The following is a 922,746-nucleotide window of genomic DNA, read 5'->3' on the forward strand; positions in this document are numbered from 1 at the left end:
TATTCTTTTTAAAAGAAAAACTATCTAAAGCACAAGTCATGTCTTTCATATTTGCCGCAATTGGCGTTTTAATATTAGTTATTTCATACGGTCAGATTCCATGGCTGTCATTCGGTTTAGCATTGACATTTGGTGTGTATGGTTTACTGAAAAAGAAAGTACTAGTAGATGCTACAAGAGGACTAGTTTTAGAGACATTCTTTATATTACCTGTTGCCGTGGCATATTATGTTTATGTTTATTTCCACGGAAATATTTCATTTTTACATACTGATATGAAAACAGACGTACTTATTATAGGAACGGGTATCGTAACTGCCGTGCCATTAATATTATTTGCTACTGGAGCGCAGAAGATTCCATTATATTTAGTTGGATTTATCCAATATGTATCACCAACAATAATGTTATTTTTAGGTGTGATTGTTTATGGGGAATCATTTAGTGGAATAGATTTATTATCATTTTCATTCATTTGGGTTGCATTAATATTATTTTCAATTACTAAAATTATAGAAGTTAGAAAATCTAAAAATTAGTAATTTGGAAAAAAATCGAAACATTTAGCAGTTTGGTTCGTAAGTTAAAAGAAGGTAAAAGGAGGAAAAGAGAAGATGAATACAAAAAGGTGGATCGCTTTAGGAGCAGCTGCTTTATTATTAGTTGCTTCAATTGGTGTAAATACAGTATTAAAGATTGCAACGACGGATTTTACATCAAACTTCGATAACGTACTTAATATGTCTGGTGGCACTACATACAGTGAACTCCCAATCGAATCAGGTGACTTAAATAAACGAATTGCTGTTTTATCCGTAAACGGTACAATTCAAGATAATGGAGGTTCTGGTTCATTACTAGGTGGAGCTGCAAGCTATAACCATCAGTTTTTTATGAATCAATTAGAGTCGATTATAGATGATAAAACTGTTAAAGGTGTAGTTTTAAAAGTGAACTCACCAGGTGGTACTGTTATTGAATCGAAACAAATTTATGACAAGATTAAAGAACTTCAAGAGAAACGAAAAATTCCATTGTATGTATCTATGGGATCAATGGCTGCTTCAGGTGGTTATTATATTTCAGCACCAGCTGATAAAATCTTTTTAGATGAAGAGACGATGACCGGATCAATTGGTGTAATCATGCAAGGCTTAAATTACGGTAAATTAGCAGAAAAATACGGAATTGAATTTCAAACAATCAAAACAGGTAAGTACAAAGATATTATGAGTGCTACACGTGAAATGACGTCTGATGAGCGTGCTATGTTACAAGAAATGATTAATGATTCTTATGAACGTTTCGTTGATGTTATTGAAGATGGTCGTGGCATGAGTGAAAAAGATGTTAAGAAAGTTGCTGATGGTCGAGTTTTAAATGGTACACAGGCTATTAAAGCTGGCTTAGCTGATGAAATTGGCTATGCAGAAGATACGATTGAAGCGATGAAAAAGGATCATAAACTAGAAGGTGCTGAAGTTTTTGAATATGCTACTTCAGAAGATTGGACTTCACTATTCTCTGTGAAAATGAATAATCTATTTGGCGCTTCTGCTGAAACACAAGCAATTAGTAAAATTCTTTCTAACTACAATTCTGCACCGCGTATGATGTATATGTACGGTGATGAGTAAGGGGCGATGAAAATTGACGGAATTTGTTGAGGTACACACGATTAGTCAAGAGCCGGTACAGGTTAGAAAAATAGAACAATATCAGTTAAAACCAGCAGGATTTTGGGTAAGGTTTTGGGCTTATTTATTGGATTTAGCTATCATTAGTGCAATTTCTGGCTTAACAATGAATCCGATTGTGACTATACTTGGAATCAATACTGATAATGCGCCATGGTATGCGCCGGTAACAATTGTTTCTAGTGTTATTTTCTATTTATATTTTGTTATTATGACAAAGTTTTGGAATCAGACGGTAGGGAAAATGGTCTTTGGACTGAAAGTGGTTCATGTAAAAGAGCAAAAGCTAAAGTGGGGTACGGTAATTTTCCGAGAATGGATTGGGCGATTCTTTTCTGCTACTTTACCAGTCATCTATTGGATGGTAGCTTTTACACCAAATAAAAAGGGTTTACATGATTATATTGCAGATACAATTGTAGTTCATGAAAATACTTATGAAAAACATGATAAGATGGTACGAGTAGAACATCAAGAGCCTACTGTTGCTGAGTCAAAAGAAGAGGAAAATCTATCAGTTGATAAAGAAGCAGTCGATTCTGAGGTTTCTCAGTTGCAAGAGCCTAAAAGATTCGAGTAAGATTAAATACAAGGAGGCGTTGAAATGGTACAAGTAACATTTAAAAATAACCCTGTAACATTAGTAGGTAACGAAGTAAAAGTAGGTGATCAAGCACCTGGTTTTACAGTGCTAGCTCCAGATCTTTCTGAAAGAACATTACAAGATTATGAAGGTAAAATTCGTCTAATAAGTGTAGTACCTTCAATTGACACAGGTGTATGTGATGCACAAACACGTCGTTTCAATGAAGCTGCTTCTGAGTTAGGTGAAGACGTTGCCATTTTAACAATTTCATGTGACTTACCATTCGCTCTAAAACGCTGGTGCGGTGCGAACGGTATCGAAAATGTTTATACATTATCAGATCACCGTAATATGTCATTCGGTGATTCTTATGGTGTACACATGAAAGAACTTCGCTTATTAGCGCGTTCTGTTTTCGTTGTAGACCAAGCTGGAAAAGTTGTTTATGCAGAATATGTATCAGAAGGTACAAACCACCCCGATTATGAAGGTGCATTAGCAGCTGTTAAAGAACTAGTAAAATAAGAATTCTAATGATTAAAACAACATGAAACCCACTCTGCCTTTTATGAGTGGGTTTCACGTTTGAAGGAGTATATATGGAAACAATTGAAAAACTCTTTTCTTTTATTAATGACAATGCTCAGAAAATAGAGAAAGAACAAGAATTATCCTATTTAGATAGTGTTTTAGAAGTGTTGAATGCATGGTTAGATGGCGATAATGTACCGGCTGGTAAAGTGGCCTCAAAAGAAGATATTCGTAAGGCAATTCAACTTTCTATTTTAAAAGGAATGCGTGAAAACGCACAACCTAATCACCAAATGACTCCAGATGCATTGGGGTTATTAGTTGGTTATTTCGTGGAACAATTTATGGATAGTAAAGAGAAGGATGGCACTAAAATCAAACTTCTTGATCCAGCAGTTGGTACGGGGAATTTGCTATTAACCGTGATGAATTTACTACAAGACCGAGTAGATGGGGTTGGAGTAGAGATTGATGAGCTACTAATTCAATTAGCGGCCGCAGCTGCTGATTTAACAGAGCAGCCAGTTTCACTTTTCCGTCAAGACGCATTGCAAAATTTAATGATTGATCCGGTTGATGCAGTAGTCTGTGATTTACCAGTAGGGTATTATCCAAATGATGAAGTAGCAAAAGAATTTGAATTAAAGGCTACTGAAGGCATGACATATGCGCATCACTTATTTATCGAGCAGTCGTTGAAATATTCGAAGGATGGCGGTTATTTATTCTTCTTAGTACCAGAGAATATTTTTGAATCAGAACAAGCACAAGGTTTGTATAAATATTTACAAAAAACAGCATGGATTCAAGCAGTAATTCAATTACCGAGTTCACTTTTTTCAAATAAAGCACATTCGAAGAGTCTATTTATCTTACAAAAGAAAAGTGCTGATGGAAAACCAGTGAAGGAAGTATTACTTGCTAAAGTACCAAGCATGACGAATAAGCAAGCGTTAGAAATGTTCTTTACAAAAGTACAAATTTGGAAAAAAGAACAGAAATAATACGTAAAAAAAGAGGCCCTAAGGATAATTAGGAGCCTCTTTTTATTTAAAAATTATTTAGCATCAGATTCTGGTGTACGTACTACAAGTACATCACATTTAGCAGAGCGAACGATGTTTTCAGAAACACTACCGATTAGGAAGCGTTCTACAGCGTTTAAACCAGTTGCACCACAGATGATTAAATCTACTTCGTATTTTTTAGAAATTTCTTTTGTAATAATTGTTTTTGGGGAACCGTATTCGATTAAAACTTTAACATTTTCTACACCAGCTGTTTCAGCATCTTTTTTATAGCCAGCTAGCAACTCTTGAGCAAAAGTTTGAGCACGTTCAGCAATTGAACGGTCATATGCTTCAACAGCAGCAAATGAACGAGTGTCGATTACATTTACTAAATTTAACGTTGCGTTGTTACGTTTAGCAATTCCGACAGCTTTTTGGAATGCCCATTTTGCTTCAGCAGAACCGTCTACAGCCACGATGATATTGTTATAAGATAATGTCATATGTAATTCCTCCTTTATATTTAATATTATTATACCATTCAATAGAAACAAATAAACACCATAATATTGAAGTTATTGTGAAGGTTTTCCAATAAAAGTGTGAAAATTAATTGAAAATCTATGTTTACTATTGGATTTTTTAAAAGACTTATATTGATGGAATTATAAAAAAATATAATTTTCTAAATTTATACACAAATGAGTGTTAAAATCTGTTAAAATAAACATGTTTTAAATAGAGTTACTTGTTCATTGTATAAATACAACAAGAGTTAATAGCTTTTCACAATTAGGAGGATGGATTATGAAGATTGGTATTCCAAAAGAGATTAAAAACAATGAAAACCGTGTTGCTATGACACCTGCTGGAGTGGTCAACTTAACAGTTTTCGGACATGAAGTATTCATCGAAAAGGGAGCCGGTCTAGGGTCTGGTTTTGGAGATGAAGATTACGTAGCTGCTGGGGCACATATTGTAGGAACAGCAGAAGAAGCTTGGTCTCAAGAAATGGTTATGAAGGTAAAGGAACCAGTCGCATCTGAATATGGTTATTTCCATGAAGGACTTATTCTGTTTACTTATTTACACTTAGCACCAGAAGCAGAATTAACACAAGCATTGCTTGATAAAAAAGTTGTAGGGATTGCTTATGAAACAGTGCAACTTCCAAATAGATCATTGCCTTTATTAACACCGATGAGTGAAGTTGCAGGACGTATGGCAACTCAAATCGGTGCTCAGTATCTTGAGAAAATGGAGGGCGGTAAAGGTATTCTTCTAGGTGGTGTACCAGGAGTAACACGTGGTAAAGTTACTATTATTGGTGGAGGAATGGCTGGTGCAAACGCAGCACAAATTGCTATTGGTATGGGTGCTGATGTAACAATTATCGACCTAAGCCCAGAACGTTTACGCGTATTAGATGACCAATTTGGCCGTGATGTTCAAACTCTTATTTCAAACCCATTCAATATTGCTGAGTCTGTTAAAGATTCAGATTTAGTAATTGGAGCAGTACTTATTCCAGGTGCAAAAGCACCTAAGCTTGTAACTGAAGAAATGATCAAATCGATGTCTCCTGGTTCTGTAGTAGTTGATATTGCGATTGACCAAGGTGGTATTTTCGAAACTTCAGATCGTATAACTACCCATGATAATCCTACTTATGTGAAACACGGAGTAGTACATTATGCAGTAGCAAATATGCCAGGAGCTGTGCCACGTACTTCAACAATGGCACTTACAAACAACACTGTTCCTTATGCTTTGCAAATTGCTAACAAAGGCTATCAACAAGCTTGCTTAGACAATGAAGCATTGAAAAAAGGTTTAAATACGCTAGATGGTCATGTCACTTTTGCAGCTGTTGCAGAAGCATTAAACCATCCTTATGTAGATGCAAATACATTATTAAGATAATAATAGTAAAAGTCACTTAGTAATTTTACTAAGTGACTTTTATATAAAAAAGGACTATTCGATAGAAGAGTAGTCCTTACTGTTATTAAAGGATGATTAATTCTTTTGGATATTTCGTTAGAACTTCCACGCCATCTTTTGTTACATATACGTCGTCTTCGATACGAACGCCAGTAACATCCCCTTTGTAAATGCCAGGTTCGATTGTAAATACCATTCCTTCTTGAAGGGCCATTTCGTTTGCTCCGTGAATAGAAGGGAATTCATGTAAAGAAATGCCTAAACCGTGACCTAGACGATGTGTGAAATATTCACCGTATCCAGCATCAGTAATAACGTCACGAGAAATCTTATCTAAATCCATCGCGCGAACGCCAGGTTTAACAGCTGCAATAGCAGATTCGTTGGCGTTGCGAACAGCTTCATAAATTTCTTTTTGAGCGGATGTTGGCTCACCAAATGACACTGTACGTGTGATATCTGAGCAATAGCCGTTATAGACAACACCAAGATCAAATAAGACGAAATCACCTTTTTCAATTTTACGTTCACCCGGATTGCCGTGTGGAGAAGCAGAATTCTTACCACTTAGAACCATTGTGTCGAAAGACATATATACGCCTTTTTTCTTCATAGCTAGTTCAATGGCAGATAATATTTCAAGTTCAGTTTTACCTTCAGCAATTTCACTGCAACCTACTTCTATAGCATAATCCGCTAGAGCAGCTGCTTGTCGCAAGTTTTCAAGTTCTTCTTCTGATTTCACTAAACGCATGTTATTTAATTTGTCGTCAATGCCAACAAATTTTGTAGCAGGGAAGAAGTCATTAAGAGCTTCTAAACGCTCAACAGTTAAATGTGATTTTTCGATTGCTATATTTTGTAATGAAAGTCCACGTGCTTCTGCTGTTTGATGTAATAGTGCCCATGCATTCTCAGTGTCTTCGTGACCAACTACTTCATGTGACCAGCCTGAAGCTTTAGCATCCGGAACCTCCATTTTAGGGCAAATTAAAAATGGTTCAGTATCTTGGAAAATCATTACTCCAAGTAGTCTTTCGTGTGGATTACTTTTAAATCCAGATACATAAAACACATTATCAGGTGTTGTCACAAATGCTGCGTCAATACTTTGTTCTTTTAAATAGTTTGAAATAGTTTGTAATTTACTCATTATTAATCCCCCTTGGATTGATTAATAGTCCGTGGCTAAACGAGCGAGCGCCTAAGGTACTATAGTATTAGAATACCAAAAAAGAAGGAGAAAACATATTAATAACGAATATTTTCTAATAAGTCTAAATATTGGGAGGATTTAATTATGAAAGTTTCATATCACGGGCATTCAATTGTGAAAATTCAGGTGAATGGTTATACGGTTTTAATCGATCCTTTTATCAATGGTAACAAATTAACAGATTTAAAAGTGGAAGACCAAAAGCCGGATGTGATTTTATTGACGCATGGACATAATGACCATGTCGGGGATACGGTGGAGATTGCAAAAGCGGCTGATGCTTTAGTAGTGGCACCTGATGAGCTAGCGAATTATTTGTCCTGGCAAGGGGTTAGAACCCATCCACTACATATAGGGGGCTCTCATGTATTTGATTTTGGCAAAGTTAAATTAACACAAGCATTCCACGGCTCTTCCTATACAACAGAGAATCGTGAAATTATTTATACAGGTATGCCATCTGGAATTTTATTTTTTGCAGAGGGTAAGACGGTTTATCATGCAGGTGATACAGCGTTATTTAGCGATATGAAATTAATAGGTGAGCGCCATCCAATTGACGTAGCGTTTTTGCCAATTGGAGATAACTTTACAATGGGACCTGAGGATGCAGCGTGTGCGGTATCTTTTTTGAAACCGAAAGTTGTAGTTCCTGTGCATTATAATACATTCCCGCTTATCGAACAGGATCCGCAAAACTTTGCTGAAATGGTGTCGATTACTGAAGTGAAGGTATTGAATCCGGGAGAAGAACTGGAGATTTAATTAAAAAACCTGAAAGAATATGTCTTTATTGGTTTTTCAACTAATGAATATGACCAGAATGTGGTACACTTAAGCAACAATGATGTTGGAAAATAGGTGATTTTATGGCTACAAAACATGAGAAAATTCTTCAATATATAGAATCACTTCCTGTAGGGGATAAAATTTCTGTGCGACAAATCGCAAAGGATATTTCCGTGAGTGAAGGGACTGCTTATCGTGCAATTAAAGAGGCAGAAACAAGAAGACTCGTAAGCACGATTGAGCGTGTTGGAACGATTCGAATTGAGAAGAAGAAAAAAGAGAATATTGAAAGACTTACTTTTGCTGAAATCGTTAATATAGTGGATGGACAAGTGCTAGGTGGTAAAGACGGCTTGCATAAAACACTGACGAAATTTGTCATAGGTGCTATGAAGCTTGAGGACATGATGCGATATACCGATGCAGGTTGTCTTTTAATTGTTGGAAACCGCGGTCGTACGCATGAAAATGCTCTAAAAGAAGGAGCGGCTGTTTTAATAACAGGTGGCTTTGATGCGGCGGAAGAAACAAAGAAGCTCGCTGACCAGTTAGAGCTACCAATTATTTCGACAAGCTACGATACTTTTACTGTAGCAACGATGATTAACCGTGCTATTTATGACCAACTGATTAAAAAAGAAATTTTATTAATTGAAGATATATTTGTCTCTATGAAAGATACTGCTTTCTTAAAGTCGACGGATACGGTTCGCGAGTACCATTTATTAAATGCCTCAACGACTCATGGGGGTTTCCCAGTAGTGGATAAGCATCATAAAATTGTTGGAATCGTGACATCTCGTGATGTGATTGGTAAACAAGATGATGATCCTATAGATCGATTAATGACACGTAACCCTATTACAGTGTCAATGAAAACAAGTGTAGCAACGGCAGGGCATCGTATGATCTGGGAAGGCATTGATTTACTACCAGTAGTCGATGATCATGGATTGTTACAAGGTGTGATTAGCCGTCAGGATGTCTTAAAAGCATTACAAATGGCGCAAAGGCAGCCCCAACATGGAGAAACAATAGATGACCTAGTAAAAAACGAAATTAAAATGGCGCGAGGCGATGAGGAAACTACAGTGGAGTTTACCGTAACACCTCAAATGACAAACCAATTTGGTGCCATTTCATATGGTGCATTTACTACGTTACTAGTAGAAGCGGGCTCTAGTGCACTTAAAAAATTCAAACGCGGTGAAAGTGTAGTAGAGAATATGACAATTTATCATATGAAACCGGTACAAATGGAGACATCATTAGTCGTAAAACCACGCATTTTGGATATGAGTCGTAAATTTGTGAAAATGGATTTCGAAGTTTATAGTGAAGCTATATTAGTTGGTAAAGCGATGATGACCTTCCAATTATTAGAGCGCTAAATGTATTAAATTCGACAAAAAAAGTGATGCACAGTACTGTGCATCACTTTTTATTCAAACGATATTCTTCTTCAACAAATTGTCCATAGTGGCGAACTCGTTTATTATAATTAAATGCAGTAAATAGGCCGAAAAGAATTAAAACTGCACATACAATATACGTTAAAGTGGTGTGGTACATAATTATTTGGTTGATACCAAAAATAACTAATAAGCCACCTAAAGCTACACCAGCACGACTCGAATACCATTTTTTGCGAATAGGTAAATCAGAACGGAATTGTTTTGTTTTAAGGTAAAAATAAAAAACAACTGTAATAGCAATTAAAATTGCTAGAACAACATTCAAAATATTAGACATGGTGTTCCTCCTATAAAAGCAAAGCTGATTCTAGTTTAACGATAAATACAGGAAAAAGCGAGTAGAAAAACAAAGGGAATATGTTTATATAGATACTAAAAGAGGTTAAATCTTTCAGTAGATATCCTTTGATATAATCTAGTATGCTAGCCTTTGTATAGTCGGCATTAAGGGGTTCACAATCATTTAAAGGAGAATCATAATGAAACGACAAATTATTGACACAATTAAACAATATGAAACAATTATTATTCATCGTCATGTTAGACCAGATCCAGATGCTTACGGTTCACAAATGGGTCTACAAGCTATTTTACAAGCGACATATCCGGAAAAAACAGTATATACAACAGGTGAGCATGAAGAATCACTTTCATTTCTTGGAGAACCTCAAGTAGTTGCTGATGATGAGTTTGAAAATGCTCTTGTCATTGTTACTGACACAGCTAATACAGAGCGTGTCGACGATCAACGCTACAAACAAGGGAAGTTTTTAATTAAAATAGACCATCATCCAAATGATGATGCATATGGTGATATGCTTTGGGTCAACACAAATGCAAGCTCTTGTAGTGAAATGATCTATGATCTATTCACAGAGGGTAGAAAAGTAGCGGATTGGAAAATGGACAGTAAAGCGGCTCGTTTCTTATTTGCGGGAATCGTTGGTGATACTGGACGCTTTATCTATCCGAGTACAACAGAAACGACATTTAATACTGTTGGAGAACTAATCAAATATAATTTTGATCGTACAGAATTATTTGATGGTATGTATGAATTGAGCCGAGAATTGCTGCAGATGCAAGGTTATATATTCCAAAATTTCGTAATGGATGATAATGGAGCAGCTTATATTAAATTAACAATTGAAGTTTTAGAGCAATTTGGCGTGACTGCTTCCGATACTTCTCTTTTAGTAGGATCATTAGGTAATGTTAAAGGGATTAAGGCGTGGGTGATTTTTGTTGAAGAGGCAGATCAAATTCGTGTTCGCTTACGTTCAAAAGGACCAATTATTAATACTCTTGCAAAACAATATAATGGTGGAGGCCACCCAATGGCATCTGGTGCAACTATTTATAAATGGGAAGAATCAGAAGAGGTTATCTCGAAATTAAAAGAGCTTTGTGCAAAATACTAACTATCGAAAGGAAGAGATGAAGTTGCAAAATGTATATCCACAAATTGTGACGGCTGCGGATATGTTAAAAAGTACGATTCGCATTGATGAGCTCATTTCTTTCTTACAGCAAGAACATGCGAAGGCAGCAGCAATCGTCAATTCCAAATTGTACGGCTTGTTGCCTTTTTGGCGTGCATTAAAAAAAGCCGAGATTCATCCCGTTATTGGTTTAACCGTTCGTGTGCAATTTGGCGAACAGCAAGTAAGATCAGTCGTTTTATATGCGGCTACACAGCAAGGTTATCAACATTTGCTGAAAGTAACTTCAGCTATGTCTATTCGTGAGGGAGAAGTATTACCATTACGCTGGCTTGAAGGGTATCAAGAGGGTTGTATATTGATGATACCTATCACTTCACCGGACTGGATAGATGAAGGTTCATTTGAAGATGTACAAGCACTAAAAGCTATTTTTGGTAAAGGTAGATTATATGTTGGGATTGACAGACCTGGTGGTTTGAAGTCTGATATAGAACAGAACATTATTAGCTATTGCCACGAACAAGAATTACCTATTTGTGCGACTCATCTATGTACTTTTATGCGTGAAGAACATGCTTTTTCTTTTGAAGTAGCTAAAGCTATTGAAAAAGGGATGAAGATGAACATTAGTGATCAATTAACCGCACGTGAGCGTCAACAGTATGTACCTAATAACAGCCAATGGCAGGATTGGTTTGCAGATTATCCTGAGTGGCTTTTGTCGGCTGAGGAAATGTTACTTAGTTGTCAGGTTGATCTAGCATTCGACAAATTTTTGATGCCTAAGTTCCCAACGCCAAAAAGTGAAACAGCTTTTTCATTACTTGAAGCAAATAGCTTAAGAGGATTACAAGAGCGGGTACCAAATGCCAATGCAGATTATATAGAGAGACTGCATTATGAATTAGGAATCATTCAAGAAATGGGCTATGCAGATTACTTTTTAATCGTTTCGGATTATATTCAATACGCGAAAAGTAAGCAAATTTTAACGGGGCCAGGTCGTGGTTCGTCAGCGAGTTCACTTGTTGCCTATACATTACGAATTACAGATGTGGATCCATTACAATATGGTTTATTATTCGAACGTTTCTTAAATCCAGAGCGAATCACCATGCCAGATATTGACGTTGACTTTGCAGATCATCGTCGGCAGGAAGTGATTCAATATGTTGCTGATAAATATGGAAAAACATATACATCACAAATCATTACATTCGGTACGCTATCTGCTAAAGCGGTTGCTAGAGATGTAGCACGTGTATTCGGCTTCACAAGTGAAGAGATGACGACTATTTCCTCGCTTATTCCTAATAAGGTAGGTATTACTTTAAGAGAAGCCTTAGCAGCTTCTGCATCATTACGTGATTGGATTGCAGCTTCAGATATACGCCAAAAATGGATTGAAGTTGCATTAAATTTAGAGGGACTGCCTCGAAATGCATCAACGCATGCAGCGGGTGTGGTACTTTCTCCAGAACCTTTAGTAAATATCGTCCCTATTGAGCCGGGTAACGAAGGGCTCTATATAACACAGTGGCCGATGCAAGAAGTAGAATCCATCGGCTTGTTAAAAATGGATTTCCTTGGTCTGCGTAATTTAACCATCTTAGAGCGTATCCGTTCAATGATTTATTATGATACAAAGAAGTTTCTTGATTTCGAAAAAATTCCATTACATGATCCCTCGACTTTCAAGTTGTTGCAACAAGGCGATACAACAGGTGTTTTCCAATTAGAATCCGATGGTATGCGCCAAGCATTACGTGACATAAGGCCAACTGTTTTTCAGGATATCGTGGCAGTCAATGCACTGTATCGTCCAGGTCCAATGGATTTTATTCCTGTTTATAGTAAAAGGAAGCACGGTGGGGAAGCTGTAATCATGCCACATCCAGTACTTGAACCTATTTTAAGAGAGACGTATGGTGTCATTGTATATCAGGAACAAATCATGCAAATTGCTTCAGTGATGGCAGGATTTACGATGGGTGAAGCAGATATTTTACGTCGAGCAGTTAGTAAAAAGAAAAAGGAAATATTAGATGCCGAACAACAACATTTCGTGAAGAACTCTTTAGCAAAGGGGTTTACTGAGCAAGTAGCGGTGGAAGTTTACGATTTAATTGTTCGCTTTGCAAATTACGGTTTCCCAAAAAGTCATGCAGTCGCATATAGTGTCATTTCTTATCATATGGCGTATTTAAAAGCGAATTTTCCTGCGTATTTTTACGCTGCACTTTTGACAAGTACCATAGGAAATCAAGATCGTCTTATGCGCTTATTGCAAGAGGTTAAACAAAAAGGAATAACCGTATTGCCACCGTCTATTCATCATAGCGGTCGCACATTCCGAGTGGAGAATGGTGCTATTCGTTTTGCGCTCTCTGCAATAAAAGGTGTACCACAATCATTTTTAACAAAACTTTTAAGCTTACGTAAAAATGGTCATTCTAACTGGGCTGATTTATTTGATTTTGCGCTTGATATGACAGGCGTTCATTTCACTAGAAAAGCATTGGAACCATTAATAAAGGCTGGAGCGCTGGATGACTTTGGTAGAGATCGTGGGCAACTTTTAGCTTCTATTGAAGCAGTGGTCAAGCATGCGAATTTATATCGACCAAATGATGAAGAGAGTTTATTAAGTGATGGCGATTTTTTATTCGGAAAACCCAAATATGCAGACGCAAGCTTGATGCCAGAAAAGCTATTGTTGCAATATGAAAAAGAGGTCCTTGGACTTTATATGTCAGAGCATCCAATTTTGAAATTAAAGAAAGAGTTGCAACTAGATTCAATGTCTGCTGCGGATATTTTACAAATTCAAGGTCGAAAATATGCGAAAATGCTCGGTATCGTTTCAGGGATAAAGCAAATTCGTACGAAAAAAGGCGAACAAATGGCGTTTATTGACCTTGAAGATGAATCTGGAATGCTTTCAATAACTATCTTTCCCCGTGAATATATCCATATTCAAGAATGGTTACAAGAGGAACAGATTGTTTTGGCAGAAGGTTTTGTAGAGCTACGTAACGGTAAGGCACAGATGATTGTAAAGAAATTAATAACGGAACTAACTGAAAAATAGATTAAACGACTAAAACTGTGTGATATTCGCACAGTTTTTTATTTTTACTTTACTCTTCGAAAGATTTTATGTATGCTATTATCAAAAGTGGTCAGACCACTTTTTCAAACTTATATTGTCCAAGGAGAAATTCGATGAGTGCAGAAAAACCAACTTCTAAAATGTTTATCCAAATTGTCAGTGAGCTACGAGCTTTAATACGTGATGAAAATATTCCGGCAGGTGGTAAAATCCCATCAGAGCGTGTACTAGCTGAGCGTTTGAATGTTGGCAGGTCATCTGTAAGAGAAGCACTACGCAGTTTAGAGCTACTTGGACTCATTGAAACGCGTAGAGGCGAAGGAACATTCTTAACCGATTTTCGAAATCATAAACTAGTAGAAGTATTGTCTACCTTCATTTTGCAAGAAGGAACAGATTTAGAAAATGTGAATGAAACACGAAAAATTCTTGAACGTGATGCAATTCGTATCGTGTCTTCTAATGAAACATTACGAAAGTTACCAGTATGGGAAAGTTTGTGGCGTAATCTTGAAACTGAAGGTGTAATTGCGCGCGAAGATGTTATGCGAGAAATCGTTATCGCATCAGAAAATCGCCTTGTACTGAAAATTTGGATTCTGTTAAAGCAATATGGAAAAGAGATGTATAGTGGACTTTCTACCGAGCATGAACAGCCTATGTTACAAGCATTTATTAGTGAATTAATGATAGGAAATACTGCTGAAGCAATAAGCTGGTTTGATAAATGGACCGAGTTGCTACATAAGGGGAGAGATATTTTATGAGTATAAAAGATTTATTTAAAACCAATAAAATTAAAAATAAAGCGCGTATTTCTATAAAGCGTGAAGAACATGATGTACCAGAAGGAATCATGACAAAATGTCCTGATTGTCGTCATGTGGAGTTAACAAAGGATTTAATGAAAGGATTAAAAGTTTGTTCAAAGTGTGACCATCATTACAAAATGACAGCACAAGAGCGTGTTGAAATTTTCTTTGATGAAGGTACATTTAAATCATTGGATGATCACTTAGTTTCTATTAATCCATTAGAGTTTCCTAGCTATATAGAAAAGATTCAATCAGATATAAAGAAAACAGGATTAAATGAAGCGGTATTAACAGGTGTCGGTGAGTTAGATGGCGAACAAATCGTTGTAGCGATTATGGATTCACATTTCCGTATGGGCTCAATGGGTTCTGTAGTTGGTGAGAAGATCACCCGTGCAATTGAAAAGGCCACTGAACTAAATGCACCATTTATCATTTTCACAGCGAGCGGTGGAGCTCGTATGCAAGAAGGCGTATTATCTCTTATGCAAATGGCGAAAACGAGTGTTGCCTTACAACGCCATAGTGCAGAAGGCCATTTATTTATTTCAATCATGACACATCCGACAACTGGTGGTGTTTCTGCAAGTTTTGCTTCTCTTGGAGATATCAATTTAGCTGAGCCAAAAGCATTGATTGGCTTTGCGGGGCGTCGTGTTATTGAACAGACGGTTCGTGAAAAATTACCAGAAGATTTCCAAACCGCTGAATTTCTATTGGCACACGGTCAGTTAGATGCGGTGGTAAATCGTAAAGATATGCGCAAAACAGTTTCAACAATTGTTAAGCTTCATGTAAAGGAGGCGCAATAATAATGGTGAAATACTTACCTTTCGAAGCACCTCTTATGCAGCTTCGTGAAAAAATTAATGAGTTAAAAGAATTCACTGCTAATGCAGATGTTGATATGTCGAAAGAAATTAGTCAGCTTGAGGACCGTTTTAGTAAATTAGCTAAAGAAATTTATGATAATATCCAACCTTGGGACCGAGTGCAAATTGCTAGACATCCTGAGCGTCCAACGACAAAAGATTATATAAATGCTATTTTTGATGATTTTATCGAGTTTCATGGTGATCGAAACTTTGGTGATGATGAAGCGATTATCGGAGGTATTGCCTCTTTTGAAGGCCGACCAGTTACAATTATTGGCCATCAAAGAGGGAAGGATACAAAAGAGAATATTCGACGTAACTTCGGTATGCCACATCCGGAAGGCTATAGAAAGGCTCTACGCCTAATGAAGCAAGCTGAGAAATTTTCAAGACCAATTATATGTATGATTGATACAAAAGGTGCGTATCCTGGTAAAGCGGCAGAACAACGTGGACAAAGTGAAGCTATAGCGCGCAATCTATTTGAAATGGCGGGGTTAAAAGTTCCAGTCATCAGTATAGTTATAGGTGAAGGTGGTAGTGGTGGTGCACTTGCTCTTTGTGTAGCGAACCAAATTCACATGTTAGAAAATGCGACTTTGTCTGTTATTTCACCAGAAGGAGCTGCTTCGATTTTATGGAAGGATGCGACTTTAGCACAAAAAGCTGCAGAAGCTATGCGTATTACTGCACCGAACTTAAAGGAAATGGCAATTATAGATGAAATTATTCCTGAAGTGTTAGGTGGAGCGCATAATGATGTAGTGCAACAAGCGCTTAATATGAAGACGGTTCTTAGTGATTCAATAGAAAAACTGAAAAATATACCAGCCGATGAACTAATTGAAAATCGTTATAATAAATTTAGAGCTATTGGAGTATACACTGAATAGTTACAAATCGTTATAATAAATTTTGAGCTATTGGGGTATAACTACATTGAATAGTAACAATTAAATATAAGGGTGGGCTGAATCTGTATCGATATCAATTTATTAGATACATGAAACAGCCTATTTCTTTCGACACATACTGACACTGAATACTATTTCGTGTTAATGTCTTAATAGTGACGCTTGTAGGAGGAATGAATCATATGAAAAAAATTGGTGTTTTAACAAGTGGTGGAGATGCACCAGGCATGAATGCAGCTGTCCGCGCAGTTGTCAGGAAAGCTTTATATCATGATTTAGAAGTTGCAGGTATTTACTATGGCTATCAAGGACTGATAGATGGACAAATTGAAAGTTTAGATCGCGGTTCTGTAGGGGATATTATTCAACGTGGGGGTACGAAATTACATTCTGCACGTTGTCTAGAATTCAAAACAGAAGAAGGACAACTCAAAGCGATTGAACAGTTGAAAAAGCATGGTATTGAAGGGTTAGTTGTTATCGGTGGAGACGGTTCTTATCAAGGGGCTTTGGCATTAACGAAGCATGGTTTCCCTTGTGTAGGTGTGCCGGGAACCATTGATAATGATATTCCAGGAACAGATTATACAATAGGTTTTGATACAGCTTTGAATACTGTAATTGATTGTATTGATAAAATTCGTGATACAGCAACATCTCATGAACGTACATTTATCATTGAAGTAATGGGTCGTGATGCAGGTGATTTGGCTTTATGGGCTGGTCTTGCTGGTGGTGCTGAAACGATTTTAATTCCTGAAGTACAACATGATTTAGACGAACTTGTCACTCGTTTAGAACAAGGTTATGACAGAGGGAAAAAGCACAGTATTATTATAGTTGCTGAAGGTGTTATGTCAGCGAGTGATTTAGCAAAAAAACTTTCAGAAAAAAATATTGAAACAAGAGTTTCAGTTTTAGGTCATATCCAACGTGGTGGATCGCCGACAGCACGTGACCGTGTACTAGCAAGTACTTTCGCTGCGAGAGCAGTAGAATTATTAATTGAGAATCGTGGTGGTCTTGCAGTTGGCATGAGAAACCATGTGGTGGTAGACTATGACTTAGAAGAGGCATTTAAGAAAGAACGTAATACAGACTTGTCAATGTACACTTTATCAAAAGAATTATCGATTTAATTAAATTGGAGTGGTCGAACAGATGAGAAAAACAAAAATTGTATGTACTATTGGTCCCGCTAGTGAATCGCAAGAAATTTTAGTGCAATTAATCGAAGCAGGTATGAACGTAGCTCGTTTGAATTTTTCGCATGGTAGTCATGAAGAACACGCAGCAAGAATCGAGAGCATTCGTGAAGCAGCGAAAAAGACTGGACAAGTTGTCGCTATTTTACTTGATACAAAAGGTCCTGAAATTCGTACGCATTCAATGGAAAATGGCGCTGTAGAATTAGTAACAGGTCAAACAATTGATATTTCAATGACAGAAGTACTTGGCAATAAAGAAGTTTTCTCTATTACGTACGAAAAACTTATTGATGATGTTGAAGAAGGTTCAACCATTTTATTAGATGATGGTCTAATTGAATTACGTGTAACTGGTAAAGATACAGATGCTGGATTAATTCATACTGTAGTTGAAAATGCAGGCGTACTTAAAAATAAAAAAGGCGTGAATGTACCAGGCGTTTCAGTACAATTACCAGGTATTACGGATAAGGATGCACAAGATATTCTATTTGGTATCGAACAAGGTGTAGACTTTATCGCTGCTTCATTTGTGCGTCGTTCATCAGATGTATTGGAAATCCGTGAGTTGTTAGAAAATAATAACGGTGGACATATCCAAATTATTCCGAAAATCGAGAATCAAGAAGGTGTCGATAATATCGATGAAATCATTCAAGTTTCCGACGGTTTAATGGTTGCTCGTGGTGACCTTGGAGTTGAAATTCCAGCAGAAGAAGTACCTATTGTTCAAAAAAATCTAATCAAAAAATGTAACACAGTAGGAAAACCGGTTATTACAGCGACACAAATGCTGGATTCAATGCAGCGTAACCCTCGTCCTACTCGAGCTGAAGCAAGTGACGTAGCGAATGCAATCTTAGATGGTACAGATGCAATCATGCTTTCTGGTGAAACAGCAGCTGGACTTTATCCGGTAGAATCTGTAAAAACAATGTATAAAATTGCCGATCGCATAGAGGATTCATTGGATCACCGTGCAATTGTTAGTAAGCGTAGCCGTGAAAAAGGTGCTAGCATGACTGAGGCGATTAGCCAAGCAGTTGCTTACACTTCACTTAACTTACAAGTTTCAGCTATTTTAGCACCTACTGAGAGTGGTCATACAGCACGTATGATCGCCAAATATCGTCCAGGTGTACCGATTATTTCAGTTACATCATCAGAACAAACATGTCGCAAATTAGCTCTTGTATGGGGTGTATTCCCTATCGTTGGACCAAAAGTAAGTTCAACGGATGAAATTTTAGAGCTATCTGTTCAAGAAAGTTTGAACAAAGGCTATGTTCACCACGGTGATTTAGTTGTAATTACAGCTGGTGTGCCAGTAGGTGAATCGGGTACGACAAACTTGATGAAAGTTCATGTAATTGGTGATATGCTTACTAAAGGTCAAGGAATTGGTAAATCTGCTGCTATAGGTAAAGCTTTAGTTGTCAGAAATGCTGAGCAAGCACTAGCGCAAGATACTGAAGGCAAAATTATTGTAACGATTGGTTCCGATCGTGATATGATGCCTGCTATCTCTAAATGCGCAGGGTTAATTACAGAAGAAGGTGGACTAACAAGTCATGCTGCAGTTGTTGGCTTAAGTCTAGGTATTCCTGTTATTGTGGGTGTGAAAGACGCTACAACAATGATAAGCGATGGACAAGAGTTATCAATCGATGCAGTATCTGGAGTTGTCTACTACGGACGTTCAAGTATTTTGTAATAAATAAACAAACAACCTCAGCGCATTTGAGCTGAGGTTGTTTTTTAAAAAGAGGTGAATAATTTGCGTAAAATTCTACTATTTCTTTTATTGATTCCCATAATTGAAATTGCGGTTGTATTAATATCCGGAAAACTAATTGGTGCCATGTATACACTAGTCTTAATTATTGTCACAGGTATATTAGGGATCTATTTAGCTAAAACGCAAGGAGTGAAAGCTTTTAAGGATATTCAACAAGCGATACAAAATGGACAACCACCAGGTAATGCCATGATTAATGGTTTACTTATATTTATTGGTGGAATGTTTTTAGTCTTACCAGGTTTTGTATCTGATATTATTGGTCTTCTTTTGGTCTTTGGCCCCACAAGAAATCTCTTTAAACCAATTCTTTATTATTGGTTACGTAAAAAGATGAAAAACGGTCAAGTTATTTTGATACAAAAATAGGGTGATTTCTTAATTTTACAGCAAGTAATAATAAGAATGGACTAATTAAAATACCTGCGATGCCAAAGAGCAATAAACTAATAGCACTTATCATAAACGCGTGAACGGAACGGATATGTAAAGTTGACGCCCACATATACGATTCAGCGAATTGTCTTGAAAGCTGAATTACCGCATAGAGAATCAATAAATAGATGCAAAGCAATTGATTACCTGTTATAAAAAAATATATACTCATTGGAATTAGGAAAATACCGATTCCTAAAAAGGGAAGGCTATCTGCTACAGAGATGAGTAATGCTTTTCCAACGGGAAATGAAAAACCAAGTACCATTAAGCCTACAGATAAAAGGGCAAATGTCAGGAGTAATAAACGTAATTCTACTGACAGAAAATAACCGAATAATTGAGAAGCTTCTTCATACACACGTTGAATAGGTTTTCTAAAGCGAGCAGGTAAATAGATAAAAAACCATAGTCTATTCCTGCTTGTTTCATATAAAGAAAAATACAAGGCTACTAGATAAAAAGTGAAATTAATTAGATTCTGGAAGGTGGATTGCACAATATTTACGAGCGATTCCATAGCCATATCTACTAGGGAAACAAATTTCTCTTGTATATTAAGTAGTAGCATTGATTGCATATCAGAGAAAAACTCAACTTGGGTAATTATGCGTTTAATCTCTGGTAAAGTTTCGATTAAAACAGAAGTTAAAAATAGTATAGTTGCGATAAAAATGGATAATATAATAGCTTCAGTAGTTAATGCTGCTAGCCACCTAGGCAGTTTTAATGTTGAGTTTAAATACTTTAGTAATGGATATGCGAAATATGCCGTTAAAATCGCTAGAGATACAGGTAAAACTAACCAAGATAGCACTAATAGTAGAGCAATTAGTATGAACAATTGGATTCGATACATGGTAGTTTTTTTGATTTTTTCTTGTAACAAAACATCATCCTTTAAAAAATGTGATTTTTTCATCCTAGTTAATGTTAAATTTTTTCTACAAAATGCGATATTCCTGTCTAAATTTTGTTTTTTAAATGAAATATAGCCTTTTCATTCACAAAGCCGTCAAAATTTATTATAATAGCAATGTAAGCGATTTACTTATAGGTTCATATCGAAAAAACGTAGGTTGCATTTATGTAATTTTGTGAATGTTATCTAATACATTTGGAGAAGGAGCGATATATTATGACAGCAACACGCGGATTAGAAGGTGTCGTAGCAGCAGAGACTAAAATCAGTTCTATTATTGATGATACTCTTACATATGTTGGCTACAATATTGATGACTTAGCAGACAATGCATCTTTTGAAGAGGTAGTTTACTTACTATGGCACACACGTCTTCCTAAAGCAGACGAATTAGCTGAATTGAAACAACAATTAGCTGACAATATGGAAGTGCCACAAGCGGTATTAGATCACTTTAAAACTTATGACATCAAATCTGTTCACCCAATGGCTGCATTACGCACAGCAGTTTCTTTACTAGCTTTATATGATGAAGATGCTGAGGATATGTCTGACGAAGCAAACTATCGTAAAGCAATCAAATTGCAAGCTAGAATTTCTACTGTTGTAACTGCGTTCTCTCGTATTCGTGCAGGTTTAGAACCGGTAGCACCTAAAAAAGAGTTAAGCTACGCTGCAAACTTCCTTTATATGTTATCTGGTAAAGAACCAGAAGCAATCGCTGTTGAAGCATTCAACAAAGCATTAGTATTACATGCTGACCACGAATTAAATGCATCTACATTTACTGCTCGTGTATGTGTAGCTACATTATCTGATGTTTATTCAGGTGTTACAGCTGCAATTGGCGCACTTAAAGGTCCTTTACATGGCGGCGCTAACGAACAAGTAATGAAAATGCTTTCTGAAATCGGTTCAGTTGATAAAGTTGAAGATTATATCAACGATAAATTAGCTAACAAAGTTAAAATCATGGGCTTCGGACACCGCGTATACCGTAAAGGTGATCCACGTGCTCCACACTTAAAAGTTATGTCTGAAAAGTTAACTAAATTAACTGGTCAACCTGAATATTACGAAATGTCAGTGAAAATCCATGAAATGGTGACTGGACAAAAAAATCTACCACCAAACGTAGATTTCTATTCAGCATCTGTATACCACTCTTTAGGTATCGATCACGATTTATTCACTCCAATCTTCGCGGTTTCTCGCGTATCTGGATGGGTAGCTCACATTTTAGAACAATATGCTAACAATCGTTTAATTCGTCCACGTGCAGAGTATGTTGGACCAGGAATGCAAAAATATATACCTGTAAACGAAAGATAATTGGTATAATAAAAAAGTCAAGGGCGGCGCTAGGTTTTGGCACCTGCCCTTTGATTATGAATATTAGGAGGCAACAAGTTCATGTCTAACGGTAAAATCGTAGTTGAAAATGGCGTACTTAAAGTACCAAACAATCCAATCATTCCATTCATCGAAGGTGACGGAATCGGTCCAGATATTTGGGCAGCAGCATCACGCGTAATCGATGCAGCAGTAAAACAAGCTTACAATGGCGAAAAATCTATCGAGTGGAAAGAAGTACTTGCTGGACAAAAAGCATTCGACAAAACTGGCGAATGGTTACCACAAGCAACTCTTGACGCTATCAATGAATACTTAATCGCAATTAAAGGACCTCTTACTACACCAATCGGTGGCGGTATCCGTTCTCTAAACGTAGCATTACGTCAACAACTTGACCTTTATGTTTGTTTACGTCCTGTTCGTTACTTCGAAGGTGTTCCTTCTCCAGTTAAACGTCCTGAAGACACTGATATGGTTATTTTCCGTGAAAACACAGAAGATATCTATGCAGGTATTGAATATGCTGAAGGTTCAGATGAAGTTAAAAAACTTATCAACTTCCTTCAAACTGAAATGGGCGTTAACAAAATCCGCTTCCCAGAAACTTCAGGTATCGGAATTAAACCAGTATCTAAAGAAGGTACACAACGTTTAGTTCGCGCTGCTATTAACTATGCTATTAATGAAAAACGTGAATCTTTAACTTTAGTTCACAAAGGTAATATCATGAAGTTCACTGAAGGTGGATTCAAAACTTGGGGCTACGAATTAGCTGAAACTGAATTTGCTGACCAAACATTCACTTGGAACCAATATGATGCAATCAAAGAAGCTGAAGGCGCTGAAGCTGCTGATAAAGCACAAGCAGAAGCACTTGCTGCTGGTAAAATCTTAGTAAAAGATTCGATTGCTGATATCTTCTTACAACAAATCTTAACTCGTCCAAAAGAGTTTGATGTTGTAGCAACTATGAACTTAAACGGTGACTACATCTCTGACGCATTAGCTGCTCAAGTTGGTGGTATCGGTATCGCTCCAGGAGCTAACATTAACTATGTTAGTGGACATGCGATCTTCGAAGCTACTCACGGAACAGCACCGAAATATGCTGGACAAGATAAAGTAAACCCATCTTCAGTATTACTTTCTGGCGTTCTTATGCTTGAACACCTAGGCTGGAAAGAAGCTGCAGATTTAGTAACTGCATCAGTAGAAAAAACAATTGCTTCTAAAGTTGTAACTTATGACTTTGCTCGTCTAATGGACGGCGCTACAGAAGTAAAATGTTCTGCATTTGCTGACGAATTAATTAAAAACCTGTAATATTAGACTAGATGAATGAGGGGATTGGGGATTTTTTCCCCTTTTCCCTCTTTATATTTATTATCAAAGGAGTGTATTCAAATGACTTTGAAACGTAGTAAAATTTCTGTAATTGGTGGGGGCTTCACTGGCGCTACATCTGCTTTCTTAGCTGCACAGAAGGAACTTGGTGATGTTGTATTAGTAGACATTCCACAAGCTGAAAACCCAACAAAAGGTAAAGCTCTTGACATGTTCGAAGCTTCTCCAGTACAAGGTTTTGACGCACGTGTAAAGGGTACTTCTGATTATGCTGATACTGCTGATTCTGACGTAGTAATCATTACTGCTGGAGTTGCTCGTAAACCAGGAATGAGTCGCGATGATTTAGTTCTGATCAATCAAAGCGTTATGAAAGCAGTAACAAAAGAAATTGTAAAATACTCTCCAGAAGCAACAATCATCGTTTTAACAAACCCAGTTGATGCAATGACTTACACAGTTTACAAAGAATCTGGTTTCCCTAAAAACCGCGTTATCGGTCAATCAGGTGTTCTTGATTCAGCTCGTTTCCGTGCATTTATCGCGGAAGAGTTAAACATCTCAGTTAAAGATATAACTGGTGTTGTACTTGGTGGTCATGGTGACACTATGGTTCCACTTACTCGCTACTCATTCGCTGGTGGTATTCCACTAGAAAAACTAATTGCTCCTGAGCGTCTAGAAGAGATCGTTAATCGTACTCGTAACGGTGGTGCTGAAATCGTAAACCTTCTTGGTAACGGTTCTGCTTACTATGCTCCAGCTGCAGCATTAATTGAAATGGCTGAAGCAATAATTAAAGACCAACGTCGTGTATTACCATCAATCGCTTACTTAGAAGGCGAATATGGTTACAATGATATCTACCTTGGTGTACCAACTATTCTTGGTGCTAACGGTATCGAAAGAATTATTGAATTAGATTTAACAATTGAGGAAAAAGCGGCTTTAGATAACTCTGCAGAAGCAGTTAAAAACGTTATGAAAGTTCTTGCTTAATATACTTTTTTTAACGAGCAGGTTGTCACCTACTCGTTTTTTTTGTGTAAAAAAATTCAGATAATATGATATATGTATGCAATCATACTGTCTTTTTTTACTGATTATTGTTACTATTGAAATACCAAATTATTTAAGGGGGAATATTGTGTTACTTGGCAAGAAGAGAAAGTTAGGTAGAAAAATTCAAGAGTTGTCTGTTGGCGAATCATTACAGCTAACGGAGAAAATCGAAGATAAAGACTTACTATTATATCTCGGCTTAACCAATGACAGTAATCCTCTATACATACAACATGACTTTACCTCACAGACCAGTTTTCAAAAACCTGTAGTACCTACAATCATGTTGAATGGTGTGGTAACATCAGCTATTTCAAAATATATTCCGGGTCCTGGTTCTTATATTACTTCGCAACAATTTGAATATCCGCAACCGGTATATCATTATGATACGATTCATATTTTACTTGAAGTAACCGAAGTGAATATAGAGCTTAATGAAGTAACTGTGAATATTGAAGGACGCAATGATGAAGACCTGCTAGTGATGCAAGGTAAAGTGACAGTAAATCCGCCGAATCGTGAACAAGATGATTATGCAAATAAGAAAGAAGAAATATAGTAGCAAAGGTTTGAAATGGGGGTTTCAAATCAATTGCGGGGGAAAAAACATGACATATAAAATACTTGTAGTAGAAGATGAAATTTCAATTGCAACATTATTACAATACAATCTCCAACAGGCAGGATATGAAGTAGTAGTTGCAAACGATGGGAAAGAAGGCTTACACAAAGCGATTTTGGAAAAGCCAGATTTACTTTTATTAGACTTAATGTTACCTAAAATGGACGGCATGGAAGTCTGTAAAGAGCTACGCATTAAGAAAATCAATACACCAATTATTATGTTAACAGCAAAAGACGATGAGTTCGATAAAGTACTTGGTCTTGAGCTTGGAGCAGATGATTATATGACAAAGCCATTCAGCCCACGTGAAGTAATGGCTAGGGTTAAAGCGGTATTACGCCGTTCTAAAGTGACCGAAGTAGTGAAGGAAGAAGAGGAGCATGTTGAACAAACGTATTCATTTGGACAACTGCGAGTATTACCTGATCGTTTTGAAGCTTTCTTAGGAGAGGAAGTGTTAGAATTCACTCCAAAAGAATTCGAACTTCTTGTCTATTTATTAGAAAATAAAAATCGTGTGTTAACACGCGATCAGCTATTAAGTGCTGTATGGAATTATGATTTTGCAGGAGATACGCGGATTGTTGATGTACACATTAGTCACTTACGTGAACAAATTGAAGAAAATAGTCGTAAACCAAAATTCATTAAAACAATAAGAGGTTTAGGCTATAAATTTGAGGAGCCGAAGCTATGATGAAATCTCTTAAAGCTAGGTTACTCATTGCTTTTGGATTTCTGTATGGTACAGCGTTAGCTGGTCTTGGTTTTATACTAGGCCAGCTTTTTCCTGTATATGTAGAGGATTCTATACGCTCTAATTCCATTCGATCACATGAAAATATTTTACGTGCAATAGAAAAGCAAAGTATTGATTTAACTGTAGATCAAGAACAGGCTATAATAAATGCCCTACCGCTTGATTTTGGTGGAAATGAATTAGCAGATATAAGAATTCGTCTATGGATTATGCTTATTGTCACTTTGATAATAACCTTTATACTACTTATGGTTATTACTTCGCGCTTGATAAAGAATTTGGCTCAGCCTATAGATAATGTAACAAATACAGCGTTAGAGTTGGCAAAAGGAAATTATCGTGCAAGGGCATATGAAAATGTAGAATCACCAACGATACAACTAAGTAATGCGGTTAATGTTCTTGCTCGTAACTTGCAAGATATTATGATGATTCGCGAGATGGAGCAAGAACGTCTAAAAACGCTGATAGAAAATATGGGTAGTGCACTTATAATGATTGGTAAGGAAGGGCATGTTTCTATTGTTAATAAAGTGTTTTTGGAATTATTCGATGTGCCTCATGATAAAGTCTATAAACAGGTTTTCCGCGAATTAGGATTACCGAATGAATTAGAGCAATTTGTTGATCACGTCTTTATGACAGAAATAACATACCGTAAACAAATGCAAATAGAGATCCAACAAGAATTCCATCATATGGAAGTGTATGGAGCCCCGGTAATAGGAGAACACGGTCACTGGCTAGGGATTGTAATTATCATGCACGATATTTCGGAATTGAAAAAGCTAGAGCAAGTACGTAAGGATTTTGTAGCAAATGTATCGCATGAATTACGTACCCCTATTACATCGATAAAAGGCTTTTCTGAAACATTATTAGACGGTGCGTACAAAGAACAAGGTACATTATTATCCTTTTTAGAAATTATTAATAAAGAGAGTAATCGCCTTCAGATGCTTATTTTAGATTTGCTTGAGTTATCGAAAATTGAAAAGCATGGTTTTACTGTCAATATTGGTCTAACAAGTTTAAAGGATGTAATTGTAAGGGCGACTGAAATGACAGTGCCGCGTCTTGAGGAAAAAAACATATCTTTCGAAGCGGAAATTGAGCAGGATGTTGTAGTTGAAGGTGATGCAAACCGACTAATCCAGGTAGTGATGAATTTAATGACAAACGCGACTACTTACTCACCAGAGAATACGAAAATTAAAGTAAAATTATATGAACAAAACAAAAGTGGTGTCATTGAAATAATCGATGAAGGAATTGGAATTGAAAAACCTGAAATCCCAAGAATTTTTGAACGTTTCTACCGTGTCGACCGAGCACGTAGCCGTAATTCTGGTGGAACAGGTCTTGGTCTTGCAATTGTGAAGCATTTAATAGAGGCACACCACGGTAAAATTCAAGTGGAGAGTGAAGTTGGTAAAGGAACGACAATGCGTGTTATTTTGCCGGAAAAACAACCTAATTAACACAATGTTTACAATATATATATATACTCTTCATAATCCTTTGTTAATATAATATTCGAAGCCCCCTTCAACCAGTGTTTTGGAAGTGAGAATCTAGGTTTTCCTAGATTCTTTTTTTGGATTTAAAGAGCAGAATACAGTTATCATAAAATACGAACATTTTTTCGTATTTTCATCAGTCGTCATTTTCCTTTCTACTTACACGCGTGGTAAGATAGAAGGGAGAGACGGCTTTTTGACGTTTAGGAAAAAAGAAAATCCGTGCATAATAACATATAAAGAAAACAGCTCAAAATAGAGGAAAAGTAAGAGGAGAGTGTATTTATGACAAAAGAAAAGTTACTACTTTTAGATGGCAATAGCTTAGCATATCGAGCATTTTTTGCATTACCATTATTAACAAATGATAGCGGTATTCACACAAATGCCGTTTATGGCTTTACTACGATGTTACAGAAAATATTAGAAGAGGAGAAACCAACGAAAATGCTTGTTGCATTTGATGCTGGTAAAACGACGTTCCGTCATTCTACATACGGAGAATATAAAGGTGGACGTCAGAAAACACCACCTGAACTATCAGAGCAATTCCCGTATTTGCGAAAATTATTAGATGCATATCGTATTAAACAATATGAACTAGAAATGTACGAAGCAGATGATATTATCGGTACTTTAAGTAAAAAAGCTGAAGAACAAAAGCTACAAGTAATCGTGGTTAGCGGAGATAAAGACTTAACGCAGCTTGCTTCAGATAATACAACTGTCTATATTACGCGTAAAGGCATGACGGATATTGAAAAATATACACCGGATCATATTCAAGAAAAATATGGCTTAACGCCAGAGCAAATTATTGATATGAAAGGCCTAATGGGTGATGCATCAGATAATATACCTGGAGTACCTGGTGTCGGTGAAAAAACAGCCATCAAATTGTTAAAACAATATCCAACAATCGAAGAACTATATGAAAATGTAGAACAAGTGAGTGGTGCAAAGTTAAAAGAAAAACTTACGACCAATGAAGATCAAGCGAAAATGAGCAAACAGTTAGCGACGATTGATCGTCAATCGCCTATTACTATTACACTTGATGATTTAGTGTATGATGGTCCAAATGTAGATGAGTTGTTTTCTTTGTGGCAAGATTTATCTTTTAAATCTTTAATTGAAAAAAGTGAGTTTCAATCAGAAGCAACAACAACAAAGGAACTAACATTCTCTATATTAGAAGATGTATCAGCAGAGCAGTTACAAGATGCGATGGCTGTACATATTGAACTTGCTGATGAGCACTATCATACTTGTGACAGATTTGGTATTGCATTAGTGAATGACTTGCAAGCATTTTATATTCCTTACGACAAAGCAATGGCTTCAGTATCATTAAAAGAATGGTTAGAAGATGCTTCAAAGCAGAAGTATATGGTTGATTCAAAAGCCGCACAAGCTGCATTATTACGTGATGGTATTAAATTAGCAGGAGTGGAATTCGATATGCTCTTAGCGGCATATATTGTGAATCCCGCTATACCTTCTGATGATGTTGCAACGATTTCAAGAGAATTTGGTTATACTGATGTATTATCCAATGACAATGTATATGGTAAAGGTGCAAAGAAAGTCACTCCAGCCATAGAATTTGTGGCGGAGCATGCTTGTCGTAAAGCCAATGCAGTATTCATTTTGCAGCCGAAATTAGAACAGCTTCTTCGAGAAAATGAACAATTTGAGCTGTATAAACAGTTAGAGTTACCACTTGCAGCCATATTAAGTGAAATGGAAAGCGAAGGTATCACGGTTGATCGTGGACGACTTGTTGAAATGGGACATGATCTAACAACGAAACTAAAAGCAATTGAAGAAGATATTTATTCAATTGCTGGTCAAGCCTTCAACATAAATTCACCGAAACAACTTGGGGTTATTTTGTTCGAAAAATTGGGCTTACCTGTGATTAAGAAAACAAAGACAGGTTATTCAACAGCAGCGGATGTATTAGAAAAACTAGAGCCAGAGCACGAAATTATTCGTCATATTTTACAGTACCGTCAGCTTGGGAAATTACAGTCAACATATATAGAGGGATTATTGAAAGAAATCCACGAAGAAGATCAAAAAATTCATACAAGATTCCAGCAAGCGCTAACATCAACCGGTCGCTTAAGTTCAACAGATCCGAATTTGCAAAACATTCCTGTAAGACTTGAAGAGGGCCGTAAAATTCGCCAAGCATTTGTTCCATCAAATCCAGAATGGCTCCTTTTTGCAGCCGATTATTCGCAAATTGAGTTACGTGTATTAGCTCATATGTGTGGTGACGAAAACTTAATTAATGCATTCCAAAGTGGTTCGGATATTCATACAAATACAGCGATGAATGTATTCCATGTAGCAGAAGAGGACGTAACGTCGGATATGCGTCGTGCAGCAAAAGCAGTTAACTTTGGAATTGTTTATGGAATTAGCGATTACGGTTTATCTCAAAACTTAAATATTACACGTAAAGAAGCAGCAGATTTCATTGAACGTTATTTTGCTAGCTTCCCGGGTGTACAAGACTATATGAAAAATATAGTGGAAGAAGCGAAGCAACATGGCTATGTGACCACTATTTTAAATCGCCGTCGCTATTTGCCAGACCTGAAAAGCTCAAACTTCAATTTACGTAGTTTTGCGGAGCGTACTGCAATGAATACACCAATTCAAGGTAGTGCAGCCGATATTATAAAAAAAGCAATGATAGATATGGCAGCAGCATTAAAAGAACAAAATTTACAAACGAAAATGCTTCTTCAAGTGCACGATGAGTTAATTTTCGAAGCACCAAAAGAGGAAATTCCTATTCTCGAAAAATTAGTTCCAGAAGTGATGGGGAAAGCATTTGAACTAAATGTACCACTTAGAGCCGATTTTGCATTTGGTCCAACTTGGTATGATACAAAATAAAGGAGTGATCGCATGCCAGAATTACCAGAAGTAGAAGGTGTTGTGCGTTCATTACAACCGGTCGTTACGGGTAAAACGATTCATCATGTAACGATTTCAAAGGTTATTAAACAAGCGAAAGAGCAAGGTAAAGAGTGTATTATAAAAGCAGTTGATCCTGATTCTTTTCAACAAGCGATTGAAGGAATGACTATTAAAAGCATTGAACGCCGCTCAAAATATATTTTTTTTCACTTGGAGAAAGAAGGAAATCCATATTTGCTCGTCAACCATCTAGGTATGACGGGCGCATGGTTCCATGTATCGCAACTTAGTGATATTACAGAAGAGAAATTTCTAAAGCATGCGCATGTTTTAATTCAATTCGAGGATGACAATTGGCTTGTCTATTCGGATATTCGCCGTTTTGGTGAAATGCGCTTTTTACATGAGCTAGCAGATCATCCGCCACTACTTGAAATGGCTCCTGAACCTTTCTCAGATGAAGCGCTACCTCATTTTCTTGAGAAAGCAAATCTGACGAAGTATGCAAATAAGGCAGTTAAAGAAGTGATTATGGATGGACATGTGATTGCAGGTTGCGGGAATATATATGCAACAGAAGCGCTGTTTAAAATGAATATTCATCCTGCACGTAAATTGTCACGAATTAGTAAACAACGTAAAATTGAACTTTTTGAGACAATTGTTCATATTTTGCAAGAAAGTATTGATGTTGGCGGTTCGACCATTTCGGATTACCGAAATATTAATGGTGAAGCGGGTAGTATGCAACATCGATTGAAAATGTATGGGAAAAAGACTTGTCCGTCTTGTCATGGAGATACTAAACAAAAGATAATTGGTGGCAGAAACTCAGTTTATTGCCCAAATTGCCAACATTAAAGGTGTGATATAGATGATTATTGGATTAACTGGAAGTATTGCGAGTGGTAAAAGTACAGTAGCAGAAATGCTAAAAGAGTTAAATTTGCCTATTATAGATGCTGATTTAGTAGCGCGTGTAGTAGTAGAACCTGGAACAGAACCGCTAAAACAAATTGTGGAAGCATTTGGCGAAGATGTATTGCTAGATGACGGGGCGCTTAATCGCCCTAAACTAGGAGATATTATCTTCCATAATCCTACAGCACGTAGAACGTTAAATGATATTATTCATCCGGCTATTCGTAGTGAGATGCTTCGTCAACGTGATGAACTATTAAAAAATGGTGCAAGCAATGTTGTCATGGATATCCCATTATTATTTGAAAGTCGCCTTCAACATTTTGTTGAGAAGATATTAGTTGTATCTGTCACAGAAGAAACACAATTAAAACGCTTAATGGAACGAAATAATTTATCTGAAAAAGATGCTAAGGCGAGAATTAGTTCTCAACTACCGTTATCAGAAAAGGAAAAAGGCGCTGATGCGGTAATATATAATAATAAATCGCTCGAATCAACGAAAGAACAATTGCATAAAATATTATGTAAGTGGAATGTAATCAATTAAGGTATTTTTGAAAAATCTGAATTGACTAACTTTTAAATGTTCATCATAATAGGTTTTACTTCCCTTAAAATGTGTTATACTAATTTTCGAATTAATAAAATAAGTATAACGCAATTACAGGAGGATATTATTCATGACAGTTTCTATTGCTATTAACGGATTTGGCCGTATTGGCCGCATGGTGTTCCGTCAAGCGATACTTCAAGATGATTTAAATATTGTTGCAATTAATGCTAGTTACCCGGCTGAAACGTTAGCACATTTGATTAAGTATGACACAAATCACGGAAGATTTGATGGCGATGTTCAATTTGAAGAAAAAGCGCTAATCATAAATGGTAAACGTGTTGAACTTATTAGTGAACGTGATCCTTTGAACTTACCTTGGAAAGAAATGAATGTTGATATCGTTATCGAAGCAACGGGTAAATTCAATGCTCGTGAAAAAGCAGCATTGCATCTAGAAGCAGGAGCTAAAAAAGTTATTTTAACAGCACCTGGGAAAAATGAAGATGTAACAATTGTAATGGGTGTTAATGACGAAAAATTAGACCTTACAAAACATGATGTAATATCAAACGCAAGTTGTACTACAAACTGTCTTGCGCCAGTTGCAAAAGTATTAAATGATACTTTTGGCATCGACAATGGTTTAATGACAACTGTGCATTCATATACAAATGATCAAAAAAATATTGATAACCCACATAAAGACTTACGTCGCGCTCGTGCTTGTGCGGCTTCAATTATCCCTACTTCTACAGGAGCTGCCAAAGCTCTAACTCTAGTATTACCAGAACTAGAAGGCAAGTTACATGGTATGGCGCTTCGTGTTCCAACACCAAATGTTTCATTAGTAGATTTAGTAGTAGATTTAAACAAAGATGTTACGGTTGAAGAAGTGAATGAAGCGTTCAAAGCAGCATCAGCTGGTCCACTAAAAGGAATCTTAGACTTCACAATGGAACCATTGGTATCCGTAGATTTTAATACGAACCCAGCATCAGCTACAATCGATGGCCTAACTACAATGGTAATCGGTAGTCGTAAAGTGAAAGTGCTTGCTTGGTACGATAACGAGTGGGGTTATTCAACACGCGTCGTAGATTTAACGAAAAAAGTTGCAGCTGCTCTTAAGGCTTCTGTAAACGCTTAATTTTAATATAATATGACCCTTTCTAGTAGTGTACTAGAAAGGGTTTTTTAGTTTAAGAGTAGAAAAAACATCATATAACTGTGAACATATGTCTGTTTTTTCTGTTAGTATCGACCTTATATTGGCTAAAAACAGTATCTTTATCATACATCTGAGAATTTCCACTGCATTTTTTCGATTTTTTAAGGCATTATTTGATATAATAGATAAACTAAAATGTTTTGCAATCAGGAGAGAAAAAATATGAAATGTCCAGCATGTCAGTTTAATGGAACAAAGGTTATTGATTCAAGACCAGTAGATGACAATAAAGCAATCCGTAGACGCCGAGAATGTGAATCATGTGCATATCGTTTTACTACGTTTGAAAAAGTAGAAGAAATGCCGTTAATCGTCGTGAAAAAAGACGGCTCACGTGAGGAATTTAGCCGTGAAAAAGTTTTAAGAGGTCTTATCAGAGCTTGTGAAAAGCGACCAGTAGCCCTTAATCAATTAGAGGAATTAGTATTTGCTATAGAACAAGATCTACGTCGAATCGGTAACTCAGAAGTGAAAACAGAAGATGTCGGGGAAATGATTATGGATCGACTTGCGAAAATTGACGAAGTTTCTTATGTAAGATTTGCTTCTGTATATCGTCAATTTAAAGATATTAATGTCTTTATTGATGAATTAAAAGAATTAATAGAAAGACAATCCGATGACAAATAAATGCGATATGGAGGACGGTGATCGTGGTGCATTTATATAAAGAACTACAGCCCGTTGATCGATTGTCCATTCGAATGCCATTTCCCGTGTCTAGCTACGATCGTCAACTTATTACTCTGTTATATCAGCCGTTAATAGGTGCTGAGCCCATTAGTTTATACTTTATGCTTTGGGCTGAAGGGGAAAGTACGACTGAAGCTGAATTATCACATTACCATTTGATGAACTCACTTGATATGCCGATTGCAAAGATTTTCGAGTCGCGTATCGCATTAGAAGCTATTGGTTTATTGCGCACTTGGCGTAAAGATTCTGAGGATGTACGCTCATTTATGTATGATGTGATGCCTCCTTTAGAAGCATCGGCTTTTTTTAATGATCCCTTATTATCCATGTTTTTATTTAGCAAAATTGGTGAACAAGCCTATAGACAATTGCGCCAACGTTTCGTTCAGAAGGGTCCATCAAATGATGGCTATCAGGAAGTGTCACGAACATTTACAGATGTTTATCGTCCTGTGCAGCATCATTTACCATCCTTTGAGAATGAGCAGACAGTTAAGGAAAAAGAGAAACCTAAAGAACTACCATTTAACTATGAGGACTTCGATTTTTCATTACTTAGAGCTGGATTGTCAGAACAACTTGTACCATCTTCAGCACTTACTGCTGAAGCGAATGCAACAATTGCAAAGTTAGCTTTTTTATATCATTTAACACCATTAGATATGCAAAAAGTTGTTATGCTCGCTCTAGATGATCATATGACGTTATCAGAGACAAGATTAAAGAAATCGGCAGCTGATTATTACAAATTGACTGTTTCAACAGAACCTCCTGCAATGCAACAGGCTTTCAAATCGGCTGTTAATGAAACAGAGAAAAAGAATACAAAAGAGCAAGCTTTGCAGACTAAGGAAGAGTTATTGATTCATTACCTAGAAACAACCGCTCCAATTGATGTCTTGCGCGATATTGCAGATGGGAAAGAACCAATTCCAGCTGACATTCAGCTTGCTCAAAATCTTGTCCTGCAATATCAAATGCCAATTGGTGTTGTAAATGCCTTACTTCAGTATGTTCTTTTACGTACAGACATGAAGCTAACTAAAAACTATGTCGAAAAGATTGCCTCACATTGGATTCGAAAAGGTGTGAAAACGACGAAAGAAGCAATGGATTTAGCGCGTAAAGAGCATAAGCAGTATATGGAATGGAAAACAGCTGAGCAAAAACCTGCAACGAAAAAACGCTACAGCGGTGGGCGAGAAGAAAAAGTACCTGACTGGTTTAAGAAAAATAAAGAAAAGAAACCTCAAAAAGAAGATGCTGTAACAGAAACTTCAAAAGAAGTAGTTAAGAGTGAGACTGATTTTGAAGAGGAAAGACGTAAAATTCTAGAAAAACTAGGAATAGAAGAAGGGCAGGTGGATTCACATGGAACCGATTAATAATCAACTTAGAAAAGTGATGGATTCACAAACTTTTCAAGAACGATACGAGCAAATGAAGCGAGAAATTCTTGAAAATAAAGGTGTCCAGCAATTTCTAGCTGACAATGATCAAGAAGTAAATAAAGATATGGTAGACCGTGGTCTCGTTAAACTATATGAATATACAGGTCAACAACATGATTGTGATGCATGCCCATCCGTTGTGAAATGTCAAAATGCATTAAAGGGATTTATCCCGAAATTGTCTATTATCCGTGAATCAATAGAAGTCGAGTATACACCGTGCCAACAAAAACGCATGGATGATGAGCGTCGTAAAGCGGCCTCTATGATTTCGAGTATGCATATGCCAAAAGACGTATTAAGAGCGACAATCAAAGATTTAATGATCGATGACCATTCACGTGTAAATATCGCCAATAGAGCAGCAGATTTCGTTCGTGAATTTAAAGAAACGGGTGAACTTCCTCAAAAAGGCTTTTATTTATACGGTGAATTTGGCGTCGGTAAATCTTTTGTATTAGGGGCTATTGCCAATGAATTGGCGACCTTACAAATCAAATCTGTTGTAGTATTTGTTCCTGAATTTTTACGTGAAATGAAAGGTTCAATCCAAGATCAATCTTTACAAGAGAAAATCGATTTTGTGAAAAAGGCACCTGTTTTAATGCTAGATGATTTAGGAGCAGAAACGTTGTCGAGTTGGACACGTGACGAAATTTTAGGAACGATTTTTCATTATCGAATGGCGGAGCAATTGCCGACATTTATCACATCGAATCTTGGTTATGATGAATTAGAAGACCATTTAGCTTATAACCAAAAAGGTGATCGTGATATGTTAAAAGCTTCACGAATTATGGAGCGTATTAAAGCTGTGACGACGCCAATTCGAATGAGTGGGCAAAACCGAAGAGATCAGAAATAGTTACATCTTTTTGAAGGACTTTTTTTCCTACTTGATTTTAAACTTAATCGAGCGTATACTTTCAGTCATAATATAAAAAATGCTTTGAAAAGGACAACAATTTTTTGTACGACTTTTAGAGAGAGAAGCCTAGGCTGGAAGCTTCTTAGTACGGCAAATCATTTACCCCCTTGGAGCAGCGACAGTGAATGTACTAGTAATTGTCGACGGTAACGGCCCGTTAGCCGATCGAGAGCTTCGTCTATACCTGCATTCTTTTAAGTGCGGGCAGTAGAAGGAAGAAGGGTGGAACCACGAGAATACAGCCTCGTCCCTTTTGGGATGGGGCTTTTTTGCGTTTTTATCTAAATGCTGAAGCGGCCCGTTCAGACTCGACAAGCACTGGAACTTTCGAAACAAAAGCGTTTTTTAGCTTTTGCTGTGTATTAAGGAAGGTAACCTAAATTCACGACATCGTGTCGCAACGGTTGCATGACCAACATCCTGTTGGCACAAGTGACCTAGAGAGTCTTGCCGCTGAAGCTAGATATTTAACTAAATGCTGAAGTGGCCCGTTTCAAGGAACACAGTCTTAAAGCGCCACGTCCTGTGGCAACGACTGTATGACCCGCATCGTGCGGGCTTAAACCTCTCGTAAGGCTAAAATAAATAAAATTAAAAGGAGATCACAAAATGGCAGACATGATTAATTTAAAATTCCCAGATGGCGCAGTAAAGGAATTTGCAAAAGGTACAACAACTGAAGAAATTGCACAATCAATTAGCCCAGGACTTCGTAAAAAAGCAATCGTTGGTAAATTCAACGGACAATTAGTAGATTTAACAACACCTCTAGAAGAAGACGGTGACATTGCAATCGTAACACCTTCAGATGCTGAAGCATTAGAAGTAATGCGTCACTCTACAGCTCACCTTTTAGCGCAAGCTGTTAAGCGTATGTTCCCAGGTGTAAAACTTGGAGTAGGTCCAGTAATTGAAGGTGGTTTCTACTACGATATCGACTCACCAGAACCAATCACTGCTGATGATCTTCCGAAAATCGAAAAAGAAATGAAAAAAATCATTTCTGAAAACATCGTCATCACTCGTCAAGACATTTCACGTGCTGAAGCAATCGAGCGCTTCACTGCAATTGATGATGAATATAAATTAGAACTTATCGAAGCTATTCCTGCAGATGAGCAAGTGTCAATCTATGAACAAGGCGATTTCTTCGACCTTTGCCGAGGTGTACACGTTCCATCTACAGGTAAAATTAAAGAATTTAAATTGTTATCAATCGCCGGTGCATACTGGAGAGGTAACTCAGATAACAAAATGCTACAACGTATTTACGGAACAGCCTTCTTTACAAAAGACGATTTAAAAGCGCATCTTCAAATGTTAGAAGAAGCAAAAGAACGTGATCACCGTAAAATTGGTAAAGAACTTGAATTATTCACTTCATCTCAGAAAGTAGGTCAAGGCTTACCATTATGGTTACCAAACGGTGCAACAATCCGTCGTACAATTGAACGTTATATCGTAGACAAAGAATTATCTCTTGGTTACAAACATGTATACACTCCGGTATTAGGTTCTAAAGAACTTTATGAAACTTCAGGTCACTGGGCACACTATCAAGATGATATGTTCCCGCCAATGGAAGTGGATAACGAAACATTTGTATTACGCCCAATGAACTGTCCACACCATATGATGGTTTATAAATCGTCAATGCACTCATATCGAAACCTTCCATTACGTATTGCTGAACTTGGTACAATGCACCGTTATGAAATGTCAGGTGCTGTATCAGGACTTCAACGTGTACGTGGTATGACTCTAAATGATGCGCATATTTTCGTTCGTCCAGATCAAATTAAAGAAGAATTTAAACGCGTCGTAGAATTAGTGCTAGGTGTTTATAAAGACTTTGACTTAAATGATTACTCATTCCGTCTGTCTTACCGTGACCCAGCAGATACTGAAAAATACTTTGATGACGATGCAATGTGGGAAAAAGCACAAGGCATGTTAAAAGAAGCAATGGATGAGCTAGGCTTAGACTACTTCGAGGCTGAAGGCGAAGCGGCATTCTATGGTCCAAAACTTGATGTACAAGTAAAAACTGCAATCGGTAAAGAAGAGACTTTATCAACAGTTCAACTTGACTTCTTATTACCAGAACGCTTCGATTTGAGCTATGTTGGAGAAGATGGTAAACCACATCGTCCAGTTGTTATCCATCGTGGTGTTGTATCAACAATGGAACGTTTTGTAGCTTTCTTAATCGAAGAATACAAAGGTGCATTCCCAACTTGGTTAGCGCCAGTACAAGTAGAAATCATCCCTGTATCAAACGAAGTTCACTTTGACTATGCAAAACAAGTAGAAGAAAAACTTCAAACAGCAGGCTTCCGTGTTGAAATGGATGATCGTGAAGAAAAACTTGGCTACAAAATCCGTGAAGCACAAATGAAGAAAATTCCTTACATGCTTGTATTAGGTGATAAAGAATTAGAAGCAGGTAGTGTAAACGTACGTCGCTATGGCTCTCAAGACTCTGAAAGTATTGCGATTGAAGATTTCTTAGCGAATTTAAAAGCTGACGTTTCTTTTGAATAAGTAATATCTAATATTAAAAAGGTGGCTGGGACATTTATGTCCAGTCACCTTTTTGTATAATATGTGTATGTAATGCGATTTCACTGCCACATGGATGTCGTTTCAACCTAGGTTGCGATGGATGAAGACATCAAAACATTAGCGAAAAATACAATGTAGATTGTAATTTCCCGGTTAAAGAACAGGTTTTAGTGAATAGTTAATATAAGTTAATTTAAAGTATTTACGCTTATTTAAGCGTAAATACTTTTTCTTTTGAAAAACGTCGATTAAAATCATTGACATTAGCGAATAGACATGATAAATTTAGAAAGGTTAATGAATACAAAGTTTGTGGTTGAAGAAGAGGCTGCCCGCTTCTCACCTGTTTGACTCATCAGATGATGTTTACAGGTTACATGATAGAACGGATCACGCATTTAGGCGTGTACATATATCGGCGGGCGGACATTTCGACTATGTCCGCTCGTTTTTTTGTGGACATCGAAATATTCGTACCGGTCATCGGGCAACTAGCCCAAACCATGTATTCGCGACACTATTTGGAGGTGGATTGTTATTAGCAAAGACATGTATGTAAACGAAGGTATTCGCGCACGTGAACTTCGTGTTATCGATCATAACGGTGATCAGCTAGGAGTTAAGACACGTAACGAAGCTTTGGAGATTGCCGAACGCGCCAATCTGGATCTTGTCCTTGTGGCTCCTCAGGCCAAACCGCCAGTCGCTCGTATTATGGACCATGGTAAATTTAAATTCGAGCAACAAAAGAAAGATCGTGAAGTGCGTAAGAATCAAAAAGTTATCGTGATGAAAGAGGTTCGTTTGAGCCCATCTATTGATGAACACGATTTCCAAACGAAACTACGTAACGGGATCAAGTTCCTTGAAAAAGGAGACAAAGTTAAAGCATCTATTCGCTTTAAAGGTCGTGCAATTACGCACAAAGAAATTGGCCAACGTGTATTAGACCGCTTTGCTGCGGCTTGTGCTGAAGTATCTACGATTGAATCAAAACCGAAGATGGAAGGCCGTAGCATGTTCTTAGTTTTACAACCAAAGAACGAAAAAGAGTAATTTTATAGTTACACGAACAGTTTAGGAGGAATTCGACATGCCAAAAATGAAAACTCACCGTGGTGCTGCGAAACGTTTTAAAAGAACGGGTACTGGTAAATTAAAACGTGACCGCGCATTTGGTAGCCACTTATTCGCAAACAAATCAACTAAAGCGAAACGTCACCTACGTAAAGGTCAATTAGTTTCTTCAGGAGACTACAAACGTATCAAGTCTCTACTTGCTTACATGAAATAATTCGATTCGAAAACATACAAATTCATAATATATGAATAGCAGGAGGTAATCACTATGCCACGCGTAAAAGGCGGTACAGTAACGCGCAAGCGTCGTAAAAAAGTTTTAAAATTAGCTAAAGGGTACTACGGTTCTAAACATACTCTTTATAAAGTAGCTAACCAAGCAGTAATGAAGTCAGGTCAATATGCATATCGTGACCGTCGTCAAAAGAAACGTGATTTCCGTAAATTATGGATCACACGTATCAATGCAGCAGCTCGTGTAAACGGTCTTTCATACAGCCGTTTAATGCACGGTTTAAAACTTGCTGAAATCGAAGTTAACCGTAAAATGTTAGCTGATTTAGCAGTAACTGATGCACAAGCATTCGCTCAATTAGCAGATGCTGCTAAACAAGCAATCGCAAAATAATTCATGCTTTCTAGCGTGATTTATCAAAACTCATGAATCTATGATTCATGAGTTTTTTTATTAGAGAAATAATACATGAGTATAGCATGTGCAACTATTTGTATTTTTTACGAATAAAAAAGAGATAATCTTTAATCACTTTTTGATTAATGAGATTATCTCTTTTTATTTTTTGTCGGGAAATAAGAGCGCAGCCAATTCATCTTTTGAGTGTAGAAAATCATCTAATGTATATTCATCAAGAACTGCAATATACGCATGTAATGCCTTATTCAAAGCACCCTTTAGACTGCAGACAGGTGAAATAATACAGCCCACCGATTCTGGATTAAAGCAATCTACAAGGTAGAAGTCCTCCTCGGTTTGTCGGACTAATTTTCCGATGACTATATCTTTTGGTTTTAAAGCTAACCTAATACCGCCACCTCTACCTCGAACAGTTTCAATGTAACCTAATTTTCCGAGTTCGTGCGTAACCTTCATCAAATGGTTTTTAGAAATACCATAAGCATCTGAAATTTCTTTAATTGTAGAGAGATCTTCAATATTTCTCGCGCCAAGATACAATAAGACACGTAGAGAATAATCCGTATACAAAGTTAAACGCATTTGATTCACCACCATTTCTTTTTACATTATAACATGGCATTGATTTGTGTCTAAAAATTTAAAAGATGTATTTTAAATGTGTCTTTTATGTTAAAGATGTATTTTATATATTGCTTTAAAATGAAAATAGGCGTAAATTATAGACAGTTAAGAAAAGGAGTGTTTTATATGTTATCTAAATCAACTATGGAAATTGTAAAATCAACAGCACCAGTATTGGAAGTCCATGGTAAGGCCATTACAACGGTGTTTTACCGTAATCTATTTGAAGCACATCCTGAACTATTGAATATATTTAATCACGCAAATCAAGCCAAAGGGCGTCAACAAACTGCTTTAGCAAACACTGTTTATGCAGCAGCAGTGCATATTGAAAATTTAGAAGCCATTTTACCTGTTGTAAAACAAATTGCTCATAAACACCGTAGTTTAGGCATAAAAGCTGAGCATTACCCAATTGTCGGAGAGTTTTTATTAAAAGCTATTAAAGAAGTTCTTGGTGATGCGGCAACAGATGAAATTATCCAAGCATGGGGCGAAGCATACGGCGTAATTGCTGATGCATTTATCCAAACAGAAGAAGCAATGTATAAAGAAGCAGAAGCTCAAGAAGGTGGCTGGCGCTACTTTAAAGAATTCGTGGTAGCGAAAAAAGTACAGGAAAACGAGAAAATCGTTTCAATTTACTTAAAGCCAGCTGATGGTAAAAAGCTACCTGCATACAAAGCAGGTCAATATATAACAGTACAAATTGAAATTCCAGGAGAAAAATACTTGCACAACCGACAATATAGCTTATCACAAGCACCTGGTGAAGATGCATACCGAATTTCAGTTAAACGTGAAGATGAAGGACATCCAAATGGAGTCGTATCAGTTTATTTACATGAACAGCTAAAAGAGGGAGATACATTACAAGTAAGTGCCCCAGCTGGTGATTTCCAATTAGACGAGACTTCAACAGCACCAGTTGCATTCATCAGTGGTGGTGTAGGTATTACACCAATGATGAGTATGTTTGAAACTATGGGGGCGACAGATGCTGAGCGTAAAATAGCATTTATCCACTGTGCTCGCTCTGGAAATTTACATGCCTTCGATCAAGCAATTGAAGAGCTAACAGCAAAAATGCCAAATGCAAGTTATTTGAAATTAAATTCTGATGAACCTAATGGTATTATCAATCGTGAATTTATACAACAACATGTGGCTGAAGGTAGTAACGTTTATGTATGTGGTCCAGTTAACTTTATGGAAGCAGTCATCAATGATTTATATGCATTAGGCTTCACAGAATCACAAGTACATTATGAATTTTTTGGGCCAGCAATGCAATTAGAATTAAAAGCATAGAACGACAAACGCCATTAGTAGTGTAAAAACTACTAGTGGCGTTTTTTTTTGTGGAAAAACAATAAAATATTAAAAAAGTCATATGAATTATACTTTTCGAAAAAACACTTGTGACTTATAGGTTTACATTTTTTTTTAGAATAATATATCTGAATATATTGAACGATGAACATTGATACTCTTCAACTGTATTTTTTAACTCTTGAAAAGAAACTTCCTCATATCTGCATATAATGACGTCTATTAGTCATTGGTGGAGGAATTATTGGTAGTGTCATCACATATTATGTTTCTAAACAGGGCTTTCTGTCATTATTGTAGAAAAATATGAGCTAGTAAGTGATACAGCATCGAGATGTGATGGAAATATATTAGCTAATGTCCCAGTGGGGGGGAGATTGGAAAGATTATTAACGGTCTTCTTAGAGATTATTAAGTTTCATACTAAAAAGGGGGTCTATGGAATGAAAAAGTTGAGTATGTTTTTTGTTGTAATTCTCACTCTATCAATGGTTTTAGCTGCCTGTTCAAAGGGTTCAACTAGCGATGGTGGAGGATCGAAAAAGGGAGATACGATTGTAATCGGTTCAGTTCTACCAACGTCTGGTAACAATGCAACAGACGGAAAAGATATGAAAAACGCAATGGAAATGGCTATTTCAGAAATCAATGCTGATGGCGGTGTTCTAGGTAAAAAACTAAAACTAGAAGTTGTTGATGATGCCTGTGATCCACAAACAGCTACAAGTGCTGCTAACAAACTAGTTTCCAAGAAAGTAACGGCAGTTGTTGGAGGATATTGCTCTGGTTCTACACTACCAGCTTCAGGCGTGTTTCAAAATGCAGGAATCCCTCTAGTCGTACCAGCGGCAAACTCTTCAGAGCTGCCTGATCAAGGCTATGATAGTTTGTTCTTGATTAATGGACTTGTACCTGACCAAGCTAAAACGGGAGCTGACTATTTTAATGAAAAAGGAGCAAAGAATATTGTTATTGTTCATGACAACTCTGCATACGCTCGAAATATGGCAGACTTTGCAAAAGAATATGTAGAAAAAAATGGTGGGAAGGTTGTTGGTTTTGAAGCAATTAACCCTGAAGAAAAAGATTTTTCTTCCTTAATGACAAAACTTAAATCTTTAAAGCCTGATGGTACATATTTTACAGGCTATTATGCGGCAGCGGGTTTAATGAAAAAACAATTTAAACAAAAAGACGTTTCTGGTTTATTTATGGTTGGTGATGGGAGCTATTCTCAAGATTTGATAAATATAGCAGGTGCTGATGCTGAAGGTATTTTAGTTACTGCTACACCGCAAGCAAGCTTTATTGAAGGTGCTGAAGAATTTGTAACAAAATATGAAGAAAAATATAGTTTATCACCTGGTCCATTCTCAGCTCTATCATATAATGGTGTGAAATTAGTAGCAGATGCCATTAAAAGAGCAGACTCTACCGATTCAGCAAAAGTAAAACAAGCAATAAAAGATACAAAAGGATTTGCAGGAATTGGACAAACGATTGAATTCAACGATAAGAATACATTAAATGAATCAAATTTTAAAGTTATGACCGTAGTTGGTGGGAAGTTTGATATAGCAAAATAAACATGGATGTGCATTGTGATTGGATAATAAGAAGAGTGTGTAAAATAATGTTTTAATATGCAGGAAATCCTTAATGTTTAAATGAAATATATGAAAAAAATTAACTACTTAATTAGTTGAATTGAATCAAATTTTGCTTAGTGGTGTTTAAGGTTTATGACAATGATTAAGCTTTAATCACAAGATATCACTATAAAAACTAAAAACACCACTAGGCACCGCTATATATGATCTGAAAGGATCTAATGATATGGAAGAGTCCAAAAGGAGGAATACATTTGGAAGTTTTACTGCAAATCTTAATAGATGGACTAGTAATAGGTGCTTTTTATGCGCTGATTGCATTAGGATATACAATGGTTTACGGCATAATTAAGTTGTTAAACTTCGCACACGGTGACTTATATATGTTAGGTTCGTTTGTAGGTTTTACTATCTTGTCTTTTTTTACAGGAGATGGTGGGTTTAACGGAGGGATTTTAGGATTAGCCGTTGTATTTCTCATTACTATGGCTATAGTAGGAACAGTTGGAATGGGAATCGAAAGAATCGCATACCGTCCATTGTTATTGGCACCCAGACTTTCAATATTAATTACAGCTATTGGGATTTCTCTATCATTAGAGTATAGTTCAATGATTGGTTGGGGAGCTTCTTATAAAGTATATCCAATCTCTCTTCCTACAACTGGATTTGATATTCTAGGAGCACATATTAGTTATACGCAAATTGCTATGATTGCAATATCAGGTTTTCTCATGTATGGTTTGCGAATTTTTATTGAAAAAACGATATACGGAAAAGCGATGCGTGCAATTGCATTGGATCAGACAGCTTCAGGTTTAATGGGAGTAAATGTCCATCGTATTATTGCTTTAACGTTCTTTATCGGGGCATCTCTTGCTGCAGGAGCAGGGATTATGTCAGGTGTTTATTATGGAACGATAAACTTTATGATGGGTTTTATTATTGGACTTAAAGCCTTTACAGCAGCAGTATTAGGAGGAATAGGGAATATAACAGGTGCCATGGTTGGTGGCTTAATTCTTGGAATAGTCGAGTCATTTGGAATGTTTTATTTAGGAGGGGCTTGGAAAGATGTGCTCGCTTTCAGTATCCTCATTTTAATTTTAGTATTAAAACCTACAGGTATAATGGGTGAAAAAGTGACGGAAAGGATGTAGAAGATGAAAAATAAGAAACTAATCGGATATATTCTATTATTGATTTTATCTTTTATATTTCCGTTTATAGTAAATAATTATTGGCTAGACGTAGTAAGTCTTGTACTGTTTTATGTAGTATTGACCCAAGGTTTAAATATAGTAGTTGGATTTACAGGTCTATTAGATTTGGGATATGCTGCTTTTTTTGCAGTAGGAGCATATACGACAGCTATCTTAATGACAACTTTCGGTTGGTCATTTTGGTTGACGATTCCAGTGGCAGTAATACTTGCAGCACTTGCAGGAATTATTATAGGCACTCCTACACTTCGTTTAAGGAGTGACTATCTTGCCATCGTTACACTCGGATTTGGAGAAATTATTAGAATATTGGCAACTAACTTGGATATTACAGGTGCAGCAGCAGGAATTTATGGAATTCCTCGTCCGGCAATAGGAAGTTATCAATTAACCAGTCAATTAGATTTTTACTATTTGATTTTAGTATTTGCAATCATAATTATCCTAGCTGTCTCTCGTTTAGGAAAATCAAGAGTAGGAAGAGCGTGGATTTATATCCGTGAAGATGAAGATGCTGCAGAAGCTATGGGCATAAATAGAATAAAATATAAGCTTTTGGCATACGCAACTGGAGCTGTAATTGGAAGTTTAGCAGGTTGTGTTTTTGCTGTGAAAATGACGGCTATATCTCCTCAGAGTTTTAGCTTTACTCAATCTGTTATGATCCTAGCAGCAGTTGTATTAGGAGGATTAGGTAGTATTTCGGGAGTTATTGTTGGTGCTATCTTAGTTATCGTTTTACCAGAAGCTTTACGTTCATTAGAAGAAGCACGATTCTTACTTTTTGGTATTGCATTAGTTGTCATGATGTTGTTTAGATCGCAAGGCATATGGCCAGCTAAATATGCTTCTGATGATACAAAAGACAAAGAAGATGATGATGAAATATTTGATGTAAATAAAGATAAAACAATTCCTTCGAAGTGAACAATAGATTCATCAATAGAGAGGAGTTACCTATCATGACAGATGTATTAACAGTTGAAAACCTTACTCTTAAATTTGGCGGGTTAGTAGCAGTTAATGATTTAACATTTACAGTTAAAGAGAATTCAATTTCAAGTATCATTGGTCCTAATGGTGCCGGTAAAACATCAGTATTTAATATGATTTCGGGATTTTACACTCCTACAAGCGGGAAAATCGAATTAGAAGATATAAGTCTTGTAAACAAAAAGCCGAGTCAAATTACACACCTTGGTTTAACTAGGACATTTCAAAATTTGAGATTATTTCCTAATTTATCTGTTTTGGATAATGTGAAATCAGGAATGCATACTCGAACGAAACAAACATTGTTTGGTTCTATATTCCATACGAAAGCACAAAAGACTGAAGAAAAATTAATTGAGGAAATGGCATTCAAATGTATTGATTTTGTTGGAATACATAAATATATCAACCGTGCAGCAAAAAATTTGCCTTATGGAGCACAACGTTATTTAGAAATTGCGAGAGCCCTAGCTACACAACCGAAGCTTCTACTATTAGATGAACCTGCGGCGGGACTGAATTTTACTGAAAAACAAGTGTTAATTGAATTAATTCATCGAATAAGAAAAGAATTTAATGTGACTGTTTTAATGATTGAGCATGATATGGGATTAATCAAGAAAATCTCTGAAAATATAATTGTAATTGATTATGGTACGAAAATAGCGGAAGGTACTGCAGAATCTGTTTTGACAAATCCAAAGGTAATTGAAGCATATTTAGGAAAGGAGGAAGTTATTTGAAGCCACTTCTAAAGCTAGAAAATATCAACTCCTACTACGGAAAAATACATGCTTTAAAGGATATAAACATAGAAATCGGTCAGGGTGAAATTGTTGCATTGTTAGGAAGTAATGGAGCTGGAAAAAGCACGACACTTAAAACAATCTCCGGTATTATTACTCCCAAAAAAGGGTCAATTGTTTGGAATGGTGAAAACATAGTTGGAAAATCAGTTCATAGTATAGTAGAACTAGGTATTGTTCATGTTCCAGAAGGACGACGAATTTTTGGGGGATTAACTATTTTAGAAAACCTTGAATTGGGTGCATTTACAGTTCGTAAAAATAAAAAAGCTGTAGCTGAGGGTATTGAAAAAGCCTTTGAATTATTCCCTCGATTGAAAGAGCGACAAAAACAATTGGCTGGTACTTTAAGCGGGGGAGAGCAACAGATGTTGGCGATTGGCCGTGGATTGATGGCACAGCCAAAGTTATTAATGTTAGATGAACCATCCATGGGTTTAGCACCAATTATCGTTCAAGAAATTATGGCAAATATTAGAGAAATAAGTAAGCAAGGGACAACCATTTTACTAATTGAACAGAATGCCAAAGCTGCTTTAAAATTAGCAGATCGAGGATATGTAATTGAAACCTCACAAATTATTATGCATGAAACAGCGGATGTATTAAGAGAAGACGATAAAATCATAAAAGCCTATTTAGGAGCTTAAATAAAGCCATTTTAAGTTTTGTAGCTACCTAGTTTAAATGAAAATTTAAAATACAAATTAAAACTGATGAATCCGGTGTCATAATAATTAGATTAGAGGTCTAATAAACTGTTTGTAAACAGGAATGGGGCTATATCAAAAAAGTCATTGATTTATTCAAAGCGACGTTAAAGTTGATACCAATGCCTGAAGATAAATAAACGATTTTAGCATATATATCAAACCTTGAGGCAGCTGCAAAATCCGTTTCAAAAATTACTGCCAATAAAATTATCCTTACAACAATTGAATTTTGAATCAACCAGAGCTTCTAGTAGTTGAGGATTTTGCCAAGATTGAAACTATCAAATGACTATTAAATAACTGTGAATAAAAGTTGCGAGTAGTAATAGTAGATAGGGAAAATAAAACAATGGAAGGGAATTCTAGTTCCCTTTCATTGTTTTTCTTTGTGAAACATAACATTTTGTAACTGTTATGTTATATAACTGTTAGAGGAATTTAAAGTTCGTAAAGGAAATGAATTAAAGTTGTGTTCAATTTGTTATATAGACTTTGTTATGCTTATGTAGGCTATTACTAGATTGTTTCAAACCTATTAAAATAGCAATAAAATATATAAGGAGCTACATAGATATGAAAAAATTGCGTTATATGACAGTGCTATTATGTTTAGTCGCTGTGAGTTTTTTTGCCGTGCAAATTACTTCGGCAGATGAATTGGGACCTGCTAATCCAGATAGCAAAACAAAGTGGGAAACCGAACCTGAAGTGAAGGTCAATTCTAATATGAGATTACGTTCTACGGAGCCGGTTATTGCAGATATTTCTAAATGGCAAGGGACTATTGATTGGGCAACAGCAAGTAAGAATTTAGATCTTGTTATTATTCGCACACAATACGGTTCAAACTTAGAAGATATTAAACATAAAGAATATGAAGCTGGTGCTCTAAAATACGGTGTTCCTTTTGGCGTATATTCATATAGCCTAGCAGAATCTTCTGAAGATGCGAAAGCAGAGGCGAATTCTTTTTACAACCGCGCTAGTAAAGATGCTAAATTTTATGTCTTAGATGTTGAAGAAAATACGAGTAAATCTGGCGAAAGTATGCGAACAATTATCAATGCATACGTGAAGCAACTACGTACTAAAACAGATAAAAAGATAGGTGTATACATTGCGCACCATTTATATGAAGATTTAAATATTGATACATCGAAATTTGATTTTGTGTGGATTCCACGTTACAACAATACAAATACTGCCCCAGCTTATAATTATAATTTATGGCAATATACAGATAAGGGAATCGTACCGGGTATATCAACTTATGTAGATTTAAATCGTTTAAACCCAAATACACCACTGCATTTCTTTACTGAAGAAACTGATACTGAAACAGCGGGGGAAGATGAGTATTATACAACTAACCCTAAAAAAGTAGTTGTTAAGAAAACAGTTTATCAATATAGTTCTCCAAGTTTTTCCACTGGAAATAAAGGAGTGGCATTAAAAAAGAATTCTATAGTGTCAGTTTCAGGGATCGTGAATTCTACAAATGGAACACCACGATTAAGATTAACAAATGGTCAATATATCTCGGCAAATAAAAATTTTGTGTTAAAAGTAACAAGTGAAATTGATCAATACTATACAACGGTACCGAAAACTATTGTTGTGAAAAAAGGGTTAAATGCATATAAGAGTGTAAATCTTACAACTAGTAATAAAATATCAGGTGTCAATAAAAATACTATCTTAACTATTAAAGACATTGAATATACGAAGAATGGTACACCGAGATTAAAAACGACATCAGGCTCATATATCACTGCGAATAAAGATTATGTATTGAAATTACCAACTAACTATTATGATTACTGGACAAGTAACCCTGGACAAGTGAAAATTGCTAAGAAGGTCTACCAATATAAAGGTACTTCTTTTACTGCTGCTAATAGAGGGAACGCAATTGCAGTAGGATCTACTGTCAAAGTAAGCAGTATTGCATATGGATCAAATGGTACACCACGATTAAAATTAACGAATGGTTATTATATTACAGCGAAGAAAACTTATGTAAAAGCAAAATAATTAGTATAGTATTCGTATAAGTATATATAATTGTAATAATCAGTAAAAACACACAGCATTTAGACTGTGTGTTTTTTATAATAAAATATCTCTCTGGAAGGAGAATAAGATGAGTGCAATTATACTTTATTGGATACTATTAATGTCTGCGATTGGTTTTATTTTAATGGGTTATGATAAGCGGAAGGCTATTAACCATGAATGGCGTATTAGAGAAAGGACGTTATGGCTTGTTGCGCTTTTTGGAGGAGGAATAGGTTCGTATATAGGGATGCGCATTTTCCGTCATAAAACGCAACATACTTCCTTTGTCTTTGGTTTACCAGCGATTGCGGTTGTTTATGCAGTTATTTCATTAGCTATTTATCAATGAAAAATGGACCGTCATAAAAAGAAGGTACCTTTTCAACCCTTTCCGACTGTAGATAAGACCGTTGATTTCCACTACAGTGGACGCTTTCCGCGGGCGGGCGCCAAGCTGCTTCGTCGCTACGCTCCTGCAGGGTCTTGGACGGTCCCGCTTTTCCCGCAGGAGTCGCCACCTCCGCTTCAATCAACTACACATGTAATATAAACAAATCTTTTGAAATTAGGAAAATAATTGAGGATGCTGTAGAATACCTTAAAAGGTCTTAAAAAAGTGTTCATGCAAGCGATGCTTACTTTTGCTGCCGTAAATTTATAGAAACTCGCCAATTGGACTTGGCAAATTCCTAAAATGGCATAAAAGAGAATCTACAATAACCAAAATATATAAAAAAACAAAAGACATTCAGGATGCGAGCATTCTGAATACCTTTTGTCGACATACTGAAAAGTACCGTCTTAAAAAGACGGTACTTTTTTACTTCATCAATTGTTCAATTGGATTTTTCCAGCTAATTATTGCATTTGGATAGTGGCAACGGATTTCACTTTCTAAAAAAAGAAAATCATCTTTCTTTAAACCTTGAAGTTCTAGTGCGTTTTTCGTATCAATGAAAATGGATACGACTTCTAATGTGTCGTTAGCTGTTCCTAGATATTTTTCACCTTCAAACATAGCGCCTTTATAAGATATAAAAAAGTTCTTTCGTGCATTTTTGGAATCATCATAGAAGTAATAAGCTCTACGTTGTACCGCATCATCGAATTTTCGCTTTGGATTAAAAAAGTAGCGAATGACTTTATACATGACATATAAAATGAGCACGACTAATAAAACACGAATGAGAACAAGCATCTACAGTTCCCCCTTGTACAAACATTATTCTTTCCTATACGATAGAAGAGATTGAAAAGTTTCAAAAATGTTAGGAGAATTATAATGAATTTACAAAAACTTTTTACGATGCAGCAACAACTTGATGCATTTATTGAAGAAACACAACAAATTACAAAAGATGTATTTCGTGAAAAAGGGTTAGCATTACTTGTTGAGTTAGGTGAGCTTGCAAATGAAACGCGTTGCTTTAAATTTTGGAGCACAAAGGGACCATCTGAGCGTTCGGTAATTTTAGAAGAGTTCGTGGATTCTATTCACTTTTTATTGTCATTAGGTATCGTGAAAGGTTTCGATGATTTAGAAGAGTGGCCTATGGCTAACCGCGAAGGAGATTTGACAGATCTCTTCATTCAGACAGAAGGGGCGGTTTTAAACTTTATCCTTAAGCCTGAGAGAGCACAGTATGAAGAAGCATGGATATTATACGGTGCACTGGCAAACGCACTAGATTTTACAGCAGAAGATATCGTACGAGCATATGTATCAAAAAACGAAAAAAATTATGAGCGTCAACGTAACGGCTACTAAGATATTTTTTGAAAATTTCCTATTATTGCATTATAATAGTTAAAGATTCGAATATTTAGGAGGTCGAAATAATGCAACAATTGGATGAGACTTTAACAATGTTAAAAGAACTAACTGACGCACGTGCAGCTTCAGGTAACGAACGTGAAGCGCGCGAGGTAATGAAAAAGTACATCGCACCTTTCGCAGACAGAATGGATAGTGATAATTTAGGTGGAGTAATCGCTGAAAAAGTGGGCGATGCAAACGGTCCTAAAGTTATGATAGCTGGCCATTTAGATGAGGTTGGCTTCATGGTCACTCAAATTGACGATAAAGGCTTCTTAAAATTCCAAACAATCGGTGGCTGGTGGTCACAAGTAATGTTAGCACAACGCGTACAAGTTATTACGCGTAAAGGTGAAACAATTATTGGTGTAATTGGTTCTAAACCACCGCATATTTTACCAGCAGAAGTACGCAACAAACCTTTCCAAATTACAGATATGTTCATCGACGTCGGCGCTACTTCTAAAGATGAAGCAGAAGGATGGGGTATCTTACCTGGCGATATGGTCGTACCTTATTTTGAATTTACAGTGATGAAAAACGAAAAACATTTACTTGCTAAAGCGTGGGATAACCGTATCGGCTGTGCGATAGCAATTGAAGTATTAAAAGGGCTAAAAGACGAAAAACATCCGAACATTGTTTACGGATGTGGTGTTGTCCAAGAAGAGGTCGGTTTACGTGGAGCTAAAGTAGCGACGCATAAAATTCAACCGGACATTGGTTTTGCAGTTGATGTAGGTATTGCTGGTGACACACCAGGAATTACATCAAAAGAATCGACAAGTAAGATTGGTGCTGGTCCACAAATTATTATTTATGATGCTTCAATGATTGCACATAAAGGTATGCGTGATCTTGTGGTGGATACTGCAAATGAAAATGGCATCCCGTTCCAATATGAAGCCATTCCAGGAGGCGGTACAGATGCAGGTGCAATTCACATAACTGCGAATGGTGTACCATCTTTATCAATCGGTATTGCAACGCGTTATATTCATTCACATGCAGGTATTTTACATCGTGATGACTTTGAAAACACAGTCAAGTTAATCATTGAAGTGATTAAGAAACTAGACCGCGAAACAGTGAATAAAATTATCTTTGAATAAGATTAATATTAGGCTCCTTTGCTCACATGAGTAAAGGAGTTTAATTTTTTTGAAAAAACATAAAAATACATTTGATTTAATATTTATGCATATGTATAATGGTCATTAACAATAAAAACAAAAGGGAGCGGATCATATATGAAACTTTTAGAATTAGTGCAGTTAAAATTAGTAGAAAGCTTAAAAGGCAAAGATTTAATTTCGCTTGTAGATTATACAAGTGAGGAAGTACAAGGCTTACTGGACTTATCCATTCAATTGAAAACAATAACTAAAGAGGGCAAATGTCCACCATTATTAGAGGGAAAAACGTTGGGAATGATATTTGAAAAGCATTCTACACGTACGCGTATTTCATTTGAAGTAGGTATGAATCAATTGGGTGGTAAAGGTATGTTCATGCATGCTCGCGATTTACAAATCGGACGTGGAGAATCTATTTATGATACAGGGCATGTATTATCCGGTTATTTAGATGGTATTATGATCCGTGCAAATTCACATGAAATGGTAAAAGAATTGGCTGAACACGCATCTATTCCAGTTATTAACGGTTTAACGGACCTTGCACATCCATGCCAAGCACTTGCGGACCTTGAAACAATTGCAGAAGAAAAAGGTTATGTGAAGGGATTAAAACTTGCGTATATTGGTGATGGAAACAACGTAGCACATTCTTTAGTAGTAGCTGCTGCACATGTAGGAATGGATGTTGTAGTAGCAACACCTAAAGAATATGAACCAAGTGAAGAGGTCATGAAGAAAGCAGCTGAAATTGGGGCTGCAAATGGCAGTACGGTTTCATTCACTTATGATCCAGCTGAAGCTGCGAAGGATGCTGATGTCATTTATACAGATGTATGGACTTCGATGGGTCAAGAAGAGGAAACTGCAAAACGATTAGCAGACTTTAAAGACTACCAAATTAACGATGCATTAGTAGCGAATGCGAAAGCAGATTATATGTTCTTACACTGCTTGCCGGCACACCGTGAAGAGGAAGTAGCGACATCTGTTATAGATGGACCAAATTCATTTATCTTTGAACAAGCAGAAAACCGTCTTCACGCTCAAAAAGCTGTATTGGCTTCGATTTTAGGATAATTATTCATTTCGAAATATAACAATAGTTCAAGAACGCAGTTTTGTTATCAAATATTAAGGATAGGTAAGGCAAAGAGTATTTGCCCTACCTATCTTTTTTGTGTTTTAAGATGGGTTAAGGGAGTGCATTCATAAAAAATAGTATTTTGTAACATTCGCGTAACAGACTTGGCTTAGTCTAATCCAAAATAGCTTTGCAGGGTATGGAAAAAATTTTATGTGTGGAAAGCATTTAAAATACTACTAACTCTATATTAGAAGCTGTTTATTCCAAGTTAGAATGGTAGTGTAAAAATGAAAAGGTTAATTTTTATCATAATAAAATGTGTAATTATATTAAGTATAGTTGTAGCGGGAATCGTTACATATTCATTTAAAATAGAACCGAAACGCCTTGTTACAAAGGAATATGAACTTGAACTTACGTCAGGAGGAGAGAGTTCGCTAAAGGTAGTACAATTTTCAGATGTGCATTTAGGTCCGAATTATTCGCTAGGGCAACTAGAGAAGCTTGTAGAAAAAATTAACGGACTTCAACCTGATGTAATAGCTTTTACAGGAGATTTAATGGATGTACCTTCTCAATTTGAAGATAGATCAAAAATAAGTGCAATATTGGGTAAACTACGTAGTAAATATGGAAATTATGCAGTATGGGGAAACCATGACCGTGGAGGCGGTGGAGTTAGGTTTTATGAAGGTATAATGAATGCGTCTGGATTTAAGCTTCTAACAAATGAAAGTAGTACAATCGAGCTTGAAAATGGACAAGTAATAAATATTATAGGATTGGATGAAGCAATGCTTGGAAATCCTGATGTTCAAAAAGCGTATTCAGGTGTTAATAGTCAAGGTACGAATCTCCTTATACTACACCAGCCAGATCTTATAGAAGAAGTTGGGTATGACAATATTGATGCAGCACTCGCAGGGCATAGTCATGGTGGACAAGTTGATGTGCCGTTGATTGGCCCCATATATACGCCCCCGCTTGCAGAGAAATACACTAAAGGGTTATATCAGCTAGAAAATAATAAGTATTTATATGTGAATAGTGGGATTGGGACTACGAGGATTCCTGTTCGATTTTGGAACCCTGCAGAAATATCGGTGTTTAATATAATTTTATGAAGTGATTTAAAAGGTGAAGCGTCAATTAGTGTTCCTGTTCTCTGGATTAGGCATTATTTGGCGCTTCCCTTTATATAAGAAATCAGGAAGGAGAGCAGAAAATGAATATTCTAATTGCTGATGATGAACAGCATATGGTTAAAATACTTTCAGCCTATTTAAAAGATGAAGGCTTCAATATTCTAGAGGCAAGGGATGGTCAGGAAGCATTGGAGATTTTTGAAACTACTAAGGTTGAATTAGCAATTTTAGATTGGATGATGCCTAAAATTGATGGTATAGAGGCATGCAAATATATCAAAGAAAACAGTCAAACTAAAGTTCTAATATTAACTGCAAAAGGTCAAAATGAAGACGAATTACACGCTTTGCATGGTGGAGCAGATGAATACATAAAGAAACCATTTGATCCGCGAATATTAATATTAAGAGTAAAAAAGCTATTGAATATGAGTGAAGAAATAAAAGTGAAAGATATTCTCATCAAAGAGAGTGAAAAGAAAGCATATAAACAAAAAGAACCTATCCAATTAACAAAGATAGAATATGATTTATTACTTTTCTTCATAAAAAATAAAGGCGTAATTTTATCAAGGGATAAGTTGATTGATTTAGTTTGGGGCTTGGATTATGAGGGGGATCATAGAACTGTAGATACTCATATCAGAAGATTAAGAACTAAAATTGGAGATGACCTGATTAAAACCTATAGAGGCATTGGATATTGCCTGGAGGTGCAGGAAGATTAAAATTAAAAATAAATTTTCCATTGGTATATCATCAGTGGTAATTTGCATCTTTATATTCTCGATATTAGCAAATATATTTTTGGTCGACAGATATTATATTCATGAGCAAAGAAAGGTTTTGGATAAGGCGGCTAGCGATATACTCAAGGAGCCTAAGAAAAACCTTTTAAATGATTTGAAAAAGATAGAAGAGAAATACGCTTTAACTATTGTCTATTCAGAAGCAAGTGGAAGTTTGGATCAGATTAATGAAAGAATAATCATGGAGTTTGACAAGAAAAAAATAAAGCTAAACAAATTTTGGCTTACTGAACAGACGTTGGATAAGTTGCAGGAAAAAAGCGTAAATAAGATATATGACCAAGGGGTAAGTAAATATAAAGTTTTGACTAAATTTATGAAAATAGATAATTATATAATCGCTATTGGATTACCGTTGCCGCACATGGAAGATACAATTTCCATAGTAAATAGATTTAATATTGTTTTGATGTCCATTTCTGTCATTTTAATTGTCTTTTTAGTAGTGATGATATCAAACAAAATCACAAGACCATTAGAATCTTTGAAAAATTTATCTCAAGATATAGCCAATTTAAATTTTAGAAAAGAAGAGATAAAGACAAATGATGAAGTAGGAGAACTAGCAAAAAGTATAAACATAATGAGTGGGAAATTAGAAAAAGCGCACGAAGAAATTAATAGTCAAAATAAGCGTTTGAAAGAACTCATGGCAGATATATCGCATGAGTTGAAAACACCACTATCATTAGTGAAAGTATATGAACAAGGAATTTCAGACGGTCTAGATGACGGTACTTTCAGGGACACCATTGAAGAACAGATTGAAAAAATGAATACTCTAATAGAGAAGCTATTGTTTTGGACAGCATTAGAGAATGGCACATTAAACAAATCTACTTTTGATATAGGTAAAAGAATTATTGAAATGACAAAAAAGTATAAGCTAATCCTGCAAGAATACGATATAAATTTATCTTTAAGTATTGATCCGAGCAAAGAATATTTGATTCAAGCTGAAAAAGAAGGAATAGATATTGTACTCGATAATTTAATTACGAATGCTATTAAATATTCCTATGACAAGAATATTGAAATTACTTTAATGAAAGAAAGTAATGCCGTGAAGCTTATGATTGCTAACGGGATAGGCGAAATGAATGAAAATGACTTAGAAAATATTTGGAGACCCTTCTATGTACTAGAAAAATCTAGAAGTAAGGAGCTTTCTGGAACAGGATTGGGTTTACCTATTATCAAGACCATTTTGGATAACCACAATGTGGATTATGGATTTGAATTAAAAAATAATAAGTTAGAGTTTTTTGTCACATTCGTGTAACAAGCCCCAATTAGTCTAAGACTAGGAGGTGCGAGACATGAAAAAAATAATATCTATCATGTTAATTGTAGTCTTTGCTACTAGTGTTCTTACAGGATGTGTTGACAAAGAAAAAAGACCAAACAAAGAGGTCTATACGCAAAAGGATAATTTAGATTTTAACTTTAATGTAGATCCGGAAACCTTTAAGCTTGAGGTGGAATCCAATGGAACTAAGGAAAAGGCATCAGAACCATTGGAGAAAATGAAAGTTTCAAATTTAAAAGATGATAAAGATAACATTAGCTGGACCTATGCAGAACAGGGTCTTGATATTGATATCGAAAAGAAAGATAAGTATGTAGATGTAACCATCAAATCTAGTAAAGATGAAGAAAATACGTTTTCTTGGCCGAAAGTGAAAGGTAATGGATACCTACTCCCATTAAATCAAGGGAAGTACATTCCAAGTGATGATTCAGTTTGGAAAGACTATCTAAATGAAGAAAAAATGAAATTGATTGAGTCTTTCTCCATGCAGTTTTTTGCGGTTGATAAAGATGAATATTCGTTAGTATATATTATTAAAAATCCCTACAATAATGAAATTGCTTTTGATACAAAGAAAAATATAGAGTTTACTTTTAATCATGAGTTTCCGTCTATAAATAAACAGAAGGAATATGGTTTTAGAATATATTTAACGAAAAAAAATCCAGTACATGTTGCCAAAACTTATAAAAATTATTTGATTGAGCAAGGTGACTTTAAATCTTTAACGGAAAAGGCTGAAGAAAATAATAATATTGAAAAACTATATGGTGCCCCTCATGTTTATTATTGGGACAGAACTGTCATTTCAGAAGAAAATATACAATGGCCAAGATTGAGAAGTAGTTTCCCTGAAAAGCTGAAATTATGGATTCAGGAATTATTAATTACTAAAGTTGAAGATGGGGCAGAGCTTGCAGCTGCGTATGATGATTTAAATGCTTACGATTACGTAGACAAATATACTAAAAATAGAATAGTAAAAAGCTTAAGTGCTGTCATGCAACTAAAAGAATTTTATAATCCAGAAGTATTTACTAAAGAGGATAAAGAAATTCAAAAGCTAATAAATAAGAAAATAGATAAATTAAATCCAGTAGAATTGATTGAACTTAATAAAAGATTATTTAAAAGCGAGCTTGGAAACGTAGTGGACCCAATAGAAAAGTGGGCAGATGCAAATACTATAGATGTCATAAAGGATATGAAACATTCAGGGTTAGCAAATTTGTGGATAGGTTTAGACGACTGGCAAGAAGGTTTTATTAAACCAGAGTTAGTAAAAGAAGCAGAAAATCAGGGGTATTTAATCGGTACTTATGATTCGTATCATTCAATCCATGAACCGGGTAAAGAACAGTGGGAAACGGCTAAGTTTAATGATACTTCACTTTTTGAAGAGGCAACGGTTACGAATAAAGAAGGAAGAAAAATTGAAGGATTCCAAGGTGTAGGTAGAAAGTTGAATCCGACGTTAGCGATGCCGAGTGTGAAAGAAAGAGTAACGTCGATCTTAAATACTGGTTTACCATTTAACTCATGGTTTTTAGATACAGATGGTACAGGAGAAATCTTTGATGACTACTCACCAGAACATACTACTACTGAAGCAGAAGATGTCCAAGCTCGAATTAAGAGAATGGAATATCTACAAAAAGAATGGGGAATGGTAGTCGGAACTGAGGGAGGCAATGATTTTGCTAACAAAACCATTGCTTTTGCACATGGAATAGAAACCCCCTCATTTTCTTGGATGGATGAGGATATGAGTAAAAATAAAGAGAGTAATTATTATGTAGGAAGATACTATTCAAGTACTGGTGGAGTTCCGGAGCTATTTTCTAAGCAAATACCAGTAAAGGATAAGTACAAGAAATTATTTTTGGATTCAAACTACACTATCCCGTTATATAAGTTAGTTTACAATGATTCTGTAATCACGACTTATTGGTGGGGATGGGGTACTCTAAAAATAGCAGATGAAATTGAAAATAGAATGCTGTATGAAATACTTTACAATGTCCCCCCTCTTTATCACATTGATAAACACGAGTGGGAAAAGTACAAAACAACAATAATAAACCACTCAAAAGTGTGGTCAAATTTCAGCAAAAAAGCAATAAAGGAAGAAATGACAAATTATAAAATTCTTTCAGATGACAGATTAGTTCAAATGACTGAATATGGTGAAGATTTAAGTGTAGTAGCAAATTTCTCTGAAGATGAGTTTACTGTTCAAGGCGAGAAAATACCTGGGAAATCAGTGTTAATCGTTGATGGAAATAGTAAAACCATTTATACACCAAAGAAGTAATCGTAAAATAGATCTATTGTAACTAATCGTTTTAAGATAAAGACTATTCTTGCTAAAAAATAGTTAATCCCCACCTGAAAAATTAACAGGTGGGGATTATTTTGATTTCAGACAAGAAGACTTATCTCATTTTATGCTTTTTGTATAACAGTGGAGGTAGCTTTCTCAACCTCAACATGATCTACAGGACGTTTTGACCAATACGTTGCAAGGATTGGTCCGGAGATATTATGCCATACAGCTCCGAATGTACTTGGTAAAGCAGCAAGTGGACCAAAGTGTGCTGCGGCAAGTGCTACACCTAATCCAGAGTTTTGCATACCTACTTCAATAGAAATAGCGCGTTGATCTTGTAAAGAAAGGCCACATAATTTCCCTGCATAATAACCTAATAATAATCCTGCTCCATTGTGTAAAAATACAGCAAAGAATACTAACAAACCAGCAGAAGCAATTTTATCTTGGTTTCCTGAAACTACGGCTGATACTATGATAATGATAGCGAAAACGGAAATTAAAGGCACAATTGATATACTTTTATCAACGACCGTTGGCAAGAATTTACGAACAAGTATACCAAGGGCGATTGGAACGATAATAACTTGGATAATAGACATAAACATAGATTTCGCATCTACAGGCATCCATTGACCAGCTAATAACAATAATAATAATGGTGTCAAAATAGGTGCAAGTAATGTAGATACAGAAGTCATTGTAATAGATAGCGGCACGTTTCCTTTTGCTAAATACACCATAACATTAGAAGCAGTACCACCTGGAACAGAACCTAGTAATACAAGACCTGCAGCTAGTTCTGAAGGCAATTGCAAAATATAAGCGATTGCAAGTGCTGTTAAAGGCATAATCGTAAACTGAGCGATTATTCCGAGCAATACAGGCAATGGCTTTGTCAGAACTAGTTTAAAATCACTGGCCTTTAGAGTAAGTCCCATTCCAAACATAACAACCCCAAGTAATATCGTGATATATTGTCCGAATCCTAAAAAAGGTGTAGGTGCTAAGTAAGCTACTACGGCAATAAGCATTACCCACACAGCAAAGTATTTTCCGATAAATGTGCTAAACGTTTCAAGAGTTTTCATATGTACAGCATCCTTTCTATGTCTTGCTTGTAAATTCCCAAAATTGAATAGATATAAAACTATTAAAAGAGAGTGCTCCTTTATAATAATTTAAATATAAATATTATTCTGAAAATTTATAATGATATATTTATTATAATGATGATTTAGCATTTTACAAGATGATTTTAGAAAAACTAATAAAAATCCCGCTCCTAAAAACTATTAGAAGCGGGGTATCACATTTTAATACTTATTCTTCTATTCGAATAATCTTACCTGGATTCAAAATGTTCTTTGGATCAAGTGAGATTTTAATAGCTTTCATGACATTATATGATTCGCCATGTTCTTTAGCTTGATATTTTTGTTTCCCTATTCCAACTCCGTGTTCTCCAGTACAAGTTCCGTTGCGATCTAATGCAAATTGCACGATAGCTTCATTGAAAGCATCGGCTCTCTTAACTTCCTCTGCATCTTGCATATCAATCATAACTATCGCGTGGAAATTACCATCACCGACATGACCTAATACCCCACCTGGAAGATTAGCTGTATTTAGTTGCTCACGTGCAAAATGAACGGCATCTGATAAGTCTGAAATGGCTACGCAAACATCCGTTACCATCTGTTTTTTACCAGGGTGACCATGTGTATAAGCATATGCTAAGTTATGTCGAGCATCCCACAGTTTTGTACGAGCAGTATTATCCGATTCGAACTGTACTTCTACACAACCATGATCCTCCATAATTTCACGTGTAAATATCACATCTTGAGCTAAGCCTGCTTCATTACCGTGGAATTCGATAAATAGAGTTGGCTTTTCAGGATAATCCGTGTCGCTGTAATGATTTACTTGGTGGATAGACTCTTCGTCAACTAATTCAACTCGAGCAATCGGAATACCGACTTGTAAAACAGAAGTAACAGCAGCAATGGCATCTTCAACTGTAGGGAAGACAGCGCGAGCAGCCGTTTCGAATTCGGGAATACCATAAACCTTTAAAGTAAGTTCCGTGAAGCAACCAAGAGTACCTTCAGAGCCGACAAATAAACCATTTAAATGATAACCAGATGATGATTTTGCAGCTAAATTACCAGTGTGAATAATTCTACCGTCTGCTAACACAACTTCTAAGTCACGAACTTGGTCACGCATTACGCCATATCGTACAGCCGTAGTGCCACTCGCATTTGTCGCAGCCATACCACCTAAAGTAGCATCTGCACCAGGATCAACTGAGAAAAAGAGGCCGTGTTTTTTTAATTCTTTATTTAACTGCATTCTTGTCACACCAGGTTGTACTTTTACAAGTAAATCGTCTTGACGAATTTCTAAAATTTTATCCATGAAAGAAAAGTCAATTGTAATACCTTTCTCATAAGGAATAACATGACCTTCTAAACTAGACCCTCTCCCAAAAGGTACTACAGGAACTACTAGCCCGTTTGCAAGTTTCATAATTTCACTTACTTGTTCTTTCGTTTTAGGGAAAACAACGATGTCTGGAAGGGAAGCCACATGATATGATTCGTCTTGACCGTGAAGCTCTCTCACTGTCTCATTAACAGAGACTTGATCTCCATCTAGGAATTGTTTTAACCCTTCTACAATACTATCAACTGCTACTGTCATTTCAATTCGCCTCACTTCGTGTTTTTGAAAAATCCGAAATATGATTATTTTCGGATAATTAACAATGTAATAGAATTTATTATAATATGGTCACGATATTACGCAAGACAAAATATGGATAGAGCTATTTTAATAGAATGGTAGTTTGGAATAGATAAATTCCATACACTGTAGATTACATTTATGTTACAGTACATGTCGAAATATTGTTTTTCATATGGCAAAAGTTTAGACTGAAGAATAGTCAAGTAAAAAAACATAGCAAAAAACCCATAATATTACATAGAAAAGTAGATGATAATTAATGAAGAAGATATTCAAAAACGTTTTAGCAATAACCGTTTTAGCGGCTGCTCTATTACAAGTATCCCCTTCTTACGCTAGTCCTTCAAATGACTCAGCTCCGACAAAAGCTGAACAAAAAGCCTTAAAGCTTGAACAAAAAATCCAAAAGATTGATAACAGTATTATTGAAGCAATGGATAAGGTTGATCGACTAAACAAGAAAATTAAAAACTCAAACGAGAAAATTACTCAAACAAAAAAAGAAATTAAACAAACGCAAACAGAATATGAATTCCGTAAAACATTATATGAAGAACGATTAAGAGATATCCAAGGTGAAAGCAAGAGTGCATTTATGTTATATGCAGATGTCTTCCTATCATCTGAAGGTATGTCTGATTTCATCGACCGTACTACTGCAGTTACTCAAATTCTAAATAGCGATCAATCATTAATGACTGAGCTAAATGAAAAAGAAGACAAGCTAATCACATCAAAAACATCTCTAGATAAAATTAATAAAGAACTGAAAGAAGATAAAAAAGATTTAGCAAAAGAAATGAAGCAAATCAAAAAAGATAAAAAGAAAATTGAATCTAAACTGAAAGCAACGAAAAAAACAATTAAAGAAGAAAAGGCCGCTAAAAAAGCTGCAAAGGCTGCTCAAAAACGTGCAGAGAAAGCGGTAAGAGAAGCAGCGAAAACAGCGTCATATGAAGATGAAAAATCAGTGAGTTTATCACCAATAGTGAATATCACAAAAAAAACAACAAACAAAAATGATGTTCTAAACCTTACAAATCAAAAACCTTCAGGCGGAAATGCATCTGGCCTAATTGGTTATGCGAAGAATTTCCTCGGCGTACCGTATGTATGGGGTGGTACTTCACCATCAGGCTTTGATTGTTCAGGTTTAATGCAATATGTTTACCGTTCTGAAGGTATCAGTCTTCCAAGAACGTCTAGTCAACAACAAAATGCAGGTACTCGTATTTCACCAAATGATGTCCAAGCTGGTGACTTAGTGTTCTTTGGTAGCCCTGCGTACCACGTTGGTATGTATATCGGAAATGGCCAATGGTTACATGCACCACAAACTGGTGATGTAGTGAAAATCGCATCTTACAATCCATCTAGTTTCTCTAGTGCAGCACGCGTAAGATAATTAAAAGTGAAATAGACAATTTTTCTATTCTCTAATATATGAATAGTGTGTAACAAGCTGAACTAAGTGATTTTATTAGTTCAGCTTTTTTATATAGAGATAAGGTAAAATTTGTTGGAGTTTTATTTGACTAAGAGAAAAATTAAGACTCGAAATGAGAACTTACTAGGTGGGAATACCTTTTCGCTAAATGAAAAACTGCCCAAGCGAAGTTGAAATCGTTTGGACAGCTTTTTTTTATTAGGCCATTGCTTTGGCTAAATCTTGCATAAAGTTTTGTTGTTTTTGTTGATCTGCATTGTTCCACCATGCTTCTAAAAAGACGCCAAGTCCAGGGAGTAAATGCTCCTCACCGCGTTTAATTGCATCTTCAACAACACTCTTCAGTTCTTCGGCACTTTGACCTTGAACATTAGCTTTAACGGCTTGTCGAATTTGAAAATTCATACTTCATCCCTCCTATTTTCATTTTTGCCGTTAGGCTCGATAGTTATACATTCATTTGTTAAAATTAGAATGGTTGATATTATTTACTATTGTGAATTTTGCAAAAAACATTACGTAACTAAGGGGTTGTTTTATCATGAGAGCATTTGTTTTTGAAAAAGGGTCTTTTAAAGTTTCTGAATTACCTAACCCACAAGCTGGTACTTTAGAAGCAGTCGTTGCGATTAAAGCTGCAGGGTTAAACCGTCGAGATTTGTATACACCTGGACGTTTAGGAAATGATAGCGAGGCGCTTATTTTAGGTTCTGATGCAGCCGGTATTATTGAAGCAATTGGTGAGGGTGTGACAGATTGGGCAGTAGGCGATGAAGTCATTATTAATCCTTCGTTGCGTTGGTATGAAAATTCTGATGTACCTCCTGCTGATTTTGATATTTTAAGCTTTCCTGACAACGGAACATTTGCGGAGAAAATTGCTATTTCAGTGGAACAACTTGAGCGAAAGCCAGTACATCTTTCATTTGAAGAGGCTTCTGTAATTGGTATTTCACCATTAACAGGTTATCGAGCCTTATTTACAAAAGGGCAAATAGAAGCGGGCCAAACAATATTTATCCCAGGAGCAGGTAGCGGTGTTGCAACGTTTTTAATCCAAATGGCTAAGAATGTTGGAGCTAGAGTCATAGTCTCATCTCGTAATGAAGAAAAACGAAATGCAGCGCTTGAGATCGGTGCTGATGTTGCGATTGATACGCATGCTGACTGGGTAGAATTATTAAAAGAGGAACAAATCGATGTTGTTATTGAAAGTGTTGGACGCGCCACTTTTAATCGCTCTTTGGATGTTTTAAAAAAGGGTGGTAAAATAGTATTGTTCGGTGCAACAACAGAAGACGTTGTCGATTTTGACTTACGAAAATTTTTCTATGGACAATATACATTGTATGGGACTACAATGGGAAGTCGCGAGGAATTCCGTGCATGCCTTGAGCATTTAGCGAAATTTAACACGCATCCAGTGATGGACCGAACTTTCTCATTAGATGAAGCGGAACAAGCGCTTGAATATTTAAAAGAAAATCATCAGTTTGGCAAAATAACTATAACGATTTAAAAACTAAAGGCGGTATACATTTTATGAAAAGAATAGAATCACCACAAAATTCACTAGTGAAGTATTGGAAAAAGCTAGTGACAACTAGAAAAGAACGTGAACGCTCTGGCGAATTTATCGTTGAAGGATTCCATTTAGTTGAAGAAGCAATTAAAAACAATGGTGAGGTACTAACAATTATCGTCCGTGAAGGTGTGGACATTCCACATACATGGAATATGGATGACATTTTTGTTGTAGAAGTAACACAAGCAATTGCAAAAGAATTATCTGAAACAGAACACCCTCAAGGGATCTTCGCACAATGTAAACAACGTGAGGTAACAGAGGAAGAACAAACAGGCTGGACTAAATTATTATTAATTGATGCAGTTCAAGATCCGGGCAATGTAGGTACAATGATTCGTACGGCAGATGCAGCTGGTATTGATGCGGTTATTCTTGGTAAAGGCTCAGCTGATGCTTTCAATCCAAAAACAGTACGCTCTGCTCAAGGCTCGCATTTCCATATCCCTGTTGTAAAAGGAGACCTTGGAGACTGGATTGACAATTTACAAGACCGTTTAATCCCAGTTATCGGGACAGCTCTAGATAATGCAGTAGTCTATTCTGAAGTGAAAAAAGGCGATAAATTTGCACTTATTATGGGCAATGAAGGCAATGGTATTCACCCAGACTTACTTGCAAAAACAGATGCCAATGTTATCATTCCGATTTTAGGGCAAGCTGAATCTTTAAATGTAGCAGTAGCTTCTGGTATTTTGTTATATAACTTCGCAGTTTCAGCAAAGTGACCTTGAAGAAAACAATTTAGTTGCGTATAATGATTATTATTGCATACAATAATTAAAAATAATTTAAATGCTTCGATCGGAAAAAGTATATGTTTCTACACTTTTAAGGGAGTGCTCGCCAAAGACTGCAAGCGTGCATAAAGTTGTATTACATGGAAGTTCACTCCGTTAGCAGCCACCGGGACCAGCAATTGCTGTAAAGGTAGGCCGGTTTAGAGCCGTTATGTCAATGAAGTGATTGTACTTAAGTACAATAACTAGGGTGGTACCGCGAACTATGTCCTCGTCCCTTTTTAGGGGGCGAGTTTTTTTGTGCAGATTTTTTATAGTCTACATAAAAGAAGGTTTGCATGTTTAGTAAAAACAATCTGTTTTTACTATTCGATATTGGAAGGAGGAATTTAAATGGCAATGGAAGAACAATTAAATCAGCTAAAGGAAGAAGCTTTAGCGAAAATTGCAGCGGCATCGAACTCTAAAGAGTTGAATGATGTGCGTGTTGCTTATTTAGGTAAAAAAGGTCCGATCACGGATTTATTAAAAGGGATGGGTAAACTTCCTGCAGAGGAACGTCCTAAAATGGGTGCTCTAGTAAACGTTGTACGTCAAGAAGTGACTGAGGTGCTTGAAGCACGTGCGCAATTACTAGAGGAAAAAGCGGTACAGGAACAACTTGAAAAAGAATCAATTGACGTGACTTTACCAGGACGTCCTATAAAAGTTGGTAGTAAACATCCGCTAACAAAGGTTGTTGAAGAAATCGAAGACTTATTCATCAGCATGGGATATGAAATTGCGGAAGGACCAGAAGTTGAAAAAGACTATTATAACTTCGAAGCATTAAACCTACCAAAAGGTCACCCTGCTCGTGATATGCAAGATACATTCTATATTTCTGAAGAGATTTTACTTCGTACACAGACTTCTCCTGTACAAGCTCGTACTATGGAAGAGAAACAAGGTGCTTCTGTGAAAATTATCTGTCCGGGTAAAGTATTCCGTCGTGACAGTGATGATGCTACACATTCGCATCAATTCAATCAAATTGAAGGACTTGTAATAAGCGAGAACATTACAATGAGCGATTTAAAAGGTACTTTGGATCTTTTCGCGAAAAAAATGTTTGGCCAAGAACGTGAAATTCGTTTACGCCCAAGTTTCTTCCCATTCACTGAGCCTTCAGTAGAAATGGATATCTCTTGTTTCAAATGTGGTGGAGCTGGCTGTAGTTTATGTAAACAAACAGGTTGGATTGAAATTTTAGGTGCCGGTATGGTACATCCAAACGTTCTTGAGATGGCTGGATACGATCCTAAAAAAGTTTCAGGCTTCGCATTTGGTATGGGGCAAGAACGTATTGCAATGTTGAAATATGGGGTGGATGATATCCGTCATTTCTATACAAATGACATCCGATTCTTATCACAATTCCACCGCACAGAAGAGTAAGGAGGGGTAAACATGCTAGTATCGTTAAAATGGTTAGAACAATATGTTGATTTACAAGGCCTAGAGCCAGCAGTTTTAGCAGAAAAAATTACACGTTCTGGGATTGAAGTGGACGGTGTTGCAAACCTAGCTGAAGGTATGAAAAAGCTAATGGTTGGCGAAGTGAAAGAAAAAGTAAAACACCCAGAAGCGGATAAATTAAATATTTGCCAAGTAGATTTTGGTGAAGAAGAATTATCACAAATCGTATGTGGTGCTCCAAACGTAGCAGTTGGTCAAAAAGTGATCGTTGCTCGTCCAGGTGCTCATTTACCAGGTGGTAAAATCAAAAAAGCCAAACTTCGTGGTGAAGTATCAAACGGTATGATTTGTTCATTACAAGAGCTTGGTATCGAAGGTAAATTAGTACCAAAAGCTTACAGTGAAGGTATTTTCGTATTACCTGCAGAAACACCAGTAGGGGCAGATCCACTTGAAGTGCTTGGCCTATATGACACAGTACTTGAACTTGGTTTAACACCAAACCGTTCAGATGCTATGAGTATGTTAGGTGTTGCTTATGAAGTAGGAGCAATCCTTTCAGAGGATGTTAAATTACCGGAACTAGAGTATACAGAATCAGCTGAAAAAGCTTCTGATTATTTAAAACTTCGTGTAGATGCACCGGTAGAAAACCCTATGTACGTAGCAAAAGTTGTGAAAAACGTTAAAGTCGCTGAGTCTCCATTATGGTTACAACAGCGTTTAATGGCGGCTGGCGTTCGTCCGCATAACAATGTTGTCGATGTTACTAACTACATCTTAATGGAATATGGTCAACCGCTTCACGCATTTGACTATGACCGTTTAGGAACAGGGGAAATCGTAGTTCGTTTAGCTAATGAAGGCGAAAAAATAACGACTCTTGATGATAAAGAACGTACATTAAATGCGAATAATCTTGTTATTACTAATGGTAAAGAGCCAGTAGCTGTAGCTGGAGTTATGGGCGGATTAAACTCAGAAGTGCATGATGGGACAACGACTGTTGTCATTGAATCAGCATACTTTGAAGGTTTATCAGTACGCTACACATCAAAAGACTTAGGTTTACGTAGTGATGCAAGTGCCCGTTTTGAAAAAGGTCTTGATCCGAACCGTGTTATTCCTGCGGCGGAACGTGCAGCTAAATTATTAGCAGAACTTGCTGGTGGGGAAGTATTAGCTGGCTCAGTTATTTTTGATGAATTGGATAAAACACCTGCAAAAGTAATCGTTTCTCCTGACTTTATCAATGCTCGTCTTGGTATGAAGATTTCTTTAGATGATATGGTGTCCATTTTAAAACGTTTAAAATTTGATGTTGAAACTGCGAATGGCATGCTCTATGTAGATGCACCAACTCGCCGTCAAGATATTAAAATTGAGGAAGATATCGTCGAAGAAATTGCACGAATTTATGGCTACGATGAAATTCCAACAACACTTCCTGTAAGTGAAACAACACCTGGTGGTTTAACACCTTATCAAGCAAAACGTCGTATCGTACGTGCATATTTAGAAGGTGCAGGTCTTCACCAAGCGATTACTTACTCATTAACATCTGATACACTTTCACAAAAATTTGCATTAGAAACAGCGCCTGTTACAAAACTGTTAATGCCAATGAGTGAAGAACGCAGCACATTACGTCAAAGCTTAATCCCGCATTTAGTGGAAGCAGCATCTTATAATGTCGCACGTCAAGCAGACTTAGTAGCACTTTATGAAGTAGATTCTGTATTCTTAGGTTTAACTGAAGAAAATCTTCCACATGAAGAAGAGCATGTAGCTGCAGTTATCACAGGTAAGTGGTTAGATCACGCTTGGCAAGGTGAACATAAACAAGTTGATTTCTTCGTATTAAAAGGAATCGTTGAGGGTCTATTTGATCGCCTAGGTTTAGCAGCTGCAGTAACATTTGAACGTGCTACTGTAGCTGGTTTACACCCAGGACGTACGGCTAACGTATTATTAAATGGCAACCGTATTGGTCTAATCGCGCAATTGCACCCAACTGAACAAAAAGCAAATGGTTTAAAAGAAACGTACGTAATGGAAATGAACTTAGCAGCTATTTTAGAAGCTTCTACTGAAGCACTAGTTTACGTTCCAGTTCCACGTTTCCCATCGATGTCTCGTGATATCGCATTAGTTGTGGACAGAAGCACAGCGGCAGCGGATCTTGAAGCAATTATCCGTCAAGCAGGTGGCACTTTATTGAAAGATGTTCGTGTCTTCGATTTATATGAAGGAGACAAAATGGAAGAAGGTAAAAAATCAGTAGCCTTCTCACTACAATACTTCGAACCTGAGCGTACTTTAACAGATGAAGAAGTAGTAGCAGCACATGACGAAGTGTTAAAAGCATTAGCAGAAGCAAATGCACAAATTCGTTAATTAAATAGATTTTTAAACTAAATACCTGACCAGACGTTATGTCTTGGTTAGGTATTTTTTTTTATTATCCTTTTCATGGAAGTAACTATCTGTTATACTTATTGTATAACAAAGAAGAGGTGAACAAGATGAGTTCATTATTAATGATGCTTTTACCGATAATAATCATTCAGTTTATTTTAATGATTGTTGCTTTAATTGACCTAGTGAAAATTCCGCAAACAAATGGGCCGAAATGGCTGTGGGCTATTGTGATTGTTTTTGGGAACATTATAGGGCCGATTATTTACTTTATCTTCGGGAGAAAACAAGTATGAGTCAGTTATTACAAGTTTCAGCGTTGCAAAAGAATTATGGACAGCATGAAGTGATAAAAAATATATCTTTTGAGTTAACACAAGGAACGGCAACGGCTTTAATTGGACCAAATGGAGCAGGTAAAACAACTATATTATCAATGCTTGCTGGGCTATTAAAACCAACAAATGGGCAAATTCAATTCGACGGAATAGTAGGGGACCCGAGAGCTGCGATTGGATTTTTACCACAATATCCACAGTTCAATACTTGGCTAACAGCGAGTGAATTTTTAATAATGGCAGCTAGATTAAATGGGTTGACTGCTCAAACTGCGAAGGAAGAGTCAGAGAAAATGCTTCAATTCGTTGGATTAAAAGATGCAGCGAATAAGAAGATTGGTACGTTTTCTGGTGGTATGAAACAAAGATTGGGTCTAGCACAAGCCATTATACATAAACCCAAACTCCTCTTATTGGATGAGCCAGTATCTGCTCTTGATCCAGCAGGTCGCTTAGATATGATGAATTTGATGAAATCACTACAACAAGAAATGACGATTTTGTATTCAACACATATTTTGAATGATGCTGAGCAAATGACGGATCAGCTATTATTCTTGAAAGCTGGTAAATTAGTTGAGAAAGGTTCATTGCAAGATGTAAAAGCAAAATACGAACATCGTCAAATTGTAGTGGAATTTAAAGAGGTAGAAGAAGCTACTCAATTTGTAGTGAACAGCACATTCAGTGCAGAGCAACATGGTAACATCGTAATTTTGCAGACAGATGATATGCAACAAGTTATTCAGGAGTTAGCAAAAGAGACCTTTACAATCCGGAAAGTCGAGCAGCAATCTGCTAGCTTGGAGGAAATCTTCATGAAGGTGGCAAAACTATGATGCAATGGCGTGTACTTTTACAAAAAGAATGGCGTGATCATGTACGTAGCTTGAAGATATTATGGATTCCTCTAGTGTTTGTATTATATGGTGTTATGCAGCCGGTAACACTATATTATATGGAAGATATTATGAAGGCTGTCGGCAATATGCCTGAGGGCTTTGATAGTGGCATAACAGATATGACATCAGTTGAAGTAATAGCTTCTACAGTCGGACAGTTCCATCTCATTGTTTCACTTATTATTGTTTTAAGCTTTATGGGGATTATTAGTAAGGAAAGAAAAAATCGTACAGCCGCGCTACTATATGTACGACCAATATCTTTTTCTTCGTATTACTTCAGTAAGTGGTCTGGAGCAACAATTGTTGCACTCGTTAGTACAATAATAGGCTTATTAGCGAGTTACTATTATACAGTGATTTTATATAATGAAGTAGACGCTTGGCGGATAGCAGCCCTCATTGGCACGTATAGTCTATGGGTATTGTTCGTCGTGACGGTAACAGTCACAGCGAGTGCATTATTCTCTACGGGTGTTGCGGGTACTCTAGCAATTCTTCTGACGTATTTTCTACAGCTAATCGATAGCATTATCGGACAGTTCTGGACAGTGTCTCCTTTGAAATTGGGCACATACGCAGTAACGTGGCTTGGGTCAAAACCAGATAGTAGTGATTTTTGGTTATCGGTCGTCGTGACGGTTGTTGCCATAATAGTGTTAATGTTTGTTGGAGTATTTGGAGCAAGAAAGAATATGGAAAATATAAAAATATAAAAAAACAAGCTATTCCTTCTCTTGATGAAAGAGAGGAATAGCTTGTTTTTATTTGGAGCGTTTTTTAGCGGCAATGGCATGTGCTTTTTGCGTATTTGCAAAATGCCATTTCGTCATAGATTTTAATGTTGCTTCGCCCTTCGATAGTAAAATACGCGCGGCCATTTCATCCACCTTATTACTAGCTCCCTTTTGAAGATCAAAGCCAACTAAATCGCCGAGGCGGTCCATTTCTTTTAAGAAGGCGTATCGTGCTAGAATAGATGCAGCGGCTACTGAAACATGAATTTGTTCTGCTTTTGTAGCAAATAGTACATTCTCTTTAACGATGATTTTTTCACTTTTTAGGTGGTTATAGTAAATGCCACGTTCCGCAAATTGGTCAATTAAAATATGTGCTGGTTTTTCTGGTGCAATTTTGCCGAGCACGTTATGAAGTGCTTGGTTGTGCATCATTGCTTTGATTTTCCCTTGAGACCAGCCTCTAGCTTGGATGGTGTTATATTTGTCGTTTCGTACAGTTAGAATGCTATGAGGTAGTGCTCGCATTAAGTCAGGCGCGATTTGTCTCATAAAGTCATCCGTTAGCATTTTAGAGTCTTTAACACCGAGTTCACGAACAAGTGCAATTTTATCAGCAGATACATATACGGCGGCTACCGTTACGGGGCCGAAGTAATCGCCTGTTCCTGTTTCATCAGAACCCATTACGGAGAGTTGTTCAAAATTGGAAGGCAACTTATCACCCTTTGATGACGTCTTTTTAGTCGTAGGATCATTAGGTTTCCCCCATCGACTAGACTCCCGTTCGGCTCCGTTTCCTTGAAACATCACTTTGCCAGATTTATATGAAGTGATAGAAGTATCGCCTAACTTCGCAGCAAATATGACTCCTGGCGCATTGCGTTCTACTCTAGATGAGGCATAATAAGAAGCAAGTTCTCCTTGCTTTTCGGTTGTTAAAACAATTACAATATTAGACATTTTATAGTCCTTTCTACTCTCGTTATTCACATGATAAACAGTTTCATGGTATGATTAGAAATAGGATTTTAAGGAGGGGCAGCTGTGTCAGAGCAACAAAAAAATCGAATTTCAGTTGATATATATGGTCAAACATATACTATGCTTGGTACAGAGTCAACAACACATATGCGTTTAGTCGCGTCCACAGTTGACAATACTATGAGAGAGATTAAACAGGCAAACCCGAGCCTTGACAGTACAAAACTGGCCGTCCTTACAGCTGTAAATTCAGTAAATGATAGTTTAAAATTAAAAGAGCAACTTGCATTATTAGAAGAAGAACTGAAAAAACTAAAGGATTGAAGTAAATGATCGATATACTTATAATTATTTTATTAATTGCCGGCATTATCACTGGCGGAAGAAGAGGTTTAGTAGTCCAGTTGATACATATCATTGGATTTTTAATCGCGATGATTGTCGCTTATGTTTATTATAAACCTTTAGCTGAGAAATTTGTGCTTTGGATTCCATATCCAGCAGTTGACGGGAATACGACGTTAACTTATGCGATGGAACAATTAGATCTTAGTCAAACATTTTATCAGCTACTGGCCTTTGCACTTATTTTCTTTGTCGTTAAATTTGCAATGCAAATTGTAGCGTCAATTTTTGATTTCTTAAAATATGTGCCTATTATAGGTCCGTTCAATCGCTTTTTTGGCGGAATACTAGGATTTATAGAAGCTTATATATTAGTATTTATTTTACTTTATATTTTAGCATTGTTACCATTAGATAGTATCCAAAAGTATGTGGATAATTCAATCCTAACAAAATTAATGCTCGAATATACACCAATTATTTCGAACATGTTCAAAAATATGTGGTTTGTCTACATGAAATAACTGCTCTCAACTGAGAGCAGTTTTTTCACGAATAAGGAGGTCATTTTTTGAATAAAAAAACTATCATTCGTACATTTGAAAAAATTGCCTTGTATTTAGAATTACAGGGTGTTAACCCATTTAAAATTTCAGCATTTAGAAAAGCTGCGGCAGCACTAGAAGCAGATACAAGAAGCCTAAGTGAAATTGAAGATATTACTGCGATAAAAGGTATAGGTAAAGGAACTGCGGCAGTGATAGAGGATTTACTGGCAACGGGTGAATCTTCAGTTTTAAAAGAACTTGAAGAGGAAGTACCTAAAGGGTTACCACCGTTATTAAAATTACCAGGACTTGGTGGGAAGAAAATTGCTAAGTTATATCAAGAGTTAGGCGTAGATTCAGCAGAGGCGCTAAAAGCGGCTTGTGTAGAAGGCAAAGTGTCTGCTCTTGCAGGCTTTGGTAAGAAAACTGAAGAAAAGATATTAAAAGAACTTGAGGCATTTGGCACACGTTCTGAGCGACTACCAATTTGGCAACTAGATAAGGTAGTACAAGAAATAGAGAGTATTTTAAGTGGAATTGCTGAAGTGCAACAGTTTTCGGTTGCAGGTAGCTTTAGACGGGTAAAAGAATCGAGTAAGGATGTAGATTTCATCATTGCAACGGCAAACCGAGAAGCGGTCAAAGAACAACTTTTAGGGGCACTTGTCATTTCAGAGACGATTGCAGCTGGGGATACTAAAATCTCAGTAACTTTGGACGCTGAAGAACCCGTTAGTGTTGACTTCCGTCTAGTGACACAAGATGAATATGCAACGGCACTTCATCACTTTACTGGGTCAAAAGAACATAATGTGAGAATGCGTCAATTGGCAAAAGACCTTGGTAAGAAAATAAGTGAATACGGTGTAGAGCAGGCGGATGGATCTGTAACAACATTCACTTCTGAAACTGAATTTTTTGCTCATTTCGATTTACCGTTTATCCCACCTAGTATACGAGTAGGCAATAAAGAATTTGACCGTTTAGATGAGATTAAGGAACTTGTTCAATTAGAAGATATTCGTTCTGATTTGCATATGCATACAACATGGTCTGATGGTGCTTATGCAGTACATGAAATGGGTGAAGCGCTCATAGCTAGAGGTTATGAATATGGGGTTATTACGGACCACTCACAATATTTAAAAGTCGCAAATGGTTTAACGCCTGTTCGTTTAATCGAACAGCGTAAAGAGATTTGGGCATTCAATGAAAAGCATCCAGATTTCCGTTTGCTAGCAGGAACTGAGATGGATATTTTACCTGATGGCTCTCTTGATTTTGAAGATGATGTGTTAAAGGAATTAGACTTTGTCATTGCGTCGATTCACTCTAGCTTTTCACAGCCGCAAGAGAAAATTATGGATAGGCTACATAATGCTCTAAAAAACCCATATGTTCATATGATTGCCCATCCTACTGGCCGTATCATTGGTGACCGCGAAGGCTATAATCCAGATATCCTACAATTGATTGAATGGGCTAAAGAATATGGTAAAATTTTAGAGTTAAATGCAAACCCATATCGCCTTGATTTATGTGAAGAACATTTAGAAATGGCGGCAGCTGCTGGGGTGCCGATTGCAATAAATACGGATGCACATGCCATTGATCAACTTCGTTTTATGGAAGTTGGAACGAAATACGCTCAAAAAGCATGGTTAAAGAAAAATAATATCGTGAATACGTGGACATTAGAAGATTTTGTCCACTTTATACAGAAGAAATGAAGGGGAGGTGTTTTGAATGATAGCAGAACGCGCATTGAAAACACTAGAATTTGATAAAGTACGTGCTCAAGTAGCTTCATATTGTACATGCTCTTTAGGGAAAACTGTGATCGATGAGCTTGTCCCTGAAACTGATATTGAAAAAGTATTACAACTATTAGATGAAATGGATGAAGGTTTATCAATTCTACGCGTTAAAGGTAATGTACCGATGGGCGGTATTTTCGATGTCCGTCCGCATGCTAGACGTGCGCAAATTGGTGGTGTCCTTAGTCCAGTTGAATTGATGGAGATTTCGAGCACAATTCGTGCAAGTCGTATACTACGTCAGTTTATTGAAGGAATTGAAGTAGAAGAGGATATACAAATCCCATACTTCATTCAGAAAAAAGAAAGCATGCCAACATTGACAGGCTTACAGCATGAGATTAATGCTTGTATCGATGAGAACGGTGCTATTCTAGACTCTGCTAGCTCTGAGCTTCGTTCAATTCGTCAGCAATTGCGAGCACAAGAAGGTCGTGTTCGTGAAAAATTAGCGAGCTTAACACGTGGTACTAATGCAACAAAAATGCTATCTGATGCCATTGTTACAATTCGTAATGATCGTTTTGTTATTCCAGTAAAATCAGAATATCGTAGTCATTACGGTGGTGTTGTACACGATCAATCTTCATCTGGTCAAACACTATATATTGAACCGGATGCTGTCGTACAAGCGAATAATGAAATCCATCAATTAAAATCAAAAGAACAAGTTGAAATCGCACGCATTTTATTAATGTTATCTCTAAAAGTACAAGAGGTAGCACATGACATCTTTATCACTGTGCAATTACTTGGTGAAATTGACGTCATTTTAGCAAAAGCAAAATACGGACAAGCCAATAAATGTTCGAAGCCGATTATGAATAGCGATGGATATATTAAATTAGGTAAAGCACGTCATCCTTTACTACCAATTGAAGAAGCAGTAGCAAATGATATTGAATTTGGTAAAGACTTCACTTCAATCGTAATTACTGGACCTAACACAGGTGGTAAAACGGTTACGTTAAAAACAGTGGGGCTATGTACATTAATGGCGCAATCTGGTATTCCAGTACCGGCTTTTGATGGTTCGCATCTTGCGGTATTTAATCAGTTATTTGCTGATATTGGAGATGAACAATCGATTGAGCAAAGCTTGAGTACATTTTCATCACATATGGTGAATATTGTTGATATTTTAAATCAATTCGATGATCGTTCACTCATTCTTTTTGATGAGCTTGGAGCAGGGACTGACCCACAAGAAGGTGCAGCACTTGCCATCTCAATTTTAGATGAAGTACATGGTCGTGGAGCACGAGTAATGGCAACAACTCACTATCCTGAGTTAAAAGCATATGGCTATAATCGTCCAGGTGTTGTCAATGCAAGCGTAGAATTTGATGTGGAGACGTTGAGCCCGACTTATCGTCTATTAATAGGAGTTCCAGGCCGTAGTAATGCCTTTGAAATTTCTACACGTCTTGGTTTACCTGATTCTATTATTGATCGTGCTAAAACATTCACAGGTACTGATCGACATGAAGTCGAATCAATGATTGCGTCTCTAGAAGAAAGTCGCCGTCAATCAGAAGAAGACGCTGAAAAAACACTTGAATTACGCAAGCAAGCAGAAGCACTTCAAGCAGAGTTAGATGAAAAATTAAAAGCTTATGAAGCTAAAAAAGAAGCATTAGAACAAAAAGCAAAAGACAAAGCACGTAAAATCGTAGATGAAGCTAAAAAAGAAGCAGAAGAGGTTATTTCAGAACTTCATAAAATGCGCTTAAATGCAAATAAGATTGTCAAAGAGCATGAAATCATTGATGCACGTAAACGTTTAGAAAAAGCCGCTCCGGAAAATAAAGTATTGAAAAAGCAACAGCAATTGAAAGCGCGCGCTCAAGAATTATCTAAGGGTGACGAGGTAAAAGTACTGAGTTACGGTCAAAAAGGTGTGTTACTTGAAAAAGTATCAAATTCTGAATGGGTTGTGCAAATTGGAATCTTGAAGATGAAGCTTGATGAATCAGATTTAGAGTATGTGAAACCTGAAAAAGATAAGCAAACTGTAAATGTTTCAAGTGTTCGAAATCGAGACTCTAATGTTAAGTTAGAATTAGATCTACGCGGTGAACGTTATGAAGATGCGATTGTACGTACGGAAAAATATATTGATGATGCATTACTGTCAAATTATCAACGCGTCTCGATTATTCACGGTAAAGGAACTGGAGCATTGCGCCAAGGAATTCAAGCTTTACTAAAGAGACATCCACGTGTAAAATCCTATCGTTTTGGCGAAGCAGGAGAAGGCGGCTATGGTGTGACAGTAGCCGAGCTTAAATAAACCTTTTAAAGTAATCAAAGATAGAGAAAAAAATTGACATTGAAAAGGGGATATTTATGTTATTAAATGGATTTTGGCAATATCCTGTTGTCGAGGCTGCTGGTAATTTCAGTGTTGTTGTCCTTTGCTTAATCCTATCAATGGTGATATTTGAAATCGTAACAAAATACAAAAATTGGGTAGAAATAAAAAGAGGCAATGTAGCAGTTGCACTTGCAACAGGCGGGAAGATATTAGGTGTGTGTAATATTTTCCGTTACTCCATTGAGAAGCATAACTCACTCGCAGAAATGCTGGGTTGGGGATTGTTTGGTTTTATTTTACTAATATTTGCATATGTATTATTTGAATTTATGACACCGACATTTAAGGTAGATGAAGAAATTGAAAAGGATAATCGATCAGTTGGTTTTATTTCGTTTACAATTTCATTAGGTCTGTCATTTGTTATCGGTGCAAGTATTTCTTAGGGGAGAGTATATGGAAACTTTATCGAAAGTACTAATTGGCGTATGTATTGCGTTTATTTTAGTAGGAATCGTCTATTTAGTAATGAACTAGTTTTGAAGTCCTTTATAGGGCTTCTTTTTTTATGTATTTAATCAATAGGTGTTGAAGGACTAACTAACGTTATAATTTCATTATTAACAACCCTATAAAATAATATGATTAAAAAAATGTTAAATAGTGTATATAATTGATACTACTTTTATGGTAATAGAGATATAATATTAATAGTTTAGAAAAAAATGTATAGGAGTATCTGTTTCCAAGAATTTATTTCTTAATCATATGGAGGGCAAAATGAATTTGTATAATAAAAAAAAATCTATAAGTCTAACAAAATGTACATTCATATCTATGGGAATTCTGTTAGCTTCAAGTGTCAGTTCATTCGAAACACCAATATCAGCAAAAAAAGTTGAGGCAGCTACCGTAAAAACGTATACAGTAACTGCGAATGTAAATTTACGAACTAAAGCCTCGGCAAAAGGGAAAATTCTATTAACAATACCAAAAGGAAAATCTGTTTCATACATTTCTAAAACCGGCAGTTGGTATAAAGTAAAATACGGTAAGGAAATAGGTTATGTTAGTACAAGCTATATTAAAGTAACAACCAAAACGACTGCAATCTCCACTTTCGCTGCAACAAATTATCAAACAAAAGAAAAAGTGAATTTACGGTCTAGTAACTCTACAAAAGGGAAAGTACTATTATCGATTCCAAAAGGCAAGACGGTGAAAGCTACCGCGAAATCTGGAGCATGGTATAAAGTAACATACGGAGGCAAAACTGGTTGGGTAAGTAGTTCATATGTGAAAGAGTATGATGCCTATAAAGAGACTAAAACTACTTATTTTCTAATAAAGAAAACGGCTTCACTGCGTATAACACCTAGCACCAAAAAAGCACAAGTATACTCTATCCCAACAAATAATATTTTCAGGTCTACGCAATCAGTGGTGAATAGTAAAGGTGAAACTTGGTATCGAATATCTTACAAGGGTAAGAATTATTTTGTGCAATCTACTGTAGTTAGTAAAGTAACACCAACCCAAGTGACAAGTACGGATTATAAAGCCAATTCATCAACATCTTTATTTGCAGAAGCCGGAGTTTCACATACTATACTAACTAGCATTCCAAAAGGTGCAAAAGTGACTTCGACCGATCGAGTAGGCAATTGGTATAAAGTAACTTACGAAGGTAACACAGGGTTTATAGATAGTACTAAATTTAGTGTCGATACGCCAATTATCGATACGGCACCGGATGATAATGATGACGATACCCCTACATTACCCAATGGTTCACCAATTAGTCAGATGACCATTTATAATATTGAAGATTTAAAACTACTCAAATCAAATTCTACATCATCAGATTTGTTAAAAGTGATTCCTGCTAATACAAAGCTGACGACGACTTATAAAGCAAGTAATGGTTGGTATCAAGTAAGTTTTGCAGGTTTTACAGGTTTTATATCAGGTTCTTCTTTAATCGATGAAACAACGAAGGCAAGAATCGCTAGTCTAGAATCCAATCCAAATAGCTATCTGTTTATGGATCTTCGTACTAAGTCGTCTGTAAAAGCTGATCAAATCAATACGTATATTGCGAGTAAGACTGCCGGGAAAGCAAACGTTTTAACAGGGAAAGGACAAGCGATTATTAATGCTGCCGATAAGTATGGCGTAAATGCTCTATATTTTGCAGCACATGCAATTCATGAGAGTGGATTTGGAACTTCCGACATTTCTTTTGGAAGAAACAACTTGTTTGGCTTCGGAGCATATGATATTACCCCATTCATAGGTGCTGTTAAATTTGATTCCATAGACAACAATTTGGAATTTATTGCGCAATCAATGAAGGCTACTTATTTAAATCCTGCCAATTGGAAATACAATAGTGGGGCCTATTTAGGGTACTCCGTTAAAAACGTTAATGGAGCTCGCATTGATTCCTTAAGTAAAGGGATGAATTTTTATTATGCAAGTGATACTAATTGGGGAACTGCAATTGCCAATCATATGAACGGAATCTTAGCATATGCTAAAGAAGGAGCAACTTCAAAAGTACCTAATACAGTTGTTCCCTCTGCTCCAAAGTATCCGGAGCTTAAAGATGTGTTCCCAACTGGAACGTTAGCAATTGCGAATAGTAGTTTGAATGTATTCAGTGAAAGAGGCAGTACAAATAGTGTTGCAGCAACTATTCCAAAAGGTGAGTCTTTCAATTTACTAGAAAAGCACAATGATTATTGGCTAACGGTATCCTATAAAGGGAAAAAGTATTATACAAATGTTGTAAGTTTCAGTGCTTACAATAAACATTTTACTGTAAAGAACTTAGCACGTGTTAATACTTCTTCAGCTAATGGCATAGCATTAAATGTACGCTCAGAAGGAAATGCGTCCAGTTCTAAAGTCGGTGAAATTTCAAACTACCAATTTGTTGAACTCGAAATAGATGAAAATAATAAGCCAATAATGAGTGGAACTTGGTATAAAGTAAAATTACCGAACGGAAAACAGGGCTATGCATCTGGTGCCTATTTAATTCGGGAATTAAATAAATAAGTATATATTGTAAAATACAAAAATCTGACTTCGATCATAAATTGAAGTCATTTTTTTGTCTGGTTAAGGTGAACTTCATTGTTTTGGTATATTTAGCTTATTTAAGTGAATTATAATTGGTAAGATTTTTATTACTCCAAATAGAAGGAATAAGATTATTTCCAATATATTGATATTAAATTTGAAAGCGTTACCACTTTTACTTTATACTGAATAATAAGAGTATTCTTATAATTTTATAACAAAGGGGGAATGGAGCATGACTGAACAGATTTGGCTGTCAAATTATCCGGATAATATTCCTACGTCTTTGGAATATGAAGCAATTCCTTTGCAAGAGTATTTGACAAGAGCGAGCAGCAAGACACCTTCCAAAGTTGCGATTCATTTTATGGGGAAGGATGTTACGTACAAAGAGTTGTACGAGAGCTCATTAAAGTTCGCCAATTATTTAGTATCCATTGGTATTGAGAAAGGTGATCGTGTAGCCATTATGCTACCAAACTGTCCTCAAGGCGTTATAGGTTATTTTGGGGTGCTATATGCCGGAGGAATTGTCGTTCAAACAAACCCGCTTTATACAGAAAGAGAAATTGAATACCAGATGAAAGATTCGGGAGCGAAAGTGATTTTATCTTTGGATATTTTATATCCGCGTATTGCAAAGGTTATGAAGGATACTCATTTAGAACATGTCATTATTACAGCGATTAAGGACTACTTACCTTTCCCGAAAAATTTAGTGTATCCATTTATTCAAAAGAAGCAATATGGATTTAAGGTTACAGTTGAGCATAGTGGTAGCAATCATTTATTTACAGAAGTTATGAGAGTAAGCACAACTGAACCAATCGCTTTAAGTTTTAATATTGAAGAGGACATTGCATTATTGCAATATACAGGCGGTACAACCGGCTATCCTAAAGGAGTTATGTTAACGCATAAAAACTTAATAGCGAACGTACAAATGTGTAGTGTATGGATGTCAGAGTGTATACCTGGTGAAGAAGTAATTATGGGGGTGCTACCATTTTTCCATGTTTACGGAATGACTACGGTATTACTATTGTCTGTTATGCGCGGAGATAAAATGGTACTATTACCGAAATTTGATGTTGAAACTACTTTAAAAACCATTCAAAAACAAAAAACAACGCTTTTCCCAGGGGCACCTACCCTCTATATTGGTTTATTAAATCATCCAGATATTGCGAAATATAACTTATCTTCTATCAAGGCGTGCATGAGTGGTTCGGCACCATTGCCAATTGAAGTACAAGAGAAATTCGAGAAGATTACTGGCGGAAAGCTTGTAGAAGGATACGGTTTAACAGAAACATCGCCTGTAACACATTGTAATTTTATTTGGCATAATGAGCGTGTAAAAGGTTCTGTCGGCGTCCCTTGGCCGAACACAGACGCAGCTATTCTTCAAGTAGACTCAACAGAGCCATTACCAATTGGTGAGATCGGTGAAATTGCTGTGAAAGGTCCTCAAGTGATGAAAGGATACTGGAATCGTCCGGAAGACACAGAAATGGCGATGCGTGATGGTTGGTTTTTAACTGGAGATTTAGGCTATATGGATGACAAAGGCTACTTTTATGTTGTTGATCGGAAAAAGGATATCATCATTGCTGGTGGGTTCAATATTTATCCTAGAGAAATCGAAGAAGTTTTATATGAGCATGAAGCTGTCCAGGAATGTGTAGCACTCGGTGTACCTGATCCATATCGCGGTGAAACAGTGAAAGCTTTTATCGTATTAAAAGAAGGTATGAAAGTGACAGAAGAAGAATTCAATGCTTATTGCAGAGATAACTTAGCAGCATTTAAAGTGCCGCGTATTTATGAATTCCGCGATGAACTACCAAAAACTGCTGTTGGTAAAATACTGCGCCGTACTTTACAAGATGAAGATAAAGAAAGAATACAGAAAATTATGTGAAAATAATGACAAGTCGGCTTGACAAGTGTAAAATGAAATTATAAGATGAAAATATGAATGAATAGTCATTCATATTTTCATTTTTTATATGGTGGTGATCGTATTGAAGAAAGATAAACCGAAATATAGACAAATTATCGATGCGGCCGTTATTGTAATTGCGGAAAATGGTTATCACCATGCACAAGTTTCCAAGATTGCTAAACAGGCAGGCGTCGCCGATGGAACAATCTATTTATACTTTAAAAACAAAGAAGACATATTAATTTCGGTATTTAAGGAAAAAATGTCTGTGTTTGTAGAAAATTTACAGTGTATAATAAGAGATGGAAAGTCATCGTCTGAAAAGTTAAATGCGATGATTGAGAATCATTTCCAGGTGTTAGCAGGGGATCATCATTTGGCTACAGTTACACAATTAGAGCTTCGTCAGTCTAATAAAGATGTTCGTCTCAAAATTAATACGATATTAAGAGAGTATTTAGTATTACTTGATGAAATATTAGTAGAAGGTATGGAGACGAAAGAATTCAATCCAGAGATGGATCTGCGACTTGCTCGTCAGCTCATTTTCGGAACGGTTGATGAAGTAACAACATCATGGGTCATGAATGATCATAAATATGATTTAACTGCGCTAGCACCGAAAGTACAACATTTAATACTCAATGGAATAAAAGCATAGGCAATTGTAAAAATTAATTGGTTGAATTGGTAGCAGCCAATCCATTGCTTCGATTCAACTCGGAAACTACTTACATAGCCAAATGCAAAGGGGGAAATGGGAGTATGGAATTTTTACGTTGGACAGTTGAAGATGGGGTTGCAATTGCAACGATTCAGCGCCCACCCGCTAATGCTTTATCGCGGGGTCTAATTTTAGAAGTAAATGAACTTTTAAATGCTGTAGAGCACGATGATTCAGTTCGAGTCATTGTATTGCATGGAGAAGGAAGATTCTTCTCAGCAGGAGCAGATATTAAAGAATTTACAGATGTTACATCGGGTGCTGAATTTGTAAAATTATCTGCTAATGGACAAGATGTCTTTGAACGTTTAGAGAAATTCTCTAAGCCAGTTATTGCTGGAATTCATGGCGCTGCTTTAGGTGGGGGACTTGAGCTAGCGATGAGTTGTCATTTCCGCTATGTGACTGAAAACGCGAAATTAGGATTACCTGAATTACAATTAGGGTTAATTCCTGGTTTTGGTGGTACACAGCGTTTACCTCGATATGTTGGGGTAGCAAAAGCGGCAGAAATGATGTTCACTAGTAATCCAATTTCCGGTACTGAGGCTGTTAAGTGGGGCTTAGCAAACGCTGCCTTCTCTGATGAGGAATTACTACCTCAAACGATTGCAACAGCGAAATGTATTGCGAAGAAAAGCTCGGTTGCTTTAAAAGCTGCAATCGACATGCTGCAATATGCTAAACATACTTCATTCTATGAAGGCATTGAAGCTGAGGCAAAAGCTTTTGGTACCGTTTTCATGTCTGAGGATGCCAAAGAAGGTATCCAAGCATTCATCGAAAAACGTGAACCAACTTTCACAGGAAAATAAAAATAGTATTAGGAGGTTAGTTGAATGAACATTTTTGTATTAGTAAAACGTACTTTTGACACAGAAGAAAAGATTGTTGTAACTGGTGGGGCAATCCAAGAAGATGGAGCTGAATTCATCATCAACCCATACGATGAATACGCAATCGAAGAAGCTATTCAAGTTCGTGATGCACAAGGCGGCGAAGTAACAGTTGTTACTCTCGGCGGAGAAGATGCAGAAAAACAACTCCGTACAGCTTTAGCAATGGGAGCTGATAAAGCAGTCTTAATCAACACTGAAGATGATTTAGATGAGCTTGATCAATTCTCAGCCGCATATATTTTAGCTGAATACTTAAAAGATAAAGAAGCAGATCTTATTTTAGGTGGTAACGTTGCTATAGATGGTGGCTCAGGTCAAGTAGGTCCACGTGTTGCGGAATTACTAGGCATAAACTATGTAACAACGATTACAAAACTTGAAATCGATGGCAAAACAGCGAAAATCATTCGTGACGTAGAAGGGGATTCAGAAGTTCTTGAAGCAGAGTTACCACTTCTAGTGACAGCACAACAAGGTTTAAACGAACCTCGTTACCCATCTTTACCTGGTATTATGAAAGCGAAGAAAAAGCCTCTTGAAGAGCTAGAATTAGATGATTTAGATATTGACGAAGATGATGTTCAAGCAAAAACTACAACAGTTGAAATTTACTTACCAGCTCAAAAAGTAGCTGGACGTGTATTAGAAGGCGATTTATCTGATCAAGTGAAAGAGCTTGTTAGTCTATTACATTCAGAAGCGAAAGTCGTTTAAGCTGATTTTAAATTGTATGGGAGGGACATAACATGTCTAAAAAAGTATTGGTATTAGGTGAAGTACGCGAAGGAAGCTTAAGAAATGTATCATTCGAAGCTATTGCAGCTGCAAAAAAAGTGTCTGGTAGCGGAGAAGTTGTTGGCGTTCTAATCGGAGACGCTGTAGCGAATCTTGCCCAGGAACTTATTCAAAACGGTGTAGACCGTGTAGTGACTGTTGAACACCCACATTTAAAACAGTATACTTCTGATGGTTTTAGTCAAGCATTTATGGCTGTTACTGAGCAAGAGCAACCAGAAGCAATCGTTTTCGGTCATACTGCTCTAGGTAAAGACCTTTCTCCTAAACTAGCTAGTAAATTACAAAGTGGTTTAGTATCAGATGTTACAGATATTGAAGGGGAAGATGACTCAGTAGTTTTCATCCGTCCAATCTATTCTGGTAAAGCATTTGAAAAAGTACAAGTGAAAGAGGGACTTGTGTTCGTGACAATCCGTCCAAATAACATAGCTCCTCTAGCAAAAGATGAATCTCGTTCAGGTGATGTGTCATCGATTTCTGTAGATATTACGAATCTACGTACTATTATTAAAGAAGTTGTTCGCAAATCAACAGATGGCGTTGATTTATCAGAAGCGAAAGTAGTAGTAGCTGGTGGACGTGGCGTGAAAAGCGAAGACGGTTTTGCACCATTAAAAGAGCTTGCTAACGTACTAGGTGGCGCTGTTGGTGCTTCACGTGGAGCGTGTGATGCCGATTACTGTGATTATTCATTGCAAATCGGTCAAACAGGTAAAGTAGTTACACCTGATCTTTATATCGCTGCTGGTATTTCAGGTGCAATCCAACATCTAGCTGGTATGTCTAACTCAAAAGTTATCGTTGCGATCAATAAAGATCCAGAAGCGAATATCTTTAAAGTAGCTGACTACGGTATCGTTGGAGATCTTTTTGAAGTTATCCCAATGCTTACTGAAGAGTTCAAAAAGTTATTAGTAAACGCATAATAGATGCGTCTAAACCCTGTAAACGGTCATACCATTTACAGGGTTTTCTTCATATAAGCATACATACTAACGTGTGATAGACGTTTTTTACTATCGTTATTGCAAAATAATGCTGTTATAAGCATAACAGTCGCTCGTGCTTTTCATCCATGCTATACTACCGTTATACGTAAGTTGAAGGAGGATATTTAATATGGCAATCGTACACGCAACAGATGCAAGCTTTTCAAATGATATCGCAGAAGGTTTAGTACTAGTTGACTTTTGGGCAACTTGGTGCGGACCTTGTAAAATGATCGCTCCTGTTTTAGAAGAACTAGATTCTGAATTAAACGGTGCAGCTAAAATTGTTAAAGTTGATGTAGACCAAAACCAAGAAACAGCAAGCAAATTCGGCATTATGTCAATTCCAACTCTTTTATTATTCAAAGACGGAGAGCCAGTTGATAAAACTGTTGGTTTCCAACCGAAAGAAGCATTAGCAGAATTCATTCAAAAACACGCTTAATCTTAGAAAAAATGAATATTAAACCGGGTTCCTACAATGGTTCCCGGTTTTTTTTAGAATTAATAGAGATTAAAACTATTCTGTATAAAATTTAGATACAGCGCCTGGCCCTCGAGATCAAAAGCTCATTTGAAATGGAGGTTAAAGAGCAACCTTTATGACAATTTGTCTATGATAGTCAGAACGGACCTAGGTGCTCGCACTTTTCTAAGAAGGTGATAAGGTGAACGAATTAATAAAGCAAAAGTTAGCTATTCTACCTGACCAACCTGGTTGTTATTTGATGAAGGATCGTCAAGGAACAATCATTTATGTCGGCAAGGCTAAAGTATTAAAAAATCGCGTACGTTCTTATTTCACAGGCAGCCACGATGGTAAAACGCAACGACTTGTTAGTGAAATAGAAGACTTCGAGTACATCGTGACATCTTCGGATTTAGAGGCATTTATCTTAGAATTAAACCTCATTAAAACACATGATCCGAAATACAACATTATGCTGAAGGATGACAAGACGTATCCATATATTAAAATAACGAACGAGAGGCACCCTCGACTTCTTATAGTCCGAAAAGTTAAAAAGGATAATGGTAAATACTTTGGACCTTATCCAAATAGCTTTGCTGCAAATGAAACGAAAAAATTACTTGATCGCCTATATCCGCTAAGGAAATGCACAAATTTACCGAATCGAGTTTGCTTATATCATCATTTAGGACAATGTCTAGCTCCTTGTGTAAAAGAAGTTGAGAAAGAGCAATATCAAGAGATAATTCAAGATATTACGAGTTTTCTCAACGGCGGCTACGGGGAAGTTAAAGAAGATTTAAATGCAAAAATGCTCGATGCAGCTGAAAAATTAGAGTTCGAACGAGCAAAAGAATATCGAGATCAAATTGCCCATATTGAAACTGTCATGGAACGCCAGAAGATTACGCTTACTGATCTAACGAACCGTGACGTTTTTGGTTATGCGGTTGATAAAGGTTGGATGTGTATCCAAGTATTCTTTGTACGACAAGGAAAGTTAATCGAGAGAGATGTTTCATTATTCCCGATTTATCGAGACCCTGAGGAAGAATTCTTAACATTTGTGGGACGCTTTTATGAACAGGCAGAACATATCAAGCCGAAGGAAATCTTCATACCTACGAATATTGAAGGGGACCTTCTAGCTACAGTACTTGATGTAAAAGTGACGATTCCTCAAAGGGGAAAGAAAAAAGAACTTGTTGATTTAGCGAGTAAAAATGCACAAATTGCTATCTCTGAGAAATTCCAGTTACTTGAGCGTCAAGAAAAAAGGACAATAGGTGCCTGCGAAGAATTGGGAAATGCGATGAATATTGCGACACCGCTTCGCATAGAATCATTTGATAACTCCCATATTTTTGGTGCGGACGCCGTTTCAGCGATGGTTGTTTTTATTGACGGTAAGCCGAGCAAAAAGGATTATCGAAAATATAAAATTCAAGTTGCTGCAAAGCACGACGATTACGGAGCAATGCGAGAAGTCATTCGCCGAAGATATACTCGTGTATTAAGAGATGGCTTACCCTTACCCGATTTAATCGTTATTGATGGTGGGAAAGGACAAATGGAAGTGGCAAGAGAAATCTTAGAAGATGAGCTTGGTTTAGATATTCCTATTGCAGGTTTGGCAAAAGATGATAAACACCAAACTTCTCAATTGCTGTATGGCTCGCCGCCAGAAATTATTCCGTTGAAGAGAACGAGTGAAGCATTTTATCTTTTACAAAGAATTCAAGATGAAGTTCACCGTTTTGCTATTACCTTCCATCGCCAATTACATGAGAAGAATGCCATTACATCTGTTCTCGATGAAATTGAAGGAATTGGTCCGAAACGTAAGCAGCAGCTTCTCAAACAATTTGGATCTGTTAAAAAAATTCGTGAGGCATCCTATGAAGAGTTAATTGCTGCGAATGTACCAAAAAAACTAGCTCATACCATATTTACTTATTTTTCTGAAAAATAAATTGCAGTAATCTGAAAATTATGTTAAAGTAACATTACTATTATAAATAATCACTAATTAGTGATGATAGAGGCGCGGATTTCAAGAGTAATCAGCAAGAGGATGAATAGATCCTATGACTGCTGATGAAAGGGGAGGCCGCCGAAGTGATAAATTGACTATTTCAAATTTATTACTGGTTCTACATTTAACAAGTGTAGAATTGTCAGATCCGTTTCGGTTCTGGAGGGCTATCTCACATGAATGTTCTTTTGAACGTGCATGCTACGAGGCGGCTTTTCACACGGAAACGTGTGGAAGGCTGCTTTTTTCATAAGATGTCATTGTGATACGGTCGTCATAACAAATAAGGGAGAGGTTATGAGTGAGTTGTTTAGTTTTTAAATTTGGTGGTACATCAGTTGCAACGATTGAACGCGTATTGCATGTGGCAAAGCGCATTCAGAAAGAGAAAGATAAGGGCTATGACATTGTCGTTGTTGTTTCAGCAATGGGTAAAACGACGGATAAGTTAGTAGAGATGGCACATGAAGTAATGCCAAATCCATCGAAGCGTGAAATGGATACGCTCTTAACAACTGGTGAGCAGGTGACTATCTCATTATTAACGATTGCATTGCAAAGTTTAGGGTTATCAGCGCAGTCTTTCACTGGTTGGCAAGCTGGTATCTTAACGGAAGGGATTCCAAGTGATTCCCGCATTGTTGAAATCCAATCTGAAAATGTGCAAAAAGCATTGGATAAAGGCCAAGTTGCGGTAGTTGCAGGTTTCCAAGGAATCGATAGTAATAACAATATTACAACTCTAGGTCGCGGAGGATCAGATACAACAGCAGTTGCTTTAGCTGCAGCATTAGGTGCCGAGCGCTGTGATATTTATACAGATGTTGATGGTGTGTACACTTCAGATCCACGTTATGTTCCAAAAGCTCGCAAACTACAGGAACTGTCATATGATGAAATGTTAGAATTAGCAAATTTAGGAGCAGGTGTCTTACATCCACGTGCCGTAGAGTTTGCAAAAAACTACAAGATCCCATTAGCAGTTCGCTCTAGTTATGTAGACGATGAAGGAACAATTATGAAGGAGGAAGTTGAAGTGGAAAAAGATTTAGTTGTACGTGGAGTAGCGTTTATGTCAGATATTGTTCGTGTAACGGTAGGATACGAGGGGAATTATAAAGGTTCTTTAGTCAATATTTTCACGGTTTTAGCTGATAATCATATAAATGTTGATATTATCGTTCAAACTATACTCGAAGGGATAGAGCCTTCAGTATCATTTACTATTACGAAAGAAAATTTAGCAGATACCGCTCGAGTATTAGAAGCAAATAAATCTAAAATTGGTTATTGTCATGTGAATTATGAAGAGGACGTAGCTAAGGTATCGATTGTAGGTTCTGGTATGGTGTCTAATCCTGGCGTAGCCGCAAAAATGTTCGATCGCTTACATAAAGAAAACATTACATTGAAAATGGTAAGTACTTCTGAAATAAAAATTTCTGTTGTCATTCCACAAGAATCGATGTTGTTAACTGCAAACGCATTACATGATGAATTTGAGTTGGCAGCTAGTCTAGCAATTCAAGTTTAATCATAAAATAAAAAGAAGCTGACTAGCCATCTTGAACAGATATTTAGTCAGCTTCTTTTTATAGTTTGTCTTTTAAATCCCATTTAACATGGAATCGTACAAGCCCACGTTTTGCTTTCTTTTCGTCGTAGCATTCTGTTAAGAAACCACTGATTTTCTCTTGTTGAGCTGCTAGGAAGCCACTTTCAAGACGGAAGCAGCGTTTGTCAAATTGCATAGCCTCAGGATCTCCAGTGAGAGTATAAAACGTTTCATCTTTAGATTGTTTTTCTATAGAAAGCTCTCCCCATCCGGCTTCTTGAAAAAATGAAACAGCTTCTTCCATGCTGTATAAAGGAAACTTGCGTGCTAACTCTTTGCCGCACCAATATAGGATATCTTCCTCGTTTTTTCCAAGAACAGACGAGAGAACGTGATCTCTGATTAGTTCGTAACCAAATAATGGGAAGTGTTGAGTGTTAGTAGATGACATGATTTGCCTTCTTTCATTTAATTTTGTCTAATTTTTGTCAGAGTTAGAGAATAGCGTTTTCTAGTAGAATATTTATGTATTTACGAGAAAAAAGCATGATTTAAAGGTATCTAGAAATAGTGCTAGTTACCTTGACGCTCTGCCATGATGAGAGTACAATGAACTTGTCATAATATTGTACCATGATGAAATATGCAGTCAATGGATACCGCGTTGGAAAGCGTTGGTAGTTGTTCGTCTGTCTATTTTCAGTATTAAGGGGGGTAACAGTTTTGTCGAAAGATCGAGAGTTTTATTGGCGTCGACTGCATTCACTTCTTGGAATTATTCCAGTTGGACTGTTCTTGACGCAACACTTGTTTATTAACTTTACAGCAACAAAAGGTGCAGAATCATTTAACACAGCAAGTGAATTTATGGGGAGTCTCCCATTCTTATGGGCTCTAGAATGGATTGTGATTTACATTCCATTAATGTTCCATGCTTTTTATGGTGTGTACATAGCCTTCACTGGGCAACCAAACACTAAACGTTTTAGCACTTTCCGTAACTGGATGTACGTATTGCAACGTTTCACAGGAGTATTCCTAGTTGTGTTTATCGCATGGCATATTTTCCAAACTCGTATCCAAAAAGCACTTGGAACTGAAGTTGATTACAACATGATGGCAGATGTTCTATCTAATCCTTGGATGGTAGCATTCTATATCGCTGGTATTATTTCAGCAACTTTCCACTTAGCTAACGGTGTTTGGGCATTCCTAGTAAGTTGGGGAATTACTCAATCTCCAAAATCTCAAAAAATCGCAACATATGTTACTATTTTAATTTTCTTAGTGTTATCTGTAGTCGGCGTATCGGCTTTACTTGCATTCGTATAAGGCAGTGCACTTAAAATCATGTAAGCGCTTGATTACTAATTGAAAGAGGAGTGAGAAATATCATGGCTAAAAGCAAATTGATAGTCGTTGGCGGCGGTCTTGCTGGTTTAATGGCTACTATGAAAGCAGCCGAAATGGGCACAGAAGTTGAATTATTCTCATTAGTACCAGTAAAACGCTCACACTCTGTTTGTGCACAGGGCGGAATCAACGGTGCTGTTAATACAAAAGGTGAAGGGGATTCTCCATGGATCCACTTTGATGATACAGTTTACGGTGGGGACTTCTTAGCGAACCAACCACCAGTAAAAGCAATGGCTGATGCGGCACCAGGAATCATCCATTTATTTGACCGTATGGGTGTTATGTTCAACCGTACACCAGAAGGTTTATTAGATTTCCGTCGTTTCGGTGGTACATTAATGCACCGTACAGCATTTGCTGGTGCGACAACAGGTCAACAACTTCTATACGCTCTAGACGAACAAGTTCGTAAATGGGAAGTAGAAGGCTTAGTAACAAAATACGAAGGTTGGGAATTCTTAGGACTAGTTCTTGATGACGAAGGCGTATGTAAAGGGATTAAAGCACAAAACCTTACAACTCACGAAATCAAAGCATTCCGTTCTGACGCAGTGATCATGGCAAGTGGTGGTCCTGGTATTATCTTCGGTAAATCAACAAACTCAATGATTAACACTGGTTCGGCAGCATCTATCGTTTATCAACAAGGTGCTAAATACGCGAACGGTGAGTTCATCCAAATTCACCCTACAGCAATTCCTGGTGACGATAAACTTCGTCTAATGTCAGAATCTGCTCGTGGTGAAGGTGGCCGTATTTGGACTTACAAAGACGGTAAACCTTGGTACTTCTTAGAAGAAAAATATCCTGCATACGGTAACTTAGTGCCACGTGATATTGCAACACGTGAAATCTTTGACGTTTGTATTAACCAAAAACTTGGTGTCAACGGTGAAAACGTTGTTTATCTAGATCTTTCTCACAAAGATCCACATGAACTTGACATTAAGCTTGGTGGTATCATTGAAATCTACCAAAAATTCGTAGGTGACGATCCACATAAAGTACCTATGAAGATCTTCCCAGCAGTTCATTATTCTATGGGCGGTCTATGGGTAGATTACGATCAACATACAACTATTCCAGGTCTATTTGCTGCAGGTGAATGTGATTACTCTCAACACGGTGGTAACCGTTTAGGAGCTAACTCATTATTATCAGCTATCTATGGTGGTAGTATTGCAGGACCAAACGCTGTTAACTACATCAAAGGTCTTGAAAAACATGTAGAAGATCTTCCTTCTTCAATTTACGATTCCGCAGTTGCTGAAGAACAGCAAAAATGGGATGATACATTGAAATTAGACGGTAACGAAAATGCATACCTACTTCACAAAGAACTTGGTGAATGGATGACAGCTAACGCTACTGTTGTACGTTTCAACGATAAATTAAGAGCAACAGACAATAAAATCATGGAATTACAAGAACGTTATAACAACATCAACATTAACGATACTGCTAAATGGAGTAACCAAGGTGTACAATTCACTCGTCAGTTGAAAAACATGATGGCTCTTGCTCGTGTTATTACTTTAGGTGCGTTAAATCGTGATGAAAGTCGTGGGGCACACTATAAACCAGACTTCCCAGAACGTGATGATGAAAACTTCTTGAAAACAACTATCGCGGAATTCACTCCATCTACTGAGCCTAAATTAAGCTACGAAGAAGTTGATGTTTCGTTAATTCCACCACGTAAACGTGACTATTCTGCAAAGAAAGGGGATAAATAATCATGGGACAAGCAGTTGAAACGAAATATATTAGTGTAGAAATTGAACGTCAAGATACAACGGATTCACAACCATATTGGGAAAAATTCAACGTACCTTACCGTCATGGTATGAACGTAATTTCTATATTAATGGAAATTCAACGTAATCCAGTAACTGCTGATGGTAAAAATACATCTCCAGTTTCATGGGACATGAGCTGCCTTGAAGAAGTTTGTGGTGCATGTTCAATGGTTATTAACGGTCGTCCTCGTCAATCATGTTCAGCGTTAGTTGACCAACTAGAACAACCAATTAAATTACAACCAATGAGCACTTTCCCTGTCATTCGTGACCTGCAAATCGACCGTAGCCGCATGTTTGATTCACTTAAAAAAGTGAAAGCATGGGTTCCAATCGATGGTTCTTATGATCTTGGTGAAGGTCCACGTATGCCAGAGCGCAAACGTGAATGGGCTTATGAATTATCTAAATGTATGACTTGTGGTGTTTGTCTTGAAGCATGTCCTAACGTGAATACTCATTCTGATTTCATGGGACCAGCTCCACTTTCACAAGTACGTTTATTTAATGCTCACCCAACAGGTGCAATGAACAAAGACGAGCGTCTAGCGGCAATCATGGGCGAAGGCGGTCTTGCTAACTGTGGTAATTCTCAAAACTGTGTAGTAGCATGTCCAAAAGGTATTCCTTTGACTACTTCTATCGCATCTTTGAACCGTGCTACTACAGTACAAATGTTCAAAAACTTCTTTGGTTCTGACCATATGGTTGACTAATCTATTATTGAAAAGTAACAGATTAGAAACTTTTAAAACAGCTTCACACTTTTGTGTGAAGCTGTTTTTGTGTTATTTATAGAATGTTTGTCCGTGTTTATCATTGGTATTTTCTGTTATAATTAAATGAATAACTGTTCATTTTCAAAGGGGGAAATACTATGCAATCATCATACATTAGTAATATGGAAGAATGGAAAAAGGGGTTTTCGTTTTCAGTACCTGTGCAAGTAAGGTTTTCAGAGACTGATATGTTTGGACATATGAATAATACAGTGCCAATCACATATTTTGAATATGCACGAATCGAATTTTTAAAGTATCTTGGTTTTATGGGAAAATGGATGCAAGTAGATGAAGAAGCCATTCCTGTTGTGGCAGATATTCAATGTGATTATGTGAAGCAAGTGTACTTTGAGGAGCAATTGAATATTTTTGTGAAAATAGAGAATATCGGCAACTCATCATTAGATCTACATTATTTGGCAATCAATAATAAGGAAGAGATGTGCTTTACAGGACGCGGAACCATTGTGCAAATGAACCGTCAAACTGGGAAGTCTATAAGGTGGAATGAATCACAATTACAGAGTGTTCAAGTATAAAATTTGAATAGCCGTCACCGCTTTGCCACTTCCGACATACGCTACATGGAAGAGGGGATTGGAGGGCCGCGTGTGATGAGTCATTCACATCATCGTTCATTGTTAACAAAGCGTGAACGGGAAATTTTTCAATTACTTGTAAAAGACTTTTCGACAAAGGAAATAGCCACACAACTTCACATCAGTGAAAAAACTGTGCGCAATCATATTTCCAATACTATCCAGAAACTCGGTGTGTCAGGCCGTGCACAAGCGATGATTGAGCTTCTTCGTCTAGGAGAATTGTCTTTAGGATGAATGTGCTCTTGCCATTTTCGTCAAAACACTTCACAATAAAGGGATAAGTAATCCTTTTGAGGAGTGAAGGTTCACATGACAAATCAAGATCCAAAGTCCACACATGATGCTGAACAAGTAGCATTTTTGGAAAAAGAGCTTCGACATATTTCGGCATTAATTAAGCAGAAGGGTCGAGAAATATTAAGTAACTATACAATTACACCTCCGCAATTCATTGCGTTACAATGGCTTCATGAGATTGGTGACATGACAATTGGAGATTTATCAAATAAAATGTATTTAGCGTTTAGCACGACGACTGATTTAGTCGATCGCATGGAAAAAAATGCGCTTGTTAAACGTGTACGTGACAATGAGGATCGTCGAGTTGTTCGAATCCATCTATTAGAAGAAGGCGAACGTATAATTGAAGAAGTGATTGTAAAACGTCAAAAATACTTAAACGACATCGTAACAGATTTTAGTAAAACAGAAGTACTAGAATTATCAAGATTATTACACAAACTATATAACGAAATGAACCAGGATTGAGGCGGTTAACGTGAATGCTCCCATCGGAGTGATTGATTCAGGTGTTGGTGGACTAACCGTTGTAAAAGAAATGCTACGATTACTACCGAACGAATCCATATATTATATTGGTGATACAGCAAGATGCCCGTATGGACCACGTTCACAAGAACAAGTGAGAACCTTTACATGGCAAATGGCGGACGCATTGTCGAAAATGAATATTAAAATGCTTGTCATTGCTTGCAACACCGCAACTGCAGTTGCTTTAGAAAGCTTGCAAAAGAAATGTCCTTTCCCAGTTATCGGTGTTATTAACCCAGGTGCTAGAGCAGCGATTAAAGCGACGAAAAGCCATGACATTGTAGTCCTTGGTACAGAGGGCACAGTGAAGAGTGGTGCATATGATGAGGCGCTCTATTCACTTTCATCATCTAGTAGAGTAACATCACTAGCTTGCCCGTCATTTGTTCCTTTAGTGGAAAGTGGCGAGTACGAAGGGGAATTTGCTGACCAGTTAGTAAAAGAAAGTTTACAACCATTACATCAAACAAGTTTTGATACGGTTATTTTAGGCTGTACACATTATCCACTTATTCAGCGGAATATTGAACAGACTGTAGGTGAACACGTTCAAGTTGTGTCTTCAGCAGAAGAAACAGCTAAGGACGTCCAAAATCTACTGAGTTATCATCATATAGCAAGAAAGGAACAATTAGCACCAGAGCACCGTTTCTATACGACGGGCTCGGTGCCGATGTTCCAATTAATTGCGAATAAATGGCTACCACTTCAGAAGATACAAGTGAAAAGAATTACTTTAAAAAAGTAATAGCGTAAATAATATAGTAAAAGCCCGAAATGATGGACATTTCGGGGTTTTACTATGAATAAAAACAACATAATTGGAGGTACATCATGACAAGAAATGATGGACGTAAAAAAGACGAGCTAAGACCGATTCAAATGGACAAGGACTATTTAATGCACCCGGAAGGCTCTGTTTTAATAACAGTTGGGAATACGAAAGTCATTTGTAATGCAACGATTGAAGAAAAAGTACCACCATTTATGCGAGGAGAAGGAAAAGGTTGGGTAACAGCAGAGTATTCAATGTTACCAAGAGCAACTGAATCACGAACTCGTCGCGAAGCATCAGCAGGTAAAATTGGCGGTCGTACAATGGAAATCCAACGTTTAATTGGACGAGCTTTACGCGCAGTTGTAGATTTAGAAAAACTTGGAGAAAGAACGATTTGGATCGACTGTGATGTCATTCAAGCAGATGGAGGCACGCGTACAGCTTCTATTACTGGTGCGTTTGTAGCAATGGCAGATGCAGTGGCGAAACTACAAGACGCAGGTAAAATTACGCACTACCCATTAAAAGACTTCCTAGCAGCAACAAGTGTAGGTATCGCAGCAGAAGAGGGTGCTATTTTAGATTTAAATTATCTTGAAGACTCGGCGGCAGAAGTGGATATGAATATTGTTCAAACAGGTAAAGGACAATTTGTAGAGCTACAAGGTACTGGAGAAGAATCTACATTCACTCGTGAACAATTAAATGAGCTTTTAGCATTAGGCGAAATAGGTGTTCAACAATTAATCAATGCTCAAAAAGAAGTGTTAGGTGAAGTAGCACTACGCATTGAACGTAATTTGGAGGCAGTAAAATGAAACAAGTCGTAATCGCAACGAAAAATAAAGGGAAAGCGAAGGATTTTGAAGCAATTTTCGGTCCTTTAGGCTTTGAAGTCGTAACATTATTTGATGTAGCACCTGACTTAGAAATTGAAGAAACAGGGACAACTTTCGAAGAGAATGCCATTCTAAAAGCTGAAACAGTAGCTAACTTACTTGGCAAAATTGTCATTGCGGATGATAGTGGCCTACAAATTGATGCATTAAACGGTGAACCCGGCGTTTATTCAGCGCGCTATGCAGGCGATCACGATGATGAGGCAAATATGCAAAAGGCATTGAAAAACCTTGAAGGCGTAAAAGAAGAAGATCGTACAGCACGCTTCTGTTGTGCACTAGCTATCGCGGGACCAAATCAAGAAACAACTACTGTTTTTGGTACTTGCGAAGGCTTGATTTTAACAGAAAAACGCGGTACAAATGGTTTCGGTTATGACCCAATCTTCTTTGTTCCACAACTTAACAAAGCCATGGCAGAGCTAACACCTGCTGAAAAAGGAGCCATTTCTCACCGAGGTAATGCCATTCGCCTTTTAGCGGATCAATTGCCAACTTGGGTATCAGAAGTGGAGTGATAAATGATGAGAATTCTAGTAATGAGTGACACTCACAGTGACGATACAGTTATAGAACAAGTCGTTTCGAATGTTCAGGATATCGATGCTGTGTTCCATTGCGGTGATAGTGAACTATCTTTTAATGCTGATGAATTACGTAATATGTACAAAGTAAGAGGGAATTGCGATTACGATAAGCAATTTCCAGACGACGTTATTGAAGAAATAGATGGGCAAAAGATCTATATGACACACGGTCATTTATATAATGTCAAACTGACTCTATTACCACTTTCATATCGTGCGGCAGAAGTAGGCGCTAACCTCGTGTTATTTGGCCACTCACACGTGCTAGGAGCGGAATTAATAGATGATACGCTATTTGTTAACCCAGGAAGCCTTCGCATGCCTAGAGGGCGTAAAGAAAAGAGCTATGCAATTATCGATTTCGACGGTACACAGTGGCAAGTCACATTCAAAACAGAAACAAATGAAATCATTACACAAGAGAATTTTTCTATTTTAAAAAAATAATGTTGACACTTTCAAATATCTGATATATACTAAGTATTGTCTTTCCCGTTGGAACGCGGGATTGCACATTTGTCTCAGTAGCTCAGCTGGATAGAGCAGCGCCCTTCTAAGGCGTCGGTCGGGGGTTCGAATCCCTCCTGGGACGTAATAGATATACACTGTGTACGTTTGTATAACAGTGTATATAAAAATTAGGGATCAGGTCAGGGCTTCGGTCATTGAATCTGAATCCTTTTTTTGTTACCACATTATTTTACGTATACGAACTAGATTATCTTCTAATTTATTTGAATAGGTTAGAAGTTTATAAATAGTCGTTAGATACGTCTGAAGGTTAGATTCAATTTAAAAGAGCCAAGCTCATTTTTTATTATTTTCATTGCTGAATGAATATAGGGTATACTTTTATAGTCCTATAATTGCAGATAAAGTAGGAACTAAAAATTAATTGAAAGTTTTATTGGAGGTTTATTATGAATTACATAATCAGTAACAAACAAGTATTTGAACAGGCACAACTACGTCCGGTTTCAGACGTTCAGTTTAGTGAAGAAGAACTTCAAAATGGTATGAAGTTAGCTGTCTCTAAGGTTGATGAGACCCTCTCTTTGTATTTAGTAGATGTAGACGGGCAGAAGAAATTTGATGTCCGTTGGGATGATTCGTCCGAACTTTTCAACGGCTGGTATTCTGCTTGGGATAATTTCTCTTGGTGCCTAAATATAGTTAATAGTCAAAAATGATCGATTAAATAATATCAACTAAAAACGAACATGCATTTTATACCTTTATCCAATTCTAAAGAGGTTATATACCGTATGTTCATATTTACTACCTATAAATGATTAAAAAAGAGGTGAGGGATTACCAATAATACAGTAATCCTTCGCCTCTTTTTCTGTCTTCTTTCCCTTCATCCAAAATGTATCCATTTTGGAGATCAATTATCAATATGTATTATAAATTATCAAATCCATTAAAAATGATATCTCCAACCGTTTGCGCGTTAATATTGATTAATGGGCATTGTACTGTCGTTACTTTCTCAAGACCCCAATAATATCTTTCACCAATTTCAGAGCTTAGTGGTGTAGCGATGCTTATACCTCCAGATGATTCAATACTCATGTATTGCTTATTACGTGTTGGGTTATAAAAACGCCAATGATTAGCTGGAGAACAGCCAGAGCTCCAAGAAGTGATGTCTTTAAAATCAAATTTAGATAAATAAACAGTAGGTTCTAGTGAATTTTCGTTATTAAACAATTCTATTTCTAAAGCAAAAATAGAACCGTTACGCCATTCGTTTTCAAGCTCAATATCCTGCTCCTTTTGGAAAAGTAAAATAAAGTCCTGAATATACCAACCATTTGTATGGTTATCCGATTTATAACGAAGGAATTTGTCTGTAGAAACAACATATTTGTGTTCGGTAGCAATTTGTTTACAGTACTCAAAAAGTTTTTGTATATTTTCATAAGTTTGATGTACTACTTTAAATGCATTTTGTATATTAGCTGATGAATTCATAAAATTGATCTCCTTTTACAATTGTATTAGTAGTGAATTCGAATAATAACTCTTGTTTATGTGGGTTAAATTTATAGCCATTTAGATTATCAATCATTAATTCTGGTGAAATTTCAAATGACTCAAATCGCTCGAAGCCTTTTCTTTTTAAGAGATTTAATAAATCCTGAATGATTAATTGATGAAATGATTCAGAAACAGATAAGTTTATCAATTCAGAGTAAATGGTCTGCCAAGAGATATAACCCAGTATTACATCAGGGTGAATAATTGCAGGTTTACGAGCAATAACATCATTATAAATATTTTCACATGATGGTTCGGTAGCGATAAATAGTAAAACCTTTCTCTTATTACGACCTTTTTTATCCACAATACGAGACTCTCTAGCAAGCTGATTGCGGCTTTCTATCAATTGCATCTCGTGAATTTGATCAAGTAGTTCATCGCTGTACTCACTATCTTCAGAAGAAAGTCCACTTAAATATTTCACTTCAATACCTATAATTATTTCATCAAATTCAATTAATACATCAATTTCACCTTCTGAATCGTATGGCCAAAAAGTAATAGAATCATCCCAATATGTTTTGTCCATTTTTGAAAATATAGGTTTTAGGCTATTGGGCTTTATGGCGTTTGAAAGTATTACGCCTAATCCAATATTAAAAGGTAAATAGCGTAATGTTCCAAAGAACTGTCCAGTCAAATTGTCTTCTAGTCGCTCGGAAAGATTAGAGCCACTACGGCTTATTTTCCCGTGTATTTCTGCAATCATAATTTTATCTCCCGTCTTAAGAATTATTCATTCCTCAAAAAAATCCAAATCCATCTTTTTAATCACATATACTTCTTCTTTAGACACGCCAACATCATATTTAAACATTAAATCAGTTAATTGCTCGCCATCAATTAGAATGACAGTTTTCTCAATGTTTTCAGCATAGTCTCGAGCATCTTTTGTGAAACGAGTTGTTGTGATAAAAATACCTTTTGATGCTTTCATACCTACTAAGCTACCTACAAATGCTTGAATATTGGGACGTGACACGCTGTTTTCTTTTTTCCAACGTTTTGCTTGTAAGTAAATTTTATCGAGTCCAAGAACATCCTCTTTTATAACCCCATCAATACCACCATCTCCAGATTTACCGACAGCTCTTCCGGCATCATTGACAGAACCACCGTAACCCATAGCTACTATTAAGTCGACAATGAGTCGTTCAAAAAATGCTGGAGAGCATTCTAGGATTTTATCTAATAATGAATCCTGAAGTTCATTTTTAAGAATATTAAAATTGTTATTAATCATTTCTAAAGGTGTTTTATCATTATTTACATCAACTTTAGAAGTTGGTAACTCAGGTGATGACTTTGTGACATTGATAAACGAATTAAAAGATGGATACCGAGTTAAGAATTTTTTGTCGATATAATCTATAGTAGGGTCTTTTAAAATATTTAATCCTTCTTCTGTAATTTGAAAGACTGCTCTGCGAACTGTTCTAATTAACCCAGCTTTATTTAAGTATGTTCTTGCCCAACCAATACGGTTTACTAAGACTGTTTGTTTACCACTTGGTAGTTTTTCTTCAATTTCATCTTCTGTAAGGTTGAAGTGCTCTGCGAGTAACACATATAAATTTTGTAACGTATATTCTTTTCCATCACCTAACTGGTTTAAAAATGGATACATAAAATCCTAATAACCTGGAATGTACATATGAAATCCTCCTAATATAATAAAATTACATTAAACCACTGCTCGTCATTGAGTGTGGTTTTATTGGTTTCTGATAAGGAATGTTCATCTACATAAAGAAAACTTCACTGACGTTAAGTAAACGGTTTTAGCGTTGCATAGTATTATTTGTTTCATATTGAATGTTCATCTTGATTTTGTTCAAGTCCCTATCAATTTTGGAAATTAACATATGTAACTCTTCATTTTCTGAAGCGGTAAAGGTTTCCCCTCTTCGTTTGCTTAAAGTGACGGTTTGATTAATCAGCCTCAAACAAGATTTAATCAGAGCCAAATCAGTTTTGATTGCTTCTTTGTTAATAATGTCTATTTCATCCACTAATACCACTCCCTTGCATACATGATACGACATTGGCATTTATTTTCCCACCAAATAATAGAAGTATTAAATTAATTAAAAAGTAGCACCAGCGTTAAGCAGTACGACAAAGCGAGGTATTTTGTTGAAGATGAAAAGCTGAGCGCGAAAATAACGTGGTCAGGTCAGATTAGTGAAATGTTCCGCCACTTTTTTATATTGTAAAGTGTAAAAATTGTTTACCAATTTTATTCAAAAATTGATAAACTGAAAAACGATAAAAAACCAATTGTAGGAAAAATTATGTATCAAATGATGATGTTTTTACACATATTAGGCGTATTATTTATGTTCGCAGCTGTTGCCGTTACCTTAACGGGCATGTTCGGCATGCTTCATTCAAAAGACAATAAGGTGCTAAAAATTTGGGCTGCTTTATCTGTTAAAATGGATGAGTTTCTCCCGTTCAGCGTAATTCTTATTTTGCTCCCTGGCTTGTACCTTGTATTTTCTACCTGGGGATGGAATATCGCTTGGGTAAATGTTTCACTAGGAGCTTTATTGTTAATGACACTTGCAGGACCTATTATTAATTTGCGTCGTTTTAAAAGTATTCTTCAAACTGTGAATGCAGAAACAGGTGAAATACCTTCATCAGACTTGTTAGTGAAAGTACGGGACCAAGTTCTATGGAATTCTGTTTCTATTATGACGATGGAAGTACTAGGCATTATTTATCTAATGATAATCAAACCATCCCTTATAGAATCCCTTGTTACAATCGTTGTTTGCTTTATTCTAGGCTTTGTGTTTTCTAAAACTGCCTTACATGTTGGAAGTGAAAAAAATAAGATGTCGCATTCTTTATAACAACAAATCACAAGAAAAACTAGTGATTTTTATTTAATTAAAATTAACAGCAATATATAGCCGTATAAGATTAGTGAAATCCACCTTATACAAAACTAGGGAGATCTCCAAGGTCTCCCTTTTGTATTGTTCACCAGCAATATTTTTGAAAGCTACTTCCTTTTAGGACAAGAAGAGCCAACAATATTGAGCCATCAGCCAGTCTCAGTGGAACGTAAGGTCGATTCCCAAGTTGCGGAAAATTACTTAAAAACAGTTTTGTTTATATGTCTAGAAAATCCTTCTTGCACTAAAACGTACATATTTTCAGTCGTTCTGTGACGAAAAAGATGTTTAATTTATAATAAAGTTGTTTATGGATAAATAAAAAGAGCTGAATGTTCAAATTAATGTTACAGTTAGAAAGAATAATTTAAAAGTGAGTAGGCGAAAACATGATAGAAGTAAAAACATCTCCTTTAAGTGATGGAGAATTCAATAGAGGGGTATTTGCTACATGCGATATCCAAAAAGGAGAGCTATTACATGAGGCACCTGTAATTTCTTATCCAAACGAACAGCATCAATACATTGAACAAACTATACTCGCTGATTACGCTTTTGAGTATGGGATAGGACAATCTGCTATCCTTCTTGGTTATGGAATGTTGTTTAATCATTCTTATGAACCTAATGCAACGTATGAGATTAATTTTAAAAATCATACATTTGATTTCTTTGCTTATACAGATATAAAAGCAGGAGATGAAATTCTTATTAATTATAATGGCGACGTTGATGACAAAGATCAGCTGTGGTTTAACGAGGAATAAAAAGTTGTAGTGACGATTATAAACGAAGCATCTTCCTAAATGTATCGACTTTAGAAATTTAGAAATGAAGAAAACCAATTTTTAAAAACACAATAACCATCTATCAATGTGACTGATAGATGGTTATTGTGTTTTTAGGAACAAAATGAACCAACTTTAATGATTATCTTCCAACTAACTGCCAGTTAACTTAAGTATATATCTCCACAAACTCGCGTAATTTACATGTTTTTATATAAAAGCGGTTCTTCTTGATTGTTTGAAAAGTTAAGTAGTTTATGATAGTGAAACAGAGGTGAAACATACTGTTATCAAGGGGGGCTTGATGCTGGAGTAACTTCAGAATTCAACTTTTAACTAAGGCCATACTATTGATAATTAATAAGTTTGCTTTTGCACTAGACAAATGTGATTTTATATTATATAATAAATGTAATAAGATCGATTGCAAGAATACAACTAATTCACATATTACAAAGAGTAATCGTGTATTTTTTGATACTTTTTGTAATATGTGAATTTTTTCTTTGGAAGAAATATGATATTATTTAATACAATTAATGGAGGTCATTTAAATGACACAACAAGGTACAGTAAAATGGTTTAACGCAGAAAAAGGTTTCGGTTTCATCGAAGTAGAAGGCGGAAACGACGTATTCGCTCACTTCTCAGCTATCCAAGGTGACGGTTTCAAATCACTTGACGAAGGTCAAAAAGTTGAATTCTCAGTAGAAGATGGCCAACGTGGACCACAAGCTACAAACATCGTAAAACTTTAATTTTAATGATGTAACTAAAAAAAGAGGTATCCTTTCATTAGGATACCTCTTTTTTGTGTGTGAAGTTACAATATTGTAATGCAGATACAGTTAATGTACTCCTTTATAGGATATAGCAGTAGATGTGAACAAAAAGAGATAGTTGCTTTCGACTAGCTCATTCTAAAAAAGTTACTATTGAATTTCTTTCATTTATTTCTTTCTTGTATAAGCTTAATCCTCATCATCTTCTTGGAGTTCATCTTCATCGTTCGAATTAGATCCGCCCAAGAAATAATACAATAGAGCCATGAAGACTATTCCACCTACCATATTCCCTAGTGTTACAGGAATGAGGTTATGAAGAGCCTTACCAATTGAAATTGCATCGGGATGATCTAATACTAGAGCTATCGAGAATGTACTCATATTAGCTATAGAATGTTCATATCCCGAAATGAAGAAGCCAAATACTAAAAAGATCATTGTAAATAGTTTAGGACCGTCGCCTTTTAATGCCATCGGTACGTAGAAAGCTAAACAAACTAGCCAGTTACAAAGAACCGCACGGAAGAAAAGTTCTGATGTTGGAGTATTCATTTTTCCTTCAACTACACTCATTAAGAATCCATTCACTTCATGTGATGCGAATAAACCTGTTAAGGAGATTAATCCAGCGAAAACAAGCGCGCCAATTATATTACCGCTATATGATGAAATCCACATTTGAATGACTTTTTTCCAAGACATATTGCCACGAAGAGCAGTGTAAGTGAAATAAAATGTATTTCCTGTAAATAAGTCACCACCAGCATAAGCAATAAGAACGATTGCTATACCAAATGTTAAAGCAGCAATTGGATAAGCTACCGGAGAATGTTCAGCATAGAATAAGTTCCCTGTTTTAAATGCGACGATTACACCGAATCCGATAAATGCACTTGCAAGCATGGCCCGTAACAGATATTTTATAATGCTTTGATCAAATACTTTTTGTTTTTTGAGTGCCAATTTCTCGACATTACGTAGAGCTTTATGTTCCATAATTCCTCCTATTAGCTTGTGTTACTATAAATGTAATCAAAGTTAAATCTCAACATGTAACACATTGATATAATATCGTTAAACTAAGTTTGCAAAAGTAGAAACTTCCATTTGTATTCTTGAGTTTAAAGAAAAGGGCCAATTGGATTCGGCAAAAGCCATAAAAAACTACAATAAATAGAAAAGGGATTCGGAATGATGACATACCGAATCCCTTTACTCTACAACACGAAACAGATTATCAATTATGGTAAGCTGTTTTCTCTGTTGGTATTCGTTCCTAAACGATTCGGCAAGATTAAATGTAAAATAACCATACATATAGGATGCGCTGGTGAATCTCCAGGCGTATATTTTAATATATAAAAACTACTAAAATCAATAAGATATTTTTGGAAACTGATATTTTTTTTATTTATGGATATGAGATATCCCTATTCTATTGCGACTATGCAGAATAGATAGTAAGCCTATCTAACGTAGAAATTGTAAGTAAGCAATCAAAACCGGTCAAATTTAGAAAATATTATTAGTGAATGAGTGATTATATTATGAATCGGTTGAATTTATGTTAAAAAATCCCAATACATAAATTTGATTTTCGGGGATTAATGTACAAATTTTAAGGATATAAATATTCATATTTGTATAAGGAGATTATGGGGAAGAAGAAATGTGGTATTATTTACCTCGTATATTTTGTAACCAATTTCTAGTATAAAAAAAATAATGATATGCTTAATTGTTATATTAAAATAATTCAAACTTTACTTTGAGTGTTACTGAATAACATAAAATCAATGTAATATTACAATATTAGGTATATATAAAGCGGAAATTTCAAAAAATATTATATAATAGATGAATATTTATTTTCTGAGTATAATGTTATAATGCTGAGGGAGATACTTTACATATCAGATTTATTTTGATAATATTCGTAGTGGAAAATTCGAAGAAAATGACTTAAATTGATTTATTTCATTTATATTTAGTTCTTATTTTAACTAAAAAAATTTTAAATATGTAGGAGGATAAATATGAACTTTGTTTTTTTAGTTACAGGTTTGCTGTTCGTATTTGTATTGGGTTATATATTCAGTTATAACCGTAAAAATATTCGGATACGTCCAATTGCTATGATGTTAATAGCGCAGTTAGTGCTAAGTTTCTTTATTCTTAACACAACTATTGGTTTGAGCATCATTAGTGCTATATCAAAACTATTTGATACTTTAATGGGCTATGGTGTTGAAGGTGTAAACTTTGTATTTGGTGGAATGGAAAATGAGCCAGGAGCTGTATTTTTCTTAAACGTACTGCTACCGATTGTTTTCATCTCTGTCCTTATTGGAATATTGAATTTCATTAAGGTACTCCCGTTCTTTATCAAATATGTAGGTATGGGCATGAGTAAACTAAATGGTATGGGTAAGTTAGAAAACTATGTAGCTGTATCATCTGCTTTGTTTGGACAATCAGAAGTATTCTTAACTACGAAAGAACAGTTAAATAAGATTTCTAAACGTCGCCTGTATACGTTGTGTACTTCTGCGATGAGTGCTGTAAGCGTTTCCGTTATCGGTGCATACATGACAATGTTAGAACCTAAATACGTTGTTGTAGGGATTATCATCAATATCTTCTCAGCATTGATTGTTGCGAATTTATTGAACCCATATGAGTTAAAACCAGAAGAAGATTATACAGTAATCAACGATGAAGCTGATCATAAAGAAAAAGAATCTTTCTTCCAAATGATTAGTGAAGCCATCATGGATGGTTTTAAAGTAGCGGTAATTGTAGGCGCTATGTTGATTGGATTTATTGCTTTAATGGCAATGATTAATAATCTATTTGATATAATATTCCATATTTCATTCCAAGAAATCCTTGGCTATGTGTTTGCTCCAATTGCTTTCATCATGGGTGTTCCTTGGTCTGAAGCAGTTGCAGCAGGTGGTATTATGGCGACTAAACTTGTAACGAATGAATTCGTAGCGATTCTAAGTTTCCAAGATATTGCTGCAAACGTATCAGCTAAAACAGAAGCGATTGTATCTGTATTCTTAATAAGTTTCGCAAACTTTAGTTCAATCGGAATTATTACAGGTGCCGTTAAAGCGCTAAATGATAAACGAGGATCAGAAGTTGCATCATTTGGTCTGAAATTACTCTTCGGATCAACGCTAGCATCTATCCTATCAGCTACATTAGTTGGTTTATTTATGTAATTAGCTTTGATAAATACGGTTGCGAATTTGCATCTGCTTTAATGACAGGTTCGAACGTATTAAAAAGTCCAGCCAGAGTTTTCTGGTTGGACTTTTTGTTTTGAGTTTAGATAATAAGAAAAAGGCTGTAAGCGTTGAAGAATGACGTTTACAGCCTATTTTATTATTGAAAATATATCTGGAAGAGGAAGAAAATGAAGTTTTATCATAAAAGTTTTACACATACTTGATCGGCTGTATTGCATAAGCCTCTTGCTAATATATAAGCCTATAAAGACAAAATAATGAAAACTTACTTACAAATAGTAAAAGAGAAATGCATTAAGTTAATAGTAAGGACATAGATTACATATATCACTGTAAAGAAATAATAGTTTATCAGAAGTGAGTATAGTACGAAGAAATAGAGAATTATAGTTAATTGCGGTAACCATATGTATGGAATAAAAGATGAAATAAGAAATGGGGTAATCGAATGGGTAAGGTCGTTAAAATTGGCGCAGGACAAGGTTTTTATGGTGATGCTTTAGAACCTGCTGTTTACATTGCTGAGCACAGTGATGTCCAATATATTTGTTTTGATACATTAGCTGAATTGACATTAGCTATATTACAAAAAGATCGGCAAAAAGATCCGACTAAAGGTTATACCCGTGATATAACGAATACTATGAAAAATTTAATCCCCTATATAAAAAAGAAAGGGATTAAATTGATTACAAATGCTGGAGGAATTAATCCAAAGGGAGCCAGGGATGAAATTATTAGAGTTGCGAAAGAGTTAAATATTACAGGTCTAAAAATTGCTACAGTTACCGGGGATGATATCCATGACAGGATAGATGAATTACAAGGTAAAGGAATTTTACTTAGTAATGGCGAAACCGGGGAGCAGATTGAAGTGGTGAAAGATAAGCTGCTATTTGCAAATGTTTATTTGGGAGCGCAAGGGATTGCTGAAGCCCTAGAACAAGGAGCAGATATCGTTTTAACAGGAAGAACATCAGATACCGCTCAGTTTTTAGGACCGCTCATTTATGAATTTGGATGGGGAAAAGAAGAATGGAATAAGTTGGCCTCAGGAATTTTAGTTGGCCATCTATTGGAATGTTCTGGACAAGTGTCAGGAGGCAACTTTAGTGGAGATTGGCACAACATTGAAGGTTTTGAGAATATCGGATACCCAATTGCTGAAGTAAATGAAGATGGATCTTTTGTCGTTACAAAAACGAAAGGTTCTGGTGGCAGAATAAGTATCGATACGATTAAGGAACAATTTTTATATGAAATTCACGATCCATCTGCTTATATTACACCGGACGTTATTGCAGATTTTACAACCGCTGAATTTGAAGAAATAGAAAAAGATAGAGTATTAATAACGGGAGTTACGGGCAGACCGGCCCCAGAAACACTTAAGGCATTAATGGGATACCCAAATGGGTATTTAGGACAGGGGATGATTGGTTATTCATGGCCACAAGCACTGTCAAAAGCAAGGAAGGCTGAAGAAATTATTAGAATGCAAATTAAAAAGTTAGGAATTAAAACGGAGGACATTCACGCTGAGTATCTTGGGTACAATTCTTTACATGGGCCATTAGCTCATGAAGTGGATGAAGATTTGATCAATGAAGTGTTTTTACGAATGATTATTAAAACTGAAACAAAGAAAGAGGCGTCAAAATTGGCAAGATTGTTCCCACCATTAGCATTGAGTGGTCCGCCATTTGTTGGAACGGTTACCGGGTTATCTCCAACGCGGGAACTATTAGCACTGTGGCCGACGTTCATACCCCGCGAGCTAATCGAAGAAAACATAAAAGTAGAGATAAATGAGGTGAACGAATATGTCTAAAGTGAAATTAAGAGATATTGCACAGTGCCGTTCAGGTGATAAAGGAAATGCATCAGACCTTAGTTTATTTGCACCAAATGAAGAAGTGTATGAAATTCTTAAACAACAAGTTACAGCTGAAAAAGTTAAGAAACATTTTACAGGCTTAGTAAAAGGTGAAGTGTATCGATATGAAGTTCCCAATGTATTCGCGTTGAAGTTTTTATGTAAAGAGGCATTAGGAGGGGGAGCACCTTCATCTTTAAGATTAGATAATTTAGGGAAATGTTTTGGATCTAATCTACTTAGGATGGAAATTGAGGTAGAAGATGAGGTACTAAAAATTATTGATTAAGCACGCCGGGGAATATGATCTTTTTAATAGATGAAAGATTTAACAATATTATTTATTGGGAGTGTTGAAAATGCGCAGTGACAATCAAAAGTATTATACAGAAAAAGAACGTATCTTAAAAGGTGGAAAAGAGATATACCATGAACGGAATGAAAAAAGTGGGAAAATGTTTGTTCGAGACCGTTTGCAAAGACTATTTGATCCAAACTCAATTATTGAAGATGGTGTATTTGCAAATAATGATGATCCGTCATTACCTGCAGATGGATGCGTAACTGGTATTGGTGAAATTAACGGAAGAATGGTTTGCTTTTTAGCAGCAGATTCTACAGTTAAAGCTGGTTCGTGGGGGCCAAAATCAGTAGAAAAGAATATTCGTATTCAAGAAAAAGCTGCAGTTTTAAAAATCCCTATTCTATATCTTATTGACTCGGCGGGAGCAAGGATTACTGAACAAATTGATGTGTTTCCGGGTAGAAGACATGGTGGGAAGATATTCTACAATCAAATTCAATTATCAGGAGTAGTTCCACAAATCGCCATTCTTTTTGGGCCTTCTCCTGCAGGTGCTGCGTATGTTCCTGCATTTTCAGATTTGGTCATTATGGTCGAAGGGAATTCTAGTGCCTATTTAGGATCCCCTAGAATGGTTGAAATGGCAATTGGAGAAAAAACAACGATGGACAACATGGGTGGAGCAAGAATGCATTGTTCAGTAAGCGGATTAGGTGATGTCCTTGTTGAAAGTGAGGAAGAGGCTATTGATGTTTGTAAACGTTATTTAGAATATATGCCTCAAAATTGGCAGGAAAGTGCACCTCATCAAGCTGTAAAAGAACCAGTTAAAGGGAGAACAATTGAAGAAATTATCCCATTAAACCAAAACACTCCATTTGATATGTACGAATTAATTGACCAAATTATTGACGAAGGTAGTTGGTTCGAATACAAGAAATTATTTGCACCAGAATTAATAACAGGATTTGCTCGACTAAATGGGGAGATTAAAGGGATTATTGCAAACCAATCAAAGGTAAAGGGAGGAACATTATTTGTAGATTCTCCCGATAAAGCAGCTCGATTTACGATGATTTGTAATGCATATAACATTCCCTTACTATATTTGTCCGATGTGCCGGGATATATGATTGGTTCAAAAGTTGAGCGGAGTGGAATCATTCGTCATGGTGCGAAAATGATCTCAGCATTGTCGCAAGCAACTGTTCCTATTATTTCGGTAGTTGTTCGTAAATGTTATGGAGCAGGGCTATACGCGATGGCAGGTCCAGCGTTCGGTTCTGATGCAGTACTTGCCTTACCAAGTGCTCAAATTGCAGTTATGGGCCCTGAAGCTGCGATTAATGCGGTTTATTACAATAAGATTCAAGAAACACCTGAAGAAGAGCGCCAAGCTTACATCAATGAAAAAAAGGAAGAATATATTGCAGATATTGATATTTACAGACTCGCATCAGAACTAGTAATTGATGATTTGGTTGGATTTGATGAACTGAGAAATAATCTGATTCGTCGTTTTAACCAATATAGAACAAAAAATGTGAAAACATACGATAAACGAAATGCTATAGCTCCAGTTTAACTATCTACTAAAAAGAGGTGGAAAAATGAGTTATGAAACTATTTTATACGAAGTGAATGAAAATATAGCGAAAATTACTATGAATCTACCGAAAATAAGGAATCCTTTAAGTAATCAATTAACAAAAGAATTGATACAAGCGATTCGTGCGGCTGATGAAGACAAAGAAGTGTACGCAATAATATTAACTGGGGCTGGAAAAGCATTTTCAGCAGGTGGTAATTTAAATGAATTTAAAGAGAATTTTGAAAAAACAGTTCCGCAGCTTCACAAGGAAGGTCTAGACAGTACAGAACTTTTTAAACTAGGTGCAAAAGTTAAAACACCTATCATTGCCTCTGTTAACGGCTCTGCTCTCGGTGGAGGAACCGGTCTAGTCGCTATGTCACATATTGCGATTGCATCGGATCAGGCGAAATTAGGACTAACTGAATTGAGACTTGGAATTATTCCATATGTAATTTTGCCTTGGGTAAGGCGTGCAGTTGGAAATCGACGTGTTATGGAGCTGATGTTAACAGCTGAAATCATTGATGCCAAGAAGGCTAATGAATATGAACTCGTGCATAAAGTAGTTCCACATGAACAGTTGGAAGAGGAAACATGGGCATTGGCTAAAACTGTTGCTTCACATAGTCCTTTAGCTGTCGGTTTAGGCTTGGAAGCCTATTATAATACTGAACAAATGGATTTCATGAAGTCATTTGATTATTTATCGACATTGAGAATCGTGTCCTTTCAAAGTGAAGATTTAAAAGAAGGTGCATCAGCCTTTTTAGAAAAAAGAAAACCTGAATGGGTAGGAAAATAAGGAGGAGAATTTAATGGAAATACTATCACCAATGGGCGGAAGCGTATGGAAAATCGAAGTTAGTGAAGGAGATACAGTAGCTGTAGGGGACGTAGTAGTAATTTTAGAGTCAATGAAAATGGAAATTCCAATCGAAGCAACAGAAGCAGGTATAGTAAAAGAAATTAAGGTGGCAGAAGGTGATTTCGTTCAAGAAGAAGCAGTAGTTATTCTAATTGGGGATTAATTATTGTCGGTAATTACCTATTATTAGTTTTACTTTTACTTGGGTTGCGATTTCTTACACAGTCTATTTAAGCATGAATTTAACTAGAAATTGTATGAATTATGATGACAGATGAAAGTCAGGGAGAAGGCAAAAAAGACACCTTTCAAAGAAGACGTTTGTTTTCTCCGTTGTTGAGCTTGCATCTATCAAAAGTGATATTCATGGAAGATTCTTAGTACCAAGTCACTGTGAGTGGTAATTGAACTTTGAAAAGAGATACTAGTCTAGATCGTTCTAGTACTTAAAAAGTGGAGGTTTGAATATGGCATATGAACCTTATTTTACAGAAGAGCACGAACAGCTCCGCAAAACTATCCGTAAATTCGTGGACAAAGAGGTTAAACCATTTGTCGAAGAGTGGGAAGCAGCGGGAGAATTTCCAATAGAAATATTAAAAAGAATGGGTGATCTTGGATTCCTTGGACTGCGCTATTCGGAAGAAGTAGGAGGACAAGGCGGAGATTACTTTACTGGTATCGTATTTGCTGAGGAACTTGCTAAATGCGGCTGTGGAGGCTTCCCAATGGCAATCTCAGTTCAAACTGATATGGCGACACCTCCAATTGATCAATTTGGAAATGCAGATCAAAAAGAACGGTTTTTAAAACCTGCGATAAAAGGAGAAAAGCTTGCTGCGATTGGTATAACAGAGCCAAATCATGGTTCAGACGTTGCTTCTATCGAGACACGGGCCCGAAAAGACGGTAACGAATGGATAATAAATGGTTCTAAAATGTTTATTACGAATGGTACACGTGCCGACTTTGTTACGCTCGTCACAAGAACTTCAGATGAACCGGGTTATAAAGGAATCAGTTTGTTTCTAGTAGAACTTGACAGTCCTGGTGTATCTGTTAGCAGAAAACTAGACAAAGTTGGTATGCGTTCATCAGATACTGCCGAACTGATATTTGACAATGTTAGAGTACCTGAAGCCAACTTACTTGGAGAAGAAGGAAAGGGATTTTCCTATATTATGTGGGAGCTACAAGGGGAACGAATGATTTCGGCTGCAGGATCAATTGGTATGGCGGAATATGCCTATGATCTAGCCTATCAATATGCAAAATCGAGAAGCCAGTTTAAGCAACCAATCGCTAATTTCCAAGTGATTGCCCATCTGCTCGCAGAAATGAAAACGGAAATAGAAGTGTGTAGGGAATTGACATATGCAACTGCATATCGTTTTGCAAAAGGTGAAGTACCTAGTAAAGAAATATCAATGTCAAAACTTGCAGCCGCACAAATGGCCCATTGGGTAGCCGATAGAGCACTACAAATATTCGGTGGAAATGGTTATATGTCAGAATACCCTATTCAACGCATTTGGCGCGATACAAGGCTGCATCGAATTGGGGCGGGAGCAGATGAAATCATGAAAGAAATCATATCGAAACAAATAGGACTGTAAACCAGAGAAAAGGGAGTGATAAAATGACCCACTGGATGTTTAACGAAGAACATAACATGTTTCGTAATTCAATAAGAAAATTTGTAGAAAAAGAAATAGTTCCATTTGTTGAAGACTGGGAAGTAGCTGGAGAAGTTCCAAGAAGTATGTTTGAAAGACTTGGACAATTAGGGTACTTGGGGACTAAGTTTCCAGTAGAGTACGGAGGATCAGGGTCTGATCTTATTATGGATGCTATTTTTAATGAAGAACTAACAAAGTGCGGATCGGGTGGAATTGGCGCTTCGATTGTTGCCCATATCGGCATTGCTTTAACTCCTCTTTGGCGTTTTGGTAATCATGACCAAAAGATAAAATACTTAAAACCTGGAATTGAAGGGAAAAAAATTGCCGCATTGGGTATTACCGAACCAAATGCTGGTAGTGATGTGTCTTCAATTACCACGAAAGCAGTAGATAAAGGTGATCATTACCTCTTAAATGGCACAAAAACTTTTATCACAAATGGGGTGAACGCTGACTATGTAATCGTTGCTGCAAAAACTGCTGATGGTCCAGGGCATCGTAATATGAGTCTATTAATTGTAGAAACTGATTGGGAAGGATTTTCTGTTGGAAAGAAACTTGATAAATTGGGTTGGCACGGATCTGATACGGGCGAACTGTATTTCGAAAATGTAAAAGTACCTAAAGAGAATGTGGTCGGTACAATAAATGAAGGATTTAAATATGTAATGATCAATTTCCAATGGGAAAGGTTAACGCTTGCTCTCACTAGTATCGCACTAGCCGAAAAGGCACTAGAAGAAACTATTCAATACAGTAAAGAACGAATGCAATTTGGTGGGCCACTAAGCCAATTTCAAGTACTTCGACATAAGATGGTAGATATGGCCGTCGAAATTGAAAAAGCAAGACATATTACGTATCGGGCGATTTATCAATATGAAAGAGGCCACGATGTAACAACAGAAGCAACAATGGCAAAAGCATATTCGGCGGAAATGGTGAGTAGAGTATGTGACCAAGCTCTTCAAATTCACGGCGGAAACGGTTATATGATGGAGTATCCTATTCAACGTTATTGGCGTGATGCGCGTATTCAATCTATCGGTGGAGGAACAACGCAAATCATGAATGAAATATTAACGAAAAAACTTCAAATCACTATGAATAAATAGAGTGGAGGAAATGAAGATGTTGGAAGAAGTTTCAGTAGTTAATCGTGTTGCAATCGGAGATATCATTCGTAGAGCAGCCAGGCGTTATCAAGATGATACGGCGCTTGTGGAAGGAGATAAAAAACTTACTTATCAAGAGTTTGATCATGCTAGTAATTATTTCGCTAATTATTTGATTGAAAGCGGTTATGTAAAAGGAGATGCAATTGCAACTATATGTGGTAATTCCATTGAACATACAATAGCCATGTTTGGCATACAAAAGGCAGGTCTTATTTGGGTACCAGTTAATCCGGGCCTTTCTATTTCAGAAAAAAAGTATATTTTAAACAAAGTTGACGCGAAGCTGACGATTATTGATTATGATTTATTGCAAGCTGATCATTCTCTTTTTGATATGAAGAACATCCTTGTTGCCAATAATCAAGATCAAGGAAGTGAAAAGTCCTTTGCAGAAACGCTAATTGGACAATCTCACAAAGAACCGAATGTCGATATTCAAGACCGTGATGTAGCGCAAATTATGTTTACAAGCGGTACAACAGGCAATCCAAAAGGAGTTTGCATCAGTCATTTAAGCGTGTATTTTGCAAGTCTAAGTAACATTATAGATATAGGAATAGAGAGAAGCGAAGTGTTATTTGCAGTCATGCCAATGTATCATTGTGCTCAGCATACGTTTTTAACTTCATTCTTAACAATTGGAGCCAAAGTCGTAATTGTTAAGAAGTTTGAACCTGAGAATTTTATGCAGTTGATTGCCAAAGAGAAAGGTACGTTTTTATTTGCGCTACCAATGATGTACAGAGCGATTATCCATCATCCTAATCGCAATAAGTATAATTTGAAGTCATTGAAGACTTGTCTCTATGCAATGGCACCAATGGATCAAAATACACTAAAAAAAGGTATCAATGAACTTGGAGCGGACTTTTTGCTTGGTACAGGACAAACGGAGATGTATCCAGCAACAATGTTGTTTAAACCGGAAGAGCAGCTAAAAAGATTCGGTTCCTATTGGGGAACGACGGCATTACTAAATGATACAGCAGTGATGGATGACGATGGAAATATATTACCAAAGGGACAATTAGGAGAAATTGTACATCGTGGTCCCAATGTTATGAACGGGTATTTAGATAATGATGAGGCAACAAAAGAAACGCGTTTGTTCGATTGGCATCATACTGGTGATTTAGGATATTGGGATGAAGATGGACAAATGATGTTCGTTGATCGAAAAAAAGACATGATTAAAACAGGCGGAGAAAATGTAGCTTCAATAAAAATTGAACAAACACTACTAAACTACGAAAAAATTGAGAATGCAGTTATCATCGGACTTCCTCATGAGAGATGGATTGAAGCTGTAACTGCTTTCGTTCGTCCTAAAGATGGAAGTGATGTGACTGAAGAAGAAATAATCGGTTATTGTAAACAGCATCTTGGTGGTTTTCAAGTTCCGAAAAAAGTTGTGTTTGTTAAAGACTTCCCGATGACAACTACGGGGAAAATTCAAAAGCAGAAACTACGTAAACAGTATGAAGCGCTATTTATAGATGTAAACCTGATGCAGTAATAATAGAAAGGAGCGGTAAACGATTTATGATAAATGGCATCGGTTCTTGGCTTGTTAAGCATAGTGATTTTAGGGCAGAGAAGACGGCAATCATCTACAAAGACAAACGATTTACTTATCGAGAATTGAATGACAGAGTGAATCGATTGGCAAATTCCCTTGTGAATCTCGGTGTAAGAAAAGGTGATCGAGTTAATGCATTGTTGTTTAACAGAAATGAATTAATGGAAGCCATGTTTGCTTGTGCAAAAATAGGTGCAATCTTTGTGCCGATTAATTTTCGTTTAAGTTTAGAAGAAGTCGAATATGTTGTTCATGATTCAGGTGGAATTATTTTCATTTACGATGAGCGGCTTGAAGCAATTGTGAATGGGCTGAAATCAAGGACAACGCAAATACATTCTTTTATTCGCGTTGGAGATGATTATACTGAAAATGATATAAATTATGAACAACTTCTTATTCAAGCAAAGAACGAGGAGACAGAATATGAAGTAGGTCTTGAAGATGCTCACATGATGATGTATACATCTGGAACGACTGGAAGGCCAAAGGGAGCAGTCTTAACACATGGTAATACACAATGGAATGCTATAAATTGTATTAACAGCTTACCGGTTGATGAAAATATGATTACGTTAGGAGTAGCACCATTGTTTCATATCGGTGGGATGAATATCTTCACAACACCCACTTTGTACAGAGGTGGGACGGTAGTATTGCAGGATAAATTTGATCCCCAATCTACGTTAGAAATCGTTGAACAAGAAAAAATAACATCATTGTTTCTTGTCCCAGCAATGTGGCTTGCCATTACACAATTTCCAACATTAGATCAATTTGATTTAAGTTCATTGAAATTTAATTTATCAGGTGGGGCTCCTTGTCCACTCACAATCATTGAATTTTTCCAGAGAAGAGGCATTCCATTCTTCGAAGGTTTCGGTTTAACAGAAACGGCTCCTGTAGTCGCCGTACTTGATAGTGGTAATAGTCTGAGGAAAAATGGTTCTGTTGGAAAACCTCCGATTCATACTGATATTAAAATTGTAGATTTAAATGATAAAGAGGTATCAGTTGGGCTAGTAGGAGAGTTAATTGTGAAAGGGCCTAATAACTTTATCGAATATTGGAATAAACCGAGAGCAACAAGAGATGCAATTCGAAACGGATGGTTTTACACTGGAGACCTTGCAAAACAGGATGAAGAAGGATTTCTTTATATCGTAGATCGTATGAAAGATATGATAATTACAGGAGGCGAAAACGTCTACCCTATTGAGGTTGAGCAAGTATTATTCCGCCATCCAAATATAAAAGAGGTAGCTATTGTAGGTTATCCAGATGAAAAATGGGGAGAGTCCGTGAAAGCGGTTATTGCTTTGAAGAACAAGGATGAACAAATGAGTCTTCTAGATGTTCGAGGATTTTGCGAAGGAAAGCTGGCCCAATTTAAAATTCCAAAGCAAATAGAATTTGTCGATGAACTGCCTAGAAATGCAACAGGAAAGGTATTGAAAACATCTTTACGCATTGAAAAATCAGAAAATTCTATAATTTCAGGAGTTGATAACAATGTTTAATAAAAAATTTGAACACTTTGAAGTAAATGAGACATGGAGCTCCAGAGGTCGTACGATTACGGAGTCGGATATCGTAATGTTTTCTGCGTTTAGCGGAGATTGGTACCCACTTCATACAGATAAGGAGTATGCGGAAAAGAACACTCCGTTTAAACAAAGGATTGCACATGGAATGCTTGTTTTATCAGTCGCTAATGGACTTCAGGTGATGGATCCAGACGTTATAGTTGCTTTTTACGGAATTGAAAATCTTCGTTTTATTCATCCAACATTCATAAATGACACGATTCATGTAGAACTTGAAGTAACTGATTTACTAGACAAAGGAAATGGTACGGGTGTAGTTACATTTAATCAAAAAATTATTAAACAAACAGGGGAGCCTGTGACGACCGGAGTGTTAAAAGTACTTGTCAATAAGGAGAAATAAAAAAGAGAAAAAGGATGTGGTTATATGTCAATTGACACAGAAACATACGATTGGATTTCAATTGTTGACAAACTCAATAAATATTTGAAATTGAAGACAGTACCAATTGGCATGAAAATGTTTGAGAAAAAAGAGGAAATGGAAGCGATACCGAAAATTAGAAGACCAAATGCTGTCTACACTGCAGATCAAGTTGTAGCACAAGCAGCCAGATTGGGATGGACTGTAGGTATTACAGCAGAGGATTTAGTTATGCCACAATGCAGTGCTGTTCTTGGGTTGCATCCCCGTGATGAGCAATGGTTAGCTGGGAAAGAGATGGCTGGAGTTTGGTTTGAAAACCAGAAAGACTCCGCTGCTCATCAAGCTGCAATGACCCTCAATCCATATGGTAAATATGAAGCGATGGCGGTCTCACCTCTTGTATCGAACAGATTGAGTCCTCCTGATATTTGTCTGATCTATGCAACACCTGGGCAGATGATCCTCTTTATTAACGGATTACAATGGAAGAATTACAAAAAGCTGGAGTGGGGAGTTGTTGGGGAGTCTTCCTGCGCTGACTCATGGGGAAGAGCGCTTGCTACAGGTGAACCTAGCTTGTCAATCCCATGTTTTGCAGAACGTCGTTATGGTGGTGTACTAGATGATGAATTATTAATAGCGCTAGCACCTAAAGATTTAGTAAAAGCTTTAGAAGGACTAGAAAGGTTAAGTAAAAATGGCTTACGATATCCCGTTCCACAATACGGAATTCAAATGGATGCTCGTAGTGGGCTGGAAGCTAGTTATGGTAAGCAAAAATAATGTTTAAGGTGAAGAAGAACGCAATTAAATGGTGAGAAAAATGAATATAAAGGGTAGCCCCAAATATGAAAATCGGTTTTTGTGGCTGCCAGGAAGTGATGAGGTTTGTAATATAAGGGCTGAAAGATTGTTAAAAGAGCCCTTATCTGTTATTGACTTGATAAGTAGATATTAAGCGATCTTCGAATAAAAAGACTTTACAACTAATGGGGAGGTTTAAGATGGGAACGATAAATGATGCATTGCAAAAAGCAGTAAATATATATCCTGATAACATATTTTTATATGAAGGATCGAAAAGTCTAACCTATAAGCAATTAAATGAAGTGACAGATCGTTTGGCTTCGGCTTTTTTAGAGGAAGGTTTAAAAAAGGGGGATCATATTGGGATCCTTGCTTTAAATCAAATGGAATGGCTCATTTCGTATTTTGCTGCAACTAAGATAGGTGTCGGGGTAGTCGCTTTAAGCGTTCGCTATCGGGACAGCGAATTGGAATATATGTTGAATCATTCTGAAGTAAAAGCAATCGTATCTATTGATAAAATTCCAGGTTTTAATTTTTCTGAATTTTTCTACAAATTTCAACCGAAAGTCCCAACTGTTGAAAAGTATATCTTTATCGGTGAGGGGTTTGAAGGCAGTCTATCCTTCTCAGAATTAATAACAAGAAATCTAGTTAACGATAAATTGAATGCCCATATAAAGGAAGTTAGTCCGGAAGATCTTGCAGTCATGATTTATACTTCTGGAACAACAGGCAAGCCGAAAGGAGCTAGAATTACTCATCGCAGTATTTTAGCTTCAGCTCGTGCTCAGGTTAATCATCTCCAAATAACGGAAGAAGATGTAACCATTCAAAGTCTGCCGCTTAATCATGTTGGGGGCATTACATGTCAAGTTACCGTTACTTTGATAAGTCAGGGAATGGCAGTGTTAATCCCAGAATTTCGACCGGAAAATGTATTATCAGCAATACAACAACATAAAGCCACTCAATTTGGTGGAGTTCCGACAATGTATCAAATGTTATTTTCTCTAAAAGATTTTTCAAAGTACGATTTGAATTCATTGAAGATTTGCTGGATAGGCGGTTCGAATGTTGAACCCGCGTTATGTCAAAAAATAACGAAGTCTATGCCAAATGCAAAATTGGTAAGTCTATACGGATTAAGTGAGAGTTCAGGGGCTTGTATATTATCTAGAGCAAGCGATTCTATTGAAAAGGTTCAAAATACACTTGGTGTACTAATTGGAGACTTCATATCAAAAGTTGTGGATGGTAAGAGACAAGAAGTAGGGATTGGCGAAATGGGAGAGTTGTTAGTGAAAGGAGAGTGTGTCGCAAAAGGATATTATCGGGATGGAGAAAACACCAAAGAAACTTTTTCAGAAGATGGTTGGTTATTCACAGGGGATATTGTAACTGCTGATAAGGAAGGATATATCAGCTTTAAAGGAAGAAAAAAAGAAATTTATATTCAAGGTGGATTTAATGTGCTTCCAGCTGAGATTGAAAATGTTTTAACGACTCATCCAGACATTTCAATTGCAGCTGGCATTGGGGTTCCTGATCCGTTTTATGGTGAGGTTGGGAGGTTTTATATTGTTCCAGCAGCCGGTAAACAATTGCAGGAGTCAGAAGTGTTGGCGTATTGCCATGAACATCTCGCAGATTACAAAGTGCCGAAGCAACTCGTATTTGTAAATGAAGTACCAATGACACCAGCTGGGAAAATTCACAAATCAAAACTAAGAGAAGCATATTTACAATCGCATTGAAATTCGGGTTATTAACAAACTATCATTTTTGTTGAGTATTTTGCATAAAGTAAAACTATATGAAGTAACTGGAAAGGGGTTATGTCATTCATGTTTAAAAAAGTATTGATTGCAAATCGTGGTGAGATTGCGGCAAGGATCATACGAACATGTAAGGAAATGGGGATTGAAACGGTAGCGATTTATTCAGAAGCAGATGAGGACTCTCTTCATGTTAAAGCTGCTGATGAAACTTATTTAATTGGTCCTCCGCGTGTAAATGAAAGTTATCTAAATATCGATAGAATCATAGATATTGCCAAAGCTTCAGGAGCCGAAGCAGTTCATCCAGGCTATGGACTACTTTCCGAAAATGCAAGTTTTGTAAAACGATGTGAAGAAGCTGGACTAGTATTTATCGGACCCAAATCAGATGTAATAGCAAAAATGGGCAGTAAAATCGAGTCAAGGAAAATGATGAATCAAGTAGGGATTCCAATTGTTCCTGGCATTGACTATCCTTTGAAAAACATTGAGGAAGCCATTAATGTTGCTGAGGAAATCGGTTATCCTATCATGCTAAAAGCATCAGCTGGTGGCGGAGGTATCGGTATGCAAATCGTAAAAGAGCCAAAGGAATTGGGGAAAGCATTCGAAGGAAACCAAAAGAGGGCAACAAATTACTTTGGAGACGGAGCAATGTTTATTGAAAAGTATGTAGCCAATCCAAGGCATATTGAAATACAGGTACTTGCTGACAATAAGCAAAGTACCGTTTATCTGTGGGATAGGGAATGTTCGATTCAACGTCGTCATCAAAAAGTCCTTGAAGAAGCACCATCTTCATTTTTAGATGAAGAAACAAGAGTGAAAATGGGAGAAGCGGCTGTAAGAGCTGCGAAGTCAATCGGTTACAGCAATGCTGGAACAATTGAATTTTTGGTGGATGAAGAAAAGAACTTCTATTTTCTTGAGATGAACACAAGATTGCAAGTGGAGCATCCCGTCACAGAGGAGATAACAGGGTTAGATCTTGTTAAAGAACAACTAAAAATTGCATTTGGTGAAGAACTTTCCTTTACACAATCTGATATTAAAAGAGTCGGTCATGCAATAGAAGTGAGGATTTATGCAGAAGATCCTATAACTTTTTTTCCGTCTCCCGGTAAGATTACTAATTTGGAGCTGCCTGAAGGAGAAAATATCCGTCATGAACTTGCTGTAAATAATCAATCAACAGTCACTCCTTTTTATGATCCGATGATTGCTAAGTTAATTGTAAAAGGCAGTACAAGAGAAAAGGCTATTGATGAAATGAAAAAGGCACTTGATGAATATATTGTAGAAGGAATTAAAACAAATATTCCTATGCTAAAAAATGTGATAAAACATGAAGCGTTTTTGAATGGTGATACAACGGTAAATTTTGTTGAAAAACACTTATGATTAATTGTTTTCTTTATAAAAGTACGAGGAGGGGTTGGAATATGTCTTTTTCCGATAAGCTCATATACACGTTACTAATTCTTGTCAGCATAACATTTATTGGGGCAATTATGGGTTCGTGGCGATTCATTTTATATCCTTATTTAATCGTGATTGGCATTGCTGTTTTATTGGGATTATTGAAAAGTATAAAACAAAATCCGCGTAAAATATGGATTCCAGTATCCGTTTCAATTTTATATATCATCTTATATGTTTCGCTAGATATTATGACGATTAATACACCTACAGGAGGTAGCTCCTATATATTGGGACTGACTCCAAGTATGGCTTTGTATATCCTAGGGATTTGGCCATTAGCTAATATTATATGTTTATTATATGCATGGACTTTTACTAATGAAGAAAAGTTAAGTAATTAAATTTATTAGTGAGCTAATGAAACTAATAGTAAGGGGTGGGCTTAGTGAACAGTACAATTATTGTAATAGCAGTTATATATCTAATAATTTGTATTTTGATTGGGGTCTGGGCTACTAGAAAGACCAAAACGACTAGTGACTTTTTAATAGCAGGTAAAAACTTAGGCATGTTCGTCATGGCAATCGCTGCATTTTCTTCTATTCAAAGTGGTTTTGGGATGTTAGGAGGGACAGGGTTAACATTCTCAGGTGGAATGGGATTCCTAGCCGGGGTCGGAATTGCTGCACCTTTAGGTTTTGCATTAACTTGGTTTTTGGTTGGTAAAAGAATGTGGAAGATTGGAGAACTAGGAGAAATATACACTCTTGGTGATGTAGTGGAGAGAAGATTTAACAGTAAAGCTGTAAGGGGATGGATAGGACTAGCAGTTACCCTCGGAGTTATTGGGTATCTTGGAACACAAGTTCAAGCGATGGGTATTATTATGCATACAATATTTGGTGTATCTCCAATGGTAGGGGCTTTGATAGGACTGGCAATTCTAGGATTCTACTGTGTAGGTGGAGGAATTATTGCAGGAGTATACACAGATCTATTTCAAGGCGTCATTATGGTTGTTGTTTCCGTTCTTGTCTTCTTTATGGCACTTAATGTAGGTGGTGGTGTTCAGAGTATTACTGAGAATTTACAAAGCTCTGATCCATTATTGGCTTCTCCATTTGGAACTTTTTCAATGGTTTCCATTGCATGCTGGATCTTCTTATTTAGTTTAGGTGCAGCTGGCCAACCTCATTTTATTACAAAATTCTTAATGGTAAAGGATCAAAAACAATTGAAATGGGGAGCATTCACTGCAGGATTTGCCTATACACTTAGTACTTTATTAGTTATTGGTATTGGGCTATCTGCTCGCTCTTTATATATAAAAGGGAAATTTCCAGAGCTATCCTCTCCAGATGATGCACTGACAGTATTTATTACGCACTTTACAAGCCCAGTTGTTGGCGGTTTAGTAATTGCAGGATTACTTGCAGCCATAATGTCCACTGGCTCCAGTTTTGTTACTCTAGGAGCTTCTGGCCTAACAAGAGATATACCGAAGGCATTTAATATAAAAGTAAAAAATGAATTGCTATGGAATAGAATAGCTGTTGTTGGGTTACTTGTTATTTCTACTCTATTCTCTTTTTATATGGATACACTGGTAGCATTATTAGGTGTATTTGGTTGGGGAACTTTCGCGTCTGCAATTTTTCCAACTGTAGTATTGGGGTTGATTTGGAAAAAGGCAACAAAATATGGGGCGATATCAAGCATAATTATTGGGTTGGTATTAAATTTCGCATTAGAACTTTGTGCAAAATATGGCGTTGTCATACTCCCTCCAGGGGTAATCGTGGGTGCAGTCGCATTTTCCGTTTCAATTATTGTATTTATCATCGTTTCGCTAATAACTCAAAAGTCCAATGTGAAATTAGACAAAGAGTTGCTCGATGCTATGGAAGGCTGATTGATTAGGAGGGATTTAGTAGATGAATGTTGGCTATTTAGTAAGCAGAGTTGAAAATAGAATTCAAACAATAGTTCCTGAAAAAGTAGCATTAAAATTAGAGTCCAATGCAACTTGGACATATGCCGATCTGAATCGGATTTCGAATCAATATGCACATGCACTACGACAAATGGGTATTGTAAAAGGAGACAGGGTAGGCATTCTTTTATATAACTGCCTTGAATACTTTGCTTTGTACTTTGCAGTAGCAAAGTTAGGTGCAATAGCAGTTCGAATAAACTTTAGATTATCCAGTGAAGAGTTTGAATATATTTTGAATGATTCAGGAACCAAAATCCTTTGTTTTCATTCAAGTCTTACTGACAAAATTGAGCCTATCAAAAATTCAGTAAAAGAATTTGTCTGTCTTGAAAACGATAATATTTCAACTGCAAAGTGGGCAAGTAGTTGGGCAGTATTAGAGAATGGTAGTCCATCAGAAATAGTAGATATAGATATTGATAAATCTGATCCGGTCATGTTGATGTACACATCAGGCACTACTGGTCGACCTAAAGGTGCTCTATGGTCACATGAAAATACGCTATGGTTTGCCAATATGCAAATACTTAAATGGGGACTTAACGAACAATCAGTCGCAATGTCTACGGGCCCACTCTATCATGTTGGAGCGATGGAAGATATTTCGTTATCCGTTTTATTGATGGGCGGCACTGTCATATTAACAAATAGTGGAGGATTTGATATTGAAAGAGTATTGTCCACTATTGAAAAAGAAAAAGTAACCGATATTTTACTTTTTCCCTTTATGGTATATGACATGCTGAATGTACATCATTTATCTACTTATGATTTTACAAACTTGAAACGTATTTTCTCAGGGGGAGACCCTGTTGTCCCGTGGGCTATTGAACAATTACATGGACTATTTCCGAATATAGCTTTTGTTCAAGTTTATGGGCTTACAGAAGGGACGCCTGTTGCAGCATCATTAGATCCAGAAGATGTAAAACTAAAGGGATATTCAGTAGGGAAGCCAATGCCGTTCACTGAAATTAAAATCGTAAATGATCAAGGTAATGTTTTGAGTCATGGAACAGTAGGAGAAATTTGTATTAAAAGCCCAGCAGTGTCAATGGGATATTGGGAAAAGCCGGAAGAGACAGCTAGCACGTTTATAAACGGATGGTGTCATACCGGAGATTTAGGATATTTGGACGAAGATGGCTATTTAACGATATCTGGTCGAAAAAAAGATATGATACGCAGCGGTGGCGAAAATGTATATGCAGTGGAAGTTGAGGATGTACTAATTCGGCATACTGCTATACGTGATGTAGCTGTAATTGGTATTCCTGATCCAAAATATATTGAGGCAGTATGCGCGATAATCGTTTTACAACAAGACCAGACAGTAACCGAAAAAGAAATTTTAGCATTTATAGATGATAAAATTGCCCGTTATAAAAAACCAAAGCAAATTTTCATTGTAGACGAGCTCCCAAGAACACCTTCAGGTAAAATTCAAAAGTTTAAGTTGAGAGAACAATTTACTTGAAAATCATATGGTTATGCCGAAATTCACTTTCATTTATTTAATACTAATTTCAATGGCGGATTGTTTTTTCTGGAAATTGTATTAATAGAAATCCTCCATTCTTTTTGTTTTAGAGAACAGGGAAAGGGGATAAAAGTTGTGTATCATATAAATCAATTATTAGATTACCATGCTAATCATACACCAAATAAAGAGTATTTATATACGAGCAGTGAGGCTTTGATCTATCAAGATCTATTTGAACGCGTAAACGCTTTAGCTTTCTCATTTAACTCACTTGGTGTTACTAAAGGTGATAGGGTTGCATTGTATCTTCGAAATAAGCCGGAATTTCTATATACTTGGCTAGCTCTAAATCGTATAGGTGCAATTATGGTACCCATCAACACGTCATTATTAAAAAAAGAAGTTTCTTTTATCTTAAACGATAGTAAAGTAGTAGGGTTAGTTGGAGAAGAAGGTGTTATTAAGGATGTCCTAGATCCAGCTGTATCAGAATGTCAGTCCATACGATTTAAGATTACTACAGGTGTATCTAGAAATGGATGGATTTCCATGGACAGTCTATTGGTCAAAACAGGGCGTGTGGAATATGAAATACCTGACGAAAACGATTTGGCTTCCATTTTGTATACGTCGGGAACTACTGGTAATCCAAAAGGAGTCATGTGCCCACATAGATATTACTTTTATTTGGCAAAGTCCGCAGTTGAGGCAGTGAAGTTTACTGAAACAGATCGGCTGTTAACCTACTTACCTCTCTTTCATATGAACGCTCAAGTACTAACAGTAACAGCATCCCTCATTTCAGGTTCGAGTATAGTACTTTTAGATAGATTTCAACCAGACTTGTTTTGGCAAGAGATAGACAAGTTTAAAGCAACCGTTTTTTATTATTTAGGCTCAATTTTACCATCACTATTAAAATTGACCGTCTCTGGAGAGGAAAAGCATAATACGCTTCGATTAGCTGTGGGTGCACAGGCAGACCCCCAAAAAATAGAAGAATATGAAAACAGATGGAGTTTGGAAATGATTGAGTTGTTCGGCATGACAGAAGGTGCTGGAACAATTAACCGTGTCGGAAATCGTAAAATTGGTTCATGTGGAAAATCATTCGAAAACCATGAAATCATGATTGTGGATGAATCAGGGAGCCCTCAATCGCCGCTCGATTCAGGGGAAATCATTTTTACGGGTCCATCACTGACACTGGGGTACTGGAATAATACAGAGGAAACTAAAAAGGCCTATCGTAATGGATGGATGTATTCAGGTGATATAGGATATATGGATGCGGACGGATATTTGTATTTTCTAGACAGAAAAAAAGATATCATCCGACGCAATGGTGAAAATATATCTTCGGCGGAAATAGAACAAGTCTTATTAACACATCCTGAAATAATGGAAGTAGCTGCTATCCCGATTCCAGATGACCATTGTGGTGAAGAAATTAAAGTCTTTATTGTCACAAAACCCGGATTGCATTTACAACCAGAAAAAATCATCGAGTGGTGTGAATCTATTATGGCAAAATATAAAATCCCACGTTTCATTGAATTTCGAGAAAGCTTACCTAAAACAGCAACTCAAAAAATTCAGAAATCATTGTTGAAAAATGAAAATAATGATTTCCGTTTAAATACATGGGATCGGCGAAATAAAATCACTGAATGAAGCGGAGGAATAATTATGATGGAACCTGTCTTATTTGAGAAAAAAGGTGCTAAAGCATATATTACGTTTAACAGACCTGAAGCGATGAATTCAATGACACCAGAGGGTTTTCAATTGCTTGCAGAATACTTTAAAGAGGCACAGGCAGACAAAGATATTCGAGTCATTATTTTAACAGGCGCGGGTGACAAAGCTTTTTGCTCTGGTGCAGACTTAAAAAAGACTATTCCTCTTGTATCTGAAGGGAAACTCGATTTCCAGCTCTTAAACGAAGCTGTTTTAAAAAATGTGCCAATCTGGAAGCCCATCATTGCTGCCGTAAACGGTTATTGTTTAGCTGGAGGGACTGAAATTTTACAGGCGACAGATATTCGTATTGCAAGTGACAATGCAATATTTGGCTTACCTGAACCAAAATGGTCGATTATGGCAGCCGCAGGTTCACTCGTACGCTTAGCTAGACAAATCCCTTATTGCCAAGCTATGGAAATTTTATTAACCGGTGAACAACTTACAGCGGAGAAAGCTGAAAAAATTGGCCTCATAAATAAAGTTGTTCCAAAAGAAGAGTTAATGAATGAAGTGGAAAGATATGCTGATATTATATGTCAGAATGGCCCGCTTGCAATTCAAAACACAAAAAAGGCAGTAATTCAGCTATTGAATTTACCCATAGAAGAAGCATTCGAAAAAGAAGCCTCTTATGCCAAAGAAGTTTTCGAAAGTTCTGATGCTAAAGAAGGCGTTACGGCATTCGCTGAAAAAAGGGAACCACAATTTAAAGGATTTTAATAGTAAAATCTGCCTCTTCAACCTTGAAGGCTTTAAACAAAGAAGTATAATTACTACGGAAAATGTTTCAGGAATAACCACCTGAAGCATTTTTTGTTCGTCTTTTATTTTTCTAGCTACATATTATAAGCAAGAATTAAATGAAAGAATCTTCAAGTTATACCATCTGGTGTGTTTTATATATAATGGAGATAATACTCAAAAAGGGGGACTGAAAATGACACAATATCAATCAAGAGCAGATGTGAAGGTTGAAGAAACATGGAATCTCCAACATATTTACCCGAATATGAAGGAATGGGAGCAAGATTTTCAATCAGTTCTGAAGGATACTGAAAAACTAAAGCAATTTGATGGGAACATCAATAATGCGCAGTCACTTTACGATTATTTAACTTTAAGTGAGATGCTTGGCTCTAAGTATAGGAAGTTATATGCATATGCAATGCTTCAATTAGACTTAGACACAAGAGTACCAACATCACAAGCTTTAGTGGATCGCTCTAGTCAATTAGGGCAAAAAATAAGTAGTGCCACTTCATTTTTTATGCCGTTTTTATTAAGTCTTGAGGAAGATAAACTGAAATCCTACATACAAGAGATTGAGGGGCTACGCTATTTCGAAGATGATTTATTAGAGTCATATCGATATAAGGCACATGTACTGAATAAAGATCAAGAAGCGATTTTATCTCAGCTTGGAGAAGCGCTTTCTTCCCCGCAAAAGACGTTTGGTATGATTAATAATGCCGATATCAAGTTTGGTACCGTTACAAACGATGAGGGGCAAAGTGTTGAGCTTACTCGTGGTATGTACAGCAAATTGATGGAAGACTCAAATCGCGACAAACGAAAAGAAGCATATAAAGCGTATTATCAGCCATATGTGCAAATGCAAAATACAATCGCCAGTACATTGTCATCAGCTATTAAAAACAACGTGACGCTTGCCAAAACAAGGAATTATCCATCAGCCCTTGAGAAGTCGTTGTTCTCAGATGAAGTACCGATCGAAGTTTATGAAAATCTAATTGCAGCTACAAAAGCAAACATTCAGCCGATGTATGACTATATGAATCTTCGTAAACAAATCTTAGGTGTTGATGAGCTTCGTGCTTATGATTTAAGCGTGCCACTCGTCCAAGAGGCGAAAGAGGAGATTTCCTATGATGAAGCATTTTCAATCATGCTTGAAGCACTTAAGCCGCTTGGTGACGATTATGTATCTACTCTTGCTGATTTCAAGAAAAATCGCTATTACGATGTAAGGGAAACGCCTGGAAAACGTTCGGGAGCTTATAATATGGGTTTATACGGTGTACACCCATTTGTACTTCTTAATCATCGAGATGATTTAGATAGCTTATTTACGCTTGCCCATGAATCCGGACATGCGATGCATTCTTTTTATAGTTCAAAATATCAGCCACAAATTAGTGCGGGATACTCCATTTTCGTTGCAGAGGTTGCTTCAACTGTTAATGAAATTCTGTTGATTCGCTACCTATTAAAAACAACTACCGATGAAAATAAGAAGAAATACCTTTTAAATCATTTTATTGATAGCTTTAAAGGTACGTTTTTCACACAGGTCATGTTTGGTGAATTCGAGAAAATCACCCATGAGAAAGCTGAAAATGATGAACCATTAAATACTGAAGCTTTTAATACGGTTTATGAAAAGATTTTCCGTGAATACAATGGCGAGGATCTTGTTTTTGATGAAGAGGTGAAGTACGGCTGGTCACGTATTCCTCATTTCTATCGTCCTTTCTATGTATACAAATATGCGACTGGCTATGCATCTGCAATCGATATTGCAGATCGAATTTTATCTGGTGAAGAGGGCACTCTTGAAAACTACTTGAACTTCCTAAAAAGCGGTAGCTCCGAGTATCCGCTTGAATTATTGAAGAAAACCGGCGTGGATCTCACAAAACCAGAACCAATTGAAAATGCATTAAAGATATTTAGTGAGCTTGTTGAAGAATTCGGTGGGTTGTATCAACAAAAATAGATGTGTGATAAATGAAATAGATAGTCTTTAACAAGAGAACAGTTACATTAACTTGTAACTGTTCTTTCTTTTTTGATATTTCTTGTGCAGTATCAAAAAACAATTCTTGTGCAGTTATCAAGAATTGAAACGTATGTTCTTTTTACGGTTAAAAAAAATCCCTTTCAATATTCAAAGGATCAAAAAATATACGATAGCCATTATAAATGGTCGATAAGCCATATCGTTGTCGATACCTATCTATAGCGCAATATAAGTATTGCGGGGTTATTTCTAGGTACGTGCAAATGTCATCTTCAGTTCTTTGATCAGCAACATAGCATTCAATTAGTTTGTCTAAGGAAACGATCTTTTCATATCCCCATCTTCTTGCTGTAAGTTCTAATTTTTGATTGCTAACACTTTCTAAATTCGTAATGTCTCCGTAAGTTGTTTCATAATGCCCAATCTCTTCTGCTAAAACACAATGTTTTTCGTAAAGGCTTAATCGTTTATTTATAATGATTTGATGGTCTATATAAAGTCCAGATAACCCTTTTGGCATTAACAAGGATTCTGTGAATGTTAAGTGCTTATATTGAGACATAAGTGTTTCGTATAACATAAATTCACCTCAATTTTTACGTTGCGATTTTATAAAGTCTATGTAGTTCTTAATAACCTCCATTTCTTCTTCTGTTACATCATCATCTATATGTGCTGCAATAGTTTCAATCGTTTTTTCTTTTATGGATAATTCTTTTTTAGTTGAAAATGAAGGATCAATTCTTGATTTTTCAACATTTAAGGCAGTAGCCATTTTCTCTACATTGCTAATATTAATGAGCGTTTTACAATTTAAATAATCAGAAAGAGTACTTTTTGATATACCAGATAACTCACTAAGTTTGATTTGATTTAAATCGTTTATTTTCAGTAGCTCTTTAATATTCTTGGCAATCTCCTTTTTGAGAGGTAAATCCCTGTCAAACATATTATTTCCTCCAATTACCTAAAATAGTTAAATTAATCATAATCGAATATACCATTATGTGCAATTAAAAATCCGGGAATAATCGGAAATATAATAAAAAATTAGAAATTAATCGTTTTACAATCCGGGAAAATTCGGATAATATACAACTAATAGAAATAGTGAATTGCAGGAAGCATACTAACCTAACCTTATTGGGATAATAGATGGAGCTACTCAATTCGTAATTGGCAACTTTTTATAAACACTTGTAACTAATACATTTGGGAGGTAGTAGTATGAAGCGATTTAAACTTTTAGCAAATATGGATGTTATAGAAAAAGAGATACATGGAGAAGAGGATGAAATAATTCATCACAAAGGGAAGCTATTATGCAAAGTATCTCGAAAAGCTAAAGTTGGCGACTATGTTCGTTTCCATAACCTACACCGTTCATATGGATTTAAAGAAAATACGATAAACGGGAAATTGTATAAAGTGTTCAAGTCAGGTGGGTATGAAGATGGGGGAGTGTACTTTGATGAGGAAGGTAATGAAAGAGATGTCCTTGGTTGGGATATAAATCAGAGTCCAGATGTGTTTGAAATATGTGGTGTATATGACCGGGCACCTTATAATTCTTCTGAAATTGTTCAAAATGAAAAAGAATTGTTAACCATAAATAAACTGCAGGCGATTGCAAACAGAGTACAACAACTTCAAGTGGATAAGGGAGTCTATCGACATCAGATAATCAATTATTATTTTGGATTTGAATGTGCGAGTATACAATTAACAGAAGATGCTTTTCTGTCTACTTTTTCGAATTACTCACAGGAAAATTATGATGGCCAAATTATGAAATTAACCTCCGTGATGAATGGGGTCGAATTTTTTTGTTTGCAAGAAAAACAGACTTAAAAATCAGAGAGATGAAAGATTATTATTTGCATATAACGATTATGAGTTAGATAGGAAATTAAACTAATGAATGAACTTGTAAATGAAAGTGAAAAGATCAATGTTTTTTTTTTCGAGAAGTTTTCCTATATGGAGAAAAGGGAGAAGAAATTTTTCTTCTCTTTTTTTATGATTTTAAGGATGCTTGGACATAGCAAATGAGAGCAGATAGGCTTGTCTTGATGAAAGTACCTATTAACTGGAAGTACACTTTGAAGGAGAAAAAATCTTGCAATGATTTTATTGAGCCAAGCATTTCTAAAGAATCATTGAGGAAGGATCTAATAGATTTCTACTAGCAAGACCCTTACCTCTATAGAAAAAAGAGTTAGTTTGGCATTGTAGAATGTATTAATTATTTTATTATTTTCTACGGTCCATTTGTGACATTTGATATGTTAAAAGATCAATTTGTTTTTGCATCTGTTCTAACTGTCTTGATTGTTCTTTGTGCAAATGTGACTGTTTGCGACCCAATCTTTGTTCTTCTTCTAATTCTTGCAACTCTGCTAATGCAGCAATAGTTATTAAAGCCTCACCAAACGTTACTATTGCAGCACCGATTACATGAAGTTTGGCGGGCTGATTTTCTGGTAATTCAAAACCATTTTCAAAGTGTTGTTTGCGATTATGATTATTTTCTTTCATTGTCAAACCTCCCCTTGGTTATTTTATGTTTTTTAAACAAGTCATGAAACTTGTCCATGCATTGTTTATGAAAATGAGGAACTTTAAATTCAGAAATAATCGAAGTCAACAAACCATTTTGCAAATAACTCAATAATAGTCATTATTAACCATTTATGGCGAAAAATAAAATAAGTATTTGATTTAGAACGTTTGTTCGTATATTATTGTGTTGTAAGTACTTACTAATAACAAACAAAGGGGATGTTAGTATGGTAAAAATCTTTATTGATCCAGGACATGGTGGGAGCGATTCAGGGGCTATGGGAAATGGAATTCAGGAAAAGGACATTACACTAAAAATTGGGACAAAGATTAGAGATATTCTTACAGCGGAATATAATAATGTATCGATTTTAATGTCTCGCTCAGGTGACTCATTTCCAAGTCTAACGGATCGTACGAATGCGGCAAATGCATGGGGAGCTGATTTCTTCCTCTCAGTTCATATTAACGCTGGTGGTGGGACTGGTTTTGAAAGTTATGTGTATCCAGGGGTTGGGGCACCCTCTACAACGTATCAAAATAATATTCACTTGGAAATTATGCAAGTGAATCAGTTAACGGACCGTGGCAAAAAACAATCAGATCTACATGTGTTACGCGAATCGAATATGCCTGCACTATTAACTGAGAATGGATTTATCGATACTTTAAGTGATGCTACTAAGATGAAAAATGATACGTGGATTACAAATGTAGCTCGTGGGCATGTGAATGGTTTAGTTAAATGCTTTAATCTACCAAAGAAGGACTCTGCAACTTATCATACAGTTGTTTCAGGTGATACAGTTTATTCATTGAGTGTAAAATACGGTAGTACAGTTGATCAAATCAAAACGTGGAATAATCTTGATAGCAACTACACGATTTATTTAGGACAAGTGTTAAGAGTGAAATAGCAAAAAAATATCATAAAAAGCACATCCAATAGGGTGTGCTTTTTACCTACTCAGGAAAGGTGGAGTCTAAACAATGGAGAAAATCGTAGAGGTCGACCATCTTTTAGAGCAGGGAGCCTTTTTGTTTACTAGCTAAGAATAATTCTAAAAAGTATTACCCTTAATCAGAAATCCATAGGGGCGTGCACTTTAATCAGTCGAAAAGCTCTTCTTGCAGGAGTGAATTTTAAACAGATTAAAAATCTCTCATTCTGGGGAGAAGATCGTCATTTTTGTATTAGTGCTGGTGCACTAGGATTATCCTTGCATGTAGATACACATGTACCTCCTTTGCATCTGTATCGCGAATCAGATTTGGAGCAAGTTGAAGCTTATAAAAAAAGTTGGGAAACACCTGGTAATCAAGTAGAGGTTGTAACTAAGGGAAAGCCAAAACTAACACTTTCTATGATAGTGAAAAATGAAAATGGTCGTTATCTCAAACAGGCACTTGAATCTCATCGGAAGTTTATCGATGAAGCTGTAATAATTGACGACGGGAGCACTGATGATAGTGTAGCAGTGTGTTTAGAGATTTTAAAGGACATTCCTGTTCGCATGGTAAAAAACGAAGAATCCAAATTTGGAAATGAAGTTGAACTTAGAAAACAGCAATGGGAGGAGACTATCAGTACGAATCCCGATTGGATTTTGAATCTAGATGCTGATGAAATTTTTGAGGATAAGTTCGCAGAAGAAGTGCATAAACTGCTGGAGCAGGATGAATTCGATCTTTATAGTTTTCGATTATATGACTTTTGGAATTTGACTCATTATAGAGAAGATGAATATTGGAAGGCTCATCTATATTATCGACCTTTTTTAGTTAGAAATCGTAAAGGCTTTGACTATACTTGGAAAGACACTCCTCAGCAATGAGGTCGTTATCCTCAAAACATATATAATTTGCCGAACAGTATTAGCCAGTTACGTTTAAAGCATTTAGGATGGGCCAATGAGCAAGAGCGTTTGCAAAAATTTGAGCGGTATAAAACTTTGGATCCCGGAGCTAAGTATGGCGATATTAGGCAATACACCTCAATATTAGATGAAAACCCTAATTTGATTGAGTGACAAGAATAATCATTTAGAATAAGCGATTATTGATGCTTGGCGATTTGAAATGCAAAAAGTAGTTAATTTTAAATAGATTTTTATGTGGTCATTTTTTGGGGAATAATAAAACTGGAGTGAACTGCTTGAACCATGGAGAAAAGTGAGAATTGACGAAGAAAATACAGCATATACTAGTGGACCATTACGAAATTCACAAAAATTTTACATTGTAGAAAAGGGGGATAAGTATGCAAAGCAGGCTTTCTTTATTTGTGAAAGTATTCATGCTCATGGTTAGTTTTTTATTATTCGGCCAGACGATTGATGCTGGTACTCAGGATTTAAATCTATTAAGAGAAGATATTGAAAAGATTGTAAAGGAACAGCTTGACGGCGCAGAAGTGAGTATTTCCGTCCGGCAAAAGAACTCTGGGCGTTTGATCTATTCATACCAAGGTGGTCAAGCTATCAAACCAGCATCAAATATGAAATTGTTGACTTCAGCAGCCGCTTTAGATGTACTTGGAAATAATTATCAGTTTAAAACACAATTGTTTACGAACGGTAAGATTACAAATGGTTTTTTAAAGGGGGATCTGTACATAAGGGGTGAAGGGGACCCGACTTTAATGAAAGAAGATTTGGAACAGTTTGCAGGGAAGTTGAAAGCTAAAGGTGTCCATACTGTGGATGGACATTTGATTGGTGATGATACGTGGTTTGATAGTGAATTACTAACACCAGGTATTGTATGGGATGATGAACCGTATTATTACGCAGCTCCGATAACAGCATTAACAACTTCACCTAATACTGACTATGATACGGGAACTGTTATCGTGGATGTGTCGACTGAGTCAGTGGATACACCACCTACTGTTAAAGTCACACCTTATATTGGTGAAATGGAAATAATAAATAAAGCAAAGACAGTTAAAGAAACTGATGAGAACACATTGGATATTACGAGATTATACAAATCCAATCAAATTGTCATTAGTGGAAATTTGCCAATAGGTAAAACGGGGCGAGAGTGGATTACAGTAAAAAATCCGACCATACACACACTATCTTTGTTTCAATCAGTATTAGAAGAAGCTGGCATCCAATTTATAAATGGTCATACGCTTAAAGTAATGAAGACGCCTAAAAAGGCTACTTTGCTGGTTGAAAAAAGATCAATGCCAATAAAAGAGATTATGATTCCATATATGAAACTTAGTAATAATGGGATTGCCGATATTTTAGTGAAAACAATGGGGCAAGTTGAAAAGCGTGATGGAAGCACAAAAGCTGGTTTAAAAGTTGTAAAATCGTACGGCAAATCATTGAAACTTGATATGAAAGCATGGGACTTTGAAGATGGTTCAGGCATGTCTCATAAGAATAGTGTATCTAGCAATGCATTAACGGATATGCTTTACAAAGTTCAAAAAGAGAAAAGCTGGTACCAAACGTATTATACTAGTTTACCTGTAGCGGCAAATGCTGAACGAATGGTAGGAGGTTCGTTGCGTAATCGTTTTAAAGACCCATTAACAGCTGGCAAGGTTATTGCAAAAACAGGTTCTCTCAATGCAGTCAATACACTAAGCGGATATGTGCAAGCAGATAGCGGTGAGTGGTACATTTTTAGCGTCCTTGTACAAAATAAGGAAGACACCATTCCAGCCATTGATAAAATAGTAACTACTATGGCAAAAGAATTATAACAAAGGCACCTTCTAAAGCAGTTTTTAATCCTTTAGAAGGTGCTTTTGTGTGTATTTTATTTTTATCTAGTTTTACTACTAATGAAAAAAACACGTGCATAGAGTATGGATGAGGTGGTTTTTTGAAAAATAATAACGACAAGATGGATAAGAAAGAACAGCAACTCCAGCAGTTTGTCCGTGAAAACAAAGGGAAAATCATGACGTCAAATGAAGGCGCGAAAGTCTCCAATGATGAAGACTCGTTAAAAGCGGGGGACAGAGGTCCGACACTAATTGAAGATTTCCTTTTCCGTGAAAAGATGTCTCATTTTGATCGAGAACGCATTCCGGAAAGAGTTGTGCATGCACGTGGATACGGAGCGTATGGTGAATTTGAATTGTATGAGTCACTTGAAGAATTAACAATGGCTAAATTCCTTAATGATCCTGCTGTCAAAACGCCATTATTCATACGTTTTTCACAAGTGGCAGGTTCTAGAGGAGTAAATGAAACGAATCGAGATGTTCGTGGTTTTGCAACGAAATTTTATACAGAAGAAGGTAATTTCGATTTAGTAGGCAACAACATTCCGGTGTTTTTCATCCAAGATAGTATTAAGTTCCCTGATCTAATTCATGCAGTTAAACCAGAGCCTAATAATGAAATTCCTCAAGGGCAGACAGCGCACGATACATTCTGGGATTTCATAGCAAATAATCAGGAGTCTGCTCATATGGCAATGTGGATTATGAGTGATAGAACCATTCCTAGAAGTTTCCGAATGATGCAAGGATTTGGCGTGCACGCATTCCGATTCGTTAATAAGCATGGTAAATCTCGTTTTGTGAAATTTCATATAAAGCCAGTACTAGGCTTGCGCTCACTCATTTGGGATGAGGCACAGAAGTTAGGTGGGGCAGATGCAGACTATCATAGAAGAGATCTATGGGAAAATATAGAACAAGGTAATTTTGCGGAATATGAACTTGGTATTCAAGTGTTGGAAGAGGAAGATGAATTTAAATTTGATTTTGATATATTAGACTCCACTAAATTATGGCCAGAAGAAGATATACCAATTAGAATGATTGGGAAAATTACCTTGAATCGAAATGTTGATAATGTATTTGCTGAAACTGAGCAAGTCGCTTTGCATCCTGGAAATATTGTTCGAGGTATTGACTTTACTAATGATCCACTATTGCAAGGTCGACTATTTTCTTATTCTGATACACAGTTTTATCGAGTAGGAACGAATCATCAAGAGTTGCCGATTAATCGTCCGGTTTGTCCTTTTAATAATAATCAGCGTGATGGTGCTTCTCGCTATATCATCGACAAAGATCGAATTGCTTACCATAAAAACTCATTAGCAGATAATACACCTTACACAGTGCCAGGTTCAAAAGGTGGTTTTGTCACTTATCCTTCATTAGTAGATGGAAGGAAAATGAGAGAGACAGCGGAAAGTTTCGAAGATCACTTCTCACAAGCACGCATGTTTTGGAATAGCATGACACCGGTGGAAAAAGAGCATATTATGCAAGCTTTTAGCTTTGAATTAGGTAAGGTACAAAGTGTCTCTGTAAGACAACAAGTTGTGAATATGCTAGGACATATTAGTACAGAGTTAGCGACGGTCGTTGCTACTGCATTAGGTGTAGAGGTTCCGAAAGTACCAGAATCCCAGGTGAAAAAGTCATCTCCAGCTTTAAGTCTATTTCATACTAAACTTTCACCAAAAACGCTAAAAGTAGGAGTTATCTTAGATGGTGGATTCAATGGTAAAGAAACAAATTATTTATTAGAGCAGTGGAAAAAAGTTGGACTTCAACCAGTCATTGTTCATGACGAATTAGGTGTAGTGAAAGGTACTGACGGTATAGAATTAAAAGTAGATCAAAGTTTTTTAACAGGTTCGCCTTTACTTTATGATGGTTTGTATGTGGGAGTAAGTCCGAATGCAAACGAAAACTTCTTATGGAAAACAAAGTCATTTGTAATAGATATGTATAATCATTTCAAACCAATTGGTGCTTCAGAAGCGGCTGCGACAATTTTAGAGTCGCTTGGAATTTTAGGAAAGCCGGGTGTATTAGTAGATCAAAATCCGCAAACCTTCTCTAAGGAATTTATAGAAGCGATGACTATTCAACGTTTCTGGCAACGAGTGTGAAAATAAAAGTGAAAGATTAAAGGGAATCCTTAATTTAAAGGATTTCCTTTTCTGTTTATAGGCATTTGTCACGCATTGTTACTATTAGCATAAAATACGATGAAGCGAATTATTTAAAGAATAGAGGTTTTTGATTAATGGCTATTTCTTATATGGATTTTACACAACCGAATGTAGAATTCTTTTTTGATAAAAATAAAAACAGATTACGTAATAATGAAAATTTTATTAATAGTTTAGGGAGTTATGGGGGAGGACATTGATCATACTTTGCATGTTGTTCGTGTACAGGGCTAGGAATTTTTTAATAAACATAGGGAATAAAGGACAACATCGAAAGAAAGTGAAATTCACTAGGTCGCTAAGTAAGGTGCCTTTATGCTTTTTTTAGAAGCTCTTCTTTTTAAATTTCATCCGCCTAATGTAAAACAACAGGACCGTCATCCAAGTGGATAACGGTCCTGTTGTTTTTATTTGAATAGATTAATGGTAGTGATAATGATAGGTATTGCAAAGACATCAATTAAAAATGCGCCAACGATTGGTACGATTAAAAATGCTTTGCGAGATGGTCCGAAACGGTTTACAACGGCTGACATATTGGCCATTGCATTTGGTGTTGCACCTAGTCCATGTCCGGCAAAACCTGCAACCATAACAGCAGCATCGTAGTTTTTTCCAAGGATGCGGAATAACACGAAGATGCTAAATACGACGATAAATAATACTTGAACAAATACTATTGCAAATAATGGTAATGCTAAATCTGCAATTTCCCAAAGTTTAACACTCATTAATGCCATTGATAGGAAGACTCCTAATGCTACGTCACCGATTAAGTTAACACTCTTCATATGTACAGAGTGTGGTTTTATTTTGTCTAATACATTTCGTACAATGACAGCGGCAAACATAGCGCCAACATACCCAGGAAGTACAAAACCTGTAGCTTCTGAGAATAGTGTTCCCAGATATGTACCGGCTGACATACAGAATGTAATGATAAACACTTGGAATAAAAAAGATTCAGAAGTAATTGGATAGTCATCATCCTCATGGCTAGCAACTTCCTCTTCATCTGCAGGTTTCAAGTCGTGTTTAGTGATTAGATATTTTACAATCGGACCACCGATGATACCACCTGCTACCAGACCACATGTTGCAGCAGCAGCGCCAATAGTCAACGCTGAGGAAATTCCAAGATCCTCTAATGTTTGTCCGAACGCAGCAGCAGAACCATGTCCACCTTCCATTGATACAGCTCCAGCCATCATGCCGATTAGAGGATCGATGCCAAATAATGATGCAAGTGAGACACCGATTACATTTTGCATAAGCGCTAAAAAGCCACAAGCTAGCCAATAAACGATTAAAATTTTCCCGCCAAGCTTTATTAATTTAAAGCTAGCACCTAAACCAACTGTCGTGAAAAAAGTAACCATAAATAAACTTTGTAAAGAAGTATCTAGTGAAATTTCTAAAATGCCTGTTGCCTGTAAAATAGTTGTAAGTGCTGCGAAAATTAAGCCACCAACAACAGGTGCAGGTATACAAAAACGTTGTAAAATACCTATTTTTTTAATGAGGAAACTACCTAAAGTTAATAGTGCAACCGCTAAAAAGACAGTTGTAATTTGATTTATTTCTAACATCTACCATACCCCTTTTTAAAAGAAACTATCGCTTCGTTGACGAAATACGCTCCTAATTTTGTTGTTCTTCCCCTTTCGTCTAACGATGGATTTACTTCACAAATATCAAATGACACCGTTTTATCATGACTTGTCACAAATTGAATTATAGAACGTACAATTTGTGGAGATAAGCCAAATGGAGAAGGTGCACTAACACCAGGTGCAAATGCAGCGTTCAATACATCCGTACATAGTGTTAGCAACACTGCGTCATGGTTATCCATAAATTCTTGTAACTCACTTTTATAAAGTTGAGATGTGTCAGTAATTAATTCATCTTCATAAATGTAGTGGACACCAAGTTCATCAGCTTTTTCGAATAATTCCATTGTATTGCCATAACGTTGAATACCAAGTACAAAATAGCTAGCATTCGTATCTTGTTCTAAAATTTGTCGGAACATCGTACCAGATGATGGCTCAACTTCATATGAGCGTAAGTCAAAATGCGCATCAATATTGATTATACCGAGTTTTTTATCTAGTCCAATCGCTTCTCTAATGCCTAAATAATGACCATATAGAGTTTCGTGACCTCCTCCGAGCACGATACACTTAGATTTAGAATTCAAAATATTAGTGACAGCTTTCCCTAATTCAATTTGAGCTTCTTCAAGATGTGTACCTTTACATGCAATATTACCAGCATCCTGTAATTTATTTTCAGTTGGCAGTACCCAAGGCAAACTTGATAATGAGGATCTAATAGCATTAGGAGCAGCAGCTGCGCCAAGACGACCTTGATTTCTTCTTACGCCTTCTTCGCATTCAAAGCCAATAATAGTTGAAGTCGGAGTTGTACTTTCCTTAATTTCCTGAATATTAATTGGTTCAACCACTTGATGATATCGAAAACTTACTCTGTTTGTCGGATGGTCTAAACGTCCTTGCCATTGTTTTTTAGTAATCTTTGTATACATATATTTCACCTCAACGTTTAGAATAATGAAAATTGATTGTATAATAATTATATATTTCATTAATTATAATTTCTAATATATAATTATTATAAAATAATAGTTAAAAACTATAAGTGGAGAGAGATAATTAGTATGGATTTAAAACGATTATATTATTTCATCACAATTGTAAATAATAAAAGTTATTCTAAAGCAGCTGAAAAACTACATATTTCGCAACCTTCTTTAAGTAATGCAGTAAAGAAGCTAGAACATGAAGTTGGAGCACCTTTACTTGAAAGAAGTACTCGGAAATTTGTATTAACGGATGCCGGTGAATTGCTATATACAAGAGCTACTATCATGTTATCTCAAATGGATATCATGAATAAAGAAATGAAGGAAGTAATAGCTGGAGGAAAAGGTGAAATTGTACTGGGTATTATTGAATCACTAAAGACTTGGTTGCCAAATTTAATTTATACCTATAAACAAAGCTATCCAGCAATGGTATTTAAGCTTTTTGATGTGCTAAGTGATGAGCATGTTAAGCACTCTCTTCAAACATATAAATCACATGCAATCATTACGAATCAATTGATTTATGATGAGGATATTGAATCGATTCCACTTTATAAGGAACGATTAGTAGCTGTGTTGCCTCAAGGACATCCACTAACAAAAAAAGCTAATTTGAGTTTAGCTGATTTAGAGCATGAATCATTCATTGTTAGTACAGAAGGTTTTCAAACACGAGTAGATATTATAAATGCCTTCAAAGTTGAGCAATTAAAGTTAAACATTCAATTTGAGATAGAGCGTATTGAAACAGCAGTTTCTTTAGTAAGAAATAATTTAGGGGTTACAATTGTCCCTGAAAATTATGTTATGGAACCAATTGATGAGACAGTTGTTCAAAGACCGATTGTTCACCCTACCCTTGAAAGAACGGTCTATCTAGCATATATGAAAAATCGTCACTTACCAATAGCGATACAACGCTTTTTACAGTCAGTTGAGCAGCATTTTGCAGCCGATTAATCCTAGGTAGGTATACCTTGGGGAGAATCTTCGGTTATATAGCAAAGAAGACGGTTATAATGGGAGAAAGTCACCTTTCTTACTCAGTGATACGTAGAGTTTCTACCTATATATACATTGGAAGTGAATCCCTTTTATTGAACTTGTCGTTTCAATCTTTCACTATCTAGTAGGATATAAGGGTGTGTAAAATGTTTTTGTCTATATGCAAATTATGATAAAATAGAGTGGGAGAGTGAGCACACTTGCGAAAAAAACGACACAATATTTTAAAACAAGATAATGTCATTGTGTTTCCTGGAACTATAAATAAACTAATAGCTGATGGACATCACTTTGCAGAGCATTATCAATATGACTTAGCTGTGCAAGCTCTTAGTGAAGCATTGCAGTATACTGAAGGCGATGAAAGTACGCTTAGTGTATATGCTTTCTCCTTATATGAAATACGAAATTTTGAAAAAGCGAAAGAGGCATGTGAGAAATTACTCGCGATAGGTCCTCATAAATACATAGAAGCGATGGAGTTATATCTCACTGTCTGCATGGAATTGAAAGAGTTCAATCAGGTAGAGGAATTAATCAGATCGTTACTTGAAGAACAAGTCATTCCTGAGGAATCAATTCCTAAGTTTATTCGCTTGCAAGAACTTAATGCACGTATAGCAGAGAATCTAATTCAGACAGATGAGCCGGTTGTCGATCTGAAGATTGATAGTACAGAGTTACAACCAAATCATTTTTTCTCTTTATCTTATATGAAACAGTTTCAAGTATTGCAGAGTATTCGACAGGTTAATATTCGTCATATAAAAGAGGAAATTGTAGCCATTATCGAAGATGACCGAATCCATCCCTTACTTCAAAGTGAGGCATTGTTATTGCTAGTAAATCAACAAGTTGATACAACAGTGAAGGTTACAAAATTCAATGTTCAGTGTACGGTTAATCCATCTGAGTTAGCAGAACCATCTGCCTTACCAGTAACAAAAGCAGTCTTGGCAATTGTTGAAGATAAGCTACAGCAAGAACCATCGGCATTAGATATGGTACAATATTTGATACAACGACATATTGTCGTAACTTATCCATTTGAATGGTTCGATTATGAAGTTAGGGAAATAGCGGATGGCTACGTAGATTTTGTACATGCAATGTTCGGAGAAGTAAAGGAAACTGATTATGACTTGATGGACTTTTTCCACAAGCTTGAGCAACTTTCTGAACTGCCTGACGTATGAAATAAGTTGAAAGTATAGCTATCTATGATATACTAAAATGGTTGTCAAAATCGTAAAAACGAATGAATTGTCTAACATTTGAAATTATTTTTGGAGGTAGAATAAATGTCAGTAAAATGGGAAAAACAAGAAGGAAATACTGGATTATTAACAGTAGAAGTATCTGCTGAAAAAGTAAATGAAGCTTTAGATCAAGCTTTCAAAAAAGTAGTAAAACAAATTAACGTACCGGGCTTCCGTAAAGGTAAAATGCCTCGTCAAATGTTCGAACAACGCTTTGGTGTTGAATCATTATACCAAGATGCATTAGAAATCTTAGTAAATGGTAACTATCCATTAGCTCTTGATGAAGCTGGAGTAGAACCAGTTGATCAACCAGAAATCGACTTCGAAGCAATCAATAAAAACGAAGCGTTCACATTCACAGCGAAAGTAACTGTTCGCCCAGAAGTAACTCTTGGTGACTATAAAGGTTTAGAAGTGACTAAACAAGACACTGCTGTAACTGATGAAGAAATTGAAGCTCAATTAAAAGAACAACAAGAACGTCTAGCTGAGCTAGTTGTTAAAGAAGATCAAGCAATCGTAACTGGTGATACTGCAGTAATCGATTTCGAAGGTTTCGTCGATGGCGAAGCATTCGAAGGCGGAAAAGGCGACAACTACTCACTTGAAATCGGTTCTGGTTCATTCATTCCAGGATTTGAAGAACAATTAGTAGGTGCTAAATCTGGCGAAGCTAAAGAAGTTGAAGTAACTTTCCCAGAAGAATACCATGCAGCTGAGTTAGCTGGTAAAAAAGCTACTTTCAAAGTAACTATTAACGAAGTTAAAGGTAAAGAACTTCCTGAGCTAAACGATGATCTTGCAAAAGAAATCGATAGCGAAGTTGAAGGTTTAGATGCTCTACGCACTAAACTAAAAGAAAAAACTGCAGCTGAAAAAGCAACTGCTTCTGAAACAGCTCTACGTGATGAACTAGTAGAAAAAGCAGCAACTAACGCTTCAATGGATATTCCAGAAGCTATGATTAACACTGAAATTGATCGTATGATGCAAGAATTCACTCAACGCCTTCAAATGCAAGGTATGAATCTTGATCTTTACTACCAATTCTCAGGTCAAGACGAAGCAGCTCTTCGTGGACAAATGAAAACTGACGCTGAAAGCCGCGTTCGTGTATCATTAGTTTTAGAAGCAATTGCTGAAGCAGAAAAAATCGAAGTAACTGAAGAAGATTTAACTGCTGAATTAGAAAAAATGTCTGCACAATTCGGTATGGATGCAGAACAAATTAAAACTGCTTTAGGTGGTACTCATGTTTTAGAACATGATATCAAAATCCAAAAAACAGTTGAGTTCATAGCTGATAACGCAAAAATTACTGAGTAATATTTAAATAGCACCATGAATTGATAGGACAAGGTACGTGGTTTTTAGCGTACCTTGTTTTATCACATACATAATTAGCACTTTGAATACATAGAGAGAATCAGAAAGCAAAGTGTTACAAGCTATACAAAATCATTATATTTGATAATGTTAACGTAATCTTGTAACATTATTGTTTGAATAGGGGTGAAATAATTGTTCAAATTTAATGACGAAAAAGGCAACTTAAAATGCTCATTCTGTGGCAAACCACAAGAACAAGTTCGTAAACTGGTTGCAGGACCAGGTGTATATATTTGTGATGAATGTATCGAGTTGTGTTCTGAAATCGTAGTTGAAGAACTAGGTACAGAAGAAGAAGTAGAACTAAAAGATATTCCGAAACCGAAAGAGATTCTTGCAATTTTGGATGATTATGTCATCGGTCAAGAGCGTGCAAAAAAAGCCCTATCTGTTGCAGTGTATAATCACTATAAACGTGTAAACTCAAACAGTGTAATTGACGATGTAGAACTTTCAAAATCAAATATCGTTTTAATCGGACCAACTGGTAGCGGTAAAACATTACTAGCCCAAACATTAGCGCGTATTATTGATGTACCGTTTGCTATTGCGGATGCTACATCTTTAACTGAAGCTGGTTATGTAGGTGAAGATGTTGAGAACATTCTACTTAAACTAATCCAATCAGCAGATTATGATATCGAACGTGCTGAAAAAGGGATTATTTATATTGATGAAATCGATAAAGTAGCCCGTAAATCAGAAAACCCATCGATTACACGTGATGTATCTGGTGAAGGTGTACAACAAGCGCTTCTGAAAATTTTAGAAGGCACAGTTGCTAGTGTTCCTCCACAAGGTGGACGTAAACACCCACATCAAGAATTTATCCAAATCGATACAACTAATATCTTATTCATTGTTGGTGGAGCATTCGACGGAATTGAATCTATCATAAAGCGTCGTTTAGGCCAAAAAGTAATTGGCTTCGGTTCGAATGGTAAGAAAGACGAACCTGAAGATAATAACTTGATGAAGTATTTAATCCCAGAAGATCTATTGAAATTTGGTTTAATTCCTGAATTTATTGGTCGTCTTCCGGTATTAGCAAGTCTAGAACAGCTAGATGCTGAAACGCTTGTTCAAATTTTAACTGAGCCTAAAAACGCGCTTTCTAAACAATATCAAAAAATGCTAGCTCTTGATGATGTTGAACTTGAGTTCGATCAAGATGCATTATTGGAAATTGCTAAAGAAGCAATCGAACGTAAAACAGGTGCTCGTGGTTTACGCTCAATTATTGAAAACATTATGTTAGATGTTATGTTTGAACTACCTTCTCGCGATGATATTGCAAAATGTATCATTACGAAAGAAACGATTACAGAAAAAGCTCGTCCAAAACTTCTACTTGAAGATGGAACTGAGTTGAAATCAGACAGCGAAAAAACATCTGCTTAATAACTGATTGAAAAGCTGGCTTCGAAAAAGTGCCAATCAGCACTACTCGAAAGCTGGCTTTTTTTAAAATAAAATTCAGTCGATAATCACTTATGAAGAGTAAAATTGAAATGGTAATCATTTCTGTAATTAATAATGTTTGATTTGCGGGTAAATCGGACAAAATCTAATGGAGGTGATCACCCGCATGACTGAAGTAAAGAGAACGAAAGATATCCCATTATTACCTTTAAGAGGTTTACTCGTTTATCCCACAATGGTATTACATATCGATGTAGGTCGTGAGCGCTCTGTAGCAGCTCTTGAACATGCAATGTTGGAAGATAATCTTATCTTCTTAGTCACTCAAAAAGAGATGAGCATTGAAAATCCTACGCCGGATGATTTATATACAGTCGGTACAGTCGCATATGTAAAACAAATGCTAAAGTTACCAAATGGAACAATTCGTGTCCTAGTTGAAGGATTAAATCGTGCAAAAGTCGTTGATTATCGCGATGGAGAAGAATTTGCAGTTGTAGAAATAGAAAACTTCGAAGATTCAAAAACTGTAGATGCTGAAACAGAAGCCTTAATGCGCACTCTTCTATCTTATTTTGAAAAGTACTCGAAAGCTTCGAGTAAAGTAACTACAGAAACATATGATACTGTTGCTGATATTGAAGAACCAGGACGCTTTGCAGATATGGTTGCTTCTTATTTGCCGTTGAAAATTAATGGTAAACAAGAGATTCTTAAAATCATCGACGTAAAGGAACGTTTGGAAATATTAATCCAACGTTTACATGATGAGCAAGAAGTATTGAATCTTGAGAAAAAGATTAGCTCTAAAGTAAAACGAGCGATGGAAAAAGCGCAAAAGGAATTCTATTTACGTGAACAAATGAAGGCTATTCAAACGGAACTTGGCGATCGTGAAGGTAAAACAGGTGAAGTATCTGAGCTGAAAAAGAAAATCCAAGAGTCAGGAATGCCTGAATCCACATTAAAAGTGGCGTTTAAAGAATTGGATCGTTACGAAAAATTGCCTGCAGCAGCAGCTGAAAGTGGCGTTATCCGCAGTTATATTGATTGGCTTGTTGCTTTACCTTGGAAGGAAAAAACCGAAGATAGACATGATATTAAAGTGGCAGAAAAAGTTTTAAATCGTGATCATGAAGGACTTGATAAGGTCAAGGAACGAATTCTTGAATATTTATCAGTTCGTCAATTAAAAAAATCTTTACGTGGTCCTATTTTATGTTTGGCAGGACCTCCTGGAGTAGGTAAAACTTCTTTGGCAAAATCGATTGCAGAAGCTTTAAATCGTAAATTTGTCCGTATTTCACTTGGTGGTGTACGTGATGAGTCTGAAATTCGTGGACATAGAAGAACTTACGTGGGCGCAATGCCAGGACGTATCATACAAGGTATGAAAAAGGCAAGTACAGTAAACCCTGTATTTTTACTTGATGAAATCGATAAGATGTCGAATGATTTCCGAGGAGATCCTTCTGCTGCTATGCTTGAAGTATTAGACCCAGAGCAAAATAATTCGTTTAGTGATCATTACATTGAAGAAACATATGATTTATCAAATGTATTATTTGTTGCGACAGCGAATGATTTAAGTACGATTCCTGGTCCATTGCTTGATCGTATGGAGATCATTACAATCGCGGGCTATACAGAGCAAGAAAAGCATGAAATTTCGAAAAAACATCTTATTCCGAAACAACTGAAAGAGCATGGTTTATCAAAGGCACAATTGCAAATTCGTGATGATGCTATTATTGATTTAATTCGATATTATACGCGCGAAGCAGGTGTTCGAGGTTTAGAACGTCAAATTGCAACATTATGTCGTAAAGCAGCGATGCAAATTGTTGCAGGAGATAAAAAACGTGTAGTAATGGCGGCTAAGAATCTTGAAGATATTCTTGGAAAACATCGTTTCCATTACGGGCAAGCTGAAACAGAAAACCAAATAGGTGTGGCAACTGGATTAGCGTATACAACTGTTGGTGGCGATACTTTACAGATTGAAGTGTCATTAACTCCTGGTAAAGGCAAATTGCAGTTAACTGGTAAGCTTGGAGACGTGATGAAGGAATCTGCTCAAACGGCCTTATCTTATGTCCGTTCAAAATCAGAGGATCTGAATATCGACCCAGAATTCTTCGATAAACATGATATTCACATTCACGTGCCAGAAGGTGCCGTACCAAAAGATGGTCCATCAGCGGGGATTACAATGGTTACAGCTATCACATCTGCGATTACGAAACGTCCAATCCGACGAGAAGTAGGTATGACAGGTGAAGTGACGTTGCGTGGACGAGTATTACCAATTGGTGGTTTGAAAGAAAAAACGTTAGGGGCGCATCGTGCAGGCTTAACGACAATTATTTTACCGAAAGACAATGAACGCGATATTGATGATATACCAGATAGTGTTCGTGAACAGCTTTCATTTAAGATAGTGTCAAACGCAGATGAAGTACTGGAAATAGCGTTAGACGGAGGAGAAATATGAAAGTTAATAATGTAGAAATGGTCATTAGTGCAGTACGACCAGCACAATATCCAGAGGATGGTCTGCCAGAGTTCGCTTTGGCAGGAAGATCGAATGTAGGAAAGTCATCTTTTATCAATCGAATGATTGGACGTAAAAGTATGGCGCGTATTTCATCTAAACCAGGGAAAACACAAACACTAAATTTTTATAAAATTGAAGAGCAATTGTTCTTTGTGGATGTTCCAGGTTATGGTTACGCGAAAGTTTCAAAATCTGAGCGTGAAGCTTGGGGGCGAATGATCGAACAATATTTCACAAGCCGATCATTATTAAAAGCGGTTGTGTTAATTATAGATATTCGTCATAAACCTACAGTTGATGACTGTATGATGTATGATTTTTTGAAGCATTACAATATCCCATGTATCGTAGTTGCAACGAAAGCTGATAAAATTGTAAAAGGTAAATGGGAAAAGCATAAAAAAGTGGTGAAAGATGAATTGGATATGGATCCAAATGATCCGCTTATTTTATTTTCTTCTGAAAAAAGCATGGGCATGGACCAAGCTTGGGCAGAAATCGAAAAAAGAATGTAACAGTTTCATAGGAAGAGCGCGAGCGATAGTTGCTAGCGCTCTTTTATTATGTATTGAATAGTTATTTGCTCAATTGGGAAAAATACTATATAAAGCAATATGGTTGTTGTTCGACAAATTTTTTGATACACTTACATTATAATAATTCTAAATAAGGCGAGTACTATTATCATTCATATGCCGTTCAAAATTAAAACTAGCTGTGACGGACATTTATGCTATAATAGAAATCGTGAATTAGATGAACGTGAGAGGTGTATGATTTCATGCATACCATCGTAGTAGGCTTGAATTATAAGACAGCTCCAGTAGAGATTCGTGAAAAATTCTCATTTATTGAGAGTGAAATACCGAATGCTATGAGAGCTCTTCAAAGTGAAAAAAGCATATTAGAGAATGTAATTGTTTCTACATGTAACCGAACAGAAGTGTATGCTGTAGTCGATCACTTGCATACCGGACGTCACTATATAAAACAATTCCTAGCAGATTGGTTTAAAGTTCCTGTTGAAACTTTTTCTGCTCATTTATATATTCGTGAAGATGAACTGTCGATGGAGCATTTGTTCCGCGTCACTGCTGGGATAGATTCAATGGTACTTGGAGAAACACAAATCCTTGGACAAGTGCGTACAAGCTTCTTAAATGGACAAGAAATCGGTGCAACTGGTACCGTTTACAATAAACTATTTAAGCAAGCTATTACATTCGCAAAACGCGCGCATGGTGAAACAGCTATAGGCGAAAATGCAGTGTCTGTTTCTTATGCAGCTGTAGAACTAGCTAAGAAAATCTTCGGATCATTACAACAAAAACATGTTGCTATTTTAGGTGCAGGTAAAATGGGTGAATTAGCGACTCAAAATTTGTATGGTAGTGGTGTTGGAAAAGTAACGGTGATTAACCGTACATTTGAAAAAGCTGAGTTACTTGCTTCAAAGTTTGAAGGAACAGCAAAGTCAATGCAAGAGCTTCAATGTACACTTCTTGAAGCTGATATTTTAATCAGTTCAACTGGTGCGACAGACTATGTTATTGATTTTGAATTAATGCAATTTGTTGAACGTTTAAGAAAAGGGAGACCATTATTTATGGTAGATATCGCTGTACCGCGTGACTTAGATCCACGTATTGGTGATTTACCAAATGTCTTCCTATATGATATTGATGACTTACAAGGCATAGTTGAGGCAAACCTTGCTGAACGTGAACGTGCTGCTAAGCAAATTTCGTCTATGATCGACACTGAAATTCATGAATTCCAAGACTGGTTATCAACACTTGGTGTAGTACCTGTAATTGCCGCGCTTCGTAAAAAAGCAGCAACAATTCAAGAGGAAACAATGCAAAGTATCGAAAACAAAATGCCTGATTTAACGGATCGTGAGAAAAAAGTGTTAAGTAAGCATACGAAATCAATTATTAATCAATTATTAAAAGAACCAATTTTGCAAGCTAAGGAAATAGCTAGTTCAACAAAAGCAAATGAACAATTACAGCTATTCCAACAAATTTTCGGAATTGAAAATGATGTGCAAAATGAAGTGAAAAGGCACCAATTAGAAGAAAAAAACCGAATGCAAAAAATAGCAGAAGAAGCACAATCTTCTAGTCCTGGATTATCATATTAATGAAATTTGTTTAGGAGGCGTTTTCGTATCTGTATGGTAAACTAATAGATGCGAAATCGTCTTTTTTTACGCGATAAAGTTAAAAATAAAGGAGTAAGTTATGGCTGATTTGACGATGACAAGACTACATGAAGCGATGGTCGTCTTATATGCAATCAGTCTTGTATTCTATTTTATAGATTATTTAAATAAGGATGCAAAAGCTCACCGTGTTGCATTTTGGCTACTTTCCATCGTATGGGTTTTACAATCAGTATTTTTAGTAATGTATATAGTGGAGACGCATCGTTTCCCTATATTATCGTTGTTTGAAGGAATCTATTTATATGCTTGGTTATTAATAACCATTTCGATCCTTTTACATTGCGTATATCGAGTAGATTTACCAGTATTCTTCATAAACGTAATTGGATTCATCTTCATGACGATTCATACATTTGCACCATCGCAAATCGCACAATCGCCAGTAGGTGAGGCTCTAATCTCTGAGCTTTTATTTATCCATATTACGTTCGCAATTCTATCGTATGTGGCATTCTCACTATCGTTTGTTTTTTCGACATTATATTTGATTTTATATAATGTATTAAAGAAAAAGAAATGGACGAAGCAATGGACGAGACTTCCATCATTACAGCAAACTGAGCAAGGAATGACAGCTTCATTATTAACGGGTATACCGTTATTGTTAATAAGTTTAATTTTAGGCCTACAATGGGCATATTTAACATTAGATAATATATCTGTATTTGATGTGAAAATTGTTGGTTCATTTGTTTCGTTGTTAATTTATTGTTTCATCATTTATGGAAATCGAAAAGGGAAATTACATTCGACAGGTTATGCGTGGGCTCATGTGTATGCATTTCTGTTTGTAATCATCAATTTCTTTTTAGGAAGTAAATTGTCTGATTTTCATCTTTGGTATTAATAGAAAGGTTGGATTATTGTGAGAAAAATAGTAGTAGGTTCAAGAAGAAGTAAACTTGCTTTAACGCAAACTAATTGGTTTATCAATCAAATGAAACAGGCGGGTGCTCCGTTTGAATTTGAAGTCAAAGAAATTGTGACTAAAGGTGACCAAATTTTAGATGTCCAACTTTCTAAAGTCGGCGGTAAAGGACTATTTGTAAAAGAAATCGAACAAGAACTTTTTGATAAAGGAATTGATTTTGCTGTCCACAGTATGAAAGATATGCCAGCAGTTTTACCAGAGGGGCTTGTAATCGGCTGTATCCCTCCACGTGAAGATGCACGTGATGCTTTCATTTCAAAAGGTCATGTGAAATTTGCGGATTTACCAAAAGGTGCTGTTGTAGGCACAAGTAGCTTACGCCGCAGTTCACAATTATTGGCCCAACGTCCAGATATCGAAATCAAATGGATTCGTGGAAACGTAGATACACGTTTAGAGAAACTTGAAACGGGCGAATATGATGCGATTATTTTAGCAGCAGCTGGTCTTAAACGACTAGGTTGGAGTCAAGATGTCGTAACAGAATACTTATCTGCTGAAATGTGTATACCAGCTGTTGGGCAAGGTTCTCTAGGCATTGAGTGTCGCAGTGATGATGCTGAATTATTAGCTGAGCTTGCTAAATTAACAGACAAGGCAACTTGGGAAGAAGCACATGCAGAGCGCGCATATCTTGCAGCAATGGATGGCGGTTGCCAAGTACCAATCGCAGGTTACGCAAAATTTGATGGAAAACAAATTGAACTAACTGGTTTAGTAGCAGCTCCAGATGCGTCTGTTATTTATAAAGAAACAGTGACAATGGAAGATGCTAAAGCAGCTGGTGAAGAAGTTGCTCGTATTTTAACAGAGCAAGGAGCCTTTGATTTAATTCAAAAAGTAAAGGCCGAGCAAGATGCTAAATGATTTATCTCTTAGTGGAGACAAAATCGTATTAACTGGCACACATGTTACAGCATCCGTGAAAAAGCAAATTGAACAATTAGGCGGTCAGGCTATACACCTACCGCTTATTACTGTTAATGAGATTAATAGTGACATGGACCGACAACGACTTGAAAAAAGTAAGCAGTATGATTGGCTTATTTTCACAAGTCAAAATGCGGTCCTTGCTTTTATAAGTAAAATACAGCGTTTTCATTTCCAGGCATCTGAGTGGTCAGGTAAAGTTGCTGCTGTTGGTACGAAAACAGCCGAAGCTCTTGAAGAAATAGGCTTTGAGATTAATTTTATGCCATCAACTTTCAGTGCAGATGTATTTGTACAAGAGTTCCCTGCAATTGCGGGGGACAATATATCCTGTCAATTTTTTAAGGGTTCGATGGCCAAAGATACTATAGTAAAAGGTTTATCTTGTCATGTCGATGAATGGACTGTCTATGAAACGGTTCAAACGACAGAACATACTACAGAACTGCTAACACTAATAAAAGAATCGGCAAATGTAAGTATTGCCTTTGCAAGTCCATCTGCAGTAGAGGTTTTTTCTGAGCATGTAGCAAAGGTAATCGGTTGGCATTCATTTATGGTTCTATCTATAGGACATATCACAGAGCGAGCGCTAATTAAGGCGGGTGCTAAAGTTGATGTAATGCCGCCCACCTATACAATGAAAGCACTGATTCAAGAGTTAGCTAATAGAAAGGAACATCTAAAATGAAAGATTTAACATTTAAAAGACATAGACGTTTACGTCAATCCGCTACTATGCGTTCAATGGTAAAAGAAACATATTTGCATAAAGAAGATTTCATCTATCCCATTTTCGTCATGGATGGCGAAAATATTAAAAATGAAGTATCTTCTATGCCGGGCGTTTTCCAATTTTCAATTGATCGTTTAGGTGAGGAAATGGATGAAGTAGTATCACTAGGTATTCCTTCTGTTATTCTTTTTGGCTTACCTGCAGAAAAAGACGAAGTAGGTACTCAAGCTTTCCACAATCATGGTATTGTTCAAGAAGCAACTCGTTTTGTGAAAAAGAATTACCCAGAAATCGTGGTTATTGCTGACACATGCCTATGTGAATTTACTTCTCATGGTCACTGTGGCGTCGTGAATGACAAAGAACAAATTTTAAATGATCCTTCACTAGATTTATTAGCAAAAACAGCAGTTTCACAAGCAGAAGCGGGAGCAGACATTATTGCGCCATCTAATATGATGGACGGTTTTGTAGCAGCGATTCGTAAAGGCTTAGATGATGCTGGATTTGAAGATGTTCCAATCATGTCTTATGCAGTAAAATACGCTTCAGCATATTATGGACCTTTCCGTGATGCGGCAGATGGCGCACCTAAATTTGGTGATCGTAAAACATATCAAATGGATCCTGCAAATCGTATGGAAGCAATGCGTGAAGCTACTTCAGACGTAGAAGAAGGAGCGGATTTCTTAATCGTTAAACCAGCATTGGCTTACTTAGATATTGTACGTGATGTACGTAATAACTACGATTTACCGATTGTTGCTTACAATGTAAGTGGCGAATATGCGATGGTCAAAGCGGCATCTATTAATGGCTGGATTGACGAAAAACAAACGGTCTTAGAAACACTACTAGGTATGAAACGCGCAGGAGCAGACTTAATCATTACTTATCACGCAAAAGATGCAGTTCGTTGGATGGAGGGGAAATAAATCATGACACGTTCATATGAAAAATCAAAACAAGCGTTTAAAGAAGCAGTAAACTTAATGCCAGGTGGCGTAAACAGTCCAGTTCGTGCATTTAAAGCAGTTGATATGGATCCGATTTTCATGGCTAGCGGTAAAGGAGCAATCATTACGGATATCGATGGTAATGATTATATTGACTATGTATTATCATGGGGTCCACTAATTATTGGTCATACGCATCCTGATGTGGTAGCTGCAATTCAAAAAGTAGCTGAAACGGGAACAAGCTTCGGTGCTTCTTCACTAGTAGAAAATGAACTAGCAAAAGTGGTAATAGATCGTATTCCTTCAATCGAAATGATTCGTATGGTATCTTCTGGTACAGAAGCAACGATGAGTGCAATCCGTGCAGCACGTGGCTTTACAGGAAGAGATAAAATTTTGAAGTTTGAAGGTAGCTATCACGGACATGGTGATAGTTTATTGATTAAAGCTGGTTCAGGTGTAGCAACACTTGGTTTACCAGACAGCCCTGGTGTACCAATGGGAATTGCTCAAAACACATTAACTGTTCCGTATAATGATTTAGAATCAGCTAAACTTGTCTTCGAAAAATTCGGCGAAGAAATTGCTGCAGTAATCGTTGAGCCTGTTTGCGGTAATATGGGTGTCGTTCCTCCGTTACCGGGATTCCTTGAAGGCTTACGTGAACTAACAACAAATGCTGGTTCACTATTAATCTTTGATGAAGTAATGACTGGTTTCCGAGTAGGGTATCATAGTGCTCAAGGTCACTTTGGTGTAACACCAGATTTAACTTGTCTTGGTAAAGTAATCGGTGGTGGACTACCTGTAGGTGCATTCGGTGGTAAGCGTGAGATTATGGAGAAAATTGCTCCAGCAGGTCCAATCTATCAAGCGGGTACATTATCAGGTAACCCACTTGCAATGTCTGCTGGATTAGCAACAATTAGTCATTTAAAACCTGAAACATATGATTACTTCACAAAACTAGGTGATCAATTAGAAGCAGGTTTCCGCGAAGCTGCAGAAACGTATAACATCCCTCACACAGTAAATCGTGCAGGTTCAATGATTGGTTATTTCTTAACTAATGAAAATGTTATTAACTTTGAAACGGCGAAAACTTCTGATTTACAATTGTTTGCTGAATACTACGGTTTAATGGCGAATGAAGGAATCTTCTTGCCGCCGTCACAATTTGAAGGTGTATTTGTTTCTACAGAGCACACTGAAGAACATATTTCAAAGACTGTTCAAGCTTTCCAAAAAGTATTTAAACAACTTGCACGCTAATATAATATTAGAAGAAAAAGGCTTTCTCTATTTTGAGAAAGCCTTTTATAATGCATGTAAATACATTGATAATGTACGTAATATAGCTAATCTTTCTCTTAGAGCATCAATGACTCTAATGGACCTGACCAACAAACGAATAATTACAATCGATTAATCTATGGACATAACACAATGCATAATCACAATACTATCAAGCATATATTCTATTAGATATATGAAGGAGGTCAAGCTATGCAACATATTTCCTGGGAAATCGCAGAAGGATTTAACTTTCCTGAAAGTTTTGGTAAACCGCAAGATACGTCGAATGTGAAAATTACACCTCGTTGGACACAAGAAGAGTCAGGTGAATCAGTATTTTTAACAGGTATTTATCATATTTCTGCAAATGTAGCATTTGCAGAAGGAGAAGCACCACATCATGGGACTTCAACTTGGACAACAATAGAGGATTTAGACATGCAAGGAGAATCGGGTTATTTTGAATATGCTGTGCCGTTACATGTAAATTTGCCGCGAGATCGAGTGAATAAAGACGTTCCTGTAGAAATAAAAGTAGACTATATTACGACAACATTCCAAGATGATGGTAGTTGTCATTTTAGCTGGCAGGCGACATGTAATTATGAAGAGCCGCAAGTTGCTACTGCACAAGTAGAAGCAGAAGTAGTAGAAAGTTCAACTACCACTACTGCTGAGGCAAGTGCTCAAGAAGAACTAGAATCTGATGCGTTTTTATGGGATTTAGAAGAAGCATATACAGTTAAAACGTATAACTTAAAGGAATTCCGTAAACAGTAACCACCACAATAAGGCTAATACTAGAAGTAAGATGATGTCTCCTGTTGTCGGGATAATAATTACACGTATAACTTGGAAGCAACAAATAGGAACGATAATACGTCTACAGTGAAATCTTGTTTTCCGTAGCCAAGGTGGGTGGAAATGACGATTAAATTTTCTATGTGACATGAAATGTAGCCCTCCTTTCTAAAAAACTTGAAAATGCATCTTTTTTCCGATACAATTAGGTCATCTTAATATAGATGCATAGATAGGGAAGAGTAGAATGTATTGTGTTTGCCAAAGAGAGGAAACGTTTGGTGAGAGTTTTCGCATACACACGTTTGAAGGTCGCCCTGGAGCAGTTTCTGTGAACCTAATAAAGCTTAGCAGAAGCCGGTTAGAAGCCGTTATACAATGAAGTGTCAGCACGTTTTTTTGTGTTGAAATAAAGGTGGTACCGCGAATTCAACTCCTTCGTCCTTTTTAGGCGATAGGAGTTTTTTATTTGCAAAAAACTACAAGATACTTCGTTGTTAACAAGAAATTAAAAGGAGGTCGTCAAATTGACAGAACAACAAACGACATCAATGCCAACGAAATATGATCCACAGTCAATCGAACAAGGACGTTATGAATGGTGGCTAAAAGGAGAATTCTTTAAAGCTCAACCAGAAAGTGGCAAAGAGCCATATTCAATCGTAATTCCACCACCAAACGTAACAGGTAAACTACACTTAGGGCATGCTTGGGATACAACATTACAAGATATCCTAATTCGTATGAAACGTATGCAAGGATACGATGCGCTTTGGTTACCAGGTATGGACCATGCGGGTATTGCAACACAAGCAAAGGTAGAAGCGAAACTTCGTGAAGAAGGTATTACTCGTTATGACTTAGGTCGCGAAAAGTTCGTTGAAAAAACATGGGAATGGAAAGAAGAGTATGCAGGACATATTCGTCAACAATGGGCGAAAATGGGCCTAGCGCTAGATTATTCTCGTGAACGATTCACATTAGATGCAGGACTTTCTGATGCAGTAAAAGAAGTATTCGTAAAACTTTACGAAAAAGGATTAATTTACCGCGGTGAATATATTATTAACTGGGATCCTGCAACAAAAACAGCGTTATCAGATATCGAAGTTATTTACAAAGACATTCCAGGGGCTTTTTATCACTTCAAATATCCATTAACTGATGGAACTGGATCAATTGAAATTGCAACTACACGCCCTGAAACAATGCTAGGTGATACTGCAATCGCTGTTCACCCTAAAGATGAACGTTACCAACATCTAATCGGCAAAACAGTGACATTACCAATCGTAGGTCGCGAAATTCCGATCATAGCAGATGAGTACGTTGAAATGGAATTTGGTACGGGTGTTGTGAAAATTACACCAGCTCATGACCCGAATGACTTTGAAGTAGGTAACCGCCATGACTTACCACGTATTCTTGTAATGAACGAAGATGGTTCAATGAATGATAATGCTGGAAAATATAAAGGTATGGATCGCTTTGAATGCCGTAAAGCAATCGTTAAAGACTTACAAGACATGGGTGTTTGCTTCAAAATCGAAGATCATATACACTCAGTAGGACACTCAGAACGTTCTGGTGCGGTTGTTGAGCCGTATCTTTCAACACAATGGTTCGTTAAAATGCAACCACTTGCAGATGCATCATTAGAGCTTCAAAAAGATGAAGAAGGCAAAGTAAACTTTGTACCTGCACGTTTTGAAAATACGTATTCTCGTTGGATGGAGAATATCCGTGATTGGTGTATTTCTCGTCAACTTTGGTGGGGTCACCGAATCCCAGCTTGGTACCATAAAGAAACAGGCGAAATTTACGTAGGTACAGATGCTCCAGCTGATGCTGAAAACTGGAATCAAGATAATGATGTATTAGATACTTGGTTCTCATCTGCATTATGGCCGTTTTCAACAATGGGCTGGCCAGATGAAGCAAATGAAGAATTTAAACGTTATTATCCAACTAATACATTAGTAACTGGTTATGATATTATATTCTTCTGGGTTTCTCGTATGATTTTCCAAGGTATTGAATTTACTGGAACACGTCCATTTGAAGATGTATTAATTCATGGTTTAGTTCGTGATGAGCAAGGTCGTAAAATGTCTAAATCTCTAGGTAATGGCGTTGATCCAATGGATGTTATCGAAAAATACGGTGCTGACTCATTACGTTACTTCTTAGCAACTGGTTCTTCTCCAGGTCAAGATTTACGTTATTCAAATGAAAAAGTAGAAGCGGTTTGGAACTTCTCAAACAAAATTTGGAATGCTTCACGTTTTGCTTTGATGAACATGGAAGGCATGACTTACGATGAAATCGATTTAACTGGTAAAAAATCAGTAGCAGATCAATGGATTCTAACTCGTCTGAACGAAACAATCGAACAAGTAACAACTTTAGCTGAGAAATTTGAATTTGGTGAAGTAGGTCGTCAATTATACAACTTCATCTGGGATGATTTCTGTGACTGGTACATCGAAATGGCGAAATTGCCATTATACGGTGAAGACGAAGCAGCGAAGAAAACAACGCGCTCTGTACTAGCATATGTTTTAGATAATACAATGCGCCTGTTACATCCATTTATGCCATTTATCACAGAAGAGATTTGGCAAAACCTTCCGCATGAAGGCGAATCAATTACAGTAGCTGCTTGGCCGACAGTTGATGAAACTTTAACTTCACAAGCGCAATCGGATAACATGAAATTACTAATGGACATTATCCGTGCTGTTCGTAATATTCGTGCTGAAGTACAAACACCAATGAGCAAAAAAGTACCTTTATATGTTTCAGCTAAAGATGCTGCAACACTTTCTGTTCTGGAAGATAACAAAGCATATCTAGAAAAATTCTGTAACCCAGAGCCGTTAACACTTGGCGAAGGTATTGAGGCTCCTGGTCAATGCATGTCAGCTGTTGTATCTGGTGCAGAACTATTCTTACCTCTTGAAGGATTAATCGATGTAGCGGCTGAAATTGAGCGCTTATCACATGAACTTGAGAAATGGGATAAAGAAGTGAAACGAGTTCAAGGTAAACTGAACAATGAACGTTTCGTATCAAAAGCTCCAGATGACGTTGTTGCTGCTGAGCGTGCAAAAGAAGCAGACTATATTGAAAAATATGCAACAGTGGAGAAACGTATTAACGAATTAAAAAATATGTAATAAAAAAATCGCTCAAGTATTATACTTGAGCGATTTTTTTTGTAATTAAAACGACAATTTTCGATAAAATACGAGAAATTACCACAATATAATTATCAACAGATATAAGTTGGAAGGTATTTTAGTTCCTTATAAATTAATCCTATAGTGAAATGTCAAGCGGTAATTATAACCAAAATGTAATGTAGTTATTGTACTTTATAATGGCTTATAATAAGAAGGTAAATGATTAAATAACAAGCACAATATACATACCAGGAGTGTTGAATAGTGTTTACAAATATAGAACAGTGCGTCGAGTTTTTAACCTCATTAAAAAAAGGTAGTAGTACATCGATTCCATTAGAAGTCGTTACTTCACTATTACATGAGTTTGGCGACCCCCAACATACTTTTAAAACAATCCATCTAGCAGGATCAAACGGTAAAGGCTCTACTTTAAATGCCTTAAAGGAAATATTAAAGTACAGTCAAATAGAAAAAGTAGGCTGCTTTGTTTCTCCACACTTAGAGCGCATAAATGAGCGTATTACAATTAGTGACAAGCAAATTACGGATGAGCAATTCCTTTTATACGTCAATAAAGTGTTTGCTGCAATTGATGAAAAGGACGGAGTATACCCAAGTTTTTTTGAAATTATGACGATTGTAGCTTTCCTCTATTTTGCAGATGAAAAAGTAGATGTTGCTCTAATTGAAACAGGTATTGGTGGCAAATTAGATTCAACTAATGTGATAGATCCCATCATTTCAATAATTACAACGATTTCTTTAGAACATACAGCGATTTTAGGTGATACCTATGACAAAATTGCATATCAAAAGGGTGGCATTATTAAAGAAAATAGACCCGTAGTGACAACTGTAGAGAACAAAGATGCACTAGAAGTTCTTCGGAAAGTAGCGGAAGAGAAGCATGCACCTATAGCTATTTTCAACAAGGATTTTACGGCAACAAAAGTTGCTCAAAAGGAACATATACAAGTGTTTAATTACTCTAAAGGTGATTACGCCCTAACTGATGTTGAATTACGTATGGCAGGTCCTCACCAAATTAACAATGCATCATTAGCTATTACAACGGCATTATTGTTAAAAGATGCTGGATACTTTGATATTACAGAAGAAGCCATTCGAAAAGCTTTAAAAGAAGCAAAATGGGCGGGGCGCTTTGAAGAGTATGGTCATCTTATCGTAATTGATGGAGCGCATAATCCCGAAGGTACAGAAGCGTTAATTGCAACATTAAAAGCGAAATATCCGACGAGGGAATACGATTTTATCTATGCCGCGCTACAGGACAAAGATCATCTAAAAAGTATTAAGATGATGGCGGAAGTAGCAACCTCTATGACATTTACGCAAATAACTATGCCTAATGCCGCACCAGCCGAAGAATTAGCAGCATTATCACAACACCACCATACTTATTTTGATGCCGATTGGGAACGTGTAGTGAAGCGAGCAATCCAGAAAAAAGAGGACGAGCATGTATTAGTCATAACAGGTTCTCTTTATTTTATATCTGAAGTACGTGCATTTTTAAACAATAAAGTGAAGCAGTAAATGAGGTGCCAACATGATTCCGAAATTAGATCACTATAAAGAAAAGTGGGGTGTCCGTAGTGACGCCTCGATTAAACCAGGATTAACAGCTATTACTGAAGCATTACAATTAGTAGGGAATCCACAAGAAAACTTATCAGTAGTCCATGTGGCGGGTACAAATGGCAAAGGTTCAACGATTACTTTTATAGAACATATAAGTAAAGCTCATGGACTGTCGACCGCTACATTTATGTCTCCGTGTATTGAAGATATACACGATCAAATTCAGCTAGATGAACAACCGATTACACCAGAAGAAATGGATGCAGTTTTTAGTATCATGGCAGACGCGGGATTAGATGGAAAGTTAACAGACTTCGAACTGTTAACAGTAGTAGCCTTTTTAGCTTTTAAGCGCTTTGCACCTGATATTACTATTATCGAATGTGGTATGGGGGGGCGTTTTGATAGTACAAATGTTGTAACGCCAATTGTGTCAGTTGTACCTAGTATTGCTTTAGAGCATACAAATTTTTTAGGATCAACTATTGAAAGTATAGCTATGCATAAAGCAGGCATTATTAAAGAAGGAAAGCCTGTAGTGACGGGCGTGCTACCAACTAAAGCATTAAAAATATTTACACAAGAAGCGGAAAAACTACGCTCACCATTACTTGTTTACAATGAAAATTTCACCGTTATAGAGGAAGACTCGAAGGAAAAATACATGACTGATGATGTACGAATCACGAACTTAACACGTACAATGCCGGGCTTGCATCAGCGTAGTAATATGGCGCTAGCAATTACAGCATTTAATATTTTTGCACAAGTAAATGGAGTGAAAACATATGTCGAAGCATTCCGAAATGGGATTCAAAGTGCTCAGCTAGCATGTCGCTTTGAACAACTTGCGCCGAAGCTTTATATTGACGGGGCACATAACCCAGCAAGTGCTAAAAGTTTAGTAGATGCGATTCAAGAGCAATTTCCTAGTGAACCTATTCATTTTATCGTTGGAATGCTTGGGGACAAGGATATACGAGGAGTTTTAGCAGAATTAGAAAAAGTAGGTACTACATTTACCTTTATAGATGTAGCAAATGATCGTTCGATGGCTGCTGATGAGATTTTGAAAATGAGTACTGCGGTAAATAAATCGACAACATATGACATTTTAACTACTGTTCATCAAAAGTTGCTGCTGAATGAGGTAATTATCATGACTGGTTCCTTATATTTGTTAGCAAAATGGCGAAAAATATTGTATGAAACATTTAATTGAATCGTATTAAATGGATGACTTTGGTAAAATGATTTGCTATAATTGCTTAAAAGTAGGCATAAGTACTCATTATGAGAGGTGTGAGCAGTGAATTTATCACTAAAGTTTAGATGGACCGTATTTGCAGTATGGTTGGCAACTATACCAATCAGTTTATATGTGGTATACCACTATTTCCCTCCGCCAACGTATATTGATTGGTCTGAGTTAATAGGCTTCATAGTATTGGCAATCATAACAGCCATTTTCCCTATTGTTATAAACGGGGTCCCTTTATTTTTTATGCAGTGGGTAAACTTAGCGGTTTTTTTGAAATATGGTTTATTTATTGAATTAATTGTATTCCAAATTGCACTGATTCCATTTTTATACCGTGCAAAGTTACTTAAGTTAAGTCTCTACCGAATACCTTGGAATTCGATTATGTTTTTCCTCGTATCTTTCATCAGTGGTTTATTTTTTATCATAATTGGTGGGGAATTTGGTTCGCTTAGCATTCCTCATATTGTCTTATTCGGAATGGTTTATTTATTTATGAATACATTTGTGAATCATGTGTTACTGAAATTGAGTTTAATCGTTATGAAGAAAAAAGCTCCGTTTCTAACAAAAGATGATTATTGGGATTATAATAGTATGCTATTTACTTTTCCTATAGGGTTAACACTATATCTACTGTCGGAATATGTGGGTCCAATATCATTTGTTTTACTTGGGTTGCCATTTTTAATAGTGACTCAAATTTTAAAAATGTATAGTACATCAGAAAGAGTAAATGAATACCTATCGTTGGCTGCGCATTTCGGTCATCAATTAGGGAATCGCTTAACGAGTGATAAAGTTGTGGATTTATTTATGGATAAAACTATTGAAATCATGCCTGTAGATCATGCTTACATTATCGATATTGTGAATGGTCAGCTACAATTCCTTAGATCACATGAAAATGGAGTAACCACAGCGGTTAATATCTCTCATGAAAATATTTTGAAAACGCCTATCAAAGAAATAATGAACACAGAGCAAACAATTGTTTATAATCAACAGTCCGAATGGATAGATATGGGGATAGGTTTTTTGCCTTTTGCCACACAAAGTATAGTAATGATGCCCATCTCGAGAAATCAAAAAATGGTAGGAGTTTTATTAATAGCTTCTAATAAGAAAAAATTCTTTGAAGAATATAAAATTCGTATATTGGACATACTATGTTCTTGTTTTGCTGTTTCCGTGGAGCGATCGCGATACATTGAGGCGACATTAAACAAAAGTGAACGCTGTGGTTTAACTGGGTTATATAATTACAGGTATTTCGAAGAACAACTTACAATTAAAATGCAAGAATTAATGGACGGGGAAATACGTCAGCTATCGTTAATCATGCTCGATATTGATCATTTCAAACTTATTAATGATACGTATGGTCATCAAAGTGGTAATAGCATTTTATGTGACTTCGCTCGTACTTTAGAGGAAGAAGTGGGAGGTAAAGGGTTATTAGCTAGATTTGGCGGTGAGGAATTTGTTATTTTACTTCCGAATATGTCTAAAGGTGAGGCACTCCACTTAGCCGAAGAAATTCGTATGAATGTACAACTTAAGTTATTTGAAATTGGATCAGATTTGAGTTTGAATCAGATAAAAGAACATGTCACAATCACGACAAGTGTTGGTGTTTCAACTGCTCCTGAAGATTGTGATAAACCAATGGCACTAATCCGAAATGCTGATAGGGCTTTGTATGTAGGAGCTAAACAAAAAGGGCGTAATCGCGTAGCGGAGTATCTAAAAACCTAAACATAAGCTAAGAGATTCCTAGAATTCTCTTAGCTATTGCAACATATAATGATTAGCAGAATACATATTAGTTAAATATTTTTTACATATGAATGCCTGCACTACTATTAATATACTGTTGAAAATGAGCAAAGAAAACGTGGATTAAAAATGAGAGGATGTACTTAAAATCAATCAATTAGAATTTCTAAACAAAGATCCTGGGAGTAGACAGTTTGAAAAGGTTCTTCGTGCACTCCGGAATATTGAACAGCTAACAATCACGAAGGTTGATCGTATTGTTATCAAAAATGATGTAACCATTTCATTAACTAATTTGTTTGGAAAAGAATTAGTAGAAGGACTAACGAATCATAGTAGCGAATCAATAACTACTGATGAAACATTATCATCTAATCTTTCATCAGTTAATCAACAAGTAGAGGAAATTCAGTATGCAACTCCCGTATGTTCTAATGCATCTGTAACTTCCTCACTTAAGCCTGAATGTATTACATTTGATGTAATGCTAGTCTCTCCAAATTATGACGATGTTTATGACTTTATAAAAGAAGTAGAAAGATTAGATCGTATCGTCCGTATAGATAAAGTAAACTTTTCAGTACCAAACGGAGAAGCTGTTTTAAAAGAAACCATTCAAACGACATTACAGTTAACGACTTTCTATTGTAAGGATAAGTCGTATTAATTTATGGATTAAAAATACTGAAGTTGGTTGTAAAATACTTTTTCTATGGGGTTAATATCCCTTTTTTAGTTGGGATGAGGAACATTTAGGTTATAGAAGAATCCTTATAAGGATTCCAAATAGATCAAGAGACCAATAATTTTTTCTGTAGAAAATGTACCAGAGAATAATTGAAGAGGCGTTTCAAAGTTAATTCCTCACTTTGAAACGCCTTTTTGTGTTTTACTATATCCTTAATTTTTTCAAATATTTATTAAGAGAATTATCTATTACTTTACTCTTCTATTAAAGCTCCTTGAGAGGATAATTGTTTAGGGTCATCATAAGACGGAACTGTTTCAATAAGTATAGGGTTAGAGGAAGCATATTGAACATATGATCCACCTGAAGCAGTAAAAGATTTTGCAATAACTGCTCCTGTAATATTTCCACTACCTGATAAAGTAACATCTGCGTTTGGTGCGAAAAATACTTTAGTAATGGCTGAAGAAGCTCCATCTAATTCAACTTTACTTCCTCCAGAATAAATATCCCCTTGGAATCCTCCGCTACCTCCGAATTTAAAATTGGCGTTTTTTGCATTATTTCCTTTGTAATACACTTTGAGTTTGGATATACTCCCATTGTTGAGGGCCTTGTCTGTATTACCAACATTGATCGTTAAAGAATAGTTACTAGATAGTATGATATTTTTAAATTTCATATTAAGTGTATATTTGTTAGTAAGGTAGTGATTTATTAATAAATCGCCACCTTGTATGACATTTGTTTTTTCGGAGTCATTTTTTTTTGACTTGCTCATTATTAGGGTATTTCAATTGCTCAAAATTATTAAAATCATCGTCTGGGAAAGTAGGTAACTCGATATCAATCGGAGTGTTAAGGTCTGCTTTAGGTTTATGGCTATAAGTAAGAAGGAATATCTATACTACCTGGATTAGGTAATCCCGTAGCAATATCCGCTCCATATATAGCATATATTTTTAGTCAAAAAATGTAAAATGAATTTTAAGTTGTGATAAAAGACGTATCTTTTTGGATAATTTTTATTTATAATCTAGTTTATGGTTGTGGAAATAAATATATACAAAAATATCTATAATAGGAGAATTAGAATATGAGGTTTTTTACGAAAATAACAATAATTACCCTGTTAGTATTCGGTTTTCTTGTTCCATTTGAATATAACAGGGATAAAGCATTAGCTGCTCCTAAGGGCTCTACTATAGGGAATGTATCTATAGAGAACTTGTCTAATGAAAATATGAAAAAAAAGTTAAATGCAGCTATTGATACATGGCAAGGTAGTGAAATATTGATAACGGTTGGGGAAAAAGAGATTTTATTGAATGGGGAAGATTTTCAATTCGATATAGCTGCTTCTATTAAGCAATATGAACTTAGTATAGAGAAATCGTGGTATGCGTTTTGGGAAAAGAAACGTATTATACAAGAGCCTTTGATTGTAGAAGCAAATCCTACACTACAGGAGAAAATTGAAAACCAAACAAATTTAAAAGATGAAAATCTAATTACTCAAATTCTTGAAGCGGCATCTTATCTGAAGCGTTCTCCAATTAAGGTTGAAGTTAAAGATATATCAATCGATCATGCTGAACGAATTTCCTTTGAAACGATAGCCTTGAGCGATAGTCAAACCGCAGAAATTTCGAAAATAGTTGATCAATTAAATGGATATATAATTGAGCCAGAAAATGAAGTCTCATTTAATGAACTAATAGCCAATACCTCTAACAATGAAAGTGCAATGACGATTGTAGCATCAGCTTTGCATAGTGCAGTAATACAAAGTAGCTTCGAAATATTGGAAAGGCATCAAGCTAATGAAGTTCCAACCTATGTGTATCCAGGATATGAAGCTGTTGTAAATCCAATATTTAAAAGAGATTTCCGATTTGTATCCCATAGTAAAGTGCCGGCGAAAATTGTTGCTACATTAATATCAGGTGAATTAAAAATTGAGCTATATTCACTAAGAGGCAATCCAAAAGTGTCCGTATTTGAAGAGGATAAAAAGAATGTTAAGCCCCGTACTATTTATCGATATTCTTCTTATTTAGAAGAAGGAGAAAGAGAGATAGCTCAACAATCAGAGGCAGGTCTACAACTATTAATTTATCGCACAGTCACTATTGATGATGGAAATGAAAAGACAGAATTAATCAGTCAGAATTACTATGCTCCACAAAATGAAATCATTGAGCTGTCATCAAAACAAACACCGGTTGATTTGAATTCTACAAGCGGAGAAGAAGTTTCAGAAGAATGTAATGTGGGCGATACCTCAGAAGTTTGCAAACCAACAACTACTAAACGTAAAAAAGCAACTATAAGTAAAAATGGTAGTCCTGTTCCCGAGGGAAGCTACTATACCGAAACAGGAGATATTGTTACACCTGGTGATACGAAATAAGGTGGCGAAGAGGTGGGGGGATAATGAGTAAAGTAAAAAGAAAAAGACTCGGGGATTTATTAGTTGAAGCTAACGCAATTACTCAGGAGCAGTTAGATTATGCTCTAAAAAGTAGAAATATAAATGAAAGACTTGGAGATTTTATGATTAGGGAAAATTAAATCGAGCGCTTGGCATGCATACGATTGATAGTTCTATTCAACAGCTGTTAGCGAAGAAAATAATAGACTAGATGAGTTGAAATATCCTCTTGTTGAAGCAGATAAAGTTGAAAAAACTACAGATGGTTACTCTATTACCTATACTGCTTTAGGAAAAATAAAAAATGATAAATATAAAGATGGTGTTACTACAGGAAATGTTATATCGAGCGATAAATTAAGTGAAAATATGGGGAATTAATTACTGAAACACAGCAGCCTCCGCTGCTGTATTCCCTTTAATCTTTCGTTGAAGAAAGCCATAACATTCGGCTTTCTCCACCGAAGTATTAAAGCTTTTGGATGTGGGAGGTACTCTGATGATATTTAAGAAGAAAAAGCGACAGCTGTCACTTATATATAATGATTATGCAATGCATATGTTAGCAGTCAGTTCAAATGATTTAGCGCAGTCTAAAATAGAAGGTATTCCTTTAGATGAAGGTATTGTGGTGGATGGTGTCATTGAAGATGAGCTTTCTTTTTTTGAGATACTGAAGGAACAAGTAAAAAAATATGGTCTTAAAGGTCAGAATGTACGCTTTTTTGTGCCGGATAGTACAGTCATGATGAAGGTTATTGATCATCCACAGGAATTAAAGGGAGAAGAAGCGATTAAAGAATTTGTAGAGATGGAGCTAGGTCGATCAATTCATCTACCTTTTGAAGATGCACTTATTGATATTTATGATGCACCGGCTGGAGATGGCAAGGCGACTTTATTTGCTACGAGTGCAGATGAGATTCAGAAGTTGACGGGACTTTTAGCTGATGCTAACTTAACGCCTGTTGTGGCGGATATTAAAGCGATTTCTAATCTGCGTTTGCTTGAAATGGTTATGCCGAATATACATAATAGCGTTACGCTAATTACAGATTGGTCTATTAATGAGCTGTCATTAACAATTTATTCGCAGGGGGAAGTCGAATTTTTACGTTATCAAACGATTAATACAGAGCGTAGTAAATGGTACCCGAAACATACGGAAGATGCCTTTGATTATGCTTACAGTGATGATGTGATGAATTATCAAACAGCATTAATGGAGCCGTTATCCGAAATTGATCGTATTTTAAACTTTTATCATTCCTCTTTAAATAAAGGTGAAAAAAGCGTAGGGAATATTGTTGTTATAGGAGATTCTCCAGAGTTGCCTTATATAATTGACATGCTAGAAAGTCAATTAAATTTGCCTATACATACTTTAAAAGATTCAGTGATTACTAGTAAGTTCCCTAACTTTAAGGCATCACAATCAAGTTTAATTGGACTAGCCTTAAAGGAGGTAGAGTAGGATATGATTCCAGATATTAATCTCTTACCTAAGATTGAAAGAAAAAAGACAAATAGTCTACTTTTATGGTTATTTGTTGCTGTCTTTTGTTTTTTACTTATTGCTACTGGGGTGAAATATTTCTCGTTAAAAATTGAGATTAAATACTTGTCCTCAGAGCAACAAAGTTTATCAACAGAAATTAATAGTTATAAAGGCCAAATCGCTAATATTCAGAAGCAATCACAAGGTACACTTGCGCAATCTGTACAATTTGTTGAATCGGTTTCATACCCAGTTACACCGATTATTGATAGTTTAGAAGGCCATCTTGAATCGTACGAAAAGCTTACGGATATTAATTACGGTGCTGAAGGTATTGCGGTGACAATCGACTTTGAAACACTTAACGATGTATCTCTGTATGTTCAAAAATTATTAATGGATCATTTATATACTGATGTCCAAATTGAAAAAGTAACTGCTTTTAAACCAGAAAAAAACGAGTATAATAATGCCGGTTCAGATGAAGACTTAGTCCCCCGCTATACAGCAGAGTTTAAATTGGCTATTAGTAATTCAGATTTACTTGCGGAGGTAGAACGTCCATGAATTCTTTAGGGAGTAATAAGAAATCAGCATATATTCTAATAGGAATACTTGTTATTACAATCTTATGCGCTATCTTTTATTATGCTGTGTATTCAAAAATGGAGGAAAGTAATTCATTGAAATATCAAATAGCGGATATGCGGAAAGAGGCAGCGATTCTAGACGAACAGCTTGATATAATAAAGGACGAACAAAAAGCCAACGAGAAAAGTATGAGTGAACTAAAAACGAAAGTACCGTTAGATCGTGATTTAAGTAATGTGATTAATGCTATTGAACAAGTGGAATTAGTAAGTGAAACGAATGTGCTTGACGTTACATTTAATAATTATGATGTGGCCGTTAAAGAAACAATCCAAACGGACGAAACCTCAACTAATAAGGGACCACAAAATCAAGCAAGTAGTGATAATGTAAACAGTAATGATGAGAACGAAACGTCGGTTCCCCCTGTTTCACCGATTGCATCTAGTAGTCTACCAGAAGCATTAAAGTTAATAACGATGACGCTATCCATTAGTGCACAGGATAAAAAAGAAATAAGAGCTTTTTTAAAGGAAGTCGAAGAATTGCCTCGTATTATGCGTATTGACTCTGTCGAGTACGAGATACCAAATACAGATGTACAAAGTTCAGAGGCAGATGAAGCGCTTCAAGCAACCGTTCAACTCATAGTATTCTACTATGAGGGTTCAGTAGAAGAATAAACTTTAATAAGAGGGATATAAATGATAATTGTTTATGCACTATTCTTTTTTATATTTGGTCTAGTTTTTGGTTCGTTTTTTAATGTCGTTGGGTTAAGGGTACCTAAGGGAGAGTCTATTGTTCGCCCACCTTCACATTGTACAAATTGTCAAAGGCAGTTAACAACTAGGGACTTAGTACCTGTTTTATCTTTTTTGTTTTTGAAGGGTAAATGTAGAAATTGCGAAGCAAAAATTCATTGGGTATACCCGTTAATGGAATTTTTGACAGCTATTCTTTTTACATTGGCGTATTTGGAATTGGGATTAAAGCCTGAATTAATCATTGCATTATTATTTATATCCCTATTAATCATTATTACAGTTTCAGATATTGCGTATATGTTGATCCCTAATAAGATTTTATTGTTTTTTGGGGTGCTCTTAGTGGTTGGACGTATTTTCATCCAGTCAGACCCATGGTGGGATAGTATTGTTGGAGCGTTTGGTGGGTTTTTAATATTATTACTCGTTGCTATCTTGTCGAAAGGTGGTATAGGCGGCGGTGATATTAAATTATTTTTCATCATTGGACTAGTACTTGGTATTTTTTCGACATTACTTGCGTTATTTTTGGCAGCTGTTATTGGTTTAGTAACAGGTGTTGTACTATTAATCTACCGAAAGCAAGGGCGTAAAACTCCAATTCCTTTCGGTCCATCGATTGCAGTGGCAAGTATTATTGCTTATTTCTACGGTGAACAAATTCTCGAATGGTATATGAATTTGTTATTTTAACAAGATAAATTTTGTAGACAAGACGACAGGAGTCTTGTCTTTTTTTATGGCCATCATGCTACGGTTAATAGAGGGGTGATGACATGAAATTTGAATCCAGAAATAATAAAAAAATGCTGCTCTTGTCTATGGTGCATGGTGTGATTATTGGTGTGGCAGGAGTATTTCTATTTTTCATTGCATTGCATTTTTTTGATGGACAGGCAGATAAGCAAGTTACTGACGATAAGAAAACTGAAACAAAAACGACAACAACTGCTAAGGCTGATGACAAAGCATATACCTTTTATGCACAACAATATGGTGTTTTTTCAAGTGAGCAATCCGCGACGGAATTTTTAGGTACTAATCCAAAACTATATACTAGTGCTATCGTTTCATTTGGCGGTCAATATTTTGTATGGTCCGCTGTTGGGACGAAGGAAAAAGAAATTAAGGAAAGAGTAGATAAAGATTCATTCATAAAAAAGATTAGCTTTAGCGGTGCTAAATGTGAAAGTCCAGCACTTGTCGAAATGCCCAAAGTGCTGAGTGCATCAAAAGTGTCAAAGTTTACTTTTGAAGACTCTAAGAAAAAGATTGATCCACCTTCAAATTGGACTTCGAACATTGAAGCGGTATCAAAGGTTTCAGACGATATTCTAGTAATCAGATTACAGCTAATTAGTCACTATACAGCACAAAACAAATGTCTCAAGATTGGGTTTTAAGGTGTTAAAACCCATCAAATCTCGATTTTAACACTTTTGAAAAAAATGTCATTTCGATTATGATGTCAAAAAAGGAGGGAATTGAAATGACTTTAAATCCAGTAACGACTATTATTCTAGTGAGCCCAAAAGGCAATGCTGAAGATATTTTTGCTCGTATTAAGATACCTTATGAGGTTGAGTATCATCATGTAGCCATTGATTATCCTTCAACTACATCACCTTTGGATTTTACTGTTTACTGTTCTTTTGTGACTTTATGGCGTCAATTTATGGTAGAACATAATAAGGCATATATTTCGACGAAAAGAACCGTTAGTATTGATGGTGAAATTATGTGCCCCCCTACTACTAGACAGGGTGCATATCGTTATTTAGCTAAACTATCAAATCGTCAACATATTGTAACGACAGCGATTGCAGTTAGATATCTTGGACAGGTAACTATGGTAGTAGTTGAGTCCAAAGTAACGATGAAAAAATTATCTCAAAAAATAATTGAACATTATGTTGAAACCGGGGAACCTTTTGAACATGATATTGGTTATAATATACAAGGATTAGGGGCAAATTTAACGGAATCTATTGAGGGGGATTTTGATAATGTCGCGGGATTACCAATTGACGCTTTGCAAGAGCATCTAATTAGCAAAAAGATTCTCGTTGTAAAGGAAGGGGAGATAGTCGATGTCTACTGACACTATTAAACCAATGATGATCCGCGATGTACATCAAGATGACCGCCCAAGGGAACGCTTAAAGAGACAAGGAGCAGAGAGTTTATCGAACCAGGAGCTTATCGCAATATTATTACGGACAGGGACGAAGGAAGAATCTGTTTTACATATTGCTAATCGAGTTTTAACTTCTTTCGAACAGCTTCACGAATTAAAGCATGCAGCCATTGAGGAAATCATGTCTGTAAAAGGAATTGGAGAAGCAAAAGCGATTCAACTACTAGCTGCCATTGAATTAGGTAGAAGAATGTCGCAACAGCGAATAGAAGATCGCTATACTATCAGGTCTCCTCAAGATGCGGCTACATACTTAATGGCTGATATGACTGCTTTACTACAAGAGCATTTCGTAGTGTTGTTTTTGAATGTTAAAAACCAAATTATTCATAAGCAAACGATCTTCATTGGTAGTTTAAATGCTAGTATCGTACACCCACGTGAAATTTTTCGTGAAGCTGTTAAACGCTCTGCTGCTTCGCTTGTTTGTGCGCATAATCATCCCTCAGGCAACCCCGCTCCTTCACCAGAAGATATTGAAGTTACAAAAAGAATCCAGGAAGCCGGCTATATAATAGGTATAGAGCTTTTAGACCATGTCATAATTGGGGACCACCAATTTATAAGTTTAAAGGAGAAAGGGTACATGTAACACTGTAATTTTTCATTCCTTTCCGTTATAATAAAACTTATGATTTTATGACAGCTAAGAAAGTTATGGCTATAGAGAAAGGAAGAACATAATAGTGTTTGGATTAGGTGGGAAAGATGTCGGGATTGACCTCGGCACAGCAAATACATTGGTATTTATTAAAGGAAAAGGAATCGTACTCAGAGAGCCTTCTGTAGTTGCGAAAAATACAAAAACAGGTGAAATCGTAGCAGTAGGTAACGATGCAAAAAATATGATTGGACGTACTCCAGGTTCGATCGTAGCAATCCGCCCAATGAAAGATGGCGTTATAGCTGATTTTGATATTACTACTACTATGATTCAATATTATTTACGTGAGGCTATGAAATCTTCTGGTGGTAACTGGAAAAAGCCGAATGTGATGATTTGTGTACCTTATGGTATTACATCTGTTGAACAACGTGCTGTTATAGATGCATCTCGTCAAGCAGGTGCGAAAGATGCTTTCACAATTGAAGAACCATTTGCAGCAGCAATTGGTGCTAACTTACCAGTTTGGGAACCAACAGGTAGTATGGTTGTTGATATCGGTGGTGGTACTACTGAAGTTGCTGTTATCTCATTAGGTGGTATTGTGACAAGTGAATCTGTACGTGTTGCGGGTGACGCAATGGATCAAGCCATTACAGCTTATATTCGTAAATCATATAATTTAACTATTGGTGAACGTACTTCAGAATCTATTAAAATGGAAATTGGTTCTGCTAGCACTGAAGGTCCTGAAGAGCGCATGGAAATCCGCGGTCGTGATTTAGTAACAGGCTTACCAAAAACAATTGAAATTTCTTCTATCGAAATTGCTGAAGCATTACGTGAATCTATCTCTGCTATTATCGATGGCGTTAAGAAAACATTAGAGCAAACTCCTCCAGAGCTTTCTGCTGATGTTATGGAACGCGGTATTGTATTAACTGGTGGTGGAGCTTTACTGAAAAGCTTAGATAAAGTTATCAGTAGTGAAACAAATATGCCGGTATTTATTGCTGAAAATCCACTAGATTGTGTTGCAATTGGTACTGGTATGGCGTTAGATCATATCGATTTAGTACGTCGTCAACAAACGAAAGGTTAAGGAGGTTTAGGCAATGCCACAGTTTTTCTCGAATAAGCGATTAATTTTGCTGCTTGTCGGCGTAATTTTCCTCGTGGCATTGATTAGCTTCTCCTTACGCGATCGTCAAAACGCCTCGCTTCCTGAACAAATTATTAAAGATACAGTCGGTTTTGGACAATCTCTAGTGTCCAAACCGGCTCACTACATAACAGGAATCTTTAATAATGTCGATGCATTATTAAACACGTATGATGAAAACAAAAGATTAAAATCGCGTTTGGAAGAATTTGCAGTACTGCAGGGCGAAGTCAATGATTTGAAGATTGAAAATGACAAGCTACGAGCTATAATTGACAAAAAAGAGGATTTGAAGAAATTCAATCCAATTCAAGCAACTGTTATTGCACGAAATCCTGATCAATGGGAAGAAAAGTTGATTTTGGACCAAGGTACGATGGATGGGATTAAAGTCAACATGGCAGTTAGGACATCTGAAGGCTTAATTGGTAAAATCGTGCAAACGACACCGTATACATCAGAAGTAGAGTTATTGACTACCAATAATCCGAATTATCGTGTATCAGCAGTTGTTGCAAATAAAAAACAAGTATTCGGCCTAATAGAAGGTTTTGATGAGAAACGTAACGAATTAATACTAAAACGTATTGACTCTAGTTTGAAAGTGAAAAAAGGCGATAAAGTAATGACATCTGGTTTAGGTGGTATTTTCCCGAAAGGTATTCTAATTGGGGAAGTAACTAAAGTTACTACAGATGATTATGGTTTAACAAAACTTGCTTATGTGAAACCAGCTGCTAACTTTTCAATGCTTGATCATGTTATTATTGCGAAAAGAGAATCTATTAATATTGATGGCTCTGATGGTAATAGTACTAACAATGACGAAACAAATAAAACTACTACTAACACGACTGGGGATGGAGAATGATGGTGCGTTCTCTAATTCCTCTAGTCGCTGTTGTGTTGTTCTTTTTGGAAACTGAATTTGCCCTATTTTCGCCGATAAAGTGGAATGGTGAGTTAGCTTATTTAGTGCCGAGATTTTTAATATTATATTTGATATTTCTTTCGATTTACTACAATCGAAAACGAGCTATGCTATATGGATTAATTTTTGGGCTCTTGTATGATATCTTCTACATTGATATTATTGGATTATATTCATTTTTGTACCCATTTATTTGTTTTATAGCAGGTTCTACAGTAAAATATATCCATCAGCATTTATTTGTAACAACAACATTATCGTTACTATTAGTCGCGTTATTAGAGATTATCTTACATCAATTTTTCTTAATAATTTCATTTACGACTATTCCATTTTCAGAATTTTTAAATCAGCGTTTAATACCAACAATGATTGCGAACTCAATTTTCCTCATCATGCTTGGTTGGACGTTTAGATATTTAATACAAGCGCGCGTATTGCAAAAAGCAAATCAATCCATTTTATAATAAAATCGTGAGGTGACGCATTTGTCGACAAAGCAGCTAGTCTATATTAAAGGTACGAAGGATGGACTTGTGCTTCGACTAGACGATCAATGCGCTTACTCAGAGTTAGTCGATGAACTTAAGCGTAAGGTGTCCGAAGAAGGTATGGAAGGTCAAGCTGAAGTACAGATTCAATTAGGAAATCGTTATTGTGATGAAGAACAATTAAAAGGAATTTTGCATATTGTTCAGCAATCCGAGCATTTAAAAGTTTCAAAGATTAAGAGCGATGTAATTTCTGTTGAGGAAAGTAATCGTAGAGTGGTAGAAAGCAGATCAGCTACTTATGTTGGTATCGTGCGATCGGGACAAACGATCCGTGCTGAAGGTGACTTAGTAGTTGTTGGAGATGTTAATCCTAACGCTAAAGTTGAAGCGGGCGGTAGTATTTTCGTCTTAGGACGTTTAAAAGGAATTGCTCATGCGGGTGCAAAAGGTAACCGTGAAGCAGTTATAGCCGCGTCTTGGCTTGAAGCAACCCATCTACTGATTGCTGACTTGATGGAACTTATGACAAATGAATTAGCCGTTTTGTCTGAAACACCTGAAATGGAATGTGCGTATATACATTCAAATGGTCATATTACGATTGACCGCTTGCAAGATTTGCGTTTATTTAGGCCAAATCTGTCAACGTTTAAAGGAGGAAGCTAATGTGGGAGAAGCAATTGTTATAACTTCTGGTAAGGGAGGCGTTGGTAAAACAACGACTACTGCAAATCTAGGAACTGCATTGGCCCTTCAAGGAAAAAAAGTATGCTTAGTTGATACAGACATCGGTTTACGCAACCTTGATGTTATCCTTGGATTAGAAAACCGCATTATTTACGATTTAGTAGATGCTATTGAAGGTCGATGTAAAATTCACCAAGCGCTTGTAAAAGATAAACGCTTTGATGAATTACTATTTTTATTGCCCGCTGCTCAAACAACAGATAAGACAGCAGTAACACCACAACAAATGAAGCAGTTAATTGGTGAATTAAAAAGAGATTATGATTTTGTGTTAATTGACTGTCCTGCCGGAATTGAACAAGGTTATAAAAACGCTGTTGCGGGTGCAGACAAAGCAATAGTTGTAACAACACCTGAAATTTCAGCGGTGCGTGATGCAGATCGTATTATTGGTCTGTTAGAACAAGAAGAAATAGAACCGCCTAAATTAATTATTAATCGGATTCGTCCACATTTAATGAATCGCGGCGATACATTAGATGTGAACGAAATTACTACACACTTATCAATTGATTTGGTAGGAATTATTCCAGATGATGAGAACGTGATTAGCTCATCCAATAAAGGTGAGCCGATTGTGATGGAGCCGACTACACAAGCGGCTTTAGCATATCGCAACATCGTACGACGAATCCTTGGTGAATCAGTTCCACTTATGACTTTAGAAGGTCAGAGTAAAGGTGTATTCGCTAAACTCAAATCATTATTTTCTAAATAAGTTCTGTAGATGCTCGTCCATACTGGACAAGTTTTAAAGTCCGAAAAATATTGTTCTCGATTAGTTAGACTACTCCACATTTAAAATGTGTAGAGTAGTCTTTTTGTTTTAGGGGAAAATGGAAGGTGGAAGTAGAGCTTGAATTTCAGTTATAGTACAAAAGAGTCTTTATAACTTTATTTATTTCTCTCCCTAAATAAAGTTTATATATAACATGTAAATGAATGAAGTACCTTCTCTACTCATATATTGCAATAAAGAATACTATGAGGTGAAGAGTTTGAAGAATAAATTGAAGTGGATTTTGGCATTCCTCATTACATTTAGTGTTGTTATGATTTCAACACTTGAAAAAAATGGTACGATGCAGACGAATATTAAGCAAATTACGAGTACGGGTGAAGATTTCGTGGTGCTACGAAATTGGACAAAGGGTTTACTTAATCCAGATGGTAAACAAGATGATTCAATTACTGTAACAGCTCCTTTATATGAGGGAGAGCTAGCAACATTTTCCACTTTACAGCCGTTCTCGAACGGTACTTTACTGTCTTATAAAGAGAATATTAGTATACGTGCCAAACAAGATGGACTTGTCATTTTCACTGGCCATACGCAATCGCTTGGGAAGACGATGACAGTCATTTATGAAGATGGTGAAAATGTTACGTATGGTTTTTTAGATGAATTGACAATATTACCGTACACCTCAGTTAAGGAAGGAGAAACAATTTCAAATTTAACGTCGGGACGTCTTTATCTACAAGTTGAGAATAAGGGTACTATGCTTGATTCAACCGCGATAAAAGAGTGGTTGAAGTGAGGGAGAAAATAAAAGTACTAAAATTTCGCATACATCCCACGATGATACCGATAATAATTATATTGTTGTTATCAGGTAATGTAGCTCACTATGCCATGATTCTCGGTTCATTACTTTGGCATGAATGCGGACATTTAATAGCTGCTAGCAAATATAAGCTCATCATTAAAGACTGTACGATTATGCCTTATGGAGGGGAAATAAGACTTGCGAAAACACAGTTGATTCGTAAAAAGCATAGGTTAGTAGTTGCGGCTGCTGGACCGATTGCTACTTTTTTTCTCTTGATTTTAGCTCTATTCATGCCAGGGGCGATACAAGAACCACTGGTATACATACAATTCTTCATTTTAATTATTAACCTATTGCCAATTTGGCCTTTAGATGGTGGCCGAATAATCGAAATCTTATTAAGCGGAAAACAACCCCTATATGAAATACATGAGTTTTTTTTAAAGTATTCAATTATTACATGTTTAGTGGTTCTACTGTGCTGTATTTTATTATTACCAAAGTCCGTATTTTTGCTCTTTTTATTTTTATTTATATTATTTCAAAATATAAAAGAATGGAGATATCGGAAATATACTAAAGCATTTGAAAAGTATGCGTTGAATATATTGACGTAATAGTTTCTATGTGGTAGTATTTTAATGTTATTGTTTGTAGCACCCGTGCTACTACAACCGCGCTGAAAAGGTTTTAAGTATCTTTCGGGATCACCTGATTGAGGGCGAGTCTGAGTTATAAGAGGAGGTGCAGATATGTACGCAATTATCGAAACTGGTGGTAAACAAATCAAAGTTGAAGCTGGCCAAGAAATCTACGTTGAGAAATTAAACGCAGAAGATGGTGAAGTGGTTACTTTTGACAAAGTTTTATTCGTAGGTGGCGAAGCGGTTAAAGTTGGTGCTCCATTCGTGGAAGGCGCTACTGTAACAGCTAAAGTTGAAAAACACGGTCGTCAAAAGAAAATCGTTGTTTTCAAACTTAAAGCTAAGAAAAACTACCGTCGTAAACAAGGTCACCGTCAACCTTACACTAAATTAGTGGTTGAAGCTATCAACGCTTAATAGTGAGGTGATTAAATGATCCAAGTAACGATTAATCACGATGAAAAAAGACATGTATCTTCATTTGAAATGAAAGGTCACGCAAATTTTGATGAATCAGGGAAAGATTTAGTGTGTGCAGGCGCATCAGCAATTGCTTTTGGCACTGTTAATGCCATGTACCAACTATTAAATGTTGAACCTACTATTCAGCAAGAGGGTGAAGGTGGATATCTCCACGTCACTTTGCCAGCCGATTTAGATGAAGAATTAGACAGTCGCTTACAATTAGTTGTTCAAACAATGGTTGCACAGTTGTATACAATTGTGCAAAGTTACGGACAATATATTAAGATATCATATTCCCAAATGTAGGAGGTGGAACAGATGATGTTATTAACTTTAGATCTTCAGTTTTTCGCTTCGAAAAAAGGGGTAGGTTCTACTAAGAACGGTCGTGACTCTGAGTCAAAACGCCTTGGAGCTAAACGTGCTGATGGTCAATTCGTTTCTGGTGGATCAATTCTTTACCGTCAACGCGGTACTAAAATTTATCCAGGTGAAAACGTTGGCCGCGGTGGAGACGATACACTTTTCGCAAAAGTTGACGGCGTAGTTAAATTTGAACGCTACGGTCGCGACAAGAAAAAAGTAAGTGTATACCCTGTCGCTCAAGAAGCTTAATTTCAAAAGCTAAGGACTGCATTTATTGCAGTCCTTTTTTAAATGAATAAGCAAGTATATAACTTTTAATCATGTCTAGGCATTAGTGCCTCCCTTTAAGTCGTTTCAAATCTTCAAGTGAAAGTAAGCAAGACACTTTCTCTTTGGACTTTCCAACGCTTGGCTGAGGTGAACGGGCACGATTGCACTTTTATTATTCACTGGTAAAAAGTATGTTTTTAGTAACCAGTTCCTGTTCTAAATCGGCTTTCGCTCAAGTTAGCGGAAGCCTTGTTTTTCTAATGCGAGAAAAACCGATGAAAAATTGGTATACTGAAGACTGAACATCTTATTGGAGGAGTGTGTACAATGACTGGAAAGCCTCTCACCGTAAATGAAGTGCTACGCTTTGCACACCATGATTTTTTAAATCAGCTTCAACTAATAAAGATTAATTTGGACATGGGACGTGTAGAGGAATCGAAGGAAGTAATTTCTGGAGTGGCCGAACAATGTCGTATCTTTTTCAATATTAATCAATTAGGATTACCAAAAACGATTGAATGGTTACACACATTGAAATGGCGTTATCCGTCCTATCAAGTAACTATCCAAAGTAACGTTGATTCTGAGGTGGATATAGCATTAGATGGACCGATCAAAGATCATTTAGAGCGGACTGTCTCCTATGTATATTCTTCATTAAACCCATATATAGAGCAAAATCTATCACTTCACATCAACTCAACGCAAGAACAATTAGAAATTTCATTTCATTTAAAAGGCTTATGGGATATGGAGCCATTCAAAGAAAAAATAGAGCATCAATCCATAATGATTAAAAATGATCATTTTACAAATGAAGATTGGTGTTATTGCATAGAAGCAAGCAAGGAGGGTATTTAAATGTTTGTAGATCACGTTAAAGTGTTTGTTAAAGGTGGAGACGGCGGAGATGGTATGGTTGCTTTCCGTCGCGAAAAATTTATACCAAATGGTGGCCCAGCAGGTGGCGATGGTGGTAACGGTGGAGACTTAATCTTTATCGTTGAAGAAGGACTACGTACATTAATGGATTTCCGTTATAAACGTCATTTTAAAGCAGAACGCGGTAATCATGGTATGAGTAAAAACCAACACGGTAAAAATGCGGAAGATTATTATGTAAAAGTGCCACCTGGTACAATCGTAACTTCTGAAGAAGATGGTAGAGTTATTGCTGATTTAGTAGAACATGGTCAAACAGCAGTTATTGCTCGTGGTGGACGTGGAGGACGAGGAAACTCTCGTTTTGCTACACCTTCAAATCCAGCGCCAGAACTTTCTGAAAAAGGCGAGCCAGGACAAGAACTTAATGTTATATTAGAGTTAAAGGTATTAGCAGATGTAGGTTTAGTTGGTTTCCCAAGTGTAGGTAAATCAACATTACTGTCAGTTGTTACTGCAGCAAAACCGAAAATTGGTGCGTATCATTTCACTACAATTGTGCCGAACTTAGGTATGGTTGAAACAGAGGACGGCCGTAGTTTCGCTATGGCAGATTTACCAGGATTAATCGAAGGAGCTCACCAAGGTGTAGGTTTAGGACATCAATTCCTACGTCATATTGAACGTACGCGAGTAATCGTGCATGTGATTGATATGTCTGGTATGGAAGGTCGCGATCCTTACGATGACTACTTAACGATTAACAAAGAATTAGAACAATATAATCTACGTTTAACAGAGCGTCCACAAATTATTGTTGCCAATAAAATGGACATGCCTGATGCGGAAGAAAACTTACAAGCGTTCCGTGAAAAAGTTGGAGAAGACGCGAGAATTTTCCCGATTTCTGCTGTTTCACGTAAAGGATTGAAAGAATTACTATTCGCTGTAGCAGACTTATTAGAAGTAACACCTGAATTTGCATTGAACGATGTGGAAGAAGAAGAAACGGATGCAACTGTTTTATACAAACATGAATCACAAGGTCCAGACTTCGAAATTTCACGTGACGATGATGGTTCTTACGTATTAAGTGGCTCTTCTATCGAAAGATTATTCAAAATGACTGACTTTAGTCGTGAAGATTCAATTCGACGCTTTGCTCGTCAATTACGTGGTATGGGCGTTGACGAAGCATTAAGAGAACGTGGCGCTGAAAACGGCGATATTGTTCGATTACTTGAATTCGAATTTGAATTTATAGAGTAAGTATTTAGGGGGGAAAGAGATGAAAAATGTAGCAGATCAACGCTATTATTTAGTACGCGAAGATGTTTTAACAGATGCCATGCAAAAGACACTTGATGCGAAGTATTTATTACAAACAGGTGCCGTTTCATCAATATGGGATGCTGTTAAGCAAGTAGATTTATCTCGTAGTGCATTTTATAAATACCGAGATGCTGTTTTCCCCTTCCACTCTATCGTTCAAGAACGTATTTTAACTGTTTTTTTACAGTTAGAAGACCGTAAAGGGACATTAGCACGTCTATTATCGACTGTCACAGATACACATTGTAATATCTTAACTATTCATCAAACGATTCCGATACAAGGAAGAGCGAACGTGACATTATCGTTAGATGTGACAGCAATGGATATAGAGTTAGATGATTTAATACAGCAACTAAAAAAATTAGATTTTGTAGAGTCAGCAGAGGTAATTAGTTCAGGAGCATTATAAGGGGGCTTTTTTGAATTGACATCAAAAGAGTGGGAAAATAGAGTGGCTTATTTAGGCCCAGCAGGCACGTTTACGTATTTAGCTACGCAAGAGTTATTTCCAAACGAATGGCTTATTCCTTACAAAACAATTCCAGAGTGCATTGAAGCGGTCGCATCCAGTCAAGTAGATTTAGCAGTAGTACCTGTAGAAAATGCACTTGAGGGATCTGTACCGTTAACGATTGACTATTTATATCATGAAGCGGATTTATATGTAGTTGGAGAAGTTTTATCTCCAATCGCACAACATTTAATGGTAAATCCAAAATACGCTGATCATTGGGAAGGCATTGAGGGTATATATTCACACCCTCATGCACTTGCTCAATGTCATAAATATTTGTACTACAGATTTAGAGGGACTCCGTTAAATCCAACGACATCGACGGCAGCGGCAGCACAGTATATAGCTGAAAACCCCGATCAATGTATTGCTGCAATTGGTAACAGTTCAGCTGCAGAAACGTATGGCTTAAACATTGTCCAAGATAATATTCATGATTTCCATTTTAATCATACACGCTTTTTCGTTCTATCTAGAACCAATCAACGGATTGAAAGGGAACATCGTGATGAACAAATAAAAACAACGGTAATGATTACATTACCTAATGACCGTTCAGGAGCATTACATCAAGTACTATCCGTATTTGCATGGCGTCAAATCAACTTAAGTAAAATCGAGTCAAGACCGTTAAAAACAGGTCTAGGTGACTATTTCTTTATCGTTGACGTACTAGAAGATGAAAATGCACCAATGATGAGAGGTGCGATGGATGAGCTATCTGCATTAGGATGCTCAGTAAAATCACTTGGCACTTATTATACATACAAAAATGGTCATGACTGAAAAACAGATTAAAAAAACTCTTAGCATTTTTGCTAAGAGTTTTTTGTATGCTGAAATTTAATTTGTCGTAATTAAAAAGCCTTTCGATTGTAATTGTTGTATGGCAAAATCTATTTTTTCTTCAGAGGAAGCAGAAATAAGATGGATATGAACCCCTTCTGTTAACTCCAATAGAAGATTCGATTTTGTATCGGCTAGCTTTTGCATAAATTGTTGAACGTCATGACGACTAGAGACCATGATGGAAGCAGTAATCTCTCCATATACGGCATGTTCTACAGTAACGTTTTTCACTGTGACTCCGGCATCGACAAATATATTTAATTCTTCTTCTGTATCGGCAGATGTATGCCGACATGCAATCTGGCGTTCACAACGGGTTGTATCTTCATTAGAAGTAAATAATACATACCCTTGACTTGTCGCCATAATCGGTACATTACGTGCTTTTAATAAGGCCATATCACTGACAATTACTTGTCTCGAAACACTGGTGCGTTTAGCAAGTTCAGTACCCGTAATTGGTTGTCCTTCTTGCTTAAGCATGTCCAAAAGCATTGATCTTCGTTCTTCTCCTAATAATTTTTTCATCTAAATCACCTCGAATACAAGCATAAATTGCCCTTCCCAACTCATAGTGTAACATGAAAGGCCCTCACTGAAATATAAAATCGGGTGACCAATTGTGAAAGCTTTTCATATGATACGAAGACGGAAGGAGGAAAAAAATGCGCACTCATACGGTCCAAAAAGGCGATACTCTATGGAAAATCGCAAGGCAGTATGGCATTTCTTTTGAAGATTTGAAACGCTTAAATGCTCATTTGGCGAATCCGGATTATATCGTACCGGGTATGGAAATTTTCTTGCCTGCTGTACCAAAGAAAGAAGCGCCGAATCAATCACATAAGGAGCACCCAGCAACAGGAGCGCCAATACATCAGCCAGTGAAAGAAGCACCGACACATCATGCGCCAACACATCATGCGCCAACACATCATGCGCCAACACATCATGCACCAACACATCATGTAAAAGAAGCACCAACTCATCATGTGAAAGAGGCACCAACTCATCATGTGAAAGAGGCACCAACTCATCATGTGAAAGAGGCACCAACTCATCATGTGAAAGAGGCACCAACTCATCATGTGAAAGAAGCGCCAACTCATCATGTGAAAGAAGCGCCAATACATCATGTGAAAGAAGCGCCAATTCAACATGTAAAAGAGGCACCTATTGTGGAGCCAGTACCAATTCCACATGTGCATCCACATGTACAACAACGTCCCGTCAAAACACGTATAGAGTTTGTTGAACAACATGAAGAGGAAATAATTATTCAACCGTTACGGGAAAATAAACCAGCACAACCAATACAAACAGGCCCATCAGGGGAGTTGCCACCAAGTGCACCACCACCAATTCCGCCAATGGTAATGCAACCTGTAATGCAACCATGTCCACCAGAAATGCCGCCATGTCCACCAATGGGGATGCAACCGTGTCCGCCATCAGAAATGCCACAGTGGGGAGGTGCAGTACAAATGCCAATGCCAATGCCGATGCCAATGCCAAATTGGCAAAATCAACAGCCATGGCCACCGATGGGGATGCAGCCGAGCCCGCCGATGGGGATGCAGCCAAGCCCACCAATGGGAATGCAGCCAAGCCCACCAATGGGAATGCAGCCAAGCCCACCAATGGGAATGCAGCCGAGCCCACCAATGGGAATGCCACAAAGTCCGCCAACAGGCTGGCAAATGCCTGAATCAACTAGAGATTGTGGATTTGATGAGTCTCCCTTTATGGGACATCATTATGGTCCGCTACAACCAATGCAACCTGAATGGCAGCAACCAATGCAACCGCAGTGGCCAGTTCAGGGACAACAATGGCAGCAACCTGACATGATGATGCCGAGTATGCCAAGTATGCCAAGTATGCCAATGCCGAGTATGCCGAGTATGCCAAGTATGCCAATGCCGAGTATGCCGAGTATGCCAAGTATGCCAAGTATGCCGAGTATGCCAAGTATGCCAAGTATGCCAAGTATGCCGAGTATGCCAAGTATGCCAATGCAATACTATCCAATGCCAATGCCAATGCCAATGCCGATGCCGATGCCAATGCCAATGCCAAATTGGAATACGTCTTCGTGCGGTTGTCAGCAACCACAACCGTACCCGCAGCCGAGAGCCTCTGTAGACTATAATTGATGTGAATCAAAGCGGTATTTTCAGGAGGGTTAAGCCAAACGTTTGGCAATGGACTATTAATGGGCATAATTATTCGATTAAACGCTACGCGAATAAAGGGACGGCTGACAAGGTTCGTATTGTTCATCAACAATTAAAAAAGGCAAAATTCCCGAATGTATTACCGGTTATTGCCAATGATGATCCTACTGCTATTGTGCAACCTTGGGCATCTAATGTGCGAGCAGTAAAATTTGATCGTATAGAAGAACGTACAAAGACATTAGATTTATTATATAAATTACATGCAACAAATAGTGACATTAATTGGTCTGAGTTCGGGGTATTTTTGCCACAATATGATTTACAATTGAAATGGCAGGATCGTTTGTCGAAATTCAAGGCTAAAAAAGAACAAATAGCTCAGTTTTTGGGCGCCCAAGCTGTAGATCAGCTTATTATATATGCGGAACAAGCGTTAAAGAGTATGCAACTACTAAAAAATAAAAAACCAACAATTCTGCATGGAGATGTTGTACATCATAATTTTCTAATGACGGAGAAAGGCAAGGTGTATTTGATTGATTTTGATTTAGCGGCAGTTGGTCATGCTGAAGATGAAATCATCATGTGGATGCATCGTGTACTTCCTCATGTCGATTATAATTTGCCTAAACTTTTAGAGGAGCAGCCACTTTTGCGGGGATTTCCGAAAGAGCACTTACTGGCGATTCGTTATCCTAACGAGCTGTTAAGAGAATGGCTTTATGTTGATGTCATTGCTACACAGCGCAAAGCGGCTTTCATCAAAGAACTTGTGGCATTTACAAAGGTGGCGCTCTCATCTTGGCCAAAATTATGGTATGATAGTGGAAGTGTGAAATAGAATAGGTGTTTGTCTTTTTTGGGAAAAGAAAATGACAAATAAAGCTTCAGATAGGTCGTTTAGGCGATCTATCTTTTTCTACTGCCATTTGGACAAAGGTCTGACATCCTAATTTAACAAATAATATGCTATAATCATAGCGTTGAATATAAGGGGAATTGCCATGTATGACTACATAATAGGACAAGTAACAAGAGTTACTCCAGAATATATTGTCATGGAGCAGCAAGGAATTGGCTGGCAATTATATACGCCAAATCCGTTTGCGTTTCATGTTCAAAAGGAATCACTGCAAGTCTTTACGCATCATCACATAAGAGAAGATGCACATCTTTTATTTGCTTTTAAATCACTAGAGCAGCGTGAACTATTCCGTAAACTGATACAAGTATCAGGTATTGGGCCTAAAGGAGCAATGGCCATTTTAGCAAGTGGCAACCCATCTCAAGTTATTCAAGCAATTGAACAAGAGGATGAAGTTTTCCTTGTAAAGTTCCCTGGAGTCGGAAAGAAAACTGCTCGCCAAATGATTCTAGATTTAAAAGGGAAACTAGATGCATTACTTGAAACTGTTGAGTTACCAAGTGGAGAAGATGAATTGCCACTATTCGGAGTAAATCCGAATAAGCATGAATTAGAAGAAGCATTACTAGCGCTAACGGCTTTAGGATATTCGGAGCGTGAGTTAACGAAAATTCGACCACAACTTGATGAAGATCATCAACTTTCATCAACTGAATCGTATATGAAGAAAGCCTTACAACTATTATTAAAACAAAAATAAAAGAAAGGAGGAATAGTTATGGACGAGCGCGTTGTATCGAGTGAGGTATCCAATTTTGATGAACAATTTGAACAGTCACTAAGACCACAAAACTTAGTTCAGTATATTGGGCAGCAAAAAGTAAAAGACAATTTGAAGATATTTATCGAAGCAGCGAGAATGCGGGAAGAGAGTCTGGATCATGTGCTTTTATACGGACCTCCAGGGCTCGGTAAAACGACTTTAGCGGCTGTTATTGCTAATGAGATGAATGTCCAAATTCGCATGACGAGTGGACCAGCTATAGAGCGTCCAGGAGATTTAGCTGCAATCGTTAGTTCTTTAGAACCGGGGGATGTTCTATTTATCGATGAAATTCATCGTCTACCCCGAGCGATTGAGGAAGTACTGTACCCCGCAATGGAAGACTTTTGTTTAGATATTGTCGTGGGGAAAGGTCCTGCAGCGCGATCTGTTCGACTTGACTTACCTCCTTTTACATTAGTAGGAGCAACTACAAGAGCAGGAGCATTATCAGCTCCCCTTCGAGACCGCTTCGGCGTGTTGTTACGACTGGAATATTATGACGAGCTTTCTTTAACAGAAATTGTTTGTAGAAGTGCTGTGCTTTTTGATGTGAACATTGATAAAATAGCAGCAAGAGAAATTGCTCGCCGGTCTCGTGGGACACCTCGTGTCGCAAACCGATTACTAAAAAGAGTTAGAGACTATGCACAAGTTATTGGAGACGGGGATATTACACTAGAAATGGCACAAGCTGCACTAGAGTTGTTACAAGTCGATCCGTTAGGTTTAGATCATATCGATCACAAATTAATTTCTACGATGATTGAACGTTTCCGAGGTGGTCCTGTTGGTTTAGATACGATTGCAGCAAGTATTGGGGAAGAATCAATGACAATTGAAGATGTCTATGAGCCCTATTTAATGCAGATTGGTTTCATTCAGCGAACACCAAGAGGGCGCTTAGCTACTACACTAGCTTATGAGCATTTTGGCTATCCATTGCCATCACAAACATAAAACAAAAGGAAGTTAATAATGAAATTAGAAGACTTTGATTTTGAACTACCAGAAGAGTTAATTGCACAAACACCACTAGAAGACCGCACCTCAAGCCGTTTAATGATAGTAGATAGTGATTCAGGTGAAGTGACACATCATACTTTCCGTGATATTATCGAAGAACTACACGAAGGTGATTGCCTTGTCTTAAATGATACACGTGTATTACCTGCACGCTTAATGGGTGTAAAGGAAGAAACAGGCGCGCATGTTGAAATATTACTATTAAAACAAACGTCAAATGAAGATGAATGGGAAACGCTAGTGAAACCTGCAAAACGTGTGAAAGTAGGAACTGAAATTACTTTCGGTGAAGGTCTGCTAAAAGCGACGTGTACAGGTGAGTTAGATCATGGTGGAAGACTATTTAAATTCAACTACGAAGGAATCTTCTATGAAATTTTAGACCAACTTGGAGAAATGCCTCTACCACCATATATTCGTGAAAAATTAGATGATCAAGATCGTTATCAAACCGTTTTTGCGAAGGAACGTGGTTCAGCAGCGGCTCCTACAGCAGGTCTGCACTTCACAACAACCTTATTAGATGAAATTCGTGCAAAAGGTGTTAAAGTGGCTTTCGTAACATTGCATGTAGGATTAGGAACATTCCGTCCTGTTAATGTTGAGACGATAGAAACACATGCAATGCACTCTGAATTTTATAATCTAACAGAAGAAAACGCAGCTATTATTAATGATACAAAAATAAATGGTGGCCGTGTTATCGCAGTAGGTACAACATCTACTCGTACACTTGAAACAATAGCAGAACGCCATGATGGTAAGATTGTAGCTGATAGTGGTTGGACTTCGATTTTCATCTACCCAGGTTTTGAATACAAAGCAATTGACGGTTTAATTACAAACTTCCATTTACCAAAATCAACGCTAGTTATGTTAGTGAGTGCATTAACAACCCGTGAAATAATATTAAATGCTTACAATATCGCAGTACAAGAACGCTATCGCTTCTTTAGCTTTGGCGATGCGATGTTTATCCGCCCAAAAGCACAGAAAGGAAATTAATCAATGTCTCAAGCAATCAGATATGAGCTAATTAAAACAGATAAACAAACAGGCGCACGCCTTGGTATCGTGCATACTCCGCACGGTTCATTCGAGACACCAGCATTTATGCCAGTAGGTACTCAAGCATCTGTTAAAACAATGTCTCCAGAAGAAGTAAAAGATATGGGAGCAGGAATTATTTTAAGTAACACGTACCATCTATGGCTTCGTCCTGGTCACGAAATTGTTCGTGAAGCAGGAGGTCTCCATAAATTTATGAACTGGGATCGTCCAATTTTAACGGATTCTGGTGGCTTCCAAGTATTTAGCTTAAGTCATATTCGTAAGATTGAAGAAGAAGGCGTTCATTTCCGTAATCACTTAAATGGTGATAAACTATTCTTAAGCCCTGAAAAAGCGATGGAAATTCAAAATGCACTTGGTGCAGATATCATGATGGCATTTGATGAATGTCCTCCGTTCCCAGCTACTTTTGAATATATGAAAGCGAGCGTGGAACGTACTTCTCGCTGGGCAGAACGTTGTCTAGAAGCTCATGCCCGTCCACAAGACCAAGGTCTCTTTGGTATCGTACAGGGTGGAGAATTTGAAGAGTTACGTAAGCAATCTGCAAAGGATCTTGTATCAATGGATTTCCCAGGCTACGCTATAGGCGGTCTATCAGTAGGGGAACCAAAAGATATCATGAACCGTATGCTTGAATATACAACACCGTTATTACCAGCAGAAAAACCACGTTATTTAATGGGAGTAGGTTCTCCTGACTCATTAATCGATGGTGCAATTCGCGGTATTGACATGTTTGACTGCGTATTACCAACACGTATTGCTCGTAATGGTACATGCATGACAAGCGAAGGTCGATTAGTGATCAAAAATGCGAAATTCGCAAGAGACTTTGGTCCACTTGATCCGAACTGTGATTGCTATACTTGCCGCAATTATTCACGTGCGTATATTCGCCACTTGTTGAAAGCGGAAGAAACATTTGGAATCCGATTAACTTCTTATCATAATTTATATTTCTTACAAGATTTAATGAGAAACGTAAGACAAGCGATCCGTGAAGATCGTCTTGGTGATTTCCGAGAAGAGTTTTTTGAAGCATATGGTTTCAACAAACCAAATGCAAAAAATTTCTGATTCTTGTATACTATTGAAAGAAATAGAAAGGGGGATTTTATACAATGGAAATTTTAACAGGTATTGGCCCAATTATTCTTATGTTTGGTGTGATGTATTTACTATTAATCCGTCCAGCACAAAAACAACGTAAGAAAACATCTCAAATGCAAAATAGTTTATCACGTGGCAATCAAATCGTGACAATCGGTGGATTGCACGGTGAAGTTGACGCGGTTGACGATACAACAGTTGTTATCAAAGTTGCTGATGGCACAAAACTACGTTTCGAGCGCGCAGCAGTAGGTCGCATCGTTGAAGATGCAACAAACTAATTAAATGCGTTTAAAAGGACTATTCCACACTTATTGTGTGAAGTAGTCCTTTTTTTGTGGAAAAATAGTTGAAGTAAGTGCTTATCATAAAGTTGTAAGAAAGGATTTAATGAAAGCGTCGAACAATTATATCTTTAAAATATGTGGACAATAGTATAAAAAGTAGCATGTTCGAAATCAATGTTTTTTGTATAAATCGTTCAATTTTACACATTCTATTTTTAAAAAAGGAGTCGTGTATGAACGATTTATTAATTATCGCATTTCGTACCTTCTTTTTATATTTTCTTATTTTGATTATTTTTCGCCTCATGGGAAAACGCGAGGTTGGCGAGCTTAGTATGATTGATCTCGTCATATTCGTACTCATCGCAGAAGTTGCGGCATTTGCTATTGATGATCCGCAGCGGAAGTTATTTGAATCAGTTCTGCCGATGATTATGTTGCTCGTCATTCAAGTTGTCTTGTCATATATAACTTTAAAAAATAAAAAGATTCGTGATTTAATTGATGGTGATCCGGTTACGATCATTCGAGATGGCGTCATTATGGAAAGTGAAATGAGGAAACAACGTTATAATCTAAATGATTTATTCCAGCAGTTAAGAGAACAGCAGGTAGGCTCTATACAGCAAGTTTCTTACGCTTTCTTAGAGCCATCTGGTAACCTTTCTGTTTTTGTTAAAGATGAAGATCCACCCGTATTACCATTAATTATTGATGGGGAGGTACAAGAGCGCCATCTCAAGTTAACACAAAGAACAGAAGAATGGTTAATGGAAAAGCTATTGGAACAAAATATCACTGACGTTACAGAAATATTCTATTGCTGTTTTGAGAAGAATGAATTGCACGTACAAAAAAAGGAAACGGCATCATAGCCGTTTCCTAATTGTTCTTGTTAAATACATAAAATCACGCCATCTAATTTGATTAAATAGTATCAAAAGTACAGAAAGTATTCCTAAGGTTATAGCGCTATTCCAGATAACAGAAAGACCTGCAGTAGGCATTAGCATGGTTCGGAATACGACTACGAAAATGAATATGCCATATGGGACGACAAATAATCGGAAGCCCGTATGCAAATATTTCTTCTGACGTATAGTTGCGATATGTAAAAAGGATGTGACGAGAACACCGAAACCAATCGCAATGACCGCACCTTTTTCTTGTAAACCTGACTGAGAAGCGAGAACGAACATGATAAACAGTTTACCTATACCACCATATACAGCATTCATCATAGCAGCATTCGCCTCATCTACAGCCTGTAGAATCGAATTTAGTGGACTTTGAATATAATAAAAGAAAAAGACAGGTGATAATAATTTTACATAGCCGCGATTTTCTTGTAGGTGAAAAAGCTTCATTGCAAGTTCATCACCGTGAATGAAAAAATATGTAGCCGCAAAACAGCCTACAAGTGTCGATAATCGAAGTGAAATTTGGACACGATCTTTTAATAACCTGTGATTGCCACGAGCCACAGCATCACTTACAGCAGGTATAAGCACAACTGATAGAGCATATGGCACAAAAGCTGGGAATAATAATAATGGAACAAGCACACCAGAAATGACCCCATATAATTTTGTTGCAACGACAGTTGTCATGCCTGCTAAGGTTAGCGCCTTTAAAAAGATAATAGGCTCTAAAAACCATGTGAATGTACCAAAAATTTTACTTCCAGTTGAGGGAAGAGCCACTTTTAATATTGGATTTGGTGGATAATACTCTTTTGATGGCTGTAGAACACCTGAACGCTTTACTTTTCGATAATGCCAATACAGATAGAGGAAAGCGACGGCTTCAGCAATTGCTGTAATGACCATAGCAAACCCTGCAGTTAGAGCTGGTTCTTCGACATTTACGCCATAAGGTAACAAAAAAGTAATAAGAATAATACGGATAACTTGTTCCATTGTTTGAGACCAAGCTGTTTCTGCAATGCGTGCTAGTCCTTGAAAGAAAGATTTGAGCAGTGCGGATGCGGCGGCAACTGGAACCGTTGCCAAGCCAACATATAAAATAAGCATGGTCTGTCCGTCATGAAGTAAATTGTTGGACAAATACGGAATGAAAAGCATTATCAAAGGAAATAAGATAATACCTGCAAGAAAGGTCAATAAAGTAGCTGTTCTCATTACAGCACTTAATTGTTCTTTCTTTTTTTTCGCGTGCAGTTCAGCGATAATTTTCGCCACAGCAATTGGAATGCCGAGTTGGATTAGGGATAGGAAGAAAATAAAAGCCGGATATGCCGCCATATACGTGCCGACGGCCTCTTCGCCCGCAACCCTCATAAATTGCATTCGATACAAGAAACCCAAGAGCTTAGATAAGAACACAGCACCCATTAATAAAAAAGTGCCATGAAAAAAAGAAGTCAATACTATCCCTTCCTTCTCAATTCAAGAAAATTCGTATACAATTATCCTATGCAAGAACAGAAGCGGATAAAACTACCATAAAGGAAGTGAAATGATGGCGATCGAGTACGAGGCTTTATTTCAAAAGTTTTTACCAGCTTTAATTAGTAAAAGAAATGAATTTATCATGCAAGGTTTTAAAACGGTAACAGTAGAGGACATATGGGATGTATGTGTAAAAAAGAAATGGCGCAAGCGCAATATTCAGACGTTGCGTCCTTATGAAATGGTTGAGGATTTATTTTCTCTAACTACTGCACAATATATGACCTATACTCAAATCGAAGAATCAAAGACATCTAATTGGTTCTCAGAATTAAATCAAGATGAATTACAACTGCTGTTACATGGGAATGGTAGTGAAGAACCTTAAAGAAAATTTTTATATAAATAAAAAAGGGTCAATTTGACAGTAGAGTCCACCTGTTTCATAATAGACCTGTTAAGTTTTAAAATTTGATGTTGTACGAATGAAACAAATTTTTTTACTAAAAAACATTTTACAATACTTTTTATATCAGTTTTCATAATTTATGAGCATTTAGTCTCGAAGTTTTTACAAGCTTTATGAATAAATTCGTGTCATAATATAGATTATTAAGTAAAATGTTTTAAAAGTCATACCGCTGTATTTGTTTGAGGAGGAAGTTTGAATGAAATTAAGAAGCCGTATCGTTGCTTTTTTACTACTAGTAGTTGTTTTAGGTGCAACGATGAGTACGACTGTTCAAGGAGTCTTGAACAATATAAAACTAGGCCTTGATTTACAAGGTGGTTTTGAAGTTCTTTATCAAGTAGAGCCGTTAAATGGTGGTCCGGATATTACAGAAAATGATGTGAAGGATACTGCACAAGCATTATCACGACGTGTAAATGCACTTGGTGTTAATGAACCGAGCATTCAAATTGAAGGTAAAGACCGCATCCGTGTTCAGTTAGCAGGTGTTGAAGATCAAGAATCTGCTCGTGAATTACTTTCAACTGAGGCCAATTTAACATTCCGTGATGTTAACGATAACATCTTGTTAGACGGAAATGATTTGAAACAAGGCGGTGCATCTGGTTCATTTGACGACCAGAATCGTCCTATTGTTACTTTAAAATTAAAAGATCCAGCAAAATTTGCTGAAGTAACAGGGAAAATTGCAGCTATGGGAGAACCAAATAACTTATTAGTCATTTGGTTAGACTTTGAGGAAGGTAAAGACTCTTACGCAGAAGAAGTTAAAAAGGCAAAACCTAAATTTGTTTCTGACCCTCGCGTAACGCAAGTCATCAATTCATCAGACGTTCAAATTTCAGGTGCATTTACTGTTCAGGAAACAAAAGATTTATCTGGTATTTTAAATGCTGGTGCATTACCAGTTAAATTAGTTGAGACATATTCGACTTCAGTAGGAGCACAATTCGGTGATCAAGCGCTGAAAAGTACGATTTTTGCAAGTCTAGTTGGTATTGGATTAATCTTTATCTTTATGCTTGTATATTATCGTCTACCAGGATTAGTAGCGAATTTAACATTAGTAATCTTCACATTCTTAGTACTTGTTATCTTTGACTGGATTAATGCGGTTCTTACGCTACCAGGTATCGCAGCAATTGTACTTGGGGTAGGGATGGCTGTAGATGCCAATATCATAATGTACGAGCGTATTCGTGAGGAATTACGAGTTGGTAAGACCATAAAGGCAGCATTTAATTCAGGTTCGAAATCTTCATTCTCAGCTATTTTCGATGCCAATATTACAACGCTTCTTGCAGCTGCAGTATTATTTATCTTCGGGACAAGCTCTGTTAAAGGTTTCGCAACAACATTAATGATCAGTATTTTAGTCAGCTTTATCACTGCTGTTTGGGGAACTCGTATTTTACTAGGCTTACTAGTAAACAGCGGATACTTTGATGGGAAAACTGGTTGGTTTGGCGTAAGTAAAAAGAAAGTTCACAAAATTGAAGAAGGCGTAGATACATTAGATTTAACAACACGCTTTGATAAGTTGGATTTTGTTCATAATCGTAAAAAATACTACGCAGCTTCGTTAATCTTCATTATTGTCGGGTTTACTGTTCTAGGAATATTCAAGCTTAACTTAGGAATTGATTTCTCAAGTGGTACTCGTGTCGAAGTTAAAGCTGAGCATCAGTTAACGAAAGAAGAAGTTTCTGATACTATCGCCAAACTTAAATTTGAATCAGATGATATCGTAATTTCTGGTGAAAATAAAGACATTGGAGTTATTCGATATAAAGATGACTTTTCAAAAGAAGAAGTTAAAAAAGTAAAAGCTGAATTTAAAAAAGAATTTGGTCACGAACCAAGTATTAGCACAGTATCTCCAACAATTGGACGAGAGTTAGTGAAAAATGCAATTAAAGCATTATCAATTGCAGCTCTTGGCATCATCATTTATGTTGCCTTCCGTTTCGAATGGCGCATGGGTGTCGGTGCAATTGTATCATTACTGCATGACGTATTCTTTATGGTCGCGTTATTTAGTTTCTTCCGTCTAGAAGTGGATATTACGTTTATCGCCGCTGTATTAACGATCGTTGGTTATTCAATAAACGATACAATTGTAACGTTTGACCGTATTCGTGAAAATTTACATCGTGTTGGTAAAATTAAAGATTCAGAAGAGCTTGCCAACATTGTTAATAAATCACTTCGTCAAACTTTAGGACGATCTGTAAATACAGTATTAACAGTAATTGTTGTTGTAGTTGCATTATTGTTCTTAGGTGCACCTTCAATCCAAAACTTCTCGATTGCATTACTAATCGGGTTAATTACGGGTATGTATTCGTCGATCTTTATCGCAGCCCAAGTTTGGTTCTCATTGAAAAAACGCCAAATGAAAAAGCAAGGTAATTTAGACGTTGGTAAAAAGAAAAAACAATGGGGCACTGACGAGCCAGTCGTATAATTAAGTACGAAAATGTTCAGCTCACTTAAACTACTCTGCACTTTAAAAGTGTAGAGTAGTTTTTTGTGGATTTAGAGCTTTAGTTAAAGTTTGTTTTATCAGTATTAGAAAGTAAACAAATAGAGATGTACGGGCATGTTGGTTAAATCTTTTTATAACGCGACTAACCTTCAAGTTGCTTTGTCTAAAGGTTTTTTTCGTAAGTTAAATTAGGTATAATGAAACGCATGAGGAAGTGACGTAAATGGTAATGACAACAAAAAGATGGCGAATCGAAAGACCAGATGAAATGCTAGTAAAGACATTTCAAAAAGAACTCGGTATACCTGCAATTTCAGCGAAAATATTAGCAGCACGTGGTTTCGATACAGTCGAATCTGCACGTGCCTTTTTAAATATTGATCATCAATCTACAAACGATCCATTCCTAATGTACGGGATGCAACAAGCGGTCGATCGTATTCATCAAGCAATCAATAATGATGAGAAAATACTTGTCTATGGTGATTATGATGCTGATGGAATTACGAGTACAGCTGTAATGATGACAGTTTTGAGAGACTTAGGTGCGAAAGTAGAACACAAAATTCCCAATCGTTTTACCGATGGCTATGGCCCTAGCGAACGATTATTCCGCGAAGCTCATGAGCGAGAGTTCAAATTAATTATCACGGTTGATAATGGTATTTCAGGCAATCATGAAGTACAAGTGGCAAAAGAGCTTGGTATGGACGTTATTGTGACAGATCATCATGAAATAGGAGACGAATTGCCCTCAGCTGATGTCATCATTCACCCGAGACACCCAAATGGGGAGTATCCTTTTGGTGAGCTTGCAGGTGTTGGTGTAGCATTTAAAGTGGCACATGCTCTATATGGGGAATTTCCAAAACATCTGCTAGAATTTGTAGCGATAGGTACAATAGCTGATTTAGTGCCTTTATTAGATGAAAACCGTTATTTAGTAAAGCAAGGTATTCTAGCCCTGCAGAAATCAACAAGACCTTCGATAAAGGCATTATGCACAGTAGCAGGTACAAAGCAAAATGACATTACAGAAGAGACGATAGGTTTTGGATTTGGACCAAGATTAAATGCCTTAGGGCGCCTTGGTGATGCCAATCCCGGTGTAGATTTCTTACTTGAAGAAGATGAGGCAAGTGCAGCGACAATGGCGAGCCTTTTAAATGATAAAAACAAAGAGCGCCAAGGAATTGTTTCTGATATTACTGAGCAAGCTGTTGCTATGGTTGAAAATATCGATGAAATCCGAAATTCGCAAGTACTTGTTATAGCTGAAGAAGGCTGGAATCCAGGCGTAGTAGGAATAGTAGCTTCTAGACTTGTTGAAAAATATTATAAACCAACAATTATCTTATGCATTGATATTGAAAAAGGGATAGCAAAAGGTTCAGCGCGTAGTATTGAAGGCTTTAATATGTATCAAGAACTTGCAAAGAATCGTGATATTTTACCTGCATTCGGCGGACATCCAATGGCAGCTGGTATGACACTGGCAATGGAAGATGTAGATGAATTGCGTGAACGACTAGATATACAAGCAAGAGAATGTTTGACTGAAGAAGACCTAATTCCTATTCTTCAAGTAGATATTCCTCTGAAAATAGATGAGATTGATACGGATTCAATTGCAGAAGTAAGGGAATTAGCCCCGTTTGGAATGGGTTTTCCAAAACCTATGTATGGTATTGAAGATGAACACATTCAATCGATGCGAAAAATTGGTGCCAATGAAGATCATTTGAAAATGGAAATTGGTCAACCGGATGCTACCATTGATGCAGTTGGCTTCCATAAAGGATATCTTGCAGATGAGCTTACGTATGGCATTAACGTTTCTTTTGCAGGTGATTTACAAATTAATGAATGGAATGGCAGAAAGAAGCCACAGTTTATGATTTCAGACGTACGTACGGATGAATGGCAGCTATTCGACTTACGTGGAATAAGACAAGTTGCAAGATGGTTGCAAACAGTACCGGTAGAGGAATCTACATTTATAGCATTTAAGCCTGATACAATGCAGTATTATGAATCTTTAATTCCGAAGAAAATTATGCCATATAGTCAAGAGTTATTACTAGAAGATGTTAGCCCTTTTATCGTCTTATTAGATATGCCACAAGATGTTCAAATGCTAGAGGCCCTATTAACGAAAGTAAAACCGACTCGAATTTATGCGCATTTTTATATTCCGGATTCGCATTATTTTGATGGTATGCCGACGCGTGAACAGTTTGGTTGGTACTATACGTTTTTAAATAAAAGACGAGAATTCCATCTAAGACAGCATTTGAATGATTTAGCGAAGCATAAAGGGTGGAGTCGTGATATGTTAATTTTCATGACCCAGGTGTTTTTTGAACTTGGATTTGTTACAATAGAAAACGGACTTGCAAAAATTGTAGAAGGTGCGCCAAAAAAACAATTATCAAGTGCCAACGTTTATAAAACACGCGCACAACAAATGGACTTAGAACAGACTTTGTTGTATGCACCATATAAAGATTTAAGACAGTGGTTTGATGCGAGATTATCCGCTCAAACAGTTTTTGAGGAGGAACAATAATGGATTTAAAACAATATGTGACTGTCGTTGAAGACTGGCCAAAAGAAGGCATTTCTTTCAAAGATATTACAACAATCATGGATAATGGAAAAGCATATAAATACGCAACAGATCAAATCGTGGAATATGCGAAAAAAGTAGGCGCTGAATTAATCGTTGGCCCTGAAGCACGTGGATTCATTACAGGATGCCCTGTTGCTTATGCTTTAGAAATCGGTTTTGCACCTGTTCGTAAACCAGGTAAATTACCTCGTGAAGTAATTAGTGCTGATTACGGTTTGGAATATGGTAAAGACACATTAACAATGCACAAAGATGCTGTTAAACCTGGTCAAAAAGTATTAATCGTGGATGATTTACTTGCAACTGGAGGAACTGTAGAAGCAGCTATCCAACTTATTGAAGAATTAGGTGGCGAAGTAGTAGGTTGTGCATTCTTAATCGAATTAGAAGAGTTAAACGGTCGTGATAAGATTAAAGGGCATGATATATTTACATTAATGAAATACTAATAAATTGACCTCTTTGTTTTTAGCAAAGGGGTTTTTTATCATATAATGAGAGTTATTATGATCGCCAACTGCTTTTGACGCGAATAGCCTTTACAACAAGGCTGTTTTTTTTATACAATTAAAGTTAAATCTAATCGGAAAATTTATGGAATAGGGTGGCTAACATGGCGAAGGATCAAGTGATGACAGTAGAAGACGTTTTTGCAACTCTTTCTTCTTATATGAATACCGAACATGTTGCTTTTGTACAAAAAGCATATGAGGTTGCGAGAGAAGCGCATAAAGAACAGTTTCGAAGCTCGGGGGAGCCTTATATTTTACATCCCATTCAAGTAGCAGGTATTTTAGCTGAACTTCAAATGGATCCAGAAACAGTATCAGCAGGCTTTCTACATGACGTTGTAGAAGATACGCCCGTAACACGTGAAGATCTTGTAGAAGCGTTCAGTGAAGATGTTGCTATGCTTGTGGATGGTGTTACAAAGCTAGGTAAGATTAAATATAAATCGAAAGCAGAGCAGCAGGCTGAAAATCATCGTAAAATGTTTGTCGCAATGGCGCAAGATATCCGTGTAATTTTAATTAAATTAGCGGACCGCTTACATAATATGCGTACATTAAAGCATTTACCTGTTGAAAAGCAACGACGTATTGCAAAGGAAACGCTTGAAATTTTCGCTCCATTAGCTCATCGTCTAGGGATTTCAGCTATTAAATGGGAGTTAGAAGATACTGCACTTCGTTATTTAAACCCACAGCAATATTACCGTATCGTTAACTTGATGAAGAAAAAGCGTGTTGAACGTGAAGCTTATTTATCATCTGTTATGGGGGAAATCCATACACAGTTAGAGGATATTGAAATTAAGGCTGAACTATCAGGACGACCAAAACATATATATAGCATTTACCGTAAAATGGTTATGCAAAATAAGCAATTTAGTGAAATTTATGATTTACTTGCTGTACGTGTGATCGTCGATAGTATAAAAGACTGTTATGCTGTTTTAGGGATAGTGCATACTCTTTGGAAGCCAATGCCTGGCCGGTTTAAAGACTATATCGCAATGCCAAAACAAAACTTATATCAATCGTTGCATACGACAGTAATAGGGCCATACGGTGACCCATTAGAGGTGCAAATTCGTACGATGGACATGCATAATATTGCAGAATACGGGGTTGCTGCGCACTGGGCTTATAAGGAAGGTAAGAATATCGATATGAGTAATTCGAATATCGATAGTAAACTAACATGGTTCCGAGAAATTTTAGAGTTTCAAAACGAGTCTTCTGATGCAGAAGAATTTATGGAATCATTAAAATTTGATTTATTCTCTGATATGGTCTATGTTTTTTCACCAAAAGGCGATGTCATGGAATTACCCGCAGGATCTGTACCGATTGACTTTGCATATCGCGTACACTCTGAAATAGGTAATAAAACTATTGGTTCAAAAGTAAATGGTAAAATGGTGCCGCTGGATACCCCTTTAAAAACTGGTGATATTATTGAAATCATGACATCAAAGCAATCATTTGGTCCAAGTCGTGATTGGCTGAAAATTGCACAATCTTCACAAGCTAAGCATAAAATCAAACAGTTTTTTAAAAAACAATTGCGTGAAGATAATGTTGTAAAAGGTCGCGAATTAATTGAAAAAGAAATTAAAGAGCAAAACTTCGATCCTAAGGAAGTATTAACTCCTGAAAACTTTAAACGCGTATGTGAGAAGATGAATTTTGCCAGCGAAGACGATTTAGTTGCAGCAGTAGGCTTTAATGGTATGACTGCACAACAAGTTGTAAATCGTCTTGCGGAAAAAATTCGTAAACAACGCGATCATGAAGAAGCGTTAGTGAAAATCAATAAGGAAATGAATTCACCTGAAAAGAGAAAAGCTACTGAGTCTGGCGTCGTCGTAAAAGGGCTAGAAAATCTACTGATTCGTCTTTCAAGATGCTGTAGCCCAGTACCAGGTGATGATATTGTTGGTTTTATCACAAAAGGACGAGGTGTTTCTGTTCACCGTGCAGATTGCTCAAATGTGCAATCGAACGAAGAACAAGAGCGCTTAATCGATGTTGAATGGGACTCTGCTTTTGCTGATGAGAAGAAAGAATATTCCGTGGATATCGAAGTATCAGGCTATGATCGTCCGGGCTTACTGAATGAAGTGATGCAAGTTGTGAATGAAGCTAAAACGAATATTAGCGCTGTGAGTGGTAGAGCCGATAGAGATAAATTAGCAACTATTAACTTAACAATTCGCATTCGTGATATTGCTCATTTATATAAAGTTGTTGATCGTATTAAACAAATTCCAGATATTTATTCTGTACAACGTGTGACAAACTAAGATAGGAGTTTTCATTTTGAAAGTAATACTGCAACGTAGTAAAAAAGCAACTGTCACTGTAGATGGACAAGTCACAGGTGCCATTGAGCAAGGATATGTATTGTTAGTTGGACTTACACATGGTGATACAAAGGCCGATGCTGAATATATAGCAAATAAAATTGCGAAAATGCGTCTATGGGAAGATGCTGATGGTAAAATGAATCATTCTATTTTAGATCACGGTGGAGCTATTTTATCTGTATCGCAATTTACTTTGTTTGCCGATATACGCAAAGGAAATCGTCCTAGCTTTATTGAAGCTGCACGACCTGAGGTAGCAGAGCCTTTGTGGGAGTATTTCAATGAAACACTTCGTAACTTAGGTTTACATGTAGAAACAGGGATTTTCGGTGCCATGATGGATGTCCAATTAACAAATGATGGACCAGTTACGATAATTATTGAATCAAAATAATGATGGTCATTACACTAGAGACTGTTCATTTAGGGATATAGGGATGAAAGATTCCTATTTTACTATTGTGAAAGTAATAAAACCTCGGATTCTCTCATACAATTTTGTATGGAAGCATCCGAGGTTTTTTTCAATTGAATGGATTAGTTTAATTTTGATTCAAAAAACAGCCTTATTCTAGTTTTCTTGTAAAAAACTAATAAGGCTGTTCGTTGTTAAATATAGTTATTGCATTTTGAAGTAATTGTGAATACCTTGTGCAATGCTCCTGCTGACATTATTTTGGTGAGTAGCATTGATAAGTTTACTACGATCCTCAATATTTGAAATAAAGCCGACCTCTAAAAGAATTGAAGGAACAGTCGCCATTCTATTTACATAAAAGACATTCTTTTTAACGCCCCTATTGGTACTCCCCATTGTAGGTTGATAAGCGCTATGAACAGCATTTGCAAGTTGACTGCTTCTTGTTGGATATGGATTACCTGAAGCAGCGTAATATGTTTCAGTTCCTTTTGCAGTAGCACTTGCAGAGTTCATGTGGATACTAACGAAAATATCCGCTTTTTTCGTTTTTGCAACGTCTACTCGACATTGTAAATCTACTGTTTTATTAGTAGATGAAGAGCAAGCAGAATATTGACCGCGTGTTGTATATACGGTATAGCCCATACTTTCAAGCTGGCTTTTTGTCTTTAAAGTAAAAGCGTATGTTAGTGCGGCTTCATTGTAGCCTCCTCCACCTGAACCAGGGTCTGAACCGCCGTGTCCAGCATCTAATACAATCGTTTTATTTGATACAGCAGGCGGATTTGTAGCTGGATTTGTTAATGTTATATAACTATTTGATGTATTATTTGAAATCCAACCTGTTTGTCCAGAAGCATACATTACTTCAACCCATTCATTTGATGGATAAGTAGCATATCGCAGCACAGTAAAGTATTCTCCAGCAGAGGCTTCAGACAAAATATCACCTTTTGTATTCGGTTTTGAACGGATATTCAAGTAACTAGATTGTATAACGATATATTCTTTTTTTGAAGGTTTAGTATATACGACATTATCTTCAGGTGTATCAGTTGGTTCCTCAGGTTTTGGATTTTGGGGCTCTGAAGGGTCTGGTGTCGGTTCTACATCTGTATCTTCATCCTCATCTGGATTGTTAGGATTTGATGTTTCTGTCGTATGTTTTTTTGAACTAATCTTCCCATATACTGACTTGGAAGAAACCCAACCTTTTTTAGTAGTCGTATATTGAATTTGTACCCATGTACCAGATTCCTTTAAAATTTTAAATTCATTACCTTTTCTTACAGTACCAATAATAGCAGAGTCAGCTGATGAAGAAGCTTTTTCTCTTACATTTAAATTAGCAATTGTTATGTAGTAATATTTACCAACATTATTAGCAGTAGTAGTTGTATTGGAAGAATTAGTTGATTTAAACGTTACATAACTTTTAGAAACCCAGCCTGTATATTTGGATGTTTTAATCTTCACCCAACCACTTTTTTCGTCTAATACAGTTCCTTTTGTGCCTTTTGTTAATTTACCAAGACTTTTATAGCTAACTCCAGCACCGGAACGAATATTTAAATTACTAACATTTGCCGTTACTGTTTTCGATGTAGCAGCAGTATTAACATTTGTTGTTACTTTAGATAAGTATTGTGAAGAAACCCAACCTGTTTTCCCGCTATATTTTACTTTAATCCAAGAGCCTTTAGATGAGATTTTTGTTAATTTTGTGCTTTTTGGAATTAACGTAAGTTTTTTTGTACTTGTACTAGGACCTTCACGTAAAGTAAGTTGACTAGCCGTTACTTTATATGATATTGAAGAAGATGCCTCCATATGTATAGGTTGGTAAAAATATGAGCATATAAGCGTGGTGCAAAGCAAAAAAATACTAAACATTTTAACTAATTTTATTTTCATGATAATCCTCCTTTTTATCTATTGTAAAAGGAAATGACATGAAAAATCTATAGTTTTTCAAAATAGTTGACATATTTGTTTATAGTGGGTAAGATATTTAGTAATCTGAATTTATTTAAGATCACCTATGACCGAGCAAGTAACTATATTTTTAAGGCTGATAAGAGAGGAAAAGACGTGGCTGAAATCTTTTCTACAGTACAGTATAGTGAATAACACTCGAGAGGTTTTTCTTCGAAAGGCATTTGCTTATTAGGAGAAAACGGAATCGGCCGTTATCCGACATGAGAGGATTTAGTTATACTAGATCAACTAGGGTGGAACCGCGGAAGCTTATACAGCTCTCGTCCCTTGCATTTATTGCAAGGGGCGAGAGCTTTTTTAGTTTCATCATAGAATCGTGAGATAAAGGACAACGTTTGTCTACAGTTAATCTGAATTTTTGAAAGGAGTTAATGTGATGAATTATAAAGTACCTAGAGGCACTCAAGATATTTTACCTGGACAGTCTGAAAAATGGCAAAAGGTTGAGGAAATCATTCGTCAGCTTTGCCAAGTATATAGATATCAAGAAATTCGTACTCCAATTTTCGAGCAGACGGAGTTATTCCAACGTAGTGTTGGTGATACGACTGATATCGTGCAAAAAGAAATGTACACATTCAAAGATAGAGGAGATCGTTCTTTAACGCTTCGTCCAGAAGGTACAGCAGCTGTTGTACGTTCTTACGTTGAACACAAAATGTTCGGTCAACCGGATCAACCAGTAAAATTATCTTACATTGGTCCAATGTTCCGCTATGAACGCCAACAAGCTGGGCGTTACCGCCAATTCGTCCAATTCGGAGTAGAAGCAATTGGTAGTAAAGATCCTGCTATTGATGCAGAAGTAATTGCACTTGCAATGGATGTGTACGAAACAGCTGGATTAAAAAACTTAAAATTAGTGATTAACTCTTTAGGTGATGCAGATGTTCGTGCAGCTCACCGCAATGCTTTAATCAAACATTTCGAACCACATATCGGTGATTTCTGTTCAGATTGTCAAAATCGACTAGAAAAAAACCCATTACGTATTTTAGATTGTAAAGTGGATCGCGAAAATCCTTTAATGGCTACTGCACCAGCACTAACAGATTACTTAAATGAGGAATCTGCAGCTTATTTCGAAGCTGTAAAAAAATACTTAGATGTGTTAGGTATTACCTATGTAGTAGATCCGAACTTAGTACGTGGCTTGGATTATTATAACCACACGACTTTTGAAATTATGAGTACAGCAACGGACCTAGGTGCAATTACTACTTTATGTGGTGGTGGTCGCTATAACGGTTTAGTTGAACAAATCGGTGGTCCAGAATCACCTGGTATTGGCTTTGCAATGAGTATCGAACGTCTATTACTTGCACTTGAAGCAGAAGGACGTTCACTTGATACAGACAATGCACTTGATATGTATATCGTTGCAATGGATGATCAAGCGAAGTTAAAAGCAGTAGAATTAGCAAGTTCATTTAGAGCAAAAGGTATTTCAACTGAGCTTGATTATGCGAGTCGCAAAGTGAAAGCTCAGATGAAATCAGCAGATCGTTTAGGTGCTAAATGGGTCATCGTACTTGGTGAGTCAGAATTAGAAGAACAAGCTGCTAATGTGAAAAACATGGAATTGGGTAGCCAAGAAAAAGTGCCATTTCATGACTTAGTGAACTATTTAACAAAACATAAGGTACAATAATTGGAGGAAATAATCATGGCAAAAAGAACACATGAATGTGGTATTTTACGTGGCGCTCATGAAGGCGAACGCGTTGTATTAAAAGGATGGGTACAACGTCGTCGCGATTTCGGCGGACTAATTTTCGTTGACCTACGTGACCGTACAGGACTTGTACAAATCGTTTTCAACCCTGAAAATTCTCAAGAAGCTTTAGATATTGCGGATTCTCTTCGTAACGAATTCGTTGTAGAAGTAGAAGGTGCTGTAGCATTACGTGAACCGGAAATGATCAATCCAAACATGGAAACGGGTATGGTTGAAGTTTTAATCGATCAAATAACAATCATTAACAAAGCTAAAACACCACCGTTTGCAATTGAAGATCGCACTGAAGTAAACGAAGATCTTCGTTTAAAATACCGCTACTTAGACTTACGTCGTCCAGTAATGTTTGATACATTCAAACTTCGCTCTGACGTGACAAAAGTAATCCGTAACTTCTTACAAGATGAAGGTTTCTTAGAAGTTGAAACACCAATCTTAACGAAGTCAACTCCAGAAGGAGCACGTGACTACCTAGTTCCTTCACGTGTACATGAAGGTGAATTTTATGCTTTACCACAATCACCACAACTATTTAAACAATTATTAATGGTTGGAGGAATTGAGCGCTACTTCCAAATCGCTCGCTGCTTCCGTGATGAAGATTTACGTGCTGATCGTCAACCTGAATTCACTCAAATTGATATGGAAATGAGTTTCATGTCACAAGATGAAATCATCGAATTAAACGAAAAATTAATTCAAAAAGTTATGAAAGAAGTAAAAGGAATTGATATTCCAGCTCCATTCCAACGTATGACTTATAAGGATGCAATGTCTCGCTACGGCTCTGATAAGCCAGATGTTCGTTTTGACTTAGAACTTATTGAATTAAGCGATGTTGTTGCAGGTTGTAACTTCAAAGTATTTGCAAGTACTGTTGAAAACGGAGGCCAAGTAAAAGGTCTTAATATCAAAGGTGCGAACGACAAATACTCTCGTAAAGATCTTGATGAACTAACAAAATTTGTAGGTCGTTACGGTGCGAAAGGTCTTGCGTGGATTAAAGTAACTGAAGAAGGATTAACTGGTCCAATCGGTAAATTCTTTGATGATGAATTTGGTGAAAAACTTGTTGAACGTATGCAAGCTGAACCAGGTGATACTTTAGTATTCGTAGCTGATAAAAAATCAGTTGTTGCTGATTCACTAGGTGCTTTACGTAAAAAACTTGGAAAAGATCTTGGCTTAATTGATGAATCTCGTTTTGCATTCCTATGGATTACAGAGTGGCCATTACTTGAATACAGCGAAGATGATGACCGTTACTATGCGGCACATCACCCATTCACTCGTCCATTCGATGAAGATCTTGAAAAAATGGAAACTGAACCAGGTGCAGTTAAAGCGCAAGCGTACGATATCGTATTAAATGGCTACGAACTTGGTGGCGGATCATTACGTATTCACGAAAAAGATTTACAAGAAAAAATGTTCAAAACACTTGGTTTCACTGATGAAGAAGCGAATGAACAATTTGGTTTCTTAATGAATGCATTTGAGTATGGTACGCCTCCTCACGGTGGATTAGCATTTGGTCTTGACCGCTTTATTATGTTACTAGCTGGTCGTGACAACTTACGTGATACAATTGCATTCCCTAAAACTGCAAGTGCAAGTTGTGTCTTAACAAATGCGCCAAGTACAGTATCATTAGCGCAATTAGACGAGTTAAATATCCGCACAAAAACTTTGGCTGACGAGAAGTAAATCTTTTGAATTGTCAGAATTAATGTGGTAATATGTATTTAAAGCGAATCCTGATGTGTTCGTTATAAGCTTATCAGTTTTGACCGAACATTTTATCGTTGGGAGTTCACATTTTGAGATGGCGAACATGCCTGTCATGGGACGTTTAAAATTTCGAAGAGAACACCCACCTGCTTATAGCGGGTTCAAAACGATTAGATTTTAAGACGGCACAATCGGGATTCGTTAATTATTAAATCACCCCCTCTCAATGAAAATTGAGAGGGTTTTTATTTTACGTCAATACATTATTTTTTTGATTAAAATACAAGAATGAAATTAATAAATTTTCATTACTATCGGTATAATATTGGGAAAATAAACATTTTTTTATTTTTTTATTGGCTTCCATAGAAATTATGGTTTAAAGTGTAAGTAAATAAATTGAAATGAGTTGGTGAATTAATGGACACGAGCAATCACATAAAAACAGCATTAAAGGTTGAAACGATTATTGATTTAGATGCCTTATATGATCGAGCATTTAATGTTCTAAAAGAGGCGTTAGATAACGGTTCCAAAAATTTTGGTTTGGCTACAGGTGGAACAATGATTCCTCTTTATGAGCGTATTCGTAATAGTGAACTTGATTTCACTCAGTGTGAAAGTGTTAACTTAGACGAGTATGTCGGTCTTCCGAAAATACATCCTGAAAGTTATATATCGTTTATGAAACAACAGCTCTTCAATGAAAAGCCTTTTAAAAAATCTAATTTACCAAATGGAGAGGCATTAGATCCACATGAAGAAGCTGCTTGTTATGAAGCGCTTTTACAAAAAATGAAGTTGGATTTCCAGTTGCTTGGCATTGGGGAAAACGGGCATATAGGTTTTAATGAGCCTGGTACACCGTTTGATAGTGAAACGCATGTTGTTGAACTTGAAGAATCGACTAGAGTAGCAAATGCAAGATTTTTTAATTCTCTAGATGAAGTACCTACTAAGGCAATTACAATGGGGATTTCTTCAATCATGCGTGCAGAACAAATATTATTAATTGCGGTTGGGGAGAAGAAACGTACTGCTTTAGAAGCGTTGTTAAAAGGTGAAGTGACGGAAAAAATACCAGTAACAATCTTGAAAAAACATCCGAATGTTATCATATTAACTGACTTAGTAATCTAAATAGAATGTTTAGCTGAAGCTTTCAAGTGAATAGGTGTTGTTTCCTATAGGTTCTTGAAAGTTTTTTGTATAACGAAGATGAAAAAAGTGTAGGTAAGAGTATTAAATGTTCCTGAAAGAGAATATATTTAAAATATAAGAGAATCATTTTTGACGAATTGATGTATGAGGCAACTTATTATTTAATAGCTTGAATTAAGAAAAGAAGCTATTAAACTAATTGATATACCTCTAAATAGATTTTCTATTCTATATATTTGATAAATTAAAGGAATTAAGAACTTTTCCTTTTCATTTATATGTAAACGTTTTATAATTGGTATAGACAACTATACCATAATGTAATTTGGGTAATAGGGAAGGTTTTTAATTAGAGTTACTGCATGAAAATGGGTAAATCCTCAAAGTTTTCAATCTAATAAATTTTTTTAAATGATAGGTTTTCGCTATAGGAAGCACTTTCAGATAGAAATGAATTATTATGTGGTTTATAAAAAAGCGCTTTATTAATGGCTAGCTGAGGTAAGATAGGATACTGAAAATCAGAAAGCCGAGATGATTTTTTCTGGTTTTAATTAGGAGAGACTATACATGAGTGAAACAATTCTAATTTCAAATGTAACGATTGTTAACTATGACCAAGAGGCATTTGTAGGTGATCTGTACCTAGAAAAAGGTAAAATTACGAAAGTTGGTAAGGGATTAAGTATTCAAGCACAGTACACTATTGATGGAACTTCTAAAGGATGGATTGTTTTCCCTGGATATATTGATATGCATATACACGGTTCAGCTGGTTTTGATGCCATGGATGCAACAAAAGAAGCCATGCGAGGTATTGCTCGTTCGTTGCCTAAAGAGGGGACGACAGGTTTTCTTGCAACGACTATGACGCAGTCAGTAGATGCCATTGAAGCAACTTTAAAAAATGCTGCTACTTATAAAGGGACTTTAGATGAAGCAGAAATGTTAGGGATTCATGTTGAAGGTCCATATATATCAAAGAAAAGAGCAGGAGCACAACCGATACAATATATTATTGAGCCTTCTATTGAGCAGTTTCATCACTGGCAAGAACTTAGTAAAGGTCGCATAAAACAAGTTACAGTAGCTCCTGAAGTAAATAATGGTTTTGAATTTATCAAGGAAATTAGTAAAGAAGGAATCGTCGTCTCATTAGGGCATTCAGATGCTATGTCCGATGAAATAGAGCGTGCAGTTGGGCTCGGTGCAAAACAATCAACTCACTTATATAACCAAATGCGCCCTTTTCATCATCGAGAACCAGGTGTTGTTGGAGCTGTTTTACTAGAAGATGATTTAAAGGTAGAAATTATAGCCGATTTCATCCATAGTCACCCGAAATCTGTTAAATTCGCTTATAGATTAAAAGGAGCATCTAGAATTATATTGATAACGGATGCCATGAGGGCAAAAGGGCTGGATTATGGTGTTTATGATTTAGGTGGCCAAGCGGTACATGTAACTGAAACAGGTGCACATTTATCCGATGGTACGTTAGCTGGAAGTGTACTAACAATGGAACAAGCCGTAAAAAATATACATACCGTCACGAAATGTACATTACAGGAACTAGTAGCTATGTCTTCCAAAAATGCTGCTGATCAGCTCGAATTACCATTAAAAGGGTATATCGGTAACGGGATGGATGCAGATTTAGTTATTTTAGATGGAGATTTAAATGTACAAAAGACTATATGTCGCGGTAAAGTTGTATATGAAAAAGAATCACAATAACAATAACAAGCTGTAGTTTTGGTAGGGGCTACATGAAAGGTGGAGAAACGCTTGTTAGATAAAAATTCACCAGTTCCAATGTATATACAAATTGAAGAATTTTTAAAAGGTAAAATATTCGAAGAGGAATATAAGATAGGTGAGAATATTCCTTCTGAAAGAGAGTTTTCTGAACAGTTAGGTGTAAGTCGCATGACCGTAAGGCATGCAATTACTAATTTGGTAAATAGTGGATTACTTTACCGAGAAAAAGGACGCGGTACATACGTAGCGAATCCAAAATTAGAGCAACCATTAAGTGGATTAACAAGTTTTACAGAAGATATGCGTTCAAGAGGCTATGAGCCAAGCAATAAACTTGTTCGTTTTGAGAAAATTATACCTCCACTTGATATTGCAAAGGCATTGCAAATGAAAACGGGAGATGAAGTATTTTCCGTTGTTCGAATTCGTAACGCAGATCAGCTACCAATGGCTATTGAACGAACGTATATACCAGTAGATATCATTCCAGATTTGGATAAGAGTATGGTCCTGGGTTCGTTATACTCTTTAATAGAAGAAAGACATCATCAAAAGATTGGTCATGCTTCGCAGTTAATGGAAGCAGCACTAGTAACAAAAGAAGATAGTAAGCTCCTGAATATTGAGCAACCATCAGCTGTATTAATTATTGAACGAAAAAGTTATTTAAGTACTGGAATACCGTTTGAATTAGTGCGTAGTACATATCGCGCAGATCGCTATAAATTTATTAGTGAAATACAGAGGTGATAACATGCATCAATATTTTCAAGAGGTTCAACAATTATTGAATGTAATAGTAGAAGAAGAACAATCAAATATGACAAAAGCAGCCGAATTAATAGCTGAGCGTATCCAAAACGGAGGTATTTTACAACTATTCGGTTGTGGTCATTCTCATATTCTAGCTCAAGAAGCTTTTTACCGTGCTGGTGGATTAGTACCAGTACGTCCCATTTTCATTGAGTCATTGATGTTACATAAGGGTGCACTGACCTCTTCTGCTAATGAGAAAGATCCTAATTTCGTTTTGCAACATCGTCATCAATTTGAGTTCAATCCAAATGATGTATTAATAATTGTTTCCACGTCAGGAAGAAATGTTGTGCCTATTGATGTTGCATTACTAGCAAAAGAAGCTGGAGTGCGTGTTATTTCATTACAGTCACTTCATTATAAAGAGCAAATTTCTAAACATAGTACAGGAAAACGCCTAGAAGAAATGGCAGACTTCGTATTAGATACGCATATTCCAATAGGTGATGGGGTATTGTGGAAAGATAGCGTACAGTATGGACCTGCATCAACGACAATCGGTTCTGCTATCTTGAATACGACTTTATCTCAAGTGATTGAAATTTTAGCTAGTGAAGGTGTCGAGCCGCCTGTATTTGAAAGTGCAAATCTAGATGGTAGTAAAGAAAAAAATGATTGTATGATAGCAAAGTATAGTAGACGTATAAGCTTCGAATAAATATTAGTATGGGGGAGATTAATATGGAAAAAACTTATAAAATCACTAGTTCAGTAGGATTACATGCACGTCCATCTACAGTATTGGTTGCAGGTGTAACACCGTTTGCATCAGATATACAGCTTGAGTACAAAGGTAAAACAGTCAATTTAAAATCTATTTTAGGTGTTATGTCATTAGGTGTTCCAACCGGTGAAGTTGTTACTATTAAAGCAGAAGGTTCAGATGCAGAAGCAGCAATCGCAAAAGTTTCAGAATTAATGATTTCAGAAGGCCTAGGACAAGAATGTTAGAGATTAAAGGTATTGCTGTCTCGAATGGAATAGCTATTGCGAATGCGTACTGCTTAGTAGAACCGGATCTAACCTTTGACAAATTGACTATTACTGATATAGAAGCAGAAAAATTACGCTTTAAAGAAATTGTTTCTAAAACGAAAATTGAACTTGAAGCAATTCGTGAAGCTGCGGAAAAGAAATTTGGTCATGATAAAGCAGAAATTTTCTCTGCGCATTTATTAGTGCTACAAGACCCTGAGATGTTAAATGCAATTGATGTTCAGATAAATGAAGGTGTAAATGCTGAATTTGCATTGCAAGAAACCTCAACTATGTTTATAGAGTTATTTGAATCTATGGACAATGAATACATGCAAGAACGTGCAGCTGATATTCGTGATGTAGCAAAACGGTTATTAGCGAACTTATTGGGCATTGAATTACCTGATTATAGTCGTTTATCAAAGGATGTTATTATTGTTGCCGATGATTTAACACCATCGATGACTGCACAGCTTGATAAAACGCATGTGAAAGGCTTTGTGACAAATATCGGGGGACGTACATCTCATTCGGCTATTTTAGCAAGAACAATGGAAATACCTGCTGTTGTAGGGACAAAACTAGCAACTACAGATATCCCCCATGGAGCTAAGATCATATTAGATGGTACAAAGGGAACAGTATTATTAGATGCTACAGAAGAAATAGTTTCGGAGTATTTATTGGCTCAAGAAGAGCAAGCAGCAGAAAGTGCAATGTTCCAGCAATTTGTAACAGCAGAAAGTATAAGTGCTGATGGACACCAAGTAGAATTAGCAGGCAATATTGGAAAGCCAGAGGATGTAGACAATATTTTAGCTAACGGCGGTGACGGTATCGGCTTATTCCGTACAGAGTTTTTATATATGGATCGTCAAGAATTGCCATCAGAAGAAGAGCAATTTACTGCTTATAAAACAGTACTTGAAAAAATGGGCCAAAAACCGACAGTTGTTAGAACGTTGGATATAGGTGGAGATAAAGAATTACCGTATTTGAAATTAGAGCCAGAGATGAATCCTTTCTTAGGGCATAGAGCTATAAGACTTTGTTTGGAACAACAAGATATTTTCCGTACACAGTTACGTGCACTTCTCCGTGCAAGTGTCTATGGTAATTTGAAAATTATGTTCCCTATGATTGCAACACTTGATGAATTCCGTAAAGCAAAGGCTTTATTGGAAGAGGAAAAAGAGAAGATAGTTAGTGAAGGAATTGAAGTTTCAAGAGATATTGAGATTGGCATGATGGTAGAAATCCCTTCAGCTGCGCTTATTGCAGATTTATTTGCTAAAGAAGCAGATTTCCTTTCTATTGGAACAAATGATTTAATCCAATATACTTTAGCAGCAGATCGCATGAACGAAAAAGTTTCTTATTTATACCAACCATTCAATCCTGCCATTTTACGTCTTGTAAAAATGGTCATTGATGCAGGACATTCGAATGGTAAATGGGTAGGTATGTGTGGCGAAATGGCCGGAGATGAAATAGCTATCCCTATTTTACTCGCTTTAGGTTTAGATGAATTTTCAATGAGTGCCTCTTCTATTCTGCGTGCGCGGGCGCAAATTTCGGACCTTTCAAAAGTAGAATTAACGCAACATTTAGATAAAATGCTTTCACTTTCAACTTCAATGGAAGTAGAACAATATATGAAAAAACTATTAAACACGAACAATTAATTTGGCAATTACAAGAAAGCAATTTCTTATTCGCCAATAGAATGTCGGCAACCCCTGAAAATCGGAATTGTCGACATTTTTTATACGGAAAATATCAATAAAACAATATTAATTCTCATAATTAGAAGATATAACTTAGTTGTGCTCTTAAGGGGGAGAGGTCGATGATCCAATTAGTACCACTAGAAGATAGTGAGCAAGTTCATCGTTTACGAGATTATAGTTTTTCGAACAAATATATTGGAGAAAAAAGAGATGATTTTCAATATTGGGTAGAACACAGTACAACAATTGGAGCATATGACGATAGAAAATTAGTTGGTCAATTGCTTGTGCTCCCATTGAATATGACAATTCACCAAATATCGTACAAAATGGGAGGTATCGGATTCGTATGTACGTTTCCAGAGTATCGAAATAGAGGGATTATGAAAAAATTGATGATTCGTGCTTTGGAAGAAATGCGAGAAAATGGTCAATGTATTTCTGTGTTAGCTCCATTTTCTGTCTCCTTTTATCGTTATTTCGGGTGGGAATTATTTTTTGATAAGCTGAATTATTCAATACCTAGTGAAGCCTTCCCTAATTTCGGTAATCAGTTAGATGTTGTAAAAAGATTTAGTTTTGAATGGCTCGATGAACAGCTTTTTGATGAGGTATGTACTTTTTATAATGACAATGCAGAGGTAATGAATGGTTCTATGAAGCGTGATGCAGCTTGGTGGAAAAGAATTCAGCGTAGAGAGCCAGACAGTCATTTTGCAGCTTATTATAAAGACGATGAACTCCAAGGTTTTGTACGCTATCAAATTCAAAATCTCATTTTCATTATTAAAGACTTTGTCGTAAAGGATCATGTTGCTGAGAAAGCAATTTGGCGTTATATCTCGTCTCACAGTGCAAGTGTTTATCACATTACTGGTAATACTGCAGGAACAAGTCATTTCGGATTCCACTTTAACCAGCCACAATTCAAAAAAGAGCTTGTCCAGGACTGTATGGTGAGAATTGTGGATGTGGAAGCATTTTTAAAAGAATACAATTGGGCAGAGTTAACGGAAAATCTGTATTTACATATTCAAGACCCGTTTGCCCAGTGGAATGAGAAGCATTACTCTATCAATCGAGAAGGTCAAATAGAAGTAATTGAAATGGCTAGCATAGCTAATGGCCAAATTCTATCTTTGTCGATTAATATTTTTTCAGCTCTAATAGTTGGATATTTAAGCGTTACAGAAACAATGCTCTACGCTGATCATCAACTTGATGATACAGCCTTAAAGCTTTGGAACAAAGCGTTAAGAACAGAAAAACCTTCATTTTATGAATATTTTTAATGTGTGTTTTTAAATGAATATATAGTTAATCTAAAAAAATTTTGAAAAAAACTTTGGACTATACCAGTTGTTAGAAAAATCAGTAAATTAAAGCTATCCGTGAATATGCCAATAAAAAAATGCGAAAAAAAGGAAAATAAAGCGCGTTTAAGGTATTGTGGTATAGACCAATTTCTGCTATTCTCAATTTAGGAGTTATATTACAAAAAAGGGGTGCTCTTCATGAAGAATATTATGCTCGTTTGTGTGGCAGGTATGAGTACTAGTTTACTAGTAACTAAAATGCAAAAGGCTGCTGAAGGACAAAATTTAGTTGCAGATATTTTCGCGATTTCAGAAAGTGAAGTTGATTCTACATTAGAAAGAAAAGATATCGATGTCTTATTATTGGGACCTCAAGTACGTTATTTAAAGGGACCATTTGAAGCGAAATATAAAGCTAAAAACTTCCCAATCGAAGTGATCAATATGAGTGATTATGGCATGATGAACGGCGAAAAAGTATTGCAACACGCACTGAATTTAATTGGATAATCAAGGAGGTTTACGGTCATGCAAGAAACAGATTTATTACAGTCAATTATGGGGCTGATTTTGCACAGCGGCAACGTGAAAAGTGATTGTATGGAAGCGATTCAACTTGCTAAACAAGGAAATGTAAGCGCTGCTAAAGAGAAAATTACATTGGCTAATAAATCTTTAGTAGAAGCACATCATTCTCAAACAGCATTACTAACACAAGAAGCTAGGGGAGAAAAAGTAGAGGTTACAATCATGTTAGTCCATGCACAGGATCACTTGATGAACGCTATTACTTTTAAGGATTTAGCAATTGAAATTATTGATTTATATGACCGACTACAAGGGGCTTAACATCAGTTTTGGTGTTTACCATATAAATAATCTATAACACAAGGGAGTGTGGAGAGGGATGTTTCGTTTTTTAGAGGAGAAGTTTGTTCCAGTAGCAGCTAGGGTTGGGAACCAGAGACATTTAGTTGCAATTCGTGACGGCTTTATTACAATAATGCCACTGACAATTATTGGTTCGTTAGCGGTATTATTCAATGGTTTACCAATTAAAGCATATCAAAAATTAATGGACTCGATTTGGGATCATGGAACTTGGACGCAATGGGGCGGCAATATGTGGAATGCTACATTTGCTATTATGTCTTTGCTTCTTGCCTTTACAGTTTCGTACCACTTAGCTAAGAGCTATGGTAAAGATGGATTAACTGCAGGGGTAATCAGTTTTTCTTGTTATATTACATTCGGAACATTTGGTGAAGGTGGTTTAAGTGGATTAACCACCGGGACCGGAGGTATATTCGTATCATTAATAATAGCGCTTCTATCCTCTGAATTATTTTCACGCTTATCTGGTAACAAACGTTTATTAATCAAAATGCCTGATGGAGTACCACCGGCAGTAACAAAATCGTTTGCCGCATTACTTCCATCTATTATCACTGTCGGTACTTTTGCATTAGTGAGAACCATTATTTCAACAAGCTTTGATATTCCAGATATTATTTCTTCATTCTATTCAGTAGTTCAAGAACCATTTATGGGTCTAACAAATACATGGGCTGCAGGTTTGCTATTAGCTTTCGTTCCTGTATTCTTATGGTCATTCGGTATTCACGGGGCGAACATTATCGACCCATTCATGCAAACTATTAATCTTCCAGCTATTGCTGAAAATCTTAAAGCAATAAATGCTGGTGAAACTGCACCATATATTATTAACAAGCCATTCTTTGATGCTTTCGTTAATATGGGTGGATCAGGTACGACAATCGCTTTAGTTATCGCAATTTTCCTTTTTGCTAGAAAAAACAAACAATATAGTGCGGTTGGTAAAGTTGGTGCTGCACCAGCCCTATTCAATATTAATGAGCCATTGATGTTTGGTTTACCAATCATTTTAAATCCAATCTTGGTCATTCCGTTTATTCTTACACCAATGGTCAATGTAACAATTGCTTATTTTGCAACCAAATTCGGTTTGGTTCCAGCAGCTACAATTGCTGCTCCTTGGATGATGCCACCAGTCATAAATGGCTGGTTAACAACACAATCATGGACAGGTGGAGTACTGAGCCTTGTGTTAATAGCAATCTCAGTATGTATCTACTTACCGTTCATAATGATGTCATCAAAAGCAGCTAATGATAAATTAGCAGCTGAAAAACAAGCAACTAAAACGAATCAATCAGTAGTGATGGAAAAAGAAGAAGCAGAAAAAGTAGAAGTTTAATAGATGGTAAGCGGAGGTATTCAAATGAGAAGATTAGGAATTTCAATCTATCCTCAACATAGCACATTAGAGGAAATGCAAAACTATATCCAACTAGCTCATGATCATGGTTTTAGTCGGATATTCACTTGTCTAATGTCTATGAAAAATAATGAGGAAAAAGAAAAGTTACAACAAATCAATCAATTTGCGCAACAGCTTGGCTTTGATATTTCCGCTGACATCGCTCCTCAAGTCTTTGAGGAATTAGGCTTAACTTATAGAGATATCGCATTCTTGAAAGAACAATATCACTTAGCCGCTTTACGCTTAGATATGGGATTCTCTGGACAGGAGGAAGCGTTCATGTCATTGGACGCTTCTAACTTAAAAGTCGAGCTTAATATTAGTAACGGTACAAAATATGTAGAAAATATTTTGTCTTATCAACCAAACCGTGAAAATATTATTGGCTGCCATAATTTCTATCCAAGAAAGTATACAGGTCTTTCGAGAGAGCATTTTATTAAATCTTCAAAGTTATTCAAAGATAATCATATTCGTACTGCGGCGATGATTTCTTCGAATTATGCGCAATATGGACCTTGGGAGGAAACACCGTATGGCTTACCTACATTAGAAGAGCATCGAGGTTTACCTATTACAGTTCAAGCGAAAGATCTTTGGCATACAGGCTTAATTGATGATTTGATCATTGGGAATATGTATGCAACTGAAGAAGAGCTACAAGCATTAGGAAAACTGAATCGCCAAAAATTAGAACTTGATATTGTACCATCTGCTGAAAATTCAGAGGTGGAAAATAAAATCATCTTTGAAGAACCACACTTTAACCGTGGTGATGTCTCTGAATATGTGATTCGCAGTACACAATCTCGTGTTAAATACAAATCGGAGCAATTCAAACCACACGATGTATTTGATATTCAAACAGGAGATGTCACGATAGATAATGACGAGGATATCCGTTACAAAGGTGAGTTACAGTTAGTGCTAAAGGATATACCGAATTCAGGAAGTACGAATATTGTAGCTAAAGTGGTACCAGAAGAAATTTATTTACTTGAGAAAATTCGACCATGGGAATCTTTTGGATTTAATATGGTAGAGAAAAAAAGTTAGAATGAGTAAAAGGGTTGAGTGCTATGTTCTATAGTTCTCAATCCTTTTTACTTATCTTTGATGAAGTAAGTGGCTAGGGGGATGAAGATGTTTGTATTAGCGATTGATGGCGGCGGCACCAAAACATGTGCTGTTATTAGTGACGAAGGCGGACATATCCATGCAATGGTGACGGTCGGTAAGAGTAATCCAACGACAATGAGTCAAAAAGAATTTGAACAGGTAATCGATCAAGTATTAATACTATTAAAATCACAGAACCCAACAGCCTTTGCGCAAATTGCAAGCTGTTTTGCAGGTATGGCTGGGGTGAAAGAAAAACAATATGATTCAATTCTAATGGATGTTTTACATAGTCACTTACCAAAAGAGGCGACGATCGAGATAGCAAATGATGCGACTAATGCGTTGTATGCTGGTACTTTAGGTTCTGAAGGAATTGTACAAATAGCAGGAACCGGAGCTATTACATTAGGAATAGATGAACAGCGCCACATTGTACGTACATCCGGTTGGGGATATTTGTTTGATGATGAAGGAAGTGGCTATGATTTGGGGGTACAAGCTTTAAAAGCTGTATTTAAAGCTTATGATGGCAGAGGATATCAAACTAATCTAACAGCGAGGTTGTGTCAGCACTTTCAAGTAGATGAGGTTCCTCAAATAATTGATCAACTCTACGGAGAAGGGCATCCAAGAGCCATTATTTCTCCACTTAGTATGTATGTGAGTGAAGAAGCTCTAAAAGGAGATATAGTAGCTCGCATCATTATCCAAAAGGCATGTGAAAAATACTTCCAATCCATTAAAGCATGTTTAGATCAAATGATTTGGTCTAAAGATAAAATTCCTGTTGTGTTGGCAGGTGGTGTGTTCTCAAATGTAGAAATTTTCATTCCGATTCTCCAAAAATTGGCGCAAAAAGAAGTTGTAGAAATTCAGTTTTATCCTGCTCTTATGCCACCAATTGGAGGAGCAGTTGTAGGTGGACTAAAAAAATGTGGACAATACATAGATCCGCGTTTTGTCGAGAAATTTAATAATCAAATGTTGAAATCTGGTAGTGAAGTTTAAGTAATATTTATCCCGTAAATTGGCTAATACTCTCTAGCATCGAATTTACGGGATTTGTTTGTTATTAGCTTATTTGTTTTAGAATTTATCCAAATTCAAAGTTACTATAAAAATTCCTTACGCCAATCCTTGCAATCATCTAGCTTTTTGTATATATTTTTCACGATACCTATTTTCTTACTAATAGGATAGGATTACTTACAAAATTTAAATTAAACGGAGTGAAAGGTATATGTTACATCAATTTTCACGTAATGAATTAGCCATTGGAACAGATGGAATAGATAAACTAAAAAATACAACAGTAGCAATTCTAGGCATTGGTGGTGTTGGATCGTTTGCTGCTGAAGCTTGTGCAAGAAGTGGTGTTGGTCGCATCATCTTAGTAGATAAAGACGATGTAGATATTACGAACATTAACCGCCAACTAGTTGCTTATATGTCAACAATCGGCCGCTCAAAATCAGCTGTTATGAAGGAGCGAATTGCTGATATTAACCCTGATTGTGAAGTTATAGATTTGCATATGTTCTACACAGAAGAAACGTATGAAAAGTTCTTCAGTTATGAACCAGATTATGTGATAGATGCGTCAGATACAGTTATATATAAAATTCATATTATGAAAGAATGCTTAAAACGTGGCGTAAAAATAATTGCAAGTATGGGTGCAGCAAATAAAATGGATCCAACACGTTTTCAAATTGCTGATATTTCAAAAACACATACCGATCCATTAGCGAAGGTAATTCGTGTGAAATTGCGTAAAGAAGGTATTAAAAAAGGAATACCTGTAATCTTTTCTGATGAGAGCCCGATTGTCGTTCGACCAGATGTTGTACAAACAGTCGGTAAACCAGAAGCAGAAATTCGCAAAGCGCAATTGCCACCATCATCAAATGCATTCGTACCATCTTCAGTTGGATTAATCGCGGCTAGCTGGGTAGTACGAGATATTTTGAGTGATATTGAGATTAAAACGGTGAGAGATTAATTTAGATCGTTAAATGAAATGATAGCAAATAGCAAATAGTAACTATTAACTAATTGCCTGAGATGTCATGAAAATGATTAAGTTACCTATTGTTTAAAGCTTAATAGATGTTTTGACCTGAAATTTATAAACCTTATGTGAATATAAAGAATGTAAAATGCAAAAGCATATGAGCTTTTGCATTTTTTTTATTAAAAGGAATTAAAATTAATAAATGGATAAAAATGTTTAAAATTCAATTGAAAAGTATATCGTCTGTTGATATAATTTATATTTCGGCTAGCGATATAATTGCTGTTGAGGTAAAGAGGTGTTTTATATGCAACGACATGGGCCTTTAACAGAGGGTATGTATTATATTTTGCTTGCACTATATGAACCAAGGCATGGCTATGGGATTATGCAATTGGTAGAATCATTGAGCAGGGGGCGTGTATCTCTTGGACCGGGTACTTTATATGGAGCGCTTAAGTCCTTGGTTGAGAGAGGTTGGATTGAGACTGTTGAGACTGAAGAGTTAACCAGAAAGAAACAATATATGATAACTGCACAAGGAAAAGGCGAAGTGGAAGCCGAAATAGTCAGGATGAAAGAATTAATAATGAATGGAGAATTGATGATTAAAGGAGGGATTGAATAGGTAAAAGACGCATATAATTGTTTTTGGGACTTTGAAAAGGAAAAGCAGTGGATAAATGAACAATCCAAAAAAGGTCTACAACTATCAGATACTGTTTTATATTTGAATATGAAGCAAAACTAGATTGTTAGAAGATGTATTTTTTAAAAACACAATATAAATGCATTTAGAAAAGGAGACTTTCGATGGCATTAGTAATTCAAGAAGTTACAAAGAGATATCAGAATTTTGTGGCGGTGGATAATCTTTCTTTTACAATTGAAAAAGGAGAGATTTTCGGTCTGATTGGTCAAAACGGTGCAGGGAAAACGACGACTTTCCGTATGATTTTAGATTTGCAAGAAACAACAGCTGGAACGATTTCATGGAATGGGGAGTCAATACACGCGATAGACCGTGATTTACTCGGTTATTTACCAGAGGAGCGCGGTATTTTCCCAACTATGACAGTGGAGGATCAGTTATTTTTCTTTGGCGAACTAAGAGGACGTAAGAAAAAAGAGCTAAAAGAAGATGTGAACTATTGGATTGAACGTTTTGAGTTAGAAGAAAAGCGTAAGGCAAAAGCAGAAACTCTTTCTAAAGGGAATCAACAGAAAGTTCAGCTTATCGCAAGTTTCATACATAAGCCTGAGTTTTTAATTCTAGACGAACCGTTTAGTGGATTAGACCCTGTGAACAAGGATTTATTAAAAGAGGCTATATTATTTTTAAAGGAAAACGGTACAACGATTCTATTTTCAAGTCATCAGATGGAAAACGTGGAAGAGTTGTGTGATCATTTGTGCTTGTTAAAACGAGGAGTATCATTGTTTTCTGGTAGTTTGTTAGATTTGAAGAAACAATATGGTAAAACAAAGTTAACAGTGAGAACAGATATGACTGTAGAGGAACTTACGGCTTTACCAGGAGTAAAAGATGTAGCTATTGGCAAAGAACAATACACGCTTACATTAGAGGATGAATCATATGCAAAAGGAATCTTCGATATCGTATCAAAAGGTGGTTACATCGAAAAATTCAGTCTAGATTATTTATCACTAGATGAAATTTTCAAAGATAAGGTAGGTGGCGGCAATGTCTAAGTTTTGGATATTAGTAAAGCAACTTTATAAGCAAAAGATTAAAGCAAAGTCATTTATTTTCTCTATTCTATTATATCTTGTCGTCATTAGTTGTGTAATGTTCTGGTCAGATATTAAAGAGGCCCTGTTTTCTGAAGAGCCATTAAAAGTTGCAGTTTTAAATGATACGGATGCAGATTTCAAAGCGCTTTTTACTTCCAGTGCAGATGTTGAATTTTCTTTCCCAAAAGAGAATGAAAACAAAGTTGAGAAAAAGGTGAAAGACGGAGATTTAGATGCGGCGATTTTCATTCAAGATAAGGCTGGATCATTAGTAGCTGAAATCGCAACATTTAATCCGCTTAAGTTTAATGATCAGCAAAGTTTATCTTCTAGTATTCAATATGCAGGGAAGCTTTATGAAGTGCAACAGCTCAATTTAACTGCAGAACAAGCGGATAAAATTTTACAATCTGAAACGACGATTACAACGAAAAACTTGAATGAAGAAGCTGCCGGTGGTAAAAGCGAAGCTGAGAAGTCGGCGGGTATAGGTGCATCAATGATAGTTGGTTTCATCATTTATGGGTTTGTTATGTCGTTTTTATCGATGATTACCACAGATGTAGCATCTGAGAAAGGCTCACGTGTGCTAGAAGTACTTCTTGCGAGTATTAAACCGGTGACACATTTCTTGGCAAAATTAACTGGTACATTTTTACTTGCAATAACTCAAATTGTAGTTTTACTTGTAGTACAGTCACTTCTATTTATGTTGGTAGACGGAGGAGAGAAGTGGGATACAGTAATCAAAGTAATTAATGGTTTGTCTGCAGGGTATGTAGTATATGTGATTGCATTTTTAATCTTAACTATTTTGCTATTCCTTATTATGGGTGCATTGCTTGGGTCTCTCGTTTCTAAAGTAGAAGAATCGAGTCAAGCGATGATGCCTGCTATGATGGTTGGGGTTGCTGGATTTTATGTTTTACTTTCAGGAATGTATAGTCCGGATACATTACTAGTAAAAGTGTGTTCTTATATTCCGTTTACTTCAGGAATGGTAATGCCACTACGTATTGGTGCAACCGATATTGCAGCTTCAGAGCCAATGATTTCACTCGGTATACTTATTGTGACTGTAGTACTGTTATTCATGCTAAGTCTATCATTCTACAAACGAAGTGTATTAACTTATAGTACGGGTGGTATTATCCAAAAAATTAAAACAGTATTAAAAGTTACGACATAATAAGTTTAGATATTGTACATGGACAAAAATAATCTATAGGAGTTGCCCCCTTATACTTTAATTACTAAAGTAAGGGGGGTCCTTTGTTTAAATAACTATATTTGCATTATTAAATGGATTTTCTGTATTCAGGTAATGTTTTTCTCCTAACCAGTATCTCCTTTTATATTTTAAAAGTATTGCTTGTTTATCCCCGATATAAGAATCCCGATTTAAAACTCTTTCATACCTTAATTCGCGAGGACAATCTAAAAATATAGTATAGTCATAAAACTCTCGCCATTCTTTTCTTTGAAGAAATATACCTTCAATAAGAATGATACTATCAACTGTAAAGGTAATTTGTTTAACTGAGATGGTATCGGTAGATTTATCATAGAATGGTAAAGCGATATTCTTTTTATTGTTCCTTAATCCTTCGAATAGACTAGTAGTTAACGTCTTAATATCCCATTGTAAGTAGTAATATTCATACCATTCCTCATGTCCGGTTTCGTACCTTTTATGTTTTTCCTCAATATGATCATCAATATGTATAGTGACTACTGAGCTGTTATTGTTATTCAATTCCTGTTCAAGTTTTTTAACTAATGTGGTTTTACCTGCTCCACTTAATCCGTCAATTGCGACTATTAAAGGACGTTTTTTATATTTGCGTGTAGAAAATTGAAGTAATATTTTTTCTGCTAATTCTTTAATGACCTTCTATTCCATCCGCCTTTGTCTGAGTGTTTATTAAACAGAAGTGTTCTCTAGTAGTATAAGAAAGCTAATTCAATATCATTTTAATTAATTCTATTAATAAAACGATTACCCTGCTTAGAAAAAAACTAATCATTAATTTAGAAAAACGGGCTGTAAAAACAAAAGGGTTACCTTACAAGTACTAGACATGTAGGTAACCCTTTTCGCTATTTTTTAAATGATTTCAACTTATCATAAATCCCTGCCATGCGTTTTTCTTCGCCAGCAATAATGGGTTTATAATATTCGGTGCCGACAAGTTCTTCAGGTAAATATTCTTGGTCGACCCAGCCACCAAAAGTGCCGATAGGTGTGTTATGTGGATATTGATAACCTTCTACGCCTAATGTTTTTGCACCTGCATAATGAGCATCTCGTAAATGCATAGGAATGTCTCCTGTTTTCCCGGCTCGAATATCAGCGATGGCAGCGTCAATGGCCGATATTGCAGAATTTGATTTGGATGCTAAACACATCTCGATCACGGCTTGAGCTAACGGGATACGTGCTTCAGGTAGTCCTAGACGCTCTGCTGCTTGTACAGCTGCTAGAACATGTCCACCTACTTCAGGGTTTGCAAGACCAATATCTTCATAGCTCATAACGAGCAATCTACGAGAAACGGCCACTAAGTCTCCATTTTCTAAACAATGCGCTAAATAGTAGAGTGCAGCGTTTGTATCACTACCTCTTACTGACTTTTGTAAAGCGGATAATAGATTATAAAAATGTGAACCTTTTTTATCTCCAAAAACGCCGATACGTTCTGCTAGATTTTTGACCGTATCATCCTGTACAATCGTTTCATTATTCACTTCATCAGAAGCGTAATAAATGGACTCTAACAATGTTAATGCTTTTCGTGCATCTCCGTGTGCTGCAACTACTATTTTGTCACGTTGTGAATCGCTTAATCTTATTGTATAACGACCAAGTCCACGTTCTTTATCTTCTAGAGCGCGTAACACAAGTGCGTCAATATCTTCATATGTTAATCTTTTAAGCTGCTTAATCTCACCGCAGCGTGAGCGAATGGCAGGGTTCACATCATGAAATGGATTTTCAGTTGTTGCACCTATTAATACAATAGAACCATTTTCTACATGGGGTAATAATGTGTCTTGTTGTAGTTTATTGAAACGATGGATTTCATCCAAAAACAGCAACACTTTCCCTGTTAACTGTGCTTCTGCTACTACGTCTTCAACATCTTTCTTTCCTGCGCGTGTTGCATTAAGTGCAAAGAATGGCAGATGAGAAGTACCTGCAATAGCATAGGCAATCGATGTTTTCCCGATTCCTGGTTCACCGTATAGTAATATGGAAGGGACATGCCCATTTGTAATCATTTTATATAGTGTAGTATTTTTTCCTATAATGGTTTGTTGACCGACGACTTCATCTAAGTTACGTGGTCGCATGCGGAATGCGAGTGGTTCATTTGGCAAAGCAATTGCCTCCTCTCGTACATTTGTTCTATTTTTGAGCTTGTAACATTTATGATAAAGCATTCCCGAGTAGAATGGAAGGAAATATGCTATACTTTAACGTATAAATGTAAGCTACTATATAGAGGTGTATACTTTGAAAATCTCAACTAAAGGCCGTTATGGTCTAACAATTATGATTGAATTAGCCAAACAATACGGGCAAGGTCCAATTCCTTTGCGACAAATTGCAGCAGATAATGATTTGTCAGAAGCTTATTTGGAACAGCTTGTTTCCCCCCTTAGAAACTCAGGTTTAGTGAAGAGTGTTCGTGGGGCTTATGGTGGCTATATGTTATCAAAACCACCGCATTTAATTTCAGCAGCTGATGTTATTCGTGTGCTTGAAGGTCCGATTCAACCAGTTGAAGGAATAGAAAACGAAGCTCCACCTCAGCGACAGCTATGGATGAGCATTCGTGATGCAGTGAAGAATGTATTAGATACAACTTCATTAGAGGATTTAGCTGCTTATAAAGAACAAGATTCTGATGACGGCTATATGTTTTATATTTAAATGAATTAATCTCATTGCTTCTTATTGAGGGACGAATCAGTAGGTATAAATAATTCAGTGGGTATAAACCCTAGTTGAATAAAGTTAAAGCCTTGGGCAAACATCCTCGTTTTATATTGGGGTATATTTTTTAGACGAAAGCAAATCGTCGGAAATAAATCTCCCAAGGCGAATTTGATAGGAGTTTTTTACGATGAAAGAAATTTATCTAGACCATGCAGCCACTTCTCCTATGCATCCAGAAGTCATTGCGAAAATGACCGAGCTTATGGGTTCTGTTTACGGCAATGCATCTAGTATTCATAGTATTGGACGTCATGCTAGAAAATATTTGGACGATGCCAAAATGGTACTTGCACAATCAATCGGTGCTAAAGACCAAGAAATAATTATGACAAGTGGTGGTTCTGAAGCGGATAATTTAGCTATTTTCGGTACGGCATATGCGCGCCGTAATGAAGGTCGTCATATTATTACGTCTCAAATCGAACACCATGCAGTATTGCATACTTGTGAGCGTCTTGAAAAACAAGGTTTTAAAGTAACGTATTTACCTGTCAATGCACAGGGTGTCGTTTCTGTCCAAGATGTCCAACAGGCATTAACAGATGATACGATCTTAGTAACAATTATGTATGGTAATAATGAGGTAGGATCAATTCAGCCGATTAAAGAAATCGGATCGCTATTAAAAAACCACAAAGCAACATTCCATACGGATGCAGTTCAAGCTTATGGTATAGAGAAATTTGACGTGGAAGATTTACAAGTCGATTTACTTTCGGTTTCTGCTCATAAATTGAACGGACCAAAAGGAATAGGTTTCCTATATCAACGTGAAAATACACCATTACAATCCACCTTGCTTGGTGGAGAACAAGAACGTAAACGTCGAGCAGGAACTGAGAATATTCCTGCGATTTGTGCGTTTGCAGAAGCAGTACGAATTGCACAAGCAAATTTTGAAGTGAAACAGCAGGAATTTGTTCGCTTTCAAGAATTATTCTTAAATACATTAGATCAAGCTAAAATTTCTTATCATGTAAATGGTGATAGAACTAACTCTTTACCACATGTATTGAATATTAGTTTTACAGGAATGGATGTAGAATCCTTCCTAGTAAATTTAGATATGGCAGGTATCGCAGCTTCAAGTGGTTCTGCATGTACGGCTGGATTAATAGATCCATCACATGTGTTGGTTGCAATGTACGGAAAAGGTGCACCAGAACTGCGCAATTCAATTCGTTTTAGCTTCGGACTTGGGCTCACTTTAGAGGATGTTCAATTAGCTGCTGATAAAACAGTTGAAATTGTAGAGCGCTTAGCGAAATAAAAGAAAAAAGGTGAATGTTATGAACGCAACAAAAGACCCCTCAAAAACACGCGTTGTTGTCGGCATGTCTGGAGGAGTCGATTCTTCAGTTGCTGCGTATTTATTGAAAAAACAAGGCTATGATGTAATTGGCATCTTCATGAAAAACTGGGACGATACAGACGAATTTGGTGTTTGTACGGCAACGGAAGATTATGATGATGTTATTAAAGTATGTAACCAAATTGGAATCCCATATTATGCTGTAAACTTTGAAAAGCAATATTGGGATAAAGTTTTCACTTACTTCTTAGAAGAATACAAAGCAGGACGCACACCAAACCCTGATGTAATGTGTAACAAAGAAATCAAATTCAAAGCATTCCTTGAACATGCATTAAAACTGGGCGCTGACTATTTAGCTACAGGTCACTATGCACAAGTAGCGGAGCGTGATGGTGAGACAGTCATGTTACGCGGGAAAGATAATAATAAAGATCAAACGTATTTCTTGAACCAACTTTCACAGGAACAACTTTCAAAAGTAATGTTCCCAATTGGTCATTTAGAGAAACCAAAAGTACGTGAAATTGCTCTTGAAGCTGGATTAGCAACTGCTACAAAAAAAGATTCAACAGGTATTTGCTTCATCGGGGAACGTAATTTCAAACAATTCTTAAGCCAATACTTACCTGCTCAACCAGGCAATATGGAAACAATGGATGGCAAGGTTATGGGGAAACACGACGGTTTAATGTACTATACAATTGGACAACGTCACGGCTTAGGTATTGGTGGCGACGGTGAACCTTGGTTTGTACTTGGAAAAGATTTAGAAAAAAATGTTTTATTAGTCGGACAAAACTTCCATAATGATAAACTGTATTCTCATAGCTTAACAGCAGTGAAATTAGGTTTTACTTCAAATAAACCAAAACAAGAGAAATTTAGTTGTACAGCTAAATTCCGTTATCGCCAAGAAGATACACCGGTAGAGGTTGAAATGTTGGGTGATGATAAAGTACGTGTTACTTTTGAAGAACCAATACGTGCTATCACACCGGGACAATCTGTTGTATTTTATGATGGTGACGAATGTCTAGGTGGCGCAACAATTGATGAAGTCTTTAAAGACGGTAAAAAATTAACGTATGTAGGTTAATAGGAGTGGAAATAGTGGATTTTAACGAACAAGGTATAAAGGCTATTCAAGAGAAGCGTTACGAAGACGCTGTCAAGGCTTTTACACAAGCAATAGAGGAAGAACCAAATAACACAGTAGGTTACATTAACTTTGGTAACCTACTAGCTTCTATGGATGAAACTGAAAGAGCAGAGCGTTTCTTTCAAAAAGCAATTACTTTAGATGAAAAAGCAGCGACAGCTTATTACGGGTTAGCTAATTTATATTACAATAGCGAGCGTTTTATGGAAGCGGCAAAATTATATGAAATTGCTATTCGCCTAGGTATTGAAGGTGAAGATGCATTCTATATGCTTGGAAAGAGCTTCGAACGTGCTGGTGAAACAAAATTAGCGTTACCTTATTTACAAAGAGCAGCAGAGTTAGCTCCTGAAGACGTACAAGTTCGTCTAGCATACGGAATTTTACTTTGCTCATTAGAGATGTTTGATGTAGCACAAAAAGAATTACAATATGTTATCGATCAAGACTGGAATAATGCAGATGCCCACTATAACTTAGGTGTACTTTTTGCAGTATCAACTGAGCGTACAGAAGATGCTTTGTATCATTTGAAACAAGCATTTACATTACAACCTGAGTTTGAACAAGCGCGTTATATCCACGATATGATTGCTATGAAGCACCAATAAAAAGGAGGGGACAGCGTTGACTGAAAATGTATCATTGTTTCAAGAAGAACAGCTATTTATCGTCGGTCGGCCTGTCGTCTCTATCTTCCATAATCCTCAGAATTTATTTTCCATCATTAAGTTGAAAATCCAAGAAACGAATACGACATATCAAGAAAAAGAAATTATCGTGACAGGCTTTTTTCCATCTGTCGTTCAAGAAACGTTGTATCGTTTTACTGGACAATTGAAACAGCATCCTAAATACGGCATACAATTTCAAGCTAATACTTTTGTTAAAGAGATTCCTGGTACTGAACAAGGTGTAGTGCATTACTTGTCGAGTGATTTATTCCCAGGGATAGGTCATAAAACGGCTGAGACAATCGTTAAAAAGCTAGGGAAAGACGCCATTAAAATTATTATAAATAACCCGGATGCTCTTGATGAAATTCCAAGACTTACAGAAGATAAAAAAGAGACATTACGCTCCGTACTAGAGCAAAATCTAGGATTGGATCGTATTATGATCCAATTAAATGACTGGGGCTTTGGTCCACAACTAGCAGTGCGTATTTACCAAATGTATGAAAATGAAACAATTCAACTTTTAACAGAGAATCCTTACAGACTTATTGAAGAAGTTGAAGGTGTAGGTTTTCAACGTGCAGATGAATTAGGAGCTAAACTACATATTACAGGGGACCATCCAGATCGTATTAAAGCTGCAGTGTTACACCTTTTAAATGCGGGTGCTTTGTCGGAGGGGCATGTATATATGGAAGCGAAGGATATTCTGCCACAAGCGAAAAGCCTACTTGAAATGAGTCAGGCATATGAAATTCCTTTTGAGGCGATTTCAAAAGCCTGTATCGAGCTTCGTGAGGACAGTAAAATTTGTGGTGAAGAAACACGCCTCTATATGCCGTCTTTGTATTTTTCAGAGATTGGTATTGCTTCTAAAATTACAGAGTTAGTTCAAAAAAATGCTGAACAATCCGCGTTCCCTACATCTGAAATCCGAAAATTTATCGGTGATGCTGAGGAACGTTTTGGTGTTTCATATGCAGAAACGCAAGTGGACGCCATTGAGAAGGCTATTAACTCAGCAGTTATGATTTTAACAGGTGGGCCTGGTACAGGGAAAACGACTGTAGTTAGAGGGATTGTAGACGTTTATGCAGAGCTTCACGGCTTAACTTTAAATCCAAAAGACTATATTGAAAAAGACGAGCCCTTTCCGATTGTATTAGTGGCGCCAACAGGAAGAGCAGCTAAGCGTCTTAGTGAATCAACTGAATTACCAGCGATGACTATTCACCGTTTGCTGGGCTTCACGGGACAAGAAAAGGAAGAGGAAACGGAGAAGGAAGTTGGAGGGCGGCTCATCATCGTCGACGAAATGTCGATGGTTGATACATGGCTCGCTCATCAGTTGTTGAAATCGTTAAATGACGATTGCCAAGTTATTTTTGTTGGTGACCAAGATCAATTGCCGCCTGTAGGTCCTGGACAAGTGCTAAAAGATTTACTTGCTTCTAAAGCAATTCCTACTGTTGAGTTAACTGATGTATATAGACAAGCAGATGGCTCATCAATTATTGAACTTGCCCATCAAATGAAAAAAGGCGAGATGCCGCAAAACATGCTTGCAAAAACATCCGATCGTTCTTTTATCCAAGCTAGCTCCGACCAAGTAGCTAATGTCATCAAACAAGTCGTATCAAGTGCTGTTAAGAAAGGATTCTCTATTCATGATGTGCAAATTTTAGCTCCTATGTATAGAGGCCCTGCAGGCATTGATGCAATTAATAAAATGATTCAGGAACTTGTTAATCCGAAGAAAACTGAAAAGAGTAAGGAAATAACTTTTGGTGATGTGACGTATCGTATTGGTGATAAAATTTTACAACTTGTCAATCAACCGAATAGCAATGTCTTTAACGGTGATATGGGGGAAGTAATTAGTATTATCAAAGCGAATGAGACAATTGAGAAACAAGACTTACTTGTAGCTTCATATGATGGCATTGAAGTAACATATCAACGCGGTGATTTGAATCAAATCACTCTTGCTTACTGTTGTTCAATTCATAAATCACAAGGTAGTGAATTCCAAACAGTTATTATGCCAGTAGTACGTGGTTATTCTAAAATGTTGCGTAAAAACTTGTTATATACAGGAATTACGAGGGCAAAAAACTTCCTCATTCTTTGTGGTGAAATTGATGTGTTTAAATATGGTATGCTAAGAACAGATGATCTTCAAAGAAACACTACTTTAGCACAGCGTCTTCAAATAGAAGAAGTGCTAGAGGCGGTTAAAGATTCTGTTGAGCCAGTAATGGCACAACTGTCAGAAACGACTGATACAACATCTGAGATACCACAAGAAGAGCAACTTTCGTTGGAATCACAATCTTTGAATACTGAAAATTATTTAGATATCCACCCTTTAATCGGCATGAAAGGTATAAGTCCTTATGATTTTCTTGAAGAAGAGATTTGACAGATACAAAGACCTTTTTTAAAATAAGATTGAGTCGATATTTGAAAACAATCGTATTTTCGAATATTTGTAACTAACAATATATATATCGCTTAAAACTACGAAGGATATAAGTACATTATGCAATGTGCACAGAAAGAGGTTCCCAGGCTGCAAGAACCTTCACAAATCATTTTGGAAAGCTCATCCCGAGTACAGCTAATCCCTGTCGTTTGCCGCGTTAAGGCTTAATGAAGAGACAATAGACGCAAGACCGGTCTGTTGTAACTAGGGTGGTACCGCGAATTTTCAACCTTCGTCCCTTTTATAGTGGATGAAGGTTTTTTATTGTCTAAAGGAGGAATAAGCAAATGAAAACAGCAGCAGAAATTCGTCGTAAATATATTGAGTTCTTTGAAGAGAAGGGACATAAACAAGAGCCAAGTGCACCACTTGTGCCTATTAATGACCCATCATTATTATGGATCAACTCAGGAGTAGCAACTTTAAAAAAATACTTTGATGGTCGTGTTATTCCTGACAATCCTCGTATCGTTAATGCACAAAAGTCTATCCGTACAAACGATATCGAAAACGTAGGTAAAACAGCTCGTCACCATACATTCTTCGAAATGTTAGGGAATTTCTCAATCGGTGACTACTTCAAAAAAGAAGCTATTCACTACGCTTGGGAGTTCTTAACAGATGCAAAATGGATGGGCTTTGAACCTGAAAAGCTTTCAATTACTATTCATCCTGAAGATACTGAAGCGTATACAATCTGGAAAGATGAAATCGGAATTCCTGAAGAGCGCTTAATTCGTCTTGAAGGAAACTTCTGGGATATCGGTGAAGGTCCAAGTGGTCCAAATTCAGAAATCTTCTATGACCGCGGAGAATCATACGGTGCAGACGAATCAGATCCTGAACTATATCCAGGTGGAGAAAATGAACGTTACCTAGAAATCTGGAATCTTGTATTCTCAGAGTTCAACCATAATCCTGATGGCACATACACACCGCTGCCAAAACAAAATATTGATACTGGCATGGGGCTAGAACGTATGGCTTCTGTTGTACAAAATGTACCAACAAACTTTGATACGGATTTATTTATGCCAATTATCGAGCATACAGAACGTATTTCTGGTGTAAAATATCACGTTGATGTAAACAAAGATGAAGCGTTCAAAGTAATCGCTGACCATATTCGTACAGTAGCATTTGCTATAGGTGATGGAGCACTTCCATCAAACGAAGGACGTGGTTATGTACTACGCCGTTTACTACGCCGTGCCGTACGTTACGCAAAACAATTAGGTATTGAAAAACCATTTATGTATGATTTAGTACCAACTGTTGGCGAAATTATGGTGGACTTCTATCCAGAAGTAAAAGAAAAACAAGATTTTATCCAACGTGTTATCAAAAATGAAGAAGTTCGTTTCCACGAAACATTAGACGGCGGTTTAGCTATTTTTAATGAAGTAGTTGAAACGCAAAAAGCAGCAAACTCAACTATCGTGCCAGGTAAGGACGCTTTCCGTCTATATGACACTTATGGTTTCCCTGTTGAATTAACAGAAGAATATGCTGAAGAAGTGAATATGACTGTAGACCACGAAGGTTTTGAAAAAGAGATGGAAGCACAACGTAACCGTGCTCGTGCAGCTCGTCAAGACGTCGATTCAATGCATGTTCAATCTGAAGTATTGGCTAATCTAAACCAAGAAAGTACATTTGTTGGTTATGAAACATTAACAACACATGCAAAAGTAGTTGCAATCGTAGCAAATGGACAAGAAGTAAAAGAAGCTTCTGAAGGTGAAGAAGTATTAGTTATTCTTTCTGAAACACCATTTTATGCAGAGTCAGGTGGTCAAATTGCTGACCATGGTACAATCTCAAATGACTCATTCACTGCGTCAATTAAAGATGTACAAAAATCACCGAACGGTCAAAACTTGCATACAGTTATTGTGGAAACTGGAGAAATGCATATTGAAGATGAAGTTCATGCAATTGTAGATCGCGATGCTCGCAATCAAACGATTAAAAACCATACAGCGACTCACTTATTACAACGTGCATTAAAAGACACATTAGGTGATCATGTAAACCAAGCAGGTTCTTATGTAGGACCAGATCGTTTACGTTTTGACTTCTCTCATTTCGGTCAAGTAACAAGAAAAGAGTTAGAAACAATTGAGCGAATTGTGAACGAAAAAATTTGGGATGATATCGCTGTTATTATTGAAAACAAAGCAATCGATGAAGCAAAAGCAATGGGTGCAATGGCTTTATTTGGTGAGAAATATGGTGATGTAGTTCGTGTTGTACAAGTGGGCGACTATTCATTAGAACTTTGCGGTGGTATTCACGTAGACCGTACTTCACAAATTGGTTTCTTTAAAATTGTTTCTGAGAGCGGTATTGGAGCAGGTACTCGTCGTCTTGAAGCTGTTACAGGTAAAGCAGCTTTCGTTGCAGCAAAAGAAGAGCAACATATTCTAGAGCAAGCAGCAGCACTATTAAAAGCTAATCCAAAAGATTTAGTTGCTCGTGTTGAAGGTTTACAACATGATTACAAAGAACAACAACGCGAAAATGCTGCACTATCTTCTAAAATTGCGAACGCTCAAGCGTCTAATATTTTATCTGCTGCAAAAGAAATTGGTGAAGTCACAGTTCTTGCTACTAAAGTAGAAGCAAAAGACAACAATCAATTACGACAATTAATGGATGATCTAAAAGAGAAAATGACTAACAGCGTTATTGTTTTAGGTGCAACTGAAGGCGATAAAGTAATGCTTATTGCAGGTGTTACAAAAGACATAGCTGGTGGGAACTATCACGCTGGAAATATCGTTAAACAAGTAGCAGAACAATGCGGTGGTAAAGGTGGCGGTCGCCCAGATATGGCGATGGCTGGGGCAAAAGATGGCTCTAAACTTGCAGAAGCGCTTGAATCTGTTTATGATTATGTAAAATCTATTTAAAAGGTAGCTCTAATACGTTATACTTACTATGAATAGAAGATTTTTTATACTTTCAAATACTTAAAGTGAGGTGCTGAGCATGAGTTCGTTCGATCAAACGATGAAATTTAATTTTCCCGAAGAATCTATGGAACAAGAAGTAAAGCAAACTATGCTTCATGTTCATGCGGCACTAGAAGAAAAAGGGTATAATCCGATTAATCAGATTGTTGGTTACCTGCTGTCAGGTGATCCGGCATATATTCCTCGTCATCAAGAGGCTCGTAACAAAATTCGCAAGCTTGAGCGTGACGAAATACTAGAGGAACTTGTGAAGTTCTACATTAAAAAGAATAACGAGGCATAATGATGAGAATAATGGGTTTAGATGTTGGTTCTAAAACAGTTGGAGTAGCAATTAGTGATGCACTAGGTTGGACTGCTCAAGGAATTGAAACTGTAAAAATCGACGAAGAAAACGATGAATTTGGTATTGACCGAATTCGTGAACTTGTCCAATCATATGGAGTAACGGAATTCGTTGTTGGATTCCCCAAAAATATGAACAATACTGTCGGCCCAAGAGGAGAAGCTTCTCAACGCTATAAAGAGCTATTAGAGGAGACCTTCTCATTAAAGGTAACATTATGGGATGAGCGTCTAACAACGATGGCTGCGGAGCGCTTGCTAATTGAAGCAGATGTCCGTCGCAAAGATCGAAAAAAAGTTATTGATAAGATGGCTGCGGCTATGATCCTTCAAGGATTTTTAGACCGAAAACAATTATGAGGTGAATATATTATGACAAACGAACAAGAACAAGAACAACGCAATATCACAGTGGTAGATGAAGAGGGCAACGAACAACTATGTGAAGTACTTCATACATTTGACTCAGAAGAATTCGGTAAATCTTACGTACTTTACTACGTAATCGGTACTGAAGATGAAGAAGGCGAAGTAGAAATCTTTGCATCAGCATTCACTCCTTCTGAAGATGGTCAAGACGGTGAATTAGCACCAATCGAAACAGAAGCTGAATGGGATTTAATCGAGCAAGTTGTAAATGAGCTTGATGAAGATATCGACGCTGAATAATTTTTAATTTAAACAAGAGGTGAAAAGCATGTCAAATGAACAAGAACACGATCATAAACATATCCATCTAATCGATGAAGAAGGCAACGAACACACATATGCCGTGCTTTATGAATTTTCAGTAGATGCTACTGAACAATCATACGTTCTTTATTATGAAGAGGGCATTGCAGAGGGTGAACAAGTAGAAGTTTTCGCTGCTAAAACTATATTATCAGAAGACGGTGAACTTGAATCGATTGAAGAAATCGAAACAGATGAAGAGTGGGATATGGTTGAAGAAGTATTGAACACGCTTGACGCTGAATTCGGTGAAGAGTAATCTGTAAGCCTTTATGAAAGCGGAATGGTTTTTTCATTCCGCTTTTTCTTTATGATAATAGTTTAAATAAGTAATAGGAGGACAGCTAGTGGACCAGGAATCTCAAAAAAAAGCAATGTTAGAGAAAATGAAAGAACACAAAAAGGAAGTAAAAACCGTTCGAAAAATTGTTTTCATTATTGCTTTAATCGTTATTGTTGTTACAGCTTTAATTGGTACGAGCGTGTATTTTTATGTATCTAGTGCATTAAAACCTGTTGATCCTGATTCTAATAAGTCAGTGAAGGTTGAAGTGCCAATTGGCTCTACGCTCGATTCTATAGCTACCACTCTTGAGAAAAAGAACATCATTAAAAATGCTAAGGTTTTTAAATACTACACAAAATTTAAAAATGAATCAGAGTTCCAAGCTGGCTCATATAAATTAACAAAATCAATGACTATAGATGAAATTATTCAAAGTTTGAAAACAGGTAAGGTCTATCGTCAACCAGCTTTCTCTCTTATCATTCCAGAAGGTATGACTCTAGATCAAATTGGCAATCGCGTTGCTAAGAGTACGCAGTATTCTTCAGATGAATTTATGAAGCTTGTAACAAGCAAATCTTTCGTTAAGAAGATGAAAGCGAAATACCCAGAACTGATTACGAAAAAAGTAAGTAATAAAAATATTCGTTATGCACTAGAAGGTTATTTATATCCAGCAACCTATGCATTTTTTGAAGACGAACCTTCTTTAGAAGAAATTGTAGATCAAATGATTGCTCAAACAAATACAGTTGTAACGCAATATAGTGAGCAGTTAAAAGAAAAAGGTATGTCAGTTCATGAATTTTTAACATTTGCATCATTACTTGAACGTGAAGCTACTGCTAAAACCGACCGAGAAACAATCGCAAGTGTTTTCTATAACCGACTTGAAGCGGGTATGCCGTTACAAACAGACCCGACAGTTTTATATGCATTAGGTGAGCATAAGGAACGCGTCTTATATAAAGACTTAGAGGTAGAAAATCCTTATAACACATATAAAGTGAAAGGTTTACCACCTGGACCGATAGCCAATGCAGGTAAAGAATCATTAGATGCGGCAATTAGCCCAGCTGAAACGCCATACTTGTATTTCTTAGCGGATAAAAATGGTATCAATCATTTCGCTGAAAAGTACGAGGAACATCTAAAGAATGTTAACAAATATATTAAGTAACAAACTGTAGAAGAAAAGCACCACTCGCTTTTCTTCTATTTTCATGATAATATAAAGTGTATTTTTGATACTTAAGGAGCTATGAAAGTATGAACATTTCGGATTCATATATTCAAACCTTCATCCAACCAAGATCAGAATTGCTAATGGAAATGGAACGCTTCGCTGAAGAGAACCACGTACCAATTATGCAATTACCTGCAATCGAGATATTGCTTCAAATGCTGCGTATACAACAGCCATCATCTATATTAGAAATAGGGTCAGCCATTGGCTATTCCGCTATTCGTATGGCAGAGACATTACCACAATGCCAGGTTGTGACGATTGAACGTGATGCCCTACGTATTCAACATGCAAAACAATTTATCGCACAATCGGTTGCTAAAGAGAATATTGAGTTACTTGAAGGGGATGCGTTAGAAGTGGATGTGGAAAGTAATCATCCAACTTTTGATGCTGTTTTTATTGATGCGGCAAAAGGTCAGTACCAACGCTTTTTCGACAAATATAGTCCCCTAGTTCGTTCTGGCGGTATACTATATATCGATAATATGTACATGCATGGCCTATCAGATTTAGATATGAAGGAAGTACCAAGAAGAAAAAGAACGATGATCCGTAACCTACATCATTTTGCAGATTGGATTATTAATCATCCTGATTACAAATCCACATTCTTCCCAGTAGGAGACGGTTTATTGATATGTATAAAGAGGTGACCATTCATGAAGAAACCTGAATTACTCGTTACACCACAATCTGTTGAGCATGTTGAAGCACTCATCCAAGCTGGAGCGGATGCTTTTTTAATAGGTGAACAACAATTCGGTCTACGTTTAGCAGGTGAATTTTCAATAGAACAAGTAGCTGCAGCAACTGAGAAAATTCATGCAGCAGGAAAAAAAGTATATGTAGCGATGAATGCTATTTTCCATAATGACCGAGTAGACGCACTTGCACCATATATGCGAAAATTAGCGGAAATTGGCGTAGATGCAATCGTTTTCGGCGATCCTGCTATGATTATTGCTCGACGTGAAGCAGAAGTGACGATTCCACTACATTGGAATCCGGAAACTATTGCAACAAACTGGTTCCAAGCGGACTATTGGGGTAAACGCGGAGCAACGCGTACAGTTTTAGCTCGTGAGTTAAGCATGGATGAAGTAATTGAAATTAAAGAAAACACAAAATTTGAAATCGAAGTACAAGTTCATGGTATGACTTGTATGTTCCAATCAAAACGTTCATTACTGGGTAACTATTTCTTATATCAAGATAAAGCAATGGAAGTAGAAAACCGTAAAGAAAATCGTAATATGTTCTTACATGATGACGAACGTAATAACAAATATCCAATTTATGAAGATTTAAATGGTACACACATTTTCAGTCCGAATGATTTGTGTATTATTGATGAATTAGATGAGTTATTTGAAGCGGGAACTGATTCATTTAAAATTGAAGGTGTACTGCAATCACCTGAATATGTTGTTACTGTGACAGAATGTTACCGTAAGGCAATCGATGCTTATGCGGAATCAGCTGACAGCTATTTCGATATTAAAAATGACTTATTAGCAAAAATTGAAGAAATTCAACCAGCAATTCGTCCATTAGATACTGGATTCTACTTTAAGGAAACAGTCTATTAAGAAAGGAGAGGTACACTTTGACAATCATACAAAATGATCGCATCAGCGAAATCATTGATGGCAAAAGAGTCATCGTGCGAAAACCTGAATTATTGGCACCAGCAGGTAGCTTAGAAAAATTAAAAATAGCTGTACACTACGGTGCAGATGCTGTTTTCATCGGCGGACGCGAATTTGGTTTACGTTCAAATGCAGGCAACTTCTCCATTGACGAAATGCGTGAAGGTGTTGAATTTGCAAAAAAATATGGCGCTAAAATTTATGTCACAACAAATATCTTTGCGCATAATGAAAACATGGACGGTCTTGAAGATTACTTACGTGACCTAGAATCAGCAGGTATTACAGGTATAATCGTGGCAGATCCACTTATTATTGAAACATGTCGTGAAGTAGCACCAAAGATTGAAATTCATTTAAGTACACAGCAATCTCTATCCAACTGGAAGGCAGTACAGTATTGGAAAGAGGAAGGTTTGCACCGAGTTGTATTGGCTCGTGAAACAAGTGCTGAGGAAATCAAGCTAATGAAAGAAAAAGTGGATATCGAAATCGAGTCTTTCGTTCATGGTGCGATGTGTATCGCCTATAGTGGACGTTGTGTGTTATCTAACCATATGACAGCACGTGATTCTAACCGCGGTGGTTGTTGCCAATCATGCCGTTGGGATTATGATTTATATGAAGTAGAAGATGGTGTTGAAAAACCATTGTTTACTGAAAATGATGAAGCATTTGCTATGAGTCCGAAAGACTTAAAACTAATTGAATCTATTCCGAAAATTATTGAGCTTGGAATCGATTCATTAAAAGTAGAAGGTCGTATGAAATCCATTCATTACGTAGCAACAGTTGTGAGTGTATATCGTAAAGTAATGGATGCATACTGTGCAGACCCAGATAACTTCAAAATCGATAAAGCTTGGTTAGAGGAACTAGATAAATGTGCTAATCGTGAAACGGCATCATCTTTCTTTGAAGGAGAGCCAAGTTACGAGCAACAAATGTTTGGAGAGCATGGTAAACAAACGAAATATGATTTCGTCGGCATGGTGCTTGATTATGATAAAGAAACAAAAATGGTTACATTGCAACAACGAAACTTCTTCAAACCAGGTGAAGAAGTGGAATTTTTCGGTCCTGAAATTGAAAATTTCCGAGTAACACTAGATGAAGTTTGGGATGAGGACGGCAATGCACTAGACGCAGCACGTCATCCGTTACAAATTGTTCGCTTTAAATGCGAACAAGAATTATTCCCACATAATATGATGCGTAAGGAGACCCGATAATGAGTAAAAAACGCCCTGTTGTAATTGGAATTGCCGGTGGTTCGGGTTCAGGTAAAACGAGTGTTACACATGCTATCCATGATGTATTTAAAGAACACTCAGTTGTTGTTATTGAACAAGACTATTATTATAAAGACCAAAGTCATTTAGAGTTTGAACAACGTTTATCTACAAACTATGATCATCCAAATGCCTTTGATACAGATTTATTAATTGAAGATGTCAAATGTCTGTTAAATAGACAAGCCATAGAAAAACCAGTGTATGACTATGCTCTACATACACGTGCAAAAGAAACAATTCACATCGAACCACAGGATGTAATTATTCTAGAAGGAATTTTAGTTTTAGAAGATGAACGTCTACGCGATTTAATGGATATTAAATTATTTGTGGATACTGATTCCGACTTACGTATTATCCGTCGTATTGTTCGTGATATTAATGAGCGTGGCCGCTCAATCGATTCTGTAGTTGACCAATACTTATCTGTTGTCCGTCCAATGCACAATCAATTCATCGAACCAACAAAACGATATGCGGATATTATCATCCCTGAGGGTGGTCAAAATGAAGTGGCAATCGATTTAATGGTTACAAAAATTAAAACAATTCTTGAATCTGAAACTATTGTGTAATATGATATTTATGGATTGGCAATATTTTCATAAAAACTATGTCGCATTCTTTTCATAGAAGCGGCATAGTATTTTTATTAAGTAGTGAATTATCTAAGGAGTGAAATACTTTGTCAAATGAAAAACAATACCCAATGACAGCGGCGGGTAAACAGAAATTACAAGATGAATTAGAGTACTTAATCTCAACGAAACGTAAAGAAGTAGTAGAGCGTATTAAAATAGCTCGTAGTTTCGGTGACCTTTCTGAAAACTCTGAGTATGATGCAGCTAAAGATGAACAAGGATTTGTTGAAGGTCGTATCACGATTCTTGAAGCGATGATTCGTAACGCTGTTATCATCACAGAAGACCAATTGAGTAATGATTTTGTAGCAATTGGTAAAACGGTTACATTTTTAGAGCTTCCAGATGGTGATGAAGAAACTTACACAATCGTAGGTTCTGCAGAAGCAGACCCAATCGAAGGTCTTATCTCAAATGACTCACCAATCGCTAAAGGTCTTCTAGGCCGTAAAGTCGGAGAAGAGTTAAAAGTTACTACTCCTGGTGGAGACATGGATGTACGTATCATCACAATCAAATAAAATGATTATGCAAAAAGGCTTATTCTAAATGGATAAGCTTTTTTTGTTTGGGACAATGAAACAATTCGTGTTACGATATAGGAGAGATTTTACATAGGGGGAATCTAAATGACTGAGACGAAACGTCGATACAACCCACAACCTAATCGACCACAAGATAAAAAGAAAAAAATGGATAAAGTATTAAATGGACTAATAGGTGTCGTTGTACTACTTATTCTTGTAGTAGCGACTATGATTATAGTAGGTGACAAATCGGATGACAAAGACACTGCAAAAGAAATAGATAAAGTACAGACTGAAAAACCTGTTATTAAACAACCTGCAGAAGAAGAGGAAGATGAGTCAGACGAGCAAGTAGAACCAAATGTAACGGAAGACAATGATGAAGAGAATGATAATGTAGAAGATACTACTAATACTGAAGAAGATACAGAGAGTGATAACTCGGTAGATCAAACACAAACTGATAATAATACTTCTACAGATAGCAACTCAAATTCATCAGAAGATAAAACAAATAGCTCAACAGCGAAAAAAGAAGATTCAGATGATCCGATTGTCAAAGAAGTCATCAAAGACGATAACTGGAAACCAACTGCTACGGCTCAAAAGGAATCAGATGCACCGCATAATTCTAGTTACGATTCTAATTCAACAGACTGGAAAGAGAAGGTCGCTACACTTGCTTCAACAACTGGTTTAAATGAAGATGAAATGATTGTTTGGTATCTTAAAAACGGTGGAAGTCCTGATACAGCAATAGGGACTGTTTCATCAAAAGATAAAAAAGATAAGTACCGTGTTTATATGAAATGGGTAAAAAATAAAGGCTGGAAACCAACGAAAATGGAAGTTTTAAATACTTTACCATAAACAAATTAATAATCTCTTTTAAGAAATTGAAAAGGCGTCATCCTCACTCTTGACGGATGGACGCCTTTTGTTTTATGTTAAGTGAAGTGTCGAAAAAAGAAAGGCGGAGAAATATGAAAATCGCAGTTATTGGTGCAATGGAAGAAGAAGTAGAACTTCTACGTGCAACACTTGAAAATACAACTTCAACAACAATCGCAAATAGTGAATATACAACAGGTACATATAAAGGGCATGAGGTTATTTTACTTAAAAGTGGAATTGGTAAAGTCAATGCAGGGATGTCTACGACAATTTTGTTACACCAATTTAAACCCGATGTTGTGATTAATACAGGTTCAGCAGGTGGCTTTGATGAAAACTTAGAAGTTGGAGCTGTTGTTATTTCTGATGAAGTACGACATCATGACGTTGATGCTACTATCTTTGGTTATGAAATGGGTCAAGTACCACAAATGCCTGCTGCTTTTAAAGCAGATGAGAAGCTTCGTAAAGTTGCTGAGGAAGCCGTAGCAGAGCTTGGAGAGCATCAATTTGCAACAGGGCTTATTTCAACTGGAGATTCATTTATGAACGATCCTGAACGTGTAGCGCTTGTTAGAAGTCACTTCCCACAAATGAAGGCTGCTGAAATGGAAGCGGCAGCAGTAGCGCAAGTATGTCATCAATTCGGTACACCATTCGTCGTTATTCGAGCGTTATCTGATATTGCAGGTAAAGAATCGAATATTAGTTTTGAGGAATTTTTACCAGTGGCTGCAAAACATTCAACTGAAATCGTGTTACGCGTTATTGAAAAACTTTAATGTTCACAATTACGCCTACTATTTGACAGAAGTTGTTCATATATCATCAGATCTAAAGAACATCCTAATGGTAAAATAGTTGTAGGGATGCTACACATTAATCTAGGGATGTTAGGAGGATTTGGCATGGTATTTTTAATGGCAGGAGCAATGGCGATTACAGCGATTGCTAGTTTAATTATTACAGCTGAAACGACTGACTAACTTAAATAACTAGTAAGCTCTCTCTGAGATGCCTCTCAGAGGGAGTTTTTTTCATGTTTAAAATATTGATAGAGTTTGATCAATGCACGTTTTTCAATGCGAGAAACGTAACTTCTAGAGATACTTAGTTTTTTTGCTATTTCTTTTTGAGTCAAAGGTTCAAAGGTACCTAATCCATAGCGATTTTGAATAATTTCAAGTTCCCGTTCATCCAATTTATCGAGATGTCTATATAAATGCTGTTCCTCCTCTTGTTGCTCAATCTGTACATCAGTTGGTCGTTCATCACTTTGTAGTAAGTCTGTAATTTCTAATGCGTTACCGTCTTTATCTGTACCTATTGGTTCATATAAAGAAACATCCTTCTGTACTTTTTTCTGAGCTCTTAAGAACATCAGTATTTCATTTTCAATACAGCGTGCGGCATAGGTAGCTAAGCGTGTTTTCTTATCCGGTGTAAAGCTACTAACAGCTTTCATTAAACCAATAGTACCGATGGAAATGTAATCATCAAGTTGCTCGTGTTTCGGATGAAATTTTTTCACGACATGGGCGACAAGACGCATGTTTCTTTCGACAAGTTCAAGTTTCGCTTGTTCATCGCCTGCTAAATAGCGCTCCAAACAAATGGCCTCTTCTTCCTTTGAAAATGGTTGAGGGAACGCCTGACCTTTCAAATAGCCGACAAGTGAAGGTATTTCCATCCAAAATTGGATGATGGCAGTTAATAAAGTACTCATTTCAGACATCCTTTCTGTCATCGTTCATCAATATATGACATCAAGTGGTTGTCTAAGTACGTAAAAAAGCGCCCAATTTAATTGGACGCTTTAGACATTTCTTTAAACTTTTTTCAAAGAAAAAGTACTTATCATTAAAATAGATAAAATCGGGAACAAAAACATGTAAAATACCGTTGAAAGTATAGAGATAAAAAAGAATGAGGCAGTTAAGATAGCACCTGCTGCTGTAATAGGCAGGCCTGTGAAAAAGCCATTCGATTCTGTAATGTTGAAACGGGCTAGTCTAAATGCTCCACAAGCCATGTACATGACAGTCACTACCATTCCTACTGTGCCAAATTGGCTCACTACCACTTCGTACATTAATAACGCAGGGGCAACGCCGAATGATATAATATCACTCATCGAGTCAAGTTGTTTACCTAATGCCGTTTCCTGGTTATATTTTCGTGCTACTTTTCCATCGTAGCGATCTAGCAGGGCAGCTATAAAAATAAATAACACACTGTATTCGTATGATTCATTGATGGTAGCCATAATAGACGCACCACCAAAAGATAGATTTCCAATAGTGATTAAGTTTGCTAAATGTGATTTCATTTTTTTAACTGTGGTATCCACCATGTGAAGTAAAAACAATGGACAACACTCCTTTGTTATTCAGTATTAGAACATTATACTTCTTTTATAAGTTTCCGTAAATCTTTTTCGAAATGGAGGACAATGCATGATGAAAGAAAAACTTTATCAAAAAGCGATTGAACTAACGAATGGTAAATGGTCTTCGGTGCTATTAAAACGCTTTACCACATCGGCTATAAGTAAGAAGATAATACCGTCCTATATAGATATATACGATATTGAAACGGCCGAGGTTTCAAAAAACATGCAATCTTTTACGAGTTTACATGATTTCTTCACACGTAAGCTCGTGTCAGAAGCAAGACCAATTGATCATAATCCAGAAATGTATGTCAGTCCTGTTGATGCAAAAATTGAATCGTTTGGAACGATTGAAAATAATACATCGTTTTTTGTGAAAGGGAAAACCTATGATTTAGTTGACCTTTTAGGTAAGGAAGAACATGCGAAAACATTTGAAAATGGCCAATATATTGTCTTTTATTTAAGTCCTAGAGATTATCACCGTATTCATAGTCCGATTGATGGGAAAGTTGTTCGCCAATATACACTTGGTGCGAAGTCATATCCAGTTAACGGCACAGGTCTTACATATGGTAATAAGCCGATTTCTGGAAATTATCGTAGTGTTACAGAGCTAAAAACGAATAATGGCGCGCATTGTGAAGTGATAAAAGTTGGCGCAATGTTCGTAAATTCTATTCAATTGACGAATACGTCGGACACTTGGGAAAAGGGCGAGGAAGTTGGTTATTTCACTTTCGGTTCGACAGTTGTCATGATTTTTGAAAAGAATCGTGCGGCATTCCTTGAAAATGTTGTGAAAGATGGACGGATTCGTGTGGGAGAAGCGTTCGCACATATGTTATAATCGATAAAGTGAATTAAAGAGAATACGTCTAGTTTAGTGAGTAAACACTAAATAACGTTGACTATGATAGATAAGGGGAACATGATTTGTATAACTTTTTAATGCCAAAAGAATTTGTCACATCTATTTATGAAATTACACCTGACAAACTAAAGCAACTTGGTGTTCGCGGAATTATTACAGATTTGGATAATACACTTGTCGAATGGGATCGTCCAGATGCGACTGAAAAGCTAATCGAATGGTTGAAAACAATTCGTGAAGCAGGTATTCAAGTAATGATCGTTTCAAATAACAAAGAGCTTCGTGTAAAAGCATTTGCAGATCCGTTAGAGCTACCATATATCTTCAATGCTCGTAAGCCTATGGGAAATGCCTTTAAGCAAGCTTTAAAAAGACTGAATATGCAGCGACATGAAGTTGTCATGGTAGGCGATCAAATGCTGACGGATGTCCTTGGTGGAAATCGTCTTCGCATACACACAATTCTGGTGAAGCCAGTTGCACTTTCTGATGGCTTCGTCACACGCTTTAATCGCATGGTCGAAAGACGTGTCTTTAATTATTTGAAAAAACATGGTGTCAAAACTTGGGAGGAATAAAAAAATGAATGAAATGCCAAATTGTATCGGCTGTGGAACAATTATTCAAACAGACGATTCAAAAGCGCCAGGTTATGCACCGGCTTCATCTCTTGAAAAGGAAAGTATCATCTGTCAACGATGCTTCCGTTTGAAAAATTATAATGAATTACAACCGGTTGCATTAACGGATGATGATTTCTTACGTATTTTAAATGGTTTAGGTCAACAAAATGGCTTAATCGTTAAAATTGTTGATATTTTTGATTTCAATGGAAGCTGGTTACCGGGCTTACACCGTTTTGTAGGCAATAACCCTGTGTTATTAATTGCAAACAAAGCAGATTTACTACCAAAGTCAGTGAAGAAACAAAAAGTTGTTAACTGGCTTAAGCAAGAGGCAAAGAAATTAGGTTTAAAACCAATTGACGTTATGCTTGTAAGTGCACATAAAGGAATGGGCATGCAAGAAGCAATGGCTGCTATCGATGAATATCGTCGTGGACAAGACGTCTATGTAGTTGGTTGTACGAATGTGGGTAAATCAACTTTTATCAACCGTATTATTAAACAAGCAACAGGTGAAAAAGAAGTGATTACGACATCTTATTTCCCTGGAACAACTTTAGATATGATTGAAATTCCTTTAGAGGATGGTAAAGCAATCTTTGATACTCCAGGAATTATTAATCATCATCAAATGGCACATTATTTAGATCCGTCTGAACTTAAATATATTATGCCGAAAAAAGAAATAAAACCAAAAGTATTCCAATTGAACGAAGGCCAAACATTATTTGTTGGTGCATTAGCACGCTTTGATTTTATACAAGGTGCTCGTGCTGCATTCACTGTTCATATTGCAAATGATTTACAGATTCATCGTACAAAATTAGAAAAAGCAGATGACTTATATGAAACCCATAGAGGTGAGTTATTAGCTCCACCTTCTGAAAAGTATATCGATCAATTGCCAGAGTTAGTGCGTTATGAATTCTCTATTAAAGAAGCAAAAACAGATATCGTCTTTTCTGGTTTAGGTTGGATTACCGTTCAAAATGCAAATGTTGTCATTGCAGCATATGCTCCTAAAGGTGTGGAAGTTCAAATTCGTCCATCTCTTATTTAGGAGGATTTTGATATGAAAAAATGGTTTGCAGTTATTGGAGATCCTATCGAGCATTCGATGTCTCCAGTAATGCACAATCAGTGGTTCTCAGAAGAAAATTTAGATGCAGCTTATTTACCAATCCATGTGTTACCTGAGCAATTAGAAGACGCTATAAAGTCTTTGAAAATGCTTGGAGCAAGTGGGTGGAATGTGACGATCCCACATAAAACGGCGATTATCCCATTTCTAGATGAGCTTGATACAATGGCGGAAAAAATGGGTGCTGTGAATACGGTTGTTCGACAAGCGGATGGCAAGTTAAAAGGCTATAATACAGATGGTCTAGGCTTTGTACGTTCACTGGAAGAAGCAATTGGAGACACTCACCGTGATGGCAGTGTGCTATTAATTGGAGCTGGTGGAGCAGCAAGAGGTATTGCCTTTGCGCTGCAACACACTGGTTATCAAACGATTACGATTGCCAACCGCACTGTAGCGAATGCAGAACAAATCTGTCAGGAGCTAGGTAGTAGTGCAAAGTCAATTTCACTGAAGGAAGCAGAAGCAACTTTAGGTGATTATGATATTTTAATTCAAACAACACCAGCTGGTCTAAAAAATGGTACATTACAACTGCCATTTGAGCTAGATCAGCTCACAACTAAAGCAATTGTGGCGGATATTGTGTATAATCCTTTAATGACGCCTTTTTTACAGGCGGCAGAACAACGCGGGGCAACCGTGGTGACAGGATTAGGAATGTTCGTTCATCAAGGTGCTTTAGCATTTAATCATTGGTTAGGACAGTTCCCGAATACGACTTCTATGAAAGAGTCGTTAACGGAGCAATTAGGAGGAAATAATGTTAACAGGTAAACAAAAACGTTTTTTACGTGCGGAAGCACATCATTTAAATCCAATTTTCCAAGTAGGTAAAGGCGGAGTGAATGACGCATTAATCAAACATATTAAAGAAGCAATTGAAGTACGCGAATTAATGAAAGTTCGTATTTTAGATAACTGTGAAGAAGATAAGCATGAAGTAGCAGAAGCATTAGCTAAAGGTGCTCGTGCAGAACTTGTGCAATTAATTGGATTAACAGTTGTATTATATAAAGAATCTCGTGATAACAAACGTATTGAATTACCAAAATCTAAATAAGGATTTGGTTTTATGCGACGAATTGGTTTATTAGGTGGTACGTTTAATCCACCTCATAATGGACATTTAATAATGGCAAATGAAGTATATGATGCACTTGGGCTAGATGAAGTAAGATTCATGCCTAATGCCATACCACCTCATAAGCAAACGACTAACGATGCCACGGCTGAAGACCGTCTGAAAATGACGGAGCTTTCTATTGCTTCGTATGAGCACTTTAAACTTGAGCCTTTTGAGTTAGAGAGTGGTGGCATTTCATATACGTATGAAACAATGAGGAAGCTAACTGCAAGTGAACCTGACTGTGAATTTTATTTTATAATCGGTGGCGATATGATAGATATGCTTGATCACTGGTATAAAATTGATGAACTATTAGAGCTTGTGAAGTTCGTTGGTGTTAAACGTCCTCATTCGAAAGCAGAAACAACATACCCCGTCCAAATAATAGATGCGCCACTTATTGAGTTATCTTCAACTATAATTCGTGAGCGGGTGCAGACAAATCGCACAATTACTTTTTTAGTACCAACAGAAGTTGAACAGTATATACGAGAGGAAGGGTTATATGGAACGCGATGAATTATTATTAGCGATGAAAGACCGTATGCCCGAAAAACGTTATATCCATACAATTGGTGTTACTGAAACGGCAATTACATTGGCAGAACGCTTTGGGAGCGATCCGAAAAAAGCAGAAACAGCAGCGATTCTTCATGATTCATGCAAGTATGCTGATCGAGATTGGATGAAATCGAAAATTATCGATAAAGAGATGGATCCTACTCTATTAAAATACCATCATGAACTTTGGCATGCACCAATGGGAGCTTATGTTACGAAAAAAGAATTTAATATAGATGATCAAGACATACTAAACGCCATCTGCTACCATACAACAGGGCGAAAAGGGATGAGTGATTTAGAGAAGATTGTCTATATTGCAGACATGATAGAGCCAAACCGTCGATATCCTGGTGTAGAAGACTTACGTGCTGCTGCAAAAGGTGACGATTTAAACGAAGTGATGATTGCGTGTATACGTCATTCCATCATGTTTTTAATAAATAAAAATCAGCCGGTATATCCGGATTCATTCAAATGTTATAACGATTTGATGTTAAAGAGAGGACAAGTGAAAGAATGACTAAAACTTTACTACAACTTGCATATAAAGCGGCAGACGACAAACGTGCGGAGGATATTGTCGTAATGAATATGCAAGGAATTTCACCATTAGCAGATCATTTTATCGTTTGTCATGCTAATTCTGATCGTCAAGTGCAAGCAATTGCACGTGAAATGGTAGATGTTGCACATAAAGAAGGCTATGAAGTAAAACGTTTAGAAGGTTTTGACGCAGCTCGCTGGATATTAGTAGATATGGGTGATGTTGTTGCACACGTATTCCACCGTGATGAACGTACTTTTTATAACTTGGAACGCTTATGGGGAGATGCTCCATTCGTCAATGTTGATGAGCTATGAGTAGCTACCAGCGTTTTGCCGAAGTATACGATACATTAATGACAGATATCCCGTATGATCAGTATGTAGATTGGGTAGTGAAGCATGCACCGAGCACAACTGCACCTAAATTATTGGATGTTGGTTGTGGTACTGGTGTAATGGCTGCAAAATTTGCACGACAAGGATATACTGTTAGTGGTGTTGATTTATCGGAAGAAATGCTAGCAATTGCAAGTGAACGCTTTATGAAAGAACAACTTGCTATCCCACTGTTTTGTCAATCAATGGACGAGCTAGATGGCTTTTCTGATTTAAATGTTGTTACAATTCCAATTGATTCCCTGAACTATTTAGAGGATGAAGAGGCTGTGGTAGCTACATTTGAACGCATTTATGCGGCACTTTGTGATGGTGGTCATTTATTCTTTGATGTTCATTCATTATTCAAAATGGATGCTATTTTCTTAGACGGTCCATTTACGTATGATGACGGAGAAATTACTTATATTTGGGATACTGAGGCAGGGGAAGCTCCGCATTCAGTACACCATGATATGACGTTTTACGTACAAGCAAATGAGCAACTTTTCGAACGATTTGAAGAGTACCATTACCAACGTACATTCCCTGTTGAGCAATATGTTAAATGGCTTAGTGAAGCTGGATTTTCTAATGTGTCTATTACAGCAGATTATTTGGATGATGCTCCAGAAGCAGAATCTGAACGAATATTCTTCCACGCTGTAAAATAAACTCTTTTCAATTACAATAAAATACTATAATATGGAATTAGCTTCGTATGTTATGCCTTCTGAAAAGAAAGGATGGTGCGGACTAATTCCTTCTTTTTTGAAGCAGTATGGCAAAAAGTATCTCCTCCCAGGGATCTTAATTTTGTCGTGCTTTTTTTATTTCTACTTCTCCCAAAACCAGTCGGACACTCCCCAAACCGACATTTTCGAAACAATCCCAGAAAAAACAAAAACGGAAGAACCATCAAATGCAGAGCAACAAGAATCACAAGGCATTATTGCGGATACATCTATTATTGTGGATGTCAAAGGTGCAGTCAAAAACCCTGGTGTCTACTCATTATCTGCAGACAGTCGGGTGATTGATGCAGTTTTACTTGCTGGAGGCTATTCAAAAAATGCTGATTCAGTAAGTATCAACCATGCCCAGAGGTTGCAAGATGAAATGGTTATTTATGTACCCAAAATAGGTGAGGAGCCTTCGGAAGTACAAGCGATTGCTAGTGTTCAACAATCGACGTCAATTCCATCTACTCAATCAGGTGGTGGTAGTCAAACTGGTAGTCAGTCAGATAAGGTCAATTTAAATACGGCTGATGAAGCAGCACTAATGACTTTAAACGGAGTCGGCCCTTCAAAAGCAAAAGCGATTTTAAGTTATCGTGATGACAGCGGTCCTTTCAAAATGATAGAAGATTTAAAAAATGTCACAGGAATTGGCGATAAAACGTTTGAAAATTTACGCGACTTTATTACTGTTCAATAAATGATCCATTGACGGTTCTAGTTGGTTATGGCTAAATTTATAGTAGAACGATTTATTCAGGAGGCATTCATATGGAGCGTATTACTTGGGATCAATTTTTCATGGCACAAAGCCATTTATTAGCATTAAGAAGTACATGTACAAGATTAGCTGTTGGTGCGACAATTGTGCGTGATAAACGTATTATTGCAGGGGGCTATAACGGTTCGATTTCTGGAGATGATCATTGTATCGACAAAGGTTGTTACGTTGTGGATAACCATTGTGTTCGTACAGTGCATGCAGAGACAAACGCATTATTGCAATGTGCAAAATACGGCACATCAACAAATGGTGCAGATTTATATGTGACGCATTTCCCTTGTCTACCTTGTACAAAATCTATTATTCAATCAGGAATTCATAATTTATATTACGCAACGGATTATAAAAACAACGAGTATGCTATTGAATTGTTTAAGCAAGCTGGTGTTAATGTTGTACATGTTCCTTTTGATGATCGTAAGATTGACTTCTTAAGCAATGAGAAAATGGCGCTGTACGTCGAGCTAATAAATAAGCTACGTGACAGCGGTGCTTCAAATGAGGAATTGGCACCTTTTGAAGAGAAGGTGAAAGAGCTATTTGGCTTACAAATATCCGACATAAAATAATCTACTTTGCTTTGCCGGTTCTATTAGCAACAATTGCTGCACATGAATCGGTAAAGTTACTATTTATACTAATCCCCTATAGTGTTTGTCTATATTTAAAAAAAGAAAAGATAGCCATAATACTATGTATCATTTTTGTTACTCTCTCCTCTTATAGTTATTTCTCACATATTTTATCTGCAAGACTTACCCCTATTCCAAACGATTTAAATATTACTTGGACCGATCAATATAAGGTGAATGGACAAAAGCTAAGAGGCTTTGCAATATTGCCAAATGGTCAAAAAGTATATATTATTTTCACCCTCCAATCAGAACAGCAAAAGAATAAATTTGAAGAGCAATCATTAAGTGGCACAGTTTTTCAAGTTTCAGGCGAATTAGTTGAACCTTCGATGCCTGCACATCGATACGCTTTTTCTATGGAAAAATATATTGAAAGCAATAGTGCGCAAGGTATTTTTGAAGTTAAGAGTTTTCGATTTGTGAAAAAAGAAAAGACACTCTCTACATTTTTCGCAGAGCAGAGGTTTAAAGTGAAAAAACATATAGAAAAGACATTTCCAGAAACTTTAGTAGCTGAAGCACAGTCGCTTTTAATTGGTGAACGTGAAAATGTCGATATGGATGTTGAGCGGGCGTATCAAAAACTTGGTATAACACATCTATTTGCTATCTCAGGCTTGCATGTTGGGCTCGTTTCGATGCTTGTGTATGAACTATTACTGAGGTTTCGTATACGCAGAGAACATGCGACATGGGTTCTTATCATAGCGTTACCTATTTATGCTTGCTTAGCAGGTGGTGCGCCGTCTGTTTGGCGTGCGGTGTCAGTTGTAGAGCTTGTAATGCTAAGTAGAATTGTTTCGAATCGTTTAGCGATCGATGATGCACTAGCATTGAGTTTTATAGGGTTTGTGCTATTGCAACCAAGTGTAGTGTTTCAAATTGGCTTCCAGTTATCTTATTTAGCGACTATTTCGTTATTATTTTCAGGACATATATTTTCTTTAGCGAGAAATGCCTGGCAACAATCATTTGCGATTACCTTCGTTTGTCAGTTACTCGTCTATCCATTGCTTTTATATCATTTCTTTGAAATTAGCTTGTCTTCATTCATTGCAAATATCTTTTTTGTCCCGTTATTTTCATTTGTCGTGCTGCCAGCAAATTTATTATTATTACTGCTAACATATGTGGCAAACCCATTGGCGAGGCTTTGTTTCTTCATTTATGAACCTGCTCGTGAGTTATTGTCCGTGGTTATTATGTGGTTACAGGCTATTCCATATCAAATGTGGGCTCCTGGAAGACCCTCTTTCTGGCTCCTACTTTTAGCATTTGTTAGTGTCATTATAGTATTAATACAGATAGAACAGAGGAAACATTGGTTTCTTATTGCTTTGACACTTTTATTCCCTGCATTTTTAATTCATGAAAGTCCATCTTGGCATAGGGATTTAAAAATTACATTTTTAAGCGTTGGACAAGGAGACTGTACCATAATTGAATTGCCATTTAATAAGAAAATTTACGTCATAGATACTGGGGGAGTGCTAAGGTTTGATCAGGAGGCATGGAAGGAGTCTAGAAAGCCTTATGAAGTAGGGAGAGGGATTGTTGTTCCTTATTTAAAAGGAAGTGGTATACGAGCTGTAGATACGCTTATATTAACACATGCTGATGCAGACCATGTTGAAGGTGCTGAAGAGGTTATGGAAGAAATTAGAATTAAGGAAATTCATGTGTCCCCAAACTCTTGGCAAAAATCAGTTATGAAAGATGTTGTAGACTTTGCAAAAAAGGAGCGTATTCCAATTCGTGAGCAAATGGCAGGGAGGAGTTGGGTGCAGGGAGACACTACATTAACTTATTTATCTCCAAATGATTTGTTTTATGAAGGTAATGACGATTCTCTTGTTTTACTGTTACAACATTCAAGTTTTCAGGCTTTGTTCACAGGTGATTTAGAACAATCAGGGGAAATGACCTTGGTAGATAATTATACAGAATCTATTTCGGATATGGACATTTTGAAAGTGGGGCATCATGGTAGCAAAACGTCTTCAACTGAACCTTTTTTAAATTTAGTACAGCCGCGTTTATCTATATTTTCTAGTGGGTTAAATAATCGCTACGGTCATCCGAATAAGGATGTTGTTGCGAGGTTTGAAGAGATGAAGTTACCAACTTTAAATACAGCTGAAGTGGGGACAATTGAAGTAACGGTTACTAAGCATGGATTTATAGTTTTTAAAACAAAAGATCTGTACAAACAGAAAAAGACATCATCAAATTGACAATGTCTTTTTAACTGTATCTTATAAAGCTGCGTAATCGATGACAGTCGCAATGATAAAAATAAGTGCGAAAAATACGAATGATACGCCAAAACCTACTCCTGAGTCGATTGCGTCGTTACGCTTTGATTGTACATTTTCTTCAAATGGATTCATTGCTACCCCTCCTAATTCTCATTAATTATACGGTATGCCTATTAAAAAAGCTATATTGAAAAGGTAAAAATAGATGCCTGCTCTAGAATGACACAATTTGTTCAAACTCACAAAATGAGAAAATTACGGTATACTATAACCAATGTCAATTAGAGGTGAGACTATGTTTTCAACATTATGGAAAAGTATAAAAAAGGGAGATTTACAGCCAGTCTATTTACTTGCGGGTGTAGAGTCTTATTTTATAGATGAAACAATCAGGCGCATTAAAACTCAACTTGAAGAAGATGGAGATATTGAAACAATCACGATTGATTTGGATGAACAACCAGTTGATTATGTGATTGATGAATCTGATACAATTCCATTTTTCTCAAGCCAAAAACTAATCATTGCGAAAAATGCATCGTTCTTAAAAGCAACAGAAAAGGGTAAGGAAAAAATTGACCATGATTTAAAACGCTTAGAAAAGTGGCTGGATCATCCGTCAGATACATCGATCACAATTTTCATTGCACCTTATGAAAAACTTGATGAACGTAAAAAAGTAACAAAGTTAATGAAAGATAGAGCTGTTTATATGCTTGCTGAAACACCAAAAGAAAATGATTTAATGGTTTGGGTGCAAAATGAAGTCAGTCAGCAACAAAAAACAATCGACCAAGATGCTATTAGTAAATTAATCGAGCTAGTAGGTATGGACATGCTTCATTTACAGTCAGAGATTGAAAAGCTGAGTTTATATTTAGGTGATGAAAATACTATTACGCAAGCTCTTGTCGAGGAAATGGTTGCGAAAACGCTTGAGCAAGATGCTTTTAAGATGCTCAATGCTTATTTACACAGAGATGTTTCTAGTGCTTTAACGATTTACCATGATCTTATTCGCCAAAAGCAAGAGCCCATTGCTCTAGTAGCTTTACTTGCATCCCAGATTCGTTTAATGTCGAATGTTTATTATTTACTAAAAAAGGGATACCATTCGCAACAAATTGCAAAACAACTAAAGGTCAACCCTTATCGTGTTAAACGAATTGTTGAAGAGCGTAGAAAAATTTCAGAAGATAGTTTACTAAAAGCATTATTTGGATTAAGCGAAGTGGATTATCAGTTAAAAACAATGAGCGGTCGGAGAGAACGTTATTTGGAATTATTTATGATGAAACCAATATAAGAGGAAAGCACTCTCTTTTGTGAGTGTATCAGTTTGTCGACAAAAGGCATTCAGAATAGTCATATTCTGAGTGTCTTTTGTTATTTTTATATATTTTGGTAATTTAAGATCCTCTTTTTCTTTCTGGCTTATTTTTCAAGCCCATTATTTCCTATTGAGTTGTTTTTATTATATGTGTATTTGATTGGAGCGGAGGTGGCGACTCCTGCGGGAAAAGCGGACAGTCCAAGACCCTGCAGGAGCGTAGCGACGAAGCGACTTGGCGCCCGCCCGCGGAAAGCGTCCTCCGTAGCGCTTATCTGGTTAAGCGCGGATTTCTTCAAGTTTATCTAAATTCTGAAGTACTTACAGTCAGGAGTTTTTTTGATTGCTAAATAATCCTTATGTACCTAATATAGCTGCTACTGCAATACTCCATACAATTAAAAGAAATGATGCTGTAAGCCAAACTGTATTTTTAGCAGTTTTTTCATCTCTCTTTATTTTTTTTAAGATTGCCACGAGATTTAGACAAAAAATAATGCTTAAAATTGGAGTTAAGTAAAAACTGATGAATAAAAAAGTTATATCCATGCATAATACCTTCTTTCCAAATAAGTCTCTAAAACCGTACTACGTGCTTTTGGGTAATGACTTGGTAGATACAGTATAGTTTTTATTATAACGATATTTCCTTTTATTGAAAGATTTGTGGTGAATAGTTAATTGGGGTTTTTTGAATAAAATAACGTGAAGGTGACTGTATGAATTCAAATCGCAACAAATGGTGTTGGAGCTCTTTCGTTAAACTAATACGAAATCACTTTAAGTCGCCATTTTCTACAGAGTTGTTCGTATTTCGATAATAATAATTTGCTTTAATGTAATTCTTAAAAAATATTTAAATTTTAAACACAAAAAAAGACTAGAGAAATATCTCTAGTCCCTTTGAATCCATTATGGATTAAGCTTTTTTCATTAAACGAGCTTTTTGACGAGAAGCTGCGTTTTTGTGGATTAAGCCTTTAGATGCTGCTTTATCTAATGATTTAACAGCTACGCTTAAAAGTTCTTTTGCGTTATCTTCTTTAGCAACTAAAGCAGTTTCAGCTTTTTTCACAGCAGTACGCATAGCAGATTTCACTTGCGAATTTTGTGCATTAACTTTTGCGTTAGTTTTTACGCGTTTGATAGCAGATTTAATATTTGGCATTAACTTTCACCTCCTAAAAAGGATCGAGATGAGTAAATTCTCAACTGTTTCAAGTGTCTATACAACAGTCATCATTTTAGCAAATCACAGTATAAAAATCAAGCATCAAATGCAAAGAATATTTACTTGACAGTTAGAGCAAAATAAAAATGAGGTGATTAGATTGGAAAATAATAAATGGTACCGCACAGATTTAGTAGATGAGACGGAAGAATTTATAAATCATAAGACTGCAGAAGAGCGGGAAACATTGCGTGAATCTACAGGTATTAAGGTTTTAGAGGAAGAGCGCGGGCGCGTTAAAATTACGCGTGTAGATGTCGATTCGAGTGGCGCAGATGAAATAGGAAAGAAACAAGGAACATATTTTACTTTTACCATTCCGACATTAACACCAGATGATGAGGAAGGTTTCAAGCAACTAGGAGAAGTTTTAGCAGAGGAATTGACAACACTTCATCCTTTTATTAAAGATAACAAGGAAGGCAAAGTACTGATCATTGGATTAGGAAATAAGACGATTACACCCGATGCAGTAGGACCGCTAGCTATTGATGAGCTACAAAATAGTGCCACATCAATACAAGAGCGTTGTATTATTTATGCTCCTGGGGTAACAGGGCAGACTGGCTATGAAACGAGTTCTTTTATAAAAGCATTGGCAGAGCAAATAAAACCTGCACTAGTTATTGTAGTAGACGCACTTGCTACAAGAGCAAGTAACCGACTTTGCAAAACCATTCAAATGACAGATACGGGAATTCATCCAGGGTCAGGTGTAGGTAATATGCGCAAAGAGATTTCAAAAGAAACAATTGGTTGTCCAGTGACTGCAATTGGCTTACCAACAGTTGTCGATGGACCAGTACTTATCGCAGATGCTGTCGATACACTTTTCCAATCTATTGCAGCCAAAATTCAGGAAAAAAATAGTCCATCCTCAGCTTTATCCGTAACACCATGGAGACCATCAGACACATCTAAGGTAGATTTAGAAGTAATCAAACCGATTTTTGGCGAATGGTCAACTTGGCCGAAAGAAGAGCGTCTACAGCTATTTGAAGAGTCTCTCGTAGGGAACGACCGATTATTCGTAACACCAAAAAACATTGATGAGTGGGTACAAAACTATGCATACCTGATTTCTGATACATTAACGGAATGGATTGAAAGTACGTAGAATGTTCTAATTAGCTCTCCTCCTCCATACATTGATAGGAGGAGGGGGATGTTAAATGCGACGGAAAATGCAAATGTGGATTGGTCTTCTATTCTTTTTCTTTATGCTGCCAATTATTACTGTAAAGTTACCAATCTGGCCACAGCAAGAGGCTAAAACGCAAACATCAAAACAAGATACGAAAATAGTCTATGCCGCCAATACTGCCACTGAAAAAAATGCTTTGATAAATAATAAGGACGCTTCATTTAAAACACTAATATATTTCACGCATTCCCATGAAGCTTACTATCCTATTTTGAAAAGCCAGAAACAGAAAATAACAGCCTATCATGACGCAACTAATGTTTTACAACTAGGTTCAATCATCGAAGCCCATTTTAAACAAAATGATCTCTCAACTGATATTTTAGAAGTTGACACCATGTCAGAAATGCAGAAGAAAGGTATACCACTGTATAAAGCATATGATGCAGTAAGACCATATGTGAAAAAACAATTAGGGCAAAAAGAATATGATTTGGTGCTAGATATGCATCGTGATTCAGCAAATAAAAAAGCCACAACAACAACCTTAGATGGTGAAAAATATGCACGTATTGCTATCGTTCTTGGTGCTGAAAATAAACAATACAAATTTAATGAAGCTTACGCGGAACAGCTATCTGCGCATTTAAATCAACTAGTTCCTAATATCTCTAGAGGTGTTATAAAAAAAGAAGGTTCGGGCGTAAATGGAATATATAACCAAGATCTCTCAAAAAAACTGCTAGTAGTTGAATTAGGTGGAGTAGATAATACAGAAGATGAATTAAACCGTACTATTGCCATTTTAGCAAGAGCAATTTCGGAAGCATTTTCAAATCAAACTTCATCATAATATTGCATAAAATAGCTGTTCACTGCTATAATTCAAAATAGTTTATATAGGAGTGGACACGCATGAACAGAGAAGAACGTTTGAAACGACAAGAAAATATTAGAAATTTCTCCATTATTGCTCATATTGACCACGGGAAATCAACATTAGCAGACCGTATATTGGAAACTACAAAAAGTTTAACTTCCCGTGAGATGAAAAATCAGCTTCTAGATTCTATGGATTTAGAAAGAGAACGTGGCATTACCATCAAATTAAATGCAGTTCAATTACATTATCAAGCTAGAGATGGAGAGATTTATACATTCCATTTAATCGATACCCCTGGACACGTCGATTTCACTTACGAAGTATCTCGTAGTCTTGCAGCTTGTGAAGGTGCTATTTTAGTTGTCGATGCAGCTCAAGGTATTGAAGCACAGACACTTGCGAACGTATATTTAGCGTTAGACAATGACCTTGAAATTCTTCCTGTTATTAATAAAATCGATTTACCTTCAGCAGATCCAGAACGCGTACGTCAAGAAGTAGAAGATGTCATCGGTTTAGATGCATCTGAAGCAGTACTTGCTTCTGCTAAAGCAGGTATCGGAATTGAAGATATTTTAGAACAAATTGTTGAAAAAGTACCAGCGCCTACAGGTGATCCAGATGGGCCTCTTAAAGCTTTAATTTTCGATTCTTTATATGATTCTTATCGTGGTGTAATTACTTACATCCGTGTTGTAGAAGGAACAGTTAAAGCAGGCGATAAGATTCGTATGATGGCAACTGGAAAAGAATTTGAAGTTGTTGAAGTGGGAGTATCTACACCTAAGCCAACACTATGCAAAGAGTTAACTGTCGGTGATGTAGGTTTCTTAACAGCATCTATCAAAAACGTAGGGGATACGCGCGTAGGGGATACAATTACTTTAGCAAACAACCCTGCAGTAGAACCATTAGCCGGTTACCGTAAGTTAAATCCTATGGTTTACTGTGGTTTATACCCAATCGATACTGCTAAGTACAATGATCTTCGTGATGCATTAGAAAAGCTAGAGCTAAACGATTCTGCATTACAATATGAGCCTGAAACTTCACAAGCTTTAGGCTTCGGATTCCGATGCGGTTTCTTAGGTTTACTTCATATGGAAATCATTCAAGAACGTATTGAACGTGAATTCAAAATCGATCTGATCACTACTGCACCTAGCGTAATCTACCATGTGCAGATGACAGACGGTTCCGAAGTTCAAGTGGACAATCCGTCAATGATGCCAGATCCACAAAAAATCGACCGTATTGAAGAACCATATGTAAAAGCAACAATTATGGTACCAAACGATTATGTTGGAGCAGTTATGGAAATTTGCCAACGTAAACGTGGTAATTTTATGACAATGGATTATATTGATTCAACTCGTGTAAGCATTTACTATGAGATTCCACTTTCTGAAATCGTCTATGATTTCTTTGACCAATTAAAATCAAGTACGAAAGGCTATGCTTCTTTCGATTACGAATTAATAGGCTATCAGCCATCTAAATTGATGAAAATGGATATCCTTTTAAATGGTGAACAAGTCGATGCATTAAGCTTTATTGTTCACAATGATTTTGCATATGAACGTGGTAAAGTCATCGTTGAAAAACTAAAAAATCTTATTCCACGTCAACAATTTGAAGTACCAATTCAAGCTGCAATCGGTCAGAAAATTGTGGCGCGATCAACTATTAAAGCAATGCGTAAAAACGTTTTAGCTAAATGTTACGGTGGCGATATCTCTCGTAAACGTAAACTTTTAGATAAGCAAAAAGAAGGTAAAAAACGCATGAAACAAGTAGGTTCAGTTGAAGTACCTCAAGAAGCATTCATGGCTGTACTTAAAATGGACGATGATACGCCTAAAAAATAATATTAATTTATCAGTATGATGAATTAAGACTAAGCGGTTGTGCAATATGGAGATTTCAATTCTCCGTATTGCCACCGCTTTTTTTAGTTAAAACTAAATCTAAGATATGTCTTCTTTTTTTAGGTTTAATGAGAATTAAAAAGGGTAAATACATAATATGGGTAAAAATTTAATATAATTTGGATATATTCCGACAATATTCGCTAAAAAGTGATATTTGAGGTATCCAAAATACAAAAGATTTGATAAGCTTAGTAAACACTATATATATAGTGAATTTGTTAATTAATAAATGTAGGGAGTGAGTTCAAATCGAATATCGTGATGGAAACGACCGTTTGGATCACTTGATGGCAACGTTAGAAGCTGAACTTTTAGCTTTTGAGGTGCGAGTGGCTCATATGCAAAAGAAATTGAATGAACTTAAACAAGTAGGACCAAATATACAACAAGAGATTATTGAATATAAAAGAGCAGTGTAGAGAAGTTACAGTGGGTATTATTATCGCTGTAACTTTTTTTTATGTTTAAAAGTGATGTTAATTCCATTGTTTTGCGTTTCAGCTTAAATACTATAGAATGAAGCTACGTGTTTATAGAGTGAAATTACAAAAAAACAGAAAATATTCGACAAGAAAGAAGGAATCAGATTGGCTAGAGGCGTTTATATACACATTCCATTTTGCCATCAAATTTGCAATTATTGCGATTTCAATAAAGTATTTTTCAAAAACCAGCCGGTCGATGAATATATAGAAGCATTAGGTATGGAGATGAAATTATGGTCTGAAGACAAAGAAGCTTTCAGTCATATAGAAACAATATTTTTAGGTGGAGGAACCCCAACATCTTTATCACCAGCTCAACTTTCACGACTTCTAACGTTGATCAAAACGTACATTCCAATGGAACATGTTATAGAATTTACATCGGAGGCAAATCCTGATGAATTAACGAAAGAAAAATTAGAAGTACTTTTTAACGGTGGTGTAAATCGTTTAAGTCTTGGTGTACAAGCATTTCAACCAGAATTATTGAAAAAGCTAGGGCGTACTCATTCCAATGAGGATGTTTTTGAAACGATCAAGGAAGCGAAAAAAGTTGGTTTCAAGAACATCAGTATTGACTTAATGTACGGATTACCTGGTCAAACGATGGAAGAATGGAAAGAAACACTAAAAATTGCTTTTGACTTAAATCTCCCACATTACTCAGCCTATTCGCTTATAGTAGAATCTAAAACGATTTTCTATAACTTGATGAACAAAGGGAAATTGAGTTTGCCAGGTGAAGATCAAGAGGCAGATATGTATGAAGAATTGATGCAACAAATGGAATTACACGGATGGTATCAATACGAAATAAGTAATTTCGCCAAAGATGGGCATTCTTCTATTCATAATCGTATTTATTGGGACAATGATGAATACGCTGGTTTTGGTGCAGGAGCTCATGGTTATGTTAATGGTATTCGTTACTCAAATCATGCACCATTAAAAAAATATATCAGTACATTAGAAGCGGGTGAAAAACCCATACTAAAAACGCATGAAGTTACACAAAACGAAAAAATCGAGGAAGAACTTTTTTTAGGTTTACGTAAAACAGCTGGAATTTCAAAATCTCATTTTGAAGAGAAATTTGGCTGTACGATTGAAAGTGTATATAGTGAAAAATTGCAATTGCTTGTTTCAGCAGGTTTAATTTCAAATGATGAAGAAGCTGTAAAGTTAACGAAAAAAGGACGTTTTGTAGGAAATGAAGTTTTTGAAGAATTTTTACTATAAACGTATGCGTTTCCGTTGACATAAAATAATAGATTTGATAAGTTAATTATAGTATTAGCACTCTTCTTAAGTGAGTGCTAACAGAGGTGATGATCATGCTAACAAATCGGCAGTTACAAGTATTGCAAGTAATCGTAGATGACTTCATTATGTCAGCTCAACCAGTTGGCTCTCGACAAATCTCGAAGAAGGAAGGCATTACTTTTAGTCCGGCAACCATTCGTAATGAAATGGCGGATTTAGAAGAACTAGGATACCTAGAAAAAACGCATACTTCATCGGGACGAGTTCCGTCTGAAAAAGGTTACAGATTTTATGTGGATCACTTGCTAAAACCTCAAATAATTACAACAAATGAGATTCACAAAATCCAATCTGTTTTCCAAGATCGGATTATGGAAACTGAACAAGTCATTCGGAAGTCAGCTACGATTTTATCTGAATTGACGTCGTACACATCTATATTATTAGGACCGGATGTACAGTTGCATAAAGTTAAACGATTTTCAATTGTACCTTTAACAGCTGATTCAGCTGTCGCTATTATCGTTACTGATAATGGACATGTGGAAAATCGCATTTTCTCTTTACCGTCGGATTTTTCCCCATCGGATATTGAGAAGGTCGTCAATATTTTAAACGAACGACTGATTGGCGTTCCGTTAGAGCAACTACAAATGAAGCTCGAATTAGAAACGGCAGCGGTTATAAAACAACATCTAGGGACGTATGACGGATTACTTTCGTCATTAATAGACGTGACAGCACATCAATCAGAAGGTAAAATTTTCTATGGTGGCAAAACGAATATGTTCAACCAACCTGAGTTTCATGACATAAACAAAGTGCGAATGCTTATGGAACTAATGGAAAAAACAACTCAAATCCAATCCATTTTCCCAATGAACCAATCTGGGATTCAAATCCGTATTGGTTCTGAAAATAAACATTTAGCGATGGAAGATTGCAGTGTTATCACAGCATCTTACTCGGTAGGTGAGGGTCAAAGTGGTTCAATAGCTATTATCGGGCCTACAAGGATGGATTATCGACGTGTCGTTGCATTACTCGACTTTATGAGTGGCGATTTAACGCGCCAACTGACACAAAAACCGAGGTAGAGAGCGACATTATAGGAGGATGAAAAGTGTCTAAAGCAAATGAATTTAAAGAGCAAGCAGTAGAAGAAAACACAGTTGTAGAAGAACAACTAAATGAACAAGAAGAAAACGTAGTAGACGCTGACACTGTAGAAGCTGAAGAAGCTACACCTGAACTAACAGTTGAGGAGCAACATCAAGCAGAAATCGCGGCTCTAGAGCAAAAGTTGGACGAATCAGAAAGCCGTTTCCTTCGATTACGTGCTGACTATGACAATTTAAAACGTCGCACACAAACTGAGCGCATAGCACAAGAAAAGTATCGTGCGCAGAATTTGTTAACGGATTTACTTCCGGTATTAGACAATTTCGAACGAGCTTTACAAGTTGAGGCAACAACGGAAGATGCCGAATCCATGAAAAAAGGGATTGAAATGGTATACCGTTCACTAATAGAAGCAACAACAAAAGAAGGCTTAGAACCTGTAGCATCTGAAGGCGAAGCGTTTGATCCAAACATTCACCACGCAGTTATGCAAGAACAAGATGATTCTAAAGAACAAGGAATCGTTTTACAAGAGCTACAAAAGGGGTATAAGTTGAAAGACCGTATATTACGACCAGCAATGGTTAAAGTTAATGAATAAGAAATGTTGAGACGAAAAAATGAATCAAATCTAGGAGGACTATGAAATGAGCAAAATTATCGGTATTGACTTAGGTACTACAAACTCATGTGTATCAGTATTAGAAGGTGGCGAACCAATCGTTATCGCTAACAAAGAAGGCGCACGTACTACACCATCAGTTGTAGCATTCAAAAACGGCGAACGCCAAGTTGGTGAAGTAGCAAAACGCCAATCAATTACAAACCCAAACACAATCATGTCTATTAAACGTCATATGGGTACTGACTACAAAGTAAATGTAGAAGGTACAGAATATACTCCTCAACAAGTATCAGCAATGATCTTACAACATTTAAAAGACTTCGCTGAAGACTATTTAGGCGAAAAAGTAACACAAGCTGTAATTACAGTTCCTGCTTACTTCAACGATGCACAACGTCAAGCTACAAAAGATGCTGGTAAAATTGCTGGTCTTGAAGTTGAACGTATTATCAACGAACCAACAGCAGCAGCACTTGCTTACGGCTTAGAAAAAACTGATGTAGATCAAACTGTTTTAGTATTTGACCTTGGTGGTGGTACATTCGACGTATCAATCCTTGAACTAGGTGATGGAGTATTTGAAGTAAAAGCAACAGCTGGTGATAACGCTCTTGGTGGAGATGACTTTGACCAAAAAATCATCGACTTCTTAGTTGCTGAATTCAAAAAAGAAAACGGTATTGATTTAGCTAAAGATAAAATGGCGTTACAACGATTAAAAGACGCTGCTGAAAAAGCGAAAAAAGAATTATCAGGAGTAACTACAACTCAAATTTCACTACCATTCATCACTGCTGGAGAAGCTGGTCCATTACACTTAGAAGTTTCTCTATCTCGTGCAAAATTCAATGAAATTACTGCTGACTTAGTTGAACGTACAATGATCCCAACTCGCCAAGCATTAAAAGATGCTGGATTATCTGCTTCAGAAATCGATCAAGTAATCCTTGTTGGTGGTTCAACTCGTATTCCTGCAGTACAAGAAGCAGTGAAAAAAGAAACAGGTAAAGAACCACATAAAGGTGTAAACCCTGATGAAGTAGTAGCTATGGGTGCTGCAGTACAAGGTGGCGTATTAACTGGTGATGTAAAAGACGTTGTACTTCTTGACGTAACTCCATTATCACTTGGTATCGAAACAATGGGTGGCGTATTCACTAAATTAATCGATCGTAATACAACAATCCCGACTTCAAAATCACAAACTTTCTCAACAGCTGCAGATAACCAACCTGCTGTAGATATTCACGTACTACAAGGTGAACGTCCAATGGCTGCTGATAACAAAACTTTAGGTCGTTTCCAACTTTCAGATATCCCTGCTGCACCACGTGGCATTCCTCAAATCGAAGTAACATTCGATATTGATAAAAACGGTATCGTAAACGTTAAAGCTAAAGACTTAGGAACTCAAAAAGAACAAACAATTACTATCCAATCAGATAGCTCATTATCTGACGAAGATATCGAACGTATGGTTAAAGAAGCTGAATTACATGCTGAAGAAGATAAAAAACGTAAAGAAGAAGCTGAACTTCGCAACGAAGCAGATCAACTTGTATTCCAAGTAGATAAAACAATCGCTGACCTTGGCGAACAAATTACTGAAGATGAGAAAAAATCAGTAGAAGATGCTAAAGAAGAGCTAACAAAAGCAATTGAACTTGGCGAAATCGAAGGCATCAAAACTTCTAAAGAAAAATTAGAAGGTATTCTTCAACCACTTGTGATGAAAGTATATGAGCAAGCAGCTCAACAACAACAAGCAGCACAAGGCGAACAAGGCCCAACAGCTGATAAAAAAGATGACGGTGTAGTTGATGCAGACTTCACTGAAGTTGACGATAACAAATAATGCTAAAAAATAGAGCGCATCTTTAATGGCGCTTGAACAGTGCATATTAACGTATGCATTGTTGTTTTGAAAGAAGCCAAAGACCGCCTCGGGCTTTGGCTTTTTTCAATGTTTTTTGCCATTTGTTCTTTCCATGTTACAATATATTTTATGCAAACGGAGCGGAGTGTGAAAAATGAATAAACGTGATTATTATGAAGTCTTAGGTCTTCAAAAATCAGCGTCAAAAGACGAAATTAAAAAAGCTTATCGTAAATTATCTAAACAATATCACCCAGACTTAAATAAAGAGGCTGGGGCAGAAGAGAAATTCAAAGAAATTGCTGAAGCTTATGAAGTGTTAAGTGATGACCAGAAAAAAGCGCGCTATGACCAGTTCGGACATCAAGATCCAAACCAAGGATTTGGCGGAAGTGGTTTCGGTGGCGGAGATGGCTTCGGCTTCGAAGACATTTTTAGTTCATTCTTTGGCGGTGGTGGCGGAAGCCGTCGTCGTGATCCGAATGCACCAACAAAAGGTGATGATTTACAATATCGCATGACAATTAGTTTTGAAGAAGCGGTATTTGGTAAAGAAACTGAAGTCGAAATCCCTCGTGACGAAACTTGTGATACTTGTCATGGATCTGGTGCAAAACCAGGTACATCAAAAGATACATGTTCTCACTGTAATGGCCAAGGTCAGATAAATGAGACAGTTTCAACACCATTTGGCCAAATGGTAAACCGTCGTACATGTGGTTACTGTAAAGGTACTGGTCAAATTATCAAAGATAAATGTTCAACATGTCACGGTGCAGGTACAGTTAAAAAACGTAAAAAAATCAAAGTTACGATTCCAGCAGGTGTTGATGATGGTCAACAATTGCGCGTAAGTGGTCAAGGTGAAGCGGGTACAAACGGTGGACCAGCAGGTGACCTTTACATCGTATTCCATGTTCGTGCACATGATAAATTTGAACGTGATGGTGATGATATTTATTTAGAATTACCAATTACATTCGCTCAAGCGGCACTTGGTGATGAAATTGAAGTACCAACAGTTCATGGTAAAGTGAAGATGAAGATTCCTACAGGTACTCAATCTGGTGACAGATTCCGCTTAAAAGGAAAAGGTGTTAAAAACGTCCATGGTTATGGTACAGGCGATCAACATGTAATCGTAAGCGTTGTAACGCCGAAGAAATTAACTGAGAAACAAAAACAATTATTGCGCGAATTTGCTAGTATTTCTGGGGATATCCCAGAAGAGCAAGGTAGCACTTTGTTTGATAAAATTAAAAACAAATTTAAAGGTGAATAAGGGAGTTGGCTACAAGTGAAATGGTCGGAGCTATCCATCCATACAACGAGTGAAGCGGTTGAAGCAATTTCGAATATTCTACACGAAGCTGGAGCAAGTGGTGTCGTGATAGAGGATTCAGAGGATTATGGTAAAGAACGTGCAGATCAATTTGGTGAGATTTACGCTTTAAATCCAAAAGATTTTCCTAAGGATGGTGTCATTGTAAAAGCTTATTTAGCTGAAACAAGCTTTTTAGGTGAAACTGTTGAAGAAATTAAATTTGCCATCAATAATCTGGTAAACTATGACATTAATATTGGTCACAACGAAGTGACAATCAATGAAGTGAATGAGGAAGATTGGGCAACTGCATGGAAAAAGTATTATCATCCGGTAAAAATTTCTAACCGTTTCACAATTGTACCAACTTGGGAAGATTATGAACCTGTAAATAGTGATGAGCTAATCATTGAACTTGATCCTGGTATGGCTTTCGGTACTGGAACTCATCCTACAACTGTATTATGTTTACAAGCATTAGAAAAAACAATAAAAGATACGGATTCAGTAGTAGATGTTGGTACTGGATCTGGTGTTTTAGCCATTGGAGCAGCATTACTCGGAGCAAAGCATGTTCATGCACTTGATTTAGATGAAGTAGCGGTACGCTCTGCAATTGAAAATGTTCAGCTAAATAAAGTTGAAGACTCTATTGATGTTATGCAAGGTAATCTTTTAGATACTGTAAAAGAACCTGCTGACTTGGTAGTTGCGAATATCTTAGCTGAAGTAATTATGACTTTCACAGATGATGCCTATACAATTGTTAAACCAGGTGGCCTATTTATTACTTCAGGAATAATTGAACCGAAGAAGGACGATGTGAAAGCATCTCTTGTAAAAGCAGGCTTTATTATTGAAGAAGTAATGATGATGGAAGATTGGGTAGCAATTATTTCACGAAAATCAGTAAATTGATGGAGTGTTACTATGCAACGATATTTTATAAATGAATCCTTTGACAATCAATTGGCCATAATTAGTGGTGAAGATGCGCATCATATAACAAAAGTGATGCGTATGCGTGTAGGCGATGAAATCATTGTAGTTCATAATGGTGAAGCGACAATCAGTCGTATTTTGGACTTTACTGAAGATGGCGTTCATGTAGAAAAAACCGACAATGTAATGCCTTCACCTGAGCTACCTATTAAAGTGACAATCGCTTGTGGTTTACCAAAGGGTGATAAGCTTGATTTAATTGTTCAAAAGTCAACTGAGTTAGGTATGTATGCATTACTTCCTTTTGAAGCGGAACGATCAATCGTAAAATGGGATGGGAAAAAAGGTAAAAAGAAGCAAGAGCGCTTACAGAAAATTGCGAAGGAAGCAGCGGAGCAATCGCATCGTACGCATATCCCGACAATTGAAGAGCCAGTGAACTTCTCGCAATTACTAAAAAAAGTACCGGAATTTGATGCTGTCTTTTTAGCAGATGAAGAGGATGCAAAGCAATTAGAACGAACTCGGTTTGCTGATCAATTAAAAAAAGTGTATGATTATAAGTCAATCCTTGTCATATTTGGTCCTGAAGGCGGTATTTCTCGAAAAGAGGCTACCGCTTTACAAGGGTTAGGATGTCAATGTATTTCACTAGGACCAAGAATTTTACGTGCGGAAACGGCACCACTGTATGTTCTTTCCGCAATTTCTTATGAATTTGAATGAAAGAGGTGACGGGCCTTGTCTTCAGTGGCTTTTCATACATTAGGATGTAAAGTGAATCACTATGAAACAGAGGCAATTTGGCAACTGTTTAAAGATGAAGGTTATGAACGCAAAGAATTTGACCATCAGGCAGATGTCTATGTAATTAATACTTGTACAGTTACGAATACAGGAGATAAGAAAAGTCGCCAAGTTATTCGTCGTGCAATAAGACAAAACCCTGATGCCGTTATTTGCGTAACAGGATGTTATGCTCAAACTTCTCCAGCAGAAATTATGGCAATTCCCGGTGTAGATATTGTAGTTGGGACGCAAGACCGTACGAAAATGATTGGCTATATTGAACAATACAAAAATGAACGTCAGCCTATCAATGCTGTACGTAACATTATGAAAAACCGAGTATATGAAGAGCTAGACGTTCCTTATTTCACTGACCGCACTCGTGCGTCATTGAAAATCCAAGAGGGTTGTAATAACTTCTGTACATTCTGTATAATCCCATGGGCACGTGGTCTAATGCGTTCTCGTGATCCACAAGAAGTAGTACATCAAGCACAACAACTTGTAGATGCTGGTTATTTAGAAATTGTTTTAACAGGTATCCACACAGGTGGTTACGGACAAGATTTAAAAGAATATAATCTAGCGCAACTATTACGTGACTTAGAAGAGAATGTAAAAGGCTTAAAACGTTTACGTATTAGTTCGATTGAAGCAAGTCAATTAACCGATGAAGTGATAGAAGTTTTACGTGATTCTAATATCGTCGTAAACCATTTACATATTCCAATTCAATCGGGCTCTGACACTGTTCTTAAACGAATGCGACGTAAATATACGATGGAATTCTTCGGTGAGCGTTTAGACCGTTTGCGTGAAGTATTACCACATTTAGCAGTTACTTCAGACGTAATAGTAGGTTTTCCTGGTGAGACAGAAGAAGAATTTATGGAAACATATAACTTCATCAATAATCACAAATTCGCTGAATTGCATGTTTTCCCATACTCTAAACGTACTGGAACACCAGCAGCCCGAATGGAAGATCAGGTAGACGAAGAAGTAAAAAATGAACGTGTACACCGCTTATTAACACTAAATGATCAACTAGCCAAAGAATATGCTTCTCAATTTGAAAATGAAGTATTAGAAATCATTCCTGAAGAACGCATCAAAGAAGGAAAAGATGCAGGTCTTTACGCTGGTTATTCAGACAACTATTTGAAAGTTATCTTTGAGGGCAATGAGGATATGATAGGCAAACTAGTAAAAGTGAAAGTAACAAAAGCTGGTTATCCATCTTCTGAAGGTCAATTTGTGCGTGTATTAGAAGAAGTACAAGCAAACTAAACTATATTAATGACTACAAATTGATAAACCCCGAAAACGGAAAGTAATTTCGTTTTCGGGGTTTTACTTTTGAAAATAGTAACTAAATAGGAGTCTATCGTTTAATAACCTTTTAAAAGTAGTAAAGTTTTCCTAGTAAAAACTGAAAATATTAAAAGCATATTGTTTTAATTATGAATATTATAGTGTTAAAATACATAGTGGTAGGTTATAATATAACGATAAATTAAGAGTATGATGGGCTTTTTTTAGTACATACTTAAATTTTCGCTTATTACAGGAGGAATTTTTCATGAAACGTGTAGAAGGTAAAGTAGCTCTTATCACAGGTGGAGCATCAGGAATTGGTTTATCAGCAGCAACATTAATGGCTAAAGAAGGCGCAAAAGTTGTTATTGCTGACTTTAATATAGAAGCTGCAAAAGAGCACGCAGCTGCTTTAGTAAAAGAAGGATATGAAGCTTCAGCAGTATTCCTTGATGCAGGTAATGCAAAATCTGTAGAAGAAGCAGTGGATTTCACTGTTGAGCAATACGGTACAATTACAGTACTATTTAATAATGTTGGTTTAACAAATATTCATAAAGATTTAGATGTTGTTAATATTGACCTTGATGAATGGGATCGCTTAGTTAACGTGAACTTAAAATCAGTATTACTTGGTAGCCGTTATGCTATTCCTCATATGCAAAAAGCAGGTGGAGGTTCAATTATCAACACAGCTTCAATGGCTGCATTTGCTAGTGACCAAATCCGTACAGCTTATGGCGCTACTAAAGCGGGCGTTGTTAACATGACTAAATATATTGCAACTCAGTATGGTAAAGATAAAATTCGTTGTAACTCAATTGCACCAGGCCTTATTTTAACTCCAGCTGCAAAAAATAATATGCCAGATGATTTATTAGATATCTATACAAAATATCATGCACTACCATATCACGGCGAAGCAGATGATATCGGTTATGCAGTAGTATACTTAGCTTCTGATGAATCTAAATTCATGACTGGTCAAACACTTCAAATTGAAGGTGGGCATTATATTGCAAACCCAACAATCGAAGATCAAAATGCTTGGGTAGCTTCACAAAAATAATATTTTAACATAGGGGATGTTAAAATAAGTAAGGTCCATTTCTTGACTTGTACTAAATTTTAAACGATATAGTATAAAACTATATTTGTGGAGATAATATATATAATGATTTAAAAAAGTCATGCCATTTATAATAATGGCATGGCTTTTTTATAACAAAATAAATTGATTTATAGCAGTTGGCTTGTTTCACATAACAGTGGAAACAAAACAATAAACCGTGGTAAAATGAAGAGGTACGTACATCTATTAAATAAAAGGAGTTTTCATTCATGACTAAAGACTATGCGTTATTAATCGACCATACATTATTAAAACCTGAAGCGACAAAAGATCAAATTGCAACACTTTGTCAAGAAGCTAAAAAATATGATTTTGCTTCGGTTTGTGTCAATCCAACATGGGTAGCAGATGCAGCAAAACATCTAGAAGGCGCTAAATCAGTTGTTTGTACTGTTATCGGTTTCCCATTAGGAGCTCAAACTAGCGCTACAAAAGCATTTGAAACAAAAGATGCTATTGCAAATGGTGCTAGTGAGATCGACATGGTGATTAATATAGGTGCCCTTAAATCAGGTCAACTTGATGTTGTTAAATCTGATATTCAAGCTGTTGTAGATGCAGCGAATGGTACTTTAGTAAAAGTTATCATCGAAACTTGCTTGCTAACAGACGAAGAAAAAGTAGTTGCTTGCCAACTATCTAAAGAAGCAGGCGCTGATTTTGTGAAAACTTCTACTGGATTTTCAACTGGTGGAGCAACTGCAGCTGATATAGCATTAATGCGCAAAACTGTTGGACCAGAAATGGGTGTAAAGGCTTCTGGTGGTGTTCGCAGTCTGGAAGATCTAGAAGCTATGGTTGAAGCTGGGGCTACTAGAATCGGTGCAAGTTCTGGTGTAAAAATTATGAACGGATTAAAATCAGATTCTGAATATTAATTCGAGCATGAGTATTGACCAATTTGTATCAATAAGGTATAATTTTTTAGTACACAGCATTAACATATTTGATTATGCTAATGTTCGTATTTGATGTGTGTTCGGAGGGAGGGAAAGAGAGATGTCAAAAACTGTCGTTAGAAAAAACGAATCGCTTGAAGATGCTCTTCGCCGCTTCAAACGTACTGTTTCTAAAAGTGGTACAATTCAAGAGGTTAGAAAACGCGAATTCTATGAAAAACCTAGCGTAAAACGCAAAAAGAAATCAGAAGCTGCACGTAAACGTAAGTGGTAATTTAATTTCCTAGACAATCCCTACGTTCAAAACACGCAACATCATGATTGATTTAAATTGCAAATGACCTAAACCGAGAAATCCTTGTGATTTCTCGGTTTATTTTTGTGCATTTTTTAGAGTTTAATCCTGCTAAGTAATTAGTAAAGTGAAGACATAATTGTAAAAATAGCAGTACACTTTGATTGCTATTTCTGCGAGGTCCGCTATTTAAAGAAACTATATGAGATATGCATGACAAAATAGATATCTAGCATTGAGATTCAAATTATTATAATAGAAACAAGTAAATAACATTAAGTAAATATATTAAATAAAGGGTCTTGAATGAGTTGTAACTACATTTAAGACTCTTTTTTGTTAATTTCATATTTTTGTATTTTTTGTTTGAATTGTTTAAAATATTTGGTATTATCAAATAAAACAAAAAATAAAACATAAACAAAGGAGAAACCACATGTTAAAACATATAAAGTCCTGTATTTCACCCGAACTTTTAAAAGTTCTGATGGAAATGGGGCATAGTGATGAGATTGTTATAGCGGATGGAAATTTTCCCGCAGCCTCACATAATGAAAAAATAGTGCGATTAGATGGTAATGACATAGTATCCATATTGGAAGGGATATTGTTCTTAATGCCATTGGACACATATGTTGAAAATCCGATTTGTTTGATGATGCATGGTGAAGAAGTTGAGCGTCCACAAATTTGGAAAGAATACGAAGAACTCGTAACAAAAAGCGAAAATGTCTTTAAAGCAGAATACTTATCAAGGGAATCATTTTATGAACGTGCGAAAACAGCGTATGCAATTGTGACTACAAGTGAAAAAGCATTATATGCCAATATCATATTAAAAAAAGGTGTTATTGTTGATGGATAGGAGTGTTGAATATGTTAGTACCTGAAAGACATAAAAAAATTGTTCAAATTATTAATGATAAGAAAAACGTTAGAGTAAATGAATTAAGTAAGCTTTTTGCTGTGACAGAGGAAACAATTCGCCGAGATTTAGAGAAGCTTGTAGCAAAAAATAAACTTCAGCGGACACATGGTGGTGCGGTTGCCATGGAGGATTCAGATGATGATGAAATTCCCTTTAATGATCGTCAAGTATTGAATAGAAATGAGAAAATGGAAGTTGCCAAATTAGCGGTGTCTTATATTGATGAACAGGATATTATTTTTTTAGATGCAAGTACAACAGCTCTATATTTAGCGAAGCTGCTTCCGAATTTGGAACTTACGGTACTTACAAATTCTTTATTAGTTGCAAGTGAATTAGCAAATAGATCCAAAATTCAAGTTATCATGACAGGTGGTACTTTATCGAAAACGTCCTTATCATTAGTAGGACCAACAGCTGTCCGTTCGATTGAACATTTTTATGTAGATAAAGTGTTTTTCTCATGCAAAGGTTTCCATAAGGACTGGGGCATTAGTGATTCGAATGAGCAACAGGCTAACGTCAAACGAGAGATGATTAAAATGTCTGAGCAAGTTATTTTATTACTCGATTTTTCAAAAATAAATCAAAAATCATTTGCTTATATCGAAGATAAATCAGTTTTGGATTGCCTAATTGTAGATCAAAGAGCAGATGTGGACTATTTGCAATCAATTGTAGATGAACGCACAAAAATAATTGTTGGATAAAATATTTTCTGAATATTCATTATTATCATTGATTTTGAATAAACTGTCTCTTATAATCAACATAAACAAAGAAAAACAAATACAAATACAAATTAAAAGGGGTGAATGAATGAATAAGCTGTTGGATATGCAGAATATTTCAAAGAGCTTTCCAGGAGTTAAAGCTCTTTCGAATGTATCACTTGATTTACATCATGGCGAAGTATTGGCTTTAGTCGGCGAAAATGGTGCTGGAAAATCAACATTGATGAAGGTTTTAACCGGGATATATGAAAAAGATGATGGTGAAGTTTTTCTAGAAGGTCAGAAGATTAATGTTACATCTACAAAGCAAGCACAGGAATTAGGTATTTCAATTATTCATCAAGAACTAAATTTAATGAAAGATTTATCTATCGCTGAAAATATTTTTATCGGTCGAGAACCAAGAGGGTTGTTAAACTTCTTTATAAAGGATCAAGAATTACATAATAAAACGAGGGAATTATTTATACGGCTCTCCTTAGATTTAAATGGGAAAACAAAAGTGAAGGACTTAACAGTTGCAAAGCAGCAAATGGTCGAAATAGCAAAAGCGCTGTCATTCGATTCAAAAATCTTAATTATGGATGAGCCCACTACTGCATTAACAGATGCGGAAATAGATGTACTGTTTGAAATCATTGCTAATTTAAAAGCCAATGGTGTTGGAATTATTTATATATCACATAGGATGGATGAGTTAAAACGAATCTCAGATCGAATTACGATTATGCGAGATGGGGAGTATATCGCGACGCTAAATACGAAGGAAACGGAAATGAGTAAAGTGATTCAATTGATGGTAGGTAGAGAGCTTTATATTGAATCAAAACCAACCGTTTCAGATAGTAATAGAGATACTGTTCTAGAATTAAAGAATGTAAGTACCAATACAAATTTAAAGGATATTTCCTTTGAACTCAAAAAAGGGGAAATTCTTGGTTTTGCAGGATTAATGGGTGCGGGCAGAACAGAAGTAGCAAATGCTATTTTCGGAGTTGATAAGATAAAGGCTGGGGAAATTATTTTACATGGTAAAAAGGTGCATATAACATCACCTAGTCGCGCTGTTAAACAAGGTATTGGGTATTTATCCGAAGATCGGAAGCATTTAGGTCTCGTTGTCGATATGGATGTTAAGACTAATATAGTAATGTCTTCGATAAATGATTACCAGACACTGGGCTTTGTTAATGATCAAAACATAGCAAAGGTATCAGAGGAGTATGTCGAGCGCTTAAAAGTGAAAACGCCTTCAATTAATCAACAGATAAAGTTTTTATCTGGAGGGAATCAGCAAAAAGTTGTAATTGCAAAATGGCTACTACGTGATTGTGATATTTTAATTTTCGATGAACCAACAAGAGGTATTGATGTTGGGGCCAAAGGCGAGATTTATAAATTACTAGATGAACTTGCGGAAAAAGGGAAATCCATTATTATGATTTCATCTGAGTTACCAGAAGTATTGAGAATGAGTCATCGTATTGTCGTTATGTCGGAAGGTCGAATTACAGGGATTTTAAATTCAGAGGAAGCGAACCAAGAGAAAATCATGGAGTTAGCTACAGCATACCGTGAAGGTTAAGGAGGGATAATATGAAAGCGGATACAATAGATCAAATAACAGTGACAAAGAAAAAGAATAAGGGAATTCCATCCAATACATTACAACAAGTTCTAGCTTTTAGCAGTTTAGTAGTATTGGTTATTTTTTTCTCGTTTGCATCATCCAGTTTCATGCAATGGAGTAATATTGTGGGGATTTTGTTATCTACGGCAGTTATAGGGATATTAGCGCTTGGTGCAACATTTGTCATTATTACAGGAGGAATTGACTTATCTGTCGGAACTGTCATGACCTTGTCATCTGTGATTACAGGTATAATCATTGTCAATTCAGATCTGCCAATCGTAGTCGGTGTCATTGGTGGTATTTTAACAGGTGCACTTTGTGGGTTGCTTTGCGGGCTTGCCATTACGAAATTAAAAATTCCTCCCTTTGTTGCCACATTGGCAATGATGATGATTGCAAAAGGGTTAGCATTAGTCATCTCAAAGGCTGCGCCTATCTACTTCACAGATAAACCGATGTTTACAAAAATTGCATTAGGATCAATTATTCCAGGTATCACGATTCCCAATGCTGTAATAATATTCTTTGTACTCGGTATTATAGCAGCGATAATCTTGTCTAAAACGATTCTTGGTCGATTTAATTTAGCCATAGGTAGTAATGAAGATGCAACAAAGCTTTCTGGTGTGAATGTAGATTACTGGAAAATGACGATTTATACACTAGCGGGTGCTTTTACAGGTATTGCTGGCGTGCTGATGGCATCTCGTTTAAACTCAGCTCAGCCGGCATTAGGTCAAGGCTATGAATTAGAGGCTATTGCTGCTGTAGTAATTGGCGGGACTTCACTTAGTGGAGGAAAAGGAACAATTGTCGGTACGATTATTGGTGCTCTGATTATGAGTGTTCTGACTAATGGATTACGTGTACTTTCAATTCCACAAGAATGGCAAACAGTAGTTGTTGGTTTTGTTATTGTCCTGGCGGTATACATGGATATTTTAAGAAGAGGGAAAGGCTGAATGTGATATGAGGTCGTTCTAGACTTGATATATATTAAACAAAGGGGGCAAAAAAATGAAAAAGAGATCGATTTTTCTTGGCGGATTATTAGCAGTATCGATGTTACTGGGAGCATGTAATGACAAAGAGGGAGCTACAAGTGAAGGTGAAAAAGAACCAGTAAGTTCTGATAAACCATATGTAGCGATTGTATCAAAAGGTTTCCAACATCAGTTTTGGCAAGCTGTAAAACAAGGTGCTGAAAAGGCAGCAGATGAGTTTGATGTAAAGATTACATTCGAAGGTCCCGAAACTGAAGCGCAAGTTGATAAACAAATTGAAATGTTACGTGCAGTTTTAGATAAAAAGCCAGCAGCTATTGGCTTTGCAGCATTGGATTCTAAAGCATCTATACCATTATTGGATGAAGCTAAGGGGAAAAATATTCCGATTGTTGCTTTTGACTCAGGCGTGGAAAGTGATATTCCTGTTGCAACGGCATCTACAGACAATACAGCTGCAGCAGCATTAGCTGCGGATAAGATGGCGGAATTTATCGGAGAAAAGGGAGAAATTGCTTTAGTTGTACATGATCAAACCTCTTTAACTGGTAAAGGCCGAAGAGATGGCTTTAAGAATCAAATTGAATCGAAATATCCGAATATTAAAATAGTTGATATCCAGTATGGTGAAGGTGATCCATTAAAATCAACTGACTTAGCAAAAGCAATTATGCAAGCACATCCAAAATTAAAAGGTATCTTTGGTTCAAATGAAGGATCAGCAATTGGGGTAGTAAATGCAGTTCAAGAGATGAATAAAACAGGTAAAATCGTTGTTGTTGGTTTTGACTCAGGTAAACAACAAATTGATGCAATTAAGAGTGGGCTAATGGCTGGTGCTGTAACTCAAAATCCAGTTGGTATCGGTTACGAAACTGTAAAAGCTGCAGTAGCAGCAATTAAAGGCGAAAGTGTTGAAAAAACAATCGACACTGGTTTCTATTGGTACGACAAAGACAATATTGATTCGGATGAAATCAAAGCAGCGATTTATGAATAATGTATTAGTTTTCTAATAATGATCTACTTTTTATTAATTAGTTAAAAGTTAAAAAGGGCTGTAAAGACAGCCCTTTTCTATAGGGGGCATACAATTGACGATTAGATGGGGCATTTTAAGTGCAGCGAATATTGCTAAAAACTTTGTTATGCCAGCAATCAAAGAAGCAGGTGGAGATATTATTGCAATCGCTAGCCGTAGCCAAGACCTAACAGAAATCCAAAAAACATTTCAGATTCCATATAAGCTAAATGATTACGAGCAACTCCTTGAGATGGACGAAATTGATGCAGTTTATATTGCATTACCTAATAGTTTGCATTTCGAATGGATTGTCAAAGCAATTGAGCATGGCAAGCATGTATTATGCGAAAAGCCAATTGTATTGTCGCTGGAAGAACTTCAAACAATTGAACAAAAAAGTATCGAGAAAAAAGTAAAAGTAATGGAAGCTTTTATGTATCGTTTCCACCCACAAATTCTAGAAACTAGAAAATTATTAGAAGAAGGCGCAATAGGCGAAGTATTAACTATTCGGAGTCAATTTCATTTTACATTAGAAAATTGGACAGATGATATTCGTGTAAATCCCAATCTTGGTGGTGGCGCTTTGTATGATATCGGCTGTTATTGTATAAATGTTCAACAATTTTTACTTGGTAAAAAGATAGTTACATACCATGTACAGCAAGGACGGAAGAGCAATGTGGATGTCCATTTAACAATTCAAGTGCAATATGAAGATGGCATTCTTGGACTTATCGATTGTAGTTTTTTAGGTGAGTTTTCACAATCAGTCGATCTAATCGGGACAGCAGGTAGTATTAGATTACCCTTTGCCTTTCGTACAGATTTAAATCAGGATTTTGGAGTTATTCAATTGGTTCAAAATGGGCAACTAAGCGCGCAACATATTGAGGGTAACGCCTATAAAAATCAAATTGAGCATTTCCATCAAAGTATTGAGCATAGGGAGTTTCATCCCTATCCTTTCGATTCCATGCTAGAACAAGTAGCTATTTTAGAAGAGTTCCAAACAACATTAAAAAGGGAGGGCGTGATTGGATGACTAATGTAATTCAAGATTTACAAAAGTATGCAAATGAATTGGTACAAAGTGGTTTAGTAGTAGGTGCTGGAGGCAATTTAAGCATGAGAGATGGGGAGTATATGTATATTTCTCCAAGTGGTTATGATTTAAAAGAAATTGCTGATGAAGAATGGGTTAAGGTTCATATAGAGTCTGGTGAAATCGAGGGAGATTTACGCCCTTCATCAGAGGTTTTAATGCATCTAACATGCTTTAGAGAGAATCATGAAATCCAAGCAGTTCTCCATGCACATCCAACATACTCGGTAGGCGTATCCTCAGCAGGACGAAATATTCCACCACTCTTTCCAGATTTCCCTGCCATGGTAAAAAAGGTTGGTTATATAGATTATATTATTCCAACTACTCATGAATTGGCGGAGAAAGTATCTGAACTTGTTATGGATCATGATGTGATGATTATGAGAAATCATGGCGTGTTAACTGTAGGGAAAACGATGAAGGAAGCGTATTTTTTCATGCAACTAACTGAGGAATCGGCCAAAGTATTTACTATTAGCACGATTTTTGGCGGTCCTAGAATTTTAACGGACGAAGAATGTTTAGCATTAAGAAATCTTTCTTCAGAGAAATATCGCTCGAAATTACTTCGAGAGTAGAGGTGATTGATTGTGACAACTGTTCTTGCGTATGATTTAGGCGCTTCAAGCGGAAGATTAATAGCGGAAAAATTTGATGGCAATACAATTTCTATCAAGGAGATTCACAGATTTAACAATAAGCCACAATTAGTTCAAGGTCATTATTATTGGGATTATCCTGCACTTATAAAGGAATTAAAGACAGGTTTGCAAAAGGTTGATTTTCCAGCTGCCTCACTTGGAATTGATACATGGGGTGTCGATATAGGTTTACTAAATAAAGAGTATGCACTGTTATCGTTGCCCTTTTCATATAGAGATACACATTCTGAGCCGCAACTTCAGAAGTTGAAACAACTAATAGCTCCTTTTGAGTTATTTAAAAGAACAGGAAATGAAATCTCCTCTATTAATACCCTTTTTCAACTTATGGCCATTTACGAAAAATCCCCAAACTATAGGGAGCTTTGTAAATCTATCTTGATGATGCCTAATTTATTGATATTTGGTTTATCGAATGTTGCGTTAAACGAATATTCTATATCTTCAACGTCACAGTTAGTGAATCATGAAAACAAACAATGGGATGAAGGACTTATGCAACTGGTTTTTCGCCAACAGCTACCTTTAGCATCTATTGAAATGCCACATCAAATGATAGGGGATGTATTAGATTTTCCGTCAATTCAAATGGCTTTAGTACCCGGTCATGATACGGCTTGTGCATTATCCGCCTTGCCAATAAATAGACAAAATGCTGTTTTCATGAGTATTGGTACTTGGTGCTTAGTCGGCAAAGAAGTCGACAAACCGATAGTTAGTAGGGATGCGTTTGAAGCAGGCTTTACAAACGAGGGTACGAGTGAAGGGGCAATTCGTTTTCAAAAGAATGCAATGGGTTTTTGGATTTTACAAAAGTTACGAGAGGAATGGAACGCATCTGGAATGAAAGTATCCTATGACATTGAGCTTCAAGGGTTTTTGGAAGCTGCAGCTTTTAAAACAATTATCGATCCAGAAGATCCTCTTTTCTTTAATCCTAAATCGATGACCTTAGCAATCGAAACGTATTGTGCGAAAACGGCCCAAGCGACACCAAGTACAATTGGAGAGTATGTACGTTGCTTTACAGAAAGTGTAGCAATTAGTTATGCAAAAGTGATTAAAAACATAGAGCAATTAGCATCACAATCTACATCGGAAATCTATATTGGCGGAGGCGGAACTCAAAACAAAACGCTGTGTCAATTGATTGCTAATGCAACAGGGAAGGTTGTATTTGCTGGGCCCATTGAAGCGAGTTCAATTGGTAATGGTTTATCACAGTTACGGGCCTTAGGTGAATTAAATTCGATAGAAGAAGGAAGAGTTCTTGTATCACGCTCATTTCATCTGGATGAATTTATACCACAGGACCAAGCACGCTGGCAGGAAATACTAGAAAAATATAAAACTTTCATTTAGGAGGTAATTGAAATGATGAGTAACAGATATATTGGTGATTTACCTAAGATTGGTATTCGACCAGCAATTGATGGGCGAAGAAGAGGGGTAAGGGAATCACTTGAGGAAACGACAATGGGTATGGCTAAAGCTGTAGCAAAGTTTCTAAGTGAAAATCTATCTTACTATAATGGGCAACCAGTAGAATGCGTCATCGCAGATAGTTGTATTGGAGGCGTAGCAGAGGCAGCGAGAGCAGCAGAAAAGTTTAAAAAAGAAGGTGTCGGAATATCAATTACTGTCACGCCATGTTGGTGTTATGGTAGTGAAACAATGGACATGGATCCACATCTTCCAAAAGCTGTTTGGGGTTTTAATGGAACTGAAAGACCAGGAGCAGTGTATCTAGCTGCAGTCCTAGCAGCATACAATCAAAAAGGGCTACCGGCGTATGGCATATATGGTGAAGACGTACAGGATGCAGGAGATTCAGAGATTCCTCAAGATGTACAACAAAAATTATTGAAATTTACAAAGGCTGCGATAGTAGTTGCGACATTAAAAGGAAAATCTTATTTAGCAATGGGTTCTGTGTCTATGGGGATTGCCGGAAGTATTGTAAAGGATGATTTCTTCCAAGAGTATTTAGGTATGCGCAATGAATACATTGATATGAGTGAGTTTGTAAGAAGACTAGATTTAAATATTTTTGACGAAGAAGAATATGATAGAGCTTATAAATGGGTTAAAGAAAAATTCATTTTCGGTCAAGATAATAATAAAGAAGAGTTTAAGCGTACGGATGAACAGTTAGCAAAGGATTTAGAAACGTCGATAAAAATGACATTAATCACGAAAGATTTAATGGTTGGTAATGACAAAATTGCAGCAAAAGGTTGGGAAGAAGAAGCTTTAGGTAGAAATGCATTAATAGCAGGTTTCCAAGGGCAACGTCAATGGACCGACCATTTCCCTAACGGTGATTTTATGGAAACGATATTAAACTCGTCATTTGATTGGAATGGTAAGAGGGCACCCTATCTACTAGCAACTGAAAATGATAGTTTGAACGGTGTAACGATGGCTTTGGGGCATTTATTGACGAATACGGCACAAGTATTTGCAGATGTTCGTACGTATTGGAGTCCTTCTGCAGTTAAACGTGTGACTGGTAAAGAGCCTGTTGGAAAAGCGGCAAATGGTTTTATTCATCTGATTAACTCTGGTTCAGCGGCACTCGATGGAACAGGACATCAACAAATTGATGGCAAGCCGGCGATTAAACCATTCTGGGAAGTAACGGATGAAGAAATCGAACAAAGTATACAAAACACAAAGTGGAGACCAGCTTCAACAGAGTATTTCCGAGGCGGCGGTTATTCGACCGATTTTACAACAAAGGGTGAAATGCCTGTAACGATTGCACGATTAAATTATGTCAAAGGTCTTGGACCAGTGTTACAACTAGCGGAAGGTTATACTGTCGAACTCGAAGAAGATATGCATGATACGCTAGACCTTCGTACAGATCCAACTTGGCCAACGACTTGGTTTGTACCAAATATTACGGGTAAAGGTGCGTTTACAGATGTGTATTCAGTGATGAATAATTGGGGCGCAAACCATTGTGTTTTAACATACGGTCATGTAGGTGCCGAATTTATCACATTAGCGTCAATGCTTCGTATTCCAGTCAACATGCACAATGTAGCTAATGATAAATTGTTTAGACCGAGTGCTTGGAATATGTTTGGTACGCAGGAAAGTGAACAAGCAGATTTTAGAGCGTGTCAAAATTTTGGACCTCTTTATAAATAAAGGAGGAGCTAAAGATGAACTATGTAATTGGCATAGATTTTGGTTCAGAATCTGGTAGAGCCGTCTTAGTGGATGATGAAAATGGAGCCATCATTAAAGTAGCTGAAATGTCTTACCAACATGGGGTTTTGACAAAATCATTAAATGGCAAACCCCTTAAAGCTAATATGGTGCTACAAAATCCGAATGACTATGTAGAAGTATTAACGACTACTGTACGGACTTTATTAGACGAAACAAAAGTGGATCCTAACCATATTAAAGGAATGGGCGTCGCTTTTACAAGCTGTACTTGTTTACCAGTGGATCAGCAGTTATCTCCATTATGTAGTAAGGAGATGTATGTTGATCAACCACATGCTTATGCAAAGTTGTGGAAGAGTCATAGTGCTGAGAAAGAGGCACGGTTTATAACGGAGAAGCTGGCAGATCACCCTTATCTTGATAAATATGGCGGTGTTATTTCTTCTGAGTGGTTACTTCCAAAGTTGTTGGAAATTTTAAATGATACACCTACTCTATTTGCAAGTACGGATTATTTTTTAGAAGCTGGAGATTGGATTGTTTCACTTTTAACGGGGAGCGTATCTAGAAGTACATGTTCTGCAGGTTATAAAGGACTTTGGCAAAAAGAAGACGGGTATTTAGATAAAGAGATACTTCAATCTATTCATCCGAGCTTAGTAGACGTCTACACACTTCAACTAAAAGGAGAAGTTATCCCAGTAGGTAGCTCTGCAGGAACGTTAACACCTTATTTTGCTAATTTACTTGGTCTTTCAGAAAATACAACTGTTGGCGCAAGTATTATAGATGCGCATGCGGCAGTTCCTGGTGCGGGCATCTATAAACCTGGAATTCTCCAAATCGTTATGGGAACATCAAGTTGCCATTTACTGTTAAGTGAACAAGAGATTACTATACCAGGTATCTCAGGAGTTGTGGAAGATGGGATTCTCCCTGGTTTATATGCATATGAGGCAGGGCAAGTAGCGGTTGGTGATATTTTTGCGAGTTTTATAAAACACCAAGTACCATCATCTTATACTCAGGAATCCAAAGAGAGAAATTTAACTCTTTTTCAACTGTTAAACGAAAAGGCTGAAGCATTCGATGCAGGTGAAACAGGGATGGTAGCACTTGATTGGCATAATGGAAATCGTACTCCGTATGTTAATTCAAATTTTTCGGCTGTATTTGTGGGTGAAACATTACAAACAGAAGCTCATGAGAAATACCGTACCTTACTTGAAGCAACAGCTTTTGGTACAAAAGTGATTGTCGATTTATTTGAAGAAAAAAATATAGATATTCATCAAATAGTCGTAACTGGTGGGATTCCGAAAAAGAATCCATTCCTTATGCAAATATATGCTGATGTCTTACAAAAGGAAATCTTAGTTGTTGATCATCACCAAATACCAGCTCTTGGAGCGGCTATTTTAGGTGCCGCTGCAGCCAATGACAAAGCTAATGAAAAAGATGCTCTAAATAGTGCAATCCAAAAGATAGGCTTTAAGGATTATATTCAATATTCACCGAATAAAAAAAATGAAAAGATCTACAACAAACTATATGGCATATATAGAAACCTTAGCCATTATTTTAGCAGCAATGGTGATCTTTTAACTCTACACAAATTAAAGACTGGGAGGGAAATGAATAATGGTGCAAAATTTATGGAATCAATTAAATAAACCTGCTGTCAATAAAGTTGAGGAATTAACATACCGCTCCAATTTATTAGGAAGCGATCGACGCGTATGTAACTGGGGTGGAGGAAATACTTCCTTTAAAACAACGGCAAAAGATTTTAAGGGTGAGGAAGTAGAAGTCATGTGGGTAAAAGGGAGTGGGTCTGACCTAGCAACTATGGGCGACCATAACTTCACAGCTTTAAAACTCTCGGATATGCAACAACTAATAGAACGGGAGGCAATGACAGATGAAGAAATGGTCGCGTACTTAGAGCATTGTATGCTGTCTAAAACGCAGCCAAGACCTTCTATTGAAACACTCTTACATGCATTTTTACCATATAAGCACATTGACCATACGCATCCAGATGCAATCATTAGCATATGCTGTGCACCAAATGGTAAAGAGATAGCTAAATCGATATTTGGAGATAGCTTTGTTTGGGTTCCTTATTTAAGACCAGGATTTTCGTTGTCTAAAATAATTGCTGAAGGCGTGCAAAACAACCCAAAAGCAGAACTTGTTTTAATGGAAAAGCATGGTTTAGTTGTGTGGGGAAATACCGCAGAAGAAAGCTATACAAGAACAATTGATGTAATTAATAAAGCAGAAGCTTATATCGATTCAATTGCTGCCATACAGGAGCCATTTGGAGGGCAGCTTATAGAGCCTATAGAAGCGGAAACTAGACAGCGATTACTAAGCAAGGTTTTACCAGGTGTACGTGGAGTAGCTTCAAAATATGAAAAAGTGATTACAAGCGTCGATCAATCTGATGAGGTCCTTACTTTTATTAACAGTCGGAAAATTGGAACATTATCTAATGTAGGAGCAGCTTGTCCAGACCATTTAGTACATACGAAGCGTGTACCGTTATTTATTGAATGGGATGGCAACGAAGATACTTTAGAGATGGTAATTCAAGAAAAAATCACGGCTTATCAATCTGAATATGAGGCATACTTTAACCGCTTTGCAACTGCTGATGACAAAATGTTTAATCCATCTCCTAGAGTTATTTTGATTCGTGGGCTTGGTATGATTACAACAGGGAAAGATATACAAGCTGCCGAGTTAAGCCAGGCTTTGTATCATCGTGCCATTTCAGTGATGAAAGGGGCAGACGCTATTGGTGGATTTACTTCACTATCAGATGAAGAGTCATTTGCCGTTGAGTATTGGCCATTAGAACTTTATAAACTGAGTTTAGCACCAGCGGAAGCCGAGTTTTCAAGACAAGTGGCCTTAATCACAGGAGGTGCAGGGGGGATTGGTAGTGCTACATGCCGATTACTTGCCTCTCAAGGAGCACATATCGTAATTGCTGATCTAAATAAAGAAGGTGCTGAGAAAGTAGCATCAGAGTTGAATCAGAAATACGGAGAAGGACGTGCATTTTCGGTAGTGATGGATGTTACGGACGAAAACCAAATCAAAGACGCCTTCGAACAAACTGTTTTGAAGTATGGTGGCGTAGATATTCTTGTGAATAATGCTGGATTAGCAACTTCTAGTCCATTAGAGGAAACAACTTTACAAGAATGGAATCTTAATATGAATGTATTAGGAACGGGATATTTCTTAGTTTCCCGCGAGGCGTTCACAATTATGAAAAAGCAGTTACTAGGGGGCAGTATGATTTTTATTGGCTCTAAAAACTCAGTCTATGCAGGTAAAAACGTTTCAGCCTATAGTTCAGTAAAAGCGCTAGAAGTGCATTTAGCTCGCTGTATAGCAGCAGAGGGTGGCGACTTTGGTATTCGTGCCAATTCAGTATTACCAGATGCTGTTCTACAAGGATCTGCGATTTGGGGATCGAAGTGGCGTGAGGAACGTGCAGCTGCGTATAACATTCATCCAGATGAGCTAGAAAACCATTATAAAGATCGCACAGTATTAAAAGAAAATATATATCCAATCGATATTGCTGAAGCAATTGCCTTTTTCGCATCGAAGAAAGCGGCAAAAACAACAGGATGTATGGTCACTGTTGATGGAGGAGTAGCGGCTGCATTTACTAGATAATAAATTTAAAGCTAGTTCATTCAAAAAAAGAATGTACTAGCTTTTTATTTTTGTATGTATTTTTTGATGTACTTTACAAGCAATCCTGAGGCAATTTGTGATTTAATAATAGACATCATACAAGATATGTAGGTGAAACTATGCATTATATTTGGACTGTATTACAACTCTTAATGGTGGGTTTAATTATCTATTTTGTCAGTGGTCGTTTGATTGGCACGAAATTGAATTTTATGAAGCGCATTTTATCAGCAGTATTTAGTTTGACTTTCACAACGTTTGTTTATTGGTATTCGTATTTACGTCATACCGATTATAAAAACGAAGACATGGTGCAAGCAGTAACAAATATCAGTACACTTGTGTGGATTGGCAGTATGTTATTAATCGCAATGTTGTTTTATTTAATATTAGAACTTTTCGATCCTATTCAACTAGGAGCGAAGGGTGAAAGGTTAACAGGACAAAAAAATATCGTCACAAGATTTCGTAGTCGATTTCATAGACAAAAAAGACTCGTAGAAGTATTTCAAATAGCTTTTAAACACGGTATTGGTAAGGCATTGAAGTATAAGCGTACTTATGAGAATGATCGCTATTTAGCTATTGCACTGCGTAATATGTTAGAAGAGTGTGGTGGTATTTTTATTAAATTCGGTCAGGTGTTATCAGCGCGCAAAGATATTTTTCCAGCCGTTTTTATAGAAGAGTTATCTACGTTACAACAAAACGTTAAACCGATGACAGCTGAGCAAGTAGAAAAGAGACTGGAACAAGATTTAACAAAGCCGATGTCAGAAGTATTTCGGAGTTTTAATATGCAGCCTATTGCTTCAGGTTCCATAGGGCAAGTACATAAGGCTGTCTTGAGAGAGAATGGCAAAGAGGTTGTCGTAAAATTACTCAGACCTAATATAACTTCGGTTATGCAAAAAGACTTGGATATTTTATTGCACTTTTCAAATTGGTTAGTTGAAGAGTCAACTTGGGCTGAAAATTTAGGTTTCCATCAGCTTGCGACTGGCTTTGCTAATAGTCTACTTGAAGAGATTAATTTTGAAATGGAAGTTCGCAATATGGAACAAGTTTCGAATGCACTCTCTAAAAGCAAAAACAAAGTTAAAATTCCACATGTTTATAAAGAATATAGCAATGAGTATTTACTCGTCTTGGAGTACATACATGGCGTCAGTATATATAACTATCAACAAAATTTTGAAAAAACAAATGAAAAAAGGCATGAATTACTTAGTTCAATTTACGATAGCTTTTTAGAACAGCTGCTAGTAGCTGGGGTATTTCATGCAGATCCTCATCCGGGAAATATATATGTCATGAATAATGGTAAGGCAGCGTTTTAGATTTTGGAGCGGTCGGTAGACTAGGACCGGTACAACAAAAGGGATTAAGGACGCTATTTATTGGTATTGAACGCAATGATCCAGATATTGTGTTAGAAGGATTGAAGAATTTACTTGTTGATACAAACGGCATGGATGAAGAGGGATTATTACAAGCATTAAGCCAGCTGCTCATTCAATTACAATATTTAGATAAAGTATCAACGGAGGAACTTGTTCAAACGTTATTTACCATTATTCAGCATTATGAGTTAAAGCTTTATCCAATGGTAGGTGTAGCATTACGTGCGTTAATCACTTTAGAAGGTACGCTCAATGGAGTAGACCCTACTTTTGATCTATTCTCAGAAGCAAAGCGTTTTACAGCAAAAAATAAACGATCCTTTGTGACGATTTCAAGTTCTACAGAGTTAAAAAGCCACTTACAACAAGAGCTGATTATGATGTTGCCAATGCTCAAACAGATGCCTAAAAAAATTGACCATATTACAACTAGGTTAGAAAAAGGTGAGATGAAGGTCAAGCTAGATATGTTCTCTGGAAAGGAGAATACTTTGTTCATCTCGCAATGGTTCTCACTTTTTATCTTATTAATGGTCGGCATAACGTTTGGGATTATTTCAGTTGCTCTTTTAGCGATTTCACAATTTATAAATACGGTGTCTTTTTTAGGATTATTTTTAAGTGCAGTATTACTTGTTAGATTGTCTGTTCAAGCAATTAGAAATTCAAAGCGCGCATTATAAGAAGTTTGTTTTCCTCATTTAATTTGAAGGTGGAAATTAATTTAAAAAAATTTGAAACCTTTTAGTAGTTCAACCGTAGATTAATTAGGCATACTTCATAGTAGAAAGGTGGGGTGAAGTTGCAGCAATCTAAAAAAGTTAGCTTGTTATTTTTGATGCTCATGTCATTCATGCTACTTTTACCACTAGCTTCTGTTTTCGCTAAAACAGAAGTGTATCATGTGCCAGTGGAAAAAGAAGTTGAGAAAGGCTTATATGCTTTCTTACAAAGAGCTTTTAAAGAAGCTGAAGAAAGTGGTGCCAAGGCAATTGTTTTAGATATTCATACGCCAGGTGGATTTGTCAATGCAGCGGGCGATATTGCAAAGCTCATGGATGAAACACCAGTTAGAACAATTGCATTTATAAATAAAGATGCCCATTCAGCAGGCGCATTTATAGCATTGCATGCCGACGAAATATATATGGTACCTAATGGTACAATAGGGGCTGCGGCAGTTATTGATTCTGATGGTAATATGGCCGGTCAAAAAGCCAATAGTGCCTGGCTAGCGCAAATGCAAGCAGCGGCAGAAACCTCAAATCGCAACCCTAAATATGCACTAGCAATGGCAGATTTATCATATGCCTTACCAGAATTTAGAGCGGCAGAAGGGAATTTACTAACACTAACTGCTAATGAAGCGTTAAAAGTTGGGTATTCTGAAGGGACTGTTTCGTCGTTTCAAGAACTTCTTGAGAAGTCGGATTTAGATGGTGCGGAAATTGTGAATGTAAATGAATCCTTTGCAGAGCAAATCGCACGGTTTATTACTAATCCCATTATTGTCCCTATACTTTTATCAATCGCTAGTTTAGGATTAGTAATAGAGTTATATTCACCTGGCTTTGGTGTAGCGGGAACTATGAGTATAATAGCCATCATTCTATTTTTCTTTGGTCATCTAGTTGCTGGATTTGCAGGATATGAATCCATCATATTAGTGATTGTGGGGATTATACTAGTAGTGGTTGAGTTTTTCTTGCCTGGTGGTATTAGTGGTATTATTGGATTTGGCGCAATTGTTTTAAGTCTTTTATTAGCTGGTGCTAATGTGACCTACATGGCTTATTCAATTCTTACGGCTCTGTTAGTAGCAGTAATAGGAATGGTGATCATAATGAAATTTTTCGGTAAAAAAATGACGTTGCTCAACAAAATGGTGTTAAAAGACGCTACAGATACAGAGAGTGGTTATGTATCAAATAAGAATCGTCTAGAGCTTCTTGGAAAAGAGGCTATAACTTCAACACCTCTAAGACCTGCTGGCGCGATTATGCTAGATGATGAAAGAATCGATGTCGTCTCTGAAGGCGGTTACATTGATGCAAGAAAAACGGTTATAATTATTAAAGTTGAAGGGCCTCGTATCGTTGTCAGAGAGGTACTCTAAACTAAAGGAGGATGTTTTAAATGGCATTAACAGGTAGTGCAATTACAGCTATTATTGCTATTGTAGTAGTATTTATAGCATTAGCAGTTCTATTTACATTTGTCCCTGTGGCATTGTGGATTTCTGCATTAGCAGCTGGGGTTAGAGTTAGTATTTTCACATTAATTGGTATGCGTTTACGTCGAGTTATTCCATCACGTATCGTCAATCCATTAATTAAAGCACATAAAGCAGGATTACCAGTAACGATTAATCAATTAGAAAGTCATTATCTTGCAGGTGGTAACGTAGACCGTGTTGTCAATGCGTTAATCGCAGCTCATCGTGCGAATATCGAGTTAACTTTTGAACGCTGTGCAGCAATCGATCTTGCAGGTCGTGACGTATTAGAAGCTGTTCAAATGTCGGTTAATCCGAAAGTAATTGAAACACCATTTATCGCGGGTGTAGCAATGAATGGTATTGAAGTTAAAGCGAAAGCGCGTATTACAGTTCGTGCTAATATCGAACGACTTGTTGGTGGTGCCGGTGAAGAAACAATCGTTGCCCGTGTAGGTGAAGGTATTGTTAGTACAATCGGTAGCTCTAAAAACCATTCAACAGTATTAGAGAATCCAGATTCAATTTCTCAAACCGTATTATCAAAAGGATTAGACTCTGGTACAGCGTTTGAAATTCTATCGATTGATATTGCAGACGTTGATGTCGGCAAAAATATTGGGGCAGAACTTCAAATTGAGCAAGCGCAAGCAGACAAAAATATCGCACAAGCAAAAGCTGAAGAACGTCGTGCAATGGCTGTAGCCAACGAACAAGAAATGGTTGCAAAAGTGCAAGAGATGAAAGCGAAAGTAGTAGAAGCAGAAGCTGAGGTTCCTTTAGCTATGGCAGAAGCTCTTCGTAGCGGTAATATTGGTATTATGGATTATATGAACTACAAAAACGTGCAGGCTGATACAAGTATGCGTGATTCAATTAGTAAAATTAATCAAGACTCACATGATAACACCAATGACAATCAATAAGTAATCGTCAACCATTAGGAGGGAGGCACTTCCATTGGAAGTAATCATCCTGTTCATAATATCAGCTATTATTAGTGCTTTTTTCAAGGACAAAAAGTCAAGGGATAAGCAATCGCCAAATAAGGGTCCTGTGCAAAGACCGCAAAGTTCTGAACATCGTAAAACGATGCCACAAAGAACAGGTCAAACGCGTAGTTTAGAAGATTATGCGAAAGAAGTTTTCCGTGATCTTGAAAGCAAATTTGGTGAACAACCGAAAGCTGAAGTTGAAAAAGCTAAAGAAATAATTGAAGAAAAAGTTGCACCTATAATAGAGCGAAGCAGTGTTTCAGAGGGTACGCGTAGTTTTGAAAACTCAAGATCAACCCGTCCTGCCATGTCTCGCGGAGCAGAAATTCAGAAAAAAGTGAAACATACTGATAATAAAACGTTTAATTTTCCACAAACTAAAAATCAATTAGCGCAATCAATTATAATGGCCGAAATATTAGGTCCACCAAAATCGAAACGCTAATACATGACCCCCGCTCTCTTTGCATATGCTATAGAGAAGGGGGTTTTTGTATGTCGAAACGGCTATTTCAGCTACTGCCTCTTATCGAAATTGAAAACTTCCAAACGATCCAGTTAAGAGGGAAAATTACAATTCAAAAGATTTCTGAGAAGCAAGTGGAATTTTTGCACGAAGAGTTTATCATTCATATCGAAGCGAAAGAGCTGCAAATCCAAGTGCTAAAGGACGAGCTGGTAGCTTTGAAATTGAATCAATTAGAAAAAATGACAATTGAAAAATGGCAGGAGAGTTAACTTGCAAAGGCATGGATGGAATAATCGTAAACTGGAGTTAGAAGTGACGCAAAATGATCGCCTACCTGGATTTTTAAGGGCATTAGCAAAGGCGAACATTCCTCTTAAGAAAGTGAAAACGACAAAAAATTATGTAACATTCCAAACAACTCGTAAGCATTTACCAATGATTCGTAAACTCAGACGCAAATATCATATGAGAATTACAATAGACTGGCTAGACGAGGAAGTTATTTTACGTAATGAGTGGATCGTGCATATAGGATTATTATTGTTATTTCTCGTCCCTTTATGCGCTTCACAATTTATTTGGTCTGTCGATATCGATGCATCCACTCCAGAGCAGGAGGAAGAGCTGCAAAAGAGTTTATATATATTGCAAATTTCACCGCCATTTTTAAAGCGTAAGTTACCTGATGAAACAGTGATTAGACAGCAAATTTTACAAGATCAGCGAGAATTATCTTGGGTGCATATTAATCAGCAAGGAAGTCATCTCACCTTTTCACCAATCCCTTCGCCTAAGCTAGATACTGAAATTGAAAAAAAAGAACAACCGAGCCACTTAATAGCTAAAAAGAGTGGTGTTATAACGCATTTTAATTTAACGAAAGGTGAACGCGTTGTAGAGGAAAATAAGGCCGTTTATGCGGGTGATTTGCTCGTCACCGGTATATTGAAACAAGGTGAGAAAGAAATCGTCTACGGGGCTGAAGGAGAGGTATTTGCGGACTACTGGATTGAGGCGTCGTTCTCACTACCAAAAAAGATTGAATATGAGGTGCCAGGTGAACGACATTATGAGTTGAAGTGGAAAAAGGACAAGAAAAAAAAGGACGGTGACTGGCAAACAGTAAAACTACCTAAATGGTTAGCTAAGTATGTTGACTTATCTGTCACACAGCAAGGTATAACAAGAGAGCTTGTATTAGATGAGCAATCGGTTGAAAAGGTACTGTTACCACTACTTCATCAAAAATATGTCAATGAATTGCCATCTAAAACAGTTATAAAACGGGAAAAACTTTTGCAGGTTGCTATTGATAATGATACAGTAAAAGGGAAAGTATTGTTTTTGGTAAATGAAAACATTGCAGTTAAACAAGCGATTTATCAAGGAGATTGAGCATGCTAGAACAACAACCAACCCAATTAAACGTGCAAGATCCTAACGAAGCGGTAATGCTTTTAGGTATATCAGATGTAAATATGAAATTGATTGAAACGGCTTTTAATGTGCAAATCATTACGCGTGGCGAAACAATTCATATTGTCGGTAATGAAAGTCAAAAAGACGATGCAACGAAATTATTAGAACAATTATTAAAAGTTATTCGTAAGGGAATTAATATCAATCAACGTGATGTTGCTACAGCAGTTGAAATGGCTAAAAACGGTACAATCGAGTATTTTGCAGAGCTCTATGATGAAGTCATAGCCCGTAATACTAAAGGTAAAATGATTCGGGCCAAAACGATTGGTCAACGTGAGTATATTCAAGCAATTAGACATCGTGATTTAACATTTTGTATTGGGCCTGCAGGAACTGGGAAAACGTACTTAGCTGTAGTAATGGCAACACAAGCACTAAAAAACGGCAATGTGAAACGAATTATTTTAACACGTCCTGCAGTAGAAGCTGGAGAAAGTCTAGGTTTCTTACCGGGAGATTTAAAGGAAAAAGTCGACCCGTATTTACGACCTTTATATGATGCACTGCATGATATTTTGGGTGCTGAACAAACGACACGACTAATTGACCGAGGCACGATTGAAATTGCGCCACTTGCTTATATGCGTGGACGTACGTTAGATGATGCCTTTGTTATTTTAGACGAAGCTCAAAATACAACTAAAGCACAAATGAAGATGTTCTTAACACGTCTTGGCTTTGGATCGAAAATGGTTATAACAGGTGATAAAACCCAAATTGACCTACCAAAAGGTGCAATATCAGGGCTAACAAATGCTGAACAGACGTTACAAAATGTGAAGGATATCCATTTTCAAATTCTTGAACAAGCGGATGTAGTTCGTCATCCACTGGTAGCAAAAATTATACAAGCTTATGAAGAAGAGCAATAGTGTATTAGATGACGCAATACTCATTTTATGGGTGTTGCGTTTTATTTTTGTATAAATATTTTCGTGTCGATTTTGTGTTGGTATTATTAATTATTTATAAATTTATTATTATTTATAGCGAAATCCGTTATATTTTTTGTGAAAAAAATGTCAATTGTTGATATGATAGTCTATAGATAGGAGGTGGCTGTATGGATGCTTTTTTAAAAAAGCTAATGCAGTACTTTCGTTTTCCGGTATTACTTGCCGTCATATTAACTGTCACGGGCATTTTGCAATTTTCACTGATGCTTGGGAATGTGAGGGGCGAACATTTCGACTTAAAACTTTTTCAATTATCGCCGGATACGATACGTTCGATGAAGACAGTAGAGGACACAGTAAAAACTGAGGAAGATAGAGAGCAAGCAGCTAGTGCGGTTAAGCCTGTCTATCATTATTCTGAAGAGATTGCAAAAAATCGTGCATCAATGATTAAGTCCATTTTTGACTATGTTTTAGAAGTGAAAACGTCGATTGAGGACGGAAAAACTAAAAAAGAAAAAGAATCTGTTATGCAAGATCGTGTAGCAGAACTACGAGAAAAATTAATCGCATTAAAAACAGATGGTCAAGGACTCCGGTTTACTGATCAAGAATTGATGGCATTGCTCGAACAAGATAATGACTCTTTACGGGTAACGCGTGATGAATTAACGGAACTTGTGAAAAAACAACTATCTGAACCTATTCGAGCGGATCATGTAGCAGAGATAAAGGCTAAAATTGATAAAGAAATTAGAGAAAAACCTGAATTTCCAGAAGAAATTCGTGCAACACTCGTTTCAATTGGAAGGTTTTCTATAACAGAGACGGAAAAGGAAAACCCAGATTTAACAAAGGAACAGATTGAACAAGCAAAGGCTAATGTGGATCCAACACGTATATTGCAAGGTCAAATTATTGTACAAGAAGGACAAGTGATCGATCGTGATGTCTACCGAGAATTAGAGTTAACAGGGATGCTTGCTGATCATACTTCTACTAAACCGATAATGGGGTTATTTTTACTCATCACTTTACAAATGGCTTTCTTTTTTGCTCTTTTCCGTAATTGGAAAACCGACGAAAAAACAAAAGTCCGTGATTTAATCATTACAGTTACAATTTATTTACTATCTATTGTCGTGATGGAATTGCTGAGTCTGATTAAGAACGAATTCGAAGTAATGATAGGGTTTCTTTACCCAGTTGCGATGGCACCTATGCTTATTAGATTACTAGTTAATGAACGTATCGCAATCATCATAACGATTATGACAGGGGTTGCAGCAGGTGTCATTTTCCAAGAGGGTTACGCTACTGTCATTCAAATGGAAGTATCTTTATATATTATCTTTGGTGGATTAAGTAGCTTGTTTTTCAGTAAAGGAATTGAAAAACGTTCGCGTATTTTAAAAACAAGTATGGGTATTGCAATAGTAAATGCCACTTTTATTGGCTTTTATTTACTATTGACTCAATCTACATATGGTATGACCGAACTCACTTATTATTTAGTAGCATCCATTGTTTCTGCCTTATTGTCAGGCGCACTTACATTAGGGATATTACCGTTTATTGAATCGGCATTTGGTATTCTGTCATCCTTTAGATTAATAGAGTTATCAAGTCCAAATCATCCATTATTAAAAAAGATTTTAGTAGAAACACCTGGTACTTATCACCACAGTGTAATGGTGGCAAATCTTGCTGATGCTGCCTGTGAAGCTATTGGAGCAGATGGCTTGCTAGCAAGAGTAGGTAGCTATTATCATGATATTGGAAAGACAAAAAGGCCTGGATTTTTCGTTGAAAATCAAATGGGAGCCATCAATCCTCATGATAGCTTGCCAGCAGAAACGAGTCGAGATATTATTATCGCGCATGCTGAAGATGGGGCTAAGATGTTAGAAGCTCATAAAATGCCAAAAGAAATTATAGACATTGCAAGACAACATCATGGGACAAGTCTTTTGAAATTCTTTTATTATAAAGAGAAGGAAAAAAATCCAGCTGTAATTGAATCTAATTATCGTTACCCTGGACCTAAGCCACAAACGAAAGAAGTTGCTATAATAAGTGTAGCGGACAGTGTAGAGGCTGCTGTTCGTTCGATGAAAGAACCAACTGCTGAGAAAATTCAAAAGCTGGTTCATGCCATTGCACAAGACAAATTACAGGATGGACAATTTGATGAATGCGATCTTTCCGTCCGGGAATTAAAAAAGATTGAAGCAGTTTTTTGTGAAACGCTAAATGGTATCTTCCATTCACGTATCGAATATCCGAAGCCAAAATAAGCCTAGGAGGCAACTAAATGAGTTTAAACATTGATTTTTTAGATGAAACATCAAAAGTAAAGGATTCTGATATCGAGCTAGTAGAAAAATTACTACAACATGCTGCGACAGTTGAAAATATTGAAGATGAAACAGAATTATCTGTGACGTTTGTAACGAATGAAGCGATACATGAAATTAACCGTCAATATCGCCAAAAAGATGCACCAACAGATGTCATTTCCTTTGCCCTTGAAGAAATGGGAGAAGGAGAAGTGGAAATTATTGCTGAAGGTATGCCGCGTATTTTAGGTGATATTATAATTTCAATCGATCGTACAAAAGAACAAGCGGATGAATACGGACATTCATTTGAACGAGAATTAGGCTTTTTAGCTGTACATGGATTTTTACATTTACTAGGGTATGACCATATGGTGCCCGAAGATGAAAAAGTAATGTTTGGCAAACAAGATAAAATTCTTGAATCCTACGGCCTAAGCCGTGATGCTAATGAACGTCAGTAAATTTTTGAAATCATTTCAATATGCGTTTCAAGGGATATTGTATGCATTTAGAGAACAGAATTTCCGTTTCCATTTGTTAGCGGCAATTATTGCTATTAGTGCGGGTTTGCTCACTGGATTATCGCAAACAGAGTGGCTAGTAATTATTATTGTCATTGCTATTATGCTAACCCTTGAAATGATTAATTCTGCAATTGAGAGAGTAGTGGACCTTAGTACATCAGAGATACACCCTCTTGCCAAACAGTCAAAAGACCTGGCAGCAGGTGCCGTACTTGTATTTGCTTGTGCAAGTGCTATAATCGGGATACTCATCTTTTTGCCTAAGTGGATGAATTAATTTATATGAGGTGATTCTAATGGACAAACATCAATTAATGGAAGAGTCAAAACTAGGACGCGAAAATGCCCATGTCCCTTATTCAAAATTTAAAGTCGGTGCATCTCTACTAACAAAAGACGGTAAAGTTTACCGTGGATGCAATATTGAAAATGCGAGTTACAGTATGACGAACTGTGCAGAGCGTACTGCCATTTTCAAGGCTGTTTCAGAAGGCGAAAAAGAATTTACTGCGCTAGCTGTTGTTGCGGATACAGAAGGGCCATGTGCACCATGTGGAGCATGTCGCCAAGTTATTGCTGAATTTTGCGCACCAGATATGCCAGTTTACTTAACAAATTTAAAAGGCGATGTTCAAGAGACAACAGTTCGTGAACTTTTACCAGGTGCCTTTACACCGGAGGATTTAAGGAATGCAGGAAAATAATCAATTCAAATCAGGCTTTATTTCAATTATTGGTAGACCAAACGTAGGGAAATCAACGTTTCTAAATCGTGTTATCGGTCAGAAAATCGCCATTATGAGTGATAAACCACAAACAACACGAAACAAAGTACAAGGTGTTTTAACACAAGATGCTAGCCAAATGGTTTTCATCGATACACCAGGGATTCATAAACCAAAACATAAATTGGGAGAATTCATGTTAAAAGTGTCTAAAAACACTTTGCGAGAAGTTGATGTCATTATGTTCATGGTCAACGCAACTCAAAAGTTAGGCAAAGGGGATCAGTTCATTTTAGAAATGCTTGAAGGCAATGAGACACCTGTCTTCTTAGTAATCAATAAAATTGACCAAGTGCACCCAGATAACTTATTGCACACAATTGAAGATTATAAAGCTGAATATGATTTTGCTGAGATTATTCCAATTTCTGCTCTTGATGGTAATAATGTTGATCGTTTGCTAGAAACAATCGAAAACTATTTACCTGAAGGACCTCAATATTACCCAGCTGACCAAGTAACAGACCACCCTGAGCGTTTCATCATTTCTGAATTAGTACGTGAAAAAGTGTTGCACTTAACACGTGAAGAGATTCCACATTCAATCGCAGTACAAGTGGACAAAATTGCAAAAGATGAAGACAAAGATATGATTCGTGTAATGGCTACAATTATTGTAGAACGTGATTCACAAAAAGGGATTGTCATCGGTAAACGAGGTGCCCTATTGAAAGAAGTTGGAATCCGCGCACGTAAAGATATTGAGATGCTTTTAGGCAGTAAAGTGTACTTAGAACTTTGGGTCAAAGTACAAAAAGACTGGCGTAACAAATCTTCTCAATTACGTGACTTTGGTTTCAGAGAAGACGAATATTAAGTTAGGGATGTGAAGACAATTGCTGAATAAATGGGAAGGCATTGTCTTAAAAACACAACCATATGGCGAGACCAATAAAATTGTCACGTTTATGACGCGAGAAGCTGGAAAGGTAACGGCAATGGCTCGCGGTGCGAAAAAACCATCTAGTCGTTTAGCCTCGGTTACGCAACCATTCACATATGGTTCCTTTTTAATTCAACAAGGGCGTGGTATGGGCACTGTGCAACAAGGTGAACCTTTAGAATCGATGCGTCATATTCGTGAAGATATTGTAGCGACCGCTTATGCAAGTTATGCAGTTGAACTTGTCGATCGTTTAATTGAATCGGAAAAAGCGGAGCCTTATGCTTTTGAAGTGTTAGTGCAAGCATTACGTGCCATTGAAGAAGGTTACGACCCTGAAGCTATCGCATTGTTTGTGGAATGGAAAATGCTACCTTTTACTGGTGTGCAGCCGATATTGCATGAATGTGCAAGTTGTAGTGCTGTTGATGGAGAATTCGCTTTTTCATTTACGCAAGGTGGCTTCCTTTGTCATCGATGCTTCCACCAAGATCCGTATATCATACGCCTAACACCAACTCAGTTAAAACTTATCCGAATGTTTTATAGTGTACCTATTGAAAAAATAGGGAAATTGACACTAAAAAAAGAAACAAAAAAGTTTATAAAAAAAATTAGTACAACGATTTATGAAGAACAAACAGGTATGCGCTTGAAGTCAAAATCATTTATTGAGCAACTTGAAAGAGCACCTCAATTATTCGGAGCTAATTTCGAATCTAAAAAAGAAGCATCCGAAGAAACAGAAAACCCACAAGCTGACGAAAATTAGTCAGTTTGTGGGTTTTTGTTTTACTTAAATAATAATAATTTCGTTCTTTGTTGAGAGATCATGAGAGTAGAAAAATCATAGTATTAATATTTTGTTTTAGTTAAAGTCTTACCTTAAAAAGAAAACTCGACTCAATCAAAAGTCTTATTTGTAAAAAGGTATTTCTTCTGTAGAAGTAATTACATTAGAAGGTGTTTTGAAACCTATTATTATAGCGGAAAGCAAGGGTTGTCCAACTTGTTTTAAAGAAGTGATATTATCATTTATACCCCAATGATAAATAATACCCATAATTCCTTGAATTAAACTAGTATATACTTCGTCTAGAGAATAACCATTTTTAATTTCATTGTTGGAGAATGCTTTTTCAATATATGTTCTTATTATTTTAAATAATGGCCGATTTGCATTAATAAAGAAAGTATGTTCATTGGATTCTATAGCTGTACTGTATATAACTCTCATTAATTCTTTCCCCATTAATTTATCTAAAAAATCTAATACCTCAAGAGAAAAATGTTCAACTTTTGTTAGTTCTAAAAGGTCATTTGGAATGTTCTTTGATATTTCGATATAATATTCATCCGCTTTTGAAAATTGATATAAAAAAATAGATGCTTTAGAAGGGAAATGTTGATAAAAAGAACCTTTTGAAGTTTCGCTTGCTAGAATAATTTCATCAACAGTTACCTTATTGTATCCTCTTTTTTTAAATAATTCTAATGCCGTTGTTAAAATTTTATCCCTTGTTATTACTCCTCTAAGTTGCTTATTCACTCTTTTATTCACTTTTTCTCTCCTATTCTAGATTGACTATAAAAATTCTATGTATTAATATTAGACCACAGTCTAGTAATTTATTCCAATAAATTGAACTAGATATAATTATTACTATAAAAGGAGTGTGAATGATGGGAACTATAGTTTCATTAGAGGATATACGTCAGCTTTTGAAAAGTGATATGAGAATTCTTGTGGGTGGGTTTGGTATTTCTGGAACACCATTAAGTGTGTTAGATCAAATATTGCATACTGACATTGAGAACTTAGAAATAGTTAGTAATAATCTTGGGGATAACGGCATGGGACTTCATAAGGTTTTTATGGAAGGAAAAATTAAAAAAGCGATTGGCTCTTTCTTTACCATAAATAAAGAAGCTGTGATAGCTTGGTCTAAAGGAGAACTAGAAATAGAACTATTACCACAGGGAACCTTAGCAGAGGCAATTCGTAGTGGTGGTGCAGGAATTGGTGGTTTTTATACAAAAACAGCAGTTGGTACTGCATTAACAAAAGATAAAGAAATTCGAGAAATTGATGGGCAACGTTATGTATTTGAAAAAGGAATTAGAGGAGATGTAGCCCTCATTAAAGCAGCTAAAGCCGATAGACTTGGAAATTTGGTATATCATACAACTGCACGTAATTTTAATCCAGTGATGGCAACTGCAGCCGATATTGTAATTGCAGAGGTAGATGAAATTGTAGAAGTTGGTGACTTAGACCCTGAACATATTGTTACACCACATCTCTATGTTGATTATGTTGTTCAAAGTACTTACATAAAAGAAGGGAGTCAGTACGTTGAAGCTAAATAAACGAGAAATTATTGCAAAACGTATAGCTCAAGAGCTTGAAGAAGGTGATGTAGTAAACCTCGGAGTAGGTATTCCGACTTTAGTCGCCTCATTTTTAGAAGGAAAGAAAGTATATCTACAATCAGAGAATGGCCTTATTGGAATGGGACCCCCTCCTAAAGAGAATGCCGTAGATATTGATCTAATCGACGCCGGTAAGACACCAGTATCAATTACAAAAGGCGCCTCATTTTTTGATAGTGCAGATTCATTTGGAATGATTAGAGGTGGGCATTTAAATGTCGCAATATTAGGAATATTACAAATTGATAAGAGTGGAGAAATTGCTAACTGGGCAGTTCCAAATCAACCAATCTTGGGTGTTGGAGGCGCAATGGATTTGGTTGCAGGTGCTAAAAAAGTAATAGTTGCATCAACTTTATTTGCAAAGGACGGCTCTTCGAAATTAGTAGATCAACTTACTTATGAATCTAGCGGTGAAAGAAAAGTAGATTTATTCGTATCGGAGTATGCAACATTTATGTTTACTTCGGAAGGTGTAAAAGTTATTGATTTATACGGAGACTTAACTATTGAGGAGTTAATTGAAAAGATTGGTCTACCATTATTGTATGATGTCGAGATAGTTAAATAGGTGATGTTTAAATGTGGACTTTAATCACTAGTATTGTTTCACTGATATTATTAATTATTCTAGCACCAGTGGTAAGTCTAATTCCATGTTCATCTTCCGTGGGTTTAGTGACAAAAATGGAAGCGTTATCAAAAGTTTATCTAAATCTGGGCGTTAACCCTGATGCAATACTCCGAATTGTAGCAATTGCTTCTGGTGGTTTACCGCCTAATGATGCGATTATTAGAATTTTAGTTGTCTCTAAATTAACCCATAAAGATGTTTTAACATGTTTTTTGCAACTTCGGTCATTGCGCCACTTTTGGCAAGTATACCGGCATTGATTGTAGCGATCTTATTCTATTAAAAAGGATTGTGTTTCATATGGGCACTAAATCATTGGAGGAAAATTGATGAGAAATATTATTATTACTGGAGCTGCAGGTGGACTAGGACAAGCAATGGTGAAAAAATTTGTTGATCAAGGAGATTTTGTATTTGCAGCAGATCTCCATTTAGATAGAGTACTAGAATTACAAAATCAATACAGTGATCAAGTGAAAGCGATAGTACTTGATGTGACAAATGAAGATTCAGTTCGTGAAGTATTCAAGCAAGTCGCTACAAGAGGGAATGTTGATGTCCTCGTAAATAATGCAGGATTACAATATCGTGAAAAAATTGAAAACTTCCCAACAGAACAGTGGGATTTATTAATTAACGTTATGCTTACTGGACCTTTCCTTATGACTAAGCATGCTATGCCCTATATGAAAGCGCAACAGTATGGACGTATTGTGAATATTTCCTCTGTTCATGGAGTAATGGCTACACCTGAAAAGGTTGCTTATGTTGCAGCAAAACACGGTGTGATTGGTCTGACAAGAGTAACCGCATTAGAAGGTGCTGAATTTGGTATTACAGCCAATGCTGTTTTACCTGGTCCTGTAAAAACGCCGTTGCTAGTAAAACAAATTCAAGATTTAGAAGAAAAAGGGATGACTGAAGCTGAAGCATTAGCTGAAATTCTCTATCCAAAACAAGCGATGAAACGCTTCATTAGTGCAGAAGAAATTGCCGATGGTGTTTACTTCTTATCATCTAATGAAGCTTCAGGTATTACAGGGGAAAATTTAAATATTTCTGGTGGTATGTAAATGTAAATCATATGGGGAGTGATGAAAATGGAAGCATATATTTTAAACGGTTCTAGAACAGCATTTGGAACATTTGGAGGCTCATTTAAAGATACTAGTGATATAGACCTAGCGGTAGAAACAGTTAAAGAAACGATAAAACGTGGTGGTGTAGAGATAGAGTCTATTGACGAAATTATTTTTGGTAATATTATTCATACAACGAGTAGTTCCGCATATTTAGCAAGACATATTGGGTTAAAGAGCGGGATGAAGGAGTCTTCAACTGCATTGACAGTTAATCGTTTATGTGGGTCGGGTCTACAGGCAATAGTTTCTGCTGCGCAAAATATTATTTTAGGTGAAACCGATGTTGCTATTGCAGGGGGTACTGAAAATATGAGTTTAGCACCTCATGTATTACGGGGAACACGTTTTGGTTCTCCTAATAAAGCACCTAAAATTGACGACATGCTTTGGGAGACATTATATGATCAATATGCAGGCTGTGGCATGGGGATGACGGCAGAAAATCTAGCAGATAAGTACGAAATTACTAGAAAAGAACAAGATGCTTTCTCTATGAACTCACACAAAAAGGCTTCTATCGCTCGTGAAAGTGGCCGCTTTGCAGAAGAAATTGTTCCAGTTGTGCTAAAAGGAAAAAAGGGCAAAGAAATTATTATTAATCAAGATGAGCATATTCGTACTGACATATCTGCTGAAAGATTAGGAAAACTTAGTCCAGCCTTTAAAGAAACTGGAACCGTGACAGCAGGAAATGCCAGTGGTATTAATGATGGTGCTGCTTCGGTTTTAGTTGTATCAAGTGCTTATTTAGAAAAGAATAAAATACAACCATTAGCGAAAATAGTTTCTTGGGGGATAGCTGGTGTAGATCCAAAATACATGGGAATTGGACCAGTACCAGCAATTCGAAAAGCATTACAAAAAGCAAAGTTAGAAATTAACCAAATTGACTTGTTTGAATTGAACGAAGCATTTGCAGCGCAGTCTTTAGCAGTCGTGAAAGAACTTGAAATCGATGAAGAAAAGGTGAACGTCAATGGTGGTGCTGTAGCATTAGGCCATCCAGTTGGAGCTAGCGGAGCGCGCATTAGTTACTCGTTAGCAATTGAAATGAATAAAAGAAATGTTCGATATGGTGTTGCGAGCTTATGTATTGGTGGAGGGCAAGGCATTGCAATTATTTTGGAAAATCCAAACTATTAATTATGGGGGTTAATTTATGAATGATATTTCACGTATAGAAAAATCTACTCTTAGAAAAACGATGACTCGAATTTTGCCTTTCATTTTGATTTTATACACAATTGCTTATTTAGATAGAGTTAACTTAGGTTTTGCAGCTTTAGAAATGAATGCTGACTTAGCTTTAAGTGCTGAAGTATTTGGATTGCTGTCAGGTATCTTTTTTATAGGTTATTTCTTCTTTGAAGTTCCAAGTAATATGATTATGCATAAAGTTGGTGCGAAAGTTTGGATTGCTCGAATTATGATTTCCTGGGGGATTTTAGTCATATTAACTGGTTTTGTTCAGAATGCGACCCATTTATATATTTTAAGATTCCTTTTGGGGGTAGCAGAAGCTGGATTCTTCCCAGGCATTATTTTATACCTAACTTATTGGTTCCGCTCAAGAGAACGTGGTAAAGCAACTGCTGTCTTATTATTAGCATTACCGATTGGCGGTTTAATAGGAGCGCCACTTTCGGCGTGGATAATTGATAATGTTAATTGGTTCAGTCTCGAAGGTTGGCGTTGGATGTTTATTCTTGAGGGAATTCCAGCACTTATTTTGGGTGTGTTAGTTATTTTTTATTTAGTAAATCGACCTAAAGAGGCAAAGTGGTTAACTACTGAGGAGAAGGATTGGCTTGAGGGTGAGTTGAAAGAGGAACGAAGAGCAAGTGAAAAAGTCAACAAAGTATCTAAGAAAGAGATGCTTAAAGACTCTAAAGTTTGGAAGTTAGCATTTTTCTATTTTGCGGGTTATACAGGCATCTATGGTTTGTCTTTCTGGATTCCTACAATAATTAAAAACTTATCAGTCGTAGATACAACTAATATGCAAATCGGTTGGCTTGCAATGATTCCTTCTTTAGTAGGGATTCCGGCAAATATTTTTACAGGTTGGAATACGGATCGAACTAATACTTATAAATCGCATCTTATTGTATGCTTAGTAATTGCAATTTTAGGATTCATAGGATGTGGTTTTGTAACATCACCTTTATCAATGGTTGCAATGCTTACGATTACATCTGCTGGACTATATGGATTTACAGGGTGTTTCTTTGCTTATATGACATTCTTTTTCACAGAATCAACAGCTCCTGTTGGTATTGCACTTGTAAACTCATTTGCGGCCTTAGGTGGCTTCGTTGGCCCGATGATTCTTGGATCTTTAACATTAACTTCAGGTATGCTACTCATTGCAGCCTTACTCTTTACAGGCTTATTAACTTTACTTACTTTAAAACAAGTTAGAGATAATTCAGTTGTTGAAATGGGAGCATTAGAGATAGAGTAGGGGAATTAGAAAATGACTAACTAAATTAATTTATATAGTCAGTAGAACTTCAGCACCAGAAACAATATTCCAACTACAAATTGCTGACGAGGAACATTTATAAGTTGATAGAAAAAAGAGCCGTGAAAGTATATCTCATCACGGCTCTTTTTGATTTAATAATGTTAATATCTATTAAAGATAGTTTAACTATTAGAATTCAAGGTGTTTAGCAATATAATCTTTAACATCTGCAATCGGCATACGAACTTGTTCCATTGAGTCGCGGTGACGTACTGTTACTTGGCCGTCTTCCACTGAGTCAAAGTCGTATGTGATACAGAATGGAGTACCAATTTCATCTTGGCGACGGTAGCGTTTACCGATTGATTGAGATTCGTCATAATCCACTGGGAATTCTTTGCGAAGATCAGCCCAAACGTCATTAGCTTGTTCTGCTAATTTTTTTGAAAGTGGTAATACAGCTGCTTTGAAAGGTGCTAAAGCAGGGTGGAAACGAAGAACTGTACGTTTGTCGTCGTTTTCTAATTCTTCCTCATCATATGCATCACATAAGAATGCTAGAGTTACACGGTCTGCTCCTAATGATGGTTCGATGCAATATGGTACATAGCGTTCATTTGTCACTGGATCGATATAAGTGAAATCTTCACCTGAGTGTTCCATATGACGTTTTAAATCGAAGTCTGTACGAGACGCTACGCCCCAAAGTTCGCCCCAACCAAATGGGAATTGGAATTCGATATCTGTTGTAGCATTTGAGTAGTGAGAAAGTTCATCGTCTGCGTGATCACGTAGGCGCATGCTGCTTTCAGACATACTTAAGTTTAATAACCAGTTTTTACAGAAGTCTTTCCAGTAAGAATGCCACTCTAATTCAGTACCTGGTTTACAGAAGAATTCAAGTTCCATTTGTTCAAATTCACGTGTACGGAAAGTGAAGTTACCTGGAGTGATTTCGTTACGGAAAGATTTACCAACTTGTGCGATACCGAATGGTGTACGTTTACGCATTGAACGTTGAACGTTTTTGAAGTTCACGAAAATACCTTGTGCTGTTTCAGGACGTAGGAAAATTTCATTTGTTGAAGATTCGGTTACGCCTTGGAAAGTTTTAAACATTAAGTTGAATTGGCGGATTTCTGTGAAATCTTGCTCGCCACAATCTGGGCATTTTACGTCATATTCACTCATTACTTCAGCCATTTTATCTAATGGTAAACCATCTACGATAATTTCTTGACCTTGTGCTAATGCTGCATCTTCGATTAATTTATCTGCACGGTGACGTGATTTACATTTTTTACAGTCCACCATTGGGTCATTAAAGTTACCAACGTGACCAGATGCTACCCAAGTTTTTGGATTCATTAGAATAGCTGCATCAAGACCAACATTATATTGTGATTCTTGAACGAATTTTTTCCACCATGCTTTTTTTACGTTGTTTTTTAGTTCTACACCAAGTGGGCCGTAATCCCAAGTGTTTGCTAATCCTCCGTAGATTTCAGATCCTGGGAATACGAATCCACGATGTTTTGCTAAGCTGACGATATTTTCCATTGATTTTGCCATGAAAATCCCTCCAAAAAGTAATTGAAAATAAGAAAGCACCCGTCTCCGGGCACAATGCCCGGGGACGAGTGCGTAATGACCCGCGGTTCCACCCCGATTGACTAAGAATAAACTTAGTCCTCTTTAAAAAAATTAGCTCCCGGCTGCCGTTTCTCATTTCCTGTAGGCTTTCACTTTCCCTACTCGCTATGTTTTGAAATGATACTTATTTTCCGTTCATCGCCTATATGATTTGAACACATTGTAACATGCGTTTCTTTTCTTAGCAATATACAGTGAAATAGTATATAATTATCAAGTATTGAGTATAACACTTTTTGAGGCGGTGAGTCCAATAGAACTCAACAAACGTCAGGAAGAGATCTTAGAAATTGTTAAAGGTAACGGTCCTATAACGGGAGAACAAATTGCTGAGCGTCTTTCACTGACTAGAGCAACACTAAGACCAGATCTAGCCATACTTACAATGGCAGGTTATTTAGATGCTAGACCACGTGTTGGTTATTTTTATTCTGGTAAAAAGACAGGTCAAGCTGTTATAGATAGCATGATGAATATGAAAGTGAAAGATTTTCAATCAATTCCGGTTGTGGTGTCTGAGAATATTTCAGTATATGATGCCATCTGTCAGATGTTTCTAGAAGACGTTGGAACTCTTTTTGTTGTAGACAAAAACGCATACTTGACAGGTGTCCTATCAAGGAAAGATTTGCTTCGCACAAGTATTGGAAATCAGGACTTAAATCATATCCCAGTGCATATAATAATGACTAGAATGCCTAATATTGCATTTTGTATGAAGTCAGATGGATTGATTCAAGCTGCCCAAAAGCTTATTGAAAGACAAATTGATGCGCTACCTGTCGTCCTTGAACATCCTGATGGCTACGAAGTCATAGGTCGGCTAACAAAAACAAATATTACGCGAGCATTTTTATCGCTTGCGGATAACCATGATTTGTGAGGTGATGCATTCAATGAATAAATTAGCCGTATTTATCGTTTCTGATTCAGTTGGAGAGACAGGGGAACTTGTCACGAAAGCTGCAATTAGTCAATTCAGACCAGGCATGCAGGATACATTTTTGAAGCGTTTCCCTCATGTGGAGAGTTTGGAACAGTTAAATGAAATCGTTCATTTAGCTACTGAACAAGGTGCCATAATCGTATATACACTAGTAAAAGAAGAAATGCGTTCTTATATACAACACTTAAGTGACAATAAGATTGTTCCAGCAATTGATTTGATGGGACCACTAATGGGGAAATTGGAAGAAACTTTAAAAATAGAGCCTGTAGAAGAGCCAGGGTTAGTAAGAAAATTAGATGATGATTATTTTAAAAAGATTGAAGCAATTGAATTTGCGGTTAAATACGATGATGGTCGAGACCCTAGAGGCTTGTTACTAGCAGATATCGTGTTAGTAGGCGTTTCACGTACTTCAAAAACACCATTATCGCAGTATTTAGCGCATAAGCGTTTTAAAGTTGCAAACGTACCACTTGTTCCCGAAGTGGAACCACCAGAAGAATTATTTTTAGTGGATTCTCAAAAATGCTTTGGGCTTGTAATTTCTCCTGAAAAGTTGAATAATATAAGAAAAGAGCGTTTGATTGCACTTGGATTAAACGACGGTGCGAACTACGCAAAACTTGATCGAATCAATGAAGAAATCGTACATTTCCGAAATGTTGTCGATCGTATTGGTTGTCATGTCATTGATGTGACGAACCGTGCAGTAGAAGAAACTGCAAACGATATTCTGCATCGCATTCAATTATCGAAACAATGATATAAGTATGCTAGCCGCCTCGTTCCTGAGGAGGTTTTTTTGTGTGTTTTACAAAAAAGTGATAGATTTTTCAGACAAAATGTTTTATAATAAAAAATTGTGGTAAAAATGTATATAAGCATTTTTACCTTTCCATAATAAAATATAAATTTTTATGTCGAAATATGCAGGACTTTTATATGATTATCTCGAATTCAGTTATTAGCAAGTAAAGATGGTGATGGAATGGCTCAAAGAATACCTGAAGAAATTATTGAACAAATTCGTTCTCAGGCAGATATAGTTGATGTCATCAATGATTATGTGCAATTGACGAAGCGAGGCAGAAACTGGTTTGGTTTATGCCCTTTTCATGGTGAATCGACACCTTCTTTTTCTGTATCTACAGATAAACAAATATTCCATTGCTTTGGTTGCGGAGCTGGAGGGAACGCTATTACATTCTTGATGGATATCGATCATATTCCATTTCAAGAGGCGGTCGCTAAGCTAGGTGATCGTGTGGGCGTTCATGTAGAGGTATCAACTTCTGAGGAACAAACGCACCCTATTTCTAAAGAAGAAGGGCGGATGAAAGAAGCTCATGCTTTTGCTGCTGAGTATTATCAGCATCTCCTCCTTAATACGGAGGAAGGAGAAAAAGCTCTTATATATTTGCAACAAAGAGGATTTACGAAGGAACTTATCGAATCTTATGGCATTGGCTGGTCCTTACCACATTGGGATTCACTGACTCAACTGTTAAAACGAAAAGGTTTCGAATTAGCAGAAATGGAACAATGTGGACTCATTATTCAAAAGGAAGATGGTTCAGGATGGTTTGACCGCTTCCGGGAAAGAATAATGTTTCCTATCAAAGATGAAGGTGGGAGAATAATCGCTTTCTCAGGTCGGATAATTGACAATACTGGAGAAGACGCCAAGTATTTGAATAGTCCAGAATCACCAATTTTCCATAAAGGGCAAGTCCTCTATAATTTGGATCAAGCTCGACCGGTTATTCGTAAAGAGAGAAAGATTGTATTATTTGAAGGCTTTATGGATGTTCTGTCAGGTAAAAAGGCAAATGTTCATAATTCTGTTGCTACAATGGGAACAGCACTTACGATGCAACATTTGAACAAGATAAAACGTCTAGCTGAACGTATCATTGTTTGTTATGACGGAGACAAAGCCGGCTGGGAGGCTGCAAAGCGAGCTGCGGAAATGTTACACGCAGAAAAGATGAAAGTAGATGTGGCAGTACTCCCAACAGGACTTGATCCGGATGACTATATAAAGCAGTTTGGAGAAGAATCTTTTAAGTCTAAGATTATTGAAGAACCACTAAGTTATATAGCATTTATGCTAATGTTTGCACGCAGAAATAAAAACTTCCAATTTAATAATGATATATTGCAGTATGTGGATGAAGCCTTGAACTATTTAGTTGGAGGAATCTCACCAATTGAGAAAGAATTATATGTAAAGCAAATATCATCAGAAACGAATATTTCAGAAGACACGCTAAATATGCAACTGCGTCAAAAGGAAGGACAGCTTGCCCAAAACTCAAAAAGACAAGAGCAGCAGCAACAGTCCCCAGTGCCGCAAATGAGGCTCCCTAAAAAGAAAATCACAGCGATAGATCGTGCTGAAAGATTACTTCTAGCACACATGTTACATAACATTGACGTTGTTGATCGTGTACGTTTAGCGGAGCAAGAACCATTTGTTAGAGATGACTATTTAGCGGTCTATGTACATCTCATAGGTTTCTATGAAAACCATCAGAAAGCAGATTATCAGCGGTTCGCTGAAGTTCTAGAAGATAGTGAATTACGAAAAATTGCAATGGAAGCAGCTTTAGCGGATCGTGATCCAGAGCATCTCGAAGAAGAGATTGCGGATTGCTTGAAACAAGTTCAAAAGTATAAAATTGAGCAGCAAATTCAAGATAAGAATCACGCATTAAAAGAAGCGGAGAAAATGCATGATTTCGGAAGTGCATTAAAGCTTTCACAAGAAGTAATTGATTTAAGAAAATCGTTATCGGCAATGTGATGCGGATTCGGTTGTTGAAGGAGGAAACACCTATGGCAGACAAGTCTAAAAATATTAAACCAGTAGTTGAACATGAACATACTCTAGAAGAAGCAAAAAAACATTTAGTAGATTCGGGTAAAAAGAATGGTGAATTAACTTACCTGGAGATTGCAGACAAATTACAATCTTACGAAATGGAAGCAGACCAAGTAGAAGAATTTATCGAGCAATTAGAATCTAAAGGTATTGAACTTGGTGGTAAAGATGGTGATGAGGAAAATCTTGATCGTCTATTAAAAGGTAGTGCAGCTGAAGAGACGTTTGACTTAAATGATTTAAGCGTACCCCCAGGTGTTAAAATTAATGACCCTGTAAGAATGTACCTAAAAGAAATTGGTCGTGTAGATTTATTAAGTGCAAAAGAAGAAATCGCACTTGCTGAACGTATTGAGCAAGGTGATGACGAAGCACGTAAGAGATTAGCTGAAGCCAACTTACGACTTGTAGTAAGTATCGCGAAACGTTATGTTGGTCGTGGTATGCTATTCCTTGATTTAATACAAGAAGGTAATATGGGGCTTATTAAAGCAGTTGAAAAATTTGACTATCGCAAAGGATTCAAATTTAGTACGTATGCAACTTGGTGGATTCGCCAAGCCATTACACGTGCAATTGCTGACCAAGCGAGAACAATTCGTATTCCAGTACACATGGTTGAAACAATTAATAAATTAATCCGTGTACAACGTCAACTTTTACAAGACTTAGGTCGTGAACCATCTCCTGAAGAAATCGGAGAAGAAATGGATTTAACTCCTGAAAAAGTACGTGAAATCTTGAAAATCGCACAAGAACCAGTTTCTCTAGAAACGCCAATTGGTGAAGAAGATGATTCACACTTAGGAGACTTTATCGAAGACTCAGAAGCACAATCACCATCTGATCATGCAGCGTATGAATTACTAAAAGAACAATTAGAAGATGTACTTGATACATTAACTGATCGTGAAGAAAATGTGTTACGTTTACGTTTTGGTTTAGACGATGGACGTACGCGTACACTTGAAGAAGTAGGGAAAGTATTTGGCGTTACACGTGAGCGTATTCGTCAAATCGAAGCGAAGGCACTAAGAAAATTGCGCCATCCATCTCGAAGCAAACGTTTAAAAGACTTCTTAGAATAGTCCTTAAGGCACTCCTTTACAGGGGTGCCTTTTATATATATATAAGGTAAAATTATGGATGAAATTGGTTTTTTAGTTGGGGGACTACTAGATGAAGAATCAACGAAAAGAAACAATCCTAAATGAAATCTTATTTTGGAAAGAAAATAACTTATTACCTGACCATTATTGTGATTTTTTAACCACTTTATATGCAGAAGGGGAGGAGCTAGCTACAACTGAACTCGAAATTAGCTCGAAAAATGCTATTCTTTCAAAAGAACACTCAAAGAAACAATGGATAATGGCCTTATTAGGTGTAAGTACAATCGCCCTTCTTGTATTATTATTTCTTATAAGCGTGAAACTTGTCGTTTTTCCTATTATTATCGTAGCGATTACAATCTTTAGTCTACTATTCTATGTTTTTAAATTTGCAACACAAAAAGATATTTTAACCACATTTGCATATACTGCGGCTGCCCTCCTGTTACTCGGAATTTCTGTAAGAGTTATAGAAGTCTATTTACCTGATAATCCACTAGCGATGCACCTTGCAATTATAGCGAATTGCGTCTTATGGTTAGTTTCGGGTTTATGGATGAAACTCATCTACTTTATGATTTCAGGAGCGGGTGGATTATTAATTATTTTTACTTACATACTTTTTTTCTAAAATTTTCATATTTTCTCGTTTAATGCGTTTTATTCTATGATTATACAATTTGTTTCTGTATAATCTAATGTGTAAGCGTATTCACAAAGGGGAGTGATTGTATGAATTTTGATCTTACATCAGAACAGCAAATGATTCGAAAAACAATGAAGGAGTTTGCTGATGAAGTTGTAGCACCAGGAGCAATTGAACGCGATCGCACGAAAGCTTTTCCAAAGGAGATTTTCAAACAGCTTGCCGACATGGGGATGATGGGCTTGCCGTTTGAAGAAGAGTACGGAGGAGCAGGAGCAGACACAACGAGTTTTGCTATTGTGACTGAAGAATTGAGCCGAGCATGTGCCTCTACAGGTATTACATATTCCGCTCATATTTCACTAGGGGGAGCTCCACTGCACTTATTTGGTACTAAAGAGCAAAAGGAAAAATATTTAACACCTATTTGTACTGGTGAATCATTTGGGGCATTCGGATTAACAGAACCAAACGCTGGATCTGATGCTGGGGGTACCGAAACACAAGCAAAAGAAGATGGGCAAGATTTCGTGATAAATGGTAGCAAAGTGTATATTACAAATGCTAGCTATGCCAAACATCTAGCATTAACAGCTATTACAGATATAAAAGATGGAAAAAAAGAAATTAGTGCCATTATTGTTCCGACTAAGGCAGAAGGTTTTACCGTTTTAGATCGATACGAAAAAATGGGCTTAAATGCATCCAATACAACAGAACTAATTCTTGAAAATGTACGTGTGCCACAAGAAAACTTACTTGGTAAAAAGGGAAATGGCTTCCGTCAATTCCTTGTCACACTAGATGGTGGACGAATCGGTATTGCAGCTATGGCTGTCGGTATTGCACAAGCAGCTTTCGAGCGAGCGCTCAGTTACTCAAAAGAACGCAAGCAATTTGGTCAAACGCTTTCCTCTTTCCAAGTAACACAATTTAAACTAGCAGACATGGCAATGAAAATAGAATTGGCAAGAAATATGGTATACAAAGCATCATGGTTAAAAGACGAAGGTAAACCTTTTACAAAAGAGGCAGCTATGGCAAAATTATATGCGTCAGAAATAGCAATGGAAATTGCTGATCAAGCCATTCAAATTCACGGAGGCTACGGCTACATGAAAGAATATGAAGTGGAGCGCTATATGAGAGATGCAAAATTGCTAGAAATTGGAGAAGGAACCTCCGAAGTACAAAGAATGGTAATTGCTCGTCAAATTGGATGTTAATGTGACGAATATGGCAAATTTGTCACATTCCGCCGAAAAACTCCCCAATAAGTCTTTTCGTTTTCAATAGAATGAAGTACAATATTAAGTGTTGACTGATTCTATTTATTTAGAAATAAAACTGAACTTATGAGGAGTGTTAATTGATGAAAAAGAATCCGATTATTCCGTATATCCTAATTATGGCTTTTGGTATCGGCTTGATTTTCTTCATGTCTCTTGATGGAGCAGACAAAAAAGAAGAAATCGCAAAAGGCGGCGAAGAACCTAAAACTGAAGAAGCAGCAGGTGAATTTGATCCTGAAGCATTCGCTGCTAGCAAGTGTATTTCTTGCCATGGTGAAAACCTTGAAGGCAGCATGGGACCAAACTTACATGGTACTGGTTTATCAGCTGATGAGGCTAAAGATATTCTTCAAAATGGTAAAGGCGGCATGCCTGGTGGTTTAGTACCAGCAGATAACCTTGACGCTATGGCTAAATATATCGCTGATTTGAAATAATTAAATCACTATATATGTAAGAGCCCTTATTCTCCTTAGAGGATAAGGGTTTTTCTATGCAAAAATGCATATTTTCGTTACAATACAACATGAAAGGAGGCTTCTGCCATGAATGCACAAAAACTATCAAAACGACTAGAAACCGTAGCAAAATTCGTTCCACAAGACGCTGTTGTAGCAGATATTGGTAGTGATCATGCTTATTTACCTTGCTATCTCGTACATAACAATATCGCAAAGAGCGCTATTGCTGGCGAAGTAGTAAAGGGGCCTTATGATTCAGCATGCCACGAAGTCCAAAAAGAACAACTAACAAATAAAATTACTGTAAGACTTGCAGACGGCCTTGCAGCTATCGAACCAGGGGACGGCGTAACTGCCATTACAATTGCAGGTATGGGCGGGCCACTAATCACGTCTATATTAGAAAAGCATCCCTCGGCATTAGAAGGGGTCGAGCGCCTAATTCTACAGCCAAATATACACGCAAAAGTCATCCGTGAATGGGCATTACAAAATAGTTGGAACATTATCGATGAGGTAATCCTATTAGAGGACGAAAAAATTTATGAAATCCTTGTATTAGAACGAGGAGAGATGAATTTAAGTGAACTTGAAAAGCTATTAGGTCCAGTATTAAAACAACAACACTCTGACGTCTTCCATAGTAAATGGACAAGAGAAGTTGAACAATGGGGACATGTTCGCGAAGCCTTACAAAAAGCTGAGCAAACACCAGAAATCTTAGCGAAATCAGCTGAGTTAGCACATCTAATTGAAGCAGTTGGGGAGGTACTGAAGCGATGAAAAAAACCAATGGTCAAGAAATCATTCAGCTGTTCGAAAGTTGGTCTCCAAAAAAATTAGCTGCAATGGACAATGATCCAATCGGTCTTCACGTCGGTAACCTAAACAAACCTGTTACAAAAGTATTAGTAACACTTGATGTCAACGATGTAGTTGTAGATGAAGCTATTGCAGCTGGCTGTGAACTGATCATCGCTCATCACCCACCTATTTTCCGAAAGCTCTCAACTCTCCGAACTGATACACCACAAGGACAGCTTTTCGAAAAATTAATCAAAAATGATATTGCAGTTTATGCCGCCCACACAAATTTGGATGTTGCTGAAGGCGGTGTAAACGATTTACTTGCTGAAGCGCTGGGCTTACAAAATTATGAGGTACTAGTACCAACATATAGTGAAGAAATGTTTAAGTTAGCAGTCTTTGTGCCAGTCGAACATGCAGATCAACTTCGCGAGACACTTGCTAAAGCTGGAGCAGGACAAATTGGAAACTACGACTCATGTAGCTACACAATGCAAGGAGAAGGACGTTTCCGAGCACTTTCAGGGGCAACTCCTTTCACCGGTGAAGTAGGAGAATTACACGTCGAACAAGAAGTGAAAATCGAAGCCGTTGTTCCCAAGTCTATCAAAAGTAAAGTACTTCGCGCGATGCTAAATAGCCATCCTTATGAAGAACCAGCCTATGATGTCATTCAACTAGATACAACAGCAAAAGAAATGGGACTTGGTCGTATAGGTAAACTACCATCATCTATGACACTTAAACAATTTGCTGAGCATGTGAAAGTATCCTTACAAGTTCCTGCTGTTCGAGTAGTAGGAGATCTTACATCAACTGTTTCGAAAATAGCCGTCCTTGGTGGAGATGGTAACAAATATATCCACGCAGCTAAACGTGCAGGAGCAGATGTTTATGTAACGGGTGACATGTATTTCCATGTTGCACAAGATGCAGAAGCAATAGGGCTTCAAATTGTAGACCCCGGCCATCATGTCGAAAGCGTTATGAAGGTAGGCGTAGCCAATAAAATGCAAAACCTATGCCAACTACAAAAACTAAACTGTGAATTTATCCCATCTAAAATCTCAACAGAACCATTCCAATTCGTTTGATTTAAGATTAAAAATGAATAGTAACTCCTGCCAAAAATAGATTTGGCGGGAGTTTTTTTATTATTTGGGATTAAGAGGGGAGAGTAGGGCTAAAAATTACCTGGGAAGCGCTAAAAAGGACGCGAGTAGAGCCAAAGATGAAGTGAGTAACGTTAAAGCCCGTGCGAGTAGCGGTAAAAGCTGAGTGAGTAGAGCTAAAGCCCGTGAGTAGCGCTAAAAATCGGGAGAGTAGCGCCAAAGCCCGTGAGTAGCGCCAAAGCCGAAGTGAGTAGCGCCAAAAGCCGAGTGAGTAGAGCTAAAGCCCGTGAGTAGCGCCAAAAACCGAGTGAGTAGCGCCAAAAGCCGAGTGAGTAGAGCTAAAGCCCGTGAGTAGCGCCAAAAACCGAGTGAGTAGAGCTAAAGCCGGAGTGAGTAGTGCCAAAGCTGAGTGAGTAGAGCTAAAGCCCGTGAGTAGCGCCAAAAACCGAGTGAGTAGAGCTAAAGCCGGAGTGAGTAGCGCCAAAGCCCGCAAGTAGCCCCAAAATCCAAGCGAGTAACACTAACCCCACACGACCCACCCAATAAAAAAGCCCCTGATGCAATCTTTCAACATCAGGGACTTTTCATAATTATTTCGAAGTCGGATATGGTTCGATTTTCACAACCGGCTTTGGCGTTTTAATTTTAGGTAAGATTTTATCAAGTGTGACAGAGCGTTCCATATTATGAGTTTCTGGATCTGCAGGGTCGTATTGGTCTAAGAAATTGATTACTTCCTTAACGATTGGTGTTGGTGTAGAAGCACCAGCTGTGACACCTACAGTATTAACTCCTTCTAACCACTCTAATTTCAATTCAGAAAGGTCAGCGATACGATAAGATCTTGTATGTGCAATTTCTTCAGAAACTTGAGTTAGACGGTTAGAGTTATTACTTTTTGGATCTCCAACTACAATTAATAAATCTGTTGCACCAGCTTGCTTAGCAACAGCTTCTTGGCGAACTTGAGTTGCTAGACAAATTTCTTTGTGCACTTCGATATTTGGGAATTTTTCTTCCAAACGCTTCATTAAATGCGCAACATCCCATTGACTCATTGTCGTTTGGTTTGTTACAAGTAATTTTTCGCGATTTAATTGTAATTGTTCGATATCTTCAATAGATTGCACTAAATGTACATGATCAGGAGCTACACCAATGGCACCTTCTGGCTCTGGATGTCCTTTTTTCCCAATATAGATAATGTCATAGCCTTCTTGTGATTTTTCGGCTATTAAGTCATGGGTTACAGTTACGTCAGGGCATGTAGCATCAATTGATACTAAGCCTTTTTGACGTGCAATTTCACGAATTTCAGGCGATACGCCATGAGCTGTGAAAATGACTGTTCCTTTATCAACTTTTTCTAAAATGTCTTTACGGTTTTCACCATCAAGAGTAATAATTCCATCTTGTTCAAATGCATCCGTTACATGTTTATTATGAACGATCATTCCGAGAATATAGATAGGTCTAGGTAATGTTTTGTCTAATGCAGCGTTGCGCGCGATGACCATGGCATCTACAACACCATAGCAATATCCTCGTGGCGTGATTTTAGTTACTTGCATAATCCGAACTCCCTTCATTGCTCGTTAAATACCATTATAACGGACAGCCCACCTTTATACAAAGAATCGGTTACGATTTACGGTATAAATGGTGGTTGGAATATACGAGGTGTGGAAGGTCTAGGTGTTCTAGGGATGGATGTTCTTGGTTCTGGCGTATCACTATCAAGATCTAAATCATTATTTGGAGAGCGTGATTCCCGGCCAGTGGTAGCCCCTCCTGTACTAGCAGATGCAGCCCCTCCTCCGGCTGCATCAGATGAAGGAATTGATTTAAAACCTTTGTATAATCTATAAAGTGCAGGTAAGTTTTGGAACATTGGCGACATTTGCTTAAAAATAGGAGTGAATTGTTGTGCGGTAGACATAAATCTATCAGCAGTGGCTAAATATTGATCCATTTTCGCTAAACCGCCAACAGCTCCAGCTGCGTTTGCAATACCGGCAGCCCCCGGCCCAGCAGCCGCAGAAGCGGCCCTACCCAACATGCCAGCAGCTCCAGGCCCAGCCGCAGAAGCGGCCCTACCAAACATACCAGCAGCCCCAGGTCCAGCAGCAGCGGCTCTTCCGAACATGCCAGCAGCCCCAGGTCCAGCAGATGCCGCAGCCCTACCAAACATACCGGCAGCGCTAGGCCCAGCAGAAGCAGCACCCCCACCAAACATGTTAGCAGCGCCCTGGGCTGCGCCACCTAATGCACCCCCAGATCGCGATAAACCTTGCGCAAATGGATAAAATGATGAATAGCGCATTAATGATCTCCTTTCTTCTTGAAATTTGCACATTTTTGTCAAGAATGGCCAATATTTTTAAAAAATATTGGTCACCTTGAATTGACGTACGTACTATTAATAGATATCATATGCAAATGGTCTACTAAATGTACGAATCATGTTACAATAAGGTAAGTAAGTTAGGAGGGACAATTATGTCCAAATATACAGATTACAATTTTCAACCTTTTTTGCAAGATGCAATTAAGAAATTAGGTTTCACAGAACCAACGCCTATCCAAAAGGAAATAATTCCTTTGGTGTTAAAAGGAAAGAGTGCTATCGGTCAAGCGCATACAGGTACAGGGAAAACACATAGTTTCCTTATTCCAATCGTAGAGCGAATCCGTGCAGATAAAGAGGAAGTGCAAGCGGTAATTGCTGCACCAACTCGTGAGCTTGCAACTCAAATTTATGCAGAGTTGCAAAAACTAATCGAAGAAACATCGATCCAAGCCAAATTGTTCATCGGGGGTACAGACAAACAACGCTCAATCGATAAACTAAAAACACAACCGCAAATTGTTGTCGGTACACCAGGACGAATCCGTGATTTAGTTGATGAAAAAGCTTTGTTAGTATATACGGCGCCAATGCTTGTGGTAGATGAAGCAGACCTTGCATTCGACATGGGCTTCATCGAGGATATCGATAAATTCGCTTCTCAAATGCCTGAAACTCTTGAAATGTTCGTATTCTCAGCAACAGTTCCTGAGAAATTACAACCATTCTTGAAAAAATATATGTCATCACCAGTCCATATTAAAATGGATGATAAAAAACCTGTAGCGGAAAATTTAGATTTCTATTTAGTATCAACTCGTAGTAAATCAAAAAATAGCCGTTTACTTGAAGTGATGAAAACAATCAATCCGTATTTAGCTATTATATTCACAAACACACGTTCACAAGCGAACTATGTTGCTGATTTCTTAGCAAATAATGGGGTCAAAGCTGGACGTATTCACGGAGATCTATCACCACGTGACCGTAAAAAAGTAATGAAACAAGTACGTGACTTGGAATTCCAATACATCGTTGCAACAGACCTTGCTGCACGTGGAATCGATATTCCAGGAGTCAGCCATGTTATTAACTACGAATTACCCTCGGATTTAGAATTCTTCATTCACCGTGTAGGTCGTACAGCTCGTGCTGGTAACAAAGGAACGGCTATCACAATTTTCGAACCATCAGAAGAAGATGCAATTGCACGCGTTGAGAAGATGGGTATTACATTCCAACCAAAAGACATTAAAAACGGCGAACTGGTTGACATGAAAGAACGTAATGCACGTCAAAACCGTGAGAAAAAAGAAAACGAAATTGACAAAAAAGCGAAAGCTCTTGTCCGTAAACCTAAGAAGGTTAAACCTGGTTATAAACGTAATATGAAATGGGAAATGGATAAAGTTAAAAAACGTGAACGTCGTTTGAAAAACCGTCAGAAATAGTAAGGAGGACCACAGACCATGCTTATTGGCTCACACGTATCTATGAGCGGCAAAAAAATGCTACTAGCTTCAAGTGAAGAAGCAGCATCCTACGGGGCATCCACTTTCATGATCTATACTGGTGCTCCTCAAAACACACGCAGAAAACCAATCGAAGAGTTAAATATTGACGCAGGATTATTCCATATGAAGGAGCATGGTCTATCGAATATTGTTGTTCATGCACCTTACATTATCAATATTGCCAATACAACAAAACCTGAAGTGTTTGCACTAGGTGTCGACTTCTTACAAAAAGAAATTGAACGAACTGCTGCTATCGGTGCAAAACAAATTGTTTTACACCCAGGTGCTCATGTTGGTGCAGGTACTGAAGTTGGTATAGCAAGAATTATTGAAGGACTTAATGAAGTTCTATCACAAGATTATCCAGTACAAATCGCTCTTGAAACGATGGCTGGTAAAGGCTCTGAATGTGGTCGCACTTTTGAAGAGCTTGCTCAGATTTTCGATGGTGTAAAAAACAACGAACGTCTGTCTGTATGCTTTGACACATGTCACACACATGATGCAGGCTATGATATTATTAATGATTTTGATGGAGTTCTAGAAAACTTTGATAAAACGATTGGTATCGATCGTATCAAAGTGCTCCATATCAATGATAGTAAAAATGTTTGCGGCGCAGCGAAGGACCGTCATGAAAATATTGGCTTTGGTCATATTGGCTTTGACGCCTTAAACCGCATTGTCCACCATGAAGCATTCCAAGATGTACCGAAAATTTTAGAAACACCATTTGTTGGTACAGATGCAAAAAATAAAAAAGCACCATACAAATATGAAATTGAAATGTTCCGTAACCAAACTTTTATGCCCGAAAAAATCGACGCATTAAGAGGGGAATAATTTAAATAATTAAGACTTCTCGCCAAAAAAGGTGAGAAGTCTTTTTTGTGCTGTTTCATGAAGTTGTCAAAATTTTAGCGACCAAACTGTTTTAGTAAATCTGCTGTTTTTTGTTTGCCAATGGCTTTTTCAATATCCCGCATTACTTGATCAGGTATCCCCATTAGCACCCATTGAATGGAAAAGGACGATAATAGTGGGCGCAACTTTTGAATTTCTTTTTTCGATAATGGAATCTTGTAATTTTTTGCATAGAGGGCGAGCTCCTCATCCGATTTGCCTTGGAATTCCTGTATTATTGACATATAATCCATACTTTCACCCTTTCAAGTATTCATTCTTTACAAAGTTCTATCTTTCACTTATACTAATTCTTTGTAAATCGTAATGATTCTGAATTAGAAAGAAGCGAAGAATATGGCGCAAGTGCCTTTAATTGAACTTAAAAATGTTTCATTCCAATATGACTATACGCAGGTGTTATCAAATATTTCTTTAAAAGTGGAGCAAGGCGATTTTCTCGCATTACTCGGACCAAATGGCTCAGGGAAATCAACAATGTTAAAGCTGATCTTAGGATTGATGAAACCAACTTCCGGTCAAATTGAATTATTTGGACAGCCGGCAAACACATTTAAAAAACGTGAGTTGATTGGTTATGTTTCACAAAAATCAAACTCGTTTAACTCAGGTTTCCCAGCTACAGTTAAGGAAGTTGTTGCAAGTGGCTTAACAAAGAAGATGGGTCTTTTCAAGCGCCACTTAGCTGATCAAAATGATAAAGTGATGCAAGCATTACAAGATGTCGGAATGGATGGCTTTGCGAATCGGAATATCGGTGAGTTGTCAGGCGGGCAACAGCAGCGTGTCTTTATAGCGAGAGCGCTTGTCGCAGAGCCGAAGTTATTAATCTTAGATGAGCCGACAGTCGGGATTGACCACGAAAATGTGCAGTCATTTTATGATATGCTCGCAAATTTAAATGAGCACCATAAAATGACAATGATTTTAGTAACACATGATGTCGATACGGTTTCAAATCGCATAAGTCATGTTGCTTGTTTAAATCAAACAATCCATTTCCATGGCTTCAAGAACGATTATGATTCATTATCAGACGATCAATTGAATGCTTGGTATGGTCACGCAGTCCGTAAAATTCACCATACCAAAGAGGAGAAGACGCAATGATTTCATCAATATTACATTATGAATTTTTACAAAATGCATTCTTATCTGGAATTATTATAGGAATCATTGCTCCGTTACTTGGCGTTTTCATCGTTGTTAGAAGATTATCATTAATTGCGGATGCACTAAGCCATGTAACCCTTGCAGGGATAGCGGGTAGCTTATATTTAAGCCAAACTTTCACGGGGCTAGCATTACTTAATCCGCTTTATTTAGGGATTGTGGCATCTGTTAGTGGCTCAGTACTTATTGAACGATTACGTCGCTTATATAAGCATTATGAGGAGTTAGCGATACCCATTATTATGTCTGGTGGGATAGGGATTAGTGCGATTTTTATCTCCCTTGCAAAAGGCTTCAGTACGGATTTATTTAGTTATTTATTTGGTTCGGTATCAGCTGTTAGTAGACAGGATTTATTAATTGTTGTAGTAATAGCTTTGTTAGTGATAGTATTTATTTATTTATTTTATAAAGAATTATTTGTTTTATCATTTGATGATGAATATGCAAAAGCGAGTGGTTTGCCTGCGAAATGGATTCACTTATTATTTATGATTGTGACAGCTCTAGTTATTGCTGCTAGTATGCGAATTGTTGGAATCTTACTAGTTTCATCATTAATGACGTTACCAGTGGCAGCGAGTATTCGCATTGCTAAAGGCTTTAAACAAGCGATATTATATGCGATTATTTTTGGTGAAACGGCTGTAATAGCAGGTCTTGTATCTGCTTTTTACTTAGACCTAGCACCTGGTGGAACAATCGTTGTAATCTCTATTTTGATTTTATTAGTCGTTATTGTGGGTAAGAAGATTGCAATGAGCGTACGCGCTTAATTTACAAGGAGGAGTTTGGGTATGAATATTTCTAGAGCGTGGGAAATTTTAAAAGAGAATGGCTATAAAAAAACGGACAAACGAGAGCAAATCTTAGATATGTTCGCGGCTACTGAAAAATATTTAACCGCACGGGACCTACTGCTTGTTATGAAAAAGGATTATCCTGGTATGAGTTACGACACAATCTATCGTAATCTGGCTACATTCGTCCAGCTAGGTATTCTTGAAGAAACTGAACTTTCCAGCGAGCGACACTTCCGCATGCAATGTGAAACGGAACATCATCATCACCATTTTATTTGTATGGCGTGTGGCAATATTAAAGAAATTCATCTCTGCCCAATGGACCTCCTGCAAGAGCAACTACCATCATACGAAATTGATGATCACAAATTTGAAATCTACGGCAAATGTCCAGACTGCAAAAAATGCGAGCAATCGAAAAGTCTAAGTAAATAAAAACAAGCATCTTTCACAAAGGGAAGATGCTTGTTTTGTTATGAAAAGGGCTTATCTCTCACATACAATGCCATCTTTATCACGGTCTTTGGATTTATTGGCTGAGAATAAACTATAAAATTAATACGACTTGAAAATAGTGAGACGGGTAAAAATGTATTATAGTGGAATGTATGACAGAGCGGACGGGTGATTGATTTGAAAAAAAGTATGGTATTAGGATTAGTAGCGTCTGTTTTAGTTTTAGCGATTTTCAGCTTTGCTATTTATACACTCATTGCTAAAATAACAGATACATCAGCTATTCAAATTGACGAAGTGGAAGTATATGATGGACAAACTTTGCATATAAAAGGAGACTTTACAGATAGCAAAAAAAAGTATGCGGGTTATACTTTTGATATTAAGGAAGATAAATTTTATTTGCGAATGAAAACCGTGCTGTTAGGTGGTAAATCAGGTGGTTTCGACTTTGTAATAAAGGATTCAAATTTAGCGCATGTAAAAGCACTTTATTTACAAGGAGCTAATAAAGAAGACCAAGTTTTACTTTGGAAACCCAAAAAAGAAGAATAAACTTGATTGGCGATCTAAACTAAAAAAAGCCCTTTACCATCTACTAATTGCATCCATTGATATTATTAATCCAAACTAAAGTATACTATCGGTCCAAAAATATACTTAAGGTTTATTGTGGTAAGATATAGTTATGAGGAATTAAAGGTTGATTTTAAAGGAGTATATATATGAATAAACGAAAAAAGCATGTTATAGAAAAAACACATGAATTGTTTATAGAAAAAGGCTATCATGCTACTTCGATACAAGAAATATTAGATCACAGTGGTATTTCTAAAGGATCTTTTTACAATTATTTCCCTTCTAAAGCGGATCTTTTTAAAGCTGTATTTAAATTAGTCATAGCTGAAATAAAAGAGAAGATGGATAAATTACTGATTGGTGAAGATCTATCTGATGTTGATGTATTTGTAGAACAAGTAGTTTTAATGATAGGGATCAATCGACAAAATAAATTACAACAACTTTTAGATGATGTAATTGTTTCGAATGATCCGGAATTAATAAAATTTATTAAGGATTTCAAATTTATGTTCTTAAAATGGATACATGGACGTTTCCTGAACATACTTCCAGTGGAAAAACAAGCGTACTCATTTGATTGTGCCATTATTTATATGGGAATTATTCAAAACTTCCGTCAGACAAGTAAAATGTTGGGTGAGAGAATTCCGGATAAGCAAATTGCTAAGTATGGTATGGACCGTATGATGAATATCTTAGAAGATATAAGTAGAGAAGGAATTCGTTTATTCACTCCGGAGCATGTAAATAATCTATTTCCAGACGGAGATAATGAGGACTCATTAGATAATGAATTGTCCTTTACAACACTCGGTTTAAGGAAAGAAATTGAAAAAGTATTCGTTAACGATGAATCTAGGCGAGAAACGTACTTAAAACTTCTGTATTTTATACAAGAAGAATTGATGAATAAAGAAGAGCCTCGGGCATTCCTAATTGAAAGTGCATTATCTACTTTAAATAATTGCGCTGAAATTAACTCATTACCTTATTTTACAAAATATTATAGAATATTAATTAAAATGGATTACAAAGTAATTGAATAAAAAAAAGGTAGTAAAAGCAGATGCTCTTACTACCTTATTTAATGTCAAAATACTAAAGTACCCAAACGATTATGAAACAAATTACGCCAACTGCCAAACTATATGTACTTATTTTCATCCTTAGAGCACGGTCTTCTGGTGTAATATTTTGAACGGATCGTCGGTCCCTTTCTCCCGATTGCCATGCACCTATAACAAGACCAGCAATGAGAATTGCTATAATCCCGATAGTGAAAAAGATGTTAATCATTAAATCATTCCTCTCCATAACTTAGTATACGAAACTTATGGTAGAGTTGTTTAAATATTTTAGAATTATAGTCTATTCTCTATTTACAAAGCAGTGAAGTGTAGTTACTATTAAAGTAGTAACGTCATTAATCTTGTAGTAGAAAGTTAGGGAGATGGTTTACATGATGGATTTGGACTTATATACACTTTTATTGTTAGTTGCCTTTGGTTTTTTAGCAGCATTTATTGATTCGGTTGTTGGTGGGGGCGGTTTGATTTCTATTCCTGCTCTAATGTTTACGGGATTATCACCCTCTACAGCGATTGCAACGAATAAGCTAGCAGGGTCTATGGGGTCCCTTACTAGTACTATTTCATTTTTTCGTTCTGGAAAAATCGATTTTAAAATAGTCGGTAAATACTTCCCGCTTGTATTCCTTGGCTCGATGTTAGGTGCATGGTTTGTACACTTTATATCACCAGAAGTACTGAAGCCACTTGTGTTAATACTGTTAATTGCTGTAGCAACATATACCATCTTCAAAAAAAACTGGGGTCAAAAGTCTACTTATGCGAAATTAGATAAGAAGAAGGCGCTAATATTTACGGTTGTAATGACAATAATTGGTTTTTATGATGGCTTTTTAGGGCCCGGGACCGGTTCTTTTTTTATCTTTGCATTTTTAATGATTGGTTTTGATTTTTTACAAGCTGCAGGCAGTGCGAAGTTTTTGAATTTTGCTAGTAATATTGCGGCACTTATAATGTTCTTATTTCTAGGAGCCGTTAATTTTTCTTACGGTATTCCGATGGGGCTTGCGATGATTGTTGGAGCAATTGTTGGCTCGAAATTTGCTATTAAAAAAGGTGCAAGCTATGTACGTGTATTATTCATTTTTGTTACGGTAATTTTAATCCTTAAAAACGTATTAGATTACTTACATATTTTATAAAAAATGACCTTCGCAAAATAATATGCGAAGGTCATTTTCTGATTACATTGAAAAAAATTGTTCTCTCTCAGTTGCAATCCATTTCTCAACTGTATCGTTTTGTTTTTTGACTAGACGATTGACGAGAATATCATGCCAAATATAGTTTTCTAACAAATAAATATGGATGGGGTCGTCGGTATAAAAGGCAGTCTCCCTTTCTAAAATTGATGGACCGTAAATCATTTCTTTACCATCAATAGACAAGATAAACCACTTTTGATGACCGATATTCTCCGTATAAGAAGTTATACGGTGATGATCTAAACCTTGTAAGGGCTGTTCAATTTCAAAGACAATCCCTTTTAGTCCACATTTCTCTGAAGTTGCTTGTAAATCTGCAAGTAGCTCTTCATACATATCTCCCCAAAATGAAATCACCGCTTTTTTCTCTGCTTTTTTCAGCAAAGTACGACAGAAGGAAAGAATATGCTCGGCACCTTTTAATGTTGCTACACGATTATCTGGTGTCAGTTCTGTTTTTTCAAGTTCTTTTAACGACTCGCTAATAGATTCAAAATTAGTGCGCCAATTCGACTGCATTGATTCTAAAAAGACATCAACAGGGAGCGGAGAATATTGCGCCGCTTCGTTAATTTCTTCTTTCAAGACAAGCCCTTGTTTTTCAAGTCCGTTTAAAATTTCATATATGCGTGCACGTGGAATACCTGAGTCCTTACTTACTTGATAAGCACTGGCAGAGCCAAGTCGCACTAATGCCAAATATGCTTTGGCTTCATATTGGTTAAAGCCAAGCGATTGCATTTTTTGTATTATGTCTTGCACAAGACCACCTCAGTACATTCGTCATTCTGCTACTATCATATCAAATAGTCCGTAGACTTGCTTACCTTAACATGAATAGGGAGTATTACAATTCAGGGAATGAAATTAAAATTTCGGACCCAACTATATAGTGCTATTTCTATAGATAGTTTCTAAGTAAAACAATAAGTCTCCTAAATGCAGGTTACCTGGCATTTCAGAGTTATGGAAAAAAATAAATTAGTCATTACGATTAGTGAATATGAAATAACAATGAATGCATGTTGATTTAATACAAAATTAAAATATTGTTTAGAGTTCTTTTCTGGAATACTTCGACATGGTTAAAATATAATAGGGAATGAGGACTTTCTGTAGTGTCCTTCTTTTAAATTATCCTATTAAAAATTGAAGATCAAGTTCATTGACTGTAGACTTATGAAGTAGAGGATGTGATGATGACTTGAGAAAGGTAAATTGGTACCTATCGATTTTCAGTTTAATATTGATATTGGCCTTAACAAGTAGTAGTGATAGGATTTTGGAAGTATCAGCTGCAAAAGATGCAGTCACTGTTTCCTCTGTTAAAGGTCTAAAAACAGCCGTGTCTAGGGCTATGCACAATTATGACGGGAAGTTAATCATCTCTTATAAGGGCAATATTACGCAAAAAATGGATCAAATAAATGGAGTCGTGGAACAACTTTTAGCTGCTGATGATTATCTCTCAGGTAGTTTTAAAGAGAGTAATATTCATTATCAATATAATTCAAGTTCAGCTATTATAAACTATACGTTTTCTTATCATACGTCGAAGAATCAAGAGCAGTATGTAGATGCACAAGTAAAACGTTTTATAAATGAAGAGATATCTGAAAAGATGAGTGATTTTGACAAAGTAAAAGCGATTAATAATTATATCGTGTTAAATACAAAATACGGGTCGGATACTAAAGCAAGCGCTCACTCAGCTTATGCTGTTTTCAAAGAAGGAAAAGCGGTTTGCCAAGGCTATACATTAGCGGCTTATAAATTATATCAAGCAGCAGGAATCGATGTAAGATATGTTGTAGGGTATGTCGATCAAGTTGCGCATTCATGGAATTTAGTGAAAGTAGATGGTAAGTGGTATCATGTTGATTCTACTTTTAATGACCCTACACCAGATCGTGCAGGTAAAGTAAGTAGCAAATATTTCTTGTTATCTGATTCAGTATTGGCGGAAGATCACAGATGGGTAACTAAGGATTATCAAAAGGCTTCTGATACAACATATAATTTTATCAGAGATACCGAAGATTTTGTGAAGTCTGGAGACAAGGTTTACTATACGAAGGTAGATGGTAGCAGAGGTATTTATATAAGAGATACAAAGACAGGAAACGAAAAAAAATTAACAAATACAAATGCAAAATACTTAGTGAAAGCTGAAGATTGGTTATATTTTAGTAACAAAGATAAAATAGGTTATTTAACAAGAATTCATATGGATGGTTCGAAGCAAACGAAGATTAATGAGCAAGAATCGAGTGATTTAAAAGTACTTGATCAAATGCTCTATTATACAACTGGTGGGAAAGAGCAAATTCTTAATTTGGAGGAAATTGTAGAAGAAGATCAGAAAAAGGATTCCGGCAATCTATTTTCTTATATTGAACAATTTTTCTTTCAACTATTTCCTGGGAAATTGCACGAATAATACGGAATAATGATTGAAATAATAAAAAAAGGAAGATTTCTTAATCGACAGCGGATTAAGAAATCTTCCTTTTTATTTATCTAGGATTTGAAAAAAAAAATGAAACCTTTTAAAGTTATAATCGTATATAGTATTAAGCCGTATAAATTGATTGCTATACGGAGTAATTCTTTACATAACAAGGTGAATTTGTGACAGAGGCAATAGCCCAATAGTAAATCTATTACTGGGAATACAATTTAATTTGATTCAAAGAAAATATTACTAATATTCATAACATTTGTTATATAATTACAAATATAAGAAGTTTAGATTTTATGATGTTTCTTTTCAAATTAAGGCTGAAATATGTGAGGATTTTTTTAAAATAGGGAGTGAATGACTATGGGCATTAATTTACAAAAAGGTCAAAGAGTCGATTTAACAAAGGGAAAAGCGGATTTAAATCGCGTAATGGTTGGTTTAGGCTGGGACCCAGTTAGCCAAGGGAAAAGCGGCGGTCTATTAGGTGGACTATTTGGTGGCGGAGGTAGTGGTAGTAATGTTGACTGTGACGCCTCTGTATTAATGTTAAAAGACGGTCATTTAAAAGATGGTCAAGATGTCGTTTATTTCGGCAAACTAAAAAGTAAATGTGGATCTGTTCAACACTCTGGAGATAATTTAACAGGTGATGGCGACGGCGATGATGAAGTCATTACAATCGATTTAAAAGCTGTGCCAGCAGATTACGATAAACTTGTGTTTGTTGTTAATATTTACGATTGTGTAAAACGTAAGCAACATTTCGGTATGATGCAAAATGCATATATTCGTGTATTTGAACCTAATACTGGGAATGAATTGATTCGTTATAATTTATCTGATAACTATGCTAATTTAACAACTTTAGTAACAGGTGAGATTTACCGTCATAATGGTGAGTGGAAATTTGGTGCCATTGGTGATGGTACAACAGATGCTAAATTAGGCGAAGTTTGTAATCGATTTCAATAATATAAAACATTAAAACTTAGGAGGAATTTCAAATGGCTTCAATTTCGTTACAAAAAGGACAAAAAGTAGATTTAACAAAAACAAACCCTGGTTTATCTAATCTAATCGTTGGATTAGGATGGGATACAAACAAGTATGATGGTGGCGGAGATTTTGACTTAGATTCTTCAGTATTTTTATTAGGTGCTAACGGCAAAGTGACTGCTCCAGAAGATTTTGTCTTCTATAACAATACAAAAGGTGCTGGCGGTGCTGTTGAGCATTCTGGTGATAACTTAACGGGTGCTGGAGATGGCGATGATGAAACGTCAAAAGTATCATTAAACCAAATCCCAGCATCTATCGAAAGAATTGCGTTTACAGTTACAATTCACGATGCTGAAGCTCGTCGTCAAAACTTTGGTATGGTATCAAATGCATTTATTCGTGTAGTGAATGCTGATACAAAAGAAGAAATCGTACGTTACGATTTAGGTGAAGATTTCAGTATAGAAACAGCGGTTGTTGTTGGTGAAATCTATCGTCACGGTGCAGAGTGGAAATTCAATGCGATTGGTGCTGGATACCAAGGCGGATTAACAGCACTTTGTAATGATTACGGCTTAGATGTGAACTGATCTTCTTTTAATTAAACTTAGAAAGGGTGTCTTGTGTATGGCTATTCAGCTAAGTAAAGGACAACGAATCGATTTAACAAAAAATGATCCTAGTTTAAAAAATATAGGTATCGGATTAGGTTGGGATGTAAAGCAGTTTGATAGCGGACAAGACTTTGATCTTGATGCATCTGTGTTTTTATTAGATGCATCTGGTAAATGCCGTAACGAACAAGATTTTATCTTTTATAACAACCTAGTTAGTGCAGATCAATCTGTTACACATACAGGAGATAATCGTACGGGTGCAGGTGATGGTGACGATGAGAAAATTCTAGTGGATTTAAGCAAAATCTCACCTCAAATCGATAAAATCGTAGTAACTGTTACAATTCATGAAGCCGACACTCGTCGTCAAAACTTTGGACAAGTATTAAATGCTTATGTACGTTTATTAAATGAAGATTCACAAAGTGAAGTACTACGATATGATTTAGGCGAAGACTTCAGTATTGAAACAGCTGTAGTATTCTGTGAATTATACCGTCACAATAATGATTGGAAATTTGCAGCAGTAGGTTCAGGTTACCAAGGTGGCTTAGGAGCTTTAGTAAACGCATATGGACTACAATAAGTTCTGCTAATCGACATACAATTTAATATGTTTTTAACGGAGGAAGTCACTTGGAAATAATCAACGAAATATTGGGTACATACGCTCAATTCTTCAACTGGGAAATGTGGGGGGAGGTATTAAAAAGCCCTGAAGCATGGGGTTTAATCGGTTCTCTAGTTGTGATGGAGGGCTTATTATCCGCAGATAATGCACTTGTATTAGCTGTATTAGTAAAGCATTTGCCTCCAGAACAAAGAAAAAAAGCACTTCTTTATGGAATGTTGGGTGCTTACATTTTCCGATTTTTATTTATAGGAATTGGTGTTTACCTTGTTAAATTCTCTATTGTTAAAGTTCTAGGTGCCTTGTATTTAGGATGGATCGTCTATTCTCACTTCAAAAATAAAGGTGGAGAAGATGACGGAGTAAAAGAGTTTAAAAAGGAAAGCTGGACTGTACGTGTGTTTGGGTTATTCTGGGCAACGGTCATTTCAGTAGAGTTAATGGATATTGCATTCTCTATTGATTCGATTTTAGCTGCTTTTGCGATTTCTGACCAAGTATGGGTCCTATTACTAGGCGGTATTCTTGGAATAATAATGATGAGAACAATTGCTGGTGTATTCCTTACATTAATCGAAAAAGTTCCAGAGATGGAGACGACAGCCTTTGTATTAATCGCTATTATTGCGATTAAAATGTTTGCAGGTGTATTCGGTTTCCACATGGAGAATACAACTTTCTTCCTTATCTTAATTGTTGCTTTCTTAGGTACATTCATTGTACATTTCAGAAATAAGAAAAAGCTTGAAAATATGTAACACTAAGCATGAAGGCGTTCTATTAGTCGACTAATTTTTGACTCATAGAATGCCTTTTTCTATTAATTTGTAAGGTCATTTTAAATCGTTGGAGAGAACAATATGAGACATTTTGAAAATATGTTAGATACAATTTTCTATAGAGCACCAGAACAATTTACGAAATGGGACAATCCACAAGCGTTAGCTTATTCATTAGGTGCAACCTTATATATGCCAGGCACATTACCGAAGTTAGACGAGGTAATTCAAAATCGTAAATACAATGATTTAACCTCTCTCGTAATAGATTTAGAGGATGCTGTTGGTGATCATGATGTTGAAAAAGCCGAAAAATTAGTTGTGATGGCTTTGGATAGCCTTTATGAAAAGTATGTACAAGATAGTTCAATAATAGAGAATATCCCTCTTATCTTTATTAGAGTAAGAGATCCTCAGCAATTGCGTCGCTTAATGCAAGCAATGGGCCATAAACAAGTGGTATTAATGGGGTATGTTTTCCCTAAGTTTACTGTCGAAGTAGGACAAGAATTTTTTTCTTTATTAGCTGAAGCTAAGCAGCAATATAATCTGAAAATTTACGGTATGCCGATATTAGAAACACCGGATATTATTTACAAGGAGCTACGAATAGAAAAATTGCTAGCAATTAAACAGTTATTAGATCAGTATCGTGAGTTCGTTTTAAACGTACGGATTGGTGCAACAGATTTCTGTGGTATATATGGTATTCGTCGTAGTGCAGATTCGACAATTTATGATGTTTCAATAATAAGAGATTGTATGGCTGACATCGTCAATGTGTTTAAGAGACAACCAGATGCCTATGTAATTTCTGGACCTGTATGGGAATACTTTAGTCACGAGCGGGTACTTAAACCATCGTTAAGACAAACCCCATTTATTAAAAACGGTGCTGTTAGTGAGCGTCAGGCAATTTTAGATAAATATATAGATGGTTTAGTAAAAGAGGTATTGTTAGATAAACAAAATGGAATAGTAGGAAAGACTATTATCCATCCATCACATATTCGATATGTCCATGCGCTCTATGCAGTGACACATGAAGAATATATGGATGCAATTAGTATCAAGAAGCATAATGACGGTTCTAAAGGAGTACTGAAGAGTCAATATGCTAATAAGATGAACGAGATGAAACCTCATAGTTTTTGGGCAGAAGAAATTCTTATGAGAGCAAAATTCTTTGGAGTTTTAAATGAATCAGCTGATTTTGCAACGTTTTTATTAAGTATGGATGGTGAATGAATTGATAAAGAATCAATATGAACAACGACTACCTATTTTAGGTGACTATGAAATTACCGTAACATTAGATAATAATCCATATCATTTCAACATAGAGGATTTATTTCAAATGGCAACGCGTATTAATAAAAAGAGAGGATTTCTTTTTGTCAGTAAAGTACTTGGGAAGCATTTAGCAGTTGAACCTCAAATGCCGTTATTAGTAGGTACATTACTAAGTATGCGCTATATGGAAGAGACTTATGGTGAAATGCATGAGTTAGAAAATCTAGTAGTTCGTGCATTACGACGTGAAGTAGATGTACATGAAACGCTTGAGCAAGTGACAAAACTGCCGGTAAACTTACAACATGAGACACTTTTTATCGGTTTTGCTGAAACTGCTACGGCTTTAGGACATGCCGTTTTCCGTAACTTTAGTTCAAATGCTACTTATATTCATACGACACGAGAATTGATTAATGAGCTTGAGCCTATTATCTGTTTTGAAGAGGAACACTCACATGCAACAAGTCATCGTGTTTATTCAACAAATGAAGCGGTTTTTGAGCAAGCACAACGTATCGTTTTAGTGGATGATGAAATGACGACAGGTAATACAGTGATTAATATTATTAAGACGTTAAATGAACGTTTTCCACATATTAAGCATTACACGGTTATGTCTATTTTAGATTGGCGTCCACAGGAAAAACAGGACATTTTTAATCAGTTAGAGCAAGAGTGGGGCATTACGATTCAGTTTATATCCATTGTGCAAGGTCACTTTGAGTTACACGGGGCACCAGAATTAGCGGAACAGAAGCTAGAAAATGCAATGCAAAATAAAGCGCGTATTCAAGTACTAGATACCAACTCAAATAATATCCTTCCATATACATCAACAGACGAGCGACAAAGAGTGAATAATGCACCTTATTTACAAGGTACGGGTCGATTTAGCTTAACAGCTGAAATGCATCATGAGCTTGATGGGCAATTACAGCAAATGGCAGAACAACTTACTTCATTACGCACAACAGGTCCAGCTCTTGTAGTAGGAACCGGAGAATTTATGTATATCCCAATGCGAGTAGCATCATTTATGGGATCAGATGTTTATTTCCAATCATCGACACGTAGTCCAATATATCCTTCTTTAAATGAGGGTTATACTATTTCGCAAAAATGGTCATTTGATAGTCCAGAGAATAATGGCGTTGTGAACTTCTTATATAATTTAGATACCTACCCATACACTGAACTTTTCATTATAGTAGAAAGAATAGCAAACAAAGCTGCATTATCTGAGTTAATAGAACAACTGGAAACTGTGAATATAGAGCAAATATATATCCTCGTGATGAACTATGGGGAGGGATTTGAGTGAGTAACGTAAATTATATTCCAGATCCAATGGGCAGCTATCAGCCGGATGACTGTGTCTTTTTATTACGTGATTTAAGTACGCAATCACTTGAAATGCGTAATGAGGAGCGTGAACGACTAATTCAATCAGGGACACACTATTCAGAAATGTTGCCTATTGAATATCAGCCTTCTGAAGAGTATTTAAAATTATTTCATCAAACGTTAGCAGCATATGCAAAGCGTATTGCTATTGCAGTAGGTGTTGTAGCAGAGCAAATAAATATGCAAAAAAGCCTTAAGAATTTAGTGCTTGTTAGTTTAGCAAGAGCGGGTACTCCTATTGGTGTATTAATCAAGCGCTACTTGCAAGAACATTATAAAGAGAATATTCCGCACTATTCGATTTCAATTATTCGTGGGAAAGGTTTCGATGAGACAGCTATCAACTATATTTTAGAAAAGCACCCTGATGCTAATATTCAGTTTATCGATGGTTGGACAGGCAAAGGGGCAATCACAAAAGAGCTAGATCAATCATGTGTGATCTACAACGAAAAGCATGGCACACAAATTGACAGTGACTTAGCGGTTCTAGCAGATCCAGGTCATTGTTCGTCATTATATGGTACAAGAGAGGACTTTTTGATTCCATCTGCTTGTTTAAATTCTACAGTTTCAGGGCTGGTTAGCCGTACAATTTTAAATGAAAATCTTTTAGCAAAAGGGGATTTTCATGGTGCAAAATTCTATGAAGAGTTGAGAAGCGACGATGTTTCCAATCTATATGTTGATAAAATATCGGCATATTTTCAACATATAGCTGATGAAGTGCGAAGTATTCTGGTAGAGCGTCTGTTGGAAGATACAACGCCTACTTGGCTTGGGATGAAAGCTGTTGAAGCTATTCAAAAAGAAATGGAAATACCTGATGTCAATCTCATAAAGCCTGGGATTGGAGAAACAACTAGGGTATTACTGCGTCGTGTGCCATGGAAAATTCTGATTAACCCCACATGTATTGATGATTTAGAACATGTATTATTATTAGCAAAAGACAAAAACATTCCAATTGAAGAATACCCTAATATGTCCTATTCTTGTTGTGGACTCATTAAAAGAGTATAGAGGAGTTAATATGAAGATACTATTTACATCTGATTTAGATCGTACACTCATTTATTCAAATCATATGATGTCACTTTATCCTACTACCAGATCGAAATCTTCAGTAGAACGTAAAGGTGATGTAGAGTCTAGTTGGATGTGTGACGAAACGATGGAGTTACTAAAAGAAGTAAGAGAAAAGACATTATTTGTTCCAGTTACTACGCGTGCAAGACATCAATATGAACGGATTCATTTCATACAAGAATTACATCCGCTTGTTGCAGTTACAAGTAATGGGGGAACAATACTAGAGAATGGTAAACCAGATCTTGTATGGGCAAAGCAGTTAAGGCAATCCATTGAAGATTCTTCGGTGCCAGATGAACAAATGCTACAAATTATGAAAGATATAAAGTATGCCAATTGGATGGAGAAATCTTTATATATTGATGATTTATTTTATGTTAATCATGTTCATCTAGAAAATGTCCAAGCGAATGCTTTGCAACAACTAAAAGAGGAATTACATGAACTTGGATGGCATTTACTCTTACAAAAGAAAAAACTCTATATGCTACCTAATGTCCTAACGAAAGAAGCAGCTGTTTCGTATATCAAGAATAAATATAGCTTTGACTATCATTTTGCAGCGGGCGACTCTATATTGGACTATAATATGCTAGCAATGGCAGACCGCTCTTACACACCACTTCACGGTGATATGAAGGATAAAGAGCCGAAAAAATTAACTCAAACTCACTATTCAAACGAAAATGGTACAGCCTTCACGAAAGAGCTATTACAAGATGTTCTAGAGCATGTGAATCGTGTTACACTATAAGAGAAAATGAAATGCTATAAGTTCAAACACACTCTTTAAGGAAGGAGGAGTTTGTATGCGTAATATGCAAATTGAGCCTATATTACATAAGGATACAACAGATTGGCAAGCGCAGTTTTTGGCGTCTAGTAAAGAAAGAGCGCTTTATGAACTGGATGATACTAAGTTTCGTTTTAGTCGAATTGCTGTACGTGTATTGGGTGTTCCTGTAGAGGAAGATGATTATTTTAATGCACTATTTGATATGGCAAAAAATGACTCAGTTCATGTATTAAGCGAAGAATTAGATAAATACATCGATCCAAAAGACTTTCAGGCTGTGCAAGCAATCTTAAAGGCACATCAGGAGACGCCTAAAGGATTGTCTATTAATCGTTTGGTAGCGATGATGTATGGGCATCAATTAATCCCACAACATCCAAATGCTTTCATAAATAAGCATTTACAGTTAACCATGATTAATATCATTGAATTATTTAAAGAACAGCAAGCAGCAGGGTTACTTTCAAATGAGTTTAGACGATTCTTAATAGATATGATCAAATGGCTTAAAAACCATTGGGCAAAATGGTCACAGTCATTAGATATAGGTGATGAATTTCCTAAAGTAGTTTGGTATGGGGAGTCGACCATTAGCCAGCGCTACTTTTTATTATTATTAATGGAGCTTGGGTGTGATGTTTTAGTTTTTTCTCCTACTGGGACGGATGAGTTTTCTGCGTTAGATCCTGAGGAGCAGCTGTCGGTTGTCTATCGTTATGCAACTACGACAACATTGCAACCTTTTCCTGAGAAATTACGTGAACGACAAGCAACTGTTGGTTATCGCTCAAGTAAACATTTTGATAAGTTAATGCATGACCAACAATCTGGTGTTTATAAACCATGGCAGTTCAAAGAACACTTACCACGTTCTATTACATTGCGTACAACATATGATGATATTTTCATTTATGGCAATGAAAAAGCGATGGTACGACCAGAGTTCAAAGTTGTCGGAGAGCAAATATATATTCCGGTTATTTTTGCGAAAATTGCTGGTATTTCAGCAGATCGTGAAGAATATTGGGAGAATATGCACAAGCTTATACAAGGTCCGAATTGCCAATTTGTTAAAGCATTTCCATATATGAAAACTAGTAAAGCAAATTTCCAATTCCATTACAATCATTGTTTGGAGAATAATGAATTATCACCTGCGAAAATGATGACAAGTGATTGGTGGCAATATGGTCAATTACAGGAATCCATTCAGCAGGCAATTGCACATACGATCAAAGACTGCTGTGAAAATCCTTCACTTCTGCCACTTGCACATGAGAAGGAGATAGATCTTCAACTCTTTATGTTTAAAACAGCAACAATGATTCCAATTGAACTGTTACGTTTACTGCAGAACTTTGATTATTCACAGGAAATTCCTCGACTCGTTTTATACCATTCACAAATGGACGGGGAACTATCTCGAGAAGACGCAGCATTACTAGTCTTTTTAAACCGATTTGGTGTAGACGTCATTCTATATAATCCGACCGGTAAATTAGATATAGAATTGTATATGGAAAAAGATATATTTGACGTTCACTTACTTGAACATATGGTTTTTGACCAACCTTATCAAGAGCCAAAAGCAAAACCAAATTCAATAATAAAAAAATTCATCCATAAGTTTTTATAGCTTATGAGTAGGGAGTGTCCAAATGTCTGATTTAGTTGCTATGGAAAAAGATGGATTAAACGAACGAACAGCAAATGAAATGAAATTACAATTACGTCAAGAACCTGAAGTCCAAAAAATCGTGAAGATGATAGACATTAGAAATCAAATCGATTTACTATCATTAGGTAAAGAACCAGCAATCAAACTGTCACGTTTTTCTGACCGAATTCTAGATACAATGACCGTATCAAAACTAGATCAATCAAGTGAATTGTTGAACCAACTAGAAAAGTTAATGAATAAATTCGACAAAAATGAGTTAACAAAAGAGCCAGGCATGTTAGATAAAATTTTCAAACGTGCTAAGCAAAAAGTAGAAGCTCTTTTTAGTAAGTACAATACGCTTGGTAAAGAAATTGAAAAAATCCATGCGCAGTTTATGATTATTGAAGAAGAATTGAAAAGTAATAACCGTGATTTAGAAGGGCTATATCAAGAGGATATAGAATATTACTTCGAGTTAGAGAAGTATATTGTAGCAGCAGAAATGAAGCTAGATGAAGTAAAAACGTCGTTAATTCCTGAATGTGAAGCACGTGTTAGCGGTGGAAACCAAATGGCGCGTATTGAGCTTGAAAACTTAAGAACAGTACAGGAATTATTAGAACGCAAAGTAGATGATCTTGAAAAAGCGCGTATGGTAGCGGTTATCGCTGCACCACAAATCAAAACAATGCAACGCGGAAATAATGACCTAATTGCTAAGATTAACAGTGCTTTTGTAACAACAATCCCAGTTTTTAAAATGGGTATTATCAATGCAGTTAATGCACGCCGTCAAAAGTTACATGCAGACTCTTTAAATGCATTTGAAGATCGTGCAAACCAAATGCTACAAGATGTAACAAGTGACATCATGCAACAAAGCGTAGATATTGCTCGCCGTTCTGGTAGCTCAAGCATCAAAATGGAAACGATTGAGAACATGTGGGATACCATTGTTACAGGTATTGACGAATATAAAGCAGTTAAACAAGAACAAGCAGTTCAGCGTGTAGAAGATAAAAAACGTCTAGAAGCTATTCGCGAAGATGCTAAGCGCGTTCTATCTAATGGGTAAAAGAAAAAAATTACAAAAAGCATTTCCGGAGAGATCGATATCTCAGTGGAAATGCTTTTTATTTTCCGGGAAATATTCAGTGCGCTATTCGTCAAAATTTTTATAAATGCCGTTTTTTTATGTTAGAAAATCATTATGTACGCTAATCGAATAATTAGAAGTATTAAAAAGAAACTTGCTAAACTAACTAACACGAGTATCCTTTCATTTGTAGGATTTTGCACCAGATTGCACTTCCACTTCATTTGTATTTTTGAACATATAGCCGCTATACGACATTTTAATCGCATGAATCAGGCCAATAAGCATCATATTCGATAATAGAGAACTACCTCCATAACTTAGGAATGGTAAGGTGACACCCGTAACGGGTAATAACCCAATCGTCATGCCAATGTTTTGGAAAATTTGGAAGGCTAATAAGCCGATAATGCCCGCCGCAATTAGGAAAGTAAATTGTTTTTTAGCATGAAGGGCATGGAAAACTATACGGTATATTAATAAGAAAAATAAAACAATAACAATAGAAGCACCGATAAATCCGGTTTCCTCAGCAATCGTAGAAAATATGAAATCCGTATGTTTTTCAGGTACATACACATTATTTTGTAAATAACCTTTTCCGCTAAGTAAACCGGAGCCAATAGCTAATAGTCCTTGCTTTGTTTGGTAGGCTGAATCACTAAATTCAAAAGGATGGAGCCAACCGTTAATACGAGATATTTGGTGCGGAGCCAAACTAGTTAGAATTTTGTCAGTGAAAAATTGATTGAACAAAAAATAAATAATGATGATTGAACTGATTAAAACTGTTGGGATAATCGTAATGACTGCCAGCAGTTGTTTTTTTATACCGGAAAAATAAATCATCGGTATAAGCATCGCCATATAAAGCATAAGCATACCTGTATCTGGCTGTTTGTACACGATGAGCATCGGTGGAATGCTAATAATAGCAATTTTCGTTAATAACCATAAATCCGTAAAGTATGTTTGAACTTGTTCTTTTTTATTATGACTTTCAATGAGCTTTGCGACGACAAGTAAAAGTGCGAACTTAAAAAACTCGGAAGGCTGGAAAGTGCCTATAAATTTTATATGATACCAAGATTTTGCCTCATTGATCGGTCTCGCAATACTTTCAGGAGCAAAAATAAGTGCGATTAATAGGAAGACAATCACGCCATAAAAGGGCCAAGATACTTTCTTCAATTGTTCAAAATCTAATCGTGAAACAGCGTACATAATTACAAAGCCAATACAATAAAAAGTAATTTGCTTTACTATAAATGCATCACCATATTGTCCGAAATTAGTACTACTTGAGTATATAAATAAGCAGCTAATCAATGCGAGCAATGAGATATATATATTAATTTGTCGATCCATTTGAATTTTCATTTGTACTTCTCCTAACCCATTCGATATGTAAATAGTAACGGTTATTGAATAAGAAGGTTCCAAAATTTTTTATTTATGTAAATATAATTACAACTAAAATGATGAGTACATTAGTAAAACTGTCTTGTATCCTTAAAATAGCTTTCAAACATATAAACTAATATTAATGAATGTGACTTTTAAAAAGTGAATTTATTGGAAGTGATTAAATCGAAATCAGAAGAGGAAGCAAAAAAGATGTAAGAGTTGGATAATCAGGGAAATTATATTATTGCGTTATCTAAATCAAAAGATATCAATGGAAAAACGTACAGAATGTATTTTATGAAAGATGGCAAGGTATTCTTTCAAGATCCTGTGAAAACCGAAATGACGTACATATCAGTACAGCAGGATACGGCTCTTTATGAAGAGGTGAGGGAATTATTCGATATTCGATTTTAAGTGTGAAATAAAAAAGCTAGTACGCAATTTACGTACTAGCTTTTAGTCTTTAAATACCGAATTCTTTTTTGATCCAGTGATTTGCTTCTTGCCAGTTACTTACACGAATCACGCCATTTGGAATGGGTTCGCGGTTATAAGGAGCATCGAATAATAACACTGGGATATCTAATTCCTCGTGGAGTTGAACTGCATTTGCATGCTTGTCCTCGAAAAAGGCATGTACATCGTATTCACGAGCTTTAATTGCTTTATTGACAGGTCCAACGATATCAATTTTATCATATGGTACATTGAATTGTTTAAACCATTCATAAGTAACATCTGTTGAATTGTCCTCGCGAGCTGTAATGTAATAAAGCTCAACATCTTTTTGCCAAGCAGATAAAATTGCTTGTGCATCCTGTTGAATAGGTGAAGCCATATAAATTTCTGGCTCATTTTCTCTAAACCACTTGAAAAATTCATCACTATCAACAGGGAACGCAGCAGTTAAGTCATATTGCGTAATATCAGATAATGCTAAATTGACATTAAAGGCTTTGTTGATATGAGGCAGAAGTGATTCTGGAGTCGTAACAGTACCGTCAATATCGATACCAAAACGGTAGTTTTTTTTCATTTCATTGCCCCCTGTATACTATGCTTTTGCGTTCTCAGCTTTTTCAGCATCTCTTTTTTTATAATATTCTTCAGCTAGTTTGTCGATTTCGATTTTCAGCTCTTCAACCATCGTTTCTTCAGGTACTTTACGAACAGTTTTACCCTTCATAAATAGTAAACCTTCACCGCGAGCACCAGCGATACCGATATCCGCTTCACGAGCTTCACCAGGACCATTTACTGCGCAACCTAGAACAGAAACTTTAAGTGGTGCTTTAATTGTTTGAAGATATTCTTCTACTTCGTTAGCAATTGAAATTAAGTCAATTTCAATACGACCACAAGTTGGGCATGAAATAAGTGTTGGAATGTCAGAAGCTAAACCGAATGTTTTTAATAGTTCACGTGCTACTTTTATTTCTTCAACTGGGTCAGCGCTTAATGAAATACGCATAGTATTACCGATACCCATGCTTAATATTGCGCCTAAACCAGCTGCTGATTTAATCGTACCAGAGAATAATGTACCTGATTCAGTAATACCTAAGTGAAGTGGATAGTCAAATGCACGAGATGCTTTTTCATATGCTTCAATTGCTAGGTTTACATCAGATGCTTTCATAGAAACGATAATATCATGGAAATCTAAGTCTTCTAAGATTTTAATATGGTGTAAGGCACTTTCAACCATACCATCAGCAGTAGGGTATCCATATTTTTCAAGGATTTTACGTTCTAATGAACCAGCGTTTACACCGATGCGAATTGGTACACCTTTTGCTTTAGCTGCATTCACAACAGCTTCTACTTTTTCTTTACGTCCAATGTTACCAGGGTTAATACGAATTTTATCAACACCAGCGTCGATTGCTTTTAATGCTAATTTGTAGTCAAAGTGAATATCCGCTACTAGTGGGATATGGATACGTTTCTTGATTTCAGCTAATGCATCAGCTGCTCGTTCATCTGGGCAAGCGACACGAACGATTTGACAGCCCGCTTCTTCTAAGCGAAGAATTTCTGCCACAGTTGCTTCCACATCATGTGTTTTAGTCGTTGTCATACTTTGTATAATTACTTCATTGCTTCCGCCAATTGTTAAGTCACCTACGCGAACTTTACGCGTTTTCGTACGGTGAACGATTTCATTCATGAAAACTCTCTCCTTCATAGGCTCAAAAATAGAGCCTTCACTGTACACTATTTTAGCAGTGTTCCAAAGAAAATGACAAGGAAGAAACATTAATTGTTTAATTTGTACATGAATGAGCATTTTTTGTACTGAATGGTAGTTGAATCGACTCACCAGGCTTAAATGATTGTTTGAGTAAATGAGGATTTAGTTCATAAAAAAGCTCTAAGCGTTCTGAGAAGCTCATCGAACTTTCAGATGGGTAGAGCGCAAATAATGATTGTAGGTTATCACCGGGTATTGTACGAACCGTGATTGTCTTAATATCTGGAACATCAACACATGTTTCTTCAACAACTGGCTCTTTATAAAAAGCTGCTAGCGGGATTGTACCCTCTAGAAGATCGATTTTCAGGATAAAAGCAATAAATAGAATGCCAACTGCAGAAAAGAATATCTTCAAAAAAATCTCCCCCTTCGTTCAATATATGAACAAGAGAGAGATTCATTCGTAGCAATTCTATTATTTTTTTATTTTTGGGTATTTCGTTATCGCACTAGCGATATAGGCTACAGTAATCATCATAGAAATGATGGTCATAACTGCGCCATTTAAAGAGGTGAAAGATAGTAAAGTTGTTAGAATAGTAGAAAGAGTTGTAGCGAGTGCAGTTGTACGCCAAATATGGCGATATTCACCTCGATGTCCCATCATCTTTAATAATATAGATCCTATAAAGCCATAAATACTTATTCGTAGAAAAGTTAAAAAAGTAGCAATGGTGAATAATAAGACGAAAGCAAACGGATAAATTAGCCATTTTATATCATCTAAGTACTCTTTTAGACCTTCAAGTTGCGACGTGTCAACGCTTGAGCCCACACCCGTTAGGAATTGGATAAAAGAAACCACAGTGATAAAAGTGATTAATATAAAGACGTATTGAATCAATTTACCAATGGGTAGCATTCGGTATGCAGCTAGTTTTTTTGGATGTAATATACTGTCTAGAAATAATTGATAATGTTTAATTTTCATAATATGATATTCTCCTTCTATGTTATATTACCATGAGTTAGTAACACTTAGTAATTGTCGGCAATGTGAACAATTACGATGTATTGAAGTGACTATATTAAACGATTGTAAATTTTTTAAAGAATAACTTACAATTTGATTACATGTTCTTCATAATAAAGCTGAGCTTAATAGTAATGCAGGGAGTTGACAGCAGGTGAGTCTGAATTGGCAAGAAATGATTTTCCAGTTCTTTGGGGGATTAGGACTATTTTTATTTTCCATTAAATATATGGGTGACGGCTTACAAAAATCAGCAGGAGATCGCCTTCGTGATATATTAGATCGCTATACAACAAATCCAATGATGGGCGTATTAGTCGGCATTTTAGTAACGGTACTTATTCAATCGAGCTCTGGTACAACGGTCATTACAGTTGGACTTGTTAGCGCAGGTTTTATGACGCTACGTCAAGCAATAGGTGTTATTATGGGTGCCAATATAGGGACAACATTTACTGCATTTGTCATTGGCTTTGATATTGGACAATTTGCGTATCTAGTCTTAGCTATTGGTGCTTTTCTATTATTTTTCTTTAAGAAAAATAGTATCCAAAATATCGGACAAATAGTATTTGGTCTTGGAGGATTATTTGTTGGCCTGGAACTTATGAGTAATGGTATGAAACCTTTGCAGGAGCTACCAACATTTATCGATATGGCATTACGTATTAGCGAAAATTCTTTACTCGGAGTTATTTTAGGTGCATTGGTAACATTCATCATTCAGAGCTCTAGTGCCACAATTGGTATTTTACAAGGATTGTACGGGGAAGGATTAATGCCGCTTCAAGGTGCGTTACCGATTTTATTTGGTGATAATATCGGAACGACATTAACGGCTGTATTAGCATCAATTGGTGCATCAGTTGCCGCCCGTCGAGTAGCAGCGATGCATGTATTATTCAATGTTATTGGAACAATTATTTTCCTGTTATTATTACCGCAATTTACACTTTATATAGAATGGTTAGCAGGCGTCGCAGGATTAGAACCTAAAATGCAGATTGCATTTGCACACGGATCTTTTAATGTAGTAAATACAATGATTCAATTACCATTAATTGGTGTGTGGGCGTATGTTGTGACTAAGCTCATACCTGGTGAGGATTCTCTTATTGAATATAAACCAAGAAGTTTAGATCTGCATTTTATTGAAGCATCACCTGCTATTGCTATTGGACAAGCGAAGGAAGAAGTTTTACGTATGGGTGAATATAGTATTCGGGGTCTAGAAGAGACATTCGAATATTTGAAAACAAATGATAAAAAGAATGCTACAAACGTTTTACAATATGAAGAAGCAATTAATAGTTTAGATCAGAAAATCACTGATTATTTAGTGAAAGTTTCTGCACAACCATTGTCAGATACAGATTCTACTAGACATCATATTTTACTAGAAAATGTCCGTGATATTGAGAGAATTGGAGATCATTTTGAGAATATCGTGGAGTTAATAGACTACAAAGAGGTGAATGGGGTACAGTTGAGTGATCCTGCTTTAACCGATTTAAGTGAAATGTTTACATTAACGATTGAAACAGTTCAAAAGGCTATTCTTGCGTTGGATACAACTAACCATGGATTGGCGATTGAAGTGACAAAAAAAGAAGAGCTCATTGATCAAATGGAGCGAACTTTTAGGAAAAAACATATTCATCGATTAAATCTTGGCCAATGCTCGGCACATTCGGGTATCGTCTTTACTGATATCGTTAGTAACTTAGAACGTATAGGGGATCACGCTGTTAATATCGCGGAAGCTATTTTACAAAAACATTAAGGAGGGGTTTTATGGATATAATCGCTTGGATACTTATTACTTTAAGTTTTATTGTTGCGTTTGTAGGGCTTATATATCCGATTATTCCGTCAGTACTATTTATATTGCTAGGGTTTATCCTATATGGAGTATTTTATAGCTTTGGAGATTTACCTTGGTGGTTTTGGGTAATCCAAATTCTGTTTGTTGCTTTATTATTTGGAGCAGATACGTTAGCAAATGCTTTTGGCGTGAAAAAATTTGGTGGTTCAAACGCGGGAATGTGGGGGAGCACGATTGGCCTATTAATCGGACCTTTTGTTATTCCTATTGCAGGCATATTGCTAGGGCCTTTTTTGGGAGCAGTGCTAGCAGAGTTAATCTTTAATAGAAGTAGTGTAAAACAAGCCGTTCGAACTGGAATCGGTTCACTCGTCGGGTTCTTAACCTCTATTATTACAAAAGGGATCATCCAAATAATAATGATTGTTATATTTGTTATTGTGATATAAATTGTTTGATAAATTAATAGATTTTCAGTCAAAAGGCTGAAATCCAGTGTTTTAGTGAATAATGTTTGTATGAAAGCTGTTATTTTGATAATCTAATAATGTAATTAATACTTATTAATCCTGAGGAGGAAAATTAATCATGGCTTTTGAATTACCAAACTTACCTTATGCATATGACGCATTAGAACCACATATCGACGCAACTACAATGGAAATTCACCACACTAAACATCACAATACTTATGTTCAAGGCATTAACGCTGCACTAGAAGGTAAATCAGAATTCGAAGGGAAATCAGTAGAAGAAATTATTGCTAATTTAGATGCTGTTCCTGAAGAAATTCGTACTGCTGTACGCAACCACGGTGGTGGTCACTCTAACCACTCATTATTCTGGGAATCTTTAGCTGCAAATGCAGGTGGAGCTCCAACTGGCGAATTAGCAGCTGCAATTGATGCTAAATTCGGTAGCTTTGACGCTTTCAAAGAACAATTCGATAATGCTGCTAAAACTCGTTTCGGTTCAGGCTGGGCTTGGTTATCAGTTGCTAACGGCGAATTAGAAATCTCTTCAACTCCAAACCAAGATTCACCAATCATGGAAGGTAAAACTCCATTATTAGGTCTTGATGTTTGGGAGCACGCTTACTACTTAAACTATCAAAACCGTCGTCCTGACTACATCGGCGCTTTCTGGAATGTAGTAAACTGGGATAAAATCGCAGAACGTTTCGCAGCTGCAAAATAATCTATTTTAAATGCAACAAAGCACGTACCTTTGACGTCAAAAAGGTGCGTGCTTTTTTTATGGTAAAAGAATACATAAGGTGACCCGGAAAGTATGTAAGTTGTACTTTTATTGTCTTTTTCCAAAAATAGAGCACTTCATTATTTTCCTGTAAAAACAAAAGCAATTAGCCTGTTTTTCGACATGACTACGGTGTGTTTTTGTGCTGAAAATGATATACTACTAATTGTGAATTAAGCGGAAGGGGGGCATTGCATGCGCAAAAAAAATCCATCTAAAAAGAAACGTGCAGCTAGTGTCAAAGCAAAACAGCGTGCAAATCTTTCGTTTCGAATGAATATACTTTTCTTTTCAATTTTCCTTTTGTTTTCTCTTTTAATATTACGTTTAGGATATATGCAAATCGTTAAAGGTGAAGATTATGTGAGAGAATTAGCGCGAACTGACGAAGTAACGGTAAATTCTAGCGTTCCTCGAGGCCGAATATATGATAGACAGGGCCGTGTTTTAGTGGATAATGAACCAAAGAATGCGATTACTTATACAAAAATGCAATCGACAACAACGAAAGAGATGTTAGATGTTGCAAATAAACTCGCAAAACTCATTAAAATGGATACGAAAACTATCACGGATCGAGATAAAAGAGACTTTTGGATAACGCTTAACAAAGAAAAAGCTTATGCAAAAGTAAGCAAAAAAGAACAGCAAGACATTAACAATGATCCAGAACTAGAACCGAAAGAAAAGCAGGCAAAGTTAGATGAATTAGTGCGTAAACGAATTACTAACGATGAATTAAGAGAATTTACAAAAAATGATTTACAAGTGCTAGCTATTTATCGATTAATGACTGCCGGCTATTATTTATCACCACAAATTATTAAAAGTGATAATGTAACGAATAAAGAATTTGCAATTGTATCAGAGAATTTATCAGAGCTACCCGGTGTGAATACTACAACAGATTGGGCTCGTGTGAAAAAATCTGCATTAAGTATTTTAGGGTCAACAACAACACCAAGGGAAGGTATTCCAAAAAATTTGGTGGACTATTATTTGGCACGTGATTATTCTCGAAATGATCGTGTCGGTAAAAGCTATATTGAACAACAGTATGAAGAGATATTACAAGGCCAAAAAGCCGTTGTCAAAAATGCGACAAACGGCAAAGGGCAAGTTGTAGATACAATAACAACGTCTGAAGGATCACCGGGTAAAGAATTAATGCTTACTATCGATAGCGAATTACAAGAAAGCGTTGATAAAATTGTTGAAGAACAATTATTATATGCGAAATCACAAGGTGGATCTTCATTACTTGATCGTGCTTTCCTTGTTATGATGAATCCAAACACAGGTGAAGTTTTATCAATGGTTGGTAAGAAAATTGATACAGATGATAATGGTAAAATGACTGTAAATGATTATGCCATTGGTACATTTACATCGGCTTATGAAGTAGGATCTGTTGTAAAACCAGCAACTCTATTAACAGGGTATTCTCTAAATGCTATCAAGGTAGGCGAAACACTACTTGATACACCTATTAATATCGCAGGTACAATAAAATCATCTGTTTTCAATCGAAGTGGTGCAATTATGTTGAATGATTTGACTGCATTAGAACGATCATCCAATGTTTATATGTTTAGAACGGCTTTCCGTATTGCGGGAGTTAACTATGTACCAGGAGCTGGTTTAGCTGTAAAACAAGAAGACTTTACTAAAATTCGTAATTCTTATGCACAATTTGGTTTAGGAGTACAAACGGGTATTGACTTACCAGGCGAATTTGAAGGTGTGAAAGGGACAGAAACATTATCGGGTAAACTACTTGATTTAGTAATAGGTCAGTATGATACATTTACACCAATGCAGTTAGCACAATATGTATCCACTATTGCAAATGGTGGGACACGTATACAGCCTCACTTAGCAAAAGAAATCCGAGAACCATCAGTGGATGGCAAAACATTAGGACCAATTGTAGAAGAATTCGCTCCAAAAGTATTAAATACAATTGACAATTCGAAAGAGGAAATTGATCAGGTAAAAGAAGGTATGAGACGGGTATACTTTGGTAGCCAAGGTTCAGGTGCTAGATACTTCCGTGACGCGGAATTTACTGCCGCAGGTAAGACAGGTACTGCTCAAGCAATTTATTACGGACCAAAGAAAAGTGCTTACGGTACAAACACTCTTTCTATTACACATATCGGCTTTGCGCCATATGAAAATCCTGAAATTGCTTATGCTGTAGTAGTGCCATGGGTTACTACGAATCAAGAAACTTATCCAGCTATCAATAACATCATTGCTCGCAAAGCTGTAGATAAATACTTTGAAATCCAAAAGAAAAATACAGAAAAAGCAAAACAAAAAGTAGGAGAAAAAATTCAAAAGCCTATTACAAAAGAGCAGATTGATGAAGAAGATGCTCAAAAAATGAATGCTCAATAAAATGACTTTCTTCTATTAAAATAGTTAAACGCCTCACATTGTACAAAATACAATGTGAGGCGTTTTTTGTTTACATTATTACAAAAAACGACAGCGATTTACAAAGCATTTACAATACCTATATATATCCTTACATTACATTTATATGTCCTCAACATGTCTACTTTATAGTTAACAGTGTAGTAAACAAACATAAAAACCTTAGGGGGAACAAACAGATGAAAAACTGGAAGTACTTCATGATGACATCAATCGTAGGCTCGGCACTTTTGTTAGGAGCATGTGGCAGTGACACAGAAGAAGGTAACAAAACGTCAAACAGCGGTGCAACTAGCCAAGAAACAAATGCAGGTGCAAGTGAGCAACTAGAAGGAAAAATCGCAGGAGACGGTTCTTCAACTGTAGCGCCAATCATGGAAGCAATCGTAGAGGAATATACAGCTGTTCAACCTAAAGTACAAGTTTCAGTAGGTGTCTCTGGAACTGGTGGAGGTTTTGAGAAATTCATAGCAGGTGAGACGGCGTTTTCTAACGCATCTCGTGAAATTAAAGAAGAAGAGGCTGCTAAGTTAAAAGAAGCAGGCATTGACTATACAGAAATGAAAATTGGTTATGATGGTTTATCTATCGTAGTAAATAAAGAGAATGATTGGATAGAAGATTTAACAGTAGATCAATTAAAACAAATTTGGACTGAAGATGGTAAAGAAAAGAAATGGTCTGATATCGATCCATCTTGGCCAAAAGAAAAAATTGTCTACTACTCTCCTGGTACTGACTCAGGAACATATGACTATTTCGATGAAGTTATTTTAGACGGTAAAGATTTAGCGAAAAAAGCAACTCTATCAGAAGATGATAACGTACTAGTACAAGGTGTTGAAGGCGATAAAAATGCTATCGGATTCTTCGGTTACGCCTACTACTTAGCAAATAAAGATAATCTTAAAATTGTTAAAGTTGGCGGAATTGAGCCAACAAATGAAACAATTAAATCAGGTGAATATTCACCGCTCTCTAGACCACTATTCATCTACGTGAAGAATAGCGAAGTAAAAGAAAATGCAGCATTCTATAACTTTATGAAATACGCTCTTGAAAATGCTGGTGATATGGCAGAAGCTGTAGGCTATGTTAGAACACCGGATGAAGATTACAAAAAAGACTTAGATGCTTTAGAAGGCTTGAAATAATCACTGGCTAGGGGAGCGAGTAGCAAAACGCTACCTGCTCCCCTTTTACTGAAGGGGGACTTCAACTTGGCTGTAAAAGAATCGACGGATAAACTGTCTGTTCAGGATTTAATTGCACAATCACGTGGTAAAGGATCTAAAAAGATAGTAGAAAAAGTAATGCCAATCTTATTGTTTACCACTGCTTTAATATCGGTATTAACAACGTTTGGAATAGTCTTCACACTTATTTTTGAAACATTTGAATTCTTTAAGGAAGTACCTATCATTGATTTCTTATTTGGTACGGAATGGCTCCCATTCTCAAGCAAGGAGCCGATGTACGGAATTTTACCGCTAATCTTAGGAACGTTAAAGGTAACAGTTATTGCAGTTTTAGTAGCAGTGCCACTCGGTATTGCAGCAGCAATTTACCTTAGTGAATATGCAAGTGATCGTACACGACGTATGATCAAACCGGTTCTAGAAGTATTAGCAGGTATTCCGACAATTGTTTATGGATTCTTTGCACTGACATTTGTCACTCCTATGTTACAAGAATTGATTCCAGGTTTGAAAATATTTAATGCATTGAGTCCAGGAATTGTCGTAGGAATCATGATATTACCGATGATTGCCTCGCTTTCTGAAGATGCAATGACTTCTGTACCAAATGCAATGCGAGAAGGAGCTTTGGCACTGGGTTCAACAAAACTGGAAGTAGCAATCAAAATTGTGTTACCAGCGGCATTGTCAGGGATATTAGCTTCGGTAGTACTTGCGGTGTCTCGTGCAATTGGTGAAACAATGATCGTATCTCTTGCTGGAGGAGCGACACCAACATTTGACTTTAGCGTGACGGATTCAATCCAAACGATGACGGCATATATTGTACAAGTTTCAACAGGTGATGCAGGGTATGGAACAACCATTTACTACTCAATTTACTCAGTTGGATTTACACTATTCATCTTCACATTGCTGATGAATTTACTCGCACATTTCATTTCAAAACGCTTTAGGGAGGAATATTGATGGTGAAATATGTTGATCATACGCAAGTTGTGAAGCGCATGAATGGGCGACTAGTTGTAAATAAGCTGTTGAAAACAGTTTTCTTATTAGCAATACTTTTCGCCTTAGCAATGCTTGGTATATTAGTTTACCGCATGTTTGATCAAGGTTGGGGTTATTTATCGGTAGACTTTATTTCAAACTTTGCATCTAGGTTCCCAGAAAAAGCAGGGATTAAAGCTGCACTCGTTGGTTCAATTTTTTTAATGTTAGTTGTGGCACCAGTTTCCCTATTTCTTGGGGTAGGAACGGCAATTTATTTAGAAGAGTATGCGAAGCAAAATAAAATAAACGCCTTCATCCGCATGAATATCTCGAATTTAGCTGGTGTTCCTTCTATAGTATTTGGGTTACTTGGTTTAACGATATTCGTTCGTTCGTTAGCATTAGGGAAAAGTGTACTAGCAGCGGGACTTACAATGAGTTTGCTGATCTTACCTGTTATTATAGTGGCTGCACAAGAAGCAATTCGTTCTGTACCAAAAGAATTAAGGGAAGCATCATACGGTATGGGAGCAACAAAATGGCAAACTATTTTAAAAGTTGTCTTACCATCAGCGGTACCTGGAATTTTAACAGGAAGTATTTTAGCACTGTCGCGAGCTATAGGTGAGACTGCACCGCTTGTTGTGTTAGGAATTCCAGTAATTGTTCATTTCTTACCAGATGGCATTTTGAGCGAATTCACAGCTTTACCGATGCAAATCTTTGACTGGGCAAAACGCCCGCAAGAGGAATTTCAATATGTTGCAGCGGCCGGTATTCTAGTATTGATGACATTCTTGGTTATCTTAAACTCTATTGCCGTCTTAATTCGAAATAAATTTCAACGTCGTTATTAAAAACTAGGGGGCTTCAATGATGGTTAAACTTCCAGTAAATGAAGTATATGAAACAAAAGGACAAAACTTTAAAGTAATTTCAAACGAAGACAAACGAACAGTGTATCATTCTAAAGACTTGAATTTATGGTACGGAGAACATCATGCCTTAAAAGATATAAATCTTGAAATGAAAGAAAATGAAGTAACGGCTATTATTGGTCCATCTGGTTGTGGTAAATCGACGTATATTAAAACGTTAAATCGAATGGTCGAGCTAATCCCATCTGTTCGTACAGAAGGTGAAATTTTATACCGTGAGCGTAATATTCTAGATAACAAATACCAAGTTGAAGAATTGCGTACTAAAGTCGGTATGGTATTTCAAAAACCAAACCCATTCCCAAAATCTATTTACGATAACATCGCTTATGGTCCACGTATACATGGTATTAAAAATAAGAAAATCCTCGATGAAATTGTTGAAAAAAGTTTACGCGGAGCAGCGATATGGGATGAAGTTAAAGATCGTCTAAACCAAAATGCATATGGTTTATCAGGTGGACAGCAACAACGTATTTGTATCGCTAGATGTCTTGCCATTGAACCAGATGTCATTTTAATGGATGAGCCAACTTCAGCATTAGATCCGATTTCTACTTTAAAAGTTGAAGAGTTAGTCCAAGAATTAAAAGAAAACTACTCGATTATTATTGTGACACATAATATGCAACAAGCAGCGCGTATTTCGGATAAAACGGCATTCTTCCTAAATGGAGAAGTGATAGAGTATGCGGCTACGAATCATATTTTCTCTACACCAACGGATAAAAGAACAGAAGATTATATTTCCGGTCGATTCGGTTAAGGAGGAATAGAAAGATGACGGTTCGTGAAAAATTTGAAAATGATTTAAAGCGAGTGCAAGGGCTAATGTTAGATTTATGTCATATGTCTATTCAAGCATTAGAAAAATCAGTTGAGGCTCTTTTTGACCAAGATATTGATGCGGCACTATTATTAATAGATCAAGATCGTTTTATCAACAGGTTAGAAGAACATTTAAATGATGAAGTCATTTTATTGATTGCCAAACAACAACCTGTTGCGACTGACTTACGTCGCTTAATCGTAATGATTAAAGCTGCCTCAGATATGGAGAGAATTGGGGATTACGCTGTAAATATCGCAAAAGAGACGATTCGTCTTGGTGAAACGAAAGTGGTCTATCCTACGGAGAAAATTGCACAAATGCGTGATCAAGCAATCGCTATGTTAAAAAATATGGTACAGGCATTTATTGAAGAAGATATGAACAAAGCTAAAGAAATTGCGCTCTTAGATGATCAAATTGATGCTTTATATGGAGAAGCAATCGTTGAGATTTTAAATACGCCGACCGAAAATATGAAAGATATTGGCCAAGTCGCGCAATTATCTTTTGTTTGTCGCTATTTAGAGCGTTCGGCAGATCATGCCACAAATTTAGCTGAGCTGTTATTTTACCTAGTGAAGGGTAAGCATTATGAGTTGAATCAATAGCCGATTCATAAAAGCAAGCAAGCTGACTAATTTGCCAGCTTGCTTTTTGTTGTTGACCGAGTTAATACTGGTGATGTACTTTCAACTTAGCAGAGTTTTAATAGAAAAACGTCCATTGAGTACGTTGAATACTCAATGGACGTTGAAGTTTTTCAGAACTTAATGACCTGATTGCATTTCAATTATTTACTACGTGTAATTTTCTTAACAATTTCAGCGGTAGTCATTTTGACGTTTAAATCGTAAGTCCCTATTTGAAGACTAGATGCTTTGTCATTTTTGATGATGTAAAGTTCGAAGTCACCAGCGTCTTTAATTATACCGGCTTTCTCAAGAGCTGAACTTACTTCTGAAGTACCCATTCCCTTTTTAATAACAAGTGTATACGACTTTGCCGTTTTTTTAACTGAGGCATTTACAGCTACTGTATTATTTTTTAGTGCGCTGTAATCTGTTTGTATTTTAGCAAGCTGCTCTTTTGCTTCAGCAGCTTCAGCGTTGATTGCTTCTAGTTCGTTCTTTTTGATAAGGACCGTCCCTTTAGGCACATTTATATTCGCTGCTTCAGTGTCAGCATCACTTGTTATAAAATCCGTGATGGTGAAGCTAGCACCCGCTATAAAAAGGGCGATGCCAAATGCTCGGATGGATGATTTTCTCATACGCGGCTGCCTCCACTTTGAAGGACTTCTTGCACCTGTTCCACTGATAGAGAAGATCGCTTACTTATTTCAGGGATAGTATAGCCCTGCTTATGTAGCGTTTGCACTTGACTGACAATGATTTGGTGAATACCTTTAGTGGATGCAGCTACCGGAGATGCTACTTTTTTAGTTGTTCCTTTCAACTTGGGCTCTAATAATAATTCTTCCTCGATTACTTTTAAGCGACGCTTAAGTTGATGCGTTTCCTGATAAAAATTAAGAGAAAGTTCTTCAACATCTCCCTCGATTTGTGTCGAATGATCTTTGATGAAAAACGAAGCAATTATTACGATAATCCCGACAATCATTAATATAGATGATAATTCCAAAATCTTTCACCTCAATAGGTTTAAATAGTTGTGATACCATTTTATCATAAAGTAGGACATAATACTCCTGCTCTTCAAACAGTATCCCACGTTTAGCCACGTATTAGACGAAATTTCCAGAAGAAATGACAGTAGATTTTTTCCGAAGTTATGATATAATAAGTTAGTCGTATAAATCATGCTCACTAAAGACATTTTATTCTTGATATAGAGTGGGAGGGGTAAAGATGCGCGTTAATATTACATTAGCTTGCACTGAATGTGGCGAACGTAACTACATTTCTAAGAAAAACAAGCGTAACAATCCAGAACGTCTTGAATTGAAAAAATATTGCTCTCGTGATAAGAAGAACACTCTTCACCGTGAAACGAAGTAATAACTGTTGCCAAAACCACGAGTGGTTTTGGCTTTTTCCGTTCTTTGGACTAAAAGGAGTGAACCCCTTGGATAAAAAAACACTACGTCGAGATATGAGAGCGCAGCTTGCTCAAATGTCAAAAGCGCAATATGATGCATACTCATTGCAAATTCACGAAAAACTATTAAGAGAATCTTCTATTAAAAAAGCGAATGTAATTGGTTTAACCATATCAGCCTTTCCAGAAGTGAATACAATGCCATTAATTGAAAAACTCTGGTCACAAGGCAAACGAGTAGCGGTTCCTAAATGCGAGCCTAAAACACGTGCTATGATATTCTATGAAATTACATCATTCGATCAATTAGAAACGGTCTATATGCAACTGAAAGAACCTATTCCTGCTTTAACAAAAGAAGTGCCAAAGGAAGAAATCAATTGTTTGATTGTTCCAGGTGTTGTATTTGATCGGTTTGGTTATCGCGTAGGCTTTGGCGGTGGCTACTATGATCGGTATTTAGCCAGCTATAACGGAGAGCGAATCAGCTTAGCTTTTGGAGTACAGCTCATACATAAAGTACCGACAGATCAATATGATTTACCGGTTCATAAAATAATTACAGAGACAAGCGTTATTAATTGTCTTGAATATCGAAAGGAGTCACAATCAGTCGATGAAAACAGTATATGATGTGATGCAATTTTTGAAACGCTTTGGTACATTTATTTATACAAAAGATCGCGTTGCGGATTTAGAACTGATGGAGGATGAGATACGAGAACTCTATTCTTCACATTTAATAGACATACAGGATTACCAAATGGCTTTGATGATTCTACGCCAAGAAATTTCGAAAGAGAAAAGGAATAGACAATAATTGTAAGGGGTGGTAGAATTTATTTTCTACTACTTTTTTTAAGATTAATGAAACTTTTACATGACTCATCCGTCTAATAAAGAGTCTGTAATAAAAACGGAGAATTGATTATATAATATGTGATGTAACATTTTTGTTGCGTTGTTGTAAAAAAAGGATTATGATATATTTTGTTTCTTTCATATATGAAACTAAAATTGTAAAGAACGAAAGAAAGTAGGGGGATGTTAGGAATGAATTTTAAAAAAGCACCTAAACATTCAATTTTGGCTTTAGCAATAATAGCCACTTGGATCAAAACATATATAACATATCAAACAGCTTTTGATATGAAAATTGAAAATACAATGCAGCAACTGATTCTGTTTATTAACCCAATTAGCTTTTTGCTATTTATTTATGGGTTATCGTTATTCTTTAAAACTGCAAAAGCACGTAATCGCTATATAATTATCACAAGTAGTATTCTAGCAATTGTTTTATATGCTAACGTTGCTGTTTACCGCTTCTTCGATGACTTTATAACATTACCGATGTTGTTCCAAACAAGTAACTTCGGTGACCTAGGAAACTCTGCATTATCTTCTATGTACTTTACAGATGTTTTCTACTTTACAGACGTTGTTTTGTTAATACTAGCAGTTAAGTTTTTACCTGTAGCAAAAGAAATTTTCGTAGTTAAACCGAAAATGCGTCGTACGTATTTTGTTTTATCATGTGCAATGTTATTCTTAAACCTTGGTTTAGCTGAAATGGAACGTCCACAGTTACTAACACGTAGCTTTGACCGTGAAATTTTAGTGAAGAATATTGGTACTTACAATTACCATCTATATGATATTTACATTCAATCAAAATCACATGCTCAACGTGCATTAGCTGATGGTAGTGAGTTAACAGAAGTTACAAACTACGTAAAATCTAATCAAGCAAAAGCTGACGATAAAATGTTCGGTATTGCAAAAGACCGCAACGTTATTGTTATCTCGCTTGAATCAACTCAAGACTTTGTCATTAATAATGAAATGAATGGCCAAGAAATTACACCATTCTTAAACTCTTTAACAAAAGATAAAGACACATTCTACTTCGATAATTTCTATCACCAAACTGGTCTTGGAAAAACATCGGATGCTGAATTTATTGTTGAAAACTCATTGTTCGGGACAGGTCGAGGAGCTGTTTTCTTCACTAATAGTGGGAATACATTCAACTCGATGGCTGAACGTTTAAATGGTGAAGGTTACTATACTTCAGTCCTACACTCAAATAATAAGAGTTTCTGGAACCGTGATATGATGTATAATGCATTTGGTATTAAGAAGTTCTATGATATTGATTCATTTGATGTAAATGATGATAATTCTGTTAACTGGGGACTAAAAGATATTCCGTTTATGGAACAATCAGTGGATATTATGAAAACAATGCCACAACCTTTCTATACACGTATGTTATCTTTAACAAATCACTACCCATTCACTTCTGATGAAGAGGATCAATTCATTGAGCCTTACACATCTGGAGATGGCACAGTGGATCGTTATTTCCAAACTATGCGTTATACAGACGAAGCTATTAAAAAGCTGTTTGCTGATTTAAAAGAAAAAGGCTTATATGATAATTCAATCATTGTAATGTATGGTGACCATTATGGTATTTCTGAAAACCATAATAGAGCAATGGAACAATATTTGGGTAAAGAGATTACACCATTTGAAACAGCTCAGCTACAACAAGTACCATTCTTCGTGCATATTCCTAACTCAGGTGAAGGTAAAGTAATGCATGAAGTGTCGGGTCAAATGGATGTTCGCCCAACATTATTACACTTATTAGGTGTTGATACATCTAATGACGTACAATTAGGTACAGACTTATTCTCTAAAGACAAAGAAGACTTCGTTACATTCCGTGATGGTCGTTTCGTAACTGATAAACTAGTTTATGCTGGAGAAGTTTGTTACGATAAAGAAACAGGTGAAAAAACGGATAAAGCAAAATGCGAGCCGTTTATTGAAAGAGCAAATAAAAAACTAGAATACTCTGATCGTATTATTAATGGTGATTTACTCCGCTTTTATGATGAAAAAACTGGAGCTTTAAAATCAAGTTCAGAAGAAACTAAATAAATCCTTTTGAAAACCTACATGAATCTATTCATGTAGGTTTTTTTATGAAAATCCATAATTTTCTACTTATAACGAAACCTTTTTAGTTTATAATCGTATAATAGATGTGTGTGAAGAGGGGGCACAATATGAAAAAATTTATGATGTATCTAGTCCTCGCTTGTGCCATTTTCCTAGTTGGGTGTAATAAAGAAGCTTCACAACCAAATTTAGATGCGGATTCAAATAACCCGGAAGCGGTTGAACAAAAAAGGGTTGCAACAGAAGTTCTTGATTATTCTATGAAGACAGAAGATTTACATAGTATTGTTGGGTTTCTATCTGAAACAACAATTTTGTATGTTGCTTATGAATCAGACAGTTTCCACCTAGTAACTTATAATTTAATTACAGGTGAAAAAGAGAAGATTTATTCAGAAAAGGACCAAATTATTCAAGTGATGATCCATTCTTCTAAAAAGCAAATTATCGTTCAATCTTCCACAAACTCCTCATCTGCAACGGTAAAGATGATTTCGTTAAAAGGGGAAATCCTACATAGTGTCGATATTCAATCCTCTGAGTTATCAATTATGTGGAATCCTAACAACCCTCAATTAGTCGCCTTCACAGCATTCCAGGGGGATTTTTCGTACCAATGTTATGTCTTTGATGGTGAACAGGAAAAGTTGCATAAGATTGATCCTAGTAATCCATTTTTAGTTTGGCAATCCGATGATATTTTACTATATAACCGTTGGACAGCTCGTCAGCTTAATGGTGGTAAAATAGTAGAATTAAATTGGAAGACTGGTCAGGAACAACAAACTGATTTAAAAAAAGTTGTCTATTTGGATACAGAGAAGGATGCTAGATTAACAGTTCAAATTGATTTCGAAACAGAACAGTTTTCTTATTTATTAAAGAACAAAAATAAGGAAATCACTTGGCAAGCACCTGCATTAAGTAATTATTCTCAATGGTTTGTTCCGGATTTAGTTTGGTTAGAGGATCAATCAGTGATGGCTATATTACCAACTGAAGGTGGTTTGTTGGATGATTATTCAGGTGAATTTAAGTTGATGAAAATTTCAGAAGAAAAAGTAGAAGAGTTAGTAACGCTTGATGAGTATACAATGATTACTTGCTCTCCAAAAGGTTCACTTTGTTTATATGGCAATGATTTAGAGCAAGTTATGTCGTTTGAACCTTACAAAAAGAAAAAATGGTTAACCCTTGAATAGAAGACAAAAAAAAGCTGTGGTATAAAAACCACAGCTTTTGTTGTCCCACTTTGTATTAGTGAAGAGATGGTGGGAACCCTTGATTTAAGATAGTCATAAATACGAACCATCCGAACACTGCAAATGTAGCAAAGTTAAAAGCAATTCCTAGAACGCTTTTTTCTTTAAGAGACTGTACAGTGCCAACTAGACCTAGAATTGCGACTAAGCCAAAAATAACCATTAATAAGTTCAATATAGACACTCCTTTCGACATCCGAAAATGAATGCCGCAAACAATATTCCTCTTCTATTGTAAAGCTAATTAGTACTTTTGTCGAGATTAAAAAGTGACGGATATTTGAACGAAGGATGTTATCATATATGTACCATTTCATGACGGAATCTGTATAATATAGTGGAGGTGAATAGAATGTTAAATATTCGAACATATACATTAGGACCAGTTCAAACAAATTGCTATATTATTTCAAATAAAAAGAAAGAATGTCTTGTGATTGATCCGGGTAGTGAAGGTGAGAGACTTGTACAGCAATTAAGAGCATTAAATTTGCGTCCGTTAGCTATTTTGTTAACACATGCTCATTTTGATCATATTGGAGCAGTAGATGCAGTGAGAGATGCTTTTAAAGTACCTGTTTATTTACATAAGGCGGAAACAGATTGGTTGATTGATCCAATGAAAAATGGTTCTGGTCGATATGCGGAATTACCAAATATAACAACACGGCCAGCAGATCATGTAATTGATCAACCACAAGAATTAACTATAGGACCTTTTGAATTTGAGATTGTACACACTCCAGGTCATTCTCCGGGTAGTATTTCATTTATATTCAAAGATGAAGGATTTGCGATAGTTGGAGATACTCTATTCCAAGGTAGTGTGGGACGCACAGATTTAGTAGGTGGTAATGAAAAACTATTATTAAAATCCATCCATGATAAGCTCTTATCGTTAGGTGAGAATCTAATCGTTTATCCAGGTCATGGAGATACAACTACTATTGGAAATGAAATGGAGCAAAATCCGTTTTTGAATGGGTTTTTATAAAATTTAGGGTTAAAATGAAGAAAAAACCGATTAGTGAGTGAAACCTTACTAGGCGGTTTTTTTATGTAATTTGATAGAGAACACATTAACTTAGGTCATGTTTCTTTTTATTTTTTCTGGAATCATAACAACTTCGGTTGATAGATTAACTGGTTTAAAGGTTGGGTCAATGCATTCATCCCAATAGTTTAAATGCTTTTCATCAATCCAATGTGTAGAGTCCTCTACAGCATTTCCACCTTTTCCTTGTACAGCGTACCAATACAAATACTCCTCATTATTCCAAACTTCACGGAAGATTGTTTCAACGTACATTTTTTCTCCTTCTAATGTAACAAGAACATCCTTCATGTTATCATTTAAAAACTTTAACCATTCCGTAACTTTTTCTGTTTTTCCTTGTTGAACTCGATATCTCGTGCATTCAATTTCTAGCATTTACTATTCCTCCAGTCAGTTGCATGACTCCTCTTTGATAAGATGGAATTCAAATATTTTTTGATATCATAATAAATTGAACAGATAATATTTATTATTAATATTCAAACAAAAGTAAGATATGTTTAATTATAGATAAACAAAATGGTAATTACAACCATTTTTGTTTGAGGTTATGTAGAGATAGCTTATTAGTATTTAAATTATTGGAAATAGGTATGTAAGTAGGAAAACAGTTTTAGTTTTGTTAAAAGAACGAAAAAAAAGTTTGAAAGGAGGGGAGGGTTATTCGACTGAAGAATAATGACCTAGGTGTGGTTTTTACGAATTATCGATAAAAATTATAAGGCATGGAAGTTAATAAGAGAGTTGGATGAAAACAATAAATAATGGAGAAAAGTCCTGAATAATAAACTACTTGCTTTCACATTCTAGGATACTTTTTAAACGATCGAGGGAAATATCGAATATAAAGACGTGAATATTCTGCTAAATAACAAAGGGGAGAGTTAGCGCAACAAAGAGCGGAGTTAGTGCAACAAACATTTGAGTTAGTGCAACAAACAACTCGGTTAATGCAATAAACATCTAAGTTAGCGCAACAAACAAATTTAAACGCAAAAAAAAAGAGGCTTTGAAGGCCTCTTAAATAGAAGATATAAATCTTCTTCATCTAGGGGATGTTTCTCACCATATAGAATGGAGAGGGTTAAAGTTAAGCTACAATTACAATTATAACAAGCATTAATAAGGTGTCAATAGTGGAAAATGCACAAAATAAAAAAGACAGCTTTGTACTGTCTTTTTTATTTACTATTAATTTCCTGCGCCTGCAACGTGAATGAATGTAGTATAGTACGTGAAGCCTGCGAAGAAAACTGTTAAGTAAGCACCGAAGATGTACATATACATACGTTCCGTTAGGTTTAAGTATCCTAATAGAAGGAAAAACCCTGTATTAGCTAAGAATAATAGCGAAACTTCTTTCATATCACCTAAATAAAACATAACTGCGAAAATCCCTGTCCAGAAGCCCATTACTTTATACATATTATCCATATATGATTCCCTCCTTTTGCGACGACACAATAATCTCTTATCCATTATAAATGATTTGAAACCAACATGTAAACCGCTACTTAGGTTTACTTTGTGACAAAGCAGTGTAAAAAATTAAATATCAATTCGATAAGTGCAGTATTTACAGCTTTCAATCATGCTATCAATTTGCGCAAATTCTTGTACATCAAATAAGTATTCAAATTGGCCTTTTAAGAATGATTCATGCAAGTCACAAACGAGTGATGCGTGTTTCTCGATTTGACTATGGAAAGGACAATTATAAACAGCAAAGCGGATTGTTTTTCCTTCGGGCTTATCGAGAATTACAGGAACATAACCAATAAATGAGGCAGCTTCTGTAATGATCTCTACACGTTCATCAAATGAAATGAACGATTTATCCCTTTGACGATTAGATAAGATTGATTGAATTTGTTCGACACCTTTTTTGTAGCAAATCTTTTTACCGATAGTATTGGCATCTTCACCAAGTTCTATAATGATTTCTAGAACCCAACTTAATAATTCCTCATAATTTCGTTGAGGGAAGGTTAGAGCAATGCCGTTAGCAACAGCTTTATATTTTCTTCCAGGCCGGCCGCCTTTTCCTGTCTTTTCATATTCAGACTTAATTACATCAATTTCGTTTAATTTAGTTAAATGAAGTCGCGCAACGTTTGGGTGAATTTGGAATTTATCAGCGATGTTTTGGACTGAGAAAGAATCTTTTTCTTGTAACATATATTGATAAATTGAAAATCTTGTTTCATCTGCTAGTGTACTTGTGATTTTTAATGGATGTAACATGAAAAGGTTCCACCTCCTGTATATTTATCTTTATTATAAAACAATATAAAATATCTATCAGTATAAAACTGATATATTCAAAAAAATAAGTAGAATAATGTAAAAAAGTGAAAGATTACTAGCCTTTTTTCGTTGAAAATCTATTTTGAGATAATAGAAAAGCTTTAAAATTATATATTATGCTTTTTCAACAACGCATAATATTAATTTGCATGATTGTATATATTTTCTTGTTTTTGCGGTGTATAATTTCGCTAACGGATAAGGAGCGGTCGTTATTCGTCGTGGTAGAAAGGGGGCAATATGTCATTTACTGAGACAGTTGTGGAGCAAAAAAGTGAGCATCTATTGTTGAAGGCAATACATTTTGGCGCATCCGACTTACATTTAATGCCTAGTGAAAACGACTATTTACTATACTTTCGAAAATATGGGCAGCTCGTGTCTGCTGGACAACTTCCCCTAGAATTGGGTGATCGGATGATTTCCTACTTTAAATTCCTCTCCTCTTTAGATATTAGTGATAAGCGTAGACCTCAAAGTGGTTCGTTTCAGCAAGTTTTAAATGAACAGCCAACTGCTTTTCGCGTATCCACATTACCATCCATTTTCATGCGGGAAAGCTTGGTCATTCGTATAATGTTGCAGGACCACGCAATTCCAATTTCTTCCCTATGTTTATTCGCTGAATCGGCAAAGCATTTATCGCAATTAGTGAAAAAGAGACAAGGCATCTTATTTTTCACCGGTCCAACTGGATGCGGTAAATCTACATCATTATATTCCCTTATACATTATTGCTCTAATGAACTAAAAAAGCACGTCATATCCTTAGAAGATCCAGTGGAAAATAGTCAATCCAATTTATTGCAAATTCAAGTGAATGAAAGAGCCGGTGTTACATACGCAGCCGGACTAAAAGCAATTTTAAGACATTCCCCCGATATTATTATGATTGGCGAAATACGTGATCAAGAATCGGCTAAGATTGCAATAGAAGCTGCATTAACAGGGCATCTTGTTTTAACTACGATTCATTCAATGGATACAATCGGCTGTTTATTCCGTTTACTAGATTTGGGCATCTCTTTAGAAGAGTTAAGGCAAACAGTAATTGGAGTGGTTGCACAGCGATTAGTAAAGAAAGCAAATTCTCAAGATGAAGAAAGATTATCGGCCATTTATGAGATATTAGCAGATGGAACTCTAGCGGAAGCCATAGAACACGTGAAGAGCGATAAAAAATTCATACTGCCACTAGAACTCTCTTTAGAAGGACAGATGAAAAAAGGGGTGAGTTTGGGTGCAATTACAGCTCAACCTTCACCGATTTAGTAAAAAGAGTAAAACTTTACCTAAGATGAAAGATAGGGCGAACTTTTTGAAAAAGATGAGCGTATTGCTAGAGGAAGGCTATACATTTCGAGATGCTTTATCTATGTTATTACCTCATCATGTTGAAGAATTATCAGAAGTGGAATCTTTGGTAGAAGAAAAATTTCGAAGCGGTTCTAATATGAGTGAAATTCTGCAATTGCTCGGCTTTCAGAAAAGCTATTTAATGACCATTCATGTGGCGGAGCAACAAGGAAGAGTTGTAAGAGCCCTTGATTCTATAGCAAGTCAAATGATCACGAAGGAAGAAACCCAAAAAAGACTACAAAAGCTAATGGCCTATCCTGCGATTTTGTTTGGCTTTTTAGTTCTGCTCTTTTTTGGATTTCGGACCTATTTTTTACCCAATATGTCTTCAATGATGCTTTCTAGAGATGGTGATGCAAGTGTATCTAAATTAACACTATCCACTTTCTTCTTGCATATTCCAGATGCCTTGATTATTGCAGCCTGTGGAAGTATCTTATTTGCGTTTATGGCTTGGAAGAAAATAAGCAAGAAAGAGATTGGTCACCAAATGATATTGTATTTGAAAATTCCAGTTCTCAGTCGATGGTTTCGTCTGCAATTAACACGCCAATTTGCTTATGAGTTGGGTGGGCTTTTAGAAAGTGGTCTTTCAATGCAAGAAAGTTTAATTATTTTACAGCAACAAGAGTTACAACCATTCATGGCGAAAATAGCAGGTGAAATACGTGAACGAGTTATTTTTGGTGATTCACTTTCTACTGCGGTAAATCATATGAAGATTTTTCAAAAAGGATTTAATGCACATATACAACATGGCGAAGAAGGTGGCAATCTAGGTAGAGAACTTCAAATCTATAGTGATTTTTTGACGGATAAAACCGAAGCGAATATGACTAGAGTGCTAGCTATTATTCAACCATTACTTTTTTGTATTATCGCAGTTTGTATTCTTGGAGCTTATTTAGCTATTTTATTGCCAATGTACGAAATGATGGAAATGGTTTAAGAGAGGAGAACCGACATGCAATTATTAAAACAACAGAAGGGCTTTACTTTAATCGAAATGCTCATTGTTTTGTTTATTATTACAGTGTTGATTTTGATTGCAATACCAAATGTAACAAAGCACTTTAGCACAGTAGATGATAAAGGGTGTAGAGCATATGTCAATATGGTACAAGGACAAGTTGAAGCATATCGTATTGACGAAAAAAAGTATCCAACATCGATTGAAATGTTGGAGGACACAAAGTATTTAAAGCAAGATACAAATGCTTGTGCAGGAAAAAAGATTCAAATTTCGGATGGAGAAGTTTCTACAATAGATGAGTAATAAAGAAGCTGGTTTTACATTCGTCGAATTGTTATTAGTACTAACGGTTACAATGATAATTTGCTCTTTAAGCATGGCATTAGGAAAAGCAAAGTTGGATGAACGAATGGTTAATCGGTTTTTATATCAATTAATGCTAGATATCGAGCAGGTGCAAAGTGAGTCAATTGGTAGCGAGGTTTTTTCATATCTAGAATTTATCGACGATGGAAAGAAATACAGAGCATATACATTGGACGGGGAAGGTAATTCGCCAATTAATACAAGACGTTATTATTTTACACGCGAACTACCAGAGGGGGTTACGTATAGTTACAGCAGTCCATTACGTCAGATTAAAATTGATTCTAAAGGTACATTCTCGAGTTTTGGTACTTTGGTTTTTGTAACGCCAACTGGGAATAAATCACTTATTATTAATATTGTTAAAGGAAGGATGAAAATTGTGGAATGACAAAGGGAACGCATTACCAGAAACATTATTAACTCTAGTTATTATTTTGACGATATTCGGAACTCTTTTACCAGCATTGCAAATGATGAAAGGTACTTTAAGTGATAAGAAAATGGCGATGTACGCCGCTGAAACAGCTTACCAAGCTTCTCAACGAGTCGAGCAGGGGGAGCAACTTCAAGGTAGTCGAACTATAGAAAGTGTTAACTATCAATGGTATTTCACGAATAATGAAGTATGCGTATTTTATGAAAACTTAAAAGGACAACAGCAAAAATGTATTCGGCCATAAAACGTCTAATAGAAAATCGTTCTGGTTATACGTTAGCGGATGCCCTTTTGCAACTGATGGTCCTTATGCTGTTTTCACAGTTATTTATGTTCTTCTATCCTTGGTATGAAGAGTCAAATAGAACTTTTCATCAACGACAGGAAATTGAATGGGAGCTATTTACGTATGATTTGCAATCCTATTTGTTAGATATAAAAACGATTGGCATAGGCGCAAATGCTAATTTACACATTGGAAAGGATAATCGAAGTTTCTCTATCAATAGATCGAGTGCTGTAGTACGTATGCAAAAGGAAGGGCAAGGAAACGAGCCAATGCTGATGAATGTTTATGAAATACAGTTTTTTATTGATGCAGATCGTACAACTTTAACTACAAAAGTATTGTTTACGAATGGCTTAAGGAAGGAGAAAGATTTTGTTATTACGTATGTTAAAGAGTGAAAAAGGCATGCTTCTTCCAGTAGCGATGATTCTATTATTTTTTTGTACGAGTTACCTTTTGAGCACTGTGATGTCTTATGAATCTCATTTTCGAACGTATAATTCATTGGAATCAGCGTATGTTCGTGCTACTATAAATAAAATACAAGAAATTGAAAATAGCACAGAGTAACAGTCGTCGTTGATGAGAAGGTGAAAAAATGAGAAAAGTATATTTAGTAGGGTTTATGGGTTGTGGTAAAAGCGCAATTGGTAGACGTTTAAGCTACTATTTGAAAATGCCCTACTATGATATGGACCAAGAAATTGTTAGAAGAGAGAAAATGACGATTCCTGAAATATTTGAAAAATACGGAGAAGAGCACTTTCGTCAACTGGAGACGGATTTTTTACGGAATTTCCGAGATGAGTTTTGCATCATTTCAACAGGTGGTGGTGTAGCGATGAATCCTCAAAATCGTAGAATAATGCGTCAAACGGGACTAGTCCTTTTTTTAGATGCGACATTTTCAGATATTTGGAAGAGAATCCATAAAGATAAAAACCGTCCAATCGTCCAACGTTCTACAAAGCAAGAATTAGAAGATTTATTTTATAAACGCCGAAAATTTTATAGAGAAGCTACACATATCACAATTCGGACAGAAAATCGTTCACTAAAACAGATTGTTGAATATACAGCTTTTCAAATAAAACGTCTAAAAGGCGAATGAAATATGAAGTAACGCCAGATAATGTTCGTTTATAAACTATTTTACAAAAGTTATTGCATGATACCCCTATTCAATGTTAGGATATAGACGAGACGTATTGTTATAGAACAATGACATGGAAATACTACCAAGATTCCATCTTGGGCGGATGATTGTACGGGGAGAGAACGTCTGGAGACGTCGCCGAAGGAGCAAATAACAAAAGTTATGAATCTCTCAGGCAAAAAGACTCGTACGGGACGCAACTCTGGAGAGAGCTGTATTGATTACAGCCACCAAAGAGGACAGCCGTAATGGTAAAACTTTCAGGTGCATGGACAGAGAATCCTAATTATAGGATTTCTCTGTCCATTTTTTTTTGTTCTAAACAAATGAGGAGGAAGATTAGTGACTAATGAATTAAAAAGAACGCCTTTATTCGAAGAGTATTCGAAGTATGGTGGGAAAACAATTGATTTTGGTGGTTGGGAATTGCCTGTTCAATTTTCTTCTATTAAAGCCGAGCATGAAGCAGTTCGCACAAAAGCTGGACTATTTGATGTATCTCATATGGGTGAAATCTTCGTTGAAGGTTCAGAAAGTTTAGCTTACTTGCAAAAGCTTGTTACTAATGATGTATCGAAAATTGCCATTAACCAAACACAGTATACTGCGATGTGCTATGAAAATGGTGGCGTTGTAGATGACTTACTCATTTATAAATTAGCAGAAGATCGTTATTTATTAATCGTAAATGCGTCGAATATTGAAAAAGACTTTGAGTGGATGAAGACGTTAGTGTCAGGTGATGTGAAGTTAACAAATGCATCAGATGAATACGGTCAATTAGCATTACAAGGTCCACTTGCAGAAAAAGTATTACAAACATTAACTGAAACACCATTACAAGACATTAGACCATTCCGTTTAGAACAAAATGTATCGATTGCGGGTTATGACACGCTTATTTCTCGTACGGGTTACACAGGCGAAGACGGCTTTGAAATTTATGCAGCACCTGAAGCAATCATTGCTTTATGGGGCAAAATCTTAACAGTAGGAGAAGCTGATGGTGTAGTACCATGTGGTTTAGGTTCACGTGATACATTACGTTTTGAATCTTGCTTACCGCTATACGGCCAAGAATTATCAAAAGATATTTCACCACTTGAAGCGGGTATTAATTTCGTTGTGAAATTAAATAAAGAAGTAGATTTCGTTGGGAAATCGGCATTACAAGCTCAAAAAGAAAATGGCGTACCACGTAAGAGTATTGGTATCGAAATGATTGATAAAGGTATTCCACGTCACGGTTACCCAGTGTTTAAAGGTGATACTCAAATCGGTGAAGTAACAACTGGTACACAATCACCATTAACAAAACGTAATATCGGTTTAGCATTAATCGATAGTGAGTATGCGGAGCTTGGGCAAGAGCTTGAGATTGAAATCCGTAACCGTCGCTTAAAAGTGGTTACTACTGCAACACCATTTTATAAACGCCAAAAATAATTTTCATGAAGAGAGGGTTTTTTCGAATGAAGCATCGGTACTTACCTATGACTGAGCAAGATCAAAAAGATATGCTAAATGTAATTGGCGTCTCTAATGTTGATGAATTATTCTCAGACATCCCAGAAAAAGTTCGTTTTAAAGGAAACTACAACATTAAACCTGCAAAATCTGAATCAGCATTGTTAAAAGAGTTAGCACAACTTTCTAAACAGAATGCAAATAGCGATGAATATGCATCATTCTTAGGTGCAGGAGTCTATGATCACTATAAACCAGTAATTGTTGACCACGTTATTTCACGTTCAGAATTCTATACAGCTTACACACCTTACCAACCTGAAATTTCACAAGGTGAATTACAAGCTATTTTCGAATTCCAAACTATGATTGCTGAATTAACAGGCATGGATTTAGCAAACTCATCTATGTATGACGGTGGGACAGCTCTTGCTGAAGCTGGTATGCTTGCAGCGGCACATACTCGTCGCAAAAAGCTATTAGTTTCTGGTGCGGTTCATCCAGTTTCACATGACGTAGTTAAAACATATGCTCTTGGTCAATCGATTGAAGTAGTAAATGTTCCATTAAAAGATGGTGTCACTGATCTTGATGCGTTAAAAGAATTAATCGATGCAGATACAGCTGCTGTGATGGTTCAATATCCTAACTTCTACGGTCAAGTAGAGAACGTACAAGCAATTGCAGACTTAATCCACGATGCAAAAGGCTTATGTGTCGTATCTTCTAACCCATTATCACTTGGTATTCTAACACCTCCAGGTAAAATGGGTGCGGATATTACTGTCGGGGATGCTCAACCATTCGGTATTCCAGAAAGCTTTGGCGGGCCACACTGTGGTTACTTCGCTGTTACAAAAAAATTAATGCGTAAAGTACCTGGCCGTTTAATTGGTGAAACAATTGATGATGAAGGTCGTCGCGGTTATGTATTAACTTTACAAGCACGTGAGCAACATATTCGTCGTGAAAAAGCGACTTCTAATATTTGTTCAAACCAAGCGTTAAATGCACTTGCAGCTTCAGTTGCAATGACAGCACTAGGTAAAAAAGGTGTGCAAGAAATTGCTACTCAAAATATTTTAAAAACACACTATGCTAAAGAAGCTTTTGAAAAAGCAGGTTTCACTGTTGCTTATAAAGGCGCACATTTCAACGAGATCGTTGTGAAGTGTAATACATCTGTTTCTACTATTAATAAGGGACTTTTTGAAAAAGGCATTATTGGTGGCTTTGATTTAGGTAAAGTAGATGCAGCACTTGAAAACCATGCACTAATCGCTGTTACTGAACAACGTACAAAAGAAGAAATCGATGCACTTGTGCAAGAAATGGGGGCTCTCCATGCATAACGACAATCAACCACTTATTTTTGAACTTTCAACAGAAGGTCGCGTAGGCTATAGTTTATCAGAGCTTGATGTACCAGCAGTAGATTTAGCTGCTATCTTACCAAGCGAATTTATTCGTACAGAAGAAGCGGAACTTCCTGAAGTATCAGAACTTGATATTATGCGTCATTATACTGCGCTATCTCGCCGTAACCACGGTGTAGATTCAGGTTTCTACCCACTTGGTTCATGTACAATGAAATATAACCCGAAAATTAACGAATCAGTTGCACGTTTTGCAGGATTTGCTAATATTCACCCATTACAAGATGAGTCTACTGTACAAGGTGCACTTGAGTTAATGTATGATTTACAAGAGCATTTAATCGAGATCACTGGTATGGATGAAGTAACACTTCAACCAGCTGCTGGTGCACACGGTGAATGGACTGCATTAATGATGATTCGTGCTTTCCACGAAGCAAACGGTGACTTCCAACGTACGAAAGTACTTGTGCCAGACTCTGCTCACGGTACAAACCCAGCATCAGCAACAGTTGCAGGTTTTGATACAGTAACTGTGAAGTCTGATGAAAACGGTCTTGTAGATTTAGAAGACTTACGTCGCCTAGTTGGGGATGATACAGCAGCACTTATGTTGACTAACCCAAATACATTAGGTCTTTTTGAAGAACATATTCTAGATATCGCTGAAATCGTTCACTCGGTTGGCGGTAAAGTATATTATGATGGTGCAAACTTAAATGCGGTTATGTCTAAAGCACGTCCTGGTGATATGGGCTTTGACTGCGTTCACTTAAACTTACACAAAACTTTCACTGGTCCTCACGGTGGTGGTGGTCCTGGTTCAGGTCCAGTTGGCGTAAAAGCAGACTTGATTCCATACCTTCCAAAACCAGTATTAGTGAAAACAGAAGAAGGCTATCATTTCGATTATGACCGTCCACAATCAATTGGTTGCGTGAAGCCATTCTATGGTAACTTTGGTATTAATGTTCGTGCATATACTTATATCCGTTCAATGGGTCCAGATGGTCTTAAAGCAGTAACTGAAAATGCAGTAATTAATGCAAACTATATGATGAGAAGATTAGAGCCATACTTTGATCTACCTTACAACCGTCATTGTAAGCATGAGTTTGTATTAAGTGGAAGCCGCCAGAAGAAACTTGGCGCTCGTACACTTGATATGGCAAAACGACTGTTAGACTTTGGCTACCATCCACCAACAACTTACTTCCCGTTAAATGTGGAAGAAGGTTTAATGATTGAACCAACTGAAACAGAATCAAAAGAAACACTAGACGCTTTCTGTGACGCAATGATTCAAATTGCTAAAGAAGTAGAAGAAACACCAGAAGTAGTGCAAAATGCACCACATACAACTGTTATTGGCCGTCTTGATGAAACAAGAGCAGCTCGTAACCCAGTGTTACGATACGAAAGAGAAACAGTAGAAGTATAATATATTCGTATATTGAAAACCTCTAGCACTTTGCTAGGGGTTTTCTCATGATTTGTATATAAAATGGCTTAATGAAAAGATCATGTTAGTTATGGAAAAAATCGCTTGGACATAGACAGATGACTTTAAAATTGCTATGCTAACATAGATGCAGTATGAATCAATGTGTGAAAAAAGGGGAGTTTTCATGGCTTACTTTAAAGGTATAAATGATACAACTAATGATCAAAATGACTTGCTAAAATCCTTAAAAGAGGATTATCAAGAATATACGGTTGACGAATTAATTTCTGAATTGTACATAAAGCAACAAAAAGAACAAAGTACGTTAATCTATTTCACTCCAGATGCGCATACAAAGGCGCTAATGGAATACGAAAAGAAAATCATTTATGATTTGCTACATAAACATGGTTTAACGAATCTACAAATTTTACAAGAAATCAATAAGCAAAAAACTATTAAAGATTAAAACAGTAAGTTCAGTGAGCAAACCCGTTATTTAACCCTATTCGAAAAAAACACCCCCTAGAGATTGATTAATTCTTTCTCTAGGGGGTGTTTTCCTAGAATCCTATATTTACTTCATTTCTTTCCCATTCATTACGGAAGGCCTTTTTACGTTGTTTTTGTAAATCTTTGATACATTTCTCGTAATCGAGTTTTTTATCATAATGCCAATTTAGAGCGACTGACATATATAATTCATTGAGTTGAGACATAGAAAGTTCTTTTGAAAGTTTAGCAGCATCCATTAGCTCATCTTCTGTGAATATATGCTGAATATCCAATTTGCGTAAATATGTAGCACGTATTTCAGTTGTAGGATTCATAATCTCATAAGCTCTATCAAATCTTCCTGCACGGTTGATTAAAGCAGGATCGATGCGGTCAGGATAATTGGTCGTACCAATTAAAAAAATACCTTCACGTGATTGTGCGCCGTCGAGTGTATTTAAAAATAAAGAACGTGTATATTCGGGCATAGAGTCAATATCTTCAATAACAAGTATTGCAGGAGCCAAACTTGTTACCATACGGAAGACCTCTTCAATGGATTCACTTGAGGTATGCTCAGTAATTTGCCAATACACAACAGGAGCTGTTACAGAGCCTGTAATGGACCTTACAAGCGTAGTCTTTCCGTTTCCAGGTGAGCCATATAATAAGATCCCTCTTTTATAAGGAAGGCCGTAATGTTTAAAGAAATTGCCACCGTCATTGAAAAACTCATCAATTGAACGGAAAATCTCTTGCTTAAGTGAAGGTTCTAAGAAAACATCATCTCGTGTAATTTGCTTACCTGAGCCGTAACTCCGTCGTTTAATACCATCATGAACATCAACTAAGTATGTGACAGTTTCCATCAACATTTGACGTAACTGTTCTTGAATAGCTTCGATAAAATTCATCATTTTCTCCGCACTAGTTGTAAAATAGAAAAACTCTGGCCATTCTGAATCGGAGCGGAATACAGGGATCTGTGTAATAGCTACTTCATAATCAGGGAAGTAGATCAAAGAATTACTAAATGTCTTGATTGATTTTAACTGATTATCTAATTGATCTTCTGAGACAGAATTTAAGACAATGCTAGGTAATGACGCATATATATAACTCAAATTTTCATAGCGGATTAATTCCTTTTCCATCATTTCTAGTAAATGATGATGAAATTGTGAATTATTTAGTTCTACAGTTACGCCACGAAAATCAGCAGGGTGTATTTCATTTAGTTTTTTTGAGATGCGCTCAAAGACGGCAGATACATCTGCGTAGTTAGGGATGTCTTGTCGCAGATTTTCGTGAAAAGTATATAAGAATTTTGGCATTATATCCTCCTTTATGGACGTTATTAGCTAATAGCTATAAACATATATAAATAAGAAAAAAGAGAGCCATTTCTGTTGAAAATAGAAATGACTCTTTTTTATTTGCAACGCAATCAAATTACTTCACTTTGATTTTGCCTGTCCAATTTTTGTATCCACCTTGTAATTGGTATACTTGATCATAGCCTTTTTTCTTTAATAACATAGCAGCACGTGCACTGCGTCCTGCATTTTGGCAATACAAGTAAACAGGTTTGTCTGGGCGAATTTCTTTATAGCGTTGACGAAGTTGTGAGGTTGGAACGTTACGAGCACCTAGAATATGACCACCGTCAAATTCTTTTGGCTCACGCACATCTATTAATTGCGCTTTACGATAACCTTCAATAAATTCTTCTTGTGTTAATGTTGTAACTGCTTTTTTGAAACGAAGAGCGTTCACCAAAGCGTATACAATCACCACAAATAAAACAATTGCTAATGTATATAACCAACTCAAATCGTCTTACCCCTTTCTATCTACAGTAATATTATAAAAGAACATGTAGCGATAGTCCAATGAGTTTGTTAAAATAGATAAGTTGATTATAAGGAGGAGACCAAATGAAAACAACATGGTATTTTATTAATTCAGGTCCTTGTAGCCCTGCATTCAATATGGCATTAGATGAAGCGCTCCTACATTGGCATAGTAAAGGTTTAATTCCACCAGTTATTCGATTTTACGAATGGAATCCAGCAACACTTTCTATTGGTTATTTTCAACGTGCAGAAAAAGATATTGATTTTGAACAATTACATAAATTAAATGTAGGATTTGTACGCCGTCCGACAGGCGGACGTGCAGTCTTACATGAACATGAACTAACATATAGCATCATCGTTAATGAAGACTACCCAGACATGCCTAAAACGGTGACTGAAGCTTATAGAGTATTAAGTGAAGGCTTATTACTAGGATTCCGAAACTTAGGGTTAGATGCGTATTTTTCGGTCCCTGATTCAGATGAAAAACGAGCAGATTTGAAAACTCCGAAGAGCGCAGTTTGTTTTGATGCGCCAAGTTGGTATGAATTAGTAGTAGAAGGTAAGAAGGTAGCAGGTAGTGCACAAACGCGACAAGAAGGTGTCATTTTACAACATGGAGCGATATTAATCGATCTCGATGATGAAAAATTGATCTCTCTTTTTAAATTTCCATCGGAAGCTTCAAAGGAGCGTATGCGCAAACATTTACCACAAAAAGCGGTAGCTATTAATCAGTTAGCGCAAAATCCTATCGATGTTCAAACATGTATATCTGCTTTCCGCAAAGGATTTGAGGACGGATTAGACATAGAACTTGTACCGTATACGTTAACGCAGGAACAAATGGATTTTGTTAATAATTTAGCAAAAACTCGCTATGAAAGTGATGAATGGAATTTTAGAAAATAGTAGTCTTTTTGACTTATTTTAGTTTTGTAAAAACCGAAAAATCGCTTCCAATGTTGTTAAATCAACATTTTGCTCAAAATCACCGTATTTGCTTTTCTTATCAATATATAGTATCGTAATGTCTTGAGCAAACACTATATATAGTATTTAAAGCACGATCTAAATAGGGAGGCGAATGATAATGGTACTTGCTTCACAGCATCATAATCAGACGATTAATGTACAACAATTAAATAATGATATTCAACAATTTCCACAAGTTCATGCCATCACAGAGGACATGCATATAACACATAAAGGTGTGTCTCGATTAGTCATGATCGACCGTTATTCTTTTAAAGATACAGAAAAGAAAACGCTAAAAGCAGGGGATTTTGTTGTTTTAACGGTCAAAGCTGACCCTAAATTCCCAGCACGTGGTCTTGGTTATATCGTTTCAATTAATGCAGAAAAGAAAACAGCTGACGTGCTGATTGAAGCAGATTATAGAAGTGCTATTGATGATGATTCTGAACAACAATCAGGAATTGTCACACGTTCTTTAGACGTTATTGAGAAGCCTCTTGAAGTCTTTTACGAACAAATTGCAAAACGTAATGCAACTGGCTTAGCAGCCGTTGAAAAAACAGAGGAAAAACGCCAAGAATGGTATGAAAAATTCTACGAGCAATTAGTGAAGTTAAACTTTATTCCAGCGGGACGTGTTATTTACGGAGCAGGCGCAGGAACAGATGTTACTTACTTTAACTGTTATGTAATGCCATTTGTAGCAGACTCTCGTGAAGGCATTAGTGATCACCGTAAACAAGTAATGGAAATTATGAGTCGCGGTGGCGGTGTAGGTACTAATGGTTCTACATTACGTCCACGAAACACGCTGGCTCGCGGTGTAAACGGTAAATCATCAGGATCTGTTTCATGGTTAGATGATATTGCTAAGCTGACTCATCTCGTTGAACAAGGCGGATCACGTCGTGGTGCACAAATGATAATGTTAGCAGATTGGCATCCGGACATTATTGAATTTATTATTTCAAAAATGCAAAATCCTCGTATTTTACGTTTCTTAATCGAAAATACAACGGATGAAACAATCCAACGTCTAGCGAAAGAAAAACTAAAATTCAAACCTTTAACGCAGCAAGAAGAAGCGATGTATCAAGGTATTATTAATTATAAAACTATCCCTGGTGTCGGCGGTTTTAATGAAGCGATTATTCGTGATGCTGAGACGAAATTACGTGATGGCGGAACATACAGCGTACATAACGCTGAATTCCTAACTGGTGCGAATATTTCTGTTACAATCACAAATGAATTCATGGAAGCTGTAGAAGCTGATGCTGAATTTGACTTACGATTCCCAGCGGTTGAATCATATGATGCTGAAGAAATGAAAATTTATAACGATACATGGCATGAAGTTGGCGATGTTCGTGAATGGGCTGAAATGGGACATGCTGTACGCACGTACCGTAAAGTAAAAGCACGTGAACTTTGGAACTTAATCAACATCTGTGCAACTTACTCAGCAGAACCAGGTATTTTCTTCATCGATAACGCAAACGACATGACAAACGCAAAAGCATACGGTCAAAAAGTTGTAGCAACAAACCCATGTGGAGAGCAACCACTTGCGCCATATTCAGTTTGTAACTTAGCAGCTGTAAACTTAGCGCAATTTGCTCAAAAAGATACGAAAACAGTGGACTTTGAAGCGTTGAAAGAAACAGTTCGTGTCGGAGTACGTATGCAAGATAACGTAATCGATGCTACACCTTATTTCCTTGAAGACAACAAAGTACAAGCATTAGGCGAACGCCGTGTTGGACTAGGTGTTATGGGGATGGCTGATTTACTTATCTACTGTGAAAAAGAATACGGTTCTGAAGAAGGTAACATCCTTGTTGATGAAATCTTTAAGACGATTGCGACAACAGCTTATGAAGCTTCTACTGAACTTGCAAAAGAACGAGGTAGTTTCCCATTCTTAACAGGCGAAACAGAAGCTGAAACATTAGCACTTCGCAAACGCTTTACAGAAACTGGCTTCATGCAAAAAATGCCTGAGCATATCCGTGAAGCAGTACTTGAAGGCGGTATTCGTAACTCGCACCTACTAACTGTAGCTCCTACAGGTTCAACAGGAACAATGGTTGGGGTTTCAACTGGATTAGAACCATACTTCTCATTTACTTACTACCGTAGTGGTCGTCTTGGTAAATTCATTGAAGTAAAAGCTGATATTGTACAAGAATATTTAGCTGCTAACCCAGATGCAGATGAAGCAAACCTTCCTGAATGGTTTGTAACTGCTATGGAATTAGCTCCAGAAGCACACGCAGATGTACAATGCATTATCCAACGCTGGATTGATAGCTCAATCTCTAAAACAGTAAACGCACCACGCGGTTACACTGTAGAGCAAGTACAGAAAGTGTACGAACGCTTATACAACGGTGGCGCTAAAGGCGGTACAGTTTATGTTGATGGTAGCCGTGATTCACAGGTATTAACTCTAAAAGCAGAAGAAAACGTTATGGACGAGGACACTCTACAAGAAGAACAAGTGACTGAAAAACGTCCAGTTGTTTTAATCGATACAATTCAAGACTTACGTTCAACAAACGTAACAATCGGCTCTGAAGTCGGTAACACATGCCCAGTATGTCGCAAAGGAACAGTTGAAGAACTAGGCGGCTGTAACACATGCACTAACTGTGGTGCGCAACTTAAATGTGGTCTTTAAGTTACTGAATTTGCTACTAACGAGCGCAAAAACGGTTATTTTAGATAACACTTAAAATCATAACAACCATTAAGGACTCCCATTCATTAATAGATGAAGAGGGAGTCTTTTTTAATTGAAATTCAGTTTTATGAATAGATCTAGTAAAACCATGTCAAAAGCAGCTGAAATTTTTAATATGAATCTGATAATAATGCAGATGAAAGAAGTTCATGGAAGATGAAAATTGGGTATATTATGTTTAAATAAGAGAAAGATGTAAACAATATTGCTATATTACCTGGACGGTTTAAGCATGAATATTTCCGGGGTAAAATAAAGGCGATTACAACAACTTTTATGAGGTCCTATTAAATAAGTAATTAAAATAAATACTTTGTTTGAAGAAATCAGGAGGGGTTATATGAATATACTATGGGATTTTGATGGTACTTTATTTGATACATATCCAGCGTACACAGAAAATTTATATAAAATATTGAATGGTACAGTTGCTCGAGAAGATATTTATCGCGAATTGAAGATTTCAGCAACGCATGCATTTAAGCATTTTAAATTATCAGATGAACAAATAAAAGAAGTTAAACAGCTTAATCTAGAGATAGCACCAAGTAGTATAAAGCCGTTTCCTAATGTTGAGAAGATTTTACGATTTGCAAACAAAAATGTAATTATGACACATAAGGAGCGAAAACCGGTTTTGGATATTCTTCAATACTATAGTTTTGAAAAATACTTCATTGAAATTGTCACTGTTGATAATGGATATCCACGTAAGCCTGATCCAACTTCATATCAATATTTACATGAAAAATATAATTTAGATATAGCGATTGGAGATAGGGAACTCGATTTAATCCCTGCGAAGAAAATAGGGATGATGAGTTGTATGTATGGGGGAAATTGTGAAGCGGCAGACTTTCAAATAAATGATTATGATGATTTTTTTGATGTAGTAAAATTAAACAGATAAACGTTTTTTTAATTTCCCACCTATGTGAACATTCATGATAAAATGAAGAGAATTTGTTAGGAGTGATCATGTGGGTAATAAAATTGCGGGTATTTTCTTCCCGGCATTTGCGATGCTAGGTGTTATCGCGATGACTTTGACAGGAGCTTTTGGAAATGACGAAGCAAACAAATCCTATTTCCTACTTAGCTTAGTCCTTATTTTTCCTTTAACTTTTTTAGTGCAGGGAATTTCATGTGCTTTAAATAATATTAATCCTTGGATTGCATTAGCAGTTTCTTATATTGCTTTTATCATTATCCTCTTTACGGTATTAAACAGCTCTGCATGGGGATATGGCTTATATTTTCTTGTCTTTTGGGTAATTGGTTATTTTGGAGTAAAAGGAATTCAGAAGCTTCGCGCTATTAAAAACAAATAAATAAAAATCTGTGCAAATTCTGCACAGATTTTTTTTAGTTATTATAGGCATTTGCACAAATTTCTTCACTATGTTTCGCCTTTTTAAAGGAGCGTTTAACTAACGGATTCTCTTTACAAAATTGAATGATTTCTTTATTTTCTTTATGTAGTCCGTAATAATAAGTAATTTGCGTTTCATCTTTAAATTGTAATTGAAATAAGCCTTGATAATAATCCTTATGTACTACCTGTTTAGGTTCTATGTAACCAGATTTATCCGGAACTAACATATCAGTTGTAATGTCATTTCTTTCCATGTGTTTTTTCATTTGATATTGAACTAAAAGCCTCGTATAAGGATTACCATTTTTAATAATATAAATATATAAAAACAATAGACTACTAATTAATATAAAAACAACAGAAAAAACGAAAAGTCTTTTCTTCAATAGAAAGAACCTCCTTTATTAAAATATACCAATTAAATCCATTTGTGTAAAATGTCATTTTATCAACAAAAAGAAAAACGCAGAAGAGCTTGCTGAGCTCTTCTACGTTTCTGTTAGTTTACTGTTATATTTTTAGGGTCTTTCTCGATTTCTAATAATTTATTAAATGAAGCAATAGCAACTTCTACTTGATCGTCTTTGGGTTCTTTAGTTGTAAGTAATTGAAGCCATAAACCTGGATAACCTAAATAGCGCAGTACTGGTATATTCCGACAAGCGTTAGTCCATTGCAGTACTTCAAAAGCCACTCCAAGTACGACTGGGATTAGTAATATACGATCTACAATACGTAGCCAGAATGGATCAGTCGGTACTAGGAAGTAGATGAACATACCTACGATAACTGTAAATAACATAAAACTACTACCACATCTGTAGTGTAAACGTGATTGCGCTTGTACATTTTCTACCGTTAAAGGGAGACCGTTTTCATAACAATTTATAACCTTATGTTCAGAGCCGTGATACTGGAAAACACGTTTAATAAGTGGAGTCAGTGATACAAAATAAATATAACTGATTAGCAATACTAGTTTGAAACCACTCTCTAACAAAATTTGTGCGGCTTTTCCAGGAAACCATGTATGGAAAAGCTGTGCCAAGAATACAGGAATCAATGTGAAAATAAATTTACCGAAAAGGAATGAAAGTACGCCAATTGCAGCTACGCCTAAAATCATTTGGAGCTTTGAGCCTTCTTCAGCAGATTCTTCAACTTCTTCGCCTGGATTGACATCATAGCGATCACCTGCAAATTGCAAATGCTTTGAGCCGTTTGCAGCAGATTCAATAATTGCAACTATCCCTCTAATAAATGGAATCTTCTTCAACCTTTGAAGTGCTGGCTTTTTTTCTTTTTTAACATAGAAATACTCTATTGAGTCATCATTACGGCGAATAGCGGATACAGTATGTTCTTTACCGCCCATCATTACGCCTTCAATCAATGCTTGTCCTCCGTAAATTGGAGTCTGAGGTTGATCCTTCACTTGCCACACCGCTCTCTTTTTGTATATTCAACTGTTCTTATTGTACTAAAAATTATAAAAAAGCTCTAGGAAAAGAATAGCTTTTGAAAATGAGGCAATGCTTGTAAAAAGGAGTGTTGTGTTTTGAAAATTCATGTCTTGTTTTGGACAACCATTGTAAGTGCAGTGTCATTCACTGTTTGTCTACGATTACTACAACTATTTTCAATCATTCATTGGAGTCCAATCGGTTGGTCTAAGCGCTGGCATTTGTTTAGTGGGCATATGCCATTATTTAAATGGACGACATTAGCGGTCATGTTGTTCGTTTTAGCTATAGTGATTTACTTTCTAAGTGAACTTTGTATTGCTATTCGCGCGGATATAGCGGCGATGGGATTGAGTATTATTCTGCTTTTTGGATTACAGTGGTGGATGTTCGGTACGGTAGAGTTAAAAAAAGTATCGATTCCTATCTTCGCCTTAATCGCTATGCATTTACGTTTTATAGTAGAAACGGCAATGTTCCATAAAAAAGCAGAAAGTTTAGACACCCGAAGTAAAATACCTTATAATACTGATGTGGTAAAATAAATTCATCAAAATGGGAGGGGGAGAGATATGAAGTACTTATGTTTAAATGGGCCTAATTTAAATCGATTAGGTAAGAGAGAGCCAGGAATATATGGCTCGGAAACTCTTCAAGATATAGATAAAGCCCTTCAAAAACTAGCAGGTGAGTTTGGTGCCACAATTGAGTTAAAGCAGTCTAATCATGAAGGCCAGTTGATTGACTGGATTCATGACGCTGAAGACAATGAAATTGCTGGCATTGTCTTTAATCCAGGTGCATATACACATACAAGTGTTGCGATACGCGATGCTATTGCTTCTGTAAATGTACCTGTCATAGAGGTGCATATCTCGAATATACATAAACGTGAAGAATTCCGTCACCACTCTTATTTAGCACCAGAGTGTGTGGGACAAATTTCTGGATTGGGGACTAAGGGGTACCAACTTGCATTACGCATGTTTTTAGAACAATAACAGGGGGAATTGATCATTATGGAAAAACTAAAAAAATTAAGAGCAGCATTACAAGAACAAGGTCTTGATGCAATACTTATTACAAATGATTATAATCGTCGTTATATGACTGATTTTACTGGAACATCTGGGGTAGCAATTGTTTCACAAAATGATGCAGTCTTTATTACAGATTTCCGTTACACTGAACAAGCTACTAAACAAGTACAAGATTATAGAATTGTACAACACCAAGCTACAATCATTGAAGAAATTGCTAAACAAGTACAAGAGATGGGTATCAAAACATTAGCATTTGAGAAAGAAGACGTTAGTTATAGCACATTTGAATTATATTCGAAACATCTAAAAACTGATTTAGTAGGAGTTTCAGGTTTAGTAGAAAAAATCCGCTTGATTAAGACGGAGCAAGAGATTAATATTATAAAGGTCGCTTGTGAAATAGCGGATGCAGCATTCGAGCATATACTAACATTTATTAAAGCTGGCAAAACAGAATTAGAAGTATCAAATGAATTGGAATTCTTCATGCGAAAACAAGGAGCAACTTCATCTTCTTTTGATACAATTGTTGCATCAGGTGTACGCTCGGCATTGCCACATGGCGTTGCAACTGATAAAATAATAGAAAATGGTGATTTTGTCACTTTAGATTTTGGTGCGCTCTATAATGGCTATATCTCTGATACAACACGTACAGTTGCAGTTGGAGAGCCTTCAGATCAATTGAAGGAAATTTACAACATTGTATTAAATGCTGAATTACTTGGATTAGAGCAGTTTAAACCAGGTATGACAGGTATTGAAGCTGATGCAGTAACACGTGATTATATTAAAGCACATGGATATGGTGAGGCATTTGGCCATTCAACAGGTCATGGAATTGGTTTAGAAGTACATGAAGGTCCTGGATTATCGTTCCGTTCACCTACTGTATTAGAACCAGGTATGGTCGTGACATGTGAACCGGGTATTTATCTACCAGGTATCGGTGGTGTCCGTATTGAGGACGATACATTAATCACAGAGACAGGTAATGAAAAACTAACTCATTCCACAAAAGAACTAATCATTTTATAAAGTAATATTGGAGGAACATTCATGATTTCAGTAAACGATTTTCGTACAGGCCTAACAATCGTAGTAGACGGTGGACTTTTCCGTGTACTTGATTTCCAACACGTAAAACCAGGTAAAGGGGCAGCTTTTGTACGATCAAAACTTCGTAACCTACGTAACGGTTCAGTAATGGAAAAAACTTTCCGTGCAGGTGAAAAAGTAGAAAAAGCTCAAATTGACAATAACAAAATGCAATATCTATATGCTTCAGGTGATAATCATGTGTTCATGAACACTGAAACTTATGACCAAATTGAAATAAATGAAAGCCAACTTAAAGACGAATTGAAATTCTTATTAGAGAATATGGAAGTTTCAATTATGTCTCACGAAGGAGAAATCCTTGGTGTTGATCTTCCAAATACAGTTGTTCTAGAAGTAATTGATACTGAACCAGGTATTAAAGGTGATACTGCTTCAGGTGGCTCTAAACCAGCAACAGTTCAAACTGGATTAGTTGTACAAGTACCATTCTTTGTTAATGTTGGTGACAAATTAGTTATTAACACTGAAGAAAGCACTTACGTATCTCGTGGATAATTAACTTATTCTTAATAATCGACCCTTATAGCAGATGCTATAGGGGTCGATTTTTTTTGTTCAATCCGATGTTTATATGATTGTTATCATATCTCCCTCCAACTTTGCATAGATTAGATTATACAAGAGGAGGGGCAGCTACGGAACTTCAGGACATTCTACGCATCGCCGGTATTGGACTTGTGATTGCGCTTTTACATATCTTTTTTGAACAAACCGGCAAAAAGGAGTTTTCTTTTTTTCTTTATTTTCTAGCCTATATGTATATCGCAGCGGAATTACTTCATTTTTTACGTTTGTTCTTTGATGAAATTCTCACCTTCTTTCAATGGTTAACGGCTACCTGAGCTTATGACGATATTATTTTACGCTGTGATTATGCTTATTCTTTTAATGTTCATTCAAATGGCAATTCCTGCTCTGCATCGTGTCTTTTATACGGTGTTTTTTTTCTTATTAATGAGCTTTTTAATTATGCGTTTATTCATCCCGTTTCTTCAAAGGTTATTGCATGCATTTCCAATTGAAATCCCATATTTATCGCTCATTCTGGGCAGTGCATTTATATATTTCGTTTCAACAGCCGTGTCACAACATTTAAACGACCAGGGTTATGAAGCACTTGCCTTTTTATCACATACAGCGGTAAAGCTTGTTATTTTATCTCTTTGGCTAAAAGAGATAATTGAATTATTTTCAATTTGGCAACGTTTGATAGAACCATAGTAGATGATGGTTGTCATTTTAATGGACAAACTCAATTTAATAGAAGAAATTTTTGGGTAAACGTCAAAAAAAGATAGGAGGGCAAGATTGGACTGGTTACAGGAGATTTTGGTCGCCCCCTTCAAGGACACGTTATTTACTCTCGTTTCACTACTTTTTTACGCACTACTCTTTTTAATATTAAACTTTATAATGCCTCAATTTAAAGAGTGGACAAGGGTATTCTTTTTTATCGCTATACTTACTACGACATTAAAGCCAGTTTATCAATCATTTACTATGATGCAGGCATTATCTGAGAATATGATTGCATTCTTTAGTGCCCTTTATCCAATATTAATGTCTGCAATGGCCATCTCAGCAGGAGCTATGTCGTTAATGGCATGGCATCCTATGCTATTACTACTCATTCAATTTGCTGTATTTTTAACGGGGAGATGGCTAATCCCTTTGTTGACGGCATCTTTGATTTTTGATTTCCTATCTCGTTTCATGCCAGAAATATCTTTTGCACGAATGGCTGACTTTATACGAGTACTTGTATTAAGCGTCGTTTCTGCAACGGTCATGTGTTATTCGATGTTTCTAGTAATGAATAGTGTAGTTTCAGTATCTTTTACAGGAGCTGCACTTGGACCATTGAAAAAGATGATCCAGCAAAACATTCCGTTTATAGGTTCTTTTATAACTGAGAGTTTAAGTACATTTAGAAAATATTCATCAACTACTGCAACGGTAACGAGTACAGGCTTAATGATAGGTATATTTACTGCTGCTATTATCCCGACATTGAAAATTTTAATGACAGGATTAAGTTTTCGTTTCCTGGCCGCATTAATGGAACCTTTTTCTGATAAAGATATTGCGAGTTTTTTAGATGATATAGGCAAAACACTATTTGTTTTGTGTGCAGTATCTTTTATTATCGCATTCGCTTTCTTTTTTACAGCGATATTAGCAGTTATACTTCTGAAACTACAAATACAAGATGGATAGGATTGGGGTTGTGGAAGCATTTTTACTTGGTTTAGTCGTCATTATATTCACTGGTAAGATTGTAAGTTTACTACTTGAGGACCCGGAAGAGTGGGTTATTCTATTGAAAATAATCGTTGCAATATGGATTTTAAAGTTTGTTTTTAATTTTTGGCATTAGTATCTCATAGATTAGAGTTATGCTTCATACAATGATGTAGATAACAGGAAAGATGTGAAGAGGGGGATGACTAGCTCGGGCGGTGCAGAATATGAAAAAAACGTCAATTTACTATGTAGGAATATTGATGGCAATTGTCATCATTATTGTAGCCATGTTTTCATACAATAATGAAAATCCTATGAAAACATCGTCTAAAGGAGAAATTGTATCTACTAATGAAGCGGAACAACTAGCAGTCATTTTATCTAGGATTGACAAAGTTGGGAAAGTTGAGCTCTATTTTTATGCAGGTGGACAAACGGCACAAGATGTAAAAAAAGAATCTTCATCCTTAGAGAATTATTTCAGCTGGTCTAATACAAGTGGACAAGAAAGTGGGCAAGTAACTGGAGTATTAGTTGTTGCGGAAGGAGCGGATGACATCGCGGTAAAGAATGAATTAGTAACTACGCTGACAAAAGTGCTGGAAATTCCGGCACACAGAATTGTTGTAATGCCTATGGAAAAGAGAGGGGAAATAAAATGAGAGTAAAAAAGAGAGCGGTTTGGTTTTTAACATTATTGAGTTTAACAGCAGTCATTTCAGTGTACTATCTTATGAATCCAACACAACCATTTAATGGTCTTAAAATCTTCTCAGATGGCACATTAAATAATACCGCAGTTGATGATATTGCTAAACTAACAGGCAATGATAAAACACCTGTTACAGCACAAAGTGACTTATTTGAAGAAATGCGTATGGAGCTACTAAATGAACGTAGTCAATTGAAAGCAACTCTAACGCAAAAAATAGCTTCGGAAAAGTATACTGCTGAAGAAAAGAATGAAGCATATAACGACATGGATGTTATTGTTAAGAAGGAATCTAATGAAGCGATGTTAGAAATGCTCATTAAAACTTTAGGCTATTCAGATGCATTTGTACGAGCTGAAGATGATCGAATTCGTGTTACAGTACAGTCTGCTGAATTATCAAAATCAAAAGCAAATGAAATCGTATACACCGTTAAAAAAGAGGTACCTACAGCTGGCGATATTGTAGTAGATTTTAAATCTGAGTCTTTTTAACGAAAAAATAACGATATTGTCTTGAATAATTCCTATTTTCAATTATCTATTTAAAAAAACCCCAAAACACGATAGAATAAGTAGTGTATTATATTTCACACATTAAGGGGAGTAATTTATGTTGAAAATTCAGGAAATTCGAGAAATTATTAAATTAGTAGACTCATCTTCAATTGACGAGTTCGTTTATGAGGTAGCAGATACAAAAGTTAAACTTAAAAAACATAGTGGTGTGGCAGTTGTAACTGAAGCGCCAGTAGTTAAAGTAGCTCCAGTTGCAGCGCCAGCACCAGTTGCGGCTCCAGCGGCACCAGTAGCAGCACCTGCAGTAGCTGAAGCAGTACAAGCAGCGCCAGCAGTTGATGCATCATTATATAAAATCACTTCACCAATGGTAGGAACTTTCTATCAAGCTCCTAACCCTGAATCACCAGCTTTCGTAAAAGTTGGAGATAAAGTAGGCGAAGAAGCAGTAGTATGTATCGTTGAAGCAATGAAATTATTTAATGAAATCGAAGCAGAAGTTAGTGGCGAAATCGTTGAAATTCTTGTTAAAGACGGCGATTTAGTTGAATACGGTCAACCTCTGTTCCTAGTAAAAGAGAACTAAGGGAGGCCTATTTAAATGAAAAAAGTATTAATTGCAAACCGTGGAGAAATCGCGGTACGTATTATTCGTGCATGTAAAGAATTAGATATTCAGTCTGTAGCTGTGTATTCAGAAGCAGATCGTGATGCACTTCACGTTCAATTAGCTGACGAAGCATATTGCATCGGACCAAAACTTTCAAGTGATAGTTATTTGAAAATTAGTAGTATACTAAGTGTTGCTCAAAAAACTGGCTGTGATGGGATTCACCCAGGATATGGCTTCTTAGCAGAGAATGCTAGTTTTGCAGAAGCATGTGAGGATGCTGGTATTACTTTCATTGGACCAACTTCAGATGCCATCAAAATGATGGGTATTAAAGATATAGCAAAAGACTCAATGATTAAAGCGGGTGTACCAACAGTTCCAGGTTCAGCTGGTATCGTTGCTGATGCAGCTGAAGCAGCCGAAGTTGCGAAAGGTATTGGTTACCCAGTAATCATTAAAGCAACTGCCGGCGGTGGTGGTAAAGGGATCCGTGTAGCACGCACTGAGGAAGAATTGATTAAAGGCGTTCAAATCACTCAAAAAGAAGCTGCTGCAGCATTCGGTAACCCTGGCGTTTACTTAGAAAAATTCATCGAGGATTTCCGCCACTGTGAAATCCAAATACTAGCGGACAACTATGGCAATACAATTCACCTAGGTGAACGTGATTGTACAGTTCAACGTCGTATGCAAAAACTTGTTGAAGAAGCTCCGTCTCCTGCACTTTCTGAGGAACGTCGTGCTGAGATGGGTGAGGCTGCAGTTAAAGCTGCGTTAGCTTGTGGATACCGCGGTGCTGGTACGGTAGAATTCATCTTTGACTACCATGAAGACAAGTTTTACTTCATGGAAATGAATACACGTATTCAAGTAGAGCATCCAGTAACTGAAATGATTACAGGTATTGATCTTGTTCAACAACAGCTTAAGATTGCTTCTGGCGAGAAATTAGTGTATAAACAAGAAGATGTGAAAGTGAATGGTTGGGCGATGGAATGTCGTATCAATGCAGAAAATCCATCTAAAAACTTTATGCCTTCACCGGGTAAAGTAGAAGATTATATAGCACCAGGTGGTTACGGTGTCCGTATCGACTCTGCTATGTATCCAGGATATAGTATTCCTCCGTTCTACGATTCAATGGTTGCAAAATTGATTGTACATGCAGATACACGTGAAGAAGCAATTGCTAAGATGAAACGCGCATTAGGTGAATTCATTGTTGAAGGACCAGGCATTCAAACAACAATTCCTTTCCACGCTAAATTAATGGATCATGAAGTATTCAAAAAAGGTGATTTCAATACGAAATTCCTTGAAGAAAATGACGTCATGAATTCATAAGAAAGGGGCGAATTCTATGGCTGAAAAAGTTATACAATCATTACCTCAAAGCACTCCTGTTGGTAAGGAAGAGCTAGGTAAGATTGAGGTAGCGCCTGAAGTTATTGAAGTTATTGCAGGAATTGCTACTACAGAAGTGGAAGGCGTTTCTGGTACAAGAGGAAACTTCGCTACAGGCGTAGTAGAAAAATTCGGTAAAAAAGTTCATGGGAAAGGTATTAAAACCGAATGGACTGAGACGGGCTTAATCGTAGATGTATATTGTTTCGTACAATATGGTGCATCTGTTGCGAAAGTAGCTCAACAAGTTCAAACCCAGATTCGTGAAGCTATCTTTAATATGACATCTCTTTCAACGCAAGAGGTAAATGTACATATTACCGGCATTCAATTTGATCAAGTGAACGATGCAAAAACTGAATAAAATCAAAAAACACCACTTCTTTTGAAGTGGTGTTTTTTATTGTATTGAAAATCTAACTCATCAATAAAATTAATCGATTATTAATGAATACATGCCCCAATTATTAAAAGAATATTACTATAGCTAGTAATTTATATGGATTAAGTTTAATGCTCATAACTACTAGATGATAATGAATCGTTTAGGAGCTTTTTCTTATACGGTAATGAATATATAGTAGAATAGTTAAAAAAATTAAAGATTAAACATTTAGTGTAATACATTTTTACTAAATAAGACAAAATTCTATTCCAGTAAAGCTTTAGTTATACGACTTTTACGATGTAAAAAATGAGGTTTTTTTAAAAAACTCAATAAATAGGTGATAAGTGTTGGGCTATACTAACTAGTATAAGAAAAATAAATTGGAACTTATTTAATGTAAAACATTACATATGATTCATGATGTTGTGCAAGTTATCATGGTACTTTAGAATTATAAAAACTGAATAGGCAAACCTAGAGAAATTTAGGGACGCAAAGCTAGAGGGGCTAAGGTTGAATAACTATGCCAGCCAGTTGCCAAAGAGTGCATTATACTTTTTGTTATTTTGAGTTTAATAAAAATGTCTTAATTATTTTTATTTAGACGTGATCAAAAGTTAGCTACTCTCTTATAGAGTAGCTTTTTTAATGAACTTCTTAGGGTTTTATTCATCTGGAGGAGAAAGCATATGTCGAAGAAAATGTCCAAATTAATTGCGATTGCAACATCAACAGCGTTGTTAGCAAGTTATTCGGGGAGTGCCGTGAATGTTTTGGCAGCACCGATTACGAATCATAATAAAATGGCATTAGAAAGCAAGATCAATGAGGCCAAAAATGCTACAGTTAGTAAATTCGATTTATACGGAAAGAATAATTTAAGTGCGTATAATGAAGTATTCAAAATGGATAATTCAAACATTAAATCGATAACAAATAACGGTGGGAATTATTCGGGCTCTCCTATTAATAAAGCAATAGATGGAGATATGAATACACACTGGGAGACTGGAAGAGCGAATAATACGCAGTTTACTAACGAGGTAGTATTCAGTCTAAATGAATTGACTGAATTAAATAGAATCGTTTATGCGGCTAGACAAAGCAGTGCAAAAGGTAAAGGATTCGCGGAAGAGTTTGAAATTTATAGATCTATCTCAGATGAAGGTGATGATTTTACTTTAGTGTCTCCTGGAGAATATAAAGGTTCAACCGGTGATGTTGTTGAAATGCAATTTAAACCAACTGAATTCAAAAGAATTAAATTTGTGTTCAAAAAAGCCAATCAAGATTGGGCAAGTGCAGCAGAATTTAGCTTTTATAAAGAAGACCAAGTAAAAGATAGTATGAAAAAACTATTTACTGATGAAAACCACAATATAGTATCTGATGAGTTCAATACAGTAGAAAAGTTAGAAGCATTAGAGAAAAGTGTTCAAACACACCCTTTATATGAAGTATTTAAAGAAGATATAAAAGATGCAAAAGCATTAATAGAGCAAGAAGATATAAAAGCAACTTCAGCCATAACAAAATCATTCCCTCATTATTCTAATGAGGAATATTCTAATTTATTTAGAATGGACTATGAAAATATCAAGAGCATTCGTAATAATGCAGGTCATTATAGTAGTGCCGTAATAGAAAATGCTGTTGATGAGGACCTTAATACTTATTGGGAAACTAATAGATCTAATTCAAACGAGTTCACAAATGAAGTTGAAGTAGAGTTTAAAGAAGCAGCTAAACTTAATCGAATCATGTATGGAGCAAGACCATCTGACCTTAAAGGATTTGCAGAAGAGTTTGAAATATATGCTTCTAAAACTTCTAAAGGAGATACATATGAACTTGTCGCGACAGGAAAACAAGATATGGTATCTGGATTAGTCGAAGCAAAATTTGAACCAACTACATTTAAGCGAGTTAAATTTAAATTCAAGAAATCAAATCAAAATTGGGCAACTTTATCTGAATTAGCATTTTATAAAGAAGATACATTTGCTGATCAGATAAACAATATATTCACTGATGGAACAATGACTGAAATCGTCCCAGAATATAATAATATACAAGCAATTAATGAATTAGATGCAAAAGCTAAAAACCACCCATTGTATACTATAATAAAAGAAAAATTAGAGGTAGCTAAAAACATACTAGCAAACCCAGAGGAACTAAAGAATAGTGTGTGGTCATTAGAAAGTAGAGGAGATTCAATACAAGAATCCCAAAAAAGGCGAGTTTGGAACTTCCAAGATTGGCAACCTACTGGTTTAGCAGTTAAGTCTGGTCAAGAAATAAACGTTTTTGTTGATGTTGAAGCAGGCAAACCTACACCGAAATTGGTATTCAAACAAATGGAAAGCCAACATAATGGAACAATGGATATACAACTAGAGCCGGGCATGAATAAAATTATAGTTCCTGAACGACCTGATAACGAAGTAAAACCTGGAGTTGCAAAAGCAGGCGTATTGTATACAGTTAATCCATATACATCTGAAGAACAAGGTAGAAAACCTAAAATACGTATAGAAGGCGCATTTTCATATCCACATTTCATTAAAGGTGTAGATAATGATGAAGAAGTTTTAAAAGAACTAAAAGAATATGTTGAGTTATTAAAAGTAGATTCTACATTACCAAATGCATTTGAAGTATTTAGTGATAAGGCTTTAGTCAATGTAGAAGCAACATATGCTCTAAAATGGTTTAAAGAAAATAATAAATTACCGAGTGAAACTGCTAATAAATCTGATGAAGCACTTAGAGAAACGATGAAATTCTGGGGATTTGATAATTCTACAGAGAAAAACTCTGATTTTAAATATAGATACGTAACAATGGTTAAGCATCTAACTGGCGGAGCGTTTATGAATGCTAATAATGGTATCACTGGAATTAGACCTGGTGAACAAGGTGGAGCATTGGATGTTAACATGGGTTGGGGATTGGCTCATGAAATGGGTCATAACTTTGACACAACAAATAGACGAATTGTAGAAACAACAAATAATATACTCCCATTACATTTCCAAAAAATAAGTGGGACTGCTACGAAAATAACGGAACAAAACCTTTGGGAAAAGAATATTCTTCCTAAGGTTGCTCTAGAAGATTATTCGCAGAATGTACATTATCCAAAAAATGATGTTAGTTTATTGTCTCATATAGCACCTCTATGGCAGTTGCAATTATATGATGAAAATTTCTATCCGAAATTTGAGCAAGAATTTAGAAGTAGCTCATTTGGTGGAGGTAACATCGAGCAAATACACCAAGAATGGGTAAAAGTTTCATCTGATGTATTAAAATTAGATTTATATGAGCATTTTGCAAGACATGGTTTACGTGCGGGTGATGAAGTTAAGGAATACACTTCTAAATACCCTAAACCTTCTAAAAAAATATGGTATATCAACGATAAAATATACTTAGATAATGGTGGGAAATTTACTGAGGATGTAAATTATTCAGCTACGTTAAACGCAAATTCTAATCAAGTGACTTTGAATTTTGAAATGGATAAAGAAAATGTAAAGAACACTTTAGGCTACGAAATCATAAGAAATGGTGAAACAATTGGATTTACTTCTACTAATGCATTTGTAGATAAGAATGCAGCTCCAGGGATTAACTATTCTTATGAAATTGTTGCATATGATAAGGAACTAAACACAGCAAAACCAGTGAAAATTAATGCATTTACACCATTATTGTCTGTAGAAAAACATGTAACTTTAAAATTGCATAGTAAATTTGATCCTATGGACTATGTGAAAGCTTCTAGTTATAAAGGTGAAGATATAACACAAGACGTAACGATTAAATCAAATACTGTAGATGTAACTAAAAAAGGTAACTATAAAGTCGTATATGAAATAACAAATGCAGATTCAGTAGAAACAAAAACAACAAATGTTACGGTAACTAGTGATTATGCATATATCTCTGATCTAACTGCTAAATCCGTAAATGTTGGTTGGGGATCATTACAAAAAGATAAATCAGTTTCTGGTGGAACGATAACATTAATTAGACAAGGTCTTGATGCACCTTATGCGAAAGGTATTGGTGTACACGCTAATTCCGAAGTGGTCTATGATATTGAAGGTAAAGACTTTGACTTTTTTGAAAGTTATATCGGAATTGACCAAGCGATGAAAGGTGAGTCTTCATCTGCAACATTTGAAGTATGGGTTGATGGCGAGAAGAAAATCGAGAGTGATGTATTCAAAGCCGATACGGAACATGTATTTGTCAAAGTTCCTGTAACCGGAGCAAAAGAAGTAAAACTAATTACAACTGATGCAAATAACGGGAATACAGCAGATCATACAGTATGGGCTGATGCGAAATTCACGCAAAATTCTAGTAAACCGACACTAACGATTCCTAAATCTATGGCAACTAAAGTTGGAGAATCTATCAATATTAACTCAGCGTATTCAGCAATTGATCGTGAGGATGGAGATATAACAAATAAAGTAAAGATTACAGGAACAGACCTTGTTAACTTTGATAGAGCCGGTAAGTATGATATTACTTATACAGTAACAGATAGCGATGGTAATGAATCAACTGCGAAGAGAACGATTTCTGTAGTAAATATGGATGATTACAACTATCTATCTGATTTCGATTGGAAATCTACTCAAAACAGCTACACAGCTCCAAAGAAAAATATTTCGATAAGTAACAATACGTTACGATTAACTGGAGAAGATGGTAGTGTGAAAACCTACGAGAAAGGTATTGGCGCACATTCTAATTCAACAATCGTCTATGATTTAACGGATAAAGATGCTGATTACTTCACTTCATTTGTAGGTGTAGACCGTCAAATGTATGATTCTGTCGGTTCTGTTGTTTTCCAAGTATTTGTAGATGGTGAAAAACAATTCGACAGTGGCTTGATGAATTCTAGAGATCCTCAAAAGTTCATTGAAGTGAATGTTAGCGGCGCTAAAGAATTAAAATTAGTTGTTACTGACGGTGGAAATGGTAATGGATCTGACCATGCTACATGGGGAGATGCCAAATTACATTTCGCAAATGCAGAAAGATTATTCACGAAAGACCTAGAAAAAGCGATTGAAAAGGCAAAAGAAATTGATAAAGAGGATTATACCTCTGAAAGTATGGAACTTCTAAATATTGCGTTAACTAAAGCAAAAGAGGTTCTAGCAAATAAAAAAGCAACTCAACAAGAAGTAGATGAAGCAATAGCTTCATTAAAAGCAGCTAAAGAAGGTTTAGTTAAAATAGATTTAACTCAAGTGATTACTATAAAAGATAAATATTTGAGTGATTCTATCAAGAAAACATTAGGGTTATCTAGTGATATAACTCTTGCTGATATGTATAAACTGACAACATTAACAAGTGAATCGAGAAGAGCAAGATCTCTTGAAGGTTTAGAACATGCTAAAAACTTAGTAACGCTAAATATTGAAGGAAATGAAATAACAGATTTCTCTCCATTAAAAGGTTTAACTAAATTAGAAAACTTAATAGCTGATCCGCAATATGTTGAAGTAGGAGAATTAAAAGGATCAGTAATTGAAGTAGATAATCTTGTTACAGGAATAGATGGAAAGAAAGTAAAACCGCATTTAGCAGGGGTTAGAAACACTAAAACCTTTAAAGAGACAGAGATTGATGTCAGTGAGTGGGAGCAAAATCCTGATAAGCTAATGATAGATATTTCAAAAGAGGATAAAGGAATCTACATGCTGACATTAACATATAAAGTAGAAGACAATCCTGTATACTTAATCTATGTTATTAATAATAATTAGGTATAACATTTTCAATTGGGAAATTTCACTAGAAAATAAAGGTGATATTTCATCTTGTCTATTGTGACGATTTGGTAATATAACACAGTGAAAAGGGCTGTCCTAAAAGTCGAAGAAAATCGACTTTTAAGGGCAGCCCTATTTCTTTATTTAAGCTATATTAAATTACTCTGTTGGATTCAAATGGATAGACCAAGTGTTCTTTTCATTGGAAAGTATAAGTAATCAGTATCTCATATTCAACTTGCGGGGGAGAAGAGTTGAAGAAGGAAATCAAATTTATATAGTTTTTGTCCATCTTCGTTTCATTGCAATGTAATCATTCTTTCTATCGTTTGATGTAAAGTAAACATCTCAATAGGGCTGTTACATCCCAAAAATAGCAAGATAAGCAAATAAAAAAACAGTACCACCGCTATAAAAGTGGTGGTACTGCTATATTTAACGATAAGTGTTTAGTTATTAGAACGTACTTGCTACTTTAACAGCTTTTTCAAGCCCTGCAGCAATAATTTCTTCAGCTTTATCTGGGAATTGGTTGTGACCTTCAATCACTATTTTCTCTATATCGTTTACACCGAAAAAGCCCATCATATTTGTTACATATTTAACAGCCATTTCTAGTTCTGCTGCTGCACCATTAGAATACACACCGCCACTTGCATTTAATAATGCAATTTTCTTATTACTAAGAAGCCCTACTGGTCCTTCTGGCGTATATTTAAATGTTTTGCCTGCGCGATTTAAGTAATCAATATATGTGTGTAGTACAGCTGGAATTGTTAAGTTCCATAATGGGAAACCAAATACAACTTTATCAGCTGCAAGGAATTGGTCTAAATATTTATCAGCAACAGATACTGCTGTTGCTTCCTTTTCTGTTAATTCTAGTCCTCTTCCAGCCTTAAATGTGCCGTTAATCAAATCTACTCCTACATATGGCAATTCTTCATTGTATAAATCAAGTTCTACCACTGTCTCATTTGGATGAGATTCTTTATAGCTCGCTAAAAAAGCCTCATATAATTTCACACTAACAGCTTGATTTGCTGGACGATTGTTTGCTTTTACGAATAAAATTGTTGTCATTCTTTTTTCCTCCTGTTGCTTCTCTTAAGTTATGATTAGCGTATTATTTTTCTTTACAATATCTTTTTAAAACTATACTCCATGTCACCAGCCATGGCTTCAGGTGTATCACCAGTTTCTCTAAAGTCGTGTGTATGAATTTCTTCAAATGGACCAAAATTTACTTGCTTATAAATTTCATAACAAGGGAATCCGTCATGTTTACCGTGAATATCGGCAGTACCATCTTTTTTAACATGTACCGTTAATAGATAATCAGCGGGAGGTGCATATACATTTAGTGGGTTGCTAGCACTAGCACTCATACGAAATGTGACGTCATCCTCTCCCCATACAATATCCGAGCACAAAATAAGTTCCGTACTAGCTTGTCCTGTTCTTTTATTAACAGAACCATTAGGAGTTGTGATTCTTTCTGTTGTTATGCCAGTATTTGCATATGTGAAAATCTCTTTTTTATAAAAATCAACAACTACTTCTTGTTCAATTCTAGAACGCATAGCGTTGACAGCATATGGTGTAAATTCTCGTGAATCACCTTCGAATTGAATTACATCCCCTGTTTGAGTATCTTTCTTAGGTTCAGTCCAGGCCATTGGAATAAATGCACTTGCTCTAAATTTAACGATAGTATTCATGAGATACACCTCTATAATTTTCAATTTTTATTTAGGATGATCATATTGATCCATTAACAAAACAGATCGCAATTTCTTTCGTATAAATAATGCTGTTCTTTTATTATTTTCTGCTTGTAAACTTCTACTTAGTATATATATCTAGATTGTCGTTTTAAAACTGTATTCCATTTCCCCAGCTAGTGCAGCTGGAGTGTCACCAGTTTCTCTAAAATCATGTGTATATATTAATTCAAATGGACCGAAATCTGTTTGTTTATAAAACTCATAGCAGGGGAACCCATCATGGGAACCTTCAATATACGCCACACCATTTTTGTTAACACGTACAGTCAATAAATAGTCAGCCGCAGGTGCTTCTGTATTTAATGGATTACTGGCACTAGCTCTCATTTCAAAAGAAACATCATCAGCGCCCCACACAACATTAGTACATACTATGTTTTCTGTACTTGTTTTTCCTTTTTTATAATCAACTGAACCATCCGGATTAGTAACTTTGACAGTAACGATACAAGCATTTGCATATGTTGAAATTTCCTTTTTTAAAAAATCAATAATCACTTCTTGCTCTAATCTTGACCGCATTGTGTTTACAGCGTATGGTGTAAATTCGCGTGCATCACCAGCGTATTCCAATACTCTTCCAGTTGAAGTTTCTTTAATAGGTTCCAACCAAGCATATGGAGCAAATACACTCCCTCTAATTTTAACGATGTTAGCCATGAGAAACCCCCATAATTTCTTTATTTTGTTTCGGTGAATCTTATTTCTTTTATACTAAAATGTAGTCAACTTGATTGACTAGATTTCTAATAGTACAATGGAATTTGAATATAGTCAACAAGTTTGACTTTTTATAAGGAGGTTTATGTATGAATCATAGTGAATTTAGTGAATTGGATCTTACGTCACTTTTATCATTATCCTATAGTGCATCGATTAATGAACTACATGAAAGATTAAGTGAATTAGGATTTGGAGATTTCAGACCTGTACATGGCTTTATGTTTAAATGTATTATTCCTAATGGAGCTACAGGTGTAGAACTATCTGAGTATTTAGGAATTACCAAGCAGGCTGTAAGTAAAATGGTAGATTATCTTGAGAAAAATGGTTATGTTATGCGTCAAAGTCATCCCACTGATAAAAGAGGGAAAATTATTGTTTTGACTGAACGAGGTTGGTTAGTAGTGAAAGCAAAAGAGAAGATACTAACTGAGATTGAGGGACGCTGGAGTGAAAATATAGGTAATGAACGGATGCAAATGCTCAAAGAAGATTTATCAAAATTAATTTCCGAAGAAAATGAAGGTAAATTATCATCTTTCGTAAGGCCTATTTGGTGATGTTTAAGCCAATAGTAGGGACTTTTAAGATTGTTTAAGTTCGTGCCAACAGTGTATCATTCCTATATTATTTAAGGGAAACAAGCTAAGTATAAAAGCATCAGTAACAGTAAAGAGCCTTACTCAATTTCTGCAAGGCTCTCACTTTTTTACTTATAATTATGGTTCTGTATTAAAATCGCATTCTATAGTAATTACAATTCTAACCGATTGAGTATCTCTACACCGAATTCTGTAATCTCCGTTCCCTGTTTTTTAATGCCAACTTTAATGCAATTAGTGTTCGCTAATATTGATAAACGATGTCGTAATTGTGAATCGGATAAAAAGTAAGGAAGCATTTCTTGTATAGCCCCTCTCCCTGCACTTGTATCTTGCTTTTTACAAATCCAAAGAGCGTGTAGTATTGATTTATAATCCTCTACAAAATTTCCCCTATACGGCCCTGGTGTCTTAGATATGAAAAGTGGCATTATTCAATCTCTGTGGGCAATTAAAGCCATCCAAGAACTAAAGATTCCTCTAAATAAAAAGATTGTATTTCTTTGCAATTCAGACGAAGAAATTGGTTCAATTACTTCTAAAGAGTATATCGAGGAAGAAGCGAAAAAAAGTAAAGTTGTACTCGTAGCTGAGCCAGCTGAGGGTTATTCAGGTGCTTTAAAGACTGCTCGTAAAGGAGTAGGGGCTTTTACATTAAAAATACGGGGACGTGCCGCTCATGCAGGTAGTCATCATGAAGATGGCATAAACGCTATTGAAGAATTAGCTAGACAAGTAATTGTATTTCAAGAATTGACTAATTACGAAAAAGGAACAACTGTTAATGTAGGAACCTTTACTGGAGGAAGTGGGACGAACGTAGTTCCAGAGTACGCGGAAGCTAAAATTGATTTACGTGTTACCACAAAAGAAGAAGCAGAACGGGTGACGGATATTATTTTAAATTTAAACCCCATTTTAAAAGGTATCAAATTGGAAGTATCCGGTGGCATCAAAAGACCTCCAATGGTGAGAACTGAACAAACAAAAGAACTGTTTGAATGCGATCAAACCATAGCTGGTGAACTAGGTATAGATTTAGAAGAAGCTTCTGTTGGAGGAGGAAGTGATGCGAATTTCACTGCAGCTATAGGTATTCCTACTCTAGACGGTTTAGGTGCTTGTGGTAAAGGCATTCATGCAGAATATGAACATATTCAAATTGACAAACTAGCTGAACGAGCATCTTTATTTGCAAATTTATTAATAAGATTGGATCTAAATCAATATCATGGACAAGAAAAGTTAAGCAAATAAATTAACAAATCAGCAACAATGGCATATTAAATACAGTTAACTATAAAGGGAGCATCCTCACAATAGTTTTAGATGCTTATAAAGGGAAGTTCCACGTACATATGGCCCCTTAGATTAAAAGCTTAATCTAAGGGGCCACTTTTAATCAATCTTTAATCTAAATCAATACCAGTTGGTAAAAAAGAAGTAGCGAAATTGACTAATCGCTGTTATTTAATTAACTGAGCAGATAAGATAAATAAAACTGCTATTTTTAAAAAAGGGGTCGATCACCATTAAAAAGTTTTTTGCGATGATTATTGCATTGGTTTTTATAGGGATAGGATTAGTTGTTTTTGAACAGTTTCGTTCAACACCCCCGACACCAACTGTAATAGCAGGCAACTCAGAAGTCCCTATTACAGTAGGATCATATTGTTGGAATGGGCTCGTTTTTGGTCGATGTGTCGATAAGGTTTATACAAGTCCTCTAGATATGACAAAACAGCACAAACCAGTAGTTGTATCACCGAAGGAAACCATAAAAATCAAATTTAAAAAAGAACCCATCGATGGAACAATGACAGTAGAGCAATGGATAGATGAAGACCATATTGAAAAAATGATAGTGAAAAACGATACCATTACTATTCCCAAAGAGAAAGGTGTATACGTCTATCATATCGTATCAAACTGGAAGCGAGGGGATGGGAACTACGCCTTTTCAGTAGAAGTAAGATAAAATAATGTAACACAATTCACAATTCAATAGAGAAATGAATTATTTTTTTTAGAAAGGCACTTGAGAGTATGTCTTTTAAAGAAAATGCACATAAATTCCTAGCTTTAGGATTATGTGCATTAAATATGAGGTATTTAAGTATTTGCTTTTTCTGCCTCATAATAACCTAGTTTATGAAAGTTATAAAGCTGATTAATATGCTCGTTAGGATAAGCTTCTAATAATTTAAGAATTTCTTTTGTAAATTCTAATGAAGCTGTTCCATTTGCGGTCACAATTTTCCCATCTGAAACTGCTTGCTCAAGTACATAATTTTTTTCATTTCGGTAGCTATCTTTTGCATAAGCTTTTAAATCATTAAGATCATTACTTGTATGCTTTATGTCATTTAACCATCCATTGGCGCCCATAAAAACTGTTGCATCACATATTGCCCCTACTGGAATATCCATAGTAAGTGCCTTCTCCATTATGGGAATTACTTTATTGGTTAGCGGCTTACGCCAGGAGTTTCCACCAATTAGTATTAAACCATAAAAGATTTCAGGTATATTTCTAAAAGTATAATCTGGAAGAACACTTATTCCACCGATTGACTTTATAACGCCCTCACTTACACTAACTATTTTAGTGATGTAGTTGTCTGTATTATTTAAAAAGGCTGCTACATAAGATATTTCCCAATCAGCGAATTCCTCCAACACTACAATTAGTATTTCTTTTTTCTCAGTTTGATTCATTCTAAATCCCTCCTAATTAAATCACGAAAATTCTATCAATTTGAAACTGTCTTCAGTATATAATGTAATAGTGACAACTGATGACACAATTAGTAAAAGGAGTAAATTTTGAGTAAGGCAGCTAGATTAAATGAATTAAGATTGTATATTAATCGAGTCAAAAAGTTTAAGGTAGATGATTTAGCAAAAGAATTTAATGTTTCAAGAAGAACGATTCTTAGAGATTTAGAAGAACTAAGTATTTTAGGGGTTCCATTAATTTCAGAGGTAGGGCCTAATGGCGGATATCAAGTTTTGGAAGAAAAAAATCTACTTGCTGTGTCTTTTACAAAAGAGGAAACCTTCTCTATCTTTTTTGCTCTTTTATCTTTAAAACATTTTAATAGCCTACCTTTTGAGTCGGAGTATAATTCAATTATAAAAAAATTCTACCTGAACTTAAACGGAAAGATGAAAGATGAAATTGATTTGATCAAAGATAAGATCGATTTCAAAATAGATAATCAGACTAAAGAAAGCCCCCTTCTAAAAGAGCTATTTATGGCGGCAATAGGAAATGAGCCTCTTTGGATTTCTTACTTAGGGATTAAAAGAGAGATTCAACCAATTGGATTATTTTCTCAATACGGAAGATGGTATTGCCCTTCGTATTGTTATCTTAGGAAGGAATTTAGACTTTTTCGTTGCGATCGAATATCAGAGATTGGATTAAGTGCTAGAAATGACAAGATGAATCTAAATGAAACCAACTTAAATGATATTATTAACCTTTTATCAACAAAAAAAGAGTATGAGCTTTTTGTGGAATTAACGCCAGAAGGAGTAGAAAAATATAAATCTAATGTTTCACCATATCATCGCATATCAATAGACAGTAAAGGTCATGGAGTTATTAAGGGTTCAATAAGTGAAACAGAAATTGACTTTTTGGCTGATTACTTTATACAAATGGGAAAGAATGCAAAAGTAGTTCAACCTATTGAATTAAGAGATGAAATAAAAAAAAAAATTTTAGTATTGAGTGTTTTATACCAGTGATTTGATAGCGAAAAATAATAAAAACTATGGAAAAGAAATTCCTAAAGGTTTTGAGGTAACGAATGAGGTTAATCTTGACCCAGTTACGGGTGAAAAAATAAGAGTATATTATAATGCAGAAACAGGTGAACGATTTTATAGAAAAGAAAATTAGTTATTTTGTTCTTTTAGACTGATTTTCTTTTTTTGCTTAGAATTGATTATTCCCGATCATAGGAAATAGGGATTTGTATGTGAAGAATATAAGGGATTGAAATTTTATACAGTTATTTCAAGGAGTGCAGTTATTGAAATTTTTGATAGAGGATATCATTAACATTTTGTATATTGTATTGGTAAGATAAAAGACACTGTTTTATGAGTGTCCTTATTAGACATCTAATAAACTTTTAAACTTTGGAAGTTTTTTTTATTTGAGCAATTTTAAAAAGTGTGACTCCTAAAACAAGACTAATTAAACAGATTGTAGATTTCCAATTAGTCGCAATTGAGTTATTAATAAATTCTATTTCCAAAATATCGAAATCTAATAGTAAAAATATAACGGCGTTTACAAAAAGTAAAAAACTCACAGATTTTAACATTTATTTACACCTCTTTAGGACTATTTAATTTATTGTTAAAAAGTGTTAATTTTAAAAAAGAGAGGAGTGTTGATAGGTTTGAAAAAGTTGAAAATTTTCTTATCTTTATTAATAATATTATCTTTAATATCTGTGGTCGGTGTTAATTCTACAGAAGCTTCTTCAACTATTTTAATTGATAATGATATTAAAGTGAATAGTATTAGTAAAAAAGCGGATGGTAAAATTTATATTAATTATACTTTAAAAAAAGATTTCAAAACTAATTTAGGTTATAACGTTAAGCAATCATTAGGATTTACTTATAAAATGCATAGTGCTATAAAGATAAATTCAGTTTTTGTTCCTGTGAATTCGAAAAAAGGTACTTATACTGCAATTTTACCTGTACCATCCCCAAACTATTTAGGTACACAATCTGTATATGCTAAATGGGGTGCTTCGGGTCAATCAGTATTAAAAAAAATAGGAACTGTTTACAATGTTCCAAGTTCTGTAAGAGGACTTAAAAGGTCTAGTCATGTTGTAACTAAAACAGAGGCTGTGGGAGGAAAAATAGTAACGGACTATCTTCCAGGTTTAACTGTCATGATAATTGTTAAAGGTAAGTCTGCTACTATTCAAACCGTAGTTAAAAAAGGAACAGCAATTGCAACTGGATTAATTGGATTTAATCTTGCTACAGGATTTTTTAAACAAATGCCTTCTTTAAGTGCAGGTCAAGTATATTATAGAGAAAGTGAAATAAAAACAAATGGGGAAGTTTATCATCGTTTATTAATTTTTGCCAATAAAGCTACCTATAATGAATTTCAAAATAGTGGTTATAAAAAATCTGGTTTAGCTATATATAGTACTTCTAGTATATCTACATTAAAGTATTAATCTATTTGGATAATTTTTTATTGATTGTATTAGAAACGAACATTTAAAGTAAAAGATTGATTCCTTAAAGGATTCGATCATTTTTATTAGCATTGTATGTTTTATTTGCTGTACAAAACTAAACGAGGGCATTGACCCAAGAAGGATTAGCACTTTATTTTATTGAATTAGTTGGACTACTGGCCAGTTTAGTTCAATAATATATCTTCCATCTGTTTAATTGAGTGGCAGCTCATGTTATAATGAGTAGCTTAAGGTAATTACTAATGTTACTTATAATTGAACGGATGCCAAGAATAGCCTCCGCATAGCGATAAAATATGGAGGTGTAAGAGAATGAATAAACAATGGACAATTGGTAAAATTAAAGAATTTGTTGAGAAAAATTCAGATAGTAAGTTGTTAACTACGGAATATCACGGTTTTTCTCAAAAGTTACTATTTAAATGTGCATGTGATAGCAACTTTGAAAAAACATTTAAGAAATTTAAAAATAATAACCAACGTAAATGTGACGTGTGCCAACCGCCAAAAGAGGCACGATAACGTATAGCAAATAAATGAAGTGCCAATTTCTTTTAAAGGGAAATTGGCACTTTTTTATTTTATAGTGGGAATATTAGTAGATTTCAATAGCAAAAGAAAAATTCCCATGAGATGCTTTACTTAAAACTATAAACTTTATGTTTTAAGTCATTCGCATTACACACATTTCTATACATCAAGAATTACATTTGTTAAATAAGTCCATCGTGAAATATTTTTATTAAGAACATCCATTCATCTCAGTTTTAAAAGAGATTGGTGAGATATTTGATAAAAGTGAAGACTGGGTGAGGGTGGCTTTGTTTATGTGGTTCATTTTTTCAACTTGGTGTTTCTTGGCGATATATTACACTGTTAGAAAAATACAGGGCTTTTATTGTACTAACTGTTACTTTAGTAGAAAATCAAAAAAAAGCATTCAGGAAACTGAACTGTCCCTTGAATGCTTTTTCACTACTATTATTTAGCGTGGATTTCCTATAGAGGTCCAATCTGTCCATCTGTTAGCGAGACTTTGACGCCATGCGATGGATGCCTGATTCTTCAGACATTAGACACCCATTTTTCTACGGGTATTACTTGTTTTTTTCGCTTGCTGACTTTTCATTTTTTTTGTTGAAAGGTCGGCATTCTTTTTTCCTTTATTAGGAGAAGACTGGTTCTTTTTGTTTTCAAGCTGTTGCTGCACAGCCTCTTTTAGGCTGATTTTCTTTTTTGGTGCTTCAGATTGATTATTCTCGGTCATTTGAAATCCCTCCTTTTGGAATATGATAGTTAGTCCAGTATAATCTATTTTCGCCTATTTGTGAAATAAAGTCTTAAACTAACGGGTGCAACTTTTTTTTATGACTCTCTTTACATGTATTAAAGATCATTATCAACCTGTACTGTTAAAACATTATCAGGTGCAGCGAATATTTTGATTAAACTTTATTTTAAACGATGGATATTTATATAGAGAAAAAACAAGGTTTTCGGATGGTTTTTAATCAAAATTTATCTTAAAGCGACAGCATGGCCTCATACCAATATAGAAGATCCTATAGTAATGTCCGTTCAAATGGACGAAGAATCTAAGGCACTTTCTGTTTTCAATATTGTAGATAAAGATGATAATACATATGTAATGGGGATTACACACCATATAAAGGTTTAAAGATGAGATAATTTTTTGTTGAATATTTATGTTAATATTTTTATGAAGATAGTGAATAAATGTACCAACATTAAGTAGCAGGCTAGTTGAAGAAACAAGATTTTGGGATGGAGATGAAGGATAAGATGGTAAGAAATAAAGTGGCACTCATTAGTTCAATTGTTATTTTAGGTATATGTATGTATCTATATTTCCCGTTTCCTAATAATGTAATGTTAGAAGTACGTTCTACATTCATGTCTTTTCCAATCCGCGATCAAGATGGATATATTTTTCTTGGTATAATTGGTTCCGTTTTGTTTTTAATTTCCATGATTTCACTTGTCTTTGGCATGAAGAAATATCACTTTCGAACATTAGTAATAGTTGTAATAATATATGCAATTTTACCGAAGCTTTTCATTACGATGTACCAAGAAACATTAGCAAGTGGCATTATGGCAATTTCATACGATGGGAATGGCAAGTGCGATTTTGAAAATGTGGGAGAAGACTTATTAAATGGGGAATGTAACCTTGTATTACATAATCGAAGCAATGAAGCTGTGTCATTTGAGTTGGAATTTTTAGATTCCTTTTTCGTGGAAGATGATGTGCGAATGGAATCACTTATGAATTTAGCGGGTCCATATAGTATTAAGATAGAAGCAAATCGTAAAAAGTCTATTAACTTGAAGGAATTACTCGATTTATCAGATGTTCCGAAACATATTGAAGGAGGTACATCGTTTAATATTCATTTTAAAATAATTGATGGGGAGAATACACGCACTTTATAGTAGACGTTGGTCTTTACTAAATTGCAAGCAGTTGATTCATTTCATTAATTTAAAAGTAAAATAAATGATAGGATACGTTTACTATATCGTGATAACATTAGAAGTAGGTAGCTCTAAAATACATATGTAAATGAGAAAGAAAAGAGGGCAATGATTGAGCATAAATAAAAAAGCGATTGAAATGTTTGAGAAGAATGAGTACGACTATGCCATGAGATTATTCAAAAAAGCTGTAAAAAAATCAAGAGATGTGCAGTCTTTAAATAACCTTGCTTGGATGTATTGTTATGAAGAGGATAAATTCGAAGAAGCTGCTAAATTGTTGGAAGAAGCTATAAAATTAAATCCTACTTCGCATTTTCCATATATTTTATTAGGAGAGGTTTATGCACACTTAGAGAAGTGGGATAAAACGAAAGAAATGTTGGAGATAGGAATTGCGATAGAGCCTGTTAAAACTGCGTACAATAGTTTGGCTTTTGCTAATTATCATCTAGGAAATATAAAAGAGGCTTCGGAATGTTTTCTTCTTGCTTCAGAAGGCTCTGACTACGAGATGTTCGGTCATGTAAAGTGTTTAATCGAGTTGGGTGAAGTGAAAGAAGCGAAAGTGAAACTGGATGTTTTTTCAGCAGATGCAGAAGATTTTGTTGGTGAAGTTGATGTAGCGGATTTATATGTAGAATTGGGATTATTTAAAGAAGCTGCGGATTGGTTCGAAAAGGGATGGAATGCTTATTATAAGCAACCTAGTTGGATTAGTAGATATGTTTATTCACTATCAAAACTTGGTAATTTGACTCGTGTTACTGAGGTGCTGGATACTGCTATTGAAGAAAAAAATGTAGAAATAAAAGAGGGACATGACGAAGAGTATAGTGAATATTGGTCTGAAAGAGATGAGGCGATATACATTAATGAATTACTTAGTAAGAAAAAAGAATATGAAGGAATGTTTGAAAAAATAGCGTCAGGTGCAGTCCCTGCTATGGAGTTTAATACAAATCTTCGTAAAGAATGTTATCTTTTTGGATGTGCTCGGCACAATCATGCTGAGTATCAAAAATAAAATAATTTTTTAAAATAGACAACTGTAAAGGGGTCTTTTTTTATTTGAAAATCTATTTTAACTCTTTTTTATGAATTCATGATGTCGACACAACACAAGAGTTCATTTACGAGATTTTATTCAACACGATTGATTTGTTGAGCTTCATTGTGTTGCCCTCTATTATACTAACGGGTGCGACTGTTCAATTAGAGCGATCGCTTTTTGTGCTAACGGGGCAGTTTAGTGGAAGAGTAGATGTTATTATTAGTATTAGAAAACTAAAAGGGAGAGGAATAGAAATGACTGATTGTTGTGCTACAAAAGAACAAATTAGTGAAAGTAAAGGTTCTGATTTATGCCCTTCTTGTAAGAATAAAGGGAAAAAGTTGAAAATTATTACATTGAAATCGATGCTAGAACCATCTGTTTTAGATTCTTTGAATCCAAATTTGACTCATTACTTTTGTTCAACGAAAGATTGTGATGTTGTCTATTTTGATACAGAGGAAAAATCTTACCATACGTCAGATGTAAAGGTATCTGTACATCAAAAAGATGATTCTTCCACAGTCCCAATTTGCTATTGTTTTGGTTGGACAAAAGAGAAAATTCGGGAATATGAAAAACAAGAACTTTTTCCTAAACCTTTAGAACACATTAAAGAAAATGTAAAAGCTAACAGATGTGGGTGTGAGGTGAATAATCCTCAAGGTAGTTGCTGTATGGGGAATGTTTTATTATTTACAAAAAGTCTTTAAATAAAGTAATTTATATTTTTCACTAACGAGTGCTGTAGTAGAAGAACTTTGAGCTTTTCAGATAGATCTTTTTTTATTCAACTTACTTGGCAGAATAGTAAAAAAGTAAAGAATAAGAAAAATGAACGAATATTTAATAAGCTATGGATTATAGATTAACTAATTTCGTAGGAGGACTACTATGGTGAACTTAACAGAATATCTGTACAAAAAGATAAAACCGATTATTGAAAGTTGGAATGAGGAAGGAATATATGCATTATCTTTTTTTGTATATACAAATGAATCTTCAGATAATATCCCTATTTTTGTAATCAGTTATAATACCGAGGAAGATTGTGAGTATAGTTCACAGCTCAGTGAGCAGAGGTGGAATTACGCCTTTTGGAGACAAGATGAAAATGAAATTATTGGCGATGATGAATCAACAAACATTTTAATACAATGGTTTAAGGAAAATGACATAAAAGATATTGGGTACGAAGACGAAACATTGATGTATGATGAGGATTATAATTATATAGGAAAAGGACCAAACGGATATTATGAGTTATTACATATAGTTTCAAATGTAGCAAAAAGATTACACGACAATAAAGTTATTATTAATACTTTTAAAAGAGAAATACCCATAATTATTCATGATTTGGAATATTCCTGGTTTTCAGAAGAAGCAACGAAAAATGGAAACCCTAATGGAATAGCCGAGATATTCTTGGAAGCATTACGCCAAGAATTTCCAGAGTGAATTCTTGTATGGCGGATACGATGTGCAAGACTGACTTGTTTTAAATGCTTGCCCGATATAGCAAGTTATTCCTTTAGTTGATGTGTATCCAACAATTCCATTCCCCCTAAAATAGTATTATTAAAGGGATTATTGCCAACTTAATAGAATTATAGACATTAGAGGTGTTATTACTAAAGCAGCAGTTTAGTTGAAGATGGAACTTAACAATAATCGAAAAACAAAAATTTAAAGACAGACAGGAGTTTAGATACGATGATAAAAGGTTTTGGAGGAATATTTTGGAGAACTAAGGATCTTGATGTTATAAAAAAATGGTACAGTGAAGTGTTGAAGATTGAAATAGAAAATTGGAATGGGACTGTGATTAAACCACAATTAGGAAATGAGACTATCTTTTCTTTCTTTACCGAGAATGACAGTTATTTTCCAACAGAACAACAAGTGATGTTAAATTTCCAAGTAAATAATATAAACGAGACTATTGAGCATCTTGAGCATATTGGTGTACCTCTTGTAAAGAAAAAAGAGATTAGTGAATTTGGAAAGTTTATTTGGATTAAAGATCCTGAAGGTCGACTAATCGAGCTTTGGGAGAAATAGCGGGTTGTAATCATTTACACTTAAGCTAAAGGGTGCTTAAGTGTAAAAGTGTTGAGCTGTTCAGACAGCTCTTTTCTTACCTCCAGTCAAGTACTTTTGAAAGAATTTTATTGGAATAGATGGTTTTGATTTAGGTGGTAGGGGTACCCCAAAATCTTATTGATCGGTAACCCTATCTCAACCTACTGCATACCGTTTGGTGTTCATTTTCATTCTTTCCATTTCAATATTAAGACCTTCATATATGTATATGTACCTTCCATCAAAGGGGAGTTGTCCATCATGCCTGGCTGAATGACAAACTTATAGTTTCGAATCGTAACTGATTTGAATACTATAAGAGTACAACTAATCATTTGAGGTGAAATATGGATTTCAATCCTTTACGTTATCTGGCGATCGGTGATTCACTTACTGTTGGTATCGGTGTTCTTTTTTTGGACCCAGGATTTGTTGAATATTACAGAGACCGAAGTCAGCAAATCTTAAAAAGGCGTATTTTTTATCAAAAATACGCAAGGTCAGGAGCAACGACAGAGGATGTTTTAACAATGCTTAATTCCCCGATTGTTACGGAAGCTGTAAATTGTGCAAATATCATTACGATAACGGCTGGAGGAGATGACTTAATAAACGCTGCAAAAGGATTTATAAGAAATAAAAATGAAAAAATTATATCTCAGGCTATTAAACAATCAAGGAAAAACTACTCAAAAATATTAGAAAGAATTCACCATCTAGACAAACAAGATCAATACATTATACGGTTAACGAATTTATACAATCCATTTCCCGAGATTCCTATAGCAGATGAGGGTATTAAAGCGTTTAATTCATCGATTGACGGTTTTGGTCGGGAAATGAATGTTAAAGTAGCGGACCTCTATAGCGTATTTAAGGGGAATGAAAAAGCTTTATTATCAAAAAAAGGGGGGGTTCATCCTAATAGTGAGGGGTATTATCAAATGGCATTAGCATTAAGTAGGCTCGGTTATTCCCCGTTAGAAGGCTAAATATAATGCTGGTTTGTTTCCTAACTCTAAACAAATTATCCCTATAATACACAATCATTTCCTCTTCGATATGTTATTTTGAAATTTTAATACGCTATTGATATGTTATTTATACGTTAAATGAATAAAAACCGTTTAGATCCACCACGGTTAACCGTACCAGAAGTAAGTGAGGTTTTTTCTGAATAGAATATGTAGAAAGGTATGTGAACATTGTTGTTTTGCATACCATTTTCAATTCGAAGGTATTTCGATGTATTGTGCTGAATATATTAAAGATATTTTTATTGAACTATCATGAGAATAAGTTTTTTCAATTAATAAAGAAAAGCGTCAAAAAGCGCCCCCTGTCTTTCAGAGGGCGCTTATTTCTACCGTTTACAGTTTTTTTTGAGATACTCTTTTGAATCTAATGGTTCTTGGGTTCAGGTATTGTGAACATCCTAAAACATTAATCCAATATTTATTCCATGACGCATCTACTAGATTGTTAGTTATTATAAATTTTTTTGTGGGAAGCGGAACCTATCTCCGTGTCTCGTGCTTGACTTAGTCTAATTCTAAAAATTGTTGTACTAATCGACGGACCTCATCCGTTGATTTTGTATCCATTAATTGGGTTCTTAGTTCACTTGCACCTTCAAATCCCCGAGTATAGATTTTGAAAAAGCGAAGAAGTGGTTTAAATGGACGAGGTTCGATTTCTTTTGAATATTTATCGTGAAGATCTAATTGAAATAGTAATAAATTGAGAAACTCTATCATACTATGTTCTTTAGGTTCTTTTTCAAAAGCAAATGGATTCGTGAAAACACCGCGGCCAATCATTACGCCATCAATGCCGTATTGTTCTACTAATTTTAAACCTGTTGCTCGGTCAGGGATATCTCCGTTAATTGTTAATAACGTATTTGGAGCAATTTCATCACGAAGTTTTTTTATTTCGGGGATTAGTTCCCAGTGTGCATCTACCTTACTCATTTCTTTTTTTGAACGAAGGTGAATAGAAAGGTTCGCGATATCTTGTTTCAATACATGTCCTAACCAATCGCGCCATTCGTTAATGTCGAGATAACCTAATCTTGTTTTAACGCTGACTGGCAATCCGCCAGCTTTTGCTGCTTGAATAATTTCTGCTGCCACTTCAGGACGTTTTATTAATCCAGCACCTCTACCTTTTGATGAAACGTTTGGTGCGGGGCAGCCCATATTTAAATCAATCCCACGAAAACCAAGTTTTTTCATATCGATACTCATCTGTTTAAAAAACTCAGGTTTATCGCCCCAAATATGAGCGACAATAGGTTGTTCATCTTCCGTGAACGTTAAACGCCCACGTACACTATCTCTTCCGTCAGCGTCAGGATCGCAATAACTTTCCGTATTTGTAAACTCCGTGAAAAATACGTCGGGTTTTGCTGCTTCACTAATGACGTGGCGAAACACAACGTCTGTGACATTTTCCATTGGTGCTAATATAAAAAATGGCTTCGGTAAATCAAGCCAAAAATTATGTTCGTTATTCATTTTATATCCTCCTTTTGCAACATATAAAAACAATATTTATCTATTGCAAAATCCTTTATTCATCATACATATTATCATTTCTTGTAGTTGGATGCACTGTGTTATAACTAATATTGAATTTTCAAATATGATTAACGACTTAAGAAACGGGTACTTTAGTAGAAGATCTTAGAGCTGTTCAGACAGCTCTTTTCCTTATTCAACTAAGGGTGCAGTAAGAAGGTAACTTGAAGAATTTAACTTGATATTTCCTTACTATTTTTTTGCAATATATTTAGACGTTTATCTAAATACCTAAATGGTGGTGTAATGACAAAGTATGAATGATGTATTTAAGGCATTAGCTGACCCAACAAGAAGAAAAATACTTGAGCTTCTTCAAGAGAAAGATTTAACAGCTGGAGAAATTGGTGACCATTTTAATGTTAGTAAACCAAGTATTTCACATCATTTAAACATTTTAAAAAATGCAGATTTAATCGTTCAAGAACGTCAAGGACAACATTTACACTATTCGCTGAACACAACAATATTACAGGATGTTCTTCATTGGATTTTAAACTTTAAGTAGAGTTAAGGAGATGACAAAATGAGAAGATTTTTATTTTCAATTAGTGTAATTTTACTTTCAATAATAGTGGGTATTATCGCATTTCCAAATCTAAATCAAGAAGTAGCTATTCATTGGAATGTAACTAAGGCAGATCTTTTTGTAAATAAGTTTTTTGCTATACTGACTATACCAGTCTTAATGATGTTGTCGCTGATAGTAATTATTGTTACACCTAAAAAACAAGGGTATTTAAATACACAAAAAACAATTGTTAAATTACACAGTATTACTCTTGTGTTGATGTTATCTATACATTTGTTTATTCTTGCACTAGGTTTAAATCTAAATGTAAATGAAAACTTCTTTAAGGGAGTATTACTTGGTGTTGTATTGATTATTTTGGCTAATCCAATGCAAAAGACACGACCAAACGCATTGTATGGCTTAAGAACTCCTTGGACGTTAAAAGATGAAAGTGTTTGGAGAAAGTCAAATAAATTTAGTGGTATATTACTGATGATATCTGGATTTGTTATTTTATTATTGTCATTTATCATCCCTCAACATATAGCAATATTAAGTGTTATTTTATTGCTCATAGTAGTATGTATAGCAGTGCTACATTCTTATTTGGCTTTTAGAAAAGTTAGTAATGTTAACATATAAATATTCAACATTCGGAGGCGATTGTTCAATTTGAGCAATCGCTTCTTTAGTTAACGATGTAGAATAGTTCAAGAAAGATAACAAAAATTTTAAGTGAATATGTTTAGGGTGAAAGGAAAAGTGAATGGATAAGGTGAAACTCTATTTAAAATATCGAAAAAAATCATATCTTTTAAATACTACACTTTTTATTGCAGGTTTTATTATTGTTGTCTTTATATTTGGACCTCCGAAGTATTATGTTGTTCCTATTTTATCAATGATAACAACTTACGGCCTTTTAGAGTTTGTAGAATATAAAAGTTGGAAAAAAGAAAAGTATTGAGTTTAGCAGCTTCAACTAATGGAGGATTTAATTGAAGATCATTGAGTTGCCCTTTTTTTAATGAACTAACGAAGCAGGTTAGTTTAAGAAGAGGTAAAATTTTATAAAAGCTCAAAGGCGGTGGGAAGATGACTTTAAAAGAGTTTATTGAGTTCCAAGAAGGTATAGCAATTGGAGAAGAATACTCATTTACCTATCTAAATGAAGAATATTGGATAAGCCAAAATCCAGGTGTATATTATCTTACACGAGTCAGAGGTTCCTATACTCAAGAGTTTGAAACTATTGAGGCTCTTTTTAAAAATGGAACAATCGAAGGAAGACTTCTTTCAGAAATTTATATGAATATTGAGTGGTGATAAAAATCATTATTATGTTCTTGTTGAACTAATAAGGCAGGATAGTTGAATATGACTTTCTGTTATTATTGTTTATGTAATTAATAAGGAATGGACTGAAAAACTTGACTGCAATAATAATGATTTCATTGATGATATTGATTGGATTTGTATTAATGTATTGTGCAATCTACACAAAAAATAAAGATATTGAAATGTTATCTTCTTACGGTGTGACAGATTTAATCTTGGTAGTAGTTAATTTAGTTTTTAGTTTATCCTCAATTCGGTTTAAAAGAATATTAATATTTTATTTGGTTTACTTTGGTCAAGTCTTTTCTTATGTATCTTAATTACAGGGAGATATTAGAATTTAAAACTAACTAATTATAATTAAAGGGGATATGCACCAATGAAAAATATTTTCAATCTTATGGATACATCAGAAATTTTAAAGCGTATTGACAAATTGAGTCCAAATTCACAACCGCAATGGGGAAAAATGGATGTTGCCCAAATGCTAGCGCATTGTTCATCTTTCCAAGACATTGCAATGGGAAATTCTTTTCCACCAAGGAGTTGGTTAGGAATAATAGTAGGGAGGTTTGCAAAACAAATCATGTACAATGACAAGACATTGCCCCATAATATGTCTACTATTCCAACCATTTTGATTGCCGATGATAGAGAATTTGACACAGAAAAAGAAAAGCTTAAACAAAAAATTATCACATTCCAAAATAACGGACCAGAGAAGTGCACAACTCACCCTCATCCTTTTTTTGGGAAACTTACTTCTGAGCAATGGGGTATAGGAATATACAAGCACCTTGACCATCATTTAAAACTTTAAACATTGAAAAACAAAATGAAACGATGTGCATCGTTAGTTGAAGAAAGTATCTCTAAGCCTAATTACTATCCTCTTTCATAAGATGAACAATGCTTTGATTTATTCTCAATTACTATTTGAAGCAACCAACAGTATGTCTTATTATAATCTTTTGTTTTGCCTTAAACGGGCGCGATTGTTGAATAATCTTCACTTTGCCTCTTCAACTAAAGAGGCAGTTTAGTTTAATAAGAACAACTGATAAAATAGTAATAAATTAATTTAAAAAGGTGCTGTTCTCCTTGGAACAAGTAAAATTGTATAAACTTTCATGCCGTTTTATATCAACTCTAATGGGGATGGGGATGAGTGGTTTCGCTTTTCTCATGTCCCTTTAGACTTTGAATGACTTCAATAGGTGCACCATTGTTTAATAAATGAGGGGCGTAACTATGTCTGAGTTGATGTGGATGTATCTCTTTATTAATTCTTGCACGATTTGAGATTCGCTTGATGATATATCTCATTCGGGCGACACTCATTCTCAGGACAGGAAAGTGGAAGAAGGATTTTTTGAATTCAGGTAGAATATATTACCTTTAAATGTCTGTTGTTGTTGTAATATTCATAATGTTATTAACCAGACAGCATAAAACATTCAGGGGGCGATTAGAATGTCATTAAAAGCAGGAGATATAATAACGTTTGAACGAACTTTTACAGAAAGGGATGTTGAATTATTTACTGAGATTTCAGGTGATGAAGGGATCCATCATATAACCCCAGATGAACAAGGAAGACTTGTGATTCAAGGATTATTAACAGCAACTCTGCCAACAAAAATAGCAGGAGATAATAATGTACTTGCGCGTAGTACGCATTTTGAATTTTTAAGACCTGTGTTTACGGGAGATAAAATAATTTGTGAAGTTAAAATTGAAAAACACGAAAAGCAAGAAAACAATAGAACAACTTTTGTTGCATCCTTTTTATGTAAAAATCAGAATGAAAAAGAAGTAATGCAAGGTGATGTTACAGGCGTAATACTTTAAACTTTCTTCAACTAAACCAGCTAATAGAAAGTCAAGTAAAATATTTTTAATCGAAAAACACTTCATGTTATACTAAAAATGCACAACACAAATAACCCTCCTCATTAATGTGGAAGGTTTTTGTTCTATTTGAAAATACTGTAGCTAAATAGTTACTTGGAACGGTGTTTTCGTTTTTAAAATCGCATAAATCCAGTGTAAAAGCTTATTAGCACAAGCAATAATAGCTACTTTATACGGCTTACCTTCTTCGCGTTTTAAATCGTAGAAGGCTCGTAATCGTTTATTTCGTGCAATGGTTTCATCTGTTGTTTTCTTTTTACGGCTATCTCGAATTGAACAACGAACGGCTGTGTAAAGCATGTGGCGAAGTCTAGCCGAGCCGCGTTTGGTAATGTGATTTTTCGTGCCTTTAAAGCGACCTGATTCGAACACACTTGGGTCTAGTCCCGCAAAGGCTACTAACTTTTTCGGATGATTAAACCGCTCAATTTCCCCAATTTCTGAAAGTATCGTGGCTGCGATTTTTTCACCTATACCGGGAAGTGACTGGATTAATTCATATTCTTCGAGTTGTGCCGCCAATTGATCAATCTCACGCTCTAACGTAGAAAGTTGTTGGCGGTACGCTTGAAGTAAATCAATATACATATTCAGACTGACAAGAAGGCTTTGATAAAGCGTTGACTGAAATGGGTTACGTTCTGCAGCTGCGATTAATCGCTCAGCTCTTTCGTACGCCCACTTATACGAACGTGCTTTACAATGCTTATCAATAAATTGTGCAATCTCTTCTACACTTGTATTTAGTACTGATTCAGATGTAGGGAAGGACTGTAAAGTCCTTAATGAAATCTCAGCGTATAAATCACCAAAAACTCCTTTATACTCAGGGAAAACTTGATCTAATATAGCTTGGAATTGTAGCTTTGTTTGAACCATAATTCCCGTCATATTTTCGTGTTGCCTTGTCAGATGCCTAAGGTTTAAAAGCTGAATACCACGCTTTTTCTGAGGCTCTAAATCCTCTTTGTAATACAGTTCACCTAAGTGATAGGCATCAATGGCATCTGTTTTAGTTTTTCGTAAACTAGAGCTTTTCGCTCGATATGAAACGAGCGGATTGACGATAATGACAATGTATTCTCTAGTTTCTAAAAACTGTACAACTGAGGCATGATAATGGCCAGTTGATTCCAAAACAACAGGTGGTTTTAATCCTGTTTGACGCTCTAAATCTAGTAAATAAGAGTGTAACTCTTCAAGTCCTTCCACCGTATGTTCAATCTTCACACTGTTTTTATAGGGCATTTTTTTATCCAAGAACATTTGAACCTGACTTTCACCTTTGGCGACATCCAGACCAACTACTGGATTCATAGTTTATCTCCTCCTCATGTAGTGTATTGACCGGTAACCTCTATCTAGCTTGTTATTCATATCTTCGCTTGTTATACGGGATCTATTTGTCCCAACCAGCCTAATCATGTGTTAACAAGTAGAGGGCGAACTGTTTAGTTGTCGGGATTAAATCCCACGGGTGCTTCCGTTCTACCCCGGCTACTATCAATCTATAAATTGAATAAAAAATAGTCAACCAGATTTCTCTGGCTGACCTTATAATACGAACGGATGCTTTAGTAGAAGATCTTTGAGCTGTTTAGACGGCTCTTTTTTTCTTCAACTAAAGGGGCAGAAGAGTTCAGTATACACCGCTCAGTTTAGCCAACATCAGGCAAAATAGTGTATAGGCAGTAACCTATTTTTTTTACGCGAATATCTTATTGTTAAATCCACTTTACGGAGGAAAAGACATGGGATACTTTGTTAATGTAGAACCAGGAGTAAATTTATATGTGGAAGATATAAATCCCGAGGGCAGCAAGACCATAGTTTTTATACATGGTTGGCCGTTAAGCCATAAACAGTTTGAGTATCAGTTTGATTTTCTCCCTGCTAAGGGATACCGCTGTATAGGGATTGACTGGAGAGGTTTCGGTAATTCGGATAAGCCAATGGGTGGCTACAATTATAATCGATTGGCGGATGATATCCGCACTGTAGTTGATGTACTTGAATTAAACGACTTTACACTTGTTGGTCACTCCACGGGTGGAGCGATCGCGATTCGGTATATGTCCCGATTCAATGGTTACGGAGTATCTAAACTTGTCCTTATAGACGCTGCAGCTCCTATAGGTTTTACAACAGAGACTGCTAATAAATTTCTTAATGAAACGTTAAATGACCGCCCTAAGATGATACAGGAAGTAACAGACAACTTTTTCTTTCAGTATATAACAGGCCCATTCTCTGACTGGTTTTTTCAAATGGGATTACAGGCAGCCGGTTGGTCAACAGCGGCAATCATAGTTCTACTTAGAGATGAGAAGCTAGATACTGATCTTCAAAAAATATCAGCCCCTACTTTAATTGTTCATGGCATTCATGACAAAGTGATTCCATTTACACAGGCTCAGGAACTAAATCAAAAAATTAGAAACTCACAGCTTGTCCCTTTTCAATACAGTGGCCATGGCCCTTTCTGGGAAGAACGTGATAAGTTTAACCAGCTTATGACACAATTTATTGGTTTATAAGCTCTAACGGAGGAGCCATATTGAACTGTAACCCGGAAGCTAGACACTTCTGAAAAAGAGTGGCTGTTCTCCGGGTTTTTGTGTTTCAATAAAAAATTAAAGTATACAAGTTCTTGTCGGTTTAATAAAAAATGACATTAAGTTAAACTGCGAATTATCATATTCTAGTATGATTCTAATGGATCATGCTTTTTATTTTGTGAATTTTTAAGAAAAATTTCATTTTAAGTGTTAACTTTTTTCGTTGTTAAAGGTCTTATAACTGAAAAGGAGGGGAGTAATGAGTGGGCATGATGAACTGTACATAGTTTTGCAAGAAAAAACAGCAACTATTTTTAAGTATTTAATAAAAAATGGTGCAAATCCTCGAGATGCTGAAGATATTATCCAAGAATCCATCTATAAATTTATTTTAAATATTGAATCAGTTGATCCAAACAAAGCGTATAGTTGGCTATTTCGTGTAGCAATTAATCATTATTATGATTTGTGCCGCAAACAAAACAGGGAAGTGAACATATCTTTTGACCACTTTGAGCTTGTAGACGATTCACTTTTACCAGAAGACTATGTTCAACAAATTGAGATGAAAAAAGAAATTGAAGACATACTGAATCAACTCACTCCCTTACATAAGCAATTAATCTTATTGAAATATGTACTTGGATTAAGTTACGAAGAGATTTCTGAGATGTTGGATTTAAATTTAGGAACATTGAAAACCTATTTATTCCGTGCAAGAAAATCCTTTAAAGACATATATCGAAAGGAGAACGAAAAATATGACAGAAAATAAAAAAGAACAGGAATTAAATGATTTTTTTGATGGAAAGTCAACAAGTGCTATTTCAAAGGTTGTAAAAAAAGCAAAGAGAAAAACGATTCTTCGAAATATGGGTATCTCTTTATTTGTTATAGTTTTATTGTTAATTACTTTAAGTTTGTCTTGGCTTTTTTTTATAAGGGGAAGTCAAGAAAAGGCGATGCGTGATATCGAATTATTTAGCAGAATCACTAATCCCAATATTGAGTTATTAGAGAGTCAAAACGAATCAAATGGTGTATTTGAAGGGATTTTAACGTTTAATCGATACAAAGAGATTGAAGGAATTCCAGTAGACTGGAGTAATTATGTTGTTAGGTATAGTCTGTTTGGTGGGATGAGTCATTTCACAGGTACTTATTCATTGATACAGATTGAAGATAAAGAAGATGGACTTGAAAGGTATTATGACCGTGAGACAAAGCAAAGAATGATGACTTTTTATCATCCGGAGGTATTGTACAGCCAAATTCGTAATGATCTAAATATCTTAAATAATTATACAGATGATACTTTGGTCGAATTAGGGATTTCATTTAACCAAAAGTATACACCGGAAGAAGTTCGTGAATTAATTCCAGAGAATATAACACTTAAATGGTACTGGGTAGATACTTATTCAGAAGATGACATTGAATCATTAAACACACAAAAATACAAATACAAACCTAAATTCCCTGAATTAGCTACTGAAATTTACGGGTTTAGTGAACACCCTACCGATTCCTTTATGAGTGAGAAGCGTTTTATTGATGATGTACAAACGGGCTTAAATGATGAAGCTGGAAAATACTTTGGGGAATTCAATCGTATATATAACAATTTAAAAGGTGATTCTGCACAACTTGCTGCTGAAAATATTGAGATAATAGGTGCTGTGGTAACAGGAACACCGAAAGAATTAGCTGAATTAAATGATATGGATATTATTCGGGCAGCTGTACTAGGCGTAACGGTAAAACCATATTGAAAATAGATTGTTATAACCATAGTTTATGAAGAATTGTACTTAAATTAATGAGGTGCTTTAGTAAAAGATCTTTGAGCTGTTCAGACAGCTCTTTTTTCTTATTCAACTAAAGGGGATGTATAATCATTTGGATGTTTTTTTTACTAACAGATATTTACGGTAATTTTAGTAACCTTCTGAATTTTCTGTCGTTATATTTATAACCATAAAAAAAAGGGGGAATAATATGCAAAAAATCAATTCCACTATTTTAAGTTTAGTCATTGTTTTAATAGGTACTATCGTTTTGTTATTGTGTGTGTTTGTTTTACCGAGGGAAGCACAGGAAACCGTACTAATACACCCAGAAGTTGCTTATCTAAGATATCCGATTTTATTAGGAATGTATGCGACAGCGATGCCATTTTTTTATGCGATTTATGAAACAGTGAAAATGATTCAAGTCATTGAGCGTAAATCTATCTTTTCAAGTTGCATTGTTCAAGGATTAAATTATATAAAATATTGTGCATTTGTCATTATTGTTTTGTATGTCTTAGGAATCTTTGTACTTGATTATGCAAATGCGTTACCACCAGTAATTGCGGTAATGGGATTTGGTATACTTATCGTTACAATAATGGTGGCGGCAGGAGCAGCTTTTATAAAAAATGTACTTATAAAAAATCAATTGAAGTTATCTAATTAATGAAAGACCACTCCGAGAGCTTAATGGAGTGGTCTTTTGTTTGCTCTTTAGTTTTTCAAAATAGCTCCCCAAGCGAGGTTCGGGAACTTAATAGACAGCTCTAATGTATTTAGATTAGCAGAGAGATATTCATGGAAGACCAACTACTCAATTTAGTAGAGGTCTTGGTTAAACTTATATTAAGAATTACTCGGAAGTTGATGTAACTCCGAGTAATTCATTAGCACATTTACTTAAAAGGAAAATGAAATAATCCTTCTTGAATCGCTCAAAGAATAAAAAGCTACATTTTAAATAAAGTATCTAGAGTAAAACAGAACTTAGTAATATACCAATTACAACTGCAGAGATTGTTGAAACTAAACCAGGGAGCATAAAGCTATGGTTTAGAATATATTTTCCGATTCGAGTTGTTCCGGTACGGTCAAAGTTAATGGCTGCCACAACCGTCGGATAGTTTGGAATGAAGAAGTAACCATTAACAGCTGGGAACATGGCAATTAATAATGCTGGATTAATACCAAGCGTTACACCAAGAGGCATTAGTGTTCGAACGGTTGCTGCTTGGCTGTATAGTAAAATAGAAAGTACAAATAATGCAACAGCAAATAACCATGGAGCTGCAGTAACTAGTCCAGAAATCGAACTGTTAATTAGTTCAGCATTACCTTTGAAGAATGTGTCTCCCATCCACGCGATACCGAAAATAGCTACAACTGCTGAAGCTCCGGCTTTAAACACACTACCAGAAACAATTTCGTCAACATTTGCTTTACAACAAATAATGATTAAAGCAGCAATTGTCAGCATAACGATTTCAATGGTAACAGGCATAGACATAGGTGTAAATACGCCGTCAATATCCCAACCTGGACGTAATTTTTCAAATGAACCTAGAGCAACGATTAATACTGCGGCAAGTAAGAATAATACAACGGAAAGTTTTGAAGCACTAGTTGGATGGAATGCTTTTTTATCTTGTTTAATTGGAGCTAATCCTTCTTCTAAGCGTTTCAAATAAATTGGATCTTCTGGCAGCTCGTTACCTTTTCTACTAACAACAAAAGCACCTATCATACAACCGATAATAGTAGAAGGTATAGTGATCATTAAAATATCTAGTAAAGTAATTTGGAAATCAGCTAATAAAGCTAATAATGCTACAGTCGCTGCTGAAATAGGACTGGCTGTAATTGCTTGCTGTGATGCTATTACTGCGATTGACATGGGTCTTTCAGGACGGACACCTGATTCTCGAGATACTTCGGCAATAACTGGTAAAACGGAGTATGCAACGTGTCCAGTTCCTGCACAAAAAGTAAAAACGTAAGTTACGATAGGAGCGATGAATGTAATCCATTTAGGGTTTTTTCTTAATGCTTTCTCCGCAATATGAACGAGATATTCCATACCTCCGGCTGCTTGAAGAGCTCCTGCAGCAGTAATTACGGATAAAATCATCAGCATAACATCAATAGGTGCGGAAGTAGGTTCTAGACCGAAAAGAAATACAAAGATTGCTAATCCAACACCACCCATTACTCCGAGACCAAGTCCACCTATCCTAGCACCTATAAAGATACAGATTAACAAAATCAAAAATTGCAACCAGAACATATCAGTTTCCTCCAATTACGAATGGTCATTTTATTACGATAAGTTTTTGATATGTAAACCTTGTTTACATCCTTTGCCGATCGATTTACAAATAGACATTTTATAAATAATAGACATGAATAGAACTTTTAGTTTTTCATGAATATATTGTAGGATTCTTTCGTAAATCATTTTCATATTACGTAATAAACGACGAAAAACGACAAAAAGTGACATGGTTTATTTTTATAGACAAAAAATTGTCAAATATAAAAAAAGTGTTTTATCAGAGTAAAGAAATATATATGATTAGGAAGATCGCTTCCGTTGTGAACGTAATAGAGAGAAGGGTGCTTTAGGATTAAAAAGGGATGAAATTTATGAAAGAAAAATTCTTAATATACCTATTGTTAGTCATATCGGTTTCAATTGTTGGGGAAAGATTTAGTCGTTAGACATTATTTTACGTATTAGCCTTGGCACACCGTTTTTTTCTAGTTTGGTTTAAAATACATAAACCTATTCCTTCTACTGCTTCAACTAACGGCTGCTATAGTGGAAGATTGTTGAGCTGTTCAGATGGCTCATATTTCTTCTTCAACTAAAGAGGCAGGATCGTCTAAAAAGAAGGAGTAGAAGGTTGCTTTAAACAGATATAACAAAGTGGAATTATAAATTTAATATGTTGAATGAATATCTGATAAAAAATGTGCGGTAAGTGAGGTGTGAACTAAATATGTATAAGATGAAAGAAACTATAAAAAGGGCCACTCCGCGGAAAGTGACCCTAAACAAAAAAATAAGAATGGAGGTGCCTAGCTATTAGTACTTATTGACCATCATAGCTTGCAACAGATGTTTTTGTTAATACGATCTATGCATGAAACTAGCACCGACAATAATTAGAAGAATGAACAGTACAACGATTAACGCGAATGGGTTACGTTCGCGACGCTCCTCGCGAAATTCTCCGCGAAATTCTCCGCAGTTTTCCATAAAAACCCCTCCTTTCTTTACTTATAATATGTATAGTAATAAAAATGAGGGGTGACATTTATCTAATAAATATTTTCTTTTGCAAAATAAATAATCATATTACGTATTTTGAGGGATAAACGATAAAATGCGTAATAGGAGGTTTTCTGCTTTTGAAGAAAAGACAGAAAAGGAAGGATTACAAGAAACATTAAATAGCGCTTGCTAATGATGGCTCAAAGAAGCGAAAGAAGAATGGATAAAAGACACGTGTGCTGGTTTAGGAACAGCTTATACAAAGTATTATTTGAAAGGTTATCCTGAATCTCCCTATACATAAAAGATATGTTAATACTGAAGGATATGAGGGAATTAATAAATAAGGTAATCCACTACATATTACGAATAACCAAGAATTTGTGAAGAATCATACTTTAACTAACGGGTACGATTGTTCAAGGGGAATTTTGGTTAATTAGGGTAAGTTATTTCTAAAGAAAAGGGTGGTTAAAATGAAAAAATGGTTTATCATTTTACCGATACTTGGTATTATAATTTTTTTCAGTTACAGAATTTTATCGAATGGCTTTTCAGATATTGAGAAAGTTGCAGTACAAAAGTACACCCGAGATGGTAAGAAAATAGAAAAAGAAAAAAATATTGAGGGCAAGTCTACAATAAAAACATTTACGCGAATTCTTAATAGGGCTAATCAAGAAAGAGATACTAACTATGAAATTGCTTATCATCCAGATTACGAAGTTACTATATTTTATAAAGATAATCGCAAAGAGGTATTGGGTGTGTGGAAGAAATCAGGACCGTATACACAGTTTGTTAGACAAGGCGATTCCGGATGGTACAAAATCAAGAATGACAATAGAAGAAAAGAACTTATAAAGATATTGAACTAACGGGGCAGTTTAGTTGAGAAAGGAATTCCATTTTTATGACAAAATAAAGAGTTCAAAATGGTTGTTCTTAGGTGCGTATAAGTTGAATAGAATGTGAGGCGATTTATCATGATAAAAACTGATTATTATCAGAATCTATTAAAAAGAACTTGTAAGCGTAATAATATTTCCCCTAGAAGAGTTAGATTTGAGAATATCGAAGATCTAGTAGTTATTCACGTTAAAAATCAATTGAAAGAAGGAGTTGATTTAGAAAGCTTTAAAATTTTAAATTTTATTCTTCAAACAGTCGTACATTTTGGTGTAAAATTCAATCAACAATTATTTTATTATCCAGGAGGAAATAGATTAGATAGAGTTGCAGTAACCTTTGAAAAAGATGATTATGTCCTATTAAATAAAAAAATTGAAGAAGGAGATGTATAGATTAGTCGAACTTCAAAAAGATAGAAAAAAATTTGAAGGATACATGTTCATTTTTTTATTCAACTAACGAGGCAGGTTAGTTTAAGAAAAGGTAAAATTTTATAAAAGTTCATAGGCGGTGGGAAGATGACTTTAAAAGAGTTTATTGACTTCCAAGAAGGTATAGCAATTGGGGAAGAATACTCATTTACATATCTAAATGAAGAATATTGGATAAGCCAAAATCCAGGTGAATATTATGAGGCTCTTTTTGAAAATGGAACAATCGAAGGAAGACTTCTTTCAGAAATTTATATGAATATTGAGTGGTGATAAAAATCATTATTATGTTCTTATTGAACTAATGGGGCAGGATAATTTAATAAAGGATTTGTTTTCTTATAGTAAAATTAGAATGTTACATATTGAATTTAAGGAGGATAATAAGTGAAAAGAATAACTGGATTTTTCCTTTTTTCAATGTTGATATTACTTTTCTTAAACGGATGTAATTCAAGAGAAGTAAATGAGGATATATTTCAATTTAAAGATTCATATGTAGGCGATAACAGTGCATTGGGGAATATTGTAAAACTATTGCCTAATAGTGAATATTTCAATGGGTTTGAACTTAAAACCAAAGAAGAGCCTTATGGAATACTTTTAAATTATAAAGGTATAGGTGCAGAAGAAATAGAAAAAAACTACAAAGAAACGGCAATATACAATGCTACATTTATATTTACGTTAGTCAAAAATGCTAAGTGGATTACATTTAATTTTGATGACCAAGAGTACAAAATAACAAAACAAGAATTAGAAAGTTGGTACGGAAAAGAATTAAGTGAATATATGAGTGAAGAAGACCTAACAAAACTCACACAAAAATATTTGGAAGATGAAAATAAAGTAAATCAGTTTTTTGAAAAATAGAATCCCTTCTCTTCAAGTAATGAAGTGTTTTAGTAGAAGATCATTGAGCTGTTCAGACGACTCTTTTTTTATTTAACTAGAGAGGCAGGTTAGTTGAAGAAGGAAAGGCTATTTGAATCATAAATCGAATAAATAATAATTGGGGTATGTAGATGTATAACTTTGAAAATGAAATTAAACAAATAAAAAATAAACAATTAGATGATTTTTTTGGTAATGACTACTTTCATGATGGATTCATTCTATCCATAGATTGGATTGGTGAAAATTCTGTAAGGATGAAATTCTCCTGCGAAAGAGAGTGGGGAGAGCAGTCTTGTAAAGGTAATTGGATAGATCATTATGTAAACGAAGTTTTCCATTATAATGTTTATTTTAAGAATTGTATTTATTTAAACATGGAGATAAATGATTTCCCAATTGAATATATAAATGGGAGATTTAAGAATAGTGCTAAGTTAGAACTTTTCAATAAAGAAAGCGACAATTCGAATTATCATTTAAGAATGCAAATTGCTTGTGGAGGCTATATCGATATTATTTTTAGTGACTTTACAATTCAAAAATTAAAAGGTGAAATTCCAACTTTTGAATATAGACCATTAAATAATTTCAAGAGTATTTCCAACCTATTCGATCCCACTTTAGATATTTCAAAAATTCGTGAAATAAGTATAGATAAAAATAATATTAAAAGAGGCTGGGCTATTATTCATCTATTTAATTTAAATGATAGATTTGCAAATGAAGCAGCATTAAAAGCATTGGATTCTGAAGAAGACGATGAAAAAATTGCTGCGATATTTGTTTTAGGTCAAATTAGTGAAGTTGAGATAATTACTAAATTGTTTACGTTATGGACAATTACTGAATACCCGATTATGAAGAGGGATATTTTGGATGCGATCGAAAAAATTATGGTGAGGAACAATTAGAATAATGCTATTCAACTAACGGAGTGCTTTAGTAGAAGATCTTTGAGCTGTTCAGACAGCTCTTTTTTTATTAACTAAAGGGGCAGAATAATTGAACAAGGTTTGGAAATTATATCCCTAAAAAGGATTGGAGAAAATGAAAAAAATAGTTTTTGTTGTCTTACTTTTGTTAATTTCAGTTGGTGCTGCTGAAAAATTATCTGCTCGTTCATTACAATCAACTGAAGATACATTTGATGTCGATGAACACCAAGAATTATCAATAAAGCAAGGGATTGAATTAGCATATCCGCCTGCATTGAAATGGAATAAAAATGCTCAATTATTACAGGCGATAAATATAGATTTAGATAAGCCTGGGAAGTCAATTGGAAGTAACGGCAAAAGATGATTCTCCTTACCCCAAAAAAGAGTTTATACAAATGAAAGCTATTAAATATGATTCACCAGAGTTGCTTAACAAAGCACTGAAAATGGGGAGTATTTATCCTGGTAAAGATTGGGCCAAAGGTTATAATTTTATGCTTAGAAAAGATACAGAGAGAAATATAAACCTAATATTAGTGATAGGTTGAAATAGTGACCAGACAAAAATGAAAGCAGCGGGCTTTAATGCTTCAACAGGAGAATACATTAAACCTAGTTCGTAATTTTCGTTCCTTATTAAGCTAACGGGGGCTTTCGTATTATATAGTTCAGCCAGAACTTTCTGGTTGAACTTTTTTTATTTAGATTTAAGCTATCAGTAGCCAGGGTAGAACGTACGGGGGCGTGGGACATGGATCCCGTCGATTAAACTGTTCACCCCCTACTTGTAGAAATATGTTTGAGGCTGGTTGGGACTAAGATCTCGTATAACAAGCGAAGCTATAATACTACTTGAAGGTAATAGGGGTTACTGGTGAATACGTTAGAGGAGGAGAAAAAATGAACCCAGTAGTGGGTATTAATGTAGCTAAAGATGAAAGTGAAGTACAGGCTTTTTTAGAGAAAGGAAAGCCGCATGGAGGAAGTTTTTCAATAAAGCATAATCGAGAAGAATTAGACAAGTTTATAAGATTTATAGTGGAGATTAAATCGATAACAGGGAGTATGCCAGTCGTCATTTTAGAATCAACAGGTCATTATCATACACCCATCATTCAATGCTTAGAAGAAAATGAAATACTGTATATTTTGTTAAATCCAATCATCTCTTATCAAGCAAAGAAATCCAGTTTAAGAAAGGTAAAGACCGACGCCTTCGACGCCTATCAATTATGTGTTCTCTATTACAAAGAGGAATTTGAACCTTATAAAGTAAGGGGGATTCAGCTTCTAAATCTTCGTAATCTATCGAGGCAACAGGAGATTATAACGAATATGTATGTCGAAGCTAAGCTGCAATTTCATACTATTTTAGATCAGATTTTCCCTGAATATAGAAAAGTCTTTGGAGACCTTTTTTCTAAAGTATCTTTATTGATATTGAAAGAATATCCAACGTCGGAGAGAGTTCTAGAATTTAACGAGGAGGAACTGGCAAATAGTATTCGTGGGTATTGTCCGAATCGTTCTGCCCTATGGGCAAGGGAAAAGGCAAGAAAACTGATAGATTCAGCCAATCAAAATCCTTTTCAGAAGGTGATGTATCAAAGTCATTTATTTAATCTTAATATGTATATCGATATCCTATTCAATTACCAAGGACACCTTACGGAATTAGAGAGCCAAATGATATCCCTGGCAAGTGAAATAGAAGAATATAAGATTATCCAATCAATCCCTGGAATCGGTGAAAAAATCGCTGCCACGATTATTTCAGAAATTGGGGAAATCGATCGGTTTAATCACCCTAAGAAATTGGTGGCCTATGCCGGAATTGATCCGAGTGTTTATTCATCTGGAAAATTCACAGCGACAACGAATCGGATCACTAAACGTGGTTCCAGTAGGCTAAGGCACAGTTTATATTTAGCTGTTTTGTGTGGAATAAGAAGCTCTAGAAATAAAAAACTCAAAGAGTTTTATGACAAGAAGCGTTCAGAAGGAAAACCTTCGAAAGTTGCAATAGTTGCTTGTATTAATAAACTTCTTCACTGGATATATGCTTTATTAAAAAGGAAAGAAGTTTTCCTTGATTTAGTTTGATTTATTTAATTGACCATTAAATGAAAACCCTTCCATAATACATTTGGAGGGTTATTTGCTATGCCCAAAAACAGTATAGCATAAAGAAAAGTATCATTTTACAGAAAGATATTGACAACCTATTAGCTGGTTTACTTCATATTGAAGTAAAGCCTTTTTCTTATGGCTAAAGGAGCAAGTTATTTCAATAAGAAATAGTATGATGATAGAAATAGAAGAGGTGCAAAAAGCTTTTAAACGACTTTATGAATGGGAATTTCCCGAACTTAGAACTTAGACCTCTTTTTTTATTCCACTAACGGGCAGTTTAGTTCAATATTGATATTAAAGGAAATCTAAATAAAGAGAATATTCACTATATACCTTAACAAGGATTTAACGTAGATAGTTATATACTGGTAACATCAAATAGAAAGGATACAGGCAATCAGATTCAATTGTTATATTATGGCAACCATCGTATGGTAGAGGGTAAAAATATTCTAGGAGGACTTTAATATGAAGAAACCATTAAAAATTGCTACACTTATGCTAGGGTTATCTGTTGTTGCAGGATCTGCATATGCTGCGAGCAACAACGACATGTGGGAAACTACTAAATCCAGTGAACCTGTTACCTTAGAAGAAATGGCTAAAGAAAAAGGGGTCACGAAAGATGAACTAATTGTTCAGCTTGAAAAAGAAGCAAAGCTAACAGAAGGTGTTGAACCAACTTCGAGTACCGAAACAGCGGAAGATTCAAAATCCAGTGAACCTGTCAACTTAGAAGAAATGGCTAAAGAAAAAGGGGTCACGTTAGATGAACTGATTGCACAGCTTGAAAAAGAAGGAAAGCTGACAAAAGCTGCTGAATTAACAGAGGCCAAGCAAGTAGAAACAAACAATAAGTAATCTATAGTAAATGAAGCTGTCACAAAAGTAAACTTCTGCTAAGGAGAGCTTTTGAAACAGCTCTGTTGTAGCATACGAAGAATATCGAGTTAGGAAACCTAATGAAAAAACTCTACAAATTACGTTAATCGTAATTTGTAGAGTTTTAATATCATAAATTACTTTGGATATAGGACAGGCGATAGGCAATTTTATTTGCGATTTTCATGCCCTGTAAGCGTCCATCTTCAATGTAAACGCGATTAGTAACGCCACCAGTGATTCTTTTTAGTTTCTTCTTTATTGATAATGGCCAAATGTTAGATTACTGTATTTAAAATTAATTAAAGTCATAGCCATATAAAAATATATTAAGTTTTTCTTTGGTTGAATCCAAATAAATTTCCTTTTCATTTAAGCGTTTAAAGTTTTGGCTATCATAAAACCCATAGTTACATCTAGTATCTGTATATAGATAAATAGACTCTACCTCCATACTTTGCATATAATTAGATAAATAATTAATCAAAGTTTTACCAACACCAAGCCCTCTAGATTCTTCGGAGACAATAAATAATTGTACACAACCTTGAAAATAATCTTGTTTTCCTTGGATAATTTCTTTATAAATATCTTGAATTTTTAAAAATTCTTTAAATAACTTTTTATTCTCTTTGTTAGATATCATTAACTTGAAAAATGCAGAGACAGTGACTAAAATACTACGAGACTTAGATAGACGATTCTTATCCTTTTTTGCACTACCTAAGATAACACCGATAACCTTGTTATCTTTTTCAGCAACTTTACTAAAGGAACTATCTAAGATACAACCATGGAGATATATATTTAATATTGAATCTAAAAATTTCTTATCCTCAATAAATTCATCAAACCCAAATGCTTCACAAATCAATTCTTTAACACGTTCATAATCTTTTTTAGTTAACTCTCTATACGTTACGTTAGCCATGTTTATACACTACCCTTTCATATAATTAAATTTTAATTTAGTATGTTATTGTAAACAGCCTATAGATATAATAAAGTATCCCCTAAGGGTAGAGTATACAAATTAATATAAGGTAATATAAGGAAGTGATTTCGATTAATAAATTATTTTCTATTGGAGAAGTTGCTAAAATCAAAGGAATTACAATAAAAGCTTTACGATATTATCATAAGGTAGGAATTCTTATACCTAGGTATATCGATGATACAACTGGTTATAGATATTATTCCATAGATCAATTTATTTCTATAGATATTATAAAAGGGTGTAGAGTTATAGGGGTTAGTATAGAGGAACTTCAAGAAATTTTTAAGAAATGTAATACTGATGAGCTATTAGAGTTTCTAAAAATAAAAAAATATGAAGCACAAGAAAATATAAACAAGATGAACGAAGTAATTAAAAATATTGATGATATTAATACTTTTGTAGAGCATTCTAAGGATATATTAAATAATAATGAAATAAAAATCGAAGTTTTAGAACAGCGTTATATAATTTTTGCTCCATGTAAAGAAATAGGTAGTTTAAAGGAGTTAATTTATTATTCTGATTTAGATAAAGTCATAACAGATAATAATCTTGAAAGATCTATGGAGAGAGGGATAATATATAATTTTAATAGTAATGGAGATGCAGAACCGATATATGTATTTAATGGACTAAAGCAAAATTATAATATAGAAGTTGACGATAGTATAATGCTATTACCTAAGGGTAAGTATTTAACCTTAGTTTATAATAAGGATGAGGAGAAGGAGTATATAAACAAAATACTTCATTATATAAAAGTAAATAATATAAATGTTAAAAGCTGTATTGAAATAGAGTTATTTAATGATTTCTTTAATACAGAATACTATAGTTGTCAGATTCAAATGCTTATAGAAGAGAATTAATTTAGTTAATCCAACTAATAGAATGTCAAGAAAAACACGAAATGTGGAAGGTTTTTGTTTTATTTGAAAATGCTGTTGCTAAATAGTTTTTTAGAACGGTTTTTTCGTTTTTAAAATCGCATAAATCCATAAGAGCTTAGCACAAGCAATAATGGCTACTTTATACGGTTTACCTTCCTCAAGTTTTAAATCGGCGAAGGATCGTAATCGTTTATTTCGTGGAATGGCTTCATCTGATGTTTTCTTTTTACGTCTATATCTAATTGAACAGATGGGCCGCGTTTGGTAATGTTCAGTTCGATCACCAGCTTCAACAGGTATAAAATTTTGCAGAATATTGGAATTTGGTGCCTGAAAAACTTAAAAGCCCATGAGCAATAAAAAAAGCCTCTAGAGCATTCATAAATATGGTGAGATTGATGAAGATGGAAATTTGACTTTGGACTGAAAATGGAACTCTCTATTTATAAGAAAATAATCTTTATACAGTATTTAATTATTTTTCTATACTATTTGACAGTGAAAGTTATTTGTTTTAGTATAAACTTAAAATATTTTAATTAAAATATTTTAAGTTTATTGCAGAAAGGAGAAAAAAATTTGTTGAATGAACTCTTTGAAGATTTGTATATGAAACTTGCTATGAATTTTTATAAAAAGACGGCTCACGGTAAAACAGTAGAAATTGAAAATATAAGTGCTGTAGAAATGGCAACCCTTGAAGTTGTATATTTCTTAAAAAAACCTACCTATAGCGAGCTTTCAGAGTTTTTTAATATATCACAGCCGAACGCAACCTATAGAATCAACAAATTGATTAAAAAAGGCTATCTTACAAAATTTAATGACGAAAAAGATAAACGTGTATATTATCTTCAAGTAACAGATAAATTTCTGGAGTATTACTGTATTAATAGTAATTATATTAATAGTATAATAACAAATTTGGAAAAAAGATGTACTAAAGAGGAAATAGAACAATTTGAAAAAATACTAAAAGTACTAACAAAAGAAGCCATGGAGTAATTACAGATGGAATTAAAATTTGTAAAAGATTTCGATCGTGATGAGTGGGCAACGATAAATATGATTGCTAAGAAATTGGAAGATCTATGATGAAAAAATAAGCTTTGGAGAGATAACATGGAATGGATTTATGAATTATTTCAACAGTATGGATATTATGTTGTATTAATTGGATTGTTGTTAGAATATATTGCTCTTCCATTTCCAGGGGAGCCAACATTAGTTTATGCAGGGTATTTAGCACATATGGGCGACTTAAACCTACTAATATTAATTTTACTATCGTTTATTGGGACAAGTGTTGGGATGACGATTCAGTACTTTCTAGGTAATAAACTTGGAATGCCGTTTGTACAAAAGTATGGAAAGTATGTGTTTTTAACACAGAGAAAAATCGATTTAACGAAAATGTGGTTTGATAAATATGGATACTTCCTGCTTTTTATAGGATTCTTTATTCCAGGTGTACGTCATTTTACTGGATACTTTGTAGGAATAATCAATTTATCATTTCGCCGTTTTGCAATAATAATTTATTCAGGTGCTTTGTTTTGGGTATCTTTCTTCTTAATTGGTGGTCACTTGTTAGGTGGAAAATTGCATTATGTCTTTAATATGATGGGACAACACATCGGGAAGATTGTTTTTGGAATTATTGTAATTGCAGCTATTATGTTAGGTATTCGTTTCCGTGGAAAATTGAAACGTTTATTTGTACAAAACACAAATTAATTTGGAATCTATTCTATGTGAAAATTTAGAAGCCTCTTGGACAGTATTTTGGAGAGGTATTTCACATCAATGATTATTATAGAAATAGAAAGAGATGTTGATATATGAAGAGTTAAGAGTTGTACCTAATATTACCGTTTACTTAAATACCTTTCACAATATAATTAGCAGTTTGTTGAGAAGTCGAGAAATGAAACGTGACCACGTCTCTTTTTTTAAGGTGGAACTGTAAGACTGTTATTTATCCATTGTGTTGATTTGAATTAGGAGGTTTATTATACTGTGAAGATTATACCCTGTACGATTACAATCGGAAACTTTATTTGCGGACTTCTTGCAATTCGCTCTTTGTTATTTCATGATATCTATGCAGCAGCATTCTTCATTTTTGTTGGTATGTTTCTCGACTTTTTCGATGGCATGGTCGCACGTAAGCTAAATGCCGTTTCGGAAATTGGGAAGGAACTTGATTCTTTTGCTGATTTAATCACGTTTGGTGTGGCTCCTTCTATGCTCGCTTACAATGTAGCATTGCATAGTATTTCGTATATTGGGATTTTGTGTACGCTGGCATTTGGCATTTGTGGAATGATTCGCCTATCTAGATTTAATATTCATCAAAGTGATTCTCCAACATTCATTGGAATGCCGATTCCACTCGCAGGAATCTTTCTTGTTATATTAAGTTTCATGAGTAGCAATAACTCAATCGTATTAGCTTTAGCAACATGTGGGCTTTCATATTTGATGGTGAGCAAAGTTAAGTTTCCACATTTTAAAAAACTTACGGTTGAAAATCCAGAGGCAAGAGGATGGGAATAATTCAGGATTTAATAGCATCTTATGGGTATCTAGCAATTTTTTTTGTATTAGTTCTTGGAATCTTTGGTATTCCGATACCCGATGAAGTTCTATTGATGATTGTTGGTTATTTTACAAATATTCATATGCTGAATTATGAACTGGCTATTTTTATTAGTTTTGCAGGAGCCTTTATAGGGGTGACGATTAGTTATATAATTGGGAAAAAAGCTGGTCGTCCTTTAATAGTTAAGTATGGAAAATGGATAGGGCTGAAAGAAAAGAGAGTGATAAAAGTAGAAAGCTGGATGAAGAAATACGGGGCGTATTCACTTATTTTCGGATACTTCATTCCTGGTTTTAGGCAGGTAATCTGTTGTTTTGCAGGAATCAGTAAAATGGAATTAAAAACGTTTATTACATTTTCTGCGATTGGTTCTTTTTTATGGAGTTTCACTTTCATTACAATTGGAAAGTTCATTGGGATTATAAATGATTAATACTAGTGTGCAAACATGCATCAAGTGGATTCATGCATAACATTACTGTGCTTAGTGAGGATTTAAAAATAAGTTCTTCTGCTTTTAAGAACGTCCTATTACTTGAATAAAGTTTAACCGTGTATAAAAAAGATGAACCGAAATTTCGCTCCCTTAATCGTTGACACTGTATACATCGAATAGTATACTTCGATTTGTTGGTACCAGAAAAACTTTTCAGGTACCAAGGGAACGGGGTGTCGGATGTACGAAAGAATTCTAGAAGAAGCAATTGAAGAAATAAATTTGAAAGGCTTAAAATTTACAATGAGTGATTTGGCCAGCAGATTAGGGGTGAGTAAACGAACACTATATGAACATTTTTCTTCAAAGGAGGAAATTGTCGATATAATCGTCAGTCGAATTTTGGAAGAGATAGCAGTAAAAGAAGAGCAAATTTATCAAGATGCGACATTAGGTACAATTGATAAATTAAAAGCTATATTAGCGATTATGCCTCAAAAAAGTATTGTTGTTGACCCGAGATTCTTAGAAGAATTGAAACGATTTCACCCAAATGAATGGAAGAAAATAACAGGGTTTCTTGATGACGAATGGAATTATGTTAAGCAGGTCTTGGAAGAAGGGATAGAAAACGGAAGTATCCGTCCGATCAATGTAACGCTTTTGATCAAAATGATGACGGTTTTATTGCGTGAACTTTTAGACCATCGATTTTTACTTGCCAATCACATTACTACAGATGAGGGCATCCAATCATTAATTGATACGATTATGAACGGTATTGCATCAGAAAATAACAAATAAACACATTGTTTTTAATTACTAATATGTGTTTGAGAAGGAGTTTAATGTAATGAAAACAATGAAGACCATGACAAAGGTATCGCTTGTCGCGCTTTTGTTACTGCTTGCGGTGGCAGGATATCTTGCCTATTCATATTTTAAGGTGCCAGCACAACATGAGAAAGAAGCTTTTATCAACGCCAAAATTTATACTGTAGATTCCAAGCAATCATGGGCGGAAGCGATGGTGATTGAAGGAGATAACATCATTTACGTAGGAAGCTCAAACGGAGCAGAGGAATATATTGATAAAGATACGAAAGTACATAACTTAAAGGGTAAAATGATTTTGCCTGGATTTGTTGATTCTCACGCACACCCTACTGTGGCCGCTGCTCTATCGGACATCTTACAGTTGGATTTAGGCATGAAGAAGGCAGAAGTTTTGGAGATAATCAAACAACATGCGGATAAAAATAAAGATTTGTCGGTGATCACGGCGATGGGATTCGATTTATCATTTTTCGGAAAAGATGTGCCTACTGCTGCTGATTTAGATAAAATTGATCGTGAACGACCGATTGTGATTCTCGATGAGGGCGGTCATACAGCTTGGGTCAATAGCAAAGCAATGGAAGTCGGTGGCATTAATAAAGATACACCGGACCCTATTCCAGGCGCCCACTATTTTGTAAGAGATAATAACGGAAATCCGACAGGGTTGCTTATGGAATCGCAGACGTTTAACCCTCTCCTGAAAAAACTGTCGGTAGTCACGAAGGATACCGTAGTTAGCGGAGGAGAAAGTTTGTTTCCTGTATTCTCTCAACTTGGGATTACAACAGTCTATGATGCGGGTATGATGGGATTTGAAAATGAAGGGTTCGAGGGGCTTAGCCAGCTTGAAAAGGATGGACTACTTCCGATTCGTGTCTCGGGCAGTTATATGGTACAATCACCTGCCGTTGTCCCTACCGCTGTAGAATCATTAAAGAAACTTCATGAGAAGTACGACTCGGAATTGATCGATGCAAGTACGATGAAGATTCATTATGATGGGACAATTGAGGGCAAAACTGCTGCAATGGAGCAACCATACAGTGATGGATCGAATGGCCATGTTCTATTCCCAGTTGATGAGTTAAAATCATTTGTAACTCAAATTGACGAAGCCGGCTTCAACACCCATGTACATGCTATTGGCGATAAGGCGCTGAACAATGCGCTCGAGGCCTTCGAGTATATACAATCGACGAAAGGTAATACGCCAACAAGAAAATCTATTGGACATGTGCAAGTTTATTCGGATAAGGCGATCGAAAGATTATCCGATTTGAAAGATGTCGTGGTACAAACAACACCGATCTGGGCGACTCCGAGCGAGAGCACGCTTAAAACATTGGGCAAAGAGCGATATGAGAAAACATTGCTTATGAACAGTGTTGATCGTGCGGGCGTCCGACTAAGCTTCGGTAGTGATTTTCCAGCTAGTTCATTCTTTATCGGAGCTAATCCGTTCAATAATATGGCGGTTGGTTTAACGAGACAAGATGTTTGGAGCGAAAATAAGGACGTACTAGCTCCGGTAGACGAGAAGATTTCGCTTGAAACGTTAATTAAAGGCTATACGATAAATGGCGCTTATCAGCTGGGGATGGAAGAGAAAATTGGATCTATCGAAGTCGGAAAGAAAGCCGATTTTATTGTTTTAGATGATAATTTGTTCGAACTGACGCCAAAGGAATTACTAGATGCTAAAATATTGAAAACTTATATGAACGGCAACGTTGTCTTTGAACGGGGACTTAAGGCACGACTGACGGAATATATGCTATTTTAAGTAGAAAAGGATAAAGGGCTAGCGTGTAGCAGGGTTCATGCTAGTCAGGTAGGCTACAATAGATATTATTATAGCCTACATAAGACTATATTGTTGTAGCTTTGTAAAAAAGATTGATAAAATCACCTCTTTAGTTTTCTTAGAGGTGATTTTTTTATTGGATATGTATGTAAATGTTTTGAATAAATGTACTTAAAATACGGTTTAGCATTCCTGAAAAGAAAAAGATTAATTATGTAAAATCCATAAAGTCGAGTGTAACTCTTCTAATCCTTCCACCGTATGTTCAACTTTCACACTGTTTTTATAGGGTATTTTTTTATCCAAGAATATTTGAACCTGACTTTCACCTTTTGCGACATCCAGACCAACTACTGGATTCATAGTTTATCTCCTCCTCATATATTGTATTGACCGGTAACCTCTATCTAGCTTGTTATTCATATCTTCGCTTGTTATACGGGATACCTTTGTCCAACCAGCCTAAAGAGAAGTCTTACAAAGGATGCAGACTTCCACCTTGTGCCATTTGATTTCATCTGGTCAATAAATTAATTGAATATTCGGATTATAAAAAATACTATTTATATAAGTGTGCTATACTTAAAAAACACTTGTGCAGTTTTGATACACGTTATGGGAAAATACTTGAAAGGGGGGAAGTCATACCTTCTTCCAGTCACTTTGAACAGGGTGTGATGAAATATGCTTAAAATCATTGATTTCTGTACCCGAGATACCGTGAGATTGCGTTCTTCCGATGTAATTGTTGATGTGTTAAAGGCCTTTTTGGAAAATCAGCTCGACATTGCTTGTGTTGCCGATGAATCAAATCAATTAATAGGAATAGTTAGTAAGAATGCTTTATTCCAATCTTTATTAGGAGGGGCTGGACTTAATAGCTCGATTGAATCTTTGATACGTCCACAAGTTGTTACCATATCTTCTGATGACTCTTTTGAAAAGGCAAGAGATATTATGCTGGAAAATAAAGTTGCTCACGGCGTTGTTCTCGATGAGACAGGTGCTGTTTACGGAGTGATAAGCAAAGCGAACATTATCCATGGTTTTTTTCGGGAAAGTGAAATACTTAGCTCTCAGCTAAGCAATCTTATTGAGCATCTTCAAGATGCGGTAGTTTCGATTAACGAAGCGGGTAAGATTGTAACTTTTAACCAGGCTGCTGAAAAAATATTCGGCTTTACGAAAAGTCTAGTTATTGACGAACCCATAACCAAATGGTTTCCTGAGCTATCGGAAGGCCTGACTACAGCTTTTATGCAAAAAGGTTTAACCAGTCTCAATCGAATCCAAGTAGGTGAAAATACGGTTATCGCAAACTTTATTCCTATTTCACAAAAAGATAATATTAATGGAGCGATGACGATCCTTCAAGATATAACAACTTTGGAAGCTGTAGCACAAGAGTTAGAGTCAACAAAGAACCTACAACATAAAATCCAACACGCTCTTGCATTATCCTACGATGCGATTATTATTGTGGATTCGAAAGGTTATATAACGGATATTAATAAAGCATTTCTTGAACTATTCGAAATAGGAAGTGAAACTGAAACTGTAACCGGAAAGCATTGGAGCGATGTCGTGCCAGAGTTAAATATGGGAGCTGTTTTGGGAGGCAAACCTGTTGAAAGAGATGTTCGGACGATTCAGGGAAAAGCGTGCTTTGTTGTCCAAGAATCAATTGTTCGCTCGAAGAAAAACCTTGGTGCAATTACTAAAATTATCTTCCGGCAACTAGATGAGTGGAGGGATGTGTTCGCTCGGATAGAGCAACTTGAAAGCGAGCTGAACTATTATCGCAACGAGCTGCAGAGGGTTAATGGGCAGGAAAATGCATTCGATCTTATTGTTAGCGTGGATCCCCAGATGGAAAAACTCAAAAATCAAGCTTTGTTAGCTGCACAGAGTACATCAACTGTTCTCATAACAGGGGAAAGTGGTACTGGTAAAGAGCTATTTGCGGAGGCAGTTCATCACGAATCAAAACGATCTGGTAACTATGTTAAGGTGAATTGTGCAGCAATTCCAGGTGAATTGCTGGAATCTGAATTTTTTGGTTACGTCGAGGGGGCCTTTACAGGGGCTCGTAAAGGTGGAAAACAAGGGAAATTTGAAATGGCTGATAAAGGAACTTTATTTCTAGATGAAATTGGGGATATGTCTTTATCTTTGCAAGCCAAATTGCTTCGTGTGTTGCAGGATCAAACATTCGAAAGAGTAGGCGATATAAAAACACGTAAAGTCGATGTCCGCATTATTACTGCGACCAACAAAGACTTAAAAGAAATGGTGAAAGAGGGAACCTTTCGTGAGGATTTATATTATCGAATAGATGTCATTCATTTACCAATTCCTCCGCTTAGAAAACGGATAGAAGATCTTCCTTTCTTGTGCGATTATCTGATTAAGAAATTGAATAAGAAGCTAAAAAAAAATATTATTGGAATTACCCCACAAACGCTTTCGATAATACAGGAATTTGAATGGCCGGGAAATGTAAGGCAGTTGGAAAATGTTTTAGAAAGGGCGATGAATATGGGAGTGAATCAATGGATTGAATCTTATCATCTGCCTGAGCAAATTACAAAAAGTGAAACAAAAGAATTTGGAAGTACGATACCGATTGAAAACAATTTGAATCAAGCTCGGTCTTCATCATTAGAGTCGGTAGAAAAACAAATAATTCTTGAAGTACTAGAAAAGACAGAAAATAATCGCTCGGAAACAGCGCGAATACTAGGCATTAGTCGTTCAGGTCTATATCAGAAGTTACGCAAGTATGAAATTCATAAAGAAGTTCGTTTTCGTTCACTCCAATAAAAATCTGTTGATGTGAATTAGTTAATTAGTTTAAAGTCCCCGTATAAGCAAAAGGGTAGCACATCCTTTTCCTTATACGGGGACTTTTATTTGGTTTTAGAGATCATGTTACGGCAAGTTTAACTTCTTTCAGCAAGTGTATCCTTGCGATGAAAGTGAAGCGACAGGAGTAGAAATCTCTCCTTTCTATAAGTGGGAAGATGAATGCGAACTGAATCTATAAATTCGGTAGGGGATCAAACTCTGGCTAAATAAAGTTAAAGCCTCGGATGGATACCTTAGATTTTAAATAGAGAAAACTCAATTCAAAATCTAGCCGCAAATACACCGAGGCGTGTTTGATAAAGTAATTCTGAATTTCATTCACTTAAAATCGGGCATCATTGAATTAGAAGGCTTGATGATATTCAAGTGACCATAATTTGAACACGACTGTACATAAAAAGAACACCTTGATTTGAACCGATAAAATAAAGCTTCCAAGACTTGCATAGGTACGGTGATTTAACAAAATAAAAACTTTGGCATGAAAATTGCTATAACTATAGTGTGGGATTGGTAGATGAATACTTGATAAACGTTTCGTGATTAACATTTATTAGGAATAGCTGAAACCCCATTATCGTTTAGGAGGAATAGGAATGACATTTCAAAAAATTCTCGTCGCTAATCGTGGTGAAATTGCGAGCCGTATTATACGTACTTGTAAAAGAATGGGCATCCAAACCGTTGCAGTTTATTCGGAAGCGGATGAGGAGATGGCTTATGTCCGTGAAGCCGATGAATCTATGCTAATAGGGGCTCCTCCCGTTGCTGAGAGTTATTTGAATTTGGAAGTAATACTTTCTGTAGCTAAGGAACTAGGTGTCGATGGGATACACCCGGGTTATGGATTTTTGTCGGAAAATGTTGAGTTTGCTAATCACTGTGAGCAGGAAGGAATTTGTTTTATAGGTCCAACTAGTGATGTGATTGCTGCTATGGGAAATAAAATTGAAGCGAGACGCCGTATGCAAGAAGCGGGTGTTCCGGTTGTTCCGGGCTGGCATGAAGAGATTCAATCGTTGCAAGAAGCATTAAAGATTGCGGAAGAAATTGGCTATCCCGTGATGCTAAAAGCGAGCGCTGGTGGCGGGGGGATTGGAATGAGTTTGGTTTCATCTGCTTCAGAATTGGAAAAGTTGTTTGATTCAATTCGTACCCGCTCCCAAAACTACTTTGGTGATGCAACTGTGTATTTAGAGAAGTATTTGTCAAATCCGAGACATATTGAAGTTCAGGTTGCAGCTGATCAGCATGGAAATTTCGTTCATCTATTTGAGCGAGAATGTTCGGTCCAGAGACGACATCAAAAAGTAGTTGAAGAGAGTCCATCCCCTGATTTGACAGAAGTACAGAGAACTAAGTTATTGAACACAGCCATTCAGGGGGCAAAGGCGATAGGTTATCAAAACTTGGGAACGATGGAATTTATCTTTGCTGAAAGTGGAGACTTCTATTTTTTGGAGATGAATACCCGGTTACAAGTAGAGCATCCAGTTACGGAGGCTATCACCAATCTAGATTTAGTAGAGTGGCAAATTCGGATCGCTAATGGAGAACAGTTGCCATGTTCCCAAGCTGAAATCAAAAGCACGGGGCATGCAATCGAATGCAGAGTATATGCAGAAGATCCAATCCGTTTCTTTCCATCGCCTGGAAAGATTACAAAGCTCGTTTGGCCAGCGGAAAATGTTCGTATTGATACGGCTATTGAAGAGGGATCAATTATAACCCCTTACTACGATCCGATGATTGCAAAAATTATCGTGCATGGTGAAAATCGTGGGAGGGCAATTGAGAAGATGGAGGCCGCCTTATTAAACACTAAGATTGAAGGGATTAAATCGAATCATTCGATGTTGTGTGAAGTCCTTGAATCTAAAGATTTTCGAAGTGGCAAATATTCGACTCAATTAGTTCAAAACATGCGTAGTGAAGTACCTAATTAAGCCAGTTGTGCATCAACGTTGGAGGACAGATCTAAGTATTGAAAATAAAACATATTCAGAAATGGAGAGAATTTAGTATGAGTATTAAAGCGCCGATGGGTGGAAGTGTATGGAAGATATTGGTCAAAGTAGGAGATGAAGTAGAGGCAGGTCAAGATGTGGCTATTCTAGAATCGATGAAGATGGAAATTCCGATTGTTGCAGAGTTTTCAGGAGTTGTAAAAGAGATCAGTAAGAATGAGGGTGACTTTGTTCAAGAAGATGAAAGTTTGATTACTTTGGAGAACTAAAGAAGGGGATGAGTTTGTTGACAAACGAAGAAAAAGAAGTAGCTATGCTTGCTGTAAAAGAGCGGATTAAACAGGGAGGAGCAGAAAAGTATCGAGAGCGACTCCGGACTCAAAATAAAATGTTAGTACGTGAGCGCTTGAAGCTTTTATTTGATTCCGATTCACTTCGTGAAGAGTGGATTTTTGCTAGATGTGAAGATCCAGATTTAGCGGCAGATGCGATTATTACTGGTCTGGCAAAGATTAACGGTCGTAAAATTGCTTTTATGGCTGCTGATCCGACTGTCAAAGCCGGCTCGTGGGGTGAGAAGTCTATAGAGAAGATGATACGGGTCCAAGAACTGGCAATGAAGTTAAAAATCCCGATGCTCTACATGGTCGACTCTGCAGGAGGAAGGATTACCGATCAAATTCATGTTTTCCCGGGTTATCGGCATGCTGGAAAGATCTTTTTTAACATGGTTAAGATGTCTGGAATGGTTCCACAGATTTGCATTAATTTCGGTCCATCCCCTGCAGGAGCCGCTTATATTCCCGCATTCGCGGATCTTGTCATCATGGTAGACAAAAATGCTAGCGCTTACTTAGGGTCTACCCGGATGGTAGAAATGGTTATTGGCGAGAAAGTCACAATGGAACAGATGGGCGGGGCGCGGATGCATTGCTCAACAAGTGGTTTAGGCGATATTTTGGCTAAAGATGAAAAAGAAGCGATTGAGATGACGAAACAGTATCTTTCTTATATGCCACAAAGTTATAAAGATAAGCCGGCAGATACCGAAAAGCGCTTACCGAAATCGGGTCCTTCTTTAAAGGAGATTATCCCGCAAGATATGAATCGACCGTTTGATATTATCCAACTAATTGAAAGGATTGTTGATGAAGAAAGCTGGTTTGAAATCCAACAGCTATTTGCTCAGGAACTAGTCGTCGGTTTTGCAAGGATGGATGGCAAAGTAGTTGGAATTGTAGCGAATCAGTCAAAAGTGAAGGGGGGTACCTTATTCATTGATTCGGCCGATAAAGGAGCCCACTTTGTAACGCTTTGTAATGCCTATAATATTCCGCTCCTTTTCTTGGCTGATATCCCGGGTTATATGGTAGGCTCTGCTGTTGAGCGCAAAGGAATTATTCGACATGGTGCGAAGATGTTGACAGCTGTATCTGAGGCTACTGTTCCTAAAATGACAGTCATTGTTCGAAAATGTTACGGAGCTGGACTATATGCAATGTGTGGACCTGCTTATGACCCAGAATCTGTCATCGCACTTCCTTCGGCATCGATTGCAGTTATGGGTCCGGAGGCAGCGATTAATGCAGTATATTACAACAAAATTCAAGAGTTGCCAGAAGAAGAAAGAGCGGCTTATATCGAAGAGAAAAGAGAAGAATATTCCAAGGATATTAATATTTATGCACTTGGTTCGGAAATGATTATTGATGAAATCATTCCTTTTGATCGACTCCGTGATGAAGTAATTGATCGATTCGATTATTACGAGTCCAAAGATATAAAGTTTGGAGAGAAAAAATGTCCAGTTCATCCGGTATAAAAGGAGTCGTAGAAAACATGCAAATATTTTCTGAGTCTTTGTTAAAGGGCAAAGTTGCAATTATAACTGGTGGCGGTACAGGAATTGGCAAGCAAATTGCAAAGGAACTAGGAAATACAGGAGCTAAGCTTGTATTGACCGGTCGCAGAGAAGAAGTATTAAAAGAGACGGCAAAAGAATTTCATGATTTAGGAATCGAAGCAATTACAATCTCTACAGATATAAGAGAACCGGATCAGGTGCAGAATTTGGTAGACTATACTGTTGAAAAATATGGGAAGATTGATATTTTAGTGAATAATGCCGGAGGACAATTTCCAAAAAAGACGGAAGAATTATCACCAAATGGATGGAATGCTGTTATTAATAGTAACTTAAACGGAACCTTCTATGTGACGCAAGCGGTTTCCAAGCAGTTTATTAAGCAAGGTACGGGAGGGGTAATTACGAATATTCTGGTTAATTTTCTCCACCGTGGTGCTCCGGGAATCGCCCACTCTGTAGCGGCAAGAAATGGTATCTATGGAATGATGAAGACATTGGCTTTGGAGTGGGCAAAACATAATATTCGAATCAACTCGATTGGTCCTGGATTATTTATAACTGAAGGAATGGAAGAAGAGATGGCAAGTTTTGCGGGGGCTGATTTTATTAAAGACGTCACTCAAGATATACCACTAAAGCGAACTGGGAAACTGGAAGAACTAGGCTGGCTCGTTACGTATTTATCAAGTCCAGCGGCTGAATATATCACAGGTGAATTTGTTGTCATAGATGGAGGGAACTCCCTTGGGCGTGGAATTTCGTTCGTTCCATATTAAAAATTCGGCATAAATCGAAAGGAATCCATGTTCCATTAGCCGAGGGAGAAGGATCATCTCCGAAGAAGGACAATTAGATGGAAGAATAATGTGTTGGTTGTGTAACTTTTCATCTTGCCGAAAACTAATTTAGTCTGTTTTCAAAAAAGGGGGGGAATAAAACGATGAAAGTAAAGTTATGTGATGTAGCTCAAGCAAGATCTGGCGATAAAGGAAATAACGCGGATATATCCCTGTTCGCAAAAAATGAAGAACTGTATGAACTTTTTAAGAAAGAAATTACAGCGGAAAAGGTAAAGGAACATTTTTCCAGTCTTTGTAAGGGGGAAGTAGAACGATTTGAAGTACCGAATGTATTAGCTTTAAAATTTGTCCTACATGAGGCGTTGGGAGGAGGAGCTCCCATGTCAATTCGTATTGACAATTTAGGAAAGTCGTTAAGTGCGGCCTTGTTTCGGATGGAAGTAGAAGTTCCTGATGATATCATCAGGAAAATCGATGTTAAATCACCACCTAAGCAATTTGAAATGTCCAAGTGATAAATTGGCTGGTTGTGAGTGAAAAGAAGCCAAATATCGATGTAATTAATTATGAATATGGATTTATATATAGGTATTAAAATATAGGGAGAGAATGGGGATATATAATGGAGCCAATAGTATCGTATCGTGTGGAAGATAATATAGCGATTATTGCACTGAATGATCCCGAGCGAAGAAATCCTTTATCAATGGATATGTGTTGGGTGTTAATAGAACATTTGAAATCAGCCGAAAGTAATACGGATGTTCATGTTATCTTGCTAACAGCAGTAGGAACGACCTTTTGTGCGGGAGGAGATATGAAGGAGTTTACTAAATATCAAGAAAAACAGCCAAGTGAAGTTCACCAAGATGGAGAAGCAACGACTGAATTGTTTAAAACATTGTCCAATCTTAGAAAACCTTTGATTGGGGCAATTAATGGGCATGCACTAGGTGGGGGACTGGGAATGGTATCAGCATGCCACTATTCTATCGCTTCTTCAGAGGCTAAATTTGGAACAACAGAAATTAAGTTGGGGCTATTTCCATTAGTTATTCTCCCTTTAGTTATTGAGGCCGTAGGGTCAAAAAAGGCATTAGAAATTAGTTTTACGGGAGAAATTTTCTCGGCAGAAAAAGCACTAGATTTAGGTCTAGTCAATAAGATAGTTCCTCCGGATCAAGTATTGATCGAAGCAAAAAGTTTTGCTAGACAACTCGCTGAAGCAAGTCCACTGGCACTAAAGATTGGTATGGACTGCTTTGTTAACACAAGAGATATGGAGTGGAATAAAAAGCTAGACTATGCAAATACACTACGCGTTATTAGCTTTCTTAGTGACGATGTAAAGGAAGGGGCGACCGCATTTCTGGAAAATAGAAAACCTCATTGGACTGGTCGTTAAGAAAAAGTTGATTTGATGTTAATAAATGGATCCGATTAAAAGAATAGGGGTGAATGGTAGTGAAAAAAGTTCGAGTTGGAGCCGGAATGGGATTTTACGGAGATTCAATCTTAGCGGCGATAGATGTTGCTCGTAAAGGAAATGTGCAATATATCTGTTTTGATCATCTGGCTGAATTAACGATGTCCATTTTAGAGAAAGATCGAAAAAAAGATCCGACCTTGGGCTACACAAGAGACATTACAAATGTAATGAAGACGCTATTGCCTGAATGTCACCCTCGTGGGATTAAACTGATTAGCAATGCTGGTGGGATTAACCCGAAAGGCGCTGCGGAAGAGGTACGAAGAATTGCTAATGAACTAGGCTATCACGACCTTAAAATCGGAGTTGTGACTGGTGATGATATTTTTGATCGACTAGAAATATTAGAGGAACAAGGAACTTCCTATACAAGTATGGATAGTGATGAGTTGTTTGAGCAATACCGGGAACGATTATTGTTTGCGTCAGTCTATTTAGGAGCGCAGCCAATCGTTGAAGCACTGAGACAAGGAGCCGATATTGTTATCACTGGGAGAACGACAGATTCGGCACAATTTGCCGCGCCATTAATTTATGAATTCGGTTGGGCGATGGATGATTGGGATCGGATAGCATCAGGTGTATTATTAGGTCATCTTCTTGAATGTTCTGGCCAGATCACAGGAGGTAATTATAGTGGGAATTGGTGGGAAATTGAAGGTATGGCCAACATCGGCTATCCAATTGGAGAAGTATCCGAAGATGGTTCGTTCATTTTGACAAAAGCAGAAGGTACAGGTGGTAGAGTCACTTTAGATACAGTGAAAGAACAGTTTCTATATGAAATTCATGATCCAACTAGCTATATTACACCCGATGTTATCGTTGACTTCACAACTGCTGTACTTGAAGAAATTGGGCCAGACATGGTTCGTGTTTCCAACATTAAAGGCAAGCCTGCACCAGAGACTCTAAAGATATCAATGGGCTATGAAAACGGCTGGTCCGGGGAAGGAATAATGGGTTATTCTTGGCCGCATGCATTGGAAAAAGCTCGGAAGGCAGAACAAATCATTCGTGAACAGATTAAACAGCAAGGGATTGCAGCCGAAGAAATTCATGCTAGTTATCTAGGTTATAATTCTTTACACGGTCCATTAGTTGAAGAGATGGATTCGGATCATTACAGTGAGATATATCTCAGGATGGCTATCCGTACAAAAGATAGAACTGAAGCTGAAAAACTAGGTCGTTTACTCCCGCCCTTGGCATTAAATGGACCGGCATTTGGCGGTGGAGGACTTGGTCGTATGCAAAGGCCAAGACAACTGTTGGGTTTATTCTCTAGTTTGGTCAATCGGGATTTGATTGAGAAAGATATCAAAGTAGAGTTAATTGAGGTCTAAATTTATCTATTACAGTTAAAAATTTCATTAAATGTCATCAATATTATTAGGAACTGCAATAAAGAACACTTAGCCTCTATAATTTACTGAGTATTTATAAAAATAAAACTATTATAAGTTCGGGGGAATAGAAATGTCTGTTGAGTACAATTTAATTCATCGTGTTAATGTTGGTGATATTTTGCGAAGAAATGCAAGTAGGTATCCTCATAAACTGGCTGTTATTGAGGGGAAGAAAAGGTATAGTTATCAAGAGCTGAATCAGCTTGTAAATCAAGGTGCCCGAGGATTATTATCGCTAGGTCTAACAAGAGGTGATAGAGTCTCTGTCTTAGTCAGTAATTCAATTGAATTCTTACAAATCTATTTTGCTTGTGCAAAGACTGGGATTGTAATTGTCCCTATTAATCTAACCTTGCTTAAGCATGAAATAAAATATATTGTGAAAGATTCCGATTCGAAAGTAATTTTTGTAGAAAGCGATTACCTTGAAAAAATACAGGATCTTTCGGAAAGCTCTATTCAGCATATTGTTGAAGTCAAAACAACAGACAGAGAGAGAGTTGAGACTAGCTCTTATTCTGAATGGAATCTTCTTCTAGCTAATCAAAGTAATTCAGAAATTTTTTGTGAAGTGCATGACCGGGACATTATGCAATGCTTATATACGAGCGGTACAACCTCTAAGCCAAAAGGAGTACTGAGCAGTCACTTAGCTGTGTATATGAATACGTTAGGGACAGCATTTGATTTGAAATTTTCTGATCAAGATGTATCGATTGCGATGATGCCCTTATATCATGTAGCACAAATAAACGCCCTTACAACTCCTGCAATCCTCGCTGGTGGAACGACAGTAATAATGAAGAGTTTCGAACCAGTAAAGTTAATGGAATGGATAGAAAAAGAGCGGGCAACACTAATATTTGGATTGCCAATGATGTATCGGACTTTGTTGGATCATCCTGATCGAGAGAAATACAACTTATCGACTTTAAGATTAGCGGTCTATGCGATGGCCCCAATGCCAGAACATGATTTAAAGAGAGCGATAGCCACACTTCAGTGTGACTTTGCCCTTCTTTTTGGGCAAACCGAAATGGCTCCTGTTTCTGCAGTGTTCCGCCCAGAACATCAATTGATAAAAGCTGGGGCTGCGGGAACAGCAGGAGTAAATGTAGATGTTGCAATCATGGATGAGGCAGGTAATATGCTACCTACAGATGAAATTGGTGAAATAGTATATAGGAGCCCTCAGATAATGGAATGTTATCTAAATGATGATAGTGGGAATGAAGAAGCATATAAATATGGGTGGTTTCATAGTGGTGATTATGGATATTTTGATCAAGATAGGATGTTGTGGTTCGTCGACCGAAAGAAAGATATTGTGAAAACCGGAGGAGTAAATGTTGCTTCTCTTGAAGTGGAAAAAACAATTTTTCATGATCCGCGTGTTCAGAATGTCGCTGTTGTGGGTTTACCACATAATCACTGGAGTGAAGCACTTACAGCATTTATAATTCCCAAGCATGGGGAAGTAATCACCGAAGAAGAAATTATCAAGATCTGCAAAGCGAGATTAAGCGGGTTTAAAGTGCCTAAGAGAGTCATTATTGTTGAGGAATTCCCAACAACTTCAACAGGGAAAATTCAAAAGCATATTTTAAGAAGAAACTATGAAACAATTTATTCGGAGAACATTCCTTCTTAAAGATTCAATCCATTATTTTCTAAATATCGGTTTAATAGCAGATAAGGGAGCTCCTTATATATTACCGACAGTGTTGGTAAATCTGAGTATTGGAATTAATGTATAATGGAGCACCAATTTTATCTAATGATGCACTTAACTTAGGCTTGCTGAATCGCATGTTGCTAATATTGGAACAGCGAGTAATGAGTATCGCGGAGCAGCTTGCTAATGGTACTGCTTAAGTTTTTAAAATCACAAAACAATTAGTTAAGAATGAAGCTGATAAAGTGGAGCTAATCTTGCGTTTTTCGACGAAGAGGAATTTGGATGAAAAGGAAGGTGGTAAATATGGGATTTACTGATGAAATAGAAATGTTGAGAAAGACAGTTAGCAGTTTTGTGAAAAGTGAAATAGCGCCAATAGCTGAGGAAATGGACAGAACGGATAAATTTCCAGCTGGCATGTGGAGTAAGCTGGGCGAGTTGGGGGTTCTTGGGATAACAGTTCCTGAGGAGTATGGTGGTACAGGTCTTGGGCCTGTCGAACAAGCTATTGTAACTGAGGAAATAGCTAAATATAGTGCTGCAATTGCAGTATCTTATGCTGCACACTCGAATTTATGCACACATAACATTTATCATAACGCCAACGAAGAACAGCGAATGAAATATTTACCAAATCTTTGCGCTGGAAAGACAATCGGTGCCCTTGGTTTAACAGAGCCAGGTGCAGGATCAGATGCAATCGGACTAAGTACAACGGCAAGACGTGAAGGTGAATATTATATTTTAAATGGAAGTAAGACTTTTATTACCAATGGGCCGATTGCTGATGTGATGATTGTCTATGCCAAAACAGATAAGGAAAAAGGAGCACATGGCATAACAGCATTTATCGTGGAAAAGGATTTTCCAGGCTTTTCTGTATCAAATCGTTTAGAAAAAATGGGGAATCGTGGATCTGACACGGGTGAGTTAATATTCGATAATTGCAAGGTCCCTGTTGAGAATGTATTAGGTCAGGAAAATAAGGGAATAAAAGTAGTTATGTCTGGTTTAGACATCGAAAGGGTCATCATTTCTGCATTGTCATTAGGAATCGGTGAAGGCGCTTTTAGAGAGGCTTTAAAATACTCGCAAGAACGAAAACAATTTGGCAAAGAAATAAGTCAATTTCAGCTAATCCAGGCTAAATTAGCGGATATGTACACTAACCTTCATGCCGCAAGATTAATGACTTATGATGCTGCTGAGGAAGCTGCAAAGGGCAAAAAGATTACGATGAAAGCAGCATCCGCGATTTTATTTACTGCAGAAACGGCAACAAAAGTAGCTTTGGAGGCTGTACAAATTCACGGTGGATACGGCTATATGCTTGATTATCCTGTCAATCGATATTTACGGGATGCGAAACTTTATGAGATTGGTGCTGGCACATCCGAAGTTAGAAGATTGATCATTGCTAAAGAGTTACTTGGGATAAAAACATTTCAATAAAATAATTATAGAGAAATAGAAGATTGATATTACATTTAGCGTAGGCCTTTTTGATAGGTGCTAGCGCTTTTTTTTGATTAAGGATATACTAACTTAGCAATATTCCAAGATTCATATTTGATTTTCGTTTTATGCGTTATTGGCTTCTATTTGTGCAAGCGAGACAGTGAAAACGGAATAATTAAAGGGATTCATGCCCCGACAGTCCTGGATATAAAAGAAGTCAGACTCTCTTTGAAGAAATACTTAGACTTCGATATTGAATCAGTGGTTTGCTACCACGGTGGGTTAAGTAAGGAAAATATTCATGACCAGATTCAAGAAGTAATTTCATATTAAAATTCTAGAACATTCTTCAGCAATCGAGCATTTTACTTGAAGATAAATGAGCTGTTTAGACAGCTCTTATTTTTTATCAACTAAGCGGCAGGTTAATTGAATAAGAAAATTGGTATAATATGATTGTTACTTTTAAAAATTTCCGTGATACTATTTCGAAATCTAACATAATAAATTGAACATTGGAGATGATGAATGTGCTTGTAGTTACAACAGAACACATTGAAGGGTATAAGGTTGTAGAAGTAAAAGGCTCAGTATTTGGTCTAATTGTAAGAAGTAGAGGGCTTGGCGGGGATATTATGGCGGGCTTAAAAGGATTAGTAGGAGGAGAAATCAAGCAATATACTGCAATGCTTGAAGATTCTAGAAAAGAAGCTATAGACCGTATGATTTTAAATGCCAACCAAATGGGAGCGAATGCTATTATCATGATGCGATATGATTCTGGTGAAATGGGTAAAAACATGAGTGAAATTGTTGCATACGGAACGGCAGTTGTTGTGGAAAAGCTATAATGACGACATTTTTTGGAATAGGTATATATTTGATATTTCAAATTAGTATTGTCCTCGTTTGTATCTTACTTGGATACTTTATATATGACAAACGATATAAACGCAATAGTGGAAAAGAAGTTCCTAAAGGTTTTGAGGTAACGAATGAAGTGAATCTTGACCCTGTTACGGGTGAAAAAATAAGGGTATATTATAATGCAGAAACAGGTGAACGAATTTATAGAAAAGAAAATTAGTTATTTTTGTTTTTTAGGCTGATTTTCTTTTTTGTGCTTCGGATTGATTATTCTCAATTATAGGAAATAAATGATACATTACATATTACTGAGATTCATGCTACGTTATCTGATTCAAGCCTAACTGATAATAAATAATTAAATATTGGGATTGGTATGTAAAGAAAATAAGAGTTTGATATTTAATACATTTTGGATATTGTTTGGGAAAGATAAAAGACACTGTTTTATGAGTATCCTTATAGACATCTAATAGTCTTTGGATGTTTTTTTTATTTGAGCAATTTTAAATAGTGTGACTCCAAAAACAAGACTAATTAAACAGATTGTTGATTTCCAATTAGTCGCAATTGAGTTATCAATAAATTTTATTTCCAAAACATCAAAATCTAGTAGTAAAAATATAATAGCGTTAACAAAAAGTAAATAACTTACTAATTTTAGCATGCTTATTCACCTCATCAGGGCTATTTATCTGTAATCGGTGCTAATTTTAAAGAAGCTTCTTCGACTATTTTAATTGATAATAATATTAAAGTGAATAGTGTTAATTAAAATAAGCGGATGGTGAAATAACTGTTTACAATGTTCCTAGTTCTGTGAGAGGGAAAATAGTAAAGGATTAGCGCTTTATTTTATTGAATTTGTTGGACTAGCGGGCAAAATAGTTGAAGAATAACTGATAATATATGTATAGCAAATTGAACATTGGGACGTGATTAAATCGGATAAAAGGTTATTGGAGATATATGTGGATTGGGAAGAAAAATTAGACAAGGATGAGTGGTATTTTAGTAATTCTTTTGAATCATTTACAAAGGAAATGTCTTCTGACGAAGCATTTAACTATATTCCGATTGTCGTTGAAGTCTTATTGAAGTTAGATGATGACTTTTTGATATGGGAAACCCTTTATTTTTTAATTAAACTATATGGTATTGCTGATACCACTGAAATACATCCATTTCTTGATAAAAATTGGTCTATTCTAACAAATCATATTAAGAAGTTTAAAGACCCCTATGCTACTCCATTTGGGGAGCTCAAAAGGGATTTAAGAATAAAATAATAATATTCTTATTGTGCTAACGGGGTAGGTTAGTTGAAGAAGGTGTTTTTTACCTTACTGAAGAATATATGCGAGAGTAGAATTAAATTAAAAAAGGAGAAATAACTATGACAAAACAATTTTGGATCAACTTGCCAGTTAAAGATACAAATAAATCAAAAGAGTTTTATAGCAAACTTGGATTTTCGACTAATACACCACTTGGCAATAGCGATCAAGTGCAATTAGTCATCGGAGATAATAATGCTACCGTAATGCTTTTTCCTGTTTCCACTTTTGAAAATTTCACCAAACATGAAATAGTCGATACAAAACAAGCTACTGAAGTATTATTTTCCATTGATGCAGAGAGCAAAGAAGAAGTAGATGAAATAGCAAAGAGCGCAGTAGAGGCTGGAGGTACAATTTTTGGTGAGCCCTCAGAGAACCAGGGTTGGATGTACGGCTGCGGTTTTGCTGATTTGGATGGTCACCGCTGGAATGTGTTGTATATGGATATGAGCAAGATGCCGAAGGAGTAAGAAATAGAAAGCTAAATCTCTTATTAAGCTAAAGGCTGCTTTAGTAGAAGATTTTTGAGCTGTTCAGACGGCTCTTTTTACTTCTTTAACTAAGAGGTAAGTTAGTTCATTAATTTTCCACTATCAACACACCAATATTACCGCACACACTCCTCACATTTTAAGGCGATGGTTTTGCTGACAAATAGTCAGGTTTGTTATAGGCTAATTGTATTTGCTTGAATATTAAGGGGATAAATCTCCAAAAAGAAGGAAGTGCTAAAAGGTGAATCTACAAACTGTTATGCAGGAGCTTGAAGCCCTCGGCAAGGAACGAACAAAAAAAATGTACATATCCAATGGTGCGCACGAACCACTATTTGGCGTGGCTACAGGGGCAATGAAGCCAATCGCCAAGAAAATAAAAATAAATCAACCTTTAGCTGAAGAACTCTATGCCACAGGGAACTATGACGCAATGTATTTTGCAGGTATTATTGCAGATCCAAAAGCAATGACCGAGTCGGATTTTGACCGTTGGATGGATGAGGCATATTTTTATATGCTGTCCGATTATGTGGTAGCAGTAACTTTAGCAGAAGCAGATATTGCACAAGACGTTGCTGATAAATGGATTGCAAGCGGTGAAGAGCTAAGGATGTCAGCGGGCTGGAGTTGCTACTGTTGGCTTTTAGGGAATCGCTTAGACGTTGAATTTTCTGAAAGCAAGATTGCTTATATGCTGGAAAGTGTGAAAAATACAATTCACGTTTCGCCAGAACGAACGAAATCGGCTATGAATAATTTCCTATACACAGTAGGGGTCTCGTATTTGCCGCTCCATGAAAAGGCGGTTGAAACTGCAAAGGCAGTAGGTCCAGTAGAAGTCAAAAGGGACAATAAAAAAAGTAGTTTAGTACACGCTTTTGAAAGTATTCAAAAGGAAGTAGATAGAGGAAAGATAGGTTTCAAACGCAAACATGTAAGATGTTAAACAATAACCTCTCATCACGGACAATATACAATTATAGAGGGCGTTAATCCACCAAATTATCAATTAAACCATACAGAAATATATGTTCCAATAAAAGTTAAGAAATAATAATAACCACTGCTGATAATTGGAGGTACAAAACAGTGTTAATAACAAGTCAAACGGAGATTCAAGCCCCTATTGAGGTAGTATTCTCTTACTTAGAAGATAATGATAAACAAAAAGAATGGATGACAGGATTAGAAGGAACTGAGTATTTAACGAAGTTTGATATTAGTAATCCGGTTGGTGTTAAGTTTAAACAAAGGTTAAGAGAAGGAAACCGTATTCAAGAGTATGAAGGACAAGTTACTGAATACAATAAAAATAATAGAATAAGTATTCAAATGAATCATCCATCTTTCTTAATCAATGTTTCATATAACCTTCAAGAAATTAGTCCGTATTCAAGTATTCTTTATATTACAGAAGAAGTAACAGCTAAGACTGTTTCAGGAAAGATATTAAGTATACTGTTTCGTGTATTTATGAAAAAAGGTTTAGAGAAACAAATGAAGGCTTTGAAACAGTGCGCTGAAAAACAATTATAATGTTTTTAGCATGTTCACTTAAAGTAAAAGGTGCGTTAATTAAAGATCATTGAGTTGCGTAAGCAGCTCTTTTTTTCTTTATTGAACTAACGAGGCAGATTAGTTTAATAAGGAGTCTCGTCAGATTTATGCGGATTTACAATGTTAGTAATAAAAAAACACTTCCAAATTCGATATTTGGAACTAGAATTTATTATATAACGTCTTTTGGAAATGATTATATAAAAAAGAAAATAGAGGTATTTATGAAAAAATTAAGTTTTATAATTCTCATTATTACAATGAAGTAGCAGAAACCTTCGATGACGCGATAAATCCTTCTGTGAGCAATATGTGAGCAAATCCTATAATAGCAGAAAGATGTTATTTGATGAAAAGGTCCGTAAACATTGCTATATCAACGTTTATGGTGGGATTTTTGAATGAGATAGAGCCAGGAGCGTTAAAATCGATCTCTCATGTAAAAAAATATAGCTAGCCATGGCCTAATTTGTTGTAATGGAGAAATAATTCTTTAAATAAATTGTTACCGATTTATATTAATTGCAGATATAAAGAGTCTGTAATATACTTATTTGAAATAATAAGATTATGTATTAGTCACTAAAATGTAATAAAGAAGAACCGGGTTGGTGAATCTTAATATATTGGAGTTTAGGCATATAAACATTATTTGAATTTAACATTAGTGTTAAGCAAGATAGCAACCCAACTAAAATAAAACATGTAGGAGATAAAGATCTGACTGAATTTTGGGAATCAAGTTTTATAGAAAAACAAACGATGTGGGGATTTGAACCTACAGATTCTGCAATCGTGACAAAGGACTTTTTCCTTGAAAGAAATGTTAAGGACATACTGGTACCAGGTATTGGATATGGTAGAAATGCAAAGGTTTTTATTGACAATGGAAAAAATGTAACAGGTATTGAGATTTCAAAAACAGCGATTGATTTGGCGAGGCAAAACGGGCTTGATATTAGTATTTTTCATGGTTCAGTAACTGACATGCCTTTTGATAAAAAACTCTATGACGGTATATTTTGCTATGCACTTATTCACTTATTGAATAATCGTGAGAGAGAAAAGTTTATTAAAGATTGCTATGATCAGTTAAAGCCAAATGGATATATGATTTTTACAACTGTTTCAAAAAAAGCCCCAATGTTTGGAAAGCGCAAACAATTGGATAAAGACTATTTTGAGATAATGGAAGGCGTCAAAATGTTTTTTTATGATTCTGACTCCATAAAACAAGAATTTGAAAAATATGGACTAGTAGAGTTTTCAGAAATTGACGAGCCAAATAAGAACATGAAAAATAAACCGCCTGTAAAATTTATAATTGTAAAATGTAAGAAAGAACTATAAAGATAATCATACAAAAAACCAGAAATAGTAAATTGCTAGCGGATAGGGTGTGTATATAATCATCTATTCGCCAAGATATGCAATTGGTAAAAAGATTATATGAAATACAATATGATATTGAAGGAATAGAGGGAAATTGTATCTAAATGTACTGGATCGGAATCTTCTTAAATTGCTTCATGATAAGAAAATGGCAACACAACACTTAAGGAGCGTACTTTTATAAGTCTATTGATTTCGGTGGATTTTTATCAATCGAGGCAACTTTTATTTTCGATGAGGATGACAAATAATGCATTTCATTAAGATACACATATTAAACAAATAACGGAGGTATGAAAATGCATTTTATATTATTTATTTTTGGGATAGTTTTAGTCGTTTGGGGTATTTATCGTATGAAAACAGATGATGGATTATTTGGAAAAAACAGAAAAAGTAAAAACATATTCAATTTACTTCTAATGGGAGAGGCTTCAGGATTAGGGCAATTTTTGAGTGGGATTCTGTGTATTGTTATCGGGATTATCGTATTTTTTGTGAAGTAGTAATAAATGAGAATTTTTATTTTTTGAAATGGACGAAGCGTATCTTATATGGAGCTAAAATAATTAAGCATATAATGCGTTTTGATGGAAAATTATAAAGAAAAAGGACTGTTGTAAATTAATTTACAACAGTCCTTTATTAGGTAAATATTTAATTTCGGATTAGATAATCAAATGCACCTAAAGATGCAGTAGCTCCTGATCCCATTGAAATAATGATTTGCTTATACGGGCTGTTCGTACAGTCTCCTGCAGCAAATACACCAGGGATATTCGTTGCCCCGTGATTATCTACAATGATCTCACCAAATTTAGTACGTTCAACGGTATCACTTAACCAGTCAGTATTAGGTACAAGACCGATTTGAACGAATATTCCGGCAAGTTCAATGTGCTTAGCTTCTCCTGTATCACGCTCAACATAAGTAACACCGTTAACTTTGTCAGTTCCAGTAATTTCTTGAGTTTGAACATTTGTTAGAACCGTTACATTCGGCAAACTGTGTAGACGGTCTTGCAATACAGAATCTGCTTTTAGCTCTGGATTAAATTCAAGAACGGTTACGTGCTTCACAATTCCCGCAAGGTCGATGGCTGCCTCAACGCCGGAATTTCCGCCACCAATAACGGCTACGTCTTTGCCAGCAAACAATGGACCATCACAGTGTGGGCAGTAAGCTACCCCTTTATTTTTAAACTCAGTCTCACCAGGTACACCAACATTGCGCCAGCGAGCACCTGTTGAAAGGATGACAGTTTTGCTCTTTAGAACAGCACCGTTTTCTAGTTCAATTTCAATAAGGTCTTTCTTTTCTAAACGTTTAGCACGCTGTAAATTCATGACATCAATGTCATACTCTTTCACATGCTCTTCAAGGTTTGCTGCGAGCTTAGGACCTTCAGTAGACTTTACGCTAATAAAGTTTTCAATGCTCAAAGTGTCCATAATCTGACCGCCAAAGCGTTCAGCGACAATTCCTGTACGAATGCCTTTACGTGCTGCATAGATGGCAGCACTCGCTCCCGCGGGTCCGCCTCCAACAACAAGGACATCGAATGAATCCTTATTAGCAAACTCGGACGCATCTGAAGTATTTCCCATTTTAGCAAGGATTTCTTCTAGTGACATACGGCCGCTGCCGAATGATTCGCCATTAAGGAAAACTGTTGGTACTGCCATAATGTTTTTGGCTTCTACTTCTTCCTTAAATGCACCACCATCAATCATCGTATGTGAAATATTAGGGTTTAGAACGCTCATAACGTTTAGAGCTTGTACAACATCAGGACAGTTATGACAACTTAAACTAATGTATGACTCAAAGTGATATTCGCCTTCAATTCTTTTCACTTGATCAATGATTTTCTGATCGACCTTTGGAGCTCTTCCGCTTACCTGAAGTAAAGCCAATACTAATGAAGTAAATTCGTGTCCAAGAGGAATACCCGCAAAAGTTACTCCAGTTTCTTCGCCGATACGATTTACGCTAAAGCTCGGTGTTCTCTGTAATTCTGTTTTTTCTACTTTAATTCTAGATGACATAGTGGCTAATTCATCTACTAAAGCCAACATGTCACGAGAAACATCGTCGGATGCTGCACTAACTTTAAGTAGCACATCACCCTCCATCATTTGAAGGTATTGGGCTAATTGTTCTTTAATATCTGCATCAAGTATCATTGGTTGTACTCCTTAGATTTTACCTACAAGATCTAGGCTTGGCTTAAGTGTAGAAGAACCTTCTTGCCATTTTGCCGGGCAAACTTCGCCTGGATTGTTACGCACATATTGAGCTGCCTTAATTTTGTTAACAAGAATACTTGCATCACGGCCGATACCGCCAGCGTTGATTTCAAGTGCTTGTACAACACCATCTGGATCGATAATGAAAGTACCGCGATCTGCAAGACCTTCTTCTTCGTCCAATACATCGAAGATACGAGTAATTTTTTGTGAAGGGTCCCCAATCATTACATATTTGATTTTGCTAATAGCTTCTGAGTGATCATGCCATGCTTTATGAGTAAAGTGTGTATCTGTTGAAACAGAGAAAACTTCAACTCCAAGTTCTTTTAGCTCAGCGTATTGGTTTTGTAAGTCCTCAAGCTCAGTAGGGCAAACGAATGTAAAGTCTGCAGGATAAAAGCAAACGACACTCCATTGTCCTTTCATGCTTTGTTCAGTGACCTCAATAAATTCACCGCTACCAGCATTGTAAGCAGAGGCTTTAAATGGTAGAATTTCTTTTCCGATAAGTGACATAATAAATTTTCCTCCTAATATGTTTGGTTCTTAGTTAGTTTGAGTATAAAGCCATAATTTTATAAGGGAAATAAAAATTGTTATTGAAAATAATCATTATTCCTTAATTAAAATGATTCTAATACAAAACCTATTATTATATAGAATTAATTTTATGTCAATAATTATTCTAGTATTATAAAATAAATATTACTTATCAGTACTGGTACTTCAATAAATAGTGGGGCTATTCTTTTTGTATAGAGATAAGCTAAAGTAAATCATCCTCAATAATTATTTGAATATCAAAGCCATGACTTATCAATTGCTAAGCTTTCATCTGCTTCGATTCTCAATGGGACTTGACGGAGAATACGTAGCTTTTTGGAATATAATTGAGGGCATGGAGACAGAGGACGCTATCGTTGCCATTGAACGAGAAGATAAAGTTTTCATACAATACACATTTTAAAAAGTTGTCTTGAGCTAGCTTATAATTATATAATTAATAACTGATTACATAGAGGAGTTGCAAAGAATATGTTCACGCGATATAAAGTATTTTATTTTTTCTTTAGCCTGATGGCGATAGCTTTTGTTTTGACGGGGTGTGGATCATCAACAGAAAGTGGACAGTCAGAGGATAAGATGGAAAAGGAATCGGACAAAAAATCGGATTATTCATCAGCTGTGAAAGAAAATCCAATTGTGACGATTACTATGAACAATGATGAAAAAATCGTTATTGAACTAGAGCCTTCTATAGCGCCCAATACCGTAGCTAATTTTGTTTCTTTAGTTAAAGAAGGTTTTTATGATGGTCTTATTTTCCATCGAGTTATTCCTGGTTTTATGATCCAAGGAGGAGATCCTTCAGGTAATGGATCAGGAGGTCCAGGATATTCTATTGAAGGTGAATTTTCTAATAATGGTTTTGAAAATGATTTGAAACATGAACGCGGTGTCATTTCAATGGCACGAACGAGTGATCCAAATTCTGCGGGATCGCAATTTTTTATTATGGTAGAAGCAACGGTAGATCTTGATGGAGATTATGCTGCTTTTGGGAAAGTAATTGAGGGCATGGAAACAGTAGATGCTATCGTTGCCGTTGAAACAGATGGTGTAGATAAGCCTTTAGAAGATCAGCAAATGAAAAAGGTCGAAGTGGATACGAAAGGCTTTGAATACCCTGATCCAGTAGTACGAAAATAGAGGATGCGACAATCCAACAATATGTTATAAGGGATTGTAAAGAAATACAATTTGAGTAGATTGTCAGTATTAATGGGAAATAAAAGAATAAAAGCAGTTTTAAAAAAAACATATTTCAAAATTTTATTTTTCTAAATAATGAACAAAGAGTATGTGAAATTTCTTCTTTCACATACTTTTTTCAATAGTGGGTATTTCCTTGATAGATGTTATATCATTATATTGAAAATATAAAGTAAAAAAATAGAAGGAATCAGAAAACTATTATAAATGTAAAAAATTCTGTATTCCATCCATATTTTTAGGAGGACTTAATGGGTTTTAAAGATGAATTTAAACGTGAAATGCATAATGTAATGAAAGATGTAGAAAAAGAAGTACATAAAACATGGAAGATTGATTATCAAGGGCATTGTATTGAAATCATAAACGAGATAAAAGAAGAGCTACTTATCATTGATGGTAAAACAGTCGATATGAATAAACGAAAATATTTTTTTTCGCATATTATTCCGTATTCGAAATTATCAGGGATACTTGAGCTGCAAGATGGAACAAAGCACATGGTTTCCGTTAAACTCGGTGGTTATATACGCCTTAAATGTATTGTTAAAATTGACAATGAAACAATTTTAGATGATTCACTGAAGTTAGACTTTCTCCCATGGGATAATAAAGAGAAAATTGTACCCTTTATTCAAAAACAAGTTCAGACTCACAACAAAATAGTAGAAGATTATTTACCAGATGACGAATACTTGTATGATGAAAATCATCCGCGATTGGCTGCGGGTTTATACGATAATTTTGTAGATGACACGCCTACTCCATTTTATGTAAAAAAGCTACTAAAGCTTTTTGAAGAACAACTAAATCAACCTACTACGAAAACACGAAAAGTAACATACGAAAAAATCATTTTTGACAATATCGCTAGCTACGGTGATGAATTTATTGAACGATTCCAGCAAGCTCAATTGGACGAATCACTTGTACAACAAGAGGCATTATGGCTTCTTGACCATGCAGCACATAGAGAGGTTGTGAAATTTTCAATCATCGTACTTGGTTGTACGAATTGTGAAAAATATAAAGAGCTATTATTCACCTTAGGTATGCATGAAGAATTCACACCATATGTCATATTTGCATTGAAAAATGGCACAATGCAAGCAAACAACCAAATTTGGCAACTCGCTCAGTCCGTCCATGGTTGGGGCAAAATTAGGGCTGTTGAACAACTGGAAGCAACGACGCCAGAAATAAAACAATGGCTACTGACAAAGGGCTGTGAAAATCTCATTATGAATGAATATTTAGCCTATCAGTGTGCCATAAATGGAGAGCTTGACGTAGCACTATACGAAGATACGGTTTCAAAAGAGTTATATGATGGAGCAAGTCTTATCATCCAAGCGTTACTTAATGAGCGTGCTCCCGAGAGTATCGAAGATTATCCGTATGCAAGCGACGTTCTTTCGCGCTTCGTTTACCATGCGCGTATACACTGTAAAACACTTGAAGATTTTTATCCACTTATGAAAATAAGTGAATTTTTAAATGCTGATAAAGAAGTTTGGGAAGAGCGGTTTAATGACCAATGGAAACAACATGAGTGTACTTCTATTCAACAAGCGATTCAACCATTTATAAATGATCCTAAATGGCCTCAGCTTGCAATGGATGCATTACAACAAGATAATAATTTTAAAGCACTTGAAATAGCTCGCTTCTATCAAGTAGACGTCACTCCGAATTTGTTTGATTTGCTAGAGAAATATCCCACAAACAGTGAATTATACTATGCGGTCATGGATACAAATAATCGTCAGCATATTAAAGACCTCTGCGCATTTGCAGCAACTCATTTATCGTTATCGAGTCTATCAAATGATGAACAAGATTGTCTGCAATTTATTGTTCAAGATTTACATGAGCATGAAGGAGTAGGACTGCCATTGATTCAAGCTGCTCTTAAATCAGATAATGTGAGTTTACAATACCATGCACTAAGTGTACTAGAAGGATGGTCTCCATCGATCTCGCAACAACCTACTATACAGGATATTGTTAAAAACATCGCAACTACTACAAAAGATAAAGAATACCGCCAGCTAGCAAAACACTTATTAAAAAGATAAGTAAAGATATGTATTAAGTTTTATCTTTATCTAGAAAAGGTTAAGATGATCCATTATTCCTCCATGATAAGACTCGATTCTAATCTAGAATCGAGTCTTATTTTTTTAGGTGAAATGATAAAACCTCACTTAGCTCCATTAACGAGAACCATATCATAAGTAAATGAGGGTTTATAAATGGGAGTGTAAAAGACGTTTTTTGTAATAATCTATAAAATTAATTTATGTAATATGATAAAAAGACTAGATTAAACGACTTTCTTAAATGGAAATCGTTTATTTCTGCTTTATTATGTAAATCATTGTCCCAATGTTTAATGTGAAACTTAATACATAATATTGTCTGATTAATATGATAGTATGTGAATAGAATGATATCAACATAAAAGAGGGATAATATGACGATAGTACCTAAGCTGGCTTCGAAGTTACAACGTCGTGATGAAGAACCAAATATTGAACTAGCACATGAATTAGTTAACGATCATAATCTTGAAGGTATAAAAGAAGTTATACAAAACTTATCTAATAAGGATAAAGGAATTCAACAAGATTGTATTAAAGTAGCATATGAAATTGGGGAAGTTAAACCAGAGCTTATAAGTGAATTCACTTTAACCTTTATAAATTTACTGAAAAGTAGAAATAACCGTTTAGTTTGGGGTGCAATGACAGCATTATCTACCATTTCAACAGTGTCATCTACGATTATGATGGAGCATCTTGAAACGATTTTTTCAACTATGAAAACTGGCTCCGTTATTACTGTTGATAAAGGGGTATTAACTTTAGCAAAGTTAGCATCCGCAAGCAAGGGAAACAATGAACGAATTTTTCCTTTCCTGCTGCATCATTTAGAAACTTGCAGATTTAAAGAACTACCCCAACACGCTGAGAGTACTCTTATAGCTGCTAATAATGATAATAAAGAAGCATTTTTAAATGTGTTAAAGCGAAGAGAAAATGAACTTACAGCACCACAATTAAAAAGAATTAAAAAAATTTATAAAGTACTTGGGCTGAATGAATAAAATGTGGAGGAATTATGATGAAAGAATATAAAAAATGCCAAAGTTGTTCCATGCCAATTAAGAAGTCAGAAGATCAGAACCGTATCATAAGTAAATGAAGTTCTAATTTGTTTAACAAGTTTTTTCTAAAGTAATTATTTTGAATTTATTAATGCCAAATTGTTGTTATATAACCATTTTGGCATTTTTATTTCATTTAAATATTTATTCTGATGATGTATCAATGGTCGAAGTTAGTATTACTTACCTGCAGTAAAGCTATGACAAGAACTTAATTTAAATTACATCGGTATTCATTAGATTTACTCAGTGCATATTTTCTGAACATATTACAATACTAAGCATTGGATCACAATATGTATGGAAAGGAATGTGGAACAATGGCTAAGCATTCGGATACAAGTTGGAAAAAGGATCATCCAAGTACTTTGTTAAGCAACTCTGTTCAAAAGGCGGATCGTGCCGTTAAGCAAGCAATGTCACACCCAGAGGAGATAGCGGTTGAGCATGCTTTCAATTCAATATCCCATGCAGAAAATGCACTCTTAAATGCAGAACAACGTCATGAGCATATGGATACAGTGGAACAAAATAAAGATCAGATAGAGCTGATAAGACAGAAATTAGTCGAAGCTGACGAAATTGTAAAAGAGTAGCATTATAAGACAATAACCCCGTAAGTTAACAATACTTACGAGGGTTATTTTTTTGGAGTGAAGTTTAAGAAGAATTTGCTAAGTAGATACATTATTATTTTTCTTCAACATCTCTGAAAGTCGATGTAAATTGATATGCTATTTATACGGGGGTTTTTCCACACATCCAATGTCTATTGAAATAGATGGTGTACCTAAGAATGTGAGCTTTGTTTATCTCACGAAACAATTGCCAATTCACCTATGAGAAATCTCATCAATTCAGTTAAACAAACGAATACAAAAAAACCTCATTTAGATTAGTTACAGCAAGTCGTATCATAAGTAAATGAGGTTTTTTAATTTGATTGTTTTATTTAAACTCCCACTTCTGGGGAAGTAAATAATTACATTTTAAATATTTAAAAACTATGATGATTACTGTTAATATAAAAGCGAAACCGAATCATAGGAAGCAGTAATTAATAAAGAAGTATCAAGAACAACTAAACGTCCTTGATACTTCTTTTTCCCTTTTATACTGATTTCTTTTGTTTTTGATCTAAACGATAACTATAGAAAGTTAGCAGACTTGCACAGACTGCAACTATCCCACCGACCCATGTAACATTCATTAAATTCCCTTGATGGTATACAATTCCGCCTAATGCAGAACCAAAAGCGATACCTACGTTACTTGCCACTGGCATAAGTGAAGCAGCTAGTCCAGTTGCTTTTGGCTGATAAATTTCGGCGAGATCTATTAAATAAAGTTGAGTAGATGTTGTTAAGAGGATAGCCATTAACGACATCAATCCAATGTTTACCAGTCCTAAGACGAAATGATTTGTAGCCCAAAATAAACTTGTCAGAACAACTGCCTGCACGAGAAAAACAAACCGAAGGCGACCGATAGCATTGTGGCTAGCAATTTTACCGGCAAGGATGTTGCTGAAAATCGAGATAAATCCGTACCCAAATAAGACTAAACTAATTGAATGATTTGGTACTTCCATTCCCTGCAAGATAGGAACAAGGTACGTAAAGACGGTATAAGTTGCGCCAAATCCGAGAGCAGGAATGAAAAAAGCCATCAAAATTCTTGGATTGGTAATTAAAGAAAATTGATCTCGTATCGAACTGCGTATTTGGCTGAGTTTATTAGGCAAGACAAAAAAGGATGCAAAAAACGCCAATACTCCTAGGAAAGTAGTTAACATGAAAGTGGCATTCCAGCCGTACGATTCGGCGATGACAATACCTGTTGGTACTCCAACGACATTTGCAAGTGTGAAACCACCGAATACGAATGATATAGCAAGTCCGCGTTTTTTAATCGGCATGGTTTCACTTGCAACTATCATGGCTAGAGAGATTAATACTCCTGTTACAATCGCTGTCATAATTCGAAGTGTAAGGAACATGATGTAGCTCGTCGAGATTACACACAAAGCATTCAAGACGATGAAAGTTCCTATCAAAAACAACATCCATTTACGCTTTGGAAAATGACTTGTTGCTGACATCACTAGTGGTGTGGCGATGGCAAACGTAATGGCAAACGCAGAAACGAGTGTGCCTGCTTTTGCATTTGTAATTTGAAGGCTCGAGGAAATATCGGTTAAGATTCCGACAATAACAAATTCACTTGTCCCGAGAACAAATGTTAATAAAGAAAGTGTGAAGATAAGCAACCAATGTCGCTTAGATAATTTTGTGGAGTGCATAAGGACCTCTTCTCTTAGATGGATGTAAATTTGTCATATAGTTGATAAATGACCTAAACATCATACCATAAAATATTTTTGTGAGAAAAACACTTTCTTATTAAATTGAGGTTAAAGGATTACCAGAATCAACAATGCAACGGGAGTTAGCGGGTGTTTCCTTTTTGCTCATTATGTAACTAGGTATTTTCACCAAGTGCAATGTCTACAGTTTCAACCATTATGGTAAATATAATACTTGAATGAATAACGAAAACCGAAAATTAATATAGTTAAACAGAAAATTAATATAGTTAAACAGATAATTAATATTATTGATTTTCGCGTTAAAAAATTTAAAGTTTATTATTTATTTTTTTAATTCCTTGTTGTATAATCGAATCAACCGAAAGGAATGAATTTCATTATGGCTTATAAAGTAATCACAAATTGTCCTGTCTGCAGTAAAACATTGAAAATTACAAAGCTACAGTGCTCTCATTGTAACACTACGATTGAAAATGAGTTTGAGTTATCTAAGCTGGCATCCTTATCAAAGGATCAGCTTCATTTTGTGGAAGTATTTTTAACATGCAGAGGGAATATCAAAGAAGTTGAAAAGGAACTGGGGATTTCGTATCCAACGGTTCGAGGAAAGCTAACAGACATCATTTCATCCCTTGGATATGTGCAGAAGAAGAAAAATGAAGTAGACGAGAAAAAAGTTGTCACGATGTTGGAAAATGGCGAAATCACACCAGAAGAAGCCATCAAGCTCTTAAAAGATTAGGGAGGAATTTATCATGAAAGAGGAAATTGCAAGAGTGTTAACAATGGTTCAAGAAGGAAAGATTGATGCAGAAAAGGGATCAGAACTGATTCAAGTATTAAAAGAGAAAGAAGAAACAAGTAATAAGCTTTTTGAAAAACCAACTAAATATTTAGATAAAACATTGAAAATTCGTGTTGTATCAGCCGAAAATGATAATGTCATAGTCAATTTGCCAATAAAACTTGTCAAGGTAGTATTAATGGCTGGACACAGCATCGCAGCGAGTATTCCTCAATCGGAAAAATACGTTAAAGATTTAGACATAAGCCTTATTATTGAAGCAATCGAAAACGAATTAGATGGCCAAATTGTTGATATTAAATCGGCAAACGGGGATACCGTTTCGGTCATCATTGATTAGTGATTTGCTTATGATGCTTGTAAAAGTGAAAGCAAAAGACGTTCGGTTTACCATCCCCATTCCATATGCTTGTTTAAACATTGTTATTTCAATTTTGTCTTCAAAATTTTTTCAGCAAAATGCAAACAAATGGACAAAAAAGCACTTCGAAAGAAAAAAACTGGAATTCACCTTTCCAATAATAGACAAAAAAACGCTAAAGCCTATCGTCAAAGAACTGAAAAATTATAAGGGGATCGTGCTAGTAGATGTCAAAGCTAAGGACGGTACTGAGGTTAAGGTTAGGCTATAATTTATTATAGAATACTGACGGGCATATTTTTCTACCATGTGGTATTAGTTCCGAAACCATAATAAGGCCCATTATAATGATCAAACTCTTATAAACAGAGCAAATTAAAAAGTTCCAAAGAAAAACTATACATTTTCTTTGGAACTTTTCTTTTAGAGGCATATTAGATAACATCATTGGTTCTTTGTTTAAGTGGTTTACCAGTGGCTGATGTTTGTCTCAACTATTAAAGAAGGATCAGCAGATATTTCATTTTTTTTGTAGTTGTTCTTGTGCCAATCTTACCAATTCTTTAACCATATTGCCGCCAATCGGTCCACCTATTTTTCCTGCCTCTTCAGAAGTCAGTTTTCCGTTATACCCCTTATTCAGAGGGATATTTAACTCATCTGCAATTTCGTATTTTACATTATTAGGATTGTTGCTATCTACAACATAACCCATGTCTTTCATAACTCGAGATTTTAAATTATCTAATTCTTCGCGAGCGTCTGGAACTAATATTTTCTTTTTCGCCACTTTTCTTCACTCCTTTGTAGAGTAGTCTTTCCCGTTAGTGAAACATTACTCATATCGAGGAATTTTGTGTTGAATTAGAAGTGGAGAGAATGAAAAGTGATTTGGGCAGAGATGTTTTACATATCCAATTCTATAAAATTGTTCCAATGACTATTCATTATACTATCAATATGATTAACTATTTATATAGTCATTATTTTCATTCGGAAAAGAATGACTTTAATAGGAAGAAAAAATTATACGAATACCTAAGAAGGAGAGTGCGTTATGTCAAAAACTACTTTTGCATTAATTGGTACTGGAGTTGTAGGGGAGCGAATCATTAATCAAATTTTGGCTCATCCTAATTGCGAAATCGTGTCTGTATTCGATGAAAATAAAACAAGACTAGAAGAAGTTTCAACAAAATATCAACTTCCAGTTGCAGAAACATTAGACGAGCTTTTTCAATCAAATCCAAACTGGGTTTATATCGGAACGCCTCCAGTAAGTCATGCTCCTCTGGCAGAACAAATAGCTAAACATGGTTTGAATATTCTTTCCGAAAAGCCTCTTGCTCACGATGCACAAGATAGTGTGAGAATGGTAAAAGCAGCAGCTGAAGCAAATGTCAAAACAGCAATGCATTTTCCTTTAATGTACAGTCCGGCTATACATTGTCTTAAAGAAGCGATAAATACAGCTTCACTTGGCGATATTGTTCGTATTGAATTGCATACATACTTCCCACATTGGCCAAGGAAATGGCAACAAAATCCGTGGATTGCCTCAAGAGAACAAGGAGGCTTCATAAGAGAGATATTTCCACATTATTTTCAACTTGCGAATTATCTATTCGGTGATTTTAAAATTACTTCTCACGAAACGACATATCCAGAAAATGAGAATTTATGCGAAACAGGTGTAACTGCCTTAGCTAAAACAGAAAGTGGCATACCAATTATTTTGAATAGCCTGTCAGGGATTGGGCAAGAAGAACGTCTAGAATTTAAGGTTTTTGGAACAAAAAAAGTGCTAACGCTCCGCAATTGGTCAGAACTATGGATGAGTGAAACAGATCAGGAAGAAGTGTTATTTAATCCAGAAATTCAGCCTGAAAGCCTTATGGACGCGTGTCATAATTCGATAATCGGGAAGGATTCCCTTATTGTATCGTTTGAAGAAGGTTTAAAAGTGCAAGAGTGGATTGATCAGTTGTTAAAATAGGGACGAGATTAAAAAGTAATGAAAATATTTAATATTTCTATATATGAATTTGATATACAACATTAAAAAAGCATCACTTCTATGAAGTGGTGCTTTTTCTGACTATTTAAAAGTTAAAGGAATCGATGAATTGAATCGAAAAATGTGATAAGATAATGCTAAATGCATATTTAATGAAACACTTCACATTTCGGGTTTGTTTTGTACATTTTATCCTGTTTTATATAGGTAATATGTCAGAAAATCCCCAATGTAGTAGTATAAAGGAGAACTAAATAAATGAAGCGACGAGAAGCGCGTGAAAAAGCGATACAAGTACTTTTTCAACTAGAAAATACAGAATTAACAGTTTCAGAAGCCATTGAACACATCGTAGGTGAAGAAAGTTCACCATTCTTCGAACAAATAGTACAAGGTACTGTTTTACACATGGAAGAAATCGATAAATCATTAGTTGAAAAATTAGAAAATTGGTCATTACCTCGCTTAGCGAAAATTGAACGTACAATTTTGCGTTTAGCGGTTTATGAAATTTTATATACACCAGAAACACCGAAGAATGTCGTATTAAACGAAGCAATTGAGTTAAGTAAAACATATGGTGATGAGAAATCTAGCCGCTTCGTAAATGGCGTATTATCAAAATACGCTAAATAATAAATTCTAAGTTAAATTTGGGAGTGTTATTAATAATGTCAGGTAAGCTAATTAATGGTAAAGAAATTGGAGATTTGATTCGACAATCTATTCAACAAGAAGTGAATGATTTAAAAGAACAAGGTATTACACCAGGACTAGCAGTTATATTAGTAGGAGATAATCCTGCTTCTAAAACATATGTTTCAAACAAACAGAAATCATGCGAACAAATGGGTATTTACTCAGAACTTATCGAGTTATCAGAAGATATTTCAGAAGAAACATTATTAAGCGAAATTGACAAACTAAATGCTGATTCTGCAATTGATGGCATTTTAGTACAATTACCACTTCCAAAACACATAGATGAACAAAACGTTATCGCGGCTATTTCTCCTGAGAAGGATGTAGATGGTTTCCATCCAGAAAGCGTAGGGAAAATGATGCTGGGTCAACCAACATATTTACCTTGTACGCCTTTTGGTGTGATGAAGTTATTAGAATATGCGAATATTGATGTAGCAGGTAAACACGCTGTCATCATTGGACGTAGCCATATTGTAGGTGTTCCAATGGGACAACTATTATTACAAAAAGACGCAACAGTGACTTATTGTCACTCTAAAACTCCTAATTTAGCTGCCATGACAACACAAGCAGATATTTTAGTAGTAGCAACAGGCCGTGCAAAAATGATCGGTGCTGAGCATGTAAAAGAAGGTGCTGTTGTAATTGATGTAGGTATTAACCGCGACGAAAACAATAAGCTTTGCGGCGATGTTGATTTTGATTCAGTTATTGATAAAGTATCAGCAATCACACCTGTACCTAAAGGTGTTGGCCCAATGACGATTACAATGTTGCTATTTAATACATTGCAATCAGCGAAAAAGAAAGCTTACTCAAGACAAATGAGCTCAAAACAGTTAAAATAGTAACGCAGAAGCTGTTTTTCTGATGAAAGACAGCTTTTTTTATTAAATTAAATTTCTGCTAAAACGTTCGGATAAGGAGTCTGAGGCTTTTGACAAGTACACCTTATTTATCTGTCCAAGCACTAACAAAATATATAAAAAAGAAATTTGATGCTGATCCTCATTTACGTGATGTATTTGTAAAAGGAGAGCTATCAAATGTTAAAAAACATACAGGTTCTGGTCATATCTATTTCACATTGAAAGATGAAAAAACACAAATTGCAGCAGTAATGTTTGCGAAGAGTGCAAATCGATTGAAATTTGTTCCGGAAAATGGCATGAAGGTTTTTATACGTGGAGATGTTAATGTCTATGAAGGTAGTGGCCGTTACCAGCTATATGCAGTTTCAATGGAGCCGGACGGTGTAGGCAGTTTACATATCGCCTTTGAACAATTACAAGCAAAACTTCTAAAAGAAGGCTTGTTTGATGAGAGATATAAAAAAGCGATACCAACATTCCCACGCAAAATTGGTGTTGTAACAGCACCAACTGGAGCAGCCATACGAGATATCTGTACAACGATTACACAACATTACGCTCTAGCAGATGTTGTGATTTTCCCTGCACTCGTGCAAGGAGAACAAGCAGCTCCTAGTATTGTGAAAGCAATACAGCAAGCGAACCTTATGGACGAAATCGATGTTTTAATTGTAGGACGTGGTGGAGGTTCAATTGAGGACCTTTGGGCGTTCAATGAAGAAATTGTTGCTAGAGCTATTTTTGAAAGTGACATACCTGTTATTAGTGGTGTCGGACATGAGACAGATACTACGATAGCAGACCATGTGTCGGACTGGCGGGCAGCGACGCCTACAGCCGCAGCGAAAAAAGCTGTACCGAATAGCGAAGATTTAATGAAGCACTTGTTGACGCGTAGATCGCAACTGTTTCAACTAACACAATCGCGCATTCGGCATGAACGAAGTCAATTAGAGCGGTTACAGAAATCCTATCCGATCGCTTATCCAGACCGTCTATTTCGTCCGTTTGTCGAGAAGTTAAGTCGTACAGATGAACAGTTACAAGCTCAAATGACTAATTATATCAAAGACAAGCAGGCGGTATTGCAACAATTAGCAAATCGTGTACAAATGAATACACCTCTTCAAGAAGTGAGATATAAACAGCAACATGTAGCGAGATTGGGCACACAGCTTGATAAAAGTATTGTGCAATCAATCAATAAGCAACAAGATGCGTTCAAATCTATCATTCGTACTTTAGAAGCATTAAATCCTTTAACAATCATGAACCGTGGATATAGCATCGTTTATCAAGACGGAAAAGTAGTAAAATCAGTACAACAATTAGAAGAGAAACAAAATTTGACTATTCATTTTCCAGATGGTCAGGCGAATGCTGAAATTACGTCCATAACAATGAAAGCGAGGGGAGAAGAATAATGGCTGAAAAGAAACAATCTTTTGCAAAATCAATCGAAGAGCTAGAAGAAATCGTTCATCAACTAGAACAAGGTGAAGTACCTTTAGAAGATGCAATAGATTTATATAAAAAAGGGATGAAATTATCCCAGTTTTGTCACGATCAATTACAAAATGCAGAGCAGCAACTGATCTCGATTATGGATGACAATGGCAACGAAAAGCCTTTTAATCCAACAGGGGAAGAGGGACAAAGTAAATGACTGAGCTTCTAAAAGAATTTATGGCACACAATATTCCAACAGTCGAAAAACGTATGCAAGAGCTTGTTGAGAATATTGAAGCGCCAGCAGTTTTAAAAGAATCTATGTTGTATTCATTAAACGCAGGCGGTAAAAGAGTACGACCACTTTTTGTGCTTGCAGTTATGGACCATTTCAATGTTCGCAATGATGATGGATTTACGGTAGCTGCTGTTATTGAAATGATTCATACGTATTCACTGATTCATGACGATCTACCAAGCATGGACAATGATGATTACCGCAGAGGCAAATTAACAAACCATAAAGTGTATGGAGATGCATTTGCCACGCTTGCAGGAGATGCACTTAATACACTAGCATTTGGTATCCTTGCTCGAATGCAACAAATTCCACCGGTATCACGTTTATTATTAGTAGATAAATTAAGTGAAGCAGCCGGAGCTGAAGGTATGGTTGGAGGACAAATCCTAGATATCGAAGGCGAAACAAAACAATTAACATTGGCAGAATTAGAAAAAGTTCATGTCAACAAAACAGGAGCCCTTCTTCGTTTTAGTATTGAGTCAGGTGCCATAATTGCGAATGCCTCAGAAGCAGAACGTGCAATCTTAGTGGAATATGCGCATCATATCGGACTTGCTTTCCAAATTCAAGACGATATTTTAGACATTGAAGGTACAACAGAACAATTAGGGAAAACAGCTGGTAAAGACGTTGCAAGCGATAAAAGCACATACCCCGCACTCCTTACATTAGTAGGCGCTAAAGAAAAGTTGCAAGATCATTACAACCTTGCTATACAAGCGCTTGAAAAACTGCCTTCGGAAAGCAGTCTACTAAAAGACTTAGCTGATTATATTGTTCGTCGTAACAAGTAATGGCCGTTTTAGTTTGTACAATTGATTAACACTGTTATAATAGGTGAAACATTGTGCGATGAATATTTAAATGAAAAGGTGTGTGATGGCGATGGATTTAAACAAAATATCTAGTCCATCCTTTTTGAAAGAACTGAATACGAAACAACTTCAAGATTTAAGTGAAGATGTTCGAAAATTTTTAATCCAAAAGCTATCTGTAACAGGTGGTCATATTGGACCGAATCTTGGTGTAGTTGAGTTAACTATTGCTTTGCATCGAGCTTTTAATAGTCCACAAGATAAGTTTATTTGGGATGTAGGACATCAAGCATATGTCCACAAGATTTTAACAGGCCGTGCCGATCAATTCGATACGCTACGTCAATATAAAGGGTTGTGTGGTTTCCCAAAACGCATTGAAAGTGAACATGATGTATGGGAAACAGGACATAGCTCAACATCTCTTTCAGCAGCAATGGGGATGGCAGCAGCACGAGATATTAAAGGCGATAAAAACTTTGTTGTACCTATTATTGGGGACGGTGCTTTAACGGGCGGTATGGCTTTAGAGGCTCTAAACCATATTGGTCATGAAAAAACAAACATGATCGTTATTTTAAATGATAATGAAATGTCAATTGCCCCAAATGTAGGTGCATTGCATAATGTTTTAGGACGCTTACGTACAGCGAATAATTACAACAAAGCAAAAGATGAGTTAGAACAGCTATTGAAAAAAATCCCTGCAGTTGGTGGTAAATTAGCATCGACAGCAGAACGAGTAAAAGATAGCTTAAAATATTTACTCGTGTCAGGTGTATTCTTCGAGGAACTAGGTTTCACTTACCTTGGCCCAATTGATGGTCATAATTTTGAGACTTTAGAAGAAACATTACAAAACGCGAAGAGAATGCAAGGACCTGTTTTAATCCATGTTATTACGAAAAAAGGGAAAGGCTACTTGCCAGCTGAAAACGATACAGTTGGAACTTGGCATGGAACTGGCCCTTATAAAATGGAAACAGGCGATCTTGTAAAACCAAAAACAACTGCTCCAGGATGGTCTAGCTTAATTGCAGAAACTGTTCGTAAATTGGCTCGCGTCGATGAACGAATCGTAGCAATCACACCTGCTATGCCAGTTGGTTCAAAATTAGAAGGCTTTGCTAGTGAATTCCCAAATCGTATGTTTGATGTTGGTATCGCTGAGCAACATGCAGCTACTATGGCAGCAGGTATGGCAGCAGATGGTACAAAGCCGTTTTTAGCGATTTACTCGACATTCCTTCAACGCGCTTATGACCAAGTATTACATGATATTTGTCGTCAAAACTTGAATGTGTTTATCGGAATTGACCGTGCTGGTTTAGTAGGTGCTGATGGCGAAACTCATCAAGGTGTCTTTGATATTGCCTTTTTACGTCATATGCCGAACATGGTAATTATGATGCCAAAAGACGAAAATGAAGGCCAACATATGGTGAAAACAGCTATTGACTACAATGAAGGCCCAATCGCTCTTCGTTACCCACGTGGTAATGGCTTAGGAGTACCTATGGACACAGAGCTTAACGCCCTACCAATAGGTAGTTGGGAAGTACTTCGTGAAGGTAAAGATGCAACCATATTAACATTCGGTACGACTATACCAATGGCACAAGAAGCAGCTGAAGTATTAGCAGATCAAGGTATACAGGTTGAAATCGTCAATGCTCGCTTTATCAAACCAATGGATGAGGTAATGTTGCATGGCTTAATGCAAAGTAAAAAGCCAATCCTTACGATTGAAGAAGGCGTATTGCAAGGCGGATTTGGTAGTGCAGTGTTAGAATTTGCGAATGACAATCATTATTCAACAACACAAATTGATCGTATCGGTATTCCAGATATGTTCATTGAACATGGTAGTGTTGATTTGTTACTTCAAGAAATTAACTTAACTGCTGAAGAAACTGTATTACGCATTCAACAACTAGTAAATGAAGACAATAAAGAGCAAGCGGGTTTAAAAGCATAATGACAACAAAAATACAAAAAGAGCGTGTCGATATCCTTCTTGTTGAAAGAGGACTTTGTGAAACACGTGAAAAAGCAAAACGTACGATCATGGCAGGGCAAGTGTACTCAAATGAAGTAAGACTAGATAAACCGGGTGAGAAAATTCCTGTTGACTCTGAGCTTACTATTAAAGGGTCACAGCTACGCTATGTAAGTCGTGGAGGATTAAAACTAGAAAAAGCATTAGATATTTTTGATGTTGCTGTACAAGATAAATTAATGTTAGATATCGGTTCATCTACTGGTGGTTTTACTGACTGTGCCCTACAAAATGGTGCGAAGCATTGCTACGCACTTGATGTAGGCTACAATCAGCTTGCATGGAAAATCCGTCAAGACGAACGTGTAACTGTAATGGAACGTACAAATTTCCGTTATGTCACAGCACCTGACTTGGGAGAAGGTTTACCTGAATTCGCAACAATTGATGTATCCTTCATCTCTCTAAAACTGATTTTACCTGTGTTAAAAACGTTGTTAGTACCAGGTGGAGATGTTATTGCACTAGTGAAACCTCAGTTTGAAGCAGGGAAAGACAAAGTTGGTAAAAAAGGTGTCGTTCGTGAACCGAAAATACATTTAGAAGTATTAGAATCTATTGCAACATTCGCTGAATCAGTTGGATTTGTGGTAAAAGATGCTTCCTTTTCTCCAATTACAGGCGGAGAAGGGAATATTGAGTTTCTATTCCATCTGTACAACCCACACCAAGGAGAAGAGCTGCAATCATTTACAGACTTCAATACCTTGGTGAGTGAGGCACATCAACAACTTAAATGACGCGGCCCATTCTTTTGGGTCGTGTTTTTTTTCTTGTGATTTAACATAATCGATGTTACGGTTATAAAAAGAAGAGCATAATTATTCATAGAGGTGAAAAAATTGAATAAAAGCCAACGTCATATTCGAATCCGCGACATGATCGCTAATAATGATATTGAAACACAGGATGATTTGGTCGATTTACTAAAAGAAGCAGGATATCATGTAACGCAAGCGACAATCTCTAGAGATATTAAAGAATTACATTTAATCAAAGTACCTCTTCAAGATGGTCGTTATAAGTACAGTTTGCCAGCAGATCAACGCTTCAATCCAATTCAAAAGCTACATCGTGCGTTAGCAGATGCGTTTGTAAGCATTGATGGCGCTAGTCACTTCTTAGTGATGAAAACTTTACCAGGAAATGCACATGCAATTGGATCATTATTGGACCATTTAGATTGGACTGAAATATTAGGTACTATTTGTGGAGACGACACGATTATGATTTTATGTCGTGAAGAATCTCAACGCGAATCAGTAAAAAATCGCTTACTTGAAATGTTGTAATCCGAGGTGAGTTGTCTTGTTACGAGAACTATCGATTAAAAATTTTGCAATTATTGAAGACTTAACAGTAGGTTTTGTTGAAGGATTAACGGTTTTAACAGGTGAAACAGGTGCCGGAAAATCAATTATAATTGATGCGGTACAGCTATTAGCTGGTGGTCGAGGTTCTCAGGAATTCATCCGCCACGGTGCTAAAAAAGCCGAGCTTGAAGGACTCTTTGCGATTTCTTCTGAAAACCACTCTGCTTACCAAAAATGTGCAGAAGCTGGGATTGAAATTGAAGAGGGAATGGTTATTTTACGCCGTGATTTAAATGACAATGGGAAAAGTGTTTGTCGTGTTAATGGGAAACTTGTTCCACTTTCTCTTTTGCGTGAAATAGGCGCAACATTAATCGATGTTCACGGCCAGCATGAAAGCCAAGAGTTAATGGATGATAAGAGACATATCTCCTTGTTGGATCAGTTTGCAGGTGCAGACATTAATCCATTGAAAGAACGTTATAGTGAGGAATACTCAGCTTATCGTGAATTGAAAAAGGAACTTGCTGCAATTTCACTTGGTGAACAGCAAGTAGCCCAAAAAATTGATCTTTTTTCATTTCAAATTAAAGAAATTGACGCTTGCCAATTTCGAGCAGGAGAAGAAGAAGAACTAGCTGAAGAACGTCGTAGGTTGATGAACTTCAACAAGATCTATGAACGATCCAATACGGCACACGAAGCCATTCTGGGTGAATCTAGAGGACTTGATTGGATTGGGCAAGCTATGACCGATCTTGAAGAGGTTGCTACATTGGATCAAGATTTTAGAGAGCATTCAGATAATGTATCAGCAGCCTTCTATTCTTTACAAGAAGCAGCATTTCAAATAAAAAACATATTAGATGACCTTGAATTCAACCCGGAGCGTTTGAACGAAGTAGAGCAACGTTTAGCTTTAATCCAATCGATGAAGCGTAAATACGGTGCTACACTTGAGGACATACTAACTTATCGTGAAAAAATTGGAGAAGAACTGGAATCTCTAATCAATCGCGATGAAAATATGCAAAAAAACGAACAACAATTAAATGACTTGAAAGAAAAATTACTGCAAACAGCAGAGAAATTAACCGAAGTTCGGAAAAAAGCCGGTCGTAAACTAAGCGATGCCATTATGCAACAACTAAGAGCGTTATATATGGAAAAAGCAGACTTTAGTGTGCATTTTGAACCTATTGCTGCAGATCAATTCGATCATAATGGGTTAGATCGTATTGTATTCTATATTGCAACAAATGTTGGTGAACCACCGAAGCCTTTAACAAAAATTGCCTCTGGTGGGGAATTATCTCGTATGATGCTAGCCTTAAAAACCATTTTCTCTTCAACAAATGGTATTACATCAATTATTTTTGATGAAGTAGATACAGGCGTCAGCGGACGTGTTGCTCAGGCAATTGCTGAAAAAATTTCAGCTATTTCAATGCATTCACAAGTACTATGTATTTCACACTTACCACAAGTTGCAGCGATGGCTGATCATCATTATTATATTAAGAAACAAGAAGAAGCGCATCGAACAGTGACATCACTCACTGAAATATTCGATAATGCGCGAATTGATGAAATTAGCCGAATGATGTCTGGCGCGGAAGTGACGGAGTTAACATTCCAACATGCAAAAGAATTGGTAGAAATAGCTAACGGTCGTAAAAAAGCAATGACCATTTAATTAGGAAACTGTCTGTCCCAACCAATTGGGCGGGCAGTTTTTTACGTATGTATTGTTTTTTTTAAAACTTCAATGTAAAACCTTCCACCTTCTCCAATCATCCATTTCAACTCAAATATTTACCGTACATAACATGCTAAAACAAAGCCATAGTAAAAGGACGATGAGGAGGTGAAAAATGAAAAATCAAATGCGTTATGTCATGCAGTTTGTCGCATTATTATTTGCCATTTTGCTACTACCATTTGGTGTTTCTGCCAAAAGCTTAATTCCGATGGGACATTCAATAGGTGTAGAACTTCAGCTTCAAAATGTCTATTTAACAAATGATGTGCTCCTTAAGAACGGCACTTGGCTGAAAGCAGGAGATACTATTCAGGCCATCAATTCTCAACAAGTTAAAACGCTTGAAGAAGTTAAATCCCTATTTGTCAGTTCTTCAGGTAAATTAATGGATGTGAAGCTAAGACGTCAGCAAAAAACACAACATATTAAAATCATGAAGGAAGAGCTCGAACCGATGTTATCTTTCTTTAGAGATCAGACTGACGGTATTGGTACACTAACCTTTATTGACCCAGATACAAAGGAATATGGAGCATTAGGTCATCAAATTATCGACTCGGTTGTTTCAGCACCGCCTAATTTTTCGTCCGGATCCATTTTCTATGCATCCATCGAACAAATAAAAAAGAGTGTACCTGGAGAACCAGGTTATAAAATTTCATCAATTGAACATAATGCTGGACAGTTAGGAAGTATTGCCGAAAATAATGTGTACGGTATATTTGGAAAATGGTCGAATACTTTAGAACAAGGTTTACCTAAACCTATGGAAATCATGCAACCTTCTGAAATAAAAGTCGGTAAGGCACAGTTGCTTACGACTATTGAAGGGAAAAAAGTAGAGGCATTTGATGTCAAAATTACCAAAGTAGATGACAAAACATTGCAATTTGAAGTGACAGATGCGCAGTTGAAACAGAAAACCGGAGGCATTTTACAAGGTATGAGCGGAAGCCCGATTATACAAAACGGCCGATTTGTAGGAGCTGTCACACATATGTATATCGAAAGTCCCGAAAAGGGAGCAGCTATTCCTCTAACAGAGATGTTGAAAAAGCAACCAGCTTAACGGAATGTGCTTTTATATATCCATTAAACTTAAGCTGCACCAAGGAAGCTGGTGCGGCTTTTTTTTTAAATGTTCGTATTGGAAAGAATATGTGATAAAAAGCATTCTTTTTCTCTGTTACTTTTGGTACAATAAAAGTGACAAATAATCGACAAATTGTTTGGAATCAATGAATACTGTCGAAATACATAGTATCTCTATGTCTACATACTTATTTTTTTAAGAATAAAAGGTATTCTTGCAAAAAAGTCGAATTATCCACTTTGTATCAAAAACGAGTTTACTTTAATTCATCTTGTCGGTTTTGATCGTGTTTAACGGAAGCGCAAGCACAAAGGAGGAAATAATAATGCGAAAAGTAAAAGTTGCAATAGCAGATGATAATCGGGAACTAGTTCGTACTTTAGAGATGTATCTACAAAATAGCCCAGAAATTGAAGTCATCGGAACGGCCCCTAACGGCAAACTTTGTTTGAAAATGTTAGAGGAACAAGTACCAGATGTTCTATTATTAGATATTATCATGCCTCACCTGGATGGTTTAGCGGTTTTGGAAGTTATGCATGAAAACGAAATTTATAATGATGTTCAAGTGATTATGCTAACGGCATTTGGCCAAGAAGATGTAATGAAACAAGCAGTGGACTTAGGTGCATCGTATTTCATGTTAAAACCTTTTGAATTTGATCGTCTTGTTTCAAAAGTTTTACAATGTGCGGGCCATAAAACAGAAAAAACAAAACGTGTAAGTGTTTTGCAAGGCTCACAGCCACAACAAATGGATCAACGTCAACTTGACGCAACGATTACAGGTATTATAAAAGAAATCGGTGTGCCAGCTCATATTAAAGGGTACGCATACTTACGTGAAGCTATCCAAATGGTATATATGGATGTTGAATTACTTGGTTCGATTACGAAGATTTTATATCCAGATATAGCGAAAAAATTCGATACAACGTCATCACGTGTTGAACGTGCGATTCGCCATGCCATTGAAGTCGCTTGGAACCGAGGAAACTATGAATCTATCTCGAAAATGTTCGGTTATACTGTCCATCACTTAAAGAGCAAACCAACAAATAGCGAATTCATCGCCATGATTGCCGATAAAATTCGTATTGAAACGGTTGCTAGCTGAAAGGGTTAGGACATTCATAAATCTGGGTTTAAGGTAGTTGTCAGTTGTCAGTTGTCAGATAGTAAAATTATTCACCGATAAACTACCTAATTGAACCTATAATTAACTGAATATAAGCGTGTAAATACTAGCGCACTTTCATTTATTGAGTTTACAAAAAAATTCGATTAAGTTGGAGGTGTGTTTTTTTGCGTTCAAAAGAGTGGCAGATTACAGAATTCGATAAACAGTTGGATAGTTTCATGCTGCATTGTGATGCTAAACATTTATCGTCAAAGACATTGAAGAGCTATGAAACACTGTAACGGCTTCAGATAGGTCTATAGGCATTAACTATCCAAATAGGCGAGAAGATTATCAAAAGCCAATGAGCGATGTCACAATAACCAATTACACAAGGAATATGAAGGTATTTTTCAACTTTTTGAAAATGGAACAAGAAATTATTGAAAATCCCGTGAAAACAAATTCAAAATCAACTAATAATAAGTTATAAATTTTATGATGTAGCCATACGAAAGTAATCTTGTGCTAAAGTGTAAATTGAGCTTTAGAAGCAAATGGAGGAAAGAAAAGGGAAAATGAATATATCAGAATTCAAGGAGAGATTCATAAAAGAGCATAGAATAGTCGGTAAGAGTGAAGGTATTAAGCCCTACTCTGATGAAACAAAAAGGGTAGTTAGAATCTTATTCGAAAAAATAAGGAATAGTGAAAATAATTACAATAAAGACGTTTGTGAATTCGATAATACTCAATTCGAAGAAGCTTTAAAGTCATTAAAGGCGACTACTGTAAGAAGTCTTCAAAATTCGATATCTACATTAGAACAATATATAGATTTTGCCCTTGAAAAAGGTCAAGTATCAAAAGAAAAAGGGAATATTGCAGCTCTAACTACCAGTTTCCATCGTGACATTTCTCCTTGTAAAGTTCTCTTTATTTCCCTAAACAATAAACATATTATACTATAAAAATAGTGAGTGTTATAATACTTTTTATATAGTGTAATAAACTTTTTTTTAACTTTACTTATAATGAAATATGTTCCTCATCATAAAATAATTTCAAAACGCTTTTAATTTACCGTTTAATCTAGTTGAAAGTGCTGGTATTCTAAAATGAATATAACAAATACAAAACCCGCTACCGATCCAAATTAGCTGTCGGGAATTTTCTTGAAAACAATAGTAATTGTATACATAGTATTATTTTGTAAATCGATATACGAATATTTAAAAAAATGGTACTATAACACTATATAGATCTATTTCCCTAAAGTACCTAAATATCTTCTGATCAACCTTCGCAACTTTCTTTTGGATATAGTAAAAATGTATAGAGGGACTATATATTTTCTTGATATAATAAATAGAAGGGTAGGGTCTATTTATCTAGTATTTTAAAACGAATCTAACGAACGTATACCTATTAAATGATTAAAATGCTATCGAAATTGGTTTTGAAGGCGTTTTATTAGCGCTTTTCTGTAAAAAAACAATTTGAAAACGATATTAAGTATAGATATTTATTATCGATTTGAAGGATGGGGAGAAAATGTGCTAATTTTTGAAAATGATTATATTGTTTTAAAAGAAGAAAATGAAAAGGTATTTTTAAAGACTGTGGGGGAAGGATTTCCACTTAAGGAATTCGACAGTATTTTGAAAAAATATCCGCGAATTAAACTGTCGAGCTTTGCTATATTAAGAAAAGTGACTGCTACAGTGACAGAACAATTTGAGGAAATTGGTATTTGGTTGCCGCCTATAGAAATTGTGACTTCTCGAGATCGTATGACTGCAACCATGTATGTCCACGAAGATCCGAAAACTGTGTTTAAAGATGGTACTAAAATGCAGGAACAAATCAAAGAATTTGCAAATAATATAGGAATAGTACATGGTTTTGTAGATTTGACTCTAGATACCGTATTAGCAGGAAAATCGACTGTAGTAGCAATAGGAACGCCAGCTAAACCAGGGGAAAACGCAAAAATTACATATATAGAACAGCCTGAGAGAAAACCATTGATCCGTGATGATGGTAAAGCGGATTATTTTGATATGAATTTTATCTCTGAAATAGAGGCCCATGCATGGTTAGGAGAGAAAATTCCAGCAGATTCAGGAGAACAAGGGAAGAATGTATTAGGTGAAAGCATTCCTGCATTACCAGGTAAAGACGCACCGATGAAATATGATCAGAAAACTGTGTATGAAAAAGTTGATGAAGACGGAAAAGTAACTATCTATGCAACTGAGGGTGGAGTTTTGGATGATTCAAATGGATTCTTGTCAGTTCAAAAACATCTTCCAGTTCCAAATGATGTTGGAGTCGGAACAGGAAATCTAAATTTCGATGGATCTATTAGTATTAGAGGTACGGTACTAGCGGGTTATTCAGTAGTAGCAACAGGTGATATTTCGATTGATGGTCCTGAAGGTGTTACTAGTCCGAAATTAATCGAATCTATAAATGGTGATGTTTATATTCGTGGCGGTATATTTGGTAACGGTGAGTCGGTGGTACGCGCAGGTGGGAATATCTTCGTTAAACATACAAATGAAAGTACGTTAATTGCAAAAGGCGACATTCAAATAGGGTCATACGCACTTGGATCCAATTTAAAAGCGAGTAGTATACTAGTTAATGAGTACAAAGGAAAAATTATCGGTGGACGTGCAGAAGCAACTAGTACTATTACAACTGCGATTTCCGGAAATCGCTTAGAGCGTAAAACGGAATTAGTTATTACAATGCCGGATCGAAAAGAAAGCATGCAAATTGTGAAAGAAAAGGCTGAAGAGATGAAATCTTTAGAAGCGGATATTTCGAATGTAAAAGCTCGCATTACGCCATTATTGGATTTCGTGGATAAGATGAATAGTGCGCAGCGAAAAGCGTTCGAGGATTCAAAAGTATTGTTACAAGAAAAAGAAAATGAATTAATGAAGATTGATAAAGAGGTGCAAACTATTTTACAATCATTAAAAAGTATGGGAACTGAAAAGATACAAATTACGAAGGAAGCGTATCCTGGAACATATATTCAACTTGGTAAAAAGTCAACGACATTAAACACGCAGACTTGTGGTAATTTTAAATTAGAGCAAGGCGAAATCAATGCCTAGACCCCTAGTGTTTGCACATCGAGGCGCCTCTGCTTATGAGATGGAAAATACACTCAATGCATTCAAAAAGGCAGTTGAATTGAATGCGGATGGTATTGAGTTAGATTTGCAAATTACTAGGGATGATGTTCCTGTTGTGACACATGATTTAGATTTACGTCGCGTTACGGGAAAACGTAGGTTAGTAACAAATGTTTCGTTAGCGGAAATAAAAAGAATGCGAGTAGGTAAACCGTTTACTCGTAGATACTTGGGTCAAGAAATGCTGACACTGGATGAGCTGATAGCTTGGGTAGAGGAAAATCCTATAGCGTTGAACATCGAATTAAAGGAATCCTTTATCGACAATCCTTTTGTATTAGAAATTGTTATAAAAAAATGCGCCCACTTACCGAATGTACATTTTTCATCTTTTTTCTTGGAAGTTTTGGAACATGCCAAGAAAATAAACAAACGTATTGAAACAGCGCTTATTGCCACAAGAAAGTTAAATTGGCATCAGCTCAAAAACCTCCCTTATATCGATGCCATTCATGCTAATAAAACATGGTATTATAAATCTGAATATTTGGATGCTTGTTTAATAGCTAAAAAGAAGTGTCGTTTCTATAACATTATTGGTGATGAAGAATATCTCAAAAATCCACACACAGCTGTAGTCGGTTGGATTACAGATTTTCCTGAAAGAGTGCTAGGGGTACAAAAAAAGAACGCTGACCATTAACGGTCAGCGTTCTTTTGATTTGCAAATTTAGCTGAAACTTTTCCTTTTTTGCGATCGCGATGCAATAAAAAACCTGCAAAAAAGCCAAATCCAATGACAAAAAGTGCAATACCAATAATGAATTGTAACCAAAGAAATGGTATTGGATCCACAAGCTTAGCGAATAAAGTGTCGCGCATTAATTTAATTCCACCTGCAGCCATTAAACCAGGTATAAGTAATACGATAAATGCTGCAAAACGTGCCATATACTTTCACTCCTCTAATCTATATTCATTTTTACCTGTTGGAGAAGCGTTGTCAAGGAAAGAAAGTTCAGATATGATGAACCTACATTGAATTATGCAAAAAATTGCACAATATTGTGAAAGGAAGTGAAGTTCCTTGCAAAACATACTAATTATAGGTGCAGGTGCTGGAGGCACAGCTATATTACAACTATTATCCAAATCTGAGCAACTTAGCACGGTAGCGATTGTAGATATACGTGAGGATGCACCTGGGCTAGAGCTAGCTAGAATAGCTGGCATTGCTACGGAGCAAGATTGGCGAGTTGTTTTAACAGATGAGATTGATATGGTGGTTGATGTCACAGGAGAACCTGCTGTATTTGAAGAACTGTTGCAGGTATTGCCGAAACGTACGGTACTGATCCCAGGGGCAATTGCTTACTTAATAGTTCAATTGTTGAATGAAAAAGATTTTTACATAAATAAAACCCAACATGCGGCGTATAAACAGCAAATCATCTTTGATTCAATAGAAGAAGGTATGATTGGTATCGACCCACAAGGTCAAATTATCTTCTTTAATAGAAGTGCTGCACGAATGACTGAGGTTACTGTCAAAGAAGCAATAGGGAAACATATTAACGATATTATAATAAATAGTGCTCTACCACATGTGTTTGAATCTGGTATAGCAGAAATTAATCAAGAACTGAAATTGTCCAATGATAAGAAAATTGTCACGTCTCGTTTTCCGATGATTGATGGTAGTAGGAATCGAATTGGTGCATTTGCTGTATTTAAAGATATATCAGAGGTCGTCAATTTAGCGGAAGAAATAACAAATTTAAAAGAAATTCAAATGATGTTAGAAGCAATCATCCAATCAAGTGATGATGCCATTTCCGTAGTTGATGAGAAAGGTAGGGGGATACTAGTTAACCCTGCGTATACTAGAATTACAGGCTTAAAACCGGAAGAAATTTTAGGGAAACCTGCTACGATTGATATTTCTGAAGGTGAGAGTATGCATTTAAAAGTTTTACAAACGAAAAAGCCTATTCGTGGTGTGAATATGCGACTAGGACCTAACAAACGAGAAGTCATTGTGAATGTAGCGCCAGTTGTTGTGAATGATAGCTTAAAAGGTAGTGTAGGTGTTATACATGATATGACAGAAATGCGGTCCTTAACGAAAGAATTGGATCAAGCGCGCACGATAATACGAAAGCTTGAATCTAAATATACATTTGAAGATATTATTGGCGATTCAGAAGAAATGCGCATTTCCATTGAACAAGCGAAATTAGCTGCAAAAACACCAGTTACAGTATTTTTGCGCGGAGAGTCAGGGACAGGTAAAGAATTGTTTGCGCATGCTATACATTCTGCAAGTGATCGTATATACAATAAGTTTATCAGGGTAAACTGTGCGGCGATTGCTGAGCATTTACTAGAAAGTGAACTATTTGGTTATGAAGAAGGAGCCTTTACGGGAGCAAAACGAGGTGGAAAGCGCGGGTTATTTGAAGAAGCTGATAATGGAAGTATTTTTCTTGATGAAATTGGAGAAATGTCTTTAAATACTCAAGCCAAACTATTGCGGATTTTTCAAGAGGGCGAAATTGTCAGAGTTGGTGGAACAAAGCCGATTTCAATTAATGTACGAATTATAGCAGCTACGAATGTAAATATGGAAAAAGCATTGTCAGAAGGTACTTTCCGAGAGGATTTATATTATCGATTAAATCGAATGCCCATTCATATACCACCGCTACGTCAACGAAAAGAAGATATACCGCCTTTAGTAGATCGACTTCTTGTTAAGTTGAATCAGGAATACGGACGTAATATTCATAAAGTAACTTCAAACGCTTTAATGCTATTAATAGGGCATGATTGGCCAGGGAATGTCCGAGAGCTTGAAAACGTCTTAAGTAGAGCGATGATTTTCATGCAATCAACCGAGACTATTTTAGATGAGAGACATCTACCAAAAACACTTTTCCATACCGAACATCAAGAAAGTTACGTTGAAAAGTCTTATTATGAAGGAACACTTGCGGAGCAGCTCGAACAAACGGAGAAACAAATATTGCAACAAGTATTAATCGATAGCCAAAATAACAAAATGCAAGCTGCAAAAAAGTTAGGGATATCTATCCGTAGCTTGTATTATAAATTAGAGAAATACAACCTTGCATGATATTGCATGCAAAAAACTGCATACCGTGCAAAATATTGCATGTTTAAAAAAGACGAAATGTTGTCAAATAAAGCATTTTGTCTTTTTATTTATTGGCACGCTTTTTGCTAATAATTAGTGACCTAGAAAACTAGGGTAAAAGATGACTAAGTTCGTTTTTTTAAAAAGGTTGGTCAACATATCAAAGGGGGCATTTCAATGGAAATTTTCAAATACATGGAGAAATATGATTACGAACAATTAGTGTTTTGTCAGGATAAAACTTCAGGACTAAAAGCTATAGTAGCTATACATGACACAACTTTAGGACCGGCACTTGGTGGCACTCGTATGTGGACATATGCTTCAGAGGAAGATGCAATTGAAGATGCTTTGCGCCTAGCACGTGGCATGACTTATAAAAATGCAGCTGCGGGGTTAAATCTTGGTGGGGGAAAAACAGTAATCATCGGAGATCCTTTAAAAGATAAAAATGAAGAAATGTTCCGTGCGCTTGGAAGATTCGTACAAGGTCTGAATGGTAGATATATTACAGCAGAAGATGTTGGTACAACAGTAGCAGATATGGATTTAATTCATGAAGAAACAAATTATGTAACAGGTATTTCTCCTGCATTTGGTTCATCGGGTAACCCATCACCAGTAACTGCATATGGTGTATTTGTAGGCATGAAAGCAGCTGCTAAAGAGGCGTTTGGTAGCGAGCACTTAGAAGGTAAGAAGATTGCAGTACAGGGCTTAGGAAATGTAGCGTACACACTGTGCAAATATTTACACGAAGAAGGCGCGCAATTAATCGTCACAGATATAAATGAAAACGCAGTAAAAAGAGTGGTTGAGGACTTTGGTGCAACTGCGGTTGACCCAACAGATATCTATGCTCAAGATGTTGATGTTTTTGCACCATGTGCACTAGGTGCAATTATTAATGATGAGACTATTCCACAATTAAAAGCAAAAGTCATTGCAGGATCAGCAAACAACCAGTTAAAAGATTCAATTCACGGAGATATTATTCATAATGAGGGTATCATTTATGCACCGGATTATGTTATTAATGCAGGTGGCGTAATCAATGTCGCGGATGAATTGTATGGCTACAACCGTGACCGTGCGATGAAGCGAGTAGAAGGAATTTACGATAATATAGCGAAAGTAATAGATATAGCAAAACGTGATGGGATTCCAACTTATTTAGCTGCTAATCGTTTAGCAGAGGAACGAATTGAGCGTATGGCAAAATCACGTAGCACATTTTTGCAAAATGGAAAGCACATTTTATCTAATCGTTAATAAAAGGGCCGTTCAGAAATAAGGTAGGGGTACTTCATTTCTGAACGGATTTATAATGGGAGAAAAGTTTACGAACTGCAAATTAGTTTGTGAGTTTAATAGGCTGGCATTGGGGAATGTCAACTACGGAAATGTTATTTTGGAAAAAAGCTTGTTTTACATGGTGGGATGAAAGGAAGTGTTCAAATGGCTAAGGACTATGATGTGGTTATTTTAGGTGGCGGTACAGGTGGCTACGTAGCAGCAATTCGAGCAGCAAAACTTGGATTAAAAACAGCCGTTGTTGAAAAAGGGAAGCTAGGGGGTACATGTTTACATAAAGGTTGTATTCCAAGTAAAGCATTACTTAGAAGTGCGGAAGTCTTCGCGACAACAAAGAATCACGCTTCTTCATTTGGAGTGAATACGGGAGAAGTAACGCTTGATTTTAGTAGAGTACAGGAAAGAAAAGATTCCATTGTGGCACAATTACATCAAGGTGTGCAAGCATTGATGAAGAAAGGCAAGATCGACGTTTATGAAGGAACTGGTCGAATTCTTGGGCCTTCTATCTTCTCACCAATGCCTGGGACAATTTCGGTTGAACTGGCAAGCGGTGAGGAAAATGAAATGCTTATTCCTCAAAATGTTATTGTGGCTACAGGTTCTAGACCACGTACGTTACCGGGGTTAACAATTGACGGTGAATTCGTCATTACTTCTGATGAAGCGCTTGGGTTAAAAGAGCTTCCATCATCCATTCTAATTGTTGGTGGTGGTGTCATCGGGGTTGAGTGGGCATCAATGTTAAATGATTTTGGGGTTGAAGTAACTGTTATTGAATATGCAGACCGCATTCTACCAACTGAAGATCAAGATATTTCAAAAGAAATGAAAAAATTATTAGAGAATAAAGGGATTAAATTTGTAACTTCTGCAAAAGTATTAGCAGAAACGCTGTCAATTGCAAATAATAAAGTATCAATAGATGTAGAAGTATTGGGCGAAAATCAAAATTATAATGCAGATAAAATACTTGTTTCGGTTGGCAGACAGGCAAATGTAGAAGGAATAGGGTTAGAGAATACAGAGATTGTTGTAGAAAATGGCTTTATCCAAACAACTAAACACTTTCAAACGAAGGAATCGCACATATATGCCATTGGTGATGTCATAGGTGGTTTGCAGCTTGCTCATGTTGCTTCACATGAAGGTATGCATGCAGTAGAGCATATTGCAGGAATCGCAACTGAAAAAGTAGATGACAAATGGATTTCTCGTTGTATTTACTCAAGTCCTGAGGCAGCTAGTGTTGGTTTAACTGAAGAACAGGCGAAGAAAGAGGGAATTCCTATTAAAGTAGGTAAGTTTCCTTTTAAAGCAATTGGCAAAGCGCTTGTTTACGGAGAGTCAGAAGGCTTTGTGAAGATGATAGCGAACAGTGAGACTAACGATCTTGTGGGAGTGCACATGATTGGGCCACATGTGACAGATATGATTGCTGAAGCGGGCCTTGCAATGGTGTTAGATGCAACGCCTTGGGAAATTGCGCATAGTGTTCATCCACATCCGACATTAAGTGAGGTACTTGGAGAAGCAGCATTAGCAGTTGATGGTAATGCAATTCATATGTAAGAAGGAGCTGGGAGAAATGGTTAAAAAGCTTGAAAATCGTCATGAAGCAATCGGTTTAACAAACGAGGATGTACTGAAAATGTACAAAACAATGTTACTTGCACGTAGAATCGATGAACGTATGTGGCTATTAAACCGTGCTGGTAAAATCCCGTTTGTGATTTCCTGTCAAGGGCAAGAAGCAGCGCAAGTAGGTGCGGCCTTTGCACTTGATAATAAGAAAGATTATATTGCACCTTATTATCGTGATATGGGGGTTGTTCTTCACTTTGGTATGACGACAAAAGAATTAATGCTATCGGCCTTTGCAAAGGCGGAAGATCCAAATTCAGGTGGACGTCAAATGCCGGGGCACTTCGGCCAAAAGAAAAATCGTATTTTAACAGGATCATCACCTGTTACAACACAAGTCCCTCATGCTGTTGGAGTTGCACTTGCGGGTAAAATGCAAAAGAAAGATTTCATCACTTTTGTTACTCTAGGAGAAGGATCTTCTAACCAAGGAGATTTTCATGAAGGAGCAAACTTTGCAGGTGTACACAAATTACCAGTAATTATTATGGTTGAAAACAATAAATATGCGATTTCAGTACCGGTTGAAAAACAATTAGCGTGTAAAAATGTTTCAGACCGTGCAATTGGATACGGGATGCCAGGTGTGACTGTAGATGGTAAAGATCCAATTGAAGTATACAAAGTGGTTAAAGAAGCGGCTGACCGTGCTCGTAACGGGGAAGGGCCTAGCTTAATAGAAACGGTAACTTACCGGTTAACTGCCCACTCTTCTGATGATGATGATCGTCAATATCGTACGGCAGAAGACTTAGCAGAAGGCCGTGCTACAGATCCAATTATTACATTTGCAAAATACTTGCATGAGCAAGGGATTCTAACTGATGCTCTTGAAACAGAAATCAACGAACGCATTATGACAGAAGTAAACGAAGCGACGGATTATGCAGAGCAAGCCCCATATGCTGCTCCAGAAGATGCGCTGAAATTCGTCTATGCTGAAGATGGAGGGAGTATCTAATGGCAGTATTATCCTATATTGATGCAATTACTCTTGCGATGAAGGAAGAAATGGAACGCGATGAGCGTGTTTTTATATTAGGTGAAGACGTTGGCCGAAAAGGTGGCGTTTTTAAAGCAACTCAAGGATTATACGATCAGTTTGGCGAAGACCGAGTGTTAGATACACCACTTGCAGAATCCGCGATTGCGGGTGTCGGAATCGGTGCTGCAATGTATGGTTTAAGACCAATCGCTGAAATGCAATTTGCGGACTTTATCATGCCAGCAGTCAATCAAATTATTTCAGAGGCATCACGTATTCGTTACCGTTCAAATAATGATTGGACTTGTCCGATAGTAATTCGCGCACCATTCGGAGGCGGAATTCACGGTGCTCTTTATCATTCGCAATCAGTAGAGGCTGTATTTGCAAATCAGCCTGGTTTGAAAATAGTTATTCCATCTACTCCTTACGATGCGAAAGGTTTGTTAAAAGCAGCAATTCGTGATGAGGATCCGGTGTTATTTTTTGAACACAAACGAGCGTATCGTCTTATTAAAGGTGCGGTACCGGAAGAGGATTATACGATCGAAATTGGCAAGGCGGATGTGAAACGTGAAGGGGAAGACATTACTGTAATTACTTATGGTCTTGCAGTACACTTCGCATTACAAGCAGCTGAACGTATGGCACAAGACGGTATTTCCGCTCACATTTTAGATTTGCGCACGATCTACCCATTAGATAAAGAGGCAATTATTGAAGCGGCATCTAAAACAGGGAAAGTGCTACTTGTCACTGAAGACAACAAAGAAGGTAGTATTATTAGCGAAGTGGCAGCAATCATTGCAGAAAACTGCTTATTCGATTTAGATGCACCAATAAAAAGACTTGCTGGACCAGACGTACCAGCAATGCCATATGCACCGACGATGGAGAAATATTTCATGATTAATCCAGAAAAAGTTGAAAAGGCAATGCGCGAATTAGCGGCGTTCTGATGCAAAGGGGGAGAAATTCATGGCAATTCAAACAATTAAGATGCCTCAGCTTGGGGAAAGTGTTACGGAAGGTACAATTGAGAAATGGTTAGTAAAACCTGGTGATACTGTACAGAAATACGATTCTTTGGCGGAAGTGAATACGGATAAAGTCACAGCAGATTTGCCGTCATCTTTCTCGGGCGTCATTAAGGAATTAATCGTTGGTGAAGGCAATACATTAGCCGTTGGGGAAAGCGTCTGTACTATTGAAACAGAAGAGGTTATTGAGCAAAAACCTACTTCACAACAAGCAGAGCAAAACACACAGCCAGCATCAGTACCAGCCTCTCAACAAACGGTAAATGCGCCAGTAGTAAATCGTGGCGCGAGTAAGGCTCGCTATTCACCAGCTGTTTTAAAGCTAGCTCAAGAACATAATATAGAACTTCAATTAGTCGAAGGTACAGGTGCTGAGGGACGAATAACACGAAAAGACATTCAAAAACTTGTAGACAGTGGAAACATTCCAACGAGTAGTCCAACAGTGCAACAACCACTAGAGGCAATTACTGAACAAGTAACGCAGGCACCTGAACCACAAAGGTCACAGCCTGTTCCAGCAGTGCAAACAGCAACAGGAGATATTGAAATTCCTGTAACTAATATTCGTAAAGCGATCGCGAATAATATGTTACGTAGTAAACACGAAGTACCGCATGCTTGGATGATGGTTGAAGCAGACGTTACGAACTTGGTTAATTATCGTGACTCCATTAAAACGGAATTCAAACAATCTGAGGGTTATAACATTACGTACTTTGCCTTTTTCGTAAAAGCGATTGCACAGGCCCTAAAGGAATTCCCGATGATGAATTCTATGTGGGCAGGCGATAAAATTATTCAGAAAAAAGATATTCATATCTCTATTGCTGTTGCAACAGAAGATGCTCTTTTTGTTCCAGTGATTAAACACGCCGATGAAAAGTCAATAAAAGGCATCGCTAGAGAAATTAATAATCTTGCAGGAAAAGTTCGTGCTGGTAAATTGAAATCTGAAGACATGCAAGGTGGAACGTTTACTGTAAATAATACGGGATCATTTGGCTCGGTGCAGTCTATGGGAATTATTAATTACCCACAAGCAGCGATTATTCAAGTTGAGTCGATTGTTAAACGTCCAGTAATTATGAAAGGTGGAATGTTTGCTGCAAGAGATATAGTAAATTTATGTTTATCTTTAGATCATAGAGTTTTAGATGGATTGATTTGCGGGAAATTTCTTGCTAGAGTCAAAGAAATTCTCGAAAATACATCGAAAGACAACACTTCTATTTATTAACAGCAATCTGAAAATCGCAATATTGCGATTTTCAGATTTTTTTATACTTTTGCGATTTGATATACTTGTGTAAAATAGGAATAGAATTACCGAAGGGGGGAAGCTAGTTAGCGTCCACATGAAGAACAATATGAAAGAAATTGAATTCTCACAAGCTAATTACGATCAATGGCAAGAATCTGCTGTTAAGGCTTTAAAGGGCAAACCATTCGAATCTTTAATCACAAAAACAATCGAGGGTATTTTGTTTGAGCCAATTTATACACAAGACCAACTAGTTGAGAAATTAGATGGAAAATTAGCAGAACAAGTTTCGACTATTCGTTCATTAAAAACAGGTGAAGAATGCCTATCAGCACAACAAACATTTGCAGATTCACCGGAAGCTTTACTTCAAGGCGTTAAAGAATCTTTGGCAAAAGGTAACGATATTATTAATATTGATAGTCGTGTGAATTTTGCATGGGATGAACAAACTTTGAAAGAATTGTCAGTACTTTTTACTGAAAATTCATTCAAACTGAATATACAAAACAATCAAGATGCTTTATTACAAGTATTTAACTATATCAAAGAAGACCAAAAAGAAGCTGTTCAAGGCTTCATATCTAGTACAGATACTATCAGTTTAAAAGGTTTCCATAATGTACGTACACGCAATGCTAATGTACTAGAAGCTCACTATGAAGGTGCGCATACAGTACAGGAATTGGCAATCGCATTACTTCAAGTTGCTCATTACATGGAAACAGAAGAAGATATCGAATCATTTGCGAAAAAGTTCTTTGTTACATTTGCAGTGGATACTCAGTTCTTCGTTGAAATCGCTAAAATCCGTGCTTTCAGAGTACTTTGGAAAGCGTTTACATCTGCTTATGGTAATGATAAAGACTTACCAGTAGTAATTGCTACTGAAACTTCTTTACGTAGTTTCTCTAAATTAGATGTGTACGTTAACCTTTTACGTGCAGGCAATGAAGCGTTTTCAGCTATCCTTGGCGGTGCTGACGTATGTACAGTACATCCACATGATGTTTTATCTGCTCCAGATGACAAATCTATTCGTATCGCACGCAATGTACAATTAGTTGTTAAAGAGGAAACACATGTAGAACATATCATTGATCCAGCTGGTGGTTCATATTTCATCGAAACTTTAACTGCCGAATTAGTTAAAGACGCATGGGCATTATTTAATGAGTTACAAGAAGCAGGCGGATACAATGCTGTAAAAGCAACTGGACAATTAGATGCTTTATTAAAAGAAACAATGGATCAACGTTTGAAAGAAGTAGAAACACGTAAAAAATCGTTAATCGGTACGAATATCTACGCTAACCCAGCAGATGAAATTGATGAGCGCAATAATCCGTTATTTGTTGATTACAATCGCTTAGCAAAACCATTTGAAGAGCTTTGCTTGAACTATGCTAAAAACCAACCTAAAGTAGCACTACTAACAATTGGTCAATTAAAACAATTCAAACCACGTGCAGATTTCGTTTCTGGTTTCTTTGCAACAGCTGGTATTGTGCCAGAAAAAAGCCCTGAAATTCAATCAATGGATGAAGCGAAGGATTGGTTATCCGCAACAGATGCGAAATTTGTCGTAGTTTGTGGGCAAGATGAAGCGATGAAAGAATATATCCCAGCACTATTAGAAGTTAAGCCGGCACATATCTCACTTGATGTAGCAGGTAAGTTCAAAGAAGAGCAAGATGAATGGATTGAAGCAGGCTTAAATGGCTTCATCTTCGCAGGTCAAAATATCATCGAAAAATTGACGAGCTTAACAGCAAATGTGAAGGAGGTCCAACGATGAGTAAGCCAAATTTCAAAGAGATAAATATCGATGCCATATTAACTGCTAATCAAGTAGTAAAAGAAGACAAGAATTTCATGACAAATGAAGGCATCGAGATCAAGTCAACTTATACTGAGCAAGATTTGGATAACTTAAAACACTTAAAAGACTGGCCAGGTATTGCGCCTAATACACGTGGACCATATCCAACGATGTATGTAGGTCGTCCATGGACAGTTCGCCAATATGCAGGTTTTTCTACTGCTGAAGAAAGTAATGCTTTCTACCGTCGTAACTTAGCGATGGGACAAAAAGGTCTGTCAGTAGCATTCGACTTAGCCACTCACCGTGGTTATGACTCAGATCACCCTCGTGTAACAGGGGATATCGGTAAAGCAGGCGTTGCCATTGACTCTATTGAAGATATGAAAATTTTATTTGATGGTATTCCACTAGATCAAATGTCAGTTTCAATGACAATGAATGGTGCTGTATTACCAATTCTAGCTTTCTATATTGTAGCGGCTGAAGAACAAGGTGTAACACCTGATAAACTTGCTGGTACAATACAAAATGATATTTTAAAAGAGTACATGGTGCGTAATACATATATTTACCCACCAGCTGTTTCGATGAAAATTATTGCAGATATTTTCGAATATACTTCAAACTTCATGCCTAAATTTAATTCAATCTCTATTTCTGGTTACCACTTACAAGAAGCAGGTGCAACAGCAGATATTGAGCTTGGCTACACTTTAGTAGATGGTCTTGAATATGTACGTACAGGGTTAAAAGCAGGAATCGATATCGATTCATTTGCACCGCGCCTGTCGTTCTTTTGGGCAATCGGTATGAATTACTATATGGAAGTGGCTAAAATGCGTGCTGGACGTCGTATTTGGGCTCAAATGATGAGCACATTCAATCCTAAGAACCCAAAAACATTAGCATTACGTACACACTCACAAACTTCTGGATGGTCTTTAACAGAACAGGATCCTTTTAATAATGTAACTCGTACTTTAATCGAAGCAAATGCTTCTTCAATGGGGCATACGCAATCATTGCACACAAACGCACTAGATGAAGCTATTGCACTACCAACTGATTTCTCAGCACGAATTGCACGTAATACGCAACTATTCTTACAAGAAGAAACATTAATGACGAAAGTAATCGATCCATGGGGCGGTTCATTCTACGTTGAGAAATTAACAGATGAACTGATGAAAAAAGCATGGGAACATATCGAAGAAATCGAAGAACTTGGCGGCATGGCGAAAGCGATTGAAACAGGTCTTCCGAAAATGAAAATTGAAGAAGCAGCTGCAAAACGACAAGCGAAAATTGACTCTAAAGCTGAAACAATTGTCGGTGTTAACAAATTCCGTCTTACAGAGGAAGAACCAATCGACATTTTGAATATTGATAATACACTCGTGCGTCAAAAACAAATTGACCGAATTATGGCGATGCGTGACAAACGTGATGATAAAGAAGTACAACGCTTACTTGCTCGTATTACAAATGCGACTGAAACAGGTGGGGAAAACTTATTAGCTTGTGCAGTAGATGCAGCACGTGCTCGCGCAACACTAGGTGAAATTTCGGATGCGATTGAGGTTGTTTCGGGTCGTCATAAGGCAATTATTCGCTCAATTAGTGGTGTTTATAGTGCAAACTTTTCAAATGAAGAAGAGATTCAAGAAGTACAAGATATGGCTGAAGGCTTTTTAGAAAACGAAGGCCGTCGTCCACGTATCTTAATTGCGAAGATGGGACAAGATGGTCATGACCGCGGAGCGAAAGTAATTGCAACAGCATTTGCTGACCTTGGTTTTGATGTTGATATCAGTCCATTATTCCAAACACCAGCAGAAACTGCAGCTATGGCTGTTGAAAATGATGTTCATGTTGTTGGTGTAAGTTCACTGGCAGCTGGTCATAGAACTTTAGTTCCTGAACTGCGCGAAGAGTTGAAGAAAATTGGGCGAGAAGACATATTAATTGTTGTTGGTGGGGTAATCCCGGCACAAGATTACCAATTCCTATACGACAATGGTGCTTGTGCTATTTTCGGACCAGGTACAGTAATTCCTGTTAGTGCACAAAAAGTGATTGAAGAAATCTATAGAAAATTAGGCTACGAGGAAGTGGTAGAGTAATGGACCACAACAAAGGGATGGACGATGGTGCATTATTTGTAATGGATGGTATCGCCGCATCTCATGATGGAATGGTGCCCTCAGGTCGAAAAAAATTCCGTAAAAAGAATAATGACGATATTAATATCTCAGAGCTTGCGAAGCAAGTTCTGGCTGGTTCTAGACTCCATTTATCAAAAGCCATCACTCTTTTAGAAAGTACGAATAAGTACCATAAAGAGAAGGGCCAAGAATTATTGCAAGAACTATTACCCCATACTGGAAACAGTATTCGTATTGGTATTACAGGGGTGCCTGGTGCAGGTAAAAGTACTTTTATCGAAGCGTTTGGCGGCAAATTATGTAATATGGGACATAAAGTAGCTGTACTCGCCATCGATCCTAGTTCTAGCTTAACTGGTGGGAGCATTCTCGGAGATAAAACAAGAATGGAAGAGCTAACGCGAAATCCACGTGCTTTTATCAGGCCTTCTCCATCAGCAGGTACTCTCGGTGGAGTGCACAAAAAATCACGAGAAACAATGCTATTATGTGAGGCAGCAGGTTATGATATTATTTTGATTGAAACAGTTGGTGTTGGACAAAGTGAAACGATCGTCCGTGGCATGGTAGACTTCTTCCTTTTACTCGTATTAACAGGGGCTGGAGATGAACTACAAGGCATGAAGAAGGGCATTATGGAGCTTGCTGACACAATTGTTGTTCATAAAGCTGATGGTGATAATGTCCGGTCAGCTAAAAAAACAGTAGCTGAATATAAACAATTTATTCATTTCCTACAACAAGCGACGCCAGGCTGGACGACGCAATCTATGGCAGTTTCATCGTATGAAAATAAAGGTTTAGAAAAAGTTTGGGATACGATTTTACAGTTTAAAAAAATCGGTGAGGAAACGGATTATTGGTCCACTAGACGCAATGAACAAACGACTGAATGGTTCCGTTCAATGATTACAGATCATTTAATCGATTCTTTTTACGGAGTGTCAGAACGCAAGCAACAAGTTAAAAGCTTAGAAGAGCAGATATTACAAGGTCGATTAACTGTCACTCAAGGCGTCGATCAATTATTTAATAAAGAATAAATATCATCAACTTATATAAAAAGGAAGGACCATCTGCGTAAATCGATGGTCCTTTTGATTTCTAACTGGTAAAACATTTGTTGAAGATAAAGGGGATTGGGCGAGTATTAGCGAAATATATATCTATAAAGACGATATGAAGGATGGTACTTTAATTTGGCCAACGAATAATTTGTATGTAGACCCGGAATACTATCAAAACTTATAATAGTATCGGAAATCACCTTGTTTTTGAACAAGTACTTTGAAATGCATGTATTCACCTGTTATAGTTAAATAGAATTTGAAGGGAGCGTTACAACATGAATATGGATTATGATTTGTTTATGACAGATATGCTACGCCAAGCGCGTGGAGAAATGGTCGCAAGTGGCTATGAAGAGTTGACTACAGCTGAGGCAGTAGATGAAGCATTTAAACGCCCGGGTACAACATTAGTAATGGTAAACTCAGTGTGTGGTTGTGCAGGCGGTATCGCACGCCCAGCAGCAGCACATGCTGTACATTATGATAAACGACCAACACATTTAGTAACTGTTTTCGCTGGACAAGATAAAGAAGCAACTGCCCAAGCACGTATGCACTTTGGAGAAGATCATTTACCATCATCTCCATCATTTGTTTTACTAAAAGATGGCCAAGCTGTAGCTGAAATTGGACGTCACGAAATTGAAGGACATGATCCAATGTCAGTTATTACTAGTATTCAAGCTTTATTTGAAGAATACTGCGAAGAAGTGTAATAGAAATAGGCTGTCTCTAATGTCATATTTGACTAGAGATGGCCTTTTTAACGCTTTAAATGACAGGGAGGATATTCAGTGAAGGGATTTTCAATAGGCTATCGTACGCTAAAAACGGCAATTGGTGCAGCGATTTCAATTGGATTAGCAGAATACTTCGGCTTAGATTTTTTTACCTCTGCAGGCATTTTAACGATTTTAAGTATTCAAACGACGAAAAGAAAGTCACTCCATGAAGTTTATACACGTGTATTAGCAAGCAGTATAGGGATGATAATGGCATTTTTATTTTTTGAAGGAGTCGCGTATCATCCAATTGTACTAGGCTGTATGATACTTCTATACTTACCGGTTTTAGTAATGTTGAAGATAACACCCACGTTCGTCTCCAGCGTTGTTATTGTATTACACATTTTTCATACCGGGAATTTTACAACTGGACTTTTAATGAATGAAATATATTTAATGCTAATTGGATTCGGAACAGGTTTAGCATTGAATATTTACATGCCAGATATAAAACATAGATTAGAACAATATCGCATACGCATTGAAGAACTTTATACTGCAATATTTGTGGAGATTGAGAAGTATTTACGCAATGGTGACACCAGTTGGGATGGTAAAGAACTAGTAGAAGCTGTTGAAGTGTTAAACCGAGCAAAATCTTTAGCCTTTCAGGATGTTGAAAATCACTTAACTAGACGAGAAAATTTATACTATATGTATTTTGATATCCGTGAACAACAATTTGAAATAATTGAACGCGTGCTACCTAAAATCACAGATCTTCCAGTAATCGTAGAGCAAGCCGAGCTTGTAGCGGATTTTCTTGCGGATATGTCACAAAATATCAATTCAGCAGGGAATACCGCTAACAAATATAGAGAAAAGCTAGAAGTAGTGAAAGCAGATTTTGCAAAATTACCTTTACCAACAACACATGAAACTTTCCTTGCTATGGCTTCTTTATATCAATTCTTAGAGGAAATGGACCTTTACCTTGCTAAAAAGAAAGATTTTAAGGGACTAAGCCCGTCACGTAAGCATTTTATAAAGAAATCAAATGCTGAAAACTGACTAGTCCCCCAAAAAGTCTCCCGTTTTTAATGAAAAATGAAAAATGAAAATATATCACATTTGAAGTGCATTTTTAAATACTTCAAATGTGATATATTTTTGTTTTCATCAGAAGCATGAGCATATGCTTTTAAGACCATTTCAGATGAATCACCTCTTACGAGAACAACTAGGAGCACTGAATTTATGCATTAACTGCGTTTATATGGTGTTCCTTTTTTATTTATCTAAAAGGGGCGATATACATGGATAACTGGGCGGATAGAATACTCGGAGAATGTTAATAAGTAACAAAGTCACATCTAACCGGTGTGGCTTTTTTTGCTCTGACACAACCGAATGCCTATTCGACCAAAACCCCTTATTGGATGGCGTTCGTTTGTTTAGAGTGAAATATATCAAATAAAAATAAAATAGTTGTTTTAAAAATGGTATGAATTTCATTTTTAACCATACTTTTCGATTTTTAAGTATAATAAACACAACAATATTTCAATATTTGTATAGTTAAGAAAAGGGCAGTTATTAGGAGGAAGGTAAGATGCAATTAGAAAATGAAAGAATTTATTTAAGAACTCTTCAGGAATCAGATGCACTAATAATGCTAGAAAATACGAAAGATGAAGAAATACGTTATATGACAGGTACAAAATCTAACTTTACGTTAAACCAAATTAAAGCTCAAATAAATAATCTAAATAATGATTCAACACGTTATGATTTTGCTATCTGTTTAAAAGATAATGACCTAATGATCGGCGAATTATCTATTTCTGAAATTGATGAAGAAGATAAAAAAGCAGGTTTTAGAATATCAATGAATTCTATTGAATTAACGGGGAAAGGATATGGGACTGAAGCAATAATAATTGTATTGCGCTTTGTTTTTGAAGAATTAAAATTGAATCGTTTGCAACTAGAGGTATTCAGCCATAATCTGCGAGGAATAAGAGTATATGAAAAAGTTGGATTTGTAAAAGAGGGTGTTTTACGTGAATCCTTATACTATAACGGTACATACTCGGATGAAATTATCATGGCTATACTCAGAAAAGATTATGAAAATTTGCCATTAAAATAATCTTTTTTTAGAAATTGTGTGTCATTGTGAAAGTGATCGTAATTTTAAAATATTCGTTCTTTGAAGATTAAACAATTTTTATTAAATACACACTATTTTATAAAATAAGTGAGTTTCAATTGAATTGACCTAGAGAACCTCTCAGAGATGCGGCTAAACAAGTATGGCTAGATAATGATGAAGAGATTAAACTAGCCGAGTTAGCAGAATGAACAATTCGAAGTCGCCGGTAGTACTATGCAAAGTGGAAGGCTATGTGGATCGTCTAAAGAACCTGAAATAGTAATAACTTGATTATCTGTGGAATTTATGTGGTTCGTGACAGCAAAAGAATGGACAATGAATTATATTGATAAAGTAGTACAGATATGAAAGGTATATTTTTAACAAAATAGTTCGGGATGAGTTACATTGATTTACTGGCACTATTTATTGAAGAAATGGACCTCTATCTTGCTAAAAAGCGAGATTTTAAAGGTTTGTATATAAAAAAACAGCGTAAACCGGTGTTTAATCCTGGTATAACGCTGTTTTTTAGTTTGTATGGTTTAGATTACAATAGCCAATTTCAGACGCGCAAAGTGGATTATAACATTGCTAAGCCGAAAGCTAATGTAGAAATAACCATAATAGCAATCATTGCATAAATAACGATTTTTTGAAATTTCTTATTACTCATTTCTCGTTCGCTCCTTCTTTTCCTACAAATATTCTATCAAATTTGAAAAATTACACAAGTGCTAGAGTTTTTATTATAAATTATGTACAATTGTGTTATACAACAAAGAAGGAGTTGGGGAGAAGTGGAGAACGTTGACCACATCGGTATTGCAGTACGTAATCTTGATGAACAAATTACATATTACACAGATGTGTTGGGCTTACCTTTGTTAAAAATAGAAGAAGTAGTGACCGAGCAAGTTCGTGTAGCATTTATTGATGCGGGGAATACACATATTGAATTGCTTGAACCGATGAGTGAAGAAAGCGCTATCTTTAAGTTTATTGAAAAAAGAGGCGAAGGTATTCATCACGTTGCTCTAGGGGTAAAAGGTATCGAAGGGAAGATGGCAGATCTTCGTGAACAAGGCGTTCGACTACTATCAGATGAACCACGTCCAGGCGCTGGTGGCTCAAAAATGGCCTTTATTCATCCAAAGTCATCTAATGGAGTGCTTTACGAGTTATACGATAAAAGTGAGTCGGGGGAGTAATCATCTATGGATATGTTCGATAAAATCAATGAGTTATATGATAGAAAACGTGAAATTGAATTAGGTGGCGGTGATGACCGCATCGTAAAACAACATGAAAAAGGTAAATTAACTGCACGTGAACGTATTAACTTACTAGTTGACGAAGGTACTTTCGTTGAAATCAATCCTTTCGTAAAACATCGAACTACAGACTTTGGTATGGATACAAAAGAAGGACCTGGAGATGGCGTTGTTACAGGCTATGGTAAAGTAAACGGTCGTCCAATCTACCTGTTCTCACAAGACTTTACAGTTTTCGGCGGTGCACTTGGGGAAATGCATGCAATGAAAATTGCGAATGTTATGGATTTAGCAGCTAAAAACGGTACGCCTTTCGTTGGCTTAAACGATTCTGGTGGTGCTCGTATCCAAGAGGGTGTTGTATCTCTTGATGGATATGGTCATATATTTTACCGCAACTCAATCTATTCTGGTGTGATTCCACAAATCTCAGTTATTATGGGGCCTTGTGCTGGAGGAGCAGTATATTCACCAGCAATTACCGACTTCGTATTCATGGTAGATAAGACAAGCCAAATGTTCATCACAGGACCAAAAGTAATCGAAACAGTAACAGGGGAGAAGATTTCTTCTGAAGATTTAGGTGGCTCAAAAGTTCATAACTCAATCAGTGGAGCTGCACACTTCCGCGGACCATCTGAAGAAGAGGTATTACAACAAGTACGTGATTTACTTGCTTACCTACCTCAAAATAATGAACAAAAACCACCAAGTATTGAACCACAAGATAATGACGATTATTTAGAAAATATTATTGAATTAGTTCCAGTAGAAGCGACTCGTCCATACGATATTCGCAAAGTTATTGAAGAAATCGTTGATCCAAGTTCGTTTATGGAAGTACATAAAGAATTTGCGAAAAATGTCGTGGTAGGACTTGCCCGTATTAAAGGGGACGTTGTGGGTCTAGTATGTAACCAACCAAAAGTAATGGCTGGCGGACTTGATATTGACTCATCAGATAAAGCATCTCGTTTCATCCGTTTCTGTGACTCATTCAATATTCCAATCATCACATTTGAAGACGTTACTGGCTTCTTCCCAGGCATTAAACAAGAACATGGTGGTATCATCCGTCACGGCGCGAAAATCCTTTATGCATACTCAGAAGCAACAGTACCGAAAATTACAGTTATCCTTCGTAAAGCATACGGTGGTGCATACGTAGCACTTAACTCTAAAGCAATCGGTGCTGATATGGTATACGCTTGGCCAAACGCTGAAATTGCCGTTATGGGGCCAAATGGAGCAGCGAACATCATCTTCGCTCGTGAAATTGATAACAGCGATGATCCAGAGGCAACACGTGCTGCGAAAATTGAAGAATATCGTGAAAAATTCGCAAATCCATACGTAGCAGCATCTCATGGCTTAGTAGACGATGTAATCGACCCACGCGAAACACGTATCAAACTGATCCAAGCACTTGATATGATGAAAACGAAAAAAGAAACAAGACCAGCTAAGAAACATGGGAATATTCCACTTTAATGCTGAGGACGCCCGTCTAGAGGAAGATAGCCAAAGAACGCCACATCCTGTGGCAACGGCTATCTGACCCACATCGTGTGGGCCCGCGACAGGCACTGGAGGAATCGAAACAAAAGCATCCCTTCAGCTTTTGTCCGAGAGACCGAAGTGACACAAGCAGCTGGCGTTCGAAGCTGGATATTTGACTAAATGCTGAAGTGGCCCGTATAGCCCCGACAAGTACTGGAAGGCCTGAATCAAAGGCGCTTTTTGCCTTTGACCGAGAATCAAGGAAGGCAACCTAAGTGCACGACGTCCTGCCGCAACGGTTGAATGACCAACATCCTGTTGGCCCAAGTTACCTCGAGGGGCTGGCCGCTGAAGCAGGATATCTGACTAAATGCGGAAAGCGCTCGTTCAGACTCGACAGGCGTTGGAGGGCTCGAACACAAGATGCTTTTTTATCTTGTGCCGAGAGACCGAAACGACCCGAGAGTCTAGTGCTTGAAGCAGGATATCTCCCTTTAGGAAGGCAACCTAAGTGCGCGACGTCCTGTCGCAACGGTTGCATGACTAACATCCTGTTAGCCCAAAGCGCGTATTAATACAAGACCAGCATAGAAAAACAGTCAAGACCAACATTTATGAAAAGCACCTCCAATCGTTAGGTAAACTAACAGTTGGAGGTGTCTTTTTTGACCAGACATAAATTTCATAAGTAATCAGTAGTAGTTAAACATTATTTTTTAAGGAATAGCACCATATACTCTGAATCATAATAATTATTATTGATTTTAAGTGCACGTTCTTCCATTCCATATGTTTGGAAACCCATTTTAATATAAAGATTCCTTGCAGTATCATTTGTTGTTATTACTTCTAAATTAATTTTTTCTATTGACTTAATTGACTTTGCATGATCGATTGCCGCAGAAATGAGTGCTTTACCTACGCCCAACCCACGAAATTTAGAAGTTACAAACATGGCAAAAATACTGGCTCTATGTTGAAGTTTTGAAGTAGATTCTTGAATTAAAGTTACAACACCAATAAGTTCTTTATCATTAAACGCCCCAAATATGAAAGTTCCTTCGCTCGATAAATTTTTTAAAACGGCCTCAACAGGGAATTCTCTTTTAATAGCTTCTTCATAGCTTGAAGAAAATGCTTCAGGGTTATTCTTTAATGCTTCCAATCTCAAATCCCAATAACTTTTTGCATCTGATGATTCTAACAATCTAATATTCATAAGTGCTCCTTTCAAATAGAAAAGTTTTATTTAACAGAAGTTGAAAAATTAAATTATCCATTCTGACTTTAAATTAATTCCCCTCAAATCAACAAAAATCCTTCAATTTAATAGTTTGAATATACAATGAATATCACTGCGCACACAGCTAAAATAAATGTAGGAGCCAATATTAATACAAATACAATCCATTTAATCTATCAAACTAAATTAGAGAATGCCTAAGTAAATTACAGGAGTTCACTTAAATTTTGTGCTAAAATAAGGGAATAAAAAGGTAGTAAAATTTAGTATATAAAGGGGTTCTTTCATAATGACAAGTCGTATCGTAGAAGAATTTTTGGAACTCGTACAAATTGATTCTGAAACATTCCATGAAGAGAAAATTTCACCTGTATTAAAAACTAAATTAGAAGCATTAGGATTTGAAGTCGAAGAAGATGATGCTGCAAGCCGTAATGGTCATGCTTCGGGTAACTTAATCTGTACACTACGTGGGACTGTAGAAGCACAACCGATTTACTTTACATCGCATATGGATACTGTAGTACCTGGTAAAGGAATTAAACCAATTATCAAAGAAGATGGCTATATCCATTCTGATGGTACAACAATTTTAGGTGCGGATGATAAAGCGGGAATAGCAGCACTTCTTGAATTACCAAAACGCTTAAAAGAACAAAATATCGCGCATGGTGATATCCAGTACATTATAACTACTGGTGAAGAAAGCGGTTTAGCAGGAGCGAAAGAGCTAGACCCGTCGAAAATCTTTGCTAAATATGGCTTTGCAGTTGATAGTGACTGTAAAGTGGGAGGCATCGTAACGGCAGCACCTTACCAAGCGAAAGTGGCAGCTGTTATTTATGGTAAAACAGCTCATGCTGGTGTTGCACCTGAAAAAGGAATTTCAGCTATTACTGTTGCAGCAAAATCAATTGCAGCGATGAAATTAGGTCGTTTAGATGCTGAAACAACAGCAAACATTGGTCGCTTTGAAGGTGGACAAGCAACGAATATCGTTTGTGATGAAGTGCATATTTTAGCTGAAGCTCGTTCAATTAATGAAGCGAAATTAGAGGCACAAACTGCCCATATGAAAGAAGTTTTCGAACAAACTGCTGAAAAAATGGGTGGTAAAGCCGAAATAACTATTAAGCGCATGTACCCGGGTTTCCGTTTCACTGAAGACGATTTAGTCGTGAAAGTCGCTCAAGAGGCCGTTCGCAAAATTGGTCGTACACCAGAAATTTTGACAAGTGGTGGGGGTAGTGATGCAAATGTAATCGCTGGATTTGGCATCCCTACAGTCAACCTTGCTGTCGGTTATGAAGACATCCACACAACAAAAGAACGTATCCCAGTTGAAGAATTAGAAAAACTTGCGGACTTATTAGTGGAAATTGTAAAATGCGCGGCTGAAATTAAATAACACATATTACAAGAAGAGGTAGAAGCCAATGTCTAATAGTAAAGTAGTCGTTTTCCGTTGTGGTCAAGAAGAATATGCTGTTACCATCGATCACGTCGTATCGATCGAGAAAATGGAACATGTTAATCCCATACCACACTTACCAAGCTATGTAACAGGTTTAATGAGAATGCGCGGAGAACTAATGCCGATATTAGATTTCGAGCAAATCTTATACAGAGGTCAGGCAGTGGGAGAGCAAGTACGAATAGTAGTCCTACAAATAGACGATTTCCTATTTGGTCTACTCGTTGTCGAAGCAAAAGAAATTCTCGATATTCCAGCTGAACATTTGCAACAAATAGGTCTGGTTAATTATTCCAAAACAAAATATTTCACTGCAGTTGCCAATCTAGAAGAACGGATGATTACAATCGTTTCGCCTTCAGTACTAGTTGACTCGCTTGAAGGAATAAAAGAACTCAAAGCCTATATGCAAAAATTAAAAGAAGACGAAAGAGCAGCAAAAGCTTAGTTCGTCTTGAGATAGAGCATTCTTAGTCAATGACTGAGGATGCTCTTTTTATTTCTATTTGCTTTTTCGTGGATTTTAAAGCACTAGATCTTATAAAGATAGAAATACCAACATCTGTTCGTTGTTTTTGCTATAATGTTCATAATAAAAGAAGCAGGAGAGATGTGTGATGGCGGAGCGGAAACAAAAAGGGCGAATAATTTTTCATATCGATATGAACTGTTTCTATGCCTCTGTAGAGCAATCACATGATCCAACACTTAAAGGTAAAGCAATCGCCATTGCGGGTAACCCGAAGGAGCGACGTGGCATTCTCGTCACTTGTTCGTATGAAGCGCGTGCCAAAGGGGTTTACACGACGATGGCTGTTTGGGAAGCAAAGCGAAAATGTCCGGATCTCATTTTGTTGCCACCGAATTTTGAACGCTATCGTATTGCTTCAAAAGCGATATTTGACATACTTCGAACATATACCGAACTCGTAGAGCCTGTATCCATAGATGAAGGTTATATTGATGTTACGGAACTTGTAAATGGACGTGAAGCGATTGAACTCGCAGAAAGCATTCAAAAAAGGATTTTAAATGAGCTGGATTTACCATCATCGATTGGGATTGCACCGAATAAATTTTTGGCTAAAACAGCTTCTGACATGAAAAAGCCAATGGGTATTACCGTTTTAAGAAAACGTGAATTGCCAAATATTTTATGGTCATTACCAGTTATAGAAATGCATGGCGTTGGTGAGAGCACAGCAAAAAAACTTAACGAACTAAAAATCAACACAATCGGTGATTTAGCACAAGCTTCTGAAGCCTTTTTAAAAAGTAACTTAGGTAAAAATGGTGCAAGGTTAAAAGACAGAGCAAATGGCATTGATAACAGGGAAGTCGATCCAAATTCGATTTATGATACGAAAAGCGTAGGTAATTCCACAACTTTGCCAATCGATTTAGTTGAATGGGATGAAATCCGTAAAACAATTGATGGTCTTTGTGAGAGAGTTGCAAAACGTCTTTCAGCTAAAAATTTAGCTGGCCATACGGTATCCATTCAAATTCGAGATGCTGATTGGCATAACTCAAGTCGTAGTAAAACATTTTCCAATGCCATTTATAAAAAATCAGATATTCTTGAAATAGCGATTGATTTAACAAAAAAACATTGGCATGGTGAACCGGTTCGATTACTCGGCGTGACAGTGAGTAATGTGATTGATCGCAAAGAAACAGCAGAGCAGTTATCCATTTTTAACTATGAACAACACGCTAAAGAGGAGCCAATTATCCAAGTAGTCGAGCAGCTCCAAAAGAAATACGGTAAAGAAATCATTTCTAAAGGTATGAAAGAAAAGAAAAAACCTAGTTATGAATCACAAACGAGTTTTAGCAAAGACTTTTTAGAAGATCATAAGGATTAATGAAAAAATCTTTAGGGGGGGAGCATTATGGATAAGACAAATGAAGAGTATGGAAGTTTAAAAGTAGTCTGCACTGACGACTGCGGAAATGCACCTAAGAAAAAATTACTTCAAGAACTTGCTATTGCTTTTGCAAAAAAGGATCAAAGTTTCATTCTTGAGCATTTGAAGGATAATGTAAGTTGGGTTATTGTTGGTGATAAGCACATCCAAGGCAAAAATCATGTTGCTGAAATGCTGTCACAAACGGAAAAAGACAGAGCAACAGAGTTACATATTAATAACATCATAACGCATGGAAGCACTGGTTCAATCAATGGCACCTTAGTTTTAGAAAATAAGAAAAGCTATGCTTTCTGTGATATCTATAATTTCACCGGTGTCGGAAGAACCTCAAAGATAAAAGAAATAACTTCTTTTGTAATATAATCTTAAATGTAAGTAATTCATAGATGAGATGTGTATCAATGTCCATATGGTGATTGATACGCATCTTTTTTGTTATACTAGTTATAAGACGTTAGCAATACAAAAGCATAAATAGCAAGGAATCATTATGAGGATTCTTCATATGTTGATCATTGTTTATACCGTAAGGAGGACTTCATTTGCATATACAATTCTTAGGTACAGGTGCTGGAATGCCGTCAAAAACACGGAATACAAGTGCACTAGCCGTTAAATTATTAGAAGAACGCGGTACATTTTGGCTGTTTGATTGTGGTGAAGCGACGCAACATCAAATTTTACATACAACACTAAAGCCAAGAAAATTAGAGAAAATATTTATCACTCATTTACACGGAGATCATATATTTGGGCTCCCTGGCTTACTTAGCTCTCGTTCTTTCCAAGGTGGAGAAGAATTGCTTACCATATATGGGCCAGCAGGATTAAAGACTTGGATCGAAGTAACATTACAGCTATCTCAAACCCATCTTAATTATCCTATTGAATTTGTTGAGGTTACTGAAGGTGTAGTGTTTGAAGATGATGGATTTGTGGTTACAGCAAAACCTTTACAGCATGTCGTACCTTGTTATGGCTACCGAATTGAACAAAAGCCGCTACGAGGGACATTGCAAATTGAAAAAGCAATAGCTTTGGGTGTTCCTAAGGGCCCACTATTGGGTCAATTGAAAAATGGTTCTGACATTACTTTAGAAGATGGTCGAATAGTGAAAAGTAGTGACGTAACAGATCCACCTAAAGACGGCTTTATCGTTACGATTTTAGGAGACACACGCTCATGTGAAAATGCTGTTTTATTGAGTAAAAACGCGGATATTGTCGTGCATGAATCAACATTCGATCATGCAACGGAAGCGCTGGCTGCTAATTACGGTCACTCCACAAATATGGATGCAGCAAACATAGCTATTAAAGCAGGAGCAAAAAATTTATTGCTAAATCATTTAAGCGCAAGATTTTTCCCACAAGATATAAAAAGCATGTTACAAGAAGTACATGAAGTGTTTGAAAACGCCTATATAGTTGCAGATTTTGAGGAATATGAGTGGCATCAAGAAAAACTAGCTCCTTTTAGTCAGCAATAGAAATAAGAAAAAGCTATCCATAAAATTTTGGATAGCTTTTTTGCAATGAAAATAGAGTAACAACAAAGCTGTCTGAGTCAAACACAGCTTTATCAAAGGCTCAAGTTAACCTTCAGTAATAATTAACATATCATTCTCATCGAACTCCCAGTTTTCCCCGTAAGCAACTTCCCAGTAATAGCCGTTTGGGTCTTGGAAATAGCCACTATAACCACCCCAGAACACTGTTTCAGGTTCTTTCACAATTTTCGCACCAGCTTTTTTTGCTAATACAAATATTTCATCAACTTCTTCTTTTGACTTTCCATTATAAGCAAGGGTAAATCCGCAAAAACCATTGCTAATTGCAGGAGGATTATCTTCATCAATATCTTGTACTAAGCGATCAATTGGAAATAGAGAAATTTTTGTTCCACCATTATTAAAGAAAATTACATCTGGATCGGCGTCGTTCCCGTATACAAATACTTCAAATCCAAGTCCATCTCGATAAAAACGTAATGACTTTAACATATCTTTAACACCCAAAGTAACTAAATTTAAACGATTCATTCTCCAATCCCCTTTAAATTACACTATTTTTTAAAGCCTTATAGATGTAATTCTATTTAAGTTTCAAATAACCTTCTTTTATTAAATGACAGACCATCTTACGTATAGAAAAAAGCATATTTTGAAAAATTTCTTTCAAAATATGCTCATATTGTTTATCAAAAAATTCACATGGAGTAATTACTTAGCTATATTTTTTAAAGCCATATAACTTTCTTCTTCTTTTTCCATCGTCCTCCATTTTCCGAACAACATAAGACAAAGTGCAATTGCTACAACACTTCCAGCAAAAATGAGCGCAACATTGTAACTTTTATAAAAAGCTGCCAACTTGCCAGCAATTAATGGTCCAATAATTTGCCCAAGCGCATAAAGGGTCGTTAGAGTAGATACAACACTTGCACTCTTTGTTGGAAATAGTTGTCTTGCATAAGACGTGGTCATCGTCACGATTCCTACAAACGTCATACCAAATAAAAATGCCGATGTCATGATACCGAAAATAGTTGGAGATACGATTGGCAGTAAAATACCAATGACTTGTAAAATATACGCAATCGAAATGATACGAACAGGTGAATATTTTGACATCAACATAATCCAAAGTGGAGCAGATGGAATGGCGCCGATACCGACAACAACCCAGCTATATGATGCATACTCTCTTAAATTAGGAATTTCATGAATAATATCAACTAAAAACGTACCAGTCACAATATAACCAAGACCTTCTAGTCCGTAAGCAAGTGCTATCCAAGGCATAAATCCTTTCCATACCTTCTCAGAGACAACGATCTTCTTATCCTGTTCATGAGCTGTCAACTTACGCCACAAGAACATCGTCGTCAATACGAACAAAACGGATAACACACCAAGTCCAATCCAAGCCCCTTGCCATGAAAATGCCGATTCCAAAATAGGTACGAAAATGCCCGAAAGCGCAATTCCTAAACCAATACCACTAAAAATATAGCCAGACCATTTCGTTAACAAATGACCAGCAAGATAATCCATCAACATACTAGAAGTTAATACAAACATCAAGCCGCCTGTAATCCCTGCAATCAAACGTAAAATCAACCAAATCCACAGACCGTCAAGCATCCCCATACCAAAAACAGAAAGTACATTGATGATTGCACACCATCCAAGAATCCCCTTCGGATGGCGGGTTATAAAACCAGCCCAAAGTGCCCCAATGAAATAACCTACATAATTTGCAGAAGCTAGCATCCCCGCAGTTTCTACAGACAATCCAACATCTTGTCTCATAAATGGCAAAATCGGCGTAAGTGCAAAGCGGCTAATCCCCATCGCCACCACTAAAAACAATATTCCCCCAATAATCATCCCAGCATGTCTTCGATTCACCAAAACACCCCCATATGTAGAAAAAAAGACCAAAAACCTTAATAACAGTATAAATTAGTAAAAGTATTTTGGATATAGAATAAATTGTAAAATCGTTTGAGGGCTGAGGGGGGATAAGCGAGCTCGAGTAGCGCCAAAGGGAGCCCGAGTAGCGCCAAAGGAAGCCCGAGTAGCGCCAAAGAGAGCCCGAGTAGCGCCAAAGGGAGCGAGTAGCGCCAAAAGGAGAGCGAGTAGAGCCAAAGGAAGCCCGAGTAGCGCCAAAGGGAGCCCGAGTAGCGCCAAAGAGAGCGAGTAGCGCCAAAGGGAGCCCGAGTAGCGCCAAAAGGAGAGCGAGTAGCGCCAAAGGGAGAGCGAGTAGCGCCAAAGGGAGCCCGAGTAGCGCCAAAAGGAGCTCGAGTAGCGCCAAAGAGAGCCCGAGTAGCGCCAAAGCCACTACGAGCAACCAAACCAAAAAGCCAAGCAAACACTTCACAATTATCATACTTCCAAGCAAGAAAGCATCAACCGGAACATATGTATAACTATCTAAAGGGGGATGGAAATGAGGATAAACTGGAAAATTCGATTCAAAAACCCGCAATTTTGGTTTCATATGTTTTTGGCAGTTACTTCGTCTGTAGGGGGATATCTCGGTATAACTGGGAAGGATGTCAGTACTTGGCCAAAATTGTATGATGTCCTACTTCAAGCTGTTTCAAATCCTTTTGTTCTATTTACGGTGATCGTTGCTGTTTATAATTCTGTTATTGATCCGACAACGAGCGGGATAAGTGATAGTAAGCAAGCTCTCCGATATACAAAAGTAAAATGTGATGAAAAATAATAATCCTGAAAAAAATCGGTACAAGTTGACCACACACAATATGATTTATTTAATACATTAAACTGAGGAGGAAATAGAACTTCTAAAATAATAATACCTCTAATAATCGAAGCATCATTTATAGATGGGAGGGGTACTATGAATGTAACAGAATCTGTTGCTGGTTTAATTGATGATATGATTTGGCCAATTGTCATACTACTGGCTATCTTATTATTTAGAAAGCAAATAGGCTTTATATTAATGAATCTCACCAAATTTTCATTTAACAATATAGAGTTGGATTTTGGAAAAAAACTAGAAGATCTAGAAAAGAAATTAAATAATTCTAACCTAATAGAGAATAAACCTCTTGAACTAGATAGTAAGGATGGTGAAATTCTCAAAATTGCAAAAGAATCACCAGGCGAGTCGATTTCAATGATTTGGGGCATGGTAGAAAACGAACTACAAACTACAGTACACCGACTTGGTATCAATCAGTTAAATGATGAAGTAACATATTCACATAAAGACATTCGCCTATTAAAAGAATATAACCTAATAGATGGAGAAATATTGACAACTTTTAATGAACTTCGAAACATGAAAATCCAACTATCAAAAGGACGATTTACTAAAAAAGAACCAACATATACAGATGCCTTAAAATACTACGACCTTTCAAATAAAATCATAATCATCTTTAATGATGTAAATATTACAGTACTTTTGTCAGAAAAGTAAAAATATATTAGTAGAATTCCTCCTTGTTTAAATATAAAAAAGCGCTGAAATTCAGCGCTTTTTTATATGCGAGGAGAAGTTATTTCATTTAATTTGAGTAGAGCTGATATATCTTTGATCACCTTTTAGAATAAAATCAATCTTTACTCTAAATAATTCTCTATAATTCAATTAATACAAAGGCTAGTAAATTACTTAGTATACTCGCGCTCAACTTTGCAAATCTTTACGCTGTAATTTTGATACCAATCGTTCATCCCTTTTTGTTGGGCAACTTGATGTGCTTGGTTCTTTTTCCAATTGCTGATTGCCTCTAAGCTATCCCAATAGGAAATGGTAATGCCGTAACCTGAAGAATCCCTAACACTTTCTACTCCTAAGAAACCAGGCTGTTGGCTAGCTAGTTGATCCATTTTTTCTGCCATAATTCCATAACCATTATCACCTTCAGTTCGTTGGCTCGAAAAAATAACTGCATAATGCGAACCCTTTGATTCATGAACCATGCTCATCAGTCCCCTCATACATAAAATTCTATTATCTATTAAATTATACTATTGTGAATTTAAAAGAGGAATAAATACAGAAATACTAATCACTCATTTTATGCCCATTACACAGCATCATATATATCTTTCATGGTTTTTAGAACGAAAAGGTAATTGCCCATAAAAAGTAACCACATTAGGTGCATTAATCAATTGAATTAGGACAACTTCCTAATTATGTATATAAGAATATTTTACAATATTGAACGAAGAAAGGAGGGATGGCAAGATGTTCTATTATGATCCATATGGCAATAAAGTGGTAATAAATACCTTTTTGAACCCAGTTCAACTTACAAGATATGTAGGTTTTATGGTGGATATCCAGATGAACAACGGACAACTTTATTGTAATGTTCGATTGGATTCTGTTAGTGATTGGGGAAATGCAATGACTAATCCTAATTTTGGTGGAGTACAGATTACAAGATTTGTTAATGGCATTCCACAACAACTACCCCTACATTCAAGAGATATACAAACGATTACTCAAGCCGGTCAGCTATGCCAAAATACGCAACCTCCGTTTCCGTCTCAACCGTCAAATCCTTCGAGACCCCCAAGGCCACCAAGACCGCCATGGTGTAGGTTCGCACCTCCGGGATTCCCAGGTTGTTAAGAAATTGAATAAAAAACTAGAAAAACAGGATTTATATGCAAATATAAATCCTGTTTTTTATACTAAAATCGTTTAAAATAATAGCGAATTAAGTACTTAAAAGATATATTCAACCATATTGTTTATATATTACATATTGATATGCAATATGTAAAATTGAGTAATCTAGTAATGTAGCTACTTAAAAGAAGTACTTAAATGAAGTAGTCAGGGGGTGATAAAATTGACTGAAAAACAATGTCCTTTATGTGGTGAGGAAAACAAATGCATGGCAGGCGAAGAAGGTCGAAATGCATGTTGGTGTTATATAGAGAAATTTCCTAAAGGAATTTTTGATTTAGTCCCTCAAGAGAGTAGGGGAAAGCAATGTATTTGTAAAAACTGTGTAGATACATATATAGAAGGAATTGATATGAAAAAATAAGAATTCACGTAATATAAATATAGAAAGAGGAATCAATTTGAATAAACCGGCTGTGAAAAGAAACAAAATACGTATCGTGATTTTGTTAGCTATGTTGTTTTTTAGTGTTTTGATTTATCCAATTGATAAAAGTTATGCTTGTTCATGTGCTCAGCCAGATCCTCCAAAAGAAGCTTTAAAGAGTAGTTCGGCAGTTTTCTCTGGTAAAGTTATTGAAACTGTTGATACGAACAAAAATAATGTAATACAATCTTCTGCAGATCCCATTGCTATTCTGTTTGATGTAGATAAATCATGGAAAGGAGTAAACCAAACACAAGTCATTGTTTATACAGAAAGGAGTTCAGTCAGTTGTGGTTTTGAATTCTCTTTAAATGAACAATATTTAGTATATGCAAATGAGGACAATGGAGAATTAAGAGTTAACGCTTGTTCAAGAACTGCGCCTTTATCGGGAGCGAAAGAGGATATTCAAGCTTTAGGAAAAGGTCAGAAGCCTACTGAACAAGTAACATTAGATTTAGAAAACATTAAGGGGCAAGAAAAAACACCTTCTGAAAGCGAAACAAATATTAAACAATTATATAGTGTTTTAATAATGTTAGTACTTTTATTGACTGTAATAATCATCAGAAGACGTAGAAAAAAATAACTATAAATTTGATACAAAATAAATGATTTAGCAATTACTATCATATACCATTTAAAAGGGTTTTTTATACATTATATCAAAAAGGTAACTTAAATACCATAATGGTATAGGTGATATTCCTTGTGTTTTAATTTTTTTGATAGTTCTATAGCTTTATTTAGATTCATTAAAATATCGCTTCGATTAAATATGGTAACTTCATCGTAATGATATATTTCTTCAGGTATTTTTTCAGCAATAGTTTTCCACTGTTCAAAGGTTTCAACGAGTAAATCGGAAGAATGAAAAGTAAATGCACTTGTCCCAGTAAGGGCAAATCCTATACCGTTGGGTTCTTCTGTATTTTCGGTTTCTTCAAAGGGAATAATCGAAGGAACTCTATACATTTTATTATTAGATTGACCTAATTTATCATTAACGTAATATATAAAGTCATCATCAATAACAAAGCTGTCTATTATTTTAAAATTCTCTTTAATTGATGTTAAATCAAATTCATGAAGTTCACTCATATTTACTGGTTCTCCTTTTTATGTTGTTCTTTTTATTGTAATAGCGCAACATAGAAACTTACCTTGATATAGATCGCGTTATTAAGACCTATTATTGAACGCTACAATAACGGTAGCATATGAAGAACCTACACGTAAAGATATTTAAAGAACTAAACCTTATGCTATTGGAATTGTCTTGAAGATAACATGGAATTAATAAATAGAGCAGAATAAATTTAGACATCTACTGATGCACAACTAAAAAGAACATTGGCAAATTCTTAATTTTCGCTTTCGATAGTTGACATAAGAAAGTGTTGTATCAAATTTGAGCAAGATCAACAATTTTTCGGATAACCGTTTCAACTTCAGTGGAGTCTTTAATGACAAATAAATGGTCTGCCTCACCTTCAATCGGTGCGACCACATCATCTTGATTCGTTTCATTGTGCTGTCGAGTAAGCACTTCAGCAAAAGTTGATGCGGTTCTTAGTATGGAAGTATCACGCTTACTTTTCGCAACACGATCTTTAAGAACATGTTCAGGAATATCAAAACTCACAAGAATACTCGTAAATCCTTTGCTATGGAATTGTTCGAGTAGCTTCAAACGTCCTTTTTGATTACGATTTGAGTTGCATAAAATAAGATGGTAATTCGTTTCAGTAGTAGCATAATTAACAATGGTTTGTGTCAGAGCGTATTTAATTGTATTCTTTCCTTGTTTCGGTAATAGTGTTTGGTAATTCATTTGAAGGAATTCAGCATGCTTATCTTGATCAATGACAACAGTGTTAAACATCTGATTTTCTAAAGCTTTTGCAAATGTAGTTTTACCGCTATGAGTTTTACCAACAGTCATAATTACTAATCTATTCATAAACATAACTCCAATCTTAAAAATTCAAGGGAATCATCACTTTTCTTGAATATTGATATATTAATTGTACAGTAAAAAATGTAAAATATATAACAAATATTGGATTTAACACAGTTTTTGAAAATAGAGAAAAAGGTGGAGTAACTAGATGATGAATGAAAGATTTCCTATAGGAGAATTCTTTTGTACAGAACATATTTCAACAGAAGAAATAAGGGCTTGGGTAAATGAAATTCGTACGTTACCAATGAGATTAATGGAAGTAGTCGATCATTTAAGTGACGTAGAACTAGAGTATACATATAGAGAAGGTAGTTGGACTATAAGACAAATTATCCACCACATTGCAGATAGTCATATGAATGCTTATATCCGTTTTAAATTAGCATTAACAGAAGAAAGTCCAACAATTAAACCGTATTCTGAAGAGAAATGGGCGGAGTTGTCAGATTCGAAATTACCCATTGACACTTCTTTGAAAATCATTGAATCCTTACATGAGCGTTGGGTTTATTTAATTAAAAATTTTACTGATGAACAACTAAAAAGGACATTTATCCATCCTGATTCTGGTATTGTATCGCTCGAGAAAAACATTGGTATTTATGCGTGGCATGGTAATCATCACTTAGCTCATATAAAAAATGCTTTAGAGTTATAAAAATTATTTAACAAGAATGAAGAAGACTCTATTTTGAACAATCTTATTTTCAAAATAGTGCCTCCTTGTTTGTGGTGGAATAATGTGCAGTTGTTTATTTATTTTAAAACTCAACACCAAATCTACATGGTAACTGAAAAGTAGGTTATATATGCTATTCAATTCAATTTCCCCAGTATTCTTTACTAGGCATTCACCTATATCTCTTCTTTCGCATACCTTACATCTATAGAAAAACTTCTAGTTAGAGAGGAGATTTTTTTTGGTGAGCGGAAAAGCATTACATTATTTTTTTGGAGGAAATACGGCAAGAGGTTTCTTTAGCCTATATGATTCTAATTTTGTTGGATTAGAGAAGGTCTTCATTTTAAAAGGTGGTCCAGGGACTGGGAAATCGACTTTGATGAAGAATATTGCGAATGACTGGCAGGAAAAAGGGTATGATGTAGAATTCATCCATTGTGCTTCCGATTCAGATTCTGTTGATGGTGTTATTTTTCCTGCATTAAAAATAGGAATAGTTGATGGGACCGAGCCGCATGTCATAGAACCTAAGGCACCTGGTGCTATTGAGGAGTATGTGAATCTAGGAAATGCATGGAATTCACAACAACTTAGCACCAAAAAAGATGACATTATTCAATTGATGAATGAAAAAGAGGAAGCGTATGCGCAAGCTTATCATACTTATGCAGAAGCGTTAGCAGTTCATGATGAATGGGAAGAAATCTATATTGCCAATATGGATTTTGAAAAGTTAAATGTGTTGACTGAGGAAATAAAGGCAACTTTTTTTGGAGAAATTCATTTAAATAAGAAAGCAGATGTCCGGCATCGATTTTTAGGTGCAGCTACGCCGATAGGTGCAGTAGACTATGTGCCAAATCTAACTGAAAACATTCGGAAGCGTTACTTTTTGAAAGGCCGACCTGGTTCAGGAAAATCAACCCTTCTGAAGAAATTAGCTTCTACTGCTGAAGAAAGAGGCTTAGATGTAGAGATCTATCACTGCGGGTTCGATCCGAATAGCTTGGATATGGTCATCCTCCGAGAACTTGGAATTGCGATTTTCGACAGTACCGCACCTCATGAATATTTTCCATCTCGTGAAGGCGATGAAATAATTGATTTATATCATGTTGCCGTTTTCCCAAGAACGGACGAAATTTATGAAGAGCAAATTTCGGGGATTTCCAAAAGATATCGAAATAAAATGAACGAGGGAACAGCAAGTTTAGCTGAAGCAAAAAAATCACATGACAAGTTAGAAGCGATATATCACGAAGCAGTTGATTTCTCTATTGTTGAAGGTATACAAAAAGAAATTGAAAATACGATAGTTGAGCTAGTAAAAGGTTCAACTGTGGATGAGTGTAGGTAATGTATTTTATAAAAGAAATATTCTATAAAAGCATCTATTAATTGTGCATTAGATAGGTTAAGTTTCTTAATTAATAGTATTTGAGTTTTAATGTTAAAAAATCTATAAAAAAAAGTTACTGGAGAAGTCCAGTAACTTTTTTTAATATCCTCTTCAAAAATGAGAATTTGAAAATAATACAATAGCTTAAAACGTAAAACATCTCACATGATTGCTTTAAAAAAGGGAAACCATTATTTTTAAGATTTAATTGCTAAGCAACAACACTAAGAGAAAGTCTCCCTATTAATCACATTTAACAAATCTAAGTATTTGTAACGATGGATATAGAGGCATTTCAGCTGTATTAGACTTTATTATTTATCAATCGTCTCAGAAAATGATTTTCTCTGTGATTTCAACTTTTTAATTTTTACGTTAATATTTTGTATGGAATCCTCAGTGAGCTCCAATTTTCCATCTTTTTTGAATTTTTTCCACGCTTTGAAGTTATTACGGTATAAGTACTCAGATAATCGATAAATATCAGTATTTTGATTTAATGCTTCTTTGTATGTGTCTTTAATTTCTTTTTCTACTTCTTTAATTACCCCTTTTCGAATTTCCTCAGACGATACGTCTCCATGAAATTCACTAATAGTGACATTCATTTTTAAATCAATATCAAATTTTACATCACTCTTTCTAACAACTGGTTTTACTTTCACTTTTAATTTATCTACAACTACCGTGAATTCTACTGAGTCATTGGAATCAATCTTGACTGTGACTTCCCCACGCTTTGTATCTTTCGTCATCCATTGTAATCCACGTATTTTGTCTGCAGGCAAGTACCCTTTAAATTCTTTTGGAGAGAGTAGTCCAACTCCTGATAAAGCAGTAGTATTTGTTTTTTCTTTTTCAGTCGCCCATTGTTTGTTTACAGATATAAATGGAATCGCAATTTCATGATTAGGTTCATTTAATCCAATTATTAGCTCACGTAAATTGATGGGTTTAATAAATGATTCTTGTTCATATGAATTTTCTGGGTCACCCAACTTTGATAATATAAGAGATTTATTAATAATAGGCGTGGCTAACAGTATATCCTTAATAGAATCATTAGTACCGTACATCCAGATTTGATATCGGGTTTCTCTATAACGAAGAAAATTATCTATAATAGGATTTGCTCTCCCATCTTTTAATGCTTCCTCCGAGAAAATGATAAACGAAAAGAATCCCCAAAAAACTTTTTGATCGATGGAATGATATAGATTGAAAATTGCTTCATCAATTGTTTTACCTTTAGCATGACCTACTTCTGATTGTATGGGATTAGTAACAGGTTGTTCGGTTTTTGCAGTATTAGAAAAATCAATAATTTGAGCATATACTTCGTATTCACCATCTTTGAAATCCACACCGACACCATGAATATAAAGCATCCTTTCAGGTTCAGCTACATCCCAACAACCTGAAAGTAAGGCTGTGAGAAGTGCAATTATCAATATTCTCTTATTCATTTTTATCCTCTTTTGTCCGTGTTTTATCTAGAGAATCTAACATATTTGGACGTTCTTTATAGTTTTTCGGAGGAAGTCTAAATATTGATTTTTTAATCGTTGACCAACTTAAATCTGCGGAGATATTCATATATGGTACTCCAAATGTTCGAATATTTGATAAGTAAAAAAGTGTAAAGAAAAGTGACATAAAAAAACCAAACAACCCCAAAAATGCGGTAACTACTATAAAGCAAATACGTAAAACACTTACTGCAGTAACAAGTGATTGGTTGATTAGAGTAAATGTTGCAATGGTTGAAATCGCTATAATGACAATCATCGCAGGACTCGTAACACCAGCTCGAATAGCTGCATCCCCAATAATTAATCCGCCAACAACGCTAATCGTTCCTCCAATGGCAGTGGGAAGGCGTAAGCCCGCTTCTCTGAATAATTCAAACATGAGGAGCATAAGGAGCATTTCAATAGCAGAAGGGAGTGGAAGTCCTGTATTCAATTGTACAACCGTCGCTAGTAATTGTAGTGGCAATTGATCTTGATGAAAAGTAGTTAAAGCGAGCCAAAATGCAGGCAGGAGCAAACCGATTAATATACTAAACACTCGTAGTACCCGCTCAAATGAACTGAAAATGATCGTATTTTCATTATCCTCACCAGATTTTAAGAGTAAAAATAAATTCACTGGTGTGATGACAGCATAAGCTACTCCATCCACCATTATAATAAAACGACCTCTTACCAGAGATTGAATCGCATGATCTGGCCTTCCTGTATAATCGGTCCGTGGAAAGAGCATCCCGCTTTTAATAATGCGTTCCATTAATAGGTCTCCACTAAAAACAATATCTGTATCGACTGCATTTAACTCTTTTTTGATCTCACTCAATATTTCTTTATTGGCAATATCATCAAAGTAGAGAATGGCTACGGAAGTTTTTGAACGTTCACCTAATTCTAATTTTTCTACACATAATGAATTTGTAGGTAATCGCTTTCTAATTAAGGCAATATTAACTGAAATATCTTCAATGAAGTCATCTCTTGGGCCTTTAATAACCATTTCCATTCGAGTTTCTTCCGGACTTCGATTAGGTTTTTTAGCAATATTACTTGAATATAGAAGAAGCTCGTCCTCAAAGAAAAGAAGTAAGTATCCAGTAAATACGAGTGAGATTGCATCTTCTTTATCTTCAACTTTTTTTAAATCAGGAATTATTAATTGAGTATTTACGGCTTCATCCAAAGTTTGATCGATGTTGTTAGATAGAAATTCTTGAACTCTTTGGACAATAACTTCATTTAATAGCTGTTGATCTATCATTGCATCACAAGTAATAAAGTGTACTTTATGTTGATTGAATGTATACGATTGAAAATGAACATCCGCAGACTTTTGAAATAACTGCCTCAAGGTATTAAGATCTATTGGCTTTTTAGCTGATGTCATCATCCTTCACTACTTTCTGGAAAATTATTTTATTTGGGCCTTTTTAGCTGCTCTTCCTGAAAAGAAAGCTATAATACCAAGGAAAAGGGATAGTATTAAAAAGAAAAGAAAAGTTACAGTCAATAAATAATGCCCCTTAATTTCAAGAAACTTACTGTCACTCATTAGGAATAATGATAAAGATATAAAGAAGAAAGCAGGAGATAACGTTAACCAAATACGCTTTTTCTTCCCGTTCATATTGAAAATATCTACAACGACATAAAGTAGTAATCCAACTCTTATAAATGCACCCGTAAGCCATTGATAAATTGAAAGAAAATCAAGATGTTCAATAAAACGACCTATTGAAATGAGTCCCCACTCTTCAAAAGCAGGATAGGTTTGTTTGGCAGCTTCAGTTGGTCCAAATTCAATGATTGCTCCAACGAGTGGCCCTAATGTCAATCCCATTAAAATAAAAAGCATAATCGTGAAATGGTACCACCGAATTTTGCCTTTAATTTGATGTTGAAGAAATAAGAACAACACGAGCTCTATAAAACCGGAAGCTGGATATACCATTCCTTTGAAAACTGGTTGTAAACCGTGTTCAAAAAAAGGACGCAATAACTCAGGCTCTTTAACTTGGATGTTCGTAAATGCTACAAAAAAGCCAAAAATAACTACTCCGAAAAGTACCATTACATTTATCATCGCAATGGTCTGTAAGTTTGATGTGACAAGTAAGATACAAAGAATTGTATAAATGATCAACATAATTAACATAGGTGTATTAGGTAAAAAGGTAGTTGTAATCCATTGCAAAGTTTCTCTCATCGTAAAAGCAGCCATAATAATGAGGTAAATGGCAATAATATATAGCACTATAGTTGAGCCAACTTTGCCTAACTTACTTTTTAACCAATCTTTAATCGGCTCTTGTTTGGATTTTTTATGAATATAAACTAAGAGAAATAGCCATGGAAATAGTGCTACTGTCGCTAAAATGATAGAAGCCCATCCATCTCTCCCAGCAACTTTTAATAACGACGGAATAATAGTTACATGATTTTTTAAACCGATGACGGTCATCGATAGGAATATGACGTGCAATACACTAATTGTACCGATGTTTTTCACATTACACCCTCTAACATCTATTGGTATCTATTAGTTTTGCCAATTATGGGGAAGTTTATAAGGAATATAGTGCGAAAAAATAGAACCACTTGAATAATTAATTGGATTCAAGTAGTTCTATCAGTTTGCAAATTTTATCAGGAACTTAAAGGCTCTTCGAGAGAATACAATAATTTCTCTATTTTATTTTCGCTGGCTTGGACCCACCTACTTTTATCTTCGATATGACCATCTTTGTCCAATGGCTTTTGAAATTGACTAATCCCAGCTACTGTAGTTAATGCATTTTCATCACGGTCTAAACCAATGTTCACAATATGTTTAATGACATAAGGGGAACCGAATGCTATTAAAGCTTCGTAGTGGTCTAATTCTCCCTCTAAAACTATAAAGGGAAGTCTTAAATATATCGTCTCTCCAGCGTCTCGCCATAAAATGCTATCAAATTGCCCTTGATCATACTCAAAATTCGAGGAAAAGTCACAACCATATTCCTCGAAAATATCTCGAATATATCCAAAATGAGTTTTTCTACCTTCAATAGGAGATTGTAGTCTTATCATTAGTATTCACTCCAGTTAAAAAAAGATTATTACTATTCTTTACAAAATGAAGAATCTCATACAAAAAAGTAACAAGAGTTGAAAAAAGATAAATAATCCTGTTGAAAGAGAAGACTTGAGATATATTTTGAACCAATTCTCTCTGAAGAAGGGATTGATTCAAGGTTTTATATGTATCAATCGTTTGGATTTCTTATGTATAAAAATTTTCTTGCATAATAGATAGATCAAATATCCAATCAGAACACCTATTGTATTTAAGATAACATCATCAATATCTGTACTACGTCCGATGAAATATTGAATGAACTCGATAATACAAGTAGTGCTAACTCCAAAAAAGAATATTTTCATTAAAGAACTCCACCGCTTCCAAAGTAAAGGGATAAAAAATCCAAGTGGTGAAAACAAGAACATATTAGCAGTAACATTCAGTAAAGAAACACTGTCCCAAGAATCTACGTTTGCATTACTTTCAAAAAAGTACTGAGATAATGTATGGAAAGGGATAATATTTATAGTTGCGATAGAATTAGATAGATACAGATCAAAATAGAATTTTCCTGTGTCAGTTATAATCCCCATATCCCATTGGGGAATAATTGTTTGAGAAGCTAAACCAATTACATACATAAAAAAAAATATTAGAAGTGCTTCATAAACTAAGTTGGTACGTTTTCTAGTTTTCTTGATAAGTATTAGTCGAATAATAACAATTACAGGTAATGCGACAAGCATATAGCCAATCATATTTAATATATACATCAAAATTAAGCTCATAGTTCCTCCTTCGTTGAATAGATAAGAATATTATACTATAAAAACTTCTTTTGAAATTTTTATCTTTTTCGTGTTTTGTAAATCGCTAATACCATGAAATATACGGAAAAACACTCGATTTCGATTATGAAGATTCAAGCTGGTTATCTTCTTTTTTCATTTCAATAAGCTAAAAAGAGTTTATTTTTAAATAAATAATCATAGGTATTTCTTTTTGGGACAACATAATGTAAGAAAAAATCTCAAGAGGTGATGATCATGATTATTGAAAGGTCGTCTAAGTGGGAAGAAGACTTCATAAACAAGCTAGAGAGTGATGGTGAATGGGATAGTTGGAAACTCTACAATATGAGTTACGACGTAGTGAAAACAAACCTTATTACAGAATTTTCTGGTCTCCAATCTCCAAAATACTTACCTAACTTAACACCCCTTACTCATCAATTAGAAGCAGCTGAAACAGTTATCGAGAGGATGAATGGAAAAGCGATTCTTGCAGACGAAGTGGGTCTTGGTAAAACGATAGAAGCAGGTCTCATACTGAAAGAATATCTAATAAGAGGGCTTGTAAAAAAAGCATTAATATTGGCTCCAGCTTCTCTTATCAATCAATGGGTAGAAGAATTAAATTATAAATTTTATATTCCTGTAATTGCATATAGAAAAAATATTCAGTTAGATCAATACGATATAGTAGTCATGAGTATGGATACGGCTAAAAAGAGTCCACATCGAGAAGCAATATATGCTCAAGATTATGACATGATTATTATTGATGAGGCACACAAATTAAAAAATCATAAAACAAAAATCTACGAGTTTGTCCAAAGTTTAAAGAAAAAGTTTTGTTTATTATTAACTGCTACGCCAATTCAAAATGATGTATTTGAATTGTTTTATCTCATTTCTTTATTAAAACCTGGGCATCTAGGTAATTACGAAATGTTTCAGTCCTCTTTTTCAGCAAGCAAACACAATTTAGAACATGATGAGTATTTAAGAGAATTAGTTAATCAAGTGATGGTTAGAAATAGAAGACAGGATACAGGGATTGAATGGACAAATCGACAAGTGCAGATAATCCCGATTCAATTTACAGATGAAGAAAGAGAAGTTTACAATTTGATTTTGGATTTAAAAGATGTTTCTTCTGCTTTTTCGGGCGCTTTTTCAATGATTACTTTGCAGAAGGAAATGTGTAGTAGCAAGGAAGCTACTTACTTAACCTTAAATAATATGCGTCAAAATTGTGGTGACCAAGAAGAGGAAGATTACGTTGAAGGAGTCATTCAAAAGCTTATGGCATTGGAAGTAAACTCGAAAGCGGAGAAGACGTATGAGATTATTTCTAAGACAACTGACAAAGTCATTATCTTTACTGAATACCGAGCAAGTCAAGCTTATTTGCAGTGGTATTTAAATTCAAAAGGTATTACAAGCGTTCTTTTTAATGGGAAATTCAAGAAAAATAAACGTGATTACATGAAGCACTTATTCAAGGAACATGCACAAGTCCTAATTGCAACAGAAGCAGGAGGGGAAGGTATAAACCTGCAATTCTGTCATCATGTCATAAACTATGATTTACCTTGGAACCCGATGAAGTTAGAGCAACGAATTGGCCGTGTCCATCGTTTAGGACAAGAACATGACGTTCAAATTTATAATTTAGTGACAGATAACACCATTGAAAAAGATATATTGGACATGCTCTACGTTAAAATTGATGTCTTTGAAAAAGTAGTCGGAGAATTAGATGACATTTTATCAGCTTTAAAAAAGTCCATTTAAGATAAAAAGTAACAGTGGTAAATGTTTTTCGCCCAAAAACGAAGCGTCAGGTGTATACAGAGGAGGGTTTACATGTTCCCACAACAAGTTCATGGTTACTTGCGAAGTTTTTTTCTAGAGAACGATTGTCATATTGTAAATGAAAGTGACCATTTCATTACTGTGCAATTAACGATTGATATGGATAAACGGATTATGAACCGTCCTTTCTATTGGAGATATTTAGAAAGCACGAACGGTGTACCATGTCCGGCACAATTAACTTTAATTACAGATCAAACGAAGCTTGATGGCAATATTAAAGGAGAAATTGTACATTTTGGTTCTCCTCGACTCAATCAATTGTTTCAAGCAACCAAAGAGTTAGGGGCATTTGTACAAATGTTTGAGAATGTAAATTATCTTGAAACAAAAACCATTTTAACCCCATGGCTTGCTGTAAATTATAAAGTGTCATATTACAGCGATCAAACAAAAGAAATGCTATATTCTTTTGGCTTAAATCTAATGACAGGCCAACTTTTAGATGGTTTCCAAGAATCATTAAGTGAAGTGGAATTAGTAACAGCTATGCCGGAAAATGCATTTGAGCTGCCTTATATTATAAAACCGATTAGAGCTTTAGAACGCTTAAATGTAGCAATAGAAAATATCGTTCAACAAGATGACCATACTTGGGCTGAAGAAGCGAACAAAAGATGGCAAAAGGCACAACAAGTATTAGAGTACTTTTATGATGGGGTTGAGGATAAGCCGGAAAGTTACGAGATGGAGAAGCAAGCACTAGAGGAACAATATGACCCTAGAATTAAAATCGAAGTAATTAATGGTGGATTGTTTTATTTGAAATGATTATGCTGATGACTTTTAGTACCATGCTAAGAGTTGATGTGAAAACTGCGTTTAAAACCGCAAGTAATATAAATGAAAGTACATTACTAAGAATTTGAAGTAATGTACTTTTTTGAGTGAAGATAGAAGGATAGGAAAGTTAAGAAAAGCTAACCCATTTTATTAAGCTCTAAATTTCGAATTGAATGTTCAATTCTTTCGTTGCTTCCAATTATACAAAAGTGTAGAGAAAAGGTTTGCTCCCAAAAACAATAAATTTCCTTGTGCATTAAAAGTTAACACTTGCGTTTCGAAACTCATCTTCTCATGGTATTCATCTTTCGTTAAACCCAATTCCTTTATTTTCTTCTTGAACTAATGGGACGATTGTGGAGATACGGAATATCATTTGTGTCGGTGACGGTGGTACTAAGCATACGAACAATTTCTACTCCAACCCATACATAATTAAAGGATAGTAGAGTGCATTAGTATTTTTTAAATCGTGAACAAAAAAGAAGACTCTTAGTGGAGAAAGATTATTTTCTTTTCTTCCCATTATCTTTTGTTAAAGGTTGATTTTTCTTAACTTTTTCAAAAATCACATGGACATGGATTTTGTTTTTATCCATTGTTATCACATCAACAACTTTTCCTTTACGGCCTTTAATTTTAATGTTCTCGTCGACTGAGGGAATGATTCTTAAACACTGATTTAATACTAAAGTATTGTTTTCATAAAAATGAACATTATACATCTACTAATATCTCCTTAATATTAAACTTTTATTCCAAACGGTAAAGTCACCAAATTAGTTCATTAATTGTTACTACTAGTTTATTTTTGTTGTGCAGTAAGGTGTTCATCAAACGCATCAAAAATATGAAGAAAATGATCGGCTTCACGAAATACGTGATCCGCAAGAAGTGCCGGGATATTACTATTGATTTTACAAGCTTCTTGAATTCACGTAGTGATATAACTGATACGCGGTTTTGATCAAGAAACAGGTCCAATAATGGCAAAGTTTATGATTGAGGGAGCATATGATCCAAATCTTGTGCTTGGAAAAGAAGCTGATCAAATCATTACTGAATTCTCTTGCTTGTTCGACTAGTTTTCTTTCGGACGGATCTAACAAATGACCTATAAACTTTGAATGGTCCGCCATTATCTTCAGGTAAAATCCATTTTCTTTAATAATGATTTCGGGTAATGGTCTTAGCTTTCCTGTATTCAATTCCTTAATCACTTATTATATGCGATAAGAGGTTAATTAATGAAAGTTTTACAGTTAGTCCAAGCTTCAAACTAAAAATATGTTTTTTTACAACATAGAAAAAGCCTCTCATCCGTTTACCGAATATATGTAGAGGCTTTTATTATTTGGTTTTATTGTCCGATCTGGATAACTTGTAATGATGCTAATTTGTAACTGAATTGTTCTTGTAATTCAGCAAATAGCTGAACAACATCACCTTCCACTAATGAAAACAAGTTGGTTGAAGTTAGTGCATTAGATGTAATGGATTCTCTGTAAGATGAATCTAATTTAATGGTATTGTTGATTTCAATCCAAAATCTTGATGGGGTACAGGTGAATGCTTTTGCAATTAAATTGACCGCATAGTTAATTTGATAAATCCCTGTTTTTTCTATCTGTAACCCTTGACGAATGATACTAACATCTTGCAAAGGGCCTGGTTTATTAAAAATTACATTTCCTGATACCGATTCTTCTAGATCAGTATATGCAAATCCGTAGGCTACATTTAATGTTCCAGGTTCACCTGGTACTCCAGGAAGACCTTGGTCTCCTTTTGGTCCAGGTTCACCTGGTACTCCAGGAAGACCTTGATAACCTCTTGGTCCTATTGGCCCTCGGTCGCCGCATGGCCCAGGTTCACCTTGTTGTCCTGTAGGTCCTTGATAGCCACGAGGTCCTCTATTTCTTGGGCACTCATGCTCGCAATTACAAATAAATTCATTACACTTTGAACAGCGATTCATGATATCACCTCCTTATCTCAAAAAATTCCGATTTTGAAAGGCCTTGTTCATCTACTCTTATTAGTTACGAATACTAATTGGTATATTCAGAAGTGATCCTCCTGAACTGGATTGGATGGAAATAACTCTCGTTGCATCTGGTTGTTTTGAAGAATTTTCTATGCGGTACTTCCATTCACCAAGTTCATCTACGGGAACTTGGGCGAGTAAGTTGCTACCTAACTGATTCCCTATAAAAATAGAAATTATAACACCAGGTCCAAGTACATCTGATGTTCCTTGAATCCGCCATTCAGCATCTCGTATTCTGAATTGCGATAGGGTGACCGTCAAATTTTGAGGGATAGATGCTACTGTGATTTCATCAGACGAAGTTCCTCCAGGTCCACGAACAGTTAATCGAAAAGTAAGAGTTGTGGGCTGTGTAGGGAATGTAAACGTGGCCATAGCTGCATTCGAATTGTTTATTTGAACTGGTAGTCCCGTGATTTGTTCCCATTGATAACTAGTGACGTCACCTGTAGCACTACCTGCCAATGTTACAATACTTCCTTGTGAAACAACTTGATTAGGTCCGGCATTTGCAACTGGTGCTTGCGCAGACTCGATAACCGTGAAGTTCACCGTATCAGTAGATGGTCCTCCTTCACCGTCAACTGTTAATTGGAAAATAAGGGTTGTTGTTATATTTGGTGCTGTGAAAAATGGTGTTGCACTATTACTGTCGCTTAGAGTAACGGGTATGCCAGAAATTTGAATCCAGCTAAAAGTTGTAATAGGACCTGTTGAATTCGTGCCGTTAAGTGTGACCGTAGTATTGAAAATTACAGTTTTATCCTCACCTGCATTGGCGATAACAGATACAGGTGTATCTGGAGAACCTGAAACGGTTACTGGTATCGTACTTGTTCCTCCGGCAGTAGAAAGGATAGTAACATTGGCGGGTGCGAATGGTAAGCTCGAAGTGAGTATCCCATCTGGTGGGATTAGTAGATCGCCAACCCCAAAATCTTCCACTGATAAAGTAGGGGTGCCAAATGTATCACTCGATGTAGCTTGAATTGTAATGCTTGATGTATCCGTGTCGTAGTTAACGGATGCGGTAATGAAGTCAACGGGTACTGCTTCTTTAATGCTTGGAGGAATGTCGCTCAAATTCGTTATTGTAACTGGAGTAGGTAATTCACCAATAAATCGAACACGAGCAAAGTACTTTCCATTGATACCTTGTAATGTTGTAGCATCTATTCCAGAACCCGTTATATTAATAGTTTGTGGAGTATCATCCGAAGTAGCGAATACATCAATTAATCCACTACCACTTTCAGTTCTTGTGTAGGTCGCCCTTTGTACATCGACTCCGGAAATTGTTGAAATTTTGCCCAATAGGGTAAAGCTTCTCGTTTCAATACAGTTATCTCCGTTAATTCCAGGTGTAGTAGAACGATCCGGCGAACCGATTCCGATTCCAGGACCTTCAATTCTAAAATAGTTTTGAGATTGCCCAAATCGATCCGTGAACAAACTTCCCACAATTGGATGTAATACAGTGGGGTTACCGATATACCCTTCTGGTACAGCTGGTGCTACAGTTGGATCCCATATTAAGAATGGGTGCACACGACTATTCAGTGCAAGATCAAAGTCTCCACCATTTAACCCTCCGATATCCTCTGTGAAATTGATTTCTGCAGAGCCATCCCCATCCGGCTCCGCAATGAATGTATCGACTCCATACGGGTGTGTTACAGTATATTCTGCCTTCGGTTGCAGTCCAGCAACTCGAATGCGCACTCTTCCAAATACAATTTGTTCATTGTCTTTCGGCACACCATTTACAAATGCAGCCTCCAATGCTAAAACAAGTCGAGCCCTCTCGCCTGTCCCTGTCGTCATTTCCGCCTCTGCCTGCATATAAAAAGCTTCTTCCGGATAATTGTCGGGAAAAGATATGGGCTGTGTTGGATTAGGTAAGTCTGTTGGAGCTATTCCAGAAAATGGGTCATTTGGGTCAACATTTAATTGAAGACGCACACCATTTTCATCTTTATACCAAACAGGAAAACCATCAAACGCATTAATCGGTCCAACCTTCATGAAATACCTCCTCAAAATAAACCTGATAATAATATATGTACAATTGATTTTAAGAGATTGGGCATGAATGGCGTAAGATTGGATATATACCTTAGACAAGTTGCCATTGCACTGAGTATTCCATAACTTATATTGAGGTGGAACCATGGATAAGACTACAATCTTACTTCTAGTATATTTGGACATATGCATATTTTTTGGTTTTTATATGTATTTACGGAGAGTCAAGAAAATTATCGGTTTTCATTTGGGAATGAACATTAGCATGGTGATGGGCGGGATGATTGCTTTACTTTCAGGTGTAGTACTCATTCTTCAATTTCCGTTTCATTTTACGTTAATTACTGTGATTTCAACATTAGCAGGATTAGTAGTGGGAGCAATATTTGGACTACTATTCGATTACCAAACTTTTGTGACAGGCTTAACAAATGGAATAGTTGTTGGACTTATGGCACCGATGATCGGAACAGTAATCGAAATGCCATCCATGTTTGTCTGGTGTATTCACATTTTTTTTGCAATCAGTTTATGTACGATTTCAATTTCGATTAAAAGGTCGTGAAGTAATCTTGCTACTCATCATGATACTGCTCATATGGAATTTGGGCGAAATGATTTTTATTTATCGTATATTCAGGAAGAAGAGCTTGTTATTTGATGATCGGTTTACGAAGACGATGTGTATGGCGATAACGACAATTTCTTCATTTACCCTATCACTTTATCTTGAATTATTGTTACCTGAAAATCAGAAGGTTACTTTTCTTATCCCTATCTTAGCAGGGATATTTATCGGTTGGAGGTTCGGTTCTATTATTAAAGCACCTGCAACCCTAAACGGTATTTATAACGGAACGATGGGCGGAATAATGGGAATGATGTTAGGAGCTGTATTGCAAAATCCCGCACTATGTAATATCCCAATGGAGTCAGAAGCATTGATTGCGACAAATATGTATGTTATTGCATTTCTTGTTACTTCATTACACGGAGTCGTTAGTTTTTTCATACGTTATTCGATAAAAGTGTAGGAAGGTTTTTACCTCAAATAGATAAGTATCAGTTTCAATACTAACCATTGTACTCCGTATGCTTGGAAATCAGCTATCAAAGTGAAACTAAATCATATTCATTTTGTTACGCGCTATAAAAAAGGAGGGATTTATTGAAAAAAATCAGTACTTTACTAATGCTAATCATTTTTTTTATAGCTATTTACCTTCTATGGCCTCGTGCAATTGAATTACCTTATATTGGAGCTGTGGAGGAGTGGCCACTTTCTGAAGTGAGTGGGAAAGAAATACTCATCCAAGATAAACCGAAACTCATCACTTTTTTCTTTACCAACTGCCCCGATGTTTGCCCTACTACGATGTGGGATCTAAAAGATTTACAGAAGGAAATGGAGAAAAGAGGAATATCCCAAAATGAGTACTTTATCATATCTGTTACGGTGGATCCTGAATATGATACGAAAGATACAATTATTAAGTATAGGGAAGCCTTTGATATTAATAGCCCAAATTGGTTGTTTTTAAGAGGTACAGAAAAGGAGACATACGAATTTACTAAGTATTTCAATTTTTCCTACAAGAAAAATGAAGATGGATTTCTTACTCATTCCACATCTATGTATGTATTGGATTCAAATGATAATATACGAGCCCATCACGATATGGCAGTAGGAGGAAAGCAAGTAGAAATCAAAAAAATTGCAGATCATTTCCAAGAACTACTCAAATAAATAACATGCCGTTTTTCATAATCGTCTTTTTTTGAAATATTATTTGGAGGAAATCTTTATGAAGGAAGAGTATAAGAATATTGAACTGGAAAAGAAAGCTCCGGAGCTATCGAATAAGGCTCCTTCGTTTTCATCACCAACAAGCGCCGTATCCGAGGAAGAAACAAGAATACTTGCAGAATATAACGAACAGAAAAATATGTTTAAAATGGTCAATTTATATGAACCCCACCGTAAAACACTTACCTTAAAAATGTTTTTTAAGATGAAGAGAAACCATCAAGTTGTAATTTCTTCGGTTACAGAGAAGAACGTAACTCTAACGACGGAGGGAAAAGTAACGGCAATTGGTAGAGATTTTGTCATGCTTACGAATTTACAAAAAAGAATTTGGATCCCATACGCCGTAATTGATGCTGCAAATATCCCCTTTGGTTACCCCACCTATTCGAACTCACATCAGTTTCATATATATGACAATCAACTGCAGAAAAAGCTCATGCTCCATTTTGGTGAAACGGTGACTAAACGAGATGTATTAGTTCAACAGTTTTTTGAAGAATCTCTCAGAACAAACTTGCATTCTTGGAATGGAACATGGGTTGAAGTAGTGACAACTGAACAATCGGTTTTCGGAAAAATATTAAAAACAACAAAAAAAGAATTATTACTCCAAAGATTCAAAACAGAGGTGTCCGTCCCCCTAGATGACATACGATTTGTATCTACTTTTCGCTTATTTTCCTTGTGGAGAAAAATATTGTCTATCAAGTTTTCCGTCTTATATTCAAAAATTAGAGGAGGTAGAAAAGTTGAGTATGAAAGAAGAAAGTTCTTTTCAAGATTATAAAAGTTTATTAGGTCAAGAAATACTCGTCATTACGAGAGCTGTTCAGCTTAACTTATTAGGGCAAGTATTTCGCCCTATTTTCAGTGGGACGGTGTCAGATGTACAAGAAGGACACCTGACATTATCACCGGTCATCATAAAGATGGTAAATGCTCCATTTTATCAATTTCCATTCCCTTTAAGCATCCCACTCGAGCAAATTGTGTCATTTTCTACAGAAATACCTAGTGACTTAGTATTTCCATTAACTTAACAGAAATGGGTGACTAAATGTCTCATCATGATGAATCTCAGCCGCCGATTAATGATATTCGAGAGCAAGCGCTTATTAATTACTTTAAAAGAAACAAAGGGAAAAGAGTGTTTATTTTAACGGAATCATTTCCGTATATGTATATTGGAGAAATATTAAATGTAGTTGACGATATGGTTGAATTATTTGTCCAAACAACGTCCGTTCCCGCATTGGAAGGAAAGAATTGGATTTTGCATATCGACTCTATTGAGGTGTTCTATATTGAAAAAGGGACAGGGGCCAAGATTCCTAATTTGAAAGATTAGAAGAAAAGAGATGATGCAGATGAAAAGAAGTTATCACGTAGTAGCGATTCCAATTAGAATAGTCCTGAACTCTTTCGGTGATCATAATCCAAATGGAATGATGTACGTGTTAAAGGAGAATGAACAGAAAGTAAAAGAGTTGGTCAAAAAAAATCCTTTCTCTCCTGTTGATCTCGTTCAACCATTAGTAATTCGTGCTAATGAAGGAGATGTAGTGGAAATTCTATTTGAAAACAAATTACCATTTAATACAGGTATCCATTTTCAAGAAGCTGAGTATGACGTATGCCAATCTGATGGAGCAAACGTTGGAATAAACAAAGATAGCACTGTAGCTCCCTTCAAAAGTATCGTGTACCAATTACATGTTTTGAAAGAAGGAAACTATCTCTTTTCCGATTTAGGAAATCCCTCAAGCGGAGAAGAAGGCTCGAATTCAAATGGTCTGATTGGAGCATTATGTGTGGAAAATCGCTTTTCCTGGTGGACAGATCCAGAGAACGGAAAAGTATTAAACAGCGGTAAGTTTGCAGATATTCATCATCCATTATTACCTTCATTTCGCGAATATGTATGGATGTTTCACGATGAGATGGAAGTGAATGATTTAACCGGCAATCGCCCACTCAATCATTTCTCCAATCAGGAAGAGGAATCGTTCCACGGGGCCAATTATCGGTATGAACCAGAAAACAGACGTCAGCAGTTGATTTCCGAAGGAGTTGTTTGCCCAAATTGCGAAGGAGAAGAAGTTCATCATGATTCCTGGGTGTTTGGAGATCCATCAACACCGATATTACGGGGATATGTTGGAGATCCAGCAAAAATAAGAATTTTCCACGGCGGAGTAAAAGAAACACATGTATTTCATTATCATGTTCATCAATGGTTTAGTGATCCAAATGATTTGTCTTCTGAAATTTTTGACTCACAAGCTATAAGTCCGCAATCACATTACACAATTCAGCCACTTTACGGTTTAGGTAGTTTACAAGGCTCTTTTGGAGATGTGGTTATTCACTGCCACCTTTATCCCCATTTTGTCGCTGGAATGTGGGGGATGAATAGGATATTCAATACGCTACAAGATGGAAGTCAATGCTATCCGAATGGTGTACCTATAAAAGCATTGATGCCCTTGCCCGATAGAGAGCCACCATCAAAACCGACAAAGGAAAAACCAGGGTTCCCAAATTTCATTCCTGGAAAAGTTGGACTTAAAGCGCCGCGACCACCTCTTGGAATTGTTGGAGGAAGGGGTCTAACTGAATTAGAAAAAAATGCAGCAATTAAGAAACCTAGACCAGGAGCGGTATTTACAGATCCTTGTCCTAAAGATACACCGGTCAAGGAATTTAATATTTCATTAATTGAGTTACCTCTCATTTACAATAAGCAAGGTTGGCATGATCCTACTGGACGGATTTTTGTGTTGGACGAAGATATAAAAGATATTTGTTCAGGTGAAAAAGAGCCGGAACCGCTTGTCATCCATGCAACTGCGCATACTTGTTTCCACATTAATTTTACGAATCGATTGCCGCATATTCTCGACGGCGATGCATTCCAGCTCGTCACCAGGACATACGAAGTAGGTATGCATATACACTTTGTAAAATTTGATGTGCTAGTAAATGATGGCGCTAATGTTGGATGGAACTATGATTCTTCAATTTTACCTGGCCAAACGATTCAGTATTCTTATTACGCTGATGTGGAACTAAAAGCTTGGTTTTTCCATGATCATTTATTCCCGGGTTCTCATCAACAACATGGTGTCTTTGGATCAGGGGTTATCCACCCACGTTTTTCTAAAACCCTCGATCCATCAACTGGAGAGGGAGTTAAACATGGTACGCAAATTACGACAACTAACCCATTAACTCCTGATTATCGTGATTTTGTATTATTTGCGCAAGACTTCACCCATTTATTTAATAAAGATGGGGAACCACTAAGTCCTCCACCTTTTCCAGGTTCATTAGACGACCCAGGGTTATTCGGAGTTAATTATAAAAACGAGCCGTTACAATTTCGCTTAGGTAAGGACAATGATCCAGCATATAGTTTCAGTTCTTATGTAAAAGGAGATCCTATTACACCAATATTGAAGGCGTATGAAGGAGATACAATCCGGATTCGTCTTCTGCAAGGCGCACAAGAAGAGTCTCATAGCTTTAATGTTCATGGACTGAGGTGGTTAAAAGAACGTGGAGATCTGAATTCCGGGTTAGAGAATCAGCAACATATTGGTATATCTGAGTCATTTACAATGGATACCTTTATTCCACGATCTGGAGATTACTTATGGACATTTGAAACTGAAGAAGATTTGTGGAACGGGTTATGGGGGTTAATACGAGCTTTTGATGAGAAGGTACCAGACCTTATCCCATTACCTGATCGCCCACAACCATTAAAACGATCTAAACCTTTGCCGGAATGTACAGGGAAGAAGCCACCACCAGCTGAAGATCCGACATCTATTCCAATAAAAGGGCCAATCCGTCGTTTTAATGTAGTCGCTTTTCAGACGCCCATCGAATACAATTCATTCGGGGATCATGATCCAAGTGCAATCATTTTTGCACTATGGGAAGATATGAAAGCAATAAAAGAAGGAAAGAAAAAACCAGAACCTCTAATCCTTCGGGCTAACATGGGAGATACAGTAGAAGTGACATTAACGAGTTTATTGAAGCAAGAATTATTCCCTTTTCAAGATGGAATTTATCCGTACCCAATTGTCAAAGAACAAGCTTTTTACCCACCGTCTCTTCGCATTTCCCTACACCCTCAATTGATTGATTATGATGTGAAAACTTCTGCAGGTGAAACGGTCGGGTTCAATGGGGATCAAACTGTCGGTCCAGGTGAATCTCGGACGTATCGTTGGTTTGTCGATTCTCAAGTTGGGGCATGTGGCCTGTGGGATATGGCAGATATCCGCAACCACAAATCTCAAGGAGCTTTCGGTGCTTTTATTGCAGAGCCCAGAGGAACAAAATATTTGGATCCGTATTCACTGGAACCGGTCAAAACCGGAGCAAACGTAATATTACGTAATCCCTTACTACCAGATATAAGGGAATTCGTTTTAATCATGCATGATGGATTGAGACTATTAGATACACATGATCAGGTTATTTTTGATCCAATAGATGGTATTTTACTAGCTCCTCCGGAAGTTAGTGAAGATTTAATCGACACGTATGATCAAGGGTCACGGGGTTTTAACTATAGAAGCGAACGATTGATAAACCGGTATCAGCAGCATCCATTTCTTCATGATTTGTTCAGTTCAAAAGTTTTTGATGACCCGGCAACCCCACTATTCGAATGTTATGTAGGAGATCCGGTAACGATACGATTAATTACACCAGCTGAGAGACGAAGATCCCATACATTCCATTTGCATGGTCATCTGTGGCGCTTTGATACAAGAGATATAAATTCGCGTACAGAGTCATTCGCAGGTTTTAATGTGGCTGGTGCAACACGGAATTTGGAATTGTTAGGTGGAGCAGGTGCTTACAATGGTTTTCATGGAGATTTCATGTACCGTGCAGGAAATATTAGATGGGATTTAGAGCAAGGTTTGTGGGGAATCATGAGGGTGCTAGATAAGAAAAAGAATCACCTCCCTCCATTAGAGCAATAAGTAAAGAAAGGTTGTGTACCAATGGGAAAGGAAGAAGAGATACCAAAACAAGAGGAAAACGTTGACTTTTTTATTCCAAAAAAATGTTGTCCTGATCGTTTATCCTCTCCTGAATTCCCCTCGCCGGAAGATTGTCTTCCGCCCGATGAATTAGCGAAACTTAATGAGAAGATTGTAGACGCAAATGAATTATTGTTGAATCTTGCATTAGATGATGACCGGTCCGTACAAGAAACGTACCAAAAGGTTTTCGATGGATTAATCGGTTTACCAGTGGACGTGACAAATCAATTAGATGAATTGATTGAAGGGAGAGTAATCTTATCTGGGTTTGATTTTGTTGCCCTTCGCTATGAAGAAGTCGAGATCCTCATTCCACATGGGCAAATTGAATTTATTAAACCTGCTGGACGGTTTGCAGAGCCGTTTCCTGATCCTGAACTACTAGATATTGATCCTTGTCTTCGTAGGAATTTAACATTTCATTTTGGAGAAGTTGTCTCCTCATCCCCAGAGCTAATTCAACTTTTTTTTAGAATCCCTTTAGCTATTTATCTACTTATTTTCGTAGATAAACGGATTAAGGTAAAGTTAGAAGATACACAGGTAGAGGGAATTCTTACGAAGGTGAATAAAGAGTCAATTGTGTTAAAAATGGATGAAGTAAAAAGTGATATTCCGATAGATAAAATTTTTATGATTACATTAAAAGTAGGCGGTCATATGAAGTCGAATGAAAAATCATAAAAAATTTGTGAAACGCCCTTAAACACAAAAGGTGCAGTGATATTTATGTATGAATTCTAGGGTTTCAAGTGATCTTAAAAATTTACAAAACATAAAAAAATCAGTCCTTGAATACTATAAGGGCTGATTTTTTTTATAGCTGATTATGCGCATGGATTTTCTTTATGACAAGGACTAATTAATATTACATGTGAAATCTTATCGATGGAAAAAATCCACGTCTGTCCCTTTTGATGTTCTCTTTCGTTAGAGACTTCATCAAAATCGTTTTGCACTTCTTCTCCATTTTCACAATCTATTAGATGAGTACTATTTACAACCATTTCAACGAAATTCGATCCAACAAAGATAATCGTTCCCTTAATTTTTATCCCACTTTCTAAATCCATCTCAACTAAGCAACAAATCATTTGCTGTAGACGGGAACTAAGTCCGTCCTGTAATCCGGCTAATCGAACTCTAAAGTTATCACTACACAAATCTTTTCGACATCGACAACAACGATGACAAGTATCACAACATTTATGAGAACAACTGCATTTGCATGAATGGTCTTTGTTATCATGACAGCAACAAATAGAACAACAATGCTTTTCCATATAATCCCCCCTCTCCTCATGCTTACTATTATTATATGAGCGAGTTAACAAAGGGGCTGATTGGTAAACCTATACAAATGTCACATATAAAAATTACAAAAAAGTATTTTAAAATGAAAGTCACTTTTGCGCTCTTAATCTCATTGTTGTGCACCAACATCAGGGGTGAATATATTTACTTATTGGGGAAATAATAGATATCTGAAACTAAATCCATCTTCAACAGCTTCTCTAATTAATACTCTTGCTACCAAGTTTAAAACTGATAGTAAAGGATTTTCTAGTTTAAGCAATATGGTATCAGGTATAAATAGTTATATAACAAATAAAGGATATTCGGCTACTGTATCTTCTTATGCAGGTACATTTAGTAGACATACAACAGAGTAAACGCAGGTTATCCAAGTTGGGTTACAACTTAAGATCATCCTGTATGGGAAAATCATGCAGTTCCAAGTAGAAGTTCTTACTTAGTCATACAGCGAAAAACCTTATCGTATGTAGATAAGGTTTTTAATAATGAAATAGATTATATAACTGAGACAGGATTCATTTTCGTTTTTTTATCTGTCAGTGTCAAAGGATATTGTGCGAATGAATTGTATATTTAGAACTATAAAAACCCCATTTCCGCAATAAAACACAAGGTTCGAATGATTGTAACTGATTTATTAAATCAACGAGATGATTCAGGCTAAAGAAATTAAGTTTTATCTACTTTATTCAATTGGAGAGAATGAAAAGAATGTATATAATCACAAAAAATAGTGAAATAATCCCAAATTGAATAATAGATTTGAATTATTTAACCAAACCCTTTTATTGAAAAAAGATAGCTATTTCAAAAAAACAAAACTCTCTTAACATTTAATATGATGATAGGTCAGTTTTTTTATCCCAATTCATTTTTTAAAATTTCGTAACATATTATTGCATTAGAAGAATGAGTGGAGGTGGTGCTTAAAAACAGAAATGTTGGAAAAGCTTTAATTATATTTATGAACAAGGCTTGTATATCGAAAATTTAATAGATTTGCGCCAAATTTCAAAGCCTACTATATAACAGATTTATGAAGGTAGAAAAAAGACAGAACTATCATTTTATCGTATAGAGATCCCAAAGTGGTGCGTAGGAAACGAATTTCGAACAGTAACGTGTAATGAAAGAATAAGCTTTAACTAATTAGCAATTATTTCTCGAATTAGATGGAAGTGATTTAATAAGAGGTAATAGCAATTAGATACTGATTAATATTGTGGATTAGGAGCTGGTTATGTTGAGCTATTTAAGTGAACTTATAAGTACTGAATTTATTTTCATTAATTTGAAAGCGGTTACAGATGGAGAAGTGCTTTTAACCCTAGCTAGCCATTTGGAAAATGCAAATATAGTTAAAAATACGTTTAAACAAGCAGTCTTAGAAAGAGAGCAACTTACTCCAACTGGCTTGATAACAAAAACAATTGGGGTTGCAATCCCACACACTGACATCGAACATGTGAATAAAAGTGTAATAGCTATCGGAGTTCTAGCAGACCCTGTACTTTTTAGTAGTATGGAAGATCCTGAAAAAAAAATAAAAACAGAGCTTGTATTCATGTTGGCACTACGAGAATCTTTTAGTCATTTAAATGTACTAAAAGAATTAATAGAAGTGCTTCAAAATGAAGAATTATTAAAAAAAATAGTCTCGTGCGCCACCCCAGACGAATTGCGAAATTATTTGATTGGTAGGTGCTAAAGTGAAAGACTTAAAAACCTATATACAAGAATTAACGGAACTAAGAGGTGTTAGCTCCCAAGAGGATGACATTATTTCTTATATGGCTCCTATTTTTGAAAAATATGGTCAAAAAGTTAGAGTCGACACTTTAGGGAATCTAATTTGCTCTTTTCATACCGGAATTCCAAATACCAAAAGACTATTAATATTTGCCCATATGGATGAGATAGGCTTTATTGTTAGAAAAGTTGAACAAAATGGATTTCTTCGAGTCGAAAGAATTGGTGGGGTTCATATTAATGTGTTACCTGGATTAAAGGTAGATGTTCAAGGAATAAAGGGAGTACTCCCGGGTTTTATAGGAACGACTTCCCACCATTTCACAAAGGCACATGAAAAAGGTAAAGTTCCGACAACAGAGGATCTTTATATCGATATAGGAGCCACATCTAAAGATCATGCACACAAGTTAGGAATTCAAGTTGGCTGTATGATTACTTATCACTCAGATTTTACAGAGCTACCAGATAATCTACTTACAAATAAAGCAATGGATAATCGAGCAGCTTGTGCTGTTTTGTTAAAACTCGCAGAACAAATATACCAATGGGTTCCAAGTCTTAAATGGGATATCTATCTTATTGCTTGTGTCCAAGAAGAATTTAACATTAGAGGTGTTTTACCAGCAGTGCGAAGTATCTCTCCTGATGTATCTATTGGGATTGATATCACTCCTTCATTTGATACTCCAGATATGGTAGGTTACTCAGACGTTATTATAAATAACGGACCCGCTATTACATGTATGAACTTTCATGGCCGTGGAACATTAGCCGGAGTCCTTCCCGATTCTAAGCTTTTAAAAACCTTATTTGATATAGCAGAGAAAAATAAGATAAGGATTCAACGTGAAGTGGCATTAGGTGTTATAACAGAAAATGCTTTTATTTCATTTGAGGAAAAAGGAATCGCAACCGCCAGCCTCTCAATCCCTGCTCGATACACTCATACTCCCATTGAAACAATTAGTCTCCTAGATGTTGAAAATACAGTATCCCTTTTGATCTCATTTATTATTCAGCTTGAAAAGTCTACGAGTTTTGGTAGAAGTCAAATTATTAAATAAGAAAAGGAGATGTAACTTCATGAAAACGATTGTTGTTGCCTGTGGTGCAGGAGTAGCTACGTCAACTATTATTGTCGACCGGCTGAATAATTTACTTAGCAAACATGATATTAAAGCAAAAATCATTCAATGTAATTTAGGGGAAATTGACAGTTATTCGAGATATGCTGATCTCATAGTGACCTCGATGAAATTGAATAAAACCTTTGAAATACCTTCAATTTCTGGAATTTCATTTATTACTGGAATTGGGCAAGAAGAAGCGGAAATTTCAATTATAAATTGTTTAAGAACATGATTTGCAAGCATTTCCAATATGATAAGGAGTGAATGTATGAATCTCATAATTGATACTTTTGATTACATTAGTAATCTTGGTTCAATTGTTATGGTTCCAGTCATGATTGCTATTGTAGGATTATTCTTTCGGTTAGGTATCATGAAATCCATTCGTGCCGGGGTTATGGTTGGCATTGGTTTTATTGGCTTAAATCTAGTATTAAATTTGATATGGGATTATGTAGGGCCAGTCACCACAATTTTAATCGATAAGTTTAACCTAAATCTTTCTGTAGTAGATGCTGGGTGGCCAGCTGCAGCGGGATTAGCTTTTGCTACTAGGGTCGGAGTCGTCATCATTCCTTTTATAATTTTAGTCAACATCCTCTTGTTATTTACTAGACAAACGAAAACCGTAAATATAGATATTTGGAACTATTGGCATTATGCTTTTACAGGTGGCGTCATTATGACTGTTACTGGTAATTTTTGGTACGGATTGTTTGGTGCTGCTGCTCACGCTATCATTGCTTTGAAAATTGCAGATTTATCTGCAAAAAGAGTTCAAAACGAACTGGGGATTCCTGGCGTTTCCATTCCTCAAGGATTCGCCATTACAACCGTCCCAATATTCATCTTGCTAGATAAAATCTATGATAGAATACCAGGTTTGAAAAACCGCCGAATTGATAGTGAAGCTATCAATAAGAAATTAGGAATTATGGGAGAACCATTAATGATTGGCCTAGTCCTAGGAATTATCCTAGGTTTAGTTGTAGGCTACGACGGAAAAAATACAGTTGAACTCGGGATTGCTATGGCAGCGCTAATGTTGCTTTTACCTAGAATGGTTAAAGTTATTATGGAAGGGCTTATTCCCATTTCAGATGGAGCAAAATCATTCTTACAAAAGCGATTTAAAGGAACTGAATTTTACATCGGTTTGGATTCAGCTATCCTTCTTGGTCATTCCAATACAATCACAGTTGGAATTTTATTAATACCAATAGCACTTCTGCTTGCAATGATCCTCCCTTTCAATACAACATTACCATTTGGAGACTTGGCTGCTACAAGTTTCTTTATTGCAATGGCTACTCCAATTCACAGGGGTGACTTTTTCAGAACATTAATTAGTGGGACAGTTATGATGGCGATTATTTTAGCAGTAGCGAGTTTTTTTGCACCGATAATTACAGAAACAGCCATAAATACAGGGTTCCAATTTCCAGAGGAGGCTACGAAAATTACTGCTCTTTCAGCCGGTAACTGGATTGCTTATCTGATTGCAATGTTAGCAAAGCTAAAGGTCATTGGTGTTCTAATAATCGCTGTATTGGTTGGAGGAGTATTGTATTTCTTCCGTAAAAATAGAAGTGAAATTTCAGAAACAGAAAATAATGATTAGAGGTGAAATGATGACTTGGTTAAAAGAAGTAATAGGTACGGAAAAAGCAATTATTGGAATGTGTCATCTACTCCCGCTTCCAGGTGACCCTCATTATGAACCGGAAAAAGGTATGGATTATGTTGTTGAAATGGCTCGAAAAGATTTATTGGCTCTTCAAGAAGGTGGCGTCGATTCAGTCATGTTTTCCAACGAATTCAGTCTACCTTATTTAACAAATGTAAAAACTGAAACTGTTGCAGCAATGGCAAGAGTAATAGGGGAGTTAAAGCATCTAATTAAAGTTCCTTTTGGCGTTAACGTATTATGGGATGCAAAAAAATCGCTTGATTTAGCAGCGGCAACCGGAGCTGTTTTTGTTCGGGAAATTTTCACAGGTGTATATTCTAGTGACTTTGGACTTTGGAATACAAATGTTGGTGAAACCGTTCGCCATCAAGCACACCTAGGTGCTCAAAATGTAAAACTCATATTTAACATTGTACCTGAGGGAGCACAGTATTTAGCAGAAAGAGAAATTGAGAGTATTGCGAAATCAACCGTCTTTAATAACCGTCCTGATGCTCTTTGTGTATCAGGGTTAACTGCAGGGACAGAAACAAATTCACAGCTGTTGCAACGAGTAAAGGAGGTTGTTCCTAATACAGTAGTTTTAGCAAATACGGGAGTTCGCCTTCATAATTTGAAAGAACAACTTTCGGTTGCTGATGGAGCTGTGGTTGGTACTACTTTTAAATATGAAGGGAAATTCGAAAATCACGTAGATCAAGCGAGGGTAAGAGAATTCATGATTGAAGTAAAAGCTTTTAGAGAAAGCTTAGGACTAAGGGAATAATTGATGATTATTTCACCTTCAATTGCATCTGCAAACCAGCTGTGTTTAGAGAAGGAAGTAAGACGAATTCATAATTCATACGAGGATCTTCACATCGACATAGAGGATGGTAACTTTATTCCAAATATAACCTTTGGGCTGAAGACGATTAAGGCATTAAGGTCGATAACAAACGTACCTTTTTCATTTCATTTAATGGTTAAAAACCCTGACAGTTATTTAAAGGATATTTTTGAGCTAAATCCAAGCATTGTGTTTGTACATGTTGAATCAATTGATTACATCAGTGAGTTTATTCATAGAGTAAAAGATCAGGGAATTAAATGTGGCTTAGCCTTTAATCCAGCAACACCGGTGGAACCGTATAAATATTTACTAAATCAAGTAGATGCTGTGTTAATCATGACTGCAGAGCCCGATGGAAAGGAACAAATATTCATTCCTGAAATGGTGGATAAGATTAGTATGGTTAGGATTTTCAACCGAAAAGTAAATCTTTGGGCTGATGGAGCTATAAATTTAAATAAACTAGAACTTCTCAAATCGATAGGAGTAAGTCATGTTGTCATGGGAAGGCAAATATTTCACACAGGTAATTATAATGCCACTACAGAGAATTAAAATTTCCTGATTAATCAAAGTGGCTACAACTATTAATATCTTATTAATACTATTCTGATTCCTGTATATACTTGGTAGATAACAGACTAAATGATGTATAAATACAATAGGAAGTAGTAAATCAATAACTTTCCGTGCCAATTCCTTATAAGCAAGTTTGCAAATTGGCAATTCAAAACGTGAATATGAGAAAAATCATTTGAGATATAAAGCTGAAATAGAAAGGGAATCTCAATTAAGTCCGATTTTGACTCATAGATACCCCATTTTTAAAATTAGGAATGTTGATTTATCAGCATTCCTGTTTTTTTATTTACTTCTTTTTGGATGATTTGAATCTTTTGGATTGCCCTTTTTAATAATAAGATAGATTGTATTACTTAGGCAGGGGTAATTCCGTATTTCTATATTTGTCAGTGTCAAAGAGAGCAAATCGATTTTCGTATCTATTGAATATTTAGTATCACATTGAGGGCACGCTGATTATTTTAATAGAATGTACTAATTCGTTTCCCTAAACAATTAACAATAATTATTAGATGTGGCATGTTCTTAATTACTTATAGAAGATTGCGCCACTCCAAATGCATAATCTCATTCAGAGTGCTAACAATAAGGAAGATATGTACAAAAGGGAGCGGATCCATCATGTTATCATTTCAACCTAATTGTTGGTCAGAGCATGAAGAGCTTGAGGTTGTTTTGCTTTGTGCACCATCTAAGCTAGAGGTGCCAAAATTAAAGACTGCTGAGTATGTCGGGTGGAGCTCTTCTGTTAATCATGCAAAAGCACAACAAAATTTCATGGAATTCAGATTTACTTTGGAGAATAGAGGAATTAAGGTCATTGATTATTCAGAGGAGCTAACGCCACATGAACGAAATTTAAGTGATCAGCTGCTTAATCGTTATTTTGTACGGGATCTTGCATGTGTGTTTGGAGACATCATTTTACCAGGGGAAGCTGGGGTTTCGATGAGACGACCGGAGTATGTTCAAGCACATTCGCTCATGGAAAAATGGTTTCCAAAAACCTTTTTATTACATGAAAATGATAATGTGAGAGCACTAGAATTTGGCGATGTTCTAATTCTTAATAGAGATGCTGTGTTAATAAATATTGGAATGCGGACAAGTAAAGAAAGTGTGGAGAAAGTGAAAGAGAAGATTTTTCATGCTGGTTTTTCTGAAATAGGAATAATTGATTTACCACGTAGGCCGGATACACTTCATTTGGATATGAATTGTAATGTAGCAAACGAGGATTTACTCATAGCAAAGAGCTTCGTGCGCTATTTACCTATAAATGTTTTGACAGAGAACGCGTCTCGATTTGAAATGCCAGAGCAGTTTTTAAAACGCCATGGATTTGAAGTAAACTGGCTGGATGAATATAACACCATTCCTGATATTAACTTTTTTAACATAGATCCAGAAACATTATTAATAAGTAAACAAGCACATAAGCAGATGATCAAAAATCATCCTAAAATGCAAAAGAAGAATATTATTGAAATTGAAGTAACAGAGTTAGAGAAGGGTGGAGGAGGCATTCGCTGTATGACACTGCCTCTTAGAAGGAAATCATTAAAATAAGACACTTTGCAATAAAAGTATAGGAGTGATCCTGATGGGGTCAAAAACGAAGAAAGGCCTTATGACGTGGTGGCAATTATCTCTTCTTGGAGTGGGATGTACGATAGGAACAGGTTTTTTTCTTGGTTCAAGTATAGCCATTGAGAAAAGTGGACCTGCTGTATTAATCCCCTTTATTTTAGCTGCAATCGGAACATATATCGTATACGATGCACTGTCAAAAATGTCTGTAGAGCATCTTGATAAAGGATCTTTCCGTTCATATGCTAAGAAAGCTTTTGGAAGGTGGGCTGGCTTTAGCAATGGGTGGGTATATTTGTTTTCTGAAATGCTCATTATGGGAAGTCAACTCATAGCATTAGGGATATTTACGCAGTTTTGGTTTCCATCTTTGTCTCTTTGGATAGGAACATCCATTTACGCTGTACTAGGTTTACTTGTTATTCTTACAGGCATGAAAGGGTTTGAAAAATTTCAAAATATTTTTGGATTGATGAAAATGTCAGCTATAGTCATGTTTATCATAGTGGCTGTGATCCTATTGAGCAGGGGGATGAATGGTCAACCAGGTGACGTCAATTCATTGCTAGATACCTATAAGAACTTCTTTTCAGAGGGGTATAGAGGGATTTGGCTCGCGCTGCTCTATGCATTTTATGCTTACGGAGGAATTGAAGTAATGGGCCTTTTAGCTATTGATTTAAAAGATCCCAAAGAAGCACCTAAAGCCGGGAAAGTTATGATAATTGTACTGACCATCATCTATGTTTTGTCCATTGCTCTTGCGTTGATGCTCATTTCTTGGGGAAAATTCAAAGTAGAAGAAAGTCCATTTATTACAGCTCTTGAAAATTTTCAGCTCCCATATGTGATGGACGTCTTCAATGGAATTCTGATAATAGCTGGTTTTTCGACGATGGTTGCCTCATTGTACGGAGTACTGACAATATTAACTTCGCTTGCAGAAGATCATGATGCACCTGCTTCCTTGGCGAAAAAAGGGAAAATGAAAGTGCCGATACCTGCATTTCTTTTTTTAGTTGGTGGCTTGCTCATAACCATTATCATTGGCTTCTTGCTGCCAGATAAGATTTTTGAATACTTGATAACAGCTGCTGGTTTGATGCTCTTGTATAATTGGTTATTCATTTTAGTGACTTATACGAAGCTAATGAAAGTGTCGCTATGGGAACGAGTGAAATCAATTATAGGAATGCTGTTGATCATTATAACGATATCAGGTACGTTAGGTGAAAAAACAAGCAGACTCGGATTATATGTGAGTCTGCTCTTCATAGTCATTATAGGAATTTGTACATTAATAATGGCGAAAAAATGGGGGAGTAAAAAGAGTGGTTGATAAAAGGTACTTATTTAAGGCGAATTCACAATTTGCCTTTTAACCTCATAAAAGGACATTTGGATTCGCTATTATCATCAAAGCTTAAAAAATATTGCTTCCATTCAAGATTGTCTTCTTTTCCATACCTTTTTAGATCAGGATGAACTGAAATGCCATCATATGCAACAAGGCGTTTACGTATCAACTTTCTCATTTTGAGTCCATGATCAGTAGAGTTGTTAATTTCATCGAACACCCAACGTGGCTGAAATACTATGAGAAGAGATGGGAAATGACGACTCTTTCGTAATGTATGAGCAGGTGTGGCACAGAAAACAAAATAAGATTCTCCATCAAAACAAAATTCCCATTTATGATGAGAGGGATCTATTGGCATATCTGTTGGCCAATCTTTTTCATCAAATGTTGTCAGCTTATTTAATATGGACCAAAATAATTTGCGATAATCCTCCCAGTCATAGTCTTCAATAATATCCTCTGGTGTTTCCAAGAAAATAGCTAAAGCGGTATTTTTCCCTGCATCGCGTGAACATTTTCCATAGGTCATTAAGCAGTTTGCAAGATCATTTATTGAACTTAGTTCCCGAGGATCTCCTACAAAACTAAATCTAAGGTAATTCGATAAAAATCCATGTCTTGCTGGGAAACACGGATACGTATTGTCTTCATCTGCAATCATGGAAGAGAAGGATGTATAAGCTGATTGTTGCCATAATGGAAGTGTTTCAAAATGTACATCTATCCAGTGTTTTTCTAAAAGACCTTTCACTTCAGACGCCTCCTTCTATACTTAATTACTTTATTAAAGGAGGTACAAATGGGTGACTATCGGTCTAGAGCTATTTGAAAATCATCAGTTATGCTTTATATCTAAAAGATAAACTAAAACCAGGAATTGATAAACTTTCTAAAATTGTTAACTACGGCTATGAAATTATCCCCCAAGAAGATGCCTAGATATATGCCAATACTGTAGATCCTTAGCTATTTATTATTATTTTCAGGTTAGGAATATTCGGGGCAGTATTGTCAAAACATCTGATATGTATAGCTAAGTGCAACTATTATCGAGCTAGACTCTTTCAAAATATTTTAGTTGACTATTTACCCCTTGGGGTATAATATGGTGTTTGTAAGTAAGTTGTCAACGATTTGCGAAAGTATGAGTGTATGAATATGAACGATAATACAAAAGTGAGTAATTGGTTATAACTTATTGAAGTAAAGTTCCAGTGCTAGCATTTCTTCGAAGGTTGGACGAAGGAAAGAGTTACAAGTAGGTCATCGTACAGCGTAGTGCAGTACATTCTAGTTTCTAGTGAAAATTTGTGTAATAGTTACAGACAAATACAGTCTACTGAAATGTATTTAAAGAGCAGATGAAGACAACTCAAAAAAGTGTTTAAAGAAACAGTAAATGTAGTCGGGAAAAGTCACTAAGGCTTACGACTATTTATTTTTAAAAGAAATAATACCCCTGGTGGTATAGAGGAGTTTGGAATGGAGAAGAAAAGAACAACAATCGTATTATTTAGCGGTGATTATGATAAGGCGATGGCAGCTTACATTATTGCAAATGGGGCAGCCGCATATGATCATGAAGTAACAATTTTCCACACTTTTTGGGGAATTAATGCACTTCGTAAACAAGAAGATGTAAAAGCGAAGAAAGGTTTCCTTGAAAAAATGTTTGGCAAAATGATGCCACGTGGTGCAGAACAACTCGGTTTATCAAAAATGCAAATGATGGGTATGGGCCCAAAAATGATTAAGCACGTTATGAACAAACATAATGCCTTAACATTAACGCAATTGATTAATATGGCACAGGAACAAGATATTAAATTAGTATCCTGTACGATGACAATGGATCTACTCGGACTTCAACAAGATGAATTAATAGACGGAGTACATTATGCAGGCGTTGCAGCGTACCTAGCAGATGCTGAAGACGGCAATGTTAACTTATTCATCTAAAGAGAATTTTATGGGAATAGCAAAATTGATTGAAGTGAGCGTTTTCATATTGATTTAGTATATAAAACAATCAGGCTGTGAGCAGTAATTGATTTAATACATGTTGAAAGAGCAGAATTACAAGCTGGTCATTTTCTTGGCGTTATAAATTTTCCACTCGAGTTGTAAGAACTTAAAATGCATATGGTAAATAAAAATACACCTTAAATTTTGGTTTGTCGTTTTCAAATCGTAGTAATGGTCAAACAGCGACACTTTTAGAAAACCGAGTGATGATGTAACGAACATGGTTGGTAATATGCTGGAGTGGAAAGGCACTGTAGGATAAAATATATTTTTTTATTATAAATAATACCCCTATAGGTATGGAGGTTTAAGAGATGTTAAAGGCAGATATACAATTAGATACTAAGGGGCTTGCTTGCCCAATGCCAATCGTCAAAACGAAAAAAGCAATGGAAGGCTTAGTAGATGGTGAAATTCTTGAGGTACAAGCAACAGATAAAGGATCAAAGGCAGATTTAGCTGCATGGGCAGGCAATATTGGACATCAGTATATTGGTACTATTGAAGAGAATGAAATCCTATTTCACTATATTCGTAAATGTTCAAAAGACATAAATGTGGAAGAAACATTTGAATATACCATTTCAATTGAAGAAATCACAGGTCGTCCTGGAGTGATCCTAGACGTTCGTGAAGAAGTTGAATACGCATTCGGTCATATAGAAGGTGCAATATCCATTCCAATGGGCGAGCTTGATGCACGGATAAAAGAATTAGATATGGATACGGAAATTTATGTGATTTGCCGAACAGGTAAACGTAGTGATATGGCGGCACATAAGTTAGCAAACGCTGGATTTAATAAGGTATACAACGTACTACCAGGGATGACAGCCTGGACAGGTGAATTAACAAAAAATATATAATATGTATTAAATACAACTTTTCATCCGTGCAGTAGGAGTATTTTCTACTGCATAAAAAATTGGAAAAATAATACCTATGGGGGTAAAGTAGATATGACAGTAAATACATGTACCGCAGCAGACGTTGCACGGAAAGTTATCGAGAAGAAGGAATTATTCATTTTAGATGTACGAAATACAGATGCATTTGAAGATTGGAAAATTGAAGGTCAGAAATTTGAATACTTAAATATACCTTATTTCGAGCTACTTGATGGTGTGGAAGAAATCCTTCCAAAAATTCCAACAGATAAAGATGTATTAATCGTTTGTGCAAAAGAAGGTTCATCAATTATGATCGCTGAAATGCTTTCAGACGAAGGACTTGACGTTTGTTATCTTGCAGGAGGTATGAAATCTTGGAGTATGTACTTAGAGCCAATAAAAGTAGGCGAACTTCCGAACGGCGGTGAATTATATCAATTTGTACGTCTGGGTAAGGGGTGTCTTTCATACATGGTGATTTCTGAAGGCGAAGCGGCATTAATTGATGCGGTACGTTTTACGGAAGTATTTACAAACTTTGCTCATGAAAAAGGTGTTGAAATAAAACATGTATTTGATACACATTTACACGCCGATCACATTTCAGGTGGTCGTGCTATAGCAACTGCGACTGGTGCAAAGTACTACTTACCAAAAGCCGATGCTACAGAAGTTGTTTTCGAATATACAGAACTTGCAGATGGTTTAACAGTACAACTTGGTAGCTCAAAAATTGATATTGGTGTGCTATATACACCAGGTCATACAATTGGATCAACTTCTTTAGTAATCGATGGTCAATATTTATTTACTGGTGACATTTTATTTATCGATTCAATTGGCCGTCCTGACTTAGCTGGCCTTGCAGAGGACTGGGTAGGTGACTTACGTGAAACGCTTTATAGACGTTACCGCGAATTAGCAGAGGACTTAATCGTTCATCCTTCGCACTTTATGAAAATTAATGAATTAAACGAAGATGGTACAGTCGCAAAACGCTTAGGTGATTTATTTGTAGAAAACCACGGGTTGAATATAGAAGACGAAGAGGAATTTCGTACGCTTGTTACCGAGAATTTACCACCACAGCCAAACGCATACCAAGAAATTCGACGAGTGAACATGGGTGAAATTACACCAGATAATAAAGCGCAAACAGAGATGGAGATTGGTCCAAACCGTTGTGCTGTAAGATGATTTTTTGAACTTGGAGACAGATGGTAGAAATGTCATGTGTACGATTGCATATTATTCATATGCAAGTTTAATAAGGAAAAGCGAGGATCTTTTCCAACATAAAAAATAAAACGAATTAAAAAGGGGAAATAAACATGAATATCATAAAAACTTTAGACGTAAAAGGGCTAGCCTGTCCGATGCCAATAGTAAAAACTAAAAAAGCAATCGATACAATTGCTTCTGGCGAAGTACTAGAAGTATTGGTAACAGATAAAGGCGCGTTAAATGATTTTACAGCTTGGGCAAAAGCTGGAGGTCACAATATCGTAGAGCAGAAAGAAGATGCAGGTGTATTAAGCTTCTTCATAGAAAAAGCATAAAAGAATAAATGGGCGGGTACTCGAGCAATCGATGCTCGCTTTTTTAGTAAGGAAGAAGGAGGAAAAATGAGTTTTTCATTAATAACTGTCTTATTTCTCATTGGTTTTGTTGGTTCATTTATTTCCGGAATGCTTGGTATTGGTGGCGCTATTATCAAATTCCCGATGCTGTTATATATTCCGGCATTACTTAGTTTAACAAGTTTTACTTCACACGAAGTTGCTGGTATTAGTGCAGTTGAAATACTTGTGACATCGATTGCAGGTGTTTGGGCGTATCGTAAAGGCGGATATTTAAATAAATCATTGATCTTTACAATGGGTATAGCAGTATTAGCAGGTAGCTTACTTGGTAGCTTTGGGTCGAATGGGCTATCGGCAGAAAGTATTAACATAGTGTACGGAGTGTTTGCAATACTTGCAGCAATTTTGATGTTTATTCCTCGTAAACAAATTCCTGATGTGCAAGTGCATCAAGTGCAGTTTAATAAATCTCTTGCAGTTGGCTTAGCGTTTATCGTTGGCATAGGTTCCGGTATTGTCGGAGCAGGAGGTGGTTTCATATTAGTACCTATCATGCTTGTCATTTTAAAAATCCCAACCCGTATAACAATCGCTTCTAGTTTAGCAATTACGTTTATTTCTTCCATCGGTGGATCAATTGGGAAAATTACAACTGGACAAGTAGAATGGGGGCCAGTGTTAGTGTTAGTAGTGGCAAGTTTGATTGCAGCGCCAATTGGAGCCAAGGTCGCTAAAGCAATGAATACAAAATTATTACAGATGATGCTAGCTTTGATCATTGGTGCAACTGCAATAAAAATCTGGGTGGACATTTTAATGTAGAAGAAGTCATGAATGCAGGATAAGAAAATATATCCTGCCTTTTTCTATTGAATGTAAGCAAAAGAAGATCACTAAGGTGTAAGAATGGTTATTTTTTTACTTTTTAGTTCTTATATCAACTATTAGAGCAAAGTCTTTTAGCTAATTTGCTGTATCCGAACAGTTTTAAAGGAAAGGTAGATGGACATACGTTCTTTGTTGGTATTCTCTTTTAATTTGTATATAATGTAAAGTAAACTTGACTTTCAATAAATTGTAAATTAAAATAAATGTAAAGTTAACTTTACTAATAAGAAGGAGATAAAATGAAAAATAACATTAAAGCATTTCGAGTAAAACATCATTACACGCAAGATGATCTTGCGGAAAAGCTAGAAGTATCTAGACAGACAATTATTTCATTGGAGAAGGAACGATACAATCCTTCAATTACTTTAGCCTTTAAAATTTCTCGACTATTCAACTGTTCAATTGAAGATGTTTTTATTTATGAGGAGGAATAAGAATGGAAAGAATGTGGATGGGAATTGGAATTTTTATCTTTGTTGTAGCAATTCTATTATTAACAACTGTAGGAAACCATATGTACTTGAAAAAGAAGAAAATCGTTGATGAGCGGTATAACCGTATCCATCATTTAGGTCGTTCATATGCATGGTTTGCGTCAACAGGAATTATTGTCATTGTATGGTTTTTAGCACTTTTTGTCTTTGATTCATTACTGGCCTTTTTCTTAATTACAGCGATTTATGTAGGTCACATGGTATCCTACGCCATAGGAGCAGCAGTTGCCCAAAGTCAAAATTAGTATCATTTAATTTTTATTTATATTTAACGCTATTTATGGTACAATTTAACATCTTGAGATACCCTGTTGGGTGGTAATTCTTTTAAAGAGAAGTGAAATAAATTCGTCTACTTAGTATTTACTTAATTCTAAGTTAAATTATCTCAATAATCACTTTATTATTGAGAGTTCAAAGGAAATATGCTTATTCTAAAGTGCATCCAAGTGATTTAATCTACTTGGATTTTTTTTATTGTATATTCTTACTCTAGTAAATGCCAAAGGTAACTAATCAATCTCTAATAAAAACTGTATTTATAATAGGGGGAAACGCATTGAAACGTCTTTTCGTTAATTATGTATTACCATTATGGATACCCATTGTAATAGGATTAGCTTTATCTTTGGTATCGACACTACTTATGGTTTCACAGCCACTCGTCATGAAGAATCTTATTAATACACTTACTGGTGGACAAACGACTTCTTTCATTAGGAATGTTACTCTACTTATTTCAATTCCTATTTTAGCTACTATAATCTCCTATATTCAAACGTATTTCCTATCTGGCATTGGTCAAAAAATTTCGCAAAAACTCCGTGAGGATACATTTCAAAGTATGTTAAATCAACCAACAGAGTATTTGGACAAAAATTCAGCTGGCAGTATGTATCAAAATGTACAAGATTCTTTAATGGTCGGCGATGGCTATATTGATTACGAGCTAATCCCAGCCATTTTATCTGTTTTTACGTTACTCTTAACATTTGGATCCATGCTGTTGCTTGATGTACCTATTAGCCTAATTATATTAGCATTTTCATTACTAACAGTTTTCTTAACAGCGATGACAGGAACGAAGGTTAAGGAGGTTGAAAGTAAATATAGAGGAGCAAGAATAGGTAGTGCTGATTTTCTTCAAGAAGTGCTGGCTAACGTTCGAACAGTTCGTCTTTTTACTAATAGAGATAGAGAAATTACAAATTGGAAGAAGTGGTTGGAAATAGATCGTGGTTTCTGGATGAAAAGACGACTAATTTCAGATTTAAATGTAAATGGAATATTAATTTTTATTCAATCGCTCTGTTTAAGTATTGTCATTATTTATGGATACATAAGAGTTCAAAATGATTTGCTAAGCCTCGGCAGTATCGTTGCTTTTATAGCGTATGTCCCTATGGTCTTTCAATCTGTGTCAAGTTTACAAAGAGCACAGCTCGGCACAAAAAAGGTGAAAATTGTACTCAATCAAATTTATACTTTACTTGATTCGCAGTCAGAGCATCCTAAAAAAAAAGGAAAGACTTTGGAAGATAAAGCTTTAGAAATCGAGTTTAATAACGTGAATTTTCATTATCCTGACCGTCAAGAAGGGTTAATAGATATTAATTTTACCGCAAAGCAAAATTCGACTACCTTGATTGTTGGCCCAAGTGGGGTAGGGAAAAGTACAATAATAGATTTACTCACTTGTTTGTACTATCCAAACAAAGGTGAAGTAAGCATTGCAGGTATACCTACTGTTGATTGGAACAAAGACGAATTACGAAAACAAATTGGAATCGTACCCCAAAACGTTGTCATTTGGAACCGTACTTTAAGAGAAAATCTCTTGTATGGCATATCAAATGCGGATCAAATATCTTCCGAACGAATTGATGAAGTAATTAGAATCACTCGATTAGAGTCATTTGTGAAAAAATTACCTGATGGATTAGAAGAGGTTCTTGGCCCAAACGCTGCTCAAGCCTCGGGTGGGGAACGGCAGCGGATTGCACTAGCACGTGCATTGTTGAGAAATCCGGCTATTCTTATATTTGATGAGGTAACATCTGCATTAGACCCTATACTAAGCGCCGAAATAACGGAGTTGATTTGGAGTAAAGAATTGGTTTTAACTAAAATCATTGTCAGCCATCGACTATCTTTTGCTTCACGAGTGGATCAAATTCTTGTCGTGGACACTGATGGAACCATTACATGTGGTAAACACAATGACTTAAAAGACAATCACTCGCTTTACAGTCAATTAGTAATGGCAGATGAGTTTCAAGATATTCAAGAAAGAGAAAGAAATGGTTTTAGTAAATAAATATGTCAAGTTGTTTCAACTAAGCTAAATAATAATAATTTCAATAGCTGTCCAGAACTAAAGGGCAGCTTTTTTCTATTTATATACTTTTCAAAAGTTAAATTCGTTTAGTTCTTTTTACTCTAAAAGTTGAATAAACTCTTTACAAGTTGATATTTATTAAGATTCAAGGAAATAGGCGTTTTATCAAAATTTTAGACGAAAAATAGTAATTATCTAGAACTATTTTTGATGAATGTGAGAAATGCCAATTAAAGAGATTCAATTAATAATACGTTTTAAATTCTATAGTTGGTTGTTTTAAATAAATAATTAACTACATCATTTTAGGCATCATAATCATATTGGAGGAGCGGAGCGATTGCTAGTAGATATTCATAACCATATTTTACCTGGACTTGATGATGGCCCAAAGTCAATTGAAGAGGCTGTGTTACTTGCCACAAATGCAGTATCAAATGGGATAACGCATATTATTGCTACCCCTCATCATCATGATGGAAAGTACATGAACTCATCCACTGTAGTTGAAGAGGCTGTGGTCAATTTCAATAAGGAACTGGATGAGAGATCAATTCCATTGAAAATTCTACCAGGGCAAGAAATACATATGTACAATAGTTTGATTTCTGGTTTAAATAAGGACTTATTAACACTAGCTAATAGTGGTAAATATATTTTAATAGAATTACCGATAAATCATATTCCTACCTTTACTGTTGATTACCTTTTCCAAATACAGTTAAAAGGTTATATTCCTATCATCGTTCACCCTGAAAGAAATATGGTATTTAGAAAAGACAAGCAGAAGCTATATGACCTAGTAAATAAAGGCTCTCTCGTACAAGTAACTGCTTCCAGTTTGATTGGTGTAAATGGTAGAGCCATAAAAAAATATATAAAAGTTTTGATTAAACATAATATAGTCCATTTTATCTCTTCAGATGCACATCATCATCTAAAGCGGCCTTTTTTATTGAAAGAGGCATATCAATACGTACGAGAAAAATTCTCCGAGGGACATGTTTTTTATTATAGTGAAAATGCAAAACACGTTATAAATGGCACGGTGTTTCAGCCTATACGTCCAATCAGTTTCAAAAAAGGGTGAGATTAATATACTGAATATCTTACAAAAAACGAAAAAAAAGGAGGGGACAACTCTTATGGAAGAAACAATTAGCCTACATGACATATTCAAAACAATAAAGAAAAGGCTCTTACTCATCATTAGTACACTTATATTAGCAGTTTCTATTGCAGGGGGAGTTAGTTACTTCTTGTTAACACCGGTTTATGAAGCGTCTACACAAATTCTGATTAGTCAAAAGGAAGTTGAGAATAAGCAATTTATCGCACAGGACGTACAAGCAAATCTGCAGCTGGTCAACACATATAGCGTAATTATTAAAAGCCCTATTATTTTATCTAGGGTAGTTGATCAACTAAACCTAGAAACTACTTTAGAATCTCTCAATAAAAATCTTAATGTTAGCAGTGAGCAAAATTCACAAGTTATTAATGTAAGTGTTCAGGATACAAGTTTGAAAGAAGCTGTGGATATAGCTAATACAACTGCAAAGGTATTTCAAGAAGAAATTCCTAAACTAATGAACGTTGATAACGTTAAGATACTTTCACCTGCAATCGAAACCCAAAATAGTAAACCAGTTAGGCCTAATCCTATTCTTAATATGGCTATTGCAGCCCTAATTGGTTTAATGATTGGGGTAGGAATAGCATTTCTTATTGAATACTTAGATAAAACTATAAAAACAGAGCAGGACGTTAGTGAATTATTAGAGTTACAGATTCTTGGTCTCATTAGTCCAATTTCGCAAAAAAAATCTAAAAAGAAAAAAAAAATAAAAAGAAAAGAGGGGAATAGGATGTTTAAGAAAAGGCGGAAGGAACATCGAAGAAAGCTTGTGACGAGTACTGACCCAAAATCAATTGTTTCAGAGCAATTTCGAATGGTACGAGCTAATATCAAATTCTCCATGAAGGACAAGCAACTAAATACATTGCTTTTTACTTCAGCTTCAAAAGGTGAGGGCAAGTCAACAGTAGCAGCTAATACTGCTATTGCATTTGCACAAGAAGGTAAGAAGGTACTTCTCGTAGATGCAGATTTAAGAAAACCTACTATGCATCATACGTTTAATATACTTCTCTCTCCAGGGTTTACAAACTTGCTAATGATCCAATGGAAAATCAGTGATGTAGTTAAAGAATCTGGTATTAAAGGATTAGATTTAATTACTTGCGGACCGATACCTTCAAATCCAGCAGAACTCCTTGGTTCCACTTCTATGGACGTATTTATCAGAGAGGCAATAGATAAATATGACATTGTAATTTTCGATGCCCCACCAGTTCTTTCAGTAGCAGATGCGCAAATTTTATCAGAAAAGTGTGATGGGACAATTCTAGTTATTAGTTCAGGGGCAACTGAAAAAATATATGCTGTAAAGGCTAAAGAAATACTTCAAGCTTCCAAAGCAAACATTCTCGGGATAATCTTGAACAATTTTAAACTTGAGAAGGGGCACTATTATTATCAGTATTATGGGGAAGATATGTAAATTGCAGCTAGATTGATATATATATATAATCAGTCAATAATGTAAAGATTATATATAAGTAAAATTAAAAATATTAGTGCAGTAAGCAAATAATTGAATGCATTTTTCAATAAGGGCACGCGTATTTGGCGCTAATATATAGTTTGCTAATTATAATCTATATGGCTAGATATGAATAAGTTTTTTCATATTGTTGAGTGGAAGGAGAACATGATGAAAAGAAAAGTCTTACATATTCTTAGCACTGATGGAGTAGCAGGTGCAGAAAATGTAGCTATGTGTATTATTAATAATTTATCTGAACTCTCCGAATCGGCCTATTCATCACCAATGGGAAGTATTGAAAAAATACTGATTAGTAGAGATATTACTTATATTCCGATGAAAAAACTAACGATTAAACAAATTAGAAAAGTAATTAAAATATGGAAGCCTGATATAATTCATGCACATGATTTTACTGCGACTCTTAAAAGTTTATCTGCAAGCTTTAATATCCCTTTAGTATCACATATTCATCAATACCCAAGATGGTTGAAAAGTATAAATAAATTCTCAATTATATTTTTTTTAGCATGTATTAAAATAAAAAAAATAATCGTAGTTACACCAGCAATCAAAGAATCTACATTTTTATCTAGAATATTCAAAGAAAAAACAATCGTAATTAAAAATATTGTAGATGTTAAATGGATAGCTGAAAGGGCTTCAGTACCAACTGAGAAAAGATATGACGTAGCATTCGTAGGACGATTGGAAGATGTTAAAGATCCACTACGATTTATTAAAATTATCTCACAATTAGTTAATGAGATTCCAACTATCTCAATAGTGATGATGGGGGAAGGAAGTTTAGAAGCACAATGTAAAGATTTAATTAAAGAATTAGAATTAGAGAAGAATATTGATTTAATAGGATTTATAGATAATCCTTACCCAGTTTTGCAAAATTCAAAACTTCTAGTTATGACATCTAAATCTGAAGGGTTACCGATGGTTGCGATTGAAGCGTTATCAATGGGCAAACCTATAATAGTACCTAATCTGGAAGAAATGCAGAGTATTGTTAATAATAATTGTGGTGTTATTTGTAAAGACGATCAGGAATTTATCAATGCGATAATTTCACTTTCACTTTCAGAGAATGAATATGCAGAGATGTCTTTAAGAGCTTCTAAAAAAGCGGAAGAAATGTTTAATATGGAAGACTATAAGAATCAATTGCAGAAGGTGTATAGTAGTGTCCTTTGAACTTCAAAAAGGAAATTTACCCCATACCTTAAAAAAAACTGGTCCATTCTTCCGTCGGAGTTTAGGATATTTAGACTTATATATCATCGGATTTTGTATTCTAAGTGATAAGTTATTAAATATTAATTTACTGGTTTATTGCTTAGGTATTTATTTGGCTTTCCGTATATTATTCATATCACCAGACTATGCATTTGCAGTTTTAATTTCGTTAATACCAAACTTAGCAGTAATGTTTATCCCAATACCAGGTTTGTCTGTGCCAATAATAAATGTCTTAATTGGTATTGCTCTTTTTAAAGTATTGATTTCAAATTTTAAGAAGCCCATTAATAAGAGTTATCTTTTTATTATTGGATTGTTTATTGCTTATGAATGGAGTCATATTTTTTCCTATGATATAAAGTCGATTATTTTACTATTTAGTTGGAGTATAGCTATTTTATACGTTTCTTTATATTTCTTTTATTCTCGGAAATCATATAATCATAAAACCGTGATTATATATTCTCTTACCGGTGTTTTTATTTCAATATGCTATGGTACCTTAGATTTTTTTGAGAGTTACGGCACTCTGATGTCAAATAATGCGACTATTAGATTTAAAGGTGGAGCAGGAGATCCAAATTATTTTTCAATGTATGTAATGATTTCATTGTTTCTACTTTTATATCTCGTAAATCGTGAGACAAATAAACTTCTTAAATTCTTGTATCCATTGTTATTCATTTTTTTTGTTGCTTTCGGTGTACTCAGCTTATCAAGAATGTTTTTATTAGTTATTTCACTGTTGTTAGTAGTATTACTTATTAAGGTTATTTTTAGATTGAAAAAAAATAAAAAAATAATGTTTTTTATTATGTCGGTAATTGGATTCCTTGTTGTGTTCTCTATTTTCTTTATATCGGAATTTACTTCTATTTTAAATTTACTACTTTCTAGATTTACAGATTTCATGGATGATCCTTCTGCTCTTACTAGTAATAGAAATGTACTTGCCGAACAATATATTCAATTATTAATGTCTGATACAAAAGATATGCTTTTTGGAATAGGAATTCAAGATTATCACCTTAGATCAGGTATTCAACTTGAAGCACATAATATTATTTTAGAAATTCTTGTAGTATGGGGATTAGTAGGATTCCTAGTTTTTATAATGTTTGTAACAACGTTGTTAAAATATAGCAATGCTTACAGAAAGAATGTGAAAAACGATTTTATTAGTTGGTTACCTATAATTTGTATAGGGATAAGTTACTTGTCACTAAATGCGATGTCTAATGAAAGTTTTTTCCTTTTACTACTTTTTGCAATAAAAAATCTTATGGAATTTGATACTTTGGAGACCGATTTGATGAAGACCGAGAATGGATAATCATAAGTATAGAATTGCAACATAAATAAAAAGAAAAGAAGGAAAGATCATTGAAACTATAAAAAAAACAGCTGTTCTTTTGATGGTCATAACAATTCTATCAAAAGTTTCCGGATTTCTACGGGATATTACACTATCCTATTTTTATGGTGCTTCTTCTACGAGTGATGCCTATATTATTTCCATTACCATTACATCTGTATTGTTTAGTCTTATCATTTCCGGGATATCTACGGCATATATTCCAATGTTTAAACAAATTGAACATAGTGAAGGACAGCAATCTGCCACATATTTTACGAATAATCTCATTAACATTGTTTTGATAGTTACAACTTCAGTCATATTAATTGGTCTTCTTTTTTCTAATGTGCTAGTAAAATTATTCGCTTTAGGATTTGATGGAGAAACATTAAGAATCGCTGTTCTTTTTACACGAATCGGATTAGTAGGTATATATTTCACTAGTGTTACTCAGCTTTTCATCAGTTATCTACAATTGTATGGGAAATTCACAGTACCCGCTATGGTTGGACTGCCGTTCAATTTTGTTATTATCATCTCTATTATTGTTAGCACTCAAACAAATATCATTACATTAGCAATTGGAAGTGTTACAGCAGCGTTCATTCAATTGCTCTTTTTAATCCCATCACTAAAAAAAACAAATTATCGTTATGTTCCGATTGTGCAGTTTACCGACAAGCATATAAAGAAAATGGCAGTTGTCGTTTTTCCAATTATGATTGGAATATCTATTGACCAAATCAACTTGATGGTTGATAAAACTCTTGCTTCTACTTTAGTAGAAGGTGGAGTTTCTGCATTGACGTATGCCAGTAGGTTAAATGATTTCGTACAAGGTATTTTTGTTCTTTCATTCGTTACGGTAATGTTTCCTCTCATCTCTAATTTGGCTGTTCAAAAAAATAAGGAAGACTTTAAAAGATCAATTAGTGAAGTGATTTCGGTTGTCATATTAATCGTAGTTCCTGCTAGTATCGGAATAATGATTTTAGCAGAGCCTATCATTAGATTACTCTTTGGACATGGACATTTTGACGAACATGCAATAGATATGACATCTCATGCACTCTTCTTCTATTCTATAGGGATGATAGGTTATGGCATCCGCGAGATTTTAAATAGGACTTTTTATTCCATTCAGGATACTAAAACCCCTATGTATAATGCTTCTTTTGCAGTTATCTTGAATATTCTATTAAGTTTTATACTATCTTCATATATGGGAATCAGTGGAATTGCTCTGGCCACGAGTATTTCTGCACTTTTCTGCTCGACGCTCTTAGTTATTAAGCTTCGGAAAAAAATAGGAGCATTTGGTTTGAAAGGGAATTTTATCACCTTAATGAAAGTAACTTTAGCATCAAGTGTAATGGGGGGAGTCGTATATATTTTAAACGAATATGTATTAACAGACTGGAGCATATTTTTAAAAATGATTGTAGTTATCCTGATAGGGAGTAGTATCTACTTCCTCTTAATTACACTATTGAAGGTGAAAGAATCAAAAGTACTAGTAAATTTCTTGCTAGATAAGATTCGTCCAAAACAAACCTAACAAGAATGGAGGATAATTTGGAGCTCATTCGAATTACTACGTATAATGACTTAGGAAGATATGAGAAAGAATGGTCAGCTATTTTAGAAGAAAATGATAATACAAATCCATTTATTGAGTATGAATTTGTTTATAATTGGTGGAGATTCTTAGGGAAAGATGAAAAAGTAGAAATATATGCTGTAAAAGAAAAAGATCGTATGATTGCATTCTGTCCATTCCAATTAGAAAAAACTTGGTATGGATATATTTTGCATTTTTTAGCTCTTGGAGATGCAAATTATATGGATTTAATTGCAAGGAAAAGAGACATGGACCGAATTATCATGTTTGTATTTGATACGTTAATAAAAGAGAAGAAGCGAGTAGTTTTTTATTTACACGGATTATTAGAAAGTGTAGAAACACATAGTAAACTTTCGAATTATTTGAAAGCTAGAAATATGAAGGAACGCTATTCTCGTATTGTCACTCCTTATATTGATTTGAAAAATATAACCTACGAAGATTACATGAAGCCTCGGCATAAGTTGCATGGATTAGATCGTAGGGAAAAAAGGTTGAGGCTACTTGGAAATGTTCAACTGCAAATTTCCCCAGCAACAGAGATAGATCAAGTATTTAAACTGCACCAAAAACGGTGGAAAAAGAAAAATGATACAAGTGGATTTTCTAGTGATCGAAAGCAAGCTTTTTTTAAATACTTAGCTGAACAGAGTGATGGAAAACTACGTGTTCGCTTATCTACATTAAAATTACGAAATGAAATGATTGCATTTACGTATGGTTTTGCATGTAGAGGAAGGTATTTGGGATATGTATTAGGGCATGATTCCGATTTTGATGTCTATGGTCCAGGTAGGGTTTTAGTTAAAGAGAAGATTAAAAGAAACATTGACGATGGATTTCATAAACTGGATATGAGCATAGGATATGAACCATATAAGCTAGAATGGAATACAGACTTTGATTATACGAGAAAAACAATTTTTTCTACAAATACGTTTAGAGCAAGAATATATCGATATTTCCTTTGGTTAAAAGAAAAACTTATTTCAAGAGTTAGAAAATATTATTCTATTGTTATTTTTCGAAGAAACACAATTGGAAAGTTGAAATATTATCTTCGAAATAAGGATAAGTTTCATTTTTGGAAAGATATTTGGAAGAATAGGCTGCAACCATTTGTATATGAGCGTAAACAATATTTAATCGCTAAGTTGACGGTTAGTGAAATAAAATTGAATAGTCATTTTGAACAAATAACACCTGAAATGGTTCTATCAATGAAAGATGAAAGAAAAGAAACACTTCAGAAAATATATAACGGATATAAAGGTTATTATACTACTGACGAGAATAAAACATTTTGGGTAAATGAAAATGTCATTCGGCTGGACGACATTGAAGTAGTAGAAAACTTAAAGAAAAAGACCATTTATATTAGAGATTGGGAGAATGAAGACCTAAAGCAAATACTGTCTTTTGTTCAGGACAAATATCGACCAAAATACATTTTCGTACATGTAAATAAGCATGATAAAAAGAATATTCAATCACTCGAATCAAATGATTTTGAAATCACTGAAAAGCTTTCTTACTCAAGAGTATTAGGGAAGAAAAAAGTGAAAAAAGAAGTAGAAATTTAAAAGAGAAGGTGCCTTTTATTATTCTTTTAGAGAGAAAGTTTCTAAATATAAAAATGAATAGTTATTATTTTTTGAAAGAGATTGTTTCAAGTGAAAAATTAACAGATATTGCAGGCTTTTCTCATTCTCTAGTTCCTAAAAAGCAACTACAGCAGTTTGAAACACTTTATATCGATCTAACGAAAAGAGAAAATGAATTATTTCAAGATTTACATCGTACTAATAGAAAGCAAATTAAAAAAGCAGCAGGCCATCATTTAAAGATAGAAGTTCTTGAAAAACCTTCAATTGCAGATATTCGAGCATTTCAAGAGTTTTATAATCATTTTGCGACTTTTGCAAATACGTACTCTTGTAACTCTTTTCATGTAAAGACGATGAATATGTTAAAAGATAAGAATGCACTTGTAATCACAAAAGTTTTGAATGAAGAAAATGAAGTACTTTGTTATCGAGTATATATTTCTGACGAGAACATAGCCTTTTGTTTATATTCTGCATCACATTTTCGTTTGAAAGAAAAAACTGAAGAAAAAAGATTACTAAGTGAAGCGAATAGATTTTTGATTTGGAGAAATATTTTATATTTCAAATCTAGAAACCATACAATTTTTGATATGGGTGGACTTACAACAAATCCAAATATCAGGAGTTTCAAGATGGAATTCGGTGGGGAAATAGCTCATGTTTATTCCGGCTATGAAGCAAATTCAAAATTGGGTCAGTTAATACTTTGGTTACGTGCAAAAAAAATGAGGAAAGGATGAAGAACTGGGGGCTCTTATTATTTCATTAGATTTTGAGTTGAATTGGGGAGTACATGATGTTTTTACTATTGAAAATTATGGGGAAAATATTTTAGGTGCTCGCATAGCAATTCCTAAAATACTACAGTTATTTCAGAAGTATGATATTCATGCTACGTGGGCTATAGTTGGAATGCTGCATTGCGAAAATAAAAAGGAACTCTTAACTTGCTTGGATAGTATAGAAGTTCCATATGAAAATGAAGCTTTATCAGCAAAACATAACCTACCGAATGTCGGTGAAGATGAACAAGCGGATTTATATCATTATGGAAATTCACTTATTAAGATGATCAAAGAAATACCAAACCAAGAGATTGGTTCACATACATTCACACATTACTACTGTCTAGAAGAGGGGCAGCAAATCGAACATTTTGAAAATGATTTGCAGGCAGTGGTTAATTTGAATGAAGGAATTTCATCGTTAGTATTTCCGCGAAATCAAGTTAATTTAGAGTATTTAAAGCTATGTGATGGATATGGCATAACTGCGTATCGAGGGAATGAAAATAGCTGGATATATGGCCCATACATCAAAGAAATGAATACAACTATAAAACGAATGCTCCGATTAGCTGATAATTATATAAATATTACAGGTCATCATTGCTATAAGTTGGAGAAAGTAAGTACTCATCCGATGATCAATGTACCATCTAGCCGTTTTTTAAGACCATATAGCAATAAATTGAGAATATTAGAGAGACTTCGTTTACAACGCATTAAAAATAGCTTAACTGAAGCTGCTAAAAACAATGAGTACTATCATTTATGGTGGCATCCACATAATTTTGGAAAGAACACCGAAGAAAATCTTCAGTTTCTTGAAGAAATATTAGAGCATGTAGAATATTTAAAAGGAAAATATAATTTCCAAAGCATGCATATGAGAGATATGGTTAATTTGATAAATTCGAATAAGACAAATTAAAAGTCCGAAGAGAACAGGCAATTTCTCTTCGGACTTTGTTTTATTTATAGTTAACTTTACATTATACATAACCTAAACTGTTTTATCTAAAAGTCTAAAAAGTGTTGATATTGCCAATTTCGTTCGTTAGCTATGGCTATAGTGTCAAAGTTCGTGGTAAATGCGACTGACTTTACTGGGTAAGTTGATATGTGAATCGCAAGACTAAACACGTGAGCTGTGTACACAGCTTGTCTGGCTGCTCGAGCTGATCATAATCAGGTGCTAATCGAGTTGAAGCATAAAGCACATCGTTTCTCTACCTCAGTTCAACCATTTTATTGAGCTTACTAATTGTGTAATTGACTTTGTTGTTAGTCGATTTTAAATTATTTATTTACATTAAATTTATTTATTGACATTAATTACATATCGTTATATAGTTAGTTACACAAGTAACTAACCGACTAACTAAATTCAACTCACAAGAGGGGGAGATACTTTGAAATTAGATGTAAACAGTGAAGTACCAATTTTCCAACAAGTGGCAGAAATCATTTCTAATGAAATATTGAATAACAATATATTAGAAGGGCAGCAAGTGCCTTCCACAAATGAAATTGCGGAATTTTATCAGATAAACCCAGCGACTGCGAGGAAAGGTTTAAATATACTAGTTGAGGATGAGATTTTATATAAACGAAGGGGAATAGGCATGTTTGTAAAAGAAGGAGCTACCGGCAAAATTTTACAACAACGAAAAAATGAATTTACCCATGTTTTTTTAAAGCCATTATTAGAAGAAGCGAGACGTCTAGGGATATCGGTTGATGAGATAAAAAAACTTATTGATAACCAGGGGGAATGAACATGACTGTTGTTCAAATGAAAAATGTCTCGAAGAAAATAAAAAATCACATGATTTTAGATAATTTAAATTTTGAATTTGAAGAAAATCAAATTGTTGGATTTCTAGGTAAAAACGGCTCTGGCAAAACATCACTGATGAAAATTATCGCAGGTGAGTGGTCGTCGACTTCAGGGCAAGTATATGTAAATGATCAAAAACCATTTAATAACCAAAAGGTATTAGCTAAGGTTTGTTTTATTCAAGAAGGTAATAACTTTCCCGTTGATTTGAAAATTTCTGAGTTACTTAAGCTTTGCCGAAATTTCTATCCGAACTGGAATTTTGAAGTGGCTGAATCTCTTCTAGAGCTATTCGATTTAGATCGTACGAAGAAAATTAAGGAACTGTCAAAAGGGATGGAATCCGCAGTTGGGGTAATGGTAGGTATTTCAAGTCGATGTGAAATAACTATTTTCGATGAGCCTTACATCGGTATGGATGCGAATGCACGAAAGAAATTTTATAAATATCTTCTTAATGATTATATAGAGGTTCCGCGCTCGATTATTTTCTCAACGCACTTAATTGACGAAGTAAGTTCCTTATTTCAAAAAGTATACGTTATTAATAGAGGAAGATTACTCTTAGATATCCAAACGGATGAGTTGAAAAAGAAAGTTTATGCGATTACAGGTCCGACAAAAGAGATCGAGGAAATAAAAAATGAATTCACGATATTGGAAGAAAAACATTTTATGGGGAATGGAGAAATCATTGTCTTCGATCAAGCGCAAAAACAACATGAAATGCCAGAAAACTGTAAGAAAAATGCGTTGAATATGCAGGATATTATTGTGCACGTAACTGAGAAAGGGGAACAAATACTATGAATCGGATACTTTCAGCTAAAAAGATATTGGAAGTAAGAAACATAAAAACACAAAGTATCTTCTGGGGATTCTTATTATTATTTCTTACACTTAGTCTAATTCTCACAGCAACAGTCAATGATTTTACAACGCAATTTACAAACAGTGTAGCAATTTACATTTTTATGGCAATCTCTAGCTATGTATTAATAAGTAAAAATTTTAATTATTGTATCCATTTTGGTTTAACAAGGGGCGAGTTTATCACAGCAAGTATTTTGAGTCGTGTTCAAAATGTCATTGTAATGGTACTTATTAACATCATCATTTTATTAGCTGTAAATCAAATATTAACTTCTTTTAGCATCGAACTCTTTAATATCTTTAGTTGGAGTAGCATTTTTACGGATCACTCATTAATTGTTACTAATATGTGGATCGATTTCTGTGTCGGTATTTTAGTTAGTAGTGCAGCAATGTTGAGTGGTGCATTGTATTACAAATGGGGATTAGTAGGGCCTATTAGTGTCATAGTGGTGTTGATTTTAGCAAACTCTTTACCTTTTATTCGCAGCAACTTGTTTGATTTCTTCCAAAAAGTATATAGCGAGCAAGCTCTTGCTTCTTTTGGCTGGTTATTGATTGTTTCTATCATCTTATGGGCATGTACGTATTTATTATTGAATAGAGTAGATTTAAAAAGAGAATAGTCGATTACTAAATGTATAAGAAATGAAAAAAATATTTAGTAAATGTTGAAATAAGAAAATCTAGAAGGTTCGTCTTTGAAACGTATACTCTCGCAACCAACCATCTTAAGATGAACGGATTTAGGAAATTTAGCCGAGAAGGGAAATAGCGATATGAATAAAAAAATCGTCTTTAAAATTGTTGGTTTGGAATTACTTTTAATGTTCTTCTATACGGTAAATGGCGCCTTTGTAACGATTACAGAACCCACTAGTCCATACTTACAATTTGTTATGCTGATTCCATTAGCAATCATTCTTTTCCTATATATAGCTTTCAAAAAGCAATGGCGTCAATACTTTTTTGTGAAAGTTCAATTTAATAAAGAAAGTCTACTACTGTATGTGCCACTTATTCTCGTATTGTGTATTATTCTATTTAGCACAAATGGTTTAAATTTTGAATCTGTTCCTAACCTGATTGCTATGTTCATTATGCAGTTATTAATCGTCGCTTTTATCGAAGAAACGGTTTTTAGAGGAATGATGTTGCGAATTATTTCTGCAAAGGGTACTTTTATAGCGGTTTGGATTTCGAGCATTCTTTTCGGTGTGACACACTCATTACAGTTATTAGGTGGTCAATCTGTTGAAGATACGATTATTCAAATTTTGTATGCACTTGTTGTAGGGTTAGTACTAGCATTGCTAATAATAGATGGACAGTCGATTATCATTACGATATTGTTCCACGGCTTTAATAACTTTTTCAACTTTATGGGAAATGTCGAGAGCTCGATCACATCAGCATATATCATCTTTTTCGTATTATTAGTATATTCAATTTTCCTGTGGAAACGAGTAAAGAACAAGGGAAAAACATATTCTTCATTTCCTTTAGGATCTTTAACCAAATAAATGAAATGCCAAGACTACAATTTGTAGCTCTTGGCATTTTTATTTGAAGCGTTTTATAATAACGATGGTCATCAATATCAAAACAATAATGCCAGCTGAGATAGGGAAAAAGAGCTTGTTCTGTATCGTGTTAAGTACAGGGGACTGTTGTTCATGCCTCATGACGGCCTTCAAAAACTGTTCATCCTTTACTTGAACAGCAATTGCTTGCTCTGTACTGATACCTTTAATAGAGTAGTACTTTGTTCCTTTTTTATAAGTATTCGAAAAGTTCCCACCAAGCGGTTCCATATCTGAATAACTCGTGACATGACCAATTTCTTTGTCTATTTCAGTGACAAGTGCATCCGTTACTTCATAAACGTAGCCATCCCAAGTAACGAGTGAATATACCCATTTAGTAGCAGAAGAATGATTAGGTAAGGTCATAAAACAAATGAAAACCAAGAAAGTAATAATCTGTTTGCATTTCAAAAAATCCCTCCTTCAAGGGTTTTTCCTAGTTTAACATAATATAATATAATATAATATTATATGAAAATTAATACAAATTGAAGAAAACTTAGTTATATTTTAATTAGAATTAAAGAGATAAGGGGGCTTTAAAATGGGAAGATCCAAAGAATTAGTAATGCGGGAAATTCCACAATCTGAAATTGGTCAGTCGATTGAATTATTAAACTATGTGTTTCAAATTTCCTTATCTATCAATAAGGACCGATTATTTGTAAATGCAAAGAGTAAACAATTTGATGAGGGACTAGCACTTGGTTGGTTTGACCGGGAGCAACTTGTCGCACAAGTATTAAATTTACCGTTTCAAGTGAATATTCATGGAACGATTTATGATATGAGTGGCATGACAGCAGTTGGTACTTATCCGGAGTATTCAAGCCATGGTTTGATGCATACACTAATGGTTGAGAGTATGAAAAGAATGCGTAAAGAAGGGCGCTATATAGCCTATCTATTCCCTTATTCAATTCCTTATTATCGTAAAAAGGGATTTGAAATTATGAGCGACATTCTAGAATATCAAGTGAAAGATACGCAACTACCCTTTTATAGAAATATTCCCGGACAAGTAAGACGTATGAAGGATGACTTTTCGGATCTACGTGATGTATACAACAGGTATGCTAGGAATACGCATGGTGCGATGAAACGAAATGCAATAGCTTGGAATGAGAAATTTCAAGAATCGTATTGGGAAGAGAAATTTGAAGGTAGCGATACGAAACTACAAGCTGCCGTGTATTATGATGATGACGGTTTAGCGCTTGGGTATATGTTCTATCGCATTATGGAAGAGGATTTTTATATTGATGAGCTTGTATATTTGAAGGAAGTTGCTCGTAAAGCACTATGGAATTTTGTACACGCCCATCGTTCGATGATTTACCATGTGTATGGCAAAACTTCTGGCAATGATGCGATAGCTTTCTTAATGGAAGATAGTGAAATCAAGCAAAATGTCTCTCCATACTTCATGGCAAGAATTATTGATGTCCAAAAGTTCCTTGAGCGTTTTCCTTTTGCAAGATCGAACTTCCACATTCGTTTAGCTTTAACGGATACCCTCCTAGAATGGAATCATGGAACCTTTGAAATTACTGCTCAATCAGGAGAAGTAACAATTGAAAAGGTAAGTAATGAGCTTGAGTCAAATACTGTACAAATGACGATTCAAACGTTTGTCACAATGTTCTTAGGGTATAAGCGTCCAACGTATTTGCATAGTATAGAAAGATTACAAGGTGATACTGCATCTGTTGCCTTACTTGAAGCGATTTTACCAAATGCGGTACCAAGTTTTATCGATTATTTCTAGTAACTTAGAATAGACAATATAAGCTGAATTTTGTATAGTAAATATAACTAAAAACGAAAGGGTGACCCAATTACATGAAGTACTAATCCTATTTTTTCGAAAGCTAAGAATGAATCGTATTTAAAATCAGATGAAATACTCTGTTTTTTCAAAATGCCTTCATTCCAGTGTTTTCAGAATAGGATTGTTATTCATGTGTTGGACATTAAAGAGAAGCCTCTTTTTGCTGTGCACCCATGCCTCCTATTCTGATTGTAATAGGGGGCATTTTTTTGTCCCGATACATGAGGGGAGAGATTTTTTATGATGTTATTAGAAGCACATGAATTGCAGTATTCAATTAAGGATAGAGAAGTTTTTAATATAGAAAAGTTACAAATAAATGACCATGACCGCATTGGTTTAATCGGTAAAAATGGCTCTGGAAAAACGACATTGCTTGAAGTTTTAGCTGGATTGAAAGAACCAGAGAGTGGATATGTGAAAACTTACAGTCCGCTAGAACTTGTACCACAGTTAAAGGAATCGACATCTGCAAAGAGTGGTGGGGAAGTCACAAAGGCATATATACAAAGTGCACTAACAAAGAGTGCCCGTCTATTAATAACTGATGAACCAACTACTCATTTAGACACGCACCATGTGGAATGGCTTGAAGGAGAATTATTAAAAAGAGGTGGCTCGTTACTAATCGTATCCCATGACCGTGCATTTTTAGATGCAGTTTGCACGAAAATCTGGGAGCTCGAAGATGGCGGATTAAAAGAATATAAAGGGAATTATTCCGACTATACTGAGCAAAAGAAAATTGAGAAAAAACAGCAAGAAGCATCCTACGAAAAATATACAACTAAGAAAAAACAGTTAGAGGAAGCCTTAGTTTTAAAAGAAAAGAAAGCGGTAAGAGCAGCGAAAGTACCTAAATCAGTGAGTAAATTGGAAGCATCCAAATCAAAACCGTATTTTGCGAAAAAACAAAAGAAATTACAAAAAACAGCGAAAGCAATTGAAACGAGATTAGATCAATTAGAAAAAGTGGAGAAAGTAAAAAATCCTGTTGCGATTAAAATGGATTTACCAAACGCTGAAACGGTGAAGGGTAAAATCATAATACGAGTAGAAGATATAGAAGGTCATGTAGGGGAGAGATTACTTTGGCAAAAAAGTAGTTTTCAAATACGCGGAGGAGATAAGGTTGCTATTACCGGGAATAATGGTAGTGGAAAAACGACTTTGCTAAAGAAAATCGTTGAACAAGAAAAAGGTATTACCATTTCACCTGCAGTGAAAGTCGGTTATTTTAGTCAAAACTTGAACATGTTAAATGTTGAAAAATCTATTTTAGAAAATGTCAGCGAACTATCTATACAAGATGAGACATTTATTAGAACAGTGCTCGCAAGACTACATTTTTATAGAGGTGATGTATATAAAAAAGTAGGGGTACTCAGTGGCGGTGAGCGTGTGAAAGTAGCTCTTGCTAAAATTTTCGTTAGCGATGTAAATACGTTAATATTGGATGAACCGACGAATTTCCTTGATATTGATGCAGTCGAATCATTTGAATCACTCTTAAAAGAATACGAAGGAACAATCATTTTCGTATCTCATGATCGACGTTTTGTAGAAAACATTTCAACAAGACAGTTAAAAATTGAAAAGGGAAAACTTCAATTATTTGAAGGGCCCTTAAAAGAAAGAGTGCAAACAAAGAAAACGAAAGCACCCGATAACAAGGAAAATGAATTATTAATCTTAAATTTAAAGATTTCTGAAGTTTTAGGGCGTCTTAGTATAGAACCTACAAAGGAACTTGAAAGTGAATTTCAACGACTAATAGAAGAAAAACGTAAATTATAATAGTAAAACCTCAAAAAGGGTGAAAGGTTTCCTTTTTGGGGTTTTATTATTTCTATTTAATTTTCTATTGGTCTTCATGGCAGTACTATTAGCGATTATTGTAATGATGTTCGACATCTATACAATGAAAAAGTACATTGACGTGCGGATGAGCGGTTGCAAATAGAAGGTGAAAATCTACAAGTTCAACAAAAAATGCTAACAGAAATGAATGAGCGCATTATTAATATTGAAAAAATATTGAAAGAGGTTTAATAAATAAAAAATGGATATACTAATATTGAAAGAACTTAAGATGATCCAAATTTATTCGCGGAAGTTTTCAAATTAGGCGTCATTAAATAGAAGGGCAAGATCTTCATTTCAAATAAATGAAATATTGTGAAAATATTTATAATAAAGACACTATTTAAATTATTTTCAAAATATTATCATATTTTGAAATCGAATGAAAAGCCCTATTTGATAAGGTTTTTGAGCTATTTGAAAGAAAAAGTGTAATGTGGAATTCTGTTCTTTTGTTTTTTATTCGTTACAACACTTGCATATTTCGTAAGTGCATGGTATTATGAAGTTAGTTATTTTTGTTCGGTGCAAAGGGCAGTATAAGTTTGACTTGTCGTCTGGACCATCACTTTGGACAAGGATAGTAATACAATGTGTGGATATCACACTAGGAGGCAACAATAATGGAACAAGGTACAGTAAAATGGTTTAACGCAGAAAAAGGATTTGGATTTATCGAACGCGAAAACGGAGATGACGTATTCGTACACTTCTCAGCAATCCAAAGTGAAGGATTCAAATCTTTAGACGAAGGCCAAAAAGTTACTTTTGACGTTGAGCAAGGCGCACGTGGCGCTCAAGCTGCTAACGTTCAAAAAGCTTAATTTGAACTAGCTGTAAAAAAAACCGACTCTCTTTTGAGAGTCGGTTTTTTTATTGTCTTTTTTATTTTCCATAGTGTGGCGAACAATGGTGCATTTACTAGATAGCACATAAACTGATATTGCGATGATTAGAGGTTGTCAAATTGCTTCAATACGTTTAGGTATAATACTTTGGGGAAAAGTGAAACATATGATTAGCGCAATATAGTGATCCATCATATTTTTTAACTTCTGCAATTGAACTATTTCAACTTCAAATTGAAAAAAACTTAAATATGAAGGTGTTGAAAAAAGTGAAGGAATTTTACGCAGATTTACATATTCATATTGGTCGTACCAAAAGTGGTAGACCTGTAAAAATTACTGGTAGCAAAAGGTTAACTTTACGACGTATTTTAGAAGCGTCGAGTGAACGGAAGGGTATTGATCTAATAGGTATTATAGATTGTCATTCTCCTGAGGTCATTGAAGAAATTGAAGAAATGATAGAAGATGGAGAGATGGTGGAGATTGCTGATGGAGGGTTACAGTTCGGACAATCTACCTTGATACTTGGATCTGAAATTGAGATTTACGATGAGCACTGCCACGGGCCAATTCATGTCCTTGCTTATTTTCCAACTATTGAAATTATGAAAACTTTTTCGATGTGGATGAGTGGCTATGTGAAGAATATCAATTTAAGTTCTCAACGAGTTTATTGTGATGGTATTACACTTCAAAAGAAAGTGCATTCACTTGGAGGTTTATTTATTCCTGCTCATGTGTTTACTCCTTTTAAAAGCTTATACGGTAAAGGTGTGTTAACTAGTTTAAGTGAGGTGTTTGATCCATCTATGATAGACGGCATTGAGCTTGGCTTAAGCTCCGATACGTATATGGTGAGAGGGATAAAAGAGTTAGAGCAATATACCTTCTTAACGAATTCAGATGCCCATTCTGTCGGTAAAATTGCAAGAGAATATCAAAAAATGAGACTTGATCATGCAAGCTTTACTGAATTACAAAAAGCGCTTCAAGAAAAAGATGGACGAGCCATAGTCGCTAATTATGGTTTAAATCCTTTGCTTGGCAAATACCATCAAACAGTTTGTGGTGGGTGTGCTGCGAAAGTGGATGAGGGTTTATCTGAATGCCCAATATGTCACCAGTATAATATCATTAAGGGTGTAGCCACTAGAATTAAAGAGCTATCTGAAAGTGAAGAGAGCGAGCGACCAAGACCGCCATATATTCATCAAGTCCCGCTAGATTTCATACCAGGACTCGGACCGAAATCACTAGAACGCTTACTTCTTGCAGTTGGGACAGAAATGAATATTTTGCATAAAGCAACTTATAAAGAGTTAGCAGCAGCAGTGCCGGAAAAATTAGTTCGTTATATTGACCAATCCCGTAAAGGGGAGTTGTTAATAGAAGTTGGTGGTGGAGGTAAGTATGGTAAGGTACAAAAAGAAGAGTCTAAATGATTTTCAGTGTGAAAAGCTTTCGACGAATGGATTAGCCATTTGCCGAAAGCTTTTTTGTTTATTTTACAGCGTTACTTTGACTGATGAGATGTTGATATTCTTCATCGATTATCGCGATGTCCAATCGCTCAAACAACGGCTCTACATATTGAATGGATGTTGGTAATTCCGCTAATTCATGCCACGAGATATTAGTAATTCCAAGCATGTCGCGAATTTTTTTTGTCGAGAACGGAATAAAGGGTTCTAGTAATTGCGACAAATTCGCAATGATATAGACGCATGTTGCAAGTGTATTGCCACAACCAGCTTCATCATCTTTTACTTGTAACCATGGTTGTTGTTCGTCAAAGTATTTATTGGCCGAGCGGATGTAAGAGAAGATTTCTTCAAGTGGTGCTTTAAAATGCCCTTGTTCAATCGCGATAGCTACTTCATCATAGAGTTTTTGCGTTTGAAGCTTGATTGAAGTATTCAGTATGCCTTTAGGGATTTGTTTATCGAATGATTTTTCAATAAATTTTAATGTCCTGTTAACGAAATTTCCGTATGCACCTAGGAGCTCGCTATTATGACTATAAATAAACTCACGCCAAGAAAAGTCTGTGTCGCGATTTTCTGGTGCATTAATCGTCAAGAAATATCGAATTGTATCTGCATCGTATTTTTCAATAATATATGGTACCCATACGGCCCAGTTTAGGCTAGTAGAGAGTTTCCGTTTCTCTAGTGTTAAGTATTCATTTGAAACAATATGTGTTGGGAGGGCAGGGCTATTTAATCCCATTAAAATTGCAGGCCAAATGATTGTATGGAAAGGGATATTATCTTTCCCATGAACGTAATAAGAGATTGTGTCGCTATTCCAGAAATCTTGAACGTTTATCTGATGCTGTTTTGCCCATTCTAAAGTAGCAGTGTAATATCCTGACACGGCTTCAATCCAAACATATATCTTCTTACCGTCAAAACCGTCTATTGGTACATCGATTCCGTTTGGCAAATCTCTCGTAACGGCTCTATCAGGTACACCTTCTGCTAAGTATCGTTCGGACAAGTCGATTGCATTTTGGCGCCATGCTTTTTGTTCCTTTGCATTTTGTACATAGTGTTCTAATGCGCTTTGCATCTTACTGAATGCAAAGTAAAAATGCTCGGTTTCTTTCACGATGGGTTGATTGCCACATATTTTACATCGTCTATCGATTAAATCGAGTGGATCTAATATTGTTGAGCAATGATCACACTGATCCCCGCGTGCCTTACTACCGCATACTGGACATATTCCTTCGACAAAACGGTCCGGCAAAAACTGCTTGTCATGTTCACAATACGTTTGTTCAATTGTTTTTTTATATAAAAAGCCTTTATCTAGTAGCTCCAAAAAGATATTTTTAACGGCTTGATGGTGGTGTTCGGCATCGGTACGCGTATATAAATCGTAAGTAAAACCTAGTTTGTTAAAGCAGGCTATAAATTCTTCATGAAATCGATCTGCAATTTCCTTTACAGTAACACCTTCTTGATTTGCTCTGATAGAAATAGGCGTTCCGTTACAGTCGCTACCGGATACATAAAGAACGTTTTCTTTCTTTAATCGATAATATCTAGCTAAAATATCTCCTGGTAATAATGCCGCAATATGCCCTAAATGTAATGATCCGTTCGCATAAGGCCAAGCTCCGCCAATAACAATACTCATTCAAAAATCCCTCCTAAAATAAAAAAACTCGCCCTAATCAAATTAATTGATCAGGACGAGATTATATACCCGTGTTACCACCTTCGTTTGCAAACAGCTTACACCATTTGCCTTCATCAGTACGCCAATTAGGGATACTGTTGCTGTTATAACGAGTGCCTTTCTCGTCGTAGCCTACTAAATAAATCGTTCGGTACGAAGCTCAGAGGTCATTTTCAAATAGTTAAGTTCACTTCATTTCCACCGACAGAAGCTCTCTAGACAACTTAATTTATTTTACTTTTCCTCATCAACGCGTATTTCTATATGTTGAAAAGAAGTATAAAACACTATTGATGAAAAGGCAAGTATATTTCGAATAAAAAATCAACTGTTGAATGAGGGTGCATCGAATTAAATATAATAATTATCCAATTTGCGAAATTGGAGGAACACTATGCAAGCTGTTCTAGTGTTGATACACGTATTGAGGTACAGATCCAAAAAGGCCTGAGCATTTAATGACTGGTCGAACTAGTTTTGTCATAGCACACCGTTTAAAAACGATAGAAAATGCCGATAAAATACTTGTTATTAGAAACGGAGAAATAATAGAACGTGGCAATCATAAAGAACTCATAGAGCAACAAGGATTTTATTCTGAATTACAAAGGATATTTTACCAACATCATCTTAAATTGAAAAAAGGATGGTAGTTATTATTACCTATCATCTTTTTTATTTGATACAACATTAATGTAGGTTTGGGTATTTTTGATAAAATTTTATCTGAATACAATGTTTAACTAAAATATATATTAATATAGGTTATATTTCTTTGTTCAATAGTCTTGGTTATAGCAGTGTGTGGACGATGTTTTGCCCTATTTTTTCATTGGTTTTGCTTTCTTTAATTATTTGAATATAGTTTTGCTGTATAATTAGAACTATTAGAAATGGGGTTTGGTTAATATGGATAAGGACCTAAAAAAAATACATCATCTAGAAGATACACCGCTTATTCGTTGGAACAAAAATGAACCTAATGAGTTTTTACAACAATTCGTTACTAAGCTAAAAAGTTTGAATATGATTCTTTCAACAAATACATATGTTAAAGGTACAAATAAAGTACTGACACGAATTATTGAAGACGCTCAAAATCAGACAATGATTTTACTTATAGGCATGACAGGTGCAGGGAAAACAAGTTTAGTGAATGCACTGCTTAAAAGAACCGTTCTATCAACGGAAATGGCGAAAGCAACAGCGATAAATACCATTATTCGATACGGTCAAACAGAAGAAGTGAAGGCTTATTTCCTTGATGGACAAGTAGCGAGTTTTGATCTTGATAAAGTGAAACTATTCACAACATCGGACACATTTAGTGCTGAAATCTTACGTGAAAGCTTGGACTATATTGAAGTCTATGTCAATAATGAATTGCTAAAGCAGGTTACACTTATCGATACAACACCGCTAGAGCCGGGTGGTGATGAATCAGCGTATGTAAAGGAATCGATATTAAACCGCGCGGATGATCTGTATTGGATTTTCAACTGTAATTCAAAACCAACGCAAGGTGAGTTGAAGCTGCTCAGAAAATTTCACGAACGGAATGTAAAACCATTAGCAATTATTAACGCTATTGATATTCATGAAACGGCGTATGAACAATTCATAGCTGAACAAAATAAATTGCTTTCGCCCTATTTCCGTAAAATAATGGGGATATCTGTAAGGGATGCCGAAGTAGCTGTGGCAACCGATGATGAGGATAAATGGAACCAAAGTAAGTTTGAATTGTTATTAGAGGAAATTGAGAATTCCCATGCTAACCAATCAGACCGTGTATACCTCATCATGGAACGCTTTATCAAATGGCTTAAGAGGTTCCAAACTGAGGTGGAACTAATACCTCAAAGAGAGCCTTATATATCAGCTTATAATCTATTAGTCCAGTATCAAATAGGGAAACAAAAAACATCTGAAAGAACAGAAATTGAAAATCAAAAGCTCATCACATATGAAAAGGAATATCGTAAGGCAAGTGTAGTTTTTAAAGATGTGCAAACCTTGTATCAATTGCTACAAGTAATTTCAAATAACAAGCATTTCAAAACCTATGATGTCATGGTCTTTGTTGAGTATGCAAACGATTATTTGAAGGCTGTAAGGGAATATCGAACAATGCGTCAATCCTACAAAAACGAGACTAAGAGAAGCGATGAAAAACAGCGTCATTCAACGGGGAAGGGCCTCTTAAAAACAATGTTCGTAAACGAGCAACAAAATGATAAGTCTAGTAAACCAAACGAGCCCTCTCAAGATTTACAAACAACACTAGAGCATCAATACCAGAAGGTTCTCGTGTTAGAAACGCAATTATTTAACGAATATCCAGCAGTATTGAAGAATTTAAATGACATCGCTACCGATCAAATAGAGCGAATTATTAAGCGAGTTAGTCTGATTGGCACTGAGCGAAAGAAAAAGAAACAACAATTAATAACCGCAATTAGACAGCTGAATGGCTTTAATAACATTTTGGAGGCAAAAGGCTTTGTCGAAACATTTGTGGAGCAGCTCATTGAACAGAAGGATCTAGTTGTTACAAAAAAGGAAAGATTGTCATTGAGTGAAACTTTAGTAAAGATTAAAAGTATTAAATTATCACATGAAACGTTAATTGCAAGTACACATATCGATGAACAAAATGATGAAATCTCAAAAATGCAATCAAGATTATATGAAAAATATCATTTACAGCCACTTCAATTGACAATTGATGATATGAAATCAGAAATTGAAGAACCGCCTATTTATAGTGGTATTAGCGATTAAGTAAAGATACTTACCCCAGTAACGGGGGTAAGTATCTTTTTTTGTAGAGATAATTCCAATATGTTACAATAAAGGGATTATAAAAGAGGGACTGATTTCACATGGGGATATTGAAGAGATCCTAACAGGTGGCAAAATGGACTATGATAGTGGGATTTTCTATAAGCAAGTAGCTTTAGAAGATGCGATGATGTATACAGTGACACTAAGTAAAAAGTGAGGTTAAGACTATGACTTATTCTATTCGATATGCAACAATCGATGATGTAGCAGGTATTGCAAAAGTACATGTAGATAGTTGGCGCACAACTTACAAAGGTATTATAAGACAAGAATTCTTAGATAATCTAACATATAGCAACAGAGAAGCATTATGGAAGCGTAATATCGAAAGAGGAAGTGAAGGGGATACCATTCTTGTAGCTGTAAATGAAGAAGAACAAATCATAGGTTATACATGTGGCTCTAAAACTCAAGAAGGTGAATATCCAACATATGATGCGGATCTTACAGCTATCTACCTATTTGAGCGTGAGCAAGGAAAAGGAATTGGCAAAGCTATGATAAAACAACTATTTGCAGAGTTTAAAAGACTCAATTACAGTTCGTCAATTGTGAAAGTATTAGCAGACAATTCATCTTGTCGCTTTTATGAAGCGATGGGTGCAAAGTTTATCGACTCAAATCCAATTCAAATTGGCGGTGAACAATTAGAATTACTCACGTATGGTTGGCCAAAAATTTAGCAGCCGATTTGTATAATCGGCTGCTTTTTATCTTTACTTCTAATAGTCAATTGGAAATCGGATTAATCACCAAAGGCGAATATTAATTCTGTCTCGCAAACTATCTCGCCATCTACAGTGGCGATTCCTTTGCCTTTACCAATAGCACCTATTACTCTAGTTATTTCAACTTCAAGGCGTAGCTGATCTCCAGGTATCACTTGGCGTTTAAATCGGCATTTATCTATTCCAGCTAAAAGCCCTAATCGGCCTTCATTACCTTCTTTTGTAAGCATAACAATAGCGCTAACTTGAGCTAATGCTTCTACAATTAATACACCGGGCATAATGGGATAGCCTGGGAAATGCCCATTAAAAAACTCTTCATTTACACTTACATTTTTTATAGCCACTGCTTTTTTACCTTCTTCTAATTCGAGCACTCGATCTACCAATAGAAAAGGGTATCGATGTTTAATGATTTCTTTTATCTTTTGTGTGTCTAACAATATGTTTTCCTCCATGATCATAAATTGATACCTCTTCATATTAACACCTGATGCTAATGGTTGGTAATGTTTTTTGTGAATTATTAAGAAAAACTATTGAAATGGAGTTTTAAAAATCGTACTTTCAAGTTATTAAATTCGGTGCATAAGGCAAGATAGTTTCCTAATATCGCATACTATACATATTTTAAGAGCATAAAAAAAGCGTTCAACAAGTGCTATTGCACAGGCTGAACGCTTTTTGTTTTTAGAAGAATACTTTTTCAGTATTGTATTTCGCACGGAAATGGTTGATAGCAAATGTTTCATAAATTTCACGTTCCATTTGATCTTCAACAACGAAAACTTCAATTTTATGAACTTCGTTACGGTGATCTTTAATAGGTGAAACGTTATCTTCAAAGTGTTTTTTCACACGTTGACGGATTTTACGTGCTTTACCTACGAATAAAAGCTCATTTTCTTTGTTAAAGAACATGAAAAAGCCGCCTTTATCACGAGGGATTTCATGGAAATCAATAAATCCATAAATTGAAGGGATAATCGCGTCCCCTTCTTTAATTTTTTGTTCGCGTTGACGAATTACTACGTCTGGTTTTGGCATTTCAATTTTGATCAAAAAAATTCACGTCCTCATTATTATATAGTAGTTAATGCTACCATAATTGTGTTAGAAAAGCTATCGGATTTACTAGTTGTCGAAATACACGTCTATTATAAAAAAAATTGACCATATTTTCAATTTCTCCTTAACCAAAATAGACGATTATTTTACGGATTTTTTTCTGAATTTTTTACGAGTCTAATAATCCAATATAGCATAATCCATGGTAGAACGAACTTTGTAGCCCATTCGACTGTATTAGTTAGAAGAAAGTGTAAGTTTATGCCGAAGAATGGAAGAATTATAAAAAGGGCTAAAAATACTGTTATAGCTACTATTATATTTTTCATTCAAAAATTCCTTTCATTCTGACATCATATACCCTATGTTTGTGAGGTATATCACTTAGCTCATATCAATCATTATCAACAGTCAGTTCAAGTTGCGCAGTGATATCGATACCATTTAGCGCTTGTGTGGCAAGACGGTCTGCCTCAGCATTCGATTTTCTTGGTACGAGCTCGTATTTAGGACGAATACCAAGCTTTTTTAATTTCTCGTCAATTCGATCTGCCCAGATTGATAAGTCTTTTTCTAATAATGCCCATTCTCCGCTCATTTGGTTGATGACAACTTGTGAGTCTCCAATGAAAACGACAGGTAGATGATGAACATTTAATCGCTCCAGCTCCAAAAGACTCAAATGAAGTGCGGCATATTCAGCCTCGTTATTTGATTTCAGCACTTCGGAAGGGGCATTCTTTCTCACCCTATACGATTTTTCACTCTGTTCAAAATAAATAACGCAGCCTAAACCAGCAGTGCTAGTCGTACGATCAAAGCCACCATCAAAATACACTGTAATATTATGAGGTTCAGTTTCAATTTCTTTAATGTAGCGTTTCAATTCCTTGATTGTCCAAGTGCTGTCAAACGAGTCAGTAAAGGTTATACTTTTGGCGCGTCCTGTCCGCTCAAGATCCTCTGCTATTAACAGTCCTCTTTCTGCAGGCATCTCCTCTGAGTGGAATATTGTTTCGGTTCCTCTTGGTGTTTTGTAAACCCATTCGATTGAGATGTTCATCGTCATTCCTCCTATGCCTCTGATTTAATAATCTAAGATATAAAATACAGCAATATTCCACGTAAATTAACAATAGTTTATTGTGGTTTGTTTTATTTGAATTATGAGATTGTAAGATGATAGTGGTGATTGTTTTATTAATTTTATTAGACTAGAATTTTATGGTAAATCGAAAAAAGTAAAAAATAATAACTCTGAGCGTAAAGGGAATAATATAAGCAAGCTTCTATGCATTGTCATTCTGAAATCGCCTTTTTAAAACATTTCATTGTATATAAAAGTTAATTTTTCCTCCGCATAACATAATTATACCCCAAAAAATTATCGAGCTTACATTAAAGGAGCAAAGTAATTTCACTGCTAAAGTTAAGTGCCTGAGCAATTAGTTTTTACAATTTCATGACCGGAAGTCGAGCCTTTCACACAGTATAATTTATCGCATTCGGTAAATATTAATACAACGGCGTTTTTGTAATAATTATTAAGCTTGGTAGGTGATGTATTGACTCGTAAGAATATATTAATTCTAACTGTTTGCGCTTTAATCATCTCAGTATTTTATGCTGGTTTTAGTATTGCTGCTGACAAGGGACGGAAATATTACGAAGAATCTGGGCAAATGCTTTGGGATATAAATACTGAAGAAAAGATTATCGCTATTACATTTGACGATGGACCACATCCAAGATATACAGGACAAGTTTTAGATATACTTGCTAAATATAAGGCTAAAGCTACTTTCTTTGTTATTGGCGAAATGGCAGAAAAACATCCTGAGTTGGTTTTAAGGGAATATAACGAAGGTCATGAATTAGCTAATCACACATATACACATCCGTATAAGACGTCGCCAAAAGAATTTGAAGAAGAATTAAAAAAGACAAATGAAATAATTCACAGTATTACTGGCTTTGCTCCAGTGTTATTTCGTCCTGTTGGAGGACAATATGATGAAAAAATGATCGATATTGCCACAAATAACGGATATAAAGTTGTCATATGGTCATGGCATCAAGATACGGAAGATTGGAAAGGAATTTGGTCCCAAAAGATTGTAAATAAAGTACTGAAAGGTTCGAGACCAGGTGATGTGATACTATTTCACGATGGTGGAGGAAATCGGACTCAAACGTTAAAGGCTCTCGAGAAAATAATACCTGAGCTTCAAAAGCAAGGGTATAAATTTGTTACAGTATCTGAGCTTATTGCCAGTGTAAATGGGAAAGTAAGTAAATAATGGACTTCAACAGCTAATAATTGACATAAAAAACGCCAAAGTGAATTTGATAAATCAAAAAGTGAAAGCTTACTCAAGAGTTACTAAAGCGTTTGGCGATGCATGATTGCATATGCTGAACGCTTTAATTCATTTTGATTTGAAATTACTTTAGAGATGCAACTAATGACGATTGAAAATTAAGTAATAAAATTACCAAAAATGTGTGTATCGTATAGTATTTTTGTATAAAATATACCAATAATGTAGTGTTTTCATATCATTGAATAATCATTTACTTATTATATAATAAGTAATGGTTACGATTATTATTAAAATAATAGGACTATATATTTACTTATTTAGGTTGGTGAGTTGTTTTAGCATGTCTGAAAATCGTTGTTACATACATAAAGTGAAGGCTGCCGAGGTGTTAGTAGACGAAAAAATTGTTGTATACTGTCCAAAATGTGCTGAAGCTAATATACATAAAATTGTCTTACAAGAAGAGAAAATATTAAAATCTGAGGAATTAGCAGATATAAGAACGAGACGCCACGTTGCAATGAAAGAGCTGTGGAAGAGTCTTGCGTTAGCATTTTACTTAGAATGTTTACCTATTTTTATCACTGTGTTTACGCATTCGCCCAAAAGTTTATCCGAATATATCTCTGGAGTAAAAGAACTGTATAGTCAGTTCCTATTCCAACCTATTGTTCAACTTATTGCTCTTGGTTTTATTGCTCTTGGCGGGTATTTCTGGATAGCTGCTATTAAAAGTCTAAAAGAGATAAAAAAAGAGGAAGCTATTTTATTGAAACCTTTTGCAAATGAAAATGAAGTCCATGAGAAATTCCAAACACCAACTAAGATCAATCAAGTGAATGAATTTGTGAGGAATGTTAAAAAGAAATATGATAGTAACTTCTTTAATCAACGAAAAATTCATCAAATGAGCCCATATGATTTCAAATTATATATGGCGAAACAATTGCAAAAACTTGATTTTGAAAATGTGCGTTTAGCTAGAGATGATAGTGACTTTAAAGTGGATATATTTGCTGACGGTCCAAATGGTAAAGTGGCGTTCCGTTGCATAAATAATGTCAATTTAGTCAAGATGGATGAAGTACATAAAATTGCAGTTGAAAAGGTTTATTATGATTGCGAATCATCTATTTTAATAACCACTTCAGCTATAACAAAGGATGCTTTGGAATTAGCTGAAACATTGCGAGTGACTATATGGAATGATCAAGTTTTGAAAGAGAAAATAATCTCTATTGAAAATGAACAATGGACCGACCATTTACAAGACTTTTATGATTACTCTGATCAAAATCTGAAAAAATATACAGAGTTTGAAATGAGAAGATTAGCTCAGTCTTGATATTATTTTAAAAGAACGAATTCCGATTGGTGGAATTCGTTCTTTTTTCCTTGTTAAGGGGAGTGTATCTCACAGCTAATTTTAAAATATCACATAAGAAATGATGTATGAATTGGCATAGGTCATTTTTTTATTTAATAAGTTTATTAGTACTTTTATATAGGTTTTTCATAACAATTCAAATCTTTTCTAATTATGGACAACTCCTTTCAAAAGTCGATTAAATAAACAATTTAATATAGAGTTGGAATATAGTGTAAAAAACAAAAGTTCGATATAATTAAAATGAAATAGGTATATATAAGTGAAAATAATAAAAGGGGAGGATTCTTTTGAAGTATCAATTAGATACTGTAAACCTATTAAAATATGCCACAACAGAAAATGCATACAGATATAGACCCATCATTCGGTTTTTATATGAACAATACGAAAGGTTCAAATATTATAGTAAGCCAGAAGAAATATTGAAATTCTTACGAGAAAATAATGTAGTAGAAGAGTGGTATAAAGAGAGGGATTTATATGACGACTTAAAACAACTAGAAGTGTGGGAATGTGTAGTTTCTCGTCAGGACAAAGAGTTGGTCTACTTCACCATCGAAGAATTTAAAAATAAACGATTGAAGTTTCAAATTACTCAACCTGTATATGAAATTGAAAACACCTTAAAGAAGCTGGACGATTTAGAGGATGAATTAACAGGTGCTCTTGAAAGTAGAGAATTTGAACGAATATTAAAAGACGTGATTCAGCTATCTGAAGTCAAACTGAAAGAAACAGATAATGTGATTCTACATGAAAAATGGAACACACTTCTGAAGCGTTTGGAAAACTTGAAGCGAAATTCAGTCAATTATTTGTCCCATCTAAAAAGTGAAAAAGCGGAACAGCTTTTTGAAACGGAAGAATTCTTGCTTTATAAAGAGAAATTCGTGGATTATCTAACTAAATTCATTTTAACGATGAACCGAAATAAGCATAAAATTGCAAAATCGATCAATAACATTGGCCAGGAATTCGTAAACCAATATATTGAACAATTGGTAGATTATTTCTCTTCCATTCCAACTTTAGATGGGAAAGAATTTGATAGAGAAAGAAGTAAAAGGATCCAAACAGAAAAATGGATTGAACTGAAAAATTGGTTTGTGAAAAGCAATGACAATGATTGCGATGTTGAAATTTTATTAAGAGAAACAGAAATTAGTATTCAAACGATTAGTCGTTACGCATTAAGATTATCAGAAATACAAGGAAATAACCAAAACAGAAAAAAGGATTACCAAACACTCGCTTCAATGTTTTATGCGTGTGGGAACTTGATAGAGGCTCACAAACTTTCTGCTGCGTGTTTTGGAGTAGCTTATACAAAGCATATTTATGGGGAGGAAAAGTTAACTGACACACATAATGAAGAAGTCTGGGAACAGAACCAATCAACCTTTACTACGACACCTAGAAATAAAGAATTTCAACGAACGAAGAGGATAAAATCCTATGTAAAAGCTTCTGTAGATGAAAAGCAAAAGCAAATAGAAGAATATATAAAGAATCGGGAAATGCAGCGTGAGATCATCGAATCGTTAATTGTAGATAACAAAATTGTATTAAAAAATTTGGGAGCGGTTGATTCATTCGTGAGAAAATCCATCTTAACGTGGATTGCTCGCGGTGTTCAAACTAAATCTCGTACGGGGAAAACTGATTTCGGTGAAATGTTCAGATTCTATGTAGCTAGTAACGAGAAAGTAAAACTTCGATGCAATGATGGAGTGATGGAGATGCCGGATATCGTATTTGAGTTTGGAAAGGAGAGTAACATTGGAAGATAAGGAGCAAATTCGTATTGGAATAACCGCATTGATGGAAAACTTTTGGATACAAAAAAAAAATAAACAAAATGATTATACGCTTATCAAAAAACATAAAAAATTGATACAAAAATATTTTTTTGAGAACTTTGGATACCAGCTGTTTTCAGGTATAGATTTATTTAAATTAGAGAAAATTCCTTATCAAGCTGAATCTTGGATGGGGATTCAAGATTTTAAAGAGCCAATCGACTATTCTATTTTTGTTGCTATATTGGCATATTTAGAAGATAAAGCGAAAGATGACCTGTTTTTGGTAAGTACTCTAGCGGATTATGTGAAGAATTTCTTCGATAAAGATCTTAAGGTTAAATGGGAAATCTATCAACATCGGTTATCTTTCTATAGAGCGGTGAAATATGCCCAATCAATGGATTTGATAGAATCTCTAGAAGGGGAAATTGAAAAATACAAAACGGATGAAAAGGAAGAAATTCTGTATCGGCCAACTATGATTTCAAAGTATTATATGAGGTTTTTCTCTAAGCCTATTCAATATTTTCGGAATATTGATGAAATTATTACCGATAGATGGAAAGTTCCCGGCGAAGAATCAACACCAAGAACGAATTTACAATCATTAAATCGAAGACTATTCTTTTCGCCTGTGGTTTATAAAAATGAATTGACTGATGAAGAAAAAAAGTACCTGAATCATCAATCGTTTCGTATGGTGGATAATATTCCTGAATTTACACATTTTGAAATGGAAATTTATCGGAATGAAATATTATTGATTTCGAAAGAAAGGAATGTAACGGGCCAACAACATCCAAATCAAAAAACAATTTCAGATATCGTATTACAATTTTCAGCCTTTTTTAAAGAAAAATTAAAAGCACTTTCGGATAATGAGTTTCCCGAGTTCGAATACATTGTAGGGCGAAGAGAGTTTGATAAATGGTTTGAAGAATTGCAAGAAGAATTTGGTCATGGATGGAGCAAAGAATTCAGGGAGTCATATTCTGAAGATGTTGCTGAAAGAGTATTAGAGTATTTAGAGGACTGGAAATTTGTTTTTAATGATGTTCAAACACATTCTGTCGTATTGTATCCGCCTTTAGTCCGAGTTGGAGGGGAATTTCCAAGAGAATTTAAATTTGAACGATATTTTATTAAAAAAATGAAGGATATCTCGGTCGATGATTGGGATTATTCTTTGCCTACAACTATTTTTGAAGAAATAATCAAAGAATATAACACCTCTAATAGCGATTCACCATTAAGATTGAAAAACGCACAAGATGCCATTGATAAATATGTCGTAAATAAAAATGAACAATTTATAGAATTGAATGATGCGAAAATAATACGTGCATTAAAAGGAGCAAAATAAAAATGGAAAATGTTCTATCACAACATAATAAGTGGGTAATGAACTTAGCAGGAGTGTTAAATTATTGGTATTACAAGTATGAAGAGTTTCCTTTTGAAAACGGGCATCTCATTATCAGAGGTTCGAATGGCAGCGGAAAATCTGTTACTACACAAAGTTTTTTGCCTTTACTTTTAGACGGGAACAAACAGCCTAGTCGATTAGATCCGTTTGGTTCTCGCTCAAGAAAAATGATTGATTACATTTTTGGGGAGAATCCCGATGTATCCCAAAAAACAAGCTATATTTTCTTAGAATACAAAAGAAAATATACAGAAGAATACATTACTACCGGTATTGGTTTTGAAGCTAATTTCGACAATGATAAGGTGGATAGCTGGCATTTTTTGATTAAGAACAAACGGGTCGGAAAAGACTTTGACCTCTTCAAATATCAATTGGATGAAAACGGCGAAAAAGTTATGGTGCCACTAAGTCAAAAGGAATTGAAAAATTACGTAGATAGAGAGAAATGCGGTTATGTCAAAGAAAAACAAAAAGACTATGCGGAACTAGTGAATAATTACATTTTTAAGTTCGAATCATTGGAAGATTATCTGGATATGGTAAACTTGGTTGTTCGCATTCGTACTCCCAAATTATCCAATGATTTAGGTCCGAATGTCATTTATCAGATTTTAGAGCGTTCATTACCGGAACTTTCATTTAATGATTTACGCTCTCTAACAGAAACTATTCAAAATATCGATTTACACAATCAAAGGCAAGGCAAAGCTAAAGAAGACTACAAATTACTAAAAAAATTAGCGAACAAATACCAGGAGTATAACAAAAAGGTTCTTTCCTTTAAAGCAACTGATTTCAATAAAACAGTATTAAAACAAAAATCAGTTGAAAATGATCACAAAAAAGCACAAAAAGAATTGGCCGATACTACAAGAAAATTGAATATACTGCTAGACGAAATAGAGGAATTAAAATTAGAAGAGAAACAATTGAATGAAAAGTTAAGGGCTTTTGAAGATAATGATATTAGAAAAGCTCAAAGGCGGCTAAACGAATTAAATCCTCAGTTAGAAAAGAAAAAAAGTGAATATAAATCACAAATAACGAAGCTGCAAAACAAAATAGATGCTCAAAAATCGTTAGAAAATAAAGTAAAAGAAAAGGAAGATGAACTTTTCGGATATGGAAAGAAAAATCAATTGTATTTGGAAGAACTTGACGAAAAGGCGAATTATTTTGATTTTGAAAGTCATTCTTTGAATCGTGATAATTTCGTATCCAAATTTGAAGTACAAGACCCTACAATTGTAGCAGATCAGTGGCGTGCAACTCTAGATTGTCATATGAAAGAAATCAATGATATTGCGAAATTGTTATATAGAGAAAATGATTTAAAGGCCAAATTGGATGAACGGAATCAAGAAATTAGTGAACTTGAAGAAAAACTAAAAGACGTAGAGAAGGCTATTTCTAAACTTCAGCTTCAATTGGAGGAAAAAATAGAATCCTTCAATCGCGATATTACTGATTGGAATGATACCAATACTGAATTCAAGTTACAAAAAGAAGAATTAAACCAATTTGTGACAGTCTTGAATAGCTTATTTGAAGAAACCACCTTATCTGAAATAGACGAATTAGTTCATAAGTTTTATTCAAAATTACGTGATGTGCTAATCCTAAAGAAAGCTAAAGCTGAAGCGGCTCTTGGTATTCTGAGAGATGAAATCAAAGTAAAAAATGAAGAGCTGGAAAAGGCTCGTAATAAAAAGGATCCTGAACCGGAAAGAAATGAACAAACAATAAAGGTCCGTAAAAAATTGCAAAAAGAAAGAGTTCCTTTTATCCCGTTTTATGAAGCGGTAGAATTCAAAGGTATAACACCTGATGAGAGTGAAAGACTTGAATCTTCATTAATGGAAATGGGAGTTTTGGATGGATTGATTGTAAGCAAAGATTATATCAATTTAGTAGTAGAATCTGATGTAATTTTACTTCCACAAACTGTAAAATATAAAGTTGATACACTAGATGAGTACCTGGAAGTACGCTTACCAGAAGAATTTCAAATGTTGCAGTCAGAAGTAGAGGCTATTTTAAAAAGCATTGCTATCGAAGAAGTCATAGACGGTTCCTATGTTACGCCATTTGGTTCTTATCAACACGGAATCGTAAAAGGTTATGCACCATTTAGAGAAAAAGCCACCTTTATTGGAAAAGAGGCAAGAAAGCAATACAGAGAAAAATTGATAACAGATTTAGAAGAGGAACTTTCAGAATTGAACGGGGAACACAATGATTTGTTGATTATTTTGGAAAAGATCGCAAATTCATCAAAACAAATATTAAATGAAAAAGAACGTTTCCCATCTAGTCGCGAATTAAATGAACAAAATGACAATATTAAAAACTTGGAAACAACAATTAAATCTATCGAGGAGCAAAAAGAACGTATTGAAAAAGGGATTAGGAATATTCGTATTGATTACAACGACACTAGAAGTGAGCGTATCAAAAAGTCAGAGAATAGGACATTAAAACCTTTGGTTGAAGCCTATGAAGCTGCTATTGAGGAATGTGATAAATACGACCGGTTATTAGATGATTTACGTTTCAACGGAAAATCTTATTATAATTCGCAAAACATCATTCTTTCTTTGAAAAATCAAATTGAAGATGCCGAAGTGGATATTGATGATATGAGGTATTCTTGTAATCAAACAGACCAAGTGAAAAAAGAAGTACAAAACTCTATTAAGGAATTACAAGAGTATTTAGAAAAAGAAGGTACTTCTGACATCGAAAAAGAAATCAGAGAAGCAGAAGAACGAAAAGCCCTAATTCCAGGGATCTTACAAGAAAAAGCCGAGACCAAGGGAGAATTAAACAATCGGGTTCCTCAATTAACTAAAAATGTTGGAATCAAGGAATCTTATATTGTATTTTACAGCAAGCTGAAAAAAATAAAAGGGGGTATTTTCGTTAATGAAATCAATAAGAAGTTCATTGAATCATTCGACCGTGAAACTCTGTCAAATGAGGAAAATATTGATTTGTTAACAAAAATTGTAGTAGAAGAATTAGGAGAAACAACGTATCAAGAAGTTCACGACAAACAGGATGATCTAAATGTTGAGTTACGAGATATTAGCTTAAAAGGTTTGGAAGATTTCCATCCAAGTATTAACAAAGACTCTATAGTTCTACCTGAAATGAGTGATGGAGGTTTTGAAATATTTGCTAAAGAAATAGAAGAAATGGAGCTTACTAATCAAAGAACCATTATTTCGCTAATGTACGAAGGAAAATCGTTCTCACCAATGAGTGTACAAAAGGAATTAGAATCTCAAATTGAAGTTATGCAATTGGCTTTAAAAGCTGAAGATGAAAAAATGTATAAGGAAATCATTATGGATAAAATCGGGGAACGAATCAGAGAACTGATTAGCAAAGCTAACAAGTGGAAAATGGAAATCAATAAACTAATGAGTGAACGGCAAACGTCCAGTGGCTTGCAACTGTCCATTGAATGGAAACCAAAAGAAGCGAAAGAACTTGACGAATTAAAAACATCAGAACTAATTAACTTGCTACAACGGGATCCTGATACATTAAAAGATAGTGATTATAATAAATTGACTAAACATTTTACATCTAAAATACATTATGCCAAAGACATCTATGAGCAAGATGAAGAGAATAAGGAAAAGTCTTTAGATTATGTAATAAGGGATGTACTAGACTATCGTAAATGGTTCGAGTTTAAGATTTATTTTAAAAAAGGCGAAGACAATAAAAAAGAACTTACGAAGAATCGTTTCAACGCCTTGAGTGGAGGGGAACGTGCAATGTCTATGTATATTCCGTTATTATCAGCCTTATTTTCAAAATACAGTTCAGCATCAGAAGAGGCTCCATATGTCATTTCAATGGATGAAGCCTTTGCAGGTGTAGATGATACAAACATTCGAGATATGTTCGAATTAATCGGCAATCTTGATTTAAATTATATACTAAATTCCCAATCTTTATGGGGGGATTATGATACGGTGGACAGTTTATCTATCGCGGAAATCATAAGACCGAAAAATTCAAAAGATGTAACAGTTGTTCGTTTTAAATGGGATGGGAAAGAGATTATTCCGGTAAAAGAAGAAGTTTCAAAAAAGGAACTGGAAGATGTTATAGAACCGGATTTAGAGCAATTACACCTATTTGATTTAGTCAGGAAATAGAAAGGGGATACTATAAATGTCACCAAAAGAAGAGGCGATAAAATATTTTAGAGAAAGAGCGGGTGTTTCACGTCTCTTTCTTGAATTTGCAAATAGGATTGAAAGTTTGGGTTCTGCCGGCGGCCACGTTGTGTTAACAAAATTAACCCAAGAAGAACAAGTTCTTTTGCGAAATTGGTTTCAAAAAGATTATTCCTCTCAGAAAAATGCCAAAATCTCTTTGAAAAAATTTGAAGAAAAATTCGAAGGAACTCGATTCGAGGGGGCTTCTTTATTCGAGGTGGTTGAAGAGGTACTTGGCCGAAAACTAGTGTATAAAAAAGAAGAAAAGGATGAAAATGAAAGACTAAAAAAACATTTTTTTAAAGAATTAGAAAAAACTTATACGTCAGAAGCTACCAATCTATTAACTACCGCTATTCTTGAAAAACATCCTTTACACGTTGGATTTATTACAACTTATAATAAAGGGGCCCTAAATGAACTAGAAAAAGTTTACAAAGCCATTTCTGTTTTACCATTAGAGAAACCCATTAGATTACCGCTCTTTGCAGAAAAGGTAACTGGGAATCCACACGCATTTGATAATGAAGGTAAATTCATTAGTGCTTTGCAAATTATAAGTGAAAAACAATCAGGAGTAGCTATTCAAAATAATCCTAATGCAGAATATATAAATCAATTGTTGTTTGAATTTGGAATATTAAAAGATGATATCACCAATGATGTAACAATATTTGGTCTAATAGGAGAGCGAAATGGAAACGTTCTGCGTTCTTGGGAAGAATCTTTTCTCGAAAAGTCTGTACGGAATGAACCTTTAAGAGAAATTGCAAAATTGGATAGAGTGTATCCAATAAAAAAGGATGGACCAGTTTTTGTCGTAGAGAATTCCGGTGTATTTTCAAGTATTATAGATGAATTAGAAGATGGCTCTATTTCAATTATCTGTACACACGGGCAATTCAAACTTGCTGCGATCCAAATCATAAAATTGTTAGCCAAAGAAGATTGTACAATCTATTATTCTGGAGATTTCGATCCAGAAGGAGTATTGATGGCATATGCTTTAAAACAAAGATACCCAACAAACATCCACTATTGGAAATATTCAACAGAAGATTATGTTAAGACATTATCAAATGTAGAGATATCACCTAATAGATTACAAAAGCTAAATAATATAATAGATGTAGAACTTGAGAATTTGCTTCAACAAATGAAAAAAATTAAAAAAGTTGCTTATCAAGAAAGACAAATAAAAGAATTGGTTAAAGATATAAAAAGTTTAACAAAATAAAACTACCGATTTTAAGATAACGGATTACATTTGTTTTAAGTCCACTCAGTCGCTTGATGAATTCAGTATTTGGCATTATGTCTGTTATTACATCTGATCGATATATGGGAACCTTACAGCTAGTCATGGCATCACCAGTCAACAAAGCTAGCTTGTTTTTAGCGAGATCCATTGCACATGTATTCAATGGTATTTTCACAGCTTTACTCGGGTTACTATTTGGTGTGCTTATATTCCAAATCCCAATTCCTATGGATGCGATATTTCCTCTTTTTTTAGTCTGGATCACTTCGATATTTTCAGCATGTGGACTGGGTTTAATCGTTGGATGCTTATGGACTCCATCCATGCATTTAATTGCTAACTTACTGGCAAGCACACTGTTGTTACTTAGCGGAGCCAATTATCCATTAGTAAATATGCCCGATTTATTCTTGAAACTAGGACAATTTATACCACTAGCAAGAGGTGTGCAATTAACGAAAGCTATTGTTAACGATGACTACTATGGAGATTTAATGTCACTTTTGGTACAGGAATTTGTCTTAGGTTGTATGTATTTCCTCATTAGTTTTTTCTTAGTAAAGTACGCAGAATATTTGGCAAGAGTGAAAGGCACGATGGATTTACATTAGGTGGAAGTATATTTCCCTATAGTGCTGTATTTTAGGTGCATGTAAACAATTCAAAGAAATGATTTTAAAGACAGTCTAAATCTAAAATACTAAAGCTATCTAGTTAATAGATAGCTTATTTTTTTATCAATTGGATATTTCAAGAAAATACATATTTCATATGATTCAGTATGAATGACCGTCTAAAATGTTAATTATACACCTAAATAACCATATACCTGTCAAAAATTTATGTATATAATTTTAGTAGATTGATAAATTTGGAGGATAATTATGAAAAAAAATCAATTAAATTTCTTTAAAATGATGTTAGCACTAGTAGTAGCTTTCGCGTTTGCATTTGGCGCATCAACAAATAAGACGGAAGCTGCAACAACAACTCAGGTAGATACGATTACTTTAACAAAAGACAAATCAAAAACGCTTGATAGAAAATTCAGTAGTATGGGCACGGATATTATAAAAGTAACTGTACCAGCTGACGGCTTACTTACGATGAAACTAAATGATCCTAAAGAACGTGAAATAGCTCTTCTACTGCTAAATGAATTTGATACTAGTCAATTAGAAGATATTGAAGATTTTGATCTATCAGCACTAGAAAAGTTAGAAAGTACATTTAATGATGTAGAAGTATTCGGCTATGCTATTAATTCAGAACTTACTTGGTATGATCCATCAATGCATTCCATTTCTGTTGGTTTGAAGAAAGGTACATATTATCTTGTAGCATATAAATTAGACTTTGGAAAAAGTAAAAGCTACAGTACTAAATTATCTTTTAAAGCAGGTAGCAACTATGAAAAAGAATCAAACAATTCAGCTTCAAAAGCAACACCAATCAATTTAAACAAAACATACAATGCATCATTTAACCTAATTGATGAAGATGATTATTACAAAGTAACTGTTCCACAAGCAGGTTTCTTAAAAGTTTATGCAGATCAAAAGCATAGTACGAAGTTTAGAATGAAAGTGTTAGATGATAAAAAGAAAACGGTTAAAGGCTTCAAAGTAACAAAGGATAAACGAAAATATACTGGTTCTGTATATTTACCAAAGGGTACTTATTATGTAAAAGTAAGTGCAGATATGATGGATTCAATGTATGACAGTGTATCATACACGTTAAAAACATCAGTAAAATCAACAAAGCTTAAAAGTTCAGCTGTAAAAGTGATCAATAAAAAAGGTACTAAAAACGATAAAGTACTCGTTTCTAACTTAAAAGCTGGATCAACTGTAAAAGTTTATGCAGATGCTAGCAAGAAAAAACTTGTAGCTTCAGTAGTAAATACTTCTGATAAAGCTACAATGAAACTAAAAACATTAAGTAGCAAAGGCGGTAAATTATATATTACCGTTAAGAAACCTAGTATTTCTGAAAGTATCGTATTAAAAGTGAATTATTAAAAGTAAAGCCACTAGCGAAGTAAGTAACGCTAGTGGCTTTTTATGGTTTTGGGTAATTTTGTAATGCTATTCAAAATTAGAAGGAGAATTTGTATATGTAAACGACGTGTTGTCCTGTGCAAAACCTTATGATAGCAATGGATTAATCAATAATAAAAAGATAGAGAAACGCTGGATTTATTGATGTAAACTAAATATTCAACTTGGTGTATGTAATAGAGAAAAGTGGTAATTTTGATAAGTAAGACATCATACTTTGTTAACGAAAAAATAAAATATATAATAGATAAAGCTATCTACTATCAAATATGAATAGAAGATGGTTTTTAGTTATACATATTACGTTATTTGGCAAATATGTGTGTAAAGGATATAAACGATTTTCAAAGTAGATGAGGTGTTTCACATAGAAAAGCAATTGGCAAAGAGGATGATCGCGTTAATGGCTGTATTAAATGAGGATATACAAAATGTTGATTTTAATGTATCCACTCAAATAGCAGCGTATATGCAGGAAGGGTTGTTGGGTGATTTTGCAACAGCTACGACGGGGATTGGCTATTATTACGATAATATAAAAGATTATGACAAGGCGGTCCAATGGTATAAATTAGCTACTGAATTAAATGTCGCAGAAGGGCAGTTCTGTTTAGCTAATTACTATTATGAAGGGATTGGCGTTCAGGAAGATATAGAGAAAGCCTTTCAACTTTATGAACGAGCAGCATTGCAAGGTCATGCAGACGCTGCCAATAATCTAGCGGATATGTACTTTAATGGTGAATATGTTAAAGAAAACATGGATGAAGCGTATAAATGGTTTACAATAGCATCGAATGCAGGTGTAAAAGAAGCTCAATTTACTCTAGGCATTATGTATGAACAAGGTCTAAGTGTAAAAGAGAATATGGGGCAAGCATTGATGTTATATAAAACTTCAGCAGAAAATGGTTATACAGAAGCGCAATACCGACTAGGGAATATGTATGATCAAGGCATTGGGGTAAAGGAAAATAAGGAGCTAGCTTTTCAGTGGTATAAAAAAGCCGCAGAAGAAGGCAATGTAGATGCTGAATATAATGTTGGTTATATGTTTCAAAATGGAATTGGAACAACCGTAGACTACGATTTAGCACTAATATGGTATAAGTGTGCAGCAATGCAAGGTGATGCAAGCGCCAAGGTGCGCATTGGAGAAATGTACGAATTTGCTATGGGTGTCCCGATGGATATAAATTGTGCGATTGTTTGGTATGAACGTGCCATCAGTGCGGGAGATGAATTAGCTAAAAAGCATCTCGAACGGCTAGGGAATTATTAATGGTTGGTAAACCTGTTGAGTAGAAAAGTACTCATCAGGTTTTTTCGTATTTGGAATGAGGGAAGGGATGTTTAGAGGGGGATAGATCATCAACTTCTCTACTTTAATGATTTATCAAATAAACAGGAAAAGCACATTCAATGGGCTAATGAAAAATCACCTTGAATGTGCTTTTATGTTTGGAAAATATATTGTTTTTATATTAAACACGGACAAATCTATATCGATCTTTTATATAACGTTTAAAGTAGATACCTTTTGAGTCTGCTTCCATCAATTCATTATAAATTCTCTCAGGAACGCCGAAATATTCATAAACACCATCTTTAAACTCAATTCTTAAAATCATTGCACTAGGGTCGAAGCCCACATTTACTAATTTTGATGAAGTAACAGAAACCATATTCATAACGATCCCCTCCTAATTTCAGTATATACGAAAGCGCTTTCAAATGATAGGTAATTGTTTAATATTGTAATATTATATTGACTTTTCCAATTCAAATAAATTACTGTTTAAGTATGGAATACTATACTTTTTTTATTCGAAATAAAGAAAAAAATATTTACTATGGGGGGAAGAAATAATGATTAGAATGGCTACAGAACTAGACATTGATCAGCTTGCTCACTTTTTATCCAGCTGCAATGCAACTTCAAGGCGACATATTGGTTACTGTGGTCAAGATGAGCAAGAAATAAGGTCTACTTTACGACAAGGATTTTCAGACTTACCCTTTGAAAATTCTATGATCATTGCAGTTGAAAATGAACAGATTGTTGCAGCCATTGGACTTGATTTCGATGAGGATGATCAATCTGCAGAAGTATGGGGACCATTTGTTCAAAATGAAGTAACAGAAGTACTGTTACCTGAAATGTGGATGAAGTTATGTTTTCAGCTGCCCATGCCTTTGGAACACCCTCAATTTTTCATCAATATTAAAAATGAAGTCGCGAAAGATTTTACAAAAAACGTTGGTGCAAAAATGAAAGGACATCATTATATATTACATAAAGAACGTCAAAACCATAAGTTTGAAAGTACGGAAGAAATACTTCAATTGGATTCCACCAATGCCGAAGCTTTTCAAAACTTACACGACTTAGCATTCCCTAATGCGTATTATAATGCACAAACGATTTTGTCACGTCTGAATGAGCATCAAGTTGTATTTTGTTATTGTGATAACGAAGGAGTAAAGGGATATGTCTATGTAGAAGCAGATGCCGAGAACGGAGAAGGTACGATTGAGTTTATTGCCGTTGATGATCGGTTTCGTAAGCAAGGTATAGGAAGAAAATTGCTATTACATGGATTAGAATTTTTATTTACATATGATTCGATTGCGAAAATCTCTTTAACTGTTAAAAAGAATGAGAGAGGTGCAATTCATTTATACCAATCAGCTGGATTCAACATTGTACATGAACTTGTATTCATGAAGTGAATTTACAAATAACAGGGGGCATTACTATGTGGGAACAACAATTAATCGAAACATCTCGTGGAACGTTTGAAATTTTTGTAAAGGGAAGTGGCTCGCCACTTTGTGTAACACATTTATATAGTGAATTTAACAGTAATGGCAACACAGTAGCGAATCCTTTTACAGAGCATCATACTGTATATTTAGTGAATCTAAGAGGAGCAGGACAATCTGCACCATCTCTTACAGAGCATGATTTAAACATGAGTGAATCAGTGATGGATTTAGAAGCCATTCGAGAGGCGCTACAACATGAAAAATGGGCTTTTGCAGGGCATTCAACAGGAGGCATGTTAGCGCTAGTATATGCTATTTTAGCAGAGCAATCTTTAACAAAAGTCATCGCAGGAGGAGCAGCAGCATCTAACGAATATATGCGACATAAAGGTAGCATTTACTGCAAAGACAATGAAAATAATGAACGTATTAGAGATATTATGCAACAATTAAATGATCCACAAAAGCCATTGGAAGAGCGTCGAAAGTTAAATCGCGAGTGGACTGAGATGTCTATCTATTATAAAGACCGCTATGATGAATACTTTAACCGTCCAAATAGCGGAAAAGTAGTAAGTGATCGTCTAAACTACTATTCGTACGTTGAATTAAAGAACTATGATTTGAGAACACAGCTACCAGAAATCACTGTTCCGACATACATATACTGCGGATTATATGATACACAATGCCCTTATGATTTTTCACGAGAAATGGCGGAGCTAATACCAAATGCGCAGCTGTTTACGTTCGATGAAAGCAACCATTATCCATTCGTTGAGGAAGAGGAGAAGTTTGCTGAATTTGTTAAGGCTACACTATAAATTATAAGAAAGCTGCTACTGGAGTTTAGAATTGACTAGCTCCATCAGCAGCTTTCTATATTTAAGTAAAAGAGAGATTATATTTATTAAACATATTGAGGAAGTAAAGTGCTGCATCAAAAGATTTTTGCTTATAAGCAGTGAGCGCGCCACGAATAAACCATAATGATATAAAGTCTTTTAATAAAGAGAGATTAATAGATTCAATTTTAGAATAATATGAGATAAAACGATTGATATAGTGTTTAATCTCATTAGCATTATAGTGTGCTGGTGCATTTGATGTAAGGATTGCAGCTAAATCAAAATAAGGATGCCCAATTCTAGCCTCACCAAAATCGATAATAAATAATTCTTTGTTAAAAAGAGTATTCCAAATACCTAAATCGGCATGAATCCATTGCTTTTCAATAGAAGTTCTATTCACTAATTCCGTTATTTTCTTCTCCATTTCTGATACTGGAGGGAAGCGTTTATCTAGACTCCAACTTTCTTTAATAACTTCCCAAGTAATTAAAGTGTTAAAGCGATCAGCTCTCTCATGATTACTCTCAAAGGAGCGCATTGCGTTTCGCAGTTCAAAGAACACGTTAATCCATTCTTCCATCTGTACATCACATGTAGTAGAAGCAATGTATGATTGCAAATGGAAAACCTGTTCTTCGATTTGAATATACGAATTACCTTCATAGGTAGGATGAATTACAGGAACTATTTCTCTAGAACAATTTGTATTCAAATGCTGATGCAATAAAAATTCAAAGTCCGCGTCTGAAATGCTCTTCAGAGAACGCAAAATAAAACAATCAGAAAGAGTGTTAATTTTAATAGTCAGGGATGTTTGACCCTGATGCATTTGTTCAATCGATTCGATTTTATCTAAAGTGTATTGATATTCAATCTCATGTAAATGTTTATATAAATGCATATACGACCTCGAATTATTTTGACATTAATGTTCATTATAATTGATTATTAGCTAAATCTTATAGGAATTTATGTAAATTACTAATAAAAAAACCAGGCGTATTAAGAGCACCTGGCTAACCGGTATTAATCTTCAAATAAATCATCCATTAATTCCTGGATTTCCTTATCTCGTGTATGTCTAGCTGAAGGGTCAATTGTAACTTTTCCTTGGTGGAAGATTAAGACATCACCAGGTTGGGCACCATTTGGTAATTCAGAAATGGCGATATCTTGCATGCCATCTTCAAACTCTATGACGGCTATTTGACTTTCGAAACGATCAATTATCCCAGTTTTCATTATTGATTGTCCTTTACAGATATTTCTGAACCGGTTGACTTGAATACTATATTGCCCTGTTTATCGGTTCTATATACTTTTGCGCCCACTTTTTTTAGTCGATTTAATGTAACGGCAGTAGGATGTCCATAACCATTTGTAGCACTTACACTAATGGCAGCATAAGTTGGTTTCGCTTTTGCCAAAAATGCTTCAGATGTTGCTTCCTCAGCTCCGTGATGACTTACTTTTAGAACGTCTACTTGTGGTATTAGATTACTTGCTAGCATGTCATCTTCAGCAGGAAATTCAGCATCACCAGTGAATAGAAATTTATTATTACCATTCTGTAAAAGTAAAACAGCACTCCAGTCATTTAAATCACTTTGACTATATGTAGTAACCGGTGCAATGAATTTTAGCGATAAATTTTCTTCTGTCATAGGTATTTCCACCCCGGTTTTAGCTTGTGTAATTTTCAAACCTTGGTTCTTCACAGCAGTTAAGAAATTCTTATAAGCAATTGTTGTATGACTTACTTTTGGTGCGTACACTTTCTTAACTTTTATAGAATCTATGACTTCAGCAAGGCCGCCAACGTGGTCAGCATCCGGGTGAGTAGATACAACAGCATCTAATGTTGTCACATTGTTCTTTTGTAAGTAAGCAACGACTTCATCACCGGCCCCTTTATTACCAGCATCAATTAAGACATTTTCATTTTTTGATTGTATTAAAATAGAATCCCCTTGGCCAATGTCGATTATATGTACTAAGACATCGGATGCTTTACCTGTAAAAGGCTGGTCTGTTGATTTGTTTGAATCATTTGAGTCAGTAAGCTCAAAAATTAATCCAATAGCAATTAATAAAACTATAAATATACTTGTTTTTTTCATATAAAAACCTCCATTTACCACTTTAACATTGTTAGTACCTGATTTGTAGGGAGGTGAGAATTATTTAATAAACGATTACTTTAAAAATAATTACTAATAATTTGAAACAAATGTCAATTTCAAACGACTTATTAGTAAGGAACGAAAAGAGGTGATGTGTTGAGCAACTTACAAGTTAATATAGAAGAGCTATATGATGAGAAGTACCACGATGTCTATCATTTCGCATTGTATTATACGAACAATAAGCAAGAAGCAGAAGACATCTCCGAATTTATCTACAGTGATATTTAATACGCATAAAAATGCTTATACTTTGCTGGTATTTAAAGGAGATGTACGAAGCCGAATAGAAGTTAATAATAGAGTCACATTGCATTTCAAAGTTGTACCACTTATAGATTGTTTCGAGTATGAAACACTAATAGTAAGAAAGAGGGAAGAGGGTGTGTATCCTACAATCGATGATTATATAATTAAATAGAATTGAGAGGGGTATCTAAAATGCACTATCAAAGTTATGAAACACGTCATATTTTCATGGTACTAGCCATTTGTACTTTATTAATTTCGCCTTTATTTGTATTGCTTGTACCATTTGGGGTTGCAGAAACAATCTATTATCAATATGGTGTTCATGTTGTGTATGCACCGTCTATCAATTATTGGGTCTATGGAGCGGGATGGTTTTTAATCATTTTGGGCTTATCCATATTATTTTTATTAAAAATAAATAAAACCTCAATCGTGGTTGCCTTCGTTTGTTTGATTGGTAGCGGTGCTCTTTTTTACGGTGCAGCAAAGTCTTTTGTCATGATAACTGATGATTCTATTACTTATCGAGGAGTTTTTGCAAAAGAGGAAAGTAAATATGAATGGAATGAAGTAAGCAAGGTCAATTATTATAGAATGAGAGAAATGGATCCAGAAGCTTCATATTATGAATTTCAATTTAAAGACGGAGAGGTGCTTACATTAAAAGAGAATGCAAAAGTAGGTGAGGTTAAAGGTTTGATAGAATATAGCGTCATAAATACGGATGGGGAATTTAAAATGATTGAAAAAGAAGAAGAGTAATAAATAAAAACCAGCTTTGAGAATAATTTCTCATTAGCTGGTTTTGTTGTGTAGACTTTATAGATTAAAGAAAATCCCGATTAGAGAGTATATGATAATAGTCGAGAATAAAATAGTCATATGGTATAGAGAAAAAATAAACATTGATTTTGCCCATTTCTCTGGATTCTCTTTTTTAGTCCCTGAAATGCTGATTAGAAGCCACCAAATACTAAGAATAAGCGCTACTAACATAAGGCCAATACTTAAAGTACCAAGTGAAAGGCTAACCCCTATTAATAAAACTAAATAGATATTTGTTTGAATATACGTACGGCGCATGCCTTTTACGACAGGAAGCATTGGTACGTTTGCTGCTTTATAATCGTCATGCTTACGAATGGCGATTGCATAGAAGTGAGGCATTTGCCATAACACAGTTAATACAAATAACCCGATAATAGCAGGATGCGTAATATCTTGAGATATTGCTGCCCAACCAATTAGAGGAGGCATTGCTCCGGAAATACTGCCGATTTCTGTATTATATATAGTTCTACGTTTGCTCCACATTGTATAAGGAACCACATAAAAAAATAAACCTATGAATCCCATAAGTGCAGCCATTGGTGTTGCGTAAGCAAGAGCACCTAAGCCGATAATCGTCATCGCAATAGCTAAAATAAGGACCGTTTTAGCATTAATCGCACCAGTTACAGTTGGTCTGTTTTTTGTTCTTTGCATGACAGCATCGATATCACGGTCATATAAATTATTAAATGCACCGGCTGCACCAATTACTAATGCAGAACCAAATAGCGCGCATATAATCTCTAGAGTTTTGTCAAACGGGCTTATTTGATTTTTATATAAAGCTAATGTTAATCCTGCAATCATAGGGATCAAATTTGATTTGATAATTCCAGTCTTAACCGTTTGGGCTAATATTTTTGATAGAGGTTGCTTCGGCATCGTTTCCGACGATGATTCTACACTCTGATCAACTTTTACATCACTTTGCATTGTAAACCTCTTTCCTATTAATCATAAATAATAATACATTTTAAGCTCTATATTATAGTATCTCTTAAAAACTGCAAAACTTCCAGTAAATCAGAGCATAATTCTACGTAGATAGTACTTTTTAGACACAAAAAAAGTAATAAATTCTTCACAATATGCATTGTTTGAAGCCGTATCATTTTTATTGGAATATTGAAACGATATAATTCTACGTTTAATAGAGAATCACATATTTATGTCAGATTAAACTTTATAAAAATTAATTCGTATAATCTATTTGGAAATCTCCTTGAATAATATTAAAGTTAGATTAATACCTATTTGGAGGAGACAATAGACCATGAAAACAGAGAGAATGCTCTCGATATTGATTTATTTATTGCAGAAAAAGAAAGTATCTGCTGAAGAATTAGCGATTAAATTTGAAGTAAGTAAAAGAACGATATATCGGGATATGGATGCATTATCATCAATCGGCATTCCTATTATTTCGTATTTAGGAAAGAATGGAGGATTTACCTTAATTGATACTTATCAATTAGATAAATTCACCTTCAATGAAGAAGAAAAGAAATTCTTATTGGAAGGGCTATCATTGAAAAATGAACTATTTGATAGTCATCAATTATCAATATTACAAAGGAAAATAGAGCTATTGCAAGAAAAAAATGAAGACTATCATCCGCCAATTACGGTGTTATCATCCACATTACATCGAGAAACAATAGAAGAAGAAACAAAAGTAAAGGTAAAAAGCATACTTTCTGTAATTGAAGATGGACGTAAAATTTGCATCTCATATGTGTCACAAACCGCGAATTTATCTAATCGCATTGTTCAGCCAATAAAACTAAATTTTATGAATGGTAGCTGGTATTTAGAGGCTTTTTGTGAAGATAAAAAGGCTTTGAGATTATTCAAGTTAACTAGAATAAGAAATATGGAAGTCATAAAGGACAAGGCTAGATCCGTTTATAATCATAGCAATGGTTATTTAGTGCATAGCTCTATGAATGTGGAGCAGATTACATTACTGTTTTCAAAAAGTGAACTAGGGAAATTGTATGATTTTTTTACTGAAGATGAAATATCGATACTTGAGGATGGACGTATTAAGGTCGCCTTTCAATACGACGTTAACAAAAATATACTGCCATTTATCATGATGTTTGGTAGACGAGTAAAAATCCTTTCTCCAAAATGGCTGAAAGATGAATATATGAATGAAATAGAATTTATTTATAAAAGCTGACAGACAGTTGTCATATTATGAATGCTATTCTTCTTGTATAAACGAGAAGGAGGAATTGCAATGCATACAGCAATTAGTGAAAAACGGATTTATGGAAAAAGTGTTAGAACAAATAATCAAAATACAGACGCAATAGTCAGACTGTGGGAGGAGTTTCTTCGTTTAAATTTATCGGGTGAAATCTATGCAGTTTATAGTAATTATGCAAGTGATTTTACAGACGATTATGACCTACATATTGGTACAGAAGAGCAAATTACAAATGTTGTTAGTATCATAATTCCAGCAGATAACTACCTTATCATAGAAGTAGATCATGAGGATCCAAAAGGTGTTTTCAAGGCCTGGGAGAAAATCTGGAAAAGTGATATCAACAGAGCTTATAAAACAGATTTTGAACATTATTGTAAAGACGGTAGTATTAAGATTTATCTATCGGTCAATTCATGACTAATAATTTTGATCAATACCAGGAGAGTGACCAGATGAATAAAAAAAATCGACAATTACCAGCTACTGAACCTAATTGTCAAAATTCCTGGACTGACTCTGTTACTATTCATGATAACCTTATTGCAACGAGGGAACTAGTTTATAAACCATGTGGATTAATATTTTCTCAACCTCAATTTGAACCACAAAATGAGGCATATGGAGCCTATATATTTAGGTTAAATGATCTTTCGATTAGATTTCGCGTCGCTAAAATAACACCTACTAAAATTGGACAATTTGTGACGCTATGGGAGAGGGTTGGGGATGGACCAATTCAACCTTATGACGTATCGGAGTCAGTCGAATTCTTTGTTATTAGTGCCGAAAATGGTAATCAATTTGGTCAGTTTGTATTTCCAAAAGCTGTTTTATGCAAGTAGGATATAATATCCAATAAAGGAAAAGGGGGTAAACGTGCAATTCGCGTTTATCCACCTTGGGATAAGCCCACAAGCAGGCAAGCTAAAAAAACACAAGAATGGCAACTAAAATATTTTTTAGAGATTCCTCGAAATACAGCAGTAGACTATGTTCGTGCGAAGACTCTTTACAGTCTAAAATATTAGGTATACTTAGCATATAGACTTTTGTATCGTATTTTAGCCAACCAGTTTGATTGTTCTAGGCCAAATCGCATGCCAGTTTTAAAACTTAATAATTATTCTAAAATAAAATGTTGACAAAAATGAAACAAGACCGTATAGTATGGGATATTGATTTAAAATTTTCTGAAATAATGTTTCAAAACGCAATGATTAGGAGTAGTAAAAGCTTATTATTTGGTCTAGAGAGCTGCGGGTTGGTGCAACGCAGTCCAATAATACTTTGAACTTGCCTAGGAGTGGTAAAGTGGAAAAAATAGACAGACTATTCTTTTTATTTTAACGTTTAACCTTCGTTACCAGGTTTTTAAAGTTGGGTTCATGAATAAGAACCAATAAGAGTGGTACCGCGGTTTGCTTAAGGCATATCGTCTCTTCTTTCATTTGATGATGAAGGAAGAGACGATATGCTTTTTTTGATTATTGGAGGTAAGGATATGGAAAGTGACAAACAAAATTTACAAAGAACAATGACTTCACGACATATTACGATGATGGCATTAGGTGGAGCAATTGGTGCAGGATTATTTAAAGGGAGTAGTGCAGCCATTGATATGGCAGGACCATCCGTAATACTAGCGTACTTAATTGGTGGTATCATTCTATTGTTCGTAATGCAAGGATTAGCTGAAATGGCAGTCCGTAATAGCAATGCAAGGACATTTAGAGATTTAGTTCAATCGATTTTAGGGAAGTACCCAGCTTATTTTTTAGACTGGATTTATTGGAAGATGTGGGTATTAAACATCACAGCAGAGTCTATTGTTGCTGCAATCTTCATTCAATATTGGCTACCAGATTACCCAATTTGGATACTTGCTTTATCAGTATCAGTGTTAGTTACAGTTATCAACTTACTATCAGTTAAAGCTTTTGCTGAAACGGAATACTGGCTTGCGTTAATAAAAATTACCGTAATCATAGTGTTTATCATAGCTGGATTCATATTATTACTCGTAACTTTTGGTGATCATACAGCTGTTGGGTTTTCTAATCTAACGAGTCATGGTGGTTTCTTTCCGAACGGCTCAACAGGTTTAATTACTGCAATGCTTGTAGTTATTTATTCTTACGGAGGAACAGAAATTATTGGTGTCACATTAGCTGAAACGAAAAATCCTGAAAAAGTGGTACCAAAAGCAGTTCGCAGTACATTAGTACGAATCATTGCTTTCTATCTAGTACCATTCTTAATTATCGTCAGCTTGATTCCTTGGTATGAAGTTAACGGAGTACCAGAAAGTCCGTTTGTGTTGGTATTCAAAATGATCGGTATCCCAGGGGCAGACCATATTATGAATGCGGTTGTGTTACTTGCGATTATTTCATCGATGAATTCTGGATTATATGGCTCATCACGTGTTCTATATACTCAAGCTATGGACGGACGTATTCCGAAAGTCTTTTCAAAATTATCGAAAAAGAAAGTACCGGTATATTCAATACTATTATGTACATCTGTCTTATATATTGGTGTGTTAATTTCATTATTTGCAGGGAGCAAGACTTTTGATTTTCTAATGGGTTCCCTAGGATATACGGTATTATGTATTTGGTTAATCATTGCAATTGCTCATGTGAAATCGCGTAAAAAACAACCGGAGCAAACGAGTGCTTATGCCGTTAAATGGTTCCCTTATACAACTTGGTTTGCCATCATTGCTTTAAGTGCAATTCTGATTGGTATTATTTTCACAACATCAATTATCGTTACTAGTATTACACTAGCAATCTATATTTTTATTACTTTAACTTATATTTTTAAGGGTCGTTTACATCAAAATGAAGCATAATATTTAATAGAGAAAACGCTTGGAAGATAGATTATCCAAGCGTTTTTTCTATTTTTTTATAAAATCAGTGATTAGCTGAACGGTCTTTCTAGTTTCTTCTTCAAAAAATTCCATCTTACTAAAGTAACTATGGATTAATCCGGGCATAATCACATGATGTGTTGAAACACCTGCTTCTTTTAAACGGTTTGCATAGGAAACGCCTTCGTCAAAAAGAACATCATATTCAGCTGCAATAATAATGGCTCTTGGTAAATAGCTTAAATCATCTTGTAGGAGAGGGGAAACGGCACTGTTTCGATAATCTACTTCATTATTAACATAATGCTCTCCAAACCAGTTCATACCATCACGATCTAATCCAAGGTCATGAGCATAGTTTTCATAAGAAGCAGTGGTCATATCCATATTCGTCACTGGATAGATTAGTGCTTGTGCAGTGATGAGTGGACCGTTTTGCTCTTTTGCCATATGTGTAACAACTGTTGCTAGGTTACCACCTGCACTATCTCCTGCAACGACAATCTTAGTAGAATCTCCATTTAATTCAGCTGCAAACTCATAGACCCATAAAAGGGTATCAAAGGCGTCATATAAAGGAGTTGGGAATTTATATTCTGGTGCAAGGCGGTAATCGACAGAAACAACGATTGCATTTGCTTCAGCTGCTAATAAGTGACAACCTGCATCTGCCGTTTCTAAATTACCGAAAACCCATCCCCCCCCATGATAGTAAATAATAATAGGGAAGGGGCCTTTACCGTTTGGCGTGTATATGCGAACATTAATTTCACTACCATCTCGAACAGGTATTTTACGATCTATTATTTGTTTTAGTAAAGGTAAGTCAATCAATGGTTTTGGGTATTGTGCTCTTGCTGCCCGAACCTCCGCTGGTTGTTGAGTATAGTATTTGGGTGATTTTTTGGCGTCAGCGATATATTGTTTAGATGTATTTGTTAGGTTTAACATTAAATCATTCATCAAATCATCCTTTCAAGTTCAAATATTAATTCGATTATACACTATTCCTATAAGAAAGGTAGGTATTTGTTTTTAGTTAAGAAAAAAGCAGACAGAATGTAACGCTATGTAGCGAAAAATTCTGTCTGCGAAGATTTTATGATAAAGCTGAATCCTTTTTAATAACGGCCGTTACTGCATCATAAATGGTACTAGCGAAATGGTCATTTTGCAGGGAAGTGACACCTTGGATTGTAGTACCTCCAGGTGAACAAACTTGATCAACAAGTTCCCATGGGTGTTCGTCAGATTCTAAAATCATCTTAGCACTGCCTAGGACGGAGCTGGCGGCAATTTCTAATGCCATTTTCTTATCCATTCCCTCGCGCACAGCAGCTCTTGCTAATGAATCAATATATAAATACGTAAAGGCAGGGGATGCACCACCAATTGCCGAGAAAATTGTAAATAGATTTTCTGGTAATTCTATAATAGAGCCAATAGTTCCAAACAAAGATTCTACGATTTCTTTATGCTGTTCATTAACAGTTGATGAAATGGAGTAGCAAGTTGTAGAAGCACCTACGATGGCATTAATATTGGGCATAACGCGGATAATCGGTGTATCTACTTGTATGTTTTGTTGTATATAGTCAATAGATTTTCCTGCTGCGACTGAAATAATAAGATGATTTTCTTGGATATATTTTTGAACCCCTAATAATACTTCAGGTAATACTTGAGGTTGGACTGCTAATACAATGACATCAGCATTTGTCAGGATATCTTTAATAGAATCACTTGCAATCAGTCCATAGTTGTCCGCAAGATGATTTGTTTTAGTAACTGTTCGGTTATAACCATAAATGTCTGTAGATGAAAATTGTTTACTATTGTACATGCCTTTAATAATGGCAGAGGCCATACTACCAAGGCCGATAAATCCATATTTCATTCTTACACTCTCCTAACATATTCTATCAGTATAGTACAGACTGTTAGTGTTGGATAGTGTTTGATATTAACAACCAGGGATGAAAGATTGTTATTGTATTCCTTAAAGTGTAGAAGAGGGAAGTATGGGGAAAAGAAACAATAGAGAAGAGGAAATGAAAGTTACCTAGGTATATGTTGCTTTTTCAAAATGCTGATAAATCAGGTTTTGAGATGTATATACATTATTTTTATTTTATGCTTAAAAAAGAATGGTAATTCTAAAACATAGCATAATCAATATTACCAACTAATGTTTTTATTAATAGGAGTAGTTTTTAAAGCGCTACTTATTTCATTTTATCAAGAAAGTCTTCTGCATTTAATGACAAATGTTTAAGTAACTTCAATGTAGCTTCCTGTTCCTCTTCTGATAAACCGTCTGTAATCACATTTTTCCAACCTGATAAAATTGCTATAAGTGTCGGTTCTAAAGCATGTGCTTTTTCAGTCAAATACAGTTTTTTTATTCTTTTATCTACATTAAAAACTTTTCTTACTACATAACCTTCTTGTTCTAGCTTTGCAATTGCTCTGGCAGCAGTTCCTTTATCCATTTTTAATAAATGGGCTATTTCATCTTGTGATAAACCTTCTTGTTGATATAAAGCAGCTAGAAATTGATATTGACCAGCGCCTAGATTATATTCCTTTAGTTGTGCGTTCATATATATATTGCCATATCGATGTAGCATGGAAACCCAACGACCAATGGACTCTTCTTTATCAATTTTCATTATGATACCCCTTTTAAGATGAAATTCTTTGTAAGATCATTATACAAAAAATAAATATAATCCCCAATAAGAAACAAGATCAAGATACTTGATTTATAAAACAGTATATCTTATTATTAGTTGCATACACAACTAATTTATATAAAACATATAAAAAAATAAGTATTAACGCTTTATATTTAGTTGCACAAGCAATTACATGGTTTTAAAATGTGTTATTTGAAGAAGGAGATGTTAATCATGGGGAAAATAAATAATCAAGTAAATCCTATGGAGATGGCTAATAAGGAAAAAGTTTGGATTTTATCTGTTTTAGTACTTGGCTCATTTATGACGGTTTTAAATCAAACTTTATTAAATGTAGCTATTCCAGAGTTAAGTATAGTTTTTAATCTAGAAATTAGTAGTATCCAGTGGTTGAATACAGGATTTATAATGGTCAACGGGATTGTAATTCCGATAACGGCATATTTCGTCGGGAAATTTACTACTAGACAATTATTTATTAGTTCAATTGGACTTTTTACAATCGGAAGTATTGTCAGTGCATTGGCGCCTAGCTTTGCGGCTTTATTAGTAGGGCGATTATTACAAGCAGCTGGAGCTGGAGTGATCATGCCTCTTGTACAAACAGTGATATTTAGCTTATTTCCACCTGAAAAGAGAGGGAAGGCCATGGGGATGGTTGGTATTGCCATGACCTTCGCGCCTGCAATAGGCCCTTCATTATCTGGATGGATGCTACAACATTACTCTTGGAGAGCTTTGTTTTATATTGTGATACCTCTAGGTATTCTAAACTTAATCTTCGCTATGTTCTTTTTACAAAATGTAAATAAGACAAGTAATCCAAGATTTGATCTACTTGGCGTTGTTACATCATCTATAGGGTTAGGCTCATTATTGTACAGTTTTTCAATGGCGGGAAGTGTTGGATGGAGTGCAAATCAAGTATTAATCACGATGTTCGTAGGAGTTCTTTTTATTGTTTTATTTATTTGGCGCGAGTCTGTGGCAAAACAACCGATGCTCAATTTAGTTGTTTTTAAAAATAAACAATTTTCTCTTGCGGTTGTCATTGCTGCATTTGTGGCATTTGCGATGTTTAGTGTGGAATTGTTAACGCCAATTTATATCCAAAGTATGTTAGGTCTTTCCACTATGCAAACGGGTATTATGTTATTGCCAGGTGCAATATTAATGGGTGTTATGTCACCGATAGCAGGCATTATTTTAGATCGCTACGGCATACGAGTATTAACGTTTATCGGTATGACTTTAATTGTCATTACTTCTTGGTTATATTCAAACTTAAGTTTAGATGCTAGTTTGTTTTATGTATCTGCATTATATGCTGTTTATATGATGGGAATTGCTTTGACGATGATGACTGTTTTAACTTTCGGTTTAAATCAGTTACCAAAATCTTTAGGTAGTCATGGAGCAGCCGCTGCTAATACAGCTCGTATGATTGCTGGATCGATTGGGACAGCATTGTTGACGACGATAATGTCAACTAAATCAAGGGAATACCTACCTGAATTATCAGGTGAATTATCGAAAGGTGAAGCGATTAGTACAGCAAGTGTGTTAGGTATGCAAGATGCATTTCTTGTAACGACTACTTTAGCTTTGGTTGTATTAATATTAAGTATGTTTTTAAAGAAAAATAGATAGATAGAATCTCCAATAAAATTATTTTGTAAATAAAAAACATCGTAGTCAAATGTACTACGATGTTTTTTGTATATAGGTTTATTCAGTAGCAAGCATTTCAAGTTTTGCTAATAATTCTTCTCTTTTTTCTTTCAACTTTGGAGATTTGCTTACTTTGAGTGCTTTATTGACTGCTTTCAGTGCTTCTTTCAACTGATTTTGTTGTTCGAATAGACTGATTAGCAGTAAATGTAATCTTGTGTATTTAGGGAACAGTTCAAGTCCCTCATAAGCAGCTTCAAAAGCTTCGTCCATTCGACCTAAATCACGTAAAAGCTCAACCTTCAATACGCGTGGTCTGTCATAAGTTGGTGATAATCGGATAGATTCTTCTGCTAATTGAAGTGCCCAATTTTTTTTGTTTGTCTTAGAGCAATGAATTGCTAAAATACGATGATACTCAGTTGATTTTGATCGAAGTGTTCGTTCATAATTAGGAATAGGTTCCTCGGCCATGAATCTTTTTACAATATCCTTTAATATACCTATTTGAGATAGATAAATTGAAATACGGTGTCCAGCATATGGGTAGTAAATGTACTTTGCATTTGGATAAGCTTTTTTGATTACCTTTTTCATGTATTTACTATCAATAGCATCTTTTGGGTCGTAAATAATCGTCGGAGTAATCCTAGGATTATAAGGATGCTGTAACTCGTGTTGGAAAACCGTTTCAACTCGCATTTTAGTACCATGGTTAGGATGTGCAGAGTTTCTAGGACTGAGTGCTAGAATATTACAATCAATTGTTGAACCAAAATACAATGCACTATAGCCACCTAGGCTAGTACCATACGCGAATTTTTTTTCATAACCATCAGCCAATTTTGCAACAGTTTCATAATACTCTTCACGTGAGATATCTTGGTGATAGTTTTTCGTAGTTCTGCGTCTTAATGAGATTAAATCCACTCTTTTTTTCTTTAATAAGTTGAAAGCGAAAGGTGTTCTTTCCCATGTTTTATCAATGGAGTCAAACGTTGCGAACACAGTGTTTGTTGGTTCGATGAATTTATAGAACTCAATTCTACTCTCACCATTATCAAATAGTGTGACTTTTCGATAGCCGTCTTCAAAAAGTTCTGGCAGCTCATCAACATACTTTGTCAAACATTCAGCGAATAATGACCTAGCTTTTTCATGTTCGCCTACAATTTGATAGGCAATACTTAAGTCAACGAGCACCGAAGCAGGTACCTTTTCACCTAAAAATTGCACGAGTTCTTCAACTCTTTGAATAGCTATAGGCCAATCTTTTGAGGCAAATGCTAATTCGACGTATTTATATTGAAGTGTTTCATCCGCAGGGTTCTCCTTTACTAGCAACTCAAGTATTTCACCTGCTTCTGAATAGTGTCTGTTATTAATCAAATATTTATATAGTTTATAAGTAAGAGTAGAATTTGTTTTTCGTGGAATATTTACTAAAATTCTAGGTAAATGCTTTGCCACATCGCTCCAATTTTTTTTACGAACATAGATTTTCATCAATTCAGTATGAACAGATAGATTCAGTGGATATATTTTTGAACCTTCTTCTAATAATTTTTTTGCTTGAGCAACTTTATTATCACGTTTCAGTTGTTTGGCAAAATCAATATAGTTAGATTTGCTAGGGACAGCTTCTTTTTTCGCTAAAATGTTTTCGGCAATTTGAGTGATAACGTCCTTATTTTCATTTTGTGTAGATATAGCCATGATAATCTCCTTTTTATGTTTCAAAGCTAATACAGTATAAGCTTTTTTATATCAATTCTGAGTAAGGAATATGAAACTAGTGCACATTTCCCGTGTCAAATTACATTAACTCTTTCAATTAAATCATGAAAATCATTGGTATAGGGACAAATCAATGGATTTGTTATAAAACTGTTACAAGTGTTACAGAACTAATATATAATTGTAACCTAAATGAAACATAATTGGTTGTAAAAATGGTATTTTTATGCGCATATTGACCGAAATCATACTAATATATCAAATAAATATGAATAATATGGGTTGATGGTGAACCTATTCTATTATTTTCTTGAAAATCTTGTACGAATTATCTTAACAGAGAATGGAGAATATATATGATATTACAAAATGAACAATTAGTAGTTCGGAAATTAGAAAGAAATGATGATATTTATCTTGCGAAATGGCTTTCAGACGCAAATATTTTAACGTATTACGAAGGCAAAGATAATCCATTTGATATAGAAAAAGTACATGAAAAATTTTACGATGTTAACGAAGAAGAAACTAGATGTATTATTGAATACGGTGGCGTGAGTATCGGTTATATTCAGTTTTATCCTATAGAGCATGAGGATAGGGTCGCTTATGAATACAATAACGATGCTGAAGTTATTTATGGGTTAGATCAATTTATTGGTGAATCTAGTTATTGGAATAAAGGTATAGGCACCAAGCTTATTTTAGCGATGAAGGATTACTTAGTCAACGAGAAAAAGGCTGATATCCTTGTTATGGATCCGCAAGCTTGGAATGAAAGAGCCATTCATTGCTATGAAAAATGTGGTTTTAAGAAAGTACGATATTTACCAAAGCAAGAGATGCATGAAGGTGAATTAAGAGATTGCTGGTTAGTGGAGTATAGAGCACGTTAGGGATAAGACAAATAAAAAGGACGGGAGCAGAAAATATGCTGTCGTCCTTTTCAAATTTTAAAATTGAGTTACTTTTCGCCCTTGCCCAAAAGGAATACACATTGGCGTACCGAAAATAGGGTCAGCTGTTATTTCACAATCTAGATCAAAGACCTCTTTGATAAGGGTTTCGTTTATAATGTCCTCAGGCTTGCCTTTTTTATAAACGGTTTTGTTAGCTACGGTAATAATATGATGAGCATAACGGCAAGCTAAATTAATGTCGTGTAAGACCATGATGATTGTCCGGTTTTCTTGAATATTCAACTCATATAGTAGATCGAGAATTTCGATTTGATGCGTTAAATCTAAATAAGTAGTCGGTTCATCTAATAATATAATATCAGTATCTTGCGCCAATGTCATAGCAATCCAGGCACGTTGTCGTTGTCCACCTGATAGTTCATCAACAGGTTTGTCTTTCAATTCTGCAACACCTGTAGCCTTTAGTGCATTCATGACGAGCTCTTCATCTTCTTTTGTCCATTGCTTACGCCAGCTTTGGTAAGGATAACGACCTTGCTTAACAAGTTGCAGCACAGTTAACCCCTCTGGTGCGGTAGGAGATTGAGGTAAAATTGAGAGTTTTTTAGCCACTTGCTTAGTTGATAGTTTAAAGACATCCTCTGCTTCTAATAATACAGTGCCATGCGTTGGTTTTAATAATCTTGCAATAGAGCGCAAAAGAGTGGATTTACCACAACCATTTCCACCGATTAACACGGTGATTTCACCCTTTGGAATTGTGATATTTAAATCTTTTATAATAACGGAATCTCCATAACCTAATGTAAGTGATTTCGTTTCAATTGTTTCTGTCAAAGGTTTCGACTCCTTTAGTTCTTCGGATTTCTAAATAATAAATAAATAAAATAAGGGGCACCAATGGCTGCTGTAAAAACACCAGCAGGTACTTCTAGTGGACTAAATGCTGTTCTACCAATGACATCCGCTGCCATAACTAGTAATGCGCCTATACTTGCAGCAGTTGGGATTAACACGCCAAAAGACGAACCAACTAAGCGCCGTGCGATATGTGGTGCCATTAAACCGACAAAACCAATAGCACCAGCAAAAGCAATAGCGCCAGCAACTAGACAAGTACTAAGTAATAATAAAAGAAAACGCATTTTCTGAACAGGTTGTCCTAAATTTGAAGCCGTATCATCACCTAATTCTTGTACATTTAAATGTCGTGTGATGAAGAAGGAAATCACAAGCAAAAGAATAGTCCATGGTACGACCATTTTCACCTGTTCCCAACTTGCCCCGCTAACGCTACCTGTAATCCAAATATTCGCTTCACTTGCTCTATATATCGGACCTAGTAACATGAGCATCGTTGTCATTGCCTGCATAAATGCTGAAACCCCAATCCCAATGAGGACAAGGCGAATCGGTGTAATACCATCTTTCCAAGCTAAAAAGTATACGACAAAGCCTATAACCGTAGCCCCTATAAACCCTGCAATAGGTAGCCACTGAATACTAACCGTTAATGAGTGATTTTGATCACTAAAGATGGCTAAGAATGTAACAACTGCAGCACCGCCACCAGCAGAAATCCCAATAATATCTGGTGAAGCAAGGGGGTTTTTAATCATACCTTGTAAAATAGCACCAGCAACGGCTAAAGCCATACCAGCAAAAGCTGCAATTAGTATACGAGGTAATCTAAAATCAATTACGACAAGGCGATCAAAATCATTACCACCACCAAATAGAATTTGGAAAACTTTTAATGGATTAATAAAAGAATCGCCTACAGCTGCGCTTAGTATAAATGTGGCCATTACTAAACAAAATAATAATGAGATTTTCCTAGCTGCTTTAATATCAAGTAAAAACGAAATTTTTTGTTGTAATAGTCTAATGGTTCTGTACTGCTTCACGCTTTTCTGAACCCCTTTCTAGCAATATAAATAAAGAATGGTGTTCCGATAAACGCTGTCATGACACCAACAGGAACTTCCTGAGGCATGATAATATAACGAGCACTAACGTCTGCTAATAGTAGTAGGATACCACCTAGTAATGCTGACATAGGAATTAACCACCTATGGTCATTCCCGATGCATTTGCGAGCTAAATGGGGAATAACTATGCCGATAAAACCGATTGGACCAGCCACAGCTACAGATCCACCTGCAAGCATAATAACGATAAATCCAACAGCTAATTGAATCAAGCCAACTGGTAAACCTAACCCTTTTGCGACATCATCACCTAGTGCTAGAACATTGATCTTCGGTGCAATTAGAAATGCGCCAATCCAACCTATAATAAGATAAGGAAGAACAGCAATTAATAATTCCAATTTACGGCCTTCTACAGAACCAGCCAACCAAAATAGCACTTGATCTAATTCAGCCTCATTAGTGGCTAATAATCCTTGAGTGAAAGAAGAGAAGAGGGCGCTCATGGCTGCTCCAGCTAAAGTAATTTTAATAGGAGACATAGCATCTCGACCTGTAGAACTAATCCCATAAACTGCTGCGGTTGCAACTGTTGCACCTACAAATGCAATCCATGCGAATGATTGCAAACTAGCAGATTGGAAGAAGACCATGGCAAACACAACAGCAAATCCAGCTCCAGCATTAATCCCTAAAATACCTGGTGAAGCTAATGGGTTTTGTGTTAACGTTTGCATTAAAACGCCAGCAATAGCTAATGAAGCTCCGACGCTTGCAGCGATTAATGCACGAGGAAGTCTTACGTTTTGAATGATTAAATGTTCATTCGAGTCATTAAACTGATTAAATGCTTGATAAGCAGTCTGAAAGGATGTATCTGCATAACCGTAAACGATACTAATGACCATACATACGAGTAATAGAATGATACTGCTTATTAGTGCAAGAATTTTTGTAAGATTATTATTAAATAACATGTGGCATTCAAAACTCTTTTCTAAAATAGAATAAAATTACGCTTAATGTAAATTAAAAATATATTGACTTCTCTTTTACTGTGGAATACTATTAACCTTGCAATAAATGAAAATGATTATCATTATCGCTTTCATATTTTATCACATACATAGGAGGATTTAAAGAGATGAAAAATACTTTACGTAAAATCGTCGCATTATTTGCAGTTATCGCTGTATTTGCATTAGCAGCTTGCGGTAATACAAAAGAAGATGATAAACAAAAAGATGCATCAAAAGAAAAAGAAACAACATATTCTGTTGAGCATGCAATGGGTACTACTGAAATTAAAGGCACACCAAAACGTATTGTTGTATTAACGAATGAAGGAACTGAAGCATTACTTGCTTTAGATATTCAACCAGTAGGCGCAGTACAATCATGGGTAGGAAATCCTTGGTATGAACATATTAAAGACGATATGGGAGATGCAGAAGTTGTCGGTGTTGAACATGAAGTTAATATCGAGAAAATCGCTGCACTTAAACCAGATTTAATCATTGGTAATAAGCTAAGACAAGAAAAAGTCTACGATAAACTAACAAAAATCGCTCCAACAGTTTTCTCTGAAACATTACGAGGGGATTGGAAAGACAACTTTGCGTTATACGCAAAAGCTTTGAATAAAGAAGCTGAAGGTAAAGATATTTTAAATAAATATGAAGAAAAAGTTGCTACGCTAAAAACAACTTTAGGCGACAAAACAAATCAAGAAGTATCATTTGTACGTTTCATGACTGGTAAAGCACGTATTTACTACACTGACTCATTCTCAGGTGTAATCTTCAATGAATTAGGCTTTAAACGTGTAAAGGAACAAGAAAAATTATTTACAGCAGACAATAAATTAGGTAATTTAGCAATAGAAGTAGGTAAAGAAGCAATTCCTGAAATGGATGGAGACGTACTATTCTACTTCACATATATGCCAACAGGCGATGACACTGCATTAGCAACTGAAACTGAATGGACTGAAGACCCTCTATGGAAAAAACTATCTGCGGTTAAAGATGGTAACGCTTATAAAGTGGACGATGTAATTTGGAATACAGCAGGTGGCGTATTAGCTGCTAACCTAATGCTAGACCAAATTGAAGAAGTATTCTCTAAATAAAATGACATGCAAAAACGTTTATTAGGATATCCTAATAAACGTTTTTATTTTCCAGGAAATAATTTATTAGTTAAATCTACGGTTTTGTAAACGGTACTGGATTACTTGAAACGGCATAATCAAGGAATGGAATACGATATTCTAATGAAGTGAAGGGATGAAAATAAACACATACAATGAGTCATTAGGTTAAAAAAGGTCGTTCAAAAATGAACGATCTTCCGGATGGTTTTTATAATTCTTTTAACTGTTCATTTAATAGATTAGCTTGAGCAACTGCTTGTTGATCTTGTAAAATGTCACCCGGTTTATTTCCTTCACCTATAATATAAGATGAAAACCGCATATTTAAGAAATCAAAAGTGTATTGAAATTGCTGAATAAGGGGTAGACCTTTTACTTTCGGTTCATCACCACCGACTGCTACTACGATTGCTTCTACAGATTTTATTTTTTCTTTAAATTGTGGGAAACGTTCATCTCGTATAGCGTGGCTTAATCGATCAATCATGTTTTTCATAATTCCTGACATTGTATACCAATAAATTGGAGTTGAAAAAATGATCAGGTCACTTTCTAAGAAAGCATTTATGATTTTGTCATAATCATCGTCTACTAATTGAAAACCGCCATCCGTATGACGTAAATCATGAATAGGTTGAATTGATAAGTTTTTTAAGTCAATCTTAGTATGAGTTAAATCTTTCGTTACCAAATCGGCCAGTATCTCACTGTTACTTTCTTCTCTAGAACTACCTATAAATGTTGTAATCTTCATATATGTCAATCCTCTCTATACTTTCTTCTATAAAAAGCTTAAACTTAAATTCATTATTAATAAAGATGAATAATTCGATTAAATTAATCGGTAAAACCGATTTAGGAGTGTGAAGTATGGATATTAAGCACTTACATACATTTTTAACTGCTGCTAAAACATTAAATTTTACGCAAACAGCGGAAATATTGGATTACGCACAATCTAGTATTACAGCTCAAATCAAGTCTTTAGAAGGTGAATTAGGGGTTCCTTTATTTGAGCGTTTAGGTAAACGAATTTATTTAACAGATGCTGGTATGCAATTAAAACAATATGCACAAAAGATGGTAGATCTTGATGAAACCATGAGAGAAGCATTATCTAATCAAGATGAGTTGAATGTGACTTTAACAATCGGGGCACAAGAAAGTCAATGTACTTATCGTTTACCAGGAATTTTACAATTATTTAGAAGTCGACATCCGCAGGTGAAAATAGTTTTTAAGCCAGTTCATACAATCGATGTTGCCAAGGATTTATTGCAATCGGGTAATCTCGATTTGGCTTTTATTACAGATACACATAAGGACACACCAATGCTTTGTAAAAAGGAATTAATCGAAGAAGATTTAGTATTTGTAGTAGCACCAACACACCATTTAACTCAAAATGAAATTTTAGCCATACAGAACGTAGCCCAAGAAACGATATTATTAACGGCGGAAGGCTGCTCTTATCGAAATCAATTTGAATATCAATGTCATATAGAAGGTATCTACCCAGAACAAATAATAGAATTTTCTAGTATTGAAGCAATCAAGAAGTGTGTGATTGCTGGATTAGGTATGACGTTGTTGCCGAAAATGACAGTTGAAAAAGAGTTAGAAAATGGACTACTAAAAGAACTAGAAACAACTATTTCAATGGAACCAGTATTTACTGAGCTTGCGTGGCATAAGGATAAATATAACTTCTCTTATTTAGAAGATTTCATACAGATTGCGTGTGAACAGTATAAATTATTTAACGCACAAACTAGTATTGAATAGAGAGGTTAATGAGACGATAAAGAACTAAAAAGTCCACACTATAAATAAGTAGTGTGGACTTTAGTTTTTTATAAGGTTTTATAACTGTATATTAATTTGAAATAAGAATAAGAAGAGAGTATTCATTTAAAAAAAGACATAAAAAAAGCAGGCGCTCATCTGCCTGCTAGAAAAAAGAAAAAGATTCCCGACAATCCGAGTCGTTATGGAATCTTAGTTTGTAATGAAAGTTCGAAAACGATCATTACGTAGGTTTGGCACCTAAATATAGATTATACGCTATTAAATGAAAAATGCAAGGAAAATATCAAATAAAATAAGAGGTTATCAATATTTGATGGAGAATTGATTATATGGGAGTTTTTTTAAAGGTTTAAAAAAGATACAAAAGAGGTATTCATATATGCATATAACTCCGTATTTGCAGTATTAGTTAAGGATATAAGTTTCAAAATATATTAGTATACTTAAAGTACTTTAATCTTGGGTTTACATTCAATGTGAGTTACATCTAACCTAAATAATATGGATTGTGGAAGGCATAAAATAGTTTGAATCGATGAGTCCGAGTAAAAGAGCACTACGGACTATAAGGAGGTACTGAAATGATTGTATTTGAGAATGTATCTAAAAGGTATGATGACAATCAACCAGCAGTTAACTATCTCAATTTGGAAATAAAGAAAGGCGAATTCTTTGTCATTATAGGTCCAAGTGGCTGTGGGAAAACGACTTTACTAAAAATGATCAATCGATTAATTCGTTTGACTGAAGGAACTATAAAAATTGAAGGAAAAAGAATAAGTGATTATGACATTAATGAGTTACGTTGGAATATCGGGTATGTTCTCCAACAAATTGCACTTTTTCCACATATGACGATTGAAGAGAATATCGCTATCGTTCCAGAATTGAAAAAATGGAGTAAGGAACAAATTCAGCAGCGAGTTCGTGAGTTATTAAACATGGTCGGACTTGAAGCTGATAAGTATAGTCTGCGAAAACCGGCGGAGCTTTCAGGCGGAGAACAACAAAGAGTAGGTGTTGTTCGCGCATTAGCAGCAGATCCTGAAATCATTCTTATGGATGAGCCATTTAGTGCATTGGATCCGATTAGCCGTACTAAGTTACAAGATGATTTGCTCGATCTACAACGAACAATTCAGAAAACAATTGTCTTTGTTTCCCACGATATGCAAGAGGCACTAAAACTAGGAGACAGAATATGTGTGATGAAGGATGGAGAAATTGTACAGCTCGGTACACCCCAAGAAATTATGCAAAATCCAGCCAATGATTTTGTTAGAGAATTTATTGGCCTTAATCAAGATTTTAAAGATACATTCAATATAGAAAGTATTATCCAACCCATATCAAAAGAAAATGTCTATTTGCAAGTATTACACAAAGTTTCTGTGAAGGATTCACTTCAAGTAATCCTTAATAATTTGGTAGATCATGAAGCCTTATCGGTAGATCAGGATGGTGAAATTATAGGTATAATAACGAGAGAATCGATTATAAGGTATTTAGCAATGGATTCTTCAGGAAGAGGTTAAGCGAATGACGAATTTAGTAGAAGTTTTTAATGAACGTAAAGGACAGCTTTTGGCCTCTTTACTTGAACATATTCAAATATCTTTTATTGCTCTCTTTTTTGCGGTTGTAATTGCTATACCTTTAGGCATTTACTTAACTAATAAGAAGAAAATAGCAGAAAGTATCATTGGCTTAAGTGCTGTTTTGCAAACGATTCCTTCATTGGCATTACTAGGCTTGTTAATTCCGCTGTTTGGTATAGGTAAGATACCAGCAATAATAGCATTAGTTGTTTATGCACTTTTACCAATTTTGCGAAATACATACACTGGCATAAATGAGGTAGATGCATCGTTAAAGGAAGCAGCAATGGCAATGGGGATGAACACTCGAAAGAGATTAGTAAAAGTGGAGCTTCCTCTCGCTATGCCAGTTATTATGGCAGGAATCAGGACAGCAATGGTCTTAATAGTAGGTACAGCTACATTGGCGGCATTAATTGGTGCAGGGGGTCTAGGTGATATTATTTTACTAGGCATTGACCGGAATAATACTGCATTAATCATCTTAGGGGCCGCACCAGCTGCACTATTAGCGTTAGCATTTGACTTTTTACTTAAACAACTTGAATCACTTTCATTTAAAAAGACAGTAATAGCATTGAGCACTATTAGTATTACGGCATTATTAATGATCCTTCTTCCTCTAATGAATATCAATGAAAGAGAAGAGATAATCATTGCGGGGAAACTCGGATCTGAGCCTGAAATTCTTATCAATATGTATAAATTACTTATTGAAGACGAGACCGATTTGAATGTTCAATTAAAGCCAGGTTTAGGTAAGACTTCTTTTGTGTTTAATGCATTGAAATCTGGAAGTGTTGACATTTATCCCGAATTTACAGGTACGGCTATTTCAGAATTTTTAAAAGAGAAAGCTATAAACAACAACCAAGATGATGTTTATAAACAAGCACAAGAAGGATTGTTGAAGAAGTTTGATATGGTAATGCTTAGTCCTATGAAGTACAACAATACGTATGCATTGGCTGTTTCAAAAGAGGCAGCAAAAACATACGATTTGAAGAACATTTCAGATGTAAAGGCTGCTCAAGAAAATATAAAAGCAGGGTTTACAATGGAGTTTAATGATCGAGAAGATGGTTATCGAGGTATTCAAAAGTTATATAATCTTTCTCTTTCTAATATTACTACAATGGAGCCAAAGCTGAGATACCAGGCTGTAAAATCTGGAGATATTGATTTACTAGATGCCTATTCAACCGACAGTGATATTAGACAATACAATTTAGTCGTTTTAGAAGACGACAAGAATCTGTTTCCTCCTTACCAAGGTGCACCATTATTAAGAAAAGAAACAATAAAAAAACATCCTGAAATTGAAAAAGCATTAAGTAAACTAGCCAATCAAATATCTGAAGATGAAATGCGTCAAATGAATTATCAAGTAAATGTAGAAGGAAGAAAAGCATCCGAAGTAGCACGTGAATTTTTAGAAAAAGCCGGTTTGTTGTAAGTAGTGATATTAATTTCCCACAAAAAATGAGAGGTAGCTGTAGCCTAATAAAAATTTGTACTAAAGTTTGATTATAAATATCTCACCTCTATAGATTTTTAGAGGTGGGTTTTTTTGTTGGAAATTTATGATAATATCACTATGGAGATTGTGATGAAACAGATAAAAATGAATATAAATTAATGTACGAAAGATTTTTTATTCTATTTGTAGAATTAATCAGTGAAGAGTGAAAAAAAATATTGTTTTGAAGGATGACTGTATTTTGAAAAAGAAATTTATTTTGATATTTACATTTCTACTATGCGGCAGTTTATTATTTGTATGGTCGGAGAGTGAAATAAAAGCAACTTTTACAGGAGTGATTGAAGAGATTAATGGACAGAGTGCCGTAGTTTATGTATCTGAAGATGAAGAGAATGCAGTTTATGGAATAATTGCTGTAAATCTTGCAAAGAATCCTGACGAAACATTTCAGGTTGGTGATAAGGTGAAAGTCGGTTACGATGGTACAATACGAGAAACAGCACCAATTGGTATTACTACTCTTACTGTAGAATTAGTTGAGTAATACGGTGCAACTTTTTTACAAACAGTATTACTTTTTTTAAAACAGTGCATCTTTATTTTCATATTATATCGTTAATTTCCTAGCTATTCCGCAGTTTTATATGTAAGATAAATCCATCATGTCATTAGGAGGTTTGTAAATGGAATTAACAGTCTATTTAGCAGGGGAAATTCACTCAAACTGGCGGGAAGAGCTTAAAGAAAAAGCGAAATCTCTTAAGCTTCCTCTTCATTTCGTTGGACCCATGGAAAATCATGATCGGTCTGATTTTATCGGGGAAGAAATACTTGGAGAGCAGCCAAACGCCATTTTTCGCGATGAAGCCGCTTCTAGAATTAATAATTTTAGAACACAGATCTTAATGCAAAAATCTGATATCGTTATTGCCTTATTTGGAGAAAAATATAAACAGTGGAATACAGCGATGGATGCAAGTGCAGCCATTACCCTTGGCAAGCCTTTAATTATCATTCGCCCAGAAAATCTTCACCATCCATTAAAAGAGCTTTCCAATAAAGCAAACGTAACTGTCGGAACGGTTAACCAAGCATTTAAAGTTTTAGCCTATATTTTTGATGAAAAATAGGCTATGAATACGTGTTCAAAATTGAGTAAGTCGTCAGTGCGATTCTAATATTTATTAAACAAAATATTTCTCCTAATCAAAAGACAACAGGGTATAGCCTGTTGTCTTTTTGGGTCTCGCCAACATTTCGGGAATTTTTGTCGATTTGAAACAAAGTTGTACTGTTTATAAGAAAGTCATACCGTTTTGAAACAAATTAGCTCCATTTTGTTTAGTCCTTATTCAAAATGAAGTATTTGTATTTGCTGTTAAATAGGGATTAGCGACATCATTTTAATCAATCTTTATTACAAAGCAACAACAGGGAGTTATTAGAATTTAAAACTAACTAATACGGTTTTACGAAGAGTCTATGAATCCCAATATGTGTGATTTCTCTTATTCAACTAACGGGGCAGGATAGTTCAATAAGATTTACAAATACTCAATAAAACCCTAAACTAAAAATGGTTGTAATTCCATTTTAAAAAGAGGTGCTTTTAATGAAGAACGGTATTTGGCAAGAGAATAATGAGTATTATAAGTTAGAACCACTGACAGAGGAATTGGTAAAAGAAGCAGAGGGAAAACTTAAAATTAAGTTGCCTCAAACATACATAAATGTTCTTAAGGAACAAAATGGAGGATATATTAATTTTGACTCTTATCCTACTGAGGTTCCGACATCTTGGGCAGATGACCATATAAATATTGATCATATCTTTGGAATCGGTGATGAAAACGGTATTTTAGAGAGCGCGTATTTAATTGAAGAATGGGGATTGCCTAACAAAATCGTACTGATTTCTGGAGATGGCCATTCCTGGGTTGCTTTTGATTACAGAAATACAAAAGAAGAACCACCTGTTATCTTTATTGATATTGAAGATGAACAGATTATTGAACTCGCTTCTAACTTTGATTCTTTTTTAAATGGTTTAATCATTTGGGAAGATGAGGTTTAAGAACAAATATTAACTGTGCTATTCAGTAAACAGAGCGATTCTTCATTATGAGAAATCGCTTTTTCTTATTGAACTAACGGGGCAGGTTAGTTGAAGAAGATAGGTAGATGTAAAGAATAAAGGAGGATCTTAGTAATGAAGACGGCTATTATATCTGACATTCATGGAAATATAGATGCGTTACAAGCAGTACTATTAGATATTAAAAATCGTGGTATAAAGGATATATATAATTTAGGTGATAGCTTATATGGACCACTATTTCCTCTGGAAACTTATGAATTATTAGTAAAAGAGAACATTCGAAATATTAGGGGTAATTGCGATAGAATTTTATTAGATAACAATACAGATAATCCAACAGTACAATATGTTCAAGATTTATTGGAAGAAGAGCATAAGGAATGGATTTCTGATTTGCCATTTTCTTTGCAAACTGAAGATTTTTATTTTTGTCACGGTACTCCCACTAATGATGAAAGATATTTGTTAGAAGAAATAAGTCCAAATGGTTCTAAGCTTAAGAAGACAGAAGATATTTTGAAGTTGGTTAATGGAATTTCGCAGAACATTATTTTTTGTGCACATACTCACATACCTAGAGTTGTATATTTACCTAATAATAAAATAGTTATTAATCCAGGTAGCGTTGGACTACCAGCTTATGAAGACGAATTACCAATCTATCACAAAATGGAGTCTGGTTCTCCTTATGCAAATTATACAATTGTAACAAAAAAAGAAGATGACTGGATGATAGAACAAATACATATTCCTTATAATCGAGATGGAGCTATCATACAAAGTGAAAAAAACGGAAGAATAGATTGGGCAATAGCACTTCAAACAGGTAGAATTTAAAAATTTCAGTAGCAGTTGTACAAAGAATTATATAGTTGTTCAAAAAATCCTTCTTCAACTAAACCAGCTAATAGAATGTCAAGTAAATCATTTTAAATCGAAAAACACTTCATGTTATACTAAAAATGTTCAACACAAATAACCCTCCTCATTCAATGTGGAAGGTTTTTGTTTTATTTGAAAATGCTGTTGCTAAATAGTTTCTTGGAACGGTGTTTTCGTTTTTTAAATCGCATAAATCCAGTGTAAAAGCTTATTAGCACAAGCTATAATGGCTACTTTATATGGCTTACCTTCTTCGCGTTTTAAATCGTAGAAAGCTCGTAATCTTTTATTTCGTGCAATAGTTTCATCTGTTGTTTTCTTTTTACGACTATCTCGAATCGAACAGCGAACAGCTGTATAAAGCATATGGCGAAGTCTAGCTGAGCCGCGTTTAGTAATGTGATTTTTCGTGCCTTTAAAGCGACCTGATTCAAACACACTGGGGTCTAGTCCCGCAAAGGCTACTAACTTTTTCGGATGATTAAACCGCTCAATTTCCCCAATTTCTGAAAGTATCGTGGCCGCGATTTTTTCACCTATACCGGGAAGTGACTGGATTAATTCATATTCTTCGAGTTGTGCCGCCAATTGATCAATCTCGCGCTCTAACGTAGAAAGTTGTTGGCGGTACGCTTGAAGTAAATCAATATACATATTCAGACTGACAAGAAGGCTTTGATAAAGCGTTGACTGAAATGGGTTACGTTCTGCAGCTTCGATTAATCGCTCAGCTCTTTCGTACGCCCAATTCAACGAACGTGCTTTACAATGCTTATTAATAAATTGTGCAATCTCTTCTACACCTGCGTCTAGTACTGATTCAGATGTAGGGAAGGACTGTAAAGTCCTTAATGAAATCTCAGCGTATAAATCGCCAAAAACTCCTTTATACTCGGGGAATACTTGATCTAATACAGCTTGAAATTGTAGCTTTGTTTGAACTATAATTCCCGTCATATTTTCGTGTTGCCTTGTCAGATGCCGAAGGTTTAAAAGCTGAATACCACGCTTTTTCTGAGGCTCTAAATCCTCTTTGTAATACAATTCACCTAAGTGATAGGCATCAATGACATCTGTTTTAGTTTTTCGTAAGTTAGAGCTTTTTGCTCGATATGAAACGAGTGGATTGACGATAATGACGATGTATTCTCTAGCTTCTAAAAACTGTACAACTGGGGCATGATAATGACCAGTTGATTCCAAAACAACAGGTGGTTTTAATCCTGTTTGACGCTCTAAATCTAGTAAATAAGAGTGTAACTCTTCAAGTCCTTCCACCGTATGTTCAATCTTCACACTGTTTTTATAGGGTATTTTTTTATCCAAGAACATTTGAACCTGACTTTCACCTTTGGCGATATCCAGACCAACTACTGGATTCATAGTTTATCTCCTCCGCATGTATTGTATTGACCGGTAACCTCTATCTAGCTTGTTATTCATATCTTCGCTTGTTATACGGGATCACTATGTCCCAACCAGCCTAATCATGTGTTAACAAGTAGAGGGCGAACTGTTTAGTTGTCGGGATTAAATCCCACGGGTGCTTCCGTTCTACCCCGGCTACTATCAATCTATAAATTGAATAAAAAATAGTCAACCAGATTTCTCTGACTGACCTTATAATACGAACGGGTGCTTTAGCTAAAATGACCATCTTTCGATGGTCTTTTTTTTACGTCCAATACATCAAGTATATTTCGGCGATCCATTGTGAAATGTTACACTTAAACTAACGAAGCAGTTTAGTTACAGAGGGTATAAATTAAGGGATTCGGAGATGTATGATGGCAAAGAAAAAAAGAAAAGCAGAAAAGCAGGATGGGTTTTTTAAAGAAATTTTAGGTGAGATTGGTGGTTCTATAATATTTGAAGTGGTCTGGAACATTATAATTTTTATACCAAGAATGATAATTCGCTTGATATCAAGCATTTGGTGAAGTCATTAATTCTTATTGAACTAACGGGGGGCTTTACTTCAAGAATGAGTGAAGCTTTTTTCTTATTGAACTAACGGGGCAGATTAGTTGAAGAGCGTTGTTTAACTTTTGTTCAACAATCGGGCCAGATTGTTGAATAAATCATTATAAAGATGTTATAAAGCTAAGAAGCTGGATGTTGAGTAAAAGTTTAGAATTTGGATGTGTGGAATAGTTTTTGGAGTGGAGCGAAATACTTTTTTCAAGATATTAAGAGATAAAAAATCATTGTTTCATGGATTTTATTTTGATGAATTAAAGGTTGGGTTTTATTGAAGGTAGAAGTGCCCATACTAGTAAAGGAGGCTAATTAAGATGGATAGCAGTATCGAGTATGCTGAGTTTGAGTGGGTTAAGAAAATGATTATGAGTAATTTTAAGAACTTGAAAATTAATCATATAATGCAACTTGGTGAGGGCTGGATGAGTCGTGCCTATCTGATCAATCATGAGATAGTATTTCGATTTCCAAAGGAAAAAGACGGAGCTATTGATACAGAAAAAGAAATAAAGGCGTTACCAAGCCTAAAAAAACATATTTCTCTAAAAATACCGGAATTTATTTATTGTGGGAAACAAGATAATGGTTATCCCTTTGTCGGCTACAGATTATTGCCAGGAGAGCCTATGGATGAACAACTATTTTGGTCATTATCATCAGAAACAAAGAACAAAATCGCCCATCAAATTGCCGAGTTTATGGATCAGATCAGTTCATTCTGTGTTGAACAGGCGAAAAACTTAAATATACCTGAAACGAATTTCTATCAATATTACTTAGAGACTTTCAATGAGGTGAAGGAAAAAGTCTTTACTAAAATCAATCAAGATATGCAAACATATATTGCTTTTCGATTCGAAACATACCTAGAAGATAAAAACCATTTCAGATATTCACCTAAGCTCCTTCATGCTGATTTATCGATGGACCATTTATTATTTAATCTAAAGAGGCAAGAAATAACTGGAATCATCGATTTTGGTGACATGAAGATTGGGGACCCTGATTATGAATATTTATATTTGTTGGAAGAGTGTGGAGAAACATTTGCTAAAAAAGTGATGGAACTGAGAGAGGAAGAAAACGTTCAACAAAAGTACGAAAAGCTCTCTTTTTTCCTGACAGCTGATAACGTGGCACTATTATTAGAAGGCCTAAAAAGAAATAATAGAGAGATGTTTGAAGAAGCAGTAGAGCTCATTCAGTGTGAAATGAATACAAACCACAAAGGATGACCGTAATTATATACGAGTTTTTCTTCAAATGAAGAAAAAAGATATTGTGTGAATACGAAAACGACGATAAAATGCAATAAATTTGAATCTGTTATTCAACAATCGGGTGCGATTGTTGAATAAGCGTCTCTGTTCTTATTCAACTAAACCAGCTAATAGAAAGTCAAGTAAAATATTTTTAATCGAAAAACACTTCATGTTATACTAAAAATGCACAACACAAATAACCCTCCTCATTAATGTGGAAGGTTTTTGTTCTATTTGAAAATACTGTAGCTAAATAGTTACTTGGAACGGTGTTTTCGTTTTTAAAATCGCATAAATCCAGTGTAAAAGCTTATTAGCACAAGCAATAATAGCTACTTTATACGGCTTACCTTCTTCGCGTTTTAAATCGTAGAAGGCTCGTAATCGTTTATTTCGTGCAATGGTTTCATCTGTTGTTTTCTTTTTACGGCTATCTCGAATTGAACAACGAACGGCTGTGTAAAGCATGTGGCGAAGTCTAGCTGAGCCGCGTTTGGTAATGTGATTTTTCGTGCCTTTAAAGCGACCTGATTCGAACACACTTGGGTCTAGTCCCGCAAAGGCTACTAACTTTTTCGGATGATTAAACCGCTCAATTTCCCCAATTTCTGAAAGTATCGTGGCTGCGATTTTTTCACCTATACCGGGAAGTGACTGGATTAATTCATATTCTTCGAGTTGTGCCGCCAATTGATCAATCTCACGCTCTAACGTAGAAAGTTGTTGGCGGTACGCTTGAAGTAAATCAATATACATATTCAGACTGACAAGAAGGCTTTGATAAAGCGTTGACTGAAATGGGTTACGTTCTGCAGCTGCGATTAATCGCTCAGCTCTTTCGTACGCCCACTTATACGAACGTGCTTTACAATGCTTATCAATAAATTGTGCAATCTCTTCTACACTTGTATTTAGTACTGATTCAGATGTAGGGAAGGACTGTAAAGTCCTTAATGAAATCTCAGCGTATAAATCACCAAAAACTCCTTTATACTCAGGGGAAACTTGATCTAATATAGCTTGGAATTGTAGCTTTGTTTGAACCATAATTCCCGTCATATTTTCGTGTTGCCTTGTCAGATGCCTAAGGTTTAAAAGCTGAATACCACGCTTTTTCTGAGGCTCTAAATCCTCTTTGTAATACAGTTCACCTAAGTGGTAGGCATCAATGGCATCTGTTTTAGTTTTTCGTAAACTAGAGCTTTTCGCTCGATATGAAACGAGCGGATTGACGATAATGACAATGTATTCTCTAGTTTCTAAAAACTGTACAACTGAGGCATGATAATGGCCAGTTGATTCCAAAACAACAGGTGGTTTTAATCCTGTTTGACGCTCTAAATCTAGTAAATAAGAGTGTAACTCTTCAAGTCCTTCCACCGTATGTTCAATCTTCACACTGTTTTTATAGGGCATTTTTTTATCCAAGAACATTTGAACCTGACTTTCACCTTTGGCGACATCCAGACCAACTACTGGATTCATAGTTCATCTCCTCCTCATGTAGTGTATTGACCGGTAACCTCTATCTAGCTTGTTATTCATATCTTCGCTTGTTATACGGGATCTATTTGTCCCAACCAGCCTAATCATGTGTTAACAAGTAGAGGGCGAACTGTTTAGTTGTCGGGATTAAATCCCACGGGTGCTTCCGTTCTACCCCGGCTACTATCAATCTATAAATTGAATAAAAAATAGTCAACCAGATTTCTCTGGCTGACCTTATAATACGAACGGGGTGCTTTAGTGGAAGATCTTTGAGCTGTTCAGACAGCTCTTTTTTCTTATTCAACTAAAGAGGCAGGTTAGTTGAATAAATGAGTTTTTTTAAAAGTTCTTTCGCAAAAAGAGAAAAGGATGCAACTCTGTAAATTACAGAATTACATCCTCTTTCTAGGAAAAAGTTACTTATCCTTTTTGAACGTTAGTTGCTTGAGGACCGCGTTGTCCTGCTTCAACTTCAAACGTTACTGGTTGACCTTCTTCTAAAGATTTGAATCCTTCGCTTTGGATAGCTGAGAAATGTACGAATACATCTTCGCCACCTTCACGTTCGATAAATCCAAAACCTTTTTCTGAGTTAAACCATTTTACTGTACCTTTTTCCATGAGAAAAAACCTCCGTTGCGTAATCCGCTCTTTATTTCTATTCTTGCTCAATTACTTAAGACGAAAATCACAGATTTGCAACTTAGTAAAGTCAAAAATAACTTTCTTATAAAATAGCATTATCCAAAAAAAATTTCAATTAGGAGGAGTAAGAAAAATATTAAAAAAATGTGACAAAATCAGCTATTGGTTTGTGAATAATCCTACTTAAACGAATGGAGGCGATTGTTCAATTAGAGCAGTCGCTTCTTGTGCTAACGGGGCAGTTTAGTTGAATATGCAGGGATTTTGGGATACACGACGACGTAGTTAGAAATAAGTAGAGTTATGTAACGGAACAGTTCGTGTGTTTGGAATAGGTTTATGATTTTTGTAATAAATTAAATAATAGAACACTTTTATTTATAGGAGGATAAAATGGGAGAAACAAATAGTAAATCTATTGTATCGCTCGTGTTAGGTATATTATCCATATTTTTACCTTTACCTTTTATTGGATTAATCCTAGGTGTTATCGGGATTATTTTGTCATCTAAAAGTATGAAGGAGATTGACCTTACAAGCGAAAAAGGAAAAGGTTTGGCTATTTCAGGTAAGGTTTGTAGTATCATAGGAATCTGTGTTCAAATTCTTTTAATTTTACTTACAGTTTTATCAATTGCATCAGTTTCACTATTAACGAATTCAGGGAATAATTAAGAAACTAAAATGTTTTCTCTTCAAGTTAATGAGGCTGACTTCAATATGGAGTTAAGCCTTTTTCTTATAGAACTAACGAGGCAGGTTAGTTCAAGAAGCTATTGTAAACTTTATTGGCTCGAGTTAAAATTATAAAGTTTTTAAACATAAGGTTATATTAATAACTATCACAGCCGATTAAAAGGTTGGATACAAAGATTTAATGGCGTGGCTACAAAATGCCTCGATAATTATTTGAGCTGGTTTCACTTCTTAGATGTGATTGTAGAAGGTTCATTATTTTCAACCATTGAAACGTATAAAAGTCTAAGAATAATGAAATTTAAACAAACTGATTAGTTTTACAATAATCAGGGGGAGTTGTTTTTATGAAGAGAGGAATTAGCTTTGAAATTCCAAATGAATATGGAAACTTACTTGGAGAAGTGCTAAAGCCAATTGACACAACTGTTTTCAGTTGGCGAATTGGTAACGGTGAGTCATATATAGTACTTGATGATGAATTAGATAAAGAGCTTTACTCAGAAGATAAAAAAGAAATTGAAGGTGAAGAACTCAAAAACATATTAGAAAACAATATGTATTATATTATTTTCGCTGACTTACAAGCATATCCAGAAGGCGAATTTTCTGATATTGAGACCTATGAAGAATTTATTGAAAGCCAATGTGAGCTTGTTCTATTAGTGGTCGATAGCGGTTATGTCACCATCTACTGCAAAAATAAGGAAACAATCGAATTACTATACAAGAATGCAGCAGAATGTGGATTTGAAGATGTTAAATATATTACCGATGAAAACGATACAAGAACAAGGCTATCTGCGTGGTAATGACAAAAAAGAACTTCACGCATAAAGGTCTATATATTCAACATCTAACGGTGGCTTTGGTAGAAGATCGTTGAGCTATTCAGGCAGATCTTTTTTCTTCTTCAACTAATGGGGCAGGTTAATGGAAGAGAAATAATTGTAAAGGATGAGAAAATTTGAAGAAGAAACATTGGGTTACTGTTCTAATTTTAGTATTAACTTTTGGTGGTGTTTATTCATTTGTGCTATTTAATCCACCTTTGGAAATAGGTACGCTTGGTACAGCTGTTGGTAATAAATCAGTTGTTATTGGAATTGGTAATAAAGGCTTTCGTGAAGTGAAAATATTAGAAGTATCAGTAAATAATAATGAAAAGCCATCAAAAACAAAAGTACAAGTTAGTAATGCTTTACAAGGTTTCATCATAACGGATGATTATAATAATAATGAGTCAAAAAAATATGGTTTTAAGAATCTAGAGGATGTATCAATTAAGGCAGACACTTCTCCTGCCGCTACCTATAAAAAATTAGATGATGGCACTGCTTCAAAAAAGGATGAAATCTATGGGATTAGTGTTTTTCATAGTAAAGCAATCAATCAGGTTATAATAAAGTATAGCTATTTTGGAATTCCATTTAATAAAACTGTGTTGTTCAACTAACGGGGCAGGTTAATACAATGTGCTGTTTCCAAGAAAATCGTTGCCTTTTTACTACTTTTGTAATAATTACCTGCTAAGATCGTAATATAAAAAGGGGTTATTTGAAATTTCAGTAATATGGGGGCGAAAAAATGTTTAATAAAGACTCAGAGAAGAATAAAGGCTCAAAGAAGAGATTTGAAGAAATCTTTACAGAAAATGGCGTGGCTAATGGAAACAGAATAATAGTAGATAGAGAAACAGGAATTCACTATTTATTTAGTTGGAGCGGATATGCAGGGGGAATTACCCCGCTATTGGATAAGGATGGAAAACCGGTTATAAAACCAAATAATGAATAACACACTTTATCTTGTTCAACTAAACCAGCTAATAGAATGTCAAGTAAATCATTTTAAATCGAAAAACACTTCATGTTATACTAAAAATGTTCAACACAAATAACCCTCCTCATTCAATGTGGAAGGTTTTTGTTTTATTTGAAAATGCTGTTGCTAAATAGTTTCTTGGAACGGTGTTTTCGTTTTTTAAATCGCATAAATCCAGTGTAAAAGCTTATTAGCACAAGCTATAATGGCTACTTTATATGGCTTACCTTCTTCGCGTTTTAAATCGTAGAAAGCTCGTAATCTTTTATTTCGTGCAATAGTTTCATCTGTTGTTTTCTTTTTACGACTATCTCGAATCGAACAGCGAACAGCTGTATAAAGCATATGGCGAAGTCTAGCTGAGCCGCGTTTAGTAATGTGATTTTTCGTGCCTTTAAAGCGACCTGATTCAAACACACTGGGGTCTAGTCCCGCAAAGGCTACTAACTTTTTCGGATGATTAAACCGCTCAATTTCCCCAATTTCTGAAAGTATCGTGGCCGCGATTTTTTCACCTATACCGGGAAGTGACTGGATTAATTCATATTCTTCGAGTTGTGCCGCCAATTGATCAATCTCGCGCTCTAACGTAGAAAGTTGTTGGCGGTACGCTTGAAGTAAATCAATATACATATTCAGACTGACAAGAAGGCTTTGATAAAGCGTTGACTGAAATGGGTTACGTTCTGCAGCTTCGATTAATCGCTCAGCTCTTTCGTACGCCCAATTCAACGAACGTGCTTTACAATGCTTATTAATAAATTGTGCAATCTCTTCTACACCTGCGTCTAGTACTGATTCAGATGTAGGGAAGGACTGTAAAGTCCTTAATGAAATCTCAGCGTATAAATCGCCAAAAACTCCTTTATACTCGGGGAATACTTGATCTAATACAGCTTGAAATTGTAGCTTTGTTTGAACTATAATTCCCGTCATATTTTCGTGTTGCCTTGTCAGATGCCGAAGGTTTAAAAGCTGAATACCACGCTTTTTCTGAGGCTCTAAATCCTCTTTGTAATACAATTCACCTAAGTGATAGGCATCAATTACATCTGTTTTAGTTTTTCGTAAGTTAGAGCTTTTTGCTCGATATGAAACGAGTGGATTGACGATAATGACGATGTATTCTCTAGCTTCTAAAAACTGTACAACTGGGGCATGATAATGACCAGTTGATTCCAAAACAACAGGTGGTTTTAATCCTGTTTGACGCTCTAAATCTAGTAAATAAGAGTGTAACTCTTCAAGTCCTTCCACCGTATGTTCAATCTTCACACTGTTTTTATAGGGTATTTTTTTATCCAAGAACATTTGAACCTGACTTTCACCTTTGGCGATATCCAGACCAACTACTGGATTCATAGTTTATCTCCTCCGCATGTATTGTATTGACCGGTAACCTCTATCTAGCTTGTTATTCATATCTTCGCTTGTTATACGGGATCACTATGTCCCAACCAGCCTAATCATGTGTTAACAAGTAGAGGGCGAACTGTTTAGTTGTCGGGATTAAATCCCACGGGTGCTTCCGTTCTACCCCGGCTACTATCAATCTATAAATTGAATAAAAAATAGTCAACCAGATTTCTCTGGCTGACCTTATAATACGAACGGGGTGCTTTACTTGAAGATCACTGAGTTGCATATGCAGCTCTTTTTTCTTAATTGAACTAACTGGGCAGTTTAGTTTAAGAGTGAATTATCCCCTATATTAAAGAATAATATTATTGAAAGAAGCCAAGAGGCCATAAGATCGAACAAACAAAAGAAGAAAAGAATAAACTAGAGAGAATGGGCAAAAAGCACTGTGATGCACGTTCATTAACGGAAGAAGATTTTCACCGCATGTTTGACCGATTTTATACTGCCAATCAATCTCGTTCGGGTAAAAGTACCGAATTAGGCTTGTCGATTGTGAAGACCTTAATGGAAAAAATGAATGGACAATTATAGGTCAGCTTAATGGGGCAAATTATCCATCTTTTGCGAATGGAAGACAGTTGAGGGATTAAATAGTTGAATGAAGAAGGGATAAAGAATTTGTTCAAAAATAAAAGGTTTATATTTCTTTTAATGTTTATTATTTCTTTTGGTTTGTCGTATGATCCTTTATCAGCCTGGGCTGCTGAATCTTTTAATACAACAAAGGTTGATGAGTATGTTACGAATTATATCGAAAAAAACGGACTGCCAGGTGCAGCTATCGTAATCGTAAAGGATGGGAAGGTACTATATGAAAAAGGATTTGGTCATGATTCTGACGGAAATCCACTGAGCGCAAATTCTACTATGGGTATTGCTTCTGGTACGAAGCCATTTACTGCATTTGCTGTTTTACAATTGGTTGAGGAAGGAAAGATTAAACTGGATGACCCTATTGTAAAGTACCTTCCTGAACTAAAACTGGATGATGAGAGGTGGGAACAGGTGACTGTACGTCAACTGTTGAGTCATACATCCGGACTACCAAATCCTACTATTGTAGCCCCATCGAATACCTTAAAAGAAAGTGTAGGACGTCTTCATGATTGGAAACTACAATCCAGTCCTGGTGAAAAATATTTATATAGTAATGCAAACTACTGGACATTAGCATATTTAGTAGAAAAAAATAGTGGGATGGAGTTTAATGATTACCTAACACAGAATGTGTTCTCACCGCTTGGCATGAACGACTCCATCTCAGTTGTTAACTCTAGGGATATTGCGAAAAAATTAGAAATACCTCGAGGATATGTCTCGTTATATGGTACGGCAATGCCATGGACCGAGCTTGAACAAATGCTCAGTGGTTCAGGTAGTATCTTTACGACAGCTAGTGATATGGGAAAATGGTTATCTATGCATACTAACGAGGGAAAAAATGAAAAAGGAGAACAATTAATATCACAAGAGTTACTGAAAGAGTCATATTCACCACAATATGGAATTAAAAAATATGGACTTGGCTGGTCACTTAGCTCTCCAAATATTAAGCCAGCTCGCATTTCTCATAGCGGTTCAAAATCTACTTTTCAATCTCAACAAGATATCGTTCCAAGTAGTGGCTATGCAGTTGCAGTTTTACTCAATAGCTTCACCACTACATTCGAACATCCATATGAGATTAGCACTGGAATTATACAATTAACTGAGGGACATGAACCCGAATTAAAATCTCCAACACCTAAAATAATTGATTTATCACTTGGTGTGATCACATTGATTTACTTGATGTTAGGAATCAGAGGCATACTAAGAAGTAAAATATGGACGGATAAACGTAAACAGCATCGAGCTTGGAGATTCTGTCTGCGTTTAATACCGCAATTGGTGCCTGTCGTGGGTATCGGATGGTTATTATTTGTTGTTCCAACATTAAAAAATAACAGTTCAACCATAATAGATGCATTCGGTCTTTGGCCAGCTGCGATGATCTTTTTGGCGATCGTTTTCATCATTGGATTGGTACTCACAATTTTGAGAATCTATTATCGAATAAGGATAATTAAAAATTGAAGATTGTGAAGAATTTTACTTAAAGTAACGGGTGCTTTAGTGGAAGATATTGGAGTTGTTAAGATAGCTCTTTTTTCTTATTCAACTAAAGGAGCAGGTTAGCTCAAGAAGGATTTTACATTTTTAATGTTGAATTACTAAGTTGAAATGGAATAAATGAATATCATTGATTGAGATACTAATTTTGATAATGAAGGGAGAAGCCGTGCATGATTGAGCTTAGAAAAATTACGTTGGAAAACCGCCGTGCCATATTTAACCTGGAGGTTTCAGAAGAACAACGCCGCTTCGTTGCGTCCAATCTGTCAAGCGTGGCTTCGTGTTATGTCCTTGCAACCAATGGGGGACATCCATTTCCTTTTGCCATTTACGCGGATGAGCAGCCGGTCGGTTTTGTTATGCTGACTTATGGAAACACCGGATACGAACTCCCATCAATCGTAGATAACAGCTATTGCATCTTGCGACTAATGATTGACAAGCAATACCAGAACCGGGGCTACGGTCGGGAAGCCATGAAAAAAATCTTGGAATTTATACGCACCTTTCCAGCCGGGCCAGCACGTTACTGCTGGATCCCATATGGAACCGATAACTTCACAGCTAAAAAGCTTTATGAAAGCTTTGGCTTCCGTGACAACGGCGAAATCTGCGACAACGAGCCTATAACCGTATTGCAACTCTGATTTGCTGCCACCCCATGAAGAGAGAACCGTTAAATTTTTCGATTTCTGTGCCCTTATGATTGAACTAACCGAGACGATTCTGCAATATCTTTAAAGACATGTAATGGAAACCGATGTTCCATAAAAGGGCGAGATTGTTAGATAAGCATCTCTTTTTCTTATTCAACTAACGGGGGCTTCAGTGGAATAAGGAGATTTAAAATAATCAATCTTTTTTATAAAAAACAGTTCTTAAAAATAAAAGAAAGCTATTGTTTTGATCAATCTTTATTCAAAACGATAGCTTTTATATGCTGTGAAATCAAAGGATTAGAGTGATTTATAATCAAACTTTATTCTAAACCAACCGTAGCCCTCTTATTTAAGAAAAGAACCCTTTGTATTCAAACTACAAAAGGTTCTTTTTTTATGCTGTAGATTTATACAAAACTAAAAATGTTACAATCTATTGCAAAATATTTAACAGTATTTTATAAAATAAAGGCATATTAATAGTTAGATAATTCTCCAATGTGATAGAATAAATCATACTTTGAAAGAGGTGAGACTATTGGGAAGGCGATATTTAAAATTTTCCACGTTGCTAAACTAAATAAACAAATATTGAATACGATGGATTACGACGCTCGCTTTCTTTATATTGTCTATATTCTAAGTATACATTTAAAAACATGTAAACTATTAAGTAAAAAACAATACTCAATAATATAACGAATAAGTGATATAAAAAAGCGTAAAGTAGACTTAATACTTGAAAGGGCAATTCAAAATTAGAAATGTAGTTTTGCTCAGTATTAACTATTAGTTAGTGTCCATTGTTCAAAATTATCTTAGTCATATATCATCACGGAGGTGAATCCCTTTTTAAAGGGAAATAATTGGACATAACAATCATTACGAATTTAATATTTATTACCATCTTAATCATACTAACGGCTTTCTTTGTAGCATCAGAGTTTGCTGTTATTAAAGTACGAATGTCACGAATTGATCAGCTAATTGAAGAAGGAAATAAAAGAGCGGTCGCTGCTAAAAAAATTGTTTCAGATTTAGATTATTATTTATCGGCTTGTCAGCTTGGTATAACTGTAACGGCTTTAGGGTTAGGTACTCTCGGAGAGCCTACAGTAGAGAAACTGCTGCATCCTGTCTTTGATTACTTCGGGATACCAGCAGCTATGTCAACTGTAGCTTCTTACGCTCTTGCGCTAATGATCATGACATTGCTTCATGTTGTATTAGGGGAGCTTGCACCGAAAACATTGGCGATTCAGTATGCTGAACGTCTGACGTTACTACTTGCCCCATCATTAGTTGCCTTTGGTAAAATATTCTTCCCGCTCATCTGGTTCATGAATGGAACTTCTCGTGCCTTACTTCGATTAGTCGGTGTTAAACCTGCAAGTCATGAACAGGCCCATTCCGAAGAAGAGCTGCAGATTATTATGACGCAGAGCTTCCAAAGTGGAGAGATCAATCAAACTGAACTAACATACATGCAGAATATTTTTGCATTTGATGAGCGCGTAGCAAAAGATATCATGATTCCACGTACTCAGATGGTTGTTTTAGATAGTGTAATGGAAAAAGAAGAAATTCTACAAATAATTGATGAGCATCACTTTACAAGATATCCTATAACAGAAAATGGGAATAAAGATAAAATTATTGGTGTAGTAAATACAAAAGAAATGGTAACGAAATATGCACTTGGTAAGGAAACAACATTAGAAGAGCATATTCATAAAATACCGTTTATTCTTGAAACAGCACGCTTACAAGATGTACTTTTGAAAATGAAGAAGGATCAAATTCATATCGTAATAGTTATTGATGAGTTTGGCGGCACTTCGGGTATCATTTCAATGGAAGATATTCTAGAGGAAATCGTTGGTGAAATCCGCGATGAATTTGATGATGATGAAATTCCAGATATTATTGATAATGGAGGAAATGAATATCTGATTAATGGTCGTGTCCTATTAGATGAATTAGAGGAACGATTTAATATCACATTTGAAAATACGTATAATGTTGATACAATCGGTGGGTGGATACAAGCAGAAATGTTGCAAGCAGACGGTAAGCAAGTACCAATTTATCGAGAAAATCAACAATGGAAAATCGCAAAAAGCGATAACCATCAGATTTTGCAAGTATCTCTAAAATTACTGAGTGAAGTTACTTCCTCGTAAAACCAAGAATTAGTAATTACTGATCCAGCTCTTAGAATTTTATGTTCAAGAAGAAAACAATCAATATCATATAAATAACTGAATGCAATATCAAGAAAAAAGAATCCATTTTGGCCACTAGTTTATGCCGAAATGGATTCTTTTGTTTGCAGCCGAATATTTGAACAAAGAAAAAAATAAAAAAGTAGCCATTTAATTTAATATGAAAACTTAAAACCTAATATTTAAATTATCAAATACTGCAAATGTAATATACCCTAATCATTGTCATAATCATGTTTACAATAAATTAACTAAGCCTCTAGATTTACATTTTTAATTAATTTTTTGCATAAAGTATTTACATGTTCAACTCTTGGGGGAATTATATGTATTTTATAAAAAAAAGTATTGTTATAGTTATTGGGAGTATTTTAGTATCCTTAGGAATTAATCTATTCTTAGCTCCGTATGAGGTATTAGATGGAGGAATTATTGGAATCGGTTTAATATCAAATTATTTATGGGGACTACAGACTGGTTTTATCATAATACTTCTAAGTATTCCTATATTTATTATTGCATGGATTTACTATAGAGATTACTTCTATAATAGTTTACATGGTCTGCTTGTTTCCTCCTTTTTTATAGATATTTTAGAGCCCTTTGATTATCTTGTACATATTGATCCCCTTTACAGTTCGATAATAGGGGGAGTTTTTATAGGTCTTGGTATTGGTTTAATGTTAAGGTTTAAGACAAGTGCAGGTGGTACAGATTTAATAGCGCAGTTTTTAAGTGATAAAACAGGAGTAAATGTTGGGATTCTAATATTCATCATTGATTCATTTGTTATTTTAATGGGGGGGCTATTACTTTCTTATGATACTTTTTTCCTTTCTATCATCACGATACTTGTTGTAGGGATGACTACAAGTTTTTTTACAAAAAATCTCACACATACTTGAGCAGCAGTACAATTTGAGTGCGATATTTACATAATTGTTTAATAACTTAGGGTGTAGCTATAAAAATAAACGAAAATAAAAAATCTATTTTGAGCAGCTAAGGGACCAAATTTGGTTCCTTTTTAATTGGTAAGATCTTGTGGAAATATAAAGTTATTGTAATTGGTGCGGGTAAAAAATTACATGAATCTGTTATAATTAAATTGAATACTTTGAACATAGTGAGAGTTGGAGTGGTATTTTGAAAACCATTATTAAAAGTGAACGTGCTGTTTAGGGGACGATGCCTTAGTCAGTGATTGTAAGAGAACACCTACTAGTGGAGGGTGGCGTTGCCTGTCCTACAGTGGTTGATACAAATACATAAAGTCAATCGAGGTCCGGATCTTGAGATGAAAAAAGCTCAAGTGAAGCAGGAACTAGAAGTAATCGCTTCGTAAATCGAGGCGGTGAATGGGTCCATTTCTTACAAAAGCCTGAAGCTACAATTTGTAGTAAAAACGAACGGAACCCTTTCTCCATAGATGAAAATAACATCTTGGAGGAATGGCACGTGAGCAGAAAAACAGAAAATACAGCATTTCAATGTGGGCAATGTGGCGCACAAATTGAACCATTAACAAACGGGAGCTTTCGCAATCATTGTCCGTACTGCTTATATTCAAAGCATATGGATGAAAAGCCAGGTGACCGTGCAAGTGTATGTAGGGGATTAATGGCTCCTATCGGTATGGAATACTCGAGTAAGAAAGGGTACCAACTGATTCATGAATGTGTACAATGTGGTAAGGTAGGTAAAAATAAAGTAGCAATAAATACGACTCAAGAAGATCAGCTTATTTCTTTTATGAAGTCGGTGGTTTAATAAATTTACTATGTTCAAAGTTTTTTAATCAGTATAAATAATACTGAGCAGATAAAAGGATATTCTGAATAGAATATCCTTTTATTTATTAGCTAAGAAGGGTGATAAAAATGACAAACGAAAATGAAATTATAGTAGCTGTTAAAGGTATTGTTTTAAAAGAAGGGAAATTATTGATTGTCCAACGAAATCATGATGATGAAGTTGGTGGGGGTACTTGGGAATGTGTTGGGGGAGAAGTAAAGTTCGGAGAAGATTTAGAAGCGGCATTAGTGCGAGAAATAAAAGAGGAAGTAGGTATAGATGCCACTGTCTTGAATATTTTATATGCCACTACTTTTAAAACTATTGCAACAAGGCAAGTAGTTATTTTAGCTTACTTATGTAGAGCTGTAGAAGAAAAAATAGTTTTGTCCAAAAAACATATTGCTTATCATTGGTCAACAAAAGAGCAAGCGAAGTTGTTATTAGCACCCGAAATCATTACTGATTTTGAGAAAAATCATGTTTTTTCCTTGAATGAATGGCATTGATACATACTGTTTAATTATGTGCTTTTTAAGATTACGAGGTAATAGGATATTTTATTAGTCATAAGAGCATGCTTCCTTCACTCACGCATTGATTTTTAGATATCTCATCTAGTGAAAAAGTTAACTTATTTCTAAGAAGAAATAACACGAGATCCCCCAAATACAACTAATGAAGTCGGCTATGAATAATGACCAAATAACCCCGTGGAATTCTGCATAATTGTTAGCTAAAAATAGAATTAGGATAAGGATTAATCCCTGTATAGAAGCCACGATAAATGCAGGTTTTCCTTGACCATCTATAATCACCTTGTTCAAAATTAGTATAACGTTTGAATTCATTTAGTTAGGTATCTAACTAAATAATTATAAAAGCTGACATTAATCAGCTTTTATAATCAAGGTTATGGATAACTTTATCTAACATGGTGGATAAAGCATCTTTTTCCTTATCATCAAGACCGTTTACCATAGTATTTTCCATTTCTTTGAAAAAATCATTGAAATCTTCAACCAGATTTTTACCTTTAGGCAGTACATGAATGATTCTTCTACGTTCATCCTTCATATCTACTTTTCTTTCGATAAAACCCTTTTTCTCTAAATTATGTACAATGCTACTAATGGATGAGCCTTTTCGTTGGAAAGCACGTTCCATATCCTTTTGTGAGATACCCTCATCTTCATGCTGGAATAGATAATCGATGAAACGAGCCTGCTCTATAGTTAAATTATAAGTTTCTAGTTTTTTATCCCCAATTGTTTTCATTCTATGACCAATTGTACGGAATTGATGTTGAAATGTTACGTCTTTAATAACTAATCACTCCAATTAATTAGAATTCTAACTAATAATAAATTAGATGATTTGCAGTGTCAAATACTATTGATTTAGATCTAATGATGTAGGGGGAATATAGGGAATTCATTGATTCAACATAATTAGGATGGTAGGTAAAAAAGTCCATACATTAAATGCTGTTCTTTCAAATATTAATGTCCCAGTGAGTGCAGGAGATAGATTAATAATGGTATTTAGTGTAGAAACTACGGGACTAAGTGTTGTAACTTCCATTACAGGTACAGCAAGTGCAGGCATTGCTATTAGTAAAATAAAGATAAACATTCATAGGTCAATTTCCAGTTTGTTTAGTTTCAACTGAGAAGTCACCTGTTTTTTATTGAGGATTCAATAATTGGGTATTAAGGTTATCAAAAAAGTGGAGCTTATTGGGTTTACATTCATAATATTAATTAGCTCTGTTTGTTTACTGGTTACTTAAACCACTTTGAAGAAAAATAAATAAATAAGAAAAAACTTTATCAATAAGTGAATTTCTATACAGTGAAAAATTTTCTTTAAAACAAGTAGTGAATATACTAAATGCTGCATAGAATATATTAAATATAAAATTAATGAGAGACTATAAATTGGTGGGGGATGATAGAAAATGAGATTATCATCGTATGAAGCTGCTAAAGAGTTAATATTAACTGGAGAAGAAATAGCTAGTTTTGTAGGACCTCAACCAAGTAATTTACTTGAGAAAATAGAGAAAGTTTTAGGATTAGAAATAATAGGATCGTATAGAAATTTCTTAGAAACATTTGGTGCAGGAATCTTTGCAGGTGTTAAAATTTTGGGTATTTCTAGTGATGATTTCGAGATTCCTTCCATGTTAAATGGTATTAATTATACATTAACATTGAGAAAAGAAATTGGCTTACCTAGTAATCTCTTAGTTATTTATAATCCGGGGAATGGCGAACTGTTCTGTTTGGATTTCAATCAAATAAAAGCTGGTGAACCTGAGATTGTTTCTTATATGCCAGCTATAGGAATGGGTCTAGAATATGATGCGATTGCAGATAACTTTGGCGAGTTTTTATATGAGATAGTCTGTGATGATTTGTAAAACAAGAAATAATTGATTATTTATTATTCTCTATAAAGAGCAAATAAGCATTCTATAACGCATTATTATGGATTAATTATAAATTAAAACTGAAATTTACGGACAAAGAGGAACTGTCTAATCATACAGTTCCTCTTTGTCTTGTATTTAGCTCCATGTAAACCAACGTGTATGACCATCAGGACGCTCAAATATATGTTCTTCACAGATTTCTTTATAAAAATAATCGCGGTGCAAATCTGCATCAAATAGATTGTTGTATATATGATATATTTCTCTTTCTTGACTAATAGTCTTCAGATTTTTCACCAGTTGCTCTTTTTGCACTAAAGGTATTTGATTTGCAACATGGGTGTGGAACACGCAAATGATAGAATCTTCATCTACTTGCTTTACAATGTCTTCTAATAATTCCACGGCATTGCCGTCTATTAGTTCGATTTCTAAATTTTGAATAACATCTGTCGCTGCGTTAAATAATTTGCGGCGCTCTGTATGTTCGGGCCAAATTAGAGCGTTTAACCATTCCACATCGTCTTCATTTTTCACGTTATTTGTGTGTAAATCGATACCAATTCTTTTACCGATAACTGGAGGTGTTTTAATGGATTCTGGTAAAGCTTCCCCTTTATTAGTAGAATCTATAAGTACGTTAGAATCGATTTCCCCATAAATGTTACCTTCATTATATTGATAAGCATATTGATCTAATCCAAGTTGAAGTCCTGCACTTGTACCTATTTCAATCAGTGTTAAGGGTGTTTTGTGCTTAGCATAAATTTCAGTGAAAATAGGATAAAGGTAAGCGCATCGTCTAACTTCATTGGTTTGTACTAGTTTTGTTTGAAACAAAGATATTAATGACTCCCAATGTTCTAGGCAAAAAGCTTTGAAATGGGGAAAGGCTTCTTCTGGATTTTTTGCATTCGATACAAAGTTTGGATAATAAGAGCGTAACATTGCTGAACTTGAATTATTTAGTAAATATTGTACACTAGCAAAAAGTAAATTCGGTTTCGGTTGATCTTGTGGGATATGGCTAGACAATTCTAATATAGCGTCATCCTTAGCAACTTCATAAGATAAACATTCATATAAACGGCTAGACCCAACACATTCCTTTTCAGCAAAGTTAGTAAAATTACGACTGATTTTTTCTGAAACGATCATATTTTCACCGTCCAATCTTAATAGTTAATGGTATATTCTGTTATAATGAATATACATAATATTCACATTTAAGTAAATTAAATCATGTAAAAGAATTTAATATACATATGTAAAGGGTGAAATTAATGAGACAACTTTCAGACATTGTCATGCTAAGTGAAAATAATACTTTAATTTCTCGATTAAATGCGTTTAAGTCCAAAAATAATAATGAATTGGGATCTCAAATGAAACAATTTGGCTCGACTCTTGCTTTTCAAGTACGACGTATAACTGGGACAGCCTTTAATACTGTAAGAAATATAAATGAGGAGGACTATATCTACTTATCTGAAATTGTAGATTGGTATAAACAACAAAACATGGATTTTCAAATTGAGGTGGCACCGCAAAATGCGAGTAAAGAGTTGTTTCAGGAATTACGTAAACATGAATTTGTTCAAACGGGTTTTCATGCATCTTTCATTGGAAATGTTAAGGAAATAGCAAATAGTTCGGACCATATAAATTGCGAAATTCAGTTGTTAAAGAAAGAGGACTTTAATGATTTTGCAGAAGTCTATGTTAAAGGTTATGGGTTACCTGAATTCATCGCGGATGGCGTGAAACAAAATAATGAGATTTTGTATGAGATTGAAGCCTGGCAATTCTTTAAAGCCGTCAAAGCTGACAAAATGGTTGGAATTGCAGTGCTATATATACAGGATGATATCGCTACATTAGCAGCTGCAACTACACTGCCGGAATATCGTGGTCAAGGAATTCAAAAAGCGCTCATTAAAGCAAGAGCACAGTATGCCTTAAAACAAGGGGCTATATATATGACAAGTGAAGCAAAGTTCGAAAGTATCAGTCATGCTAATATGGTGAAAAGTGCGATGGATTTAGTGTATACAAAGGCGATTTACAATAAGTACAACTAGTATTGTTACTGAAAGGTGAATGGAATGAAAAAATACTTTTTAATGGTTTTTTCAATATTAGTATTCCTGACAATCGTTTGGCGATTTTGGTATATCTATCAGCCAAGGACGGGACCGCTTGGAGAAAAACTCATACCTGAGTTAAGTAGTCCGGTCTTTTGGTCAGGGATCATCTGTAGCTTTTTAGTATCTGCTTATGCATTTTCACATGCTATCGATTTATTTAAACGTGGTAAGTAGAAAGATAGGCAAAGGAGAACTCTATTATCAACTACAACTTCCAGGAGGGGTATATGAAAGCTATACTTTTTGACCTAGATGATACGATTCTAAATCGAGATGCATCGTTGCTTGCGTTTTTGGACGACCAATATGAAAAGTTCCAATTAGTATGGGGGCATATTGATAAGGGTCAATTGATTCAGAGAATTGTAGAGCTAGATGCTAGAGGATATGTTTGGAAAGATAAAGTATACGCTCGGTTAATTGAAGAAAATAAGTTGGATATATCTGCTGAAGAATTATTAAACGATTATACTGAGCGATTCCGATATTTTGTAATAGGCTTTTCAAAATATAAAGAAGTTTTAGAGGAATTAAAAAGACAAGGGTATCTGCTAGGTATGGTCACGAATGGGAAAATTGGCTTTCAACGCGTGAATATTAGAGGTCTCGGAATTGAAAATCTATTTGATGTCATTGTAGTGTCTGAAGAAGTGGGAATGAAAAAGCCAGATAAGAACATTTTTGAATATGCATTAGCTAAATTACAGGTGTCTCCGAATGAGGCGGTTTTTATTGGTGATAACCCAACAAACGATGTAGAAGCAGCCATTGATGTGGGAATGATAGGCATTTGGAAGAGAGATCAATTGATAGAGTCGTATAAATCCGAGCATATTATTGATAAACTAGAAGAAGTTTTCGATTTGCTTATGCAATTGGAAAAGAATTGAGTTAATGCATTTATTTATTGCAAGGAAGTGGGTAAGGAAATGATTATTTATTTTATTATTGGAGCAGAAATTGCTTTTTGGCTATTAATTGTAGCTGGTTTAGTTTTACGCTATATTTTGAAATTAAAGCGTTTAAGCATTTGGGTATTTGCAGCAACACCCTTAATCGATCTCGTACTGATAGTACTGACGGCGTTAGATTTAAAAAATGGAGCAACCGCAAATACTTTTCACGGACTATCAGCTATTTATATAGGTGTATCCATTGCCTATGGAAAGCAAATGATCGATTGGGCAGATCAACAATTTAAAAGGTTTATATTAAAAACAGGAGAAAGACCTAAAAAATTATATGGGAAAGAAAAAGGAAAGCGTGAGGCGTTAGGGTTTGTAAAACATATTATTGCCTATGTCATAGGGTCTTTAATTTTATGGGGTATGCTGCTAATACTAGGGAAAGACGAGCAGACAATAGCACTTTATCAAGTTTGGAAATTATGGTCGGTTGTCTTAGTAATAGACGGGCTGATTAGCATCTCTTACGTGTTCTTTCCAACAAAGAAAAAATAAACTTTAATTATCAAAGCTATATTAAATGAGAGGAAGTGGATTATGTGAGCTATGTAAGTGAAATCAGAAAAGTAGTTGAAAATCATCCATTAATCTTACCAGGGTCTGTTGTACTTATAGTGAATGAAAATAATGAGCTATTATTGCAACACAGATCGGACGGTGTCTGGGAATTGCCCGGTGGTTTAATGGAGCAAGGTGAGAGTTTAGAAGAAACAGCGAAAAGAGAAGTGTTAGAGGAGACAGGTTTTATTATTGATGATTTACAATTGTTGGGTGTATTTTCTGGTGAAAGTTATGATAGTAAAGTAGCAAATAGTGATGAAGTATATTCAGTAACCGCAGTTTATATAACGAGAAATATTACAGTTGAAATGAACAAAGACCTAGTAGAAACCGTCGATTTACAATATTTTAAAATCGACCAATTACCTGATACTTTACCTGATGAATATAGAGGATATATTATGCCATTCAAGGAATCGATCTTAGGATTAAATGAAGTGTAAGGGGTGGCTGTAGTGGCTTTTATTCGATACGCAAATGAAAATGATTTAGCTGATATTACAGAGTTCGATTATTTAATAATAGGGCAGAAAAGAGTGAGCTACCATTGTTAAAAAAACGATTTGTAACTAGAGAAGATTGGACAAGAATCTTAGAGCGTGAATTCAAACAATTATATATTTCTGATACAAGTTTTTCAGGAAATATTGCTTTATTAACTTTAAACAAAGTAAAAGAACCCTTATGGACATACCATTGTAACAAGAAAATATGTATTGTCGACAATGGATATTCTTGGCTTCAACAACTTCCTGAGAATGAACATTTTGCAATTACTACAATGTTTAATGAATCGAATGAAATTATACAATGGTATATAGATATTACAACTCATAATGGTATCGAGAATGGTGTGCCTTATATGGAAGACCTGTTTTTAGATTTAATTGTCTTACCTACAGGGGAAATAATAAAAAAAGATTTAGAAGAAATTGAAGAAGCATTAGATGAAGGTTGGATTACAAAAGAACAATATGATTTAGCATTCTCTACTTTTAATACAATCTATGAAGAGTTACAGAATGATACGTTTAAATATATAAAATTAAGTAATGTACATAGAGAGTGTTTATTGCAAGGAAATCTATAGCAGAGAGCTGTATCATATATTCACCTTTAGGCTCAAAGGTTTTAACATCGCATTTTTGAAAAGCTAGAGTTTTAATAACCCAAAATTAAGTAACCTGTAAGAGCCTTGCTACATGAAAAGAGTAGCAAGGCTCTTACCTTTTATCTTAAAAATATATTACTGTATACTTCTATTTGTATAAGCCAACTAAACTTTATATAATAAAATTAGATCTTACACTGAAGGGACTGGACTATGCGCAGATATCAATAACTTTAACCTAAGTACTAAAACATAATGGAGGGAAAAGTATTGATTACAGAACTACACACAAAAAGATTATTATTAAGGAAAATGAAGGTATCGGATTCTCCTAGTTTATTTAGGATTTGGTCTGACCCAGATGTTACTAAATTCATGAATATCAGCAGCTTTACTGATGAAAACCAAGCAAAAGATATGATAGAACTATTAGATGAATTGGCTCAAGAAGACAAAGCTGTACGTTACGCGATCATTGAGTTAGAATCTAATAAAATTATCGGTTCATGTGGTTTTAACTCCATAGATTTTGAAAATGCCAAAGTGGAAATCGGTTATGACCTCGCTAAATCGTTTTGGGGTAAGGGATATGCCACTGAAGCAATCAGTGCTTTGTTAGATTATGCATTTAGGTCTTTAGAGTTAAATAGAATCGAAGCAAAAGTAGAACCTGAAAATATAAATTCCATAAAGGTTTTGCAAAAGTTAAACTTTGTATTCGAAGGAACACTAAGACAATCCGAAAAATCTAATGGAAAATTTATCGACCTTAATTTATATTCTAAATTGAAAACAGATTGAGTTGATTTCAATAGCCTATACTTTTTAAAAGTATAGGCTATTTTTTTATACCTATTTATTACATTCCTTTTTTGTTAACATTAACCTAATCACTAAAAATGTAGGTAAATTATGAATTTTTATTTACGTGTAATTATTACTATGGTATTTTTTTTGTCTTCAAGCAACGATAAGCCAAAAAGGTATTTTGTGGGCTAGTTTTTCTGTTGCATTACTATATATGATTTCGGTATTTAAGATAGCTCCGAAGTATGATTGGGCAGTTATATTAGGGTTGTGTTGCATTTGCTTTTGGCTGATGTTTATAGCAGCTTGTTCAACACGGCCAAAGTATTAAAGTAGAGGTGTTGTAGAATGAAGAATAAACCAATTTATGTAGAAATACCTATTCGAGCAGATATTGATGATGTCTGGGAGTTTACACAAAAACCTGAACTCCATGAACAATGGGATTTACGCTTTTCTTCCATTACATATTTACCGAAAGTAAAAGAAGAAGATCCGCAACCTTTTCTATATGAAACGAAAATCGGGCTCGGCTTAAAGGTAGCGGGTTGGGGTAAAAGTAATGGTATACATAACAAGAATGATGGCACTAGAACCTCCTCACTTCATTTTGGGACTGACCAGAAGATCTCACCAATTAGTGAAGGTAAAGGCTATTGGCAATATGTACCGACAGAAAAGGGACTGACATTTTTAACGCAATATGACTATAAAGTACGTTATGGAATGCTAGGAGGGCTACTAGATCTATTTTTCCGTCCGGTTATGGGCTGGGCAACAGCTCTTAGTTTTGATGTTCTGAAGCGTTGGGTTGAAAAGGGAGAAGTCCCAAGAACACAATATTTACGTTTTTTTGGAAGCTATGTTATAACACTTTTGTTTATTTTTGTTTGGCTGTATCAAGGGCTTATACCGAAACTGGTTGCTAAGCATCCTGAGGAGGTGGCTATGTTATCAAGTTTAACTGCAATAGATGGAACAGCTGCTATAAAAGCAGTAAGCATAATCGGTATACTTGAGATTTTATTTGGACTTGTCTGGCTACTATATCGCAACAAAATGCGATTATTTGCATTTCAAATAATAGTGTTCCCTATGCTAACAATTTGTGCTTTACTTGCAGATCCAGCAATCGCAACACATCCATTCAATCCGGTTACATTTAATATGAGCCTATGGGTTCTATCAATTATAGGATTCTACATGTCAAAAGATTTGCCAACTGCGTCAAGTTGTATTCGTAAAAGAGAGAGGGGTTAGAATGACAATTTATCAATACCTTTTGGGGGAAGAATTCCACAAACTCCATCCTAAATTACAAGCACGCTATGCACTACCAATAGATGTACCATTTTTCGCGATAGGTAAGATGTCAAAAATAGAAACGGGCGCTAGATGGTTAACTCCATTCTTAAACTTTGCGAGTAAGTGGAAATTTTTGTTCCCTGAAAATGGTCAAGACGTGCCATTTACGATTAAAAATACATGTAAATTATTACCGAATGGTGAAGTGGAAGTATATTGGGAACGTACCTTCTATTTTGAAGAGAAGACAAGATGTTTTAATGCATTTATGTCCATTGATACTAAGCGCAAAGTTGTAAAGGATTATTTAGGAGATCCAAGTCTTTTATATTCAGATTTAAAATTTGATGTGACAAAAGAAGGTCGATTACTTATTCGATCAGGTTTTCAGCGCGTAGTTATAGGGAAGTTAGAAGTGCCAATTCCACGAGTATTAGAAGGGCGTGTAATAGTGGAGGAAGGTTATGATGAAGTACGTGAATTATTTTCGATTCATGTGTTTATTTATAATCCAATTATAGGAAAGGTGATGGCTTACGCAGGTGAATTCAAGGAACATACTTTTTAGTTCAATAACGATAATAGGTTTCATTCTTTTTATCGCATGCAGTCTGTTCACAAAGCAACAGCCTATTTTTTTAATGTTAACAGCAGCACAGTTAGTATTTGTGCCTGTAATACTTCAACTAATCATAGAAATAAAAAGGTTACATCGCTTTATTATTTTCACAGGGATGGTTTCTATCTTTATTTTACATATTATTTCATCTAGCACCTGGTCAATAATACTTGCATTAATTTACGTCGCATTTACTTTATTTGTGGCAGTACTAGGAGCGGAGCGATTCTTACGACGGGGCTTTGTGAACTGGGCAGAAATTTCCATTGATATTGGCATGATGTATCTATTTGTCGGGGGGATTTGGTTCTTTTCCTATATAGCAGGAGTAAATACGGGGTTTAGTCCAATGATAACTTGGTTGACGGGAATTCATTTTCATTATTCAGCGTTTTTATTGTGTATTTCTCTTGGCTTATTTGGCAGATTGCATGATTCAAAGTTGTATAAATGGATTGTACCTATGATTTTGGCAGGACCTATGCTTGTTGCAATAGGTATTACATTTTGGCCGATACTCGAAGTGATTTCGGTTTTAATGTATATATTCGCTATTTATAGTCTTGTTGTATTGGTATTTCAAACCCACTTTGCAACGCGTATTCAAGCTGTATGTATCCGTCTTTCTTTTAGCGCTCTAGCTGTGACGATTATTTTTTCATTCCTTTATGCTATAGGAAATGTATTTGGTGTATGGATAATTCGTATTGACTTTATGCTTGCTTTTCACGGCTTTTTTAACTGCATTATCTTTGGGCTACTCGGTGTAGTTGGATGGGCGATGTTTCCACCAAAAACGAAACAGCTTTCATGGGATTTTCCAATAAGCCAAGTTCGGGGGAAATTGCTAGTAACTGGTGATTCACATCCTGGCCTTGTAGATGATTTGAGTGCTTTTGTTGATACAAAAGCATTGCCAAAAACAATTATAGAATTTTATGAGCAAACCGATCAATATCTACTAGTTGCATCTATTAAATGGGCATCTTGGTTTAAACCGTTTGCTGTAATATATAAGTTAATTAGCAAACAAATGCAACAACTAAACTTACCGCTTTCAAGTAAAGAAACTGAAATGACGGGAGAAATAAAGAGAATTGAAAACAGAGTGGATGGTAGAGTTAAACCACGTGCTTGGATTCGTAAAGTGGGGGAGCAAACCGCTTTTGTGGCCCTCTATTCGCAGCATAATACAGCAGGCAAAACATACATGAATATTGCATTGCCCTTACCGCATTCCTCTATGGTCGGTATTTTACAACTTGAGGAAATAGATGAGCAACTAATATTAACGAGTGAAGGTAATGGGGATGAAGGGATTTATTTAGCGGTTGGGAAATTTCTGTTCAAGCTTCCATTATCCGAGCATTTTATAATTGTAGAAACGCAGAATGGCCATCTAACAGCACTTCATAAGATGAAGATTTTTGGTATTCCATTTTTGCGAATTGATTATAGAATTTTTGAAAGGTAAAGAGTCGGAATGGACCTGAAGAGTATAGGTTAAGAAAAGTTTTAAGTTAATAAAGTACTCGAGTAATTTTATTTTTACCATTAACATCTAAATAATTATCGTATAAAAGACAGCAGATTATAGGTGGCTGTTACTATTAATTGATTAATCATTTTGCTAATAAAACGTTATGTGAAATTGAAAACTGCTTGAAAGAGATTAGCGAAAAAATGTACTTGGGCCTATACCTTTAGAAGAAATCATATCCGAGCATATAATAATAAAAGAAGTTCTAAAAAAATTATAGATAAAAATAAAAGAAATGGTATTATAAGTAATAAATATATAATAAGTCCGGTTGGTTGTTATTACAGTAATATCTGAATACACATTATAATTAGTTGGGGGAGTATTGATGAAGTTTGCGAATAAAAAACAAATTCAACGGCTTTATCGAGAACAAATCCGCAATAAAAAAGACCAGGATTATAATTTTCTTGAAACAATCATTTTAATCGTAATTGTAGCCTTCTTCATCTACTTTAACTTTTGATTCGATAGTTCTAGGACGTCCGTTGATAGTTCTTAATGGAAATGATAGATTTGTACACCTGAATAATCTAGTTTCATGAATTGATTAACAGGAAGTATTACAATAGATAAAAGAATGCGATGAAAACAAAACGTCCACTCAGTTCATAATTGAACTTGAATGGACGTTTTTTATAATGCTTACATACTGAATCCTAAGTTATTCATTTTCGACGCTTTGATTCGTATCAACTACTGATAAAGATAAGTGCTTTTTCTTTATCAACAGAATGAGAAATGACAACAATAAAACAATTGAAGAAACCATATATACAGCAACGATATTAATACGTTCTCCAATGATACCCATAATCAGAGTGGAGATACCAAAAGTAGCCATAGTTATAGAACCTTGAGCAGCATATACTTTAGCTAGAAGTTTTTCTTTGACCCTACCTTGAATGAGTGTATTAATGGCGATCATACTTAATTCGTAGAATAATCCATAAATACAACTCACCAAAAGAGCGAGTAATGGGGAACTATTGATCCCAAATAGAAAAGTCATTAAAAAAACAACAAAGCTACATATCAAAATGACAAAATGAATATTTCGGTCAACTAAATCAGATTTCGTATACCCAATCAAACCACCAAAAAATAAACCTAGAAAGAAAGAGGCATTAATGTAACCCCACCATTCGGTACCTTCATGCAGTCGTAACTCTATAAATGGGTAAATGATAGAAGATACCCAAACAGGGCCTGCAATGGAGCCTAAAAACAGAGTGATTTGAAGAATACGCAACTTATTATCTACCAATATTAATTTCCATCCCTCTAAAAAGGAATGCAGATTACTTTCTTTTTTAGTCGATGGTATAGCATGTTTCTTCTCTTCGATTTTAATAAATGACAATAAGAAAGTGGACGATGCATACAAGATAAACGTTAAAATTAACAATCCATTTGAATGCAAAAGCACTGCCAAAATGCCACCTACTGCCCATCCGCCCATATTAATGAACTGATAAACAGACGACATGAGACTATTCGCTTTTAACAAGTAAGTCTCTTCAATAAGCTCAGGAATAATCGCACTACTAGTGGGATGGGCGAAGCCATCCAAAAAATTAGTACAAAAAATAAGTAAATAAATGATCACAAACGTATCAATTGATAGGAATAGTGATATATAAAGTGATAATACAAGTAATAGACAGGTCTTCAACAATTGAGAATTTAATAAGATTGACCTTAATTTATATCGATCAATTAGAAGTGGGGCGACCAATCCACCCAAAAATCCACCAGATAAATTAATGACGGGAACTAAAGAAACATAAAACAAAGAATCTGTCACACTAAAAACAGTTGTGATGAGAGCCACAATGTAAAATGTATCTCCTGCATTAGCTAAAGACTCTCCAGCCAGCAATGCACGAAATGATTTATTTTTCAACACAAACAACCCCTCTTATTTAATTGTTCAAGAGAAAGTTGTTGTCTACATTGGGTTCACTCCTTAACTGGTTTTAGAATTTCTTTGTTGAATGTGATAATCGAGTTCAAATTAGCAGAGGGGTGTTTGCTAATAATGGAAATATTTATAATAAATGATATCATAAAGAAATGGTGATAAGCTGAATTTTTTGAAAAACATTCAATAAAAATGACTGCCTAACTTGACAGTCATGACATAAACATAGTGTCTAAAATCATCATCATTCGGATATGTCTATAATTTCATCCATAATACTTCCTTGTTTAACATATTTAACAATTTTTTTGGCTTCCATTTCTACTCTTTTTCTACCATAAGGATTTTCAAACCAGTTATTAGCCTTAGTAGTATTGTCATCTACAGCACATAATGAATAGTGGATCCAATTAGGCATAAAGGTTTTGAGATTTAAATGCGTCCGTCTCATGTGATATCTAGTAGTAACAACTATTATTCTCTTAATGTTATGTAATTCAAATGCCCGATCTAGTATAAGTAGTGAAGAAAGGACATTTTCTTTCGTATGAAGTGATAGGTCTTCTGTTAGAATATCCTCCTCAGGGATTCCCAGTTGGATAGCCCTTTGTTTTAATAATTGTGCCTCAGTTAAGTTTGTGCCTTCCCAAATAACTCCACCAGAAAATAATATTTTCTTTGCTCTACCTTCGTTATATAGTTGTATGGCTTTTGGTAAGCGATATATTACAGCTTTACTACTACCCGGAACAAAAATAACATCTCCCTTCTCATCATCATCTTCTAGATTTTTGAACAGAAAATCTGTGAGTTGAGAGTCTGATAGTTTATCAGGTTGCAACTGAGAAATATGTATTTTCATAAATCACCTCGAACGTTTATTAACCAATCCACAGCAATTTTTGCTATTTAGTTTGGCCCTGTACTTGCTAAATTTACTGAACGACAATACACCTACATGAATAACTATTACGCTATACTTTATCTGTGGCTATAAATATAGTATAGCTAATCTGCATATAATTTCACTAGTATTAACAATTTTTGTAACTGATTATAATGTATTTGAAAATTTATAAAAATCTTATAATTAATTTAAATTTTCAACCATGTATGGGAGAATAGATATAACATTATTACCAAAATAAGGGGTGTTGTAAATGCCTAAGCCAATAACATTAAGAATTGCGACGAATAAAGATCTTGCAGCATTACATAAAATCCAAGTAGCCGCTTTTATGCCTCTATTAATAAAATACAATGATTTAGAAACAAACCCGGCGAATGAACCAATCGAAAAGTTAGCAAATAGAATAGCTGAAACGTATTCAGATTATTATGTAATTTGCTATGGTCAAAATATGGCTGGAGGGATTAGGGTTGTTACAAGAGAAAATAATCGAGCAAGAATAAGTCCTATATATATTCATCCGGTTTTTCAAGGTAAAGGAATCGCTCAAGAAGTTTTTAAACAAATAGAACATAAATACAATAAAACACGACAATGGGAACTTGATACGATAAAACAAGAGAAGCGGAATTGCTATTTTTATGAAAAACTAGGTTACAGTAAGACTGGATTAGAAGTAGAAATCAACAGCGAGATGACGTTAATACGTTATTTGAAAAGGACGGAAAAAAGCAAGGATAGTAAAAGAGAAGTTTAAATACAATAACTAATGAAGGAAAGTTATTATATTTATGTGTAATTTTGGACAGCCACAATTTTTCAGCTTTAAGAGGAGTGTAGAATATTTAACTTCCATTTCTTTAAATACTCACATTATTGCATAATAATTCATTATATATTAATATAAATATAAATAAATGCATAATGAAGGGGGTTATAAGTTGGTTACGCTATTTTTAACGAATATATTACTAGGGCTTTCCATTGCACTACCAGTTGGAACAATTACTATAGAGATGACGAAGCAGGGACTTAAAAACGGCTTTATGCATGGTTGGGTTGTTGGACTAGGTGGAATGACAGTAGATTTAGTACTTATTTTATTATTATATTTTGGATTAGCTTCAGTACTAGCTGTACCTATTATTCAAACTTTCTTGTGGTTGCTCGGTGCATTATTCTTATTGTATGTAGGCTACGATAGTATAAAAAACGCAGGTCATGGTATTTCGCTTTCAGGAGAAAAATCGACGAAATCTCTTAAATCATCGTATTTTAATGGCTTACTTGTAGCGGTTTCACCAGGGAACTTGGTATTTTGGGTTAGTATTTTTGGGCCGATTTTGATTAATTCATTTGATGCATCAAACACGATTAACTTTTTAGTAATAGGAGCGGGCATATTAATCGGGATATTGATACATGATATTGGTTTAATGACAATAATTGCTGGTACGAGGAAGGTATTAAACACTAGGTATATTCAATGGGCTTCTGTTCTTGCGGGGGTAATTCTAATTGGCTTTAGTGTCTATTTCTTCATTGAATTTTATAGGAGTGTAGGGACACTAAGAGGTTAATAATTACGTTAATAAAAGGCCAGTAGAAACAGTTATACATACACCGGAGATTGTTAATTTAAAGAGACTTGAACTCAGACAAGTCTCTTTTTTATATTAATAAAGTTCTAATTAACTGTTCTATTTGATCCGAATTTCTGATATAAACATAAATAACTAATGGTATTAGGAGTACTAAGAGTATCGAAGGAAGAAGAAATCCGAAAATTCTTTTTCTGTTTAGGTTATTTACAAAAATAATTAACAATGAAGATACACCTAAAAGGCTTACTAACCACATAGAAATTAATTGATTTACCTCATATTTTAATAAGGCAATTTTTAGTTCGTTTTCTTCCGTAATCTCAAAAGTAAGTTTCTCTTTTTCGAAAAAATTCTTTTTTAAAACAGTTACTTCTTCTGAATTTTCCTTTACTGAGTAACCCCCGGGATAAATATTAAAAGAGTAAGCTAGAATTCCAGCTATTAAACAGCATAAGACAATGAAAATAGAAAAAAGCCCAAGTTTCTTCTTAGATAGATTTTCCTCGAACAAAAAAACCCCTCCTTTTTCTACAAACCTATTCCCATTATAATACTAAATTTGCAATTTTGGATGAAGTTATTTGTATTCATACAGAAAAAAATAACGCATGATTTGAATATAATGTAAATCAGTTCAAAGTGAGATGGATAGTATTAGTTTCCATCATTTATTCTTTAACATGAATTATAATAATTGGTATTGATTGAACGAATTCATATAGTAATAAGTCTAACATTTAGAGGGGAGAGCATTATTAATAGTGAAGATATCAACGTTATTCAAGTCGATGAAGAAACGACGAAAGACGCAATCAAAGCGCTGGAACGGATGTTGGCAAGAGCGTAAGAAAAGATAATACTAATAAAATAAATACGACTGTTCATTTGAAATATAATGAGCAGTCGTATTTATTTTATATAGATAGTTCTCATTTTATAAAATTTCCATCATTTCCTATATACACTTTGATTGAAGGTGGAAATCATCATTTAGCTATGGATTTGTATGATAAGGACAGGCACTCATACATAAACTACTGTATATTACAAAAGCTCGTACTCATTTTTGCTAGTTAGAATAGAATTAGAAGTATCTAAGCAATTCACTACTTTATTAAAGAAGGAGGCCGTTTTTATCCAACGTAAGAATGAAAATAAGTTGAAAATTGAGTTCACAACCAATGGAAAGAAAAATAGAAAGTCCATGAAATTTTACATAAGCGGAACAGTTCTAGCCGGTGTATTGCTATTTGGTTCAGCATCTATTTCACCAACTATAAATAATGTTTTTGCCAAGACACCTTTCTTAAATTTAATATATGAACCTACACTTTTAAATAAAGATATAGTCAAAATAATAACAGAAAGATTGATTTCCAAAAATTATCCATTCGAAAATGTTTCGATAGTTGCGCCTAAGAAAAACATTGTAATTAATATAGATAAATCAGAACAAAATCCTTTAAAAGTGGAAAAAGCGATAGAAAAGGAAGTTAATTCACTGCTAAGCTCATTTGATCTTACAGATTACAAATTAGAAATTGTTCAAGATCTTCAAAATGTATCTCTAAATTCAATGATTTATCAAGAAACCAATTTGATGGCAAAACAATTACAGAATAATATAAAGAATGACGCAAGGTTACAAGATTATAAGCTAATATCGGTATCTGTTAATAATAATGATGTTCAGAATATGATTGTATTGGTTGCATCAGATAAGGAAACAAGAACTGGTGTAATGCAAAAAATAGTGCAAAGCATTGTAAAGGAAAATAATTTTGATCCATATTTGATTAAAACCTATTCAATAGATGCTCAAGAAGAAGAAATAGCCCTGAAATGGCAAGCTATAATAAATAAAATAAATACTGAATTCATTGGAAAAGACGAAATGAAAATAAAAGATATTCGTTATTCTTTATTTGAACCACCATCATCTTTTCTTATAAATACGTCCATAAATCCTACAGATGTGACTGCTATAGAAGAAGCTCAAAAAATTGAGAAGTCTATTAGAATGTTTATAACAACTCATGGAGATGCAAGCTCTATCAATCAAGAACCATACAACATTGTTATTTATGGTAGTGATAATAAGGAAATTAATATAGCCACTCAAAATTAAAATACCAGCCATCTATATTACTTACGATCGCGTAAATAATATGAATGGCTGGCATCGGTTCAACAGAGTTAAATCAAGAACATTGCCACAATGGTTGTGACGACTAATCCAGTAATAACAGGCACTAAATTTCTACGAGCAAGTTCGAATGGACTGACATTACAAATAGCTGCAGCTGGGATAAGTGCCCAAGGGATAAGTGCACCGCCACCTACCCAGATTGCTGTAATCTGTCCGAGCGCAGTTAAAGTATCCGTGCCACCTCCGATTGCATTGCCAAACAAGCTTCCGACAGAACCAGCTAATGAAATACCTGAGAATCCTGAACCATCTAATCCAGTAATTGCGCCAACGACTGATAAAGTAACTGCTGCAATTTCCTTCGTTAAAGGAACTACCGAAGCTAATCCAACACCTAAATCATTAACAATACCGTGAGATGCTTTCGGTAAAAAGTCACCGATGATTTGTGTGAAACCAGAATCCCCTAAATAGAAGAAGGCAGCAATAGGAATAACTGGTCCAAATACTTTAAAACCAAATTGGAAGCCGTGTATTAGATAACTTGTAGTCTTTTCTAGCCCTTGTTTTTTGTGGGCTACAACGGAGAGAATGAGTAATATAAAGACGGCAGTACCGCCGATTAATGCTGTCGCGTCTCCACCTTGCAATTTTAAAATGGACATTGCTACGACATCTGCTAAGAAAGCTATTGGAATGATAATTGCAAAGAACTGTTTTTGTTTAAGAGTGAGCAAATTTTCATCTTTTTCTTGCTCCTCATTTGACTCGTTTGTTCCAGTTAATTCGATTGTACCGCGCTTCATATCACGTTTTAATAGTATAAACGCAGTAATAGTCGTAACAAGACCCATTACAATGACGAGTGGAATACTAGCGGATATAACATCTCCGACTGGTAACCCGGCTGCATCTGCAGTAAGTTTTGGGGCACCTTGAATGACAAAATCACTTGATAAAGCAATACCATGACCAAATAAGTTCATTGCCATCGCTACACCGAGAGCTATTAAAAGAACCATATAAAGAGTACTTAACTCTTTATATGGTTCTTTTGTTTAGTACTACCGTATTTTAAACTCTTTAATTTCAACAGTAGGGGAGTTACCACGTCCACGTTTATAATCACTTGGAACATCAACTACAATTTTTTCAAATAGTTCATTAATGAAACCTTTCTTTTCGTTAGCGCTAACTGTATCCCATAGAGCAGGAATGTTTTTTAAAAGTTCAATAATTTGTGAAGGATCGAATATAATTTTTTTAGGTGATAGATTTTTCAGTTGTTCATTTAATAGTATTTCTTCTCTAAGTGCCTCTGACATCATTTCAGAATAGTCTGTATTGGACATTGTCCCATCACCTAAAGCAAACATCCAATTTTTCTTTCTATTTTTGATGTTATTCAATTCTTTTTCAATTTTAGCAATTAATAATCCATTATTTTGATCTAATTTTATTTCTTGCATATTTGGTTCTATTGAATTAATAAAACTTTCAGGATTATCGACAGATAAATTATTCATGAATTCAGTAGTAAGTGCTTTTTCAGTAAACATGGGTAAATCACATATCCCGTTGTTTTTTCTTGAGATACAAATGTAATGTTTTGTACCTCTTTCAATTTTATATTGTCCTGATAAAGCTGAACCACATCTAGCACAACTTAGTACACCACTGAAGGGGTAAGGGGAGGTTGCTTTTTTTCCTTCTTTTCTATTTGTGTTTCTTCGTTTTTGCGCTTCTTCAAATGTTTCTTCACTAATAATAGCTGGTATATGATCACTTTCTACTATGATTGTATCGATTCTATCTGAATTATATCCCCATCGAACTTTGCCACAATATACAGGATTATCAAGCATTCTTGAAATAGTTCGAGTCCCCTTATTTATATTAAGTTGATGTAAATATTTTGTGATTGTAAGTAAACCATTACCGTCTATATACAGTCGGAAAATTTCTTTTACTATAGCAGCTTCTTCCTCAAAAATTTCTAATTTTGAATTCACATTCCTATAACCGAAGGGTGCCTTTGCTCCGTTTCTTTCCCCGTCTTCTGCTTTTTTTCCCATATTTATTAAAACACGTTCAGATATTGTTTCACGTTCCCATTCAGCCATTGCTGCTACAAGAGTCAAGAAGAATCTCCCTAAGGCTGACGTTGTATCAAAAACTTCGGTTATACTTCTTATCTTCACATTGTTTTCTTCAAATAATTGTAAGAGTGTATGTAAATCACTAACTGACCTAACTAGTCGATCAAGTTTATAGAAGACAATAACATCAAATTTCCCCATCTTAGCATCATTAATTAATCGTTTCATTTCTGGACGATTTAAATCTTTAGCACTTTTCCCATCATCGACATATGTGTAAACTAAATTCCAATTTTCTTGAGATTCAATAAATTTTATTGCCTTTTCTTGCTGAGAGGCTAAACTATATCCTTCTTTAGCTTGTTCCTCAGTAGAAACACGGATATAAACTACAATTCGTATTTGATTTGCATTTATATAAAATGCACCTCCAAAAATTTTTATTGAGTGGTATTCGAATAATCTGATCTTGAGGCTATTATATTTTAAATTTATTTTTGGTTCATTAGAACATCAACACGAACCATTTTTCAAGCATTTGCATAAATAAATATAATAGATCTAGAGGAACGGGGGATAAATATGAAGATTGTAGTACCAGCGGAAAAGCTTGCAGCCGCGGTGAATAAATATCTTGTACCAGCAGCGATAAGAAAATTGGAACAAGAACAAGAGCAAAGTCAATCAAAAAAGATACAACTTCTAAGAAATCTGATTTGACCCAAGCACAAGAGTATATAATGATTAAAGGCTTTTTAAAAATTAGAATTCATAGCTAAGAATTAATAAAATAAATACATTACATACTTTAAAAGAGCTATTACTTATAATAAATCACAGGATCATATCACAAAATATTAAACAAAATGGATGTGAAAAGATTTGTGGAATACAATAGAATACATTTAAAAACAGACTTGTATCCATTACGGATCAAGTCTGTTTATTTTTATAAACTATATGATTCAATTATTTTATTAGTACCTTGTTTTTAATGGTTTATACATCAAAACAGTTACGTACTACCCTTATATCCAGTTATCATAAATCAATCGCTATGACACTGTCTTTGTGTACCACAACGGAGCAGAATCCTACTATGCTGTGCTGCAAGGGGCTTCCGTGGCTCGCTAGGAGTCTAAATTTTGCATAGACAGCTATATTTGAATTTGAGAACGGATCACCAGGGAAAAGGCTTTAATTTCATTATTCAACTATTGTGTACTTTAGTTAAATATTCGATTTATAAATATCAAAACAAAAACAGAGTAGAATCTACACATTTTGTAGATTAACTCTGTTTTTATGTTGTAACAGCAGCATTATTATTTGGCGTATTCTCTTTTGTATTCCATTATGATACGGTGATTCCGTACGACAAAGAGTTAGTTAAAATTGAATTACAGCAGCAAGAGATTATGTCCCATTATTATGGAAAAAGTTATTACAGCTTCAATCAAGCAAGACCGATTGAAATGGAGATTGACGGTGTACTACAAACTATTAGCTTTATACAATATACAAAGACCATAGCAAATTCACCATCAGGAGACCTCTTCCGTAAAACGGTACCACGTAAGGAAGCAGACTTTATAACGAAAGTAGCTCAACCTGAAGAAGTTCATAAGTTAGGAGCTGTTTATTATACAACGGTTGATATGGACGTGTTGACAACAAAAAGCAGTACTTGGGAGCGATTATTAGAAGACTCCATATTGATATGGGAGAAATAAAGATATATAAATAACGAGGACTTTAGTTATAAAACAGAGTTGCTATTCAACTAACGGGGCTGGTTAGTTGAAGAAGGAATATCGTTAGAATGGATTGAATGAAAACCCATAAAAGAGGTGAAGCAATGTTTGTTTATAAATATAAAAGGTTAATTGAGGATTTTGTTAATGAAGTAATTCCTGTTGAGGATTTTGAACGTGACTATCTAAATACATTTAAAAATGAGACAGAAAGAATGGAAACGTTTTTCGAAATCTTAAACGGAGTTTTTGAAGCAGTTGATAGTTATTGGAATGAATGTCTTCCTGGACAAGAAACTGCCTTTGAAATATCGGAACAACAACTGAGAAAAGAAGTAAGTGAAGCGTTGGTTAAAATAAATAGTTTATCGAATAATCTTTAAATTTTCTTCAACTAACGGGGTACTTTTGTTTAATAAGGATTACTGAAGTCAACATACTATTTGTTGGCTTTTTTATTTTGCAGTAGGACCATAACGTGTAGTATCAACACCTAATAGGAGGTGTTTTTTTTAACTTTTCAGATTTGGGGAATCATGGTACGATGAGATGTGTTTTGTTGTTGAACTAACGGGGTTAGTTCAATATGTGAATGTAAACTTTAAGTTTATATACAAGGTAGGTTAAGTGCGATTTAACTATTATCTACAAAGCCAAGTTCAACACTTTTAGGAGGAATAGAAAAATGAAAAAATTAATGCCCATGTTCATGCTTGTGATTTCAGTTCTTGTGATATCAATCATCAGTACAGGATGTGCAAGTACAAGCAAAAAGGAGAGCGGTCAACCGATAAAGGAAGAGTCCGTTTCGATCCCTAATGGAAGCCACGATGTTCCAGGTATATTGGTAATGCCGTCAGGAGCAACAAAGGATAAACCAGCTCCTGTGGTATTGTTATTACATGGTACGGGTGGAAATAAAAATGAACTTGGCGATATATACAAACGGCTTGCTGATCAATTGGCATCAAAAGGATATGCATCTTTGCGGATTGACTTTGCAGGAGGCGGGGATAGTTCCCAACCCTATGTTGAGAATAATTTCGATGATTCAGTCGCGGACGCTATGAAATCGGTTGAATTCCTCGCTAATTATTCAGGAATAGATAATAACCGGATCGGTGTATTAGGTTACAGTCAAGGAGGACGAATAGGGCAAGTAGTAGCAGCCCGCGTACCAGAAGTAAAGGCACTTGCAACCTGGTCATCTGCGTCGACAAACGGTGCAAAATCCTTTGAGGGAATATTCGAACATGCCGAAGAAGCACGTGCGAAAGGCTCGGTTGTGGTGACGATGCCTTGGGGTACTAAATTAGAATACGGTGAGAAATTTTTCACAGCGATGGAAAATTCTCGTGCTCTTGATGAGGTTGCCAAGTATAAAGGCCCATTGCTCGCAATTGGAGGTTCAGAAGATCCTCTCGTTTCACCGTTATTGGCTCGGGAATTAGTGAAGCATGCCGGGAGCAGTGATGCAACTTTGCGTATTATTGAGGGTGCTGATCATGGTTTTAAAATTTTAGGAACAGATGGCAAAATAAATTCGGATCAATCCATTGCAGAGGAACTGTTAACGATAACAACGGACTGGTTTGCTGAAAAACTGTAACTATTTTTTGTTGTTATTTTGTAAGCGTGATTCAATTACATAAATACGCACCTTTGAGCCGCAAAGGTTTTAAGGAGCAAAAAATGAGTTTATTAAACTAACGGAGTACTTTAGTTTAATATTCGATTCACGATATACTTAAATCAAAACAGCGATGATTCCACAATTAATTGTAGAATTATCGCTGTTTTCTATCATAAGACAGTAAAAGCAACAATTATTGAGAAAACAGCCAACAACAAAAATCAATTAAAACTATAAGTTATTCCTTAATATAAGGTAACAATATTACATACAATCCTTTTGTTGTTCTTTTGAAAGTGCTGAAAGCATTTTAGTTATTTCTTTATCCAATTCTTGTTCGATATCTATACTCGTTTCTTCATATCCCTCTTTTGAAGAAGTTCGTCCATTTTTAACTTCCCATTAAATAATGCATCTATCCACAAAGTGGAGGCACCAATGGCACCCGAAAAACTTCCGAGGTTTGAAGTTGTAATTTCAAGATTCCGGGTATTTGTATATAGTGATTTTTGTTTAACTGCATCTTCTAAGGATTGAATAATAAATTCGCTCCCAATGGAGACTTCTCCTGTTAAGATAATTTGCTGCGGGTTAAAAAGATTTACTAATGTAGAAATTCCAATCCCTAGGTAGTGTCCTGCTTCTTTCAGTACCTGTTTAGACAAATCATCGCCAATAGTTGCTGCCCTAAAAATATGTTCTAAGGTTATTGAATCAGGTTGATTATTTGTTAATTCTAATAGTACGCTATCAAATCCCTGGTTAATCTTTTTTCGTACCCCATTTAATATTGCTGACTCGTTTGCTAGGGTTTCGAGACAGCCGTAGTTTCCACAAGAACATTCTAGTCCGTCCCCAATTACAGTTATATGACCAATTTGTCCACCCCCATAGTCTGCACCGTGAAAGAGATTACCGGAGATCATAATCCCGGCTCCAATCCCATAATCTACATTCATAACAATAAAGGAATTTTGATCGACCCCTTTTCCAAACCAACGTTCAGCAAGAGCGAGAACATTGCAGTCACTATCTACAAGAACAGGTAAGTTTAATTTTTTTTCTAAGATTTCGGAAATAGGGACGTCACGCCACCCGAGGTGAGGGGGATAGATCGCAACCCCGTTAAATGGGTCGACAATCCCGTGCATTCCAACCCCGACCCCGATTATTTTATTTTTTTTGATTTTTGACTTTTTTATGACGTCTTCGACTAAAAGTCTTACTTCTTCAAGTACATGGTCGGAATCGATATTATTATCGAATGGTTTTGTGAGACTATTTTTTACTTGTCCATTCAAGTTTATAATGACTATTTTAATGGATTCAGAATGAATTGTAATACCAATTATGTAGAAAGCGTTATAGTTTAGTTGGTACATAACGGGAAAGCGACCTCGTTTTATAGGTGTTTGGCCAAGCGTATTTATTAGGTCATAACTTTCAAGTTCTGAAAGGATACTTGTAATTGATGGAACTGTTAGCTTGGTGATTTTGGATAACTCTGTTTTAGATAATACCTCTTTTTCTTTTAGCATCCTAAGGACCAATGAAGAGTTCGTTTGACGCATCATATCTCTATCAAATTTTTGATTTTTTGACAATAGAATCACACTTTCCTAATTTATATTTTATAATTCAATTTTCAATTTTCGAATAGCGAAATCAGTAAATAAGCCTTGATACAATTAAGTAGATTAAGACTAGCGAATCAATTCTGTAGTTGACTTTCCATCAACTTTTTTATTTGAGCGCACGTTTTATAAGGAAGTAGCTACTTATGACTATACAGTAATATTAACTCTATGATACTACAAATAAATATAATTGGATAAATGCAATTATTATTGACTTTATAAAGTGAACTTAGTAAAGTATATATTAATAGCGGAATAGTCTGATTTTTCCGTAACTTAATTTTCACGGTTTGTTGTTGTAGAGAGAATGACTACAGGTACAGTGAAATAATACTTATATGAAAGTAGGAGAAACTTTGAGATTAGAAGATTACGTAGTGATTGTAACGGGTGCCGGTCAAGGTATGGGCCAAGGAATTGCACAAGAGTTTGCAAAAGAAGGGGCAACTGTTGTGATTGCTGAACTAAATGTTGCAAATGGTAAGGCAGTTGAAGCTTCAATTAATAATGAAGGTGGGAAGGCACATTTCATTAAAACAGATGTAGCTGATGAAGAGAATATTGAAAATATGGTAAATGAAGTAATTGATCGCTACGGAAAGATAGACACATTAGTAAATAATGCGGGGATTACGTTATTTAAACCATTGCAAGAAATCACTACAGAAGATTGGGATACTGTAATAAATATTGACTTGAAAGGAACTTTTCTTTGTTGTAAATATGTTTCAAAATACATGATGCAAAAAAATAGAGGATCAATAATAAATATTTCCTCTAACCATTCAATTGCAACTTTACCTGATACTGAAGTTTATGCTGCGGCTAAAGCGGGGGTAAACGGAATGAGTAGGAGTATGTCTTTAAGTTTAGGGAAATACGGAATTCGAGTTAATACGATATGTCCTGGTTTTACTGATACACCACATCATCAAAAGTGGCTAAGTAACCAAGAGGACCCGATAGAGGTTAATGAGAACGTACTTTCGCTTCATGCAACACCAAGAATCTCTACTCCTTATGATATTGGGAGATTGGCTGTTTATCTTGCTTCAGATGAAGCTGAAATGGTAACAGGTTCTGATCTTGTAATAGACGGGGGAGTAACCTCGAGATTGTATAATTCTTAAGTAAACAAATCATGTTGATTTTGAATTGTAATAATCCAATGGTTATCTAATATAAAAAAGCTTTTAAATGTGAGGAGGCAAGTGAATGGAAAATAAAGCGATGTTGGTTTTAGATTCTCAATCGACACTTGGGGAAGGACCTCATTGGGATCACCAAAAAAATATATTATATTGGGTAGATATTATAGAAAAAAAATTACATATCCATGACCCGAAAAAAAATGATAATCATACAATTCAATTTGATCAATTTATTGGCGCGGTAGTCCCAGAGCAACCTGAGCAGTTAATATTGGCCATGCAACATGGGCTATATAGGTATAACATTGCTTTGAATCGGCTAACTAAAATATGTGATCCCGAAGAAGATAAAATAAGTAATCGCTTTAATGATGGGAAATGTGATTCAAAGGGACGCTTTTGGGCTGGGACAATGGATTTGGATGGTAAAAAGGATTGTGGTTCGTTATATCGATTTGATACAGACGGGAGGATCACAAAGGTTTTATCACCAGTTAGTATTTCTAACGGTATCGCATGGAGCCCAGATAAAAAATTTATGTACTTTATTGATACTCCTACTAATAAAGTATCTACCTATAAATATGAAGAAACTACGGGGAATATTTCATATCATGGAACTGGTGCGGAAATTCCTGTGGAAATGGGCAGTCCTGATGGAATGACGATAGATGCGGAGGGAATGATTTGGGTAGCACATTGGGGAGGGGCGATGGTTTCTCGCTGGGATCCCTATAGTAGTAAGCTTTTAGATACGATACAAATAGCTGCTAAGAATGTAACTTCCTGTACATTTGGTGGTGAAAATTTGGATGAATTATTTATAACGACTGCAAGGGATGGTCTTAATGAGGATGATCTTGCTGCCTATCCTCAATCAGGAGGGCTATTTAAAGTGAAGACTAGTGTAAAAGGGTTGCCAGCAAATCATTATGGCAGTCAGTAAACCTAGATGAGGTGGGAAAATGGATGTTGTTAGTATAGGAGAAACGATGGTATCGTTTACGCCGAATACAAATGGACAAATGAGATATGCTAAACAATTTACAAAAAGAGTTGCAGGTGCGGAGACTAACACACTGATTGGTTTAGCAAAGCTAGGACATCAGACAGGCTGGATAAGTAGCGTTGGAAATGATGAATTTGGATTTTCTATCCTTTCGTCTATTCGTGGAGAGGGTGTAGATACTTCACAAGTTAATATATCCCTAAATTCACCAACAGGTTTGCTCTTTAAAGAATATTTAAATGAAGATCATATACAAGTTCATTATTACCGAAATTATTCAGCTGCAAGTAAATTAACTCCAAATGATATAAGCGAAGAATATATTGCTAAATCAAAATATCTTTATATTACTGGTATTACACCAGCCTTGAGCGAGTCATGCAAAGAGGCCATCTTTTATTCGATTAATATCGCAAAGCAACATAATGTGCCAGTCATATTTGATCCAAACTTGCGTACAAAGCTGTGGGATGAGGTTATAGCAAAAAAAACACTGTTAGCAATTGCGGAGAATTCTAATATCATTTTACCAGGCCTACAAGAGGGTAAATTCTTATTTAATGAAAGTAGCCCTCAAAAAATTGCCCAGTCCTTTCATGAGCTGGGTGCCGAGAAGGTTGTTATTAAGCTTGGAGAAAAAGGTGCTTATTATTCTACTGGTAGCGAAAGTGATTATGTACCCGCATTCCATATTAAAAAAGTAGTGGATCCCGTTGGTGCAGGGGATGGATTTGCGGCAGGGTTTATTTCTGGGCTTCTTGATGAGTTGCCAATAAGTGAGGCAGTTGCTAGGGCTTGTATAATTGGAGCGGTTGTAACCACTGTAAATGGCGATATTGAAGGTTTACTAGATCGAGAGGGTTTAGCAAAATTTACTCAATCTTTTATATCAGATGAAGTTTTACGTTGATTAGCAGACGAGGAAAAGATTAAGGAGAATACATTATGAATATTTTATCATCAATTCAAGAACAAAAGATCGTAACTATTATTCGAAATGTTCCACCTAGTGACATATTAAAAGTTGTAAGCGCATTGAGTGAAGGTGGAATAAATGTTATAGAAATAACATTAAACTCACCAAATGCACTATCAATGATTAGTGAAGTAACAGCCCAATTCGGGGACAAAGTTATAGTTGGTGCAGGTACAGTACTTGACTCGGAGTCTGCTCGTGCTGCAATTTTAGCAGGTGCAAAGTTTATTGTGTCCCCAACGGTAGATGAAGAAACTATTAAAATGACCAAAAGATATGGTGCTATCAGTATCCCTGGGGCATTCACACCAACAGAAATCCTAAAGGCTTATGAAGCGGGAGGCGATATAATTAAAGTTTTCCCGGCATCTTTAGGCCCTAGTTATATTAAAAATATTCTTGCACCTCTTCCGCAAATACCATTATTACCGACCGGTGGTATAGATGAAACTAACATTAATCAATTTATTAAAGCTGGCGCGATTGGCTGTGGAATCGGGGCATCCCTTGTTAATGCTGATGAAAAAATTACTGAAGAATATTTAACGCAACTAACTAAAAAAGCAAAACGATTGCTCATTGAGGCAAACAAGGGGTAACTAAAGCTTTATAAAAGAAAGGTGGATGAAAAAGTGAAAATCACCAAAATGGAATGCTTTGTAGTGCCTCCTCGTTGGTTATTCCTAAAAATTGAAACTGACTCAGGTATAGTTGGTTGGGGTGAACCAGTGGTCGAAGGAAGAGCTAGGACAGTGAAAGCGGCCGTAGAAGAGTTAAGTGAATATCTTATAGGAAAAGACCCAATGAGAATAGAAGATCATTGGCAAATGTTGTATCGATCTGGTTTTTATCGTGGTGGACCTATTTTTATGAGTGCGATTGCAGGGATTGATCAAGCATTATGGGATATTAAAGGGAAATATTTCAATGCGCCAATTCATCAATTGTTAGGCGGTGCCTGTAGAGAGTCTGTCCGTGTATATTCCTGGATAGGTGGAGATCGACCAGCTGATGTAGGGATTCAAGCCAAGGAAAAGAAGGATGCTGGGTTTACTGCGATTAAAATGAATGGGACAGAAGAACTACAGTATCTAGATTCCCACAAAAAAATTGATGCTCTTATCGAAAGAGTTTCATCTGTGCGTGAAGCAGTTGGAAATGATTTTGGGATTGCAATTGATTTTCATGGTCGCATTCATAAACCATTAGCTAAGTCTATCATAAAGGAACTAGAAGTATTTCGGCCAATGTTTATTGAGGAACCTGTACTTCCGGAGAATAACGAGGCATTACGTGAAATTGCGCATGCTACTACAATACCAATTGCAACAGGTGAGCGTATGTATTCGCGTTGGGATTTTAAGAAGATATTATCTGATGGCTATGTTGATATTATTCAGCCCGACCTCTCTCATGCAGGCGGTATAACAGAGTGCAAAAAGATTTTTGCTATGGCTGAAGCATATGATGTTGCTGTTGCACCACATTGTCCACTAGGCCCAATAGCGCTTTCAGCATGCCTGCAAGTTGATGCAACGGCTCATAATGTTGTTATTCAAGAACAAAGTCTGGGGATTCACTATAATCAGGGTAGTGATTTAATGGATTATCTTCGGGATTCTTCAGTTTTTGAGTATAAGAATGGTTATGTAGATAATCTAAATGGCCCTGGGCTTGGTATTGAAATAGATGAGGATTATGTCCGTCAAAAAGCTGAAGTTGGTCATAACTGGAGAAATCCGGTTTGGAGGCATCAGGATGGAACTATAGCAGAATGGTAGTTTGAGCATCGTGAGTATAATTTTTGAATACTTAGAAAAATGACGTTATTAATAACGTCATTTTTCAGCCGTTTCCATAAGCCCTCAATAAGATAGAGAGGATTGATAATATGCGAGAAAATGACATTGAAGAAGTTATAAGGACATGTGAGCAAATAATTGATGTAACAGATTTCGGGGCTGATCCCACAGGCGTACTAGATAGCACAGAGGCCATTTGGCATGCATTTGAATCGGCGAAAAATATGACAGGTCAAGTTGTGATTAATTTCCCCTATGGAACCTATCAACTTCAAAAAGCAACGGCACAAAGAAGAGAATTCCATACATCAAACACGAGTGTCAAATACCCATTAAAGTATATAGCGCTATTATTGGAGGAGCAAAATCAGGTTATCATCAATGGAAACAAGTCTCTTTTCATGATTCATGGAGACTGTATGGCACTTGCGGTTGTACGTTCTAAAAATATATATCTGCATAACTTTTCATGGGATTTTGCTGATCCTACAACTATTGAAATGACTGTTAATGAGATTGGAGAAATTAATGGTGAGGAATACACTGATTTTTATGTTCCTGCTTGTTTTACATTTTCAGTAGATAAAAATGAGAAAGATGTAACATGGTACAGTGCGATTAACCCTAGCAATGGGGAGTACTATTGGACAGATAAGAATCATAAAGATGCATGGACACTCGTCGCGTATCATCCTGATAGAAACTTAACAAGACGTTATTCTCTGAATTTAGGTCCTTTTTCAGAAGAACGAACAAAGGTTATTAAGCAGAGTGATACGATAATTCGTATTTTTTATGGCGATAAAAGACCATTCTTACATAGACAAGGTCTTGTTTTTGAGTTTTGCTCAACCCCAAGAAGGGAGACAGCAGGAGCATTTATCTGGGAAAGCATAGACACCTCTATTTCTAAAGTGAATGTACACTATATGCACGCATTTGGTTGGTTAACTCAAATGTCACATAATGTTACTTTTATAGATTGTACATTTAAAACAAGGAAAGAGAGTGAACGTTTTACATCTAGTTATGCCGATTTAATCCATGTATCTGGCGCTAGCGGGCATATTCATATCGAAGGTTGTACGTTTAATCACGCACACGATGATCCAATCAATGTTCACGGAACCTTTACTCGAGTTGTGGAGAAAATTGATGATAATACACTGCGGTTAGCTTATATACAAAGTATGACGGCGGGATTCCCTCAGTATTATGTTGGAAATCATGTTGTATTTTATCGTAGAGACACATTGACAACTGGATCTGATGAGGGAGAAAAATATGAAGTTGTCGCCGTTACACATCCGGGACAACATGGAAATGACTTGCGTTCTATGACTGTTACGTTTGATAAACCAATTCCCGATGAATTATTAGAGAAAAGTAATAATGAACCGTTGTTTGTTGCTGAAAATATTACCTTCACACCATCGGTACACATTAAAAATAATCACTTTGAAACAATTTCAACTAGAGGAATTCTATGTACAACAAGGAAAAAGGTTGTTATTGAACATAACACATTTAAGCATATGGCTATGGACTCGATATATTTATCGAACGATTCGGAATTTTGGTATGAGTCTGGTCCGATTACCGATCTTACAATACAATCGAATACATTTTATGTTGCTAAAGTTGGGAATGCAAAGTGGAGAAATGCCGCGATACGAATAGATCCAATTACAATGGGAAATAATATCCCCCCATATACAAATGCGATACACAAAAATATTAAGATTAAAGACAATAATTTTTATATTGAAGAGGAATCGGTTCTTGTAGCAAAAAGTGTTGATGGGCTATCCTTTACAAATAACAATATATATTCCTATCGACCTGAAGTAAATCCATTACTGCCCGAAACAATTATTGGTGAGGAAATAAAAGAAGAGAAACATCTAAAAACATTCGAATTAATTGGCTGTCAAAATGTCAACATAGTAAATAATGAGTATGAAGAAAATTATAATCCATCGCTTTCATTCTCAAAAATGCCGATGAGCAATATTAAAGAAAACGGCATAAAAGATAGAGGAAGTAGACTGATACATTGATATGAGACACATCACTAGTGTTACGTAATTTTTAACACATTTTTCAGTCTCTATATTCGATTTATTATTCGAAAAAAGGTAATTATTCTGATTGAGGTAGCGCCACCCTATTTGTTGTTTTATACAAATAGGCAGAGGCGACAGTAGAAAAAACTTAGAAGTTGATGGGGTGGAGAAATGAAGAAAGTAAGAATTGGCATAGTTGCCAACTTACCGATGCTCTATCCATTTTTACAAAGGCACTTCGTGAAAGACGTTATGATAGGTTCACTAAAAGGCTAAAAGGGGAGAATGATTTGAAGAGAAGATATATTTCAAGTGTAGCAGCAACATTGTTGTTAACAGCGGGTATTTTGGGGGCTTGTTCGAAAGAGGAAGGGACTGCTGAAAAAAGTGCTAATGCCGATAAGGTAAATGCAACAGGGATGCCAATTGTGGACGAAAAGATTCAAGTCGATGGATTTGCGGCAAAATTCTTTGCTTCACAAGACTGGAACAAACTTATGCTTTGGGAAGAGTATGAGAAAATATCGAACATTGAAGTAGATTGGAACACTGTACAAACAGAAGGATTGGTAGAGAAACGCAACTTGATGCTTGCATCGGGCGATTATCCTGAGTTTTTCTTCGCTTCAGCCGTACCGAAAACAGATTTGATTAAATACGGAGAACAGGGTGTATTCTTGCCATTAAATGACTATATCGATAAATACGCACCGAATTTCAAAGCAATACTTGAGGAGTATCCTTCAGTGAAACAAGGTGTTACGATGGCGGATGGTCATATCTATGGTTTCCCTGCAATTTATGATCCAGAGTACGATGTTTTACGTGCCGATACACCGTGGATTAGGAAGGATTGGCTCGATAAATTAGATCTAAAGGAGCCTGAAACGCCAGATGAATTATACAAAGTGTTGAAAGCGTTTAAAGAACAAGATCCGAATGGTAATGGCAAAGCGGATGAGCTTGGATGGGGAACCGGCTATGGTATTGACACATTGATAAGCTATTTGCGTGGAACCTATGGCTTGAACAAACAAGGGGGTATGAATAAAAACTTAGACTTTAAAGAAGGTACCGAAGAGTTTCGTTTTATTCCAGCTACAGATGAATATAAGGAATTAATAACATTCTTGCACAAGCTATATAAAGAAGGGCTTATTAATAAAGATGTGTTCTCAACCGAACCACATGTATTCGCTGCCGAAGAATCGAAAGGGAATTTTGGTATGATAAGTGGTGTTAACCCAAAAGAAACGCAAAAAATCGACGGCTATGTTGGTGCACCGGTTCTTGAAGGTCCTACGGGGGAACGTGTTATTAACGATATGTCCAATGGACTCGGTAATCTTGGGATGTTCGTTTTGACGGATAAAGCAAAGAACCCTGAAGCAATGGTCCGCTGGATGGATCATTTCTATGGGGATGAAGGTAGTAAAATGTTCTTCATGGGCTTCGAGGGAGTCACGTATGAAGAAGATGCGGAAGGAAACGTAAAGTATTTACCTGAAATCACGGATAATCAGAAAGGCTTAAATCAAGATCAAGCTATTAGTGAATACCTAACTTGGCCTGGGGGCTATTATCCGGGGATTGTTAAAGAAAAATACTTCCCAGCATCAGAAAGTACCGTTGCAAATTCTGCGAAAGCAAAACCTTACTTTATGAAAGATGAAGACATTATTCCAGGGCTCAACTATACACTGGACGAAAACGACAAGGTAAGTGCAATTATGACAGATGTTCAAACATATGTTGATGAAATGACTGCTGCTTTCATTACAGGGAAACAAGACTTTGGCAAGTGGGAAGACTATAAGAAAACGCTTGATAAGATGGGATTACAATCGTATCTTGAGACTGCTCAAGGAGCATACGACCGTATGCAAAAACAAAAATAAAAATAAGAGTAAAACTCATACGAAGATTTTCCTTCGTATGAGTTTTATTTTTTAAGGGAAGTTAGTCACTTGGGTACAAACGGATGGAACATGAGGCACCTGTAATTTTTATCCGAACGAACAGCATCGATTGGTATATACTAAAACTATTCTAATAACCAGCCTTTTTTAAAATCTGCTTAAAATAAAAGCGATACGTATTTCTGACAAACGTGTCTAAAGGTAATCCAACATCCAATTGATACTTCGTAAAAATAAAATAAAATCGCTTATCCATTTTAAACGTAATAGTTCCCCTGCACCTTCACCATATTTCTCCGTATATTTCACAATTAAAGGTTCAATCATATCGTAACAATAGTCTATATTGAGTTTCTTCCTATTAAAAAGGAGATTTATTACTACTCTAAAAGTTTGCTTATTTTTATACACTTAGTTTTCTAATTATGTAGGCAAGCTCTTGTATTAAATAAATTTATTAATTGCAGATTTTAAAGGTTCTTTTGTAGTCGTTCGGTACACCGAGAGCAGGTAACCCAGCTCGTAATGCGGCTGGAAGTAGTACTGCGCCAAGTAACGCAACCGCTGGAGACGGCCAGAAGAACCATGAAATGATCATCATTAAAATACCAATAATCCAGAAGGCAAGAGTCGGGTTTTTGAAGAACTTTGTAAAAGGCGCAATCATGACTTCATTAATGCCAGACTTTGATAACACAGAGCTCATAGCGACAATAATAGATATGATTAAAATGGTCGACATTAATTCAGTAATTGCATAGATAAAACTATTAAAAACGCCACTTATGGAGGCAGTTAAACTCCCTGTTGCGAAAATTGCTAGCATGAAAATGCCAATAATACAAATGAGGGTAGTATCTCGACGCTTCACCATAAACCCAATAATCAAAACAATAAAGACAACATAAATCCAATGGAGAGCTGTAAATTCTATAACCATACTTTTCCCCCTCTAATAGGTCTGATTATAGAATATGAAGGGTTATAAATATGTTGCCTACTGCCCGGATCTAAATTTTTTGTATGGGCTAAATGGATGAAATGTATATTTTTTTATTAATAAATCTGCGGAGTTCTTTAAGTGAAAAGCCATTAAAAGTGCAATAATTGACGTTTGGCTATTGAACATCTATAATGAAAATAATAAGAAAATTGAATATAATAATCCTCCGTTTAAGGGGAGTAGCTATACAATAAAATCGTCAATACAGGATGAATATCCTCGGTTTTATTGGCAACTTTTGATAGTTGTTTGCGAGACCTTACCGATTTTTTGGTAAGGTCTTTTTTATGAAAAGGCGTATAACCGACAAATCGGTTATACGCCTTTTCTAGTTTAAAATAATGAATACTACAGAATGGAGTTGTTATTATTCTTAAATTCCACGAGCTTGCTGCAAGTGTGAAAATTGGATCTGACAATCAACATACGCTACTCGACTATGACAAATCATTATCATTAATTGGTCAGGGGAGAAGTGCCTATGTATTTAGAATAAAACAAACAGGAAAAGCGATGAAAGTATTTTTTCCTGATTATATGTATATTGCTGAGGAAGAAGCAGAAATCTATAAAGTAATTCAGGGAATCACTTATTATCCAACTCTTTATGATGCAGGGTCAAATTATTTAGTTATTGATTATATAGAAGGAACTACGCTTTTTGACTGTCTAACAAATGGTATTCCAATCTCTCAAGCTGTCGTCAAAGATATTGATGTCGCTTTGCAATTAGCTAAGCAAGAAGGATTAAATCCATCTGATGTTCATTTAAGAAACATCTTAATTACATCAGATCAACAAGTAAAGATTATAGACGTGGCTAGATTTCGACAAACGAAAGACTGCAGACAATGGCTCGATTTGAAAAAGGCGTTTTACTGTTATTATGAAAAACGCTATTTTCCAAAGAAGATTCCAGAATGCATGTTAAATGGTATTGCTAGGATTTATAAAAAGAATATTTTTAAATAATTGATACAAAGAATAAAGGGCTATCCAATAACTGATAGCCCTATCACATATCTATTTTACTGACGAAAACCAACTGTTCCACTTATCCTTTGTGGTTTCGTAAACACCATCTTGTTTTGTTTTAAGATAATAAGTTGTTCCTATTTCAGCATCGCTTAAATCTTTGTAGGCAACTATTTTTTTGTATTCTATTCGCTTCCCAATATAAGCTTGCACTGTTGATGGTAAGCCAGGTGTTTGGGATACTTTAAAAGCTGAGCCAAATTCATCAACTTTAAACGCAACAAGTTTCGTTATTGTTTCCAATTTCCCATTTATTTTCGTTTTCTCGGTGACTATTTTATACACTTTGGCTTGACCTTCTGCTGTGTAATAGTCATAAGTCGTAATAAGTGGCTTAGGTGATAGCGGAATGATTGATGTCTCTGCATGTACTATATCAATTTCGCCATTAGGTGCTGAAACGCCTGTTAGAACAATACCACTTGCTAATAATCCAGTAACGAGTGTTTTGACAACTTTCATTTCAATACCAACTCCTTGTGTGAGTATAACTTTTTAAGTGAATACTTTGAATTCAAAAATATTATACCCAAAAAAGTTTTTAATAACCTAAGTGGCTGGCATTTATTAATCTTTTTAGCTTTCCAAATAGTCCATCTATCTTTTTCGATAAAGTTCTTATTATCGTTTGAAGCCAACTGTTCTTTAATATACAATACGAGTTCTTCAAGTTGCTTGTCACTTAAGTCATGTAGAATGGATCGACCTGTTCTATTTAATAAATCTGTTTCTAAATCAGCTAGCACTTTATAGGTCTTTCTTGTTTCCCAAAACGAAAACTCTTGCGTATCTTTGAAACCTGCTGCTAGTAATGTTTGAATGACTTTTTCACTTGAATGTCTTCTTTCAGTTTCTTTACTCACTAAGGATGGATATTTAGAGAAAAAATAACCTCTAATGTGGGTAGAACTTCCTTCAAGGATGCAATCTTCAGGTGTTCTATCTTGAATGATGAAAATACCACCTGGTTTTAACAATTGAAAAGCTTCTTTAAAACAACTCTCCAAATCATTAATATGATGGATGAGTGCTCTTTCTAAAATAATGTCATAGTGTTCTTTTTTTAGTTGAGTATTTAAGGCATTACCTAAATGGAAATTGACGTTGGTATAACTTTTACAGTTCTCTTTGGCAGAAGACAAAATTTCCTTAGAAAAATCTAATCCCGTAACAAAAGAAGCGCCCATTTCTGCAAATGCTTTTGTGTAAATACCTCCACCACATCCAATATCTAAAACGTTTTTACCTTCAATCTCACAAATTGACTGGATCATATTCACCCATGTATCATCTGCTTGTCGTTTGGCATAAGTAGAACGGTTATCCTGACTATGAAAATCAATCGTCATAAAAAGACCTCCAATTCTTATTAACGTTAAGATAATTGTGAACCTAAATCAGTGATAAGTAAATGTTATTTATATTATAATAATCGATCAATATTTCTTATGCTTAATTTTTAAGTAATTATTAATAAACTCCGTAAAAAAACGCTCACTCTCAATGAGTGAGCGAAACTAAAAATAAGGGCTATAAAAGGAAGATTTCTCCTTAACTATATACTTAATTAACAGAAAAGTCTATCATTTAACATCTATTTTTTGTAAAATATTTCGTTGGGCAAAATAAATGTGAATAAAACATTCAAATGAGTCGGTAGAAGTTTTTAAGCTTTGTCAATTTCGTACCAAGGATTTAGGTGAATAAGAACTTCGTCGACATCAGGTTGATTTTCCATTATAGTTTTCTTGATTTTGCGAATAATATCGTGACCTTCTTGAATGGTTAATTCACCAGCTACACCCACTCGAAGATCTATCAATACATAATGACCGTGTTCTCTTGCGCGTAGTCGATCAATGCGTTTTACTTCTGGAATAGTAAGTATTAAAGTCGTAAAGTTATCCAATCTTTCTTTACTAACACTTTTTTCCATAAGAGTGTCTATTGCTTCTATTATCATGCCATATGCAAGTTTGAAAACTAAGATGGTTACAATGATACCCGCAATTGGATCTCCGTAAGTAAGTAGTTGAATATGATAAATCTCTCCAACAAGTGCAAGGCCAATTCCCAATACGGCTGCCAATGAAGCATACACATCTGCCAGATGATCATAGGCAGTTGCAATTAAGCCTTTACTATTCGTTCTTTTGCCAATTCTAATCGTATAGACGTATAAAACTTGCTTCCATACGAGTGAAATAATTGCAGTAATAAAAGCTATTACACTTGCTTTTTCAGGTTCATGAAAAAATGCTGAAAAAGATTCAAAAGCAATATAAATTGCTGCTAGTAATAAAATTATACCGACAATGGCAGAGCTGATCACTTCAGCTTTACCGTGGCCATAAGGATGGTCTTCATCTGCTGGACGTTTTGAAATACGCATTGAAGTTAAAGCAGCACCACTTGCAATAACATCACCAGCGTTATGATAACCATCTGCAAGAAGAACCGGGCTATTGAAGAGGGTACCTACAACAATTTTTAGGATTGTTAAAATGATGTTACTTATTAAACTAATCCACCCGGCAAGTAATGAACCATTTGAATTTGTGCCTTGATTCATAAGTTTGCACCTCCTATAAAATTCTTTCCCAAGAGCAACAAAAACCCCCGACTGGTTTTAGTCGAGGGTTTTTGTTTTTTGAAATATATAGTTTTGTGAATTTGTAGTTTGTATCATAATTATCACTCACTATTTTTAGACATCTTATAATTTTACCATGAAGTTTTTGGCGGAGCAATATGAATGTTTTTTATTTCTTCTTCTATTCAAGCATATTGCTAGCCCAGCAATTTCAGAAATTAAAGCAAAGCAACATACGGATTTTCTAACCAGTTTAAGGCAATAGCTGATTTTCAAAAATTTGATTTTCAGAAGTCCCAGCAGGAGAGGGAGTCCATAAACTTGAGAGTAATAAGAAAAGGAATCTAAAAATAATACAAGGTTTAAATTACTTCTTTTTCTCTGACGATAATTTTAACCCTGTTTGATAGTATTGACTCATCATTTCTTCAGGAACCATGCTTCCACCAGTTCCCCAAATAATATGTGTACCATTACTCATCTTTTCTTTTAAATTATGCTTCTGTAAATAATCGGTGCCATCTTTACATAATTTACTTGGTCCTATCATGCCTGCTAATGCAGAAGGTTCTAAATGGATCCCCTCAGTATCGACTAGTTCTTTTAGCAACATATACAACTGTTCATCGCTAACCGTATAATTACCACTTAAAAAAGGCTCCATAGTTTTACCGACAAACCCAGATGGCTTTCCTACAGCAAGTCCATCTGCATCTGTGACATTATCTATACCAAAATCTTGTACAGAAACTTTATCATGAAGGCCAGTCATTAAACCGAGTAACATACATGGTGAGTGGGTAGGTTCTGCAAAGAAACAGTGAACATGATCTTGAAACAATAATTTTAACCCAAAAGCTACGCCTCCAGGACCACCACCTACTCCACATGGAAGATAAACAAATAAAGGATGATTCTCGTCTATTGTTACTTCTAGTTCTTCTAATTGTTTCTTCAATCGACTTGCAGCCACTGCATATCCTAAAAATAGGTCGTGTGAATTTTCATCATCCACAAAATAACATGTTGGGTCACTATCTGCTTGGATTCGGCCTTCCTCTACTGCTTTACTATAATCAGCTTCATATTCAATAACTGTGACATTTTTACTTCTAAGCAAGTCTTTTTTCCACTGTTTTGCATCAGCTGACATATGAACAGTAACATTAAACCCTAATTTTGCACTGATGATACCAATACTTAGTCCTAAATTTCCAGTCGAGCCTACAGCGATTGAATATTGTGAAAAGAAATTTCGGAATGTATCACTATCTAAAATCGAATAATCATCTTGAAGTGTTAACATTTTATGTTGAAATGCTAAGTCTTCTGCATGTTTGAGAATTTCATAAATGCCACCTCGTGCTTTAATAGATCCTGAGATAGGAAGCTGGCTATCACATTTTAGTAATAATTCACCTAATATTGGTTGTTGATATCCTTGTTCTAAGGAACGTTTCATGTCAGGAATTTTGACTAAAGGAGATTCTATGATACCATTCGTTTCTTTTGTTTCAGGGAAAACCTTGGCAATATATGGAGCGAAACGTTTCAATCTTTCCTCTGCATCACTTACCTCTTCTTTAGTAAGAGGGGATTTTTTTATTCCCGTTTCAAATTTTTCGATATTTGGATTCACCCAAAATACTTCTTCCAAAGAAATGAGCTTATTTAGTAAAGGATATTGTTCCTTCAATGTTTGTATTTCTTTGCTTTCAATTTCTTTCATTTGTCTGAACCTCCTCATTTTCTTGTAGCAAGCCGTTCTATAAATTATAATTAAATAAATTTAAATACAGTTTAACACACACTTACTGTCATGTTAATTTAAATTTACTTTGTTTAAATTAAATTTAATGTATTTTAAGGAGTATCGATTATGGAGAATATAGATATTGGTAAGAAAGTAGAGAAATTTAGAAAAGCTAAAGGTTTAAGTAGTAGGGAATTAGCAAAATTAGCAGAAATTACACCTTCAATGTTAAGCCAGATTGAACGAGGTTTAGCTAATCCGTCTATTCAAACCCTAAAGGTCTTAGCTAAAGCTCTAAATGTTCCAACTTTTAGTTTTTTACTTGAAGAAATAATTACGGAGGATTTAATCGTTAGATCCAGTAAACGTAAGAAAATAATCATTGATAATTTGACCTATGAGTTATTGTCACCTGATTTCACAGGGAATTTGGCAACAGCGATTATGAAAGTACCTTCGAATACTTCTTCATCAGAAAATCCTTTAGAACATAGGGGAGAGGAAGTGGCATATATTTTGGAAGGGAAAATTAAGTTGTATTTGGATGAAGATGAATATCTATTAGAAGCTGGTGATAGTGTGAAGATACCAGCAAACTTGAAACATAAATGGGAAAATAATTTTGTTGAAAATGCAGTTGTATTATTTTCAGTTACACCTCCTGCATTTTAATGAAGATAAATGTAATCTGTTCTTTCAGAATGAGATGTAATTGTTGAGAATCCTTTATTATATTTAATGTTATTTTAGTTGTTTCGAGAAAAATGAATACTGTATGGAGAAAAAAACACACATAACACTGTTCCATTTCTGAAAGGTGTTATGTGTGTATAGTGTATTAAAGTTAAACAACTTTATTGGTTTGTTGAAAAATTTTATGTTATCAAGAGCAATCAAATGGAAAAAAATTCTATTTTATATATTCATTACTCACTAGTTCATTTTGGATGACGTCAGTTGGAATAATAAACTCGACTACACCCATATAACCAGGAGAAACTTCATATTTATCAAATGAAATTACTAATTTACCTTTGTTATTTATATAGAAATTTTGATCCTTAACTATCTTTTCAAATGGATCAAATACTAACTCTTCACCAGATCCACTTACCCAATATGTCAATTCAGGATCCTCTTTCATTTGTGCTCGCATTTGCTCTTGTATATTTTTACTAATAACATCTATATAATTTTCATTCTTAAATAAGCTTGGCAGTGTTATGAAAATTTCCTTCTCTTTGTCAATTGTATCAAATTTTAAAGTCGTAGATGAAGAACCAACGGTATTTACATAATATCTAGCGATTGAAAGAAGTTTTTTGGTGTCTGTTTTAATTTCATAACCACTATTTGCACCTAAATGACCGCCTCCATTTTTCTTCAGCTCTTTCATATCAGCTAAAAATGCTTGATATAATTGTTCACTCTCTTTTAAATATTTTTCGTTTAGACTGTTTTCTAATTCTTTGTTGTCTAAGTTAGTTAGTGCTGGAACTTTATAGTCTGCATTGTAAGTACCTTCATCAACTTTAAACTCTCTAAACGTAATTATGTTTACAACTTTATCTAAAATCGGAATATCAGAAAAAGCATATGCAATAGTTGAACTTGTATTGACACTCGTAATAAATAAAGCTACTGCAACTGCAACTCCTATATACATTTTTTTTAGTTTGCTTTTCTTCTTTTGATGTAATGCATCTTTCACAACTGTTTGTATGTCTTCTGGTATTTCAATTTCTTGATATTCTTTTATCAATTGTTTCATTCTTTTCATTCTTTTGAACCTCCTGGATTCACTCTTCTAATTCAATTTTCAATAGCTTTAATGCTTTATATAACCTTGTTTTTATAGTATTAACGTTTTCTTCCAATGTATTGGCGATTTCTTCAATCTTCATATCTTCAAAAAAGCGAAGCATAATAATGGAGCGATAAGAATTTGGTAGCGATTCAATTGCTTTTTTCAAATCTATATTGGTATATGAATCCGTGGCATTAGGTAAATGGAATTCAATGTCTTCTGATTCCATCATAATTACTTTTTTTCGCTTTCTAATGCTATCAATTGCAGTATTGATTACTATTCGATACATCCAACTTTTCATTACTGACTCATCTTCTAGCGTATGAAGTGAACTTAGTCCTTTTCGAATAGATTCCTGGACAACATCTAAAGCATCTTGTTGATTTTTCATATAACTATAAGAAAAGCGATATAGGTTTGTATGATTTTCAGTTACAAACGAAATATAAGCTTTCTCTAATTTCCTTTTTTTGAACATAATATTACTCCCTTGATACGCATCAAATTTGTATACGGTGCTAAGACGTGGGTTTCTTGCAAAAAGTTTTATGTAATTAAAATCTTTTTCATAACTATTTTTGTTTTAGTGAAGTAACAATCAATTGCGGGAGAAATATCTTGTGTAATTAAATAAATAGAAAAAGGAAAATCTTTTTTAGTAGAATCAAGAATGGAGGATGAAGGGGGAGAGGAGCTAATAACAGAAGGTGGTTATCCTAAAGCAATTGGAAAAAACAAATTTAAACTACGAAGTGATTCTGATTAATTTTGAACTGAATCCCGATTAGTAGACACTTAAAAAGTGACCCAATTCGAGGTTCAGTTCAATTTTTCATGTATAGCTATTTTTTACTTTTATTTGATTTTTTACTTTTGTTATTTGATTTAGGAGCAAATTCAGCAGCAAATTCTTCGTTGTTATTGGGGTCATTATTATTACTGTTGTAGCTACTATTACTGTTGTCTATAGTCTTGTTATGATTTCTTAAATTTTTCGTTTTGTTGTTGTTCTTAGACATGGATCTTCACCTCCTAGAGTGTAAGGTGCACAGTATTAGAATGTTTTATTCTTAATGAAAATTTCTGCATTTAAAACATAACAAGGAGATTGAAGAAGGAATGGGTACATAATTACCAAGATACGGATTTAGCGCTTCTGTCGCTTTACGAAGTGCTTGAGAAGTGCCCAAATTAATCAAGTTAGCGGCATGTTCAGAAGTCGAATTTGTTACCCAATTTATCTAGCGATCCTTTTAGGTATTGCAACGATTGTTTCGAATGAATGTTAAGCAGTGACCTTTGCTCATTTGCTTCATAGGTTATAACAAAAATTTACATATAATTTTAGCCTGTTTTTGGTAAGTAATATAAGGTAGCATTAAAGAACAAGGGGGAATGGAAATGGCTGGATTACAAAAAGGTGAAGTATATTTAGTAGAACCTGATGATAACTGGGTGCAATCATTCAAAAATGAGAAGGATATTTTGCAAAGAGTTTTAGGGGATTTAATAATAGATATTCAGCATATTGGTAGTACAGCTATTCCAGGAATTAAAGCTAAGCCACTGATAGATATTCTTATTGGTTTGAGAAGATTAGAAGATTTTAAAACGTTTGATTTTCAAAAGCTAATAAAGAACGGTTATTATCATTTAGCGAAAGTTAACATTGAAGGCAAGCAAGTCATTGCAAAGTTTGAAAGTTTGGAGCCCCTTATCAAAACGCATGTTGCTCACGTTGTAGAGTATGAAGGAGAATGGTGGCAAAAGCATATACTATTCCGTGATCGCTTAACAGAGCAACCAGAACTGGCAAAGGAATATGAACAGTTAAAAATAAAGCTGTCTAACGAACATCCAAACAATGAAAATGCTTATGCTAATGCGAAGTTAGAGTTTGTGGATAGAGTCATTACGATGAATGTAGATTAGCTTTTTGGAGGTATTTATTATGCAAATAGAAAACAGCACATTTCCAATAATAGAAACTGATAGATTAATATTAAGAAAAGTTACAGAAGATGATGCAAGTAGTGTTTTAAAATATATGTCTGATAATGAAGTAGTAAAGCATATTGGATTAGAACCTTTTAACACAGTTGTGGATGCAATGGATGAAATCACTTGGTATCAAACAATATTTGAACAGGGAACAGGAATTAGATGGGGAATTACTTTGAAAGAAAATAATGAAGTAATTGGAAGCTGTGGTTTTCTTAACAGGGTTCCTAAGCATTTTCGTACAGAAATCGGTATTGAATTAAGCAAAGATTATTGGGGACAAGGTATTGCTAGCGAGGCTTTTGAAGCGGTAATTAGATACGGGTTTGAAAATTTTAAACTTCAAAGGATTGAAGCGTTAATTGAACCTGAAAATATCGCATCACAAAAATTAGCTGAAAAGCAAGGCTTTATAAGAGAAGGATTGCTAAGAAATTATGAGTTTACTTGTGGTAAATTTGATGACTTATATATGTATTCACTGCTAAAGCAAGATTTTGAATTAAATGAATCAAAAAGTTAATTTAAAAAATCAGATAAGCCTATCCTATTTATTAAAAGTTTCAATTCAATTTTCACAACAGAAATCATTGGAATATTCTAATTATTATGTTAAGTTAATAAACAAATATGAGGTGAATTATATGTTACGAACAAAAATTTTAAGTAACACATCACAATTCCATCATCACATCTAGTCTTGCTATCCGATTTTAAAAAATCGCGCATAGGAAGACTATTTATATTGAACTGCATCGATAAAGGGAATCACTTTATCAGGTGCAGTTTTTTTATTTTCAAAAAATTAGGGGGAATATCAAATGAGAAAAATGGATTATCAAAATGTTAAAGGTACACAAGATTATTTACCTGAAGCTGAAGTGATTAGAAGGAAAATTAGAAGAACGCTTGAAGACACATTTATACAATACGGCTGTAAACCACTTGAAACACCAATATTGAATTATACGGAGCTAATGGCTTCAAAGTACGGTGGTGGTGCAGAAATATTAGAGGAAATGTACACATTAACTGATCGGGGAGAGAGAGATTTAGCTCTTCGCTATGATTTAACGATTCCTTTCGCAAAAGTTTTCGCGATGAATCCCGCGATTAGAATGCCTTTTAAGCGATATGAAATTGGTAAAGTTTTTAGAGATGGGCCAATAAAGACAGGACGATTCCGTGAATTTACACAATGTGATGTAGATATCGTAGGGGTAGAATCTCAAATTGCTGAAGCAGAGCTGATGGAAATGGCCCTTTCAGCCTTTAACAAGTTAGATTTGAAAATCGCCATACAATATAACAACCGAAAGTTATTATCAGGAATGTTAGAAATGATTGAAGTTCCTACTGACCAAATGAGTGCAGTAATATTAGTGTTGGATAAATTAGAGAAAGTGGGGGTTCCAGCGGTAAAGAAGGAACTCAGTGAATTAGGTTTACCATTAACAGTAGTAGATTCCATCGAGCGTTTTTTAACTGATGAGAAGAATAAGACGATCAATTATTTTGTGCCATTTTCTAAAGTGAATAACAATATTGAGCAGGGCGTAAATGAATTAAAAGCATTAGAATCATTCTTAACATATTTGAATATTTCGGAGCAATGTATTTTCAACCCATTTTTAGCAAGAGGTTTGGAAATCTATACGGGTACAATTTATGAACTATTTTTAGTCGACAAGACAATTAAATCAAGCATTGGTAGTGGAGGGAGATATGATAATGCTATTGCAGGGTTACTTGGTTCGGATCAGTCTTTTTCAACTGTCGGCATATCTTTTGGATTAGATGTCATTTATACAGCTATTTCATTGAACGATTCAACTGCATTAGAGGCTTCATTACTCGATTATTACATCATACCAATGAACACATTAATGGAATCCTTATTAGTTGCAACACGATTGAGACAGAAGGGATACAAGGTGGAACTAGATATGAGTAATAAGAAAATTGGCAAAGCGTTAGACCGTGCGAATAGTGAAGGCATTCGAAATGTAATTATAGTAGGAGAGAATGAAGTAGAGCTTAATCAAATAACGGTGAAAAATATGGAGACAGGTGAAACGAGAGTAGAGCCATTTCAGTTTTCAAGCTAAGAAGACTTATTACAAAAGGCTCCGTTTTATTAAATTGTTGCTTTTAAGCATATTCGATTTTAAGTCGAATATGCTTAATTTTTCGTAGGGTGAACAATCCAAAATAGCCCTTAGAATATAAGTTTATATAGAATGTAACCAAAAAATAATACTAAAATTAATATGCCTGTACCTTTCCAACCCATACCGCCTGTTAAATCAGTTAAATTTCCACTACTTCCTCTATTTAATGCATCGTGTATAGAACCAGAGGGATTATTTTTCAATTCACTTTGTCTTAAGCGTTCTCTTTTTTCTTCGGGTGTTTCTTTTAGACTCATATTCCCCTCACATTCTGCCCATTTCTTAATAGTGGCTATTTTTTTTAATGCATTATAGATTAATATTCTACAAATTTTCCGATAAGCCTTGTTATGCGATTATTTCTTATATTGTAACGGTAGCGTTTTTTCTAAAGCGGCAGGTGAATTGTTAGTAGCAAAAAGACAACTAACTTGACTAAAAAACAGAAAATAGATATGGTAGACAAATGATATCTATGATTAGGAGTGAATTATAAGGTGAAATATTCAAAAGCAACGAATTACGCTCTTCATACCATGTTATATTTAGTCAATGTTACTTCAGAGAAACATGTAGGTGTTCAGCAACTTGCAACACATCAAGATGTTTCAACTACATATTTGTCAAAAATATTGACTAAGCTTGCTAAGGCGGGGATGGTTGAATCAGTTTCTGGTGCCAATGGTGGATATAAATTAAAACCTAATTGGGAAGACATATCTTTTTTAGATATTATTCAGGCTATTGAAGGTCCTACATCCTTATTTGACTATTGTTTACATCATGATCCGAATTGCTTGATTCAAAAAGTTATTGTTTCAGCAGAAGAAAAGATGTTAGATGAATTAAGAAATCAAAAAATTGTAGACATAGCTAAACAAATGACAGAGGCTCATTAAGCCCTGTTTTTTTACACTAATCATAGTTATTAGAGAGTATTAATATCCGTAATTAAAAAATACAAAAAAAGAACAGGATGAAGAAAATGACTATTTTTGATTGTATTATTATTGGAGCAGGCCCAGCTGGATTAAGTGCCAGTTTAACATTAGGAAGAGCTAGAAGGAACATCGCAATATTTGATAACGGTACAAATAGAAATAGAGTGACACAGGAGTCACATGGATTTATCACTCGAGATGGCATTAAGCCACAAGAGTTTAAAGAAATAGGATTAAACGAATTGAAAAGTTATCCATCCGTATCTTATTTCCAAAAAACAGTCACAGAAATTATCAAAGATTCTAGTAATGAACAATTTATCGCAAAAACAGAAGATGGCCAGGAATTTGTTGCAGAAAAAGTGATTTTAGCAGCTGGGATTCAAGAAGTATTTTCCTTTCAGAGTGTACGCGAGTATTATGGGAAAAGCCTCTTTAGTTGTCCATACTGCGATGGGTGGGAGCTACGAGATAAGCCATTAGTTGTCATGGCAGATAACGAGGCGCATATAATGCATTTGGCTAAACTAGTCTATAACTGGTCAAATGATTTAGTAGTCTTAACTAACGGAGTAGAACTGTCTAAAGATGGGGCTAGTGTATTACAAAAGCGCAATATTAAAGTAAAAACAGAGCCGATTAAAAAATTAATAGGCGATGACGGTTATCTTCAAAAAATTGAATTTGTATCAGGAGAAACGATATCAAGGTCCGGTGGGTTTGTTGTACCTTCGTTTTATCGACCAAATCAATTTGTTGAGCAACTAAGATGTAAAGTACATGAAAATGGAATAGTAGAGACAGATGGATCAGGTCGCACATCTCAAAAAAATGTGTACATTGCTGGTGAAAGCGAAAAATCAGGACCCTCTTCTTTAATGTTTGCTGCTGCAGATGGCAGTAAAGCTGCATTCTCTGTAAATATTGATCTTACTACGGAACGTTTTTGATTAAATTTACAGCAAAAATAATGGTCTGTTTATGAAGTGTATTTTACAACCATGTCTACGATCACAGGCTGAATAATAGCAGGGAAAAAAACTTTTTTCTATATTTTTCTTTTACAAAAGTAACCTCAATCTTTCAAAGAAAGAATAAGTAAATCTTATTTTCTTCTTTTTTAGATTGGGGTTTTATTAATAGTTCATCATTAACATTTATAGTAAAATTAAAGTAAGATTGGAAAATAGGTTCGAGGAGTGTGTAGATGAGTATGATGTTCAAAGATTTCTACCGAGAAGAATTAACAATAGACGATATACAAGATGCAATGGCAAAGGGGGAAGTGACTGCTAAAGAGTTAACGATGTACTACCTTGATCGAATAGCAAAATATGATCAAGGTGGACCTAAGATTAATTCGATGCTTGAAATAAATCCTGAAGCAATTTTCATAGCAGAAGCATTAGATCATGAAAGAACGATCAAAGGGGCTAGAGGACCTTTGCACGGAATTCCAGTTGTCTTAAAAGACAATATTGAAACGAATGATCATATGCATACGAGTGCAGGGACACTAGCACTCGAAAATTACTGTAGTTCAACAGATGCTTTTCTAGTAGATAAATTGCGAAAAGCTGGAGCTGTTATTTTAGGCAAGGCCAATATGACGGAACTAGCAAATGCAATGTCGACGACAATGTGGACTGGCTATAGTGCTAGAGGAGGTCAAGTATTGAATCCATACGGTGACCCCAATCTATTTGTAGGTGGTTCAAGCTCAGGATCGGCAGTAGCTGTAGCAGCAAACTTTTCGGTTTTAGCTATAGGAACTGAAACAGATGCATCTATTCTTAGTCCAGCTACCCTGAACTCAGTCGTAGGTATCAAACCAACTGTTGGTCTAATCAGTCGAAAAGGAATTATTCCATTTACATATTCGCAAGACACAGCAGGCTCCTTTGCAAGAACTGTAAGAGATGCAGCGATTTTGCTTGGAGCCATGGTCGGTGTTGACGAGCAAGATCCGGCTACACATAAGTTGAAAGAAAGAGAAATCGAGGATTATACGAGTTATTTACATACTGATGGACTAAAAGGAGCTAGGATTGGAGTCTTTACACATGGTTCTGACGGGTTTTATAACTCAGATGAATATGACGGAGTATTATTTGAAAATGCAGTTCAATCATTACATGATCAAGGTGCAACAGTGGTGAAAGATATTGAAATCCCAGCGTTTCATAGACAACGTAATGGTGCTGTTCTCTTATATGAACTGAAGCACAGCCTCGACAACTATTTATCGAAACTTCCACCACAACAACCTGTACATTCTTTTATTGAACTAATTCAGTTCAATAAAGACCATGCAGATCGAGCGTTAAAAAATGGGCAAGACAGATTAGAGCAGCGTGAACATCTACCAAACACATTGCGTAATCCAGAATATTTAACTGCGCGATTAGAGGATATCTATTTTTCTGAACAACAAGGAATTGGCTTTGCATTAAAAAAATACAATTTAGATGCTGTTCTATTTCCATCATATTTAGGCTCTACTGTTTCAGCAAAAGCAGGTTATCCAACGATTGCAGTACCAGCAGGTTATATGGAATCAGGAAGACCATTCGGCATTACTTTTGCGGGCACGTCATTTAACGAAGGAACATTGATCAAACTGGCTTATGCCTTTGAACAAGCGACTAAACATAGAAAAGAACCGAATATTTAGTAAGGTCTAATTGGAGTAGTATACAACTCCATATCATTTCTAAAATAATAGTTACTAAAAAAGGGGAATTAGAAATGTGGAAAAAATCTCTTCCAGTCACTCAAACAAATATACTCCTAATAATAGATAAAGCAGAAAGAGGGACACTATGCAACCGTCAAAAAAACCAACTAATAAGAAACGAGTAAATAATGTAAAACCGAAACAACGTGCCAATCTTTCACTTCGTATGAATATACTTTTCTTCGCAATCTTTGTTTTATTTTCTTCACTTATTTTACGTTTAGGTTATATGCAAATTGTAAAAGGAGAAGAGTATGTTAAAGTCTTGGCACAACCTGAAGAAGTAACGGTTAATACTAGTGTTCCTAGAGGGCGTATTTACGATAGGCTTGGTCGTGTTTTAGTTGATAATGAACCAAAAAATGCGATTACTTATACGAAAACGCAAACAACGACAACTAAAGAAATGTTAAAAACAGCAAAAAAACTAACTAGGCTTATAAAAATGGATACAAAATCAATAACTGAGCGGGATAAGAAGGATTATTGGATCATGCTTCATAATGAAGAAGCGAATGCCAAAGTAAGTAAAAAGGAAATGCTTGAAATACATACGGATACAGAACTTTCGACTGCAGAACAACAAGCTAAAATAGATAGTTTAATACGTAAGCGCATAAAGAATAAAGAGTTAGAATCATTTTCTAAATCAGATTTACAAGTATTGGCGATTTTCAGATTGATGGCTTCGGGCTACTACTTGTCTCCACAAATTATTAAAAGTGATAATGTATCAGATAAAGAATTTGCTGTTGTATCTGAACGTTTGACAGACTTACCAGGCGTTAACACAACAACGGATTGGTCACGTGTGAAAAACTCGACGTTAAGTATTTTAGGGTCCACAACTACACCAGCAGAGGGTATTCCAAAGGATAAGCTGAAATATTATATAGCTCGTGATTATTCACGTAATGACCGTGTTGGGAAAAGTTATATTGAAGCTCAATATGAAGAGCAATTACAGGGCAAGAAAGTCATTGTAAAAAATGAGACAAACGGAAAGGGGCAAATTGTTGAGACCAAGACAATATCAGAGGGCTCTCCAGGTGATGAACTAATATTAACAATTGATAGTGAATTACATGCTAGTTTGAATAGAATTGTTGAAAAACAATTACTAGCTGCTAAAGCACAAAGTGGATCTTCATTGCTCGATCGTGCCTTTCTAGTTATGATGAACCCAAATACAGGTGAAGTATTATCAATGGTTGGTAAAAAAATAGAGACAGATGAAGAAGGTAAAACCGTAGTAAATGATTATGCCATTGGGACATTTACCACTGCATATGAAGTAGGATCAGTTGTTAAACCGGCTACAATTTTGACCGGTTATTCATTAGATGCAATTAACATAGGTGACAGATTAATCGATACGCCTATTAAGATAGGAGATACAATCAAGCAATCTATCTTTAATCCTTCAGGTTCAATTGTGCTCGATGATTTAACAGCACTGGAACGCTCGTCTAATGTTTATATGTTTAGAGTGGCGATGAAAATTGCTGGTGTAAATTATGTGCCTGGAGCAGGATTAGCAGTACAACAAAAGGATTTTACAAAGATTCGTAACTCCTTTGCGCAATTTGGTTTAGGTGTTCAAACCGGAATTGATTTACCTGGTGAATTTGAAGGAGTGAAAGGAACTGAAACGCTATCTGGTAAACTACTTGATTTAGTAATAGGTCAGTATGATACTTTTACACCTCTACAGTTAGCGCAATATGTGTCGACAATAGCAAATGATGGAAAGCGTATTAAACCCCATGTCGTGAAAGAAATACGTGAAGCATCTGAAGATGGAAAAATATTAGGACCCATTGTAAATAATATTCAACCAACTGTATTAAACACAATAGATAATACGCAAGAAGAAATTGATCATGTGAAGAATGGTATGCATCGCGTTTACTTTGGGAGCCAAGGTTCAGCAGCTAGTAACTTCCGTGATGCGGACTTCGATGCAGCAGGTAAAACAGGTACAGCACAAGTGGTTTATTATGGAGATGGAAAAAAGACAGATACTTTAACATTAGCTCATATTGGTTTTGCGCCATATGATAACCCGGAAATTTCCTATGCAGTAGTTGTACCATGGGTGACAACAAACTCATCTATAGACAAGTCCATTAACAATATCATTGCACGTCAAGCTGTGGATAAATACTTTGAGATTCAAAAGAAAAATACGAAAAAGACTGGACAATTAGTAGGAGAAAAGATTAGAAAGCCAATTTCTGAAGAAAAAATCGATGAAGAGGAAGATGGGGATCTTTAACTTTTTCTCTGAATAACAATGATTGGAGCTACTGAAAAAGAATGTAGTGGGAATTTGTAAACATATATTTATTTGTTAAAAGAGGGAGAGATTTCAATGCAATTATTATTCCATTATAACTGGTTAGTAAGAGAAGAATGGTACAGCTGGTGTGAGGGTTTAACAGAAGAAGAACTTCTAAAGAATCGAACTGGAGGGGTAGGCAGTATATTACAAACACTCTTTCATATAGTTGATGTGGAGTGGAGCTGGATACGTCTAATCCAAGGTAAAGAGGATTTTCAAGAGAATTTTGATGATTATAAGAGCATAAGCAAAGTCCGAGAATTAGACGCTAGATTTCATAAGGAAGTAGAGGAGTTTGTAAACAACTGGGATGACAGCATGGAAAGTAATAAATTTTACGATCTACAATCAGATGGCAGTCATTCAATAGACACTTGGGGTGAAGTGATGCGACATATTATTGCTCATGAAATTCATCACATCGGCCAATTGTCCGTTTGGGCTAGAGAAATTGGGAAGAAGCCTGTATCAGCAAACTTTATAGGTAAGGGACTCGGCACTCATTAAAATCATTACTCCGATACTTATTATGAAAATAAAGGAGTCTTCCACTTATGGATAAAGAAAGCGCTAAATTAGAAAAAGTATCACACTAGCTTTTTATTTCTTATGATTCCAACGGAAATAGATGCAGAAGCAGGTATACGTTTTTATGAGTGATTGCTTATTAGTACAGGATGAAGTGTTGAAAAAAAAGAGCCATAGTAATTACTGATGTTACATGAACCTATTGCATAAAATGTATCTTAATCCTCTAAAAAGAAAGAAGGAGATACAGAATGAAAGGTAATAGATGTTTAATATTTACTATACTCTTATTCTTTTCCTTACTCAGTTCTTCAACTGTTCATGCCCAAATTATGCCTTACTCATTTGTCGTTTGGGATGGAAAAGTATATGAGGTTTCCAAAGTAGTTTTGCTAGATGAAAAAATCGGCAATTTCATAGGGAAAGTCAATACAAAGCCAAATGACGCATCAGGAAATTATTATGGTAATGCATCAAATACGTTTGCAATTGGTGCAAAGTATTATGAAATAAGTGGAGTTTCTATGGCAGATGCTATTGCAGTAGAAAATGAAAAAGGACATTTTATACAAGCGGATTATGTACAAAAAGCAACAGAGCAACCAATGAGTTTGTTGCAAAAAGGAATAGTAAATGTATCAATCTTCGCTATACTTATTATGATCCTTGGTATTAGGTATGGGCTGAAGAGAACTAAAGCAAGGGAACTAAATTAGACTATAAAAATTCATTTCATTATATGTGAAAAATAAAGCGTATAGTGGGATTTTTCGGTTTTATCATATGTGGCATCTTGTACTTACGCTTTTTTTAGAAAATATTTAAGGAGTGAAAAAATTGAATTTAGGGCATCCGATAGCATCAGGAAACACAGCAAAAATCTATCTTTACGAAAACAAGATCGTTAAAATATTTAATGACTATTTGCCGGATACGGAATCATCATATGAAGCAAATAAGCAAAAATATGCCTATTCGTGTGGATTATCTGTTCCTAAAGTATTGGATGTCACGAAAATAGATGGGAAACAAGCTATAATAATGGAGTATATTAAGGGAAGGACATTAGGAGAGCTTTTATCTGAAAATATGGATCAAGCAGAATATTACATGAATATTTCCATTGATATACAACAAAAAATTCATACGATTACTACGAAATCACTTGAACCAATGTCTGAGAAACTACGGCGCCAAATTGAAGCAGCCCACAATTTGGATAAAAGACAAAAGGCTGAATTAGTACGAAAATTGGATTCGATGACTTTTGAGAATAGGCTATGTCATGGAGATTATCATCTATATAACTTAATCATGTCAGATAATAAAGTTACAATTATAGATTGGGTGGGTGCCAGTGCAGGAGATATACGTGCCGACATATATCGGACTTTTCTTTTGTATTCACAATTTTCAGCGGAATTAGCCGATATGTATTTGCGACTTTATTGTGAGAAAAGTGGACTATCAAAAGACAGTATTTTTCAATGGGCTCCAATCATTGCAGGGGCAAGGTTATCTGAAAATGTATCATCGGAAAAAACTGAACGTCTTCTGGAGATAATAAATCATTACTGTCCTGAATAGTAATAATTTGAGTAGCGAATCGTGTAAATAAATAATATTTTTGAAAAATGATAGGAGACAGAAGTATAAAAAATTGAAAGTAAAGCAAGGGATTCTTATAGAAATTGCGTACGAATCCCTTTGTCTAATAAACATATAAAAGTTTACTCTTCGAAATAAACTCCTATCCTACTGAACCCCTAATACCTTATCTAAGTATGCAACGATCTCTTCTTTTCCACCTTTAATGGATAAAGCTCGCACTTCATCTTTTTCTAATTTCTCTTGTGCTTTTTGAGCGACTTCTTTTTCTTGACCTTGTGGAATGACGACAACACCATCAGCATCTCCAATAATGAAATCACCCGGTTGTACACTAAAACCACCTATTGCGATAGGAACTTGAATTACACCGCCTCCAAATTTATTGCCTGCAGCAACGGTTGTTCCTAGGCTAAAAACAGGAAAGTCCAAGTCGCGTACTGCTTGGATATCTCTAATTACGCCATCAACTACTAGTCCCTGAATCCCGACCCCTTTCATCATAGAAACGATGAAATCTCCAGCAACAGCACGATTTGTATCCCCTTTAGCATCAACCACCAAAATATCTCCTGGCTGTGCAATACGAATAGCTTCTAGTAAAGTGCCATTTTCACCAATCGGTAACCGAACTGTAACTGCACGTCCAGCTATTTGATACTGATCTTTTAAAGGCTTAATCGCCGCATTTAAATTCGTTGTTCCTGCAAGTGCATCAGAAACCGCTGTTGTTGGCAAAGTCTGTAATAATGTTTCGGTATTAATCATGATAAAGGCCTCCTTATATTAGAATATTGTTATTCATATTATAGGTGAGTAGATAATATGACAATATATTCTAGACAAAAGGGAGGATATTGGTGGTGAAAAGGGGATATAGATGGATGAGTAAAAAGTGTTTTCCTTGAGGAACGAACCTGATAAAACGATTTTCAGAGCATAAAACAAAAGTAATGGAATTTCCATTACTTTTTTCACGTCAAGAACCTAATAGTTAAAATAAATAGCCGATGCATTAGTCACATAGAAGTCTAAAATTTCAGATTATTAAAACCCTAAATATGATATAATTATTAACGAAAATTTTTTCAATAAAGAAATAAAGGAGAGGTGTAAATGAAAAAAATTATCCGTTACTTGGTTTTGGTTGTATTGTTATTTTCTTTTGTAACACCAGTTGCTGATGCAGCAAGTAAGATTACGGTTTCTGCAAAGCTTAGTAAAAGTACGCTTAAGTACAACGGTTCTGCAAAAGTTAACTATAGTGTTAAGAAAAACGGGAAGATCGTAAAGAAACCGAAAGTGTCTTTTAGTTCCTCTAATAAGAAAATTGTGACTGTTTCTAGTAAAGGTGTAGTGAAATCCAAAAACGTCGGTAAAGCCTATGTATACGTAAAAGCATATGGTGAAAAAGTTAAATTGCCTGTCACTGTTTCTAGGAAAGTATGGAGCGTTGAGGGGAAATATAAAGGAAGAAAAGTAGATACATCTTTTGGCAATAAATATGTTTCAGTGGGCTCATCTCTTTATGACTTGAAAAATGGGCATTTAGTAAAATCTTTTGCTAAGAATAGCAGTAAGAGTAATTCTATTTTCTTTTGGAAAAAAGGATTAGTTCATTATGATGGTAGCATTTTTGATTACTACAATTTCAAATTAAATTCATATAATAAATTTAAATTGGTTAATCCTAACAATGACTACTTTTTTGATGTGAAAAATGGCGTATCTTATGCTAGTCATAACAAGAGTAAGGGGAAAGTTGTAAATTCAAAATTAGATGTAGTGGAAATAGATGATCTTGAAACAGGAAGAAATGCAGCAGCACTTTCTGAAGATGGTTCAATATTAGCTACATCCTATGATGACACTCGTGTTGTTTTAAACGATACGAAAACAGGTAATGTTATAAAAGAATTTAAAATTGATAATAAGGAAGTAAGAGGTATTACGTTTACGAAAGACAATAATAAATTATTATTACGCGTTACAAACGTTGAGGAAGAAGATTTTATGGTTTACGTGTATGATACAGATTCAAATGCCGTTCTTAACAAATTCGGTGGACCTTATGGCGTTATTGGTGAGGTTAAAATCAGTCCAGATGGAAAAAGAATTGCTCTTCTAGATATGCGAGGAGTTAAAATGTATGACAGTTCCTATAAATTATTATATGAGATTAAAATGATTGATAAACATAATATGAACTTCACAAAAGACAGCAAATATTTAATAGTTGCTGGCGGAGATGTTACAAAGTATTACGTTAAATAGTGATTACTTTTAATCTGGTTTAGATGTATGTATTTACTTACAGACAGTAGAAGAGACGTATTTTCACAACTTAATAGCTGACTCCAGTGTTTTCTGGGGTCTTTTTTATTTGGATTAATATATAGTTAAATTAATAGAATCAATTCTTCATAAATTTTACTTCGATATGTTATAAAAAAGAAGAGCAGGCCGTTTTATTTGGTTCTGCTCAATTGTTGTAACATGTCATCTCAATTATTATATTTTCAAAGTTTCTTCTTTGTTTTTAATTTCTTTAATGAAATAATCAAAAAAAGCATTGTCCATTAGTAGCCCCTTATTATAAAGATCTACCATACAGTTCTCCAAATCTCGAGATTCACCGTCTCCATTTTGTGAATTTACTGCACTACTAAGTGAGCTTGCTAGTCTTTTCGCAGATTCCGCCATACCAGATTGATCAATAGGTTTAATGGCGTCTTCAGGAATGTCGAAAAGCAACATATCCCCATCTTCAAAAGGCTTAATGGAGTACGTATTCTTTCTAACACTGTAGTCCCAAATAATAGCTTTTTGTCCTTCATGTATTACTCGCTGATTTAACTCAAACTTCATTCTTAAACCACCTCCATACATATATAATAACCTTTTAAACCAATATATTACAAATTTGATCACTGATAATATGTTAGTAGTATCGCAGAGTCTTGGATATAGGGATATTGTCTAGTAAATATACTAATGAATACATTTAAATATTGAAGAAGTCAAATTCAGAAAACGTAATTAATACTAATTTTATAGGTTTATATGTTCGTTAAATGTATTATTTTTCAAATATTATAATGAGTAAATTCTATATTTAATAAAAATATAATACTATATACTTCTTCTAGTAGTATAAAAGGAAGGGGTATTCAGGTATTTGGATAAACGGCATTAATTTTTTGGTAGGTACGAAAGTAGGGAATGAAAAATGGAGCAATTAATTGGGCTAGGATTAATTTTATTTTTTGTAGTGAATCTAGTAGCAGGGGTTATTATTGTATATAAAGATAATAAGACAGAAAATAGGTCTTTTTTCAAAGCTTTTATTTTTTTATCAGTTGATTTCATCATGGACACTTATGGTTTTTATGTTGCGATAGTAATTGGATCACTTTTATTCGGAATCATGTTAGTGTTTTACTAATAGTTATATAAAAGAAGCTGATAAATTATGATGAACTCTTGTACAATTGAAGATGATAGCAGAATTGTAAATTAGTAATTAAGATTGAGAGGTGGCTTATTAATGAAACAAGCTATTATTTTTGATATGGATGGTACATTATTTCAGACTAATTTGATTTTAGAGCCTGCATTGGCAGCAACATTTGATATCTTAAGAGCCAATGGATCATGGAATGAGGATACGCCAATCAATAAATACCGAGAGATTATGGGAGTGCCTTTACCGGTTGTTTGGGAAAAGTTATGTCCACAACATTCTCCAGAAATGCGTGAAAAGAATAATGAAATTTTTCACGAAAAAACAATTAATCTGATTAAAGATAAACAAGGTGACTTATATCCTCATGCGGAACTTGTACTTGAAACGCTTAGCTTAAAATACGATTTATATATAGCGAGTAATGGACAAGCTGCTTACTTACAATCGATTGTTGATACTTACGAGCTACATAAATTTTTTAAGAAAGTATACAGTATTCAGACCATACCTTCTGGACATAAATCGGATTTGGTAAAGAAAATTTTACTAGAAAATAAAATTGAGAAGGGGATAGTTGTCGGAGATCGTTTATCAGACATTCTTGCCGCAAAAGACAATGAGTTACTCTCTATTGGTGTCAATTTCGATTTCGCCCAGGCTACAGAACTAGAAAAAGCAGATAAGGTCATAGATGATTTAAAGGAATTAATTACAATATTATAAACTGTACCCCTTATGGTTGACGATTTACAGTCCATCATAAGGGGTGTTTTTTTATTTATTATGGAACCTGAATTAAAAGGGTCTAATAATACATATATGTTGTCAATGTAGTAAACTATGGAGATATAAAACTTGTAAATTCGTATAATGAGTACCTTTTAAGATACCTATTTGGGATGGAGCTCTAAGTTTTAAGTTCAATAAAAAGGAGTGATTCTACTATGAAGAACGTACATTTCGTTGCTTCTTGGAGTGGTGGGAAAGATTCGGCGCTAGCATATTATCGAGCACTGCAATTAGGGATGATTCCGAAGAAAATATTAACGATGTTTGAGGATGATGGGGAGATTTCTAAGTCTCATGCAGTTCCTTTAGAAGTTGTACAAGCACAAGTGGATAAGTTAGGGGTACCCCTTTTAACTAAACCTGCAAGTTGGAGCTCATATGAGGCACAATTTATAGCTGCGATGGATGCATGTCGGGCTGAAGGTATTACACACGGCGTGTTTGGTGATATTGATTTGGAAGGTCATTTAGAGTGGGTCCAGACAACATGTGCGAAATCGGATATTATAGCAGTCCATCCATTATGGAAAATGTCGCGAAAGTCAGTGGTAGAGGAACTGTTAGAAGCTGGTTTTGAGTCGTGGATTATTGTAGTGAATACAACTATGATGCCTGCTTCTTATGTTGGGAAAAGATTAACAAAAGAATTAGTGGAGGAACTAGAAGCAGCAGGCATTGATGCGTGTGGCGAGAACGGGGAATTTCACACAATTGTAGTTGATGGACCTATTTTCTCTGAGCGTGTTCCTATTTCGATTTCTGCTCCTGTAGAAAAAGGGCATTATGTTTTCTCTCCAGTTTCGTTAGAAGAAAAATGAAAAAAGACCGCACGCATATATCGTGCGGTCCTTTTAACTCTGTAACTTAATAATAAAGTTTGATCAAAATAAATTCTTTCTTCATATAATTCTATAGTTAGTCCCTGCCCGCCTCGTAAATCTTCTGCGCCAGCATAGCCGGTCTTGTACGCGAATCCGTAAAGTGGTCGCCGTCTCCGACGATTAGACGGGACTGGCCAAGCCGTATGGACATATGCGGATGCCAACCGAAGCCCTCTCCTTGTGGCAATGCGTTGTCTTGGTAGAAATAGAGATAGCTTTTGGGCGTAGGCAACGTGTAGAAAGTTTTAAGATCCAGCTTCTCGAAAAGCGGCTTAGCCGGTTCCGGAGTGACGCTTGCATACATCCGTTTTGCTTCCTCCAAAGTGGCCGTATTGACGAAAAAATCTCGAAACAGTTGAAATGGAAGCATGATCGTATCGTCCATTGAGCTGGCTCTGAGTTGCTCGAAACTTTGCCTCATTTGAGCCGGGAACTCGTCGACAACCGATTCGCCGTCTTTCAGTACGAACGCGTCCCAGAAAACAAGGCGCTTTATGCGATCCGGTACCTGTTCTGCAACCTTTTGGATGATAGTTCCACCGAAGCTGTGCCCGACCAGAACAAAGTTGCGTAGGTTCAGTTTCGTTATAAAATCAACGACAGACTTCGTGATCATCGCATGTGTGACATTTTTGTTCGGATCTTTACCGTGACCTGTGTATTCCGGCGTATAAACGGCATGCCCTCGACTACGCAGCACCGCTGCTACGCCGTCCCAGAAGTGAGCATCAGCCCAAGAACCATGTACTAGCACGAAGGTAAGCCGTTGCTGAGCGGGTAAATGGTATCTTTCATCCGAATCGAGGTTACTATTGCAGAGCCAACATCCTTCAGAATAAGGGGAGTGATAATACCCGCCGGGCATAAACCTATAATCGGAATAGGGGAATTGTTGAATTTTTTGGAGATAAGGAAACATGTACAAGACATCCTTTCAAATCGACATATATTATCAGCTTATGCCCAATGCGATTGAGAGGTTCACACACTTAATCCGCCAAAAAAATAGCCACAAGAACTGTGAAAATAACAATTTTGTAGAAAAGGCAATTGTTTTAACCCCGCCCCCAACTACCAATTTGTACGGCTTACCGTAATGAACGATCTCCCTTCAAATTGTTATTAGGTGTGAAAGCTAATATATTTAGATATTTTTATAGAAAAAAGACTGAGCATTATACAACTCAGTCTAGTAAATTACTATTATTTTCGCATTTTTTCAATCTCATCTGCAACAAACTGAACGTTTGTTCCAACGATTATTTGAATACTTTTTGGACCGACTACATTAATACCAGGAACACCAGTAGCCTTAATTTTCTTTTGATCAACAACATCCATGTTTTTCACTTCTACACGTAGACGAGTTGCACAGTGGTCTACAGAAGTTACATTTTGGTCTCCGCCTAATCCATCATAAATTTTAGATGCCATGCCTGAGAATTTATTACCTGATGTAGTGTCTCCAGCTTCATCTATTTCTACATCTTCATCGTCACCTCTACCAGGTGTTTTCAAATCGAATTTCACGATTAAGTATTTAAATAAGAAGTAGTAAATGACTCCAAATACTAAACCTTGTACGAGTAACATATAAGGTTGGTTCGCGAGTGGATTTGCTAAGCTTAAGGAAAAGTCTATAAACCCTGCACTAAAACCAAATCCAGCAGTCCATTGAAACGTTGCGGCAATGAACAAAGATAGACCGGTTAATACGGCATGCACTACATAAAGAGCTGGCGCTAAGAACATAAATACAAATTCAATAGGTTCTGTCACACCTGTAAAAAACGAAGCAAATCCAGCGGCTAACATTAATGCTGCAATTTGTTTTTTTCTATTTGTTTTAGCAGTATGATACATTGCAAGAGCAGCCGCTGGTAATCCAAACATCATGATTGGAAAGAAACCAGCCTGATACATACCAGTGACTCCTTTGACACCAGATCCATCCAAAAACTTTCCGATATCATTAATCCCTATGGTGTCAAACCAGAATATGTTATTTAAAGCATGGTGCAAACCAGTTGGAATTAGCAAGCGGTTAAAGAATCCGTACAAACCAGCTCCAACCGAACCTAACCCACTTATTGCTTCTCCAAAAGAAACTAACCAACCAAAGAAAATAGGCCATATGATGAATAACACACCTGAAACTACAAGCATAGAAACAGCGGACATAATTGGAACGAGTCGTTTTCCGCTAAAAAATGCTAAGAAATCCGGTAGTTTCGTCTGACTAAATCGATTGTACATAATGGATGCTACAATCCCTGAAATTATTCCGATAAACGCATTCCCGATTTTAGCGAAAGCTGGGTCAACATTTGCTACATCTATCCCTTGATACATGGCTACTGAACCTGATGATAACAAGGTCGTGACTACTAAAAATGCAACCAATCCACTTAATGCTGCAGAACCATCTTTAGCTTTAGACATTCCTAGCGCAACCCCAACTGCAAATAAAATTGGGATATTGTCTATAATCGAAGCTCCACCTTTTATTAGGAAAGCAGCTAGCACATTTCCTGAACCCCAGCCATCATGGTCAATCCAGTATCCAATCCCCATCATAATTGCTGCTGCTGGTAAAACAGCTACTGGTAACATTAAAGAACGACCAAGCCGTTGTAAGTATTTCATCATATAATAACTCACTCCAATACAGAATATTTAGATTACTCGGATAAAAAAATAAAATAATTTCAATTTTTTATTGCTTTCGTAATCTTTCAATATGGACTGCGATGTAACCTAACTCATGATTAGGTAGGTCAATATCGTGCAATTTCTTTAACTCTTTGGTCATTTCGACGGCGCAATAGTACGAAAAAGGAAATTTCTTTTTAATCATGACAAGCATTTCTTCATCCATTGTATGAAGCTCATAATGATTCATCCTTGTTAAAGCAAAACGTAAATGAGTGATTAGACGATGATAGGAAAGGTCATTTTCCTCAAGATGTATGTTTAATTTCTTTTGAATAATTTGAACCATATCCCGAATAATCGTTGTTTGCCTTAACGTTTGATGTAAATCGCCTCCTTGTAATTTCATCGTATGGATATGAAGAGCGATATAAGCAGCTTCATCTTCCGGCATTTCAACTTGGCATCTTTCTTTTATATGTTGTATTGCCCAAAGGCCAATCTCAAATTCTCTCCTATATAAGATTTTTATCTCATGTAAGAGCTTGTTATTGAGTTGAATACCATCTTTTATCCTTTCAATTGCAAATGACACATGGTCAGTAAGAACAATATGAATATGTTCGTTTAACTTACCACCAATGTATTCCTCTGCATATGAAATAATTTCTTCGGAGATTGTAAAATGTTCTTCTGGAATTCGACTTAATAATTGTTGAAGTTTGTCATTTTCTCTCATAACAAATATTTTTTCTATTCTGTCTAAATTAACGATATCGTTTCGTTTCTTATTAAAAGCAACTCCGGATCCTATAGCAATCTTCTCACGCTCGTTATCTAGTACGACTACGGCATTATTATTGAGAATCTTCGTTATTTTCATCTAATGAGATTTCCCCCTTACTTACGATAATGTAAAGATGCATTACTTAGCAGAAATGGTCATTAATACGGTTTTATCTTGAATACCTGTTTTTGAATAATGGCATTGAATGTTTTTGTCAGCGCTATTAGTAATGATGATAGGTGTAACAATGCTTTTTGCGTTTTCTCGAATATATTCCCAATCCACTTCGATAAGAACTTGCCCAGCAGAAACTTTATCACCTGCACTTACTAGTACTGTAAATCCATTTCCTTCTAATAAGACCGTTTCCAGACCAATGTGAATGAGAATTTCTGAACCATCGGTAGAGCGTATTCCAATGGCATGTTTTGTATCGGAAACGAGTACTATTTCTCCTTCTACAGGGGCATGAACACTCCCATTTGTAGGAATAATAGCGACACCTTCTCCCATCATTTTTTGACTGAAAACTGGATCTGGAACGTCACCTAATGGAATAATTTCTCCATTTATTGGAGCCAAAACTTCTAAACTACGTTTTTTAAATAAATTTGAAAACATGAAAAAACTCCTTTGTTAAGTATTATAAATACGCTGGCCCAATAGAAAAGCGTAAAAAAGGCATGGAGGCAACAAGTAGTTTTTTACAACTGCTCTGTTTACCACCATGCCTGATCGTATCAGTAACATGTGATTCGTTATTAAACTAATATTCAGACAATAGAGATGGATATTTTACTATTCAATAGAAATGTGAAAAAAAGTTAAAAATTTGTAACATTTGTAATGAATTATATGAAGGGGATTTAGTTTTAAGTACAAGATTAAGAAAAAATAAATCGATCTTGCGCAAGTTATTTTAAATAGGAGATAAGAAATGAAAGTGCCTCATGTAGATTAGATTTTATTAATGAAAGGTTAACTGAGTTTTATATACTTGCATACTTTGAAATATAAGAGTACTCTTATATAAGTAAATGATTATATAAAAGAGGTGGGATTGTGGATACTTTAATAGCAATGGAAAAACAGTTAAAGGCCGTAAGTGATATTAACCGTTTAAAGTTGTTAGCCTGTTTAAAGAAAGGCGAGGTCTGTGTATGTGATTTAGTTGATGTCCTGCAGGTTTCACAGCCAGCAGTTAGCCAACAATTACGTAAATTAAAAGAGGCTGGCATCATATTAGAAAGAAAAAAAGGGACTTGGAAGCATTATCGATTACATGAAGAACAATCTCCATACATCCAAGCAATTATTGATGAATTAGAGCCAATCTCATATAAGCATTGTGGACCACATTGTTCTTCCCAAGAAGGGGATGATTGAGGGTGGAAAAATCGTTAACAAAACAGCTATCTTTTTTAGATCGGTATTTAACACTGTGGATTTTCATTGCAATGGGGTTAGGTGTTCTTATAAGCGTCATTGCACCAAATTTTAAAGATGCATTAGATGCTTTATCGGTAGGTACTACGTCTATTCCAATTGCGATTGGATTAATTGTCATGCTCTATGCACCTCTTGCTAAGGTGAAATATGAAGAGATGTGGCGTGTATTTAAAGATTGGAAAGTTCTTTTGCTATCACTTTTACAAAACTGGTTATTAGGTCCATTTTTAATGTTTTTCCTAGCCATCATCTTCCTACATGATTACCCAGATTATATGGCGGGACTGATTATGATTGGTCTAGCGAGATGTATTGCAATGGTCATTGTTTGGAATGATTTGGCGCGAGGTGACAATGAGTATGTGGCAGGACTAGTTGCCTTTAACTCTGTATTCCAAATCTTATTCTATTCTGTATTTGCCTATTTCTTTCTAAATATTATGCCGGGCTGGTTTGGATTAGAAAATCTAAATATATCTATTTCGATGTGGGAAATTACAAAGAGTGTGTTGATTTATTTAGGTATCCCATTTGTTGCAGGTATATTAACGCGCGTTATTGGTATTAAAGTGAAAGGAATCGAGTGGTATGAAAATCAATTTATTCCTAAGATTTCACCATTAACATTGATTGCTTTATTGTTCACAATCGTCATGATGTTTTCCTTAAAAGGGGATAAGATTATTGAATTACCATTGGATGTAATTCGTATAGCCATTCCTCTATTAATCTATTTCTTGATCATGTTTGTCGTGTCGTTCTTTGCTTCAAGAAAGGCAGGAGCAAATTATCCAGTTACAGCAGCACTTTCGTTTACTGCTGCCAGCAATAACTTTGAATTAGCAATAGCAGTAGCTGTTGGTGTGTTTGGTATTCATAGTGGTGCCGCGTTTGCTGCGGTTATTGGTCCACTTGTAGAAGTACCGGTGTTAATAGCTCTAGTAGGAGTAGCGCTTAGATGGAAAAAGAAATATTTTAAAGTTGAATTGTAAGTATTGAATCACAAGATTTACGCCTAGCATTGCCTAGGTTTTATTTTAATTCATTATATAAGTGAACGCTTATGTATTGATGTAGACGGAGGATATAAAAATGACAGAAATGAAAAACGATCAAATACGCCAAGGTGTGCGTGATAATTATAAACAAGTAGCGTTAAAAAACATTGATACAAATAGTTGCTGTGCACCGAGCTGTTGCACACCAGATGAAAATCAAAATATCTCTGTAAAAGAGATTTCGCAAAAAATGGGGTACACAACTGAAGAACTCACAAGCATTCCAAACGGTGCCAATATGGGATTAGGATGTGGGAACCCACAAGCAATTGCGGCTTTAAAAGAAGGTGAAACTGTATTAGATTTAGGCTCTGGTGGTGGATTTGACTGCTTTTTAGCTGCGCCTAAAGTGGGCTCGAATGGGAAAGTCATTGGTGTAGATATGACACCAGAAATGATTTCAAAAGCCCGAAAAAACGGAGAAAAACCTCAATTTAAGCATGTAGAATTTCGCCTAGGTGAGATTGAAAATTTACCAATTGCAGATCAATCTGTTGATGTCATCATGTCAAACTGTGTCATCAATTTATCACCAAATAAATTGCGTGTTTTTGAAGAAGCATACCGTGTTCTAAAAGAAGGTGGTCGTTTAGCCATTTCAGATGTAATTTTAACAACAACTTTACCAGTTGATATGAAACAAAATATGGCGCTATATTCAGGCTGCATCGCAGGCGCCTCACCAATAGAAGAAATGACGACTTACTTGCAAGAAGCAGGGTTTAAAAATATTCAAATCACTCCAAAAGAAGAATCGAAAGAATTTATCAAAGAATGGGCACCAGAACATCAAGTGGATGAATATATCGTATCGGCTATTATTCAAGCTGAGAAATAGAATGATATACAGCTATTGAAATGAAATGAATAAAAGTAGTAGTTAGAACAAATTATAAAATAATTGAGTAAAAAATGACTTCGCTAAAGTAGGAGGGCACTGAAAAAGTCCAATAAGTCACTAAAGCGATTGCATAAACGGTTTTTCGTTTATGCAATCGCTTTTTCTTTCTCTTCAAACATTTTGTATAATAGGAGGAAATTATTAGAGGTGGTGCGCCCATGATTTCCAAACAAGAAACACTTAATTTTAGTCCTTTTATGGCACTTTACGATTATATAGCCCATGGCCTGTTTTAATAGTAAGAGGATATCAACTGTATAGAGCTTATTAATTTGTTTAAGGAGAATTAAATTGTTTAGATTTATTTTAGCATCATTATTTTTTACAGCCATGTTCATTGTAGGGCTGATATTTACAGTTCACATTATTAAGAAAAGACGTGAGAATATTGATTGGCAACTACATATTTTTGTTTCAATCAGTTTCATGCTGTTAGGACTAGGCGTTGCCTTATTTACGTGGCTTGATATCGTGGCTATCGCCATGAATAATGAGAAAGTTGAACAGGGAACTTGCGAACTGACAAGACAATATAGTCGTCGAGGTGGCGGTGATACAAGAATTACAGTGAATGGAAAGAATCTAACTTATAATAAAACAGGTTACTACAATGATGTGTATGAATGCCGTGTTGAATATTTGCCATTCACAAAAACAGTGAAAGATCTTCAATTGTTTGACGAAAAGTGATTTTAAGAGAGCAAAGCACGTATTTATAGTTACTGGACATACATAATTGAGAATAACTACATCTTATATTATATAAAATAGTAATTGATAAACAGGTTCACCAAAGGAAAAGGAGATGAATATACATTGGTATTTATAAGAGATCTTAAAGAAAATGACTACGAGTTTTTATTGGATATGTTGTATGAGTCAATCCATATTCCTGAGAATAAACCGTCTAGAGAAGTGCTGTTAAACCTCCCGCACATTAGAAAATATCATGAAGGTTGGGGAAGAGCGGGGGATAGAGCACTAATTGCTATCGATGAAGAAAACCAAAAAGTAGGAGCGGTCTGGTACAGATTTTTTGAAGGAAATAATCAAGGTTATGGATATGTCGATGACAACACGCCTGAATTAGGATTAGCTGTTGTAGAGAATGGTAGAGGAAAGGGAATTGGAACTTTACTTATGAATAAAATCATGCAGCTTGCTATGGCAGAGGGGTATAAGTCCATTTCATTAAGTGTAGATCCAGATAATAGTGAAGCAGTACATATATATCATAAACTCGGGTTTCAAGAATACGGTATATCAGGTACATCTATCACAATGGTATATAGGGGATTCGTACATTAAAAATCTACTGAAAATAATATGAAGCATGTTTTGAATGATTAATCAAAACATGCTCTTTTTTTATTGATAAAGAAATCTGTTTTACAATAAGTTGGATCATGATCTTTCTATTTTGTGAATCGTGGACATACATGAAAATCTAATATCTCAAAATTTATTAGTAGATGTGTTTACAGAAGAATAAGGATTCTCTTCATTTATAATCCCCGAAATACCCTCTTTTTCAAATAAATCTACAATTTTTTCAAGGCTTCCATGATCTCTTACTACAATGAAATTAGGTAAGAAAGGCTTGTTTTTTATGTTCAAAATAAATTTATAACCATTATTTACTTTAGAGTCAAGTCCATAGAGCTCATGCCAACGACTTATTTTTTCTGCTTTATAACCTTTAATATTACTGAAAGAATAGTACTTGCTATTAAAGATTATTCCATTTGCTAATATGAACAAATTACCACGATGTTTAATGGAGGAAATAATCACAAAAAATAAAGAAACCATACTAAATGAAGAAGATCCTAGCACGTCGGTAACAAGAACAACCACTAATAAAATGACCAATAGCATAATTGCGACTACGGTTCCCCATTTAACATACTGATAAGACTTCGTGTTTTTACTGAGACACTCCATTTCCCGCCACTCAGTTGGGATGAGAATGCTTTTTAAATCTTTTTCCTCATTAGGATAGAGAGCGTCTTTAGAGAGCTGAACAGCTTTTCTCAAATTAATACGATATCGAATTAAATAATAAATACCAAAGATAAAAATAATGGTAAATATAGTATTTAACATCTTTTGTAGCTCCTTTCTCGATATTATATATTTTAAAACAATTATTACTTACTAATTTATCCTAATTACTCTATGTGAAAAATTATACTACAAAATGGATTATTTAAGTTTATATGTTTATTTTTAGGTTTATAAAATTACTTAATTAAGTAAAAAAAAGGTGAATCCATAAGCAATGTTTGAGCAATTGTTATATTCTTTAATTATAGGGAAAAAACATTTCGTGGTAAGTATGAATCTTAGTACCTTGAATAGCGGTATAAATTTTTTAAGTAGCATCAAACAGTGAAATAATATTAAAAATTAAGGAGTTACTATTATGTTGGAACCAGTTAACTTTGATGAATTGTTTAAGAAAAGAAATGAAAATGTATATTCAATAGAATTTAAGCGATACGAGGATATTATAGCAAACCATAAGGAACTCGCTCATTTTTATAGAGAAGAAATAGCATCTTTAGAGAACACAATTTCTAAAGATATTGATTCTGTTATTTATACAAAAGGCGGGGAAACAATGTTTCATCGAGGGTATTATTGTCCAAGTCTTGTTTTTACTTATATAGTTGGGGGAACAAACAGGGGTAACATACTAAAACGCTTTTCAAAAAAATATTCATTTAAATATGGCTTTAATAAGCTAGGGAAATTAATATATGTTCAGAATAATGATGAGTTTGAACAATTTCAAGATGGACAATTTCAAGAGTTCATTATTCATGACAGGAATATTGAAATCGGTATAACTGTACAAAGAAACAATTCTATATCTTTCATTTCAAGATGTGAATATAAAGACGGGAAATTAATAAGATATGAGAGAAGTCAACTTGGTACGTCTAAAGAATTATATATGGAAGAGTATAATTATGTGGACAATCAATTAAATGATGTTGAAATTTTTCACTATACTTATTCCATTAATTCGTGTAAAAGAGAGAGATATAAGGTGGGGCAAAATAGTAATGGAGAAATTGTATACCTAAAAGGTGGATGTTTATACAATGGTAAATGGGATGAAGATGAATACTTTTTGATTAATTATTGAAGCTAAATCTTTCAATTCCTATCGAATTCATACTAAAATGAATATGAGAGTAACTGAAATTCAAAATATGTTATTTACTCATCTTGTAAAAAAATCCTATCTTATTAGGAGAACTATATGAAGAAATTACAGTCACTTTTTAATTTTAAGACATCTTTTACAATTGGCTAATTAAGTTTATTACTCAAGCTAGGATCAGTCCATTAACACTAAATAATTATATGAGGTGAAAAATTGAAAACTACTATTTACTTTATTAGACATGCAGAATCTCCATTTATCTTTGGTCAAGAACGTGAACGTCCTCTTTCTGAAAAAGGAAGAGAATCTGCTGAGAAACTTGTTAGTTCATTGAAAAAAATAGAGTTTAATGCGGTGTTTTCTAGCCCCTATAAACGAGCAATACAGACGTTGGATGGACTATTCGAACCTTCTAAGATAATCATTGAAGAAGGTTTAAGAGAACGAGCGATCAAAGGGCAATATAAATTATTTCAAAATGAAATAGATTTAGCACTTAGAAAGTCATTCGAGAATATAGACTTTTGTTTAGAAGGTGGAGAGTCAATCAGAGAAGTTCAAAATAGATCATTACCTATTATATTTAAAATTTTAGGAAATCCGGACTTTGAAAATGTAGCTATTGGAACTCACGGTAATATCATGACATCTATATTAAATTATTTCGAACCTTCTCTTGGATATGATTTCTGGAAATCGACCGAAAAACCCGATATTTATCAATTAACTTTTGATGGTTATCACTTATTAGAGATAGTGAAGAAAAGGTTTAATAATGAATAGTATATTGGACGATTCTGATGAAAATAGAAATATGGTATTAACTTTTTTATGTAAAAAATCTTAATGCTGAAACAATAAAATGTTTGAAAAGGATTGTCGGCTGTTACAGTTTTAATCAGGTATAAATAGGATATTGTTGTAATTAGTGGTATATTAACTGTAACAATACATGAGAGAAGTGGGTGTTTTATGACTAATACATATGTGGCTGGAATTGTAACTTTGAGGGAGGTACGTGTTAACTAACCCCATACATTAGGCCTTCCAAAAGTTGTACTTAAACTTTAGGAGGATGGTACGTTGAATATTGAAATGAAAGATTTAGGTTTAAATGACTTTTTCTTAAAAGAGGCAAAACATTTTGAAGGTTTTCATGTTGGAAGAGTGTCTTCATTATCAAAAGGGATTTATAAGTTAATCACTGATCAAGGTGAGCTGAAAGCGGAAGTATCTGGAAAGTTTCGTTTCAAAGCTACAGGAGCCAGAGATTATCCGACCGTTGGAGACTTTGTTATGATTAAACGAGCTGATGGGAATAGCATAATTCACCATGTGCTATCTCGAAAAAGTTTACTTGTACGCAAAGAAGCCGGAATGACTCAAGAAACTCAGCTTATTGCCGCTAACATTGATAAAATTTTTATATGTATGTCGTTAAATAATGATTTTAACATAAGACGAATGGAACGCTATCTATCGATTGCATGGGATAGTGGAGCGGTACCAGTTATCGTGTTAACTAAGGCAGATTTGTGTGAAAATGTTGAAGCAATGCTAGAGGAAGTGTCTAATATTTCTATAGGCGTTGATGTTATCGTGACTTCAAGCGTCGATAATGAGGGCTATGGACCGGTTAAGAACTACTTATCTAGTGGACAGACGGTAGCTTTTATTGGATCATCTGGTGTTGGAAAATCAACATTAATAAATGCGTTACTTGGTCAAGAGCTTATTGAAACAAGAGGTCTTAGAAATGATGATAAAGGAAAGCATACGACAACAAGACGCGAACTTTTTATGATTGAGGATCTTGGTGTTGTCATCGATACCCCTGGTATGCGAGAGTTGGGGGTGCAAAGTGTTGATTTATCAAAATCATTTTCAGATATTGTTGCGTTAACGAAGCAGTGTAAATTTAAAGATTGCCAGCATAAGAGTGAACCAGGCTGTGCCGTACAGCAGGCCATTACAAATGGAGAGCTTTCAAATAAAAGATTACAAAGCTATCAAAAGCTTGAAAGAGAAGCAAAACATGCTGAGTTGAAAGCCGAGAGTCGGGAAAAAGAAAGACTAAAAGATAGGCTTGATAATTTGCGAGAAACAAAGCGAATTAGGAAAGCTGCTAAGGCAAAAAACAGAAGAAGATAACATGAAGGAGCGACTATAGTTTAAGGTCGCTCCTTTATGTTATTTGGTAACCGAGCATCAATTGTATACAGGTAAGTAGAACAAGAAATCTATGTAGGTATGCCGTATAAATCGGATAATCGATCGAACACCACTGATTATTGACGTATGTTTTTCAAGATTTAATAACTTTTTTTTGAGCAGAGCCAACATTGCTAGATTATATAAAAGTATATATCATATAAAAAAACTTGTTGGAGCTAGTCTATCATTAATATACTATTGCATTATCTAAAAGAAAACGATTCAGAAGTTAAGATTAAGTACTATTGACACGAGGGAGGAACATCATGAGTTTATATTCAAAATCAATGATAGAAAAAATGGATGATACATATGAAAATGAATTTTCATTACCGATTTTAACAGAGATAATCCCTTTTCAAATTAGTGAATTTTATGAGCTTAATTGTAGAGGCGAGATTGAAAAATTATTATCTCAAGAATATAAAATTTTGATAATAACACCCAATTTACCTATAAGAAAGATTCTATCTCATTTACATCTACAAGCTCAGAATAATTATTTTATACTATACGATGTAAGTGCTAGTTCATACACTGATGATATTTGGGAGTTATTAAATGAACAACAATACGCCAATGGACATTCTTTCTTTTTCATGAAAGATACAGAAGGGATAGAATTTGAACTTCCCCAATCAAGTACCAAAAGATTAAAAGTTCTCAACATAAAAAACAACGAAATCATTATATTACGATTAGAATTAGGTGAAGGTATCCTCCTAACATTCCGTGAGTAGTAGTAACAAGAGGAAAAAAAGACCATTCTTTAATGAATGGTCTTTTCTTTATTCACTAACGAATCAGTATTTACTTCACGGTCTTTTATTAAACTATCTATTAATACGTAGCCGAAAATAAGTCCGCCAATTGTTATCAATAATGTACTTTGTGAAACAATTAATTCATTCGCAAAGTAAAAATATTCACCTATAAATGTGTAAGTCAAGAAGGGGGACACAGCAATAAATAATGCTGGTATAGCAATGACCACAATCTTTATCCAATCAAAAGTCCATTGTTTCTTTTCTTTAATTTCAATAATCAATTTAGGTAAACGAAGTAATATGCCAATAAGTATAGGGAATGCGAAAGAAAACCTTAGCAAGGGAAGAATAATATAATTTGTGGAGGCTTCCTTTTCTAAATGCAATTTATAACTAAGTCCAAGGTAAATCATAACCCCGACTATTATTAACGAAATGAAATAACGTGAAAAGCGTTTCACCTTCAACTCCTCCTTAAAAAGTTTGATAATCTTTTAATATCCAAATGCGCTCTTTTATAATAATATTTTCCTATTTATTGTATTGAAAAGCAAATGAATTTTTCATTATATACGGTTTAAATGGATAATCCCTTATGGACAGTATATTAACATATGCTCCGAGTTGTTATTCATGAACATGAATACACTTGAAAAAATCAATTTATTAATTAAATGAAATTTCTGTAGCGAGTCCTTTATCTCAGAACAAGAAAGGTATGGTTGTTAGAACAATAATCCTGGAAGATAATACTTAACAACTTTAATGTTGTTCAAATCTTCCAGAGGAATGGTTATAATTATTGCATAGAGTGGATAAAAATCAATTAATTGGTAGGGGTAATGAAAGATGGATGACAAATTTAACATTATGATTGTCGAAGATGAACAGAAGATTGCTCAAATGATTGAAGAAAACTTAATCAAATGGGGATATGATGTATTTTCGGTAAAAGATTTTCAAAAAGTAGAAGAAGGATACTTGTCAGTGAAACCTCATTTAGTGTTGTTAGATATTAATTTACCTTATTATGATGGTTTTTATTGGTGCGAGAAAATTAGGAAGTATTCTAATGTACCCATTGTATTTGTGTCTTCTCGAAATGAGAAGATGGATATTATGATGGCAATTAATATGGGCGGGGATGATTTTATTCAGAAGCCATTCTCAATGGACATACTTGTGACGAAGATTAATGCGATAGTCCGTAGAACGTATACATATCTTTCTCCTAGTTTAGATGTGCTCAAACATAATGAATTGACATTAAATTTGAAGAATTCAACGGTTATGTTTGGTGAGAAGGAAAGTGAGCTTACAAAAAATGAATTTAAAATATTGACTGTTTTATTTGAAAATAAACAAGAAATAATTAGCCGTGATACGCTAATGCGTGCTTTATGGGAAGATGAGAGTTTTATTGATGACAATACTTTAACAGTTAATATAAATCGTTTGCGTCGTAAGCTAACGGAAATGGGAGTGGAAGATTATATCCAAACGAAGAAAGGGCAAGGGTATATGCTAATATGAGTGTTTGGCAGCATTTATTATTTCAAAGCCGGTTAATCATAACCTACATTATGATTATGTCGTTTATAACAGTAATGATTTATATCAATCCAAAACTCTCTATGCCAATGAATAATTTATTCTACCTTTACCTTATCTCAACTTGTTTCTTTTTCTTGTACATATTTATAGAATATTACTTTATCAAAAAGCACTTTAATGCATTGCAGAGTAGCTGTAGAGATGGTTTTATAATTCAAGAAGAGCTATTGACTCCTAAAACATTGGAGCAAAAGTTGTTTCAACAAATATTAAAACAAGTTGATCAACAGCATCAGCAAAAAGTCACAAGTATTTTAAACGATAAAAAAGAAACGATGGATTATATGACATCATGGTTCCATGAAATTAAAACCCCGATCTCGGTTAGCCGGTTAATTATTGAGAATGAGAAGAAAAATCCAGTTTTGAATAGTATTGAGGAAGAAGTAGATAAGATAGAAGGATACGTTGAACAGGCACTCTATTTCATTCGAGCGGATGATTTCAATCAAGATTATTTTATTGTTCCTGTAGATTTAGATGTGGTAGTTCGATCAATTATTAAACAGAATGCCAAGATATTTATTCAAAAAAAGATAAAACTTACGTTGGAAGTAGAGTCTACAGAGGTACTAACGGACCAAAAATGGCTAGTCTATATTTTGGCACAAATTCTATTTAATGCTTTGAAGTATACTTCGCCTCAGGGTGAGGTGAATATTTCTACAGAAGAAGATGATATAGAAAGAAGGTTAATCATTGAGGACAATGGGATAGGAATAGATCAGTCCGACATCCAGAGAGTTTTTGATAAAGGCTTCACGGGGATGAATGGAAGAAGTCACGGGAACTCAACGGGCATGGGGCTATATCTAGCTAAGAGATTGGCGAATAAATTAGGACATTCAATCACTATCACTTCAGAAAAGAACCACTTTACAGTTGTTACTATACATTTTCCAAAACTGCATGATTACTATGTAATAACATAATTCAAAATGAGCGGCAGCCACCTAATTTGTACCTGCCGCTCATTTTGTTATTTAAGATCTCTACAAATATTAACATCTATGCTATTTTTGTACTTTGCCGAGTCTAATTGACGAGTTTATTTAATTCATAGCTACAATAGCGAACATCGCATGAATCGACGCGTTTTTAAGGTTTTTAAGGATGTACACCACGACCTCAATCTTTCTCGTACTCATTTTCCATCATCTCTAAAGAATTACATGTGTAGATGATTGGAGTGAAGGTGGCGACTCCTGCGGGAAAGCGAGACAGTCCAAGGCCCTGCAGGAGCGTAGCGACGAAGCGACTTGGCGCTCGCCCGAGGAAAGCGTCCACCATAGCAGATTAGCATTTAATATAGACGATAGAAAAAAGACTGTTGAGAAAAACGAATTTCTTCGCATTTTGTCTACAGTCTAAGAGATAGAAACGCTATTGGGGTCCTTTTTATACATTTACTATTTTGTTACAAGAAATAACAGTTAATACATAGTAAGAAATATAAAGAATTGTATAGGATACGATGCAAATGATTACAGGTATCATGAAATTGATATCCATTAAATTTGAGATAGCAGTTAAAATCATACAACTATGAGTAATACCTACGATTAAAGGTAGGAGAAAGACAACCGAATATTGTTTAGCAATAACGCGCATTATTTCGCTTTTTTGAACGCCAAGCTTCTTTAATGTTGTATATCTTACTTTATCGTCAGTTACTTCTGTTAGCATTTTAAAATAAATCATACTACCCGAAGCTGCAAGGAACACTAATCCCAAAAATCCACTAATAAAGATTAGTAATCCGTAGACAGATTGTGCTTCTTGATAGCTATCTGAAAAACTGAAGAATTGTACTTCACTAGGAAGAACTTTCAAGATTTTCTTTGTCAGTGCAGCAGATTTAACTTCGTTTGTTACTTTCAAAGTATGTACAGTAGTAGGCGGATTCTCACCTTTAAATTGACTGTATACTGAGTCATTAACAACGATAAAGAAAGGCTGAACAGGGTCATTTAACAACGATATCGATTTGTTATCAACAATCTTTATTCTTGAATCATCTGTTGATGACTGCAAAGAAATCGATTTGTTTACGTTTTCCTGTTGGTCTTGTGAACCAATGAAATTGTTGATAATTGTTAGAGCTTCCGTTTTCTTTAGAGGTGCAATTGTATCTAAGTCTAATTTCTCGGCTAGCTGAATGTAAGTTTCGTTTGAAATAACAGCAAATGATTCATCAAAGTAGAAATAACCTCCAGGAACTTTTGAGAGCTCTGAAACTTCGCCTTTTACCATTGTATACTCCAAGTCATACTCAAAGATCAAGGAATGGTCATCTTCTTTGTTAATCAATTCACGGATTTTTGCATCTATATCAGAAGTTGTACTTTCATATTGATAACTATATGGAACAAAATTCTTCATTGTATCAAGTGTATTGTAATAAATACTATAAGCAAATCCAAAAGCGATAAGTGTGCCAGCATTCAGTATAGATATAATAGTGAACATAAAGGCATTGCTCTTTAATCGATTAGTTAACTGTGTAAAATTTAATAGATTAGACCACTTAAAATAAAATGACTTATTCTTCTGTAATAGTACGAAGATAAAGGCACTTAAAGAGTGGAATAACAAAAACGAACCAATAATCATAGAAATAATTAAGATGATAATAGCACGATCAAAGTGCTGATCCCAATTACTTGATTCTGGAGACTGTAGTAATAACCAGTAGCTACCTCCAATCATTGCAATGGCAAGCAAGGCTAACAAGAAAGAAGGCTTATTTATTTTCTCTTCTTTTTTAGTTGCATGAAATAGTTCGATTAGTTTAAAACGATAAATAATAAAGTAACCTTGTAATGACGTAAGAAAAATTATTACACTGAAAACAAGTAAAGTTTGTATGATTGCTTTTGAATTAATAGTAAATGTAATAGCAATAGAAAAACCCATTAATTTCACTAAAATCATACTGAAGAAAACAGAGAATAATTCCCCGATTGCCAGCCCAATTAAAAGTGCAAGTATACCCATTATAAAGTTCTCATAAAATAGCATCCTGCCAATTTGTTTTTTCTCGACGCCTAGTAATGAATATAAACCAATAGCTTTCTTACGTCTTTTAACAAAGAAATTATTCGAATACCAGATGAAGATGGATACAAATAGTAGTAAAAGAATAGAAGAAGCCCCAAAAGCCGATTGAAGTTTATCTGTATCTGTTAGAGCCAGGATAATTTGGTTATTGTATTGTAGTGATAAAAAAGTAAAGTAAATCGTAATACTTAGTGTCATAGATGCAAGATAAAGAAAGTATTGATAGAAATTGTGCTTAATATTCTTCTTTACAATATTAAACATGTTCATAGGTCCCACCCCCTATAGTAGAAAGCGTATTTAATAATAGGTTAAGGAATTCTTTTCTGTCTTTGTCTCCTCGTACAATTTCTGTGAAAAGGCGTCCATCTTTCATAAATAGTACTCGATTACAATAACTAGCCGCAAAAGCATCATGTGTGACCATTAAGATAGTCGAACCGTAATTTTTGTTCAATACACCGAATGTATTAAGAAGATCTGTTGATGATTTAGAGTCTAAAGCTCCAGTAGGCTCGTCTGCTAAAACTAGACTAGGATTTGTAATAATTGCTCTTGCAACGGCTGCTCGTTGTTTTTGTCCCCCAGAAACTTGGTAAGGGTAAGAGTTTAAGATAGTTTCAATTCCGAGTATGTTAGCAATTTCTAGCACTTTAACTTCCATCTTCTGAGCTGGCCAATTAGCTAGTGAAAGTGGTAGTAGAATATTTTCTTGTATCGTTAAAGAATCTAGCAAGTTATAGTCTTGAAAGATAAAGCCCAGATGCTTTCTTCGGAATTTAGCTAAATCCTTTTCATTCATTGAGTCTACTGATTCACCCCCAATGACAATACTACCTGACGTTGGTTTATCAATTGTTGAAAGGATATTCAGCAGTGTAGTTTTTCCAGCTCCGGATGGTCCCATAATACCAACGAATTCCCCTTTGTTAATCGTTACATCTACTTGATGTAGAGCAGTATATATGTTGTTTTTTGCGCCAAAAACTTTATGTATCGAATTTCCTTTTAAAATTGTATCCATATTAAAACTCCTTTCAAGAGTTAGTTTGTACTTTAACAATACGTTGAAATCTGAGGTTTCTCCATCGATTTCCCAAACAAGTAGTTCCTGTAACTTACATTTTTGTCACAATAGAAGTGTTTTATATAGATTGACTTTGCGTGGGTACGTATTTATATAATAATTAGAAAGTTGAGTTAAAAATAGGTGTATGTTGAAATTAATGGTGTTATTTGCGGATTTAATACATCTATAATTTTATAGAATAGATTTGAAAAAATTTAACTTACATATTTAGGCGGGGAAAATATAAAGCAAATAGAATAGATAAATCAAATTTGTTGTTTTTTAACAACCAAATAAAGAGAGTCTGTAACTATCAAAAAGCGAGGGGTCATGAATGAATCAATTTATACCAGTTTGGGAGAATGTTTTGAACACTTTTCAGCAAGTAGATGCTTCAGGTGCTGCCTTAATGGTTATGAAAGAAGGACAAGTTGTTGCAGAGTCATACACTGGTTTTCAAAGTAAAGCCTTTGGAGCAAGGGCTATGCAAGAGGACACATTATTTCATCTAGCTTCAGTTCGAAAAACATTTATCGGTTTTGCTGCAGCTTACTTACTCCAAGAGGGGGTAATTCAATCACTTGAGCAAGAGATTACATCGTTTTTCCCTGAAATGGATAGTGGAATATTAGTGGGAGTTACCATTCGCCATTTAATCACTCATACGCATGGATTAAGACTAGTAAATGGCGAACTTAAAAAGGAGTTTCAAGCAGGGGCAAGCTGGGCTTATCGTAATATTGGCGTAGATTTATTGTCTGAAATCATTAAGAAAGCTTCAGGTAGAACGATTGCTAATATTGTTGAAACTGAAGTGTTAGCTCCATGTGGTCTAACAGAGATTGGTTGGTATGGTGAAATGAATTCTAGGCACGTTGAAGTGATTCGAAATGAAAACAATCCACATTGGTATACAAGTAACAATATAGATGGCAGCAAAATGAATATGTATGCTTCTGTTAGAGATTTAGCTAGATGGGGAGCACTACATTTATCTAAAGGAAAAGTGGACGGTAAACAATTGATACCTCTTGAAATTTTTGATTACTGTACAGCTGTTCAAAGCCCAAATACTTTACCTTTGGACTATCCAAGGAATGGTTTCTTTTGGTTTGTCCAAGGAGCCTCATGTGATCGAACAGAAATAGGTGCAGCGGTATCTAATGATGCTTATCAAATTCTCGGCTATACAAATGTTACTTTGTTAGTCATTCCAGAGCATGAGATAGTTGCGGTACGTGCTTTTAATAACTTCGGTTCACCAGTTGGATATGATTACTTGAAGGACGTTCGTTGTTTTGGGAATTGTGTGATGGAATGTTTGTAATAGAGACATAATGATTAAATAGCTACCTTCAAGAAAAGTAGTAATTTCTTGAAAGTAGTTATTTTTTTTATTAGTGGATGATTTAACCTATTCGAAGTTATAGGAACAAGATTTGACCTATTCATCTCTTCATTTGATGCACTCAGAGAGTGATTTAACCTACTCGAGGGAACATTTAACCTATTCGAACCAAATAGGAACTTAATCTGATCAATTCATATCCATATTTGACTCCCTCAGGAAGTGATTGTATTCTTATTTAGTGATAAAATAACTATTTTTAAAATTAAAGTTCTAATAAGTAAGAGCTAGCCGTCAATTTCGTATATAATGGTAAGATAGAGAAGAATTGATATTCCACAGACCAATTGTCGAAGAAAGCTTGAATCATCTCAATTATAATTTTAAAGGAGTTTGACATAACTTGAGTAAAAAGTTTGAAACAGAATTACCAGAAGACTATGCAGAACTAAAAAAAGAAGCGAATTACACTTCTAGCTGGAGAGATCGTCTATCAGCAGTAATTGAGCTAAGCACTTGTAAACACCCTAAAGTAATCGACCTTCTTAAAAACCGTATGGAAAATGATACAGTATACAAAGTACAAGAGGCGGCTTACAAAGCTCTAATTGCATTTGGAGAAAATGTAGAGCCACCTAAAGTACAAAAATTTGATATTATCAAAGGTACTGATAAAATCCTAATCCGTGTGAAGAAAAGTTTACCAGCTGATCACTCATTTGAAGACTTCGCTGGAAAACTTGAACGTATGCGTTTAGATGTATACGATGCATACGAAGGTCATAAAGGTAAAGAATTCAAAACATGGCTTGAACAAAAATGGTCAAGCTTAAATAAATAATACATTTATTTATTTAAAACCAACTAGACGCTTAGTACAATGAAAAACTAACGCAACTAAAATTTCATACAAAAAGGCGACATGGCGTTCAATTCTAGCCATGTCGCCTTTATTTTTATGTTTTACTGCAAATCTCTCCATCAAATGTTGTCTAAAAAATACCTAAACCTCAATAATAACTGGCAAAATCATCGGCTTTCTTTTTGTCTCAGCATTTATATACTGGCCTACTGATTTTTTAATCTTTTTCTTCATTTTATTAATACTACCATCTAAAGATTCATTAACTGTTGTTTTAACAATGTCATTTACATTTCTTATAAGCTCTTCGGAATCTTTTGCGTAAACGAATCCGCGGGAAATGGTGTTAGGTTCAGAAACGAGTTTGCTTTCTGTTTTAATTAACGTAACAACTATGACGAGCATGCCGTCTTCAGATAGCTGTTTTCGATCTCGCAAAACGATGTCCTCTACTTCGCCAATGCCAATACCATCTACGTAAGTATCTCCAGCAGGGACTTTTCTAGTTTGACGAGCTAGTGAGTTTTCAATATCGACGACATCTCCGTTTTTAATGATGAAGGTATTGTCTTTTTCTATGCCAACGGATTCAGCTAACAAGCGGTGTAGGTATAACATTCTATATTCACCGTGAATGGGAATAAAATATTTAGGTTTCATTAATGTTAACATAAGTTTTAGGTCCTCTTGATAACCGTGTCCCGATACGTGCATTCCCGTTTTACTAGCTGATCCATAAATAACTTTGGCTCCCATTTGAAAGAAGCTATCAACTATCCGCGATACATCTTTTTCATTACCCGGAATAGGGGATGCTGCAAAAATAACCGTATCATCAGGTAACACTTTTACTTCCCGGTGATTCGAAGTGGATAAACGAGAAAGGACCGCAAGTGGCTCTCCTTGACTCCCTGTACATAAAATCACTACATCTTCAGGTGGTAAATACTTTACGTCTCGTGCCTCAATGAGCAAGCCATCTGGTAAATCTAAATATCCGCGTTCTACAGCAACGGATACGACATTCACCATACTACGACCAAGCAGTGCAAGCTTTCGATTGGTTTTTAAGGTTGCATGGACTATTTGCTGAATACGATTAACATTTGAAGCAAAGGTCGAAATAATAATCTTACGCTTAGCTTTCATAAAGGCGGCTTCAATATGCTCACCTACCAATTGTTCAGAAGGTGTAGAGCCAGGGCGTTCAGCATTTGTACTCTCGGATATGAGGAGTAATACCCCCTGCGTACCAATCTCACTCATTTTATGAATATCTGAATATTGATCATTCATTGGTGTTAAATCGAATTTAAAGTCCCCGGTATGAACAACCTTTCCTTCAGGTGTGTCAAAGACAATGCCTAAACAATCAGGAATACTATGGCTTGTTCTAAAAAAGCTTACTGCAATGTCACCAAACTCTAACTTTGAATCTGAGTTGATTTGTACCAATTCTGTAGTCCTAAATAGTTTATGTTCCTTTAATTTTAGTTCAATTAATCCTAGTGTAAAACGAGTAGCATAAATAGGAACATTTAGTTTTTGCAAGAAGAATGGAATTCCCCCAATGTGGTCCTCATGCCCATGTGTTACCACTAAAGCCCTGATTTTTTCCTTGTTTTCTTGTAAATAATCAACATCAGGGACGATAAGATCAATTCCTAATAAGCTTTCATCCGGAAATTTAGCGCCACAATCGACGATTACAATATCATCTGCGTATTGTATAACATACATATTTTTTCCTATTTCATTGATACCACCTAAGGCGAAAATAGATAATGTTTTATTACTTAGAGTCAATGTTATGTCCTCCTACTCGACTATTCTTTTTCTCAATGAGATGCAATATTGGCTGTTTTGATTTCTTATTCAGTATTGCTTTTGAGTCATTTTTCTATACGAATGCACTTAATGTCCTACATAACAAGGTATTTGGGGATGTTTGTAGAATAAAATCTATCATATAGATAAAGCAAGTTGCTCTTAATGAAGAATAGGGCAGTTTAAATAGAGGGGAGGATATTATGAAACGATTAGTACCATTAATAGTTGTTTTTGCTCTTTTAGTAGGAATAGGTGTTTTTTATTATGCGAATGTAGATAAGAATTATTATGAATTACAGGAATTCTATGATTTCCCTGTTCCTAAAAGTGCTATATTGGAAAGTGAAAATGAGAAAGCTAAAAATTATATATGGGAACCATCAACAGGTACTGAGGTCCCACTTAGTTACCGGTTAATGATAAAAAAGAACGGGTGGAAACAAAAGGAAATTTATGGGCATAATGTTATTTACAAAAAAGGTGACGATTATATAGAGCTCATTCTTGCCCCAGATTTTATTGGTATCTTAAAAGTTTTTTAATTAAGTCGGTATTATCTTATTAACGATTATTTTTGGTGTTGATGCGCAAACGTGTTCAGTTTTTTACTGTAAAATGTGGTATAATATGACATATGATTGAAATGGTCAATATAAGGAGGGCTGCATTTTATGAGAAGAGGTACTATTAATTTTGCATAGTAAAGGCTATTGCAAAATATTATAAACAAAATAATAGCCTTTGCTATTCCTAAAAGAACTATTAAAATTTAGGAGTGCAAAAATGAGCTATAAAAAAGCAAATAATCTTCTGCCTGCAGAGTTGGTAGAGTTAATACAGACATATGTCGATGGTGAATATATTTATATCCCAAAAAGAGAAGATAATAAAAAGTCTTGGGGATCAGGTACTGCTACAAGGAGAGAATTGGATTTAAGGAATTCTAATATTTACAACGATTTCTTATCGGGAATAGATACAACTACCTTAGCGGAAAAATATTATTTATCATCCAAAAGTATCCAAAGAATCATACTAAAAGAAAAGAAAGCAAATAATAAGTCAATGTGGTTATAAACTACATTGGCTTATTTTCTTTTATGAAAAAAGGATGAGGTATTTTCCAGTTATGTAGTTAAGTTATACTTTATTTAGATAGAGATCAGGAGGAAATGTAAATGAAAAACGTAATGATTAACGGTAAAAAATATAAACTGATTTCCCGCTACCAGGATGATAATGAACTACGAAACAGTTTTAATTTGCTAACACAACAAACTTATACTTTCGATTTTGAAAAGTGGTATAAAAGTGGCTTTTGGAAAGAGAATTGTATTTTGTATTCACTGTTAGACAAAGATAAAATGGTTTCTCATATTACAGTTAGTGTCATTGATTTTATCGTCTTAGGGGAGAAAAAACGACTTGTTCAGTTTGGTACAGTAATGACAGATGAACAATATCGCAACCAAGGGCTAAGCCGAGTACTAATGGAAACGGTTTTAGAGGAGTGGAACGATAAATGTGACATGTTCTATCTTTTCGCTAATGATAGTGTTCTTGATTTTTACCCTAAGTTTGGATTTGAACCTGTTGATGAATATCAAGCTTCTACAAAAATCTCGAAAATCGAAAGTCCTTATTCTGTCCGGAAAATGGACATAGATAATGTTTGCGATCTTAATCTGCTTTATGAAACAGCAAAGAATGCTGAAGCACAATTTGCACTTTCAATGCAGAATAACGCTGGGCTAGTTATGTTCTATTGTAACTACTTTGAATTGTTCAGTTTTAAGGATAACCTTTTCTATATACAAGACTTAAATGCAATTGCTGTAGCAGATTACGAAGAAGACACACTGATTTTATATGATATTTTGTCAACAGAAAAAATAGAAATTGAAGATGTCCTAAATGCCTTGGCAACAGAACTGACAAAGAATGCAATACTCAAATTTATGCCAACCAACAGTGAAAATTATGAAGTAACTCTTTTTAAAGAAGAGGATTCAACACTTATGGTAATGGGGGATAAAGAAGAACTATTTAAAAATAACAAGTTAATGTTCCCAATTTTATCACATACATGATATAGCAAAGTTTTTTGAAAAATAGGAGAGCCTACTTTGATCAAAAACTTTCTGATTTGACCTACTCAGCGCTTGATTTAACTCATTCAGAGGATGATTTAACCTACTCGAAGAAGTATTTAACCTACTGGAGCAATGATTTGACCTACTCAGCGCTTGATTTAACTCATTTAGAGGTTGATTTTACCTACTCGAAGAAACATTTAACCTATTCGAACATATAGCACAAAGTTTTAACCAATTAAGCATTTTATGGGGGAAGAAAAATGGGTTTTGCAAAAATATTAAAAGAGTTTCCAGTAATAGAAACTCAAAAAATTCGTTTAAGAAAATTAAGATTGGAAGATGCTCCAGAGTTATTAAAATATTATTCAAATGAAAATGTATATCGGAATCTTGATTGGAATGGACCAGAAACATTAGAAAGAAGTTATGAAGTTATCAAACTATGGAACAAAGGCTATGATGCAGGCTGGATTATTCGTTTTGCAATCGCAGACAAAGTCACAGATGAAATTATTGGAACGATATTTTTAAGTGAATTTGAAGGGAAAAGGGCTGAAATTGGCTATGAATTATCAGAACAATATTGGCGTCGTGGAATAATGTCCGAAGCAGTACATGAGATTTTAGCAATAGGATTTAACCATTTAGGCTTAGAAAGAATCCAGGCATTTGTTAGTGATGAAAATATAGCTTCAAAGGTATTATTAAAAAAATTCAACTTCAAAGAAGAAGGTTATTTAAGGAAGTTTGAATGCCATAGTGTTACTGGAGAATGTAAAGATATGTGGTTATATAGTTTGTTAAATACAGAGTTTCAAAACTGAGAGATGGTTATTTATATAGGAAAAATCTCATTATATTTCGACTGAAATTGTTACTTAAAGACTTCAAAAACGAGTGAGGAGTAGTGATATTAATGTTAGAAAAAATTACTGATAGAATTTACTATATGAAAAATAGTGATGAAACGGATAGACCAGTGTTAGGCCTTGTGATAGGTGATGATTTTTGTTTAATCGTTGATGCAGGAAATTCACCAAAACATGCAAAAGAATTTAAAATTGAAATAGATAAAATGGGTTTACCACCTGTGAAATTTTTAGTTTTAACACATCATCATTGGGATCATACTTTTGGTTTAAACGAATGGGATTTGATTTCCATTGCAAATAACAAAACAAGTAATTATTTGAATATGTATCGAGAGATTAAATACGATGATAAATCATTCGAATTAGCAAAATCTAAAGGTGTTTTTAATGATTTTTCAATAAAATGTATAAAGGCAGAGATTACGGAAAGAGAGAATTTTTCACTTAAAAATGTAAATCTATCTTTTGAGGGTGAAATGAAAATTGACTTAGGTGGGGTTACATGTGAGATACGCCAAATTATAAGTCCGCATACAGATGATTCAACAATTTTATATATTCCTGAAGAGAAGACAGTATTTTTAGGTGATTGCATTTATGGACGATCACTAAAGGGAAATAACCATTTCGATGATAAACTATTTCCGATGATACAAATAATTGAAGAGTATGACGCTGAATACTACGTCTGTTCACATGAGTCAGTTTGCAGCAGAGAAGAAATAGTATCCTATTGGGAACAATTAAATATTAGTTATTCTATTGCTGATAAATGCTCAAGTTTAGAAGAGGGGGTAGTAGCATACAAAAAGCAGTTTGATACAGAACCTTCAAATGATATGGTCTTTTTTATGAAAAGTTTCGGACTTAGGTAAATGCAAATGTCTAATCGATAAAACATTCAATTAACTCATTAAATAATGCATTCATTAGAATAGGATATTGGCGATTATTAAAATATAGAGAGGAAGTGTAATCTCATTGATTTTACAAAATGAACTTGATCTTATAGAAGCTATAAAAAAGGATACATGGATGATGGAGATTTTACAAACTGTCGAACAGTTGAGTTTGCCAGACTGTTGGGTTTGTGCAGGCTTTGTTCGGAGTAAAGCCTGGGATCTGCTTCATGACTATAAAGAAAGAACCCCTTTAGCAGATATTGACGTCATTTACTTCAATGCTGCAGAGGTGAATGTACAAATAGAAAAGAGCCTCGAACAGCAATTGTTAAGTATGAAACCTGAGGTGCCTTGGTCGGTGAAAAATCAAGCAAGAATGCATATAAAAAATGGAGTTGCACCTTATATATCTTCTGAAGATGGAATGGCCAACTTTACAGAAATTCCAACTGCTATTGGTGTACGCTTAAATAATGACAAAGTTGAGTTGTGCGCACCATACGGAGTAGAGGATTTGTTATCTTGTGTAGTAAAACCAACTCCAGAATTCAAGAAAGGAATGCCTATGCATAATATTTATGTGAAAAGAATTCAAACAAAGAATTGGTGCAAAGTGTGGCCAAAATTAAAAATAGAAATTTAAAAAGGGGACCTAATGACAACTAAATTTACTTTGACTTCAGGAGCGGTAGTAATCAATAGTGAAAATAAAATAGTATTAAAAAAAGACCCTAAAAGAGGATGGGAATTACCTGGAGGGCAAGTGGAATAGAATGAAATGATTAAAGAGACTTTGATAAGAGAAGTTAAAGAAGAAAATAAAAATGGTTATTTTCAAAAAGGAGCACTTTTAAATTTTTAAGTGAATAAAGGTGATTATCAAATGGTATTGATGAATTTGAAACGAACATTTTTTAACTAATTCACATACAATGCAAAATGTGTTTTTTATAGATGATCGATGCGATATGAATATAATACCTTTTTGTATATACACTCTTTTGTGACAATAATTGAAGTTACGCAAATCAATACTCAAATTTCAGAAGAAATGCTTTCAGTATATGGTAAGCTTAATCTAACAAATGTAAAAGAATGGCTAAGAAAAAATTATTCTAAGCCCCATTGTCTTAGACATTGTATTGAGACATTTGAACGTATGTCTGAAAGGAATTGATCATGATGTTGTCACAAAAGCTATTCGTAGCAACTTTAACTGCCATGTTCACTTTTTTTATTCTTCCGTTATTTTTTATTGAAGAAAATGCTAATGACTATTTCATCATTGGATTTGTTGTTAGTTCAGTAACAATTCCATTCATTTTCTTATTTGGATTACTTACCTCAATGCTTATCGAAAATTTTTGTCACAAATATCATCTAAAGAAAATCATAAGTTTCATGCTTCATATTGTAAGTGGAGTAATATGTTTAATGATTTTCGCAGTCTATACTTTCATCACAGGTGGTTCACCCGAAGGGTACAGTCAAACAGGATTAATGATTACATTGTTATGTGTAACAGTCTTCTTTTGTATAGATTTTGTCATGAAGAAAATATCAAAAGGAGCGGACTCATTATAAAAAAAAAATACTTATACATATAAAATAGTAAAAAAAGAAACTATGAAACTATTTGTTCACAAATTCGTAATATACTATTAATAGACAAATTTAACAAATTTTACTATAATAATTAAGGTAAGTATCTATTTAAAAGTAAAAAAGGTGGGAATTTGGAATGAAAAAATGGTTTTTGCCATTCGTAATGCTACTTGCAGTGGCAGTACTTGGCGCATGTAATTCAAATGAAAAAGTTGGAGATTCAAATGTAACAGCTAAAGAGCTTTACGAGAAGACGTTAAAGCAACAAGAAACATTAAAAAGCTATTCTACAACAGGTGTTATTAAACAAAATATGGTGGTCAAAAACAAAGATGAAGAAATGTCGATGGACATTGATAGCGAAATGAAAATGGATATCATTGCCGATCCGCTAAATTCATACTTTACTATGACAACCAAGATGAAAAACGAAAGTGAGAAAGAAGCAACGGATATGAATGTGGAAGGCTATTTGACAGATAAAGGCTTCTATATGAAAGAATCTACAATGAATCAATGGATGAAGATGTCAAAAGAACAATATGATGTAGTTTTAGGTTCTAAAAAAGAGCAATCTGATCCTTCAGAGCAACTGAAAAAGCTTAGTGAATTTGTAGAGGACTTTAAAGTGGATACGGAAGGCGACAAATATGTGTTAACTTTAAAGGCTGAAGGTGAGAAATTTACAAAGTTCATCAAAACTGAAGTGGAAGCACAATTTGAGCAAATGGCACAAGGTGCTGAAAAAACAGCAATTGATGACATGAAATTTGATGATGTTGAGTATATAATTTACATTAACAAAGATGACTACAATATCGAGCAAATGAAAACAATTATGAATATGTCGATGAAAGTCGAAGGTAATGAAGTGAAGATGAAAACAGACACTGACTTAAAATTAAGCAACTTCAATAAGGTTAAACCAATTACAGTTCCAAAAGAAGTAACTGAAAAAGCACTTGAAATGTAAAAGACACCGGTTGTAGCAGAAAAGCTATGACCGGTTTTTTGTAAAAGGAAAAAATATTGCTTCTGTCGAAATACATTATAAACCTAATATTGGAGGGGATTATTTGTTTTTTGAAATGACAATACAAATACGTGTCACTAATATTAATGAAGGGCATAAGTGGTACGAGACCTTACTAAAAAAGAAGCCAGATATTATTCCGCATGAAGGATTTGTAGAATGGGAGATTATTCCTGGCTGTTGGTTGCAAGTTGCTGAAGGAATACCTTCTGAAGATAGCGGCCCTTTACGATTGGCAGTAAAAGATATTGAAGTAGAACAAAAAAGAATAATGAAAGAATTGAATGTAAAACACTTTGAAATATACTCTCGCAATGAAGTAAATGCGAAATGGGGGACTTTTAAAGACCCTTGGGGTAATAGACTTGGTTTCTTTGAATACATGGATAAGAACGAACAAAATGATCGTATTAAAACTATTTTAGGATTAACCGAAGTATTATAGTAAGTTTAAATAGTAAAAGAAATATTGAAAAGAGCAACTACATCTAAAATAGAATAAAAAGCGGTCATGCTAATCAGCGGATATGACTGCTTTCTATTCAGTAAACTTCTCTATACAGTTCTGTTCAATTTGATTTCAAACTCAGGATCTGTGACATATTCCATATAATTTATATTTCCATCGAAATTTAAATAGGCTTCATAACGAACTCGAAAAGCGGTTTTTGTAAAATACTCCAGCACTCTATCCTTAGCAACCCAGCAGCTTTCTGATGTTTCTTCTGAAATAGCTAACTCCCCACCAACTGGTTTGCACCTATAATCTAGCATTAATTTTGTAGGAACGTCAGTGATACCGTCGTACCATTTATGAGTGCTTGTATTTGAATAAACACCGATTAAGTTTGATACAGTAATGTCAATTCCACTTTCTTCTTTTACTTCTCTAATTAATGCATCCATAAGATTCTCCCCAACTTCCACTTGACCACCAGGAAAAACCCACCCACCATGAATAGTCTTCACTAAAAGAATATTGCCATGTTCATCTTCAACAATTCCACCTACAGCAACAATATGAGTTGGCATTTCCATTCTTCTTTCGCCTCCATTTGAAATAAATTAAATTCTTATAAGGTCTATATTTATTGAGTATATATGAAATGTCACAGGGTATGTAAAATATAGTATAAAAATTTATAAATTTTATAATATGGTAAAATTATATAAAATATTAAGTGATAGGTCTATTATTCTCCTTTTATGTTAGTGATTTTATATAATGAAAAATCACTAGACTATCATAAGAATTAAGAACTTTTAGAGAAACGAAAAGAGAGGTGAATTTTCTATGAAAAAAACGGCGGTTTTATTATATCCACAATTTAGCGAGTATGAATTGACGGCGACTTTATCCATTCTTATGCAAGGTGGCAAATCAATTTCTGTAATTGCACTAACAAAGGAAGGCGTAAAAGGGGAGGCAGGTCTTACTTGTGTTGCTGATGAAACAATAGATCAAGTTAACTATCAAGAATTTGATAGTTTACTACTTACTGGGTGTATGGATATTGCAAGTGTAGTTGAAAATGAAAAATATATAGAGTTTGTTCAAAAGATTGCTAACCAAGAAAACTTTATTATTGCCAGCATTTCAAGTTCCCCGATGTTACTCGCAAAAGCAGGGTTATTAAAAGGGAAAAAATATACAGTTGGATTACTGGAAGAACATAGAGAGCAATGCGGGTTATTTCATGATGCGAACTATGTAGAAGATCTAGTCGTTCAAGATGGCAATGTAATAACAGCCTTGGGTTCTGGCTTTATTAAGTGGGGAACACTATTTGGTAAGGCTGTAAAAGTTGAATTTGAAGAAGCGTGGTATAGAGATTAAATCATTATTTCGATAAAGTATCTTTACTTTCATTATTCAAATGCTATGGGGGCTAATTTATGACAACAAAAATACTTTTCGCTTCAAATAAACTAGGTGATATTACAAATGAACAATTACAACAAATGCTTAATCAACACAATTTAGGTGAACTTATTTCTGCGATAAAAACTGATAATGGTGCTATGGGTCAGACAATGTTTGTTCATTCCTCTAAAGGTGAGTTTGTTTTGAAAGGCAATCCACTATTTCCTGGGCAATTTGAAGAGGAACAATTTTTTGTGAATAATATATCGAAATGTATTGATGTACCTGTTCCCATACCGTATTTCATAGGTACAACTAATTCGTTTTTTGGGTGGAGTTATGCTATTATGCCACGACTAAAAGGGAAGCATTTGAACGATATAGAAGTAGCTGATACGTTGATGAGTGAAGATAAAAAACAGATTGCAGAAAGTATGGCGAACACGCTAATGCAATTTCATAGTTGGAGAGTAGATGTATGCGGAGAGTTTGATCCTAATACTAATAGCTTAATAGAATTTGAAGAGGGTTATTCAAGGTGGCTATACGATAGAATTAGTTATTGGATAGAAGATGCCAAAAAGTATTCCGAAATAACACTAGATGATATGAAATGGGTTGAAAATGTTTTACAACAAGCTCTTAATGCTTTTGATCAATTTAATACACCAACATTTGTCATGGGTGATTTTAAGCCCGGTAATTTTTTGATTCACGATGAAGAAGGGGATTGGAAAATAAGTGGAGTATTCGATTTTACTAATGCCTATTTTGGTGACCCTTTAGCTGATTTGATAAAAATTATTACAATGTACATAGATTATGACGAATTAGATGAGGCAAAGTATTTCTTGAAGATATATTTTGCTGAAACTGATGGAATAGAGCAAATCATACAACGTTTAAAAGTACATATGCTTATGCAAAGAACATTAGATTGGGGCTGCGCAAAGGCTATCGGTGCAGTTACTTGGGATGTAAATATGTCATTTTCTGTTTGGGCAGAACATTATTTGAAAAGGATGGAGGATATTATTAGAAAGATTAAATGATGAGAGTTAATACAATTGGGATATTACCAGTTACTTTTCAGTGTTAGGAAGAATTAAAAAAATTATGAAGATGTGGTTTTAAAATAAAGTTTGATAAGATATCCTGTTAGCCTTAAAGTTAATAGGATTTCTTATTTCACTAACGGTGCAGTTTAATAATTTGTATAATAGATAGTTAAATAATGGAATTTCACTGTACTATACACTAAATAAGATATGATAAATAAACTTTAGATTTTATTCAGAGGTGACGTTATGGAAAGTAGATACATGAAAAATCATTTCACCATCATCTATGAGCAACGAGAAGAATTTGCTAATGAGCTAAAAAATTTTAAAAATAAGGAATGGGAACGTCCTCAAGAAGACAAGTGGTCTTTTGGAGAAACATATTATCATTTATTCTTAATGGTTAGACTATTTAGACAGTTAAACAAAATGTATTACCGATTTCTAAACCCATTGCTACAATAAGAAGAGCAAAGTCATACCAATTTCAAAGTGAAAATATATTCAGTGAATATAATGAAAAACACAACAAACCTATGAAAGCACCTTATCTTTTAGTGCCACCAAAAGATATTAAAGAGAAAATTACATTTGAATGGTTAGCAAACGAGTTAGATAGCGAAACTAGGCATTTAGAAAAAATGCTTACTAATATTAGCGATGAAGTTGCTGGACATATACGTTACCCCGATCCAATAGCTCATTATCCAAATTTAATACAATGTATTAACCTACTAGGTTTACATGAAAAACATCATTTTTTATTATGCAAAAAATATTATAACTAACATTAAAATAGGCCTATAAAATAAAAGCTATCGTTTTGATCAATCTTTATTCAAAGCGATAGCTTTTATATACAGTAAAATCAAGGATTTAATGCGATTTATAATCAAACTTTATTCTAAACCAACAGAAGAAACTTACTTGATTTCAAAAAATTACAATTAGCACTAACAAAAAGAGACATTCAGTTGCTAATATTGCGGGCAATTCAATAAGTATAAGTTATAATTTGTTATATATAATACTGTTTTAGGAAGTGGTCAAAATTCTTTATGCAATTGCTTTATTCATACTTGCAGGTATAGCTGAAATTGGCGGAGGTTATTTGATTTGGATATGGTTAAGAGAAGGTAAACCTTATTATTGGGGAATAGGTGGAGGAATAGCCTTAGCCTTATATGGTGTTATTGCAACATTTCAATCGTTTCCATCATTCGGTAGAGTTTATGCTGCCTATGGAGGAGTATTTATAGTTCTTTCCGTCCTGTGGGGATGGGGAATTGATAAAAAAGCACCTGATTTGTACGATTGGGTAGGTGCAGGAATATGCTTAGTTGGTGTAGCTGTAATGTTATTAGCACCGCGTCAATAATAAATAGTAACTGTACATAGCCTATTCAAGTATCGGAGGCATTAGTTAAATAAAAAGGAAAGGGTATTACATATTTAGTCAGATAAAATATGTAATGCCCTTTTATTTATACTTATTAAATTTTGGTCTGGATATTTTAAATGGTTTAAATATCTTTTTTTATCAAAACTTTATTCTAAACTTTTTAGCATCAGCAACCTTTGCTTCATTTTCATCAAATACATCACTTGTTGTAATTTCAATCCATTCTAGGTTTGTTTTTGTATCAACGATGAATCCCAAATTGCCTTTCTTAGATGCATTACCTTCAATTTCTTCATTTAAGTCTTCTAAGTAAATGTCTTGATCCCAAGTGACTTTTTGACCAGTATTTGTTTCAATCATAGCGATTGGTGCGAAGTTTACTTTATCGTTTGAATTGTTATTTATCTCTACAAAAAGCTTTACAAATTCAAATTCCTCATCATGGGTGAGGCCGTGGAAATAGTCGGTAAGACTATAATCTGGGAATAGGTGAATTAGCTTTGTGTCTTTCACTGTTAATTTGATATCTCCGACAGTGATTGTTTGTTCTTCTAAGTTGATTTTTTGTAATGTTGCTTCACCTTTTGCATCTTTGATGGATTGTCCGACAGTGAGTAATGTACGGTCATCAGGTACTTGTGGATTTGCTCCATACCCATCTAAGTAATTGGTTTCTATTTCTTGAGCCAAAGCAGGGGAGCTAGTACTGAAATCTTTATCAGAGCAGCCAAATAATAAGGATGATATAAGTAAAAAGCCAAGTGATTTTTTCATTTTTTAACCTCCAATTAATAGAAGAAAGGGCTAACGGTAGGAGTGTCAGCCCTTTCTCAAAATTGTGTTATTTATCTTTGATGACTGTTTTGTTTTTCTTTTTATCTTGCTCCAAAATTTTGAAGATAATTTTAGCGTTGTCTGTATTGTCAATTTGTCCTGCAAATTTGCTTGATGATGGACCATATGCGTAGACAGGAACATCTTCACCTGTATGACCACCAGTTGTCCAACCAGTGTTTGAACGCGTATCGAAGATTTTCTCAATGGCATTGTCGATATCAATTTCTTTTTTAGCTGTTGCATCTTTTACCGATTGAATTTCTTCAGCTGTCAAATCAAGCTTAATATATTCTTTTAAAGTTTGTTCAACATCAGCACCATTGGCAATTTTGTTTGCCATGAAGTCTGGAGTGCGTTTTGCAGCTTTAATTGGAGCGGCGAACCAGTTGTAATCACCATTGGCACCAATTGTGAAGCCACCAGTTGAGTGGTCAGCTGTTGCAATGACTAATGTATGCTTGTCTTTTTTAGCAAAGTCGATGGCTGCTTTGAATGCTTTTTCGAAATCTTCCATTTCACTCATTGCTCCAACGATGTCGTTATCATGACCTGCCCAATCGACTTGGCTACCTTCAACCATTAAGAAGAACCCTTTTTTGTTTTGCTTTAAACTAGAGATGGCAGAGTTCGTCATATCTGCTAGGGAAGGTGTCTCAGCTTTGCGGTCAATCATTTTATCCATTCCGCCAGTTGCGAATAAGCCAAGAACCTGTTTATTTTTATTCTTTTGTAAATCTTTTTTCGTTGTCACATAGTTAAAGCCATCTTTTTTAAATTCTTTCACAAGGTCACGGTCCTCGCGGATAAATAGTGATGATCCGCCACCTAACAGAACATCGACTTTGTGCTTGCCGTTAATGAGTTCATCGTAATAGTCATCTGCAATGCCGTTCATGTTTTTTCGACTTGGATCATGAGCTCCGAATGCTGCTGGTGTTGCATGAGTAATTTCTGAAGTTGCTACAAGTCCAGTTGCTTTGCCCATTTCTTTTGCAGATTCTAAGACCGTCTTCACTTCTGATTCATCATTATCTACTGCAATAGCGTTGTTGTATGTTTTAATACCTGCTGACATTGCAGTTGCAGCAGATGCAGAGTCTGTTACGTTTTCTTTTGTGTCTTCTGGATACGTCATTTGTTGCCCAACTAGATATTTATCAAACACTGTAGGACTGACAAATTTTGAGTTCGGGCTGTTTTTTAAGTAGCGATAGGCTGAAGTGTAAGAAACACCCATGCCATCTCCGATAAGGAAGATAATATTTTTAATTTCGGGTTCTTTTGGTGCTGCGGATTTTGCTTGCGCCTCAGAAAAAGGTACTCCTAGGCTACTAATCGCCAGAGTAGATACAGCAGCAAACGCAAGTAATTTCTTCTTAAAATTCTTGTTCATCAATATAATTCCTCCTAAACTTTGGTATATCTAAAATATACATGAACAGTTTTATGGAAGTGTTATCGCCATGTAAGAGATATGTAAATCATTTGTAATGAAGAGATTAACTATCATCGCAAAACTGTTAATAATTTTTCTATAGTATGTTCAAAATCGAGTTATTTATTTTTAGAAATACAATTGTAATTTTCAGTGCAACATCTATGAGTACATAAAAAGAAAATCTGAGGGGTTTTTTACTATTGAAGAAGAGTTAATTTTTTTTATAAATCTAAGTGAAAATTTTTAACGTTTTTATTTTGAGAATCAACGCATAATAAAGAAATTAAATGTTAGTTCTGTAGCCGGTTCGGCACTAGCTGGTTGATTAGCATTATACTTTGACTGTGAATCACAAGCTCCTCACGGTGGAATTTAGTTTTACTTCTAATTGGTTCTATTGTAACAGCGTTAATGGTTGGATTCTCGAAAAAACCAATTGAAAAAAATGTAAATTATAAGGGGTGCCCTATCACTTAGTCGAGCTGACTAATAGGGTGCCCATATTTTATTAAACGGTCAATTTAAAAATGAATTAAACAACTGGTAATTCCAAATTAGAGTTATGTTGTATAATTAAGGGAGTTAGTGGTGTGGTTGGGGAGGATATTTGAAGTAATTTAAAATTGGAGGTTGATGACATTGGAAGTGTTGATAAATACTGAAAGACTACTAATCAGAAATTTTAAAGAAGATGATTGGTTAAATTTATATGCATATACATCTAACCCAAACGTAATGGAGTATATGCCATCTGGTGTGTTAAATGAAGATGAAGCAAAACAGTTAGTGAATAATAATTTGCACGATAAAGCTGAGAAATTTGCAATTATACTAAAAGAAGAAAATCTCCTGATAGGTCATATTGAATTTTTTAAATACTTTGGTGAACATACTTATGAAATAGGTTGGGTGTTTAATCCGAACTATCGTAATAATGGTTTTGCTACTGAAGCGGCCAAAGCATTTGTAGACTATGGATTTATAGATTTAAAGTTACATAGAATAATTGCCACTTGTCAGCCCGAGAATATTCCATCCTATCGAGTTATGGAGAAAATAGGTATGAGAAGAGAAGGTTACTTCAAAAAATGTATACCTCATGGAGATACATGGTGGGATGAATACTACTATGCTGTGTTAAGAGAAGAATATTTGAAATAAAAAATAGTAGATAGTTTAAATGTCAAATACTACTCAAATTTAATGTACTAATGGAGGCAGATTAAAATGGACTGTTTAGGATGTAGTTTAGCTAATAAAAATGATCAAGTTCATGTTGTTTTCGAGGATGATTACGTATGTTGTTTCTTGGACCATGACCCATACAGCGAAGGCCACGTTTTAATATTGCCTAAAAAGCATATTTATGATGTTGAAGAACTTGATGAAGATACTGCTAATGCAATAATGAAGGCATCTATGCTTTTATCTAAAGTAATAAAAAGACTGTTTAACCCTGATGGTATTACCATTTGCCAAAACGGTGGTATTTTCAATGAATTAACTCATTATCATATGCACGTTGTACCTAGATACAAAGATCAGTCATTCGCCACTTTTTATACAGGTGAGGATAATTATATAGAAGAAGATATTAATTTAATGGAGACAAAAAGAAAACTAATCGATGCCGTTAATGAAATAATTAACTAAATAATAGTGAATGTAAAAGGAACTTCCAGTCACGTGGAGTTCTTTTTTTTATAAAAACATTTTACAAAGCGTGATTAAAGAGTAAATGGCTCAATTGGCACAAAAAAGCTACTCAGGCATAGACTAGTGTACGGTGTAGAAAGCGAGTATGAATTGACAATGTTACATACTAAAAATCGGATTAGCAGCATTTTTTCACAATTCTAATATCAACTAAGTAATTAAAGTAATATTGGTCCTTTGTGAAAGGAATAGTTCTGCATTAGCCGTTTTTTACACTGTTATATATAAGGCATTAGAAAGAGGTAAAGTACAGTTTCAAAGAAGATGATGTATGCTCAATTTTTGTAAAGGCGCCGTAATAGTAATAAATTTTCTGGAAAGGATGAAAAGATGAATTTCGTAAAGCAAATTATGAGTTCGGCGTTTATAGGATTCGTCTTATTTTATTTAGCGTATGTTATAGATATGGGCAGCTTTAAAATGGAAAGTGAATTTGTCATGATAGCAGTTATTATTAGTATAGTATTTTTAATCTTATTTATAGTAGATGGAATTGTGTTTACTGATGAGACTAGTAGAATCATTCCGTATCAAACTGTTTTTGGAACCGTTTTATTTTTCCCGATTTATATAAATATGATGGATAATTTAGTGGAGCATGATGCAAATTATTCTGTTCGTTTTATTATCTGTATGAGTGCTGTATTTTTCATCATCATTTTAGCTGTCTCGTTGTCAATTCGGCATCATTATAATAAGAAGAAATTTATTGGTTAGAAAAAATATAGTAGTTATGAAAAGTTAAATATCATTAAAAAAGAACTACTACTTCAAAGGTGAAGCAGCAGTTCTTTTTTTGTTTGTTTATAATCTACCATTAATTTTAGAAATAAAAAAAGGTCATAGTTGTTGAGTTTTTCTATATCAATTAGTAATATCTAGAAATTTTTCGAATATTAATGGAAAGAGGCAGTAGACAAGTTGGGTAAATTTGAAACTTTATCTAGAAGGAGATGAACAGGATGAAATATATACTAGGCTTATTTTTGATCGTGTTTCCAGGAATCTATGGATACTTAGCTCATCAATCAATGATCCCATTTTACCCTCTGATCGCTCAAATTGTTTTTTTAGTATATTGGTTATGGGTAGGTTACATAATCGGGCGATTTAGTAAGAGCTCTATGAAAGGTTTGATTTTGGGGAATAGTGTATGGCTGATTTCGTTAGTATTATTCATCTGGCAATTTGTCCTAACAGACGAAGTAGGCAGACTTGGAAACATCGCTGCTATTCCACAGTACTATATTCTTCCATTTGTTTGGTTAGCGAGCAAATTAGCAGCACTATTATCCATGATAGATGGTTCAACAATTATTATTATTACTTTTATTTGTATGTTAGTTGTATTTGTTTTCGGATTTAGACTTGGGAAAAAATGATGTTCAAATTTCTTTATTGAAAATACAATTCCTTTTTAGGCTGCAATTAAAGCTGGAGCAGACCTGGTGGAGATTAATGTGCAACCTACGAAAGATCATAATTTTGTGATCTTCCATGATTGGATACTAGATTGTCGGACAAATGGACAAGGTGTGACAAGAGATTATACAACTAGTGAATTACAGGCATTAGACATCGGTTACGGATATACTGCAGATGAAGGAAAAACATTTCCTTTCCGTGGTAAAGGGGAAAATCTAATGCCAGTAGCTTCAGTCGCTGTTTATGTAACATCAAGTGCTAGACAATTATCATTACTGTTAATACCTACTTTTGTTATAGGGCTTAATAAGAAAAAGAATTAATACATATTTAAGCTAAAGCTATAAGAGGTGCTAAGGATGTTGGTGGAAAGTAATCAACACTGCAAAAGGTCTCTTCAGGTAGATTAGAATCACTTTTTTTACACCATTCCATTAGCGAATGGTGTTTTTTTGTCAGTGATTTTTTGAATTTAGAAGGAAAAGAATAGAAATTAATAGAATAGAGTTAGAGAGTAGAAAAAATGTGTTAAAAAAGCATAGTTTTTTCTTGAATATAGAAGATAAATATCAATTTGGACTGTATAGGACAGAGGTGAGCGAATTGAAAGTAACGGAAGAAATGAAGCTAAGAATACAAGCAGTATTAATTCATGATCCATTATTTACGGTCGTACGTGAAACACCTATGGAAGCGAAATTATACAGCGATTCTTATTTAGCAGAAATAATTGAAAATAAGTTCTATTCAATTACGGATGTCGCTGTGTGGTTTGGCATATCGGATGCGAAGCTACGATACTATATCAAACCATTTAAGGAATATATTTTTCTCGACCAAGAAGTGACCCCCTCTACGACAACAGTTATACGTCTATCTTTCTTAGCAATATTAAAACTGAGAATGATTATGTTGTTAAAAGATGAGTACCGAGTCAAAGGTTTAAAACAACTATTGGGCATAGATGATGTGGGGCGTGTAAATCCACGACCTCATTTTGCCGAAGAAACAGCAGTCACAGTTCCTGATCATTTAGGTGAGAAAGTAGATATCCTTAGTAACGTTCTTAATCAAATGCTTCAAACAGGGTTATTTAAATTCAACAAACAGGATACTTCTGAAACTCAAATAGTAGTGAATGAAGATTTCTTCAAACAAAGATTGGTTGCACCTCCAAATGAATCGAATGAACAGATAGAAGAGATAAAAGCACAAACAGAGAAGTTAATAAAGGATAATGAGATGTTAAAAGATCAAATTCAAGACATTACTTCTCATAAAGTGAAGGATATTGCTGTGAAGTTAAGAGAACGCCATATTGAAAACGTGGTCGTTTCTGAATTACGTGCCGAAGCATTAAGTCAGTTTGAAAGCCAAAATAAATTTGGGCTATTCAAAAAACTGTTCTATTCTTCTGAAATCGAAAAGGAGAAAGAGCATTTCGTCTCTAACTATCTGAAAGAACATTTGTATGACAGATTAGAATTGGAGCTAGCCGATTATTATCAGGCAAATCAACTGCAAAAATAGTAGAAAGTGTTGGTGAAAAATGAGTTAAAAATGTTATTAGATAAATCAATGAATATTGAAATGATAAATTATGAAATCTAAGAAATTGGCACAATGAAATGTACCAAATGGCATAGCACCATAAAAGGTTTGGACTCTGTACTGAACAGGATTCAAACCTTTTGTTTTTGACTGAAGACTTGTAGGGATATAGAGGAGTGAATAGTTTGAGGACAGATATTGATAATTGGATGCCAATAACTGTTTCGGAAATATGTGAAGTGTTTTCTGAAATTCCAATAGGGTGGTATATCGCAGGTGGTTGGGCAATTGATTTACATTTAGGAAATAAGAGTAGGGAACATAGTGATATCGATGTAACAATCAATCGACAGGACCAACAAATTGTTCAACAATTATTAATGAAAAATTGGCTTTTATATAAGGCGGAGAATGGTAAGCTCATACCGTGGGAAGATGGTGAGTATTTAAACTCAACAAAAGATATATGGGTTAGTAAGTACAATGATTCACCCTGGGCATTTCAAATTATGATATTTGATACTGAAGAAAGTAATTGGTTTTATCGAAGAGAAAACTCAATAACAAGAGCAATGGAAGAACTGTTTTTAATGACAACCGAAGGGATACCTTATTTGAAACCAGAAGTCCTACTACTCTATAGGGCAGGTTCTTCGAAAGTCCGGGAAAAAGATGTTGATGATTTTCAAACCATTCTCCCTATACTGACAGCAAAAGAAAAAGAATGGCTTAAGGAATCATTAATTCAACAATTTCCTGAAGGACATGCATGGGTTATATACCTTTAATAAGTGCAGTTTAATAGTACAGGGGGAAGAATGATGGATATGATTTTACAAGATGTTATCAATTGGGTCAGAATGACTGATAAACAGATTGTTATTGGCATTTCAGGACATGGTGCTGCTGGAAAAACAACATTTGCCAATAAGTTATTAAAGCTACTAGATCAAGACGAAGTGAATTATATTAATACAGATCCTTATATTGTTAGTTCGAACATACGAAAACATGCAATTATCGACTATACATATCAAAACGAGAGTCATCGTTTTAAAATGACTGCTTGCCATCCATCAGCGCATCATTTGCCTTCATTAGAAAGAGATGTTCAGATGGTTAGAGATGGTTTAGATTTATATACGATAGATTCACATTATATGAAAAGCGAATTAATTTCTTCAAAAAACAAAGTAACGATTGTAGAAGGAATGAGTGTCGCATTTATTAATCCAGATTTATTTGATTTGAAAATTTACTTCTATACAGATAGTGAAACGGAATTAATGAGAAGATCGAGCCGTGATATTGTTGAAAGGGGAACTGATATCAATTATTTAAGGCAGTCTCATGATGAACGTCGAATTCAGTACGAAGTGTTTATGCATCCATACAGTCAGCATTTTGATATTATTATCAAAAGTTCTGATGAAACATTTTGTCTAGAAAAAAATACTTTTGAATTTATATTGAAATGAAGGGAATCCATTTTGAACAGGCATTTTTCAAAATGGATTCTTCTTTGTTTACCAATAATAAGAACATGTTTATGAGTTTTTCAAAATTTATGATGCCATTTCAATCTCTCTAATTTACTTAGATACTGAAATCTTAGAAAGATTACCTTTTAATAAGGTGCACTAGCCTACGGCTCAATTAATTACCGTTTTCATTTGCTGGCGATACGATATAGGGCTAGTAGTAAATTTCGATTTAAATACTTTTGAAAAATAATTTGCATCATTAAATCCTGTCGTTGTGGCGATGTCACTAATTGGCAAACTAGTTTCTTTAAGAAGTTGTATAGCATGTGTAAGACGCTTTTCATTTAAGTATTGTTTAAAAGTAACTCCTTTAGTTGTTGAAAATAACATGCTTAAGTAGCTTGTGCTAATACCTAAGAAGTCAGCCAGTGTTTTAAGGTTCAACTTGCTATCGGAGTAATAAATATCAATATAATCTAGTGCTCCATTTACATAATCAAACTGGCCGTTTTCCTTTTGGTGTACTGCTTGATTCATTACATTTTGGCAAAAGAGGACGAACTCTTGGATGATAGTGTAGAGAACAGGATGATTCAAAACCATCTCAAATAATAGGTCGTATTTCTTTTCCAATTCAATCATTTTATCCATTTGATATTTCAGCATAAAGCGTCTTACTTGAGCTAATATGCTTGTAAGATGAATGCGGATGGCATCGGGTTGATAGTAAATCTCCAAATTAGAAATGTTATACAAAAATATCTTAATAGCTTGGACATCATTTTGCTCTAAGCTATTGATCCAAAGGCGTTGCTGTTCAATTGTTAAAAAGTGATCGAATTTTTTGTAGACAGGCATTTGGCTAATATAAAAAATTTGAGAGAACCCATTTTGGAAACGCAAACTCAATGCCTGTTTTAATGCATTATACATAGTTTTCATGGATTGATTTGGTGTATCATAAATGGCGATATTTAAATGGGCATTATGAGACTTAGTCCACTCTCGCATAATTGATTTTACCTTTTTAATTAACTCTTCTAGGTTTTTATCATTTGAAAAGCACATAATTCTTTTTGATAATGGATAAAAGGTAAAGTGCTGTGAGAATGGTAGAGATTGTATCCAATGAAAGAGTAACTCATTTTGCTCTGAAAACTCAGTTTCTATCATAAAGCAAAAAACATTGTCTTCTATTGGAGTTGGAGAATCATCTATAAATAATGCTGGATATATTGAGTTCTCTTGTACATAAGAAAGTGTATCTCTAAAAGGATTCGAAACTTGACGAGATGCATGTGTTAAATACTGTTTCAACAAATTCAAATCGATTGGTTTTACTAGCAAAGTTAAAGCTCGTAAAGAAAGAGCTTCTTGTGCATTTTTAAATAAGGGTTCAGCAGTTATTGTGATTAAATGATGAGGTTGAATCGATAAAGCCCTCTTTAATCCATTTGTTTTATCTTGCATTAATATTTCAAGTTCTAGCAAAACAATTTCTGGATTCTCCATTTCAAGACAATTTATAGCATCTTCGACGGTTCCTGCCTCGTATACAGTTGTAATATCCAACTGATAGTGTTTTATAAACCATTGAATGCCCGTTCTTTCGGTTTGATCTCTATCGATTATTAATAGTTTCATCCTGCTCACCACCACTCCAATTTTTATGATTAATACGTTGTTGATATAAAATCTAAAAAAAGTACCTATGTAATCTAATATAATTCTATACAATCTAAAATAATTCCTCTTTTTGCATTATCACCTATTTTAAAGCTGCCCGGATAATGCCTAAATCGTCAACAGTTTATTGAAATGGTTTAAATGATCTAAAGACAATTATTTAAACAACTGCAAATGAATTCGTGGGATAAACTGTATTAGCATATGATGTTTTGGAACAATGATTTCTGGAGGCGGCTAAATGGAAATTAGTGAGATGGAAAAAGACTTTTAAATTTCTGTGGACCTAAGCCACCATATTTCTGGAAATTGAGTTGAAGTCATTGAATGAATTTGAGGATACTATGAGGTGTAACTTTGTAAAAGTAGGAAACCTAAATAAACGAACCAATTACTAAGATTCGTTTATTTGGTGAGGGACATTTTACCACTTGATTTTGATATAGGTAAGGTAAATTATTATGAGGTTTAAAATTTAAATTAGTGGAGGTTTCGAATGAGTGAATCCAAAACACAGGTGTTTGTCAGTGATTTTACAGGGGCGACGGATGCCATCAAAATTCAAGCTGCGTTAGATTTTGCGTTTGCAAATAAGCAAAAAGTCGTCATTGCAGAAGAACGTAAATACCAACTAAACGCAACAATCAAGATCCGTGAAGGGGTAGAGTTACGCGGAGAACGTGCAACTCATTACTCATTAGATGCAAATTTGAGAGGTTTTGAGTTGGAACAAGGTGCTTCTTTTTGTGGTGGTACGATCAGTATAGGAATTAATAATTACGCGAAGGAAGTTGTCTATTTAGACGGAAAATATAGGTATGATAGTACTAGTGCCAAAACAGTTATACGTGATTTAGTCATGTGGAACTGGACGTCAACGACTAGCGGGATAGGTTTATCTTTATTCTCGGGTGGAGACACTCATCAAATTCAATTTCTAAACATTGAACGACTTGTGATATGGAATTTTGACATCGGCATTAAATTAAAAGCAACTGAACCAACTAAGGGCCAAACGTGGATCAATGCAAACCGATTCGACAAAATCACATTTTCAGAGTGTAATCAAATGATTGTGATTGAATCAAATACTTCTGTTCCATTTGAATGTTCAGGGAACATATTTTCAGACCTGCAAATTCAACCAGGCACTTCCACTAAACAAATTCTAAAAATTTCAGGTATGGGTAATTCGTTCACCGGCGTTCTATGGGATACACAGTTGATTCAACATACAGGACCTATTGCAGAATTTACCTCTACGAGTTCCATGAACAACATAAATATGATGTTCTTTCCTGAGGAACGTTACGTCAACAATGGTGAGAACTCAAACAGAGTCGGTGTTGGTGGATTGACCGCAGAAGGTGAATTGGTGGGGCGTGACTGGAATACGGTCCAGAAGATGGGAACGTATCGAATCATTGAGCCATCAGGATTAACAGCAGCTCTTCATCAGCCTGTAGGAGCTTATGAATATGGAATTATGACTGTTTTCACAACGGGAGACAACGTAGCGCAATTTTATGTTCCACATCAAGGAACTGAGAATTTCTATATTAGATCAAAGTTCGGTTTAACTGACTGGACTCCATGGAAATTGAGTGGTAATGGTGGTGGTCCTGCAAACATCGAAGTATTATCAGCAGACCCTGTAAATCCTTCGATTGGTAAAATGTGGATTAGGGGTGATCTGTAGATGGGCACACCTATTGCCTATCAACGCATCCAAACAGCTAAAGGGACATTTGAAATTCCTTTGTACTCAATGAAAGATACTTCTATCCTGGATAAATCACTTCAGGTAATGACGCATAAAGGTCTAGCTTGCTATGAACTAGCTGATGCGAAGGTGGGAGGGGTAGAAAATTCTTCTTTCCTTAGAATTCAAACTCACAAGGGTATGAAAGCAATTAAAGTTGTTGTAAACATCATCAAACCGATTAATACAGCCAAAGCAAGGGTAAACGACAAGGCGTCAGTTATTATTGAAAATACGACAGACTATCTCCATGTTTCAACTCCTTGGGCTGGGAGGGGGCTAGTCATACCGATTGGACCACTAGTTCCAAACCATTATTATGATTTTACAATGTCATTAGAAGTATCATATTCCTATACCAAAGTAGATTTTATACAGGTGAGTATATGGAACGCCACACAAAAAAAATACCTGGCCAATGGTACGGCGATAATGTCTAGCACTCCGAGAGTTGGAGTTAAACAAGATCTGAAAAGTAACCGGTTTAACACGGGGGCAATTTTGACGACAGATCAAATTGAGTTAAGGATATTTTCTGCAAATGGGGATAAAAACACGGATGATTCATTAAACTTTAAAGTCTATAAAGCAGGAATGACGATTAAATTAGTTTGAATTCTAGGAGGTCATTCAGCTCTTTTTATTATGCTATTTGATGTGATTGGAATACTTTAAGGTCGATTTCGTGGATAGAAATTTATAAAATGGTTTCATAATGATTTAATCCAGTCTGTTTCGCTAACTAACAAGAAGTAATGAGAAGCTAGAAAGTTTTTTAATGAGATTTTACACATTTACACTCGGTTCAACAGTTATATTATCCATGCTAATTAGTACGTTTTAAATTTTGAATATTGAATTGGTAAGAGTATCCCACTTTCAGAAAACTGGAGATTGGTATACTCTTTTTTATTTGCCAGTTTCATCTAGGTTGCTACTCATCTATTTTTTATGGTAAATGCACTTTTAATAATAAATATAAAATAATTCCCTATCTAATCTAATATAATTCCATGCAATCCAAAATAATTCCTCTTTTTTAAAACTTTTTTACATATATTTTTAATGGTCAGAATTTTAAAATTATAAAAAGGGGGAGTGGTTGAAATGGAGGACATTCGAGAAAATGAGTTGACTGTAAAGAATTCAAAAACAGATTTTATGTCAGTTTTTAAATTTGTAATCTGCAGCTTGATCGGTATATTTAGCTTCTTTGTTACTTTTACATACAACGAAAAATCTTCTATTTTACTAGATCATATTGTTAGCTGGATATCGACAAATGCAGCAACTTTTGTAACTGTCTATATCATAATAATGCTAGTTTGTGGAGCTGCATATCCATTTATCACAAAAACATGGAATAAGGATATCGTTAATATTGTGATGTCAGTTTTTAAGGTAATTGGTTTAGGCATTGGTTTATTACTTATATCTGGGATAGGGCCAGATTGGCTGTTTGACCCAAGTGTAGGGCCTTTTTTAATGGAGAAGTTGATAAAACCTGTAGGGGTACTTATTCCGATTGGAGCTATCTTCTTAGCATTGTTAGTCAGTTATGGTTTGCTTGAATTTATTGGGGTATTCATGCAACCTATTATGCGCCCGATTTTTAGAACACCTGGTCGTTCTGCAGTTGATGCAGTAGCCTCTTTTGTTGGTAGTTATTCTGTTGGTTTATTACTAACCAATCGTGTATTCAAACAAGGGAAATATACGATTCGTGAAGCGGCCATTATTGCAACCGGTTTCTCAACTGTTTCGGTAACATTCATGGTTGTTGTAGCGAATACACTAGATTTAATGGCCTATTGGACTTCGTTTTTCTGGGTATCACTCATCGTTACTTTTATGGTCACGGCAATTACAGCTAGAATATGGCCACTTGGAAAGTTAAAAGATGAGTATATTGTAGAACAAGGTGATCCAGAAGTGATTGTAACTGAAAAAAGACTATTAACTGCGTGGTCTGAAGCAATGCAAGCAGTGAAGCATAATCCACCATTGTTAAAGAACCTTCTACAGCATTTAAAAGAAGGTTTGTTGATGACAATGAGTGTCTTACCATCCATTCTTTCAATTGGATTACTAGGTCTTTTATTAGCAATGTATACACCTATATTTGATTGGGTTGCCTATATTTTTGTACCATTCACATGGATTTTGCAATTACCTGAGCCTATGTTGACTGCTAAAGCTTTAGCGGTTTCTATTGCCGAGATTTTCTTACCGGCATTATTAGTCGTGAAAGCAACGGTCGTGACGAAATTTATAGTAGCCGTTGTGTCTATTTCCGCTATTTTATTTTTCTCAGCAGTAATTCCTGTAATCATTTCAACTGATATTCCTTTAACGATACGTCAACTAATTATCATTTGGTTCCAACGTGTTGTTTTAACACTAATTCTAGTAACACCAATCGCATTTTTACTATTTTAAAGGGAGTGTGTCATGATGGAAAATGTTATGCAAAATATTAAAGCACCAACTGGCAGTGAATTAACTTGTAAAGGCTGGACGCAAGAAGCGGCTATGCGTATGTTAATGAATAATTTGGATCCAGAAGTAGCTGAAAATCCTGATGAACTTGTTGTTTACGGGGGAATAGGGAAAGCTGCTCGTAATTGGGAAAGCTATGCCCAAATTATCGAGTCGTTGAAAAAGCTAGAAAATGATGAAACTTTACTTGTGCAATCAGGGAAACCTGTCGCAGTATTCCGCACTTATGAGCATTCACCACGTGTATTAATCGCAAATTCAAACTTAGTTCCAGCGTGGGCAAATTGGGAGCACTTTTATGAATTAGAAGATAAAGATTTAATGATGTATGGACAAATGACAGCTGGAAGTTGGATCTATATTGGTGCACAGGGTATTTTGCAAGGCACATATTTAAGCTTTGTGGAAGCGGGTAAAAAAGTATTTGGATCAGCGGATTTAAAGGGGAAATTAATCTTAACTGGCGGCATGGGTGGTATGAGTGGCGCTCAACCGCTAGCTGGTAAAATGGCTGGAGCTGTTATATTAGTTGTCGAAGTCGATAAGAGACGTATCGAACGTAAAATCAAGGAAGGGTATTGTGATTATTTAGCAGAAGATTTAGATGAAGCACTGAAATTGGCTAAACAGCTTCAAGACAAAAATGAACCTGCTTCCATCGGGCTTGTCGGTAACTGTGCGGATGTCTATCGTGAAATTTTTGACCGTGGGATTGTTCCTGATTTTGTAACGGATCAAACAAGTGCGCATGACCCATTAAATGGTTACATTCCGAATCATATGACACTTGATGAAGCACTTCAGCTGCGCAAGAGTGATCCGAAACTTTATGAGCAAAAGGCAAAACAAGCGATGGCTGATCATGTGCAAGCCATGCTCGATTTCCAAACTGCAGGAGCAGAAGTATTTGACTACGGTAATAATATTCGCAAATACGCTCAAGAAATGGGTATCGAAAATGCCTTTGATTTCCCAGGCTTTGTTCCAGCATACATTCGACCACTATTCTGTGAAGGAAAAGGACCATTCCGATGGGCTGCACTTTCAGGTGATCCTGAAGATATTTACAAAACAGATGCCCTTGCAAAAGAAATGTTTGCAGATGATGAAGGTCTTGTGAACTGGATTGATATGGCTCAGAAAATGGTCAAGTGGCAAGGTTTACCTGCACGTATTTGTTGGTTAGGTTATGGAGACCGTCACCGTTTTGCTTTAAAAGTAAATGAAATGGTGGCATCTGGTGAGTTAAAGGCGCCAATCGTATTCGGTCGTGATCATTTAGATTCAGGTTCAGTGGCATCTCCTAATCGTGAAACTGAGGGTATGAAAGACGGTTCGGATGCAGTATCTGATTGGCCAATCTTAAATGCTTTAGTCAATACTGCAGGTGGAGCGAGTTGGGTAAGTGTTCACCACGGCGGCGGAGTAGGCATGGGTTATTCACAACATGCAGGGCAAGTGCTTGTCGCAGACGGAACAGAAATGGCATCAGATAAAATTAATCGTGTATTAATATCAGACCCTGGAATGGGCATTGTTCGTCATGCGGATGCGGGTTATGATATCGCTATCAAAACAGCACAAGAGAAGAATGTGCATATGCCAATGTTAAAAACAGAAGGGTGATCACACATGATTATACTCATTGAAAATGCAAATCAATTAATTACTTTACAAGGAACCAAGAAAAAAGCTCGCACAAAAGAAGAAATGAGCAATATACAAATCATTGAAAATGGTAGTGTATTAATAAGTGGAGATCGTATTGTAGCAACGGGTACAAAAGCATCATTGAGAGCACATTATCCAGAATTGGTATCACAAGCGAAAATAATTGATGCTTCTGGTAAAGTGGTTATGCCCGGCTTAGTGGATGCACATACACATCTAGTCTTTGGTGGTACTCGAGAAAATGAATTTCAAATGCGTCTAAACGGTGCAACCTATATGGACATTATGAATGCCGGTGGTGGAATTCATGCTACAACGAAAAAAACACGAGAAGCATCATTTGAACATCTTTATGAAAAAACATATGAACATCTCAATGCTTTTTTAAAACATGGCATTACAACTGTTGAATCGAAAAGTGGCTATGGCTTAGATTGGACTACTGAGGAAAAGCAACTCCAAGTCGCGAAAAAGCTGCAAGAAAATCATGTAGTAGATGTAGTAAGTACCTTCATGGGTGCACATGCAGTTCCTGCTGAATACAAAAACGATCCGGATGCATTTGTAGACATCATAATAAATGACATGATTCCGAAAGTAGCGGAAGGAAATCTTGCTGAGTTTAATGATGTCTTTTGTGAAAAAGGTGTGTTCACGCCGGAGCAGTCACGCAAGATTTTATTAGCCGGGAAAGAACATGGTTTGATCCCTAAAATCCACGCTGATGAAATCGAGCCATATGAAGGTGCTGAGCTTGCTGCTGAAGTGGGAGCTATTTCAGCAGAGCATTTATTAGTGGCATCTGATAAAGGTATTCGTGATATGGCTGAAGCAGGAACGGTTGCGGTATTATTACCTGGGACTGCATTCTTCTTAAAAGCGGATTCTGCTAGGGGGCGATTAATGATTGATGAAGGCGTTCCAGTAGCGATTTCAACTGATTTTAATCCAGGTTCTTCGCCAACAATCTCTCTGCCATTTATCATGAATTTAGCATGTATGAATATGGGCATGACAATGGAGGAAGTATTAACAGCCACAACAATCAACGCTGCTTATGCGATTAATCGAGGGCAAGAAATTGGCTCAATTGAAGAGGATAAAAAAGCAGATGTACTTATCCTTGATGTTGCGAATTATCAACAACTGCAGTACTTCTATGGCATGAATCATACACATACGGTCATTAAAAATGGTCGAGTTGTTGTTGAAAATGGCGTGTTGTGTAGTGAATTACAAAACGTTACTGACTGAGAATGAGCTTAAAATTATTATGGAAAAGCCTCTGATGCAATAATCAGAGGTTTTTTTCTATGGTTTAATAGAGACGTATTCATATTTTTGAAAATAATGAATCGGAAATGAGCCGACCGGCGTCTATAGTGTGGTTGCTTGAAAGGAGGGCGCGGATTGGCTAAATAGTGAATGTTCTTCAACAAATATTAAAAATTGAAGAGATTTACTTTCACTAAAATAAAGGTATTTTGGAATATTTGTCTAAAATATATTAGTTCGGTTAAATAAATATATGTAAGTTTTATGATTTCTAAAGGGGGGGATGTAAATGGCGGATAAGAAGACAAGAAATCTTTATTTTTTTGTTTCACTTATGTTTGAAAAAAAGCGTTTAATCGTGACAGGTATTTTGTTAATGATCATCGCAACTTTTATTGATTTATTATCACCTCTAGTTATGAAGCAAATAATTGATTCAGCAATTCCTGAAAAGAATTTCAAAGCATTGTTTATGCTTATTGTCATTTTAACCGTTTTACCTATACTATCAACAATTTTTAGAACTGTACGAACCATACTAAATATTAAAATCGGAGGGAATGTAACCGAAAAGTTAAGAACGATGGCGTTTGAGAAGGCCTTTACACTATCATCAATTAACTTAAATCGTTTGAAACTTGGTGATATTGTAGATCGTGTAACTCGCACTTCGGGTTTAATAGGTGAAGTATATATAGCGAATGAATTACTGAACGGTATTACAAGCCTATTCATGTTTATAGGAATGACTATATTTATGCTCAGCATTAGTTGGAAATTAACATTAATTGCATTTTTAGTTATTCCGCTCGTAGTTATCACTACTTATATGTTAGGAAGAATATCAGAATCTAAAACAAAGAGTTATATGGAATATACAAATAATGAAATGACTTTTTTTACGGAACTAATCAGTGGCATAAAAAATGTCCAAATCTTCTCCCAACAACAAAATGAAATAAAAAACGTAAAGAGTTTGTTGAAAAAACATAGAGAACTGCATTTAAATACGAGTATATATCGAAGGTCATATGCTGATATATTCAATCAATTGGTAAAGTCAATGGCATTAGGAATAGTATTTGCTGTAGGTGCTTGGGATATTAGTAATAATCAATTATCTATTGGATCGCTTATTGCTTTCACAGTATATGTCCCTCAGCTATACACTTTAGTAAATGAAATATAAACTGCTTATATGGGAACTACTAATGTTAGGCCTATCATAAAGCAATTAAATACATTTTTAGATATACAGGAACCCATTATTGAAATCCCAAATGCAATCCCTCTAAAAAATGTCAGGGGTGAAATAGAGTTTCAAAATGTGTCGTTTACATATGAAAACAATCGAGCTGGTTTACAAAATGTCTCTTTTAAAGTACAACCTGGTGAAACTATAGGAATAGTTGGAGGTTCAGGCGGCGGTAAAACAACAATATTAGAATTATTAATGCGTTTTTATGACCCAACTGAAGGGTCAGTATGTATTGATGGGGTCGATATTTCAAAATATAATCTTATTAATTTTAGAAATGCTATAGGATTAGTAACGCAGGATCCATTTCTTTGGAATAGGACAATAAAAGAAAATCTAATTTATGGAGTTCCTAATGCGACTGAAGATCAAATATTACACGCAATTAAAGTAGCACAACTAGAAGAATTTATCGATAGTTTACCAGAAGGATACGAAACAGTAGTTGGAGAGCGAGGTGTTCGTATTTCAGGGGGAGAAAAACAACGATTAGCTATTGCCAGTGCAATATTAAAAGATCCACCCATCATTCTGTTAGATGAACCGACATCAGCATTAGATGCAAATACTGAATCCTTATTACAATCTCAAATGGAAGAAGTATTTAAAGGTAAAACAATCGTTCTAGTAGCACACAGACTAGCTACAATACGAAATGCATCTAAGATTTTAGTGTTAGATAATGGGGACATAATTGAGTTTGGTACTCCTAAAGAGCTGATAAATAATAAAGGAGCTTATTATAGCTTATTATCAAAACAAGTATCCACAAATTAATTCGATTATGGAATCCAATATAGTACTTTTTCGATTAATAGAACAGTATATTTTAATATATCTACTCTAGTGGTAGTAAGCAAATTCTTCATTAAATTTAGTACTAGACATAATATAATAATAAAAAATTCCTTTTAATAAAAAGGAGAAATGGGGTTTAATGTGAAACCAGTGATCGGTATTTCTTCAAGCCTAAATGAACAATTACTTACACTTCCAACTGATAATATTCATGCTATTTCAAAATTTGGTGGTTTACCTATTGTCCTTCCTAATTATGAGGAAACTGAAGCCGATTTAATTGTAGAAATGATTGATGGTTTACTGTTAACGGGTGGAGGAGATATTGATCCAATACTTTTTGGAGAAGAGCCACATCAAAAGCTTGGATCTATAACGCCTGAGCGAGATACATTTGAAGTTGCTATCGTCAAGGAAATGTTACTCCAGAATAAACCGATTTTAGGGATTTGTAGAGGTGCGCAAATTCTAAATATAGCTGTAGGTGGTGACATGTTTCAGGACATTTATACACAAACAGAAGAGAATCTTTTACAACATCAACAACAAGCACCACGTTGGCATGCGTCACATTTTGTACACGTAGAAGACAATACGATGCTAAAGTCAATTGCTCAAAAGGAAAAGTTTAAAGTAAATAGTTTCCATCATCAAGCAAATAGAAGGATACCTGGTGAATTTGTAGTATCAGCGAGAGCTAGTGATGGAGTTATTGAAGCTTTTGAAAGCAAAAAACATCACTTTGTCATGGGGGTACAATGGCATCCAGAGTGTATGTTGTTAAATAATGATGAAACATCAGCAGAAATAATGAAGGCATTTATCAATGCCTGTATAAAATAATATGTACAAAGCGACTGTATTTAAACAGTCGTTTTTTGTTTGGAAAATATCTCATTTGAGTGAGCTGAATGCTCGAGATTACTGTGTTGATAATTTTATGCGGATAAATACGCTAAAGTAAATTATTTTAGATTCATGAATCCATTTTTAATGGGGAAAACTATCCTAAGTCCAAAAAAGGAGGTATCTTAGCTTGAGTCAACGGCTTCGATTCATGCTTTTCTTAAGCGCATTTTTCTTTGTTATTTCAACCAATGTTTCAGCTGCTGAAGAACCAACGAGAGAGCAGATTCTAGAACAACGCATGGAATACTATATAAAATATTCTAATGACACATTGCCGTGGTATTACTTGGCAGCTGTTGACCAATTTGAAAGGAATATTGAACAAGTACGTAATGACATACCGAAAAGAGAAGGTGTACTTGCCATTCAGTTTGCTGATGACTTTTGGACGGGGATACTGAATCCTAAAAAGGATGATACAAACTTAAAATCCATTGGTTTCTTTAATGGGAATGGTGCTGATGGAAACAATGATGGTGATGCAGATCGTCAAAATGATGATGACGTCATGTACGCACTTGCAGAATATTTAAGTGCACATGGTACAGATGAAAAAGGTTTTAAACATGCTTTAAAGGAATATTATAAGGTCGATGATACAGTAAACCAAATCATTACGAATGCGAAAATTTATGAGAAATTTAAAACGTTGAATTTAGATAAGCGAGCTTTCCCACTTTCCATTAAACATGATTACAGTTATCACAGTACTTGGGGAGCCTCAAGAGGTTGGGGCGGACGTAGGATGCATGAAGGTACAGATTTGTTTGCCTCATATGGTGTTCCAGTGAAATCTGCTACATATGGTCTCGTTGAGGTCATGGGCTGGAATGAATTTGGCGGCTGGCGAATAGGCATACGCGATAATAATAACACTTATCATTATTATGCCCATTTGTCTAGTTATGAAAAAGGGATAAAACTGGGAGATATCGTTGAGCCTGGAACAGTAGTTGGTTATGTGGGAAGTTCTGGATACGGCAAGAAAGGAACTTCAGGTAAATTCCCTCCGCATTTACATTATGGTATGTATAAATACAACGGAAGAAATGAATGGGCATTTGATCCGTTTCCTTCGCTAAGACTTTGGGAACAAGCAGAAAAAGGTACGAAAAAAATATAGAAAAAGGTACTGAATTATGGAATCTGTAACTCCATAATCCGGTACTTTTTTATTTCCTAATCAATGAATTATAAACTTATCACAAGTAAATTGAAATTCATAATATATACATAATTTTGGAAATGAATTATTATTGAATGATATAAATAAAATGGGATATTTGCCAAATTTAAATAGGGGTGATTTTCATGAGTCAAGATTGTTTTATCTGTAGTAAACATAAAGGAGAGGTTCTTACTGCTGGAACTACTATATATGAAGATGATTATATTTTTGTAGGGCATATTGATAAAGGATCTAACCCAACATATCTTGGTCATATTATGATTGACTTAAAGAGACATACGCCTGGAATAGGGGATATGACTGTTGAGGAAGCAAAAGCATTTGGTTTAATGATGACTAGAGTTAGTAAAGCTTTAACGAAAGTTGAAGGAGCAGAACATGTCTATTCTATGGTTTCTGGCAACTCAGTATCACATCTGCATATGCATATTGTTCCGCGTTATCCGAACACACCTAGAAAATATTGGAGTCCAATGGAGTTAAACGAATGGGCAGAGGCTCCAAAAGGTTTAGGTAATGAAATAACTCAAGTTTGTTTGCGTATTAAAGAATACTTAGTGGTGACGCCTTATGATTAACTATGATAATTCAGAAATAACCTGGATAGGTAGCCGAAAAAACTATGTTGACGAGCCTAATATTGAAAAGATTAACGATATTGTAGTTGGAAGATTCGGTGGAAATTCATCTGCAGGTCAGTATAAAAATGAAGATGGTTGCTTAATTTGGATAAGTGATAAGATGGATTGGGAATTCGCTATGATTTTGGATGCCCATAATTCAGGGGAGAGCGCAGAGCTAATTATAAAGCAGTTCGAGCAAGAAAAGCTACGAATTCAAAATGTCTTAAATTTATCTGTTAGTATCGCTTTGAAGAAGATGGATGCACTTATTTTAGAAATATTTCAACAACCTAATTTCTTATCAGATTGTCGCAAAGTACAAGGAGAAACAGCCTGTCTCATCGTTATTCGAAAAGACAAATTTCTATGGTGGTTCTCGGTTGGTGATTGCATCTTACATTTGTTTAGTGAAGAACTTCTTGAAATGGGAGAAAGTCAGTTAAATCAACGCAGTTTTTATGAATGGATAGGGCAAGTGAATACGTTTGAATTAGATGTACCATGTTATAGCATGGGTAAAAAAGAACTGAGGCAAGGCGTCAATCATCTATTTCTTACAACAGATGGATTAACTGAATGCCCAGGCGTAGATTTTCAAGATCCACTAATGATTAACAAGCAATTTGAAGGTACATCAATTGAAGCAGGTGTATGGCAGTTGTTAAAAGAAATAGAACAACACCATGTAAGGGATAGTACAACTATTATTACTTGGAAAATTGAAGTTCACAAGCAGGCTAGTTTACCAAGCAATATGGAAAGTTAGATCCGGTTTTCATTAGAGTTAATTGAAAAATTAAATCTATCATACAAAAATACTCTATACAGTTGCTTAATTAAAAGGAATGAAATTGTATAAATTACCATTATACATGAAGGATATTTTCATCAACATCTAGAAGTAATAGTTAACGCAATTAAAGGAGGAAGAATCATGAGCCAAATCTGTGTGATTAGCATTTATGTGCCAAATATTAAAGAAGCAATTAGCTTTTATACTACTGTTTTAGGGTTTGAGGTAAACAAACAATATGGACCTAACATTGTAACTCTCGTTCATGGAGATTTACCGATAGTCTTAGAGGAATCAGAACAGTCTACATACAGTCCTGAAAGCAATAATACAGGAGTTGTTTTAGCCTTAAAAACAGAGGACATTCATCAAACAGTTAAAACTTTAAAAGAATATAATGTTGATTTCATTGTAGATGAGCCAAGTGATTGCCCTCCAGGTAAATTTATTAGCTTCCGAGATCCTTTTGGGAATGTCTTAGAGTATTTACAATTTGATTGATGGTGAAAATGAATACGCTCGTAAGTCTTTTGCAATAACATTAGTATAGAGTATTCAAAAAAATAGAGCTATTTCTACTAATGAGTAGAGGCAGCTCTATTTTTAATTGTCCACAAAATCAAAATTGAAATCTAATCTTCATTTCTATATTCTAAAATATCCCCGGGTTGGCAGTCCAAAGCTTTACAAATACCTTCTAAAGTTGAGAATCTGATTGCTTTTGCCTTTCCATTTTTAAGAACCGAAAGATTTGCCATCGTTATGCCAACTCTCTCCGAAAGCTCAGTTAAACTCATTTTCCTTTTTGCTAACAACACATCTATATTGATTAAGATCGCCATTTAATCACCTCAAACTGTCAAGTCATTCTCTGATTTTATCTCTATTGCACTTTTAAGAAGTTCCTGAAGGACTGCCGTAAAGAGTGAAATAACGATTGTTGCAAAAATAATTACAAATCCTATAAGTGCGATTCCTGGGTGTAAAGCATTTTGTGGAAAAAGGAAAATTAAACCGATTATATACAAGGCAATTATTGTGAATGCACAAGTTTTAATATTTCCTAAAGAAATAACAGCTAGATGTGAGAAAGTATTTTCACTTTCAATGTAGTTTAAAAGCTTTAAAGCATGATACAAAGCAAGAAAAAAAGGTATAGCAGTAATGTACAAACCTAAAAGAACAGGTAATTTAAGATATGAGAATTCTGGATTCATCTCTGCTGCATTTCTTGCCAAGTCAGGTAACAAAAATACGCATAGTGCAAGGATTGTTAACCCAATAATAAAGATAGTCACCTTTAAACCAAGTTTTGTTCCTTTTTTCATAAAGCACCTCACTCTTTATTGTTATTTACATAATACACAAATATTTATCGATTATCAATATTATTTTACTAAATACCGATAAATAAATTAATTATTCTGAATAACAAGAAAATACTAATTTTCCAACTAATATCATTCTCCAAGCTGCATTGATTATGACATTAAATGGATATGTCTACTATTTATACGGTGTGACTATATACGTATTTATATTGCTAATGATTAGTTAATTTAGTGGAAATAATATAAAAATTTGTGATTCTATTAACATATTTCATTGCCAACTATTAGAAATCATGATATATTTTTTGAGGATAATAGGCAACTAAAAAATGGGGTTGCAATAGCCATGAGTCTAAAGTGATGTTGTTATGACAACCAAGTTGCTAAAAAAATGCTAGATTAGTCTCTGTTCTAGTTTTTATTTTGCCTATTTCGTTCAGGGATAGTTTTTTTCGTTATTACATAAAAATAAAAAAGGAGGGAATTACTTATTATGCGATATTTTAAAAACTTTTCATTAAAGAATAAGTTGTTATTAACAGTTTCTATTATTGTTTTAACTCTTTTCACTGTTTTAACGATACAAAGTATTACGCAATTACATACTCAGTTAGATAAAAATCTCGAACAAGAACTAAAAAGTGTCGGTTTGTTAACATCAAAAAACCTTGCTCCTAATGATGTGGAAAACTTACTTTCCATTAAGGGAAATGATGATCCACAGTTTAAAGAAATTCAAAGCACTTTGGAGGACATAAAGGAAAAACAAGGTGTTATTTACTGGAGCTATATATGGAAGATGGGGCCTGAAGGTGTTACTAATATCGGATATACGGAAAATTTAGAAAAAGCGTTTAATGCCGGTGAGTTGTTTACTGAAATTGCTCCAATTCATTTGGAAACTGCAAAGTTTGTATTTAAAAATGATCAAATAAAGGTAACGCCAATTTTTGAAGATCAGTTTGGTAAATGGAGAACTGTTTTTAGTCCATTGAAAGACAGAAATGGAAAGACGATTGCAGTATTAGGTATCGATTATTCTGCAGATTATATTCAGACGATTATTACTAAAAGTGTAACAAAACAAATAATCACGGCAATCATCGGACTTATCATTTTACTATTTGTACTTTATTTCACTATCGATCGCCTGCTTAAACCATTAAATAAAGCAGTTACGGTTGCAGATCAAGTGGCGAATGGTGACTTAAAAAATGTAGAACTTGAGACTACAAATGACGAAGTTGGTAAACTGTCACAGTCTATAAAAACGATGGTTTCAAATTTACAGCATGTCATAATGAATATCAAAAATACGTCAAATCAAGTTGCATCATCTGCAACGCAACTAACTGCCAATGCGACAGAATCTTATAAGAACTCTACTAATGTATCTAACGAGATGGATCGAATGGCTCGAAATGCTGAAACATCGTTGATAATGACAGAAGAAACAGCCACAGCAATGGAAGAGTCGGCTGAAGGAATACATCGAATTGCAGAATCAGCCTATACCGTTTCTGAATCTTCTAACCTAACTTCAAATGCAGCTAAGCAAGGGAATGAAGTCATTCAACAAGTAATTGGTCAAATGAATTTAATTAATGAATCCGTTAATCAAATGGATGAAACAATTAAAGGTTTGAATAGTAACTCAACTAAAATTAGTGGAATCGTAAACTTTATAACTGATATAGCTGATCAAACAAACTTATTGGCATTAAACGCTGCCATTGAAGCGGCTAGAGCAGGAGAGCACGGCAAAGGATTTGCGGTAGTTGCCGGTGAGGTTAAGAAGTTAGCGGAACAATCGTCTCATTTTGCAGGAGAAATTTATAAGATTATTAATGAAATTCAAGTAGATTCGAATGCATCCGTAAAGGTTATGGAAAAAGGAAAAGAAAATGTGAAAGTTGGATTGGATTATACGACACAAGCAGGAGCGATATTTAAAGAAATACTCAATTCTGCTAAACATGTAGCAGAACAAATTCAGGAAATATCTGCTGCGTCACAACAAATATCTGCTTCGTCGGAAGAAGTGGCAGCGACAGTCAATAATTTGAAAGTATCATCACAACACTCGGCTGAATTTTCATTAAGTGTTTCCAAGTTAACGAATGATCAATTATTAGCTATGCAGGAAGTACAAGAAGCATCTGCCTCATTAGGGCAAACAGCTGAGGAATTACAAGCACTTATTACTAAATTTGAATTAGAGGATGATAAAAAATGATGGACTTAAGACTTGCTGGAAAAAATGTGCTAGTTACAGGATCAAGCACGGGTATAGGGCGAGCAATAGTACTAGCCTTTGCTAAACAAGGTGCCAATGTATTAATCAATTATGTTGGAGACGATCAAACGGCAGAGACAGTTCGTTTGCTGGCATCGGAATACGGTGCAAAAGCATTAAAATACAATGCGGACGTATCAGATTCTAGCCAAGTAAGAGAAATGTTTAAATACATGGATACTCAACTAGGTGAAATTGATATTGTTGTTAACAATGCGGGAATTGCGCAAAATGCACCCATTACAGAGATGACAGATGAGCAATGGGATAAGATGATAAAAGTACACCTTTACGGTACCTTTTACAATTGCCGAGAAGCAGCCACAAGAATGAAGGCAAAAGCTAAAGGTAAAATTATTAACATTTCTTCTGAGTTAGCAAGCTTAGGCTGTGAAGAATTTTCACATTATTCAGCTGCAAAAGGCGGTATTAGTGCTTTCACAAAATCTTTAGCAAGAGAACTAGCGCCAAATATTACCGTCAATGCTGTAGCTCCAGGTGGAACACTTACAGATATTTTACAAGCCTTCGGTGACAATTATATCGAAGAAGAAGCAGCAAAATATCCGTTAAAGAGATTAGCACAACCAGAAGAGATCGCCAATAGTGTCTTATTTTTAGCTTCAGAAAATGCAGATTTTTATACGGGGCAAATACTGGGACCTAATGGCGGCATTCTCATGAACGGATAATGGACGGAAATGAACGGATAATGAACTAGTTGAGGAGTTTGGAAATTGATGAATATTGTCGTATTTTGTTTATATTTAATTTTTATTTATTATATTGGTTTTAAAGGGTACAAACGTGTTAAAACAGCGGAAGATTTAATTGTAGCAAGCTGGAGTATGCCATTATCAGTTGTAACAGGTAGTTTAATAGCTGCATTATTGGCAGCACCATTCTTCTTTGCAGCGGTCGGTTCAGGCTATACAAGTGGTGGCTTTGAAGGATCGGCAACAATGGGTGGTCTAGGTACATGTATGATTTTAGGAGCTCTAATCTGGACTAAACCTCTTAGAAGATTAAGAGGTTGGACATTAGCAGATTACTACGGCTTAAGATATGGTAGTAAAAAATTAGGTGCGTATACTGGTATAGTAATGGCAGTAGCATTCGGCGTTTTCAATGCTGGTGCTCTAACTGTAGGGGGTACTTATATTATTCAAACCCTCTTACAAATCGATTTTTTACCAGCAGCATTATTGTTTGTTTCTTTAACAGCTCTATATTCTGTAATTGGTGGTTTATGGGCTGTAGCATATACAGAAATCGTTCAGGGCGCATTAGCGATTGCTGGGATTCTAGGAATAGCTGTATTTATCATATTCTACTATCCTGATATTACATTTAACCCTGAATGGTGGAATGTAAATGAATTGTTTAATAGAGGTGGAGTTGAATTCTGGACTCTCTATTTAATATTAGCACTTGGTGATATTCCAGCAGTAGACTTAGGGCAACGAGTTGCAGCGGCAAAAAGTCCACGTGTAGCTCAACTAAGTATGATTATTGCAGGTTCTGTTATTATTGCTATCAGTTGGATTCCGGGCATGTTAGGAGAAGCGTTTAAAACAATTTATCCAAACAGCTCTAATCCTGAAACCCTGATGTTAGCATTTGCACAAGGCTATTTCCCACCACTGTTATCAGCGATATTCTTAACTGCAATGGCAGCGATGGGGATGTCAACAGTTGCAGCATGTTACGTAGCAACATCAGGTATTATTACGAAAAACGTTTATTTAGATTTCATCAATAAAAATCCAGATCCAAAGAAATTATTAATTTTCTCGAGAATTATGATTCTAGTAAGTGCGGGATTAGGTTTAGTATTAGCTGTTAGTGCACAAAAAGTAGTTGGTTTAGCATACTTAGCTTGGGATATTGTGTTTGTAACGATATTCTGGCCAATTGTCTTAGGGCCGTTCTGGAAGCGTGTGAGTACGCCTGCCGTATGGGCGAGTATTTCTATTGGTCTTGTATATTATATTGTTACGTCACTTACTCATGTACCTGGACCGAAAATTGATTCGGATGGTTTTATTGGGTTATTGAATGAGCTATGGTTCAATCCAGGTTTTTCTGGAGTAGTGATTTCTGGGATTACAATTGTCATCATAAGTCTCATAATCCCACCTACACAACATGTTCTTGATATGCATAAAATCGAGAAAGATAAATCACTTGATGAAGTAGGAAGTAAAGAAGAGTTAAAAAGTTTTAATTCAACAAATAACTAAAGGTCAGAGATGGTAGCAGGGCATGCATATGAGCATGTCCTGTTTTTTAATAAATAATGTTTTGTATTCTAAGACATCAACTATTTTTCTAGTAAGAAGTAAAAAAAGACCTTTGTTAGCATCTAAACTGCAATGCTAATCAAAGGTCTCATTCATTTATTTTTAGCATTTCACCCAGCTAAGTCCAATCGTACCTTCACCAGCATGTACGCCAACACATGCACTAAGTGGTAAGACTAACACTTTAAGCTCGGGAAATTCTTGTAATAGTTCATCTCTCCAGGTTTGAGCATCCTTGTCATTGTTACAATTGATGACGGCGACTTCTTTGATATCTGCGTTCTTCATATCGTTCCGAAGTAAATATGTCACATACTTTTTCGCTCGCTTATCAGCTCGAACCTTTTCTTTCATAACCACTTTCCCGTTATCAAATGAAATAACCACTTTTATATTTAATAAATTACTTAAGAATGCTTTAGTACCTGATACACGTCCACTTTTATGCAGTTGATTTAAGCTAGATGGAATGAAAGATAGCTCAGCATTTTCTGTCATTTTTTCAATATGAGCAACAACTTCCTCTATGTCATGCCCCTTATTAACCAGTGTAATTCCGTCTTTAATCATTTTACCCATTGGATATGAGCCGATCTTCGAATCAATTGAGTAAACTTTAAAATTCGCCAATTGTGCAGCAGTTTGAGAGCTTTGGTATGTTCCAGATAAATCGCTAGAAGTATGCACGGCCACAGCACAGTCATAGCCTTCAGCCTTTAATTCTTTGTAAAGCTCGACCATTTCCCCGATAGCTGGCTGTGATGTTTTTGGATGAACTTTAGCGGTACGGAGTTTGTCATAAAATTCATCATGTGTCATATCAACTGTTTCTCTGAAAGCGCCTTCAGAGAAAACTATGTTTAATGGCAAAACATGAACTTTATACTTTTCTATAAATGTCTCGTTTAGCAGTGCAGCTGTATCAGTAACCCAAGCAATCTTCTTAGTCATGTTTATATTTTTCCCCTTTAGATGTAATGTAATGGCGTGTACGTTCGCAAGAAAAGGTGGAACAAACCATCTATTAACGTAAATGTACAACAGGTTAGGAACAAGTTGAAAGTGATATATGTCATATAAAGTCGAAATTTCGGTTTTTGTGACATAATTTGAACATAAATTTCTTTACGGAAAAATAATTTACTAGTGAAAATATTGGATAGGATGTGTTTAATTGAGTGTCGTAGTGTAGCTTTGTGAAAGAGATTGGATATATTTTGAAAGAAGTTTGAGTAAAATCATCGCATGTCTTTAGATTTCATAGAGTTGAGGTGGTTTTTATATTGGATATTTATGTTAATATTATTACGTAGATTGTGAAGAAATGTACCAAAGGGCAGGGGCAGGTTAGTGCTTTCTTGAAAAGGTAGACGAAGCATGTGTTGTTCGTATAATTAGTTTATTGAATAGGGGGAATTTATTTGACTTTAGATATTTTTGAAGGGAATTTAGAAAAATACACTGATCCTGTAAAATATGATGAATTGTATAATCACTATCAGGAAGATTTAGCACTCATTCTAGAGTGTGCCCAAGATAGTAATCAACCGATTATTGAATTGGCTTGTGGAACAGGTCGTTTGACGATTCCAATGGCAAAAAAAGGACATACAATGTATGGAATAGATATTCATGATGGTATGTTAAATCATGCTAAAAACAAAGCCGAAATAGAAAATTTAAACATTCAGTTTATGCAGCAGGATTGCACAAAATTAAATTTACCTATCACTTCACCACTGATTTATATGACAGGAAATTCTTTTCAGCACTTTTTAACAAATGAGAGTCAAGATGATCTGTTTACTTCGGTTAAAGCATACTTACAATCAGAAGGATCCTTTATCTTTGACACTCGTAATCCAATTTTGAAAGAACTAGCCACTGTTGAAGAAACGGTTGAACGAAATACAATTAACGATAAACAAATCGTTATTGAAAAACATCTTGAAGTATATGACCATAGTACACAAATTTTGCATTGTACAACTACAAGTGAAATTATTGAAAATGGTACTTTGATTAGTACAAATAAAGACTCTATTTTGTTACGTTATACATATCCTTTGGAATTAGAGAGACTTCTTAAATCAAATGGTTTTGAATTAGTCGAGCTTTATGGGTCATGGAAAAAGACAAGATTTAATAAAGATAGTGTTTCTATGGTTGTTCATTGCCGTCTTAAAGATTAATGTAACGGTCTTTTGTACATAAGAATAAATATTAATTTTACTAATATGTATTTTAGAAGAAGATACCTGAGCTTTAAATTAACGGAATAATTGAAGTGGTAGAAGTTATTGAAGATTTCTCATAAATATCAATTAAAAGCCTTTATTATAATTATATAACTCTTTTCCCTAACCAATGAGCAAATAAAGCAAGAGGAATTATAAGAAAACCAAAAGGTAGACTTATAATAATGATCTTCCACGTTATGACTTCATTTACTAACAAAGCTTTATATAACACTAAACTGTATGGAAGTATGATTATTAACGAGGTTATCGCTCCTGGAGTTATGGAACGGAAAAATATTGCCTGGCCAAGATGCAGTTTAGTTAAAGAAGAAAACCTTTGTAGGGATGGTAAAATTAGTATTAGGTGGGGAGGGTAGCGTATGATTTCAGAGTTGAAAAAGTTTGAATTCTATAAGTGTAAAGAACTGTTATATGAGCAAGGTCAATTAGAAGCAAAAGCAGTAATTGAAGGAGTAAATCCAGGTCGAGTATTTGTAGATGATATTGATCTGCCTACTTCTGGACTTATTTGGTTAGGTAATAATGATGGCTTTATCTTTATTGGGGATGAAAAAAATGAAGGGTTCAATAACGAATTAAACAATTTTATTGATAAGATAATCATACCAGAAGCGATAAAAGTTGGATTAAATTGGTTTGAAGGTATTGGTAATCACAGTAAATGGAATACAACTATTAAAAAAGTGCTTAAAAGCCGTAAATTAGGAAGTTGGAATCAGAGGGTATATACGTTAAAAAAGGATGATTATAAATGCAACTATGAACTTGCCATTGAACAAGGATATAAGGTTGTGAAAATTTGTGAAACCCTCTTTGAAAACAATGATTACTCAATAAAAAACATTGAATTTTTACACTCCAAAATTTTAGAGTTTTGGTCTTCTTCTGAAACGTTCTTTAGTGAAGGTATAGGATATTGTATGATTTACAAAGATGAAATTGTAAGTATTTGTTTTTCAGGTTTTGTCGTTGGAAATGTACATGCTGTAACCATTGAAACTATAGAAGGACATCGAGGGAAAAAGTTAGCCCAAAAAATAACTAAATCTTTCGTAAACGATTGTCTAAATAATAATATTGTTCCGTATTGGGATTGTATGGAATCAAACAAGCCGTCTATTGCAGTTGCAGAAAATATAGGATTCAAAAATGTATATAACTATATAGGATATGATTTTCCTTTTAAGTAATTTTTACTTCAACTAACGGGGGATTTAGTAGAAGATCGTAGAGCTGTTCAGACAGCTCTTTTTTTATTCAACAAAAGGAACAGGTTACATTAGATATTTTTTGGATATATGGTAATATTTGAAACGTTCTTACCGTCTAAACGTAAATATTAGAAAGGATGCTGAAATACGGATTATAAACATGTGAAAAAAGAGGAGGAATAGATTTGAAAAAGATGGGTCTATTATTTTTAAGTATTAGTTTTATCTTTTTATTAGCAGCGTGTTCGGAAGATGATACTCATACGAAGCAAAGGCTAGTGATTTTGAAGATGTAGGCTTTAAATATAATAATAGCCCGACGATTGTAGTTATTGGTGAAGATCTAGTGATTTTTAATCATGAACCTGAAGGAAAAACAATTATAGATAAAAAAATTGAAGCAGATAATGCCGTTCTGGGAGAGTTTAATGAAATAAGATATAAGAATGTAAAAATTAAAACAAAAAAAGATAAGTATTATATTACTGCTGACGATGGTATATCATTAAAGTTTCAAAAAATAGGGGAACGCATTATAGTTGATGAAGATGGGGTGGAATATTTCACCGATAAATATCCGGAAAAATAGATAGTTTATCCATCCACTTAAAAGATAAATAATATATTGAACTAAAGCAGCGTGTTAACCAAATATTTTTTCCAAATACATACAACAGAACATATATTCGTGTTACAATTTTGTTAATAACTCTATTGTAGGGGGATAAATATGAAATTAAAAAATATCAACTTCGAAGAACAAATGAAACATTATAATGTCCCAGGTATAAGTATTGCATTGCTTGAGAACGGTCAAATTAGCGGAACAGAAAATTACGGTTTACTAGAGGTAGAAAGCGATAGAAGAGTAAATGAAAATTCTATTTTTAGTTCGTGTTCCATTAGCAAGTTCTTAACAGGAATGATTGCTATAAAGCTAATAGAGGAAGGACTTCTTGATTTAGATGAGGATATAAATACTAGACTTGTATCGTGGAAAGTACCAGAAAATGAATTCACTAAAAATAAAAGTGTTACATTGAGAAACTTACTTAGTCATCAATCTGGAATTAAAGACCCTGAAGGTAGTTTTTCTGAACTAAATTCAAAAATCAGGGTTCCTTCAATGGTTGATGTATTAGAGGGGGAAACGCCTTATTGTAATGTTCCTATTAAAGTGCAGTGTGAACCAGAGAGTGAATTTCACTATTCAGATGCAGGTTTTTGTGTTGTCCAGCAACTAATTGAAGATGTTACTGAAAAGCCATTTTATCAAGTGGTGAATGAGTTAATATTTAAGCCATTAAGAATGAATAATAGCCATTTAAATACAACAACAATATTAGAGATGGATAAAAAAGAATTCTCTTGTGGTCATAATAAAAACGGTGAATTGGTAGATGGAAAGCATCCTATAAATCCTTACCCAGCAGCTTCTGGATTATGGACAACTTCTTTAGATTTAGCTCGATTAGTTCTTGAGCTACTGAATGCTCTAAAAGGAGAAAGTAAAATTGGCATTTCAGAAAGATTAGCAAAAGAAATGATAACACCTCAAAAGGGTAAGAGTTGGACTGGATTAGGTGTGTTTCTTGAAGGCTCTGAAAGAGAATTAGAAATTACATCACTCGGTTGGGGAGTAGGCTTTCAATGTATGATGGTAGCATTTTCGCACATAGAAAAAGGGGCAGTCATCATGACGAATGCAGAATTAGGTGTTCATCAAATGGAAGGAATTATAGGAGATATATATAAATCACTTATGTCATAAAAAGCGTTATTTCAAGGGGGGATGGGATGAAGATACAAATAGCTTTAGCGAATCCAACTCAAATATCTGAAGTTATAAATTTCTTCAACAAAAATTTAGATCGTAAAAACAGTGCAGTTTATTCTGAAGAGTTTTTATGTCCTCTTGGAATTAAAGCAGCAATAAGAAGAAATCAAATGATAGTGGCAACAGTAGACGGTAAAGTAGTAGGAGCATTTCGGTTTTACCGAAAAAAAACACAAAACAAAATTTCTTTGTATCAATTTGCGATAAGCGACGTTTATCGTGGTCAAGGGTTGTTAAAAAAGATGTTAAATACGTTAAATGAATTACCTATTGTTGCACTATGTCCTACTGATTCCAATTTCAATGAATATTATTATAAATCAGGTTGGAATTTACAAGAACAAAGTGACGAGTTCAAAAACTGGGTTTTTAGTAAACCAAATTAAGTTTTGTGAACTTTTCACTTCAAAAGTAACGAGTGCGATTGTTCAATAGAGCAGTCGCTTTTGTACTAACGCAGCAGTTTAGTTACAGAAGGTATAATCATTGAAGTAACTTAATGGCTCTTTTTGCTTCTTCAACTAAGAAGCAGGCATGTTGGGATGGACGTCGAAGTAGTTGAAAATAAGTAGAGTAAATAAGTAACGGGACAGTTCGTGTGTTTAGAATAGGATTATGATTTTTGTAATAAGTTAAATAATAAAACACTTTCATTTATAGGGGGATAAAATGGGGGAAACAAATAGTAAATCTATTGCATCACTTGCTCTGGGGATATTATCCATCTTTATACCTTTTGTTGGATTAATCCTTGGCATTATTGGAATTATTTTATCATCTAAAAGTATGAGAGAGATTGACCATTCAAGTGAAAAAGGGAAAGGATTGGCTATTTCAGGTAAGATTTGTAGTATCATAGGAATCTGTATTCAGATTCTTCTAGTTTTACTTATGGTTGTATCAATTGCATCATTTTCACTATTAACCAATGAAGGAAATAATTAAGAAACAGTAATGGGTTTTTTCTTCAAGTAACAGGGGCTTTACTTCAATATGGAGTGAAGCCTTTTTCTTATTCAAGTAAAGGGGCAGGAAAGTTGAATAATAAATGCTATAATTTGGATGTAGACGAAAAGAAAGAGTATTTCGATCATCGATTAGTTGAACAAAGGACAGGGGAAGATATAAAAAATGAAAGAAAAAAAGTTTGATATTTTAATGTTATTTCAAATAATTTTTGCAATCCTTGTAATGTTAATTAGTATTTACGGTAAGGTTACGGAAAACTACAACTTACTACCAATGATGTTCATACTTATGAGTGTAATGTTTCTAATAATAGGATTGCGAGAATATAAAAGAACTCAGAGTTTAGTGTGGGGTATCTTCTATTTGTGCATTTCGTTAATCATTTTATCCTCAGCGGTTCAAGGCATGATTGATTAACATGAAGTAATATTCATCTAAAAGGAAGTTTAGTTGAACAAGGAATTTGTTACATCACGTGTCGAAGAATCATCTCACGTATCCACTCCTTAAATTCATTTCCCTAACTTTTAATTTAGCCATATATGCAATATGGAGTGAAGCCTTTGTCTTCTTCAAGTAAAAGGGCAGTTTAGTCCAATAAGTGGAGAAGCTTAATATGGTTTCAGTTTTGCGCATCCTAAGGGAGCGTTTATTAAAGCCCTCAAAAATCAGCGTTTTGAGAGGGTTTTACTTTATTTAAAAGTTTGTAGATTTGGAGTGTCAACATGTCTCAAACGATTGCTCAAATTCTACGTCATTATAAACAAACGTTTTTCTATATTTACTTATGGGTTGAAATTCGTATAATCCTGTGATGCAACCCTCTATATAAACTTCCCCATACTAAATGATTAATAAGTTATTTGGAGTAATATTTTTTTTTCTACTGTCAATTGAAAAAATACAGTGAGCCAATCGTTCTACCCCTAGTTTAATTTGACTCTCGTTCACTTGAGAGATACTTAATCGAAGGATATTTTCTTTTTTATATTCTGGTAAAAACATCCTAGAGGCATCATCAACATAGACATGCTGCTCGTTTAACATATGAACTACCTGTTTTGCTGTTACATTCTCGGGCAAACTGATGGATAGATAGAACCCTGAAGTCGGTTTAGAAAAATGAGTATTTGCTGGTAGCAATAATTCACATGCTTCCTGAAGGATTTGCATTTTAGTATAGTATACCTCTTTTATTTTTTTGAGATGACTATTAAACATACCACTTTTTAAATAGATTTCTAATGCACCTTGAGAAAGTGTTGAGCTATTAAAATCTGAAGTAAATTTATATCGTAAAAAATTGTTAATCATTAATGCAGGAAGAACGATAGTAGCAATCCTTAACCCAGGAAGGAAAATTTTCGAAAAGCTTTTTATATAAATCACTCTCCCAGAAGGATCAAAAGAAAATAAAGGATCTGATTTTGCATTTGTATCAAGGTCTCCTAAAAAATCATCTTCGACTATATATACATCGTATTTTTCAGCTAATTCCACGATTTTTTTCTTTTCGCTATTCGTATAACTATGTCCAAGTGGATTATGAAATCTCGGAATAACATAGAAAAATTTTATATCATTATTGCGAAAAATATATTCCAAACGGTCAAGGTCAATGCCTTCCATAGTTAACTCAATCCCAAAAGTAGTAACTTGATGCAGATTGATAGACTCAATTATTCCGAAATAACTAGGCTGTTCGATTAAAATATTGTTTTTTCCATTTGGAAAGGGCATAGAAACTAATAAATTTAGGGCTTGTTGCGAGCCAGATACAACGACTAATCTTTCCGGTTGAGTAAACACCTGTAAAGTTTGAAAATATTTCACCAACTGTACTCGTAGTGAGTAAAGCCCTTGTTGATCAGAGTATGTAAAAAGCTCTTCTTTATATTGATCAATTGCTTGATTCATACAATGTTGAAATTCAACGTATGGCATAACGTTTTTGTCTGGACCGGCAGACAAGAAATCAATCACCTCATTTTCATCCGCCGCTTTTTGAAAATCATTCACAACATAGTAGCCGCTTTTAGGAACCGTATAAATTAAATGCTCCTTTTCTAGTTCAGTGTATGCTTTAATAATCGTATTTTTACTACATGAAAAATACTCGGAAAACTGACGAACAGAAGGGAGTTTACTACCTGCAATGAGTGATCCACCTGCTAGTTGATGCTTAATTTCTTCCATTATCTTAATATATTTTGAATTCATATATTAATCCTCCTTTATCTGTACCAGGTCAGATGGGAAAAGAAATGGTTTATTTTCATCTTATGTACCTATTATAATCCTAATTATACCAGAACATTTTTTACGGAAAAGTAGAAAATGATACAGATGTGATACAAAATAAAAAACGGAGGTAGGATAAGATGCAGAGAGAAAGTAGAGAGAAATTCGGATTATTGTTAGGTTTAGTAGGTGTCATTTGTTTTAGCCTAACACTCCCTGCTACAAGTATTGCAGTAGAATATTTTGGGACTACGATCGTCGGTCTAGGAAGAACCGTTGTTGCTGCTGTTTTAGTAGCTGTGATATTGATTGTGAAAAAAGAAAAACTCCCTTCCCTTCGCCAATTCAAAAGTCTACTCATTGTTGCCGTAGGTGCAGTTTTAGGATTTCCTCTCCTTACTTCTTGGGCCATGGAATCCTTGCCTGTTTCTCATGGAGCTGTGGAAGTAGCCCTGTTACCGTTAGCAACAGCCGGATTTGCTATATTTAGAGCAGGTGAACGTCCTTCTCGAAAATTCTGGATTTCAAGTATAATCGGCTCTTTAGCTGTCATTATGTATGCACTTCATCTTGGATTCGGTCAATTACAATATGCCGATTTAGCTTTACTATCAGCAGTGATTATACTTGGACTTAGTTATGCAGAAGGTGGGATATTAGCGAAAGAATTAGGTAGTTGGCAAGTAATTGCTTGGGCAATTATGATCGGCGCTCCATTTTTCATTATTCCAGTTGGGTTACAGCTTACAACTGAAATGCTCCATGCCCCAATGCATGCTTGGGTTAGTTTTATTTATCTTGCAGTAGTGAGTCAATTTCTAGCATACGTTGCTTGGTATAGTGGAATGGCTATGGGTGGGATAGCAAGAGTAAGTCAGATTCAATACTTACAACCATTTTTGATGATTCTATTTGCAACTGTTTTTCTAGATGAATCCATCACTGGGTTCACTCTTGTCACAGCAGTGATTGTTGTCTTTTCTGTTTTAATTGGTAAAAATGCTCCCGTATCCAAAAAAGGAGATGCATCAGAGAAAAACTAACTGTATGTTCAATGGAGATAGCTAAAGAACTCCATATAGCTAATAGAAGGACTAAATGAAGAAGTTGTCATGAATATAGAGAATTGTAGTTAATAAAGCGTTATCCTTTAGAGAAATTATTAATTTAATGATAAGAACAGATTTTGAGAGGAGAAAAAACATGTTTATTCCTGCACATTTTAATATTAAAGACAAGACACTTGCCTTCGACATTATGAAGGAACATAGTTTTGCGACACTTTTTTCTCAACATAATGGATTGCCTTTTGCGACTCATTTACCTTTAATTTTGAACAATGACAATTCATACTTATATGGACATTTTGCTCGTCCTAATCCTCAGTGGAAAGACATCAAAAATCAAACCGTCTTAGCTATTTTTCATGGTCCGCATTGTTATATCTCCCCATCTTGGTATGAGACCAATAAAGCAGTACCAACATGGAATTATGTGACTGTTCATGTTTACGGAGAAGTCGAACTGCTAGAGGATGAACAAGAGTTAATGAACTCCCTACATGATATGGTAGCGAAGTACGAATCTCCTGACAGTTCATACAGTTTGCAAGATGTAAATGCTGAGTTTCTCGCTAGTATGAACAAAGGAGTTCAAGGATTCAAAATAAAAATTAACAAAGTAGAAGGGAAAGCAAAGTTAAGTCAAAACCATTCATTGCAGAGAAAAGAATTAATTGTTAATCAATTGGAACAAATTTCTAATACAGATGAGCAACAGATTTCATTATTAATGAAAGCAAACCTAAAAAAAAATGTTGAATGGTACTGCACTTACAGGAGCGTTAATCAAATAAGGATTAACGCTCTTTTTTGAACTCCCTTTAGATCAATTTGGTGACGGAATATATGGGGTATCTAGCTCAGCCTAAAGGTTATTCGGGGAATCTTTTACTGCGACATCAAGCTCCATCACAATAGCATAGGAGATACTATCTGAAGACGATGATTTTCCAAAAGGCTTTTATCTTAGACGAATAAACGGAGTGTTGTAGCTTCGTGGATACCGTGCTGATCATCTGCATGTGCAGATATTAATGTTTCAGCTTGTTATTTTTATGCCAAAAATCACTTTGTCATAGGTGCAGTTGATACTATTCTTTATTCAAACTATCCATCAGCTAGTATATCTGCATAAGTAAGGACATCATCTCGCCCTAAATTGGGCGAGATGTGTCTTTCTATTCTACATTACCGAACCGGCTAAATACATAAACATGTGGAACTTTTCATCCTTAACATGATAATCAAAATAAGTTCCCGGATCTGTACAGTAACCAATATTTTCGCTTTGTGTAATTTGAAATCCATTAACTAATAAATTCTCCTTTATGTAATTTGGATATAAAATGTGTTGGTGAGAATCTGGATATATGGATGAAATATTTCTCAATGATTTAGACGAGTTGTCATAATAAGAGTACCCCCCAACAATGATTGAATCGCTGTGGAAACAGTTTTTTAGAATATGTATGGGAAACTGTGGGTTGAGTAATGAAAAATCATTTGTCGTGAAACTGTCCACAAAAACATCGATGCTAAAGGGTTTCAATGGCAGGTTTAAATCAGAATTCAAAATATAAAGTACGTTAAGCTTAGGATTGATACCCTCAATCCTTTTTCTAACCTTCTTGAGCATCGCAAGTGAGTAGCCGGTGAATACATAGGATGCACTCATATCAAAATTACCAATATATTTGGGTAGTGTCACAAAAGCATCAATGTTGGTTTCCACAATTAATTTGTTTTTCAAATCTATACTTTGCAGTGCTTTTTGAAACCAAAAGTTACCTTTTTCAAATAAATTTATCATACTGTGATTCATCTCTTTAATTGTTTGTATGTCGTAAAAATAGGACGGATATGGAGAAGTCTCATACAAGTTCGCGGTGATGATAATACCTTCTTCAATAACTGCTTCGTAACCACAAGTACAAGTTAAGCATCCTTTTTGAATGGAATTATTTTTAATCGACACATCTTTCATTTCAAGTGGGATGCGGCATTTTGGACAATAGAGAATATTTACAAAGGCTAGCGGGACTCCTGTCAAATTTTCCTCTTTGGATGCAGGATAACTGGGACGAACCGATTTTTCAATTAATTGGATTGCCTTTGACAATTCATTTTTTTTCTGGATTAGCTGGTTTTTTTTATCAATTAGCAAGGTATTGTAGTAGTCTATATCTTCATGGTCCATGAAATTTGTAACACGCTGATACGATAGTATTTGTTGAATTTCCTGAAGTGAAAAATGGAATTTTTTTAGCTTAGTAAGAAAAGTCATATCATCGTGGCATGATTGATTCATTTGATACTGGGTGTTTTTTTTGTCCGGAAGTAACAAACCAAGTTCGATGTAATAACGAACAGTATCATTTGATACATGGAAAAATTTTGCGAATGTACCGATTTTCATATATGTCCCCCCTTAATAAAAAAGTGGAGTTACTCCATTTTTTTATGAAAATAAATCTGAAAAATGAACAAAAGACTATTGACTTTGAGTTAGCTCCAAACATTATGATAATTCCATTAAGTCTGAATATTCGGAATGGTGTTCACAGTATTGTAACATATCAGTCAATAAAGGAGAAGATATACTATATGGATAAAATGGATCGAATGGATACGCTTTCATTGTGGAAAGCGACTGAAAACAGCTATATAAAAGAAAAGTCTCTTGAAGGAAATATAGAGGCAGATGTTGTCATTATTGGTGCAGGATTTACAGGACTTTCTTCTGCGTATCATTTGCAAAAATTAGGGCGAAGTGCTCTTGTCCTTGAACAAGAAACGATTGGATATGGTGCCAGCGGTCGTAACGGTGGAATGGTATTACCAGGCTATAAACCAACGATGCAGGAGCTTTCTAAAAAATATGGACCTGTCGAAGCGAAACAACTAAATGATCTTTCATTGCTTAGTGTTCAACTAGTAAAAGAAATCATTGAAGAGCATCAAATTAACTGTGATTTTAGAAGGACGGGTCATATTGTAGCAGCTTACAAGGCAAAACATTTTGAAGAACTGAAAAATGAAAGCGTATACTTAAATGAAAGTTTCGGATATGAATCAAGTGTGCTTGATAAAAGTCAGCTACATCAAGAGATTGATTCTCCACTTTATCATGGCTGCTTAGTTGACGATTCAAGTTACTCATTCCATCCGCTGAACTATGCAATTGGTTTGGCAGAAGCTGCTAAATCAGTTGGCGCGAAAATCTTTGAGCATTCAAAAGCATTATCGATTGAATATGGTCAAACAAACGTGAAAGTTGTAACAGAAAAAGGGGTTGTTACTGCGAAGAATATTATCGTGGCTACAGATGGCTACTCCGGAAAAATCATAAATGAGTTAAACAAAGGTGTACTCCCTATTTCAGCACGTATTATTGCTACAGAACAGCTTCCTGAAGCACTGTTAAATACCGTCATTCCTAAAGATCGTATGGTTTTCGATACAAGCAATTTTCTATACTATTTCCGTCGTACACCTGATAATCGAATGGTTTTTGGGGGGGGAGATATCCGACCAAACTTAGGAGATAGTGTCTATCAAAGTGTTTATGATGCTATGGTTAATACTATGCCGAAATTGGCTGGAAGCAAGATCGATTACCAATGGGGTGGATTTATTGGAGTAACTAGAGACACTTTTCCAGTGTTAGGTAGATCAAAAGAAGGTGCCTATTTTGCAACAGGTTATTCTGGACATGGAGCATCGCTTACCACTTTGTTCGGTAAGTTATTGGCTCAATGGATTGTTACAGGAGATGCAGGAGGATATCGTTTTGAAAAGGAACGTCTAAAAACATTCCCATTATATAATCAAAAAACGATGTTGGTAAACATTGCGCATTTAGGGTTCAAAGTGCTAGATATGATTGGGTAAAGGAGAGATACTAATGAAAATTAATATGTTTATTGATGGAAAATGGAAAGAAGCGTTGTCAGGTGCAAGAAAAGACATTTTAAATCCAGCAACTGGAGAGGTGATTGCGTCGTCTGCTAGTGGAACAGTAGAAGATACAAAATTAGCAATCAAGGCAGCTCGTGTAGCGTTTGATAGCGGCATCTGGTCAAATTTATCAGCAGATGAAAGAGCAAATTATCTTTATAAGATAGCAGATCGTCTTGAAGAAAAGGCGGCAGAAATAGCACTCTTGGAAACGGAAAATAACGGTAAGGTTATCCGTGCAACGACAAATGTGGATATTCCCGCTACTATTCAAATCTTCCGCTATTATGGAGACCAGATCAAACTTATTAAACAGAAATCCTATAACCGCGAAGATTCTTCGGAAACGATTATTACTCAGGAACCGATAGGTGTTTGTGGTTTAATTGTCCCATGGAATTTTCCACTTATGATAGCTGCTCAGTCTATTGCTCCGGCCCTTGCCGCAGGAAATACAGTTGTACTTAAGCCTGCTGAAATCACTCCTGTAAGCGCATACAAATTATTTGAAATTTTCGAAGAGGTCGGTCTTCCAGCAGGTGTGGCCAACTTGATTTTAGGACCTGGATCCAAAATGGGGAACGAGCTTGCTGAGAGTTTTGAAGTTGACCAGGTGACCCTTACCGGCGGAACAACAGCGGGACAAAGCATATTGCGAGCTGCTGCTGGCAATATGAAAAATGTCACGCTTGAGCTGGGGGGGAAATCACCACTAATAGTATTTGAAGATGTGGATTTTGAAACGGCAGTCGATAATGCAATGTTTGGCATTTTCCACAATGCGGGTCAAGTTTGTACAGCCGCCTCACGTTTACTAGTACATGAGACTATTTACGATAGATTTGTAGAGAGATTGGCAGAACGTGCAAACAAAATTGTAGTTGGCAATGGGGAAAGTGAGGCCATTGAAATGGGGGCACTTACAAGTGAGTCCCATATGAATGAGGTTTTACAATACATTAAAGTTGGAATTGAAGAAGGCGCAAGATTAGTATGCGGTGGTAATCGCATAACAGAAAATGGGCTTGATAAAGGATTTTTTGTCGCTCCAACGATTTTTGCAGATGTAAATTCGAACATGCGTATTGTTAAGGAGGAGATTTTTGGTCCAGTTCTTGTTGTAGACAAATTTAAAGATGAGGAAGAGGCAATCCGAAAAGCGAATGATTCCATTTATGGATTAGCGGCTGCTGTATTTACTGAAGATATGGATCGCGCAAGACGTGTGGTTAGTAAATTACGATCAGGAATTACCTGGATAAACGCTTATCACTTAGCTTATATTGATAGCCCTTGGGGAGGGTATAAGCAAAGTGGAATTGGCAGATCATTGGGTACTGCTGGACTGGAACACTTTATGGAATTGAAGCAGATTAATATTCATCAGAAAGCTAACCCTGTAGGCTGGTATGCAAATTAATGGCTTACCTTGCTAATAAAATTGAATATATAGGAGGATATACCTGTGAAAATTGATGGAAATCGTCCCTCGTTAAAGACAAATCAAGCTGATGCAATAAATAACTTGGAGAATGATTCAATGCTGGGAACAAAGAGTATTCCCTCACTGTATTTACGGTTTGCTTTAGCAGGAATTATGGCTAACTTGATTCTTGGAGTTGTAGCCATTATTGATGGCTATTTCGTCAGCCATTTTTCGGTTTTAGAAATGGAAGGGATCGGTATTGGTTTCACAGTTATGGTTATTACTCGTATGATGGGGGTTCTTTTGGGAATAGGAGCAGGAGCAGTTATTTCTCTCCGACTAGGTAAAGGAAAGATAGATGAAGCCAGATCAATAATGGGTCAAACCCTGTGGTTCACACTATTCTTTTCTATTTTGATAACTGTAATAGGATTGGTCTTTGAAAATGAGTTGATGATATTATTTGGGGCAAACAGTGAGTCTCTCCCTTATGCGGTGCAATACAGCCGTCTTTTATGGATTTCACTGCCTATAACGATATTAGCTGTTGTACTTAGTATTTTAACTAATATCGACGAAAAACCTATATTATCCATGAACAGTTGGTTATTGGCTGCTGTTGTTGCCGGAGTTACAGAATGGGTGATGGTCACGAAATTTGACATGGGAATGATGGGTTCCTCATGGGCCAATACGATTGCGCAATCGATTCCTGCTCTACTAATATTTTATTTCTGGTTTGGTAAAACAAAACTGAAGCCAAAAATGCAAGATATTAAGATTAAACTAAAAAATATCGGTGAAGTGGTTTGGACGGGATTTGCCTCTTTCTCAGGGCAACTTATGATGTTTTTTGCCATAATTTTCTTTAATAATTTACTTCAAAGCTACGGTGGTGGGCTACATGTTGCCGCTTTCACCATTCAAAACGGCTATGTAACAAACCTGCTTGCCTTAGCAGCGCTCGGTGGAATGACAGGACTTCAACCAATCATTAGTTATAATTACGGTGCTGGTAATTATGATCGTGTTAGAGAGGCAATAAAGTTCGGACTCATTTTTACGACAACATTCTTTGTAATTATTACAGCTATCCTCATCATTTTTGCAGAACCAATAGTGACATTTTTCTCTGGCGGAGATCCAGAATTACAACAACTAGGCATCTGGACGACAATCGTTTTTAATTTAATGTTTACATTTAATGCAATTAGTATGCTTATCTCCGGCTATTACGAAGCACAAGGGAGAAACTGGACGGCAACATTTATCAATGTAAGTAAAATGCTATTGTTTGCGTTCCCGTTTTTATTTATCTTTCCGAGATTCTGGGGTGTTGAAGGTATCTGGTACTCAGGTCCCGCTGCAGAAATTCCTGGTGTTCTTATCGCCCTTTATTTTATAAAAAAGGAATTCAAATCTTTAAAAGAAATGAGTATGAAGAAGGAGTATGAAGAAGGTAAGTTTATAGACACTCTGCTAACCTATCAAACGAAAGAGAGATGATAATAGTGTTTTTTGCGAGAGAATTAACAGATGAAGAAGCTAAACAACTAGGTGTTGATACGTGGGAACCATGGATAGGTGACACGGATAAAGGAATGTGGCACCTAGAAGAGCAGGAGGTTTTCTATGTAACAGATGGAGAAGTATTTATTACCGTTGACGGAAAAAAATATCAACTTACGAAGGGATGGGTAGCCTCTTTAGCTAAAGGTCTTGTCTGTGAATGGGATTGTCCTGTCTTTGTAAAAAAGAATTTTATATTAAACTCTGAAATTGATTTGAAATAAATATTGGAGGTTTACAATGGAGGTAACAAAAGTGGAAGCTGAAATTGTATTTGTAAATGGAGAAGTTATCACAGTAGATCAAAAGAATACTATAAAAGAGGCTGTAGCTGTTAAAGATAATCGCATTGTCTTTGTAGGTTTAGATCGTGAGGTTAATAGTTTCATAGGGGAAAAAACGAATGTTATTGATTTGCAAGGAAAAACACTTCTTCCCGGATTCATAGATTCTCATATTCACCTTACGTTTTATGGGTTGAATCAGCTGGCGATAAATTGTAAAGCTGAACATATCGATTCCATTGAGGTTTTATTGGATGATTTGAAGAAGAAATCCTTAGAAACGCCTAAGGGTGAATGGATACGGGCTGTTGGATTTAATGAAACCGCTGTAAAGGAAATGCGATATCCGACAATCGCTGAGCTGAATGCAATTTCAGTAGAACACCCTATTATGATATCGCGTACTTGTAACCATATAAGTGTCTTAAATAGTAAAGGACTTGAACTAGCGCAAATAAACGAAAATACACCAGATCCTGCTGGGGGGGTTATTGAAAGAGATCTGGAAGGAAGATTGACAGGAAAATTAATTGAAGCAGCAAATATGGAAATGAGCGAGGTTGCAAGTTATACAGAAGATGAACAAAGACAGGCTGTGAAAATTGCATCAGATCATTTCATTGCTTCGGGCATAACAAGTGTACATGAGGCTGGAGGACAAGGTCCTGATAGTTTTCGCATACTGCAACAGGCTGTGAAAAGCAGGGATATTCGTGTCAGAGTATACGCAATGATATGTCAGATAAATAACTCCCAAGAATTTGTTCAAAAAATGGTGGAATCTGGTGTGGTAACTGGTACAGGAGATGAAAGATTTAGAGTAGGACCGGCAAAAATGTTTACAGATGGGAGTAGCACTGGACCTACCATTGCGACCCGTGAGCCATACGACAGTGACCCAAACAATTATGGCATTCTTTATAAAAGTGAGGAAGAAATTTACCGAGTTTTAGGAGAAGCGCATAAAAAAGGATATCAACTCACTGTACATGCACAAGGTGATAAAGCCATTGAAATGTATTTAAATTGTGTAGAAAAGGCGATGGAGGAATCACCAAGAAAAAACCATCGACATCGGATTGAACATGCGGGAATCTCATCGCCAGATTTACAAGAAAGAATGAAAAAACTTGAAATTATACCGATTCCAAATCCTCCATTTCCGTATGAATTCGGAGAGATTTATGTTAGGCATTACGGTGATCGCGTTCAACATATGTACGCTGTCCGTGATTTTATTGATCAGGGGATCATAGCAGCAGGTGGATCAGATGCACCAGTTACTGATATTAACCCATTATTAGGAATTCATGTTGCTGTTAATAGAAAAAGCCAATCGGGTATGGATATTGGTTCCAGTCAATCCGTAAGCGTTATGGAGGCTATTAAACTATACACATGGAACGGTGCTTATGCGAGTTTTGAAGAAGATATAAAAGGGAGCATAGAGGTTGGGAAGTTAGCTGATTTGGTTATCCTTAATAACAGCATTTTAAATATCAGCCCAACCCAAATTAAAGATATAAAAGTAGAAACAACTATGATCGATGGGGAAATTATCTATTATAATGAAAATTTTGTGTAACTAAATCGAGTATAGATTATTAAATTATCACACGTGTTGAAGCACTCACTTAGGTTCGTTACGGAGAACCGTATCATAAGTAAGTATGGTTTTTAGAGGAGTATCATTCACATATAAGAATGATGCTCTTTAATTTTGTTTTAGAACAAGCCAAAATCTAAAAAAGCCGAAAAATATGTAAGTGGTGAGTAAAAACTTACATATTTTCGGCCGATTAATTTTATTCTTAAATAGGTAATTGCCTCATGTGATTATCTTTAAAATTTAGATTAAATCAAGCTTGGATGTAACTTTCCCGCAAGACGTTTCGCAATAATGGGGTCGGTTCACCTACACTGTAAAGTTGTAAATGATGCATAGCTCTAGTACAGGCGGTGTAGAATGCTCTGCGAAGGCTTTCATCGCCATATACTTGCTCTGATGCATCATAAATAATGACAGCGTCGAATTCGATGCCTTTAGCCAAATACGACGGTATGACAACAACTCCTTGTTCATATTCAATCGAGCCGCTTTTCACGAGCTTAATATCGTCGATGTGAGACAAGGCTTCGAATGCACTCTTACTTTCCTTAGATGATTTACATATTATCGCAATACTGTTATAACGTTGACTTCGCAAAGTTGCAACTTTGGATGCGATGCAGTTGTGCAGTTCAGTGTGATTGAGCAATTGTGTCAGCACGGGTAGCTCACCGTCGCGTTCGAATGGGATAATCCCTTCGCCGTTAGGTACTAGTCTGCGTGTAAATTCGATAATCGGTTTTGTGGATCGGTAGCTGCGTGTCATGTTAATTACTTCCGTTTCATCCGGTCCGTATAAGCTCATAAGTGCGTGAAAATCATCCATTTCACTTGCATGGGCGAATATTGCCTGATTAAAGTCACCTAGCACAGTCATTTTTGCCGAAGGAAATAAACGCTTTAGAAACTCGAATTGAAACGGTGAATAATCCTGCGCCTCGTCAATAAGTATGTGCTTTATCGAACCGTTTGTCTGGAAGCCTTGAATCATCTCTTTCATAAATAAGAACGGAGTAGCATCTTCATAAGATAGTTTGCTTTCATCCAGCATTTTCAGCGTTGCTTGACAAATCTCCGCCCACTCCGCGGGTGTTTCTCCATCTATCCACTGTTTGATCTGCAGGGGTTCAGCAAAAAGCTGCTTATATATTCCTTTAATGTCGATGAAACCAAATGTTCCGACTCGTTTACGTAACGGCTTCAATTTCTGTTGAACAATCAATCGGGCAATTACTTCAGGCTCAACCTCATAATCAGCAATCGATTCTCCTGTAAAGCCGCGTTTTTTTGCTAAGTAGGTATGGACCTTGTGGTATTCCTCGTCACTAAGTAGCTCGATTTTTTCCTGTACCCACGGCTTAGTCAGTTCAGCCTTTTGAGTTTCGCTGATTTTCTTAACTAGCCAATCTTTTAACTTTTCAAGTCTATTATGGAAGCGGAGTGAAGTGTCGTTACTATAAAACCTTTCTGCTATTTGCTCCGCAGTAACAATCGGTTCTCCTCTGAAGATCATGTCCTTGAATATCATTCCAGAGAACTCTAACGATTTCATATATAATTCGATCGCATTGAAAAAAAGAGGTGATGCTTTGAATCGAATGCTCGCAACCCTTGACTTGTAGGAAGGGGTGTTCGTAGCAGTTAAAACATATTCCAATTGCTCGTAGGGATTTTCAACTTGAAACTCTTTACTCAGCCGATGGTCTAAGTATTCCTGAAATGTAACCTGCTGCATATTCTCTTCTCCAAGTTCTGGAAGAACATTAGATACATAACTGTTAAACATCGAATTTGGTGAAAATAGAATTATTTGATCAGCATTCATACTATCTCGATTTTTGTAGAGTAAAAAAGCAATCCGCTGCAGGGCGGCCGATGTCTTGCCACTGCCAGCTGCACCGTGTACAATAAGCAGTTTCCCACGATCATGACGGATGATTCGATTTTGCTCCTGTTGAATCGTAGCTACTATATTGTGCATATGTTTATCTGTGCCTTTGCCCAGTACCTGTTGTAAAATCTCGTCTCCAATGGTAATACTCGTATCGAACATGGATTGAAGAACACCTTCACGGATAAGATATTGCCCCTTTTTCTCCAAAATGCCTTTGATTTCACCCTCAGGTGTCGCATACTTAGCTGGTCCAGTCTGGTACTCATAGTAGATACTTGAGATAGGTGCCCTCCAGTCATATATAAGAAATTCTTCGCCACTTGCATCTGTAAGTGTGGAAATTCCAATATAGATTTGTTCCTGAGCAGATTCTCCTTCTTCAATGAAATCGATTCGGCCGAAGTAGGGAACCTCCTTCATACGTCGAAGCGTAGACAATTGCTTAGATACATGTCGATCGGTGCTTTGACTTACAGTTAGAGCTTGAGCCTCTTGTCTCAAGCCGATGATGGTCTCAAGATAATCGTCAAAAGTATCAAGATTCACTTTGACTTCATCAAAGAAGTGTTTGCGTATATTAACCAGTTCGTTTTGACGTCGAGAAGTTTCTTCCTCTAATTTGCAGATGCGCTCCGTTATTGTCTCTATTACACTGTCCACACGTTTTTGCTCCTGCAGAAATTCTGAACCCATAGCAACCACTCCTTATAAAAATTGGATTTGACAAACGAAAAAATATATTGTATAATTTAAAGTAGGGATATACTACTCTTATTTAACATTCAGAGTATATCTATATAAATTTACCACAGGTTCACATTTTTATCAATGTGTTGGACCTGATTTTTATACTTGTCGATTTTTAAGTTGCGATAACATATACTAATTAAATATAAAACACACACCTGATAGAAAAGAGGGTGTTTTTTTTTGACCAATTTTATTACAAAATATATAAACCATAGATAATATCTGTTTTGAGGTAGGATACTTAAATAAGCGTTAGTAATAATGATCGCAGAATTCTCAAAAGTAAAAGGGGATAAGAGTAAGTATGATCAGTTTTTTGTTAGAATTTATTGCTGGATTATTTGGCAGTATTGGATATAGTGATACTTTAAATACGAAAAAAATTGACCAAAATATTGAACGGTTAAAAAAATATGATTGGTTTAAAAATATATACGAGAATGAAAGATATCACCGTTTGTTTTTTGTAAATATACACGTCAGACGATATTTACAAAGTACAATACGTGTTAGAAAAATAATTCGTAGTAAAGAAGCACAAAAGAAGTTGTTGTTCTTTCTAAATAAACAAATAAAAGCGTAATTTTCTAATTTCAATTAATGGTTCTTTCTTTGAAAAAGACGCTACAAAAAAACAACCTACATATTAAATTACCAGAAAAGAAAGCATTATGTTCAATCTTTGTTCATAAGGCTTTCTTTTTATTTACAGTAAAACGTGATTTTTTGAGTTACTTTTAACCAAACTTAATTCCAAACCAACATTCAGACTATTGAATGAACTTTGCTAGATTGTATTGCTAGTTGACTTTAGAATCTTTATATTTAACGTATCGATCAAGTAATGATAAGAAGTAATCGTAGCTCTTAATGATTTCAATCGTTTATAAGAGAGGGGCAGGGATATGGAGCCAATTAAGAAAAAGATACAATTCAACATTTTAAGTAGTGATTCAACGAATGGCGATGGTGGTTTTGGCGTAGGAACACTTGATTTAAATAATATTACACCCGTCATTATTGATGTAGAGCATGAAGATGTTTTTATAGATATGGAAGCATTACATGGGCGAAGTCGGATTGAGAAAAAAGTGCGTTTTGCACCAAATCGTGAGCATGCGGGGCAAGATTATTTTGCATATTGGATTGTCTGGATTGCTATGCAAACTTCAAGTAGTGGCGCATATTATGCAGGTTGTACAGCTAGTGAAGTATTAGTTTCGAAAGAAGAAAGACGTATCAAATTAGGTTACAAATCCCTTCCAGAGCAAGTCAATATGCTGGATAAGGCGATGAAGGGCAATGTGATTATGGATCATCTAGATTCGAAGTCAAAACAATTACTCTATCACTTTTTGAAAAGCTTCAATGAAGGTTACTGGGAGCAAAGTCCGCAAATATTGAAGGATCAGCTCATATAGACGAGGGGGAACACAAAATGGCTTTTGTTATAACAGAGGCGTGTCAGGATGAAAAAGCAGCATCTTGTTTAGATGTATGTCCGGTAGATTGTATAAAACCTGTAGGGAATCAGTATGCGATAGATCCTAGACTATGTATTGATTGCGGTGCATGTGAAACAGTATGTCCGGTTGAAGCTATCTATCATGAAGATGATTTACTAGAAGCAGATCAACCAGCGAGAATAATGGCTATTAATCACTTTAGAGCATAGTATTTTTAGTTAATCAAATTGGAGTTAAATCAGTCGAATGAGCATTGTTACTACTATTAAAGTAAGTTTATCATTACCGAAAAAGAAGGCAGTTTATCAAATAAATCGTATCAAAACAAAAGAGTATTTATTGTATATTTTGCTTATGCACATTGTAATTGCGCTACCTAATGGCATACAGATAGCAAGTGAGTTTATAGCAAAAGGCGACATTGAAAAAACCTTTCTATTAGTCTTTACTTTATACCCTCTATTAGTCATCTTGACAGGTATTACAAGTATTTCAGTACTTGCAACGACAGGATTACTAATAAGAACCATTGCAAAGAGGAAGCTCGTATATCAGCTGCTTTGGAAAATGGCCATGTATGCATGTACATACCCCGTTTTACTTTATACGGCGATTAATCTCTTTTACAAAACAAACTCTATGATTCATTTAACATTGGTCTTGTTGTTTTTATATATTTTCACAAAAATGATTTTAGCTTATCCGAAGAAGAAGCGATGATTATTTAATTTAAGAATAAATGAAATGAGTCAGGAGTCGATCTACTCTTGGCTTATTTTTTATCATTCACATCAACTTTTTAAAGGGAAAGGAATTACAAAATAGAATATGTAGTAGGGGGTGAACATATTGAACAAGACTCTTCCTAAGAAAATACATATTATAGGTTCAGTAGGTAGTGGTAAAACTACTTTGGCAAAAGAGCTTTCTGTTAAATTGGCAATTCCATATCATGAGCTAGACAATGTAGTATGGATAAGAAGTAAAACAGGTGAAATTAGAAGAACGGTTGACGAGAGGCAAGGTATATTAAATGGAATTATAAAGTCTGATTCCTGGATTATAGAAGGCGTACATAACGAAGAATGGGTTGCTAATAGTTTCAAACAGGCTGAAGTAATCATTTTCTTAGATACAAATTATAAGGTGAGAACATATCGTATTATTAAAAGGTTCATTTTGCAAAAGTTGAAAGTAGAGCAATCTCATTACAAACCAGCATTTGGAATATTCTTGAAGATGTTTAAGTGGAACAGATATTTTGAAGAAGTAGGAAAACCAAATTTCTTTACGCAATTTGATGATTGTCGGGATAAGGTTTTGATTGTATCGAAAAGGAAAGGTATAGAGAGTTATTTTGAACATGATTGAAGGGCACTCTAATCATAATAAAAAACACCCTGTCTCACAGATGATGCTTTTAGCATAGGAGATAGGGTGTTTTTGTGATTATTATTGTGTTGGCATAAATGCGACTTGCCAAATGCCATCTTTATTTCGAATCATTTGGAAGCCCCTTACATCATTTGGATTTTCATAAGAAGGGAATGATATGAATCCGCTAATACCATCTTCTTGTAAATGCCATTTTCCTTTTTCAATATTATTAAATGCATACGCTTCTAGTAATTGACGTTCACTTCTTGATAATTTTGGCTGCATTGCCTTTATATTTTTTATATGTTCTTCTAGTGTCCATTGTATGTGTTCTTCTAAATCAGTGTAAAATGCATATTCAAGTTTTGGGAGATTATCAATGCTTGCCCATATATACATTTTGGCAATGCTAATAGGTTGTAAGCCTTTTAAGTGTTTTTTGTTCAAATCTGCTTTGAAAGCTTTGTAAATCTCACTTTCTTTCTTATTTAAAGAGAATTGTATTTTAGCATTTTCATAGCCTAAAACAATACCATTAATATCATTTATCTTTAAGATTGTTTTTTCTGCGTACTCTCTGTTGTCAGGCAATACAAATATCTCATTTTCGTGTAATGTAAACGATTTTAGAGAGTAGTGCAGTTTTTCTATTGCATTTGGAAGTTCCTCTGGAGAATTTTTAAAAGAGAAAAGATTCTTTAATTCTTCTTCCGTTTTTGCACCTTGTACTTGAGAAGAGCCATAAAAAGGCTGTAATTTTTGACCGTTAATAAATACTTTTCCATCTTTCATTTCAACTGTTTCCCCAGGAAGTCCGATGATTCTAGATAAAGAGTCCATTTGATTATTATCTAAATAATAAATGACTTGCCCTCGTTTGATTTGGCCCCCCTTACTCGAAACAGGTTCCATCACAAGGGGGGCTACGGAGTAATCATAACTACCACGATCCATAGTGGAACCACGAAGATACATGCTTTTCAACGACTTTTCTGTATTTTCTATGATGGGGATAACAGGATTATCTATTTGTTGATCAGATAAGAATGAGACGAGAGTTGTTTCACCTTTTTGTGGCGGTGTATCTTTCGTTAAAACAAATAAAACAATTATGATTGCAAGAATAGAAATAGTGGCTAGAGAAACAGAAAGCAGCCATTTTGAGCGAGGCTTTTTTTCTTTATGCTCATCGGATTTATTGTGTGATTGGTTAGTACTCTGAACTTCCTCGTTGTGCTTTTCCCTATAATCATCCACGTAATTAACCTCTCTTTCTGGTATTCAATAGCGTTGTTTCATTTAATGTATTCACATCGGTATTAGTTCCAAAAATATACTCTTATTCAAATAATTATATCATTAAATACTTTGCTGTTTCAAAGTGCTAGATATTTTAGTCATTTCCTGTAATAGCACAGCATATCACTATTCTATTTCATTTGTTTAGTAGGTTATAAGTAGAGAATATAACTTATAAAATGTTATTTTGATAGATATTAGATGACAGAATTATCTAACAAATGTAAAATGGAAATAATTCCATAAAATAGAAGGGGTGTTTAGGGATGAATGTACCACTAGTTTTATCACAGTTCCTGGATCGTGCAGTAACACTATACGGTGATAAGGAAGCTGTGCAATGCGAAGGGAGAGTATTTACATACCGTCAGTTGGAAGGGCGTGTAAATCAACTTTCAAGAGGATTACAATCAATTGGTGTTGCGAAGGGAGATCGAGTAGCATATCTCGCTTCTAACACTGTAGAAATGCTTGAAGGCTTTTATGGCATATACCAATTAGGTGCGATAATGGTACCTTTAAATATCCGATTAAAACCAGAAGACTATTTATTTATCTTAAATCATAGTGAATCCAAGGTACTGTTAGTAGATCAAGATTTATATGAATTAATCTTGCCAATCAAAGACCAGTTACAAACAATCGAGCATATTATTGTGCATTATAAAGAAGAAGCTACGGAGGAAATTGGTTATGATGAGTGGCTAGCGACATTTTCTTTAGAACCATTTAAACGTGCTGAATTGGATGAAAATGATGTATGCAGTTTACTTTATACAAGTGGTACAACAGGGGCTCCAAAGGGAGTTATGCTGACACATCGCAACAATTATTTACATGCATTAAGTTCGATGCATCATTTGCGTGTAACAGATGAGGATATCTACTTGCACGTATTACCGATGTTCCATGTAAATGGCTGGGGTGCGCCGTTTTATTATACAGCGAATGGCGCAACACATATTTGCTTGAAGAAGGCGACACCAGAGGCGATTTTCCGTGAAATCAAAGCGCAAAAAGTAACAGTTGTCCATATGGCACCAACTGTACTTAATTCGCTTTTACAATATTATGATGAGCATAAGCCTGTCGTTGATCAAAAGGTACGAATTGTCCTTGCGGGGTCTGCGCCACCACATGCCTTTATCAAGAAGGTAGAACAAGAACTTAACTGGGAATTTATTCAAGTTTACGGGATGACCGAGTCTACACCACTAAGTCTCATTTCTAGAATTCTCCCACAATTAAGTGATTTATCATATGATGAAAAATCACGTATAAAAGTAAAAGCAGGATATCAGATGATTGGCGCCGAAGTTAAAGTAGTGGACGAGTTCGGGGAAGAAGTGCCTCATGATGGTACAGCAATAGGAGAAATAGTTGTTCGCAGTCATGGCGTAATGAAAGGCTATTGGAAAAATGAGAAAGCAACATTAGAAACAATTCAAAATGGATGGCTCTACACGGGTGATGTGGGAACTATTGATGAAAGGGGCTATATTGAAATTACAGACCGCAAAAAGGACATTATTATCAGTGGCGGGGAAAATATCTCTTCTATTGAAGTAGAAGGCGTTCTTTATGATCATCCTGCTATTCTAGAAGCAGCAGTTATCGCTATTCCTCACGAGAAATGGGGAGAAACACCACATGCATATGTTGTTTTGCGAGAAAATGCAGAAGTAACAGAACAGGAAATCATCGACTTCTCCCGTTCAAAATTAGCTCATTTTAAAGCGATTAAAAGTGTAACATTCACAGACGAATTACCAAAAACAGCATCTGGTAAAATCCAAAAAGTTCATTTGCGAAATGAGCATATTGAGAGTATGAAAGTTTAAGCTCTCCAACAGCTACCTAGATTAGGCTGTGCTTTCAATGAAAAGGACTCATAATGGGCGCTATTTAAAGCAAATATATTCTATATAAAATTGCATATGATGAAAAAAGTAAAGAGGTGGTCTAGTTGATCTTTATATTAGCCAGCAGCGTGCTAGCTTTTATACTCATACTTTCTGAATACTTGAAAAGCTCGAAAATCTTCAACGTATTTTATCTTATTTCATTAGTAAGCGTCATCTACACATTTGTTAGTTTCATTGATATAAGAGGAATAGAAGCTTTAAGTTATAGCATCATCTCTTTAATATTCGGCATAATTGGCGTAGCTGGTATGGTAATAACTTTATGTAAGCAAAAACAATTGAATATGTAAAAATAAGCCTCCACAGAGTTTTTCTGTGGAGGTTTTTCAATTGTGATGGGGACTATGGGTGATGTTTAGGACGTGAATATTCTGCTAAATAACAAAGGAGCGAGTTAGCGCAACAAACGATGGAGTTAGTGCAACAAACAGCCGAGATAGTGCAACAAACAATGGAGTTAGCGCAACAAATAGCAGACATAGCGCAACAAACAACTTCTTCATGCAATCCAATTTCACAAAACATAAAAAACTTTCGAATTAGTTTACTGATTGTATGATAAAATGGGAATCTCAACCATATAGAAAGTTCAAACTACATAGCTACCCTAAAAATACTAATCTACAAATAGAACTATAAATTTATAGAGTAAAATAGCAGATTACATAAAAAGGAGAAATGCAAAAATGCATCAGAATGAATATATTCATTATCACCGTAATTATGGGTGGGATTTAAATGATTATAAAGCATTGCTTAAATTCGCAAACAAGAGTCGGGAGCAACTGACACTTTTTAGTTATGGCTGTAACTTGGATAATAATTCGATTCATCGGCTAATAGAAGAATATTTTTTATCAGAGGATGTTAAAAGAAACGAGGATTTTATAGAAGTTGAATTTGATTGCTACGATTCAAATTTAAGTAATCAAATAAAAAGAAAGTATACTTTTCGTAAATTTTATATAGACGAAAAACGATTTAGTCAATTTGAAAATGAGTTATCACAACTTTCCGGTAAACATATTCGATGTGATAACAATGTACGAGGTCATTTCGAGGTGAAGCTTAACGACAAGCTGTATTCTACACTCGTATATAAAGCATTGGATTGTTCAGCTGTATATCGAGAAGCGATAAGAGGTCAGTTCTTATTTTTAATCGATACTGAATCTACTGACAATGAAGAAATAAGAAATAAAATGCATCTATTGCCTAAGAATCTACAGTCACTTAATCTGCCGATAAATTTTACAGAAATTCAAAAAGAGGTATATATAAAAGATTGGATTCGTCAAATTTTAGAAAAGATGAAACTGAAATAAAAGGTGAGGACTATATTATCAGTAGCTACATGAAATTTCTCTAAAAACAACTTTCTATACTTAAAGGGAAATATATTATATTGTTATAATGAAGTATAGTCATATATTAAATAGAGAGGTTAATATATTTTAAAAAACTAAAAATATTAAATAGGAGATTATGATGAAGAAATATAAATGGTTTTACATTATCGGTGGTATTTTAATTGTGATTGCAGCAGCAGGCTATTTTTTACCTCGCCTTTTTCTTAACATTGCGTATTCCCCTCATTTAGAGGAGAAAGAGGTGCCACTCGTAGAGAACCTACCCAAAGCAACTGACTCATTAGAGATGAAAAATGGCAAATATTTATTAGCCTTTTCGGAATTAAAAAGTCTCAGTGATGCCGATACAGGAGCTTTTTACGTCATCGATGAAGCAGGTCGTTTTTTATCGCAAAGCGTCAAGCAAGATTTATCGGAGCCAATCGGTATGACGACAGCCCAAGATAAAGCGTATGTCGTTAATAACCGCTCTCTACAGCGTTCATCAATCGACTTGAAAACAGGTAAGATTGAGTCAATTAATATGAATAAACAACCGAGTAGCTCATCGTATTCTTTGTATACAAATAGTGATTACGTCATATATGACATTGCAGGAAACTTAAATGGAAAACAACAGCTTGTATATTGGCGACAAAATAAACCGAATGACAAGAAATCATTCGTTATTCCACACGGTTTTACTCATTCCATGCATGTTGAAAAGGATGAGGCATACATTACGACGGCTGATCCGGATGCGATTACGTATATCCATCACATCGACTTAAAAAACAATAAGGTCATTTCCTCAAAAAAATTAGATTTAGAGGATGAGGAGTATTCACGAACTGGGTTGCCAAGTAATCCGGCACTGGCATTTTACAAAGGATACCTGTATTATACCGTCAATAAAACGAAGGCTGTATCAGATAATGATAACACAGTTATAAATGCAGGGAAGCTCGTAAAAATTGATCCTAAAACTTTAGAAATCGTCAAAAAAATAGCGATAGGTGATGAAAGTTTTAATCTTGATTCACTAGCGGTTGTCGATGATCAAATTGTTGTTTTAAGTGACTATTCAGAAGCGTATGTGATGAATGATCAAGAACAGATGAAAAAACTTACTTTCAAAATACCACAGGATCAACGTTCAGCTCTAAAACAAAGAAGTACATTTACAGAACAAATAACCGTTAAAGGAAATAAAGCGTACATTTTCACTATGTATGACCTTCGCAATAATGATAGTGAAGATGCTATTGAACGTGGTGAAATAAATGCTTTTAATTTAGAAAACGGTGAACATCTAGCAAGAACAGTCATCAAAATGCCTTTATCCACCTACTTAACAATGACCTTCGCTGTTATTCAATAAATACAGTTATAACCATTTTGCTAATAGGGTAATAATTACTACATAAGTTTTTTTCTACTATATAAACAATAGCCAGCTAATCGCGTTTTAACACTGCGATTAGCTGGCTATTTTATTTTAAAAGGAAAGTCTATTACGTTGCTTAATCGATAAAAAACACCGTCTAAAGGACGTGAATATTCTGCTAAATAACAAAGGACCGAGATAGCGCAACAAGCGATGGAGTTAGTGCAACAAACAACTAAGATAGCGCAACAATCAATGGAGGTAGCGCAACAATCGTCCGAGATAGCGCAACAATCGCTTAAATAAAGTAGGAATCGAAGCATTGAATTGTTCCCATTTATGTAAATGGTATTTAGATTTATATGAAATTGATTTCTGTACAAGGAATATACTTCATTTGTTTATTTATGAGGGATGTAACCATAGGCACATAATACCTGAGACATAATGAAGATGAAAGGGAGTTGCTGCAGGAGATGAAGGCGAAGTGTCTTTATTTACATGTATGCTTGTTAGTGGGAATCGATAATACTTATTGAAAACAAGCATTTCAATGAAGAACAAAAAGATCATAGAACCAGTTTTTAGTACCGTGAAAAATAGTTAAGCTGATAAGTAAACACTCTGAAAGTCGATAATAAATTTTAGGGTTAGTGCAGTAGGTAATAACATGTATGTTCAATTGATAGCATCATTAAAAAAATTGTCTAACAATTAATAAAATTCGAGTCCTATTCAGCAATACAAGAATGATTGAAATATAAATTATTTCGTATTTCTTTGCATTAGTCCTAGTAGGGTGGTTGAAATTTTTTCATACTTAATAAAATCTTCTTCATTAAATTGTTCTAGTCCATTTAATAACTCTCGATAGTTTACTCTATCCAATTCTTTGTGAAAATCATAGACAACTTTACCTTTGTTCGTTAATTGGATAATGACTTCACGATTATCAAGTGGGTTTTTAGTTTTTGTTAACATGTTTTTTTTTATTAAACGGTCCACCATTTGTGAAAGTGCACCTTTTGTTTTGTTAGTTAATCTAGATAATTCCGAGATATTCGTTTGAGTTTTATCGCCAATCAGATTGATTGTATGTGCTTCAACCATATAAAGATCATCATCGGTTCCGTATTTTCTTGGAATACTTTCATAAGAACTAATATGTCTTGATAATTCATATATAGTCTCCATCATTTCATGGAAAGATTTTTCTTTATTCATTGTAATCCCCCTCGTACTATCTTAAGTATGACTAAATATATGACAAAATCATTGAATAATTATTTTAAAAAAACAATAAATCTTATGTCTTTAGTATAGCATATTAGTATTCGAAATAATTATTTAAATTTTCAGATTATTCATTGACCGCTATTAGTTAAGGTGCTATACTAATTTTCTAACACCATGTTAACTCTTTAAATTGAACGAGATCTGAAGGGGGAGATGCGATTTCAAAGTTATTAATCTAGCTGATGGTAGATGTTTAACATTTAAGTTATTACGTAACTAATCTAATTCTTCGCTAAAAAAATTTAGATCTGAAAAGGAGAGGTTTAAGAACATGGCCAGTCAAGAATCTAAATTGAAGAAAGTTTTAGGATTATCAGATGTTATGAGCATTGGATTGGGGCAAATAATAGGAGCTGGGGTAATGGCTCTAACTGGTATTGCAATAGGTATGACCGGAAGTGGTGTAACTTTAGCATTTATTATTTCATCATTTTTTACATTATTCATGGTTATACCTATTGCAGTTATGGGTTCGGCTATCCCTACTACAGGTGGACAGTACAGATACACAAGTCGACTTTTGTCTCCTAAAGTAGGTTTCTTTTGGTTAACGTTATTTACGCTTGGTCAGTTAACATTAGCTATGTTTGCCATATCATTTGCAGAATATGTTCAAGGATTAGTTCCATCGGCACCACTCAAACTTGTGGCTTTTGCGCTTATTACAATATTTTACATCGCGAATTTAGTAGGGGTGCAATTTGCTGCACGTGTAGAAAAAGTTATGGTTGTAGTTCTACTTCTTGCTCTAATTGTTTTTGTTGCTTGGGGAATGCCAGAAATTAATTATTCTGTTTTCAATTCAGTAGATATGTTTCCTAGTGGTTTTGTTGGCTTCTTTATGGCTGTAGGATTACTTTCTTTTGCTACAGGCGGAGCACAAGTTGTTGCCGAGCTAGGTGGAGAAATGAAAAATCCAGGAAGAGATATACCTTTGACTATAATTGTAGCAACATTGGGAGTAGGTCTGCTCTATGCTTTTATGGCAACCATTGCTGCAGGAGTATTACCAATTGCAGATGTTGCTAACAAACCTTTGGCTGATGTTGCAAGAACAATTCTACCGCCGCCGCTGTTCATTTTCTTCATGGTGGGTGGGGCGATGTTTGCTTTAGCTACTACGTTGAATGCAACTCTATCTTGGATTACAAAAGGAATTATGATTGCATGTGAAGATGGATGGTTACCTAAATCATTAGGGAAAGTGAATGAAAAGTTTGGAACGCCACATTGGTTGTTAACCTTGTTTTACATTATTGGCGTTATTCCGATCATTACTGGTTTATCTCTTGGGTTAATTTCTGCATTAGGTACAGGAGTTTTACTATTAGCTAATATGATTCCAGTATTTGCTGCAACAAAATTACCTAAAAAATATCCTGAACAATATAAGCAGGCTAAATTCAAACTACCTCCTAAAGTGTTAAATACAATTGTATATATTGGGGTAGCCTTATTATTTTTTCAAGCGTACCTACTTATAACTTCTTTATCAATTAAGATCATCATAGGTGCAATTGCCTTCATGGTTATTTCCGCATTTTACGTAAATATTATCGGCAACAATCCTAAGTATGGAATTAACAGAAATTTAGACTTTGGAAATGAATCAGATAATAGTTCTGAAGAAGCTGAAAATGTAGTCGGAGAGTTAGCAATTACTTCTGAGAAGAGTATTGAAATAGTAGAAGAGAGTTCAAAAGTTTGAATAGGATCTTAATCTAAAGAAAAATGTAAGCACTTTCATTTCAACTGGTTTAGAATACCAAAACGGGGAGATGCATTAAATATGAAATATAATTTTGACAAAGTAGTTGATCGTTATAACAGTTCATGTGCGAAATGGGATGCAACGGAGGAATTATTCGGTGAGAAAGATTTACTGCCGCTTTGGGTTGCGGATATGGATTTTAGAGTGCCAGATGAAGTAGTGAAAGTAATACAGTCTCAAGCTGAGCACGGTGTTTTCGGGTATACGATTAAGAAAGATAGTTATTATACAGCAGTAATTGATTGGATGAGAAATCGACATAATTGGACAGTTAAAAAAGAATGGATTTGTCATACTCCAGGTGTCGTGTCTGCATTAAGTCTAGCTGTTCAAGCTTTTAGTGAACCAAATGACAAAATCATTGTACAGCCACCAATCTACTATCCATTTATGAAAGTAATTGAAAATCATCATCGACAGGTTGTATATAACCCTCTCATTTTTAAAGATGAGAGATACGAGATGGATTTTGAAGATTTGATTTCAAAAATTGATTCCTCGGTTAAAATGATTTTAATTTGTAATCCGCATAATCCTGGTGGTCGAGTTTGGACAAAATCAGAACTAGAGCAGCTAGGCAAAATTTGTACGGAACATAACATCCTTGTTGTGTCAGATGAAATCCATGCTGACCTTTTATTCAAGCCTGCTAAACATACGCCATTCGCTGCGATTTCAAAGGAGTTTGCAAATAATAGTATCATTTGTACGGCTCCTAGTAAGACATTCAATTTAGCAGGTCTGCAAACATCAAATATCATTATTCCTAACGATACTTTAAGGGAGAAATTTATAACTGAAACAGGGAAGTACGCGATTGGTAATTCGAATTCATTTGGGGCACTTGCCACAGAGGCTGCTTATAAATATGGTGGGCAATGGTTGGATGAAGTTCTGGACTATGTAGAAGAAAATTTGCATTTTATCACATCGTATTTTGATACCAATCTGCCTGTATTGAAAGTTCTACCATTGGAAGCAACTTACTTGGCATGGATTGATTGTCGGAAATTAGGACTTAGCCCAGAAGAGTTGGAAAGGCTATTTTTAACTAAAGCGAAAGTTGCATTGAATCAAGGTTACGTCTTTGGTCCAGGTGGTGAAGGATTTGTAAGGATAAACCTTGCTTGCTCCCGCTCAATAGTTGAAAGAGCTGTTAAGCAAATAGAAGAAGCGGTTAATGCAATAGTAGCAAATAAATCAATTTAAAAATGAATGACATATTCAATTAAAAATTGGAGGAAAGAAAATGACAGATTCACTGACATTGTATAAGAAATCGAATAAGAATCGACTAGTTGAGATGGGTGGATTGGCTCCAGATGCATTTCAAACATTTGCCGCTTTTAATAGTAATGCTTTAAAAGAAGGGGTACTATCTGCAAAGCTGAAGGAACTTATTGCGGTTGCTGTGGCGCATGTAACTGGATGTGCGTATTGTATAGATTCACATGTAAAGAAAGCAAAAACGCTAGGGATGACAAAAGAGGAAATGGCTGAAGTAATCATGGTTGCAACCGCCTTGAAAGCTGGTTCAGCACTTGCGCATGGAGTAAATGCCTTGAATGCGTTCGATCAAATAGAAGAGGAAGAATTATATAAAAAATCCTATATTAATCGTATGTCAGAGTTTCTCGAATTGAATCAAGAAACGTTTGGAGCATTCTTCACTTTTGATAAATTGGCGATGAAACGTGGATTACTCAGTGTAAAGGAGAAGGAGTTAATCGCCGTCGCAGTAGCTCATACTACAGGATGCCCGTATTGTATTGATGGTCATGTAAAAGGAGCTAAGGGTGCTAAAGCATCCAAAGAAGAAATGGCAGAAGCAATTATGGTTGCCACAGCTTTGAAAGCAGGATCTGCACTAGCACATAGTGTTAATGCTTTGAGTGCATATGATTCTAAAGACTAGAGAGCAGTTCAGAAAAGTGGATAGTAAACTAAAAGACGTTGATGTTAAATTAAAATCCAAATGAGAAGAATCGGTCGAGTATCTTCTAAAAAATAGGGAAAGTTAGAACACCTTCGTAAATGTCACAGTTGTTAAGTGCATTTATTGGAGGTGTTTTACATGCATGAATGTGGTTCCATATTTATAAAAAAATAAATCCCCACCAACCTGTCCCCCTATCACCTAAAACCCTCTATATAACTAATAAAGGGAGAGGGGAACAAACTATGACATCTACATTACTAAACACTGAAGAAACATATTCAAACCTTCAATCATTTAAGTCAATCAGCAAATTAAATGAAGCGGTAAAGAAGTATCGTCAGAATTTCAGTAATCAGCTTACTAAATCAGAACTAGCCACTTTGGATTTACTTGCGCGTTTTGCGTGTAAATATATTGGTGTTTGTTATTTAGCGAAATCGAAAATTGCTGATATGTTGGAGGTGAATATTCGGACCGTGCGTCGTGCTTGTAATACATTAGAATCACTAGGCATTATTAAGCAATACGCATTAAAGCGACATAATGGAGATCGTAGGCAATCGTCAAATGCTATTGTCATTCAAGCGCCAAAAGCAGATGTCCTACCGCAATGTCCGCCCATAGAAACCCCTATAAAAACTAGCAAAACTAAAAATACATATGATACAGAAAAACGTGAAATAGCTAATCGAGCAAATGAAAGAATGGCATTAAAAGACGGACTAATAACAAAATTACCTTCTGCTATACAAGCCATTGCACCGTTTTTCCAAATGGAGGAACTTTACCGCATAACGGGTACTATTTACAAAGCAAAAGCAGCAGTCGACAGAAATATTTCACTTGAAGCACATGAAGATTTATACCGAAATGCTTTACTATCAATTATTCATGCATTTAAACGTGGAAGAATAGAGCATTTACATGGAGCGATTTATACAGCGGTGAAGCGTCTGACTAGAAGTATTCAAACTCAAGATTTAGCAAATGCGGTGTGGTATGACGAGGTGGTTAGCCACATGTAATTTCAACAAATACAAAAAAACAGACTCCTAATATTGATAGGAATCTGTTTTGAGGAGACGTTAAGTTTTAGGTTTTACATTTTTGTAGACGTTTACAATAAAGAGGACAACAGATAAAGCGACTGCTGAGCCACCACCAGATACACAAAATTCCATAAAACCGCGTGGAACATCGACATAAATAAAGATCATGCCCAATAATAAGAACGGTAAACCGATATTAAATAACCAAAACTGAGCCTTAGCTAAAGTCGTCTCGCCTGCATCCTTATAAACAGAATAAATAAGTCCAATAATGGCAGCGGAAACCCATCCGACAAGGTTAATATGAGCGTGTGTTGCAGCCCACTTCAACTGAATAGTGTAATGCATAAACAGACCATATCCAATTCCTAACGCGAAGTATAAGACAGCAATCTTAATCCACTTAGCACCCAATTGATCCATCTCCTTTTTAGTATTAATACATGTATATTCGCTAAATTCGATATCATTACTGATAATTCAATAATTGGAAATTTTTATAAGATTGTAGCTCGAAAGTGAAGAAGTAAAGGTGCAAGTATAGCAATTTATCTAAGGTGGAAGACGATTTTGCTTAGTCATATTAATGCATCTTCAAAAGATTTTTATCATGTGTCATATTGAAGAAATGCACTCCAAATGGTATTGTTTTTATATTCTGAAAATTATTAATGAGGATTTCACTGTTTAAAATATTTTAGTAGAGGGTGTATGACAATGTCAGTAGTAGCAATTAATATGATGAATGCTTTTACAATCGAAAAATTACGAGATAACGCCATTTCAAATGAACAAATTCTTGAGGGTTTAGAAAAACAACAAACGGAAAACTGGATAAAAAATGATCCATCGCTTAACTTAGATGATTTAGTAGCTTTATATCAAGATGATAAAAATACTCTTGAGAGTGCATTAACACAAGGGTATTCAGTGAAGTTTTTAACATTCAATGGACTGAAATGCTTATTGAAATTCCGTTTTCATAAAATAGAAGGGGAGGACTATCAACTTTGTGATTCAGGAATAATGGATTTAAATCTTTCAAAAGAAGAGCAACATATTCTAGAGCAAATGCTTTCTATAAATTGGTATATCCAAGCGCAAACAAATGATTCATCAATCAATGTCTTGTTAAAATAAGGGTTATAGATTAATATTTATAGTGAATTTTGCAAAGCTGCAAGGTACATAAGGAGCTGAACTTGAAATTGAATCTCAAAAAAATCTTTATAGCTAGCTCAGTGCTTGGCTTACTGTTTACACTTGGTATCGCTGGGGTGTCACAAACAGCATCTGCTCAAGCCTCAACAGCTAAAAAGTCACTAAATAAAACTTTAAAAGCAACAACAGCTGTGAATATGAGAAAAGGGATCGGCACAAAATACAAAAAAATCATGACAGTTGAAAAAGGGATATTTGTGACAGCAAGTAAGTACTCGAAAGGTTGGTACAAAGTAAATGCTAACGGTAAAACAGGATGGGTCTCTGGTAAATACTTAACATCAGCACCGGCAAACTATAAGGAAGCCGGTCTTGTTGAATTATCCGAGAAAGATGGCTTTATCATTGACTTAAAATATGCAACGAAGAAAAACTTCATGGGATATGCACTATACCCAAAAGACAGTAAAGCATTGGTGGCAAAATCGACAGCAGCAAAACTAAAAGAAGCCAATCAACTAGCGCATAAAAAAGGGTATAAGATTAAGATTTGGGACGTTTATAGACCGTTATCTGTGCAATGGGAAATGTACAACAAAATTCAAAACCATAATTATGTTGCAAATCCTGCGTTAGATTCCAACCATAGTAAAGGAGTCAGTGTGGACGTGACATTAGTAGATTCAAAAGGTAAAGAACTAAAAATGCCAACCAAATTCGACTCTTTTTCTACTAAAGCAGGGCGTTACTATAAAGGGAACTCTAGAACAGCGCAAAAAAACATGGACTATTTAACAAAGATTATGACTCAATCGGGCTTTAAAACAATCAATTCAGAATGGTGGCATTACAACGATTTAAGTAATACGCATCCAACTTTAGATGTACCTACGAAATGATTCCATTAATATAAAAAGTTCCAGTAGAATTGAAAGACACTATAAAGATAAAAGAGCATTAAAAAGCACTACGCAATTTCGATTGCATAGTGCTTGTTTTTTTAAACTAACTATTTAAGCACAAACTCAACTTCTTTGTTTTCATATACAACTTCTCCATTAATAATTGTACTTAAAATTTGAATATCTTTAATATGAATTGGTTCGACTGATGTTGGGTCTTGATCTAAAACAACAAAATCTGCATATTTATCGACTTCAATAGTTCCTGATTTATCTTCTTCAAAATTGAGTTTAGCTCCAAAGCTTGTCATTGATTTTAATGCGGTTTCTACATCAATTCTTTGATCTGGACCAAGTACGATACCATCACCTGTAAGTCGATTTACAGCGGCCCAAACAGAAAATAGTGGTGATATAGGTGTGATAGGGCAATCGGAATGTAAAGTATATAAAATCCCTAAATCATCTGCTTCTTTTAGGGGATTAATGCGATTTGCTCTCTCAGGCCCTAAGAAAATATTTTTATGTCGGTCTCCCCAATAATAAACATGATTAATGAAGAAAGAAGCAGCTAAGTCATATTCACTCATTGTAATTAAATCTTCTTTAGTTGCTGTTTGAACATGTTCAATGCGGTGACGATGATTTGGACGAGGTGAGGTGTCAATTGCATTTTTGTACGCTTCAATTATGGAGCCTATTGCACGATCACCATTACCGTGTATTGCAATTCTATATCCTCGGTTATGAAGATTTAATACGATATCATTTAAATTTTTTTGATTAAAGATTAAATCTCCGACTAAGTCCTTATCACAATAATATGGTTTACGTAGTGCACTTGTTAGACCTTGAATCGAACCGTCTTGGAATAGCTTCGCACTATCAAGTTTTGCCATTCCATGAGAATCATTTAATATCTTATCGTTGAGCTCAGTCGCATTGAAATTTCCGAAAATACCACCATCTAAAAGTACCCCCGCCATAATCATAAAACGCATTCGCATTGGATTTGCTTTTTCTTTTATTGCTTCAATATGAGCATCATAATCAGGAAATTCTCTTGAGAAGGTGATAGTAGCATCAGTATTCGTTGTAATCCCTTGAGCTACATAATCTTCAGCTGCTTTCCGTAACAATTCACTTAAATCATTTATATTTGGTACAGGTGTATGTTTAGATACTAAATTTATTGCAGCGGGTTCGTATAGTACACCGTTTAAGTTATTTTGATCGTCTCGTCCAAAATGACCACCTTCAGGATCTTTAGTAGTAGCATTTAACTTTGCAATTTTGAGCGCAGCAGAATTAGCTACAGCTAAATGATTAGATATATGTTTGATTAAAATAGGCCGTTCCTTACTTACTTTATCTAAATCGTCCCTTATAGGATGGCGATTTTCCTCTAACATTGTATCGTCATAGCCAAAACCCAAAATCCAGCCCTCATTAGGATTTTCATCATGATATTCCTTTAAATTAGACAATATATCTGTAATGTTTTTGTTTTTATTAGGTGAACAATCCACTTGTACTTTATTTATAGCGTAGGCTAATATGTGATTATGTGTATCAATAAATCCCGGAATTAATGTTTTTCCTTTTAAATCATACTCTTTATAATTAAAATTACAGGAGTTTGGAACAAAGAAGAATTTGAAGATGCTCAAAGACAGAAAATCTGCGCGCTTTCCTTTTTCATCTAAAGTTAAGATTGTTGCGTTCTTTATGAGCAAATCAACCAATACCAAATGATCATCCTCCTAAATGTATTTCAATAAGCTTTTGTAAAAGTAAAAGTATATGGACTAGTTTAATAACAGTAGGGATAATAATTCATAAAAACTGCATCTTCTCGCTGATATGTTTGATTTTGAAAATATCCCCTTATATTTGGAGGAGTTAATTAGAGTAGTATTAATCCAATGAATTTTTCGTTTTTAGTAATATCCTTTACAATTTCGAAGTAAATATACCCGCATTTACGAAAGATGAAATAGCTAAGACTAATAAGTTCTAGCGTTATTTAAGTAGGGAAGTTTTATAAAATCGAGAAAAATAGGTAAAAATTATATGATATTATTAGGGAGGTATAAATATTAGGAGGAAGCTTTGTTGAAGAATTTATTATACATAGAGTTCGATTGTGAAGGGTGGACAATAAAGGAAATGATAGACGGAACATATGAAATTTATTCTCCAGAACAAGAAAAAGAATGGGGTACAATTAAATACTAAAGCAGATGATATTCAACTAACAGGGTACTTTACTTGAAGATATCATTGAGTTGCATATGCAGCTCTTTTTACTTTATTGAACTAACGGGGCAGAATAGTTTAATAAGAAAATATAATTTTGAATGATTATCAACAGTTCAATAAACTGAGAGGAGACTTAAGTTTGATTGATTATTTTGAACGTAAAATTAGATTAAGGGACTTTGAAGTGTGGGATGTTCAAATTGGGGGACAACATTATGTTTTAGCCATTTTAGATGAATTTCGACTTGCCTCATTAGATGATTTTGAAATTCCAGATTTAATTTATGAAGAATATGACCAGCGTGCAAACTATGTCTCTGCTACATATTTCTCTGATAAACCTGTTAAAGATGAACATAGAGAAATACTCGGGGAATTTGCTCGGATGCTTACAGAACACTTAGCATTGTCAAATTGTGAAGTAATTATTAAGATTTATCAAGAGAACCCTGAAAAAGCGATAGAACGAATGATGATTAAGAAATACGGCTTCATAGAATCAGATATACCTTTAGATAAGTTATTACATTTTAATCAAGAGTAGAGACTCTCTTTCATTATGGTATATGAAAGAGAACTTGGGAAAATGACTTTGTGATAAAAAACTTAATCATTGTACTGTATAATTAGAAAGTTAGAATGTGATGAATATGGCATACAAACTCCTATTATTTTAATATATTAATTTGAATATTCCGATGAGTCGATGTCATTATCTTCCGCTTTTATTTGTCCAATAAATGAAATTAAAGAACCAACAGCTTGTATCCAACTACCACTAACTTCTAATGATTCGGGATTTTCTTTTATTCTATTGCCTTTATGCATAACATAATTATTTTCAAGTTCGTTAATTCCTCCTAGTGCCTGCAATGAATTCCCTATAGTTTGTAATAAATTACCTATAATGCTATATAGTTGAGCCGAATCAGTAGGATCCTCTAATGCATCTGCAATTGAAACAAGTCCCCCTAAAGCTTGTAATAGATTTCCGTTAATTATCAACTTCTGTTCGGTTTCTTTTTCAAATTTACTAATTAACCCAGATATAACCGTAACATTTCCAACTGATTGTATTTCACTTCCAAGCTTTCCAAGAGAAAATTCTCCTGATCCATCAGCTCCTAGAGCATTACCAGTTGCTTGGAGGACATTCCCCCATAAATTTAAATCGCTCTGCAAATCACTTTTTATTAATTGTGTTGGTGTACTTCCAATAGCAGAGCTAATTGTTCCAATTGCTGCTATCAATGAACCGTGGATTTTTTTATTTTGATTATTCATAATATCTACCCTACCTACCTTTATTAATACACTCTTACTTTACAATATTCACTTGGGACAATAGTCGCTACAAGGCGTAAAAGATATATGAAGCATTCAAGGACAAATATAAAAATCACTCATTAGAATACTTTGGCAAAAGTATAGGGTTGGATTATTGGTAACGGAGTACTTTGAATTAAATTCATAACTCAACTAAACCAGCTAATAGAAAGTCAAGTAAAATATTTTTAATCGAAAAACACTTCATGTTATACTAAAAATGCACAACACAAATAACCCTCCTCATTAATGTGGAAGGTTTTTGTTCTATTTGAAAATACTGTAGCTAAATAGTTACTTGGAACGGTGTTTTCGTTTTTAAAATCGCATAAATCCAGTGTAAAAGCTTATTAGCACAAGCAATAATAGCTACTTTATACGGCTTACCTTCTTCGCGTTTTAAATCGTAGAAGGCTCGTAATCGTTTATTTCGTGCAATGGTTTCATCTGTTGTTTTCTTTTTACGGCTATCTCGAATTGAACAACGAACGGCTGTGTAAAGCATGTGGCGAAGTCTAGCCGAGCCGCGTTTGGTAATGTGATTTTTCGTGCCTTTAAAGCGACCTGATTCGAACACACTTGGGTCTAGTCCCGCAAAGGCTACTAACTTTTTCGGATGATTAAACCGCTCAATTTCCCCAATTTCTGAAAGTATCGTGGCTGCGATTTTTTCACCTATACCGGGAAGTGACTGGATTAATTCATATTCTTCGAGTTGTGCCGCCAATTGATCAATCTCACGCTCTAACGTAGAAAGTTGTTGGCGGTACGCTTGAAGTAAATCAATATACATATTCAGACTGACAAGAAGGCTTTGATAAAGCGTTGACTGAAATGGGTTACGTTCTGCAGCTGCGATTAATCGCTCAGCTCTTTCGTACGCCCACTTATACGAACGTGCTTTACAATGCTTATCAATAAATTGTGCAATCTCTTCTACACTTGTATTTAGTACTGATTCAGATGTAGGGAAGGACTGTAAAGTCCTTAATGAAATCTCAGCGTATAAATCACCAAAAACTCCTTTATACTCAGGGAAAACTTGATCTAATATAGCTTGGAATTGTAGCTTTGTTTGAACCATAATTCCCGTCATATTTTCGTGTTGCCTTGTCAGATGCCTAAGGTTTAAAAGCTGAATACCACGCTTTTTCTGAGGCTCTAAATCCTCTTTGTAATACAGTTCACCTAAGTGATAGGCATCAATGGCATCTGTTTTAGTTTTTCGTAAACTAGAGCTTTTCGCTCGATATGAAACGAGCGGATTGACGATAATGACAATGTATTCTCTAGTTTCTAAAAACTGTACAACTGAGGCATGATAATGGCCAGTTGATTCCAAAACAACAGGTGGTTTTAATCCTGTTTGACGCTCTAAATCTAGTAAATAAGAGTGTAACTCTTCAAGTCCTTCCACCGTATGTTCAATCTTCACACTGTTTTTATAGGGCATTTTTTTATCCAAGAACATTTGAACCTGACTTTCACCTTTGGCGACATCCAGACCAACTACTGGATTCATAGTTTATCTCCTCCTCATGTAGTGTATTGACCGGTAACCTCTATCTAGCTTGTTATTCATATCTTCGCTTGTTATACGGGATCTATTTGTCCCAACCAGCCTAATCATGTGTTAACAAGTAGAGGGCGAACTGTTTAGTTGTCGGGATTAAATCCCACGGGTGCTTCCGTTCTACCCCGGCTACTATCAATCTATAAATTGAATAAAAAATAGTCAACCAGATTTCTCTGGCTGACCTTATAATACGAACGGGTGCTTTAGTGGAGGATTGTTGAGGGCTATTTTATCACTCTCCACCTTTCCTTACCTCTCTTCCTATCTTTACTCTGGGACACATTCATTTTGTTCTGGATATAAAAGTGTATGAAAACCGGTAGGGGAGGAGTATGCCGAAAGCGATTAAAACTTTCATAATTGGGCAAACTAAATTAAAAATGGAGTATAGTCGATGGGATATAAAGTGAAAATGACATCAGCTAGTTTGGGACTACACGGAAGGGGATATTTGTAAGTTGGACGAGGGCAGGGAAGGTATTGAACCTTACATAGTTGCTGGCAATACCGCTTCCGATACAAAGAAGCACCACGCAACATTAATAAGTTGTATTGTAGGCATCATGACTTCAGTAATGAAGGTGCTGAATTGCATATAAAAGATACTCAGTCTTCTATTGTGTAGATTTAGAATAAAGTTTGATTAAAATCCTGTATTAATATAAATAAAAGACTACTGTTCGATTTAAATGTTCCACGTTATAATAGTGAGAGTTTGTTCCTAGTAAATCTTTTAATAAGCAGTGAGGTAGTATATGAAAAAAAGAACCACAGACATTATTTTTATCATTATTGGTGCATTTATTTTTGCTTTAGGTGTTAATTTATTTGTTATTCCGAATGAGCTTGGTGAAGGAGGAGTAACTGGTATCACGATTATTACCTATTATTTATTTGAGTGGTCACCAGGTTTAGTCAACTTAATTCTGAATGCATTTTTGTTAATAATCGGTTATAAATTTTTGAATAAAGTAACAACGATTTATACGATTATTGCTGTAGTTTCTAACTCGCTTTTTCTTCATCTGACAGAAAGTTGGAATATTGATTCTAATGAATTGATGGTAAATGCCATCTTTGGAGGAATATTTGTAGGGTGCGGGATTGGCCTAATCATTCGGGTTGGCGGAACAACAGCAGGTACTACCATCTTAGCAAGAATAACACAAAAGTATTTAGGCTGGAGCATTAGCTATGGTCTATTGTTTTTTGATTTAATAGTTGCTTTTTCATCTTATTTTATCATTGGTGCGGAAAAGCTAATGTTGACAATTATTATGCTATATGTTGGAACGAAAGTAATGGAATTTGTTATCGAAGGCTTGAATTCGAAGAAGGCCATTACGATTATTTCTGATAAACCGAATGAAATTGCCAAACAGGTGACTACATCAATGGACAGAGGGGTAACCGTATACTCAGGTCATGGTTATTACACAAAAACCCCAAAGGAAATTCTTTATATTGTTATTAGTAAGCAAGAAGTAGTAAAGTTGAAACGGATTGTTCAATCTACTGATCCGAGTGCTTTCATCGCTATACACGATGTTCGTGATGTGTTCGGAGAAGGATTTATTGATATTTCTAAAGCTTAGTAAGAGGTTGTTTTAAAAGAGATATAATTTGTAGAGTTGGTATTAGATAGATATAGGCAGAGGAAGCCCCTTCTTAATGGCTTCTTATTTTGACAATTCTCTTGTAATAAAGTTGGCTATTGGATGGAGATTACCTAAAGGTTTAACTAAAGAGTTATGGTTAATATTTGTTTAATCCATTAAAGGGCGCGATTGTTTAACAACAAAGACAGAAAATGATCATTTTTTTTATAAAGATCAACCTTAATACTACAATATAAGAATCCATTTTGGTAAATCTTTTTTTCAAATTGGATTCTTTTTATTTATCGTAAAATGCTGGCTTGTTGGGTAATATTAATCAACCTTTTTTCCAAAGCTACACCATAACTTCGTGTAAAAGTAGATAGTGAAAAACTACTTAAAATGATTACCATCCATGACTTAGTAGAAGCATATGCATCTCCTAGTCGTGAACATCAAATGTTCTCCGTTCATAAAATAAAAGTTAACAGATAAATATTGAAATACATTCTAATTAGTGGTATTTTTTAACAAGAAGGGGGAAATGTATATGATGTTTTTACCTTTATTACTTGGCATTATCATTGGTGTAGTTCTGACGGTTATAGCATCGATGTTGAAGAAAAAAGGGTACTCTAAAACAACAATTAACATTTACACGTTTTCATCATTGGCTTTAGGAGTAGTACTCATTGCATATGGATATACAGTAGTAAGAGGATTTGAAGGATTTGCTTATTTATTGTTAGGAAGTCCAATTGTTATGATTTCTATCTTCACTATTTGCATGACCTTTTTCAGTAACATAAAAAAACACCAAGTGATCTAATAATGATTTATCTTTTATGGGGCTGTCCCAAAGTCAGTGAAAACCGACTTTTATGGGCAGCACCTTTTTTGTTTAATTTATTATTTCAGCTTATCCATAGCAATCTTTTTCATCATCTGAATCATCGTTTTCGTTGACTCTGTGTCTTCTATGGATAGATTATCTGGAACATCATGCTCGATTTCTTTTAGGATGTTGATCTCTTTGTTTATTCGTTCCATTTTACGATCTAGTTGAGCTGCAGTAAAAGCGGCTTCTCTTAACTCATTTGTTAGTCGTTCTGGAACTTGTTTATTGTACTTATAATAGATTTTGTGTTCCAAACTTGCCCAGAAATCCATTGCAATCGTACGGATTTGCATTTCTACGTACACATGCTCTTCACGATCTGACATAAAGACAGGGATTTTCAAAATGACATGAAGACTTTGATAGCCATTAGGCTTTGGATGTTGAATATAATCCTTTACTTCGATGACTTCGATGTCTGATTGAGCCTGAATCATTTCATTAATGATGTAAATATCAGAAACAAAAGAGCATGTTATTCGAATACCCGCAATATCCCTCATGTTTTCACGGATATCATCCAATGTTGCAGGGATATTCTTTTTACGCATTTTTTTCATAATACTTTCTGGTGTTTTTATACGTGTATTGACATGTTCAATTGGATTATATTCATGTATTAACCTGAATTCTTCTCTTAAAATACGAACCTTAGTCCCGATTTCATCTAATGCAAATTTATAGGCCAGCATAAAACGAGTTAGCTCTACTCGAAGTTCTTTCATATTTTGTTGTTCTATTAAATATGTCATTGAAAAATCTACACCTTTCAGAATTAAATAAAATGGTTCAATCTATTTCCGTATATATCATACACTAGCAACAATTGAATCTCTAAGAAAAACCGTTTAAAGGTAAATATTGTAATGTTGAGTGGGGAATATGTGTAATGATTTACATAGAAACCAATGTACGATAAAAGCGTTTGTTTATATAAGGGGGTGTAATTTTGAAAAAGATTTCACTGATAGGTATAACATTATTTTTACTAAGTACGTTAGTAGCATGTAGTAATTCAAAAGCCAATAATAACGAACATTATGAGAATTCAAGTGGTGATGAAAAATCTCAAGGAGCTAATTTAGTTACTTCTAACGAGAGAAAACCACCTGTTTTAACAATTACTGTAGGTGAAGAAATTATTAATACATACCGCGGGGGTTGTAGTTGGATTTATTTAGACCCTAAAACAGGACAAACAATAGGTACAGAAGCGGACTCTTTGCTACCATCAGAAATACTTAATGTTGAAAATGCTATTGGTGTAGATCTAAATCAGCCTATAAAACTAAATTTTGAAAAAGAACCAATTGAATACGAAATACGAGTTTGGGACAACGAAAATAACGTGATTGCCACTTACAAAGGTTTTGACGATGTAAAAGAAAAAGGGAAAATGATATATGAAATCTTAGCTACTTGGAAAGAAGGTAGGGTTTCATATGTAGTTGCATTTAATGTTAAATAGCATGCAATGTGAAAGGTACAGAAAAACTTCTAGTACTTTTTGTTGTTCATATTAATCAACATGGACACAATAAAAATGAGATATTGCATGTTGGGCTCTTCAAACGGAGTTCCGATTTTTTAAGCAACGATATCTTTCAGCTTATCTTATCTGGTTCAAGCTACCCCGTTCGATGCTATAATATAGTCATCTGTACTACACGAAATGAGGAACTTATATGTATAAAACAATTGGGATACTTGCCCATGTTGATGCTGGCAAAACGACATTTTCCGAGCAGCTACTTTTTCATACGAATAGTATCCGCCAGAGGGGGCGGGTTGATCACAAAGATGCCTTTTTAGATAATCACGCCATTGAACGAGAGCGTGGTATTACTGTTTTTGCTGAGCAAGGCATTATTACATACAACGATCATACTTATACAATTATTGATACACCTGGGCATGTCGATTTTTCACCTGAAATGGAGCGCGCTATTCAAGTGATGGATTACGCCATTTTAATTATCAGTGCAATTGATGGTGTAGAAGGCCATACGGAAACGGTGTGGCAATTATTACGTAAACACAATATACCTACTTTTTTCTTTTTAAATAAAACAGATAGAGAGGGTGTCAATACGGAAGCAGTATTGAATGAAATCCGATCGAATCTAACAGAAAATGTTTGTGATATTACAACAGCTTTCCAAGATGGACAAATGAAAGAGGAGCTCATTGAATTTATAGCAGAGCGGGATGAAGAGCTTCTGGAACAGTATATGGAATCAGGTTATGACGAAGTGAAATGGCTTGAAGCGTTCAAAAAACTGATTGCATCTGGCGAAATCTTCCCTTCAGCAAGTGGTTCGGCATTAAAGGATATCGGTGTGTTGGAATTCTTCTTAAAACTAGATCAATTAACGGTGACTTCTTATAGTAAAGACAGTGATTTTGCTGCACGGGTTTATAAAATACGTCATGATGATAATGATCAACGAGTGACGTTTATGAAATGTTTAAGCGGTTCTTTGCAAGTAAGGGATGAAGTGAAATACGGTGAAACTTCAGAAAAGATCACACAAATACGTTTGTACAATGGCAATAAATTCACAACAGTCAATGAAGTTCGAGCTGGTGAACTTTTCGCGGTCACAGGTTTAAGTGGTGTAGAAATAGGAGAAGGTCTTGGCGTGCTGAGAGAAAAGGCAGTTTTTGAACTCATTCCTACATTAAAATCGAAAGTCATTTTCGACACTAATATTCATGTAAAGGAAATGTTTCGTTGCTTTAAGATTTTGGATGCAGAAGATCCATCTCTCCATGTCTTTTGGGACGAGCATTTTCAAGAAATTCATGTTCATGTAATGGGTGTTATTCAGCTTGAAGTGCTAGAACAGATAGTAAGAGAGCGTTTTTCATATCAAGTTTCATTTGGTGAACCGAAGATTTTGTATAAAGAAACGATTGGGGCAACAGTAACCGGGTATGGACATTTCGAGCCACTGCGACATTATGCAGAGGTGCATCTACAAATCGAACCAGCTGAAAGAGGTTCAGGTGTTACATTCGAGAATAAATGTCATGCAGATCATTTATCTGTCGGTAATCAAAATTTAATACATCAACATGTACTTGAACGTAACCATCACGGCTTACTAACGGGTTCTGCTGTTACAGACGTGTTAATAACGCTACTAACAGGGCGTGGAAGTAACGAGCATACATCTGGTGGTGATTTCAGAGAAGCCACGCATAGGGCATTACGACAAGGTCTGGAGCAAGCGGATAATATTCTACTTGAACCGTATTATGACTTTAAAATTAAAGTAAACATGGATCATATTGGACGTGTTATGTCTGATGTTCAACAGGCTCACGGTCGCTTTAATCCTCCTGAAAACATAGGTGATAATGTTGTCATAAAAGGACGCGTTCCAGTTGCCACTTTTATGAACTACAGCACAAGCTTTGCTGCTTTCACAAACGGTAAAGGTGCACTTACACTTAACTTTGCTGGCTATGATCAATGCCATAATACGGAACAAGTGATTGAAGAAATTGGTTATGATAAGAATGCAGATCCAGAATATACGTCTACTTCAATTTTCTGTGCCAAAGGGAAGGGGTATTCTGTCCCTTGGGAAGAAGCAAAGGTAGCGATGCATTGTTTGTAAAGTGCTAAGAGATTTTTTTCACATTTGAATAAATATAAAAGCAGTGGGTTTCTAATAGGAATCTCACTGCTTTTTTTATTATCAGGTAAAATATGTTAAAATATTTTTGAGTTAAAAATTGGAAGTGGAATCACTCGAATATCAGTGTAGTGAATTTACAAGCAAGGGCGATTTGTAGAAACTATTCTTTCTTAAATGAAGAGATAATGGAGGATGGAATTGAACTTACTAGCAGAACCATACAAAATAAATTATCATATGAAAACTTTTAAAACGAAAGAAGAATTGGAGCAATTGTTTATTAAAACGGGGTTCGATTCAATAAAATTTTATGAGCAGAATAATGCTAAATGGCTTTGTGTTGAGGGGCATAAGACAGTCTAGAGTTAATCGATTATGATCGCTATTACCCTGTCTATGGCTATGTCAAAGAGTTAATAGGCAGCAATGACTTAGTAGAAAACGTAGGACAAGCCGTTATAACGTCTAAATGAAGAGGTCAGAGATAGACTTAATAAAAGCAATCCATAGAGAATAAAAGAATCCATTTTGTAAAATTAAAATGGATTCTTTTTTTAATTATTATATAGTTCTTTCAATAACACTAAGGAAGAGCTAGAAAAGAGATACAGTCGAGAATTAGATGATTTATTCTATCCCTATTATTATTTTGGTATAATTGGATAATAAAGTTTTCTGTGTTGTGAAATCAATGGAATAGGAGGAGTTAAATGGAGTTGATATTTATTCGTCATGGCCAAGGTGTACATACTTTGGATATACCTAAAAGTCTACAAATAGAAGACCCAGCATTAACTTCTACAGGGGTTGAACAGGCATTGTTATTAAGAAATCAATTTCCGCTAACAGATGAAGATATAATAATTATTAGTCCGCTTAGAAGAACGCTTGAAACTGTATTCCTTTGGAGTGAAAATAAAAATTGTCGTAAGATTGTAAGCCCATTAGTAGCACCAAGGATTTTTCCCATTCACTCAAGTATGAATACATTGCCTTGTGATAAGATAATTGATTTAGAAACTATTGAACATGATTACCCAACTTTTGAAATAGATAGTAAGGCATCAATTGAACTCTGGACGAATGGTATCAATACCTTAACAGAACAGCAATTCACCAACCTTGCAGAAAAGTTTATTGGTGATTGTAAAAAATTAAATAAAGAAAAAATTTATATAGTGTCACACGATGGTACGATTACTTCTTATCGTCAAATGCTTTCTGGGCAAAGGCTTACTCGAAATGATTTTCCAAAAGAAACAGGATGGTTTTCAATGAGTTGTTGAATCACTATACGATAAAAGTAAGAGATGTGCATAATTTTATTGAAGTAGGGGATCAGTTATGAGTATTTATGGAAAAGCGTATGTTGAATTTCTAAAAAAAGATATTATGTTACTGATTATTGCAATCGTGTTATTATTCTTTAGCTTTGGGTGGTGGATGGGGGTTCCAGTATTTGTTGTATCGATTTTTCTTTGGGATTTAAATATACCACCCTTTATTTCAATTATACTAGTCTTATTACTTATTAGTGTGCTATTCACGGTATTCTTTATTCCAATGAATATAAAAGTTGCAAAGATAATCGGAAAAATTAAAAACCGAAGTACTTTGAGAATATTTTCGAGATTACAATTGATATTTATTCTAAGCAGTTTCGTTATTTTCTCTTTAATCTTTATTATAATTACTTTGGTTTAATAACCAAACTGTGTAAAAAAAGATATCGTGTAGTGAAGACAAATGAAATCGAAGTAAATGAGTGGTAAATTGTATTTTTTTGCAACTCAAAATAAAAATAGGGGTGAAGTCATGCAAATTTGGCCTAAAGGTGTATCAAAGCCAGCAGTAAGAGCACTTAATAGCGTAGGAATCACGACATTGGAGCAGTTAACTACAATTGATGAAAAGACATTAAGGGCGCTTCATGGTATGGGCCCTAAAGCGATAGAAGTATTAAAGGGAGCACTTCATGAAAAAGGGCTCCAATTTAAAAGTTAATGATAGCTATAAAAAAGAAAACCAACATGGCGTTAAAGGGCTAATGTTGGTTTTCTTGTGCGATGAAAGAATATGTATAATTGAACCATCAGGAACGATTTAAAATCGCACCTAGATGGTTACTGACTGTCACTTCTAGAGGATATAATCAATGAGGTAACGGTTTAGTCAATAATCTTAATATGATAATCGTAAAGCTCGGCAGGAAATTCGACGGATAGAAAAGATATTAATTTGGATTTTAAATCATGTGGAATGTTGAAATGGATGTTACTAATATGCATTTTGCGACCTAAATGAAACAAACTTTCATAGAGTGACTCATCAGAATGCACAGAATATTGATCGGCATTTTGGTTACTGATACGTTTCACCACGTATTCTGAATTCTCCTTATGAATGCGTAGAGTAATCATAAACCTTCACTTCCTTTATCTTTTTATTTACACCTAAAAGTGGGTGTCTCTCCATTATATACAAAAAAACCTAAGATGGAATAGCAATAAACTTAAATGACAGAATAATATAATGATTTTGATAACTTGTTTTTGTATAAAAAGACATTAATAATTATAATTATCTGTTATTTTGTAAAACTAAAATCATTATATTACTAGTATTATGCGATTTAACAATTCTTTAGAATCAATTATTAATTTGTGAAATTCCTTTTGAAATGCAATTAAATATTTACATATTATTCTAGTCTTTAAATGATTAATGGTTCTGTCATGTGTCACAGTACTGTATTTACCCACTCTCCAATCCATTGTAGCTAAATCGATTCCAGAAGAGACAAGGGGAGCGCATTTATCTATATAAGGCTTGATGAGTGTAATTGGAGGTATGATAGCGAGTTTATTTAGTTGGGGTATGCAGTTTTTTCCGGAGAATGGAATTACACTTATTTTTATTGTGTTGGGGATTTTGATTTTATTCATTTATACTAGTGTTTATAAGGTAATGTAATTTGATAGATAATTAAAAAAACTATGCTATGATTATAATAGACTGAATATATTGAATTTAAAGGGATGTCAAAATAGAGGTGAAAAATGAGACGGGTTGTAGTGGTAGAATACGATCAAGAATGGGTTGCATTATTCAACAAAGAACAAAAGATGATAAGGGATATTTTCAGTGATGAGATTTATGATATCTTTCATATTGGTAGTACATCCGTTGAAAACCTTCCTGCGAAGCCTGTAATTGATATAATGCCAGTAGTTTATCACATTGAACAGGTTGATCAATTGAAAGAGAAGTTGGAGAAAATCGGTTATGTATCTAAAGGTGAGAATGGTCTCCCAGGACGGCGTTATTTTACAAAAGGTGGTGACAATCGTACTCACCATATCCACTTTTATGAATTAGGACATGCGGGCATTACTAGACATCTTGCCTTCCGGGATTATTTAAGAAGTCATCCTGCTGAAGCGACAAAATATGGTCGAATAAAGCAAGCGAATGCATCACAATATCCATTTAATATGGAGGCATATATACAAGGGAAATCGACTTTTGCTAGTGATATAGAACAAAAAGCGTTACGTTGGTATGAAAACTTAAAATGAGGTGATGTGATGAAAATGGAGGATGTCTACGGCAAGCTACCTATTTTAGAAACTGATCGATTAATTTTAAGGGAAGTCTCACTTGATGACCTTTACGATATGCATACATATTGTTCGAATGAGGAAGTTGCAAGATACTGTACTTGGAACAAACATGAAAGTTTAGCAGATACAGAAGAATTTGTGCGATTTATATTAAACAAATACGAGTTAGATCAATATGCTCTTTGGGGCATTGAAGATAAAGAGACAGGTACATTAATTGGGACAATAGATTTTGTATCTTGGCAGCCAAAACAACAAATAGCTGAAATCGGTTATGCAATTTCACAGGCATATTGGGGGAGAGGCATTGTTACTGAAGCAGCCAAAGCAATAATTGCATTTGGTTTTGAAAAAATGGATTTAGTTCGAATTCAAGCGAAGTGTTTAACAGAGAATGTAGGTTCTGCTCGGGTTATGGAGAAAGTCGGTATGTCTTATGAAGGGCTAATTCGAAAAGGGCTATTTGTGAAAGGTACCCATCAAGATTTAAAAATGTATTCTATTTTGAGAGAAGAGTATGAACAGCTGATTTGAAACCCTTTCTGTAAATCTATATTTAAAAGTTAAACTTAATTGTAACATAAAAAAACACTTCCAAGTTGTCTTGGTTTTATATAACCAATGATTCAACTTAGAAGTGCTCAATAAGGTCTATTTATTCTCTCTATTTGTTTCAGATGTGTTTGAAACGGAGGGAATAGAATGTGAGTTATTGATTTCAAATTCGTTAGTAAGATTGATGAAATGGTGAAGTAAAACAATTCATCAAGAAAAATTAATTTAAAGGGAAGAATTCACTTATGTGTTAAGGGAGATACAAAGTGATTATTTCCAATGGCCTGCTTTTACTAGTTTGTTTTTGCCGATAAATGCCATTACGATTAATAATACATTAATAACTAGCATGAAGGCAATTGCATATAGTACTAAAGTGTAGCTACCAGTTAATTGGAAAACATATCCGTAGGCTGGTAATGCTACAATACCAGCAACTGCTAAACCGATAACTGCAGAAGCGTAAATTTGACCGTATTCTTTGTTACCAAAGATAGCAGAAGTTAATAGCGGTCCTAATGTTCCAAGTGATGCAACAACAAATCCAAAAATACCAATAGCTAATGAGAACATAGTAGAATTGTCAGGAACAGTTAATAGAATTGCGATTGGAACTAAACCTAGTAACATTGCGAAAATAGCAGTGTTTTTTGCACCAATTTTATCACTTAAAATACCGAATGCTAATGCACCAATCATTACTCCCACTGACCAGAAGCCCATTGCACCACCAGCAAATTTAACATCATAACCTAATCCCATTGCAAAAGGAGCAACGTGTTGACCAAAACTACCGACAGAAGTAATAAAGAAGAAGAACAATAATAAAGAATAAAATGCGCCAGATTTTTTAGCAATTGCAGCTGAAATACCTGTGTTAGTATTAGATTCAACTTTAACAGAAGAAGCATCTTCAGTTTTATTGATTTCAACTTCTAAACCTAATGGTTGTAAACCTTTTTGTTTAGGAGACATTCTAATTATTAATATTACGATTGGCACAACGATTGCTATTACAATTCCGCCAAGGATGAAGTAAGTCATTCTCCAACCTTCACTTGAAATTAAATTACCAGCCATAGGTTGTAAGATAGCTCCGAAAATACCACCAGATGCAACCATGATACCGATTGCTAAACCGTTATGTTTTTTAAACCAGTTGTTGATTAATACTGGACCTGCGATTTGAGTTACAAAAATTGAACCGATTGACATTGGGATACAGAATAAGTACCAACCCCAAACAGAATTCATTAAACCAAACATTGCGAACGAACCCGCTTGTAAAATAACTGCTGTTACTAAAACTGTTCTAATATCATACTTAGCAATGATCTTACCAGCAAATGGTAAGAAAATCATAGTAACAATAGAAGAAATACTAAAGTAAAGTGTTAGACTTCCCATACCCATACCTAAATCTTCTGTTACTGGAGTTAAGAATAACCCACCTGCAGTCATGATTCCGCCTTTAGCCAAACCGACCATAATAGATAAACCTAATAATATCCACCATGCGTAGTGGATTTTTTTGTTATTTGTGCTCACGTATTGTACCTCTTTTTCTTGTTTTTTTAACCTATATACTTACCTTATCAGACTGCTTATTCAGTAAAATACTTGAGCTTGTCTAATTTTACTTTCTATTCCCCAAAATCTCATTAATGAGATTTATAGAAAGCATTAAAAAATAAAATACCCTTTAAATATTTTCATGACATAATAGTCTTCGTAAAAAAATTTATAAGGACTCAAAATGATTATGTAGTTTTGAGTACTTCTTAATCAATTAATTTTTACTTTGATTTGAAACTCTATTACTCATGAACGTAAATACCTAGTTCTACCTCCTGCACCGTTTTAAACATGGTAACTTTTTGACTTCAAGTTACTTTACGTCTCAATAGTATACGATTAAAATATTTGTGTCAATAATATGAATTTCTTAGTTTTAGAGAAAAACAGACTTGTATTTTTTAGGAGTTTGTACGAGACCATCATTTAATTAATAGAATTTGCTGCAAGCATTTTAATGGTTGGTATTATGACTAGGTAATATGCTGGAGACTAAATTAATAGGTATGTGAAAAATAGCGGAATGTTATTTTTCTAAAGCAAAAGGTGGAGAGGTTTAATCTGCATCAAGTTGATAATCAGATCAACTTGATGCATTGACGTCCAAATTCTTGTTATTTATATAGGAAAGAATGAAATAAATAAGAGCTTTGTAGATTTTATAAATAGGAAAGTGTTAGACAAAAAGTTTTCTCAAATAGATGCAATTGAATTGACTATTGCCAAACATGAAAAGAAATTGGTTTGAAATACTCATCTAAAATGAAAGAATATTAAAGAGGATAAATTCGAGGAATTCGAGTGTGTTTTTTGTGATTTTGTAATAAAGTATTATGACTAAGTACTAATTGAAAATTCTATGACAATTAGTTGGATTTTTTATTAAAATTTTGATTTATACCAGAAATTGGTTCTAAATTTTTATGTAAAAATAAATTAATAGTTATATTTTTTTCTCAAACATTGACTTATTTACAAATTAAATATACCATAGTAACAATTTAATAAAAAAATTCTTTGATAAAGAGAGTAGTTTATGGGGAAATGTCAAGCGAGTTAGGGATGGTGGGAGCCTAATACATGGATCATGAATGAAGCGCACTTTGGAGAAACTTTTTGAAATAGCAGTAGAAAAGATCGGGGAGTCACCTCGTTAACAATGGAAAGTGGTCACATTTTGTGGCAACTAGAGTGGTACCACGGGATCTATGCTCTCGTCTCTTGTTTTGAGACGGGGGCTTTTTTTATTGCTTTTTCGTACCATTACGGCAGAATATCAACTGAACTTAGCTTTGAATGCACAATGTATTTTATTATTTGAGGGGGAAAATAGAATGAAAGACAAACAATTGATAGTCAATTCATTATTTGAAGTAGTAGAAGGTCATTTAGCAAAGAGTGAAATTGAACAAACAATCGAAAAGCCGAAGTATGCACATTTAGGTGATTATGCTTTTCCTTGCTTTTCATTAGCAAAAATTTTCCGCAAATCACCAAATATAATAGCCAAAGAATTAAGTGATAAGGTTAACAATGACATTATAGAAAAGGTTGAAGCTGTTGGTGGGTATGTGAATATTTTTCTTAAGCAATCGGAAATCTCGAAAGGGGTATTATCTAGCATTGTTTCCTCTCAATCTGCATACGGACAACAAAAACATGGAGAAGGTCAAACGATTACGATTGATTTTTCATCTCCTAATATTGCAAAACCTTTTTCAATGGGGCATTTACGGTCAACAGTTATCGGTAATGCAGTAGCTAATATTGTAGAGAAAAATGGCTATGAAGTAGTACGTATCAATCATTTAGGAGATTGGGGTACTCAATTTGGCAAGCTGATTGTTGCCTATCATTTATGGGGGAATAAAGAACTGATTGAACAATCTCCAGTGCGTGAATTATTGAAGATTTATGTCAAATTTCATGAAGTGGCAGAACAAGATGACTCATTGAATGATCAAGCACGTGCAGCGTTTAAAAAGTTAGAGCACGGAGATGAAGAAGCACTGCAATTATGGCAATGGTTTAGAGAAGCATCGTTAAAGGAATTTGAACAGGTCTATGCATTACTAGGTATACGGTTCGATTCGTATGCGGGAGAAGCATTTTATAATGACAAAATGGACAGAGTTGTAGAGTTATTGGCTGAACAGGGACTTCTTGAAGAATCGGACGGGGCGATGGTCGTTAATTTAGAAAATATGCCGCCATGTTTGATTAAGAAAACGGATGGCACAACATTATATGCGACTCGAGATTTAGCTGCAGCTCTATATAGAAATGAAACTTATAATTCAGCAAAATCATATTATGTCGTAGGAAATGAACAATCGCTACATTTTAAACAGCTATTTAACGTATTAGAGACAATGGGGTATGGTTGGGCAAAAGAGTTACAGCATATTCCGTTTGGCATGATGCTAAAAGACGGCAAGAAAATGTCTACTCGTAAAGGGAAAGTTGTATTACTTGAAGAAGTATTAAATGAGGCTATCCAATTAGCAAGTAAGAATATTGAGGAAAAAAATCCAAACCTAAAGCAAAAAGAAGAGATAGCGAAAGTGGTAGGAACAGGAGCAGTGATCTTCCACGATTTAAAAAATCATCGTATGAATGATATTGAGTTTTCGCTTGAAGAAATGTTGAATTTTGAAGGGGAGACAGGTCCTTATGTGCAATATACGTATGCACGGATTTGCTCACTTTTACGAAAAGGTCAGTACAATACTGAATTCAGTCAATTTGAGGGATTATCTGATGAGGCTTGGCCTGTTGTCATTTCGGTAAAAGGTTTTCCAGAAGTGGTGGCAAAAGCCTTTGAACTAGCGGACCCTTCGCAAATTGCCAAGTATTTGATCGAATTATCAAGAGCGTTTAATAAGTATTATGCCCACACAAGAATACTAGAAGATGATGCTACAATTCAGGTAAAACTAACGTTATGCGCTAGTGTTGCTATCGTGCTTGAAGAAGGATTGCGTTTATTAGGAATTCAAGCACCTGAAGAGATGTAGCTAATATTCAGAGGAGTGGAACGAATGAATTACCAATATATATTATTTGATTTAGATGGAACATTAACGGATCCAAAAGTCGGAATTACTAAAAGTGTCGCATACGCATTAGAAAAGATGAATATTGAAGTGGTGGATTACTTTAAATTAGATTTATTCATTGGACCATCTTTACAAGAATCTTTTCAGGCTTATTACAGTTTAAATGAACAAGAAGTAAATGAAGCAATCGGATATTATCGTGAAAGATTTCAACAGCACGGCTTATATGAAAATGAGGTCTATCCTGGAATCGAAACACTACTAGAAACTTTAAAGAATAAAGGAAAAACATTAGCTGTTGCCACATCTAAACCAACAGTCTTTGCTGAGAAAATATTGCAGCATTTTAAATTGGATCAATATTTTGATGTAATAGTAGGAAGTAATTTAGATGGTACTAGAATTGCAAAGGCGGATGTAATTCATGAAGTGCTTTTACAACTATCTTCTCCAGATAAAAGTGAAGTCATTATGATTGGTGACCGTAAACATGATCTAATAGGGGCAAAGAAGGAAGGCATAGCCAATATCGGTGTCCTTTATGGGTACGGTAGTAAAGAGGAATTGGCATTAGAGGAACCAACTTATATTGTAAGTGATATAGAAGAACTAAACTCTATATTAAATAATTAACATATTTAACACGTGAAAACGCTTGGATAGTCTTCCATGCGTTTTCGTTTGTTTATTAGACAACTAATTATTCATATCCACCTGTAGTTTCTGGGAGCTTTTTATATTCATCTTTGTTTTCAACTATATTTCGTATGTAATTTCGTAAATCAATCAGTTTATTTTCATCATTGGCTTTTTCACAATATGCTCCAGAAATATATGGTGTGAGCGTTTCACCATTAATAGTGATTTTCCATGCATCTTCACTATAGGGTTTTGTCATACACTCTGTTTTAGGGACTAATTCTTTCATGCCTATTATATTGATGTTTTTCATTTTTTCATAAATTTTCGCCTTTTCTTCTATTGTAAGAGGCAGATTTATTGTTGTAGTTCCATCAGCTACTAAATCCTTTGTAACCTTGCCTTCAAAAGTATTAATTTCATTCTTTTTTCCAACTCCGAATTTAACTGAAAAACCAAAGTCACTTGGCATTTCTTCAGGCATAATATCTTTTGTAGCATTATTTAAACCACATCCTGATAAGAAAAATGCGAAAATAAATAGCAAAATCTTTCCTGGCTTCAAGTAATCCCTCCTCATCAATCATTAATGAATTATGCTTGTCATCTTTTTACTAAGATTCTACAGATATTCAAGAATACCTTTCGATTGGGGGATTTCTATTATTAATGTTCGTTTTCCGTTTTATAAAGAGTAAAACAGATAGGTTAGAGATACAAAAAAATTCCATATTAATAGAAATAGTTATAAGATTGATTGGTGAGTAGTTCAGTCGAGTAGCGCCAAAGAGCCCACGAGTAGCGCTAAGGAAGCCCGAGCAGCGCCAAAGCCCGCGAGTAACTCTAAAAAGAACCCGAGTAGCGCTAAAGGAAGCCCGAGCAGCGCCAAAGAGCCCGTGAGCAGCGCTAAAAAGAGCTCGAGCAGCGCTAAAGAGAACCCGAGCAGCGCCAAAGAGTCCGTGAGCAGCGCTAAAAAGAGCTCGAGTAGCGCCAAAGCCCGCGAGTAGCGCTAAAGAGAACCCGAGCAGCGCTAAAAGAAGCCCAAGTAGCGCCAAAGAGTCCGTGAGCAGCGCTAAAAAGAGCTCGAGTAGCGCCAAAGCCCGCGAGTAGCGCTAAAGAGAGCTCGAGCAGCGCTAAAGAGAACCCGAGCAGCGCTAAAAGAAGCCCGAGTAGCGCAAAAGAGTCCGTGAGCAGCGCTAAAAAGAGCTCGAGTAGCGCCAAAGCCCGCGAGTAGCGCTAAAGAGAACCCGAGCAGCGCTAAAAGAAGCCCGAGTAGCGCAAAAGAGTCCGTGAGCAGCGCTAAAAAGAGCGCGAGTAGCGCCAAAGCCCGCGAGTAGCGCTAAAAAGAACCCGAGTAGCGCCAATCCCCCCCATGCAATATCACCACTCAAAAATGATCCACTCCAATACTTCAACTAATTGAGATATAATGTATATAGAATGAATTGTTTAAATTTGTATATATCAAAACTGTACTACATACAAAAGGAGGATTTTATGCAGAGCACACAACTACAAACTGTAATGGATCATTTTAAATTAAATATCAAATCCATAGAAAATGTCCCGGAGTCTTTTAGTTCAGAGGTGTATAAGCTCGGTCTGACGAACAATGAGAATGTGTATATTAAAATCCCGTATACAAAAGATAAACTGTTCCGTGAATATACGATTCTAACAAAGCTAGAATCAGATTTGCCTGTTCCTCGTGTGTTAGATTATTGGGTGGGGGATGAAGCGGATAGTGGGGCTTTGCTACTTTCAGAGATAAAGGGTATTCCTTGTACAAGCAAAGTTGACGCTCGACTTGCTTATCAAATCGGCCTAACTCATGCACAGCTTCATGAAGTGAGTTTCCAAAGCTATGGGTATGAAGAACAAAATGGCTTTCAATATCTTGAGAAAAATGACTGGAGATTATATATAAAAAATCTATTTAATCAATACTTAGTTCAATGTGGGGAACTCTTACCTACAGCGCTCATTGATAAAAGTGAAAATAAATTCAACGAGCTGTTCAAAGCTTTACCCAAACCAGATGGTCCTTGCTTAGTGCATCTAGATTTTCGTCCAGGCAATATATTAATCAACGACACAGGAGTAGCCGGCATCATTGATTTCGAAAGTGCAAGAGCAGGTTCTACGGAAATAGATTTCACTAAAATAAATAGAGATATTTGGAGTAACCACCCTGGAACTCGTGATGCTTATATGCAGGGTTATGAGAGTATCCGTCCAATCCTTGATTTAGACAAAATACTTCCGTTCTATTCCTTATTAGATGCTATTGGATCAATTGCTTGGTGTAGTAGGAGAGGGATAGTGAAACATAAGGATTTTTATGATGAAAGTATCAATATCTTAAAGAATTCGATGGCGTAATTATTTCAAAACCACTAACAGTGCATCAACCAAATGACCAGAATAAATAAATAAATAAGTTGAAGAACACCTTCCCTTACATAAAACAACCTGTCACCGACTTCACATCGATGACAGGTTGTTTAATTTTATAATAATCAAAGATAACAATCAGATACTATTTATTCTACGAAATCAGCATTAGTAATGAAATTTTTCTCATTATTTAACTTGAGTATATTACGTAATTTTTTGCTGACTTTCTTTAGACTTTTCTCTTCAGGTATATAGTAGTAGCTTCCGTCGACTCTTCTATCTGTACCTTTAATTGCTATCGTTTTTATTGATAAATCGGTTGATTTTGTATATTTTTTTTGCAGTGCATAAATTTCTTTTAACGACAAATTTGTTTCTACATTTTCGCCAAGAATATCTGTTAATTGACCAATCTTAAAAATTGTTCCTGCTGATATTGCTTGATCAATCGTTGCTTTTAAGAACTGTCTTTGTCTTTCTTCGCGGGAATAAATAGCATTTTCAGCTCTTTTTCGCATCCTTACAAATGCAAGTGACTCTTCACCAGTTAAATGAGATTTTCCCTCATTAAATTCTATCTTTGATCCATCATAAATATTTTCTTCCCAAAACCCCGTTTTAATATTTATAGAAACTCCGCCAAGAGCATCAACTATGTCACGAAAACCTTCGAAGTTAATTGCAATAAAGTTATCTATTGGAATGTTAAGGAACTTTTCAACAGTTTCTATTTGAAGTTTAACTGCTCCGTATCCTGTAATATCTCCATATGTATAAGCTGAATTCAATTTATGAATACCTGAGAATTCCCTTGCATTTTCAATATTGACCCTTGTATCCCTAGGAATAGTAACCATATTTATAACATTTGTACTAGGATCTAACGTAATAACCATTTGAGTATCTGCTCGACCATCCTTTTTTTTACTAGAATAATCTTCAATTCCTAATAACAATATTGAAATTGGATTTTCATTAAATGTCACTTCGTCTTCTCTCAGATCTGATTTATCTCCAGTTCTCTCTAAATTAACTGTTGAACTAACATAAGCATCTTTCATTTTTATAAAAATAAAACCACCATAACTAATTATGGCTAAGAATAAAGCTATACTTACTATTCTGACTACTTTTAATAGTTTCTTTTTAGATTTCTCCCTTTTTTGTGTATTTCTTTTCATTCTCATTGTAAGTTCCTCTCTAAATTTAATCTAAAAATTAATAGTTCTTTAAACTAACATCAATATAGATAAAATTATTATGAACCTATTATTAAGTATAACTTTAGAGTATTTTACTTTTATTGTATTTAAATTATATCACACTTATAAATGGTGAAACATCACATTAGGGATGGAAGAAAAGAAGTAATGTAGCCTACGCTAACTTTTTAATGAAAAATAAGAAGGTGGAAAATCAGTGACGAGCTGAATTATAGATGGAGAGCTAGAGTTCCCGTTTATTCAATTATAATCACGCTCAGCCATACAGTGGTTACGTAACTACTATTTATAAGTTGTAAAAATTAATAATTTAATTTTTACATATATCTATCTAATTAACTAAATATTAGGTTAAAATAAACTGTGTATACTTAAAAGTGATTACCAAAAAATAAAGAGCTTATAGGTCAATTGAAAGAAGTAATTGGCTAAAACTACGAACTATTGAATTAGTATTTATCATGAAGATTAGAAAAGAGTTAAGAATATTTATACATTGAGGTGATTTCAATTGGAGTATGAACCACCAAAACAGACTATTTCGGTTTCAGCCTTAGTTAGGAACGAAAGAGATGAAGTATTATTACTTAGAACACATTGGCGTTCGGATACATGGGAAATGCCAGGTGGAAATGTTGAGGTTGGAGAGCCATTAGATAAGGCAGTATATAGAGAATTTTTAGAAGAGACAGGCATTGAAATACGTCCTGTTGGCATAACAGGTGTCTATTTTAATGCAACAAAGCACGTTTTATCTGTTGTTTTTAAAGCAGAGTATGTTAGCGGCGAAATAAAAATTCAACCAGAAGAAATTCAAGAAGCCCAATATATTCAATTAAACGAATCTAATATTGATCAATATATAACTCGCCCACAACAAAAATCTCGCACCCTCGATGCTATGAGAGCAAAATCTTTTGTCCCGTATGAAACATGGGAAGTAAATCCGGAATATAACTTATTATCAAGGTTATATAGCGAATAATAGACTTATATATTGAACATTAATTATCTCGAATTTCAACTAACAGCGAGGACTGATTAAATGGTAAACAGGATAATTTCAAATTGGCAACCCTATTGTATAGAAGAAAACTGTATCGGCATCGGTTCAACAAGAAAAGTATACCGCGTCGATGAGTTTGTCATAAAAGTACATTTACATCCGATAGGGTACAAACAATCATTGAACGAGATTGAATTATATGAATGTATGAAAGCTCGAAACGTTACAGATTTATTGGCAGAGATGGTATATGTCAATGAGGATATTTGTATACAACGTTATTACGAAAGTTTAGAGTTAAAGAACAATCAGACATATGAGTTGAACGTAGTTGAAGATAGTAGGGTTTCCCCAAGATTGAGAGCGCTATTAAGAGAGCTCGATCAAAGATTTGATAGTTTTGATTTAAAAGATAGCAGTAACTTTGGTTTAAACGCTGAAGGTAATCTCGTATTAATTGATTTTGGTATGACAAAAAGCTTGTACGAAACGGAATGGGTCCCATTAGCTGAAGCAGGCAAGCTACCTCAAATCTATTTTGAGAAATGCCGAGCTTGCGGGATTGAAAAGGAACTGCGCATGTATGGTCTACAAGATAAAGATAAACGTTGTTATGCTTGTGGAAAGCAATAGTTACTCAAAACGTTAAATTGAAATGAGCGGATTCGTTTGAATTTCAACATGAAAAAGTACACTGGGGATCAGTTAAACGAAGCGAAAGATTTGATGAAATATAGCTATGAGGAGCCCTTTGTTTTACATATAGTAGAACAACTCAAATATGAGTTTGCTTATATGGCATATGAAGAAGAGGATCTTATGGGGTTAATTGTTACTTGGAAAAGCAAATTGCATCCGAATTGCCTGTATTTTCGAGTATATGGTAACCCATCCTCTTCTCAAAATGTGGAACTTCAATTGATACAATATGTTAAGCAAAATGAAGTGTTAGAGCTTCCTTTGCAAACATCGTTATGGGAAACGTCTAAGAAGCTAATGGAGATATACGAACAATTGGATATGAAAATAATTCGGCAAACATATATGCCTAAATTTGATTTAGACCAACATTTTCAAGTATTGGATCAGTGCAATTACGAATTGAAAACTTTAAAAGACATAATGGATAATCAAAGTCTGTTGAAGCAATTAACAGTCCTTGTTAAACGTAATTATGAAGAAACACATCTTGCAAATCCTGTAGCAGATTTGTCATTAAAAGAATGGCAGAAACTATATAACGATGCCATTTTAGAAGGTAGTTTCCTCCTTTATAATCCAGTAAATCAAAACATTATTGCGTATTCATTTTTACACGAAGCAGAGGATGAAACGGAGTTGGAAATTGGTTGGAGTGGCGTTGATCAACTTGAGCATCTACCTCTACTTCAGGTACTAACCTACAAACAAGTTACATATGCAAAGAGGCATGGTTATGCAGCTCTAATAGGTGAATTTGATACGACGAGCCCATATGCTTTAGAAATTTTAGAGCTATTTCCAAATGAGCCGTGTCCAACTTGGATTACGTTTCAGGGGTGAGGGCGCCAGGTTACGTTTAGTAAAACAATACATAGAATACGGTCTAATCTCAGCATAAAATGACAGGATTTAGTTATTTGAGATTGTTATTATTCAATTAAGGAGTGAGCGATATGGGGTGGGTTGAATCATTACTGAAGGCAATCGACTATATGGAAGAACATTTAACGGAGAATATATCTATTGAAGATATCGCTAGGCAAGCAAACGTTTCGGAATTTCATTTTCAACGAACATTTACGATATTAACCGATACGTCTATAGGAGAGTATCTTCGAGGGAGGCGTTTAACTCTTGCTGCACATGAGTTAGCAAATTCTAACTGCAAAATAATTGATGTCGCCTACAAATATGGCTACGACACTCCCGAGGCTTTTTCAAAAGCATTTCGTAGACAGCATGGTGTAACGCCGAGTGATGTACGAAAGAAGATTGGAAAGCTGAAATCTTATAATCGCCTGGCTATCCAGGTTAGTCTGAAGGGAGCAACACCGATGGAATATAAAATTGTTGAACGAGAAAGCTTTCAAGTTGTAGGAATCAATCGTGAATTTTCATTAAAAAATGATGAGAATCTTAAAGGCATACCTGTATTTTGGGATGAAATCAATGCAAAAGGAACTGATGAGGTACTATTTAAGTTGAACAACGGAGAAATAACAGGTGTCTTAGGTGTATGCGTAGATAAAAGAGAGACTCAGTCAGCAGAAAAAATCGACTATTGGATAGCGACAGAATATGATGGTACTTCACCCGAAGGATTTTCAAAGTTAGAAATTCCTGCATCAAAATGGGGTGTATTCGAAGTTCGTGGACCTATGCCTGATGCAATGTCAAAAGCATGGAAACAAATATTCTCAGAATGGTTCCCATCAAATAAATATGAGCATGCAGGTACACCAGAATTAGAAGTATACACTGATGATGATCCATTTAGTCCAGATTTGTATTCTGAGATTTGGATTCCGTTAAAGTAATTAAGTGTATTTTATTAATAGCGTTTAACAGCAGAAATTATGGAATTTCTGCTGTTTTTGTCTTTAAAGAGGATTCGAATCACAATATAATTGTTGAAATACTCTATATTTAAATAGAACATTTGCTACAATATAGGGGGTACTAATATGTTTTCATACAAAATAGATAATCAAATTGATGTTGTATTGTTACAGCAACATAATAAAGAAGAGTTGTATCAGCTAAAGATTTTGAGGGGAATTCATCATGGAAGTGAATAAAATGAATACATACCTACAAATTACATTCCATCAAATACAATTTACGATTATTAGCATTAAAACATTATTGGAGATAATTGATGAATCTGATTTTCAAATTGCTCCTATTGAAGGAAAGCGGACTGTAGGGGAGTTAGTGAACCATTTAGCCATTATATGCAAGGCAGATCTTCAAATAATTGGCCAAGCATCAATGGAGGAAATGAATGCATTTTATGAAATTAATACGGTCAATAGTAAAAAAGAAATGCTGGAGCAATTAGATGAGGGGTATGAAGAATTAGTTTGTTATTATGAAAGTCTTTCTGATGTTTTTAATACAACAACATCGTATTGGGGAACAACTTATAGCCATTTTGAATGGTTATTAGAGATTTTAGCTCATCTAAATCATCACCGAGCGCAATTGCATTTGTACATATCATTATTGGGGAAAAAGCCAGCTGTGGTGTTATTTGAATAATAGTTGTAGCTTGATTCTAATGACTAGTCAGCGGTTATTTTTTAGTTCTTAAAACCCATTTTAAAAGACGTAATAGAATAAAGAATTATGTTATAACGGCCCTTTTCTGTTAGAATGAGTAAAGATTTATAACGAAGAGGGAGTATAGGCATATGATCAAAAGAAATCAGAAGAAGATAGTTATCATTGAATATATTCAAATCATGGTGGGAGCAGCGCTTGTTGGTCTTGCATTCAATATGTTTCTATTGCCAGCTAGACTCGCGGCTGGAGGAGTCTCAGGGATAAGCACCATTCTATACGAACTGTTTCAATTTAATCCCGCTTATGTACAATGGATGATTAATATTCCTTTGTTTATCTTAGGGATTCTAGTAGTGGGGAAAGATTTTAGCTGGAAAACACTTGTCGGCACTACGTTTGTTCCATTTGTAATTTGGTTAACATCTGATATCCATTTGCCTATTGATAATCCTTTGTTAAGTGCAATTTATGGTGGAATTATGTTAGGTGTTGGTCTTGGAATTGTTTATCGAGGAAATGGATCAACGGGTGGTACAGCTCTAATAGCTCAAATATTGAAGAAATTCACGGGGATTTCAAGTGGCTTTGCACAGCTACTTGTTGACGGATTAGTAGTCATTACGTCAGCTCTAGTATTTGATTTTGAATTAGCACTTTACGCCATGATAGCCATCTATGTAACAAGTAAAGTAATCGATTTTGTACAACTACAAACATCACCAACCAAATTAATACTAATTATTACCGATAAAGAAGAAGAAATCCAATCCATTATTAAGCATGAAATCAATAGAGGCTTGACGAAAATTAAGACACTCGGTGGTTATTCCAACCAAGAAAAAACAATGATTTTATGCGTAGTGGAACAATCAGAAGCAGTTTATTTCAAGAAGCTATTATTAGATAGAGAACCCAATTCTTTTGTCATTTTCTTAAATGCATCTGAAATACTTGGAAGAGGATTTTCAAAAGCAAGATTTGATGAAGATGATGTAAAATAAATTTAGATAAGTTATAAAATAAATTGGATTTCCACCTCTTGCTGTCGTTGCTTTTTACGTCAAAAGGAGGTGGTTTTTTTCATCTCGTCTTATTAAATTTAAGGGGAAATTATTAATATATAGTACATAAACGGCTAATTTGATAAAACGAGATAACCGCTTTTTCATCGTTAAATATGTAAAAATAATCAATATTTCAAATTGAGCGAATAAGGGGATTTTTGAGCATGTTTTAATGGGGTTTTTTTCAAAATGTTTACGGTGAATAAAGGCGTTTAACTATCAAATAGTTGTTTAGAATTTGGGGTGATATGAAAGGTATTATCTCGTCTGTTTTCTATATCAAATATAATAAGTGTGTAGCATATTTCGTTTAGCGAATATCACAAGCATGCAGTTACGGAGGAAGAAAATGCAGATAATAGAGCTACCAATTGAATTTGAATTTAATGGACAAAAAAATTACATTTATCCTAGCTTAATTATATTAAATGATGAACTAACTTTGGTCGATACAGGGTATACAAATTTCTTACCTTTAATTGAAAATGAAATTTTTAAAAATGGGTATGAAATGAAAAATTTAAAGAACATAATTATTACTCACTATGATGATGATCATATAGGTTCCCTTTATGACTTTAAAGAAAAGTATCCTTGGATTTACATAATAGCTAGTGAAAGTGAATCAAAATACATTAGTGGTGAAATGAAGTCTGAGAGATTGATTCAAGCTGAAGAAATGCTTAAGGCTATGCCGAATAACGAAGTCGATTTTGGTAAATGGTTTATACAGCAATTAAAGAATTTGAAGCATATTCCAGTTGATGAAAAGGTGCATGATGGTGATATGATTCTAGATAATAAATGTAGAGTAGTAGCAACACCAGGGCATACTTCAGGACATATTTCATTATATTTTCCAAGTTTGAAAAGCGTAATTACAGGTGATGCAGCTGTTAATGAAGAACAGGAATTGATTATTGCTAATCCAAACTTTTGTCTAGATGTCGATAATGCACAACAGTCTTTAAGAAAGATAAAAAATCTTAAAGCTGAAACTTACTATTGTTATCATGGTGGCAAATTTATGTTATAATTTGTGCTACAATCACAGTTTCTGAATTTAGAAAATACCTGTGAACCGGAGTATATAAAAGAGGCATATAGAAGTAATTAAGTTGAATAATATTAAAAGTCTGAAAAAAAGTCTTGACCTTAGGATTTTCTCATACTATAATTTCGTTTAATATTCTAAATAGCAAATGAGCGATGACAAGAACATATTAAGCCGGGTCTCCCTGTTGACAGAGAATCAGTGGTTGGTGGAAACTGATACATAGACTTTGGTGAATTTCATTCTTAGAGCTTTTTTTATACTACATCTTAGAGATAGTAGTATAAAAACGGATTAAACCGTTATTTTACCAAGTAAGTGGGAAACTAGATTTGTTTCCAATTAGGGTGGTACCGCGTGAACAGCCACGTCCCTATCTATTAAAGATAGAGACGTGGCTTTTTTGTCTTTTTCTTCGTTTTTTAATGAGGATAAGACGTAATATATATAGATTGGATTGGTTAGCATTAAAACATCAGAGCAATGGTCATCTAAGATTGGTTTTATTTTATCTGCAGCAGGATCAGCTATAGGAGTAGGCGCAATATGGAAGCTACCCTATGTGACTGGTATCAGTGGAGGGGGAGCATTCTTCCTACTGTTTATCCTATTTTCTTTATTCATAGGTTTTCCGCTGTTGTTAGCAGAGTTTGTCATTGGTAGAAGCACACAAAAGGAAGCAGTTAGTGCATATCGTACTTTAGCTCCAAATACTAATTGGCATTGGATCGGCAAGTTAGGGGTCTTCACTTGTTTCCTACTATTGTCTTTTTATAGTGTAATTGGTGGCTGGATTGTTATATATTTTGCAAAAGGTTTGATTGGTGGAATTATTAGTGAAGGTGCAGATTATGGATCTGTTTTTAACGATACGATTGGAAATCCAATGTTAGTTATTGGAGCTCAATTTGCATTCTTAGCTTTCACAGTTTTAGTTGTAGCAAAAGGGATTCAAAATGGAATTGAAAAAGTAAGCAAAATTTTGATGCCCGCTTTATTTATCCTGTTTTTTGTTCTTATCATTCGTTCACTTACACTTGATAACGCTATGGAAGGTGTAAAATTCTTCTTAGCACCTGATTTCGCAAGTATCACATCTCAAAGTATTCTGTATGCAATGGGACAAGCTTTCTTCTCCCTAAGTGTCGGTGTATCAGTAATGGTTACTTATAGTTCGTATCTTTCAAAAAAAGAAAGCTTAATTCAACCGGCTATTTCAATCGTTTCAATGAATTTATTCATCGCTTTATTAGCAGGTTTAGCAATCTTCCCAGCTGTATTTTCACTAGGTCTAGAACCTGCTGAAGGACCTGGTTTGCTGTTTGTTGTATTACCTGCTGTGTTTGATCAAATCATTTTTGGAGAAGCTTTCTTACTAGGGTTTTTAGCCTTATTTTTATTTGCCACATTAACTTCGGCATTTTCTATGTTAGAAATTATTGTAGCTTCTCTAGTTAAAGGAAAAGAAGAGAAGAGAACAAAATATGCATATATTACTGGTGTTTTAGTATTCGTAGTCGGAGTTCCATCTGCATTATCATATAGTGTTTTTGATGATATTCTAATCTTTTCGAAGAATATATTTGATTCCGCTGATTATTTAGTTAGTAATATTTTAATGCCACTTGGCGTGTTTTTAATCTCTATTTTCGTACCACTTAAGATTAAGAAAAGTAAATTACGAGAAGAAATATTACAACATTCTAGTTTAGGTGCAACTGCATTTAACATTTGGTTCTTTATCATGAGATATATTATTCCATTAGTAATTATCATCGTATTCCTTGATATAACTGGAATACTAGACAAGATTATTGCTATTTTTAAATAAGAAAGTGTTTTAAAGAAAGCAACAGAAAGTGCTGAAGTGAGCAGAAGAAATTCTGCTAAACTTCAGCACTTTTTTATTAGAGGTGAATATCCAGTTACAATAAGGAAATCCATTTTGATTAATAATATCAAAATGGATTCTTTTAAATTGCCTTAAAAAGCAGGTTCAAATAATCGATTTGATAAAACATATTAAATAATATTATAGAAAATTCTATTTCAAAAAAATATTGAATATTCAGAGAACTTTGATTATAATTTACCTAACTAAATTAGTTAGGTGATGAAAACATGACGAAAAATAAAATTAAAGATGTTGCTTGTAAACAATTAGCTGAAAAAGGGTATGAACGAGCCACACTTGCAAGTATTGCTACAGAAGTAGGTATAAAAACACCGTCCATTTATGCGTTTTATAAGGGGAAAGAAGATTTGTTTATGGCTGTATATAGTGATTTGTTGGATGATCAATTTCAATTCATTAAACTGTCGATGGCAAATTTGGAGAATGCGACTGTAAAGCAATTGCTTTATCAAATGGTAAAGGATGTTAGCGATTATCATTTGAGTAAACCTGAAAAAACAGCGGCATATATGAGGCTTGCTTTTTTCCTACCTCATGAGTTAAACGATGATATAAAAAAAGTCTTTAACGAAAAGGAGGAATTCTATTATGATATTCTATTAAAAATTTTTTCCAGTGGTATAGAACAAGGTGTAATCAAAAGTCAACCTGTAGATGACTTAATTGCCTCGTTCCTCTGTTTAATGGATGGCGTTTTTTTGGAATTGTACTATTACGAAGAAGAAAAATTCAAAAAGCGTTTTGAGCAGACGTGGAACATTTATTGGAATGGTATTTGTAAAGAATAACTGAGTGAAAAAACAAGGGGGTACATGAATGGGCGAAGGTAAAAAGGTATTAGATTTCGAACGAGAAGCTGTACCGGAACATTTGCGTAGATCATGGTTTTCCATGTTCTCTGTATTAGTTGCTATAGGAGTCGATTTAGCTTCTGTTTTATTAGGCGCTGAATTAGCAAACGGAATGGCAATGAATCAAGCGATTATTTCGGTGTGTGTAGGATCATTTCTTCTAGCTATTTTATGTTCTATTTGTGCAATCGTAGGTGCTTCAACCAATTTGTCCACTTCTATGATTTCAAAGTATGTATTTGGGAAGTATGGAGCGCAGGCATTTTCCCTTGTTATTGGTATCTCGTTATTAGGTTGGTTTGGTGTCCAAGTAGGATTTTTTGCTGAAAATGCCCACATAATTTTATTAGATTCGTTTGACGTATCAATAAATGTGAAAGTGCTATCTTTTATAGGTGGTATTTTGATGATGACAACTGCCATTTATGGGTTCCGTGCGATTGAAAAATTAAGTATGTGGTCAGTACCACTTTTATTGGGCATTATGTTACTAACCTTATTTTTAACTCTAAAAGATTACTCTTTACCTGTTGAAATTCAAAATACAGGTGCTTTTACATTTGGTAGCGCAGTTTCCCTTGTTATGAGTATTTTTATTGTAGGTGCAACTATTTCACCCGATATTTCCAGATGGGCTAAAAGCAAAAAGGATGCTATTATCTCCACGTTTTTCGGAATTTTCATAGGTAATAGTTTTATGATCATCATAGCCATTCTGTTGACAAGATATATCGGAACAGATGATATGATGCGAATTTTTATAATATTGGGAATGGCTATACCAGGAATTTTAGTACTAACACTGGCACAATGGACAACAAATACTAGTAATCTATATTCCTCGTCTCTTGGATTTTCAATAGTGTTTCCGAAGGTATCAAAAAAGTTGTTAACCATCATTTTAGGATTAATAGCAACGAGCCTGGCAGTTCTCGGTATTTTTGAACAATTTATCTCGTTCCTAAATATTTTAGCCGTTGTTGTTGCTCCAATAGGTGGAATCTATATTTCTGAATTCTTTATCGTAAAAACTGAATTTAACCGCTACAAGAATCAACTAGAAGAGCAGACAATTGTTGTTCGTTCCATCATTGCTTGGATTATAGGAATGGTGGTTACTTATTTGACAACGACACAACCTACGGGATTAGCGTTATTCTCTCTAACAACTGTTCCTCCTTTAGACGGCTTTTTAATAGGGTTTGTTGTACAAACGATACTAGGGAAATTATCCAATCAAAAGGATTCAATTCCTCAACTTAACATCGATAAGCAAATATGAAAAGGGGGACTTACAAAATGAGATACATTGATGAAGAAGCTATAGAGAAAATTGCATTAGGAGCTGCTGTTCTAGGTACTGGTGGAGGTGGAGACCCCTATATTGGAAAGCTGATTGCAAAAGAAGCGATACGTAAATATGGTCCAGTTGCACTGATCTCATTAGATGAGTTAAAAGATAATCAGATAGTGGTTCCTATATCTGGGATGGGGGCCCCCTCTGTAACGATTGAGAAAATACCGTCAGAAATTGAATTCACTGCACCACTTGATAAGTTTGAAGAGGTAATAGGAAAAAAGGTTGACGTAGTGATGCCTATTGAGATAGGGGGTATTAACTCTCTGTTCCCTATAATTGCAGCTGCCAAAAAGGGTTTACCGTTATTAGATGCAGATGCTATGGGACGTGCCTTCCCTGAAGCCCAAATGGTTACTTTTCATCTAGATGGTTTAGAATCTTCACCTGTTACAATGTCTGATGAAAAAGGAAATGTAGTCGTATTATATCCTCGAGATGGAGTTTGGCACGAAAGACTAGCACGTGTCATTACGATAGAAATGGGAGGAAGTGCTTCTGTTTGTGATTATGGTTTATTAGGAAAAGAGGTAAAGAGCAGTGCTATTCCTGGCACCCTTACATTAGCAGAAACAATTGGAGGGTATCTAATTGATAACAAAGGTAAGGAACGACAAGGTATTAATAAAATGTTAGAGGAATTAAAAGGCTATCAATTGTTTGAAGCTAAAGTTACAGACATTGAACGTAGATTAATTGGAGGCTTTACAAGAGGAAAGGCAATATTTGAAGGCATACGAAATGAACAAGGAAAATCTTTTAGCATCGATTTTCAAAATGAGCATCTAGTGGCCAAAGAAGGCGAGCATTTATTATGTTCGACACCAGATTTAATTGCAGTATTAGATGCAGAGACTGGTTTTCCGATTACAACAGAGCGGATGAAATACGGAGCCCGTGTAGTGGTTGTAGCCTTTCCTTGTCATAGTAAATGGAGAACAAAAAAGGGTATTGAAACAGTAGGACCTTATTATTTTGGATATGATTTTGAATATCAGCCAGTTGAAGAGTTACAAAAGGAGAGAGTATAATGTATCGCTTAGGATTGGATGTTGGTGGAACTAATACGGATGCAGCATTAATAGATGAAGATTTAAAGGTTTTTCATACGGTGAAAGTACCAACTACTAAAGACGTGGAAAGTGGAATCATCGACGCGATCGAAAAAGTGGTGAGAGAGAGTAAGGTGGATAATAATGCTATAAAATATGCCATGCTTGGAACTACCCATTGTACGAATGCCATCGTCGAACGTAAACGTTTAGATAAAGTAGGGGTTATAAGAATTGGAAAGCCAGCTACAACAGCCATTCCTCCGTTTACTAACTGGCCAGAAGACATAAGAGAAAAAATTGAAGTAGCATCCATTATAGTTTCAGGTGGATATGAATTTGATGGACGTTTGATTGCTGAATTAGATAAAGAAGAAGTGACTAATTTTTGTAGAGAAATCAGTGGCAAAGTAGAAAGTATCGCTATCTCAGGTGTATATGCCCCAGTAAATAAGGAACAAGAAGAAATTGTGGCAGCCTGGGTAAGAGAAGAGCTTGGAGATATTCCGATTTCTCTATCTCATGCGATTGGCAGTATTGGCTTACTTGAACGAGAAAATGCGACGATATTAAATGCAGCATTGATGACTACAGGTCAAACTGTTATTAATGGCTTCTCTAAAGCATTAAGTAGTCTAAATATCGAAGCTGAAATGTTTTTCAGCCAAAACGATGGAACTTTAATGAATGCAGCGTATGCAGAACGCTATCCGATTCTTACGATGGGATGTGGACCTACAAACTCCATTCGAGGTTCAGCTCACTTAACAGGGTTAGATGATGCGATAGTACTGGATGTTGGGGGAACAACGAGTGACATTGGTGTATTATCAAAAGGGTTTCCTAGAGAATCTTCATTGGCAGTTATCATTGGTGGAGTAAATACGAATTTCAGAATGCCAGATATTTTATCAATTGGGTTAGGTGGGGGCACTCGAATTCTTGAAAATAACGAAAAAATCATTGTTGGACCAGAGAGCGTAGGTTACGAAATTACGAAAAAGGCACTACTTTTTGGTGGAGATGTACTAACCACTTCAGATATAGTGACGCGTTTAGGGTATGCCTTTGAAGATAGAGCAGATCAAGTAGAACATCTATCCACAGTATTCTGTGAAAAAGTAAATGAGCAAATGACAGAGATGTTAGAAGATGCTATTGATCAAATGAAGACGAGCTCAAAAGAAGTACCACTTATTTTATCAGGTGGAGGAAGTATCATCGTTTCTAAATCATTAAAAGGGGTTTCAGAAGTCATTATGCCAGAGCACTATGGTGCTGCAAATGCTATAGGAGCTGCACTCGGTCAAGTGAGTGGGGATGTTGAGAGAATTTATAGTTTAGACAAAATGAACCGTGAAGAAGCAATAACAGATGCAAAGAAACTAGCGATTCATGAAGCAATAAAAGCAGGTGCAGATGAAAAAACAATATCAATCATTTCGATTGAAGATATCCCTCTAGCATACTTACCTGGAAACGCATTGTTAATACGTGTGAAGGCTGTAGGAGACTTACAATATTCTAGTGAATCAGTGATTATATAGTATATAAGGCCATTAAAATATATATCTAAATAAGGTCTAGTTTTTCTATTTAATGAATTAAAAGTGTAGGGCGGTTCTAGAAAACTTTGAGAGTTAAAAGATATCAAGTGATTTAGTTGAGCTTCACTTAATTATGAGACATCCCCAAAAAACAATATTTATTAGGAAATAAGATATATTGAATCGCATTTAAAAATTAACTGCCATTTATCAAGCCTTAACTTAGATGAATGGCTTTTTTCGTACTAAAAAATGGTTTTTACTCCAATTGGATCGTATTCACATGTAATAGCTGATACTTTTACGTATAACACTGTCGATTAAATTAATACCAGGAATGGTCAAGACGAGGCATAATATATGAATGGAATTCTAACTCTTTAATATCAGAAATTATATTAATAGCGTCTAAAACATCATATACATTAATGGTTTAATTTTCATTTTTTTATTATAAATGTTATATATATTAATATAAATAATAGTTGGAGTGAATAAAATGAAGCTTAAATTAATTAGTATTGTTACTTCATTCTCTTTATTATTTTCGCTTTTTGTACCATCAATAACATTTGGTATGGAAGCAAAAACAATAGAGAAACCAGTAGTAAATGGAGAGAATAAAGAAGAAGTTCTTTGGGTAGATATTGAAGAAGAAAATAATGCTGTTTCTTATGATGAAAATCCTGAATTGTTTTCAACTCTTGAAGAGATTAATCAGGAAAATATTACATTTGTAGAAAATGCTGATGGTATTCATGATATTGATTGGGATTCGATTCCTATAGAATTGGCAGAGCATAATACAGTTCAACCCTTTATTTGGGGAACTGTTGCAAGACTTGTTATTAGTGGCGGTAAGTATGTAATTAAATGGGGTTCTAAAGTATTTAAAAAAGCACCTAAATCTAAAGTGACTAATGCTTTATCATCTTTTAAAACTGCAACGTATAAAACAGGAAGTCACTCATTTAAATTAACAAAAACTGATATGAAACATATGTTGGAAAGACATCATCCAAAGTATTGGAATGGGACTGTTAAGAAATCACAAACATTTTATAATCCCAATCTATCAGTAACCGAAGTTAAAAATATTGCTATGACGATTGCTAAAGATAACTCGAAAACTTTAGCGAAAAAAGGAACAAATTCTACATTCCAAGTTGAAGGAAGTGTAGGAGGAGTTAAATATGTTCTTGGAATTACTAAAGGACATGTTAAACAACTTTATCCAAAATAATGGAGTTAGGTAGGTAGAAAAATGGAGATTAGAAATTTTTTCTTAAAAAAAGAAGTTTTTGATTTAGTTGATTTAACAAATAGTCCATTATCTTACATAGGCGGAGTTAACAATGAATTTATGGTGGAAGTTGTTAAAACAAATAAAAAGAAATATGTAGAAGCTGGCATGTTAAATCTAGAGGGGGGGATAATTTTTAAAGTAGGATATAAAGAAATTGGGGGAATCCCAATTTTTGATGATTTAGCTACTCTATATGCTTATTATGTGAATGCAATAGAAGAATTCTTGGATGAAGAAGTAGCTAATTTTTATTATCCAAGTCAGCCAATAGAGGTTCGTTTAGAAAAAAATACAAATGGTAAAACGAAAATTTCAATTGATAATCAGGAATTACTCGTAAGTACAGATTTATTATTAAACATGATTTTATCTAATTCAGAGTCATTTTTTAATATACTAGTTAATGAATTAGGTCTAAAAAAATACGTTTATGAACTTAAACAAATAGAACTTATCAAAGAGAAGTTAGTTTAGTTTAGTTTAGTTTTGTTTTTTCTATAGGCTAATTCTTATTGTTTTATCAAATTTGTTAGTAATATTAAAAATACGATTTCAGAGAAAATAAGAACAAAAAGGCGTTCTACTCAATTTGAGAGTGGATCGCTTTTTTGTTTTTAACCAATGATACTTGTAGAACCGTCATGAGTTCCGTAATATTATCAGGGTATTGCTATTTGTGTGTCACTGCCTGTTACTGTATTATTCGTTTATTTTCCTTTCTATCAGTGACATTTAGACAGCTAGGTATTCATTATTTTATTTTTTGAGTTGAAATATGTTTGCTAATTGGTCGATTAAAAAAGGCCGGTCCAACTTTTCTCCTCTAAGATGATAAGTTTATGAAGATGAGCGATCGTCCAAAAATGGACATACTTATAGTTAGTATAATATTTTTTACGCATAAAATCGATCAGACTTAAAGTTACGTACTAAAAGCAGCCAAGTATATGAAAAATAACCTGAAAGATGCTTAGAGAGTAGTTAGTAATTTTTCTAGCCTTGATTCACAAACTATTTTTGTCAAGACTATTGAAATATTATCCATAAATTACTAGAGACAATAAATAAAAAAAGTTGAAAAACTTCATTCAAATTTCACTCTTTTTTTATAGAATAGTATTGTTCTATAAAGATGCTAGGAGGAAAGAAATGAATAAGGGTTTATATAATCGCTTTTGGCGATGGCATTTTTATGCTGCGTTATTTATTACACCACTGCTACTTACTTTAACGCTTAGTGGAATTGGCTTTTTGTTCTATACGAATGTCGAAAATAATGTATATGATGATTACTTCTTTGGTGATAGTACATATTCTGAACAGTTAACGATTGATGAGGGAATAGCTAAAGCTAAAGAGCAAAACGAAGGGTATTCAGTATCTAAAATCATTGTTCTTGATGACCCATATAATACACGTTTGACGATGGGTAATAAAGAAGGCGATGAAAAATATGTTTTCTTAGATGAAAATAATCAAATCGTAGGAACCCAAAATGCGAAATATACATTTGCAAATATCATGCGAAATGTTCATAGTTCATTATTTGTTGGAGGAACAGTTGTCAATTATCTAGTTGAATTAGCTGCTTGTTGGGCTATATTCCTACTAATTACAGGTGTATACATGACTTTTAAAGGGAAGGTATTGAAGAAAAAACAAAATGCTTCCACTCGTCAAAAAAATAAGAAATGGCATGCACTTGTAGGGACAATTATTACTATTCCGATGCTTGTCATTATCCTTACGGGATTACCTTGGTCGGCTTTTATGGGGAATTTCATTTATATAGCCTCACAAGAGCACCCATCTATTGGTAATCCAGAATTACAAGTAAACCCACCTACTTCTGATATGAGTGAAATACCGTGGGCTACTCGAAAAAATGCAGCACCGGCATCTTCTAATGATGATCCACATGCACTTCACAAAGGCATGAATATGTCGGGAATGGATATGTCCGGAAATGAAAATATGCTAAGTGTCCAACAACTGATGAAAAAAGTTGAGGATGCTGAAATTTCTAAACCATATTCAATTGTCTACCCTTCAACTGAAGATGGAGTTTATACAGTTGCTAAAAGTAGTAACACAGGCGTAACTGGATTAGATGTTAGCCCTTATGATGAAATGACATCATACTTTGATCATTATAATGGGAAGTTGATCGCTAAAGTCGGCTATGATGACTATGGTATCTTAGCTAAGTGGTTTACATGGGGAATTCCTTTACATGAAGGGCATTTATTTGGATGGCCAAATAAAATTATCAATTTGATTGTATGTCTTGCCTTTGTTTTCGTCATTTTTTGGGGTATTAAAACTTGGCTATCTCGCAAAAAGAAAGGTGAGTTTTCCGCACCACCTAGTACATCAAAAGGTACTTCTATTGGATTTCTAATCATTATGACTTTGCTGGGTATTGTTATGCCACTATTCGGTATCTCACTACTTCTAGTATTACTAGTAGAAATGTTCATGTTGGTAAAACAAAAGATATGAAATACGAATATCAATTTCTGAACATTGAAGTGAAGAAAAAATTGATGTACATTTACTAATTATTTTCTATTTATGGATAACACATAACCGAAAGAATTATTAATATAGAATTAGAAAACCTTCAAAGTTTACAACTTGAAGGTTTTTTCTATTTTACGAAGCTTTTTAATTGAACTACCAGGATACAGTTGTAGTTAATAAAACTTACATAAAATCAGCAAAAGTAACATTATAAATTCCTACTTATAATATTTCTTGTTATTGGTGATAACTAACAAAAAATGAATATTTCTTAAATCTAAGTAAAATAATAATGCAGAAAGTAGTGAGTGGGATGGAATATGCCAAAGATTCAACAGATTTTAATAGCTTGAGACAGTCATTTTCGAAGTCTGAAGATGTTTATTTTCTTTGGTTTACACTCAATTTAAAAAGACCAATGAAGAGCTTCATTGATGATATATCGGTTAACAAAAAATTCTATTATAGACGTTCAGCAATGTTAGTCCCTCAAGATAAATCACGTCCAAAAGAAGCCAAAAATGAATAAGAGAATATTGATATTAGTTATTGTACTCACTACTCTCATAGCAGGCTGTTGGGATGTAAAAGCACCCGAAAGAATGTTATATATTAATGGGATGGGCTTGGATTATAAGGACGGGAAGTATGAGGTATATGCTCAAATAATTGATTTTACTACTACTGCAAAAAATGAACAACCCGTTACTAATGTACCGCAGGCTGAAGTAGGGCATGCTTCAGGTAAAACCATTAATGAAGCGGTTTTTAATTTATATCATTCAATGGATGAAATGGTGCTGTGGGGCTTTTTTTCTTATGTTATTTTATCTGAAGAAGTATTAAAAAACGGAAGAGCTAATCAGGTTATCGACGCTTTTATTCGATATCGAGAGACTAGATATCAAATATGGGTTTACGGTACTAAGAATCCAGTGAAAGATATACTGTTGACTACACCAAATCTCAATAAATCTATAAGTTTGTCAAAGTTAGGGAATCCAGAGAATTCATATGAACAAGAATCATTTATTAAACCAATCAATTTTCGAACATTGATCATTGGACTAAATGAACCTAATTATGAAATAGGTATTCCTTTCGTTACTATATCAGAGTGGAAAACAGAAAAAGAAACCAAAAAAGAGGTTGATTTATCGGGAGTTGGTGTACTCTCTCCTCATAGCTTTAAAGGCTTTATCCCGGCAGAAAAGGCAAGTGGATTACAATGGATGACCAATGATACAAAGAGAGGAGAAGTTACGTCAAAAGTAGGTTCAAACGAAGAACAACACTTTACAGTGGTAGTAGATAAAGTAAAAGTAAAAGTGAAACCAATTGTTGTAAAAGATAAAGTGAAGTTTAATGTTCATATAAAATTGGATTTTAATATTAGTGAGTTTAAGGATAAAGTATCAATTGATGAAATTCGAAAGGAAGTAATAAAGGAAGTTGAAAAAGAAGTGAAAGATACTTATGAAGAAGGATTGGAAAATGATATAGACATTTATCGATTATCAGAGTACTTATATCGTAACAACATAAAGGATTGGAAAAAACTTCAGAAGAACGGGAAAGTAGAGTTAAATGAAGATTCGATAAAGCTCAAAGTTGAAATTAATAAAATTAAAACTCAGAGAAAATCATTTAAAGAAACAATCGATAAATAACATACTTGTAATAAAGATCATTTCTATAAGATGAGTTTGTCCATAAGTTCTAATGTGGCAAGAGCCACATTGGTTGTTCATAGAATCACTAAAGAAAAACTGATTCTATCTTGATTATGCTCAGCAAAATAAAGGGGAAATGTGATTAAAAGGACTACTTCTCCTAGAGGTTGAAAGTGAACTAATTCCAACAGTTGTATTCGATGAAAGATTTCAATATCATACGTTCTTACATGTAGCGAATAAAAAATGCTGATATTACAAGATAATAATAAAAGAGGTCTTAGCTTTGTAAATTCTTAAATCACCAATTTAAAAAGATATTTAGTCCACAACAACCATTTTGAATCAAATTAATTCGAATACTGTCTGGTGTATATTTAGTATCGAATTTAATGGTGATTCCTGTTGATGCGATTAATCTGTCTACTTCAGTATTATTTGAAAGCTGTGCGGCGTTTATTAAATCATGTGCAAATTGCTCTGAAACTGAAATCTTATCTACAAGCAGATGAGCTTGTTGCATAAGGTTCTGTATCTCTTTTGCAGAAGTCTTAAATTTATGAGTATTTACAGGGGGAAATGTGCTGGTGTTTGTTGGGTTCGTTGGCATTGCTAATTGTCTAGGGATTTGAGAAGGTGAAGAATGATTTGCCGCAACCCACTGTGGATAGTGATTTGCATAGAGAACATATGGATAAGGACTGTAATACAATTGGATTCCTCCTAACCAAAAGTGTGTATCTTATCTTATGAATAAAATTGACGTTAGGTGTAAGAGGGGTAATTTCATCCGGTTCAAAATATCAAATTTACCTTTAAAATTAAGACTGTTTTCTTAAAGATTGTTGCTAAACTAAATCTTGAGGGACAACAAAAAAACAGAGTTAATCTAAAAAAATGCGTAGAAATTAAACTCTGTTTTTTATATTTCGTAAACCGAATCTTCAACTAAAGCACCCGTTATCCGAAGAAAGAGTTTATCTCAATTTTTGCAATTTACTTTTTTCTACCCAGAATTTCATCAAGTTTTTGTGAAATTCCTTTGGCTTTTCGATTAGAAACCATTCGATTGAATGTGCAGGTGTTGGCATCTTTTTCTTCCTTCGGATTCTAATCTTTTCGTGATTTGTATAATGCGGATAAATCACTGTGGATTTTCCAACCCTACTCTTAACCAGTTTTATCTCTTCAATTTCATCCCAATAAACCTTATTCCCTTCTAAGTCAATTACAACCCCTTGATCATCCCAAAAATATCCTTTATCTTCTTTTCTTTTTCTCCAAAGATAAATAGCATAACCTATAAAAACAAATGAGAAAAATAGCCCGAAAATAAATGTGAATATATGTGAGGTGATTTCTCTTATATCAACAAAGCATAAAAATAAAAAAATCATTCCCATCCCCATTAGAGTTGATATAAAACGTCGTGAAAGTTTATACAATTTTACTTGTTCCAAGGAGAACAGCACCTTTTCAAATTAATTTATTACTATTTTATCAGTTGTTCTTGTTAAACTAAACTGTCTCGTTAGTTCAATAAGAAAAAGGCTCTACTCCTTATTGAAGTAAAGCCTCCGTTACTTTAAGTGCATTCCTTCACAATCTTATCGTTTTATTAAAGAACCAATTTAATAATATAATTTCTTTTTTACTTTAAATTGAGGATTGGTGATTAACTTTGCTTTTGCAATTCCTTTTTTAAATCTTACATTGTTTAACCAGTCAATAATTGCATTAGCATCATAATTTGGGTGAATTCTTTCTCCGTTTTCTAATGCCCAATATTCTGTATTCTTTTCTTCGTCAAAAATCCAATTTAGAAAGTCCTCCTGAATACTGTTCATCTTCCTACCTACTTTTGTTGAACAAGAAATGTATTGAATAAAATCATCATTAAAGTCAATTTTTATAATCATAAGAGTTTAACTCCTTAAAATCGTTTTGAAATTAAGGCTATTATAGCATTTTTTATTGAACTAAACTGCTTCGTTAGTTGAATAGCAACAATCTTTGTAAGGTTCGCTCCAAAATCAATTTATTAAGCTTAAATCCAAAAGATGAGAATGGTTTACTAAAATATTATTTTCTTAAATGAGCAAACAATTAAAGATATACTCAATAAGAAACTTAAATATGAGGTTACTGGAAAAATAATAGATTATACACTTGGGAGGAAAAATGGCAAATAAATTAGAAAATTTAATACTAACACTAAAGTTTACGGATGCGAAAAGTATAGTAAATACTTTAAGTATTGAAGACTTTGAAGAGGAGTTACTTGGAATTGGGTTTAATACTCAGAGTATAGTACTTTACTCATTTATGCTAGATCTTATTAAAGAGAATGAAACAGCCTCATTACATTATATTGCTTCAGTATTACTTTCTCAGCCATTATGTCACATAGATGGATCTTATCAATCTGCATTTTTCCATGCAAAAAAAGCAATTGAATTGGATGAAAACAATAGCAGTTTATATGAATATTTATTGTTTTTCAATGTGATTCCAGATAAGTTATTGACTAATCAAGAGGCGACAATTATAGAAAATAAGATTAATGAATTAAAGAGGTTGAAATAATTAAATAGAGCAAGCAAGCGCTCCAAAAATAGATACTATAAATAATAATCAAGTATGGAGTTGTTATAGAATCTATCAAAGGCTGGTTTTCCTTTTTTATTACAGTATAAAGTGTACAAAGAAAAACAAACTAATACAGTAATAATTAAATGAATGAGGAGGCCTATGAATGGAAGAACAACATTTTCCAAAGTCCAATAACAAATCGAATAGTGCGGCAAGCGTACAAAGCAAGATTGAAAATACGGCAAAAAATATTCGTGAAGCAGAAATCAGTATGGAATTTGCTAGTGGAGAAGAACTTGAAAATCTCCAAGAAAAAAATCAACGTCGTAAAAATGAATTATATGTCAAGAAAAAGGAAATGCAAGATAAAGCCGAAGCAGAAGAAAGAAAAAATCAGTTTTAAATAGGGGGATGGAGGCTGAGATAATAGTATTTTATATACATTTATCTCAGCTTTTCTTTTACTCAGATTGTTGGAAAAAATACCTGAAAACTATCAACATAATGATTGCATAACTCAGCTGTGCCTGAGTTAATTACAAAAAGCTTTGGGGGATTCCCATCTTTTTCTGACTTAGTCATTTTATATGCCTATTATTTGACTGCAATTGAAGAATAGTTGAAAGAAGACTAATCCCTATAATTATTTTGGCATTCTTGAACTTGTTTATGATTTTTTTTAGATATTTACAATATATGTATATACTAATCCACTTTTATTAGATAAAATTATCAGAATAGATACTTTTTTTGGTTATCGATAAATAAAATACGATATAAAATTAAGTCCGAGTAATTTTATAAATTTGTATGAATCTAAACGCTCTCAGATGATTCGAGAATGAAGATAACGGGTATAGGTAGTAGAAGAGAGGGTGATAAATTTGATTGCGAAATTCTGCATAAGAAAAACCTGATGTCAAAATAATGTTTACATATGTTATTGAAATTAATATAACAAGCTTTTCATAAATAAATAAAAAATCATAGGTGAGGTGGAATTATTGCTTGATATAGATTTAGGCATAATAAGAAAAATGAAAGTTCGTTTTTATCCTTTTGAGAGTACTAAGAAAATTGGTGAAGTAAGTGAAATTGACGAGAAATACTATTTGATTATAGGTATTGAGTGTTTTGAGATTACGCAAGAAAAAATGATAGATATAGTTTATATAGTTCAAGATCTTAGTAAGAATAAATTTATACCACATGATACGGAGTTTAAAAAAACTAGGGCTAGAGATGAAATAGAGGTAAGTATTCAGTGTGAGTTTAATGATTCGCGTATATCCGATTTTAAGTTAGGGAAAATACTACCTGTAACTATTAACAAAAATAGATATTTTTATAGATTGTTAGAATATACTGGTGTTGATGTTATAGAATCGAATATTAAGTTAAGTGCGATAATGCGTCCTATTGTACCTGTTAATTATAAAGATGCCAAAGCGATATTTAGAAAAGAACGTATGAGGAAAATGGAATTTGAAGTTTTATAAAGGAAGAGTAAAATACATAAAATGCGTTAGTCCTAGAATCTATTCTTCGAGTTTATTATTTTGAATTAGTTCGTTATGGATTATCGTTTTAAAATCGAAGCAGAAGCATTGGAAATGGCGGATATGATTTCATCAGCTACTATTATGCAATTTCCTTATCAGTTTTAGATGATGAGTTGATGTTAGCATCCAGTGAGGGTAAATATAAACTGAACTACTTTACTACACTCACACCTCAAAAAAGGCGAAACTTGGTTAAGGGCGTTGCCACAATAGGGGAACATGTTCAACTAACGGGGAAGGTTAGTTGAAGAAAAAAGGGTAGAAGGTTATTAAAAACAGATATACCAGGGTGGAATTATTTTTTATCACTATATTGAATGAATATCTGAAAGAAAATGTGCAGCAAATGAAGTGTGAACTATATATGTATATGAGGAAAGAAACTATTAGAAGGGTCACTCGGTGAAAAGTGACCCTTTTTGTTAACACATGAAAGCAGTGCCGACAATAATTAGAAGAATGAATAGTACAACGAGTAGAGCGAATGCTGAACCATTGTTACGTTCGCGAAATTCTCCGCCGTATTCCATAAAAATCCCTCCTTTCTACAAGTTATAATATGTATAGTTATAAAAATGAGAGGTGACATTAATCTAATAAATATTTTCTTTTGCCAAATAAATAATTATATTACGTATTCTGAGGGATAAACGATAAAAAATAAGAAATAGGAAGTTTTCTGCTTTTGAAGAAAAGTAACGATTACAAGAAACATTTAATGGCGCTTGCTAATGATGGCAGAGAGCTCAAATCTAAAGAAGCGAAAGAAGAACTTAAGTGGAGTAACTAAGTAGGTGGAAAATAAAGTTCAACTTTTTTCTTTTTTAAGAATTCTTAAAGGTAAAGATAATAAAGAATAGGAGGTCTAAATGGGATATTCAGAGATTGTAGTAATGCTTTAGTTTATAGTGGACTCATTGCCTTTTTTTTAGTCCCTTTTCAAAGTGGATTGAATTTTATAAATCAGGAACAAAGGCAAAAAAAATTCATAACAGTTTTTAAAGATAGTTTAATTGAAACGGTTTTTCAAAAGAAATCAATATTTGCTCTTATTTTACTAAGCTTTACGTTATTTAGTATATGGTTTGGATACGAAGGGGCAGAATATCATTTTAATGCTCACAGTGGTTATCCCCCAATAAGTACAGATTTAAAAGCTATCTACTCAATGTGCGGTGTACTTGTGTATACAGTTTTTCTTTATTTACTTATAGCATTTGTGAGAACGTTAAAAATGGAGAAAAATACAATTGGGCGAAATAAAAAAATATAGCACTTTTACAACTAAACCAGCTAATAGAAAGTCAAGTAAAATATTTTTAATCGAAAAACACTTCATGTTATACTAAAAATGCACAACACAAATAACCCTCCTCATTAATGTGGAAGGTTTTTGTTCTATTTGAAAATACTGTAGCTAAATAGTTACTTGGAACGGTGTTTTCGTTTTTAAAATCGCATAAATCCAGTGTAAAAGCTTATTAGCACAAGCAATAATAGCTACTTTATACGGCTTACCTTCTTCGCGTTTTAAATCGTAGAAGGCTCGTAATCGTTTATTTCGTGCAATGGTTTCATCTGTTGTTTTCTTTTTACGGCTATCTCGAATTGAACAACGAACGGCTGTGTAAAGCATGTGGCGAAGTCTAGCTGAGCCGCGTTTGGTAATGTGATTTTTCGTGCCTTTAAAGCGACCTGATTCGAACACACTTGGGTCTAGTCCCGCAAAGGCTACTAACTTTTTCGGATGATTAAACCGCTCAATTTCCCCAATTTCTGAAAGTATCGTGGCTGCGATTTTTTCACCTATACCGGGAAGTGACTGGATTAATTCATATTCTTCGAGTTGTGCCGCCAATTGATCAATCTCACGCTCTAACGTAGAAAGTTGTTGGCGGTACGCTTGAAGTAAATCAATATACATATTCAGACTGACAAGAAGGCTTTGATAAAGCGTTGACTGAAATGGGTTACGTTCTGCAGCTGCGATTAATCGCTCAGCTCTTTCGTACGCCCACTTATACGAACGTGCTTTACAATGCTTATCAATAAATTGTGCAATCTCTTCTACACTTGTATTTAGTACTGATTCAGATGTAGGGAAGGACTGTAAAGTCCTTAATGAAATCTCAGCGTATAAATCACCAAAAACTCCTTTATACTCAGGGAAAACTTGATCTAATATAGCTTGGAATTGTAGCTTTGTTTGAACCATAATTCCCGTCATATTTTCGTGTTGCCTTGTCAGATGCCTAAGGTTTAAAAGCTGAATACCACGCTTTTTCTGAGGCTCTAAATCCTCTTTGTAATACAGTTCACCTAAGTGATAGGCATCAATGGCATCTGTTTTAGTTTTTCGTAAACTAGAGCTTTTCGCTCGATATGAAACGAGCGGATTGACGATAATGACAATGTATTCTCTAGTTTCTAAAAACTGTACAACTGAGGCATGATAATGGCCAGTTGATTCCAAAACAACAGGTGGTTTTAATCCTGTTTGACGCTCTAAATCTAGTAAATAAGAGTGTAACTCTTCAAGTCCTTCCACCGTATGTTCAATCTTCACACTGTTTTTATAGGGCATTTTTTTATCCAAGAACATTTGAACCTGACTTTCACCTTTGGCGACATCCAGACCAACTACTGGATTCATAGTTTATCTCCTCCTCATGTAGTGTATTGACCGGTAACCTCTATCTAGCTTGTTATTCATATCTTCGCTTGTTATACGGGATCTATTTGTCCCAACCAGCCTAATCATGTGTTAACAAGTAGAGGGCGAACTGTTTAGTTGTCGGGATTAAATCCCACGGGTGCTTCCGTTCTACCCCGGCTACTATCAATCTATAAATTGAATAAAAAATAGTCAACCAGATTTCTCTGGCTGACCTTATAATACGAATGGGGTGCTTTAGTAGAAGATCTTTGAGCTGTATAGACGGCTCTTTTTTCTTATTCAAATAACGGGGAAGTTTAGTTGAAGAGTATTATTTAACGTGTGTTCAACAATTGGGCCAGATTGTTGAAAATCCCTCTCAAAGAGAGATAGTTATTTATGTTAAAATATTGCTAGTGATATCAAGTTCTTAACTATTTTATCAAATATCAAGCATAATAATTCAGAAACGTAGAAAGGACAGTACTATTATGGATAACGTATCAAATGTAGATAAATTGGAATCAATAAAATCTTTTCAATCGACAATCAGTAAACTCGAAAATGCCTTGTCCCAGATGACTCAGAAGGGCGTAAATACTACTTTAGTAAAGAAACGACTCAAAGCTGTTTGCATCGGCTTAGCAATGCTAGAAAACGTTTGGAATCAAAGCCCTCATTATTACACCCAGGAAGATTTATCAGAGGCTCGCAATGTTCTTTCTGGTTTATTTCCATCAATTGAGAATATTTATGTTAAGTCAAAGGCTGGTAGTCCCCAAAGAACGCTTTTAGAAAGAAGAATTAAAGCGTTGGAACTAGCTATTCAAGCGATTGATGATCTTTCCAATAAAGAACTAATAACTAAATAGATTAACGGGTCTAATAGTAGAAGATTAGCTTTCATTTAGACAGCTTATTTGAGTTTGTGAAATGATGTACTTAAACTATAGGGGCTTTAGTGGAGAATTGTTGAGCTGTTCAGACAGCTCTTTTTTAATTCAAATAACTAGGCTGGTTAGATGAATAAGAAGGTTTATTTAGAAGGACGTTGAGGTAGTACTCAAACATAATGAAAATAATATATAGAAGGGACACAAGCAAATGAAATACGAATGGAGAAAACAAGAGAAGAATTTATATATCCCAAAACAAAAACCTGAACTTGTAACAATTCCAGAACAGAAATTTTTTTTGATAAGGGGAAAAGGAAATCCAAATGAGCCTGAATTCGCTGAAAAGATAGGAGTTCTTTATTCTTTGGCTTATGCGGTCAGAATGATGCCGAAGCAAGGATACACTCCAGATGGTTATTTTGAATATACTGTATATCCATTAGAAGGCATTTGGGATTTAACAGAAAAGGGAAGGAAATTAGATACATTAAATAAAGATGAATTGTTATATACTATTATGATCAGACAACCAGATTTTGTAACAAATGAAATAGTAGAGAGAGCATTCGAAAACGTAGAAAAAAAGAAACCACATCCATTCCTAAAAGATGTAAAGTTCGATATATTTCAAGATGGTTTATCTGTACAAATGCTTCATATTGGTCCATATGATAACGAACCTCAAAGTTTTGAAATAATGAATGAATTTATAAAAAATAATAATCTTGAAAGAACTTCATTACAACATAAGGAAGTATATCTTTCAGATTTTAGAAAAGTTGAATCTGCAAAATTAAAAACAGTTTTGAGATACAAGGTTAAGCCAATAGAATAGCATAATCTCTTAACTCCTAAGGAACATTTATAATTAAAATGAATTAAGGGTTGTCATAAAACAAACGAGAGCGTTAATCCAAGACGGCTAAAGTCACTTAATCAAACTGGTTTAACTCAGTAAATGCAGTTCGATTAAGTCTGATTTATCAAGGCTTTAAGCAATTCTCAAATTAACTGAGTTAAATAAAATTAACTCAAAAAAATAATTATGTGAGCAAATGTGTGAGCATTTTGGAGAGCAAGTGATCTGTTTCTAAAAGCTTTAAGTAAATTAGATTTGATTGTCGTATTTATAAAAGATGAATGTAAGGCATAGCGAAGCTCTATTGGTATTGGTTTTCTTCAAATAGAGTTGCAAAATTTCTATGTGAAGGGTATCGTCAGGGGCCGGAGGAATGATAATGATTTGAGTAATGTCTTGTCGCTGAATGGCACGATCCTCAATTCGAAAGCTGTGCCGATTTAAGAGTTACGTTGTAATAATGTTGATAATTTATAATAAAGATTGATTACTTAAAATCTCCTCTATATTTTTCTTAGAGGGGATTTTTGTAGTATTTACTTTAAAAACACTTTAAAGAGATTGTGAAAAAATGTACTTAAACTAAAGGGGCAGGTTAGTTGAACAATATTATGTTTTAAATTGAAACTTTTTACCAATATATATCATTAAACCTATGTATTGAGAATTGTTGCAGAATTTGTAATTTATTTCGAAAGGGGAAGTAGAAGTGTTGAAAAAAGCTATAATTTCAGGAATTGTATTAATTTCAATTTTGTTAGTTGGGTGTAATGGAGAGCCGGAAGTGAAAGTATTAGATGATTCGAAAAACGGGGAAAATGATACAAATTTATTATCAGAATCAGAATCAAATTTATTATCAGAATTAAAAAATGAAATAATAGTATCTATTACAGAACAAACAGAAATTGATAGTGAGTCAATAGCAATAATGTTAGGTGGTAATCCTGTTAAAGGAATTATTGATGTATCAGTAAGTTTCCCAAAGGATGTAAAAGTTGATGATACGATGATTCAACAAATAGCTGAAGATTCTATAAAGAAAGTTTCTGAAACAGAAAACGTAACAATTAGCAAAGAAGATATAACAATAAAAATTGAGAAATACTAACGCAGAAGTTATTAAAGGATACAATCAACCTTAAAAGTACAGTTGCTTTATAATTAACTACATATTTTATATTCATCTCGATACAAAAAACGTTCCCAAATGAAAGTTTGGAAATACACCAAAAATCCACGAATGTTGTGAAATCAACGTTCGTGGATTTTCTTATGAACATTGTTTATACGTTGTTTTATGCACTTTTGTTAAAAGTCAGTCATAGCAAAGGTTGTGAAGCATTTGAAGTAATGTTGCACCATCCTCTTTGATGAATAAAATCGTGTATAAAAATTGAAGTCTTATCGTTGTAAATCCGCATAAATCTGACGAGACCGCTTATTGTACTAACAGGGCAGGTTAGTTCAATAAGACTTTGTTAATGGGAAGGAGAGGACTAATTTATGTTATTTATTCTTTTGCTTGTCATTCCATTATTAGGCGTTTTCTGGTTTTTAAATTTTACTACTTTCTTGAAGAACCTAAAGAATGGAAAAAGCACTCATAACCAAAATGTTTTAGGAGCAGTCTTAAATACCCCTATTAGGAAAACACAAACGCCTATAATTACATAGAAGGAAGCAAATAAAAAGAGGCATTTATTTTATGGTGCACGATTACCTAACGAGTTGGCACGCGGAAAATTGTGTCATTTTAGAAGTGAGACCTAAGGATACACAATCCCTTAATATTCTGGATTTAGTTTTATTTCAGCAAATTTAGCAGCTCCTAGAGCAACAATTCTTTTGGCATCAGAAGGTTCAATGATCTTACAATTATTAAACATATCTTCTAATGTATATTGTTTAGCCGTTAAGATCGCTTGATCCATATATCCTTTAAATTTAGTACATCCTCCCCCAACAACAATGAATTTCGGATTAAATGTATGTATGACATTGCTTAATGCCAAGCCGAAGTAATAACCCCCTTGCTTAATAATATCCGTAGCAAATTTCTCGTTATTGTTTAGAGCTTTTAACAACTCATCAATACTGCAGCCTGCTTTATTAAGTATTGCCATTCCACCTGATATACCATCTAATGTTTTAATTTCTCCATTTATAGGATAAGGACTAGATCCAATTTCTCCGGCCCAACCATCTTGACCTAACACATTTACTCCCTGTGTTCGAACTGACATTGCAAAACCTGTGCCTGCCATTATTAATGCAAAAGCTGTATTTTGACTATAAAATTGTTCCTCACAAACCATAGCGGCTTTTACATCATTTATAAAATGTGCTTTAAAGGTTTCAGTACTGAAGTACTCCGTTTTCATACCACACAAATTCTTAAGATGACTCATTTTTAATGTTTCATCTTCAACAAGTCCTACAACGCCCATACCCATTCCTTCGGGTACGAACGGTAAACGATCTATAAATTTAAAAATTTCGCTTTTTAGATACTCTGGCGTTACATCGGAACCTGTAGGCACTGTCTTATCAATATATTCACCCTCATACTCTGCCGTCATTAACATTTTTGTACTGCCGGCATCAACACCAATAATTTTATTCATCTGATTCACTCCCATATTTTATTTTCTGGATTTCAGTTTTATGCACTTGCATCTAAATAAATAAGAGTCCTTGAAATCCCTCTTAATTATTGCCACCTACAAAAAGGTAATCATCAAAATGGACCGTTTGTTGAAGATTGGAAAAAAGAAAAAGCCTGAACTGTATTTAACCGAGTAATCAGCTTTTAGACCATATAAATAGATGAACAAAATAAAAGATGTTGATAAAGCTATTGTTCCACTCAAAATATTCATAAATCTTCTTCTTTTTTCACAATGGAATTTACACCTAATAATTATTATACAGAACTTTCAGTTATTTCAGAAGAAAAAACAGTAAGCCACAGTGCGAACAAAATGTGCAGTAGAAGAAAAGGTGCTTATTCAACTAACAGGTGCTTTAGTGGAATAGGGAGATTTAAAATAATCAATCTTTATTAAAAAAACAGTTCTGGAGACAAAGATGTTTAAGACTATTAAATGGCGTATGTTTATTAAAGCATCGTCGAAAGAAAAAGCTCAAAAGGTCATCAAGCGAGTAAAGCAAGAAATTGGGGATTTTGAAGTGGTATCACTACAACCATATTGGAAAGATGATACATTGTTTGAGTTAAATTGCGAGACCTCTCTCATGATTGAGGAACCAGAAAAATCGGTGTTTGAAGTTCTTCGATTGTCCAATCAAATAGGCAATGATATAAATGTCATTGGACCAATTTTATATGAAAATAATCGTGTACAGTTTGAAGGTGTTTGTTCATCTTCTAGTGTAGTAGGAATTCACTGGTTCCATTTCCGAATAGCTAATTTTTATTAGTGGGCTATTAATAGCGATTTGCATTCCGAAATTAAAAAATGATATTTTCAAACCTCTTTAGTAACCATCTATCAAGTGACTGATAGATGGTTATTGTGTTTCTATATACAAAATTAAACTGCTTTATTATCACTTGATTTGTTTAGATTGTTAAAGTTTGATATAATCTAAAAATTATATTTGTCCAAATATTATTAAATAAAGAGGGTGAACCAATTGACTAAAAACCTTAGACAATTGAAAAACGTTTCAGTGATCCTAACGCTTCTAACTTAGAAAATAATTTAGAAGCGAGGAATAGTTAGATGAAAAATCAAAGAATCTTTAATAAACCATTTATATTCATATTTATTAGCAACTTTTTAGTTTTTATAGGGTTTGAAATGTTGCTGCCTATTTTGCCAGCCTATTTGATAAGCATGAATGCATCCTCCATTCAAGTAGGGTTAGTGACAACATTATTTACGATAGGTGCTGTTCTAATCAGACCTTTTGTAGGGTACTATTTAATTGATAATCAACGGAAAAATCTAGCCATTGGTGCCAGTGCAGCTTTAATGATTATTACAATGCTGTATCCTTTTCTTAATTTTGTATGGCTTTTTCTATTGTTACGAATTTTCCATGGTGCAGCGTGGGGGGTATCAACTACAGCCAATAGTACAATGGTAGTCGATTTAATTCCTAAGACACGGTTAGGAGAAGGCATGGGGTACTTTTCTATCTCTACAACGGTCGGGGCTATCATTGCACCGAGTATCGGTATCCTTATATATGAGTCGTTTTCCTTCGATATTTTAATTTGGTCCTCCGTAGTACTTAGTTTATTGGCAGCAATTGCGCTTCAATTTGTAAAAGTATCTCCTACGACTGTAAAGCGTGAGAAGCAACCATTTCGATTTTTGGCTATGATTTTTGAAAGAGAAGTGTGGTTTCCAGCGTTATTGACAGTTATTACAACACTTGGGTTTGGAGCGGTTATTACATTCTTAGTTCTTTTTGGAAAGCAAAAGGGGATAGATCATATTTTTCTATTCTTCCTTATCAATGCAACTGTAGCAACTTTAATACGTCCATTTACAGGGAAATGGTATGACAAAAAGGGACCGTGGTCTATCATCATTGTGTCAGCTATGTTAGGGTTTTTATCACTTGTTATGCTGTCTTTTGCATCAAATGATATTGGCTTGATTATAGCGGCGATTTTATTTGGAGCAGGTTATGGAACAGTTATGCCATGTTTACAAACTTGGACGGTTCAAAAGGTAAGTGAAGAAAAAAGTGGCTCAGCCAACGCAACCTTCTTTTCTAGTTTTGATGTTGGGGTTGGAGTTAGCGCATTTGTATTAGGTATTTTAGCTGAATGGATTAGTTTAGAGATGATCTTCCGGGTTGTTAGTCTAAGTTTTATTGTTGTCGCTGTTTTAGTCTACAAAGATTATTTAAATGAGAAAAAGTTAAAAAATATATAAATCGAACTAAAACAAATCCACTCTAAAAGGGTTTAGTAAGCAAAAATATTTGTAACCAGCAATATAGAAATTTCTAGTATGAAATAAACAAAAGCCATCCATCTAGTATTAACTTAGATGAATGGCTTTTTTCGTACTTTTAGATAGTAAGCTACGCTATAACTATTTTGATTCATTCGTTTGCTTTTCAAAATCACATAGATCAATCCATTTCTGAATAGATAAAATGACGTCATTAAATGCCAAACCGTTTGGTGTTAGCTCATATTCTACTTTTTTAATGGAAGAGTCAATTAGCTTTTTATTGATTAAGTCAGCATCTACTAATTCGTTTAAGCGCTCTGTTAGTAAGCGGTCAGAAATTCCTGGGATTAAAGTGTGAATTTCGTGATAACGTTTTGGACCAGGTAACAGAGAATAAATAATCATTCCCATCCAGCGTTTTCCGATAAATTCGATTGCTAGATGGTAGCTACTACATTTATGTTTACAATTCGGTTGAGTCATAAAACAACCTCCCGCATGTGAATGCATTTTCCTCTATTGTAACATATAAAACTTTTTAATTGACGTATAAACTTACTAATGGTAAGATTCATTTATCAACTTACATTAAGTAAGTTTAGGAGGAAATATAATGACAACTACAACAGAAAAAAACTTATATACAATTATGGAAGACAGAAAATCAGTTCGTAAATACGATCCTACTTTTAAAATGACTCAAGCACAACTTGAAGAAATCATTAAAGAAGCAACTAGTGCACCATCTTCAAGTAACCTACAACCATGGAGATTCCTTGTTATTCAAGATGAAGAGACGAAAAAAGAACTTCGTGCAATTGGTAACAATCAAGAACAAATTGAAACATCTTCAGCAGTTATTGCCGTTTTAGGTGATGCTGAAATGTACAAAAACGTAGAGAAAATCTACACACAAAATGTAGAAGAAGGCCATATGGGTGAAGAACAAAAGAACATCACAGTCAACAATACAATGCGTATGTACCCAGCTGCACCATTAGAAGTAAGACAAGGTATCGCAGCTTTTGATGCAGGTCTAATTTCAATGCAATTGATGCTGATCGCAAAAGAAAAAGGATTCGATACAGTAACAATGGGCGGATTTGATAAAGTGAAATTTGCAGAGCGATTTGAATTACCTGCGAATGAATTCCCAATCGTATTAATCGCTATTGGTAAAGCAGCTGCACCAGCATTCGGCTCATCACGTTTACCATTAGAAGATATTGCTCGTTTTATCTAAATAACATAGCAAGTTAAAGATTCAGCAGAAACTAATTTGTTTCTGCTTTTTTTGTTGATTTTTATAAAAAATGGACAAAAGAGGAAAATGTCTTTGTTAATAGAATAATATAGAGTACAACTGAAGGGAGTTTGGATAATGAACAATAAATTATTACGGGTTGGAACTACTTATATTCCAGTAACTAATGTAGACATTTCTGCAAAGTGGTATGTAAATAATTTAGGTGCTGTACTGAGCTATCAAGACGAAGCGAAGGTGATTCTTAATCTAGCAGATCAAAGCTTTTTCTTAGTGAAGGCAGCAGAAAATCAAAGTTCGAATTTCATCGATAGTAACGGCAATGAACGTTTTTCTATGACATTTGAGGTAGATGGGCTCGATGCTTTAGAGGAATTACATAACTTCTTTAAGGGAAGAGAAATGCAAGTTGGGAATATTGAAAATAGAGGTCATGCTGGAAGAAACTTTGTTTTTGCTGATTTAGATGGGAATCAATTTGATGTGTGGAGTGAATTGAGTCCAAATTTTAAAGAGGTCAAGAATTTGATTAGTAAATAGGTAAAGCGCTTAATCTAAGCGTAGTTAAAGAAAATCTGACATATATAGAGGGAGGGCACACAATGCTACAATATTATTCAACCGTAAGTGGAAAAGGTAATAAGGTTGCTATTTTTCTTCCTGGTACTGGATGGTCAGGAAGTATGGGGATGCCGATAGCGGATGCATTACATAAAGAGTTTACTACACATATGATTGATCTACCTGGTATCGGGAAGAGTACTGGGATTGAAGGCGTAGTGACAGAAAGGAATATGGCTGACTGGCTTCATGGCTATATCGAAAAGAATCATTTGGATAAAGTTGCTATCATCGGTCACTCATTAGGGGGAATTATTGGTTTAGCATATGCATTCTATTATCCCAAGAAAGTAGATCGACTGATTCTTTTAGATATCGGATATGATAGGGTTAATCGTTTCCCTGTTAAAATGTTCGGTAAAACTGGATACTTTTTACCCATCATAAGTATATGCCATAAATTATTTGGACAAGGTTTTTTAGGGAAAGAATCAGTTGATGAGCAAGTACCGAAGCCTAAAACAGAGGAAGAAATTAAGAAAGTTATTGAAAAGTTTAAATTTGAAGATAGTCCTTTTATTAGAGAAGCCATTGAAAACCAACGATCAAGTAATTTATCGGGTATTAGTTTGTTGTTAGCGGCTTATAGGAGCAATCCACCTAAAATCTTAAAAACAATTCAAATACCTTGTTTGCTTCTTTATGGAAATCGAGAAAATAGTCCAGCAGCTGCGCAACGAAAAGTAAAGAAAGAAGTGGAAGGAATAAAATCAAATCATGTAAAAATTCAGATGTTAAAGGGTGATCATTATGCCCATGTACAGGATAAAAAAGCGATAGAGTATATCAGTACATTTTTGGCTTAATAGGGACAATGCAAGGAAATCTTTAAAATTTAAAAGCTTAGTGGGAATTAGTGAAAAAATTAGACTATTTATCTTCAAGTTAGAACTTTTCTCTCAAAATAAAACGTATAAGATTTCAAGCTTTAATAAAAAAAAATTTAATGATGAAATTCAAATGAAAAATGAAGAAGACTTATTACTGGTTACCAACGGTCCTCTATATGGATTGGAGTTTGTCACAAAACAAAAAAACTCTATCCATCCAAACCAGATTGTCGGTTGGCATGTGGAAAATCTAAACTGGAAAGAATAGTGTATTTATGTATTAAATCGAGCTTCTTTAAGATTCTCGATTTTTTTATGAAAATAGTGGCCTAATTACCTCGAGAAAAGAATAATTTGGGAACATTTTAATGAATGGATTGTTTAGACGGCTCTTTTTTCTTATTGAACTAAAGCAGCAGTTTAGTTTAATAAGAAGGAGATAATTTCCTTATATCGAATATACTATATAAGAATAGGAAGTATTTTTAGATGAGGTGTTCGATTGAATAAGATAAGAACTGAAACAGAAAAATTAGTTATTCGATTAATAGAAGAGGGAGATTATTCTTCTTGGCGTACTCAATATGAAAATCGTTTACCTTCTCAACATAAATACGATGAAGGTAAATTAGATATGAGCATCTGTACGAAAGAATGGTTTCATGATTTAGTTACTAAACATCATCAGATGGCTGAGGATGACAAGGTATATGTATTTGGAGTGTTTAGAAAAGTAGATAATACTCATATTGGCTTTATAGACTTTTCGACAATTATGAGGGAAGAATATCAATGGGCAAGGTTCGGATATACAATTCATAACCACTTTTGGAGACAAGGGTATGGTAAAGAGGCTGTAAAAGCAGCCATTGATCTAGCGTTTGTAAAATTAAATTATCATCGAATAGAAGCTCACATAAACCTTGATAATATAGCATCTATAAAGTTAGCAGAAGGTGTTGGAATGGTTTATGAATGCACGAGGAAAGGATTCATATACGAGGACGACAAATGGACTGATCAACTAGTTTACTTTATAAACGCAAAGTAAGCTTATTAAGTAGACAAGAACGATGATGTTTCTGGTATACACTCTCTTAAGAAGAAAAAGTCATTCTTCTGATTTAAAAAAGTTATTGTAACGAATGGTTAGGAAATTTAATATAAATTATTTATCACTTTTTTAGGGATACTTAGGTAGTTCTTTTTATAATTTATAAGCAAGATTGTGAAGGAATATACTTTAGCTAAAGGGTGCTTTACTTAATCCTGTATTCGGTGGGATTATATCTTCCTTATCGGGTCTGCTGTGGCCAGAGAGTTTTGACGTAGTGACTAACTTAACCAGTATTCTGATTGTTAGTGTATTGGTGCTGGTAGTGGCATTTCAATGTTCCACCGTATGATTAACTTTCACACTGCTTTTATAGGGTGTTTTTTTATCCAAGAACATTTGAACCTGACTTTTTGTTTTATTTGAAAATACTGTTGCTAAAGAGTTTCTTGGAACGGTGTTTTCATTTTTAAAATCGCATAAATCCAGTGTAAAAGCTTATTAGCACAAGCAATAATAGCTACTTTATACGGCTTACCTTCGTCGCGTTTTAAATCATAGAAGGCTCGTAAAGGGGCAGGTAAGTTGAACAAGCGGTATGAAAATTCCATTCTTTTTAAGTCGAATTTGACACATAAGTTGGAGTGGAATGCAACTTGGACGAAAGACTCTGAGGCAAAAAGGAATTGTATCTTCTCTTCTAAAAAATCGACCATCTCTTAAGAGTTGGTCGATTTTCTTTATTGAACTAATGGGGGCTTTCGTAGAATAAAGCTTAATAACAGGGTTGATTGAGAGGGAATTTATGAACCTCGATTCCAAATTGAATCGAGGTTTTTTATGATAATGTTTAAATAAAACGGAACAACCCTCTTTTTTTTTTTGAAAATACTGAATATAAAAAAAGTGTGATATATTAATAATATCCAAAGGGGAATGGGGAAAAGAAATATGGCAGATCAAACAGTTGAACATAAGGAACTAACAATTTTTAATAACATTGGCAACACAATTGTAACAGAAGATAGAGAAATCCAAATTATTTCAAGATTAGAAGAGCCTCTTATTGTCGTGTTAGCAAATGTATTAAGTAATGAAGAATGTGAAACGTTAATTGAAATGTCTAAAAATAAAATGGAACGTTCTAAAATTGGTGTCTCGCGCAATATAAATAGCATTCGGACGAGTAGTGGTACGTTTTTAGAAGAATGTGAGGCTGTTACTAGAATCGAAAGACGAATCGCTTCAATCATGAATGTTCCTGTTGAACATGGAGAAGGGTTACATATTTTAAATTATACAGTCGGCCAAGAATATAAAGCACATTATGATTTTTTTGCAGAAAACAGTGAAGCAGCAAATAATAATCGTATTAGTACCCTAGTTATGTACCTAAATGATGTAGAAGAAGGAGGAGAGACTTTCTTTCCAAAACTTAACCTTACTGTATCTCCGAAAAGAGGAATGGCGGTATATTTCGAATATTTTTATCAGGATGCATCATTAAATAAGCTCACTCTACATGGTAGTGAATCAGTTATCAAAGGTGAAAAATGGGTTGCGACGCAATGGATGAGAAGACGTTCTTATTAAGATAACAATTTATTGCGATTTTTTTATCGTTTTCGACTTCTTATTTATTTAAGAAATGGGAGGAATTGTGGAGCTACACAAGTAGAGTATAATCAAACCTTTTAAAAAACTGTATCCTAAATTACCAAGAGAGAAAATGTTTTGATCAATCTGCTTTCTTTTCATTTACTATAAAACATGACTTTTAGAATTGTGTAGTTTTTCTCTTAGAGGGGATTTTTTTAAAGTAGGTACTTACCAGTGCAATGTAAAATATTTGCCATATTCTAAAATAGTTATTGAATTTGTAAAGGAATATTGATTTTCGCTAATCGAAAACCAGTAATAAGCGTATTCGAAGTTTAATATTTCGAATACGCTTATTTTTTATAAAAAGACATCCAGCTTAATAAACTCGCTCCGTTGGCAGAATAGCCTGTTCAATAAAAGGGTACTATTAAAGTGAGAACAAGCCTAAGAAATGGATAGGGAGTGAGAGAGCGATGGATAACATGATAACTGTGGGCAGCTCTAGCACGCAATCCGGAACGCCTCAAAAAACGGTTGGCCAGTATTTGTTCGATTGCTTGAAGCTGGAGGGCATTACTGAAATTTTCGGCGTCGCAGGGGACTATAATTTTACACTGCTTGATACTTTGGAGCGGTATAACGGCATCCGGTTTATAAGTGGAAGGAATGAACTAAACTCGGGTTATGCCGCAGATGGCTACGCAAGAATCAAAGGCATTTCCGCTCTTATTACGACCTTCGGGGTTGGGGAGCTCAGCGCCTGCAATGCGATAGCGGGAGCCAACAGCGAGCATGTGCCAATAATTCACATTGTGGGTGCGCCTCCTGATAAGGATCAAAAGGAGCACAAGCTGATGCACCACACCCTAATGGATGGAAATTTTGATGTCTTCTGCAAAGTGTATTCGCATATTGCGGTTTATACCGCGGTACTTACGCCGGAAAACGCCAAGATTGAAATTCCGACTGCGATTCGCATTGCGAAGGAAAAGAAAAAGCCGGTATACCTGGTTGTTGCCGATGATTTAGTGACCAAGCCGATCACTGCCCGTGAAGAGCCGATACTGCCGAATCCAATGTCCAACTTAAAAACCCTTCAGGCAGCGGCGGATCATGTCCGTCAGCTGCTGGAGCGTGCCCACCGGCCGGTCATTTTAGTGGACGTCAAAACGATGCGTTTCGGCCTTCAGACAGCAGTTCGGCAGCTAGCCGATGCCATGAACGTGCCTGTTGTGACGATGATGTTCGGGAAGGGAGCATTCGACGAAACCCATCAGAATTATATCGGAATGTACCTAGGCTCTTTCGGAAGTTCCGAAGTCCAAAACATGGTAGAAAATGCGGACTGTATCATTGCTGTCGGCATGGTATGGGCGGACACCAACACCGCAAATTTTACCGCCAAGCTGAACCCACTGGTGACTGTTAATATTCAACCGGATATGGTCAAGGTTGCTGAGGCGGAATATCCGAATGTTCTGGCAGCCGACATGCTGCAAGCAGTGCAGAAAGCGGGTTACAAGGGCAAAGGGGTGGTGGAGAAATTGTCATTTCCTTACGATCATGCCACAGCTAGTCCCGACGAACCTCTACTGGCGGCAGGCTATTATCCCCGTTTTCAGCGCATGCTGAAAGAGAGCGATATTGTAATCGCCGAGACCGGGACGTTCTACAATGGAATGGCGGAGGTGAGACTGCCGAGCAATGTAACATATATTGGACAAGGAGGCTGGGAGTCCCTCGGTTATGCCACACCATCGGCCTTCGGTGCCAGTATCGCCGCGCCGCAACGCCGGGTGCTACTGTTTACGGGTGACGGCTCCCTTCAGCTGACAGCCCAAGAGATCAGTTCCATGCTTTATTACGGCTGCAAGCCCATAATCTTTGTCTTGAACAATGGTGGTTATACGATCGAGAAATATTTGAATGTCCAAACAGATGATCAAAAGTACAACCAAATCCCTCGATGGTCTTACACCAAGCTAGCTGAAGCCTTTGGTGGCAATGCGTTTACCGTTACGGTTCGGACCTATGGAGAGCTTGATCAGGCTATAACCCAAGCTGAAAAGGAACGTGCCGAAAAACTCTGTATCATTGAAATGATTGCCGGGAATCCGATGGACGCCCCAGAATATATGCAACGGATGCGCAGTTATATGGAGAAGCAGGAGATACAGCGCAGGCAGAAATAGCGAGTGCGTTAGTTCAATAAGGCTCATTAAAATGATCAAATTCTTTAATAAAAATACCATACTTAATTAGAAAGATTAACACCATTTTGATCAATATCTTTTTTCAAAATGGCGTTTTTTGCTGTTAATGATGGTTGAAGGAAACTTTTAATCAATCTTTATTCTATAGCTGCATTAATAAGCGTATTCGAGTTTTAAATCGAATACGCTTATTTTTTCGAGTGGCGAATAATTAATAGTCGTCACCTAAGGTTATTTTCATTTATTCATAAGAAGCGTAATGCTTTAACTCCTCTGAAGTTGGTGTACTGTCATCTAGCGTATAATATTCAAACTTTCTCGGACGCTCTTTATTATGAGCGAAATATACATAGATTTATTGGAGATTTTTTAATAAACGTACTGAGAGGTGTTCTATTTTATGTTCATTAGAAATTTGTAATTTAAGTCATTACAAGTTTAAACAATAAATTTCGTAAACCAAGCTACATAATGAGCTCCTGGAATGAAAAAGATTTGAGCTAGCAATGTCCCGAACAAGCGGGAAGTCATCATCATAATTGACATACCTTTAAGATTCGAATAACTGCCTCTTTGGTTTATGACATCATCTGCAAGAATTGATATTCTTGGGTCAATAAAGATGATAAGCAAGATAGTAGCGACCCCGTTTATAAGACCTGAGGCCATAATTGCTGTTGCTTTTCTTTCTGGAGAGATCAACCCTGCGTACAGGGCAGATAATACGCCAATTGTGTAGATAGCTGTGATGACCATATTGATGAAAAATAATTTTACTGGAATATCTTTTATTCGTATATCCTTTACGTAAGAAAGTTTCGGTAAGTGGATATGCTTTAGTCCGCGCTTTATGTATGCAAATGTGAAGCCCTTTTTAATCAGCGACGGAATGGAGCCTCTTTCTTCGGCTAAATGGATAATTGCTCTAGAAAAAATGGCGATAAAAGTTGGGAGTAAAAGAATCCCAATGATAGTACCTATTGTGGAAGAGGCAATAATGATCCTAAATTGACTTTCGACAAATTCTAATGTGTTTTCTTTTGGTGCTTTATCAATTAGACTTCCAGTGAAAGGTTGCTGCATCATATTAGCAAGCCTTGAAACCATGACCATCAAGTTGAATAAGGATAAAGCAGAAGCAAGCAGTTTAACCCTTGCACCCGATAATCGAACAGCGTATGCAAGTGTTTCGATACAATGGATAATCAGGATAAACAGTGCAATGAATATTAGCTTCTCAGTAAATAGTTCTGAAATAAAATCACCTTCTCTTAGATGATATATTAGCATAACCAAACGATAAAAACTGATTTTAGACATAGGTAACGAATAGATATTTTTATTGATACCATATTTTGTTATTATTACATGTAACAGACTAACAAGTTTGGACCGTAAAATGCTTCATTCTTTATTGCTACACTCAAGTCTTAACTATAGAGGTAATTAATAGAATGAAATATTAATAAAGGTGAGGTGCAAGAGTGCAAGTATTAATTATTCGTTATATTGCGTTGCTTTTTACGATTGGCTTATTTTTAATACATATCTTCTTAAATGGTGGGTCCATAACAAACGCAATTATTTTAGCCACAGTTACCTTGTGCTTATATTTTACAATCCCACTTAGTAAAATACCTATCATTAATTATCTCACCATGGTGTTATTAATCCCGATAGGAGCGTCACTTTCAATTGATGTTGTTTATCTATTGCCCATGCATGCTTTTTTTATAATGGAGGGTGCTTTTCAATTAAAACTTCGGGAACACACACTATACATAATTTCGCTTGTCTTCATTTGTACAGGAATTACTTTATTAAATTTCATTCCTTTTTTAAGTTTAGTGTTATTTAGTTCGATTTGTATAAGTTCATACTTTGTAAGTCAACTTCTTTGGGATGTGAAAGAAAAAGGTGATCTTTATACAGGCTTGCTAGGGGAGTATCGAACGTTAAAGCGCTCTTTTGTAGAGCAAGAACAATTAGCTCGAGCAGAAGAACGTACGAAAATGGCGAGAGATATCCATGATTCAGTTGGACATAAGTTAACAGCTTTGTTAATGCAATTAGAGGTTCTATCCATCGAGAATAATTTGAAAGGCATCAATGACATAAAAGAATTGGCTAGAGATAGTTTAGATGAAACGAGAAATGCAGTGCGACAGCTGAAAACGACTGAAGTAAGCGGTATTCAATCTGTTATTCAATTAATACGAAAGCTTGAAATGGAAAGTCACTTACAAATTCGCTTTACGTTTGAAAAAGGTGTGTTATCTTCACCGATTTCCAATAGACAAAGTATTGTTCTCTATCGCGTACTCCAGGAAAGCTTAACGAATGCGATGAAATATAGTGATTCAAAAGAAGTAGAAGTAATTTTAAGACAAAATTCATTAAGTCAGGTTCATTTTATAGTGAAAAATAAAGTGTTGAAACTAAAGGCTTTTGAATTCGGATTCGGACTCACGAATATGATGGGTAGAGTAGAAGAAATCGGAGGCGAACTTCGTGTCAATCGGACCGAGGATCATTTTATAGTTGAAGGTACATTTCCAATAAAAGAAAGGGAATAGAGAATGATAAATATTTTGATTGTTGAAGATCAGGCTATTGTGCGTAATGGGTTGAAAATGATTGTAGAGCAAGAGCCAGATTTTGAAATTGTTGCGGAAGCAAGTAATGGAGTTGAAGCACTGGCTGCACTTGAAAAGCATCATATTGATCTCATATTAATGGATGTCAGAATGCCAGAAATGAATGGGATAGAAGCAACTAAAAGGATCCGTAATCGATTCCCACAAATTAAAGTTTTAGTGTTGACGACTTTTGATGACGAAGAGTATGCGTTTGAAACATTAAAAGACGGGGCAAATGGATTTTTGTTGAAATCAGCAGAACCTCATAAATTAATTAGTGCTATTCATAGTGTCCTTGAAGGAGGGCTCGTATTACATGAGGATGTTGCAGCAAAGTTGATGCCCAGATTATTAAAAAAATCGCCGCCATCACAACCAGTTCATACTTTAACTAAGCGAGAGCTTGATGTAGTGAGACTTGTAGGTGAGGGTAAGACAAATAAAGAAATATCGGAAGAATTGTTTTTATCAATTGGTACGGTTAAGAATTATATGACACATATTCTACAAGAGCTTGATTTAAGGGATCGTACACAGTTAGCAATTTATGCTGTGAAAAATGATCTCGTATGAGTAATGAAAGAAGCGGCGATAATCTCGTCGCTTTTTTATGTGACTGAGGTCATATCGATTGATGACGTTAGCTAGTCGGCAAGCAGTATGATTTTACATATAGTGTAATTAAGGAGAGAGGGGATGTAATTTATGATAGAAGTAGTGGATTTAACAAAAACATATAAAAAAGTAAATGTGGTAGATCACGTGAATTTATATATTGAACCAGGTGAGATTGTAGGATTACTTGGTCCAAATGGTGCGGGGAAGTCGACCGCTATTGCCATGATATCAACGCTTATCAGACCATCAAAGGGTGATGTATTACTACACCAAAAAAGCATAATAAAAGATCAAAGTTCTTTGCGTGAGGTATTGGGGGTCGTACCACAAGAAATAGCTTTATATAATGATTTAACGGCTAGAGAAAATCTGCATTTCTTTGGAAGTATTCATAAAATGCCAAAAGATAAACTGAAAGAGAGAATTGAAATTGTATTACAAGAAATTGGCCTACAAGATGAAAACAAAAAACTGGTCAAACATTACTCAGGTGGTATGAAACGTCGTTTAAATATTGGTGTGGCGCTATTACATGAGCCTGAATATTTAATCATGGATGAACCAACTGTAGGGATTGATCCGCAATCACGAAATCACATTTTAGAGACAGTGAAAAAATTAAATGAACGATCCAATACAGCAATTATTTACACAAGTCATTACATGGAGGAAGTCGAATTTTTGTGTGATCGTATTTACATTATTGATAAGGGAAGGGTTATTGCATCTGGTACAAAGGATGAGATAAAAGCTATTCTGTCCTCTGAGAAAACCATGCGTCTTAAACTTGAGAAACCTTCTAAACAACTCGTTGAGGATTTAACTTTGAATCCAATGTTATCGAATATATTAGCAAAGGATGCGGAGATTTCTTTAACAGTAGCAAAAGACACAAATTTTCTACCTATGATCTTAACATTGTGTGATCAGCATCACGTAGCATTAAATAGTTTTCAAATAGAAGAGCCAAGTCTTGAAGATGTATTTTTACACTTAACAGGTAGAGCATTACGAAATTAGGAGGAGAGCTAATGTTCTTTGCGCTTATCGTAAAACAATTAAAAATATTGAGTAGAAACCCTTTAGAGTTGCTAGTTCTTCTGTTAATGCCTGTTGTATTAATTACAATTTTAAGTGTAGCCCTTGGACCCATAATGGATGGGAATAGTGACACGTTAGATTTGGATATAGCTGTTATTCAACATGATGATGAAGAAGCACAGTTCGAATCCTTTCTAAAAAAGGCAAATGAAAACATGCCAATTGATGATAAGCTGAAGGGAAATATAAAACAAATGCTTCCAGTAACTTTGTTGCTCGATCAATTAACGGGAAATGAAGAAATGAAGAAATTTGTAACAGTAAAAAAACTAAATGCGAATGAACTTAAAAAGGCAAGAAAAAGTGGTAACTATGATGTAATTATCGACGTTCCAAAGAATTTCACTGATGAGTATTTATCGTCCGTTTTTTTATCAGGAAGTAAACCTTCATTAAATGTCTATTTAGATGAAGACCAGCCTGTTACTTCATCGATTACTAAGAGCATGCTCGATTATTTCCAACAACAATATTCTTTACTATCACATTTGAGTAGTTCTAGTAACTTAGATACTGCAGTAACGATTCCTAAAATTGTAGTAGCGTCTGATATTGAAACAATAGACAACCAAAAGAGTATCTCATCAAAAATTTATTATACATTTAGTATGAGTGTCATGTTCATCTTATATATGGCTAGTACTATAGCAAGTTTGGCATTTTTAGAAAAAAATATGAATATTTTCGACCGGATTATCTTAGCAAGAATTCATCCATTAACTTATTTAGGTAGCATCATTGTATCAACTATTCTATTAGCGATGATTCAGATGACTATTTTGTTTACAGTTTCACATTTTATGTTTGATATTCAATTTGAACAGTTCGGATTATATGTACTAATTACATTTCTTCTGGCTGTTGTTGTAGGAGCTTTAGCAGCATTATTGTCAGCGATAAATTATAGAAACAATTCATCGGGAGCTTCAAATATATTTTCAGCTGCAATAATATCTATTCTTGCCTTAGTAGGAGGGAGTTTCATTCCAGTAAGTGAGCTATCGTCATTTTTATCATCACTTGGAAAATGGACACCGAATGGAGCAGCACTTGAAGCTTATTTGAAACTGCAACAAAATGCGACGTTTCTTGAGATTCACGATCTAGTCTTTAACTTAAGTATGTTAGGCATAGGTCTCCTAGTTATAGCGTTTGTACTCTTTCCTAGAAGAGGTGGCATATCATGATGAATATTTTAAAAACGAAATTTTTATTATTTAGAAGAAAACCAGCTGCTTATATTGTAACAACTATCATCATTTGTATATTTACTTATTTTATGGGACTTGGTCAAGAAACGAAGGAGCCTATTGCTTTATTTTCTACACTAAATAACGAACAGAATTCGGAAATGATGAAAGAGTTAAAAAAACTATCGCAATATGATTTCACAATGTATGAAGAGGATGAGGCAGTTAAGCAAGTCAAAGATGGCAAAGTTGATGTGGCAATTTCTTTAAAAGATGAAGGTTATAAATTAATCGTAGCACCAGATTTTATGAATGCTCCGATGTTGGGGAATGAGTTGAATACGATTTATAGCCAAATATTATTAAAGCATGCGATTATTCAATCATCTCCAGATGAACAAAAAGAGCAAATAACAAGTAAAATTGAGAAAATTCAAGATGATCCAAGTTTTAAAATTGGCTATAAAAACTTGGGAAATGAAAATGCGTTAAAGTTTGATCAGAAGCTGCATAGCTTATTTGGTTTTACACTATTCATGGTTATTTATACGATTGCAAGTGGAGTCAATCATATCGTTATGGAACGTAGAGATAGGATTTGGGAAAGGGTAACGGTGTCAGCAATTCCAAAATGGAAAGCCTATCTAGCGAATTTAACTTATAGTTTCTTGCTTGGATACTTGCAAATTACCCTCGTACTTTCTATATTCTATTTCGCTGTCGGCGTCGATTTCTATGGTGGCTACTGGAAGAGCTTAATTGTTGTCATTCCATATGTACTTTGTATTGTGTCACTTTCCATATTCATAGCTGCAATTGCAAATACACCTGGTAAATTTAATGCCTTTATGACGGTACTGGCAGTTCCACTTGCTATGCTTGGTGGATCATACTGGCCACTTGAAATTGTAACATCGAAAATAATGTTAGCATTATCAAAAATTTCACCAATAAAGTACGGAATGGATTTATTAAATGGCGTCACAGTTAACAGTAGTTCCATAACAGATTTACTATTTCCATTTAGTATATTAATGTTCATGACAATCATCTTCATGGGCATAGGGATAAATGTGTTAGAGAAAAAGGAACAAATTTAATCTTTTGAAAAGGGTGCTTACATTTTATATGTGAGTACCCTTTTTATCTTTCGATTTTCTCAAACTAGGGAAGTAATTTATCAGTTATAATTAAATAATTGGTCTTTTAGTAAAAGAATGTTTTATAAAATGCGACCGATATATTCTTTTTACGTCTAATGATTTAGAAATAGATGAAAGGAGATGGTCTTAAATGAATTCAAATCAACTCGTCTCCAGTTGGTATGATGATTTTGGCACTTCGATTTTTACATATGTATATATGACTATTAAAGATTTCCACCAAGCAGAAGACATAGTACAAGAAACTTTTATCAAAGCATATAGAGGTTATGACTCCTTTAAAAACGAAGCTAGTTTGAAAACGTGGATCTTTTCAATTGCTCAAAATACGACGATTGATCATATGAGGAAAAAGAATGTCTTAAAGTATTTTATAGAACTTACTTTAAATGATAGAGACGTACAACCATTACCAGAGCAACTTGTTCAGTTAAATGAGGATGAAATGATGATATATGAAGCTATACAATCATTAAAATTAAAATTTCGGCAAGTTGTGTTATTACGGAAAATTAAAGGGTTCTCGACGAAAGAAACTGCAGAAGTATTAGGCTGGACGGAAAGTAAAGTGAAAACCAATTTACAAAGGGGTTTAGCGGAACTAAAAAAACAGTTACTTGAAGGAGGGTTTGAATATGAAAAAATCAACTGATTCTAAGAGATTTGATGATGCTTTAAAATCTTTTGATGAGAATATGAAACTTCATCCAAACCATCACCAAGAACAAAAAAACCTAATTGTAAAAGCTATTAAAAAAGAGATGTATGTCCCAAAGAGAAAGAACAAATGGGTTGTTAGTGCTACCTTATTAATACTACTGTTGTTTGCAACCTCTCCATTTTACTCTCATACAATGGCTGGATTTATAGCAAAGTTAGTACCCATTGAAATCAAAAATGATATTGACTCGAAATTATCAATAAAAATACAAAAGGTTATAGAAAAAGAGGGCTATCAGTGGCAAAATGTCGGCACTTCTGCAACTCCATTTAGCATTGATATCTCGCTTATACCAAATCAAGAAAGTTTAGATGACATGAAAGCAAAACTTTTACCTGAAATCAAACAACTTTTAGCTGACGAAGGAATTGACGATTATCAATTAAACATTACTAAATATAAAAATTCTAAGAAACAAGTAAAGGAATCTCCTCATCAAGTTAAGCCAATCATTAAAAAAATCACATCCGATACACCAAAATGGCCAATAGTAGTCAGTAATATTCAAGAATCTTTAGTTGGAAGATCTGCTTTTAAAGTGAAAGGTATTAGTTATAAAGAAAAGAAAGATATAACATACATTGAAATACGAACAGGACTTAAAAAAAATGAAAATACAATGATCATAATAAAGGAAATTGAGATAGCACTAGAGAAGTATCTTCAAGAAGAAAGAACAAAAATGATGATTCAAGATGTAAATTATGAAATTATAATTCTTGATAAAGAAAAGAATGAGATAGGGAAAGTTATTAAACCAAAAGAGGAATGAAGGATAATTGATGCAGCTAATTTAGTTGCTCTCCCGAAGCTGAGATATAGAACAAGAAACTGAAAATAAAATGAAATAAGAGGAGAACATCGTGGAGACTCAATGGTTAAAATCATTTATTAAAGCTGCAAAACATGAAAATTTACGTCTTGCTTCTGAAGAACTATTTATCTCACAACCGGCTGTGACTAAGCATATTCAAAGCTTAGAGAAAACGTTAAATATACAGTTGTTTGTTAGGCAAAATAAATCCATTCGCTTAAATCAAAATGGTGAAATGTTTTTACCTATTGCCCAGGAAATTATTAACACTTATGAGGCGGGGATCCATCGTTTTCAGCAATATGTAGAAGGTTTTGATAGGGAGCTGACGATAGCAGTGGCACCTCAAATTGCCAATTCTCTGTTGCCATCTATTTTAAAACAATTTTCGAAACAAATGCCACATGTAAGTGTGCGTGTAGAAATCATTAAATCCAATGAGATTGCAAACAGTATTCAATCAGGACAATCACATGTAGGTTTGTCAAAGATTGAGCCTGTAAATCCTGCTTTTTGCGTTCAATGTTTAATTGATGAGCCAATTGTTTGTGTTGGTCCAAAACATTTGGAAAGTATGGATATGGTAGAAATAATACGACAAGAAAAAGTATTGACTCATGAATATGCTCCTTATTGGGATGAGGTTAATCGTCAGTTGCAACAACATTTTACTCATACAACTAATATGAAGGTGAATCAAACTGAGGCTATCAAACAAATGATACTAGAAGGAATAGGTGTAGCATTTTTACCGAAAAGTGTAGTGCGCAAAGAGCTAGAAGAAAACAGGCTAGCATTATTAGCGACAAATATACTTAATAACTGTACGTCTAAAACGTATTTTATCTCAACACATAGCTCAGCGGAGACAGAATATCTTTACGAATTATGCAAATCTATTTATGGAACTTAAAAATAGAGGGATAGATAAAGCGAGTATATCTGGCTTTATCTATCCCTGTTTTGTATATCGAAAATAGGCTCTTATTTATTGTCGATTAGCTCTTTTAGAATCTCAGAAAAGATGTCTGTCGTTCTATACTCTTCTTGTAGTGTATTCTCCACTCCACCAATTTCCAAATGGGCGACTCTCTTTATTTTGTAGCCAATACACGAAGACGATAATAATCCGCAATCCACTTTCCATCTTGATACAGAGTGGTTTTTAAATGTGCTTCAGTTCGTTTAATAACTTTTTCTTTTTCAATTTTGGTCAAATGCTCGAGTAGACTGTCACTAAACATATTCAACCAGTTTAAAATACCATCTTCCCCAGATAATTCAGTAGGACGATTATATAATTCTACATAGTGCACATTAAAGCCATGTTCATCTAATAATGCAACATACTCTGCCACGCTTGGAAAATACCACGGGAACTTTTCTGCTTTGTATTCATAACCTAATTCACGAAATGATTGTTGAATTGCTTCCACAATAGATTGAATATTACCTTTCCCACCCAATTCTGCGACAAAACGACCACCATCTTTTAACGCTGCATAAATACTTGCAACGGCCTTTTCTTGAGATTTCATCCAATGCAAAGCAGCATTAGAAAAAACGGCATCAAACTGGTTTGAATAACTAAGGTGTTGCGCATCTTCGACGTGGAAGGGAATATGCCCAAATTTTTGGCTTGCTTGTTCAATCATTGATGCTGACTGATCAATCCCAATGACTTTTGCCCCTGATTCAGCAATTTGTGCAGCTAAATCACCAGTACCACAACCGACATCTAAAATCTGCTCTCCTTCTTTTGGATTTAGAAACGAAACTAATCCTTCACCATATTTTGAAACAAATTGATGCTTCGTATCATATAAAGTTGCATTCCAAGTACTATTCATTCTGCTCACTCCTTTTCTTAAGAAAACTATACTGCTAACTGGAACGATATAGAAATAATTAAAAAGTCGATTTTTAATAACGATTTGGAATTAAATTGTGAATACGGAGCCATTTCAATCATTACTTTTAACCAGTTTATATCAAGTCAGGTTTACTGAATAAATACTAAGAATAATTCAAACGAAATTGAACAAATTATAGTGGATGGAGGTGATTATAAATGGCGAATAACAATCAAGAAAAGAATAAAGCGAAAAAGAATAATGACTTAGGTCGTGAAGAATTTGGTTATGGGTTTGATTTGAGTCCAGATGACTTTGATTCAGTTGGACAAAATGATGAAGCACATAAACAACATAATCATGAAGATAAACAAAAGCCGAATAATAAAAATAATGCTAGAAGAATAAACGAATAAGTAACTTGAATAGAGGAGTGCTACATATAAAACGATATTAAGTTGTTTTATTATGTAGTGCTTTTTTATTAGGCATGTTTAAATTTTAGTATGAGAACAGATAACTTAACTGTTATGAAATTGGATGTTCCTGCAGTAAAAGAGGAATGCTAAAGTAAAATTGAGAGTGTTATTCATGGAAAAATGATAGTAATTATTCGATATCATTGTGTCATATACATAAAATATTAGAACGATCTATATAATAGTTTAAGGTTATTTTCAATAGTATGTGCACGGCGACTGAAAACAATGTGATGAGGTTTTTAAAGCATAATTTTAATAATAAAAAGGAGGATATAATGAGAATAGGATACCGTTCTATTTCCGTAATAGTTAACTTATTTCTCGGCTATTTATCTTTTTTTATAGGTCTATTATGGTTCATGACAATAATGTACGCTTCGCATTCTTTCGGGTTGAGTGTAGACTCTACTTTTGATGATGGTTTATTAGGTGTCTTTTTAATTATTTCTATCATTGCTACGGCTATTTATATTCCTGCTTGCATTAATTTAAACAGTATAATTAGGCCGAAATTAGAAATGAAAAAATGGAGTTTTATCACTTTTATATCCATAGTTTTTATTCTTGGTTTTTGTATTATTACCCTAACTATACAGTGAATTGGTGTTGTTAAATAAATAAAATGACATTTTCCCGTGACATGTAACAGGCCAATATAGACCGGTACATCAAGCTTTTAGGACAAATTTCTTTTTAGTAAGTTCTCGGTCAATCCTATAGAAATAAAAAAAACCTCTAGTTTTTAAATAAGTAAAGTGCTATGGTATTTACATACAATATAATAATCCTTCGGGGTCGGGTGAAATTCCCAATCGACGGTGATAAAGTAAAACTTTTAAGCCCGTGAGCCTTTTTAGGCAGGATTTGGTGCGAATCCAAAGCCGACAGTATAGTCTGGATGGGAGAAGGATGTAGAGAATATCAAGGTCTTATTAAATTTATGTAGATTTAATAGGATTATTTCGCATTGATAATTTATGTCTCCTATCAAACTCCGTAGTGTTCTATGGGGTTTTTTTGATGCCTAAAACTTAATTGTATTGTAGTCAATTTCATATGAAATATCCTTCGGGGTCGGGTGAAATTCCCAATCGACGGTGATGAAGTAAAGCTTCTAAGCCCGTGAGCTTGATAAGAGCAGGATTTGGTGTGAGTCCAAAGCCGACAGTATAGTCTGGATGGGAGAAGGATGTAGAGAATATCATGGTCTTATAAAAATCTAGTATTTTAATAGGTTTATTTGCTTATGATATTTTACATAACTCCTATCAAACTCCGTAGAAATCTATGGAGTTTTTTTGATGGAAAAACTAAATAAGTACGTCCTTCGGGGTCGGGTGAAATTCCCAATCGACGGTGATGAAGTGAATCTTCTAAGCCCGTGAGCTTGATAAGAGCAGGATTTGGTGCGAATCCAAAGCCGACAGTATAGTCTGGATGGGAGAAGGACAACTAGATTACACGCAATTCCTTTTGAAAAATAGTATTTCATTAGGTTTATTTAGCGATGCGTTTATCTAAAACTCTCCCAAACTCCCTAATTTAATTAGAGAGTTTTTTATTTTTCAAAAAGGGAGGTTTATCACAATGCATGACGAGTATTTTATGGAATTAGCGTTGAAATTAGCAGCAGTAGGTGAGGGGCAAACTTCGCCGAACCCTTTAGTAGGAGCGGTCATTGTAAAAGATGGTGATGTAGTCGGTTTTGGAGCTCATCTTAGAGCAGGTTCTCCGCATGCGGAGGTACATGCACTCAACATGGCTGGAGAAAATGCAGTTGGCAGCACGATGTATGTCACATTAGAGCCTTGTAATCATTTTGGTAAAACACCGCCGTGTACGATGGCCATTTTGAATGCGGGTATAAAAAAAGTAGTGATTGCAACACTCGATTCAAATCCCTTAGTAGCTGGTACTGGTTTAGTAAAACTAAAGGATGCTGGCATTGAGGTGGAAGTGGGTCTTTGTGAAGCCGAGGCTGTAAATTTAAATAAAGCTTATTTGTATTTTATGAAAGAGAGATTGCCTTTTGTCACATTAAAGCAAGCTATTACATTAGATGGCAAGATTGCGACAGTTCATGGTCGAAATGAAAGTATCACAGGTAAAGAAGTGCAGGAGGATGTTCATCGCAAAAGAGCGCGAACGGATGCGATCTTAGTTGGTGTTGGGACGGTGTTAAAAGATGACCCATTACTAACAAATCGATTTGCAGAAAGTAAAAAGCAACCGATTCGAATTATTTTGGATACGCATTTAAGAACCCCTATAAATGCTAAGGTTGTCACCGATCAAACAACACAGACATGGATAATCGTTGGGTGTGAAGTTACTTCTGATCAAATCACAAGCTTTGCACAAGCCAATGTACAAGTAATCCAACTTAAAACAAAAACACTCGCAATCCAGGATGTCCTTCAAGAGCTGGCAATGCGAAATATCGTCACGCTTTATGTGGAAGGGGGGCAGCGTATAAATACAAACTTTATCAATTCGGTCCTAGTCAATGAAATGATTACTTACATAGCACCAAAAATAGTAGGTGACCATGATGGAATTGGAATGTTGGAAGATTTAGACGTAAATAGCATGACTGAGGCTGTCCCACTAAAACTGCAGCAAGTGGATCGAATTGGTGATGTAATTAAAGTGATTTCGGGAGTGGGGGTATAGCGTATGTTCACAGGAATTATTGAGGCAAAAGGAAAAATAACAGAGCTGAAAAAAGGTGCAGAGAGTATGAAAGTTACTATTGAAGCTCATGACATCATGTCGGATATGAAACTTGGCGATAGTGTAGCAGTAAATGGGGTATGCCTAACCATTTCGCATTTTACCCATCACAAATTCAGTTTAGATGTCATGCCAGAAACGGTCAAAGCGACAACAATTCACTCTTTAAAAGTAGGGCACTTGGTGAATTTAGAAAGAGCAATGGGAGCAAATGGGCGATTTGGCGGTCACTTCGTTTCTGGCCATGTTGATGGGACAGGAACCATTGTTAGAAAAACAAAGCAAGCAAATGCAGTTTACATTGACATCGCTATCTCTAGAGAACTGAGTGATTTTTGTATACCAAGGGGTTCCATAGCTATTGATGGAACAAGCTTGACGATCTTTGATAAACAGCCTGAAAAACTGACTGTATCACTTATTCCACATACGTATCAAGAAACGATTTTCGCACTTAAGGAAACAGGACAACAAGTGAATATCGAAACGGATATGCTAGGCAAATATATTATTCATCAATTACAGAATAACGACGGTGCTTCAGCAATTACAATGGCTTTTTTACAGCAAAACGGATATTAATAAGGGAGGTGTATAGCAATGTTTCACTCAATTGAAGAAGCGTTAGAGGATTTAAAAGAAGGTAAAATGATCATCGTCGTTGATGATGAAAATCGTGAAAATGAAGGGGATATAGTAGCACTTGCAGAATATGCAACGCCAGAAAATATTAACTTTATGGCAACACATGCAAGAGGTCTAATTTGTACACCAATCACAGAAAAAATCGCAAAAGAGCTCAATTTACATCCAATGGTGTCCAATAATACGGATCACCATCAAACGGCATTTACAGTAAGTATTGATTATTGTAATGCAAAAACGGGCATTAGTGCATTTGAGCGTTCGCAAACGATTCAACATTTATTGAATCCCAATGCATTAGCCGATGATTTTAAAAGACCGGGTCATGTATTTCCGTTAGTTGCTAAAAAAAATGGTGTTTTAGAAAGACCTGGTCATACAGAAGCGGCAGTTGATTTGGCGAAAGCATGCGGCGCTATTCCAGCAGGCATCATCTGCGAAATAATGGGCGATAGCGGGAAAATGTCAACTGGACAAGAACTAATAGACTTTGCCAAAAAACATCAATTAAAAATGATTACGATTGAGAGTTTAATTCAATACCGTTACAACCATGAAGAGATAGTTACTAGAGCAGCTAATGTGCAACTTCCGACAAGCTATGGCCATTTCAATTTGATTGGCTATGAAAACGACATCGACAAGTTAGAACATGTGGCACTTGTTAAAGGGGACGTAAGCATTGTAGAAGCTCCGATTGTTCGTGTTCACTCATCTTGTTTAACAGGTGATATTTTTCATTCGGAAAGATGTGATTGCGGCCCTCAATTAGAACAGGCCTTAAAAGTCATCGAGACTGAAGGGGCAGGTGTTGTGTTGTATATGCAGCAAGAAGGTAGAGGTATCGGTTTGATTAATAAGCTACGTACTTATGAGTTACAAGAGCAGGGCTTTGATACAGTTGAAGCCAATGTAAAGTTGGGTTTTCCTGCAGATTCACGTGATTATGCATTAGCAGCTCAAATGTTAAGAAATTTAGGTATATCAAAAGTCCGCTTATTAACGAACAACCCGGATAAAGTTCAAAGCCTAGAAGCATACGGCATTGAAGTTGTTGAAAGATTGCCGATTGAAATTGATGCTGTATCAAGCAATTCGTTTTATTTAGAAACTAAAAAAGAAAAGATGAATCATCTTATTTCGTAAAGGGGATCTTAAAATGGGAAAAGTATTTGAAGCACAATTAATTGGAACAGATTTGAAAATTGGTATTGTAGTAGGTCGGTTCAATGAGTTTATCACAGGTAAATTACTAGGTGGCGCAATGGACGGCTTAGTACGACATGGCGTTTCAGAAGACAATATTGATGTTGCATGGGTTCCTGGTGCATTTGAAGTGCCCTTTATCGCGAAACAAATGGTAGAGAAAGGTGACTATGATGCCGTAATAGGTTTGGGGACGGTCATTCGTGGCTCCACTTCACATTATGATTATGTGTGCAATGAAGCAGCAAAAGGAATTGCCAATGTTTCGTTAAATACAAATGTACCCGTCATTTTCGGTATAGTCACAACAGAAAATATTGAACAAGCAATCGAACGATCAGGCACGAAATCAGGCAATAAAGGCTATGATTCAGCAGTTGCCGCGATAGAGATGGCTAATTTAAAGCGTCTATTTTAAAAATGAAGCACTTCTATACTCTGTAATATTAAAGACAAGTAAATGTACATAATAGTTTATTACTTCACAACTTGTTTATAATGTTGCACATATTTTCAAAATGTACATTACTAAATTCAATTTAGTGGTGTACATTTTTTTATTTTGCTTTCATTTCTATTGATTTAATAATCTATTAAAATTTTTAAAAAAACTGAAAAAAGTTAAAATAGAACAAATATTCTATTCTGTGAGGTGATAATAAATGTATTGATATGAATACTCCCCGAAACATAAAATTTTTTCACAGGATGATTGTCCACATGTTGACTATTATGGTAAAAGGAGGTACGATTTAAAAAAGTCAACATGTTGAGTAATCATACTTAGAGGAGGAGGAAATATGGAAGATAAAGATACCAAGCTGGCAAACACCATATTGGATATTGTCCGTGTAGCTAACATATTGGAAAGACTAGGTGGCAAGTATGCGCAGGAAGCAGATCTAAACAGTGTACAGCAATACATGATTTTGTCACTATTAAACGCTACACCTAATTTAACTATGGGGGATCTCCAGCAAAATACATTAGTGACAAAACAAGCAATCACAGGTGTTGTTGATCGACTAAAAAAAGGAGGCTATTTAGATATATACAAGGATTCAAAGGATCGTAGAATTACCCGCGTCCTTATGACTGAGAAAGGTAAGAAGGCATTAGAAGCTACACGTCCAAAGAGAATTGCCGGGAATAAGGAAGCCTTTTCTATTTTAAGCGAGGAAGAAATTTCCCAATTATCAGGGATTTTTTCTAAGCTAATTCTACATTTAAAAAATATAGATAACATTTGAACAGGAGGAGGTTTAATTCATGAGTAATCAATTAAAACGATTAAATTATTCTATTTGTTTTATTCTAATATTCGCTACTATGAATACGACAATGATGAATGTTGCATTGCCGAAATTTTCAGAAGAATTTATTTTAAACCCTACTGAAGTGAGCTGGGTTACTTCAATATTTAGTTTGACGTTTGGTATCGGAGCCGTTATTTTTGGGAAATTGGCTGACACCTATCCGATTCGACGTTTACTTGTTATAGGTCTTATCATTTTCATGATCGGTTCATTGATTGGATTTTTCAGCATTAACTTTGGATGGGTTATCGTCGCACGAATAATCCAAGGATTTGGTGCAGCAGCGCTCCCATCACTAAGTATGGTTATGGGGCCTCGATTTTATCCGCCAGAATACCGTGGTAAAATGCTCGCAATGGTCTTTTCAATCGTTGCACTAGGGGCTGCAGTTGGTCCTATTTTGGGTGGTTTTTTAACAGATTGGTTTGGTTGGAAAGCATTATTCGTAATTAATTTCTTAAGTTTATTAGGACTGCCTATTTTCCTTAAATACGTACCTAAAGAAGAAACAAAAACTGGGACTTTCGATATTCTCGGTGCGATTATTTTTATGCTTGCGATTACGGCAATTTTAATGGGAATCAACGTTTCTAGTTGGCTACTTCTAGTGGCAGCTGTTCTTTTATTTATTTTCTACTTGCAAAGTAAGCGAACTGCCGATCCATTTGTCGAGATTCAAATTTTTAAAAACCGCTCGTTCAGCTTAGTACTTTTAATGAGTTTTTTAAATACGATCACCTATATGGGAACGCTATTCATCCTTCCGCTAATGCTTTCAAAAGCGAACGGTTTATCTACTGATTGGATTGGGCTTGTTTTATTCCCGGGTGCGCTTCTCACGACTATATTAGGCTCACAAGTTGGCCGTTTAATTCAAATAAAAGGTAGCCAATTTGTCAATCAATGTAGTTTTGTTTTGATGGCTATCGCTTGTTTGGGACTTTCTACAATTGTTGGATTATCTCCAATTTGGATTTCTTTAATGGCCATTTTCGTATTTTTAGGTTTTACAGCGAATCAAACAGCATTTTCCAATTATATATCACAAATTTTACCACCAGAGCAAATTGGAATTGGGCTGGGCTTATTCTCATTAATGACATTCCTAGCTTCCGCTATCGGGATTTCATTATACGGTCGTTTCCTTGATTTAAAAATTGGGCATTGGAATATATTGAATAACTCTTCTTATAGCTCTTATAGCAACGCACTACTTCTGGCAGCCATTGTTATTTTGTTAGCGATAATTGTCCTTACTTTGGAAAAGACAGTGAAGAAGCGAGAAGCGTTGTAACATCCTTAAACGATGGATAATACGTTAACTTTGTAAAGTGTGCCCCATAAATCTTACATCCTTAGAGCTACAAGAATCCAAAGCATCATACGCAATTTCATTTAGTAAATATTCGTAAATATGATGTTAATCACAAATAAAAGCTGAACTAGTTTTGGCATTAGTTCAGCTTGAAAATAACTCGATATAATGTTGCACATTTCATAAAGAATACTGATGTAACAAGCAAATTACTTTAACTCTAGACTTTTAATAAAAGATATTGTAGAAGTGCCTTTTACATATCAGCCATTTTACCAGCCGCTTGCATTCATTAACATGAGAATCAAGGGAATGATACCTAGTGTGAAGCAGGTAATCGTTAATATTTTTGCTTGTCTAGCTTCTCGTTTATTTCCTTCATGAAGCTGTTCTATAAATGAAATTTTAAAATAATAGCTCAATATTAATAATAAAATAGGACTATAAATAATTATTGTACCCAAAAAATCACCTCTATTTCCAAATTTGTTATAAATATAATTATATCAAAATATAATTGTATTGAAAGCATTCGTTTACAGTTACAATAGAAAAGCACCTCCAATTGTAGACTTAAGTCTAACAATTGAGGTGCAGTTCAATTTTGTCCTTTAGAATAATTCAATTCAAATAGATAAGTACTTTACAATCACACGAATTCTCAATTGAAAATCAATGTACTAGATGGAAGGAAGTATTACAAATTTTTTATCAAATAATTATATCAAAATATTAGATACAAGGGATTATTCATAATTTCAAATCAAATTCTTTAAGTTCATTTTCAATTTTCTCCATTAACTTTTTTACTTTCTCTCTAGTTTCTGGATTAGTTGGATCTAAATTACATCCTTCCGGGATATTCGCATGATAAAAATCTTAAAATCTATCAATACATTCCAACCAATTATTATTATAAGAAACTATTCCAATAATAGCACTAATTGTAGCTGAAAAAAAGATTGTTTTTACTTCTAAAATGCACCGTTTATTTTTGATTTACTCAGGAACAATCCCTCCTGTATCATATGAAATATACAATTCTTGTACTTTGAATTGTCCAATGTCACATTTAACAAAAGTCGCAACTTTTTTCAATTCATCGCGACATTATTAAAATCTACATATTCGGATGGAGGAAGCTAGATATTATGAAAATATCAATCAAAATATTAATACTTCTTTTGTTACTTATCATTGCTATTCCAACAATTTATGTGGAAGCGAATAAGATGATTTATAAAAATCGAGTAATGGAATATCTTATTACGGAGAAAGGCTATAACAAAGAAGAGATTAAAGAAATTAAAGGTGTATGGGGTAAGAAACTACCTCCTTTTTACACTACTGTTATCTTTAAAGATGAACCATCAATTAAATACACATATTTTGCACATAATTACATTTTTCAATTTGAGTATCATTCTTTAAATAATGAAGCTAATATAAAATCATCTGACCTCAAACATTATGAACCTCATGAATTTCAAGGATATCAATAATAAAATTAAACATAGCCAAAATTTTAAAAGTACTGCTCATTATAATAAAGGGATGTAGATAAGTATAAGGAATGCTGTAAACTAATAGAAAAGTTCCTTATTCAGTAACGAAAAATTTAATTCGAGTATAATACAGTTTAGAATAGGCAGATCAATCAAAAAGAGCAAGAAAGTAAATATTATACCCCCCCTTCTACTTTGAAAATTTCTTAAGAAAAGGGGGGTTTTTGTATGGGCTCTTACAGGTTTTCACTATATCCGGCTTTGCTAGAAATTTGTTTGGCTAAATTGATCGTTTCATTGATGATTAAATTTTTTTTGGGGTCGAAGCCATTGATTGGATGGGTGAAGCTAGTGGCAGCAATAATTTTATTTTGGTTATTAAAAATAGGAGCGGAAATACATGTGAATATTTCAACAGCCTCTCCTATTTCTTGAATCCAACCTTGTTGTTGAATGGTATGTAATTGTTCTAATAATTTTGGAATTGAATCGATCGTTTTATCTGTAAGTTTTGTAAAAGAATATCCAGTATATAATTGCTCTATTTCGGTATCTGAATATTGACTTAGTAACACTTTCCCCATTGCTGTGGCATGTGCAGGCAATGTCATCCCAGGAGATGTGACTAAGTGAATTTGTGATGAAGCATCTACTTTGGATAAATAAATAATATTTAACCCATTTAAAATGGCAAGTTGGCAAGTTGCCCCAATTTTATTGACCGATTGCAGCGCTAAATCATTAAATGTACTGGTGATGTTAAACTGTCTCAAGTATTTGGATCCCAAAATCCCTAACTGTGGACCTAATACATATGTTTGCTTGTTGGTTTTTTCAAGATAACTTAATTCAGTTAATACATGAAGGATGGAATAAACAGTACTCTTATTAATTTCTGTTTTATTAATAATATCCGTCATCGTTAATTCTACTTCTGAATTTAAAAGAATACTAAAAATCAAGTGCGCTTTTTCAAGTGCTGGAACAGAGTAGCTCATATAAAGTCTCCTTGTATTTTTTAGATTGTTTTAATTTGCTAGTACTAGCATACTACAATTCCTAATAAAGATAATTCACTTTTCTATAAATTCGAAAAATTATCTCTGCGGAATATATTGACAATCCTGATAATAGAATAAGAGCAACAAATAAGTTCTGCATAAAGAATCCGGTTCTTCATAAAAAACTAAAGGAGTGGGAAAATGAGATTACAAGGAAAGGTAGCTATTATTACAGGTGCTGGATCAGGAATAGGGCGTGCTACAGCAGAAAGATTTGCACAAGAAGGCGCACATGTCGTGATTAATGATGTTAATCGTGAAGCAGGAGAAGAGACAGTTGAAATTATTAGGTCTCTAGGTGGTTCATCCCAGTTTATATTTGCTGATGTTACAAGTGAAAGCGGTTTCAAATTGCTGGTGGATCAAGTGGTGAGTGAACATTCTAAAATTGATATTTTATTTAATAATGCTGGTATTTCCGGTGTTGGAAATGTTGAAGAATTAGATGTAGAGACATGGGACCGAGTTATGAGTATTAATGTGAAAGGCGTGTTTATTCCGAGTAAATGCGTAGTTCCCCATATGAAGGATCAACAATCGGGTTCTATTATTAATATGTCTTCTTGTGTTGCAGAAATGGGTCTAATGCGAAGAACAGTTTATTCTGCTTCAAAAGGTGCGGTACTAGCATTTACAAAGTCAATGCAGGTCGATTATGCGAAGTACAATATTCGTGTTAATGCGTTATTACCAGGCACTGTTATGACGCCATTTGTAGAGGATTATTTAAGCAAATCTTATGATGATCCCGAAGAGGCATTGAATACAATTCGTCAGCGTCAATTAACAGCTGAAATAGGATTACCAGTGGATGTTGCAAGTGCTGCTCTGTTTTTGGCATCAGATGATTCTAAGTTTGTAATGGGTTCACCTCTATATGTAGACGGTGGTGTTGTATTTGGAAAAAATGCTTAAAGAGTGGAGGGAATCTAATTGAAACTATTAACTTTCAAAAAAAATAATGATATTAAGCTAGGTGTTTCTCACTATAACAGGGTTATTGATGTTAATGAAGTATCCCAAAAGTTAGGGAATGGCACTCAATTCGATTTGTTTAGGGTTATTTCAGATAAGCAAAGTTATGAGGAGTTAAAAAAGGTTGTAGATATTGCTATTCATCAGGCAGATGATACATTTTGTGTGGATGAAACAGATATACAATATGGTCCATGTGTGCCTCAAAATATCGAGAAGATAATTTGTGTAGGCTTGAATTACCGTAAGCATGCGGAAGAAACAAATGCAGCAATTCCAGAGTATCCGATCTTATTTAATAAATTTGGTAATACAATTGCGGCGCATAACCAAGAAATTATACTTCCAAAAGTATCTAATGAAGTCGACTACGAAGCGGAGCTAGTCATTGTTATGGGCAAAAAGGCGAAGGATGTAGAGGTAGACAATGCACTTGATTATGTGTTTGGGTATTGTAACGTAAATGATTTATCAGCCCGAGATTTACAGATGCGGACAGCACAGTGGCTTTTAGGGAAAACGTGTGATGACTTCAGCCCGTTAGGACCTTATTTAGTAACATCAGATGAGATTGAAGATCCTAATAATTTAGCTATTAAAACTTATGTGAATGGAGAATTGAAACAAAACTCTCATACGTCAGATATGATATTCAACTGCAAGGAAATCGTGAGTTACATTTCAAAGCATTTCACACTAAAACCAGGAGATATTATTCTGACGGGGACCCCTGAGGGAGTTGTTTTAGGTTTACCAGAAAATGAACGTGTGTGGATTCAAGAAAATGACGTGGTAGAAGTGGAAATTGAGGGGCTTGGTAAATTGAGAAATGTTTTCCAAACAAATTAGGAGGAATCCAGATGCAAATTAAAAAGACAATTGAAAAAGTACCTGGTGGTATGATGATTATTCCGTTGTTTTTAGGTGCAATTATTAACACACTTTTTCCTGCTACAGCAACTACTTTAGGGTCGTTTACAGGAGCTTTATTAACTGGGGCTTTACCAATTTTAGCTGTGTTTTATTTTTGTGTCGGTACTCAAATTAGTTTTGTAGGTTCACCAGTTGTTGTAAAGAAAGGAGTCACATTTTTAGTAGTTAAGATAGGGACTGCTGCTTTAGTTGGACTTATTGCTGTGCAAATAATGCCTTCTGAGTACATAACAGGTGGCTTTTTTGCAGGGTTATCTGTATTAGCAATTGTAGCAGCTATGAATGAAACAAATGTTGGTCTATATATGGCGCTAATGTCTCAATATGGAACAGAGGAAGAAGTTGGTGCAGGTTCTATAATGATGCTTGAATCAGGTCCGTTTTTAACAATGGTTACATTTGGAGTAGCGGGGATTGCAAGCTTCCCGTGGGAGTTCTTAGTGGGGACGATATTACCATTGGTTATTGGGGTCACGATTGGTAGCTTAGATAAGGAAATGAAGGCGTTTTTCAAACCAGCTGTTCCAATTCTAATCCCATTTTTTGCGTTTGCTTTAGGTGCAGGGATGAATATCGTCAATGCAGTAAGAGCAGGTTTATTAGGTATTCTTTTAGGATTGATGGTAATAATAGTTACAGGCTTCACATTATTCCTTGCTGATAAGTACATTTTAAAAGGTTCAGGAATTGCAGGGTTAGCGGCGGCCTCTTCGGCAGGTGCAGTTGTGACAGTACCTGTAGCAGTAGCTGCTGCAAATAGTAAATACGAGATAATGGCAGCAGACGCTACAGCTTTGTGTGCTGCTTCAGTAATCATTACAGCTATTTTAACTCCAATAATTGTAGCTTGGTATCATAAACGATTAGAAAAGAAAAAGCTAGCCGAAAATCCACAACCTGTAGTTACAGAGTTAATCATAAAATGAGATAGAAATAATGATTGAACAAAGGTAAAAGAGTATAAACACCTATATAAAAGGCCAGTTATCGGTATTTTACCAGTAACTGGCCTTTTAATTTGAATTCGGATTTTATATAACTCAACTTAATGTTATTTAGTTTGAAAAAATTAATTAATATGCTTTAAAAGTGAACGAACAGAACAAGTATGTTATTAAAATAGGTTAATTTAAAAAGGCTCTAATTCAATGTAATGTGTTAACTTTCCATTAAAAGTATATTCATTTTTAATTTCTTGTATCACTAAAGTACCACGTTAGTTTTTTGCATGACTCTACTCATTCAATAGTATCTTCACACCTCTTTATATACTGTACTTTTCTTCGTCTTAAATACAGTAGAAGTCATTAGAATTCGAGATCTCATTTTTTTGTTTTCATGGAAACTATCCAAAAATAAGAATACATCCTCGATGACTTTGATTTTCTCAATCATAGCAATATGTTTTGATCAAATCCAATTTATTGAAATCTTTTAACGACATCTAATTGATTTGGTAGTATTCTAGAATTAATCATTGTAAATACGTTAGCGAAGTTTTAAATTTAATTATAAGAAAAGCACCTCCAATTGTAGACTTAAGTCTATCAATTGAGGTGCAGTAATGCTGTCCTTTATGAATTATTCATTTCAAATAGCTTAGTCCTTTACAATCACACGAATTCTCAATTGAAAATCAATGTACTAGATAGAAGGCATTATTCGAAATTTTAATTCAATGATTTAATTAAAATTTAAGTTTAAGTTCTTTTTCAATTTCCTCTAGTGCCTTTTTCATTTTCTCTCTTGTTTCTGGATTAGTTGGATCTAAAATAGATCCTTCTGGAATATTCGCATGATCTCCATTATAATCGATTTCTTTATCTAATTTGAATAAGTCTATTTCATCAATGCTTTCATCTTCTAACTCACCAAATGCAGCAACAATTCGTAATTCATCATTTCCTTCATCAATAAACGTTAATTTAGAATTATAAGTACCTAACTCTTCTTGATATGCTAAGTGGTGACAAACTATTTCTAAAATATCATCTGCATTTAATTTAAAATAATGATGCTTTTTATTTTTCAATTTAATATAAACCATACTTAATTGCTTCTCTTAGTGTACTACTTATTTTAACAAATGGATGTAGATAAGTATAAGGAATGCTGTAAACTAAGAGAAAAGTATCTCAATATTAATACTTCAGGAATCGAATCAAGTCGGTTCTTTTTTTATGGAAATATTTGTTGAAGAAATGAAACTTTTCCAATAATCACCTAGTCTAACTACAAACAATTAAGGGAGGCAAGCGAAATGGATGATATAGAAAAGGAAAATCGCTTGTTGCAGGCGATGGATGATTATGGCGATTATCTTGTGCAACTTTGTTATACATACGTACATGATTGGGGGGCAGCAGAAGATGCTGCACAAGAAACATTCATACGATATTACAAAAAAATGGAGCATTTTCGAGAAGATGCAGCATTAAAAACGTATTTATATCGAATTGCGGTAAATGTTAGCCATGACTACATAGCAAGCTGGAAATATCAAAAGGTACGCATAACTGACTTTTTTGGTAAATGGAGTGCAACAAAGCAAACAACAGAGTCCATTGTAATAGAGCGAGATACTTCAAAAAGGCTCTTACATTCCATAGAAAACTTACCTACTAAATACAAAGATGTGATTGTGCTGTATCATTTTGCAGAAATGTCTTTAATAGAAGTAAGTGACACACTTAATTTAAACGTCAATACAGTTAAAACTAGAATAAAAAGAGGAAGGCAAATACTAGGTAAAATATTGCAAGAAGGGGGAGAATTATATGCTAGATCCGATTCGTGACACGATGGAAAATGGGTATAAAAAAGGGCGTTTTTCTACACAAAAGAAACATGAAACTATTGAAAAAATAAGAAGGAAGAAAAAACATAATTTATATCCATATATTGCGATGGTTTTAACTTCTGTTGCACTTATAGCGTTAACATTCATATTAATCGACTTGCCTACAGAACAACAAAAAGTTATCGTAAGTGGCAATAATTCTTCAACAATAGTTGATCAGACAGTGACACAAGCTGTAGAGGAGAGAGTGGCGTTATTTACTGAATTAGTAAAATTACGTGCCTCCGACGATTCAAAAGTGGAGAAGATTGATGAGCTACGAAATATATTTTTCGTTCAAAATGATTGGTTATTACAGAGGGCAATTGAAACTGGAAAAAGCTTATTTTACGAGTCACCTGATTTATCTAAAAGTGAAAGGGCTTCTCTAATTGAATTGCTGCAATATATGAATGCTTACGTTGTAAAAGGGGAAGAAGGGATTCCAGAAGTTTACAAGGTCTTTTCAGAAAATCAAGCATTCCGTGATATCGTATCTAATAGTAATGAACTAAAAAAGACTTTGGCTAATTATGTAGATCTACCAGTTTATCCACCGGATTTGTTAAAACCACAGAAGTTTACAGAAAAAGTGGAGAACCTTCCTATTCTCACATTGGGTTCATTTATATTATTTGTGCTATTGTTCGTTGCTGCAGTTATTCTAACTATAAGTGGGAGACGAAGAAATTGGGTTTTTTTCCTACCATGGGTGTTCCTAGTTTTAGGATTGATCGGGTTTTATAATAATCGTGAAGTAAAACTGTATGCTGATGATGAAACGATGATGTTGCAATCTATAACTAAAGCTTTAGATATATATGCAGATAAAGGGGAACCGATTAAAAATATAAAAAATTTAGAATTGGTTACAGCTGCTTCGTACCTAGATAAGAGAGTAGCACTAGCAAAAGCAGACGATCAATATATTCTCGCATCATTTGGTCTTAAGAATGGTCATTATGTATATGAAAAAATGAAGTGGGGTAGCAATGTGACGTTAACTAGCTATCAAAGAACGTTCGACGATGAAGATTTCAGTAGTAGTTTCTTTAATAATAAATCGAATGTAGTCAAAGTGAAATTAGAAAACAAAGGATTCTCGACGTTTTTTCAAGTAGAACCTAAAGAAACCGTATTTTGGACCATACCAAGTGAGATTTTAGATGATGCTTTATCAGAAGGTTATTTTGTGGTATTTTACGATGGAAAAGGGAAAGTTGTAGATTAAATTAAACGTTTCAAAAGTCATTAGGCTTTTGAAACGTTTTTTTGATTCCACCGAAACACAGAACAAAAGCAAGACTTGAACATTATACACTCACTAATATAAGACTGCTAAACTCATCATCAAGTATCTATTACATCGACTTCTTGATAAATATCCCTTATTAATACAACAGAAGTCATTAAAATGGAGTCTTCATTATATTTCAATCATTGATATTACTCCAAGTTTCTTGTATAGGTTTTTTTCACTTGTCTTAGCACTGTTATCGTTCTTTCATATTAGCTTTTAATAATATCAACAAATAAATGTTCTAATAGAAAAAACTTATGTCATGATTTAACTGAATACATATAAATTAAAGGCTTAACAGTACAATTTAGGCTATACTAGGGTATGAGAGGAATGCAATTCAATTCCTTTCAAGTAAAGGAGCTGACTTAAATTGTTAAAACAACAAATTGAAAATTATATTGAAAATCATATAAGTGAAAACAAAATTGAATTGTTTGATATTGAAAAGGAATTCGTAGAAAAACATCAATTACTTCCAAGTGGTGTATCTGTTGCTGAAAAAGTATTTCACATAGACGCTCTTGAACGCTGTAATAAAGAGACGGAAGAATTGATTTCTGCGGAAACTACTGCTTTCTTAAAGAAACCAATTTCATATTTAAAAGAGCAAGCAAATGAATTTGTTTATGTAGAATCTAGTAATTTTGAGATAATCCGCATGGATGCTGTAGCGCTAGAATTCGATGATGTTTTTGAAACGTACACAGCCTTATTTGGTCTGAAATTACAAAAGAAATTCGGCGAGGCTATAAAAACTTATTTGAATACACATTTGCAAGGGGAAAATGCAAAATACAGTGTTATGTTTTCCGCTGAAGATGGTTTGTGGGACGTAAATGTGCCTTTAGATTATCTAGAAGGTTTTAGTGAAGCGAAATCGTTTGAAGAAATTTATAACATGATTTATCGCTTCTTCTTCAAATTAATTGAAGAGATTGAGGAAGCACAGTGAAGGATGGGAAATGATTGAGTAACAGAGAATTTATTTACACATATTCAGGGCATCGAGATGAATATGATTTGTGTCGTATGGAGATGCGGTCATTTTTTGGATTCGACGTCCTTTCAAATGTGTTGAAAAGTACGATAGAAATAGATCCAAGTAGAAGTCCATTTATGAAAGAGCGCCTTGAAGTAATATATGAAGGTGAGAGCTTCGAACAAATAGCCGAATTAGTTGAACAACTGGATTTAGATCATGCAACATTTAAAGTGGTTTGTTTGAATGACTCTGAGCTTGGTTCTATGAAAAAGATTGGTCACTCAAAACGACGAGAAATCGAACGTAACATTGGTTTACGTATTCAAGGTGAGCCGGATTTAGAGCAACCTGAAATTGTATTTGGTGTCGTTTTGATAGATAACAAATGGTATTTTGGTAAATTAGAAGTCAGTGAACCTATTTGGCTTCACCACCAGCAAAAACCGCATATGTACTCAACAGCGCTAAATACACGTGTTGCAAGAGCAGTTGCAAATATTGCAGTACCGCATCCTAACGGAGTTCGTGCAATCGATCCATGTTGCGGTATTGGGACAGTGTTAGTTGAAGCATTATCGATGGGAATTGATATCGTAGGACGTGATATTAATCGACGTGTAGTACTAGGTTCAAGAAAGAATATCGCTCATTTCGGTCTAGAAGGTAATGTAACTACTGGACCAATTTCAGAGATTGAAGACAATTATGATGTTGCAATCATTGATATGCCGTACAATTTATTCACACATATTACTGTTGAAGAACAGCTTGATATCGTGAAACAGGCTCGCCGATTCACCAAAAAAGTTGTTATAGTAACGATTGATACAATGGACCATATGATTGAAGAAGCTGGTTTTGAAATTATCGATCGCTGTGAAGCAAGAAAAGGTACTTTTGCTAGACAAGTATTAGTTTGTAAATAATGTATGCCCCTTATGCGATGAGGTACAGTTTGTTCTTCTAGCATAAGGGGTTTTTATTTAATGATAAATACAACAACCTATTTAACTTATACACTTCGATTTGTCGGAATAATTAAAGTAATGAAAATTTAGCTCTGTTCATACATATATGGACGGTGTTATATTTGTTGGAAAGTTCTAAACTTAATTATTTGAAAGTGAAGTGCATAAAATTGAGATTCCTCCAACAGTTCCATCCATTAGTATGGATCATTTTAGGCGGTACAGTATTTACACGTATCGCAAGTTATATGGCTATGCCCTTTTTGGCGCTTTATCTACATAAAGATTTAGAAGTAGGGCCTTTACTCATAGGTATAACGCTAGGAATAGCCCCATTATTATCAACTATAGGAGGCTTTATCGGCGGTTATTTGACTGACCGGTTTGGAAGAAAACGAATACTGTTAATCACTGTTTTTGTATGGAGTACGGTGTTTATAGGATTTGCTACGACAAATATTGTTGCTATTTTCATAGTCTTAAATGCTATCAATGGTTTATGTCGTTCTTTTTTTGAACCGGCTACACAAGCATTAATGATTGATTTTACGCCACAAGAAAGAAGAAAACGCCTCTTTTCATTACGATATACAGCAATTAATATAGCTGCTGTAATAGGTCCTTTAGTTGGTGTTTATATAGCCAGCTTATCAAGTCCAAGCGTTCCTTTTTTGTTTACAGGCGCTATGTATTGCCTATATGGAATCTTTTTGATGATCGTATTGAATCGTTATGAAATGAAACAGCAAAAACTAGCATCACAAATTCAAATACATCATATGTTCCGCATTATATTATCGAATCGAAAAATGCAGTTGTTTGTTGCAGGCGCGATATTGATTAACTTTGGATACTCTCAGTTCGATTCTACATTACCTCAATTGGTCGAATTAACTGTTGAGAATGGAGTAAAACTTTACTCATTATTAATAGCACTTAATGCTGCGGTTGTTCTTATTTTACAATTACCGATTAGTATCTATTCGGAGCGATATTCAACGAAATTCACACTATTATTGGGTATTGGATTCTTTGTTGGGGGATTAGCTTTATTTGGCGTGGCAAATACTAGTCTCATATTTGTTATTGGGATGGTACTGTTTACCATTGGTGAGATTTTCATATTCCCAACAATGAATGTCCTAATTGATGAGATTGCCCCCGAATCACAAAAAGCAAGCTTTTTAGGGGCTGCTCAATTTAAGAACTTAGGAAGTTTTATCGGACCGGTCATTGGCGGATGGCTGTTAGTGCATTTCCAAGATCAACTCTTTTTATTGGTAGCGTTGATTGTATTATCTAGTGCAGCATTTTATAAGACGGCGATGAATTTGAAACATTAAAGTTAACTTGAATATGTAAAAAACCCCGGTTAAAGGACAGTATAATAAGGTCCTCTAACTGGGTTTTCTTTTGCAGTTTTAATAATGAAATTAGTTTGCCAAATACTACTCTTTTCTCTTGATTGTTCTTCAATAAAAAGGTAAATTTAATTGTGCTAATATAGAACTGTTCGTAATGGAACTGTTTGAAAGGAGTGGGGATTTTGAGTCTTGAAAAAGACGCTGTTATAAAGTCTGAAAAGTTATTACATTCATTTTGGCATGTGAATCATTGTATTAGGAGAATAGTGCAAAGAACGGCATTAAAAAATGATCTGACGATTCCTCAATATGCTCTATTAATAACGCTTGCACCATTTGAAGAGATGACTCAAAAACAGTTAGGGAAGGCAACGTTTTTTCCGAAAAGCACATTAAGTCAGGCTGTTGAGGGACTTGTGCAGGCTGAATTGATTCAAAGAAATCCTGTAGAAGATAACAGAAGAGAAATGTTGTTGACCCTTAGTGATAAAGGTCAATTACTTTATAACAAGATACAAAGCCAAGAGAGTAGCATTCTCCAAGCTTTTGAGTCAGCGACTGATTCACTCAGTGATAAACAATACGATGATCTTCTAACATCACAGCACCAAATAATCACTTTATTAGAAGAGGCTATAGAAAGAGGAGAATGATTAAATGCGTAAACTACTAAAAAACCTAACAGTTTATAAGTGGATTGTTCTAGCGGTGGTTGGACTTGTATTCGTTCAATCCATGGCTGATTTATATTTGCCTACTCTAATGTCAGATATTATTGATAAGGGAGTAGTAGTAGGAGATAAGAATTATATTTTGAAAATCGGTGGATTAATGCTTTTAGTGTCTGCACTAGGAGTGTGTGCATCGATTGTTGCAAGTTATTACTCATCAAAAGCGGCAATGGGTTTTGGCCGTGATATCCGCCGAAAAGTGTTTAATCATGTTGAGGGATTTTCACTTCAAGATTTTGATGAAGTTGGAACAGCATCTCTGATTACACGAACAACAAATGATATAACACAAGTACAGCAAGTAGTAATCATGTTACTAAGAATGGTTGTAAGTGCACCGATCATGTTTGTTGGTGGATTAATCATGGCTTTATCGAAGGATGCAAAATTATCGCTTATTATCGTAGCGACAATCCCTGTACTAATGGGGGCCGTTCTTCTTATAATGTCAAAAGGAATACCGCTCTTCAAATTAGTGCAAACACGTCTAGATCGGTTGAATCTAGTATTGCGAGAGAATTTAACGGGAATACGCGTTATCCGTGCTTTTAATCGTGAAAAGCAAGAAAAAGTTCGTTTGCAAAAGGCTAATAAAGATTTAATGGACGTTTCTATCAAAGTCAATAAAGTAATGGCATTTTTAATGCCGGTCATGATGCTTGTAATGAATTTAACAGTGGTTGGCATCATTTGGTTTGGTGGAATTCGTATTGATAACGGTGGTATGCAAATCGGGGACTTGATGGCTTTCATTCAATACGTCATGCAAATTATGTTCGCTCTTGTAATGGCATCAATGATGTTTGTTATGATTCCGAGAGCTGCAGTGTCCGCTAAACGTATTAATGAAGTATTAGATAAGAAACCAACAATACTTAATGAAGGGGCTAAAGCAGTAGACCAAGAGCGAGGTACACTTGAATTTGATAACGTGTCTTTTACTTATCCAGGAGCAGAAGAAGCTGTTTTATCTAATATTAGTTTCCGTGCTAAGTCAGGTGAAATTACTGCAATCATTGGGGGAACCGGTGCTGGGAAATCAACGCTTGTGAATCTAATTCCACGTTTTTATGATGTTACTAGTGGTACGATTCGAGTAAATGGTGTAGATCTAAAAGAGACATCAATCGATGAGGTACGTTCTAAGATTGGTTATGTACCGCAAAAAGCACTACTCTTTACAGGTACGATTGCTGAAAATATTCGCTTTGGTAAAGAAGATGCTACGCAAGAAGAGATAGAACATGCTGCGCGCATAGCTCAAGCAGAAGATTTTATAAGTAAAATGGAAAATGGTTATGAATCTGAAATTTCTCAAGGTGGTTCAAATGTATCTGGTGGTCAAAAACAACGTCTTTCTATTGCAAGAGCGTTAGTAAGAAAACCAGATATTTATATATTCGATGATAGTTTTTCAGCGCTTGATTACAAAACAGATGCAAGTCTACGTGCAGCTTTAAAAGAAGAAACTAAGGATGCAACAATGCTACTTGTTGCTCAGCGCGTTAGTACAGTAGTTGATGCTGATCGAATCATCGTTTTAGATAGTGGCCAAATAGCAGGAATTGGTACACATAAAGAGTTACTTGAAGAAAATGAAGTTTATCGTGAAATCGTTAAATCACAGCTCTCAGAGGAGGAAATCGCATGAGTAAGCATAAAAAAACGAAACCTCAAGGCGGTCCAATGGGGCATGGCGGTGGTCATATGATGATGGCTGGGCAAAAAGCTAAAGATTTTAAAGGTACGTTTAGACGTTTGCTTAGCTTTTTAAAACCACATCGTAATCGATTAATTATCGTATTTTTAGCAGCAATTATGAGTACTGTTTTCATGGTTGTAGGGCCAAAGATAATGGGGAATGCAATCACTGAATTATTTGAAGGGGCATATAGCAAATTCAAAGGAGTACCTGGAGCTGAAATCGACTTCCATGCTATTGGACAATTGTTACTGTTACTTGCGGGACTTTATGTTATTAGTAGTTTGTTTTCGTATATTCAACAGTATATTATGTCTAGCGTCGCTCAAAAAACAGTTTATGATTTAAGAACAGAGATCAATGAAAAGCTAGAGAAGCTTTCATTGAAATACTATGATGGACGTGCAAATGGAGAAACTTTAAGTAGGGTAACAAATGACATTGATACGATTGGTAGTACGCTACAGCAAAGCGTGACTCAGTTTATCACTTCGATTGTAACAATAATTGGGATTATTATTATGATGTTAACAATCAGCCCGTTGCTAACATTAATATCAATTGTAAGTTTGCCACTTTCAATTTTCGTCATTAAACCAATTTTGAAAAGGTCTCAAAAACATTTTGCAGAGCAACAAAAAACACTTGGCCAGTTAAATGGTCATATTGAAGAAATGTATACAGGCCACCAAGTCGTTAAAGTATTTGGTCATGAGAAAAAAGCGGTCGCAGAGTTCGATGAAGTAAATGAAAAATTATATCAAGCAGGTCGTAAAGCACAATTTATCTCAGGAATGATCATGCCTTTAATGTCATTCATCGGGAATTTAAGTTACGTTATCATTAGTGTTGTGGGCGGTATTTTAGTAACGCAACGTGCGATTTCAATTGGTGATATACAAGCATTTATTACGTACACTCGCCAGTTTACACAGCCAATTGCACAAACAGCGAACATTGCAAATATAATCCAATCAACAATTGCCGCAGCGGAACGTGTTTTTGAACTTCTAGATGAAGAAGAGGAAGTAAAAGAAGTGACGTCATCTAGTTTAACAAAAGCAAAAGGAGCCGTTACTTTCGAGCATGTTAGTTTTGGATATGGCAAGGATCTATTAATAGAGGATATGAATATTGAAGTACATCCTGGTCAAACAGTTGCCATTGTAGGTCCAACTGGAGCTGGTAAGACGACACTGATCAACCTGTTAATGAGATTCTATGAGTTGAATGACGGGAAAATCAAAATTGATGGTATTGATACGCGCAACATATCTCGCGAAAACCTTCGTAAAACATTTGGTATGGTACTTCAGGATACATGGCTCTTTAATGGGACAATTAAAGAGAACTTAGCTTTTGGGAAAGAAAATGCTACAGATGAAGAAATATTCTCAGCTGCAAAAACAGCTCGAGCAGATCACTTCATTCGTACACTTCCAGATGGGTATAATACAGTTTTAAATGAAGAAGCATCAAATATTTCACAAGGACAAAAGCAGCTCTTAACTATTGCTCGAGCAGTACTTGCAGATCCTCCGATTATGATTTTGGATGAAGCAACATCAAGTGTTGATACGCGTACAGAATTACTGATCCAACAAGCGATGAATCTTTTAATGGAAGGGCGAACTAGCTTTGTTATTGCACATCGTCTTTCTACTATCAGAGACGCTGACTTGATCCTAGTGATGGATCAAGGTAAAGTAATCGAACAAGGAACACATCAAGATCTGTTAGAAGAAGACGGTTTTTATGCTGACCTATATAACAGTCAATTTTCAAATAAAAAAGCAATGTAAAAATTGTAGCCTTGATTCTAATTTGGAATCAAGGCTTTTTAACGTTCGGGGGACAGAATAATCAGTAATATTAGAATTGTATAAAATATTAAATGGCAATATAATAAAAAGAATAGCTTAATATATTTGCAGAAATTACAGTCCGAATAACATGATGAAAAGCGGAGGTAAGCAATGAACATTTCTTATAAATTATTGTCGTCAGTAAGCTTTCAAGAAGCACATAAATTATTTAATAGAGGATTTGAAGGATATTTATTACCGATGAATTTATCTTTTGAAACATTCATTAGTAAGTTTGGAAATGAAGGTTTATCTCCATCGCTCTCAGTCGTTGCGTATGATGGTATTGAGCCTGTCGGATTTGTACTGCAAGGGATTAGAGAAGTGGATGGTCAAAAGGTTTCATGGAATGGTGGAACCGGTATTGTTCCCGAATATCGTGGGAAGAAGTTGGGATTTTCTTTGATGCAAGAGGCGGAGAAAGTCTTAATGGACAACGAAGTTTCTATAGCTACATTAGAAGCACTTTCTGAAAATAGGCCCGCCATATCATTATATGAGAAGTGTGGTTACAAAGTAGTTGACGATTTGCTCTTTTTATCAGCAGAAGGGGTATTAGATAAACAATTACCAAGTTTAGATGGCTATGAAATTCAAAGAATTCCTGCTGTACATGCAATAGGTTCAGGTTTATTTCCAGCTATAGTACCTTGGCAAACAGATCCTAGTAACACACCTAAAATAGGTGGAGAAGTTGTGATGATTACAAAGGATGAAGATGTACAGGCGGCATGTCTTATTCGGAAAAAATATGTGTTCGGAAATGAAACGGAAGGTATTACATTATTTCAATTATCTGAAAATGGTGATGAAGATGTACTAAATGCATTACTTGCTAATGCTTTGGAATACGATAAGCCAATAAATCGTACTACTTATAACTTCTTAAAAGGAAACGGACGAGTGATTTCCTTATTAACGAAAAAGGGATTTGAGGAGACACCTGTTTCACAAGTATTTATGAAAAAAACTTTTTAACTTACCAGTTCAACATTTAATAAAGTTACTAAACAAGGTTTTTTTTTCGCTTTTATGGTTCAAGCCCTTCAATCAACAGATTGAAGGGCTTGTTTGTTACTTAAACAGATTCAGTAGTTTCGCTTGCTTTTTCTCGTTGCTGTCTTTTTGCTTTTCGGAAGTGAAGTGTCTCGTATATAACAGGAATCACCACAAGTGTCAGCAATGTGGCCATTGTTAAACCGCCAATTACGACGATTGCAAGACTACTGGATACTAAGCTTGTTGATTCTGCTTTTTTAAATAATAATGGTATCATAGCGCAGACTGTCGCCATAGCCGTCATTAAGATTGGACGCATTCTAGTAGCAGCTGCTTCTACAAGCGCATCTCGTATGATCATTGTTTTTTCATTTTGTTTGACGCGATCTAGCAAGACAATCGCATTCGTAACTACAATGCCAATTAACATTAAGGCACCAAGTAATGCCGTAACATCTACCGTAATTCCACTAATCAATAGGCCGAGAATCGCGCCAATTGCTGCTAATGGAAGTGAACATAATATTGCAATTGGTGCACGGAATGTCTTAAAGGTTACAACCATAATTAAGAACACAATTCCGATTGATACAAGCATAGTGATAAATAAATCAGAGAAATCGTCTGCTTGTTGTGCACTTGCACCGCCAATATATACGTTTACTCCGGATGGAATCTTCATTCCTTTTACATCTTTCTGACCAAAGATAGTTTTAGTTATCTCTTCATTGACCTTTGATAGCTGCTCAGGATCAACACTAGCGGTAATACGTACATATGAATTGCCATCTTTATGAATTATATTTGTTGGCTTTTCTTCTTGTTTTAGCTTAGCTACTTTAGATAAAGGCTCCATTCCTGTAGGTGTGACGACTAACATCTTGTTTAATTCATCTTTCGTTTTTGGGTTCAGGAGAGGCTCTAACATAATTGTAATTGGCTGTGACCCAATTGTTGCCGATCCTATAGGTGTTCGATTTAGGAAGACACCTAATTGCTGAGAAATTTGCGTTGCACTTCCTTCTGCAGCATTCACTTTAAAAGAATAGACCATTTTTTTTGCATCCTGATTGGTTGTAACTTTTTCAATTCCTTTTATTTCTTCAATATTCTCTTTTACATTAGTTGCAGTTTTTTCAATTTGTGTTAAATCATCACCCATAACATCAATCGTAACTGGTGAAGATGATCCTGACATAAAGGAAGCGGTATCTACTGTTAGTTCTGCACCGACATATTCTTTCTTTTGTTTTTCTAGCCTATCAAGCACTTTTTCTGTATCTTTACTATCCTTTAACATAATCATGAATGTTGCGAGCGTTGGTGAATTAACTCCTCCTAATCTTGCAGCATCTTCTGTATTACCAAGCTGTGTATATTCATATTCAACTTCGTCTTGTGAGTGAATGTAATCTTCAAGGCGAAGTGTATTTTCTTTTAATTTTTCAAGGGGTGTATCATTTGGATATTCCAAAGTTGCTTGAATGAAATCAGCTGTCGATTTATCAATCTCTCCTTTAGGCATTGCAAAATAAGTCCCGATTGACCCTGCAAATAATAATAAAGAGAGCAAATATACAACCCATTTATGATTTAGTGTCCATGTTAATAAGCGAGAAAAACGAACTGCTGGCTTATGCACAGCGAGTTTACTATTTTTTAATAAGGCTGAACTCATCAACGGTACGACGGTCACTGCAACAATTAATGAAGCGAGTAAAGAATACGTGATTGTTAAGGCAAATGGCATTAAAAAGTCTTGTAAACTGCCACTAACTAATCCTATTGGTAAGAATACGGCAACAGTTGTTAGTGTAGAAGCTAATATAGCTGTTCCTACTTCTTTTGTCGCTTCTACAACAAGACTAACTGAGAATTTTTCCTTCTGCATTTTTCGGAAAATATTCTCAATAACGACGATACTATCATCAACAAGCCTACCAACAGCTACGGCTACTCCACCCAATGTCAAAATGTTTAACGACACGCCTGACATCCATAGCAAAAACAGGGTAAAAGCTAGAGAAAGCGGTATGGAGACAATCGTAATAAATGTTGAACGTAGGTTTCTTAAAAATAAAACAATTACTATGGTCGCGAATAGTGCGCCTAATAATACTTCTTTCATCATCGTATTTACGGAACCCTCAATCATATCTGCTGTCGACATAATAACATCACTCTGGACGTTATGATATTGTTTGTTCATTTTCTTAGATACTTCAGCAATTTCTTTCCCCGTACTTTCTGCGTTAGCATTACTTTCTTTGGTCATAATAATAATCAATGCATCTTTACCATTTACACGAGTAAGAGTAGTATTGGGCTTTTTAATGCTTACTTTTGCGACATCCGCCAGTGTAACATCTGGAGCAATGGATAGTTGTTGAATGTCTTTCAAAGAATTCAATTTTCCAATGATTTTGATGTTACTTGCTTTGTCGTCAATAGTTTTTTCCCCGACTGAAGCAGAAAGGTTTTGATCTTGGAGTACTGTCATAATATTCTCAAGTGATAATTGTTTTTCTGCTAATAGCGTATTATTTATTTTTATAGAAACATATGAACTTTCTGTACCAAAGGATTGCACATCTGCGACCCCTTTTATATCTTTATACATTGGAATGATTTTTTTCTTAGCAAATTCGCTATTTCTTTTTGTTAATCCATCCTTAAATGTAATAGATACATCTGCGATTGGGATCATGGATGTATTAAGCTGAATGATTGAAGGTTTCTGAACATTCTTAGGTAATGTCACTGTAGCAAGAGCTTCTTGCACTTCTTGCTTGGCTTCTTTCATATTGGTTTTTGATTCAAATAATATATCGATTTGTGAAAATCCATCACCTGTTGTGGAGAAATAATCTTTCTTTCCTTTGACAGAACTCACTGCGGTTTCAATTGGCGTTGTGACCTGATCCTCCATTGAATTAGAATCGACTCCTTGCCCCAGTGCAATAATCGTTATTTGCGGTTGATCAGCTGGTGGCAAAAACTCCATTGGTAATTTGAAATAGCTAACAGCACCTAGTAGTAAGACAAGGATTGTAACTAATGATATGGCCGCCTTATTCTTAAAGGACCATTTAGTAAACACAGACATATTAAAAAATCTCCTTTCTCATGCTCATCCATTTTTTGCATTGCTCTAATTCAACATAAAGATTTCTCACAATTTTTGTGTTGTTCCTCCTGTATGTAATTGTAATTCTTTGGAATTTTAAGGATAATAGACCAGAGAAGGTGGTTTTTATACGTCTTGAGACCGATTTTTAATCATCTGAGGGACCGATTGCATCATTGAATCTCAGTTTCAATCAGTATTTAACTAAAAAAAGATGTAATAAAAAACGACTTGATTCCACAGAGGAATCAAGCCTTTTTACATAATAGAACAGATGAGGTTTACAAAATGAGGCCAACAACTGCGATGGCAACCATCAGAACACAAAATCCGATGAGCGTATAGCCGATTACACGAATTCCTTTTGGCTGTTGTTGTAGATGGGGATGCTTATGAGATGGAGCGCCTATTATTTGATTATCAGACTCCATCGGATCGAATATTGTATCTTCTTCATTTAAAGTATTAGTTTCGTCTTGAATAATTTGATTTTTTTCTTCCATAACATTACCTCCTTTTAAAGGTTGTAATAAAAATGACTTGAATTATCACCAATTTATTCAACTGTGCACAATAATTATATTGCTTGGAAGCGTTAATTATGTAGAAGGTGTTGTCCTTTTCTCTACAAAAGAAGGGGGACTAGCTTTAAATATGCCAAATTAAACCTAGTTCACAAAGTATTAAAACTTGGTATTCTAGGATTATGAAACTGACGTCGTATTGGTTGGAATGTACAACTATATATACATTCAAATGGCACACAGGCTTAGTCAGGCTCAGAGTGAATTAAAGGAGGCTTTCTAATGCCAAAAGTATTACATAACACACTGTATATCCTATTATTAATAGTAAGTATGGGATGAGTTTCTCATAATATTGAATGGAAATCTAATAAAAAAGCTCAAGAGAATTAATGGGTATTCATTTTAAGCGAATTATAGCTTAGTGAAATGTTTGTTAATATATAAGAAAGTTTGATAAAATCACCTACCTTTATTGTTTTAATAGGGGAGAGGTGATTTTTTTACGGGGATTTATGTTAATAGTTCTTAAATAAAATAGATTTCAGGAAGGATTTTGTAAATTTCAAATGGAAAATAAAATAAAATTTGGAACTTACATTAGTTTTAATCGTTTAAATTAAAAGGCGGTTAATGTATGAAATTTGAGATAACAATGTAGCAAATGAAAGTAAATAGTACAAATAAATATGCATATGAGGGTGATCTAGGTTTGCTAAAGCTTTTAATTCAGTTTGTTACAGTTTTAATATTACTTTTCTTTTCTACTTTTTTTGCGTGGTATGAAGGTAGTACAATCCTTGATAACCCATGGGAATGGAAGTATTCAACACCATTTTCTCAATTGCTAAATGGGGAAGTATATAGTGCTAGCGATATATCACAACTTGACTACTTTATATATGCAGCTAAATTTCAACCCACTTTTCCAGTTATTATGGTAATAAGCAGTTTATATTTGCTAATTCTTATTGGATATTATTCCTTCAAGGAAAGGTATAAATGGTTTGTCTATTATCTATTCATTTTAGGTGGGGGATTATCTCTTCTTAGTTATTATATTTATAACTCTCCTACTTTAGGCGGGGAAATTCTTTTCTGTATTTGTTTAGTGAGTAGTGTTCTGTGTTTAGCAACTGCCACAATATTTTACTTTCAGATTTTTAATCGCAAAACGAATGATATTACAAACTAAACTTCTTGAAATAACGTAGAAAAAACTGAACAGAGAAACGTTTTATTTGGTGTTTCACTGTTCAAAGCTAAAAGTAATTTAGATAAAATACCTTCCAATGAAGTAATAACGGCAAGTCATTAGAAGAAATTCAAGAAGATGGCTAAAGTAGTTTTCTTTGGACCAAAAACATTATTGAACTACTTATCACTGTTTTCTTTTTCTTCTAATTAAAATATAACTAATTAATATCACGGCAATAATAACGACTGCGCCTACTAAAAGTGACAGATTAGCGTAATTAATGCCCCAGCCATATTGTTCTTTAGTCATAATATTACCTCACTTAATCTATTTAATTTTACATAAATAATATACAAAAGCATTTGTCATTGGAAGTGTTTTTCCATTATTACATAGTAATTGTTCTTTTCCCGTTAATTTCCCTATAAAAAAACACCCCAATCGTTAGTTTATGTCTAACAACTGGGGTGTAGTTCTTGTTCTCTATTACATTTCTTCTAAAACACCTTTAATTAAATCAACGAATTGTGTTCTAACTTTACTCGCCACTTCAATTACTTCATCATGATTTAATGGCTGATCTAAAATTCCACATGCCATATTTGTTAAGCAAGAAATGCCAAGTACTTTCATATTTCCATGAATGGCTACAATAGCTTCTGGAACGGTTGACATACCTACAGCATCTGCTCCTAATGTACGTATCATGCGAATTTCAGCTGGAGTTTCGTAAGCAGGTCCACTCCACCAAGCATAAACACCTTCTTGCAAGGTAATGTTTTGTTCAGTAGCTACTTTAGAAGCAATACTACGTAAATTACGATTATAAACTTCAGAAACATCAGGGAAACGAGTTCCTAATTCATCATTATTTGGACCAATTAATGGATTTGTACTTACCAAGTTAATATGATCAGTAATTAACATTAGATCCCCTGGTTTAAAGCTTGTATTAACAGCACCACAAGCATTAGTAATAATTAGTTCCTCTACACCTAATGCTTTCATTACACGTACTGGGAAAGTTACTTCATCTAAAGTAAAGCCCTCATAATAATGGAAACGTCCTTTCATAGCGACTACTGTTTTTCCTTTTAATTCTCCAATTACTAATTCGTTTGCATGTCCAATTGCTGCAGACTTTGCAAAGTGTGGAATTTCACTATAAGGAATTTTGAAAGGGTTCTCAATTTCATCTGCAAGAGTTCCTAAACCAGATCCTAAAATCAGTCCAATCGTAGGACGATAATCTGTCTTATTCATAATGAAATCTCTAGCTTCTAAAATATCTTTTAATTTGTGCATCAATAATTCCTCCTAAAATCAAAAACATAAAGGTTAAATTTTGCTAATAGACAAAATGTTAGTTTTTATGCTTTATGTAAAAATAATAATTTTTTCATAATACTATACCAATAGAATTTTAATTGATTTTATAGCTATTGTAAATGTAAAACTACACTAGACAACTTTTAAAAGGGGGGACAACGAGGCGTAGTGGAAATAGAAAGTGATTTTCATTTCAAATCATGGCAGGAAAGCGACTTGATGGAAAGACCTATTGGAGATAAAGTAACTACCGATAAAATGTCATTTCACATAAAACAATATGAAATCAAAACATTTCTAATTGATTTGAAGGATGAATAACAGAAGTTGAAAGGAATTTTTTTAGAAAATGTAGGAAGCCTTACTTTCTTCAAAACTGAGGGAGAGAATCTTGAAAAAACTGTAGTAAATACACACAAAAAAATACTACCAAAAGGCCAGGTGTAAACTTTGGTCACTGGTAGTGTTTTGAATTTTCAGTTATTAATTCGTATATAGAATAGAACGGCTAGGATTTCTAAATTAAAACTACATTTTTTTAATCTAAATAAATACAATTAATTTTTACTACTACTTTATATTCTCCTACTTTTCTATTATAGATTGTATAATATTTGAACTGTTTTTCTTAGAGCTTTTGATTTTCCTATATTGTGATGGAGATAATTTCGTAACTCGTTTAAAAGATTGAGAAAAAAATGACTGTGATGAAAAGCCTGTAATTGTTGATATGTCAGATATCGAATAGTTTGTTGTTTCTAACAATATTTTACTTTCTCTGATGCGAGTTTGGATTAAATATTCAATAGGAGAGATACCTACTGATTTTTTGAATGAATGTGCCAAATAGTATTTATTGATATGAATAATTTCTGCTAACGTATCTAGGTTTATGGCTTCACGGAAATGTTGCTTTATATAATTCTTAATGAAAACCAAATTTTTACTCATGGTTTGAGTTGAGGTTTCTTCTAAAGTGAATGTTTTTTTTCTCGTAATTTTTAGCAATAAAATCTCTAAAATATTATGTGCTATTAGTTCGTAACCTTCGTGTTGTTTCTCTACTTCTTCTATCAATTGATGAAGATAAAAGAGATAGGATTCTTGTTCTTGTTTGTAATTGTCAAAAGTGACCTGTAAGTTTGAATCATCTGGAGATGTGAATGCGAGTCCTTGGATTCCGAGTGCAATGTATTCAAGTGGGAGATCAGTTGTCGATTTTTCGGTATGCTCTACGTGTGGATTGACGACAATCAAATCATGTTCTGTTACATGTACTTCCTTATTCGAAAAGATAAAAGTTCCTTTACCTTTAAGTATGTACAAAATTTCTGTGAAGTGATGGGTATGAGTAATGCTGTGCCAATCTTTATCATATTTCGATTTTGTTACATAAAGAAGCTTTACTGGGAAATGATCTCTATGTGATTGTGGTACTTCATATATATCATTTGACATATAAACGCCTCCTAGTATTAACACCTATCAATATTATAGTTTTTTTAGTAAAACTTGGCAATAGAAAGCAAGATATCTAAAAAACTGAACAAGATGTATATTGTGAAAGCGTTTTTATTTTTCGTATACTTTATATATGAGGGAAAATGGGAAAGGGGAGAAAAAAATGAAAAAGAAAGCTTTGCTAGCAGGTACGATAGCATTATTATCGATTGGTTTAATGGCTTGTCAAGACAAAGATAATGCGGAGGTCGGTTCAAACGGCGGCGAAACACTTAAAGAGAAACAAACGCTTCATGTGGCAGCGCTAGAATCAGCTTATGGCAAAGATATGTGGTCTAAAGTTGTCGACGCGTATCAAACTGAAAATCCAGATGTAAAAGTGGAATTGACTGCAGATAAAAATTTGGAAGATGTTATTAGCCCGAATATGAAAGCTGGAAATTATCCAGATGTGGTTTTATTGGCTACAGGTAGAAAGTTAGCTCTTACAGAAAACTTAATAAAAGATAAAGCGTTAGAAGACATTACAGGTGTACTTGATAAAAACGTTTATGGGGAAGATGTAACTGTTAAAGATAAGTTAATTCCAGGCTTTACAGATACACTTGCTACAAATCCTTTTAATGACGGTAAAACGTATTTAGCGCCGATGTTCTACAGTCCTACTGGATTATTCTATAATGCAAATTTATTAAAAGAAAAAGGTTGGGAAGTACCTACTTCTTGGGATGAAATGTGGGCATTAGGTGATAAAGCGAAAGCAGAGGGAATCTCTTTGTTTACATATCCAACTACTGGATACTTTGATGCATTCGTCTATTCGTTACTTTTAGAGGTAGGTGGGCCTGACTTCTATAATAAAGCGATGAGTTATGAAGATGGTATCTGGGAAACTCCAGAAGCAACAAAAATGTTTGAAATAATCGGAAAATTAGGTAAATACACAGAACCTACGACTGTTGCTAATGCAAATGATAAAGATTTTAAAAAGAATCAACAATTAATTTTAGATAACAAAGCACTTTTTATGCCAAATGGTACTTGGATTGTTGGGGAAATGGCTGATGCACCTAGAGCTGATGGATTTGAATGGGGCATGACTGCGTTACCTGCAATTGAAACAGGAGGCGATCGATATGCGTTTACATTCTTTGAGCAAATGTGGATACCTTCTGCTGCTAAAAATAAAGATGCAGCAAAAGACTTTTTAACATTTGTTTATTCTGATAAAGCTTCATCTATTTTTGCGGAAGCTGGAGCGGTTCAACCGATTAAAGGGAATTCTGAAAAACTAACTGGCGACAATAAGCTTTTCTATAGTATCTATGATAACGGAGCAAAAGCAGGAATGGGTGGTTTTGCAGCAACAGATGCGGTTGAAGGTGTTAGTATAGCTGATACATTATTCAGAAGTATCGACAGTATTGTTTCAGGTGACAAAACGGTAAAAGAATGGCAAAAAAATGTTGAAAAAGTAAGCGATCAATTACGACCAGCATTAAAATAAACGAACACTATTTTACTAAGATATAACGGTGAAGGATTTTCCTCACCGTTATATTTAATTTGTAGAGGTGAAGACATTGAAAAAGACAACAGAAAAAAGGATATTCATTTTTGTTTGTACGACGCCGGCCTTACTCTTGTTAACACTATTTATGATTGTGCCTACGATTGAAGTATTTCGGATGTCTTTGTATAAATGGGGAGGATTTTCAAATAATCAAGTATTTGTTGGTTTAAATAACTTTAAAATATTATGGAATGATATGAATTTCATTCGCTCTCTCCAAAACAGCATATTATTAATTGTAGTAGTAACACTTATTACGATGGTACTTGCCATACTTTTTTCAACATTATTAACTAGAGAAAATGTAAAAGGTGGAAATTTCTTTAGGATTATTTTCTATATTCCTAATATATTATCAATTGTGGTTATTGCCGGAATATTTTCGGCGATTTATGATCCAACATCAGGTTTATTGAATAATTTTCTTTCTGTATTTAACCTTGAAAGTTTACAAAAAATGTGGCTTGGAGACCAAAAAATTGCGATATACAGTATTAGTGGAGCACTCGTATGGCAAGCTGTCGGCTATTATATGGTTATGTATATGTCTAGTATGGCCAATATTCCAGAAAGTTTCTACGAAGCTTCATCTTTAGAAGGCGCGGGACGTATTACACAATTTTTTAGTATCACTTTGCCGTTGATTTGGAACAACATTCGTACAACATTAACGTTTTTTATTGTCAGCACCATAAATTTAAGTTTTCTACTTGTACAAGCAATGACTGGCGGCGGGCCAGATGGTTCGACAGAGGTATTTTTAAGTTACATGTATAAGCAGGCTTACACAAATTCCTCTTATGGTTATGGTATGGCTATTGGAGTAGTAATCTTCTTATTCTCATTCGCATTATCAGCTATTATTAACCAAATCACCAAAAGGGAAGTGCTTGAGTACTAAGGAGGACCAAGAAAGATGAAAAAACAAAAGAAAATGAGCGTAGAGAAACTTTATCGATTGTTTATTTATGTAGCGTTACTTACGTTAGCTATTACGATTATCATTCCTGTTGCTTGGGTTTTCATAGCCTCGATAAAAGAAAAATCAGAATTTTACACGAGCCCTTGGGACATGCCGAAAGGTTTCTATTTTCAAAACTTTATAGACGCTTTCGAAAAAGCAAATATGGGCACGTATATGTTAAATTCTATCATGGTTACGGCCTTAGCAATTCTAATTTTATTAGTTGTTGCCTTACCGGCGGCTTATGTATTGGCTAGATATACATTTAAAGGTAGTAAAATTTTAAATACTCTGTTTAAAGCAGGATTATTTATTAATGTGAACTATATTGTAGTGCCAATATTTTTAATGTTACTGGATGTGGATACGGTCATACGTGGAAGATTTGGTGATGGTTTTTTATTAGATAATTTGTTTGTTTTAGCTTTAGTGTACGCTTCAACGGCATTGCCTTTTACTATATATTTATTGTCTAGTTACTTCCAAACGTTACCATCAACATATGAAGAAGCTGCATGGGTCGATGGTGCCGGATACTTTAAAACGATGTTCAAAATTATGATTCCGATGGCGAGACCTAGTATTGTAGCTGTTATCTTATTCAATTTCCTTTCATTTTGGAATGAATATATAATTGCACTGACATTGATACCTGGTCCGAATAAAACGTTGCCTGTAGGGCTTATGAACTTAATGGCAGCTCAAAAATCAGCTACAAATTATGGACAAATGTATGCCGGAATGGTTCTCGTTATGTTGCCAACCTTAATTTTGTACATTTTGGTTCAAAAGAAATTAACCCAAGGAATGGCTCTTGGCGGATCGAAGGAATAGAGGGTGCATATGAAAAAGAATAAAGAGTGCGTTACACTTCCGGATAAGGAGTTTTTCTATTATGAAACGTAATTTCCTAATTACCTTACGAATTGTCATATTCATCACTTGTTTGGCTTTGATAATTGTAGGCCAAAAAACAACTGGCAAATTCGAATTGGGCATAATGCTAGTAGGATTAGCTGGTCTCTTGGGACTCCTTTACAGTTACAATCGAAAATTCATATAAAAATCGAATAAAGTCAGAGGAGTATTCGTTAAATAATTTATGAATAGTTGCTGATATCTTGAATTTCATTGAATATAAAAAAATTAGAAACAACATTTTTGCAATACTGGCTTATCTTATAGAAAAAAACACCCCTTTCATTCTGGTTTAAGAATGAAAGGGGTGTTTAAGTTAATACTGACTAATATACAATATTTTTTTCTAAACGTATTAGAAATGGAGTCTACGGGAATCGAACCAGATAAAAACCCCCAATCGGTAGTTTTTATCTAACAATTGGAGGGAGTTCACATTAATTCTTAACTCAATATTACATTTCCTCTAAAATACCCTTAACTAATCCTACAAATTGTTCTCTAACTTTAGCCGCCACTTCAATTACTTCATCATGAGTTAATGGCTGATCTAAAATTCCGCATGCCATATTTGTCATGCAGGAAATGCCAAGTACTTTCATGTTTCCGTGAATAGCTACAATTGCCTCTGGAACTGTAGACATACCAGCAGCATCTGCTCCTAATGTACGCATCATACGGATTTCAGCAGGAGTTTCGTAAGCTGGGCCACTCGACCAAGCATAAACACCTTCTTGTAATCTAAAGTTTTGTTCTTTAGCAACTTTAGAAGCAATATTACGTAGATCTAGATTATAAACCTGAGAAGTATCAGGGAAACGAGTTCCCAATTCATCATTATTTGGACCAATTAATGGATTTGTACCTACTAAATTAATATGATCAGTAATTAACATTAAATCTCCAGGGCTAAAACTTGTATTTATAGCACCAGCAGCATTAGTAACGATTAAATTCTCTACACCTAACGCCTTCATCACACGTACTGGGAAAGTTACTTCAGCTAATGAAAAGCCCTCATAATAATGGAAACGACCTTTCATAGCTACTACTGTCTTTCCTTTTAATTCACCAATTATTAGTTCGTTTGCATGGCCAATTGCTTCAGATTTTGCAAAGTGAGGAATTTCACTATAAGGAATTTTGACAGATTTTTCAATTTCATCAGCAAGAGTTCCTAAACCTGAGCCCAAAATCAGTCCAATCGTAGGACGATAATCTGTTTTACTCATAATGAAATCTCTAGTTTCTAAAATGTCTTGTAATTTGTGCATCAATAAATCCTCCTTAAATGAAAAAAATAATCGTTACTTAATATTAAGTTGTTAATAGACAAAATGTTAATGAATGCTTTCCTTAAAAGAATGTTGCTCTTCTTAACATTTAATCAATAGAATATTAATTGATTTTTTAGCTAGTGTAAATAGGGTGAAAAAGGTTAACACAAAATAGACAATTTTTATGAAGGCTGTTCTTTAAATACAGTCGACGGAAGGTATCCAAGTGTTTCATCTTAGTGTGGCCAATCGCGTATTACTTATTCAACTAAAGTAGCTGGATATTTCAATAAAGTATAGTTTTGGGAAAGATAGAACACTTATTGATACCAATACAACTAATTAGCCTCCCGCAAACTATGTAGTTGAATATAAAAAAGGTTATGCTAAAGCAGAGATTTTTTTTAGAAAAAATAAGACCGTTTGATTGGGATTTAAGGCTATAATTGAATTTAGTAACAATAATTTTAAGCTAATTGTGAGCTTTAGTTTAAGATCAATGAATGCATAGACGGCTCTTTTAATTGTTGTGCTAACGCAGCAGTTTAATAATTAAATCATAATGAGGAAAACAATAAGGGGGAAACTAATATGACAAAGAGAAATCCAGAATTGTCACTTGAAAAACGTGAGGAACTACTTAGAACTTTGAAAGCCCGATTTGAGAAGAATATGAACCGCCATAAAGGTCTTGAATGGGATAAAGTTCAAGCTAAGCTTGAAGCTACTACTGAAAAACTGTGGTCGCTCAATGAAATGGAAGGTACTGGCGGTGAACCAGATGTTGTTGGTCATGATAACAAGACGGGCGAATACATTTTTTATGATTGTTCAGCGGAAAGTCCTAAAGGTCGCAGAAGTGTTTGTTACGACCGTGAAGCACTGGAGTCAAGGAAAAACCACAAACCAGAAAATAATGCTATTGATATGGCAACTGCCATGGGTATTGAACTATTAACGGAAGAAAAATACCGCGAGCTGCAGAAACTTGGAAATTTCGATATGAAAACGTCGAGCTGGGTGCAAACACCTGCTAATATTAGAAAACTTGGTGGGGCCATCTTTTGTGATTATCGCTACGACACTGTCTTTGTGTACCACAACGGAGCAGAATCCTACTATGCTGCAAGGGGTTTCCGTGGCTCGCTAAGAGTCTAAATTTTGCATAGACAGCTATATTTGAATTTGAGAACGGGTCAATAGTTGAAATAATAGTGAAATAAAAATTGAACTGGATAAAAAAGCTACTTTTTTAACTGTGATTCAATTGAATGAAGATGACTAATTTTGTATTTGATATTGATGTTAATTAGAATTTTGTAAAGTATGGAACTTAAACTAATGGAGGCTTTAGTGGAAGAAATGTTTTAATAGACGCTAAAAAAGAAGGTGTTCATTCATATGAGAAACTGGCTTGAACTAACCAGTAAAGAAAAAGAAAAAGTTTGGAATAAAATAGATCATGAATTGAAGTTTGAACCAAGTGTGTCCAATTTCCCATCTTTTAAAGCACCAACCCCTTATATTACCTACGATATCTCACTATACTTTGGCGAATATGAGGGTTTAGATGCCTATGATGACTTGGAGGAAAAAGCATTACTTGTTTTTCAAGAAAGTACTTCAGTAGATGAATATATGTATGCGTTAGATTGGCAGCATGAATGTTATTGGATGAATCCCCATTTAGAATTTCAAAAAAACGAATTCGATGAATGGACAGTTCCAATTTTCCCAAATGGCGATTATTACTTCTTTATTCATAAGGATTTTGAGTGGGGATATTTAGGCCACCCTTGGGAAAGAACCATAACTGTTTTTGGAAAAGAATTGATAAAGGGTTTTGAAAAACATCGACCAAAAATGTTTGAAAAAATATTACGTCAGGGATAATGTAGACTTGGTTCAGTTAACAGGGGCCTTAGTAGAAGGGTGTTGAGCTCTACGGATGACTCTTTTAACAGGCGATAGAACGATAAAAAAGGAGGGTTATTATCGAGGTAATTTTAACAAGTGTCTTTTCAGCGATAATAATATTTATAACTGTTTATTCTATAACTAAGGTATTAATTATTGCGTATAAGAGGAACGAAATATCACATCGGAAATTTCTCTTTTTTGCAACTTCTTCGGTTGTAGTAGGTTTAATAGCAGCTTCAACTTTACCCTTTGTTTATCAAAAAATAATAGACTACATCTACTAACCACTGTTTTAGAGAGACTTTTTACTAATGCAGCAGAATAATTAAAGAATTTATCAAAGGGTGTGGGGAATTATGGGTTCAAGAATAATGCACTTGGTTATCGCTAATAGAATTGCAGAGTGTCTGTCAATAGAAGATAGAACACCATTTTTACTGGGAAGCATTGCGCCAGATGCTGTTTCACCTAAAGAAGAATCACATTTCTTTAAAGGTGAAGTACAAGATTATTCACGGAGCATTGATTATAAAGGGTTTATACATAAATATCATGCGCAAGTAGAAAGTCATTATATTTTGGGATATTATACACATTTAATCGCTGATGATATATGGCTGAAAGGTTTTTATCTTCCTTGGTTGAAAAACAGAATGGAAGCTAATGAAGAAATATTTAATTTATACCATAATGATTTCCGTTTACTAAATGGAAAATTATTAGAGTACTATGGTTTTACAGACGAATTGAGAAAAATACTCAGTGATTTTCCTTCAATATTTGATTTGCAAGAGGTTAAGTCCAAAGATGTTGATGAATTCATTCCTTTTGTATTGGACGATATGGAGTACGATAAAGAAGTGATAAATGAAAAACTTAATGTATTTACGTTTGATCAGATAGTTGGTTATATAGAGACATCAGTTGACCAGGGGTTATTGAATATAAAGCCTTTACTTTCTTAATCTGTTGTTAAATTTGAATATTCGACTTAAATGGGCGTTTCTACAATATGTGGAAACGTTTTTTTACTAAATGTTTAAGTTAGTCGTAAAATGGACACAACTTTATTTAATGTGCTAATTTCAACTTGGAGGTGATATTAAATGGCTTTTCAATCTAAAAATATTTTCATCAATATACCAGTGAAAGATATGAACAAATCCTTCAAGTTTTTTCAAGAGTTAGGTTTTGATTTCAACCCACATTTCAGTGATGAGAGCACAGCCTCTATGATCATTAGCGACAATATCTTCGCATTGCTAATGGTTGAAGATCGTTTCAAAGAGTTTACCAAGAAGGAAATTACGGATACTACTACTTCTGCAGAAGCGATTTTCTGCTTATCTGCTGAAAGTCGGGATCAAGTGGATGAGTTGGTAAATAAGGCACTGGCATCTGGTGCTAAGCCTTATAGTGAGCCGCAAGATCACGGATTTATGTATATATGGGGTTTTCAGGACTTAGACGGTCATATATGGGAAATAGCTTATATGGATGAAAGTGCAGTAAATCAGGGATAAATTTTTCGGTTAAAGTTATCTTATAAAAGTTTCATTTTCGAAGTGATGATGCCTTAGCAGGTGTCATCTTTTTTTTTACCTTAATTCGGGAATAATAGGACATCGTATTATTTTACAAAGAGGGGAATTTCGATTAAGAAAAAAGTGTTATTCACCATAACGACATTCACAATGAGAATGGACAAGTGAAATTTTAAAGTAATGTATTTAAAGTAACTGATACTTTAATAGAAGGTTGTTGAGCTGTTCAGACTGCTCTTTTTTTCATATTCAATTCGACAAATTACTAATAATTTATATGAATCGGGAAAACTACCTTAACTGATAAAATAAGGTGGTAATTAAAAATATGAGAAACAAACAATATACCTTTAATTTGGCTAAATTTGTTTTGGTATTAACGTTATTATCTATAGTTGTGGTGTTAGCGGGCAAAGATACAGCTGAAACTGAGATAGTTAGAGCTGAAGCACAGCACTCTGATTTCTATGACGTACTATTAGTGCTATTAAACCCTTATGCAAACAAAGCTATTAATAAGCTATATCCAAATCGTAGTTATGCACTTTGGAATGCGGAAATATTAGAAGTGAAACGACTAAATGGTGGATATTCTCAATATGATTTTACTGTTAAAGTTAAATATGATACGTATACAGGTCCTTTAAACCCACCCGAAGGTCCTGTTACAATAACCTTTCATGTAACACTAGAAGGAGTATCAGTAGAAAAAATTCAAAAGTGAAAATAGATTTAGCATTGTATATAAAACAATTAAATCGGGTGATACAAGATGGATAATGTCACTTAAACAAACTAGTTAATCTCGGTGAAGGTAGTTCAATTAAGTCTGATTTATCAAGGCTTAAAGCAATCCTGAAATAAGCTCCTTTTCGTCATTGACAGAAATAATCTGTGAAGGCACCTGCGAAAAACAGAGTAATGCTTCCTGTATAGAATGATGAATAGAACAGGTTGGAAAATGTTTAATCATAATATCTTGAACGAGCATTTGAGTATCAGCTAGCAAAAAAATGAATTACATTATTAAGGGATTAATATTCTTTTACCAAAATGAGCAAAAAATGCACACTTTACACATCATTTGTTTACAAAAAAATGTGTAAAGTGTGCATTTTTGTTTACGATTGTTTACACATTTGAAATACCGAAATGATGATTTTTAAGAGAATAAATAGTTTGGCACGGAAATTGCTTTTAAAAAAGTGAACAGAAAATTTCTGTGTCACATTTTTAAAAATAGCAATAGGGAAGGGGCTATTACTCTGAAAATCAACTACAGTAGACATTTACGTCAAGTAGCGATGCAATACTCTGACAAAGTAGCACTTGTTAATGTGGAGAGAGAAAGAAGTTTTACGTATATGGAACTTCATAAATTAACAAATCGCATTTGTCACTTGATTACTGACCATTTTCAACTAAAACTGGGGGATGTTTATGGTAATCTGCTAGAAAATGATAATAATAGTTTATTTGGTTTTTGGATGTTTAAAATTTTACCGACTGCGATGTGGTTTAATTTTCGTGATTCATTAGAGGAGCATCTATATCAAATTGATTATTTAAATCCAAAATTGTTATTTGTTGAGAAGGCTATTATTGAAAATCCTGATTATTACGCTGCGTTTAGACAACGTGGTATTGAAGTGGTATCGATGGACCGTCCTTCACAAGAGTTAGAGGGAGTTTATTATTTCTGGGATTTAATTGAAAAAGTAAGTGATGAAGAGTTGAATGTTGAATACGACATGGATGAGCATGTTTGTTTATATCGATTTACTGGCGGTACCACAGGTCGCGGCAAGTGTGCGATGTATGTACCACAAATTTTTTTCAGTGGCATGAATCAAATGCTTTCGCAAAATGAAAATTTAATTGATAGTGAAACGAAGCTACTTCATGTTACGCCTCTATCGCATGCTACTGTGATTTTTGTATTACCTGTTTTATATAAGGGTGGAACGCAATATACAATGAATATTCCCGATTTAGACCGACTATGCAGCGTAGTAGAGAAGTATCAGTTAACTTCGACATTTGTTGTACCGACGTTATTGTATCGTTTATGTGATTTAGGGCTGGAGCAGAAATATGATTTACGAAGTTTGAAAACGGTTTATTATGCAGCATCGCCTATGAGTCCAGCGAAGTTAATGGACTTAAAGGGGAAATTTGGAAATATTTTCGTTCAAGGATATGGCTCTACAGAAGCTTGGCCATTTGTAACAATGCTTGGAAAAGAAGACCATGAAATTCGTAAAGAGGAAGATATAGTTCGATTAGGATCAGCCGGAAAACCATTATCTGGAGTAGAAATTCAAATTACGGACGAGTTTGGTAAAGAGGTATCTGAAGGCGAACTTGGAGAGATATGGATTAGAGCGAAGGTGGTAATAAAAGGATACCATCGTATGCCTGAGGAAACAGCGACTGATTTTGTAAATGGTTATTGGAAATCTGGAGATATGGGTTATATGGATGACAAAGGATACGTTTACATTGTAGATCGCAAAAAGGACATGATTATTACAGGTGGCTTTAATGTCTATGCAACTGAGGTAGAAAATATAATTAATGCTCACCCAGCAGTTCAAATTTCCGTTGTCGTTGGTATTCCTCATAAGGAATGGGGTGAAGCAGTGCATGCGG

General features: G+C 35.4%; 896 protein-coding genes, 1 tRNA gene, 1 other RNA gene, 21 pseudogenes, 7 riboswitches and 10 other annotated features (2 of these 936 only partly in view). Of the genes and pseudogenes, 736 read left to right on the forward strand and 183 right to left on the reverse strand.

The window, feature by feature from the left end:
- From rarD to AC3IS5_RS04695, 5 genes are all read left to right on the forward strand, one after another.
- On the forward strand, positions 1–539 hold the 3' portion of the coding sequence (rarD, locus tag AC3IS5_RS04675; RefSeq protein ID WP_489426762.1) for an EamA family transporter RarD. Its footprint begins 358 nt before the window's first position; only the last 539 of its 897 coding nucleotides appear in the window; its start codon lies off the left edge, out of view; its stop codon occupies positions 537–539.
- A gap of 75 nt (positions 540–614) precedes the next feature.
- Entirely contained in the window at positions 615–1,637 is a 1,023-nt protein-coding gene (gene sppA / locus AC3IS5_RS04680) for a signal peptide peptidase SppA (RefSeq protein WP_489426763.1), read from the forward strand.
- Positions 1,638–1,650: 13 nt separating this feature from the next.
- Positions 1,651–2,277: an RDD family protein gene (locus AC3IS5_RS04685; RefSeq protein ID WP_489426764.1), complete on the forward strand. Its 627-nt coding sequence runs from the start codon at positions 1,651–1,653 to the stop codon at positions 2,275–2,277.
- A 24-nt stretch (positions 2,278–2,301) separates the two neighbouring features.
- The gene (tpx, locus tag AC3IS5_RS04690; RefSeq protein WP_489426765.1) at positions 2,302–2,808 is read left to right on the forward strand and encodes a thiol peroxidase; all 507 of its coding nucleotides are present in this window, start codon (positions 2,302–2,304) and stop codon (positions 2,806–2,808) included.
- 74 nt (positions 2,809–2,882) lie between these two features.
- A complete protein-coding gene (locus tag AC3IS5_RS04695; RefSeq protein WP_489426766.1) occupies positions 2,883–3,818 on the forward strand; it encodes a class I SAM-dependent methyltransferase in 936 nt (311 codons plus the stop codon).
- A 53-nt stretch (positions 3,819–3,871) separates the two neighbouring features.
- Here AC3IS5_RS04695 and AC3IS5_RS04700 read toward each other — a convergent pair whose 3' ends face one another.
- Positions 3,872–4,327 carry a universal stress protein gene (locus AC3IS5_RS04700; protein ID WP_489426767.1) on the reverse strand — a complete coding sequence of 152 codons (456 nt, stop codon included), beginning with the start codon at positions 4,325–4,327 and terminating at the stop codon, positions 3,872–3,874.
- Between the two features lie 304 nt (positions 4,328–4,631).
- Between AC3IS5_RS04700 and ald the strand changes: the two genes are divergently transcribed.
- Entirely contained in the window at positions 4,632–5,747 is a 1,116-nt protein-coding gene (ald, locus tag AC3IS5_RS04705) for an alanine dehydrogenase (RefSeq protein WP_489426768.1), read from the forward strand.
- Between the two features lie 85 nt (positions 5,748–5,832).
- On the opposite strand, the gene AC3IS5_RS04710 is transcribed toward ald, so the two are convergent.
- Positions 5,833–6,921, reverse strand: coding sequence for a M24 family metallopeptidase (locus AC3IS5_RS04710; protein WP_489426769.1), 1,089 nt, complete (start codon positions 6,919–6,921; stop codon positions 5,833–5,835).
- A 147-nt stretch (positions 6,922–7,068) separates the two neighbouring features.
- Between AC3IS5_RS04710 and AC3IS5_RS04715 the strand changes: the two genes are divergently transcribed.
- On the forward strand, positions 7,069–7,749 hold the full coding sequence (locus AC3IS5_RS04715) for a metal-dependent hydrolase (protein ID WP_489426770.1): 681 nt from the start codon (positions 7,069–7,071) through the stop codon (positions 7,747–7,749).
- Between the two features lie 104 nt (positions 7,750–7,853).
- On the forward strand, positions 7,854–9,164 hold the full coding sequence (locus AC3IS5_RS04720; RefSeq protein ID WP_489426771.1) for a DRTGG domain-containing protein: 1,311 nt from the start codon (positions 7,854–7,856) through the stop codon (positions 9,162–9,164).
- Between the two features lie 43 nt (positions 9,165–9,207).
- Here the strand turns inward: AC3IS5_RS04720 and AC3IS5_RS04725 are convergent, their stop codons facing one another.
- Positions 9,208–9,525 carry a YtpI family protein gene (locus AC3IS5_RS04725; RefSeq protein ID WP_053416619.1) on the reverse strand — a complete coding sequence of 106 codons (318 nt, stop codon included), beginning with the start codon at positions 9,523–9,525 and terminating at the stop codon, positions 9,208–9,210.
- A 202-nt stretch (positions 9,526–9,727) separates the two neighbouring features.
- Between AC3IS5_RS04725 and AC3IS5_RS04730 the strand changes: the two genes are divergently transcribed.
- The 8 genes from AC3IS5_RS04730 (at position 9,728) to AC3IS5_RS04765 (ending at position 19,784) form a co-directional block, all read left to right on the forward strand.
- Complete coding sequence (locus AC3IS5_RS04730) at positions 9,728–10,669, forward strand: DHH family phosphoesterase (protein ID WP_489426772.1); 942 nt, start codon at positions 9,728–9,730, stop codon at positions 10,667–10,669.
- Positions 10,670–10,691: 22 nt separating this feature from the next.
- Entirely contained in the window at positions 10,692–13,784 is a 3,093-nt protein-coding gene (dnaE, locus tag AC3IS5_RS04735; RefSeq protein ID WP_489426773.1) for a DNA polymerase III subunit alpha, read from the forward strand.
- Between the two features lie 134 nt (positions 13,785–13,918).
- A complete protein-coding gene (locus AC3IS5_RS04740) occupies positions 13,919–14,572 on the forward strand; it encodes a FadR/GntR family transcriptional regulator (RefSeq protein WP_489426774.1) in 654 nt (217 codons plus the stop codon).
- Positions 14,569–15,432 carry an acetyl-CoA carboxylase, carboxyltransferase subunit beta gene (gene accD, locus AC3IS5_RS04745; RefSeq protein ID WP_489426775.1) on the forward strand — a complete coding sequence of 288 codons (864 nt, stop codon included), beginning with the start codon at positions 14,569–14,571 and terminating at the stop codon, positions 15,430–15,432. The genes AC3IS5_RS04740 and accD overlap by 4 nt, the downstream gene beginning before the upstream one ends.
- Positions 15,433–15,434: 2 nt before the next feature.
- A complete protein-coding gene (gene accA / locus AC3IS5_RS04750; protein ID WP_489426776.1) occupies positions 15,435–16,388 on the forward strand; it encodes an acetyl-CoA carboxylase carboxyl transferase subunit alpha in 954 nt (317 codons plus the stop codon).
- Between the two features lie 203 nt (positions 16,389–16,591).
- On the forward strand, positions 16,592–17,548 hold the full coding sequence (pfkA, locus tag AC3IS5_RS04755; RefSeq protein ID WP_489426777.1) for a 6-phosphofructokinase: 957 nt from the start codon (positions 16,592–16,594) through the stop codon (positions 17,546–17,548).
- A gap of 22 nt (positions 17,549–17,570) precedes the next feature.
- On the forward strand, positions 17,571–19,331 hold the full coding sequence (gene pyk / locus AC3IS5_RS04760; protein WP_489426778.1) for a pyruvate kinase: 1,761 nt from the start codon (positions 17,571–17,573) through the stop codon (positions 19,329–19,331).
- Positions 19,332–19,394: 63 nt separating this feature from the next.
- A complete protein-coding gene (locus AC3IS5_RS04765; protein WP_489426779.1) occupies positions 19,395–19,784 on the forward strand; it encodes an FxsA family protein in 390 nt (129 codons plus the stop codon).
- Here the strand turns inward: AC3IS5_RS04765 and AC3IS5_RS04770 are convergent.
- Positions 19,765–20,739: an AI-2E family transporter gene (locus AC3IS5_RS04770; protein WP_489426780.1), complete on the reverse strand. Its 975-nt coding sequence runs from the start codon at positions 20,737–20,739 to the stop codon at positions 19,765–19,767. The two genes, AC3IS5_RS04765 and AC3IS5_RS04770, sit on opposite strands and share 20 nt — an antisense overlap.
- A 249-nt stretch (positions 20,740–20,988) precedes the next feature.
- Here AC3IS5_RS04770 and citZ point away from each other — a divergent pair, with 249 nt between their 5' ends.
- The 17 genes from citZ (at position 20,989) to rplT (ending at position 40,435) form a co-directional block, all read left to right on the forward strand.
- On the forward strand, positions 20,989–22,104 hold the full coding sequence (citZ, locus tag AC3IS5_RS04775) for a citrate synthase (RefSeq protein WP_489426781.1): 1,116 nt from the start codon (positions 20,989–20,991) through the stop codon (positions 22,102–22,104).
- An 81-nt stretch (positions 22,105–22,185) separates the two neighbouring features.
- Entirely contained in the window at positions 22,186–23,451 is a 1,266-nt protein-coding gene (gene icd / locus AC3IS5_RS04780; protein ID WP_489426782.1) for an NADP-dependent isocitrate dehydrogenase, read from the forward strand.
- An 81-nt stretch (positions 23,452–23,532) separates the two neighbouring features.
- Positions 23,533–24,471: a malate dehydrogenase gene (gene mdh, locus AC3IS5_RS04785; protein ID WP_489426783.1), complete on the forward strand. Its 939-nt coding sequence runs from the start codon at positions 23,533–23,535 to the stop codon at positions 24,469–24,471.
- Positions 24,472–24,619: 148 nt separating this feature from the next.
- Complete coding sequence (locus tag AC3IS5_RS04790; protein ID WP_489426784.1) at positions 24,620–25,096, forward strand: MaoC/PaaZ C-terminal domain-containing protein; 477 nt, start codon at positions 24,620–24,622, stop codon at positions 25,094–25,096.
- Between the two features lie 49 nt (positions 25,097–25,145).
- Positions 25,146–25,859 carry a response regulator gene (locus tag AC3IS5_RS04795; RefSeq protein WP_489426785.1) on the forward strand — a complete coding sequence of 238 codons (714 nt, stop codon included), beginning with the start codon at positions 25,146–25,148 and terminating at the stop codon, positions 25,857–25,859.
- Entirely contained in the window at positions 25,859–27,403 is a 1,545-nt protein-coding gene (gene pnpS / locus AC3IS5_RS04800) for a two-component system histidine kinase PnpS (protein ID WP_489427817.1), read from the forward strand. Before AC3IS5_RS04795 ends, pnpS begins: the two co-directional genes overlap by 1 nt.
- Positions 27,404–27,727: 324 nt before the next feature.
- The gene (polA, locus tag AC3IS5_RS04805; protein ID WP_489426786.1) at positions 27,728–30,355 is read left to right on the forward strand and encodes a DNA polymerase I; all 2,628 of its coding nucleotides are present in this window, start codon (positions 27,728–27,730) and stop codon (positions 30,353–30,355) included.
- A 12-nt stretch (positions 30,356–30,367) separates the two neighbouring features.
- Complete coding sequence (gene mutM, locus AC3IS5_RS04810; RefSeq protein WP_489426787.1) at positions 30,368–31,240, forward strand: bifunctional DNA-formamidopyrimidine glycosylase/DNA-(apurinic or apyrimidinic site) lyase; 873 nt, start codon at positions 30,368–30,370, stop codon at positions 31,238–31,240.
- A gap of 13 nt (positions 31,241–31,253) precedes the next feature.
- Positions 31,254–31,850 carry a dephospho-CoA kinase gene (gene coaE / locus AC3IS5_RS04815; protein ID WP_489426788.1) on the forward strand — a complete coding sequence of 199 codons (597 nt, stop codon included), beginning with the start codon at positions 31,254–31,256 and terminating at the stop codon, positions 31,848–31,850.
- Between the two features lie 133 nt (positions 31,851–31,983).
- Positions 31,984–33,006, forward strand: coding sequence for a glyceraldehyde-3-phosphate dehydrogenase (locus AC3IS5_RS04820; protein ID WP_489426789.1), 1,023 nt, complete (start codon positions 31,984–31,986; stop codon positions 33,004–33,006).
- A 243-nt stretch (positions 33,007–33,249) separates the two neighbouring features.
- Positions 33,250–33,717 (forward strand): transcriptional regulator NrdR, encoded by a 468-nt coding sequence (gene nrdR / locus AC3IS5_RS04825; RefSeq protein WP_053416602.1) that lies wholly within the window; start codon positions 33,250–33,252, stop codon positions 33,715–33,717.
- Positions 33,718–33,740: 23 nt separating this feature from the next.
- Positions 33,741–35,168: a replication initiation and membrane attachment family protein gene (locus tag AC3IS5_RS04830; RefSeq protein WP_489426790.1), complete on the forward strand. Its 1,428-nt coding sequence runs from the start codon at positions 33,741–33,743 to the stop codon at positions 35,166–35,168.
- On the forward strand, positions 35,155–36,099 hold the full coding sequence (gene dnaI, locus AC3IS5_RS04835) for a primosomal protein DnaI (RefSeq protein WP_053416601.1): 945 nt from the start codon (positions 35,155–35,157) through the stop codon (positions 36,097–36,099). The genes AC3IS5_RS04830 and dnaI overlap by 14 nt, the downstream gene beginning before the upstream one ends.
- Positions 36,100–36,174: 75 nt before the next feature.
- Positions 36,175–36,417 (forward strand) — a binding site (T-box leader).
- A gap of 354 nt (positions 36,418–36,771) precedes the next feature.
- A complete protein-coding gene (gene thrS, locus AC3IS5_RS04840) occupies positions 36,772–38,706 on the forward strand; it encodes a threonine--tRNA ligase (protein WP_489426791.1) in 1,935 nt (644 codons plus the stop codon).
- Between the two features lie 570 nt (positions 38,707–39,276).
- The gene (gene infC / locus AC3IS5_RS04845; RefSeq protein ID WP_489426792.1) at positions 39,277–39,783 is read left to right on the forward strand and encodes a translation initiation factor IF-3; all 507 of its coding nucleotides are present in this window, start codon (positions 39,277–39,279) and stop codon (positions 39,781–39,783) included.
- Between the two features lie 37 nt (positions 39,784–39,820).
- On the forward strand, positions 39,821–40,021 hold the full coding sequence (gene rpmI / locus AC3IS5_RS04850; RefSeq protein ID WP_038187730.1) for a 50S ribosomal protein L35: 201 nt from the start codon (positions 39,821–39,823) through the stop codon (positions 40,019–40,021).
- A 54-nt stretch (positions 40,022–40,075) separates the two neighbouring features.
- The gene (gene rplT / locus AC3IS5_RS04855) at positions 40,076–40,435 is read left to right on the forward strand and encodes a 50S ribosomal protein L20 (RefSeq protein WP_038187728.1); all 360 of its coding nucleotides are present in this window, start codon (positions 40,076–40,078) and stop codon (positions 40,433–40,435) included.
- A 165-nt stretch (positions 40,436–40,600) separates the two neighbouring features.
- Here rplT and AC3IS5_RS04860 read toward each other — a convergent pair whose 3' ends face one another.
- Positions 40,601–41,044 (reverse strand): RrF2 family transcriptional regulator, encoded by a 444-nt coding sequence (locus AC3IS5_RS04860; RefSeq protein WP_489426793.1) that lies wholly within the window; start codon positions 41,042–41,044, stop codon positions 40,601–40,603.
- 168 nt (positions 41,045–41,212) lie between these two features.
- Between AC3IS5_RS04860 and hmpA the strand changes: the two genes are divergently transcribed.
- The 9 genes and pseudogenes from hmpA to AC3IS5_RS04905 all read left to right on the forward strand — a co-directional run bounded on the left by hmpA (position 41,213) and on the right by AC3IS5_RS04905 (position 50,170).
- Positions 41,213–42,397: an NO-inducible flavohemoprotein gene (hmpA, locus tag AC3IS5_RS04865; protein WP_489426794.1), complete on the forward strand. Its 1,185-nt coding sequence runs from the start codon at positions 41,213–41,215 to the stop codon at positions 42,395–42,397.
- A gap of 464 nt (positions 42,398–42,861) precedes the next feature.
- Positions 42,862–44,004: a branched-chain amino acid ABC transporter substrate-binding protein gene (locus AC3IS5_RS04870; RefSeq protein WP_489426795.1), complete on the forward strand. Its 1,143-nt coding sequence runs from the start codon at positions 42,862–42,864 to the stop codon at positions 44,002–44,004.
- Positions 44,005–44,282: 278 nt separating this feature from the next.
- Positions 44,283–45,188 carry a branched-chain amino acid ABC transporter permease gene (locus tag AC3IS5_RS04875; RefSeq protein WP_489426796.1) on the forward strand — a complete coding sequence of 302 codons (906 nt, stop codon included), beginning with the start codon at positions 44,283–44,285 and terminating at the stop codon, positions 45,186–45,188.
- Positions 45,189–45,191: 3 nt separating this feature from the next.
- On the forward strand, positions 45,192–46,178 hold the full coding sequence (locus AC3IS5_RS04880) for a branched-chain amino acid ABC transporter permease (protein ID WP_489426797.1): 987 nt from the start codon (positions 45,192–45,194) through the stop codon (positions 46,176–46,178).
- A gap of 35 nt (positions 46,179–46,213) precedes the next feature.
- Entirely contained in the window at positions 46,214–46,987 is a 774-nt protein-coding gene (locus AC3IS5_RS04885; protein ID WP_489426798.1) for an ABC transporter ATP-binding protein, read from the forward strand.
- A complete protein-coding gene (locus AC3IS5_RS04890) occupies positions 46,984–47,700 on the forward strand; it encodes an ABC transporter ATP-binding protein (protein ID WP_489426799.1) in 717 nt (238 codons plus the stop codon). The genes AC3IS5_RS04885 and AC3IS5_RS04890 overlap by 4 nt, the downstream gene beginning before the upstream one ends.
- Before the next feature lie 158 nt (positions 47,701–47,858).
- A pseudogene (locus AC3IS5_RS04895) lies at positions 47,859–48,037 on the forward strand (FAD-linked oxidase C-terminal domain-containing protein); the annotation flags it as partial.
- Between the two features lie 299 nt (positions 48,038–48,336).
- Positions 48,337–49,797 carry a DUF5776 domain-containing protein gene (locus tag AC3IS5_RS04900; protein ID WP_489426800.1) on the forward strand — a complete coding sequence of 487 codons (1,461 nt, stop codon included), beginning with the start codon at positions 48,337–48,339 and terminating at the stop codon, positions 49,795–49,797.
- 109 nt (positions 49,798–49,906) lie between these two features.
- Complete coding sequence (locus AC3IS5_RS04905; RefSeq protein ID WP_489426801.1) at positions 49,907–50,170, forward strand: DUF1294 domain-containing protein; 264 nt, start codon at positions 49,907–49,909, stop codon at positions 50,168–50,170.
- Positions 50,171–50,641: 471 nt separating this feature from the next.
- Here the strand turns inward: AC3IS5_RS04905 and AC3IS5_RS04910 are convergent, their stop codons facing one another.
- The gene (locus AC3IS5_RS04910; RefSeq protein WP_489426802.1) at positions 50,642–51,019 is read right to left on the reverse strand and encodes a sigma-w pathway protein ysdB; all 378 of its coding nucleotides are present in this window, start codon (positions 51,017–51,019) and stop codon (positions 50,642–50,644) included.
- A gap of 84 nt (positions 51,020–51,103) precedes the next feature.
- Here AC3IS5_RS04910 and AC3IS5_RS04915 point away from each other — a divergent pair, with 84 nt between their 5' ends.
- The 7 genes from AC3IS5_RS04915 to AC3IS5_RS04945 all read left to right on the forward strand — a co-directional run bounded on the left by AC3IS5_RS04915 (position 51,104) and on the right by AC3IS5_RS04945 (position 59,440).
- Positions 51,104–51,589 (forward strand): dUTP diphosphatase, encoded by a 486-nt coding sequence (locus AC3IS5_RS04915; protein ID WP_489426803.1) that lies wholly within the window; start codon positions 51,104–51,106, stop codon positions 51,587–51,589.
- Positions 51,590–51,660: 71 nt separating this feature from the next.
- A complete protein-coding gene (locus AC3IS5_RS04920; RefSeq protein ID WP_489426804.1) occupies positions 51,661–52,749 on the forward strand; it encodes a M42 family metallopeptidase in 1,089 nt (362 codons plus the stop codon).
- Positions 52,750–52,887: 138 nt separating this feature from the next.
- Entirely contained in the window at positions 52,888–53,853 is a 966-nt protein-coding gene (argF, locus tag AC3IS5_RS04925; protein ID WP_489426805.1) for an ornithine carbamoyltransferase, read from the forward strand.
- Positions 53,854–54,147: 294 nt separating this feature from the next.
- Complete coding sequence (locus AC3IS5_RS04930; RefSeq protein WP_489426806.1) at positions 54,148–54,984, forward strand: metallophosphoesterase; 837 nt, start codon at positions 54,148–54,150, stop codon at positions 54,982–54,984.
- A gap of 101 nt (positions 54,985–55,085) precedes the next feature.
- Positions 55,086–55,733: a response regulator transcription factor gene (locus AC3IS5_RS04935; RefSeq protein ID WP_489426807.1), complete on the forward strand. Its 648-nt coding sequence runs from the start codon at positions 55,086–55,088 to the stop codon at positions 55,731–55,733.
- Between the two features lie 118 nt (positions 55,734–55,851).
- Positions 55,852–57,096, forward strand: a complete 1,245-nt coding sequence (locus tag AC3IS5_RS04940) for a sensor histidine kinase (RefSeq protein ID WP_489426808.1) — start codon at positions 55,852–55,854, stop codon at positions 57,094–57,096.
- Between the two features lie 37 nt (positions 57,097–57,133).
- On the forward strand, positions 57,134–59,440 hold the full coding sequence (locus AC3IS5_RS04945; protein WP_489426809.1) for a glycoside hydrolase: 2,307 nt from the start codon (positions 57,134–57,136) through the stop codon (positions 59,438–59,440).
- Positions 59,441–59,571: 131 nt separating this feature from the next.
- On the opposite strand, the gene AC3IS5_RS04950 is transcribed toward AC3IS5_RS04945, so the two are convergent.
- Together AC3IS5_RS04950 and AC3IS5_RS04955 are read right to left on the reverse strand one after the other, a co-directional pair.
- Entirely contained in the window at positions 59,572–60,546 is a 975-nt protein-coding gene (locus AC3IS5_RS04950; protein ID WP_489426810.1) for a bile acid:sodium symporter family protein, read from the reverse strand.
- 232 nt (positions 60,547–60,778) lie between these two features.
- Positions 60,779–62,164, reverse strand: coding sequence for an FAD-binding oxidoreductase (locus AC3IS5_RS04955; protein ID WP_489426811.1), 1,386 nt, complete (start codon positions 62,162–62,164; stop codon positions 60,779–60,781).
- A gap of 304 nt (positions 62,165–62,468) precedes the next feature.
- Here AC3IS5_RS04955 and AC3IS5_RS04960 point away from each other — a divergent pair, with 304 nt between their 5' ends.
- Entirely contained in the window at positions 62,469–63,614 is a 1,146-nt protein-coding gene (locus tag AC3IS5_RS04960) for a C40 family peptidase (protein WP_489426812.1), read from the forward strand.
- A gap of 240 nt (positions 63,615–63,854) precedes the next feature.
- Here AC3IS5_RS04960 and sspI read toward each other — a convergent pair whose 3' ends face one another.
- Positions 63,855–64,061, reverse strand: coding sequence for a small acid-soluble spore protein SspI (gene sspI, locus AC3IS5_RS04965; RefSeq protein WP_489426813.1), 207 nt, complete (start codon positions 64,059–64,061; stop codon positions 63,855–63,857).
- Positions 64,062–64,197: 136 nt separating this feature from the next.
- Between sspI and AC3IS5_RS04970 the strand changes: the two genes are divergently transcribed.
- From AC3IS5_RS04970 to AC3IS5_RS05000, 7 genes are all read left to right on the forward strand, one after another.
- Positions 64,198–65,175: a zinc-binding dehydrogenase gene (locus AC3IS5_RS04970; protein ID WP_489426814.1), complete on the forward strand. Its 978-nt coding sequence runs from the start codon at positions 64,198–64,200 to the stop codon at positions 65,173–65,175.
- 23 nt (positions 65,176–65,198) lie between these two features.
- Entirely contained in the window at positions 65,199–65,969 is a 771-nt protein-coding gene (locus tag AC3IS5_RS04975; protein ID WP_489426815.1) for a TrmH family RNA methyltransferase, read from the forward strand.
- A gap of 63 nt (positions 65,970–66,032) precedes the next feature.
- Positions 66,033–66,263, forward strand: a binding site (T-box leader).
- Positions 66,264–66,380: 117 nt separating this feature from the next.
- A complete protein-coding gene (gene pheS, locus AC3IS5_RS04980; RefSeq protein WP_489427818.1) occupies positions 66,381–67,418 on the forward strand; it encodes a phenylalanine--tRNA ligase subunit alpha in 1,038 nt (345 codons plus the stop codon).
- A gap of 12 nt (positions 67,419–67,430) precedes the next feature.
- On the forward strand, positions 67,431–69,836 hold the full coding sequence (pheT, locus tag AC3IS5_RS04985; protein ID WP_489426816.1) for a phenylalanine--tRNA ligase subunit beta: 2,406 nt from the start codon (positions 67,431–67,433) through the stop codon (positions 69,834–69,836).
- A 128-nt stretch (positions 69,837–69,964) separates the two neighbouring features.
- Positions 69,965–70,153: a PLD nuclease N-terminal domain-containing protein gene (locus tag AC3IS5_RS04990; RefSeq protein WP_489426817.1), complete on the forward strand. Its 189-nt coding sequence runs from the start codon at positions 69,965–69,967 to the stop codon at positions 70,151–70,153.
- Positions 70,150–71,034 carry an ABC transporter ATP-binding protein gene (locus AC3IS5_RS04995; RefSeq protein WP_489426818.1) on the forward strand — a complete coding sequence of 295 codons (885 nt, stop codon included), beginning with the start codon at positions 70,150–70,152 and terminating at the stop codon, positions 71,032–71,034. The genes AC3IS5_RS04990 and AC3IS5_RS04995 overlap by 4 nt, the downstream gene beginning before the upstream one ends.
- Positions 71,031–71,813: an ABC transporter permease gene (locus AC3IS5_RS05000; RefSeq protein ID WP_489426819.1), complete on the forward strand. Its 783-nt coding sequence runs from the start codon at positions 71,031–71,033 to the stop codon at positions 71,811–71,813. The genes AC3IS5_RS04995 and AC3IS5_RS05000 overlap by 4 nt, the downstream gene beginning before the upstream one ends.
- Before the next feature lie 48 nt (positions 71,814–71,861).
- Here AC3IS5_RS05000 and rnhC read toward each other — a convergent pair whose 3' ends face one another.
- The gene (rnhC, locus tag AC3IS5_RS05005) at positions 71,862–72,797 is read right to left on the reverse strand and encodes a ribonuclease HIII (protein ID WP_489426820.1); all 936 of its coding nucleotides are present in this window, start codon (positions 72,795–72,797) and stop codon (positions 71,862–71,864) included.
- Positions 72,798–72,881: 84 nt separating this feature from the next.
- Here rnhC and zapA point away from each other — a divergent pair, with 84 nt between their 5' ends.
- From zapA to AC3IS5_RS05075, 14 genes are all read left to right on the forward strand, one after another.
- The gene (gene zapA / locus AC3IS5_RS05010) at positions 72,882–73,142 is read left to right on the forward strand and encodes a cell division protein ZapA (RefSeq protein WP_489426821.1); all 261 of its coding nucleotides are present in this window, start codon (positions 72,882–72,884) and stop codon (positions 73,140–73,142) included.
- A 5-nt stretch (positions 73,143–73,147) separates the two neighbouring features.
- Positions 73,148–73,687: a CvpA family protein gene (locus AC3IS5_RS05015; protein ID WP_489426822.1), complete on the forward strand. Its 540-nt coding sequence runs from the start codon at positions 73,148–73,150 to the stop codon at positions 73,685–73,687.
- Between the two features lie 47 nt (positions 73,688–73,734).
- Positions 73,735–75,441: a DNA polymerase/3'-5' exonuclease PolX gene (gene polX, locus AC3IS5_RS05020; RefSeq protein ID WP_489426823.1), complete on the forward strand. Its 1,707-nt coding sequence runs from the start codon at positions 73,735–73,737 to the stop codon at positions 75,439–75,441.
- A gap of 16 nt (positions 75,442–75,457) precedes the next feature.
- Positions 75,458–77,821 (forward strand): endonuclease MutS2, encoded by a 2,364-nt coding sequence (locus AC3IS5_RS05025; RefSeq protein WP_489426824.1) that lies wholly within the window; start codon positions 75,458–75,460, stop codon positions 77,819–77,821.
- Positions 77,822–77,877: 56 nt separating this feature from the next.
- Positions 77,878–78,291, forward strand: a complete 414-nt coding sequence (locus AC3IS5_RS05030) for a DUF350 domain-containing protein (RefSeq protein WP_489426825.1) — start codon at positions 77,878–77,880, stop codon at positions 78,289–78,291.
- Positions 78,292–78,625: 334 nt separating this feature from the next.
- Positions 78,626–80,908, forward strand: coding sequence for an SH3 domain-containing protein (locus AC3IS5_RS05035; RefSeq protein ID WP_489426826.1), 2,283 nt, complete (start codon positions 78,626–78,628; stop codon positions 80,906–80,908).
- 259 nt (positions 80,909–81,167) lie between these two features.
- Positions 81,168–82,856 (forward strand): AMP-binding protein, encoded by a 1,689-nt coding sequence (locus AC3IS5_RS05040; protein ID WP_489426827.1) that lies wholly within the window; start codon positions 81,168–81,170, stop codon positions 82,854–82,856.
- A 103-nt stretch (positions 82,857–82,959) separates the two neighbouring features.
- Positions 82,960–83,541 carry a fatty acid metabolism transcriptional regulator FadR gene (fadR, locus tag AC3IS5_RS05045; RefSeq protein WP_489426828.1) on the forward strand — a complete coding sequence of 194 codons (582 nt, stop codon included), beginning with the start codon at positions 82,960–82,962 and terminating at the stop codon, positions 83,539–83,541.
- 104 nt (positions 83,542–83,645) lie between these two features.
- Positions 83,646–84,419, forward strand: a complete 774-nt coding sequence (locus tag AC3IS5_RS05050) for an enoyl-CoA hydratase (RefSeq protein ID WP_489426829.1) — start codon at positions 83,646–83,648, stop codon at positions 84,417–84,419.
- Between the two features lie 24 nt (positions 84,420–84,443).
- Entirely contained in the window at positions 84,444–85,217 is a 774-nt protein-coding gene (locus AC3IS5_RS05055) for an electron transfer flavoprotein subunit beta/FixA family protein (RefSeq protein ID WP_489426830.1), read from the forward strand.
- A gap of 32 nt (positions 85,218–85,249) precedes the next feature.
- On the forward strand, positions 85,250–86,227 hold the full coding sequence (locus AC3IS5_RS05060) for an electron transfer flavoprotein subunit alpha/FixB family protein (protein WP_489426831.1): 978 nt from the start codon (positions 85,250–85,252) through the stop codon (positions 86,225–86,227).
- Between the two features lie 193 nt (positions 86,228–86,420).
- Complete coding sequence (gene trxA, locus AC3IS5_RS05065; protein WP_053416565.1) at positions 86,421–86,735, forward strand: thioredoxin; 315 nt, start codon at positions 86,421–86,423, stop codon at positions 86,733–86,735.
- Positions 86,736–86,958: 223 nt separating this feature from the next.
- Positions 86,959–88,734: an excinuclease ABC subunit UvrC gene (uvrC, locus tag AC3IS5_RS05070; protein ID WP_489426832.1), complete on the forward strand. Its 1,776-nt coding sequence runs from the start codon at positions 86,959–86,961 to the stop codon at positions 88,732–88,734.
- A gap of 59 nt (positions 88,735–88,793) precedes the next feature.
- Positions 88,794–88,975: riboswitch (Lysine riboswitch) on the forward strand.
- 123 nt (positions 88,976–89,098) lie between these two features.
- Entirely contained in the window at positions 89,099–90,331 is a 1,233-nt protein-coding gene (locus AC3IS5_RS05075; protein ID WP_489426833.1) for an aspartate kinase, read from the forward strand.
- A gap of 58 nt (positions 90,332–90,389) precedes the next feature.
- On the opposite strand, the gene AC3IS5_RS05080 is transcribed toward AC3IS5_RS05075, so the two are convergent.
- Positions 90,390–90,803, reverse strand: a complete 414-nt coding sequence (locus tag AC3IS5_RS05080) for a YslB family protein (RefSeq protein ID WP_193740665.1) — start codon at positions 90,801–90,803, stop codon at positions 90,390–90,392.
- A 272-nt stretch (positions 90,804–91,075) separates the two neighbouring features.
- On the opposite strand from AC3IS5_RS05080, the gene AC3IS5_RS05085 reads away from it, so the two are divergent.
- The 12 genes from AC3IS5_RS05085 (at position 91,076) to AC3IS5_RS05140 (ending at position 99,236) form a co-directional block, all read left to right on the forward strand.
- The gene (locus tag AC3IS5_RS05085; protein WP_489426834.1) at positions 91,076–91,684 is read left to right on the forward strand and encodes a succinate dehydrogenase cytochrome b558 subunit; all 609 of its coding nucleotides are present in this window, start codon (positions 91,076–91,078) and stop codon (positions 91,682–91,684) included.
- Between the two features lie 62 nt (positions 91,685–91,746).
- A complete protein-coding gene (sdhA, locus tag AC3IS5_RS05090; protein WP_489426835.1) occupies positions 91,747–93,504 on the forward strand; it encodes a succinate dehydrogenase flavoprotein subunit in 1,758 nt (585 codons plus the stop codon).
- A gap of 2 nt (positions 93,505–93,506) precedes the next feature.
- Entirely contained in the window at positions 93,507–94,283 is a 777-nt protein-coding gene (sdhB, locus tag AC3IS5_RS05095; protein WP_489426836.1) for a succinate dehydrogenase iron-sulfur subunit, read from the forward strand.
- 161 nt (positions 94,284–94,444) lie between these two features.
- Complete coding sequence (locus AC3IS5_RS05100) at positions 94,445–94,888, forward strand: acyl-CoA thioesterase (RefSeq protein ID WP_489426837.1); 444 nt, start codon at positions 94,445–94,447, stop codon at positions 94,886–94,888.
- A 75-nt stretch (positions 94,889–94,963) separates the two neighbouring features.
- Positions 94,964–95,185, forward strand: coding sequence for a helix-turn-helix domain-containing protein (locus tag AC3IS5_RS05105; protein WP_038187611.1), 222 nt, complete (start codon positions 94,964–94,966; stop codon positions 95,183–95,185).
- A gap of 75 nt (positions 95,186–95,260) precedes the next feature.
- Positions 95,261–95,719 (forward strand): MarR family winged helix-turn-helix transcriptional regulator, encoded by a 459-nt coding sequence (locus tag AC3IS5_RS05110; protein WP_489426838.1) that lies wholly within the window; start codon positions 95,261–95,263, stop codon positions 95,717–95,719.
- A 10-nt stretch (positions 95,720–95,729) separates the two neighbouring features.
- Complete coding sequence (gene racE / locus AC3IS5_RS05115; RefSeq protein WP_489426839.1) at positions 95,730–96,530, forward strand: glutamate racemase; 801 nt, start codon at positions 95,730–95,732, stop codon at positions 96,528–96,530.
- An 86-nt stretch (positions 96,531–96,616) separates the two neighbouring features.
- Positions 96,617–97,378 carry a ribonuclease PH gene (rph, locus tag AC3IS5_RS05120; RefSeq protein ID WP_489426840.1) on the forward strand — a complete coding sequence of 254 codons (762 nt, stop codon included), beginning with the start codon at positions 96,617–96,619 and terminating at the stop codon, positions 97,376–97,378.
- Positions 97,375–97,977 (forward strand): XTP/dITP diphosphatase, encoded by a 603-nt coding sequence (locus AC3IS5_RS05125; RefSeq protein ID WP_193740660.1) that lies wholly within the window; start codon positions 97,375–97,377, stop codon positions 97,975–97,977. The genes rph and AC3IS5_RS05125 overlap by 4 nt, the downstream gene beginning before the upstream one ends.
- A gap of 3 nt (positions 97,978–97,980) precedes the next feature.
- Positions 97,981–98,493 carry a metallophosphoesterase gene (locus AC3IS5_RS05130; RefSeq protein ID WP_489426841.1) on the forward strand — a complete coding sequence of 171 codons (513 nt, stop codon included), beginning with the start codon at positions 97,981–97,983 and terminating at the stop codon, positions 98,491–98,493.
- A 71-nt stretch (positions 98,494–98,564) separates the two neighbouring features.
- Positions 98,565–98,638: transfer RNA gene (locus tag AC3IS5_RS05135), tRNA-Arg, on the forward strand.
- A 328-nt stretch (positions 98,639–98,966) separates the two neighbouring features.
- Positions 98,967–99,236 carry a hypothetical protein gene (locus AC3IS5_RS05140; protein WP_489426842.1) on the forward strand — a complete coding sequence of 90 codons (270 nt, stop codon included), beginning with the start codon at positions 98,967–98,969 and terminating at the stop codon, positions 99,234–99,236.
- A 214-nt stretch (positions 99,237–99,450) separates the two neighbouring features.
- On the opposite strand, the gene AC3IS5_RS05145 is transcribed toward AC3IS5_RS05140, so the two are convergent.
- The 4 genes from AC3IS5_RS05145 to AC3IS5_RS05160 all read right to left on the reverse strand — a co-directional run bounded on the left by AC3IS5_RS05145 (position 99,451) and on the right by AC3IS5_RS05160 (position 102,104).
- Entirely contained in the window at positions 99,451–100,023 is a 573-nt protein-coding gene (locus tag AC3IS5_RS05145) for a hypothetical protein (RefSeq protein WP_489426843.1), read from the reverse strand.
- The gene (locus tag AC3IS5_RS05150) at positions 100,007–100,801 is read right to left on the reverse strand and encodes a hypothetical protein (protein ID WP_489426844.1); all 795 of its coding nucleotides are present in this window, start codon (positions 100,799–100,801) and stop codon (positions 100,007–100,009) included. The genes AC3IS5_RS05145 and AC3IS5_RS05150 overlap by 17 nt, the downstream gene beginning before the upstream one ends.
- Positions 100,802–100,828: 27 nt before the next feature.
- Entirely contained in the window at positions 100,829–101,719 is an 891-nt protein-coding gene (locus AC3IS5_RS05155) for a restriction endonuclease (protein ID WP_489426845.1), read from the reverse strand.
- A 154-nt stretch (positions 101,720–101,873) separates the two neighbouring features.
- Positions 101,874–102,104: a phosphoglycerate mutase gene (locus AC3IS5_RS05160; protein WP_489426846.1), complete on the reverse strand. Its 231-nt coding sequence runs from the start codon at positions 102,102–102,104 to the stop codon at positions 101,874–101,876.
- Positions 102,105–102,386: 282 nt separating this feature from the next.
- Between AC3IS5_RS05160 and AC3IS5_RS05165 the strand changes: the two genes are divergently transcribed.
- From AC3IS5_RS05165 to AC3IS5_RS05175, 3 genes are all read left to right on the forward strand, one after another.
- Complete coding sequence (locus AC3IS5_RS05165; protein ID WP_489426847.1) at positions 102,387–102,953, forward strand: DUF2269 family protein; 567 nt, start codon at positions 102,387–102,389, stop codon at positions 102,951–102,953.
- Between the two features lie 434 nt (positions 102,954–103,387).
- Positions 103,388–103,765, forward strand: coding sequence for an SET domain-containing protein (locus AC3IS5_RS05170; protein ID WP_390009729.1), 378 nt, complete (start codon positions 103,388–103,390; stop codon positions 103,763–103,765).
- Positions 103,766–104,340: 575 nt separating this feature from the next.
- Entirely contained in the window at positions 104,341–104,544 is a 204-nt protein-coding gene (locus AC3IS5_RS05175) for a cold-shock protein (RefSeq protein ID WP_053582012.1), read from the forward strand.
- A 213-nt stretch (positions 104,545–104,757) separates the two neighbouring features.
- Here the strand turns inward: AC3IS5_RS05175 and AC3IS5_RS05180 are convergent, their stop codons facing one another.
- The gene (locus AC3IS5_RS05180) at positions 104,758–105,567 is read right to left on the reverse strand and encodes a formate/nitrite transporter family protein (RefSeq protein ID WP_489426848.1); all 810 of its coding nucleotides are present in this window, start codon (positions 105,565–105,567) and stop codon (positions 104,758–104,760) included.
- Positions 105,568–106,607: 1,040 nt separating this feature from the next.
- On the opposite strand from AC3IS5_RS05180, the gene AC3IS5_RS05185 reads away from it, so the two are divergent.
- The 20 genes from AC3IS5_RS05185 to pepF all read left to right on the forward strand — a co-directional run bounded on the left by AC3IS5_RS05185 (position 106,608) and on the right by pepF (position 130,852).
- A complete protein-coding gene (locus tag AC3IS5_RS05185) occupies positions 106,608–107,801 on the forward strand; it encodes a NupC/NupG family nucleoside CNT transporter (protein WP_489426849.1) in 1,194 nt (397 codons plus the stop codon).
- Positions 107,802–108,276: 475 nt separating this feature from the next.
- A complete protein-coding gene (locus AC3IS5_RS05190) occupies positions 108,277–109,659 on the forward strand; it encodes an acyclic terpene utilization AtuA family protein (RefSeq protein WP_489426850.1) in 1,383 nt (460 codons plus the stop codon).
- A complete protein-coding gene (locus AC3IS5_RS05195; RefSeq protein WP_489426851.1) occupies positions 109,652–109,993 on the forward strand; it encodes an AtuA-related protein in 342 nt (113 codons plus the stop codon). The genes AC3IS5_RS05190 and AC3IS5_RS05195 overlap by 8 nt, the downstream gene beginning before the upstream one ends.
- A gap of 70 nt (positions 109,994–110,063) precedes the next feature.
- Entirely contained in the window at positions 110,064–111,593 is a 1,530-nt protein-coding gene (locus AC3IS5_RS05200) for an acyl-CoA carboxylase subunit beta (protein ID WP_489426852.1), read from the forward strand.
- Between the two features lie 25 nt (positions 111,594–111,618).
- On the forward strand, positions 111,619–112,404 hold the full coding sequence (locus AC3IS5_RS05205; protein ID WP_489426853.1) for an enoyl-CoA hydratase/isomerase family protein: 786 nt from the start codon (positions 111,619–111,621) through the stop codon (positions 112,402–112,404).
- 13 nt (positions 112,405–112,417) lie between these two features.
- Positions 112,418–112,630, forward strand: coding sequence for an acyl-CoA carboxylase biotin carboxyl carrier protein subunit (locus AC3IS5_RS05210; protein ID WP_340705919.1), 213 nt, complete (start codon positions 112,418–112,420; stop codon positions 112,628–112,630).
- Positions 112,631–112,934: 304 nt separating this feature from the next.
- Complete coding sequence (locus AC3IS5_RS05215; protein WP_489426854.1) at positions 112,935–114,083, forward strand: acyl-CoA dehydrogenase family protein; 1,149 nt, start codon at positions 112,935–112,937, stop codon at positions 114,081–114,083.
- A gap of 23 nt (positions 114,084–114,106) precedes the next feature.
- A complete protein-coding gene (locus AC3IS5_RS05220; RefSeq protein ID WP_489426855.1) occupies positions 114,107–115,264 on the forward strand; it encodes an acyl-CoA dehydrogenase family protein in 1,158 nt (385 codons plus the stop codon).
- A 16-nt stretch (positions 115,265–115,280) separates the two neighbouring features.
- Complete coding sequence (locus AC3IS5_RS05225; RefSeq protein ID WP_489426856.1) at positions 115,281–116,843, forward strand: class I adenylate-forming enzyme family protein; 1,563 nt, start codon at positions 115,281–115,283, stop codon at positions 116,841–116,843.
- A 26-nt stretch (positions 116,844–116,869) separates the two neighbouring features.
- Positions 116,870–118,426 (forward strand): acyl-CoA synthetase, encoded by a 1,557-nt coding sequence (locus tag AC3IS5_RS05230; protein ID WP_489426857.1) that lies wholly within the window; start codon positions 116,870–116,872, stop codon positions 118,424–118,426.
- A complete protein-coding gene (locus tag AC3IS5_RS05235; protein ID WP_489426858.1) occupies positions 118,419–118,856 on the forward strand; it encodes a MaoC/PaaZ C-terminal domain-containing protein in 438 nt (145 codons plus the stop codon). The genes AC3IS5_RS05230 and AC3IS5_RS05235 overlap by 8 nt, the downstream gene beginning before the upstream one ends.
- Before the next feature lie 24 nt (positions 118,857–118,880).
- Positions 118,881–119,663, forward strand: coding sequence for a DUF169 domain-containing protein (locus tag AC3IS5_RS05240; RefSeq protein ID WP_489426859.1), 783 nt, complete (start codon positions 118,881–118,883; stop codon positions 119,661–119,663).
- 221 nt (positions 119,664–119,884) lie between these two features.
- The gene (locus tag AC3IS5_RS05245) at positions 119,885–121,444 is read left to right on the forward strand and encodes a class I adenylate-forming enzyme family protein (protein WP_489426860.1); all 1,560 of its coding nucleotides are present in this window, start codon (positions 119,885–119,887) and stop codon (positions 121,442–121,444) included.
- A gap of 90 nt (positions 121,445–121,534) precedes the next feature.
- Positions 121,535–122,869 (forward strand): acetyl-CoA carboxylase biotin carboxylase subunit, encoded by a 1,335-nt coding sequence (locus AC3IS5_RS05250; protein WP_489426861.1) that lies wholly within the window; start codon positions 121,535–121,537, stop codon positions 122,867–122,869.
- Positions 122,870–122,910: 41 nt separating this feature from the next.
- A complete protein-coding gene (locus tag AC3IS5_RS05255; RefSeq protein WP_489426862.1) occupies positions 122,911–123,291 on the forward strand; it encodes a hypothetical protein in 381 nt (126 codons plus the stop codon).
- 44 nt (positions 123,292–123,335) lie between these two features.
- Positions 123,336–124,802, forward strand: coding sequence for a sodium:solute symporter family transporter (locus AC3IS5_RS05260; protein ID WP_489426863.1), 1,467 nt, complete (start codon positions 123,336–123,338; stop codon positions 124,800–124,802).
- A 22-nt stretch (positions 124,803–124,824) separates the two neighbouring features.
- Positions 124,825–126,363, forward strand: a complete 1,539-nt coding sequence (locus AC3IS5_RS05265) for a class I adenylate-forming enzyme family protein (protein WP_489426864.1) — start codon at positions 124,825–124,827, stop codon at positions 126,361–126,363.
- Positions 126,364–126,501: 138 nt separating this feature from the next.
- Positions 126,502–128,043: an AMP-binding protein gene (locus AC3IS5_RS05270; protein WP_489426865.1), complete on the forward strand. Its 1,542-nt coding sequence runs from the start codon at positions 126,502–126,504 to the stop codon at positions 128,041–128,043.
- A 15-nt stretch (positions 128,044–128,058) separates the two neighbouring features.
- Entirely contained in the window at positions 128,059–128,835 is a 777-nt protein-coding gene (locus AC3IS5_RS05275) for an enoyl-CoA hydratase/isomerase family protein (RefSeq protein ID WP_489426866.1), read from the forward strand.
- Between the two features lie 217 nt (positions 128,836–129,052).
- Positions 129,053–130,852, forward strand: coding sequence for an oligoendopeptidase F (gene pepF, locus AC3IS5_RS05280; protein WP_489426867.1), 1,800 nt, complete (start codon positions 129,053–129,055; stop codon positions 130,850–130,852).
- 148 nt (positions 130,853–131,000) lie between these two features.
- On the opposite strand, the gene AC3IS5_RS05285 is transcribed toward pepF, so the two are convergent.
- Positions 131,001–131,456, reverse strand: coding sequence for an ImmA/IrrE family metallo-endopeptidase (locus AC3IS5_RS05285; protein ID WP_489426868.1), 456 nt, complete (start codon positions 131,454–131,456; stop codon positions 131,001–131,003).
- A 9-nt stretch (positions 131,457–131,465) separates the two neighbouring features.
- Complete coding sequence (locus AC3IS5_RS05290) at positions 131,466–131,825, reverse strand: helix-turn-helix domain-containing protein (RefSeq protein WP_489426869.1); 360 nt, start codon at positions 131,823–131,825, stop codon at positions 131,466–131,468.
- Between the two features lie 278 nt (positions 131,826–132,103).
- Here AC3IS5_RS05290 and AC3IS5_RS05295 point away from each other — a divergent pair, with 278 nt between their 5' ends.
- Complete coding sequence (locus AC3IS5_RS05295) at positions 132,104–132,727, forward strand: hypothetical protein (protein WP_489426870.1); 624 nt, start codon at positions 132,104–132,106, stop codon at positions 132,725–132,727.
- 402 nt (positions 132,728–133,129) lie between these two features.
- Here the strand turns inward: AC3IS5_RS05295 and AC3IS5_RS05300 are convergent, their stop codons facing one another.
- Positions 133,130–133,414 carry a hypothetical protein gene (locus AC3IS5_RS05300; RefSeq protein ID WP_489426871.1) on the reverse strand — a complete coding sequence of 95 codons (285 nt, stop codon included), beginning with the start codon at positions 133,412–133,414 and terminating at the stop codon, positions 133,130–133,132.
- A 251-nt stretch (positions 133,415–133,665) separates the two neighbouring features.
- On the opposite strand from AC3IS5_RS05300, the gene AC3IS5_RS05305 reads away from it, so the two are divergent.
- The 4 genes from AC3IS5_RS05305 to AC3IS5_RS05320 all read left to right on the forward strand — a co-directional run bounded on the left by AC3IS5_RS05305 (position 133,666) and on the right by AC3IS5_RS05320 (position 139,321).
- Positions 133,666–134,355 (forward strand): N-acetylmuramoyl-L-alanine amidase, encoded by a 690-nt coding sequence (locus AC3IS5_RS05305; RefSeq protein ID WP_489426872.1) that lies wholly within the window; start codon positions 133,666–133,668, stop codon positions 134,353–134,355.
- A 219-nt stretch (positions 134,356–134,574) separates the two neighbouring features.
- Positions 134,575–135,273, forward strand: coding sequence for a glycosyltransferase (locus AC3IS5_RS05310; RefSeq protein WP_489426873.1), 699 nt, complete (start codon positions 134,575–134,577; stop codon positions 135,271–135,273).
- Positions 135,274–135,698: 425 nt separating this feature from the next.
- Positions 135,699–137,162: a D-alanyl-D-alanine carboxypeptidase/D-alanyl-D-alanine endopeptidase gene (gene dacB / locus AC3IS5_RS05315; protein ID WP_489426874.1), complete on the forward strand. Its 1,464-nt coding sequence runs from the start codon at positions 135,699–135,701 to the stop codon at positions 137,160–137,162.
- A gap of 143 nt (positions 137,163–137,305) precedes the next feature.
- On the forward strand, positions 137,306–139,321 hold the full coding sequence (locus AC3IS5_RS05320; protein WP_489427819.1) for a catalase: 2,016 nt from the start codon (positions 137,306–137,308) through the stop codon (positions 139,319–139,321).
- Between the two features lie 470 nt (positions 139,322–139,791).
- On the opposite strand, the gene gltS is transcribed toward AC3IS5_RS05320, so the two are convergent.
- The gene (gltS, locus tag AC3IS5_RS05325) at positions 139,792–140,973 is read right to left on the reverse strand and encodes a sodium/glutamate symporter (protein WP_489426875.1); all 1,182 of its coding nucleotides are present in this window, start codon (positions 140,971–140,973) and stop codon (positions 139,792–139,794) included.
- On the reverse strand, positions 140,967–141,935 hold the full coding sequence (gene hutG, locus AC3IS5_RS05330) for a formimidoylglutamase (protein ID WP_489426876.1): 969 nt from the start codon (positions 141,933–141,935) through the stop codon (positions 140,967–140,969). Before hutG ends, gltS begins: the two co-directional genes overlap by 7 nt.
- A gap of 132 nt (positions 141,936–142,067) precedes the next feature.
- On the opposite strand from hutG, the gene AC3IS5_RS05335 reads away from it, so the two are divergent.
- The 13 genes from AC3IS5_RS05335 to AC3IS5_RS05395 all read left to right on the forward strand — a co-directional run bounded on the left by AC3IS5_RS05335 (position 142,068) and on the right by AC3IS5_RS05395 (position 157,492).
- On the forward strand, positions 142,068–142,955 hold the full coding sequence (locus AC3IS5_RS05335; RefSeq protein ID WP_489426877.1) for a LysR family transcriptional regulator: 888 nt from the start codon (positions 142,068–142,070) through the stop codon (positions 142,953–142,955).
- 245 nt (positions 142,956–143,200) lie between these two features.
- Positions 143,201–144,196, forward strand: coding sequence for a tetratricopeptide repeat protein (locus tag AC3IS5_RS05340; RefSeq protein WP_489426878.1), 996 nt, complete (start codon positions 143,201–143,203; stop codon positions 144,194–144,196).
- A 105-nt stretch (positions 144,197–144,301) separates the two neighbouring features.
- Positions 144,302–145,588 carry a trigger factor gene (tig, locus tag AC3IS5_RS05345; RefSeq protein ID WP_489426879.1) on the forward strand — a complete coding sequence of 429 codons (1,287 nt, stop codon included), beginning with the start codon at positions 144,302–144,304 and terminating at the stop codon, positions 145,586–145,588.
- Between the two features lie 195 nt (positions 145,589–145,783).
- Positions 145,784–147,052 (forward strand): ATP-dependent protease ATP-binding subunit ClpX, encoded by a 1,269-nt coding sequence (gene clpX / locus AC3IS5_RS05350; RefSeq protein ID WP_489426880.1) that lies wholly within the window; start codon positions 145,784–145,786, stop codon positions 147,050–147,052.
- A gap of 187 nt (positions 147,053–147,239) precedes the next feature.
- Entirely contained in the window at positions 147,240–149,567 is a 2,328-nt protein-coding gene (lon, locus tag AC3IS5_RS05355; protein ID WP_489426881.1) for an endopeptidase La, read from the forward strand.
- Complete coding sequence (gene yihA / locus AC3IS5_RS05360) at positions 149,564–150,145, forward strand: ribosome biogenesis GTP-binding protein YihA/YsxC (RefSeq protein WP_193740603.1); 582 nt, start codon at positions 149,564–149,566, stop codon at positions 150,143–150,145. Before lon ends, yihA begins: the two co-directional genes overlap by 4 nt.
- A gap of 266 nt (positions 150,146–150,411) precedes the next feature.
- On the forward strand, positions 150,412–151,776 hold the full coding sequence (gene hemA / locus AC3IS5_RS05365; RefSeq protein ID WP_489426882.1) for a glutamyl-tRNA reductase: 1,365 nt from the start codon (positions 150,412–150,414) through the stop codon (positions 151,774–151,776).
- Between the two features lie 100 nt (positions 151,777–151,876).
- A complete protein-coding gene (gene ccsA, locus AC3IS5_RS05370) occupies positions 151,877–152,707 on the forward strand; it encodes a cytochrome c biogenesis protein CcsA (protein ID WP_489426883.1) in 831 nt (276 codons plus the stop codon).
- Between the two features lie 18 nt (positions 152,708–152,725).
- Positions 152,726–153,658, forward strand: a complete 933-nt coding sequence (gene hemC, locus AC3IS5_RS05375; RefSeq protein ID WP_489426884.1) for a hydroxymethylbilane synthase — start codon at positions 152,726–152,728, stop codon at positions 153,656–153,658.
- Positions 153,648–154,412: a uroporphyrinogen-III synthase gene (locus AC3IS5_RS05380; protein ID WP_489426885.1), complete on the forward strand. Its 765-nt coding sequence runs from the start codon at positions 153,648–153,650 to the stop codon at positions 154,410–154,412. Before hemC ends, AC3IS5_RS05380 begins: the two co-directional genes overlap by 11 nt.
- Positions 154,409–155,392 carry a porphobilinogen synthase gene (gene hemB / locus AC3IS5_RS05385; RefSeq protein ID WP_038187470.1) on the forward strand — a complete coding sequence of 328 codons (984 nt, stop codon included), beginning with the start codon at positions 154,409–154,411 and terminating at the stop codon, positions 155,390–155,392. The genes AC3IS5_RS05380 and hemB overlap by 4 nt, the downstream gene beginning before the upstream one ends.
- Before the next feature lie 3 nt (positions 155,393–155,395).
- Positions 155,396–156,688 carry a glutamate-1-semialdehyde 2,1-aminomutase gene (gene hemL, locus AC3IS5_RS05390; RefSeq protein WP_489426886.1) on the forward strand — a complete coding sequence of 431 codons (1,293 nt, stop codon included), beginning with the start codon at positions 155,396–155,398 and terminating at the stop codon, positions 156,686–156,688.
- 234 nt (positions 156,689–156,922) lie between these two features.
- On the forward strand, positions 156,923–157,492 hold the full coding sequence (locus tag AC3IS5_RS05395) for a hypothetical protein (protein ID WP_489426887.1): 570 nt from the start codon (positions 156,923–156,925) through the stop codon (positions 157,490–157,492).
- Here AC3IS5_RS05395 and AC3IS5_RS05400 read toward each other — a convergent pair.
- Positions 157,469–157,663, reverse strand: a complete 195-nt coding sequence (locus AC3IS5_RS05400) for a hypothetical protein (RefSeq protein ID WP_489426888.1) — start codon at positions 157,661–157,663, stop codon at positions 157,469–157,471. The genes AC3IS5_RS05395 and AC3IS5_RS05400 overlap by 24 nt on opposite strands.
- A gap of 70 nt (positions 157,664–157,733) precedes the next feature.
- Positions 157,734–157,962: a binding site (T-box leader), on the forward strand.
- A gap of 102 nt (positions 157,963–158,064) precedes the next feature.
- Here AC3IS5_RS05400 and AC3IS5_RS05405 point away from each other — a divergent pair.
- From AC3IS5_RS05405 to AC3IS5_RS05425, 5 genes are all read left to right on the forward strand, one after another.
- On the forward strand, positions 158,065–160,692 hold the full coding sequence (locus AC3IS5_RS05405; RefSeq protein ID WP_489427820.1) for a valine--tRNA ligase: 2,628 nt from the start codon (positions 158,065–158,067) through the stop codon (positions 160,690–160,692).
- A gap of 270 nt (positions 160,693–160,962) precedes the next feature.
- Positions 160,963–162,258 carry a bifunctional folylpolyglutamate synthase/dihydrofolate synthase gene (locus tag AC3IS5_RS05410; RefSeq protein ID WP_489426889.1) on the forward strand — a complete coding sequence of 432 codons (1,296 nt, stop codon included), beginning with the start codon at positions 160,963–160,965 and terminating at the stop codon, positions 162,256–162,258.
- 13 nt (positions 162,259–162,271) lie between these two features.
- On the forward strand, positions 162,272–163,525 hold the full coding sequence (locus tag AC3IS5_RS05415; RefSeq protein ID WP_489426890.1) for a bifunctional folylpolyglutamate synthase/dihydrofolate synthase: 1,254 nt from the start codon (positions 162,272–162,274) through the stop codon (positions 163,523–163,525).
- An 87-nt stretch (positions 163,526–163,612) separates the two neighbouring features.
- Positions 163,613–165,322, forward strand: coding sequence for a sensor domain-containing diguanylate cyclase (locus tag AC3IS5_RS05420; protein WP_489426891.1), 1,710 nt, complete (start codon positions 163,613–163,615; stop codon positions 165,320–165,322).
- Between the two features lie 316 nt (positions 165,323–165,638).
- Complete coding sequence (locus AC3IS5_RS05425) at positions 165,639–166,010, forward strand: hypothetical protein (RefSeq protein WP_489426892.1); 372 nt, start codon at positions 165,639–165,641, stop codon at positions 166,008–166,010.
- A 274-nt stretch (positions 166,011–166,284) separates the two neighbouring features.
- Here AC3IS5_RS05425 and AC3IS5_RS05430 read toward each other — a convergent pair whose 3' ends face one another.
- A complete protein-coding gene (locus AC3IS5_RS05430; RefSeq protein WP_489426893.1) occupies positions 166,285–166,812 on the reverse strand; it encodes a DUF7305 domain-containing protein in 528 nt (175 codons plus the stop codon).
- 315 nt (positions 166,813–167,127) lie between these two features.
- Between AC3IS5_RS05430 and AC3IS5_RS05435 the strand changes: the two genes are divergently transcribed.
- The 24 genes from AC3IS5_RS05435 to pheA all read left to right on the forward strand — a co-directional run bounded on the left by AC3IS5_RS05435 (position 167,128) and on the right by pheA (position 184,274).
- Positions 167,128–168,444, forward strand: coding sequence for a G5 domain-containing protein (locus AC3IS5_RS05435; RefSeq protein WP_489426894.1), 1,317 nt, complete (start codon positions 167,128–167,130; stop codon positions 168,442–168,444).
- A 23-nt stretch (positions 168,445–168,467) separates the two neighbouring features.
- Complete coding sequence (locus AC3IS5_RS05440; RefSeq protein ID WP_489426895.1) at positions 168,468–168,605, forward strand: cyclic di-GMP-binding domain-containing protein, MshE-related; 138 nt, start codon at positions 168,468–168,470, stop codon at positions 168,603–168,605.
- 76 nt (positions 168,606–168,681) lie between these two features.
- Positions 168,682–168,846 carry a hypothetical protein gene (locus AC3IS5_RS05445; RefSeq protein ID WP_489426896.1) on the forward strand — a complete coding sequence of 55 codons (165 nt, stop codon included), beginning with the start codon at positions 168,682–168,684 and terminating at the stop codon, positions 168,844–168,846.
- A 118-nt stretch (positions 168,847–168,964) separates the two neighbouring features.
- Positions 168,965–169,939, forward strand: a complete 975-nt coding sequence (gene pilM / locus AC3IS5_RS05450; RefSeq protein WP_489426897.1) for a type IV pilus biogenesis protein PilM — start codon at positions 168,965–168,967, stop codon at positions 169,937–169,939.
- A gap of 3 nt (positions 169,940–169,942) precedes the next feature.
- Positions 169,943–170,530, forward strand: a complete 588-nt coding sequence (locus AC3IS5_RS05455) for a PilN domain-containing protein (protein WP_489426898.1) — start codon at positions 169,943–169,945, stop codon at positions 170,528–170,530.
- On the forward strand, positions 170,527–171,237 hold the full coding sequence (locus AC3IS5_RS05460) for a hypothetical protein (RefSeq protein ID WP_489426899.1): 711 nt from the start codon (positions 170,527–170,529) through the stop codon (positions 171,235–171,237). Before AC3IS5_RS05455 ends, AC3IS5_RS05460 begins: the two co-directional genes overlap by 4 nt.
- 21 nt (positions 171,238–171,258) lie before the next feature.
- A complete protein-coding gene (locus AC3IS5_RS05465) occupies positions 171,259–172,014 on the forward strand; it encodes a prepilin peptidase (protein ID WP_489426900.1) in 756 nt (251 codons plus the stop codon).
- A gap of 83 nt (positions 172,015–172,097) precedes the next feature.
- Positions 172,098–172,724: a hypothetical protein gene (locus AC3IS5_RS05470; protein ID WP_489426901.1), complete on the forward strand. Its 627-nt coding sequence runs from the start codon at positions 172,098–172,100 to the stop codon at positions 172,722–172,724.
- Positions 172,725–172,810: 86 nt separating this feature from the next.
- Entirely contained in the window at positions 172,811–173,422 is a 612-nt protein-coding gene (locus AC3IS5_RS05475) for a Maf family protein (RefSeq protein WP_489426902.1), read from the forward strand.
- The gene (radC, locus tag AC3IS5_RS05480; RefSeq protein ID WP_427733442.1) at positions 173,412–174,110 is read left to right on the forward strand and encodes a RadC family protein; all 699 of its coding nucleotides are present in this window, start codon (positions 173,412–173,414) and stop codon (positions 174,108–174,110) included. Before AC3IS5_RS05475 ends, radC begins: the two co-directional genes overlap by 11 nt.
- Positions 174,111–174,204: 94 nt before the next feature.
- Positions 174,205–175,224, forward strand: coding sequence for a rod shape-determining protein (locus AC3IS5_RS05485; protein WP_038187415.1), 1,020 nt, complete (start codon positions 174,205–174,207; stop codon positions 175,222–175,224).
- 13 nt (positions 175,225–175,237) lie between these two features.
- Positions 175,238–176,155 (forward strand): rod shape-determining protein MreC, encoded by a 918-nt coding sequence (gene mreC, locus AC3IS5_RS05490; RefSeq protein WP_489426903.1) that lies wholly within the window; start codon positions 175,238–175,240, stop codon positions 176,153–176,155.
- On the forward strand, positions 176,155–176,682 hold the full coding sequence (mreD, locus tag AC3IS5_RS05495; protein WP_489427821.1) for a rod shape-determining protein MreD: 528 nt from the start codon (positions 176,155–176,157) through the stop codon (positions 176,680–176,682). Before mreC ends, mreD begins: the two co-directional genes overlap by 1 nt.
- A 21-nt stretch (positions 176,683–176,703) precedes the next feature.
- Positions 176,704–177,375: a septum site-determining protein MinC gene (gene minC, locus AC3IS5_RS05500; protein ID WP_489426904.1), complete on the forward strand. Its 672-nt coding sequence runs from the start codon at positions 176,704–176,706 to the stop codon at positions 177,373–177,375.
- 1 nt (position 177,376) lies between these two features.
- Positions 177,377–178,174 carry a septum site-determining protein MinD gene (minD, locus tag AC3IS5_RS05505; RefSeq protein WP_489426905.1) on the forward strand — a complete coding sequence of 266 codons (798 nt, stop codon included), beginning with the start codon at positions 177,377–177,379 and terminating at the stop codon, positions 178,172–178,174.
- Positions 178,175–178,454: 280 nt separating this feature from the next.
- Positions 178,455–178,997 carry a peptidoglycan DD-metalloendopeptidase family protein gene (locus tag AC3IS5_RS05510; protein ID WP_489426906.1) on the forward strand — a complete coding sequence of 181 codons (543 nt, stop codon included), beginning with the start codon at positions 178,455–178,457 and terminating at the stop codon, positions 178,995–178,997.
- Positions 178,994–179,626 carry a site-2 protease family protein gene (locus tag AC3IS5_RS05515; protein WP_489426907.1) on the forward strand — a complete coding sequence of 211 codons (633 nt, stop codon included), beginning with the start codon at positions 178,994–178,996 and terminating at the stop codon, positions 179,624–179,626. Before AC3IS5_RS05510 ends, AC3IS5_RS05515 begins: the two co-directional genes overlap by 4 nt.
- A gap of 45 nt (positions 179,627–179,671) precedes the next feature.
- Positions 179,672–179,748, forward strand: a sequence feature (ribosomal protein L21 leader region).
- 13 nt (positions 179,749–179,761) lie between these two features.
- Positions 179,762–180,070: a 50S ribosomal protein L21 gene (gene rplU / locus AC3IS5_RS05520; protein WP_038187403.1), complete on the forward strand. Its 309-nt coding sequence runs from the start codon at positions 179,762–179,764 to the stop codon at positions 180,068–180,070.
- Positions 180,071–180,085: 15 nt separating this feature from the next.
- Positions 180,086–180,424, forward strand: coding sequence for a ribosomal-processing cysteine protease Prp (locus AC3IS5_RS05525; RefSeq protein WP_489426908.1), 339 nt, complete (start codon positions 180,086–180,088; stop codon positions 180,422–180,424).
- A 15-nt stretch (positions 180,425–180,439) separates the two neighbouring features.
- Positions 180,440–180,733, forward strand: coding sequence for a 50S ribosomal protein L27 (rpmA, locus tag AC3IS5_RS05530; protein WP_038188306.1), 294 nt, complete (start codon positions 180,440–180,442; stop codon positions 180,731–180,733).
- 348 nt (positions 180,734–181,081) lie between these two features.
- The gene (locus tag AC3IS5_RS05535; protein ID WP_489426909.1) at positions 181,082–181,618 is read left to right on the forward strand and encodes a Spo0B domain-containing protein; all 537 of its coding nucleotides are present in this window, start codon (positions 181,082–181,084) and stop codon (positions 181,616–181,618) included.
- Complete coding sequence (gene obgE, locus AC3IS5_RS05540; protein WP_489426910.1) at positions 181,619–182,908, forward strand: GTPase ObgE; 1,290 nt, start codon at positions 181,619–181,621, stop codon at positions 182,906–182,908.
- Positions 182,909–182,927: 19 nt separating this feature from the next.
- Complete coding sequence (locus tag AC3IS5_RS05545) at positions 182,928–183,383, forward strand: ACT domain-containing protein (RefSeq protein WP_053416474.1); 456 nt, start codon at positions 182,928–182,930, stop codon at positions 183,381–183,383.
- 15 nt (positions 183,384–183,398) lie between these two features.
- Complete coding sequence (gene pheA / locus AC3IS5_RS05550; RefSeq protein ID WP_489426911.1) at positions 183,399–184,274, forward strand: prephenate dehydratase; 876 nt, start codon at positions 183,399–183,401, stop codon at positions 184,272–184,274.
- A gap of 57 nt (positions 184,275–184,331) precedes the next feature.
- Here pheA and AC3IS5_RS05555 read toward each other — a convergent pair whose 3' ends face one another.
- Complete coding sequence (locus tag AC3IS5_RS05555; RefSeq protein WP_489426912.1) at positions 184,332–184,832, reverse strand: transcription repressor NadR; 501 nt, start codon at positions 184,830–184,832, stop codon at positions 184,332–184,334.
- Positions 184,833–185,002: 170 nt separating this feature from the next.
- Here AC3IS5_RS05555 and AC3IS5_RS05560 point away from each other — a divergent pair, with 170 nt between their 5' ends.
- The 8 genes from AC3IS5_RS05560 (at position 185,003) to AC3IS5_RS05595 (ending at position 192,577) form a co-directional block, all read left to right on the forward strand.
- Positions 185,003–186,493 carry a LysM peptidoglycan-binding domain-containing protein gene (locus AC3IS5_RS05560; RefSeq protein WP_489426913.1) on the forward strand — a complete coding sequence of 497 codons (1,491 nt, stop codon included), beginning with the start codon at positions 185,003–185,005 and terminating at the stop codon, positions 186,491–186,493.
- A gap of 1 nt (position 186,494) precedes the next feature.
- Positions 186,495–187,358 (forward strand): phosphotransferase, encoded by an 864-nt coding sequence (locus AC3IS5_RS05565; protein WP_489426914.1) that lies wholly within the window; start codon positions 186,495–186,497, stop codon positions 187,356–187,358.
- 163 nt (positions 187,359–187,521) lie between these two features.
- Entirely contained in the window at positions 187,522–188,142 is a 621-nt protein-coding gene (gene ruvA / locus AC3IS5_RS05570; RefSeq protein WP_489426915.1) for a Holliday junction branch migration protein RuvA, read from the forward strand.
- Between the two features lie 18 nt (positions 188,143–188,160).
- Positions 188,161–189,165, forward strand: coding sequence for a Holliday junction branch migration DNA helicase RuvB (ruvB, locus tag AC3IS5_RS05575; RefSeq protein ID WP_038187371.1), 1,005 nt, complete (start codon positions 188,161–188,163; stop codon positions 189,163–189,165).
- Positions 189,166–189,183: 18 nt separating this feature from the next.
- Positions 189,184–190,236: a tRNA preQ1(34) S-adenosylmethionine ribosyltransferase-isomerase QueA gene (gene queA / locus AC3IS5_RS05580; protein ID WP_489426916.1), complete on the forward strand. Its 1,053-nt coding sequence runs from the start codon at positions 189,184–189,186 to the stop codon at positions 190,234–190,236.
- 3 nt (positions 190,237–190,239) lie between these two features.
- A complete protein-coding gene (gene tgt, locus AC3IS5_RS05585) occupies positions 190,240–191,382 on the forward strand; it encodes a tRNA guanosine(34) transglycosylase Tgt (protein ID WP_038187365.1) in 1,143 nt (380 codons plus the stop codon).
- 44 nt (positions 191,383–191,426) lie between these two features.
- Positions 191,427–191,696 (forward strand): preprotein translocase subunit YajC, encoded by a 270-nt coding sequence (yajC, locus tag AC3IS5_RS05590; protein ID WP_427726170.1) that lies wholly within the window; start codon positions 191,427–191,429, stop codon positions 191,694–191,696.
- A 239-nt stretch (positions 191,697–191,935) separates the two neighbouring features.
- Positions 191,936–192,577: a DUF421 domain-containing protein gene (locus tag AC3IS5_RS05595; RefSeq protein WP_489426917.1), complete on the forward strand. Its 642-nt coding sequence runs from the start codon at positions 191,936–191,938 to the stop codon at positions 192,575–192,577.
- Here the strand turns inward: AC3IS5_RS05595 and AC3IS5_RS05600 are convergent.
- Positions 192,572–194,089, reverse strand: coding sequence for a putative polysaccharide biosynthesis protein (locus AC3IS5_RS05600; RefSeq protein WP_489426918.1), 1,518 nt, complete (start codon positions 194,087–194,089; stop codon positions 192,572–192,574). The genes AC3IS5_RS05595 and AC3IS5_RS05600 overlap by 6 nt on opposite strands.
- 94 nt (positions 194,090–194,183) lie before the next feature.
- Between AC3IS5_RS05600 and AC3IS5_RS05605 the strand changes: the two genes are divergently transcribed.
- The 6 genes from AC3IS5_RS05605 (at position 194,184) to dtd (ending at position 202,971) form a co-directional block, all read left to right on the forward strand.
- Positions 194,184–194,501, forward strand: coding sequence for a post-transcriptional regulator (locus AC3IS5_RS05605; protein WP_489426919.1), 318 nt, complete (start codon positions 194,184–194,186; stop codon positions 194,499–194,501).
- Positions 194,502–194,781: 280 nt separating this feature from the next.
- Positions 194,782–197,052, forward strand: a complete 2,271-nt coding sequence (secDF, locus tag AC3IS5_RS05610) for a protein translocase subunit SecDF (RefSeq protein WP_489426920.1) — start codon at positions 194,782–194,784, stop codon at positions 197,050–197,052.
- 244 nt (positions 197,053–197,296) lie between these two features.
- Positions 197,297–199,642, forward strand: a complete 2,346-nt coding sequence (gene recJ / locus AC3IS5_RS05615) for a single-stranded-DNA-specific exonuclease RecJ (RefSeq protein WP_489426921.1) — start codon at positions 197,297–197,299, stop codon at positions 199,640–199,642.
- Positions 199,642–200,154, forward strand: a complete 513-nt coding sequence (locus AC3IS5_RS05620; RefSeq protein ID WP_489426922.1) for an adenine phosphoribosyltransferase — start codon at positions 199,642–199,644, stop codon at positions 200,152–200,154. Before recJ ends, AC3IS5_RS05620 begins: the two co-directional genes overlap by 1 nt.
- Positions 200,155–200,318: 164 nt before the next feature.
- The gene (locus AC3IS5_RS05625; protein WP_489426923.1) at positions 200,319–202,514 is read left to right on the forward strand and encodes a RelA/SpoT family protein; all 2,196 of its coding nucleotides are present in this window, start codon (positions 200,319–200,321) and stop codon (positions 202,512–202,514) included.
- Between the two features lie 16 nt (positions 202,515–202,530).
- Entirely contained in the window at positions 202,531–202,971 is a 441-nt protein-coding gene (gene dtd / locus AC3IS5_RS05630) for a D-aminoacyl-tRNA deacylase (protein ID WP_489426924.1), read from the forward strand.
- A 225-nt stretch (positions 202,972–203,196) separates the two neighbouring features.
- Here the strand turns inward: dtd and AC3IS5_RS05635 are convergent, their stop codons facing one another.
- Positions 203,197–204,912 carry an N-acetylmuramoyl-L-alanine amidase family protein gene (locus AC3IS5_RS05635; protein WP_489426925.1) on the reverse strand — a complete coding sequence of 572 codons (1,716 nt, stop codon included), beginning with the start codon at positions 204,910–204,912 and terminating at the stop codon, positions 203,197–203,199.
- Positions 204,913–205,030: 118 nt separating this feature from the next.
- Positions 205,031–205,267: a binding site (T-box leader), on the forward strand.
- A gap of 105 nt (positions 205,268–205,372) precedes the next feature.
- Here AC3IS5_RS05635 and hisS point away from each other — a divergent pair.
- The 19 genes from hisS to AC3IS5_RS05730 all read left to right on the forward strand — a co-directional run bounded on the left by hisS (position 205,373) and on the right by AC3IS5_RS05730 (position 224,612).
- Positions 205,373–206,647, forward strand: a complete 1,275-nt coding sequence (gene hisS / locus AC3IS5_RS05640; protein WP_489426926.1) for a histidine--tRNA ligase — start codon at positions 205,373–205,375, stop codon at positions 206,645–206,647.
- Between the two features lie 15 nt (positions 206,648–206,662).
- Entirely contained in the window at positions 206,663–208,441 is a 1,779-nt protein-coding gene (aspS, locus tag AC3IS5_RS05645; protein ID WP_489426927.1) for an aspartate--tRNA ligase, read from the forward strand.
- A gap of 44 nt (positions 208,442–208,485) precedes the next feature.
- A non-coding RNA gene (gene ssrS / locus AC3IS5_RS05650) (6S RNA) lies at positions 208,486–208,667 on the forward strand.
- A 218-nt stretch (positions 208,668–208,885) separates the two neighbouring features.
- Positions 208,886–209,605, forward strand: coding sequence for a glucosamine-6-phosphate deaminase (locus AC3IS5_RS05655; RefSeq protein WP_489426928.1), 720 nt, complete (start codon positions 208,886–208,888; stop codon positions 209,603–209,605).
- A gap of 591 nt (positions 209,606–210,196) precedes the next feature.
- The gene (nagA, locus tag AC3IS5_RS05660; protein ID WP_489426929.1) at positions 210,197–211,363 is read left to right on the forward strand and encodes an N-acetylglucosamine-6-phosphate deacetylase; all 1,167 of its coding nucleotides are present in this window, start codon (positions 210,197–210,199) and stop codon (positions 211,361–211,363) included.
- A gap of 51 nt (positions 211,364–211,414) precedes the next feature.
- Positions 211,415–212,137 carry a GntR family transcriptional regulator gene (locus tag AC3IS5_RS05665; RefSeq protein WP_489426930.1) on the forward strand — a complete coding sequence of 241 codons (723 nt, stop codon included), beginning with the start codon at positions 211,415–211,417 and terminating at the stop codon, positions 212,135–212,137.
- Positions 212,138–212,141: 4 nt separating this feature from the next.
- Positions 212,142–212,861, forward strand: a complete 720-nt coding sequence (locus AC3IS5_RS05670) for a sugar isomerase domain-containing protein (protein WP_489426931.1) — start codon at positions 212,142–212,144, stop codon at positions 212,859–212,861.
- A gap of 23 nt (positions 212,862–212,884) precedes the next feature.
- Positions 212,885–213,154, forward strand: coding sequence for a phosphocarrier protein HPr (locus tag AC3IS5_RS05675; protein WP_038187323.1), 270 nt, complete (start codon positions 212,885–212,887; stop codon positions 213,152–213,154).
- Positions 213,148–214,866, forward strand: a complete 1,719-nt coding sequence (gene ptsP, locus AC3IS5_RS05680) for a phosphoenolpyruvate--protein phosphotransferase (RefSeq protein WP_489426932.1) — start codon at positions 213,148–213,150, stop codon at positions 214,864–214,866. The genes AC3IS5_RS05675 and ptsP overlap by 7 nt, the downstream gene beginning before the upstream one ends.
- Positions 214,867–215,030: 164 nt before the next feature.
- The gene (locus AC3IS5_RS05685) at positions 215,031–216,203 is read left to right on the forward strand and encodes a GNAT family N-acetyltransferase (RefSeq protein WP_489426933.1); all 1,173 of its coding nucleotides are present in this window, start codon (positions 215,031–215,033) and stop codon (positions 216,201–216,203) included.
- 222 nt (positions 216,204–216,425) lie between these two features.
- Positions 216,426–216,737: a PTS sugar transporter subunit IIB gene (locus tag AC3IS5_RS05690; RefSeq protein ID WP_489426934.1), complete on the forward strand. Its 312-nt coding sequence runs from the start codon at positions 216,426–216,428 to the stop codon at positions 216,735–216,737.
- 18 nt (positions 216,738–216,755) lie between these two features.
- Complete coding sequence (locus AC3IS5_RS05695; RefSeq protein ID WP_489426935.1) at positions 216,756–217,076, forward strand: PTS sugar transporter subunit IIA; 321 nt, start codon at positions 216,756–216,758, stop codon at positions 217,074–217,076.
- Positions 217,077–217,134: 58 nt separating this feature from the next.
- Positions 217,135–218,466, forward strand: a complete 1,332-nt coding sequence (locus AC3IS5_RS05700) for a PTS sugar transporter subunit IIC (RefSeq protein ID WP_489426936.1) — start codon at positions 217,135–217,137, stop codon at positions 218,464–218,466.
- A 24-nt stretch (positions 218,467–218,490) separates the two neighbouring features.
- Positions 218,491–219,588: a DUF871 domain-containing protein gene (locus tag AC3IS5_RS05705; protein ID WP_489426937.1), complete on the forward strand. Its 1,098-nt coding sequence runs from the start codon at positions 218,491–218,493 to the stop codon at positions 219,586–219,588.
- 87 nt (positions 219,589–219,675) lie between these two features.
- Positions 219,676–220,662, forward strand: coding sequence for an N-acetylglucosamine kinase (locus tag AC3IS5_RS05710; RefSeq protein WP_489426938.1), 987 nt, complete (start codon positions 219,676–219,678; stop codon positions 220,660–220,662).
- A gap of 232 nt (positions 220,663–220,894) precedes the next feature.
- Positions 220,895–221,656 (forward strand): tRNA threonylcarbamoyladenosine dehydratase, encoded by a 762-nt coding sequence (locus AC3IS5_RS05715; protein WP_038187302.1) that lies wholly within the window; start codon positions 220,895–220,897, stop codon positions 221,654–221,656.
- Between the two features lie 319 nt (positions 221,657–221,975).
- The gene (locus AC3IS5_RS05720; protein WP_489426939.1) at positions 221,976–222,296 is read left to right on the forward strand and encodes a PadR family transcriptional regulator; all 321 of its coding nucleotides are present in this window, start codon (positions 221,976–221,978) and stop codon (positions 222,294–222,296) included.
- Positions 222,297–222,481: 185 nt separating this feature from the next.
- Positions 222,482–223,381 carry an ABC transporter ATP-binding protein gene (locus tag AC3IS5_RS05725; RefSeq protein ID WP_489426940.1) on the forward strand — a complete coding sequence of 300 codons (900 nt, stop codon included), beginning with the start codon at positions 222,482–222,484 and terminating at the stop codon, positions 223,379–223,381.
- Positions 223,374–224,612, forward strand: a complete 1,239-nt coding sequence (locus AC3IS5_RS05730; RefSeq protein ID WP_489426941.1) for an ABC transporter permease — start codon at positions 223,374–223,376, stop codon at positions 224,610–224,612. Before AC3IS5_RS05725 ends, AC3IS5_RS05730 begins: the two co-directional genes overlap by 8 nt.
- A gap of 87 nt (positions 224,613–224,699) precedes the next feature.
- On the opposite strand, the gene AC3IS5_RS05735 is transcribed toward AC3IS5_RS05730, so the two are convergent.
- Both AC3IS5_RS05735 and AC3IS5_RS05740 read right to left on the reverse strand, forming a co-directional pair.
- Complete coding sequence (locus AC3IS5_RS05735; protein ID WP_489427822.1) at positions 224,700–225,311, reverse strand: kinase; 612 nt, start codon at positions 225,309–225,311, stop codon at positions 224,700–224,702.
- 212 nt (positions 225,312–225,523) lie between these two features.
- A complete protein-coding gene (locus tag AC3IS5_RS05740; protein WP_489426942.1) occupies positions 225,524–226,804 on the reverse strand; it encodes a replication-associated recombination protein A in 1,281 nt (426 codons plus the stop codon).
- A 136-nt stretch (positions 226,805–226,940) separates the two neighbouring features.
- Here AC3IS5_RS05740 and cymR point away from each other — a divergent pair, with 136 nt between their 5' ends.
- From cymR to mtnN, 18 genes are all read left to right on the forward strand, one after another.
- Positions 226,941–227,360 carry a cysteine metabolism transcriptional regulator CymR gene (cymR, locus tag AC3IS5_RS05745; RefSeq protein ID WP_489426943.1) on the forward strand — a complete coding sequence of 140 codons (420 nt, stop codon included), beginning with the start codon at positions 226,941–226,943 and terminating at the stop codon, positions 227,358–227,360.
- A gap of 193 nt (positions 227,361–227,553) precedes the next feature.
- Complete coding sequence (locus AC3IS5_RS05750) at positions 227,554–228,696, forward strand: cysteine desulfurase family protein (RefSeq protein WP_489426944.1); 1,143 nt, start codon at positions 227,554–227,556, stop codon at positions 228,694–228,696.
- Positions 228,697–228,715: 19 nt separating this feature from the next.
- Positions 228,716–229,837: a tRNA 2-thiouridine(34) synthase MnmA gene (gene mnmA / locus AC3IS5_RS05755; protein WP_489426945.1), complete on the forward strand. Its 1,122-nt coding sequence runs from the start codon at positions 228,716–228,718 to the stop codon at positions 229,835–229,837.
- 14 nt (positions 229,838–229,851) lie between these two features.
- A complete protein-coding gene (locus AC3IS5_RS05760) occupies positions 229,852–230,511 on the forward strand; it encodes a tetratricopeptide repeat protein (protein WP_038187277.1) in 660 nt (219 codons plus the stop codon).
- 16 nt (positions 230,512–230,527) lie between these two features.
- Positions 230,528–232,999, forward strand: coding sequence for an SF1B family DNA helicase RecD2 (gene recD2, locus AC3IS5_RS05765; RefSeq protein WP_489426946.1), 2,472 nt, complete (start codon positions 230,528–230,530; stop codon positions 232,997–232,999).
- A 91-nt stretch (positions 233,000–233,090) separates the two neighbouring features.
- Positions 233,091–233,305, forward strand: a binding site (T-box leader).
- 44 nt (positions 233,306–233,349) lie between these two features.
- Positions 233,350–235,977: an alanine--tRNA ligase gene (gene alaS / locus AC3IS5_RS05770; RefSeq protein ID WP_489426947.1), complete on the forward strand. Its 2,628-nt coding sequence runs from the start codon at positions 233,350–233,352 to the stop codon at positions 235,975–235,977.
- A 79-nt stretch (positions 235,978–236,056) separates the two neighbouring features.
- On the forward strand, positions 236,057–236,323 hold the full coding sequence (locus tag AC3IS5_RS05775) for an IreB family regulatory phosphoprotein (RefSeq protein ID WP_038187270.1): 267 nt from the start codon (positions 236,057–236,059) through the stop codon (positions 236,321–236,323).
- Positions 236,324–236,325: 2 nt separating this feature from the next.
- On the forward strand, positions 236,326–236,745 hold the full coding sequence (gene ruvX / locus AC3IS5_RS05780; protein ID WP_390392995.1) for a Holliday junction resolvase RuvX: 420 nt from the start codon (positions 236,326–236,328) through the stop codon (positions 236,743–236,745).
- 12 nt (positions 236,746–236,757) lie between these two features.
- Entirely contained in the window at positions 236,758–237,054 is a 297-nt protein-coding gene (locus AC3IS5_RS05785) for a DUF1292 domain-containing protein (protein WP_390392994.1), read from the forward strand.
- Between the two features lie 28 nt (positions 237,055–237,082).
- Positions 237,083–237,376: a DUF1292 domain-containing protein gene (locus AC3IS5_RS05790; RefSeq protein WP_489426948.1), complete on the forward strand. Its 294-nt coding sequence runs from the start codon at positions 237,083–237,085 to the stop codon at positions 237,374–237,376.
- Positions 237,377–237,464: 88 nt separating this feature from the next.
- Positions 237,465–238,583, forward strand: a complete 1,119-nt coding sequence (mltG, locus tag AC3IS5_RS05795; RefSeq protein WP_489426949.1) for an endolytic transglycosylase MltG — start codon at positions 237,465–237,467, stop codon at positions 238,581–238,583.
- Positions 238,584–238,672: 89 nt separating this feature from the next.
- On the forward strand, positions 238,673–239,305 hold the full coding sequence (locus tag AC3IS5_RS05800; RefSeq protein ID WP_038187244.1) for an O-methyltransferase: 633 nt from the start codon (positions 238,673–238,675) through the stop codon (positions 239,303–239,305).
- Between the two features lie 6 nt (positions 239,306–239,311).
- Positions 239,312–240,241 carry a peptidase U32 family protein gene (locus AC3IS5_RS05805; RefSeq protein ID WP_489426950.1) on the forward strand — a complete coding sequence of 310 codons (930 nt, stop codon included), beginning with the start codon at positions 239,312–239,314 and terminating at the stop codon, positions 240,239–240,241.
- 17 nt (positions 240,242–240,258) lie between these two features.
- Positions 240,259–241,533, forward strand: a complete 1,275-nt coding sequence (locus AC3IS5_RS05810) for a peptidase U32 family protein (RefSeq protein ID WP_489426951.1) — start codon at positions 240,259–240,261, stop codon at positions 241,531–241,533.
- Positions 241,533–242,171, forward strand: a complete 639-nt coding sequence (gene udk, locus AC3IS5_RS05815; protein WP_489426952.1) for a uridine kinase — start codon at positions 241,533–241,535, stop codon at positions 242,169–242,171. The genes AC3IS5_RS05810 and udk overlap by 1 nt, the downstream gene beginning before the upstream one ends.
- Positions 242,172–242,281: 110 nt before the next feature.
- Complete coding sequence (greA, locus tag AC3IS5_RS05820) at positions 242,282–242,758, forward strand: transcription elongation factor GreA (RefSeq protein WP_427734475.1); 477 nt, start codon at positions 242,282–242,284, stop codon at positions 242,756–242,758.
- A 108-nt stretch (positions 242,759–242,866) separates the two neighbouring features.
- Positions 242,867–243,634: a YrrS family protein gene (locus tag AC3IS5_RS05825; protein WP_489426953.1), complete on the forward strand. Its 768-nt coding sequence runs from the start codon at positions 242,867–242,869 to the stop codon at positions 243,632–243,634.
- A 113-nt stretch (positions 243,635–243,747) separates the two neighbouring features.
- Positions 243,748–244,440 carry a 5'-methylthioadenosine/S-adenosylhomocysteine nucleosidase gene (gene mtnN, locus AC3IS5_RS05830; protein WP_489426954.1) on the forward strand — a complete coding sequence of 231 codons (693 nt, stop codon included), beginning with the start codon at positions 243,748–243,750 and terminating at the stop codon, positions 244,438–244,440.
- A gap of 239 nt (positions 244,441–244,679) precedes the next feature.
- On the opposite strand, the gene sigK is transcribed toward mtnN, so the two are convergent.
- The gene (gene sigK / locus AC3IS5_RS05835) at positions 244,680–245,384 is read right to left on the reverse strand and encodes an RNA polymerase sporulation sigma factor SigK (RefSeq protein ID WP_489426955.1); all 705 of its coding nucleotides are present in this window, start codon (positions 245,382–245,384) and stop codon (positions 244,680–244,682) included.
- Between the two features lie 102 nt (positions 245,385–245,486).
- Positions 245,487–246,026, reverse strand: coding sequence for a CDP-diacylglycerol--serine O-phosphatidyltransferase (gene pssA / locus AC3IS5_RS05840; protein ID WP_489426956.1), 540 nt, complete (start codon positions 246,024–246,026; stop codon positions 245,487–245,489).
- A 91-nt stretch (positions 246,027–246,117) separates the two neighbouring features.
- Between pssA (AC3IS5_RS05840) and AC3IS5_RS05845 the strand changes: the two genes are divergently transcribed.
- From AC3IS5_RS05845 to AC3IS5_RS05900, 12 genes are all read left to right on the forward strand, one after another.
- On the forward strand, positions 246,118–246,900 hold the full coding sequence (locus tag AC3IS5_RS05845) for a phosphatidylserine decarboxylase (RefSeq protein ID WP_489427823.1): 783 nt from the start codon (positions 246,118–246,120) through the stop codon (positions 246,898–246,900).
- 86 nt (positions 246,901–246,986) lie between these two features.
- The gene (locus tag AC3IS5_RS05850; protein ID WP_489426957.1) at positions 246,987–247,502 is read left to right on the forward strand and encodes a YqeG family HAD IIIA-type phosphatase; all 516 of its coding nucleotides are present in this window, start codon (positions 246,987–246,989) and stop codon (positions 247,500–247,502) included.
- A 4-nt stretch (positions 247,503–247,506) separates the two neighbouring features.
- On the forward strand, positions 247,507–248,610 hold the full coding sequence (gene yqeH, locus AC3IS5_RS05855) for a ribosome biogenesis GTPase YqeH (RefSeq protein WP_038187220.1): 1,104 nt from the start codon (positions 247,507–247,509) through the stop codon (positions 248,608–248,610).
- 12 nt (positions 248,611–248,622) lie between these two features.
- A complete protein-coding gene (gene aroE, locus AC3IS5_RS05860; protein ID WP_489426958.1) occupies positions 248,623–249,468 on the forward strand; it encodes a shikimate dehydrogenase in 846 nt (281 codons plus the stop codon).
- Positions 249,455–249,754, forward strand: a complete 300-nt coding sequence (gene yhbY, locus AC3IS5_RS05865) for a ribosome assembly RNA-binding protein YhbY (RefSeq protein ID WP_053416422.1) — start codon at positions 249,455–249,457, stop codon at positions 249,752–249,754. Before aroE ends, yhbY begins: the two co-directional genes overlap by 14 nt.
- A gap of 12 nt (positions 249,755–249,766) precedes the next feature.
- Positions 249,767–250,339 (forward strand): nicotinate-nucleotide adenylyltransferase, encoded by a 573-nt coding sequence (locus AC3IS5_RS05870; protein WP_489426959.1) that lies wholly within the window; start codon positions 249,767–249,769, stop codon positions 250,337–250,339.
- Positions 250,326–250,904, forward strand: coding sequence for a bis(5'-nucleosyl)-tetraphosphatase (symmetrical) YqeK (gene yqeK, locus AC3IS5_RS05875; RefSeq protein ID WP_489426960.1), 579 nt, complete (start codon positions 250,326–250,328; stop codon positions 250,902–250,904). Before AC3IS5_RS05870 ends, yqeK begins: the two co-directional genes overlap by 14 nt.
- A complete protein-coding gene (gene rsfS, locus AC3IS5_RS05880; protein WP_193740521.1) occupies positions 250,901–251,245 on the forward strand; it encodes a ribosome silencing factor in 345 nt (114 codons plus the stop codon). Before yqeK ends, rsfS begins: the two co-directional genes overlap by 4 nt.
- A complete protein-coding gene (locus AC3IS5_RS05885; RefSeq protein WP_489426961.1) occupies positions 251,242–251,979 on the forward strand; it encodes a class I SAM-dependent DNA methyltransferase in 738 nt (245 codons plus the stop codon). The genes rsfS and AC3IS5_RS05885 overlap by 4 nt, the downstream gene beginning before the upstream one ends.
- Positions 251,980–252,121: 142 nt before the next feature.
- Positions 252,122–252,745, forward strand: coding sequence for a helix-hairpin-helix domain-containing protein (locus AC3IS5_RS05890; protein WP_489426962.1), 624 nt, complete (start codon positions 252,122–252,124; stop codon positions 252,743–252,745).
- Between the two features lie 71 nt (positions 252,746–252,816).
- Entirely contained in the window at positions 252,817–253,398 is a 582-nt protein-coding gene (locus AC3IS5_RS05895; RefSeq protein ID WP_489426963.1) for a ComE operon protein 2, read from the forward strand.
- Positions 253,399–253,667: 269 nt separating this feature from the next.
- On the forward strand, positions 253,668–255,698 hold the full coding sequence (locus tag AC3IS5_RS05900) for a DNA internalization-related competence protein ComEC/Rec2 (protein ID WP_489426964.1): 2,031 nt from the start codon (positions 253,668–253,670) through the stop codon (positions 255,696–255,698).
- Between the two features lie 21 nt (positions 255,699–255,719).
- Here AC3IS5_RS05900 and AC3IS5_RS05905 read toward each other — a convergent pair whose 3' ends face one another.
- Positions 255,720–255,854: a YqzM family protein gene (locus AC3IS5_RS05905; protein ID WP_038187184.1), complete on the reverse strand. Its 135-nt coding sequence runs from the start codon at positions 255,852–255,854 to the stop codon at positions 255,720–255,722.
- A 163-nt stretch (positions 255,855–256,017) separates the two neighbouring features.
- Here AC3IS5_RS05905 and holA point away from each other — a divergent pair, with 163 nt between their 5' ends.
- Complete coding sequence (gene holA, locus AC3IS5_RS05910; protein WP_489426965.1) at positions 256,018–257,028, forward strand: DNA polymerase III subunit delta; 1,011 nt, start codon at positions 256,018–256,020, stop codon at positions 257,026–257,028.
- A gap of 381 nt (positions 257,029–257,409) precedes the next feature.
- Here holA and AC3IS5_RS05915 read toward each other — a convergent pair whose 3' ends face one another.
- Positions 257,410–257,601: a hypothetical protein gene (locus tag AC3IS5_RS05915; RefSeq protein ID WP_489426966.1), complete on the reverse strand. Its 192-nt coding sequence runs from the start codon at positions 257,599–257,601 to the stop codon at positions 257,410–257,412.
- Positions 257,602–257,971: 370 nt separating this feature from the next.
- Positions 257,972–258,220, reverse strand: coding sequence for a 30S ribosomal protein S20 (rpsT, locus tag AC3IS5_RS05920; RefSeq protein WP_038187177.1), 249 nt, complete (start codon positions 258,218–258,220; stop codon positions 257,972–257,974).
- A gap of 163 nt (positions 258,221–258,383) precedes the next feature.
- Here rpsT and gpr point away from each other — a divergent pair, with 163 nt between their 5' ends.
- From gpr to recO, 40 genes are all read left to right on the forward strand, one after another.
- The gene (gpr, locus tag AC3IS5_RS05925) at positions 258,384–259,400 is read left to right on the forward strand and encodes a GPR endopeptidase (RefSeq protein ID WP_489426967.1); all 1,017 of its coding nucleotides are present in this window, start codon (positions 258,384–258,386) and stop codon (positions 259,398–259,400) included.
- A 55-nt stretch (positions 259,401–259,455) separates the two neighbouring features.
- Positions 259,456–260,280 (forward strand): stage II sporulation protein P, encoded by an 825-nt coding sequence (gene spoIIP, locus AC3IS5_RS05930; protein ID WP_489426968.1) that lies wholly within the window; start codon positions 259,456–259,458, stop codon positions 260,278–260,280.
- A gap of 62 nt (positions 260,281–260,342) precedes the next feature.
- Positions 260,343–262,178 carry a translation elongation factor 4 gene (gene lepA, locus AC3IS5_RS05935; RefSeq protein WP_489426969.1) on the forward strand — a complete coding sequence of 612 codons (1,836 nt, stop codon included), beginning with the start codon at positions 260,343–260,345 and terminating at the stop codon, positions 262,176–262,178.
- A 350-nt stretch (positions 262,179–262,528) separates the two neighbouring features.
- Positions 262,529–262,660, forward strand: a complete 132-nt coding sequence (locus AC3IS5_RS05940; RefSeq protein WP_489426970.1) for a hypothetical protein — start codon at positions 262,529–262,531, stop codon at positions 262,658–262,660.
- A 168-nt stretch (positions 262,661–262,828) separates the two neighbouring features.
- The gene (gene hemW, locus AC3IS5_RS05945) at positions 262,829–263,965 is read left to right on the forward strand and encodes a radical SAM family heme chaperone HemW (RefSeq protein WP_489426971.1); all 1,137 of its coding nucleotides are present in this window, start codon (positions 262,829–262,831) and stop codon (positions 263,963–263,965) included.
- Positions 263,966–264,060: 95 nt separating this feature from the next.
- The gene (hrcA, locus tag AC3IS5_RS05950; RefSeq protein ID WP_489426972.1) at positions 264,061–265,086 is read left to right on the forward strand and encodes a heat-inducible transcriptional repressor HrcA; all 1,026 of its coding nucleotides are present in this window, start codon (positions 264,061–264,063) and stop codon (positions 265,084–265,086) included.
- A 26-nt stretch (positions 265,087–265,112) separates the two neighbouring features.
- On the forward strand, positions 265,113–265,712 hold the full coding sequence (grpE, locus tag AC3IS5_RS05955) for a nucleotide exchange factor GrpE (RefSeq protein ID WP_489426973.1): 600 nt from the start codon (positions 265,113–265,115) through the stop codon (positions 265,710–265,712).
- A gap of 46 nt (positions 265,713–265,758) precedes the next feature.
- Positions 265,759–267,591 (forward strand): molecular chaperone DnaK, encoded by a 1,833-nt coding sequence (gene dnaK, locus AC3IS5_RS05960; protein WP_489426974.1) that lies wholly within the window; start codon positions 265,759–265,761, stop codon positions 267,589–267,591.
- Between the two features lie 175 nt (positions 267,592–267,766).
- Positions 267,767–268,894: a molecular chaperone DnaJ gene (gene dnaJ / locus AC3IS5_RS05965; protein ID WP_489426975.1), complete on the forward strand. Its 1,128-nt coding sequence runs from the start codon at positions 267,767–267,769 to the stop codon at positions 268,892–268,894.
- Between the two features lie 15 nt (positions 268,895–268,909).
- Positions 268,910–269,854, forward strand: a complete 945-nt coding sequence (gene prmA, locus AC3IS5_RS05970; RefSeq protein ID WP_489426976.1) for a 50S ribosomal protein L11 methyltransferase — start codon at positions 268,910–268,912, stop codon at positions 269,852–269,854.
- Positions 269,855–269,866: 12 nt separating this feature from the next.
- A complete protein-coding gene (locus AC3IS5_RS05975) occupies positions 269,867–270,604 on the forward strand; it encodes a 16S rRNA (uracil(1498)-N(3))-methyltransferase (RefSeq protein ID WP_489426977.1) in 738 nt (245 codons plus the stop codon).
- Between the two features lie 15 nt (positions 270,605–270,619).
- The gene (mtaB, locus tag AC3IS5_RS05980; protein WP_489426978.1) at positions 270,620–271,957 is read left to right on the forward strand and encodes a tRNA (N(6)-L-threonylcarbamoyladenosine(37)-C(2))-methylthiotransferase MtaB; all 1,338 of its coding nucleotides are present in this window, start codon (positions 270,620–270,622) and stop codon (positions 271,955–271,957) included.
- A gap of 292 nt (positions 271,958–272,249) precedes the next feature.
- Entirely contained in the window at positions 272,250–273,053 is an 804-nt protein-coding gene (locus AC3IS5_RS05985) for an SDR family NAD(P)-dependent oxidoreductase (RefSeq protein WP_489426979.1), read from the forward strand.
- 272 nt (positions 273,054–273,325) lie between these two features.
- Positions 273,326–273,994, forward strand: a complete 669-nt coding sequence (gene deoC, locus AC3IS5_RS05990) for a deoxyribose-phosphate aldolase (protein ID WP_489426980.1) — start codon at positions 273,326–273,328, stop codon at positions 273,992–273,994.
- A 121-nt stretch (positions 273,995–274,115) separates the two neighbouring features.
- Entirely contained in the window at positions 274,116–274,289 is a 174-nt protein-coding gene (gene rpsU, locus AC3IS5_RS05995; protein WP_004227078.1) for a 30S ribosomal protein S21, read from the forward strand.
- Between the two features lie 457 nt (positions 274,290–274,746).
- Complete coding sequence (locus AC3IS5_RS06000) at positions 274,747–275,175, forward strand: RbsD/FucU family protein (RefSeq protein ID WP_489426981.1); 429 nt, start codon at positions 274,747–274,749, stop codon at positions 275,173–275,175.
- Between the two features lie 11 nt (positions 275,176–275,186).
- Positions 275,187–275,948 (forward strand): DeoR/GlpR family DNA-binding transcription regulator, encoded by a 762-nt coding sequence (locus AC3IS5_RS06005; protein ID WP_489426982.1) that lies wholly within the window; start codon positions 275,187–275,189, stop codon positions 275,946–275,948.
- 109 nt (positions 275,949–276,057) lie between these two features.
- Positions 276,058–277,557 (forward strand): sugar ABC transporter ATP-binding protein, encoded by a 1,500-nt coding sequence (locus tag AC3IS5_RS06010; protein WP_489426983.1) that lies wholly within the window; start codon positions 276,058–276,060, stop codon positions 277,555–277,557.
- Positions 277,558–277,568: 11 nt separating this feature from the next.
- Positions 277,569–278,567: an ABC transporter permease gene (locus AC3IS5_RS06015; protein WP_489426984.1), complete on the forward strand. Its 999-nt coding sequence runs from the start codon at positions 277,569–277,571 to the stop codon at positions 278,565–278,567.
- A gap of 55 nt (positions 278,568–278,622) precedes the next feature.
- A complete protein-coding gene (locus tag AC3IS5_RS06020; RefSeq protein WP_489426985.1) occupies positions 278,623–279,609 on the forward strand; it encodes an ABC transporter substrate-binding protein in 987 nt (328 codons plus the stop codon).
- A 94-nt stretch (positions 279,610–279,703) separates the two neighbouring features.
- The gene (locus AC3IS5_RS06025; protein WP_489426986.1) at positions 279,704–280,678 is read left to right on the forward strand and encodes a Gfo/Idh/MocA family protein; all 975 of its coding nucleotides are present in this window, start codon (positions 279,704–279,706) and stop codon (positions 280,676–280,678) included.
- Complete coding sequence (locus AC3IS5_RS06030) at positions 280,675–281,319, forward strand: class II aldolase/adducin family protein (RefSeq protein ID WP_489426987.1); 645 nt, start codon at positions 280,675–280,677, stop codon at positions 281,317–281,319. Before AC3IS5_RS06025 ends, AC3IS5_RS06030 begins: the two co-directional genes overlap by 4 nt.
- Before the next feature lie 12 nt (positions 281,320–281,331).
- Positions 281,332–282,765 carry a rhamnulokinase gene (locus tag AC3IS5_RS06035; protein ID WP_489426988.1) on the forward strand — a complete coding sequence of 478 codons (1,434 nt, stop codon included), beginning with the start codon at positions 281,332–281,334 and terminating at the stop codon, positions 282,763–282,765.
- 12 nt (positions 282,766–282,777) lie between these two features.
- Complete coding sequence (locus AC3IS5_RS06040) at positions 282,778–284,562, forward strand: L-fucose isomerase (RefSeq protein ID WP_489426989.1); 1,785 nt, start codon at positions 282,778–282,780, stop codon at positions 284,560–284,562.
- A gap of 14 nt (positions 284,563–284,576) precedes the next feature.
- Positions 284,577–286,259, forward strand: a complete 1,683-nt coding sequence (locus AC3IS5_RS06045) for a ribulokinase (RefSeq protein WP_489426990.1) — start codon at positions 284,577–284,579, stop codon at positions 286,257–286,259.
- Positions 286,228–288,285: a bifunctional aldolase/short-chain dehydrogenase gene (locus AC3IS5_RS06050; RefSeq protein ID WP_489426991.1), complete on the forward strand. Its 2,058-nt coding sequence runs from the start codon at positions 286,228–286,230 to the stop codon at positions 288,283–288,285. The genes AC3IS5_RS06045 and AC3IS5_RS06050 overlap by 32 nt, the downstream gene beginning before the upstream one ends.
- A 140-nt stretch (positions 288,286–288,425) precedes the next feature.
- Positions 288,426–289,646 carry an ABC1 kinase family protein gene (locus tag AC3IS5_RS06055; RefSeq protein ID WP_489426992.1) on the forward strand — a complete coding sequence of 407 codons (1,221 nt, stop codon included), beginning with the start codon at positions 288,426–288,428 and terminating at the stop codon, positions 289,644–289,646.
- A gap of 101 nt (positions 289,647–289,747) precedes the next feature.
- Complete coding sequence (locus tag AC3IS5_RS06060; RefSeq protein WP_489426993.1) at positions 289,748–290,392, forward strand: hypothetical protein; 645 nt, start codon at positions 289,748–289,750, stop codon at positions 290,390–290,392.
- A gap of 119 nt (positions 290,393–290,511) precedes the next feature.
- The gene (locus AC3IS5_RS06065; RefSeq protein ID WP_489426994.1) at positions 290,512–291,825 is read left to right on the forward strand and encodes an NfeD family protein; all 1,314 of its coding nucleotides are present in this window, start codon (positions 290,512–290,514) and stop codon (positions 291,823–291,825) included.
- A gap of 20 nt (positions 291,826–291,845) precedes the next feature.
- Positions 291,846–292,850 carry a flotillin-like protein FloA gene (floA, locus tag AC3IS5_RS06070; RefSeq protein WP_489426995.1) on the forward strand — a complete coding sequence of 335 codons (1,005 nt, stop codon included), beginning with the start codon at positions 291,846–291,848 and terminating at the stop codon, positions 292,848–292,850.
- 34 nt (positions 292,851–292,884) lie between these two features.
- Entirely contained in the window at positions 292,885–293,364 is a 480-nt protein-coding gene (locus AC3IS5_RS06075) for a hypothetical protein (protein ID WP_489426996.1), read from the forward strand.
- 50 nt (positions 293,365–293,414) lie between these two features.
- Positions 293,415–293,657 carry a hypothetical protein gene (locus AC3IS5_RS06080; protein WP_038187079.1) on the forward strand — a complete coding sequence of 81 codons (243 nt, stop codon included), beginning with the start codon at positions 293,415–293,417 and terminating at the stop codon, positions 293,655–293,657.
- A 1-nt stretch (position 293,658) separates the two neighbouring features.
- Entirely contained in the window at positions 293,659–294,783 is a 1,125-nt protein-coding gene (locus tag AC3IS5_RS06085; protein WP_489426997.1) for a sporulation protein YqfD, read from the forward strand.
- A gap of 2 nt (positions 294,784–294,785) precedes the next feature.
- The gene (locus AC3IS5_RS06090) at positions 294,786–295,742 is read left to right on the forward strand and encodes a PhoH family protein (RefSeq protein WP_038187073.1); all 957 of its coding nucleotides are present in this window, start codon (positions 294,786–294,788) and stop codon (positions 295,740–295,742) included.
- A 191-nt stretch (positions 295,743–295,933) separates the two neighbouring features.
- The gene (locus AC3IS5_RS06095; protein ID WP_489426998.1) at positions 295,934–298,063 is read left to right on the forward strand and encodes an HD family phosphohydrolase; all 2,130 of its coding nucleotides are present in this window, start codon (positions 295,934–295,936) and stop codon (positions 298,061–298,063) included.
- Positions 298,064–298,080: 17 nt separating this feature from the next.
- Complete coding sequence (gene ybeY / locus AC3IS5_RS06100; protein ID WP_193740495.1) at positions 298,081–298,569, forward strand: rRNA maturation RNase YbeY; 489 nt, start codon at positions 298,081–298,083, stop codon at positions 298,567–298,569.
- Complete coding sequence (locus AC3IS5_RS06105; RefSeq protein ID WP_489426999.1) at positions 298,556–298,909, forward strand: diacylglycerol kinase family protein; 354 nt, start codon at positions 298,556–298,558, stop codon at positions 298,907–298,909. Before ybeY ends, AC3IS5_RS06105 begins: the two co-directional genes overlap by 14 nt.
- Before the next feature lie 19 nt (positions 298,910–298,928).
- Positions 298,929–299,336: a cytidine deaminase gene (locus AC3IS5_RS06110; RefSeq protein ID WP_489427000.1), complete on the forward strand. Its 408-nt coding sequence runs from the start codon at positions 298,929–298,931 to the stop codon at positions 299,334–299,336.
- Entirely contained in the window at positions 299,323–300,234 is a 912-nt protein-coding gene (gene era, locus AC3IS5_RS06115; RefSeq protein ID WP_053416381.1) for a GTPase Era, read from the forward strand. Before AC3IS5_RS06110 ends, era begins: the two co-directional genes overlap by 14 nt.
- A 19-nt stretch (positions 300,235–300,253) precedes the next feature.
- Positions 300,254–301,072: a DNA repair protein RecO gene (gene recO, locus AC3IS5_RS06120; RefSeq protein ID WP_427726286.1), complete on the forward strand. Its 819-nt coding sequence runs from the start codon at positions 300,254–300,256 to the stop codon at positions 301,070–301,072.
- A gap of 144 nt (positions 301,073–301,216) precedes the next feature.
- On the opposite strand, the gene AC3IS5_RS06125 is transcribed toward recO, so the two are convergent.
- Complete coding sequence (locus AC3IS5_RS06125) at positions 301,217–301,861, reverse strand: TetR/AcrR family transcriptional regulator (protein ID WP_489427001.1); 645 nt, start codon at positions 301,859–301,861, stop codon at positions 301,217–301,219.
- A gap of 122 nt (positions 301,862–301,983) precedes the next feature.
- On the opposite strand from AC3IS5_RS06125, the gene AC3IS5_RS06130 reads away from it, so the two are divergent.
- The 6 genes from AC3IS5_RS06130 (at position 301,984) to AC3IS5_RS06155 (ending at position 306,973) form a co-directional block, all read left to right on the forward strand.
- The gene (locus AC3IS5_RS06130) at positions 301,984–302,670 is read left to right on the forward strand and encodes a CoA transferase subunit A (protein ID WP_489427002.1); all 687 of its coding nucleotides are present in this window, start codon (positions 301,984–301,986) and stop codon (positions 302,668–302,670) included.
- Positions 302,657–303,304 carry a 3-oxoacid CoA-transferase subunit B gene (locus AC3IS5_RS06135; protein WP_489427003.1) on the forward strand — a complete coding sequence of 216 codons (648 nt, stop codon included), beginning with the start codon at positions 302,657–302,659 and terminating at the stop codon, positions 303,302–303,304. The genes AC3IS5_RS06130 and AC3IS5_RS06135 overlap by 14 nt, the downstream gene beginning before the upstream one ends.
- A gap of 11 nt (positions 303,305–303,315) precedes the next feature.
- On the forward strand, positions 303,316–303,627 hold the full coding sequence (locus AC3IS5_RS06140; RefSeq protein WP_489427004.1) for a hypothetical protein: 312 nt from the start codon (positions 303,316–303,318) through the stop codon (positions 303,625–303,627).
- A gap of 69 nt (positions 303,628–303,696) precedes the next feature.
- Positions 303,697–304,440 (forward strand): 3-hydroxybutyrate dehydrogenase, encoded by a 744-nt coding sequence (locus tag AC3IS5_RS06145; protein WP_489427005.1) that lies wholly within the window; start codon positions 303,697–303,699, stop codon positions 304,438–304,440.
- A 27-nt stretch (positions 304,441–304,467) separates the two neighbouring features.
- Positions 304,468–305,652, forward strand: a complete 1,185-nt coding sequence (locus AC3IS5_RS06150; RefSeq protein ID WP_489427006.1) for an acetyl-CoA C-acetyltransferase — start codon at positions 304,468–304,470, stop codon at positions 305,650–305,652.
- A 16-nt stretch (positions 305,653–305,668) separates the two neighbouring features.
- A complete protein-coding gene (locus AC3IS5_RS06155; protein WP_489427007.1) occupies positions 305,669–306,973 on the forward strand; it encodes an MFS transporter in 1,305 nt (434 codons plus the stop codon).
- 192 nt (positions 306,974–307,165) lie between these two features.
- Here the strand turns inward: AC3IS5_RS06155 and AC3IS5_RS06160 are convergent, their stop codons facing one another.
- Entirely contained in the window at positions 307,166–308,548 is a 1,383-nt protein-coding gene (locus AC3IS5_RS06160) for a glycine--tRNA ligase (protein ID WP_489427008.1), read from the reverse strand.
- A gap of 325 nt (positions 308,549–308,873) precedes the next feature.
- Between AC3IS5_RS06160 and ccpN the strand changes: the two genes are divergently transcribed.
- The 9 genes from ccpN to AC3IS5_RS06205 all read left to right on the forward strand — a co-directional run bounded on the left by ccpN (position 308,874) and on the right by AC3IS5_RS06205 (position 317,874).
- A complete protein-coding gene (gene ccpN, locus AC3IS5_RS06165) occupies positions 308,874–309,512 on the forward strand; it encodes a transcriptional regulator CcpN (protein WP_053416370.1) in 639 nt (212 codons plus the stop codon).
- A gap of 13 nt (positions 309,513–309,525) precedes the next feature.
- A complete protein-coding gene (locus tag AC3IS5_RS06170; protein WP_489427009.1) occupies positions 309,526–310,341 on the forward strand; it encodes a pyruvate, water dikinase regulatory protein in 816 nt (271 codons plus the stop codon).
- Positions 310,342–310,566: 225 nt separating this feature from the next.
- A complete protein-coding gene (gene dnaG, locus AC3IS5_RS06175) occupies positions 310,567–312,384 on the forward strand; it encodes a DNA primase (RefSeq protein WP_489427010.1) in 1,818 nt (605 codons plus the stop codon).
- 32 nt (positions 312,385–312,416) lie between these two features.
- Positions 312,417–313,550: an RNA polymerase sigma factor RpoD gene (gene rpoD, locus AC3IS5_RS06180; protein ID WP_193740488.1), complete on the forward strand. Its 1,134-nt coding sequence runs from the start codon at positions 312,417–312,419 to the stop codon at positions 313,548–313,550.
- Between the two features lie 91 nt (positions 313,551–313,641).
- Positions 313,642–314,205 carry a hypothetical protein gene (locus tag AC3IS5_RS06185; RefSeq protein ID WP_489427011.1) on the forward strand — a complete coding sequence of 188 codons (564 nt, stop codon included), beginning with the start codon at positions 313,642–313,644 and terminating at the stop codon, positions 314,203–314,205.
- Positions 314,206–314,306: 101 nt separating this feature from the next.
- Positions 314,307–315,446 carry an acyl-CoA dehydrogenase family protein gene (locus AC3IS5_RS06190; protein WP_489427012.1) on the forward strand — a complete coding sequence of 380 codons (1,140 nt, stop codon included), beginning with the start codon at positions 314,307–314,309 and terminating at the stop codon, positions 315,444–315,446.
- Positions 315,447–315,592: 146 nt separating this feature from the next.
- The gene (gene cccA, locus AC3IS5_RS06195; RefSeq protein WP_489427013.1) at positions 315,593–315,949 is read left to right on the forward strand and encodes a cytochrome c550; all 357 of its coding nucleotides are present in this window, start codon (positions 315,593–315,595) and stop codon (positions 315,947–315,949) included.
- A gap of 108 nt (positions 315,950–316,057) precedes the next feature.
- Positions 316,058–316,756 carry a tRNA (adenine(22)-N(1))-methyltransferase gene (locus AC3IS5_RS06200; RefSeq protein WP_489427014.1) on the forward strand — a complete coding sequence of 233 codons (699 nt, stop codon included), beginning with the start codon at positions 316,058–316,060 and terminating at the stop codon, positions 316,754–316,756.
- Positions 316,753–317,874 (forward strand): Nif3-like dinuclear metal center hexameric protein, encoded by a 1,122-nt coding sequence (locus AC3IS5_RS06205; RefSeq protein ID WP_489427015.1) that lies wholly within the window; start codon positions 316,753–316,755, stop codon positions 317,872–317,874. The genes AC3IS5_RS06200 and AC3IS5_RS06205 overlap by 4 nt, the downstream gene beginning before the upstream one ends.
- Positions 317,875–318,482: 608 nt before the next feature.
- On the opposite strand, the gene AC3IS5_RS06210 is transcribed toward AC3IS5_RS06205, so the two are convergent.
- Together AC3IS5_RS06210 and AC3IS5_RS06215 are read right to left on the reverse strand one after the other, a co-directional pair.
- Positions 318,483–319,463: a 4-hydroxy-3-methylbut-2-enyl diphosphate reductase gene (locus AC3IS5_RS06210; RefSeq protein WP_489427016.1), complete on the reverse strand. Its 981-nt coding sequence runs from the start codon at positions 319,461–319,463 to the stop codon at positions 318,483–318,485.
- Positions 319,464–319,540: 77 nt separating this feature from the next.
- Entirely contained in the window at positions 319,541–320,215 is a 675-nt protein-coding gene (locus AC3IS5_RS06215) for a hypothetical protein (protein WP_489427017.1), read from the reverse strand.
- A 176-nt stretch (positions 320,216–320,391) separates the two neighbouring features.
- On the opposite strand from AC3IS5_RS06215, the gene AC3IS5_RS06220 reads away from it, so the two are divergent.
- Together AC3IS5_RS06220 and AC3IS5_RS06225 are read left to right on the forward strand one after the other, a co-directional pair.
- Positions 320,392–321,690: a DEAD/DEAH box helicase gene (locus AC3IS5_RS06220; RefSeq protein WP_489427018.1), complete on the forward strand. Its 1,299-nt coding sequence runs from the start codon at positions 320,392–320,394 to the stop codon at positions 321,688–321,690.
- An 18-nt stretch (positions 321,691–321,708) separates the two neighbouring features.
- On the forward strand, positions 321,709–322,599 hold the full coding sequence (locus AC3IS5_RS06225; protein ID WP_489427019.1) for a deoxyribonuclease IV: 891 nt from the start codon (positions 321,709–321,711) through the stop codon (positions 322,597–322,599).
- A gap of 74 nt (positions 322,600–322,673) precedes the next feature.
- On the opposite strand, the gene AC3IS5_RS06230 is transcribed toward AC3IS5_RS06225, so the two are convergent.
- On the reverse strand, positions 322,674–322,913 hold the full coding sequence (locus tag AC3IS5_RS06230) for a hypothetical protein (RefSeq protein WP_038186948.1): 240 nt from the start codon (positions 322,911–322,913) through the stop codon (positions 322,674–322,676).
- Positions 322,914–323,016: 103 nt separating this feature from the next.
- On the opposite strand from AC3IS5_RS06230, the gene AC3IS5_RS06235 reads away from it, so the two are divergent.
- The 3 genes from AC3IS5_RS06235 to AC3IS5_RS06245 are packed head-to-tail and all read left to right on the forward strand — an operon-like array spanning position 323,017 to position 325,091.
- Positions 323,017–323,790: a metal ABC transporter ATP-binding protein gene (locus AC3IS5_RS06235; RefSeq protein WP_489427020.1), complete on the forward strand. Its 774-nt coding sequence runs from the start codon at positions 323,017–323,019 to the stop codon at positions 323,788–323,790.
- Positions 323,787–324,629 carry a metal ABC transporter permease gene (locus AC3IS5_RS06240; protein ID WP_489427021.1) on the forward strand — a complete coding sequence of 281 codons (843 nt, stop codon included), beginning with the start codon at positions 323,787–323,789 and terminating at the stop codon, positions 324,627–324,629. Before AC3IS5_RS06235 ends, AC3IS5_RS06240 begins: the two co-directional genes overlap by 4 nt.
- 21 nt (positions 324,630–324,650) lie before the next feature.
- Complete coding sequence (locus tag AC3IS5_RS06245) at positions 324,651–325,091, forward strand: Fur family transcriptional regulator (protein WP_489427022.1); 441 nt, start codon at positions 324,651–324,653, stop codon at positions 325,089–325,091.
- Positions 325,092–325,142: 51 nt separating this feature from the next.
- On the opposite strand, the pseudogene AC3IS5_RS06250 reads toward AC3IS5_RS06245, so the two are convergent.
- Positions 325,143–325,190, reverse strand: a pseudogene (locus tag AC3IS5_RS06250) (excalibur calcium-binding domain-containing protein); the annotation flags it as partial.
- A 99-nt stretch (positions 325,191–325,289) separates the two neighbouring features.
- Here AC3IS5_RS06250 and AC3IS5_RS06255 point away from each other — a divergent pair.
- Together AC3IS5_RS06255 and AC3IS5_RS06260 are read left to right on the forward strand one after the other, a co-directional pair.
- Positions 325,290–325,667: a hypothetical protein gene (locus tag AC3IS5_RS06255; RefSeq protein WP_489427023.1), complete on the forward strand. Its 378-nt coding sequence runs from the start codon at positions 325,290–325,292 to the stop codon at positions 325,665–325,667.
- 170 nt (positions 325,668–325,837) lie between these two features.
- Positions 325,838–326,740, forward strand: a complete 903-nt coding sequence (locus tag AC3IS5_RS06260) for a TetR/AcrR family transcriptional regulator (protein ID WP_489427024.1) — start codon at positions 325,838–325,840, stop codon at positions 326,738–326,740.
- Positions 326,741–326,792: 52 nt separating this feature from the next.
- Here the strand turns inward: AC3IS5_RS06260 and AC3IS5_RS06265 are convergent, their stop codons facing one another.
- Positions 326,793–326,990, reverse strand: coding sequence for a DUF5316 family protein (locus tag AC3IS5_RS06265; protein WP_489427025.1), 198 nt, complete (start codon positions 326,988–326,990; stop codon positions 326,793–326,795).
- A 163-nt stretch (positions 326,991–327,153) separates the two neighbouring features.
- Here AC3IS5_RS06265 and AC3IS5_RS06270 point away from each other — a divergent pair, with 163 nt between their 5' ends.
- Positions 327,154–327,924, forward strand: coding sequence for a sulfite exporter TauE/SafE family protein (locus AC3IS5_RS06270; protein WP_489427026.1), 771 nt, complete (start codon positions 327,154–327,156; stop codon positions 327,922–327,924).
- A gap of 42 nt (positions 327,925–327,966) precedes the next feature.
- Here AC3IS5_RS06270 and AC3IS5_RS06275 read toward each other — a convergent pair whose 3' ends face one another.
- Positions 327,967–328,749: a TrmB family transcriptional regulator gene (locus tag AC3IS5_RS06275; RefSeq protein ID WP_489427027.1), complete on the reverse strand. Its 783-nt coding sequence runs from the start codon at positions 328,747–328,749 to the stop codon at positions 327,967–327,969.
- 442 nt (positions 328,750–329,191) lie between these two features.
- Between AC3IS5_RS06275 and AC3IS5_RS06280 the strand changes: the two genes are divergently transcribed.
- The 11 genes from AC3IS5_RS06280 (at position 329,192) to AC3IS5_RS06330 (ending at position 340,803) form a co-directional block, all read left to right on the forward strand.
- Complete coding sequence (locus AC3IS5_RS06280; protein WP_489427028.1) at positions 329,192–330,427, forward strand: transglutaminase domain-containing protein; 1,236 nt, start codon at positions 329,192–329,194, stop codon at positions 330,425–330,427.
- A 384-nt stretch (positions 330,428–330,811) separates the two neighbouring features.
- Positions 330,812–331,423: a TerD family protein gene (locus tag AC3IS5_RS06285; protein WP_489427029.1), complete on the forward strand. Its 612-nt coding sequence runs from the start codon at positions 330,812–330,814 to the stop codon at positions 331,421–331,423.
- A 32-nt stretch (positions 331,424–331,455) separates the two neighbouring features.
- A complete protein-coding gene (locus AC3IS5_RS06290) occupies positions 331,456–332,040 on the forward strand; it encodes a TerD family protein (protein WP_489427030.1) in 585 nt (194 codons plus the stop codon).
- A gap of 37 nt (positions 332,041–332,077) precedes the next feature.
- Positions 332,078–332,653 carry a TerD family protein gene (locus AC3IS5_RS06295; RefSeq protein WP_489427031.1) on the forward strand — a complete coding sequence of 192 codons (576 nt, stop codon included), beginning with the start codon at positions 332,078–332,080 and terminating at the stop codon, positions 332,651–332,653.
- Positions 332,654–332,703: 50 nt separating this feature from the next.
- Complete coding sequence (locus AC3IS5_RS06300) at positions 332,704–333,456, forward strand: TerC family protein (protein WP_489427032.1); 753 nt, start codon at positions 332,704–332,706, stop codon at positions 333,454–333,456.
- A gap of 102 nt (positions 333,457–333,558) precedes the next feature.
- Positions 333,559–334,725 (forward strand): HpcH/HpaI aldolase/citrate lyase family protein, encoded by a 1,167-nt coding sequence (locus tag AC3IS5_RS06305; RefSeq protein WP_489427033.1) that lies wholly within the window; start codon positions 333,559–333,561, stop codon positions 334,723–334,725.
- Position 334,726: 1 nt separating this feature from the next.
- Positions 334,727–336,094 carry a phosphoribosyltransferase family protein gene (locus AC3IS5_RS06310; protein WP_489427034.1) on the forward strand — a complete coding sequence of 456 codons (1,368 nt, stop codon included), beginning with the start codon at positions 334,727–334,729 and terminating at the stop codon, positions 336,092–336,094.
- A gap of 26 nt (positions 336,095–336,120) precedes the next feature.
- Positions 336,121–337,200 (forward strand): cysteine protease StiP family protein, encoded by a 1,080-nt coding sequence (locus AC3IS5_RS06315; protein ID WP_489427824.1) that lies wholly within the window; start codon positions 336,121–336,123, stop codon positions 337,198–337,200.
- Positions 337,201–337,210: 10 nt separating this feature from the next.
- Entirely contained in the window at positions 337,211–338,023 is an 813-nt protein-coding gene (locus tag AC3IS5_RS06320) for an HAD family hydrolase (RefSeq protein WP_489427035.1), read from the forward strand.
- A gap of 55 nt (positions 338,024–338,078) precedes the next feature.
- Positions 338,079–339,701, forward strand: coding sequence for a YceG family protein (locus AC3IS5_RS06325; RefSeq protein ID WP_489427036.1), 1,623 nt, complete (start codon positions 338,079–338,081; stop codon positions 339,699–339,701).
- A gap of 22 nt (positions 339,702–339,723) precedes the next feature.
- A complete protein-coding gene (locus AC3IS5_RS06330) occupies positions 339,724–340,803 on the forward strand; it encodes a toxic anion resistance protein (RefSeq protein WP_489427037.1) in 1,080 nt (359 codons plus the stop codon).
- A gap of 204 nt (positions 340,804–341,007) precedes the next feature.
- Here the strand turns inward: AC3IS5_RS06330 and AC3IS5_RS06335 are convergent, their stop codons facing one another.
- The 5 genes from AC3IS5_RS06335 to AC3IS5_RS06355 form a co-directional block, all read right to left on the reverse strand.
- Positions 341,008–342,204: an FtsW/RodA/SpoVE family cell cycle protein gene (locus AC3IS5_RS06335; protein ID WP_489427038.1), complete on the reverse strand. Its 1,197-nt coding sequence runs from the start codon at positions 342,202–342,204 to the stop codon at positions 341,008–341,010.
- A 493-nt stretch (positions 342,205–342,697) separates the two neighbouring features.
- Entirely contained in the window at positions 342,698–343,270 is a 573-nt protein-coding gene (locus AC3IS5_RS06340) for a 5' nucleotidase, NT5C type (RefSeq protein ID WP_053416333.1), read from the reverse strand.
- An 18-nt stretch (positions 343,271–343,288) separates the two neighbouring features.
- Positions 343,289–344,404 (reverse strand): flavodoxin-dependent (E)-4-hydroxy-3-methylbut-2-enyl-diphosphate synthase, encoded by a 1,116-nt coding sequence (gene ispG / locus AC3IS5_RS06345; protein ID WP_053416332.1) that lies wholly within the window; start codon positions 344,402–344,404, stop codon positions 343,289–343,291.
- Positions 344,405–344,501: 97 nt separating this feature from the next.
- Positions 344,502–344,846, reverse strand: a complete 345-nt coding sequence (locus AC3IS5_RS06350; protein WP_489427039.1) for a hypothetical protein — start codon at positions 344,844–344,846, stop codon at positions 344,502–344,504.
- A gap of 60 nt (positions 344,847–344,906) precedes the next feature.
- Positions 344,907–345,422: a DUF1189 family protein gene (locus AC3IS5_RS06355; protein ID WP_489427040.1), complete on the reverse strand. Its 516-nt coding sequence runs from the start codon at positions 345,420–345,422 to the stop codon at positions 344,907–344,909.
- Between the two features lie 196 nt (positions 345,423–345,618).
- On the opposite strand from AC3IS5_RS06355, the gene AC3IS5_RS06360 reads away from it, so the two are divergent.
- The 9 genes from AC3IS5_RS06360 to phoU all read left to right on the forward strand — a co-directional run bounded on the left by AC3IS5_RS06360 (position 345,619) and on the right by phoU (position 355,558).
- Positions 345,619–347,247, forward strand: coding sequence for a Na/Pi cotransporter family protein (locus AC3IS5_RS06360; protein ID WP_489427041.1), 1,629 nt, complete (start codon positions 345,619–345,621; stop codon positions 347,245–347,247).
- Between the two features lie 11 nt (positions 347,248–347,258).
- Positions 347,259–347,738, forward strand: a complete 480-nt coding sequence (locus AC3IS5_RS06365) for a DUF456 domain-containing protein (RefSeq protein ID WP_489427042.1) — start codon at positions 347,259–347,261, stop codon at positions 347,736–347,738.
- A gap of 139 nt (positions 347,739–347,877) precedes the next feature.
- Positions 347,878–348,486, forward strand: a complete 609-nt coding sequence (locus AC3IS5_RS06370) for a superoxide dismutase (RefSeq protein WP_489427043.1) — start codon at positions 347,878–347,880, stop codon at positions 348,484–348,486.
- Between the two features lie 255 nt (positions 348,487–348,741).
- Positions 348,742–350,949: a peptidoglycan D,D-transpeptidase FtsI family protein gene (locus AC3IS5_RS06375; RefSeq protein ID WP_489427044.1), complete on the forward strand. Its 2,208-nt coding sequence runs from the start codon at positions 348,742–348,744 to the stop codon at positions 350,947–350,949.
- A 218-nt stretch (positions 350,950–351,167) separates the two neighbouring features.
- Positions 351,168–352,142: a PstS family phosphate ABC transporter substrate-binding protein gene (locus AC3IS5_RS06380; RefSeq protein WP_489427045.1), complete on the forward strand. Its 975-nt coding sequence runs from the start codon at positions 351,168–351,170 to the stop codon at positions 352,140–352,142.
- Between the two features lie 66 nt (positions 352,143–352,208).
- Positions 352,209–353,156: a phosphate ABC transporter permease subunit PstC gene (pstC, locus tag AC3IS5_RS06385; RefSeq protein WP_489427046.1), complete on the forward strand. Its 948-nt coding sequence runs from the start codon at positions 352,209–352,211 to the stop codon at positions 353,154–353,156.
- 2 nt (positions 353,157–353,158) lie between these two features.
- A complete protein-coding gene (gene pstA, locus AC3IS5_RS06390; protein WP_489427825.1) occupies positions 353,159–354,037 on the forward strand; it encodes a phosphate ABC transporter permease PstA in 879 nt (292 codons plus the stop codon).
- Positions 354,038–354,056: 19 nt separating this feature from the next.
- Positions 354,057–354,884, forward strand: coding sequence for a phosphate ABC transporter ATP-binding protein PstB (gene pstB, locus AC3IS5_RS06395; protein WP_489427826.1), 828 nt, complete (start codon positions 354,057–354,059; stop codon positions 354,882–354,884).
- A 14-nt stretch (positions 354,885–354,898) separates the two neighbouring features.
- Positions 354,899–355,558, forward strand: coding sequence for a phosphate signaling complex protein PhoU (phoU, locus tag AC3IS5_RS06400; RefSeq protein ID WP_489427047.1), 660 nt, complete (start codon positions 354,899–354,901; stop codon positions 355,556–355,558).
- Between the two features lie 182 nt (positions 355,559–355,740).
- On the opposite strand, the gene AC3IS5_RS06405 is transcribed toward phoU, so the two are convergent.
- Positions 355,741–356,220 carry an endolytic transglycosylase MltG gene (locus tag AC3IS5_RS06405; protein WP_489427048.1) on the reverse strand — a complete coding sequence of 160 codons (480 nt, stop codon included), beginning with the start codon at positions 356,218–356,220 and terminating at the stop codon, positions 355,741–355,743.
- On the reverse strand, positions 356,217–356,591 hold the full coding sequence (locus AC3IS5_RS06410) for a hypothetical protein (protein ID WP_489427049.1): 375 nt from the start codon (positions 356,589–356,591) through the stop codon (positions 356,217–356,219). Before AC3IS5_RS06410 ends, AC3IS5_RS06405 begins: the two co-directional genes overlap by 4 nt.
- 227 nt (positions 356,592–356,818) lie before the next feature.
- On the opposite strand from AC3IS5_RS06410, the gene rpmG reads away from it, so the two are divergent.
- The 5 genes from rpmG to AC3IS5_RS06435 all read left to right on the forward strand — a co-directional run bounded on the left by rpmG (position 356,819) and on the right by AC3IS5_RS06435 (position 361,183).
- A complete protein-coding gene (gene rpmG, locus AC3IS5_RS06415; protein ID WP_038186828.1) occupies positions 356,819–356,968 on the forward strand; it encodes a 50S ribosomal protein L33 in 150 nt (49 codons plus the stop codon).
- Positions 356,969–357,035: 67 nt separating this feature from the next.
- On the forward strand, positions 357,036–357,641 hold the full coding sequence (locus AC3IS5_RS06420) for a 5-formyltetrahydrofolate cyclo-ligase (protein WP_489427050.1): 606 nt from the start codon (positions 357,036–357,038) through the stop codon (positions 357,639–357,641).
- Positions 357,625–357,828, forward strand: a complete 204-nt coding sequence (locus AC3IS5_RS06425; protein WP_053416318.1) for a YqgQ family protein — start codon at positions 357,625–357,627, stop codon at positions 357,826–357,828. Before AC3IS5_RS06420 ends, AC3IS5_RS06425 begins: the two co-directional genes overlap by 17 nt.
- A 233-nt stretch (positions 357,829–358,061) precedes the next feature.
- A complete protein-coding gene (locus tag AC3IS5_RS06430; RefSeq protein ID WP_489427051.1) occupies positions 358,062–359,960 on the forward strand; it encodes an LTA synthase family protein in 1,899 nt (632 codons plus the stop codon).
- Positions 359,961–360,088: 128 nt separating this feature from the next.
- Positions 360,089–361,183 (forward strand): YqgU-like beta propeller domain-containing protein, encoded by a 1,095-nt coding sequence (locus AC3IS5_RS06435; protein ID WP_489427052.1) that lies wholly within the window; start codon positions 360,089–360,091, stop codon positions 361,181–361,183.
- A gap of 55 nt (positions 361,184–361,238) precedes the next feature.
- Here the strand turns inward: AC3IS5_RS06435 and AC3IS5_RS06440 are convergent, their stop codons facing one another.
- Positions 361,239–361,418 carry a DUF2759 domain-containing protein gene (locus tag AC3IS5_RS06440; protein ID WP_053416315.1) on the reverse strand — a complete coding sequence of 60 codons (180 nt, stop codon included), beginning with the start codon at positions 361,416–361,418 and terminating at the stop codon, positions 361,239–361,241.
- A gap of 177 nt (positions 361,419–361,595) precedes the next feature.
- Between AC3IS5_RS06440 and AC3IS5_RS06445 the strand changes: the two genes are divergently transcribed.
- Positions 361,596–362,237 carry an MBL fold metallo-hydrolase gene (locus AC3IS5_RS06445; RefSeq protein WP_489427053.1) on the forward strand — a complete coding sequence of 214 codons (642 nt, stop codon included), beginning with the start codon at positions 361,596–361,598 and terminating at the stop codon, positions 362,235–362,237.
- A gap of 90 nt (positions 362,238–362,327) precedes the next feature.
- Here the strand turns inward: AC3IS5_RS06445 and AC3IS5_RS06450 are convergent, their stop codons facing one another.
- The 3 genes from AC3IS5_RS06450 to AC3IS5_RS06460 form a co-directional block, all read right to left on the reverse strand.
- Entirely contained in the window at positions 362,328–362,675 is a 348-nt protein-coding gene (locus AC3IS5_RS06450) for a DUF6176 family protein (RefSeq protein ID WP_489427054.1), read from the reverse strand.
- A gap of 816 nt (positions 362,676–363,491) precedes the next feature.
- Complete coding sequence (locus AC3IS5_RS06455; protein WP_489427055.1) at positions 363,492–363,734, reverse strand: DUF2626 domain-containing protein; 243 nt, start codon at positions 363,732–363,734, stop codon at positions 363,492–363,494.
- 114 nt (positions 363,735–363,848) lie between these two features.
- The gene (locus tag AC3IS5_RS06460; RefSeq protein WP_489427056.1) at positions 363,849–364,544 is read right to left on the reverse strand and encodes a helix-turn-helix transcriptional regulator; all 696 of its coding nucleotides are present in this window, start codon (positions 364,542–364,544) and stop codon (positions 363,849–363,851) included.
- A 303-nt stretch (positions 364,545–364,847) separates the two neighbouring features.
- Between AC3IS5_RS06460 and comGA the strand changes: the two genes are divergently transcribed.
- The 11 genes from comGA to AC3IS5_RS06515 all read left to right on the forward strand — a co-directional run bounded on the left by comGA (position 364,848) and on the right by AC3IS5_RS06515 (position 373,945).
- Positions 364,848–365,879 carry a competence type IV pilus ATPase ComGA gene (gene comGA / locus AC3IS5_RS06465; protein ID WP_489427057.1) on the forward strand — a complete coding sequence of 344 codons (1,032 nt, stop codon included), beginning with the start codon at positions 364,848–364,850 and terminating at the stop codon, positions 365,877–365,879.
- A gap of 25 nt (positions 365,880–365,904) precedes the next feature.
- On the forward strand, positions 365,905–366,915 hold the full coding sequence (gene comGB / locus AC3IS5_RS06470) for a competence type IV pilus assembly protein ComGB (protein WP_489427827.1): 1,011 nt from the start codon (positions 365,905–365,907) through the stop codon (positions 366,913–366,915).
- Positions 366,916–366,930: 15 nt separating this feature from the next.
- Positions 366,931–367,242: a competence type IV pilus major pilin ComGC gene (comGC, locus tag AC3IS5_RS06475; protein WP_489427058.1), complete on the forward strand. Its 312-nt coding sequence runs from the start codon at positions 366,931–366,933 to the stop codon at positions 367,240–367,242.
- Entirely contained in the window at positions 367,235–367,696 is a 462-nt protein-coding gene (locus AC3IS5_RS06480; RefSeq protein WP_489427059.1) for a prepilin-type N-terminal cleavage/methylation domain-containing protein, read from the forward strand. Before comGC ends, AC3IS5_RS06480 begins: the two co-directional genes overlap by 8 nt.
- Positions 367,686–367,988 (forward strand): hypothetical protein, encoded by a 303-nt coding sequence (locus AC3IS5_RS06485; RefSeq protein WP_489427060.1) that lies wholly within the window; start codon positions 367,686–367,688, stop codon positions 367,986–367,988. Before AC3IS5_RS06480 ends, AC3IS5_RS06485 begins: the two co-directional genes overlap by 11 nt.
- Positions 367,973–368,431, forward strand: a complete 459-nt coding sequence (gene comGF, locus AC3IS5_RS06490) for a competence type IV pilus minor pilin ComGF (protein WP_489427061.1) — start codon at positions 367,973–367,975, stop codon at positions 368,429–368,431. The genes AC3IS5_RS06485 and comGF overlap by 16 nt, the downstream gene beginning before the upstream one ends.
- Positions 368,432–368,631: 200 nt before the next feature.
- Positions 368,632–369,144 carry a shikimate kinase gene (locus AC3IS5_RS06495; protein WP_390392891.1) on the forward strand — a complete coding sequence of 171 codons (513 nt, stop codon included), beginning with the start codon at positions 368,632–368,634 and terminating at the stop codon, positions 369,142–369,144.
- A gap of 148 nt (positions 369,145–369,292) precedes the next feature.
- Positions 369,293–369,386, forward strand: a riboswitch (glycine riboswitch).
- A 3-nt stretch (positions 369,387–369,389) separates the two neighbouring features.
- Positions 369,390–369,467: riboswitch (glycine riboswitch) on the forward strand.
- Positions 369,468–369,531: 64 nt separating this feature from the next.
- Entirely contained in the window at positions 369,532–370,635 is a 1,104-nt protein-coding gene (gene gcvT / locus AC3IS5_RS06500; protein ID WP_489427062.1) for a glycine cleavage system aminomethyltransferase GcvT, read from the forward strand.
- 26 nt (positions 370,636–370,661) lie between these two features.
- Positions 370,662–372,008 (forward strand): aminomethyl-transferring glycine dehydrogenase subunit GcvPA, encoded by a 1,347-nt coding sequence (gcvPA, locus tag AC3IS5_RS06505; RefSeq protein ID WP_489427063.1) that lies wholly within the window; start codon positions 370,662–370,664, stop codon positions 372,006–372,008.
- Positions 372,001–373,473 carry an aminomethyl-transferring glycine dehydrogenase subunit GcvPB gene (gene gcvPB, locus AC3IS5_RS06510; protein ID WP_489427064.1) on the forward strand — a complete coding sequence of 491 codons (1,473 nt, stop codon included), beginning with the start codon at positions 372,001–372,003 and terminating at the stop codon, positions 373,471–373,473. The genes gcvPA and gcvPB overlap by 8 nt, the downstream gene beginning before the upstream one ends.
- 187 nt (positions 373,474–373,660) lie before the next feature.
- The gene (locus tag AC3IS5_RS06515) at positions 373,661–373,945 is read left to right on the forward strand and encodes a hypothetical protein (protein ID WP_489427065.1); all 285 of its coding nucleotides are present in this window, start codon (positions 373,661–373,663) and stop codon (positions 373,943–373,945) included.
- Between the two features lie 94 nt (positions 373,946–374,039).
- Here AC3IS5_RS06515 and AC3IS5_RS06520 read toward each other — a convergent pair whose 3' ends face one another.
- Both AC3IS5_RS06520 and AC3IS5_RS06525 read right to left on the reverse strand, forming a co-directional pair.
- Entirely contained in the window at positions 374,040–375,305 is a 1,266-nt protein-coding gene (locus AC3IS5_RS06520) for an ATP-binding protein (protein WP_489427066.1), read from the reverse strand.
- Between the two features lie 118 nt (positions 375,306–375,423).
- Positions 375,424–375,804 (reverse strand): rhodanese-like domain-containing protein, encoded by a 381-nt coding sequence (locus AC3IS5_RS06525; RefSeq protein WP_038186732.1) that lies wholly within the window; start codon positions 375,802–375,804, stop codon positions 375,424–375,426.
- A 104-nt stretch (positions 375,805–375,908) separates the two neighbouring features.
- Here AC3IS5_RS06525 and AC3IS5_RS06530 point away from each other — a divergent pair, with 104 nt between their 5' ends.
- The 4 genes from AC3IS5_RS06530 to AC3IS5_RS06545 all read left to right on the forward strand — a co-directional run bounded on the left by AC3IS5_RS06530 (position 375,909) and on the right by AC3IS5_RS06545 (position 380,885).
- Positions 375,909–376,742, forward strand: coding sequence for a lipoate--protein ligase family protein (locus tag AC3IS5_RS06530; RefSeq protein ID WP_489427067.1), 834 nt, complete (start codon positions 375,909–375,911; stop codon positions 376,740–376,742).
- A 175-nt stretch (positions 376,743–376,917) separates the two neighbouring features.
- Positions 376,918–379,491: a vitamin B12-dependent ribonucleotide reductase gene (locus tag AC3IS5_RS06535; protein WP_489427068.1), complete on the forward strand. Its 2,574-nt coding sequence runs from the start codon at positions 376,918–376,920 to the stop codon at positions 379,489–379,491.
- A 403-nt stretch (positions 379,492–379,894) separates the two neighbouring features.
- Positions 379,895–380,464, forward strand: coding sequence for an HAD-IA family hydrolase (locus AC3IS5_RS06540; protein ID WP_489427069.1), 570 nt, complete (start codon positions 379,895–379,897; stop codon positions 380,462–380,464).
- A gap of 70 nt (positions 380,465–380,534) precedes the next feature.
- Positions 380,535–380,885 carry a hypothetical protein gene (locus tag AC3IS5_RS06545; RefSeq protein ID WP_489427070.1) on the forward strand — a complete coding sequence of 117 codons (351 nt, stop codon included), beginning with the start codon at positions 380,535–380,537 and terminating at the stop codon, positions 380,883–380,885.
- 34 nt (positions 380,886–380,919) lie between these two features.
- Here the strand turns inward: AC3IS5_RS06545 and AC3IS5_RS06550 are convergent, their stop codons facing one another.
- Positions 380,920–381,315 carry a hypothetical protein gene (locus tag AC3IS5_RS06550; RefSeq protein ID WP_489427071.1) on the reverse strand — a complete coding sequence of 132 codons (396 nt, stop codon included), beginning with the start codon at positions 381,313–381,315 and terminating at the stop codon, positions 380,920–380,922.
- 113 nt (positions 381,316–381,428) lie between these two features.
- Positions 381,429–382,307, reverse strand: a complete 879-nt coding sequence (locus tag AC3IS5_RS06555) for a DUF1385 domain-containing protein (protein WP_489427828.1) — start codon at positions 382,305–382,307, stop codon at positions 381,429–381,431.
- A gap of 180 nt (positions 382,308–382,487) precedes the next feature.
- Here AC3IS5_RS06555 and AC3IS5_RS06560 point away from each other — a divergent pair, with 180 nt between their 5' ends.
- From AC3IS5_RS06560 to AC3IS5_RS06625, 14 genes are all read left to right on the forward strand, one after another.
- A complete protein-coding gene (locus AC3IS5_RS06560; RefSeq protein ID WP_489427072.1) occupies positions 382,488–382,937 on the forward strand; it encodes a hypothetical protein in 450 nt (149 codons plus the stop codon).
- A gap of 27 nt (positions 382,938–382,964) precedes the next feature.
- The gene (gene aroQ / locus AC3IS5_RS06565; protein ID WP_076064874.1) at positions 382,965–383,393 is read left to right on the forward strand and encodes a type II 3-dehydroquinate dehydratase; all 429 of its coding nucleotides are present in this window, start codon (positions 382,965–382,967) and stop codon (positions 383,391–383,393) included.
- 18 nt (positions 383,394–383,411) lie between these two features.
- Positions 383,412–384,473: a M24 family metallopeptidase gene (locus AC3IS5_RS06570; protein WP_489427073.1), complete on the forward strand. Its 1,062-nt coding sequence runs from the start codon at positions 383,412–383,414 to the stop codon at positions 384,471–384,473.
- A gap of 21 nt (positions 384,474–384,494) precedes the next feature.
- Positions 384,495–385,052: an elongation factor P gene (gene efp, locus AC3IS5_RS06575; protein ID WP_489427074.1), complete on the forward strand. Its 558-nt coding sequence runs from the start codon at positions 384,495–384,497 to the stop codon at positions 385,050–385,052.
- Positions 385,053–385,156: 104 nt separating this feature from the next.
- Positions 385,157–385,399 carry a SpoIIIAC/SpoIIIAD family protein gene (locus tag AC3IS5_RS06580; protein WP_051448760.1) on the forward strand — a complete coding sequence of 81 codons (243 nt, stop codon included), beginning with the start codon at positions 385,157–385,159 and terminating at the stop codon, positions 385,397–385,399.
- Positions 385,400–385,403: 4 nt separating this feature from the next.
- Entirely contained in the window at positions 385,404–385,778 is a 375-nt protein-coding gene (locus AC3IS5_RS06585; protein WP_489427075.1) for a hypothetical protein, read from the forward strand.
- Positions 385,779–385,865: 87 nt separating this feature from the next.
- Positions 385,866–386,774: a stage III sporulation protein AE gene (locus tag AC3IS5_RS06590; protein ID WP_489427076.1), complete on the forward strand. Its 909-nt coding sequence runs from the start codon at positions 385,866–385,868 to the stop codon at positions 386,772–386,774.
- Between the two features lie 10 nt (positions 386,775–386,784).
- Positions 386,785–386,934 (forward strand): hypothetical protein, encoded by a 150-nt coding sequence (locus tag AC3IS5_RS06595; RefSeq protein ID WP_489427077.1) that lies wholly within the window; start codon positions 386,785–386,787, stop codon positions 386,932–386,934.
- A 91-nt stretch (positions 386,935–387,025) separates the two neighbouring features.
- Entirely contained in the window at positions 387,026–387,463 is a 438-nt protein-coding gene (locus tag AC3IS5_RS06600) for a hypothetical protein (protein ID WP_489427078.1), read from the forward strand.
- Positions 387,460–388,008 (forward strand): SpoIIIAH-like family protein, encoded by a 549-nt coding sequence (locus tag AC3IS5_RS06605; protein ID WP_489427079.1) that lies wholly within the window; start codon positions 387,460–387,462, stop codon positions 388,006–388,008. Before AC3IS5_RS06600 ends, AC3IS5_RS06605 begins: the two co-directional genes overlap by 4 nt.
- 118 nt (positions 388,009–388,126) lie before the next feature.
- Entirely contained in the window at positions 388,127–388,618 is a 492-nt protein-coding gene (gene accB, locus AC3IS5_RS06610) for an acetyl-CoA carboxylase biotin carboxyl carrier protein (RefSeq protein WP_053416283.1), read from the forward strand.
- 15 nt (positions 388,619–388,633) lie between these two features.
- Positions 388,634–389,989: an acetyl-CoA carboxylase biotin carboxylase subunit gene (gene accC / locus AC3IS5_RS06615; RefSeq protein WP_489427080.1), complete on the forward strand. Its 1,356-nt coding sequence runs from the start codon at positions 388,634–388,636 to the stop codon at positions 389,987–389,989.
- A gap of 16 nt (positions 389,990–390,005) precedes the next feature.
- A complete protein-coding gene (locus AC3IS5_RS06620; RefSeq protein ID WP_489427081.1) occupies positions 390,006–390,413 on the forward strand; it encodes an Asp23/Gls24 family envelope stress response protein in 408 nt (135 codons plus the stop codon).
- A 481-nt stretch (positions 390,414–390,894) separates the two neighbouring features.
- Positions 390,895–390,979, forward strand: a riboswitch (cyclic di-GMP riboswitch).
- Positions 390,980–391,126: 147 nt separating this feature from the next.
- Positions 391,127–396,241, forward strand: coding sequence for an NPCBM/NEW2 domain-containing protein (locus AC3IS5_RS06625; protein ID WP_489427082.1), 5,115 nt, complete (start codon positions 391,127–391,129; stop codon positions 396,239–396,241).
- 462 nt (positions 396,242–396,703) lie between these two features.
- Here the strand turns inward: AC3IS5_RS06625 and AC3IS5_RS06630 are convergent, their stop codons facing one another.
- From AC3IS5_RS06630 to AC3IS5_RS06640, 3 genes are all read right to left on the reverse strand, one after another.
- The gene (locus AC3IS5_RS06630; RefSeq protein ID WP_489427083.1) at positions 396,704–397,330 is read right to left on the reverse strand and encodes an FMN-dependent NADH-azoreductase; all 627 of its coding nucleotides are present in this window, start codon (positions 397,328–397,330) and stop codon (positions 396,704–396,706) included.
- A gap of 53 nt (positions 397,331–397,383) precedes the next feature.
- The gene (locus AC3IS5_RS06635; RefSeq protein ID WP_489427084.1) at positions 397,384–397,968 is read right to left on the reverse strand and encodes a DUF3238 domain-containing protein; all 585 of its coding nucleotides are present in this window, start codon (positions 397,966–397,968) and stop codon (positions 397,384–397,386) included.
- Positions 397,969–398,109: 141 nt separating this feature from the next.
- Positions 398,110–398,694, reverse strand: a complete 585-nt coding sequence (locus tag AC3IS5_RS06640; protein ID WP_489427085.1) for a DUF3238 domain-containing protein — start codon at positions 398,692–398,694, stop codon at positions 398,110–398,112.
- A gap of 149 nt (positions 398,695–398,843) precedes the next feature.
- Between AC3IS5_RS06640 and AC3IS5_RS06645 the strand changes: the two genes are divergently transcribed.
- From AC3IS5_RS06645 to AC3IS5_RS06655, 3 genes and pseudogenes are all read left to right on the forward strand, one after another.
- A complete protein-coding gene (locus AC3IS5_RS06645) occupies positions 398,844–399,317 on the forward strand; it encodes a MarR family winged helix-turn-helix transcriptional regulator (protein ID WP_489427086.1) in 474 nt (157 codons plus the stop codon).
- Positions 399,318–399,764: 447 nt separating this feature from the next.
- Positions 399,765–400,616 (forward strand): annotated as a pseudogene (locus AC3IS5_RS06650) (M20/M25/M40 family metallo-hydrolase); the annotation flags it as partial.
- A gap of 292 nt (positions 400,617–400,908) precedes the next feature.
- Complete coding sequence (locus tag AC3IS5_RS06655) at positions 400,909–401,337, forward strand: hypothetical protein (RefSeq protein WP_489427087.1); 429 nt, start codon at positions 400,909–400,911, stop codon at positions 401,335–401,337.
- A 134-nt stretch (positions 401,338–401,471) separates the two neighbouring features.
- Here the strand turns inward: AC3IS5_RS06655 and AC3IS5_RS06660 are convergent, their stop codons facing one another.
- Positions 401,472–402,077: a DJ-1/PfpI family protein gene (locus AC3IS5_RS06660; RefSeq protein ID WP_489427088.1), complete on the reverse strand. Its 606-nt coding sequence runs from the start codon at positions 402,075–402,077 to the stop codon at positions 401,472–401,474.
- Between the two features lie 108 nt (positions 402,078–402,185).
- Here AC3IS5_RS06660 and AC3IS5_RS06665 point away from each other — a divergent pair, with 108 nt between their 5' ends.
- The 3 genes from AC3IS5_RS06665 (at position 402,186) to AC3IS5_RS06675 (ending at position 405,130) form a co-directional block, all read left to right on the forward strand.
- On the forward strand, positions 402,186–403,115 hold the full coding sequence (locus AC3IS5_RS06665) for a helix-turn-helix transcriptional regulator (protein WP_489427089.1): 930 nt from the start codon (positions 402,186–402,188) through the stop codon (positions 403,113–403,115).
- A gap of 662 nt (positions 403,116–403,777) precedes the next feature.
- Positions 403,778–404,584 carry a hypothetical protein gene (locus AC3IS5_RS06670; protein WP_489427090.1) on the forward strand — a complete coding sequence of 269 codons (807 nt, stop codon included), beginning with the start codon at positions 403,778–403,780 and terminating at the stop codon, positions 404,582–404,584.
- Between the two features lie 336 nt (positions 404,585–404,920).
- Positions 404,921–405,130 (forward strand): hypothetical protein, encoded by a 210-nt coding sequence (locus AC3IS5_RS06675; protein ID WP_053416262.1) that lies wholly within the window; start codon positions 404,921–404,923, stop codon positions 405,128–405,130.
- A gap of 550 nt (positions 405,131–405,680) precedes the next feature.
- On the opposite strand, the gene AC3IS5_RS06680 is transcribed toward AC3IS5_RS06675, so the two are convergent.
- Positions 405,681–405,875: a hypothetical protein gene (locus AC3IS5_RS06680; protein ID WP_193740370.1), complete on the reverse strand. Its 195-nt coding sequence runs from the start codon at positions 405,873–405,875 to the stop codon at positions 405,681–405,683.
- Between the two features lie 497 nt (positions 405,876–406,372).
- On the opposite strand from AC3IS5_RS06680, the gene AC3IS5_RS06685 reads away from it, so the two are divergent.
- The 6 genes from AC3IS5_RS06685 (at position 406,373) to AC3IS5_RS06710 (ending at position 411,238) form a co-directional block, all read left to right on the forward strand.
- Complete coding sequence (locus tag AC3IS5_RS06685) at positions 406,373–407,065, forward strand: hypothetical protein (protein WP_489427091.1); 693 nt, start codon at positions 406,373–406,375, stop codon at positions 407,063–407,065.
- Positions 407,066–407,219: 154 nt separating this feature from the next.
- A complete protein-coding gene (locus AC3IS5_RS06690) occupies positions 407,220–408,134 on the forward strand; it encodes a tetratricopeptide repeat protein (protein WP_489427092.1) in 915 nt (304 codons plus the stop codon).
- 281 nt (positions 408,135–408,415) lie between these two features.
- On the forward strand, positions 408,416–408,874 hold the full coding sequence (locus tag AC3IS5_RS06695; protein ID WP_489427093.1) for a putative iron-sulfur cluster-binding metallochaperone: 459 nt from the start codon (positions 408,416–408,418) through the stop codon (positions 408,872–408,874).
- A gap of 181 nt (positions 408,875–409,055) precedes the next feature.
- Positions 409,056–409,622: a hypothetical protein gene (locus AC3IS5_RS06700; RefSeq protein WP_489427094.1), complete on the forward strand. Its 567-nt coding sequence runs from the start codon at positions 409,056–409,058 to the stop codon at positions 409,620–409,622.
- A gap of 255 nt (positions 409,623–409,877) precedes the next feature.
- A complete protein-coding gene (locus AC3IS5_RS06705) occupies positions 409,878–410,225 on the forward strand; it encodes a VOC family protein (RefSeq protein ID WP_489427095.1) in 348 nt (115 codons plus the stop codon).
- Positions 410,226–410,593: 368 nt separating this feature from the next.
- Positions 410,594–411,238: a GDSL-type esterase/lipase family protein gene (locus tag AC3IS5_RS06710; protein ID WP_489427096.1), complete on the forward strand. Its 645-nt coding sequence runs from the start codon at positions 410,594–410,596 to the stop codon at positions 411,236–411,238.
- Between the two features lie 549 nt (positions 411,239–411,787).
- Here the strand turns inward: AC3IS5_RS06710 and AC3IS5_RS06715 are convergent.
- Complete coding sequence (locus AC3IS5_RS06715) at positions 411,788–412,765, reverse strand: tRNA dihydrouridine synthase (protein ID WP_489427097.1); 978 nt, start codon at positions 412,763–412,765, stop codon at positions 411,788–411,790.
- Positions 412,766–413,084: 319 nt separating this feature from the next.
- On the opposite strand from AC3IS5_RS06715, the gene AC3IS5_RS06720 reads away from it, so the two are divergent.
- From AC3IS5_RS06720 to AC3IS5_RS06735, 4 genes are all read left to right on the forward strand, one after another.
- Positions 413,085–413,336, forward strand: coding sequence for an autorepressor SdpR family transcription factor (locus tag AC3IS5_RS06720; protein ID WP_489427098.1), 252 nt, complete (start codon positions 413,085–413,087; stop codon positions 413,334–413,336).
- Positions 413,337–413,354: 18 nt separating this feature from the next.
- On the forward strand, positions 413,355–413,984 hold the full coding sequence (locus tag AC3IS5_RS06725; protein ID WP_489427099.1) for an SdpI family protein: 630 nt from the start codon (positions 413,355–413,357) through the stop codon (positions 413,982–413,984).
- 453 nt (positions 413,985–414,437) lie between these two features.
- Positions 414,438–414,668 carry a hypothetical protein gene (locus tag AC3IS5_RS06730; protein WP_489427100.1) on the forward strand — a complete coding sequence of 77 codons (231 nt, stop codon included), beginning with the start codon at positions 414,438–414,440 and terminating at the stop codon, positions 414,666–414,668.
- 391 nt (positions 414,669–415,059) lie between these two features.
- Positions 415,060–415,500 (forward strand): DUF1569 domain-containing protein, encoded by a 441-nt coding sequence (locus tag AC3IS5_RS06735; RefSeq protein ID WP_489427101.1) that lies wholly within the window; start codon positions 415,060–415,062, stop codon positions 415,498–415,500.
- A gap of 329 nt (positions 415,501–415,829) precedes the next feature.
- Here the strand turns inward: AC3IS5_RS06735 and AC3IS5_RS06740 are convergent.
- A pseudogene (locus AC3IS5_RS06740) lies at positions 415,830–416,033 on the reverse strand (tyrosine-type recombinase/integrase); the annotation flags it as partial.
- 120 nt (positions 416,034–416,153) lie between these two features.
- On the opposite strand from AC3IS5_RS06740, the gene AC3IS5_RS06745 reads away from it, so the two are divergent.
- Complete coding sequence (locus tag AC3IS5_RS06745) at positions 416,154–416,531, forward strand: hotdog family protein (RefSeq protein ID WP_489427102.1); 378 nt, start codon at positions 416,154–416,156, stop codon at positions 416,529–416,531.
- A 144-nt stretch (positions 416,532–416,675) separates the two neighbouring features.
- Here AC3IS5_RS06745 and AC3IS5_RS06750 read toward each other — a convergent pair whose 3' ends face one another.
- Positions 416,676–417,911 carry an IS110 family RNA-guided transposase gene (locus AC3IS5_RS06750; RefSeq protein WP_489425426.1) on the reverse strand — a complete coding sequence of 412 codons (1,236 nt, stop codon included), beginning with the start codon at positions 417,909–417,911 and terminating at the stop codon, positions 416,676–416,678.
- Positions 417,912–418,345: 434 nt separating this feature from the next.
- Here AC3IS5_RS06750 and AC3IS5_RS06755 point away from each other — a divergent pair, with 434 nt between their 5' ends.
- From AC3IS5_RS06755 to AC3IS5_RS06770, 4 genes are all read left to right on the forward strand, one after another.
- Positions 418,346–419,131: an alpha/beta fold hydrolase gene (locus AC3IS5_RS06755; protein ID WP_489427103.1), complete on the forward strand. Its 786-nt coding sequence runs from the start codon at positions 418,346–418,348 to the stop codon at positions 419,129–419,131.
- A gap of 280 nt (positions 419,132–419,411) precedes the next feature.
- On the forward strand, positions 419,412–419,927 hold the full coding sequence (locus tag AC3IS5_RS06760) for an RNA polymerase sigma factor (RefSeq protein WP_489427104.1): 516 nt from the start codon (positions 419,412–419,414) through the stop codon (positions 419,925–419,927).
- Entirely contained in the window at positions 419,914–420,924 is a 1,011-nt protein-coding gene (locus tag AC3IS5_RS06765; RefSeq protein WP_489427105.1) for an anti sigma factor C-terminal domain-containing protein, read from the forward strand. The genes AC3IS5_RS06760 and AC3IS5_RS06765 overlap by 14 nt, the downstream gene beginning before the upstream one ends.
- A gap of 226 nt (positions 420,925–421,150) precedes the next feature.
- Positions 421,151–421,612: a DUF2975 domain-containing protein gene (locus AC3IS5_RS06770; RefSeq protein ID WP_489427106.1), complete on the forward strand. Its 462-nt coding sequence runs from the start codon at positions 421,151–421,153 to the stop codon at positions 421,610–421,612.
- 303 nt (positions 421,613–421,915) lie between these two features.
- Here AC3IS5_RS06770 and AC3IS5_RS06775 read toward each other — a convergent pair whose 3' ends face one another.
- Both AC3IS5_RS06775 and AC3IS5_RS06780 read right to left on the reverse strand, forming a co-directional pair.
- Positions 421,916–423,229, reverse strand: coding sequence for an anaerobic C4-dicarboxylate transporter family protein (locus AC3IS5_RS06775; RefSeq protein WP_489427107.1), 1,314 nt, complete (start codon positions 423,227–423,229; stop codon positions 421,916–421,918).
- Between the two features lie 843 nt (positions 423,230–424,072).
- Positions 424,073–424,204, reverse strand: coding sequence for a YjcZ family sporulation protein (locus AC3IS5_RS06780; RefSeq protein ID WP_489427108.1), 132 nt, complete (start codon positions 424,202–424,204; stop codon positions 424,073–424,075).
- A 491-nt stretch (positions 424,205–424,695) separates the two neighbouring features.
- Here AC3IS5_RS06780 and AC3IS5_RS06785 point away from each other — a divergent pair, with 491 nt between their 5' ends.
- The 9 genes from AC3IS5_RS06785 (at position 424,696) to AC3IS5_RS06825 (ending at position 430,391) form a co-directional block, all read left to right on the forward strand.
- On the forward strand, positions 424,696–425,097 hold the full coding sequence (locus tag AC3IS5_RS06785; RefSeq protein WP_489427109.1) for a YhfM domain-containing protein: 402 nt from the start codon (positions 424,696–424,698) through the stop codon (positions 425,095–425,097).
- 108 nt (positions 425,098–425,205) lie between these two features.
- Entirely contained in the window at positions 425,206–425,523 is a 318-nt protein-coding gene (locus tag AC3IS5_RS06790; RefSeq protein ID WP_489427110.1) for a hypothetical protein, read from the forward strand.
- Between the two features lie 126 nt (positions 425,524–425,649).
- Positions 425,650–425,835 carry a hypothetical protein gene (locus AC3IS5_RS06795; protein ID WP_489427111.1) on the forward strand — a complete coding sequence of 62 codons (186 nt, stop codon included), beginning with the start codon at positions 425,650–425,652 and terminating at the stop codon, positions 425,833–425,835.
- A 114-nt stretch (positions 425,836–425,949) separates the two neighbouring features.
- Entirely contained in the window at positions 425,950–426,435 is a 486-nt protein-coding gene (locus tag AC3IS5_RS06800) for a DUF4825 domain-containing protein (protein ID WP_489427112.1), read from the forward strand.
- 152 nt (positions 426,436–426,587) lie between these two features.
- Positions 426,588–427,370: a HEAT repeat domain-containing protein gene (locus AC3IS5_RS06805; protein ID WP_489427113.1), complete on the forward strand. Its 783-nt coding sequence runs from the start codon at positions 426,588–426,590 to the stop codon at positions 427,368–427,370.
- Positions 427,371–427,506: 136 nt separating this feature from the next.
- Entirely contained in the window at positions 427,507–427,761 is a 255-nt protein-coding gene (locus AC3IS5_RS06810; RefSeq protein WP_489427114.1) for a hypothetical protein, read from the forward strand.
- Entirely contained in the window at positions 427,739–427,945 is a 207-nt protein-coding gene (locus AC3IS5_RS06815) for a hypothetical protein (protein WP_489427115.1), read from the forward strand. Before AC3IS5_RS06810 ends, AC3IS5_RS06815 begins: the two co-directional genes overlap by 23 nt.
- 352 nt (positions 427,946–428,297) lie before the next feature.
- A complete protein-coding gene (locus tag AC3IS5_RS06820; RefSeq protein WP_489427116.1) occupies positions 428,298–429,500 on the forward strand; it encodes an IS110 family RNA-guided transposase in 1,203 nt (400 codons plus the stop codon).
- A 498-nt stretch (positions 429,501–429,998) separates the two neighbouring features.
- Entirely contained in the window at positions 429,999–430,391 is a 393-nt protein-coding gene (locus tag AC3IS5_RS06825; protein WP_489427117.1) for a hypothetical protein, read from the forward strand.
- 319 nt (positions 430,392–430,710) lie between these two features.
- On the opposite strand, the gene AC3IS5_RS06830 is transcribed toward AC3IS5_RS06825, so the two are convergent.
- On the reverse strand, positions 430,711–431,343 hold the full coding sequence (locus AC3IS5_RS06830) for a GNAT family N-acetyltransferase (RefSeq protein ID WP_489427118.1): 633 nt from the start codon (positions 431,341–431,343) through the stop codon (positions 430,711–430,713).
- Positions 431,344–431,477: 134 nt separating this feature from the next.
- On the opposite strand from AC3IS5_RS06830, the gene AC3IS5_RS06835 reads away from it, so the two are divergent.
- The gene (locus AC3IS5_RS06835) at positions 431,478–432,281 is read left to right on the forward strand and encodes a MerR family transcriptional regulator (RefSeq protein WP_489427829.1); all 804 of its coding nucleotides are present in this window, start codon (positions 431,478–431,480) and stop codon (positions 432,279–432,281) included.
- 90 nt (positions 432,282–432,371) lie between these two features.
- On the opposite strand, the pseudogene AC3IS5_RS06840 reads toward AC3IS5_RS06835, so the two are convergent.
- Positions 432,372–432,551, reverse strand: a pseudogene (locus tag AC3IS5_RS06840) (IS110 family transposase); the annotation flags it as partial.
- Positions 432,552–432,881: 330 nt separating this feature from the next.
- Here AC3IS5_RS06840 and AC3IS5_RS06845 point away from each other — a divergent pair.
- The 6 genes from AC3IS5_RS06845 (at position 432,882) to AC3IS5_RS06870 (ending at position 437,966) form a co-directional block, all read left to right on the forward strand.
- On the forward strand, positions 432,882–433,307 hold the full coding sequence (locus AC3IS5_RS06845; RefSeq protein WP_489427119.1) for a MarR family winged helix-turn-helix transcriptional regulator: 426 nt from the start codon (positions 432,882–432,884) through the stop codon (positions 433,305–433,307).
- 117 nt (positions 433,308–433,424) lie between these two features.
- Positions 433,425–434,039, forward strand: coding sequence for a DedA family protein (locus AC3IS5_RS06850; protein ID WP_489427120.1), 615 nt, complete (start codon positions 433,425–433,427; stop codon positions 434,037–434,039).
- Between the two features lie 282 nt (positions 434,040–434,321).
- Complete coding sequence (gene pssA / locus AC3IS5_RS06855) at positions 434,322–434,861, forward strand: CDP-diacylglycerol--serine O-phosphatidyltransferase (RefSeq protein ID WP_489427121.1); 540 nt, start codon at positions 434,322–434,324, stop codon at positions 434,859–434,861.
- Positions 434,852–435,340 (forward strand): DedA family protein, encoded by a 489-nt coding sequence (locus AC3IS5_RS06860; protein WP_489427122.1) that lies wholly within the window; start codon positions 434,852–434,854, stop codon positions 435,338–435,340. The genes pssA (AC3IS5_RS06855) and AC3IS5_RS06860 overlap by 10 nt, the downstream gene beginning before the upstream one ends.
- A gap of 243 nt (positions 435,341–435,583) precedes the next feature.
- Entirely contained in the window at positions 435,584–436,147 is a 564-nt protein-coding gene (locus AC3IS5_RS06865; RefSeq protein ID WP_489427123.1) for a TetR/AcrR family transcriptional regulator, read from the forward strand.
- Positions 436,148–436,196: 49 nt separating this feature from the next.
- Positions 436,197–437,966: an amidohydrolase gene (locus AC3IS5_RS06870; protein ID WP_489427124.1), complete on the forward strand. Its 1,770-nt coding sequence runs from the start codon at positions 436,197–436,199 to the stop codon at positions 437,964–437,966.
- A 258-nt stretch (positions 437,967–438,224) separates the two neighbouring features.
- On the opposite strand, the pseudogene AC3IS5_RS06875 reads toward AC3IS5_RS06870, so the two are convergent.
- Positions 438,225–438,350: pseudogene (locus AC3IS5_RS06875) on the reverse strand (IS110 family transposase); the annotation flags it as partial.
- Between the two features lie 321 nt (positions 438,351–438,671).
- Between AC3IS5_RS06875 and AC3IS5_RS06880 the strand changes: the two are divergent.
- The 20 genes and pseudogenes from AC3IS5_RS06880 (at position 438,672) to AC3IS5_RS06975 (ending at position 457,682) form a co-directional block, all read left to right on the forward strand.
- Positions 438,672–440,810, forward strand: a complete 2,139-nt coding sequence (locus AC3IS5_RS06880; protein ID WP_489427125.1) for a sigma 54-interacting transcriptional regulator — start codon at positions 438,672–438,674, stop codon at positions 440,808–440,810.
- Positions 440,811–441,451: 641 nt separating this feature from the next.
- Positions 441,452–442,801, forward strand: coding sequence for an acetyl-CoA carboxylase biotin carboxylase subunit (locus tag AC3IS5_RS06885; protein ID WP_489427126.1), 1,350 nt, complete (start codon positions 441,452–441,454; stop codon positions 442,799–442,801).
- Positions 442,802–442,878: 77 nt separating this feature from the next.
- Entirely contained in the window at positions 442,879–443,091 is a 213-nt protein-coding gene (locus tag AC3IS5_RS06890) for an acetyl-CoA carboxylase biotin carboxyl carrier protein subunit (RefSeq protein WP_489427127.1), read from the forward strand.
- Between the two features lie 8 nt (positions 443,092–443,099).
- Complete coding sequence (locus AC3IS5_RS06895) at positions 443,100–444,644, forward strand: acyl-CoA carboxylase subunit beta (protein ID WP_489427128.1); 1,545 nt, start codon at positions 443,100–443,102, stop codon at positions 444,642–444,644.
- Between the two features lie 17 nt (positions 444,645–444,661).
- Positions 444,662–445,465 carry an SDR family oxidoreductase gene (locus AC3IS5_RS06900; RefSeq protein WP_489427129.1) on the forward strand — a complete coding sequence of 268 codons (804 nt, stop codon included), beginning with the start codon at positions 444,662–444,664 and terminating at the stop codon, positions 445,463–445,465.
- Positions 445,466–445,629: 164 nt separating this feature from the next.
- Positions 445,630–446,004, forward strand: a complete 375-nt coding sequence (locus tag AC3IS5_RS06905) for an AtuA-related protein (RefSeq protein ID WP_489427130.1) — start codon at positions 445,630–445,632, stop codon at positions 446,002–446,004.
- Between the two features lie 107 nt (positions 446,005–446,111).
- Positions 446,112–446,894 (forward strand): enoyl-CoA hydratase/isomerase family protein, encoded by a 783-nt coding sequence (locus tag AC3IS5_RS06910; RefSeq protein WP_489427131.1) that lies wholly within the window; start codon positions 446,112–446,114, stop codon positions 446,892–446,894.
- A gap of 53 nt (positions 446,895–446,947) precedes the next feature.
- Entirely contained in the window at positions 446,948–448,324 is a 1,377-nt protein-coding gene (locus tag AC3IS5_RS06915) for an acyclic terpene utilization AtuA family protein (protein ID WP_489427132.1), read from the forward strand.
- 133 nt (positions 448,325–448,457) lie between these two features.
- Positions 448,458–450,038: a long-chain-fatty-acid--CoA ligase gene (locus AC3IS5_RS06920; RefSeq protein ID WP_489427133.1), complete on the forward strand. Its 1,581-nt coding sequence runs from the start codon at positions 448,458–448,460 to the stop codon at positions 450,036–450,038.
- Between the two features lie 98 nt (positions 450,039–450,136).
- A complete protein-coding gene (locus AC3IS5_RS06925) occupies positions 450,137–450,262 on the forward strand; it encodes a hypothetical protein (protein ID WP_489427134.1) in 126 nt (41 codons plus the stop codon).
- A gap of 85 nt (positions 450,263–450,347) precedes the next feature.
- Positions 450,348–451,517, forward strand: a complete 1,170-nt coding sequence (locus AC3IS5_RS06930) for an acyl-CoA dehydrogenase family protein (protein ID WP_489427135.1) — start codon at positions 450,348–450,350, stop codon at positions 451,515–451,517.
- Positions 451,518–451,682: 165 nt separating this feature from the next.
- A pseudogene (locus AC3IS5_RS06935) lies at positions 451,683–451,856 on the forward strand (MBL fold metallo-hydrolase); the annotation flags it as partial.
- A gap of 197 nt (positions 451,857–452,053) precedes the next feature.
- Positions 452,054–452,374 (forward strand): YbjQ family protein, encoded by a 321-nt coding sequence (locus tag AC3IS5_RS06940; RefSeq protein ID WP_489427136.1) that lies wholly within the window; start codon positions 452,054–452,056, stop codon positions 452,372–452,374.
- Entirely contained in the window at positions 452,374–452,610 is a 237-nt protein-coding gene (locus AC3IS5_RS06945; protein ID WP_489427137.1) for a hypothetical protein, read from the forward strand. The genes AC3IS5_RS06940 and AC3IS5_RS06945 overlap by 1 nt, the downstream gene beginning before the upstream one ends.
- Positions 452,611–453,361: 751 nt before the next feature.
- A complete protein-coding gene (locus AC3IS5_RS06950) occupies positions 453,362–453,679 on the forward strand; it encodes an ABC transporter (protein WP_489427138.1) in 318 nt (105 codons plus the stop codon).
- 107 nt (positions 453,680–453,786) lie between these two features.
- Positions 453,787–454,200 carry a VOC family protein gene (locus tag AC3IS5_RS06955; protein ID WP_489427139.1) on the forward strand — a complete coding sequence of 138 codons (414 nt, stop codon included), beginning with the start codon at positions 453,787–453,789 and terminating at the stop codon, positions 454,198–454,200.
- A 265-nt stretch (positions 454,201–454,465) separates the two neighbouring features.
- On the forward strand, positions 454,466–455,173 hold the full coding sequence (locus tag AC3IS5_RS06960; RefSeq protein ID WP_489427140.1) for a DNA alkylation repair protein: 708 nt from the start codon (positions 454,466–454,468) through the stop codon (positions 455,171–455,173).
- A gap of 143 nt (positions 455,174–455,316) precedes the next feature.
- Positions 455,317–455,763, forward strand: coding sequence for an SRPBCC family protein (locus AC3IS5_RS06965; RefSeq protein WP_489427141.1), 447 nt, complete (start codon positions 455,317–455,319; stop codon positions 455,761–455,763).
- A gap of 741 nt (positions 455,764–456,504) precedes the next feature.
- The gene (locus AC3IS5_RS06970; protein ID WP_489427830.1) at positions 456,505–457,134 is read left to right on the forward strand and encodes a class I SAM-dependent methyltransferase; all 630 of its coding nucleotides are present in this window, start codon (positions 456,505–456,507) and stop codon (positions 457,132–457,134) included.
- Between the two features lie 335 nt (positions 457,135–457,469).
- Positions 457,470–457,682 carry a hypothetical protein gene (locus tag AC3IS5_RS06975; RefSeq protein ID WP_489427142.1) on the forward strand — a complete coding sequence of 71 codons (213 nt, stop codon included), beginning with the start codon at positions 457,470–457,472 and terminating at the stop codon, positions 457,680–457,682.
- A 151-nt stretch (positions 457,683–457,833) separates the two neighbouring features.
- Here the strand turns inward: AC3IS5_RS06975 and ahpF are convergent, their stop codons facing one another.
- A complete protein-coding gene (ahpF, locus tag AC3IS5_RS06980) occupies positions 457,834–459,363 on the reverse strand; it encodes an alkyl hydroperoxide reductase subunit F (protein ID WP_489427143.1) in 1,530 nt (509 codons plus the stop codon).
- A gap of 12 nt (positions 459,364–459,375) precedes the next feature.
- Complete coding sequence (gene ahpC / locus AC3IS5_RS06985) at positions 459,376–459,945, reverse strand: alkyl hydroperoxide reductase subunit C (RefSeq protein ID WP_193740361.1); 570 nt, start codon at positions 459,943–459,945, stop codon at positions 459,376–459,378.
- A gap of 519 nt (positions 459,946–460,464) precedes the next feature.
- On the opposite strand from ahpC, the gene AC3IS5_RS06990 reads away from it, so the two are divergent.
- The 4 genes from AC3IS5_RS06990 to AC3IS5_RS07005 all read left to right on the forward strand — a co-directional run bounded on the left by AC3IS5_RS06990 (position 460,465) and on the right by AC3IS5_RS07005 (position 464,967).
- Positions 460,465–461,139 (forward strand): peptidylprolyl isomerase, encoded by a 675-nt coding sequence (locus AC3IS5_RS06990; protein ID WP_489427144.1) that lies wholly within the window; start codon positions 460,465–460,467, stop codon positions 461,137–461,139.
- Positions 461,140–461,453: 314 nt separating this feature from the next.
- On the forward strand, positions 461,454–463,280 hold the full coding sequence (locus tag AC3IS5_RS06995) for a hypothetical protein (RefSeq protein ID WP_489427145.1): 1,827 nt from the start codon (positions 461,454–461,456) through the stop codon (positions 463,278–463,280).
- A gap of 398 nt (positions 463,281–463,678) precedes the next feature.
- The gene (locus tag AC3IS5_RS07000) at positions 463,679–464,311 is read left to right on the forward strand and encodes a hypothetical protein (protein WP_489427146.1); all 633 of its coding nucleotides are present in this window, start codon (positions 463,679–463,681) and stop codon (positions 464,309–464,311) included.
- Between the two features lie 380 nt (positions 464,312–464,691).
- Complete coding sequence (locus AC3IS5_RS07005) at positions 464,692–464,967, forward strand: hypothetical protein (RefSeq protein WP_489427147.1); 276 nt, start codon at positions 464,692–464,694, stop codon at positions 464,965–464,967.
- 515 nt (positions 464,968–465,482) lie between these two features.
- Here the strand turns inward: AC3IS5_RS07005 and AC3IS5_RS07010 are convergent.
- Positions 465,483–466,673 (reverse strand): MFS transporter, encoded by a 1,191-nt coding sequence (locus tag AC3IS5_RS07010; protein WP_489427148.1) that lies wholly within the window; start codon positions 466,671–466,673, stop codon positions 465,483–465,485.
- A gap of 406 nt (positions 466,674–467,079) precedes the next feature.
- On the opposite strand from AC3IS5_RS07010, the gene AC3IS5_RS07015 reads away from it, so the two are divergent.
- Genes AC3IS5_RS07015 through AC3IS5_RS07025 form a run of 3 tightly spaced genes read left to right on the forward strand, consistent with a single transcriptional unit; the run spans position 467,080 to position 468,137 of the window.
- Positions 467,080–467,442 carry a DUF2089 domain-containing protein gene (locus tag AC3IS5_RS07015; RefSeq protein WP_489427149.1) on the forward strand — a complete coding sequence of 121 codons (363 nt, stop codon included), beginning with the start codon at positions 467,080–467,082 and terminating at the stop codon, positions 467,440–467,442.
- Between the two features lie 13 nt (positions 467,443–467,455).
- Positions 467,456–467,845, forward strand: a complete 390-nt coding sequence (locus AC3IS5_RS07020; protein ID WP_489427150.1) for an SHOCT-like domain-containing protein — start codon at positions 467,456–467,458, stop codon at positions 467,843–467,845.
- A 10-nt stretch (positions 467,846–467,855) separates the two neighbouring features.
- Complete coding sequence (locus AC3IS5_RS07025) at positions 467,856–468,137, forward strand: hypothetical protein (RefSeq protein WP_489427151.1); 282 nt, start codon at positions 467,856–467,858, stop codon at positions 468,135–468,137.
- 249 nt (positions 468,138–468,386) lie between these two features.
- Here the strand turns inward: AC3IS5_RS07025 and AC3IS5_RS07030 are convergent, their stop codons facing one another.
- On the reverse strand, positions 468,387–468,656 hold the full coding sequence (locus AC3IS5_RS07030; protein ID WP_390009921.1) for an alpha/beta-type small acid-soluble spore protein: 270 nt from the start codon (positions 468,654–468,656) through the stop codon (positions 468,387–468,389).
- A gap of 267 nt (positions 468,657–468,923) precedes the next feature.
- On the opposite strand from AC3IS5_RS07030, the gene AC3IS5_RS07035 reads away from it, so the two are divergent.
- The 15 genes from AC3IS5_RS07035 to AC3IS5_RS07105 all read left to right on the forward strand — a co-directional run bounded on the left by AC3IS5_RS07035 (position 468,924) and on the right by AC3IS5_RS07105 (position 485,230).
- On the forward strand, positions 468,924–469,862 hold the full coding sequence (locus AC3IS5_RS07035; RefSeq protein ID WP_489427152.1) for a Gfo/Idh/MocA family protein: 939 nt from the start codon (positions 468,924–468,926) through the stop codon (positions 469,860–469,862).
- 279 nt (positions 469,863–470,141) lie between these two features.
- Positions 470,142–470,519 carry a transcription antitermination factor NusB gene (nusB, locus tag AC3IS5_RS07040; protein ID WP_489427153.1) on the forward strand — a complete coding sequence of 126 codons (378 nt, stop codon included), beginning with the start codon at positions 470,142–470,144 and terminating at the stop codon, positions 470,517–470,519.
- 35 nt (positions 470,520–470,554) lie between these two features.
- Positions 470,555–471,436, forward strand: coding sequence for a bifunctional methylenetetrahydrofolate dehydrogenase/methenyltetrahydrofolate cyclohydrolase FolD (gene folD, locus AC3IS5_RS07045; RefSeq protein WP_489427154.1), 882 nt, complete (start codon positions 470,555–470,557; stop codon positions 471,434–471,436).
- A gap of 89 nt (positions 471,437–471,525) precedes the next feature.
- Positions 471,526–472,884 (forward strand): exodeoxyribonuclease VII large subunit, encoded by a 1,359-nt coding sequence (gene xseA / locus AC3IS5_RS07050; RefSeq protein WP_489427155.1) that lies wholly within the window; start codon positions 471,526–471,528, stop codon positions 472,882–472,884.
- On the forward strand, positions 472,884–473,126 hold the full coding sequence (locus AC3IS5_RS07055) for an exodeoxyribonuclease VII small subunit (protein WP_193740353.1): 243 nt from the start codon (positions 472,884–472,886) through the stop codon (positions 473,124–473,126). Before xseA ends, AC3IS5_RS07055 begins: the two co-directional genes overlap by 1 nt.
- The gene (locus AC3IS5_RS07060; protein WP_489427156.1) at positions 473,123–474,007 is read left to right on the forward strand and encodes a polyprenyl synthetase family protein; all 885 of its coding nucleotides are present in this window, start codon (positions 473,123–473,125) and stop codon (positions 474,005–474,007) included. The genes AC3IS5_RS07055 and AC3IS5_RS07060 overlap by 4 nt, the downstream gene beginning before the upstream one ends.
- A 91-nt stretch (positions 474,008–474,098) precedes the next feature.
- Positions 474,099–476,006, forward strand: coding sequence for a 1-deoxy-D-xylulose-5-phosphate synthase (dxs, locus tag AC3IS5_RS07065; RefSeq protein WP_489427157.1), 1,908 nt, complete (start codon positions 474,099–474,101; stop codon positions 476,004–476,006).
- Positions 476,006–476,827 (forward strand): TlyA family RNA methyltransferase, encoded by an 822-nt coding sequence (locus tag AC3IS5_RS07070; protein WP_489427158.1) that lies wholly within the window; start codon positions 476,006–476,008, stop codon positions 476,825–476,827. Before dxs ends, AC3IS5_RS07070 begins: the two co-directional genes overlap by 1 nt.
- Before the next feature lie 102 nt (positions 476,828–476,929).
- On the forward strand, positions 476,930–477,379 hold the full coding sequence (gene ahrC / locus AC3IS5_RS07075) for a transcriptional regulator AhrC/ArgR (protein ID WP_193740349.1): 450 nt from the start codon (positions 476,930–476,932) through the stop codon (positions 477,377–477,379).
- Positions 477,380–477,395: 16 nt separating this feature from the next.
- On the forward strand, positions 477,396–479,096 hold the full coding sequence (gene recN, locus AC3IS5_RS07080; RefSeq protein WP_489427159.1) for a DNA repair protein RecN: 1,701 nt from the start codon (positions 477,396–477,398) through the stop codon (positions 479,094–479,096).
- Positions 479,097–479,274: 178 nt separating this feature from the next.
- On the forward strand, positions 479,275–480,231 hold the full coding sequence (locus tag AC3IS5_RS07085; RefSeq protein WP_489427160.1) for a SpoIVB peptidase S55 domain-containing protein: 957 nt from the start codon (positions 479,275–479,277) through the stop codon (positions 480,229–480,231).
- A gap of 349 nt (positions 480,232–480,580) precedes the next feature.
- Positions 480,581–481,372: a sporulation transcription factor Spo0A gene (gene spo0A, locus AC3IS5_RS07090; protein WP_038184908.1), complete on the forward strand. Its 792-nt coding sequence runs from the start codon at positions 480,581–480,583 to the stop codon at positions 481,370–481,372.
- Positions 481,373–481,953: 581 nt separating this feature from the next.
- On the forward strand, positions 481,954–482,346 hold the full coding sequence (locus AC3IS5_RS07095; protein ID WP_489427161.1) for a phage lytic cycle repressor MrpR family protein: 393 nt from the start codon (positions 481,954–481,956) through the stop codon (positions 482,344–482,346).
- A gap of 585 nt (positions 482,347–482,931) precedes the next feature.
- A complete protein-coding gene (locus AC3IS5_RS07100; RefSeq protein WP_489427162.1) occupies positions 482,932–484,506 on the forward strand; it encodes a flagellar assembly protein A in 1,575 nt (524 codons plus the stop codon).
- Positions 484,499–485,230: a glycerophosphodiester phosphodiesterase gene (locus AC3IS5_RS07105; protein ID WP_489427163.1), complete on the forward strand. Its 732-nt coding sequence runs from the start codon at positions 484,499–484,501 to the stop codon at positions 485,228–485,230. Before AC3IS5_RS07100 ends, AC3IS5_RS07105 begins: the two co-directional genes overlap by 8 nt.
- Here the strand turns inward: AC3IS5_RS07105 and AC3IS5_RS07110 are convergent.
- The gene (locus AC3IS5_RS07110; RefSeq protein ID WP_038184901.1) at positions 485,227–485,478 is read right to left on the reverse strand and encodes a DUF2627 domain-containing protein; all 252 of its coding nucleotides are present in this window, start codon (positions 485,476–485,478) and stop codon (positions 485,227–485,229) included. The two genes, AC3IS5_RS07105 and AC3IS5_RS07110, sit on opposite strands and share 4 nt — an antisense overlap.
- A 136-nt stretch (positions 485,479–485,614) precedes the next feature.
- On the opposite strand from AC3IS5_RS07110, the gene AC3IS5_RS07115 reads away from it, so the two are divergent.
- The 12 genes from AC3IS5_RS07115 (at position 485,615) to AC3IS5_RS07170 (ending at position 501,868) form a co-directional block, all read left to right on the forward strand.
- On the forward strand, positions 485,615–487,663 hold the full coding sequence (locus AC3IS5_RS07115; protein ID WP_489427164.1) for a sigma-54 interaction domain-containing protein: 2,049 nt from the start codon (positions 485,615–485,617) through the stop codon (positions 487,661–487,663).
- Positions 487,664–487,861: 198 nt separating this feature from the next.
- The gene (gene bcd / locus AC3IS5_RS07120) at positions 487,862–488,956 is read left to right on the forward strand and encodes a branched-chain amino acid dehydrogenase (RefSeq protein ID WP_489427165.1); all 1,095 of its coding nucleotides are present in this window, start codon (positions 487,862–487,864) and stop codon (positions 488,954–488,956) included.
- Between the two features lie 186 nt (positions 488,957–489,142).
- A complete protein-coding gene (lpdA, locus tag AC3IS5_RS07125; protein ID WP_489427166.1) occupies positions 489,143–490,570 on the forward strand; it encodes a dihydrolipoyl dehydrogenase in 1,428 nt (475 codons plus the stop codon).
- A 16-nt stretch (positions 490,571–490,586) separates the two neighbouring features.
- On the forward strand, positions 490,587–491,603 hold the full coding sequence (locus AC3IS5_RS07130; protein ID WP_489427167.1) for a thiamine pyrophosphate-dependent dehydrogenase E1 component subunit alpha: 1,017 nt from the start codon (positions 490,587–490,589) through the stop codon (positions 491,601–491,603).
- A complete protein-coding gene (locus AC3IS5_RS07135) occupies positions 491,603–492,586 on the forward strand; it encodes an alpha-ketoacid dehydrogenase subunit beta (RefSeq protein WP_489427168.1) in 984 nt (327 codons plus the stop codon). The genes AC3IS5_RS07130 and AC3IS5_RS07135 overlap by 1 nt, the downstream gene beginning before the upstream one ends.
- A 19-nt stretch (positions 492,587–492,605) precedes the next feature.
- Positions 492,606–493,907, forward strand: coding sequence for a dihydrolipoamide acetyltransferase family protein (locus AC3IS5_RS07140; protein WP_489427169.1), 1,302 nt, complete (start codon positions 492,606–492,608; stop codon positions 493,905–493,907).
- A 130-nt stretch (positions 493,908–494,037) separates the two neighbouring features.
- Entirely contained in the window at positions 494,038–495,729 is a 1,692-nt protein-coding gene (locus tag AC3IS5_RS07145; protein WP_489427170.1) for a methylmalonyl-CoA mutase family protein, read from the forward strand.
- Complete coding sequence (gene scpA, locus AC3IS5_RS07150) at positions 495,726–497,879, forward strand: methylmalonyl-CoA mutase (RefSeq protein ID WP_489427171.1); 2,154 nt, start codon at positions 495,726–495,728, stop codon at positions 497,877–497,879. Before AC3IS5_RS07145 ends, scpA begins: the two co-directional genes overlap by 4 nt.
- Positions 497,879–498,964: a methylmalonyl Co-A mutase-associated GTPase MeaB gene (gene meaB / locus AC3IS5_RS07155; protein ID WP_489427172.1), complete on the forward strand. Its 1,086-nt coding sequence runs from the start codon at positions 497,879–497,881 to the stop codon at positions 498,962–498,964. Before scpA ends, meaB begins: the two co-directional genes overlap by 1 nt.
- A gap of 302 nt (positions 498,965–499,266) precedes the next feature.
- On the forward strand, positions 499,267–499,707 hold the full coding sequence (locus AC3IS5_RS07160) for a BrxA/BrxB family bacilliredoxin (protein WP_489427173.1): 441 nt from the start codon (positions 499,267–499,269) through the stop codon (positions 499,705–499,707).
- Between the two features lie 78 nt (positions 499,708–499,785).
- Complete coding sequence (locus tag AC3IS5_RS07165) at positions 499,786–500,787, forward strand: aromatic acid exporter family protein (RefSeq protein WP_489427174.1); 1,002 nt, start codon at positions 499,786–499,788, stop codon at positions 500,785–500,787.
- 541 nt (positions 500,788–501,328) lie between these two features.
- Complete coding sequence (locus tag AC3IS5_RS07170) at positions 501,329–501,868, forward strand: GNAT family N-acetyltransferase (protein ID WP_489427175.1); 540 nt, start codon at positions 501,329–501,331, stop codon at positions 501,866–501,868.
- Between the two features lie 586 nt (positions 501,869–502,454).
- Here the strand turns inward: AC3IS5_RS07170 and prli42 are convergent.
- Complete coding sequence (gene prli42 / locus AC3IS5_RS07175; protein ID WP_489427176.1) at positions 502,455–502,547, reverse strand: stressosome-associated protein Prli42; 93 nt, start codon at positions 502,545–502,547, stop codon at positions 502,455–502,457.
- Between the two features lie 124 nt (positions 502,548–502,671).
- Here prli42 and mce point away from each other — a divergent pair, with 124 nt between their 5' ends.
- Together mce and AC3IS5_RS07185 are read left to right on the forward strand one after the other, a co-directional pair.
- Complete coding sequence (gene mce / locus AC3IS5_RS07180; RefSeq protein WP_038184839.1) at positions 502,672–503,082, forward strand: methylmalonyl-CoA epimerase; 411 nt, start codon at positions 502,672–502,674, stop codon at positions 503,080–503,082.
- 6 nt (positions 503,083–503,088) lie between these two features.
- Complete coding sequence (locus tag AC3IS5_RS07185) at positions 503,089–504,636, forward strand: acyl-CoA carboxylase subunit beta (protein ID WP_038184838.1); 1,548 nt, start codon at positions 503,089–503,091, stop codon at positions 504,634–504,636.
- Positions 504,637–505,354: 718 nt separating this feature from the next.
- On the opposite strand, the gene AC3IS5_RS07190 is transcribed toward AC3IS5_RS07185, so the two are convergent.
- Complete coding sequence (locus tag AC3IS5_RS07190; RefSeq protein ID WP_489427177.1) at positions 505,355–505,864, reverse strand: GNAT family N-acetyltransferase; 510 nt, start codon at positions 505,862–505,864, stop codon at positions 505,355–505,357.
- A 313-nt stretch (positions 505,865–506,177) separates the two neighbouring features.
- Here AC3IS5_RS07190 and AC3IS5_RS07195 point away from each other — a divergent pair, with 313 nt between their 5' ends.
- The 5 genes from AC3IS5_RS07195 (at position 506,178) to rnz (ending at position 510,786) form a co-directional block, all read left to right on the forward strand.
- Positions 506,178–507,296, forward strand: a complete 1,119-nt coding sequence (locus AC3IS5_RS07195) for a M20/M25/M40 family metallo-hydrolase (protein WP_489427178.1) — start codon at positions 506,178–506,180, stop codon at positions 507,294–507,296.
- A 28-nt stretch (positions 507,297–507,324) separates the two neighbouring features.
- Positions 507,325–507,810 (forward strand): chemotaxis protein CheW, encoded by a 486-nt coding sequence (locus AC3IS5_RS07200; RefSeq protein ID WP_489427179.1) that lies wholly within the window; start codon positions 507,325–507,327, stop codon positions 507,808–507,810.
- A 169-nt stretch (positions 507,811–507,979) separates the two neighbouring features.
- Positions 507,980–509,230 carry a DNA polymerase IV gene (locus AC3IS5_RS07205; RefSeq protein WP_489427180.1) on the forward strand — a complete coding sequence of 417 codons (1,251 nt, stop codon included), beginning with the start codon at positions 507,980–507,982 and terminating at the stop codon, positions 509,228–509,230.
- Between the two features lie 27 nt (positions 509,231–509,257).
- On the forward strand, positions 509,258–509,659 hold the full coding sequence (locus AC3IS5_RS07210) for a nuclear transport factor 2-like protein (RefSeq protein WP_489427181.1): 402 nt from the start codon (positions 509,258–509,260) through the stop codon (positions 509,657–509,659).
- Between the two features lie 179 nt (positions 509,660–509,838).
- Entirely contained in the window at positions 509,839–510,786 is a 948-nt protein-coding gene (gene rnz / locus AC3IS5_RS07215; RefSeq protein ID WP_489427182.1) for a ribonuclease Z, read from the forward strand.
- 105 nt (positions 510,787–510,891) lie between these two features.
- Here rnz and AC3IS5_RS07220 read toward each other — a convergent pair whose 3' ends face one another.
- Positions 510,892–511,338: a VOC family protein gene (locus AC3IS5_RS07220; RefSeq protein WP_489427183.1), complete on the reverse strand. Its 447-nt coding sequence runs from the start codon at positions 511,336–511,338 to the stop codon at positions 510,892–510,894.
- A 180-nt stretch (positions 511,339–511,518) separates the two neighbouring features.
- Positions 511,519–512,709, reverse strand: coding sequence for a YbfB/YjiJ family MFS transporter (locus tag AC3IS5_RS07225; protein WP_489427184.1), 1,191 nt, complete (start codon positions 512,707–512,709; stop codon positions 511,519–511,521).
- A gap of 541 nt (positions 512,710–513,250) precedes the next feature.
- Between AC3IS5_RS07225 and AC3IS5_RS07230 the strand changes: the two genes are divergently transcribed.
- A complete protein-coding gene (locus AC3IS5_RS07230; protein ID WP_489427185.1) occupies positions 513,251–513,532 on the forward strand; it encodes a phage holin in 282 nt (93 codons plus the stop codon).
- A 138-nt stretch (positions 513,533–513,670) separates the two neighbouring features.
- On the forward strand, positions 513,671–514,258 hold the full coding sequence (locus AC3IS5_RS07235; RefSeq protein ID WP_489427186.1) for a hypothetical protein: 588 nt from the start codon (positions 513,671–513,673) through the stop codon (positions 514,256–514,258).
- Positions 514,259–514,449: 191 nt separating this feature from the next.
- Here AC3IS5_RS07235 and AC3IS5_RS07240 read toward each other — a convergent pair whose 3' ends face one another.
- Positions 514,450–514,764 carry an antibiotic biosynthesis monooxygenase family protein gene (locus tag AC3IS5_RS07240; protein WP_489427187.1) on the reverse strand — a complete coding sequence of 105 codons (315 nt, stop codon included), beginning with the start codon at positions 514,762–514,764 and terminating at the stop codon, positions 514,450–514,452.
- 271 nt (positions 514,765–515,035) lie between these two features.
- Here AC3IS5_RS07240 and AC3IS5_RS07245 point away from each other — a divergent pair, with 271 nt between their 5' ends.
- From AC3IS5_RS07245 to AC3IS5_RS07255, 3 genes are all read left to right on the forward strand, one after another.
- Positions 515,036–515,425, forward strand: a complete 390-nt coding sequence (locus tag AC3IS5_RS07245; RefSeq protein WP_489427188.1) for a hypothetical protein — start codon at positions 515,036–515,038, stop codon at positions 515,423–515,425.
- Between the two features lie 223 nt (positions 515,426–515,648).
- Complete coding sequence (locus AC3IS5_RS07250) at positions 515,649–515,849, forward strand: cysteine-rich CWC family protein (RefSeq protein WP_489427189.1); 201 nt, start codon at positions 515,649–515,651, stop codon at positions 515,847–515,849.
- Positions 515,850–515,886: 37 nt separating this feature from the next.
- The gene (locus AC3IS5_RS07255) at positions 515,887–516,501 is read left to right on the forward strand and encodes a hypothetical protein (protein WP_489427190.1); all 615 of its coding nucleotides are present in this window, start codon (positions 515,887–515,889) and stop codon (positions 516,499–516,501) included.
- 89 nt (positions 516,502–516,590) lie between these two features.
- On the opposite strand, the gene AC3IS5_RS07260 is transcribed toward AC3IS5_RS07255, so the two are convergent.
- Together AC3IS5_RS07260 and AC3IS5_RS07265 are read right to left on the reverse strand one after the other, a co-directional pair.
- A complete protein-coding gene (locus tag AC3IS5_RS07260) occupies positions 516,591–517,013 on the reverse strand; it encodes a hypothetical protein (protein WP_489427191.1) in 423 nt (140 codons plus the stop codon).
- A gap of 304 nt (positions 517,014–517,317) precedes the next feature.
- Positions 517,318–517,875, reverse strand: coding sequence for an AAA family ATPase (locus tag AC3IS5_RS07265; RefSeq protein ID WP_489427192.1), 558 nt, complete (start codon positions 517,873–517,875; stop codon positions 517,318–517,320).
- Between the two features lie 151 nt (positions 517,876–518,026).
- Between AC3IS5_RS07265 and AC3IS5_RS07270 the strand changes: the two genes are divergently transcribed.
- Positions 518,027–518,536 carry a YfiT family bacillithiol transferase gene (locus AC3IS5_RS07270; RefSeq protein ID WP_489427831.1) on the forward strand — a complete coding sequence of 170 codons (510 nt, stop codon included), beginning with the start codon at positions 518,027–518,029 and terminating at the stop codon, positions 518,534–518,536.
- 265 nt (positions 518,537–518,801) lie between these two features.
- A complete protein-coding gene (locus tag AC3IS5_RS07275) occupies positions 518,802–519,917 on the forward strand; it encodes a PRK06851 family protein (protein WP_489427832.1) in 1,116 nt (371 codons plus the stop codon).
- A gap of 356 nt (positions 519,918–520,273) precedes the next feature.
- Here the strand turns inward: AC3IS5_RS07275 and AC3IS5_RS07280 are convergent, their stop codons facing one another.
- From AC3IS5_RS07280 to AC3IS5_RS07300, 5 genes are all read right to left on the reverse strand, one after another.
- On the reverse strand, positions 520,274–521,425 hold the full coding sequence (locus tag AC3IS5_RS07280; RefSeq protein ID WP_489427193.1) for a Ger(x)C family spore germination protein: 1,152 nt from the start codon (positions 521,423–521,425) through the stop codon (positions 520,274–520,276).
- Positions 521,418–522,875 carry a spore germination protein gene (locus AC3IS5_RS07285; protein WP_489427194.1) on the reverse strand — a complete coding sequence of 486 codons (1,458 nt, stop codon included), beginning with the start codon at positions 522,873–522,875 and terminating at the stop codon, positions 521,418–521,420. Before AC3IS5_RS07285 ends, AC3IS5_RS07280 begins: the two co-directional genes overlap by 8 nt.
- Positions 522,876–522,899: 24 nt before the next feature.
- Entirely contained in the window at positions 522,900–523,997 is a 1,098-nt protein-coding gene (locus tag AC3IS5_RS07290) for a GerAB/ArcD/ProY family transporter (RefSeq protein WP_489427195.1), read from the reverse strand.
- A 137-nt stretch (positions 523,998–524,134) separates the two neighbouring features.
- Positions 524,135–524,560, reverse strand: coding sequence for a YugN family protein (locus tag AC3IS5_RS07295; RefSeq protein ID WP_489427196.1), 426 nt, complete (start codon positions 524,558–524,560; stop codon positions 524,135–524,137).
- A gap of 159 nt (positions 524,561–524,719) precedes the next feature.
- Positions 524,720–525,340 (reverse strand): VanZ family protein, encoded by a 621-nt coding sequence (locus AC3IS5_RS07300; protein ID WP_489427197.1) that lies wholly within the window; start codon positions 525,338–525,340, stop codon positions 524,720–524,722.
- Positions 525,341–525,598: 258 nt separating this feature from the next.
- Between AC3IS5_RS07300 and AC3IS5_RS07305 the strand changes: the two genes are divergently transcribed.
- Positions 525,599–527,131, forward strand: coding sequence for a DEAD/DEAH box helicase (locus AC3IS5_RS07305; RefSeq protein WP_489427198.1), 1,533 nt, complete (start codon positions 525,599–525,601; stop codon positions 527,129–527,131).
- Between the two features lie 72 nt (positions 527,132–527,203).
- A complete protein-coding gene (locus tag AC3IS5_RS07310) occupies positions 527,204–527,983 on the forward strand; it encodes a YqhG family protein (protein ID WP_489427199.1) in 780 nt (259 codons plus the stop codon).
- A 189-nt stretch (positions 527,984–528,172) separates the two neighbouring features.
- Here AC3IS5_RS07310 and AC3IS5_RS07315 read toward each other — a convergent pair whose 3' ends face one another.
- The 5 genes and pseudogenes from AC3IS5_RS07315 to AC3IS5_RS07335 form a co-directional block, all read right to left on the reverse strand.
- The gene (locus tag AC3IS5_RS07315) at positions 528,173–528,325 is read right to left on the reverse strand and encodes a DUF3949 domain-containing protein (RefSeq protein WP_489427833.1); all 153 of its coding nucleotides are present in this window, start codon (positions 528,323–528,325) and stop codon (positions 528,173–528,175) included.
- Between the two features lie 176 nt (positions 528,326–528,501).
- Positions 528,502–528,720, reverse strand: coding sequence for a hypothetical protein (locus AC3IS5_RS07320; protein WP_489427200.1), 219 nt, complete (start codon positions 528,718–528,720; stop codon positions 528,502–528,504).
- Positions 528,721–528,800: 80 nt separating this feature from the next.
- Positions 528,801–529,206, reverse strand: a pseudogene (locus AC3IS5_RS07325) (DUF2935 domain-containing protein); the annotation flags it as partial.
- 149 nt (positions 529,207–529,355) lie between these two features.
- Positions 529,356–529,973, reverse strand: coding sequence for a collagen-like triple helix repeat-containing protein (locus AC3IS5_RS07330; protein WP_489427201.1), 618 nt, complete (start codon positions 529,971–529,973; stop codon positions 529,356–529,358).
- A 60-nt stretch (positions 529,974–530,033) separates the two neighbouring features.
- Positions 530,034–532,070, reverse strand: coding sequence for a PKD domain-containing protein (locus AC3IS5_RS07335; protein ID WP_489427202.1), 2,037 nt, complete (start codon positions 532,068–532,070; stop codon positions 530,034–530,036).
- 145 nt (positions 532,071–532,215) lie between these two features.
- On the opposite strand from AC3IS5_RS07335, the gene AC3IS5_RS07340 reads away from it, so the two are divergent.
- The 16 genes from AC3IS5_RS07340 to AC3IS5_RS07415 all read left to right on the forward strand — a co-directional run bounded on the left by AC3IS5_RS07340 (position 532,216) and on the right by AC3IS5_RS07415 (position 549,184).
- Entirely contained in the window at positions 532,216–532,635 is a 420-nt protein-coding gene (locus AC3IS5_RS07340; protein ID WP_489427203.1) for a hypothetical protein, read from the forward strand.
- Between the two features lie 85 nt (positions 532,636–532,720).
- Positions 532,721–533,104, forward strand: coding sequence for a hypothetical protein (locus AC3IS5_RS07345; RefSeq protein WP_489427204.1), 384 nt, complete (start codon positions 532,721–532,723; stop codon positions 533,102–533,104).
- 134 nt (positions 533,105–533,238) lie between these two features.
- Positions 533,239–533,817: an SCO family protein gene (locus AC3IS5_RS07350; protein ID WP_489427205.1), complete on the forward strand. Its 579-nt coding sequence runs from the start codon at positions 533,239–533,241 to the stop codon at positions 533,815–533,817.
- A gap of 58 nt (positions 533,818–533,875) precedes the next feature.
- Entirely contained in the window at positions 533,876–534,667 is a 792-nt protein-coding gene (locus AC3IS5_RS07355; protein WP_489427206.1) for a hypothetical protein, read from the forward strand.
- Positions 534,636–534,920 (forward strand): hypothetical protein, encoded by a 285-nt coding sequence (locus tag AC3IS5_RS07360; RefSeq protein ID WP_489427834.1) that lies wholly within the window; start codon positions 534,636–534,638, stop codon positions 534,918–534,920. Before AC3IS5_RS07355 ends, AC3IS5_RS07360 begins: the two co-directional genes overlap by 32 nt.
- A 17-nt stretch (positions 534,921–534,937) precedes the next feature.
- The gene (locus tag AC3IS5_RS07365) at positions 534,938–535,228 is read left to right on the forward strand and encodes a hypothetical protein (protein ID WP_489427207.1); all 291 of its coding nucleotides are present in this window, start codon (positions 534,938–534,940) and stop codon (positions 535,226–535,228) included.
- A gap of 19 nt (positions 535,229–535,247) precedes the next feature.
- Complete coding sequence (locus AC3IS5_RS07370) at positions 535,248–538,889, forward strand: copper oxidase (protein ID WP_489427208.1); 3,642 nt, start codon at positions 535,248–535,250, stop codon at positions 538,887–538,889.
- Positions 538,890–538,910: 21 nt separating this feature from the next.
- Complete coding sequence (locus tag AC3IS5_RS07375; RefSeq protein ID WP_489427209.1) at positions 538,911–539,636, forward strand: hypothetical protein; 726 nt, start codon at positions 538,911–538,913, stop codon at positions 539,634–539,636.
- A 1,873-nt stretch (positions 539,637–541,509) separates the two neighbouring features.
- A complete protein-coding gene (locus tag AC3IS5_RS07380) occupies positions 541,510–541,977 on the forward strand; it encodes a PTS sugar transporter subunit IIA (RefSeq protein WP_489427210.1) in 468 nt (155 codons plus the stop codon).
- A 1-nt stretch (position 541,978) separates the two neighbouring features.
- Positions 541,979–543,085 carry a M42 family metallopeptidase gene (locus AC3IS5_RS07385; protein ID WP_489427211.1) on the forward strand — a complete coding sequence of 369 codons (1,107 nt, stop codon included), beginning with the start codon at positions 541,979–541,981 and terminating at the stop codon, positions 543,083–543,085.
- A 19-nt stretch (positions 543,086–543,104) separates the two neighbouring features.
- Positions 543,105–543,383 carry a PTS sugar transporter subunit IIB gene (locus tag AC3IS5_RS07390; protein WP_489427212.1) on the forward strand — a complete coding sequence of 93 codons (279 nt, stop codon included), beginning with the start codon at positions 543,105–543,107 and terminating at the stop codon, positions 543,381–543,383.
- A 36-nt stretch (positions 543,384–543,419) separates the two neighbouring features.
- Positions 543,420–544,772, forward strand: a complete 1,353-nt coding sequence (locus tag AC3IS5_RS07395) for a PTS galactitol transporter subunit IIC (protein WP_489427213.1) — start codon at positions 543,420–543,422, stop codon at positions 544,770–544,772.
- 10 nt (positions 544,773–544,782) lie between these two features.
- Positions 544,783–545,607 carry a BtpA/SgcQ family protein gene (locus AC3IS5_RS07400; protein ID WP_489427214.1) on the forward strand — a complete coding sequence of 275 codons (825 nt, stop codon included), beginning with the start codon at positions 544,783–544,785 and terminating at the stop codon, positions 545,605–545,607.
- Positions 545,608–545,610: 3 nt separating this feature from the next.
- Entirely contained in the window at positions 545,611–546,228 is a 618-nt protein-coding gene (locus AC3IS5_RS07405; protein WP_489427215.1) for a ribulose-phosphate 3-epimerase, read from the forward strand.
- Positions 546,229–546,876: 648 nt separating this feature from the next.
- On the forward strand, positions 546,877–547,824 hold the full coding sequence (locus tag AC3IS5_RS07410) for an arginine deiminase family protein (protein WP_489427216.1): 948 nt from the start codon (positions 546,877–546,879) through the stop codon (positions 547,822–547,824).
- A gap of 34 nt (positions 547,825–547,858) precedes the next feature.
- Entirely contained in the window at positions 547,859–549,184 is a 1,326-nt protein-coding gene (locus AC3IS5_RS07415) for an amino acid permease (RefSeq protein WP_489427217.1), read from the forward strand.
- 25 nt (positions 549,185–549,209) lie between these two features.
- Here the strand turns inward: AC3IS5_RS07415 and AC3IS5_RS07420 are convergent, their stop codons facing one another.
- The gene (locus tag AC3IS5_RS07420; RefSeq protein ID WP_489427218.1) at positions 549,210–549,956 is read right to left on the reverse strand and encodes a YqcI/YcgG family protein; all 747 of its coding nucleotides are present in this window, start codon (positions 549,954–549,956) and stop codon (positions 549,210–549,212) included.
- A gap of 731 nt (positions 549,957–550,687) precedes the next feature.
- Between AC3IS5_RS07420 and AC3IS5_RS07425 the strand changes: the two genes are divergently transcribed.
- The 17 genes and pseudogenes from AC3IS5_RS07425 to AC3IS5_RS07505 all read left to right on the forward strand — a co-directional run bounded on the left by AC3IS5_RS07425 (position 550,688) and on the right by AC3IS5_RS07505 (position 567,590).
- Positions 550,688–551,164 carry a DsrE/DsrF/DrsH-like family protein gene (locus tag AC3IS5_RS07425; protein WP_427780950.1) on the forward strand — a complete coding sequence of 159 codons (477 nt, stop codon included), beginning with the start codon at positions 550,688–550,690 and terminating at the stop codon, positions 551,162–551,164.
- A gap of 380 nt (positions 551,165–551,544) precedes the next feature.
- Complete coding sequence (locus AC3IS5_RS07430) at positions 551,545–552,096, forward strand: sulfurtransferase TusA family protein (protein WP_489427219.1); 552 nt, start codon at positions 551,545–551,547, stop codon at positions 552,094–552,096.
- 93 nt (positions 552,097–552,189) lie between these two features.
- A complete protein-coding gene (locus AC3IS5_RS07435) occupies positions 552,190–553,317 on the forward strand; it encodes an MBL fold metallo-hydrolase (RefSeq protein ID WP_489427220.1) in 1,128 nt (375 codons plus the stop codon).
- A 134-nt stretch (positions 553,318–553,451) separates the two neighbouring features.
- Positions 553,452–553,679, forward strand: coding sequence for a sulfurtransferase TusA family protein (locus AC3IS5_RS07440; RefSeq protein ID WP_053416158.1), 228 nt, complete (start codon positions 553,452–553,454; stop codon positions 553,677–553,679).
- A gap of 66 nt (positions 553,680–553,745) precedes the next feature.
- Positions 553,746–554,525 carry a sulfite exporter TauE/SafE family protein gene (locus AC3IS5_RS07445; RefSeq protein ID WP_489427221.1) on the forward strand — a complete coding sequence of 260 codons (780 nt, stop codon included), beginning with the start codon at positions 553,746–553,748 and terminating at the stop codon, positions 554,523–554,525.
- A 305-nt stretch (positions 554,526–554,830) separates the two neighbouring features.
- Positions 554,831–555,028 carry a helix-turn-helix transcriptional regulator gene (locus AC3IS5_RS07450; protein WP_038184737.1) on the forward strand — a complete coding sequence of 66 codons (198 nt, stop codon included), beginning with the start codon at positions 554,831–554,833 and terminating at the stop codon, positions 555,026–555,028.
- A 2-nt stretch (positions 555,029–555,030) separates the two neighbouring features.
- On the forward strand, positions 555,031–555,333 hold the full coding sequence (locus AC3IS5_RS07455; protein WP_489427222.1) for a hypothetical protein: 303 nt from the start codon (positions 555,031–555,033) through the stop codon (positions 555,331–555,333).
- A 314-nt stretch (positions 555,334–555,647) separates the two neighbouring features.
- The gene (locus AC3IS5_RS07460; RefSeq protein ID WP_489427223.1) at positions 555,648–557,405 is read left to right on the forward strand and encodes an ABC transporter ATP-binding protein; all 1,758 of its coding nucleotides are present in this window, start codon (positions 555,648–555,650) and stop codon (positions 557,403–557,405) included.
- Between the two features lie 361 nt (positions 557,406–557,766).
- The gene (locus AC3IS5_RS07465) at positions 557,767–558,516 is read left to right on the forward strand and encodes a tyrosine-protein phosphatase (RefSeq protein WP_489427224.1); all 750 of its coding nucleotides are present in this window, start codon (positions 557,767–557,769) and stop codon (positions 558,514–558,516) included.
- A gap of 55 nt (positions 558,517–558,571) precedes the next feature.
- Positions 558,572–559,270: pseudogene (locus AC3IS5_RS07470) on the forward strand (YveK family protein); the annotation flags it as partial.
- A 108-nt stretch (positions 559,271–559,378) separates the two neighbouring features.
- A pseudogene (locus AC3IS5_RS07475) lies at positions 559,379–559,990 on the forward strand (CpsD/CapB family tyrosine-protein kinase); the annotation flags it as partial.
- Between the two features lie 213 nt (positions 559,991–560,203).
- Entirely contained in the window at positions 560,204–561,241 is a 1,038-nt protein-coding gene (locus AC3IS5_RS07480; RefSeq protein WP_489427225.1) for a glycosyltransferase, read from the forward strand.
- Entirely contained in the window at positions 561,231–562,619 is a 1,389-nt protein-coding gene (locus AC3IS5_RS07485) for an O-antigen ligase family protein (protein WP_489427226.1), read from the forward strand. Before AC3IS5_RS07480 ends, AC3IS5_RS07485 begins: the two co-directional genes overlap by 11 nt.
- Before the next feature lie 58 nt (positions 562,620–562,677).
- Positions 562,678–564,201, forward strand: a complete 1,524-nt coding sequence (gene murJ, locus AC3IS5_RS07490) for a murein biosynthesis integral membrane protein MurJ (RefSeq protein ID WP_489427835.1) — start codon at positions 562,678–562,680, stop codon at positions 564,199–564,201.
- Positions 564,202–564,218: 17 nt separating this feature from the next.
- Positions 564,219–565,850, forward strand: coding sequence for a GNAT family N-acetyltransferase (locus AC3IS5_RS07495; RefSeq protein ID WP_489427227.1), 1,632 nt, complete (start codon positions 564,219–564,221; stop codon positions 565,848–565,850).
- A gap of 71 nt (positions 565,851–565,921) precedes the next feature.
- Entirely contained in the window at positions 565,922–566,617 is a 696-nt protein-coding gene (locus AC3IS5_RS07500) for a hypothetical protein (protein ID WP_489427228.1), read from the forward strand.
- 37 nt (positions 566,618–566,654) lie between these two features.
- Positions 566,655–567,590 carry a polysaccharide deacetylase family protein gene (locus AC3IS5_RS07505; protein WP_489427229.1) on the forward strand — a complete coding sequence of 312 codons (936 nt, stop codon included), beginning with the start codon at positions 566,655–566,657 and terminating at the stop codon, positions 567,588–567,590.
- An 86-nt stretch (positions 567,591–567,676) separates the two neighbouring features.
- Here the strand turns inward: AC3IS5_RS07505 and AC3IS5_RS07510 are convergent.
- A pseudogene (locus AC3IS5_RS07510) lies at positions 567,677–567,826 on the reverse strand (putative immunity protein); the annotation flags it as partial.
- Positions 567,827–568,071: 245 nt separating this feature from the next.
- On the opposite strand from AC3IS5_RS07510, the gene AC3IS5_RS07515 reads away from it, so the two are divergent.
- The 4 genes from AC3IS5_RS07515 to AC3IS5_RS07530 all read left to right on the forward strand — a co-directional run bounded on the left by AC3IS5_RS07515 (position 568,072) and on the right by AC3IS5_RS07530 (position 570,895).
- Positions 568,072–568,437: a GntR family transcriptional regulator gene (locus AC3IS5_RS07515; protein WP_489427230.1), complete on the forward strand. Its 366-nt coding sequence runs from the start codon at positions 568,072–568,074 to the stop codon at positions 568,435–568,437.
- 2 nt (positions 568,438–568,439) lie between these two features.
- Positions 568,440–569,309, forward strand: a complete 870-nt coding sequence (locus AC3IS5_RS07520; RefSeq protein WP_489427231.1) for an ABC transporter ATP-binding protein — start codon at positions 568,440–568,442, stop codon at positions 569,307–569,309.
- Positions 569,306–569,998 carry a hypothetical protein gene (locus AC3IS5_RS07525; RefSeq protein WP_489427232.1) on the forward strand — a complete coding sequence of 231 codons (693 nt, stop codon included), beginning with the start codon at positions 569,306–569,308 and terminating at the stop codon, positions 569,996–569,998. Before AC3IS5_RS07520 ends, AC3IS5_RS07525 begins: the two co-directional genes overlap by 4 nt.
- Positions 569,999–570,151: 153 nt before the next feature.
- Positions 570,152–570,895: a CPBP family glutamic-type intramembrane protease gene (locus AC3IS5_RS07530; RefSeq protein WP_489427233.1), complete on the forward strand. Its 744-nt coding sequence runs from the start codon at positions 570,152–570,154 to the stop codon at positions 570,893–570,895.
- 39 nt (positions 570,896–570,934) lie between these two features.
- On the opposite strand, the gene AC3IS5_RS07535 is transcribed toward AC3IS5_RS07530, so the two are convergent.
- Positions 570,935–571,369 carry a hypothetical protein gene (locus tag AC3IS5_RS07535; protein WP_489427234.1) on the reverse strand — a complete coding sequence of 145 codons (435 nt, stop codon included), beginning with the start codon at positions 571,367–571,369 and terminating at the stop codon, positions 570,935–570,937.
- Between the two features lie 133 nt (positions 571,370–571,502).
- Between AC3IS5_RS07535 and AC3IS5_RS07540 the strand changes: the two genes are divergently transcribed.
- The 4 genes from AC3IS5_RS07540 (at position 571,503) to AC3IS5_RS07555 (ending at position 576,945) form a co-directional block, all read left to right on the forward strand.
- The gene (locus AC3IS5_RS07540; RefSeq protein ID WP_489427235.1) at positions 571,503–572,726 is read left to right on the forward strand and encodes a GNAT family N-acetyltransferase; all 1,224 of its coding nucleotides are present in this window, start codon (positions 571,503–571,505) and stop codon (positions 572,724–572,726) included.
- A gap of 303 nt (positions 572,727–573,029) precedes the next feature.
- Positions 573,030–574,586 carry a Vga family ABC-F type ribosomal protection protein gene (locus AC3IS5_RS07545; protein ID WP_489427236.1) on the forward strand — a complete coding sequence of 519 codons (1,557 nt, stop codon included), beginning with the start codon at positions 573,030–573,032 and terminating at the stop codon, positions 574,584–574,586.
- 689 nt (positions 574,587–575,275) lie between these two features.
- Positions 575,276–575,476, forward strand: coding sequence for a cold shock protein CspC (cspC, locus tag AC3IS5_RS07550; RefSeq protein WP_010331195.1), 201 nt, complete (start codon positions 575,276–575,278; stop codon positions 575,474–575,476).
- A 293-nt stretch (positions 575,477–575,769) separates the two neighbouring features.
- Positions 575,770–576,945, forward strand: coding sequence for an endonuclease Q family protein (locus AC3IS5_RS07555; protein ID WP_489427237.1), 1,176 nt, complete (start codon positions 575,770–575,772; stop codon positions 576,943–576,945).
- Between the two features lie 58 nt (positions 576,946–577,003).
- Here AC3IS5_RS07555 and metG read toward each other — a convergent pair whose 3' ends face one another.
- Positions 577,004–578,647 (reverse strand): methionine--tRNA ligase, encoded by a 1,644-nt coding sequence (gene metG / locus AC3IS5_RS07560; protein ID WP_489427238.1) that lies wholly within the window; start codon positions 578,645–578,647, stop codon positions 577,004–577,006.
- Between the two features lie 48 nt (positions 578,648–578,695).
- Positions 578,696–578,949 (reverse strand) — a binding site (T-box leader).
- A 145-nt stretch (positions 578,950–579,094) separates the two neighbouring features.
- Here metG and AC3IS5_RS07565 point away from each other — a divergent pair.
- From AC3IS5_RS07565 to AC3IS5_RS07575, 3 genes and pseudogenes are all read left to right on the forward strand, one after another.
- Positions 579,095–579,342: pseudogene (locus AC3IS5_RS07565) on the forward strand (hypothetical protein); the annotation flags it as partial.
- 256 nt (positions 579,343–579,598) lie between these two features.
- Positions 579,599–581,473 (forward strand): dynamin family protein, encoded by a 1,875-nt coding sequence (locus AC3IS5_RS07570; protein WP_489427239.1) that lies wholly within the window; start codon positions 579,599–579,601, stop codon positions 581,471–581,473.
- A gap of 230 nt (positions 581,474–581,703) precedes the next feature.
- Positions 581,704–582,219 (forward strand): GNAT family N-acetyltransferase, encoded by a 516-nt coding sequence (locus AC3IS5_RS07575; RefSeq protein ID WP_489427240.1) that lies wholly within the window; start codon positions 581,704–581,706, stop codon positions 582,217–582,219.
- A gap of 62 nt (positions 582,220–582,281) precedes the next feature.
- Here AC3IS5_RS07575 and fabZ read toward each other — a convergent pair whose 3' ends face one another.
- The 3 genes from fabZ to AC3IS5_RS07590 all read right to left on the reverse strand — a co-directional run bounded on the left by fabZ (position 582,282) and on the right by AC3IS5_RS07590 (position 584,395).
- The gene (gene fabZ / locus AC3IS5_RS07580; RefSeq protein WP_193740272.1) at positions 582,282–582,707 is read right to left on the reverse strand and encodes a 3-hydroxyacyl-ACP dehydratase FabZ; all 426 of its coding nucleotides are present in this window, start codon (positions 582,705–582,707) and stop codon (positions 582,282–582,284) included.
- A gap of 247 nt (positions 582,708–582,954) precedes the next feature.
- Complete coding sequence (locus AC3IS5_RS07585) at positions 582,955–583,326, reverse strand: nucleotide excision repair endonuclease (protein ID WP_053416132.1); 372 nt, start codon at positions 583,324–583,326, stop codon at positions 582,955–582,957.
- 400 nt (positions 583,327–583,726) lie between these two features.
- On the reverse strand, positions 583,727–584,395 hold the full coding sequence (locus AC3IS5_RS07590; protein ID WP_489427241.1) for a ribonuclease H family protein: 669 nt from the start codon (positions 584,393–584,395) through the stop codon (positions 583,727–583,729).
- A gap of 502 nt (positions 584,396–584,897) precedes the next feature.
- Here AC3IS5_RS07590 and AC3IS5_RS07595 point away from each other — a divergent pair.
- The 9 genes from AC3IS5_RS07595 to AC3IS5_RS07635 all read left to right on the forward strand — a co-directional run bounded on the left by AC3IS5_RS07595 (position 584,898) and on the right by AC3IS5_RS07635 (position 599,121).
- A complete protein-coding gene (locus tag AC3IS5_RS07595) occupies positions 584,898–585,632 on the forward strand; it encodes a polysaccharide deacetylase family protein (protein WP_489427242.1) in 735 nt (244 codons plus the stop codon).
- Between the two features lie 364 nt (positions 585,633–585,996).
- Positions 585,997–587,001, forward strand: a complete 1,005-nt coding sequence (locus tag AC3IS5_RS07600) for a restriction endonuclease (protein ID WP_489427243.1) — start codon at positions 585,997–585,999, stop codon at positions 586,999–587,001.
- A 332-nt stretch (positions 587,002–587,333) separates the two neighbouring features.
- The gene (locus AC3IS5_RS07605; RefSeq protein ID WP_489427244.1) at positions 587,334–588,836 is read left to right on the forward strand and encodes a TIGR02677 family protein; all 1,503 of its coding nucleotides are present in this window, start codon (positions 587,334–587,336) and stop codon (positions 588,834–588,836) included.
- Positions 588,826–590,211: a TIGR02678 family protein gene (locus AC3IS5_RS07610; protein ID WP_489427245.1), complete on the forward strand. Its 1,386-nt coding sequence runs from the start codon at positions 588,826–588,828 to the stop codon at positions 590,209–590,211. Before AC3IS5_RS07605 ends, AC3IS5_RS07610 begins: the two co-directional genes overlap by 11 nt.
- A gap of 2 nt (positions 590,212–590,213) precedes the next feature.
- Complete coding sequence (locus tag AC3IS5_RS07615) at positions 590,214–594,452, forward strand: TIGR02680 family protein (protein WP_489427246.1); 4,239 nt, start codon at positions 590,214–590,216, stop codon at positions 594,450–594,452.
- A gap of 16 nt (positions 594,453–594,468) precedes the next feature.
- A complete protein-coding gene (locus tag AC3IS5_RS07620) occupies positions 594,469–595,752 on the forward strand; it encodes a TIGR02679 domain-containing protein (RefSeq protein WP_489427247.1) in 1,284 nt (427 codons plus the stop codon).
- Positions 595,753–595,808: 56 nt separating this feature from the next.
- Positions 595,809–596,387 (forward strand): ABC transporter permease, encoded by a 579-nt coding sequence (locus AC3IS5_RS07625; protein ID WP_489427248.1) that lies wholly within the window; start codon positions 595,809–595,811, stop codon positions 596,385–596,387.
- A 273-nt stretch (positions 596,388–596,660) separates the two neighbouring features.
- A complete protein-coding gene (locus AC3IS5_RS07630) occupies positions 596,661–597,800 on the forward strand; it encodes a hypothetical protein (RefSeq protein WP_489427249.1) in 1,140 nt (379 codons plus the stop codon).
- Between the two features lie 442 nt (positions 597,801–598,242).
- A complete protein-coding gene (locus AC3IS5_RS07635) occupies positions 598,243–599,121 on the forward strand; it encodes a tetratricopeptide repeat protein (protein ID WP_489427250.1) in 879 nt (292 codons plus the stop codon).
- A gap of 202 nt (positions 599,122–599,323) precedes the next feature.
- On the opposite strand, the gene AC3IS5_RS07640 is transcribed toward AC3IS5_RS07635, so the two are convergent.
- A complete protein-coding gene (locus tag AC3IS5_RS07640) occupies positions 599,324–599,530 on the reverse strand; it encodes a KTSC domain-containing protein (protein ID WP_053416125.1) in 207 nt (68 codons plus the stop codon).
- Between the two features lie 178 nt (positions 599,531–599,708).
- Here AC3IS5_RS07640 and AC3IS5_RS07645 point away from each other — a divergent pair, with 178 nt between their 5' ends.
- Together AC3IS5_RS07645 and AC3IS5_RS07650 are read left to right on the forward strand one after the other, a co-directional pair.
- Positions 599,709–600,572: a GNAT family N-acetyltransferase gene (locus AC3IS5_RS07645; protein ID WP_489427251.1), complete on the forward strand. Its 864-nt coding sequence runs from the start codon at positions 599,709–599,711 to the stop codon at positions 600,570–600,572.
- A gap of 26 nt (positions 600,573–600,598) precedes the next feature.
- Entirely contained in the window at positions 600,599–601,432 is an 834-nt protein-coding gene (locus AC3IS5_RS07650; protein WP_489427252.1) for an alpha/beta fold hydrolase, read from the forward strand.
- Positions 601,433–601,493: 61 nt separating this feature from the next.
- On the opposite strand, the gene AC3IS5_RS07655 is transcribed toward AC3IS5_RS07650, so the two are convergent.
- The 3 genes from AC3IS5_RS07655 to AC3IS5_RS07665 all read right to left on the reverse strand — a co-directional run bounded on the left by AC3IS5_RS07655 (position 601,494) and on the right by AC3IS5_RS07665 (position 603,579).
- Complete coding sequence (locus AC3IS5_RS07655) at positions 601,494–602,360, reverse strand: phosphotransferase (protein ID WP_489427253.1); 867 nt, start codon at positions 602,358–602,360, stop codon at positions 601,494–601,496.
- 125 nt (positions 602,361–602,485) lie between these two features.
- Positions 602,486–602,701 (reverse strand): DUF3006 domain-containing protein, encoded by a 216-nt coding sequence (locus AC3IS5_RS07660; RefSeq protein WP_489427254.1) that lies wholly within the window; start codon positions 602,699–602,701, stop codon positions 602,486–602,488.
- Complete coding sequence (locus AC3IS5_RS07665; protein WP_489427255.1) at positions 602,701–603,579, reverse strand: ComEC/Rec2 family competence protein; 879 nt, start codon at positions 603,577–603,579, stop codon at positions 602,701–602,703. Before AC3IS5_RS07665 ends, AC3IS5_RS07660 begins: the two co-directional genes overlap by 1 nt.
- A 159-nt stretch (positions 603,580–603,738) precedes the next feature.
- Here AC3IS5_RS07665 and AC3IS5_RS07670 point away from each other — a divergent pair, with 159 nt between their 5' ends.
- Positions 603,739–603,873 carry a hypothetical protein gene (locus AC3IS5_RS07670; protein ID WP_489427256.1) on the forward strand — a complete coding sequence of 45 codons (135 nt, stop codon included), beginning with the start codon at positions 603,739–603,741 and terminating at the stop codon, positions 603,871–603,873.
- A gap of 210 nt (positions 603,874–604,083) precedes the next feature.
- Positions 604,084–604,656, forward strand: coding sequence for a hypothetical protein (locus AC3IS5_RS07675; RefSeq protein ID WP_489427257.1), 573 nt, complete (start codon positions 604,084–604,086; stop codon positions 604,654–604,656).
- A gap of 57 nt (positions 604,657–604,713) precedes the next feature.
- Here the strand turns inward: AC3IS5_RS07675 and cyoE are convergent, their stop codons facing one another.
- Positions 604,714–605,658: a heme o synthase gene (gene cyoE / locus AC3IS5_RS07680; RefSeq protein ID WP_489427258.1), complete on the reverse strand. Its 945-nt coding sequence runs from the start codon at positions 605,656–605,658 to the stop codon at positions 604,714–604,716.
- A gap of 340 nt (positions 605,659–605,998) precedes the next feature.
- Here cyoE and AC3IS5_RS07685 point away from each other — a divergent pair, with 340 nt between their 5' ends.
- The 4 genes and pseudogenes from AC3IS5_RS07685 to AC3IS5_RS07700 all read left to right on the forward strand — a co-directional run bounded on the left by AC3IS5_RS07685 (position 605,999) and on the right by AC3IS5_RS07700 (position 609,800).
- Positions 605,999–606,910, forward strand: coding sequence for a helix-turn-helix transcriptional regulator (locus tag AC3IS5_RS07685; protein WP_489427259.1), 912 nt, complete (start codon positions 605,999–606,001; stop codon positions 606,908–606,910).
- A 60-nt stretch (positions 606,911–606,970) separates the two neighbouring features.
- A complete protein-coding gene (locus tag AC3IS5_RS07690; protein ID WP_489427260.1) occupies positions 606,971–607,360 on the forward strand; it encodes a GyrI-like domain-containing protein in 390 nt (129 codons plus the stop codon).
- Positions 607,361–607,395: 35 nt separating this feature from the next.
- A pseudogene (locus AC3IS5_RS07695) lies at positions 607,396–607,971 on the forward strand (MepB family protein).
- A gap of 176 nt (positions 607,972–608,147) precedes the next feature.
- Positions 608,148–608,386: a binding site (T-box leader), on the forward strand.
- Between the two features lie 58 nt (positions 608,387–608,444).
- The gene (locus AC3IS5_RS07700) at positions 608,445–609,800 is read left to right on the forward strand and encodes an amino acid permease (protein ID WP_489427261.1); all 1,356 of its coding nucleotides are present in this window, start codon (positions 608,445–608,447) and stop codon (positions 609,798–609,800) included.
- Between the two features lie 48 nt (positions 609,801–609,848).
- Here the strand turns inward: AC3IS5_RS07700 and AC3IS5_RS07705 are convergent, their stop codons facing one another.
- The 3 genes from AC3IS5_RS07705 to AC3IS5_RS07715 form a co-directional block, all read right to left on the reverse strand.
- The gene (locus tag AC3IS5_RS07705) at positions 609,849–610,784 is read right to left on the reverse strand and encodes an alpha/beta hydrolase (protein ID WP_489427262.1); all 936 of its coding nucleotides are present in this window, start codon (positions 610,782–610,784) and stop codon (positions 609,849–609,851) included.
- Between the two features lie 136 nt (positions 610,785–610,920).
- Complete coding sequence (proC, locus tag AC3IS5_RS07710; RefSeq protein WP_489427263.1) at positions 610,921–611,718, reverse strand: pyrroline-5-carboxylate reductase; 798 nt, start codon at positions 611,716–611,718, stop codon at positions 610,921–610,923.
- Positions 611,719–612,046: 328 nt separating this feature from the next.
- Positions 612,047–612,493, reverse strand: coding sequence for a MarR family winged helix-turn-helix transcriptional regulator (locus AC3IS5_RS07715; RefSeq protein WP_489427264.1), 447 nt, complete (start codon positions 612,491–612,493; stop codon positions 612,047–612,049).
- Positions 612,494–612,733: 240 nt separating this feature from the next.
- Between AC3IS5_RS07715 and AC3IS5_RS07720 the strand changes: the two genes are divergently transcribed.
- Complete coding sequence (locus AC3IS5_RS07720; protein WP_489427265.1) at positions 612,734–614,170, forward strand: DHA2 family efflux MFS transporter permease subunit; 1,437 nt, start codon at positions 612,734–612,736, stop codon at positions 614,168–614,170.
- Positions 614,171–614,248: 78 nt separating this feature from the next.
- On the opposite strand, the gene AC3IS5_RS07725 is transcribed toward AC3IS5_RS07720, so the two are convergent.
- Positions 614,249–615,907, reverse strand: a complete 1,659-nt coding sequence (locus AC3IS5_RS07725; protein WP_489427266.1) for a tetratricopeptide repeat protein — start codon at positions 615,905–615,907, stop codon at positions 614,249–614,251.
- A gap of 377 nt (positions 615,908–616,284) precedes the next feature.
- On the opposite strand from AC3IS5_RS07725, the gene AC3IS5_RS07730 reads away from it, so the two are divergent.
- The gene (locus AC3IS5_RS07730; RefSeq protein ID WP_489427267.1) at positions 616,285–616,824 is read left to right on the forward strand and encodes a GNAT family N-acetyltransferase; all 540 of its coding nucleotides are present in this window, start codon (positions 616,285–616,287) and stop codon (positions 616,822–616,824) included.
- A gap of 57 nt (positions 616,825–616,881) precedes the next feature.
- On the opposite strand, the gene AC3IS5_RS07735 is transcribed toward AC3IS5_RS07730, so the two are convergent.
- The 3 genes from AC3IS5_RS07735 to AC3IS5_RS07745 are packed head-to-tail and all read right to left on the reverse strand — an operon-like array spanning position 616,882 to position 619,756.
- On the reverse strand, positions 616,882–617,685 hold the full coding sequence (locus AC3IS5_RS07735) for an ABC transporter ATP-binding protein (RefSeq protein ID WP_489427268.1): 804 nt from the start codon (positions 617,683–617,685) through the stop codon (positions 616,882–616,884).
- 14 nt (positions 617,686–617,699) lie between these two features.
- Positions 617,700–618,755, reverse strand: coding sequence for a FecCD family ABC transporter permease (locus tag AC3IS5_RS07740; protein ID WP_489427269.1), 1,056 nt, complete (start codon positions 618,753–618,755; stop codon positions 617,700–617,702).
- A complete protein-coding gene (locus AC3IS5_RS07745; RefSeq protein WP_489427270.1) occupies positions 618,752–619,756 on the reverse strand; it encodes a FecCD family ABC transporter permease in 1,005 nt (334 codons plus the stop codon). Before AC3IS5_RS07745 ends, AC3IS5_RS07740 begins: the two co-directional genes overlap by 4 nt.
- 167 nt (positions 619,757–619,923) lie before the next feature.
- On the opposite strand from AC3IS5_RS07745, the gene AC3IS5_RS07750 reads away from it, so the two are divergent.
- Positions 619,924–620,910, forward strand: a complete 987-nt coding sequence (locus tag AC3IS5_RS07750; RefSeq protein WP_489427271.1) for an ABC transporter substrate-binding protein — start codon at positions 619,924–619,926, stop codon at positions 620,908–620,910.
- A 232-nt stretch (positions 620,911–621,142) separates the two neighbouring features.
- On the opposite strand, the gene AC3IS5_RS07755 is transcribed toward AC3IS5_RS07750, so the two are convergent.
- Positions 621,143–621,688 carry a flavodoxin family protein gene (locus AC3IS5_RS07755; RefSeq protein ID WP_489427272.1) on the reverse strand — a complete coding sequence of 182 codons (546 nt, stop codon included), beginning with the start codon at positions 621,686–621,688 and terminating at the stop codon, positions 621,143–621,145.
- Between the two features lie 116 nt (positions 621,689–621,804).
- Between AC3IS5_RS07755 and AC3IS5_RS07760 the strand changes: the two genes are divergently transcribed.
- The 7 genes from AC3IS5_RS07760 to AC3IS5_RS07790 all read left to right on the forward strand — a co-directional run bounded on the left by AC3IS5_RS07760 (position 621,805) and on the right by AC3IS5_RS07790 (position 628,759).
- Positions 621,805–622,719 carry a LysR family transcriptional regulator gene (locus AC3IS5_RS07760; protein WP_489427273.1) on the forward strand — a complete coding sequence of 305 codons (915 nt, stop codon included), beginning with the start codon at positions 621,805–621,807 and terminating at the stop codon, positions 622,717–622,719.
- Positions 622,720–623,324: 605 nt separating this feature from the next.
- Positions 623,325–624,278: an ABC transporter ATP-binding protein gene (locus tag AC3IS5_RS07765; RefSeq protein ID WP_489427274.1), complete on the forward strand. Its 954-nt coding sequence runs from the start codon at positions 623,325–623,327 to the stop codon at positions 624,276–624,278.
- 4 nt (positions 624,279–624,282) lie between these two features.
- Complete coding sequence (gene opuFB, locus AC3IS5_RS07770) at positions 624,283–625,797, forward strand: osmoprotectant update ABC transporter permease/substrate-binding subunit OpuFB (RefSeq protein WP_489427275.1); 1,515 nt, start codon at positions 624,283–624,285, stop codon at positions 625,795–625,797.
- Between the two features lie 265 nt (positions 625,798–626,062).
- A complete protein-coding gene (locus AC3IS5_RS07775; protein WP_489427276.1) occupies positions 626,063–626,368 on the forward strand; it encodes a hypothetical protein in 306 nt (101 codons plus the stop codon).
- Positions 626,369–626,507: 139 nt separating this feature from the next.
- Positions 626,508–626,954 carry a YtoQ family protein gene (locus AC3IS5_RS07780; protein ID WP_489427277.1) on the forward strand — a complete coding sequence of 149 codons (447 nt, stop codon included), beginning with the start codon at positions 626,508–626,510 and terminating at the stop codon, positions 626,952–626,954.
- 482 nt (positions 626,955–627,436) lie between these two features.
- Entirely contained in the window at positions 627,437–627,898 is a 462-nt protein-coding gene (locus AC3IS5_RS07785) for an SMI1/KNR4 family protein (RefSeq protein ID WP_489427278.1), read from the forward strand.
- Between the two features lie 135 nt (positions 627,899–628,033).
- Positions 628,034–628,759 (forward strand): metallophosphoesterase family protein, encoded by a 726-nt coding sequence (locus tag AC3IS5_RS07790; protein ID WP_489427279.1) that lies wholly within the window; start codon positions 628,034–628,036, stop codon positions 628,757–628,759.
- A gap of 225 nt (positions 628,760–628,984) precedes the next feature.
- On the opposite strand, the gene AC3IS5_RS07795 is transcribed toward AC3IS5_RS07790, so the two are convergent.
- Entirely contained in the window at positions 628,985–630,187 is a 1,203-nt protein-coding gene (locus AC3IS5_RS07795; RefSeq protein ID WP_489427280.1) for an IS110 family RNA-guided transposase, read from the reverse strand.
- A gap of 404 nt (positions 630,188–630,591) precedes the next feature.
- On the opposite strand from AC3IS5_RS07795, the gene AC3IS5_RS07800 reads away from it, so the two are divergent.
- Together AC3IS5_RS07800 and AC3IS5_RS07805 are read left to right on the forward strand one after the other, a co-directional pair.
- Positions 630,592–630,744 (forward strand): hypothetical protein, encoded by a 153-nt coding sequence (locus tag AC3IS5_RS07800; protein ID WP_155981217.1) that lies wholly within the window; start codon positions 630,592–630,594, stop codon positions 630,742–630,744.
- Between the two features lie 354 nt (positions 630,745–631,098).
- Positions 631,099–632,019, forward strand: coding sequence for a phosphotransferase family protein (locus AC3IS5_RS07805; protein ID WP_247924598.1), 921 nt, complete (start codon positions 631,099–631,101; stop codon positions 632,017–632,019).
- Between the two features lie 276 nt (positions 632,020–632,295).
- Here the strand turns inward: AC3IS5_RS07805 and AC3IS5_RS07810 are convergent, their stop codons facing one another.
- Together AC3IS5_RS07810 and AC3IS5_RS07815 are read right to left on the reverse strand one after the other, a co-directional pair.
- Complete coding sequence (locus tag AC3IS5_RS07810; RefSeq protein WP_489427281.1) at positions 632,296–633,531, reverse strand: IS110 family RNA-guided transposase; 1,236 nt, start codon at positions 633,529–633,531, stop codon at positions 632,296–632,298.
- Positions 633,532–633,954: 423 nt separating this feature from the next.
- On the reverse strand, positions 633,955–634,155 hold the full coding sequence (locus AC3IS5_RS07815; RefSeq protein WP_489425813.1) for a cold-shock protein: 201 nt from the start codon (positions 634,153–634,155) through the stop codon (positions 633,955–633,957).
- 417 nt (positions 634,156–634,572) lie between these two features.
- On the opposite strand from AC3IS5_RS07815, the gene AC3IS5_RS07820 reads away from it, so the two are divergent.
- The 5 genes and pseudogenes from AC3IS5_RS07820 (at position 634,573) to AC3IS5_RS07840 (ending at position 636,672) form a co-directional block, all read left to right on the forward strand.
- A complete protein-coding gene (locus tag AC3IS5_RS07820; RefSeq protein ID WP_489427282.1) occupies positions 634,573–634,854 on the forward strand; it encodes a DUF4190 domain-containing protein in 282 nt (93 codons plus the stop codon).
- Positions 634,855–635,010: 156 nt separating this feature from the next.
- Positions 635,011–635,193: pseudogene (locus AC3IS5_RS07825) on the forward strand (IS1595 family transposase); the annotation flags it as partial.
- Between the two features lie 29 nt (positions 635,194–635,222).
- A complete protein-coding gene (locus AC3IS5_RS07830) occupies positions 635,223–635,687 on the forward strand; it encodes a DUF2691 family protein (RefSeq protein ID WP_489427283.1) in 465 nt (154 codons plus the stop codon).
- Positions 635,688–635,842: 155 nt separating this feature from the next.
- Positions 635,843–636,331 carry a hypothetical protein gene (locus AC3IS5_RS07835; RefSeq protein ID WP_489427284.1) on the forward strand — a complete coding sequence of 163 codons (489 nt, stop codon included), beginning with the start codon at positions 635,843–635,845 and terminating at the stop codon, positions 636,329–636,331.
- 131 nt (positions 636,332–636,462) lie between these two features.
- Complete coding sequence (locus AC3IS5_RS07840; protein ID WP_053415580.1) at positions 636,463–636,672, forward strand: DUF6440 family protein; 210 nt, start codon at positions 636,463–636,465, stop codon at positions 636,670–636,672.
- A gap of 186 nt (positions 636,673–636,858) precedes the next feature.
- Here AC3IS5_RS07840 and AC3IS5_RS07845 read toward each other — a convergent pair whose 3' ends face one another.
- Entirely contained in the window at positions 636,859–638,061 is a 1,203-nt protein-coding gene (locus AC3IS5_RS07845; RefSeq protein ID WP_489427280.1) for an IS110 family RNA-guided transposase, read from the reverse strand.
- Between the two features lie 429 nt (positions 638,062–638,490).
- Between AC3IS5_RS07845 and AC3IS5_RS07850 the strand changes: the two genes are divergently transcribed.
- The 7 genes from AC3IS5_RS07850 to AC3IS5_RS07880 all read left to right on the forward strand — a co-directional run bounded on the left by AC3IS5_RS07850 (position 638,491) and on the right by AC3IS5_RS07880 (position 645,423).
- Complete coding sequence (locus AC3IS5_RS07850; protein ID WP_489427285.1) at positions 638,491–638,652, forward strand: sensor histidine kinase; 162 nt, start codon at positions 638,491–638,493, stop codon at positions 638,650–638,652.
- 87 nt (positions 638,653–638,739) lie between these two features.
- A complete protein-coding gene (locus AC3IS5_RS07855; RefSeq protein WP_489427286.1) occupies positions 638,740–640,197 on the forward strand; it encodes a serine hydrolase domain-containing protein in 1,458 nt (485 codons plus the stop codon).
- 209 nt (positions 640,198–640,406) lie between these two features.
- Entirely contained in the window at positions 640,407–640,883 is a 477-nt protein-coding gene (locus tag AC3IS5_RS07860) for a GNAT family N-acetyltransferase (RefSeq protein ID WP_489427287.1), read from the forward strand.
- A gap of 878 nt (positions 640,884–641,761) precedes the next feature.
- Positions 641,762–643,078, forward strand: coding sequence for a hemolysin family protein (locus AC3IS5_RS07865; RefSeq protein WP_489427288.1), 1,317 nt, complete (start codon positions 641,762–641,764; stop codon positions 643,076–643,078).
- A 368-nt stretch (positions 643,079–643,446) separates the two neighbouring features.
- Entirely contained in the window at positions 643,447–644,025 is a 579-nt protein-coding gene (locus AC3IS5_RS07870; RefSeq protein WP_489427289.1) for a YitT family protein, read from the forward strand.
- A gap of 553 nt (positions 644,026–644,578) precedes the next feature.
- Positions 644,579–644,890 (forward strand): RNHCP domain-containing protein, encoded by a 312-nt coding sequence (locus tag AC3IS5_RS07875; RefSeq protein ID WP_489427290.1) that lies wholly within the window; start codon positions 644,579–644,581, stop codon positions 644,888–644,890.
- Positions 644,891–645,000: 110 nt separating this feature from the next.
- Positions 645,001–645,423 (forward strand): NUDIX hydrolase, encoded by a 423-nt coding sequence (locus tag AC3IS5_RS07880; RefSeq protein ID WP_489427291.1) that lies wholly within the window; start codon positions 645,001–645,003, stop codon positions 645,421–645,423.
- A 385-nt stretch (positions 645,424–645,808) separates the two neighbouring features.
- On the opposite strand, the gene AC3IS5_RS07885 is transcribed toward AC3IS5_RS07880, so the two are convergent.
- Positions 645,809–646,192, reverse strand: coding sequence for a MarR family winged helix-turn-helix transcriptional regulator (locus tag AC3IS5_RS07885; RefSeq protein ID WP_489427292.1), 384 nt, complete (start codon positions 646,190–646,192; stop codon positions 645,809–645,811).
- A 156-nt stretch (positions 646,193–646,348) separates the two neighbouring features.
- Positions 646,349–646,549 carry a hypothetical protein gene (locus AC3IS5_RS07890; RefSeq protein WP_489427293.1) on the reverse strand — a complete coding sequence of 67 codons (201 nt, stop codon included), beginning with the start codon at positions 646,547–646,549 and terminating at the stop codon, positions 646,349–646,351.
- A 325-nt stretch (positions 646,550–646,874) separates the two neighbouring features.
- Between AC3IS5_RS07890 and AC3IS5_RS07895 the strand changes: the two genes are divergently transcribed.
- Positions 646,875–647,339: an SMI1/KNR4 family protein gene (locus AC3IS5_RS07895; protein ID WP_489427294.1), complete on the forward strand. Its 465-nt coding sequence runs from the start codon at positions 646,875–646,877 to the stop codon at positions 647,337–647,339.
- 147 nt (positions 647,340–647,486) lie between these two features.
- On the opposite strand, the gene AC3IS5_RS07900 is transcribed toward AC3IS5_RS07895, so the two are convergent.
- Positions 647,487–648,509 (reverse strand): DUF2332 domain-containing protein, encoded by a 1,023-nt coding sequence (locus AC3IS5_RS07900; protein WP_489427295.1) that lies wholly within the window; start codon positions 648,507–648,509, stop codon positions 647,487–647,489.
- Between the two features lie 125 nt (positions 648,510–648,634).
- On the opposite strand from AC3IS5_RS07900, the gene AC3IS5_RS07905 reads away from it, so the two are divergent.
- The 11 genes from AC3IS5_RS07905 to AC3IS5_RS07955 all read left to right on the forward strand — a co-directional run bounded on the left by AC3IS5_RS07905 (position 648,635) and on the right by AC3IS5_RS07955 (position 656,872).
- Positions 648,635–649,432, forward strand: coding sequence for a GNAT family N-acetyltransferase (locus AC3IS5_RS07905; protein WP_489427296.1), 798 nt, complete (start codon positions 648,635–648,637; stop codon positions 649,430–649,432).
- Between the two features lie 24 nt (positions 649,433–649,456).
- Entirely contained in the window at positions 649,457–649,672 is a 216-nt protein-coding gene (locus AC3IS5_RS07910) for a hypothetical protein (protein ID WP_489427297.1), read from the forward strand.
- A gap of 53 nt (positions 649,673–649,725) precedes the next feature.
- The gene (locus AC3IS5_RS07915) at positions 649,726–650,388 is read left to right on the forward strand and encodes an HAD family hydrolase (RefSeq protein WP_489427298.1); all 663 of its coding nucleotides are present in this window, start codon (positions 649,726–649,728) and stop codon (positions 650,386–650,388) included.
- A 39-nt stretch (positions 650,389–650,427) separates the two neighbouring features.
- Positions 650,428–650,958 carry a hypothetical protein gene (locus tag AC3IS5_RS07920; RefSeq protein ID WP_489427299.1) on the forward strand — a complete coding sequence of 177 codons (531 nt, stop codon included), beginning with the start codon at positions 650,428–650,430 and terminating at the stop codon, positions 650,956–650,958.
- A 44-nt stretch (positions 650,959–651,002) separates the two neighbouring features.
- A complete protein-coding gene (locus tag AC3IS5_RS07925; protein WP_489427300.1) occupies positions 651,003–651,467 on the forward strand; it encodes an NUDIX hydrolase in 465 nt (154 codons plus the stop codon).
- 104 nt (positions 651,468–651,571) lie between these two features.
- Positions 651,572–652,114, forward strand: coding sequence for a ribonuclease FAU-1 family protein (locus tag AC3IS5_RS07930; protein WP_489427301.1), 543 nt, complete (start codon positions 651,572–651,574; stop codon positions 652,112–652,114).
- 291 nt (positions 652,115–652,405) lie between these two features.
- Positions 652,406–652,936 carry a GNAT family N-acetyltransferase gene (locus AC3IS5_RS07935; RefSeq protein WP_489427302.1) on the forward strand — a complete coding sequence of 177 codons (531 nt, stop codon included), beginning with the start codon at positions 652,406–652,408 and terminating at the stop codon, positions 652,934–652,936.
- 354 nt (positions 652,937–653,290) lie between these two features.
- Positions 653,291–654,202, forward strand: a complete 912-nt coding sequence (locus AC3IS5_RS07940; RefSeq protein ID WP_489427303.1) for a DoxX-like family protein — start codon at positions 653,291–653,293, stop codon at positions 654,200–654,202.
- Between the two features lies 1 nt (position 654,203).
- Positions 654,204–654,815, forward strand: a complete 612-nt coding sequence (locus tag AC3IS5_RS07945) for a DUF4166 domain-containing protein (RefSeq protein WP_489427304.1) — start codon at positions 654,204–654,206, stop codon at positions 654,813–654,815.
- Complete coding sequence (locus AC3IS5_RS07950) at positions 654,790–656,340, forward strand: YndJ family protein (protein ID WP_489427305.1); 1,551 nt, start codon at positions 654,790–654,792, stop codon at positions 656,338–656,340. Before AC3IS5_RS07945 ends, AC3IS5_RS07950 begins: the two co-directional genes overlap by 26 nt.
- Positions 656,341–656,734: 394 nt before the next feature.
- A complete protein-coding gene (locus AC3IS5_RS07955; protein ID WP_427734017.1) occupies positions 656,735–656,872 on the forward strand; it encodes a hypothetical protein in 138 nt (45 codons plus the stop codon).
- Between the two features lie 198 nt (positions 656,873–657,070).
- Here AC3IS5_RS07955 and AC3IS5_RS07960 read toward each other — a convergent pair whose 3' ends face one another.
- On the reverse strand, positions 657,071–658,312 hold the full coding sequence (locus AC3IS5_RS07960) for an MFS transporter (RefSeq protein ID WP_489427306.1): 1,242 nt from the start codon (positions 658,310–658,312) through the stop codon (positions 657,071–657,073).
- A gap of 262 nt (positions 658,313–658,574) precedes the next feature.
- Positions 658,575–659,192: a YdcF family protein gene (locus tag AC3IS5_RS07965; protein WP_489427307.1), complete on the reverse strand. Its 618-nt coding sequence runs from the start codon at positions 659,190–659,192 to the stop codon at positions 658,575–658,577.
- Between the two features lie 298 nt (positions 659,193–659,490).
- Here AC3IS5_RS07965 and AC3IS5_RS07970 point away from each other — a divergent pair, with 298 nt between their 5' ends.
- Together AC3IS5_RS07970 and AC3IS5_RS07975 are read left to right on the forward strand one after the other, a co-directional pair.
- On the forward strand, positions 659,491–659,997 hold the full coding sequence (locus AC3IS5_RS07970) for a GNAT family N-acetyltransferase (RefSeq protein WP_053416074.1): 507 nt from the start codon (positions 659,491–659,493) through the stop codon (positions 659,995–659,997).
- A 184-nt stretch (positions 659,998–660,181) separates the two neighbouring features.
- A complete protein-coding gene (locus AC3IS5_RS07975) occupies positions 660,182–660,820 on the forward strand; it encodes a LysE family transporter (protein ID WP_489427308.1) in 639 nt (212 codons plus the stop codon).
- A gap of 91 nt (positions 660,821–660,911) precedes the next feature.
- On the opposite strand, the gene AC3IS5_RS07980 is transcribed toward AC3IS5_RS07975, so the two are convergent.
- On the reverse strand, positions 660,912–661,355 hold the full coding sequence (locus AC3IS5_RS07980) for a hypothetical protein (RefSeq protein WP_489427309.1): 444 nt from the start codon (positions 661,353–661,355) through the stop codon (positions 660,912–660,914).
- 648 nt (positions 661,356–662,003) lie between these two features.
- On the opposite strand from AC3IS5_RS07980, the gene AC3IS5_RS07985 reads away from it, so the two are divergent.
- A complete protein-coding gene (locus AC3IS5_RS07985) occupies positions 662,004–662,972 on the forward strand; it encodes a hypothetical protein (protein ID WP_489427310.1) in 969 nt (322 codons plus the stop codon).
- A gap of 68 nt (positions 662,973–663,040) precedes the next feature.
- On the opposite strand, the pseudogene AC3IS5_RS07990 reads toward AC3IS5_RS07985, so the two are convergent.
- Both AC3IS5_RS07990 and AC3IS5_RS07995 read right to left on the reverse strand, forming a co-directional pair.
- A pseudogene (locus AC3IS5_RS07990) lies at positions 663,041–664,006 on the reverse strand (hypothetical protein); the annotation flags it as partial.
- Between the two features lie 51 nt (positions 664,007–664,057).
- Complete coding sequence (locus AC3IS5_RS07995) at positions 664,058–665,587, reverse strand: recombinase family protein (protein ID WP_489427836.1); 1,530 nt, start codon at positions 665,585–665,587, stop codon at positions 664,058–664,060.
- 87 nt (positions 665,588–665,674) lie between these two features.
- Here AC3IS5_RS07995 and AC3IS5_RS08000 point away from each other — a divergent pair, with 87 nt between their 5' ends.
- The 5 genes and pseudogenes from AC3IS5_RS08000 to AC3IS5_RS08020 all read left to right on the forward strand — a co-directional run bounded on the left by AC3IS5_RS08000 (position 665,675) and on the right by AC3IS5_RS08020 (position 668,455).
- Positions 665,675–665,812 (forward strand): hypothetical protein, encoded by a 138-nt coding sequence (locus tag AC3IS5_RS08000; protein WP_489427311.1) that lies wholly within the window; start codon positions 665,675–665,677, stop codon positions 665,810–665,812.
- A gap of 333 nt (positions 665,813–666,145) precedes the next feature.
- Positions 666,146–666,234, forward strand: a pseudogene (locus AC3IS5_RS08005) (DUF4256 domain-containing protein); the annotation flags it as partial.
- A 222-nt stretch (positions 666,235–666,456) separates the two neighbouring features.
- Positions 666,457–666,825 carry a hypothetical protein gene (locus AC3IS5_RS08010; RefSeq protein WP_489427312.1) on the forward strand — a complete coding sequence of 123 codons (369 nt, stop codon included), beginning with the start codon at positions 666,457–666,459 and terminating at the stop codon, positions 666,823–666,825.
- A 125-nt stretch (positions 666,826–666,950) separates the two neighbouring features.
- Positions 666,951–667,229, forward strand: coding sequence for a colicin immunity domain-containing protein (locus AC3IS5_RS08015; RefSeq protein ID WP_489427313.1), 279 nt, complete (start codon positions 666,951–666,953; stop codon positions 667,227–667,229).
- A gap of 314 nt (positions 667,230–667,543) precedes the next feature.
- Complete coding sequence (locus tag AC3IS5_RS08020; RefSeq protein ID WP_489427314.1) at positions 667,544–668,455, forward strand: alpha/beta hydrolase family protein; 912 nt, start codon at positions 667,544–667,546, stop codon at positions 668,453–668,455.
- A gap of 368 nt (positions 668,456–668,823) precedes the next feature.
- Here AC3IS5_RS08020 and AC3IS5_RS08025 read toward each other — a convergent pair whose 3' ends face one another.
- A complete protein-coding gene (locus tag AC3IS5_RS08025; protein ID WP_489427315.1) occupies positions 668,824–670,083 on the reverse strand; it encodes an ROK family protein in 1,260 nt (419 codons plus the stop codon).
- Positions 670,084–670,472: 389 nt separating this feature from the next.
- Here AC3IS5_RS08025 and AC3IS5_RS08030 point away from each other — a divergent pair, with 389 nt between their 5' ends.
- From AC3IS5_RS08030 to AC3IS5_RS08060, 7 genes are all read left to right on the forward strand, one after another.
- A complete protein-coding gene (locus AC3IS5_RS08030; RefSeq protein ID WP_489427316.1) occupies positions 670,473–671,246 on the forward strand; it encodes an SDR family NAD(P)-dependent oxidoreductase in 774 nt (257 codons plus the stop codon).
- 85 nt (positions 671,247–671,331) lie between these two features.
- Positions 671,332–672,213, forward strand: coding sequence for an SMP-30/gluconolactonase/LRE family protein (locus AC3IS5_RS08035; protein ID WP_489427317.1), 882 nt, complete (start codon positions 671,332–671,334; stop codon positions 672,211–672,213).
- Positions 672,214–672,232: 19 nt separating this feature from the next.
- Complete coding sequence (locus AC3IS5_RS08040; protein WP_489427318.1) at positions 672,233–673,186, forward strand: sugar kinase; 954 nt, start codon at positions 672,233–672,235, stop codon at positions 673,184–673,186.
- Between the two features lie 35 nt (positions 673,187–673,221).
- Positions 673,222–673,851 (forward strand): bifunctional 4-hydroxy-2-oxoglutarate aldolase/2-dehydro-3-deoxy-phosphogluconate aldolase, encoded by a 630-nt coding sequence (locus AC3IS5_RS08045; RefSeq protein WP_489427319.1) that lies wholly within the window; start codon positions 673,222–673,224, stop codon positions 673,849–673,851.
- Between the two features lie 33 nt (positions 673,852–673,884).
- Complete coding sequence (gene dgoD, locus AC3IS5_RS08050) at positions 673,885–675,033, forward strand: galactonate dehydratase (RefSeq protein ID WP_489427320.1); 1,149 nt, start codon at positions 673,885–673,887, stop codon at positions 675,031–675,033.
- A 110-nt stretch (positions 675,034–675,143) separates the two neighbouring features.
- The gene (locus AC3IS5_RS08055; RefSeq protein ID WP_489427321.1) at positions 675,144–677,114 is read left to right on the forward strand and encodes a glycosyl hydrolase family 28-related protein; all 1,971 of its coding nucleotides are present in this window, start codon (positions 675,144–675,146) and stop codon (positions 677,112–677,114) included.
- 296 nt (positions 677,115–677,410) lie between these two features.
- Positions 677,411–679,018 (forward strand): extracellular solute-binding protein, encoded by a 1,608-nt coding sequence (locus AC3IS5_RS08060; protein ID WP_489427322.1) that lies wholly within the window; start codon positions 677,411–677,413, stop codon positions 679,016–679,018.
- Positions 679,019–679,535: 517 nt separating this feature from the next.
- Here the strand turns inward: AC3IS5_RS08060 and AC3IS5_RS08065 are convergent.
- Positions 679,536–679,979: pseudogene (locus tag AC3IS5_RS08065) on the reverse strand (hypothetical protein); the annotation flags it as partial.
- 462 nt (positions 679,980–680,441) lie between these two features.
- Here AC3IS5_RS08065 and AC3IS5_RS08070 point away from each other — a divergent pair.
- A complete protein-coding gene (locus AC3IS5_RS08070; RefSeq protein WP_489427323.1) occupies positions 680,442–681,014 on the forward strand; it encodes a protein kinase family protein in 573 nt (190 codons plus the stop codon).
- A gap of 51 nt (positions 681,015–681,065) precedes the next feature.
- On the opposite strand, the gene AC3IS5_RS08075 is transcribed toward AC3IS5_RS08070, so the two are convergent.
- The 4 genes from AC3IS5_RS08075 to dsdA form a co-directional block, all read right to left on the reverse strand.
- Positions 681,066–681,539: a hypothetical protein gene (locus AC3IS5_RS08075; RefSeq protein ID WP_489427324.1), complete on the reverse strand. Its 474-nt coding sequence runs from the start codon at positions 681,537–681,539 to the stop codon at positions 681,066–681,068.
- The gene (locus tag AC3IS5_RS08080) at positions 681,536–682,426 is read right to left on the reverse strand and encodes a methyltransferase domain-containing protein (RefSeq protein ID WP_489427325.1); all 891 of its coding nucleotides are present in this window, start codon (positions 682,424–682,426) and stop codon (positions 681,536–681,538) included. The genes AC3IS5_RS08075 and AC3IS5_RS08080 overlap by 4 nt, the downstream gene beginning before the upstream one ends.
- Positions 682,427–682,743: 317 nt before the next feature.
- Positions 682,744–683,649 (reverse strand): cation diffusion facilitator family transporter, encoded by a 906-nt coding sequence (locus AC3IS5_RS08085; RefSeq protein WP_053416051.1) that lies wholly within the window; start codon positions 683,647–683,649, stop codon positions 682,744–682,746.
- Between the two features lie 388 nt (positions 683,650–684,037).
- Positions 684,038–685,399 carry a D-serine ammonia-lyase gene (dsdA, locus tag AC3IS5_RS08090; protein ID WP_489427326.1) on the reverse strand — a complete coding sequence of 454 codons (1,362 nt, stop codon included), beginning with the start codon at positions 685,397–685,399 and terminating at the stop codon, positions 684,038–684,040.
- A 150-nt stretch (positions 685,400–685,549) separates the two neighbouring features.
- Here dsdA and AC3IS5_RS08095 point away from each other — a divergent pair, with 150 nt between their 5' ends.
- The gene (locus AC3IS5_RS08095; RefSeq protein WP_489427327.1) at positions 685,550–686,095 is read left to right on the forward strand and encodes a helix-turn-helix domain-containing protein; all 546 of its coding nucleotides are present in this window, start codon (positions 685,550–685,552) and stop codon (positions 686,093–686,095) included.
- 238 nt (positions 686,096–686,333) lie between these two features.
- Here the strand turns inward: AC3IS5_RS08095 and rsiV are convergent, their stop codons facing one another.
- The 3 genes from rsiV to AC3IS5_RS08110 all read right to left on the reverse strand — a co-directional run bounded on the left by rsiV (position 686,334) and on the right by AC3IS5_RS08110 (position 688,252).
- Positions 686,334–687,203, reverse strand: coding sequence for an anti-sigma-V factor RsiV (rsiV, locus tag AC3IS5_RS08100; RefSeq protein ID WP_489427328.1), 870 nt, complete (start codon positions 687,201–687,203; stop codon positions 686,334–686,336).
- A gap of 19 nt (positions 687,204–687,222) precedes the next feature.
- Positions 687,223–687,711 (reverse strand): RNA polymerase sigma factor SigV, encoded by a 489-nt coding sequence (gene sigV / locus AC3IS5_RS08105; RefSeq protein ID WP_489427329.1) that lies wholly within the window; start codon positions 687,709–687,711, stop codon positions 687,223–687,225.
- Positions 687,712–688,075: 364 nt separating this feature from the next.
- Positions 688,076–688,252 (reverse strand): hypothetical protein, encoded by a 177-nt coding sequence (locus AC3IS5_RS08110; protein ID WP_403983003.1) that lies wholly within the window; start codon positions 688,250–688,252, stop codon positions 688,076–688,078.
- A gap of 382 nt (positions 688,253–688,634) precedes the next feature.
- On the opposite strand from AC3IS5_RS08110, the gene AC3IS5_RS08115 reads away from it, so the two are divergent.
- The 3 genes from AC3IS5_RS08115 to AC3IS5_RS08125 all read left to right on the forward strand — a co-directional run bounded on the left by AC3IS5_RS08115 (position 688,635) and on the right by AC3IS5_RS08125 (position 691,342).
- Positions 688,635–689,165, forward strand: a complete 531-nt coding sequence (locus AC3IS5_RS08115; RefSeq protein WP_489427330.1) for a GrpB family protein — start codon at positions 688,635–688,637, stop codon at positions 689,163–689,165.
- 19 nt (positions 689,166–689,184) lie between these two features.
- Complete coding sequence (locus AC3IS5_RS08120; protein WP_489427331.1) at positions 689,185–689,757, forward strand: GNAT family N-acetyltransferase; 573 nt, start codon at positions 689,185–689,187, stop codon at positions 689,755–689,757.
- A gap of 298 nt (positions 689,758–690,055) precedes the next feature.
- Entirely contained in the window at positions 690,056–691,342 is a 1,287-nt protein-coding gene (locus AC3IS5_RS08125; RefSeq protein ID WP_489427332.1) for a histidine--tRNA ligase, read from the forward strand.
- A gap of 110 nt (positions 691,343–691,452) precedes the next feature.
- On the opposite strand, the gene AC3IS5_RS08130 is transcribed toward AC3IS5_RS08125, so the two are convergent.
- Entirely contained in the window at positions 691,453–691,662 is a 210-nt protein-coding gene (locus AC3IS5_RS08130) for a DUF6366 family protein (RefSeq protein WP_489427333.1), read from the reverse strand.
- Positions 691,663–691,902: 240 nt separating this feature from the next.
- Between AC3IS5_RS08130 and AC3IS5_RS08135 the strand changes: the two genes are divergently transcribed.
- The 7 genes from AC3IS5_RS08135 (at position 691,903) to AC3IS5_RS08165 (ending at position 699,542) form a co-directional block, all read left to right on the forward strand.
- Positions 691,903–692,304 (forward strand): Rrf2 family transcriptional regulator, encoded by a 402-nt coding sequence (locus tag AC3IS5_RS08135; RefSeq protein WP_489427334.1) that lies wholly within the window; start codon positions 691,903–691,905, stop codon positions 692,302–692,304.
- Positions 692,305–692,390: 86 nt separating this feature from the next.
- Positions 692,391–693,296 carry an NAD(P)/FAD-dependent oxidoreductase gene (locus AC3IS5_RS08140; protein WP_489427335.1) on the forward strand — a complete coding sequence of 302 codons (906 nt, stop codon included), beginning with the start codon at positions 692,391–692,393 and terminating at the stop codon, positions 693,294–693,296.
- Positions 693,297–693,553: 257 nt separating this feature from the next.
- Entirely contained in the window at positions 693,554–695,020 is a 1,467-nt protein-coding gene (locus AC3IS5_RS08145) for an amidase family protein (protein WP_489427336.1), read from the forward strand.
- A gap of 148 nt (positions 695,021–695,168) precedes the next feature.
- The gene (locus tag AC3IS5_RS08150) at positions 695,169–697,361 is read left to right on the forward strand and encodes a peptidoglycan D,D-transpeptidase FtsI family protein (protein ID WP_489427337.1); all 2,193 of its coding nucleotides are present in this window, start codon (positions 695,169–695,171) and stop codon (positions 697,359–697,361) included.
- Between the two features lie 96 nt (positions 697,362–697,457).
- Positions 697,458–697,934 carry a DinB family protein gene (locus tag AC3IS5_RS08155; RefSeq protein WP_489427338.1) on the forward strand — a complete coding sequence of 159 codons (477 nt, stop codon included), beginning with the start codon at positions 697,458–697,460 and terminating at the stop codon, positions 697,932–697,934.
- A gap of 272 nt (positions 697,935–698,206) precedes the next feature.
- Entirely contained in the window at positions 698,207–698,671 is a 465-nt protein-coding gene (locus tag AC3IS5_RS08160; RefSeq protein WP_489427339.1) for a hypothetical protein, read from the forward strand.
- A 121-nt stretch (positions 698,672–698,792) separates the two neighbouring features.
- On the forward strand, positions 698,793–699,542 hold the full coding sequence (locus AC3IS5_RS08165; protein WP_489427340.1) for a phosphotransferase family protein: 750 nt from the start codon (positions 698,793–698,795) through the stop codon (positions 699,540–699,542).
- A 168-nt stretch (positions 699,543–699,710) separates the two neighbouring features.
- On the opposite strand, the gene AC3IS5_RS08170 is transcribed toward AC3IS5_RS08165, so the two are convergent.
- The gene (locus AC3IS5_RS08170) at positions 699,711–700,331 is read right to left on the reverse strand and encodes an RraA family protein (RefSeq protein WP_489427341.1); all 621 of its coding nucleotides are present in this window, start codon (positions 700,329–700,331) and stop codon (positions 699,711–699,713) included.
- A gap of 348 nt (positions 700,332–700,679) precedes the next feature.
- Here AC3IS5_RS08170 and AC3IS5_RS08175 point away from each other — a divergent pair, with 348 nt between their 5' ends.
- Complete coding sequence (locus tag AC3IS5_RS08175; protein ID WP_489427342.1) at positions 700,680–701,837, forward strand: WD40 repeat domain-containing protein; 1,158 nt, start codon at positions 700,680–700,682, stop codon at positions 701,835–701,837.
- Positions 701,838–702,074: 237 nt separating this feature from the next.
- Here the strand turns inward: AC3IS5_RS08175 and AC3IS5_RS08180 are convergent, their stop codons facing one another.
- Entirely contained in the window at positions 702,075–702,431 is a 357-nt protein-coding gene (locus AC3IS5_RS08180; protein ID WP_489427343.1) for a hypothetical protein, read from the reverse strand.
- Between the two features lie 361 nt (positions 702,432–702,792).
- On the opposite strand from AC3IS5_RS08180, the gene AC3IS5_RS08185 reads away from it, so the two are divergent.
- The 3 genes from AC3IS5_RS08185 (at position 702,793) to AC3IS5_RS08195 (ending at position 704,636) form a co-directional block, all read left to right on the forward strand.
- Positions 702,793–703,008, forward strand: a complete 216-nt coding sequence (locus AC3IS5_RS08185) for a hypothetical protein (protein WP_489427344.1) — start codon at positions 702,793–702,795, stop codon at positions 703,006–703,008.
- Between the two features lie 102 nt (positions 703,009–703,110).
- Positions 703,111–703,752 (forward strand): NIF family HAD-type phosphatase, encoded by a 642-nt coding sequence (locus tag AC3IS5_RS08190; protein WP_489427345.1) that lies wholly within the window; start codon positions 703,111–703,113, stop codon positions 703,750–703,752.
- 221 nt (positions 703,753–703,973) lie between these two features.
- The gene (locus AC3IS5_RS08195; RefSeq protein WP_489427346.1) at positions 703,974–704,636 is read left to right on the forward strand and encodes a Dph6-related ATP pyrophosphatase; all 663 of its coding nucleotides are present in this window, start codon (positions 703,974–703,976) and stop codon (positions 704,634–704,636) included.
- A 97-nt stretch (positions 704,637–704,733) separates the two neighbouring features.
- Here the strand turns inward: AC3IS5_RS08195 and AC3IS5_RS08200 are convergent, their stop codons facing one another.
- From AC3IS5_RS08200 to AC3IS5_RS08215, 4 genes are all read right to left on the reverse strand, one after another.
- Positions 704,734–705,618, reverse strand: coding sequence for an alpha/beta fold hydrolase (locus AC3IS5_RS08200; RefSeq protein ID WP_489427347.1), 885 nt, complete (start codon positions 705,616–705,618; stop codon positions 704,734–704,736).
- A 284-nt stretch (positions 705,619–705,902) separates the two neighbouring features.
- On the reverse strand, positions 705,903–707,348 hold the full coding sequence (gene nagE / locus AC3IS5_RS08205) for an N-acetylglucosamine-specific PTS transporter subunit IIBC (protein ID WP_489427348.1): 1,446 nt from the start codon (positions 707,346–707,348) through the stop codon (positions 705,903–705,905).
- 67 nt (positions 707,349–707,415) lie between these two features.
- Complete coding sequence (locus AC3IS5_RS08210; RefSeq protein ID WP_489427349.1) at positions 707,416–708,234, reverse strand: PRD domain-containing protein; 819 nt, start codon at positions 708,232–708,234, stop codon at positions 707,416–707,418.
- Positions 708,235–708,276: 42 nt separating this feature from the next.
- Positions 708,277–708,759 (reverse strand): PTS sugar transporter subunit IIA, encoded by a 483-nt coding sequence (locus tag AC3IS5_RS08215; RefSeq protein ID WP_489427350.1) that lies wholly within the window; start codon positions 708,757–708,759, stop codon positions 708,277–708,279.
- 438 nt (positions 708,760–709,197) lie between these two features.
- Between AC3IS5_RS08215 and AC3IS5_RS08220 the strand changes: the two genes are divergently transcribed.
- From AC3IS5_RS08220 to AC3IS5_RS08240, 5 genes are all read left to right on the forward strand, one after another.
- Entirely contained in the window at positions 709,198–709,524 is a 327-nt protein-coding gene (locus AC3IS5_RS08220; protein ID WP_489427837.1) for an ArsR/SmtB family transcription factor, read from the forward strand.
- 2 nt (positions 709,525–709,526) lie between these two features.
- Positions 709,527–710,579, forward strand: a complete 1,053-nt coding sequence (gene arsB / locus AC3IS5_RS08225) for an ACR3 family arsenite efflux transporter (protein WP_489427351.1) — start codon at positions 709,527–709,529, stop codon at positions 710,577–710,579.
- Between the two features lie 100 nt (positions 710,580–710,679).
- A complete protein-coding gene (locus AC3IS5_RS08230; RefSeq protein ID WP_489427352.1) occupies positions 710,680–711,483 on the forward strand; it encodes an arsenite methyltransferase in 804 nt (267 codons plus the stop codon).
- 354 nt (positions 711,484–711,837) lie between these two features.
- Positions 711,838–712,236 (forward strand): hypothetical protein, encoded by a 399-nt coding sequence (locus tag AC3IS5_RS08235; protein WP_489427353.1) that lies wholly within the window; start codon positions 711,838–711,840, stop codon positions 712,234–712,236.
- Between the two features lie 126 nt (positions 712,237–712,362).
- Complete coding sequence (locus AC3IS5_RS08240) at positions 712,363–712,854, forward strand: GNAT family N-acetyltransferase (protein WP_489427354.1); 492 nt, start codon at positions 712,363–712,365, stop codon at positions 712,852–712,854.
- Positions 712,855–713,001: 147 nt separating this feature from the next.
- On the opposite strand, the gene AC3IS5_RS08245 is transcribed toward AC3IS5_RS08240, so the two are convergent.
- Complete coding sequence (locus AC3IS5_RS08245; RefSeq protein WP_489427355.1) at positions 713,002–713,652, reverse strand: hypothetical protein; 651 nt, start codon at positions 713,650–713,652, stop codon at positions 713,002–713,004.
- Between the two features lie 319 nt (positions 713,653–713,971).
- On the opposite strand from AC3IS5_RS08245, the gene AC3IS5_RS08250 reads away from it, so the two are divergent.
- From AC3IS5_RS08250 to AC3IS5_RS08265, 4 genes are all read left to right on the forward strand, one after another.
- On the forward strand, positions 713,972–714,700 hold the full coding sequence (locus AC3IS5_RS08250; RefSeq protein WP_489427356.1) for a hypothetical protein: 729 nt from the start codon (positions 713,972–713,974) through the stop codon (positions 714,698–714,700).
- A 234-nt stretch (positions 714,701–714,934) separates the two neighbouring features.
- Positions 714,935–715,504: a histidine phosphatase family protein gene (locus AC3IS5_RS08255; protein WP_489427357.1), complete on the forward strand. Its 570-nt coding sequence runs from the start codon at positions 714,935–714,937 to the stop codon at positions 715,502–715,504.
- 300 nt (positions 715,505–715,804) lie between these two features.
- A complete protein-coding gene (rsgA, locus tag AC3IS5_RS08260; RefSeq protein WP_489427358.1) occupies positions 715,805–716,872 on the forward strand; it encodes a ribosome small subunit-dependent GTPase A in 1,068 nt (355 codons plus the stop codon).
- Positions 716,873–717,201: 329 nt separating this feature from the next.
- The gene (locus AC3IS5_RS08265; RefSeq protein ID WP_489427359.1) at positions 717,202–717,675 is read left to right on the forward strand and encodes a hypothetical protein; all 474 of its coding nucleotides are present in this window, start codon (positions 717,202–717,204) and stop codon (positions 717,673–717,675) included.
- 29 nt (positions 717,676–717,704) lie between these two features.
- Here the strand turns inward: AC3IS5_RS08265 and AC3IS5_RS08270 are convergent, their stop codons facing one another.
- Positions 717,705–718,163 (reverse strand): hypothetical protein, encoded by a 459-nt coding sequence (locus AC3IS5_RS08270; protein ID WP_489427360.1) that lies wholly within the window; start codon positions 718,161–718,163, stop codon positions 717,705–717,707.
- 388 nt (positions 718,164–718,551) lie between these two features.
- Here AC3IS5_RS08270 and AC3IS5_RS08275 point away from each other — a divergent pair, with 388 nt between their 5' ends.
- Positions 718,552–719,235, forward strand: a complete 684-nt coding sequence (locus AC3IS5_RS08275) for a response regulator transcription factor (protein WP_489427361.1) — start codon at positions 718,552–718,554, stop codon at positions 719,233–719,235.
- Positions 719,232–720,248 (forward strand): sensor histidine kinase, encoded by a 1,017-nt coding sequence (locus AC3IS5_RS08280; protein ID WP_489427362.1) that lies wholly within the window; start codon positions 719,232–719,234, stop codon positions 720,246–720,248. The genes AC3IS5_RS08275 and AC3IS5_RS08280 overlap by 4 nt, the downstream gene beginning before the upstream one ends.
- Positions 720,249–720,714: 466 nt before the next feature.
- On the opposite strand, the gene AC3IS5_RS08285 is transcribed toward AC3IS5_RS08280, so the two are convergent.
- Both AC3IS5_RS08285 and AC3IS5_RS08290 read right to left on the reverse strand, forming a co-directional pair.
- Positions 720,715–722,646: an FtsX-like permease family protein gene (locus AC3IS5_RS08285; protein WP_489427363.1), complete on the reverse strand. Its 1,932-nt coding sequence runs from the start codon at positions 722,644–722,646 to the stop codon at positions 720,715–720,717.
- Entirely contained in the window at positions 722,633–723,400 is a 768-nt protein-coding gene (locus tag AC3IS5_RS08290) for an ABC transporter ATP-binding protein (RefSeq protein ID WP_489427364.1), read from the reverse strand. Before AC3IS5_RS08290 ends, AC3IS5_RS08285 begins: the two co-directional genes overlap by 14 nt.
- A 379-nt stretch (positions 723,401–723,779) precedes the next feature.
- Here AC3IS5_RS08290 and AC3IS5_RS08295 point away from each other — a divergent pair, with 379 nt between their 5' ends.
- Both AC3IS5_RS08295 and AC3IS5_RS08300 read left to right on the forward strand, forming a co-directional pair.
- The gene (locus tag AC3IS5_RS08295) at positions 723,780–724,772 is read left to right on the forward strand and encodes a serine hydrolase domain-containing protein (RefSeq protein WP_489427365.1); all 993 of its coding nucleotides are present in this window, start codon (positions 723,780–723,782) and stop codon (positions 724,770–724,772) included.
- A 424-nt stretch (positions 724,773–725,196) separates the two neighbouring features.
- Positions 725,197–725,634 (forward strand): HEAT repeat domain-containing protein, encoded by a 438-nt coding sequence (locus AC3IS5_RS08300; protein WP_489427366.1) that lies wholly within the window; start codon positions 725,197–725,199, stop codon positions 725,632–725,634.
- A gap of 162 nt (positions 725,635–725,796) precedes the next feature.
- Here AC3IS5_RS08300 and AC3IS5_RS08305 read toward each other — a convergent pair whose 3' ends face one another.
- Entirely contained in the window at positions 725,797–727,461 is a 1,665-nt protein-coding gene (locus AC3IS5_RS08305) for a ribonuclease J (RefSeq protein WP_489427367.1), read from the reverse strand.
- A gap of 224 nt (positions 727,462–727,685) precedes the next feature.
- On the opposite strand from AC3IS5_RS08305, the gene AC3IS5_RS08310 reads away from it, so the two are divergent.
- The 10 genes from AC3IS5_RS08310 (at position 727,686) to AC3IS5_RS08355 (ending at position 734,438) form a co-directional block, all read left to right on the forward strand.
- Entirely contained in the window at positions 727,686–728,027 is a 342-nt protein-coding gene (locus AC3IS5_RS08310) for a hypothetical protein (protein ID WP_489427368.1), read from the forward strand.
- Positions 728,028–728,268: 241 nt separating this feature from the next.
- Complete coding sequence (locus AC3IS5_RS08315) at positions 728,269–728,562, forward strand: CD3324 family protein (protein WP_489427369.1); 294 nt, start codon at positions 728,269–728,271, stop codon at positions 728,560–728,562.
- Positions 728,563–728,663: 101 nt separating this feature from the next.
- Positions 728,664–729,575: a GNAT family N-acetyltransferase gene (locus AC3IS5_RS08320; RefSeq protein WP_489427370.1), complete on the forward strand. Its 912-nt coding sequence runs from the start codon at positions 728,664–728,666 to the stop codon at positions 729,573–729,575.
- A gap of 266 nt (positions 729,576–729,841) precedes the next feature.
- Complete coding sequence (locus AC3IS5_RS08325) at positions 729,842–730,405, forward strand: GNAT family N-acetyltransferase (RefSeq protein WP_489427371.1); 564 nt, start codon at positions 729,842–729,844, stop codon at positions 730,403–730,405.
- 92 nt (positions 730,406–730,497) lie between these two features.
- Complete coding sequence (locus AC3IS5_RS08330; protein ID WP_489427372.1) at positions 730,498–731,328, forward strand: MBL fold metallo-hydrolase; 831 nt, start codon at positions 730,498–730,500, stop codon at positions 731,326–731,328.
- A 106-nt stretch (positions 731,329–731,434) separates the two neighbouring features.
- Positions 731,435–731,998, forward strand: a complete 564-nt coding sequence (locus AC3IS5_RS08335) for a nucleotidyltransferase family protein (protein ID WP_489427373.1) — start codon at positions 731,435–731,437, stop codon at positions 731,996–731,998.
- A 12-nt stretch (positions 731,999–732,010) separates the two neighbouring features.
- A complete protein-coding gene (locus AC3IS5_RS08340; protein WP_489427374.1) occupies positions 732,011–732,127 on the forward strand; it encodes an NUDIX hydrolase in 117 nt (38 codons plus the stop codon).
- A gap of 407 nt (positions 732,128–732,534) precedes the next feature.
- Entirely contained in the window at positions 732,535–732,939 is a 405-nt protein-coding gene (locus tag AC3IS5_RS08345) for a hypothetical protein (protein ID WP_489427375.1), read from the forward strand.
- Between the two features lie 157 nt (positions 732,940–733,096).
- Entirely contained in the window at positions 733,097–733,933 is an 837-nt protein-coding gene (locus AC3IS5_RS08350; RefSeq protein WP_489427376.1) for a DUF6612 family protein, read from the forward strand.
- A gap of 103 nt (positions 733,934–734,036) precedes the next feature.
- A complete protein-coding gene (locus tag AC3IS5_RS08355) occupies positions 734,037–734,438 on the forward strand; it encodes a VOC family protein (RefSeq protein WP_489427377.1) in 402 nt (133 codons plus the stop codon).
- 110 nt (positions 734,439–734,548) lie between these two features.
- Here AC3IS5_RS08355 and AC3IS5_RS08360 read toward each other — a convergent pair whose 3' ends face one another.
- Complete coding sequence (locus AC3IS5_RS08360) at positions 734,549–735,031, reverse strand: NUDIX hydrolase (protein ID WP_489427378.1); 483 nt, start codon at positions 735,029–735,031, stop codon at positions 734,549–734,551.
- Between the two features lie 256 nt (positions 735,032–735,287).
- On the opposite strand from AC3IS5_RS08360, the gene AC3IS5_RS08365 reads away from it, so the two are divergent.
- The 4 genes from AC3IS5_RS08365 to AC3IS5_RS08380 all read left to right on the forward strand — a co-directional run bounded on the left by AC3IS5_RS08365 (position 735,288) and on the right by AC3IS5_RS08380 (position 738,296).
- A complete protein-coding gene (locus tag AC3IS5_RS08365) occupies positions 735,288–735,830 on the forward strand; it encodes a DJ-1/PfpI family protein (RefSeq protein ID WP_489427379.1) in 543 nt (180 codons plus the stop codon).
- A gap of 59 nt (positions 735,831–735,889) precedes the next feature.
- Positions 735,890–736,909 (forward strand): phosphotransferase family protein, encoded by a 1,020-nt coding sequence (locus AC3IS5_RS08370; RefSeq protein WP_489427380.1) that lies wholly within the window; start codon positions 735,890–735,892, stop codon positions 736,907–736,909.
- A gap of 255 nt (positions 736,910–737,164) precedes the next feature.
- The gene (locus AC3IS5_RS08375; protein WP_489427381.1) at positions 737,165–737,383 is read left to right on the forward strand and encodes a hypothetical protein; all 219 of its coding nucleotides are present in this window, start codon (positions 737,165–737,167) and stop codon (positions 737,381–737,383) included.
- Between the two features lie 586 nt (positions 737,384–737,969).
- Positions 737,970–738,296 (forward strand): YnfA family protein, encoded by a 327-nt coding sequence (locus AC3IS5_RS08380; protein ID WP_489427838.1) that lies wholly within the window; start codon positions 737,970–737,972, stop codon positions 738,294–738,296.
- 162 nt (positions 738,297–738,458) lie between these two features.
- Here AC3IS5_RS08380 and AC3IS5_RS08385 read toward each other — a convergent pair whose 3' ends face one another.
- Both AC3IS5_RS08385 and AC3IS5_RS08390 read right to left on the reverse strand, forming a co-directional pair.
- The gene (locus AC3IS5_RS08385) at positions 738,459–739,094 is read right to left on the reverse strand and encodes a DUF4352 domain-containing protein (protein ID WP_489427382.1); all 636 of its coding nucleotides are present in this window, start codon (positions 739,092–739,094) and stop codon (positions 738,459–738,461) included.
- Between the two features lie 67 nt (positions 739,095–739,161).
- Positions 739,162–740,550, reverse strand: coding sequence for an alkaline phosphatase (locus AC3IS5_RS08390; protein ID WP_489427383.1), 1,389 nt, complete (start codon positions 740,548–740,550; stop codon positions 739,162–739,164).
- A gap of 690 nt (positions 740,551–741,240) precedes the next feature.
- Between AC3IS5_RS08390 and AC3IS5_RS08395 the strand changes: the two genes are divergently transcribed.
- The 8 genes and pseudogenes from AC3IS5_RS08395 (at position 741,241) to AC3IS5_RS08430 (ending at position 746,765) form a co-directional block, all read left to right on the forward strand.
- Complete coding sequence (locus AC3IS5_RS08395) at positions 741,241–741,756, forward strand: GNAT family N-acetyltransferase (protein WP_489427839.1); 516 nt, start codon at positions 741,241–741,243, stop codon at positions 741,754–741,756.
- A gap of 66 nt (positions 741,757–741,822) precedes the next feature.
- On the forward strand, positions 741,823–742,248 hold the full coding sequence (locus tag AC3IS5_RS08400) for an HIT family protein (RefSeq protein WP_489427384.1): 426 nt from the start codon (positions 741,823–741,825) through the stop codon (positions 742,246–742,248).
- A gap of 393 nt (positions 742,249–742,641) precedes the next feature.
- Positions 742,642–743,028 (forward strand): hypothetical protein, encoded by a 387-nt coding sequence (locus AC3IS5_RS08405; protein ID WP_489427385.1) that lies wholly within the window; start codon positions 742,642–742,644, stop codon positions 743,026–743,028.
- 245 nt (positions 743,029–743,273) lie between these two features.
- Positions 743,274–743,693 (forward strand): hypothetical protein, encoded by a 420-nt coding sequence (locus AC3IS5_RS08410; RefSeq protein ID WP_489427386.1) that lies wholly within the window; start codon positions 743,274–743,276, stop codon positions 743,691–743,693.
- Positions 743,694–743,732: 39 nt separating this feature from the next.
- A pseudogene (locus AC3IS5_RS08415) lies at positions 743,733–743,960 on the forward strand (glycerophosphodiester phosphodiesterase family protein); the annotation flags it as partial.
- Positions 743,961–744,339: 379 nt separating this feature from the next.
- On the forward strand, positions 744,340–745,266 hold the full coding sequence (locus AC3IS5_RS08420) for a hypothetical protein (protein ID WP_489427387.1): 927 nt from the start codon (positions 744,340–744,342) through the stop codon (positions 745,264–745,266).
- Between the two features lie 197 nt (positions 745,267–745,463).
- The gene (locus AC3IS5_RS08425) at positions 745,464–746,075 is read left to right on the forward strand and encodes a nucleotidyltransferase domain-containing protein (protein ID WP_489427388.1); all 612 of its coding nucleotides are present in this window, start codon (positions 745,464–745,466) and stop codon (positions 746,073–746,075) included.
- A gap of 33 nt (positions 746,076–746,108) precedes the next feature.
- Positions 746,109–746,765 carry a uridine kinase family protein gene (locus AC3IS5_RS08430; protein ID WP_489427389.1) on the forward strand — a complete coding sequence of 219 codons (657 nt, stop codon included), beginning with the start codon at positions 746,109–746,111 and terminating at the stop codon, positions 746,763–746,765.
- 174 nt (positions 746,766–746,939) lie between these two features.
- Here the strand turns inward: AC3IS5_RS08430 and AC3IS5_RS08435 are convergent, their stop codons facing one another.
- Positions 746,940–748,415 (reverse strand): helix-turn-helix domain-containing protein, encoded by a 1,476-nt coding sequence (locus AC3IS5_RS08435; RefSeq protein ID WP_489427390.1) that lies wholly within the window; start codon positions 748,413–748,415, stop codon positions 746,940–746,942.
- Positions 748,416–748,953: 538 nt separating this feature from the next.
- On the opposite strand from AC3IS5_RS08435, the gene AC3IS5_RS08440 reads away from it, so the two are divergent.
- The 12 genes from AC3IS5_RS08440 (at position 748,954) to AC3IS5_RS08495 (ending at position 761,735) form a co-directional block, all read left to right on the forward strand.
- Positions 748,954–750,156, forward strand: a complete 1,203-nt coding sequence (locus tag AC3IS5_RS08440) for a pyocin knob domain-containing protein (RefSeq protein WP_489427391.1) — start codon at positions 748,954–748,956, stop codon at positions 750,154–750,156.
- Complete coding sequence (locus AC3IS5_RS08445; RefSeq protein WP_489427392.1) at positions 750,157–750,834, forward strand: hypothetical protein; 678 nt, start codon at positions 750,157–750,159, stop codon at positions 750,832–750,834.
- A 492-nt stretch (positions 750,835–751,326) separates the two neighbouring features.
- On the forward strand, positions 751,327–752,658 hold the full coding sequence (locus tag AC3IS5_RS08450; protein ID WP_489427393.1) for a YjiH family protein: 1,332 nt from the start codon (positions 751,327–751,329) through the stop codon (positions 752,656–752,658).
- A 15-nt stretch (positions 752,659–752,673) separates the two neighbouring features.
- Positions 752,674–754,344 (forward strand): urocanate hydratase, encoded by a 1,671-nt coding sequence (hutU, locus tag AC3IS5_RS08455; RefSeq protein WP_489427840.1) that lies wholly within the window; start codon positions 752,674–752,676, stop codon positions 754,342–754,344.
- 6 nt (positions 754,345–754,350) lie between these two features.
- The gene (gene hutI / locus AC3IS5_RS08460; RefSeq protein ID WP_489427394.1) at positions 754,351–755,643 is read left to right on the forward strand and encodes an imidazolonepropionase; all 1,293 of its coding nucleotides are present in this window, start codon (positions 754,351–754,353) and stop codon (positions 755,641–755,643) included.
- A 310-nt stretch (positions 755,644–755,953) separates the two neighbouring features.
- A complete protein-coding gene (locus tag AC3IS5_RS08465; protein ID WP_489427395.1) occupies positions 755,954–756,853 on the forward strand; it encodes an ABC transporter transmembrane domain-containing protein in 900 nt (299 codons plus the stop codon).
- 138 nt (positions 756,854–756,991) lie between these two features.
- A complete protein-coding gene (locus AC3IS5_RS08470) occupies positions 756,992–757,699 on the forward strand; it encodes an ABC transporter ATP-binding protein (RefSeq protein WP_489427396.1) in 708 nt (235 codons plus the stop codon).
- Positions 757,700–757,861: 162 nt separating this feature from the next.
- Entirely contained in the window at positions 757,862–758,563 is a 702-nt protein-coding gene (locus AC3IS5_RS08475) for a gamma-glutamyl-gamma-aminobutyrate hydrolase family protein (RefSeq protein ID WP_489427841.1), read from the forward strand.
- Between the two features lie 214 nt (positions 758,564–758,777).
- Entirely contained in the window at positions 758,778–759,752 is a 975-nt protein-coding gene (locus AC3IS5_RS08480; protein WP_489427842.1) for a M23 family metallopeptidase, read from the forward strand.
- A 188-nt stretch (positions 759,753–759,940) separates the two neighbouring features.
- Positions 759,941–760,396, forward strand: coding sequence for an HIT family protein (locus tag AC3IS5_RS08485; RefSeq protein WP_489427397.1), 456 nt, complete (start codon positions 759,941–759,943; stop codon positions 760,394–760,396).
- Positions 760,389–761,207 (forward strand): PP2C family serine/threonine-protein phosphatase, encoded by an 819-nt coding sequence (locus AC3IS5_RS08490; RefSeq protein ID WP_489427398.1) that lies wholly within the window; start codon positions 760,389–760,391, stop codon positions 761,205–761,207. Before AC3IS5_RS08485 ends, AC3IS5_RS08490 begins: the two co-directional genes overlap by 8 nt.
- 168 nt (positions 761,208–761,375) lie before the next feature.
- Entirely contained in the window at positions 761,376–761,735 is a 360-nt protein-coding gene (locus tag AC3IS5_RS08495; protein ID WP_489427399.1) for a VOC family protein, read from the forward strand.
- A gap of 131 nt (positions 761,736–761,866) precedes the next feature.
- Here AC3IS5_RS08495 and AC3IS5_RS08500 read toward each other — a convergent pair whose 3' ends face one another.
- A complete protein-coding gene (locus tag AC3IS5_RS08500; protein WP_489427400.1) occupies positions 761,867–762,076 on the reverse strand; it encodes a helix-turn-helix domain-containing protein in 210 nt (69 codons plus the stop codon).
- Positions 762,077–762,085: 9 nt separating this feature from the next.
- Complete coding sequence (locus tag AC3IS5_RS08505) at positions 762,086–762,562, reverse strand: DUF2975 domain-containing protein (protein ID WP_489427401.1); 477 nt, start codon at positions 762,560–762,562, stop codon at positions 762,086–762,088.
- A gap of 496 nt (positions 762,563–763,058) precedes the next feature.
- On the opposite strand from AC3IS5_RS08505, the gene AC3IS5_RS08510 reads away from it, so the two are divergent.
- From AC3IS5_RS08510 to AC3IS5_RS08520, 3 genes are read left to right on the forward strand one after another with little or no spacing between them, the layout of a single operon-like run.
- Entirely contained in the window at positions 763,059–764,801 is a 1,743-nt protein-coding gene (locus tag AC3IS5_RS08510; protein WP_489427402.1) for a methyl-accepting chemotaxis protein, read from the forward strand.
- Positions 764,798–765,553, forward strand: coding sequence for an SDR family NAD(P)-dependent oxidoreductase (locus AC3IS5_RS08515; protein WP_489427403.1), 756 nt, complete (start codon positions 764,798–764,800; stop codon positions 765,551–765,553). Before AC3IS5_RS08510 ends, AC3IS5_RS08515 begins: the two co-directional genes overlap by 4 nt.
- A gap of 48 nt (positions 765,554–765,601) precedes the next feature.
- The gene (locus tag AC3IS5_RS08520; RefSeq protein WP_489427843.1) at positions 765,602–767,104 is read left to right on the forward strand and encodes a sodium:solute symporter family protein; all 1,503 of its coding nucleotides are present in this window, start codon (positions 765,602–765,604) and stop codon (positions 767,102–767,104) included.
- A 162-nt stretch (positions 767,105–767,266) separates the two neighbouring features.
- On the opposite strand, the gene AC3IS5_RS08525 is transcribed toward AC3IS5_RS08520, so the two are convergent.
- Positions 767,267–768,115, reverse strand: a complete 849-nt coding sequence (locus AC3IS5_RS08525; RefSeq protein ID WP_489427404.1) for a DegV family protein — start codon at positions 768,113–768,115, stop codon at positions 767,267–767,269.
- Between the two features lie 470 nt (positions 768,116–768,585).
- Between AC3IS5_RS08525 and AC3IS5_RS08530 the strand changes: the two genes are divergently transcribed.
- A complete protein-coding gene (locus tag AC3IS5_RS08530; protein ID WP_489427405.1) occupies positions 768,586–769,356 on the forward strand; it encodes a class I SAM-dependent methyltransferase in 771 nt (256 codons plus the stop codon).
- Positions 769,357–769,507: 151 nt separating this feature from the next.
- On the opposite strand, the gene AC3IS5_RS08535 is transcribed toward AC3IS5_RS08530, so the two are convergent.
- A complete protein-coding gene (locus tag AC3IS5_RS08535) occupies positions 769,508–769,789 on the reverse strand; it encodes an HXXEE domain-containing protein (protein WP_489427844.1) in 282 nt (93 codons plus the stop codon).
- On the opposite strand from AC3IS5_RS08535, the gene AC3IS5_RS08540 reads away from it, so the two are divergent.
- From AC3IS5_RS08540 to AC3IS5_RS08565, 6 genes are all read left to right on the forward strand, one after another.
- Complete coding sequence (locus AC3IS5_RS08540) at positions 769,785–770,615, forward strand: GNAT family N-acetyltransferase (protein ID WP_489427406.1); 831 nt, start codon at positions 769,785–769,787, stop codon at positions 770,613–770,615. The genes AC3IS5_RS08535 and AC3IS5_RS08540 overlap by 5 nt on opposite strands.
- 367 nt (positions 770,616–770,982) lie before the next feature.
- Complete coding sequence (locus AC3IS5_RS08545) at positions 770,983–771,225, forward strand: hypothetical protein (protein WP_489427407.1); 243 nt, start codon at positions 770,983–770,985, stop codon at positions 771,223–771,225.
- Between the two features lie 141 nt (positions 771,226–771,366).
- On the forward strand, positions 771,367–772,407 hold the full coding sequence (locus AC3IS5_RS08550; protein ID WP_489427408.1) for a serine hydrolase domain-containing protein: 1,041 nt from the start codon (positions 771,367–771,369) through the stop codon (positions 772,405–772,407).
- Positions 772,408–772,433: 26 nt separating this feature from the next.
- Entirely contained in the window at positions 772,434–772,859 is a 426-nt protein-coding gene (locus tag AC3IS5_RS08555) for a GNAT family N-acetyltransferase (RefSeq protein ID WP_489427409.1), read from the forward strand.
- A 283-nt stretch (positions 772,860–773,142) separates the two neighbouring features.
- Positions 773,143–773,418, forward strand: a complete 276-nt coding sequence (locus AC3IS5_RS08560) for a DUF4190 domain-containing protein (RefSeq protein WP_489427410.1) — start codon at positions 773,143–773,145, stop codon at positions 773,416–773,418.
- Between the two features lie 312 nt (positions 773,419–773,730).
- Positions 773,731–773,859 carry a DUF3953 domain-containing protein gene (locus AC3IS5_RS08565; protein ID WP_489427845.1) on the forward strand — a complete coding sequence of 43 codons (129 nt, stop codon included), beginning with the start codon at positions 773,731–773,733 and terminating at the stop codon, positions 773,857–773,859.
- A gap of 426 nt (positions 773,860–774,285) precedes the next feature.
- Here AC3IS5_RS08565 and AC3IS5_RS08570 read toward each other — a convergent pair whose 3' ends face one another.
- Positions 774,286–775,662, reverse strand: coding sequence for an aminotransferase-like domain-containing protein (locus tag AC3IS5_RS08570; protein ID WP_489427411.1), 1,377 nt, complete (start codon positions 775,660–775,662; stop codon positions 774,286–774,288).
- A 161-nt stretch (positions 775,663–775,823) separates the two neighbouring features.
- On the opposite strand from AC3IS5_RS08570, the gene AC3IS5_RS08575 reads away from it, so the two are divergent.
- The 3 genes and pseudogenes from AC3IS5_RS08575 to AC3IS5_RS08585 form a co-directional block, all read left to right on the forward strand.
- A complete protein-coding gene (locus AC3IS5_RS08575; protein ID WP_489427412.1) occupies positions 775,824–776,726 on the forward strand; it encodes a DMT family transporter in 903 nt (300 codons plus the stop codon).
- 160 nt (positions 776,727–776,886) lie between these two features.
- Positions 776,887–777,558 (forward strand): FMN-binding negative transcriptional regulator, encoded by a 672-nt coding sequence (locus AC3IS5_RS08580; protein ID WP_489427413.1) that lies wholly within the window; start codon positions 776,887–776,889, stop codon positions 777,556–777,558.
- A gap of 213 nt (positions 777,559–777,771) precedes the next feature.
- Positions 777,772–777,879 (forward strand): annotated as a pseudogene (locus tag AC3IS5_RS08585) (GNAT family N-acetyltransferase); the annotation flags it as partial.
- Between the two features lie 48 nt (positions 777,880–777,927).
- Here the strand turns inward: AC3IS5_RS08585 and AC3IS5_RS08590 are convergent.
- Positions 777,928–779,160 (reverse strand): MerR family transcriptional regulator, encoded by a 1,233-nt coding sequence (locus AC3IS5_RS08590; RefSeq protein WP_489427414.1) that lies wholly within the window; start codon positions 779,158–779,160, stop codon positions 777,928–777,930.
- Positions 779,161–779,348: 188 nt separating this feature from the next.
- On the opposite strand from AC3IS5_RS08590, the gene AC3IS5_RS08595 reads away from it, so the two are divergent.
- Genes AC3IS5_RS08595 through AC3IS5_RS08615 form a run of 5 tightly spaced genes read left to right on the forward strand, consistent with a single transcriptional unit; the run spans position 779,349 to position 785,565 of the window.
- A complete protein-coding gene (locus tag AC3IS5_RS08595; RefSeq protein WP_489427415.1) occupies positions 779,349–780,635 on the forward strand; it encodes an NAD(P)/FAD-dependent oxidoreductase in 1,287 nt (428 codons plus the stop codon).
- A gap of 13 nt (positions 780,636–780,648) precedes the next feature.
- Complete coding sequence (locus tag AC3IS5_RS08600; RefSeq protein ID WP_489427416.1) at positions 780,649–782,121, forward strand: aldehyde dehydrogenase family protein; 1,473 nt, start codon at positions 780,649–780,651, stop codon at positions 782,119–782,121.
- Between the two features lie 45 nt (positions 782,122–782,166).
- Complete coding sequence (locus AC3IS5_RS08605) at positions 782,167–783,633, forward strand: MATE family efflux transporter (RefSeq protein WP_489427417.1); 1,467 nt, start codon at positions 782,167–782,169, stop codon at positions 783,631–783,633.
- A gap of 5 nt (positions 783,634–783,638) precedes the next feature.
- Positions 783,639–783,920 (forward strand): cupin domain-containing protein, encoded by a 282-nt coding sequence (locus AC3IS5_RS08610; RefSeq protein WP_489427418.1) that lies wholly within the window; start codon positions 783,639–783,641, stop codon positions 783,918–783,920.
- Between the two features lie 16 nt (positions 783,921–783,936).
- Positions 783,937–785,565 (forward strand): amidohydrolase, encoded by a 1,629-nt coding sequence (locus AC3IS5_RS08615; RefSeq protein ID WP_489427419.1) that lies wholly within the window; start codon positions 783,937–783,939, stop codon positions 785,563–785,565.
- A gap of 274 nt (positions 785,566–785,839) precedes the next feature.
- Here AC3IS5_RS08615 and helD read toward each other — a convergent pair whose 3' ends face one another.
- The gene (gene helD / locus AC3IS5_RS08620) at positions 785,840–788,176 is read right to left on the reverse strand and encodes an RNA polymerase recycling motor HelD (protein WP_489427420.1); all 2,337 of its coding nucleotides are present in this window, start codon (positions 788,174–788,176) and stop codon (positions 785,840–785,842) included.
- A gap of 361 nt (positions 788,177–788,537) precedes the next feature.
- Between helD and AC3IS5_RS08625 the strand changes: the two genes are divergently transcribed.
- The 5 genes from AC3IS5_RS08625 to AC3IS5_RS08645 all read left to right on the forward strand — a co-directional run bounded on the left by AC3IS5_RS08625 (position 788,538) and on the right by AC3IS5_RS08645 (position 791,070).
- Positions 788,538–788,816: a hypothetical protein gene (locus AC3IS5_RS08625; protein ID WP_489427421.1), complete on the forward strand. Its 279-nt coding sequence runs from the start codon at positions 788,538–788,540 to the stop codon at positions 788,814–788,816.
- Positions 788,817–789,138: 322 nt separating this feature from the next.
- The gene (locus AC3IS5_RS08630; RefSeq protein ID WP_489427422.1) at positions 789,139–789,654 is read left to right on the forward strand and encodes a YwhD family protein; all 516 of its coding nucleotides are present in this window, start codon (positions 789,139–789,141) and stop codon (positions 789,652–789,654) included.
- A 17-nt stretch (positions 789,655–789,671) separates the two neighbouring features.
- Entirely contained in the window at positions 789,672–789,908 is a 237-nt protein-coding gene (locus AC3IS5_RS08635) for a ferredoxin family protein (protein WP_489427423.1), read from the forward strand.
- A gap of 37 nt (positions 789,909–789,945) precedes the next feature.
- The gene (locus AC3IS5_RS08640; protein ID WP_489427424.1) at positions 789,946–790,419 is read left to right on the forward strand and encodes a DUF1189 family protein; all 474 of its coding nucleotides are present in this window, start codon (positions 789,946–789,948) and stop codon (positions 790,417–790,419) included.
- A gap of 129 nt (positions 790,420–790,548) precedes the next feature.
- A complete protein-coding gene (locus AC3IS5_RS08645; RefSeq protein WP_489427425.1) occupies positions 790,549–791,070 on the forward strand; it encodes a P-loop NTPase family protein in 522 nt (173 codons plus the stop codon).
- 81 nt (positions 791,071–791,151) lie between these two features.
- On the opposite strand, the gene AC3IS5_RS08650 is transcribed toward AC3IS5_RS08645, so the two are convergent.
- Positions 791,152–792,333 (reverse strand): S26 family signal peptidase, encoded by a 1,182-nt coding sequence (locus AC3IS5_RS08650; protein ID WP_489427426.1) that lies wholly within the window; start codon positions 792,331–792,333, stop codon positions 791,152–791,154.
- A gap of 308 nt (positions 792,334–792,641) precedes the next feature.
- On the opposite strand from AC3IS5_RS08650, the gene AC3IS5_RS08655 reads away from it, so the two are divergent.
- The 4 genes from AC3IS5_RS08655 to AC3IS5_RS08670 all read left to right on the forward strand — a co-directional run bounded on the left by AC3IS5_RS08655 (position 792,642) and on the right by AC3IS5_RS08670 (position 797,030).
- On the forward strand, positions 792,642–794,216 hold the full coding sequence (locus AC3IS5_RS08655; protein WP_489427427.1) for a long-chain-fatty-acid--CoA ligase: 1,575 nt from the start codon (positions 792,642–792,644) through the stop codon (positions 794,214–794,216).
- Positions 794,217–794,341: 125 nt separating this feature from the next.
- Entirely contained in the window at positions 794,342–794,590 is a 249-nt protein-coding gene (locus AC3IS5_RS08660; RefSeq protein ID WP_489427428.1) for a hypothetical protein, read from the forward strand.
- 396 nt (positions 794,591–794,986) lie between these two features.
- Complete coding sequence (locus AC3IS5_RS08665; protein WP_489427429.1) at positions 794,987–795,625, forward strand: hypothetical protein; 639 nt, start codon at positions 794,987–794,989, stop codon at positions 795,623–795,625.
- 163 nt (positions 795,626–795,788) lie between these two features.
- Positions 795,789–797,030 carry a hypothetical protein gene (locus AC3IS5_RS08670; protein WP_489427430.1) on the forward strand — a complete coding sequence of 414 codons (1,242 nt, stop codon included), beginning with the start codon at positions 795,789–795,791 and terminating at the stop codon, positions 797,028–797,030.
- A 771-nt stretch (positions 797,031–797,801) separates the two neighbouring features.
- Here the strand turns inward: AC3IS5_RS08670 and AC3IS5_RS08675 are convergent.
- On the reverse strand, positions 797,802–798,260 hold the full coding sequence (locus tag AC3IS5_RS08675; protein ID WP_489427431.1) for a MarR family winged helix-turn-helix transcriptional regulator: 459 nt from the start codon (positions 798,258–798,260) through the stop codon (positions 797,802–797,804).
- Positions 798,261–798,603: 343 nt separating this feature from the next.
- Between AC3IS5_RS08675 and AC3IS5_RS08680 the strand changes: the two genes are divergently transcribed.
- The 4 genes from AC3IS5_RS08680 to AC3IS5_RS08695 all read left to right on the forward strand — a co-directional run bounded on the left by AC3IS5_RS08680 (position 798,604) and on the right by AC3IS5_RS08695 (position 803,067).
- Positions 798,604–800,040 carry an APC family permease gene (locus AC3IS5_RS08680; protein ID WP_489427432.1) on the forward strand — a complete coding sequence of 479 codons (1,437 nt, stop codon included), beginning with the start codon at positions 798,604–798,606 and terminating at the stop codon, positions 800,038–800,040.
- Between the two features lie 81 nt (positions 800,041–800,121).
- On the forward strand, positions 800,122–801,312 hold the full coding sequence (locus AC3IS5_RS08685; RefSeq protein ID WP_489427433.1) for a MalY/PatB family protein: 1,191 nt from the start codon (positions 800,122–800,124) through the stop codon (positions 801,310–801,312).
- 40 nt (positions 801,313–801,352) lie between these two features.
- Positions 801,353–802,018: a carboxymuconolactone decarboxylase family protein gene (locus tag AC3IS5_RS08690; protein WP_489427434.1), complete on the forward strand. Its 666-nt coding sequence runs from the start codon at positions 801,353–801,355 to the stop codon at positions 802,016–802,018.
- A gap of 266 nt (positions 802,019–802,284) precedes the next feature.
- Positions 802,285–803,067: a hypothetical protein gene (locus tag AC3IS5_RS08695; RefSeq protein ID WP_489427435.1), complete on the forward strand. Its 783-nt coding sequence runs from the start codon at positions 802,285–802,287 to the stop codon at positions 803,065–803,067.
- 60 nt (positions 803,068–803,127) lie between these two features.
- Here AC3IS5_RS08695 and AC3IS5_RS08700 read toward each other — a convergent pair whose 3' ends face one another.
- Positions 803,128–803,505: a hypothetical protein gene (locus AC3IS5_RS08700; RefSeq protein ID WP_489427436.1), complete on the reverse strand. Its 378-nt coding sequence runs from the start codon at positions 803,503–803,505 to the stop codon at positions 803,128–803,130.
- Between the two features lie 303 nt (positions 803,506–803,808).
- On the opposite strand from AC3IS5_RS08700, the gene AC3IS5_RS08705 reads away from it, so the two are divergent.
- Both AC3IS5_RS08705 and AC3IS5_RS08710 read left to right on the forward strand, forming a co-directional pair.
- Positions 803,809–804,231, forward strand: coding sequence for a hypothetical protein (locus AC3IS5_RS08705; RefSeq protein ID WP_489427437.1), 423 nt, complete (start codon positions 803,809–803,811; stop codon positions 804,229–804,231).
- A gap of 62 nt (positions 804,232–804,293) precedes the next feature.
- A complete protein-coding gene (locus AC3IS5_RS08710) occupies positions 804,294–805,151 on the forward strand; it encodes a M15 family metallopeptidase (protein ID WP_489427438.1) in 858 nt (285 codons plus the stop codon).
- Positions 805,152–805,261: 110 nt separating this feature from the next.
- Here the strand turns inward: AC3IS5_RS08710 and AC3IS5_RS08715 are convergent, their stop codons facing one another.
- A complete protein-coding gene (locus AC3IS5_RS08715; protein WP_489427439.1) occupies positions 805,262–806,905 on the reverse strand; it encodes an amidohydrolase in 1,644 nt (547 codons plus the stop codon).
- A 364-nt stretch (positions 806,906–807,269) separates the two neighbouring features.
- Between AC3IS5_RS08715 and AC3IS5_RS08720 the strand changes: the two genes are divergently transcribed.
- Both AC3IS5_RS08720 and AC3IS5_RS08725 read left to right on the forward strand, forming a co-directional pair.
- Complete coding sequence (locus AC3IS5_RS08720; RefSeq protein ID WP_489427440.1) at positions 807,270–807,392, forward strand: hypothetical protein; 123 nt, start codon at positions 807,270–807,272, stop codon at positions 807,390–807,392.
- Between the two features lie 163 nt (positions 807,393–807,555).
- A complete protein-coding gene (locus AC3IS5_RS08725) occupies positions 807,556–807,960 on the forward strand; it encodes a hypothetical protein (protein ID WP_489427441.1) in 405 nt (134 codons plus the stop codon).
- A 137-nt stretch (positions 807,961–808,097) separates the two neighbouring features.
- Here AC3IS5_RS08725 and AC3IS5_RS08730 read toward each other — a convergent pair whose 3' ends face one another.
- Together AC3IS5_RS08730 and AC3IS5_RS08735 are read right to left on the reverse strand one after the other, a co-directional pair.
- The gene (locus AC3IS5_RS08730) at positions 808,098–808,700 is read right to left on the reverse strand and encodes a DUF6944 family repetitive protein (protein ID WP_489427442.1); all 603 of its coding nucleotides are present in this window, start codon (positions 808,698–808,700) and stop codon (positions 808,098–808,100) included.
- Between the two features lie 328 nt (positions 808,701–809,028).
- Positions 809,029–810,264: an IS110 family RNA-guided transposase gene (locus AC3IS5_RS08735; RefSeq protein ID WP_489425426.1), complete on the reverse strand. Its 1,236-nt coding sequence runs from the start codon at positions 810,262–810,264 to the stop codon at positions 809,029–809,031.
- Positions 810,265–811,073: 809 nt separating this feature from the next.
- On the opposite strand from AC3IS5_RS08735, the gene AC3IS5_RS08740 reads away from it, so the two are divergent.
- Together AC3IS5_RS08740 and AC3IS5_RS08745 are read left to right on the forward strand one after the other, a co-directional pair.
- Complete coding sequence (locus AC3IS5_RS08740) at positions 811,074–811,913, forward strand: YitT family protein (protein WP_489427443.1); 840 nt, start codon at positions 811,074–811,076, stop codon at positions 811,911–811,913.
- Between the two features lie 553 nt (positions 811,914–812,466).
- Positions 812,467–812,745 carry a YesK family protein gene (locus tag AC3IS5_RS08745; protein WP_489427444.1) on the forward strand — a complete coding sequence of 93 codons (279 nt, stop codon included), beginning with the start codon at positions 812,467–812,469 and terminating at the stop codon, positions 812,743–812,745.
- A gap of 80 nt (positions 812,746–812,825) precedes the next feature.
- On the opposite strand, the gene AC3IS5_RS08750 is transcribed toward AC3IS5_RS08745, so the two are convergent.
- The gene (locus AC3IS5_RS08750) at positions 812,826–813,566 is read right to left on the reverse strand and encodes a GTP pyrophosphokinase (protein WP_489427445.1); all 741 of its coding nucleotides are present in this window, start codon (positions 813,564–813,566) and stop codon (positions 812,826–812,828) included.
- Between the two features lie 197 nt (positions 813,567–813,763).
- Between AC3IS5_RS08750 and AC3IS5_RS08755 the strand changes: the two genes are divergently transcribed.
- The 7 genes from AC3IS5_RS08755 (at position 813,764) to AC3IS5_RS08785 (ending at position 820,618) form a co-directional block, all read left to right on the forward strand.
- Positions 813,764–814,282: a hypothetical protein gene (locus AC3IS5_RS08755; RefSeq protein WP_489427446.1), complete on the forward strand. Its 519-nt coding sequence runs from the start codon at positions 813,764–813,766 to the stop codon at positions 814,280–814,282.
- Between the two features lie 217 nt (positions 814,283–814,499).
- Positions 814,500–816,440, forward strand: coding sequence for a GTP-binding protein (locus tag AC3IS5_RS08760; protein ID WP_489427447.1), 1,941 nt, complete (start codon positions 814,500–814,502; stop codon positions 816,438–816,440).
- Between the two features lie 219 nt (positions 816,441–816,659).
- Positions 816,660–816,824 (forward strand): hypothetical protein, encoded by a 165-nt coding sequence (locus tag AC3IS5_RS08765; protein WP_489427448.1) that lies wholly within the window; start codon positions 816,660–816,662, stop codon positions 816,822–816,824.
- Between the two features lie 347 nt (positions 816,825–817,171).
- The gene (locus AC3IS5_RS08770; protein ID WP_489427449.1) at positions 817,172–817,747 is read left to right on the forward strand and encodes a histidine phosphatase family protein; all 576 of its coding nucleotides are present in this window, start codon (positions 817,172–817,174) and stop codon (positions 817,745–817,747) included.
- A 529-nt stretch (positions 817,748–818,276) separates the two neighbouring features.
- Complete coding sequence (locus AC3IS5_RS08775; protein WP_489427450.1) at positions 818,277–818,465, forward strand: helix-hairpin-helix domain-containing protein; 189 nt, start codon at positions 818,277–818,279, stop codon at positions 818,463–818,465.
- A gap of 1,055 nt (positions 818,466–819,520) precedes the next feature.
- Positions 819,521–820,039: a GrpB family protein gene (locus AC3IS5_RS08780; protein ID WP_489427451.1), complete on the forward strand. Its 519-nt coding sequence runs from the start codon at positions 819,521–819,523 to the stop codon at positions 820,037–820,039.
- Positions 820,040–820,048: 9 nt separating this feature from the next.
- On the forward strand, positions 820,049–820,618 hold the full coding sequence (locus tag AC3IS5_RS08785) for a GNAT family N-acetyltransferase (protein WP_489427452.1): 570 nt from the start codon (positions 820,049–820,051) through the stop codon (positions 820,616–820,618).
- Positions 820,619–820,909: 291 nt separating this feature from the next.
- On the opposite strand, the gene AC3IS5_RS08790 is transcribed toward AC3IS5_RS08785, so the two are convergent.
- Positions 820,910–822,187, reverse strand: a complete 1,278-nt coding sequence (locus AC3IS5_RS08790; RefSeq protein WP_489427453.1) for an MFS transporter — start codon at positions 822,185–822,187, stop codon at positions 820,910–820,912.
- A 1,035-nt stretch (positions 822,188–823,222) separates the two neighbouring features.
- Positions 823,223–823,439: a binding site (T-box leader), on the forward strand.
- Between the two features lie 109 nt (positions 823,440–823,548).
- On the opposite strand from AC3IS5_RS08790, the gene argS reads away from it, so the two are divergent.
- Together argS and AC3IS5_RS08800 are read left to right on the forward strand one after the other, a co-directional pair.
- Positions 823,549–825,231, forward strand: coding sequence for an arginine--tRNA ligase (gene argS / locus AC3IS5_RS08795; RefSeq protein ID WP_489427454.1), 1,683 nt, complete (start codon positions 823,549–823,551; stop codon positions 825,229–825,231).
- 24 nt (positions 825,232–825,255) lie between these two features.
- Positions 825,256–825,906 carry an HAD family hydrolase gene (locus AC3IS5_RS08800; RefSeq protein WP_489427455.1) on the forward strand — a complete coding sequence of 217 codons (651 nt, stop codon included), beginning with the start codon at positions 825,256–825,258 and terminating at the stop codon, positions 825,904–825,906.
- A 67-nt stretch (positions 825,907–825,973) separates the two neighbouring features.
- Here AC3IS5_RS08800 and AC3IS5_RS08805 read toward each other — a convergent pair whose 3' ends face one another.
- Positions 825,974–826,477 (reverse strand): hypothetical protein, encoded by a 504-nt coding sequence (locus AC3IS5_RS08805; RefSeq protein ID WP_489427456.1) that lies wholly within the window; start codon positions 826,475–826,477, stop codon positions 825,974–825,976.
- Between the two features lie 932 nt (positions 826,478–827,409).
- Here AC3IS5_RS08805 and AC3IS5_RS08810 point away from each other — a divergent pair.
- Positions 827,410–828,294 (forward strand): phosphotransferase family protein, encoded by an 885-nt coding sequence (locus AC3IS5_RS08810; RefSeq protein ID WP_489427457.1) that lies wholly within the window; start codon positions 827,410–827,412, stop codon positions 828,292–828,294.
- A 161-nt stretch (positions 828,295–828,455) separates the two neighbouring features.
- On the opposite strand, the gene AC3IS5_RS08815 is transcribed toward AC3IS5_RS08810, so the two are convergent.
- Positions 828,456–829,496, reverse strand: coding sequence for an LCP family protein (locus tag AC3IS5_RS08815; protein ID WP_489427458.1), 1,041 nt, complete (start codon positions 829,494–829,496; stop codon positions 828,456–828,458).
- Positions 829,497–830,043: 547 nt separating this feature from the next.
- Between AC3IS5_RS08815 and AC3IS5_RS08820 the strand changes: the two genes are divergently transcribed.
- From AC3IS5_RS08820 to AC3IS5_RS08900, 17 genes are all read left to right on the forward strand, one after another.
- Positions 830,044–830,517, forward strand: coding sequence for an NUDIX hydrolase (locus tag AC3IS5_RS08820; RefSeq protein WP_489427459.1), 474 nt, complete (start codon positions 830,044–830,046; stop codon positions 830,515–830,517).
- Between the two features lie 60 nt (positions 830,518–830,577).
- Positions 830,578–831,171, forward strand: coding sequence for a protein kinase (locus AC3IS5_RS08825; RefSeq protein WP_489427460.1), 594 nt, complete (start codon positions 830,578–830,580; stop codon positions 831,169–831,171).
- 36 nt (positions 831,172–831,207) lie between these two features.
- Positions 831,208–832,080, forward strand: coding sequence for a GNAT family acetyltransferase (locus tag AC3IS5_RS08830; protein WP_489427461.1), 873 nt, complete (start codon positions 831,208–831,210; stop codon positions 832,078–832,080).
- A gap of 113 nt (positions 832,081–832,193) precedes the next feature.
- Complete coding sequence (locus tag AC3IS5_RS08835; protein WP_489427462.1) at positions 832,194–833,057, forward strand: GyrI-like domain-containing protein; 864 nt, start codon at positions 832,194–832,196, stop codon at positions 833,055–833,057.
- 247 nt (positions 833,058–833,304) lie between these two features.
- Positions 833,305–833,781, forward strand: a complete 477-nt coding sequence (locus AC3IS5_RS08840; protein ID WP_489427463.1) for a DinB family protein — start codon at positions 833,305–833,307, stop codon at positions 833,779–833,781.
- Positions 833,782–833,933: 152 nt separating this feature from the next.
- Positions 833,934–834,806 (forward strand): YitT family protein, encoded by an 873-nt coding sequence (locus AC3IS5_RS08845; protein ID WP_489427464.1) that lies wholly within the window; start codon positions 833,934–833,936, stop codon positions 834,804–834,806.
- A gap of 412 nt (positions 834,807–835,218) precedes the next feature.
- Positions 835,219–835,905, forward strand: coding sequence for an MBL fold metallo-hydrolase (locus AC3IS5_RS08850; protein ID WP_489427465.1), 687 nt, complete (start codon positions 835,219–835,221; stop codon positions 835,903–835,905).
- 164 nt (positions 835,906–836,069) lie between these two features.
- Positions 836,070–836,301, forward strand: a binding site (T-box leader).
- Between the two features lie 88 nt (positions 836,302–836,389).
- The gene (locus tag AC3IS5_RS08855; RefSeq protein WP_489427846.1) at positions 836,390–837,754 is read left to right on the forward strand and encodes a sodium-dependent transporter; all 1,365 of its coding nucleotides are present in this window, start codon (positions 836,390–836,392) and stop codon (positions 837,752–837,754) included.
- A gap of 290 nt (positions 837,755–838,044) precedes the next feature.
- Positions 838,045–838,626 carry a TetR/AcrR family transcriptional regulator gene (locus tag AC3IS5_RS08860; RefSeq protein WP_489427466.1) on the forward strand — a complete coding sequence of 194 codons (582 nt, stop codon included), beginning with the start codon at positions 838,045–838,047 and terminating at the stop codon, positions 838,624–838,626.
- Between the two features lie 28 nt (positions 838,627–838,654).
- Positions 838,655–839,971: a cytosine permease gene (locus AC3IS5_RS08865; RefSeq protein ID WP_489427467.1), complete on the forward strand. Its 1,317-nt coding sequence runs from the start codon at positions 838,655–838,657 to the stop codon at positions 839,969–839,971.
- 17 nt (positions 839,972–839,988) lie between these two features.
- Positions 839,989–841,077 carry an S-methyl thiohydantoin desulfurase family protein gene (locus tag AC3IS5_RS08870; RefSeq protein WP_489427468.1) on the forward strand — a complete coding sequence of 363 codons (1,089 nt, stop codon included), beginning with the start codon at positions 839,989–839,991 and terminating at the stop codon, positions 841,075–841,077.
- Positions 841,077–842,645 carry an ROK family protein gene (locus AC3IS5_RS08875; protein WP_489427469.1) on the forward strand — a complete coding sequence of 523 codons (1,569 nt, stop codon included), beginning with the start codon at positions 841,077–841,079 and terminating at the stop codon, positions 842,643–842,645. The genes AC3IS5_RS08870 and AC3IS5_RS08875 overlap by 1 nt, the downstream gene beginning before the upstream one ends.
- Positions 842,646–843,144: 499 nt before the next feature.
- Positions 843,145–843,888 (forward strand): hypothetical protein, encoded by a 744-nt coding sequence (locus tag AC3IS5_RS08880; protein WP_489427470.1) that lies wholly within the window; start codon positions 843,145–843,147, stop codon positions 843,886–843,888.
- Between the two features lie 21 nt (positions 843,889–843,909).
- Positions 843,910–844,425 carry a hypothetical protein gene (locus tag AC3IS5_RS08885; RefSeq protein ID WP_489427471.1) on the forward strand — a complete coding sequence of 172 codons (516 nt, stop codon included), beginning with the start codon at positions 843,910–843,912 and terminating at the stop codon, positions 844,423–844,425.
- A gap of 675 nt (positions 844,426–845,100) precedes the next feature.
- Positions 845,101–846,453, forward strand: coding sequence for a PepSY-associated TM helix domain-containing protein (locus AC3IS5_RS08890; RefSeq protein WP_489427472.1), 1,353 nt, complete (start codon positions 845,101–845,103; stop codon positions 846,451–846,453).
- Positions 846,454–846,766: 313 nt separating this feature from the next.
- Complete coding sequence (locus tag AC3IS5_RS08895) at positions 846,767–847,003, forward strand: hypothetical protein (protein ID WP_489427473.1); 237 nt, start codon at positions 846,767–846,769, stop codon at positions 847,001–847,003.
- Positions 846,996–848,144 (forward strand): Ger(x)C family spore germination protein, encoded by a 1,149-nt coding sequence (locus AC3IS5_RS08900; protein ID WP_489427474.1) that lies wholly within the window; start codon positions 846,996–846,998, stop codon positions 848,142–848,144. Before AC3IS5_RS08895 ends, AC3IS5_RS08900 begins: the two co-directional genes overlap by 8 nt.
- Positions 848,145–848,448: 304 nt before the next feature.
- Here the strand turns inward: AC3IS5_RS08900 and AC3IS5_RS08905 are convergent, their stop codons facing one another.
- The 3 genes from AC3IS5_RS08905 to AC3IS5_RS08915 all read right to left on the reverse strand — a co-directional run bounded on the left by AC3IS5_RS08905 (position 848,449) and on the right by AC3IS5_RS08915 (position 850,066).
- Complete coding sequence (locus tag AC3IS5_RS08905) at positions 848,449–848,859, reverse strand: YuzC family spore coat inner layer protein (protein WP_489427475.1); 411 nt, start codon at positions 848,857–848,859, stop codon at positions 848,449–848,451.
- A 265-nt stretch (positions 848,860–849,124) separates the two neighbouring features.
- Complete coding sequence (locus AC3IS5_RS08910) at positions 849,125–849,607, reverse strand: hypothetical protein (protein ID WP_489427476.1); 483 nt, start codon at positions 849,605–849,607, stop codon at positions 849,125–849,127.
- A 171-nt stretch (positions 849,608–849,778) separates the two neighbouring features.
- On the reverse strand, positions 849,779–850,066 hold the full coding sequence (locus AC3IS5_RS08915) for a hypothetical protein (RefSeq protein WP_489427477.1): 288 nt from the start codon (positions 850,064–850,066) through the stop codon (positions 849,779–849,781).
- A 262-nt stretch (positions 850,067–850,328) separates the two neighbouring features.
- Between AC3IS5_RS08915 and AC3IS5_RS08920 the strand changes: the two genes are divergently transcribed.
- From AC3IS5_RS08920 to AC3IS5_RS08930, 3 genes are all read left to right on the forward strand, one after another.
- A complete protein-coding gene (locus AC3IS5_RS08920) occupies positions 850,329–850,733 on the forward strand; it encodes a hypothetical protein (RefSeq protein WP_489427478.1) in 405 nt (134 codons plus the stop codon).
- 169 nt (positions 850,734–850,902) lie between these two features.
- Positions 850,903–851,142: a small acid-soluble spore protein Tlp gene (locus tag AC3IS5_RS08925; RefSeq protein ID WP_489427479.1), complete on the forward strand. Its 240-nt coding sequence runs from the start codon at positions 850,903–850,905 to the stop codon at positions 851,140–851,142.
- A gap of 601 nt (positions 851,143–851,743) precedes the next feature.
- A complete protein-coding gene (locus tag AC3IS5_RS08930) occupies positions 851,744–852,238 on the forward strand; it encodes a hypothetical protein (RefSeq protein ID WP_489427480.1) in 495 nt (164 codons plus the stop codon).
- 485 nt (positions 852,239–852,723) lie between these two features.
- Here AC3IS5_RS08930 and AC3IS5_RS08935 read toward each other — a convergent pair whose 3' ends face one another.
- Entirely contained in the window at positions 852,724–852,831 is a 108-nt protein-coding gene (locus AC3IS5_RS08935; RefSeq protein WP_489427481.1) for a YjcZ family sporulation protein, read from the reverse strand.
- An 887-nt stretch (positions 852,832–853,718) separates the two neighbouring features.
- A complete protein-coding gene (locus AC3IS5_RS08940; protein ID WP_489425426.1) occupies positions 853,719–854,954 on the reverse strand; it encodes an IS110 family RNA-guided transposase in 1,236 nt (411 codons plus the stop codon).
- Positions 854,955–855,448: 494 nt separating this feature from the next.
- On the opposite strand from AC3IS5_RS08940, the gene AC3IS5_RS08945 reads away from it, so the two are divergent.
- The 3 genes from AC3IS5_RS08945 (at position 855,449) to AC3IS5_RS08955 (ending at position 857,823) form a co-directional block, all read left to right on the forward strand.
- A complete protein-coding gene (locus AC3IS5_RS08945) occupies positions 855,449–855,829 on the forward strand; it encodes a hypothetical protein (RefSeq protein ID WP_489427482.1) in 381 nt (126 codons plus the stop codon).
- A 232-nt stretch (positions 855,830–856,061) separates the two neighbouring features.
- Positions 856,062–856,688, forward strand: coding sequence for a GyrI-like domain-containing protein (locus AC3IS5_RS08950; protein WP_489427483.1), 627 nt, complete (start codon positions 856,062–856,064; stop codon positions 856,686–856,688).
- Between the two features lie 733 nt (positions 856,689–857,421).
- Complete coding sequence (locus AC3IS5_RS08955; protein ID WP_489427484.1) at positions 857,422–857,823, forward strand: topoisomerase; 402 nt, start codon at positions 857,422–857,424, stop codon at positions 857,821–857,823.
- A 676-nt stretch (positions 857,824–858,499) separates the two neighbouring features.
- Here the strand turns inward: AC3IS5_RS08955 and AC3IS5_RS08960 are convergent.
- Complete coding sequence (locus AC3IS5_RS08960; RefSeq protein ID WP_489427485.1) at positions 858,500–859,339, reverse strand: ROK family protein; 840 nt, start codon at positions 859,337–859,339, stop codon at positions 858,500–858,502.
- A 463-nt stretch (positions 859,340–859,802) separates the two neighbouring features.
- On the opposite strand from AC3IS5_RS08960, the gene AC3IS5_RS08965 reads away from it, so the two are divergent.
- Both AC3IS5_RS08965 and AC3IS5_RS08970 read left to right on the forward strand, forming a co-directional pair.
- Positions 859,803–860,156, forward strand: a complete 354-nt coding sequence (locus AC3IS5_RS08965) for a hypothetical protein (protein ID WP_489427486.1) — start codon at positions 859,803–859,805, stop codon at positions 860,154–860,156.
- 305 nt (positions 860,157–860,461) lie between these two features.
- On the forward strand, positions 860,462–861,628 hold the full coding sequence (locus tag AC3IS5_RS08970) for an MFS transporter (protein WP_489427487.1): 1,167 nt from the start codon (positions 860,462–860,464) through the stop codon (positions 861,626–861,628).
- A gap of 162 nt (positions 861,629–861,790) precedes the next feature.
- Here AC3IS5_RS08970 and AC3IS5_RS08975 read toward each other — a convergent pair whose 3' ends face one another.
- Positions 861,791–862,135, reverse strand: coding sequence for a winged helix-turn-helix transcriptional regulator (locus AC3IS5_RS08975; RefSeq protein WP_489427488.1), 345 nt, complete (start codon positions 862,133–862,135; stop codon positions 861,791–861,793).
- A 130-nt stretch (positions 862,136–862,265) separates the two neighbouring features.
- Between AC3IS5_RS08975 and AC3IS5_RS08980 the strand changes: the two genes are divergently transcribed.
- The 5 genes from AC3IS5_RS08980 to AC3IS5_RS09000 all read left to right on the forward strand — a co-directional run bounded on the left by AC3IS5_RS08980 (position 862,266) and on the right by AC3IS5_RS09000 (position 865,418).
- Positions 862,266–862,895 carry a nitroreductase family protein gene (locus AC3IS5_RS08980; protein WP_489427489.1) on the forward strand — a complete coding sequence of 210 codons (630 nt, stop codon included), beginning with the start codon at positions 862,266–862,268 and terminating at the stop codon, positions 862,893–862,895.
- A 138-nt stretch (positions 862,896–863,033) separates the two neighbouring features.
- Positions 863,034–863,456 (forward strand): VOC family protein, encoded by a 423-nt coding sequence (locus AC3IS5_RS08985; protein ID WP_489427490.1) that lies wholly within the window; start codon positions 863,034–863,036, stop codon positions 863,454–863,456.
- Positions 863,457–863,518: 62 nt separating this feature from the next.
- Positions 863,519–864,343, forward strand: a complete 825-nt coding sequence (locus AC3IS5_RS08990) for an alpha/beta fold hydrolase (RefSeq protein WP_489427491.1) — start codon at positions 863,519–863,521, stop codon at positions 864,341–864,343.
- A gap of 154 nt (positions 864,344–864,497) precedes the next feature.
- Complete coding sequence (locus tag AC3IS5_RS08995; protein WP_489427492.1) at positions 864,498–864,635, forward strand: hypothetical protein; 138 nt, start codon at positions 864,498–864,500, stop codon at positions 864,633–864,635.
- 234 nt (positions 864,636–864,869) lie between these two features.
- On the forward strand, positions 864,870–865,418 hold the full coding sequence (locus AC3IS5_RS09000) for a GNAT family N-acetyltransferase (RefSeq protein ID WP_489427493.1): 549 nt from the start codon (positions 864,870–864,872) through the stop codon (positions 865,416–865,418).
- Between the two features lie 440 nt (positions 865,419–865,858).
- Here AC3IS5_RS09000 and AC3IS5_RS09005 read toward each other — a convergent pair.
- A pseudogene (locus tag AC3IS5_RS09005) lies at positions 865,859–865,996 on the reverse strand (IS110 family transposase); the annotation flags it as partial.
- A 376-nt stretch (positions 865,997–866,372) separates the two neighbouring features.
- Here AC3IS5_RS09005 and AC3IS5_RS09010 point away from each other — a divergent pair.
- A complete protein-coding gene (locus tag AC3IS5_RS09010) occupies positions 866,373–867,014 on the forward strand; it encodes a 2OG-Fe(II) oxygenase (RefSeq protein WP_489427494.1) in 642 nt (213 codons plus the stop codon).
- Positions 867,015–867,496: 482 nt separating this feature from the next.
- The gene (locus AC3IS5_RS09015; RefSeq protein ID WP_489427495.1) at positions 867,497–869,215 is read left to right on the forward strand and encodes an alpha-keto acid decarboxylase family protein; all 1,719 of its coding nucleotides are present in this window, start codon (positions 867,497–867,499) and stop codon (positions 869,213–869,215) included.
- A gap of 459 nt (positions 869,216–869,674) precedes the next feature.
- Here AC3IS5_RS09015 and AC3IS5_RS09020 read toward each other — a convergent pair whose 3' ends face one another.
- Positions 869,675–870,526: a lipid II flippase Amj family protein gene (locus AC3IS5_RS09020; RefSeq protein ID WP_489427847.1), complete on the reverse strand. Its 852-nt coding sequence runs from the start codon at positions 870,524–870,526 to the stop codon at positions 869,675–869,677.
- A gap of 194 nt (positions 870,527–870,720) precedes the next feature.
- Here AC3IS5_RS09020 and AC3IS5_RS09025 point away from each other — a divergent pair, with 194 nt between their 5' ends.
- The 8 genes from AC3IS5_RS09025 (at position 870,721) to AC3IS5_RS09060 (ending at position 878,395) form a co-directional block, all read left to right on the forward strand.
- A complete protein-coding gene (locus tag AC3IS5_RS09025) occupies positions 870,721–871,812 on the forward strand; it encodes a sensor histidine kinase (protein WP_489427496.1) in 1,092 nt (363 codons plus the stop codon).
- Between the two features lie 3 nt (positions 871,813–871,815).
- Entirely contained in the window at positions 871,816–872,448 is a 633-nt protein-coding gene (locus AC3IS5_RS09030) for a response regulator transcription factor (RefSeq protein ID WP_489427497.1), read from the forward strand.
- A gap of 132 nt (positions 872,449–872,580) precedes the next feature.
- Positions 872,581–873,513 (forward strand): ABC transporter ATP-binding protein, encoded by a 933-nt coding sequence (locus AC3IS5_RS09035; RefSeq protein ID WP_489427498.1) that lies wholly within the window; start codon positions 872,581–872,583, stop codon positions 873,511–873,513.
- An 11-nt stretch (positions 873,514–873,524) separates the two neighbouring features.
- Positions 873,525–874,781 carry an ABC transporter permease gene (locus AC3IS5_RS09040; RefSeq protein WP_489427499.1) on the forward strand — a complete coding sequence of 419 codons (1,257 nt, stop codon included), beginning with the start codon at positions 873,525–873,527 and terminating at the stop codon, positions 874,779–874,781.
- A complete protein-coding gene (locus AC3IS5_RS09045; RefSeq protein ID WP_489427500.1) occupies positions 874,778–875,884 on the forward strand; it encodes an ABC transporter permease in 1,107 nt (368 codons plus the stop codon). The genes AC3IS5_RS09040 and AC3IS5_RS09045 overlap by 4 nt, the downstream gene beginning before the upstream one ends.
- Positions 875,885–876,077: 193 nt before the next feature.
- The gene (locus tag AC3IS5_RS09050; RefSeq protein WP_489427501.1) at positions 876,078–876,599 is read left to right on the forward strand and encodes an RNA polymerase sigma factor; all 522 of its coding nucleotides are present in this window, start codon (positions 876,078–876,080) and stop codon (positions 876,597–876,599) included.
- Positions 876,583–877,440 (forward strand): hypothetical protein, encoded by an 858-nt coding sequence (locus tag AC3IS5_RS09055; RefSeq protein ID WP_489427502.1) that lies wholly within the window; start codon positions 876,583–876,585, stop codon positions 877,438–877,440. The genes AC3IS5_RS09050 and AC3IS5_RS09055 overlap by 17 nt, the downstream gene beginning before the upstream one ends.
- A 91-nt stretch (positions 877,441–877,531) precedes the next feature.
- A complete protein-coding gene (locus tag AC3IS5_RS09060; RefSeq protein WP_489427503.1) occupies positions 877,532–878,395 on the forward strand; it encodes a LysR family transcriptional regulator in 864 nt (287 codons plus the stop codon).
- A gap of 181 nt (positions 878,396–878,576) precedes the next feature.
- On the opposite strand, the gene AC3IS5_RS09065 is transcribed toward AC3IS5_RS09060, so the two are convergent.
- Positions 878,577–879,332 carry a methyltransferase domain-containing protein gene (locus tag AC3IS5_RS09065; protein ID WP_489427504.1) on the reverse strand — a complete coding sequence of 252 codons (756 nt, stop codon included), beginning with the start codon at positions 879,330–879,332 and terminating at the stop codon, positions 878,577–878,579.
- Positions 879,333–879,553: 221 nt separating this feature from the next.
- Here AC3IS5_RS09065 and AC3IS5_RS09070 point away from each other — a divergent pair, with 221 nt between their 5' ends.
- The 8 genes from AC3IS5_RS09070 to AC3IS5_RS09105 all read left to right on the forward strand — a co-directional run bounded on the left by AC3IS5_RS09070 (position 879,554) and on the right by AC3IS5_RS09105 (position 888,534).
- Positions 879,554–879,751 (forward strand): hypothetical protein, encoded by a 198-nt coding sequence (locus AC3IS5_RS09070; protein ID WP_489427505.1) that lies wholly within the window; start codon positions 879,554–879,556, stop codon positions 879,749–879,751.
- Between the two features lie 847 nt (positions 879,752–880,598).
- Positions 880,599–880,731, forward strand: a riboswitch (FMN riboswitch).
- A gap of 146 nt (positions 880,732–880,877) precedes the next feature.
- Positions 880,878–881,011, forward strand: a riboswitch (FMN riboswitch).
- 125 nt (positions 881,012–881,136) lie between these two features.
- Positions 881,137–881,270: riboswitch (FMN riboswitch) on the forward strand.
- A gap of 134 nt (positions 881,271–881,404) precedes the next feature.
- Positions 881,405–882,490: a bifunctional diaminohydroxyphosphoribosylaminopyrimidine deaminase/5-amino-6-(5-phosphoribosylamino)uracil reductase RibD gene (ribD, locus tag AC3IS5_RS09075; RefSeq protein ID WP_489427506.1), complete on the forward strand. Its 1,086-nt coding sequence runs from the start codon at positions 881,405–881,407 to the stop codon at positions 882,488–882,490.
- Between the two features lie 3 nt (positions 882,491–882,493).
- A complete protein-coding gene (gene ribE, locus AC3IS5_RS09080; RefSeq protein WP_489427507.1) occupies positions 882,494–883,132 on the forward strand; it encodes a riboflavin synthase in 639 nt (212 codons plus the stop codon).
- A gap of 18 nt (positions 883,133–883,150) precedes the next feature.
- Positions 883,151–884,341, forward strand: a complete 1,191-nt coding sequence (locus AC3IS5_RS09085) for a bifunctional 3,4-dihydroxy-2-butanone-4-phosphate synthase/GTP cyclohydrolase II (protein ID WP_489427508.1) — start codon at positions 883,151–883,153, stop codon at positions 884,339–884,341.
- 13 nt (positions 884,342–884,354) lie between these two features.
- Positions 884,355–884,819: a 6,7-dimethyl-8-ribityllumazine synthase gene (ribH, locus tag AC3IS5_RS09090; RefSeq protein ID WP_489427509.1), complete on the forward strand. Its 465-nt coding sequence runs from the start codon at positions 884,355–884,357 to the stop codon at positions 884,817–884,819.
- Positions 884,820–885,201: 382 nt separating this feature from the next.
- On the forward strand, positions 885,202–885,651 hold the full coding sequence (locus AC3IS5_RS09095) for a MarR family winged helix-turn-helix transcriptional regulator (RefSeq protein ID WP_489427510.1): 450 nt from the start codon (positions 885,202–885,204) through the stop codon (positions 885,649–885,651).
- A 19-nt stretch (positions 885,652–885,670) separates the two neighbouring features.
- Positions 885,671–887,011, forward strand: coding sequence for an MFS transporter (locus tag AC3IS5_RS09100; RefSeq protein ID WP_489427511.1), 1,341 nt, complete (start codon positions 885,671–885,673; stop codon positions 887,009–887,011).
- Between the two features lie 1,172 nt (positions 887,012–888,183).
- Positions 888,184–888,534, forward strand: coding sequence for a DUF3139 domain-containing protein (locus AC3IS5_RS09105; RefSeq protein WP_489427512.1), 351 nt, complete (start codon positions 888,184–888,186; stop codon positions 888,532–888,534).
- A 239-nt stretch (positions 888,535–888,773) separates the two neighbouring features.
- Here AC3IS5_RS09105 and AC3IS5_RS09110 read toward each other — a convergent pair whose 3' ends face one another.
- Entirely contained in the window at positions 888,774–889,535 is a 762-nt protein-coding gene (locus AC3IS5_RS09110) for an IclR family transcriptional regulator (RefSeq protein WP_489427513.1), read from the reverse strand.
- Between the two features lie 204 nt (positions 889,536–889,739).
- Here AC3IS5_RS09110 and AC3IS5_RS09115 point away from each other — a divergent pair, with 204 nt between their 5' ends.
- The 3 genes from AC3IS5_RS09115 to AC3IS5_RS09125 are packed head-to-tail and all read left to right on the forward strand — an operon-like array spanning position 889,740 to position 892,432.
- The gene (locus AC3IS5_RS09115) at positions 889,740–890,513 is read left to right on the forward strand and encodes an SDR family NAD(P)-dependent oxidoreductase (RefSeq protein WP_489427514.1); all 774 of its coding nucleotides are present in this window, start codon (positions 889,740–889,742) and stop codon (positions 890,511–890,513) included.
- An 18-nt stretch (positions 890,514–890,531) separates the two neighbouring features.
- The gene (locus AC3IS5_RS09120) at positions 890,532–891,422 is read left to right on the forward strand and encodes a fumarylacetoacetate hydrolase family protein (protein WP_489427515.1); all 891 of its coding nucleotides are present in this window, start codon (positions 890,532–890,534) and stop codon (positions 891,420–891,422) included.
- Between the two features lie 11 nt (positions 891,423–891,433).
- Positions 891,434–892,432 carry a 2-keto-3-deoxygluconate permease gene (locus AC3IS5_RS09125; protein WP_489427516.1) on the forward strand — a complete coding sequence of 333 codons (999 nt, stop codon included), beginning with the start codon at positions 891,434–891,436 and terminating at the stop codon, positions 892,430–892,432.
- Between the two features lie 761 nt (positions 892,433–893,193).
- Here the strand turns inward: AC3IS5_RS09125 and AC3IS5_RS09130 are convergent.
- A complete protein-coding gene (locus AC3IS5_RS09130) occupies positions 893,194–893,553 on the reverse strand; it encodes a hypothetical protein (RefSeq protein ID WP_489427517.1) in 360 nt (119 codons plus the stop codon).
- 213 nt (positions 893,554–893,766) lie between these two features.
- Between AC3IS5_RS09130 and AC3IS5_RS09135 the strand changes: the two genes are divergently transcribed.
- From AC3IS5_RS09135 to AC3IS5_RS09175, 9 genes are all read left to right on the forward strand, one after another.
- Positions 893,767–894,303, forward strand: a complete 537-nt coding sequence (locus AC3IS5_RS09135; protein WP_489427518.1) for a sigma-70 family RNA polymerase sigma factor — start codon at positions 893,767–893,769, stop codon at positions 894,301–894,303.
- On the forward strand, positions 894,284–895,576 hold the full coding sequence (locus AC3IS5_RS09140; protein ID WP_489427519.1) for a hypothetical protein: 1,293 nt from the start codon (positions 894,284–894,286) through the stop codon (positions 895,574–895,576). Before AC3IS5_RS09135 ends, AC3IS5_RS09140 begins: the two co-directional genes overlap by 20 nt.
- 442 nt (positions 895,577–896,018) lie before the next feature.
- Positions 896,019–896,600 (forward strand): branched-chain amino acid aminotransferase, encoded by a 582-nt coding sequence (locus AC3IS5_RS09145; RefSeq protein ID WP_489427520.1) that lies wholly within the window; start codon positions 896,019–896,021, stop codon positions 896,598–896,600.
- Between the two features lie 77 nt (positions 896,601–896,677).
- Positions 896,678–897,556, forward strand: a complete 879-nt coding sequence (locus AC3IS5_RS09150) for an RsmD family RNA methyltransferase (RefSeq protein WP_489427848.1) — start codon at positions 896,678–896,680, stop codon at positions 897,554–897,556.
- Positions 897,557–897,768: 212 nt separating this feature from the next.
- Entirely contained in the window at positions 897,769–898,941 is a 1,173-nt protein-coding gene (locus AC3IS5_RS09155) for an MDR family MFS transporter (RefSeq protein WP_489427521.1), read from the forward strand.
- Between the two features lie 203 nt (positions 898,942–899,144).
- Positions 899,145–899,615 (forward strand): MarR family winged helix-turn-helix transcriptional regulator, encoded by a 471-nt coding sequence (locus AC3IS5_RS09160; protein ID WP_489427522.1) that lies wholly within the window; start codon positions 899,145–899,147, stop codon positions 899,613–899,615.
- 4 nt (positions 899,616–899,619) lie between these two features.
- Positions 899,620–901,344, forward strand: a complete 1,725-nt coding sequence (locus tag AC3IS5_RS09165; RefSeq protein WP_489427523.1) for an ABC transporter ATP-binding protein — start codon at positions 899,620–899,622, stop codon at positions 901,342–901,344.
- Positions 901,341–903,197 carry an ABC transporter ATP-binding protein gene (locus AC3IS5_RS09170; RefSeq protein WP_489427524.1) on the forward strand — a complete coding sequence of 619 codons (1,857 nt, stop codon included), beginning with the start codon at positions 901,341–901,343 and terminating at the stop codon, positions 903,195–903,197. The genes AC3IS5_RS09165 and AC3IS5_RS09170 overlap by 4 nt, the downstream gene beginning before the upstream one ends.
- A 174-nt stretch (positions 903,198–903,371) precedes the next feature.
- Complete coding sequence (locus tag AC3IS5_RS09175) at positions 903,372–904,238, forward strand: GNAT family N-acetyltransferase (RefSeq protein ID WP_489427525.1); 867 nt, start codon at positions 903,372–903,374, stop codon at positions 904,236–904,238.
- Between the two features lie 100 nt (positions 904,239–904,338).
- Here the strand turns inward: AC3IS5_RS09175 and AC3IS5_RS09180 are convergent, their stop codons facing one another.
- Both AC3IS5_RS09180 and AC3IS5_RS09185 read right to left on the reverse strand, forming a co-directional pair.
- A complete protein-coding gene (locus AC3IS5_RS09180) occupies positions 904,339–907,365 on the reverse strand; it encodes an efflux RND transporter permease subunit (protein WP_489427526.1) in 3,027 nt (1,008 codons plus the stop codon).
- A gap of 302 nt (positions 907,366–907,667) precedes the next feature.
- Entirely contained in the window at positions 907,668–907,889 is a 222-nt protein-coding gene (locus AC3IS5_RS09185) for a hypothetical protein (protein WP_489427527.1), read from the reverse strand.
- 733 nt (positions 907,890–908,622) lie between these two features.
- On the opposite strand from AC3IS5_RS09185, the gene AC3IS5_RS09190 reads away from it, so the two are divergent.
- A complete protein-coding gene (locus AC3IS5_RS09190; RefSeq protein ID WP_489427528.1) occupies positions 908,623–909,105 on the forward strand; it encodes a YjdJ family protein in 483 nt (160 codons plus the stop codon).
- A 186-nt stretch (positions 909,106–909,291) separates the two neighbouring features.
- Here AC3IS5_RS09190 and AC3IS5_RS09195 read toward each other — a convergent pair whose 3' ends face one another.
- Together AC3IS5_RS09195 and AC3IS5_RS09200 are read right to left on the reverse strand one after the other, a co-directional pair.
- A complete protein-coding gene (locus AC3IS5_RS09195; protein ID WP_489427529.1) occupies positions 909,292–909,417 on the reverse strand; it encodes a hypothetical protein in 126 nt (41 codons plus the stop codon).
- A gap of 177 nt (positions 909,418–909,594) precedes the next feature.
- Entirely contained in the window at positions 909,595–910,413 is an 819-nt protein-coding gene (locus tag AC3IS5_RS09200; RefSeq protein WP_489427530.1) for a purine-nucleoside phosphorylase, read from the reverse strand.
- A gap of 189 nt (positions 910,414–910,602) precedes the next feature.
- On the opposite strand from AC3IS5_RS09200, the pseudogene AC3IS5_RS09205 reads away from it, so the two are divergent.
- A pseudogene (locus tag AC3IS5_RS09205) lies at positions 910,603–910,758 on the forward strand (glycosyl hydrolase-related protein); the annotation flags it as partial.
- Positions 910,759–911,022: 264 nt separating this feature from the next.
- Here the strand turns inward: AC3IS5_RS09205 and AC3IS5_RS09210 are convergent.
- Complete coding sequence (locus AC3IS5_RS09210) at positions 911,023–911,895, reverse strand: helix-turn-helix domain-containing protein (RefSeq protein ID WP_489427531.1); 873 nt, start codon at positions 911,893–911,895, stop codon at positions 911,023–911,025.
- 166 nt (positions 911,896–912,061) lie between these two features.
- Between AC3IS5_RS09210 and AC3IS5_RS09215 the strand changes: the two genes are divergently transcribed.
- The 4 genes from AC3IS5_RS09215 to AC3IS5_RS09230 all read left to right on the forward strand — a co-directional run bounded on the left by AC3IS5_RS09215 (position 912,062) and on the right by AC3IS5_RS09230 (position 915,498).
- On the forward strand, positions 912,062–913,405 hold the full coding sequence (locus AC3IS5_RS09215; protein WP_489427532.1) for a carbohydrate ABC transporter substrate-binding protein: 1,344 nt from the start codon (positions 912,062–912,064) through the stop codon (positions 913,403–913,405).
- A 76-nt stretch (positions 913,406–913,481) separates the two neighbouring features.
- Complete coding sequence (locus tag AC3IS5_RS09220; RefSeq protein ID WP_489427533.1) at positions 913,482–914,372, forward strand: carbohydrate ABC transporter permease; 891 nt, start codon at positions 913,482–913,484, stop codon at positions 914,370–914,372.
- Between the two features lie 15 nt (positions 914,373–914,387).
- Complete coding sequence (locus AC3IS5_RS09225; protein WP_489427534.1) at positions 914,388–915,269, forward strand: carbohydrate ABC transporter permease; 882 nt, start codon at positions 914,388–914,390, stop codon at positions 915,267–915,269.
- 61 nt (positions 915,270–915,330) lie between these two features.
- Positions 915,331–915,498: a DUF6903 family protein gene (locus AC3IS5_RS09230; RefSeq protein ID WP_169786306.1), complete on the forward strand. Its 168-nt coding sequence runs from the start codon at positions 915,331–915,333 to the stop codon at positions 915,496–915,498.
- Between the two features lie 310 nt (positions 915,499–915,808).
- Here the strand turns inward: AC3IS5_RS09230 and AC3IS5_RS09235 are convergent, their stop codons facing one another.
- A complete protein-coding gene (locus AC3IS5_RS09235; protein WP_489427535.1) occupies positions 915,809–916,627 on the reverse strand; it encodes a purine-nucleoside phosphorylase in 819 nt (272 codons plus the stop codon).
- A 594-nt stretch (positions 916,628–917,221) separates the two neighbouring features.
- On the opposite strand from AC3IS5_RS09235, the gene AC3IS5_RS09240 reads away from it, so the two are divergent.
- The 6 genes from AC3IS5_RS09240 to AC3IS5_RS09265 all read left to right on the forward strand — a co-directional run.
- Positions 917,222–917,788, forward strand: a complete 567-nt coding sequence (locus tag AC3IS5_RS09240; protein ID WP_489427536.1) for a DUF4256 domain-containing protein — start codon at positions 917,222–917,224, stop codon at positions 917,786–917,788.
- A gap of 243 nt (positions 917,789–918,031) precedes the next feature.
- On the forward strand, positions 918,032–918,523 hold the full coding sequence (locus AC3IS5_RS09245; RefSeq protein ID WP_489427537.1) for a DUF2716 domain-containing protein: 492 nt from the start codon (positions 918,032–918,034) through the stop codon (positions 918,521–918,523).
- Positions 918,524–918,906: 383 nt separating this feature from the next.
- A complete protein-coding gene (locus AC3IS5_RS09250) occupies positions 918,907–919,515 on the forward strand; it encodes a hydrolase (RefSeq protein ID WP_489427538.1) in 609 nt (202 codons plus the stop codon).
- A 141-nt stretch (positions 919,516–919,656) separates the two neighbouring features.
- Positions 919,657–920,073: a VOC family protein gene (locus AC3IS5_RS09255; protein ID WP_489427539.1), complete on the forward strand. Its 417-nt coding sequence runs from the start codon at positions 919,657–919,659 to the stop codon at positions 920,071–920,073.
- Between the two features lie 349 nt (positions 920,074–920,422).
- A complete protein-coding gene (locus AC3IS5_RS09260; RefSeq protein WP_489427540.1) occupies positions 920,423–920,818 on the forward strand; it encodes a DUF3888 domain-containing protein in 396 nt (131 codons plus the stop codon).
- 580 nt (positions 920,819–921,398) lie between these two features.
- Positions 921,399–922,746, forward strand: the 5' portion of a protein-coding gene (locus tag AC3IS5_RS09265) for an AMP-binding protein (RefSeq protein ID WP_489427541.1). The gene runs 191 nt beyond the window's last position; only the first 1,348 of its 1,539 coding nucleotides appear in the window; the start codon lies at positions 921,399–921,401; the stop codon falls past the right edge of the window.

Source organism: Viridibacillus sp. KH_047, from assembly GCF_057838945.1.

Excerpts from the sequence above, each read along its gene's own strand:
- sppA (WP_489426763.1), top strand. The coding sequence starts at position 615 with ATGAATACAAAAAGGTGGATCGCTTTAGGAGCAGCTGCTTTATTATTA.
- tpx (WP_489426765.1), top strand. The coding sequence starts at position 2,302 with ATGGTACAAGTAACATTTAAAAATAACCCTGTAACATTAGTAGGTAAC.
- AC3IS5_RS04695 (WP_489426766.1), top strand. The coding sequence starts at position 2,883 with ATGGAAACAATTGAAAAACTCTTTTCTTTTATTAATGACAATGCTCAG.
- AC3IS5_RS04700 (WP_489426767.1), bottom strand. The coding sequence starts at position 4,327 with ATGACATTATCTTATAACAATATCATCGTGGCTGTAGACGGTTCTGCT.
- ald (WP_489426768.1), top strand. The coding sequence starts at position 4,632 with ATGAAGATTGGTATTCCAAAAGAGATTAAAAACAATGAAAACCGTGTT.
- AC3IS5_RS04710 (WP_489426769.1), bottom strand. The coding sequence starts at position 6,921 with ATGAGTAAATTACAAACTATTTCAAACTATTTAAAAGAACAAAGTATT.
- AC3IS5_RS04715 (WP_489426770.1), top strand. The coding sequence starts at position 7,069 with ATGAAAGTTTCATATCACGGGCATTCAATTGTGAAAATTCAGGTGAAT.
- AC3IS5_RS04720 (WP_489426771.1), top strand. The coding sequence starts at position 7,854 with ATGGCTACAAAACATGAGAAAATTCTTCAATATATAGAATCACTTCCT.
- AC3IS5_RS04725 (WP_053416619.1), bottom strand. The coding sequence starts at position 9,525 with ATGTCTAATATTTTGAATGTTGTTCTAGCAATTTTAATTGCTATTACA.
- AC3IS5_RS04730 (WP_489426772.1), top strand. The coding sequence starts at position 9,728 with ATGAAACGACAAATTATTGACACAATTAAACAATATGAAACAATTATT.
- AC3IS5_RS04740 (WP_489426774.1), top strand. The coding sequence starts at position 13,919 with ATGAGTGCAGAAAAACCAACTTCTAAAATGTTTATCCAAATTGTCAGT.
- accD (WP_489426775.1), top strand. The coding sequence starts at position 14,569 with ATGAGTATAAAAGATTTATTTAAAACCAATAAAATTAAAAATAAAGCG.
- accA (WP_489426776.1), top strand. The coding sequence starts at position 15,435 with ATGGTGAAATACTTACCTTTCGAAGCACCTCTTATGCAGCTTCGTGAA.
- pfkA (WP_489426777.1), top strand. The coding sequence starts at position 16,592 with ATGAAAAAAATTGGTGTTTTAACAAGTGGTGGAGATGCACCAGGCATG.
- pyk (WP_489426778.1), top strand. The coding sequence starts at position 17,571 with ATGAGAAAAACAAAAATTGTATGTACTATTGGTCCCGCTAGTGAATCG.
- citZ (WP_489426781.1), top strand. The coding sequence starts at position 20,989 with ATGACAGCAACACGCGGATTAGAAGGTGTCGTAGCAGCAGAGACTAAA.
- icd (WP_489426782.1), top strand. The coding sequence starts at position 22,186 with ATGTCTAACGGTAAAATCGTAGTTGAAAATGGCGTACTTAAAGTACCA.
- mdh (WP_489426783.1), top strand. The coding sequence starts at position 23,533 with ATGACTTTGAAACGTAGTAAAATTTCTGTAATTGGTGGGGGCTTCACT.
- AC3IS5_RS04795 (WP_489426785.1), top strand. The coding sequence starts at position 25,146 with ATGACATATAAAATACTTGTAGTAGAAGATGAAATTTCAATTGCAACA.
- pnpS (WP_489427817.1), top strand. The coding sequence starts at position 25,859 with ATGAAATCTCTTAAAGCTAGGTTACTCATTGCTTTTGGATTTCTGTAT.
- polA (WP_489426786.1), top strand. The coding sequence starts at position 27,728 with ATGACAAAAGAAAAGTTACTACTTTTAGATGGCAATAGCTTAGCATAT.
- mutM (WP_489426787.1), top strand. The coding sequence starts at position 30,368 with ATGCCAGAATTACCAGAAGTAGAAGGTGTTGTGCGTTCATTACAACCG.
- coaE (WP_489426788.1), top strand. The coding sequence starts at position 31,254 with ATGATTATTGGATTAACTGGAAGTATTGCGAGTGGTAAAAGTACAGTA.
- AC3IS5_RS04820 (WP_489426789.1), top strand. The coding sequence starts at position 31,984 with ATGACAGTTTCTATTGCTATTAACGGATTTGGCCGTATTGGCCGCATG.
- nrdR (WP_053416602.1), top strand. The coding sequence starts at position 33,250 with ATGAAATGTCCAGCATGTCAGTTTAATGGAACAAAGGTTATTGATTCA.
- dnaI (WP_053416601.1), top strand. The coding sequence starts at position 35,155 with ATGGAACCGATTAATAATCAACTTAGAAAAGTGATGGATTCACAAACT.
- thrS (WP_489426791.1), top strand. The coding sequence starts at position 36,772 with ATGGCAGACATGATTAATTTAAAATTCCCAGATGGCGCAGTAAAGGAA.
- infC (WP_489426792.1), top strand. The coding sequence starts at position 39,277 with ATGTATGTAAACGAAGGTATTCGCGCACGTGAACTTCGTGTTATCGAT.
- rpmI (WP_038187730.1), top strand. The coding sequence starts at position 39,821 with ATGCCAAAAATGAAAACTCACCGTGGTGCTGCGAAACGTTTTAAAAGA.
- rplT (WP_038187728.1), top strand. The coding sequence starts at position 40,076 with ATGCCACGCGTAAAAGGCGGTACAGTAACGCGCAAGCGTCGTAAAAAA.
- AC3IS5_RS04860 (WP_489426793.1), bottom strand. The coding sequence starts at position 41,044 with ATGCGTTTAACTTTGTATACGGATTATTCTCTACGTGTCTTATTGTAT.
- hmpA (WP_489426794.1), top strand. The coding sequence starts at position 41,213 with ATGTTATCTAAATCAACTATGGAAATTGTAAAATCAACAGCACCAGTA.
- AC3IS5_RS04870 (WP_489426795.1), top strand. The coding sequence starts at position 42,862 with ATGAAAAAGTTGAGTATGTTTTTTGTTGTAATTCTCACTCTATCAATG.
- AC3IS5_RS04880 (WP_489426797.1), top strand. The coding sequence starts at position 45,192 with ATGAAAAATAAGAAACTAATCGGATATATTCTATTATTGATTTTATCT.
- AC3IS5_RS04885 (WP_489426798.1), top strand. The coding sequence starts at position 46,214 with ATGACAGATGTATTAACAGTTGAAAACCTTACTCTTAAATTTGGCGGG.
- AC3IS5_RS04900 (WP_489426800.1), top strand. The coding sequence starts at position 48,337 with ATGAAAAAATTGCGTTATATGACAGTGCTATTATGTTTAGTCGCTGTG.
- AC3IS5_RS04905 (WP_489426801.1), top strand. The coding sequence starts at position 49,907 with ATGAGTGCAATTATACTTTATTGGATACTATTAATGTCTGCGATTGGT.
- AC3IS5_RS04910 (WP_489426802.1), bottom strand. The coding sequence starts at position 51,019 with ATGCTTGTTCTCATTCGTGTTTTATTAGTCGTGCTCATTTTATATGTC.
- AC3IS5_RS04915 (WP_489426803.1), top strand. The coding sequence starts at position 51,104 with ATGAATTTACAAAAACTTTTTACGATGCAGCAACAACTTGATGCATTT.
- AC3IS5_RS04920 (WP_489426804.1), top strand. The coding sequence starts at position 51,661 with ATGCAACAATTGGATGAGACTTTAACAATGTTAAAAGAACTAACTGAC.
- argF (WP_489426805.1), top strand. The coding sequence starts at position 52,888 with ATGAAACTTTTAGAATTAGTGCAGTTAAAATTAGTAGAAAGCTTAAAA.
- AC3IS5_RS04930 (WP_489426806.1), top strand. The coding sequence starts at position 54,148 with ATGAAAAGGTTAATTTTTATCATAATAAAATGTGTAATTATATTAAGT.
- AC3IS5_RS04935 (WP_489426807.1), top strand. The coding sequence starts at position 55,086 with ATGAATATTCTAATTGCTGATGATGAACAGCATATGGTTAAAATACTT.
- AC3IS5_RS04945 (WP_489426809.1), top strand. The coding sequence starts at position 57,134 with ATGAAAAAAATAATATCTATCATGTTAATTGTAGTCTTTGCTACTAGT.
- AC3IS5_RS04950 (WP_489426810.1), bottom strand. The coding sequence starts at position 60,546 with ATGAAAACTCTTGAAACGTTTAGCACATTTATCGGAAAATACTTTGCT.
- AC3IS5_RS04955 (WP_489426811.1), bottom strand. The coding sequence starts at position 62,164 with ATGACAGTAGCAGTTGATAGTATTGTAGAAGGGTTAAAACAATTCCTA.
- AC3IS5_RS04960 (WP_489426812.1), top strand. The coding sequence starts at position 62,469 with ATGAAGAAGATATTCAAAAACGTTTTAGCAATAACCGTTTTAGCGGCT.
- sspI (WP_489426813.1), bottom strand. The coding sequence starts at position 64,061 with ATGAATTTTCAAATTCGACAAGCCGTTAAAGCTAATGTTCAAGGTCAA.
- AC3IS5_RS04970 (WP_489426814.1), top strand. The coding sequence starts at position 64,198 with ATGAGAGCATTTGTTTTTGAAAAAGGGTCTTTTAAAGTTTCTGAATTA.
- AC3IS5_RS04975 (WP_489426815.1), top strand. The coding sequence starts at position 65,199 with ATGAAAAGAATAGAATCACCACAAAATTCACTAGTGAAGTATTGGAAA.
- pheS (WP_489427818.1), top strand. The coding sequence starts at position 66,381 with ATGGAAGAACAATTAAATCAGCTAAAGGAAGAAGCTTTAGCGAAAATT.
- pheT (WP_489426816.1), top strand. The coding sequence starts at position 67,431 with ATGCTAGTATCGTTAAAATGGTTAGAACAATATGTTGATTTACAAGGC.
- AC3IS5_RS04990 (WP_489426817.1), top strand. The coding sequence starts at position 69,965 with ATGAGTTCATTATTAATGATGCTTTTACCGATAATAATCATTCAGTTT.
- AC3IS5_RS04995 (WP_489426818.1), top strand. The coding sequence starts at position 70,150 with ATGAGTCAGTTATTACAAGTTTCAGCGTTGCAAAAGAATTATGGACAG.
- AC3IS5_RS05000 (WP_489426819.1), top strand. The coding sequence starts at position 71,031 with ATGATGCAATGGCGTGTACTTTTACAAAAAGAATGGCGTGATCATGTA.
- rnhC (WP_489426820.1), bottom strand. The coding sequence starts at position 72,797 with ATGTCTAATATTGTAATTGTTTTAACAACCGAAAAGCAAGGAGAACTT.
- AC3IS5_RS05015 (WP_489426822.1), top strand. The coding sequence starts at position 73,148 with ATGATCGATATACTTATAATTATTTTATTAATTGCCGGCATTATCACT.
- AC3IS5_RS05025 (WP_489426824.1), top strand. The coding sequence starts at position 75,458 with ATGATAGCAGAACGCGCATTGAAAACACTAGAATTTGATAAAGTACGT.
- AC3IS5_RS05030 (WP_489426825.1), top strand. The coding sequence starts at position 77,878 with ATGTTATTAAATGGATTTTGGCAATATCCTGTTGTCGAGGCTGCTGGT.
- AC3IS5_RS05035 (WP_489426826.1), top strand. The coding sequence starts at position 78,626 with ATGAATTTGTATAATAAAAAAAAATCTATAAGTCTAACAAAATGTACA.
- AC3IS5_RS05040 (WP_489426827.1), top strand. The coding sequence starts at position 81,168 with ATGACTGAACAGATTTGGCTGTCAAATTATCCGGATAATATTCCTACG.
- AC3IS5_RS05050 (WP_489426829.1), top strand. The coding sequence starts at position 83,646 with ATGGAATTTTTACGTTGGACAGTTGAAGATGGGGTTGCAATTGCAACG.
- AC3IS5_RS05055 (WP_489426830.1), top strand. The coding sequence starts at position 84,444 with ATGAACATTTTTGTATTAGTAAAACGTACTTTTGACACAGAAGAAAAG.
- AC3IS5_RS05060 (WP_489426831.1), top strand. The coding sequence starts at position 85,250 with ATGTCTAAAAAAGTATTGGTATTAGGTGAAGTACGCGAAGGAAGCTTA.
- trxA (WP_053416565.1), top strand. The coding sequence starts at position 86,421 with ATGGCAATCGTACACGCAACAGATGCAAGCTTTTCAAATGATATCGCA.
- AC3IS5_RS05080 (WP_193740665.1), bottom strand. The coding sequence starts at position 90,803 with ATGTCATCTACTAACACTCAACACTTCCCATTATTTGGTTACGAACTA.
- sdhA (WP_489426835.1), top strand. The coding sequence starts at position 91,747 with ATGGCTAAAAGCAAATTGATAGTCGTTGGCGGCGGTCTTGCTGGTTTA.
- sdhB (WP_489426836.1), top strand. The coding sequence starts at position 93,507 with ATGGGACAAGCAGTTGAAACGAAATATATTAGTGTAGAAATTGAACGT.
- AC3IS5_RS05100 (WP_489426837.1), top strand. The coding sequence starts at position 94,445 with ATGCAATCATCATACATTAGTAATATGGAAGAATGGAAAAAGGGGTTT.
- AC3IS5_RS05105 (WP_038187611.1), top strand. The coding sequence starts at position 94,964 with ATGAGTCATTCACATCATCGTTCATTGTTAACAAAGCGTGAACGGGAA.
- AC3IS5_RS05110 (WP_489426838.1), top strand. The coding sequence starts at position 95,261 with ATGACAAATCAAGATCCAAAGTCCACACATGATGCTGAACAAGTAGCA.
- rph (WP_489426840.1), top strand. The coding sequence starts at position 96,617 with ATGACAAGAAATGATGGACGTAAAAAAGACGAGCTAAGACCGATTCAA.
- AC3IS5_RS05125 (WP_193740660.1), top strand. The coding sequence starts at position 97,375 with ATGAAACAAGTCGTAATCGCAACGAAAAATAAAGGGAAAGCGAAGGAT.
- AC3IS5_RS05130 (WP_489426841.1), top strand. The coding sequence starts at position 97,981 with ATGATGAGAATTCTAGTAATGAGTGACACTCACAGTGACGATACAGTT.
- AC3IS5_RS05140 (WP_489426842.1), top strand. The coding sequence starts at position 98,967 with ATGAATTACATAATCAGTAACAAACAAGTATTTGAACAGGCACAACTA.
- AC3IS5_RS05145 (WP_489426843.1), bottom strand. The coding sequence starts at position 100,023 with ATGAATTCATCAGCTAATATACAAAATGCATTTAAAGTAGTACATCAA.
- AC3IS5_RS05150 (WP_489426844.1), bottom strand. The coding sequence starts at position 100,801 with ATGATTGCAGAAATACACGGGAAAATAAGCCGTAGTGGCTCTAATCTT.
- AC3IS5_RS05155 (WP_489426845.1), bottom strand. The coding sequence starts at position 101,719 with ATGTATCCATTTTTAAACCAGTTAGGTGATGGAAAAGAATATACGTTA.
- AC3IS5_RS05165 (WP_489426847.1), top strand. The coding sequence starts at position 102,387 with ATGTATCAAATGATGATGTTTTTACACATATTAGGCGTATTATTTATG.
- AC3IS5_RS05170 (WP_390009729.1), top strand. The coding sequence starts at position 103,388 with ATGATAGAAGTAAAAACATCTCCTTTAAGTGATGGAGAATTCAATAGA.
- AC3IS5_RS05175 (WP_053582012.1), top strand. The coding sequence starts at position 104,341 with ATGACACAACAAGGTACAGTAAAATGGTTTAACGCAGAAAAAGGTTTC.
- AC3IS5_RS05180 (WP_489426848.1), bottom strand. The coding sequence starts at position 105,567 with ATGGAACATAAAGCTCTACGTAATGTCGAGAAATTGGCACTCAAAAAA.
- AC3IS5_RS05185 (WP_489426849.1), top strand. The coding sequence starts at position 106,608 with ATGAACTTTGTTTTTTTAGTTACAGGTTTGCTGTTCGTATTTGTATTG.
- AC3IS5_RS05190 (WP_489426850.1), top strand. The coding sequence starts at position 108,277 with ATGGGTAAGGTCGTTAAAATTGGCGCAGGACAAGGTTTTTATGGTGAT.
- AC3IS5_RS05195 (WP_489426851.1), top strand. The coding sequence starts at position 109,652 with ATGTCTAAAGTGAAATTAAGAGATATTGCACAGTGCCGTTCAGGTGAT.
- AC3IS5_RS05200 (WP_489426852.1), top strand. The coding sequence starts at position 110,064 with ATGCGCAGTGACAATCAAAAGTATTATACAGAAAAAGAACGTATCTTA.
- AC3IS5_RS05205 (WP_489426853.1), top strand. The coding sequence starts at position 111,619 with ATGAGTTATGAAACTATTTTATACGAAGTGAATGAAAATATAGCGAAA.
- AC3IS5_RS05210 (WP_340705919.1), top strand. The coding sequence starts at position 112,418 with ATGGAAATACTATCACCAATGGGCGGAAGCGTATGGAAAATCGAAGTT.
- AC3IS5_RS05215 (WP_489426854.1), top strand. The coding sequence starts at position 112,935 with ATGGCATATGAACCTTATTTTACAGAAGAGCACGAACAGCTCCGCAAA.
- AC3IS5_RS05220 (WP_489426855.1), top strand. The coding sequence starts at position 114,107 with ATGACCCACTGGATGTTTAACGAAGAACATAACATGTTTCGTAATTCA.
- AC3IS5_RS05225 (WP_489426856.1), top strand. The coding sequence starts at position 115,281 with ATGTTGGAAGAAGTTTCAGTAGTTAATCGTGTTGCAATCGGAGATATC.
- AC3IS5_RS05230 (WP_489426857.1), top strand. The coding sequence starts at position 116,870 with ATGATAAATGGCATCGGTTCTTGGCTTGTTAAGCATAGTGATTTTAGG.
- AC3IS5_RS05235 (WP_489426858.1), top strand. The coding sequence starts at position 118,419 with ATGTTTAATAAAAAATTTGAACACTTTGAAGTAAATGAGACATGGAGC.
- AC3IS5_RS05240 (WP_489426859.1), top strand. The coding sequence starts at position 118,881 with ATGTCAATTGACACAGAAACATACGATTGGATTTCAATTGTTGACAAA.
- AC3IS5_RS05245 (WP_489426860.1), top strand. The coding sequence starts at position 119,885 with ATGGGAACGATAAATGATGCATTGCAAAAAGCAGTAAATATATATCCT.
- AC3IS5_RS05250 (WP_489426861.1), top strand. The coding sequence starts at position 121,535 with ATGTTTAAAAAAGTATTGATTGCAAATCGTGGTGAGATTGCGGCAAGG.
- AC3IS5_RS05255 (WP_489426862.1), top strand. The coding sequence starts at position 122,911 with ATGTCTTTTTCCGATAAGCTCATATACACGTTACTAATTCTTGTCAGC.
- AC3IS5_RS05265 (WP_489426864.1), top strand. The coding sequence starts at position 124,825 with ATGAATGTTGGCTATTTAGTAAGCAGAGTTGAAAATAGAATTCAAACA.
- AC3IS5_RS05275 (WP_489426866.1), top strand. The coding sequence starts at position 128,059 with ATGATGGAACCTGTCTTATTTGAGAAAAAAGGTGCTAAAGCATATATT.
- pepF (WP_489426867.1), top strand. The coding sequence starts at position 129,053 with ATGACACAATATCAATCAAGAGCAGATGTGAAGGTTGAAGAAACATGG.
- AC3IS5_RS05285 (WP_489426868.1), bottom strand. The coding sequence starts at position 131,456 with ATGTTATACGAAACACTTATGTCTCAATATAAGCACTTAACATTCACA.
- AC3IS5_RS05290 (WP_489426869.1), bottom strand. The coding sequence starts at position 131,825 with ATGTTTGACAGGGATTTACCTCTCAAAAAGGAGATTGCCAAGAATATT.
- AC3IS5_RS05295 (WP_489426870.1), top strand. The coding sequence starts at position 132,104 with ATGAAGCGATTTAAACTTTTAGCAAATATGGATGTTATAGAAAAAGAG.
- AC3IS5_RS05300 (WP_489426871.1), bottom strand. The coding sequence starts at position 133,414 with ATGAAAGAAAATAATCATAATCGCAAACAACACTTTGAAAATGGTTTT.
- AC3IS5_RS05305 (WP_489426872.1), top strand. The coding sequence starts at position 133,666 with ATGGTAAAAATCTTTATTGATCCAGGACATGGTGGGAGCGATTCAGGG.
- dacB (WP_489426874.1), top strand. The coding sequence starts at position 135,699 with ATGCAAAGCAGGCTTTCTTTATTTGTGAAAGTATTCATGCTCATGGTT.
- AC3IS5_RS05320 (WP_489427819.1), top strand. The coding sequence starts at position 137,306 with ATGGATAAGAAAGAACAGCAACTCCAGCAGTTTGTCCGTGAAAACAAA.
- gltS (WP_489426875.1), bottom strand. The coding sequence starts at position 140,973 with ATGTTAGAAATAAATCAAATTACAACTGTCTTTTTAGCGGTTGCACTA.
- hutG (WP_489426876.1), bottom strand. The coding sequence starts at position 141,935 with ATGTATACAAAGATTACTAAAAAACAATGGCAAGGACGTTTAGACCAT.
- AC3IS5_RS05335 (WP_489426877.1), top strand. The coding sequence starts at position 142,068 with ATGGATTTAAAACGATTATATTATTTCATCACAATTGTAAATAATAAA.
- tig (WP_489426879.1), top strand. The coding sequence starts at position 144,302 with ATGTCAGTAAAATGGGAAAAACAAGAAGGAAATACTGGATTATTAACA.
- lon (WP_489426881.1), top strand. The coding sequence starts at position 147,240 with ATGACTGAAGTAAAGAGAACGAAAGATATCCCATTATTACCTTTAAGA.
- yihA (WP_193740603.1), top strand. The coding sequence starts at position 149,564 with ATGAAAGTTAATAATGTAGAAATGGTCATTAGTGCAGTACGACCAGCA.
- hemA (WP_489426882.1), top strand. The coding sequence starts at position 150,412 with ATGCATACCATCGTAGTAGGCTTGAATTATAAGACAGCTCCAGTAGAG.
- ccsA (WP_489426883.1), top strand. The coding sequence starts at position 151,877 with ATGGCTGATTTGACGATGACAAGACTACATGAAGCGATGGTCGTCTTA.
- AC3IS5_RS05380 (WP_489426885.1), top strand. The coding sequence starts at position 153,648 with ATGCTAAATGATTTATCTCTTAGTGGAGACAAAATCGTATTAACTGGC.
- hemB (WP_038187470.1), top strand. The coding sequence starts at position 154,409 with ATGAAAGATTTAACATTTAAAAGACATAGACGTTTACGTCAATCCGCT.
- hemL (WP_489426886.1), top strand. The coding sequence starts at position 155,396 with ATGACACGTTCATATGAAAAATCAAAACAAGCGTTTAAAGAAGCAGTA.
- AC3IS5_RS05395 (WP_489426887.1), top strand. The coding sequence starts at position 156,923 with ATGCAACATATTTCCTGGGAAATCGCAGAAGGATTTAACTTTCCTGAA.
- AC3IS5_RS05400 (WP_489426888.1), bottom strand. The coding sequence starts at position 157,663 with ATGTCACATAGAAAATTTAATCGTCATTTCCACCCACCTTGGCTACGG.
- AC3IS5_RS05405 (WP_489427820.1), top strand. The coding sequence starts at position 158,065 with ATGCCAACGAAATATGATCCACAGTCAATCGAACAAGGACGTTATGAA.
- AC3IS5_RS05415 (WP_489426890.1), top strand. The coding sequence starts at position 162,272 with ATGATTCCGAAATTAGATCACTATAAAGAAAAGTGGGGTGTCCGTAGT.
- AC3IS5_RS05430 (WP_489426893.1), bottom strand. The coding sequence starts at position 166,812 with ATGAGCAAGTCAAAAAAAAATGACTCCGAAAAAACAAATGTCATACAA.
- AC3IS5_RS05435 (WP_489426894.1), top strand. The coding sequence starts at position 167,128 with ATGAGGTTTTTTACGAAAATAACAATAATTACCCTGTTAGTATTCGGT.
- AC3IS5_RS05440 (WP_489426895.1), top strand. The coding sequence starts at position 168,468 with ATGAGTAAAGTAAAAAGAAAAAGACTCGGGGATTTATTAGTTGAAGCT.
- pilM (WP_489426897.1), top strand. The coding sequence starts at position 168,965 with ATGATATTTAAGAAGAAAAAGCGACAGCTGTCACTTATATATAATGAT.
- AC3IS5_RS05455 (WP_489426898.1), top strand. The coding sequence starts at position 169,943 with ATGATTCCAGATATTAATCTCTTACCTAAGATTGAAAGAAAAAAGACA.
- AC3IS5_RS05460 (WP_489426899.1), top strand. The coding sequence starts at position 170,527 with ATGAATTCTTTAGGGAGTAATAAGAAATCAGCATATATTCTAATAGGA.
- AC3IS5_RS05465 (WP_489426900.1), top strand. The coding sequence starts at position 171,259 with ATGATAATTGTTTATGCACTATTCTTTTTTATATTTGGTCTAGTTTTT.
- AC3IS5_RS05470 (WP_489426901.1), top strand. The coding sequence starts at position 172,098 with ATGAAATTTGAATCCAGAAATAATAAAAAAATGCTGCTCTTGTCTATG.
- AC3IS5_RS05475 (WP_489426902.1), top strand. The coding sequence starts at position 172,811 with ATGACTTTAAATCCAGTAACGACTATTATTCTAGTGAGCCCAAAAGGC.
- radC (WP_427733442.1), top strand. The coding sequence starts at position 173,412 with ATGTCTACTGACACTATTAAACCAATGATGATCCGCGATGTACATCAA.
- mreC (WP_489426903.1), top strand. The coding sequence starts at position 175,238 with ATGCCACAGTTTTTCTCGAATAAGCGATTAATTTTGCTGCTTGTCGGC.
- mreD (WP_489427821.1), top strand. The coding sequence starts at position 176,155 with ATGGTGCGTTCTCTAATTCCTCTAGTCGCTGTTGTGTTGTTCTTTTTG.
- rplU (WP_038187403.1), top strand. The coding sequence starts at position 179,762 with ATGTACGCAATTATCGAAACTGGTGGTAAACAAATCAAAGTTGAAGCT.
- AC3IS5_RS05525 (WP_489426908.1), top strand. The coding sequence starts at position 180,086 with ATGATCCAAGTAACGATTAATCACGATGAAAAAAGACATGTATCTTCA.
- rpmA (WP_038188306.1), top strand. The coding sequence starts at position 180,440 with ATGTTATTAACTTTAGATCTTCAGTTTTTCGCTTCGAAAAAAGGGGTA.
- AC3IS5_RS05535 (WP_489426909.1), top strand. The coding sequence starts at position 181,082 with ATGACTGGAAAGCCTCTCACCGTAAATGAAGTGCTACGCTTTGCACAC.
- obgE (WP_489426910.1), top strand. The coding sequence starts at position 181,619 with ATGTTTGTAGATCACGTTAAAGTGTTTGTTAAAGGTGGAGACGGCGGA.
- AC3IS5_RS05545 (WP_053416474.1), top strand. The coding sequence starts at position 182,928 with ATGAAAAATGTAGCAGATCAACGCTATTATTTAGTACGCGAAGATGTT.
- AC3IS5_RS05555 (WP_489426912.1), bottom strand. The coding sequence starts at position 184,832 with ATGCTTTTGGACATGCTTAAGCAAGAAGGACAACCAATTACGGGTACT.
- AC3IS5_RS05560 (WP_489426913.1), top strand. The coding sequence starts at position 185,003 with ATGCGCACTCATACGGTCCAAAAAGGCGATACTCTATGGAAAATCGCA.
- ruvA (WP_489426915.1), top strand. The coding sequence starts at position 187,522 with ATGTATGACTACATAATAGGACAAGTAACAAGAGTTACTCCAGAATAT.
- ruvB (WP_038187371.1), top strand. The coding sequence starts at position 188,161 with ATGGACGAGCGCGTTGTATCGAGTGAGGTATCCAATTTTGATGAACAA.
- queA (WP_489426916.1), top strand. The coding sequence starts at position 189,184 with ATGAAATTAGAAGACTTTGATTTTGAACTACCAGAAGAGTTAATTGCA.
- tgt (WP_038187365.1), top strand. The coding sequence starts at position 190,240 with ATGTCTCAAGCAATCAGATATGAGCTAATTAAAACAGATAAACAAACA.
- yajC (WP_427726170.1), top strand. The coding sequence starts at position 191,427 with ATGGAAATTTTAACAGGTATTGGCCCAATTATTCTTATGTTTGGTGTG.
- AC3IS5_RS05595 (WP_489426917.1), top strand. The coding sequence starts at position 191,936 with ATGAACGATTTATTAATTATCGCATTTCGTACCTTCTTTTTATATTTT.
- AC3IS5_RS05605 (WP_489426919.1), top strand. The coding sequence starts at position 194,184 with ATGGCGATCGAGTACGAGGCTTTATTTCAAAAGTTTTTACCAGCTTTA.
- secDF (WP_489426920.1), top strand. The coding sequence starts at position 194,782 with ATGAAATTAAGAAGCCGTATCGTTGCTTTTTTACTACTAGTAGTTGTT.
- recJ (WP_489426921.1), top strand. The coding sequence starts at position 197,297 with ATGGTAATGACAACAAAAAGATGGCGAATCGAAAGACCAGATGAAATG.
- AC3IS5_RS05620 (WP_489426922.1), top strand. The coding sequence starts at position 199,642 with ATGGATTTAAAACAATATGTGACTGTCGTTGAAGACTGGCCAAAAGAA.
- AC3IS5_RS05625 (WP_489426923.1), top strand. The coding sequence starts at position 200,319 with ATGGCGAAGGATCAAGTGATGACAGTAGAAGACGTTTTTGCAACTCTT.
- AC3IS5_RS05635 (WP_489426925.1), bottom strand. The coding sequence starts at position 204,912 with ATGAAAATAAAATTAGTTAAAATGTTTAGTATTTTTTTGCTTTGCACC.
- hisS (WP_489426926.1), top strand. The coding sequence starts at position 205,373 with ATGAATTATAAAGTACCTAGAGGCACTCAAGATATTTTACCTGGACAG.
- aspS (WP_489426927.1), top strand. The coding sequence starts at position 206,663 with ATGGCAAAAAGAACACATGAATGTGGTATTTTACGTGGCGCTCATGAA.
- AC3IS5_RS05655 (WP_489426928.1), top strand. The coding sequence starts at position 208,886 with ATGGACACGAGCAATCACATAAAAACAGCATTAAAGGTTGAAACGATT.
- nagA (WP_489426929.1), top strand. The coding sequence starts at position 210,197 with ATGAGTGAAACAATTCTAATTTCAAATGTAACGATTGTTAACTATGAC.
- AC3IS5_RS05670 (WP_489426931.1), top strand. The coding sequence starts at position 212,142 with ATGCATCAATATTTTCAAGAGGTTCAACAATTATTGAATGTAATAGTA.
- AC3IS5_RS05675 (WP_038187323.1), top strand. The coding sequence starts at position 212,885 with ATGGAAAAAACTTATAAAATCACTAGTTCAGTAGGATTACATGCACGT.
- ptsP (WP_489426932.1), top strand. The coding sequence starts at position 213,148 with ATGTTAGAGATTAAAGGTATTGCTGTCTCGAATGGAATAGCTATTGCG.
- AC3IS5_RS05685 (WP_489426933.1), top strand. The coding sequence starts at position 215,031 with ATGATCCAATTAGTACCACTAGAAGATAGTGAGCAAGTTCATCGTTTA.
- AC3IS5_RS05690 (WP_489426934.1), top strand. The coding sequence starts at position 216,426 with ATGAAGAATATTATGCTCGTTTGTGTGGCAGGTATGAGTACTAGTTTA.
- AC3IS5_RS05695 (WP_489426935.1), top strand. The coding sequence starts at position 216,756 with ATGCAAGAAACAGATTTATTACAGTCAATTATGGGGCTGATTTTGCAC.
- AC3IS5_RS05700 (WP_489426936.1), top strand. The coding sequence starts at position 217,135 with ATGTTTCGTTTTTTAGAGGAGAAGTTTGTTCCAGTAGCAGCTAGGGTT.
- AC3IS5_RS05705 (WP_489426937.1), top strand. The coding sequence starts at position 218,491 with ATGAGAAGATTAGGAATTTCAATCTATCCTCAACATAGCACATTAGAG.
- AC3IS5_RS05710 (WP_489426938.1), top strand. The coding sequence starts at position 219,676 with ATGTTTGTATTAGCGATTGATGGCGGCGGCACCAAAACATGTGCTGTT.
- AC3IS5_RS05715 (WP_038187302.1), top strand. The coding sequence starts at position 220,895 with ATGTTACATCAATTTTCACGTAATGAATTAGCCATTGGAACAGATGGA.
- AC3IS5_RS05720 (WP_489426939.1), top strand. The coding sequence starts at position 221,976 with ATGCAACGACATGGGCCTTTAACAGAGGGTATGTATTATATTTTGCTT.
- AC3IS5_RS05725 (WP_489426940.1), top strand. The coding sequence starts at position 222,482 with ATGGCATTAGTAATTCAAGAAGTTACAAAGAGATATCAGAATTTTGTG.
- AC3IS5_RS05730 (WP_489426941.1), top strand. The coding sequence starts at position 223,374 with ATGTCTAAGTTTTGGATATTAGTAAAGCAACTTTATAAGCAAAAGATT.
- AC3IS5_RS05750 (WP_489426944.1), top strand. The coding sequence starts at position 227,554 with ATGAAAGAAATTTATCTAGACCATGCAGCCACTTCTCCTATGCATCCA.
- mnmA (WP_489426945.1), top strand. The coding sequence starts at position 228,716 with ATGAACGCAACAAAAGACCCCTCAAAAACACGCGTTGTTGTCGGCATG.
- alaS (WP_489426947.1), top strand. The coding sequence starts at position 233,350 with ATGAAAACAGCAGCAGAAATTCGTCGTAAATATATTGAGTTCTTTGAA.
- AC3IS5_RS05775 (WP_038187270.1), top strand. The coding sequence starts at position 236,057 with ATGAGTTCGTTCGATCAAACGATGAAATTTAATTTTCCCGAAGAATCT.
- ruvX (WP_390392995.1), top strand. The coding sequence starts at position 236,326 with ATGAGAATAATGGGTTTAGATGTTGGTTCTAAAACAGTTGGAGTAGCA.
- AC3IS5_RS05785 (WP_390392994.1), top strand. The coding sequence starts at position 236,758 with ATGACAAACGAACAAGAACAAGAACAACGCAATATCACAGTGGTAGAT.
- AC3IS5_RS05790 (WP_489426948.1), top strand. The coding sequence starts at position 237,083 with ATGTCAAATGAACAAGAACACGATCATAAACATATCCATCTAATCGAT.
- AC3IS5_RS05800 (WP_038187244.1), top strand. The coding sequence starts at position 238,673 with ATGAACATTTCGGATTCATATATTCAAACCTTCATCCAACCAAGATCA.
- AC3IS5_RS05805 (WP_489426950.1), top strand. The coding sequence starts at position 239,312 with ATGAAGAAACCTGAATTACTCGTTACACCACAATCTGTTGAGCATGTT.
- udk (WP_489426952.1), top strand. The coding sequence starts at position 241,533 with ATGAGTAAAAAACGCCCTGTTGTAATTGGAATTGCCGGTGGTTCGGGT.
- AC3IS5_RS05825 (WP_489426953.1), top strand. The coding sequence starts at position 242,867 with ATGACTGAGACGAAACGTCGATACAACCCACAACCTAATCGACCACAA.
- mtnN (WP_489426954.1), top strand. The coding sequence starts at position 243,748 with ATGAAAATCGCAGTTATTGGTGCAATGGAAGAAGAAGTAGAACTTCTA.
- sigK (WP_489426955.1), bottom strand. The coding sequence starts at position 245,384 with ATGAGTACTTTATTAACTGCCATCATCCAATTTTGGATGGAAATACCT.
- AC3IS5_RS05845 (WP_489427823.1), top strand. The coding sequence starts at position 246,118 with ATGAAAGAAAAACTTTATCAAAAAGCGATTGAACTAACGAATGGTAAA.
- yqeH (WP_038187220.1), top strand. The coding sequence starts at position 247,507 with ATGAATGAAATGCCAAATTGTATCGGCTGTGGAACAATTATTCAAACA.
- aroE (WP_489426958.1), top strand. The coding sequence starts at position 248,623 with ATGAAAAAATGGTTTGCAGTTATTGGAGATCCTATCGAGCATTCGATG.
- yhbY (WP_053416422.1), top strand. The coding sequence starts at position 249,455 with ATGTTAACAGGTAAACAAAAACGTTTTTTACGTGCGGAAGCACATCAT.
- AC3IS5_RS05870 (WP_489426959.1), top strand. The coding sequence starts at position 249,767 with ATGCGACGAATTGGTTTATTAGGTGGTACGTTTAATCCACCTCATAAT.
- yqeK (WP_489426960.1), top strand. The coding sequence starts at position 250,326 with ATGGAACGCGATGAATTATTATTAGCGATGAAAGACCGTATGCCCGAA.
- rsfS (WP_193740521.1), top strand. The coding sequence starts at position 250,901 with ATGACTAAAACTTTACTACAACTTGCATATAAAGCGGCAGACGACAAA.
- AC3IS5_RS05885 (WP_489426961.1), top strand. The coding sequence starts at position 251,242 with ATGAGTAGCTACCAGCGTTTTGCCGAAGTATACGATACATTAATGACA.
- AC3IS5_RS05895 (WP_489426963.1), top strand. The coding sequence starts at position 252,817 with ATGGAGCGTATTACTTGGGATCAATTTTTCATGGCACAAAGCCATTTA.
- AC3IS5_RS05905 (WP_038187184.1), bottom strand. The coding sequence starts at position 255,854 with ATGAATCCATTTGAAGAAAATGTACAATCAAAGCGTAACGACGCAATC.
- holA (WP_489426965.1), top strand. The coding sequence starts at position 256,018 with ATGTTTTCAACATTATGGAAAAGTATAAAAAAGGGAGATTTACAGCCA.
- AC3IS5_RS05915 (WP_489426966.1), bottom strand. The coding sequence starts at position 257,601 with ATGGATATAACTTTTTTATTCATCAGTTTTTACTTAACTCCAATTTTA.
- rpsT (WP_038187177.1), bottom strand. The coding sequence starts at position 258,220 with ATGCCAAATATTAAATCTGCTATCAAACGCGTAAAAACTAACGCAAAA.
- spoIIP (WP_489426968.1), top strand. The coding sequence starts at position 259,456 with ATGCGACGGAAAATGCAAATGTGGATTGGTCTTCTATTCTTTTTCTTT.
- lepA (WP_489426969.1), top strand. The coding sequence starts at position 260,343 with ATGAACAGAGAAGAACGTTTGAAACGACAAGAAAATATTAGAAATTTC.
- AC3IS5_RS05940 (WP_489426970.1), top strand. The coding sequence starts at position 262,529 with ATGGCAACGTTAGAAGCTGAACTTTTAGCTTTTGAGGTGCGAGTGGCT.
- hrcA (WP_489426972.1), top strand. The coding sequence starts at position 264,061 with ATGCTAACAAATCGGCAGTTACAAGTATTGCAAGTAATCGTAGATGAC.
- dnaK (WP_489426974.1), top strand. The coding sequence starts at position 265,759 with ATGAGCAAAATTATCGGTATTGACTTAGGTACTACAAACTCATGTGTA.
- dnaJ (WP_489426975.1), top strand. The coding sequence starts at position 267,767 with ATGAATAAACGTGATTATTATGAAGTCTTAGGTCTTCAAAAATCAGCG.
- AC3IS5_RS05975 (WP_489426977.1), top strand. The coding sequence starts at position 269,867 with ATGCAACGATATTTTATAAATGAATCCTTTGACAATCAATTGGCCATA.
- AC3IS5_RS05985 (WP_489426979.1), top strand. The coding sequence starts at position 272,250 with ATGAAACGTGTAGAAGGTAAAGTAGCTCTTATCACAGGTGGAGCATCA.
- deoC (WP_489426980.1), top strand. The coding sequence starts at position 273,326 with ATGACTAAAGACTATGCGTTATTAATCGACCATACATTATTAAAACCT.
- rpsU (WP_004227078.1), top strand. The coding sequence starts at position 274,116 with ATGTCAAAAACTGTCGTTAGAAAAAACGAATCGCTTGAAGATGCTCTT.
- AC3IS5_RS06000 (WP_489426981.1), top strand. The coding sequence starts at position 274,747 with ATGTTAAAACATATAAAGTCCTGTATTTCACCCGAACTTTTAAAAGTT.
- AC3IS5_RS06005 (WP_489426982.1), top strand. The coding sequence starts at position 275,187 with ATGTTAGTACCTGAAAGACATAAAAAAATTGTTCAAATTATTAATGAT.
- AC3IS5_RS06010 (WP_489426983.1), top strand. The coding sequence starts at position 276,058 with ATGAATAAGCTGTTGGATATGCAGAATATTTCAAAGAGCTTTCCAGGA.
- AC3IS5_RS06015 (WP_489426984.1), top strand. The coding sequence starts at position 277,569 with ATGAAAGCGGATACAATAGATCAAATAACAGTGACAAAGAAAAAGAAT.
- AC3IS5_RS06020 (WP_489426985.1), top strand. The coding sequence starts at position 278,623 with ATGAAAAAGAGATCGATTTTTCTTGGCGGATTATTAGCAGTATCGATG.
- AC3IS5_RS06030 (WP_489426987.1), top strand. The coding sequence starts at position 280,675 with ATGACTAATGTAATTCAAGATTTACAAAAGTATGCAAATGAATTGGTA.
- AC3IS5_RS06040 (WP_489426989.1), top strand. The coding sequence starts at position 282,778 with ATGATGAGTAACAGATATATTGGTGATTTACCTAAGATTGGTATTCGA.
- AC3IS5_RS06045 (WP_489426990.1), top strand. The coding sequence starts at position 284,577 with ATGAACTATGTAATTGGCATAGATTTTGGTTCAGAATCTGGTAGAGCC.
- AC3IS5_RS06050 (WP_489426991.1), top strand. The coding sequence starts at position 286,228 with ATGGTGCAAAATTTATGGAATCAATTAAATAAACCTGCTGTCAATAAA.
- AC3IS5_RS06055 (WP_489426992.1), top strand. The coding sequence starts at position 288,426 with ATGCATTATATTTGGACTGTATTACAACTCTTAATGGTGGGTTTAATT.
- floA (WP_489426995.1), top strand. The coding sequence starts at position 291,846 with ATGGCATTAACAGGTAGTGCAATTACAGCTATTATTGCTATTGTAGTA.
- AC3IS5_RS06080 (WP_038187079.1), top strand. The coding sequence starts at position 293,415 with ATGTCGAAACGGCTATTTCAGCTACTGCCTCTTATCGAAATTGAAAAC.
- AC3IS5_RS06090 (WP_038187073.1), top strand. The coding sequence starts at position 294,786 with ATGCTAGAACAACAACCAACCCAATTAAACGTGCAAGATCCTAACGAA.
- AC3IS5_RS06095 (WP_489426998.1), top strand. The coding sequence starts at position 295,934 with ATGGATGCTTTTTTAAAAAAGCTAATGCAGTACTTTCGTTTTCCGGTA.
- ybeY (WP_193740495.1), top strand. The coding sequence starts at position 298,081 with ATGAGTTTAAACATTGATTTTTTAGATGAAACATCAAAAGTAAAGGAT.
- AC3IS5_RS06105 (WP_489426999.1), top strand. The coding sequence starts at position 298,556 with ATGAACGTCAGTAAATTTTTGAAATCATTTCAATATGCGTTTCAAGGG.
- AC3IS5_RS06110 (WP_489427000.1), top strand. The coding sequence starts at position 298,929 with ATGGACAAACATCAATTAATGGAAGAGTCAAAACTAGGACGCGAAAAT.
- era (WP_053416381.1), top strand. The coding sequence starts at position 299,323 with ATGCAGGAAAATAATCAATTCAAATCAGGCTTTATTTCAATTATTGGT.
- AC3IS5_RS06130 (WP_489427002.1), top strand. The coding sequence starts at position 301,984 with ATGGGAACTATAGTTTCATTAGAGGATATACGTCAGCTTTTGAAAAGT.
- AC3IS5_RS06140 (WP_489427004.1), top strand. The coding sequence starts at position 303,316 with ATGTGGACTTTAATCACTAGTATTGTTTCACTGATATTATTAATTATT.
- AC3IS5_RS06145 (WP_489427005.1), top strand. The coding sequence starts at position 303,697 with ATGAGAAATATTATTATTACTGGAGCTGCAGGTGGACTAGGACAAGCA.
- AC3IS5_RS06150 (WP_489427006.1), top strand. The coding sequence starts at position 304,468 with ATGGAAGCATATATTTTAAACGGTTCTAGAACAGCATTTGGAACATTT.
- AC3IS5_RS06155 (WP_489427007.1), top strand. The coding sequence starts at position 305,669 with ATGAATGATATTTCACGTATAGAAAAATCTACTCTTAGAAAAACGATG.
- AC3IS5_RS06160 (WP_489427008.1), bottom strand. The coding sequence starts at position 308,548 with ATGGCAAAATCAATGGAAAATATCGTCAGCTTAGCAAAACATCGTGGA.
- AC3IS5_RS06170 (WP_489427009.1), top strand. The coding sequence starts at position 309,526 with ATGAATAAATTAGCCGTATTTATCGTTTCTGATTCAGTTGGAGAGACA.
- dnaG (WP_489427010.1), top strand. The coding sequence starts at position 310,567 with ATGGCTCAAAGAATACCTGAAGAAATTATTGAACAAATTCGTTCTCAG.
- rpoD (WP_193740488.1), top strand. The coding sequence starts at position 312,417 with ATGGCAGACAAGTCTAAAAATATTAAACCAGTAGTTGAACATGAACAT.
- AC3IS5_RS06185 (WP_489427011.1), top strand. The coding sequence starts at position 313,642 with ATGAAGAATCAACGAAAAGAAACAATCCTAAATGAAATCTTATTTTGG.
- AC3IS5_RS06190 (WP_489427012.1), top strand. The coding sequence starts at position 314,307 with ATGAATTTTGATCTTACATCAGAACAGCAAATGATTCGAAAAACAATG.
- cccA (WP_489427013.1), top strand. The coding sequence starts at position 315,593 with ATGAAAAAGAATCCGATTATTCCGTATATCCTAATTATGGCTTTTGGT.
- AC3IS5_RS06200 (WP_489427014.1), top strand. The coding sequence starts at position 316,058 with ATGAATGCACAAAAACTATCAAAACGACTAGAAACCGTAGCAAAATTC.
- AC3IS5_RS06205 (WP_489427015.1), top strand. The coding sequence starts at position 316,753 with ATGAAAAAAACCAATGGTCAAGAAATCATTCAGCTGTTCGAAAGTTGG.
- AC3IS5_RS06210 (WP_489427016.1), bottom strand. The coding sequence starts at position 319,463 with ATGCAAGTAACTAAAATCACGCCACGAGGATATTGCTATGGTGTTGTA.
- AC3IS5_RS06215 (WP_489427017.1), bottom strand. The coding sequence starts at position 320,215 with ATGCGCTATTCATCATTTTATCCATTTGCGCAAGGTTTATCGCGATCT.
- AC3IS5_RS06220 (WP_489427018.1), top strand. The coding sequence starts at position 320,392 with ATGTCCAAATATACAGATTACAATTTTCAACCTTTTTTGCAAGATGCA.
- AC3IS5_RS06225 (WP_489427019.1), top strand. The coding sequence starts at position 321,709 with ATGCTTATTGGCTCACACGTATCTATGAGCGGCAAAAAAATGCTACTA.
- AC3IS5_RS06230 (WP_038186948.1), bottom strand. The coding sequence starts at position 322,913 with ATGGATTATATGTCAATAATACAGGAATTCCAAGGCAAATCGGATGAG.
- AC3IS5_RS06235 (WP_489427020.1), top strand. The coding sequence starts at position 323,017 with ATGGCGCAAGTGCCTTTAATTGAACTTAAAAATGTTTCATTCCAATAT.
- AC3IS5_RS06240 (WP_489427021.1), top strand. The coding sequence starts at position 323,787 with ATGATTTCATCAATATTACATTATGAATTTTTACAAAATGCATTCTTA.
- AC3IS5_RS06245 (WP_489427022.1), top strand. The coding sequence starts at position 324,651 with ATGAATATTTCTAGAGCGTGGGAAATTTTAAAAGAGAATGGCTATAAA.
- AC3IS5_RS06260 (WP_489427024.1), top strand. The coding sequence starts at position 325,838 with ATGAATAAACGAAAAAAGCATGTTATAGAAAAAACACATGAATTGTTT.
- AC3IS5_RS06265 (WP_489427025.1), bottom strand. The coding sequence starts at position 326,990 with ATGATTAACATCTTTTTCACTATCGGGATTATAGCAATTCTCATTGCT.
- AC3IS5_RS06270 (WP_489427026.1), top strand. The coding sequence starts at position 327,154 with ATGATGGATTTGGACTTATATACACTTTTATTGTTAGTTGCCTTTGGT.
- AC3IS5_RS06285 (WP_489427029.1), top strand. The coding sequence starts at position 330,812 with ATGGGCATTAATTTACAAAAAGGTCAAAGAGTCGATTTAACAAAGGGA.
- AC3IS5_RS06290 (WP_489427030.1), top strand. The coding sequence starts at position 331,456 with ATGGCTTCAATTTCGTTACAAAAAGGACAAAAAGTAGATTTAACAAAA.
- AC3IS5_RS06295 (WP_489427031.1), top strand. The coding sequence starts at position 332,078 with ATGGCTATTCAGCTAAGTAAAGGACAACGAATCGATTTAACAAAAAAT.
- AC3IS5_RS06305 (WP_489427033.1), top strand. The coding sequence starts at position 333,559 with ATGAGACATTTTGAAAATATGTTAGATACAATTTTCTATAGAGCACCA.
- AC3IS5_RS06315 (WP_489427824.1), top strand. The coding sequence starts at position 336,121 with ATGGGCAGCTATCAGCCGGATGACTGTGTCTTTTTATTACGTGATTTA.
- AC3IS5_RS06320 (WP_489427035.1), top strand. The coding sequence starts at position 337,211 with ATGAAGATACTATTTACATCTGATTTAGATCGTACACTCATTTATTCA.
- AC3IS5_RS06325 (WP_489427036.1), top strand. The coding sequence starts at position 338,079 with ATGCGTAATATGCAAATTGAGCCTATATTACATAAGGATACAACAGAT.
- AC3IS5_RS06330 (WP_489427037.1), top strand. The coding sequence starts at position 339,724 with ATGTCTGATTTAGTTGCTATGGAAAAAGATGGATTAAACGAACGAACA.
- AC3IS5_RS06335 (WP_489427038.1), bottom strand. The coding sequence starts at position 342,204 with ATGAAAATTCAAATGGATCGACAAATTAATATATATATCTCATTGCTC.
- AC3IS5_RS06340 (WP_053416333.1), bottom strand. The coding sequence starts at position 343,270 with ATGAAAAAAAACTACCGTTTTGGTATCGATATTGACGGTACTGTTACG.
- ispG (WP_053416332.1), bottom strand. The coding sequence starts at position 344,404 with ATGAATGAAATCGTTCACCGTACGAAAACGCGTAAAGTTCGCGTAGGT.
- AC3IS5_RS06355 (WP_489427040.1), bottom strand. The coding sequence starts at position 345,422 with ATGAAAATTAAACATTATCAATTATTTCTAGACAGTATATTACATCCA.
- AC3IS5_RS06365 (WP_489427042.1), top strand. The coding sequence starts at position 347,259 with ATGGATATAATCGCTTGGATACTTATTACTTTAAGTTTTATTGTTGCG.
- AC3IS5_RS06370 (WP_489427043.1), top strand. The coding sequence starts at position 347,878 with ATGGCTTTTGAATTACCAAACTTACCTTATGCATATGACGCATTAGAA.
- AC3IS5_RS06375 (WP_489427044.1), top strand. The coding sequence starts at position 348,742 with ATGCGCAAAAAAAATCCATCTAAAAAGAAACGTGCAGCTAGTGTCAAA.
- AC3IS5_RS06380 (WP_489427045.1), top strand. The coding sequence starts at position 351,168 with ATGAAAAACTGGAAGTACTTCATGATGACATCAATCGTAGGCTCGGCA.
- pstB (WP_489427826.1), top strand. The coding sequence starts at position 354,057 with ATGGTTAAACTTCCAGTAAATGAAGTATATGAAACAAAAGGACAAAAC.
- phoU (WP_489427047.1), top strand. The coding sequence starts at position 354,899 with ATGACGGTTCGTGAAAAATTTGAAAATGATTTAAAGCGAGTGCAAGGG.
- AC3IS5_RS06405 (WP_489427048.1), bottom strand. The coding sequence starts at position 356,220 with ATGAGAAAATCATCCATCCGAGCATTTGGCATCGCCCTTTTTATAGCG.
- rpmG (WP_038186828.1), top strand. The coding sequence starts at position 356,819 with ATGCGCGTTAATATTACATTAGCTTGCACTGAATGTGGCGAACGTAAC.
- AC3IS5_RS06425 (WP_053416318.1), top strand. The coding sequence starts at position 357,625 with ATGAAAACAGTATATGATGTGATGCAATTTTTGAAACGCTTTGGTACA.
- AC3IS5_RS06430 (WP_489427051.1), top strand. The coding sequence starts at position 358,062 with ATGAATTTTAAAAAAGCACCTAAACATTCAATTTTGGCTTTAGCAATA.
- AC3IS5_RS06435 (WP_489427052.1), top strand. The coding sequence starts at position 360,089 with ATGAAAAAATTTATGATGTATCTAGTCCTCGCTTGTGCCATTTTCCTA.
- AC3IS5_RS06445 (WP_489427053.1), top strand. The coding sequence starts at position 361,596 with ATGTTAAATATTCGAACATATACATTAGGACCAGTTCAAACAAATTGC.
- AC3IS5_RS06450 (WP_489427054.1), bottom strand. The coding sequence starts at position 362,675 with ATGCTAGAAATTGAATGCACGAGATATCGAGTTCAACAAGGAAAAACA.
- AC3IS5_RS06455 (WP_489427055.1), bottom strand. The coding sequence starts at position 363,734 with ATGGATAATATGTATAAAGTAATGGGCTTCTGGACAGGGATTTTCGCA.
- AC3IS5_RS06460 (WP_489427056.1), bottom strand. The coding sequence starts at position 364,544 with ATGTTACATCCATTAAAAATCACAAGTACACTAGCAGATGAAACAAGA.
- comGA (WP_489427057.1), top strand. The coding sequence starts at position 364,848 with ATGTCATTTACTGAGACAGTTGTGGAGCAAAAAAGTGAGCATCTATTG.
- comGB (WP_489427827.1), top strand. The coding sequence starts at position 365,905 with ATGAAAGATAGGGCGAACTTTTTGAAAAAGATGAGCGTATTGCTAGAG.
- comGC (WP_489427058.1), top strand. The coding sequence starts at position 366,931 with ATGCAATTATTAAAACAACAGAAGGGCTTTACTTTAATCGAAATGCTC.
- AC3IS5_RS06480 (WP_489427059.1), top strand. The coding sequence starts at position 367,235 with ATGAGTAATAAAGAAGCTGGTTTTACATTCGTCGAATTGTTATTAGTA.
- comGF (WP_489427061.1), top strand. The coding sequence starts at position 367,973 with ATGTATTCGGCCATAAAACGTCTAATAGAAAATCGTTCTGGTTATACG.
- AC3IS5_RS06495 (WP_390392891.1), top strand. The coding sequence starts at position 368,632 with ATGAGAAAAGTATATTTAGTAGGGTTTATGGGTTGTGGTAAAAGCGCA.
- gcvPA (WP_489427063.1), top strand. The coding sequence starts at position 370,662 with ATGAAGCATCGGTACTTACCTATGACTGAGCAAGATCAAAAAGATATG.
- gcvPB (WP_489427064.1), top strand. The coding sequence starts at position 372,001 with ATGCATAACGACAATCAACCACTTATTTTTGAACTTTCAACAGAAGGT.
- AC3IS5_RS06515 (WP_489427065.1), top strand. The coding sequence starts at position 373,661 with ATGGCTTACTTTAAAGGTATAAATGATACAACTAATGATCAAAATGAC.
- AC3IS5_RS06520 (WP_489427066.1), bottom strand. The coding sequence starts at position 375,305 with ATGCCAAAATTCTTATATACTTTTCACGAAAATCTGCGACAAGACATC.
- AC3IS5_RS06530 (WP_489427067.1), top strand. The coding sequence starts at position 375,909 with ATGAAAACAACATGGTATTTTATTAATTCAGGTCCTTGTAGCCCTGCA.
- AC3IS5_RS06535 (WP_489427068.1), top strand. The coding sequence starts at position 376,918 with ATGATAATGGTACTTGCTTCACAGCATCATAATCAGACGATTAATGTA.
- AC3IS5_RS06540 (WP_489427069.1), top strand. The coding sequence starts at position 379,895 with ATGAATATACTATGGGATTTTGATGGTACTTTATTTGATACATATCCA.
- AC3IS5_RS06555 (WP_489427828.1), bottom strand. The coding sequence starts at position 382,307 with ATGATGGGCGGTAAAGAACATACTGTATCCGCTATTCGCCGTAATGAT.
- aroQ (WP_076064874.1), top strand. The coding sequence starts at position 382,965 with ATGAAGTACTTATGTTTAAATGGGCCTAATTTAAATCGATTAGGTAAG.
- AC3IS5_RS06570 (WP_489427073.1), top strand. The coding sequence starts at position 383,412 with ATGGAAAAACTAAAAAAATTAAGAGCAGCATTACAAGAACAAGGTCTT.
- efp (WP_489427074.1), top strand. The coding sequence starts at position 384,495 with ATGATTTCAGTAAACGATTTTCGTACAGGCCTAACAATCGTAGTAGAC.
- AC3IS5_RS06585 (WP_489427075.1), top strand. The coding sequence starts at position 385,404 with ATGACGATATTATTTTACGCTGTGATTATGCTTATTCTTTTAATGTTC.
- AC3IS5_RS06600 (WP_489427078.1), top strand. The coding sequence starts at position 387,026 with ATGAAAAAAACGTCAATTTACTATGTAGGAATATTGATGGCAATTGTC.
- AC3IS5_RS06605 (WP_489427079.1), top strand. The coding sequence starts at position 387,460 with ATGAGAGTAAAAAAGAGAGCGGTTTGGTTTTTAACATTATTGAGTTTA.
- accB (WP_053416283.1), top strand. The coding sequence starts at position 388,127 with ATGTTGAAAATTCAGGAAATTCGAGAAATTATTAAATTAGTAGACTCA.
- accC (WP_489427080.1), top strand. The coding sequence starts at position 388,634 with ATGAAAAAAGTATTAATTGCAAACCGTGGAGAAATCGCGGTACGTATT.
- AC3IS5_RS06620 (WP_489427081.1), top strand. The coding sequence starts at position 390,006 with ATGGCTGAAAAAGTTATACAATCATTACCTCAAAGCACTCCTGTTGGT.
- AC3IS5_RS06625 (WP_489427082.1), top strand. The coding sequence starts at position 391,127 with ATGTCGAAGAAAATGTCCAAATTAATTGCGATTGCAACATCAACAGCG.
- AC3IS5_RS06630 (WP_489427083.1), bottom strand. The coding sequence starts at position 397,330 with ATGACAACAATTTTATTCGTAAAAGCAAACAATCGTCCAGCAAATCAA.
- AC3IS5_RS06635 (WP_489427084.1), bottom strand. The coding sequence starts at position 397,968 with ATGAATACTATCGTTAAATTTAGAGCAAGTGCATTTATTCCAATGGCC.
- AC3IS5_RS06640 (WP_489427085.1), bottom strand. The coding sequence starts at position 398,694 with ATGGCTAACATCGTTAAAATTAGAGGGAGTGTATTTGCTCCATATGCT.
- AC3IS5_RS06645 (WP_489427086.1), top strand. The coding sequence starts at position 398,844 with ATGAATCATAGTGAATTTAGTGAATTGGATCTTACGTCACTTTTATCA.
- AC3IS5_RS06655 (WP_489427087.1), top strand. The coding sequence starts at position 400,909 with ATGATTATTGCATTGGTTTTTATAGGGATAGGATTAGTTGTTTTTGAA.
- AC3IS5_RS06660 (WP_489427088.1), bottom strand. The coding sequence starts at position 402,077 with ATGAATCAAACTGAGAAAAAAGAAATACTAATTGTAGTGTTGGAGGAA.
- AC3IS5_RS06675 (WP_053416262.1), top strand. The coding sequence starts at position 404,921 with ATGAATAAACAATGGACAATTGGTAAAATTAAAGAATTTGTTGAGAAA.
- AC3IS5_RS06680 (WP_193740370.1), bottom strand. The coding sequence starts at position 405,875 with ATGACCGAGAATAATCAATCTGAAGCACCAAAAAAGAAAATCAGCCTA.
- AC3IS5_RS06695 (WP_489427093.1), top strand. The coding sequence starts at position 408,416 with ATGACTGATTGTTGTGCTACAAAAGAACAAATTAGTGAAAGTAAAGGT.
- AC3IS5_RS06700 (WP_489427094.1), top strand. The coding sequence starts at position 409,056 with ATGGTGAACTTAACAGAATATCTGTACAAAAAGATAAAACCGATTATT.
- AC3IS5_RS06705 (WP_489427095.1), top strand. The coding sequence starts at position 409,878 with ATGATAAAAGGTTTTGGAGGAATATTTTGGAGAACTAAGGATCTTGAT.
- AC3IS5_RS06710 (WP_489427096.1), top strand. The coding sequence starts at position 410,594 with ATGGATTTCAATCCTTTACGTTATCTGGCGATCGGTGATTCACTTACT.
- AC3IS5_RS06715 (WP_489427097.1), bottom strand. The coding sequence starts at position 412,765 with ATGAATAACGAACATAATTTTTGGCTTGATTTACCGAAGCCATTTTTT.
- AC3IS5_RS06720 (WP_489427098.1), top strand. The coding sequence starts at position 413,085 with ATGAATGATGTATTTAAGGCATTAGCTGACCCAACAAGAAGAAAAATA.
- AC3IS5_RS06725 (WP_489427099.1), top strand. The coding sequence starts at position 413,355 with ATGAGAAGATTTTTATTTTCAATTAGTGTAATTTTACTTTCAATAATA.
- AC3IS5_RS06730 (WP_489427100.1), top strand. The coding sequence starts at position 414,438 with ATGACTTTAAAAGAGTTTATTGAGTTCCAAGAAGGTATAGCAATTGGA.
- AC3IS5_RS06735 (WP_489427101.1), top strand. The coding sequence starts at position 415,060 with ATGAAAAATATTTTCAATCTTATGGATACATCAGAAATTTTAAAGCGT.
- AC3IS5_RS06745 (WP_489427102.1), top strand. The coding sequence starts at position 416,154 with ATGTCATTAAAAGCAGGAGATATAATAACGTTTGAACGAACTTTTACA.
- AC3IS5_RS06750 (WP_489425426.1), bottom strand. The coding sequence starts at position 417,911 with ATGAATCCAGTAGTTGGTCTGGATGTCGCCAAAGGTGAAAGTCAGGTT.
- AC3IS5_RS06755 (WP_489427103.1), top strand. The coding sequence starts at position 418,346 with ATGGGATACTTTGTTAATGTAGAACCAGGAGTAAATTTATATGTGGAA.
- AC3IS5_RS06760 (WP_489427104.1), top strand. The coding sequence starts at position 419,412 with ATGAGTGGGCATGATGAACTGTACATAGTTTTGCAAGAAAAAACAGCA.
- AC3IS5_RS06765 (WP_489427105.1), top strand. The coding sequence starts at position 419,914 with ATGACAGAAAATAAAAAAGAACAGGAATTAAATGATTTTTTTGATGGA.
- AC3IS5_RS06770 (WP_489427106.1), top strand. The coding sequence starts at position 421,151 with ATGCAAAAAATCAATTCCACTATTTTAAGTTTAGTCATTGTTTTAATA.
- AC3IS5_RS06775 (WP_489427107.1), bottom strand. The coding sequence starts at position 423,229 with ATGTTCTGGTTGCAATTTTTGATTTTGTTAATCTGTATCTTTATAGGT.
- AC3IS5_RS06780 (WP_489427108.1), bottom strand. The coding sequence starts at position 424,204 with ATGGAAAACTGCGGAGAATTTCGCGGAGAATTTCGCGAGGAGCGTCGC.
- AC3IS5_RS06785 (WP_489427109.1), top strand. The coding sequence starts at position 424,696 with ATGAAAAAATGGTTTATCATTTTACCGATACTTGGTATTATAATTTTT.
- AC3IS5_RS06790 (WP_489427110.1), top strand. The coding sequence starts at position 425,206 with ATGATAAAAACTGATTATTATCAGAATCTATTAAAAAGAACTTGTAAG.
- AC3IS5_RS06795 (WP_489427111.1), top strand. The coding sequence starts at position 425,650 with ATGACTTTAAAAGAGTTTATTGACTTCCAAGAAGGTATAGCAATTGGG.
- AC3IS5_RS06805 (WP_489427113.1), top strand. The coding sequence starts at position 426,588 with ATGTATAACTTTGAAAATGAAATTAAACAAATAAAAAATAAACAATTA.
- AC3IS5_RS06810 (WP_489427114.1), top strand. The coding sequence starts at position 427,507 with ATGAAAAAAATAGTTTTTGTTGTCTTACTTTTGTTAATTTCAGTTGGT.
- AC3IS5_RS06820 (WP_489427116.1), top strand. The coding sequence starts at position 428,298 with ATGAACCCAGTAGTGGGTATTAATGTAGCTAAAGATGAAAGTGAAGTA.
- AC3IS5_RS06825 (WP_489427117.1), top strand. The coding sequence starts at position 429,999 with ATGAAGAAACCATTAAAAATTGCTACACTTATGCTAGGGTTATCTGTT.
- AC3IS5_RS06830 (WP_489427118.1), bottom strand. The coding sequence starts at position 431,343 with ATGGCTAACGTAACGTATAGAGAGTTAACTAAAAAAGATTATGAACGT.
- AC3IS5_RS06850 (WP_489427120.1), top strand. The coding sequence starts at position 433,425 with ATGGAATGGATTTATGAATTATTTCAACAGTATGGATATTATGTTGTA.
- AC3IS5_RS06860 (WP_489427122.1), top strand. The coding sequence starts at position 434,852 with ATGGGAATAATTCAGGATTTAATAGCATCTTATGGGTATCTAGCAATT.
- AC3IS5_RS06865 (WP_489427123.1), top strand. The coding sequence starts at position 435,584 with ATGTACGAAAGAATTCTAGAAGAAGCAATTGAAGAAATAAATTTGAAA.
- AC3IS5_RS06870 (WP_489427124.1), top strand. The coding sequence starts at position 436,197 with ATGAAAACAATGAAGACCATGACAAAGGTATCGCTTGTCGCGCTTTTG.
- AC3IS5_RS06880 (WP_489427125.1), top strand. The coding sequence starts at position 438,672 with ATGCTTAAAATCATTGATTTCTGTACCCGAGATACCGTGAGATTGCGT.
- AC3IS5_RS06885 (WP_489427126.1), top strand. The coding sequence starts at position 441,452 with ATGACATTTCAAAAAATTCTCGTCGCTAATCGTGGTGAAATTGCGAGC.
- AC3IS5_RS06890 (WP_489427127.1), top strand. The coding sequence starts at position 442,879 with ATGAGTATTAAAGCGCCGATGGGTGGAAGTGTATGGAAGATATTGGTC.
- AC3IS5_RS06895 (WP_489427128.1), top strand. The coding sequence starts at position 443,100 with ATGAGTTTGTTGACAAACGAAGAAAAAGAAGTAGCTATGCTTGCTGTA.
- AC3IS5_RS06900 (WP_489427129.1), top strand. The coding sequence starts at position 444,662 with ATGCAAATATTTTCTGAGTCTTTGTTAAAGGGCAAAGTTGCAATTATA.
- AC3IS5_RS06905 (WP_489427130.1), top strand. The coding sequence starts at position 445,630 with ATGAAAGTAAAGTTATGTGATGTAGCTCAAGCAAGATCTGGCGATAAA.
- AC3IS5_RS06910 (WP_489427131.1), top strand. The coding sequence starts at position 446,112 with ATGGAGCCAATAGTATCGTATCGTGTGGAAGATAATATAGCGATTATT.
- AC3IS5_RS06915 (WP_489427132.1), top strand. The coding sequence starts at position 446,948 with ATGGTAGTGAAAAAAGTTCGAGTTGGAGCCGGAATGGGATTTTACGGA.
- AC3IS5_RS06920 (WP_489427133.1), top strand. The coding sequence starts at position 448,458 with ATGTCTGTTGAGTACAATTTAATTCATCGTGTTAATGTTGGTGATATT.
- AC3IS5_RS06925 (WP_489427134.1), top strand. The coding sequence starts at position 450,137 with ATGTATAATGGAGCACCAATTTTATCTAATGATGCACTTAACTTAGGC.
- AC3IS5_RS06930 (WP_489427135.1), top strand. The coding sequence starts at position 450,348 with ATGAAAAGGAAGGTGGTAAATATGGGATTTACTGATGAAATAGAAATG.
- AC3IS5_RS06945 (WP_489427137.1), top strand. The coding sequence starts at position 452,374 with ATGACGACATTTTTTGGAATAGGTATATATTTGATATTTCAAATTAGT.
- AC3IS5_RS06955 (WP_489427139.1), top strand. The coding sequence starts at position 453,787 with ATGACAAAACAATTTTGGATCAACTTGCCAGTTAAAGATACAAATAAA.
- AC3IS5_RS06975 (WP_489427142.1), top strand. The coding sequence starts at position 457,470 with ATGAAAATGCATTTTATATTATTTATTTTTGGGATAGTTTTAGTCGTT.
- ahpF (WP_489427143.1), bottom strand. The coding sequence starts at position 459,363 with ATGATACTTGATGCAGATATTAAAGAACAATTAGCCCAATACCTTCAA.
- ahpC (WP_193740361.1), bottom strand. The coding sequence starts at position 459,945 with ATGTCACTTATCGGAAAAGAAATTCTACCATTTAAAGCCTCTGCTTAC.
- AC3IS5_RS06990 (WP_489427144.1), top strand. The coding sequence starts at position 460,465 with ATGTTCACGCGATATAAAGTATTTTATTTTTTCTTTAGCCTGATGGCG.
- AC3IS5_RS06995 (WP_489427145.1), top strand. The coding sequence starts at position 461,454 with ATGGGTTTTAAAGATGAATTTAAACGTGAAATGCATAATGTAATGAAA.
- AC3IS5_RS07000 (WP_489427146.1), top strand. The coding sequence starts at position 463,679 with ATGACGATAGTACCTAAGCTGGCTTCGAAGTTACAACGTCGTGATGAA.
- AC3IS5_RS07005 (WP_489427147.1), top strand. The coding sequence starts at position 464,692 with ATGGCTAAGCATTCGGATACAAGTTGGAAAAAGGATCATCCAAGTACT.
- AC3IS5_RS07010 (WP_489427148.1), bottom strand. The coding sequence starts at position 466,673 with ATGCACTCCACAAAATTATCTAAGCGACATTGGTTGCTTATCTTCACA.
- AC3IS5_RS07015 (WP_489427149.1), top strand. The coding sequence starts at position 467,080 with ATGGCTTATAAAGTAATCACAAATTGTCCTGTCTGCAGTAAAACATTG.
- AC3IS5_RS07020 (WP_489427150.1), top strand. The coding sequence starts at position 467,456 with ATGAAAGAGGAAATTGCAAGAGTGTTAACAATGGTTCAAGAAGGAAAG.
- AC3IS5_RS07025 (WP_489427151.1), top strand. The coding sequence starts at position 467,856 with ATGATGCTTGTAAAAGTGAAAGCAAAAGACGTTCGGTTTACCATCCCC.
- AC3IS5_RS07035 (WP_489427152.1), top strand. The coding sequence starts at position 468,924 with ATGTCAAAAACTACTTTTGCATTAATTGGTACTGGAGTTGTAGGGGAG.
- nusB (WP_489427153.1), top strand. The coding sequence starts at position 470,142 with ATGAAGCGACGAGAAGCGCGTGAAAAAGCGATACAAGTACTTTTTCAA.
- folD (WP_489427154.1), top strand. The coding sequence starts at position 470,555 with ATGTCAGGTAAGCTAATTAATGGTAAAGAAATTGGAGATTTGATTCGA.
- AC3IS5_RS07055 (WP_193740353.1), top strand. The coding sequence starts at position 472,884 with ATGGCTGAAAAGAAACAATCTTTTGCAAAATCAATCGAAGAGCTAGAA.
- AC3IS5_RS07060 (WP_489427156.1), top strand. The coding sequence starts at position 473,123 with ATGACTGAGCTTCTAAAAGAATTTATGGCACACAATATTCCAACAGTC.
- dxs (WP_489427157.1), top strand. The coding sequence starts at position 474,099 with ATGGATTTAAACAAAATATCTAGTCCATCCTTTTTGAAAGAACTGAAT.
- AC3IS5_RS07070 (WP_489427158.1), top strand. The coding sequence starts at position 476,006 with ATGACAACAAAAATACAAAAAGAGCGTGTCGATATCCTTCTTGTTGAA.
- AC3IS5_RS07085 (WP_489427160.1), top strand. The coding sequence starts at position 479,275 with ATGAAAAATCAAATGCGTTATGTCATGCAGTTTGTCGCATTATTATTT.
- spo0A (WP_038184908.1), top strand. The coding sequence starts at position 480,581 with ATGCGAAAAGTAAAAGTTGCAATAGCAGATGATAATCGGGAACTAGTT.
- AC3IS5_RS07095 (WP_489427161.1), top strand. The coding sequence starts at position 481,954 with ATGAATATATCAGAATTCAAGGAGAGATTCATAAAAGAGCATAGAATA.
- AC3IS5_RS07105 (WP_489427163.1), top strand. The coding sequence starts at position 484,499 with ATGCCTAGACCCCTAGTGTTTGCACATCGAGGCGCCTCTGCTTATGAG.
- AC3IS5_RS07110 (WP_038184901.1), bottom strand. The coding sequence starts at position 485,478 with ATGGCACGTTTTGCAGCATTTATCGTATTACTTATACCTGGTTTAATG.
- bcd (WP_489427165.1), top strand. The coding sequence starts at position 487,862 with ATGGAAATTTTCAAATACATGGAGAAATATGATTACGAACAATTAGTG.
- lpdA (WP_489427166.1), top strand. The coding sequence starts at position 489,143 with ATGGCTAAGGACTATGATGTGGTTATTTTAGGTGGCGGTACAGGTGGC.
- AC3IS5_RS07130 (WP_489427167.1), top strand. The coding sequence starts at position 490,587 with ATGGTTAAAAAGCTTGAAAATCGTCATGAAGCAATCGGTTTAACAAAC.
- AC3IS5_RS07135 (WP_489427168.1), top strand. The coding sequence starts at position 491,603 with ATGGCAGTATTATCCTATATTGATGCAATTACTCTTGCGATGAAGGAA.
- AC3IS5_RS07140 (WP_489427169.1), top strand. The coding sequence starts at position 492,606 with ATGGCAATTCAAACAATTAAGATGCCTCAGCTTGGGGAAAGTGTTACG.
- AC3IS5_RS07145 (WP_489427170.1), top strand. The coding sequence starts at position 494,038 with ATGAAAGAAATTGAATTCTCACAAGCTAATTACGATCAATGGCAAGAA.
- scpA (WP_489427171.1), top strand. The coding sequence starts at position 495,726 with ATGAGTAAGCCAAATTTCAAAGAGATAAATATCGATGCCATATTAACT.
- meaB (WP_489427172.1), top strand. The coding sequence starts at position 497,879 with ATGGACCACAACAAAGGGATGGACGATGGTGCATTATTTGTAATGGAT.
- AC3IS5_RS07160 (WP_489427173.1), top strand. The coding sequence starts at position 499,267 with ATGAATATGGATTATGATTTGTTTATGACAGATATGCTACGCCAAGCG.
- AC3IS5_RS07170 (WP_489427175.1), top strand. The coding sequence starts at position 501,329 with ATGCAATTAGAAAATGAAAGAATTTATTTAAGAACTCTTCAGGAATCA.
- prli42 (WP_489427176.1), bottom strand. The coding sequence starts at position 502,547 with ATGAGTAATAAGAAATTTCAAAAAATCGTTATTTATGCAATGATTGCT.
- AC3IS5_RS07185 (WP_038184838.1), top strand. The coding sequence starts at position 503,089 with ATGGATATGTTCGATAAAATCAATGAGTTATATGATAGAAAACGTGAA.
- AC3IS5_RS07190 (WP_489427177.1), bottom strand. The coding sequence starts at position 505,864 with ATGAATATTAGATTGTTAGAATCATCAGATGCAAAAAGTTATTGGGAT.
- AC3IS5_RS07195 (WP_489427178.1), top strand. The coding sequence starts at position 506,178 with ATGACAAGTCGTATCGTAGAAGAATTTTTGGAACTCGTACAAATTGAT.
- AC3IS5_RS07200 (WP_489427179.1), top strand. The coding sequence starts at position 507,325 with ATGTCTAATAGTAAAGTAGTCGTTTTCCGTTGTGGTCAAGAAGAATAT.
- AC3IS5_RS07205 (WP_489427180.1), top strand. The coding sequence starts at position 507,980 with ATGGCGGAGCGGAAACAAAAAGGGCGAATAATTTTTCATATCGATATG.
- AC3IS5_RS07210 (WP_489427181.1), top strand. The coding sequence starts at position 509,258 with ATGGATAAGACAAATGAAGAGTATGGAAGTTTAAAAGTAGTCTGCACT.
- AC3IS5_RS07220 (WP_489427183.1), bottom strand. The coding sequence starts at position 511,338 with ATGAATCGTTTAAATTTAGTTACTTTGGGTGTTAAAGATATGTTAAAG.
- AC3IS5_RS07230 (WP_489427185.1), top strand. The coding sequence starts at position 513,251 with ATGAGGATAAACTGGAAAATTCGATTCAAAAACCCGCAATTTTGGTTT.
- AC3IS5_RS07235 (WP_489427186.1), top strand. The coding sequence starts at position 513,671 with ATGAATGTAACAGAATCTGTTGCTGGTTTAATTGATGATATGATTTGG.
- AC3IS5_RS07240 (WP_489427187.1), bottom strand. The coding sequence starts at position 514,764 with ATGGTTCATGAATCAAAGGGTTCGCATTATGCAGTTATTTTTTCGAGC.
- AC3IS5_RS07245 (WP_489427188.1), top strand. The coding sequence starts at position 515,036 with ATGTTCTATTATGATCCATATGGCAATAAAGTGGTAATAAATACCTTT.
- AC3IS5_RS07260 (WP_489427191.1), bottom strand. The coding sequence starts at position 517,013 with ATGAGTGAACTTCATGAATTTGATTTAACATCAATTAAAGAGAATTTT.
- AC3IS5_RS07265 (WP_489427192.1), bottom strand. The coding sequence starts at position 517,875 with ATGAATAGATTAGTAATTATGACTGTTGGTAAAACTCATAGCGGTAAA.
- AC3IS5_RS07270 (WP_489427831.1), top strand. The coding sequence starts at position 518,027 with ATGAATGAAAGATTTCCTATAGGAGAATTCTTTTGTACAGAACATATT.
- AC3IS5_RS07280 (WP_489427193.1), bottom strand. The coding sequence starts at position 521,425 with ATGAATAAGAGAATATTGATAATTGCACTTCTCACAGCCTTACTTTCA.
- AC3IS5_RS07285 (WP_489427194.1), bottom strand. The coding sequence starts at position 522,875 with ATGACATCAGCTAAAAAGCCAATAGATCTTAATACCTTGAGGCAGTTA.
- AC3IS5_RS07295 (WP_489427196.1), bottom strand. The coding sequence starts at position 524,560 with ATGATAAGACTACAATCTCCTATTGAAGGTAGAAAAACTCATTTTGGA.
- AC3IS5_RS07300 (WP_489427197.1), bottom strand. The coding sequence starts at position 525,340 with ATGAGCTTAATTTTGATGTATATATTAAATATGATTGGCTATATGCTT.
- AC3IS5_RS07305 (WP_489427198.1), top strand. The coding sequence starts at position 525,599 with ATGATTATTGAAAGGTCGTCTAAGTGGGAAGAAGACTTCATAAACAAG.
- AC3IS5_RS07310 (WP_489427199.1), top strand. The coding sequence starts at position 527,204 with ATGTTCCCACAACAAGTTCATGGTTACTTGCGAAGTTTTTTTCTAGAG.
- AC3IS5_RS07320 (WP_489427200.1), bottom strand. The coding sequence starts at position 528,720 with ATGTATAATGTTCATTTTTATGAAAACAATACTTTAGTATTAAATCAG.
- AC3IS5_RS07330 (WP_489427201.1), bottom strand. The coding sequence starts at position 529,973 with ATGAATCGCTGTTCAAAGTGTAATGAATTTATTTGTAATTGCGAGCAT.
- AC3IS5_RS07335 (WP_489427202.1), bottom strand. The coding sequence starts at position 532,070 with ATGAAGGTTGGACCGATTAATGCGTTTGATGGTTTTCCTGTTTGGTAT.
- AC3IS5_RS07340 (WP_489427203.1), top strand. The coding sequence starts at position 532,216 with ATGGATAAGACTACAATCTTACTTCTAGTATATTTGGACATATGCATA.
- AC3IS5_RS07355 (WP_489427206.1), top strand. The coding sequence starts at position 533,876 with ATGAAGGAAGAGTATAAGAATATTGAACTGGAAAAGAAAGCTCCGGAG.
- AC3IS5_RS07360 (WP_489427834.1), top strand. The coding sequence starts at position 534,636 with ATGAAAGAAGAAAGTTCTTTTCAAGATTATAAAAGTTTATTAGGTCAA.
- AC3IS5_RS07365 (WP_489427207.1), top strand. The coding sequence starts at position 534,938 with ATGTCTCATCATGATGAATCTCAGCCGCCGATTAATGATATTCGAGAG.
- AC3IS5_RS07370 (WP_489427208.1), top strand. The coding sequence starts at position 535,248 with ATGAAAAGAAGTTATCACGTAGTAGCGATTCCAATTAGAATAGTCCTG.
- AC3IS5_RS07375 (WP_489427209.1), top strand. The coding sequence starts at position 538,911 with ATGGGAAAGGAAGAAGAGATACCAAAACAAGAGGAAAACGTTGACTTT.
- AC3IS5_RS07380 (WP_489427210.1), top strand. The coding sequence starts at position 541,510 with ATGTTGAGCTATTTAAGTGAACTTATAAGTACTGAATTTATTTTCATT.
- AC3IS5_RS07390 (WP_489427212.1), top strand. The coding sequence starts at position 543,105 with ATGAAAACGATTGTTGTTGCCTGTGGTGCAGGAGTAGCTACGTCAACT.
- AC3IS5_RS07395 (WP_489427213.1), top strand. The coding sequence starts at position 543,420 with ATGAATCTCATAATTGATACTTTTGATTACATTAGTAATCTTGGTTCA.
- AC3IS5_RS07400 (WP_489427214.1), top strand. The coding sequence starts at position 544,783 with ATGACTTGGTTAAAAGAAGTAATAGGTACGGAAAAAGCAATTATTGGA.
- AC3IS5_RS07405 (WP_489427215.1), top strand. The coding sequence starts at position 545,611 with ATGATTATTTCACCTTCAATTGCATCTGCAAACCAGCTGTGTTTAGAG.
- AC3IS5_RS07410 (WP_489427216.1), top strand. The coding sequence starts at position 546,877 with ATGTTATCATTTCAACCTAATTGTTGGTCAGAGCATGAAGAGCTTGAG.
- AC3IS5_RS07415 (WP_489427217.1), top strand. The coding sequence starts at position 547,859 with ATGGGGTCAAAAACGAAGAAAGGCCTTATGACGTGGTGGCAATTATCT.
- AC3IS5_RS07425 (WP_427780950.1), top strand. The coding sequence starts at position 550,688 with ATGGAGAAGAAAAGAACAACAATCGTATTATTTAGCGGTGATTATGAT.
- AC3IS5_RS07430 (WP_489427219.1), top strand. The coding sequence starts at position 551,545 with ATGTTAAAGGCAGATATACAATTAGATACTAAGGGGCTTGCTTGCCCA.
- AC3IS5_RS07435 (WP_489427220.1), top strand. The coding sequence starts at position 552,190 with ATGACAGTAAATACATGTACCGCAGCAGACGTTGCACGGAAAGTTATC.
- AC3IS5_RS07440 (WP_053416158.1), top strand. The coding sequence starts at position 553,452 with ATGAATATCATAAAAACTTTAGACGTAAAAGGGCTAGCCTGTCCGATG.
- AC3IS5_RS07445 (WP_489427221.1), top strand. The coding sequence starts at position 553,746 with ATGAGTTTTTCATTAATAACTGTCTTATTTCTCATTGGTTTTGTTGGT.
- AC3IS5_RS07450 (WP_038184737.1), top strand. The coding sequence starts at position 554,831 with ATGAAAAATAACATTAAAGCATTTCGAGTAAAACATCATTACACGCAA.
- AC3IS5_RS07455 (WP_489427222.1), top strand. The coding sequence starts at position 555,031 with ATGGAAAGAATGTGGATGGGAATTGGAATTTTTATCTTTGTTGTAGCA.
- AC3IS5_RS07480 (WP_489427225.1), top strand. The coding sequence starts at position 560,204 with ATGAAAAGAAAAGTCTTACATATTCTTAGCACTGATGGAGTAGCAGGT.
- AC3IS5_RS07520 (WP_489427231.1), top strand. The coding sequence starts at position 568,440 with ATGACTGTTGTTCAAATGAAAAATGTCTCGAAGAAAATAAAAAATCAC.
- AC3IS5_RS07525 (WP_489427232.1), top strand. The coding sequence starts at position 569,306 with ATGAATCGGATACTTTCAGCTAAAAAGATATTGGAAGTAAGAAACATA.
- AC3IS5_RS07530 (WP_489427233.1), top strand. The coding sequence starts at position 570,152 with ATGAATAAAAAAATCGTCTTTAAAATTGTTGGTTTGGAATTACTTTTA.
- AC3IS5_RS07540 (WP_489427235.1), top strand. The coding sequence starts at position 571,503 with ATGGGAAGATCCAAAGAATTAGTAATGCGGGAAATTCCACAATCTGAA.
- AC3IS5_RS07545 (WP_489427236.1), top strand. The coding sequence starts at position 573,030 with ATGATGTTATTAGAAGCACATGAATTGCAGTATTCAATTAAGGATAGA.
- cspC (WP_010331195.1), top strand. The coding sequence starts at position 575,276 with ATGGAACAAGGTACAGTAAAATGGTTTAACGCAGAAAAAGGATTTGGA.
- metG (WP_489427238.1), bottom strand. The coding sequence starts at position 578,647 with ATGAGTATTGTTATTGGCGGAGCTTGGCCTTATGCGAACGGATCATTA.
- AC3IS5_RS07570 (WP_489427239.1), top strand. The coding sequence starts at position 579,599 with ATGGATAAGGACCTAAAAAAAATACATCATCTAGAAGATACACCGCTT.
- AC3IS5_RS07575 (WP_489427240.1), top strand. The coding sequence starts at position 581,704 with ATGACTTATTCTATTCGATATGCAACAATCGATGATGTAGCAGGTATT.
- AC3IS5_RS07590 (WP_489427241.1), bottom strand. The coding sequence starts at position 584,395 with ATGAACATCTCAATCGAATGGGTTTACAAAACACCAAGAGGAACCGAA.
- AC3IS5_RS07600 (WP_489427243.1), top strand. The coding sequence starts at position 585,997 with ATGTCTGAAAATCGTTGTTACATACATAAAGTGAAGGCTGCCGAGGTG.
- AC3IS5_RS07615 (WP_489427246.1), top strand. The coding sequence starts at position 590,214 with ATGGAAAATGTTCTATCACAACATAATAAGTGGGTAATGAACTTAGCA.
- AC3IS5_RS07620 (WP_489427247.1), top strand. The coding sequence starts at position 594,469 with ATGTCACCAAAAGAAGAGGCGATAAAATATTTTAGAGAAAGAGCGGGT.
- AC3IS5_RS07625 (WP_489427248.1), top strand. The coding sequence starts at position 595,809 with ATGAATTCAGTATTTGGCATTATGTCTGTTATTACATCTGATCGATAT.
- AC3IS5_RS07630 (WP_489427249.1), top strand. The coding sequence starts at position 596,661 with ATGAAAAAAAATCAATTAAATTTCTTTAAAATGATGTTAGCACTAGTA.
- AC3IS5_RS07635 (WP_489427250.1), top strand. The coding sequence starts at position 598,243 with ATGGCTGTATTAAATGAGGATATACAAAATGTTGATTTTAATGTATCC.
- AC3IS5_RS07640 (WP_053416125.1), bottom strand. The coding sequence starts at position 599,530 with ATGAATATGGTTTCTGTTACTTCATCAAAATTAGTAAATGTGGGCTTC.
- AC3IS5_RS07645 (WP_489427251.1), top strand. The coding sequence starts at position 599,709 with ATGATTAGAATGGCTACAGAACTAGACATTGATCAGCTTGCTCACTTT.
- AC3IS5_RS07650 (WP_489427252.1), top strand. The coding sequence starts at position 600,599 with ATGTGGGAACAACAATTAATCGAAACATCTCGTGGAACGTTTGAAATT.
- AC3IS5_RS07655 (WP_489427253.1), bottom strand. The coding sequence starts at position 602,360 with ATGCATTTATATAAACATTTACATGAGATTGAATATCAATACACTTTA.
- AC3IS5_RS07660 (WP_489427254.1), bottom strand. The coding sequence starts at position 602,701 with ATGAAAACTGGGATAATTGATCGTTTCGAAAGTCAAATAGCCGTCATA.
- AC3IS5_RS07665 (WP_489427255.1), bottom strand. The coding sequence starts at position 603,579 with ATGAAAAAAACAAGTATATTTATAGTTTTATTAATTGCTATTGGATTA.
- AC3IS5_RS07675 (WP_489427257.1), top strand. The coding sequence starts at position 604,084 with ATGCACTATCAAAGTTATGAAACACGTCATATTTTCATGGTACTAGCC.
- cyoE (WP_489427258.1), bottom strand. The coding sequence starts at position 605,658 with ATGCAAAGTGATGTAAAAGTTGATCAGAGTGTAGAATCATCGTCGGAA.
- AC3IS5_RS07685 (WP_489427259.1), top strand. The coding sequence starts at position 605,999 with ATGAAAACAGAGAGAATGCTCTCGATATTGATTTATTTATTGCAGAAA.
- AC3IS5_RS07690 (WP_489427260.1), top strand. The coding sequence starts at position 606,971 with ATGCATACAGCAATTAGTGAAAAACGGATTTATGGAAAAAGTGTTAGA.
- AC3IS5_RS07700 (WP_489427261.1), top strand. The coding sequence starts at position 608,445 with ATGGAAAGTGACAAACAAAATTTACAAAGAACAATGACTTCACGACAT.
- AC3IS5_RS07705 (WP_489427262.1), bottom strand. The coding sequence starts at position 610,784 with ATGAATGATTTAATGTTAAACCTAACAAATACATCTAAACAATATATC.
- proC (WP_489427263.1), bottom strand. The coding sequence starts at position 611,718 with ATGAAATATGGATTTATCGGCCTTGGTAGTATGGCCTCTGCCATTATT.
- AC3IS5_RS07715 (WP_489427264.1), bottom strand. The coding sequence starts at position 612,493 with ATGAAAATTGATAAAGAAGAGTCCATTGGTCGTTGGGTTTCCATGCTA.
- AC3IS5_RS07720 (WP_489427265.1), top strand. The coding sequence starts at position 612,734 with ATGGGGAAAATAAATAATCAAGTAAATCCTATGGAGATGGCTAATAAG.
- AC3IS5_RS07725 (WP_489427266.1), bottom strand. The coding sequence starts at position 615,907 with ATGGCTATATCTACACAAAATGAAAATAAGGACGTTATCACTCAAATT.
- AC3IS5_RS07730 (WP_489427267.1), top strand. The coding sequence starts at position 616,285 with ATGATATTACAAAATGAACAATTAGTAGTTCGGAAATTAGAAAGAAAT.
- AC3IS5_RS07745 (WP_489427270.1), bottom strand. The coding sequence starts at position 619,756 with ATGTTATTTAATAATAATCTTACAAAAATTCTTGCACTAATAAGCAGT.
- AC3IS5_RS07750 (WP_489427271.1), top strand. The coding sequence starts at position 619,924 with ATGAAAAATACTTTACGTAAAATCGTCGCATTATTTGCAGTTATCGCT.
- AC3IS5_RS07755 (WP_489427272.1), bottom strand. The coding sequence starts at position 621,688 with ATGAAGATTACAACATTTATAGGTAGTTCTAGAGAAGAAAGTAACAGT.
- AC3IS5_RS07760 (WP_489427273.1), top strand. The coding sequence starts at position 621,805 with ATGGATATTAAGCACTTACATACATTTTTAACTGCTGCTAAAACATTA.
- AC3IS5_RS07765 (WP_489427274.1), top strand. The coding sequence starts at position 623,325 with ATGATTGTATTTGAGAATGTATCTAAAAGGTATGATGACAATCAACCA.
- opuFB (WP_489427275.1), top strand. The coding sequence starts at position 624,283 with ATGACGAATTTAGTAGAAGTTTTTAATGAACGTAAAGGACAGCTTTTG.
- AC3IS5_RS07780 (WP_489427277.1), top strand. The coding sequence starts at position 626,508 with ATGGAATTAACAGTCTATTTAGCAGGGGAAATTCACTCAAACTGGCGG.
- AC3IS5_RS07785 (WP_489427278.1), top strand. The coding sequence starts at position 627,437 with ATGAAGAACGGTATTTGGCAAGAGAATAATGAGTATTATAAGTTAGAA.
- AC3IS5_RS07790 (WP_489427279.1), top strand. The coding sequence starts at position 628,034 with ATGAAGACGGCTATTATATCTGACATTCATGGAAATATAGATGCGTTA.
- AC3IS5_RS07795 (WP_489427280.1), bottom strand. The coding sequence starts at position 630,187 with ATGAATCCAGTAGTTGGTCTGGATATCGCCAAAGGTGAAAGTCAGGTT.
- AC3IS5_RS07800 (WP_155981217.1), top strand. The coding sequence starts at position 630,592 with ATGGCAAAGAAAAAAAGAAAAGCAGAAAAGCAGGATGGGTTTTTTAAA.
- AC3IS5_RS07805 (WP_247924598.1), top strand. The coding sequence starts at position 631,099 with ATGGATAGCAGTATCGAGTATGCTGAGTTTGAGTGGGTTAAGAAAATG.
- AC3IS5_RS07810 (WP_489427281.1), bottom strand. The coding sequence starts at position 633,531 with ATGAATCCAGTAGTTGGTCTGGATGTCGCCAAAGGTGAAAGTCAGGTT.
- AC3IS5_RS07815 (WP_489425813.1), bottom strand. The coding sequence starts at position 634,155 with ATGGAAAAAGGTACAGTAAAATGGTTTAACTCAGAAAAAGGTTTTGGA.
- AC3IS5_RS07820 (WP_489427282.1), top strand. The coding sequence starts at position 634,573 with ATGGGAGAAACAAATAGTAAATCTATTGTATCGCTCGTGTTAGGTATA.
- AC3IS5_RS07830 (WP_489427283.1), top strand. The coding sequence starts at position 635,223 with ATGAAGAGAGGAATTAGCTTTGAAATTCCAAATGAATATGGAAACTTA.
- AC3IS5_RS07840 (WP_053415580.1), top strand. The coding sequence starts at position 636,463 with ATGTTTAATAAAGACTCAGAGAAGAATAAAGGCTCAAAGAAGAGATTT.
- AC3IS5_RS07845 (WP_489427280.1), bottom strand. The coding sequence starts at position 638,061 with ATGAATCCAGTAGTTGGTCTGGATATCGCCAAAGGTGAAAGTCAGGTT.
- AC3IS5_RS07850 (WP_489427285.1), top strand. The coding sequence starts at position 638,491 with ATGGGCAAAAAGCACTGTGATGCACGTTCATTAACGGAAGAAGATTTT.
- AC3IS5_RS07860 (WP_489427287.1), top strand. The coding sequence starts at position 640,407 with ATGATTGAGCTTAGAAAAATTACGTTGGAAAACCGCCGTGCCATATTT.
- AC3IS5_RS07870 (WP_489427289.1), top strand. The coding sequence starts at position 643,447 with ATGTATTTTATAAAAAAAAGTATTGTTATAGTTATTGGGAGTATTTTA.
- AC3IS5_RS07880 (WP_489427291.1), top strand. The coding sequence starts at position 645,001 with ATGACAAACGAAAATGAAATTATAGTAGCTGTTAAAGGTATTGTTTTA.
- AC3IS5_RS07885 (WP_489427292.1), bottom strand. The coding sequence starts at position 646,192 with ATGAAAACAATTGGGGATAAAAAACTAGAAACTTATAATTTAACTATA.
- AC3IS5_RS07890 (WP_489427293.1), bottom strand. The coding sequence starts at position 646,549 with ATGTTTATCTTTATTTTACTAATAGCAATGCCTGCACTTGCTGTACCT.
- AC3IS5_RS07895 (WP_489427294.1), top strand. The coding sequence starts at position 646,875 with ATGAGATTATCATCGTATGAAGCTGCTAAAGAGTTAATATTAACTGGA.
- AC3IS5_RS07900 (WP_489427295.1), bottom strand. The coding sequence starts at position 648,509 with ATGATCGTTTCAGAAAAAATCAGTCGTAATTTTACTAACTTTGCTGAA.
- AC3IS5_RS07905 (WP_489427296.1), top strand. The coding sequence starts at position 648,635 with ATGAGACAACTTTCAGACATTGTCATGCTAAGTGAAAATAATACTTTA.
- AC3IS5_RS07910 (WP_489427297.1), top strand. The coding sequence starts at position 649,457 with ATGAAAAAATACTTTTTAATGGTTTTTTCAATATTAGTATTCCTGACA.
- AC3IS5_RS07915 (WP_489427298.1), top strand. The coding sequence starts at position 649,726 with ATGAAAGCTATACTTTTTGACCTAGATGATACGATTCTAAATCGAGAT.
- AC3IS5_RS07920 (WP_489427299.1), top strand. The coding sequence starts at position 650,428 with ATGATTATTTATTTTATTATTGGAGCAGAAATTGCTTTTTGGCTATTA.
- AC3IS5_RS07940 (WP_489427303.1), top strand. The coding sequence starts at position 653,291 with ATGAAGAATAAACCAATTTATGTAGAAATACCTATTCGAGCAGATATT.
- AC3IS5_RS07945 (WP_489427304.1), top strand. The coding sequence starts at position 654,204 with ATGACAATTTATCAATACCTTTTGGGGGAAGAATTCCACAAACTCCAT.
- AC3IS5_RS07955 (WP_427734017.1), top strand. The coding sequence starts at position 656,735 with ATGAAGTTTGCGAATAAAAAACAAATTCAACGGCTTTATCGAGAACAA.
- AC3IS5_RS07965 (WP_489427307.1), bottom strand. The coding sequence starts at position 659,192 with ATGAAAATACATATTTCTCAGTTGCAACCTGATAAACTATCAGACTCT.
- AC3IS5_RS07970 (WP_053416074.1), top strand. The coding sequence starts at position 659,491 with ATGCCTAAGCCAATAACATTAAGAATTGCGACGAATAAAGATCTTGCA.
- AC3IS5_RS08000 (WP_489427311.1), top strand. The coding sequence starts at position 665,675 with ATGAAGATTGTAGTACCAGCGGAAAAGCTTGCAGCCGCGGTGAATAAA.
- AC3IS5_RS08015 (WP_489427313.1), top strand. The coding sequence starts at position 666,951 with ATGTTTGTTTATAAATATAAAAGGTTAATTGAGGATTTTGTTAATGAA.
- AC3IS5_RS08020 (WP_489427314.1), top strand. The coding sequence starts at position 667,544 with ATGCCCATGTTCATGCTTGTGATTTCAGTTCTTGTGATATCAATCATC.
- AC3IS5_RS08035 (WP_489427317.1), top strand. The coding sequence starts at position 671,332 with ATGGAAAATAAAGCGATGTTGGTTTTAGATTCTCAATCGACACTTGGG.
- AC3IS5_RS08040 (WP_489427318.1), top strand. The coding sequence starts at position 672,233 with ATGGATGTTGTTAGTATAGGAGAAACGATGGTATCGTTTACGCCGAAT.
- AC3IS5_RS08045 (WP_489427319.1), top strand. The coding sequence starts at position 673,222 with ATGAATATTTTATCATCAATTCAAGAACAAAAGATCGTAACTATTATT.
- AC3IS5_RS08055 (WP_489427321.1), top strand. The coding sequence starts at position 675,144 with ATGCGAGAAAATGACATTGAAGAAGTTATAAGGACATGTGAGCAAATA.
- AC3IS5_RS08075 (WP_489427324.1), bottom strand. The coding sequence starts at position 681,539 with ATGAAAGTTGTCAAAACACTCGTTACTGGATTATTAGCAAGTGGTATT.
- AC3IS5_RS08080 (WP_489427325.1), bottom strand. The coding sequence starts at position 682,426 with ATGACGATTGATTTTCATAGTCAGGATAACCGTTCTACTTATGCCAAA.
- AC3IS5_RS08085 (WP_053416051.1), bottom strand. The coding sequence starts at position 683,649 with ATGAATCAAGGCACAAATTCAAATGGTTCATTACTTGCCGGGTGGATT.
- dsdA (WP_489427326.1), bottom strand. The coding sequence starts at position 685,399 with ATGAAAGAAATTGAAAGCAAAGAAATACAAACATTGAAGGAACAATAT.
- AC3IS5_RS08095 (WP_489427327.1), top strand. The coding sequence starts at position 685,550 with ATGGAGAATATAGATATTGGTAAGAAAGTAGAGAAATTTAGAAAAGCT.
- rsiV (WP_489427328.1), bottom strand. The coding sequence starts at position 687,203 with ATGAAAAGAATGAAACAATTGATAAAAGAATATCAAGAAATTGAAATA.
- sigV (WP_489427329.1), bottom strand. The coding sequence starts at position 687,711 with ATGTTCAAAAAAAGGAAATTAGAGAAAGCTTATATTTCGTTTGTAACT.
- AC3IS5_RS08110 (WP_403983003.1), bottom strand. The coding sequence starts at position 688,252 with ATGTCTAAGAACAACAACAAAACGAAAAATTTAAGAAATCATAACAAG.
- AC3IS5_RS08115 (WP_489427330.1), top strand. The coding sequence starts at position 688,635 with ATGGCTGGATTACAAAAAGGTGAAGTATATTTAGTAGAACCTGATGAT.
- AC3IS5_RS08120 (WP_489427331.1), top strand. The coding sequence starts at position 689,185 with ATGCAAATAGAAAACAGCACATTTCCAATAATAGAAACTGATAGATTA.
- AC3IS5_RS08125 (WP_489427332.1), top strand. The coding sequence starts at position 690,056 with ATGAGAAAAATGGATTATCAAAATGTTAAAGGTACACAAGATTATTTA.
- AC3IS5_RS08130 (WP_489427333.1), bottom strand. The coding sequence starts at position 691,662 with ATGAGTCTAAAAGAAACACCCGAAGAAAAAAGAGAACGCTTAAGACAA.
- AC3IS5_RS08140 (WP_489427335.1), top strand. The coding sequence starts at position 692,391 with ATGACTATTTTTGATTGTATTATTATTGGAGCAGGCCCAGCTGGATTA.
- AC3IS5_RS08145 (WP_489427336.1), top strand. The coding sequence starts at position 693,554 with ATGAGTATGATGTTCAAAGATTTCTACCGAGAAGAATTAACAATAGAC.
- AC3IS5_RS08150 (WP_489427337.1), top strand. The coding sequence starts at position 695,169 with ATGCAACCGTCAAAAAAACCAACTAATAAGAAACGAGTAAATAATGTA.
- AC3IS5_RS08155 (WP_489427338.1), top strand. The coding sequence starts at position 697,458 with ATGCAATTATTATTCCATTATAACTGGTTAGTAAGAGAAGAATGGTAC.
- AC3IS5_RS08160 (WP_489427339.1), top strand. The coding sequence starts at position 698,207 with ATGAAAGGTAATAGATGTTTAATATTTACTATACTCTTATTCTTTTCC.
- AC3IS5_RS08170 (WP_489427341.1), bottom strand. The coding sequence starts at position 700,331 with ATGATTAATACCGAAACATTATTACAGACTTTGCCAACAACAGCGGTT.
- AC3IS5_RS08175 (WP_489427342.1), top strand. The coding sequence starts at position 700,680 with ATGAAAAAAATTATCCGTTACTTGGTTTTGGTTGTATTGTTATTTTCT.
- AC3IS5_RS08180 (WP_489427343.1), bottom strand. The coding sequence starts at position 702,431 with ATGAAGTTTGAGTTAAATCAGCGAGTAATACATGAAGGACAAAAAGCT.
- AC3IS5_RS08185 (WP_489427344.1), top strand. The coding sequence starts at position 702,793 with ATGGAGCAATTAATTGGGCTAGGATTAATTTTATTTTTTGTAGTGAAT.
- AC3IS5_RS08190 (WP_489427345.1), top strand. The coding sequence starts at position 703,111 with ATGAAACAAGCTATTATTTTTGATATGGATGGTACATTATTTCAGACT.
- AC3IS5_RS08195 (WP_489427346.1), top strand. The coding sequence starts at position 703,974 with ATGAAGAACGTACATTTCGTTGCTTCTTGGAGTGGTGGGAAAGATTCG.
- AC3IS5_RS08200 (WP_489427347.1), bottom strand. The coding sequence starts at position 705,618 with ATGTTTCCTTATCTCCAAAAAATTCAACAATTCCCCTATTCCGATTAT.
- nagE (WP_489427348.1), bottom strand. The coding sequence starts at position 707,348 with ATGATGAAATACTTACAACGGCTTGGTCGTTCTTTAATGTTACCAGTA.
- AC3IS5_RS08210 (WP_489427349.1), bottom strand. The coding sequence starts at position 708,234 with ATGAAAATAACGAAGATTCTCAATAATAATGCCGTAGTCGTACTAGAT.
- AC3IS5_RS08215 (WP_489427350.1), bottom strand. The coding sequence starts at position 708,759 with ATGTTTTCAAATTTATTTAAAAAACGTAGTTTAGAAGTTTTGGCTCCA.
- AC3IS5_RS08230 (WP_489427352.1), top strand. The coding sequence starts at position 710,680 with ATGACAGAAATGAAAAACGATCAAATACGCCAAGGTGTGCGTGATAAT.
- AC3IS5_RS08245 (WP_489427355.1), bottom strand. The coding sequence starts at position 713,652 with ATGTTAAATACTATATTTACCATTATTTTTATCTTTGGTATTTATTAT.
- AC3IS5_RS08250 (WP_489427356.1), top strand. The coding sequence starts at position 713,972 with ATGTTGGAACCAGTTAACTTTGATGAATTGTTTAAGAAAAGAAATGAA.
- AC3IS5_RS08265 (WP_489427359.1), top strand. The coding sequence starts at position 717,202 with ATGAGTTTATATTCAAAATCAATGATAGAAAAAATGGATGATACATAT.
- AC3IS5_RS08275 (WP_489427361.1), top strand. The coding sequence starts at position 718,552 with ATGGATGACAAATTTAACATTATGATTGTCGAAGATGAACAGAAGATT.
- AC3IS5_RS08280 (WP_489427362.1), top strand. The coding sequence starts at position 719,232 with ATGAGTGTTTGGCAGCATTTATTATTTCAAAGCCGGTTAATCATAACC.
- AC3IS5_RS08285 (WP_489427363.1), bottom strand. The coding sequence starts at position 722,646 with ATGAACATGTTTAATATTGTAAAGAAGAATATTAAGCACAATTTCTAT.
- AC3IS5_RS08290 (WP_489427364.1), bottom strand. The coding sequence starts at position 723,400 with ATGGATACAATTTTAAAAGGAAATTCGATACATAAAGTTTTTGGCGCA.
- AC3IS5_RS08295 (WP_489427365.1), top strand. The coding sequence starts at position 723,780 with ATGAATCAATTTATACCAGTTTGGGAGAATGTTTTGAACACTTTTCAG.
- AC3IS5_RS08310 (WP_489427368.1), top strand. The coding sequence starts at position 727,686 with ATGAAACGATTAGTACCATTAATAGTTGTTTTTGCTCTTTTAGTAGGA.
- AC3IS5_RS08315 (WP_489427369.1), top strand. The coding sequence starts at position 728,269 with ATGAGCTATAAAAAAGCAAATAATCTTCTGCCTGCAGAGTTGGTAGAG.
- AC3IS5_RS08320 (WP_489427370.1), top strand. The coding sequence starts at position 728,664 with ATGAAAAACGTAATGATTAACGGTAAAAAATATAAACTGATTTCCCGC.
- AC3IS5_RS08325 (WP_489427371.1), top strand. The coding sequence starts at position 729,842 with ATGGGTTTTGCAAAAATATTAAAAGAGTTTCCAGTAATAGAAACTCAA.
- AC3IS5_RS08330 (WP_489427372.1), top strand. The coding sequence starts at position 730,498 with ATGTTAGAAAAAATTACTGATAGAATTTACTATATGAAAAATAGTGAT.
- AC3IS5_RS08340 (WP_489427374.1), top strand. The coding sequence starts at position 732,011 with ATGACAACTAAATTTACTTTGACTTCAGGAGCGGTAGTAATCAATAGT.
- AC3IS5_RS08345 (WP_489427375.1), top strand. The coding sequence starts at position 732,535 with ATGATGTTGTCACAAAAGCTATTCGTAGCAACTTTAACTGCCATGTTC.
- AC3IS5_RS08350 (WP_489427376.1), top strand. The coding sequence starts at position 733,097 with ATGAAAAAATGGTTTTTGCCATTCGTAATGCTACTTGCAGTGGCAGTA.
- AC3IS5_RS08360 (WP_489427378.1), bottom strand. The coding sequence starts at position 735,031 with ATGGAAATGCCAACTCATATTGTTGCTGTAGGTGGAATTGTTGAAGAT.
- AC3IS5_RS08365 (WP_489427379.1), top strand. The coding sequence starts at position 735,288 with ATGAAAAAAACGGCGGTTTTATTATATCCACAATTTAGCGAGTATGAA.
- AC3IS5_RS08370 (WP_489427380.1), top strand. The coding sequence starts at position 735,890 with ATGACAACAAAAATACTTTTCGCTTCAAATAAACTAGGTGATATTACA.
- AC3IS5_RS08375 (WP_489427381.1), top strand. The coding sequence starts at position 737,165 with ATGGAAAGTAGATACATGAAAAATCATTTCACCATCATCTATGAGCAA.
- AC3IS5_RS08385 (WP_489427382.1), bottom strand. The coding sequence starts at position 739,094 with ATGAAAAAATCACTTGGCTTTTTACTTATATCATCCTTATTATTTGGC.
- AC3IS5_RS08390 (WP_489427383.1), bottom strand. The coding sequence starts at position 740,550 with ATGAACAAGAATTTTAAGAAGAAATTACTTGCGTTTGCTGCTGTATCT.
- AC3IS5_RS08400 (WP_489427384.1), top strand. The coding sequence starts at position 741,823 with ATGGACTGTTTAGGATGTAGTTTAGCTAATAAAAATGATCAAGTTCAT.
- AC3IS5_RS08405 (WP_489427385.1), top strand. The coding sequence starts at position 742,642 with ATGAATTTCGTAAAGCAAATTATGAGTTCGGCGTTTATAGGATTCGTC.
- AC3IS5_RS08410 (WP_489427386.1), top strand. The coding sequence starts at position 743,274 with ATGAAATATATACTAGGCTTATTTTTGATCGTGTTTCCAGGAATCTAT.
- AC3IS5_RS08430 (WP_489427389.1), top strand. The coding sequence starts at position 746,109 with ATGGATATGATTTTACAAGATGTTATCAATTGGGTCAGAATGACTGAT.
- AC3IS5_RS08435 (WP_489427390.1), bottom strand. The coding sequence starts at position 748,415 with ATGAAACTATTAATAATCGATAGAGATCAAACCGAAAGAACGGGCATT.
- AC3IS5_RS08440 (WP_489427391.1), top strand. The coding sequence starts at position 748,954 with ATGAGTGAATCCAAAACACAGGTGTTTGTCAGTGATTTTACAGGGGCG.
- AC3IS5_RS08445 (WP_489427392.1), top strand. The coding sequence starts at position 750,157 with ATGGGCACACCTATTGCCTATCAACGCATCCAAACAGCTAAAGGGACA.
- AC3IS5_RS08450 (WP_489427393.1), top strand. The coding sequence starts at position 751,327 with ATGGAGGACATTCGAGAAAATGAGTTGACTGTAAAGAATTCAAAAACA.
- hutU (WP_489427840.1), top strand. The coding sequence starts at position 752,674 with ATGGAAAATGTTATGCAAAATATTAAAGCACCAACTGGCAGTGAATTA.
- hutI (WP_489427394.1), top strand. The coding sequence starts at position 754,351 with ATGATTATACTCATTGAAAATGCAAATCAATTAATTACTTTACAAGGA.
- AC3IS5_RS08465 (WP_489427395.1), top strand. The coding sequence starts at position 755,954 with ATGGCGGATAAGAAGACAAGAAATCTTTATTTTTTTGTTTCACTTATG.
- AC3IS5_RS08480 (WP_489427842.1), top strand. The coding sequence starts at position 758,778 with ATGCTTTTCTTAAGCGCATTTTTCTTTGTTATTTCAACCAATGTTTCA.
- AC3IS5_RS08485 (WP_489427397.1), top strand. The coding sequence starts at position 759,941 with ATGAGTCAAGATTGTTTTATCTGTAGTAAACATAAAGGAGAGGTTCTT.
- AC3IS5_RS08490 (WP_489427398.1), top strand. The coding sequence starts at position 760,389 with ATGATTAACTATGATAATTCAGAAATAACCTGGATAGGTAGCCGAAAA.
- AC3IS5_RS08495 (WP_489427399.1), top strand. The coding sequence starts at position 761,376 with ATGAGCCAAATCTGTGTGATTAGCATTTATGTGCCAAATATTAAAGAA.
- AC3IS5_RS08500 (WP_489427400.1), bottom strand. The coding sequence starts at position 762,076 with ATGGCGATCTTAATCAATATAGATGTGTTGTTAGCAAAAAGGAAAATG.
- AC3IS5_RS08505 (WP_489427401.1), bottom strand. The coding sequence starts at position 762,562 with ATGAAAAAAGGAACAAAACTTGGTTTAAAGGTGACTATCTTTATTATT.
- AC3IS5_RS08510 (WP_489427402.1), top strand. The coding sequence starts at position 763,059 with ATGCGATATTTTAAAAACTTTTCATTAAAGAATAAGTTGTTATTAACA.
- AC3IS5_RS08515 (WP_489427403.1), top strand. The coding sequence starts at position 764,798 with ATGATGGACTTAAGACTTGCTGGAAAAAATGTGCTAGTTACAGGATCA.
- AC3IS5_RS08520 (WP_489427843.1), top strand. The coding sequence starts at position 765,602 with ATGAATATTGTCGTATTTTGTTTATATTTAATTTTTATTTATTATATT.
- AC3IS5_RS08525 (WP_489427404.1), bottom strand. The coding sequence starts at position 768,115 with ATGACTAAGAAGATTGCTTGGGTTACTGATACAGCTGCACTGCTAAAC.
- AC3IS5_RS08540 (WP_489427406.1), top strand. The coding sequence starts at position 769,785 with ATGATTTCAGAGTTGAAAAAGTTTGAATTCTATAAGTGTAAAGAACTG.
- AC3IS5_RS08550 (WP_489427408.1), top strand. The coding sequence starts at position 771,367 with ATGAAATTAAAAAATATCAACTTCGAAGAACAAATGAAACATTATAAT.
- AC3IS5_RS08555 (WP_489427409.1), top strand. The coding sequence starts at position 772,434 with ATGAAGATACAAATAGCTTTAGCGAATCCAACTCAAATATCTGAAGTT.
- AC3IS5_RS08560 (WP_489427410.1), top strand. The coding sequence starts at position 773,143 with ATGGGGGAAACAAATAGTAAATCTATTGCATCACTTGCTCTGGGGATA.
- AC3IS5_RS08565 (WP_489427845.1), top strand. The coding sequence starts at position 773,731 with ATGAGTGTAATGTTTCTAATAATAGGATTGCGAGAATATAAAAGAACT.
- AC3IS5_RS08570 (WP_489427411.1), bottom strand. The coding sequence starts at position 775,662 with ATGAATTCAAAATATATTAAGATAATGGAAGAAATTAAGCATCAACTA.
- AC3IS5_RS08575 (WP_489427412.1), top strand. The coding sequence starts at position 775,824 with ATGCAGAGAGAAAGTAGAGAGAAATTCGGATTATTGTTAGGTTTAGTA.
- AC3IS5_RS08580 (WP_489427413.1), top strand. The coding sequence starts at position 776,887 with ATGTTTATTCCTGCACATTTTAATATTAAAGACAAGACACTTGCCTTC.
- AC3IS5_RS08590 (WP_489427414.1), bottom strand. The coding sequence starts at position 779,160 with ATGAAAATCGGTACATTCGCAAAATTTTTCCATGTATCAAATGATACT.
- AC3IS5_RS08595 (WP_489427415.1), top strand. The coding sequence starts at position 779,349 with ATGGATAAAATGGATCGAATGGATACGCTTTCATTGTGGAAAGCGACT.
- AC3IS5_RS08600 (WP_489427416.1), top strand. The coding sequence starts at position 780,649 with ATGAAAATTAATATGTTTATTGATGGAAAATGGAAAGAAGCGTTGTCA.
- AC3IS5_RS08615 (WP_489427419.1), top strand. The coding sequence starts at position 783,937 with ATGGAGGTAACAAAAGTGGAAGCTGAAATTGTATTTGTAAATGGAGAA.
- helD (WP_489427420.1), bottom strand. The coding sequence starts at position 788,176 with ATGGGTTCAGAATTTCTGCAGGAGCAAAAACGTGTGGACAGTGTAATA.
- AC3IS5_RS08625 (WP_489427421.1), top strand. The coding sequence starts at position 788,538 with ATGATCAGTTTTTTGTTAGAATTTATTGCTGGATTATTTGGCAGTATT.
- AC3IS5_RS08630 (WP_489427422.1), top strand. The coding sequence starts at position 789,139 with ATGGAGCCAATTAAGAAAAAGATACAATTCAACATTTTAAGTAGTGAT.
- AC3IS5_RS08635 (WP_489427423.1), top strand. The coding sequence starts at position 789,672 with ATGGCTTTTGTTATAACAGAGGCGTGTCAGGATGAAAAAGCAGCATCT.
- AC3IS5_RS08640 (WP_489427424.1), top strand. The coding sequence starts at position 789,946 with ATGAGCATTGTTACTACTATTAAAGTAAGTTTATCATTACCGAAAAAG.
- AC3IS5_RS08655 (WP_489427427.1), top strand. The coding sequence starts at position 792,642 with ATGAATGTACCACTAGTTTTATCACAGTTCCTGGATCGTGCAGTAACA.
- AC3IS5_RS08665 (WP_489427429.1), top strand. The coding sequence starts at position 794,987 with ATGCATCAGAATGAATATATTCATTATCACCGTAATTATGGGTGGGAT.
- AC3IS5_RS08670 (WP_489427430.1), top strand. The coding sequence starts at position 795,789 with ATGAAGAAATATAAATGGTTTTACATTATCGGTGGTATTTTAATTGTG.
- AC3IS5_RS08675 (WP_489427431.1), bottom strand. The coding sequence starts at position 798,260 with ATGAATAAAGAAAAATCTTTCCATGAAATGATGGAGACTATATATGAA.
- AC3IS5_RS08680 (WP_489427432.1), top strand. The coding sequence starts at position 798,604 with ATGGCCAGTCAAGAATCTAAATTGAAGAAAGTTTTAGGATTATCAGAT.
- AC3IS5_RS08685 (WP_489427433.1), top strand. The coding sequence starts at position 800,122 with ATGAAATATAATTTTGACAAAGTAGTTGATCGTTATAACAGTTCATGT.
- AC3IS5_RS08690 (WP_489427434.1), top strand. The coding sequence starts at position 801,353 with ATGACAGATTCACTGACATTGTATAAGAAATCGAATAAGAATCGACTA.
- AC3IS5_RS08695 (WP_489427435.1), top strand. The coding sequence starts at position 802,285 with ATGACATCTACATTACTAAACACTGAAGAAACATATTCAAACCTTCAA.
- AC3IS5_RS08705 (WP_489427437.1), top strand. The coding sequence starts at position 803,809 with ATGTCAGTAGTAGCAATTAATATGATGAATGCTTTTACAATCGAAAAA.
- AC3IS5_RS08730 (WP_489427442.1), bottom strand. The coding sequence starts at position 808,700 with ATGAATAATCAAAATAAAAAAATCCACGGTTCATTGATAGCAGCAATT.
- AC3IS5_RS08735 (WP_489425426.1), bottom strand. The coding sequence starts at position 810,264 with ATGAATCCAGTAGTTGGTCTGGATGTCGCCAAAGGTGAAAGTCAGGTT.
- AC3IS5_RS08740 (WP_489427443.1), top strand. The coding sequence starts at position 811,074 with ATGAAAAAAAGAACCACAGACATTATTTTTATCATTATTGGTGCATTT.
- AC3IS5_RS08745 (WP_489427444.1), top strand. The coding sequence starts at position 812,467 with ATGATGTTTTTACCTTTATTACTTGGCATTATCATTGGTGTAGTTCTG.
- AC3IS5_RS08750 (WP_489427445.1), bottom strand. The coding sequence starts at position 813,566 with ATGACATATTTAATAGAACAACAAAATATGAAAGAACTTCGAGTAGAG.
- AC3IS5_RS08760 (WP_489427447.1), top strand. The coding sequence starts at position 814,500 with ATGTATAAAACAATTGGGATACTTGCCCATGTTGATGCTGGCAAAACG.
- AC3IS5_RS08770 (WP_489427449.1), top strand. The coding sequence starts at position 817,172 with ATGGAGTTGATATTTATTCGTCATGGCCAAGGTGTACATACTTTGGAT.
- AC3IS5_RS08775 (WP_489427450.1), top strand. The coding sequence starts at position 818,277 with ATGCAAATTTGGCCTAAAGGTGTATCAAAGCCAGCAGTAAGAGCACTT.
- AC3IS5_RS08780 (WP_489427451.1), top strand. The coding sequence starts at position 819,521 with ATGAGACGGGTTGTAGTGGTAGAATACGATCAAGAATGGGTTGCATTA.
- AC3IS5_RS08785 (WP_489427452.1), top strand. The coding sequence starts at position 820,049 with ATGAAAATGGAGGATGTCTACGGCAAGCTACCTATTTTAGAAACTGAT.
- argS (WP_489427454.1), top strand. The coding sequence starts at position 823,549 with ATGAAAGACAAACAATTGATAGTCAATTCATTATTTGAAGTAGTAGAA.
- AC3IS5_RS08800 (WP_489427455.1), top strand. The coding sequence starts at position 825,256 with ATGAATTACCAATATATATTATTTGATTTAGATGGAACATTAACGGAT.
- AC3IS5_RS08810 (WP_489427457.1), top strand. The coding sequence starts at position 827,410 with ATGCAGAGCACACAACTACAAACTGTAATGGATCATTTTAAATTAAAT.
- AC3IS5_RS08815 (WP_489427458.1), bottom strand. The coding sequence starts at position 829,496 with ATGAGAATGAAAAGAAATACACAAAAAAGGGAGAAATCTAAAAAGAAA.
- AC3IS5_RS08825 (WP_489427460.1), top strand. The coding sequence starts at position 830,578 with ATGGTAAACAGGATAATTTCAAATTGGCAACCCTATTGTATAGAAGAA.
- AC3IS5_RS08835 (WP_489427462.1), top strand. The coding sequence starts at position 832,194 with ATGGGGTGGGTTGAATCATTACTGAAGGCAATCGACTATATGGAAGAA.
- AC3IS5_RS08840 (WP_489427463.1), top strand. The coding sequence starts at position 833,305 with ATGGAAGTGAATAAAATGAATACATACCTACAAATTACATTCCATCAA.
- AC3IS5_RS08845 (WP_489427464.1), top strand. The coding sequence starts at position 833,934 with ATGATCAAAAGAAATCAGAAGAAGATAGTTATCATTGAATATATTCAA.
- AC3IS5_RS08850 (WP_489427465.1), top strand. The coding sequence starts at position 835,219 with ATGCAGATAATAGAGCTACCAATTGAATTTGAATTTAATGGACAAAAA.
- AC3IS5_RS08860 (WP_489427466.1), top strand. The coding sequence starts at position 838,045 with ATGACGAAAAATAAAATTAAAGATGTTGCTTGTAAACAATTAGCTGAA.
- AC3IS5_RS08865 (WP_489427467.1), top strand. The coding sequence starts at position 838,655 with ATGGGCGAAGGTAAAAAGGTATTAGATTTCGAACGAGAAGCTGTACCG.
- AC3IS5_RS08870 (WP_489427468.1), top strand. The coding sequence starts at position 839,989 with ATGAGATACATTGATGAAGAAGCTATAGAGAAAATTGCATTAGGAGCT.
- AC3IS5_RS08875 (WP_489427469.1), top strand. The coding sequence starts at position 841,077 with ATGTATCGCTTAGGATTGGATGTTGGTGGAACTAATACGGATGCAGCA.
- AC3IS5_RS08880 (WP_489427470.1), top strand. The coding sequence starts at position 843,145 with ATGAAGCTTAAATTAATTAGTATTGTTACTTCATTCTCTTTATTATTT.
- AC3IS5_RS08885 (WP_489427471.1), top strand. The coding sequence starts at position 843,910 with ATGGAGATTAGAAATTTTTTCTTAAAAAAAGAAGTTTTTGATTTAGTT.
- AC3IS5_RS08890 (WP_489427472.1), top strand. The coding sequence starts at position 845,101 with ATGAATAAGGGTTTATATAATCGCTTTTGGCGATGGCATTTTTATGCT.
- AC3IS5_RS08895 (WP_489427473.1), top strand. The coding sequence starts at position 846,767 with ATGCAGAAAGTAGTGAGTGGGATGGAATATGCCAAAGATTCAACAGAT.
- AC3IS5_RS08900 (WP_489427474.1), top strand. The coding sequence starts at position 846,996 with ATGAATAAGAGAATATTGATATTAGTTATTGTACTCACTACTCTCATA.
- AC3IS5_RS08915 (WP_489427477.1), bottom strand. The coding sequence starts at position 850,066 with ATGATTATAAAAATTGACTTTAATGATGATTTTATTCAATACATTTCT.
- AC3IS5_RS08920 (WP_489427478.1), top strand. The coding sequence starts at position 850,329 with ATGGCAAATAAATTAGAAAATTTAATACTAACACTAAAGTTTACGGAT.
- AC3IS5_RS08925 (WP_489427479.1), top strand. The coding sequence starts at position 850,903 with ATGGAAGAACAACATTTTCCAAAGTCCAATAACAAATCGAATAGTGCG.
- AC3IS5_RS08935 (WP_489427481.1), bottom strand. The coding sequence starts at position 852,831 with ATGGAATACGGCGGAGAATTTCGCGAACGTAACAATGGTTCAGCATTC.
- AC3IS5_RS08940 (WP_489425426.1), bottom strand. The coding sequence starts at position 854,954 with ATGAATCCAGTAGTTGGTCTGGATGTCGCCAAAGGTGAAAGTCAGGTT.
- AC3IS5_RS08945 (WP_489427482.1), top strand. The coding sequence starts at position 855,449 with ATGGATAACGTATCAAATGTAGATAAATTGGAATCAATAAAATCTTTT.
- AC3IS5_RS08950 (WP_489427483.1), top strand. The coding sequence starts at position 856,062 with ATGAAATACGAATGGAGAAAACAAGAGAAGAATTTATATATCCCAAAA.
- AC3IS5_RS08960 (WP_489427485.1), bottom strand. The coding sequence starts at position 859,339 with ATGAATAAAATTATTGGTGTTGATGCCGGCAGTACAAAAATGTTAATG.
- AC3IS5_RS08965 (WP_489427486.1), top strand. The coding sequence starts at position 859,803 with ATGTTTAAGACTATTAAATGGCGTATGTTTATTAAAGCATCGTCGAAA.
- AC3IS5_RS08970 (WP_489427487.1), top strand. The coding sequence starts at position 860,462 with ATGAAAAATCAAAGAATCTTTAATAAACCATTTATATTCATATTTATT.
- AC3IS5_RS08975 (WP_489427488.1), bottom strand. The coding sequence starts at position 862,135 with ATGACTCAACCGAATTGTAAACATAAATGTAGTAGCTACCATCTAGCA.
- AC3IS5_RS08980 (WP_489427489.1), top strand. The coding sequence starts at position 862,266 with ATGACAACTACAACAGAAAAAAACTTATATACAATTATGGAAGACAGA.
- AC3IS5_RS08985 (WP_489427490.1), top strand. The coding sequence starts at position 863,034 with ATGAACAATAAATTATTACGGGTTGGAACTACTTATATTCCAGTAACT.
- AC3IS5_RS08990 (WP_489427491.1), top strand. The coding sequence starts at position 863,519 with ATGCTACAATATTATTCAACCGTAAGTGGAAAAGGTAATAAGGTTGCT.
- AC3IS5_RS08995 (WP_489427492.1), top strand. The coding sequence starts at position 864,498 with ATGAAAAATGAAGAAGACTTATTACTGGTTACCAACGGTCCTCTATAT.
- AC3IS5_RS09010 (WP_489427494.1), top strand. The coding sequence starts at position 866,373 with ATGGCAGATCAAACAGTTGAACATAAGGAACTAACAATTTTTAATAAC.
- AC3IS5_RS09015 (WP_489427495.1), top strand. The coding sequence starts at position 867,497 with ATGGATAACATGATAACTGTGGGCAGCTCTAGCACGCAATCCGGAACG.
- AC3IS5_RS09020 (WP_489427847.1), bottom strand. The coding sequence starts at position 870,526 with ATGCTAATATATCATCTAAGAGAAGGTGATTTTATTTCAGAACTATTT.
- AC3IS5_RS09030 (WP_489427497.1), top strand. The coding sequence starts at position 871,816 with ATGATAAATATTTTGATTGTTGAAGATCAGGCTATTGTGCGTAATGGG.
- AC3IS5_RS09035 (WP_489427498.1), top strand. The coding sequence starts at position 872,581 with ATGATAGAAGTAGTGGATTTAACAAAAACATATAAAAAAGTAAATGTG.
- AC3IS5_RS09040 (WP_489427499.1), top strand. The coding sequence starts at position 873,525 with ATGTTCTTTGCGCTTATCGTAAAACAATTAAAAATATTGAGTAGAAAC.
- AC3IS5_RS09045 (WP_489427500.1), top strand. The coding sequence starts at position 874,778 with ATGATGAATATTTTAAAAACGAAATTTTTATTATTTAGAAGAAAACCA.
- AC3IS5_RS09050 (WP_489427501.1), top strand. The coding sequence starts at position 876,078 with ATGAATTCAAATCAACTCGTCTCCAGTTGGTATGATGATTTTGGCACT.
- AC3IS5_RS09055 (WP_489427502.1), top strand. The coding sequence starts at position 876,583 with ATGAAAAAATCAACTGATTCTAAGAGATTTGATGATGCTTTAAAATCT.
- AC3IS5_RS09065 (WP_489427504.1), bottom strand. The coding sequence starts at position 879,332 with ATGAATAGTACTTGGAATGCAACTTTATATGATACGAAGCATCAATTT.
- AC3IS5_RS09070 (WP_489427505.1), top strand. The coding sequence starts at position 879,554 with ATGGCGAATAACAATCAAGAAAAGAATAAAGCGAAAAAGAATAATGAC.
- ribD (WP_489427506.1), top strand. The coding sequence starts at position 881,405 with ATGCATGACGAGTATTTTATGGAATTAGCGTTGAAATTAGCAGCAGTA.
- ribE (WP_489427507.1), top strand. The coding sequence starts at position 882,494 with ATGTTCACAGGAATTATTGAGGCAAAAGGAAAAATAACAGAGCTGAAA.
- AC3IS5_RS09085 (WP_489427508.1), top strand. The coding sequence starts at position 883,151 with ATGTTTCACTCAATTGAAGAAGCGTTAGAGGATTTAAAAGAAGGTAAA.
- ribH (WP_489427509.1), top strand. The coding sequence starts at position 884,355 with ATGGGAAAAGTATTTGAAGCACAATTAATTGGAACAGATTTGAAAATT.
- AC3IS5_RS09095 (WP_489427510.1), top strand. The coding sequence starts at position 885,202 with ATGGAAGATAAAGATACCAAGCTGGCAAACACCATATTGGATATTGTC.
- AC3IS5_RS09100 (WP_489427511.1), top strand. The coding sequence starts at position 885,671 with ATGAGTAATCAATTAAAACGATTAAATTATTCTATTTGTTTTATTCTA.
- AC3IS5_RS09105 (WP_489427512.1), top strand. The coding sequence starts at position 888,184 with ATGAAAATATCAATCAAAATATTAATACTTCTTTTGTTACTTATCATT.
- AC3IS5_RS09110 (WP_489427513.1), bottom strand. The coding sequence starts at position 889,535 with ATGAGCTACTCTGTTCCAGCACTTGAAAAAGCGCACTTGATTTTTAGT.
- AC3IS5_RS09115 (WP_489427514.1), top strand. The coding sequence starts at position 889,740 with ATGAGATTACAAGGAAAGGTAGCTATTATTACAGGTGCTGGATCAGGA.
- AC3IS5_RS09125 (WP_489427516.1), top strand. The coding sequence starts at position 891,434 with ATGCAAATTAAAAAGACAATTGAAAAAGTACCTGGTGGTATGATGATT.
- AC3IS5_RS09130 (WP_489427517.1), bottom strand. The coding sequence starts at position 893,553 with ATGGTTTATATTAAATTGAAAAATAAAAAGCATCATTATTTTAAATTA.
- AC3IS5_RS09135 (WP_489427518.1), top strand. The coding sequence starts at position 893,767 with ATGGATGATATAGAAAAGGAAAATCGCTTGTTGCAGGCGATGGATGAT.
- AC3IS5_RS09140 (WP_489427519.1), top strand. The coding sequence starts at position 894,284 with ATGCTAGATCCGATTCGTGACACGATGGAAAATGGGTATAAAAAAGGG.
- AC3IS5_RS09150 (WP_489427848.1), top strand. The coding sequence starts at position 896,678 with ATGGAGATGCGGTCATTTTTTGGATTCGACGTCCTTTCAAATGTGTTG.
- AC3IS5_RS09165 (WP_489427523.1), top strand. The coding sequence starts at position 899,620 with ATGCGTAAACTACTAAAAAACCTAACAGTTTATAAGTGGATTGTTCTA.
- AC3IS5_RS09170 (WP_489427524.1), top strand. The coding sequence starts at position 901,341 with ATGAGTAAGCATAAAAAAACGAAACCTCAAGGCGGTCCAATGGGGCAT.
- AC3IS5_RS09175 (WP_489427525.1), top strand. The coding sequence starts at position 903,372 with ATGAACATTTCTTATAAATTATTGTCGTCAGTAAGCTTTCAAGAAGCA.
- AC3IS5_RS09180 (WP_489427526.1), bottom strand. The coding sequence starts at position 907,365 with ATGTCTGTGTTTACTAAATGGTCCTTTAAGAATAAGGCGGCCATATCA.
- AC3IS5_RS09185 (WP_489427527.1), bottom strand. The coding sequence starts at position 907,889 with ATGGAAGAAAAAAATCAAATTATTCAAGACGAAACTAATACTTTAAAT.
- AC3IS5_RS09195 (WP_489427529.1), bottom strand. The coding sequence starts at position 909,417 with ATGACTAAAGAACAATATGGCTGGGGCATTAATTACGCTAATCTGTCA.
- AC3IS5_RS09200 (WP_489427530.1), bottom strand. The coding sequence starts at position 910,413 with ATGCACAAATTAAAAGATATTTTAGAAGCTAGAGATTTCATTATGAAT.
- AC3IS5_RS09210 (WP_489427531.1), bottom strand. The coding sequence starts at position 911,895 with ATGTCAAATGATATATATGAAGTACCACAATCACATAGAGATCATTTC.
- AC3IS5_RS09215 (WP_489427532.1), top strand. The coding sequence starts at position 912,062 with ATGAAAAAGAAAGCTTTGCTAGCAGGTACGATAGCATTATTATCGATT.
- AC3IS5_RS09225 (WP_489427534.1), top strand. The coding sequence starts at position 914,388 with ATGAAAAAACAAAAGAAAATGAGCGTAGAGAAACTTTATCGATTGTTT.
- AC3IS5_RS09230 (WP_169786306.1), top strand. The coding sequence starts at position 915,331 with ATGAAACGTAATTTCCTAATTACCTTACGAATTGTCATATTCATCACT.
- AC3IS5_RS09235 (WP_489427535.1), bottom strand. The coding sequence starts at position 916,627 with ATGCACAAATTACAAGACATTTTAGAAACTAGAGATTTCATTATGAGT.
- AC3IS5_RS09240 (WP_489427536.1), top strand. The coding sequence starts at position 917,222 with ATGACAAAGAGAAATCCAGAATTGTCACTTGAAAAACGTGAGGAACTA.
- AC3IS5_RS09245 (WP_489427537.1), top strand. The coding sequence starts at position 918,032 with ATGAGAAACTGGCTTGAACTAACCAGTAAAGAAAAAGAAAAAGTTTGG.
- AC3IS5_RS09250 (WP_489427538.1), top strand. The coding sequence starts at position 918,907 with ATGGGTTCAAGAATAATGCACTTGGTTATCGCTAATAGAATTGCAGAG.
- AC3IS5_RS09255 (WP_489427539.1), top strand. The coding sequence starts at position 919,657 with ATGGCTTTTCAATCTAAAAATATTTTCATCAATATACCAGTGAAAGAT.
- AC3IS5_RS09260 (WP_489427540.1), top strand. The coding sequence starts at position 920,423 with ATGAGAAACAAACAATATACCTTTAATTTGGCTAAATTTGTTTTGGTA.